This window comes from Pseudomonas umsongensis (assembly GCF_002236105.1).
In the GTDB taxonomy this organism is placed as follows: domain Bacteria; phylum Pseudomonadota; class Gammaproteobacteria; order Pseudomonadales; family Pseudomonadaceae; genus Aquipseudomonas; species Aquipseudomonas umsongensis.
Genome location: NZ_NIWU01000002.1, coordinates 115,343 through 1,038,088, shown reverse-complemented (window position 1 = coordinate 1,038,088; position 922,746 = coordinate 115,343). Strand labels below are relative to the sequence as shown.

The following is a 922,746-nucleotide window of genomic DNA, read 5'->3' as shown; positions in this document are numbered from 1 at the left end:
TTTTCTACAACGCCGTTAAGCCGACAGCTCAACCAGCAGCTTGTTCAGACGGCGCACATAGGCCGCCGGGTCTTTCAAGCTGTCGCCGGCCGCCAGGGCCGCTTGATCGAAGAGGATGTGCGACAGATCGCCGAAGCGCTCGTCGCTCTGCTCGCTGTCGAGCTTCTCGATCAGTGGGTGAGCCGGGTTGAATTCGAAGATCGGCTTCGAATCCGGAACCTTCTGCCCGCTGGCTTCGAGGATCTGACGCATCTGCAGGCCCAGGTCCTGCTCGCCGATGGCCAGGATCGCCGGGGAATCGGTCAGGCGATGGGATACCCGTACTTCAGCAACGGATTCGCCCAGTGCAGTCTTCAGACGTTCAACCAGGCCTTCTTTGGACTTGGCGACTTCTTCAGCGGCTTTCTTGTCCTCTTCCGAGTCCAGGTTGCCGAGGTCCAGGTCACCGCGTGCCACGTCGACAAAGCCCTTGCCGTCGAAATCGCTGAGGTAGCTCATCAGCCACTCGTCGATACGGTCGGTCAGCAGCAGCACTTCGATGCCTTTCTTGCGGAAGACTTCCAGGTGCGGGCTGTTCTTGACTTGCGCGTAGGTTTCGCCGGTCAGGTAGTAGATCTTGTCCTGGCCTTCCTTGGCGCGTGCCAGGTACTCAGTCAGGCCGACAACCTGTTCGCCGTCATCACCATTGGTCGAGGCAAAACGCAGCAAGCCAGCGATTTTCTCTTTGTTGGCGAAGTCTTCTGCCGGGCCTTCTTTCATGACCTGGCCGAAGTTTTTCCAGAAGCCCTTGTATTGCTCTGGATCGTTCTTCGCCAGCTTTTCCAGCATGTCCAGCACGCGCTTGGTCAGTGCCGACTTCATGGAGTCGATGATCGGGTCTTTCTGCAGGATTTCCCGCGACACGTTCAGCGACAGGTCGTTGGAGTCGACCACGCCCTTGATGAAGCGCAGGTACAGCGGCAGGAAGGACTCGGCCTGATCCATGACGAACACGCGCTGCACGTACAGCTTCAGGCCTTTCGGCGCCTCACGCTGGTACAGGTCGAATGGAGCACGGGCCGGCACGTACAGCAGCGAGCTGTATTCCAGCTTGCCTTCGACCTTGTTGTGGCTCCAGCTCAGCGGGTTTTCGAAGTCGTGGGCGATGTGCTTGTAGAATTCCTGGTATTCCTCGTCCTTGATTTCGGTACGCGGACGGGTCCACAGGGCGCTGGCGCGGTTGACGGTTTCCCATTCAACGGCAGGCTTCTCCTCACCCTCGACAGCTGCCACTTCTTTGGGCAACTCGATCGGCAAGGCGATGTGGTCGGAATACTTCTTGATGATGTTACGCAGGCGCCAGCCATCGGCGAACTCGTCTTCACCGGATTTCAGGTGCAGGACGATACGGGTACCGCGCTCGGCCTTGTCGATGGTCGCGACTTCGAAATCGCCCTCACCTTTGGACGACCAGTGCACGCCTTCGCTGGCATCGCTGCCGGCACGACGGCTGTACACATCGACTTTGTCGGCGACGATGAAGGCCGAGTAGAAGCCAACACCGAACTGACCGATCAGGTGCGAGTCTTTCTTCTGGTCGCCCGTCAGGTGCTTCATGAAATCGGCGGTACCGGATTTGGCGATGGTGCCCAAGTGGGTGATCGCGTCTTCGCGGCTCATGCCGATGCCGTTGTCTTCGAGGGTGACGGTCTTGGCGTCCTTGTCGAAGCTCACACGGATTTTCAGCTCAGCGCCGCCTTCGAGCAATTGCGGCTTGGCCAGCGCTTCGAAACGTAATTTGTCTACAGCGTCAGAGGCGTTCGAGATCAGTTCGCGAAGGAAAATTTCCTTGTTGGAATACAGCGAATGGATCATGAGGTGCAGCAGTTGCTTCACCTCGGTCTGGAAGCCCAGGGTTTCCTTTTGAGTTTCCACACTCATGGTCATCAAACTCCAATCAGATGGCATAAGCCGCGACCATGAGGGTCGGCGGCGGGTTGTCATCAGAGTTGGGGGCTCCATTCAGGATTTCAAGGGCTCATCGAGTTTGAAATGCGCCCGTGCCGTGGCAATGGGTTCGGATTCGGTGCTTTGCCACGCGGTCACCGCCACGTTGGCGACCCGGCGCCCCTGACGACAGACCTGGCAGCGGGCCCAGGTATCGCGAAACTGCCCGGCGCGCAGGTAATCGAGGGAGAAGTCGATAATTTTCGGCACGCCCGGCGAACCGGTGGCCACCAACAGGTGCAGCGCGGCGGACAGCTCCATGAAACCGGCGATCACGCCGCCATGGATGGCCGGCAATAAAGGGTTACCTATGTTGTCCTTGTTGGCCGGCAGGCGAAACAACAACTCATCCCCCACCCGCGAGCATTCGACACCGATCAAACTGGCGTAGGGAATCAGGCTCAACAACGGGGCGTACTCTCCCCGCTCATGGGCCAGTTGCACTTGCTCCTTGAACGACTCACTCATGCCGCACCTCCGGCGATGGCGCCGCCAAAACCCTTGGTGCCTTTGATGCCCTTGCCCATGCGCATGAAAGTACCCACGACATGGGCAATGGGCTGTTCGGGATCATCCTGATAGGCAAAGCCGCGGGCAAAGATCACATCAGTGGTCACCCGATAGCATTGCGCGAAACCGTAGACATCCTTGTGCGGTTCGGCGGCGTGCATGTAGTCGATGCGCAAGTCGAGGGTGGGGCAAACTTCAAACTCCGGGAGCACGCAGAGGGTAGACATGCCGCAAGCGGTGTCCATCAATGTGGTCAGGACGCCGCCGTGAATCACGCCCGTCAGGGGATTGCCGACGATCTGCGGGCTATAAGGCAGCACCACGGTGAGCCCGTCGGCACTGGCGCTGTGAACTCGTAATCCGAGCACCTGGCAATGCCGCAGCGCCGACAAAAATCGTGTTGCACGCTCAAAAACGGGATTTTCAGCCATTTGATAAAGACTCTTGTTTACAGTGCTTCAGTGAAGTCGGGGCCCAGGTAAAAGTTCCGCGTAGAACAAACTTATATATCTCTGGGATTTGAGGAACTTAACCCTGTTGGCTGTGCTCTTAAGGCCAGTAGATAATTTCCATAAGGAGAAACACCCCATGCGTAAGACTTTAGCTATTGCCTTGATGTTGACCGCTTCCCTCGGTCTCGCTGCCTGCGATAAAAAATCCGAGGACAAAGCTCAAGATGCCAACCAACATGCTGAGCAAGCCCAGGAAAAAATGAGCGAAGCTCAGGATAAAGTGAACGATGCGGCGAAAGAAAACGCCGAAGCTGCCAAAGCTCAGGCTGAATCGAACGCAGCAGCACAAGAAGAAGCTGCCAAGAAGCAATAAGCCGCTTCTCGCTGCGATAAAAGAAAACCCGCCAAGTGCGGGTTTTCTTTTATCGGCGATTGACTCGTTAGAGCAAAATCGTTCGAAAAGTCGGACTAATCATCAACAACAACGAGCAGATCAAACCCACCAGCCACACCAGACTTCGCTGCCAGGCCAGGTCCTTCCAATAGCACAACAGATAGATAACTCGCGCTACCACAAAGATAATTGCCAGCAAATCGATGAGCCATCCCGCTGTTTGCGTGGTGTGGGCCATCAACACACCCACCGCAAACAATATGAAAGCTTCGAAGCTGTTCTGATGGGCCGCCACCGCGCGCGCGCCCAGGCCTGTAAGTTGCGCCTGCTGTTGGCGCGGCAGGTGGTTGTTGTAACCCCCCTGCTGTTTCATCGCCGTGGTCACGGGCATGCGCGCCACGTAAATCAGCACGGCACTGATAAATACGCACCAGAATGGAATACTCATCAAGCGGCCTCTTTGTTCGCCTCGGGCAACGGTGCCTCTGTAGGGGTATAGACCATGACATCGAGAACGTCGGAGTGAAACTCACGGCGGTACAGCACGAACACGACGCCGGCACTCATCAACATGAACAACCAGGGGCTGACGAACCAGGCCAACATGGTCATGCCGAAATAGTAGGAACGCAGGCCGAAGTTGAACTGGTTGGCGGCCATGGAAATAACCCGGGCAGCACGGTTGGCAAAGGCTTTGCGCTCCAGCTCCGACACATGTCGCTCACCGACCATGGGCGCCGAGCCCACCAGGATGGCCGCGAAGTTGTACTGGCGCATGCACCAGCTGAAGGTAAAGAACGCGTAGACGAACACCAGTGCCAGGCACAACAACTTGATCTCGGACATCCCCTGGGAAGCCTGTTGCACCATCGGGATATCCGCCAGCAACGACACCGCCCTTTCGGACGCCCCAAGTACCGTGAGAATACCGGCCAGGATAATCAGGGTACTGGAGGCAAAGAACGACGCATTGCGTTCCAGGTTGCCGATCACGCTGGCATCGGCGATGCGGTTGTCACGCAACAGCATGCGGCGCATCCAGTCTTCGCGATACAGATGCAGCACGCTGGCCAGGCAGGCGGTATCTCGGCCTTTCCAGGTCGCATAGCGGGTGTAGCCGCCCCAGCAGATGACGAACCAGATGGCAGCGAGGATGTGGATCAGGTTGGCTTGGATGAACGACATGCAGGTCCTTGTGATGTGGTGGCGGAACACCGTACCCCTTGTAGGAGCGAGTATGCTCGCGAAGGTCGCGAACTATGGCGCGTGTTTACTGAATACACGCGTTGCTCTCAGGTTTTTCGCGAGCATGCTCGCTCCTACAGGGGATTGCGCAGTCTTTCGACGTTAGCGCAGAAGAAAAGACACCGCATCACCCCATAAAAAAATGCCCTGTATCGATTGATACGGGGCATTTCTGTGTCGTTTACAGGCCCGCTTGTGGCGGGCCGGTAAAGCTTAAGCCAACGCTTCTTCGCGCTTGCCCAGCAGGCGATCGCAAACCACGGCAACCACCAGGGTCATCACCGAAGGCACCAGCCAGGCCAGGCCCTGCTCGCTGAGTGGCAAGTGCGCCAGTTGCGTCGGCATCCAGTCCGCCAGACCCGCGCCCTTAAGCGCGTCGATCAGGCCGAAGATGAACGACACCAGCATCACCGGGCCGACAATGCGCCCTTGTTCATGCCAGAAGTCCTTGCAGAAGCTCAGGGCCACCAAGGCGATGCACGGCGGGTAGATCGCGGTCAGGACAGGGATCGAGAACGCGATCAGCTTGGTCAGGCCCAGGTTGGACACCAGCAGCGAGAACGCCGCGAGGATAATCACCAGCGTCTTGTAGGACAGTGGCAGCACACGGCTGAAGTATTCGGCGCAGGCGCAGGTCAGGCCAACAGCGGTCACCAGGCACGCCAGGGAAATCAGCACCGCAAGGAATCCGCTGCCCAGCGAACCGAAGGTGTGTTGTACGTAGGCGTGCAAGACCGCCGCGCCGTTGGTAGCGCCAGCCGCCACTTCATGGCTGCCCGAGCCCAGGCGAAACAGGCTGATGTAGACAAGCGCCAGGCCCACGCCGGCGATCAAGCCGGCAATGATCGCGTAGCGGGTGATCAGCGCTGGCGACTCGACGCCGCGCGAGCGAATGGCATTGACGATCACGATGCCGAACACCAGCGCACCGAGGGTGTCCATGGTCAGGTAACCATTGATGAACCCCTGGGAAAACGGCGCCGCCACGTACTCAGGCGTAGCATGGCCGATATCACCGGCGGGCAAAGCGAACGCAGCGATGCCGAGCGCGGCCAAAGCGATGATCTTCAGCGGTGCGAGGAAACGCCCGACGGTATCCAGCAGGCGGCCCGGATAGAGCGAAATGAAGAACACCACCAGGAAGTACACCGAGCTGTAGAGGAACAACGCCAGTGGGCTTTCGCCGGTCAGGGGTGCCAGGCCGACTTCAAAGGACACGGTAGCGGTACGCGGCGTGGCGAACAGCGGGCCGACAGCGAGGTAGCACGCTGCTGCCAGCAAGCCACCGGCGATCTTGCCGATCGGGCTGCTCAGCGCATCCATGGCGCCACCGACCTTGGCCAGGGCAACGACAGTGACCACGGGCAGGCCCACTGCGGTGATCAGGAAGCCCAGTGCCGCCATCCAGACATGAGGCCCGGACTGCAAACCGACGATAGGCGGGAAGATGATGTTGCCAGCCCCGACGAACAGGGCAAACGTCATAAAACCAAGTGCCAGGATGTCCTGGCCTTTCAACACTTTCATTAAGGAAATACCACACTACTGAATCGGAATTTAGAGAGGGATTTCCCTATGGGTGAGGGAAATGCTGTCGGTCCGTATGGGGCCAACCCTTTAAGCGCGTTGCAGCCTTGTGGGCGCGGACGCAAAAATGGCGCGTAGCCTAACGAATTTGGGCGACAAACGCACTGTTTGAGGGCGAACTATCCGATACACGACGTTTCCATGTCGCGTTTACATACTTAATTTTCCCGCCCCGACCCAGATCGTGGGAACGATCAGCCACAAACGACAAAGGCCACCCGAAGGTGGCCTTTGTTTGGTGAAGCGTCAGCTAAGCGCGAGGCTTACTTGACAGCCCAACCGGTCAGCTCGGCCAGGGCCTTGCCGATGTCTGCCAGCGAACGCACGGTTTTAACGCCTGCGTCTTGCAGAGCAGCGAATTTCTCGTCTGCAGTGCCTTTGCCGCCAGAGATGATTGCGCCAGCATGGCCCATGCGCTTGCCCGGAGGAGCAGTCACACCAGCGATGTAGGAAACAACCGGCTTGGTCACGTGTGCCTTGATGTAGGCAGCCGCTTCTTCTTCAGCCGAACCGCCGATCTCGCCGATCATCACGATCGCTTCGGTCTTCGGGTCTTCCTGGAACAGCTTCAGGATGTCGATGAAGTTCGAACCCGGGATCGGGTCACCACCGATGCCGACGCAAGTCGACTGACCGAAACCGGCGTCAGTAGTCTGCTTCACAGCTTCGTAGGTCAGGGTGCCGGAACGGGAAACGATACCGACCTTGCCTGGCAAGTGAATGTGACCTGGCATGATGCCGATCTTGCATTCGCCTGGGGTGATCACGCCTGGGCAGTTAGGGCCGATCAGGACTACGCCCAGCTCGTCGCACTTAACTTTAGCGTCCAGCATGTCCAGGGTAGGAATGCCTTCGGTGATGCACACGATCAGCTTGATGCCGCCGAAGGCAGCTTCCAGGATCGAGTCCTTGCAGAAAGGAGCCGGAACGTAGATCACGCTGGCGGTGGCGCCAGTGGCAGCTACAGCGTCTTTCACGGTGTTGAACACTGGCAGGCCCAGGTGCTCGGTACCGCCTTTGCCTGGAGTTACACCACCCACCATCTTGGTGCCGTACTCGATGGCTTGCTGGGTGTGGAAACTACCTTGCGAACCGGTAATACCCTGGCAGATAACTTTGGTGTCTTTATTGATCAGGACGCTCATTATTTGCCCTCCGCAGCTTTGACAACTTGTTGAGCAGCGTCGGTCAGGCTGGTAGCAGCGATGATGTTCAAACCGCTTTCTGCCAGTACTTTAGCGCCCAGCTCAGCGTTGTTGCCTTCAAGGCGAACAACAACCGGGATTTTCACGCCGACTTCTTTCACGGCGCCAATGATGCCTTCGGCAATCATGTCGCAACGAACGATGCCGCCGAAGATGTTAACCAGTACTGCAGCGACGTTGGTGTCGGACAGAATGATCTTGAACGCTTCGGTAACGCGTTCTTTGGTAGCACCGCCGCCCACGTCGAGGAAGTTGGCTGGCTTGCCGCCATGCAGGTTGACGATGTCCATGGTACCCATGGCCAGGCCAGCACCGTTGACCATGCAACCGATGTTGCCTTCCAGCGCTACGTAGTTCAGTTCGAACTTGGCAGCGTGCGCTTCGCGCGGATCGTCTTGCGACGGATCGTGGAAAGTCTTCAGCTTAGGCTGACGGTACATGGCGTTGGCGTCGATGTTGATCTTGGCGTCCAGGCAGTGCAGATCGCCGTCAGCCTTGATCACCAGCGGGTTCACTTCCAGCAGGGCCAGGTCGTGATCCTTGAACAGTTTGGCCAGGCCAACGAAGATCTTGGCGAACTGAGCAACCTGCTTGCCTTCCAGACCCAGCTGGAATGCCAGCTCGCGACCCTGGAATGGCTGAGCGCCAACCAGTGGATCGATAGTGGCTTTCAGAATTTTTTCTGGAGTGTCGTGAGCGATTTTCTCGATGTCCACGCCACCTTCGGTGGAAGCCATGAACACGATGCGACGGCTCGAACGGTCAACGACAGCGCCCAGGTACAGCTCTTTAGCGATATCAGTGCACGATTCAACCAGGATCTTGGTGACTGGCTGACCATTGGCGTCAGTCTGGTAAGTCACCAGACGCTTGCCCAGCCACTGCTGTGCGAATGCTTTAGCGTCTTCTTTGCTGCGAACCAGCTTAACGCCGCCCGCTTTACCGCGACCACCGGCGTGGACCTGGGCTTTGACAACCCACTCGCTGCCGCCGATCTTGTCGCAAGCTTCTGCTGCTGCTTCCGGGGTGTCTACCGCGTAACCAGTGGAAACTGGCAGGCCGTATTCAGCGAACAGCTGCTTACCCTGATACTCGTGAAGATTCATGCTTTTTACCGTCTTCGTTAGGTACTGCGCATTCGGTGCTGCACTCATTCAAGTGCCGCACCACCTGTGACTGCTGCTTGCATGGCCTTTCCGGACAACCGGTGCAGCCATGCAAGGCTGCGTCCAGCGGATATTCCGCGGTGAGTCTTGCATGCAAGGCTCACGACGGGCCATTCCGCCGTGGTTTCTTATTGTCTTAACGCTTCTTGCGGTTGGCGATGTGGATGGCGCCGCCATTCACTGCCAAAGCAGCTTCGTGCAAGGCTTCAGACAGGGTCGGATGGGAGAAAACCATCATGCCCAGGTCTTCAGCGCTGGTGCCGAATTCCATACCGATCGCACCCTGCTGAACCAGTTCGGCAGCGCTTGGGCCAATCACGTGGACGCCCAATACGCGGTCTGTCTTGGCATCTGCGATGACCTTGACGAAACCACCGGTGTCGTTGGCAGCCATGGCACGGCCGGAGGCTGCGAACGGGAAGGTGCCGACGTTAACTTCAACGCCTTCAGCTTTCAAGGCCTGCTCGGTTTTACCAACCCACGCGATTTCCGGGTGAGTATAAATAACCGAAGGGATCAAATCATAGTTCATCTGGGCCTTGTGGCCCTTGATGCGCTCGACAACCATGATGCCTTCTTCCGACGCCTTGTGCGCCAGCATCATGCCGCGAACCACGTCACCGATGGCGTAGACGCCCGGTACGGTGGTGGCGCAGTGATCGTCGACGTGCACGAAACCGCGCTCGTCCAGGGTCACGCCGCAGTCGGCAGCCAGCAGATCAGTGGTCACTGGACGGCGACCAACGGCTACGATCAGCTTGTCGAAAGTGATGTTCTGTTCGCCGTTGGCATCGGTGTAGTTCACCACGACTTCGTCGCCGTTCACTTTGGAGCCGGTCACGCGAGCGCCCAGCTTGATGTCCAGGCCCTGCTTGGTCAGGGTTTTCAGCGCTTCCTTGGAAACGGCTGCGTCAGCGGCCATCAGGAAAGTGTCCAGGGCTTCCAGGACAGTCACTTCTGCACCCAGACGCGACCAGACCGAACCCAGCTCCAGACCGATCACGCCAGCGCCGATTACGCCCAGGCGTTTTGGTACGGATTGGAATTCCAGGGCGCCGGTGGAATCGACGATCACATTCTGGTCGACCGGAGCCGGTGGAATGTCGATCGGACGCGAACCTGGAGCCAGGATCACGTTCTCGGCTTCGATGACTTCTACCGAACCGTCAGGCTTGGTGACTTCAACTTTCTTGCCGGCCAGCAGCTTGCCGTGACCCTGGATGGAGGTCACACCGTTGGCTTTGAACAGGGTTGCAACACCGGAGGTCAGGCCTTTGACGATGGTGGCTTTACGGCCGACCATTGCTGGCACGTCCATGGTCACGCCAGCGTGGTTGATACCGTGGATCGCAAAGCCTTCTTTGGCTTCCTTGTACTTCCAGGAGCTGTCCAGCAGCGCCTTGGACGGAATGCAGCCGACGTTCAGGCAAGTACCGCCCAGAGCCAGTTTGTCATCCTTGTCGGTGTACTTCTCGATGCAGGCAGTGCTGAGGCCCAACTGAGCGGCCTTGATGGCAGCTACGTAGCCGCCAGGGCCCGCGCCGATCACTACTACGTCAAATTTCTGCGACATTCAAAAAATCCTCTTTAGCGAAAAGCTTGAAGCCGCAAGCGACAAGCCAGGCTGCGGGTTTTCCGACAGCCTGGGCTTGCAGCTCGCGACTGCTTCTATCAGATATCCAGCAACAGACGAGCCGGATCTTCCAGCAGGTTCTTGATGGTCACCAGGAAAGTCACAGCTTCTTTGCCATCGATCAGACGGTGATCGTAGGACAGGGCCAGGTACATCATCGGACGGATAACGACCTGGCCGTTGATGGCCATAGGACGCTGGATGATGTTGTGCATGCCCAGGATGGCTGCTTGTGGCGGGTTGACGATCGGTGTCGACATCATCGAACCGAAGGTACCGCCGTTGGTGATGGTGAAGGTACCACCGGTCATTTCGTCCATCGACAGTTTGCCGTCGCGGGCTTTCTTGCCGAAGGTGGCGATGCCGCCTTCGATTTCAGCCAGGCTCATCAGTTCGGCGTTACGCAGAACCGGAACAACCAGGCCGCGATCGCTGGAAACCGCAACGCCGACGTCAGCGTAGCCGTGGTAAACGATGTCAGCGCCGTCGATCGAGGCGTTGACAGCCGGGAAGCGTTTCAGCGCTTCGGTGGCCGCTTTCACGAAGAAGGACATGAAGCCCAGGCGCACGCCGTTGTGGGACTTCTCGAACAGATCCTTGTACTTCGAACGCAGCGCCATGACTTCGGTCATGTCGACTTCGTTGAACGTGGTCAGCATCGCCATGTTCGACTGGGCTTCGACCAGGCGCTTGGCAACGGTGGCCCGCACGCGGGTCATCGGTACACGCTTCTCGATGCGATCGCCGGCAGCGAACACCGGAGCAGCAGCGGCAGGTGCGGCAGCCTTGGCAGGCGCGGCAGCCGGAGCGGCTTTCTTGGCAGCAACGGCTGCAACCACGTCTTCCTTGGTCACGCGACCGCCTTTGCCAGTGCCGGCAACGGAAGCGATGTTGATGCCGTTTTCTTCAGCCAGCTTGCGCGCAGCCGGTGCAGCAACAGGATCGTCTTCGCCTTCGGCGGCAGGGGCAGCAGCCTGGGCAGCGGCGGCAGGAGCCGCAGCAGCTGGAGCGGCAGCAGCGCCGCCCGCTTCGATGGAGCCCAGGACTTCGTCGGACAGAACGGTGTCGCCTTCGTTCTTGACGATAGCGCCCAGCACGCCATCAGCGGTAGCCAACACTTCGAGTACGACTTTATCGGTTTCGATGTCGACGATCAGTTCGTCGCGCTTGACCGCGTCGCCCGGTTTTTTGTGCCAGGTGGCAACGGTGCCATCGGCAACCGATTCCGGGAAAGTGGGGGCTTTGATCTCGATAGCCATTATCTGTGGTTCCTTAAATTCGGTTTCAGGTGCGCGAAGGCGTTAAACAGTAAAGGCGTCTTGCAGCAGTTGTTCCTGCTGTTCGGCGTGCATCGATGCGTAACCGCATGCCGGTGCAGCAGAAGCCTCGCGGCCCGCGTACTCGAGTACGAGAGACTTGTTGAGGTTGCTGATGCTGCGACGCATGTGGTGTTGGCTGCAGTACCACGCGCCCTGGTTCATCGGCTCTTCCTGGCACCAAACGGCATGCTTGGCGTTGGTGTAGGGAGCCAGGACTTCTTTCAAGTCGTCCTCAGGGAATGGGTACAGCTGCTCGATACGCACGATGGCGATATCGTCACGGCCTTCGGCACGGCGTTTTTCCAGCAGGTCGTAGTAGACCTTGCCGCTACACAGGACAACGCGCTCGACCTTTTTCGGGTCTTGGGCGTCGATTTCCGGGATAACGGTCTGGAAGGAACCTTCGGCCAGATCTTCCAGGGTCGAGATGGCCAGCTTGTGGCGCAGCAGCGACTTCGGAGTCAGGACTACCAGTGGCTTGCGCAGCGGGCGAATCACCTGGCGGCGCAGCAAGTGGTAGATCTGTGCCGGCGTCGTTGGCATGCACACCTGGATGTTGTGCTCGGCGCACAGCTGCAGGTAACGCTCCAGACGAGCCGAGGAGTGCTCCGGCCCCTGACCTTCATAACCGTGCGGCAGCAGCATGGTCAGACCGCACAGACGGCCCCACTTGTGCTCGCCACTGGTGATGAACTGGTCGATTACAACCTGGGCGCCGTTGGCGAAGTCGCCGAACTGGGCTTCCCAGATAACCAGCGCGTTCGGCGTGGTGGTCGAGTAACCGTACTCGAACGCCAGTACCGCTTCTTCGGACAGGAACGAGTCGTACAGGTCGAAGCGTGGCTGACCGTCGTACAGGTTCTGCAACGGGATGTAGGTGCCCGCGTCCTTCTGGTTGTGCAACACGGCATGACGGTGCGAGAACGTACCGCGGCCGATGTCCTGGCCGGTCATGCGGATCGGGTGACCTTCGAACGCCAGGGTCGCGTACGCCATGGTTTCGGCGTAACCCCAGTTGATCGGCAGGCCGCCGGCTTGCATCTTCTGACGGTCTTCGTAGATCTTGGCAACCTGGCGCTGAACCACGAAGCCTTCCGGAATTTCCAGCAGCTTGGCGGACAGCTCCTGCAAGGTCTTCAGGTCGAAGCGCGTGTCGTGACGCGCGGTCCAGGCGTGGCCCAGATACGGACGCCAGTCCACGAACAGCTCTTTGTTCGGTTCCTTGACCAGCGATTTCACGACGTGCAGACCGTTGTCCAGCGCGTTGCGGTACTCGTCGACCTTGGCCTGGACACGTTCAGCGTCCAGTACACCGGCCTGGGTCAGGCGATCAGCGTACAGCTCACGGGTAGTGCGCTGCTTGGTGATCTGCTGATACATGATCGGCTGGGTGCCGCTTGGCTCGTCGGCCTCGTTGTGGCCGCGACGACGGTAGCAGACCAGGTCGATCACCACGTCACGCTTGAACTGCATGCGGTAGTCGATGGCCAACTGGGTCACGAACAACACGGCTTCCGGATCATCGCCATTCACATGGAGGATCGGCGCCTGGATCATCTTCGCAACGTCGGTGGCGTACTCGGTGGAACGCGAGTCCAGCGGGTTGCTGATGGTGAAACCGACCTGGTTGTTGATCACGATGTGCACGGTACCGCCGGTCTTGAAACCGCGGGTCTGCGACATCTGGAAGGTTTCCATCACCACGCCTTGACCGGCGAATGCCGCGTCACCGTGGATGGAGATCGGCAGGACTTTCTCACCGGTCAGGTCGTTACGACGATCCTGACGGGCGCGCACCGAACCCTCGACCACCGGGGAAACGATTTCCAGGTGGGACGGGTTGAACGCCATGGCCAGGTGAACTTCACCGCCGGTGGTCATCACGTTGGACGAGAAGCCCTGGTGGTATTTAACGTCACCGGAACCCAGCTCAACCTTCTTCTTGCCTTCGAACTCGTCGAACAGCTCGCGCGGGTTCTTGCCGAAGGTGTTGACCAGTACGTTCAGACGGCCACGGTGGGCCATGCCGATGACGATTTCCTTGGTGCCGTAGGAACCGGAACGCTGGATCAGCTCGTCGAGCATCGGAATCAGGCTTTCGCCGCCTTCCAGGCCGAAACGCTTGGTACCCGGGTATTTGGTGCCCAGGTATTTTTCCAGGCCTTCACCGGCGGTCACGCGCTCGAGCAGGTGGCTCTTGATGTCGGCGGAGTACGTCGGACGGCCACGCACGCTTTCCAGACGCTGCTGGAACCACTGGCGCTGCTCGGAATCGGTGATGTGCGTAAACTCAGCGCCGATGGTGCGGCAATATGTCTGCTGCAACGCTTCGTGAATTTCGCGTAGGCTCGCTTCCTCTTTGCCGATGAACAGGTCGCCGGCACGGAAGGTCGTATCAAGATCGGCATTGGTCAAGCCGTAATGATTGATCGACAGGTCTGCAGGTGCAGGACGCTGCCACAGCCCCAGCGGGTCAAGCTGGGCTGCCTGGTGGCCACGCATACGGTAGGCCTGGATCAATCGCAGCACTTCAACTTGCTTCTTCTCGTGCTCACTGCTCACGCTGCCGGCGGAAACCGGTTGGGCGCGGCGCTGGTTCTTTGCCAGCAAGACGAAATGATCGCGAATTGTGGAGTGCGAAACATCGGTGGCAGGGTTGCCGTCAGCAGGCAACTTCTGGAAGTAGGTGCGCCACTCTTCTGGCACAGCGTTAGGGTCGTGCAGGTAGAGCTCGTAGAGCTCTTCCACATAGGCAGCGTTACTACCGGATAGGTAGGCGCTGTTCCACATGCGCTGCATCACGCTTTCTTGCATGCTTGGTCACCCTCGGTTAGGGGAACACCACCGGTGTCGACACCGAGCAAACTTGCAGAAGTCCAAATGCAGCGACCAAAACAAGCCACTAGGATCACACTGATAGTCCGGGTACCAGCCCGGATGCCCCTGCTTGTCTCATTTCTTCAAAATAAGAGCCGCAGCCTTTTAAGCTGCTGCTCTGGTTATAGCTACGACGCGGGTTGAAGCCCGCGCCTTAGCCTCTACATTTACAGCGGTACTGCATTTACAACAGCTGGGTTACAACAGCTGTTTCACACACCGCTCGAGAGCAGCATGTGACGGATGTGACCGATGGCCTTAGTCGGGTTCAGGCCTTTCGGACATACGTTGACGCAGTTCATGATCCCGCGGCAGCGGAATACGCTGAACGGGTCATCCAGCGCAGCCAGACGTTCGGACGTCTTGGTATCACGGCTGTCTGCCAGGAAGCGGTACGCTTGCAGCAGTGCAGCTGGACCCAGGAACTTGTCCGGGTTCCACCAGAAGGACGGGCAAGAGGTCGAGCAGCAGGCGCACAGGATGCACTCGTACAGACCGTCGAGCTTTTCACGCTCTTCAGGGGACTGCAGACGCTCGATGGCCGGAGCCGGCGTGTCGTTCTGCAGGAATGGCTTAACCTTCTCGTATTGCTTGTAGAAGATGCTCATATCGACGACCAGGTCACGGATAACCGGCAAGCCTGGCAGAGGACGAACGATCAACTTGTTACCTTTTACGACGGCGGACAGCGGCGTGACACACGCCAAGCCGTTTTTGCCGTTGATGTTCATGCCGTCGGAGCCGCAAACACCTTCACGGCAGGAGCGACGATAGGAGAAACCTTCGTCCTGCTCTTTGATCAGGGCCAGTACGTCCAGCACCATCAGGTCTTTACCACCGGTATCGACCTGGAATTCCTGCATGAACGGCGCAGCGTCCTGATCAGGGTTGTAACGATAAACACTGACTTGCAACATGGCGGCCACCCTTAATAAGTCCGAATCTTAGGTTCAAAAGTCGGAACCGTCTTCGGCGAGAAGTTCACGGCACGCTTGGCAACGCGCTTCTCACCCGGGAAGTACAGGGTGTGGCACAGCCAGTTTTCGTCATCACGATCTTCAAAGTCTTCACGGGCGTGAGCACCGCGAGACTCTTTTCGTACTTCGGCGGCGATGGCGGTAGCTTCAGCCACTTCCAGCAGGTTCTGCAGTTCCAGAGCTTCGATACGCGCAGTGTTGAACGCCTGCGACTTGTCGTTGATCTTGACGTTGGCGATGCGCTTGCGCAGATCGGCCAGCTGGGCAATACCCTTCTGCATGTATTCGCCGGTACGGAATACACCGAAGTAGTTCTGCATGCAGTTTTGCAGCTCGCGACGCAGGGTTGCCACGTCTTCGCCATCGGTACGCTCGTTCAGGGCGGCCAGGCGCGACAGGGCCGCGGTGATGTCGGCTTCGGTGGCGTCGTCGTACTCGATACCGTCGGTCAGCGCCTTTTCCAGGTGCAGGCCGGCAGCACGGCCGAAGACCACCAGGTCGAGCAGCGAGTTGCCGCCCAGGCGGTTGGCGCCGTGAACCGACACGCAAGCCACTTCGCCTACAGCGAACAGGCCCGGGATGATGGTGTCTACGCCGTCGGCGTCCTGGGTGATCGCCTGGCCGTGGATGTTGGTGGCAACGCCGCCCATCATATAGTGGCAGGTAGGAACAACCGGAACCGGAGCAACAACCGGGTCAACGTGTGCGAAAGTCTTCGACAGTTCGCAGATGCCTGGCAGACGGCTGTGCAGCACTTCCTCGCCCAGGTGGTCGAGCTTGAGCATCACGTGGTCGCCATTCGGACCACAGCCGTTGCCGGCGATGATCTCTTTAACCATCGAACGGGCCACGACGTCACGACCGGCAAGGTCCTTGGCGTTCGGAGCATAACGCTCCATGAAACGCTCACCGTGCTTGTTGATCAGGTAACCACCTTCACCACGGCAACCTTCGGTCACCAGTACACCGGCGCCGGCGATGCCGGTCGGGTGGAACTGCCACATCTCGATGTCTTGTACCGGTACGCCAGCACGCAGGGCCATGCCGACGCCGTCACCGGTGTTGATCAGGGCGTTGGTGGTGGACGCATAGATACGACCTGCACCGCCGGTGGCCAGAACGGTAGCCTTGGCACGGATGTAGGTGGTTTCGCCGGTTTCGATGCAAATGGCGATAACGCCGACGAATTCGCCAGCCTGGTTTTTCACCAGGTCAACGGCGTAGTACTCGTTCAGGAACGTGGTACCGGCTTTCAGGTTGCCCTGATAAAGGGTGTGCAGCAGCGCGTGACCGGTACGGTCGGAAGCGGCGCAGGTACGGGCAGCCTGGCCACCTTTACCGTAGTCCTTGGACTGACCGCCGAACGGACGCTGGTAGATACGGCCGGTTTCGGTACGCGAGAACGGAAGACCCATGTGGTCCAGCTCGAAAACGGCGGCCGGGCCTTCCTGACACATGTATTCGATAGCGTCCTGGTCACCGATGTAGTCGGAGCCCTTGACGGTATCGTACATGTGCCAGCGCCAGTCATCGTTCGGGTCGGCGGACGCGATGGCACAGGTGATGCCGCCCTGGGCGGATACGGTGTGCGAACGGGTCGGGAAAACCTTGGTGATTACCGCGGTCTTGTGACCGCCTTGCGCCAGTTGCAGCGCTGCGCGCATGCCGGCACCGCCACCACCAATAATGATGGCGTCGAAAGAAATCGTTGGAATGTTAGCCATGAATCAGATACCCCAGAGAATCTGCACACCCCAGACGAAGTAAGCGAACATCGCAACGCCGCATACTGCCTGGAAAAGGAAACGTACTGCAGTTGCGGACTTGCCCAGCGCCATCGGCGTCAGGTAGTCGGTCGCGATGGTCCACATGCCAACCCAGGCGTGAGCGCCGAGGGCAACAAGGGCCAGCAGACTGAAGATACGCATCCCGTTGTGAGCGAACAGGCCATGCCATTGGTCAAAGCCAATGCCCGGATTCGCTGCGAGGTATCCGATCAGGAAGATGAAATAAGCCGCGAGAACAACCGCAGACACACGTTGTGCCATCCAGTCATAGAGGCCCGAACGCGACAGGTTCGTTACGCTGGTTACCATATCCAAACTCCCGCCAGAATGATCAGCACCGCAGATACGGCGATAATGATTTTCGAGCCCAGCGTGCCGCCTTCCAGCGTCTCACCGATGCCCATGTCCATAATCATGTGGCGCACACCGGCTACCAGGTGATACAGGAGAGCGGATAGGAGGCCCCATGCTACGAACTTGGCCAGAGGGCTGGTCAAGGTTGCCTTCACGTCGGCAAAGCCTTCCTCCGAACCCAGGGATTTGCCCAATGCATAAAGCATGAAGCCCAGGCCCAGGAAGAGGATGATGCCGGAAACACGGTGAAGAAACGACGTAACGCCGGTGATGGGGAGCTTGATGGTCCTTAGGTCTAGGTTTACAGGTCGTTGGCTTTTCACGGCTTTTTTTTCACACTGAAGAGCCCCTAACAATCAGGGCAAAGTTGTTGGGGAGTGCACTGGTCAGGTAATCACCACCCAGGGAGGCGACCCCCAATAACGCAAGCCCAAAAGCCCTTGGCGGTCGGTGGCCGAGTATAGACAGTTAGGCTACTAATGACAACGGACATACCTTCCCAAAACGGCGCATTGCGCAACACGTATAAAAGGCGTAAATGGCGGTCAATTTCGATAAAAAAGTAGGGTTAAAGCCTTCTGGAGCAAGACTTTAGGCAAATTGACATTCAAATTTATCTCACTATAGTGGTGCGGGCCCTGCGTGGGGGGTCTGTCTGATGATTTCAAGCATAAATAGGAGGCCACATGGCTGACAAAAAAGCGCAGTTGATCATCGAGGGCGCAGCCCCCGTCGAGCTGCCCATTTTAACCGGCACCGTTGGTCCCGATGTTATCGATGTTCGGGGCCTGACGGCCACGGGCCGCTTCACTTTCGACCCTGGTTTCATGTCGACCGCTTCCTGCGAGTCGAAGATCACCTATATCGACGGCGACAACGGCATCCTGCTGCACCGCGGCTACCCGATCGAACAACTGGCTGAAAAGTCGGACTACCTGGAAACCTGCTACCTGCTGCTCAACGGCGAACTGCCGACCGCAGAGCAGAAGGCCCAGTTCGTCGGCACCGTGAAGAACCACACCATGGTTCACGAGCAGCTGAAGACCTTCTTCAACGGCTTCCGCCGTGACGCCCACCCGATGGCCGTCATGTGTGGTGTAGTCGGCGCCCTCTCGGCCTTCTACCACGACTCCCTGGACATCAATAACCCGCAGCATCGCGAAATCTCCGCGATCCGCCTGGTTGCCAAGATGCCAACCCTGGCCGCGATGGTTTACAAGTACTCCATGGGCCAACCCATGATGTACCCGCGCAACGACCTGTCGTACGCGGAAAACTTCCTGCACATGATGTTCAACACCCCGTGCGAGATCAAACCGATCAGCCCGGTACTCGCCAAGGCCATGGACCGGATCTTCATCCTCCATGCCGACCACGAGCAGAACGCGTCGACTTCCACCGTGCGCCTGGCGGGCTCCTCGGGTGCCAACCCGTTCGCCTGTATCGCTGCCGGCATCGCCGCACTGTGGGGCCCTGCCCACGGCGGTGCGAACGAAGCCGTATTGACCATGCTCGATGAAATCGGCGATGTCTCGAACATCGACAAGTTCATCGCCAAGGCCAAGGACAAGAACGATCCGTTCAAGCTGATGGGCTTCGGTCACCGCGTTTACAAAAACCGCGACCCTCGCGCCACTGTGATGAAGCAGACCTGCGACGAAGTACTGAAGGAACTGGGCATCCAGAACGATCCGCAACTCGAACTGGCCATGCGCCTGGAAGAGATCGCCCTGACCGACCCGTACTTCATCGAACGCTCGCTGTACCCGAACGTCGACTTCTACTCGGGGATCATCCTCAAGGCGATCGGCATTCCAACCAGCATGTTCACCGTGATCTTCGCCTTGGCGCGGACCGTGGGCTGGATCTCCCACTGGAAAGAAATGCTCTCCAGCCCGTACAAGATCGGCCGTCCGCGCCAGCTGTACACCGGCTACGAGTCGCGTGACATCACCAAGCTGGAAGACCGCAAGTAAGATTTGTCTTGCTGTAGCGTGTTGAGTTGTACCGGGAACGGCCTCTATATATAGGGGCCGTTTTTGTTTGGGCGATGGTGGCTGTTTGGGATTGGTATTGAGTAGATATCCATTGCTGCGGTAACGGCCACTTAGGGTTTCGCCCTTACGGCGAGTCACTTGGAAGAGCCCCAAGTAACCAAGGGCTCTTGCCCCTGACGTTCGGTGCCTCGCCAAGGCTCGGCATGCCCTCGCTCCGGTCCTGCTCCGTGGGCCCGCCGCGATGGGCCATCCATGGCCCAGCGCGGCTAAACCGGCATCCATGCCGGTTTACCCACTGCGCAGAACCTCCACTCGGCCTCTCGATGTGGCAAGAAAATCAAAAGCCAGATCAAGATCAAACGCAAAAGCGAGGCGGCCTGACAGCCGACCTGATTGCAGGTCTGTCCACATTCCCCTGTGGGAGCTAGCCTGCTCGCGATGAACATCCAGGCAACGCATTCATCCAGACAGGGTGCGTTATCGTTGACGTCCATCGCCAGCAGGCTGGCTCCCACAGGGAATTGGGGGTATCTGCAAAAATCACGTCGGCCGCAGGCCGCCATCACGGGCAACCCTTTCCCCTACAAAAACACTTTGGCGCACACCCGCCCCTCACCACTCATCAGGCCGAGCGTTAGCTCGCCTTCAGCTTTTGATCTTGATCTACCCGCCCTATCGGGAGGCTGAGTGGAGGTGTTCATCCGGGGAGTGGCGCGCAGCGCCGTTCGACGCAGTCGAACACATCGCATGTAGGTGCCAGCGAAGCCAACCGGAGGGCGATGCCCCCGGATGGACACCGGAGCGAAGGAACGCCGAGCCCCAGCGAGGGGCCGGACGCTGGGGCGAGCCTTTTTTTGCTTACTTTTTTTTGGCGTTTGAAAAAAAAGTGAGTCGCCGTAAGGGCGAAACCATAAGTCGCCGTTACCGCAGGAATGGATATGTACCCGGTTAACAAAAGATAGGTCGGCTGTAAGGCCGCCTTCGCAGACAAATCTCACGTCTAAAATGTCCGATAACCGCCCAAAAAAAATGCCCCAATCTCTCAATCGGGGCATTTCTATTTAAGCCAACAAACTTGAAGCCTTAGTGCGAAACCGCCCCGCTCGCCCCCAAACCAGTCTGCGAACGAACGAACTGCGGGAAGAACAGCGCCCGCTCGTTGTCAGCCGCCGTCGACTTGTCGGTAATCGAGAAGAACCAGATCCCGATAAAGGCAATGATCATCGAGAACAGTGCAGGGTACTCATACGGGAAGATCGCCTTCTCGTGATGCAGGATCTGCACCCAGATGGTCGGGCCAAGCACCATCAAGCCCACAGCGCTCACCAGACCCATCCAGCCACCAATCATCGCGCCGCGAGTGGTCAGCTTTTTCCAGTACATGGAAAGCAGCAGCACCGGGAAGTTGCAGCTCGCCGCGATAGAGAATGCCAGGCCGACCATGAACGCGATGTTCTGGCTTTCGAAAAGGATGCCGAGGCCGATCGCCAGCACCGCCAGGGCGATGGTGGTGATTTTCGACACGCGGATCTCGTCCTTCTCGTTGGCCTTGCCCTTCTTGATCACGCTGGCGTACAGGTCATGGGACACCGCCGAGGCACCGGCGAGGGTCAGGCCGGCCACCACTGCCAGGATGGTTGCGAACGCTACCGCCGAGATGAAGCCCAGGAAGATACTGCCACCGACCGCATTGGCCAGGTGCACCGCCGCCATGTTGTTACCGCCCAACAGCGCGCCAGCCGCATCCTTGAAGGCCGGGTTGGTGCTGACCAGCAGGATCGCGCCGAAGCCGATGATGAAGGTCAGGATATAGAAGTAGCCGATGAAGCCGGTGGCGTACAACACGCTCTTGCGCGCTTCTTTTGCGTCACTCACGGTGAAGAAGCGCATCAGGATGTGCGGCAGGCCAGCGGTACCGAACATCAGCGCCAACCCCAGGGAGAATGCCGAGATCGGATCTTTCACCAGGCCGCCCGGGCTCATGATCGCTTCACCTTTAGGGTGAACCTTGATCGCCTCGGAGAACAACATGTTGAAGTCGAAGTTGACGTGCTTCATCACCATCAGCGCCATGAAGGAAGCGCCGGACAGCAGCAACACAGCCTTGATGATCTGCACCCAGGTGGTCGCCAGCATGCCGCCGAACAGCACGTACATGCACATCAGGATACCGACCAGGATCACCGCAACGTGGTAGTCGAGACCGAACAGCAGCTGGATCAGCTTGCCGGCACCGACCATTTGCGCGATCAGGTAGAACGCCACCACGACCAGTGAACCGCAAGCGGACAGCGAGCGGATCTGGGTTTGCCCCAGGCGATAGGACGCCACGTCGGCAAAGGTGTATTTGCCCAGGTTGCGCAGGCGCTCGGCGATCAGGAACAGAATGATCGGCCAGCCCACCAGGAAGCCGATCGAGTAGATCAGGCCATCGTAGCCGGAGGTAAACACCAGCGCGGAAATACCCAGGAAGGACGCCGCCGACATGTAGTCACCGGCAATCGCCAGGCCGTTCTGGAAGCCGGTGATCTTGCCGCCCGCCGCGTAGTAATCGGAGGCCGACTTGTTTTTCTTGGACGCCCAGTAGGTGATGCACAGGGTCGCGCCAACGAATGCGACGAACATCAGAATCGCCGACACGTTAAGCGGTTGTTTCTGCACGGCGCCGGTCAGGGCGTCAGCCGCCCAGGCGCCCGGTGCGAAGGCTGCGATGCTCAAGAGAGCCATTAGACGCCGGATCATTGCTGAGCCTCCTTGAGAATCGCATTGTTCAAGTCGTCGAATTCGCCATTGGCGCGTCGTACGTAGATCCCGGTCAGGATGAAGGCTGAAACAATCAGCCCGACACCTATCGGTATGCCCCAGGTAATCGATGACTCAGGGCTGATTTTCGCCCCCAGCACCTGCGGCCCGTAAGCAATCAAAAGGATGAATCCGGAGTAAAGCCCTAGCATGATCGCCGAAAGAATCCAGGCGAATCGTTCCCTCTTGCTAACCAGCTCCTTGAATCGCGGGCTGTTTTGAATCGAGAGGTAAATGCTGTCGTTCATTGTTTTTATCCTCGCAGCACAGATTTAGTTGGAACGGTATCCACTCTATGCGGCTGCGGGGCAGGTTCCAGACGACCTTAGTCTTAGAACCACGTGACGTATTCGCCAAAGTCCAGCAAGAATAAATAAATGTGGGAGCGAGCCTGCTCGCGAAAGCGTCAGATCAGTCGACATCTCGGTCAACTGACAGAACGCTTCGCGAGCAGGCTCGCTCCCACAGGGTAAGGCGGTGCAGCTATTACTTGATCCAGTCAGCCACGCGCTCCGGGTGCTTGGCTACCCAATCCTTGGCCGCTGCTTCAGGCTTGGCACCCTCCTGGATCGCCAGCATGACTTCGCCGATTTCATCCTTCGAAGCCCACTGGAAGTTCTTCAGGAACTTGGCCACTTCCGGTGCCTTGGTCGCCAGCTCTTTGCTGCCGATGCTGTTCACGGTTTCAGCCGCGCCGTACACGCCTTTCGGGTCTTCCAGGAAACGCAGTTTCCACTTGGCGAACATCCAGTGTGGCACCCAGCCGGTCACGGCGATGGATTCGTTTTTCTTCTCGGCACGGGTCAGCTCGGCAATCATGCCGGCGCCGGAACTGGCCTTGAGTTGATAACCGGTCAGGTCGTAGTCCTTGATCGCCTGCTCGGTCTTGAGCATCACGCCTGAACCGGCGTCGATGCCAACGATGCGTTTTTTGAAGCTGTCATCGGTCTTCAGGTCTTCAAGCGACTTGGCCTTGACGTACTCCGGTACGATCAAGCCGATCTTGGCGTCCTTGAAGTTCGGACCGTAGTCGACGACCTGGTCCTTGTTCTTGGCCCAGTAATCGCCGTGGGTCACTGGCAGCCAGGCCGACAGCATGGCGTCGAGTTTGCCGGTGGCCACGCCCTGCCACATGATCCCGGTGGCGACGGCTTGCAGCTTCACGTCGTAATTCAGCTTCTGCTTGATCACCTCAGCGGCCACGTGAGTGGTAGCAACGCTGTCGGACCAGCCGTCAACGTAACCGATGCTCAGGGTCTTGTTCTCGGCATTGGCGAATGTGGAGCCCATCGCAAGCACCAGAGCGGCACCTGCGCCTAAAAGTCGTCGCATCTTCATCGTTACTTCCCCGAAAGTGCTGCGCTCGACGGATGCCGAGTCGCGTCAACGTATAGTTATAGTGCACAGCGCCCCCATCACGCCCCACCGCAAACTCGTTCGATCATCAGTGGAGTACTGACAGTTGCGATCATCAACCTGACGCTATCAGCGACCTGCTCTGCCAGCGACCTCAAGGCAGCGAGAAACGACATCAGAACGCCATTAATCCCGCGCCAGACAACCGTTCCGGGCAATCCGCCCGAACTTTGCATGTCAAAATCATGCAGGCCACCAAGCGGGAGATAAATGCAGGTAACATGCGCCGCTTTGCTCCCACACGGCCTGACCATGTCCGCGACATCCCGTTTTCCTTTTTTTGCGTATTTATTTGCTTGCCTGCTGGGGCTGTTTGCTCTCGGCGGCTTCTGGTATGGCCTGGGCAAACCGGTGATCCTGCCGGACGTCGCCAGTGCCACGCACAAGCTGCAATGCGCTTCCTACACTCCTTTCGACAAGGACCAGTCGCCGTTCGACGTGCCATTCAACCTGCGTCCCGAGCGCATGGATGCGGACCTCGCGCTGCTGGCAACTCGCTTCGAATGCATACGCACGTACTCGATGACGGGGCTCGAGGCGCTACCCGATCTGGCGCGCAAGCATGGGTTGAAAATGATGATCGGCGCCTGGGTCAACAGCAGCCCGGTGGACACCGCCAAGGAAGTAGAGCTGCTGATCGCCGAAGCCAATGCCAACCCGGACGTGGTGACGGCGGTCATCGTCGGCAACGAGGCACTGCTGCGCAAGGAAGTCACCAGCACACAGCTTGTGAAACTGATTGAGCGGGTCAAAAGCCAGGTCAAACAGCCCGTCACCTATGCGGACGTTTGGGAGTTCTGGCAAAAGCACCCGGAAATCGCTCCGGCGGTGGACTTCGTGACCATCCATTTGCTGCCGTACTGGGCTGATTACCCTTGGGACGTCGAGGTCTCGCTGTCGCAACTCGCCATGATTCGCGAATCGTTCGCCAGCATGTTTGCCCCCAAGGATGTGTTCATAGGCGAGACCGGCTGGCCGAGTGAAGGCCGTCAACGCAGGATTGCCCTGCCAAGCCGGGTCGACGAAGCCAGGTTCATTCGTGGTTTTGTCGCCATGGCCGAGCAACATGGTTGGCACTACAACCTCATCGAAGCCTTCGACCAGCCGTGGAAACGTGCCAGCGAGGGCGCAGTCGGCGGTTACTGGGGACTGTTCGATGCGGATCGCCAGGACAAGGGCGTGCTCGCAGGACCGGTGACCAATGTGCCGTACTGGTCGCAGTGGCTGGTGGTGGGTGGGTTCATCTTCCTGGGCACACTGCTTCTCGGTGGACGCGTGCGCAGCACTCGCGCTGCACTGGTCCTGCCACTGCTGGGGGCGCTGGCTGCTTGCTCGATTGGCGCCTGGGGCGACCTGGCACGGATCACCACGCGTTTTGCCAGTGAGTGGCTATGGGTTGCTTTGCTGACCGCGTTGAATGTGCTGGTGCTGGCCCATGCCGCGCTAACCTTGAGTCCCCGCACCGGTTGGCGCGGATGGGCATTCAATGCGCTGGAACGTCGGGCTGGCTGGATACTGGCAGTGGCAGGATTTGCCGCGGCGGTAACGATGCTTGAACTGGTATTTGATCCGCGCTATCGCAGCTTCCCCAGCGTTGCGTTCATCGTGCCGGCACTGGTTTATCTATGCCGCCCGGTCAGTGTGCCGCGTCGGGAGATCGCCTTGCTGACCTTCATCATTGGCGCCGGTATTGCACCTCAGCTTTATCAGGAAGGTTTGCACAACCAGCAGGCCTGGGGTTGGGCGCTGGTGAGTGGATTGATGGTGGCGGCGTTGTGGCGCAGCTTGCGGGTTCGCAAGGGCTGATTTGGCGCTGCATCCGGCCTCTTCGCGAGCAGGCTCGCTCCCACATTGTGATCATCGCAGTACACAAAATCTGTGTTCATTGAAAATCTACTGTGGGAGCGAGCCTGCTCGCGAAAGCTCACTATCGCGTGCTACCGGAGGCCCTGACCAACCGCAACCCCGCAATCACCACCGCAAACACCGCCATCGTCGTGTTGTACAACACCAATGCCGGAAACCCGAACACCAGCGCCAGCACCGCCAACCACCACCCTGCCCGCCCTGGCAGCACAAAGCCGATCACGGCGGCAGCCAACGCGCCCCAGCCCAATACCTGGAAGTGAATCATCAGCCCCAGGTTCGAACGCACCTGGCATTCCCAACGGCTTGCCTCATCCACGCAAATACCGACCCACTGCGCATCTTCCATGAAGCCATAACGCGCGCCATAGCTGGCGGCCAGCCAGAGTGGCAACAGGACAAGCAACAGAATCACGGGCAGACGGCGGGACATGGGGCGCTCCAATACGCAAAAACGGCGGCCAGCTTAATCCCCCGGCAGCCCGACGCAAGCAATAACAACTGATAACTGGTCATTCAATCACTGCAAAGTGTATCGTCGCGCTACTATTACTCGGAATTAAGGCCTGTTTGGTGCCGATGCGTGGCACTTTGGCGCGGATCCAGTGGTCATAGCCTGCGAACTTCATTCGGCACCTTCTCTAAGGGATCTAGTCATGCTCCGTTCCTTGCGCTTCGCCGCCCTGTTTGGCGGCCTTATTTTGAGTGCGTCCGCACTGGCGGTCGATATCGACGCTGCCAGTTATGGCTATCCCTTGACCAACCCGTTCGAGGCAACGATTGCCACGACGCCGCCGGATTTGCGCCCCGAGCTGCCGCTGGACGACGACATCGATCAGGCGGATCGCAGCGTCACCTTGCGCCCGGAACGCGCATTCGAACTGCCTGACAACTTCTGGCCAGTGAAGAAGCTCACCTATCGCATTGCCACCCAGGATAAAGCCGCGCCGTTGATTTTCCTGATCGCCGGCACGGGCGCGCGCTATGACAGCAGCCTTAACGAATACCTGAAAAAGCTCTATTACAAGGCCGGGTACCACGTGGTGCAATTGTCGTCGCCCACCAGCTTCGACTTCATGAGCGCCGCCTCACGCTTTGCCACGCCCGGTATCACCAAGGACGACGCCGAAGACATGTATCGCGTGATGCAAGCGGTGCGAGCGCAAAACCCTAAACTGCCGGTCACCGATTACTACCTGACCGGCTACAGCCTGGGCGCGCTGGATGCGGCATTCGTTGCGCACCTGGACGAAACCCGCCGCAGCTTCAACTTCAAGAAAGTGCTTCTGCTTAATCCTCCGGTCAATCTCTACACCTCGATCACCAACCTGGACCGGCTGGTCCAGACCGAGGTCAAGGGCATCACCAACACCACAACGTTCTATGAGCTGGTGCTGAACAAACTGACCCGTTACTTCCAGCAGAAGGGCTACATCGATCTCAACGACGCGCTGCTCTACGACTTCCAGCAGTCCAAGCAGCACCTGAGCAACGAACAGATGGCCATGCTCATCGGCACCTCGTTCCGCTTTTCAGCCGCCGATATCGCCTTTACGTCGGACCTGATCAACCGTCGTGGCCTGATCACTCCACCCAAGACGCCCATCACCGAAGGCACCAGCCTCTCGCCGTACTTCAAGCGAGCACTGCAGTGCGACTTCGACTGCTACATCACCGAACAGGTCATCCCGATGTGGCGCGCCCGCACCGACGGCGGCAGCCTGCTGCAATTGATCGACCAGGTGAGCTTGTATGCACTGAAGGACTACCTGCATGACAGCCCGAAAATCGCCGTGATGCACAATGCCGACGACGTGATTCTCGGCCCTGGAGACCTGGGTTTCCTGCGCAAGACATTTGGCGATCGCCTGACCGTTTACCCGCTGGGAGGCCATTGCGGCAACCTTAACTATCGCGTCAACAGCGACGCCATGCTGGAGTTCTTCCGTGGCTAAATACCTCCTGCTTATCGCCGCGTTACTCAGTGCAGGCATTGCCCATGCAGATAACAGCAAAGCTAACGCCCCTGTCGTCATCGACAGCGACGGCTTCAAGGAACCCCTGAGCAAACTCAAGTTCAACCCGGGCCTGGACCAGCGCGAATTCGAACGCTCGACACTCGGCGCCCTGAATGTCTACGACCCGCTGGAGCAGTGGAACCGCCGTGTCTACCACTTCAACTACCGGTTCGATCAGTGGGTGTTCCTGCCAGTGGTCGACGGCTATCGCTATATCACGCCGAGCTTCTTGCGCACTGGCGTCAGCAATTTCTTCAACAACCTCGGCGACGTACCGAACCTGCTGAACAGCCTGTTGCAGTTCAAGGGCCAGCGTTCGATGGAGATCACCGGTCGACTGCTGCTCAACACCACCATTGGCATCGCCGGCTTGTGGGACCCGGCCACCTCCATGGGCCTGCCGCGCCAGAACGAAGACTTCGGCCAGACCCTGGGCTTCTATGGTGTACCGGGCGGCGCCTATTTCGTACTGCCGATCCTGGGACCGTCCAATCTGCGTGACACGGGCGGGCTGGCAGTCGACTTCAGCGCCGAGAATGCGATCAACTTCCTCAATGTGTCCGAGGTCAGCTCCACCCATCCAGAAGTCTGGATCCTGCGCGGCATCGACAAACGCAACCAGACCAGCTTCCGTTATGGCCAACTGAACTCGCCGTTCGAGTATGAGAAGGTGCGCTACGTGTACACCGAGTCGCGCAAGTTGCAGATCGCCGAGTAATACCATCGGCCACAAACACCCTGTAGGAGCTGGCGTGCCAGCGATAGCGCTCGAAAGGTCTACACAAGACTCAAGGGCCAATCGCCAGCAAGCCGGCTCCTACGGGTTTAACCTTTGACTGCTCGCCAGATTTTGCTGACGGCCAGAACCCCCACCAACACCACCGCCCCCGCCACAATCCCCGCCACCCCATTGAGCAGCGTCGGTACGATAAACCCGGCACCGCCCGCCCCCGCACTGACACTTTCGATCCAGTGATGCACCACCGGAACACCGTGGGTGAGGATGCCGCCACCGACCAGGAACATGGCCGCCGTACCGATCACCGACAGGCTTTTCATCATGTACGGCGCCGCGCGCAGGATGCCGTTGCCGATGCTTTTGGCCATCTGCCCAGGCTTCTGGGTCAGCCACAGGCCCAGGTCATCGAGCTTGACGATGCCGGCCACCAGCCCGTAGACGCCGATAGTCATGACGATGGCGATGCCCGAGAGCACGACGACTTGTTGGGTCAGCGCCGAGTCGGCCACGACGCCGAGGGTGATGGCGATGATTTCCGCCGAAAGGATGAAGTCGGTGCGGATCGCGCCCTTGATCTTGTCCTTTTCGAACGCCACCAGATCGACCGCCGGGTCCGCCACTGCCTCGACCAGTTCGGCATGTTCGGCCTGGTCTTCAGCCTTGCTGTGGAGGAATTTATGGGCGAGCTTTTCGAACCCCTCGAAACACAGGTAAGCGCCACCCAACATCAGTAATGGCGTGACCAGCCATGGGATGAACGCGCTGATGGCCAGTGCCGATGGCACCAGGATCAGCTTGTTGATAAATGAGCCCTTGGCGACCGCCCAGACCACCGGGATTTCCCGATCGGCCCGCACGCCGCTGACCTGCTGGGCATTGAGCGCCAGATCATCGCCCAGCACCCCGGCGGTCTTCTTGGCGGCCATTTTGGTCATCAACGCCACATCGTCCAGTACGGCTGCGATGTCGTCGATCAGCACGAGCAAACTGCTTCCTGCCATGAATCGGCTTTCCTTCTTGAATGAATGCCGTGCAGCATAGCGCGGCCTGACGCCGCACGGAGCATTCTTGAGCCTCGCCGAAGGCCGGTGCTACCATGCGCCACCGCCAGTACAGGCAAGGAACCCCCTGGTTTATGAGCACCATCCGCGAGCGCAACAAACAACTGATCCTGCGTGCCGCCAGCGAAGAATTTGCCGACAAGGGCTTCGCTGCGACCAAAACCAGTGACATCGCAGCCAAGGCGGGATTGCCCAAGCCCAACGTCTACTACTACTTCAAATCCAAGGAAAACCTCTATCGCGAGGTCCTGGAAAGCATCATCGAACCGATTCTGCAGGCCTCGACACCGTTCAATCCCGACGGTGTGCCAAGTGAAGTGCTGAGCGGCTATATCCGCTCGAAAATCCGCATCTCTCGCGACCTGCCCTTTGCCTCCAAGGTGTTCGCCAGCGAAATCATGCATGGCGCGCCGCACCTGAGTTCCGACCTGGTCGAACAGCTCAACGGCCAGGCCAAGCACAACATCGACTGCATCCAGACCTGGATCGATCGTGGCCAGATTGCGCCAATCGACCCCAATCACCTGATGTTCAGCATCTGGGCCGCGACCCAGACCTACGCCGACTTCGACTGGCAGATCACTGCTATCACCGGCAAGGCCAAGCTGGATGAAGAGGATTATGAAGCGGCTGCGCAGACGATTATCCGGCTGGTGCTCAAGGGGTGTGAGCCGGACTGATATACCGCGGTGCGGCTATCGCTGGCAAGCCAGCTCCCACAGGTTTCTGTGTTGAGCTCACATTCTGTGAACGACACAAATCCCTGTGGGAGCTGGCTTGCCAGCGATGAAGTCGACTCGGTGTGGCCTCAAACCCAGATAGCATCCCACAACGGATAGTTGCCAAGTTTTTCAACGAGCCCGGCCCGCAGTGGGTTTGCTACTACATACCGGGCCAATGTCACCAAATCCTCCTCTCGCCTTAAGGCCCTGTCGTGATAACCCTGCTGCCAAAGCGGCCCGCTTCGACGACTTGAAAGATTCACCTCCCTCGTAATCAGGGATTTAGTCTGGCGCATCAGCTTTCTGAGCGAACAATTTTCCAATTCGATCAACCAATGAAAATGGTCGGGCATGACAACCCACGCCAAGGAATTTGCCAATCCAATATCTTGTGCTCGGCGAAATTGATGAACCACCAATCTGCCCAGCGCGAAGTCGGCAAAAATCGGCGCACGATCAAGTGTAATGGTGGTCAGTAAGTAGATTCTGTTGGGCTCGGCATAGCGACCCGTTCGCAGTTTGTGTGATGCGGGTAAATTGGGCATTCCCTTGCCTCTCTCATGACGAATTCATGAAAAGGCTAGACCTCGAAATTCTAAACTCTAATACACACTTTTAGCTGGATGTGTCTGGCAGAAAGTCATCGCTGGCAAGCCAGCTCCCACAGGGCCTGCTGGTGGACACAAAACTTGTGAACACCTGCAATCGCTGTGGGAGCGAACTTACTCCCGATAGCGGTAAATCAGCCTGCGCAAATCAAGCAGCCACCCCAGCATCCGCCCTCAACCCCAGCGCCTCGATCGCATTGATCGCACACTGCTCATCAACATCCGATAGATCCCCGCTGATCCCCACCGCCCCCAACACATTCCCATCCTGATCGCGGATCAGCACACCGCCCGGTGCCGGCACCACGCTGCCCTGCCCCAGGCTATTCAATGCCGCGATGAAGGCCGGGCGCTGCTGGGCGTCCAACGCCAGCAGGCGTGAGCCTTTGCCCAGGGCGATGGCGCCCCAGGCCTTGCCGATGGCGACTTGCGGGCGCAGCAGGCTGGCGCCGTCTTCACGCTGCAAGGTGACCAGGTGCCCGCCGGCATCCAGTACCGCGATGGCCAGGGGCGCGGCGGAGATTGCCCGTGCGGCGGTGATGGCCTCGTTGACCAGGTTGACTGCGACTTTCAAGGTTAAAGCGCTCATGGTGCCGTCCTCATTTTGTTTTTCGGAAAGCCGGTAGCCTGCTTCGTTGTGCCGCAGGCAGATGCAACAAATAGAACACAATGGATTATTTTTTTGTATACAATAATTCTCGAAAAGCGCCGCATGCGACGAAAAGCCACAGTAGAACGGGCTTCCGACGAATGAAACGAGCGCTTGAGAAAATGGATTGACCTGCGCCGTCCGCCGTGAATACACTCTGCGCAAAGCCACTTGTATACAATTACAAAACGTAAAGAGGCACAAAACCATGAGCAAAATGAGAGCAATCGAAGCCGCCGTTCTGGTGATGCGCCGTGAAGGGGTTGATACCGCTTTTGGCATCCCCGGTGCCGCCATCAACCCGCTGTACTCCGCCCTGCAAAAGGTCGGCGGCATCGATCACGTACTCGCTCGCCACGTTGAAGGCGCCTCGCACATGGCCGAGGGCTACACCCGCACCAAGGCCGGCAACATCGGCGTGTGCATTGGCACTTCGGGACCGGCCGGTACCGACATGGTCACTGGGCTCTACAGCGCCTCGGCCGACTCGATTCCAATCCTCTGCATTACCGGCCAGGCACCCCGCGCCCGTATGCACAAGGAAGATTTCCAGGCTGTCGATATCACCAGCATCGTCAAGCCAGTGACCAAGTGGGCAACCACTGTTCTGGAGCCGGGCCAGGTGCCTTATGCGTTCCAGAAAGCTTTCTATGAAATGCGCTCGGGTCGTCCAGGCCCAGTGCTGATCGACCTGCCGTTCGATGTACAGATGGCCGAAATCGAATTCGACATCGATGCCTACCAGCCACTGCCACTGGCCAAGCCGAGCGCTACCCGCGTTCAGGTGGAAAAAGCCCTGGCGCTGCTGGACCAGGCCGAGCGCCCATTGCTGGTGGCCGGTGGTGGCATCATCAATGCCGACGCCAGCGACCTGCTGGTGGAGTTTGCCGAACTGACCGGCATCCCGGTCATCCCGACCCTGATGGGCTGGGGCACCATCCCGGACGATCACCCGTTGATGGTGGGCATGGTCGGCCTGCAGACTTCGCACCGCTACGGCAACGCGACCCTGCTGAAATCGGACGTGGTACTGGGCATCGGTAACCGTTGGGCCAACCGCCACACCGGTTCGGTCGACGTCTACACCGAAGGCCGCAAGTTCATTCACGTCGACATCGAAGGCACGCAGATCGGCCGCGTTTTCACCCCGGACCTGGGCATCGTCTCCGACGCCGCCGCCGCGCTGACCGTGTTCATCGAAGTCGCTCGCGAGTGGCAAGCTGCCGGCAAGCTGAAAAACCGCAGCGCCTGGCTGCAAGACTGCCAGCAGCGTAAAGCCAGCCTGCAGCGCAAGACCCACTTCGACAACGTTCCGGTCAAGCCGCAACGCGTTTATGAAGAGATGAACCAGGTTTTCGGCAAGGACACCTGCTACGTCAGCACCATCGGTCTGTCGCAGATTGCCGGCGCGCAGTTCCTGCACGTCTACAAGCCGCGCCACTGGATCAACTGCGGTCAGGCAGGCCCACTGGGCTGGACCATTCCTGCTGCGCTGGGCGTGGTCAAGGCTGACCCGAACCGCAAAGTCGTGGCCCTGTCGGGGGACTATGACTTCCAGTTCATGATCGAAGAACTGGCGGTGGGTGCGCAGTTCAAGCTGCCGTACATTCATGTGGTGGTGAACAACTCGTACCTGGGCCTGATCCGTCAGGCGCAGCGCGGGTTCGAGATGGACTACTGCGTGCAGCTGTCCTTCGACAACCTGAACGCTCCGGAACTCAACGGTTATGGCGTCGATCACGTCGCGGTAGCCGAAGGCTTGGGCTGCAAGGCGCTGCGTGTGTTCGAACCGGCTGACATCGCCCCTGCCCTGCGCAAGGCCGAACAGATGATCGAAGAGTTCAAGGTTCCGGTGATCGTCGAGATCATCCTGGAGCGCGTGACCAATATTTCCATGGGCACCGAGATCAACGCCGTCAACGAATTCGAAGACCTGGCGCTGGTTGGCAACGACGCCCCAACGGCGATTTCGTTGCTCGATTGATCGTTCCCCTTGTGGGAGCGAGCCTGCTCGCGAAGGCGGCTTCAAATCCAGCAACAATGTTGGCTGGCACACTGCTTTCGCGAGCAGGCTCGCTCCCACAGGGGCCGCCCTCACATATTTACGGGAGACCACCATGCCGCGTTTCGCAGCCAACCTGTCCATGCTGTTCACCGAACAGGACTTTCTTGCCCGTTTCGAAGCGGCCGCCAAGGCCGGTTTCAGTGGTGTCGAGTACCTGTTCCCGTACGACTTCAGCTCTGCCGAAATCAAGGCCAAGCTCGATGCCAACGGTCTGACTCAAGTGCTGTTCAACCTGCCGGCCGGCGACTGGGCCAAGGGCGAGCGTGGTATCGCCTGCCTGCCGGATCGAGTTGAAGAGTTCCGCGCCGGTGTCGACCTGGCGATCGCCTACGCACAAGTGCTGGGCAACACCCAAATCAACTGCCTGGCCGGCATCCGCCCACAAGGCGTTGACGATGCCACCGTGGAAAAAACCTTCGTCGCCAACCTCAAGTACGCGGCCGAGAAGCTGCAGGCAGCCGGTATCAAGCTGGTGATGGAAGCGATCAACACCCGCGACATCCCGGGCTTCTACTTGAACAACACGGCGCAAGCCCTGTCGATTCGCGAACAGGTCGGCAGCGCCAACCTGTTCCTGCAATACGACATCTATCACATGCAAATCATGGAGGGCGACCTGGCCCGCACCCTGCAATCGCACCTGGGCGAAATCAACCATGTGCAGTTGGCGGACAACCCGGGGCGCAACGAACCGGGAACTGGTGAAATCAACTACCGCTTCCTGTTCGAACACCTGGACCGCATTGGGTATCAGGGTTGGGTCGGTTGCGAATACAAGCCGCTGACGACCACCGAAGCGGGTTTGGGCTGGCTCAAGACCCATAACGCGATTTAATTGAACATGACATTCCTGTAGGAGCTGCCGAAGGCTGCGATCTTTTGACTTTGTTTTTCAAGATCAAGATCAAAAGATCGCAGCCTTCGGCAGCTCCTACAGGGTGACAAACAAAAAGAGAGGATTTTCTCATGGCTAAAATCGGATTCATCGGCACCGGCATCATGGGCCACCCAATGGCGGCGAACCTGCAAAAAGCCGGTCACAGCCTGTTCCTGTCGGCGCACCACGACGCCGCTCCTGCTGACCTGGTTGCCGCCGGCGCCGTCGCCCTGGCGAACCCGAAAGAAGTCGCCCAGGAAGCCGAATTCATCATCGTGATGGTCCCGGATACCCCACAGGTCGATGACGTGCTGTTCCGTGCCGACGGCGTTGCCGCCGGTCTTGGCAAAGGCAAGGTGGTGATCGACATGAGCTCGATCTCGCCGACCGCCACCAAGGCATTTGCGGCCAGGATCAACGAAAAAGGCGCCCAGTACCTCGACGCGCCAGTGTCCGGCGGTGAAGTCGGTGCCAAGGCGGCGACCCTGAGCATCATGGTCGGCGGCGATGCCGATGCCTTCGAACGCGCGCTGCCGCTGTTCCAGGCCATGGGCAAGAACATCACCCTGGTGGGTGGCAACGGTGACGGTCAAACCGCCAAGGTGGCGAACCAGATCATCGTCGCCCTGAACATCCAGGCCGTGGCCGAAGCCCTGCTGTTCGCTGCCAAGAACGGTGCCGATCCAGCCAAGGTGCGTGAAGCACTGATGGGCGGTTTCGCCTCGTCGAAGATCCTCGAAGTACACGGCGAGCGCATGATCAAGGGCACCTTCGATCCAGGCTTCCGCATCAGCCTGCACCAGAAGGACCTGAACCTGGCGCTGCAAGGGGCCAAGGAGCTGAACATCAACCTGCCGAACACCGCCAACGCCCAGCAAGTGTTCAGCACCTGCGCGGCCATCGGTGGCAGCAACTGGGACCACTCGGCACTGATCAAGGGCCTGGAACACATGGCAAATTTCTCGATTCGCGACAAGAACTAAGCCCTGCCCCATCCCCAATGTGGGAGCGGGCTTGCTCGCGAAGTGGGAGTGTCAGCAACATATTGGCTGACTGACCCACCGCTTTCGCGAGCAAGCCCGCTCCCACACTGGACCGAGTTGCCCTTTCGAATAACAAGAATTCCGGGAGCCCGCCATGTCGGTCGATCCGCAACAATTGCTGCGTGAGCTGTTCGCCACAGCCATCGACGCGGCCCATCCGCAGCAAGTCCTTGAAGCCCATTTGCCTGCCGACCGCAGCGGTCGGGTGATCGTCATTGGTGCCGGCAAAGCCGCGGCCGCCATGGCCCAGGTGGTCGAGCGCTGCTGGCAGGGCGAAGTGTCCGGCCTGGTGGTGACGCGTTACGGCCACGGCGCCCCCTGCGAAAAAATCGAAGTGGTCGAAGCCGCGCATCCGGTTCCGGACGCCGCCGGCCTGGCCGTTGCCAAACGCGTTCTGGAACTGGTCAGCGACCTCGACGAAACAGACCGCGTGATCTTCCTGCTGTCCGGCGGTGGCTCGGCGCTGCTCGCCCTGCCGGCCGAAGGCATCACCCTGGCCGACAAGCAATCGATCAACAAAGCCCTGCTCAAATCCGGCGCGACCATTGGCGAGATGAATTGCGTACGCAAACACCTCTCGGCGATCAAGGGTGGCCGCCTCGGCAAGGCTTGCTGGCCAGCCACTGTCTATACCTATGCGATTTCCGATGTGCCGGGCGACCTCGCCACGGTCATCGCCTCAGGTCCCACAGTGGCCGACCCGAGCACCTCGGCGGAAGCGCTGGCAATCCTCAAGCGCTACGCCATCGACGTGCCCGCCTCCGTGCGTAACTGGCTGCAAAGCCCGGAATCAGAGACTGTGAAACCTGGCGATCCGAGCCTGGCCCGCAGTCACTTCCAGCTGATCGCGCGCCCGCAGCAATCACTGGAAGCCGCGGCGGTGAAGTGCCGTCAGTCCGGTTACAGTCCGTTGATCCTGGGCGACCTCGAAGGTGAGTCCCGTGAAGTGGCAAAAGTGCATGCCGGTATCGCTCGGCAAATCGTCCAGCACGGCCAGCCACTGGCGGCGCCCTGCGTGATTCTTTCTGGCGGCGAAACCACGGTTACCGTTCGCGGTAACGGCCGTGGTGGGCGCAACGCCGAGTTCCTGCTCAGCCTGACCGACAGCCTCAAGGGCTTGCCCGGCGTCTACGCCCTGGCCGGGGACACCGATGGCATCGACGGCTCCGAAGACAACGCCGGGGCAATCATGACCCCGGACAGTTACGCCAGCGCCGCGGCCCTCGGTTTGAGCGCCAGCGACGAGTTGGACAACAACAATGGCTACGGCTATTTCGAGGCGCTGGACGCACTGATCGTCACCGAGCCGACCCGCACCAACGTCAACGACTTCCGCGCCATCCTGATTCTTGAGAGCCCTAAACATGACGCCTGACAAAAAGGTCAAGATCCTCGCCACCCTGGGCCCCGCTACCGACGGAATCGACGACATTCGTGAACTGGTGCAGGCCGGGGTCAATATCTTTCGCCTGAACTTCAGCCACGGCGATCACGCCGACCACGCCAAGCGCTACCAGTGGATCCGCGAAGTCGAGCGCCAGCTGAATTATCCGCTGGGCATTCTGATGGACCTGCAAGGGCCGAAATTGCGGGTCGGCAAATTTGCCGCAGGCAAAGTCCAGCTGCATCGCGGTCAAGCCCTGCGCCTGGATCTCGATGCCACGCCGGGTGACGAACGCCGGGTCAACCTGCCGCACCCGGAAATCATCGCTGCGCTGGAGCCCGGCATGGACCTGTTGCTGGACGACGGCAAGCTGCGCCTGCGAGTGGTCACCAAGTATGCCGATGCCATCGACACGACCGTGCTCAATGGTGGCGAACTGTCGGACCGCAAAGGCGTGAACGTGCCGCAAGCGCTGCTCGAACTGAGCCCGCTGACCGCCAAGGACCGCCGCGACCTGAGCTTCGGCCTTGAACTGGGGGTGGACTGGGTGGCCCTGTCGTTCGTGCAGCGTCCTGAGGACATTCGCGAAGCCCGTGCCCTGATCGGCGACAAGGCGTTCCTGATGGCCAAGATCGAGAAGCCGTCAGCGGTGGCGCAATTGCGCGAAATTGCCGAATTGAGCGACGCGATCATGGTCGCTCGCGGTGACCTGGGCGTGGAGGTGCCGGCCGAAAGCGTGCCGCAGATCCAGAAAAACATCATCAGCACCTGTCGCCAGTTGGGCAAGCCGGTGGTGGTGGCGACGCAGATGCTCGAATCGATGCGCTTCTCCCCGGCGCCCACCCGCGCCGAAGTCACCGATGTCGCCAATGCGGTGGCCGAAGGTGCCGACGCGGTGATGCTGTCGGCGGAAACCGCCTCCGGCGAATACCCGCTGGAAGCTGTACAGATGATGAGCAAGATCATCCGCCAAGTGGAAAACGGCCCGGACTACCAGACCCAGCTGGACGTCAGCCGGCCAAAAGCCGAAGCGACTGTTTCCGATGCGATCAGCTGCGCGATTCGCCGTATCAGCAACGTGTTGCCGGTGGCGGTCTTGGTCAACTACAGCGAATCAGGCACCTCGAGTTTGCGTGCGGCCCGGGAACGGCCGACAGTGCCGATCCTCAACCTGACGCCGAACCGGCAAACCGCTCGACGCCTGACCGTGGCATGGGGGGTGCATTCGGTGGTCAACGATCGCCTGCGTCAGGTGGACGAGGTGTGCTCTACGGCGCTGGAAATTGCCCAGGCCCAAGGCATGGCGCAGCGGGGCGATACGTTATTGATCACTGCAGGTGTGCCGTTTGGGCAGCCGGGGTCGACTAACTCTTTGCGTATCGAAACATTGATTTAACCCCTACATGATCGTTCCCACGCTCTGCGTGGGAATGCAGCCCGGGACGCTCCGCGTCCCAAGAGCAGACGCAGAGCGTCCATTGAGGCATTCCCACGCAGAGCGTGGGAACGATCTGTACTGAAACGACCCTTGCCATGCCTGCCAACCACTTCAACACCCACTGCCCCGACTGGGCCGAAGCCTTGCTCAACGGCTTCAGCCAGATATTCCTCCAACGCCATCCGCTGTTTGGTCTGGCGTGCCTGCTCGCCATTCTGTTTACCGCGCCCGCCTTGCTCGGCGGTGCATTGCTTGGCGGCGTCGCCGGGCTGCTCACCGCGCAACGTCGAGGCTACGCCAAGGCCGATCGCCAGGCCGGACTCTTCAGTTACAACGGCGTCTTGCTTGGCTTGCTGCTGAGTCTGTATTTCCCCTGGTCGGCGATGTTGCCGCCGCTGATCCTCGCCGCAGGTGGCCTGAGCGCCATGCTCACACAGCAGTGGCTCAAACGCACCCGCTTCAGCCAATACCTGCCGGCCTATACCGCGCCCTTCGTGGGTTTGGGCTGGTTGCTGCTGTGCTTCGCCACGCCCTCGACCGAGGCGCATCTGATCGAAGTCAGCACGCTGAACATGCTCGCCGCCCCCCTCAAGGGCCTCGGCCAGGTGATGTTCCTCGGTCATCCGCTGGCCGGTGCGATGATTGCCGCCGGTTTGCTGGTGGCTGATCGTCGCGCCTTCTGCTGGGCGTTGTTGGCGTCTGTTGCCGGCATGGGTTGGAGCCTGTTGAACCACGACTTCTACACCGCACTGCTGGGCCTGGGTGGCTACAACGCCGTGCTCGCCGCCCTCGCCTTCAGCGCCCAGCGCCAGCAGCCGTGGCTGCCACTGGTGGGCATTGCCTGCGCGCTGCTGTTGACGCCGATGTTTGCCGCTGTTGGCCTGCCCACGCTGACCGCGTCGTTCATCCTCGCCTGCTGGCTGATTCGTACGGTGGCTCAAGTACTCGGCAAGGCGACAGGGGCCACTGCGCCTTGCGCTTCTGGGGAGAATCAACCTAGGCTGCGCTGATTCCCGATTCAGGCGTTTCCCATGGACAGCAGCAAAAACTGGCGTGAAGACCTTTACGTCATGATTTTCCAGAGCGACACCAAGGCGGGTCGGCGCTTCGACGGCATTTTGCTGTTGATCATCCTCGCCAGCCTGGTGATCGTGATGCTCGACAGCATCGATACAGTCCACCGCAACTACGCCGACGTGCTGGCGTACATCGAGTGGGGCTTCACCGTCATCTTCGCCATCGAATATGGCCTGCGCCTGTACTGCTCGCCCAAACCCCTGCGCTACGCCTTCAGCTTCTATGGACTGGTGGACTTGCTGGCGATCGTGCCCGGCATACTGGCGTTGTACTACGCCGATGCGCAGTACCTGTTGATTATCCGGATCATCCGGATGCTGCGGATTTTCCGCGTGCTCAAGCTCAGCCCCTACCTGAAACAAGCCAACTACCTGATGTCCGCGTTGCGCGGCAGCAAGCAGAAAATCGTGGTGTTCCTGGTCAGTGTCTGCACCCTGGTGACGGTGTTCGGCACATTGATGTATGTGATCGAAGGCCCGGAGCACGGTTTTACCAGCATTCCCAAAGGCATCTACTGGGCCATCGTGACGCTGACCACGGTGGGCTTCGGCGACATCGTGCCGAAGACGCCATTGGGCCAGGTGATTTCCTCGCTGGTCATGATCACCGGTTATTCGATCATTGCCGTGCCCACCGGTATTTTCACTGCCGAGCTGGCCAACGCCATGCGTGGCGAACAGTTGCAACATGACTGCCCGGTGTGCAAGAAAAACCACCACGAACACGGCGCCGCGTTCTGCTCTCGCTGCGGCAATGCATTGTTCAAGAAACTGGAATAAGCAAAGAGCTTTTTAATCTTTAAACGACTATGCGGGGCCGGCTATAGTCGCTGGCAAATTAGTATCGCGTTCAATACACATAACCCGCAGGAGCTGCCGCAGGCTGCGATCTTTTGATCTTGCTTTTGAAGATCAAAATCAAAAGATCGCAGCCTGCGGCAGCTCCTACATAGAACAAGGAATTCGCAGTGAAAAAACTCTTTGGCGCCTCACTTCTGGCCGCTGGCCTGGCACTGACCAGCGTGGCCCAGGCCGCACCGACCCTGCTCAACGTTTCCTACGACGTGATGCGCGATTTCTACAAGGACTACAACACTGCGTTCCAGAAACACTGGCAAGCCGAGCACAACGAAAACATCACCTTGCAGATGTCCTTCGGTGGCTCCAGCAAACAGGCGCGCTCGGTCATCGATGGCCTGCCCGCTGACGTGATCACCATGAACATGGCCACCGACATCAACGCCCTGGCTGATAACGGCAAACTGATCCCGGACAACTGGGTCACCCGCCTGCCGAACAACAGCGCCCCGTTCACCTCGGCCACTGTGTTCATCGTCCGCAAAGGCAACCCCAAAGCCCTGAAAGACTGGCCGGACCTGCTCAAGGACGGTGTGCAAGTCATCGTGCCAAACCCGAAGACTTCTGGTAACGGCCGCTACACCTACCTCTCCGCTTGGGGCTACGTGCTGAAAAATGGCGGCGACGAAAACAAGGCGAAGGACTTCGTCGGCAAGCTGTTCAAGCAGGCTCCAGTGCTGGATACCGGCGGCCGCGCCGCAACGACGACCTTCATGACCAACCAGATCGGCGACGTACTGGTGACCTTCGAAAACGAAGCGGAAATGATCGCCCGCGAGTTTGGCCGCGATCAGTTCGAGGTCATCTACCCAAGCGTATCCGCCGAAGCCGAGCCTCCGGTGTCGGTGGTCGACAAGACCGTCGACAAGAAAGGCACCCGCGCCGCAGCCGAGGAATACCTGAAGTACCTCTGGTCGCCACAAGGTCAGGAAATCGCCGCCGCCAACTACCTGCGTCCACGTGACCCGGCCGTTCTGGCCAAGTACACCGACCGCTTCCCGAAAGTCGACTTCCTGTCGGTGGAAAAAACTTTCGGCGACTGGCGCACCGTGCAGAAGACCCACTTCAATGATGGCGGGATTTTCGATCAGATTTACGCCCAGTAACCACTGAGCAGACGCGATCCCCTGTAGGAGCTGCCGAAGGCTGCGATCTTTTGATCTTGTTTTTCAAAAGGCAAAATCAAAAGATCGCTGCCTTCGGCAGCTCCTACAGGGGTATGCCGCTAGCTCAGGTTGCCGCAGAAAATCGCCTGGTGACCATCGGCCGGGCTTTCACGCACCACCAACGCATAGCCCCCCGCTCGAAGTGTCTCGACTGGTACGGGTGCACTTTTCCAGAAATATTGCATGGACGCTTGCGAATAGAACCGCGCATTCGGGCCGTCATTCATGTCATAGGCGGGTTTGGCACCCAGACTTCCACAGCTTCCCGGGTAGATGTAGGCCTGCAAACGACCTGGTAACGCGCTACCCATGGATTCTCCACTGACAGCAAACCAGAACACTGTTGCTTGCCCGTCGGGCATCATGATTGGCCGGGCGATGTTGCCAGCATTGATGGCAGTAGCGTTCATGGGAACGTTGGTGACCTGAGCATCCGGCACTGTCGAGCACCCGAAGATCGACCCAACCGCTACCACCAACGCCAGCGAAGATACGATTTTCATCGTGATACTCCCGCTTTGTAAGGACACGTTGAAGTGATCCCCCTGTAGATTCTAGCTGTCACGGCAAAACGGGCAGTTCTTCGGATGGCCGGTGGTCCCTGCAACACGCCCGCATTCGTCATTCATTGCGCAGAAGAATGATTACTATCATTCCAATTCCACTTCCGCCGTTTCAGCCAGCCGTTTAGCCTGCGCGCATTCACTTATTTCCAGCGAGACACGTTATGACTCCAGCGCCCCAACTGCCCCATGGCACCGCGACAATGACCCGAGGCATGGTGCTGCTGTTCGCCTTCTGCTGTGGCGCGATCGTCGCCAACATCTACTATGCGCAACCGATCATCGGCCTGATCGCACCGGACATCGGCCTGACCAGCACCATGGCCAGCCTGATCGTTTCGCTGACGCAGATCGGTTATGCCCTGGGCCTGTTCTTCCTCGTGCCTTTGGGTGATCTGCTGGAAAACCGGCGGCTGATGATCATCACCACCGTGGTCGCCATTGCCAGTCTGCTGGGCGCGGCGTTCACCGATCAGCCGAACGTGTTCTTGCTGATTTCGCTACTGGTGGGCTTCAGCTCGGTGTCGGTGCAGATCCTGATTCCGCTGGCCGCACACCTGGCGCCGGAAGAATCTCGCGGCCGCGTGGTCGGCGGGATCATGGGCGGTTTGTTGTTGGGAATATTGCTGGCGCGACCGGTGTCCAGCGTGGTGGCGGATCATTTTGGCTGGCGGGCAATGTTTGTGATTGCCGCGCTATTGATGGCAGCGATCAGCATCGTATTGGCGCTGACCATCCCCAAGCGCCAGCCTGACCACAGCGCGTCCTATGGCCAATTGCTGGGTTCGCTCTGGACGCTGCTGCGTCAACAACCGGTATTGCGCCAGCGGGCGTTTTATCAAGGCTGCATGTTCGCCACGTTCAGCCTGTTCTGGACCGCCGTGCCGCTGGAACTGGCGCGCAATCATGGCCTGTCGCAAAGCCAGATCGCGATTTTCGCCTTGGTCGGCGCAATCGGCGCCATTGCCGCGCCTATCGCCGGACGCCTGGCCGACGCCGGCCATACCCGCATCGCTTCATTGCTGGCCCTGCTGTGCGCCAGCCTGAGCTTCCTGCCCGCTTTCATCCACCCCGTCTATAGCGTGATCGGCTTGGCCGTGACCGGCGTGGTGCTGGATTTCTGTGTACAAATGAACATGGTCCTCGGTCAACGCGCGGTCTACGCCCTGGACGCCAAAAGCCGCAGCCGTCTGAATGCGTTGTACATGACCAGCATCTTCATCGGCGGTGCGTTCGGCTCATCCGTGGCCAGCGCGGTATATGAGCACGGCGGCTGGCTGTGGATCGTGGTGGTTGGCAGTGCGTTTCCACTGTTGGCGTTGTTGCGCTTCCTGAGTGTTTCGCAGAAGGCTTCATTGGCGACGGCGTAAAGATTCAAGCGCTTGGTGGGCGAGTAGGATCGCCCGCCAAGGCAAGGTTACCAATCCATCAATTGCGCACCAGCTTCTCCATCGCCGCATCCGCCAGGAACGACGACCGGCTTTTTACATTGTGCTCGCGCACATAACGATCAATGCGCTGGATCACATAGCCGGGCAACGTCACGTTGACCTTCTCGGTCTTGCCCAGGTACGGCGAGATGTCCAGCTCCAGCATGCCCCAGCCCATGTCGGCGAACTCGGGATTACTGCGATGCACCGAAGCCGACGTCGGCATCGGAATCGACTCACCATCCGCAGCCAACTCCTGCAGCATGATGTGGGCAACTTCGACCGCTGCGTTGTAGGCCTCTTCAAAGCTATCCCCGGCGGTTACCGCACCTGGGATATCGGGGATCTGGATACCGATGGCGGTGTTCTCATCGCCCCATTCGATACAGATTGGATATTGCATTATGGATCTCCTGCGTAACTGGCTGGCGGGCAGTACAGCCCGGCTCGCCTCCTGATGCTCTTGACCGCCCCGACCGGCAAATCCTTCTTCGGATGGGGGATGGGAATGGTGTACGGGTTGTATCGGTGGGTGAAAATGTGATGACTGCCTGTGACCCGGTCCAGGGTCCATCCCGCCTCCATCAATTCCTTGATCAATAGCCTGCTCTGCACCACCAGCCTCCTTGCTTTGGCCTCAACAAAAATAACCCTAGAGTTATCTTTACTCAAGCACAAAAACTGAATGCACGACGTTCGGTTGTATTGCGGGGTATGAAGAAAGAAGGTTTTAAATCGACAAAATGGCCGGCACAGCGATCAGGCGCATGCAGCCGGCTCGACGAGGCAGGCCAAGAGTTGTTCAACGGTTTGTTCCAGTGGCCCGGAGTTGTCGAGCACATGCACTGTCGGATCCTCGGCCAGCAGGCGCTCACCGAAACGGGCATTGCGCGCCAGGCGCTGGTCGATCTCGGCCAAGGACTCACGACCACGCGCCAGCAAGCGCTGGCGCAGCACTGCCTGGTCCACGGTCAGCAATATCGCCAACACATTCGGATAACGCTCGCGAGTATCCTGCAAATGCCCGCGCGAGCCGTTCACCAGCACGTCCTGGCCAGCGGCGAGCCAATCTTCGATTTCCCGCGGGATCCCGTAGGACAGGCCATTAGCGTGCCAGCTCAGGGCAAACGCGCCCTGGGCCTGCATCTGGACGAACTGCTGCGGGCTCACACCCAGTGCCGCCTCGCCCACGGCTTCGGCGGAACGCGTGATGACTCGGCGCACGATACGGCAGCCCCGCTCGGCCAACCGCGCTCGCGCGGCATCGAGCAGGCTGTCCTTGCCCGAACCCGAAGGCCCGATGAGGTAGATCAACCTGCCTGCCATCCAACCCCCCGAGGGTCGCAATTTGCGTTATTGCCCGAACTGGCGCCCCAACCCACCCGGTACGCCATGGATATCGGTCTCTTCCCAGGGTCCCTTCGGGCTGATTGAACGGCTCCAGCCGTTATCCCAACGGTAGTAGGTGCGCTGGCGATAGAACGTGTTCGGTTGATCGTCGAGCACATACACGCCCAGTTTCGGGTCCCAATGACTGTTGCCACCCGGTGGCGGCGCGAAGCTGGCCGAGGTGCGCGGCAGCGGCTTGGCCGGTTTGGCGGGAGTCGCCGGTTTGCCCGGCACCGTCGACGGCGCCGGTTTGGTACTGGGCTGCGACGGCGGGATCGGTGGCGGGCTCGGCTGCTCAGGTGGCCGTTGGACCGCACAAGCGCTCAGCCCCAAAACAACGCTGAGCAGGGTGATACGAGCAATGGCGGTCATGGTGGCGCTTCCTGTTATTGATCCGGGCTTACTGATCCGGGTTTACTTATCCGGGCTATCGATGGTCAGTTGTTGCGGCGCGGTGGTGCTGCTGGCCAGGGGCTGGCTGCGACCGATCCACTCGCCTGCCGTCGGTTGACCGGCGCGGGAGATGCGCGCAACCAGTTGGACTTCAGGGAAGTTCGACAGTTTCAACTGCGGCATCATTGCATCGCCATCGCCCAACTCGACGGTGGCTGGCAGATCAGCCACGGTCAGGCGCTTGGCCGCCAACGGCGCGGGTGGGCCAGAGGTGGCGCGGGCGAAGATGAACACGCTGTCACCCGGCTGGACCTTGGCCTTCAGGTCGGCCGCCAGGTCAACCCGGACCTTGAGCAGCGCTGCCGGCTTGGCCGCTGGCGCCTGGGCCACCTTGCCACCGCTGGCCACCAGTTTCTCGCTGGCGCGGGTAATACCGCCCTGCAGCGCAATACGGGACTGGTCGTCCGGCGGCAGTTGCTCCAGCAGGCGATTCCAGTAGTCGATCGCTTCCTGAAAACGCTGGCCTTCGAAGGCGGCGATGCCCAGCAGGCCCAGGCTGGTAACTTCTTTTGGATCGGCCTTGAGCGCTTCGTCAGTCAGGGCCTGGACCTTGTCCGACCACTTCTTGCCATCGGCGAAATACTGCGCCTGGGCCCATTGCCCCAACAGTTCAGGCTGGCGCCCGGCCAGGTTGACGGTGCGCTCGAAGATCTTCGCCGCATCCGCCGGACGATCCTGGGTCATGTAGGTGCGACCGAGGAAGTACAGCGCTTCGGCGGAATCGGGCTGCGCCGCGACCGCGCGCTCCAGGCGCCGGGTCATTTCTTCCATCGACTGTGGCGCCTGGGCGAATTCCCGAGTCAACTCGACTTTGTCACTGGCACCGAAATGCAGGTACAGCCCCAGGCCCAGCACCGGGACCAGGATGGCTGCCAGCAACGGTGCCGCCTTGCCCAGGCGCGTCACCCGAGGCGCGGCAACGCCTTCGGTGTCCGCGAGCAATTCACGGGCGGCTTCAGCCCGGCCGGCGTCCATTTGCGCGGCATCGAGAACGCCTTCCTGCTGCTGAACCTGCAGCTCAGCCACGCGTTCTTGATACAGCGCCACGTTCAGGGCAGTACGATCCTCTTCGAGCTGGGCGCGACGACTACGCAGGACGGGGATCAGCAGAAAACTCAGGGCCACCAGGAGCAGCAGACCTGCAGCGAGCCAGAAATCAATCATTCTTGGTTTTTATCCAACAGTTGGTCGAGGCGCTCGCGCTCCTCGGCAGAAAGCGAGCCTGGCGTTTCGGCGCGTTGCACGCGACGACGACGCACGATCACCGCGATGATCACCACACCGCCCAACAGCAGGCCAGCGGGGCCGAACCAGAGCAGTGCGGTCTTGGCGTTCAGGGCCGGTTTGTAGCGAACGAAATCACCGTAGCGATCGACCATGAAGTCGATGATCTGCTGGTTGTCCTTACCCTCGCCAAGCATGCGGAAGATCTCTTTGCGCAGGTCGGCGGCAATCGGGGCATTGGAGTCAGCGATGTCCTGGTTCTGGCACTTCGGGCAACGCAGCTCCTTGGTCAACTCGCGAAAACGCTCGCGATCACCTTCCTTGGCGAACTCGTAAGTGTCGATGGCAGCGTGGGCCACGCCGGCCAGGCTCAAGCCCAGGACAACGGCGGCAATCCAGCGCTTCATGGCTTCGCCTCGTCGACCAGCGCCTGGTACTTGGCCGCCAGTTTCTCGCGCCAGACCTGCTCGTCGATCACCCCTACGAATTTGTCGCGGATGATGCCCTTGGCGTCGATGAAGAAGGTTTCCGGGGCGCCGTACACACCGAGGTTCAGGCCCAGGGTGCCGGCGTCGTCGCGAATATCCAGCTGATACGGATTATGGAAATCCGCCAGCCATTTCAAGGCGTCGGCATTGATGTCCTTGTAGTTGATGCCGTGGATCACCACGCCCTTCTCGGCCAGTTTGTTCAACACCGGGTGCTCGATCCGGCAGGAAATGCACCAGGTGCCCCAGACGTTGACCAATGCCGGTTTGCCGAGGATGTCGGCGCGGGTCAGGGTCTTGTCGCCCTGCACCGCTGGCAGGGAAAACTCCGGGAAGGGTTTGCCGATCATCGCCGAGGGCAACTCGGCCGGGTCCAGGTACAGACCGCGATACAGGAAAACAGCCACCACTAGGAAAATCGCCAGTGGCAACAACATCAACCAACGCTTCATGCAGTCGCTCCCGTCATGCCCAGTGCTTCCCGCACACGGCTTTTCACCTTGACCCGATAACGCCGGTCCAGCGCTGCCAGCAACCCGCCCAGACCTGTGAGCAAACCACCGAACCAGATCCAGCGCACGAACGGCTTGACGTGCACACGTACTGCCCAGGCGCCATCCCCCAGGGGCTCGCCGAGTGCGACGTAGAGGTCACGGGTGAAACCGGCGTCGATCCCGGCTTCGGTCATCACCGAATTCTGTACGGTGTAGAGACGTTTTTCCGGGTGCAGGACACTGACTTCCTTGCCGTCCTTGATCACCCGCACGGTACCCTTGTCGGAGGTGAAGTTCGGGCCTTCGAAATGTTTGGCACCTTCGAAGATGAATTGATAACCGCCCAGGGCCATGGACTCGCCCGGCGCCAGGCGCAGGTCGCGCTCGGCACTGTTCTGGCTCGACAACACCACGCCGAGGGCGCAGACGGCGATGCCCAGGTGTGCAACCTGCATGCCCCAGTAGCTGCGGGTCAGGGTCGGCAGGCCTTTGATCAGGCCTTTGTGGCGAGTCTTGTCGAAAATGTCACGCACACCGGCCAACAACACCCAGGCCGCGAGCATGAAGGTCGCCAGCACCGCCCAGTTGAAATCGCCATAAGCCACGCCCGCCACCACCGCCAGCGCGGCGCTGCCGAGTAGTACCGGGGTGAGCATGCCCAGCAGCCATTTCACCGGGGTGTCTTTCCAGCGCACGATCACGCCGACCGCCATCACCAGCATCAACAAGGCCATCAATGGAATGAACAGCGCATTGAAGTACGGCGGGCCGACCGACAGCTTGGCACCGGTCATGGCATCGAGAATCAACGGATACAAGGTGCCCAGCAGGATCATCGAAGCGGCCACCACCAACACCAGGTTGTTGCCCAGCAACAGGGTTTCCCGGGACCAGAGGTTGAAGCCGACCTGGCTCTTGACCACCGGTGCGCGCAAGGCGAACAGCGTCAGCGAACCACCGACCACGAACAGCAGGAAGATCAGGATGAACACGCCGCGCTCGGGGTCCGAGGCAAAGGCGTGCACCGAGGTCAGTACGCCGGAACGCACGAGGAAAGTGCCCAGCAGGCTCAACGAAAAGGCGGCGATGGCCAGCAACACGGTCCAGCTCTTGAACACACCACGCTTTTCCGTGACGGCCAGCGAGTGAATCAGCGCGGTGCCCACCAGCCAGGGCATGAACGAGGCGTTTTCCACCGGGTCCCAGAACCACCAGCCGCCCCAGCCGAGTTCATAGTAGGCCCACCAGGAACCGAGGGTGATGCCGATACCGAGAAATGCCCAGGCGACGATGGTCCATGGCCGCGACCAACGCGCCCAAGCGGCGTCCAGGCGACCGCCCATCAGCGCGGCGATAGCGAAGGCGAAGGCCACCGAGAAGCCGACGTAGCCCATGTACAGCATCGGCGGGTGCACGATCAGGCCGATATCTTGCAGCAACGGGTTGAGGTCGGCACCGTCGCCAGGCACTTGCGGCAGGATGCGCTTGAACGGGTTCGAGGTGAGGATCAGGAACAGCAGGAAACCGGTGCTGATCATGCCCATCACTGCCAGCACCCGTGCCAGCATTACTTGCGGCAACTGTCGGGAGAACACCGACACGGCGAACGTCCAGCCGCCGAGGATCAACGCCCACAACAGCAACGAACCTTCGTGCGCGCCCCATACGGCGCTGAACTTATAGTACCAGGGCAAGGCACTGTTGGAGTTGTTGGTGACATAAGCGACGGAAAAATCGTCGGCCATGAACGCATAGGTCAAGCAGCCGAAAGCGAACAGCAGAAAGGCGAACTGCCCCCATGCCGCCGGCTGGGCCAGGCTCATCCAGAATCGGTCACCGCGCCAGGCGCCGACCAATGGCACGACGGCCTGAACCAGCGCAAAGCACAGGGCCAGGATCATCGCCAAATGACCCAGTTCGGGAATGAAGATGCCGGAAGTCATGGATCAACCCTCCTTAGCGGGTGTTGGGGCGGATTGACCACTGTCTTTCAAGGCCTTGGTCACTTCCGGCGGCATGTACTTTTCATCGTGCTTGGCCAGCACTTCATCGGCCACCACCACGCCTTCGGCATTGAGCTTGCCCAGGGCGACGATGCCCTGCCCTTCGCGGAACAGGTCCGGAAGGATGCCGCGATAGCTGATGGTCACGGATTTGTTGAAGTCGGTGACGACGAACTTCACGTCCAGCGAATCGCCGGAGCGCTGCAGGGAACCGGCCTCGACCATGCCGCCCGCGCGGATGCGCGTGTCCTGCGGGGCTTCGCCGTTGGCGATCTGGGTCGGTGTGTAAAACAGGTTGATGTTCTGCTGCAGGGCGCTGAGGGCCAGGCCCACGGCGGAGCCGACCCCAACCAGGATCGCCAGAATGATGATAAGACGCTTTTTACGCAGCGGATTCACTTGCCGTTCTCCCGGCGCAGACGGCGCGCCTCTTGTTGCAGATACCGCTTGCGGGCCAGGATCGGCGCCGCCACGTTGAGGGCCAGCACTGCCAGGCAAATGCCATAGGCCGACCAGACATACAGGCCGTGATGGCCCATGGCGAGGAAGTCGCCGAATGAAGCAAAACTCATCGAGCAACCTCCAGGCTGTTTTCAACTTCGGCCTTGACCCAACTGGCCCGGGCTTCGCGCTTGAGCACCTCAAGGCGCATGCGCAGCAGCAATACCGCGCCGAAGAAACAATAGAAACCCAGCGCCGTCAGCAGCAACGGCAGCCACATCTCGGCGGGCATCGCCGGTTTTTCCGTGAGCGTGAAGGTTGCGCCCTGATGCAGGGTGTTCCACCACTCCACCGAGTACTTGATGATCGGGATGTTGATCACGCCGACGATGGCCAGCACCGCACAGGCCTTGGCCGCACTGTCACGATTGCTGATGGCGTTGCCCAGCGCAATAAGACCGAAGTACAGGAACAAAAGAATCAGCATGGACGTCAGTCGTGCATCCCAGACCCACCACGAGCCCCAGGTCGGCTTGCCCCAGATCGCCCCGGTGACCAGCGCCACGGCGGTCATCCAGGCACCGATGGGCGCCGCACACTGCAAGGCGACGTCGGCCAGCTTCATCTTCCACACCAGCCCGACGACGCCACACACTGCCAGCATCACGTAGATGGACTGTGCCAGCATGGCGGCCGGAACGTGGATGTAGATGATGCGAAAGCTATTGCCCTGCTGGTAGTCCGGCGGCGCGAAGGCCAGGCCCCAGACCACGCCAACGCCGATCAGCAGCAACGCCGCAATGCTCAGCCATGGCAGCATTCTGCCGCTGATGCCGTAAAACCATTTGGGCGAGCCGAGCTTATGAAACCACGTCCAGTTCATTGCTGTTTCCATCACGGTTGCTGCTCGCTATCACGAGACAGCCAAAGGGTCTTTACTGGTCAAATTTTGACCAGACCTCATTATTCGCCGACGCTGATCTTCAGGCCAGCGGCTATTGCAAAGGGTGTCAGGGTTATCGCCAGGGCGGTCAGGCTCCCAAGCCACAACAGATAACCGGTCGCCGGCATGCCCTGCAAGGCTGCCTGCAAGGCGCCACTGCCAAGAATCAACACCGGGATGTACAACGGCAGGATCAGCAACGCCAGCAACAGCCCGCCACGCTTCAAACCTACCGTCAACGCCGCGCCCACCGCACCGAGCAGGCTCAGTACCGGTGTACCCAGCAATAAAGAAAGCAGCAACACCGGCAGACAGGCGGCAGGCAACCCGAGCATCAACGCCAGCAAAGGCGCGAGCAAAACCAGTGCCAGGCCGGAAAACGCCCAGTGTGCCAGTACCTTGGCCAAAACCAGAAGAGCCAGGGGGTGCGGCGAAAGGACCCACTGTTCCAGCGATCCGTCCTCGAAATCACTGCGGAAAAGCCCGTCCAGCGAGAGCAGGACCGATAAAAGGGCCGCCACCCAGACCAGCCCCGGAGACAAGGTTTGCAACAATTGAGACTCGGGACCGACCGCGAGCGGGAACAGCGAAACGACGATGGCGAAGAACACCAGCGGGTTGGCCAGTTCAGCCGGACGGCGGAACAACAGACGGGCTTCGCGGGCAACCAACAGGCCAAAAACACTCATACGGCCCAGTTCCCCAGATCAATGTCGCGGTACGCGGCCGGCACGCGGCTCAGCGTGTGGTGAGTGGTCAAGACCACCATGCCACCGCGCTCGCAGTGGCCTGCCAAGTGTTCTTCGAGCTGCGCCACGCCTTGCTTGTCGAGGGCGGTAAAGGGCTCATCGAGTATCCACAACGGTGGGCTGTCCAGATAAAGCCGCGCCAGCGCCACTCGGCGCTGTTGACCCGCGGACAGCGTATGGCAGGGAACATCCTCGAAACCGCGCAGCCCGACTGCGGCCAAAGCCTGCCAGATTGCCTCATGGGAAGCCGGTTGATGCAGGGCACACAGCCAGCTCAGGTTCTCTTGCGCAGTCAGCAAATCCTTGATGCCAGCGGCATGGCCGATCCACAAGAGATTGCGTGCAAGTTCTGTGCGTTGCTCGCTCAGCGGCTGACCGTTAAGCAGTACTTGACCGGCGGTCGGGTGCATCAGGCCGGACAACAGGCGCAACAGGCTGGTCTTGCCACTGCCGTTGGGGCCGCTGATTTGTACCATTTCGCCACTGGCCATTCTCAAATCGAGATTTTCGAAGAGCAGCCGAAGGTCTCGCTCACAAGCAAGGGCAACGGTTTGCAAGACTGGACTGGTCAAGGGTTCACGGGCCTTATACGGTTCAAGTCGGCGCTGGCGCGGCCGTTAAAGAGATGCAGAATAAAGGTATTGGCGGCCCGGACGAGAGAGCTGCGTCAATTAACTGGGAAATTTTCCGCATTCTGTATACAACGGGGCGGCATTATACATGCCATTTCCTACTCTCAAGCGTGCAATTTCCCAAGGTTGTGACCGCGTATGACAGGCGAAATGAACATCCTCCCCCTACCGCAGGCCACCGCGACGACCCCGCGTGCGCCAGCGGTCAGTGGCGAGTTGCTCAAGCTGCTGACGCCGATGGAGGGCCTGATCAGCGCAGGCCAGACCGCCAAAGCTGAAGTGCTGTCGCTCAAACAGGCGGATCAGGCCTTTCAATTGCTGCTCAAGCTCACTCTCGAGAGCGGCCGGCAGACCACGCTCCAGGCCATCAGCAATCAACCCCTGGCCCAAGGCAGCAGCATCGCGGTTACCCAGCCTTCGGCGGGCAACCTGGCGGTCACCGTGCAGCAAGCTATCGCCGCCAGCGTCGCCACCCTCACCCGTATCGACACTGCGAAAATGCCGGTGGGCACCCTGCTGCAGGGTAAGGTGCTGACCTCCCAGGTGTTGCCGACTGTACCGGGGCAAGCCACGGTGTTTCGCTCGATGGTCAGCCTGCTCAATACAGCGCTGAGCGGCAGCACCCTCAGCATCGACAGCTCGCAACCGTTGCGCATCGGCACGTTGCTCAGCGCACAGGTAGAGGATGGTCAGACCCTCAAGTTCGTGCCCTTGAGCAGCCGCCAGGAGCAACTGGCCGTGACCCAGCAATTGCTCAGCCAACAAAGCCGCCAGGGTTCGCTGGATAGTTTGCTCAAACAGCTGCAAAACCTGCCAGCCTCGACGCAGACTTCAAGCGAGCTGCGCACGGCCGTGGACAGATTGCTCGCCGGGCTGCCGGACATCCAGCAATTGAGCAGCGCCAAAGGCCTGGCCCAGGCGCTGGCCAGCAGCGGAGCCTTCCTGGAGTCGAAATTGCTGGGCGGCCAGAACCTGGCGCCTGACATAAAAGGCGACCTGCTCAAACTGATCGGCCAGTTGTCATCCGGGCTGCCGGCCAGCACCCAGCTCAGTGCGATCATCGCCGCCAACACCCTGGCCCAGGCCATGCCGAGTTTCGTGCGCAATGCCCTGGGCATGCTCGGCCAGGTCAGCGCCAAGCCGTCGCCGACTGGTTTTCCGTTGCCTGAGCGGCTGTTGCAAAGCGCCGACGGCGAAGACGACCTGGAGCATCTGTTGCGCCTGGCCGCTGCGGCGGTCTCACGCCTGCAAAGCCACCAACTGTCGAGCCTTGAGCAGTCCGGCGTCACACCGGATGGGCGATTGATGAGTACCTGGCAGTTGGAGATTCCGATGCGCAACCTGCAGGACATCGTGCCGTTGCAGGTCAAGTTCCAGCGCGAGGAGGCCCCCGAAAGAGAACAACCCAAGGAACGCCAGGAGGAACGAGCGCCCAAGCAACAACTGTGGCGCATCGAACTGGCGTTCGACATGGAACCGCTCGGGCCGTTGCAGGTTCAGGCACAACTGATCCAGGGCAGCCTCAGCAGCCAGCTCTGGGCCGAACGCGCCTACACCGCCAGCCTGATTGAAAGCAACCTGGCGGCATTGCGCCAGCGAATGCTGGCCGCCGGGCTGAACGTCGGCGATCTCGACTGCCACCTCGGCAAACCACCCCAAGGTCCGCAAACCCGTCTCGAACAACGCTGGGTCGACGAAAACGCATGAAAAACCCCAACGCTCCCCGCCAGGCCATCGCCCTCAAGTACGACGGCACCCACGCCCCCACCCTCTCGGCCAAGGGCGACGAAGAACTGGCGGAAGAAATCCTGCGCATCGCTCGCGACTGCGAAGTGCCGATCTATGAGAATGCCGAACTGGTGAGCCTGCTGGCGCGGATGGAGTTGGGGGACAGTATTCCGCAAGAGCTTTATCTGACGGTTGCCGAGGTCATTGCGTTTGCGTGGAATTTGAAGGGTAAGTTTCCGGTGGGGCAGGATCCAGTTGCTGAAGTAGCGGAAAAGGATGTAACGGACTGCGGGAGCTACCAATCAAATAAGTGATTGCCATAGAGTTATCCAATCATAAATACATTTATTATTTTATTGTAATTAAATAGCGAATAAATCATCCTTCGGTAGCAGCGAACCTGCTTATGCTAAATATTGACACCTCTTCTTCAAGCCGCCCATCCAATGCAGCTCTCGCAAGCACCTCTCCCAACCCAGTTGCAAACTTGAACCCATGCCCAGAGCATGCCGAAACATAAAACACACCAGGTAAATCAACTGACTCCCCCAGTATAAAAGAACCATCCGGAGTCATTGTATAAATACATTTTTTTGATGCGTACGGAATTGGATTCAAACCAGGAAATATCCGCATTACACAAGAAGAAATTTGGTCGATAGCTCTGCCTTCCACAGGCTGGCCGTGCGACAAACAATCAAATGGTGTTTGCTGGTAATTATGAAATCCAATCTTGACCCCTGGTTCCTCACTACTGATTTCAGGTGTACCATAAAGTAAACGCCCATCTGACATCTGATACAAAAAAGCGGGAAAGTTTTTTAAAAAATCCAAACTTCTCCGCGACTTAGGTTTAAACCAGTAAACAGGCACACTTTGAGAGCGCACCAAACCTGAGAGATCATCAACAAGCATCTTACCTATCGCAGCCCCCGTCGACAAAATCACTCGCGCCGTATGAATAAGTTCGCCGCCACTCAATTGAACAGCTAAACCTTGCGAAGTTTTCAGTATACTTTCCACCGAAGTACCGAACCGAGCCTCAGCACCGTTCCTGACAGCCAAGTTGACCATGTGCAATTTTGAGTCATCTGCTGCAATAGTGTATGCCCCCTTTTCATATACAGCTTCCATGTCTTCCACAACATGAAAAGCACGAAACGACTCAGCAATTTCAGTCGCAGACAAAAGCGTGTGTTTGATTCCCCCCTGCAGCGCGGTTGCGACACTTTTTGGAACAACTCCCGAGTCCACCGGCCCGACAAATAGCCCCCCAGTATGAAAAACAAGACGTCTACTACATGACCTGTCTAACTCTTGCCATAGGTTATCTGACTGAGAAAGCAAGGGGAGATATGACGTACCCTCCCAGTAAGCACGCCTAAAAATTCGGGACCCCCCATGTGATGATCCAAATAAATTTATAGGCGCTGCTGAATCAACGCCTAGCACATCGACTTTCGAGCACGAAAGCCTCCAAAGCGATGCACTTCCTACAACACCTAACCCAATCACAACCACACTGTATCTACGCCCCATACTGCCCCCGTTTTCGCGAAAACCTGTTTTTTACAAACGGCTCAAGCACTACCAAAGCCAATCCACTAATGACGACCAATAGCACACATAAAACAGCCGTTGAAAATTCTTGCCTGTAAATTACTGCCGCAACAAAAAACTGCGTGACCGGCAATACAAACTGCAACAACCCCATAGAAGTCATAGTAAGACGCTTAGCTGAAAGCGAAAACAAAGCCAAAGGAACAATTGACACTACACCACAGCTAAACACCAGTATCGTACGCTCCAGCCCAAAATCCTCAGGAATCGCCATACTTAAATCTGAGTAAAGTAAAATCAACGTGTAAAAAAAGGCAAGCACAGAAGACTCCAAGAACAAACCGTTAAAAACGTTCAGCGATGTCATTTTTTTCAGGCATGAGTAACCCCCCCAAGACATGCCGATAGTCAAGTAAACCTTCACGACGAGCTCATCATTCAAAACCAATAGCCAAAGCACACTAATTACCATAATCACCACAGCCACCACTTTACATATTGTGACCGGCTCTTTATACAGGACAACACCTACTGCAATACTTATAATTGGTGCAACTAAGTAACCAAAGCTGCTTTCCAGGACGCGACCATGGATAGAGGCCCAGATAAACACTCCCCAATTAACGGCTAATAACAGGGCCGCAAGAGCATGTACAAACAATAGCCTGATGTTAAGCTGAGCAAAAAACCTCCCCACCCCCTTACAAGCGCACAAAATTAGAAAAACCGTCAACAGAGACAAATATACCCTATAAGCAACCAATTCTACTGCGCTCAAAGACCCGATATATCTCCAAAAAACAGAAGAGAACCCCAACAGCACATTTGCAAGAACGCCACTGAGGGATCCGATAAAAAAATACCGCTGCTTGCTTGAGGGCAACATACGGCTATCTCTTCCACAAAGTTAGCTCAACTATTTCATAACACCAGATTATCTGACCATTCTCCTGCCTACTGCAGTACGCGTCGCCCTCCCTTGTCCAGCTCAATATCTCTTCGATCAGATGATCCTGTATCCTCGCCCACTTCTCAGAATACAGTAGCAAAGGAAGGTCATGTCGCTCTAGAAGCCTGCAGTTAATTACATATCTCTCTTCGTGCAAGTCTCGTAGCCTCCTCATAACCTGTCGAATCCCGACCAGTGAGTTAAGGCCTAGCAAGACCTTTCCACCATCAATTAAATGTTTCGGCAACGATTCAAAAAACCTCTCCAAGGTTCTATCCCCATAAAACATAGAATCAATAGCGAGTCCCTCCCCGTTAGACCTATCGAGCACCTCAAGGAACGAATCGGAAGGCGTTCTCCAGCCAGGAGGATTAAACAAAATCAAATCGTATTTCTCTGGAACCTCTGGAAGTCCTTGAAAAAGGTCGCCACAAGCAAACTCAATGGTATTGACGCCAAAGTTGTGAAACTCGTTTTTCTTTGCCGCTGCAACCGCCTCTCTGGATATATCAGACCCAGTAACGGATATAGCACCCATACTTTTTAGCAACAATGAATGCACACCACTCCCGGTTCCAAGATCCAAAAACCTGAACCCCTTACACTCTTCAGTAACATAGCGCGCTATCAGCGACCCAAAGGCTTCTCCCGCGAGACTCACTTTAAAAACTGCGGGATCATCAATAAGTTCAATACAGTGCCCTAATCCAAAATAGACGCTATATAAGTCACCCTTCACCCTGGATTCATTGAGACAATCAAAGTGAACTTTAGTCGACCTGTCTACGCTCATTACGATTCTCCGAAAGAAAATACGCTTCCAATTCTTTTGAACGCTCCGCAGCGGCAGTTAGAGCAGATAACATAACGCCATTGAAGTCATGCTGATCGAACAACTGTACTGCTCGTTCGGTTGTACCGCCTTTGGTTTGCACCTCCTCACACAATTGCATCGGCGTTTTTCTGGTTGATTTCAAAAGCAAGGAGGTTCCGTATAACAACTGCGTAGAAACTTCCCAAGCGACCTTGGAGTCAAACCCTTCGCTCTCTGCGTATAACAGTAACGCATTGACAAAATACGCGACCAATGCGGGGCCACCTCCTGCGAGCGCTGTACCTGAATCAAGCTGCCACTCATTATCAACTTGCATGCAAATGCCAATCGTGCCGAAAATTTTTTCTGCGACAGTTATCAAATCACTGTCGGCACTTTCTTGGACATAGTAAAAAGTAACGCCTTCCTGCACCTCTGACGGAGTATTTGGAATCGAACGAACTATCCGCGTATGACCTAGGGTACGGCAAAGCGAATTAGTAGTGATGCCAGCCATGACGGAGATGACCGGTCCACGGTGAGAAAGCAATAATTGATTGTCGCGAACCACGCTCTGAAATTGCTGGGGTGGGACAGCTAAAATAACAACATCGTCATCATCAATACTTTCAATTCGCTTACTTACCTCAACCCCGCAGGAAGCCAGATAGGCTGCTCGATCAGCACAAACTTCAATCGGCTTTAAATGGCAATCAATAATGCTCCGTCTTAGCCCGAACAAAATTGCCCGTCCCATTTGACCAACACCTATAATATGAATATTATTCACGAAACCGTCCTCTTGTACGTTAATTGCGCAGCACTCAACCCCCTAAGACTTGATAAAACAATATCCACCTGCAGAACAAACTTAATGACTGACGCTCAAACCTGTCAATGCAAAAGCCACAACCAAACAAAATTCAACACACTCAGACCGTTCAAAAACAGGCAAGCCTGTAGGAAACCTCGTACATTACTGTGTAGGACTCAAATTGACCGCAACAGTCTAAATAGATCTTCTTAAGAGTAGGACTTAACTTACTTAATGAGAATGAAACATGAATCATTCCGTAACACTTACAAAAGCCAACTCCCCCATCCGATTGTCAGGCGACCACTGTCTCAATTACCAACCGCCTCAATGCAAACCCGTCTCGAACAACGCTGGGTCGACGAAAACGCATGAAAAACCCCAACGCTCCCCGCCAGGCCATCGCCCTCAAGTACGACGGCACCCACGCCCCCACCCTCTCGGCCAAGGGCGACGAAGAACTGGCGGAAGAAATCCTGCGCATCGCTCGCGACTGCGAAGTGCCGATCTATGAGAACGCCGAACTGGTGAGCCTGCTGGCGCGGATGGAGTTGGGGGACAGTATTCCGCAGGAGCTTTATCTGACGGTTGCCGAGATCATTGCGTTTGCGTGGAATTTGAAGGGTAAGTTTCCGGCGGAGCAGGACCCGGATGGAGGGATAGTGGAACGCGATATAACTGAGCGGGGGGATAATTATTAAAACGACAACGTGTTGGCTGCCACTCATTTGAAGTGACAGCCATCGTGACAACTTTGAGCAATACCTCAATCAGGCATCGCTAACACTTACTTCCGGCCTAATATCACCCGCAATTTTTCTACCTTGCATTGTGTAGATATTAAAAGAAATACGCACCCCAACAAGTGGCAACAGATATTCCATGCCCATTAAGTCACGCCCGCGCAGTTCACAGAGAGCACCATTAAATGGGGCCCGAACTGTTCCTTTCGCGCCGGCCGTTATGGTCAAATGCGGATATTCCAACTCAAAAGTCTCGATGCATCCTGTATAACGAGATAGTTCCTGCTCCATGCTATATAATCCTTAAAATAGAAATCAATAAATTAGTTATCGAACCGACTATATAAGTTCGACGACAAAATTAAGACTTCTGATAAAACAGCGCAACTATCAAAAGTAACGTAATAGCCAATAGCTACGACCGGACATAAAGCCATTGATAAGTCCAGCCCCGAGTGCAGACCACGCCACCGCCGTGGTTTCATTGGCTCGCTCGGTATGCATTGCCTCCTGGCAGCCACTGTAGTAACGCCAGGCAAAGAAACACTAATACACAATCAACACCTTGATCGTGCCTCCCAGCACCAAACCCTCCCTTGAGTTCCCCACTGTGATTCGGGTAGAAACGCTTTGCCACCTACCCACCCTGAATTTATGCCGAGCACATACACCGAGAGCGGTATTGCAACGCCTTTGGAGTGATTGAGCGAGGCCAGGGAAATCACCACGAATATCGCTGGCATGATTCGCAATGACTTTTTCGATACCTTACTCTTGAAACAGGCAATGACATGGAAGACTGTTGAGGGTTGTAGAACGCCATCGTAGGAATACCGCCCGGACCAAGCCCCTGGCGCTGCGCGTCACACCCTGGAAGCGGAACGCGGAGCGTCCCTGGAGGCATTCCCACGCAGAGCGTGGGAATGATCCGGGTGTACGCTCAGTTCTTATGCACCTTGCTCATCAACTCCGCCTCGGCCTGGGTCAGGCCACAAGACTGGGTCAGTTCGTCGACACTGGCACCCATACCGACCAGCTTCGCCGCCTGGTCAAACGACAGGCTCTTGGGATCGCGCTGTTCCAGTCGGGTGAGTTTGTCCGGCAATGGCGCGACGAGCGTGCGCAATTCATGCAGCTCTTCGCCCATGCGCACATTGCCATCCTGGTAGTTGTCGACGCGCCTGCCCAGGTCCTTGATGCGCTGGTCACGCTGCGCATCGCCCTGGGCCTGTTGCGCGGCGATCAGCTTTTGCCCACGGATGTAGGACAAGAACATTGCCAGCGTGCCTGCCCAGAACAGGAACAGGACAATCACCGCCACCTCTAGAATCAATCAGATACTCTCCAGTTCCGACCATTCTTCTTCGCTCATCATCTTGTCGAGTTCGACCAGGATCAGCAGTTCGTTGTTCTTGTTGCACACGCCTTGAATGAACTTGGCGGACTCTTCGTTACCGACGTTCGGCGCTGTCTCGATTTCCGACTGACGCAGGTAAACCACTTCGGCCACGCTGTCGACCATGATCCCCACCACTTGCTTGTCGGCTTCGATGATGACGATGCGGGTGTTGTCGCTGATTTCGGCATTCATCAGGCCGAAGCGCTGGCGGGTGTCGATCACGGTGACCACGTTGCCGCGCAGGTTGATGATGCCCAGCACATAGCTCGGAGCGCCCGGTACCGGGGCGATTTCGGTGTAGCGCAGGACTTCCTGGACGCGCATCACGTTGATGCCGTAGGTTTCGTTGTCCAGCTTGAAGGTGACCCATTGCAGGATCGGATCTTCGGAACCCTTTGCCGCCGTCGCCTTGTCATTCATACCCTGATCCCCTCAAGAAACCGCCCTGGCGGTATTGTTCTGTTATGTAGGTTTATGCGGCGGCTTGGTGCCACCCATGTGCCGGGCTCCACCGCTGGCAATCAATTCGGCCAGTTCGGAAACATCGAGCAATGCACACATGTGTTCAATCACCGTGCCCGCCAGCCATGGCCGCTGGCCACGGTGACTGCGCCATTTGATTTCGTTCGGGTCCAGGCGCAACGAGCGACTGACCTGATGCACTGCCAGCCCCCACTCGTAGCCCTGGACGGAAATCACGTATTGCAGACCCTGCTTGAAGTCCTCGCGGTAGCGGTCGGGCATGACCCAGCGTGCCGTGTCCAAAACCTTCAGGTTGCCCGCCTGGCTCGGCAGGATGCCGAGGAACCACTCCGGCTGGCCGAACAGCGACGTCAGTTCATGACCGGCCAGTGGATAGATCGAACCCAGGCACACCAGCGGCACTGCCAGGGTCAACCCGGCGACATCGAACAACAGGCATTCGAAGGGCTCGGCCGCCCAGGCCGGACGACCGTCGGTTTCTGCCGGTGGCGGCGTGTTGGCGGGTGGCAGGTGGACTTCGACCACGGGTGGTACCCGCACCTGTTGCACTTCGACAGGGGCAGGAACCGAAATTTCTGGTTCGTCCATGGCCGGCGGCGCCAAGGCTTGCAGCAACGGTGCGATAGTCGAGACCGGTGCCAGAACGGGTGCTGGGCTGTCGATCACGGCGACGGGTGCCTGCGCAATAGGCGCTGCCACCTGTGAGGTAGCCACTACGGCATCGCGAGCTTGCTCTTCAAGCACCGCGGCCTGGAATTCATCCAGCGCGGCTTCAACCTCGACCACCTCGGGAGGGGCTTCGAAGGGCGGCGCAAGTTCCTCAGTGATGTCTTGCAGCAGGCTGTCCAGATAAGACTGCAGCGCCAGTTGCGGGCGCGATGTGATCTTCAATGGCCGGTTCATGGGCGCGCACCTGTAGGAGCTGCCGCAGGCTGCGATCTTTTAGCGATTTCAGACGCGCCGCAAAGCCAGATCAAAAGATCGCAGCCTGCGGCAGCTCCTACAGGGATCGGTGTCATTTTATGCCACCTGCGCGACGAGTTGGGCCGCCAGCAGATGCTTGAGCAGCGCGCGGTAGGCAACGACGCCACGGCTCTTGCCGTCGAATTGCGAAGGCGTCAGCCCCGCCCGACTGGCATCGCGCAGGCGTGTGTCGACCGGGATGTAGCCCTGCCAGATCTCTTCTGGAAACTTATCGCGCAACACCCGCAGCGTACCGAGGGACGCCTGGGTGCGGCGATCGAACAGGGTCGGCACGATGGTGAACGGCAAGGCCTGCTTGCGCGAACGATTGATCATCGCCAGGGTGTTGACCATGCGCTCCAGGCCTTTGACCGCCAGGTGTTCGGTCTGCACCGGAATCACCAGTTGCTGGCTCGCCGCCAAGGCATTGACCATCAGCACCCCGAGTAGTGGCGGGCTGTCGATCACGGCGTAATCGAAGTCCTGCCATAACTGCGCCAGGCTCTTGGCGATCACCAGGCCCAGGCCACTCTGGCCCGGCGACTGGCGTTCAAGGGTGGCCAGCGCGGTACTCGATGGCAACAACGAAATGGACTCGTGACTGGTGGACAGCAACAACTGACCGGGCAGGCCCTGGGGCACGCTGCCTTTATGCAGGAACAGGTCGTAGTTGCTGTGTTCCAGGCTGTCGGGGTCGTAACCGAAATAGCTGGTCATAGAGCCGTGGGGGTCGAGGTCGACCACGACCACGCGCTTGCCCGCCTCGGCCAGTAACCCGGCTAGAGCGATGGAGGAAGTGGTTTTACCGACACCACCCTTTTGATTGGCGACTGCCCAGACTCTCATTCGATTGTTCCTCCCGCCCGAACGGATCGACCGGGAATTAGCTCAACGTGTTAATGCGGGTGACGGAGAATTGACGGCGTTCTCTCGTACCGGCGACATGACCTTGGTCGGTGCAGTTTGTGTGCCAGCACGCTTCAACGCGGCATCCGGTTGTGCATTGGCCGCTCCGGTTGCCGTGAGGCTGCGACGTATGTCCAGGTTGCGTGACACCACCAGCACCACGCGACGGTTGCGCGCGCGGCCCTCGGCCGTGGCGTTATTGGCCACTGGCTGGAACTCGCCATACCCCACCGATGCCAGGCGACCAGGGTTTACCCCTTGCATCGCCAGCATGCGCACGATGCTGGCCGAGCGCGCCGAAGACAGTTCCCAGTTGGTGGGATACTGCGCGGTCCGAATCGGTTGGTCGTCGGTGAAGCCCTCGACGTGGATCGGGTTGTCGAACGGCTTCAGGATCGCCGCTACCTTGTCGATGATGTTGAAGGCAATGTCACTGGGCATGGCATCGCCGCTGCCGAACAACAGGCTGGAATTGAGTTCGATCTCGACCCACAACTCGTTGCCGCGCACGGTCATTTGATTGGAGCTGATCAGGTCGCCAAAGGCCGCGCTGATGTCATCGGCAATGCTTTTAAGCGGATCGCTGGCACCCGAGACACCGGCATCGACCTGGTCGCTGTCCTTGACCAATGGCTTGGCCGGAGTCACGGTCTTCGGCCGCTCGTCACCGATGGGGATCGGCTTGAGCGCACGATCGCTATCGGTAAAGACGCCCACCAGCGCCTCGGAAATGACCTTGTACTTGCCTTCGTTGATCGACGAAATCGAGTACATCACCACGAAAAACGCGAAGAGCAAGGTGATGAAGTCGGCGTAGGAAACCAGCCAACGTTCATGATTTACATGTTCATCATGTTGACGACGACGAGCCATAGTCCATTACCCCCATCAATCCATGAAGCCCTGGAGCTTCAACTCGATAGAGCGCGGGTTTTCACCTTCGGCGATCGACAGGATTCCTTCCAGCAACATTTCGCGATAACGCGACTGGCGCAACGCGATGGACTTGAGCTTGGCGGCAATCGGCAGCAACACCAGGTTGGCACTGGCCACGCCATAGATGGTGGCGACGAAGGCCACGGCGATGCCATTGCCCAGCTGCGACGGATCGCCCAGGTTGCCCATGACGTGAATCAGGCCCATCACCGCACCGATGATGCCGATGGTCGGCGCATAACCGCCCATGCTTTCGAAGACCTTGGCGGCTTCGATGTCGCGGCTTTCCTGGGTGTAGAAGTCCACCTCCAGAATGCTGCGGATCGCTTCCGGCTCGGCGCCATCGACCAACAACTGCAGGCCTTTGCGCGAGTAGTTATCGGGTTCGGCATCGGCCACCCCTTCCAGCCCGAGCAGGCCTTCCTTGCGGGCGGTCAGGCTCCAGTTGACGACGCGATCGATGCCACCGGCCAGGTCGACCCGCGGAGGAAAGAGTATCCACGCCAGAATTTGCATGGCCCGCTTGAAGGCGCTCATGGGCGATTGCAACAACGCCGCGCCAATGGTACCGCCCAGCACGATCAACGCGGCCGGTCCGTTGGCCAGCGCACCGATATGCCCGCCTTCGAGGTAGTTGCCGCCAATGATGGCGACGAACGCCATGATGATGCCGATGAGACTTAAAACGTCCATCAGACGCAGGCCTCGACGATGTGCCGGCCGATGTCGTCCAGCGCATACACTGCGTCGGCCAGTTCGGCCTTGACGATGGCCATGGGCATGCCATAGATCACGCAGCTGGCTTCATCCTGGGCCCAGATCGAACTGCCGCTCTGCTTGAGCAGGCGCGCGCCTTCGCGACCGTCCGCGCCCATGCCGGTCAGTACCACCGCCAGAACTTTGTCGCCATAGGACTTGGCCGCCGAACCGAAGGTGATGTCCACGCACGGCTTGTAGTTCAAGCGCTCGTCGCCCGGGAGGATTTTCACCGCTCCCCGGCCGTCGATCATCATTTGCTTGCCACCAGGCGCCAACAACGCCAGGCCCGGACGCAGGATGTCGCCGTCCTCGGCTTCCTTGACGCTGATCCGGCAAAGCTTGTCCAGGCGTTCGGCGAACGCCTTGGTAAAGGCCGCCGGCATGTGCTGGACCAGCACGATCGGTGCGGGGAAGTTGGCTGGCAGCTGGGTCAATACCCGCTGCAAGGCCACCGGGCCGCCGGTGGACGTACCGATGGCCAGCAATTTGTAGGCTTTGCGTTTCGGCGCTGGCGACGACGGAGCCTGCGCAGGTGCACGGGCCGGGATCGGTGCGGGAGACGGGCGCACAAGCGCGCTGCTGCCATAACCGATGCTGCTCGATGGCGTTGGCGTTGGCGTTGGCACTGGAGTCGGTGCTACCACCGGCGCCGGCGCACTGTAGCTGCTGACACGACGATTACTGCGCGAGATGCTGAGAATCTTCTCGCACAGCAGTTGCTTGACCTTCTCGGGGTTGCGCGAGATGTCTTCGAAGTTCTTCGGCAGGAAGTCCACCGCGCCGGCATCCAGCGCGTCCAGGGTGACCCGGGCGCCTTCGTGGGTCAGCGACGAAAACATCAGGACCGGGGTCGGGCAGCGCTGCATGATATGCCGTACCGCGGTGATGCCGTCCATCATCGGCATCTCGTAGTCCATGGTGATCACGTCCGGCTTGAGGGCCAACGCCTGATCAATCGCCTCTTTGCCGTTGGTCGCCGTGCCGACGACCTGGATATTCGGATCCGCGGAAAGAATTTCCGAGACGCGGCGGCGGAAAAAACCCGAATCGTCCACCACCAGGACCTTGACTGCCATAAACACTCCATTAGACGCAGCGAGGCGTCAGTCGCCACCGCTGCGCCAGAATCAAATACGCCGTGCGGCGTAACGCTTGAGCATGCTCGGAACATCGAGAATCAGCGCGATGCGGCCGTCACCGGTAATGGTGGCGCCCGACATGCCCGGGGTTCCCTGGAGCATTTTGCCCAATGGCTTGATGACCACTTCTTCCTGGCCCACCAACTGGTCGACGACAAAGCCGATCCGCTGGGTGCCCACCGAAAGGATCACCACATGGCCTTCGCGCTGCTCTTCGTGAGCGGCGGAGCTGACCAGCCAGCGCTTGAGGTAGAACAACGGCAGTGCCTTGTCCCGCACGATCACCACTTCCTGGCCGTCCACCACGTTGGTGCGCGACAGGTCGAGGTGGAAAATCTCGTTGACGTTCACCAGCGGGAAGGCGAACGCCTGGTTGCCGAGCATGACCATGAGGGTTGGCATGATCGCCAGGGTCAGCGGCACCTTGATGACGATCTTCGATCCCTGGCCCTTGGCCGAGTAGATGTTGATCGAACCGTTGAGCTGGGAGATCTTGGTTTTCACCACGTCCATGCCCACGCCACGACCCGACACGTCGGAGATCTCGGTCTTGGTCGAGAAGCCCGGGGCGAAGATCAGGTTGTAGCACTCGGTATCGCTCAGGCGGTCGGCCGCGTCCTTGTCCATCACACCGCGTTTTACCGCGATGGCACGCAGGACGTTGGGGTCCATGCCTTTGCCGTCATCGGAAATCGACAACAGGATGTGATCGCCTTCCTGCTCGGCCGCCAGGATCACCTTGCCGCCACGGGCCTTGCCCGACGCTTCGCGCTCTTCCGGCGATTCGATGCCGTGGTCGACCGCGTTGCGCACCAGGTGGACCAGCGGGTCGGCCAGGGCTTCGACCAGGTTCTTGTCGAGGTCGGTGTCTTCGCCGACCAGTTCCAGGTTGATCTCTTTCTTGAGCTGGCGCGCCAGGTCGCGAACCAGGCGCGGGAAGCGTCCGAACACTTTCTTGATCGGCTGCATCCGGGTCTTCATGACCGCCGTCTGCAGGTCGGCCGTGACCACGTCGAGGTTCGACACGGCCTTGGACATGGCTTCGTCGGCACTGTTGGCGCCCAGGCGCACCAGGCGGTTACGCACCAGCACCAACTCGCCGACCATGTTCATGATCTCGTCGAGCCGTGCGGTATCGACCCGCACGGTGGTCTCGGCTTCACTGGCCGGTTTTTCCGCAGGCGGCGCGGCCGGAGTTCGGGCCGCGACTGGTGCTGCGGCTGCCGGCGCTTTGGCTTGCGGTTCGGGCGCCTTGGCAACGGGCTTGGGTGCGACAACCTTGGCGGTCGATGCCGCCACGGAGGCGTTCGAGCTGCTGGCCGTTGTCGCGGTGCCGACTTCGCTGAACTTGCCTTTGCCGTGCAATTCGTCGAGCAGTGCCTCGAATTCATGATCGCTGATCAGATCACTGCCGACCGCCGCTGCGGTTGGCGCTGCCGGTGCTGGAACAGAGGCAATGGCCGACTCCAGCGCCTCAACGGCAAAGTTACCCTTGCCATGCAGCTGGTCGAGCAAGGCCTCGAATTCTTCGTCGGTGATGTCGGAACTATCACCCGCCTCTTTCGCCGCTGACGGCTCTGACGGCGCGGCGGGTGCCGGGGCCACTGCATCGACGGCGAACTTGCCCTTGCCGTGCAGTTGATCGAGCAACGACTCGAACTCGGCGTCGGTGATTTCGTCGCTGGCAGGCACTTCGCTGGCGGGTGCTGGAACAACTGCCGGCGCCTCGGCCTGAGCCTTCACGGCGTTCAGCGAGTCCAGCAATTGTTCGAATTCGTTATCGGTGATATCGCCTGAATCGGCGGCAACCACAGGCGCTTCGACCTCTGGAGCAACAGGCGCAGCAGCCACTTCGTCAGCCGATTGCGGCTCGGCCAGACGCGCCAGTGCCGCCAGCAGCTCAGGTGTTGCAGCCGTGACCGGACTACGCTCGCGCACTTCGCTGAACATGCCGTTCACCGCATCCAGCGCTTCGAGGACCACGTCCATCAATTCCGAGTCGACGCGACGTTCGCCCTTGCGCAGGATGTCGAACACGTTCTCGGCGATGTGGCAGCACTCCACCAGCTCGTTGAGCTGGAGGAAGCCGGCGCCCCCTTTTACAGTGTGAAAACCGCGAAAAATTGCATTGAGCAAGTCCGCATCATCCGGACGGCTTTCCAGCTCGACCAGTTGCTCGGACAGTTGCTCTAGAATCTCGCCGGCCTCAACCAGGAAATCCTGAAGGATCTCTTCATCGGCGCCGAAGCTCATTAAGGGGGTGCTCCTACAGGTCTAAAAACCCAAAAAACCTGAACTTTAAAAACCCAGGCTGGATAGCAAATCGTCCACATCGTCCTGACCGGACATAACGTCTTCTCTTTTATCGGCATGAATCTGCGGACCTTCACCCTTGGAAAGATGTTTTTGTGGATCTTTTTCTGCAAGCATTGCCGCACGGTCATGTTCGATGCCCGCAAAGCGGTCCACCTGACTGGCCATCAGCACGAGCTTGAGCAGGTTGCTTTCCACTTCGGTGACCAGTTGGGTCACACGCTTGATCACCTGGCCGGTAAGGTCCTGGTAATCCTGGGCGAGCAGAATGTCGTTGAGGTTGCTGGACACGGCGCGATTGTCTGCGCTGCTGCGCGCCAGGAAACCATCGACGCGCCGGGCCAGTTCACGAAACTCTTCGGCCCCGACTTCGCGCCGCATGAACCGTCCCCAGTCGGCGCTCAAGCCCTGCGCCTCTTCAGCCAGGCCGTTGACCAATGGCGTGGCGTTTTCCACCAGGTCCATGGTGCGGTTGGCGGCGGCTTCCGTCAGTTTGACCACATACCCCAGGCGCTCGGTGGCGTCGGTGATCTGTGACACTTCCTCGGCTTGCGGCATGTGCGGGTCAATCTGGAAATTGACGATCGCGCTATGCAGCTCGCGGGTGAGCTTGCCCACTTCCTGATACAGGCCACGGTCACGGGTCTGGTTGAGCTCATGGATCAATTGCACAGCATCGCCGAACCTGCCCTTTTCAAGGCTCGCGACCAATTCAACGGCGTGTTTTTTCAGGGTCGATTCAAAATCGCCCTGGGATGACTCGTTATGCTCCATAGCTCCCCCGTGGCGCAGTTCAACCGATGCGTTCGAAAATCTTCTCGATTTTTTCTTTCAACGCCTGGGCCGTGAAGGGTTTGACCACGTAGCCATTTACGCCGGCCTGGGCCGCTTCGATGATCTGCTCGCGCTTGGCTTCGGCAGTCACCATCAGCACTGGCAGGTGCTTGAGTTTTTCATCGGCGCGCACATGACGCAGCAGATCGATACCGGTCATGCCAGGCATGTTCCAGTCCGTCACCAGAAAGTCGATGCTCCCGCTGTTGAGTACCGGAATGGCGGTAGTGCCATCGTCGGCCTCGACCGTGTTGGTGAACCCAAGGTCACGCAACAGGTTCTTGATGATCCGCCGCATCGTTGAGAAGTCATCAACGATGAGGATTTTCATGTTCTTGTCCAATTCGACCTCCAAGCAGACTAAAACGCGCCCAGCACCTGGACACGCCATTTCTATCAATCTGGCAAAACACTCGATGACTGTTTGGGATACAACGGATCGAGACCGGCGCGGTTCATCACCCCACCAGCCGCGTCGCAGTGCCCCCACACTGCCTTCAGCGCGCTCGCCACTCTCCCAGACGCCCCCGCAAACGGGCCGCGCACTGGCTGTGTAACTGGCTGACCCGGGATTCGCTGACCCCCAGGACCTCGCCGATTTCCTTGAGATTCAATTCTTCGTCGTAGTACAACGCCAACACCAATCGCTCACGCTCCGGCAAGTTGGCGATCGCGTCCGCCAGCGCCGCCTGGAAGCGTTCATCTTCCAGATCGCGAGACGGTTCCAGATGCGCACTGGCGCCATCCTCGTGCAGCCCTTCGTGTTCGCCGTCCTGCAACAGGTCGTCGAAACTGAACAGCCGACTGCCCAGGGTGTCGTTCAAAATCCCGTAGTAATCGTCAAGACTCAATTGGAGTTCGGCCGCAACTTCGTGATCTTTAGCGTCACGCCCGGTTTTAGCTTCAATCGAGCGAATCGCGTCGCTGACCATCCGCGTATTGCGGTGGACCGAACGAGGCGCCCAGTCGCCCTTGCGCACTTCATCGAGCATGGCGCCGCGGATGCGGATGCCCGCGTAGGTTTCGAAACTCGCGCCTTTGCTGGCGTCGTATTTGGTCGAGACTTCCAGCAGGCCGATCATCCCGGCCTGGATCAGGTCTTCGACCTGGACACTGGCCGGCAGTCGTGCAAGCAAGTGATAGGCAATGCGTTTAACCAGCGGCGCGTAACGCTCGATCAGCTCGTACTGCGCGTCACGCGCCGATGCCTTGTAGAGGTTGTAACCGCTTGCGGTCATAGCACGGGTCCTGCCGTCTGTTGCACGAGGCGCTCGACGAAGAATTCCAGGTGCCCGCGCGGGTTGGCGGGCAGTGGCCAGGTATCGACCTTCTGCGCGATCGCCTTGAATGCCAGCGAGCACTTGGAGCGCGGGAAGGCCTCGTAGACCGCGCGCTGCTTCTGCACGGCCTTGCGCACGCTTTCGTCGTACGGCACCGCACCGACATATTGCAAGGCGACGTCGAGGAAGCGGTCGGTGACCTTGGTCAACTTGGCGAACAGGTTGCGCCCTTCCTGGGGGCTCTGCGCCATGTTGGCCAGCACCCGGAAACGGTTCATGCCGTAATCGCGGTTGAGCAATTTGATCAACGCGTAGGCGTCAGTGATCGAGGTCGGCTCGTCGCAGACCACCAGCAACACTTCCTGGGCCGCGCGCACGAAGCTGACCACCGACTCGCCAATGCCCGCAGCGGTGTCGATCACCAGCACGTCGAGATTGTCGCCAATGTCGCTGAAGGCCTGGATCAGGCCGGCATGCTGCGCCGGGCTCAAGTGAACCATGCTCTGGGTGCCGGACGCCGCCGGAACGATGCGGATGCCGCCGGGCCCCTGCAACAGCACGTCGCGCAATTCACAGCGGCCTTCAATCACGTCGGCCAGGGTACGTTTGGGTGTCAGCCCCAACAGAACGTCGACATTCGCCAGCCCAAGGTCAGCGTCCAGCAACATGACGCGCCGGCCAAGCTCAGCCAAAGCCAGGGACAAGTTCACTGACACGTTAGTTTTGCCGACGCCACCTTTGCCGCCGGTCACCGCGATCACCTGTACAGGATGCATGCTGCCCATGTTATTTCTTTACCTTGTTCTGCATAGACGGGGCCACATAACTGGCTGCGCGTTCACAACCGGAACAATGCATGGCAGGCCATCGATGTAGGGTACAAAAACTATTCATTGTTACCTCAGCCAACCTGCTTGGTCGGACTGTGGTAGATATCAGCGAACATGTCAGCCATGGCCTCTTCGCTGGGTTCTTCCTGCATTTGCACGCTGACGGCCCGACTGACCAGTTGATGACGACGCGGCAGATGCAGATCATCTGGAATCCGCGGGCCATCGGTCAGGTAGGCCACCGGCAATTCATGGCTGATGGCCAGACTCAACACTTCGCCCAGACTTGCCGTTTCATCCAGTTTAGTCAGGATGCAGCCAGCGAGCCCGCAACGCTTGTAACTGTGATAAGCAGCGGTTAGAACCTGTTTCTGGCTGGTGGTTGCCAGGACCAGGTAATTTTTTGACTTGATGCCTCGACCGGCCAGGCTTTCGAGCTGCATGCGCAGGGCCGGGTCGCTGGCTTGCAGGCCGGCGGTATCGATCAGCACCACGCGCTTGCGCAACAAAGGGTCCAGCGCCTGGACCAATGACTGGTTCGGATCGACGTGGGTCACCGGCACATTGAGGATCCGCCCGAGGGTCTTGAGCTGCTCCTGGGCACCGATGCGAAAGCTGTCCATGCTCACCAGGGCAATGTTCTGCGCGCCGTACTTGAGCACGTAACGGGCCGCCAGCTTGGCCAGGGTGGTGGTCTTGCCCATGCCGGCCGGGCCGACCATGGCAATCACGCCGCCCTCTTCCAGCGGTTCCATTTCCGGCGTGACAATCATCCGCGCCAGGTGCGCCAGCAACATGCGCCAGGCCTGACGGGGTTCTTCAATTTCGCTGACCAGCGCCAGCAGGTCCCGCGACAACGGGCCGGACAGGCCAATGCGCTGCAGGCGACGCCACAGGTTCGCCTGGTCCGGGCGGCTGCCCTGCAGCTGGTTCCAGGCGAGGGAACCGAGTTGTACTTCCATCAGTTCGCGCAGGCTGTTGAGTTCCGAACGCATCGAGTCGAAGACCCGCGTATCGATAGTCGCCGCCGGGGCCGGCGTGGGCGCGGGACGGCGCGGCTCGGCCAGGGTCGGTTCGATCAGCGGCTCGGCAGCCGTCAGCGGCAGGCCGGCAAACAACTGGCGATTAGTGCTCTTGTCGCTATCGCCTTCGCCCTCGCCTCGCAGGCTCAATTCGGCCTGGGCGTTGACGATGCGCGACTGGGTCTTGCGCAGTTCGTCCTCGAGCTCCATGTTCGGAACGCGCGGGGCCAGCGCCGACAGTTGGTAATCCAGGGCAGCCGTAATCTCGACGCCACCGGCGATGCGGCGGTTGCCAATGATCGCGGCATCGGCGCCCAGCTCATCGCGAACCAGCTTCATGGCCTGACGCATATCGGCGGCGAAGAAACGCTTAACTTGCATGAATCACTACCTCAGCCGTTGGGCCCTACTGTCGCAACGATGGTCACTTGCTTGTTGTCAGGAATTTCCTGATAAGCCAACACATGCAAACCCGGGACTGCGAGCCGGCCAAATCGCGAGAGCATCGCGCGAACCGGGCCGGCCACCAGCAGAATCACCGGTTGACCTTGCATCTCCTGCCGCTGCGCCGCATCGATCAACGAGCGCTGCAGCTTCTCAGCCATGCTTGGCTCCAGCAGAACACCCTCTTCAGAGCCTTGTCCTGCCTTCTGCAGACTATTGAGCAATATTTGTTCCAACCTGGGTTCCAGCGTGATCACTGGCAGCTCGGAGTCAGTGCCTACAATGCTTTGCACGATTGCGCGGGATACGCCGACACGCACCGCGGCGACCAGCGCGGCGGTATCTTGACTCTTGCTGGCATTGTTCGCGATGGCTTCGGCAATGCTACGAATGTCGCGTACCGGTACCTGCTCGGCCAATAGCGCTTGCAAGACCTTGAGCAATTGCGACAGTGACAGCACGCCCGGCACCAGCTCTTCGGCCAGCTTCGGCGAGTTTTTCGCCAGCAATTGCATGAGTTGCTGGACTTCTTCGTGGCCGATCAGCTCGCTGGAGTGCTTGTACAGGATCTGGTTCAAGTGGGTGGCCACCACGGTACTGGCATCGACTACGGTGTAGCCAAGCGATTGCGCCTGGGCGCGCTGGCTGATTTCGATCCACACCGCCTCCAGGCCAAAAGCCGGATCTTTGGCGGTAATGCCATTGAGCGTGCCGTAGACCTGCCCCGGGTTGATCGCCAGTTCGCGGTCCGGGTAAATCTCCGCCTCGGCCAGGATCACCCCCATCAGGGTAAGGCGATAGGCACTCGGAGCCAGGTCGAGGTTATCGCGGATGTGAACCGTGGGCATCAGGAAGCCCAGGTCCTGGGACAGCTTTTTGCGCACGCCCTTGATCCGCGCCAGCAATTGCCCGCCCTGGTTGCGGTCCACCAACGGAATCAGGCGATAGCCCACTTCCAGGCCAATCATGTCGATCGGCGTCACGTCATCCCAACCCAGCTCCTTGGTTTCCTGGGCCCGGGCCGGCGATGGCAACAGTTCCTGCTGACGCTTGACCTCTTGCAGGGCCTGCACCTTGGCGCTGTTCTGTTTTTTCCAGAACAGGTACGCACCGCCCGCTGCCAGGGCCGCCATGGACAGGAAGGAAAAGTGCGGCATGCCGGGCACCAGCCCCATCACCGCCATCAGGCCCGCCGACACCGCCAACGCCTTGGGCGAGGCGAACATCTGCCGATTGATCTGCTTGCCCATGTCTTCGGAGCCCGAAGCACGGGTCACCATGATCGCCGCCGCTGTGGATAACAACAGTGATGGCAATTGCGCCACCAAACCGTCACCGATGGTCAACAGGGCGTATACCTTGCCGGCATCGGCGAAGGACATGTTGTGCTGGAAGATACCGACCGCTATGCCGCCGATCAGGTTGATGAACAGAATCAGCAGGCCGGCGATGGCGTCACCGCGCACGAACTTGCTGGCACCGTCCATCGAGCCATAGAACTCGGCTTCCTGCGCCACTTCCGAACGCCGTGCCTTGGCCTGGTTCTGATCGATCAGGCCGGCGTTGAGGTCGGCGTCGATAGCCATTTGCTTGCCGGGCATCGCATCGAGGGTGAACCGCGCACTCACTTCGGAAATACGCCCGGCGCCTTTGGTCACCACGACGAAATTGATGATCATCAGGATCGCGAACACCACGATACCGACCACGTAGTTACCGCCGATCACCACCTCGCCGAAGGCCTGGATCACCTTGCCCGCGGCGGCATGACCGTCCTGGCCGTGAAGCATTACCACTCGGGTGGACGCCACGTTGAGCGCCAGGCGCAAGAGCGTCGCCACCAACAAAATGGTCGGGAACACCGCGAAATCCAGCGGCCGCAAGGCGTAGACGCAGACCAGCAAGACGACAATCGACAACGCGATATTGAACGTGAAAAACACGTCGAGCAGGAACGGCGGCATCGGCAACATCATCATCGCCAACATGACCAGCAGCAACAACGGCACGCCCAGATTGCCTCGGCTGAGGTCGGCCATGTTCGTGCGGGCACTGTTGATTAACTGAGAGCGATCCACCGGTATTCCCCGTTCCTTTGAAGCAAAACTTTTGACGCCAGAAGCTGGCGCAAAGCGGCTATTGCAAGAAGCCTTCCAACTTTCGTGAGGGGTTGAAACAGAGGGATTGGTCGGGAAAAATCAAGTCGCATGGACGGCCGTCTTCGCGAGCAGGCTCGCTCCCACAAGGGGATCGGCCCGGGCAACACTGCTTGTGCACAACACCGATCACGCTGCTAGGAATCCCGGCGCAAATCCGGTGGAATCGGCAAGTCATCCTTGAGTGGGTCCGGGCGCTTGCCCTTGCCCGCGCGGTATTGGCGAATCTGGTAGACGTAGGCCAGGACCTGGGCGACGGCGAGGTACAGGCCGCCAGGGATTTCTTGCTCAAGTTCGGTGGAGTAATAAATCGACCGCGCCAACGCCGGGGATTCCAGCAGCAGAATTTCATTGGCCGTCGCAATCTCGCGAATCTTCAACGCCAGGAAGTCGCTGCCCTTGGCAATCAGCATCGGCGCCCCGCTCTTGTCCGGGTCGTACTTGAGGGCCACGGCATAGTGGGTCGGGTTGGTGATGACCACGTCGGCATCCGGCACCGCCGCCATCATCCGGCGCTGGGACATCTCGCGCTGCAGTTGGCGAATCCGCTGCTTGACCTCCGGCCGTCCCTCCTGGTCCTTGTGCTCATCGCGGATTTCCTGCTTGGTCATCTTGAGCTTCTTGATGCTTTCCCAGATCTGGATCGGCACGTCGACGGCGGCGATGATGATCAGCCCGCAGGCCATCCACAAGGTGCTCCAGCCGACCACTTGCAGGCTATGGGTGATCGCCCGATCAAGCGGTTCATGGGCGATGCGCAGCAGGTCGTCGATGTCCGCCGACAACACCGCCAGGGCCACGAACAGGACGATGAAGAACTTGGCCAGGGCCTTGAGCAGTTCGGTCAGGGCCTTGGCCGAGAACATGCGCTTGAGACCCGCGCCGGGGTTCATGCGGCTGAACTTGGGCGCCATGGTGCCGGCGGAAAACAGCCAGCCACCCAGGGAGATCGGGCCGATCAAGGCGGCCAGCAGCAGGGTGATCATCACCGGCTGGATCGCCAGCAAGGCAATCTGTCCCGAATGCAGGAGGTAGGTGCCCATCGAACGCTGGTCCAGCACCACGTCACGCGACAGGGAAAAATTCAGGCGCATAAGGTCCATCATGTCCTGCGCCAGGGCCCCACCGAAGACCAGCAGCGCACCGGCCCCGGCAAGCATGATCGCCAGGGTATTGAGCTCCTTGGAACGGGCAATCTCACCCTTCTCACGGGCGTCCTTTTTCTTTTTCTCCGTGGGGTCTTCTGTCTTGTCCTGACCGCTTTCGCTCTCAGCCATGCCTCAGCGCGCCTGTGCCAGTTCGCGTAAAAACTGCAAGGCCTCGGAGGCCAGCGGTTGATACTGGTTGAGAATGTCCGCCAACCCGACCCAGAGGATGAACATCCCCAGCACCAGGGTCAGCGGGAAACCGATGGAGAAGATGTTCAGTTGCGGCGCGGCGCGGGTCATCACGCCAAACGCGATGTTGACCACCAGCAACGCGGTGATCGCCGGCAGCACCAGCAGCAGCGCCGCGCCGAGCACCCAGCCGAGTTTGCCGGCCAGTTCCCAGTAATGGTTGACCATCAGGCCGCTGCCGACCGGCAAGGTGGTGAAGCTCTCGGTCAGTACCTCGAACACCACCAGATGGCCGTTCATGGAGAGGAACATCAGCGTCACCAGCATGGTGAAGAACTGCCCGATCACCGCCACCGACACGCCGTTGGTGGGGTCGACCATCGAGGCGAAGCCCATGCCCATCTGGATCGCGACGATCTGCCCCGCCACCACGAAGGCCTGGAAGAACAGTTGCAGGGAGAACCCCAGGATTGCGCCGACGAGAATCTGCTCGGCAATCAGCAGCAGACCGCTCAGGTCCAGTGCATTCACTGGCGGCATCGGCGGCAGGCCCGGCGCGATGACCACAGTGATGGCGAGGGCGAAGTACAGGCGAATGCGCTTGGGTACCAGGGCAGTGCCGAACACTGGCATCACCATCAGCAAGGCGCCGACGCGAAACAGCGGCAACATGAACGTCGCCACCCAGGTACTGATCTGGGTATCGGTCAGCTGCAGCAGCGACGACATGGCTTAGCCGATGACCTGCGGAATACTGCCGTACAGCTGCAGGATGTATTCCATGAACGTCTGCACCAGCCAAGGGCCGGCGACGATCAGCGTTACCAGCATCACCAGCAGGCGCGGCAGGAAGCTCAAGGTCTGTTCGTTGATCTGCGTCGCAGCCTGGAACATCGCCACGACCAGGCCGACCAGCAGACTCGGGATCACCAACACCGCGACCATCAGCGTGGTCAGCCACAAGGCTTCGCGGAAGATATCGACGGCAACTTCCGGCGTCATGGCGACACACCGCCGAAGCTGCTGGCCAAGGTGCCGATGATCAGCGCCCAGCCATCGACCAGCACGAACAGCATGATCTTGAACGGCAGGGAAATGATCAGCGGCGAGAGCATCATCATACCCATGGCCATTAGCACACTGGCCACGACCAGGTCGATGATCAGGAACGGGATGAAGATCATGAAGCCGATCTGGAACGCGGTCTTGAGCTCGGAGGTCACGAAGGCCGGCACCAGGATGGTCAGCGGCGCCTGGTCCGGCGTGGCAATGTCGGTGCGCTTGGACAGGCGCATGAACAACTCTAGGTCACTGGTGCGCGTCTGGGCCAGCATGAAGTCCTTGATCGGTACCTGGGCCTTGGCCACGGCATCCTGGGCGGTCATCTTTTCCGCCAGGTAGGGTTGCAAGGCATCCTGGTTCACCCGGTCGAACACCGGCGCCATGATGAACATCGTCAGGAACAGCGCCATGCCGGTGAGGATCTGGTTCGACGGCGTCTGCTGCAGGCCCAGGGCCTGACGCAGGATCGAGAAGACGATGATGATCCGGGTGAAGCTGGTCATCAGCATGACGAACGCCGGGATGAAACTCAGCGCGGTCATGATCAGCAGGATCTGCAGGCTGACCGAATATTCCTGGGCACCTTCGGCGTTGGTGCCCAAGGTGATGGCCGGGATCGACAATGGATCGGCGGCGAACGCCAGCGGCGCGGCCAGCATCATGGCCAGGGTCAAGATGATGCGCAGCGCGCCCATTACTTCTTATCCTTCTGATCCTTGCCCATCAACTCCATCAGGCGCTGGGCAAACTCGGGGGTAGCTTTTTCAGTGCCGCTCGGCACCTGCACCGGCTCCTTGAGCACATGCAACGCCGTGATGGCCCCCGGGCTCAGGCCGAGCAGGATCTGTTCGTTGCCGACTTGCACGAGCATCAAGCGATCACGGGGCCCCAGTGCGCGAGAACCGATCAGCTCGATCACCTGCCCCTTGCCGGCCGGCCCGGCCTGTTGCACCCGGCGCAAGAGCCAGGCGAGGAAGAAAATCAGCCCCAGCACCAGCAACAAGCCGAATACCAGTTGCGTCAACTGCCCGGCCACGCCGCTGTTGACCGCGGGCGCGGCGGCGGCATTGGCGACAGGCTCGGCGGCCAGCACAAGGCCTGGCAACGCCAGGGCCAGCCCCGAAAACAACCCCAGGAGCCTTTTCACTCAGCGCAGCTTCTTGATGCGTTCGCTTGGGCTGATCACGTCGGTCAGGCGGATGCCGAACTTCTCGTTGACCACAACCACTTCGCCATGGGCGATCAGGGTGCCGTTGACCAGCACGTCCAGCGGCTCACCAGCCAGGCGATCCAGTTCAATGACCGAGCCCTGGTTGAGCTGCAACAGGTTGCGGATGTTGATGTCGGTGCTGCCGACCTCCATGGAGATCGACACCGGGATATCGAGAATCACGTCCAGGTTCGGGCCTTCGAGGCTCACCGGGTCGTTGTTTTTCGGCACGCTGCCGAACTCTTCCATGGGCAGGCGGTTGGACGAAGAACGGCCAGCATCGGCGGCCAGCAATGCGTCGATATCGGCCTGCCCGGCGTCGCCGGTTTCTTCCAGGGCAGCAGCCCACTCATCAGCCAGCGCCTGATCGTCCAGGGTATTCATATTGTCAGCCATCATTTGTCCTCGGCGAACAACTCTTCAATTAGAAGAGTTGATTAATAGGGGGAGTTGCGTCGCTTCAACGGCGCTCGATCGGCTCGATCACTTGCAGCGCAAGGTTGCCCTTGTGCGAACCCATCTTGACCTTGAAGGCCGGCACGCCGTTGGCGCGCATCACCAGTTCTTCCTGCATGTCCACGGGAATCACGTCCCCTGGCTGCATGTGCAGGATGTCGCGCAGCTTCAACTGGCGACGGGCAACGGTGGCGTTGATCGGTACATCGACGTCCATCACGTCCTGGCGCAAGGCGTTGACCCAACGCTCGTCCTGGTCGTCCAGGTCGGACTGGAAGCCGGCATCGAGCATTTCGCGCACCGGCTCGATCATCGAGTAAGGCATGGTCACGTGCAGGTCGCCGCCACCGCCATCGAGTTCGATGTGGAAGGTCGACACTACAATGGCTTCGCTCGGGCCGACGATGTTGGCCATGGCCGGGTTCACTTCCGAGTTGATGTACTCGAAGTTCACCTCCATGATCGCCTGCCAAGCTTCCTTCAAATCGACGAATGCCTGCTCCAGGACCATGCGCACCACGCGCAACTCGGTCGGGGTGAACTCACGGCCTTCGATCTTGGCGTGGCGACCGTCGCCGCCGAAGAAGTTGTCCACCAGCTTGAACACCAGCTTGGCGTCGAGGATGAACAGCGCCGTGCCGCGCAGCGGCTTGATCTTGACCAGGTTGAGGCTGGTCGGCACGTACAGCGAGTGTACGTATTCGCCGAACTTCATCACCTGCACACCACCGACCGCCACGTCTGCCGAGCGGCGCAGCATGTTGAACATGCTGATGCGCGTGTAGCGGGCAAAACGCTCGTTGATCATTTCCAGCGTCGGCATGCGTCCACGGACGATGCGATCCTGGCTGGTCAGGTCGTAGCTCTTGACGGTGCCGGGTTCGGCAGCGATATCGGTCTGTACCAGACCATCGTCGACGCCATGCAACAGCGCGTCGATCTCATCCTGGGACAGCAGGTCCTGCACGGCCATGTCGTGTTCCTACTGCAGTACGAAATTAGTGAAAAGCAACTGTTCGATCACCACTTTGCCGAGCTCTTTCTGCGCCACTTCCTGGACGCTGGCGGTGGCCTTCTGGCGCAACATTTCCTGGCCGACCGGCGAGGCGAGGGTCGCGAAATCCTGACTGGAGAACAGCATCACCAGGTTGTTGCGGATCACCGGCATGTGCACCTTGAGCGCGTCCAGATCCGCTTGGTTGCGCGCAAGCATGGTAATGCTCACTTGCATGTAGCGCTGGCGTCCGTTCTGGTTGTAGTTGGCCACGAACGCCGGGGCCATCGGCTCGAAAACGGCAGGCTGCTTGCCCACGGGGGTGGTTTCGGCCACGACGGCAGGCTTGCTCTGGGCACTGTGCATGAAGTACCAGGTCGCCCCCACGGACAAGCCGATCGCCAGCAACAGCGCCACCACGATCAAGATGATCAGCTTGAGTTTGCCTTTGGTTGCGGGGTCTTTTACTGCTGCGTCGCTCTTCGCCATGCCAATAATCCGTCACTATTCGGTTTTTACAGTCGCGCGACTAGGCAAGAGCAAGTGTTATGCCAGAAGCAAAAGATCGCAGCCTGCGGCAGCTCCTACATTGGACTGCGTACATCCTGTAGGAGCTGCCGAAGGCTGCGATCTTTTAGGGGGCGCCGCGAATTATCAGGCGTAATAATCGACTGCGCTGGAGCCAATCACGCTAGTCGGGCTGGCCGCAACTTGGGTAACGCTGGCCGAAAGCTCGTCATCCATCGAATCAAGGCGACCGCCGCCAGCACTGGCGCGTCCACTCTGCGCCTGCTGATGTTGCGCCTGGTCCTGTGAGCCCCGGGACTGGTCCGAGACGTTGACGTCAACCTGGCCCATGCCCTGCTGGGTGAACATGTCGCGCAAACGCTGCATCTGCCCGTCCAGCGCTTCACGCACGCCCGGATGCGCGCTCATGAACGTCACCTGGGTCTGCTGATCGGGCACCATGTTCACCCGAATGTCGAGACGGCCGAGTTCGGCCGGCTGCAACTGGATGTCGGCCGCCTTGAGATTGGCGCTGGACAGGTACATGACCCGATTCACCACTTCTTCCGTCCAACCGCTCTGATGCATCGCGATGGGCTGGTTGACCGGCAGGGCGTTGGCGGTTTTTGGCGTCGCTGCCTGGGTCAGTGCCGCCAGGCGGTCGGCGAAATCGTCGACCCGGGTATCGCTGCTGGCAGACTTGAGGTCCTTGAGCCCATCATCGATCAGGCCACTGAAGGCCTGGTCGCCGCCCTGGTCGGTACTGTCCATGTCGGTTTGCACGTCGAGCATGTTCGCCATGCCAGCGGCGAAGGTCTGCGCCGCCGTCCGTTCACCGTCGACCTCGGTCGGAGCTGCCTTGGGTTGTGCCTGGCTTGAGGCCGAGACATGGCCACTCTGCTCCATGGCCATGCGCAGGGCTGGCAGGGCGTCCAGTGGGTCGGCTTCGGGATCGAATCCTGTGTCAGTGGCGGGGACGATTGGCGGGATGACCGCCGCAACGGGCGCTTCGACGGCTGGTTGATCAGCCACAACAGGCGCCGCGATGACAGGCACCTCGACAGGATCAACCGGCGCAGCTTCGACGCCCCCTGCCTGTTCGTCCGTCGCATCGGCGCTGTCCTGCTTGTCGTCGGCTTGCGCCGGCTTGTCGGCGGGCAAGCTTTTGCCGCTATCGGCAACGACAGGCTTCTCGGCGGCAGCGTTATCCTTGACGTCGTCCTTTTTACCGAGGCTGTCGGCAGCCTTGTGAGGTTGTGGTTTCGAAGGTCCGTCAGCAGCCGGGTTCCGGCCTTGTGCGGCGTACACCTGAGAGAAGCTCGACGCCTTGTCCCCGGGCTCGGCGGCGACCTTCGTGGAAGGGGCGGCGGCGGCCTGACTCTTGGCCTGAGCGGCGGCCTGAAGAAGAGAATTTGGGGTAAAGGGCATTTAACGGTCTCCGCTGCACTGGGATCGTAGGTACAGTTGCAAGAGTTAATAGCAAGGGGCGGGCCAGTTTCGCCTGATGGCGACGAAAAGCGTCTTGCGCCTCAGCTTTCCGCCAGGGACCGTTGCCGCTCAGCTTCGTAAAGAGGCCGAACGATCGCGAACTCAAGGTCGATTGCAGTGATCAGCTCCTGGATTTCGGAGGGCGAAAGCTTTTCAGCATTTTTCTCAAGTTCGCCACATAGCGCGACAAGCTTGACGGCGCCCATGTTGCTGCTGCTGCCTTTGAAGCTGTGCGCCACGTCTACCAGCTGCGCAGCTTTCCCTGCCTCGCGCAATGCTTGAAGGCGCTCTTCGGAATCGGCGAGAAAGGTATCCAGCAACTGCGGATACGCGTCCTCCATGACCTCGCGCAACTCGTTCAGCGCGTCGAGGTCCAGATGTTCATCAGCCACTTGTTCGCTCCTTGATCAAGAATTTATGGATTATGCCAGAGCCTTCCAGAGAAACTCCACGCGGGCACTTCGACCATCGTCAGACCAGCTTGCATTATGACCCAACTGACGGATCAGACTGACTCCACGTCCAGACAGACGGACAGGATCGACAGGACGTTCCAGTACCCGCCCGACATCAAATCCCTTGCCGCTGTCCTCGACGCGAATTGCCAGGCATCCACCCTCGCCTTGCGGGGTAACCTGTAAATGCACCCGGACATAACCGTCCTCAAGCTCGTCCAGGCGTGCATTGCGTTGTTGATAATAGCGGGTGAAACCCGACACATCGCGTTTAAGGCTGGAATCCAGGCCTAGCACTCCATGCTCCAGGGCGTTGGAGTACAACTCGGCCAGTACGCTGTAGAGCGCCCCGCTTTGAGCCCGCAGACCGTGCACTTCCTGCAGCAGTTGCAAGAGATGGGGCAACGGATTGAAGCGCTTGAGCGTCGCAGCGCGAAACTCGAAACTGGCCGACCAGTCCAGAGGGCAGGACTGGCCACTGTCGGAATAGATCGGCAGCGGCGGGCTCGCCTGCGTGGGCGCAGGCAGGCTGACCTCGACCATGCTGACGTCGTCGCGCGCCTCACCACGAAAGTCCCGAAGCGCCTGCTCGATATCCTCGAACAAGGTGTCGGGTTGACGATTGGCGGCAAATACCTGCTGCAACCGCTGCACACCAAACAGCTGGTCATCGGCGTCGCAGGTATCGATCACCCCGTCGGACAACAGGAATATCCGATCACCCGGGGCCATCGGAAACACTTCGGTGCGATCATCGAAGGTAGGCGGGCTCAGCACCCCCAGTGGCAAATGCCGCGCGGTCAGTGGCGTTCGCTCGCCGCTGGCAACGCTGTACAGGTAGCCGTCCGGCATGCCGCCGTTCCAGACCTCCACCGAGTGATTCTGGGCACTCAGGCACAGCATCGTGGCGCAGCAGAACATGTCCACCGGCAGGATGCGCTTGAGCTTGGCATTCATCTCGCGCAGGGTTTCCGCCAGGCCGTAGCCCTTGGCGGTCATGCCGTAGAAGACTTCGGCCAGGGGCATGGCGCCAACGGCGGCGGGCAGGCCATGGCCGGTGAAATCGCCGAGCAGCACATGCATGTCCCCTGCCGGGGTGAAGGCGGCCAACAGCAAGTCGCCGTTGAACAATGCGTAAGGCGATTGCAGGTAGCGGATATTGGGCGCATTCAGGCAGCCGGAATGAGCCACCTTGTCGAACACCGCCTTGGCCACGCGCTGTTCGTTGAGCAAGTATTCGTGGTGCCTGGCGATCTGGTCGCGCTGCTGTACAACAGTGGCCTGCAAGCGCCGCAAGCGGTCCATCGCCTTGATTTTGGCGGCAAGAATCACCTGGTTGTACGGTTTTGCCAGAAAATCGTCACCCCCGACCTCCAGGCAACGAGCCAATGCCTGGTTTTCCGACAGCGAGGTGAGGAAGATGATCGGCACCAGGGTTTCCCCGGCCAATGCCTTGATTTGCGCGGCCGCCTCGAAGCCATCCATCACCGGCATCATCGCGTCCATCAACACCAGCTGCGGGCGTTGCTGGCGAAATATTTCCACCGCTTCGGCGCCGTTGGCGGCCGTCAGCACTTGATGCCCCTGACGGCGCACGATGCTCGACAACAGCATGCGATCGGCGGCGCTGTCTTCGGCGATCAGGATCGTCAGCGATTCGAGTGCCGGTTGCACAGTGATCAACTGATGTCGAACAGCTTGTCGAAGTTGGAAATGGCGAGGATTTTCCTCACGTCGCAATTGCTGTTGACCACGCGAATATCGGAATCGTCGCCGCCAGCGTGATCTCGCAACAGCAGCAACATGCCCAGGGCGGAACTGTCGAGGTAGGTGGCTTCCCTCAGATCGACGACGACTTCGGCGAGCGCCTTGTCTTCGTAGGATTGACGAAATTCCTGATGCTTGGCGAAATCGAATCGTCCCTTGACCGATATCGTCAGCTTTTGCCCATCCGGGGACACTTCTGAAACAACTGACATGTCATGGCTTCCTTGTCGTTGGTAAACCTTCTTGTACAAGGTTTAGCATTGGGTAGAGGTTGGGGCAAGGCAGGATATTTTTAGAGGCCTTGAGCCCCACAGGTTGACCGCCTTTCTCCTGTGGGAGCGAGCCTGCTCGCGAAGAACGATAACGCGGTCCATATGACTCAATACGCATCATGGCGCGGCAACCGCTGGGACAATTCATCCAGCAGCTTTTGCTCGCGCTTGTCCTCCAGCGCCCGCGCTTCGTCCTGGTAGCGCTGGACCAGTTTGCGCAAGCCTTCTACCCGGGCGAACGCCTGCTGCCAGGTGTCGCGCGCCTTGTTCAGGTTGTTCTGGTGCCAGGCCAGGCTTTGCCGCTGTTGATCGATGGCCGTGCCCAACTGCGCGAGAAAGCCCTGGTAGCCCAGCAGCCATTGGCCGGACACGCCACTGCTGCCGCGTACGATCCACTGTTCCTGATAGTCGAGCCGAAAGGCTTCGAGGTCGGCCAGCTTGCTTTCGGCCAGGCGCACTTGCCCCTGGAAGTGTCCCAGGCGCTGGACCGCGGTTTTCTCGGCCTTCTCGGCCATTTCCACCACGGGAGCCAGGCGGCCCGCCCGAGTCTGGGCCATGGCCGGTTAACCGCCCGCCGCGGGCGCGAAGATCGAGGCGAGATACGCCTCGCTTTCGCCCAGGCTGATGCTGTCGTTGAGGCCCTGGCGCAGGTATTTGACCAGTTGCGGCTGCAGGGAAATCGCCAGGTCGGTCTCGCGGTCACCGCCGGCGACGTAGGCGCCGACACTGATCAGGTCGCGGCTCTGCTGGTAGCGCGACCACAACTGCTTGAAGTACTGCGCCCGAGTCATGTGCTCCGGCGAGACTACCGCCGGCATGACCCGGCTGATGGACGCCTCGATATCGATGGCCGGGTAATGGCCTTCCTCGGCCAGACGCCGCGACAGCACGATGTGCCCGTCGAGCACGCCCCGCGCCGAGTCGGCAATCGGGTCCTGCTGGTCGTCGCCTTCGGACAGCACGGTATAGAACGCGGTGATCGAGCCACCGCCCTTCTCGGCATTGCCCGCGCGCTCTACCAGTTTCGGCAACTTGGCGAACACCGAGGGCGGATACCCCTTGGTCGCCGGTGGCTCGCCAATGGCCAGGGCAATTTCCCGCTGGGCCTGGGCGAAACGCGTCAGCGAATCCATCAGCAGCAGCACGTTCTTGCCCTTGTCGCGGAAATACTCGGCGATTCGCGTGCAATACATGGCGGCGCGCAGACGCATCAGGGGTGCATCGTCGGCGGGCGACGCCACCACCACCGAGCGCTTGAGCCCTTCTTCACCGAGGATGTGCTCGATGAACTCCTTGACCTCTCGACCGCGCTCACCGATCAGGCCGACGACGATGATGTCGGCCTCGGTGAAGCGCGTCATCATGCCCAGCAGTACGGATTTACCAACGCCGGTACCGGCGAACAGGCCAAGCCGCTGACCGCGCCCGACCGTCAACATGCCATTAATGCAGCGAATGCCCACATCCAGGGGCTCGCTGATCGGCTCGCGCTTGAGCGGGTTGATGGTCGGGCCGTCCATCGGCACCCAGTCTTCGGCCTTCATTCCGCCCTTGCCATCCAGGGCGCGGCCAGCACCGTCGAGTACGCGCCCGAGCATGCTCATGCCCATCGGCAAGCGACCGCTGTCGGAGAGGGGCACTACCCGGGCACCGGGGGCAATGCCGGCTACGCTGCCCACCGGCATCAAAAACACCTTGCTGCCGGAAAAGCCCATGACTTCGGCTTCGACCTGCACGGGATGATAGCTGTCATCGTTGATGACCATGCAGCGGCTGCCCATGGCCGCGCGCAAGCCCTCGGCTTCCAGCGTGAGGCCGACCATGCGCAACAGGCGGCCTTCGAGGATCGGTGCGCCGGCCAGTTCGATCGCCCCGGCGTAACTGCCCAGGCGCTTGGCGAAACTGGTGCGTTTAAGGTGCATCGGGAACCGCCACTGGTTTGCTTGCGCTGGACAGATCGATGCTCAGATCCGGCGCCGCCGGGTGCAAGGCCTGCTCGTGAAGCTGGTCGAACAGCTTGTCCATCACCTGCGTCACACGGGTTTCGACCGTGGCATCGATGCGGCTGTGTTCGGTTTCGACTCGGCAACCACCGGGCAACAGCGCTTCGTCCTCGACGATGCGCCAGGTTTCCTCATGTCGCTCGCGCAGGGCTTTGACCTGTTCGAAATCCTGCGGATTGATGTATAGCCGCACGTTGTTGACGCCCAACGGCAACAGCTTGAGGGCTTCGCGCATCACGTGTTCGATCTGCGTCGAGTCCATGGCCAGTTCGCGCTGGATCACCTGTTTGGTCATGTGCCGCACCAGTTCGACCAGGGACTTTTCAATCTGCGTGTCTTGTTCGGCGATGGGTTCGAACAGATGCGCCATCAACTTTTCAAGCGCGGCAACCTTGGCCGCCAACGCCGCATCAGCTTCCTGACGAACCTTGAGCGTGGTGCTATGGAACCCTTCTTTTTCGCCCACCGCGAAACCTTCGTTATAGGCTTCCTGGCGAATGCTCTCGAGCTCTTCGAGGGTCAGTGGCTGGACCTCTTCGAGCGGCACCTCCTCCATTTCCGGCGGCTCGGGTTCGGGCTCGGGCTCCGGCTCAGGGGCCGGCGGATCGAAGCTGGGCAGCGCCCAGGTATCGAAACCTCCGACATCCCTGGCGCGGATCAGGTCAGAGGGCAGCTCGTCATTCTTGGCCATGGCGTTAGATCATTTCCTCGCCGCCCTTGCCGCCGAGCACGATTTCGCCCGCTTCGGCCATGCGACGGGCAATGGTGAGGATTTCCTTCTGCGCGGTTTCCACATCGCTGACACGCACCGGGCCCTTGGCCTCGAGATCGTCGCGCAACAGTTCGGCCGCACGCTTGGACATGTTCTTGAAGATCTTCTCCTTGACGCTTTCGTCCGAGCCCTTGAGGGCCAGCACCAGCACGTCGGAGGACACTTCGCGCAGCAACGCCTGGATGCCGCGGTCATCGACATCGGCCAGGTTGTTGAACACGAACATGAGGTCTTCGATCTGACCGGACAGGTCCTCATCGACTTCGCGGATCGAGTCCATGAGCTGGCCTTCGATCGAGCTGTCGAGGAAGTTCATGATGTCGGCTGCGCGCTTGATGCCGCCCAGGCTGGTGCGCGAAGCATTGGAGTTGCCGGAGAACTGCTTCTCGAGAATCTGGTTGAGTTCCTTGAGGGCCGCAGGCTGCACGGTGTTGAGCGAGGAAACCCGCAGGATGATGTCCAGGCGCACCTTATGGTCGAAGTTGCCCAGCACTTCACCGGCCTGATCCGGATCGAGGTACGCCACCACGATCGCCTGGATCTGCGGGTGCTCGTAGCGGATCACGTCGGCGACCGCGCGCGGCTCCATCCATTTCAGGCTGTCAAGGCCGCTGGTATTGCCACCCAGCAGGATGCGATCGATCAGGCCGTTGGCCTTGTCCTCGCCCAGGGCCTGGGTGAGCATTTTGCGCACGTAGTCATCGGAACCGACGCCCAGGCTAGTCTGGTCGCCGACGATGTCGACGAACTCGCTCATCACCTGCTCGACCTGCTCACGGTGCACGTTACCCATCTGCGCCATGGCCACGCCGACACGCTGGACCTCTTTGGGCCCCATGTGGCGCAACACCTGGGCAGCGTCGGTTGAGCCCAGAGACAGCAGCAGGATCGCGGCTTTGTCGACCTTGCTCAGTTTGGCGGCAATGGCTCGGTTATCACTCATCTGCGTTAATCCACTCTTTCACGACCTGGGCGACACGGCCCGGGTCTTCTGCCACCAGACTCTTGATTGCGTTCAACTGCGCGTCATAGCCTTCGCTCGGGCTCGGCAACAGGATACTGGTCGGGCCACCGAGGCTGATACGGTCGTTGGCCAGTTCGCCGTCCAGGCCGCCCATGCCGCCGAGCTCGACGTCGCTGCCGATGCCCGCCAACTGCTTGCCTTTGCCGCCACCGGTGATGTTGTTGAGCACCGGACGCAACACACCGAACACCAGCACCAAAATGAACAGGACGCCCAACAGCTGCTTGACGATGTCCCAGAACCACGGCTGGGAGTAGAACGGCACATCGGCAATCACTTCACCGCGCTCGGTGGAGAACGGCATGTTGATCACGCTCACGCTGTCCCCACGACTGGCATCGAAGCCGACCGCGTCCTGCACCAGGCGGGTGAAACGGGCCAGCTCATCGGCGCTCCAAGGCGCACGGGCGATCTCACCGTTGGCCGGGTTGATCTTGACCTGGTCATCGACCACCACCGAGACCGACAGGCGATTCAATCGCCCTTGCTGTTGCTTGGTGTGGCTGATGGAGCGGTCGAGCTCGAAGTTCTTGGTCGATTGCTGGCGCTTGTCCGCCGGATACGGTGCGAGCATTGGCTGGCCGGTGGCCGGATCCATGACCTGCTGGCCGTTGGCATCGAGCAATGGCTGGCCTGGCTGCACCATGCCGGCCGACGCCGTGGCGCCACCGGTGGTTTGCGGCGCCGAGGCTGGCGACGGCGGCTGGTTGCTCAGGGCACCCGGCACACCTTGCGGGCCGTTACTGGCGGTGCGCTGTTCGTTCACCGACTGCTCGCTGCGCAATGCCGGCTGGTCGGGGTTGAATTGTTCGGAGGTGGACTCGACGGCGCTGAAGTCGACATCGGCCGAGACCTCGGCCTTGTAGCGGTCGTTGCCCAGCACCGGTTGCAGAATGTTGTGCACGCGTTGGGTGAGCATGCTCTCCATGCGGCGGCTGTAATCGAATTGCTTGCCGGCCATGGTCAGTTCGGAGTTTTCCGCCTGATCGGACAGCAGGTTACCTTTCTGGTCGACAACGGTGATCTGCGACTTGCTGAGTTCGGGCACGCTGGTCGCCACCAGATTGATGATGGCCACGACCTGCCCCGGCTCCAGCGAACGCCCGGAATACAGCTCGACCAACACCGAAGCGCTGGGCTTGCGCTCGTCGCGCACGAACACCGAACTTTTCGGGATCGCCAGGTGCACGCGGGCACCCTTGACATTGTTCAGGCTGGAAATGGTGCGCGCCAGTTCGCCTTCAAGGCCGCGACGATAACGGGTCGCCTCCATGAACTGACTGGTGCCCAGGCCCTGTTCCTTGTCGAGGATTTCAAAACCGATGTTGCCATCGCTGGGAGTGACACCAGCGCCCGCGAGCTTGAGACGCGCACGGGACAGGTCTTCGGCCTTGACCAGCAAGGCGCCGGAATTGGGTTCCACGGTATAGGCAATATCGGCGGCAGCCAGGGTGTCCATCACCTGCTTGGCGTCCATGCCGGCAAGGCTGCCGTACAACGGACGGTAATCCGGCTGCTGGGACCACAACACCACGGCAAAGCCAATCGCCACGCTCGCGGCCAGGCCGACCAACAGCCCCACCTGGCGCAGCATGGTCATCTCGGAGAGGTTTTCCAGGAAGGACAACCCGAACAGCGGCGGTTTGCCGTCTACGGAGTTGGCCTTGGCCGGAACATTGTCAGCGATAGCATCTGCCATGACTCAATCTCGTCCTTAAACCGGCATCTGCATGATGTCCTGATACGCCTGAACCAGCTTGTTGCGCACCTGGGTCAATGCCTGGAAAGACACGCTGGCCTTCTGCGAGGAAATCATCACGTCCGTCAGGTCGACACCGCTCTTGCCGATCTCGAAGGCGTTGGCCAACGACGTGGAAGCCTGCTGGGTGTCGTTGACCTTGTTGACGGCCTGACCGAGCATGTCGGCAAAGCTGCTGCCATTCAATTCAGGGACGGCGGCAGTCGATTTCGGCGCAGACATGGCGTCCATTTGCATGGCCCGCATATCCAGCATCAATCGATTGAATTCAATACCTTGGCTCATGCTCTACTCTCTCTGGCGGCCCGCAATTTTTTGACGCTCACTCAGCGGGTAACGAGGTGTTAGCAACAAGGGTGCCAGCTCAGCGTCCACCTCAAACAAAACCGGCAGCGCGCCCCCCTCCCGTAGGAGCGAGGCTTGCCCGCGAACCAGACACCACGGTATTTCTGGTAGACCGCGTCATCGTTCTTCGCGGGCAAGCCTCGCTCCTACAGGCGAAGAACGAACGCGGTATTACAGATACACCGCAGCGCCTGGTTCGCCGGCAAGCCTGGCTCCTACGGGAGAACCGGGCGTCACGGTGGGTCAGGTGGCAAACAAATACGCTTCCACGTCCATTCCGGCATCGCGCATCTGCGCCAGCTTGTAGCGCAAGGTGCGCGGGCTGATGCCCAGGCGCTCGGCGGCCTCTTTGCGGCGGCCGCGCTCGGTGCGCAAGGTGTCGATGATCATCTGGAACTCACGGCGCCGCAGGTCGTCGCCCAACCCGCCGCCAGATTCGGCCTCGACCGCCCGCACTGTCGTCGGCGCGGGCGCCAATGCCGGCAACGGTGCGCAGGCGATCGGTCCGTTCAGGCAGAAATCCTGCGGCTCGATCACCCCGCCCTGTTGCAGGATCAACGCACGCTGCAGCGCATTGTCCAGTTCACGCACGTTGCCCGGCCACGGATAAGCGATCAGGCACGCCTGGGCCGCGGGCGACAGCCTGGCCGCGGCATGCTTCATTTTATTGACGTGCCTGGCCAACAGTCGCTCGGCCAGCGGCAGGATATCGGCGGTGCGCTCGCGCAACGGCCGCCAGGCCAGCGGGAACACCGACAGGCGATAGTACAGGTCTTCACGAAAACGCCCCGCCGCCACCTCACCCGCCAAGTCCCGGTTGGTGGTCGCGACCACGCGGATATCCAGGGCTATCGGCTTGCGCGCACCTACTCGCTCAACCTCGCGCTCCTGCAGCACCCGCAGCAACTTGGCCTGCAACCCCAAGGGCATTTCGGAAATTTCATCGAGCAGGATCGTCCCGCCATCGGCCTGTTCGAACTTGCCGGCCTGCGCCGCGATGGCGCCGGTGAACGAGCCCTTTTCGTGCCCGAAGAGCGTGGCCTCCAGCATGTTGTCCGGAATCGCCGCGCAGTTGATCGCAATGAACGGCTGACTGGCCCGATGAGAGTGCTGGTGAATGTAGCGCGCCAGCACTTCCTTGCCGGTGCCGGACTCACCGGAGATCAGCACCGTGGAATCACTGCGCGCCACCCGCGCGGCCAACTCCAGCAACTGTGCACTGGCCGGCTCGAACGCCACGGGCCCTTCGCCATCGGTGGCGCCGACACTACCCTGGGCGTGCCGTGCGACCAGGTCGAGCAGCGCCTTGGGCTCGAACGGCTTGACCAGGTAATCCGCCGCCCCTTGGCGCATCGCATCCACCGCGCGCTCGACGGCACCGTGCGCCGTCATCAGCAGCACCGGCAGTTGCGGCTGTCGCGCCCGCAGCAAAGCGAGCAACTGATGACCATCCATGCCCGGCATGTTGACGTCGCTGACCACCAGATTAAACGCTTCGGCCGCCGCAGCTTCCAGGGCTTCCTGCGCCGACGCCACGGCCTTGTAATCGTGGCCGGCGAGCAACAGCGTGTCTGCCAGCGCCTCGCGCAACGCGCGGTCATCCTCGACCAGTAGAACCTTGATAGCCATGAGCTTCACTCCACTCCCTGGGCGCTGTCAAAAAGCGGTAGCAGTACCTGCGCACAGGTGCCGCGACCGATCCGCGAGCGCAAGCGCAACTCGCCCTGGTGCGCCCTCGCGACCGCCTTGACGACGGTCAGGCCGAGACCGGTGCCGGTGGCCTTGGTGGTAAAAAACGGCTCCCCCAGACGCGCCAGCACCGCTTCGTCGATACCGCTGCCGCTATCGCTGACGCACAAGCGCAGGTGATTGCCACGGGTGTAGAGGTGCACCTTCAAGCGCACATCAGAGGCACTGGCCTGAATGGCGTTTTCGATCAGATTGAGGACCGCGCCCACCAGGGTGTCGCGATTGCACAGCAGTTCGCCGGCATGGGCGTCGCATTGCCAGCGAATCGGCAAGTCCTGCACATGCGCCAGTGCCGCCGCCTGCAGCGCCTGCATCAGCTGCGCCGGCGTCACGCGGTCGGTCAATGGCAGCTCGCCGCGTGCGAACACCAGCATGTCGCGCACCTGATGTTCCAGCTCATGCAAGCGCTCCTTGAGCCGCCCGGCAAAGCGTTGCTGGGTGGCCACCGGCAGCGTCTGCTCGGTCAAGTGACTGGCGTAGAGCAAGGCCGCGGACAACGGCGTGCGAATCTGATGCGCCAGTGACGCCACCATGCGCCCCAGGGAAGACAGGCGTTCGTGGCGCGCCAGTTGATCTTGCAGATGACGGGTCTCGGTCAGGTCGTTGAGCAGCACCAGTTGCCCAGGTTCGGCATCCAGTGAACGCGTGGCAATCGACAGGCGCCGACCATCCTTGAGGGAGACTTCATGACCGTCGTCTTCACGGGGCGCAAAGCAACGGGCAATGACCTGTCGCCACAGTTCACCTTCGAGGGGCAGGCCGAGCAGTTCATACGCCGCCGGATTGGCTTCGCGCACGATGCCCTGGGCGTCGATGACGATGATGCCACCAGGCAAAAGGTCGAGCAGATGTTGCAGGCGATTGGCCAGGCGCTCTTTCTCCGCCAGCTCCTGCATGCGCTGGGCGCTGACCACCGCCAACTCCCCCTTGAGCTCGGTCACCCGGGCTTCGAGCATGCTGTAGGAGTTGGTCAATTGGCTCGACATCTGGTTGAACAGGGCAAACGCCTGCTCAAGGCCAAGCCGGCTCGCCTGCTCTACCGACGACGATTGCCCCAGGGCATCCCCCAAGGTATCTGAAGCAGGAGACATCTGGGCGGATGGGGGCATGGGGTGCTCTCTCGCTTGGCTGACCGTCAGTGAAACGGAACGTTGCGAGGGCTATAGCAATACCCGTGCCTAAAAAAAACTGCTTGAAAATGAACAACTTGAAAAACAGGCGTCAATCATCCGCCTGTTCATCACCGTCACGACGACTCATGCCGTACTTGCGCATTTTTTCCACCAGCGTGGTCCGACGGATACGCAGGCGTTCAGCGGCGCGCGCAACAATGCCATTGGCATCATCCAGCGCTTGCTGGATCAGGCCTTGCTCCAGGCCACCGAGATAATCCTTCAGGTCCAGGCCTTCAGGTGGCAGCATCGCATGGGTGGTGAAGTCCGGGGTATGGCCGTTGATTGCCACCCGCTCTTCGAGATCGTTGCGCAGGGTGTCAACCAGTTGCTCGTCTTCATCGTCGACGTAGCGGAATTTCTTCGGCAACTCGACCACGCCGATCACCCCGTACGGATGCATGATCGCCATGCGCTCCACCAGGTTGGCCAGTTCGCGGACGTTGCCCGGCCAGCCGTGACGGCACAGCGACATGATGGCCGCGGAGTTGAAGCGGATCGAACCGCGCTTCTCGTGCTCCATGCGCGAGATCAATTCGTTCATCAGCAACGGAATGTCTTCTACGCGCTCGCGCAGCGGCGCCATCTCGATCGGGAACACGTTCAGGCGGTAGTACAGGTCTTCGCGGAAGGTGCCGATCTCGATCATGCTTTCGAGATTCTTGTGGGTCGCCGCAATGATGCGCACATCGACGCTCTGGGTCTTGTTGCTGCCCACGCGCTCGAACGTACGCTCCTGCAACACGCGCAGCAGCTTGACCTGCATCGGCAGTGGCATGTCGCCAATTTCGTCAAGGAACAGCGTGCCGCCATTGGCCAGCTCGAAACGCCCGGCACGGCTGGTGATCGCCCCGGTGAACGCGCCCTTCTCATGACCGAACAATTCACTTTCCAGCAGCTCGGCCGGAATCGCCCCGCAATTGACCGGCACGAACGGTGCCTCGCGGCGCTTGGAGTGGTAATGCAGGTTGCGCGCGACCACTTCCTTGCCGGTCCCGGACTCACCGAGGATCAGCACACTGGCATCGGTGTCGGCCACTTGCTGCATCATCTGGCGCACGTGCTGGATCGCCCGGCTGGTGCCGACGAGGCTGCGGAACAGATTGGGTTCGCGATGCCGCCCGCGCTCGCGGGCCTGGTCGTACATCTCGCGATAGACCTGGGCACGGTGCAGCGAATCGAGCAACTTGCTGTAGCTAGGTGGCATTTCGAGGGTCGACAGTACCCGGCGACGCTGGTCATCCGGCAGGTCGATGGAAGAATTATCGCCCATCAGCAAAATCGGAAGGAACTCATCCCATGTCGACAGTGTCTTTAGCAAGCCCTGAAGAGAACCCGGAGCATTGACCGTCCCGATAAGGACACAGATCACTTCACGACTAGAAGATAAAGAGACGACAGCCTGCTGCCAGTCGTGGCTACCGCAGGGTAAATTTTCTTCGCCGAGAAAATTTAAAATCACCGCCAAGTCGCGGCGGCGGACGCTATCGTCATCGATTAGCAGAATTTTGGTTTCACGCCACATGCAATCGTAACTTCCCTAGTCGACCCGGTGCCCGAAATGAGTGGGCAAGCTAGACGCTTGCAGACCGTTAATGCCTGTAGACGCCCGAAATCTGGAAACAGCCACTAGTAAAGTCAAAAAACCGTTCACAGTCAAATTTATGGCGCAATAAGCACGGATTAAGCAGAAAATAATTAACCAAACAGATGGTAAACCTTTGCGGCACTCTTCGCTTGGTTGATCTGCGACATCTCATCGACTATCGCCTGACGCTCACCCATCGTCACCGTCAATAAATCTTTGTACACCGCCAGCAGGCTCTCAAGGTGGGTGCGCAGCGCTTCTTCGTCGACGGGCGCTTCACTGAGCACTTCGTCCACGCATTCGCGGCAAGCCGAATCCAGCTCGCCGATTGCATCCCAGTTACGCGCGGCCAGCGCATCGATCAGCGCTTCGCGGGTTTGTTCGATCCGTTGCAGTGCTTGGCTCATTGCATCACCCTCGAAAATTTAACGAAGCGTCTCAAGGCGCAATTGCATCCCAACCTTCCTTGAGGTTACTGAGCAGCCCGGAGACCTCATCGAGAATGAGCGGATCACTCTTGATATTGGCCTCAGTCAGCCGACGCATCATGTAGTCGTAGAGGCTGTCGAGATCAGACAATGGTGTAGGTGACTTCTCAGGGTCCAACCCCTCACGCAGCCCGCCTACGATTGCCACCGCCTTGCCAATGCAAAGCCCTTTGGTAGCCGTGTCATTACGCTCCAGAGCGCCCTTGGCCTGGGCAATACGATCAAGTCCACCCTGCATCAGCATCTGGACGAGACGGTGAGGACTAGCCTCGGAAGTCTGAGCGTGCGAGTTGACACTTTGGTATTGACGCAGGGCTCTCATGGGGTTCATGTCTGACTCCTTGAAAAAACGATTATCTGGCATTCATCGGCTATAACGAACTATCGACTTGAACGGATAAAACTTTAGCCACGGCCCGCATGGCAAAACGAAAAAACCCGGAGCGCCTGAAAAAGGATCCGGGTTTTTTCCATCTGGCGACCGTTAGTCGTCGCTGACTTTGTTCAACGCATTCAGCGTAGTCATGATGCTCTTGGAAGTCGCAGTCAATTGTGCGACCAAGGTATCCATGGCTGTGTACTTGGCAGTCAACGTAGTTTGCAGGTTCGCTATTCGACGATTCAGATCTTCCTGATCAACCTTGAGCGAGTCCAGGGAGTCAGTCAGGCTGGTCTGCCGCTGAGCCAGGACGCCATCGGATTTCGCGAAGGCATCGGTGGCACTCGTCATGCGACTGATAACGCCATTCTTGCCGGTGAACAGTTCGGCGACTTCGGAACCAAACGCTTTCACGCCCTTGTCCCACTTGGCATCATCGATAGTCAGCAAACCGGTGGTTTTGTCCGTGTTGATGCCCAGCTGCGAAAGCATGCTCAAGCCGCTGGTGCCTGCACCCGACTCCCCGGACACCAACTCATTCCGCACAGAAGTCACCAGGCTGCGCATCGTCGCATCACCCGTGAGCGCACCAGCGGTCGTAGTAGATCCACCTGTTGCGGTCGCCGTCGCCGACACCTTGGTTTGCGTGTTGATCGCCGTCATCAGCGCGTTATAAGCGGATACGAAAGCTTGCGCGGAGGTTTTCAACTGCGCGGTACTGCTAGACACCGTGATTGTGGATTTGCCTTCTGTCAGCAACTCCAGATTAACCCCACTGACGACCGAGGAAATGGAGTTGGAAGCAGACTCCATCTTCACATTATCAAGCGTGTACTCGGCATTCTGTGGGACGGTAGTAACCACATAATCCTTGGTCAGCTCATCAGCGCCACTGAGTGTCAAATCAGTACCCTTACCAGTCGTATTCGAACTCAAAACCAATCGGGAACCGTTGGCATCGGTCAGGATGTTGGCACTGATGTTCTTCGATTTGAGCTGGGTGTTGATCGCATCGCGCGTTTCTTGCAGGGTCGCACCAGGCTCGATGACCACACCGTAATCATTGCCAGACTGAGAAATCGTCAACGTGGTCGCTACGGTACCGGAGTTGACCACGCTCGACGCGCCACCTGCAAACACGGAGGTAGAGACTTTTGAAGCCGTGGCCAGCTTGGTGACTTCCAGGGCGTAGGAACCATTGGTAGCCGCATCGTTGACCGTTGTCTTGGCGATTTTCTCGTCGGAAGAAGCGCCGGAAATACTACCAAAAGCTGTGGCCGTGTTGAGCTTGGCGATCGCCGCCCGGTATGTGTCAAGCGCACTTTTGATCACCGAGATCCCGGACAGAGTGGTGCTGGTCGAAGCAGTCTGCTTGTCGATCTGGGCTTGTTTCGGTGCTTTCTCGGCATCCACCAATGCGGTGACAATTTTCTGGGTGTCGATCCCCGAGCCTATGCCACTGACGGTTGAACTTGCCATGCTTTTTCTCCTTCCCGGAAGGTCGCCATGTTCTTGACGAACAATTCACCAATGCCAGCCACTATCAAAACACGTGCCAGCTTAAGCCTTTCCATCAAATAGAAGGCTACTGGCGTCACTTAAACTCGCAGCCAATTTCAAAGCCGCTTCTGAAGGCAGCTGGCGGATGACTTCACCGCTTTCTGTCGCGATCACCTTGACCACGACCCTGCCGGTCGAGTCATCAATCGAGAAATCCAGGTTGCGTTTGCTGGACTGAACAAATTCTCGAATATCGGTTACCGCTTGTTCCAATTCTGCCCGCTTGGGCTTGTCCATCGACGCCGTTGCGCCCACATCAGTCGATGCCGAGAGTGGCGAAGGTTTGGGGCTGGTTGTCCCCTGCAATGCAGTCACAGATGGGGGCTGATTCATCTTGACGCTCATGTCCATTGCCATCACCTCAGATGAAAAATCAACGGAATGAATAAAAGGGCGCGTTAAACGCGCCCTTTTATTTCACTGACCAGACGCGGAGATTACTGAAGCAGCTTCAGTACAGCGGACGGCAGCTGATTGGCCTGGGACAGGATCGCAGTGGAAGCCTGTTGCAGGGTTTGTTGCTTGGTCAGCTCTGCAGTTTCGGAAGCGAAGTCAGCGTCCTGAACGCGACCGCGGGCAGCGGTGGAGTTCTGGGCGATGCTTTGCAGGTTGGCTACGGTGCTGTCGAAACGGTTTTGAACAGCACCCAATGCGGCGCGCTGGCTGTCGATTTGCTGGATGGCAGCGTCCAGAGCCTGTACCGATTGTTGCGAACCAGCAGCAGTCAGGATGTCCAGGTCGCCAACGGTGGTTTGGGTTTCGCTGGCATTGGAGATACCTGCTTCCAGACCCAGGTCGCCTAGGGAACCGGTGTTGCCTGCCGAGATCACGATGTCAGCCTTGCCGCTGAGCTGAATCTTGCCATCGGCAGTTTTGGTTGCGGTAGCGCCGGCACTGGCGCTGTTGATCGACGAAATAACAGCGTCAAGGTCGCTGCCCTTAGTGATCTTGATTTCGGTGGTGCCGATTTTTAGCGAAGTATCAGCAGTCATTTTGACGTCCGAAGTACCGCTTTTCAGGCCCAGCGAGGCGAGAGAACCACTATCGTTGGCACCAGTATTGTCTGCCAGTGTTATCTTGTTGCCGTTCTGGGAGGTGATGGAGATTTGACCGTCAACAATCTTGGCGTTACCAGTACCAACACCAGCCAATGCTTCGATCTGACCCAGAATGGAGTCAACGTCATCCGTAGTACCATTCCAAGAAACAGCAGAGCCATTGACGAGGATGCTACCGGCTTTTGGAGGAACGGATCCACCATCGGTTTTGTTGCTGGTGGTGCCAGCCGTCAGACCGAACTTACCAGCGTCGGAACCAGAAATAGACACAGGACCAGAAGCATTGGTGAAGGTCAGTATATCACCAGCCTCAGCGACAGTTACGGCAGAACCAGCAGCAGTTAACGCGGCAGTGATCGTAGTCGCAACATCGGCGTTACTGGTTTCAGTTCCAGCCAGCTTGATATCAACACCGTTGATGCTGAGCTTCTCATTGCCAGATACAGTAAAGCCAGTAGCAGCAACGCCCGCTACAATAGTTTGCTTCAACGTAGTGGTCGAACCCTGCACGCTAGCAGCCATACCCGACATTTCTTTGCCAGTCACTTCAGCGCTGCTGTAGGTACCCTTCAAACCCGAAGCACTCAAGTCACCCATACCAAACGAAATAGTTTCGTTAGCGCTTGCACCAACCTGGAAGCTGGTGTTTTGGAACGAACCATCAAGCAGATTCTTGCCACCGAAAGTGGTGGTGTTGGAGATACGGTTCAGCTCACCCGACAGGGCGGTGAATTCCTGGTTCAGGGAAGTACGGTCGTCATCACTGTTCGATCCGTTCGCCGATTGCAGGGCCAGCTCACGCATACGCTGCAGGATGTTGGTGGATTCTTGCATCGCACCTTCAGCGGTCTGGGCGATCGAGATACCGTCGTTGGCGTTTTTCACGGCAACGTTCAGACCGTTGATCTGGCTGGTCAGACGGTTGGCGATTTGCAGGCCGGCAGCGTCGTCTTTGGCGCTGTTGATTTTCAGGCCGGAAGACAGACGGCTCATCGAGGTGCTCAGAGCATCGGAAGCCCGGTTCAGGTTTTTCTGAACGCCCAGGGAGGTGATGTTGGTGTTTACGGATAACGACATGACGAATTCCTCGTTGGTTGGGTGCTGCGGCTTCCGGCCCTGGCAACCGCCGGGTGTGGCCTAGAGAACCTTCGTAATAGTTATCGTCGTGAAAGCAGGTTGCTTGAGGGCTTTTTTGATTTTTTTTACTAGCACCGTGCCACCCCTTGCATTTCAAGGCGTTAAATGCCGACCCAGAATGCAAAAACGCCCATGACCTCGCGGTCATGGGCGTTTTTTTTGGCGTTATTTAACTGACGCCTCAGGTGCGATGGATCAGCGCCGAGCCCCAGGACAGCCCCACACCAAAACCACTGATCGCCACGCGCTTCCAGCTGGAATCGAACATGTGCTTTTCCAGCAACAGCGGGATGCTCGAAGACACGGTGTTGCCAGTCTCGACCATGTCCTTGATGAACTTCTCCGGCTCGCTTTCAAAGCGGCGCGCCACGGCATCGACGATGGCCGCACTGCCCTGGTGGATGCAGAAGGCATCGATGTCCTGGGACGTGAGGCCGGACTGATTGAGCAGTTCGTGCAAGTGCGCCGGCACCTTGAGCAGGGCGAAGTTGAACACCTGCCGTCCGTTCATGAAGAACACGCCATCAGTCACCTTCAGGTGCGGAGCACCGGAGCCGTCGGTACCGAACTTGGCCTTGCCCAACTGCCAGATGGCGTCTTCGCCCATCCAGGTGGCGGTGGCGGCATCGCCGAACAGCATGGTGGTGTTGCGGTCTTCCGGGTCGACGATCTTCGAATACGGGTCTGCAGTGATCAACAGGCCGTTCTTCAGCCCGGCAGCTTCCATGAAGCCCTTGATTGCGTAGATACCGTAGACGTAACCGGAGCAACCCAGGGAGATGTCGAAAGCAGCAACGTTGGTCGACAGGCCGAGCTTGTCCTGGACGATCGCCGAAGTGTGCGGCAGGCCCTCCTCATCACCATTCTGGGTGACGACAATCAGCACGTCGATGGCTTGACGGTCGAGCTGGGGGTTGTTGGCGAACAACGCATTGGCCGCTTCGACACACAGGTCGGAGGTTTCCTGGGTAGCGTCCTTGCGCGGCAGGAACGCCGAACCGATTTTCCCGAGGATGAACTCTTCATCCTTCTCGAACTTTGCGCCCTGAGCATAGTTATCCAGCCCACTCGCTGGCACGTAGCTGGCAATGCTTTTTATGCCAATCATTGTGGCTTCCCAATACTAAATAGCTGGAGATCACCGCTCGCATGACCGAGAGGTACGACAATACTGGATTTCACCGAGCGAAAAAATACGGCACAGACGCTCCAGAAACCCTGAAAACACGCCCGACAAGGGTCAAACCCCTGCCCATCCTTTTTGACACAATACAGTGAAGATGCGCTATCTGACTCACAGGTCACGCATTATGCGTGCCTTGCGCAAAACATCCAGCCACAAACAAGCGTTCAACCGCCCAGTGGAAGAGGAAAAAATCGGAAATGATTGAGCAAAAAAGGCGCGACAACGAACCAACGAGACATTGCCGGCATCATTGATGCCGGCAATTAGAGAAGAGATCAAAGCTTGTTGAACAGGCTCAACTGGGCAATTTTGACGAAGGACAGTTGCGAGGCCTGCAACAGCGATTGCTGGAACGCCAAGTCGATGGATGCCGTTGCGACATCCGTATCACCAATAGCCGCCTGGGTACTGGTGTTAGCCAGGCCCATGCTGACGTTTTCGGCGCTCTGGATTTCAATGGCGTTCAATCGCGCCCCTATCGCTCCTCGAACGTTATCGACCTGCTCACTGGCATTGGAAAGGTTACTGATCGCCGCATTCACCGAGTCCTTCAGCTTGATCTGTGCCAGATCATTGCCATCGGCGGGCGTTTCCAATGCTTGACGCAACTGGCTCAAGGTATCCAGGGCACTTTGCGTTTGGTGACTACTCGCACCCACCACGAACTGATCGTCCGCTTGCGGGGCACCGGTAAAATCAAGCTTCACGCCCGCGACCGTGATCGAGCCCCCCGCCAGTACACCCCCACCAATCGCCTTGCTGTCTGCACTCATTGGCTGGGCATAGACCTGATAATTGCTGGCATCGGTGAATTTGATAACCACCCCGCTGTTGGGAAAACCGTTGACGTAGTCTGCCTGGTTAGCGACGCCGGACCCGGTGATCTGGGCCGTCGAACCGTTGCTCGGGGTCCGCGATGCATTGAAGCTGTCAGGCTTGGTGCCCAGAGAAAAGATGTGATCCTTGACCTCTTCATCAGGGGTCATTGGCAGCGTGGTCGCAGGATCCACAGGCGCCTTGAGGCGCAACGAGATGTCGAACTCCACCCCCCGCAGGCTGATGGTCGAGCCACCCTCTTTACTTGAGTCGAACGTGCCATTTCCGGACACCTCGCTCGTGACATCGTTACCGTCCTTGTCCGCGATAGTGTAATGAGTACTGTCTACAAACTTCAGCTCGTAGGGCTCTCCCGCGGAAAATTTCTTGATGTAGGTCGCATTCGACTGCACCAGGCCGGCAGACACGGAAACGGTACCGTCATTAGGCTTCGACGGATCGAGGACCGCCTGGGTACGCCCCGAGTTCGTCGCCGATTCGAGAATGCTTTTACCGGTATCGTTGCTGGCCATGGACAAGGTGTCCGACACCTGCAGGCTCAACTGCGTGTCGTCACCCTGATAGGTGTAGGTGCCGTCATTGTTACGCACGTAGGGCGGTATAGAGGTTTTCGAGCCAGAAAACATGTAGTTGCCCGACGAATCCTTGCTGTTGAGCAAACCCAGTACTTGCTGTTCAATCTCGCCTATCTCGCTGGCGATGGATTTTCGATCAGCATCACTGTAACCACCATTACCCGCCTGAAGCGCCAACTCGCGACCACGCTGCAACGCAGTGTTAATGCTTTCAAGCACGCTTTCCTGGTTGGTCAGCGAATTCTTGATACTGCCCATGTTGGTGCTGTACTGCCCCAGCAAGTCTTTCTGCTGTTGCAGCATCAGCAACTTTGCAGCGCCAACAGGATCATCACCAGCACTCTGGATCCGCACGCCCGACGTGATCTGCTCCTGAGTCTTCACAATCGAGGAGAAGTTGTTCTGGTACTTGGCCGCACTCGTCTCAAAGTACTGGGCTGTAGAAATGCGCATCGTCTAAGACTCCCTTAAAGACTGTTGATCAGCGTGCTGAAGGTTTCTTGCGCGGCCTTGATAATCTGCGACGACGCGGTGTAGTACTGCTGGAACTTGAGGAGGTCGGCGGCTTCGTCGTCCAGGTTGACCTGGGACACCGACGCGACTTCGGATTTGGCCCGGGACAGAATCGCGCCACTGGCGGTGCTGTCACCCAAGGCCTGGCTGGCCTTGGCGCCCACCTGTTCGACCAGACGGCTGTAGGCGGTGGTCATGCTCATCCCGGCGTTGCCGCCCGTCACGCCTACCGTTGCCTTGGTTTGCAGAGCCAACAACTCGTTGGCATTGCGGTTGTCTTTCTTGCCGTCCGCGTTGAACGCGATTTCGTACTTGTCGTTCTTCGACGGCGAGCCACTGACCGTGGTGTTGAACGAAAATGATTGGCCAGGGATCGGAGCGCCTGAGGCATCGAGCATCGGCACATTGATGGTCAGGTCATTGCTTTGGCCGGGGACGATGGTGCCCGTGCCGATGCTCTGCCCTTTCGAGTTGAACACTTCATAGGCCTGGCTGCCGCCGGCCGCATCCTTGAACGCCAGGGTCACCGGCATCGAGTCCTTGATCCCTGCCTGCAGCGCGGCCAGATCGGCACCGCCATAGATATCCAACGGCGTGGACAGCACCGGCGGGGTCAATGCGCCGGTGCCGCCATTGCTCGTGCTGCCGGTGGCAACCAGCGGGCCGGCAAACGCGAGCTTGTTCGAGTCGGTCATCTGGGTCTTGATGGAACTCGCGGCATTGCGAGTCGGCGTCACCTTGAATGAATCACCCGCGCTGAGACCGCCGCCGTTCAGATCCAGCTTGAAACCATCGATTTCTGCTGCCGGGGACAGGTCGAAAGAGCCCATGTCCTTGCCGTCGGAACGCTTGACCGTGTACTTGTCGGCCGCAGTGAAGGTGACCGAATAATCGAAGGTGGTCAGTGCGCTGGAATTGGTGATCGTGACATCCAGATTGCCCGAACCGGTACTGTTGTTCGACGCCCCCAGGCTGCGCTGGCTGATCGCGGTGGCACTGTTGATGTTGGAGAACAGCGAAGCACCAAACTCGCCATTGGCATCGAGCCCTTGGCCCAATTGGCTATTGATCTTGTCAGCCATCACCAGGGCGGTGCGGCCCAGATCGTTCTGCGCCGGCACCAGCACATCGTCGCGATAACGCAGCAGGCCGCCAATCTTGCCGCCACTGATGACCGAGGTGACGTCACTGGTTTTAGACGGCGAGTTGAGCTGGATATTCAGCTGGCTTTTGTCGATGCCGGTGCGGGCGGTCGAGAGGGTGTTGGAGGTGTTGCCCAACACCAGGGGCTGGCCGTTCCCCAGGGAGACGTTGTAACTGCCGTTCTGCTCCTGGACCGTGACACCCACCAACTCGTTGAGCGAGCGCACCGCTTCATTGCGCGCATCGAGCAAGTTGCTCGGGCCACTGCCGGAAGAAGTGCTGGCCTGGGCAATCTGCTGGTTCAACGAAGCGATCGACGCCGTCAACTGGTTGACCTGCCCGGTCAAGGTCGTCAACTGGCTGTTGATCCCTTCGTTCTGCTGCGTCATCTGCGACGCCAGGGCGTTAAAGCGATTACTCAGGGTTTGCGCATTGGTCAGCAGTAGTTGCCGGGCGGCGGTGTCGCTCGGTGTACCGGCGGCCGTCTGGACCGAAGTGAAGAAGCTGCTCAACACCGCACTGATCCCCGTGTTCTTGTCGGAGAAGAGCTTGTCGAGCGGGTTCACCTGATCGAGGTAGGCGTTGGCATCACTGCTCAGCGATGTGGAGGTCTGCAACTGATTATCGAGGTAGGCGTTATAGACCCGACGCACATCGGCCAGGGTTGTACCGCTGCCGATGAACACGCCACCATACAGGTTCGACGCGTTGCTCACCTGAGTGGTCTGCTGACGTGAATAGCCGGCCGTGTTGGCATTGGCAATGTTGTTGCCGACGGTCGCCAGTGAAACCTGGCTGGCATTGAGCCCCGACATTCCGATGTTGAGCAAACTCATGATTCAGACCCTTAGTCTATAAAGGCGTGGTTGAAACGCCTGCCGCAGCGTAGTTCTGATAACTCGTCATCTGCCTGGCTATCTGCGAAATCTTGCTGGCGTAAGCCGGGTCGGTTGCGTAACCGGCCTTTTGCAGCTCGCGCACAAACTGTTCCGGGTTATCGGCCGACTTCACCACATCTTGATAGCGATTATTGGTTTGCAGCAGCGTCACAAGGTCATGGAAGCTGTCCTTGTAGGAGTCGTAGGAACGGAACTCGGCCGTCTCCTTGACCATCTCGCCATTCCTGAATTCGCTGGTGATGGCCCGCGCCGAATCACCCTTCCAACTGCTGCCGGCCTTGATGCCGAACAGGTTGTGACTGCTGCTGCCGTCCTGGGCACGCATGACCGACTTGCCCCAACCGGTTTCCAGGGCGGCCTGGGCCACCAGGTAACGCGGATCGACGCCAATGCGATCGGCCGCTTCCTTGGCCATCGGCAGCATGGTGTTGATGAATTCGTCGGCGCTGCCGAAGGCTTTTTTCGCCGGCGCCAAGGGGATTTGCGCGATGGCGCGCCCGTGAATCTGCAGCGATCCACTCTGCGCTGCCTGGGCATTGGCCAGCCAGTCGCCGTTGTACAGGGGCCCGGAACCGCTGCTCGCGACGCGCTCGGGCAATGGCGCCTTGTTGACCGCGCCAGCATTGTTCGACGTGGCGGAAGGCACCAGGCCTGCAAGCAGGCGATCAGCCAGCTTCGGCGGCAAGGCCAGGCGCCGCTGATTGATCAGCGCCATGTCATTGCGATGCGCACCCTCGCCTGTCGGTGCACTGACCGAGCGCGAAGCCCACAATGGACGTTCGCCATTGACCCGCGACAGCGGCCCGTTGAGCGCCGTCGTGCCGGCGGCCACCGGGGTTTGCGCAGCGGCTTTGGCGGCCTCCTGCTTGGCGGCGGACAGCGTTGCCGCCTCACCCGGCGCCAGCGGCTTGTTCTTCGACATCTGGCGCATCAGCACATCCGCCAGGCCGATACCGCCGCCCTCGCGGGACATCGAAACCGCCAGTTGCTGGTCGTACATTTCCTGGTACTGCTTGGCTTCGGCGGTGTTCATCGGGTTGTCCTTGCCCAACGATTCGGTGGCCGAGCGCATCGACTTGAGCATCTCGCCAAGGAACAGCGACTCGAACTCCTGCGCCACCTTGCGCATGTTGGCGTCGCTGTTCTTGTCGCCGACCTTGAGCTGGTTCAGCCGGTTCAGGTCGGAAAAAGCACCGGAATCGCTGCTGCTGACCCGACCGCTCTTGTTCATGTCCATGGTCGCCGTCCTCAGATCACGATCAGGTCGGCTTGCAAGGCGCCAGCCTGTTTCAGTGCTTCAAGAATCGCCATCAGGTCGCCCGGTGCCGCGCCGACCTGGTTCACCGCACGCACGATTTCGTCGAGGGTGGTGCCCGGGCCGAACTTGAACATCGGCTTGGCTTCCTGCTCGGCGTTGACCCGCGAGCGCGGCACGACGGCCGTCTGGCCATTGGACAGCGGACCTGGCTGGCTGACGATAGGGTCTTCGGTAATGGTCACGGTCAAGCTGCCGTGGGTGACGGCGGCCGGCGAAACCTTGACGTTCTGGCCAATCACGATGGTGCCGGTGCGCGAGTTGATGATGACCTTGGCCACCGCCTGCCCCGGATCGATCTCGAGGTTTTCCAGGATCGACAGATAGTCGACACGCTGGCTTGGGTCCAGCGGCGCGGTGACGCGCACCGATCCGCCGTCGATGGCCTGGGCCACGCCAGGGCCGAGCATGTCGTTGATCTTGTCGACGATGCGCTTGGCCGTGGTGAAGTCGGAACGGTTGAGGTTCAGGGTCAGGCTGTTGCCCTGGTTAAAACCGCTCGGCACGGCGCGCTCGACCGAGGCACCGCCGGGGATGCGACCGGCCGACGGCACGTTGACCGTGATCTTCGAGCCGTCGCGACCTTCGGCATCGAAACCGCCGACCACCAGGTTGCCCTGGGCCACCGCATAGACGTTGCCGTCGATCCCCTTGAGCGGCGTCAGCAGCAAGGTGCCGCCGCGCAGGCTCTTGGAGTTACCGATGGAGGCCACGGTGATGTCGATCTGCTGACCTGGCTTGGCGAAGGCCGGTAAGTCGGCACTGATCGAGACTGCCGCGACGTTCTTCAACTGCACGTTGCCCGAACCCGGCGGCACCTTGATGCCGAACTGCGAGAGCATGTTGTTGAAGGTCTGCAAGGTGAACGGGGTTTGCGTCGTCTGGTCGCCGGTGCCGTTAAGCCCGACCACCAGGCCGTAACCGATCAACTGGTTGGAGCGCACGCCGGAAATGCTGGCGATGTCCTTCAGGCGCTCGGCTTGAGCGTTGAAGGCCGCAGACATCAACAATGCGGCCACCATGAGGCTTTTGAAATGCAAGGTGACCACCTAGAAAGGGAACAGCGGGCTGAGGAAGAAACGGTCGAACCAGCCTGGCTGACTCGCATCGGCAAAGGAACCGGTGCCCGAGTAGGTGATGCGTGCATCGGCGACGCGGGTCGACGACACGGTGTTGTCGGTGGCAATGTCATCGGCGCGCACCAGGCCGGCAATCCGTACCAGTTCGTCACCGGTGTTGAGGGTCAGCCACTTCTCGCCGCGCACGGCGATGATGCCGTTGGGCAAGACATCCGCCACCGTGACGGTGATCGAACCGGTCAGGCTGTTGCCCTGCCCGGCCTTGCTGTCGCCCTTGGTCGCGCGGTCACCTTCATAGCTGGCGCTCAGGCTCAGGTCGCCATCGCCAAACGGGTTGTTGGTGGTTGCGCTGCTACCGAACAGCGAGGTCAGGCCGATGCCGGTCTTGCTGTTCTTGCCAATTTGCGAGTTGGCGTTTTTACTCGCCTGGGTCTTCTCGTTCAGGGTGATGGTGATGATGTCACCGACCCGGAACGCCTTGCGGTCGCTGTACAGGTTCTGCTCGAAACCGGCCTGGTAGATCGAACCGTTGTTGGCGGCAGCCGGCAACGGCGTGCGTGGCAACACCGGGGCGTAGTAAGGGTCATTGGGCTTGGGCGACACGGGCACGCAGCCTGCGAGCGCGGTAATCCCACTCAATGCCAGAACAGAGACGAAGCGTTTCATGACCCTACCTCACGGTGCTGCAGGCGGCCGCACGGCCGCCTCATAGACTTGATTACAGATTCTGCGTTACGAACGAGAGCATCTGGTCGGCGGTGGAGATCACCTTGGAGTTCATCTCGTAGGCGCGTTGGGTGGTGATCATGTTGACCATCTCTTCAACGGTGCTGACGTTGGAAGTTTCCAGGGTGTTCTGCAGCGTGGTGCCGAAACCGGCGAGGCCCGGGGTGCCAACTTGCGGCGCGCCACTGGCGGCGGTTTCCAGGAACAGGTTGTTGCCCACCGCTTGCAAGCCGGCCGGGTTGATGAAGTCGGCGGTCTGCAGGTTGCCGATCACCTGGGAAGCCGGGTTGCCGGCGACGGTGATGGACACGGTGCCGTCCTTGCCCACGGTGAAGGTCTGGGCGTCGTTCGGAATGACGATTGCCGGCTCCAGGGCAAAGCCGCTGGCGTTGACGATCTGGCCGTTGGAGTCCAGGTGGAACGTACCGTCACGGGTGTAGGACGTGGTGCCGTCCGGCTGCAGGATCTGGAAGAAGCCGCGACCGTCGATGGCCATGTCCAGGGGTTGCTCGGTGGTTTGCAGGCTGCCGGCGTTGAAGTTTTTCTGGGTGCCGACAATGCGCACACCGGTACCCAGTTGCAGGCCCGATGGCAGTTCGCTGTCCTGGGTCGACTGGGCCCCTGGCTGACGCTTGATCTGGTACAGCAAGTCCTGGAACTCGGCGCGGTCACGCTTGAAACCCGTGGTCGACACGTTGGCCAGGTTGTTGGAAATGGTGGTCAGGTTGGTGTCCTGGGCGGACAGGCCGGTTTTGGCAACCCATAGAGCCGGAAGCATTCGATTCTCCTCGTGCGCCTGTTTTACGGCGCGACGTTCTGGTAATTAGCTGATCTGCAAGACCCGAGCCATGGCCTGGTCGTCTTCTTTGGCGGTGTTCATCATCTTGATGTGCAGCTCGAACTGCTTCGACAGGGCCAGCACCTGGGTCATCTCGTCCACGGCATTGACGTTGCTCGACTCAAGGAAACCGGACACCAGCTTGACGCCAGCATCGGCTTGCGCAGGTGCACCGTCCTTGGTGTGGATCGAACCGTCCAGGCCCTTGGTCATGTTCTTGATGTCCGGGTTGACCAGCTTGATGCGATCGACTTCGGCCATGACGCGCGGGCCTTCGCCCATCGCCCGGATGCTGATGGTGCCGTCCTCGCCGACTTCGATCTGCTGTTCGGGCGGCACGGCAATCGGTCCGCCATTGCCGATCACCGGCATGCCATTGCCAGCGCGCAGTACGCCCAAGGCGTCCACCACCAGACTGCCGGTACGCACGTAGCTTTCGCCGCCATCGGGGTTCTGCACCGCCAGCCAGCCACTGCCCTGCACGGCGACATCCAGGTCGCGCCCGGTCTGTACCAGGGAGCCAGGGGTAAAGTCGGTGGCCGGGCGCTCGGACAAGGCAAACGCGCGCGCCGGAAAGCTGTCGCCGAACACCGGCATCGAGCGGGCCTGCTCCAGGTCTTTCTGGAAGCCGCTGGTAGAGATGTTCGCCAGGTTGTTGGCATGAGCCTTTTGCGCCAGCGCATTCTGGCTGGCGCCGGTCATTGCCACATAAAGGTACTTGTCCACACGCTTTCCTCTGCCTGCCGGACGTTTGCCGCCCGATGCTGTACTGACGTGGCATAAGCAATTTGCAGACCAAGTTGTTTTTGGTGGCGCGAAGCCCGGCAAATAAAGGACTTGAGGGTATTTAGAGGGAAATGGGGGATTGTGTCAGAGACGAAAAACCGGCGGTGTCGTGCCGGTCGGTGGCAAGGCTTGGCCTTGGGCGATGGCCACCGCCGCCTTCGCGAGCAGGCTCGCTCCCACATTGGATCTGCGGCGCACTGAAGATCCCCTGTGGGAGCGAGCCTGCTCGCGAAGAGGCGTGCGCTATCACCGCAAAAATCAGCTAGGACTCTGTCTTGCCCACCTCATAATCACGCAACTTGTTGGCAATGGTGGTATGCGAAACCCCCAGCCTTTTACCCAGTTGCCGACTGCTCGGATGCTCGGAATACAAACGCTCCAGCACCGCTTTCTCAAAGCGCCCGACAATCTCGTCCAGCCCACCCTCCAGCGAAAAGTCGCCAAGTGGCTGACGCACGCCATAATCCGGCAGACGAATATGCTCGGCCTTGACCGTCCCGCCATCGCACAGGGAGACCGCCTGGAACAGCACGTTTTCCAGTTGCCGTACGTTACCCGGCCAATGGTAATGGCTCAGCCGGTCCATGGCCGCGGGTGCGAGTTTCGGCAGCGGGCAACCGATCTGCCGGCTGGCCTGATCGAGAAAGTGCTCCACCAGCGGCGTCAGGCCGTCGAGGCATTCTCGCAGCGGGGGGATGTGCAACGACAGCACGTTCAAACGGTGATACAGGTCCTGGCGAAACTCGCCGCGGGCACAGAGTTCGGACAGGTCGACCTGGGTCGCGCAAATCACCCGCACATCGAGGTAAACCTCCTCATCGCTGCCGACGCGACGGAAGCAGCCATCCTGCAGGAAACGCAGCAGTTTCACCTGCAACCGCGGGCTCATTTCCCCGACACCATCGAGAAACAACGTACCGCCGGCCGTCAATTCCAACAGGCCGAGCTTACCCTCGGCCCGGGCGCCCTCGAAGGCACCAGGGCCATAGCCGAACAACTCGGTCTCGGCCATGGACTCCGGCAGGCCGGCGCAATTGAGCGCCATCAGCGGCGATTGCCCACGCGGGCTGGCCAGGTGGCAGGCGCGTGCCAACAGCTCTTTACCGGTACCGGTTTCGCCTTCTATCAATAGCGGTGCATCGAGTGGTGCCATGCGCCGGGCTTCGCGCACCACTGCCGCCATCACCTTCGAGCTTTGAAAGATGCTGTCGAAGCCGCGCAACTCCTGCTTGCGCACGTTATAGATGCGCTCGCCCACCCGGTCGGCACGGTGCAGGGTCAACACCGCCCCGGCCATGGCTTCGCTGTCGTCATGTTCCGATTGCAGGGGCGCGATGTCGGCCAGGAACACATCGCCCTTGACCTTGACCCGCAGCCCGTTGATCCGCGATTTGTTGGCGCGCACCAGCTCGGGCAAGTCGAAATCCTCGGCGTAACGCGACAAGGGAATCCCCGGCACTTCATCCACCCGCACGCCCAGCAACTGCGCCGCCGCGCGGTTGGCCGCGACGATCGAACCGCCCATGTCGATCGACAGCACCGGAAACTCCAGCGCGCCGAGCAACGCATTGAGCTCCATGTGCCGACGCTCACTGGGCATCAGCCCTACGCGCTTGACACCGAACACCCCGGCAATCGCTTCGAATTTCGGACGCAGCGCCTGGAACTGGATATTGATCAGGTTCGGACAGTGCAGGTAAATGGCATTGCCATGCTCGCCCCCCACTTCGCCCCGAGCGACGTTGATGCCGTACTCGACCAACAGGTTGAGAATGTCGCGCAGGATGCCGATGCGGTTCTGGCAGTGGACTTTGATACGCATATAGAGGCCTGGACAGTGATGAAGAGGCCCCTCGCAGGATTTTTTCTGCAGGAACGCTCACTTTGTCGTCAAGATTATGTGACAGGTGAAGGGCTTTTCCTACCCGCCAATCTCAACATCTACGCGATGACGCCCAATACGTAACGAAAACTTTACGAATTGACCGTGAATTTCCCGCACAGGACGCGTTCCACCGGCTGCATCGAAGCAATTGTTGGGGTATTCCTAGGTCCAAAGCAGTACATAACAAGAACGGATCCCCTAGCAGGAGAGCAGCATGAAGCAGACGCAATACGTGGCTCGTGAGCCCGATGCGCAAGGTTTTATCGACTACACCGCTGAAGAACACGCGGTGTGGAACACGCTGATCACTCGCCAACTGAAAGTGATCGAAGGGCGTGCGTGCCAGGAATACCTGGACGGTATCGAAAAACTCGGTCTGCCCCACGACCGCATTCCGCAACTGGGCGAGATCAACAAGGTCCTCGGTGAAACCACCGGCTGGCAAGTCGCCCGCGTTCCGGCGCTGATTCCCTTCCAGACCTTTTTTGAGTTGCTCGCCAGCAAGCAGTTTCCAGTGGCTACCTTCATTCGAACCCGCGAAGAGCTGGATTACCTGCAAGAGCCGGACATTTTCCACGAGATTTTCGGCCACTGCCCTTTGCTGACCAACCCCTGGTTCGCTGAATTCACCCACACCTACGGCAAACTTGGGCTGCAGGCTTCCAAGGAAGAGCGCGTGTACCTGGCGCGCCTGTACTGGATGACGATCGAATTCGGTCTGCTCGACACCCCGCAAGGCCAGCGCATCTACGGTGGCGGCATCCTTTCTTCGCCCAAGGAAACCGTTTATTGCCTGTCGGATGAGCCTGAGCGCCAGGCATTCGATCCGCTGGAGTGCATGCGCACGCCTTACCGGATCGACATTTTGCAACCGCTGTATTTTGTGCTGCCGAACCTCAAGCGCCTGTTCGACCTGGCCCACGAAGACATCATGGGCATGGTCAAGCAAGCGATGCAGATGGGTCTGCACGCGCCAAAATTTCCGCCAAAACCAAAAGCCGCGTGATCCGCAGCTTTTAGCATCAAGTGAGCCTGTCCGGAACCGACGCTTTGCTTTAGCGTGGTGACATTGACGGCCGAATTCCAATAATACGATTTCAGGAACCCATCATGACCGCATTAACCCAAGCCCACTGCGAAGCCTGCCGCGCCGACGCCCCACAAGTCAGCGACGAAGAACTGCCGATCCTGATCAAGCAGATCCCCGACTGGAACATCGAAGTTCGCGACGGCATCATGCAGCTGGAAAAGGTTTTCCTGTTCAAGAACTTCAAGCACGCCCTGGCGTTCACCAACGCCGTCGGTGAAATCTCCGAGGCCGAAGGCCATCACCCTGGCCTGCTGACCGAGTGGGGCAAAGTCACCGTGACCTGGTGGAGCCACTCGATCAAGGGCCTGCACCGCAACGACTTCATCATGGCGGCGCGCACAGACGTTGTGGCGAAGGACGCCGAGGGCCGCAAATAATGCATTTCGACGCCATCGGCCGGGTGCCCGGCGACCCGATCCTCGGCCTGATGGAGGCCTATGCGCAGGACCCCAACCCGCGAAAATTCGACCTTGGCGTGGGTGTCTATAAAGACGCCCAGGGCCTGACCTCGATTCCCCAGGCCGTGAAACTCGCTGAGGCGCGACTGGTGGATCGCCAGACCACCAAGACCTACATCGGCGGTCATGGCGACCCGGCTTTTGGCAAAGTCATCAACGAGTTGGTGCTCGGCGCCGACTCGAAGCTGATCGCCGAACAGCGCGCCGGCGCCACCCAGACCCCGGGCGGCACCGGGGCGTTGCGCTTGAGTGCCGACTTCATCGCCCAGTGCCTGCCAGGCCGTGGGGTCTGGCTGAGCAATCCGACCTGGCCGATCCACGAAACCATTTTCGCCGCGGCCAAGGTCAAGGTCAGCCATTACCCGTACGTGGGCAGCGACAACCGTCTCGACGTCGATGCGATGCTTGCCGTGCTCAATGAAGCCCCCAAGGGCGACGTGGTGCTGTTGCACGCCTGCTGCCACAACCCGACCGGCTTCGATCTGTCCCATGATGACTGGCGCCGGGTGCTGGAGGTGGTGCGTCGGCGCGAGTTGCTGCCGCTGATCGACTTCGCCTACCAAGGCTTCGGCGACGGCCTGGAGCAGGACGCGTGGTCGACTCGACTGTTTGCCGCCGAATTGCCGGAAGTCCTGATCACCAGTTCCTGCTCGAAGAACTTCGGCCTGTACCGCGACCGCACCGGGGCACTGATTGTCTGCGCGAAATCTGCGGACAAGCTGACCGACATCCGCAGCCAACTGGCCAACATCGCCCGCAACCTGTGGTCGACGCCGCCCGATCACGGCGCTGCCGTGGTGGCGACCATCCTCGGCGACCCGGAGCTGAAAAACCTCTGGGCCGACGAAGTGGAAACCATGCGCTTGCGCATTGCACAACTGCGCAGCGGTTTGCTCGAAGCGCTGGAGGCCTACGGTTTGCGTGAGCGCTTTGCGCACATCGGCGTGCAGCGCGGGATGTTTTCCTACACCGGGCTGTCACCTGAACAAGTGAAAGACCTGCGGGATAACCACAGCGTGTACATGGTCAGCTCGGGCAGGGCGAACGTGGCGGGGATCGATGCGTCGCGTCTTGACCTGTTGGCCGAAGCCATCGCGAAAGTCTGCAAATAACTCTCCTTCACTGATCATTCCCACGCAGAGCGTGGGAACGATCGACTGCCACGTTCTTCACTACCTGTCTAGACAATCCCATTCGTCGAAACAAATAGATATAAAAGTCTATTTGTCATTTTTACTCCTGTATCCTGCCAAGGCTTTTTTGAAAGCGCGGATCGACCAGATCTATCAACAGACTTAGCGAGGAGCGCGACCATGCACGAGATTCCTAATCTCCCCTTCCCAAGCCTGCACGTACCTGAGCAGACGACCACGCAACAAGCCGGTGCCCAACAGCCCGAGCCGAAAGAAGCCACTGACTGCCGCCAGGCTGACAGCGAAGACTGACACACCCGCCGCACAGACTGTGTGGAAAGCGCTAACATGCGCTTTCCACACCGCCTGAACAGTGAGCCCGCGCCATGACCGACGAATTTTCCGAAGCCCAAGCCAGTGTCCTGATCGGCACCGCCGAGAAAATGATCGAAATCTGGAATCGCCTCTCCCCCGAAAAACAAGCCGCCCTGCTCGCCCGCTTCGGCAGCGAAGAAAATGCCCTGGCCGCCCTGGTCACCACGCAACTGGTAGCGCCTGCCAAGCCCTGATCTATCCGTCCGGCAAATAGTTTTACTTTTTCCACGACCGGCAGCCGCTCGCGCCGCTATCATAAGCAGCCTATCTATCCTGCTTTCCCGTGGACCTTTACCCATGCCTGAACAACAGCGCCCCCTGGCGGTCACGCTGCAAGTCGTTTCCATCGTCCTGTTTACCTTCATCGGCTACCTCAACATCGGCATTCCCTTGGCGGTACTGCCAGGCTATGTCCATAGCGACCTGGGCTTTGGCGCCGTAATCGCCGGGCTGGTGATCAGCGTGCAGTACCTGGCCACCCTGCTCAGCCGCCCCTACGCCGGGAAAATCATCGACAACAAGGGCAGCAAACTGGCGGTCATGTATGGCCTGGCGGGCTGTGGCTTGAGCGGCGTGTTCATGCTGCTATCGGCCTGGACCCAAAGCCTGCCGATGCTCAGCCTGATCAGTTTGCTGATCGGCCGCCTGGTGCTCGGCAGCGCCGAAAGCCTGGTGGGTTCCGGCTCGATTGGCTGGGGCATCGGCCGGGTCGGCGCGGCGAACACCGCCAAGGTCATCTCATGGAACGGCATCGCCAGTTACGGCGCATTGGCGGTGGGCGCGCCCTTGGGCGTGTTGCTGGTCAAGCAGATGGGCTTGTGGAGCATGGGCGTGAGCATTGTGCTGCTGGCAGTACTTGGCCTGCTGCTGGCGTGGCCGAAAACCGCCGCGCCCATCGTTGTCGGTGAACGCTTGCCGTTCATGCACGTGCTCGGTCGGGTCTTGCCCCACGGTTGCGGCCTCGCCCTGGGCTCGATTGGCTTTGGCACCATCGCCACCTTCATCACCCTGTATTACGCCACCCAGCACTGGGACAACGCCGTGTTGTGCTTGAGCCTGTTCGGAGCGAGTTTCATCGGTGCGCGCCTGCTGTTTGGCAACCTGATCAATCGCCTTGGCGGTTTTCGCGTGGCGATTGCCTGCCTGTCGGTGGAAACCCTCGGCCTGTTACTGCTGTGGCTGGCACCCGATGCGCATTGGGCGTTGGCGGGCGCGGCATTGAGCGGTTTTGGTTTCTCGCTGGTGTTCCCGGCACTGGGTGTCGAAGCGGTCAACCTGGTGCCGGCCTCCAGTCGTGGTGCGGCGGTCGGCGCCTATTCGCTGTTCATCGACTTGTCACTGGGGATCACCGGGCCGTTGGCCGGTGCGATTGCGGCGGGATTCGGCTTTGCCTCGATCTTCCTGTTCGCCGCCATTGCCGCGCTAAGCAGTCTGATGCTCTGCATCTACCTGTATCGGCAAGCCCCAAGGCATCGACAAGCGCGAGACGCTGGCTAGAAATCCACCTTGCCGCGCCCGGCCTTGATGTTGCCGCGCTTGCTCTTGGATTCAAGCCGACGAGTTTTCGAGCCGAGGGTCGGCTTGGTCGGCCGGCGTTTCTTCTCGACCTTGGTAGCGCTCTGGATCAACTCGACCAAACGCTCCAGCGCGTCGGCGCGGTTCTGCTCCTGGGTCCGGTATTGCTGGGCCTTGATGATCAGCACGCCTTCGCTGGTGATGCGGCTGTCGCGCAGCGCCAGCAGCCGCTCCTTGTAGAACTCGGGCAAGGACGAGGCCGGAATGTCGAAGCGCAGGTGCACGGCGCTGGAAACCTTGTTGACGTTCTGCCCACCGGCCCCTTGGGCGCGAATGGCCGTCAATTCGATCTCGGCATCCGGCAGATGCACGTTGTTGGAAATCACCAGCATGGAAAAGCGTCCGTAATCAGAGGGTGCAGGATACCGCGAATAGGTGGGAGGAATACGGACCTTGTGGGAGCGAGCCTGCTCGCGAAGGCGGCGTGCCAGGCAACAGTGATGTCAACTGACAGGGCCCCTTCGCGAGCAGGCTCGCTCCCACAGGGTCTTGTGTGAACCCTGAAAAAAACAAACCCGGCACATGGCCGGGTTTGTTGTTTCTGTGCAGCGTTACTCCACGGCTGCTTGCAAGGCGCGCTGTGCATGGCGCTTGTTCTTGATGCCGTAGCAGACCCACATGAACACCAGCCACACCGGAATCGCGTACACCGACGTCTGGATCCCCGGAATCAACAACATCACGCCAAGAATGAACAACACGAACGCCAGGCAGATGTAGTTGCCGTACGGATACCAAAAGGCCTTGAACAGCGGCGTCTGTTTGGTCTTGTTCATGTGCTGGCGGAACTTGAAGTGCGAGTAGCTGATCATCGCCCAGTTGATCACCAGCGTGGCCACTACCAGCGACATCAGCAACTCAAGCGCGCTGTGCGGGATCAGGTAGTTCAGCAGTACCGCGATCAGGGTCACGGCGGCCGAGGCCAGGATCGAACGCACCGGCACGCCGCGCTTGTCGATCTTCGCCAGTGCTTTCGGCGCATCGCCCTGCTCGGCCATGCCCAGCAGCATGCGGCTGTTGCAGTAGGTGCCGCTGTTGTACACCGACAAGGCCGCGGTCAGGACCACGAAGTTGAGGATGTGCGCAGCGGTGTTGCTGCCCAGCATCGAGAACACTTGCACGAACGGGCTGCCGCTGTAGGAATCACCGGAGGCGTTCAGGGTGGTCAGCAGGCTGTCCCACGGGGTCAACGACAGCAGGATCACCAACGCACCGATGTAGAAAATCAGGATGCGGTAGATCACCTGGTTGATCGCTTTGGGGATCACGGTTTTCGGCTTGTCGGCTTCGGCTGCGGTGAAACCGAGCATTTCCAGGCCGCCGAAGGAAAACATGATGAACGCCATGGCCATTACCAGGCCGGTGATCCCATTAGGGAAGAAGCCGCCGTGGGACCACAGGTTGCTGACCGCCGCTTGCGGGCCGCCGTTGCCGCTGACTAACAGGTAGCTGCCCAAGGCAATCATGCCGACGATCGCCACGACCTTGATGATCGCGAACCAGAACTCGGCCTCGCCAAAGACTTTGACGTTGGCCAGGTTGATGGCGTTGATCAGCACAAAGAAAGCGGCTGCGGAGGCCCAGGTCGGGATGTCCGGCGCCCAGTAGTGGATGTATTTGCCGACCGCCGTCAGCTCCGACATGCCGACCAGGATGTACAGGATCCAGCAGTTCCAGCCCGACAGGAAGCCGGCAAAGCCGCCCCAGTACTTATGCGCGAAATGGCTGAAGGAGCCGGCCACCGGATCTTCGACGATCATTTCGCCCAGCTGGCGCATGATCATGAAGGCGATGAAGCCGCAGATGGCGTAGCCGAGGATCATCGACGGCCCGGCGGATTTCAGTACCCCGGCCGAGCCGAGGAACAGACCGGTACCGATGGCGCCACCGAGGGCAATCAGTTGAATGTGGCGATTTTTCAGGCCGCGTTTCAGCTCGCCTGAATGCGAGTTTTGTCCACTCATGAAAAGGGTCTCACGCAAGGTTTGATGATGTTCAGTTGACGTTGCTACTCAGAAGGACGTTAAGCAGCGTCGATCAAACCCCAGCGCAGGCACCAGGAGTTCAGCGTATTTACAACGGTCATGCGTCACCTGTTTGTTTTTATCTGTGACGAAATCGAACCCGACACGCTTGTGGCGCGGCGGAGTGAACAAGGCGGATAGCCTTGAGGTTTGCGCAGATGCGCAGGAGGTCACAGGTAAAACGCGGCGCATTGTACACCTGTAACCCCCTGCTGCCAGACCCCGCTGGATCAGCGTGTCGGTAGCCGGGATTGCATGTGTCCACCCCGAAGCGATCGGGTGGCAGCAAAAAGGACGTCAGACCTTTGCAGGTCACGGGCGGGGACGGCGTAAAAACCGGCCCCCGATGAGAGCTGGAAACGGATTGCGGCGGTCATTGCGCCTCCTTTTTGTTATGCACCTGCACGACAGGCATGGCGCGCATGACACCTTGCACGGGATCGGGAAACAAGCGGGATAGAGCGGTGGAAGAAGGATCTGAGAGAATGAAGCGTAAGCATTTTCTTACGGGATCAAGAGAAAGGCGATTTCATGGGTTTTACCTGTGGATTTCGTCATGAAATCTTTACAGCATGTAATTTTGGCTTTCCACTTCGGACACCTCGGTGCTGCAACTGGCGCTTTCGCGAGCAGGCTCGCTCCCACAGGAGACTGCGTTGTTTCATGGAAATGTGATCCCTTGTGGGAGCGAGCCTGCTCGCGAAGGCGCCCTCAAAAACACCACCGGGCTAAAGCCAGGCGCAAAAAAACGCCAACCCGAAGGTTGGCGTTTTTCATGAAGCGCTTACCGATTACTCCGGCTTACGACGACCAAACCCCGGACGCTGGCCGGAACTGGCCGGCGCGCCGCGGCGCTTGCCCGACGGCTTGTCACCCTCGACCAGGCTGATGCCTGGACGCTTCGATGCCGGCTTGGCCGGGCGCTTGGTGTCGGCTGGACGATCGGCTACCGGCGTACCACGACCTTCGCCACGCTCGGTACGGCCATTGGCCGGACGTGGTGTGCGTGGACCGCGTTCGCCGTCCTGACGGGCGGCTGGCTTGCGTGCTGGACGCTCGCCTTCGATCTGCGGTTCGCGGTTGGCACGCGGCGAGGCCGGTGCGGCGGCACCAGTGGCTGGACGCAGGGTACGTACGCGCTCGGTCTTGGCCATTGGACGCGACGATTTACGCTGCATCCGGTCAAGCTTGTCTTTGCTCTTGGCGTTCATCTGCGGCATCGCCACCGGCGCCAGGCCAACTTCGGCACTCAGGATGTCGACTTCGTACTGGCTCATTTCACGCCAGCGGCCCATCGGCAGGTCCGAATTGAGGAACACCGGACCAAAACGCACGCGCTTCAGACGGCTGACCACCAGGCCCTGGGACTCCCACAGGCGACGAACTTCGCGGTTGCGACCTTCCATCACCACGCAGTGGTACCAGTGGTTGAAACCTTCGCCGCCCGGCGCTTGCTTGATGTCGGTGAACTTGGCCGGGCCGTCTTCGAGGACCACGCCAGCTTTCAGACGCTCGATCATCTCGTCGTCGACTTCGCCACGCACACGTACCGCGTATTCACGGTCCATTTCGTAGGAAGGGTGCATCAGGCGGTTGGCCAGCTCACCGTCGGTGGTGAACATCAGCAGGCCGGTGGTGTTGATGTCCAGGCGACCGATGTTGATCCAGCGACCTTCTTTCGGACGCGGCATCTTGTCAAACACGGTCGGACGGCCTTCCGGGTCGACGCGGGTGCAGATTTCGCCATCGGGCTTGTTGTACATGATCACGCGGCGGACCGCCTCGGCGGCCTCTTCACGCTTGATCACCTTGCCATCGATGGTGATGGCGTCGTGCATGTCGACGCGCTGGCCAAGGGTGGCGTCTTTGCCGTTGACCTTGATCCGGCCGTGGCTGATCCAGGCTTCCACGTCACGGCGCGAGCCGACGCCGATACGGGCGAGGACTTTCTGCAGTTTTTCGCCTGCTGGGCCGATTTCCTGGTCGTCTTTCTGGTCTTTGATACTCATCTGGGCACCTCCCGGTGTGTTCTGAAAACTGGGTACTAGGGCGAAGGGATCGCCGAAGGGTCGCGAATCATACGCGCATGCGGGCGTTTGCGCATCAGAGAGTAGCTGATGGAACGTGACTTACTGATTTTTCCGCCGACCGGTGACACGCTATTAACATCAAGATCAAAAGATCGCAGCCTGCGGCAGCTCCTACATTTGGAATGCGATTCCTGTAGGAGCTGCCGCAGGCTGCGATCTTTTCAATCTTCAATCTTCAAGCTCGCGGCGTTCGGCTTCGATGGCTTCGGCCAGGGCCAATGCTTCGGCTTCCTCGTCGCTAAGCTCGGGTTTCGGCTGTTCCAGGGCGGCGACGGCAGCCAGCAGTTTTTCACGGGCCTCGGCAACGCCGAGGATGTCGTCTTCCTGCTCGGGCTCAGCTTCAGCCCGAAGATCCACCGGCTCCGGCTCGATGTCGATCGCCTCTGGATCAGTCTGCGGCGCATCACCATCACGCAACAAATCATCGAAGTCGGTCTTGATCCCCTCCTCCATGCTGTCCAGTTCCAGCAACAGCGTATGAAAACTGGTCTCTTCCTTGGGTTCTTCCGGTTCGGCGCTGGCATCGGCCAGCTCCTGCAGCCCGGCGGGTACTGGCGCGTCGTCGAAATCGAGCACCGGATCAGGCTCCAATTCGCGCACCTCGGCCAGCGGCGGCAGGTCATCGAGGTTTTTCAGGTTGAAGTGATCGAGGAACGCCTTGGTGGTGGCGAACATCGCCGGCTTGCCCGGTACGTCGCGGTAACCGACGATGCGGATCCACTCACGTTCCATCAGGGTCTTGACGATCTGGCTGTTGACCGCCACGCCCCGCACATCCTCGATTTCGCCCCGCGTGATCGGCTGGCGATAGGCGATCAAGGCAATGGTTTCGAGCATGGCCCGCGAGTAACGCTGCGGCCGCTCTTCCCACAAACGCCCGACCCACGGCGAAAACTTCTCACGGATTTGCAGGCGATAGCCGGACGCAACTTCCTTCAACTCGTACGCGCGGCCATCGCACGACTTGCCCAGAATAGTCAGCGCTTTCTTGAATACCGCCGGTTCCGGGCGCTCGGCCTCTTCGAAGAGCTCGAACAGGCGCTCCAACGATTGCGGTTTTCCGGAGGCCAACAGAAAGGCTTCGAGCAGTGGCGCCAGCTCGCGGGGTTCACTCAGGTTCATGATTGGACTCGTTATTCGGCTCGTGCTCGGACGTGGATCGCGGCGAACGGCTCATTCTGCACCAGCTCGACCAAGGATTCCTTGACCAGTTCGAGGATCGCCATGAAGGTCACGACAACCCCCAGGCGCCCTTCCTCGGCGGTGAAAAGCTCGACAAACGGCACAAAACCGCCGCCCTTCAGCCGTTCCAGCACATCGCTCATGCGTTCGCGGGTGGACAGCGCCTCGCGGCTGACCTGATGGCTTTCGAACATGTCGCCCCGGCGCAGCACCTCGGCCATGGACAGCAGCAACTCTGACAAACGCACATCCGGCAACAGTTTGCGCGCCCGCGCCTCCGGGGCATCGAGCTTGGGCACGACCACGTCGCGACCGACCCGGCTTAAGCCGTCGATACCTTCGGCGGCGGCCTTGAAACGCTCGTATTCCTGCAAGCGGCGGATCAGTTCGGCGCGCGGGTCTTCTTCCTCGTCTTCGACGGTTTCAGCCCGTGGCAGCAGCATCCGCGACTTGATCTCGGCCAGCATCGCGGCCATCACCAGGTATTCGGCCGCCAGTTCCAGGCGCACCGACTGCATCAACTCGACATATCCCATGTACTGCCGGGTGATTTCCGCCACCGGAATATCGAGGATATTGATGTTCTGTTTGCGGATCAGGTACAGCAGCAGGTCGAGCGGGCCTTCGAAGGCTTCGAGAAAGACTTCCAGCGCATCCGGCGGAATGTACAGGTCCAGCGGCATTTCCATGACCGCCTGGCCATAGACCATGGCGAAGGGCAGCTCTTGCTGGGCGCCGGCCTGGCTGTCGACGGGTTCCACTGCGGACATCTAGGCCTCGACCATGAACGGCGCAGGGTCACCGCAACCGACACGGATCACTTCCGGTTCGCCATCGGCGAGGTTGATCACGGTGGACGCCTTGATCCCGCCGAAGCCGCCATCGATGATCAGGTCCACCTGATGCTCGAGCAACTGGCGCATTTCGTAGGGATCGGTCATCGGGTCATCATCGCCCGGCATGATCAACGTCACGCTCATCAGCGGTTCGCCCAGCTCTTCCAGCAGCGCCAGGGCAATGGGATGGCTCGGCACCCGCAGGCCGATGGTGCGCTTCTTCGGATGCAACAGCAGTCGCGGGACTTCGCGGGTGGCATTGAGGATGAAGGTGTAGGGCCCCGGAAGATGGGCCTTGAGAATGCGGAAAGTGCCCGTATCGATCTTGGCGAACAGACCCAGTTGCGACAGATCGCTGCAGATCAACGCAAAGTTGTGTTTTTCGTCGAGCTGACGCAGGCGGCGAACGCGCTCCACGGCGACCTTGTCGCCGATCTGGCAACCGATTGCGTAGGAGGAGTCCGTGGGATAAATCACCACCCCGCCCTTGCGGATGATCTCGACAGCCTGCTTGATCAGGCGCGCTTGCGGGTTTTCCGGATGAATCTGGAAAAATTGACTCACATTCTCTACCTGTTCAGACGGCGGCAATAATTGGGTCATGTTTGAATCGACACCACAGTGGTGGCAGATCCTCCGGGAGCGGGCGGTATTCACCGATCTCGGACCAGCCTCCAGGGCCATGAAAATCACTGCCGGCGCTGACCAGCAGACCGAACTCGCGGGCCAGGATCGCGAGGCTGCCCACTTGTTCGGCAGGCTGATAGCCATTGACCACCTCGATTGCGTGGCCCCCTGCTTGAATATAGTCGGCAATCAGGCGGCGACGCTTGCTGCGAGTGAATTCGTAATGCCAGGGATGGGCCAGGCTGACCCAGGCCTTGGCCGCGCGCAGGGTCTCGACGGTTTCGTCCAGGGTCGGCCAATGCTGCTTGACGTCTCCCAGCTTGCCGGCGCCCAGCCATTTGCGGAACGCTTCGGCGCGATCCTTGACGAAACCTTCGCGCACCATCCAGTCGGCGAAGTGCGGGCGGGCCGGTGCGTTACCGCTATCTCCCAAGGCCTGCTGGACTTCCCTTGCGCCGTCCAGCGCACCCGGCATGCCCTTGAGCGCCAGTTTGCGGCTGATTTCCTCGGAGCGTAGCCAGCGCCCATCGCGCAACCTGGCAATCGCCTCGACCAACGGCGCGGCATCGACGTCGAAGCCGTAGCCCAGAACGTGAATGGTCGCGCCGCCCCAGGTGCAGGACAACTCGACGCCGTTGACCAGTTGCATCCCCAGCGCATTCGCAGCGTGACGGGCCTCGTCGAGGCCTTCAAGGGTGTCGTGATCGGTCAAGGCCAGGACTCGCACGCCTTTCTCGAATGCACGCGCAACCAGAACCGCAGGCGCCAGGGCGCCATCGGAGGCCGTGCTATGGCAGTGCAAATCAACATTCACAGGGCTTTGTAACCTCAAATCAGCTGGCGCTATCGCGCGCCCATATGTTTGTTATTATGCCGCCACATCCTGCTTCTGGCTGCCACTGTGAAACAATTCATCGATTTCATCCCGCTCCTGCTGTTTTTCATCGTCTTCAAAATCGATCCACGGGTCGTCGACATTGCCGGCCACGAGGTCACTGTAGGCGGTATCTACAGTGCCACCGCGATGCTGATCATCAGCTCCCTGGTGGTCTACGGCACGCTGTTCATCAAGCAGCGCAAGCTGGAGAAGAGCCAGTGGCTGACCCTCATCGCCTGCCTGGTCTTCGGCAGCCTGACCCTGGCCTTCCACAGCGAGACCTTCCTGAAATGGAAAGCCCCGGTGGTCAACTGGCTGTTCGCCCTGGCTTTCATCGGCAGCCACTTCATCGGTGACGAACTGCTGATCAAACGCATCATGGGCCATGCGCTGACCCTGCCTGAGCCGGTCTGGATGCGCCTGAACATCGCCTGGATCGCGTTCTTCCTGTTTTGCGGCGCCGCCAACCTGTTCGTCGCGTTCACCTTCCAGAGCTACTGGGTCGACTTCAAGGTCTTCGGCAGCCTGGGCATGACTTTGCTGTTCCTGGTCGGCCAGGGCATCTACCTGTCCCGCCACCTGCACGACGCCGATACCACAACGCCGAAAACCGAGGACTGACATGCTTTACGCAATCATTGCCACAGACGTCGCCAACTCCCTGGAAGCCCGCCTGGCCGCACGGCCTGCACACCTCGAGCGCCTGCAAGCGCTCAAGGGCGAAGGTCGCATCGTATTGGCCGGCCCGCATCCGGCGGTCGACAGCAATGATCCGGGGGCAGCGGGTTTCACCGGCAGCCTGATCGTCGCCGAATTCGACTCCCTGAGCGCCGCACAGGCCTGGGCCGACGCCGATCCGTACATCGCCGCAGGCGTCTACGCCAACGTTCTGGTCAAACCTTTCAAGCAAGTCCTCCCGTAAGCTCCCTCTGCGCGGTGAACCTTCTCGGTTCATCGCGTTCTCAATCGCTCATTAATCTCGTTTGCCTGCCGACAAACTCCCCAATATCCGTATTGGAATCAGGAGTCGCGATGCGCAAGGGTCCGTTGTGTCTGATGTTGGTCACGTTGTCGATCGTGGCGCCCGCCCACGGGGAAGAAGCCGCCGAGGGCGCGAACTCCACGCCGCTGTCCTTGAGCGCTGGTAGCCAGATCAACGAACTGCAGCAACGCTTGAAGGAAAGCGAGCGGCAACGAGAAGAACTGAGCAAACAATTGAACAATGCCGATGGCGAGCGCGAAAGCGTCCAGCTGGCCCGATTGCGCCAGGAGAATCAGCGACTCAAGCTGCAACTTCGGGAAGTACAGGCCGGCAGTTCGATCCCGCGCTTGTTGACCGATCAGCAACAGTGGTTCGTCATTGGCGCCGGGGTGGCGCTATTCGCCCTGCTCTGCGGTATCTTCGCCAGTGGTGCGAGGCGAAAACGTCGACAATGGCTAAATTGAGTGATCCATGAGCGAGTTGTTATTAATTGATGATGACCAGGAACTGTGCGAGCTCCTGGGCAGCTGGCTGAGCCAGGAAGGGTTTCAGGTGCGCGCCTGTCATGACGGCCAGAGCGCGCGCCGCGCGTTGGCCGAAACGTCCCCGGCGGCCGTGGTACTGGACGTGATGTTGCCGGACGGCAGCGGCCTGGAACTGCTCAAGCAACTGCGCAGCGATCACCCCGACTTGCCGGTGCTGATGCTTTCAGCCCGCGGCGAACCCCTGGACCGCATCCTCGGCCTGGAACTCGGCGCCGACGACTACCTGGCCAAACCCTGCGACCCGCGGGAACTGACAGCCCGCCTGCGCGCCGTGTTGCGTCGCAGCCATCCGGCGGCAGTGTCCAGCCAGATGGAGCTGGGCGACCTGTGTTTCAGCCCGGTGCGTGGCGTGGTCAGCATCGATGAACAGGAATTCACCCTTACCGTTTCCGAGAGCCGCCTGCTCGAAGCCCTGCTCAAGCAGCCCGGCGAGCCGCTGGATAAGCAGGAACTGGCGCAAATCGCCCTCGGCCGCAAGCTGACCCTGTACGACCGCAGCCTCGACATGCACGTCAGTAATCTGCGCAAGAAGATCGGCCCGCATCCTGATGGCCGCCCGCGCATCGTGGCTTTGCGTAGCCGTGGTTACTACTACAGCCTCTGAATAGAACGCGATCCCTGTAGGAGCTGCCGCAGGCTGCGATCTTTTGATCTTAAAAAGCAAAATCAAAAGATCGCAGCCTGCGGCAGCTCCTACAGGGTTTGTCTTTGTCAGGTCGTCGGCAATCGGTCTTTACCCAAGCTTTACGTATCGCTGACCGCTGCTGACCTTGATCTGCGTAATCTGTACTCATCCGGAACGTACCGGGAATGAGACAAGGAGATTCACCATGCGCAAGACTCTTATCGCTCTGATGTTCGCCGCCGCCCTCCCGACCGTTGCCATGGCCATGCCCGAAGGCGCAGGCCCGATGGGTGGCGAGATGGACGGTTCGCACCACGGTGGGCAGATGCACGGCATGCATGGCATGCACGGCAAAGGCCCGTACAGCCAACTGGACCTGAGCCGCGAGCAGCGCGAGCAGATCCGCAAGATCATGGGCGAGCAGATGCATGAGCGTAAGCAAGTGGTCGACAAGTACCTGGAAAAACTCTCGCCAGCCGACCAGAAAGCCATGAAAGATGAAATGGCCGCCAACCACAAGAAAGCCGAAGCCGACGTGCGTGCGTTGCTGAAACCGGATCAACAGAAGAAATTCGACGAGATCCAGAAGAAACAGGCTGAACGTCGCGCCGAATGGGCCGAGTTCAAGGCGTGGAAAGCGCAACAGGCACAAAAAGCGCAATAATGCGCTAACCCCTAGGCCCAACAGCTGAACTGTGGGAGCGAGCCTGCTCGCGATGGACTTCAACGATAATGCGGGGCATCAGGTAGCCCGTGTTGTCCTTGAGTTTTTCGCGAGCATGCTCGCTCCTACAGGTGATTTTGTGTTTGCTTGAGGAATTTCCGTGCGCTCATTGTTCTGGCGGATCCTGGCCAGCTTCTGGCTGGCCATCGCCCTCGTTGCAGGGCTCTCCATTCTGCTCGGGCACATGCTCAACCAGGATGCGTGGATACTCAGTCGCCACCCAGGTCTCAATACACTGGCTGAGCAATGGACGCAGACTTACGAATCCCAAGGCGAAGACGCGGCGCAGGATCTTCTGCAGAAGCGCAAGCGCCAGTATCACATCGATGTCCAGGTCCTCAACGAAAGCGGCGACCCGGTAGTACGCGGCACCTTCCCGCGACGGGCCGCTGCGTTTGAAGCGCGGCAGAACAACGATGACCGTCGCTTGCCATGGCGTCGCCTGACGGATGAATACACCAGCGACAAAAGCGGTGACACCTATCTGTTCATCTACCGGATTCCACATCCAGAACTCGACGCCTGGCACCGCGAAAGCCTGCTCTGGCCGTTGAGTGCACTGGGGATCGCATTAGTGGTGCTGACCCTGTTCAGCCTGTTGGTCACCTTATCCATCACTCGCCCTCTCAGCCGCTTGCGCGGTGCGGTGCATGACCTGGGACAAACCACCTATCAACAGAACAGCCTGGTCAAACTGGCCAACCGCCGCGATGAATTCGGCGTGCTGGCCAACGACTTCAATCGCATGGGTGCGCGCCTGCAAAGCCTGATCGGCAGTCAACGCCAGCTGCTGCGCGATGTGTCACACGAACTGCGTTCGCCCCTCGCTCGCCTGCGCATTGCGCTGGCTCTGGCCGAGCGAGCCACGCCGCAGGAACGAGAGAAACTCTGGCCGCGCCTGACCCGCGAATGCGACCGCCTCGAAGCGTTGATCAGCGAAATCCTCGTGCTGGCACGGGTTGACGCCGATAACGCCAGTGCCGAAGAGGTGGATCTCAACGCCCTGCTCAATACGTTGCAAAAGGATGCACAACTGGGTTCACCCGATCAGCTCGTGCACCTTGAAGCCGAGTCGCAACTGACCCTCAAGGGTTGGCCGACGATGATCGAGCGAGCCGTGGACAATCTGTTGCGCAACGCCCAGCGCTTCAACCCGGCGGGCGGCCTGCCGATTGAAATGCAGGCGCTGCGGAAAGGAGAACGGATTGTAGTGACCGTGCGCGACCATGGGCCGGGGGCGGACGAGGAACATTTGAGACAGCTGGGTGAGCCGTTCTATCGTGCGCCCGGACAGTCGGCGCCCGGGCATGGCCTGGGCCTGGCGATTGCGCGCCGTGCGGCGGAACGGCATGGCGGAAGCCTGGTGCTGGCCAATCACCCTGAGGGCGGGTTTATAGCCAGCCTGGAATTGCCACTGGTGCCGGGGGCTGTCGCCTAAGTAATCATTCCCACGCTCCGCGTGGGAATGATCTTTATGCGGCTGGCCAGGCGCTGACGAACTTGGCCAGGTCAACCTTCTCCGCTACCCGCGGCTCTTTTTGCGGCGTGCCAAGGTACAGGAAGGCAATCACCTCTTCGTCTTCGGCCAGGCCCAAGCCCTTGGCCACATGCGGCGAATAGGCCAGGTCACCGGTACGCCAGACCGCACCAATGCCTTGCGCATAGGCCGCCAGCAAGATCCCGTGGGCTGCACAACCCGCCGCCAGCCGTTGCTCGGACTTCGGATACTTGACGTGATCCTGCACCCGCGCGATCACGACCACCACCAAGGGCGCCCGCAGTGGTCCGTTACGCGCCTTGTCGATGGCCGCTTCGGTCACTTCAGCGTCCTGCAACTTTGCCGCCTCGGCCAGCAACTCGCCCATTTGCTCGCGCGCCGCACCTTCGACAGTCAGGAAACGCCAAGGCTGCAAATGACCGTGGTCCGGGGCACGCATGGCCGCGGCAAACAGCACTTCACGTTGCGCCTGGGTGGGGGCCGGTTCGATCAGGCGCGGGACGGAAACACGGTTGAGCAAAACGTCGAGAGCCTGCATCGGCCACCTCCAGAAAAAATTGTGCGGCTATTCTAGCTGTAACTACTGAGGCAGTGCGGTTTACATGCCCTGCCCCGCAGGTAGAATGGCGCCTTCCTTACTTCAGCCGAGCGGATTTCATGGCGTTGCCGACCTTACGTCTCATTGGTTTCATCATCGGCATCTTCCTGATAACCCTGGCCATCGCCATGGTCGTACCCATGGGTACGCTGGTGATCTTCGATCGCACCGGCGACCTGCCGTCGTTCCTCTGGGCCAGCATGATCACCTTTGTCGCCGGCCTCGCCCTGGTCATTCCCGGGCGCCCCGAGCATGTTCATCTGCGACCACGGGACATGTACCTGCTAACTGTCAGCAGTTGGCTGGTGGTGTGTATCTTCGCCGCGCTGCCCTTCCTGCTGACCCAGCACATCAGCTACACCGATTCGTTCTTCGAAAGCATGTCCGGGATCACCGCCACCGGTGCGACGGTGCTCAACCACCTGGACGACATGTCCCCCGGGATCCTGATGTGGCGCTCGCTGCTGCACTGGATCGGCGGCATCGGGTTTATCGGCATGGCGGTGGCGATCCTGCCGCTGCTGCGCATCGGTGGCATGCGGCTGTTCCAGACTGAATCCTCGGACCGCTCCGAGAAAGTCATGCCCCGCTCACACATGGTGGCGCGCCTTATCGTCGCGGCCTATGTCGGCATCACCATTTTGGGCAGCCTGGCGTTCTGGTGGGCCGGAATGAGTCCGTTCGACGCGATCAACCATGCGATGTCGGCGATTTCCACGGGCGGTTTTTCCACCTCGGACCAATCCCTGGCCAAGTGGACGCAGCCGGCGGTGCATTGGGTAGCCATCGTCATCATGATTCTCGGCAGCCTGCCGTTCACCCTGTATGTGGCGACCCTGCGCGGTAACCGCCGGGCGCTGATCAAGGATCAACAGGTCCAGGGCTTGCTCGGGATGCTGCTGGTGACCTGGCTGGTGCTCGGCACCTGGTACTGGTGGACTACCCAGCTGCATTGGCTCGAAGCGCTGCGGCATGTGGCGCTGAACGTGACGTCGGTGGTCACCACCACCGGCTTCGCGCTGGGGGATTACAGCCTGTGGGGAAATTTCTCGCTGATGCTGTTCTTCTATCTGGGTTTTGTTGGCGGCTGCTCCGGCTCAACCGCTGGCGGGATCAAGATTTTCCGCTTCCAGGTCGCCTATATCCTGCTCAAGGCCAACCTTAACCAACTGATTCACCCGCGGGCGGTGATCAAGCAGAAGTACAACGGTCACCGCCTCGATGAAGAGATCGTACGTTCGATCCTGACCTTTTCGTTCTTCTTCGCGATCACCATCTGCGTGATCGCGCTACTGCTGTCACTGCTCGGGGTGGACTGGATGACCGCCCTGACCGGTGCCGCCAGCACCGTGTCCGGCGTCGGCCCTGGGCTGGGCGAGACCATCGGTCCGGCCGGCAACTTCGCCTCGCTGCCGGACGCCGCCAAATGGATTCTCTCGTTCGGCATGCTCCTGGGCCGACTGGAGATCATTACGGTGTTTGTGCTGTGTATTCCGGCGTTCTGGCGTCACTGACCGGCAGCGGCGTTCCCGTCAATCGCGCCCGGTACTCGCCGGGCGTGGTGTCAAACCAGCGGCGGAACGCGCGGAAGAAATTGCTCGGATCAGCGAACCCCAGCAGGTAGGCAATTTCCAGCAGGGTCATGGTCGGTTGCGCCAGATACTGTTCGGCCAGCTCACGGCGGGTGTCGTCGAGCAACGTCTGGAAACTCGTGCCCTCCTCCTGCAGACGCCGTTGCAGGGTGCGTTGCGACAGGTGCAACGTCTGCGCGACCGCATCGCGCTTGGGTTCGCCCTGGGGCAGCAATCGGCACAAAACCTGCCGCGCCTTGTGCGTGACTCGACTCTCGGAAAATCGCGCCAGGTATTCGCCGGCGAAGCGGTCATGCAACAACGCCATGGCTTCGTTGGCCGTCGGCAGCGGCGCCTCCATGTCCGCCCGTTCGAAAATCAGCGCATCGTAGGGTGCGTTGAATACCAGTGGCGCGTGGAAGGCTTGTTTGTAGGGTTCGAGATTGAGCGGTTCAGCGCCTTGCACCAGGACCTTGCGCGGATGCAGCGTGCGCCCGGTCAGCCAGCCACACAGCGCCAGGGCGCAAGCCAGCGAGGCTTCGGCGCTTTGCCGGGTAGGCGGCAAATGGTCGCCATGCACCGTCAGAATAAGCGCATAGCCCTCATCCAGCAGGCGAAAACTCAGGTCGGCGCTTTCGGCGATGATCCGCTGGTAGCGCACCAGCCGCTTGAACCCTTCGGCCAGGGTCTGGCTGGACATCAAGGCATAGCCCGTCACATGAAACTGTGCAGGCCGCACCACCTTGCCCATGTTCAGGCCAATCGCCGGGTTACCGGACAGTTCAACCGCCCGTTGCCACAGTCGTGTCATGGAATCTTGCGGGAAGCGTGCATCCGGATCATCGAGTGCCGCGTAGTCGAGCCCCAGCTGCTTGAACAGAACCCGGCAATCCAGGCCGTCCATTTCCAGTGCTTTGACAATCCCCATCGCCCAGCTTGCAGAAGTCGTTCGTTCGCTCATGGCGTTTACTGTCTTGGTGAGCCGTCTGTCGCGGCAAGTTTTCCGAAGGATACTAAAGTGGCGCCTATTGTCACTGGCTGGCGCCAATGATCACTCTAGACTCAAATAAGCTACCCGCCGAACAACTTGCGGCCAGAACAATGACCACAGAGATCGCAGTCGTGGAAAACATCAAGCGTTTCAACAGTTTCGCTGAGTTTTACCCGTATTACCTCAGCGAACACAGCAACAGCACCTGCCGACGATTGCACTTCATCGGCACGACGTTGGTGATTTTCATTCTGGCGCTGACCATCGGTCGTGGCGCCTGGATGCTGTTGTGGGTTTTGCCGCTGGCAGGTTACAGCTTCGCCTGGGTTGGGCATTTCTTCTTCGAGAAGAATCGTCCTGCGACCTTCCAGCACCCTTTCTACAGCCTGCTCGGCGATTTCGTCATGTATCGCGACATGATTCTGGGACGTGTGCCGTTCTAGATCACCAGAGGATTGCCGATGAATGCCAATGCCCGTTTTACTCACATGAAGGATGGTACGCAGGAAGACTGGGCGATCATCGCCGCGGACTTCAGCGCCTATGCTCGTCAGTTGCCAATACGGATCGTCGCGCACCTGAAGTTGCTGGAAGGTGACTTCGGCGGTTTCCCCGTGGACCGCCTGACCCACTCGCTGCAAACCGCCACCCGTGCCTGGCGCGATGGACGCGACGAAGAATACGTGGTCTGCGCCCTGCTCCACGATATCGGCGACACCCTGGGTTCCTATAACCACCCGGACATCGCCGCCGCGATCCTCAAGCCTTTCGTCAGCCCTGAAAACCTGTGGATGGTGGAGAAACACGGGATTTTCCAGGGCTACTACTTCTTCCATCACCTGGGCATGGATCGGCACCTGCGCGAGCAATTTTGCGACCATCCGCAGTATCAGGCGACCATCGAGTTCTGTGCCAAGTACGATGCGGCGGCGTTTGATCCAGCGTATGACACGCTGCCGCTGAGTTTCTTCGAGCCTATGATGGAGCGCTTGTTTGCCCAGCCGAAGAATTCGATCTACAAGGCGGCGATGGAAGAGTATTCACCAGCCTGACAGATCTGCAGTGCCCGTGCCGGCCTCTTCGCGAGCAGGCTCGCTCCCACAGTTTGATCGCACGTTACTGAAGGAATTCGGTCACCTGTGGGAGCGAGCCTGCTCGCGAAGAGGCCAGTCCAGACGCCAAAACTCTTAGGCCAGTTCCGCCACCTTCGCCGCCTTCACCTGCGCCTCCCGCGCCTGCGCATCGGCCAACCGATACAATTCGATCGTGCCATCCCAATGTTCGATCAACGCGGTGCACGACTCCACCCAATCACCACAATTGAGGTAATCCACCTCGCCGACCTTGCGGATCTCGGCATGGTGAATATGCCCGCACACCACCCCATGCAGCTCGCGCTTGACGCACTCATGGGCAATGGCCTCTTCAAAATCACTGATGAAGCTGACCGCGGTCTTGACCTTGTGCTTGAGGTACGCCGACAGCGACCAGTAACCGTAGCCATATCGGGCGCGCCAATGGTTGAGCCAGCGGTTGAGGGTCAGGGTGAATTCGTACGCTGAGTCGCCAAGAAACGCCAGCCAGCGGTGATAGCGAGTGATCACGTCAAACTGATCGCCGTGGATCACCAGCAGGTGCCGGCCATCGGCGGTCACGTGCACCGCTTCGTCCACCAACTGGATATTGCCCAGGATCAGTTTCGAATAACGGCGCAGGAATTCGTCGTGGTTGCCGGTGACGTAGATGACCTCGGTGCCGCGCTTGCTCATGGTCAACAGGCGCCGGATCACATTGGTGTGCGCCTGGGGCCAGTACATGCCGCCGCGCAGTTTCCAGCCGTCGATGATATCGCCGACCAGGTAGATCTTGTCTGCGTGATAGCCCTTGAGAAACTGCGACAGGTGCTCGGCCTGACAATCGCGCGTGCCCAGGTGCACGTCGGAAATCCACAAGGTGCGCACACGTTGCTTACGACTGGGTTTGGCGAGCTCGGCGCTGGTCATGGGCGACCCTCAGGACAAGTTTTGGCAAGCTTGAACCGGTCGGGTTAATGACCCATGACAATGGCAAGTCAGTCCTGTGACAGCGCGCGCAAGCCGTGTCGGTGTAGACTGGGCCCTGACTCATCAACCCTGCAATGAGAGCCTGTAACGAAAGCTTGTAACGAGAACCGCGATGAGACCGATCCTTACCCTGCGCCATTACACCCATGACCTGATCGTCCACAGCCACGAGCACGCGCAATTGGTGTTCGGGCTGTCGGGTGCGCTGGATTTCGAGGTCGACGGGCGTGGCAGCCAGGTGGTCCAGCAAAGCTTCGTGGTGATTCCCTCCGGTTTTCACCATGCCTGCGGCAGCCCCAATGGCAGTCGATGCCTGGTCCTGGACGTGCCCGGCGATCAATGGCTTGGCCAATCCCTGGGCGATCATGCCGATGCCAGTCGGCGCCTGCTCGACAACGCCGGTCGCTTGTCGCTGGATGCGGGACAGAGCCAACTGGTCGAATGGCTGGCCAACAGTCAGGTCGATGACCCGGTGATCGCTCAACAGGGCGCGGTGCTATTACTGGCCAGCCTCAACAACACCAGGCCGGACCCGGTTGGTGGCCGGCGCCTACCCTACGCCGCGTTGAATGCGCACATTGACCAATACGCCGCCTACCCGCTGCAAGTCGCCGACTTGGCCCGCGTAGCCGGTCTTTCCAGCGCGCGTTTGCATGCGCGGTTCGTGGCCGAATGCGGGCAGACGCCGATGGAATACATCCGCAGCCGACGCTTGCACAAGGCCATGAGCTTGCTGCGCCATTCGGCGCTGCCTATTGGCGAGATTGCCTGTCGGGTCGGCTACAGCTCCCAAAGCGCCTTTGCCGCTGCAGTGCTGCGCGAGTTCGGCGCATCGCCCGGTAAGCTGCGGCGCGAGGCTGGCGACAAATAACGCGAGTCTGGCGACAGACACAGCGCCAGCGGGCGCGGTTAAATGACCGTGCTCACTTCCTCAAGGATTGCCATGACTCCCCGTACCGCCCTGGGCGCCCTGCATATCGGCGCATTGATGTTCGGCTTGACCGGCGTGTTCGGCAAACTTGCCGTCGCCTCTGCGTCAATCATCGTCTTCGGCCGGGCGGCGTTCGCGGTGCTGGCGCTGGCGTTCTTTGCACGCTTCGCCAGCCAGACCCGCTGGCAGAAACTCGAAGCCGTGGATGTGCGCCGACTGTTGCTCAGCGGTTTGCTGCTGGCCGGGCACTGGGTGAGCTTCTTCGTTTCGGTGAAGATCGCTGGCGTGGCCATCGCCACCCTGGGCTTTGCCAGCTTCCCGGCCTTTACCGTGATCCTTGAAGGGCTGATTTTCCGCGAGCGCATCCGCGCCAATGAAATCCTGCTGGTGGCACTGGTCAGTGTCGGGCTGGTGCTGGTCACGCCTGAGTTCGACTTGGGCAGTGGCGCCACCACCGGCCTGCTCTGGTCGATCGCCTCGGGCCTGCTGTTTTCCCTGTTGTCGCTGACCAACCGCGCCAGCTCCGCGCGCATCCCGCCGGTGCAGGCGGCGTTGTGCCAGAACGTGGTGGTCGGATTGTGCCTGCTACCGGCAGCGGCCCCCCACCTGAGCGAAGTGCGAGCCATCGACTGGCTGTGGATCGGCCTGCTCGGGGTGTTCTGCACCGGCGTTGCCCATAGCCTGTTTGTCGCCAGCCTGGCGGTGATCAAGGCGCGGACCGCTGCGGTGGTCTTCGCCCTTGAGCCGGTTTACGGGATCACCATGGCCTGGCTGTTATTCAATGAAAACCCGACCCTGCGCATGCTGCTTGGCGGCGCATTGATCATCGTCGCGATCATGGTGTCCAGCAGGCTTTCCAGCGGATCAGGCAAGAAAGCCGTTGCTGCGGAGGCGGTGTCTCACTGAGTGGTGCGATCGTTGTGGCCCAGGTCGCGGTCCGGATCGATCTGGTCGCGGACTCGCTGCTTGAGCACCTTGGCCTCGGGGAAACCGCCGTCTGCCTTGCGCTCCCAGAGCTGCACCTGATCACAGAAAATGTGAAAGACCCCGCCCGTGCCGGGCACCAGCGACACCTTGCCCAGGTCATCGCCAAAAGTGCTGAGCAGTTCCTGGGCCAGCCAGGCCGCACGCAAAAGCCACTGGCATTGGGTGCAATAGGTGATGACGATTTCCGGTTTGCTGGTGGTCATGATCGGCGCATTTCCTGAAACGGAGGGGACGACCAAGATAACGGTCGTTATTGCCCGCGAAGAACGATAACGCGGTTTGGCAATTACACCGCAGCGCCTGGTTCGCCAGCAAGCCTGGCTCCTACGGGTTATCTGTTGGTTCGAAGGCTTTCGTCAAGGGAAGCGGGCTCGATGGTCCATTCGATTTCAGGTTCGGGTAACGCAGGCGCTTCGCAGGGCTGGATGTTTTCCATCGGGCCCAAATCCCAATTCGTATCCATCGACAAATCATCCAGATTCAACTGGAACTCCTCGGTGGGTGGCGGCTGCGAGGGTGCTGCCGGGGCCAAGACCGTCGATGTAACGAGCGCGACCGGCGCAAGAGTGCGCGATTGAGGAGAATCCACGCGCACTTCCTGAAATGTCGGCCCAGCGTGCATTTCGGGTGGACTAGCCTGGGGGTGATGTGGTGATGGCTCTGGTGAAACCTGATCCTGCTGTCGTTGACGACGTCCCCATGCAAGCAGCAGCGCCACGGCCAACAGCGTCACAAACCCCAACATCCATAGCCAATTCACCCTTGGTTCCTCAACCACGACCGGCGCTGGCGCCACGGCAACCGGCGCAGCTGGCTCTGTCGGTGCCTGCTCGACCTCGGCCAATCGGGTTTGCAACTCGGCCACCTGCTTTTTCTCAACGGCGATTTGCTCGTCCTTTGCCTGTAGCTTCCCGTTAAGCTCATCGATGGTTGCCTGCATCTGCTGGTTGTGCAGGACTCTGGCGGCCAGTTGTTCAGCCAGGGGATTCGTTTCCGGGGCGGCGACAGGCGTCGCCGGCTGCACACTCGGAAATGCAGAAGCAGAACGATCCGGCGGCGGTTCATCGTCAATCGGCGCAATGTCCGCGGCGCCCGGAGGATCGATGAGCACGGTGTACTCGCGCAACAAGCGGCCATTGGGCTGGTCGAGCTGAACGAGAAAATCCAGGTAGGGTTCCTTCACCGGTTTGCTGGAGCTGACCCGGATCAGGCTGCGATCGCCTCGCAGGATGGGCGTGAATTTCAGGTCGTTGAGGAAAAACACACGCTCGACCCCGGCGCGGCTGAACTCGTCAGCCGTTGCCAGGCGGACCGACAACTCGCCCTCTTCCAGTCCGGCAGCATCCACCAGGGCGATGTCAGCGCGCAGCGGCTGATTCAAGGCCGAATGAAGGGTGATTTCACCCAGGCCCAACGCCGGCACCCAAGCCGAGTACGTGACGGCGGCACTGGCCAGCAACAGCCTGGCACCATACCGTACAACCAACAGCCGACTCTTGAGCATGAACATCCCTTAGGTAACCAAAAACCAATCTGCACGTGTTCGCGCATCCGGTACGAACACGATATTGCCGAGTAGTTCTTATAGTCTGCCCAATGCGCTCACTAAAAAGTCTGACGGGAAGCTTTGTCTCAGGATTTTTCGAGGTTGGCCAGAATGTGCCCATGAACCCGCATGCAGACCTTTACATCGGCCTCATCGACACCCTCGAAGAGTTCATGTCGCAGTTGGGTGGCAATGGTTTCAATTTGTTCGATCAGGGGAAGCGCCGGGGCACACAACACGATTTTTTTCGCCCGACGGTCTTCTACCACCGCCTGACGTTGCACCAGGCCCTGGCCTTCCAGGCTGTCGAGCAACCGAGCCAGGGTCGGTCCCTCGACACCGACGCTTTGCGCCAGCTCACGCTGGGTCGGGGCCTGTTCGAAGCGCGCCAGGTGCAGCAGCACCAGCCAGCGGGCCTGGGACAACCCCAGGCCGGCAAGACGACGGTCAAGCTCGGCACGCCAGCCACGCGACATCTGGGCCAGTTGCATGCCAAAACGGTGTTGATCGGTCAACGGCATAAAACACTCATGATCAGACTGAAATTAGGGAAATACTAATAATTAGTCAGCTAAGCATGAGCCTTGGCTGGAGGCAAGGCTTGTTCTGTACTGAATCGTTACATCAGCGGGACCGGGCGCTCAAAGTTCAAATTCGGACTGCAGGGCGGCGCGAATACAGTACAAAACCCCTTCCGGCACCCGACCGGCAAACAGCGCGGAAATTTCCGACACAGGTGGCAGTTCGCCCTCACCGTCGAGGAACGCATCCTGGACTTCGCCCATCAAGTCCTCCGGTAGATCCAGCGCCTGTTCCAGTGACAGCTGCTGTTTGCCAATGGCTTCGGCGAGCATGGTGTAGACGTTCTTTTCCGAGCATTGCAGCTGCCCGGCGATCTGCAACGGCGTCATGCCGGCACGCGCCAGGGAGATCAGCTCGTGGCGTAGGTCTGCCACCACTTTCGGTGCTTCGGCCTGGCCACCGAGGACTTCGAGGAAAGCCTCGCCATAACGCTCCAGCTTGCGCGCACCGACGCCACTGACACGGGCCATTTGCGCCAGCGAGGTGGGCTGGCTACGCAGCATTTCCAGCAAGGTCGAGTCGGGAAAAATGACGTACGGCGGTACGCCATGTTCTTCGGCCAACTTGCGGCGCAGGGCACGCAGGGCTTCCCACTGTTCGCGCTCTTCGCCCCGGACGAGCTGGCTCGCCTGGCTCTTGCTGCTCTTGGCTGTGGTTTGCGCCTTCAGGTCGCGACGCAGCTCCAGGGTCACTTCGCCTTTGAGCAATGGCCGGCACGTGTCGCTCAGGCGCAGGCCGCCATAGCCTTCCAGATCGATGTCGGCCAGGCCGCGGGCAACCAACTGGCGGAACAACGAACGCCACTCGCCTTCGGCCATCGCCTTGCCGACTCCGTACACCGAGAGGTGCTGATGCCCGAAGTTGCGCACCTTTTCGTTGTCCTTGCCCAGCAAGACATCCACCAGGTGTCCGACACCGTAGCGCTGGCCTGTCCGGTAGATCGCCGACAGCGCCTGGCGGGCGGGCTCTGTGGCGTCCCAGGTTTGCACGCCGTCGACACAGTTGTCGCAATGCCCGCAGGGCTCGGGCATTTCTTCGTCAAAGTAGGCCAGCAATGTCTGGCGACGGCAGCGGGTTTCCTCGCACAGCGACAGCATGGCATCGAGCTTGTGTTGCTCCAGACGCTTGTGGCGTTCGTCGCCTTCGGAGTTCTGCAACATTTGCTTGAGCATCACCACATCTTGCAGGCCGTAGGCCATCCAGGCGTCGGCCGGCAAACCGTCACGGCCGCCGCGTCCGGTTTCCTGGTAATAGGCCTCAAGCGACTTTGGCAAGTCGAGGTGAGCGACAAAGCGCACGTTGGGTTTGTCGATGCCCATGCCAAAGGCCACGGTCGCGACCATGATCAGGCCTTCCTCGTTGAGGAAGCGCTTCTGGTTGTGAGCGCGCAGATCGTTGGGCAGGCCGGCGTGATACGGCAGCGCCGGGAAACCTTGTTCAGTGAGGAACGCGGCCACTTCCTCGACTTTCTTGCGCGACAGGCAATAGACGATGCCGGCATCGCTGCGACGCTCGGCGAGAAACGCCAACAACTGCTTGCGCGGCTGTTCCTTGGGCACGATGCGATAAAAGATGTTCGGCCGGTCGAAGCTCGACAGGAAGCGCTCGGCGTCCTGCAGGTGCAGGCGTGTGACGATCTCTTCGCGGGTCCGCTTGTCGGCGGTGGCGGTCAGGGCGATGCGCGGGACGTCGGGGAACAGTTCCGCCAACTGGCCCAATTGCAGGTATTCCGGTCGAAAGTCATGGCCCCATTGGGACACGCAATGGGCTTCGTCGATGGCGAACAGCGAGATATCCAGCCCTTGCAGGAAGCTCAGCATGCGCGGCTGGACCAGACGCTCGGGTGCGAGGTAGAGCATTTTCACCTCGCCGCGCCGGATCCTTGCCGCCAGGTCACGCTGTTGTTCGGCACTGAGCGTTGAGTTCAATGCCGCAGCGGCCACACCGAGCTCTTCGAGGGTCGCGACCTGATCATCCATCAGCGCGATCAACGGCGAAACCACGACCGCCAGGCCATCGCGCAACAGCGCCGGCACCTGGAAGCACAGGGATTTACCACCCCCGGTAGGCATCAGGACCAGGGCATCGCCGCCACTGGCCACGCGCTCAATGATTGCACCCTGGCGGCCACGGAAACTGTCGTAGCCGAAGATGTCCTTGAGGACGCGCTGAGCCTGTTCGAGCATAAAAACTCCAAAAATCACCGAAACATCCCTGCAAGGCTGGTACAGGACCCGCAACTTTGCACCGACAAATAGTAAGTACAGATTGCATGACCCTGTGTATTCGAGCCGCGAAGCCAGCAGGGCATCACAAAACGCGCGAGTATACCCGACCCCTGTCCGGCAAAGGGCGCCACTGAGAAGAGGGAATCAACATGAGTTCTATGTGGAGCTGCCGCAGGCTGCGATCTTTTGAATTTGTTTTTTTGCAAGCAAGATCAAAAGATCGCAGCCTGCGGCAGCTCCTACGGGAAATGCGGTGTCCATTAGGGTGCAAATATGCCGTGCGGCTGGCCCAAGCGCTCAAGAAGGCCTAGAATTCCCGCATCGAATATTCCCCAAGGTAGCCCTTTAATGTCCTTCGCTGAGCAACTAACCCGCCTGCAAGTCTTCCTCGACGCCGATGAACTGCATGACGAGGCGCTGGACTACGTGGCCGCCCACGGCTACCTCACCGCGCTGTCGATCTGTTCCGAAGTCGTTCCCGATCGTGAATGGATCGATGCCCTCTTCGCTGAAGAGCCGCATTACAGTAGCGAAGCCCAGCGCGAAGAGATCGAAGCCACGCTGATCGGCCTTAAAGCCCACATCGCCCGTCAACTGGCCTCCGATGAAGAGTTCGAGCTGCCGTGCGACCTGGACCTGGGCGAAGACCCGGACGATTCCGACCTGCGCGGCTGGTGCATCGGTTTCATGGAAGGCGTATTCCTGCGCGAAGAAGCCTGGTTCGAAACCGCCGAAGACGAAGTCAGCGAAATGCTGCTGCCGATCATGGTCGGTTCGGGCCTGTTCGACGAGCAACCGGAATTCTCCGACATTGCCGCGGACGCCAACCTGATGGACGACATGATCGTGCAGATCCCGGAAGCCCTGACCGCGCTGTACCTGCTGTGCAACGCACCGGACGAGAAACCGGCGATCCTCAAGCCACGTCACCACTAAGGTTTTGCCTATGGACAACCCCATAGGCAACCGCTCCCTGATGTTGCGCTACGTGCTGCTGGCTATCGGCTGGCTGAGCGTAGCGCTGGGGGTGCTCGGGATTTTCCTGCCGGTGTTGCCCACCACGCCCTTCCTGTTGCTGGCAGCAGCCTGCTTCGCCCGCAGTTCTCCGCGTTTCTATCATTGGCTGGTGGGGCACCCGCGGCTCGGGCCGTGGATCCGTGACTACCTCGAGGGTAACGGCATTCCGCTCAAGGGCAAGGTCTACGCCATCGGCCTGATGTGGACCAGCATCCTGTTCTCCTGCTACCTGGTGCCAATGCCTTGGGCCCGAGGGTTCATGCTGACCAGTGCGGTGTTGGTGACCCTGTACATCCTTCGGCAGAAAACCCTGCGTAAATCCTGACGGCTACTCCCCCGCCCAAGGGTCGACGCCTACCCAACCACCACCTAGACTTCATCTCTCTGCATTCGAGCAGCCAGGCATGCCACGAAGTCCGGGTGGTCCAGAATGGTCAACATTCCGACTTCGGTTTGGCGCATGGCTGTTGCTGGTCAGTTTTCCTTTGGTTGTACCTGGCAGTGCCTGGCCCCGCTGGGATTTCGCGCAGATCGCGCAAACCGCCGAAAAGCGTTATGCCCGCCTGGGACCGACACAGGGACGTATCCAGTCCTGGAGTGAAATGCTGCAAGGCGAACGCAACCTGCCCGAGCAGGAGCAATTGAAGGCGGTGAATCGCTACTTCAACCAGCAGCTGGATTTCCAGGACGATGCTCGCATCTGGCACCAGAATGATTACTGGGCCACGCCGGTCGAGGCGCTGATCAAGGCCGCCGGCGATTGCGAAGACTACGCCCTGGCGAAATATTTCAGCCTGCGCCAGCTGGGCATTCCCAGCGACAAGCTGCGCATTACCTATGTGAAGGCCCTGACCCAAAACCAGGCGCACATGGTGCTGACTTATTACAGCAGCCCCGGCGCCGAACCGCTGGTGCTCGACAACCTGATCGGCGAAATTCGCCCCGCTTCGCAGCGCAAGGACCTGTTGCCGGTGTATGCGTTCAACGCCGAAGGCCTTTACCTGCCCGGCAAGCCTGGTAGCCAGCGCAGCGGCGACTCGAAAAAGTTGTCTCGCTGGCAAGATGTCTTGCAAAAAATGCAAGCCGAAGGATTCGCCGTGGGCGACGGTTAGCCGCCACGCCAAGGAGCGCTTGATGAAACTGCGCAACCAGTTGTTTCTCGCCATCTGCCTGTTCTTGCTGGTGGCCTTCAGCGGCAGTTTTTATGCCAGCCTGGAAAGTTCTCGCGAGCAGACGCTTGGGCAGTTGCGCGCCCACGCCCAGGACGCCGCAACCGCCCTGGGCCTGACCTTGACCACACAAATCGACGACCCGGCCATGATGGAGTTGATGGTCAGTTCGATTTTCGACAGTGGCTATTTCAGCGATATCCGCGTCACCCACCTCGAGAATCGGCAGGTGTTGGTGCAGCGCAGCAACCCTGAACAAATCGATGGCGTGCCTGGCTGGTTCGTCAACCTGGTTGATTTGCGTCCCGAGGGTGGCGATGCACTGATCACCCGGGGCTGGCAACAGGTGGCGCGGGTCGAGGTGTTGAGCAATCCACAATTCGCCCTGGCCAAACTCTGGGACAGCACACTGGGCAGTCTTGTCTGGCTGTTGCTCTGCGGGCTGCTCAGTGCGGTGTTCGGCGGCTGGTTGCTGCGTCGACAATTTCGTCCGCTCGACAGCATGGTCCGCCAGGCCGAAGCCATCAGCAAACGCGAGTTTCTCAGCTTGCCGACGCTACCGCGCACACCGGAATTGAAACGTGTAGTGCTGGCGATGAACCAGATGGTCGAGAAACTCAAGACGTTGTTCGCCGAAGAGGCTGCGCGCAGTGAAAAACTGCTCAACGAATCCTATCAGGACAGCCTGACAGGGCTGGCCAACCGGCGATTGCTCGACGAACAACTGGCCGATCAATTACTGGTCACCGAGCAAAATGGCGACGGTCACCTGCTGATGCTACGGCTAAACGACCTGGCCGGCCTCAATCAACGCCTCGGCGGGCAGCGCACCGATGCGTTGATCCGCGCGGTCGGCGAATTGCTCAAGCGCCTGACTCAAGTTCCGCAACGTCGCACCTGGCTGGCAGCACGCAATCGCGGGGGCGAATTCAGCCTGATGGCACCGGACCTCGATACCGAGGATGCAACACGCCTGGCCGCCGAGATCAGCGCCACCCTGGAGAACCTGCGCCTGACCGGTGAAAGTGATTGCATGCCTGTCGCCCATCTGGGCATCGTCGCCTTCCACCCCGGCGATCCGGCAAGCCACGTACTGCATCAACTGGACCAGGCACTGAACGAAGCCCGGCAGCATCCCGAGCGCCCCTGGGCCGTGTTGGGCCGTAGCGACAGTGCGCCAAAGCTGGCACAACAGCACTGGCATGCCTGGCTCGACGACGCCCTGAACGAAGGTAAACTGCAGTTGTATTTCCAACCGGTGGTGCAATGCGCCGACACCCACCAGGTGCTGCATCACAAAGTCCTCGCACGCCTGCTCGATCCACAGGGCGAAGCGATTGCCGCCGGCCAGTTCTTGCCGTGGATCGAGCGTTTTGGCTGGTCGGCGCGATTCGACCTGGCGATGCTTGAAGCCACCCTCGAATACCTCATCATCAACCGTTTGCCCCTGGCGTTGAGCCTGTCCGGCAGCACCTTGCGCGATCAGGCGCAGGTGCAACTGATCCTCGACATGCTCGAATCCCTGCCGGAACTGGCGCCCTTGCTGACCCTGGAAATCGATGAGCGCCAACTGCCGCCGCCGGACCAGTTGCAACGCTTGAGCCACAGCCTGCTCGACACCGGTTACCGTATCGGGTTGCAGCATTTTGGCGGTCATTTCAGCCAGATTGGCAACCTCACTCAACTGGGATTGGCGTACCTTAAAATCGACGGGGCCTATATCCGTGGCATCGATGAGGAGACCGACAAACAGTTGTTCATCGAGGCGATTTGCCGCACGACCCACAGCATCGACTTACCCTTGATAGCCGAGAGAGTGGAAACCCAAGGCGAGCTGGAAACGATCAAGGCACTGGGGGTACATGGCGTGATGGGGCGTTTGATCGGACAGCCGCTGCCGATGTGATTTGCAAAGGTTCGCACACAGAAAAAACCGCAGCCCCTTGCACAGGGACTGTGGTTTTTTGGGCTTATCCCCTGTAGGAGCGAGCATGCTCGCGATGATCTCAAGTGCACCGCGTGCATCCAGGATCCCCGCGTCATCGTTGACGTCCATCGCGAGCATGCTCGCTCCTACAGGGATATCGGCGTTCAACCAGTTTTTCATTGCGGTTTCAGGTCACACGGTATCCACCTTCAGCGAGTGGTCATTGAGCATACCGTTGATGATGGTGGCCGTGTCCGCGCCGCCGATGACCCCGCCCGCCCCCGGCGTCACCCCATAGTGACTGGCCAGGTTGACACCCGCCAGGTCGATGGTCTGGTTCGGCGCCGCGCCAGCCATGGCACTGACGTCGATGCTGGTCACCAGAGAAGCGCCGCTGCCGCTGACGGTGAAGTGCAGGTAGTCGTCCAGTGAGGCGGCGGTACTGTTCTCCCCTTGCAGCAGTTGCGACAGGTCGAGCTTGTCGGCCCCCGGCGTAAAGTCGGTGATGACGTCGTGGCCGCTGTTGCCGTTGAGCCACTGGAAGGTATCGGCGCCGCTGCCGCCGGTCAGGGAGTTGTTGCCCAACCCGCCGATCAGGAAGTCGTCGCCACCCTCGCCGTTGAGCACGTCGTTGCCCAGGCCGCCGGTGATGAGGTTGCCGTTGTTGTCTCCCGTGAGGGCATCATTGAAGTTGGAGCCGGTCAGGTTTTCGATGGCGGTCAAGGTGTCAGTGCCGGCACCGAAGGTGTCCTGTGCGCCGGTCTCGCCGAGATTGACCGTGACGCCGGCAGTGGCGTGGGCATAACTGGCGGTGTCGATGCCCGTACCACCATCGAGCAGATCGTTGCCAAGGCCGCTGTACAGCAAGTCATTGCCGTCACCGGCATGGATGATGGCGTCGCCATTGCCGGCTACCAGCGTGTCATCCCCCGCTGTCCCGGTGAGGGTGTGGCCATCCTGGTAGCTGATGTCGCTGCCGCCATGGTTATCGCTGGCGCTGTAGGTGTCATGGTTGTCCGGTGCCATGTCGTGGGCCCCGGAGTAATCGACGGTCATCTTCAACTGGTAGTTTTCAACAGCACTTGCACTTGGGGCCGGACCATCAGGGAGGCTGGTGACGTGGATGTGATAGGTCGCATCCGAGGTCGCCGTGATGGTCTGGTCGTCAGCGATGGCGATGTAGGCGCCATCATTGGTCGAGTACTCCAGGCTGATGTGCCCGGCTGTGAGGTTGTGATCCAGGTTGAGGGTTTCTCCCTGCTTGAGATTGACGGTGATCAGGTCATGGTCGTGGTTGCCGTTGACGGACCCAAGCGCTCCGCTGACCACCAGCACTGCGGTCATGGCTGCCGTATTGGCGACGAACGCACTGCGGGCAATGGCGGCATTGCTGCCGGTCAGGCTGTAGATCTGTTGGGTCCCGGTAAAGTCCGCGCCTTTGGCTATCAGGTCCTGACCGTCCTGGTTCAGGGTTTTGGCGTAGACGGTCACGTCGCTGTCGCAGGACGGCACGAGGCTGCTGTTGTGCACGTCGATGGTCACGGTGGTGGTGCTTTCGTCACCGTCACCATCGCGCAGGGTGTAGGTGAACACGTCGCTCGCGCCCGGGCCGCTGACCGAGTTCGGGTAGCTGTGGTACAGCGCGTTGCCCGCTGCGTCCAAAGTCAGGTAGCCGTAGGTGCCGTTGATCTGGCTGTTCAGGCCGCCATGCACCGGGGTTGAGGTGTCATCGCCGGCACGCACACCGACCACGCCGCCGCCGGCGAACTGGCCATCGGCTCCTACGTGGTCGTTCCACAGCACATTGCCGCCGATGTAGCCGCCCTCTCCCACCGAGGTTGCATCGGCGATAGCGGTCGGTACGTCATCGACGATGTTGACCACGATAGTGCTGGTGGCGATGTTGCCCAGGGCGTCGGTGGCCTGGTAGGTAAAACTTTCGTGCAGGGTGTTGGCGCCATCGTTGGCAGCCGGTGTGGTGCTGGCCGGTGAGGTCAGGGTGTAGGTGTAACTGCCATCGGGGTGCAGCAGCAGTTGGCCGTAGGTGCCGATGGCGTTGCTGACCAGGCTGTAGGTGATCGCGCCGCTGCCGCCATGGACCGCACCGACCAGGGTGCCACTGGCGATTTCGCCGGTGTTGCACGGCTGGGCCAGGGCATTTTCGTACACGGTGACGTCCTGATCGCTGGCTGCGACCAGGCAGCTGTTGTGCACGTCGATGATGATGGTGGTGGTGCTTTCGTCACCGTCACCGTCACGCAAGGTGTAGGTGAACACGTCGCTCGCACCCGGGCCGCTCACTGAGTTCGGGTAGCTGTGGTACAGCGCGTTGCCCGCGGCATCCAGGGTCAGGTAGCCGTAGGTGCCGTTGATCTGGCTGTTCAGGCCTCCATGCACCGGGGTCGAGGTGTCCCCGCCTGCACGCACGCCGACCACGCCGCCGCCGGCGAACTGGCCGTCGGCCCCCGCGTTGTCGTTCCACAGCACATTGCCGCCGATGGAGCCGCCCTCTCCCACCGAGGTGTGGTCGATGTTAGCGGTGGGCATGTCATCGACGATGTTGATCACGATGGTGCTGGTGGCGACATTGCCCTGGGCATCTTTGGCCTGGTAGGTGAAGCTTTCGTGCAGGGTGTTGCCGCCGTCGTTGGCCTGCGGCATGGTGCTGGCCGGTGAGGTCAGGGTGTAGGTGTAGCTGCCGTCGGGGTGTAGCAACAGCTGGCCGTAGGTACCGATGGCATTGCTGAGCAGGCTGTAGGTGATGGCACCGCTGCCGCCGTGAACCGCGCCGACCAGGGTGCCGCTGGCGGTTTCGACCGGGCTGTTCGGCTGGCTGCCATTCACGTTGCCGGGGGCCAGGTCCTGGCCGTCCTGGTGCAGGTCCAGGGCTTTTTCGTAGACGGTCACGTCGTGGTCGCTGGTCGCCACAAAGCAACTGTTGTGCACGTCGATCGTGACGGTGGTGGTGCTTTCGTCACCGTCGGCATCGCGCAGGGTATAGGTGAACACGTCGCTCGCACCCGGGCCGCTGACCGAGTTCGGGTAGCTGTGGTACACGGCGTTGCCCGCGGCATCCAGCGTCAGGTAGCCGTAGGTGCCGTTGATCTGGCTGTTCAGGCCGCCATGTACCGGGGTCGAAGTGTCATCGCCGGCACGCACGCCGACCACGCCACCGCCGGCGAACTGACCATCGGCTCCTACGTGGTCGTTCCACAGCACATTGCCGCCGATGTAGCCGCCCTCTCCCACCGAGGCTATATCGGGAGTAGCGATCGGCACGTCATCGACGATATTGATCACGATGGTGCTGGTCGCAACATTGCCCTGGCTGTCGGTGACCTGGTACGTGAAGCTTTCGTGCAGGGTGTTGGCACCATCGTTGACCTGCGGCATGGTGCTGGCCGGTGAGGTCAGGGTGTAGGTGTAGCTGCCGTCGGAGTTCAGCAGCAGTTGGCCGTAGGTGCCGATGGCGTTGCTGAGCAGACTGTAGGTGATGGCGCCACTGGCACCATGGACCGAGCCGACCAGGGTGCCGCTGGCGGTTTCACCGGCGCTACTCGGCTGGCTGCCATTCACGCTGCCGGGCGCCAGGTCCTGGCCGTCCTGGTGCAGGTCCAGTGCTTTTTCGTACACAGTGACGTCCTGATCGCTGGCCGCGACCAGGCAGCTGTTGTGCACGTCGATGGTCACGGTGGTGGTGCTTTCATCACCGTCGGCGTCGCGCAGGGTGTAGGTGAACACATCGCTCGCGCCCGGGCCGCTCACCGAGTTCGGGTAGCTGTGGTACACGGCGTTGCCTGCGGCATCCAGCGTCAGGTAGCCGTAGGTGCCGTTGATCTGGCTGTTCAGGCCGCCATGCACCGGGGTCGAGGTATCTGCGCCGGCGCGCACGCCGACCACGCCACCGCCGGAGCCATCGGCACCGCCGACGTCATTCCACAGTACGTTGCCGGTGACAGTGCCGCCCTCGACCACCGAGGTCGCATCGGGTTTGGCGGTCGGCAAGTCGTCGACGATCTTGACGTTGATTTCCCCACGCGCCTCGCTGCCATCGGCATCGATGGCGATGACCTCGAAGTTCTCGCTGACGCTGTTGGCGCCGTCGGCGTTGGGGTGGGTCTCGGTGTAGTTCAGGGTGTAGCTGTAGCTCACCACGCCGGTGGCAGGGTCAAAGCCGGTGACGGTCAGGGTGCTGCCCAGCCAGGTACTGCCGGAGATCGGCAAGGGCTGCACCACGCCACCGCTGATGATCGAGACACCGGAAATGCTCAGGCTCTGCAGGCCGTCAGGGGCGATGACGGTGAAGGTCCCGTGCTGGGTCAGCGCCGGGGCATCGGGGTCGCTGCCGTACATGAGGTTTTTTTCGTAGACGGTCAGTTCGCCGCCTGCGACGTCCAGGCCGCCGAGGGTCACCCCGTCATCGTTGTTGTGCACGTTCAGCACCAGGTTGGCAGTACTGGTATCGCCGTCGGCGTCGGTCAGGGTGTAGGTGAAGGTCTCGGTGCCATTGCCGCCCGCGTGCAAGGCCTTGAAGTCGGCATCGCCGGGATTGAGGGTATAGGTGTAGGTGCCATTGGCGTTGAGCACCAGGGTGCCGTAGGTGCCGATGAACGTGCCGGGGGTGATTGGGCCGCTGTTGGGTCCGATCGCTACACGGTCGGCACCTTGCACGTCATTGCCCAGGACGCTGCCTTCGAGGGTGAGTCGGGTTTCCGAGGCGGTGTCGAGGTTGTTGTCATCGTTCGCCTTGGGCATGTCGTCGACGATGGTGACGTCCAGGGAACCGGTGGCGGAGTCGCCATTGCTGTCACCGGCAATCACGGTGAAGTGTTCGCTGAGTTGAGTGCCGTCGCCGCTCGAATGGTTTTCGTTGTCGTTGAGGGTGTAGCTGTAACTCACTACGCCTGTTGTTGGGTTGTACCCGGTGATGGTCAGGGTGCTGCCCAGCGGCGTGATGATCGACTGCGGAAAACCGTTGGCTACGCCAGCGCTGATCACGGCGATCCCACCGATGCTCAGGCTGGTCAGCCCGTCAGGCGCCGTGACGGTGAAGGTGCCGTTCTGGGTCAGTGCGGCGGGATTGCTTGCCGAACCGTCAGGCAGGTTGGCTTCGTTGACGGTCAGTTCACCACTCTCCACTGACAGACCATCGAGGATGACCGGATGGTTCACCGGTGGCGTGATGACCGGGGGCAAGACTTCAGGTGGCGTGACGACAGGTGGCGTGACATCCGGTGGTATGACGGCTGGCGGCGTGACCTCCGACGATGGGACTTCGGGCAGTGTGACCACTGGCGGTGTAATCAGCGGCGCAGGCTCAGCGTTGTCAGAGTTGTTATCGCCGTCGTGCCGTGCAAGCGGGAACTCTGGAATGCCATTGAACCCGGCGGTGGGGAAGCCAATGGTCGGCTCGACCCGCCCCCCGACTTCCTCGAGCATGACGAAACTGTGGCCCCCACCCTGTGCTCCATCGGCAGGTTCGGTCGAACCCGGGCCGGCCGCCGTCGCTTCGGCGGTCTGGGTTGGGTCGTCACCGGCGGCGATGGCTTTTTGCAATTGCTCGACATCGGTCAACTGTGCCTGGCTCGGAGTCGTCGCTTCAGCCGTCTCCACATGGGGCGACGAATGCGCCAACAACTGGGCGGTCATTTGCAGGCTACTGCCGCGACCCAGCGTCAGTTCCTGGCCATTTTGCAGATGCACCGCCACTGCGCCTTCGGCCCCGGTCACCAGTTGATCGCCGGCAAACAACCGGTCCCCCTCGATCAACACTCGACGGGTGCCGTCACCCGCCACCGCGAAGACCTGACCGATAACCTTGCTGACGATACCGATGAGCGTAGCCATGTGCATTCCCTCCGCTGCCAACGCTTTGTCGGCACCCTGTCTGAATGCGGAGAACATGCCTGTGGGCTCAATTGGATTCCCTGGCGAATTGTGTGCGCTGTCCGCGATCTCGATAAACCCTTTGCAATCAATGGCATTGGGCTAGCCGCCTCTACAACGTCATCCACCAGCGTTGCGTAACAGTCCTGAATCACATTGGCGACAAAAAACCGTCACCCCAGTCTGCGCCGCATCCCTCCCCTCCAGCACCTCTCCGTCCTTTTTCGATAATTGGACTTGAACTTTCCTTAAGCCCTGATGATCGCCATAAGGCACATAAATCAAGGGCTTTCGCAGTGAACAATGTGCTGGATTTGGCAGAGTACATAAGTTTTTTTTGGCATAAGTCTTATGAGAAAAACTTCTTAGGTTCGCCTCAAAATGTTCTTAGCTCTCTTGTTACAAGCATGAAACGGTTTTACCTATAAATGTCGTCAAATAATTGGCGACTCATAAAGCATCATTAGGATTCAGGGAGATGAACCATGCGTCTTTTAAACCCCCTCTGCAGCGCGGTTCTGCTGGCGATTGCCTGCGGTACCCAAGCGCATGCAATGTCACTGACGGAAGCGATCCAGAGCACTATCGCCACCCACCCGGAGCTTGCATCGCGGGTGGACAGCCGTCTGTCGGCTGATGAAGATGTGAAGGTCGCCAAGGGGGGCTTTTATCCATCGGTGGACCTCAATGCCGCGTACGGGCGCGGGTACAGCGACAACACCAACACCCGCGCGTTGGGTAATCACCACACCGAAATCCTCAATTACACCCAATCAGAACTGCGCCTTCGTCAAATGCTCTTCGATGGGTTCAACACCGCCAACGAAGTCGAGCGGACCAAGGGCGTCGTCAACTCCCGGGCGTACTACGCCCAAGGCACCGCCCAGGACCTGGCCCTGCGCACCGCCGAGGTTTACCTCGAAGTGCTCAAGCGCCGTGAACTGGTGACCCTGGCCAAGAACAACCTGCAAGCGCACCTGCGAGTCAACGACCAGATCGGCATGCGCACCCAGCGGGGGATCGGCAGCACCGCCGACGCCGACCAATCCACTGCCCGTCGGGCACTGGCGGAAAACAACCTCGACACCGCCGAAGTCGATTTGGCCGATGCCGAGTCGAACTTCGCCGCCGTCGTCGGGCGCCTACCCGATGAACTGGAAGCCCCGCCGTCGATCCGCGGCGAGGTGCCAGCCTCCCTGCCGGATGCCCAGCAAAGCATGGTGGAGAACAACCCCTACCTGAAATCCGCCCAGGCCGACGTGCAATCAGCCGAGAGCCAGTACGAAGTCGCCAAGTCGCCGTTCTACCCGCGCTTCGACGCCGAAGCCGCGGTGGGCGCGAACAACAACATCGCGGGCGAAGAAGGCCATGACAACGAGTGGCGGGTCGGGGTGGTGATGAACTACAACCTGTTCCGCGGCGGCAGTGACAAGGCGCGCCTGCAGTCCGATGCCCACAAGATCAATCAGGCGATGGACATTCGCAACAACGCCCTGCGCCAGCTCAACGAAAACATCCACCTGGCCTGGAACGCGATGGTCAACGCCAAGAAGCAAACCCCGACCGCCCGCGAGTATGCCGAAACCAGCCGACGCGTACGCGTGGCGTATCAGGATCAGTTCGGCCTCGGCCAACGGACCCTGCTCGACCTGCTGGACAGCGAAAACGAGCTTTACAACGCCAATCGCCGCTACACCGAAGTACGCTACACCGAGGAGTTTTCGATGTACCGGGTGCTGGCGAACATGGGTCAGTTGCTGAGCAAACAGCGCGTGGTGCTGCCGGCCGATGCAATCGCCCAGGCCGAAGTGAAAAGCGAAGCTCGCCTGCCTGAACTCAAATAACCCCCTGTAGGAGCTGCCGCAGGCTGCGATCTTTTGATCTTTTCTTTCTTAAAATCAAAGTCAAAAGATCGCAGCTTGGGGCAGCTCCTACGGGCTGATGTGCAGGTATCTATGCAATTACCGGAGCGATCAATGTGACCAGCATGGAAACCGCCAACACCGGTGTCGATCCACGCCTGAGCTTCGATGACCCGCTTCTTGACGGTCTGTTGATCCTCTGCAAACTCCACGGCGCGACGGTCAGTCGCGCCAGCCTGAGTGCCGGGCTGCCTATGGCACACCAACGCCTGAGCCTGGACCTGCTGCCCCGCGCAGCGGCCCGGGCCGGATTGCAGGCGCGCCTGTTGCGCCGCGACCTCAAAGACATCTCTGCACTTAACCTGCCAGTGTTGCTGTTGCTCAACAACGGTCGTACTACCGTGCTGCGCCGCTTTGGCGAGGATGGCCGGGTCCTGGTTTTGCCCAGCGAAGCCGATGGCGGCGAACAATGGACCACGACGCAAGAGCTTGCCGGGCATTACAGTGGCCAGGCGCTGTTCGCCCGGCCACGGCATGAACTCGAAGACCTTCGTTCACCGCTGGTGCCACGGGTAGAGGCGTGGTTTCGCGACACCCTGAAGCTGTCGAAATGGTTGTACAGCGACGCGATCCTGGCGAGCTTCCTGATCAACCTGCTGGGGCTGATGGTGCCGCTGTTCGTGATGCAGACCTACGACCGCGTGGTGCCGAACCAGGCCACCTCGACCCTGTGGGTGTTGTCCATCGGCCTGCTGATCGGCACCGGTTTCGAACTGGTGCTACGGGTGGTGCGCGCGCATCTACTGGACACTGCCGGCAAGAAAACCGACGTGATTCTCTCGGCGACCCTGTTCGAACGCATCACCGGCATGGCGATGAAAGCCAAGCCTGCGACCATTGGTGGCTTCGCCCAGAGCATTCACGATTTCCAGGGCCTGCGCGAGTTCCTCACCGCCGTCACCCTCACCAGCCTGATCGACCTGCCCTTCGCACTGCTGATGCTGGTGGTGATCGGCCTGCTGGGTGGCTGGCTGGTGGTGATTCCGCTGCTGGCGTTTCCGATCACGATCATTTTCGCCATGATCATTCAGGCGCGCTTGCGTGACACCGTGCAGAAAAGCCTGGCCCTGGGCGCCGAACGCCAAGCCCTGCTGATCGAAACCCTGGGCGGCCTGGAAACCCTCAAGGCCTGCAGCGCCGAAAGCGAACGCCAGCACAAATGGGAAAGCACCCACGGCGCCCTCACCCGCCTCGACAGCCACGCGCGCAATCTCTCGGCGCTGGCCACCAATGGCACGCTGTTCATCCAACAGTTTTCCGGCATGGCGACCATCGTCGCCGGGGTCTACAGCATCATCGCCGGCAACCTCAGCGTCGGTGCGTTGGTAGCGACCTACATGCTCGGCAGTCGCGTCCTGGCGCCGCTGGGGCAAATCGCCGGCCTGATCACCCGCTACCAGCAAGCGCAACTGACCATGAAAAGCACCGACGCGCTGATGTCCCTGCCCCAGGAGCGCGATGCCAGACAACGGCCGCTGGAACGCACACAACTGCAAGGCGCCCTGGATGTCGTCGGCGTGACCTTCCACTACAACGGCCAGAACGCCCCGGCGCTGGCCAATGTCAGTTTCAGCGTGAAACCCGGCGAACGGATTGGCATCATCGGTCGCAGCGGCTCCGGCAAAAGCACCCTGGCGCGCCTGGTGATGGGGTTCTACGAACCGGCGCAAGGCCAATTGCTGCTCGATGGCCTGGACCTGCGCCAACTGGACGTCGCCGACCTGCGCCATCAGATCGGTTACGTTGCCCATGACCTGCCGTTGCTGGCCGGCAGCCTGCGTGACAACCTGACCCTGGGCGCGCGCTACATCAGTGACGCACGCATGCTCGAAGTGGCTGAACTGACCGGCGTCACCGAACTCGCCCGGCAACACCCGCAAGGCTTCGACCGCCCGGTCGGCGAGCGTGGGCAACTGCTGTCCGGTGGTCAACGCCAAGCAGTATTGCTGGCCCGCGCTTTATTGCTCGACCCACCGATCATACTGCTCGACGAGCCCACCAGTGCCATGGACAACAGCAGCGAAGACGCCTTGCGGCAAAAACTCCACGCCTGGGTCCAGGGCAAGACCCTGCTGCTGGTGACCCATCGCACCTCGATGCTCAGTCTGGTCGATCGCCTGGTGGTACTGGACAACGGGAGGATCGTCGCCGACGGCCCGAAAGAAGCGGTCATCGATGCACTGCGCAAGGGCCGTGTCGGCTCTGCGGCCGTCTAGGAGTCGCCTATGCCTGCTTCATCGAATGCATCGAAAGCACGTGGCTACTTTGACAGTTTCGGCAAAAGTGCCGAAGCCGAGTACATGCCGGAAACGGCTGGCGCCGCTCTACAGGACTCCCCACGCTGGTCGCGGATCACCGTGTGGCTCGCCGCCGCGTTGCTGATCAGCGCTTTGGCCTGGGCCAAGTTCGCGGTACTGCAGGAAGTCACCATGGGCGAAGGCAAGGCGATTCCGTCGAGCAAGGTCCAGGTGATCCAGAACCTTGAGGGCGGCATCGTCACCGAGATCTTCGTGCGTGAAGGGCAAATGGTGAACAAGGGCGATACCCTGCTACGCCTGGATGACACGCGCTACCTGTCGAACAAGGGCGAAAGCGAGGTCGATCGTTACGCGCTGACCGCTCAGGTCGAACGCCTGTCGGCCGAAGCCGAAGGACGGCCATTCAAGCTGTCGGAAGAGGTGATCGCCAAGGCGCCGCAAGTCGCCGAAGACGAACGCTCGCTGTACGAACAGCGCCAACGCCGACTGGCCAGCGAACAACGCACGTTGACCGAACAACTGCGGCAAAAAACCCAGGAACTGGCGGAGTTTCGTTCCAAAGCCGGGCAGTACGGCTCCAGCCTGGCGTTGGTCAACCAGGAGATGGCAATGTCCGAGCCCCTGGTCAAGACCGGCGCCGTGTCGCCGGTGGAGATCCTGCGGCTCAAGCGCAGCGCGGTGGAAATCCGCGGCTCACTGAACGCCACTACCCTGGCCATTCCCCGGGCGGAATCGGCCATTGCCGAGATCCGCAGCAAGATCGACGAGTCCGAACAGTCGTTCCGCTCGGATGCAGCGAAAGAGCTGAATGAGAAACGCACCGACCTGTCGAAAATCACGGCCTCGAGCATTGCCATCGACGACCGCGTGACCCGCACTACCGTGGCCTCGCCGGTCAAGGGCATTATCAAGCTGTTGAAGGTCAACACCATCGGCGGTGTGGTCCAGCCCGGCAGTGACATGGTGGAAATCGTACCGCTGGAAGACAACCTGCTGATCGAGGCCAAGGTTCGACCACAGGACGTGGCGTTCCTGCATCCGGGCCAGAAAGCCATGGTCAAGTTCAGTGCCTACGACTACACGATCTACGGTGGCCTGAGTGCCAAGCTGGAATTGATCGGTGCCGACACCATCACCGACGACAAGGGCAACAGCTTTTACCTGATCCAGGTGCGCACCGATAAAAACCACCTTGGCGGGGACGCGAAACCATTGCTGATCATTCCGGGGATGGTGGCGACGGTGGATATCATTACCGGGGAAAAGACGGTGCTGGACTACCTGCTTAAACCGGTGCTGAAAGCACGGACCGAGGCGATGCGCGAGCGCTAGCTACCGATCGTTCCCACGCTCTGCGTGGGAACTATTGGTGGGTGTGATTGCGTAGGAAAGTCTCCTCCCCCATCGCCGCAATCTGCCCCTCGATCAGTGCTTCAAACGGCTTGAGCAACGGCGCAAACGAGGTCGGCGCCTCTAGAGTTTCCAGCGCCTGCACTATTGCCTCCACCGTCGACAACGCTCCGGGCCCTGGCGCCTTGCGCAGTCGATAGCGGGACACGCCACCCTCGGCCAGGGTTACCCTGGGCAGCGCCGCCAGCAACGGGTTCAAGTGCAACATCTTGCGCGCCTTGCGCCAGGTTCCGTCCGGGACCACCAGCAACAGCGGCTCATCGGATGCGGTATACGCCTGCATCGGATGCGCATCCTCGCCGGGAAACAACAACCGCGCCTGATAGCCCGTCTGACTTAATAACCTCGGCAGATCCTCGAACACCTCACCGACGATCAGCTCGGCGTTCTTCAACCCAAGCGCCGCCAACCGCGCGGTGTTCAGCGCATGGTTCACTTCGCTCGGGTGTTGCAGCAGCAACACTCGGGTGCGGCTGTCGAGGCTGGGGATCAGCGGGCACAGGCAATGGCTCTGAGGACGCAGGCAGCGGGGGCATTGAATTCTCGGCATCTTCTTCACGCCTGGTTGAGTTGTGCTTTGAGCAAATCGCGAAAGGTCTGGATCAACGGCTCGCGACTACGCCCCCGGCGCACGATCATCGAGAACGGAGCCTGATAACCGAAGGTCGCCGGCAGCAACACACGCAGGTCACCCTTGTCGGCCCACGCCTGGGCATAGTGTTCCGGCAGGTAACCGATGTAGGCGCCGGACAGCACCAGAATCAGCTGCGCCTCCATACTCTCCACGGTCGCGGCACTGTGCTTGAAGCCGTGACGGGCCAGCTCGGCCTGACTCCAGTAGCCTCGGCCGACCATACGTTGCTGGGTGATGACTTGCTCGGGAATGCGCCGTTCATTGAACAACGGGTGCCGCGTGCTGCAATACAACCAGTGCTGTTCGCGGTACAGCGGCATGTACACCAGACCGCTCATGCGCGTGGAAAACGCGCCGATGGCCAGGTCGAGGCGGTTGTCCTGCACACCCAGTTGCAGTTCATAGGGGCTCATCACCGACAAGTGCAAGTGCACCGCCGGGTGCTCCTGGCTGTAGGCGCCAATGGCTTCGGCGAACGGCAAGGCTTTGTCGCTGACCGTGGAGTCGATCACCCCCAGGTTCAGCGTGCCACGCAACTCGCCCTTGAGCGCGGCGGCGTATTGTTCGAAACCTTCGAGCTCACCTAGCAAACGCAGGGTTTCCTGATGAAACAGCTCACCCTTGCTGGTCAGGCTGAACCCGCCACGGCCGCGATGACACAGCACCAGCCCCAGGGCGGATTCGAGCTGGCTCATGTAGGTGCTGATGGCTGACGTCGAAAGGTTGAGCTCTTGCTGGGCGTTGGCGAAGCCCTGATGGCGGACCACGCTGACGAAAATGCGCAAAAGTTTCAGGTCGGGTAAAGCGTTGGCCATGGGGGCTCCGATTACAAAATAGCGCGTGATGCTCATGGCGATGGAGATCAACTGTGGGAGCGGGCTTGCTCGCGAAGGCGGTGTATCAGGCAACATTGATATCGACTGACACGACGCCTTCGCGAGCAAGCCCGCTCCCACATGGGTTGCGGCGTTCAACCTGTGAAGTCTATCTCTCCCACTTCCATTAGTTTAGAAAAATCTGAACTAAGTATTTGCCCGTAGCGATTCTTCCCGGCCACTACATTTCGCAGAATCGCTGCCACAAGGTTCGCCCGTGCCCTCCGTGAACGGCGAAACCCAATAAATAAAACAACGACGATGAGGCCTTACCCGTGGACAAGATTCTTCACCAACCACTGGGCGGCAACGAAATGCCGCGCTTCGGCGGCATCGCCACCATGATGCGACTCCCCCACGTACCGACCGCTGCAGGTCTGGACGCCGCTTTTGTCGGCGTGCCGCTGGACATCGGCACTTCCCTGCGCCCTGGCACCCGCTTCGGGCCTCGCGAAATTCGCGCTGAATCGGTGATGATTCGCCCGTACAACATGGCCACTGGCGCTGCGCCGTTCGATTCGCTGTCGGTTGCCGATATCGGCGACGTGGCGATCAACACCTTCAACCTGCTGGATGCCGTACGGATCATCGAAGAATCCTACGACAATATCCTCGAACACGATGTGATCCCCCTGACGCTGGGTGGCGACCACACCATCACCTTGCCGATCCTGCGTGCCATCCATAAAAAGCACGGCAAGGTCGGCCTGGTGCACATCGACGCCCACGCCGATGTGAACGATCACATGTTCGGCGAGAAAATCGCCCACGGCACCACGTTCCGTCGCGCCGTTGAAGAAGGCCTTATCGACCCGGACCGTGTGGTCCAGATCGGTCTGCGCGCCCAGGGCTACACCGCTGACGATTTCAACTGGAGCCGTAACCAGGGCTTCCGCGTGGTTCAGGCCGAAGAGTGCTGGCACAAATCCCTGGCCCCCCTGATGGCCGAAGTGCGCGAGAAAGTCGGCGGCGGTCCGGTGTACCTGAGCTTCGACATCGACGGTATCGACCCGGCCTGGGCACCTGGCACCGGCACCCCGGAAATCGGTGGCCTGACGACCATTCAGGCAATCGAGATCGTTCGTGGCTGCCAAGGCCTGGACCTGGTCGGTTGCGATCTGGTAGAAGTCTCGCCCGCTTACGACACCACCGGTAACACCTCGCTGCTGGCCGCCAACCTGCTGTACGAAATGCTCTGCGTACTGCCTGGTGTGGTCCATCGCTGAGGATCGGTCATGAATGAACGCGATCAGGTCTTGAAAGCGGCTGCCGATCTGGTATCCGCCTTCGCCCGCAACGATCGCGAAGCCTACTTCGGCGCGTTCAACGCCGATGCCAGCTTCGTCTTCTACACCCTCGAACAGCCCCTGCTGTCGCGCGATGCCTACCAGGCATTGTGGGACAGCTGGCGCGCCGAGGACGGCTTCGAGGTGCTCTCATGCACCTCGAGCAACGCTTTCGTCAGCCTGCAAGGTGACGCGGCGATTTTCATCCATGACGTGGCCACCGAGCTGCGCATGCAAGGGGAGCAGCACTTTAGCCAGGAGCGCGAGACGATTGTTTTCAGGAAACAAGCGTCTGGCCAAGAACAACAAGGCCTATGGCTGGCCTGCCACGAACATTTGTCCGCGATGCCGGAAGGGCTGCCATCCCCTTAGCCAACACAGGTGACGCTCACGCACGATGAGCGCGCCTTTATGATCGGAGCAGATCATGAATAACAACAACAACGACCAAAGCCTTACGCAAATTGAAACCCACGGGGTCGAACAGATCCCGGACAACGAACGCACCGCAGGCCCGACGGACTTGTTCCGGATGATCTTCGGGGGTTCCAACACCTTTGCCACCGCCGTACTTGGCAGCTTCCCGGTGCTGTTTGGCCTGTCCTTTCAGGCGGGCGTGCTGGCGATTGTGCTGGGCGTGTTGCTGGGTTCGCTGATCCTCGCGCCGATGGGCCTGTTCGGCCCGATCAACGGGACCAACAACGCCGTGTCTTCCGGTGCGCACTTCGGCGTGCACGGGCGGATCGTCGGTTCGTTCCTGTCGCTGTTGACCGCCATCGCCTTCTTCTCGCTGTCGGTGTGGAGTTCGGGTGATGCGCTGATCGGTGGCGCCAAACGCCTGATCGGCCTGCCGGAAACCGACCTGACCCTGGGCCTGGCCTACGGTCTGTTCGCGATCCTGGTGCTGACCGTGTGCATCTATGGTTTCCGTTTCCTGCTGTGGGTCAACAAGATCGCAGTGTGGAGCGCCAGCCTGTTGTTCCTGCTGGGCGTTTTCGCGTTCGCAGGTCCCTTCGATGTTAACTACGCCGGCACCGTGAACATGGGACAACCGGGTTTCTGGGCGGCGTTTATCGGCGCCGCGCTGGTGGCCATGAGCAACCCGATCTCCTTCGGGGCGTTCCTGGGCGACTGGTCGCGCTACATTCCGCGTGAGACCTCCAAGCGCCGGATCATGGCAGCGGTGGTGATTTCGCAGATCGCGACCTTCATCCCGTTCCTGTTCGGCCTGACCACCGCCACCATCGTAGCGATCAAGGCACCGGACTACATCGCAGCCAACAACTATGTCGGCGGCTTGCTGGCGGTATCGCCGAGCTGGTTCTTCCTGCCTGTCTGCCTGATTGCGGTGATCGGCGGCATGTCCACGGGTACGACTTCGCTGTACGGCACTGGCCTGGACATGTCCAGCGTGTTCCCCCGGGTACTGTCGCGGGTCAAGGCCACGCTGCTGATCGGTGTGATGTCGATTGCCTTCATCTTCATCGGTCGCTTCGCGGCGAACCTGGTGCAGAGCGTCTCGACCTTCGCCGTGCTGATCATCACCTGCACCACCCCCTGGATGGTGATCATGATCATCGGCCTGCTGGTGCGTCGCGGCTTCTACTGCCCGGATGACCTGCAAGTGTTTACCCGTGGCGAGAAAGGTGGCCGCTACTGGTTCACCCACGGCTGGAACTGGCGTGGCCTGGGTGCCTGGATCCCGAGCGCGGCTGTCGGCCTGTGCTTCGTGAACCTGCCGGGGCAATTCGTCGGACCACTGGGCGAAATGGCTGGCGGTATCGACATCAGCCTGCCGGTCACCCTGGGCCTGGCCTCGCTGGTGTACCTGGCGCTGCTGAGCCTGTTCCCGGAATCGAGCGCGGTGTTCGGACCCAATGATTCACGTAGCAAGCGCACAAGCATTACGACAAAACCTGATCTGCGTCAGCCGGCCTGACGCAGATCCACCTGTGGGAGCGGGCTTGCTCGCGAAGACGGCGGCACATTCAACCCTGATGTGACTGACAGACCGCTTTCGCGAGCAGGCTCGCTCCCACAGAAAGCAGCCCCACAGAAACGCTTTTGTTTCACATAAAAAAGACAATCGGAGACACGCCACAATGGCTTTGGATTTATTCGTCGTACTCATCTACGCCGCCGCGATGCTGATACTCGGCTATTACGGCATGCGCAAGGCCAAGACCAACGAAGACTTTTTGGTCGCCGGTCGTAACCTCGGCCCGAGCCTGTACATGGGCACCATGGCTGCCACCGTCCTGGGCGGCGCGTCCACCGTGGGCACCGTGCGCCTGGGCTACGTGCATGGCATCTCCGGTTTCTGGCTGTGCGCCGCACTGGGTTGCGGGATCGTCGCGCTGAACCTGTTCCTCGCCAAACCGCTGTTGAAACTGAAGATCTACACCGTCACCCAGGTGCTGGAAAAACGCTACAACCCGATGGCGCGCTCCGCGAGCGCGGCAATCATGCTGGCGTACGCGCTGATGATCGGCGTGACCTCGATCCTGGCCATCGGCACCGTGCTACAAGTCCTGTTCGGCCTGCCGTTCTGGGTCTCGGTCCTGCTCGGCGGTGGCGTCGTGGTGGTCTATTCGGCCATTGGCGGCATGTGGTCGCTGACCCTGACCGACATTGTCCAGTTCGTCATCAAGACCGTGGGCCTGATGTTCATCCTGTTGCCAATCTGCCTGTACCGCGTCGGCGGCTGGGATGAACTGGTGTTGAAACTGCCGGCGGCAAGCTTCAGCTTCACCACCATCGGCTGGGACACCATCATCACCTACTTCATGATCTACTTCTTCGGCATCCTGATCGGCCAGGACATCTGGCAACGGGTGTTCACCGTCAAGACCGCCAAAGTGGCCCAGGTTGCCGGTACGTTCGCCGGTGTCTACTGCATCCTCTACGGTCTGGCCTGCGCCCTGATCGGCATGGCTGCCCACGTACTGATCCCGGACCTGGACAACGTCAACAACGCTTTCGCCGCCATCGTCAAACTGTCCCTGCCGGACGGTATCCGTGGCCTGGTGATCGCTGCCGCACTGGCCGCCATGATGTCCACCGCCAGCGCCGGCCTGCTCGCCGCCGCCACCACCCTGACCGAAGACCTGCTGCCAAAACTGCGCGGCGGCAAACAGTCGAGCCTGGGCCTGAACCGCCTGGTTACCCTGCTGACCGGTGTCGTGGTGCTGGGTATCGCCCTGGTCGTAAACGACGTGATCAGCGCCCTGACCCTGGCCTACAACCTGTTGGTGGGCGGCATGCTGGTTCCGCTGATTGGCGCCATCTTCTGGAAACGCGCCACCACCGCCGGCGCCATCGCCAGCATGGGCCTGGGCTTCGCCACCGCACTGGTGTTCATGTTCAAGGACGGCCTGGACGCCAATACGCCGATCTACTACAGCCTCGCCGTAGGCCTGGTGAGCTTCGTGGTGGTCAGCCTGTTGTCCCCTCGCCCCGCGATGCAGGCAAGCGCCGCCTAAGCTGAAACATAACGACTTGATGCTTTCTTCGACGAGTGTGGCGTCGGTTGCCACACTCGTTTTTTTTCGCTTGAAGGAAACTGCCCATGAAGATCGTCAGCCGCGATCACTGGTTCGAAGTCAAACAGCTCAGTGATGGCATCCGCCTGATTCACGAGCCTTACATTCGCCCCTTCTATCGCTGCAACCTCTGGCACATACAAGGCCGCGACAAAGACCTGCTACTCGACAGCGGCTCGGGGCTGGTCAGCCTGCGCGAACAGCTGCCGTGGATTACCGAGCGACCCTTGGTGGCAGTGGCCAGTCACTGCCATTTCGACCACATTGCCGGGCATCACGAATTCGCCGAGCGCCTGGTACACCCGGCCGAAGCGAACATCCTCGCCGCGCCGGACGGCGAAAATGACTTGAGCAAAGCCTTTGTCGGCGATGACATGTTCGAAGCGCACCCCGATTGCCCATTGTGCTACGCCGAATATCGGGTCAAGGCTGCACCGGCCACCGGGACAATCGACGAAGGCGACGTGCTCGACCTGGGCAACCGGGTGCTGCAAGTGCTGCATACGCCAGGGCACTCGCCGGGAGGCATCAGCCTGTACGAAGCGGCCACCGAGACCCTGTTCAGCGGCGACATCATCTACGATGGGCCGTTGATCGAAGACGCCTACCACTCCAACCTCGATGATTACGCACGCAGCCTGCAGCGCTTGCGCGCCCTGCCGATCCGTACGGTACATGGCGGGCACTTCGGCAGTTTTTCCGGGGACCATCTGCGGCACATGATTGACCAGTGGCAGCGCTCACACGCCTGAAGCCTGCTGTACTCAACCTCAGGAACAACCAGCAGGGACAGTCACCACAATCGTAGAAGACCTGCCATGAAGAAAGCTGCCGTGCGTGCCGCTGTACATCACTTCATCAGCCGTCTGCTGGAAGGCCAGGTTGACTTCGACGACAACGCCAGCCTGGCGCAGTTGGGATTGGATAAAGCGGATATCGAAGACTTGATCTTCCATCTCGAAGACGAACTTGGCTTGACGGCTTTCACCGCCGAGGAAGACCAGATGCTCAAGACCGCCAGGACGGCGAACGACTTGAGCCGGTTCTTGATGGAGATCGGTCGGCATTGACCTGGCCGATCTTCCTGCACGCATCACTGCGCATGGAGCAGCGAGCAGCAGCCCTTGGCTGCTGCTGCAAAGACGGCGTCGCGATTACCGGCGACGCTGCTGGCGTCGGCGCTGTTCGTCGTCGGTGCGAATAGGCACAGGTTGCAGAGGCGGTTCGATCAAACCGAGTGCAACACCCAAGTCGTGCAGCCAGTTTTGAATTTTCTCTTTCATGATGCCCCCTTCAGGGTAGTGCCGGGCGACCGGAATTCTGTAGCCGCTTCGCACTGATAATAGTCCGAAGTGTCGAGCAATGCTCGTCGAACATCACAACGATCTGTTACTGAATGGATCACAATCCGACGGCCTGACTTCATCTTGGCGCATCACAGACCGCGGGCGGCCTGCATGCCAGCCGTTCAAGCCTGCCCAAGGACCCTGCGCAACCGGCGACGTACCCACTGTTCAGCGCTGACGAAGGTAATCCCCAGCAACACCAGCACGGCACCGATGACGAAGTTGAGGCTCAGCGCCTCCCCCAGCAGGACAACCCCGAACGTGACGCCAAACAAGGGCGTCATGAATGAAAAAACCGCGAGGTTGGCCGCCAGATAACGGCGCAGCAACCAGAACCAGACCAGATAGCTGAAGAACGACACCACGATGCCCTGGAACAGCACACTGGCCAGCGCGACGCCGGTCAAGCTGACATGGGTAATCTGGCCGCTGAGCAATGCAATCAGCAGCAGGCCGACAAAACCGACGATCAACTGGTAAAACAAAGTCAGGGTCACCGGCGCCTCCGACAGACGCGACGCGCGCACCACCACAGTGGTCGCCCCCCAGCAAGCCCCCGCCAGTACGCCCAACGCATCGCCCAGCAACATGCGGCGATCGAGGTTATCCCAGGACACCCCTGCAGCAAACGCAATGCCGATCCCGACGAAGGCCAGGAAAATGCCCAGCCATTGCACAGGCCGCAGACGCTCACTCGGCAGCAACCAGTGCACGCCCAACGCCGTAAAAATCGGCGCGGTGTAGAGGAACACCGACATGTGCGCCGCCGTGGTCAATTGCAGGCCTTCGGAAATGAACAGGAACTCCAGGCCAAACAAGGCCCCGGCCAACAGCCCGCCACGCCAGGTGGCGCCTACCTGATCCCAGCCACCCTTCCAGCAGATCAACAATCCCACCAGCAGCGCGGACATTCCCGAACGCCCTGCTGCCTGCATGACCGGCGCAATATCGGGCGCCGCCCACTTGATCATCACCTGCTGAATGCCCCAGACCAGGCACAACCCCACCATCACTTGCAGGGCAAATCCATCGGCGCTGCGCCGGGTGACGCTCACCCTGATACCTCGACATCAAAGCACATGGGCGACTCAGCTCAATTCGATACGATCGGCATGAATCACGATCTGGCCGTTCTTGTACAACGCGCCGATAGCCTTTTTGAAGTTGCCCTTGCTGACGCCGAACATGCTGCTGATCAGGGTCGGATCGCTTTTGTCGCTGACTGCCAGGCTGCCGTTGTTCTCGCGTAACTTGGCGAGGATCTTGGAGTTCAGGCTACTGGCCGCTTCGACGCCTACGGGTTGCAGGCTCAGGCTGATCTTGCCGTCGCTACGAACTTCCTTGATGAAGCCCTTCTCTTCCTTGCCAGCGCGCATGAACTTGAAGATTTCGTTCTTGTGAATCAGGCCCCAGTGCTTGTTGTTAATGATGGCCTTGAAACCCATGTCGGTGGCTTCGGCCACCAGCAAGTCAACTTCCTGGCCTGGGGTGTAGTTGGCGGGCGTCTTGTCCAGGTACCGATCCAGGCGCGCGGTCGCCGTAATGCGACGGGTATGCTTGTCGAGGTAGACATGCACCACGGCGTATTCCCCGGCCGTCATCTGGCGTTTTTCTTCCGAATACGGCAGCAGCAGGTCTTTGGGCAGCCCCCAATCCAGGAATACGCCAATGCTGTTGACTTCCACAACTTTCAAACTGGCAAATTCACCGACTTGAACTTTCGGCTTTTCAGTCGTTGCGATGAGTTTGTCATCGCTGTCCAGATAAACAAAAACGTTTAGCCAGTCTTCATCTTCGCTGGGAATATCTTTTGGAATATAACGATTAGGCAACAGGATTTCGCCATCCGCGCCACCGTCCAGATATAAACCGAAGTTAGTGTGTTTAACTACTTGCAAACTGTTGTAACGCCCAACTAAAGCCATGTCCAATACCCTCATTGCGTGGCGGCATTCTACCCGGTTTTAGCGGTCAGGATCGCCAGTCAGCCCGATGGCGCCAGAAATTCCCTGCAAGGCCTTAATTTTTCCAGGCTTTGCCATTTTCTGGCCGCCGCTCGTCAGACCGGATCGGCGATTGTCCTTGCCGCCCGCCCAAGGCGAAAACGCTATATTTTCATCGGGTTCTTAGTTAAAACAGCGGCTTAGGGCGATATTTCATAATCCAACTCGCCTATTATGGCACCCCCACTCAATGTGCCCCAGCGGATATTTGCCAAGCAAATAGGCAGTTAATCCTGTACGATGCCTGGCCAAGTTAATTTTCTACAGGTTAATGGCCGCCATGCGCGTAAAAGCATCCAACAGCAAAGCAAAGCCAGCTCCAGCCGTCGAAACCAGCGAATCGATCAACAACCAGATCGCTGCGTTCCTCAAATCCGGTGGTGAAATCCAGCAAATTGCCAAAGGTGTCAGCGGCCAGTCGTTCGGCCCATCCAAGCAGATCACCCTGGGCAAGAAGTAATAGCCTGCGCTGCACCTGGTCCCTAAGCGCTTTGAGCTTCGAAGCGCTTGGACTGGAACCTGGCAACATCCTCGCCTGACCCTCCTTTCTTGTAAAAATCGACGAACGGCCTACGCGGCTCATTATTCGTCGGTATCCTTGCACGCGTCTAGATCAAGCGTTTCAGCAGGCCTTAGCCTGTCCGCAGTTCATGGAGTGACGCATGCGCACACCTTCTTTTTTATCCTTGCTGCTCGGCGGCCTGCTGGCGAGCCAGGCGGTGCACGGGCAAATCTTTCAACGCGAGTTGGGGGATTTCGACCTCAAGCTCGGGAGCAGTCCCAGCCGCAGCATGGCCCAAGGCCTCGTCAAGCCATCGGCCATCGGTTCGTTCCATGGCGGCCTGGACCTGACCCATGACAGCGGTTTCTACGTCGGCCAATGGTCGCCGAGCATGGGCATCAGCCCGGGAAAAAACCTCGAAATCGACTCTTACGCGGGCTTCAAGCAACCCTTCGACCAGGTCCTTGGCTACGAAGTGGGCATCATCCATTACAGCTACCCCGAAGTTGCGACCCTCGACAGCCAGGAAATCTTCGGTGGCCTGACCCTGCTGGGCAGCCGCTTCGGCGCAGCCTTGAGCAACGATCCAGACAAGCAGAACAGCACGCTGTTTGCCGACCTGCGCGGCAACCAGCCGTTCGGCATCGGCGTCAGCATGAAATACACCACCCATCAGTTGAACACGCCGGTCGCCGTGGACGGTGGGTATGTCGGTAGCTTCACCGATTGGTCGGTAAAACTGTCCCGACCGTTCATGGGCATCGACCTCGATTTAATCTATAGCGATTCCAGCCTCAGCGGCAGCTATTGTTCAGCCTATACCGGGCAAAACAGCCAGTGCGACGCACTCCTCACCCTCAAGGCCGAACACACCTTCTACTGATGGGCTGAACTGCCGGGTTCATTGCGCGTTCAGATGAGAATCAGCGCCAGAAACCAGGCTTCGCAAGGATTCGCCCATGTCACGCTGGATCAAACACATTGCCTTTGTGCTCATGTTCACCCTCGCCCTCGGCGCGTGCAACCGCATGGGCCTGGCTTATCGCAACCTCGACGTGATCATTCCCTGGACGCTCAGCGATTACCTGGACATGAACGGCGAGCAGAAAAGCTGGCTCAATGAACGCCTGAAGGAACACCTGAGCTGGCATTGCACGACACAAATGCCGGGTTATCTCGACTGGCTGGACCGCTTGCAGACCATGATCGCGACCAATCAGGTCACCGATGACGCACTGAAGGCGCGCACGGCGGAAGCCGAAAAAGCGATTGCCGAAACAGCCCGGGAAATCACCCCGTCAGCCATCGAATTGCTGCAGGGCCTGGACGACAATCAGGTCGCGGAAATGAACGAGGCCTTCGCCAAGGACCAGCGCAAGCGCCAGGAGCGATACGTGAAACCACCGCTGGACCAGCAGATAAAAAAGCGTGGCGAGCGCATGGTGAAGCGCCTGAATGAATGGCTCGGACCACTCGGCCCCTCGCAACAACAGCGAGTCATGGCCTGGTCGAATGCCTTGGGCGACCAGAACACCGAGTGGATTGCCAACCGCGTCCACTGGCAGAAACAGTTCAGTGCCGCCGTGGCGCAGCGCCAGGCACCACAATTCCCACAGCGAATCGAGACGCTCCTGGTCAACCGCGAAAGCTTATGGACACCCGCCTATCGACAGGCCTTCGCCAACACCGAAGCCCAGGCGCGGGCGCTGTTTGTGGATTTGATGGCGCAAAGTACGCCACAACAACGTGAGCGCTTGTTGACGAAGATCGAGGGCGTGAAGAAGGATTTCAGTGATTTGAAGTGTCTCAAATCAGGTTGAATGCCACGTATACATTGTGGGAGCGAGCCAGCTCGCTCCCACAGGAGCATTAAATACAATCAGGCAATCTGCGCCTTGGAAGCCACTTCATCAAACGTCAATTCGTTTAATGCGTCCTCCTGCTCGTCCAGCACCTGACGCGGATGCTCATCGCCCGGAATACTGCTGTCAATCAGGCTCAACAGCCTCGAACCACGCATCGTTAAAATGTAGTTCGAACCAGTACCGCCCTGCTCTTCGGGCCGCGGCTCGATATAACCGCGCATTAACAGTAACTTTTCATACTCGCCGGCCACCGCCTTCAGGTGGTCCAGGTTTTCAGGCTGCTCACCTTCAGCGGCTTTCTGCGCGGCGTACTGTTCGGCGTAGTGGCGCGGGGTAAAGCTAGCCTCACCGTTCTGCACTTCATGCAGTAAGCGCTCAATCAAATCCCAGTTATAAGTCATCATCCCGAATCAACCTCCGGTAGCCGTGAGTGAGAGGGTCTTCATAGTTGTGACAAAAGAGCACGGCAGCCGTTCAGCCCGAGTTTCCATACCGCTACCGACCGACGGTATGTCGATTTGCCGGTACGCCAAACGACTAGGCTGTGTAAGTCGCCTCCCCGCATCACGCAGGAGAAAACCAAATGAATATTCAGAACCACCCCGTTGTGTCGCGGGAAGAATGGCTTGCCGCGCGCAAACAACACCTGGCCCATGAAAAAGCCTTCACCAAGGAGCGGGACAGGCTCAGCGCAGAGCGCCGCGCCTTGCCGTGGGTGAAAATCGACAAGGACTACCACTTCCAGGGGCCTGACGGTGAACTGAAACTCGCCGACCTGTTCGGTGGCCGAAGCCAGTTGGTCATTTACCATTTCATGTTCGCCGACGGCTGGGACGAAGGCTGCCCAGGTTGCTCTTTCCTGTCGGACCACATCGACGGGGCGAACCAGCATCTGGCGCACCACGATGTCTCTGTGGTGGCGGTATCCCACGCACCGTTCGCCCAGTTCCAGGCGTTCAAGCGGCGCATGGGCTGGAAATTCGACTGGGTGTCGTCCGAAGGCTGTGATTTCAATTATGACTTCGGTGTGACGGCCCGCCCCGAAGACGTCGCCGCCGGAAGGGCCACCTACAACTACGAAAAAACCTACGGTTCGGAAGAAGAGCTTCCCGGCCTCAGTGTGTTTTATCGCAACGACACCGGCGAGATTTTCCACACCTACTCCACTTATGCCCGAGGGCTGGACCTGCTGGTAGGGACCTACAACTACCTCGACCTGACGCCCAAGGGACGCAACGAAGATGAAATCATGGATTGGGTGCGACATCATGATCGGTATGAGGATAAAGCACCGACGAGCTGCTGCCATGGGGGATGAGGGTGAACTTTTTCCCTGCTGCAAGCCTCAACCGGTTAACCCGCCTTAACCGGAACCGAGGCCCGACAGATGAAAATCCTGCTGAAACTCACCCTCGCCACTACCCTCGCCTGCGCCCTGCCCGTTTGGGCCTGCACTCCCGAGGAGGCCACCCTCAAGCGCGAGCAGCTGGCCAAGGAAGTCACCAAGCTCACCGAGCAGAACCCGGCCAAGGCCAAGGAGATCAACGACGAGTTGCAGAAGATGGACCTGGGCACTGCTTCCAAGGATTTGCCGGACAAGTGCCAGTTGATCGATCAGCGGCTAAAGGAACTGGGTACCGCAGAGAAGAAAGCGGAAAGCTAAAGATCAATAGATCAAAAAATCAAAAGATCGCAGCCTGCGGCAGCTCCTACCGGTGATTTGGTGTAGGAGCTGCCGCAGGCTGCGATCTTTTGATGTAAAAAACCCGGACACTGTCCGGGTTTTTATTGGGCTAGCCGAGGTGCTTACTCAGCGGCCGGCGCTTCTGGCTTGCGACGCTTGAGCGGGGCCATTCCGTCTTTGCTGACCAGAGAGTCGCTCTTGGGCCGGTTGACGCTCTTGCGCTTGGTTGGAGTCTTGGCGGCGACTTTTTTCTTGTCGCCCTTGGCGTCGGTCTTTTTCTTCTTCACGCCGACAGCCTTGCCGGAGGCCTTGACCTTTTTCGGTCCGCCGTAAGCGCCTTTGACTTCCTTGATGGTGCGACGCTCGAAGCTCTGCTTGAGGTAGCGCTCGATGCTCGACATCAGGTTCCAGTCGCCGTGGCAGATCAGCGAGATGGCCAGGCCATCGTTGCCGGCGCGGCCAGTACGACCGATACGGTGTACGTATTCGTCGCCGCTGCGCGGCATGTCGAAGTTGATCACCAGGTCCAGGCCGTCCACGTCCAGGCCGCGAGCGGCAACGTCGGTAGCCACGAGGATTTTCACCCCACCCTGCTTCAGACGGTCGATCGCCAGTTTGCGATCCTTCTGGTCCTTGTCGCCGTGCAGCACGAACGCCTTGTATTCCTGGGCTACCAGGCGGCCATAGATGCGGTCGGCCATGGCCCGGGTGTTGGTGAAGACGATGGCCTTCTGGTAGGTCTCGTTGGCCAGCAGCCAGTTGACGATCTGTTCTTTGTGCTGGTTGTGGTCAGCGGTGATGATCTGCTGACGGGTGGTCTCGTTCAGCTGGCTGACCGCGTTGAGCTGCAGGTGCTCAGGGTTGTTCAACACCTTGGCGACCATCTCGCGCAAGCCAGAACCACCGGTGGTGGCGGAGAACAACATGGTCTGCTGGCGGTTGGTGCACTCGTCCACCAGACGCTGCACGTCTTCGGCGAAACCCATGTCGAGCATGCGGTCGGCTTCGTCGAGCACCAGCACTTCGACTTCTTTCAAATCGAGGTTACCGGCGTTCAGTTGCTCAATCATCCGCCCCGGCGTACCGATCAGGATGTCAGGCACCTTGCGCAGCATGGCAGCCTGGACCTTGAAGTCTTCACCGCCGGTGATCAGGCCGGACTTGATGAAGGTGAACTGCGCGAAGCGTTCAACCTCTTTCAAGGTTTGTTGGGCCAGCTCGCGGGTTGGCAGCAGGATCAGGGTCTTGATGCTGACACGGATCTTGGCCGGGCCGATCAAGCGGTTGAGGATCGGCAAGACAAATGCAGCGGTCTTGCCGCTACCGGTTTGCGCTGTCACCCGCAGGTCACGCCCTTGGAGCGCCAGCGGAATAGCCGCTGCTTGCACTGGCGTTGGCTCGACAAATTTAAGCTCGGCCACGGCTTTGAGCAGGCGTTCGTGCAAGGCGAATTCGGAAAACACGGGTGCTACCTCGAAGAAATACAAAAAAACAGCTGCATAGGTTACCGGTTTCGAGCGCGTAGGCCGAGTTTCTTTGTACAAAAGGCGGTAAACAGTGGTTTTTTTATTGCCCGATTTGTCACCGACGGTCATACAAAACGTCTTAAGTGCTCTAATCGTCCCCCGTGTCCCATTAAAGAATCGTTTTTGCCCATGGATATCAAACAGCTCTGGCTCAATGCCCAAGACCTCTGGGGTGCCCTTGACCAGCACCCGCTCGTGCATGCCAGCCTGGCACTGGTGGTGTTGCTGGTCATTGCCCTGGTCCTCGGACGAGTGGCGCGCTACCTGATCCTGCACGCCAGCAAAATCCTCGGCCGCCAGCCGGCGCTGCACTGGATCAACGACTTGCGTCACAATAAGGTGTTCCAACGCTTGGCACAGATCACACCGTCGCTGGTCATCCAGTTCGGCCTGCACCTGGTACCGGAGCTGAGCAAAACCGCGATGGTCTTCCTCGGCAACGTGGCACTGGCGTTCACAATTCTGTTCCTGCTGCTGTCGATCACGGCCCTGCTCAATGCCCTGCTGGACATCTACGCCCGCACCGAACACGCCCGCACCCGCTCGATCAAGGGCTATGTGCAACTGGCGAAAATGGTGTTGTACGTGTTTGGCGCGATCATCATCGTCGCCACATTGATCGACCGTTCGCCGCTGTTGCTGCTGTCGGGCCTGGGCGCCATGTCGGCGGTAATCCTGTTGGTCTACAAGGACACCCTGCTGTCGTTCGTCGCCAGCGTGCAGTTGACCAGCAACGACATGCTACGGGTCGGCGACTGGATCGAGATGCCACAGGTCGGTGCCGATGGCGATGTCGTCGACATCACGCTGCATACGGTCAAGGTGCAGAATTTCGACAAGACCATCGTTTCGATCCCGACCTGGCGCCTGATGTCCGAATCATTCAAGAACTGGCGCGGCATGCAGCAGTCCGGCGGCCGGCGGATCAAGCGCAGCCTGTTCATCGACGCCAGTGGCGTGCGGTTCATCCGCGATGACGAGGAACTGAGGCTGTCCCAGGTACACCTGCTGACCGACTACATCAGCCGTAAACAGGCCGAACTCAAGGCCTGGAACGAAGCCCAGGGCAATGTCGCGGCGATGTCGGCCAACCGCCGGCGCATGACCAATATCGGCACATTTCGCGCTTATGCGCTGGCGTATCTCAAGAGTCACCCAGAGATTCAGCCGAATATGACCTGCATGGTTCGACAAATGCAGACCACGGCCCAAGGTATTCCGCTGGAAATCTACTGCTTCACCCGCACCACGGCGTGGGCCGATTACGAGCGGATCCAGGGGGATATTTTCGATTACCTGCTGGCGGTGTTGCCGGAGTTTGGCTTGAGCCTTTATCAGCAGCCGAGTGGCGGGGATTTGCGGGCCGGGCTGTTGCCAGCGGTGCTGGGCGCGAGCCACATGCCGGAGGCCGAAAAACACGTTATGTAGCAACGCAAACCCTGTCCAGATTGTCTCTTCCAGGTTGACAGTTAAACGCTTTTCACCGGCTTTTTCTGCCTCATCGCAAACCCTAATCTGTGCTCATGTTGAACGACGCCACTCACCTACCTCGAAAGGATTTCATCATGAGCAACGCTACCTACAACCGCCTGAACAAAGACGACGCCGTAGTTTTGTTGATTGACCACCAGACTGGCCTGATTTCCCTGGTTCAAGACTTTTCGCCCAACGAGTTCAAGAACAACGTACTGGCACTGGCCGACGTGGCAAAATTCTTCGAGCTACCCACCATCCTCACCACCAGCTTTGAACAAGGCCCCAATGGCCCACTGGTACCCGAACTCAAGGAAATGTTCCCGGACGCGCCCTACATAGCCCGACCTGGCCAGATCAACGCCTGGGACAACGAAGACTTCGTCAAGGCCATCAAGGCGACCGGTCGCAAGCAACTGATCATCGCCGGTGTGGTGACTGACGTCTGCGTGACCTTCCCAACGTTGTCTGCCCTCGCAGAAGGGTTTGAAGTGTTCGTAGTCACTGATTCTTCCGGCACCTTCAACTCCACCGTACAACAGGCAGCCTGGAACCGTATGACCCAGGCCGGGGCGCAAATGATGAACTGGTTCTCGGTCGCTTGCGAATTGCAGGGTGACTGGCGCAACGACATTGAAGGCCTGGGCAACCTGTTGTCCCAGCGCATCCCGAACTACCGCAACCTGATGAACAGCTACTCGGCAATGGCAGCGCGCCAGGCTTGATTGGCCATTGAGTTCAGACAACGCATACGCCAAAAGGGCCCTTGAAGGGCCCTTTTGTATTTGCACCTGCCAGGACTTCAATGCTTCAGCCTGCGCCCGCCTATGCTCGCGATCAGGTATACGAGCCCGTCAAAAAATCTTGCTGCGAAATCAAATGGCCGCGCTACGCTGGCGCAACTCCATGTTCAGTATGCGGTCGTTTTCGCTGTAATCGACAGGACAGTCGATCACATGCACACCGGGTGTCTTGACACAGTGTTCCAGCAGCGGCAGGAAACCCTCGGCGCTCTCCACGCGGTGACCATTGGCGCCATAGGCCTCGGCGTATTTAACGAAGTCCGGGTTACCGTAATCCAGGCCGAAATCGGTAAAGCCCATGTTCGCCTGCTTCCAGCGGATCATGCCGTAGCCGTCGTCCCGCAGGATCACCACGGTCAAATTCATGTTCAGGCGAACCGCTGTCTCCAACTCCTGGCTGTTCATCATGAAACCGCCGTCCCCACACACGGAGATCACCGGACGATCCGGGTACACCAAATGCGCGGCCATGGCGGAAGGCAGACCCGCCCCCATGGTCGCCAGCGCGTTGTCCAGCAGCACGGTGTTGGGCTTGTGAGCCTTGTAGTTGCGGGCAAACCAGATCTTGTAGATGCCATTGTCCAGGGCAACGATACCTTCAGAAGGCAACACGCGACGAATGTCGGCAACCAGGCGCTGTGGGTAGACCGGGAACCTGTTGTCGTCCGCCCCTTCGATGATCTGGGCTTCGTTCGCATCACGAATCGCCATCAGCCGTGTGAAATCCCAATGGCTGGTATCGTTCAGCGCTTCGCCGATCTGCCAGACGGCGTTGGCGATATCGCCAATGACTTCAATCTGCGGGAAATACACGGCATCGACTTCAGCAGAGCGGAAGTTGATGTGGATGACTTCGGTGCCGCCACGCACCATGAAGAATGGCGGCTTCTCGATCACATCGTGGCCGATGTTGACAATCAGGTCGGCAGCCTCGACGGCGCGGTGCACGAAGTCTCCCGACGACAACGCGGCATTGCCGAGAAAGCGCGGGTGGCGCTCATCAACCACGCCCTTGCCCATCTGGGTGGTGATAAAGGGAATGCCGGTATCGTCGATCAGTTGCTTCAAAACCTTGGCGGTCATTTTGCGGTTGGCACCTGCGCCAATCACCAGGATTGGACTGCGAGCGTTCTGCAACTTCTCGACAGCAGCCTCGACAGCCTTGTGCTCGGCCAATGGACGGCGATGCAAGCTCCGCGGCATCGGCATGCTATCGGTTTGCTCGGCGGCGATATCTTCCGGCAGTTCCAGGTGGACGGCTCCGGGCTTTTCCTCTTCAGCGAGGCGAAACGCTTCACGCATCCGCGCCGGGATGTTGTCTGCCGAGGCGAACTGGTGGGTGTACTTGGTAATCGGCGCCATCATGCCGCACACATCAATGATCTGAAAACGGCCTTGCTTGGACTTCTTGATCGGCTTCTGACCCGTAATCATCATCATGGGCATGCCGCCCAGATAGGCGTACGCGCTGGCCGTCACCAGATTCGTCGCACCAGGGCCGAGGGTGGAAAGACTGACGCCAGTCTTACCCGTGAGGCGGCCGTAGGTGGCGGCCATGAAGCCGGCGGATTGCTCGTGACGCGTGAGCACAAGCTTGATCGTCGACTTGCGTAGGGATTCAAGCAGGTCAAGGTTTTCCTCGCCAGGAATGCCGAATACATACTCGACGCCTTCACTTTCCAGGCATTGCACAACCACATCGGCAGCTTTGGCCATTTTCTTGTCTCACCTACACTTGGCGGAAATGCGGTAATTGTTGAGTTTGTGTGCGCTCGATTCCTTGGACGCGGCACATACAGTGCCCTATAAAAAAACAACGAGGTTCTGTTTTCTCAATCGGTCGATTTAAAGGCGCACGCTAGAATGATAGACGGCCGTTTGCGCAATCCGACGGATCAGTGCGCGATGGCTGGTTGGCGTACACCCAACCGGCTGATCCACACAGCCATCAAGATCACCGAACCACCGAGCAACAATCGTCCCAATTCTTCATGCTGATTCCAGATCAACAGATTGATCAGCAACCCCACTGGCACATGCAAGTTGTTCATCACCGCCAGCGTCCCGCCATTCACCAGGCACGCGCCCTTGTTCCACCAGTACAGCCCCAACGCGGTCGAGACAAGGCCGAGGAACAACAGCACCGCCCATTGCAGCGGTGCTTCAGGCAGGAAGTTCTGTTTGCCGAACAGCAGGAACGCCGGCAATGCCACCGCCAATGCGCCCAGGTAGAAATAGCCAAAACGCCGGTAATGTGGCAAGTCGCTGGGGTGACGTGCGACCAGATGTTTGTAGAGCACCTGTCCGGCCGCGTAGGTGAAGTTGGCCAGTTGCAGCAGCAGGAAACCCATGAAGAAGTCCGGGTTGATCCGGTCGAAGCGAATCACCGCGGCCCCCGCCACCGCCACCAGTGCCGCGATCAGGGCCCAGGGGTTGAAGCGACGGTTCAACGCGTCTTCGATCAGGGTCACGTGCAGTGGCGTGAGGATGGTGAACAGCAGCACTTCCGGTACTGTCAGCACGCGAAAGCTCAGGTACAGGCAGACGTAGGTCACACCGAATTGCAGGGCGCCAATCAGCAGCATGCCGCGCATGAAGGCCGGTTCCACCGAGCGCCAGCGGGTCAGCGGGATAAACACCAGCCCCGCCAACAGCACGCGTATCAGCACCGCGAAGTAACTGTCGACATGACCGGCCAGGTACTCGCCGATCAGACTGAAGGAAAACGCCTGGATCAGCGTGACAAAAAGTAGATAGCCCATGCTCGCCTCGTTTCGAATGGCGGCGAAGATAGCGGGTTTTGACGGGGATCGCGAACAGTCAAACGATACAAAAACCCTGTGGGAGCGAGCCTGCTCGCGATAGCGGTATTACAGGCAACATCGATGCCGTCTGACACTCAGTCATCGCGAGCAGGCTCCCACAGGGGATCCAGGTACACCCGTAACAGTCAGGTCGGCTTTATGGCCGCCTCGCTTTGCTGTTGATCGCGGGCGCCCCGTTAACCACGATGGCCGAACGCAGGCGTTGCGCAGTGGGTGAACCGGCAGGACGCCGGTTTAGCCGCGCTGGGCCAAGGATGGCCCAACGCCGCGACCCACGGAGCAATGCCGGAGAGAGGGCATGCCGAGCCCAAGCGAGGCACCGAGTGGTGGGGCAAAGCCTTTTGCTTCCTTTTTGCTGGGCCGGCACTCCGGCGTTTGAAAAAGGGAGTCGCTGTAGAGCGAAACCCTAAGTGGCCTTTACCGCAACAATGGATATGTACTCCGACAGCAAGTTTCAGAAAGGACTTCCTGTGAGCTACGCATCACCGCTGCGCAGGGCTCAATTAATGCGTCGTCAGTGGAACGCGGAGCGTCCCTGGCGGCATTCCCACGCAGAGCGTGGGAACGATCAATCGCCAGCAGGCTCGCTCCCACAGGGGATCCAGGTTCACCTGCAAAAGTCAGGTCGGCTGTCAGGCCGCCTCGCGTTGCTGTTGATCGCGGGCGCCCAGTTAACCACGATGGCCGAACGCAGGCCTTGCGCAGTGGGGAAACCGGCAGGACGCCGGTTTAGCCGCGCTGGGCCAGGGACGGCCCATCGCGGCGACCCACGGAGCAATGCCGGAGTGAGGGCATGCCGAGCCTAAGCGAGGCACCAAGTGGTGGGGCAAAGCCTTTTGCTTCCTTTTTGGCGTTTGGAAAAGGGAGTCGCTGTAAAAGCGAAACCATAGGTGGCCGTTACCGCAGCAATGGATATGCACTCCGACAATAAATCTCACATACAGCTTCCTGTGACGCTTCGCATCACCGTTGCGCACGGCTCAATTAACGCGTCGTCAGTGGAACGCGGAGCGTCCCTGGCGGCATTCCCACGCAGAGCGTGGGAACGATCAATCGCCAGCAGGCTCGCTCCCGCAGGAGATCCAGGTGCACCCGAAAAAGTCAGGTCGGCTGTCAGGCCGCCTCGCTTTGCTGTTGATCGCAGGCGCCCCGTTAACCACGATGGCCGAACGCAGGCATTGCGCAGTGGGGAAACCGGCAGGACGCCGGTTTAGCCGCGCTGGGCCAGGGATGGCCCATCGCGGCGACCCACGGAGCAATGCCGGAGTGAGGGCATGCCGAGCCTAAGCGAGGCACCAAGTGGTGGGGCAAAAGCCTTTTGCTTCCTTTTTGGCGTTTGAAAAAGGGAGTCGCCGTAAGGGCGAAACCATAAGCCGCCGTTACCGCAGCAATGGATATGCACTCCGACAATAAATCTCACACATAGCTTCCTGTGACGCTACGCATCACCGCTGCGCAGGGCTCAATTAATGCGTTGTCAGTGGAACGCGGAGCGTCCCTGGCGGCATTCCCACGCAGAGCGTGGGAACGATCAATCGCCAGCAGGCTCGCTCCCACAGTGGTTATGGGTCCGTTCACAAAACCCTGGGCAAAAAAAAGCCCGATCTCGCTAAAGCGTTCAATCGGGCTAGAGCACTCAGGAGCAACAAGTGCAAAGGGAGGTTCGATGCGCGTGCAGGCTTGAAGGGTTACGCGCCAGGTCACTAGACCATCCAGTGATTATCTGGCGATTAACGGCTCAGGCCACCTGGGAAAGCTTGGCGTTCGCCTGGTTCAGGCCTTTCTCCTGGAAGTCGCCGCCCAGGTTCATGCCTTCGGCGTGGATGAACGTCACGTCGTGGATGCCGATGAAGCCCATGACCTGGCGCAGGTAGGGTTCCTGGTGATCCGCGGTGCTGCCGGCGTAGATCCCGCCGCGCGCCGTCAGTACATAAGCGCGCTTGCCACTGAGCAAACCCTGCGGTCCGGTTTCGGTGTACTTGAAGGTGACGCCGGCACGCAGCACATGGTCAAGCCAGGCCTTGAGGGTGCTCGGGATGGCGAAGTTGTACATCGGCGCGGCCATTACCAGCACGTCCGCGGCCAGCAACTCGTCGGTCAGCTGGTTGGAGCGTTCAAGGGAAAGCTGTTCGATGTCGCTGCGTTGCTCAGCGGGCTTCATCCAGCCGCCCAACAAGTTGATGTCCAGATGCGGCACCGGATTGACAGCCAGGTCGCGAACGGTGATCTGGTCGCCGGGGTGCGCGGCTTGCCACTGGCTGATGAAGGTCTGGGTCAGTTGACGGGAAACCGAGTCTTGCTGACGGGCACTGCTTTCGATGATCAGAACGCGGGACATGGTTTGTAGGCTCCATCTGAGAATGCTGTAAGTCGATGGAGTGAAGGTTAAACAGAGTCATATCGATGAAAAAGCGCAAATAACTGCTATAACCAATCGATAATTTCGTTTATAAGCGGAGCATCGGCAATTCGCGTGCTCCGCTGGAGGTCATTTCGGCTTGCAGGTCATGGTGATGTACAGCTTGATGATCTTGCGGTTGAACTTGGCTGAAAGATCCGCGCTCTTACCCGCGTCCAAGTTGACCCTGCGAGTCTTTGGCGATTCAGGACCGTTGCGAAACACCACCGAGCATTCGGCAGCGGTGTCGCCGTAGTTGTTCACGGTGATCGAGCCCATGTCGTAATCGGAGGCATAGGTGGTGTAGTCGATCTTCAGTCCATTGAGCTCTTTTTGTACGTCGATCGGATAAGCAAACGCAGTCATTGGCAGCATCGCCAGCAACAAAGAACAGATTTTTTTCATTCAGCAGTCTCCAATAAGAACTGCGCAGCTTAGGACAACAGGAGCCCATCATGAAAGCGCCCCGCGTGACCCTTGATCAATGGCGAACGCTTCAAGCCGTGGTCGACCACGGCGGTTTCGCCCAGGCCGCCGAAGCGCTGCACCGCTCGCAATCGTCGGTCAGCTACACCGTGGCGCGCATGCAAGACCAGCTCGGCGTGCCGTTGTTGCGCATCGACGGGCGCAAAGCGGTACTCACCGAGGCTGGCGGCGTGTTGCTGCGCCGCTCCCGGCAACTGGTGAAACAGGCCAGTCAGCTCGAAGACCTGGCCCATCACATGGAGCAAGGCTGGGAAGCCGAAGTGCGCCTGGTGGTCGATGCCGCCTACCCGAGCGCCCGCCTGGTCCGCGCGCTGACCGCGTTCATGCCGCAAAGCCGCGGCTGTCGCGTGCGTCTGCGCGAAGAGGTGCTGTCGGGTGTGGAGGAGGTCCTGCTCGAAGGCGTGGCCGACCTGGCCATCAGCAGTTTCAGCATTCCCGGTTACCTGGGCGCGGAATTGAGCGATGTCGAGTTCGTCGCGGTCGCGCATCCGGAACATCCCCTGCACCGCCTCAACCGCGAACTGAATTTCCAGGACCTGGAAAGCCAGCTGCAAGTAGTTATCCGCGACTCCGGGCGCCAGCAACCACGGGACGTCGGCTGGCTCGGTGCCGAACAACGCTGGACCGTCGGCAGCCTGGCCACCGCCGCCACTTTTGTCGGCAGCGGCCTGGGGTTCGCCTGGTTGCCAAGGCACATGATCGAACGCGAACTCAAGGAAGGTACGCTCAAGGTGCTACCGTTGGACCAGGGCGGCAGCCGCAACCCGAGCTTTTACCTGTATTCGAACAAGGAAAAACCGCTCGGCCCGGCGACGCAGATTCTTGTCGAGCTGCTGCGCACATTCGACACTGCACCCCTGGACGCACCGTTCGCCGCCCCAGAACAAGCCTGACACGGAGGTAATGCATGGCCTATTTCGAACACGAAGGTTGCAACCTGCACTACGAGGAATATGGCCACGGCACGCCGTTGCTGCTGGTCCACGGCCTGGGTTCCAGTACCCTCGACTGGGAAGAACAGATCCCGGCGCTGGCCGCCCGCTACCGGGTGATCGTCCCGGATGTACGCGGTCACGGGCGCTCCGACAAACCCCGCGAGCGCTACAGCATCGCCGGGTTCAGCGCCGACCTGGTGGCACTGATCGAGCACCTGAACCTGGAGCCCGTGCATTACGTAGGATTGTCGATGGGGGGCATGATCGGCTTTCAGCTGGGCGTGGACCAGCCGCAATTGCTTAAGAGCCTGTGCATCGTCAATAGCGCACCCGAGGTCAAGTTGCACACCCGCGACGATTATTGGCAGTGGTTCAAGCGCTGGAGCCTGATGCGCGTACTCAGCCTTCACCGCATCGGCAAAGCCCTGGGCGGCAAACTGTTCCCCAAGCCAGAACAGGCTGATTTGCGACAAAAGATGGCCGAGCGCTGGGCAAAAAACGACAAACATGCTTATCTCGCCAGCTTCGATGCCATTGTTGGCTGGGGGGTGCAGGAACGACTTTCGAGGATTTCCTGTCCAACCCTCATCGTCAGCGCCGACCGTGACTACACGCCGGTCGCGCTGAAGGAAAACTACGTCAGGCTGCTGCCGAATGCGCGGCTGGCCGTGATCGCCGATTCGCGTCACGCTACCCCGCTGGACCAGCCCGAACGCTTCAACCAGACGCTGCTCGAATTTCTCACCGCAGTCGACACTTCCACACTCAGGATCACTGACCCATGCTGAAAAAAATCGCCCTCGCCGCTGGCTCCGTACTGTTTGCCGCCAACCTGATGGCGGCAACGCCTGCCAAGGCGCCGCACGTTCTTCTGGAAACCACCAACGGCCAGATCGAAATCGAACTGGACCCGGTCAAGGCCCCGATCAGTACCAAGAACTTCCTTGAGTACGTGGACAGCGGCTTCTACAACAACACGATCTTCCACCGCGTGATCCCGGGTTTCATGGTCCAGGGCGGCGGCTTCACCCAGCAAATGCAGCAAAAGGAAACCAAGGCGCCGATCAAGAACGAGCACAAGAACGGCCTGGTCAACGTTCGTGGCACCTTGTCCATGGCACGTACTTCGGTCCCTGACTCGGCGACCAGCCAGTTCTTCATCAACGTCAAGGACAACGATTTCCTCGACCAGGGTGATGGCTACGCGGTGTTCGGCAAAGTGGTCAAAGGTATGGACGTGGTGGACATCATCGTCAATTCGCCCACTACCGTGCGCAATGGCATGAAGGATGTGCCCGCCGACCCGGTGTTCATCAAGTCGGCCAAGCGCATCGACTAAGACTAAGCTGGACAAGGATGTCCGGGCCGTTGCCGGTGTTGCCGGCAACGCTCAAACCGTTGAAGGAGAGCCCGTTCGCGGGTGAATAACCGATGCTTTATCGCCGTTTCGAAAAACTGATCGACGTCTTCCGCGATGCCCCGACAGCCGCACCGCCGGATCGGGTCCTGCCTTTCTATACTTACTACCTCAAGCAGGTCTGGCCCAGTTTTGCCGCCCTGCTTATCGTCGGCCTGATCGGTGCACTGATCGAAGTGGCGCTGTTCAGCTACCTGAGCCGCATCATCGACCTGGCCCAGGGCACGCCCAACGCGGATTTTTTCAAGCAACACAGCCTCGAACTGACCTGGATGGTGGTGGTAGCACTGGTTTTGCGCCCGGTATTCGTCGGCCTGCATGACCTGCTGGTGCACCAGACCCTCAGCCCCAGCATGACCAGCCTGATTCGCTGGCAGAACCACAGCTACGTGCTCAAGCAGAGCCTGAATTTTTTCCAGAACGACTTCGCCGGGCGCATCGCCCAGCGCATCATGCAAACCGGCAACTCCCTGCGCGATTCCGCGGTGCAGGCGGTGGATGCGCTGTGGCATGTGCTGATCTACGCCATCAGCTCGCTGGTGCTGTTCGCCGAAGCCGACTGGCGCCTGATGATCCCGCTGCTGACCTGGATCATCGCCTTCATCAGCGCGCTCTACTACTTCGTGCCACGGGTCAAGGATCGCTCGGTGGTGGCCTCCGATGCGCGCTCCAAACTCATGGGGCGGATCGTCGACGGCTACACCAACATCACCACCCTGAAGCTGTTTGCACACACCAACTTCGAGCAACAGTACGCCCGCGAAGCGATCAAGGAGCAAACCGAAAAAGCCCAGCTGGCCGGCCGTGTCGTCACCAGCATGGACGTGGTCATCACCAGCATGAACGGCCTGTTGATCGTCAGCACCACCGGCCTGGCCCTGTGGCTGTGGACGCAGTCGCTGATCACCGTGGGCGCCATTGCACTCGCGACCGGGCTGGTGATCCGCATCGTCAACATGTCCGGCTGGATCATGTGGGTGGTTACCGGCATCTTCGAAAACATCGGCATGGTCCAGGATGGCTTGCAGAGCATTTCGCAGCCGGTCAGCGTGACTGACCGCGACCAGGCCAAACCCCTTGCGGTCGCCCGTGGCGAAGTACGTTTCGAAAATGTGGATTTCCACTACGGCAAACAGAGCGGGATCATCGGCGGGCTCAACCTGACGATCAAACCCGGGGAGAAGATTGGCCTGATCGGTCCGTCCGGTGCGGGCAAGTCGACCCTGGTCAATCTGCTGCTGCGCCTGTATGACGTGGAAGGCGGGCGCATTCTCATCGACGGCCAGAACATCGCCGACGTCAGCCAGGAAAGCCTGCGCGAACGCATTGGCATGATTACCCAGGACACCTCGCTGCTGCATCGCTCGATCCGCGATAATTTGTTGTATGGCAAACCCGACGCCACCGATGCCGAACTCTGGGAAGCGGTGCACAAGGCCCGGGCCGACGGGTTCATCCCGCTGTTGTCCGACGCTGAAGGCCGCAGCGGTTTCGATGCCCATGTCGGGGAACGCGGGGTGAAGCTTTCCGGCGGCCAGCGCCAGCGCATTGCCATCGCCCGCGTCCTGCTCAAGGACGCGCCGATCCTGATCATGGACGAGGCTACCTCGGCCCTGGATTCGGAGGTCGAGGCGGCCATCCAGGAAAGCCTGGAAACCCTGATGCAGGGCAAGACCGTGATCGCCATCGCCCACCGACTCTCGACCATCGCCCGAATGGACCGGCTGGTAGTGCTGGAGAATGGCCGGATTGCCGAAACCGGCACTCACGCTGAACTGCTGGCCCACGGCGGTTTGTATGCGCGGTTGTGGCAGCACCAGACCGGAGGGTTTGTGGGGATCGACTAGGTCTGCAGGAGCTAACTTGCGCCTACAAATGCAGCAAAAAAAGCCGCCACGCCCGTGCAACGGGCGTTGGCGTTTTTTTATGCCCACTGGAACTTTATAAAAACGGTGCTGTACTGATCCAAGGTTCTGGAGGTGGTTCTGCAGTCCATCTGCTGGATGCACAAAGCAGCAAACTCTCGAAAGGACACTCTCTCATGTCTCTGTTCAAACGTTCCGCTACAGAATTGGTAGGTACCTTCTGGCTGGTGTTGGGCGGGTGTGGCAGTGCGGTACTGGCCGCTGCGTTCCCGGATGTCGGGATCGGTTTGCTGGGGGTATCCCTGGCGTTTGGCCTGACGGTGCTAACCATGGCATTTGCCATTGGCCACATTTCCGGTTGTCATCTGAATCCGGCGGTGTCGCTGGGACTGGTGGTCGGCGGACGCTTCCCGGCCAAGGAGCTGCCAGCGTATATCATTGCCCAAGTGATTGGCGCGGTGATTGCGGCCGCCCTGTTGTACTTCATCGCCAGTGGCAAGCCCGGGTTCGAACTGGCGGGGGGCCTGGCGTCCAACGGCTTCGGCGAACATTCCCCTGGCGGCTACTCGATGGCGGCGGGGTTTGTGTGTGAGTTGGTGATGACCGCCATGTTCATCCTGATCATTCTCGGCGCCACCGACAATCGTGCGCCGGCGGGGCTTGCGCCGATTGCCATTGGCCTGGCGTTGACCCTGATCCACCTGATCTCGATCCCGGTCACCAACACTTCGGTCAACCCGGCACGCAGCACCGGCCCGGCACTCATCGTTGGCGGCTGGGCGATTCAGCAATTGTGGATGTTCTGGGTCGCGCCGCTGCTCGGCGCGGTCGTCGGCGGTGTGCTCTATCGCTGGTTGGGCAAGGAACAACTCTGAGCGGAGGCACTGCGAAGATCAGCCTTGCCGGTAAGGCAAGGCGGTCTTCGCCTCATCCGCGTATGCCAACACCCCGATCCGCTCTTGCTGCAAAAAATCCTTCACGGCCGCTTTCAGGCCGGGATGACGCAAGTAATGCCAGGAGTGCGTGATGACCGGTTCGAAACCGCGAATCAACTTGTGTTCGCCCTGGGCGCCGGCATCGAAACGCTGGTAGCCGTTGGCAATCGCGTAGTCCATGCCCTGGTAGAAACAGGTCTCGAAATGCAGGCGGTCGAACTCCGCCAGGCAGCCCCAGTAACGACCATAGAAACTGTCGCCACCAACCAAGCTGAAGGCCATCGCCACCGGGCGTGAGCCCTGTTTGGCCAAAACGACTCGTATCGCCTGCGGCATGCGCTCGGCCAGCAGGCTGAAAAATTCCCGCGTCAGGTAAGGTCGTTGCCGGCGAACCGCGTAAGTGTTGGCGTAGCAGGCATAGACAAAATCCCACTGTGCCTCGGTCAGTTGCCGACCTTCGAGCCATTCGAATTCAATCCCTTGTCCGGCGACTTGCTCGCGTTCCTTGCGCATCTGCTTGCGCTTGCGCGAACTCAGGGCGTCGAGAAAATCCTGAAAGTCTCGATAGCCACGGTTCTGCCAGTGGTACTGGCAACCGATGCGTTGCAGCCAGCCAGGTTGTTCGGCCAGTGCGGCGTCGGTGAACGGGTCGGTGAAGTTGATATGGGCACTGGAGAGCTGTTCGATCTCCAGGTAGCCCGGCAGGCTCTTGAGCAATTCGAAACCATCTTCGACCCTGGCCGCCAGCAGGCGTGGCCCGCTAACCGGGCTGAACGGCACGGCGGTCAAAAGCTTGGGGTAGTAATCGATGCCGGCGCGTTCGCAGGCATCGGCCCAGGCGTGATCGAACACGTACTCGCCGTAGGAATGCCATTTGCGGTAACTGGGCAACGCAGCGATCAGTCGTTCGCCTTCAACGTGCAGCAAATGCTCGGGCTGCCAGCCGGAATGAGGCCCGACACTGCCACTGTCTTCCAGCGCGCCGAGAAACCCGTGCCGCAGAAATGGCTGGTTCTCGGGTACCAGCGCATCCCAGGTTTGCGGGTCGATTTCCGACAGGTTTTGCAGGCGTTGCAACGGCATCACCGTCCTCACTCTTCATGGCGTGAAAGCTTGGCGAGTATCGCCTATCGCTGTGCATTGCACACGGGCAATTCGACGACAGCGCTCTGGATCAATCGTTTGCAACGACTGGGCACCGTCACAGACATGCCATCACTCTGCCACTGCACTGTCATAAACCATCGCGATACTGGCGCCTGTTTTTAGAGCGCCGGGTTATATCCGGCCACTGTTTTCCGTCCACCCCATGGTCGGTTGTGCCCAGGATGGTCCAGCCATCCACTCTCATCTTCGGAGATTGATATGCGTCTTGCTTCCACGAAAACTGCGGCGGCCTTGTGTGGCGGCCTGTTGCTGGCCATCAGTGTTCCTGCCAGCGCTGCAGTCGACGCCAAACTGCTCGACATGCTCAAGGCGAATGGCTCGATTACCAACGCCCAGTACAGCGGACTGCAAGCCGAGCTGGCACGGGACCAGAAAGACCAGCAAATCGCTCGTCAGGCCCAGCAAGAGACCAACGAGCAGATCGCGGCAACCGCGAAGAAAACCAATGAGCTGAGCACCTTCGACCAGAAACTGGCGTGGGCGGCCAAGACCCAATTCAAGGGCGACGTGCGTTTCCGTCAGGAAAACGTCCACAACGATGGCGTTTCCAACAACAAAGACCAGGATCGCCAACGCATTCGTGCCCGCCTGGGTGCGTTCAGCGAAATCAACCCGCAAGTGGACACCGGCATTCGTATTGCCACCGGCAGCAGCGACGACGCTCGCTCCACCAACCAGGACCTGAACAACTACTTCGACAAGAAGCAGATCTGGCTGGACCTGGGTTATGTCGACTACCACCCCGACGCCATCAAGAACCTGCACGTGATCGGTGGCAAGATGCTGCAGCCGTGGGTCAGCATGGGCGACATCATCTGGGACAGCGACATCAACCCTGAAGGCCTGGCCCTGACCTACAAATACCCGCTGGGCAATACCGAACTGTTCGGCAGCGCCGGTCACTACACTCTCAAGGACAACGTCGACGGCGAAGGGGTGCAGTTCAAGCACGACCTGCGCCTGTACGCTGGTCAATTGGGTGCGCGTTTCGCCATCACCGACAACCTGAAAATGACCGTGGGCGGCAGCCTCTACAACTACGACAACGACGAAGACAGCGCCTGCACCGCCAGCACCTCGCCTTGCGCACTGGCCGTCAACGGTAACACCCCGGGCGAGCAGTTCCGCCTGTGGGAAGGGTTCAGCCAGATCGACATCGGCGGCCTGCCAATGCCGCTGTCGCTGTACGGCCAGTACGTGCACAACGCCGAAGCCAGCAACGACAAGGACACCGGTTGGCTGGCCGGCGTCAAGACCAAGGTCTACGGCTTCGGCCTGGACTACAACTACCGCGACGTGCAGCAAAACGCTGTGGTGGGTGCCTTCACCGACTCTGACTTTGCCAACGGCTTCACCGGTTCGCGTGGCAGCAAGCTGAAAGTCAGCTACGAGCTCGACAAGAACTTCACCCTGGGCGCGACGTATTTCATGGCGAACTCCGACTACACCAACGCCAGCGTCAACCTGAAGGACTCCGACATCAACACCCTGCAACTGGATGCCGAAGCGAAGTTCTGATTTCCCGCTACACGACTCCGGCACGGATGCCTGAGCCACTCTTGCAGCCTGGCGTTGATCTATCGGTCCCCATCATCCTCCGATAGGTCAACGCCGGGCTGTTTCTATTGGCGTAAAAAAAGATCGCAGCCTGCGGCAGCTCCTACGCGATCGGGTTCAACGCAATATCGCGATTGAACATCGATCCATGTAATGAGCTGCCGCAGGCTGCGATCTTTTCAGCTACGGCGAAAAACTCAGCGTTTGCGCAGCAACACGCTACCGATCGAGTAACCAGCGCCGAACGAGCTGAGCACCGCCAGCGAGCCCGCGGCCAGATCATCCTGGTGCTTGTGGAACGCAATCACCGAACCTGCCGAACTGGTGTTGGCATAGGTATCGAGAATCACCGGCGCTTCCTGCTCGGTGGCTTCACGGCCCAGCAGCTTCCTGACGATCAGGTGATTCATGCTGAGGTTGGCCTGGTGCAGCCAGAAACGCTTCACGTCATTGACATTGAGCTGATTCTCTTCCAGGTGCGCAGCGATCAGCTCGGCGACCATCGGGCAGACTTCCTTGAACACCTTGCGGCCTTCCTGCACGAACAGTTTGTCCTTGGCACCGATGCCCTCTTCCGCGGCGCGGTTGAGGAAGCCGAAGTTATTGCGGATGTTGTTGGAGAACTTGGTCAGCAGCTTGGTGCTGACAATGTCGAACTGGTGACTGGAGGTGGCGAGGTCAGCGCGCTCGATGATCACCGCGGTAGCGGCATCGCCGAAGATGAAGTGGCTGTCGCGATCGCGGAAGTTCAGGTGGCCAGTGCAAACTTCCGGGTTGACCATCAGGATCGCCCGGGCCTGGCCCAGCTGGACGCTGTTGGCCGCGGCCTGGATGCCGAAGGTGGCCGAGGAGCAGGCCACGTTCATGTCGAAACCAAAACCCTGGATGCCCAGCGCTTCCTGGACTTCGATGGCGATGGCCGGGTAGGCGCGTTGCAGGTTGGAGCAGGCGACGATCACGCCGTCGATGTCCGCGGCGTTTTTGCCGGCACGTTGCAGGGCTTGTTCAGCTGCGCCGATGGCCATCTGGCAAAGCACCGACCATTCGTCGTTGGAACGCTCCGGCAAGCGTGGCGCCATGCGCTGGGGGTCGAGAATGCCTTCCTTGTCCATGACAAAACGGCTTTTGATGCCGGAGGCTTTCTCGATGAACGCTGCGCTGGATTCGGTCAACGCCTCGACTTCGCCGCGGGCGATGGCCTGGGCGTTGTCGGTGTTGAATTGAGCGACATAAGCATTGAAAGACTGCACCAGCTCTTCGTTGGAGATGCTGTTGGCCGGGGTGTACAGGCCGGTGCCGCTGATGACGACGTTATGCATGGTCGTGTCTCTAATCTGTTCAGGCAGAAAGTATTGGCACAGTCGTACCAATACGCAAAGGGTCTATTTCCGTCCCGGGGACGCAAACCTGGCATCGCTTGATCCGTCGCGCGAGCTGGCCGAAGGCTCTAGCCCGTGAAACTGGCGCTTATGGTCGCGAAGTTTGCCATAAACCTTGGATTTTCGCCCCTTTTGCAAATACGGCGGTACGACGCGATACCTGTAGGAGCGAGCATGCTCGCGAAAAACTCGAGGGCGCCGCGGGCATCAGGCACCCCGCGTAATCGTTGACGTCCATCGCGAGCATGCTCGCTCCTACAGGGGTTCGTGTCAGGGCTCGACCTGGCTCCACTGTTTGCTCAGACGCTTGTCGGAGATCGGCACCTTCGTCCCTAACTGCTGGGCGAATAGCGAAACCCGGTATTCCTCCAGCCACCAGCGATACAGCTCCAGCTGTGGATCGCGCTTGCCTTCCTGGGCGTGTTTGTTGGCTCGGGTCTGGTATTGCGTCCAGAGGCCGGACAACTCGCCGCTCCAGACCCGATCCCGTTGCACCTGGGCGCCGATTTTTTCGAAACGCTGTTCGATGGCCTTGAGGTAGCGTGGCAGTTCCTTGAGCCACTGCATCGGCGTTTCCCGGACAAATCCCGGATACACCAGGTGGCTGAGCTGCTGCTTGATGTCGTTCAGGGCCACGGCTTGCGCCAGGTCGATCTTGCCCTTGAAGCGCTTTTGCAGGCCGTGCCAGTGCTTGAGGATTTCCAGAGTCAGTTTCGCCACGCGTTCGGCATGTTCGGTCCAGGTACCGCGCTTGCGTTCGGCCAACGACGCCAACCCGGCACCGTCGCGTGGCAGCGGGTCTTCACCGTCGAGGATGCAGCTGTCGAGGCTGGCCAACAGTATGTCTTCGACCAGTGCATCAACACGGCCCATGTCGCGATACAGCAGCCCCAGTTCGGTCAGGCCCGGCAACTTGCCGCGCAGGAACTTCGCCGGTTCCGCCAGTTGTTGCAGCAGCAAGCGCTGCAGGGCGCGGCGATGTTGGAACTCGGCTTCGGCCGGAGTCGAGAACCGTCCTTCCTTGACCGTCCCCGCCTCTTCCACCAGCGCCGGATAGACCGTCATCGACAGGCCGGCGATCTTCTGCTGGGTTTTCTCGGCGACGGCGGCGAACACTTTCGGTTCGACCGGCTGCTGGCTTTTCGCGGTTTGCGGTACCGCCAGGGCAGCCTGGCTGGCTTCGGCGAAACGCGCCGTCAGTTCGGCCAGGTCGCGTCCTTCGCCGAGAAACTTGCCCTGGGCGTCGACGATTTCCAGGTTCATCCGCAGATGGCTTTCGACCTGTTGTGCCGCCTCGCTCCAGGCTTCATCGCTGACCCGGGCGCCGGTCATGCGCAACAACTCGCGACCCAAGGCTTGTGGCAACGAGCCTTCAGCGAAGGTCATGCGCTGCAACGCGGCTTTGACGAAATCCGGCACCGGCACGAAATTCTTGCGCAAGGCCTTGGGCAAGTTACGCACCAGCGCAATGCACTTGGCTTCGATCACGCCCGGCACCAGCCACTCCAGGCGCTCCGGCGGCAGCATCGGCAACAGCGGTGCCGGTACCCGCAGGGTCACGCCATCACGCGGGTGGTTCGGTTCGAAGTGGTAGCTCAGGGCCAGTTCCAGGTCGCCGATGTGCAGCGTGTCCGGATAGTGCTGGGCGGTGACTTCACTGGCTTCGCGGGCCAGCACGTCTTCCTCGCGCATGATCAGCAGTTGCGGGTCTTTCTGGCTGTTGATCCGATACCAGCTGTCAAAGGTCGCGGTCTGGTGGATTTCTGCCGGCAGGCGCGCATCGTAGAAGGCGTAGAGGGTTTCTTCGTCAGCCAGGATGTCGCGGCGACGGGCCTTGGCTTCCAGCTCGTCAAGCTGTTCCAGCAACTGCTTGTTGGCGGTCAGGCATTTGGCTTTGGACTGGATCTCGCCGCGCACCAACGCTTCACGGATGAACAGTTCACGGGACACCACCGGATCGACCGGGCCGTAATGCACCGGCCGGCGGCCGACCACGATCAGCCCGAACAGGGTGATCTGCTCGAAGGCCACGACCTGGCCACGCTTCTTCTCCCAATGGGGTTCGAAGTGGTTTTTCTTGATCAGGTGCCCGGCCAGCGGCTCGATCCAGTCGGCATCGATCTTGGCCACCATGCGTGCATACAGCTTGGTGGTTTCCACCAGTTCGGCGGTCATCAGCCATTGCGGACGCTTCTTGCCGATACCTGACGAGGGGTGAATCCAGAATCGTCGCTGACGCGCGCCGAGGTAATCGCCGTCTTCGGTTTTCTGGCCGATCTGGCTCAGCAACCCCACCAGCACCGCCTTGTGCAGTTTTGGATAGTCCGCCGGCTCTTTATTGAGGCTCAACTGCATGTCGCGGCAGATCAGGCTCAATTGGCGATGGGAGTCGCGCCATTCACGCAGACGCAGGTAATTCAGGAAATTCTTGCGACACCAGTTGCGCAGCGGGCTCGCCGTCAGCGCCTGGCGCTGCTCTTCGAAACCGCGCCACAGGTTGACCAGCCCGGCGAAGTCCGAGTCGCTGTCCTTCCATTGCGCATGGGCCTGATCCGCCGCTTGCTGGCGTTCCGGCGGACGTTCGCGCGGGTCCTGGATCGACATGGCACTGGCGACGATCAGCACTTCCTGCAGGCTGCCGAGCTTCGCCGCTTCGAGTAGCATGCGGCCCATGCGCGGGTCCACCGGCAGCCGCGCCAATTGGCGACCAAGGGGGGTCAACTGGCTGTTGCGGTCTACTGCCGAGAGTTCTTGCAGCAGGTTGAAACCGTCGCTGATCGCCTTGCCATCTGGCGGTTCGATAAACGGGAACGCGGTGATTTCGCCGAGGCGCAGGTGCAGCATCTGCAAAATAACCGCGGCCAGGTTGGTGCGCAGGATTTCCGGATCGGTAAATTCCGGACGCCCGAGGAAATCCTCTTCGCTGTACAGGCGCACACAGATGCCCGGCTCGACCCGTCCGCATCGGCCCTTACGCTGGTTGGCGCTGGCCTGGGAAATGGCTTCGATCGGCAGGCGCTGGACCTTGGCGCGGTAGCTGTAGCGACTGATGCGCGCAGTGCCGCTGTCGATCACGTATCGGATGCCCGGCACGGTCAGCGAGGTTTCCGCGACGTTGGTCGCCAGCACCACGCGACGGCCCGGGTGCGACTGGAAAATCCGCTGCTGCTCGGCCGGCGACAGGCGCGCGTACAACGGCAGGATCTCGGTGTGTTTGAGCTGGGCCTTGCGCAGCATGTCGGCGGCGTCGCGAATCTCGCGCTCGCCGGGCAGGAACACGAGCACGTCACCGGGGCTGCGGCGTTCGCTGCGCTCATAGGCGGCAATTTCATCGAGGGTGGCGAGGATCGCCTGATCCACCGTCAGGTCGTCTTCGACGCGGTTGCCTTCCTCGTCCTGTTCCAGGGTCAGCGGGCGATACCAGGTGTCCACCGGGAAGGTGCGACCGGAGACCTCGACAATCGGCGCATCGTCGAAATGCTTGGAGAAGCGCTCCAGGTCGATGGTCGCCGAAGTGATGATGACTTTCAGGTCCGGACGACGCGGCAGCAGGGTTTTCAGGTAACCGAGCAGGAAATCGATGTTGAGGCTGCGTTCGTGGGCTTCGTCGACGATGATCGTGTCGTAGCGTTCCAGATAACGGTCGTTCTGGGTTTCCGCCAGCAGGATGCCGTCGGTCATCAGCTTGATCAACGTATTGGAATCGCTCTGGTCCTCGAACCGCACCTGATAGCCGACCAGGGCACCCAACGGCGTGCCGAGTTCTTCGGCCACACGGGCGGCCACGCTGCGCGCGGCGATCCGACGCGGTTGGGTGTGGCCGATCAGGCCATGTTGGCCGCGCCCGATTTCCAGGCAGATCTTCGGCAGCTGGGTGGTTTTACCCGACCCGGTTTCGCCGGCAATGATCAGCACCTGATGCTGTTGCAGGGCCTTCTTGATTTCGTCGCGCTTGGCGGCGATCGGCAGGCTGTCGTCGTAACGAATCACCGGCAGGCTGGCACGGCGGGCCAGCACCTGGTCACAAGACGCCTGCATCCGCGCTACCCACTGGGCCAGTTTGGCCTCGTCGGGTTTCTTGCGCAGCTCAAGCAACTGCCGCCGCAGCCGGTGGCGGTCGGCGAGCATGGCGTGATCGAGGTTTTTCAGCAGTTTGTCGATGGAGGGCGATTCGTCGGTCATCAGGTACGCAATTCAGTCGTCTAGTGGCGCAGGGGGCGGATTGTCGCAGATTTGGGCTTCCGTGTGATCGCTGGTTCCCTGATCGTTCCCACGCAGAGCGTGGGAACGATCTGTGTGGGGGGTTACTCGTTATCGAGGCCCTTGCGCCGATAAGGGAACACATCGATCACCTTGCCGGCACGGATGGCCTCTTGCAGGCTCTTCCAGTAATCGGCGTTATACAGCTCGCCGTGCAGTTGATCGAACAACTTGCGCTGGCCCGAATCGGCAAATAGAAACGGCGGGAATTCCTCAGGAAACACATCCAGCGGCCCGATCGAATACCAAGGCTCGGACGCCATCTCATCTTCCGGCGTACGCGGTTGCGGAATGTGGCGGAAGTTGGCTTCGGTCAGGAAGCAGATCTCGTCATAGTCATAAAACACCACGCGCCCATGCCGCGTGACGCCGAAGTTCTTGAGCAGCATGTCCCCGGGAAAGATGTTCGCCGCCGCCAGTTGCTTGATCGCCAGGCCGTAATCCTCCAGGGCTTCGCGCACCTGCGCCGGGTTGGCGTTTTCCAGGTACAGGTTCAGCGGCGTCATCCGCCGCTCGGTCCAGCAGTGGCGGATCAGCACCGTGTCGCCTTCCACCGACACCGTGGACGGCGCGACATCCAGCAGTTCTTCGAGGCACGCATGGTCGAACTTGCTCAGCGGGAAACGGAAGTCGGCGAACTCCTGGGTGTCGGCCATGCGCCCGACACGGTCGACGCTTTTCACCAGCCGGTACTTCTCGATCACCGTAGCGCGGTCGACGTTTTTCGACGGTGAGAAACGGTCCTTGATGATTTTGAATACCGTGTTGAAACCCGGCAGGGTGAACACGCTCATGACCATGCCGCGCACGCCCGGCGCCATGATGAACTGGTCGTCGGTGTTGGCCAGGTGGTTGATCAGCGCGCGGTAGAACTCAGACTTGCCATGCTTGTAGAAGCCGATCGAGGTGTACAACTCGGCGACGTGCTTGCCCGGCAGGATGCGCTTGAGGAAACCGATGAACTCCGCCGGCACCGGCACATCCACCATGAAATACGAACGGGTGAAGGAAAAGATGATCGACACGTCCGCCTCGTCGGTGATCAGTGCATCGATCTGGATCCCCCGCCCCTCGAGGTGCAGAAGCGGGATCGCCAATGGCCATTGCTCATCGGCGGTGTAGATGCGCCCCACCAGGTAGGCGCCCTTGTTGCGGTAGAGCACCGAGGAAAACAGTTCGACGCTCAGTTCAGGGTCCTTGCACACCCAATCGGGCAGGTTCTCGCGCAGTTGCGCTTCAAGGCGGCGCAGGTCGCCGGGCAGGTCGGCGTAGTCCTCGCTGAAGCGATAATCGGCGAAGATGCTCGCCAGCATGCCCGCCAGCTGGCCTTGGGGCTTGTAGGTGCGGGTTTGCGCGGCGCGGGCCCGGCGCAGGCTCGGCCGTGTGGTGTGGATGAACATGCAGCCGTCGCTGATCAGGTCATGGCTGAACAGGCCGCAGAAAATCGAGTTGTACCAGGTCTCGGACAATTCATCGTCGAAGCGCAGGTCGATCAAGGTGATGTACGCGCTCTTGACCAGCGGCCAGCAACTGACGTCCAGCGTGTCGGTGTCAAAGGCGGTGTGCAATCGTGCCACTGTCTCACTGACTTTTTCTTCGTAGAGATTGATCCGCGCCGCCGACGCCGACTGCGTCTCCTGCCACCTGGCTTGCTCGAAGCGGGCCCGGGCGCCGTCGGTGATCTGGCGAAAATGCTCGCGGTAATCGTCAAAGCCATCGAGGATCAGGCGGGCGATGTCGGCGGCTGGCCATTGCTGCGGCATGGTGAGACCTCTGCGGGAATTCGTGAGCCCTGAGCTTAGCCAGTGAAGCGGGTGCAGGAGAAGTGTAATTTTGCGCGCGGGTTATTTGCCCGTTTTCCGGTTGCCATGGATCAGCCGCTCGGCAACACTCTCCCCCGATCAAGGAAGGAGAGCAGCGTGAACCCCGTCGATATAGTCCGTTTACTGTCACTGGCGGCCATCTGGGGTGCGAGCTTTCTGTTCATGCGCATCATCGCCCCGGTGATTGGCACGATCCCTACGGCCTTTTTCCGCGTGTCGATTGCCGCTACCGGCTTGTTGCTGATCCTCGGGCTGATGCGCATCAGCTGGGATTTCAAAGGCAAGCTCAAGACTGTGATGCTGCTCGGGGTGATCAACTCCGGGATTCCAGCAACTCTGTATTCCGTGGCTGCCCAGGTGCTGCCGGCCGGGTACTCGGCGATTTTCAACGCCACCACACCACTGATGGGCGTTTTGATCGGTGGGCTGTTTTTTCATGAGAGACTCACCGCCGCCAAGCTCGGCGGGGTATTGCTCGGATTGCTTGGCGTTGGTGTGCTGACCCGCGCAGGCCCGGTCGCATTCGACCTGCAGTTGCTGATGGGCGCCTTCGCCTGCCTGCTCGCCACCACCTGTTATGGTTTCGCCGGATTCCTCGCCCGCCGCTGGCTGGATCAGGCCGGCGGCCTCGACAGCCGTTTGTCTGCGCTGGGCAGCATGCTCGGCGCCACGCTGTTCCTGTTGCCGTTGTTCGGCTACAGCGTGATCAGCCAACCGCCGGCAAGCTGGGGCGGCTGGAGTGTCTGGTTGTCGCTGCTGGGATTGGGGCTGGTGTGCACCGCGCTTGCGTACATCGTTTACTTCCGCTTGCTCAGTTCGGTCGGGCCGGTGAGGTCGATGACCACGACCTTCCTGATCCCGCCGTTCGGCGTGTTGTGGGGGGCGCTGTTACTGGATGAGCCATTGTCGATGGCGCATGTCTATGGCGGGGTGTTGATTGCGGCGGCGTTGTGGCTGGTGTTGAAGCAGGCCAGGACCAGGTAAGTTGCTGCGACGATGATTGTAGGAGCTGCCGCAGGCTGCGATCTTTTGATCTTGTTTTTAAAAGCAAAATCGAAAGATCGCAGCCTGCGGCAGCTCCTACAGGGGGAAATCACAACGCCAACGAACTCACCTCCCCATCCACCAATCGCCGAATCCCCAGCGGATTAGCGTTCTGCAACGCCTCGGGCAGCAACGCGTCCGGGTAGTTCTGGAAGCACACCGGGCGCAGGAAGCGGTCGATGGCCAGGGTACCGACCGAGGTGCCGCGCGAGTCGGACGTCGCCGGATACGGCCCGCCATGCACCATCGCTTCGCACACCTCGACGCCGGTCGGATAGCCATTGAGCAGAATCCGCCCGACCTTTTCCTGCAACATCTCCGCCAGCCAGCGGTACTGCAGCAACTCGTCAGGCTCGCCGATCAAGGTCGCCGTCAACTGCCCGCGCAGGCCCTGTAGCGCCGCCGCCAACTGCGCGCGGTCCTCGACTTCGATGACGATGGTGGTCGGCCCGAATACTTCTTCCTGAAGCAACTCATCGCCCTTGAGCAACAGGCTGACATCGGCCTTGAACACTTGCGGCTGCGCCTGATTGCCCTGTTGCGGCTTGCCCGCCAGATGAGTCAGCCCCGGATGTTCGTGCAGTTCACCCAAACCTCGGCTGTAGCTGTCCAGCCCTGCGGCATTGAGCATGGTTTGCGCAGGTTGCTGGTTCATGCTCGCGCAAAAAATTTCGAGAAAGCTGCTGAACTGCGGCGAACGCAGGCCGATGACCAGCCCTGGATTGGTACAGAACTGACCACAGCCCAGGGTCACCGAGCCGGCGAGTTGCGCCGCGATCTGCTCGCCGCGCACCGCCAGCGCCTCGGGCAGCAGGAACACCGGGTTGATGCTCGACATCTCGGCGAACACCGGAATCGGCTGTGGCCGGGTTGCGGCCATGTGGCTCAAGGCATTGCCACCTTTGAGCGAACCGGTGAAACCCACGGCCTGGATCGCCGGGTGCTTGACCAGCCACTCACCGACGCCACCGCCATAAATCATGTTGAAAACCCCGGCCGGCATTTGCGTGCGTTCGGCGGCGCGGATGATCGCGTCCGCCACCCATTCGGCGGTTGCCATGTGCCCGCTATGGGCCTTGAACACCACCGGGCAACCGGCGGCCAGGGCCGAGGCGGTATCGCCACCCGCCGTGGAGAACGCCAACGGAAAGTTGCTCGCGCCGAACACGGCCACCGGCCCCAGGGCGATGCGGTACTGACGCAGATCCGGGCGCGGCAATGGCTGGCGCTCCGGCAGCGCCCGATCGATGCGTGCGCCGTAGAAATCACCGCGACGCAGCACCTTGGCGAACAAGCGCAACTGGCCGCTGGTGCGACCGCGTTCGCCCTGGATACGCCCGGCCGGCAACGCGGTTTCGCGGCAAACGGTGGCAACGAAATCCTCGCCCAGCGCATCGATTTCATCGGCGATGGCGTCGAGGAAGGTCGCGCGTTTTTCCGCGCTCAAGATGCGGTAGATCGGGTACGCCGCCGCGGCGGCTTTGGCGGCGGCATCCACTTCGGCTTCGGACGCCTGAAAGAAGGTGCCGGGCAATGGCTCGCCGGTGCTTGCATCGAGACTTTGCAGTTGCAAGGTGCCGTTGGCGCTGCGGCGGCCGCCGATGTAGTTGTGGCCAAGAAATTGAGTCATGTGAGTTCCTTGATCAATGGCAGACCTGTAGGAGCCGGCTTGCCGGCTCCTACAGGGGGTCAGAGTGTGCGCACCTGACCGATAGGCAACGGCTGGGCACTTTCGCCGATGCCGTTCACCAGTGGCGCACCGAACTCATCGAGGCTGATCTGGAAGCGATCGCCCGGCTGGGTCTTGATGCTGTCGGCAAACGACAGTGTGGCGGTGCCGAAGTAGTGCACATGAACGTCACCGGGCCGCAAGAATTGTGCGTACTTGAAGTGGTGGAACTCGAGGTTGGCCAGGCTGTGGCACATGTTGTCTTCGCCGCTGAGAAATTCCTTTTCCCAGATCGTTTCGCCATTGCGCTTGATGCGGCTGGTGCCGACCAGGTGCCTGGGCAATTCACCGACGCGCAACTCGGGTCCGTAGGAGCAGCAGCGCAATTTCGAATGGGCGAGGTACAGGTAGTTACGCCGTTCCATGACATGGTCGGAGAACTCATTGCCCAAGGCATAACCGACGCGATACGGCTGGCCGTCGTCGCCGATCACGTAGAGCCCGGTCAGCTCCGGTTCTTCACCGGCGTCTTCGGCGAAGGGCGGCGCCGGGAAGTCCGCACCAGGGCGCACGACGATGCTGCCGTCGCCCTTGTAGAACCATTCCGGCTGCGCACCGACCTGTCCGGCCGCTGGCTTGCCGCCTTCCAGGCCCCATTTGAACATGCGCATGGTGTCGGTCATGCCGGCTTCGACGGCGCCCTCCTGCTGGTGCATTTTGTCCCGCGTCGAGGCGCTGCCCAGGTGGGTCAGGCCGGTGCCGCTGATCAGGCAATGGGCGGGGTCTTCGTGGTCCAGTGGTGGCAGGACCTGGCCTTGGCCCAACAGCTGTGCGTAGTCCGGGCCCGGCGCGGTGCCGCGCAAAGCGACTTCTTCTGCCAGGCTGCGTTTGGCGTGGATCGCCGCGAGTGCCAGTTCGCGGGTGCTGCGGGTGCCTTGGAGCACCTGCACTTGTGCCCCGTCGACCAGCCCGACCTGGCGTTCACCGGCCGTGTTTTCGAATTGAATCAGGCGCATGTCGTCCTCCGGTAGTCGTGGGGTCACTCGATGATGTTGAAGTCGCTCAGGTACTCATCGGAGATTTCCAGGCCAAGACCCGGCTTGTTGTCGTCGAGCTGGATATAGCCGTTGACCGGTTGCGGCTCGCCCTTGAACACGTAGTAGAAGAGTTCGTTGCCGACCTCGACGTCGAACACCGGGAAGAACTCGGCCATCGGCGAGGCGGTGGTGGACATGGTCAGGTGATAGTTGTGCATCTGCCCGGCGTGCGGAATGACCGGTACAGACCAGGCTTCGGCCATGGCGTTGATCTTGCGCGCGGCGGTGATGCCGCCGACGCGATTGGTGTCGTACTGGATCACGTCGACGGCGCGACGTTCGAGCAGGTCCTTGAAGCCGTAGGACGTGAATTCGTGCTCACCGCCGGAGATCGGCATGATCCCCATTTTTTTCAGCTCGATGTAGCCTTCGATGTCATCGGCGATCACCGGTTCTTCCAGCCAGCGTGGCTCGAACTCGACCAGTTTCGGCAACATGCGGCGGGCATATTCGAGGGTCCAGCCCATGTAGCATTCGAGCATGATGTCAACGTCGGGACCGGCCAGGTTACGCAAGGCGCGCACTTGTTCGATGTTCTTGCGCATGCCCGCCGGGCCGTCTTTCGGGCCGTAACCGAAGCGCATTTTCAGCGCGGTGAAGCCTTGGTTCAGATACCCCTGGGCTTCTTCGAGGAACAGGTCGAGGTTGTCGTTGGCGTAGAGCTTGGAGGCGTAGGTCCAGATCTTTTCCTTGGTGCGGCCGCCGAGCAGCTTGAACACCGGCTTGTTGACCGCCTTGCCCATGATGTCCCAGATGGCGATATCGATCGCCGAGATGGCCGCCATGCCGATGCCTTTGCGGCCCCAGGCATGGCTCTGGCGGTACATCTTCTGCCAGATGTATTCGTTGTCGAACGGGTCTTCGCCAATCGCGATGGGTGCCAGGTAGGTGTCGATGATTTCCTTGGCCACCCGTGGCGCCAGGGCGCAGTTGCCGATGCCGACAAGACCGGTGTCGGTCTCGACTTCCACCACCAGCCAGCCGTGGAATCGGAACGAGCCCATGGCATCGCCGCGTTCGAACAGGATGTCGCTGGCGTTGGTGCAGAAGTGCGCTTGAGGTGGGACGACTTTGCCTTTCCACTCGAAAACGCGGGTACGGATCGCTTTGATTTTCATGAATACAGATTCCTTGCGCTGCCGGCTTCTTGTCATTGTTGTGTCGTTGCGTAGAGCCGCTGGAGAGCGGTTGTGCGCATTCGATGGAGCGACTTTAGCCAGCGCCAAGGGGCTGCGGATAATCACTTATGCGTATCCGGCGATAACCTGGGGTGATAGGAAAAAGCGGTTATCAGGTAGATCGAGTTATCAGACCAAAAACAAAAAGATCGCAGCCTTCGGCAGCTCCTACAGGATGTATGCCATCCCCTGTAGGAGCTGCCGAAGGCTGCGATCTTTTGATCTTGCCCTTTTAGTAGCTGTTGCCCCCCATCCGGCAAGCAATCTCGAATGCCTGGCGAGTCGCGCCGACATTCGCCTTGCCCTGCCCCGCGATATCGAACGCGGTGCCGTGGGCCGGTGTGGTGATGGGAATGGGCAGGCCACCCTGAACCGTGACGCCACGGGAGAAGCCCATCAACTTGATCGCGATCTGCCCTTGGTCGTGATACATGGTGACGACCGCATCAAAGGCACTGGCGTCGCCCTGGACCTTGAGGAAGATCGTGTCGCCCGGGTACGGCCCTTCCGCCGCGATTCCCAGCGCCTGGGCCTTGCGCACCGCCGGGCCGATGATGTCCAGTTCTTCACGGCCGAACGAGCCGTTGTCGCCGTTGTGCGGGTTCAAACCGCAGACGCCGATGCGCGGTTTTTCCAGGCCGTTGCGCTTGAGGGCGGTGTCGATCAACTGAATCGCTTCCACCACCCGCTCCTGGCTGAGCAACCCCGGCACTTCAGCCAACGCGACGTGAGAGGTCACCCGTGAAGTCCAGAGATTGTCGAGCACGTTGAACTCGCAGAATGGCCCGTGGAAATCCAGCAGCTCGGCGAACCAGTGCAGCTCATCGTTGTGGGCCATGCCGGCCATGTGCAGCGAGGTCTTGTTCAACGGCCCGAACAATATTGCGTCGGTGGTCCCGGCCTCGGTCAGGCGCAGCGCTTTTTCCAACGTGTCGAGGCTGTAGCGACCGCCAATGACGCTGACCTCGCTGCGCGGAAATTCACCGAAGGTGTCGCCGCGAAAATCGAAGAACAACGGCGTGTCATCAACAAAAGACAGCTGCTCCAGAGACTCCACCCGACGATAGGGAAACTCCACCCCGGCGATGCGCATACCGCGACGCATTTCCGCTTCGTCGGCAATCAGGATCACGTTGGCCTGGCCGCGCACATCGGGCTCAGCGAGCAAGCGTGCGATCAGTTCCGGGCCGATGCCCGCCGGGTCACCCAGGACCATCGCGATGGTTGTCTTGTTCATGCTTCACTCCTCAAGGATTCAGGCAGCGCCCGGTCAATGGCGCAAGGTTCGCAGCGGTAGATGCGCTGCGCGTTGCTGTAGAACAGTCGTTCCTGATCGGCCACTGGCAGATCGGCGACGATGGATTTGAAACCGCTGTAGATGTCGTCGAACGAGCCGCACAGGCTGTCCACCGGAAAATTGCTGGCGAACATCGCTCGTCGGGTGCCGAACATCGCGATGATTTCGCGCACGATCCAGGCGTTGTCGATGGTGCGCCACGCCCGGCCCGCCTGGCCCAGGCCAGAGATCTTGACCTGCACGTTCGGCCACTGCGCCAACCGCGCCATCGCTGCTCGCCATCCCGCCAAGCCTTCGGCGCTGCGATCGTTGGGCAACCCGGCGTGATTGAGAATCAGGGTGATGCCGGGGAAGTCCCGGGCCAGCCGTTCGGCCTCGGGCAGGTTCCACCAGGGCGTCTGCAAATCAAAGTGCAAGCCCAGCCCCTCCAATGCGGCGTAACTGCGCCGCCAGTGCTCGTCGCTCATCAGGCTGCGCACCCGCCCGAACTGTTCGGGTGACGTCGGCCCGCCCGGTTTGTGCCGCACGCTGCGTACGCACTTGTAGGTGGCCTGCTCGGCCAGCACCGCAATGGCGTCCGGGTGGTCGAGCCAGGCTTGCGCGACGATCGCATTCGGCACCCCGTAACGGGCGGCCAGTTGTTCGATGAAACGGGTTTCGCCAATCGGGTCCTGGGGGTTCCATTCGGTCTCGACATACACCGTTTGCACCACCCGATGCTCACCGGCATCGGCGAAGTAATCCTCGGGAAAATAGCGGCGCTTGATCGCGCTGTAGTCACCGTAGCGAAACGCAATGTTGGCTTCGGGCGCCAGCCACGGATGGTCGTTGATCGTTGGGTCCCAGAAGTGATGATGGGCATCGATGATCGGTCCATTCCAACGCTCAGCCATAACGCACCTCGTCGAGACTGATGAACAACGTCGCCAGCACAAACACTGCCGAGCACGCGGCGAAGAACCCGAGCACGGGGGCGAAGCCACCGCTCATTTGCAGGATCACCCCCACCAGGATCGGCACCGCGATACCGCCGGTGCTGCCGGCCATGTTCATCACGCCACCGATCAACCCAACCCGCGCTGGCGCTGCCAGCAACGCCGGGAAGCTCCAGTAGAGGCTGCCCCACATCAGGAAAAACGCGGTCATGGCCAACAGCGCCACGGCCGCAAAGGGATCGCTCAGGGTCGGCAACAGCAGGAACGCGCCGAGGGCCACCAGGCCGGAAAACGCCAGCAGGCTCTTGACCGCGACACCACGGCTGACACCTTTGCGGATCAAACCGTCGCAGAGGAAACCACCGGTCAACGATCCCAATGCACCGCAGACAAAAATCACGAAAGTCGCCGCGCCAATGCCCTTGATATCAAAACCCCGGGCTTGCGCCAGATAGCTCGGTCCCCAGGTCAGCAGGCCGAAATACACCATCGCCCAACTGGCACGACCGATCAGCAATCCGCTGAGTGAACGGCCGGCAATGCCCAGGCCCTTGACCGGGGCACGGGCGGCCTCGGCGGCGGGGGTGGCGCGTCCGGCGTTGATTTTCGCAAGCTCCAGGGCATTGACCTGCGGGTGACCGGCGGGATCATCACGCAGATAACGCCGCGCCAGCCACGCCAGCACCAGGGTCGCGACACCGGCGATCACAAAGGCCAGGCGCCAGGAGTCCAGCGAAGCAATCAGATAGGCAATGATCAACCCGCCGAGCGCCACGCCCAACGGGCTGCCGCTGTCCATCAACACTGCACCGCGGCTGCGTTCGCTGGGCGCCAGCCACAAGGAAATCAGCTTGCCGCCGGACGGAAACAGCGGAGCTTCCGAGGCCCCCAGCGCCACGCGGGCAAACAGCAACGACAAGCCGCCAGTGGCGAACGCCGCCAGCACCTGGAACGTGCCCCACAACCCGGTGGACCAACTGATGACCCGATGCGGCCCGAAGCGGTCGATCAACCAGCCACCGGGAATCTGCAACAGTGCGTAGGCCCAGAAGAAGCTGCTGAGGATCAACCCTTGCATGCTCGGAGAAAGGGAAAATTCATGGGCGATGGTCGGCATGGCGATGGACAGCGACACCCGATCGATCAGGTTGACCATGGTCAGCGCAAAGATGATCGCGAAGATCCGCCAACGCACATTGCTGGCTTTCGCGGCGCCGGCCTGCGGGATCGCATCTGCCGTGGGCAGATGCAGGGAAGCACTGGGACGAGCCATGGTGCGTACCTCGATTTATTATTTTTGTGAAGTTGCAAACATCGACCTGTAGGAGCCGGCTTGCTGCGGGCGGCGTTCCGACGATAGCGGAGTGTCAGGCGCCATCAATGTCAATTGAGGCGCCGCTATCGCCAGCAAGCCGGCTCCTACAGGTTTGACGTGCCGCGTTTGTAGCGGTGTTGGTGAGCACTATCGAAAAACCGGTGATAACCGTCTAATCAAAACTTGAAATCAGGTGATAGCTTTGGGTTATGGCATGCCAAGCTTTCAATGGGCTTTCAACGAAGGCATACATTGTTCTGGACGAGCTATAACCCCAGGCTATCGGTGTATGTATTGTTTTGACTAGACGCGGCGACGGCGTCTTCCCACACTCTGGCCAGGCTTGCAGCTTTCGAACGCCAACAAGTCACTCATAACAACTACAAAAACGAGGCTCTTCCATCATGCGAAATGCATTCGTCCGTCGCACATCCCGTCTGTTTCTTGGCTGCACCCTGGTCGCCGCGGGCGCCCTCCCCGCCCTGGCCCACGCCTGGCAACCGGACAAGAACGTCGAAATCGTTGTCGCCGGTGGCCCCGGTGGCGGTACCGACCAACTCGGTCGCCTGATCCAGTCGATCATCACCACGCATAAACTGCTCGACGTTAATACCATCGTCCTCAACAAGGGCGGCGGCAATGGCGCCGAAGCCTTTCTCGACATGAAGATGAACAAGGGCGATGCCGAGAAACTGGTGATCGGCACCAACAACATCTACCTGTTGCCGCTGGTGTCCAAGCTCGGCTATCAATGGCAGGAGCTGACGCCGATTGCCGCCGTGGCCGAGGATGACTTCATTCTCTGGAGCTACAAAGGCGCACCGTGGAAGGATGCGAAAAGCTTCTACGAAGCGGTCAAGGCTGACCCGTCGAACCTGCGCATGGGTGGCAGCCAGTCCAAGGACGTCGACCAGACCCTGACCCTGCTGCTGAACCAGACCAACAACAGCAAACTGGTGTACATCCCGTTCAAGAGCGGCAGCGAAGCCGCCACCCAACTGGCTGGCAAGCACATCGCCGCCAACGTCAACAACCCCAGCGAAAGCATCAGCCAATGGCGCGGCGACCAGGTCGAACCGCTCTGTGTCTTCAGCCAGGAACGCATGAGCTACACCGAGAAAGTCGCCGGTGATAAATCCTGGGCCGATGTGCCGACCTGCCACGAGCAAGGCCTGGGCATCGATCAATACCGCTTCCCGCGCACCGTGTTCATGCCCGGCGACGTTTCCGCCGAGCAACGTGCGTTCTATGTCGAGCTGATGCGTAAAGTCACCGAGACGCCGGAGTTCAAGGCCTACGTCAAGCAGAACGCCCTGGTGCCGACCTTCCTCGAGGGCGAGCCGCTGACTGCCTACATCGAAAAAGACACCGCCCGCGTCACCCCGGTATTCAAAGAAGCCGGTTGGTTGAAAAACTGACGTTGTCGCGGCCGCTCGCCTGCGGGCGGCCGTCATTTGCTGGAGGTGTCTGCATGTCCCATTCTTCGGATTCACCCGCGCTGGTCGGCACCCGTTGGGTCGAACTCGGCCTGACACTCTTCACCGCGCTGATCGGCGTAGTGGTGATGTTCGGCAGCGTCGAACAAGGTATCGGCTGGGGTGATGCCGGCCCCGAGCCTGGTTACTTCCCCTTCTACATCGGCTTGATGCTGAGCGCCGCGAGCGTGGCCAACGGCGTGTTGACCGTGGTGCGCTGGCAAGCGCTGAGCATCGCATTTGTCAGTCGCAGTGCATTCAGGCAAGTGCTGTCGGTATTCATCCCGATTGCGTTGTTCGTCGCAGCCATGCCACTGACCGGCATCTACGTCGCCTCGGCATGCTTCATCGCCTGGTTCATGTGGCGTGACAGGGTCCGCGCCAAGCCTTACGGAAAATGGATGATCGCTACGGTATCCCTCGGCGCGGTCCTGGCCAGCTACCTGATTTTCGCGCTGTGGTTCAAGGTCACGCTGGATGCAGGCCCATTGGGCGACTGGATTGCCCTGGCCGGGAGAAACTTCAAATGAGCGAATTCGATTCCCTGTTGCAAGGCATGAACCTGATCCTGACCCCGGGCCACATCGGCCTGATGGTGATCGGCGTGCTGCTGGGCATCCTGGTCGGTGTGTTGCCCGGCCTCGGCGCCCCCAACGGCGTGGCACTGTTGCTGCCGCTGACGTTCACCATGTCGCCGGTGTCGGCAATCATCCTGCTGTCGTGCATGTATTGGGGCGCGCTGTTTGGCGGCTCGATCACCTCGATCCTGTTCAACATCCCCGGTGAACCCTCATCGGTGGCGACGACGTTCGACGGCTACCCGATGGCCCGCGAAGGTCGCGCCGCTGAAGCCCTGACCGCCGCGTTCAGCTCGGCGCTGATTGGTGCGCTGGCCGGAGTGTTGTTGCTGACGTTCCTGTCGACCAAAATCGCCGCCTTCGCCATGTCGTTCAGTTCGCCGGAGTTCTTCGCGGTGTACCTGTTGGCGTTCTGCACTTTCATCGGCATGAGCAAGAACCCGCCGCTGAAGACCGTGGTGGCGATGATGATCGGTTTCGCCATGGCGGCGGTCGGCATGGATACTGTGTCCGGCAACCTGCGGTTGACCTTTGACCAACCGATCCTGATGACCGGCATCAGCTTCGAAGTGGCGGTGATCGGCCTGTTCGGCATCGGCGAAATCCTCTGCACAGTGGAAGAAGGCCTGGTGTTCCGCGGCGAACATGCGCGCATTACCCCGATGGTGATCCTGCGCACCTGGGCCAAGCTGCCGCGCTACTGGTGGACCATTGTGCGCAGCACCCTGGTCGGTTGCTGGATGGGCATTACGCCGGGCGGCCCGACCGCCGCATCGTTCATGAGCTATAGCCTGGCGCGTCGCTTTTCGAAAAACCGCGACAACTTTGGCAAGGGTGAACTCGAAGGCGTGATCGCCCCGGAAACCGCCGACCACGCGGCCGGCACCAGTGCCTTGCTGCCGATGCTGACCCTGGGTATTCCCGGTTCAGCCACCGCTGCGGTGATGCTCGGCGGTTTGATGATCTGGGGCCTGCACCCTGGGCCAACGCTATTTGTCGAGCAGCATGACTTCGTCTGGGGCCTGATCGCCAGCATGTACCTGGGCAACGTGGTGAGCCTGATCGTGGTGTTGGCCACCGTGCCGCTGTTCGCCTCGATCCTGCGCATTCCGTTCTCGATCATCGCGCCGATCATCATCATGGTCTGCGCCATCGGTGCCTACTCGGTGCATAACTCGTTCTTCGACGTGGTGCTGATGCTCGGGTTCGGCGCGCTGGGATATCTGTTCAAGAAACTTGGCTACCCGATCGCGCCGCTGGTATTGGCGGCCGTGCTGGGCGACAAGGCTGAAGATGCTTTCCGTCAGTCGATGCTGTTCTCTGACGGGCACCTGGGGATTTTCTGGTCCAACCCATTGGTGGGTAGCCTGACCACGGCGGCGTTGTTAATGCTGTTCTGGCCGTTGATTTCCAAGGCGCTGCAAACCCTGATGGGCCTGCGCAAACCCCAGGTCGCCAAGGCAAAATCGGTGCTGTGACACAGCAATGCTGGCAACGCCTGACATTTGTTGTCAGGCTTGCCACAGTTTTGTTTGCGAGTACGGCCCATGCCCCGAATTCCTGATGCCAATGTAATCCACAGTCGACTGCGTCTGCGCCAGCTGCGGCTGATGCTGGCGCTGGAGGAATTCGGCTCTTTGCGCCGTGCCGCCGACCACATCGGCATGACTCAGCCGGCGGCGACCAAGATGCTGCACGAGGCTGAGGATCTGCTCGGCGTCGAACTCTTTGAACGCCTGCCTCGGGGCATGCGCTCGACCCCGTTCGGGGAAACTGTCATCTACTACGCGCGCATGGTCTTCGCCGAACTCAGCGGCATGCGCGAAGAACTGGTTGCCCTGCAATCTGGCAACCTGGGGCGAGTCGCCGTTGGCGCGATTCCGGCGCTGGCCTCGGGGCTGTTGACCCGCACCATCGCGACCTTGAAGCAAAGCCATCCACGCTTGTCCATGAGCATCCAGGTCGATACCAGCGACGTGCTGGTGCAGGCGCTGCTGCAGGATCAACTGGACATTGTCCTGGGAAGAATTCCGCCCGGAGCACGGGCCGAAGAACTGCTGTTCGACAGCCTGGGTGAAGAAGCCCTGTGTGTGATTGCCGGTGCGCAGAATCCGCTGGCGAAGGAGAAGCAACTGGGTTGGGCAGAACTGCAGAACATGACCTGGGTGCTGCAACAGCAACCCAGCCCGATGCGCGCGATCATCAACCAGGTGTTCCATAATGCGCGGGTCGATATCCCCAGCAGCATCGTCGAAACCACCTCGATCATGACCTTGCTCTCATTGATTCAGCAAACCGATATGCTCGGCGTCACGCCGGTGTCGGTGGTCGAGGATTATCCTGGTCGTGACCTGCTGGCGGTATTACCGATCAAGTTTGAAGCACGCTTGCCACCGTACGGGCTGATTACCCGTCGCCATCGCATTCAGTCGTCTGCGATGCAGGCGTTCATGAACTCGGTGCGCGCCGAACAGGCGCTGAGCAAATGAAAAGGCCCCTGTAGGAGCTGCCGAAGGCTCGGGCCGCGTTCGGACGATCTTTTGATCTTGCTTTTTAAAAGATCAAAAGATCGCAGCCTTCGGCAGCTCCTACAGGGAAATGGTTTACGCGGCTTTACGGAATACAAACACCAGTCCGACGATAATCAGCACCATGCCGAGGATGCTCAACATCGCCAGTCGATTGCCGAAAATCAGGTAATCCATCACGGCCGTCACGGCGGGTACCAGATAGAACAGGCTGGTGACATTCACCAGATTGCCCCGGGCGATCAAGCGGTACAGCAACAAGGTCGCCAGCACCGACACCACCAGGCCCATCCACAACACGGGCACGATGAAACCGCTACCGTGTTCGAAATGAAAGGGCTGGAACGGCACGAAAATCCCGCAAAGCAACAGCCCCGCCAGGTACTGCACCGGCAGCGTGCCGAGCGGATTGTCGGTGATGCGTTTCTGCATGATCGAACCGAAGGTCATGCTCACCAGCGCCAGCAAGCCAAAGAGCATCCCGGCCAGCGACATGCCGGCCAGGCCGATGCCCTGATAGACCACCATGATCAAGCCGGTCAAGCCCAGCGACAGGCCGAACATTCGGCTGGCTGAGCGCTGACGCTCCATGAGCACCACCGTGAGAATCGGTTGCACGCCCATGATGGTCGCCATCACTCCGGGCGTGACCTTGAGGTCGAGCGCCAGCAGATAAAAAATCTGGTACGCCCCCAGCAACACCAAACCGGTGGCCATCGCATACCGCATCGCCTTGCCGCCCTTGGGCAACTTCAATTTGAGCAACGGCATCAACAACACCAGGCCGCACAAGGCGATGACGAAGCGAATCAACAGAAAGGCAAAGGGTGACGCATGGGCCAACCCCCACTTGGAGAAGATCGCCCCGCTGCTCCACAGCAGAACGAACAGGCTCGTGGAAGCCGCCGCGAGCGCGGACTTTTTTGAAAGGACAAACATGAAATACCACCTGTAGTCAGGCAAGAAGCCAACTCAGCCGAAGCTGAAATCCAGTAGTTTTTTTACGGGCGTATTTGCAGGCGGGCAGGGAAACAGCAGAAAACGCTGATCAGCCCGAAATGCCAACACCCGGCGGCGCTACGACTGCGCACACCGACGTGCTACTGACAGGTGGAGGGTAATGACTGATCTGCACAGGCTGCTGGTTCCCGCACGGCACGACGCCAGCGTTGACCGCTGAATCGACTACCGCGTTGATGAGGGATGCAGGCATTGGGCTGATCTTTTTCGAGGGATTAAGAAAGCAGGTCATGAGGACCTGCTTGTGTTGACTATACCCAGAGCTCGACACCCTTGGCAATGCATTGGAAGGCGTGACAGGCATCAACCCGCTTGCAAAAGACGGTTGAGGTACTGGCCGTAACCATTTTTCGCCAAGGGGGCCGCCAGTCTTTGCAACTGATCGGCATCGATCCATTTCTGCCGGAAAGCAATTTCTTCAGGGCACGCGACTTTCAGGCCCTGGCGACGTTCGAGCGTGGCAATGAACAGACTGGCATCGAGCAGTGAGTCGTGAGTCCCGGTATCCAGCCAGGCATAACCGCGCCCCATGATTTCTACCGACAGGTTGCCCTGGTCCAGGTAAAGACTGTTGATATCGGTGATTTCCAGCTCGCCACGCGCCGATGGCTTGATGCTCTTTGCCATCTCGACCACGTCCTGGTCATAGAAATACAAGCCGGTGACCGCAAAGTTCGACTTGGGCTTGAGTGGCTTTTCTTCCAGGCTGATCGCCTTGCCCTGGCCGTCGAACTCGACCACGCCGTAACGCTCCGGGTCATTGACGTGATAGGCAAAGACACTCGCCCCGGACTGGCGCGCCATGGCACTTTGCAGGATGTTGATGAAGTCGTGGCCGTGATAGATGTTGTCACCCAGGACCAGGGCGCTGGGGTCGTTGCCGATAAAGTCTTCGCCGATGATGAATGCCTGCGCCAGGCCATCGGGCGAAGGCTGCACGGCATAGGTAATGTTCAGGCCCCAACGGGCGCCATCCCCCAGCAGCTGCTCGAAACGCGGCGTGTCCTGGGGTGTGGAAATGATCAGGATATCGCGGATACCCGCCAGCATCAGGGTGCTCAGTGGGTAGTAGATCATCGGCTTGTCGTAAACCGGCAGCAGCTGCTTGGAGATGGACAGTGTCGCCGGATGCAGACGTGTACCGGAGCCGCCGGCAAGGATGATGCCTTTACGATTGAGCATATTCATTTCTCCAGTATTTCTGCGAGCATCCGTGTCACGCCGACTTTCCAGTCAGGCAAGCTCAGCGCAAAGGCCTTTTGCAGTTTTCGCGTATCGAGTCGGGAGTTGCCTGGGCGTCGTGCCGGCGTCGGGTACGCCTCGGTGCCGATCGCCTCGACCATTGCCGGGGTTACCTTGAGATTCATGCCTGCGCGCTCGGCTTGTTCTAGTACAAATCGAGCATAGCGACACCAGGTGGTTTCGCCAGTGGCGGCAAGGTGATAGATCCCGCCCAATTGCGGGTCGGCCAGTACGCTGCGGATGACATGGGCGGTCACATCCGCCAGCAATTCGGCACCGGTTGGTGCGCCGAACTGGTCATCGATCACGGCCAGGCTTTCACGTTCACGGGCCAGGCGCAGCATGGTCGTGGCAAAGTTGTTGCCCCGCGCGGAATACACCCAGCTGGTTCGCAAGATCAGATGCGCACAGCCGCTGGCGGCAATCGCCTGTTCGCCGGCCAGCTTGCTGGCGCCATAGACACTCAATGGCGCTACCGGATCAGTTTCCTGCCAGGGTTGGTCGCCAAGCCCTGCGAACACATAATCGGTGGAGTAATGCACCAGCAGAGCCTTGAGCCGTAGCGCCTCTTGCGCCAGCACTGCCGGCGCATCGGCATTGATCCGATAGGCCAGCTGCGATTCGCTTTCGGCCTTGTCGACCGCAGTGTAGGCCGCGGCGTTAACGATAACGTCCGGCGCGAAGCGTTGCACGGTAGCGGCCAGCCCCGGCAAATCATTCAGGTCACCGCAGTACGCCTGGCTTGAGGAGTCCAGCGCCAACACTTCTCCAAGGGGCGCAAGGCTGCGTTGCAACTCCCACCCCACCTGGCCGTTCTTGCCGAGCAAGAGCAGCTTCATGCGCGGCGCCCGGCATAATTTTTCTCGACCCATTCGCGGTAGGCACCGGACTGGATATTGCGCACCCAATCCTGGTTGTCCAGGTACCACTGGACGGTTTTGCGAATGCCGGTCTCAAAGGTTTCTGCCGGCTTCCAGCCCAGTTCACGTTCGAGTTTGCGGGCATCGATGGCATAACGACGGTCGTGCCCTGGCCGATCGGTCACATAGCTGATTTGTGCATGGTAGGGCTGGCCGTCCGCGCGCGGACGTAGCTCATCAAGCAACGCGCAGACGGTGTGCACGATTTCCAGGTTGGTTTTTTCGTTCCAGCCACCGACGTTGTAGACCTCACCCACGCTGCCGGCCTCCAACACGCGGCGGATGGCGCTGCAGTGGTCCTTGACGTACAACCAGTCGCGGATTTGCTGGCCATCGCCATAGACCGGCAATGCCTCACCGGCCAGCGCGTTGACGATCATCAGCGGAATCAACTTTTCCGGGAAATGATATGGCCCATAGTTGTTCGAGCAGTTGGTGGTCAGTACGGGCAGGCCATAGGTGTGATGATAGGCGCGCACCAGGTGATCGCTGGCGGCTTTGCTCGCCGAGTAGGGACTGTTGGGTTCATACGCGTGACGTTCGGTGAACGCCGCCTCGTCCTTGGCCAGCGAACCATAGACTTCATCGGTAGACACATGCAGGAAGCGAAAGGCCTGCAACGAATCGCTCGCCAGCCCTTTTACGTAGGCGCGTACGGCTTCCAGCAAACGAAATGTGCCAACGATGTTGGTGTCGATGAATGCCTGTGGCCCGTGGATGGAGCGGTCGACATGCGACTCGGCGGCAAAATTGAGAATGGCACGGGGCCGGTGCTCTTCGAGCAAGCGTTCGACCAAGGCGCTGTCGCCGATATCGCCTTGCACGAATACATGCTGCGTATTGCCCGTCAGGCTGCTGAGGTTATCCAGGTTGCCGGCATAGGTCAGCTTGTCCAGATTGACTACGGTTTCGTCGGAGTGAGCCAGCCAGTCCAATACGAAATTTGCCCCAATGAAGCCTGCACCGCCAGTAACCAGGATGGTCATTGATTCAGACCTTTTTCAGTAAGGTTGCGAGGATCGGGCCCAGGTTCTCAAAGACGCATTGCCCCTTCAAAACCGGCAGGCTTGAAAACCGTGCAGCCCGGTTAAAACCCAATGGCGTTACGGCCAAGGCAATTCTGCTGTCGCGAGGGTTGAATTAGGTTTTGAACATTCAGCGCACGCCAGTTCTGCGACCGGCTCCATATACTCTCTGGGCGCCCTGACGGCATTTACGGGCGACATTTGTAATATAGCAAAGCTTCCAAAAATAAAAAAAAGATCGCCTGGTGGCGATCTTTTTTCCTGTCGTTGTGGCCAGCAGTTGTTCAGCCCAGCAGCCAATGAGCCAGCAAAGCCAGCACGCCGATCGCCAATACCGGCCGCATTACCCGGTACGCCTTGGGATAACGACGTTTCCACTGCTTGATCGCCCCACTGAACCTGTCGCTGAATCGCTTGCTCCAGGCATAGGCCTGGTTAATCCCGCCTACGCGTTCATCCGCAAGGTTCTGCGGCGCGGTGGCGCGCCCCAGCAGGCCACTGATCCAGCGGTTGATTCCTGTGATCAAACGATTGCTGAGCGGGCGCTCGATGTCGCAGAACAGGATGACCCGGGTCTTGTCGGTTTCGTTCTTGACCCAGTGCACATAGGTTTCGTCGAACATCACGTCTTCACCGTCACGCCAGGCGTAGGCCTGACCGTCGACGTAGATGCGGCAAGCGTCGCTATTGGGCGTCGCCAACCCCAGGTGATAGCGCAGGGAACCGGCGAATGGATCGCGGTGCGGATTAAGATGGCTGCCCCCCGGCAGCAGGGCGAACATGGCCCCCTTGACGTTGGGAATCGCACTGACCAGCGCCACGGTTTTCGGGCACAGCAGTTCGGCCGAAGGCAAGGGTTTGTCGTACCACTTCAGGTAAAAACGCTTCCAGCCCTTCTTGAAAAACGAACCGAATCCGGCGTCGTTGTTTTTTTCCGCGGCGCGAATGTAACCCTCATCAAACAGGTGCATCGCTTCGTCGCGGATAGTTTCCCAGTTATCCTTTAGCACATCCAGTTCGGGAAACTTGCTGCGGTCCAGGTAGGGTTTTGAAGGCACGCCGGAGAACAGATACATCAGGGCGTTGTAGGGGGCAAACAGGGCCGAGTGGTTGACAAATTGACGCAAGACCGGCAACCGCGCCTTGCCGCGCACATGCACATAGTAGGTACTGCCCAGAAACAGCAGCAACAACGACGCTTTCGCGGCAATCGAAACGCTCATCAACTACTCCTTGATCGATAGACATCTGCGCAACGCCATTCCCCGACGCGGCCATTGGCATGATAACCACTACCAATCACGGGGAAAACCCGCGGAACCCGAGATACAGTGTCAAGCAATGCGTAACAAAGCATTTCTTAACACAGCGTGCCTGAACGCTTGCTGATCCACGTCATCCACACTCGATGAAGAAGGGAAGGCCCCTCTCCATCGTTTGAAGCTTCGCTGCCCGTTACTGCTGATTCTCCTGCTCAGTAAACAGATCGCTGAACAGCATGCTCGACAAGTAACGTTCACCGGAATCCGGAAGGATCACGACGATGGTCTTGCCCTGCATTTCCGGGGTCTCCGCCAGACGCACCGCCACTGCCATCGCGGCGCCGCAGGAAATGCCGCACAGAATGCCTTCTTCCTGCATCAAGCGCAGGGCCATGGCCTTGGACTCCTCGTCGGTGACCAGCTCCACCCGGTCAACGATCGACAGGTCGAGGTTTTTCGGCACAAAACCGGCACCGATGCCCTGGATCTTGTGCGGGCTCGGTTTGATTTCTTCACCGGCCAACGCTTGGGAAATCACCGGTGATACAGCGGGCTCCACCGCCACCGAGACGATAGGTTTGCCCTGGGTATTCTTGATATACCGCGAAACGCCGGTAATGGTTCCGCCTGTTCCGACACCCGCCACCAATACATCCACCGCACCGTCGGTATCGTTCCAGATCTCGGGCCCGGTGGTCTTTTCGTGGATGGCGGGGTTGGCCGGGTTGTCGAACTGCGCCGGCATGAAGTATTGGGCCGGATCACTGGCAACTATTTCCCCGGCCTTTTCGATCGCACCTTTCATGCCCTTGGCCGGCTCGGTCAGTACCAGTTCCGCCCCCAGCGCCTTGAGTACCTTGCGACGCTCGATGCTCATGGAGGCCGGCATGGTCAGTATCAATTTATAGCCTCGCGCGGCGGCCACGAAGGCCAGGCCGATGCCGGTGTTGCCGGAAGTCGGCTCGACAATGGTCATGCCCGGCTTGAGCCTGCCTGTGCTTTCGGCATCCCAGATCATGTTGGCACCGATCCGGCACTTGACCGAGTAACCCGGGTTGCGTCCCTCTATCTTGGCCAGGATGGTGACGCCGCGCGGCGCGATACGGTTGATCTGCACCAACGGCGTATTACCGATGGAATGGGCATTGTCAGCGTAGATACGGCTCATGGCTGGGTCCTTAACGACAGCATTGAAATAGGGCACCAAGGTAAGCCTCTTGCCCGTAGGCGTCCAGTCAGGTCGAACGTCCGGAGGTGACTGTAGTCAATGCTTTAGAACGCCAGAGAATTACCACCATGAAACGTCGATACCGCTGGCCATTGTGGAGCTTCACCGGCCTCGTTGTGCTGCTGGTTGCCCTGCACTTCGCCCTGCCCTACCTGGTGCGCGACTACCTCAATGACAGGTTGGCGAACATGGGCGCCTACCGCGGCGAGATCGCCGACGTGGACCTGGCCCTGTGGCGCGGAGCCTACAAGATCAACGGTTTGAAAATCGTCAAGGTCGAGGGCAAGGTGCCGGTGCCCTTCGTCAACGCGCCATTGATCGACCTTTCGGTCAGCTGGCATTCGCTGTGGTATGACCACGCTGTGGTCGCCGAAGTGAAGTTCGTCAAGCCCGAGGTCAACTTCGTCGATGGCGGGGCCAACAAGAAAAACTCGCAAACGGGTGAAGGCACCGACTGGCGCGCCCAACTGGGTAAGTTGCTGCCAATAACCCTCAACGAAGTAAAAATCGATGATGGCAAGATCAGCTTTCGCAACTTCAACTCCAAACCACCGGTGAACCTGAATGCCACCAAGGTCGACCTGAACATCTACAACCTGACCAACGTGGCCGATTCCAAAGGCAAGCGCGACGCCCGCTTCGAAGGCAAGGCCCTGCTGCTGGGGCATGCCCCCCTGGAAACCACGGCCACTTTCGATCCACTGAGTAACTTCGAAGACTTCGAGTTTCGCATGCGAGCCCGGGACATTCAGCTCAAACGCATGAACGACTTCGCTTCGGCCTATGGCAAGTTCGATTTCAATGCCGGCCATGGCGACGTCGTGATCGAAGCCCAAGCCAAAAAAGCCAAATTGACGGGCTATATCAAGCCGCTGCTCAGGGATGTCGACGTGTTCAACTGGCAACAGGACGTGGAAAACAAGGACAAGGGGATTTTTCGTTCCATCTGGGAGGCGCTCGTCGGCGGCACCGAAACCGTACTGAAAAACCAGGGCAAGAACCAGTTTGCGACCCGTGTCGAGCTAAGCGGAAACGTCCATCAAAAAGATATCAGCGCGTTCCAGGCGTTTTTGCAGATTTTACGCAATGGTTTCATCCAGGCATTCAATGCTCGCTACGAACAACCCAAGCCGGACGCCGGTTAACGTTGCCGCCAACACTGAGTCAAGATGTGACGCTCCATTCAGAGACTGAATAAGCCGTCTGCGTTCACAGTCGACCGGACGTCGCGTTATAGTCGAGGCTGACCATTTATATTCCCGCCCTGCCTCGCTCAGGCCGGCGTTACCGTTCGAGGATTAGCAGATGAAGTTCGAAGGCACCCAGGCCTACGTCGCCACCGATGACCTTAAGCTGGCGGTCAACGCCGCCATCACCCTGGAGCGGCCACTGCTGGTCAAGGGTGAACCAGGCACCGGCAAGACCATGCTCGCCGAGCAACTGGCCGACTCCTTTGGCGCCAAGCTGATCACCTGGCACATCAAATCGACCACCAAGGCGCACCAGGGGCTGTACGAGTACGACGCGGTCAGCCGCCTGCGCGACTCGCAGCTGGGCACGGAAAAGGTCCACGACGTTCGCAACTACCTGAAGAAAGGCAAGCTCTGGGAAGCTTTCGAGTCCGAAGAGCGCGTGATCCTGCTGATCGACGAAATCGACAAGGCCGACATCGAGTTCCCCAACGACCTGTTGCAAGAACTCGACAAGATGGAGTTCTACGTCTACGAGATCGACGAGACCATCAAGGCCAAGAAGCGCCCGATCATTATCATCACCTCCAACAACGAGAAAGAGCTGCCGGACGCCTTCCTGCGCCGCTGCTTCTTCCACTACATCGCGTTCCCTGATCGCACCACGATGCAGCGGATCGTCGACGTGCACTACCCGGACATCAAGAAAGACCTGGTCAGCGAAGCACTGGACGTGTTCTTCGACGTGCGCAAGGTGCCGGGCCTGAAGAAGAAGCCTTCGACCTCCGAGCTGGTGGATTGGCTGAAGCTGCTGATGGCCGACAACATCGGCGAAGCGGTGCTGCGCGAACGCGATCCAACCAAGGCCATCCCGCCGCTGGCAGGTGCCCTGGTGAAGAACGAACAGGACGTGCAATTGCTTGAGCGCCTGGCGTTCATGAGTCGTCGCGGTAGTCGTTGATCATCTGGGGCAAATGCCATGCTGCTCAATCTGTTCAATGAAATGCGTGCAGCCAAGGTACCGGTCTCGGTGCGCGAGCTGCTGGACCTGATCAACGCGCTGAAGCAGCGCGTAACCTTCGCCGACATGGACGAGTTCTATTACCTGTCCCGGGCGATCCTGGTGAAGGACGAAAAGCATTTCGACAAGTTCGACCGGGCCTTCGGGGCCTACTTCAATGGTCTGGAAAAGCTCGATGATCATCTTCAGGCGTTGATCCCGGAAGACTGGCTACGCAAGGAATTCGAACGCTCCCTGACCGACGAGGAACGGGCGGCGATCCAGTCCCTCGGTGGCCTCGACAAGCTGATCGAAGAATTCAAGAAACGCCTGGAAGAACAAAAGGAACGCCATGCCGGTGGCAACAAGTGGATCGGCACCGGTGGTACCAGCCCGTTCGGTTCAGGCGGTTTCAACCCGGAAGGCATTCGGGTCGGCGATGCCGGCAAGCGCCAGGGCAAGGCCGTGAAAGTCTGGGATCAGCGCGAGTACAAGAACCTCGACGATTCAGTCGAGCTGGGCACGCGCAACATCAAGGTCGCCCTGCGTCGCTTGCGCAAGTTTGCCCGCCAGGGTGCAGCCGAAGAACTCGATATCGATGGCACCATCGACCACACCGCGAAAGATGCCGGGTTGCTGAACATCCAGATGCGTCCGGAACGGCGCAACACCGTCAAGCTCTTGCTGCTGTTCGATATCGGCGGTTCGATGGACGCCCACGTGAAGATCTGCGAAGAGCTGTTCTCGGCGTGCAAGACCGAGTTCAAGCACCTGGAGTACTTCTACTTCCACAACTTCATTTATGAGTCGGTGTGGAAGAACAACATGCGTCGCACCTCCGAACGCACCTCGACCATGGACTTGCTGCATAAATACGGCGCCGATTACAAAGTGATCTTCATCGGTGACGCCGCCATGGCGCCCTACGAAATCACCCAGGCCGGTGGCAGCGTCGAGCACTGGAACGAAGAAGCCGGCTACGTGTGGATGCAGCGGTTCAAGGAGAAGTACAAGAAGCTCATCTGGATCAACCCTTACCCGAAAGATACCTGGGGCTATACCTCGTCGACCAATATCGTCAGGGATTTGATTGAGGACCAGATGTATCCGTTGACCCTTCGCGGTTTGGAGGAAGGGATGCGGTTTTTGTCCAAATAATCTCGGTTGTCTGGACTGGCGTCATCGCGGGCAAGCCTTGCCCCTACAGGATTCAAGTCGTGCACAAAATTTCCGGCACACTCGAATCCTGTAGGAGCAAGGCTTGCCCGCGATGCTTTTAGCGGTTCATGAATTTCTGCAAATATTCAATCTGCTCGCGATGCGCGATATCCTGCACCACCGGCCGCAACCGCACCTGCGCCCCCGGCAAACACTGCGCCAATCGCGCCAGCGCCAACGGCGTCAATGCCCCCAGCCGCGGATAACCGCCAATGGTCTGCCGATCATTGAGCAGCACGATCGGCTGGCCGTCCGGCGGCACTTGCACAGCGCCCAATGGAATGCCTTCGGAAATCATCGGCTTTCCCTGGTATTGCAAGGATGTGCCCAACAGCCGAATGCCCATGCGGTCGGCACGGCTGTCGACGTTCCACACGCTGTTGAATGCATCGAACAGGCTCTGCCCGCTGAACTCACCGATCTGCGCACCGAGCACCAGATCCAACGGCGTATCAAGCTTCAGGTCCGGCCGCTGATCGGCGGTCAATTCGCGCAGCAACATCACCGAATTGCCCGAATAGCTCAAGCTCGCGCCCTTGCTCAGCGCATGGCCCATGCCATCCAGTCCGCCAAGCTCCTCACGCACCACCGTCGAGCTGCTGCCCAACACCTTCGGCGCATCAAAACCACCTGGCGCGGCCAGATAGGCCCGGGCGCCGAGCAAGGGCTGGCTGAACTGCAAACGCTGACCTTTGTTCAGCCGGAAACTGCGCCAGGGTGCCAGCGGCTCGTCGTCCACCCGCGCGCCAAGATCCGCCCCGGCCAGCGCGAGCACGCAATCGTCCTCGGCCACTACGGTGAACCCGCCCAGGGTGATTTCGATCACCGGCGCCTCCAGCCCGTTACCCAGCAACCAATTGGCCCACGACATCGAACGCCAATCAGCCGCGCCGCCCTGGGTCACGCCCAGATGGCGCACGCCGAAACGGCCTGCGTCCTGCAACAGGCACAGCGGTGTACTCGCTTCAATCGTCAGACGGCTCATGCCTGGGCCTCCAGTGGCGTGTCGTCACCGCCCAGGTTGATGAATTCGGCATGGTCGACCGCTTCGAAACGCACGGTGTCACCCGGCTGCATCAAGCTGTAGCCGTCACGGTTGCGATCGAACAATTTGGCCGGTGTGCGGCCGATCAGGTTCCAGCCGCCGGGCGATACCACTGGATAGGCGGCCGTCTGCCTTTCGGCGATACCAACACTGCCGGCGGCGACCTTCTTGCGTGGCGTGCTCAGGCGCGGTGCGGCGAGTGCCTCGTCCACCAGGCCCATGAACGCGAACCCCGGTGCGAATCCCAGCGCGAACACCTGATACTCACGTTCGCTATGACGACGGATCACCTCCTCCATCGCCAACCCACTGCGTTGCGACAACAAGCTCAGCTCTGGACCGACGCTCAAGTCGTACCACACCGGCAGCACGTGACATTTGCCACGAGTGCGCGCATTGGGCGACAGGTCGATAAGCGCTTCGGCAATCAATTCCCGGGCCTGGGTCGGGCTCAACGCGGTCAGGTCGTAATGCACCATCAAGGTCGTGTAGGACGGCACCAGGTCGATCAGATCCTTGCCGAACGCCGCCCGCAGGCTTTCACTGGCCGCCAGCATCCATGGCATGTTGGCTTCAGCGATTTCATCGAACAGACGCACCATCAGGCAATCGAGCGCGACCACTTCTACCCGCAGTTTCATGACGCGCCCTGCTGGTTCAAGGCTTCACGAATGCGCCGCACGGCCGCCACCGAACTGGCATTGTCGCCGTGCACGCACAGGGTGTTGGCCTGCAAGTGCAAGGCGCTGCCGTCGCTGGCGGTGAGGTGATCGCCACGGGCGATGATCAACGCCTGCTCGATGATTTTCTCCGGTTCGTGATGCACCGCTCCCGGCAGTTGCCGCGAAACCAGCCTGCCGGCGCTGTCGTAGGCGCGGTCGGCGAAAGCTTCGAACCACAGGGTCAAGCCATATTCTTCGCCCAATTGCTGCGCGGCGCTGTTGTCGCGGGTGGCCATCAGCATCAACGGCAGGCTGCGATCGTAGGACGCCACCGCTTGCAGCACGGCGCGCAATTGCGCGGGGTTGGCCATCATGTCGTTGTACATCGCACCGTGGGGTTTGACGTAGCTGACCCGACCGCCCTGGGCGCGGCAGATGCCGTCGAGGGCGCCGATTTGGTAATGCAGGATGTCCTGCAGTTCCTGGGCACCATAGGCCATGGAACGACGGCCAAAACCGACCAGATCCTGGTAAGCCGGATGCGCGCCGATCTGTACACCGTGGCTGAGGGCCAGGCTGACGGTCTTGCGCATGATGCTCGGGTCGCCGGCATGGAAACCACAGGCGATGTTGGCGCAATCGATGAAGGGCATGACTTCCGCGTCCAGACCCATGGTCCAGTTACCGAAACTCTCGCCGATGTCGCAGTTCAATAGCAGGCGGCTCACGCTGAACACTCCTGTAGGCTTTATTCTTCTTAACTGTGGGACATATCCGTATGACACGCCCGCAGATTATCAGTTACTGGGCGTCGAGTTGCTTGCCACGGGTTTCCGGCAAGCTCAGGGCTGCCAGAATCACCACGCCGTAGGACACCGCCGCAAAGGCACCGATGCCAACGCTCAATGGCACCGTCTGGCTGAGCAGGCCGATCAGCAGTGGGAACAATGCCGCCAGCGCGCGGCCGATGTTGTAGCAAAAGCCCTGGCCTGAGCCGCGAATGCGGGTCGGGAACAATTCGGTCAGGAACGCGCCCATGCCGCTGAATATCCCCGAGGCAAAGAAGCCCAGCGGAAAGCCCAGCCACAGCATCACACCGTTGCTGACCGGCATTTGCGTGTACAGCAGCACAATGGTGAACGAGCCGACGGCGAACAGGATGAAGTTCTTTTTGCGACCGAGGATATCGGTCAAATAGGCGCTGATGACGTAACCGACGTACGAGCCAACGATCACCATCGCCAGGTATCCGCCGGTGCCGAGTACGCTCAAACCACGCTCGTTTTTCAGGAACGTCGGCAGCCAGGAAGTAATCGCGTAGTAACCGCCCAGCGCACCGGTGGTCAGCAGTGAAGCGCGAATCGTGGTGAAGAGCATGCCGGGGGCAAAGATCTCGTAGAACTTCGACGGATTGCTCGGCGCCTCCTTGGCTTTGGCTTCGCGGTAGATTTCCGGGTCCTTGACCAGGCGGCGAACGAAGATCACGAAAATCGCCGGCACGATGCCGAGGATAAACAGCGCGCGCCAGGCGTCTTCCGGCGGCATGATCGAGAACAGCAGCGCATACAGGATCGCGGTCAGGCCCCAGCCCAGCGCCCACCCCGATTGCACCATGCCCACGGCCTTGCCGCGGTCCTGGGCGCGGATGACTTCGCCGATCAACACCGCGCCGGCGGTCCACTCGCCGCCAAAACCGAAGCCCATCAAGGTCCGCGCAATCAGCAGCTGTTCGTAACTCTGGGCGAAACCGCAAAGGAAGGTGAAGAAGGCAAACCACAGCACGGTCAGTTGCAGGGTGCGCACGCGACCGATGCGGTCGGAGAGAATGCCCGCCACCCAGCCACCAATGGCCGAAGCGATCAGCGTGCTGGTGTGGATCAGCCCGGCCTGGCCGGTGGTGATGCCCCACATGGCAATCAGGGTCGGCACCACGAAGCTGAGCATCTGGGTGTCCATGCCATCCAGGCCATAACCGATCTTGCAGCTCCAGAAGGTGCGGCGTTCCTGCTGATTGATGTTGCGATACCAGTCGAAAGGTCCCGGGCGAGCCGTGGCTTTCGAAATGACGGTGGTGTCGGGCGCACTCATGGCAAATCTCCGCGCTGGTTTTATTGGTATTGTTCTGAGCCCCGACGACGCCTATCGTGGGAACCGGATGTGTCGATTCTTGGACGCGCCAGCCCTCTGCGTCCAACTAATAAAAACCCGCCCTAGCCATAAGAAAAACTTGATCACATGAACCTGAAGTTTCTCGAAACCTTCGTCTGGGTCGCCCGGCTCAAGAGTTTCCGCCTCACCGCCGACAAGCTCTTCACCACCCAGGCGTCGATTTCCAGCCGCATCGCCGTGCTCGAAGGCGAGCTTGGGGTGAAGCTGTTCCTGCGCGACTCGCGCGGTGTGAGCCTGACACCGGAAGGCTTGAAAGTGCTCGAGTACGCCGAGCAGATGATGGACACCATGCAGGCGCTCAAGCATTCGATCGAGACCCGTTCAAGCAAGGCCGGCCGCGTGCGCATCGGTGTCATGGACACGGTGATCCACACCTGGCTAAGCCCGCTGGTGGCGCAGATGACCGATCACTACCCCCTGGTGGAAATCGAACTGGTGGCCGATACATCGCTCAACCTCTGCGATCAGCTGCAAAAAGGCTTTCTCGATGTGATCCTGCAAACCGACCTGCTGCGCCAGGAAAGCGTGCGCAGCCTGGAACTGGCCAGCCACCCCATGGGCTGGATCGTCGCCAGCAATTCGCTCTACAACCGCGACTACTCACGCATCGCGGACCTGGCGAACGAGCGGATCATTACCTACTCGAAAAACTCCCACCCCCATCAGGAAGTGCTCGCACTGATGCAGGCCAACGGCGTCATGGCGCCACGGTTGAACTGCGTGAACTCGGTCTCGGCGATCACCCGGTTACTGCGCGACGGTTTTGGCATCGGTGCATTGCCGCCGGTGTTGGTGGCGGAGGAACTGGCACGGGGTGAGTTGACCTTGCTGGACATCGACCAGAGACCACCAGACCTGCAAGTGGTGGTGTCGTGGCGGGTGGGCGTGGAATGGGTCGAGGAGATTGTGACGTTGTGCCAGCAAGTACTTAAGGATTATGCGCGGCGGGTGGGTGAAAACTACATTACCCTGGCTGACTGAAGATCGTTCCCACGCTCTGCGTGGGAACGATCATCACTTACAACCCGCGCAGATCCCGCTCTTCGATCGGCCGGCTCTGGCGCAGGCGCTTGCCGCCCAACACCACCCAATCGATCAGGCGGAACAGGCACTCGATCCCGAACGACAGCAGCAACGCGCCGCTCATGCCCCAGATCATCGCCTCCGGGGTCAGCAGGATCTGGTAGCTGTAGCCATTCCAGGTTTCCTTGCGAATGTCCGGATCCGCGGCCAACACTACTTGCAGGAAGCGGATATACCACGGCCCTTGCATCGCCTGGAATTGCTTGTCCAACGCCACCTGGCGAGTCAGCAGGTTGCCCAGGCTGTCGGCGTCGCTGCGAAAGATCGGATCTTCACTGGCGCGATAGTGAGCGACCAGGGCCTGCATGTCGCCCTTGAAGAATTGATTGGCGGTGTTCTGAAACCCGCTCAGCCCGGCCTGCGATTCAATCAGGTGCGCTTCGACCCGCTTGGCGTAATCATTGATGAACCCCGGCACCTGGACACCGATCAACAGGCCCGCCGCAAACAACACCAGCCGCAAATAACTGAGCAACATGGGGGATGATCCTTATTCGGTCCGGCCCTGGCTGACGCATTCACCACGTCGCCACAGGCTCCATTGGCCTGGCTCGTAGCGGGTCCAGGTTTCATTTTCGGTCAAGGGCTCGGTGGCGATCACCGTGACCACATCGTTGGGCGTGGTTTCGGCCTGGAAGTCGACGATCACATCGACATCCTTCAGGCGCGCCGGGCCGAACGGGGCGCGACGGGTGATCTGCGCCAGTTTGGTCGAGCAATAACAGAACAGCCAGTCGCCATCGCTGAGCAGGCAGTTGAACACGCCCTTGCTGCGGTATTCGGCGCAGGCGGCGACCAGGTCCGGCAGCAGTTCTTCGACCTCCACGGGCTCGGGAAACGCGGCCCGCACACGGTTGAGCAAGTCACAGAACGCCGCTTCGCTGTCGGTATCGCCAACCGGGCGGTAGAAGCTGGCCGTCGGTTGCAGGTCTGCCAACTGGCCATTATGCGCGAAGCACCAGTTACGCCCCCACAACTCGCGTACGAACGGATGGGTGTTGGAAAGGCAGACCTTGCCGACGTTGGCCTGGCGGATATGCCCGATCACCACTTCGCTCTTGATCGGGTAGCGTTGCACCAGGTTCGCGACTTCCGACTCGCAGCTCGCCGCCGGGTCCTGGAACAAGCGCAAACCCCGACCTTCGTAGAAAGCGATACCCCAACCGTCCCGATGTGGACCGGTACGTCCACCGCGCTGCATCAGCCCGGTGAAGCTGAACACGATATCGGTCGGGACATTGGCGCTCATGCCCAATAACTCACACATGCTCGAACTCTCGCTTTATGGCAGGGGCACGGTTACAGACGGGGTTCGACGCGCATCCGCTGGGGATTGCTCGGCACCGGCGGTCGACCGTAGCGATCATCGCCGGCACCGCCGAAGGGGTGATCCTCTTCCGGCTCGTCGGCACGGATCGCGGCCTGGACGGCGGCGGCCTGTTCCTTGCGGGCCCTGGCACCACGCTCGAGGACGAAACGAATCGCCACGAACACCAGGTAAATGCCGAAAGCGATCATGCCGTACATCAGCAGGTCGGAAATCGCCCGCCACGCGTTGTTGCCGACCTTGAACAACAGGTCGAGCGCCGTGATGGCAATGGCCGGGGCCACTTTTTCCTTCACCGGGTCAATGATGGTCGGGCTGAACAGCAGCACCGCCACCAGCAAGCGCAGGGGTTCGCGCAGCCAGCGCCACATCCAGCGGGTGATGCGCATCCACACCAGCAGGCAGCCCAAAGCGGCAAAGGCGTAGAGGCCCCAAGCGATCAGATAGTCGTTCTCGGTCATGGTGTCCATGGCAAGGCAGGCAAATAGGCGCTTATGATAACGGCTTTTCGTCCATCAGGCTCCTTCATGTAGGAGCTGCCGCAGGCTGCGATCTTTTGATCTTAAAAAATCAAGATCAAAAGATCGCAGCCTGCGGCAGCTCCTACAGGTTGCCAGTCCCTATTCAGTACATTGTTCGAGAGCCCCTCATGCCCCTACCCGCCAACGTTTCCGATGCCCCGATTGCCCGCAAGGCCGAAGGATCCGACCCGTACGCCTGGCTGCAGGAGCGCGACAGCGCTGCGGTGCTCGACTACCTGAAGGCCGAAAACCGTTATCAGGAGGCGCAAACCGCTGATCAGGCCGGGTTGCGCGAAACCCTGTTCGAGGAGATCAAGAACCGGATTCTCGAAACCGACCTGTCCCTGCCCTCGCCATGGGGCCCCTACCTGTACTACACGCGCACCACGGCGGGTGACGAATACGCCCGTCACTACCGCTGCCCGCGCCCGGCCGACGACAGCCTGGTCCTCGACGAAAGCCAGGAACAACTGCTGCTGGACCCTAACGAGCTGGCCAAAGGCGGCTTCTTTTCCCTCGGTGCGTTCAGCATCAGCCCCGATCACCAGCGCCTGGCCTACAGCATCGATTCCACGGGCGACGAAATCTACACGCTGTTCGTCAAGGAGTTGTCCGACGGTCGCGTCAGTGAACTGGAGTTCCAGGACTGCGACGGCAGCATGACCTGGGCCAACGACAGCCTGACCCTGTTTTTCGGCGAGCTGGATGACACCCATCGTCCGCACAAGCTGTTGCGCTATCGCCTCGATGGCACGGCGGCCGAAGAAGTGTTCCATGAAACGGACGGCCGCTTCTTCATGCACTGCTACCGTTCGAGCTCCGAACAACAATTGCTGCTGTCGGTGGGCAGCAAGACCACCAGCGAAGTCTGGGTGCTCGACGCCAACCTCCCACAACTGCCCTTTACCTGCGTAGCGCCACGGGTGGAAAACCATGAGTACGACGTTGACCACGGCACGCTCGATGGCCAATGGACCTGGTTCATCCGCACCAACCGCGACGGCATCAACTTTGCCCTGTACACCGCCGTCGATAACGGCGTGGCGCCAGCCGAGGCCGACTGGCGGAACCTGATTCCCCACAGCGACACAGTAATGATCGATGGCATGAGCCTGAATGCCGGCGCCATGACCCTGAGCCTGCGGGTCGGCGGCTTGCCGGTGATCGAAGTTCACCCGCAGGACCTGCCGAGCTATCGGGTTCAATTGCCAGACGCGGCCTATAGCCTGCACGTGCAGAACAGCCTGGAATTCGTCAGCGAGCGAATTCGCCTGCGTTACGAAGCGTTGAACCGCCCTGCGCAAATCCGCCAGCTGGAACTGGTCAGCGGCGAGCAGAAAGTGCTCAAGCAAACCCCGGTGCTTGGCACGTTCGACGCCGACGCCTATGTCAGTCAGCGCCTGTGGGCCACGGCGCCCGATGGCACACAAGTGCCGATCAGCCTGGTGGTCAAGCGCGAAGCGCTCGGCAAGCCGGTTCCGCTCTACCTGTACGGCTATGGCGCTTATGGCGAAAGCCTCGACCCGTGGTTCTCCCACGCCCGCCTGAGTTTGCTCGATCGCGGCATGGCGTTCGCCATCGCCCATGTGCGCGGCGGCGGTGAACTGGGTGAAGCCTGGTATCGCGCCGGCAAGCAGGAGCACAAGCAGAACACCTTCAGCGACTTCATCGCCTGCGCCGAACACCTGATCGCCAAAGGCCTGACCACCGCGCCACAACTGGCGATCAGCGGCGGCAGTGCCGGCGGCATGCTGATCGGGGCGGTGCTCAACCAGCGCCCGGCGCTGTTTGGCGCGGCGATTGCCGAAGTGCCGTTCGTCGATGTGCTCAACACAATGCTCGACCCGGAGCTGCCATTGACCGTCACTGAATACGACGAGTGGGGCAACCCTCAAGAGCCTGACGTTTATGAGCGGATCAAGGCCTACGCGCCTTACGAAAACGTCACCGCGCAAGCCTATCCGCCGATGCTGGTGATCGCCGGCTACAACGACAGCCGCGTGCAGTATTGGGAAGCGGCCAAATGGGTGGCGAAATTGCGCGTCACCAAAACCGACAGTAATCCGCTGTTGCTCAAGACCGAACTGGGCGCCGGGCATGGGGGGATGAGCGGTCGATACCAGGGATTGCGTGACGTAGCGCTCGAATACGCATTTTTGTTCAAGGTGCTGGGTGTTGCCTGAGGAACTTGGGCCGATGAACCGGTCTTAATTGCAGGCGCCTCGGGCCGATACAATTCCGATCCCCCTGTAGGAGCTGCCGAAGGCTGCGATCTTTTGACTTTGTTTTTTTAAGATCAAAAGATCGCAGCCTGCGGCAGCTCCGACAGGAATTCGTGGTGACAGAACCAGACAACAATAAAGACCGCACGACATGTCAGAACCCACTTTACTGAACAACGAAATTCGCAACTGGCTGATGGACTGCGGCCTGTTCAACCAGCTGCTACCGGCGGAATTCGCCGCTGCCTCGGGCTATTTCAACCTCAGCACCATTGCCCAGGGAGAGGAAATTTTCCACGAGGGCGATGCCGGCAGCTTCATGTGCATCATCCATACCGGCCAGGTGGCCGTGCAGAAGACCGCCAACGATGGCCAGCAGGTGACCATTGCGACGCTGCGCAGCGGCCGCTCGTTCGGTGAAATGGCCGTACTCGACGGCGAACGGCGCTCGGCCAGTTGCGTGGCCGCGAGTCACTGCCAGTTGCTCAACCTGGGCAAGGATTCGCTGGAAAAGATGCTCAATGACGCGCCGAAAGTCGCGGCAAAGATCATCCGCGCCCTCGCCGTCTCACTGTCCCGGCGCTTGCGCATGGTCGATGGACAGTTGCTCTCGCAGCAGGTTTAACCGCCGGGTGACTTGACCTTCGGTGGGTTCGGCTCGATCCCCGGCACCGGCTGGTCCTTGATCGGCGGGCTTGGCATCTCGATCGGCACCAACGGTGGGCCGCTACTGCCCGGCCCCACTTTTGGCAGCGGTGCCGGGCTGATCTGCGGGTACGGTGTGGGCGTTGCGGTGCCCGGCGAGCCAGGCATTGGCGCGGGACTGATCGGCGTCGTCTGTAGCTGCTGGCCCTGCACTGCAGTTATCGAGAGCGCGGCCAGGGCAATGGCCGTTAGAATGGTGCGCTTCATCAATGGCTCCGTTGGCCTTGTGGTCACTTGCAGGCTACTCCCAACTGCGTCCGTTTGCCTTCCCTGTGCCGCCATTTTTCCTCAAGTGAGCCCCATGAAACGTTTTGTTCTGCTCGATACCGCCCCTATTCCCGAGAACGGCGGAGCCCTGTGCCTGTTCGAGTACGGCGAAGATTTCGTCATCAAGATCCAGGGTGGCGACGGTGGACAATTGATGAATACGCGCATGCACGGCTCCGAGGATGCCCTGGCCGAAATCCCCTGCCGCAAGGTCGCGGGAAGACCCGACTCACGGGTATTGATCGGGGGCCTGGGCATGGGTTTTACCCTCGCCTCGGCGCTCAAGCACCTGGGCAAGTCCGCTGAAGTGGTGGTCGCCGAACTGGTGCCAGGCGTGGTGGAGTGGAACCGCGGACCGCTGGGCGAAAAAGCCGGAAACCCGCTGCAAGACCCGCGCACGGTGATCCGCCTGGAAGACGTGGCCAAAGTCCTGCAGGCAGAGCCGCAGGGTTTTGACGCGATCATGCTCGACGTCGACAACGGCCCCGAAGGCCTGACCCAGAGGGCCAACAGCTGGCTTTACTCCGCCGGGGGCCTGAGCGCCTGCGCCAAGGCCCTGCGACCCAAGGGCGTGCTGGCGGTCTGGTCGGCCAGCGCAGACCGACAGTTTTCCGACAAACTGAAGAAAGCCGGTTTCAAGGCCGAGGAAGTACAGGTCTTCGCCCACGGCAATAAGGGCACCCGCCACACCATCTGGATTGCCGAGAAGCTCAAGGGCTGAGCTAAACTGCGTTTATACCGTCATTAGTCATTCAACAAAGGTGAACCCATGAGTTCGTCCACCCCGACCAACACCTCGAAGCTGGACCGCATCCTCGCCGACAACCAGCGCGACAAGGAAATGGGCTACCGCGACAAGGCCCTGAAGATGTACCCGCACGTGTGCGGCCGCTGCGCCCGTGAATTCTCCGGCAAGCGCCTGAGCGAACTGACCGTGCACCATCGCGACCACAACCACGACAACAACCCCCAGGACGGTTCGAACTGGGAACTGTTGTGCCTGTACTGCCACGACAACGAACACTCGCGTTATACCGACCAGCAGTATTTCGGCGAGGGCTCGCTGAGCACGCCAAAAATCGCCAAGGCAACGCATAACCCGTTTGCAGCGTTGGCAGGGTTGATGAAGAAAGAAGACTGAAGATCTTCAGCGCCCGAGCCTGCTCGCGAAGGCGATTGCTCAATCGCCAAACTGCCCGCTGCCGCCCAATCCCCGTATAATCGCGCTTTTTTCCCAAAGGCACCCCGCTCGTGGCAGACAAACGGTACAGCTGCATTGGTTTGTATAACCCCAAGTCACCGGAGAACGTCGGTTCGGTGATGCGCGCCGCAGGCTGTTATGGCGTGGCGTCGGTGTTCTACACCGGCAAGCGCTATGAGCGCGCCGCCGACTTCGTCACCGACACCAAGCGCGTTCATTACGATATCCCGCTGATCGGCATCGACGACCTGAAGAAAATCCTGCCCCTCAACTGCGTACCCGTTGCCGTGGAACTTGTCGAAGGCGCCCGCCCATTGCCGGAGTACACCCATCCGGACCGCGCGTTGTATATCTTCGGCCCGGAAGACGGCTCGCTGGACAAAGAGATCCGTGACTGGTGCGAAGACGTGGTCTATATCCCGACCACCGGCTGCATGAACCTAGCCGCCACGGTCAATGTCGTGCTCTACGACCGCATGGCCAAGGGCCTCAACACCCGTTCGGGGCCGAAATTCCGCTGAATCGCCGTACATCCGATGGAACAAGTGGCCAGTCGAGGCAGTCAGCTTATCTATCCACTACTCAAGCCTGGAGTCAGATCATGAGCGAACTCAAACGCGTAGAGCGCATCGAATCCACCCCGTTCCAGACCTCTTCCGAGCAGAATGTCCAAGGCTGGGAACGCATCGGCTCACTGGCTGGCGGTGTAGTGATGGTCGGCAAGGGCTTGCGTCGTGGCGGCCTGCTTGGCCTGATCCAGGTGGCCATCGGCGGTGTGGCCCTGGCCCGTGGCATCACCGGTCACAGCTCGGCCAAAAGCCTGCTGGAAAAAAGCCGTCAGGACATGAATAACGTGCGGGCGAAGATCGAGCGTGCGGGGGAAGAGTTGAGGACGCTGAAGGCCAATGCCGAAGCGGCGACCAAAACCGCCACCGTGACCGGCAATGATTCTTTGAAGTCGCCGAAACCTTAAAGCAAAAGATCGCAGCCTGCGGCAGCTCCTACAGGGTGTACGCCCCCCCACTGTAGGAGCTGCCGCAGGCTGCGATCTTTTGATCTTTATTGAAGCAACCCTGTATCAAGGACTTTGGAAGACTCTCCAATCACGCTCTCACTAAGCTGCACGAATTCCTTGGTATCCACGCTCCCCAGACGCATCGCCCCGCGCATCACATCATCGAGCGAGCGCTTGTTGCGGGTTTTCAGGCGAATCTCGCGGTCCAGTTCCTGCAGCAACAGCACCGCTTTGGCCAACTGCGCAGCGTTGATCTGCTCGCCGCGCAGACTGGTGACTTTCTGGCTGTCCTTGACCAGCTTCCTGTGCAGCCCCTCATACCGCTCATCACTCATACCGCCGGCCCGGCGCACCAGTTCGATGGCGTAGTATTCGGCAAACCCCTCGCTGATCCAATCGCTGCGCTGCTGATCGTTGATCCGTCCGAACACTTGGGCCAACTCGCGCACCAACGCACTTGTACCGTTTTCACTGACCAGCGGCAGGCGGGCGTTCAGGTAAATTGACTCATGCGCCGAAAGACTGCCACGCCACATCGGGTCATTGGCGCCGACAATCAACAACTTGGTCGGGTGACGAGGAAACACGGCTTGCACCTGTGGCCAGACAAACGTCAGCAGCGTCAGCACGTCCATGCGCCGCATGCCCTGGCCTCGCGGTGAGGTGACGGTGACTTCGGTTTCGCCCAATCGGGTACGCCGGCTACCGAGGTGACCCGCCAGCATCCAGCCCGTGGGCCGGTCGAACAACCGGGAAACATTATCGATGCGAAACTTGTTCTTGCCGATGCGCGGCCAGGCGGTCTCGACGCTTTGCCAGCCATTGGGCAGCTCGAATTCCAGGCGTGACACCAACTCGATACCGTCCTGCTGATCGATTTTGGCGGGTGGCACCAGATCGTCACCGCGCATCAGCGCCCAGGCCGGGGTGATGCGAGTGTCGAAGCTGCCACTCTTGCGGCCATGGCTGATACGAACTCGGTAAGTCAGGCTGGCCTTGTCCCCGGCAGGGAGCCATACACCACGGGTGAGTTTGCCCGGTGTCTGCTGCCATTGGCCATCAGCCTTGAAATCACTGTAGTGGCTGCCGTCGCCGAGGTTGAAATCCAGGCTGCGTACCGCCGAGCCCTGGGCCAGGGTGAGGCGCACTTCAGCCTGGTCGCTTTGCGGCAACAGGCGCACGTGGTAATCCAGATCGACCTTCTTCGTCGCCGCCCACGCGGGAGCGCTCAGGGACAATAACCCAACGGCCAGCGCCCGCTGCCATCCCACAGCCATACACACTCCTTTGTAAAACCTTAACCTGCGCGGAAGATCAGATGGTCTTCCCAATCCTCTTCGGCCACGCTGCCTTCGGCAAGCATGCGCCCGGACTGGGAAATACGTTCGTGGTGCACCGCGTCGCGATCACCGCACACCAGGTGATGCCACAACGGCAGATCCTTGCCCTCGCTGACCAGGCGATAGCCGCAGGTCGGTGGCAGCCATTTGAACTCGTCGGCCTTGCCCGGTGTGAGCTGGATGCAGTCTGGCACCGAGGCGCGACGGTTGGGGTAATCGCTGCACTGGCAGGTTTTCAAGTCCAGCAGTTTGCAGGCGATACGCGTGTAATAGACGCTGTTGTCGTCTTCATCTTCGAGCTTTTGCAGGCAGCACAGGCCACAGCCATCGCACAGCGATTCCCATTCCTGCTGATCGAGTTGATCGAGGGTTTTGCGTATCCAGAACGGTTCTACTTTGGCGGCCATGGTTCGAGCATCGACATCAGGTGGTGAAAAGGCCGCCAGTCTAGTGCCCGCAGCCCCGCGGGCCAAGCATTGGCGACTGTCGGTAGAACACGCTTGTCAGTTATTGCGCCGCCAAGTAGGGTTTTGCGTCGCTCCCACTTTCAAACGTAGCAAGGAATCTCTTGATGAGTGCAAATCCACGCATTGCCGATTACGCCATCCATCCGCAGTTTACCGATCGCTGGTCGCCCCGGGCCTTCACGGGCGAAACCATTCCTGAGGAAACCCTGCTGAGCTTCTTTGAAGCGGCACGCTGGGCACCGTCGGCGTACAACTCGCAGCCTTGGCGGTTTCTTTATGCGCGTCGCGATACGCCGAACTGGGAGCGTTACCTGGGCCTGCTGAACGAATTCAACCGCAGCTGGGCGCAACACGCCTCGGCTTTGGTGATCGTGATCTCGAAAACCACCTTCACCGCGCCTGGCGCCACCGAAGAAACCCCGGCGCTGTGGCACACGTTCGACACCGGTTCCGCCTGGGGCCACCTGGCGCTGCAAGCCAGCATCAGTGGCTGGCATACCCACGGCATGGCGGGTTTCGACCAGGAATTGACCCGCAAGGAGCTGAACATTCCTGAAGGCTACGCCCTGCATGCCGCCGTGGCAGTCGGGAAGCTGGGGGATAAAGCGACACTGGCGGAGTACCTGCAAGCACGCGAAGAGCCAAGCCCGCGGCGGCCGTTGAACGAACTCGCTGCTGAAGGCGACTTCACCCTCTAAGCCGATCGTTCCCACGCTCTGCGTGGGAATGCAGCCCGGCACGCTCCGCGTCCCAACGGCGTGACGCAGAGCGTCACAAGAGGCATTCCCACGCAGAGCGTCACTAGTGTCCGGTAAACATGTTTCATAGCTGAAGGCTGCCTTGGGCAGCCTTCAGCTTTTCTCGCTCCTGCCTTCGTCGATCCCTCAGTTCTGGAGTAGCGGGCCGTTCGTGCAGGACGTGAGATATGCGAACCGTCAGCTCGAACAACGAACCGGTAAATCCTGAGCGACGATGGAAAAGGTGCAGTAACAAGTAGCTGATCAAGGCACTGTAAATCTGCAGGCGCACGGCGTTTTCAGAGAAGGCATAGAAGCGTTTGAGTTTCAGATGTTGCTTGATCCACTTGAAAAACAGCTCGATCTTCCAGCGATCTTTGTACAAGCCCGCGATTTCTTCAGCTGTTCTTGCGAAGTCGTTGGTCACCAGGATTAACGGCGTGGCATGTCCCTCGCGCTCAACCACCACGCGTCTTACCGGCGTTTCTCGGTAGTCATTCAGACGCTTACCGCCCAGATGCTTTTTGCCGAATAGAATGACTTCATCGGTCATGACCGGGCTTTGCTCGGCTACGGTCGAGTGCTTGTGCAGCACTTTGATATTGGCGTTTTTCTTCAGGCGGGTGACGAAAAAAGCGCCTTTGGTCTGCAACTGGTGCCACCAGTTGTAATCGCAATAGCCCTTGTCAAAGACATACGTCATGCCGGCCTGAATCGGCATTTCCAGTGCATCGCTCAGGTCGTTGACGTTGGCAGGAGTGATGTTGACGTACACCGGGGCCAACTTCGCCAAATCTAGCCCGACATGTACTTTCAAGCCCTGCGTAATGCGGGTTTTCGTGGCGGCTGTCCAGCCATCGAAGTGAGGTCCGCGCAAAGTGATCGACGTGGAATCAAGCAGGCTAACCATGGCACCGACTTCTTTGCGCTGCTGGCGGCTGATGCCGCGCAACAGCAACTCGCAAAGGTCCTGGAATGGCCGGTAGTCACGCTTGTTCAAGGCATCCGACAGGGTCGAGCGGGCGACCGGACCCGCTTTAAGATGGTAGCTATGCGGGCTTAGAGTTTCGGAGAAAGTCGCCAAGGACCGCAGGCTTAAGGCTTGGGTTACATGACCGCTAACCAGTGTCACCAGCAATTGCCAGGACGTGCAGCGTTTGACGTAGCGATCAGCCTGGTGCCTTTCGGTGGATTGCCGAAAGAACTGGCGCGGGATCGCACTGAGCAGGTGGGCTAAACGGGTGCTGGTAAACATGAGCCAAAATCGAGTCTGAAAAATCCGATTATGACTGACGGCCGCCAACAGCAAGGGGGAGCAAGCTCCCCCTTCGGTTTTTACCGGACGCTAGTGACGCAGAGCGTGGGAACGATCAGGGTCGGCAGCTCAGTACCCGCGATTGAAATCCACTTCCCCGCGCAACGCTTCACCCGCCTGATACGCCCGCAGGTTCTCGACAAATAGATTCACCATCAGCGACGGCGAAGTCGGTGCCGAGCTATGGCCCGTCAGTAGCAGGCCGAAGGCCGTCCAGAACGGATGGCGTTGCGGCAGCGGCTCCTGGCGACAGACGTCAATCACGGCGCCCACCAGATGCCCTTCTTTCAAGGCCTCGACCAGATCCGCATCCACCACCGCTACACCGCGCCCGACATTGATGAACAAACCACTTGGCTTGAACTGCTTGAACAGCGCTGCATCGTATATATCGTGGGTGTTCGGGGTATTTGGCAGCAGATTGACCACATAATCCACTTCACCGACCAACCGAGGCAGGTCCGCCAGCGAACCGACTTCGATAAAGGGTGCCTGCTCACGGGCTTCGCTGGCGATGCCATACAGCTGTACACCAAAGGGTACGAGAAATTGCGCCACGGTCTGCCCGATATCACCAGTACCGACGATCAACACCTTGCGCCCCGCCAGGCTCTGGCCGTGACGGCTGTCCCATTTGCGCTCGACCTGGCTGACCAACCGTGCCAGCACTTCACGTTCGTGGCCGAGCATGTAGGTGAGCACGTATTCGGCCATGACCTGACCGAAAATTCCCACCGCGCGAGTCAGGCGATAGTGCCGAGGCAAGCCATCGGCCAGCAGCGGCGTGATCCCGGCCCAGGTCGATTGCAACCATTGAGGCTGATGCCCCTGGCGCAACAGGGTCGCCAGCAAGTCGGGTTGGCCGAGCCAGACCGGGCAATCGGCAGCCAGACGCGCCAATTCAGCGGAATCGCCGCTAGTCAGTACTTCCACCTCGGGCACCGCCTCTTGCAACAATCGGGCGTAGACCGGGTGATCGTGTTCAGCAATCAGGACGCGCATGCTTCAAACCTTTCGAAAAACAGTGCATACGGCCGCCGACAGAGTCCTGCTCCGTCCATGCGGCCCTTGCCAAAATCATTCCAGTGTCGATCACATGGGGTCGTTGCGTCGCAGCAATTCTTCCGGCAAGTGCTCGATGTATTCGTCTTCCGCTGGCGGCATTTGCAGGTGATAGCCCTGCTTTTCGAGGTTTTCCAGCACGACGGTGATGTCCTCGCGCGACAGTTTGCGCTCGGGGCTCAATACCAGGTCAAACGCGTGGATAGCTTTGCCGAAGGCAGCCATCAAGGGCTCTGGCACACGCTCCAGAGCATCGCTCTTGAGCACATAGAGGTACATCTCGTTTCTTTTCGAACTGCGGTAGATGGAGCAAATACGTTTCAAGGCTGTTCTCCGGGGGTGGCCAGGCTGTCGAGCAGCGCCTGGCCCATCAACTCGCGGCGCCAGCCACGCAGCGAATCAGGCAATTGATAGGGACCATTGGGGAAGCCACTCTTGAGCAAGGCTTCCAGGGTTTTCTTGCGCAACATCAGCTCAGGCGCGATGTTCAAGCGTTCGGCTTCGGCCTGGCCGATGGCTTTGAGTCGCTTGAGCAGCGCGGCGGCGTCCACCGGCAACGGCTCAGGCACGGCGGGTGGCCATTGCTCGGGCGACACACTGGCAGAGCGCTTGATCAGATCAAGCAAAAATTCGCCGTCCTGACGCACGGTACGCGGGTGCATGTCTTCGATTTTCGCCAATGCGCCGAGGTTGTCCGGTTGAGTGCGCGCCAGCGGCCACAGCGAATGCTCGCGGATGATGCGGTTGCGCGGCAGGTCACGGGCACGCGCCTCCTGCTCGCGCCAGGCGCAGAGCTCACGCAACACAGCGAGCTGCGCGCGGGACAATTTCCAGGCCAGCTTGGCGTCGCGATAGACCTCGAACGGATCGATTTCACGACGCAGGTTAGCCACCAGCTCCGCACCGTCCTCCAGGACCCAGGCGTATTTGTCATCGGAGAGTTGCGGGCGCAATTTCACGAAAACTTCCGCCAGGTGCACGGCATCTTCGGCGGCGTAGCTGATCTGGGTCTCGGAAAGCGGGCGTTGCAGCCAGTCGGAACGGGTTTCGCCCTTGGGCAGGTCGATCCCCAATACTTCCTGTACCAGCCGCGAATAACCCATGGAAAAACCCAGGTTCAGGTAAGCGGCGGCCAGCTGCGTATCGAACAGCGGTGCCGGCAGGCTGCCGGTCAGGCGCAGCAGGACTTCGAGGTCTTCGCTACACGCATGGACAACCTTGACCACCGCTGGATTTTCCAGCAAGGCGGCCAGGGGCTGCCAGTTATCGATGGTCAACGGATCGATCAGGTAGGCACGTTCGCCATCGCCGACCTGCAGCAGGCCTGCGATCGGGTAGAAGGTGTCGACCCGCATGAATTCGGTGTCGAGGGCAACGAACGGCAGCTGCTGCCACTCGGTGCAAAACCGACCGAGGCTATCGTTGTCGCGAATCCAGTGAATATCGATGGCCACACGGCTCTCCCTTGAAGAATGGCGCGCAGTATATATCGCCCCCGACGATTTCCGCGCATCCACTGAACAAGAGCTTTAGCGAAAATGCCTGCCTGACTGCAAGAATAGCCTGACAAACCTGGCCTAACCGACCTTACCCAGCACGTAAACCCGCCTCGTTGCGAGGCCGGGCAGAAAATCCTGATGGCTGAGCACGCGCAAACCTGCCAGTTTGAATTGCGTCTCAAGCTCGGTCTTACTGACCAGTGACCCTGCTGCGGCCCCCTGCCCGTCGGTGTGCCATCCCTTGAAACGGCCAGCCACACGCGCCGCCACAATCACCGTATCGCGGCTGACCCGGTAAAATTCGCCCAACATCGCCAAACGGAGTTCGGGGCAGGCAATGTGCTGAAACAGCTGCATGCAAAAAATGCTGTCAACGGCATTTTCCGACAAGCCAATGTTGAAGGCGGAGCTTTGAAAAGTCCGGACTCGCTTCATCAGGCTCTGCGGATGGTGGGTACGGGCATGCTCGAGAATAGCCTGGGACTGATCCGTCGCGAGAATCACCCGGTTCGCATGCTCACCCAGCACTGGCCAGAAGCGCCCGACACCACAAGCCACATCAAGAATCAGGCCCGGTTCGCCGGCGACCTTGAGCGCCCGGCGCACCATTTGCTCGTCACGCCAGAACGCCAGGCGCTCGCCCAGGCCTTGCGCTCGCGGCTGCAGGCAGACGCGGGCGTGCTCCTGGTCATAATGCCGGGCGAACTCGAGCTCGATGGCGGAAGGTGACTGAGCAGGCATTTGCAGGGGTCTCGAGCGTAGATGTGCCGGCCGCAGGCCGTCGTATGAAATAGAGATCGCAGCACTCAATCTTTGGCCAGTACGCCATCGATCGCCGCCCTGCGGCACCCGGAAAACATATCCAGGTCCTGGTTATAAACCTTGCTGTTGACCTCCAGCAGCCCCAGCATCGAATGGAACAGGTTGTCCTGGCTCAAGGGCTTTTCACGGCTCATTTGCAGGCAATGGGTGTCCACCGAGAAGGACTTCTGATAGCTGTCGGAGAACCAGGCCAGCATCGCCACATGTTTCTGTTGTTCCGGTGCCAGCATGTAAGGCGTGCCATGGAGGAACAAGTTGTATTCGCCCAGGGATTCGCCGTGGTCCGACAGATACAGCATCGCGGTATCAACTTTGTCCTGGTTGCTGCGCAACAGATCGATCAGGGTCGACAGCACATGGTCGGTGTACACCAGCGTATTGTCATAACCATTGATGATGCTTTCGCGACTGCAGTTGTTCAGTGCATTACTTTGACAGACCGGGGTAAAGTGCTCGAATTCCTTCGGATAGCGTTTGTAATACTCCGGACCGTGACTGCCCATCTGGTGCAATACCAGTACTGTGTCTTTGTCCAGGGTATCGATGAAATGTTGCAAACCCTGCAGCAGGATTTCATCGCGGCATTCACTGTTGGCGCACAGCACCGGGTCCTTCAAATTGCTGACGTCGTCGAGGGTGACGCGATCGCAGGTGCCTTTGCAGCCAGACTGGTTGTCACGCCAGATCACATCGAGGCCCGCATGCTTGAGTACATCCAGCAGGCCTTCTTCGTTCTTGGCCTTGCTCGCGTTGTAACCCTTGCGCCCCATATTGGAGAACATGCAAGGCACCGACACCGCCGTTTCAGTACCGCAGGACTTCACGTCGGTAAACGCGATCAGCCCGGCTTCCTTATCCAGTTTCGGCGTGGTGTCGCGGTTATAGCCAAGGATGCCGAAGTTCTCGGCGCGGGCACTCTCACCGACCACCAGAACCGTCAGGGACTTGCGATCATGGTTTTGCAGGGCAGGGTTGCGTTGCGCGTCTTCACCGATCTTGACGAAGGGCTGGCGCGCTGATGCGACCTGCTCGCGCAAGTAACCGGAAAAGGCACCAATGTAGTTGCTGGGTACCACCATCAGGCGAAGCTCATGGTGATTGCGAAACAGTGAAGAAAGCCCCTGATAGTTAATCAGCGCGACACCACCAATGACCGCCGCCGAGGCAAAAGTCACGAGTATCTTGCTCAATAACTCGCGATGCCAGCGGCGATAACTAACCGGCGTCTTCCACAACAACCAGGAGGGCAACACACCGAGAAAAACGATATACGCAAGCAATTTGAATGATAGTAAGTCGCGGACTTCCGTTGCATTGGTTTGAGCGAAGTTGCGCAACATGCCGATGTCGATCAAGACGCCGTATTGGCCCATGAAATATGCGACGCCCGCACTGATCATGAACAGCAGGGTCAGCACGGGCTTGAGCACCGGCCGGAACGCCAGCAGGGTCAGGATAATGTTGAAAGCCGCAAGGATCATCGCACCGAACGCCACACGCATGACGATGCCTTTACCGTCCGCGATGGTGATTTCGAAAAGGTGCTGCCACAATACAAAATTGAAGGCAGTCAATAAAAAGGCGCTGGCAATCAGTGTCACCCACTCCGGGCGCACGGCTTTAATCTTCAACATGGTGATCGACTGTTCCTGAAAAGAAGTGCCTTCGATAAATGTGAAAATTTCATTTATCGCGACAACACTAACTTTAGGCATCCGACTATCAATTTTTCGTGAAAAAGAAGCCAACGATTGGTTGCCAACCTAATGCACGATGAAACTTTCTACTTATTTGAGAATCGTTCAGGTCTTGTTCAGCAAGCTCGAACTTCTGAGCATCTGAAGGCTGCAAGTCATGCTGATGACCGCCGTATTTAATTTCCCGATAATGCGCAAGACTTTCTGATTTGCCGCCTGCCAACCATTCGCGCCTAATCGGCTCCTGATTCATCAAGGTCCGACTATGGAAAACATTCGCGAAACCTCCCGCCCCGCCCTGTGGATAATGTTCAGCATCATTTTGGTCGCCCTCAACCTGCGCCCCTCCATGGCCGCCGTCGGACCTTTACTGTCGGCGATTCGCGGCGATATCCCGCTGAGTTTCAGTCTCGCGTCGCTGCTAACCCTGCTGCCGGTCATGACCATGGGGCTGGCGATGTTCTTTGGACTGGCAGTCAGCCAACGCCTCGGTGAGCACCGCACGGTCGTACTGTCGCTGGTGGTCATCGGCCTGGCCACGGCTGCGCGATTGTTCCTCGATACTGCGTTGGAACTGATCCTCAGCGCCGTGCTCGCCGGCATCGGCATCGCCCTGATCCAGGCACTGATGCCGACGCTGATCAAATCCCGATTCAGCGACAACGTGGCCCTGTGCATGGGGCTCTACGTCACGTCGATCATGGGCGGTGCCGCCATTGCGGCCGCCTTCGCCCCGCTGGTGATGGTCCGTACAGGCAGTTGGCGCATCGGCCTGGCGATCTGGGCGGTGCTGGCCGTGATCGCACTGCTGTTCTGGTGCAGCCATCGAGCGGGGGCGCCGATGCCGGCTTCCACGAGCAACCGCTCGTTCTTCAGCCATCCACGCGCCTGGTTGCTCGCGGCTTTTTTCGGGCTGGGCACCGCGTCCTACACCTGCGTACTGGCTTGGCTGGCACCGTATTACGTAGAAAAAGGCTGGAGTGAAGAAAACGCCGGGTTGCTGTTGGGCTTCCTGACCGCCATGGAGGTGTTGTCCGGCCTGCTGACTCCGGCCATCGCCAACCGTAGCCGTGATCGACGCCTGGTGCTGGTGGTGCTGTTGGCGCTGATCATGGCTGGCTTTTGCGGGTTGATCCTGAGCCCCGAACATCTCGGCCTTCTGTGGCCATGCCTGCTGGGGCTGGGAATAGGCGGACTGTTCCCGATGAGCCTGATTGTCTCGCTGGATCATCTGGACGATCCCCGGCGCGCGGGTGGGCTCACGGCGTTCGTGCAAGGCATCGGCTATCTGATCGCCGGCCTCTCGCCGCTGGTTGCCGGGATGATCCGCGATCAGTTCGGCACTTTCGAATGGGCCTGGTGGTCACTCACCGGGGCCATGGCACTGATGATCATGATGGCGTTGCGCTTCGATCCACGGCACTACGCCAGGCACCTGCACTGACTCGCAGCGCGCTTCGCATGCCTGCGAAAGATTCTCCTGCTGCCCTCATTGCTTTAGGATCGTTCGCACAAGTTTGCGCATGAGCCGGAAAGGATGCTGAACAGTAACGTGCTACGAAAGCTCGACATGCAGGATTTGATGGTATTCGTCGCCGTGTATGAGCAAAACAGCGTCTCCGGCGTTTCCGAAGCGCTGTGTGTCAGCCAGTCCACCGTGAGTTACTGCCTGAAAAAACTGCGCGCCGGGTTTGAAGACGAATTGTTCATCAATACCCGCACCGGGATGCGCCCCACCTATAAGGCCGACAGCATGTACCCCCACGTGCTGAAGATCCTCGACAGCATCAACCTGTGCCATGCCAGTGCGTCAGCGTTCGATCCGTCCATGCAGCCGACGGTTTTCAATCTCTGTGCACCGGAATACTTCGAGCAACTGGTTCTACCCCACCTGTTGAAACGCTTCGCGCGCTTCGAGCATGCAGTGACGGTCAATGTCCACAGGCTCGAAACCGACATCCCGGCCCAGGCACTGCGCGATGGTAGCCTCGATCTGGCAATCGGTTTCGGCCCGGACTTCCATCGAAGGCACGCTGACTTCAATGTGCACACGTTGCTGCAAGATGACTTCGTCTGCGTCTTCGACCGTCGTGCGGCCCCGTCGCAACCACGCCTGGGCCTGCAAACCTTCATCGAGCGCCGGCATGTGTTTCCGACACCCTGGACATCCACCAGCAACATGGTTGACGGCTGGTTGGCCCAGCAAGCCCTGCAACGCCAGATAGTCGCGCGAGCCAACAGCTACGGCGCGGCCCTGAAGATGATCAGCGGCACCGACTTTCTCCTCACCCTGCCCCGACGCATCCAGCAATTGCTGGCCGATGAGAACGCCTTCGAACGCTGTGAAGCGCCCGATGGCTTGCCCGGATTCACCCTCGACATGCAGTGGCGCCAAGGCACCGATCAGGACAGCGCCAACACCTGGTTACGTGAGCAAGTGATCGCGGCCTGTGCGCAAGCGTAAAAGCACCGGCGCACCCAGCAACGCTCAATTACTGGAGCGTTCTCTCTATAAACGGCGACACAGATAAGCTTGGGTTTGATACGGAAACTCAATAGTTTCATGCCCGCAAAGGGACGGGTGAGTCTGGATCAGCTTCTGCAACTGTGCGGATACTTTCGCCTTTTCGGCAGGTGGAAGAGCGGCGATAAAACTCACCGACAGAATTCGGTCCATGATGACTTCGTTGACGCCACCTGAATGTGTGTACGGGAAACAGGTAAGTTCGGGTTCAGAAAAGTAACGCCCCGTGAATGGCAACTTCCAGTCACCGGTATGAAAGCGTGGAGTATCGCCTTCGTACGGCGTAATGATCTCGGTAATGGCTGCAACCCAGTCCACCGACTCATCACGCACGTTCCAGATCAAGCCCAGCCGACCGTTTGGCTTAAGCACTCGGTGTATCTCGGCAAGGGCCGTTTCATCTGCAAACCAGTGGAAGGCTTGGGCGCATACCAGTGCTTGCGCTGCTCCGGAGTTGAGCGGAATAGATTCGGCTGTTCCTTCCAGGATCGTGATGTGCGGTAGATTCCTGGCAAACTCGGATCGCATCGCTTCTATGGGCTCGACCGCTACGACATCGATGTCCATTGATCCCAACAACTGGGTGAATTTACCGGTGCCGGCGCCTAAATCAACAACCGTCGATCCCGGATGAATCTCAAGTGCCTCTCTAAGCCAGCTAACCAGCTCACCTGGATAGCTCGGGCGCCCCCTGGCATAGGTTCCAGCTTGCGATGAGTAGCCCAGCTGAGCAACTTTCCGAATACCGGCCATGAGTCGTGATCCGCTTTTGGTTTAGAGACACCTGGTCAACCTGACCAATGACGCGATACGGCTCAGTGACCAACAGATGTCTTCGAATATGATTCCCGATCGATATCGAGAATCTCCACGCACAGCTGCACCTCTACCCCTGCCGGCCATTCACACAGATCCCTGACCACTGCCAGCAGACTTTCAGACAGCTGCTTCTTGATCTGCTCCGAGCGACCGCTCAGTATCGCAAGCTTCACATGCACGAACGCCCGCTCGGCCAATGCCGTGCCGACCCTGAACGTCTCGAGCTTCACCGCGCGACTCTTGATGTCGAATTCGGCACCGAACTGCCCGGACCCCACCAGCGTATTGTTCAGGCGCATCAACGCAACATCGGCGTTCAGCTCAGGCAGGTTGGCGGTGTATTCAAGGTGCAGGTGAGGCATGACATCACTCCTATGGGTTGGGGCAAATTCTTACATATAGCACAGCGCCACCTTGTTCACTGGGGCAGCGACAACAGATTGCGCTCGCCCATGAAGGCTTCAAGTCGTGAGCGCAACCAGCGCTCGGCAGGGTCGCTGTCGACGTGGCTGAGCCAGACCATGGACAACTCCAGGGTCGGCGTCTTGAACGGAAACGGCTCCTTGAACAACTGACCGGACGCCGCCATGGCCTCTGCCGTGTAATCCGGCAGGCTGGCCAGCAGATCGGTACCGGCGAGCAAGGCCGGCAATGAACTGTATTGCGGCACCGAGAGCACCACCTGGCGCGAGCGACCGATTGCAGATAACCACTCGTCAGCGAAGCCACTGACGTTGGCAATATGGGACACCAGCACATGAGGGCGCGAACAGTATTCATCGACCGTCAGCGGTGTATCGCTGGCATCGGCTCGTAACACGCTGGGCTGGATATGCCGCAACAATTTGCGCTTGGCGTTGGCTGGAAGACCGCGGGTCTGGCTGACGCCGACCGTTATATCACCAGACGCCAGCAAGTCGGGAATACGCCAGTAATCGACATTCTGCACCACGAACACCACCTTCGGCGCTTCCTGGCGCAATGCCCGCAGCAACGGCGGCAACAGGCCGTACTCGACATCGTCGGACATCCCGATGCGAAAAGTCATGGTGCTGCTGCTCGGGTCGAAATCATGGGTCAGGCTCAACGCCACCGACAACGAGTCCAGCGCCGGCGACAAATGCCGAAAGATCTCCTCAGCCCGCGCCGTGGGCTCCATGCGATGGCCGACACGTATGAACAACGGATCGTTGAACATGGTACGCAAGCGGTTGAGCGCCGAACTGATGGTCGGCTGACCGAGGAACAACTTCTTAGCCACCTTGGTGACGTTGCGTTCCAGCATCAGCGCTTCAAACACCACCATCAGGTTGATGTCAGCCTTGCGTAGCTCGTTGCGATTCATCCATTGACCCCGCTCAAAAACAATCGACAGTTTAGGGAGGTGTAACAAGCGGTGTCTACGCGACTGAACGAATGCCTCAAGCGATTTGCGTTTAATGCCAACAGGCTCACGCGCCGGGTCCTACAGCCCCTTCCTGATTTCGTCGTGCCTCTGGCGGGACAGCTACATCCCCCTAAGCTCAGGAGGCTTCGGGCAAAAACGGTCCGGACGACAACCTTCAAACACAAAAGGAGCATTTCAATGGCTAGAGACAAAGCGAAAGACGACAGGTACTTCAACTGCACCGAAACGCATGAAGCCGATTACGTCGTCGGTCTTTATCCTCACGCCAAGGACGAAGTGAGAAATTTCCTGGCATCGGCCTGCAAAGAAAAATCCCTGCACAATTCCACACACAAGGACGTATATGACCTGATCAAAAAGGAACTGGGCTACGCGCAACCGTAAGGCGGGCCGGTTAGAACGGAGCTGCTCTGCTGAGCAGCTTCCTGATAGGAAGGCAGGCTGTGAACCCAATTCAGGACGAGACAACAAAAACAAAAAAGCCCCGCAGCTTTTCAGCTACGGGGCTTTTTCTAAGTAATGGCGGAGAGATAGGGATTCGAACCCTAGGTACCGGTGAAGGTACAACGGATTTCGAATCCGTCCCATTCGGCCACTCTGGCATCTCTCCAACGGCGCGCATCATAACAACACTTTTGCCGAAAGCAAACCCTCTTTCGTAATTTTTTCTGTGCTATCAGATGCTTGCGTCGATTAAAGCGGTACGCCCAGACGGTTGGCGACTTCTTCGTAGGCTTCGATGACGTCACCGAGGCCCTGGCGGAAGCGGTCCTTGTCCATCTTCTTCATGGTGGCCTTATCCCACAGGCGGCAGCCGTCCGGGCTGAATTCGTCGCCCAGGACGATGGAGCCGTCGTGGAACACGCCGAATTCCAGTTTAAAGTCGACCAACAGCAGGCCGGCGTCGTCAAACAGTTTGGTCAGCACTTCGTTGACCTTGAGCGACAGCTCCTTCATGCGCGCCAGTTGCTCGGCAGTGCCCCAACCGAACGCCACGACGTGGGATTCGTTGATGAACGGGTCGCCCTTGGCGTCGTCCTTCAGGAACAGTTCGAAGGTGTACGGGTTGAGCTTCATGCCTTCTTCAACACCCAGGCGCTTGACCAGGCTGCCGGCGGCGTAGTTACGCACGACGCACTCAACCGGGATCATGTCGAGTTTCTTCACCAGGCATTCGTTGTCGCCCAGCAGCTTGTCGAATTGAGTCGGCACGCCGGCGGCTTCGAGTTTCTGCATGATGAAGGCATTGAACTTGTTGTTCACCATGCCTTTGCGGTCGAGCTGTTCGATGCGCTTGCCGTCGAACGCCGAAGTGTCGTTGCGAAACAGCAGGATCAAGCGGTTAGCGTCGTCGGTCTTGTAAACCGATTTGGCTTTGCCGCGGTACAGTTCTTCACGTTTTTCCATGATGGGCTCCGCTTGCTAAGTAGGTGGGCTAGGCGATGTGTCGCCAGTCGAGCCCTGAATCTTGATCGGCCAGTTGCAGCCAGTCCGGGTCGCACCCGAGGGTGTCGACAAAACATTGCCGGGCCAGCCGCGGCAGGTTGTTCTTGCTGCTCAGATGGGCCAGGACCAGGTGTTGCAGGTCTTTCCAGCCCAACTCGGACACCAGGAATGCCGCCTGATGGTTGTTCAAATGTCCCAGCTCACCGCCCACCCGCTGCTTGAGAAAGTACGGATAATGACCGCGAGCCAGCATGTCCCGGCAATGGTTGGCCTCGATCATCAATGCATCGAGGTCGCGATAGCCGTATAGCACCTTGTCGCAATACGAGCCCAGGTCGGTCAGCAGGCCGAAGCGCCGCTCACCGTCACTGAAAACGTATTGTGTCGGCTCCTGCGCATCGTGGGCCACGGCAATGACCTCGATGCTCAAGTCGCCGATCTGCAGTTGTTCGCCCCCGGCCAGCAAGCCCGCGGGCTCGACCGGCTTGCGCATCCCGCGCAGGGTCCCGCGACTGAGGTAGACAGGCAGATTGTAACGCCGAGACAGCAAACCCACGCCATGCACGTGGTCGGCATGTTCGTGGGTCACGAGTATCGCGCTTAGCTGCGCAGGATCTACACCCAGGCGCAGCAAGCGTTTTTCGGTTTCCCGCAGGGAGAAACCACAATCCACCAGCACATACGTATCAGCGCTGGCTATCAGCGTGCCATTCCCTTGGCTACCGCTGCCGAGAACGGCAAAACGCATGTGATCAGCCCAGGTTGTCCTGAATGACGCTCAACACTTTGCGCGCCACGTCAGCCGGCGCCACGGTATTGATGTTTTTCTCGACGGTGACCTGGACGCTGTCGCCCACCTTGCTCAGGCGAACCTGGTAGCGCTCGGCACGGGACTCGACTTCTTCCTTGCTCGGCGCACTGCCGAACAGGCCGCTGAAGAACCCGGGCTTGTCGTCCTTCTTCTCGGCTTTTTCAGCGAGGTTGATGTAGTACAGGCCCAGGCTGCGGTTGATGTCTTCAACGCGCCACTCGCCCTGCTCCAGCGCACGACCGACGCTCGACCAGGCACGATCCAGGTCGGTACCGACGTTCAGCACCGGGTTGCCGCTGCCGTCTTCGCTGAGGCTGACGCGACTTGGCGCGTCGGAATCGCGAGAGGCCAGCATGGAGACCGAACCACCCTTCTCGGAAATGCGGCTCATGCTTGCCAGCATGTCGTCGACCAGTGCCGCGTCAAGGCCGGTGTTGACCGAACGGTTGGTGAAGGCGACATCGGCAGTGCTGCCGGCAGGACGCTCGGCGCTGACCACGTAGATTTCACTGGTATTGCGCTGTACGCCCGGCTCGATGCGCACCCGCACGCGGGTTTCGCTGTCGGTGCCGACACCGGCCGCGCTCAGGCGCTTGGCCATGGCAGCCGACAGTTCGTCGGAACGCTGCCAGGTCGTGGTGAATTCACCGGTTTGCGGGCGCTGTTCGTCCAGGCGGAAACCGTTGTCCTGGAAGAACTGTACGGCCACGGGCCAGGCTTCCGCCGGCGGGTTCTGCGCCAGGATCGAGCGCGAATCGCCGCTCTTTTGCAGGGAGTAGGCACTGGCGTCGGCCGCGGCCGACAACGGCTGCGGACGAGGCACGATGTATTCGCCCTTGGCGGTGTCATCGGCGACGTTGCGCGGAATCGGCAGCAGCGGATCCAGACGCTTGGCGGTGGTGACATCCGGCGGCAATTGCATGGGTGCAGTCTGTTGCGCTTCCAGGTAATCGCTACCACGGTCACGGAAATAACCTTCCGGGCCCCAGACCCATCCACAGCCACTGGTGCTGGAAATGATCAGGGCAAGTGCGGAAAGTCCGGCCATTCGCTTCATGCGTTGTACTTCCTCAATTAAACCAGGACGCCGGACTGGCGCATGGCCTGCCGCAGCGGTTCGTGACATTCAGCGCTGAGCCAGGTGAGCGGCAGACGGATTCCGTCCGGCATCAGGCCCATCTCATGCAGCGCCCATTTCACGGGAATTGGATTGGACTCGATAAACAGGGTTTTATTGAGTGGCATCAGCTTTTGGTGAATGGCGCGCGCCTTCTCGGCTTCGCCGTTCAGCGCGGCGATGCACATGTCGGCCATGTCACGCGGGGCGACGTTGGCCGTCACCGAAATGTTGCCCTTGCCGCCCAGCAGGATCAGCTCGACCGCGGTGGCATCGTCACCGGAGAGCACCAGGAAGTTGCTGTCGACGCCATCGATGATGGCCTTGGCGCGCTGCAGGTCGCCGGTGGCTTCCTTGATACCGATGATGTTCTTGACGCTCGACAGGCGAATCACGGTCTCGGCCAGCATGTCGCAGGCGGTGCGGCCTGGCACGTTATAGAGGATCTGCGGGATGTCGACGGCTTCGGCGATCGCCTTGAAGTGCTGGTACAGGCCTTCCTGGGTCGGCTTGTTGTAGTAAGGCGTGACCAGCAGGCAGGCATCGGCGCCCGCGGTCTTTGCATTGGTGGTCAACTCGATCGCCTCGCGGGTCGAGTTGGCGCCGGTGCCGGCGATGACCGGAATGCGACCGTTGACCTGCTTGACTACGCGACGGATCACTTCGATGTGTTCGCTCACATCAAGGGTGGCCGATTCACCTGTGGTGCCGACCGCCACGATGGCGTGGGTGCCGTTTTGCAGGTGAAAGTCCACCAGTTTGCTCAAGCTGTCCCAGTCGAGACGACCTTGTGCATCCATGGGTGTGACCAGTGCCACCATACTGCCCGCAATCATGCAACCGCTCCTGCCGGAAAAAGAGAGCCGTAATGGTACTGGCGCCAAGATGCTTGCACAAGCGAAGTACTGCGCTGCCGCCATTCCCCTTGGCGCTGCTTTTCGCTACCCTTCAGACTTTGATCGATACTGCTAAGCTCGTATTTCGGGTTCGCGCCTCCATTTTCGACATCTCAAGCCCCCGATCCAGCGTTGCCACCCCCGCTCCCGCCACTCTGGAGCCACGTTGTGACCTTGTGCCCGGGGCTTTGATGATTCGCATGCGCAGGCTCGCTCCCGGCAAAACCAGCCGATAGAAGTACCGACCGCTCATCGCTTTAGGAATGCTGCATGTCCACCCCCACAGTTCGCGAACAATTCCTTGTCATCAGTGCCCTCGGCGCCAACCCCATGGAGCTGACTAACGTCCTGTGCCGCGCCAGCCATGAAAATCGCTGCGCCGTGGTCACCTCCCGCCTGACGCGTCATGGCGAGTGCAGTGCGCTGGTCCTCGAAATCTCCGGCACCTGGGACGCCCTGGCTCGCCTGGAGGGCAGCCTGCCGACCTTGGCAAAACGGCACGCCTTTACCGTCAACGTGGTGCGCAGCGCTGCCCTGGAGAACCGTCCCCAGGCCCTGCCCTACGTGGCGTATGTCAGCTCTGCCTACCGCTCGGACATCATCAACGAGCTGTGCCAGTTCTTCATGGACCACAACGTCGAACTGGAAAACCTGACCTGTGACACCTACCAGGCACCCCAGACCGGCGGCACCATGCTCAATGCCACGTTTACCGTGACCTTGCCGGCCGGCGTGCAAATCAGCTGGTTGCGCGACCAGTTCCTGGACTTTGCCGACGCGCTGAACCTCGATGCCCTGATCGAACCGTGGCGCCCACAGAACCCAATGTAAGGAAACATCATGGCCGTTGCACTCGACCAACCGGTTGCCGATTTCGAAGCACCCGCCACCAGCGGGCAAACCGTGCGTCTCGCAGATCTAAAGGGCAAGCAGGTAGTGATCTACTTCTACCCCAAGGACAGCACGCCGGGCTGCACCACCCAAGGCCAGGGCTTTCGCGACCAACTGGACGCCTTCAAGGCCGCCAACACCGAGGTGTTCGGCGTGTCCCGCGATAGCCTCAAGTCCCACGAGAACTTCAAGGCCAAGCAGGCATTCACTTTCGAACTGATCAGCGACAAGGAAGAAGCGCTGTGCCAGCTGTTTGATGTGATCAAGCTGAAAAAGCTTTATGGCAAGGAATACATGGGCGTGGATCGCAGCACGTTCCTGATCGACAAAGATGGTGTGTTGCGCCAGGAATGGCGTGGCGTGAAGGTACCGGGGCATGTGGATGCGGTTCTCGCGGCGGCGCAGGCATTGAACAAGGCCTGATTTCTTCGATGCCTGTCTTGACGCTTTCGCGAGCAGGCTCGCTCCCACAGTTAAGCGGATCAACTGTGGGACCGAGCCTGCTCGGGAAGAGCCCATCAGCCGAAATGATCGGGGATGATCGTTAAAGCAGCGGCGCCACGATCGGCTCCTTGCGCGGCCACGCATCCAATACGGCCTTGAACAGCGTCGCCAGGGGAATCGCGAAGAACACGCCCCAGAACCCCCACAGCCCGCCAAACAACAACACCGCGCAGATGATCGCCACTGGATGCAGGTTTACCGCTTCCGAGAACAACAGTGGCACCAGCACGTTGCCGTCCAGCGTCTGGATAATCCCGTAGACCGCCATCAAATAGATGAACTGATCGCTCCAGCCCCACTGGAACAGCGCAATCAGGAACACCGGCACGGTCACCACCACCGCCCCGACGTAGGGCACGACCACCGAGATGCCCACCAACAAGGCCAGCAGGGCCGCGTAGTTGAGTTCGAGGACGACAAAGGCGATGTAGGTCACCCCGCCGCAAATGAAAATCTCGATGACCTTGCCACGAATGTAGTTGGCGATCTGCCGGTTCATCTCGCGGCCGACGCGGGTGATCAGCGCGCGCTCACGGGGCAGGTAGCCGCGCACCCACTGGCCGATCATTTGCCGGTCCTTGAGAAAGAAGAACACCAGGATCGGCACCAGCACCAGGTAGATCATGATGTTGACCAGCAACGGCAGGCTCGACAGCGAAAACGTCAGCGCCCATTGGCCAAACTTGCCGATCTCGCCCCGCGCCGCTTCAATGGCCCGTAGCACCTGCTCATCGGACACCAGATGCGGATAGCGCTCAGGTAGTAGCAGCAACAGGGTTTGCCACTTGGCGAGCATGCCGGGCAATTCGTTGAACAACGTGATCAGTTGATGCCAGAGCAACGGCACCACGACCACGAGGAACACCAGCAGCAATCCCATGAACAGGGCGAAGACCAGCCCCACCGCGACCCCGCCCGGCACGCGCACTCGTTCCAGGCTCACCACCAGGCCCTGCATCAGGTAAGCCAGCACCATCCCCGCCAGCACTGGCGCCAGCATGCCGCCCAGGGTCAGCACGGCGGTAAATGCCAGGAACAACAGGACTGCCAGAACCACGGCTTCTTCGTCTGAGAAATAGCGCTGAATCCAGTCGCGCAACACTTTGAACATCAATAATCCTTAAGATCGAACGCAGCAGGTTTCAGGCTTTTTTCAACCAGTAACGGTAAATGCCCGCTTCATCTTCTTCACGAAGCAGCGTATGACCTGCCAATCGGGCAAAGGTGCGGAAATCACGCTGCGAGCCTGCATCGGTGGCAATGACCTTGAGCACCGCGCCACTGGCCATCCGGTTGAGCTCCATCTTGGCCTTGAGCAACGGCAGCGGGCAATTGAGGCCACTGGCGTCGAGTTCAACGTCATGGGCTACAGCGTCGATCATTGCATCACTCCGGTTCAGGTGGTTGAGCTGCCTAGAATATCTGGTCGCAAGGCTGGTGTCCGGCTACAGTAAGCTCTTTGTCGACTAAGGCCTTGTGCATGACTTTTTTGCGCCCCACCCTGCTGACGCTCGCTTGCCTGCTCGCCTCACCGGGCTTCGCCGACGACCTGCCGTCACTCGGTGACGCCAGTTCTGCCATCGTCTCGCCGCAACAGGAGTATCAGTTGGGCCGCGCCTGGCTTGCCCTGTTGCGCAGCCAGGTAGCACAGCTCAACGACCCGCAGCTCAAGGATTACGTTGAATCCAGCGTCTACCGCCTGGTGGAGACCAGCCAGGTCAATGACCGGCGCCTGGAGTTCATCCTGATCAACAGCCCACAGCTCAACGCGTTCGCGGCCCCAGGCGGGATCGTCGGGGTCAACGGCGGCCTGTTCCTCAATGCGCAGACCGAAGGCGAATATGCCTCGGTACTGGCTCACGAATTGGCTCACTTGTCGCAGCGCCACTTTGCCCGCGGTGTCGAGGCCCAGCAGCGCATGCAGGTACCGATGATGGCCGCGTTGCTGGCCGGCATCGTGATTGCCGCGGCCGGCGCCGGCGATGCCGGTATTGCGGCGATTGCAGGCACGCAGGCGGCGGCCATCCAGGAACAGCGGCGATTCTCTCGCCAGAACGAACAGGAAGCCGACCGCATCGGCATCCTCAACCTGGAAAAGGCCGGCTACGACCCCCGCTCCATGCCAACCATGTTCGAACGCCTGGGGCGCCAATACCGCTTCGACGCCAAGCCACCGGAATTTTTGCTGACTCACCCGGTGACCGAATCGCGAATCGCCGACACCCGTAACCGTGCCGAGCAGGCCCCGCAGGGCGGCATCGAAGACACCCTGCGTTATCAGTTGATTCGTACGCGGGTTCAGTTGATCTACGAAGAAACCCCAGGCCTGGGCGCCAAGCGTTTCCGCGCCCTGCTGGAGGAAAATCCGAAAAACGATGCGGCGCGCTACGGTCTTGCGATTGCGCAGATCAAAGGCGGTCAACTGAACGAAGCACGGGAAAACCTCAAGCCGCTGCTGGCCAAGGCGCCGAACGAGATTATCTACAACCTCGCCCAGGTCGATTTGGACATTACCAACAATCGCCTGCCGGATGCACAGTCCAGGGTTGACCGGATGCTGACGCAATACCCCGGCAATTATCCACTGAACCAGGTACGCGTTGACCTGCTGCTGAAACAGAACCGCGCCGCCGATGCCGAGAAAGCACTCGAAGGCCTGCTCAAGTCGCGCCCGGACGATCCAGACGTGTGGTATCAGGTTGCCGAAACCCGCGGACTGTCAGGCAACATCATCGGCCTGCACCAGGCGCGTGCCGAGTATTTCGCGCTGGTGGGCGACTATCGCCAGGCCATCCAGCAACTCGATTTTGCCAAGCGCAAGGCCGGCAACAATTTCCCGCTGGCCTCGCGAATCGATGCCCGCCAGCGAGAGCTGATGGAGCAGGAACGCATGATCAAGGACATGATGGGCTGACGCTTCAACAAAACCCGGATAACACACAACCTGTAGGAGCTGCCGCAGGCTGCGATCTTTTGATTTTAATAAAGCAAGATCAAGAGATCGCAGCCTGCGGCAGCTCCTACAGGGAATGGCGTGAGACAGGTGAAAGCCCCCCCCAAAAAAAACCGCCTCTTTCGAGGCGGTTTTTCATTTAGCGAACCAGCTGTTTATTCAGCCAGCTTGAAGGTGATGAAGCTCGCACGGTTCTGGCGCAGTACGCGCATTGACACCGAGCGGTTCTTCGGCAACGCCTTGGCGATGTCCGTGAACTCCTTGGCCGAACCGATCGCCTGATTGTTCAGGTGAGTGATGATATCGCCGGGCTGCAGGCCGATCATCGACGCCGGGCCGTCCTGGACTTCCTTGATCACCACACCGCCCTTGAGGTCGTAGGTTTTCTTCTGTTCGTCCGTCAGCTCCGCCACGGAGACGCCCAGGCGGTTGCTGCTGCGCTCGATGCTCGACAGCGGCAGGTCGTCCAGCTCCTTACCTTCTTCCGGGATAGCGCCAACCGTCAGCTCGACATTCTTGCGCTTGCCTTCGCGGATCACTTCCAGATTAGCCTTGGAGCCCGCCTTCAAGGCGCCCACCAGGTGTGGCAGATCGGCGGACATGATGATCGGCTGGCCATTCATGCTCAGGATCACATCGCCGACTTGCAGTCCACCCTTGGCAGCCGGGCCGTCATCCTGGATCTGCGCAACGAGCGCACCGGCCGGCTTGTCCAGGCCAAACGATTCGGCCAGGTCCTTGCTCACTTCCTGGATCACCACACCCAACCATCCACGACTGACCTTGCCACCGCTTTTGAGCTGGTTGGAAACGTCCATCGCCACGTCGATAGGGATCGCGAACGATACGCCCATGAAGCCGCCGGAACGGGTATAGATCTGAGAGTTGATGCCGACCACCTCACCGTTGAGGTTGAACAACGGCCCACCCGAGTTACCCGGGTTGATCGCCACGTCGGTCTGGATGAACGGCACATAGTTTTCATTCGGCAGACTGCGGCCGACGGCACTGACGATGCCCTGGGTCACGGTGTGGTCGAAACCGAATGGCGAGCCGATGGCTACAACCCATTGCCCGGCTTTCAGATCCTGGGATTTGCCCAGCTTCAGGACCGGAAGATCCTTGCCTTCGACTTTTAGCAACGCCACATCGGATCGAGGATCGGTGCCGATGAGCTTGGCCTTCATTTCACTGCGGTCGGACAGACGCACGAGGATTTCGTCGGCATCGGCGATCACATGGTTATTGGTCAAGATGTAGCCGTCAGGCGAAATGATGAAACCTGAACCCAACGATTGCGCTTCGCGCTGACGATCGCCACGGGGGTACCGAGGCTGCGGCGGCATGCCACGCTCGAAAAACTCGCGCAGCATCGGCGGCAAGCCTTCGAGGTCAGGCATCTGCTGGTTCACTTTGCGGTCAGGCAGCTTTTGCGTGGTACTGATATTCACCACCGCAGGCGAAGCCTGTTCGACCAGTTGCGTGAAGTCAGGCAATTCGACCGCTTGAACGGCGACCGCCTGACCGAGCACCAGCACGGTGGCAAAAATGGAGAGGTAAGACTTCAAGCGTGGTATCGACATACGGCTCCCGTTACGACGAGCATGGTTAAGCGATATGGAGCAAGGAACACCGAGAAAGATACGCCGGTATTTTTGTTCCGGGAACAACAAACAAGGCCAGAGCCGAGGGGCTCTGACCTATAAAAAATATTGGAGGGATTTGCAAATTGAAATGCTCACGAAACATTTCGATTTCACGTCACTGCTGGGTTGCAGTAGCGTCGGTGCGCATGGATAACGCAATCCGTTCTGCAGTGCCTATGGGGATCTCGCCCACCACTGTCACAACCATCTCGCCTTGAGGCGTACTCAAACGCCGGGAAACGGCAACGGTTGGCCCCAGTTGAGTGCGTGTATCGGCAGCCCCGGACCCACTCAAAGGCTCAAGGAACACTGAAAACCGCGCCAGACCATCGTCATACATCAAGCTGCTGACCTGAGCCTTGGTCTCGGGATCCTTGCGGACCGTACTGCTGGTCAGCTCAAAACCAGGCGGCAACCAGTCCGAATGCCAGACCCGTGCATCCTTGACCGCCGAAGCCTTGTCGCTAACGAGCTTCACCGCCTTGCAATCCGCGCCTGGCTGCAGGTCACTGTCGGTCGGGACCGCGACGGGATCGAGTCGAGTAAACTGGAAGCGCTCCAGCAGCCGTCCCTTGTCATCGAGCAACAATGACTTGAGAGGCAGGCCGGTTTGTTGATCAAGATGCAGTTCAAAACCGTAGCGGTGCTGGTCACGCGGCGTCAGCGAAACAATCACTGCCGGGCGACCGGCCACGCGCGACTTGCCGATGACAGCAAGGTCATACCAATTCTTGAGCTTCTGTGGATCGAGTGCACGAGCAGCGGAGCTGGAAGTATCTCCCAGCCCTGCCATCAGGTTGCCGCTGACGCATTGAGTCTTTCCATCAACGCGCACGACTTCCTGGGCGGACCCGTCGAGCTGGACCAAACGCTCGCGGACCTGGCCATCCTGGACACGGTGCCAGATATTGTGGGTAGAGAAACTACCGTTACGCTCGTAGACGAAAGTACCTTGAAAGCTTTGCTGCTGCTCGGCTTGGCCCAGACGGGTCAACCAGTCTTGAGCCTGATCGGCGTGGGCTGGAACAACGAACCAGCCACTGAGCAATAGCGTAAGTAGAGGTATGGCGCGCATGATCCTCCTTATCGGTTTTCCAGGCTTGCTGCACGAGCGTAAGGCAGAGCGCTCTCAGTACCTTTCAGTGCAGCCTGTTGAGCATGTTGGCGCAAGTAGCCTGGCAGACGCTGATCGTTCAAGCCTGGTTGACCTTGCAATACGCCATTGGCCATGGGGCCAGTGGCTTCCGAATTCTCATTGTAGCCTGCCAGAACAGCCGGGCCCTTGACTTGTGGAACAGCCAGGCCAGGTTGAGTGGATTGCTGCGCCAGTTCAACGCCAGCGATCTCGTCCTGATTGTACAGACGAACACCTGCCAGTACCGCCAGTGTCACCGAAGCGGCAACGGCCAGGCGACCCAGGCTGCGCCATGGACCACGAGTGGCTTTTGCCGGTACGGCTTCATCAGCCAATGCAGCAGAAACAGCCGCGGCAATATCCAGGCGTGGCAGCAGGAGATCCTTGTGCATCACCGCCCGAGCGATCTGATAACGAGCCCAGGTTTCACGGGTTTCAACATCGTCGCAGGCATTCAATACCCGACGCAATTCCAATTCGTCCGCTTCGTTATCCATCACTGCGGACAGCGATTCCTGCAGGGCTTCACGACTCATGGCGTTCCTCTCTTGGCTGTCGCCGCTGTCTTTAGTTTTCCTGCAACAACGGCTGCAGGGCTTTATCGATGGCCTCCCGGGCGCGGAAAATCCGGGAGCGCACGGTACCCACCGGACACTGCATGACACTCGCAATGTCCTCGTAACTCAGACCATCGAATTCGCGTAAAGTTAACGCCGTACGCAAATCTTCTGGCAGTTGCTGAATGGTTCGATGGACAGTGCCTTCGATCTCATCCCGCAGCAAAGCCCGTTCTGGCGACTCGAGATCCTTCAGGCCATGATCGCCATCGTAGAACTCTGCATCCTCGGAACTGACATCGCTATCCGGCGGCCGACGGCCGCGTGAAACCAGATAGTTCTTCGCCGTGTTGATGGCGATGCGGTAAAGCCACGTATAAAACGCGCTGTCTCCGCGAAAATTACCAAGTGCGCGATAGGCCTTGATAAAGGCTTCCTGCGCTACATCCTGGGCTTCATGGGTGTCGTGCACGAAACGCACGATCAACCCGAGAATTTTGTGCTGGTATTTCAGCACTAGCAGATCGAATGCGCGCTTGTCGCCGCGTTGAACGCGTTCGACCAGCTGCTGATCCTCTTCCTGGGTTAGCATGAACACTCCTCGATAAGCTCGGAGGAGGCTTGCATTACTAAACGACCGGGCTTGCAAACATAGACTCGGGCTTTTCGCAAAAGTTCTCCCCCTCCAGGCAAGTTTCCTGCGGGCTCTGATTCGGCACGCACGAAAAGCGCAGCGCGAGATTCCCCGGCTGCGCGAATAATCTTGTCATCGGCTTGACCGGCAAGGACCCAACCGCGATCCAGCGATGAAACCGACACTGTCCCTTGATTCAGGCAACCGACTATTGATCTTGGGCCTTTGGCAAAAGTTCAAATATTTATAGCTTGGCAGAACCGACATTGTGCAACCCTGGAGCGAAAAAGAGTGTTAAATCCACGATACAGTTCGCTTGTAGCCGAACCGGTGGAAAAAACATCCGACGAAGCGTCACCAGTTTACCGTCACAGTAGTTTCACAATGCCATATCGGCTCGGCTATTGTGCCGCGCCCCCCCTCTATATACTAGTGGGCTGTGCGGCTGCCGGGCATGCCTGTCTAGATGTCTGGCGCCTACCCCGACCCGGGTCGCTTTGAGCGGAATCCTGAAATGAGCCAACAGTTTCAACACGATGTCCTGGTAATTGGCAGCGGTGCTGCCGGCTTGAGCCTTGCGCTGACCTTGCCGGGTCATTTGCGCATCGCCGTATTGAGCAAAGGCGACCTCGCCAATGGCTCGACGTTCTGGGCCCAGGGAGGGGTCGCCGCCGTCCTGGATGACACCGACACCGTCGAATCCCACGTCGATGACACCCTTAACGCCGGCGGCGGGTTGTGTCATGAAGACGCCGTGCGCTTCACCGTCGAGCACAGCAGAGAGGCCATTCAATGGCTGATCGACCAGGGCGTACCGTTCACCCGCGACGAACAGTCCGGCACTGAAGACGGTGGATTCGAGTTCCACCTGACCCGTGAAGGCGGTCATAGCCATCGCCGCATCATCCATGCAGCCGACGCCACCGGCGCAGCGATTTTTCGAACGCTGCTCACCCAAGCCCAACAACGGCCCAACATCGAGTTGCTGGAGCAACGAGTCGCGGTCGACCTGATTACCGAAAAGCGCCTGGGCCTGGAAGGTGATCGTTGCCTGGGAGCCTACGTGCTCAATCGCGGCACGGGGGAAGTCGACACCTACGGCGCCCGCTTCGTGATCCTTGCCACCGGCGGCGCAGCCAAGGTCTACCTTTATACCAGCAACCCCGATGGTGCCTGCGGTGATGGCATCGCCATGGCCTGGCGTTCGGGCTGCCGGGTGGCGAACCTGGAATTCAACCAGTTCCACCCTACCTGCCTGTATCACCCGCAAGCCAAGAGTTTCCTGATCACCGAAGCCTTGCGCGGAGAAGGTGCACACCTGAAGCTGCCCAATGGCGAACGCTTCATGCAGCGCTTCGACCCCCGAGCCGAACTGGCGCCGCGGGACATCGTCGCCCGGGCCATCGACCATGAGATGAAGCGACTGGGTATCGACTGCGTGTACCTGGACATCAGCCACAAGTCCGAAGCGTTCATCAAGTCGCACTTCCCGACGATGTACGAACGCTGCCTCGAATTTTCCATCGACATCACCAAACAGCCGATTCCGGTGGTTCCGGCGGCGCACTATACCTGTGGTGGCGTCATGGTCGATCAACACGGCCGCACCGATGTGCCAGGGCTGTACGCGATTGGCGAAACCAGCTTCACCGGCCTGCACGGTGCCAACCGCATGGCCAGCAACTCCTTGCTGGAGTGCTTCGTCTACGCCCGCTCGGCAGCGACTGACATCCTGGAACAGTTGCCGCAGGTGTCGGCTCCCGCTGCCCTGCCGGTCTGGGACGCGAGCCAGGTGACCGATTCCGATGAAGACGTGATCATTGCGCACAACTGGGATGAGTTGCGGCGATTCATGTGGGACTACGTCGGCATCGTGCGCACCAACAAGCGCCTGCAACGGGCCCAGCACCGCGTGCGCTTGCTGCTTGACGAAATCGATGAGTTCTACAGCAACTACAAGGTCAGCCGGGACTTGATCGAGTTGCGCAACCTGGCCCAGGTGGCCGAGTTGATGATTCGCTCAGCGATGGAGCGCAAGGAGAGTCGCGGCCTGCATTACACCCTCGATTATCCGAAGATGCTGCCGGTTGCCCTGGACACTATCCTGGTGCCGTCCACCTACGCCGAGTGAACTTGAGCCGCACCCGCAGGCGTCGGTGCACATCCGCCGCCTGCGAATCCCGGGGCACGCAAACAGTCCTGGTGCGCCGCTCACCCCGCAGGCGAAAACGCAGCACCACCGCCAATGGCAATGCCAGGCTGTCCGGGCGCAATTGCACCGACTGCCATCCCCGCGCCTGATTCCATAACTGCCATCCATCGCCATCGCGCCGCAAACCGCAAAATGCTTGCGGGCGCGTCAACAGGATCTGACGCGGCAATACCCAAAAACCATGCAGCAGGCAGCAAAAAACGCCGGGCAGAGTGGCCCAGAGTGGCATGGCGAGAAGAAACAGCGAACCCAACGCGAACAGCTGGGCCACAAGATACGCCGCCAGCAACTGCCGCGAGGCGTGCCAGCGGCATTCGAACCCGTTACTTGGGCTGGACACGGTCCAGGATCATGCGAACCATGCGCTGAAGCTCCGGATCTTCCGATTCGGCGCGTTCCATGAACCAGCCAAACATGTCCTGATCTTCGCATTCGAGCAGCCTGACGTAGCAGGCGCGATCAACATCGTTGAGGTGCGGATAAACCTCTTTCACAAATGGCACCAGCAGCACGTCAAGCTCAAGCATGCCGCGGCGGCTGTGCCAGTAGAGGCGATTCAGTTCAACATCTTCGACCATGGAGCGCTCCTCAAATAGGCCGCAAGTATACAGCGCCGCGCCTCATCGAACAGTCGGCTTTGGTCGGGCACGGACGATCCTTTGTGAACTACCCATTTCAAGGGCAGCCCCTTATCATGTCCGCCAGACTCTTTACCCTGCGATGACCCATGGCCGATTCTGCTTTTTTCTGCACGCTGTCTCATGAAGGTGTCCTGGCGGTCCGCGGCGCGGACGCCGGCAAGTTCCTGCAAGGCCAACTGACCTGCAACCTCAATTACCTGAGCGACACCCGAGCCAGCCTTGGCGCGCGTTGCACGCAGAAAGGCCGGATGCAGTCGAGCTTCCGCATCCTGCTTGAAGGGGACGGCGTACTCCTGGCGATGGCCAGCGGATTACTCGAACCGCAATTGGCGGACCTGAAAAAATACGCGGTGTTTTCCAAGTCCAAGTTGACCGATGAAAGCGCTGCCTGGGTTCGCTTCGGCGTCGAGCTAGGCGATGAGGCCTTGAAAAGCCTCGGCCTTGAACTGCCGGAAGACACCGACAGCGTCGTGCGTAATGACCGCTTGATCGCCATTCGCGTCTCGCCCGAACGCGCCGAGCTGTGGGTGGCGGCCGATCAAGCCGATGACATCAAGGGCAAACTGTCCGCCCAACTTAGCGAAGGGGAGCTCAATCAATGGCTTCTGGGCCAGGTTCGGGCCGGGATCGGCCAAGTGATGCCAAGCACCCGTGAGCTGTTCATTCCGCAGATGCTCAATCTGCAAGCCGTCGGCGGCGTGAGTTTCAAGAAAGGCTGCTATACCGGCCAGGAAATCGTCGCGCGCATGCAATACCTGGGCAAACTCAAGCGCCGCCTGTATCGCCTGCAACTGGTTGCCGACGAACTACCGGAGCCCGGCACCCAACTGTTTGCCCCCAGTCACGGCAGCTCGATCGGTGAAGTGGTGCTGGCCGCCAATGCTGCCGGTCACATCGAACTGCTGGCCGTGTTGCAAGCGGAAGCAGCCGAAGGCGGCGACATTCATCTGGGCGCCCTCGACGGCCCGGCCCTGCACTTGCTCGACCTGCCGTACGAACTGGACCGCGATCGCGAAATCCAGCGTTAAGCGCAGTACTTTTTTGCAACACCTAGAGAAGCGTAATGAGTGAGCTGGCGGAAAAGGTCCAACAGGATTTGGTTGAGGCCATCGATAACGATGACCTGGTTCTGCCAACGTTACCGGAAGTGGCTTTGCAGATTCGAAAGGCCGCCGAAGATCCGGAAATCAGTATCAGTAGCCTGAGCAAAGTGATTGGCCGCGATGCCGCGCTGTCGGCACGCCTGATCAAGGTGGTCAATAGCCCACTGCTGCGCGCGGCGCAGGAAGTCACCGATTTGCACACGGCGATTACGCGCCTGGGCATCAACTACAGCAGCAACCTGGCCATCGGCCTGGTCATGGAACAGATTTTCCATGCCCGCTCCGAGGTAGTGGAACAGAAAATGCGCGATGTCTGGCGCAAAAGCCTGGAAATCGCCGGCGTCAGCTACGCGCTGTGCCGCCACTACACCCAGCTCAAGCCCGATAAGGCGGCCCTTGGCGGGCTGGTGCACCAGATCGGTATATTGCCGATCCTGACCTACGCCGAGGATCACTATGAACTGTTGTCCGATCCGGTCAGCCTCAATCATGTGATTGACCGCATACACCCATTGCTCGGCGACAAGCTGCTGCGCGTTTGGGAGTTTCCGGAACCACTGGTGCAGGTGCCGCAGCTTTACCTGGACTTCAAGCGACAGTCCGCGCAGATCGATTATGTCGACCTGGTTCAGGTGGCCAGCCTGTACTGCTTCAAAGACACCGAGCATCCGATCTCGCGAATCGACCCCTTCAGCGTACCGGCCTTCGTCAAGCTGGGGATCGATCCGGACGACAAGGCGATGTGCGCCGATCTGGAAGAAACGCGGTTGATGTTTTATTGATCGAACACCGCCCGCTCCTACAGGGTTCTCAAATAACCTTGTAGGAGCAAGCATGCTCCGGGCGGCGTTCCGACGATGGTCGTCAACGATAACGCTGGAAACCTGACACGCCCCCGCCCCCACAAACTATCGCCTACTCTGCAGAATCACAGCTGGGCCTTTTCACCCTTGCCCAAAAAAATCTGCGTCGGCAACTTAAAGCCACGCAACTTCAGCAACGCCAACGGCCCCGCCCCCAGTTCGGTGCGTAAATACCAGGTCAGGCCAATCCCATCCGGCGCCTTGAGCACCACACGAAAACGGCTGTCGCCGTCGTCCAGCGGCGTGACCTGGGCTTGTTCCAGCAGGCGGATCAGGCCCCAGGTGCCCGCGTAGTCGCCGAACAGCCGTTCGTTGGCCTGCACGCTGGTCCAGGTCAGGCTCGCGCCGGGGTATTGGCTGCGACCCGGCCAGTTGAAGCGCTGCCAGCTTTCCTTCTGGTTGAAGTACTCGTGTTTTTCGCCATTGAGGGTGAAGGTGGTTTGCACCACGTCGCGCACCGGTTTGCCTTGCAACTCGAAGCTCAGGCCCATGCCGCCGTCGGTAAACAGCACGTCGGCCAGGTGGCTGAGCTGGTTGATCGCCGTGAGAAACTGCGGATTGAAACGCAGGCCCTGGCTGTGCTGGGCGTCGGCCACCCAGCGGCTGCCCTCCTTGCGCAGCAAGCCGCCCAGTTCGCGCTGCAGGAATTGCTCAAGGCGGCCGGAGTCGGCGCGGATCATCTGCCCGAGCATCGGCAGCGAGGCGTCGCTGGCGGTGACCGCGAAGGGGTAGCGCCCGGTGAACGCTTCGTGCCATTCGCTGACGATCGCCCGTTGCCACTGGCGGTTGAGGCTGCTGGCCGAGGGTTGCAGGACCCGCTGCCAGGCCTGCTCCAGTGGCTGCACGAACAGGGTCTGGCCGATACCGCCCCACTCCGCCCCGAGGCTGGCGGCGAGCTGGCTGCCGTAGGCGCGGGTGTCGGTGAGGTCGATGCTTTTGCCCTGGAACACCGTCTGCGCCAGGGTCTGGGTCATGTCCTGCGGGTCGGCGGCGTGGTTCACCTGTTGCAGGGTCAGGCGGGTGCGCGTGACCTGGTTGAGGAAGGCTTGCAGGCTCAGGCGCTCGTTATCGCTCTGGCCTTCGGGGGTCTTGCCGAGCAGGGCCAGCAGCGGACCGAAGGTGGCGTCCAAGGGGCCTTTGGGCCCCTGCTGCGCCTGCTCGATCAACGGCGCCGGCGCCTGGGCGATCAGCTTTTGTGCCGAGTTGATCAGCGAGTCGGCCAACGCCTGGCTGCGGGTGCCGGCCTGGCCCTGGTAGGCCAGGGTGTTCATCAGCGCGATCAGCGGCGACTGGCGCACGTCGCTCATCAGGGTCAACTGGTCGACCACCTCGCCCAGGCTGTTGGCCGGCTGCCAGCGCAGGCGATTGAGGAACTTCAGCCAGGCGCTGGCGTAGTCCTGGAAGTAGCGCCGGGTCAGGCGTTCGCGCAGCATGTCCGGGGTCAACTCGGCGGCGATGTCGCCCGGCCGGTCGCTGAGCACCCAGTCGATTTCCTCACGCCGCGCCTCGGCGACGGCCTCGATCGCCGGGCGCACCTGGCCCTCCCAGGCCTGGCGGGTAAACACCCCCGGCACGCTGGCCGGGCTGACGAACAACGCTCGCGCCTCGGTGTCGCCGACCATCTGCGCCAGATTTAACGCCGGGTAATGATTGGCCGAGGCGTCGAGCACCTGGCGGTACAGGCTGGCTTCGGCATTGCGCTGACCCAACTGGCCGAGCAGCAGCTGGCGCACCTGGGCCACCAGCTGCGGATCGGTGGCGATGCGCCAGTCCGGGTGCGCCGCCAACTGCTCGCCATAGAACTGCCAGAGCAGCGGCGACAGACCGTGCCACAGCCCCGGCGAAACCCCGTCGGCGCTCGGCTCGAGCGAGCCCATCACTTTGACCAGAAAACTCGCATCGGCTTTTTCCGGCCGCGCCAGCATCAGGTAAGCCTTGAGTTGTTCGTAGGCCTGGGGCGCGCGCTTGAGGCGTTCGGGGCTGTCGGCGGGCAACTGGATCAGGGCAGTGAGTTGTTGTTGCAGGCTGGCCACCGCCGGGTCGCGCAACAGGCGCTGGTTGGCCTCGACGTAGGCGGGCCAGAGCAGTTGCAGGAGTTCTGTGTTCTTGTTCAGGCCGAAGCGCTGGTACCAGGGCGTGCCGTGGGTGGCGCGGTAATCCAGGCGGCCGAGTTCGCGGATCAGCTCGTTGAGGGCGAGGAATTGTTCGTCACGGGTGGATGAGTGTTGCAAGGTCGCCAGGGAGGTTTGCACCTGGGCGATGTGTACGCGGTTGCTGGCGAAGGACAGCAGCAGGCCGGCGCCCCATGCCAGAGTCAGGGCGAGCATCAGGGTTTGCGCGATGCGGGTCGCGGGCCAGCCGAGGCGACGCGGGCGCGATTTTTGATCGCCGAGCACGCCGTGCCACACCGGCGCTACCGACCAGAAATGATCGCGGTCATGGGGATCCGCCGCCACCGCCGGTAATGGCAGACTGAACCACAGCCCGTGCAACGGCACGCCCCCGGCAAACTCACCGAGCAACGGTGCCAGCGCCTGCCGCCAGCGGGGAATGCCCTCGACTTGCAAATCACGGGACAGGCGCAGCAAAAAGTCATGCGGTATCTGTCCGCGCATCTGCTCCAGACCCTCCTGACGCAAGGGCTCGAGCAATTGATTCAGGCGGCTCTCCAACTCCACCGCGGTGAAGTCGGCGGGCAACGCGCAACCCACCGCCTGCGTCTGCCGCATGGACTGGTCCCATTGAGTGTCGCAGACCTGCCACACGTGCAGCGGCAACTGCCAATGCAGCGTCCGCGCCAGATCGCGCAGGCGCCGCACGCTGTCGCCCAGCGTTGCGGCGTCGGTGGATTGTGGCTTATTCAACGCCCAGACCACGCCATCGAGGGCGCGCCAGCGGCTCAAGCCCTGCCATTGGCTGAACAGGGTTGGCGACTGTACGCTGCCACCATGGAGCAGCACGGTGTCCTGCCCATGCAGGAACTGTCGGGTGGTCAGTCCGGGGGCGATGGCTTCGATCTGCTCGGGTTCGCCGACGACCAGGAGCAGGCGGACTTTGAAGCGCCAGAAGGGGCCGTAGTATTTATTAAGATACACCTGAGCCACGCTAACTTGATGGGTGCTCGGGGCTTTCGGACTCTCCGAACGCGTTCGCTTGGGCACATCATCCGCAGCCTCTGCGCGATGCACCGAGTATCCCAGACGGCACCACAAAAGGCGGTAGGCTCCCAGGCCTATCAGCGCGATAAAAGTGAGCGCTGGTATCGCCAACAACCAAGTGTTTTGTCGGTCACTGCCAGAACCCATTCCTAGCCACTGAGGAAAATACCAGACCAGAATTTCGAGGAGCACTCCGGTCAGGATCAATAGGCCGCCCCGTAAATCCGGCCTTGGAGAGCGTCGAGACTGCATTCAAGATTCCTTCGTTGAAAGCGGCAGGACGGGCACCAGCACCGTACTCCACAGCCCCGCGTCGACGGCGCTGTCACCACTGAAAATGAATTGCGGCCCAGCACTGCGCTGAATGGCCTGTGTCGCGGCTGCGATTGCCAGCCATGGTGAAGTGGTACCGGGGTGTCCCAACAACGCATCCAGGTCGATCAAGCCTTGGTTGTGCTTGACCGGCATCGGCACTTCAGCCAGAACGGTGCTTATTGCCGTCTGGTATTGCGCAGCAGTTCCCGCCCGCCAGATCTGCTCAATCGACTGGGCATCCAGTGGCACCCAATCCAGCGCTTGGCGAGTGGCATACATCAATGCCTCAGGAGTGGGCGCTCGCGCCTGCTCCGGCCGGTGAAGGTAGGCGATTGGCGGTAAAGTGGTTTGCGTCAATCGGTTGCCCAGCAGTAGCCCTACGGCCGCTTCTACCTTGCCTTCAGGCTGTAGCAGAGCAAACTGCAATGCCACCACCAGCAGTAGCGCCTGATCATCAATGCGCTGATCGAGCCACTGGTCCAATGCAACTAACCCTTGCCCCTCCACGGGCACCGCTGACTGTCGGATTCCGGAGGCGTTCCACGCCCGTTGCCATGCCGGACGCCACTGTCCCGGCGACAGTCCGCTCTCAACCTCCAGCAACAATGCCAACGGCTTTTCGTCCGGAAGATGTGTCAGCGTTTGCGCCAGTTCAGCGAGAACCTGACTGAAGATACCGAGCAGTACCTTTTCCAAATCCTCATGCTTTGCGCCAGATAAGCGGCTATGACGCACGACGGCTTCATCCAACCGGGTTGGTTGCGACGTCAGTACCTCTATCCTGCTCAGCAAGCCATCGAGTTGTATGGCCCCCTCTTCACCCGGACTTCGCAGGGCAGTGAACAGGCTCGTGCTTAACACCTGCTGGGAGCGCCGACCTCGGCGCATTTTGCGGCGCAGATCTTCATCGCGGGCCGCGTCCCAGCCCTCGGCTGCGCCGTATTGACCGTTGTATAAGAGCAGCCGACCGAACAGCAGTACGCACCAAAGGAGAAGCGGTAAGCCCAATGCTCGCTGCCAGCCATCAATGGATTGCGTATGCAACGGTTCACCGCTGAACAATAAGGACTCCCCCACGCCCAACAACAGAAGCAGTGGCAACAAACATGCCCAGAACCCGATACGAGGGGGCGCGGGACGTGGGGCCGGAGGAGAGATTTTATCCAGTCTGATAGGCATGATTACCTTTCACCCGATAATACTGAGGCGAAAGAGGTTAATACACTACCTGACGAGCAGAAAATAATGGAATTCTGACCCCATCGATGCCTATTCTTTTTCACAATGGCCCGTCTCATTAAGTTTTATCGAATTTTGCGGCACCCATGCCTCAAAAATATTTTTCGCAGAGTAACGAACCTTCACCCATTCGCCTTCGCCCTGAACATCAAGTATTGAAACGGCGTCTCCCTTTACCAGGTATGGTTGAGATTTTTTTGAAACTGAAGGCGTGCTTGAAAGATGTACACGCTCAACAGATATACAGGCGAAAGCATCTATACTTGCACCAAGAAATTTAATCGAAAGTTTTCCTATGCCACCCTCATCATAAATAGTCACTCTATCCAAATCGGAGTTTATGGGCTCCCTTAACTCAAATTTATAAAACCTCCCTTGATAGCCCTTGTACGTCTCTAGCGTCGAAAAGGGTCCATCGCGCTTAACACTAACCATCTGACCTTTTTCATTGACATAAGGAGAACCAAATAACTCATCCTGCTCAACAAAGGAAATCAAGCCGCTTTTTATTTCAGAAAAAAATAAAGCGTACACGCTATTTGGCCCTGCCTCGAACACCTTCACAAATATATCCTTAACATCATTATCATTGACATCCACAAACAAGACTTCCTTCGATCTCCCAGTTCTCTGAACGCCCTCTTTGAGTAGCTCCCACTCACTGCCAACAATTCGAAACCAATACTTACCTCGCTCGAGCTTTACCTCAAAAAAAAATCATCAGCCAAATTGGAACTGTAAACTTCAGCATTGCCATCAATACTTGCACAACTCTGCGCACTCAAATTAATCAGCAGAAATACCATTAACACAGAAAATTTACTTTTTAAGAATTTCATCACTCCACCAAAGTAGCTTCCAACGCCCTTTAACTGAACCCGTTTCAGACTGCGACTACCTCTCGAAATCCGCACAAAACTCTTTACGCACGAAATCTTTCTCCTTACAGGAGAGGTGATCTGCCAAACCATTTGAAAATATTATCTCGCAGGACATTACTATTTCACCAATAGGCTGAAGCGGTGTAACCCCAACCTCAAAAACAAGTTTCCCAGCTTTAAAAGCTCCAACTTTAAAATCCACCGCTGCATAATCATCTGCAATTTTCTTTCCATCTATCGAGCAGATATCTTTCTCGCCTAATATCTCCCCACCGCCTCCCGGAACTAAGCTTTGAACAATAAGGCAAGACTCCCCCGACAGAAGCAAAAATCGTACAAACAGCTCTCCTACATCTCCCGTACCAGCCATAATTACTCTTTTATAGTCATGCTCCTTAGCTTCAACCAGACTCACCGCACAAATTAGTAACACAAGGAAAATTGATATATTCATCTACAGATACTCCGCACGACGTTTAAACCTATCATCAGGAACACCTCCCCAATAAACCCGGTTGGATATGATGCTCCTCACCGCCCAAATATTGTTATCTACAAAAGGCTTTTGAATATAGGATCTTGAATTTGTGGTGTAGTCACCTCTGTAAATCAGATCAATTACAATATCCTGTACTTTGCCACTCACCTCATCCCAACGGAGCACACCATAATCAGCCTTATTAATATTTGAATTCGATATACGAATCACTTCTTTTTTCATATGATCGTAAACTAGCAAAAACAAGCAATATTGTTGCCACCTGTTAATTTGGTGTTTTCGTATTTCGTCCGAAGCATTGGCAATGTAGTCCCTCGCTGCGGCACCCTGTAGGCCTTTAGCACCAATCAGCCAAGATCGTAATGGCTCCTGAACGCCGGCATCATTAAGATCTCTTCCAGGATTAGGTCGTTGCCCTAGATCGTAACCACGTCCAATTGTTACGCCAGACACGCCACCTGGCCAATGAGCAACCCGGCTGAAGTATTTAGACAATGGATGTAGTTCATCATCAATGTCGTTCCCCTCTGCATCGAAAGTCAGTTGACCATAAGGGACTATCAGCCAGCCCAAATCGTCTTCATCGATAGCAGCACAGAAACTAGCAATCAGCCCAATCGGATGAAAGTGATAAACCTTCCCCCACGACGGCAACCCCACCTTCTCCGCCACCTCTTCCCACCAACTTATTTCCTTGATCCGCTCCTTCTCCGCCAACCAGTTCAAGTGCGGGGTCGAGCCGCTATGCCCGAGCATTTCATCCAGCACGTCCCAGACATGCGCCCGGTGAAACCACTCGCTTTCCTTGCGGATGATCATCTGCGCGATGGCTTGTGCCTGCGCGGGTACTCTGAGCGCCGCTTGCAGTTCTTCGGCGGTGATCTTGCCGTCGCGGTTGCGGTCGATGATGTCGAACAAGCGGCTCCTGATCGGCCCCCGGTCCTCGTCGTCAGCCAGAGTCTGGTAGCGTTCCAGCTGCGCTTCGCTGAAGCGACGCATGCCGCGCATGAACGAGGCCATGGCGTGGATGGGCCGGCCGTAGTCGTGCAGGACCTCGTAGCCTACCCAATCCCAGGGACTGACCCAGGGTGTGAGCCCCACGTCTTCGCGGACCCAGCCGTTGAGCGGGTTGCCATCGGCGTCGTGCAGCAGGTCCTTGAGGTGGTACCAGTTGAAGGCCCTTCGGTCCGGGGTGGCGGGTACGGCAATCCTGTCCTCGGCCGGCAGGCTCTCAAGCAGGCTTTTGGGGATCAGCAGGTCGGCGGCGCTCAGCGGGTCAGTCTCGCTCGGCACTGGCCAGCGCGTGACGTTCGCACCCTCGAGAGGCGCCATCACTGCGGTGCCCTTGGCCAGTTTCAGCCAGGTGCGTTCGCGGGCTGGCAGGCGCTGGGCCCAGGCGCGACTGGCCGTAATGAAGACTTCCACGTCTTGTTCGCTGAACGTTTCCAGGTGCAGCTTTTTTTCCGCTCGTTCGGCCCCTTCGCTGTGATAATCGCCGACATGGCCGATCAGCGCGCCGGCCTGGATGGCGACGGGCGTGTCGAGCACCACGATCTGGTCCGTCGCCTGCGGTTCCATTGCGCTTTGCAACGAAGCGAACTGGACGTACTGCCTGACCCGTTCCAGTTTGCGAAATTCACCTTCACCGCTGACGGTGACGATCGTGCCGTTGGGCAATTTGCTGATTTCCTGGTTGTGCAGGCTCGCTTCGGAACGCACTTTGAGCGCATCGCCATTCGTTTCGATGCGGTGCTCGCCGTCAACCAACGGATGCAGATAGCGGGAGGCGAGGTAACCGCGCAGCGAACCGTCGGCTTCGCTCAGGCTGGCCGGGCCCAGGCGGTTTTCCAGGCGGCGGTAATCGCCCTTGTCACTGATGATCACCTCGGCGCCGCAGGGCAAGAAGTCGGCGACCTTGCCGGACCAGGGGCGGTAGTACACGTTCAGGCCGCGCTGTTCAGGATCGTCGGGGTGGGGATCGTTCGCCGATGCCTTGACCCGATGCACTTCGCTCTCGGGCCAGAACCCAGGGCGCGCGAGGGTCGAATTTTTCTCATACTTCGCCCAATCCTCCAGGTGCATGTACAGGCTGTAGAAGATCAGGCTCGGCGGCTTATCGGTGCTGTTCGGGAGCTTCGGCGGCTGCAGGCGATGGCGCACCAGCACGAAGTTGCGCGAAAAGGGTTTCTGGACGGTCAATTTGTGGGCGTAGTAAGTGGTCTTCGGCGATTCGCGGTCGATGCGGTACGCCACCACTTCGCCGTCGGCCAGGCAGTGCACGGCGGATTGCTGCTTCAGGCCCGCGGCGGTGCCGCTATCGAAATGCACACCGCCGTGCCACAGGCCATTGCAGCCCAAAGGGTAGAAGCCGGCGGTGGCGTTAGCCAGATGGGTCAGTTGCTGCAATGGGTCGCGCGTGTCTTTGAACGGGTGGCACCAGTTTTTCAGGGGTGGCAATTGATCGGCTTTCGAAGCCGTCGTTGAGGGGATGGGCTGGGTATCGTGCGTTGGCCAGACCGGGGGCATGGCACTGGGGGTACTTGAGTCGTAGAGGCGTCCGAAAATCCAGTCGAGCAGCTTTGCCATGGTGTGTCGCTCCAGGTTTGCGAAAGAATCAGCCAGAGAAATCCGTACGGTCCAGGAACTGGACAGGGTATTCAGACCGTTGAGATAGCGACGGCATTTGCCGAACCTGCTCGCCAGGCCCCTTGAACTCGTGATGCGCAGCCTTGGCCTTGTGATCCCCCGCCGTCCCCGACTCGATGCCACTCGCATCGAGGATGTAGTAGCTGCCGCCGCCATTGAGGGTGATTTTCTTTTTCGCAGTGATATGGACTTCGTCTTCGGTGCTGGTGATCGATAGCCCGTGGCGAGCCAGCAGTTCCATGCCATCGTTCTGCGCCTGAATTTTTACGGCGCCCTGATTGGCGATCAGCTTGATCCCCAGCTTGCGCACGAACAGGCTAAGGCCCTGGCCCACACCCATGAACAGGCGCTTGACCACGCTGATATCGGCTTGGCCGCCAGCGTTGAGCATCAGGTTGTCCTGCGCTGCCAGTTGCAGGTGTTGGCCGCTGGTGAGGGCAATGCCTTGCGGGGCGCTGAGCAGCAGGACCGAGGCCTTGAGCTGCTCCAGGTCCTGGCGCAGCAGGTTCAGTTGCGCGCTGACGTCCGCCGGATCGGCGTTGGCGGCCTGGGCGTCGACCGAGAGTTTTTGCAGTTGTTCGCCGGCCTGTTGTAGGCGTTCGAGGGCCGGACTCATTTCCAGCACCTGGCCCTGGGCTTTCGGTTGTTCATCGGCACTGATGAACAACCCCTTGCCCCCACGAATACTCCCCCAATCATCCGTTCTTAGCTCAAACCCTTCCCCGCGCTTCTGCTTCTTCGCATCCACCAAATGCCCCAGATTCAGCTGACTCTTGCCGCCATACTCGGTACTGAGCTTGAGGTGCTCCTGCCCCCGCAGGTCTTCCATGCGCAGCTTGTTGTTCGCCGGTGTACGCAGCACATTGCGGGTGTGGTCGCGCCTGCGCAGGGTCACGTGGTCCGGGTGTTCGCTGTCGTGCAGGGCGTGGGCGATGTAGGGGCGGTCCGGGTCGCCCTGTTCGAAAGCCACCGCCACTTCGGTGCCGGCGAGCATTGGCAGGTGCAGGCCGTGGGTGTCGCCGCCGTAAGGCCGGGCCAGGCGCAGCCAGGTGCTTTCCTGGCCGGGTTTCCAGGTGTCGCGGTCGAACAGGAAGCGCACGCGGTAGCGGCCTTCGAGATCGATTTCGGCGTAGCGGTCGTTGCGCTCGGGGCTGCTCAGCCGGGCTGGCAGGGTGCCGGCGATGATCGGTTTGGGCGGGACCTTTGGGCGGAAGCAGACCATCTCGGCGTAGGGAATGGCTTCGAAATGCACTTCGATGTTGCGGTCGCGGGCGGCACGGGTGCGCAGGCCGGTGATCACCGCGCCAGGGGCAAAGGCCTGGGGCGCGCCGGCGATTTTCAGCACCTGGCCTGGCGCCAGGGTGGCGCTGCTGCTGGCGCCGCTGAGATGGGTCTGGCTGTTGAGGTAGCGCTCGTGGCGCAGGCGCGCGTAGAAAAAGCCGCTTTCGCTTAGCAGGTCTTCGTCCTGGTCCAGTTTGTCACCGAGCACGCGATAGGGTTCGGCGTAGTGGTAGGCCTCGCCGTAGGTGCTGGTCGTGGTGCCACGGGTCTGGTCGACCTCGCCATCGAGAAAGGCGCGGGCATCAAGGGGGTGATAGGCGCGAAAGTTGATGGATTTTTCCACCACCTGGTGGCGGGTCTGCAAACCCCACACGCCGTCCTCACCGCTGGCGAAACCGGCGGGTGCACGCAGTGGCAATTTCACGCCAAACTGGTAGTGGCGCTGGTCGTCGTGGAACTCGACAACGTCGATCCGCAGGCGGTCGTCGTGGCTGAAGCGGTACCAGATGCCGACCTCGGCCAGCAGCCGCTCGATGAACGCCAGGTCGCTTTCGCCGTACTGCATGACCTGCTCGCGCCGGGGGTATTCGCGCACCAATTGGAACAAGAAGTGCTGGCCGAGGAAATCGTGGCGGCTGCGCAGGATGTGCTCGACGATCTCCGGCACCGACTGCTGCTGGTACAGGCGGTACTGACGGCCACGATCGAGCAGGGCAAGGCGCGGTTGCAGGGTGATTTCATAGCGCGCTTCGTCGCGGGAGGCGGACAGGCGCTGGAAGCTATTGACCATCCCATACAGGCTGCGCAACGGCTTGACCTCGGGCACTGGCAGGCCAGGGTAAGGAGGCTTTGCCGGCGGCGGATAGAGGCTAAAACTGGCGTCCTTGTTGAGCATCTTCTCGGCGCTGAGGTCTTGCTCGCTGCAGGTGAATTCGATGCGGTAGGTGAAGGGTTGGCTGAGGTGTTCTTCGCCTTCGAAGGCGAGGACATCGAACGCGGCGTCGAACCAGCGGATCGCGAATTTGTGACGGGTGTGGTTGAAGAAGATGCGCGGTTGTGTGCTCATGTCAGGCCTTCCTGGTCTGTGGGGGAAACACACAGGAAGGGTTTAGCGTTCACCCGGGTCCTGAGGGGTGAAAGCTTTGGCGAAATGGAAGGAAGCTGGAAATAGGACGTTTCTGAGGATGGTGTAGGGCTTTTCTGTATTGGTATCCCGGGTTAACCGTGTCGGATAACCCTGTAGGAACCTGCTCTGGGCGGCGTTCCGACGATGAGGCCAGAACAGGCCCCATCATTCCCCAGCCATAAAACTCACCCGCACCTTCAACCCCGCCTTCTCCCCATCATGCAGGCTGATTTGCGCCAGGTGCGCCCGGCAGATTTCGCCAACAATCGCCAACCCCAAGCCTGAACCGGCCACTTGCTGATTGCGCCGGTAAAAGCGCTCGAACACCCGATCGCGCTCATCAAGGGGAATGCCCGGCCCGTCGTCCTCGACCTCCAGCACCGCCGGCGCCAGGACCCGCAAAATGACGTTGCCGCCCGGTGGCGTGTGGGCCAGGGCGTTGTCCACCAGATTGCTCAACAGCTCATTCAACAAGGTCGGCTCACCGCGCAACCAGACCGGCTCGTCAGCTTCCAGCGCCAGGGCCACGCCGCGTTTATGGGCCAGCGGCGCCATGGCCATGCCCAGCTCACGGGCCAATTGACTGAGGTCGAGCAACTGCGCGCCGCCCTCGGCAATCGCCCTGGCGCCGTTTTCCACCCGGGCCAGCGAGAGCAATTGATTGGCCAGGTGGGTCAGGCGATCAGTGCCTTGGGCAGCGGTTTCCAGCGTGCTGCGCCAGGTTTGCGGCTCGTTCGAGCGCAAGCCCAATTCCAGCCGGGCCTTGAGCGCTGCCAACGGCGTGCGCAGTTCGTGTGCGGCGTCGGCGATGAATTGCGCCTGCTTCTCGAACTGCCCGCGCAGGCGTTCGGTGAAATGGTTGAGCGCACGCACCAGTGGCCACAACTCGCGTTGCACTTCCACCAGGGGTAGCGGCCGCAGGTCATCCGGCTGACGTTCCTCCACTGCGGTGCGCAAACGCTCCAGCGGGCGCAGCGCCGCACTGACCGCAAACCACACGATCATCAGTGCCCCGACCGCCAGCATGCCCAGGCGCAGCAATGTATCGCCGGCCAGGCTGCGGGCCATGCTGACGCGTGCCTCATCGGTCTCCGCCACGCGGATTTCCGCCATGCCGTTCATGTTCGGCTCGCTGACCGGCTTGAGCAAACTGACCACGCGCACGTTCTGTCCCCGATAAGTCGCGTTGTAAAAACGCGCGAGCGCCGGGTAGTTGTCGGTGCGCGGTGTACCGGGAGGGGGTGGCGGCAGGTTTTCATAACCGGAGATCAGCTTCTGGTTGATATCGTTGACCAGGTAAAAAATCCGCCCCGCGCTGTCGTAGGCGAACGTATCGAGGGCCACGTAAGGCACGTCCAGGCTGAGGCTGCCATCACGTTCGGACAGGCCGGCGGCGATGGTCCGCGCCGAGGCCAGTAACGTGCGGTCATAGGCCGTGTCGGCCGCTTCGCGACCGTTCCAGTAAGCGCTCAAGCCGCTGGCCAGCATCAATACCACCAGCAACAGCGCCAGGTTCCACAGCAACCGCCAACGCAGGCTGCTGGCCTTATGCATCACGGCTTTCCAGCAAATAACCGAGACCGCGGAACGTTACGATCGCCACCGGGTGGCCGTCGAGTTTCTTGCGCAAGCGGTGAACATAGATTTCGATGGCGTCCGGACTGGCCTCTTCGTCCAGGCCGAAGACCTGTGACGCCAGTTGCTCCTTGCTCATCACCCGGCCAGGACGGGCGATCAGGGCTTCGAGTACCGCTTGCTCGCGGGAGGTCAGGGTCAGCAGTTCCTCACCGAGGGTAAAGCGCCGGGTCTCCAGGTCGTAGGCCAGCACACCGCAGCGCTGCAGGCGCTCGCCACCCAACACACTGCGGCGCAACAAGGCCTTGACCCGGGCTTCAAGCTCGGTGAGTTCGAAAGGCTTGGCCAGGTAGTCGTCGGCCCCCAGGTTCAGGCCATGGACCCGGTCCTTGACGTCGCTGCGGGCGGTCAACATCAACACCGGTAGATTCTTACCCCGGGCACGCAGGCGCGCCAGCACTTCGAAACCGTCCATGCGCGGCAGGCCGACGTCGAGAATCGCCATGGCGTATTCCTCGCTACCCAGCGCCAGGTCGGCCGCCACGCCGTCGTGCAGCACATCCACGGTCAAGCCGGTGCTCTTGAGCGCCTGAGCGACACTTTCAGCGAGCTGCAGATGGTCTTCGACGAGCAGGACACGCATGGATCATTACCTCGTTCAGGGATGGTCGACGCCATTCTTTGGCGCGGAGTTTACAGCGGCATCCGCCGCTGTGAAGCCTGAAAAACCGTGAAAGCCCGATGAAAGGTTAGCGAAAGGTTGGACCGTTAGAGTCGATCTACGGATGGTTTATCTCGCAGCCATCGATCGTGATTTGAAATGTAGCTCCCGAAAAACGCCTCGATGCGTTTTCGCCAATAAGAACAATAACGAGGTACGTCGCCATGCTGTCCACCCAGCTCCACATTTGTCCGTCCCGCCCCTTTTCTCGAACCCCCTCGTATTCGCTTGCCGGCGCCGTCAACGCCTGCGCGAAGCGAAACCGCTGCATCTGAAACATCCCAAAAAACAACAACTCCTGTGGAGACAACAATGAATCGATCACTGCGCCGTTTCGCCCTCGCCGCCAGCGTCATGCTGTTCGCCGGCCCACTGATGGCCGAGCCCAAACGCCCGGAATGCATCGCACCGGCCTCGCCCGGCGGCGGTTTCGACCTGACCTGCAAACTGGCGCAAAGCGCGCTGGTCAACGAAAAGCTGCTGACCAAACCGATGCGCGTGACCTACATGCCCGGCGGTGTCGGCGCGGTGGCTTATAACGCGGTAGTCGCCCAGCGCCCGGCGGATGCCGGCACGTTGGTGGCCTGGTCAAGCGGTTCGCTGCTCAACCTGGCCCAGGGCAAGTTTGGTCGCTTCGATGAAACCAACGTGCGCTGGCTGGCCGCCGTTGGCACCAGCTACGGCGCCATCGCCGTGAAGAGCGATTCGCCCTACAAGACCCTGGACGATCTGGTCCAGGCGCTGAAGAAAGATCCGAGCAAAGTGGTAATCGGTTCCGGCGGCACCGTCGGCAGCCAGGACTGGATGCAGACCGCCCTGATCGCCAAGGCCGCCGGGATCAATCCGCGCGACCTGCGTTACGTGGCGCTCGAAGGCGGCGGTGAAATCGCCACTGCCTTGCTCGGCGGCCACATCCAGGTCGGCAGCACCGACATCTCCGACTCCATGCCGCACATCCAGAGCGGCGACATGCGTCTGCTCGCGGTGTTCTCCGACAAGCGCCTGGACGAGCCGGAAATGAAAGACATCCCGACCGCCAAGGAACAAGGCTACGACATCGTCTGGCCAGTGGTTCGCGGCTTCTACCTGGGGCCAAAAGTCAGCGATGAAGACTATGCCTGGTGGAAGGACTCCTTCGACAAACTGCTGGCCTCACCCGAGTTCGCCAAGCTGCGCGATCAGCGTGAACTGTTCCCGTTCGCCATGACCGGCCCGGAACTGGACACCTACGTGAAGAAGCAGGTAGCGGACTACAAAGTGCTGGCCAAAGAGTTCGGCCTGATCCAGTGATCGTCTCTGTCTAGCGGTCACGGCGGGCTAGCGCCGCCGTGACCCAGGAGTTCCCCATGCTCTTACAACGCATTTTTGCTTCGGTGCTGTTGCTGGCCTGTGTCGGCCTGGCGCTGATGGCCTGGCCGTATCAGGCGGCTTTTTCCTACGAACCGGTGGGCCCTCGGGCCTTCCCGTTGCTGATGCTTGGCCTGATGGGCTCGGCGCTGTTGTACATGGTGTTTCGTCCCGCACCGATCAAGCACAGTGATGACGAGCCGCCGCTGGATCGCGAAACCTTGACCAAGATCGCCATCTGCGTGGCGCTGCTGCTGGTGTTCGCCGGCACCTTCGAACCGCTTGGCTTCATCGTTGCCAGCATCCTCATCGGTGTGCCGATGGCGCGCCTGTATGGCGGCCGCTGGCTGCCCAGCGTCGTGATCATCAGCTTGATGGCCGTCGGCCTTTACCTGCTGTTCGACAAGTTGATGGACGTACCGTTGCCCTTGGGCGTGCTCGACGTTCTGGAGAACTGATATGGATACTCTTGGCTATTTGGGTCAGGGCTTCGGCGTCGCGCTGAGCCCGTACAACCTGGTGACCGCCCTCTGCGGCACCCTGATCGGTACGGTGGTCGGCCTGTTGCCGGGCCTGGGGCCGATCAATGGCGTGGCATTGCTGATCCCCATCGCATTCGCCCTCGGCCTGCCGCCGGAATCGGCGCTGATCCTCCTCGCAGCCGTGTACCTGGGTTGCGAATACGGCGGCCGGATCAGCTCGATCCTGCTGAACATACCGGGCGAAGCCTCCACCGTGATGACCACCCTCGACGGCTATCCGATGGCCCGCAAAGGCCTGGCCGGCGTGGCGCTTTCGCTGTCGGCGTGGAGCTCATTCATCGGCGCCTTCATCGCCACCTGCGGCATGGTGCTGTTTGCCCCGCTGCTGGCGAAATGGGCGATCGCCTTCGGACCGGCGGAATACTTCGTGCTGATGGTATTTGCGATCGTTTGCCTGGGTGGCATGGCCGGTGACCGACCGTTGAAAACCTTTATTGCAGCACTGATCGGCCTGTTCCTGTCGACGGTCGGCATCGACGCCAACAGCGGTGTGTACCGCTTCACCGGGGACAACATTCACCTGACCGACGGTATTCAGTTCGTGGTGCTGGTGTTGGGCCTGTTTTCCATCAGTGAAATTCTGCTGTTGCTGGAAAAAACCCATCACGGCCAGGAAGCGGTGAAAGCCACCGGGCGCATGATGTTCAACTTCAAGGAAGCGGCGTCGGTGTTCGTGGTGAACATCCGTTGCGGCGTTCTGGGTTTCATCATGGGCGTGTTACCGGGAGCCGGTGCCACCCTGGCCAGCGCCGTGGCCTACATGACGGAAAAACGCATCGCAGGCGCCAAGGGTAAATTTGGCCAAGGCGACATGCGCGGCCTCGCCGCTCCGGAAACGGCCATCGGCGGCGCAGCGTGCGGCGCTTTGGTACCGATGCTGACCCTGGGTGTTCCAGGCTCAGGCACCACGGCGGTGATGATCGGCGCCCTGTCGCTGTACAACATCACCCCGGGCCCGCTGCTGTTCCAGCAGCAACCGGACATCGTCTGGGGCCTGATCGCCTCGCTGTTCATCGCCAACATCATGCTGGTGATCCTCAACATCCCGATGATCCGTATCTTCACCCGTATCCTCGCTGTGCCGAACTGGGCACTGGTGCCGGTGATCGCGATCATTACCGGGATCGGCGTCTACGCGGTGCACGCCACCACCTTTGACCTGTTCCTGATGATCGGCATCGGCATCTTCGGCTATATCCTGCGCAAGCTGGACTTCCCGCTGTCGCCAGTGCTGCTGGGGTTCATTCTCGGAGGCCTGATGGAACAAAACCTGCGCCGCGCCCTGTCGATTTCCAACGGTGCGCTGGAAATCCTCTGGTCGAGCCCGATCACTTTCGGTTGCTGGGTCCTGACAGCGATCATGCTGTTGATGCCGATCCTGCGGATCTGGCGTAAGCGTTCGGCTGCGCAACGCGCCATCGCCGATGTCTGATCGAACACCGCTCAAAGCCTGGTGGGGTACCCCGCTGGTCGGCCTGCTGGGCGGTTTCCTCGCCAGCCAGGTCGGCTGGCCGCTACCGTGGATGGTCGGCTCGTTGCTGGCGATCATCCTGGTGCGCTGTCTGACACCCTGGCAACTGGCGGAGATCCCTGGCGGCCGCAAGTGCGGCCAGTGGATCGTCGGCATCGGTATCGGCCTGCACTTCACCCCGGTGGTGATGGAGCAGGTGCTGAGTCATTTCGGGCTGATCTTCTTCGGTGCGCTGGTCACCAGCCTCTCGGCGGTGGTCGGTGTCTGGCTGATGCGTCGCACCGGCGAAGATCGTGCCACTGCATTTTTTTCCAGTATGCCGGGCGGTTCCGGGGAGATGGTCAACCTTGGCGCGCGCAATGGCGCGGTGCTCAGTCGGGTGGCGGCGGGACAGAGTTTACGGGTGCTGGTGGTGGTGCTTTGCGTTCCGGCAGCGTTCAAATACCTGCTGGGGGACGGCGCACCGATGTCCCACGCCGGCAGCATCGATTGGCGCTGGCTGGCGCTATTGTTTCCGGCGGGAGCGCTGGCGGCCTGGATCTGGGAACGCCTGCGGCAACCCAACCCATGGCTGTTCGGGCCCTTGCTGGTCAGCGCCGCGGTCAGCATCGGCTGGGACCTGCATATCGGCTTGCCCAACGGCGGCAGCCAGATCGGCCAATGGCTGATTGGCAGCGGCCTGGGCTGTCACTTCAATCGGCAGTTTTTCCGTCGCGCGCCGTCGTTCATGGGGCGCACGTTGATCGGCACGCTGCTGACCATGCTGATCGCCACAGCGGCTGCACTGGGACTGAGTGCGCTGACCCACCTGGATTTGCGCTCGCTGACCCTGGGCATGATGCCCGGCGGCATTGCCGAGATGAGCCTGACGGCCGAAACCTTGCAACTGTCGGTGCCGCTGGTGACGGCGATGCAGGTGATGCGGTTGCTGTTTGTGTTGTTTCTAGCGGAGCCGTTGTTCAGGTATTGGAACCGTCAGCCGAATTCAGTCTGATAAACCGAGTTGCCCTTTTCGCGAGCAGGCTCGCTCCCACAGGGTTCGCGTGATCCTTGTGGGAGCGAGCCTGCTCGCGAAGCTCTTTCAAACCGGTGGCAACCGCCACTCGATCGGCGTCTCGCCATTCTGCTCCAAAAACTTGTTGGTCCGGCTGAAGTGCCCGCACCCGAGGAAGCCACGATAGGCCGACAGCGGTGACGGGTGCACCGAGGTCAGCACCAGGTGCTTGGTGGCATCGATCAACTTCTGTTTGCTCTGGGCATGGGCGCCCCACAGCATGAACACCAGATGCGGCTGCTGCTGGCTGACCACTTCAATGATCCGGTCGGTGAAAAACTGCCAGCCCTTGTCCTTGTGCGCATTGGCGTTGGCACGCTCCACGGTCATGGTGGTATTGAGCATCAACACGCCCTGCTCGGCCCAGCTTTGCAGATAGCCGTGATTGGGGATGTCGATGTTCAGGTCGCGCTTCAACTCTTTATAGATATTGACCAGCGACGGCGGCGCCGGGACGCCCGGCTGCACCGAAAAGCACAGGCCATGGGCCTGGCCGGGGCCGTGATAGGGGTCCTGGCCAAGAATGACCACCTTGACCTTGTCCAGCGGCGTGGAATTGAGCGCGTTGAAGATCATCGGGCCCGGCGGATAGATTTCCTTGCCCGCCGCGCGCTCGTCCTGGAGGAATTTTCGCAACTCTGCCATGTAGGGTTGGTCGAATTCGGCACGCAGTGCCTCCTTCCAGCTCGGTTCGAGTTTGATACGGTCGTCAGCAGTCATGGTTATATCCGGCAAAAGCAATGGGGCGCACCCTAGGAAAGCCCATCACGCTTGTCAATTGATCTGACACCAATCCGGCACTTTCCCACACAGCGATCATACTTAACCCTCAAATTCCCGAGCGAGGTCACGATGAATCTGCACTTCGAAGAACTCACCGGCACTGACGGCGCCCGCATTGGCATTGCCACGCTGGATGCCGAAAAATCGTTGAATGCCCTGTCCCTGCCGATGATCAATGCCATGCGCGACAAGTTGGACGCCTGGGCGAAGGAACCGCAAATCGTTTGCGTCCTGCTGCGCGGCAACGGCATCAAGGCCTTCTGCGCAGGCGGTGAAGTGCGCAGCCTGGTCGAGGCCTGCCGGGCCCATCCGGGTGAAGTGCCGACGCTGGCCGCGCACTTCTTCAACTCCGAATATCGCCTGGACTTCAGCCTGCACACTTATCCCAAACCGTTGATCTGCTGGGGTCACGGCTATGTGCTCGGCGGTGGCATGGGCCTGTTGCAGGGGGCAAGCATTCGCATTGTCACACCGAGCAGTCGACTGGCGATGCCGGAGATCAGTATCGGCCTGTATCCGGACGTGGGCGCCAGTTGGTTCCTGTCTCGCCTGCCGGGCAAGCTCGGCTTGTTCCTCGGCCTGACCGGCGCCCACATGAACGGTCGCGACGCGATCGATCTGGACCTGGCCGACCGTTTCCTGCTCGACGAGCAGCAGCAGGAACTAATCGAAGGCCTGCTGCAATTGAATTGGCAGGAACAGACGCCGATGCAGCTCAACAGCCTGCTCAAGGCCTTGCAGCAGAAAGCCGTTGCGCAAATGCCCGAGGCCCAGTGGTTGCCGCGCCGCCAACAGATCGATGAATTGCTGGACGTCAGTGATGTGCGTTGTGCCTGGAAAGCCATTGTCACGCTGCTCGATCACACCGACATGCTGCTCAACCGCGCCGCGCGCAACCTGATCGAAGGCTCGCCGCTGACCGCGCATCTGGTGTGGGAGCAGATCAAACGTGCCCGGCATATGTCTCTGGCGCAGGTCTTTGAGATGGAATACACCCTGAGCCTCAACTGCTGTCGCCATCCGGAATTCAGCGAGGGCGTGCGTGCGCGATTGATCGACAAGGATCAGAAACCTCGCTGGCATTGGCCGGACGTCAACAATGTGCCGGATGCGGTGGTGGATGCTCATTTTCACAAAATCTGGGAAGGTCGGCATCCCTTGGCGGACCTGTCAGAGTACTGAAAAAAATGACTCTGTAGGAGCGAGCATGCTCGCGAAAAACGTCTGACAACGCGTTTAACCTTTAAGCACGCGTTATCGTTGACGTCCATCGCGAGCATACTCGCTCCTACAGGAGGGTATGGATTTCAACCGGATTAGCGGTGATTACCACGGCCGTCGTGATCGCCACGCCCATTGCGGCCGCCTCGGCGATCGTGATTGTCGTTTCGCCCGCGACGATGATCATTGTCCCAGCCGCCACGGTTGTGGCGACCGTCCCAACCCTGGTTCTGGTGCGCCCTGTAGTCGGGGCGGGACTGATAGTAACGGGGAGCCGGCTGGTAATAGCGCGGCGCCGGTTGATAAACCCGCGGCTGGTGGTAATAGCGCGGCGTTGGTTGGTAATACCGGGCAGGCGGCGCGTAGTACCGGCGCGGTGGCGTGTAGTAACCGCCGCCATTGGAGTAGTAGGAGTTGCCGCCAGCGTAATAGGGCGCCGGCGATGAGTAGACCTCTGAACCGTAGTAACCGCCTCCATCGGAATAAGCTACGCATCCACCCAGTGACAAACCCAACACGGCAATCAGAAGAATTCGTCGATACATTGGCGGCCTCCTGGACCGCGAGTGAGCCACACCAGCGACGCTGGCAGGCGACAGTCAAAGTTTCTGCGACTGTCGATAGATCAGACATCGAATTGAAGATCCCGTGCGCTCCCGCAACACCTTGATACATCTCGCCGATGAAAGGTTTTTCATCCATTCACACGCTGATTAGTGGTGGCCGTGACGATATCCACCGCCGTAATAACGTGGCGCGTGACCACCCCAGTAGTAATAGCGATAGCCGCCATAAAAGCGCGGGCCGCCGTGGTAGTAATAAGGTGAATAACCGGGATAGTAATAAGGTGCGGGATACGCGACGTCGTAACCACCGGAATAGTAATAACAACCGGCCAGGCCCAAGCCGAGTACGCAGCCGAGCAACAATCGACGAAACATGGCGGCCTCCTGAAAGACCCACAGCCGGTACAGGCCGGCTGACACCTGTTTTGACTCATTATCCCCGACCAAGTGCAGCGCCCCGGCAACCTTCGGATCAGCGGCCGGCACGTCCCATTGCGGTGCAGTCGCGCACCATTGCAAGGCAAGCGCACACTGTCTTCCTACATCACCAATCGACCAATCCCGCGTGCCAGAGCACTCCGCTCGACTTGGCACGTCTCTCGCTTTAGCAAAGACGTGCAGGAGTCATCACAGGTTCGCGGCACCACAATTTGCAATGGCTGACTAGGGTTCCGGCTCGCAAGCGCGAGTGACTGGTCCGAGAGTTGGCGACCTCCAGTTGAGGTTACACGGCGGGACAAAAGCCCGGGAGACAAGCCACCGTTCGCGGTGCTGCTGCCTTCCTGTCCGCCCTTGATCAACTGGAGAACCACCATGTCCCAGCATCGTTTACCCGCCCTCTTCGCCGCTGCCTTCGCAGCCCTCGTGAGCGTCTCGTCCCACGCCGCCCCAAAAGACCACTTCAGCGTCTGCTGGACGATCTACGCCGGCTGGATGCCTTGGGAATACGCCGGTAGCCAAGGCATCGTCGACAAGTGGGCGAAGAAATACGGCATCCAGATCGATGTGGTGCAGCTTAACGACTACGTCGAATCGATCAACCAGTACACCGCCGGCCAGTTCGATGGCTGCACCATGACCAACATGGATGCGCTGACCATCCCGGCCGCTGGCGGCGTCGACAGCACCGCGCTGATCGTCAGCGACTTCTCCAACGGCAACGACGGCATCGTGCTCAAGGGCGAAGGCAAGAAGGTCGCCGACCTCAAGGGGGCGGACGTCAACCTGGTCGAGCTCTCGGTGTCGCACTACCTGCTGGCCAGGGCCCTGGATTCGGTGGACCTCACCGAGAAAGACCTGAAAGTGGTCAACACCTCGGATGCCGATATCGCCGCCGCCTTCAACACCGATCAGGTCAACGCCGTCACCACCTGGAACCCGATGCTTTCGGACATCAAGGCCAAGCCCGGGGTGACCGAGGTGTTCAATTCCAGCCAGATCCCCGGCGAGATCATGGACATGATGGTGGTCAACTCCCAGACCCTCAAGGACAACCCCGCCCTGGGCAAGGCGCTGACTGGCGCCTGGTTCGAAGTGGTCGAGTTGATGAACGCGAAGAACGCCGCGGGCAAGGCTGCACTGGAGCACATGGCCAAGGCCTCGGGCACCGACCTGGCCGGTTTCCAGGCGCAACTGGACACCACCAAATTGTTCGCCACTCCTCAAGAAGCCCTGGCGTTCAGCACCAGCAAGCAACTGCCGGAAACCATGCGCAAGGTCGCGGAATTCTCCTTCCAGCACGGCTTGCTCGGTGAAGGTGCCAAAGACACCAGCGCGGTCGGCATGGCCTTCGCCAACGGGGTGACCAGCGGCGACAAGGGCAACCTCAAGCTGCGTTTCGACCCCAGCTACGTGCAGATGGCTGCCGATGCCAAGTTGTAACCAGAGGACTTGGCCATGCGCCTGATCAATCGCCACCCGGATCGCCCGAGTCGCCTGTTGCTGGTGATCCTGCCTTTCGCCCTGCTGCTGTTCGCCTACTTCATGGGCTCGGCCGAGCGCCTGGCGGACAACCCCAACGACAAACTGCTGCCCAGCGCCGTGCAAATGAGCGACGCGGTCAAGCGCCTGGCCTTCGTTGCCGACAGCCGCACCGGCGAATACCTGCTGTGGCAGGACAGCGCCGCGAGCCTGCGACGCCTGGCCATCGGCCTGGGCATCAGTGCGCTGGCCGGGCTGTGCCTGGGCATCGCTGCGGGCACCCTGCCATTGTTTGGCGCGCCGTTGTCGCCGTTGCTGACCGTGCTTTCGATGGTGCCGCCGCTGGCGATCCTGCCGATCCTGTTTATTGTCTTCGGCCTGGGGGAATTGTCGAAAGTGATGCTGATCGTGATCGGCATCACCCCGGCCCTGGCCCGCGACCTCGAACAGCGCGCCCGGGAGATCCCCGTTGAGCTGCTGATCAAGGCCCAGACCCTCGGGGCATCGACCTGGACCCTGATGTTGCGGGTGGTCTTGCCGCAGTTGCTGCCGCGCCTGCTGATTTCGCTGCGCCTGATGCTGGGTTCGGCGTGGCTGTTCCTGATTGCCGCCGAGGCCATCGCCTCCACTGACGGTCTCGGCTACCGGATATTCCTGGTGCGCCGCTACCTGGCGATGGACGTGATTTTGCCGTACGTGGTGTGGATCACCCTGCTCGCCTGGCTGATGGATTGGGGGCTCAAGCGCCTGACCCTGCGCGCATTCCCCTGGTATGAAGGAGCGCGGGCATGAGTTTCATCACGGTGAAAAATGTCTGGCAGCAGTACGCCGACCAGGTGGTGCTCGAAGGCCTGAACCTGAGCGTCAACGAGGGTGAGTTCTGCACCCTGGTGGGCGCTTCCGGTTGCGGTAAATCGACCTTCCTGCGGTTGTTGCTCGGTCAGGAAAAAGCCAGTCGAGGGGAGATTCTCCTCGACGGTCAACCACTGGCGGGCGAACCGGACGCCAGCCGTGGCGTAGTGTTCCAGCGCTACTCGGTGTTCCCGCACTTGAGCGTGCTGGACAACGTCGCCCTTGGCCTGGAACTGCCGCGTTCAGCGCTGTTGGGCAGGTTGTTCGGCAGTGCCAAAAAAGCTGCCCGCGAACAGGCTTCGGTGCTGCTGCACAAAGTCGGCCTCGGTCATTCCCTGGACAAGTACCCGGCGCAACTGTCCGGCGGCATGCAACAACGCCTCGCCATCGCCCAGGCGCTGATCATGAAACCGCGGGTGCTGCTGCTGGACGAGCCTTTCGGCGCCCTCGATCCGGGCATCCGCAAGGACATGCACGCCTTGCTGCTGGAGCTGTGGCGCGAGACCCAATTGACGGTCTTCATGGTCACCCATGACCTGTCCGAAGGTTTCAGCCTCGGCACCCGCTTGCTGGTGTTCGACAAGGTCCGCGTCGACCCGCACGCCCCCGGCGCCTATGGCGCACGCATCACTTACGACATCCCTTTGAACAGCGACCGCCGCGCCTGCCGTGCCGCCGTCGATGCCTTGCCAGTACAACTGGCAGGCGCGCTTAGAACCGCTTGAGAGGACTTGCACAATGACTGATTCGACCCGACTGTTCCCGCCCTTCGCCGAAGAAATGCTACCCGGCGGCGGCCATCGCTCCTTCGTGCTCAAACGCGGCCAACTGCTGCGCCTGACCGACCTGCGCGGCGGTGCCAACGTCAGCCTGACGCTGCTCAACGCCAACGAAAAAACCGAACGCCTGAACCTGCCCGACAGCCTCAAATGCCAACACACCGCCAAGCTCACCGCCGGCCATTGCCTGTACTCGGACATGGGCCGCGTACTGGCCGCCATCACCGCCGACACCTGCGGTTGGAGCGACAGCCTCGGCGGCGTGCTCTGCGCTGAAGAAGTGGCCGAAAAATACGGCCAGGGCCGCTATCAGGAACTGCGCAATGGCTTCTTCCGCAACGGCACCGACAACCTGTTGGTGGAGCTGGGCAAGTGGGGGCTGGGCCTGTCCGACCTGCTGATGACCCTCAACCTGTTCAGCCGGGTGAACGTCGACGACGCCGGGCGCTTTCACTTCGTTGAAGGCAATTCCAAAGCTGGCGACTACATCGAGTTGTACGCACCGATGGACACCCTGGTGGTGCTCACCGCCCTGCAACACCCGATGGACCCGGTGCCGGAATATGCCCCCAAACCACTGAAGCTCAGCTGGATGAACGCCGACCCCAGCGTCGCCGAACACTGCCGCACCTCGCGCCCGGAAAACGAGCGTGGCTTCATCAACACTGACCGTCTGTTCGCCTGAGGATCGCCGCCATGTCACTCGCAATCGCCACTGCCGACGTTACTACGAGCAGGCTACCCGAAACCGCGGTCTACCGCGCCACCATCCCCGCCGGCGAACCCTGGTTGATGGAGGTCAAGGCCGGCCAGACCCTGCGCATCCTCGACCTGGAAGGCAACCAGGCCGTCGACACCCTGTTCTACAGCGTCGCCAATCCCAGGGAGCGCTACGACGTGCAACGCACGTTGCGCCGCCAGAACAGCGTGTACCTGAGCACCGGCAGCGTGCTGTATTCCAACCTCGGCAAGCCGATGCTGACGATCATCGCCGACACCTGCGGCCGCCACGACACGCTCGGTGGTGCCTGCGCGCAAGAAAGCAACACCGTGCGCTACGCCCTGGAAAAACGCTACATGCACAGTTGCCGCGACAACTACCTGCGCGCCTGCGTTCACGACGGGCGCCTGGGTAAAGGCGACATCGGGCCTAACATCAATTTCTTCATGAACGTACCGGTGACGGCGGACGGCGGGCTGACCTTCGAGGACGGTATCTCCGCACCGGGCAAATACGTCGACCTGCGCGCCGAGATGGACGTGATCGTGCTGATCTCCAATTGCCCGCAACTGAACAACCCGTGCAATGCCTATAACCCGACTCCTGCGCAGGTGCTGGTATGGAACTGAGTCGTTTGCGCCGCTGGTTGTTTGCCCTGTGCCAGGCCCGCTCAGGGCAGTGCCTCAAACCTAAAGAACACCACCAGCCACTGTAGGAGCGAGCCTGCTCGCGAAAAACCAGAAGCCACCGCTGGGCATCTGGTGCTACGCGTAATCGTTCACGTCCATCGCGAGCATGCTCGCTCCTACAGGGGGTCAGCGTTGAAGAGAAATGATTTTTCCGTCGGGGACGACCCTGGCGCTCATCGAAAAACTGCGGGACGGCCCGCATCCCCTCCAGGGGTTATGCCATGTTCGAAAAAGTCCTGATTGCCAACCGTGGCGCCATTGCCTGCCGCATCCTGCGCACCTTGCGCGAACTGCAGGTTGCAGGTGTTGCCGTATATTCCGAAGCCGATGCCGCGAGCCTGCACATCCTGCAAGCCGACGAGGCCCACAGCCTTGGTGAAGGCGCAGCCGCCGGCACCTACCTGGCAGTGGAAAAAATCCTCGCCGTCGCCAAGGCCACAGGCGCCACCGCGATCCATCCAGGCTATGGTTTTCTCTCGGAAAACGCTGCGTTCGCTGAAGCCTGCGAGGCCGCCGACATTGCCTTTATCGGCCCGACGCCCGAACAACTGCGCGTATTCGGCCTCAAGCACACCGCCCGCGCCCTGGCCAAACAACACGGCGTGCCGATGCTCGAAGGTACCGAACTGCTCGACAGCCTTGACGCGGCACTGATCGCCGGCGCGCAAGTCGGTTATCCGGTCATGCTCAAGAGCACCGCCGGCGGTGGTGGCATCGGCATGCGCGTGTGCTGCAGCGCGGCCGAATTGAGCGAATCCTTCGAAGCGGTCAAGCGCTTGGGCCAGAACAATTTCAGCGACGCCGGGGTGTTCATCGAGAAGTACATCCAGCGCGCCCGACATCTGGAAGTGCAGGTATTCGGTGACGGCCGTGGCGAGGTGATTGCCCTCGGCGTGCGCGACTGCTCGGTGCAGCGGCGCAACCAGAAAGTCCTCGAAGAAACCCCGGCGCCGAACCTGCCCGAAGGCATGGCCGATGAACTGTGCGCGGCGGCGATCAAACTGGCCAAGGCGGTGAATTACCGCAGCGCCGGCACGGTCGAATTCGTGTTCGACAGCGATGCCCAGCGTTTCTATTTCCTTGAAGTGAACACCCGCTTGCAGGTGGAACACGGCGTCACCGAGCAAGTCTGGGGCGTCGACCTGGTGCGCTGGATGGTGCAACTGGCAGCGGGTGACCTGCCGCCGTTGAGCGCGTTGAGCCAGGGTTTGAAAGCGCAGGGTCATGCGATTCAGGCACGGTTGTATGCGGAAGATCCAGGACGCGACTTTCAACCGAGTCCGGGTTTGCTGACGGCGGTGCATTTTCCACCGGCCAACGGCGTAGAACTGCGCATCGACACCTGGGTCGAAGCCGGCTGTGAGATTCCGCCCTACTTCGATCCGATGATCGCCAAGGTCATCAGTTGGGCCCCGACCCGTGAGCAAGCCGCAGCCGATCTGCATCAGGCCTTGGGCGAAAGCCTGCTCTACGGGGTGCAAACCAACCGGGACTACCTGAGGCAGATCCTGCTCGATGCGCCCTTTGCCAGCGGTCAGCCCTGGACCCGTTGCCTGGAAGCCCTGGCGTATCAGGCCAACACTTTCGAAGTGCTCAGCGCTGGCACCCAGACCAGCGTCCAGGACTATCCCGGTCGCCTCGGCTATTGGGCGGTAGGCGTGCCGCCGTCGGGGCCGATGGACAGTCGTGCGCTGCGCCAGGGTAACCTTCTGCTGGGCAACGATGAAGGCGCCGCAGCGCTGGAAATCACCATGTGCGGGCCCTTGCTGCGCTTCAATTGCGACGCGGTCGTTGCCGTCACGGGCGCGGTGATTGCGCTGACGCTGAACGGCGAAAGCGTGCCGATGAACACGGCAATGTTGGTTCCAGCCGGTGCCACGTTGAGCCTCGGCACGATTGCCGGTGCTGGCGCGCGCAGCTATCTGTGCGTGCGCGGCGGCTTGCAGGTTCCGGATTACCTGGGCAGCAAGAGTACCTTCACCCTCGGCCAGTTTGGCGGGCATGGCGGCCGTGCTCTGCGGGCCGGCGACGTGTTGCATGTGCCAGCCTTGAGTGATCGTAATGTCGGTGCGCGGCTGGCCGACGATCAGCTCGGCGAGTTGCCTGCCGTACGCCAGATACGCGTGATCTACGGCCCCCATGGTGCACCGGAATACTTCACTGAAAACTACATCGGCACCTTCTTCGCGACCCAGTGGGAAGTGCATTTCAACTCCAGCCGCACCGGCGTACGGCTGATCGGGCCGAAGCCGGAATGGGTGCGGGCCGATGGCGGTGAGGCCGGCTTGCATCCGTCGAACATCCACGACAATCCGTACGCGATCGGCGCAGTGGACTTCACTGGCGACATGCCGGTGATCCTCGGCCCGGATGGTCCGAGCCTGGGCGGATTTGTCTGCCCGGTGACGGTGATCGAGGCGGATCTTTGGCAGCTGGGGCAACTCAAGGCTGGGGACAAGGTGAAGTTCCAACCGGTCGACCTCAAGACTGCCCGCAACCTCGCCTTGAAATGGAATACCCCCTGTGGGAGCGAGCCTGCTCGCGAAGGGGCCAGATCAGACACCGCATCAACTTCTTCGCGAGCAGGCTCGCTCCCACAGGGGGCTGTGTCGCCTGTGGTGTTGGATATTGGTCAGGAGGATACGCGGCTGGTTGCGCGGCTGTCGGGGGATACACACCTGCTCCTGGAAATCGGCGCCCCCGAACTCGACCTCGTCCTGCGCTTTCGCGCCCACGCCCTCATGCAAGCCCTGGAAAGCAAACACCTGCACGGCGTGATCGACCTGACCCCGGGCATTCGCTCGCTGCAAGTGCACTACCAACCCGAGCAGTTGCCGCTTGCCGACTTGCTCGGCATCGTTGCCGGCGAATGGGACGCCGTGTGCGCCGCCAAGGACCTGCAGGTCCCCTCGCGCATCGTCCACCTGCCGCTGTCCTGGGACGACCCGGCCTGTCAGCTGGCCATCGAGAAATACATGACCACCGTGCGCAAGGACGCCCCCTGGTGCCCGAGCAACCTGGAGTTCATCCGCCGCATCAACGACCTGCCGAACCTCGATGAGGTGCAGCGCACGGTGTTCGACGCCAGCTACCTGGTGATGGGCCTGGGCGATGTGTACCTCGGCGCACCGGTCGCCACCCCGCTCGATCCGCGCCATCGCCTGGTGACCACCAAATACAACCCGGCCCGCACCTGGACCGCGGAAAACTCGGTGGGCATCGGTGGCGCCTACATGTGCGTGTACGGCATGGAAGGCCCCGGCGGTTATCAGTTCGTCGGGCGTACGCTGCAGATGTGGAATCGCTACCGCGAAGTCGCCGCCTTCGATGGCAAGCCATGGCTGCTGCGCTTCTTCGACCAGATCCGTTTCTACCCGGTCAGCGCCGATGAACTGCTGCGCATTCGCCGGGACTTCCCCCTCGGGCGCTTCCCCCTGGACATCGAGCACAGTCAGCTGAACCTCGCCGATTACCAGGCCTTCCTGGCGCAAGAGGCCCAAGGCATCAACGCGTTTCGCGATCAGCAAAAAGGCGCCTTCAATGCCGAACGCGAACGCTGGATCGCCAGCGGCCAGGCACATTACGACAGCGAGGAATTGGCCCCGGAGGTGACCGAAGACGCGCCTCTGGCCAACGGTCAGCAGAGCATCGACAGCCATATCGCCGGCAACCTCTGGCAGGTTCAGGTGCAGACTGGCAATCGCGTCGAGGCCGGTGACGTGCTGGTGATCCTGGAGTCGATGAAGATGGAAATCCCGCTGCTCGCGCCGATGGCCGGCGTGGTGCGGGAGATTCGCGTGCAGCCAGGTTCGGCGGTGCGTGCCGGACAACGCGTCGTGGTGCTGGAACTCGACTGAAGCCATTTCGAAAGGACAAATACCATGAACATCAATCTGCAACTCGACGCCCTGCGCAACGCGTACCGCGATGGCAGCACCACGCCCCGGCAACTGCTGCCGGGCCTTCGGGACAAAGCGGCGGCACTGAACCCGGACTATCACCTGTTCATCCACTTGCTCAGCGCCGAAGAACTGGAGCCCTACCTCGCCGCCCTCGACGGCCGCGACATCGACAGCCTGCCGCTGTACGGCGTGCCGTTCGCGATCAAGGACAACATCGACCTGGCGGGCATACCGACCACGGCGGCCTGTCCGGCATTCGCCTACGTACCGCAACGTTCGGCGACCATCGTCGAGCAACTGCTGGCGCTGGGCGCAGTTCCCCTGGGCAAGACCAACCTCGATCAGTTCGCCACCGGCCTCAACGGCACTCGCTCGCCCTATGGCGCATGCTCCAATAGTGTGTTGCCGGAGTATCCGTCGGGTGGTTCCAGCGCCGGTTCTTCACTGGCGGTGGCGCTCGGTGTGGCGAGTTTTTCCCTGGGCACCGACACGGCGGGCTCCGGGCGCGTGCCGGCGGCGTTGAACAATCTGGTCGGGATGAAAGCCACCAAGGGCCTGATTTCCACCGCCGGCGTGGTGCCGGCCTGTCGCACCCTCGATTGCGTGACGACGTTCACCGCAACCGCCCGGGAGGCCAGTCAGTTGCTTGCATTGACCGCCAAACTCGACCCACGGGACGAGTACAGCCGCAGCAATCCGTCGTGGAATGACGGCTCGGCGTTCGGTGCCATGCGTGCCTTCCGTTTCGGCGTGCCCCGGGCGCAAGACCTGGAGTTTTTCGGCTGCGCTGAAGGCCCGTTATTGTTCGCCGACGCCGTCGAGCAACTCAAAGCCATGGGCGGTTACGCCGTGGAGCTCGATCTGTCGCCGTTCCTCGAAGCGGCACGTCTGCTCTACGAAGGCCCTTGGGTAGCCGAGCGCTACAGCGTGGCCGGCGAGCTGATGGAAGAAAATCCGCAAGCCGTGTTGCCGGTGATTCGCGCCGTATTGGCCAAGGCGCCGGCGGTCAACGGCGTGCAAACCTTCCGCGCGCAGTATCGCCTGCAAGCGCTGAAAGCCTTGTGCGACAAAGCACTCGATGGCCTCGATTGCGTAGTCACGCCGACCATTGGCCGCCCGGTCACACTGGCGGAACTCCACGCCGAACCGGTCCAGCGCAATAGCGAACTGGGCTACTACACCAACTTCATGAACCTGCTCGACTACGCCGCCATCGCCGTGCCCAGCGCGTTCATGGACAACGGTTTGCCCTGGGGCGTGACCCTGTTCGGACGGGCGTTCACCGATCAATACCTGTTGAGCCTGGCCGATGGCTTGCAGCGCCAGCAAGGATTGGCGGCACCGGCACCGACGGTTGTTGCGCGCAATGACCGGGCGCGGCTGGTGGTCTGTGGCGCGCACCTGGATGGCCTGGCGTTGAACTGGCAACTCAAGCAGCGCGGTGCGCGCCTGGTGGAAAGCACGTTCAGCTCACCCGACTATCAACTGTATGCCTTGGCCGGTGGCCCGCCGTTTCGTCCGGGCATGGTTCGGGTCAAGGACGGCGGCGTGGCGATTGCCGTGGAAGTCTGGGAACTGCCGAGTAGCGAACTGGGCTCGTTCCTGACCGGCATCCCGGCACCGTTGGGATTGGGTAAGGTGCAACTGGCGGATGGTCGCTGGGAAAGCGGGTTCATCTGTGAGGCCTATGGGTTGGAGGGGGCGGTGGATATCAGCCATCTGGGCGGCTGGAGGGCCTACCTACACCTCCTGACGTGAGATCGTTCCCACGCTCTGCGTGGGAATGCAGCCCGGGACGCTCCGCGTCCCCTCCAGAGCCGAACGCGGAGCGTCCGTTGAGGCATTCCCACGCAGAGCGTGGGAACGATCTGTGTCAAAACACAGGAACGACCATTCGCGACGTACATGGAGCAGCTATTTCCCCCGACAGTCCTTAGAATGCTCGCCACCGGATAGCTGACAATGGAACTGCCATGCCGCTTCGCTCGCCGCTGTATTCCCAACGGTCGTTGGTCCTCACGCTGGTCGCGTTGCTGGGTGCAGGCTTCCTGGCCACCTCCTTTCTCAGTTACTACGCCTCGCGCGCGTCGATCCGCGACAACATCGTCAATACCGAACTGCCGCTGACCTCGGACACCGTCTACTCGGAAATCCAGAAAGACCTGGTCAGGCCAATCCTGATTTCCTCAATGATGTCCCGCGACACCTTCATGCGCGACTGGGTGGTCAATGGCGAGCGCGACACCGGCCAGATGACCCGCTACCTCAACGAGGTCATGACCCACTACGGCGCCTACACGGCGTTTTTCGTCTCCGACACCAGCCTGACCTACTACCACGCCAAGGGCGTGCTCAAGCAGGTCAAGACCACCGAACCCCGCGATGCCTGGTACTTTCGTGTCCGTGACATGAAAGACCCCTACGAGATCAACGTCGATCCGGACCTCGCCAACAAAGACAACCTGACCGTCTTCATCAACTACAAGGTCTACGACTATCACAACCGCTTCATCGGCGCCGCGGGTGTCGGGCTGACGGTCGACGCGGTGATCAAGCTGATCGACAAATACCAGCAGCGCTACCAGCGCAGCGTGTACTTCGTCGACACCTTCGGCCGCCTGGTGCTCACCGGGGCCGAGGGCGGACCGCAAGGTGCCCTGGCCGGGCAGACCCTGGCCGAACTCGACAGCATGAAAAACCTGCTCAATCAGTTGCCCAAGCCCCACAGCGGCAGCTACGAATACTCGGGCCAAGGCCAGGGGCATTTCCTCAACGTGCGGTTCATCCCGGAGCTGAACTGGTACCTGTTCGTAGATAAGCGCGAAGATGGCGACCTCAACGACATCCGTCGCTCGTTGTACCTCAACTTGCTGATTTGCCTGGTGGTCACATTGACCGTGCTGGCCCTGCTCAACCGCGTGATCAATCGCTACCAAAGTCAGATCCAGACCCAGGCGACACTCGACAGCCTGACCGAGCTGCCAAACCGTCGCGGCTTCGACCTGCTGGCCGCGCAAGCGATGCAAGAAGCCCAGCGCGAACCCAGGCCGCTGACGGCGTTGCTGCTGGACCTGGACCATTTCAAGGCCTTGAACGACACCTACGGCCACCTGGCCGGCGATCAGGTGCTGATCGGCTTCGCCCGTGACCTGGAAAGCTGCCTGCGCCACTCCGACATCGTCAGTCGCTGGGGCGGCGAGGAATTCATCGTGCTGCTCAAGGACACCGACGCAGAGACGGGTCAAGTGATCGCCGAGAAAATACGCCGGCATGTGGAACACCAGCCATATGCGTACAATGGCAACCGCTTGCAACTGACCGTCAGCATCGGCCTGACCTCCCTGCAACCCGATGACACCTTGCACACCCTGCTGTCGCGGGCCGATCATGCGATGTATCGGGCCAAACAATCGGGCCGCAACCGAACCTGCGTGGAGCTCCCACACCCTGTCTATGACCAAGCCTGACCTCTGCCCCGCTTGCGGCGCACCCAACGATTGCACCCTGGCCGACCCGCGAACCGCGGACAGGGCGTGCTGGTGCTACGGCGTCAGCATCGATCCGGCGGTGCTCCAGGCGCTGCCTGCAGAGCTGCGCAACGCAGCCTGCCTGTGCCCGCGTTGCGCCGAGGTCGAGGCGCAGTTGCAAGCAACGGCCCGGCCGATCACGTAAGATACGCCGCCCTTTACTCACCGATCTTCAAGTCATGCGCGTCGACCGTTTTCTCAGCAACCTGCCCTGCTTCAACCGAAAGCAGGTGCGCCTGTTGCTGGTGGAAAAACGCGTCAGGATCGACGGCCAGACCGTCAGCGATCCCCACGCCGACGTCCGCGAATTCAGCCGCGTCGAAGTCGACGACGAAGTGCTGCAAGCCGGCAAGGCGTTGCGTCACTTCATGCTGCATAAACCCGCCGGATGCGTCAGCGCCACTCGCGACCCCCAACACCGCACCGTACTGGACCTGATCGCGGAGCCAGACAAGGATGACCTGCACATCGCCGGCCGCCTGGACTTCAACACCACCGGCCTGATGCTGATCACCAATGACGGCAGTTGGTCGCGACGCCTGACCCAGCCACAGACCAAACTGGCGAAGGTCTACTACGTCGAAACCGAGCAGGACATCGGCCCCGAATACGCGGTCAAATTCCGCGAGGGGCTGTATTTCGCCTTCGAAGACCTCACCACCCAACCCGCCGGGCTAGAGCTTCTGGGTCCCAAAAGCGCGCGCCTGAGCATCGTCGAAGGCCGGTATCACCAGGTCAAGCGCATGTTCGGTCACTTCAACAACAAAGTAACGCACCTGCACCGCGAACGCATGGGCCCGCTGACGCTCGACAACGCGCTGAAACCCGGCGAATACCGCCCTTTGAGCGACCATGAGATCGAATTGATCTAAGCAATCTACCGCTCAGCAGAAGTTGTCGAACAATTTACCAAAGACACTTGCGCGATGACGTGACGCCTGCTTGAATCAGGACGTCGGCCGAAATGTGACCGATGAGTCACGGATTACATCCAAGAAACTTTTTGCCGGTAGGAACCCTTGGGTTCCGGCCTCACCCGGCAGACTGCCCGCCAATAACAATACCCGTCGACCGGGCTGCATGGATCGACATGGGCTAACAATTTCAAGGCGTATGCCTACCTGTCACAAAGCTCGTGCAATCTCATTTGCGCGCATACCCGCTTGCCAGGAGTCTTATGACATGAGGCCAGAAATCGCTGTGTTGGATATACAGGGTCAGTATCGGGTTTACACGGAGTTCTATCGCGCAGACGCCGCAGAAAAGACCATTATTCTGGTCAACGGCTCGCTTGCCACGACTGCGTCGTTTGCACAAACCGTTAAAAACCTCCACCCGCAGTTCAATGTCGTCTGCTACGACCAGCCCTACGCGGGCAAATCCAAAGCCCACAACCTGCATGAGAAACTGCTGACCAAGGAAGTCGAAGGGCAGATCCTCCTGGAACTGATCGACCACTTCGCCGCCGAGCACGTGCTGTCGTTTTCCTGGGGTGGCGCCGCGACGCTGGTCGCATTGGCCCAACAACCTCGGCGCATCGAAAAAGCCGTGATCAGCTCGTTCTCCCCGGAGATCAATGCGCACATGCTCGATTACCTCGAGCGCGGAGTCGACTACCTCGGTAGCCGCGATGGCGACCGGGTCGGCAACCTGGTCAACAGCACCATCGGCAAACACTTGCCGACGCTGTTCAAGCGCTTCAACTACCGCCACGTCAGCAGCCTGGCCGATCACGAATACGGGCAAATGCATTTCCACATCAACGACTTGCTGCACAGCGATCGCCAGTGCTTCTTCAAGGCGGCGCAGAAAATCAACGTACCGGTGCTGTTCATGAACGGCGAATGGGACGAATACACCGCCGCCGAGGGCGCACGGTTGTTCGCCGACCACGTGCAACACGCCACCTTCACGACCCTGGATGCAACTGGCCATTTTCTCGACATGGAGCACAAAGCCGCCTGCCGAGACAGCCGCAATGCACTGCTGGGGTTCCTGAAGCCAGCACAGCACGAAAGCCGACCGCGTTTCCACCACGTTCAGGACCGCCATGCATTGTCCCTGTGAAGTAGCGTCATCGCGAGCAAGCCCCACCCTTCCCTGTAGGAGCGAGGCTTGCCCGCGAATGACCGTCTCACGGTCTGTGGACGTCATTCACCCGAGCTAAAGCCATCAAACGCAAAGAAAAACTTCATTTCCACGCGCACATCTGGTACAAAGTCACCGCTCTGAGCGGGTGTCGTATAATGGCATTACTCCAGCTTCCCAAGCTGATAACGAGGGTTCGATTCCCTTCACCCGCTCCAATCGAATTTTTGTCTCACGTTGTTTTTTGACGGGGGATGCAGATATAGAAAAAAACCGGCCTTCAGGGCCGGTTTTTTTGTGTCTGGAATTTGATGAGATTCCAGCTTGTCATTTCCGCTGGTCGCCACTGCAGTGCTCCCAACCGCTCTGCTTACATTAGCGTTTTCGCATAGGATCGACGTTCCGCTAGCGTTTTTCTTGCCTCAGTAAAGAATTTCGTTAAAGCAAGTCGGTTTCAAGACCTTCCAGAGAGCAAAGGAGCATCTGCTGGAAAGACTAAAGGAAAACCTTCGCAATACATCCATTCGGGTTGTCCAAGGCTTTTTCGCATCGCCCTCCTGGACTCGATTCCTATCGCTGCCCCACCGAGCCAGGAAGACTTTGGTGGTTATAGTGTTGATTAAAAAAATTCAGTGGGTATAGTAACCACAAGCACACCACAGGGAGGTGTTGTGAATAGCCGATTTTTGATTAGCCAACTCGTTGCGGACGGCTGGTATCTGGTACGTATAAGAGGCAGCCACCATCACTTCAAGCATCCGACCAAACCGGGGCTGGTGACCGTCCCTCACCCGAAGAAAGATCTTCTCAAGAAAACGGCCATTAGTATTTTGCAACAGGCGTTGCTCTGATTAATGCTGCGCTGAGTCCTCGGAGGACAATGACAATGCTTTACCCGATTGCGATTTCAATGGGAGATGAGGAGCACGCCTGGGGCGTTGAAGTCCCTGACATTCCCGGCTGTTTTTCCGCCGGGGAAGATCTGGATGATGCGATGGCGATGGCCCGAGAAGCCATTGAAGGCCATTTCGAGATTCTGGCCGAAGGCGGTTCACCCATTCCTCCTGCGAACAAAGTGACATTGCACGCAGCCAATCCCAAGTACACGGGGTGCGCATGGGCACTAGTGGACATCGACGTTACCAAGTATCTAGGCAAGGCCCAGAAGCTGAACATCACGCTGCCTGGTTACCTGCTCAACCGTATTGATGAGTATGTGCTGCACCACCCGGAAGAGAAAAGCCGTTCGGGCTTCCTGGCTTCGGCAGCACTCAAGGTGTTGCAACAAATAAGCTGATTGCAGCGATCTATCAACCGGCCCGCGCGGCCGGTTTTTTCGTCAACGAATGGGGCCCCTCAGATGCCGAGGTCGTCGCGCAACCGACACTGACCCAAAAGCGGGATCGCCTGATGATGTTGGTAAGTGTTCAGCGATGATTGATAAATCAGCGCGTCGCCACCAGAAACAATCGCGGGAATGGCAGCAGCACCGAACCATCGGCCAATGCCGGATAGGTTTGTGCAATTGCAGCCTGATACTGCTGCAGAAACTGCGTGCGTTCGGTCTCATCCAGCGGTTCGAGGAAGGGCCGCAGTCCGCTGCCCTTGAACCACTCCACCACCCCCGACGCGCCGCCCGCCAACGGATGATGGTACGTGGTGCGCCAGACATCGACGCGGGTGCAACAGGCTTTCAGCATCGAGTAATAAGCGCTGGCATCGGCCATTTCCGTGCGTTGTTCGGCGACTTCAGCAAGTTTGCCTGCCCAGGGACCGTCCGCCGCGACTTCGCGCATCAAGCGGTGTGAGGGTTGATTGAGGTTGTCGGGCATCTGGATTGCCAGGCTGCCACCGGGTGCGAGCTTGCTCACCAGCGCCGGCAGCAACGTTGCGTGATCGGGCACCCACTGCAGTACCGCGTTGGCAAAAATCACATCGAATGGGCCAGTGTCATTCCAGGTGTCGATGTCAGCGACATCGAAGCGCACCTGTGGCAGGCGCTTGCGCGCGGCCTCGATCATGTCGGTCGAACTGTCCAGCCCCCGCACTGTGGCATCAGCGAAGCGCTCCACCAGCAACTCGGTCGAGTTACCGGGACCGCAACCGATGTCGATGGCCGAGCGCACTGCACCGGAGGGGATGGCGGCCAGCAGGTCGCGGGCGGGACGGGTCCGTTCATCTTCGAAAGTGACGTATTGTTTGGCGGACCAACTCATTGCGTTCTCCTGTCGGTGCATTTGTTTTTTCGGCACGGGCAAAAATTTCAATCGTAACCATACATCGCCAGCAACCCAATGCGAGCCTTTCAATGGGCAAAACTTCAAGATCAAAAGATCGCAGCCTGCGGCAGCTCCTACATCGGATCAACCCGTACGAGCTGCCGCAGGCTGCGATCTTTTGATCTGAAATAAGCCGAATTTTCACCCCGCCGCCACTGTCTGAAATTCAGGCGCCCACTTATAAGGAAAACGGCCATGAAATTCGCAAAAATCGCACAGAAACTTGCTTTGTGGACCGGCAGCCCTTCGACATTCCTCGGGGCGATCATCCTGATTTTGCTGTGGGGATTCAGTGGGCCGATCTTCGGTTTCAACGATACATGGCAGTTGGTCATCAACACCTCGACTACCATCATCACCTTCCTGATGGTGTTCCTGATCCAGAACACGCAGAACCGCGACACGGACATTCTGCACCTGAAGGTCGATGAGTTGCTGCGAGTGACGAAAGAAGCACAGAACGCGATGCTCGGGCTCGAGGCCCTGGACCTCAAGGAACTGGAAGCACTGAGAAAGCACTACCGCAGCCTTGGCGAAGGCCAGACCATTTCCATTGATGGCACCGTGGTCCAGGAGAAAGGCAAGCAGGATCTGAATAAATGCTGATCGACAGTGCGTGGGTGACCGCAAGTCACCCACGCACGCGAAGCGTTAGCGACTGGCTTGCAAGGCCCTGGCCATTTGCAGGTGATTCTGCAGCTTTGGCAGGGTCTCTTCTGCGAACGCCTTGATTTGCGGCACGTCAGTGGTCTGGGCCGTTTGCTCCAGCTGCTCGATGGCTTCCTGGGTGGTCTTGACCTGACTGGCCGCGTAGGCCTGGTCGAAGGTCTCGCCTTCCATGACCTGCGGCATCAGCGCCTTGGCTTTTTCCATCACTTCTTCACGCGGTGCCACCGGCAGATCCAGTTGCTTGGCGATTTTCGCCAGGTGCTGGTTGGCGGTCGTGCGATCGTTGATCACGACGATGGTGTAGTCCTTGACCTCCTTGGATTCGGACTTCTGGTGCGCCAGTCGGCTGGCTTCGATGTCAGCGATGCCTTTGGCCGACGCATCGTTGATGAATTCGGTGGGCGTCTGGGCGAAGGCACTGTTGGCACACAGGCCCAGTAACGCGGCTAGACCGCAGTTGCGTAATCGGGTGGCCATAGGGTTCATGGTCGCGCCCTCCTCAGTAAAAATTCAAACGGGAGCTTTCGCTCCCGCTTCTCAATCAGAACCACCTGCATCCATTACTTGGATTTCTGGCCGGGTTTGCGGCCCATCTCGGACTTCGTGGAGTCTTTATCAACAGTCGTGGTCGTGGTTTTCCCACCTTTACGACCGGCTTCAGACGTCTTCGTTCGATCGTTGGCGTGTCCCGAGCTCGAGTTTCTTGAGTTAGGCATGATTCTCTACCTCTTGATGATGATCTCGGCGAGCCATTGCCCGCATAGAATCTGAATTTCCATCCATCAAAAGGTTTAGAAAAGCTGGAATCGCCAGGACGAACGGTGGCGATAATGTCAGACGAGCCGCAGGTGTTGCTCGCGCTTGGCGCTGTACATCGCCTCGTCGGCGTGCCTGAACAGCTGCTTTTCTTCAGTGCCGTGTTCGGGGTATTGGGCGACGCCGATGCTTGGCTGGATATGCAAGCTGTGTCCGTCCAGGCGCATGGGCGCAGACAGTACCTGGCGAATTTTCCCGGCCACACAGTCGGCATCCCCGGAGGCGTGGATGCTGTGCAGCAACACCACGAATTCGTCACCGCCAATACGCGCCACCGTGTCGGTTTCGCGCACGCAGCCCTTGAGCCGATTGGCCACGGTTTGCAGCAACATGTCGCCGACCGCGTGCCCGTGGGTGTCGTTGACTTGTTTGAAGCGGTCAAGATCGACGTACAACAGGGCCATGCGTCCACGCTCCTCCAGCGCCGACGCCAAGGCCAGCTTCAGTCGGTCCCGTAGCAGTTCGCGGTTGGGCAGCTGGGTCAACTGGTCGTACTGGGCCATGTGCTGCAGGCGCGTGTGCAATTGCTTGCGCTCGATCGCCGTCGCGACTTGCGCGCAAACGTATTGCAGCAACTCCTTGTCCTGTTCGGTGTAGCGCTCGTCGCCCGGCTTGCTTTTGACGATCAGGGCACCAATCGTGCCGTTTTGCGAGCTCAGCGGTACACCCAGCCAGCACGGCGAATGCTGCCCGCTCACCAGCGACTCGAACTCCAAGGGCAGGTCGCTCTGGTCCGGCGTCAGCAGGATCGGCAGGCCGCTGTGGACGACCTCTGCGCAAAGGCGTGCAGTGATGGCCCCGGGCTGTTCGGGATGCGGTTCGTGGTCGTCGACGTGATAGGGAAAGTTCAGCTGCGCACACTGCTCGTCATACAGCGCCACGGAAAAATTCAACGCCGGTAGCCATTCGCCGATGATCAGATGGATACGCTTGAACAACGCCAGCAAGTCTTCCGCGGCATGTGCCGCTTCGGAAATCGCATACAACGCCGCTTGTCGGGATTCGGCCAGCTTACGCTCGGTAATGTCGCGGGCCACGGCGATGCGCAGCTGGTCGACCTCCGACCAACGCGCCGACCACAGGATATTGACCACCCGGCCGTCCTTGCGCAGGTAGCGGTTTTCGAAATTCAGCTTGGGTTCGCCGCCCATGATTTCCCGCGCGGCGTCGAGGGTGCGCTGGCGATCGGCCGGGTGCACCAGATCGATCATTGGCTGGCCGATCAGTTCGTCGGGGGTATAGCCGAAAATGCGCTCGCACGCCGCGCTGACAAATACGAAGCGGCCTTGTTTGTCGACCGCGCAAACGGCGTCCAGCAGGAGGTCAATGTAGCTCGCCAACGGCGCGGAGTTTGTGCTGGTCATGGTGCCGTGATTTTGTCCGGACATTGCAGCCATTGGAAACTCTCCCTGACCGGTCAGGCGCCTGAGCGCCGACGGTACAACCGACGCATCCCTTCAATCTCACGCCTTGTTCGTCACCAGCCCCGGCAGTGCATGCGCCAGGGCGTTGATGGCGAAACCGATGAACATCAGCCCGCATAACCGGGTGATAGCCAGTTCATGGCGTTGATACAAGGTGCGCACGCGCCGCGCGCCAACGATGCCGATGAGGATAGCGTAGGCCAGCAGGCCGCCGACGAAGCTCAAGACGATCAGCCACGGCAACATCGACCAGCTCAGCAACTCTGCCCGGCTGGACAATAGCGCAGTGAAGGTGGCCACCGCCACCGGGTAAGCTTTCGGATTGGTCAGGCCGAACAGAATGCCGTGCCAGAATGGCTGCCGCGCAGGCCCCTGCGGCGCCTCGCCCACCCGCTGGCGCGCGCGCACCGCACGCCAGCCGAGCCAGAACAGGTAGAGCCCGCTGAGCACGCCCAGTACATCGAAGGCCGTGCTGCCGATTTCCCGCGCACCGACAATCGCTATCAATGCGGTACTGCACCAGACCACGTCGCCCAACAAATGCCCGCAGAGAAACCCCGCCCCCGCCCGCCTTCCGTGGGCGGCGCCGATGCCGAACACCGCCAATACCCCAGGCCCTGGCGTGATGCCATAGATGAAGCCCGAGGCGAGAACAGCCATTAGCAGGGAGGGAGTCATGGGAAGTCCTTTTGCGCTGTTTGGGTGAATGGGCGCCAGTTTATATCAGCTGAGGCTCGCTCAATTTGCGCATTCAACCAATTCAACGCCTGGTCGCTGCCCCGGCGTTTGTGCCAGGCCAGGACAAAGGTGAACGACGGGATATCAAACGGCGGCGGCACGATAATCAATGACTGCTCGTCGATATCGCGCAAGGCACGAGAGGCGACGGTGAGGATCAGGTCGGTGCCGCTGATCAACTGCGGGGCGACGCTCCAGTGCGGCAGGCTGACGGCGACTCGACGACGCTCGCGCAGGCGGGTCAAGGCGCGCTCGATTTCCGGGGTACCGCTGCCACGCATTTCCAACAAGACGTGGGGGCGGCTCAAATAGGTGCGAAGCTCGAGCACGCTCGCGTCAGCCAGGCTGTTGCGGTCCAGCAGGCAGACATAGTGCTCTTCGAACAACGGCGTGCTGCGCAACTCGTTGGGCATTTCCGGAAACACCCCGGCGGCAGCATCGATATCACCGTTGAGCACCCCTTCGAGCATGCCTTCACGGCTGGCGTGGCTGATCTGCAGGTCGATGCCGGGCGCTTCACGACGCAGCGTGCGAATCAATTCCGGCAGGACGATAGCGGCGCCATAGTCAGACATCGCCAGGCGAAAAGTGCGTTTGGCCGTGGCCGGATCAAAGGCATTCGGTGCCAGCAGCGATTGCACCTGGGCCAACACTTCACCCAGCGGAGCCATCACCTCCAGCGCTCGTGGAGTCGGCACCAGGCTTGCGCCAGCGCGCACCAGCAACGGATCACCGAGCAGATCGCGCAAGCGTGCCAGGGCATGGCTGACAGCAGGCTGGCTCAGGTGCAGGCACTCGGCCGCACGGGTCACGTGTTGCTCGCTGAGCAAGGCGTCGAGGATCACCAGCAGGTTGAGATCAATGCGCCGCAGATCATTGATCTGATGCATGTTCTGGATAGCAAAACGGAATTTAAATCTGCGCGACGAATGCTCTAGAGTCCAGCAAAACCTGTTGGAGAATGAAAATGAGTACGTTGCATTGGGCGAGTCTGTTGCTGCTTGCCGCGTTCGCCGGTGCGGTGGTGCCGTTTCAGAGCGCAATCAATGTCAATCTGGGACGCGGCCTGGGTCATCCATTGTGGGCGACCCTCGCTTCATTGATGGTGAGCATCCTGGTGCTGTTGCCGATCATGCTGGCGATGCGCTTGCCATTGCCGTCGATGGCGTTCATCGGCAAGGCGCCGCTGTGGATGTGGGCCGGTGGTGCGTTTGGCGTGTGTTTTATTTCACTGGCGCTGGTATTGCTGCCCAAGCTTGGCGCTTCGGGATTCATGGCGTTGGCGTTGGCGGGGCAAGTGGTGGCCTCGCTGGTGCTGGACCACTTTGGGTGGTTTGGGTTGGAGGAGCGGCTAATCACCTTGCCGCGATTGGCTGGGGCAATGTTGTTGATCGGCGGTGTGGTGTTGATTCAGTTTGGGGCCATGCCGGCCAAGTCTTTGGCGGCTGCGGGTTGAAGCTGTTACCGAGCGTTCAATGTTGATTGCCAGTCAGTCTTCGCGAGCAGGCTCGCTCCCACAGGGGAATGCATTGCTATCTGCAGGCGCTGCAGGATTCAGTAACCGTCAGAACTTGTCGAGCGTGCGCAGCTTCTGCGGCAAGTCCACAACAGCGCCGGTCGGCGGTGCTTATGCGATGACGCTGAGCGGATTCGTCCATCAACTGACGGCTGCCGCGATTGGCGCGATGATCTGAGTGATGCAGACCAGGCTCAGTGCTCGACCATGATAAAGTCGCCGCCCATCAGACCTTTTGCTTCGAGATGAACACCGCAATGACCGATTTCCAGGATGTCGACGCCCAACTTGAAGACTGGAACGTCTTGCGCAGCGGCGCTGCGTTCGACGGTTTGCTGGTGGGTAATGGGGCCAGCCGTGCGGTGTGGGATGACTTCGGTTACGACTCGCTGTTCGAAAACGCCCGCACCGTCGAAGAAAAACCTCTCAGCCCATCCGAGTTGAGTGTGTTCGATGCGCTGCAGACACGCAGCTTCGAACAGGTACTCAGCGCTTTGAAAACCACCAGCCGGGTCAACAAGGCCCTGGCCGTCAGCTCTGCCGCACCGCGTAATCGTTACTACGCGATCAAGGAAGCGCTGATCAACACCGTGCACGCCGTCCACATCCCGTGGCGGTTGGTCGAAGCCTCGAGCCTGGCGACCATCGGTGAGGAACTGGGCCGTTATCGTACAGTGTTCACCACTAACTACGACTTGCTCAATTACTGGGCGATCCAGCAGCAACCCGAGGCGATCACCGATCTGTTCCAGGGGTCAGAACCTGTCTTCGACCTGAGCGTTACCGACACCGACAAGACCCGTTTGCTGTACTTGCACGGCGGTCTGCACCTGGTGCGCAACCAGGACGGAACGGCGCGCAAATTGATGTCGACCGAAGGCACGTTGCTGGGCAATTTCGCCATCAACAACACGATCAAGACCCTCGACGATGTACCGTTGTTCATCAATGAAGGGCCGAGCGCAGACAAGCTCAAGACCATCCGCAGTTCCGATTACCTGTCGTTCTGCTACGAGCAGTTACTCGGCCATGGCGGCGGGTTGTGTATTTTCGGGCATGCATTGGGCGAGCAGGACAGTCACATCGTGCACGCCTTGCGCCTGGCGAAACCGAAGAAGGTGGCCATCTCGATTTACCCGCGCAGCAAGGCGTTCATCCAGCACCAGAAGCGGCATTACGCGAAGCTGTTCGAGGGGACTGGGGTTGAGTTGCAGTTTTTTGATTCCAAGACCCATGCGCTGGGTAGCCCGAAGCTAGCGGTTCCAGTGGAAGTTTAGTTGTTTGAGCTGATGCCTTCGCGAGCAGGCTCGCTCCCACAATGGAATGCATTCCTCCTGTGGGAGCGAGCCTGCTCGCGAAGCTTTGAAGTCAACTCATTCCTCGCGGCTATGCACCACCACCAGCAACTGCGCCTGCACCTCGCCTACCGAGCGGATCCGGTGCGGTTTCTGCGAGTTGAAGTGCAGCGCATCGCCACGACCGAGCAGCACTCGCTCGTTCACAAAATCCACCTCCACCTGCCCTTCGTGGACAAACAGGAACTCTTCCCCAAGGTGCTCCTTGAAGGTTCTGTCGGTGAACTCGGTCGGCGGGTAAATGATGAACGGCAACAAGCTGCGTTCGCTGACCTGACGGGCCAGTACCGCGTAGCCTGGATTGTCGTCGCTGGCACCCAGTGACTGACGCTCATGGCTGCGTACCAGGCTGTAGCTGTCAAGGCTCACCTTATCTTCGGAAAACAGCTCCTCGACCTTTACGTTCAGTGCCTTGGCCAGCTTCAATGCGGCCGCAATCGACGGCGTGTTCAGGCCGCGTTCGACTTTCGACAGATAACTCTTGGTCATGCCGGATTTTTCCGCCAGCGCCTCAAGGGTTACGCCAAGTTTTTTTCTCAATAATTTCAAACGGATAGACATGTAGAACGATTAATCCATCGAGGATGGTGACGAATTGTCCTTGCTCATGACACAAAGTGTCATATAGCATCTTTAGTGTCATATGCATGACCCAGCCAACGAGGACACCGACATGGCCGAGACTTTAGCACTGCCCAAAGATCAGTTGGTCAAGCAAGCGCTGAACCAGATGCAAAACACCCTTGTGGATAATACGTGGACCGATCGGCAAAAGCTGGCCCTGACCTGCCGCATTCTGTTCGAGAATGGCCACGACTCTGGCCTGGCTGGGCAAATCACCGCCCGCGGCCCGCAGCCTGGCACCTATTACACTCAACAACTGGGCCTGGGTTTCGACGAAATCACTGCGGGTAACCTGTTGCTGGTCAACGAAGACCTGCAAGTGCTCGAAGGCCACGGCATGCCGAACCCGGCCAACCGCTTCCACAGCTGGGTGTACCGCGCCCGGCCAGATGTGAACTGCATCATTCACACCCACCCGACTCACGTCGCAGCGTTGTCGATGCTGGAAGTGCCGCTGCAGATCTCCCACATGGACCTCTGCCCGCTCTATGACGACTGCGCGTTTCTCGAAGGCTGGCCTGGCGTACCGGTGGGCAATGAAGAAGGCGAATTGATTGCCGGCGCCTTGGGCGACAAGCGCGCGATCCTGCTTTCCCACCACGGCCAGTTGTCCACCGGCACCACCATCGAGGAGGCCTGTGTGATTGCCCAACTGATCGAACGCGCCGCCAGGTTGCAGCTGCTGGCGATGAGCGCCGGAACCATCAAGCCGATCATCCCCGAACTGGGCCGTGAAGCCCATGACTGGATTGCCCGGCCCAAGCGCCATGCCGCCGCCTTTAACTACTACGCCCGGCAGAACCTGCGTCGACACGCCGATTGCCTGAACTGAACCCCAGAGCTCATTTGAACGGAGAGACACCATGCCCAGCGCAAACATTCACGGCATCATTGGCTACACCATCACCCCCTTCACCGCCAACGGCGAGGGCGTAGACCTGGAGGCGCTCGGACGCTCCATCGACCGCTTGATCGACGGCGGTGTGCATTCGATCGCACCGCTGGGCAGCACCGGCGAAGGCGCTTACCTGAGTGACGCCGAATGGGACCAGGTCGCCGAGTTCAGCATCAAGCATGTGGCCAAGCGTGTGCCGACCATCGTCAGCGTGTCTGACCTGACCACCGCCAAAGCGGTGCGTCGCGCCCGCTTCGCCGAAGCCCATGGCGCCGACGTGGTGATGGTGCTGCCGACGTCCTACTGGAAACTCAGCGAAGCGCAAATCCTCGCGCATTACCGCGCCATCGGCGACAGCATCGGCGTGCCGATCATGCTCTATAACAACCCGGCCACCAGCGGCACCGACATGTCGGTGGAGCTGATCCTGCGTATCGTCAAGGGCGTGGAAAACGTGACCATGGTCAAGGAGAGCACCGGTGACATCCAGCGCATGCATCAACTGTATCGCTTGGGCGAAGGCCAGGTACCCTTCTACAACGGTTGCAACCCCCTGGCGCTGGAAGCCTTCGCAGCCGGGGCAAAAGGCTGGTGTACAGCAGCGCCGAACCTGATCCCGCAACTCAATCTCGACCTGTACGACGCCGTGCTGGCCAACGACCTGAACAAGGCTCGTGAACTGTTCTATCGCCAGTTGCCGTTGCTGGACTTCATTCTCAAGGGTGGTTTGCCGGCGACGATCAAGGCCGGCTTACGGGCTACCGGGCTGGAGGTGGGTGATCCGCGGTTGCCGGTGTTTCCGTTGGACGGAGCAGGTCTGAGCCAGTTGCAAGGCCTGCTAAAAGCCCTGCGCTGATCGCTCAGCCATACGCATAACCCCATGTGGGAGCGAGCCTGCTCGCGATGGCGGCGTGTCAGTCAACATCTTGCTGACTGTTAAACCGCATTCGCGAGCAGGCTCGCTCCCACAGGGGATTTGTGTTGAGTTTTAGAGCACCGGCAAGGTCTTGTCCTTGATCACCTTGGTCGGGCCGTTCGCCTTTACACTGGCGATGCCTTTGTCCAGCGCGGATGCAGAGGAATAGGCTTCGCTGCTGCCAATAATCTCGTGGTTGCCCGCCTTGAGGTTGAAATAAGGATGGCCATCCTTGGTAGTTTTCTTCTCGTAGCGCTCATCCAGCGGACTGTTGGCCTGGACTGACGCGATGCCTTTGTCGGCCGCGGCGCGGGTGGTGTACAACTCGCTGGTCAGAATGGTTTCGGCGTTCGCCGCCTTCAAGACGAACCTGAACTGACCGCTGCTGCTCTTGCTCACTTCGTACCATCCAGACATGCTCTTTCTCCTTGGCGAATGAGGGATTGCGCGCTTCAGAGTAAAGACCACCGGAACAACAAGATCAAAAGATCGCAGCCTTCGGCAGCTCCTACATCGATCCCTGTAGGAGCTGCCGAAGGCTGCGATCTTTTGATTTTCACGCCGTTCGCACCACACTCATCTGAGGAGGAGCAATCCGCCGCTGACTCAAATACCGCGTACAACTCACCCGCAGGAACGAGGCGAAATTGACCACCTCGCCACGGTAGTCCATGACCTCCTCATACAGCTTGGCAATCAGCTGATTGGTGGTCATACCGTCGCTCTCGGCGATTTCGCTGAGGATGTCCCAGAACTGATTCTCCAGCCGCAAGGTGGTGACCACCCCGCAAATGCGCAGCGAGCGGGAGCGCGATTCGTAGAGAATCGGATCGGCCTTGACGTAGAGCTCGCACATGGACGGGTCCTTTGTTACAGCGTGATTTTAGTGCCCAGCAAGCCGAGAAAACCGGCGAGCCAGCTCGGGTGGGCAGGCCAGGCCGGTGCCGTCGCCAGATTGCCTTGAACATGGCCGTCCGTCACCGGGATATCGATAAACGTACCGCCCGCCAGGCGCACTTCTGGCGCACAGGCCGGGTAAGCGCTGCACTCACGCCCCTCAAGAATCCCGGCGGCGGCCAACAATTGCGCACCGTGGCACACGGCGGCGATCGGCTTGCCGGCCTTGTCGAAATCGCGCACCAGCTCCAACACTTTTTCATTCAGGCGCAAGTACTCTGGTGCACGACCACCGGGTATCAGCACGGCGTCGTAATCCGCCGCATTGACCTTGGCGAAATCGAAGTTCAGGGCAAACAGGTGACCGGGTTTTTCGCTGTAGGTCTGGTCGCCTTCGAAGTCATGGATAGCGGTGCGCACGGTCTGGCCGGCGCTCTTGTCCGGGCAAACGGCATGCACCGTGTGACCGACCATCAGCAGGGCCTGGAACGGCACCATCACTTCATAGTCTTCGACGTAATCGCCGACCAGCATCAGAATTTTTTTCGCGGCCATGGGGAGGACTCCTCTGGGAAATGCTTGGCATGCAGGAGTATTCAAGGTAGTCCTTATCCGCAGGGGTGGGTAATAACCTGCTACTACGCCGATCACTTGGTAGGAGCTGGCGCAGGCTGCGATCTTTTGACCTTGATCTTAAAAACAAGATCAAAAGATCGCAGCCTGCGGCAGCTCCTACGTTGGGAGCTTCGCGCCCAACTGTACGGATAACTCTGCGCCCAGCTGTAACAGCGCGCTACCTTGGGTTTATGGCTAGATAACAGCACCTATTAAATTCTGGTTGCCATCATGTCCACCCGCGAAAACACCGGCATGGCCCTGGGCCTGCTCGGCGTTGTGATCTTCAGCCTTACCCTGCCCTTCACGCGCATCGTCGTGCAAGAGATGCATCCACTGCTCAATGGCCTGGGCCGGGCACTGTTTGCGGCTGTTCCCGCGGCGTTGCTGTTGTTGTGGCGGCGTGAGAAATGGCCAACCTGGAAGCAAGTCAAAGGCCTGACGCTGGTGATTGCCGGGGTGATCCTCGGTTTTCCGGTCCTATCGGCCTGGGCCATGCAAACCTTGCCGGCGTCCCATGGCGCACTGGTCAATGGCTTGCAGCCACTGTGTGTGGCGCTGTACGCCGCGTGGTTGTCTCACGAACGCCCGTCGAAAGCCTTCTGGGCCTGCGCCGCGCTGGGCAGTGCACTGGTGCTCGGTTATGCGCTGATCAGCGGGGCCGGCAGCATTCAGGCGGGCGACCTGTTGATGCTCGGCGCAATTGCGGTGGGTGGCCTGGGGTACGCCGAGGGTGGCCGATTGGCCAAGGAAATGGGCGGCTGGCAAGTGATCTGCTGGGCACTGGTGCTGTCGACCCCGCTGTTGATCGGGCCGGTGCTGTACCTTGGGTTGCAACATCAGGGCGAGATTTCGGCCAAGGCCTGGTGGGCTTTCGGCTACGTCTCGCTGTTTTCGCAATTCATCGGATTCTTTGCCTGGTATGCCGGGCTGGCCATCGGTGGCATTGCCCGGGTCAGCCAGATCCAGCTGCTGCAGATTTTCTTCACCATTGGCTTTTCCGCGCTGTTTTTTGGCGAGCACGTCGAACCGATTACGTGGCTGTTTGCTGGCGGGGTGATCCTGACCGTCGTGCTGGGACGCAAGACGGCGGTCAAGCCCGCACGCATTGTCACGGCGTAAATCGAACGGCTTTCAGAGGTAACCGTCAGCCCGCAACAGGGTTTCCAGGCAATGCTCGGTGATGTGGTAGAACGCCTTGAGTTCCTGGATCTTCGCCAACAGCTGGGCCGGATCACCCGGTTCGGCACGCTTGACCGCCAGGATCATCTTGTTCTTGTTGGTGTGGTCCAGCGAGATGAACTCGAACACCTTGGTCTCGTAACCGCAGGCTTCGAGGAACAGCGCACGCAAGCTGTCGGTGACCATTTCCGCCTGCTGTCCCAGGTGCAAGCCGTACTGCAGCATCGGCTTGAGCAATGCCGGGCTCTGGATTTGCAGGCGAATCTGTTTGTGACAGCACGGCGAACACATGATGATCGAGGCACCGGAACGAATGCCGGTGTGAATCGCATAATCCGTGGCGATGTCGCAGGCATGCAACGCGATCATCACATCCAGCTCGCTCGGCGCCACGCTGCGTACATCACCGCACTTGAAGACCAGCCCGGGGTGCTCGAGCTTTGCCGCGGCGGCGTTGCACAGGGTGACCATGTCTTCACGCAACTCGACACCCGTCACTTGCGCCTCGGCCTTCAGGGTGTTGCGCAGATAGTCATGGATCGCAAACGTCAGGTAACCCTTGCCGGAGCCGAAGTCTGCCACGCGAACCGGGCTATCCAGAGCCAGTGGCGACGAGGTCAGCGCATGACTGAAAACCTCGATGAACTTGTTGATCTGCTTCCACTTGCGCGACATCGCAGGAATTAATTCATGCTGCTTGTTGGTGACGCCCAAGTCGGCGAGAAACGGCCGGTTTAAATCGAGAAAGCGGTTTTTCTCACGGTTGTGCCCGGCGGATGGCACTTCACGTAATTGCTGGGGTTTGCTCTTGAACAGCGAAGATTTGCCCTTTTTGCTGTATTCGAGCTGGGCTTCATCAGTTAATGACAACAAATGCGCATTCTTGAACGATGCCGGCAACAAGTTTTTGATGAGGGCTACACCTTCGGCCAATGGCAGGTTCTTGGTGATGTCGCGGGTCTTGTATCGATAGACGAAGGACAGGCAAGCCTGCGCCTTGACCGTCACCGGCTTGATGATGATGCGCTGCAAGTCCGCTTCATCGCCAGCGTACTTGGCCAACACCAACTTGATGAAGGCGTTCTGCTCCAGGCTCGATTGCAGCAGGTCGATGAATTGGGCGTGATGGTCCGGCGCGAGGCTGGCGGGGGTGGCGGTGACGGACATGGAAAAAACGGCCTCGGGCAGAGCAAATCGGAGAATGCCCGGTATTTTAGGGGGGATGCGGGTTTTGGGCACGGGGTTATTTTTCGCAGGCCCGGTCATCCCCCCCCAGACCTGCAGTGTAATGGCCGATACCTCAGGGCTCCACCAGCCGAAGTTTGCGATTGCTCGGTGAATTGATCACATGCCTGACGATCAATCCCACCGGTACGGCCCATGTCATGCCGTTGGCCGGATCAGTGATGACAGCGACGGTTTCGGAGCTGGCACCGATGTCCAGGCGTCGTCGATCGTTGCAGGACTTGAGTTCCCCATAGGCGTGGCTGACCAGCCGCTCCGCCAGGTGCATCGGCACATCAATCCCTTGCAAGTGCTTCACGGCACGACAGAACAGCACCTGGTCATCAACGACCGCATCGCTTTCATGGCGGGCCAAAAACCCCTGGGCAATGGTCAACAATTGCTCGTTCAGATCCTCGTCTTCAACGATTGCGCCCATGTTCATGACTCCACAGGCGCCGACGTCGTCGGCTCAATTGGCGCAACAGGCCGGGCGGCGTGCCGCAAATCGGGTCCGGCGAAAGGCAGGCGTACGGCAGGATTGGGCATGCCACTGGGAGAGAGCTCGTGAGTCATTTCGAACTCGGCCCGAACCGACCAGCCGCAGGCTTCCGACGTGCATTGCAAGTAGGCCACCCGCAGGAAAATATGTCGGCCCTCGCTGGTGCGGATTCGCATGCGGCTCAAGCAATGCGGGCACACCATTTTGTAAGTACTCATGCTTGGGTCCCGCTGTTCATCGGGTGGTAATCAACATAATCAAACGCAATACTGCTGCGAGCGAGGATCGCTGCAACCTGGCGCTGCAAATAACGCTTACCTGATAAAAGAAAGTGCAACGGAAAACGGTGCAATGGGCAAGAACCAAACATGTAGGAAATCACCCTGCTACCATTAGGAATTTTCGACATCACATTTATCTGACTCATAGTTGAAAATTGATTACTCATTTTAGAATACTCATTGCGCATACATTAAGCACTCAAAAAGCATGTGTCAAAAGGTAGAGGCTCAAATTGCGTAGCAAAAAATCTCAGACTGTTTTAGCCCGCCTAAAACAAATTACTGGCACAAAAAGTGATGCCTCCCTGTCTTCTGCGCTGAAAGTCAGTCCGCAAACCCTCAGCAGCTGGAAAGGTCGAGACAGTACACCGTACTCATTATGCGTAGAAATTGCCCAGGCCCGCGGTATTTCACTTGACTGGTTGTTGCTTGGCGAAGGACCGGTCTTGCGGCTAAGCACTGCTGGCAATGCCTCAGAACAAACCCAGGAAACAATCACACGGGAAAATACAATTCTCGCGATGTGGCGATTGCTCAATGAAGAAGATCGCAACGCCATACAACATGCCCTGGAGGAAAAACGCCGCCTGCGTGAAATGGAACTCAAACTTTCAGAGATGGCGTCTATCCTGTCGACACTTCAACAGCTGCGCGAAACATAATGTTATACGCGCTTTACTTGAAGACGCGTAAGACGGGCAATATTGCCAGGACACTTGACCATGCAGTATTAACATCCATCAGCGTCGCCCTTTAAAGCGCTCAATAATTTCGCCCAGGCCAGCACCATCGACCCACTGCATGACCTTGATGCTGATAGGAATAATGATCAGCGCGCACAGAAATGCCGTTACCCCCGCAGTCAGGAAAGGCGCCAGCGGCAGCGCAACGGGGGTAAATAGATAACCGACGCCGGCCGATAGCACCCAGGAACCGATACGCTGCCAGGCCTTGAAGTCAACGCGAGTGGAAGTGACCAGCCACGCCCCAAGCGAAGCACCAAATAGCGCTTCGCCATCAATCGCGGGCAGCGTTGCGATGCCCAACCCCAACAGGAGCCCACTGATGCTGTTGTAAGCCGAATCAGTCCAGTTCATGGAGACCTCGCTCATCGACGTCGTCGATGACAATAACTCCCGACTCTATGGCTTTGAGCAAGGCGGCATGACGGGACCTGACAGCAAACTTTCGGCGAATGTTAAAAAAGTGAAAATTTATCGTGGTGGGTGAGCAATTCTGGATCCTGGCAATCTCCCAGGAAGTCTTGCCCTTGTAACACCATATTAAGGCTTGTATTTCTTTCGCTGTCAGATGGACCGGCGATACATCTCTCCCGCCTTTGGGGGCGGCACCGGCAAAAGAGTCGAGCGGTAGATACGTTGACATAAACACTCCCTCTGCGTCAGAACACCCATCACAGGGCGTTCGCTATTGGAGGGAGATGTTGAAGACTGAACAGTAGCCAAACAACTTGCCGCAGTTGTACCGCCAAGCATTACAAAAATGTTCGATAACCAGCCCTAGCCGAGCACGACCAGTCGATTTGGCAGCTCGTTGCGCGCATGCGTCACCGGAACATGCACCCTGAGCAACTCGCCGCATGCCTCGACGCAGGTGACAAAGCCCTGCAACGTCTGGCCCTGGCGCACCTGCCGGGTAAACGCCGCGACAATCGCATCCCAATGGCTGTTGTCCAGCCGACTGGAAATACCTTCATCCACCAGGATTTCCACATAGCGCTCGGCTTCAGAGACAAAAATCAGGATTCCGGTACTGCCCGCCGTGTGGTGCAGGTTCTGCTCCAGGAATTGCCGGCGCGCCAGGTTCGAGGCGCGCCAGTGACGCACCGAACGTGGAACCAGGTACGTGGTGATTTTCGGTATGCGCAATACCAGGCACAGCACGATGAAGGTGATCCATTGCACCAGCAGCAGGCTGTGCAAGGTCAGCCAACCGCTCAGGTAATGCACAATCCCGGGCAGCACCAGTGCCAGCAGGCTGGCCCAGAGCAGCGGGATGTACACATAATCGTCGGCGCGGGCCGCGAGTACGGTGACCAGTTCGGCGTCGGTATCGCGCTCGACCCGGGCAATCGCCTCGGCGACCTTGCGTTGTTCGTGTTCAGTCAGTAATGCCATGTCGTTAAATGCCTGCTCGCTATTGTTTTTTTTTGCTGTGTCATCACCAGCCGCCCGACGAACCGCCGCCACCGAAACTGCCCCCTCCACCACTGAAGCCTCCACCGCCACCGCCGCCGAAACCACCGCCACCAAAACCGCCACCGGAACCACCGGAGCCGCCGCGACCGGCCGGAAGGATACCGAGCATTTGGAAAACGAATACTGTCAGGATGAACAACAACACCAGGAATACGAACAGCCCCGGATGCCGCGACATGAAATCATCGCCCGGATCGCCGCTGGACTCGTACACAGTCGAGGGTTCGTCCAGGGGATTGCCGCCCAGTACCACCAGCATCGCTGCCACCCCGTCGCTGATGCCTTTGCTGTAATTGCCGGCCTTGAACGCCGGGGTGATGACCTGATGGATGATCACCGAACTCTGGGCGTCCGTCAGGCGATCTTCCAGGCCATAACCGACTTCGATGCGCAGTTTGCGCTCATCACGGGCAACAATCAGCAGTGCGCCGTTGTTCTTGTCTTTCTGGCCGATCCCCCAGTAACGGCCCAGTTGATAGCCGAAGTCGGCGATGTCGGTGCCCTGCAAGTCCGGCAAAGTCACGACCACAAGCTGCTCACCGGTGGCTTTTTCATGGGCCTGAAGCTGTTGCGTCAACTGCTCGCGCACCGAAGGCTCGATCATCTCGGCGTTGTCGACCACCCGCCCGGTCAGCTCCGGGAACTTCAATTGGGCCTGGACCGCCAGGGCAAACACCCATAGCAATAGCACCAGGCCGATCTTCAACGCTCGCATTGGCAACCTCATCGATCCAACCGTAGGAGCTGCCGCAGGCTGCGATCTTTTGATCTTGAGAAGCAAAGTCAAAAGATCGCAGCCTGCGGCAGCTCCTACAGGGTTATTCATCCAGATCAGAATTTGACTTCCGGCGGCTTTTCCGACCCCGGCGTGGCCTCGAAGGTCTCGCGTTCCGGCAGACTGCTGTACAGCACGCTGTGCCACAGGCGACCGGGGAACGTGCGGATCTCGGTGTTGTATTTCTGCACCGCCAGGATGAAATCGCGCCGGGCCACGCTGATCCGGTTCTCGGTGCCTTCAAGCTGCGATTGCAAGGCCAGGAAGTTCTGGTTGGCCTTCAGGTCCGGATAGCGCTCGGACACCACCATCAGGCGGCTCAAGGCACCACTGAGTTGATCCTGGGCCTGTTGGTACTGCTTGAGCTTTTCCGGGTTGTCGAGTGTGGAGGCATCGACCTGGATCGAGGTGGCCTTGGCCCTGGCTTCGATCACGGCCGTCAGGGTTTCCTTCTCATGCGCGGCGTAGCCCTTCACGGTTTCCACCAGGTTGGGAATCAGGTCGGCACGGCGCTGATACTGGTTCTGCACCTGGCCCCAGGCCGCCTTGGCCTGTTCATCGAGGGTCGGTATGTTGTTGATGCCGCAGGCGGTCAGCAACGTGGCCAGCATGAGCAAGGTGGCGACCTGCAGCCTCGACCGGTAGGACTGTCGAACATTCATCAGGGTGGTACTCCCTTCACATTTCATGGAAAAAACAACCGGCGACCCTCTCGGCCGGCTCTTGGGGCATAATCGGCCGCGCCACTGGATTGCATCCGGGCAATGGGCTAAAAGATGCCCTGCGCAAAAAACGCATCGGGCATTCGGCTGCCGCTTTTCCAGGCTGCCCCCGAACAACAATAGTCGCTCCCTAAATTTTGGCTGGCCGGCATTTACATCGCCGCTTGGGCCCTTGAGAAAACTATTCATGAAGAAGCTGTGTTTGCTGGGCTTGTTCGTCAGCCTGGCCAGTCATGACGCACTGGCCGCCACGACGCCCGCACCCCTGGAGAACAAGGACGCTTTCGTCAGTAACCTGATGAAGCAGATGACCCTCGATGAAAAAATCGGCCAGTTGCGCCTGATCAGCATCGGCCCGGAAATGCCCCGGGAGTTGATTCGCAAGGAAATCGCGGCAGGCAACATCGGCGGTACGTTCAACTCGATCACCCGCCCGGAAAACCGTCCGATGCAGGACGCGGCCATGCGCAGCCGCCTGAAGATCCCGATGTTCTTCGCCTACGACGTGATCCACGGCCACCGCACCATTTTCCCGATCCCGCTGGCCCTGGCCTCGAGCTGGGACATGGACGCCATCGGCCTGTCCGGGCGCATTGCCGCCAAGGAAGCCGCGGCCGATAGCCTCGACATCACCTTCGCGCCCATGGTCGACATCTCCCGCGACCCGCGCTGGGGCCGTACTTCCGAGGGCTTCGGCGAGGACACTTACCTGGTGTCACGCATTGCCGGGGTGATGGTCAAGGCGTTCCAGGGCACGGGCGCGAACGCCGCCGACAGCATCATGGCCAGCGTCAAGCACTTCGCCCTGTATGGCGCAGTCGAAGGCGGTCGCGACTACAACGTGGTCGACATGAGCCCGGTCAAGATGTACCAGGATTACCTGCCGCCTTACCGCGCCGCGATTGACGCCGGCGCTGGCGGGGTCATGGTCGCGCTGAACTCGGTCAATGGCGTGCCGGCCACCGCCAACACCTGGCTGATGAACGACCTGTTGCGCAAGGAATGGGGCTTCAAGGGCCTGGCGGTCAGCGACCACGGCGCGATTTTCGAGCTGATCAAGCATGGTGTCGCTCGCGATGGTCGTGAGGCGGCGAAGCTGGCGATCAAGGCCGGCATCCACATGAGCATGAACGACACCCTGTACGGCAAGGAACTGCCGGGGCTGCTCAAGGCCGGCGAGATCCAGCAGAGCGACATCGACAACGCCGTGCGTGCGGTGCTGGACGCCAAGTACGACATGGGCCTGTTCAAGGACCCGTACCTGCGCATCGGCAAGGCCGAGGACGATCCGGCCGACACCTACGCCGACAGCCGTCTGCACCGTGCCGAGGCCCGAGATGTGGCCCGTCGCAGCCTGGTGTTGCTGAAGAACCAGAACGAAACCCTGCCGCTGAAGAAAACCGCGAAAATCGCCCTGGTCGGCCCGCTCGCCAAGGCGCCGATCGACATGATGGGCAGTTGGGCCGCCGCCGGTCGCCCTGCGCAATCGGTGACCCTGTTCGACGGCATGACTAACGCCCTGGGTGATAAATCGACACTGATCTACGCCCGTGGCGCCAACATCACCAGCGATCCGAAAATCCTCGGCTACCTGAACTTCCTGAACTTTGACGCGCCGGAAGTGGTGGATGACCCGCGTCCGACCAATGTGCTGATCGACGAAGCGGTGAAAGCCGCCAAGGATGCCGATGTTGTCGTTGCCGCCGTCGGCGAGTCCCGTGGCATGTCCCACGAATCGTCGAGCCGCACCGACCTGAACATCCCGGAAAATCAGCGCGAGCTGATCCGTGCCCTGAAGGCCACCGGCAAACCACTGGTGCTGGTGCTGATGAACGGCCGCCCGCTGTCGATTCTTGAAGAGAAGGAACAGGCTGACGCGATCCTGGAAACCTGGTTCAGTGGCACCGAGGGCGGCAACGCCATCGCCGACGTGTTGTTCGGCGACTACAACCCGTCGGGCAAACTGCCGATCACCATCCCGCGCTCGGTAGGCCAGATTCCGACCTACTACAATCACCTGACCATTGGCCGGCCGTTCACCCCGGGCAAACCGGGCAATTACACCTCGCAATATTTCGATGACACCACCGGGCCCCTTTACCCGTTCGGCTACGGCCTGAGCTACACCGATTTCAGCCTGTCGGATATGGCGCTGTCGTCGACCACCCTGAACAAGACCGGCAAGCTCGACGCCAGCATCACGGTGAAAAACACCGGCAAGCGTGACGGCGAAACCGTGGTGCAGCTGTATATCCAGGACGAAACCGGTTCGATGATCCGCCCGATCAAGGAGCTGAAGAACTTCCAGAAAGTCATGCTCAAGGCCGGTGAGCAGAAAGTCGTGCACTTCACCATCACCGAGGATGACCTGAAGTTTTACAACACCCAGCTCAAGTACGCAGCGGAGCCGGGCAAGTTCAACGTGCAGATCGGCCTGGACTCCCAGGACGTGACGCAGCAGAGCTTCGAATTGCTGTAAACCCCGTGTACTGATCGTTCCCACGCTCTGCGTGGGAACGATCGGGATCTACCCCCGTCGATCCAGCAGATTCACCACCAGCCGGTCCACCCACCCCCAAGCCCGCTGCTTGATCCGCTTCCACAGCGGTCGGCGTTGCCATGCCTCCAGGCTGACTTCCTGGCTTAGCGAGAAGTCCTTCACAAAGCTCGCCACCACGTCACGGGTCAATCCAGGGTCCAGCGCTTCAAGATTGGCTTCCAGGTTGAAACGCAAATTCCAGTGGTCGAAATTGCACGAGCCGATGCTCACCCAGTCATCGATCAGGACCATTTTCAGATGCAGGAAACACGGCTGGTACTCGAAAATCTTCACCCCGGACTTGAGCAGTCGCGGGTAGTAGCGATGCCCGGCGTACCGCACCGACGGGTGATCGGTGCGTGGCCCGGTCAACAGCAGCCGCACATCGACCCCGCGGGAGGCCGCGCGGCGCAGTGAACGGCGGACTTTCCAGGTCGGCAGGAAATACGGGGTCGCCAGCCAGATCCGCTTCTGCCCGCTGTTCAATGCACGAATCAGCGATTGCAGGATGTCTCGGTGCTGGCGGGCGTCGGCATAGGCGACCCGGCCCATGCCCTCGCCCATGGCCGGCACACGGGGCAAGCGCGGAAGACCGAAATGCGAGGCCGGTCGCCAGGCGCGACGATGGCGGTTGGCGATCCATTGGCGATCGAACAGCAATTGCCAGTCGAGCACCAGCGGGCCGGTTATTTCCACCATCACCTCGTGCCACTCGCTGACGTCCTCGTTTGGCGTCCAGAACTCGTCGGTTACACCGGTACCGCCGACCACGGCCATGCTCTGGTCCACCAGCAGCAGCTTGCGGTGATCGCGGTAGAAATTGCCAACCCAGCGCCGCCAGCTCAAGCGATTGTAGAAGCGCAGTTCGACGCCGGCGGCCATGAGTCGATGGCGCAGGGTCAGGGTAAAGGCGAGGCTGCCGTAATCATCGAACAGGCAGCGCACCCGCACACCGCGTTCGGCGGCCTGGACCAGTGCCTGGACCATGGCTTCGGCGCAAGCGCCCGCCTCCACCAGGTACAGTTCCAGCTCGACCTGTTCTTCGGCGCGGGCAATCGCCACCAGCATGCGTGGGAAGAATTGCGGGCCATCGACCAGCAACTCGAAGCGATTGCCTTCACGCCAGGGAAAGATTGGGCCGGCCATGTCAACGCGCCGTGAAGATCAGTACCGCACCCACCGGCACCGACAGACTGATGGCCGACAGGTCGGCAACCTTGCGCAGCGCTTCCAGGCCCGGCGCCAGATCGAAGTCCTGGGCATTGATCACCACCGGCTCCAGCGTCACCACCTGGAAACGCCGGTCATCGAGCCGGGTAGCCAGCAGTTCGGCGTTGTAGGTGTGTTGCTTGCCGTGCAAGTCAACGGTCAGCGGCAGGCGCAATTCCAGTTGCGCACCGGGCGCGAGATCGTTGATCGGCCGCAGATCGATTTGCGTGGTGATCAGCGCTTCGGCAAAGGTCTGGATTTCGAACAGCTCCTTGCGCATGCGTTCGTCGCGCAGGGGAATGCCGCTGTTGACCGATTCGAGCTCGACTTCTACCTCGGCCTTGCCGTTGGGATCGACTTTGCCGTGTAACACCAAAAAGCGCTGCACTTCGGAAACATTGGCGTTTTTGGTGCTGACGAACGACAGCCGCGAGGATTCGCCGTCCAGATACCAGTTAGCCTGGGCCGACAGCGAAGCGCCGGCCAATAGCAGGCAGGCGAGGGTTTGGGTGACAGACCGCTTGAACATAAAAACTCGTGGGGGCAGATAAACCTGTGCTGAACCTTAACTGCCCACGAGCCAATTGCAAACTTGTAGGAGCGAGCATGCTCGCGATGGACTCAAGAGCACCACGTTTATCCTGCAACCCCGCGTTATCGTTAACGACCATCGCGAGCAGGCTCGCTCCTACAGGTTAGGCGTCAATCAAGCCATCGCCTGCTGCACATCGCCAATCGTGGCCGCCAGGCTATTGAGGTGCAGGCTCAACACCCGCTCCACCGGCGCCTGGTCCATCGGCCAGTGCAACGCCATGCTGCCGACCAGCCGACCATCGGTGTGAATCGGCAAGGCCACCGCACGAATCAGGAAGGGCAGGCGCACCGGGTATTCCCAGTAGCCTTCGGTGCGCTGGCCGAAACCTTGCTGCAATGCCTGTTCGGTGGCGCTGAACAGAGATTCGTCGCTCACCCGTTCACGCTCGGCCAGGCGCTCTACCTCATGACGTTCCAGTTCACCGAGGCAGGCCCGTCCCATGGCCGAATGAAACAGGCTGGCATGCTGGCCGACGATCTGGCAGTTGTTCGGATAGCGTTTGCGCAGCACCGAGGGGATCGCACTTTCCATCACCTCCACCCGTTCGCCATCGAAGCACGACAGGTCCGCCACCAAGCCGGTGCGTTCGCATAACTCCAGCAACAGCGGCGCGGCGCTTTCCACCAGCCGCCGCTTGAAGCGTTGCCGACTGTCACCGAACAGGCGCTTGGCACACAAACGGTAGCGCCGGTCGCTCAAGCCGCGATAGATCCAGCCCTGCTCCTGCAACGTCAGCAACATGCGCGACACCGTGGCCTTGGGCAGGCGGGTCAAATAGTGCAACTCCTCCAAGCCCAATGCCTGATGCTCACCCAGCAACTCGACGATCGCCAAAGCGCGCTCGACGGAACGTACGCTGCCGGTTTCTGCCTTGTTTTCCATGGATTCGATATCCCTAAGCCCGGATCGGATGATCGCTGCTCTCTTTTTATTAAAAAGCACAGCAAGATGCGGGCCTGCCCGAAGGTTCTACGCAGTTTGCAGACAACCGGGTGGCCGACGCGTAACCCATTGCGTTAGCTGCTCATGGGCGTAAGCCAGCTGCAAAACCGCAAGGTCAGCCTGGGCCGGGCCAATGATTTGCAGGCCCATCGGCAGTCCGGCCGGGTTGAATCCCACCGGCACGTTCATGCTTGGCAAACCTGCCAGGGTCGGACCTATCACCACTTCCATCCAGCGGTGATAGGTGTCCATATCTTGCCCGCCGACCACCCGCGGCCAAGGGGTTTGTGCATCAAAAGGGAACACTTGGGCGGTGGGCAGCAGCAGGAAATCGTAACGTTCGAACAATTCGTTCAAGGCGCGATACCACTCGCTGCGGCTGACCGAGGCTTGATAGACATCGGCCGCAATCAGGCGCAGGCCACCCTCGATTTCCCACTGGGCTTCGGGCTTGAGTTGTTCGCGCTTGCGCGGGTCGGCATACAACGCGCCGAGACTGCCGTGCACCAGCCAGTGACGGTGCACCAACCAAGTCTGCCACAGGCGTTCCATGGAGAAATCCGGCTGACAGGCTTCGACCTTGCAGCCCAGGCTCGCAAAGTCCTGCAGCGCCGACTCGCATAAGCTCATTACGCCAGGCTCCATCGGCAGATAACCGTTGTAGTCGCCCAGCCAACCCACGCGGACCTCGCTGAAGTCCCGCGCCAGCGACTGATGGAAAACCTGCGGGCACTGAGTCAATGACAATGGCACGCGAGGGTCGTACCCGGCCTGGGTCCCGAGCAAACGCGCGACATCGGTGACGGTGCGGCCCATCGGCCCCTCGGTGGCCAGTTGCTGGACAAACACCTCCGGCTGCGGGCCATGCGGCACGCGGCCCTGGGACGGACGCAAACCAAACACGTTATTGAACGCCGCCGGATTGCGCAGCGAGCCCATCATGTCACTGCCGTCGGCTACCGGCAGCATGCGCAACGCCAGCGCCACCGCCGCCCCGCCGCTGCTGCCACCGGCAATCAACGACGGGTCGTAGGCATTGGTGGTGGTGCCGAACACGCTGTTGTAGGTCTGCGAGCCGAGGCCGAATTCCGGCACGTTAGACTTGCCGATGATGATCGCGCCGCAATCACGAACCCGCGCCACACTGATGGCGTCGTGCTGTGGAATGTGTTCGGCGAACAGCGTTGATCCCATGCTCGTGCGCAACCCGGCGGTGGCCGCCAGGTCCTTCACCGCTTGCGGCATACCGTGCATCCAGCCCCGGGACTGGCCCTGGTCCAGTTGTCGGTCGCAGGCGTCGGCCTCTGCCAGCAGCTCCTCGGCAGGTCGCAGCGACACCAGCGCATTGACCTGCGGATTGAAGCGCTCGATCTGCGCCAGATAGGCCTGCATCACTTCACGGCAGGACACCTCGCGAGCGTGGATGGCCTGGGACAACGCATCGGCGTCCATTTCAACAATCGGATTCATGCTCAAGGTTTCACCCCAAGGTTAAGTGCAACGGATCGCTTTGCCCGTGGTGCTTCCTGCATGCAGTAAGTGCCCAACAGCGTCAGCACGCAAGCGAACAATACGTAGAACGAAGGCGCCACCGGTGTCGCCAACACCTTGCTCAACCAGGTGACGATCAGCGGAGCAAAACCGCCGAACACCATGACCGCAACGTTATAGGCCACCGACACGCCAGTGGAGCGCACTTCAATCGGAAACTGCTCGGCCAGCGCCGTCGGTGCCGGACCAAAGAAGCCGCCAATTGAACTGCACAACAACAGTTGCATCACCAGCAAGCGCTCCACCGAGGGCGCCGCCGCGACCCACACGTACAGCGGATACACCATCAGGAAAAATGCCAGGGTGAAAGCCATCAACACCGGACGGCGACCAAGACGGTCCGACAATGCGCCAGACAGCGGAATCACCACGGTCATCACCGCCACCGCGAGCATTTGCACCAGCAGCACCTGATCCAGCGGCAAACCGAGGTTTTTGTGGGCGAAGGTCGGCATGTTCACCAGCACCACGTAGAACGACACCGTCGCGCCGCACGCCAGGCCCATCGACACCAGGATGGCGCGACGATGTTCGCGGATCACTTGCAGCAAACCCGGGCTCGCGCCTTTGGCTTGTTTGCGTGCCTCGAGGAATTCTTCCGGTTCCTCCATGTGCTTGCGAATCCACAGGCCGACCGGCCCGATCAACAGGCCGATCATGAACGGAATCCTCCAGCCCCAGCTGTCCAGGGCTTCGGGGGTCAGCAGATGGGTGAACAACGCCACCATCCCTGCCCCGGAAAACACCGCCAGGCATTGCCCCACCAACTGCCACGAACCGTACAACCCCTTGCGGTGCGCTGGCGCGCTTTCCACCAGGAACGCCGTGGCACTGGCGTATTCGCCGCCGGTGGCAAAACCCTGGAGCATCCGCGCCACTACGATCAACAACGGGGCGCCCATGCCGATAGCGGCGTAGTTCGGCGCGAAGGCGATCAGCGCGATCGACACGGTCATCAAGCGGATAATCATCTGCATCGCCGCCTTGCGGCCTTTGCGGTCCGAATACATGCCTAGCAGGATGCCGCCCACGGGGCGCATGAAAAACCCGACGCCGAACGTCGCCAGGGCCATCAGTAACGACGCGTATTCGTCTTCGGACGGAAAAAACTGCCGGGCAATGATGCTCGCCAGAAAGCCGTAAACAATGAAGTCATACCATTCCAGCGCGTTGCCGATCACGGCAGCGACCACCTGCCGGGTGCGCGAAACACCTGTGCTCGAAGTGTGCATGGGGAACTCTCCAATAACCTGTTGGGTGATGCCGGGCGCGACTCGACGCGCCCGGTCCAGCGGCAGTAGAAAGTGAAAGGGTCAGGCCGGCTTGAGCCAGCTCTCGGTCAGCGCGCCCCAATACGCAGCCCCGGTCAGCAGGATGTCGTCGTTGAAGTCGTAGGCGGGGTTGTGCACCATCGGCCGCGACACGCCGTTGCCGATGAACAGGTAGGCGCCGGGGCAGCGTTGCAGCATCCAGGCGAAGTCCTCGCTGCCCATCAGTTTTGGGGTGTTGCCATCGACGGCATCGGCACCGACCAGCTCGACGCCGATTTGCCGGGCGAATTCGGTTTCGGCGGCGTGGTTGACCAGTACAGGGTAAGCCGGACGGTGTTCGATTTTCGAACTGCAACCGAAGCTTTGCGCCTGGGATTGGATGATCGCGCGCACTCGGTCGAGGGTCTGCTCACGCACCTGGGCGTTCAGCGCGCGCAGGCTCAGGCGCAGGATCGCCTGCTGGGGGATGACGTTGGCCGCCTCCCCGGCTTGCAATGCACCGACCGTCACCACCGCCGCCTGCTGCGCATCGATGTTGCGCGCGACCACGGTTTGCAGGGCCATGACCACGCTGGCCGCCGCCACCAATGGGTCTACCGCCAGATGCGGCATCGAGCCGTGCCCGCCGACGCCTTCGAGGGTTACGGTGAGCAAATCCTGCGAAGCCATCATCGGCCCTTCGCGAAACCCCAGGTGCCCCGCTGGCAAGCCCGGCATGTTGTGCATGCCGAACAGTGCGTCGCAAGGGAAACGTTCGAGCAGGCCATCGGCGAGCATTGCTTCGGCGCCGCCCTGGCCTTCTTCGGCTGGCTGGAAAATCAGGGTCAGCGTGCCATCGAACTGGCGAGTCGCCGCCAGGTAGCGCGCTGCGCCCAACAACATCGCGGTGTGGCCATCGTGTCCACAGGCGTGCATGCAGCCCTGATGCCGGCTGCTGTAGGCCGCCCCGGTGTTCTCGATGATCGGCAGTGCATCCATGTCGGCACGTATCCCCAACTTGCGCGGGCTGCTGCCGTTGCGCAGGACGCCGACTACGCCGGTCTTGCCGATACCTGTGTGAACCTCGTAGCCCCATTCTTCGAGAGACCTGGCGACCAGCGCCGAGGTGCGACTTTCCTCGAAACCGAGTTCCGGATGGGCGTGGATATCCTGTCGGGTGGCATGCAGGTCGCTGGCGACGTCGTTGAGCCAGGCAAGGATGTGCTGATGTCGGGTCATGTCGAATGTCCTCGGGCCGGGTGTATTCCCGTTCTTTTTGTTCGCTGTGATTGCGCGACGTATCAACGGCAGGTCGCGTTCGCCACCAGATAACCGCGAGTCACGCACGAGGACAATCGAATGTGGTTCCACTGGATGGAACCTGGGTGGCCGATCAATTGAAATTCGCCCAATACCCTGTGGGAGCGAGCCTGCTCGCGAATGCTCTACCAGTCCCACTGCTTGCGTTGAGTCTGCCGACGCTTTCGCGAGCAGGCTCGCTCCCACGGGTGTTGTGTGTGGCGTCAGGGGTTCAAGCGGCAGCCCTGGCGTTCACCGATCCAGGCTGCACGATTAGTGCGCCCCATGCCGCTGACGGTGATGCGCTTGTTGGGGGCGTCATCGTAAAAACCGCTGGTGGGCAACCACTGCTTTACATAGCTGAGGCAATACTCGGTGTCGTTACCCATCACGTAGCGGCATGAGCAATATTCTTTCGCAGTGTATGCACTGATGATGTCGGGGAACGCCATCAGCGCCACTCGCTCATGCCAGACCCAGCCTACCAAGGCGAGCAACAGGACCAGCAGCAGCGCACTGAAAGGACGGCGACGAATGAAGCTGCTCATGGCTGCTCACTCCCGGCAAACGCCTCAAGCGCAAGCCTGAGCAATTCATTGTGCCGATAGCTGCCGTCGCGATCATCGCCGTAGCGGACGATCACCAGGTTCGCGCCAGGAATCACGTACATCGCCTGCCCCCAGTGGCCCAGCGCAGCGAAGGTGTCGGCAGGTGCATCGGGCCAGGGTCGGGCGCCACCGCCTGTTGCACGATTGAGCCACCAGTGGCCGCCGGGAACCGCCTCATCCTGATTGGCGCGATAGCCAATGAAGGGCTCGCGATTGAAAACAACCCAGTCTTTGGGTAGCAGTTGTTTATCGCCCCAGCGACCGTCTCGCGCCATCAACAGACCGATGCGAGCCAGATCCCGAGCGGTGAGGTAGGCATAGGACGAGGCGACGAACGTTCCCGTAGCGTCGGTTTCCCAAACCGCGCTACGAATGCCCAATGGCTCGAACAACGCACTCCACGGATAGTTCGGGTAGCGCTCTGCACCAACGATGTTTTTCAGCGCGGCGGACAGTAGATTGGTGTCGCCACTGGAATAGCGAAACGCCTGCCCCGCTGCTGCGTACGAGTGGTGATCGGCCGTGAAGGCAGCCATGTCCGAGTGACCACGGGTGTAGAGCATGGCCACCACCGACGACTTCAACGGTGCGTATTCGTAGTCTTCCTGCCAGTCGATGCCGGAGGCCCAGTGCAGCAGGTCGGCCATGGTCAGGTCCGGGTGTTTTTCCAGTGGCGGGTAAAATTTGGCCACCGGGTCCTCGAGCCTGAACCGGCCATCGCCATAAGCTACGCCGAGGACCGTGGCCATCAGGCTTTTGCTGATGGACCAGGTGAGATGCGGCGTTTGGGCATTGGTCGGGCCGGCGTAGCGTTCGTAGATCAACTGGCCGTCGCGGATGACGAGCAAGGCGTCGCTGCGAATGCCTCGGCGGGTGGTGTCGTCGCGGGGTGGGAAGGCATATGCCTCTAGTGCTTGAAGCGCCGGACCGGTGATGGCTGGCCCTGTGGGCCATTGCTCAGTGGGCCAGTCTTCAGCGTGGGCCGGGAGACTGAGCAACAGCATGAAAAACAGGAACAGGCCTTTGGGCATGGCGGGGGCTCGTGGCGATGAACCTGCTGAGCCTAGTCGAGGTTGATGACAGTTCCGGGATTTGTGTTGTTACTGCGACCGCCTTCGCGAGCAAGCCCGCTCCCACATTTAACCGGGTTCCCAGAATGATTGCGATCAAATGTGGGAGCGGGCTTGCTCGCGAAGGCGTCAGTCAATTCAGCGAAGATCCGGATAGTGCCTTGGCCAACCGCTTGCCCCTGGCCCCGGCCGCCAGATCCAGTACCGCCTGATCGCGCTGCCACATCGCCGCCCACTGTGGCGGGCCCTCGGCCAGCGCTGCGTTGATCTCACCCTTGAGCCCCTCGAACTGCGCAAACAGACCACCGAGCAACACATGCCCCGCCGGACTGACGGGGGGATGTCGACTGACCTCCGCACACCCGGCCAGCAGCGCCAGCAAGCGCAACTGCAAGGCTTGCGGCCAGTCACTGTCCTGGCCAACGCCGTACAGCCAGGCGGTCATGGCACTCAAGACATAGATGTCTTCCAGGGTCCGGAATGGCTTGACGTACGCATCCCAGCCATCCCCCGCGAGCAATTCGCACAATGCATTGTCGAGAAATAGCCGGCCATGGCTGATGTCCGGCATCAACGGAATCGGCGGCAGTTTTTCCACCCGCACGCCCGGTTCATCGGGGTAGACCACCGCCAGGCTCAGGCGCGGAGCTTCGCCTTGCTGTTCGCTGCGGGCGGCAATCAGCAGCCAGTCGGCGGCATCGCCTGCAGTGACGAAATCCTTGCGTCCGCTCAAGCGCAAATCGTGCAGACGGGTTTGCATGTCAGCCACCCGCAGGCTGCGTTGCTCGGTCGCGCACAGTGCGCCAAGGCTCAACGGCGCGCTTGGCCACAGCATGCGCAACGCCGCCTGATAGCCCACCAGGAATGCCAGCCCCGGCGTCGCCATCAAGCGTGCACCGACCACGGCCAGTTCAAACGGGGCGACGTTACCCAGCTGCTGCAACAACGTTGCGAACCCCTCGCCCAGATCCGGATTGGCGGGCAAGCGAGCGTGGCGGTTCAACAGGGTTTGCCAGGGCATAAGAGGCTCCTTGTGGGCTGTCATACAAGCATCACCAAAGCTTAACGGCGATGACACCGGGGCTACATAGCCTGACTTTGCACAACACGGCTGGATAAAGAAAGTCGATTCGCTGTAACCCCAAGACGGGAGAGCAGCCCGCACGGAGATTCGCCATGACTCAGATCGCACGCATCAGCGACACCGGCAACGAACGCCGCCTGCAAGCCGAACGCCTGGTCGGCGCCGAGGCTTTGCAGGAAGCCCAGGCCCTGCGCTTCAACGTGTTCAGCGGCGAGTTCAACGCCAAGCTCAAGGGCGCGGAATTGGGTCTGGACATGGACGACTATGATGTTCACTGCGTTCACATCGGCGTGCGTGACCTGAACACCGGGCGCCTGGTGGCGACCACCCGGCTGCTCGACCATACCGCCGCCAGCAGCCTGGGCAAATTCTACAGCGAAGAAGAATTCAGCCTGCACGGGCTCGTTCACCTCAAAGGCCCGATCCTGGAAATCGGTCGCACCTGCGTCGACCCGGCCTACCGCAATGGCGGTACCATCGCCGTGCTCTGGGGCGAACTGGCCGAAGTCCTGAACCAGGGCGGATACAGTTACTTGATGGGTTGCGCAAGCATTCCGATGCAGGACGGCGGGATCCAGGCCCACGCAATCATGCAGCGCCTGCGTGAACGCTACCTGTGCACCGAACACTTGCGGGCGGAACCGAAAAAGCCGCTGCCCACCCTGGACATTCCCTCGAACGTGATCGCCGAAATGCCGCCACTGCTCAAGGCCTACATGCGCCTGGGCGCGAAGATCTGCGGCGAGCCGTGCTGGGACGAAGATTTCCAGGTGGCCGATGTGTTCATCCTGCTCAAGCGCGACGAACTCTGCCCGCGTTACGCCAAACACTTCAAGGCGGCTGTCTGATGAGTCGCTTGCGCGTGTACGCGCGAATCGCCCGGGTGCTTCTGGTGGTCGCGCTCGGCCTGAGCATGGCCAGCGTATTCGGTATGTTCGAACGCCTGGGGCTGGCTCACTCGATGGAACGCCGCCAGCGCTGGTCGCGGTTTTTCATGGCACGCCTGAGCAACTCCTTGCCCTTCGACGTGACCCTGCACGGTGAGTTGCCCAAGACGCCAATGCTCTGGGTCAGCAACCACGTGTCCTGGACCGACATCCCGCTGTTGGGAATGCTCACGCCGCTGTCGTTCCTGTCCAAGGCCGAAGTGCGCACCTGGCCGGTGGCGGGCTGGTTGGCGGCCAAGGCCGGCAGCCTGTTTATCCGTCGCGGTTCGGGTGACAGCCAGTTGATCCGCAAACAGATGACGCGCCACCTGCAACAGGCACATCCGCTGCTGATGTTCCCGGAAGGCACGACTACCGATGGCCGTTCGCTGCGCACCTTTCACGGTCGCCTTCTGTCGGCGGCGATCGACTCCGAGGTGAAACTGCAACCGGTGGCGATTCGTTATGTGCGCAACGGTGAGCCCGACACACTGGCACCGTTCATTGGCGATGATGATTTGCTGTCGCACCTGATGCGCTTGTTTGCCAACGACCGCGGCGCAGTGGAGATTCATCTGCTCAAGCCGATCCCATGCGAAGGCCGCGAACGTGCTGCGCTGGCGTTCGAAGCGCAGCAGGCGGTGCAGAAGGCATTGTTTGGCGAAGTGGCGAAACCTGCTGAACCACGGCGTGCCGGCGAACTGATCGCCGCCTGAAAGAAAAAGATCGCAGCCTTCGGCAGCTCCTACACCGGATCAATGTAGGAGCTGCCGAAGGCTGCGATCTTTTGATCTTGGCTACATCTGTTGCAGAGCAAAATCCTGCAGCTGCGGATAGAACAACCGGAAATCCTCGCTCAACGGCTCATACAACACGCGCAACTCCTGCATCGCCGCCGCCAGTTCCTCCGGTCGGGTCAAGCGTCGAGAAATCCCCCGCAATACCTGCTCCAGCACTTCGAATTCCCGATAAGACCCCAACCAGTCATGGGCCACCATGTGCGGCGCGATTGTCGCCAGGCGATCCGGCAGTTCAGGTTGGGCGGACAACACCCGGTACACGTCCGAGGTGAACAGTTCCAGCGGCTGATCCGCGTACAGCGTCCAGTCCCGGGCCAGGCAATGATCAAAAAATACATCAAGCACGATTCCGGCATAACGCCGGCGCGTCAGGGAAAACCTCGACAACGCGACATCCACCAGCGGATGGCGATCGGTAAATACGTCGATGCTGCGATGCAGCTGGATGGCCGTTTCGATTTCCGGATCGAACTGCCCCTGCAGCCGTCCCTTGACGAAATCGCCATAGAGACTGCCGAGCAATTGACCGGGACGATGGCCACCGAGGTGAAGATGTGCGAGATAGTTCATGGGCGCAGCTTAGCACTGTGCCCTTGACCCTATACAATCCTCGTATCGTTATAACCCGATATATCGATTTACTCGGTCATCAGATCGAAATCATATTGGTATATCGCGAAATACCGATTTAAAGTTCGCTTCATCGCGATATAGCGTTTTACTAATCACGAGCCCCCGACCATGAACCTTGACCTCGACGAAATAATAAAAGCCCTGGCGCACCCAGTACGGCGAGACATCCTGCACTGGCTCAAAGACCCGACCGTCGAATTCCCCGACCAGTCCCACAGTAACGAGCACGGCGTTTGCGCCGGGCAGATCGATCAACGTTGCGGCCTGTCGCAGTCCACGGTGTCGGCACACCTGGCGACCCTGCAACGCGCCGGCCTGATCAGCAGCCGCAAGGTCGGCCAGTGGCACTTTTTCAAACGTAACGAGGAAACCATCCAGGAGTTCCTCAAAGTCTTCAGCAAAGAGCTCTGACCCTTTACGTCAGCCAGCCGACAAGGAATCCACCCATGCCCCTCTCGCTACTCATATTGGCGTTAAGCGCCTTCGCCATCGGCACCACCGAGTTCGTCATCATGGGCTTGCTGCCCGATGTGGCGGCCGACCTCGGTGTGTCGATCCCCGGTGCCGGCTGGCTGGTAACCGGTTACGCCTTGGGCGTGGCCATTGGTGCGCCATTCATGGCACTGGCCACCGCCCGGCTGCCGCGCAAGGCCGCCCTGGTAGCGTTGATGGGCATTTTCATTGTCGGTAACCTGCTTTGCGCGGTAGCCAGTGACTACAACGTGCTGATGTTTGCCCGAGTGGTGACCGCCCTGTGCCATGGTGCGTTCTTCGGCATCGGTTCGGTGGTGGCGGCAGGCCTGGTGCCCGCCAACAAGCGCGCCTCGGCCGTGGCCTTGATGTTCACCGGCCTGACCCTGGCCAACGTCCTCGGCGTACCGCTGGGCACCGCGCTCGGCCAACAGGCCGGCTGGCGCTCGACTTTCTGGGCGGTGACCGTGATCGGCGTAATCGCATTGATCGGCCTGATCCGCTTCCTGCCGGCCAACCGCGATGAAGAAAAACTCGACATGCGCGCCGAATTGCGCGCCCTCAAAGGCGCCGGTATCTGGTTGTCCCTGAGCATGACGGCACTGTTCGCCGCCTCTGTATTCACCCTGTTCACTTACGTAGCGCCACTGCTGGGCGAAGTCACCGGTGTCTCGCCCCGTGGCGTGACCTGGACCTTGATGCTCATCGGCCTGGGTTTGACCGTCGGCAACATCATCGGTGGCAAGCTGGCGGACAAAGGCCTGGCGGCAACCCTGATCGGCGTCTTCATCGCCATGGCCGTGGTCTCCACCGTACTGACCTGGACCAGCGTCGCGCTGATCCCGACCGAAATCACCCTGTTCCTCTGGGCCACCGCGTGTTTCGCCGCCGTGCCTGCCCTGCAAGTCAACGTGGTGACCTACGGCAAGGCGGCACCGAACCTGGTCTCGACCCTGAACATCGGCGCCTTCAACGTCGGCAACGCATTGGGCGCCTGGGTCGGTGGCAGCGTCATCGCCCACGGTTTCGGCCTGACCAGCGTGCCTCTCGCGGCAGCGGCCCTCGCGGTACTCGCCCTGCTGGCGACCCTGATCACTTTCCGTCAGAGCGGTGACCCCGAACTGGCCCCCGTTACCAACTGATCTTCACAAGAGAGCTATTTCATGACGACTATTTTCGATCCGATCAAACTGGGCGACCTCGAGCTGGCTAACCGCATCATCATGGCCCCGCTGACCCGCTGCCGCGCCGACGAAGGCCGTGTGCCCAACGCGTTGATGGCCGAATATTACGTACAACGCGCTTCGGCTGGCCTGATCCTCAGCGAAGCCACTTCGGTCACCCCGATGGGCGTCGGCTACCCGGACACCCCGGGCATCTGGTCCAACGACCAGGTGCGCGGCTGGACCAACGTCACCAAGGCGATCCACGGCGCGGGCGGCAAGATCTTCCTGCAACTGTGGCACGTCGGCCGGGTGTCCCACGAGTCGTACCTGAATGGCGAAAAACCGGTCGCCCCAAGCGCCATCCAGCCTAAAGGCCACGTCAGCCTGGTGCGTCCACTGGCCGATTACCCAACGCCCCGCGCGCTGGAAACCGCTGAAATCGCCGACATCGTCGACGCTTACCGCGTGGGTGCCGAAAACGCCAAGGCCGCCGGTTTTGATGGCGTGGAAATCCACGGCGCCAACGGCTACCTGCTCGACCAGTTCCTGCAAAGCAGCACCAACCAGCGCACCGACCAATACGGCGGTTCCGTGGAAAACCGTGCCCGGCTGTTGCTGGAAGTGACCGATGCCGCGATCGAGGTCTGGGGCGCCGGCCGTGTCGGTGTGCACCTGGCACCTCGCGCCGACTCCCATGACATGGGTGACGACAACCTGGCCGAAACCTTCACCTACGTCGCTCGCGAACTGGGCAAACGCGGCATCGCCTTCATCTGCTCGCGCGAAAAAGAAGGCGCCGACAGCCTGGGACCGCAAATCAAGGAAGCCTTCGGTGGCCCGTACATCATCAACGAACGCTTTACCAAGGACAGCGCCAATGCCTGGCTGGCGAGCGGCAAGGCTGATGCAGTCGCCTTCGGTGTGCCATTCATTGCCAACCCGGACTTGCCGGCGCGCCTGAAAGCGGATACGCCGCTCAACGAGGCTCGTCCGGAGCTGTTCTACGCCAAGGGCCCGGTGGGATACATCGACTACCCGACGCTGTAAGTTTCATAGCTTGAAACGCAAAAGCCCCGACTCGAAAGCGCCGGGGCTTTTTTATTAAAATAACTTTCGAGCACACTAAAAAAGCATTCAACACACATCCAGACATCATCCACCTCTTCCGGCACGCACCACCAATACAGATAATAAATTTTCCACAGACAGCTGTACTCCTCATAACTAAGACAAAACTTTATCGAAAGGAATCGACATGAACACCAGTGAAGACACTGACAACGAAGTTAACCAACCCTACGACCAATTGTTCGCGTTCTTTAAAGCTACCTCTATCGGTATTCTTTACCAGCTTTCGCCGCACCTGCTCAGCGAGGAATACCAGGCCATGCTGGACGATCTGGTAGGCAAGGCCAAGGTGGAGCTGATTGATTTGCTGGAAGAAGCGGAATATACGAACGCGCTGAATCAAAAAATCGAACAATGGCGAAATCAGAAAAGGGGTCCAAAACATACGCGTGTGATTGTCAAAATCATCAATAACACGTCTCATACATTCGGTATTGCCCAGACCAGCTTACCCATGAGCAAGGCAGAGCGCGAATCGTTCCAGACGCCCACCCAAGGACAAACTGCATTTAAATGCGACTTTGACTATAGCTATGCCTACCCCTGGCCTAAAAACAAAATCATGTTCAATCAGTTTATAGACTTCGTCGATAATCATATCGGAGTCCGCTTCGATCTGGGCATGATCATGAATACGTCATTTGGCGTTCATACGCCAACGCTCAGGCCAAGTGTAAAAAACACCGTCACGTCGATTGGCTCATCCAGTATCAAGTGCTCGACCACAACCACTCGAATGGGTGATGAGGCGCCCTTCGACTTCGAGGTAGAAATCATCCTGGGCTGATGGTGGCCAATCCGCCGGTTCGACAAGCGTGGTCAGCCAGGGCATTTGTCACGCGAGTGTTCACCTCTGCGTCTGAGCCTGCCTTACTACCCACGACACAAATTCCCTACAAAATACGAAACTCGCTACCTTTCAACCTGGCACGCGTACGTATATAAAAGCATGCCATCGCGAACAGACGAGCGCTGAAGGATCAGCGCTCGCCTCCAATTCTACATATTGTTTCATTTGCGCAGACTGGGGCTCAAGCGCAGCATGTCCAACCCGGTTTCAACCCAACGCTCTGCGTCAAGGTGCAGTTGAAAACTGTCGGGCGCCAGCAGCCACTGGTACAGGATGCCATCGATATAGGCATGCAGGCTGATGGCCGCGCGAGCCGTGTCGAGGTTTTCCGGCAATTGCCCGCGATTCACGGCGTTACTCAAGGCCAGGTCGATCTGTACATTGCAGTCCAGGCTGGCCGCCACACGCTGAAGGCGCAGGTCGCACATTTCATCGGTGAACTCGCACTTATGAAACAGAATTTCGTTGATGCGTCGGGTTTTCGGGTCCAAAGCAACTTGATGAAACAAATGAATCAACAGCTTGCGCATGCAGCCCAAGGGGTCGAGTTCGTCCGCGTCTACGCTGGCCTTGGCCATTTCATCCAGAGGCTCGTGCAGGGTGTCGAGCATGGCCTGCACCAGATCCGCCTTGTTGCTGAAATGCCAGTAGATAGCCCCACGAGTGACGCCGGCCAGGGTCGCGATATCCGCCAGTGTCGTGCGCGCCACGCCCCTTTCAAAAAAGGCTTTTTCTGCCGCCTCAATTATCTGGCTGCGGGTTTCTTGAGCTTCCTCTTTGGTACGACGGACCATGGCAGTACAACCTCAATCAGGATGCTTCAGCGATGTCTGGATATCAGCTGAATAAAAGCGGGGCGAGTGCTCTTGGGTATCGTCCCCGGGCCTACAATTCGAACCTTGCGACGGCGTTTGTAACGGAATGGGTACGTGACCAAGGTATTTACAAACAGCCATGAACGTAAGTATATTCCTTAGCATGCTACTTATCCACTCGGCCCCCACTTTTTAACCTTCAATTTTTTCTTGTGCGTTTGTTTCGCGCCTGACCCGAGGATTTTCATGCAATTCAAGCCAGCTGTTACCGCTCTGGTCGCCGCCGTCGCCCTGGCATCGCTGCTCAGCGGATGTAAAAAAGAAGAGGCCCCTCCGGCCGCACCACCGCCTCAGGTCGGCGTCGTCACTCTGCAGACGCAAACGTTTACGTTGACGTCCGATCTGCCGGGTCGCACCAGTGCATTCCGCATTGCCGAAGTGCGCCCACAGGTCAACGGCATCATTCTCAAGCGTCTTTTCAAGGAAGGCGGCGACGTCAAGGCCGGTCAGCAGCTGTATCAGATCGATCCATCGGTTTATGACGCTACGCTCAAAAGCGCCGAAGCCAACTTGCGTTCGACCAAGTCGATCTCTGACCGCTACAAGCAACTGGTCGACGAACAGGCCGTGAGCCGCCAGGAATACGACACCGCCGTGGCCAATCGCCTGCAATCGGAAGCCGCACTGCAAACGGCCCAGATCAACGTGCGCTACACCAAGGTCTATGCGCCGTTGACCGGTCGGATCGGTCGCTCGTCGGTCACCGAAGGTGCACTGGTCAGCAACGGCCAGGCCGAAGCGATGGCGGTGATCCAACAGCTGGACCCGATCTACGTCGACGTCACCCAGTCTTCGGTCGAGCTGCTTACGCTGCGCCGCGAACTGGAAAGCGGTCGTCTGCAAAAAGCCGGCGACAACGCCGCGAAAGTCAAACTGACCCTCGAGGATGGCAGCCAGTACAAGCTCGACGGCAAGCTGGAGTTCTCCGAGGTCTCGGTTGACCAGACCACCGGCTCTGTGACCCTGCGCGCCGTGTTCCCGAACCCTGACCACACCCTTCTGCCGGGCATGTTCGTGCACGCCCAGTTGCAGGCAGGCGTGAACAGCGCCGCGATCCTGGCGCCGCAACAAGGCGTCACCCGCGACCTCAAAGGCATGCCGACCGCGCTGGTCGTAGGTCCCGACAACAAGGTCGAACTGCGTCAGCTCAAGGCTAACCGCACCGTCGGCAACCAATGGCTGATCGAAGACGGCCTGAAGGCCGGCGATCGCCTGATCACCGAAGGCCTGCAATTCGTCAAGCCGGGCATCGAAGTCAAGCCCACTGACGCCACCAACGTCGGCACAAAAAACCCGGCCCCCGCCAAGCCAGCTGAGCAGGCTTCCAGCGGCCAAGGGGAGTAATCCATGTCCAGATTCTTCATCGACCGTCCGATCTTCGCCTGGGTAATCGCCCTGGTGATCATGCTGGTCGGGGCTCTATCGATCCTCAAGTTGCCGATCAACCAATACCCGAGCATTGCGCCTCCGGCTATCGCCATTTCCGTGACCTACCCGGGCGCTTCTGCGCAAACCGTGCAGGACACCGTGGTCCAGGTGATCGAGCAGCAGCTAAACGGTATCGACAATTTGCGTTATGTGTCTTCGGAAAGTAACTCCGATGGCACCATGACCATTACCGCGACCTTCGAGCAAGGCACCAACTCCGATACCGCGCAGGTCCAGGTCCAGAACAAGCTGAACCTGGCCACCCCGCTGTTGCCGCAGGAAGTGCAGCAACAAGGTATCCGCGTGACCAAGGCAGTGAAGAACTTCCTGCTGGTCATCGGCGTGGTGTCGCGTGACGGCAGCATGACCAAGGACGACCTGTCCAACTACATCGTGTCCAACATGCAGGACCCGATCTCGCGGACCGCCGGCGTCGGCGACTTCCAGGTATTCGGCTCCCAGTACGCCATGCGCATCTGGCTCGACCCGGCAAAGTTGAACAACTTCAACCTGACCCCGATCGATGTCAAAACCGCCATCGCCGCACAGAACGTCCAGGTCTCGTCCGGCCAGCTCGGCGGCCTGCCCGCCCTGCCCGGCACGCAGCTGAACGCGACGATCATCGGCAAGACCCGCCTGCAGACCGCCGAGCAATTCGAAAAGATCCTGCTCAAGGTCAACAAGGACGGCTCCCAGGTTCGCCTCAGGGATGTCGCCAGCGTCGGCCTGGGTGGTGAGAACTACAGCATCAACGCCCAGTTCAACGGCGCCCCGGCGTCCGGCCTGGCCGTGAAACTGGCCACTGGCGCCAACGCCCTGGATACCGCCAAGGCCCTGCGCACGACCATCGACAACCTCAAGCCGTTCTTCCCCGAAGGGATGGAAGTGGTGTTCCCGTACGACACCACGCCGGTGGTGACCGAATCGATCAAGGGCGTGGTTCACACCCTGGTCGAAGCGGTCGGGCTGGTGTTCCTGGTGATGTTCCTGTTCCTGCAGAACTTCCGCGCCACCATCATCACCACGATGACGGTACCGGTGGTATTGCTCGGTACATTCGGGATCCTCGCGGCAGCCGGTTTCAGCATCAATACCCTGACCATGTTCGGTATGGTGCTGGCCATCGGCTTGCTGGTGGACGATGCCATCGTCGTGGTGGAAAACGTCGAACGGGTGATGAGCGAAGAAGGCCTGTCGCCCAAGGAAGCGACCAAGAAATCCATGGGGCAGATCCAGGGAGCACTGGTCGGTATCGCCCTGGTGCTGTCGGCGGTGCTGTTGCCAATGGCCTTCTTCAGCGGCTCCACCGGTGTGATCTACAAGCAGTTCTCGATCACCATCGTCTCGGCCATGGCCCTGTCGGTACTGGTGGCCCTGATCTTCACGCCGGCGCTCTGCGCCACCATGCTCAAGGCGATTCCCAAGGGCGAGCACCACACCCCGAAACGCGGTTTCTTCGGCTGGTTCAACCGCAACTTCGACCGTGGTGTCAAAAGCTACGAGCGTGGCGTCGGCAGCATGCTGACGCACAAGGCGCCGTACCTGCTGGCCTATATCATCATCGTCGTTGGCATGATCTGGCTGTTCACCCGCATTCCAACCGCGTTCCTGCCGGAAGAAGACCAGGGCGTATTGTTCGCCCAGGTACAGACCCCCGCCGGATCAACGTCCCAGCGCACCCAGGTGGTCGTGGACGAAATGCGTGAATTCCTGCTGCGTCCGGGCAAGGATGGCGGTGAAGGCGACGCGGTGAACTCGGTGTTTACCGTGACCGGCTTCAACTTCGCCGGCCGTGGCCAAAGCTCGGGCATGGCGTTCATCATGCTGCGCCCATGGGAAGACCGTAACGCCGACAATAGCGTGTTCAAGGTCGCAGCCCGTGCCCAGCAGCACTTCTTCACCTTCCGTGACGCCATGGTGTTTGCCTTCGCGCCACCGGCGGTACTGGAATTGGGTAACGCCACCGGTTTCGACGTGTTCCTGCAGGACCGCGCCGGTATCGGTCACGACAAGCTGATGGAAGCCCGCAACCAGTTCCTCGGCATGGCGGCGCAAAGCAAGATCCTGACTCAAGTGCGTCCGAACGGCTTGAACGATGAGCCGCAATACCAGCTGGAAATCGACGACGAGAAGGCCAGTGCCCTGGGCATTACCATCGCCGACATCAACAACACCCTGTCGATCGCCCTGGGCAGTAGCTACGTCAACGACTTCATCGACCGCGGTCGGGTGAAGAAGGTTTACGTGCAAGGCCAGCCCGGTGCGCGGATGAGCCCTGAGGACTTGCAGAAGTGGTACGTGCGCAACAGCGTCGGCACCATGGTTCCGTTCTCGGCGTTCGCCAAGGGTGAGTGGATCTACGGATCGCCGAAACTGGCCCGTTACAACGGCGTGGAAGCGGTGGAAGTCCTCGGCGCCCCGGCACCGGGTTACTCCACCGGTGAAGCCATGGCCGAAGTCGAGGCCATCGCCAAGAAACTGCCGGCCGGCGTCGGTATTTCCTGGACCGGGTTGTCCTACGAGGAACGTTTGTCGGGTTCGCAAGCGCCTGCGCTGTACGCCTTGTCGTTGCTGATGGTGTTCCTGTGCCTGGCGGCCCTCTATGAAAGCTGGTCGATTCCGATCGCGGTCATGCTGGTGGTACCGCTGGGGATCATCGGTGCGCTGATGGCCACCAGCCTGCGCGGCCTGTCCAACGACGTGTACTTCCAGGTGGGCTTGTTGACGACCATCGGCCTGGCGGCGAAAAACGCCATCCTGATTGTCGAATTCGCCAAGGAACTGCACGAACAAGGGCGCAGCCTGCGCGAGGCGGCCATCGAAGCCTGCCGCATGCGTCTGCGACCCATCATCATGACCTCGCTCGCGTTCGTGCTCGGCGTGGTGCCCCTGGCGATATCCACGGGTGCAGGTTCCGGTAGCCAGCATGCCATCGGTACCGGCGTGATTGGCGGTATGATCACCGCAACCGTTCTGGCGATCTTCTGGGTCCCACTGTTCTTCGTCACCGTGTCGGCCCTGGGTCAGCGTAAAAACGTCGACCAGCAAGACGCCATTGAAACTTCTAAAGAGGCTGGCTAATGAGCAAGTCGCTACTCTCCCTGGCCGTCGCCGCATTCGTGCTTGGTGGCTGCTCGCTGATACCTGACTATCAGCGGCCGGACGCTCCGGTGGCAGATCAATACCCGCAGGGCCAGGCGTATTCGCCAGCCCAGGCTCCGGCGCAGGCCGCTGCCGAGCAGGGCTGGAAGCAGTTTTTCCATGACCCGGCGCTGCAGCAACTGATTCAGCTGTCCCTGGAAAACAACCGCGACCTGCGTGTCGCGGCCTTGAACATCGACGCCTTTGCGGCTCAATACCGCATCTCGCGCGCCGATCTGTTCCCGGCCGTTTCGGCCAACGGTACCGGCAGCCGCCAGCGCTTGCCGGCTGACGCTTCGCAGACCGGCGAGGCCGGTATCACCAGTTCCTACTCGGCCACGGTTGGCATCAGCGCCTATGAACTGGATATGTTCGGTCGGATTCGCAGCCTGAACGAAGAAGCCCTGCAGAAGTACTTCGCCACCGAAGAAGGCCGGCGCAGCACCCAGATCAGCCTGGTGGCCAGCGTGGCCAATGCCTACCTGACCTGGCAGGCCGACAAGGAACTGCTCAAGCTGACCCAGGACACCCTCGCCGCGTTCGAGGAGAGCTACAAGCTCACCGCGCGCAGCAACGAAGTGGGCGTCGCTTCGGCCCTGGACCTGGCACAATCGCGCACCTCGGTGGAAAACGCCCGTGCGCAACTGGCCAAGTACACCCGTCAGGTCGCCCAGGATGAAAACAGCCTGGTGCTGCTGCTTGGCACCGGCATCCCGGCCAACCTGCAAGCGGCTAAACCGCTGAACGACGACCTGCTGGCCGAAGTGCCGCCTGGCCTGCCGTCGGACTTGCTGCAGCGTCGCCCGGACATCCTGCAAGCCGAGTACAACCTCAAGGCCGCCAACGCCAACATTGGCGCGGCGCGGGCAGCGTTCTTCCCGAGCATCAGCCTGACGGCCAACGCCGGGACCCTCAGCCCGGACCTGTCCGGCCTGTTCAAGGGTGGCTCGGGCACCTGGCTGTTCCAGCCGCAGATCAACCTGCCGATCTTCAACGCCGGCAGCCTGCGTGCCAGCCTGGATTATTCGAAAATCCAGAAAGACATTGGCGTGGCGAACTACGAGAAGTCCATCCAGACCGCCTTCCAGGAAGTCGCCGACGGCCTGGCCGCGCGCCAGACCTACGTCCAGCAGTTGCAGGCGCAGCAGGACTTCGTCAACGCCAACCAGGACTACTACCGCCTGGCCGAGCGTCGTTACCGCATCGGTGTCGACAGCAACCTGACCTTCCTCGATGCCCAGCGTCAGCTGTTCAGTGCCCAACAGGCATTGATCACCGACCGTCTGGCGCAACTGGTCAGCCAGGTCAACCTGTACAAGGCCCTGGGCGGTGGCTGGAATGAACAGACGGCGAAGAACGAGCCGCTAAAAGAAGAAGCGCCGAAGTTGAAATTATTCTGATAGTAGTAAAACCAATAAGCCCACCGATGGTGGGCTTATTGGTATGGCGGCCAAAGATCATATACATCGCCGGCATCTGAGCCTGATAACTTGCCGAATGACATACAGCTGCCGGTAAACCCCTCAAATTCACATTCCACATCCACGCTATCTAGCCATTAAAATATACAGCCCACCTAGAGCGAGTCGGCGAAGCCTTTTTCGTTAAAATACTTATCGGCACATGATTACAACAGGCCAATCACTTGCGCACCTTGGCACTCACAGCGAACTCAGGGCAATGCACATATACGATTTCCGTTGGATCTGCGGAATTTACAATCTTAAAATCAAATTTACCGGCTACTTTTAATTCACCTCCAGCTTCAATCAAGGTCGTAAAAGTGATATTTCCTAACGTGTAATATCCAAAACCCATAAACTCTTTAATTTCACAATATGCCTCCACTGCATCTGGATCTGAGGAGATTGCGTATTCTGTATCCACTAAAAGATCCAGATTCGAACCAAACTCTAAATTCGCTTCACCACCCGCTCCTGAATTTGAGGCCTTCAGCAAAAAATTACCAGGAGTCCAGGAAAGAAAATCAATATCACCAAAATTGATCCGACGCTCTATATCACCTTTTTTAATGGTTGTTCTAATTCCTCCGACTCCCGGATTATGATCTTTCGCCCCACTAATGGCAGCCTTGCCTTGTTCTTCTTTTTCGATACCCATGACCACGCCCTCTATTAAATAATAGTTAAAAACACAACAACCACAAAGGCGAGCGTATTCCTTGATCAGGATCAAAACAACTGTCATAAGTGACAGCGCGACAAACAAAAAAGTTATATATACCTGATATCTATAGCGAAAACTTTTCCAATAACACCACCGCCCTTCTCCCTACCTGCCTTAAATAATGTCATTCGTTTTCGTTCGATAATCGCCCAAAATTCATCCCTCACAATTGAACTATCTAGTTAATTCACCGCACCATTCCATCTCAGACCAATAAAAATAAGGATCCACACCGTGCCCCAGCGCCCTGCCCTTCCCGGCTGATCCCGTTCCGCTATCACCCGATCCGAATCTTCAAATGCAGCCTCAGGTTGCGGCACATCCTGTTGCATCCACAACAATTAGAGAGACCCGAGCCCATGACGCCTTCCACCGCGCATTATTTCCTCCCAAGCTTGATCGCCGTCGCCTTGACCGCAACCGCAACTACCGTGACCGCCGAAGAGCCGGGTTTTGTCGAGGGCGCCAAGGTCAACCTGAACCTGCGCAACTTCTACATCAACCGCAATTTCACCAACCCGACCAAGGCCCAAGGCAAGGCCGAAGAGTGGACGCAAAGCTTCATCCTCGATGCCAAGTCCGGCTTTACCCAAGGCACCGTCGGTTTCGGCATGGATGTGCTGGGCCTGTACTCGGTGAAACTCGATGGCGGCAAAGGTACTGGCGGTACCCAACTGCTGCCGCTGGACAGTGACGGCCGCCCGGCCGACAACTTCGGTCGCACCAACGTGGCGTTCAAGGCCAAGCTGTCGCAGACCGAAGCGAAAGTGGGCGAATGGATGCCGGTGCTGCCGATCCTGCGTTCGGACGACGGTCGTTCCCTGCCGCAAACCTTCCGCGGCGGCCAACTCACCTCGAAGGAAATCGACGGCCTGACGCTGTACGGCGGTCAGTTCCGCCAGAACAGCCCGCGCGACGACAGCAGCATGGGCGACATGTCGATGACCGGCAAAGCCGCGTTCACCTCCGACCGTTTCAACTTCCAGGGCGGCGAGTACCTGTTCAACGATAAACGCACCCAGATCGGTGTGTGGAACGCCGAACTGAAGGACATCTACAGCCAGCAATTCATCAGCCTGACCCACAGCCAACCCATCGGCGCCTGGACCCTCGGCGCCAACCTCGGTTACTTCTACGGCAAGGATGACGGCAGCGCCCGAGCCGGCGAGCTGGACAACAAAACCATGTACGGCCTGTTCTCGGCCAAGTACGGCGGCAACACCTTTTACGTCGGCCTGCAGAAACTTACCGGCGACAGCCCGTGGATGCGGGTCAACGGCACCAGCGGCGGTACCCTGGCCAACGACAGCTACAACTCCAGCTACGACAACGCCCGGGAAAAATCCTGGCAAGTGCGCCACGACTACAACTTCGTTGCCCTCGGCGTGCCGGGCCTGACCCTGATGAACCGCTACATCAGCGGCGATAACGTGCACACCGGCACGATCACCGATGGCAAGGAATGGGGGCGTGAAAGTGAACTGGGCTACACCGTGCAGAGTGGTGCGCTGAAAGACCTGAATGTGAAGTGGCGCAACTCGACGATGCGCCGCGACTACAGCAACAACGAGTTTGATGAGAACCGCGTGATCATCAGCTATCCGATCAGCCTGCTCTAAACCTCTGCTGCCTGATCGTTCCCACGCTCTGCGTGGGAATGCAGCCCGGGACGCTCCGCGTCCCTTCCCTTCCAAAGCCGAACGCAGAGCGTCCGTTGAGGCATTCCCACGCAGAGCGTGGGAACGATCAATCGCGGGGGATCACTCCCGCGATTCAACCCCCAACTCATCCCACACCGACTCAGCCAGGTGGAACGTCGCATTGGCTGCCGGAATCCCGCAGTAGATCGCGCTCTGCATGATCACTTCCTTGATCTCGCTACGGCTCACGCCATTGTTGGCGGCGGCGCGCAGGTGCAGTTTGAGTTCGCCCTCGCGGTTCATGCCGATCAGCATGGCGATGGTGATCAGGCTGCGGGTGTGACGCGGCAGGCCCGGACGGGTCCAGATGTCGCCCCAGGCGTGGCGGGTGATCATTTCCTGGAACTCCGAGTTGAACTCGGTCAGGGTGGTCAGGCTGCGATCGACATGGGCATCGCCCAGAACAGCGCGACGGACCTTCATGCCCTCGTCGTAACGTTGTTTCTCGTCCACGGAATTCCCCTCAACGAGCCGTCAGGAAGGCCAGCACGCGGTCGCTGAAATCAGCGCCGGCCTGGACGTTGGACAAGTGCGCGGCATAGAACTCGGCGTACTCGGCACCCGGCACGTGCTCCTGGATGAAGTGCCCGCCGGACGGCGGCGTGACCGCATCCTGGGTGCCGGCGATCACCAGCAGCGGCGCCTTGATCGAGGACAACTGATCGCGGAAATCGGCATCGCGCACCGCCGCACAGTTGGCCGCATAGCCTTCAGGCGATGTCGCCGCCAGCATGTCGGTAATCTGCTTGGCCGCCGCCGGGTTGGCTTCGGAGAAGTCCGGGGTGAACCAGCGTGCAATCGAGGCATCGCGCAAGGCGACCATCGCTGCCTGACCGTCACGCAACACCGTTTCGATACGCGGGTTCCAGATCGACGGATCGCCGATTTTCGCCGCCGTGTTGCACACGATCAGCTTATTCAGACGTTCGCCGGCGTTGATCCCCAGCCACTGGCCGATCAGGCCGCCCATGGACAGGCCGCAGAAATGTGCGCGTTCGATGTGCAAGGCATCCAGCAGTGCCAATACGTCACGGCCCAGTTGTTCGATGCTGTAAGGGCCCGGTGTCACCAACGATTGGCCGTGGCCGCGGGTGTCGAAACGCAGCACACGAAAGTGCTCCGTGAACGCCGGAATCTGCGCGTCCCACATGTGCAGGTCGGTGCCCAGCGAGTTGGACAGCACCAGCACCGGCGCATCGACCGGCCCATCAAGTTGCGGCCCTTGAATTTGGTAGTGCAGTTCGCCATCGGCGAGTTTTACGAAAGCCACAGCAGTCTCCTTCAGGCAGTCATTGCAGAGTGTTCAGCCACCGCTCGCTCGACCCAGGTACGGGCCTGACCGAGATAATGGGCGGGGTCCAGCAGATGATCGAGTTCAGTGGCCGACAGCTCGGCAGTCACTTGCGGTTCGTCACCAAGTACGGCACGCAAATGGCGTTGTTCGGCGACGGCGCGTTTGCAGCATTGTTCCAGCAGGTGATGCGCGGTGTCGCGGCCGACCCGTTGTGCGAGGACGATGCTCACCGCTTCGGCGAGCACCAGGCCCTGGGTCAGGTCGAGATTGCGGGCCATGCGTTCGGCGTCCACTTCCAGGCCGCCTGTGACCAGCAGCGCCTGCTTGAGACTGCCGGACACCAGGCAGCAAATTTCCGGCAGGGTTTCCCACTCGGCATGCCAAAGCCCCAGGCTGCGCTCGTGCTCCTGCGGCATGGCGCTGAACAGTGTCGACAGCAGGCCTGGCACGCGAGTCGCCGCGCCAATCAGCACCGCCGCGCCGACTGGATTGCGTTTATGCGGCATGGTCGAAGAGCCACCCTTGCCCGGCGCCGAAGGCTCGAACACCTCGGCGGCTTCGGTTTGCATCAGCAAGCTGATATCGCGACCGAGCTTGCCGAGACTACCGGCGATCAATCCGAGCACCGAGCCAAACTCCACCAGGCGATCGCGCTGAGTGTGCCAGGGTTGGTCGGGCAAGCTCAGTTGCAGCTCTTCGGCCAACGCCTGGGCAATCGGCATCGCCTGTTCACCGAGGGCCGCGAGGGTTCCGGAGGCGCCACCGAATTGCAGCACCAGCAGGCGCGGCCTGAGCTCTTGCAGACGTTGACGGCTGCGGGTGACGGCGCCCAGCCAACCGGCGATTTTCATGCCGAGGGTCACCGGCGTCGCATGTTGCAACCAGGTGCGCCCGGCCAGTGGCGTGGCGACATGACGTTGGGCCTGGGTGGCGAGGGTGTCGCCCAGTTGCGCCAGATCGCTGTCGATCAATTCCAGCGCCCGGCGCAATTGCAACACCAGGCCGCTATCCATTACATCCTGGCTGGTGGCGCCCAGATGCACGTAGCGTTCGGCTTGCGCATCGCTCGCGGCGATTTGCTTGCCCAGCGCCTTGACCAACGGGATCGCCGAATTACCCGCCGTGGCAATTGCCTCGCCGAGGGCGGCAAAATCGTAATGCCCGGCCTGGCACGCCGCTTCAATCGGTGCCACCGCGGTAGGCGGAATCACGCCGACCCGCGCTTCGGCCCGGGCCAGCGCCGCTTCGAAATCGAGCATGGCCTGGACCCGGCCCTGATCGCAGAACACTTCGCGCATATCGCTGGCAGTGAAATAGGCATCGAACAATTGATTGCCCGGTCGCTCGTTCATAAACAGTCCCTGGAGGCGCGGGCCGCTCAGGCCCGCGGATGTGGATCAAAGGTCGTTTTCTAGATACTTCGCATGCTTGGGCAGACGCAGGCTGAACAGGAACGCTATCGCCATCATCAACGTCACGTACCAGTAGAAGGAGTTTTCCATGCCGACTGCCTTGAGGCTCAGGGCAACATATTCCGCCGAACCGCCGAAGATTGCATTCGCCACCGCGTAAGCCAGGCCAACACCCAGTGCACGCACCTCAGGCGGGAACATTTCGGCTTTTACCAGACCGCTGATCGAGGTGTAGAAACTGACGATCGCCAGCGCCAGGGTAATCAGCACGAAGGCCAGGAATGGACTGGTGACGCTTTTCAGGCTGAGCAGTATCGGCACGGTGCACAGCGTGCCGAGTGCGCCAAACCACAGCATCGAGTTCCGGCGGCCGATCTTGTCCGAGAGCATGCCGAAGATCGGCTGCATGCACATATAAAGGAACAGTGCGCCGGTCATGATGTAGCTGGCGGTCTTGGCGTGCATGCCGGCGGTGTTCACCAGGTATTTCTGCATGTACGTGGTGAAGGTGTAGAAAATCAGCGAGCCGCCGGCGGTGTAACCGAGCACGGTGATGAACGCGGCTTTATGGTCGCGGAACAACGCGCGAATGCTGCCGGCGTCCTTGTTTTCGCGCATTTCCTTGCTGGTGGTTTCTTTCAGCGAACGACGCAGGTACAGCGAAACCAAGGCCGCCATGGCACCGACCACGAACGGAATCCGCCAGCCGTAGGCACGCAAGTCATCCTCGGAGAGGAACTGTTGCAGGACCACCACCAACGACACCGCCAGCAACTGCCCGCCGATCAGGGTTACGTACTGGAACGAGGCGAAGAAACCGCGCTGGCCCTTGAGGGCGACTTCGCTCATGTAGGTAGCGGTGGTGCCGTATTCGCCGCCCACCGACAGGCCCTGGAGCAAACGGGCGAACAGCAACATGATCGGGGCCCAGACCCCGATGTCCTTGTAGGTGGGCAGACAGGCGATGAGCAACGAACCGAAGCACATCATCAGAATCGATATCAGCATCGAATTCTTGCGCCCGTGCTTGTCTGCGAGACGGCCGAAAATCCAGCCGCCAATCGGACGCATCAGGAACCCGGCGGCAAAGACGCCCGCTGTGTTGACCAACTGCACCGTGGGGTTGTCGGACGGGAAAAAGGCTGGCGCGAAATAGATCGCGCAGAAGGCGTAGACGTAGAAGTCGAACCATTCGACGAGGTTGCCCGACGATGCGCCGACGATGGCGAAGATCCGCTTGCTGCGTTCTTCGCCTGTGTAGAGCGCTGCAGGAGCTGTAGTTGGGGTTGTCATTGTTTTGTTCACTCAATGGGGACAGTGAGAGTCTAGACACACTTTGTAACAGTCCCGTTCCGCAGATGGATCACCAACACGATTCCCTTGTAGGAGCGAGCCTGCTCGCGAAGAGGCCGCTCCATTCAACATCCATGTCGACTGTCAGTCCGCTTTCGCGAGCAGGCTCGCTCCCACAGGGATTTACGGCGTTCTCAATAATCGAAGAACACCGTCTCGGCATCAGTGCCCTGCAGAATCACATTCCACTGATAAACACCGCTGGCATCCTGCTTGGCCAGCAAGGTGCTGCGGCGCTCGGCCGGAACGCATTCGAGCAACGGGTCGTCCACGTTGGCCGGTTCGCCATCGAAGTAGATCCGCGTCAGCAAGTGCTTTACCAAACCACGGGCAAACACCAGCACCACCAGGTGCGGCGCCTGGGTCGTGCCCTTGAGGCCTTGAACCGTGCCCGGCTTGATGGTGGTAAAGCGGAAACGCCCTTCGGCGTCCACCGGCACCCGGCCAAAGCCTTCGAAGTTCGGGTCCAGGGGTTTGTCCTGATCGTCTTCAGGGTGGTCGTACTTGCCGGCGGCGTTGGCCTGCCAGACTTCCAGCATCGCGTCGTTGACGACATCACCGTTGCCATCGACCACTTGCCCGGTGATCGCCACGCGCTCGCCCAGGGTTTGTTCGACGGTCAGGTTTTCGCGATTAAGCCAGGTCAGGCCGATATGGTAGTAAGGCCCTACGGTGTGGGACGTGGTCGCAGTCAGCGTCATCTTATTTCTCCATCGGCGTGGCGTCGCGGCCACGCAATACGATGTCCCAGCGATAACCGAGGGCGTAGGAAGGGATGGTTTTTTCCAGATCGAAACTGGCGATCAAACGCTCCTTGGCACTGGTATCGGGCACGCAGTTGTAGATCGGGTCGTACGCCAGCAGCGGGTCCCCGGGGAAATACATCTGCGTGACCAGGCGCGTCAGGATGCTCGGCCCGAACAGCGAGAAATGGATGTGCGCCGGACGCCAGGCGTTGTGGTGGTTACCCCATGGATACGCGCCGGGCTTGATGGTCTGGAACTGGTACCAGCCATCGGCATCGGTCACGGTACGGCCGGTGCCGGTGAAGTTCGGGTCCAGCGGTGCATCGTGCAGGTCCCGGGGATGGTTGTAGCGTCCGGCGGCGTTGGCTTGCCAGATCTCCACCAGGATCCCCGGCACCGGCAGGCCGTTTTCATCCAGCACACGGCCGTGGATGATGATGCGCTCACCCTGAGGCTGCCCTTCGTGCTGGGCGGTCAGGTCGTTGTCCTTCTCGTTGATGCGCTCGGCACCAACGGTAGGACCGGTGATTTCCGACAACGAGTGCGGCAAGAACACTAGCGGCTTGGACGGCGAGCGCAGGTTGGTGGATTGATAGGTCGGGTGCAGGTAGGCAGGCTGGGTGCCTTCCTGCGGGCGACGGTAACCAGGCTTGTCAGTCATGAAACATTCCTCAGTTCTTATAAGTCTTTTCGAGCGCGTCAGACGCGCTCGATCGCCAGGGCCAGACCCTGGCCGACACCGACGCACATGGTCGCCAGACCTTTTTTGCCACCGTTTTTTTCCAGCTGATGCAGGGCTGTCAAAACCAGTCGTGCACCGCTCATGCCCAACGGATGCCCCAAGGCAATGGCACCACCGTTCGGGTTGACTTGAGGTGCGTCGTCCGCCAGCCCCAGTTCACGCAGTACCGCCAGGCCTTGGCTGGCGAACGCTTCGTTGAGTTCGATGACGTCGAAATCGCTGACCGCCACACCCAGGCGTTCGGTCAACTTGCGCACCGCTGGCACCGGGCCAATACCCATCACCCGAGGTGCAACACCGGCGCTGGCCATGCCCAATACTTTGGCGCGAGCGGTCAGACCGTGCTTTTTCACCGCTTCGGCCGAGGCCAGGATCAAGGCCGCCGCGCCGTCGTTCACACCGGAAGCGTTGCCGGCGGTGACGGTTTTGTCCGGGCCATTGACCGGTTTGAGTTTGGCCAGGGTTTCCAGGGACGTGTCGGCGCGCGGATGCTCATCCTGGCTGACCACTGTTTCACCCTTCTTGTGGGCAATGCGCACTTCGACGATTTCTTCGGCGAAAAAGCCCGCGGCTTGCGCGGCAGCGGTGCGTTGCTGGCTGCGCAGGGCGAAAGCGTCCTGATCTTCACGGGACACTTGATAATCGTCGGCGACGTTGTCGGCGGTCTGCGGCATCGCATCCACACCGTACTGGGCCTTCATCAACGGGTTGATGAAGCGCCAGCCAATGGTAGTGTCTTCCAGCTTCATGTTGCGCGAGAACGCGGCGTCCGCCTTGCCCATCACGAACGGCGCGCGGGACATCGATTCGACGCCACCCGCAATCGCCAGCTCCATTTCGCCACTGGCGATGGCGCGGAACGCGGTACCGATGGCATCCATGCCCGAAGCGCACAGGCGATTAAGGGTCACGCCGGGAATGGTTTCCGGCAGACCCGCCAACAGCAGCGCCATGCGCGCCACGTTGCGGTTGTCTTCACCGGCCTGGTTGGCACAGCCGAGGAACACCTCGTCCACTGCATTCCAGTCCACCGACGGGTTGCGCTCCATCAAGGCCTTGATCGGCACGGCGGCCAGGTCGTCGGCGCGAACCGCCGACAAGCCTCCGCCGAAACGGCCGATGGGGGTACGAATCGCGTCGCAGATATAAACTTCACGCATCATGCTTCTCCTGGGGTTTGGCCGTGGGCGGCTGCGGTGCGGGCTTCCAGATCACGCAGCGCGGTCAGCTCGACTTCGGTCGGCTCGGCAGTGGTGTCGACGCTATCGGCAAAGCGGATCGGCCAACCGGTCGCCGCGACCACTTGCTCGCGGGTCACGCCCGGGTGCAGTGCGGTGACCACGAACTCGTGGGTGTCGGCTTCCGGCTCCATGATGCACAAGTCGGTAATGATTCCCACTGGACCGGCGCCCGGCAGGCCCAGACGCTTGCGTGAATCACCACCCTCGCCATGGCCGACCGAAGTGATGAAATCGAGTTTGTCGACGAACGAACGCGACGACTGCTTGAGAATGATCAGCACGCTCTTGGCGGAACCAGCAATCTCCGGCGCGCCACCGGCACCCGGCAGACGCACTTTCGGTGCATGGTAATCACCGACCACGGTGGTGTTGATGTTGCCGAAACGGTCGACTTGCGCAGCGCCGAGGAAACCGACGTCGATACGCCCGCCCTGCAGCCAGTAGCGGAAAATCTCACCGGTCGGGACCACGGTATCAGCGGTTTCCGCCAGTTCACCATCACCGATCGACAGTGGCAGTACGCTCGGCTTGGCGCCGATTGGGCCCGATTCGTAGATCAGGACCACGTCCGGCGAGGACGTCAGGCGCGCCAGGTTGGCCGCTTTCGACGGCAGGCCGATACCCACGAAGCACACAGAACCGTTCTTCAGCCTGCGGGCGGCAGCCACGGTCATCATTTCATTGGTGGTGTAAGTCATTACTTCGCCTCCGAAGCGGCGGCCAGTTTGGCCTGGAACTCGCTGAAGTCAGCGCTGCCATGGATGTACTCGTTGATCCATGCAGTGAAGGTTTCACGGTCGCGGGCAATCGGGTCCCAGGCCTGGTAGAAACGGTTGTCCCGCTCGTTGTAACCATGGGCGTAGGACGGATGCGCGCCACCAGGGACGTGGCAAACCGCGCTCAGGGCCCAGGTGGGCAGGACACAGGAGTTCATCGGTGCGTTCAGGTCGTCGACGATTTCCTCAACGGTGACGATGCAGCGCTTGGCAGCCAGCGCGGCTTCTTTCTGCACGCCGAGAATGCCCCACAACAGCACGTTGCCCTTGCGGTCGGCTTTTTGCGCGTGAATCACGGTGATATCCGGGCGTACCGAAGGCACGGCGGCGAGCACTTCACCGGTGAACGGGCAGGTGACGGACTTGATCAGTGGGTTGACTTTCGGCAGGTCAGAACCGGCGTAGGCACGCAGCACCGCGAACGGCAGCCCGGAAGCGCCGGCAACATAGGCGTTAGCCAGGTCGGCGTGACTGTGTTCTTCAATTTCCAGGGGATGGGGCCACTGCTTCTCGACGGCGTCACGCAGACGATGCAACGAACCGACACCCGGGTTGCCGCCCCAGGAGAAAATCAGCTTGCGCGCACAACCGGCACCGATCAACTGGTCGTAGATCAGGTCGGGGGTCATCCGCACCAGGGTCAGGTCTTTCTTGCCCTGGCGAATGATTTCGTGACCCGCCGCTGTCGGGATCAGATGGGTAAAGCCTTCGAGTGCGACCGTATCGCCGTCGTTCACGAATTGCTTTACCGCGTCGTGCAGCGAAAGAATTTCAGCCATCGGGGCAGGCTCCCGTTTGTTATTAACCAACTGATAAAAAGGCGCCGATGCGCAGCGCCGGAGTGGTTAAAGATTAAGCGCGTGCCCCACACCAAACAATCCGATAATCGACTGAGTGTTCGTTTATCGAACACATTGTTGTCAGGCTACCGTTTTATCTTGCTTCAAATGATCGCAGCCTGCGGCAGCTCCTACAGAGGGATGCATACACCTGTAGGAGCTGCCGCAGGCTGCGATCTTTGCTGCCACACCGCTATTTCAAGCCATGATCAGGTCGCATCCGCATGACTGACCACACCCTTGATCACCACTGCCGCAGTCGCCAAAGCCGCCGGAATCACCAGCGCCGTCAGCACTTGCTCGAAATTCCAGCCCAGGCCCAGCAGTGTCGCGCCCATCCATGCACCGAGGATCGCGCCGAAGCGGCCAATCCCGAGCATCCATGACACCCCGGTGGCACGCCCTTGAGTCGGATAAAACCGCGCCGCCAGCGAAGGCATCGCCGATTGCGCACCGTTGACACACATGCCCGCCACCAACACCAGGGTCGCCAGTAAGGTGATATTGCCCAGGCTCTGCCCTACCGCGTAGGCAAACACCCCGGCCAACAGATAGAAAGTACCGATGACCTTATGCGGATTGAAGCGATCCATGGCCCAGCCAACGCCCACCGCGCTCAACACCCCGCCGAACTGGAACAGCGCGCCGATGAACGCGGCCTGCTCCATGCTCGCACCGCTGTCGCGCATCAGGGTCGGCAGCCAGCTGGTCAGCAGGTAAACGATCACCAGGCCCATGAAGTAGGTCAGCCATAGCAGCAAGGTGCCGACGCTGTAGGTGCCGGAGAAGATCACGGCAAACACGTTGCGCGCCTTCACGGTTTTCTGTTCCGGCACGCTGAAGCTCGATGCCTGGGCCACTACCTTCGGGTCGATGGGTGCCAGCGTCTTGCGTACTTTGTCGGTGCCACGATTACGCACGACCAGAAAACGCGCCGATTCGGGTAGCCAGATCAGCAACACGACGCCGAGGATCAACGGCAGGATCCCGCCGATCAACAGCAAGCTATGCCAGCCGAACGCGGGGATCAGCTTGGCCGAAATGAATCCGCCACCGGCCATGCCCAGGTTGAAGCCGCAGAACATGCTGGTCACCAGCAGGGATTTCTTGCGCTCCGGGGTGTACTCCGACAACAGGGTCGTGGCGTTGGGCATGCCCGCGCCCAAGCCGAGGCCGGTCAGGAAGCGCAACACCAGCAACTGGTCGACGTTGGTGCTGTAGGCCGAAGCCAGGCTGAAGGCACCGAACAGCAGCACAGCCCCGACCAGAACGACCTTTCGCCCAAACCGGTCAGCCAGCGGCCCGGAGCCCAACGCCCCGAAGACCATGCCGATCAGCGCCGCACTCATCACCGGGCCAAGGCTGGCGCGATCGATACCCCAATCCTCGGACAGGGCGGGCGCGATGAAGCCCATCGCCGCCGTATCGAGACCATCGAGGAAGACAATCAGGAAACACAGGATCACCACTCGCCACTGATAGCGCGAAATGGGTTGGGCATTGATGAAGGACTGCACGTCGAGGCAGTTACCTACAGCAGACTGGGGCTGGTTCATTATTTTTTTCCACGCAAAGAACGCAGTCGAACAGATATCAACCTCTAACGAGGCTGTCACGAGAAAGGGGGAGCCGGGATCAGGTGATCGAGCTCCGGCAAAATAACCGGGGAGAACGGCGACAGTCAGGGAATGTGCGCATGGGTGCCTCTTCTCATTATTATGGGGTCGTCGTCCGGAGCCGGATCGAGATCGCCAGCGCCGGGTGGCGCTGGCGCGACATTAATGAGGCAAGGGAAAGAGCGTCAATTCGTCAAACGCGAGTCTGTGCGATTATCGAACAGCTTAGGAAAACAGCTGGGTACTGAGGTCACGACTGGCACTCAGCAGGCCGGGCAGGAAACGCTGCTCGAGCTCGCTGCGGCTAACCCGACCGGCGTGGGTACTGACGTTGAGAGCCGCGACCACCTGGCCGGAAGCGTCGTATACCGGGACGGCGATCGAACGTAGCCCCTGCTCGAGCTCTTGATCGACGATGCACCAACCCTGCTGACGTACTTCCTGCAGGCATTCGAGCAAGGCTTGGGGGGTATGAATGGTTCGACTGGTCTTGGCTTGCAGGTCGGCGTGGTCGAGATACTCGCGCAATGAACTGTCATCGAGGGCGGCGAGCAGGATCCTGCCCATCGACGTGCAATAGGCCGGCAGGCGCCCGCCCACCGAAAGGTCGACCGAAATCAGGCGCTGGGTGGTCGCCGAACGCGCGATATATAAAATGTCATCGCCTTCCAGGGTAGCCATGTTGCAGGCCTCGTGGAGTTGCTCGCTCATGCGGTCCAGGTAGGGTTGCGCAGAAACCGCCAGCGGCGTCGAGGACACATAGGCATGGCCCAGGGTCAGGACTTTGGGCAACAACGAATACGTTCGGCCATCGGTCGTGGCATAACCGAGTTTGATCAGCGTGTGCAGGCAACGTCGCACGGCGGCGCGGGGAATTTCCGTACGATGGCTGATCTGCGCAATGGTCAAGTGCCGCTTGCGCTCCTGGAAGGCTTGCACCACGGCCAGTCCACGCGCCAGCGAGGTCATGAAATCCGGATCACCGGTCAGGGCCTGGATGCGCTTGGCGGGTGAAGCGACGATCGGCGGTGCCACCGAAGCGAAGGAGTTGCGCAGTTGATCGTTCATACAAGGTCCTTTTCCCGGACGGATCGGCGAGCTATTACAGGGCACTGGGTGCAGGGTATACAAGCCCGACTCGGTATCATCGGGCGATTATCGAACCATTGCGCGATAATCGCAACCGATGCTGCTCACGACGCAATCGCCCATGCAGCCATCGATACAAGTTTTTTTGTGCAAGCGCTGCAGACTTCATGACGCAATGTAACTGTCTTAAGTTGTGCGACTTAATGACGTCAGAAAGACATCACCGTAGTGTGGCATCCTCCTATGCCCTAGTTGCCAGTTACGGTTATGGGTAAAAAACAATCACACATCAAGATCCACTTTTAACTCTCTCGTGATAGTGTTCTGTAAATCGCTCGCTATAATGTAGTTCAGTAGCCATTCGGATTTTTATTGGCCGATACCGCTACCCGGTGGCGCGATGTTCCATCGCCGCTCTCCACAGCAAGCACCTGACGCCGACTGCATCCGCATCGCGCCAACGCGCTCGCTGAAACAGGATCTGATGCTACGTCAGCTGTTTATCTCTGGTGCCGTGGCCGCCTGCAACATGGAAGTAATGATCGCCCTGTCGTAAACGCGATGCCTGCAAAGGCTTTTTGCATTCGATGCGTGCGGTCAATACATCAGGTGCAGTGCGTTTCACCAGAACTCATCTCATCTCAATCAGGTAGCACCGTGACAAAAGACGAACTGCGCGCGGAACTTGAGCGCCAGGAACAACGTTACAAGGAAGTTTACGGCGGGGAAGTCACCACCTACGCCGCCCAGCCAGAACCGGAACGCAAGCCATGGCGCAAACGCGCCACCGTTCAGGATCAGGTTTTCAAGCAAGAACTGGAAAAAATGGAAAAGGAACTCAAAGCCGAGGAGCCATGAAGGCCTGGGCTTGAATGCCTGCCGGGGTCTGCGTTGCATCCGTTAAAAGCGGAATGTATAGATATTGCCTTTTGCGCCCGCTACGAGCGGGCAGCGGCCGCCTTGCCCACCGGACGAGGTCGAAGGCTCGAATCTGACCCTTTTTTCAGAAATTTCATACAAGCATGCTCACCCCCCCTTCAGGTGAGGCAAACCCCTGTGCCTGCGGGCTTCTCAAAGAAATTCAATCACTTGCAAAACCCTGTAATTCACGGGGGTTATCGGCACCGTTGCAAAATAATTCGTTGAAGAATGTTACCGATGAGCAGCAAGTGCATCGATTTCCAGTCTTTTCTGGCATAATCGCGCCCCCTTATGACCGGGTCAGAAAACCTTCATGATCGATTTATTCAGCGGACTGGATGCTTGGGTGCTTGTGAGCCTCTTGCTCGCCCTGGCTTTTGTCCTCGCCTTCGAGTTCATCAATGGATTTCATGACACCGCTAACGCGGTAGCCACTGTTATCTACACCAAAGCCATGCCCCCACATCTGGCGGTGTTCTTTTCCGGTGTGTTCAATTTCCTCGGCGTATTGCTCGGTGGCGTGGGCGTGGCGTATGCCATTGTTCACCTGCTACCGGTTGAACTGCTGATCAACGTGAACACCGGCCACGGCCTGGCAATGGTTTTCTCGCTGCTCGCGGCGGCCATCACCTGGAACCTGGGCACTTGGTACTTCGGTATCCCGGCCTCCAGCTCCCACACGCTGATCGGTTCGATCCTCGGCGTAGGCCTGGCCAATGCCTTGATCAACGATATTGCGTTGGCCGACGGGGTGAACTGGCAGAAGGCGATCGATATCGCCATGTCGCTGGTGTTCTCGCCGATGGCAGGCTTCCTGATTGCCGCGCTGATTTTGATCGGCCTTAAATGGTGGCGTCCGCTGTCGAAGATGCACAAGACGCCGGAACAGCGCCGCAAGATCGACGACAAGAAACACCCGCCGTTCTGGAACCGCCTGGTGCTGGTGATCTCCGCCATGGCCGTGAGCTTCGTGCACGGTTCCAACGATGGCCAGAAAGGTATCGGCCTGATCATGCTGGTGCTGATCGGTATCGTGCCGGCGCAATTCGTGCTCGACCTGAACAGCACCACCTACCAGATCGAACGTACCCGCGATGCCACCTTGCACTTGAGCCAGTTCTACAAGCGCAATGCCGACTCCCTGGGCGAGTTCCTGGCACTGGGCAAAAGCGTCGAAGGCGATCTGCCGGAGAAATTCCGCTGCAACCCGCAGCAGACCGAACCGACCATCGACGCTCTGCTTGGCACACTCAAAGGTGTATCTGACTACCACTCGCTGTCGTCGGAAAGCCGCATCGAAGTACGCCGTTACCTGCTGTGCCTGGACGACACGGCGAAGAAAGTCAGCAAGTTGCCAATCCTGGGCGCCCGGGAAAAGGCTGACCTCGACAAGTTGCGCAAGGACCTGACCACCACCACCGAATACGCTCCGTTCTGGGTCATTCTGGCGGTCGCCCTGGCCTTGGGCCTGGGTACCATGGTTGGCTGGAAACGCGTGGTGCTGACCATCGGCGAGAAGATCGGCAAGCAAGGCATGACCTATTCCCAAGGCATGTCGGCGCAGATCACCACGGCGAGCCTGATCGGCATGGCCAACATCTTCAGCCTGCCAGTGTCCACCACCCACGTCCTGTCCTCGGGCGTGGCCGGCACCATGGTCGCCAACAAAAGCGGCCTGCAAGGCGGCACCGTCAAGACCATCCTGCTGGCCTGGGTATTGACCCTGCCAGCCACGGTCGCCCTGTCGGCCGGCCTGTTCTGGCTGGCGTCGAAGGCACTGGGTAGCTGATACGCAGTCGTACGAAAAAAGGCGCGCTCCGTGAGGACCGCGCCTTTTTTATTACCGCTTTCATTCAATCACCACTGTTCCAATGTGGGAGCGAGCCTGCTCGCGAAAGCGACTAACCTGTCGCCATTTTCATTGCGACGACCTCCGTCTTCGCGAGCAGGCTCGCTCCCACATTGGGCTTGCTACGTCTCGACAGGAATCGCAGACAAAAAAAAGGGCAACCGAAGTTGCCCAAAATGCCTTGCGTGCTCATTGCATCCAGAAAGACCTACGGCTTTTTGCGCTTGTGCGAGTCTTTCCAGATAAAGAATCCGAACCCTGCAAAAAACACCAACATGAGGCTGACGGTCAGCACTCCGGCGATCACCACGTTGTCGAAAAACATGACGCGTCTCCTGCAGTTGCCCTGTTGCGATGGAGCCAAGGTAACCATTTGGGCAGGAGAGAATATTGACCGGGATCAATGTTGCCCGGGACCGGGCATAGAAGGAGGGAAAAACTGACCTGCATCAATCGATGCAGGGGGATTCAACGCTTTTTCGGTTTGTTCTTCGGCTTTTTCTTCGCCTTGCCCAACGGCATGGCCTGCTCGAACGCCTGGCGCACTTCATTCAGGCGCTTGTCGTTGAGATCGTGGACACGCTTGGCGCGTTCGGCATTAAGGTCGATCAGCTTGTCATCTTGGCTCATGGCGTCAGTGCATCGCTTGAAATGAAATTCAATTGCCGCAGGTATCGGCGGGATTGTGCCAATAATGCGGTCTGGCGACGGCGCTGACCAGCCACCGGCTCAAATCTCGATATCGACCCACAGTCCCTGGCGAGGCTGGCCTTCCATCAACGGGGCCACCGGCACGGTGTTGTCGGCATTGAGTTCGTTACCCGGGATCGCCAGGTGCGCCTCAGGGTCTTCATCGGCCTCACGGCGGCGCCTTTGCTGCTCTTGCTTGCGCCGCTGCTCCTCGCGCAGCAGCAGGGCGGCCTCTTCTGGATCACGATGTTGCAGGTCGATGGTGCTGTCGCTGGCGCTTTCCTGCATCGGCACGACGGGCGCGATGTCCGGGCGCGGGCGGACCGGGTCGTGCTGGGAAGTGATCGGCACGGCACTCAAGGGGAGCATCGGTTGCAGCATATTTTTTCGGTCTCCTGTCTGCAGGCTGTCGGCCGCGGCGACGGCGACTTGAGCCATCGGTCGCAAACTGTGTGTCTATCGGCACGACAAGAACTGCCACAGGCTACGATTTCTTCAGCCTGGCAAGATCAAAGGATCGTAGCCCAAGGCAGTTCCCGCACAGGTATTCCTTTGGTCTGGAGACCTGATTCCGTTAAGATAGCCCGCTTTTTCAAGGTGGGAGTCAGGCAGCATGGCGCAGCAGTATCAACCGGGGCAACGCTGGATCAGTGACAGCGAAGCGGAGCTGGGTTTGGGCACCGTTCTGGCACAGGACGGCCGCTTGCTGACCGTGCTCTACCCGGCCACTGGCGACACTCGCCAGTACGCGCTACGGAATGCGCCCCTCACACGTGTACGGTTTTCGCCGGGTGACACCATCACTCACTTCGAAGGCTGGAAACTGACCGTTCGCGAAGTCGACGACATCGATGGCCTGCTGGTCTACCACGGCCTCAACGCGCAGAACGAAGTAGTCACCCTGCCGGAAACCCAACTGTCGAACTTCATCCAGTTCCGTCTCGCCAGCGACCGTCTGTTCGCCGGGCAGATCGACCCCCTGGCCTGGTTCGCCCTGCGCTATCACACTCTGGAACACACCAGCCGCCAACTGCAGTCGTCGCTGTGGGGCCTGGGTGGCGTGCGTGCGCAACCGATCGCGCACCAGCTGCACATCGCCCGCGAAGTGGCCGACCGGATTGCGCCACGGGTGTTGCTGGCAGACGAAGTAGGCCTGGGCAAAACCATTGAAGCCGGCCTGGTGATCCATCGCCAATTGCTCTCGGGCCGCGCCAATCGCGTGCTGATCCTGGTACCGGAAAACCTCCAGCACCAGTGGCTGGTAGAGATGCGCCGTCGCTTCAACCTGCAGGTCGCGCTGTTCGACGAAGAACGCTTCATCGAAAGCGATGCCTCCAACCCGTTCGAGGACACCCAGCTCGCCCTGGTGGCCCTGGAGTGGTTGGTCGACGACGAGAAAGCCCAGGACGCGCTGTTCGCAGCCGGTTGGGACTTGCTGGTGGTCGACGAAGCACATCACCTGGTGTGGCACGAAGATCAGGTCAGCCCTGAATACTCTCTGGTCGAGCAACTTGCTGAAACGATCCCGGGCGTCTTGCTGTTGACCGCAACCCCGGAACAGTTGGGCCAGGACAGTCACTTCGCGCGTTTGCGCCTGCTCGATCCGAACCGCTTCCACGACCTGGCCGCCTTCCGCGCCGAGAGCGAAAACTATCGCCCGGTGGCCGAGGCCGTTCAGGAACTGCTGGAAAAAGGTCGCCTGTCGCCGAAAGCCCATGAAACAATTCACGGCTTCCTCGGTAACGAAGGCGAAGCCCTGCTGACCGCCGTCAACGATGGCGACACCGAAGCCAGCGCCCGCCTGGTGCGCGAACTGCTGGACCGCCACGGCACCGGCCGCGTGCTGTTCCGTAATACCCGAGCGGCGGTCCAGGGTTTCCCGGAGCGCAAACTGCATCCTTACCCGCTGCCGTGCCCGGACGAATACCTTGAACTGCCACTGGGCGATCACGCCGAGCTGTACCCGGAAGTCAGCTTCCAGGCCCAGCCGGACGCTAGCGAAGAAGAGCGCTGGTGGAAATTCGACCCGCGTGTCGAGTGGCTGATCGACCAGTTGAAAATGCTCAAGCGCACCAAGGTGCTGGTGATCTGCGCCCATGCCGAAACCGCCATGGACCTGGAAGACGCGTTGCGCGTGCGTTCCGGCATCCCGGCCACGGTGTTCCACGAGGGCATGAACATCCTCGAGCGGGACCGCGCCGCCGCCTACTTCGCCGACGAAGAGTTTGGCGCGCAAGTGCTGATCTGCTCGGAAATCGGCAGTGAAGGCCGCAACTTCCAGTTCTCCCATCACCTGGTGCTGTTCGATCTGCCATCGCACCCGGACCTGCTTGAACAACGTATCGGCCGTCTGGACCGGATCGGCCAGAAGCACACGATCGAACTGCACGTGCCGTACCTGGAAACCAGCCCGCAAGAGCGCCTGTTCCAGTGGTACCACGAAGCCCTGAACGCGTTCCTCAATACCTGCCCGACCGGCAACGCCCTGCAGCATCAGTTTGGCCCGCGCCTGCTGCCGCTGCTCGAAGAAGCCGACGATGGCGAGTGGCAAGCGCTGATCGACGAAGCCCGTGCCGAGCGCGAGCGCCTGGAAGCCGAACTGCACACTGGCCGTGACCGCTTGCTGGAACTCAATTCCGGTGGTGCTGGCGAAGGCGATGCGCTGGTCGAAGCGATTCTTGAGCAAGACGACCAGTTCGCCCTGCCGATCTACATGGAAACCCTGTTCGATGCATTTGGCATCGACAGCGAAGACCATTCGGAAAACGCCCTGATCCTCAAGCCGAGCGAAAAAATGCTCGACGCCAGTTTCCCGCTGGGCGACGACGAAGGCGTGACCATCACCTACGACCGCAACCAGGCGCTGTCTCGCGAAGACATGCAGTTCATCACCTGGGAGCACCCGATGGTCCAGGGCGGCATGGACCTGGTGCTGTCCGGCTCCATGGGCAACACCGCCGTGGCGCTGATCAAGAACAAGGCGCTGAAACCTGGCACCGTGTTGCTGGAACTGCTCTACGTCAGTGAAGTGGTTGCCCCGCGCTCACTGCAACTGGGCCGCTACCTGCCGCCGGCCGCCCTGCGCTGCCTGCTCGATGCCAATGGCAACGACCTGTCGGCCCGGGTGTCGTTCGAGACCTTGAACGATCAACTGGAAAGCGTGCCGCGCGCCAGCGCCAACAAGTTCATCCAGGCCCAGCGCGATCAGTTGACGCCACGGATCAACGCTGGCGAGGACAAGATCTACCCACGTCACGCCGAACGTGTGGCAGAGGCGCAACGCCGCCTGGCCGCCGATACCGAAGAAGAACTGGCACGCCTGACCGCGCTGCAAGCGGTCAACCCGACCGTTCGTGACAGCGAACTGGTTGCCTTGCGCAAGCAACGCGAACAAGGCCTGGCGATGCTCGACAAGGCTGCGCTGCGACTGGAAGCGATCCGGGTGTTGGTGGCGGGTTAAGCCCCCCCTGCTCCACCGCTTGAACGATCAGGCCCGCAGCGATGCGGGCCTGATCGTTCCCACGCTCTGCGTGGGAATACCTCAAGGGACGCTCCGCGTTCCAGCTCTCGAAAGGGACGCGAAGCGTCCCGGGCTGCATTCCTTTGCTGCGCGTGGGAGCGATCAACGCAAGTGGCTACGCAGTCGCCGCAGAACCCACCGGCTCAACCACCGCCACCAACCCGTCCTTCATCCGCTTGGCATCTTTCACAAAACACCGCGACGCCAACACCAGAAACACCATGGTGAAAAACAGCGCCACCGGAATCAGGTACATCGCGTCATGCAGGCCGACCGCCTTGAACGCCTCGGTCATCTGCCCGGCACCGGCCGAGAGCATCGCCGTGTGGGCAAAGTGATCGGACAACGCGCCCACCACGACCGGTCCAAGACCACCACCCAGCAAGTACAACCCGGCAAAGAACAGCGCCATGGCCGTCGCCCGCAACCGCGGCTCGACCACGTCCTGAATCGCCGTGTAGACGCAGGTATAAAAGTTATAGGCAAACAACCAACCCAGGCTGAACACCGCCACGAATACGCCGATCTCTATTCGCCCAGAATGCAGCGCCCACGCCGTGCACAGCGTTGAAATGATCAGGCTGAACGCGGCGAACAGCAGGCGACCGTTGGCGACGCGCTGGTGGATCTTGTCCGCCACCCAACCGCCCAGTGTCAGTCCGAACAACCCTGTCACGCCGACGATCACCCCGGTCGCCACCGCAGCCTCCTGCAACGGCATCAGGAAATAACGCTGCAGCATTGGCACAAGGAACGAGTTACAGGCATAGGTGGCGAAGTTGAAACAAAGTCCAGCCATTACCAGCCACAGGAATGTCGGCACCGCCAGCACCCGGCGAATCGGTCGATCAATCTTCTCCTGCGACACCTGCACGCTTTCAGCCGCGCCGCGTTTCGGTTCCTTGATGAAAAACATGAAGATCGCCAGGATCAGTCCCGGTACTGCGGCAATAAAGAATGGAGCACGCCAGCTGTCGAAAGCCTTGACCATCGCGCCGATGGTGAAGAACGCCAGCAACAAGCCCAACGGCAGTCCGAGCATGAATATACCCATGGCCCGCGCCCGGCGATGCGCCGGGAACAAGTCGCCGATCAGCGAGTTGGCGGCCGGTGCGTAACTGGCTTCACCGATGCCGATGCCCATGCGCACGATCAGGAAACTCCAGAAGCTGCCGACCATGCCGTTGACGGCGGTCAGGCCGCTCCAAGCCGCCAGGCCCCACCCCATTAACTTGCTGCGCGAGCCGGTATCGGCCATTCGTCCCAGTGGCAGGCCGGCGATCGCGTAGACAATAGTGAAGGCAGTACCGATGATCCCCAGTTGAAAGTCGCTGAGCTGCCACTCCATGCGGATCGGCTCAATGATGATGGCTGGGATCGTGCGGTCGAAGAAGTTGAACAGGTTGGCCAGGAACAGCAGGAACAGAATGCGCCAGGCATTCGCCGCTTGGGTCGAGTTCTGCATGGGTCCGTCTCTTTTATTGTTATGGGGGCTTCACTGCCAGTGCATCCGAGCCCGGAACCTGCAATCTAGTCAGGCAGGCCGGGACTGTCTGTAATTATTCGTAAAGCTGATACCCGCCCATGGGGACAGACGCGGCCCAGGCAACATTTTATTTCCAAACGAACTAAGGTCCATTCCAAAATCATTGGTAGACAATGTGCCACCATCGCTTGCGTTCAATCCATGGCCTCTATACTCCAAGACATTCGCCAGCGTTGATAACGTCGGCAGGGAGACAAACACGGGGCATGCTAATGGAGTGGCTTGGTCTGCATTTCACTACAGAGCTAGCAGAAAGCGGACAGGTCATACTCCAATGTGTACATGACCCTTTTCTGGTGCTGCTGGCGTATCTGGTCGCCTGCGCCAGCTGTTTTGCCACGCTGGATATGGCCGAACGGATCAATCATGCGCAAAAACCAGCGTCCCAACGCCTCTGGCGCTGGATCGGCGCCGGATGCCTGGCCGGCGGAATCTGGGCCATGCACTTCATTGGCATGTTGGCGTTCCAGGCGCCGATCGACGTTCATTATCATTTGCCCATCACACTCTTGTCGCTACTGATCGCCCTGTGTGCGTCGTGGCTGGCGATGCACACCCTCAGCTTGCCTACCCTGAATTTTCGACAATGCTGCAAGGCGTCGATCATCATTGGCCTGGGCATCGCCACCATGCACTACGTGGGCATGGCCGCCATGCGCTCGCAAGCCACGGCCTACTACCATCCGGGGCTGTTCATCCTTTCGATCATGATCGCCATCGGAGCCAGTCTGGCAGCACTGCTGCTGGCGAGCTACCTGCGTAATGGCTTGGGTATTTTTCACCAACTGCGCAAATGCGCCGCCAGCCTGGTACTGGGCGCAGGCATCATGAGCCTGCATTTCACCGGCATGGCCGCCTTCGACCTGGCCCTGCCAACTGGCAGCCAGTTAACCCAGCCAGGCGAAAATAACCATCTGCAATTGGGCCTGACGGTAGCCGTCATGACGCTCCTGATAATAGGCAGCTGCATCAGTGCGGCATTGGCTGACAAGAAGCTGCAGCACAAGGATCGCGATCTGCTGCGGGTGAATTCGCTACTCACCCAACTGGACCAGGCGCGGATGTCCCTGCAACAGGTGGCGCACTATGACGCCCTGACCAATCTGCTCAACCGTCGCGGGTTCAATCAGCTCTTCGCCGAAAAGCTCCTGGAGCGCACTCACGCAGGCGGCATGCTCGCCGTCCTGTTCCTCGACATCGACCATTTCAAGCGTATCAACGACAGCCTCGGCCACGATGCCGGCGATGAATTGCTCAAGGTGCTCGCCCGGCACATCAAAAGTTCAGTGCGCAGTCATGACGATGTGGTAGCACGTTTTGGCGGCGACGAATTCTGCATTCTCATCGACCTGCATGACCGTGATGAGGCGCGACAGATGGCCCAGCGCATCATGCTGAAAATGAAGGAACCCATCGAGCTGTCCGGGCGGCGCATGGTCATGACCACCAGCATCGGCATCAGCGTATTTCCCGAAGACGGCAAGACCTGTGAAGAACTGCTGAAAAACGCCGACCTGGCGCTCTATCAATCCAAGGACGGTGGCCGTAATGGCCTGAATTTCTTCAGTGCCAACCTCAAGGCACGCGCCATGCTCGAACTGCAAATGGAGGAAGAGTTGCGCCACGCCCTGCGCGAAGACACCGGCCTGATGCTCTATTACCAACCGATCCTTGACCTCAAGACCGACCAGGTCAGCAAGCTCGAAGCGTTGATCCGCTGGCAACACCCCGTCCACGGATTCCTCGCGCCGGACCGCTTCATTGGCATAGCGGAGGCCAATGGGCTGATTACCGAGCTGGACAACTGGGTGCTGCGCAAGGCTTGCGCCGACCTGGGCGAGCTGGCGCGCCAGGGCTGCGGGCACTTGAAGATTGCCATCAATTGCTCACCCCTGACCCTGGCACGCGAAGAATTGAGCGACGAAATCTCACTGGCATTGCGCAGCGCCGGGGTGGAGCCCCATCGACTGGAGCTGGAGGTCACCGAAAGCGCTCTGATGGGCAACATTGCCGAGACGCTGGTGCTGCTGCAGCAGATACGCGCCCTCGGCGTTTCGTTGTCGATCGATGACTTCGGCACCGGTTATTCATCCCTGGCTTACCTCAAGCGCTTACCACTGAACACGCTGAAGATCGACCGTTCATTCATCCAGGACATTCCGAAATCCACCCAGGACATGGAGATCGTCCAGGCCATTATCGTCATGGCCCACACCCTGCATCTGGAGGTGGTTACCGAAGGCGTAGAAACCTTCGAGCAGTACCAGTTTCTCGAATGCCACGGCTGCGATTTCGTCCAGGGCTACCTGCTCAGCCGCCCGATACCTTTGACCGAACTGCAACCGGTGCTGAACGAAATCAACCAGCGCAAGCATTCGTACAGCGTCAGGCGCTTGGGTCTGGCTCACGGTACATCTGCACTAACGTAGACGGGTCCTTCTCCAGGAAACCCTGCCCCCCGTGCAGGCGCATCAATTGCGCGGCCAAGCCACTGATCGGCGTCGCCGAACCCTGTTCGCGGGAAAATTTCACCGCACCGTCCAGATCCTTGAGCAAGGTCCGCACGTGCCATTTGACCGGTTCGAAACGGCTCTCGGCCATTTGCGGAGCCAGGAACTGCAACGGCCTGGAATCGGCAAACCCACCGGCCAATGCCTCGGCGATCAGGCGGGCGTCGACCCCGGAGCGTTCCGCCAAGGCCACCACTTCGGCGATGACCAGCGCATTGCAGGCAACAATCATCTGGTTGCAGGCCTTGGTCACCTGCCCTGCGCCCACGGCGCCCATGTGCGTCACCCGCTGGCCGAGATTCAACAAGACCGGCTTGACCCGCTCAAGGTCTTCCACGGTGCCGCCGACCATGATCGCCAGGCTACCCGCTTCGGCACCCACCACACCACCGGACACCGGCGCATCCAGCCAGCCCATGCCCGTTTTGCCAAGCTCTGTCGCCATTTCCCGGGTCGCCGTGGGCTCCAGGCTGGAAAAATCTACCAGCAGTTGATCCTTCTTCGCGCCTTCGGCAATGCCCGACTTGCCGAAAACCACCTCGCGAACCACCGCGGTATCCGCCAGGCACAACATGACCACCTCGGCGTGCTGGCACAACTCGGCAGGCGTGGCGACCTGGCGTGCCCCGGCTTCAACCAGCGGCGCGCACTTGGCCGGATTGCGGTTCCACACCGCCAGCGGATACCCCGCGGCGAGCAAACGCCGGCACATCGGCAGGCCCATCAGGCCGATTCCGGCAAATCCCAGGGCCGGTAGCGTTGACATCATTTTGCCTCCTTTGGATTAAAGAACACTGAATATTGGCCGATTCTTCAAGACGCAGGAAAGGATTCCGCCGAGCGACGCGCAAGCTGACTGCGCCGCCCGGGACTAATACGCGCTGATAAAAGACGCGAGTTCTCATTCCGTGATGGTCGACGACAGTATGCCGCCCGACCAACCAGCCCAGGTACATGGCGAACAATGACTTCCAAAAACAACCCGGCCCCTGCGCTTTCCGACCTGACGCTGAGCCCGGCGGCGAACAGCCCCGCACCGTCGAAGCCATTGACACCGTCGCGCCCGCTCGCGACCCAGCAATACCTGTACTTCACCGAAACCAATACCGATCGCATCCTCGACAACCTCGACGGCCTGCGCGACATGGTATTCCCCCGCCCACCGCATCTGGAAGGCGACAACGAACAACACAACGACCAGCAATTCCCGTCGGTGTGCCTTATTGGCCTGGGCCGCTGCGGTTCGAACATCGCGCTGGATGTCGCAGAACTGGTCTACAACGCCCGCAAGTTCTACCTCAACGAATTCAACAACGACGATCGCCTCTCGCCAGACAAACGCTATGCGGAAAAAGGCTACAGCCCGGCGCAGTGGATTCGTAACAACTTGCGCCTGGGGTCGAACAAGGCCACCAAGCCGGTGTTCCTGGTAGAACCCCTGGTGATGCTGGGCGACCTGGACAAAGACATTGCGGGGCGTATCCGCTTCTCGCGCAAGGGCGAAAAGAGCGGGTTCCTGCGTGACTACAGCAAGATGAAGATCATGGACCTGTCGGAAGTCCATGCCGGGGGTGCCGGTAACGCACCGATCCTCGGACAGTACCTGGCCAAGATTATCCTGAACAAGGACACCCAGCGCTTCTCCAGCCCGGACTGGAAGATGATTCACTCGTACTTGATCGACAGCTGTGGCATCAAGGCCAACCAGTCGCGCCTGTATTTTTCGATCTTCAGTGCCGGTGGCGGCACCGGTTCGGGCATGGCCTCGGAGTTCGGCCTGGCCCAGCAACACTCGTACATGAACAAGACGTTCGACACCAAGCCGATGGACGAGCACGACAGCAAGAGCGGCCATGCCTTCGTCTTCGAGCCGATCTTTACCAGCGGTATCTGCGTACTGCCGAACATCTCCGATCACCGCAGTGAAATGTCCGAAGCGCTGCACATCAACGCCGGTCGCCTGCTGTGCAAATACCTATCGGAAGAGTGGGACTTCTCCTACAACTTCGCCAACGAAGACAGCAGCGAAGCCAGTGTCATGGGACGTATCCGCCCATGGAACGCCATGATGCTGATTTCCAATGACATCATGCGTTATGCCGAAGAAAGCGATGACGGCAACATCCAGAACATCGACGTCAACGCCATGGAAAAGCATGCCAACCAGTACATCTCGCAGCAGATCTTCAACATCCTGACCGCGCAGGCAGTCACGACCGATTACGACCAGAACTATTTCCGGCGTGCCGGCATCGACATCGGCGAAACCATTCGCCTGGATGCCAACGACCTGTTCATGAGTCTGGCCGGCCCCGTGGCGATTGCCTACGCCGAGTCCGTGGTGCCTGAAACCCAGGCGCCTACCGGCGACAAGTTCAAGGTGTTCGAAAAAGAGCCACAGCGCCTGAACATCGACGATCTGTTCTTCCGCTCCATCGACCTGCCGCACTTCAACAAGGTCACCCAGGCCATCGAAGGCATCAGCCTGTTGCCGATCGAGTCCAAGCGCTATCGTGCGTCGCTGGAGCAATACAAGAATTCGGGATATGACGCGGCAGCCCTGCACGACCTGCACTTCTTCAAGAACTGTTCGTCGGTGGTGTCAATCGTTTCCCTGCCCAAGGACTACAAGCTGTCCTACATGGACCTGAACCGGCTGAAGACGCACCTCAACAACCTGTTCCCCAACACCACGCTCAAGCGTTATGCGTTGGTGATCGGTGCCTCGGCCAACCTGTCGCTGACCACCCTGATCGCCAAGAGCCCATGCCTGTCGGACGATTTCCTGACCTTGATCGTGGCGTTCATCAAGCGTTGCTTTGCGCGTGCGCCTTACCGCTTCGATGACACCCTGGACAACTCGGTCCTGGACTTCATCATCAACGAACAATTCGATGAAGACCTGATCGACGACCTGCTCAACGAGTTCGAGAACCCGGCGAAAATTCTTGATACCAATTGGTATGCGATCAAACCGATGTACGAGAAGAAGTATCGCGAGCTGATCAACGACAAGGACAAGTTTGTCTCGATCAACGATATCCGCCTGTCACGCGACTGCGTGAAGAAAGCGATCAAGTACCTGCGTGAGATCTATCGTCACCGGATTGGCAAGACCAAGGTGATTTCGTTGAATAACCATACGGGTAGAACCGCTTAATCCGTGGCACGCCCATTCGCGAGCAGGCTCGCTCCCACAGTTGACCGCGTACCTTCTGGGTAAATGCGATCCCTGTGGGAGCGAGCCTGCTCGCGAAGGCGCGCGCGCGCGAAACAATTGGGCAGTCGTTTAATTGCCTACCCAACTGTTCCCGTTACGTTTACGTCACCGTGAAGCGTGGCCTTTCTCTACGGCAACGTGCCATCACGCTACTCGGCTACACACTTATCTCCGCCAAGCCATCGCACCAAGACAGTGCAACCATTCAAGCCTGCGCCTTTTCCTGAATCATGATCCAGGGCGAAACCACCACCGCCCACAACTCCGGATCCCTTTCAAAAAGATCCAGCGCCCGCGTTTCAGACAGCTTGGCGACCTTGTCGTCAGCCAGCCAGGCGGCCACTTTCTCGCCGTCATCGGTCGCCATGGCTTCGGCGGCAGCGATCAAATCAAGGCCGGGGTCGACCCACAATAGGGCACCCTTGGCAAAGAACGGCTCCAACTCCTTCCAGGTAATAGATGCGGTTTCTCCAAGCAGCTTGGCATAGAGGGTGCTAGGTTCTTCAATCATGGGTCCGGTCCGGAAAAGAAATCGACGCAATGATAACGTCGGTGGTCAGGCAGAAAAACCCAGATGCAATTTGCAGGATCGAATGAAAAGCGCAGGAATGCCAAGGAATGCACGGAATCTGGCTATAAGCCCGTCAAAGCCCCGCCGCAATTCTGACTTTTTCTTTCGAAAAAGCGACACCCCCAAGTTTTGCCCCCCGGCGCCAGCTTCCCAGGCTGACAATCGGCGCTCTACACTGTACCGGTACAGTTGCCGAGGGGCTTTTCCGGGGAATGTCGTAGATACTGACCCGGTTCTGCCGCCGACGGCGCCAGGACTATAAAAATTACAACAGTAAGAGTGGAGCACTATGACTAAGGCTACTAAGCAGATTTCCAAACTGTTTGCCGCTATGGTTCTGGCCGGGGTTGCCAGCCATTCGTTCGCAGCTGACACCATCAAGATCGGCATCGCCGGCCCAAAAACCGGTCCTGTAGCCCAATACGGCGACATGCAGTTCAGCGGCGCCAAAATGGCCATTGAACAGATCAACGCCAAAGGCGGCGTAGACGGCAAGAAGCTCGAAGCCGTTGAATACGATGACGCCTGTGATCCAAAACAAGCGGTAGCGGTCGCGAACAAAGTCGTCAACGACGGCGTGAAATTCGTGGTTGGCCACCTGTGCTCCAGCTCCACTCAACCGGCTTCGGACATCTACGAAGACGAAGGCGTGATCATGATCACCCCGGCAGCCACCAGCCCGGACATCACCAACCGTGGTTACAAAATGGTGTTCCGCACCATCGGCCTCGACAGCGCCCAAGGCCCTGCCGCCGGTAACTACATCGCCGACTTCGTAAAACCGAAAATCGTTGCCGTGCTGCACGACAAACAGCAATACGGTGAAGGTATCGCCTCTGCCGTGAAGAAAACCCTGGAAGGCAAAGGCGTGAAGGTTGCCGTGTTCGAAGGCGTCAACGCCGGCGACAAGGACTTCTCGTCGATGATCGCCAAGCTCAAGCAAGCCAACGTCGACTTCGTCTACTACGGCGGCTACCACCCGGAACTGGGCCTGATCCTGCGTCAATCCCAGGAAAAAGGCCTGAAAGCCAAGTTCATGGGTCCGGAAGGCGTGGGTAACGATTCCATCTCGCAGATTGCCAAGGACGCTTCCGAAGGCCTGCTGGTGACCCTGCCGAAATCCTTCGACCAGGATCCGGCCAACATCGCCCTGGCTGACGCGTTCAAGGCCAAGAAAGAAGATCCAAGCGGTCCGTTCGTGTTCCCGGCCTACTCGGCTGTGGAAGTGATTGCCGAAGGCATCAAGGCGGCCAAGTCCGAAGACTCCGCCAAAGTGGCTGAAGCCATCCACAAAGGCACCTTCAAGACCCCTACCGGCGACTTGAGCTTCGACGAGAAGGGCGACCTGAAAGACTTCAAATTCGTGGTTTACGAGTGGCACTTCGGCAAACCAAAAACTGAAGCCAAGCCTCAGTAAGGCGCTGCCTGACTGACTGCCAACAAAGCCCACGGCGTGCCGTGGGCTTTGTTTTACGAACGTATCTGGGCCGTGCTGGCGTGATCCGCTAGTCTCCCCACCTGAAAATCTCAAAACCGTCATCAGCGGTTCGCTGGCAAATCCCGGATTCGAAGTGGATGCAGATCCACGGGGCCCGGGCGGGAAAATGACTCCACCAGTGAAATGCGTATCAGGTTTTTAGGAGCGCTGTAATGCCTGACATCTATCACTTCTTCCAACAGCTGGTTAATGGTTTGACCATTGGCAGCACGTATGCCCTGATCGCCATCGGCTATACGATGGTCTACGGCATCATTGGAATGATCAACTTCGCCCACGGCGAGGTGTACATGATCGGCTCCTACGTGGCGTTCATCGCCATCGCCGGGCTGGCCATGCTGGGACTCGACAGTGTTCCGCTGTTGATGACCGCCGCTTTCCTGGCGACCATCGTCGTCACCAGTGCCTACGGCTACAGCATCGAACGGATCGCCTACCGCCCCTTGCGCGGCAGCAACCGTTTGATCCCGCTGATTTCCGCCATCGGCATGTCGATCTTCCTGCAGAACACGGTTCTGCTGGCGCAAGACTCCAAGGACAAATCCATCCCCAACCTGATTCCGGGCAACTTTGCCTTCGGACCAGGTGGCGCACATGAAGTGCTGATTTCCTACATGCAAATCGTGGTGTTCGTGGTGACCCTGGTCGCCATGCTCGGCCTGACGCTGTTCATCTCCCGCTCTCGCCTGGGTCGCGCCTGCCGCGCCTGTGCCGAAGACATCAAGATGGCCAACCTGCTGGGTATCAACACCAACAACATCATCGCCCTGACCTTCGTCATCGGTGCCGCGCTGGCGGCCATCGCGGCCGTGCTGCTGAGCATGCAGTACGGCGTGATCAACCCGAACGCCGGTTTCCTGGTCGGCCTCAAGGCCTTCACCGCCGCGGTACTGGGCGGTATCGGCAGCATTCCGGGCGCCATGCTTGGCGGACTGGTGCTGGGTGTGGCGGAAGCCTTTGGTGCCGATATCTTCGGCGACCAATACAAGGACGTCGTGGCGTTCGGCCTCCTGGTTTTGGTGTTGTTGTTCCGGCCAACTGGCCTGTTGGGCCGTCCGGAGGTTGAGAAGGTATGACTAGGAATCTTAAACAGGCGCTGTTCAGCGCTTTGCTGGTGTGGGCCGTGGCCTACCCGGTACTCGGTCTGAAGCTGACCATCGTCGGCATCAACCTCGAAGTTCATGGCACCAGCGACGCCACCCTGATCACCATCGCGGTGTGCTCGGTACTGATGTTCCTGCGTGTGCTGTTCGACCAGCAGATCAGCTCGGCCTGGCGTTCTTCGCCGAGCATGCCGCTGATCCCAGCCAAGGCCAGCAACTTCCTGACCCTGCCTACCACTCAGCGCTGGATCATTATCGCGCTGATCGCCGGCGCCCTGGTCTGGCCGTTCTTCGGCTCTCGCGGTGCAGTCGATATCGCGACGCTGGTGCTGATCTACGTAATGTTGGGCCTGGGCCTGAACATCGTGGTCGGCCTGGCCGGCCTGCTCGACCTCGGTTACGTCGGTTTCTACGCCGTTGGCGCCTACAGCTACGCGCTGCTGTCGCACTACTACGGCCTGAGCTTCTGGATCTGCCTACCGATCGCCGGCCTGATGGCGGCCACCTTCGGCTTCCTGCTCGGCTTCCCGGTGCTGCGTCTGCGCGGTGACTACCTGGCGATCGTGACCCTGGGCTTTGGTGAGATCATCCGTCTGTTCCTGCGTAACCTGACCGGCCTCACGGGCGGTCCGAACGGCATCAGCAACATCGAGAAACCAACGTTCTTCGGCCTGACCTTTGAACGTAAGGCCGCTGAAGGGATGCAGACGTTCCACGAGTATTTCGGCATCGCCTACAACTCGATCAACAAGGTGATTTTCCTGTACCTGGTTGCGCTGTTGCTGGCGCTCGGCGCGCTGTTCGTCATCAATCGCCTGCTGCGCATGCCCCTGGGCCGCGCGTGGGAAGCGTTACGTGAAGACGAGATTGCCTGCCGTGCACTGGGCCTGAACCCTACCGTGATCAAATTGTCGGCGTTCACCCTGGGTGCCAGCTTCGCCGGTTTCGCCGGTAGCTTCTTCGCTGCCCGTCAGGGCCTGGTGACGCCGGAGTCCTTCACTTTCATCGAGTCGGCGATCATCCTCGCCATCGTGGTACTGGGTGGCATGGGCTCGCAGCTGGGTGTGATCCTGGCCGCCGTGGTAATGATCCTGCTGCCGGAAATGATGCGTGAGTTCAGTGAGTACCGCATGTTGATGTTCGGTGCCTTGATGGTACTGATGATGATCTGGCGCCCTCAGGGTCTGCTGCCCATGCAACGTCCTCACATGGAGCTGCGCAAATGAGCCGCGAGATCCTTAAAGTAGAAAACCTGAGCATGCGCTTCGGCGGCTTGCTGGCGGTCAACGGCGTTGCCTTGAGCGTGAAAGAGAAACAAGTGGTTGCCCTGATCGGCCCCAACGGTGCTGGCAAGACCACCGTGTTCAACTGCCTCACCGGCTTTTACAAGCCAAGCGGCGGCAGCATCCTGCTCGATGGCGAGCCGATCGAAGGCCTGCCGGGCCACAAGATCGCCCTCAAAGGCGTGGTGCGTACCTTCCAGAACGTGCGGTTGTTCAAGGACATGACCGCGGTCGAGAACCTCTTGATCGCCCAGCATCGCCACCTGAACACCAACTTCCTGTCCGGCCTGTTCAAGACCCCGGGGTTCCGCAAGAGCGAACGCGAGGCCATGGAATTTGCCGAGTACTGGCTGGAAAAGGTCAACCTCAAGGAGTTCGCCAACCGTCCGGCCGGCACCCTGGCCTACGGTCAGCAACGGCGTCTGGAAATCGCCCGCTGCATGATGACCCGTCCGCGGATCCTCATGCTCGACGAACCGGCCGCCGGCCTGAACCCGAAGGAAACCGAGGACCTCAAGGCGCTGATCAGCGTATTGCGTGAAGAGCACAACGTCACCGTGCTGCTGATCGAGCACGACATGAAACTGGTCATGAGCATTTCCGACCACATCGTCGTGATCAACCAGGGCACGCCTCTGGCCAACGGTACGCCGGAACAGATCCGTGACAATCCTGAAGTGATCAAAGCCTACCTGGGGGAAGCGTAAATGCTGCAGTTCGAAAACGTTTCCACCTTCTACGGCAAGATCCAGGCCCTGCACAGCGTCAACGTCGAAGTCCGCCAGGGCGAGATCGTGACCCTGATCGGCGCCAACGGTGCCGGCAAGTCCACGCTGCTGATGACCCTGTGCGGTTCGCCGCGGGCCCACAGCGGCAGCATCCGCTACATGGGTGAGGAGCTGGTCGGGCAGGATTCTTCGCAGATCATGCGCAAGAGCATTGCCGTGGTGCCGGAAGGTCGTCGGGTGTTTTCCCGCCTGACCGTCGAAGAAAACCTCTCCATGGGTGGTTTCTTCACCGCCAAAGGCGACTATCAGGAACAGATGGACAAAGTCCTCGGACTTTTCCCACGCTTGAAAGAGCGCTTTAGCCAGCGTGGCGGCACCATGTCCGGCGGCGAACAGCAAATGCTCGCCATCGGCCGTGCGCTGATGAGCAAACCCAAGCTGTTGCTGCTCGACGAGCCTTCACTGGGCCTGGCCCCGATCATCATCCAGCAGATCTTCGATATCATCGAACAGCTGCGCAAGGACGGTGTAACGGTGTTCCTGGTCGAGCAGAACGCCAACCAGGCGCTGAAAATCGCTGACCGCGCCTACGTGCTGGAAAACGGCAGGGTGGTGATGACAGGCACCGGTGAAGCGCTGTTGACCGATCCGAAAGTGCGCGATGCGTACCTCGGTGGCTAAGCCTTTGCGGTAAACAAAAAGACGGCCTTTGCGGGCCGTTTTTTTATGCCCACCAAACTTCAACAACATCGCCCCCCCTTTAGGAGCGAGCATGTTCGCGAAGAACCTGAGGCCACCGCGGGGCATCAGGCTTCCCGCTTTATCGTTAACGACCATCGCGACGGTGCGACGATTCGACATGCTCGCTCCTACAGGGGGGGCGTGATGGTTTAGAGCCTGTCCAGCGCCTCGCCGCTGCGCTTGAACCAGCCCATCAAATAATCCGCCAGCACCTGCGTACGCCTGGGCAGCCCACCCTGATACGGATGCACCAGATACATCGGCATGCTGCGTGTCTGATAATCACGCAGCAGCCAGCGCAAACGCCCGTCAGCCAATTCCGCCGGCAATGCATAGGACGGCAAGCGGGCAATGCCGGCGCCAGCCAGTGCGGCTTTTTTCAACAGGTTGTAATGATTACTGGCGAACGGTCCCGAAACCCGCACCCGCAACAACTCGTGTTGTTGGTGATACAACCACTCCTCCCGACCGCTGTAGTGGCTGTTGAGCAGGCAGCGATGCCCGGCCAGCGCCTGAGGGGACTGCGGCTCACCGTATTGCTCCAGATAGGCCGGGCTGGCACAGGTCAACTCCCGCCACGCCAGTAGCGGGCGCGCCACCAGGCGCTGGTCAATCGCCACATCGGAGCGGACCGCCAGATCGAAGCCGTCACGGGACAAATCGCGGTAGTTGTTGTTGAGCTCCAGTTCGATCTGCACCTCGGGATACTGGGCCGAGAACTCCAGCAACAAGCCATCGAAGAACGTTTCCCCAAGCGACACAGGTACGGTCATCCGCACAGGGCCCGCCATGTCATCCTTCAACCGTGCCAGGGCCTGGCGCGCGCGCTCGACTTGCACCACCAGCGCCTGGGCTTGGGGCAACAACGCAGCGCCTGCCGCCGTCAGGCTCAAGCGTCGCGTGGTGCGTTGTAGCAGGACCACGGAAAACTGCGCTTCCAACTGACTGATGCGCTTGGACAACTGGCCCTTGCTGCAACCCAATTGCTGCGCCGCCAAGGTAAAGCTGCCTGCTTCGACCAACACGGCGAATGCCGCCAGGTCATCCATCTCGCTCATGGATTGTTTCCATTTGAAAACCAAAGGTTGCCTATTAGCGCGCTTATCCGTGGAAAAAACCACTCTAAACTGAGGCCTCACTTATCGATACGAGGATCAGCCAGCATGAAAATTCTTTTGATCGGCGCAGGTGGCACCATTGGTTCGGCCGTCGACAAGGAACTGTCCCCGCGCCACGAGATCGTGCGCATCGGCCGCAAAAGCGGTGATTTCCAAGTGGACATCAGTGACAGCACCTCGATTCGAAAACTGTTTGAGCAAACGGGCAAGTTCGATGCGTTGGTCTGCGCCGCCGGCAACGTGACCTTCGCGCCACTGGATGAAATGACCGAAGAGAGTTTTACCCTGGGCCTTAAAGACAAGTTGATGGGCCAGGTCAACTTGCTGCTGGTCGGTCGCGAGTTCGCGAATGACGGCGCGTCGTTCACCTTCACCACCGGCGTGCTCAGCCACGATCCGATCCGCAGCGGTGCTAGCGCAGCGCTGGTCAACGGTGCCCTGGACAGCTTTGTCCGTGCCGCCGCGATCGAATTGCCGCGTGGCCTGCGGGTCAACTCGATCAGCCCGAACGTGCTGGTCGAAGCCATGGGCAAATACGCACCTTACTTCCGCGGCTTCAAACCGGTTCTGGCGGCCGATGTGGCATTGGCCTACGCAAAGAGTGTCGAAGGCTTGCAGACAGGTCAGACCTTTCACGTGGGCTAAAGCCTTGTGATGAACGGTCAGGCTGAGTAACGTGACGGCACTTGTCAGGAGACCCCAAGATGCGTGCTGCCCGTTCCTTAGTCCTCGTTGCCCTTCTTCCACTGTTCGCCGCATGCCAGTTGTTCGATGGCTCGAGGGAAAGCGCTTCCCACGTCGGCCAGGCCCGTATGCAGGGCCAATTGAGCGCAGCCGACGGCAAGCTGTTGTTCCAGCCGTGCGGCGAGCAGAAACGTTATGCGGTCAACGACACGGGCGGTACCAGCGTCCTGCAACAGGCCGCGAGCCTGGCCGATGCCCAAGGCAAACTGTTTGCCGATGTGCGCGGGCGGATCGTTTCCGGCTCCGGCGACGGGCAACTGGACCTCGAACAGCTGTATCGCATCGAGCGTTCGGGCAATGCCTGTGCCGATCCCGACTTCAAGAAGCTGATCCTGCGCGCCGCCGGCCATGCCCCTGAGTGGAGCGTGAGAGTCACCGGCAAAGGCATGGTCCTTGAACGCGCCGGCCAGGCGCCGTTGGCCGTGCCCTATGTCGAGGAGCAATTGGGCGAAGGCCGCTTCAACCTCAGCACCGAAGCCAACCAGCAGCACATCGAACTGTGGGTCGCACCGCAACGCTGCGTCGACAACAGCACCGGCAGCATCCAGCACATGAGTGCTGAACTGCGGATCAACGGCCAGGTGCAACGGGGTTGTGGGTATTTCGGCGGATCGCGCGACGACTGATCGTTTAAGCCTCACGGGCCTGAGCCTTTGAGGCTTATAATCGCCGGTTTCAAACGCCCTGGCGCAGTTGTGCGCCCCGCGAACCGGATCCTGCCATGTTACGAATCACCGAACTCAAGCTGCCAATCGACCATCCCGATGAAGACCTGCGCCCTGCCATCCTGCAGCGCCTGGGCATCACCAGCGATGACTTGCTCGATTTCACCTTGTTCAAGCGCAGCTACGATGCGCGCAAAAAGTCCTCCGAGCTGTGCTTCATCTACACCATCGACCTCGATGTTCGCGATGAAGCCTCGGTGCTGCACAAGTTCGCCGATGACCGTAACGTCAACGTGGCACCGGATGTCAGCTACAAAATGGTCGGCCAGGCGCCGGCCGACCTGAGTGTGCGCCCTGTCGTGGTCGGCTTTGGTCCATGCGGGATCTTCGCCGGCTTGCTGCTGGCGCAAATGGGCTTCAAGCCGATCATCCTCGAACGCGGCACCGAAGTGCGCCAGCGCACCAAGGACACTTGGGGCCTGTGGCGTAAAAGCGTGCTCAACCCCGAGTCCAACGTACAGTTCGGCGAGGGCGGCGCGGGGACATTCTCCGATGGCAAGCTCTACAGCCAGATCAAGGATCCGAAGTTCATCGGGCGCAAAGTCCTCAATGAGTTCGTCAAGGCCGGTGCCCCGGAAGAAATCCTCTACGTCAGCAAACCGCACATCGGTACGTTCCGCCTGACAGGCGTGGTGGAAAACATGCGTGAGCAGATTCGCGCCATGGGCGGTGAAGTGCGCTTCCAGCAGCGGGTTACCGACGTGCTTATCGAGGACGGCCAACTGGTTGGCGTCGAACTCGATGGCGGCGAGCAGATCCATTCGAAACACGTGATCCTGGCTCTCGGCCACAGTGCCCGGGACACGTTCCGCATGTTGCACGGCCGTGGCGTGTTCATGGAAGCCAAGCCATTCTCGGTAGGATTCCGCATCGAACACCCGCAGTCGCTGATCGACCGCGCGCGCCTGGGCAAGTACGCCGGCCACCCGAAACTCGGCGCCGCCGACTACAAACTGGTGCACCACGCCAAGAATGGCCGTTCCGTCTACAGCTTCTGCATGTGCCCGGGCGGCACGGTGGTGGCGGCGACGTCCGAGCCAAATCGCGTGGTGACCAATGGCATGAGCCAGTACTCGCGTAACGAGCGCAACGCCAACTCCGGGATCGTTGTCGGGATTACCCCGGAAGTCGATTACCCGGGCGGCCCGTTGGCCGGTATCGAGTTGCAGGAACGCCTGGAATCCCACGCCTTTGTGCTAGGCGGCAGCAACTACGAGGCACCGGCGCAACTGGTCGGCGACTTTATCGCCGGCAAGCCGTCCACCGAGTTGGGCAGCGTTGAACCGTCCTACAAACCGGGCGTTGCCCTGGGTGACCTGGCGCTGGCCTTGCCGGCCTTCGCCATCGAAGCGATTCGCGAAGCCTTGCCGGCATTCGAGAAACAGATTCGCGGTTACTCGCTGCACGATGCCGTGTTGACCGGGATCGAGACCCGCACGTCGTCGCCGTTGCGCATCACCCGCAACGAGTCGATGCAAAGCCTGAACGTCAAGGGCCTGTTCCCGGCGGGTGAAGGCGCAGGTTATGCGGGTGGGATTCTGTCGGCGGGTGTCGATGGCATTCGCATCGCCGAAGCCGTGGCGCGGGACATCCTGGGCTTGCAGGCCTGACGCATATCCCTTGTGGGAGCGAGCCTGCTCGCGAAGGCGGATTAACACTCAACAGAAATGTTGACTGATCTACCGCTTTCGCGAGCAGGCTCGCTCCCACAGTGATTTCTGCGCATGACGAATTCAGATATTGGCGCGCAACACCGTAGCCGGTAGCGCCTCGCCGCGCTCGACCGTCGCCGCCACCGCATCGATCAACCCACCCAGTTCAAACCCCTCGGCCTGAAGCCAGGCCTGATCGTAATACGTCGTGGCATAGCGCTCGCCGCTGTCGCACAGAATCGCCACGATCGACCCCTCCTCCCCCGCTGCAGCCATCTGCTGCGCGGCCATCAAGGCGCCGATCAGGTTGGTCCCGCTCGATCCGCCGACATGACGCCCCAGACGTTTCGCCAGGTAATGCATGGCTGCCAACGACAACGCGTCCGGCACCTTGACCATCGCATCGATGACCTTGGGCAGGAATGACGCCTCCACCCGGGGTCGTCCAATGCCCTCGACCCGCGAACCGTGAGCCAGGCGCAGGCTGGCATCACCGCTCTGGTAGTAATCGAAAAACACCGAGCGTTCGGCATCGGCACACAACACGCGGGTGGCGTGCTGGCGATAGCGTACGTAACGTCCCAGGGTCGCCGTCGTGCCCCCGGTACCGGGGCTGGACACCAGCCAGCTCGGCTCCGGGTGCTTTTCGAAGCGCATCTGCTGGAAGATCGATTCGGCGATGTTGTTGTTCGCCCGCCAGTCGGTCGCGCGCTCGGCGTAGGTGAACTGGTCGATGAAGTGGCCATCGTGTTCGCGCGCCAGGCGTTCGGATTCGGCGTAGATCTGCGTAGGGTCCGTGACCAGATGCGTTTGCCCGCCATAGAAAGCGATTTGCGCAATCTTCTCCTTCGAGGTGCTGGCCGGCACGACCGCAATGAACGGCACCCCCAGCAAACGCGCGAAGTACGCTTCGGAAATTGCCGTCGAACCGCTGGACGCCTCGATGACTGGCGCTCCGGGCTTGAGCCAGCCATTGCACAGCGCGTACAGGAACAGCGAACGCGCCAGACGGTGTTTCAGGCTGCCGGTGGGATGGCTCGACTCATCCTTGAAGTACAACTCGATGCCGGCAAAGCCTGGCAGCGACAAGGGGATCAGATGAGTGTCGGCGCTGCGCTGGAAATCGGCTTCGATGATCCGGATGGCTTCGCGGGACCACTGTCGGATGTCGCTCATGGTAGTTATCTCGATGGATCGGGCAATTGGCGGCCTTTTCACAAGCCTGAGCCTTCAAGCTTAGGAAAAATCCTACATCCAGCACAGATACAGCTGGGTTCCAATGCATCCGGCAACTGCTAGGCTCAAGACCTTGCCGCAGAATCGTGTTGTTACGACATATAACAAAAAAGAATATAACTTTTGTTTTAACAACTAACGGTACGGGTTAGGGTGTGCCACCTTTTGACTAATCGATGGAGAGCGACTGTGCCTCTGCGTAGCACGTTCACGCGTTTCTTTCAGCTGGAAGCTGCCAGCGGTCTGTTATTGATCGCCGCGGCTATCCTCGCGCTGATCATCAATAACTCCCCGCTGTCGTGGCTGTACAACGGCCTCCTGGAAACCCCCGTTGTCGCCCAGATCGGCGCGCTGAAAATCGCCAAGCCCCTGCTCCTATGGATCAATGACGGGCTGATGGCGATGTTCTTCCTTTTGATCGGGCTGGAGGTCAAGCGCGAGGTCCTCGACGGGCAACTGTCCAAGCCGTCGCAGATCGTCCTGCCCGGCGCAGCCGCCATTGGCGGCATGGTCGTGCCAGCGTTGATCTACTGGTTCCTCAACCGCGACAACCCGCCGGCCCTGAACGGCTGGGCGATCCCGACAGCCACCGACATCGCTTTCGCGCTGGGTGTACTGGCGTTGCTGGGCAAACGCGTTCCGGTCTCGCTGAAGTTGTTCCTGATGACCCTGGCGATCATCGACGACCTCGGCGCCATCATCATCATCGCGATTTTTTACTCCGGCGAGCTGTCGACCCTGTCCCTGGCACTGGCTGCAGCCTGCATCGCGGCGCTGATCGGAATGAACCGGCTCGGCGTGGTAAAGCTCGGACCGTACATGATCATCGGCCTGATCCTCTGGGTCTGCGTACTCAAGAGCGGTGTGCATGCCACGCTGGCGGGCGTGACCCTGGCCTTCTGCATACCGTTGCGCACGAAAAACGCCGAACCGTCGCCCCTGCTGACACTGGAACACGCGCTGCACCCTTGGGTGGCCTACGGCATCCTGCCGTTGTTCGCCTTCGCCAACGCCGGCCTGTCGCTGAGTGGCGTTACCGCCGAGAGCTTCACCCATAACGTGCCAATGGGCATCGCGATTGGCCTGCTTCTGGGCAAGGCAATCGGCGTCTACGGCCTGACCTGGCTGGCGGTGAAAACCGGCATCGCCGCCCTGCCCCAGGGTGCCAATTGGGGCCAGGTGCTGGGTGTCGCGATTCTTTGCGGCATAGGCTTCACCATGAGCCTGTTTGTCGGTTCGCTGGCCTTTGAGCCAGGCGTGAGTGACTATGCGGGGATGGATCGGATGGGGATTCTCACCGGTTCGATTCTGGCGGCCTTGATTGGCTATGCCGTCACGGCTGCGGCGAGTCGCAAGCCTGCACTGCAAACGGCGCACCTGTAGGACCAAGCTGGCTCCAGGCGGCGTTCCGATGGACGTCAACGATGATGCGGGAAATCTGAAACCCAACGGTGTTTTCAGGTTTTTCGCGAGCAAGCTCGCTCCTACAAAAAACCGTACAGAACTTCGGATTCTTCCTACGAGCTTTACGGAAGCTGCCTGCATAAATCCCCAAGCCTTTCTCGTTAACGTTGCGATTTGTGACCGTGCCTTTTGCTTTATGCAGACATGGTCAAATTCAGCAATTTTGGAGAGGGTTATGGCGCTACGTCAGGAACTGATGCCCCCGCACCTTTGCGAAACCAAGGTTGCTCGCCTTGCAAACCTTGCTGCGCAAATTGATGGCGCAAATCAGGATCAGACCAGGGATCAGCTGGCTCAATTCAATCGAGAGGCTATGACGGATCTGACCTCTCTCGATTTTCCAGGTATTGACGAAGCCCAGGATCATGACACTTGGGTTCGCCAGATCCTGATGGGGCCTTATGAGCGCCGCCTGAAGGATATCTCCCAACCTGAAATGATCGAAATGGCTCGAAGAGTCATGGATGCGGATATCCCGGAACACGCCACCTGCTTTTGGCTGCAAATGTTGGCCCTCAATATTCCAGATGCTCGTATTTCCGATCTTTTTATCTGGCCCGGCGAATATTTTGGTGATGGGGACGACGCTCGAGAATTAATACCCGAGCAAGTCATTGAAACAGCCCTAAAGAACGATTTTTAGCCCGATGCCGGAAACCGGCGCAAAAAAAACCCGACCAGTCACCCTGGTCGGGGTTTTCTCTTACCCGTATTACCGCTTAGTGAGAAACGCGACTGGTGCCATCAACCGTGGCAATACGCACGCGCTCGCCGACGCGGAACACTTCGTTTTCCTGAACCTGCTGCACGTAGGCACGCATGCTGCCGTCGTCTTCACGCACGGTGATCTCCACGCCCTGGGTGCGGGTCAGGCCTTCTTCGGTAGCCGAGCCCAGCAGCCCGCCGGCCACTGCGCCGATGACCGCTGCGACGATACTGCCTCGGCCGCCGCCGATGGCACTGCCGCCAACTCCGCCGACCACTGCACCCGCAGCGCCGCCGATCGGGGTCTTGGTACCTTCGATTTTCACCGGCCGCAGGGCTTCGATGGTGCCCATGCGAATCGTCTGCACGCGACGCGCTTCGTCACGGGAATAGGAGTCACCGGTCAAGCTCGATTGGCAGCCAGTGAGCAACATCGCCATGGTGGAAAAGGAAGCAACCAGCAGAACAGACTTACGCATAGCATCAACTCCAAAGGACAAGTAACCATTAAACTCCGCAGCTGAACGCCTGTCACGGCCTTGCCTGGAGAAAATTGCTTCGATTCAGGCTCTGTACAGGCCCCTTGACGAGCTCACCACACAGTTGTGGCTATTTGCAAAACTGCGCCACTGACCAGGGATCTATATGGATTACTTTATCATTGTCGTCACAACCGTCGCTGGACTGTACTTCCATGGGTGGCTATATGTGCGCATCAGACGCTGGGTGGACCGTGACCTGGCATTAGCGCTGGCTGGCAAGGACGAGCAGAAAAAAGCCTTCATGCTCGAACAGTTGGCAAGCGCTCATGCGCAGAAAATCAAGCGTCGAGACCTGCCGCGGTGGCTCGAGGCCGCAGCGGCAAGCTATTCCGAGCGGTAGACTGCTTAAGGCGCCAGACGTTCAAGAATCCAGTTGGCGCCCTGCAGACGATAGTTGAGCCGGTCGTGCAGACGGCTTGGACGACCCTGCCAGAACTCGATGCGCTCTGGCAGCAAACGATACCCACCCCAATGTTCAGGGCAATGTGGCTGGGTATCGCTGAAACGCTGCTCGGTATCCTTGAGCAGCGACTCCAGTTCGCTACGATCGGCTATCACCCGGCTCTGCGGCGAAGCCCAGGCACCGAGGCGGCTGCCCAGCGGGCGCACCTGATAATACGCATCGGACTCCTCGGGTGTGACCTTCACCACCCGACCTTCAATCCGTACCTGACGCTCCAGCGTCGGCCAGAAAAACGTCATGGCCGCGAATGGATTCGCCTCCAGCTGCTGGCCTTTGGCGCTGTCGTAGTTGGTGAAAAAGGTGAAGCCCTGCGCATCCAGTCCCTTGAGCAGCAGAATGCGGCAATGCGGCCGCCCGTCCTGGTCGACAGTGGCCAAGGTCATGGCATTAGCCTCCACCGGTGCCTGCTCGGTTTTCACCGCATCGGCAAACCATTGGTGGAACAGCGCAAACGGCTCGGCCGGGGCTTGCGCCTCGGTCAGGCCATCACGGGTGTAGTCGCGGCGCATATCAGCCAGGGCCTTGGTCATGGCGCAATCCTTATGGTTAACGAATCACTTCTTTGTGGTATCGGCGGCGACTTTGGTCGCGTCGGCAGCGGCTTTGGCCGGTGCGGTCTTTTTCGCTGGCGTTGCGGTTTTAGCCGGTGCCTTCTTGGCTGGAGCCTTGGCGACTTTCTTGGCCGGCGCTTTTTTCGCCACCGGTGCAGCCGCTTTCTTCGCTTCGCTTGGTGCTGGAGTCACAGGCTTGGCCACCGGTTTGATGTCCTGGGTTGCGACCATGCGCACGGGCGCCGGGGCCGGCATATTGTACTTGCTCAGCAAAGCGACCATGGTGTTTTGCGGCGTTACCAACAGCTCCACTCGACGGTTCAAGGCCCGGCCCTCAACGCTGTCATTGGCGGCACGCGGAGCGTCGCCGCCCATGCCTCGCAACATCAGGCGATCACGCTGCAGACCACTGAGGCGGAAGATCGCCGCCACGGACTGCGCACGCTCCTGACTCAGCTTCACATTGGCGGGCGCTGCGCCCGAGGTATCGCTGTGGCCGAGTACCAGCACGGCGGTCTTCGGGTCAGCTTCAAGGATTTTCGCAACGCGAGTGAACGGGCCGAGCGTCACCGGCAAGAGCATGGCCGGGCGGTCCGGGTTGAACGAGCCCTCTACGGGCGCGGTCACCACCAATACGTTTTCACGGCGTTCGAGTTGCAGGTTGCTGTCCTTGATCGCTGTGCGCAGACGCGGTTCGTAGTCGTCCAGCCAAGCCTGGGTGACTTTCGGATCGGGCATCGGCACGGCTTTGGCTGTGCTCTGCTCTTTGCCACCAAACGGCCACCACCACTTGCCATCTGCATCAGCCTCAGCCTTGGCCTTGGCCACTTCGACCGGCTTGGCTGCAGGTTTTACTTCTGGTTTTTTATCGAGCGCTTCCTCGGAACCGAACGGCCAGTACCAAGGGCTGGAACTCTCAGCCTTGGCAACCGGTGCGGCAACGGGTTTCAGCGCTGCCGGGGCTGGCGCTGGCTCCTTGGCCGCGACTTTGTCGGAAGACCCGAACGGCCACCAGCTGCCGCCGTCTACATCACTTTTAGGAGTCTGTGCGCAACCTGTAATAGCGAAGCACAGTGCCAAGGCGAGGGTGGGTTTGGTTGACATTGGATATCCACAAAAATGAAGTAGTTAAAATCAGGCCGGATCGGCCCGCATAAACAGACGGTTGGAAACTGAAAAGGCCATCGGGTTCCAGCTCCGGAACCGTTGAGCGTGATTTACAGACAAGTGGCCAGTACCCGCACAAGCTTTTGTGCGCGCGGATCCATCAAGACGTACGGCCCCAGGGTATTTGTCACAAAACCGAACGCCACATCATGCTCGGGGTCGGCGAAACCAACGGAGCCGCCAGCACCCGGATGCCCGAACGCTCTCGCGCCCAGTCCGAAGGTGGCATTGGGCACATCCGGTTGATCGAGCATGCAGCCCAGGCCAAAGCGCGTTCGAGTCAATAAGGTCTTGTCCTCGCCGAGGCTGTGCTCGCGGGTCAGTTCATCGAGCAACTCGCCTTCGAGCAGGCTGCCATCGAGCAACCCGGTGTAAAACCCGGCCAGGCTACGGGCATTGCCGTGGCCATTGGCCGCCGGCTGCTGCATGCGTCGCCACTCCGGCTTGTTGGTACTGGTCAGAACCGACGGCGGATTGGTGAAAGCGCGGGTGGTCATGGCCGCTGGCTCACGCATGGTCACTTGCAGCAGGCGCTGGGCCGCCGCATCGCCGACATTGCCCTTGCCGCGGGCAATGTGCGCCACGCGATAGAACTCTTCATCGGCCAGACCGACGTGAAAATCCAGGCCCAAAGGCTTGGCAACCCGCGCCACGATGGACTCACCGGGACCACGACCATCCGCACGGCGCAACAGTTCTCCGACCAGCCAGCCATAAGTGATGGCCGCATAACCGTGACCTTCGCCTGGCGTCCACCAGGGCGTTTCGGCGGCCAGCGCCTCGACCATGGTTGGCCAGTCGTACAGCGCTTCGGGAGCAAGCAGCTCGCGCAACGCCGGCAGCCCGGCCTGATGGCAAAGCAGCTGGCGCAAGGTGACCGATTCTTTGCCTGCGGCGGCGAATTCCGGCCAGTAGCGAGCCACCGGGGCATCCAGTTGCAGCTTGCCTTCAGCCACCAGCTGCAGGGCGGTGACGGCGGTGAAGGTCTTGGTGCAGGAGAACAGGTTGGCAATAGTGTCGCTGTGCCAGGCTTCGGCCCCGTCCTTGTCGGCGGTGCCGGACCACAGGTCGACGACGGTTTCGCCGCCGATCTGGATGCACAACGCGGCGCCACGTTCCTGAGGATCGTCGAACAACGCCGCGAACGCTTCGCGCACTGCCTCGAACTTAAGCTCGTAATGACCCTGAATCTGCACCCGCGACTCCCCGAAGAACGTTCTGTAAAAGTGGCCCGCATTGTTCCAGCCCTTGAGGGTTTTGGGAACAGGTGCGGGCTGGGCGGTCAATCACTCGCAAAAATGACTGGACATTTGGAGTGTCTGTTCAGGCGCCTTCGCGAGCAGGCTCGCTCCCACAGGGATCGGACTCAATGACCTTTGCCGGAATGCCCACCAGCGCCCTTCCCCGGGCCTTTCCCGGCTTCGGCCTTGCGCCCGCCCTCGGCGTCGTGGCTGGCTTTGTCGACCTCAGCTGCAGCCTTCCGGGCCTCTTTGCCCAACTGATCAAGCGCCGACAGGTTGCTCTTGCGCACACTGTCGACAAAGCCCTGGAATGGCAGATCGGTAACGCCTACCAAGCCAAAGTGACCATTTTCGCCATCCAGCAGGCGCCCGGTCACAGGTTGGTCGAGGTATTGAAACCAGTGCAACCCGACAATCGACGGTTCGTTCAGCGCCTGTTTCAGGAAATTCGCGTAGGCCGGGCCACGGTCTTCTTCCTTCGCCAATTGCGTCACGCCGCCCCAGAACGGGCCGCGATCGGTTGAGCCAAAGTTGAATTCGGTGATCAACACCGGCTTGTCGAGGCTGCGCAGTTGAGCGAAGTCGTAACCATCCTGCGGTTGCAAGGTGTACATGTTGAAGCTCAGGACGTCGCAATACTGCGCACAGGACTCCACGGCTTCCGGGGTGCTGATGGCGAACCGGCCACCGAGCAGCAACTGGTTGGGCGCGTGCCACTTGAGGGAATCGGAAATGGTCTTGAAGTAGGTGTCGGCGAAAACCTTCTGGAAATATTTGAAGTCAGCCTCGATTTCCGGGTGCTCGGCGCTTGGCAACGGCGGTACGAAGCCTGGGTCTTCCATCAGTTCCCAGGCCGGCAGATCGATACCCCAGGCTTTCGACAAGCCCGCCTGGTTGCGGTATTTGTCGCGCAACTGCTTGAGGAACGCGCGCTTGGCCGGCACGTCGGTGGTCATTTTCAAGGTGGCGTACGCCAGCGCGTAACGGGCTTTCGGGTCGTCGCCGGGACCGGCCCAGGCCAGTTCGTTATCGGCGAAGTAACCGATCAGCCATGGATCGTCACGGTGATCGCGGGCGGCAATGGCCACGGCGCGCTCGGTCGCCATGGCGAAACGCGGGTCGAACGGGTCGGGCATCCCGCCCCACCAGTCGCTGCCGGTGCTGATGCTGGCGTAATCGCCGACGATCGACAGCGGCAAGGTGTAGGGAACGCGTTCCGCGTCACCCAGGCTCGAGGCGCTCCAGTTGCCGAGGGTGTTGAAGCCCCAGGCTTGCAGGCGATCGAGGGTGTGAGCGGTCCAGCGTTGTTCATCAAACGTCGCCTTGCACGGCTCGACAGGTGTTGGCTCCGCGGCTTTCGCCACCGTCGCATCGACGGCGCCGGCCTTGGCGGCTTCGGCGACACCGGATTCGGCGGTTGATGGCGCGACGGTGGGCTCGGCAGCCTTCTCGGCCGTTGCCTCTACCGCGTCAGCCTTGGCCGCCTCAGCGACTCCGGCTTTGTTATTGCTACCCAATGCACAGGGGTCGCCATACAGACGCTGCAGATTGGCGCCGTAGAAGTCGTACCACTGGCCAAAATTGAAGCCGCGGCCCTGATCCACACCATTACCACCGCGGTTATCACCTTCACCGTAGTGACTGGCCAGCGGCTCGTCAGCCTTGGGCAGGGATTCGAACATCCATTCACGACCGGCGACGTAGGTCTGGTTGACGTCCGCCGTAACGGCATTGACCCCCAGCGAGTAGAACGGGTGACCTTGTGGCGTCACCAGGTACCAGCGGCCGTCGCGTTTTTCTGTGCGAAAAAAGCCGCTGGCCTTGAACGTCGGCCCGTTGGTCCACCCGCCGAACTTGTCCAGGGAAGACTTTTCGCGCTCAGCCAGCCAGGTTTTCAGCTGCTGTTGCTCCTTGGCGGCGACGCTTTTCAGTTGTTCGTCGCTGCTGATTTTTTCTGGCCATTTGGCCCGGGTCGATTGGCCATAAGTGTCCACCAACGCGCCATAGACCGTTTGGGTCACCCCTTCGCCGTCCTGCACCCCAAAACGCTCCAGCAGGATGCTTTGGGCAACTTTCGGCTGATCCATGGACAGGCTGACCGACACTACCTGGCTACGGTCCAGTTCACCGGCACTGCTGGCCAGCAGGACGCGCTGGCCGTCGACCGTCATCGGCATCGGTGGCCCCGCCTTCATGCCTTGGCTGAGCGGCGAAGTCGGCTGCAATGGCACCAGCAGGGTCTGCGCTGGGCCGGCTGGAAGATCGACGCGACTGACCAAAGTCTTGCCGTCGTTGCTCTGGATGGTCACGTAGAGGGTCACGGCCCAGTTCATCGCGCTCTGGATCCGCAAGCTCATCACGCCCGACTGCGACCAGTCCCATGCCCCACTCTGCGGAGACAGGCGCAGGGTCGGCCGGGCTACCGGGTTGAACGTCACCCGACGCAGCACTTCACCCTCGGCGGTTTGTTCGGCGTTGGATTGCGGCAGGCTGGCGTCCTGGGTCGCCACCTGGACTACATCGGCGGGGCGCACAAAGTTGAACAGCGTCTGTTGGCCTGCGGGTGCGGCCAACAAGGGCGTTGCGAACAGGGCAAGAACGGCAGGTAGCGAGCGACGCACATAACGGCGAATCATGAGAACGATATTCTCCCTAGCGACCCGGATGGGCCAATGGAAAAGCGATGGTAGAGAGATAGACAGCGCGGTGGGCAAAACTGCCCACCGGTTTATCAGGAAATTTCACGTCGGAAGGGAGGTAACGCATTGAGGATCGCCTTGCCATAGCGCTGGGTGACCAGGCGCCGATCGAGCAAGGTGATGGTGCCGCGGTCCTCTTCGGTGCGCAGCAGGCGGCCGCAGGCCTGGACCAGTTTCAGCGAGGCATCGGGAACCGAGATTTCCATGAATGGATTGCCACCACGGGCCTCGATCCATTCGGCCAATGCCGCTTCCACCGGGTCATCCGGTACCGAGAATGGAATCTTCGCGATCACCACGTGCTCGCAGTACGCGCCCGGCAAGTCGACCCCTTCGGCGAAACTCGCCAGGCCGAACAACACGCTCGAATCCCCGCCATCGACCCGCGCCTTGTGCTTGTTCAGGGTTTCCTGCTTCGACAGGTTGCCTTGAATGAACACTTGCTTGCGCCAGTCGCGATCCAGGCCATCGAACACGTCCTGCATCTGCTTGCGCGAGGAAAACAGTACCAGCGTGCCCCTTGAGCCTTCGACCAGTTCCGGCAGATCGCGGATGATCGCCGCGGTATGGGCCGCTGCATCCCGCGGATCGGCGTTCAGGTTCGGCACCCGCAACACGCCGGCGTCGGCGTGATGGAACGGGCTCGGCACCACGGCGGTCACGGCCTTTTTCGGCAGGCCGGCGCGCATGCGAAAGCGGTCGAAGGTGCCCAGGGCAGTCAAGGTCGCGGAGGTTACGAGCGCACCATAGGCCACGTTCCACAGGTTGCGCCGGAGCATTTCCGCCGCCAGGATGGGACTGGCGTTGACCTCGATATCGAACAGCGAGCCGCTTTCCGACAGGGTCAGCCAGCGCGCCATTGGCGGGTTGTCTTCGGGGTCTTCAGCGGTGAACGCGACCCACAATTCCCAGTTGCCCGAAGAACGGGACAACAGGCTGCCGAACAGCGGATACCACTCTTCGGCCTGGTTACTGGCGATGCCGATATTGACCTCGCCGTCCATGCCTTCCTTAAGAAATTCAGTGAGGCGGGTGAACAAATCAGTCAGGCGCGCAAAGCCTTTCTTCAGTTCGATGCCCATTTCGCGCATGTGCTCGGGAATCACCCCGCCGACGAAACGGTGACGCGGGCGTTCGCGGCCTTCGACGTCTTCGCCGGGCTTGAAATCGGCAGCCTGTTCGCAGGCGGTGAACATGAACTGCTGCTGCGTCTTGATCTCCCGCGCCAGCTCTGGCACTTGCTCGATCAGTTTGCCCAGGTCACCCGGCAAGGGATGCTGGGCCAGCAGCTTGGTGAGGTTCTTGGCGGTGGTTTCCAGCCAGTCGGCGGTGGAGCGCAGGCGCGTGTAGTGGGCGAAATGACCGATGGCCTTGTCCGGCAGGTGATGGCCTTCGTCGAACACATAGATGGTGTCGCGTGGATCGGGCAGCACGGCACCGCCACCGAGTGCCAGGTCAGCCAGGACCATGTCGTGGTTGGTGACAATCACATCGACCTTGCCCATGCCTTCGCGGGCCTTGTAGAAGGCGCACTGGCCGAAGTTCGGGCAATGGCGGTTGGTGCACTGGCTGTGATCGGTGGTCAGGCGCGCCCAGTCGGCGTCCTCCAGGGCAGTGGACCAGCTGTCGCGGTCACCGTCCCACTTATTGCCGGCGAGTTTCTCGATCATGCTGGTAAACAGCTTCTGACTGGCCTCATCGACCTCGATCTTGAAACCTTCTTCCTCGAACAACTGGGCAGTGGCGGTTTGTGCGTGACCTTCCTGGAGCAACATGTCGAGCTTGGACAGGCACATGTAGCGCCCACGCCCCTTGGCCAGCGCAAAACTGAAATTCAACCCGCTGTTGCGCATCAGGTCGGGCAGATCCTTGTAGACGATCTGCTCTTGCAAGGCGACGGTGGCCGTGGCAATCACCAGGCGCTTGCCGGCCGCCTTGGCCGTGGGGATGGCCGCCAGGCTGTAGGCCACGGTCTTGCCGGTACCGGTGCCGGCTTCCACCGCGACAATCGCGGGGTCGCCACTGCGCCGGCCTTCGTCGTCGGTGTCGATGTCACCGAGGACCTTGGCGATTTCGGCGATCATCAGGCGTTGGCCGTAACGCGGCTTGAGGCTCTTCGCTTCGAGAAAACGCGAATAGGCGCCCTGGATCGTGGTTTTGAGTTCAGTGCTGATCATGGATTGTCGGGCGCAAATAACGCTGGATAAATTTTCAGTAGTTCGGTTCGGCCGCTATCATACCCCGCTAATGAATCCCGCGCAGAACGGAGTAACCCGATGACACCTTTTAGCCTCATTTATAGCCTGCATGTACTGGCGGCCCTGGTCTGGGTCGGCGGCATGTTTTTCGCCTGGATGGTCTTGCGCCCCGCGGCCTTGAAGGCGTTGGAGGGCCCTGCCCGGTTGAAGCTGTGGCTGGAAGTGTTTCAGGGTTTTTTCCGCTGGGTCTGGGTCGCGGTGCTGTTGTTGCCGATCAGCGGCGTCGGCATGATTCATCTGCAATACACAGGATTTGAAACCGCGCCGCGTTACGTGCAGGTGATGATGGGGTTGTATGTGGTGATGACCGCGCTGTTCATCCGGATCCAGGCGTTGATGTTGCCGGAGTTGCGCGCCGCGGTGACGACCCAGGATTGGCCGGCGGGGGCTGCGGTGCTGGGGAGGATTCGCCGGTTGGTGGGGATCAATCTGATTGTAGGCCTGGTGTTGGTGGTGATTGCGGCGCTTCGGCCGATGCTTTAATTGTGATCGTTCCCACGCTCTGCGTGGGAACGATCGGTCTGGGGGATGGGGGTTACAACCGCTGCACCGTCACCGAACCTGCAGCCCCCTCCTCTCCCGGTTGCCCGTCCAGGCCAGGCTTGCCACTCTTGCCGCCATCGGCCTTGTAGACCAAGCAGCCCTTGGCTTTACCGCCCGCCCCCGGCTTGCCGCCTGGCCCGGCTACGCCACCGGCACCGCCGGCCACTTGAACCTTGATCTTGTCTGCGGGGTAATCGCGAGGCACCGCCAGCCTGACCGCCGCGCCAGGCGCACCGGCCTGGCCATTGCTGCCATCGCTGCCGTCGGCACCGCGACCCGCCTGGCCCCAGGCACAGCCTGGTGCCTGGCCGTTGGCCCCGTCGAGGCCGACGAATCCTGGTGCGCCCGCGCCACCGCGACCATCCACCATCAGTTGCGGTGCCGTCAGTGCCTTGATCTGCAAGTTCAGGTTACGCCCGGAGCGGGCAGCTTTCTGGTAAGTCCCCGATGCGCCGCGCGCGGTGATCTGGCTGCCTTCAGACAGCTCGGCTCGGTTGACCTTCAACTCCAGCGCCTGCTCACCAGGGACGATCGTAATCCGCGCGTCACGGCCCAGGCGCAGTTCACCAACGCTGACCTCGGTCACGTTCGAGGGAATCAGCAAGGTGCCGTAGTCGGCCACTTCAAGGCGTTCCAGTTGCAAGATGCTGGCAGTGTTGGGCAGGCGCATCAACGAGTTGGTTTCAACACTCACCACCTGGGCGCAAGCCAATGGGCTGATGAGGGCGGCGAGCAGACAGAGTTTACGCATGGGAAGCCTTAGATGCGGTGGGAGCCGGGAGGGTTTGCAGGTGGAAAACGCCGAAAAAGAGCACGTTCAAGCGATCGAGCCAAGGGTGGGCGCGGCCCCTGAGGCTGCGGTAGCAGAACAGCGCCTCCAGTAGATGAAGCCCCGCCAGCAGGCAGCCGGCCAGGTTGACCAACGGGTGCAGCGGATAGATGAACGGCGTGAGCAGATTGAGCAGCACCACCAGCCAGAACACCAGGGTCAACAGCTTCCCCAGCCCCCATATCACCTTCATACACGCCCCCGGGCAGAATTATTATTTGCTCGCACAGTAACGGCTTCCACGCGGGATAAGCCAGAGGGCAAGCGCAAATTCTTCCTCAAGTGCGTTAAATGGCCGACGGAACGACGTAAATCATCGTCCGACGGCTCTATTGCGCGGTTCAGCGATTGATGTGCAACTCCACGCGGCGGTTTTGCGCGCGTCCTTCTTCGGTATCATTATCGGCAACGGGCTCGCTCTCGCCCTTGCCTTCGCTGGTGACTTTATTGGGCGTAACGTGCTGGCTGAGCAGATACTCGGCGACGCTGCTGGCACGTTTTTGCGACAGTTCCTGGTTGTATTCATCCGACCCAACGCTGTCGGTATGCCCGACCACCTTGATGCTCGCGACGCTGGGGTCCTGCAGTTTACCCATCACCGAATCCAGCTTGCTTTGCATGCTGGGGGTCAAGTCAGCGCTATTGAAGGCAAACAGCACATCGTCGGCATCGCTCAGGGTAATGACTTCGGCTTGCACAGGTTCAGCCTTCACGCTGGCCGGGTATTGCGGAAGCGGGCAGCCATGATGTTCCACAGGGGTATTGGCGGGCGTGTCGGGGCAGCGATCGCGACGGTCGAATACGCCATCATCGTCTTCGTCGCCATCCTGGGCATAACAGATCAAACCACCGGTCAAGATCCCGAGCGCCGCTCCACCGGCCGCCCAACCGCTACTTTGGATAGCGCCCAGACCTCCACCGACGAGTCCGCCGATGAGGCTGCAGATCGGCCAGGTACGTTGATTGAGGGGGGCGGTGCCATCGCTGTGAGTAGCGCAACCGGTCAACAGGCTGCCAAGCAGCAGAACCGGCAAGACGGTCCTTGTGAAATTGCTCATTTTTGAAAGCTCCTGTGCCACCGGCCGATGCCGGTTACACAGGAGTAAAGACCCGCATCCACGACTGCACAAGCCGTGGATGCGAGGGCTCTAGCGGTTGATTTTGATTTCCGTGCGACGGTTCATCGCGCGACCGTCAGCAGTTTTGTTGTCGGCAACCGGCTGGCTTTCCCCGGCCCCGGAGACCGATACGAAGCTACTGCGAGGCACACCACTTTCGATCAGGTATTCCACCACCGAATGCGCGCGGCGGTCCGACAGTTTCTGGTTGTAGGCATCGCTGCCCACGCTGTCGGTGTGACCGGTCACGGTCAGTTGGGCGCTGGCTGCTTCCTGTTTCAGGCGAGTGGCGATGGTGTTGAGCTTCTCTTTATCGGCGGCTGTCAGCTTGGCCGAGTCGAACTGGAAGTTGACATCGCGGATGACGATGGTTTCTTCCTTGACGACCACGACCTCTTCAACCACTGGAGCAGGCGCTGGTGGTGGGCAACCATCGGCATCGACCTTCACGCCCCGTGGCGTGCCCGGGCACTTGTCGCGGCTATCGAGCACACCATCGCCATCTTCGTCACCATCACCGTGAACCCAGCAATAGGCTGCCGCCGTAGCACCGACTACCAACGCGCCATAACCGGCCCATGATGAACTCTCGGTCGCGCCGAGACCCGCACCTACGACACCACCGACCGCGGCACAGGTCGGCCAGTCGGTTTTCTGCAAACCTGCGCAACCAGTCAACACACTGGTTAGCAGAACCAGGGGTAATGCTGTCCGAACTATGCTCATCTAGTTTTCTCCTGAAGGATCGGCTTAGAACCGATTCAGGGAGTAAAGACCGGAGTTTTAATCTCCGCCAGCAATAGGCCATGGCAGTTTTATCTCGTGTTCACAGGGAATCGTGACTTTTCACGCAAAGCCGCTCTAGGATCGAACAAGCGGGCAGGCTAGTCTTGGCAAATCTGATTGAGGATCTTCAATGAATGCAGGTATTTCTTCACGCACGCCGCAGCAGGCGCTGGCTGCTTTGCTGGACCGTTATGCCCCTGCGCGCCTGTTGTTGATTGGCGCCAGCGAATTCCCCGCGCTTGAGGCCTTCAAGCTTGCGCATCCGGACAGCAGCGTGGCGCATACGGCGCCCGGATCGCTGCCTGCCGAGCTGGCGGCGCGCCGCTTTGACCTCGCGCTGGTGGTCGACTGCCTCGAACACCTGCCCAAGCGAGATGGGCTGAACCTGCTCGGTGGCATTCGCAACCTCAATGCCAGCCGCATCGCGGTGCTGGCCGACTTGCCCGCGAGCGGCTGGCAGGAAACCGATTTTTTCTCCCTGGCACTGCAAGCCAGCGAACGCTTCCAGCGTGACGAGCAGGTGCTGACGCTGTTCACTTATGATCTGCTTGACTACAAACAAGTACCCGACTGGCTCAACTCGCGGTTCTGGGCCAATCCGGAAAACTTTGGGAAATACTGGTGGTAACGCAATGAGTACATCCATTTGCCCTTGCGGCAGCGGCACCCTGCTCGATGCCTGCTGCGGCCATTACCATGCCGGACATCCGGCACCCTGCGCCGAAGCCCTGATGCGCTCGCGCTACAGCGCCTACGTGCTGGGCCTGATCGATTACCTGGTGGCCACCACCCTTCCCGCCCAGCAAAGCGGGCTCGATCGCCAATCGATTACTGACTGGAGTGCCCAGAGCACCTGGCTGGGCCTTGAAGTCGAAAGCTCCGAAGTGCTCGGCGGCCAGCCGGAGCATGCCTTCGTCACGTTCACCGCACGCTGGCACGACGGCAGCGGCGAGCACAGCCATCGTGAACGCTCATCGTTTGTACAGAATGCCGGACGCTGGTACTTCATCGACCCTACCGTGCAACTGGACATCGGGCGCAACGACGCCTGCCCTTGCGCCAGTGGGCACAAGTTCAAGAAGTGCTGTTCGGGGTATTTCGGTAGCTGATACAAGGTCAAAAGATCGCAGCCTGCGGCAGCTCCTACGTCGAATTGACGTACACCCTGTAGGAGCTGCCGAAGGCTGCGATCTTTTAGCGGCTAGACTGGGGTTCTAGGGAGAGAAAAACGACCATGATCACCCAGCAACTCGCACGCATTCTGCTCATACTGGCTCTTTGCCTGGGGCTCGGCGGCTGCGCGTCCTGGTTCAGTAACGATGAGCCAGACCCCGAGGTGCATCTGGTCAGGGTCGAAGTCGTGCGGGCCAAGCTGTTGGAGCAGCGGTTCGTCCTGCATTTTCGCATCGACAACCGCAATGACAGCGAGCTGACCGTGCGCGGCCTGGAGTACCGCATCCACTTGGGCGACATCCTGCTGGCCGAGGGCGAGCACGAGCACTGGATCACCGTAAACCCCAAGAGCAGTCGTTTTTACAAGGTGCCGATCCGCACCAACCTGTGGCCTAAGGTCAGGGACCTGGTCAAACAACTGAAAAACTCCGAGCAGGCCATTCCCTATCGTCTTGAAGGTGAGATGGAAACCGGTTTATTCATCGCTCACTACGTGCACCTGGCGCGTAATGGCGTGATAATCCCCGCCGATCTAATTCCGGAGCAACCTCGATGACCCAGCAACCCCATGTTCATGGCCCAGACTGCAACCACGATCATGACCATCACCAGCATGATCACGACCATGGCCATGTTCACGGCCCGAACTGCGGCCACGCCCACCAGGAACCGGTGCGCAACGCCTTGAAAGACGTCGGCCGCAACGATCCTTGCCCATGCGGCAACGGCAAGAAGTTCAAGAAGTGCCACGGCGCTTGATCGGCTGAATCCGATTCTCTGTAGGGGCTACGGGTGTATCAGGCTGGCCGCCTTCGCCGGCAAGCCGGCTCCTACAGGGTTTCAACCGCGTCCAGGATATGTGCGGTGCTGGTGACGGTGGCGTACTCGCCGTGCAAGTTCCCCAGCGACATCGCATGAACCTCTTCGGCTGAATGGGCATTGCCGAAAAAATCGGCCTTGTCGAAGGTAAAGCAGCCATCCTCCACGACCCAGGTCTCAAACCCCAGATTGCCTGCCGTGCGCGCCGTGGACTCCACCGAGTTGTGAGTCGCCACGCCAACGATAACCAGTTGCTCGATCCCCGCCTCGCGCAAAACGGCTTCCAGCCCCGTCGAACAAAACGCGTCCGGTACCTGTTTTTGAACGTGTCGTTCGCCAGGAGCAGGCAGAAACCGCGTCTGAAACTCCACCCCGGTCTGCCCAGGCCAGAACACTGAATCCTCTGAACGGGACAAATGTTGCACGTGAATCACCGGCCGAGCGCTACGGCGCCAATGGCCGAGCAGTTGCAGCATGCGCTCCTCGGCCTGGGGATTGTTCCGCCGACCGAGTTTGGGATGCAGGATGCCTTTCTGTTGGTCGATGATGATCAGCGTCGCGTTGGTCTTGAGCTCCATGCAGACTTCTCTCAGACGATTCAAAGGGGCAATTTTTGCAGATTTTTTCATAAGGACCGCTCCCATGTTGCATGGGAGCGGCCATCAACGCCAGCTCAGTGACCGAACACGCCTACCTTCTTGGCTTTCTTTTCGGTGCGCTTTTCGATGGCGGTTTTCAGCGGTTTTTTCTTCGCTGCTTTCTTCGAATCCATACCTTTGGACATGATGCGTACTCCACTGACTGGGGATGTGAGATCAGGTATACACCTATCTTCGGCGGCGTGTTCTTTTATAATCACCCGCTTTGCGCACCGACAGTCCCAGACCATGCCCGACACCCAGTACACCCGTCTCGACGAGCCGTCATGGCCGCTGATGAACAAGTTTTATCGCGCCCACCAATCGTCGATGAAGGCGGTCCGCGACGCACAATTGTGGGTTGCGCGGCGCGACGGGATCGTCGCGGCGCTGTGTTTGCGGCCGGTGTCCGGCGGGCATTGGTTGACCGGGCTGTTTGTCGACCCGGCCTGTCGCGGACAGGGTGTCGCCGCGGCATTGATCGCCGCCGCCACCCAAAACATTGAAAGCCCGGTATGGCTGTTCTGTCATCCGGACTTGCGTGATTTTTACCAACGTCGTGGCTTTGCCTTCGATCCGCCAATGCCCTACGCCATGGTCGAGCGCCTGAGTCGCTACGCGCGCAGCAAGCCGATGATTGCCATGGGCCTGGAGCCGTAACAGTCAGTCGTCTGCGTTGGGATCAAGGTCCGGGAACATCACCTCGGTAAACCCGAACTTGCTGAAATCGCTGATGCGCGACGGGTACAACCGACCGATCAGGTGATCGCACTCATGCTGCACCACCCGCGCGTGAAACCCTGAAGCGATACGCACGATCGGCTCGCCCTTGGGGTCGAACCCTTCGTAGCGGATGTGTTGATATCGATCCACCGCGCCGCGCAGGCCAGGCACCGACAGGCACCCTTCGAAACCTTCTTCCATCGTCGGGCTCAGCGGCGTGATCAGCGGATTGATCAGAATGGTCTGCGGCACCGCTTCGGCGTCCGGGTAACGTTCGCTGTGCTCAAACCCGAAGATCACCAGCTGCAGGTCGACTCCGATCTGCGGTGCGGCCAGGCCTACCCCGCCGACGCTTTCCATGGTCTGGAACATGTCGTCGATCAGTTGCCACAATTCGGGGCTGTCGAACATCTCGGCCGGCACTTGCGGGGCGATGCGCAGCAGGCGTTCATCGCCCATTTTCAGGATTTCACGGATCATGGTCAGGTTTCGTCAATGGTCGGTTTGGGTTTTGAATGATCCCGGCCCAGTCCCGACACGTGGTGTTTTTCCTCATGGACGGGTCCATGCTCGCCGGGAACCTTCTCGCCAGGGTCTTTGCCCTCTCGCGACATGTGCTCGATCACCGCATTCATTTCCGCTCCCAGCAGCAACACTGCGGCGGAAATGTAGAAGTACAGCAACAGCACGATGATCGCACCGATACTGCCATACATGGCGTTGTAGTTGGCGAATTCCTTGACGTACAAACCAAAGCCCAGGGACGCGATGATCCAAACCACCACTGACAGCACCGAACCTGGCGTGATGAAGCGGAACTCCTGTTTGACGTCGGGCATGACGTAGTAGATCAAAGCGACGGCAACCATCAACAAAATCACGATCATCGGCCAGCGCACGATGCTCCACAGCGTGACAATGAAGTACTCAAGACCAACTTGCGATGCGATCCAGCTCATCACCTGCGGCCCTAGCACCATCAGGGCGGCAGCGATAAGCAGCATACCGGCGATGCCGACGGTGTAGATGATCGACAGCGGAAAGCGCTTCCACGCCGGCCGGCCTTCAACCACATCGTAGGCGGCATTCATCGCGCTCATCATCAAGCGCACGCCGGCCGACGCGGTCCACAGGGCAATCACGATACCCACCGACAGCAGTCCCCCCTTGGATTGCTGGAGCTGGTCGATCACCGGGTTCACTTGCTCGAGCGCCTGGGGTGGCAACACCAGCTCCGATTGCAGGCGCAACCAGGAAAAAAAGTCTGGCAGATGCAGGAAGCCGATCAGGGCAATCAGGAACAGGATGAAAGGAAACAACGAAAACAGCATCTGATAGGCCAGCGCCGAGGCATAGGTCGACATCTCGTCATCGACGAACTCGGTGACCGTGCGCATCATCACACGGTGGATAGGCAGGCCTCTCATGTCTGGAAAAATCATTAGCGTCTCCATTCGCCGCAATCAAGATAGGGTTGAAGTCGTGGCGACTCAGGGGCTGTTTTCTACATCAAAGCAGTTTACTTGGCGACTTTGAAACGATTTCCGTGCTCAAGTTCAGGCTGACACAAAAACGGCCATCCGTGGATGGCCGTCGCGTTTGCCAATCAGGCCGAATCAGGCCTTGTCGACGCCTTTTTTGACAGCGTCCTTGGCTTTGCCCACGGCTTGCTGAGCTTCGCCTTTCTTTTCCTGCACAACGCCTTCGGCGCGCATCTTGTCGTTGCCGGTAGCCTTGCCAACGCCTTGCTTGACGTTACCAGCGGCTTCATTGGCCATGCCTTTAACTTTATCGCCTGTGCTGCTCATGGTATTTCTCCCGAACATATTGATGAATAAAGTGGTTACAGAAGGTTGACCGGAGGCGTTTGCACGGAGTTTCATTTATTTTTATCGCGACATTTCATCGATCCGAGCAGGTTGGGCTTTATGTTTACCGGCCAACCCCCGAGAATGCGCAACGTATTCAGGCCCTGGCGCTGAAGATCCAATTTTGTAGGAATGTTATGAAACTCGATAAAAAGCAGGCCATTGCCCGCAGAAATCAGGAACTCGGCGGTGCTGTGCTTGGCGTCAACAATTGCCACTTCACCGAACTGAACCGCAACCGCAACATCTGGTGGTTCGACATTCCGGTGTCGCGCCTGGCTGTTGGCCAGTACGAGTGGATTCACCTGCTGATGCACACGCCAGACACCGACGAACTGCTGCACCTGAAAGTGCCGACGGTGTTCCTGCGCGAAAAACTCGAAGGCCTGGTGGTACGCAACGAAGGCAAGCGCAAGGCGGCCCTGAGCCTGGAACTGAGCGCCGACAAGGACTCGTTCCTGCAGGACATGCGCCCGGCGGGCACCAACGTTAATTTCGCGCCGTTCCGCCAATAACGCCCCTCTTGCTTGATCGTTCCCACGCTCTGCGTGGGAACGATCAGAACACAAACAAAAAGCCCCGCATCTGCGGGGCTTTTTGTTTGATTACGCGGCGGTTTTCTTCGCGTTGATCTTCTTCAACTCTTCATCACGCAGTTCACGACGCAGGATCTTGCCGACGTTGGTGGTCGGCAGCGCATCGCGGAACTCCACCGCTTTTGGAACCTTGTAGCCGGTGACGTTGGCGCGCATGTGCTCCATCACCTGCTCCTTGGTCAGGGTCACGCCCGGCTTGGCGACGATGAATATCTTGATCGCCTCGCCCGATTTCTCGTCCGGTACACCAATGGCCGCGCATTGCAGCACGCCCGGCAGGGTCGCCAGCACGTCTTCGAGCTCGTTCGGGTACACGTTGAAGCCGGACACCAGGATCATGTCTTTCTTGCGATCGACAATGCGCATGTAGCCATCCGCCTGGATCAGCGCGATGTCGCCGGTTTTCAACCAGCCTTCGCTGTCGAGGATTTCATCAGTGGCTTCCTGGCGCTGCCAGTAGCCCTTCATGACTTGCGGGCCTTTCACGCACAACTCACCGATTTCGCCCAATGGCTGTTCGACACCGGCATCATTGACGATTTTGCACAGGGTCGACGGCACCGGAATGCCGATGGTGCCGATCTGGATGTTCTGGATCGGGTTGACCGTGGCCACAGGGCTGGTTTCGGTCATGCCGTAACCTTCGCAGATGGCGCAACCGGTGACTGCTTTCCAGCGCTCGGCCGCCGCCAGTTGCAGGGCCATGCCGCCGGACAGAGTGACTTTCAGCGCCGAAAAATCCAGCTTGCGGAAGCCTTCGTTGTTGCACAGGGCCACGAACAAGGTGTTGAGGCCGACGAAACCGCTGAACTTCCACTTCGACAGTTCCTTGACCATCGCCGGCAGGTCGCGCGGGTTGCTGATCAGGATGTTGTGGTTGCCGATCAGCATCATCGCCATGCAATGAAAGGTGAAGGCATAGATGTGGTACAGCGGCAGCGGCGTGATCAGGATCTCGCAGCCTTCATTAAGGTTGGAGCCCATCAACGCCTTGCACTGCAGCATGTTCGCCACCAGGTTGCGGTGGGTCAGCATCGCGCCCTTGGCGACGCCAGTGGTGCCGCCGGTGTATTGCAGCACCGCGACATCGCTGCTGGCCGGGCTGGCTTCGGTCACGGGCTGGCCATGGCCCTTGCTCAGCACATCGTTGAACTTGACGGCTTTGGGCAAGTGATAGGCCGGCACCATCTTCTTCACATACTTGATCACGCTGTTGATCAGCAGGCGCTTGAGCGGTGGCAGCAGGTCCGCCACTTCTGTGACGATTACATGCTTGACCCCGGTTTTCGGCACGACGGTTTCAGCCAGGTGCGCCATGTTGGCCAGGCAAACCAGGGCTTTGGCACCGGAGTCGTTGAACTGGTGCTCCATCTCCCGCGCGGTGTACAGCGGGTTGGTGTTGACCACGATCAAGCCGGCTCGGATGGCGCCGAAGACGGCAACCGGGTACTGCAACACGTTAGGCAGTTGCACGGCGATTCGATCGCCCGGCTGTAAATCGGTATGCTGTTGCAGGTAAGCGGCAAAGGCACCGGACAATTCGTACAGCTCACCGTAGGTGATTGTCCTGCCCAGGTTGCTGAATGCCGGTTTGTTGGCGAAGCGTTGGCAGGACTGCTTCAACACTGCCTGAATATTCGGGTACTCGTCTGGATTGATGTTGGCAGCAATTCCAGCTGGGTACTTATCCTTCCAAAAGTCTTCGATCATGGAAGCCCACTCCTCAGCAACGCGAATTCAACACCGCATTTGATGCGATTATTATTGGTGTTTGTCTATAGGTGAGTCTGGCTTTTACTAGGCCGAGAAGTCACAAAGCGCGCCGAGAGTAGCAGCTTTAAAAAGGGTCGACTAGAGCCAAAATCGGCCTCTACGGTCACAATCGTGACTCAAGATTGCTAATCGGTCATTTTAGAGCAAAAAACCTATATGTCGCTGAAAGCCCCGTAAATCGGGGTATCAAAGCAAAAGATCGCAGCCTTCGGCAGCTCCTACAGGGATCGCGTTCCATTGTAGGAGCTGCCGAAGGCTGCGATCTTTTGGGATCGCCTCAATTTATTGGCGGTTATGCGATATCCCGCAACTCCCGCCGCAGAATCTTGCCGACCGGCGTCATCGGCAGCGATTCACGCAAGACGATGTGCTTGGGCACTTTGTATGCCGTGAAGTTTTCCTTGCAGTAGGCCTTCAGCTCTTCAAGGCTGACCCCTGCCTCACGAGCCACCACGAACAACTTCACCGCCTCGCCCGAACGCTCGTCCGGCACACCGATCACCGCGCAGTTGGCGACTTTCGGGTGAGCCATGACCACGTCTTCGATTTCGTTCGGGTACACGTTGAAACCCGAGACGATGATCATGTCCTTCTTGCGATCGACGATGCGCACAAAGCCGTCCGGGTCGATCACCGCAATGTCACCCGACTTGAACCAGCCCTCGGCATCCAGCACTTCGTTGGTCGCTTCGGGTTTCTGCCAGTAGCCCTTCATGATCTGCGGGCCCTTGATGCACAACTCGCCCCGCTCGCCCAATGGCTGCTCGACCCCTTCGTCGTTGATCACCTTCAACGTGGTGCCCGGCACGGGCAGGCCGACCGTGCCGATGCGCGACTGGTCGCCGTACGGGTTGGTGCAGGCCACCGGCGAGGTTTCGGTCAGGCCGTAACCTTCGGTGATGCGGCAACCGGTCAACTGCTCCCAGCGCTCGGCCGTGGCCTTGACCAGTGCGGTGCCGCCGGAGTTGGTGAGTTTCAGGCTGGAGAAGTCGAGGGTCTTGAAATCCGGGTGGTCCATCAGCGCGACGAACAGCGTGTTGAGCCCCAGCAATGCCGAGAACCGCCAGTTTTTCAGCTCCTTGATGAAGCCGCCAATGTCCCGCGGATTGGTGATCAGCACGTTGTGGTTGCCGGTCACCATCATGCACATGCAATTGGCCGTGAAGGCATAGATGTGGTACAGCGGCAGCGGTGCAATCATCACCTCCTGGCCTTCGCGCAGCAGCGCCTGGCCGTCGGCCGCGAACTGGCTAAGGCAGGCCCGCGCCTGCTGCATGTTCGCCACCAGGTTACCGTGGGTCAGCATCGCCCCCTTGGCCAGGCCGGTGGTACCGCCGGTGTATTGCAGCACGGCAATATCCTTGAGGCCGGCGTTCAGCGGCTTGATGCTCTTCCCTTTGCCCTGATGCAAGGCGCTTTTGAAGGAAATGGCCTGGGGCAAGGAATAGGCCGGGACCATTTTTTTCACCTTGCTCACCAGCGTATTGACCAACCAGCCCTTGGCGGTGGGCATCAGGTCGCCCATCTTCGCTTCGATCAGGTACTGGATGTCGGTGTCCGGGAGCACTTCCTGGACCTTGGCCCCGAACATGTTCAGGTACACCAGTGCCCGGGCACCGGAGTCCTTGAACTGATGGCGCATCTCCCGCGCGGTGTACAGCGGGTTGGTGTTGACCACGATCAGCCCGGCGCGCAAGGCGCCGAATACGGCGATCGGGTATTGCAGGACGTTGGGCATCTGCACCGCGATGCGATCCCCCGGCATCAGGTCGGTGTGGGCTTGCAGGTAACCGGCGAACGCTGCGCTGTAGCGTTCCAGTTCGGCGTAGGTCAGGGTGACACCCATGTTGCTGAATGCCGGGCGATCCGCGAACTTCTTGCAGGAACGTTCGAACACCTCGATGACCGACTTGTATTCAGCGACATCAATGTCCAGGGGGACGCCGGCCGGGCGTTTGTCATTCCAGAAATCAGGTTGCATTGTTCTTGTCCTCTTTACCTGAACCTATCCGGGGCCGCTGCCCTGTCTTTTCGCAACAACAGAACGCGGAGCTTCACGGACACTAGCAGCTATGGTGAATCAGGCAAATATGGGCCAAGGCGTCATTGATCGTGTGAATCTTCCCGCCGTGGCGTGGGCTGATGCCAGCGGCTTTATGCGCTATACAATGCAACCACCTCGCGCACCCTGCATGGAAAGGAATCGCCATGATCCACGACACGTTCTGGCTGACCACCAGTGACCGCAACCGCCTCTTCGCCAACCAGTGGCTACCTGCTGGCGAGCTCAAGGCCGTGATTTTGCTGGCTCACGGCATGGCAGAACACAGCGGCCGCTACGCGCGCCTGGCGGAAAAATTCTGCGAGCAGGGTTACGGTGTCTACGCGCCGGACCTGCGCGGACATGGCAAAACTGCCGAAAACGGGACGCTCGGCCATTTCGCCGACAGTGACGGCTGGGCCAAAGTGGTGGGTGACCTGGCGTGCCTCAACCAGCACATCGGCCAGCAACACCCCGGGGTGCCTATCGTGCTGCTTGGGCACAGCATGGGCAGCTACATCGCCCAGGCCTATCTGTTGCATCACAGTGCCAGCCTGCACGGGGCCATTCTCAGCGGTTCGAACTTCCAGCCGGTGGCGCTTTATCGTGCAGCCCGGCAAATCGCCCGTGTCGAACGCCTGCGCCAGGGCCCCAAGGGCCGCAGCGCCCTGATCGAATGGCTGTCGTTTGGCTCGTTCAACAAAAAATTCAAACCGGCGCGCACCCGCTTCGACTGGCTCAGCCGTGACCCGGTGGAAGTCGACCTGTACGCCAACGATCCGCTGTGCGGCTTTCGTTGTACCAACCAGCTTTGGATCGACTTGCTCGGCGGGTTGCAGCAAATCAGCAAAGCGTCCAATCTCGCCCAGATCGATCCGGGCCTGCCGCTGCTGGTGATTGGCGGCGAATGTGATCCGGTGAGTGAGGGCAAGCGTCTGAAGGATCTGGCCAACGCGCTGCGCAAGGCTGGCAGCCAGAACTTGCAACTGACCGTTTACCCGCAGGCGCGGCACGAACTGTTCAATGACATCAACCGTGATGAAGTGACGAGCGACGTGTTGGCCTGGATCAACCAGGCGTTGAGCAGTCCACGACCACACCGAACCGAATAGTTTTTTGTGAATTTTTTAATTCGTCACAGGAATCGAGAGACATGACCCAGGTTACCAACACCCCTTACGAAGACCTCGAAGTCGGCCAGACCGCCAGCTTCAGCAAAACCGTTGAAGAGCGCGATATCCAGCTGTTCGCCGCGATGTCCGGCGACCACAACCCGGTGCACCTGGACGCCGAATACGCCGCCAGTACCATGTTCAAGGAGCGAATCGCCCACGGCATGTTCAGCGGTGCGCTGATCAGTGCCGCGGTGGCCTGCGAGCTGCCTGGGCCGGGCACTATCTACATCGGCCAGCAGATGAGCTTTCAGAAGCCGGTGAAGATTGGCGACACCCTGACGGTGCGCCTGGAAATCCTCGAGAAACTGCCGAAGTTTCGCGTGCGCATTGCCACTCGCGTGTTCAACCAGCGCGATGAGCTGGTGGTGGACGGCGAGGCGCAGATCCTCGCACCGCGCAAGCAACAGTCGGTGACCTTGACCGAGTTGCCGCCGATCAGCATTGGCTGACGTGTCGTTATGATCGTTCCCACGCTCCGCGTGGGAATGCCTCAACGGACGCTCCGCGTTCGGCTTTTTGGGACGCAGAGCGTCCCGGGCTGCATTCCCACGCGGAGCGTGGGGAACGATCAGTGTGAACCCTCCTGCACCTGTACGCTCGCCGTCATCCCCGCACTCAAGTTGAGCCCCTCAGGCACGTTCTCCAACTTGATGCGCACCGGTATCCGTTGCGCCAGCCGAACCCAGTTGAATGTCGGCTCCACCTCTGCCAACAACTGGCCATCCGGCGTGGTATTTCGGTCGGCAATCCCCCGACTGATGCTTTCCACCCGCCCCTGCAAGGCATCCCCGGCGCTCATCAACCAGACTTTCACCGGGTCGCCGACATGGATGCGCGGCAGTTTGGTTTCTTCGAAATACGCCTGCACATAAAAGGTCGAGTCATCGATAAGGGCCATCACCGATTGCCCAGCATTCACATAATTGCCTTGGGCCAGGCGCAGGTTGGTGATGTGCCCGTTGCGCGGGGCTTGCACTTGGCTGCGGTCCAGATTGATTTGCGCAGCCTTGGCTTCGGCCTGGGCTTCGCGCAGTTCGCCACGGGCGATGCCGGCGTTGATCTGCGCGTTTTCCCGCAGCTCCGCACTGATCGCCTGCGGCCCAAGACTGGCGCGCCGGCTGGCTTCGCGCTCGCGTAGATTGAGTTGTTGCTGGCGGGTCTGCACCACGGCTTCAGCCTTTTCCAACGCAGCTTCGAAACGGTCGCGGTCAATGCTCAGCAACAGGTCGCCGGCCTTGACCTGCTGGTTGTCGTAGGCCTTGAGCTCTCGCACCCAACCTGACACATCCGGGGAAATCACCACCACGTCCGCACGGATGCGCGCGTCGCGGGTCCAGGGTGTCAGCATGTAGTACTGCCACAAATGAAAACCGGCAAAAATTGCCACCGCCACCAGGCACAGGGTGACCGCGACACGTACAGAAGTACGCATATTCAACTCCTTACAAAGGTCCGAGGACGACGGTGATCACGGTCAATACGCAGACGTACAAGGCGCAATCAAATAACGCTTCATGCCAGATCCAGCGGCTCACCGGCGTCAGGCGCAACAGCAGGCGCAAGGCGCCGGTCACCAGCAGCGCCAACACCACATAAATCAGGAACGGGCTGAGCAGCACACCGCCCACTGACCACTCACGCAAGCCCATCGATGTCCTCCTGCTGGCGGCACCAGGCGCGCCAGCTGTGTTGCAATTGCAGCACCGCACCCTGGGCCAGTTTCACCGCATCGCCGGGTGGCAAGGCGTACAAGGTTTGCAGCAACGCTGCACTCGGTTCGGCCAATGCCTCGGCGCGACTGCCAGCGGGGCCTTGGCGCAGGACATTTTCCAGGTCATCGAGATAACGCCGTTGCGGCTCTGTGACCGGCACCTGCGCCACCGCCAGGCTCAAGCGCAGGTGCAACAATTCATCGCCGATGTCCAGGCCGAGCAAGCCATCGTCCCAACGACTGCGCGCTGGCTCCGGCAGTTCCGGATAGTGCCGCGCCAATTGCAGCAAGCGGTCGGCCATGCGCCCACCGAACCAGCTTTCAGCGCCCGCCAGGTTACGCCGTGTCAGGCGTACCAGATCGTCCAGGGTTGCCGCCAGCAGGCGTCGGCCATGCCAGGCCGGGTTGCGCAGGATCAGCAAGTGAAACGCCAGCACCGCCGCACCGACACCAATCACCATGGCCTGCGCGCTGTTGAAGAACGTTGCGACGTCGAACTGCATCTGGTTCAACGGGGCGACCAATACGATGAAATGCAGGCAAAACGAGGTGGCAGTAGCGCCGATCTGCGCCTTGGCCATGCCCAAGGCACCAAAAAACAGCGGTACACCCATGCCCAGGCAAAGCATCGCGAAACTGCTCCATTGCGGCAGTAGAATTTGCCCGACGATAAACGCCGCCGGAATAGCCAGAAAAATGCCGCGCATGAAACTCATGCCGATCTGCGCACCGTTCTCGCGACTGGCAAACAGGCTGCAGACCACACAGGTCAATACCAGTGCACCGGCTGCGGCGGGCCAGGCGGTTGCCAGCCAAAAGCTCGACACCACCAGGAAGGCCAATGCGCTGCGGGCGCCGAAGACCAGGGCCAGAGACAGATCGCGATGTGGTGTCAGGGTTCTCGGTGGGTCGAGTGATTGGCCTCCCTGCTCCACCACTTTCAACGCTGCGTTTGCCGCCATGGCGGTATCTATCAACAAGGTGAAACGGACCAGGCAGTAACTCTGCGCAGAACTGATGCCCGGATCATGGGAAGCATCGAGCAAGCGCGGGCGCAATGCTTGCAGGGTCGCGGTATCGGCGTTGTTCAGCGCCTCCTGAACCTCGTTCATCCAGGGCAACAACAGCTCGGACTCTGGCGGCGCCAACTGCTTCCACTGCCTGCGCACCGAACGGGCAATACGCAGCAGCATCAACAGCTTCTGGCTCAAGCCGCTGATGGCCCGCGCACGTTGCCGACCACGGCTGCCTTCGAACCAGGCATGTTCGCGCTGGGCGTCCACCGCGACGATTCGTCCGAGGATTTCCAGCAGCCCCTTGCGCGCCTGGGCATCACCGGCCAGGGTCGCCTGCGCCGCATTGAAACCGCTTTGCCAGGCAGCCCGGGCCTGATCGGCTAATTGCCGTTCGACCCGCAGCGGCCAGAGCAAGGCACTGCTGGCCGTTGCGCAGATAATCCCCAGGCAGATTTCCGTACAGCGCGCCACCGCCTGATCGAACACCGTCAGCGGATGGTTGATAGCGGGCAAGGCAATGATCGCCACCGTGTAGCCGGCCAACACAAATGAATAGGACCAGGCGCTGCGCAACAGCGTTGAACTGGCGGTACACAGCCCTAGCCACAACGCCAGGGCCAGCAGGAACAACCAGGGCGTCTGGGCGAAGACACCCATGAACACGACTGACATTATTGTCCCGACCAGGGTCCCCAGCAGCCGCGCCAGGCCCTTTTGCAGCACCATACCGGACAACGGCTGGGCCACGATGAAGGCCGTCATCAACGCCCAGGCCGGTTGCTCAAGCCCCAAGCGCAACGCCAGCCACAACGCCACGCCCCCGCCGATCAAGGTCTTGATCGCGAATTGCACGGCGCGGCGGTCGGGCAGGAACAAGGCCTGCAAAGTGATAGGCACGGAATGGACTCTTGGGAGCACGATTTAACGAACGATAGTCGGCCTGAGCCGTGTAACTTGAAAACAAATTATTAGCTAGCTATCTATATCGCGTCCAGCAGTAAATCCATAACACAAAAAAACGCCAGACTGGCTGGCGTTTTTGACAGCTAACGGACGCTTACGAGCGTGCGCGAGCCTGGTTGCGCAGGGCTTTCACCTGATCGTGATTGCGTTGTACGCCATGGTACTGACGCTCTACGAGGTCGCGAATGCCCACCAGGTTGTGCTTGTTGATTTTTTCCATGGCGTCCCTGTAGGCCTTCAGTGCATGGTCTTCACCACGCTCGGCTTCATTGAGCACGGCCTCTTCGTCCTTGCCGGTGAACATCGACTTCACGTCGACCCAGCGACGGTGCAGATCACCGCTGACACTGGTGGAAGTTTCCGGATCGCCACCCATGGAGCGCACGGCGCTTTGCAGTTCTGCAGCCGCCGCGGCACAGTCGGCCGAACGTTGCACGAACAGGGTTTTGAGCTCAGGGTGCTTGATGTCTTCAGCGCAAGTCTTGAACCCTTCCTGACCGTCCTTGCTGGTTTCAATCAGGTCGTTGAGTACAGAAATCGCTTCTTTATTCATGTCGGTCATTTTTCAATTCCTTGCGGGTTGATGAAAGATGCAATAGGTATTGCACTGGTCATGCCAGCCTGGAACCGATCGTTAATTTGTTAATTTTCAATAAGTTAGAATAGAACAGAAAATCTGTACCCGTTTTATTTGCATGATCTGTCATTTGGCCTGCATGCAGAATGCCTGTATTTTCGAGACTGATTGATTCAAGGCGACCGATTGATGAACCCTGAAAAGCTCGAATTGCTGATTACTCGCCAAATGCCCTTTGGCAAATACAAGGGGCGAATCATCGCCGACCTGCCCGGCCCCTACCTCAACTGGTTCGCCCGGGAAGGTTTCCCCCATGGCGAACTGGGTGGCTTGCTGGCCCTGATGCAGGAAATCGATCACAACGGCTTGTCCGAGTTGCTCGAACCCTTGCGCGCCAAACATGGCAAACCCGCGCCCCGTCATTGAAATCGCCCACTCATCGAGTAATCCATGCCCGACAACACCCTCCGTGCCCGTGATGAAGCTTTCTGGCGAACCTTTGCCGACCGCTACGAAGTCCAACCTGGCCCGATCAATCTGGAAAACGGTTACTTCGGGCGAATGTCGCGCACGGTGGTCGAGGAATACCAACGCAACATCGAGCTGATCAACCGCAGCAACTCGGTTTATGTGCGCCAGCGTTTCGAACAAGGCGAGAGCCAGAAGATCAGTTCGCAGGTGGCCGGTTTGATTGGCGTTGCCGCAGAAAGCGTCGCCCTCACCCGCAATGCGACGGACGGGCTGCAAGCGTTGATCCGCAACTACAACCGCTTGCAGCCGGGCGACCAGGTTCTTTTCAGCGACCTCGAGTACGACACGGTCAAGGGCGCCATGCGCTGGCTGGCGCGCAATCGAGGCGTCGAAGTGATCGAGATCGAGCATCCGCATCCCGCCAGTTTCGACAGCCTGCTGAACACCTATCGCGAAGCCTTCACGCGTTACCCGCGACTCAAGCTGATGGCCCTGACCCACGTCACCCACCGCACCGGCCTGGTGATGCCCGTCCAGGCGATTGCAGCCGCCGCCAGGGAACATGGCATCGACGTGATTCTCGACGGCGCCCACGCGTTGGGCCAGTTCGAATTCGATCTCAATGAGCTGGGTATCGACTTCGCCGCCTACAACCTGCACAAGTGGATCGGAGCGCCTCTGACCCTGGGTTTCATCTTCATCGCCCCCGAGCGCCTGGCCGACATCGACCCCGACATGGGCGAGATGCACTTCCCGGTGACCGACATCCGCGCCCGCACGCCCTACAGCACACCGAACATTCCTGCCTTGCTGACCCTGCCGCTGGTCATCGAGGAACATCATGCGATGGGCGGTTCGACAGCCAAGGGGACGCGGCTGAACTATTTGCGCAACCTTTGGGTAAAGCCAGCACGCGAACTGTCGGGCATTGAAGTCATGACGCCGGATGACCCGAGGCTGTATTGCGGCATTACGTCGATGCGCTTTGTCGCGCATGCCGACCAACAGCCGATGGTCGAACGCTTGCTGCGCGACTACAACCTGTTCACCGTGGTTCGCAGCGGTGCGGCCTGTGGTCCGTGTATCCGCATCACGCCGGGACTGACCACCACCGCGGCTGACATGATGCTGTTGACCACGGCACTGACTGAACTGCGATAACGGACCATCTGTAGGAGCAAGGCTTGCCCGCGATGAGGGCATCCCATTCAACATTGATGTCGACTGACAGGACGCCATCGCGGGCAAGCCTTGCTCCTACAGAGAAACGCGCCGATACCAGGTTTTTTTTGCGGGCAAAAAAAAACGGTGCACCGACCAAGCGCACCGTAAAGCCGTAAAACACACAACTACGTGTCAGGTAAAGCTGATCAGTCCAGCAGCGCCAAGGCCTCGGCGGTGCATTCCTGAATGCGGGCCCAGTCGCCGTTCTTGATCCACTCCGGATCGAGCATCCAGCTACCGCCCACGCACATGACGTTTTTCAATGCCATGTAGCTCTTGATATTGGCAGGCCCCACGCCGCCGGTCGGGCAGAATTTCACTTCGCCGAACGGACCGCCCAGCGCCTTGATGGCGGCGACGCCACCACTGACTTCTGCCGGGAACAGTTTGAAGCGGCGATAGCCCAGGCCGTAGCCCTCCATGATGCCCGAGGCGTTGCTGATGCCCGGCAACAGCGGAATCGGGCTGGCTACGCTGGCTTCCAGCAAGTCACGGGTGATGCCTGGCGTGACAATGAATTGCGAACCGGCCGCTTCCGCCGCAGCCAGCATGTGACGATCGAGTACGGTGCCAGCACCGGTTACCAGTTCCGGACGCTGCTCACGCAGGACCTGGATGGCCTTGAGGCCGAACTGCGAACGCAAGGTCACTTCCAGGGCGGTCAGGCCACCGGCTGCGAGGGCGTCGGCCAACGGCAGGATGTCCTGCTCGCGGGCAATGGTAATCACCGGCAGGATCCGCGCCTTGGCGCAGAGGCTGTCGATCAGGGCAACTTTATCCGCCATGGAAACGGTCGGGGATGGGTTTGTCATAGCGGCTGTTCCTTGGCTCATGGGCACCAGTAAATCTCTAACGTGGGTTGCAGAAAGGCGCGCACCGGCATTTCGGCGACATCGTCACCGGCCAGCGCGAAACTCAGGGTGGTCAACTTGGACTGACCGGAAATCGACAGAATCTTGTGTTTGGCCGAGGCCAACAGCGCACGGCTCATGGTCAGGCGTTGATGCGGTACGGTCGGTGCGAGCATCGGCCAGCATCGACGAATGCCATCCGCCTTCAAGGCTTCGTCCAGGTTCGGGCTGTTGGGGAACAGCGAGGCAGTGTGGCCGTCATCGCCCATGCCCAGCACCAGCACGTCGATCACCGGCAGTTCGGACAGCAAACGATCGGCCTGCTCGGCGGCCTGCTCCAGGTTGGCGCTGGCGCTGTACAGGCTCAGGAACTGCGCCTTGGCTGCGGGCCCCTGCAACAGGTATTTTTTCAGCAGGCCGGCATTGCTGTCGGCATGCTCGACCGGCACCCAACGCTCGTCGGCAAGGCTGACCACCACGTTCGACCAGTCCAGCGCCTGCTTGGCCAGGTGCTGGAAGAACGCCACCGGGCTGCGGCCACCGGAGACCACCAGGGTCGCCGTGCCTTGGGCCTCTATGGCATCGCTCAGTTGCTTGGCCACGTTCAGCGCCAGGCTTTCAGCCAATAGCACCGGGCTCTTGAACGCATGTGCGTGGACGCCCTTGGGCAGTTTCAAATCAGATATCGCCATACCACGACCTCCCGTCCCGCGTGATCAGAGCAATGGAACTCATCGGTCCCCAGGACCCGGCCGCGTACGGCTTGGGCGCATCACCGGATTTTTTCCACCCGGCGATCAACTGGTCACACCACTTCCACGCGGCTTCGATTTCATCTTTACGGACAAACAGGTTCTGATTGCCACGCATTACTTCCAGCAACAACCGCTCGTAGGCATCGGGGATCCGTGCGCTGCGCCAGGTGTCGGAAAAATTCAGCTGCAACGGACCGCTACGCAGCTGCATGCCCTTGTCCAGGCCTTGTTCCTTGGTCATCACACGCAAGGAAATGCCTTCGTCCGGTTGCAGGCGGATAATCAGCTTGTTGCTGATCTGCAGGCGCTGCTCGGGAGCGAAAATGTAGTGCGACGGTTCCTTGAAGTGGATGACGATCTGCGACAGCTTCTGCGGCATGCGCTTGCCAGTGCGCAGGTAAAACGGCACGCCGGCCCAGCGCCAGTTGCGAATATCGGCACGCAGGGCGACGAATGTCTCGGTGTCGCTCTGGGTGTTGGAATTGGGTTCTTCCAGGTAGCCAGGCACCGGTTTGCCTTCGCTGTACCCGGCGATGTACTGGCCACGCACTACCTGGGTGGTCAGGCCTTCCGGGCTGATTGGCGCCAGCGCCTTGAGCACTTTGACTTTCTCGTCACGGATGCTGTCGGCGGACAGGTCGGCCGGCGGGTCCATGGCGATCAGGCAGAGCAGTTGCAGCAGGTGGTTCTGGATCATGTCGCGCAGCTGGCCGGCCTTGTCGAAGTAGCCCCAGCGGCCTTCGATGCCGACCTTCTCGGCCACGGTGATTTCCACGTGGGAGATGTAGTTCTGGTTCCACTGGGTCTCGAACAGGCTGTTGGCGAAACGCAGGGCGATCAGGTTCTGTACGGTTTCCTTGCCCAGGTAGTGGTCGATGCGATAAGTGCGGTTCTCCGGGAAGAACTGCGCCACGGCGTCATTGACCTTGCGCGAGGATTCCAGGTCCGAACCGATGGGCTTTTCCAGTACCACGCGGGTATTTTCAGCCAGGCCAACCTTGGCCAGGTTCTCGCAGATCGCGCCGTAGACCGCCGCTGGCGTGGCGAAATAGGCGATGACCCGTTGCGCACTGCCGGCCACTTCAGCCAGGGCGATGTAATCTTCAGGCTTGAGGAAGTCGACGTGCAGGTAGCTCAGGCGCGCAAGGAAACGCTCGACCACGGCTTCGTCCAGCTCCTTGGCACCGACGTAGCGGCGCAGCTCGGAGGTAATGAACGCCAGGTGCTCCTGCGCGCTACCCGGCTCGCGGGCCAGCGCGATAATGCGCGTGTCCTCGTGCAGGAGGCCTGCGCCATCGAGTTGATAAAGGGCAGGAAACAGCTTGCGCAAGGCCAGATCGCCCAAAGCGCCGAACAAGGCAAAGGTGCACGGTTCAACCGTAATCGAAGGCATGATGTTTGTTCTTTTATCAAGTTAAGCTACAAATACCTTTTTTCAAGGCATCACTCAAGGGAAAATGTAGTAATAACCACAACATTTTCGCAAAATACAGATTCCGAGTGGTGGTCGGTCGGAGCCATCAGTAGGATAGGCCACCGTTACGGGCCTCACCAAAGGCCCTTTTTGCATTAGCCGCGCGCTTATTGGCGCAGGTGAATCAAGGAAACTCATATGGACCGCGTGCGAAATTTACTGGAGCAGATCCAGAATCGCCTTGAAGAGCTGAACAAGGCCGAACGCAAAGTGGCCGAGGTGATCCTGCTCAATCCACAGCAGGCCACCCGATTCAGCATCGCCGCCCTCGCCCAGGCCGCCTCGGTCAGTGAACCGACGGTCAACCGATTCTGCCGTTCGTTCGGCGTCAGCGGTTACCCCGAGCTGAAGTTGCAGCTGGCCCAGAGCCTGGCAAGTGGCGCGGCCTACGTCAGCCGTGCGGTGGAGGCCGACGACAACCCCGAAGCCTATACGCAAAAGATCTTCGGTAGCGCCATCGCGTCCCTGGACAGTGCTTGCCAGGCACTGGACCCGAACCTGATCAGCCGCGCCGTCGACCTGTTGATCCAGGCCCGACAGATTCACTTCTTCGGCCTGGGCGCTTCAGCCCCTGTGGCACTGGATGCACAGCACAAGTTCTTCCGTTTCAACCTGGCTGTGACCGCCCATGCCGACGTGCTGATGCAGCGCATGATTGCTTCGGTTGCGCACACCGGCGAGTTGTTCGTGATCATTTCCTACACCGGCCGCACCCGCGAACTGGTGGAAGTGGCGCGCATCGCCCGGGAGAACGGCGCTTCGGTACTTGGCCTGACCGCCGAGAACTCGCCCCTGGCCAAGGCCAGTACCTTGAGCCTGAATATCCCGCTGCCGGAAGACACCGACATCTACATGCCGATGACTTCGCGGATCATTCAGTTGACGGTGCTCGATGTGCTCGCCACCGGCATGACCTTGCGCCGCGGGGTGGATTTCCAGCCGCATTTGCGCAAGATCAAGGAGAGCCTGAATGCCAGCCGGTATCCGGTGGGCGACGAGTTCAGCTGACGACAGCTTCATTGCCTGGCCCGGCCTCTTCGCGAGCAGGCTCGCTCCCACAGTGGACCTTTGTTCAACGCAAATACTGTGTTCACTGAAGATCTACTGTGGGAGCGAGCCTGCTCGCGAAGGGGCCAGCCGCAACACCGCAAAATCATGCCCCAACCCGCGCCTGCAAACTCAAATACGCCCGCTCCCCAGGCTTCAGGCACAGGCTGTCGGTGCCGCCGCTAGCCGCCTCTACGCAAACGAATTCAGATATCTCATTCCAACTCACCCCCAGCAACGGCCGCGAGCCCGGATGCCAGACCACCGTGTCGGCACTGGCACCCGTATCGATACATAACGCCCGCTGCCAGGCATGGTCGTTGAGCTGCAGTTCACCGTCATGCTGGAACACCCGCTGACAACCTCCATCGACGCGCAACTCGCCTTCCTGCTGGCAAACCTGGCGGTTCAACTGGTCATAACCCTGCACACCTTCCAGCCCAGACAGCGCTATCTCACTGACATCACCAATACGCCAGTAAGCGTGCAAAGCCTGACTCAATTGGCACGGCATGTCGTCCTGATGCTCAGTGCTCAGACGTAAATCCATGCGCTCACCGAGGTGCGCGTGCAGGTCCACCTGCCAGTCGCACAGCTCAAGCTGCCAATGCAGGCGCACGCCATCGTCATCGCTACTGCTGTCGATCAGTTTCCAGTCAAGCAACCGCGCCCAACCATGGGATGGCCAGGCGTTTTCGCTTGGATGCCGGCCATACCATGGCCAGCACACCGGCACGCCACCGCGAATGGCCCCGACCTGCGGCCACTTCGCCGCGCACCACAGCCAGGGCTTCTGGCCCTTGGGCTGAAAGTGCAGCAACTGCGCACCCTGACGACTGAACACCGCCTGACACAGCGGATGATCGATCACCAACACGTCGCGCTTCTGATAGCGCTCCCATGCGAACACCGGCCGTTCACGCAGGGATTTGAAGAAGCGTTGTAGCGGATGCTCAAGCATGTGCCACGGTCCTGAAAATCATCTGTTACCGGGGTGCGCGACCCGCAAAAAAAAGCGGACAGCCATAGCCGTCCGCAAAATGCGCACATGGAGAAGAGCTTATCGCAGTCGCGTTAGAACACCGACTGAATTTTCAGGCCGGCGACCAAAGCGTTATCAACTTCATCGACGCCACCTGGGTGAGTGATGTATTGCAGGTTCGGACGCACGGTCAGCCAGTTGGTCACGTGGAAGCCGTAGTTGAGCTCGTAGTTGTATTCGGTGTCACGCAGCGGCGAGAACAGTGGATCGTTGTAGTCGCTGACGCCATTGGAGGCGTTGACCAGTTCAGCGTTCTTCTTCACGTCATCGTTGACATGGATACGGGCGAAACCGATGCCCAGGTCATCTTTGGGACGCGCATCGAACGGCCCCTTGTACACAAACATCAGCGACTGGTAGTTGTCGACGATGTTGGTGTCCTTGTCGTGGAAAGTGGCGTTGGCGGCAATGTTCAGACCGCGGGTCGAGTCACCGTTATGGCTGGTGAGTTGCTGTTGTGCAACGAACCAGTAGCCGTGCTTGCTGCTGTGGCTGCGATAGGCGTTGCCGCTGGTTGCCGCGTTATTGCCGTTGTCGTCTTCAAGAACGTCATCGGCGCTGGCCGTGCTCTTGTAGTAACCGACACGGTATTCGCCCGGCAGGTTGCCAGGGTTAGGCAACCACACCAGCTCGACCGGCAGGACGGTGCCCTCGGTCCCACTGCCGCTGAGCTTGAAGCCATTGCCGTGTTCCAGTTGCGACGGGTTCTGGTTGTAGGCGCCGATCTGCGCATAGAACTCAGGCGAGATGTTCCACTTCAGGCGGATAGCGGCCTGGCTGACCGGCCAGTTGTACCAGATGTTGGTGGCCCAGTTACCCACCTGGGAGCCGCAGAACGCCAGGTTCTGGAATTCGCACGGGAAGGAGTTGAAGTCTTCACCCTCACCGAAGTAACCGGCCTTGATGTCGAGTTTATTGTCGAGGAACTGGTGCTTGATCCACAGTTGGGTCAGCCGGACCATATGCCCACGACCGTAGACTTCCTGCGAGGAACTCAAGGTGCCGGCACGCGGGTCGCCGATACGGTCATTGGAGATGTTTTCACCGTTACGGTTGGTGAGCTGGATCTTGGCCTGGGTGTTATCCCAGCCGAACAGTTTCTCCAGGTCCAGCGCCGCGCCCAGGCCAAACTGGTCACTGTAGCGTGCAGTCTTGTCATCGTTGAACCCGCCGTGGAGGTTGCCGCCCACTTCACCGACGTAGTCCATCTTGATGTCGATGCCCTGCTCGATCAGCCTGGTCCGCTCGCCCCCCCAATCGCCGGTCATCCATTCGGAATCGGCGCTGAACGCTTCAGCCGCGTGAACGCTGCCGGCCAGCATCATGGCTGCAACGGCCGATAACTGGCAGATAAGCTGAGCGCTGTTGTTCTTCTTCATCCCTACTTCCTCGTCTTATTGTTATTAACTTTTGTTTTTCTAACGCGGTTCCATCGGTTGTGGCAGGCGACAGGCCGCCCATCACGGAGCCCCCATGTGGGAGCGAGCCTGCTCGCGAAGGCGGTGTGTCATTCAACGCAAATGTCGACTGATAGACCGCTTTCGCGAGCAGGCTCGCTCCCACAGTTGTTGATCTCTACCTACCCTTGAACTGGGTCACGTTGGCAGGCCGGTGTTCGGCGTGTGCTTGACCGGCAGCCCCCAGGCGCTCGCCGGTCTTGGCATCGAACAGCAGCACTTTGGCCGGATCGAATTGCAGGGTCAGGGTCTCGCCCACGGCCGGTGCGACGTCAGGCGCCAGGCGACAGCAGACCTTGGTGTCGTTGAGATTGACGAACACCAGGGTGTCGGGACCGGTCGGTTCGGTGACCTGGACTTCAGCGCGAATGGTCGGCAAACCGTTGGCTTCGCCATTAGCCAGGATGATCTGCTCCGGGCGCATGCCGAGGATGACTTCGCGGTCTTCGAGACCGGCGTCCTGCATGCCCAGCGGCAACTCGCATCGGGCCTGGCCGCTGTCGAGCAACGCCAGCAGACGCCCATCCTTGCGTTGCAGGCGCAGGGGAATGAAGTTCATCGGCGGCGAGCCGATAAAGCTCGCCACGAACAGGTTGGCCGGGTTGTTATAGATGTCCTTCGGCGTGCCGAACTGCTGGATGATCCCGTCCTTCATCACCGCCACTTTGTCGCCCAGGGTCATGGCTTCGATCTGGTCGTGGGTCACGTACACCGTGGTGGTTTTCAGGCGCTGGTGCATCAGTTTCATTTCGGTGCGCATCTCGACCCGCAGCTTGGCGTCGAGGTTGGACAGCGGCTCGTCGAACAGATAAATCTTCGGCCGCCGCGCCAGGGCGCGCCCCATTGCCACGCGTTGTTGCTGGCCACCGGAGAGTTGGCCGGGCTTGCGGCTGAGCAGGTGCTCGATCTGCAACAGCTTGGAAACCCGGGCGACTTCTTCGTCGATGTCGGCGGTCGGCATTTTGCGAATCTTCAGGCCGAAGGCGATGTTGTCGCGCACGCTCATGGTCGGGTACAGCGCGTAAGACTGGAACACCATGGCGATGTCACGATCTTTCGGGCTCATGCCACTGATGTCGGCGTCGTCCACCAGGATCGCGCCGCCGCTGATGGTTTCCAGCCCGGCGATGCAGTTCATCAAGGTGGATTTCCCGCAGCCGGACGGGCCGACCAGGATCAAAAATTCCCCGTCATCGATTTTCAGCTCGATGTTCTTCAGGGTGTCCGGCAAACCGGCGCCGTAGGTCTTGTTGACGTTGCGTAATTCGAGAGTTGCCATGTTCTACCCCTTGACCGCGCCGGACGTCAGCCCACGCAGGAAATACTTGCCAGCGAATATGTAGACCAGCAGTGTCGGCAGCCCGGCGATCATCGCGGCGGCCATATCAACGTTGTATTCCTTGGCCCCGGTGCTGGTGTTGACCAGGTTGTTCAGGGCCACGGTAATTGGCTGGGCATCGCCACTGGCGAAGACCACGCCGAACAGGAAGTCATTCCAGATCTGGGTGAACTGCCAGATCAGGCAGACCATCACAATCGGGATCGACATCGGCAGCAGGATCTTCCAGAAGATCGTGAAGAAGCCCGCGCCATCGAGCCGCGCGGCCTTGACCAGCGCATCCGGAATGCTCACGTAGTAGTTACGGAAGAACAGCGTGGTGAACGCCAGACCGTAGACCACGTGCACCAGCACCAGCCCCGTCGTGGTGTTCGCCAGGCCGAACTTGCCGAGGGTGAACGACGCCGGCAGCAGCACGGTCTGGAACGGCAGGAAGCAACCGAACAGCAACAGGCCGAAGAACAATTGCGAACCACGGAAGCGCCACATCGACAGCACGTAGCCGTTCATGGCGCCGATGAAGGTCGAGATCAGTACCGCCGGCACGGTGATTTTCACCGAGTTCCAGAAGTAGCCACCGACCACGTCCCAGGCCTTGATCCAGCCGATGCCGTCGATCACGGTCGGCCAGCTCAACAGGTTGCCGGTGCGGATGTCTTCCGGAGTCTTGAAGCTGGTCAGCAGCATCACCACCAGCGGGATCAGGTACACCGCCGCGGCCAGCAAAAGGGTGGCGTAGATGGCGATGCGGCTGAAGCTGATGCCTGGTTTTGCGAGTTGATTAGTCATGTCGCTTGCCTCGCAGCTCGGAGTACAGGTACGGCACCAGGATGGTCAGCACGGCGCCGAGCATCAGCATGGCGCTGGCCGAACCGATGCCCATCTGGCCACGGCTGAAGGTGAAGGAATACATGAACATCGCCGGCAGGTCGGACGAGTATCCGGGGCCACCAGCGGTCATCGCCGCCACCAGGTCGAAGCTCTTGATCGCGATGTGCGCAAGGATCATGAAGGCGCTGAAGAACACCGGGCGCAGGCTCGGCAGCACGATCTTCAGGTAGATGGTCGGCAGGCTCGCACCGTCGACTTGCGCGGCACGGATGATCGATTGATCGACACCGCGCAGGCCCGCCAGAAACATCGCCATCACGAAGCCGGAGGCTTGCCACACGGCAGCGATCACCAGGCAGTAGACCACGCGATCCTGATCCACCAGCCAGTCCAGGCGAAAGCCTTCCCAGCCCCAGTCACGCAGCATCTTGTCCAGGCCGAGCCCTGGGTTGAGCAGCCATTTCCACGCGGTACCGGTGACGATCATCGACAGCGCCATCGGGTACAGGTAGACGGTGCGGATGAAGCCTTCCTTGCGGATGCGCTGGTCCAGCAGCACGGCGAGGAACACGCCCAGCACCAGGCTGATGCCGATGAACATGCCGCCGAACAGCGCCAGGTTCTTGCTCGCGACCCACCAGCGGTCGTTGTCCATCAGGCGCATGTATTGCTGCAGGCCGACCCACTTGTAGGTCGGCATGAAGCTGGAGTTGGTAAAGGACAGTATGAATGTCCAGATGATGTAACCGTAGAAGCCAACCAACACGATCAGCATGCTCGGCGCGAGTACCAACTTGGGTAACCAGCGTTGCAGCGCATCGAACGGTGAGGCTTTGCTGAAAACCGCCACAGAGCTCATCGGGATAATCCAGGTTAGAGAAATGAATCGACACAGTGATCCCTTGTGGGAGCGAGCCTGCTCGCGAAGGCGGTGTTTCAGTCGGCATCATTTCTGAATGTCAGACCGCGTTCGCGGGCAGGCTCGCTCCCACAGAGGGGTGCTCGGTGTCAGGGATTACTGGGCCGCTTTGACCGCGGAAGCCAGTTGGGCGCTGGCCTTGGCCGGGTCGGCGTCCTTGTCGTTCATGAAGTTGGTGACGACGTCGAAGATCGCGCCTTGAACGGCCAGGGAGGTGGCCATGTTGTGCGCCATGCTCGGTTGCAGGCCGCCGTTTTTCTCGTCCGCCAGGAAGTCCTTGGCCGCCGCTTGGGCGCAGGAATCGAAGCCTTGGCCCGCCATGTCGTTCAACATGTCGGTACGCACCGGGATCGAGCCCTTGTTGATGCTGAAGACTTTCTGGAAATCTTTACCCAGGGCGACCTTGGCCAGGTCTTGCTGCGCGGCGATATCGCCCTTGCGATCAGCTTTCAACTTGAACACAGCCATGGAGTCGATGTTGTAGGTGAAGGCTTTTTCCGTGCCCGGGAACGCCACGCACTGGTAGTCCTCGCCCGCGACTTTCTTCGCCGCGGTCCATTCGCTCTTGGCCCAGTCGCCCATCATCTGCATGCCGGCCTTGCCGTTGATCACGTCGGCGGCGGCGATGTTCCAGTCACGACCGGCGCGGTTCGGGTCCATGTAGGTGGTGATTTTTTTCAGCTCGGTGAAGGCCTTGGTCATCTCGGCGCCCGAGAGGGTTTTCTGGTCCAGGTCTACCAGGGCTTTCTTGTAACCGTCGGCGCCCATGACCGAGAGCACCACGTCTTCAAACACGGTGCTGTCCTGCCAAGGCTGGCCACCGTGGGCGAGCGCGATGAAGCCGGCGGCCTTGAGCTTGTCGCCAGCGGCATAGAATTCTTCGAGGGTGGTTGGCGCTTTGTCGATCCCGGCTTTCTTGAATACTTGCGGGTTGATCCACAGCCAGTTGACGCGGTGGATGTTCACCGGCACGGCGACGTAATCGCCTTCGTATTTCACGGTGTCGGAGACTTTCACAGGCAGCAGGCTGTCCCAGTTTTCCGACTTGGCGACGTCTTTCAACGTTTCGGTACTGAGCAGGCCAGTGCTGCCCCACTCCTGGATGTCCGGCCCCTTGATCTGGGCAACGCCCGGCGGGTTACCCGCTACAGCGCGGCTCTTGAGCACGGTCATGGCCGTGGAACCGCCACCACCGGCGACTGCGCCATCCTTCCAGGTGAAGCCATCTTTTTCGACTTGAGCCTTGAGGACATCGACCGCTGCTTTTTCACCACCCGACGTCCACCAGTGAACGACTTCCACGGAACCCTTGGATTCGGCGGCAAGCACACTGAGAGGGAGCGCAGACAGGGAGACGAGAGAAATGACAGTAGCGAGGCGAGAAATCGCATTCATCGATAAGTACCTTTCTTGTTGTTATGCATGCAAGTCTGGTGCTTGCGCTGCAGAGGAGTTTAAACAGGGGAAGTCCCTTCGCAGGTAACGAAGGGACGCGCGAATGTCACCGCATGGTTACATGGAAACGCTCTGGGACAACGCTGCCAGCGCACTGGCCATGCTCGGCGCCAGCGGCAGGCGCGGGATCAGCACCGCTTGCCAGGCATGATAGAGATCGGGTTTGCCCGCCCAGATATCGCCGCTGGGGCGGTTCAATGGGTCGAGTTCGTGGTGCCAGCTGCCGCATTCACGGTCGATGAAATGACACTCACAAAATTCCCAGAACAGTCGGTACCAGCGTTCGTACTGCTCATCGCCCGTGCGCTTGAGCAAGGCACTGGCAGCGGCGCTGGCTTCGCAATGGGTCCAGTGCAGGCGATGGCGAACCACCGCCTTGTTGTCCCAGTCGAGGGTGTAGACCATGCCCGGTGCGCCATCGATCTCCCAACCGTGCACGCAGTTCTGTTCGAAGAGTTTTTGCGCGTCGGTGAGCAACCAGCCCGGCGTGAGCATGCCGGCGCGCACCCGCGCGGCTTCCAGATGCAAGAGCAATCGGGCCCATTCGAAACCGTGGCCTGGCGTGGTGCCGTAGGGGCGGAAACCGTCGGCCGGGTTGTCGCGGTTGTACTCGCGCAGGGGCTGCCAGTCGCGGTCGAAATGTTCGATCACCAGAAAGCCGTTGGCGGCGGCGTGACCATGAATCACCCGCTCGACGATGCGCTGGGCGCGGCACAACCAGCGCTTGTCGTCGCTGACATCGGCCAGGGCGAGGAAGGCTTCGGTGGCGTGCATGTTGCTGTTGGCGCCGCGATAGGCTTCCTCGCTACTCCAGTCGCGGCTGAAGGATTCGCGCATGGCGCCCTCTTCTTCGCTCCAGAAACAGCTGTCGATGATGTCGATCGCGTCATCGAGCAAGGCTTGCGCGTCGGGCCGTTGTGCAACCACCGCGGAACTGGCGGCCAGGGCCACGAAGGCATGCAGATAGGCATTCTTGCCGGTGTTGCCGTCGCGGTGTTCGGCAACCGCGAACCAACCGCCGTGCACGGCATCGCGCAACGGCCCGCGCAGGGCCCGGATGCCGTGATCCACCAGCTCGGCAAAACCCGGCAGGCCCTGGATGTGCGCCATGGCGAAGCTGTGGGTCATGCGCGCGGTGTTCATGGTTTGTGCTTGCGCGTCGGACGGCAAGCGGCCCTTTTCATCCAGGTTGCCGAAGCCCTCGGGGAGCTTCGAAGCCTTGGCAAATGCCAGCAGCCGCAAGCCTTCGGCGGCGAGCCATTGCTGGTGGGCGGGGGCGTTCAGCCAACTGCTGAAGGCGGGTTGAGAGGAGTTCATGGGGTGCCTTTTTTGTTGTTATGACTGAGGGGCAGTCTAAACAACGGGCGATGGCGGGCTTGTAACGAAGGGGGCGAGTTATGTCACCAACCTGTGACATTTACCTTGAAGGATGTACTGAATGGCCTGGCGCCTTCGCGAGCAAGCCCGCTCCCACAAAGTCACCACCGATTCCTGTGGGAGCGAGCCTGCTCGCGAAGAACGATGACGCGGTATCCCTAATCAACACTACGAGGCAATTGCAGGGTCACCCGCAAACCGCCCTCGCGCAAATTCTGCAAACTCACTTCACCGCCATGACTATGGGCAATGTTGCGCGCAATCCCCAAGCCCAACCCATACCCCTGCTGCTGCCCAGCCAAGCGAAAGTGCGGCTCGAACACCTGCTCCAGCCGCTGTTCGGGAACCCCCGGTCCTTCATCGTCTACATGCAGGACGAAGGCGCTGTCGTCATCGTCGATGTACAGGTGGGCGTTCTGGCCGTACTTCAGGGCGTTGTCGATCAGGTTGCCGATGCAACGCTTGAGCGCCAGCGGTTTGCCCGGATAGGCCGCCAGGGCACGGCCTTCCTGGGTCACGCGACCGTTACCGGTGGGCGACAGGTACGGCTCCACCAGGCACTCGAGCACATGATTGAGGTCCACCGGTTCGATGTTCTCGTGGATGTCGGTGTCTTTCACACACTGCAGTGCGCCCTTGACCAGCAGCTCCAGCTCATCCAGATCGCGACCGAACTTGGCTTGCAGCTTTTCGTCTTCCAACAACTCGACGCGCAGTCGCAAACGGGTGATGGGCGTGCGCAGGTCGTGGGAAATCGCACTGAACAACTGGCTGCGTTCGGTCAGGTAACGGCTGATCCGTTCGCGCATGGTGTTGAAGGCGCGGCCGACCTCGACCACTTCACTGCCGCCACCTTCGGCCACCGGCTCGACGTCGGCACCCAGCGACAGGTCGCGCGCCGCCCGCGCCAGGCGCTTGAGCGGCCGGCTTTGCCAGTGCACCAGCAGGCCGATGAACAACAGCAGGAAACCGCTGGTGAGGACGATGAACCACACTTGCTGCGCCGGCAGACCCTGCTCTTCGAGGCTGGTGTAGGGTTCGGGCAGCAGCGAGGCGATGTACAGCCATTCCCCCGGCGCCATCTGGATCTGCGTGACCAGCACCGGCGGGTTCACCGGTTCCAGGGTCAATGCGTAGTGCGCCCAGGAACGCGGCAGTTCGTCGAGCTTGAGACCGCCATTGAAGATCCGCAGGTCTTCGGGGCTGACAAAGGTCACCGAGATGTCGGTGTCCTGCCCCAGGGACTGGCGCAGCACTTCGTCCACCGCGTTGATCACCGCCTCCTTGCGCGGGGTGATCGGCAGCACTTCCATGCCCAGGGGTTTGTCATTGAGCGTCACCACGAAACGCGTGCCGCCCATGCTGCGCAACTGGTCGAGCACCAACGGGCGGTACGCCACCGGCAACGAGCGCAGGTAACTGACGCTGGCGTTCATCGAGTGAGCGAGGCTGCGCGCACTGGTGACCAGGCCTTCAAGCTGGGTCGCACGCAGTTGGGAAACCCAGATCACGCTCGACAATGCCTGGGCGAACAACACCGCGAGTAGCGTCAGCAACAACATGCGCCCGAGCAGCGAGCGTGGCACCGGCACGCGGCCGGCCAGCTTGCGCAAGAAATCAGTGACCATTGGAGGCAACCACACTGGCTGCCAACTGATAACCGCTGCCCCGTACGGTGCGAATCAGTCGCGGTGGTTTTTCCGTATCGCGCAGGCGTTGGCGCAAGCGACTGACCGCCATGTCGACGATGCGATCCAGAGGCATCAAGTCGCGGCCACGGGTGGCGTTGCCAATCGTGTCGCGGTCGAGGATTTCCTGCGGATGGTCGAGAAACAGCTTCAACAGGGCGAAATCGGCACCGGACAGAATCACCTCTTCGCCATCGATGTGAAACAGGCGATGGCTGACCATGTCCAGGCGCCAGTCATCGAAGGCCAGCACTTCGCTGCCGGAGCGCTCCTGACCGAACTGCGCCCGGCGCAGCAAAGCCTTGATGCGTGCTTGCAATTCGCGAGGGCTGAAAGGTTTGCCTAGGTAGTCGTCGGCGCCCAGTTCCAGGCCGATGACCCGGTCGGCCTCGTCGGAACTGGCGGTGAGCATGATGATCGGCACCTGCGACTGGCGCGGGTGCTGGCGAATCCAGCGACACAGGCTGAAACCGTCTTCGTCCGGCAGCATCACGTCAAGGATCACCAGGTCGCTGGGGGCCTCGTTGAGGGCCTGGCGAAAGCCCGCTCCATCGGGCGTGGTACGCACCTGGAACCCGGCGCGGGTCAGGTAGGTGTCCAGCAACTCGCGTATCTCCTGATCGTCATCGACCAACAAAATCGACTTGTTGACTGAGCTCACGGGGCGGCGTCCTTGTTGTTTGAATTGGGCGGATTATGCCTGATTGAGCGTAAATCTTTGGTGTCTGTGCGGGCCTCTTCGCGAGCAGGCTCGCTCCCACAAGATTATCGGCGATCCTGTGGGAGCGAGCCTGCTCGCGAATGGCACGACGCGATCTTATGCCTGCTCCAGCGCCACACCCGCACCAACCAGCCCCGAATACGGCGCCGTCACCAGCCACACCGGTATCCCTTTGAAGTAATCGCTCATGCACCCCTTGTCGGCAAAGCACCGGGCGAAACCACTTTCGAGGAAGAAATCGGCGAAGCGTGGAATCACCCCGCCAACGATGTACACGCCACCACGCGCACCGGTGGTCAGCACGTTGTTGCCCGCCACGCGACCGAGCCAGCAGCAGAATTGCTCGAGTACTTCCAATGCAATCGGATCACCCGCCAGACCGGCAGCCGTAATCGCTTCTGGCGTGTCGAGCACCGGCTCGTGGCCGTCCACCGCACAGATCGCCCGATAGACTCGGGGCAAGCCGCCGCCGCTCAATGCCGTTTCGGCGCTGACATGTCCGATCTCGTTGAAGATCTGCTGCCACAGTTGAGTCTCGCGCGGACTGCTCAGCGGCAGATCGACGTGACCGCCCTCCCCCGGCAGCGGGGCAAAACGCCCTTCCCCGAGATCTAGCAGGGTGCCGACACCCAAACCCGTGCCCGGGCCAATGACCACCGCCGGGCGCAACGGCTCCGGCGTGCCTTCGCAGACCACGCGGAATTCGCCCGGCTGCAAACGCGTCATGCCCAGGGCCATGGCCGAGAAATCGTTGACCAACAGCAGTTGATCCACCTGCAAGGCCTGGCAAAAACCCTTGCGGCTCAGGCGCCAGTGATTGTTGGTGAACTTGAATTCGTCGCCGCTCACGGGGCCTGCCACCGACAGGCACACCGAACCGATCGCACCCGGCGCCAGGCCCAGCCCGTCCAGGTAGAGGCTGATGGCCTCTTCCGGGCTGGCATGGTCGGCCGTCGCCAGCACCTGGACCGATTCCAGCTGCTGGTTTTTCCACAACGCGAACCGTGCGTTGGTGCCACCGATGTCACCGACCAAAGCCAGTTTCAATTAAGCGTCTCCAGGGCAGAAGTGAAGGCGCTGGCCCCCTGCTCTGCCGAGCTGAAGGCCATGCGCATGAAACCAAACAGTTCGCGACCGGTGCCGATGTTGTTGCCCAACAGGCCCTTGGCCGGCGTGCGCGCTGCGAACTCTTCGGCGTCCACCTTAAGCTCCAGGGTGCCTTTGACGCCATCGACGCGGATGATATCGCCCTCCTGCACCCGCGCCAAAGGCCCACCCACGTAGGCCTCGGGGCTGACGTGGATGGCCGCCGGGATTTTCCCCGACGCGCCGGACATGCGCCCGTCAGTGACCAGGGCAACCTTGAAGCCGCGATCCTGCAGCACGCCGAGGAACGGCGTCATTTTGTGCAATTCCGGCATACCATTGGAACGCGGGCCCTGGAAACGCATCACCGCGACGAAATCCTTCTCCAGCAAACCGGCCTTGAACGCATCAGCCAGGTCTTGCTGATCCTGGAACACCATGGCCGGCGCTTCGACGATCTGGTTTTCCAATGCCACGGCCGACACCTTCATCACGCCGCGACCGAGGTTGCCTTCCATCACACGCAGGCCGCCCTCCGGCGAGAACGCCCGGGCAACCGGACGCAGGATGCTTTCGTCGAGGCTTTCGGTGATGCCTTCGCGCCAGACCAGTTCGCCGTTATCGAGGAACGGTTCCATGGTGTAGCGGCGCAATCCGTGGCCCAGCACGGTGTTGACGTTTTCGTGGAGCAACCCGGCGTCCAGCAGTTCGCGGATCAGGAACGACATGCCGCCCGCGGCCTGGAAGTGGTTGATGTCGGCCTTGCCGTTCGGGTAGACGTGGCTCAGGGTCGGCACGACTTCGGAGAGGTCGGCCATGTCTTGCCAGGTCAACTGGATGCCCGCCGCCATGGCAATCGCCGGCATGTGCAACGTGTGGTTGGTCGAGCCGCCGGTGGCGTGCAGGGCAACGATGGAGTTGACCAGCGAACGCTCGTCGACGATTTCGCCGATCGGCAGGTAGTCGCCGTTCTGTTTGGTAATGCGCGTCACCTGGTGCGCCGCTTCGCGGGTCAGGGCGTCGCGCAGTGGCGTGTTCGGGTTGACGAAGGAAGCGCCCGGCAAATGCAGGCCCATGACTTCCATCAGCAACTGGTTGGTGTTGGCGGTGCCGTAGAAGGTGCAGGTGCCAGGGCTGTGGTAGGAGTTCATTTCCGACTCCAGCAGCTCTTCACGGCTGGCCTTGCCTTCGGCGTAGCGCTGGCGCACGTCGGCTTTCTGCTTGTTGGAAATACCCGACACCATCGGCCCGCCCGGCACGAAGATCATCGGCAGATGGCCGAAGCGCAGCGCGCCCATCATCAGGCCCGGGACGATCTTGTCGCAGATGCCGAGCATCAGCGCGCCATCGAACATGTTGTGCGAGAGCGCCACGGCGGTGGACAGCGCGATCACTTCACGGCTCGGCAGGCTCAGTTCCATGCCCGGCTCGCCCTGGGTCACGCCATCGCACATGGCCGGGGTGCCGCCGGCGAACTGGCCGACGGAACCGATTTCGCGCAGGGCTTTCTTGATCAGCTCCGGGAAGACTTCGTACGGCTGGTGCGCCGAGAGCATGTCGTTATATGACGAAACAATCGCGATGTTGGCGGAGTTCATCATCCGCAGGCTGTTCTTGTCGTCGCTGCCGCAACCGGCCACGCCGTGGGCGAAGTTGGCGCATTGCAGCTTACCGCGCATCGGACCGTCGCTGGCGGCATCACGGATCAGTGCAAGGTAAGCCTCACGCGTGGCGCGGCTGCGGGCGATAAGCCGTTCGGTGACCTCAAGTACGCGGGGATGCATGTGTAGAACTCCAGGCTAACGGATGTGGCGACCTGATTGTCTATGCTGATCAAACACCGGTGTCGATGGGATGACAGACGGCTTTTCTGACCATTCGGACCAGTTGATTCAGGTCACTCGTTGTAGATTGAACAAAATATTGCCATTAAAAAGGCTTGTTTTCTATTTTTTTGCGAATAATCTTGTAATTCCAACAACAAAACGACGGCGGCGCTGACAAATGACTCTACGAATCGCAATCAATGGTTTTGGCCGTATTGGTCGCAACGTCCTCCGAGCACTCTATACCCAAGGCTATCGCCAGGATCTGCAGATCGTCGCCATCAACGACCTGGGTGACAGCGCAATCAATGCGCATTTGCTCAAGTACGACACGGTTCACGGCACGTTCGACGCCGATGTCCAGCATGATCAGGAAAGCCTGACCGTCAACGGCGACCGTATCGCGGTCAGCGCCATTCGCAATCCGGCCGACTTGCCCTGGGCCGCGGAAAAGATTGATGTGGTGTTCGAATGTACCGGTCTGTTCACCGACCGCGCCAAAGCCGCCGCGCATATTACGGCCGGTGCACGCAAAGTGATTATCTCGGCCCCGGCCACGGGTGCCGACGCCACCGTGGTATATGGGGTCAACCACGACATTCTGCGCCAGTCGCACCAGATTATTTCAAACGCCTCGTGCACCACCAACTGCCTGGCCCCGGTGGCCCAGGTGCTGCACCGCGAACTGGGCATCGAAAGTGGCCTGATGACCACCATCCATGCCTACACCAACGACCAGAACCTGACCGACGTCTACCACACCGACCCGTACCGCGCCCGTTCGGCCACGCAGAACATGATCCCGAGCAAGACCGGTGCGGCTGAAGCGGTCGGCCTGGTGCTGCCGGAACTGGCGGGCAAATTGACGGGCATGGCGGTGCGCGTGCCGGTGATCAACGTATCCCTGGTCGACCTGACCGTGCAGCTGAAAAAAGAAGCCAGCGCACAAGAGGTCAATGCACTGCTCAAGCAAGCCAGCCAGCACTCGAAAATTCTCGGCTACAACACCTTGCCGCTGGTCTCCAGCGACTTCAACCATAACCCGCTGTCGTCGATCTTCGACGCCAACCACACCAAGTCCAGCGGCAAGCTGCTCAAGGTGCTGGCCTGGTACGACAACGAATGGGGCTTCTCCAACCGCATGCTCGATAACTGCCTGGCGCTGTGCAACGCCGAATAAGCGATGAATTACGACGACTCGTTCCGCGTTGACGCAATCCTGTAGGAGCTGCCGCAGGCTGCGATCTTTTGATTTTGTTTTTTAGAAACAAGATCAAAAGATCGCAGCCTGCGGCAGCTCCTACACAGGACGCATAAAGCTTTGGAGCTGTACCCATGATCGGCATTACGTTTACCCAAAAAACCATGGCTGCGCGCAAGCGTATCGCCCTGGTCGCCCATGACCACTGCAAAGTGTTTTTGCTGGACTGGGCGGAACGGCAGAAAGACCGGCTCGCGCAACATGAACTGGTCGCCACCGGCACCACCGGTTTGTTATTGCAACAACGCCTCGACCTGCCGGTGGAGAGCATGATCAGCGGCCCGCTGGGCGGTGACCAACAGCTCGGCGCGCGAATCGCCGAGCAACGGGTCGACATGCTGGTGTTCTTCTGGGACCCGTTCGAACCTCAGCCACACGACCCCGACATCAAGGCATTGCTACGGGTCGCGGCGGTCTGGAACATTCCCGTGGCGTGCAATGAATGCAGCGCCGACTACCTGCTCAGCAGCCCGCTGATGGATCAGGCACACGGTCATCGGATTCCGGATTACCCCATGTATTTGCAAGGTCGGGCGTAAACCTTCACAAATCAGGGCTTGACCACCAGAGCGGATGATAAGCATTATCATTCGCTCGAAATGGATCAGGTCCTCCCGTGAGTCAATCGCGTTTCAACGACGTCTTCATCTCCCAGCGAATCTCTCTGCTGCGCACGCTGGAGCGGATGGTCAACAATCACAGCACCGCCGAAGACCTCATGCAGGAGACTTACCTGCGGGTGAGCCGCGCACTCGGCGAGCGAGCCATCGATCACCTGGAACCCTTCGTTTTCCAGACTGCCCGCAACCTCGCACTGGACCATTTGCGCGCGCGGCGCATCCACTCGCGCACCATGGTCGATGACGTGCCACCGGACGTGGTGGAAAGTATTGCCGCCCCCGCCAGCAGTGCCGAGGACGCCGCCCATGCCGAACAATTGCTCGAGCGTTTGAACGTGCGCCTCAGTCAACTCAGCTCCCGCCAGCAGCAAATTTTCATCCTCAGCCGCCTGCACGGCCATAGCTATCTGGAGATTGCCGAGAAACTCGGCGTCTCACTCAGTACCGTGCAGAAGGAGCTGAAGTTGATCATGACCATCTGCATCAGCGTCGCCGACCGGTCGAAAGGCCACTGAGCCACCCGCGGCTCGACGACCTTGTTCATCAGGGCTACCCTTGGCCCTCTTTTGCGCTTCACTAAAAAAACAGCCGTGCACAGACACGCCGAGGAAACACCGTGACGGACACCCACCGCGCCCCTTCGCCCTCACCGGCGCAGGCCACAGCCGAGGCGATGGACCAGGCCCTGGACTGGCTGATCGTGTTGGACAGCCCGAGCGAAGAACAGACCCGCCAGTTCCACCAATGGCTCGCGGCAGACCCAGCGCACGCCGAGGCGTTCGCCAGGGCGCAGGCGATATGGAACGGTGCGCAAGTCACGCAATGCGCGCAAAAACTGGCATCGAGCCCAGTCAAAGTCACTGCGCTGTCGCGTCTGCGCCCGCACTGGAGACCCTTGGCCACCGCCGCCGTGCTGATCCTCGGGTTGTTCAGCTTCAGCAATCTGCCGATGCGCCTGCAGGCCGATCACCTGACCGTGGTCGGTGAACGCCAGCGCCTGCAACTGGAGGACGGCTCGAAAGTCCTGCTCAATACCAACTCGGCGTTTTCCAGCACCATCAACGACCAGAAGCGCGTGGCCCGCCTGTATCAGGGCGAGGCGTTTTTCGACGTGCCGCCGCATCGCGGTCTGCCGTTGGAAATTGACGCGGGCCTGGTTACCGCGAGTGTTCGCGATACGGCATTTGCCGTGCGTTACCTCGACGGCGTAACCCAGGTTCGAGTGCAGCGCGGGGATGTCGACTTGCGCGCCACCGGCGACGACGATGCGAGGGTGCGCCTGACAGCCGGGGAAAGCATCCGCATCGGCCCCAATGGTTTCGACCAGCCGGCCAAACTGGATGCGGCCACTGACCTGGCCTGGGTCCAGGGTCGCCTGGTGTTTGAAAACTGCCCGCTGAGCCAGGTGCTGGCAGAGCTGCGTCGCTACTATCCGGGCTGGATCATCAACAACAATGAGCAGTTGGCGAATGTTGCCGTGACCGGAAATTATCGTCTCGACCAGCCGCTGGACGTGGTCCGCTCGCTGGCTCACATTGCCTCGGCACAGCTCAAGGAATACCCGGCGCTGGTCATCTTGAACTAAATGAGAATTATTTTTACTCGATAGCTGAACCTCGTACGTCTCGTTATAGCCAATGCAATTGATTCGCATCTCTAAATGCCAATCAGCACCTATAAAGATTCGTGCGACACGGAGCGCTATCGATGTCCTCTCGCCTTACCCGCCCAGTTAGTTCACCTTCTTGCGTACTGTCGCTGCTGACCGCCGCCATTCTGATGGCCGGTGCTGTGCCCGTCATGGCCGCCACGGCCCCTGAACAGTCGGCGCGCAAAATGGGCGATTACGCATTCGCCATTGCGCCACAGTCGCTGGTGTCGGCACTCAATTCGTTCACCGCAGTGACCGGCTGGCAGGTCGGCTTTTCAGCCGAACTGGCGCAAGGGATGGACTCACCGGGCGTACGCGGATCGCTGCCAGCGGAAAAAGCCCTGGATCGCCTGTTGGTGGGGACCAACCTGAGCTATCGCAAACTCGGCAACAACAACATCGTGCTGGAGCGCCGAAGCAGCGCCGGGACCCTGAATCTGGAACAGGTGACCATCAGCGCCACGCGCCAGGAACAGGACGTGAGCAGCGTGCCCAGCACCGTCACCGTCCACACCCGCGAGGAACTCGACCGCAACAACGTCAACAGCATCAAGGATCTGGTGCGCTACGAACCGGGTGTATCGGTAGGCGGCACCGGGACCCGCGCGGGCCTTTCCGGCTACAACATCCGCGGTATCGACGGTGACCGCGTGCTGACCCAGGTCGACGGAGTCCAGGTGCCCGATGGTTTCTTCAATGGTCCGTACGCCCAGACCAACCGCAACTATGTCGACCCGGAAATCGTCAAGCGCGTGGAAATACTGCGCGGCCCGGCTTCGGTGCTGTACGGCAGCAGCGCCATTGGTGGCGCGGTCAGCTACTACACGCTGGACCCGGACGACATCATCAAGCCAGGCCAGGACGTCGGTGCTCGCCTTAAGACCGGCTACAGCTCGGCCGATGAAAGCTGGCTCACCTCCGGCACCGTGGCCGGTCGCACCGGCGACTTCGACGGCTTGCTGCACCTGAGCCAGCGCAATGGCCACGAAACGCAGTCCCATGGCGAAACCGGTGGAACCGGCCTGGACCGCACCGAAGCCAACCCCGAGGACGTGCGCACCACCAACGTGCTGGCCAAGCTCGACTGGAACTACGCCGACGATGCGCGCTTCGGCTTGACTTACGAGCACTACAAGGACGATCGCGACACCAATCAGCTAAGCGCCGTGGGTGGCCCGTTCAACGCAGGACGCGGCTTCGGCTTCTACAAATCGCGCACCGGCAACGACACCATCACCCGCGAGCGCTTCGGCCTGGATCACCGTTTCGCTGTGGACAGCCTCCTGGCTGACAACATCAAGTGGACGTTGAATTACCAGATTGCCAAGACCGACCAGCGCACCGAAGAAATCTACGCACCGTCACGCACGGTGCTGCGTCACCGCGATACCACCTACAAGGATCGCCAATGGGTATTCGATGCCCAGGCTGACAAGGCGTTTGCCATTGCCGACACCGACCATGCGATCACTTATGGCACCACCATCAAGCAGGACAAAGTCACCGGCCTGCGCACCGGTAGCGGCACCTGCCTGACCGTGGCCGGCGCTTGCCGCGTCATGAATGCTGCGAGCGCTGCCGACACTTTGACCCCGGCCAGTGATTTTCCGGATCCGACCATCAACACCTACAGCCTGTTCGCCCAGGACCAGATCGCCTGGAACAACTGGACCTTCGTGCCCGGCCTGCGCTACGACTACACCCAGCTCAAGCCGCACCTGACCAAAGAGTTCCTGGCCACTGCCGACCAGAGCGGCAACGGTGAGGTGAACGACGACGAAAAAACCTGGCATCGCCTGTCACCGAAATTCGGCACGACCTACCGCTTCGATGACAACTACACCTGGTACGGCCAATACGCTGAAGGCTTCCGCACGCCGACCGCCAAGGCTCTCTATGGTCGCTTCGAAAACCTGGCTGGCGGGTATCAGGTCGCGCCCAATCCCGACCTCGAGCCAGAAAAGAGCAAGAGTTATGAAACCGGCCTGCGCGGGCAGTTCGAGGCCGGTACTTTCGATATCGCGGTGTTCTACAACAAATATCGCGACTTCATCGACGAGAACGCCATTACTCCCGGCTACACCGAGACCACCTTCCAGAGCAACAACATCAAGCACGCCACCATCAAGGGCCTGGAGCTCAAGGGGCGCTTGAACCTGGATAGCTTTGGCGCACCGCGTGGCCTCTACACCCAGGGTTCTGTGGCCTACCTGTATGGTCGCAACGATGACAGCGGCGAACCTCTTAACAGCATCAACCCGCTGACCGGCGTATTCGGTCTGGGCTATGACCAGGACAAGTACGGCACATTGCTGAGCTGGACCCTGGTCAAACGCAAGACCCGGGTCGACAGCACCAGCTTCAACACCCCGGACGGCACCAGCACGCAGTTCAAGACACCGGGTTACGGCGTGCTCGACCTGGCGGGTTTCTACAAGGTGACCGACGACCTGACCGTGAATGCCGGCCTGTACAACCTGACCGACAAAAAGTACTGGCAGTGGGATGACGTACGCGGCTACGACAGCGTCGGCGAAGCCTCGGTGACACAGCCCGCCAACCTCGATCGCCTGACCCAGCCTGGACGCAATTTCGCGATCAATCTGGTGTGGGATATCTGACCCCGTGCACCTCACCGGGCGCTGTAACAGCCGCCCGATGAGGATTTTTTACTGTCATGCACCTGCTCATTCGTCTCGTTACCAAGCGCCTCTTCTTTCCCAAGGATCTGCCATGACCACCCAGGACACCGCCCAACGCCCCACCCTGCGCTCGCAACGCTTGAACCAGGTCACCAACGAGCCGCACAGCAAGCTCGATGCATTGGTCAAAGCCCATGCCCCCTTTGAAACCCAGGCCAATTTCGCCCGCTTCGTGGTAGCGCAATACCTGTTCCAGTCGGAACTGGTGGCGCTATACAACGATGCCGAACTGACAGCCGTCGTTCCGGACCTGCCAGCCCGTTGCCGTGCCGAGGCGGCGAAGGCGGACCTGGCGGACCTTGACACCGAGGTGCCGGCGCCGGTTGCAGGCGCACTGCAAAACCCGACCAAGGCCCAGGCCATGGGCTGGCTCTTCGTCTCCGAAGGCTCGAAGCTGGGCGCAGCGTTTTTGCTCAAGCGTGCCGTGGGCCTCGGCCTGAGCGAGACCCTCGGTGCCCGTCACCTTGGCGAACCGGCCGGTGGTCGTGCGCAAGGTTGGAAAAACTTCGTCAAGACCCTCGATGAACTGGAGCTCAGCGCCCAGGAAGAAGTCGAGCTGGACAAAGGCGCCATCGATGCCTTCAACCGCTTCACGGTGTTGCTGGAACAGGCTTACGCCCCAGAACTTGCCTGAAGAAACACCCTCCCCTGTGGGAGCGAGCCTGCTCGCGAAGAGGTCAGCACATGCGACGTTTATGTCGAATGACACACCGCATTCGCGAGCAGGCTCGCTCCCACAATGGATCGAGTCAGTCCATAAATTTCGATCAAGCGCCCCATGCCTGCCTCCTCCAAACTCGCCCGCCTCCTCTTCGGCCTGCTGGCCTATGTCAGCCTCGCCATCGGCCTGGTCGCCATCGTCATACCCGGCCTGCCGACCACCGAATTCATCCTGCTGGCCGCCTGGGCTGCCACCCGAAGCTCGCCGCGCTTGAGTGCCTGGCTGGACAATCATCGGCTGTTCGGCCCTATTCTCAGTAACTGGCGCAACGGCAAGATCATCGCGCGCCGGGCCAAGGTCAGCGCCACCGTCAGCATGCTGCTGTGCGCCACGCTGATGCTGGTCATGCTCGATCACGGCTGGCCGATCTACCTGGCAATTACCGGGATGGGCCTGGGCAATTTGTGGATCTGGTCGCGACCGGAGTCACTGGCGCGACAACCTTAGAGGTCGCCGCGACTTTCTCCGTTTTTTATCCACTTTTCGGCATATTTTTCCGCGCAAACGTTTAACCACGACCGTTCGTCGGACGCGCGCTCATGCAATCTGTGCCCCAGGCCGATGTGCATTGAATGGCGCTAAATGGATTTGGCGTGTCGAGCCGCAATGGCTCACAGCCGCCCCCTCATCCATTCGCGAGCTCGCCCTATGTTCGACTCACTGTCCATCCGCCTGAAAATCGTCCTGCTGTCCGGTCTGTGCCTGCTTGGCGTGGTCGCCTCGATAGTGGGCATGAACCTCTACCAGACCAATCAGAACGATGAACTGGTCAGCGCTTCCAGTAGCAGGATGCTCACCGAGAGCGTACAGAACCTGCTGCAAGCCAAGGCCGCCGAGCAAGGGGTGCGGGTGCAGAAGACGTTTGCTGAGACCCAGACCGTGGTGACCGCCCTGGCGGACCAGATCAAGGACATGCGCAACATGGCCGCCAAGCGGTCGCTTGAGCCCGGCGCCCTGCGTGAAGAGTTGAACCAGAGCCTGAAAACCGCCTTCGAACGCAACGGTAAAGTGCTGGGCATCTGGCTGGCATTCGAACCCAATGGCCTGGACGGCAAGGACAGCGATTTCGTCAATGACGCGGCCCGCCAATCCAACGAAGCCGGACGCTTCGCCACTTACTGGAGCCGTGCCGGGGGCGAAGCGCTGAACACGATCATGGTCGAGGAGGACATGACCAAGACCACCCTGAACCTCAGCGGCACGCCCTACAACGTCTGGTACACCTGCCCTCGGGACAGCAAGCGCACCTGCCTGCTCGACCCTTATGCCGATACCGTTGGCGGCAAGGAAGTGTTGATGACCACCATTTCCGTACCGCTGCTGGTGGATGGCAAGTCCATCGGCGTGGTCGGTATCGACATCGCCCTCGACGCGCTGCAAGCAGCGGCGGTCGACTCCCAGCGTGAGTTGTTCAACAACGCCGGCCACATGCTGATCGTTTCCGGCACCGGCGTGGTGGCGGCGTACAGCGTCGATCCGACGAAGGTAGGCAAGAGCATCGGTGACACCCTGGGTGCGGACGGCAAGGACATCTTGCAATTGCTTGCCAGCGGTGCGCCGAAGATTCTCCAACAGGGCGACCTGATTCGGGCGGTGTACCCGGTCAGTCCGATTGCCGACGCCAAGGCGTGGGCCGTGGTGATCGACCTGCCCAGGCAAGTGCTGCTGGCCGATTCGGTAAAACTGCAAGCGGTACTCGATGACGCCCAGCAGAGCGGCACGATCAAAGCGGTGGGCGTGGCGATCATTGCCGGCCTGATTGGCCTGCTGCTGATGTGGCTGACCGCCTCGGGCGTGACCCGGCCGATCAACAGCGTGGCGCAAATGCTCAAGGCGATAGCCAGTGGCGACGGCGACCTGACCCAGCGCCTGAACTACGGCAAGCGGGACGAACTGGGCGAACTGGTCAACTGGTTCAATCGTTTCCTCGACAAGCTGCAGCCGACCATCGCGCAGATCAAGCAGAGCATCACCGATGCCCGCGGCACCGCCGACCAGTCTTCGGAAATCGCGCGCCAGACCAGCGAAGGCATGCAGGTGCAATTTCGCGAAATCGACCAGGTCGCCACTGCGTCCAATGAAATGAGCGCCACCGCCCACGACGTCGCCAACAGCGCGTCGAACGCCGCCAACGCGGCCAAGGGTGCCGATCAGTCGGCCCGCGATGGCATGCAGATCATCGAGCGCAGCACCCGCGACATCAATCAACTGGCCGACGAAGTCAGTAAGGCCGTGACTGAAGTCGAGGCATTGGCGGTCAACAGCGAGCAGATCGGTTCGGTATTGGAAGTCATCCGCAGCATCGCCGAACAGACCAACCTGCTGGCGCTCAACGCGGCGATCGAAGCCGCCCGTGCCGGCGAGAGCGGTCGCGGTTTTGCGGTGGTCGCCGACGAAGTGCGCAACCTGGCCAAGCGCACCCAGGACTCGGTGGAAGAAATTCGCCTGGTGATCGAACGCATCCAGAGCGGCACCCGCGGCGTGGTCGCCACCATGCACTCAAGCCAGACCCAGGCCCACAGCAACGCCGGGCAGATCCAGCAAGCGGTCCAGGCCCTGGGCAAAATCAGCGACGCGGTCACGGTGATCAGCGACATGAACCTGCAGATCGCCAGCGCCGCCGAACAGCAAAGCGCCGTGGCTGAAGAGGTCAACCGCAACGTTTCGGCGATTCGTACCGTCACCGAAACCCTGACCGGACAAGCCACCGAATCGGCGCAGATCAGCAGCCAGCTCAATGCCCTGACCACCCAGCAGATGAAACTGATGGATCAGTTCAGGGTGTAAAGGTTTTTTGATTTATGCTCGGGCTCTCGTTCCGGAGGGCCCGTCGATGACTGATTTACTCACGTCCATTCAAGCCGAACTCGGCATGCCGCACACCCCTGTTGCGTTCACCTCCAGCGGCGCCCTGCCCTCGGTGTTTGCCGTTACCGACCTGGCTTGCGCCAGCATCGCCGCCGCCGGCCAGGCTGTCAGCGAATTGTTGCACCAGCAAACCGGTCGCTTGCCAGGCCTGGAAGTCGACCGGCGCCTGGCGTCATTCTGGTTCTCCAGCTCGATCCGCCCGCTAGGCTGGAACGTACCACCGCTGTGGGACCCGATCGCCGGTGACTACGCCACCAAAGATGGCTGGATCCGCCTGCACACCAATGCGCCCCATCACCGCGCCGCCGCCGAATCGGTGTTGGGCGCCTGCGTCGACCGCAAGGCGATGGCCAGCAAAGTGGCGCAATGGGCCAAGAGTGATCTGGAACAGGCCGTGGTCAAGGCCGGTGGCTGTGCCGCCGAAATGCGCAGCTGGGACCAATGGCAGGTCCATGCGCAAGGACTCGCGGTCAACGCCGAACCGCTGATTCAATTCATCGCCGGCCACAACCGACCCGGCACACCCTGGCAAGGTTCGGTGGCGCGACCACTGGCTGCCATCAAGGTGCTGGACTTGACCCGCGTGCTTGCTGGCCCCGTCGCCAGCCGTTTTCTCGCGGGCCTGGGCGCTGATGTGCTGCGCATCGACCCACCCTCCTGGAACGAGCCGGGCGTAGTGCCGGAAATGACACTGGGCAAACGTTGCGCACGCCTGGATCTGCACGATAAAACCGATCGATTGGTATTCGAAAGCCTGCTCAAGGACGCCGACATCGTGCTCCACGGTTACCGCGCCGATGCCCTGGAGCGTCTGGGCTATGGTGCCGCCGAACGCCAGCAACGGTTCCCTGGCCTGATCGACGTTTGCCTCAACGCCTACGGCTGGAGTGGCCCGTGGCAGAACCGCCGCGGCTTCGACAGCCTGGTGCAGATGAGCAGCGGCATCGCTGACGCGGGGATGCACATCACGCAAGCGGACAAACCGACGCCCTTGCCGTTGCAGGCGCTCGATCATGCCACCGGGTATTTGATGGCGGCCAGCGCGATCAAGTTGTTGGCAGAACGCTTGAACAGCGGACAGGGTGGTTCGGCGCGATTGTCATTGGCGCGTACGGCAAAACTGTTGATCGAAAATGGTCCCGGCAGCAACACGCCATTACGGGCCGAGGATGAGCACGATCAGGGCATGCTGGTCGAGCAAACGCCATGGGGCCCGGCGCATCGCTTGCACGTGCCGCTGAAAATCACCGGGACCCCACTGCAGTGGACGCTTGCGGCATCTGAACTGGGAGCACATCGCGCGCAGTGGTGACCCCGCGACCTTCCGTCTGGCCATGGGCGGGAAATAGCTAAAATCGAAAAATGCGTTTGATCCGGAGCGAAAACAACTGTACAAAAACACAGTACATTTGAATTCAACACTCTCGAGCCCGGAGAAACCCATGGCCTCTCAAGCGATGAAAATCACCCTGGAACGTATCGCCCTCTTCCAGTTCACCCCGGCCCACTGTGCCCAGGCCCGAGCGATGCTGGGCTGGACCGTGGAAACGTTATCCCGCGAAGCCGGGGTTTCGGTGCAAGCCATTGAGCGCTTCGAGGCGCGGCAGGAGGTGCTGGATGTCACTCGCCTGGCATTGGCGTATCGGCTTGAATCGGAGGGGCTGGTGTTCTTCCCGGGGTTTGCGCCGGGTAGAGGGATGAATGTGCAAGGGTCTACGCCGAATCCGGTGGGGCGGGCGGATTTTGCAATGGTTGAATAAGGTCGCAACTTCAATACTGGAGCTACGACCTGATCCATCCAGGAATGCTCGCCTCTTTTTGTAGATGCTTCACCCGAGGCTTTGTTGGTTCTGGTAGACCTGCTCTTCGACTTCATACCACCACGCAATGCCACGCTTGGCAGCCAGCACATTGAATGCCTCGCCCATCCGTGGCGTGGTGATCGATACATTGCGCTCCCAGGCCAGGGCCAGGATGCGGTCGAAGGGTTCGTACCAGGCATGCATCGACAAATCGAAGGTGCCATTGTGAATCGGTAGCAGCCAGCGCCCCTTGAGGTCGAGATGGGCTTGGAGGGTCTGCTCAGGCTGCATGTGCACATGGGGCCAGTCGACGTTGTAGGCGCCGGTTTCCATGAGGGTCAGGTCGAAAGGGCCGTATTGTTCGCCGATGCGTTTGAAGCCGTCAAAGTATCCACTGTCGCCACTGAAGAAGATCCGCGTATCGCCATCGATCATCACCCAAGAGGCCCAGAGGGTGCTGTTGCCGTCGAACAGGCCGCGACCGGAAAAGTGCTGCGAGGGGGTGGCAACGAACTGGATACCCTCCACCTCGGTACCCTGCCACCAGTCCAGTTGGCGGATTTTACTGGCGTCGATACCCCATTTGATCAGGGTGTCGCCCACGCCCAATGGAGTAAGGAAGTACTTGGCCTTGTCGGCCAGTTTACGCACTGCGTGATAGTCCAGATGATCGTAGTGATCGTGAGACAGGATCACCGCTTCAATCGGCGGCAATTGGTCGAGGCTGATCGGCGGCTGGTGAAAACGCTTGGGGCCGGCCCATTGCACGGGGGAAGCACGCTCGGCGAACACCGGGTCGGTAATCCAGAATCTGTCCCGCAGCTTAAGCAGTACAGTGGAATGGCCCAGGCGATAGACGCTGTGGTTGGGCGCCGCCATCAATGCCGCTTGCGTCAGCGGTTGCACTGGAACAGGCGCCGTCGGGCGGGTGTTGCGTGGTTTGTGAAACATCGCATTCCAGAGGATGCGCAGGGTTTTGCCAAGGCTCAAATGCTGTATCGGCCTATGGTTTTGAAACTGCCCTTGAGCCTGTCGGGAAGCTTCAGGCCTGGAGGTGCCGTTCGCCGGGGGAGTTGATTTGGCCATGAGGAAATGACTCCAGAAAAACCGCACGTTTCACGATTTTTCGTGTTGGGACGATAAATGGCCAAGGCACGCACGCATCAGCCGAACACGCTATTTTTACCGGGCAGGATTAACAAAACATTACACTGCACAGTGTAGTTTTAAGGTTGCAGCAAAGCCATCGACAAGTAAACTGCTGAGTGTAATTTTCCTTTTTTTCCTGCCGAAGCGTATTTATGACAGCTCCACAGCGCCTCACCGACCGTAAACGCGAAGCCATCATTCAGGCGGCAATTGTCGAGTTCCGTGCCAATGGTTTCGACATCACCAGCATGGACAAGATTGCCGCCACCGCCGGGGTGTCCAAGCGCACGGTGTACAACCACTTCCCCAGCAAGGAAGAACTGTTCGCCGAAATCCTCAATCAGTTGTGGGTCCGGGTAACGGCGGAACAGGAAGTACCCTACCGCCCCGACCTGCCCTTGCGTGAACAGATGCACCACCTGTTGACGGCAAAACTGCAGATGCTCAGCGATGAAAATCTGCTCGACCTGGCGCGGGTGGCCATAGCCGCCACTATTCATTCTCCCGAGCGCGCGCAAAGCATGGTGACCCGGATGGGTGAGCGCGAAGAAAACCTGACCCTGTGGATTCGCGCTGCCCAGGCCGATGGACGCTTGAAAGCGGTCGACCCGGCGTTTGCCGCGCAACAAGTCTATGGAATGCTCAAGTCCTTTGCCTTTTGGCCGCAGATCTCAATGGGGTTACCGGGCTTGTCGGCCGAGATGCGGAGCACTGTGGTGGAATCGGCGCTGGACATGTTCCTGGCCTGCTACGAGTTGCAATAAATGACAATTCGACGGCGGCGCCGAACGATTGATCGCGGCGTTTTTTACGGGGGTATGTGTTTCAGAATGAAACTCGCGCTGAGGCTATAGTGAATCTCAGTCCTAGCGCCCTGCAGAGAGCATCATGACCTCCTCGAGCAACGAAGCCCCCGCCCCCGTCGATCACCTGCGGTTCCATCGCGCACATGCCCATCTGGCGCCAACCTTTGGCAATGACAAGTTCGCCCTGCGTGCCGAAGCCTTTGCGCGGTTCTTCGGCACACCGACTTTTCTGGGTGCGCAAACACTGATCGTGGTGATCTGGATGTGCCTGAATCTATTTGGCTTCACCCACTTCGACGCCTACCCGTTCATCCTGCTTAACCTGGCTTTCAGCCTGCAAGCGGCCTATGCCGCCCCTTTGATTCTGTTGGCCCAGACCCGCCAGGCCGCACGGGACAAAGCCCAATCCGATGCCGATGCGCAGCACCGCGAAGCGCTGGCGATCGCCAACAGTGAACGACAGGCGGAAGCGGCGAAAAACACCGCACAACTGATGGAACTGCTTGAGCAAAACACCCGCCTCACGCAAATGACCAAAACCCTCAGCGAACGCATCGAGAACCTGACCACAGAATTGCATCAGCATCTGGTGCGCAAGGATGAACCAAAAACGTGATAGGCCCCTACGGCAACTTCAGCTAGCGCTCTGTCAACCTGTGACAGCCTCAAGGTGTGAGGGGGCAAGAAAAGCAAAAGCAGCGACAGTGCACAAAAGCGCAGTAAACATCTGCTTTGAACAGATTTATGTCGGTCTGACGATAGCGCTTGTCCGGTTCACTTGTTAAAAGAGACCTCTTTGAAACCTATCGCGAAAGGATCTCGACCATGCCGGCCACCTTCACCCAAAGCGCCCTGCTCCTGAGCTTGCTGCTATTGCTGGGTCAAGCCCAGGCCGCCAGCGAACCCGGCCCCGCTGCATTGGCGACCCGCGCGGGCATTCCACACCCGGCGGTGATTGCCCACCGTGGCGCGTCTTTCGATGCACCGGAATCCACCGCTGCCGCCTATAAATTGGCCCGCGACCTGGGCGTCGATTATCTGGAACTGGACCTGCAGCGCAGCAAGGATGGCGTGCTGTTCGCCCTGCATGACAATAATCTGCAACGCACCACCGACGTCGCCAGCAAGTTCCCCGAACGCAAGGACAGCCCGGCCAACGCCTTCACCATGGCCGAGCTGAAAACCCTGGACGCCGGCAGTTGGTTCAACACGGCCTATCCAGATCGCGCGCAGCCTGCGTTTGCCGGCCTGAAAATCCTCACCCTCGATGAAATCATCGACATCGCCCAAGGCAATCCACTGCACAAGCCTGGCCTGTATATCGAAACCAAGGAGCCAAAGCAGTTTCCCGGCATCGAACACGATCTCAAGGAAAAACTCCAGGATCGCGGCTGGCTGAGCCCCGCGGGGTCGAAGCTGGCCAAAAGCGCACTGGGCGTTGGCCAGGGCAAAGGCAAGGTGGTGCTGCAAACCTTCGAGAAGAGCAGCCTCGAACTGTTGCAAAAGGAAATGCCGCAGGTGCCGAAGATCCTGTTGTTGTGGGTCGGCGAAGGCAGCATCGAGCCAAAATCGACAGTGAGCTTTGCCGAGTCCGGCGAAAAGGATAAGGCCGCTTACTACGCTAAACAGCAACCGAAAGACCAAGCCGAATTCCAGCGTTGGGTCGACTACGCCAAGTCTCAGGGTGCGATCGGCACAGGCCCGTCCGCTGCACTGACCCACGGGGGCGATCAGAGCTACGCCGACCTGGTGCAGCCGTGGATGAACCAGTACACCCACGATCAGGGCCTGCTGGTGCATGTCTACACCATTGATGAGGCGGCGGACTTCCAGAAAGTCATGGATGCCGGGGTCGACGGTATTTTCACCAACCGCGCCAGCGAATTGCTCAAGTTCTACAAGCGCCCGGCGACGGCAAGTGTGGCGCAGGTGCTGCGCAATAATGGGTATTGATCATTCGGTTCAAGGGAATTTAAGCGTGAATTAAGTTGCCACAATTAATCTGATCCCACTTAAACGGCTCACCCAAGGAATGAACCTCATGAGAACCCTGACCGCACTGTTCACCGCTGCCGCCCTGACCTTCACCGCCGGCCTGGCCCAGGCCAAAGACGTGCCCGTCGACCAGATCCCTCAGTTGGTCAAGGATGGCAAGATCAAGCCGCTGGAAGAGCTGAACCAGATCGTAATGAAGCTGCACCCGGGTGCCACGATTACTGACAGCGAGCTGGACAACCACTTCAACGGCTATGAGTACGAAGTCGAGTTGCTCGATGCCAACAAAGTTGAATGGGACGTGGACCTGAATGCCGCAACCGGCGAAGTCCTGAAGAACAAAAAAGACGACTGATGCACACCACAAAAAAGCCGCACGATTTCCCCCTCGTGCGGCTTTTTTGCGTTTGAGTGACCGATCCGGCCACGGTCACAAATTCGTCATCCAGCCTTGCGATGATGCGGCTCACGTGAACCTGTAGAACACGCGACAGGCGCCCCCCATGCGAGCCCTCATGAACCACAGCATCGATCACAGTCATCGCGATCCGGATCTGTTCGGCCTGCTCTACGGTTTCAGCTTTCGTCCCGGTGAGCGCGGCCAGGAAATCGATTCGGCCAGGGCCTTGCAGTACCTGCAACATCCGCAAGACACCGAGCAATTTCTCTGGCTGCACCTGAACCTCGCCCATGCCGCGTGCGAACGCTGGATGAAGAGCCATCTGGAACTGCCCGACGAGTTTTTCGAGGCCCTGCATGAGGGCTCACGGTCGACGCGCATCGAACATGTGGATTCGGCATTGCTGGCGGTGGTCAACGACGTGGTGTTCAACCTCAGCAGCATGACGTCCTCGGATGTCTCGACCCTGTGGGTCTGCGCCCGCAGTCGACTGCTCATCAGCGCACGCCTGCAACCGCTGCATTCGGTGGACAAGCTTCGTTCGTCGGTTAAGGCTGGCGAATGCTTCCGCTCGCCGCTGGAGTTACTGGTGCATCTGCTGCGTGACCAAGGGGAACGTGCGCAAGACCAGCCTGAGCGTGGATCAGGTCGAAGATGAGCTGCTGTCCTCGCGCCTGTCGACCAACCGTGCGGAACTGGGGGCCAATCGTCGGGTGCTGGTGCGTCTGCAACGCCTGCTGGCGCTGGAGCCCGGCTCGTTGCTGCGCCTGCTCAATCGCCCGCCGCCCTGGTTGCAGAAGGAAGACGTCAAGGAGTTGCGCAAGTCCACTGAGGAGTTTGCGCTGATCATCAACGACCTCACGGCACTGGGCGAACGGATCAAGCTGCTGCAGGAGGAAATCGCCGCCAACCTCAACGAACAGAGTAACCGCACCCTGTTCACCCTCACGGTGGTGACGGTGCTGGCTCTGCCGATCAACATCATTGCCGGTTTCTTCGGCATGAACGTGGGTGGGGTGCCGCTCTCACAGGACCCGGAGGGGTTCTGGATTCTGGTGGCGCTGGTTGCGACCTTTACCCTGATTGCAGGACGCTGGGCGTTCCGCAAGCGTCAGGATTTGTAGACGCGAGCGATCTTTCGACGGGTGGTCGCCGCAAAAATACCAAACCCTGATCCAGCGCAGTTCTCCTGTAAAACTTCGCAACGATCATGGGCGACACTCCTACCCTTCCCAGGAATGTCCGGCATGGCCAGCCCCTCCTTTATTGCCGCCCCGGCGCCCGCCCGTAGCGCCCATCCACATTTCGACAAGAAACCCGGTGTATTCACCCTGGTGGTGTTTTTTGCAGTACTGAGTATCGGACTGCTGTTCACCGCGTACAGCCTGATGCGCGACGTGAATGAACTCGGCACGGTGGTGACCACCTGGACGCCATTCCTCCTGCTGGGCGTGGCCTTGCTGATTGCCTTGGGCTTCGAGTTCGTCAACGGTTTCCACGACACCGCCAACGCTGTCGCCACGGTGATCTATACGCACTCGCTGCCACCGAATTTCGCGGTGGTCTGGTCCGGGTTCTTCAACTTCCTCGGAGTGCTGCTGTCCAGTGGCGCGGTGGCGTTCGGCATCATCGCGTTGTTACCGGTGGAGCTTATCCTGCAAGTCGGCTCCTCGGCCGGATTCGCCATGATCTTCGCCCTGCTGATCGCCGCGATCCTGTGGAACCTCGGTACTTGGTGGCTGGGCTTGCCAGCATCGTCGTCGCACACCCTGATCGGCTCGATCATCGGAGTCGGCGTGGCCAATGCCCTGATGCACGGGCGTGACGGCACCAGCGGTGTGGACTGGGCGCAGGCGACCAAGGTCGGCTACGCCTTGCTGCTCTCGCCACTGGTCGGCTTCGGCTGCGCCGCACTGCTGCTGTTGGCCTTGAGGGTTTTCGTCAAGAATCGCGCGCTGTACAAGGCGCCCAAGGGCAATACACCGCCACCGTGGTGGATTCGCGGCATGTTGATCCTGACCTGCACCGGCGTGTCCTTCGCCCACGGCTCCAACGACGGCCAGAAAGGCATGGGGCTGATCATGCTGATCCTGGTCGGGACCTTGCCGATGGCGTATGCGCTGAACCGCACCATGCCCGCAGATCAGGCGTTGCAGTTCGCCGCGGTCGCTGAAGTGACCCAACAGGCGCTGGTCAAGAGTGCGCCGTTGCCGGCTCCGGCCGACCCGCGAGCGATCCTCTCCGATTTCGTGCGCAGCAAGGATGTCACGCCGCAACTGATCCCCGCCCTCGCGGCGCTGGCCGGCAACATCGGCAACGAAGTGAAGGGGTATGGTTCGCTGTCCAAAGTGCCGGCCGAGGCCATGGGCAACGTGCGCAACGACATGTACCTGACCAGCGAAACCATTCGCCTGATGGGCAAGAACAAGGTCGGTAACTTCGACGCCGACACCACCGGCAAACTGCAGCTGTTCAAGCAGCAAATTGACAACGCCACGCGCTTCATCCCGTTGTGGGTGAAGATCGCCGTAGCGATAGCGCTGGGCCTGGGCACCATGGTCGGCTGGAAGCGTATCGTGGTGACCGTGGGCGAGAAAATCGGCAACACCCACCTGACGTACGCGCAAGGTGCCTCGGCGGAGACCGTGGCCATGCTGACCATCGGTGCTGCCGACATGTTCGGCTTGCCGGTCTCGACCACCCATGTGCTGTCTTCGGGGGTGGCCGGGACCATGGTTGCCAATGGCGCAGGCTTGCAGATGAAGACCATCCGCAATCTGCTGATGGCCTGGGTGTTGACCTTGCCGGCGGCGATTGTGTTGTCGGGCAGTCTGTATTGGCTGTTCACCCAGATCTTCTAGCATTCTACCTGTAGGAACGAGCGTGCTCGCGATGGTCGTCAACGATACCGCGGGGAGCCTGACACCCCACGGCGTTCTCGAGTCCATCGCGAGCGTGCTCGCTCCTACAAAAAGTCATGCGTTACAGGATTCGCGCATCAGCACCCGCTCGCGCACCACGTCATACACCCAGTGGTAAACGTAGGTGTACGGCAGGAAAAACAGCAGCACGCCGATATCCAGCAGGAACGCTTGCCACAGGCTGACATTCAGCCACCACGCAATCAACGGTACGCCGAGGGCGACCAGGCCGCCTTCGAACAACAGCGCGTGCACCACGCGGACCCAGGCGTTGTGCGCAATGGCGAAACGCTTGAGCACGCGGTCGAACAGGCCGTTGAAGACCACGTTCCAGGCCAGGGCCAATACGGCAATGACGACGGTGACGACGCCCATTTCCACCATGGGTTTGTCCATGATCCATGCCAGCAAAGGCGTACAAATCAGGATCGCCAGCAGTTCGAAACCAATGGCCTGGAAAATACGTTCGGTAATGGATTTATTGGCGCTCATGGCCTGACTCCTTGAGTGACGACGATTGCCATCATCCAACTTCAGACCGATACTTCATAACCAATAACCATCGATCAAGGCGATAGTTCATGGCGTCCCAGGAAGTGTTGCAGGCGTTCGTCCAGGCGGCGACCCAAGGCTCGTTTTCCGCGGCAGCGCGCAAGCTGGGCCGCAGTCAGTCGACCATCAGCGCCGCCGTCGCCAGCCTGGAAATCGATCTGAACCTGACGCTGTTCGACCGCAGCAGCCGCAAGCCCAGCCTGACCCCGGCCGGGCACGTGATGCTGCAACGGGCCGAAGAGATCCTGGCCGCCACCAGCCGCCTGGAAATGACCGCCAGCCAACTGTCCCAAGGCGTCGAGGCGAAGCTGACCGTGGCGCTCTCGGACACTTATCAATCCGACCGCTTCGAAGCCTCGCTCAGTGCGTTCGAACAGCGTTATCCGGACCTGGAGCTCGAATGCCTGATCGCCGAATGCGACGATCTGGTGGCCTTGGTGCAGAGTGGCCGGGCGCAGATAGCCTTTGCCGAAATGCAGGACAGTTATCCACCGGACCTGGTCAATTCGACGGTGGACGAACGCACGGAAATCGCCCTGTTCGTGTCACCCGAACATCCTCTGGCGACGCTGGAACACATCGACCAGGACGTACTGCAACAGCATCGCGAACTGCGCCTGGCGACCATCGTCAATCCGTATGAGAGCCGTGCAAAAGGGCGCGTCTGGTCGGCGCCGAGTTATTTGATGCTGCTGGAAATGGCCCAGGGTGGTTTTGGCTGGGCACCGCTGCCACGCTGGCTGGTGGCGCGCTTCGGCCCGGGAACCTTGCAAGAGCTGCAGGTGCGTGGCTGGCCAAAAACGGTGTCGGTGGATGCGCTGTGGTCACGCTTGCATCCGCCGGGGCCGGCTGGGAGTTGGTTGCTGGGCAAGATGCTGGAATAGGGGTGTCGCTACTGGCCTCTTCGCGGGCAAGCCCGCTCCCACAAGGGGTTTGTGGTGCACGTCATTCCCTGTGGGAGCGAGCCTGCTCGCGAAGAGGCCAGCAAAAATCACATCACTCCAACGACCGCAATCGAGCCTCAATAAACCGCCGCTCCGGTGCTTGCTGCGTCAATTCCAGCGCCCGCTCATAGGCGGCCCGCGCCTGCTCCACCCTGCCCAACTGTCGACAGAACTCCGCCCGCGCCGAATGCGCCAAGTGGTACTCGAGCAGCTCACCACGCGCCAGAATCCCCTCGACCAGCGTTAGCCCTGCCAACGGTCCATCGCGCCTGGAGATCGCCGCCGCCCGGTTCAATTCGATCACCGGAGACGGCCACGCTCGCAGCAACACCTCATACAGCCCGACGATCTGCGCCCAGTCGGTTTCCTCGATCGACGGCGCTTCGGCGTGCACCGCCGCAATCGCCGCTTGCAGGCAATACGGACCAAATCGTCTGGAGCCCAATGCCCGCTCCACCAGTGCACAGCCTTCGGCAATCATTTGCGCGTCCCACAGCGTGCGGTCCTGGTCGTCCAGCAAAATCAGGTCGCCGTCCGCGCAGGTCCTGGCGAGGCGCCGAGACTCGTGTAACAACATCAGGGCCAGCAAGCCCATGACCTCCGGTTCCGGCAGCAACTCCATCAACAAACGCCCCAGGCGGATCGCTTCACGGGTCAAGTCTTCGCGGGTCACTTGCGCGCCGACGGACGCCGAATAGCCTTCGTTGAACACCAGGTAAATCACCCGCAGCACGCTGTCGAGGCGCTCGGGCAGTTCCGCAAGGGATGGCACCTGATAGGGGATTTTCGCATCACGGATTTTCGCCTTGGCGCGCACGATGCGCTGGGCGATGGTGGCCGGCGCCGATAGAAAAGCCCGGGCGATTTCTTCCGTGGTCAGGTCGCAGACTTCGCGCAGGGTCAACGGCACCTGCGCGTCAGGCGCCAATGCCGGGTGGCAACAGGTGAAGATCAGGCGCAGGCGATCGTCTTCCACGTCTTCGTCACTCCAGTCGGCCTGCTCCAGTGCCTCCAGCTGCGCGACCAGCAGCGGTCGGGACGCGGCAAAACGTGCGCGCCGGCGCAGCACATCGATGGCCTTGAAGCGCCCGGTGGAGACCAGCCAGGCGCGCGGATTGTCCGGCACACCGTCCTGCTGCCAGCGTTCGACCGCTACGAAAAACGCCTCATGCAACGCCTCTTCGGCCAGGTCGAAATCGCCGAGCAGGCGAATCAGGGTCGCAAGAATGCGTCGCGATTCCTGGCGATAAACCTGCTCGACCCTGGCCTGTACCGACAGCGCCGGCATCTTAAGGATTCAACTGTCGGACGGGGCGCACTTCGACACTGCCAACCCTCGCCGCCGGGATGTTCCCGGCAATCTGGAGGGCTTCGTTGAGGTCCTTGGCATCGATCAGGTAAAAGCCGGCCAACTGCTCCTTGGTTTCGGCGAACGGGCCGTCGGTGATCGACATCTTTCCGTTGCGCATGCGCACCGTGGTGGCGGTCTGCACCGATTCCAGGGCCTCGGCGGCGATCATCCGGCCGCTGCCCTGGACAGCCTCGGCATAGGCCAGGCATTCCTCGTCCTTGGGGCTCTCGGGCAGCGAATGCAGCAAGTGCTCTTCGCTGTAGACCAGGCATAAATACTTCATCGCACTCTCCTGATTGAACGGATAACTATGGCTGCAGATCGGCAGTTTCGTGCGGTTTCCCGATGATCAGGGTTCCAGATTGAACAAGGTCGTGCCGCTCGTCATGTCGAACGGGGCCGACCAGTGTTCATGGACGATGCGCCATTGCCCGGCTTCGCGCCGATAGCAGGCGGTCACGCGCATCCAGCAGGCCTGGGTTTCACCCTGTTCGTTAGTGCCGCCGCAATGGGCCAGCCAATGGGCGAAGGCGATGTGCTCATCGGCCACGATGTTCATGTGGTCGAAGTCGAATGTGTGCTGGCCCTGGCACATTTCCATGCACTCCAGCCAATGCGCGCGATAGGCGGCCTTGCCGCGAAATTGCAGGGCCTTGACGGCGTCGTAGGAGACGATGTCGTCGGCGTACAGGGCCATGATTTTTTCGACGTCCTTCGAGATGACCGCTTCACGGTAGGTGGCGATCAGGGTCTGGATTTCGTGGGTATCGCTCATGGTGGTTCTCCGTGGTTTTTAGAGTGAAGACACCCTTAGTCGACTGGCGATCCGCCTGATCGACAGTCGAAATAAAAAAAATCCATGAACGCAAACTCGCTAGAATCCAAGACTCATTCCTGTTGGAAAAAGGACACTCCAGTGACAGCCCGACTCGTGCCTTACGAAAGCCTGAATGCGCTGCAGCGCCAGCAAGTCGAGGCCATCGAAGTGCATCCGGAACAAACCAGGTTTTCAGGCGACATTCACGGTGCGTTGCACACCCTGTTGTCCAAGCCCGGCCCCGGCGTCAAGGGATTTGCCCTGCTGGCCGATGCGGTGCCCGTGGCCTTCCTGCTGCTCAAACGCCCACCGGTATTGCCCGCCTGGGCCAACGAACACAGCGCCACACTGCACGCCTTGCAAGTCGATCAGCGCGTTCAAGGCAAAGGTTACGGCAAGGCTTGCCTGCAAGCGCTACCCGAGGTGGCACGCATGGCGTGGCCGGAAATCAGGGGGCTGGAATTGTCGGTGGACGCGGACAATGAGTCTGCGATTGCGTTGTATGCCAAGTATGGATTTGTCGACAGTGGCGAGGCATACAAGGGGCGGATCGGCTATGAGCGGCGGATGGGCCTGGTGTTCTGACTGGCACACACGCCCCCCTGTAGGAGCGAGCATGCTCGCGATGGAGGTCAACGATGACGCGGGAAACCTGACGCCCCGCGGTGCCCTCTGGTTTTTCGCGAGCAGGCTCGCTCCTACAAGGATTCTGCGTCGGGTTTAGAGATTCAGCACCATCTCATGCCACGCCATGCCGCCATGGTCGGACGCCGATGGCTTGATGTAGGCAAAACCAAAGCCCGCATACAAAGGAATATGTCGTTCCTTGCACATCAGGTTGATGCTGACCTTGCCCATCGCACGCATACGTTCGATGAACTCGCCCATCAAGCGCTTCGCCAGGCCCTGCCCCTGGTAATCCGGGTGCACGACCACCGACATGATCACCACGTGTGGGCCCGCCGGGTCGTGGCCGATCAGTTCCTTGAACGCTTCGTCGGACATTTCCACCTGGAACGCCGCTCCGGAATTGATGAAACCGGCTACAACGCCGTCCACTTCGGCGACGATGAAACCCTCGGGCCAGGTGGCGATGCGGGTGGCGATTTTCTCTCGGGTGGCGGCTTCGTCGCCTTCGTAGGCAACGGTTTCAATGGCGAAGCAACGGTCCAGATCAGCGGGCGTGACGTGACGGATGACGGTGTTCATGGCGAGTCGCAAATCAGTTGGAAAGGACGTGGATCATAAAGCAGCGTCATCGAGAGACGAATCGTTTTTGATCCGCCTCCCGACGCCAGGGTGTCATGCCTTGATCGGCAACCAGATTTCCAGCTTGCCGGTATTGAGCTTCGGGTTGAAGTCTTCGCTGTAGCGTTCGAATTCCGGTGCGTCCAACAGCTCGCGACCGGACTGTGGCAACCACGTGCCATGGATGTGCTGGAAGGTCTGCGGCAACGACTGCAGCGCCCCCTTGTGTTCGAAAACCACATACAGCTGAGGCTGGACCTCGACCCAGCGGTAAGTGTCCGGCAAGTCGTCGAGTTTGCTGATCTCGACACCGGCGATGTAATCAAAGCCGCCATTGCCGTCGAAATTGCAGCAGACGCCGTAGGTCACTTCGCCCTTTTGCCCTGGAACATTGCCAATATGAGGAATGAATTTTTCCCAGAGTTCGGGAATGTCTTTTACGGTTTGCTGGGTGAAGTGTCCGCCAAGCCCTGCGATCAGCAGGAAGTGTCCATGTTCGAAGCGGGGTTCCGTCACTTCGACGTTTGTTTGTTCTTCCATGACTCGACTCCTGGAAGGTAAAAAGTGGGTTCGGCTGGGAGTATAGAAGCCAAACCCGATTCGCCCACTTACAGGGCGTGCAACTGCTCGACGGCACCTGCGCCAACAAATTCGTTGTAACCCGATAGAATCACGTACACCGCGAAATAGCAGAAGATCGCCGCCGATGCCAGGTAGGAATAACGCAGCAGCTTGTCGCCGAGCATCTTGCCGCCGTGGCTCGCTGCGAAACATAGGCCGGCGGACCACAGCAAGCCAGCGCAGAGAAACCCGCCAAGAAAGAGCGCGGAGCTGAGCGGACCGCCGCCACCGGAACGGGCGATCAACGTGCCACCCACCGCGGCGAACCAGAGAATCGCGCTCGGCGACGACATGGCGAGAAAAATCCCACGGAAAAACTCTTTGCGATGGGAGTTATGTCCCACCTCGGCGGTTTCGGCCAGCAGCGCCTCATGGTGGATCGCCGAGTAAATCATCTTCGCCGCGAAGTACACCAGCAGCGCCGAACCGCCGATCCACAGCACCCAGCGCACGGTTTCGTATTGCAGCAAAACCGTCATGCCGGCCAGTGCCAGCACGGCGTAGATCAGGTCACCGACGCAGGTGCCCAAGCCCAGGGCGAAGCCTTGAAAATAGCCGCGCTGCATCGCCAACGTGATCATCGCGATATTGGCCACGCCGATGTCCAGGCACAGCGACAGGCTCAACAAAAAGCCACTGGTAAATTCCATCAGACCCTTTCCTTCGGAAAAATTTGTTTACGTTGAGGCTGGACAGCCTGCCATAGCTGATCGTACATTCCGCCACAGGCCACCGCAGTGGCCAGCGTCGCTCGGACGGTTCCGGGCGCTTACGTTATCCGAGGCAACAATGGCCGAACAAGGTTCGCCGCGCCGCTTTGCGCGCATCGATCGACTCCCCCCTTACGTTTTCAACATCACTGCCGAGCTGAAGATGGCCGCCCGTCGTCGTGGCGAAGACATCATCGACTTGAGCATGGGCAACCCCGACGGCGCCACCCCGCCACACATCGTCGAAAAACTGGTCACTGTCGCCCAGCGCGCAGACACCCATGGCTACTCCACGTCCAAGGGTATTCCGCGCCTGCGCCGAGCCATTTCCAATTGGTACAAGGAGCGCTACGAGGTCGACATCGACCCGGAAAGCGAGGCCATTGTCACCATCGGTTCCAAGGAAGGCCTGGCACACTTGATGTTGGCCACCCTTGACCAGGGCGACACCGTGCTGGTACCCAACCCGAGCTACCCGATCCACATCTACGGTGCCGTTATTGCCGGCGCCCAGGTGCGTTCGGTACCGCTGGTGCCGGGCGTGGATTTCTTCGCTGAACTGGAACGAGCCATTCGCGGTTCGATCCCGAAACCGAAGATGATGATCCTTGGTTTCCCGTCCAACCCCACCGCCCAGTGCGTGGAGCTGGATTTCTTCGAACGGGTTATCGCTCTCGCCAAGCAGTACGACGTGCTGGTGGTGCATGACCTGGCCTACGCCGACATCGTCTACGACGGCTGGAAAGCCCCGTCGATCATGCAGGTGCCCGGCGCAAAGGACATCGCCGTCGAATTCTTCACCCTGTCCAAGAGCTACAACATGGCGGGCTGGCGTATCGGTTTCATGGTCGGCAACCCGGAACTGGTCAACGCCCTGGCGCGGATCAAGAGCTACCACGACTACGGCACCTTCACCCCGCTGCAAGTGGCGGCCATTGCGGCGCTTGAAGGCGATCAGCAATGTGTGCGCGATATCGCCGAACAGTATCGGCAGCGCCGTAACGTGCTGGTCAAAGGCTTGCATGAATTGGGCTGGATGGTGGAAAACCCGAAAGCGTCGATGTACGTCTGGGCCAAGATTCCCGACGCGTACGCGCACCTGGGCTCGCTGGAGTTCGCCAAGAAACTGCTGGCCGAGGCCAAGGTCTGCGTCTCGCCGGGTGTGGGCTTTGGTGAGTATGGTGACGATCACGTGCGCTTCGCGCTGATCGAAAACCAGGACCGGATTCGTCAGGCCGTACGCGGGATTCGCGGGATGTTCCGGGCGGATGGGCTAGGCACCAAAACCAACGCCTGACACAAAACCCTGTGGGAGCGAGCAAGCCCGCTCCCACACTGGATCTCGTTCTTCCTGAGATCATCACCCACAAAAAAACCGCATCGCTGCGGTTTTTTTTGTCTGGCGAAACGCTTAGACGAACAACGACAACAACAGGATAAAGCCCAACCCCACCACCGACAGGATGGTTTCCATCGCTGTCCAGGTCTTGAACGTCTCTGCCACGGTCATGTTGAAGTACTGCTTCACCAACCAGAAACCGGCGTCGTTCACGTGAGACAGGATCAAGGAACCGGCACCGGTGGCCAGGACCAGCAGCTCACGGTTCACACCCGGAATCATCCCCACCACCGGCACCACGATGCCCGCGCCAGTAATGGTTGCAACGGTCGCCGAACCGGTGGCAATACGAATCACCGCCGCCACCAGCCACGCCAGCAGGATCGGCGAAATCTGCGCGGCCACCGCCATGTGGCCGATCACGTCACCCACGCCGCTGGTCACCAGCATCTGCTTGAAGCCACCACCGGCACCGATGATCAGGATGATCGCGGCAGTCGGTGCGAGGCTCGCGTCCAGCCATTTGAGCATCTGTTGCGAACCGATGCCCTGCTTGTAGCCGAAGGTGTACAGCGACAGAAGCAACGCCAACAGCAGCGCGGAGATCGGGTGACCGATCAGGTCCATGAAAGTGCGGAAGAAGTTGCCGTCCGGCAGCACCACATCGGCAAAGGTTTTCAGCAGCATCAAGAACACTGGCGACAACACGGTGACCAGGGTGATGCCGAAGCTCGGCAGATCGCCTGCATCCGACTCACGCGCCAGTTGGTCCACCAGTTCCTGATTCGGATGACCGGGAATGTGCTTGGCGATGAACGTACCGAAGATCGGGCCGGCAATGATCGCCGTCGGCAGCGCAACGATCAGGCCGTACAGAATGGTTTTACCGATGTCGGCACCGAACACACCGATGGCCAGCAACGGACCCGGGTGCGGCGGCACCAGGCCATGCACCGCGGACAGACCAGCCAGCAGCGGGATACCGATCTTGATGATCGACACGCCAGTGCGGCGGGCAACGATGAACACCAGCGGGATCAACAGTACGAAGCCGATTTCGAAGAACAGCGGGATGCCCACCAGGAAGGCAGCGAACATCATTGCCCACTGCACCTTGTCCTTGCCGAAGGCGCGGATCAGGGTCTGGGCGATCTGGTCCGCCCCGCCCGACTCGGCCATCATTTTTCCGAGCATGGTCCCCAGCGCCAGGATGATCCCGACGAAACCGAGCACGCCACCGAAGCCGTCCTGGAACGCCTTGATGATGGTGCCGATCGGCATGCCTGAGGTCAGCCCGAGGAAAGCGGCGGCGATGATCAGGGCAATGAAAGGGTGGAACTTGAACTTGGTGATCAGGACGATAAGCCCGATAACCGTGACCACTGCGTCAAGCAGCAGAAACGTCTCGTGGGACATGCCAAACATTAGGGGTGTCTCCTGGTTGTTGTTGTTATTAAAGCGGGTAATTCGAAAGCCATAAGGACAGCGCTATCTCTACAAGCAAAAAATTAACTGGCGCGCTTCAAGCCATGCTCGAGCCACCAGAGGTGTGCCTGGACAGCCAGTTCGTCAACGCTGTGGATCGAGGCATTGAGCGCCAATGTCAGTGGCTCGCCCTTGGGAGACTCGAGGGTGGCGAACTGACTTTCGATCAAGGTTGCCGGCATGAAATGGCCTGGCCGATGGGAGACGCGTTCGGCGGCGACTTCCGGGGTCAGCTCCAGGAACACAAAACCCAGGCCTGGCAAGGCACTGCGCAGGCGTTCGCGGTAGATGTGCTTGAGCGCCGAGCAGGTCAACACCGGGCGCTGACCCAGCGCATCGATGCGGCGCAACTCATCGCACAGGCTGTCGAGCCAGCCGGCACGGTCTTCATCGTTCAGGGGAATTCCCGCGCTCATCTTTTCGATATTGGCGGCAGGATGGAAAGAGTCGCCTTCAATGGCAGTGGCGCCGCTCAGTTGGCACAGGGCTTCGCTGACGCACGTCTTGCCGCAACCGGCAACGCCCATGATGACCAGGGCGGTGATGGGATGATTCATGTAACACCTCAGCGCGCAGACAGCGCTACCTTTGCAAGCTATGACACTGGATCAAAAGTAGAAGTTGCCGACGCCTTCTTGTCATTTTTGTGGGTTGCAGCATGTTTGTCCCAATGCCAAAAAGCGAGGATCAGGCGAACCCCCACTTACGCATTTGCAGCTGCATCGAGACAGCGCTACCTTAGTGCCTTGAATTTTGTTTGGCAAGCCGTCGATGACTTCAACTAAAAACGATAAAAATACCCGCACCACTGGCCGCCCAACCCTGAACGAAGTGGCACGCCTGGCCGGTGTCAGTCCGATTACCGCTTCGCGCGCCTTGCGCGGGGTCAGTACGGTGGCCACCGAACTGGTGGAAAAAGTCCAGAAAGCCGCGCTGGAACTCAACTACGTGGTCAACCCCGCGGCCCGTGCCTTGGCTTCGGCGCAGAGCCATTCGGTGGTGGTATTGGTGCCGTCCTTGTCCAACCTGCTGTTCATCGACACCCTGGAAGCCATTCATCAGGTGTTGCGCCCCAAGGGCTTCGAGGTGCTGATCGGCAACTTCCATTACTCGCGCGACGAAGAAGAAAACCTGCTGCGCAACTATATGGCCTATCAACCCCGAGGCTTGCTGCTGACCGGCTTCGACCGCACCGAAAGTTCGCGACGGATGATCGAAGCCAGCAACATCCCGTGCGTGTACATGATGGAGCTCGACAGTGCTGCCGGGCTCAATTGCGTCGGCTTCTCGCAACTGGCTGCCGGCGAAACGGCGGCCGAGCATTTACTCTCGCGTGGGCGCAAGCGCCTGGCCTACATCGGTGCGCAGCTGGACCAACGCACTCTGTTGCGCGGTGAAGGTTTTCGCAAAGCCCTGAAAAAGGCCGGCCTGTATGACCCCGACCTGGAAGTGCTGACCCCGCGCGCCTCGTCCGTCGGCTTGGGCGGCGAGCTGTTTCTGCAACTGCTGGCCAGTCACCCGGACGTCGATGCGATTTTCTTCGGCAACGACGACCTGGCCCAGGGCGCCCTGCTTGAGGCCATGCGCTGCGGGATCAAGATTCCCGAACAGGTGGCGATTCTTGGCTTCAACGATTTGCCGATGTCGGAACACATGGTCCCGCGCCTGAGCAGCATCAACACACCGCGCGAAGCCATCGGCCGTCGTGCGGCGGAGCAGATGCTCACATTGATGGCCGGTAACACCGTGGCCAAACCGGTGCAGGACATGGGGTTTGAGTTGAAGGTGCGCGAGAGTACGTGAGACCGGTGCTTCCCCGCTGTGAAACGATAGCGCCGCGAAACCGGATGCCTCCTGGTGACCACGCCTACGAGGCAGTCCGGCCCCGCAGCGGTATTTCGAAACACATTTTGTCCTGCGCTTCACGGATGGCGGATACAGAATCCGCAAATTCCGTTCCCGGCTGACATTCCTATGCGCAAGACGATCTTCATGACCTCCCTGCTGATGCTCTCGCTCGGACAGGTATCTGAGGCGCAAGTGTCGCAGCCGAGTGATTGGACTCACCTCCTGACAGATCCACGCTTCATTCCAGCGATAAAAAACTGTCTGGCCGCTCACCCGAAGGGCGAGGGCCCTGCCGTCGTAATGGATGTCTGGCATTCGAGCATGGAAGATGCAGGCGTCATGACCACTGACCTCACAGGACGTAGAAATGAATGCTACGCCAGCAAGGACACAGGCTTGGTAAGCCGGTCCAAGACCGTGTTCGATCTGCCTGGTCCGCTGTTCGTTTCAGTGGATCAAGCCAAGGTTGCGCCCCAAGGCGAGTGCATCGTATCCACCCCGGTGTTCATCGACCAACAGCTTCAGGGCTGGGTCCTGCGCCAACCCATCCTCAACCAACAGATTCCCAGCGCCTGCTCTTGGCCTATCTGGACCGGTCTATTCCAAGGCGAGAAATAAGGAGCGAAAGTCACCCGATCCAACACGCCGTACCATCAAGCGGTGCGACGCCCATGCCTTGGGATTTCAACTAGTCTTGAATGTGTTTCTCATCCCGCTGAGTGCTCGCTGTGGCTGAAAAACTGTTAATTTCCTGAAGCGCACATACGCTAACGGAGTAGCACAATGGAACACACACTGAAGATTCTGGGAAAAGCCTCGTCGATCAACGTCAGGAAGGTCCTGTGGACCTGTGAGGAGTTGGGCCTTTCCTACGAACGCGAGGATTGGGGCAGCGGTTTCGCCTCGACCCACAGCCCTGAGTTTCTCCGGTACAACCCCAACGCACAGGTACCGGTGATCATCGATGAGGCCGGTGTGCTGTGGGAGTCCAACACCATATGCCGCTACCTCTGCGCCAGGCACCAGCATCACCACACGGAGCTGCTACCCGGCGAACCGGCCGCCCGCGCCCGGGTGGAACAGTGGATGGATTGGCAAGCCACCGATCTCAACTCGTCGTGGAGTTATGCGTTCATGGCGCTGGTGCGCAAGGATCCGGAATACCAGGATGCTCATCGCATCGACATCAGTGTGCGCGGCTGGAACCAGAAAATGGCCATCCTCGAACATCAGCTCGCAACCACCAAGGCGTATGTCGCCGGGGCAAAATTCACCGTGGCCGACATTGTCATCGGCCTCTCGGTCAACCGTTGGCTGATGACGCCCATCGAGCGTCCCGACTATTCGGCCGTCGACGAGTATTTCAAACGCCTGGCGCAACACCCGGGTTTTCTCAAACACTGCTGTAACGGCTTGCCTTGAGCCACTTCCGATAGCGGTCGACCGCTGCCGCCCGGCGGCAAGGCCTGACCGCAAACCCACCTTGCCTACCGGGTTAAATAATTCTAACAATCTGATTTAATTGATATTTTATCTACGGGCATACTATTTGCTGAAGCACTGTACCGCCAATACCTACAAGGTCTGCTTATCATGTTGGTCAGTGCAAAATCAAACCTGGTAACCCCCCTTCCCAAGCGCCCCGGTGAGGATCCGACAGCTGAAGCCGCCGCCGGCCTGCAAAGCGTCATGACGCAGGCCTTGCAGAACAACCTGCAGGCGCAAACCACGCAAACCAGCACCCAGGTCGAGGAATCCGCCACGCAACTGTCCACGCAACAGGTGAATGAGGCCACTCGCATCAGCGATAACGTCGACGAAGCGTTCGCCAAGACCCGCGTTGGCCTGCAGGCAACCTCCGCGCCGCTGCCCGACGACGTCAAGGACAGGATCGGCGATGGTTCAGCGACAGCCGAATTCAAGGACTACATGAGCAAGACCCCGGAACAGCGCATGCGCGATGCGATCCTGCAAGAGATGGGCTTGACCCAGGAGGAGATCAATCAGATGCCACCGGAGAAACAACAAGCCATCGGCGAAGAAATAGCCCAGCGCGTGCGGGAGAAGGCGCAGATGGCTGCAGCCGAGAAAGACCAGCGCAGGGGTGAACACACCAGTATCGAGGGTGTGGACAAGCTCATCGCCTCGCTGTAACGACGCGGTGATGGTTGTTGTAGGAGCGAGCATGCTCGCGATGAACCCGAGAACGACGCGGGGCGCCAGGCTCCCCGCGTAATCGTTGACGAGCAGAGCTCGCTCCTACAGGGAAATCAAGGGGGTGATCAGTTCAACTGCAAGGTCGAGTTGAACTGGCTGATCGCGTCCACCACATGTCGCGATCCCTGCTGGATTTCCAGGATCACCTCCCCCGCCTCGTTCGCCAGCTCCACGCCCAGCCCGGTTCGACTCAGGCTCGACTGCATGCTCGACACCGCACTCAATGACAGGTCGTGGTTCTTGCGCACCACATCGACAATTTCCAGGGTGGCCTGGCTGGTGCGTGCGGCAAGGCTGCGCACTTCATCGGCCACCACGGCAAACCCTCGCCCATGCTCGCCGGCACGGGCCGCTTCGATGGCGGCGTTGAGCGCCAGCAAGTTGGTCTGATCGGCAATCCCGCGGATGGTCTGGACGATGGTGCCGATGATGTCGGACTGTTGGCTCACCGCATCGATGCTCAGCGCCGCCTGGTTCAAGTCCCTGGAGATGTCCTGGATGATCTGCACCGTTTGCTGCACCACCTCGGAGCCCTTGCGCGCGCAGGCGTCGTTTTGCACCGAGGTACTGTGGGCCGAATCCGCGGCGGTTTGCAGGGTCGTCATTTGTTGGGTGATGTCGCTGGCGAACTTGACCACTTTGTACAGGCGGCCCTTGGCGTCGAATAACGGATTATAGGAAGCTTCCAGGTATATCGTCTGGCCCTGCTTGTTCTTGCGCTCGAAACGATGCGAGTGATATTCGCCTCGGTTCAGCGAGGCCCAGAAATTCCTGTAGCCCTGGGATTCCGCTTCGGCACGATGACAGAACATGCTGTGATGCTGACCGACGATTTCATGGAGCGAGTACTGCGTGGTTTTCAGGAAGTTTTCGTTTGCGCTGATCACTCGGCCTTCCGGGGTGAATTCGATCACTGCCATGGAGCGACCAATGGCGGCGAGCCGGCTTTCGTTTTCGTGTTCCTTGATGACCCTGGCAGAAATATCGGTGGCCACCTTGATCACGCTGCGCACCTGCCGATCAGGTCCCAATACCGGCATGTAGCTGGCTTCGAGCCAGATCTCCTTGCCACTTTTGTCCAAACGCAGAAAAGTGCCGCTGATCGGTTCGCCCCGCGCCAGATCACGCCACAATTTGGCGTACTCCTCGCTGCGGTAAAACGCCTCTTCACAGAATATCCGGTGATGTTTGCCGCGCACTTCGTCGGCGCTGTAACCCATGACCTTGCAAAAATTCTCGTTGGCATCGAGGACCGTGCCATCGGGACTGAATTCAATCATCGCCATCGACCGGCTGACGGCAGCCAGCTTGGCGTTGGCCTCAGTCAACGCGCAGCTGAAACGTTCGATTTCCAGCAGGTCAGCCTTGTGATGCAGGTTAAACATGGTCGTACCACCTATGCGCGTTTATGAAAGTTGCTGGTCTTTCAAATCCACCAATACGTTCAATAGAACAGGTACACGCATCCCTCCAAAAAGGAGGAATGAACAGGTGATAGGTGATGTTCGATCGGAGGGAGTCCTTATCGCGACACTCCCATCAAGACATCCTTCTCTTGATAGCCCGGCGTCGGGCCAGCCCTAACGTGCTCATAAGCGAACTCCATTTCCATACAGCTTCCTGCAAGTGTGTCGGTGCCTTGAATTGCGCACTCTGGCAGCTTGGCTCGATGATCCAATGCCGGCGATAACGGTCGGCATGGTTAGTTAGACGTCAGCATAGACATCGGCCTTCGGCTTGCAAGGCCACTAGTCGGCCAGTATCGAGGACAAAATCGGTTCAGCGCGCCCAAGGGCTGCTCCGGTGGGAAGCCTGACCTCTAATGGGCAAATAACATGAACATGGGCGCAAACGCGATGCTCATGATCCTGTTGTTATTCTCGGTCAGTCGGCTCTGGGCATTGATCTCCGTCCAGGTGCCGACGACGCGGGCATCTTCGGGAACGCTGAACGGACAACAGCCCTTGCCCAGGATCACCTCCCGGATATTGCTCATCACCATGTTGCCCTTCGCGCCCGGCCCATCCACTCCGAAGATCTTTACTGTGCCGGTCTTGTTGTTGTGCTGCCAGGAGAAGACCTGGGCGCTCATGTCATAGTCGGACAGATTGACGGGCCCGTTTTTCGCCGTACTGAGCAATGACAGTTTCCTGCCGGCAAAATCCGACGCGGTCCAGAAACAGACGTAACCGTAATCACAGTTGCGATCGGACTGACCTGCGTCGCCGGGTACCGGGAACGTCACCACAGCGGCACCATTGTCATATACCACTTGAGTGGTACTGATTTGCTTGCCTCCCGATTTTCGACTGAGCTGGCGCTCGATTTGTCGTTGCACCATGACTTTTTGCTCAGTCGTCATGCCGGGCTCGAACAACGCATAGGGGCTGCGCTCGACTGTCGCCTGTTTCGCCGAAAAAAACAGTGCGCCAACACCGAGGCAGAGTGCCACGAACGCAACCAGCCATTTGCTGTTCATGTAGAGACTCCATTTGCCAGGAACGCTGAACACAGTCAGCGTGAGCAGGAAAACAGCGTCTGCCCGGCACAATGGATTGTCTACTGTCAGAAATAACAGGCTCGACCGATGGCACCGCCCGGCCGATTGTTGAAATAACCCCGCATCCCGCTTGCGCGCCCCCCTCCTGCTCACTAACGTAGCGCCTTTATTGCGCGCCGCCGCCTTTACCCCCCGCAGGAGCTTTGCCATGGCCTCGCCAGCCCTTTCACATTTTCTACCCCGGTTCGGCGTTGCCGCAGCAGTGGCGGGTGTCTTGAGCCTGACCGGTTGTCAGAGCTTCAATGCCCAGGACACCCTCCCGCCCACCTCCGGCGTACAGCCGCTCAAAGGCCTGGCGCAGAACGTTTCGGTTCGGCGCAATGCGATGGGCATGCCGTTGATCGAAAGCAGCACTTTCCACGACGCACTGTTCTCCCTCGGCTATGTGCACGCCAGTGACCGCATCACCCAGATGGTCACCCTGCGTTTGCTCGCCCAGGGTCGATTGGCCGAGATGCAGGGAGCGGACCTGTTGGACGCCGACCGCTATATGCGCGCGGTCAACCTGAAGAAGAGCGCTGGCGAGCTGTACAAGGCCTCCTCACCGCGACTCAAGCGCTTCTTCGAAGTCTATGCCCGCGGGGTCAACGCCTATCTGTTCCGCTACCGCGACAAGCTGCCTGCCGACCTCGCCGCCACCGGGTACAAGCCCGAGTACTGGAAGCCGGAAGACTCGGCGCTGATTTTCTGCCTGCTCAACTTCAGTCAGTCAGCCAACCTGCCCGAGGAAATTGCCTCGCTGGTGCTGGCCCAGAGCGTCACTACCGACAAACTGCCGTGGCTGACCCCTTCGGCCCCGGATGAAAAACTGCCACTGGCCGAAAGTGAAAAGCTGCAAGGCATCAAGCTCAGCGGGCAGGTACCGGGGCTGGCCGAGATCAGCAAGGCCACCGGCCAGCTGTCCGAGCTTAATCTACTGGGCGCCACCTCATCGAACAACTGGGCCATTGCCCCGCAGCGCAGCCGCAGCGGTAAAAGCCTGTTGGCCAGCGACAGCCACGGGCCGATGGGGGTACCGGCGCTGTTTAGCTACGTGCAGATCCGCACATCGAAGTACCAGGCTTCCGGTGTGACCCTCGCCGGGTTGCCGATGATCCTGGGTGGTTTCAATGGCAAAGTGGCCTGGAGCATGACCAGCGTCATGGGCGACAACCAGGACCTGTTCCTGGAAAAAATCAAACGCCAGGGTAATGGGCTGTCCTACGAAACCGCTGGCAAGTGGCAGCCGGCGATCGTGCGCAATGAAACCTACTTCGTCAAAGGCCAGCGGCCGATTCGCGAAGCGATATTCGAAACCCGCCACGGTCCCCTGCTCAACAGTGCCCAGGGCCTGGCGCAGGGCAGCGGTTTCGGCCTGGCCTTGCAAACGCCGAACTTTACCGACGACAAGAGCCTGGACGCCTTCTTTGACCTGTCCCGGGCGCAGAATGTCGAGAAAGCCTCGGACGCCAGCCGCGAGATTCGCGCCATTACCTTGAACCTGATGTTCGCCGATGCCAGCCACATTGGCTGGCAAGTCACCGGCCGCTATCCAAACCGCCGCGAAGGCGAAGGCCTGTTGCCCTCGCCTGGTTGGGAGGGGCGTTACGATTGGGACGGTTACGCCGACCCGATGCTGCACCCCTACGATCAGGACCCGGCCCAAGGCTGGCTCGGCACCGCCAACCAGCGGGTCATTCCCCATGGCTATGGCATGCAGCTATCCAACTCCTGGTCGGCACCGGAACGTGGCGAGCGCCTGGCCGAACTGGCCGGCGTGGGCAAGCACGACACCCGTAGCCTGATCGCCATGCAGTACGACCAGACCACCACCTTCGCCGCCAAACTGAAGAAAATGTTCGAAGCACCGGGGATGTCACAGCCGCTCAAGCAGGCCATCGAGGCCTTGCCCGTGGCGGATCGCGGCAAGGCACGCGAGGCCCTGACCCGCTTGATGGCATTTGACGGCAAACTCAGCCCGACCTCCGCCGATGCGGCCATCTATCAGCTGTTCCTGCAGGAAAGCACCCGGCAGATTTTCCTCGATGAATTGGGGCCACAAGGCAGCCCGGCGTGGCAAGCTTTCATCGCCAATGGCAGCTTGTCTTACGCGGCGCAGGCCGATCACTTGCTGGGGCGCGAAGACAGTCCATTCTGGGATGATGTGCACACCGCGCAGAAAGAAGACAAACCGGCGATCCTCGCCCGCAGCCTGGCGGCGGCGATCACCGCTGGCGACAGTCAGTTGGGTGGCGATCATAAAGCCTGGCAGTGGGGCAAACTTCACCGCTATGAGTGGAAGAACGCCAGCGGCCAGACCGTGCGAGGTCCGCAGCCAGCCGGCGGCGACCACACCACCCTCAACACGGCCGCCTATTCCGTGGGCCAAGACTTCAACACCACACGGGTGCCGGCCATGCGCCTGATCGTCGACTTCGGCCAACCCGAACCGCTGATGGGCCAGATCGCCACCGGCCAGTCCGGCAACCCGGCCAGCCCGAACTACCTCAACGGTATCGAGCCATGGCTGAAGGGGCAGTATCAGAGCTTGCCAATGCAGCCGGAGAATTTCGACCGGGTGTATGGAACCAAGCGCCTGACCCTGACACCTGGAAAATAACCACATTCCCTGTAGGAGCTGCCGCAGGCTGCGATCTTTTGATCTTGATCTTTGAAAAAACAAGGTCAAAGATCGCAGCCTGCGGCAGCTCCTACAGGGGGTAGGTTGTTTACCCGGGAATTCCCGATAGAACTTCTTCGCCCGCGCCAGCCTCCTAGCTAACAAGCCCCTGCACTTGGACAGCAACGTGGACCTTGTCATCGCGCGCCCTGAAGGCTTGTATTGCCCCGCCGGCGATTTCTACATCGATCCGTGGCGGCCGGTCGAGCGTTCGGTCATCACCCACGCCCATGGCGACCACGCCCGCACCGGCAACCAGCACTACCTGGCGGCAGCACCCGGTGAAGGGATACTGCGGGCACGACTGGGCCAGGACATCGACCTGCAAACCCTGGCGTATGGCGAGCGGTTGCTGCATCACGGCGTTACCCTGAGTTTCCACCCCGCCGGCCACGTCCTCGGCTCGGCTCAGGTGCGCCTGGAATATGGCGGGGAAGTCTGGGTGGCGTCAGGTGACTACAAGATCGAACCCGACGGCACCTGCGCACCGTTCGAACCGGTGCGCTGTCACACCTTCATCACCGAGTCGACATTCGGCCTGCCGATCTATCGCTGGCAGCCCCAGGCGCAGGTCTTTACCGAGATCAATCAATGGTGGCAGGCCAATGCCGAGCAAGATAAAGCCAGCGTGCTGTTCTGTTATTCCTTCGGCAAGGCCCAGCGCATTCTCCATGGCATCGATGCCAGCCTCGGGCCGATCCTGACGCATGGCGCGGTGGAGCCGCTGAACCGTGTCTATCGCGAGGCCGGCATAGACCTGCCGCCAACGCTCTACGCTGGCGATTTCCAAAAAAACGATCCGATTCTGCGCAAAGCGCTGGTCATCGCTCCGCCTTCGGCCGGTGGCAGCACCTGGATGCGCCGTTTCGGCGACTACAGCGACGGTTTCGCCAGCGGCTGGATGCGCTTGCGCGGAACGCGTCGGCGACGTGGGGTGGATCGCGGTTTCGTGTTGTCCGATCACGCAGACTGGCCGGGATTGCTGTGGGCCATCGAACAGACTGGCGCTGAGCGGGTAATGGTCACGCACGGTTCCGTCGCGGTATTGGTGCGCCACCTGCGTGAACAAGGCCTCGATGCCCAGGGCTTTCGCACCGAGTACGGTGACGATGAGGAGGCATCGACCGCCGAAGCCGAGAGCGTCGAGGCACTGCCATGAAGGCTTTCGCCCAGCTGTACGCCGAACTCGACGCCACGACATCGAGCAACGCCAAGCTGGCGGCGATGCAAGAGTATTTTGCTCAGGCCGCGCCGGAAGATGCCGCGTGGGCGGTGTACTTTCTGTCCGGAGGACGCCCCAGGCAATTAGTGCCGGTGCGCGTCCTGCCGGAGTTGGCAGTCGCGTATTCCGGGCTTTCGGCGTGGCTGTTCGAAGAAAGCTACCAGGCGGTGGGCGACCTGGCGGAAACGATTTCCCTGGTGTTGCCCGAATCGCCTTATCGCTCCAGCGACGGATTGGCGGTATGGATCGAAGAAAAACTGCTGCCATTGCGCGGCGAATCCCCGCAGGTGCTCGCCGAACGCCTCCCCGCTCTCTGGTCGCAACTGGACCGCCCCAGCCTTATGCTGTGCATCAAGTTGATCACCGGCAGCTTTCGCGTCGGTGTCTCGAAGTTGCTGGTGACCCGAGCGCTGGCCTCCATGACTGGCCTGGACAGCAAGCGCGTGGCCCAACGAATGGTCGGCTACACCGATTTGTCCAACCGCCCCACTGCCGCCAGCTACTTGAAGTTGGTCGCCGCGCAATCTCCCGACGAACATGCGCAACGCGGCGGTCAGCCGTATCCGTTTTTCCTCGCCCACGCCCTGGCACAACCGGTCGAACAATTCGAAGCGCTGCTCGGCACCGCCAGCCAGTGGCAGGTCGAATGGAAGTGGGATGGCATCCGCGCCCAGATCGTCAAACGCGAAGGACGCCTATGGATCTGGTCGCGCGGTGAAGAATTGGTCACCGATCGCTTTCCTGAATTTGACAGTATGATCCACTGCTTGCCCGACGGCACCGTGATCGACGGCGAGGTCGTCGCCTGGAAAGCCGCTCACACAGGGACCGAAGATGCCTTCGATCCGCCTCCGGATTCCCCTGCCGTACAACCTTTCGCCCTGTTGCAGCAGCGGATCGGCAGGAAAAACCTCACCCGCAAGATTCTCAATGACGTGCCGGTGGTCATCCTCGCGTACGACTTGCTGGAATGGCAAGGCGAGGATTGGCGCAATCAGCCGCAAAACCGGCGGCGCAGTCAACTGGAGAAGGTAATCACCCAGGCCAACAATCCTCTGCTGCTCGCCTCGCCCTTATTGACCGGCGAAGACTGGTTCGACCTCGCCCGCCAGCGGGAAGCATCGCGCCGGCTCGGGGTCGAAGGCATGATGCTCAAGGCTCGGGACGCGCTCTACGGCGTCGGTCGCACCAAGGACATGGGGGTCTGGTGGAAATGGAAAGTCGACCCGTTCAGTGTCGACGCGGTGCTGATTTATGCGCAGCGCGGCCATGGCCGCCGCGCCAGTCTCTACAGCGATTACACGTTCGCCGTCTGGGACGCGCCACCCGACGCCAGCGAACGCGCGCTGGTGCCGTTTGCCAAGGCCTATTCAGGGTTGACCGATGAACAAATGCGCCAGGTCGACAACATCGTGCGCAGAACCACGGTAGAAAAATTCGGCCCGGTGATCAGCGTCAAGCCGAGCCTGGTGTTTGAACTGGGTTTCGAAGGCATCGCCTTGTCCAAACGGCACAAAAGCGGGATTGCGGTGCGGTTTCCGCGGATGCTGCGCTGGCGGCAGGACAAATCGGTCGAAGAGGCTGATCACCTGGGTACATTACAGGATCTGCTCGGCTGAACCGCTGTATGCGAGCGCTGTGCAGAACCAGAAAAGTGCAGGCTTTTCACGACGCCCATTTTCGTGCACTAATCCCCTCCTGCAATTTCCCGAATACCTTTTAAACGCTTGTTCGGTACTCTGGTTCGGAAATTGCTACTTTCATTAGGGCTTACGCTTACCAGTAACAATAATTCTGCGCCACAAGCGCTCATATTGGTTCTTAGGGATTGAATAATGAAAAAAGCATTGCTGACCCTTTCTGCACTGGCGTTGTGCGTGGCAGCCGGTTCCGCGCTGGCAAAGGAATACAAGGAATTGCGTTTTGGTGTTGACCCTTCCTACGCGCCGTTCGAGTCGAAAGCGGCCGACGGCAGCCTGGTAGGCTTCGACATCGACCTGGGGAACGCGATCTGCGCTGAGCTGAAGGTCAAGTGCAAATGGGTCGAAAGCGACTTCGACGGCATGATTCCTGGCCTCAAGGCCAATAAATTCGACGGCGTGATCTCTTCGATGACCGTCACCCCGGCCCGCGAAAAAGTCATCGACTTCTCCAGCGAACTGTTCTCCGGTCCAACCGCCTACGTGTTCAAGAAAGGTTCCGGCCTGACCGAAGACGTCGCGTCGCTCAAGGGCAAGACCGTCGGCTACGAACAAGGCACCATCCAGGAAGCCTACGCCAAGGCTGTGCTGGATAAGGCCGGCGTGAAGACCCAGGCCTATCAGAACCAGGACCAGGTGTATTCCGACCTGACTTCCGGCCGTCTGGACGCCGCGATCCAGGACATGCTGCAAGCCGAACTGGGCTTCTTGAAGTCGCCAAAAGGTGAAGGCTACGAAGTCAGCAAGCCGGTTGACAGCGAACTGCTGCCCGCCAAGACGGCAATCGGCATTAAGAAAGGTAACACCGAGCTGAAAGCACTTTTGGATAAAGGTATCAAAGCGTTACACGATGATGGCACCTACGCCACTATTCAAAAGAAACACTTCGGCGATCTGAACCTGTACAGCGGCAAGTAATGCCCGGCGCCCATCTCGCGATGGGCGCTTTTTTCATCCGATCAGGTTGCTGATTTATGTTCGAAAACCTCTTAAACACACTGGGGCTCTCCGCCTTCAGCCTCAAGGGCTTTGGCCCGCTGCTGATGGAAGGCACCTGGATGACCATCAAGTTATCGGCGATGTCACTGCTGGTGGCCGTATTGCTCGGTCTACTCGGCGCCAGTGCCAAGCTGTCGAAAGTCAAACTGCTACGCCTGCTTGCACAGTGCTACACCACGCTGATTCGCGGGGTGCCAGACCTGGTGCTGATGCTGCTGATCTTCTACAGCCTGCAAACCTGGCTGACGTCGCTCACCGATTACATGGAATGGGAATACATCGAGATCAACCCGTTCAGCGCCGGGGTACTGACCCTGGGCTTCATTTACGGCGCCTACTTCACCGAAACCTTCCGCGGCGCGATCCTCGCCGTGCCTCGCGGGCAGGTCGAAGCAGCCACGGCCTACGGACTCAAGCGCGGCCAGCGGTTCCGTATCGTGGTGTTTCCGCAAATGATGCGTTATGCCCTGCCGGGTATCGGCAACAACTGGATGGTCATGCTCAAGGCCACTGCACTGGTGTCGATCATCGGCCTCGCCGACTTGGTCAAGGCGGCCCAGGATGCGGGTAAAAGCAGCTATCAGCTGTTCTACTTCCTGGTGCTCGCCGCCCTGATCTACCTGGCGATCACCAGCGCCTCCAACGTCATTCTGCGCTGGCTCGAACGCCGCTATGCCGCGGGTACCCGGGAGGCTGTGCGATGATCGAACTCCTGCAGGAATACTGGAAAGCCTTCCTCTACACCGACGGTCAGAACATCACCGGCCTGGCCATGACCCTGTGGTTGCTCAGTGCATCGATCTTCATCGGCTTCATCGTCTCGATTCCGTTGTCGATCGCCCGGGTTTCACCGCACTTCTACATTCGCTGGCCGGTGCAGTTCTACACCTACCTGTTTCGCGGCACGCCTTTGTATATCCAGCTGCTGATCTGCTACACCGGGATCTACAGCCTGGCCGCCGTGCGCGCGCAACCGCTGCTCGACAGCTTCTTTCGTGATGCGATGAACTGCACCATCCTGGCGTTCGCCCTGAACACCTGCGCCTACACCACGGAGATTTTCGCCGGGGCGATCCGCAGCATGGCCCACGGCGAAGTCGAAGCCGCCAAGGCCTACGGCCTGACAGGCTGGAAGCTGTATGCCTACGTGATCATGCCTTCGGCGCTGCGTCGCTCGTTGCCGTACTACAGCAACGAAGTGATCCTGATGCTGCACTCGACCACCGTGGCGTTCACTGCGACTATCCCGGACATCCTGAAAGTCGCTCGGGACGCCAACTCGGCGACCTTCCTGACCTTCCAGTCGTTCGGGATCGCCGCGCTGATCTACCTGACCGTCACCTTTGCGCTGGTCGGCCTGTTCCGCCTCGCCGAACGCCGATGGCTGGCCTTCCTCGGGCCGACTCACTAGGACCCCGCTTCGGGAAACACGACAAATGCGCCACCAGATACATGAATTGCTCGCCCCACTGCCGGGGACCGCACGACAGATCCACAGTTTTCACTTCGGGCCGCAACCGGCCAACGGCAAGATCTACATCCAGTCGTCCCTGCACGCCGATGAAATGCCCGGCATGCTGGTGGCGTGGCACCTCAAGCAACGCCTGGCGGAGTTGGAAGCCGCCGGCCGGCTGCGCAGTGAAATCGTCCTGGTGCCCGTGGCCAACCCGCCGGGCCTGGAGCAAGTGCTGATGGATGTACCGCTGGGGCGCTATGAGCTCGAAAGTGGGCAGAACTTCAACCGCTGGTTCATTGATTTGAGCGAAGAGGTGGGCAACGCGATCGAAGGCCAACTCGGCGACGACCCGCAGCGCAACCTCGAACTGATCCGCAACAACCTGCGCCAGGCATTGGCGCGGCAGACCGCCAGCACCCAGCTGCAATCCCAGCGCCTGACCCTGCAACGGCTGGCCTGCGATGCCGACATGGTGCTGGACCTGCATTGTGACTTCGAAGCAGTGGCGCACCTGTACACCACGCCCGAAGCCTGGCCACAGGTCGAGCCGCTGGCTCGCTACATCGGTTCCGAAGCCAGCCTGTTGGCCACCGATTCCGGTGGCCAGTCGTTCGATGAATGCTTCACGCTGCTCTGGTGGCAATTGAAGGAGCGCTTCGGCGAGCACTTCGATATTCCGCCGGGGAGCTTTTCGGTCACCGTCGAGCTGCGCGGCCAGGGCGACGTCAACCACCCGCTGGCCAGCCAGGACAGCCAGGCGCTGATCGACTATCTGATTCATTTCGGCGCGATTGCCGGTGAGTCGGCGCCATTGCCCGACCTGCCCTACCCGGCCACCCCCCTGGCCGGAGTGGAACCCGTGGCGACGCCTGTTGGCGGGCTGCTGGTGTTCAGTGCGCTGCCGGGGCAATACCTGGAAGCCGGGCAACTGATCGCCGAAATCATTGACCCCATCAGCGACCGTGTCACGCCTGTCCATTGCACTGCCGCCGGCCTGATGTACGCCCGCTCGCTGCGCCGCATGGCCACCGCCGGCATGGTGATCGCCCACGTCGCGGGCGCCGAAGCCTATCGCAGCGGCTACCTACTTTCGCCTTGAGGATGCATGCTCCATGTACAAACTGACCATTGAAGGCCTGCATAAAAGCTATGGCGATCATGAGGTGCTCAAGGGCGTGTCGCTCAAGGCCAACACGGGCGATGTCATCAGCCTGATCGGTGCCAGCGGCTCCGGAAAAAGTACCTTCCTGCGCTGCATCAACTTCCTCGAACAGCCCAACGATGGGGCCATGAGCCTCGACGGCCAGGCAATTCGCATGATCAAGGATCGTCATGGCATGCACGTGGCCGATGCCGATGAACTGCAAAGAATTCGCACCCGCCTGGCCATGGTGTTCCAGCATTTCAACTTGTGGAGCCACATGACGGTGCTGGAAAACATCACCATGGCCCCGCGCCGGGTGCTGGGCTGCAGCAAGCAGGAAGCCGAAGATCGCGCCCGACGTTACCTCGACAAGGTCGGGCTGGCAGCACGCGTAGCGGATCAATACCCGGCATTCCTTTCCGGTGGCCAGCAACAACGGGTGGCGATTGCTCGCGCGTTGGCCATGGAACCGGAAGTGATGCTGTTTGACGAACCGACCTCGGCGCTCGACCCGGAACTGGTGGGTGAAGTGCTCAAGGTGATCCAGGGCCTGGCCGAAGAAGGCCGGACCATGATCATGGTCACCCATGAAATGAGCTTCGCGCGCAAAGTATCGAGCCAGGTGTTGTTCCTGCACCAGGGCCTGGTGGAGGAAGAAGGCGCGCCGGAGGATGTGCTGGGCAACCCGAAGAGCGAGCGTCTGAAACAGTTCCTCAGCGGCAACTTGAAATAAGCGTTCAACCCTTGAAACGGGAGCCAGGCTGACTGGCTTCCGTCACTCAACTGGCTTCACGCTCAAGCCTGAAGCTGCCGTTTTCCACCTCGATGCCGTCGGCATCCAGGCCGCGGAAACTTCCGGCAAACTGTGCGTCGCCTCCCACCGTCAATTCAAGCGCGCCTCGATACAACTCCGCTTCCGAACTGCCCGTCACGTGAATGATCATCGGGGAGCGTTCACTCAATCCCAGATGAAACCTGCCGCTGTCGATACCCTGCGGCAGATAGAGATAAAACGCCTTGTCCAGACCATCGCTCGCGCCAAGGCAGTGCAAGCCTGGCTGTTCGAAATAGTCGAGCGTTGGCGCTGCCCGAAACGCGAGGAGCTTCCCACTCTCCGTGATCAAATCGGCGCGCAAATGCCCTGCACGAACTGACTTCATCTGAATGTTCCTTTTCATATTCATGGTCGACGGCTCGCTGTCGGCCCTGGCAAGACGCGGCAGGACGAACAGCGCAGCGATAAAACCACGGCCCATCGGCCAATAGGTTTCAACGACAAACACAGTTATTTCCGAATATGAGAACTGCTCGGCGAAGACCGCACGCATCAGTCATTAAACCTTTCGCGTTGCGCCGTGGTCAGTCAAAGAACACTCTCAGAGCGCACGCCGCCGGTATGGGAACCACCACCGACTTCGCCAAACGCTGGTTCACCGCTCGCGGCTGGAAGCCGTTCACCTTTCAGAAACAGGTGTGGGCAGCCGTCAAACAAGGACAATCCGGTCTGCTGCACGCCAGCACCGGCGCCGGCAAAACCTATGCGGTCTGGTTCGGCGCGCTCAATCGCTTCGCACGCTCTGCACCTGCGGTTGAAACACCACGCAAACGAAAACCCGTAGTCGATCCCCTGACCGTTCTCTGGATAACCCCGATGCGCGCCCTGGCTGCCGACACCGCCCGTGCACTGCAGGCGCCGCTGCTCGACTTGCAGATCCCCTGGAACGTCGGCCTGCGCACGGGTGATACCAGCAGCAGCGAACGTGCACGCCAGAGCCGACGCTTGCCTACCGCGCTGATCACCACCCCGGAAAGCCTGACGTTGATGCTCGCCCGAGCGGATGCACACACAGCACTCTCGACCTTGCGCATGGTCGTGGTCGACGAATGGCACGAATTGCTCGGCAACAAGCGCGGCGTGCAACTGCAACTTGCGCTCGCCCGCCTGCGCCGCTGGAACCCGCAATTGATCGTGTGGGGCGTTTCCGCGACGCTGGGCAATCAGGACCACGCCGAGCAGGTATTAATCCCACAGGGCGGCGGTATCAGCGTTCAAGGCCAGACGGATAAAAAACTGCAGGTTGATACGCTGCTGCCGCCCGCGATCGAGCGCTTTCCATGGGCCGGACATATCGGCCTGAAAATGTTGCCGCAGGTCGTCGCGCAACTGGATGACAGCGCCAGCAGCCTGGTTTTCACCAATACGCGTGCGCAATCGGAAATCTGGTATCAAGCGTTGCTTGAAGCCCGACCGGACTGGGCGGGGGTGATCGCGTTGCATCACAGTTCGCTGTCCCGTGAAACCCGTGACTGGGTGGAGCGTGCCCTCAAGGAAGGTCACCTCAAAGCCGTGGTCTGCACCTCCAGCCTGGATCTGGGCGTGGATTTCCTGCCAGTGGAACGGGTGCTGCAAATTGGCTCGGCCAAAGGCGTGGCCCGCCTGATGCAGCGCGCCGGGCGTTCCGGGCATGCGCCGGGACGCGTTTCCCGGGTGACGCTGGTGCCGACGCACAGCCTGGAGCTGATCGAAGCCGCAGCGGCACAGGATGCAGTGGCGCAGCGACGGATCGAACCTCGAATATCACCGCATAAACCCTTGGATGTGCTGGTCCAGCATCTGGTCAGCATGGCACTGGGTGGCGGTTTTGTGCCCGATCAGTTGTTTGATGAGGTACGCACCACCTGGGCTTATCGTGATCTCACTGAGGCGGATTGGACCTGGGCGCTGGCTTTCGTACGTCACGGCGGGCTTTCCCTGACAGCCTATCCGGATTACCGCCGGGTCGAGCCGGATGAACAGGGAATCTGGCGTGTACCCGATGCACGATTGGCCCGCCGCCATCGCATGAGCATCGGCACGATTGTCAGCGATGCGAGCATTCAGTTGAAATTCTGGAGCAAGGGCGGCGGCGGCAAACAACTGGGCAGTGTTGAAGAAGGTTTCATCGCGCGACTTAAGCCGGGCGATGGCTTTCTGTTTGCCGGGCGGCTGCTGGAGTTGGTACGCGTGGAAAACATGACCGCCTATGTCAAACGCAGCACCGTAAAGAAAGCCGCGGTGCCGCGGTGGAATGGCGGTCGCATGCCCCTCTCCAATGAGCTGGCGCAAGCGGTGGTCACGCGCTTTAGTGAGGCGGCGCGCGGCGAGTTCAGCGGCCCGCAAATGCTGGCATTGCGCCCGCTGCTGGAGGTACAGCAACGCTGGTCTGGCTTGCCAACGTCGCAATCGTTGCTGGCCGAGGCGTTGAAGTCCCGTGAGGGCTGGCATCTATTCCTGTATCCCTTCGCCGGCCGTCAGGTGCATCTGGGCCTGGGCAGCTTGCTGGCGTGGCGAGTCAGTCAGCAGCAAGCCGTGACGTTTTCCATCGCGGTCAATGATTACGGGCTGGAATTGCTGAGTGCCACCCCGGTGGACTGGGTGCAAGCCCTGAGTCCGGACTTGTTGAGCCCAGACAATCTGCTCAGGGACGTACTCGCCAGCCTGAATGCCGGAGAGCTGGCCTTGCGGCGCTTTCGGGAAATAGCCCGGATCGCCGGACTGGTGTTCGCCGGTTACCCCGGTGCAGCCAAGAGCACACGCCAGGTTCAAGCCTCGAGCGGGTTGTTTTTCGAAGTGTTCAAACAGTACGACGCGGACAATTTGCTATTGGCCCAGGCCGGAGAAGAAGTCCTGCGCGAGGAACTGGATATTCATCGCCTGGAACAGACGTTGGCGCACATCAGTCAGCTACGTCTCGACCTGCATCAAGTCAAACGTCCTACACCCCTCGGGTTTCCGCTGCTGGTGGAACGTATGAGAGAGAGCATGAGTTCAGAAAAACTCGCCGACCGCATCCGACGCATGGTCAGCGACCTTGAGATAACAGCCGGAACAGGGAAAGCCTGATGAGTACGCCCTACCCCGTGCGACTGGCCGGCGAAGAGCTTTGGCTGCTGCCGGAAAAAGCCCTCTACTGGCCTGCTCAGCAAGCGTTGTTGATCGCTGACGTGCACTTCGGCAAGGCCGCCGCTTACCGAAGCCTTGGCCAACCAGTCCCCCAAGGTACCACCCGCCGCAACATCGCCGTGCTTGACGAACTGCTGGCCACATTGCCCTGCCGACAGCTGATTTTCCTAGGCGATTTTCTTCACGGACCGGGTTCCCATGCCAGCGCCACGCTGCAAGCATTGATTGACTGGCGAACACGCAATGCCAAGCTGGCCATGACGCTGATTCGCGGCAACCATGACAAGCGTGCCGGGGACCCGCCGGCCTCGCTGAACATTCGAGTGGTGCCTGAGCCGTTGCTGCTGGGGCCGTTCGCTTTGCAGCACGAACCCCAGCCGCATGCGGATCGACATGTACTCGCCGGTCACGTGCATCCAGTTTATCGACTCAACGGTCGGGGTCGGCAGAGCCTGCGGCAGCCATGTTTCAGACTGGGCGGGGACATCAGCCTGCTACCGGCCTTCGGGGCGTTTACCGGAGGTTATCTGGTGGAACAGGACGACGACTGTAGGATTTTCGTCATCGGCGACGACGAAATCTGGCCGGTGTCCCTGTAGGAGCGAGCCTGCTCGCGATGGAAGTTAACGTTAATGCGGGCTTTCTGGAAAACTCAGCGCCCTCACGTTCTTCGCGAGCATGCTCGCTCCTACAGAAGAAGGCAGCGGGTCTCAGACAACTGGCGCGGGAGGTGGCTCATCCGGCAGGGTCGGCTCACCGGGTTCGCTCGGTTGTTCATTGGGCGTATCAGGATCAGGTTGGCCGGGGATGCCCCCCGCCATGCTGACGGGCGGATGTGCCAACAAGGACCAGGCCAGGACGCCAACCTGATTGGGCTCAAGCCTTGCCAGTTCGGCACTTATACGCGGATCGATCTTCATAAAGCACTCCTGGGCGATGGCCCGATCCGCCTTACGCGAATCGGAACAGTACATTCCATAGAGTGTACGCTCGCCCAGGAATTCCCAAGGTTCGTCGGACGGCTGACTCAGGTGCGTGGCAGGGTGACGCCACGTTGGCCCTGATACTTGCCGCCACGGTCCTTGTAGGAGACTTCGCACTCTTCGTCAGATTCGAGGAACAGCATCTGCGCGACGCCTTCGTTCGCGTAGATCTTCGCTGGCAGGTTGGTCGTGTTGGAGAACTCCAGGGTCACGTGACCTTCCCACTCAGGCTCGAGCGGCGTGACGTTGACGATGATGCCACAGCGCGCGTAGGTGCTTTTACCCAGGCAAATGGTCAATACATTACGCGGGATGCGGAAGTACTCGACGGTGCTGGCCAAGGCGAAGGAGTTCGGCGGAATAATGCACACGTCGCTATGGATGTCGACGAAGCTGCCGGCATCGAAGTTTTTCGGGTCGACGATCGCCGAATTGATGTTGGTGAACACCTTGAAGTGATTGGTGCAACGCACATCGTAGCCGTAGCTGGACACGCCGTAGGAGATCACGCGGCTGTCATCGCTGCCGCGCATCTGGCGCTCGACGAAAGGCTCGATCATGCCGTGTTCCTGCGCCATGCGGCGAATCCACTTGTCCGATTTGATGCTCATGGCGGGTGTCCTGAATAGCGAGGTCGAAAAAATCTGTCCGGCATCTTACCGGGCGCGCCGCCGGGTTCAAAGTCCGCGCTGCAATTCTCGCCAAACAGCCAGGAATTACCTGCAATGGCGACGAAGCGTCACACCGTCGATCCTTAAAACAGATAAACCTTCGCAAGAAGCATTGGCACGTTCCGGAAAAAGGGTTAAGGTGGCGCCACTGTGCTGCTTGTGTCACTGAGAATCTCTACACGATATGTTGAATTTCGATCCAACCATCTACAAGAATTTTTCCTGCTCTTTGCACTCAGTCTCGGCCAGGGTTCTTCCTGAGTCGCAGTTATCTTTGTTCAAGGAGTTACACCATGTCTAATCGCCAAACCGGTACCGTTAAGTGGTTCAACGATGAAAAAGGCTTCGGCTTCATCACTCCACAATCCGGTGACGACCTGTTCGTTCACTTCAAAGCTATCCAATCCGACGGCTTCAAAAGCCTGAAAGAAGGCCAACAGGTTTCTTTCATCGCTACCCGCGGTCAGAAAGGCATGCAAGCTGAAGAAGTTCAAGTTATCTAACTTGTACTTGCTTTAGTAAAAGGCCCCGCTCTCAAAAGCGGGGCTTTTTTGTGCCTGCAGGTTTTTCGCAGGCCAAAAAAGATCGCAGCCTGCGGCAACTCCTACCGGATGTACATCAATCCTCTGAGCTTCCGCAGGCTGCGATCTTTATGCGTCTTACCAGGTCACGCCAAATCCTGCCGTGTAGCGGGTCTTGTCCAGGTCGGCATCGTCAGTTCCGTCGATAATATCTCGCTCGGCCTTGAGGTTTAGCGACGCCCAGTCCGTAACCTTGTAACGCAGGCCCATCTCGGCATCCAGTGCATACTCAGCCACGCCCGACAACGGCTTGCCCACCTCGCCATTGGTGAAGAACTCCACTTTCTTGCCAATCAGGTAACGGTTGTAGTCCCACTTCATCGCGACAGAGTAGAAGTTTTCCTTGCTGCCATCGCTGAATTGGTAATCAGTGCGGTTGATCAGAGAGCCCAGGGAGAATGCCCCCAGCTCGTTATCCCAAAATTGATAACCTGGACCGGTACCGACAGTACGCTGGCGGGAGAGGTCTTCGACCTTGTCACGCTTGTACACCAGGCGACCTTGCCAGAACCATTTTTCCGTCAGGAAACGGTCTAGCGAGTATTCTCCCCGCCAATTGTCCGTAGTCACCACGTCATCCTGGAATTCGCGGTTGTACTCGCCTTCCGCAATATGCCTCCATCGACCATGGCGCGCCGTCGTCTTGAAGTCGATGTCGTAGTCGTCGGTATCCTTGTCTGCCCGCTGATAATCCAGCGCCGCATCGATATTGCCTTTCCACACCAGATCCTCGACCACAGGCTTGGGCTTGAGGATTTGCTGGACGCTCGCCAGCTCAACAGTCTTGGGCGCCTCGCCGTTTTCCAGGGTTACCTTGCCATCTTCCGCCGCGTGCAGCGACTTGGCCTTCTCGCCGGTGTAGGCGTCCTGCTTGACCAGCAGCTCCTGATCGCTTTCCAGGGTCTTGACCTGTTTCCAGTCGATCGGCACGGCACCGGCGTACTCCGTCTGGACCAACAGCTTGCCACCGTCGAACAGGATGATCTTGCCGCTCAGCTTGTCACCGTTCTTCAACCAGACGGTGTCCGCGAGCAAGGGAGTGGAAGCACTGACGACAGCGAGGCATAGCAAGGTTCTGGACAACATAAGCAAATACAGGCTCAGGTTCGCGAAAAAAAGTCGGCATTATCCTCAGGAATAAGACCCTAGCAAGGAGTGACCCAACTTTTTCTATTGAGTTCATTTCTCAACTGGCAATCCAGCATTTACTCTACAGACGGTACTGCGAACGACTTCAGGAACTGCGAACGTGATCGAGCTGACCGAAAAACCCGAGAGTGCCGCGCAAATCCGACGCACGGCGCTGTACCTGACGCTCGCGCAAGTACCCGAAGGCAAGGTCGTGAGTTATGGTCAACTCGCCGAACTGGCGGGACTGGGACGCGCCGCTCGCTGGGTCGGCAGGACATTGAGTCAATTGCCCGGCGACAGCAAATTGCCCTGGCACCGCGTACTCGGTGCCGGCGGGCGCCTGAGCCTGCCCGCAGGCAGCCCATCCGGGGACGAACAGCGCGCGCGACTGCGCATGGAGGGCATCAGTATCCAGAACAATCGTGTTGATATTCAGCGTCATGGGTGGCGCCCGGTAGAGCACAGCGGTTAGAGTGCGCGCTTTGTTTCCGTATTTCTTGAGGCAGACTCCAGCCCATGCCCCGTAAAACCTGGCGCGCCGCGCTTGCTGCCTATGCCAGCCCTTCGACGCTCGTACTGTTATTGCTGGGTTTCGCCGCCGGCTTGCCCTACATGCTGGTGTTCTCGACGCTTTCGGTCTGGTTGCGTGAAGCCGGTGTGGCGCGCGAAACCATCGGTTATGCAAGCTTGATCGGACTGGCATATGCCTTCAAATGGGTCTGGTCCCCCCTGCTCGACCAATGGCGCCTGCCGTTGCTCGGCAAACTCGGCCGACGACGTTCCTGGCTGGTATTGTCGCAAGCACTGGTCATTCTCGGCCTGGTCGGGATGGGCTTCTGTGACCCGCAAAAGCATTTGTCCTGGCTGATCGCCATCGCAGTGGTCGTCGCCTTCGCCTCGGCGACGCAAGACATTGCAGTGGACGCCTACCGACTGGAAATCGCCGAAGACAGTCGCCAGGCAGCGCTCGCCGCCAGCTATATGTCCGGCTATCGCATAGCAGCACTGCTGGCCACGGCCGGCGCGCTGTTCTTCGCCGAGGGCTTCGGTTCAACCGGCTTCAACTACAAGCATTCGGCATGGGCTGGCACTTACCTGCTGTTCGGCGCCTTGATGGTGCCGGCGTTGCTCACCTCGCTGTTCATGCGTGAACCTGCGGTGCCTCTGCGCACGCAATTGCAGGCCGGGCGCTACAGCTTTGTGCATCAACTGGCCTCGGTTTTCGTCCTGATCGTACTGCTGGTGTCCGTGCCGGCCATGTTTACCCAGCTCTATAACACCGACTTTGCCAGCGTGCTGTTCGAAGGCGTGAGCCTGCTCGACCTGCTGCTCGAAGACCGCGCGCTCCTGCGCGCGATCCTCTACACCACACTCACCGCCCTGTGCCTGTCGGCCATGGGCCGTCGCGGCCTGGCTCCCGTGCTGACGCCGGTCAACGACTTCATTCTGCGTTATCGCTGGCAAGCGCTGCTGCTGCTGGGGCTGATCGCCACCTACCGGATGTCCGATACGGTGATGGGCGTGATGGCGAACGTGTTCTACATCGACCAGGGTTTCACCAAGGACCAGATCGCCAGCGTCAGCAAGATCTTCGGCCTGATCATGACCTTGGTGGGCGCCGGCATGGGCGGCCTGCTGATCGTGCGCTTTGGCATCTTGCCGATCCTGTTCATTGGTGGTGTCGCGTCGGCGGGCACCAATATATTGTTCCTGTTGCTCGCCGACATGGGCGCCAACCTCAACATGCTGGTCCTCACCATCTCCCTGGACAACTTCAGTTCAGGCCTGGCGACCTCGGCGTTCGTTGCCTACCTGTCGAGCCTGACCAACCTCAAGTTCTCCGCCACCCAATACGCTCTGCTCAGCTCGATCATGCTCTTGCTGCCGCGCCTGATCGGCGGCTATTCAGGCGTCATGGTAGAGAAGTTCGGCTATCACAACTTCTTCCTGATCACCGCCCTGCTCGGGGTTCCGACGCTCCTGCTGATCGCCTTGCACTGGTTCCAGGAGAACCGTCGCGCCGGTCCGACACCGAAACCGGAGCCGGCGCCTACCCAGATCGTGGAAGAATCGTAGGGAACACGCGCAGAAATCCTACAGAGGACGGGGTCAATCCCGTCCTCCTGCCACCGCACCGACCGCACGCCTGTACGGCAGCGGAACTCGCCCGTACAATGCTCCGTCATTTCTCGTCATCAGCAATCGATAACGGCCAACCATGCGCACCAGTCAATTTTTGCTTGCCACACAGAAAGAAACGCCTTCCGACGCGGTCGTGATCAGCCATCAGCTGATGCTGCGCGCCGGCATGATCCGCAAACTCGCCTCGGGCCTGTATACCTGGCTGCCGATGGGCTTGCGAGTGATGCGCAAGGTCGAAGCCGTCGTTCGCGAAGAAATGAACGCCGCCGGCTCGCTCGAAGTGTTGATGCCGAGCACTCAACCGGCTGAGCTGTGGCAGGAATCCGGGCGCTGGGAAGAGTACGGCCCTGAATTGCTGCGCTTCAAGGATCGCCACGGTCGCGATTTCTGCGCCGGCCCGACTCACGAGGAAGTCATCACCGACCTGATGCGCAACGAGTTGAGCAGCTACAAGCAGCTGCCAATCAACCTGTATCAGATCCAGACCAAATTCCGTGATGAGATCCGTCCGCGCTTCGGCTTGATGCGCGGTCGCGAATTCATCATGAAGGACGCCTACTCGTTCCACGCCGACCAGCCATCGCTGCAGGTCACGTACGACCGCATGCATCAGGCGTATTGCAACGTATTTACCCGCCTGGGCCTGAAGTTCCGCCCGGTTGAGGCCGATAACGGCTCCATCGGCGGCGCCGGCTCCCACGAGTTCCACGTACTGGCCGAGTCCGGCGAAGACGATATCGTCTTCAGCAACGGTTCCGACTACGCGGCGAACATCGAGAAAGCCGAAGCCGTGCCGCGTGAGACTTCCCGTCCGGCACCGGCTGAAGAGCTGCGTCTGGTCGACACGCCAGAGACCAAGACCATTGCCGCGCTGGTGGAAAAATTCAATCTGCCGATTGAAAAGACCATCAAGACCCTGGTGGTGCACGCTGAAGAGAAAGGCAAGCTGATTGCCCTGATCATCCGTGGCGACCACGAGCTGAACGAAATCAAGGCCGCCAACCAGCCTGGCGTCGCCAGCCCGCTGGTCATGGCTTCCGAAGCGGAACTGCGCGACGCCATTGGTGCCGGCGCCGGTTCCCTGGGCCCGCTGAACCTGCCGCTGCCAATCATCATCGACCGTTCCGTCGAGCTGATGAGCGACTTCGGCATCGGTGCCAACATCGACGACAAGCACTACTTCGGTGTGAACTGGGAACGCGACCTGCCCGTGCCGACCGTGGCCGACTTGCGTAACGTGGTCAGCGGCGACCCAAGCCCGGACGGCAAGGGCACCCTGGAAATCAAGCGCGGCATCGAAGTCGGGCACATCTTCCAGCTGGGCAACAAGTACAGCAAGGCGATGAAGTGCGAAGTACTGGGGGAAAACGGCAAGCCGGTCACCCTGGAAATGGGCTGCTACGGCATCGGCGTTTCCCGCGTGGTTGCGGCTGCCATCGAGCAGAACAACGACGACAAGGGCATCATCTGGAGCGACACCCTGGCACCCTTCCAGGTTGCCCTGGTACCCCTGCGCTACGAAACCGACCTGGTTCGCGAAGCCACCGACAAGCTGTATGCAGAACTGACTGCGGCAGGCTTTGAAGTGTTGCTGGACGACCGCGACAAGAAAACCAGCCCGGGCATCAAGTTCGCGGACATGGAGCTGATCGGCATTCCTCACCGGATCGTGGTCAGTGACCGCGGCCTTGCCGAAGGCAACCTGGAATACAAGAGCCGTACCGAGGCCGAGCCGCAAGCGCTGCCGGTCGCCGACGTGCTGCCTTTCCTTCAGGCCCGTATCCGCCGCTGAAACCAGATAGAGACGTCATGTTCAAGCGAAACACCTTAGGCCTCGGTGGTGCCGCCCTGTGCGGCACCCTGCTGGTCAGCGGCTGTGCCAATCACATGTCACAACGCAGCGAGCACGAGGAACGCATCGAGCGCAAACTGCTTGATCACAGCCTGCAGATCGATGTGGGTGAGCCCAAGGTGCTTGAGCTGCCTCAACGCCGGGTGAAAATCCACGAGCAGAAGACTTTCGAAGTCACCGAGTTCGAGGTTACCCGCCATTACGATCGCTACACGCCGTACCAACCCTGGCGGGAGGTCTATGAGATCCCGCTGGGCGCGGTCGCGGTGGTGGCCGGGGTCGGCGCCAATGTGGCCAACGTGTTTGCCCTGGGCAATCTGCCAGACAGCATGACCAGGGACTGGTTCAGCTACGGCTTCGCCGGGCTCAACCCGTTCATGAACGTGCAGTCCCATGGACGCGCCCAGCAGAACCTGGCGGGCATCGACGAAGTGCAACTCGACAAGCGCACGGAGTACTCGAGCCTGCCCTGGAGCGAGCGCCCGGTCGAAGTCAAGGCTGGCAAGGAAACCTTCCAGTTGAGCACCGACAAGAATGGCGTATTGCGCCTGAACCTGTTGGACAGCCCGTTCGCCGAACATGACCTCAATCACCTGAGCAAGCTGCAGATCAACGTCCAGGACGCCAAGGACGATGTGCACAGCGATTCGTCGCTGGCACTGAGCAACACCTTGCGCGGCAAGTTGCTCGAAGCCCACGGCTTGATTTACGACGACCTTGAAGATGACGAAGTGAGCCAGTGGGTTCACCGGGTCAAGCGCCTGTCGGAGCTGGGCCTGGAGGAAGAAGCCACCGAGCTTGAACAGAGCCTGATCGAACTGACTCGCAACGACCCGGAGCTGCAGACCGAATTCCTCAAGTCCTTGACCAAGGATGCCGGGCGGCTGGTGGCGGATCCGGGACCGAACTAAGGCCTTTTAAAAGATCGCAGCCTGCGGCAGCTCCTACAGGGGAACGCGCGCTCATGTAGGAGCTGCCGTAGGCTGCGATCTTTTGACTTTAAGGTTGTTAACGCTCAAACAACTCCATTTGCTCAAACCCGCCCCGCAAATCCTCCAGCCTCACCCCTACGCCCAACAACCGCACCGGCTTACCGCCACGGTTGAACGCCTGCGTCAGCAACAACTGATAACTGCCCAAATCCCGCCCCGCCCCCGCCTGCTCCAGCGTGGTCTGGGTGAAATCATGAAATTTCACTTTGACGAAGGGTTTGCCCGGCCGATAACTGCTGTCGATTCGCGCCATGCGGGATGCAAGGGTATCCAGCAGCTCCGGCAGTTTTTCCAGGCAACTGCGCAGGTCCGGCAAGTCAACGTCGTAGGTGTTTTCGACACTGATGGACTGGCGGCGACTGTCGTTATGGACCAAGCGATCATCGATCCCACGTGCCAGGCTCCAGAGTCGCTCGCCAAAGCTGCCGAATTCGCGCACCAAAGCCAACTTGTCCCACTCGCGTAGCTGTGAGCAGTCGACAATACCGAGCTTGCCCAGCCTTTCGGCAGTGACTTTACCGACCCCGTGCAGCTTGCTCACCGACAAGCCACTGACAAACGCCTCGACCTGATCCGGGGTGATCACAAATAACCCGTTGGGCTTTTTCCAGTCGCTGGCAATCTTGGCCAGAAACTTGTTGGGGGCCACGCCGGCGGAGACGGTGATATGCAACTGATTGGAGACACGCCGGCGAATGTCCTGGGCAATTCGCGTCGCACTGCCGCCAAAATGCGCGCTGTCCGACACATCGAGGTAAGCCTCGTCCAGGGAAAGCGGCTCAATGATCTCGGTGTAGTCGCGAAAGATCGTGTGAATTTCCCTGGACGCTTCTCTATAGGCGTCCATTCGTGGCTTGACGATCGTCAGGTCCGGACACAGCTTCAATGCGTGCCCCGAAGACATGGCTGAGCGCACGCCATAAGCCCGGGCTTCATAGTTGCAGGTGGCGATCACCCCGCGCCGGTCCGCCGACCCGCCGACCGCCAGGGGCTTTCCAGCCAAGCGCGGGTCGTCCCGCATCTCGATGGCGGCGTAGAAGCAATCACAATCGACGTGGATGATTTTTCGCTGGGTCATTTCAACGCGGTGTTCATGGAGTAGAAATAGCGTCACGCGATGTAGGAAAAACAGTATCTCACTGACAACTGTATATAGCACCAGTACCTTGACGGTTCTTTTCAGTCGTAGGCGAACCACCATAAATTTATTTTCTCAATCGAAAAGTTACCTCTAATAGAGCCGCAGGCCTTGCCAGGCCTGCCTCTCAGGCCGATCGAGCGTCCCAATTTGCAGCTAAGCGATTGAACAGGAACAGGTTTTATCAAAATTGCAGGTTGACACCCCCGCGCATTTCTATAGAATTGCCAACACAGACGCGGGATGGAGCAGTCTGGTAGCTCGTCGGGCTCATAACCCGAAGGTCGTCGGTTCAAATCCGGCTCCCGCAACCAAACATCAAAAAAGGCTACTCGAAAGAGTGGCCTTTTTTGTGCGCGTCAGTTTTGTCCTAAGGCCCCCTCTCCCCCCTCATGGCCGCCTAGAGCACGTGGACAAGAGAAATCGTTGTGATTCCGAAACTTACGCCCCTCCGCCTGCTGTTTTGCTCTTTCTCACACTTATTTGATTCATTTCTGCATTAACGGTTGACACCCCTGCGATTCTCTATAGAATGCCGCCACACAGACGCGGGATGGAGCAGTCTGGTAGCTCGTCGGGCTCATAACCCGAAGGTCGTCGGTTCAAATCCGGCTCCCGCAACCAAACATCAAAAAAGGCTACTCGAAAGAGTGGCCTTTTTTGTATCTGTAGAAAAAGTCCTTTCGCAACAATGATCTGTCACTGTGTGGTGAGCCTTGCGGGCCACCGATGCGCTGGGTTCCGACTATGCTCAATCGCACATTCCACACCCTACGACTGAAGACGAACTGCCACCGGGACCCGGTGCCAGGCGTTAATATTCGTGATTATTTTTTTCTACAGGGATTGGTAACTTGGCTGGATACCCCCATCCTGTCGCGCACAATCCAAGAGGTGATTGATGCGCGCCAACTCGTCTGATCCACAAGACACCGTCACAGCTACCCAACCGATCAAGGCGCAGCGGCTGCGCTTGCTTGACTTGATCAGCAAATACCGCCAACCCATCGGCCTGGCGGTCACCCTGCTGCTGTTCACCATTGCGCTGATAGCCTGCCGTCACTTGTTGAGCGAACTCGACCTGGACGCTTTGCACGACTCGATCCTCGAGGTTCCGCAACCGGCACTGCTGGGTGCGCTGGGCGCTACCGTCGCGGGCTTCATCATTCTGCTGGGATACGAATGGTCGGCCAGCCGTTACGCAGGCGTCAATCTGGCACCGCAAACCTTGGCGCTGGGCGGTTTCACCGCCTTCGCGATCGGCAATGCCATCGGTCTTTCGATGCTGTCCGGCGGCTCGGTCCGCTACCGCCTGTATGCGCGCCATGGCCTGGGGGCCACTGAAGTCGCACGCATGACGCTGTTCGCCAGCCTCTCGCTCGGCTGCGCCCTGCCACCGCTCGCCGCGCTGGCGACACTCAGTGACCTGTCCGAAGCCTCCGCCGCCCTAAGGCTTTCGCCGGTTCTGCTGGGCAGCATCGCGACGGCTGTGTTGTTGCTGTTCTCGGTACTGGCCATCGGCATCTACCGTCGGCGCCTGCCGGAACAACCGTACGCCGACAACCTCCTGGTGCAGATCGGCCGCCGCACCTTGCGCCTGCCCGGGCGCCGCCTGACGTTCCTGCAACTGGTCATTACCGCACTCGACGTGGCCGCCGCCGCCACGGTGCTCTATTTGTTGTTGCCCGAAGCGCCGCCGTTCGGCGCGTTTCTCCTGGTTTACCTGCTGGCCCTGGCCGCTGGCGTGCTCAGCCATGTTCCGGGCGGGGTCGGCGTGTTCGAAGCGATCTTGCTCGCGGCCTTCTCCGACAAACTCGGTGCCGCGCCGCTGGCCGCCGCCCTGCTGCTCTACCGCTTGATCTATGTGGTGCTGCCGATGCTGGTGGCCTGCCTGTTTCTGTTGATCAGCGAAGGCCAGCGCCTGTTTCAGACGCGCCAGACCTTGCGCGCTGCCTCAGGCCTGGCCGCGCCGATATTGGCGGTGCTGGTGTTCCTGTCCGGCGTTGTACTGCTGTTCTCCGGCGCGACCCCGGAAATCGACACGCGCCTTGAACATATCGGCTTTCTGATCCCGCACCGCCTGGTCGATGCTTCGCACTTTGGCGCCAGCCTGATCGGCGTGTTGTGCCTGTTGCTGGCCCAGGGCCTGCGTCGTCGACTGTCGGCTGCCTGGATGCTGACCACCATTTTGCTGCTGGTTGGCGCCCTGCTCTCCCTGCTCAAGGGTTTCGACTGGGAGGAGGCCAGCCTGATGGTGCTGACGGCGAGCCTGCTGGGGGTGTTCCGGCGTTCGTTCTATCGCCCCAGTCGCCTGACCGAAGTGCCGTTCTCCCCGTTATACCTGGTGGCCAGCGTGTGCGTACTCGGCGCCTCGATGTGGCTGCTGTTATTCGCGTACCAGGACGTGCCATACAGCCATCAACTCTGGTGGCAGTTCACCCTCGATGCCGATGCCCCCCGCGGCTTGCGCTCGCTGCTCGGCGCGGCGGTCCTGCTGGTGGTGGTATCCCTGACCTGGTTGCTACGCACCGCTCGCCCGGTCATCCACCTGCCGACAGCCGATGAACTGGAGCGCGCAAGCAAGATCCTCATGGCATCCGCGCAACCGGATGGCGGCCTGGCCTTGACCGGCGACAAGGCACTGCTGTTCCACCCCAACGACGAGGCGTTCCTGATGTACGCCCGCCGCGGCCGCAGCCTTGTAGCACTGTATGACCCGATCGGTCCCGGCCAGCAACGGGCGGAAATGATCTGGCAGTTCCGCGACCTGTGCGACATCCATCACGCCCGCCCCGTGTTCTATCAAGTGCGTGCGGAGAACCTGCCGTACTACATGGACATCGGCCTGACCGCGATCAAGCTCGGCGAAGAAGCCAGGGTCGACCTCAAGCGCTTTGACCTCGAGGCCAAGGGCAAAGAGATGAAGGACCTGCGCTACACCTGGAACCGTGGCACCCGCGATGGCCTGTCGCTGGAAATCCATGAACCAGGCCAGGCGCCCATGGATGAGCTCAAGGTGATTTCAGATGCCTGGCTGACCGGCAAGAACGTGCGCGAGAAAGGCTTCTCCCTCGGCCGCTTCAGCGACGATTACCTCAAGCACTTTCGCATTGCCGTGATCCGTTTCGAAGGGCGCCCGGTGGCGTTCGCCAACCTGCTCGAGACCTACAGCCATGACCTGGCCAGCCTCGACCTGATGCGCGCGCACCCGGACGCCCCCAAGCTGACCATGGAGTTCATGATGGTCGGCCTGATCCAACATTATAAGAGTCACGGATACGCGCGTTTCAGCCTGGGCATGGTGCCGTTGTCGGGGTTGCAACCCCGTCGGGGTGCACCCTTGACCCAGCGCCTGGGCTCGATGGTCTTCCGCCGTGGTGAGCAGCTCTACAACTTCCAAGGCTTGCGCCGCTTCAAAGACAAGTTCCAGCCTGACTGGGAACCCCGTTATATGGCCGTGCCCGCCGGACTCGATCCGCTGGTGGCCTTGGCCGACACTGCCGCCCTGATCGCGGGCGGCTTGACTGGATTGGTGAAACGCTGATGATTCAACGCTCCCTGCGCTATGTACTGGGCACCCTGGTAGTGGTGGCCCTGATTCTCGGTGGTGGCTACTGGTACCTCAAACGCCCGGCACCGGAACCGACCCTCGAACTGCTGACCCCAACCGATGGCGCGGCGATGACCCGCGTGATCCCCGGCACCACGCCAAAGGCCCAGGTACTGGTGGCGGTCAACGAAGACCAGAAACTCAGCGACAAGCAATTGCTGACCCTGAGCCGCAGCGGCGCTGCGCAGATCGTCCAGGTGATCCTGCCCAAGGACTGCCTGCTGCAAAGCCGTGCCCTACAGTCGGGCTTGCGGGAACTCAACGGCCCGGCGACCCTGGTCAGCGGGATCGGCCCGGGCGCGGTGCTGGCCTGGCGCTGGTTGTCCGGACAGAAGAACGACAAGGCACAAGCCGTGTCGGTTGACCTGGCCCTGGAAAAACCCGGTTGCACCCACCTGCTGCCAAAGAGCGCCGCCCATGGCCACTGGCTGGTGGCGTGGAATGACAACCCGGACGACACCAGCGCCGGCTTCGTGCGCGACCAGCCCAACGCCGAAACCAGCATCAGCGACTACGACATCAACCTGCCGCAAGTGCTGAACAACGAACTGCGCAAACTGCTGGTCGGTGGCGACAAGGACGCCGGTGGCTTGCAGATACCAGTGGTTGAAGTGCCCGCCGGCCAGGCCAAGGACACCGTCACCTTGTTCCTCTCTGGTGACGGCGGCTGGCGTGACCTGGACCGCGACGTCGCCGGTGAAATGGCCAAGATTGGCTACCCGGTGGTCGGCATCGACACCCTGCGCTACTACTGGCAGCACAAGAGCCCCGAGCAAAGCGCCCTGGACCTCGCCGAGCTGATGCAGCACTACCGGCAGAAATGGGGTACCAAGCGCTTCATCCTGACCGGCTACTCGTTCGGCGCCGATGTGCTGCCAGCCATCTACAACCGCCTGGCAGAGTCCGAGCAGCAACGCGTCGACGCCATTATCCTGCTGGCCTTCGCTCGCACCGGCAGCTTTGAAATCGAAGTCGAAGGCTGGCTCGGCAACGCCGGCAAAGAAGCCGCCACCGGCCCGGAAATGGCCAAGCTGCCCGCCGCGAAAGTGGTGTGCATCTACGGCGAAGAAGAAGTCGACGAAAGCGGCTGCACCGACAAGAGCGCGGTGGGCGAAGCCATCAAGCTGCCTGGCGGCCACCACTTCGACGAGAACTACCCGGCACTCGCGCAGCGGTTGGTGGATGTGATCCAGAAGCGGCAAGTGCAGGAAACTGAAGCCCAGGAGTGATCTGAGTCGCACAAAAAAGCCCCCGCAGCCTGAAGGCTCCGGGGGCTTTTTCGTTCCACACCACACCCCCTGTAGGAGCGAGCATGCTCGCGATGATCTCAGATACACCGCGTTTATCCAGGATTCCCGCGTGAGCGTTGACGACCATCGCGAGCATGCTCGCTCCTACAGTGGGCCTACATCTCCACTTGCGTCCCCAGCTCAATCACCCGATTCAGCGGCAGGTTGAAGAAGCGCAGGTTGCTGTTGGCGTTTTTCAACATGAAGGCGAACAGCGCCTCCCGCCAGCGGGCCATGCCTTCGAGCTTGGAGGCGATGACTGTCTCGCGGCTGAGGAAGTAGGTCGTGCGCATCGGACTGAAATCCAGGTCCTCCAGATGACACAGCTTCAGCGCTTGCGGCACGTCCGGTTCGTCGACGAAGCCAAAGTGCAGGATCACCCGGAAGAAACCCTCGCCGTAGGAGTCGACCTCAAAGCGTCGCGACGGCGGCACGCGCGGAATATCCTCATACACCACCGTCAACAGCACGACTTGCTCGTGCAGCACCTGGTTATGCAACAGGTTGTGTAACAGGGCGTGAGGCACGGCATCTGGCCGCGCAGTGAGGAATACAGCGGTACCCTGAACGCGATGCGGTGGTTGTACGGCGATACTGCTGATGAAAATCGGCAGCGGCAGTCCACCTTCATCCAGACGCTCCACCAACAGTTGCTTGCCTCGCTTCCAGGTGGTCATCAATACGAACAGCGCAATACCGGCAATCACCGGGAAGGCACCACCCTGGACGATTTTCGGCACGTTGGCGGCGAAGTACAGACCGTCTACCAGCAGGAAGCCCAACAACACCGGTACCGCCAGAATCGGTGGCCACTTCCACAGCAGCAACATGACCGCCGACACCAGGATAGTGGTCATGAGCATGGTTCCGGTCACCGCCACGCCGTAGGCCGACGCCAGGGCGCCGGAAGACTCGAAGCCCAGGACCAACAGAACCACACCAACCATCAGCGCCCAGTTGACGGCACCAATGTAGATTTGGCCCTGTTCGGCGCTGGACGTGTGCTGGGTATGCATACGCGGGATATAGCCGAGCTGGATGGCTTGGCGGGTCAGGGAGAACGCCCCGGAAATCACCGCTTGCGAAGCGATGACCGTGGCCAGTGTCGACAACCCGACCAGTGGGATCAACGCCCAGCTTGGCGCCAGCAGGTAGAACGGGTTGCGCGCAGCTTCTGGATCACCGAGCAGCAAGGCGCCCTGGCCGAAATAGTTCAGCACCAGCGCTGGCAGCACGAGAATGAACCACGCGCGGGCAATCGGCTTGCGGCCGAAGTGGCCCATGTCGGCATACAGCGCTTCGGCACCGGTCAGTGCAAGCACCACGGCGCCAAGGATCGCTACGCCCATGCCGGGATGCTCCCTGAAGAAACGAACACCCCACATCGGGTTCACCGCTTGTAACACCTCCGGATGCTGGGCAATGCCATACAGGCCCAGAGCCGCCAACACCAGAAACCAGGTGACCATGATCGGCCCGAACAGAATGCCGATCCGCGCCGTACCGTGTCGCTGGATCAGAAACAACCCGACCAGCACCACCAATGACAGCGGCACCACCCAATGGTCGATACCCTCGAATGCAAGCCCCAGGCCTTCAATGGCCGACAGCACCGAAATTGCGGGCGTGATCATGCTGTCGCCATAGAACAGCGCCGCGCCGATCAGCCCGCAGACCACCAGCAGCGTGCGCAATTTCGCATGACCTGCCGCCGCTCGCCGAGCCAGCGCGGTCAAGGCCATGATTCCGCCTTCGCCCTGGTTGTCGGCACGCAGTACAAACATCATGTACTTGATCGACACGACCCAGATCAACGACCAGAAGATCAACGCCAGAATCCCAAGCACCCCATCGTGGTTGACCGCTACGCCATAACCACCGGTAAATACCTCTTTGAGGGTGTACAGCGGGCTTGTGCCGATATCGCCATACACCACCCCGACCGCCGCGACCAACATGCCAATCGGATTCGCCGACGTATGCGCGGCGCCCGCAGTCTGACTACTTGCCTGCCCCATCCACCACTCCTACTACCCAGACCCGGGCTTCTATGAAGAAGCACTATGCTTTGTCATGCAGCATGCGCCGTTTTACTTGTTGTTACAGACGTTTTATTGACTGTAAAAAATCGGTAAAGCCCAACGGCGCGAAGCATAGCGCAGCACTCGTCGTATTTCCCTGCATAAAGCTGGTCAAGTGATCGTCTCATCGCTAGAATTGCGCACTTTTTGATCAGAGGCGCAGTTCAAGCGCCCGTCCGTCGGTTTTGCCCAGTTCGGCAAGCGGCGTCACAAAACACCGAGGTTAGACATGTCCACCACTCCTGCGCCGGCCAATCCCAAGGTTGGCTTCGTATCCCTGGGTTGCCCCAAAGCACTGGTCGACTCCGAGCGCATCCTCACCCAGCTGCGCATGGAAGGCTATGATGTCGTGTCCACCTACCAGGACGCCGATGTCGTGGTGGTCAATACCTGCGGCTTCATCGACTCGGCCAAGGCCGAGTCCCTGGAAGTGATCGGCGAAGCCATCAAGGAAAACGGCAAGGTCATCGTGACCGGCTGCATGGGCGTCGAAGAAGGCAACATCCGCAACGTACACCCGAGCGTGTTGGCCGTCACCGGTCCGCAGCAGTACGAGCAGGTGGTCAACGCCGTGCACGAAGTCGTGCCGCCACGCCAGGACCACAACCCGCTGATCGACCTGGTGCCGCCACAAGGCATCAAGCTGACCCCGCGCCACTACGCCTACCTGAAGATTTCCGAAGGCTGCAACCACAGCTGCAGCTTCTGCATCATCCCGTCGATGCGCGGCAAGCTGGTTAGCCGCCCGGTCGGTGACGTACTCGACGAGGCCCAGCGCCTGGTCAAGTCCGGCGTCAAGGAGCTGCTGGTGATCTCCCAGGACACCAGCGCCTATGGTGTCGACGTCAAGTACCGCACCGGTTTCTGGAACGGCGCGCCGGTGAAAACCCGCATGACCGAACTCTGCGAAGCCCTGAGCACCCTCGGTGTCTGGGTACGCCTGCACTACGTTTACCCGTACCCGCACGTTGACGAGCTGATCCCGCTGATGGCCGCCGGCAAGATCCTGCCGTACCTGGACATCCCGTTCCAGCACGCCAGCCCGAAAGTGCTGAAGGCGATGAAACGCCCGGCGTTCGAAGACAAGACCCTGGCGCGAATCAAGAACTGGCGCGAAATCTGCCCGGACCTGATCATTCGTTCGACTTTCATCGTCGGCTTCCCCGGCGAGACCGAAGAAGACTTCCAGTACCTGCTGAACTGGCTGACCGAAGCCCAGCTCGACCGCGTCGGTTGCTTCCAGTACTCGCCGGTTGAAGGGGCTCCGGCCAATGACCTGGACCTGGAAGTCGTGCCGGACGACGTCAAGCAGGACCGTTGGGAGCGCTTCATGGCGCACCAGCAGGCCATCAGCTCGGCGCGCCTGCAAATGCGCATCGGCCGTGAAATCGAAGTGCTGGTCGATGAAGTCGATGAGCAAGGCGCGGTAGGCCGCTGCTTCTTCGATGCCCCGGAAATCGACGGCAACGTATTCATCGACAATGGCAGCAACTTGAAACCGGGCGACAAAGTCTGGTGCAAAGTGACCGACGCCGACGAATACGACCTGTGGGCTGAACAGATCTAGTCGCAAAAAATATGCAAAGCCCCGCTCTCTTGACGAGATGCGGGGCTTTTTTACGGCTATCGTTTGATGAGGAACGGATTCTCATCTCCAATAACCCAAGGGCAGGCTGGCATGCGCCAACATTCGGTCATTCATACCCCAAAACAAAGCGACTACGAAGAATTGACCAGGGTCTGGGAGGCCTCGGTCCGCGCTACCCACGACTTCCTGCCGGACAGCTACATCGAACTGTTGAAGAACCTGGTGCTGACCCGTTACCTCGACGCCGTGATGCTGATTTGCACCAAAGACCCGCAGCAGCGAATCACCGGATTCGCCGGTGTCGCGGCGGGCAAGATCGAGATGCTCTTCATCGACCCGGCGCATCGCGGCCAGGGCCTGGGCAAGCGGTTACTGCGCTATGCCCTGGAGAACCTCAACGCCGATGAACTGGACGTCAACGAACAGAACCCGCAAGCCCTGGGGTTTTACTTCAAGCAGGGCTTCGAGGTGATCGGTCGTTCGGAAGTCGACGGCATGGGCCAGCCGTATCCGCTGTTACACATGCGTTTGCGCCAGGCTCAACAAAAGACACGCAATGGCTGACACAACATGAAACCACTGTGGGAGCGAGCCTGCTCGCGAAAGCGACCTATCAGTCGACATTCGTGTTGAAGCTGATGACGCTTTCGCGAGCAGGCTCGCTCCCACATTAAAAAAACATATGCGGCAAATGGTTCCGGGATTAACCGGCGCCAGGCAGGTACAATGCCCACCCCTTTTTTGTTACGGCCCTGTCATGACTGACCCGATTCGACTCTCCAAACGCCTCATCGAACTCGTCGGCTGCTCCCGTCGGGAGGCTGAGCTGTTCATCGAGGGCGGCTGGGTCACCGTCGACGGCGAAGTCGTTGACGAGCCGCAGTTCAAGGTCGCCAATCAAAAAGTCGAGCTGGATCCAGAGGCCAAGGCCACGGCACCAGAGCCCGTCACCATCCTGCTCAATGTGCCAGCCGGCATGGACGCGGACACCGCCATGGCGACCATCAGCGCCGAGACCTTGAGTGAAGAGCACCGCTACGGCAAACGTCCGCTCAAGGGCCACTTCCAGCGCCTGACCGCCAGCACTGACTTGCAAGCCAATGCCAGCGGTTTGCTGGTGTTCACCCAGGACTGGAAGATCCTGCGCAAGCTCACTGCCGACTCCAGCAAGATCGAGCAGGAATACGTGGTCGAAGTCGAAGGTGACATGGTTGAACATGGCCTCAATCGCTTGCAACACGGCCTGACCTACAAGGGCAAGGAACTGCCTCCGGTCAAGGCCAGCTGGCAGAACGAAAACCGCCTGCGTTTCGCCATGAAGAACCCGCAACCGGGCGTGATCGCCCTGTTCTGCCAGGCCGTCGGCCTGAAAGTCGTGGGCATCCGCCGCATTCGTATCGGCGGCGTGTCCATCGGCAAGGTGCCCCTGGGGCAATGGCGCTACCTGTCCGGCAAAGAGAAGTTCTGAGGCTTCTCCCGCCGCCACACATTCTGGTGCCGCTGCTTGTGCGGCGCCCACTGCTGAATATCAGGATTGCACACCATGATTCACAATGACGTACTGCGCAGCGTGCGCTACATGCTCGACATCAGCGACAAGAAAGTCATCGAGATCATCAAGCTCGGCGGCATGGACGTGGCCCTGGCCGACCTGGTGAGCTACCTCGACAAGAAAGAGGAAGACGAGGAAGGTTTCGTACGCTGCCCGGACGAAGTCATGGCGCATTTCCTCGACGGCCTGGTGATCTTCAAGCGCGGCAAGGACGAAAGCCGCCCTCCGCAACCAATCGAAGTGCCGGTAACCAACAACATCATCCTGAAAAAGCTGCGCGTAGCCTTCGAGCTGAAAGAAGACGATATGCACGCGATCCTCAAGGCCGCCGAGTTCCCGGTATCCAAGCCTGAGCTGAGCGCTCTGTTCCGCAAATTCGGCCACACCAACTATCGCCCGTGCGGCGACCAGTTGCTGCGCAACTTCCTCAAGGGCCTGACCCTGCGCGTTCGCCCGCAATAACGTGCGACGCGGATCTACCCTGTAGGAGCGAGCATGCTCGCGATGGACGTCAACGATGACGAGGGCTGTCTGAATGCCCGTGTTGTTCTGGAGTTTTTCGTCGGAGCGCCGCCCGGAGCATGCTCGCTCCTACAAGGCCGTATGCCCCCCCATTCCGCGCAAAAATAGTGGCTCCACTGATCGAGCCTGACGACTAGGGTGTAATGACCTACAGCGCTCAGGATTCGCCATGCACCCCTATTTCTCCCTGCAAGGCCGCACCGCACTGGTGACCGGCGGCACCCGTGGTATCGGCAAAATGATCGCCAAGGCCTATGTCGAGGCTGGCGCCACCGTCTACGTCTGTGCCCGCGACGTCGAAGCCTGCCGGCAAACTGCCGATGAGCTCGGTGCATTGGGCCGCTGTCACGCGGTGGCCGCCAACCTGGCCACTGAAGAAGGCGTGCAGCAGTTGGCAACACGCCTGGGTGAGCAGATGACCCATCTCGATATCCTGGTGAACAACGCCGGCACCACTTGGGGGGCGCCATTGGAAAGCTACCCGATCAAGGGTTGGGAAAAGGTCATGCAACTGAATGTGACGTCAGTATTCAACTGCATCCAGCAATTTCTGCCACTGCTGCGCAAAGCCGGTTCCCCCGCGAACCCGGCCCGAATCATCAATATCGGCTCAGTCGCCGGGATTTCTTCCTTTGGCGAACAGGCGTATGCCTACGGGCCGAGCAAAGCCGCCCTGCATCAACTCTCACGGATTCTGGCAAGGGAACTGGTGAGCCAGCACATCAACGTCAATGTGATCGCCCCGGGTCGCTTTCCGAGCAAGATGACCCAACACATCGACAGAGATGCGCAGGCATTGGCGCAGGATACGGCGCTGATTCCGATGAAGCGTTGGGGCCGGGAGGAAGAGATGGCGGCGCTGGCGATCAGCCTGGCGAGTACGGCCGGGGCGTACATGACCGGGAATATCATTCCGCTGGATGGTGGGTTCAGCCTCTGAAATCGGCGGTGCTGCCATCGCGGGCAAGCCACGCTCCCACAGGTTTCTTTGGTGCTCACAAAATCTGTGGCCGGCCGAGCTCCACTGTGGGAGCGGGCTTGCCCGCGAAGGGGCCGGCACAGCCACCACTGAATACAGGTCGATCGGGTTATCATGCCCGCCACCATCCCGACTCGACCCCAAACCATGACCTACAGCGTTTCCCCCATCGGCTTCGTGCGTTCCTGCTTCAAGGAGAAGTTCGCCATCCCTCGGCAGCCGCAATTGGCCCCCGCCGCGCGCGGCGTGCTCGAACTGGTGGCGCCATTCGATCAGGGTGATGCCGTGCAGGGCCTCGAACAGGTCAGCCATGTCTGGCTGTTGTTCCTGTTCCATCAGGCACTGGAAGAAAAGCCGCGCCTGAAAGTTCGTCCGCCGCGCCTGGGCGGCAACAAGTCCATGGGCGTGTTCGCCACGCGCGCGACTCACCGGCCCAATGGCATTGGCCAGTCCGTGGTCAAGCTGGACAAGGTCGAGGCCAATCGCCTGTGGATATCCGGCATCGACCTGCTCGATGGCACGCCGATCCTCGACATCAAACCCTACGTGCCTTACGCAGACATCATCGACACAGCCATCAATAGCATCGCCAGCGCCGCGCCGCAGTTGATTGCCGTGCAATGGACAGATAGCGCCCTGCAACAGGCTCATGGGCACGCTGAACGCCTTGCAGAGCCGTTGGTTGAGTTGATCGAGCAATGCTTGGCGCAGGATCCGCGCCCGGCGTACCAGACGCCTACCCCGGAACGCGAATATGGTGCGCAATTCTGGGACGTGGATGTGCGCTGGCATTATCCAACGCCGCAGATGATCCGCGTGCTTGAGGTCATTCCCGCATCCAACATGTAGGAGCTGCCGCAGGCTGCGATCTTCTGATCTTGAAATCGCGATAGAAGATCAAGATCAAAAGATCGCAGCCTGCGGCAGCTCCTACAGAGAACGCGTCCGGCATAAAAAAGCCCGCATTACCTGTATAGGCAATGCGGGCTTTTTTTGAGGCGGTGCTTATTTCTCTACGAACGCACGCTCGATCAGGTAATCACCCGGCTCGCGCATGCGCGGCGACACTTTCAGGCCGAAGCTGTTCAGCACTTCGCTGGTCTCGTCGAGCATGCTCGGGCTGCCGCACAGCATGGCGCGGTCGTCCTGCGGGTTGATCGGTGGCAGGCCGATGTCGCTGAACAGCTTGCCGCTGCGCATCAGGTCGGTCAGGCGACCTTCGTTTTCGAACGGCTCGCGGGTCACGGTTGGGTAGTAGATCAACTTGTCACGCAATGCATCGCCAAAGAACTCGTTCTGCGGCAGGTGCTCGGTGATGAACTCGCGGTAGGCGACTTCGTTGACGTAACGCACGCCGTGGCACAGGATCACTTTTTCGAAACGCTCGTAGGTTTCCGGGTCCTGGATGACGCTCATGAACGGCGCCAGACCAGTACCGGTGCTGAGCAGGTACAAATGTTTGCCAGGCTTCAAGTCATCCAGCACCAGCGTGCCGGTGGGCTTCTTGCTGATGATGATCTCGTCGCCTTCCTTCAGATGCTGCAACTGGGAAGTCAGCGGACCATCAGGCACCTTGATGCTGAAGAACTCGAGATGCTCTTCCCAGTTCGGGCTGGCAATCGAGTAAGCGCGCATAAGCGGGCGGCCGTTGGGCTGTTGCAGGCCGATCATCACGAACTGACCGTTCTCGAAGCGCAGGCCCGGATCACGGGTGCACTTGAAGCTGAACAGAGTGTCGTTCCAGTGATGAACACTGAGGACACGCTCGTGGTTCATGTTGCTCATGTACGGGGACTCCTGGAGATTGGATCTGCGCTAGCTCTTTCAGGAACAGACCTGCGGTGCGCAATTGCATCGCATTCTAATAGCGACGACAATATCTGTTAACTGGATTATTAAGATAAGGGTTATCGGTTATATCGATATGCGATTTACTCTCCGTCAACTTCAAGTGTTCGTTGCCGTCGCCCAGCAGGAAAGCGTGTCCCGTGCTGCGGGTCTGCTCAACCTCTCACAGTCGGCGGCGAGTACATCGATTACCGAGCTGGAGCGCCAGTGCAGCTGCCAACTGTTCGACCGCGCCGGCAAGCGATTAAGCCTCAACGCCCTGGGTAAACAGTTGCTGCCCCAAGCCGTTGCCTTGCTCGACCAGGCCAAGGAAATCGAAGACCTGCTCAATGGCAAGTCCGGATTCGGCTCATTGGCAGTGGGCGCGACCCTGACCATTGGCAACTATCTTGCGACCCTGCTGATCGGCGGTTTCATGCAGCGCCACCCGGAAAGCCAGGTAAAGCTGCATGTGCAGAACACCGCCAATATTGTGCAACAGGTCGCCCACTACGAAATTGACCTGGGTCTGATCGAAGGCGATTGCAACCACCCTGACATCGAAGTGCAAAGTTGGGTCGAAGATGAGTTGGTGGTCTTCTGTGCGCCACAGCATCCGCTGGCCCAGCGGGGCACAGCGAGCATGGAGGAACTGAGCCAGGAAGCCTGGATCTTGCGTGAACAAGGCTCAGGCACACGCCTGACGTTCGATCAAGCCATGCGCCATCACCGGAGCGCGCTGAACATCCGCCTGGAGCTGGAACACACCGAAGCCATCAAGCGCGCCGTAGAGTCCGGCCTGGGGATCGGCTGTATCTCGCGGCTGGCGCTACGGGACGCGTTCCGTCGCGGCAGCCTGGTAGCAGTGGAGACTCCGGACCTGGACCTGGCGCGACAGTTCTATTTCATCTGGCACAAGCAGAAGTACCAGACCTCGGCGATGCGTGAATTCCTCGAACTGTGCCGCGCATTCACCGCCGGGGTGCAGCGCAGCGACGAGATCGTCCTGCCGGCGATCGCTTAAAGCAGAATCACCGCCCAGACCAGCGCGATCATGGTCAAGGCCACCAATTGCGCGGCACTGCCCATGTCCTTGGCGTTTTTCGACAACGGGTGCAATTCAAGGGAAATGCGGTCGATGGCCGCTTCCACGGCCGAATTGAGCAGCTCGACGATCAGCGCCAACAGGCAGACCGCAATCAACAACGCCTGCTCGACACGATTCACGTTCAGGAAGAACGACAGCGGGATCAGAATGACGTTGAGCAACACCAATTGCCGAAAAGCCGCTTCGCCGGTGAATGCTGCGCGTAGGCCGTCCAGCGAGTAGCCGGAAGCATTGAGGATACGTTTCAGGCCGGTCTGGCCTTTGAAAGGTGACATAGAGTAGGAACTGACCAAAAAAGGAGTGGGAAAGCTAGATTAACCAAAGTCAAAAAAACGTGAAGGCGCCAGCGCTTAATGGCTTGAAATTGACTCGAGTTGTTGCAGCAGCAACGCCGCCTGGGTGCGGGTCCGCACATTCAGTTTACGAAAAATCGCGGTGACGTGGGCCTTGATGGTCGCTTCGGAAACGCTCAGTTCGTAGGCAATCTGCTTGTTCAGCAACCCTTCGCAAACCATCGTCAGCACCCGGAACTGTTGCGGAGTCAAGCTCGCAAGGCCTTCACTGGCCGCCTTGGCCTCATCGGAAACGCTGACGGCTTCGAATGCTTGCGGTGGCCAGAAAACATCGCCATCGAGCACCGCGCGCACGGCTTTCTGGATAACACTCAAATCGCTGGACTTGGGTATGAAACCGCTTGCACCAAATTCACGGGACTTGACCATGATCGTCGCTTCTTCCTGGGCCGAGACCATGACCACAGGAATTTGCGGATACTGGCCGCGCAACAGTACCAACCCGGAAAAACCATACGCGCCCGGCATGTTCAGGTCCAGCAGCACCAGATCCCAGTCGGCCTTTTCGCTCAGGCGTGCCTCCAGCTCGGCAATGCTCGCCACTTCCACCAACCGGACATCCGGGCCCAGGCCCAGGGTCAGCGCTTGATGCAGGGCGGAACGAAAAAGAGGGTGGTCATCGGCAATCAGGATTTCGTATGTGGCCATTTTTCAAATGATCCTGTTTTTCATGGGATGCCCGATGCATTCGGGTATCGCCAAACAACTCGAGGTAACAGCCACGCAGCCGCTCCAACGGGGCACGTTCAACGCAAAAAACGGCGTTTCAAACTCTGGCCGCACCCTAATGGGCGCCAAGCATGCCCAGCCAAACCGGGGTGGTCAAGCGACATGGCCGGTACACTTTATTGCAGCATCGGAGACAATCAGGCCGTCACTGCCACTGCTGGTTGAAGATAGGCCATCAACTCGGTGTGCGCCGGGGTCGAAACATCCATTTCCAGCTGACGCTTGGCATCGAGGTAATGCTGGCTGAACACATCGAAATAAGCGTCGAGCGCCGAGGCCGCCTCTACATCGCCTGCAAGATCGAGACATAACGCCGCGACTTCCGCAGTACACAAGTGTTCGCTACGGGTGGAGCGGCGCAATTGATAGCGTGAAAGCTTCTCGGGCAACAAACTGAGGATCGGAAGCGCGTCGAAATAGGGGCTTTTACGGAAAATCTTCCGGGCTTCGGTCCACGTCGCGTCGAGCAAGATGAACAGCGGCCTCCTGCCTTGATCGACCGCCACGCTATGAGTCACCCGCTCGGGCGCGACATATTCACCCGGGAACACCAGATAAGGCTGCCATTGTGGGTCGGACAGCAAGGCCAGCAACTGCTGATCGACTTCGGTACGCGACCAGATGAAGGCATGGTTGTCACGCACCACATCGGCAATCAACCAACCGGTGTTGCTGGGCTTGAACACTTCCTTGCCTGTCATGATCAGGCATACCCCGGAGCGAGTCTCAACCTGCGGACGCCAGGCGCACAGGCAGTGACTCTCGATCACGCGGCAAGCGCGGCACCTTGTTGCCCGCCATCCACGGGCCTGAATCGGCTTGATACCTTCCTCTTCGCGCTGGTCGCGCAGGCGGGCTACGGCGTTGGGGGCATGGTTCATCGCAGGCCACACCGGCAGACAAAAGAGATCGACACGAAAAGCACTCGGATGGGTGAAAGTGCCGGCAGTTTACCAGACCCGCCGGTGCAAACCTGTACCGTGCAGGCCTGCTCCCCTATAATTCGCCGCCACTGAACGCACAGTCATGTGATGGGTCAAACACCCATCACTGCCCCAGGAGAGTTTCATGCTGCGCCTTATCGTTCCCACCGCTGCCATTCTGCTGGCGTCGACCTTCAACGCCCAGGCGGCGTCCTTGAGTGAGCAGAATCTGAACAGAGAGCTGCGAAACGTCGCCACACAAAGCAGCGTCGGCACTCCGCGGGCGATCAATGAAGACATTCTCGATCAGGGCTACACGGTCGAAGGCAATGTGCTGATCAACCACCTGAGTGTGCAAAGCAGCCACGCCAACAAGATGCGTGCCGACCCCAAGGCTGTGTACTTCCAGCTTGGCGCCTCGGTATGCAACAACCCGTCCTTCCGCAAGCTGATGGCCAAGGGGGCGGTCATGCGTTATGACTTCACCGAGGTAAAGACCAACCGCGCGGTCGGTTCTGCAAGCTACCAGGAATCGGATTGCCCGAAAGCGACCCAGAAGAAAAAGTAAGTCAGTGGGATTTTGCGCGCCGCTGCTCATCCTCGGCGCGCAGTTCCGCCACCAGCGCCTGCAAATAACGTGAACGCTGATGCGCGTCCATAAGACGCCGGCAGCACTCCTCCTCGAGACTCAAATGATTGATCTCGGCTGATGACTTCAGCAATCGATACAGTTGCGTATCGATCTCCAGAATGACCCTGGCCATGGCTTTCCGGCTCCCTGCACCTCACTCGTGATGAGCGGCAAATCCTTGAACCGCTTGTACCCTGCGCCCTGCCCTTGACGCCAAGTTGTCGTGTAATACCTGTACCTAAGTAAATCAGAGTACTGAACACTCGGGGCGGGTTCAGACGGGCGGTGAAATCACCTTGCAAATCGTCAATAACCGGTTGCCAGGAAAGACTTTGCGGCGCAATGATCAAGGCAACAATCATCGCGACGGTCTAGATTTCAGGTATCTACGTTCATTGTGTCAGGACTGGAAAAGGCGCCGCCCGTTTCGTCTTGCGCTGTGCGAACGTTTCTTTCATCCAAGGGAAAAACAGAGCCGGTATGGTGACCCGACCAGGGTCAAGTGAATCGCCCAGGCATGGGCCTGGGCAAACAGCGACACATGAAGTGTCGTGGCGCCGACGCGTCAATGGTCGAAGCCGACGGCTCTGTCCAGAAGGAGAAGTTGAATGCCTTACCAACCGAATGACCTCCTAAGCCGCCATTTTGAACAAAGCGGCCACGACCTCATCAGCAAGGTCGAAGAGCAACTCAACCTGGTTTCACCCAACAGCCCGAATACCCCGATCTACCGCGACATGATCCTGACCGTGCTGCGCATGGCGCAGGAAGACCACAATCGCTGGAATGCCAAGATAACCCTGCAAACCCTGCGCGAACTGGAGCACGCTTTCCGAGTGCTTGAGCAGTTCAAGGGGCGACGCAAAGTCACAGTCTTCGGCTCCGCGCGCACGCCAGTGGAACATCCCTTATATGGTCTCGCTCGCGAACTCGGCGCCGCCCTGGCTCGCTCCGACATGATGGTCATCACGGGTGCGGGCGGCGGCATCATGGCTGCAGCCCACGAAGGTGCAGGCTTGGAAAACAGCCTGGGATTCAACATCACCCTGCCCTTCGAGCAACATGCCAACCCCACCGTCCAGGGCACTACCAACCTGCTGCCCTTCCATTTTTTCTTCACGCGCAAGCTGTTCTTCGTCAAGGAAGCGGATGCACTGGTGTTGTGCCCAGGCGGTTTCGGCACCCTGGACGAAGCGCTGGAAGTACTGACGCTGATCCAGACGGGCAAAAGCCCATTGGTGCCCGTAGTGCTGCTGGACGCGCCGGGCGGCAAATTCTGGCAGGGCGCACTGGACTTCATTCACCATCAACTGGAGGAGAATCGTTACATCCTGCCTACCGACATGAAGCTGGTGAAACTGGTCTACAGCGCCGAAGAAGCGGTGGAGCAGATCAACCAGTTCTACAGCAATTACCACTCCAGCCGCTGGCTCAAACATCAGTTCGTGATTCGCATGAACCACAAGCTCAGTGACAGGGCACTCGAACACATGCAGGAATCATTCGCAGACTTGTGCCTGAGCGATCAATTTCATCAACATGCCTATAACGGCGAGGAGCAGGACGAAGCACGGTTCAGCCACCTCGCGCGGCTGGCCTTTAACTTTACCGCTCGTGACCACGGCCGGCTTCGCGAGTTGGTGGATTACATCAACCTGGCGGAAAACTGGGCCCAAACCCAGCCACCGGCACAGCAGCGTACGCGAGAGCCATTAAAGGTTACGTGAGACAAAAAAACGGCCCGCTATCGAAATAGTGAGCCGTTTCAGTCAATCGTCCATCCCTCGGCCGCTGAACAAGCGGCTGATCATTTCCATGGAGAATCCCCGATACGCCAGGAACCTGCCTTGTTTGGCGCGCTCCCGGGCATCTATCGGTAATTGCCCGGAAAACTTGCGTCGCCAGGCGTCCTGCAATTGTTCCTGCCAGTCGATGCCGCTCTCGCGCAGGGCGAGTTCGATATCACTGCGCTGCAGGCCACGCTGACTTAACTCTTCACGAATGCGTAAAGGGCCATAGCCGCTACGGGCACGGTAGGAAACGAAGCTTTCAAGGTAGCGGGATTCGGACAACAAACCCTCTTCCGTCAATCGGTCGAGTGCTGTTTCAATCATTTCGGGGAGAGCCCCGCGCTGACGCAGTTTACGCGTCAGCTCGACGCGCCCATGCTCGCGTCGTGCGAGCAGGTCCATTGCGGTTCGCCGCACCGCGACGAGGGTATCGAGTACAGCGGTCATCGGATCAATCAGATATCAGCATCAGCCAGATCGTCTTCGGTCTCTTTGACCGCAGAAGCCTTGGCATCCGCTACCGAAGCCGGAGACAGCAGTTTGTCACGCAGTTGCTTCTCAAGCGTTGCGGCAATATCCGGGTTATCCGCCAGGTACTTGGCCGAGTTGGCCTTACCCTGACCGATCTTGGTGCCGTTATAGGCATACCAGGCGCCGGACTTCTCGACGAAACCGTGCAGAACACCCAGGTCGATCATCTCGCCGTTGAGGTAGATGCCCTTGCCGTAAAGAATCTGGAACTCGGCCTGACGGAACGGCGAAGCCACCTTGTTCTTTACAACCTTGACGCGGGTCTCGCTACCGACGACTTCATCACCTTCTTTCACCGCACCCGTGCGGCGGATATCCAGACGAACCGACGCGTAGAACTTCAGAGCGTTACCACCGGTAGTCGTTTCCGGGCTACCGAACATCACGCCGATTTTCATGCGGATCTGGTTGATGAAGATCACCAGGCAGTTGGCGTTCTTGATGTTACCGGTGATTTTACGCAGAGCCTGGGACATCAGACGGGCTTGCAGGCCCACGTGCATGTCACCCATTTCGCCTTCGATTTCAGCTTTCGGCACCAACGCCGCCACGGAGTCGACGATGATCACGTCGACCGCATTGGAACGCACCAGCATGTCGGTGATTTCCAGGGCTTGCTCACCGGTGTCAGGCTGGGACACCAGCAGGTCGTCGACGTTGACGCCCAGCTTGCCGGCGTACTCAGGGTCCAGGGCGTGTTCGGCATCGACGAATGCGCAGGTCGCGCCGGCTTTCTGAGCCTGGGCGATCACGGACAATGTCAGTGTGGTTTTACCGGAAGATTCAGGACCGTAGATTTCAACAATGCGACCTTTTGGCAGACCGCCAATGCCCAAAGCGATGTCCAGACCCAGAGAGCCAGTGGAGATGGCCGGAATCGCCTGACGGTCCTGATCGCCCATACGCATTACGGCACCCTTGCCGAATTGACGTTCGATCTGACCCAGGGCCGCAGCCAAGGCTTTCTTCTTGTTGTCGTCCATTAAAGTCCTCACGTAATCAATAAGGCCTGACGGCCAACACCTGTATAAGTAGCCAGTATTATTCCACAGCGTTTGCGGATCGCCTACCCCTGATTTGAGATTTCTCCCGCAGCATGGCGCAGCAGCCCCTCTAGCGCGGCCTTCACCGTTTGTCGGCGAACCTCGTCACGGTTACCGGCAAAGTGCTGCACCTCGCTGAACACCTGATCGTCGACGCCCCAGGCCAACCATACGGTGCCCACCGGCTTCTTCGGTGAACCGCCGTCCGGCCCCGCCACCCCACTGACCGCCACGGCAAAACGCGCATGGCTTTTTTCCTGCGCACCACGGACCATGGCCTCGACCACTTCCCGACTGACCGCCCCTACCGTTGAAAACAGCTCGGGCGGCACATTCAGCTGGAGCGTCTTCTGTCGGTTGGAATAGGTGACATAACCGGCCTCGAACCACGCCGAGCTACCCGGTATCCGGGTAATCGCCTCGCTGATGCCGCCGCCCGTACAGGATTCGGCGGCGGTGACATGGGCATTGAGAACCTGCAGGCGCCTGCCGAGTTCAGCGGCCAGCTGTGTGATTTCTTTCACGGTCATCTCCTGATCGAACGGAATGAGGCTTAACGTACACGAGCGAATGGTGCTTGCAAGTTACAGGCACGAGCCGCCCGGACACACATCTCACAGGCTTGCAGGCGGGAGCAACACCGTCTTTGCCTGCTTCCAAAGCAGCAAACGTTCCTGCAGCCCGTTCAAACCGCCATTGATACGTCGAGTAATACTGTTGAACTCATCGACGTCGGCCAGTTCATTGAGGCCGTTTCGCTCCCAGAACCAGGCCGCGGATTCAGCGGCCCATTGTGGCAGCTCCAACAGTTCCGGTTGCTGCAACAAACGCTCATCACCAAAAAGTGCCCGACTGCACTGCAGATAATTACTGCGACCGGTGATCTGGATCAGCCCACGCCCCCGATAGCGTTGACCGTCGCCGTCGGCTTCAGGGGAGTTGCCCAGGCGCATGGCCAGGTCCCCGGTATCGTATTTCTCGAGATATTTTTCGCCGCCCAACTCTCGCACATATTGCAGTTGCCCCGACTCGTGGCCGATTTGCGCCAGGAAGGCGGCGATACGCCCGGGGGTACTGATGTTACGACGTGCCATGGCGTTATTGAGGGCGAGAATGAACAGGCCCGATCGAGTGCGGGCACCTGGGAAAATCATGAGTAACTGCTGCTCAGTGAGGCGCATCGCTCGTTCCTTTGATTGATGCATGAAATTCGCAAGATGGCGCCGGGAGAAATACGCCGGCAGCGTATTGAACGCCGCATCCCGAACGCCAGACTACACACCTCTCCCACGCAAGCCCCGCCGGTAATTGTTGCACCGTGTTGTGTTGCCAGCGCAGCGCGCAGAGCGCCAGCCATTCACTATGGGTCGGAGCGAGAATCGCGCGGCGGTGCATCATCGATACCGATACGCCTGGCCACCCAGCGCCCGTACAATCCTACGGCCATGTCAGCCCCGGCTATCGCGGTGAGACAACCGAAGGCGCCGGCGGCCCAGATCGACATCCCGGCGGCGTACAGCAACATCATCGCCGAGACGCCGCACACCATGCAGGCCCCGGAACGCAAAGCCAGGCGTCTCAGCAATGACCAGCCACGGGCGCCCTCCTTGTCGGCGCGCCACATTTCCCCGGACACCCCACTGACCACTGCGAGCGCGACGACGAGCCAGATAGGCAGGTCCAGCAACAGTTGCTGCTCGTTTGTCATGTCGGGCCTCCAGGATGCCTGGCTTGTGATGCTAGCGGTTAAGCGCAAGATTATGCATGTATGCATATACAGTCAATGCATTAATGCATTTATTTGCCGAGTAAAATACTTGGCTTCGTAAGGGCGAACAACGATAACGCCGTATTGTAGAAAAACCGCGGTGTCTGGTTCGCCGGCAAGCCTGGCTCCTGCGAGGCGGCAAACCAAAGGTCAACGCGCGTACATGCCCCACCAGAACACATGACCCAGGATCAGGATCTGCTCCTCCTGCATTTCCAGGAAGGTGTAGTCCTCGTCAGGATGCTCTTCGCGGTTAAAGCTACGCAGGCGAATCCCTGTCGGCAGCCGATACAGCTGTTTCACTCGCAACTGGCCGTTATGATTGATGGCATAGAGGTCGCCATCGACGATATCGCCAATCCCACACTTGCCGGCGTTGACGCCCACCGTGGCACCGTCGCGCAACACCGGCAGCATGCTGTTGCCGCGCACCGTCACGCATTTGGCCTGGTCGAACTGCACGCCGTTATGGCGCAAGCTACGCTTGCCGAAGCGCAGGCTGGCGCGCTCGCTCTCTTCGATGACGAATCTTCCTGATCCTGCAGCCAATTCAACCTCGCGAAGAAAGGGTACCGAGACCTCGTCGTCATCAATAGGGGTATCGTCGTCCCACAGACTGATGTCGGTAAGTTGCGAGTGCGCGGCTTCACGCCGGGCACCCAACGCCTGCGCGATAAGCACCCGGCCACGCAATTGATCGGTACTGACGGCGAAGTATTCGGCGATCTTCGAAATGTGCTTATCAGAGGGGTCGACAATCTTCCCGCCGAGGATGCGCGAAAGTGTGGATTGAGGCACGCCGGTGCGACGGTGAAGCTCCGTTGGGGAGATACCGTGCTGATCGAGCAGCGCTCTTAAAACGGTCGAAACATTGCGTTTTTGCATAATGCGCATAATGCTCGAAGTTTTTTGCCACGACAAATGCTTAATTGCATAAACGATGCATGATTGATCAATGAAGACGTCACCCGGCCGTGATGCCTGCGTCAACCAGACTGCCCATGGTAACCTTGCGCCCATCGCGGAAAAGCCGTGCCCATGCTCGCTTTTGCCCCACACCTTTTGAATGAGTTTTCCTGGCAATCCGATGAATAAAGCCCTCTCCGACCTGTCCTCGCACACGCCGATGATGCAGCAATACTGGCGGCTAAAGAACCAGCACCCTGACCAGCTTATGTTCTATCGCATGGGCGACTTCTACGAGATCTTCTATGAAGACGCGAAGAAGGCCGCCAAGCTCCTCGACATCACCCTGACCGCTCGCGGGCAGTCAGCCGGCCAGGCGATTCCGATGTGCGGCATTCCTTACCATGCGGCGGAAGGTTATCTGGCGAAACTGGTAAAGCTCGGCGAGTCGGTGGTGATCTGCGAGCAGGTCGGCGACCCGGCCACCAGCAAAGGCCCGGTGGATCGCCAGGTAGTGCGGATCATCACCCCGGGCACGGTGAGCGACGAAGCGCTGCTCGATGAGCGCCGGGACAACCTGATCGCCGCCGTCCTGGGCGACGAGCGCCTGTTCGGCCTGGCGGTGCTGGATATCACCAGTGGCAACTTCAGCGTGCTGGAAATCAAGGGCTGGGAAAACCTGCTGGCGGAACTGGAGCGCGTCAATCCGGTGGAATTGCTGATCCCGGATGACTGGCCCAAGGATCTGCCTGCCGAGAAACGTCGTGGCGTTCGTCGCCGTGCGCCGTGGGATTTCGAGCGTGATTCGGCCTTCAAGAGTCTTTGCCAGCAATTCTCGACCCAGGACCTCAAGGGTTTCGGTTGTGAAAACCTGACCCTGGCCATCGGCGCCGCCGGTTGCCTGCTGGCCTACGCGAAAGAAACCCAGCGCACCGCCCTGCCGCACTTGCGCAGCCTGCGCCACGAACGCCTGGACGATACCGTGGTGCTGGATGGGGCGAGTCGCCGCAACCTGGAACTGGACACCAACCTGGCCGGCGGTCGTGACAACACCCTGCAGTCGGTGGTCGATCGTTGCCAGACCGCCATGGGCAGCCGCCTGCTGACTCGCTGGCTGAACCGCCCGCTGCGTGACCTGAACGTGTTGCTGGCGCGGCAGACCTCGATCACCTGCCTGCTGGACGGCTACCGTTTCGAAAAGCTGCAGCCGCAGCTCAAGGAAATCGGCGACATCGAGCGCATTCTCGCCCGGATCGGCCTGCGCAATGCCCGTCCGCGCGACCTCGCGCGCCTGCGCGATGCCCTCGGCGCGCTGCCGCAACTGCAAGCGGCAATGACCGAACTTGAAGCGCCGCACCTCAACCAACTGGCAGACACTACCAGCACCTACCCGGAGCTGGCGGCCTTGCTGGAAAAAGCCATCATCGACAACCCGCCCGCGGTGATCCGTGACGGCGGGGTGTTGAAAACCGGTTACGACAGCGAACTCGATGAACTGCAATCACTCAGCGAAAACGCCGGGCAATTCCTGATCGACCTCGAAGCCCGCGAAAAAGCCCGCACCGGCCTGTCTCACCTGAAAGTCGGCTACAACCGCATCCACGGCTACTTCATCGAACTGCCGAGCAAGCAGGCTGAATCCGCACCCGCCGACTACATTCGCCGCCAGACCCTCAAAGGCGCCGAGCGCTTCATTACGCCGGAACTGAAGGCCTTCGAAGACAAGGCTCTTTCTGCCAAGAGCCGTGCCCTGGCACGTGAGAAGATGCTGTACGAAGCGCTGCTCGAAGACCTGATCGCCCAACTGCCACCCTTGCAGGACACTGCTGCAGCGCTGGCCGAGCTCGACGTACTGAGTAACCTGGCCGAACGGGCGCTGAACCTCGACCTGAACTGCCCGCGTTTTGTCAGCGAGCCGTGCATGCGGATCACCCAGGGTCGTCACCCTGTGGTTGAACAAGTATTGACCACGCCTTTCGTGGCCAACGACCTGAGTCTCGACGACAACACCCGCATGCTGGTGATCACCGGTCCGAACATGGGCGGTAAGTCCACCTACATGCGCCAGACCGCCTTGATTGTACTCCTGGCACACATCGGCAGCTTCGTGCCGGCGGCCAGTTGTGAATTGTCCCTGGTCGACCGCATCTTCACCCGAATCGGCTCCAGCGATGACCTGGCCGGCGGGCGCTCGACCTTCATGGTCGAGATGAGCGAAACCGCCAACATCCTGCACAACGCCACCGAACGCAGCCTGGTGCTGATGGACGAAGTCGGGCGCGGCACCAGCACCTTCGACGGCCTGTCCCTGGCGTGGGCGGCGGCGGAACGCCTGGCACACCTGCGGGCCTACACGTTGTTCGCCACCCACTACTTTGAGCTGACGGTACTGCCGGAAGCCCAGCCATTGGTGGCCAACGTGCACCTCAATGCCACCGAGCACAACGAACGCATCGTGTTCCTGCACCATGTACTGCCAGGGCCGGCCAGCCAGAGCTATGGCCTGGCAGTCGCGCAGTTGGCTGGTGTTCCGAACGAAGTGATCGTACGCGCCCGTGAGCACTTGAGCCGGCTGGAAGACACCGCCCTGCCCCATGAGGCGCCTGCGCCAGCCAAAGGCAAACCGGCCACGCCGCAGCAGAGCGACATGTTCGCGAGCTTGCCGCATCCGGTGCTGGATGAACTGGCCAAACTTGATCTGGACAACATGACGCCACGTCGCGCACTCGAAATGCTCTATACACTAAAGACACGGGTCTAACGCACAGGCTTGCAAGCTGTTAGAATCTCGCGCGGTTTGGGATGCTGCGGGCTATTAGCCTGGCTTGCAGACTATCGCTCCCAAACCTTGCGACCCCTACGTGAAGGGGCGCTGCAAGCCGCGCCTGAGGAGAAAATTAGAAATGACCTTCGTCGTCACCGACAACTGCATCAAGTGCAAGTACACCGACTGCGTAGAAGTCTGTCCGGTGGACTGCTTTTACGAAGGCCCGAATTTCCTGGTGATTCACCCGGATGAGTGCATCGACTGCGCACTGTGCGAACCTGAATGCCCTGCCGTGGCCATCTTCTCCGAAGATGAGGTGCCTGCAGGCATGGAAAACTTTATCGAGCTGAACCTCGAATTGGCCGAGATCTGGCCGAACGTTACCGAACGCAAAGATCCGTTGCCCGATGCCGCTGAGTGGGATGGCAAGCCAGGCAAGATCGAACACCTCGAACGCTGATTATCCCCGCGTTCCTGAAAAAGGCCCCACAAGGGCCTTTTTTTTAAGATCAAAAGATCGCAGCCTTCGGCAGCTCCTACAGGTGCAGGCAAAAAAAAGGGGCGGTATGACCCGCCCACATTTTTTCCCTATTCCCTGTGTTCCTTTTCATCATCCTGATGAATCGCTTCCTGCGATGTCCTTTCCCCTCATCCTTGAAGGGCGTGTCTATCCGTTGACACAACACCGATACTAGAGTTTTTACCGCCAAGAGCAATCGTCCGATCAGGCCCTGATGCCTTGTCACATCCCGTTCATGTTAGAAAATCTGCTTGTTTATCAGTCGGATAAAAAAGACCTGCGAAAAATATGGTCGACTGCCAACCTGTAAAAATAGTGAACACTTACGCAAAGAGTAAGCGAAGACTTACACCCTGAAGCTACAAAGCCGCGCTGGCGTCCCCGAGATCAAAACCAGAATTGCAGATAACAAAAAGCCCCGAACCAGTCGGGGCTTCTTGTTATCCAGCAAACGAATGGCTTATTGAAATAGCGACTCGCTCGATAGCCCGTTTTTCTCCAGGATCTCCCGCAGACGCTTCAGGCCTTCTACCTGAATCTGTCTAACCCGCTCCCGGGTCAGGCCAATTTCCAGGCCCACATCTTCAAGGGTGCTGCTCTCGTGACCGCGCAGGCCGAAGCGGCGTACAACCACCTCGCGCTGCTTGTCGGTCAACTCCGAGAGCCATTGGTCGATGCTTTGAGACAGGTCGTCATCCTGCAGTAGCTCGCATGGATCGGTTGGGCGATCGTCGGTAAGGGTGTCCAGCAGGGTCTTATCCGAATCCGGACCCAGCGAGACGTCGACCGAAGAAACCCGCTCGTTGAGGCCCAGCATGCGCTTGACCTCCGCTACCGGTTTTTCCAGCAGGTTGGCGATCTCCTCGGGTGAGGGTTCATGATCGAGTTTTTGCGTCAACTCCCGTGCGGCCCGCAGGTACACGTTGAGCTCCTTGACCACATGGATCGGCAACCGGATGGTCCGGGTCTGATTCATGATTGCGCGCTCGATGGTCTGACGAATCCACCAGGTTGCGTAGGTTGAGAAGCGGAAGCCGCGCTCAGGGTCGAATTTCTCCACCGCCCTGATCAATCCGAGGTTGCCCTCTTCGATCAGATCGAGCAGCGAAAGGCCCCGATTGACGTAACGTCGGGCGATTTTCACCACCAGGCGCAGGTTACTTTCGATCATGCGTTTGCGCCCGGCCGGATCACCACTTTGCGACAGGCGCGCAAAATGCACTTCTTCTTCGGGGGACAGTAGAGGGGAAAAGCCGATTTCATTGAGGTACAGCTGCGTGGCATCGAGTGCCCGCGTGTAATCGATGTACTTGTGTTGCTTCAATGTCGCGGAGTGTTTGGATTTGGCACGAACGGAAGGTGGAGCCGCCCCTTCATCATTCGACATCGAATCCGTGCCGACGTCGGCCTCCATCAGGAGAACCTCATCGTCGATGTCAAACTCCGGCACTTCTTTACTGAGAGCCATTGTTATAGTCCTTTGGTGAGTTCGACCTCAAGCTCAAGCGGCGCCTTTATCCCTGGCAACGCTGGAGCCTGTCCCCTCTACGTGACGGAACAGGCTGGAAAGCGATCAACGACGCGGCAGGAATTGCAGCGGATCTACAGGTTTACCTTGGCGGCGAATCTCAAAATGCAGTTTCACCCGGTCTGTACCCGTTGACCCCATTTCGGCAATTGTCTGTCCGACCTTGACCTGCTGCCCCTCCCGAACCAACAGCCTGCGGTTATGTCCGTAGGCACTGACGTAGGTTTCACTGTGCTTGATGATGACTAATTCGCCGTAGCCCCTTAAGCCACTCCCGGCGTATACCACCGTCCCATCAGACGCAGCTAAAACAGGCTGTCCCAAATCCCCTGCGATATCAATTCCTTTATTCAAACTACCGTTTGAGGAGAATTTGCCGATTAAAATGCCATTAGATGGCCACCCCCAGCCGGTCGGGGCTGGACCCGGTGGAGGCAGTGGAGTGGGTGCCGGCTTGTTCGCGACGGACGGTACAACCACCGGTGTCGTCGTGGTCGTACCGTCTGCAGAGCGACGGATGACCGTGGTCTTACTTGACGATGAAGGCGAAGAACTGGAGGAGCTGACCACCGTTGTCGGCGTTGAACCGCTGCGTCCATCGAAGCGAATCGTCTGACCCGGATGGATGGTGTACGGCGGCGCTATGTTATTGCGCGCCGCCAGTGCCTTGTAATCCCAGCCGTAGCGAAAGGCGATGGAAAACAGCGTGTCCTTGGGGCGAACGACGTATTGCCCGGTGGTCACGGCCGGACGCTGGGCGGCGGCATTGTTGCGGTCGACAACGCGTACGTCGCTGGATTTGTTACTGGAGCAACCGACCAGCAGGGTGCTCATGACAAGGCCAGTCACCAGGCGCTGAAAGCTCGTTGTACCCATACGCTGCGCTATGACTGTGAGACTCACCCGCCGCTCCCTTTGTGGTGGCTGAAAATGTAATTTGCCGTGTTCCGGCACGAAGTGTCGCAAGTATAACGGGCCGTGCCGGCTTTACCCTTAATGAAGCGAACTCGCTTGGCGCACACGTTTGCTGTCCGCCGAAACAACCCGTTTAACCAATCGACCCCGCTGTAAGACAGAGGCAATCGAAGAGAATTCAGCGCGTTTAAATAAATGCTCAGGCCAGTGGACCATTGAGTAACGGGACGAAGCGCACCGACCCCAGGACACGCCTGGAAAAGCCATGTTCTTCCCGGATGATCAGCATCAATTGTTGCACCTCACCGGAGCCCACCGGGATCACCAGGCGCCCACCCGGGGCCAGTTGATCGAGCAGCGCCTGAGGAACGTCTGTTGCCACCGCCGTAACGATAATGCCGTTGTAGGGCGCCAGTGCTGGCCAGCCCTCCCAGCCATCGCCCCAGCGAAATACCACGTTACGCAAGTTCAGCTCGACCAGGCGTTCCTTGGCCCGGTCTTGCAGCACCTTGATACGTTCCACGGAAAAGACCCGTTCGACCAGTTGCGACAGCACCGCCGTCTGATACCCCGACCCCGTACCAATTTCCATGACCTTGTCCAATGGCCCGGCTTCGAGCAGTAACTCGCTCATGCGAGCCACCATGTAGGGCTGGGAGATGGTCTGGTTATGGCCGATGGGTAGCGCCGTGTCTTCGTAGGCTCGGTGCGCCAATGCCTCGTCGACGAACAGATGACGCGGAGTACGCCGAATGACTTCCAACACCTTGGCGTTGCAAATCCCCTCCTCATACAGGCGCTGGATCAGGCGCTCGCGGGTCCGTTGCGAGGTCATGCCGATGCCGCGACGCATCATGTCGTCTTGTCCACGCGTCATGGTCGCAGGCCCTCCAACCATCCGTCGAGGCTCCTGAAGGCATCATTGAAGGTGCGATCAAGCTGCAAAGGGGTGATGGAAACATAGCCTTGCATTACGGCATGGAAATCGGTGCCAGGACCGCCATCCTCAGCGTCCCCCGCCGCAGCGATCCAGTACCCGGACTTGCCTCGCGGGTCGACCACCTTCATCGGCGCTGCCGCGCGGGCGCGATGCCCGAGGCGGGTCAACTGGATACCGCGGATGTGCTCCAGCGGCAAATTGGGAATGTTCACGTTCAGTACCGTACGCGGTGGCAGCTCGAGATCCGCATGGGCCTCGACCAGTTTGCGCGCAAAGTGGGCCGCCGTGGCCAGGTTGTCGACCTGTCGCGAGACCAGCGAAAAGGCAAACGCAGGCCGCGTCAGGAATCGACCTTCGAGCGCCGCCGCAACCGTACCCGAGTAGAGCACGTCGTCCCCCAGGTTGGCGCCCAGGTTGATGCCGGACACCACCATGTCCGCTTCACGCTCCAACAAGCCGTTGAGGCCCAGGTGCACACAATCGGTCGGCGTGCCATTGACGCTGATAAAGCCGTTGGCAAGCGTGTGTGGATGTAACGGACGGTCCAGCGTGAGCGAACTGCTCGCGCCGCTTTTGTCCTGGTCCGGGGCAACCACCACGCACTCGGTGTAATCCGCCAGCGCAGCATAAAGCGCGGCGAGTCCGGGTGCGGTTACCCCGTCGTCGTTAGAAATCAGAATACGCATGGGCTGTCCGTCTGCCCCACCGGCACCAGATCGACAAGCTCGCGCACCAATACGGTGGCGAAGCATCCGGCCGGCAGGACGAATTCCAGTTGCAGAATGTCAGGCGAGGGATAATGCCACGTCAACCCGGCAATGGGCAGCCGCAGGATGCGACGTTCATGGCTCATTCCGGCGTTGACCAACCAATCGCGAAGTTCCACTTCGCGCGCGGCTATCGCCTGCTCCAGTTCATGGACAGCGCCCATGGCCGGCGAGTCACCTTCGCCCCACTGTGGACCGGTCGGGTGCAGATCGAGAATCGCCAGTCGCGGGTCACTGCATTCAGCTTCGCCGGCCGCAAAGAAGCTGCGGCTGTCGGTGAATGCCAACAGATCGCCGACCCGCGCTTGCTGCCAGGTACCGTCGGCGACACGCGCCGCCAACACCTGGTTGAACAGAAAACTGCGAGCTGTGGAAAGCAGGCGCGAACGCACGTTGCGCTGCTCCGGCAAGGCCTTGCGCGCAGCCCAGGCGCGGGCGTCGACCACGTTGCCGCCGTCATGCCCAAAGCGCTGGGCACCGAAATAATTGGGGATGCCTTGCTTGGCAATCAGCTGCAGCCGCGCTTCGATGGCAGCCTTGTCACCAGCGAACTGTGTCAGGCGCAAGGTGAAGCCGTTGGCCGAGTGGGCACCGCGTTGCAGCTTGCGTTTATGCCGGCTGGTCTTGAGGATTCTAAGCGTGTCGTTTTCTGCCGCGGACAGATCCGGATCGGCTTTGCCCGGCAGTTGTACGCTGAACCACTGGCGTGTCAGCGCCTGGCGATCCTTGAGTCCGGCGTAGCTGACGGTGCGCAATGACACCCCGGCGGCCTTGGCGATTCGACGTGCCGCCTCTTCAGTATTCAGGCCGCGTTTTTCCACCCAGATCCACAGGTGTTCGCCATCACCGCTCAAGGGAATATCAAGGACTTCATCGACCTGGAAATCTTCCGCGATGGCTTTCAGTACGGCGCTGCCGAGCGGTTCCCCATAGGCCCGCGGGCCGAGCAATTGCAGTTCGTTCATGCGCGCAGCAACAAGGCAACGGAATGCACAGCAATGCCCTCTTCGCGACCGACGAAGCCGAGCTTCTCGGTGGTGGTAGCTTTCACGTTCACTTGATCCAACTCAACTTGGAGATCCGCGGCAATCAGCGCGCGCATCGATTCGATATGTGGGGCCATTTTTGGCGCCTGGGCAACGATGGTGTTATCGACGTTACCGACCTTCCAGCCTTTGGCGTGGATCAATGCGACGACATGACGCAACAGCGCTCGGCTGTCGGCGCCCTTGAATTGCGGGTCGGTGTCCGGGAAATGCTTGCCGATGTCACCCAGCGCAGCCGCGCCGAGCAAGGCATCGCTCAAGGCGTGCAGCAGGACGTCACCGTCGGAGTGAGCGAGCAGCCCGAAGCCGTGTGCAATGCGCACGCCGCCCAGAGTGATGAAATCGCCTTCAGCGAAACGGTGCACATCATAGCCGTGGCCAATACGCATAAAAAAACGCCCCGAATTTTGTCAGGGCGTGATTCTACCTGCATTAGGCACCTAGAGCATGCGCGTGATGCCGCAAGTGTTCATCGATGAAACTGGCGATGAAGAAATAGCTGTGGTCATAGCCCGGTTGCAGGCGCAACGTCAGCGGGTGACCGGCCAGTTTGGCCGCCTGTTGCAAGGCTTCAGGCTTCAACTGATTGGCGAGGAAATCGTCGCGATCGCCTTGGTCAACCAACAGCGGCAGCTTTTCATCGGCCTCGGCGATTAATGCACAGGCATCCCATTCACGCCATTTTGAACGGTCTTCTCCCAGATAGCGGGAAAAGGCTTTCTGCCCCCACGGGCAATCCATCGGATTGTTGATCGGCGAGAATGCCGATACCGACAGATAACGCCCCGGATTGCGCAAGGCACAAACCAGCGCACCGTGGCCACCCATGGAGTGACCGCTGATGCCGCGTTTGTCCGACGCCGGGAAATGCGCCTCGACCAACGCCGGCAGTTCCTGCACGACATAGTCATGCATGCGATAGTGGCGCGACCAGGGTTCCTGGGTGGCGTTCAGATAAAACCCGGCGCCGAGGCCGAAGTCCCAGGCACCGTCCGGATCGCCCGGCACGTCGGGACCGCGAGGGCTGGTGTCCGGTGCGACGATGATCAGTCCCAATTCGGCGGCCATGCGCATGGCGCCGGCCTTTTGCATGAAGTTCTCGTCTGTGCAGGTCAGGCCGGACAACCAGTACAGCACTGGCAACTTGCCGCCCTGCTCGGCTTGCGGCGGCAGGTACACGGCAAACACCATGTCGCAACCGAGCGTTTCCGAGCGATGGCGATAACGCTTGTGCCAACCACCGAAGCTTTTCTGGCAGGAGATATTTTCCAGGCTCATGACTGACCTCAGAAATGAATGACGGAACGGATGCTCTTGCCTTCATGCATCAGGTCAAACGCCTTGTTGATATCTTCCAGGCCCATGGTGTGGGTAATGAAGGTATCCAGCGGGATTTCACCGGCCTCGGCCATTTCCACATAGCTTGGCAATTCGGTACGACCGCGCACGCCGCCGAACGCCGAACCGCGCCAGACGCGACCGGTGACCAGCTGGAACGGACGGGTGGAAATTTCCTGGCCAGCACCGGCCACACCGATGATGACCGACTCGCCCCAACCCTTGTGGCAGCACTCGAGGGCAGCACGCATCAGTTGCACATTGCCGATGCACTCAAAGGAAAAGTCGACGCCGCCGTCGGTCATGTCGACAATGACTTCCTGGATCGGACGGTCGAAGTCTTTCGGGTTTACACAATCGGTTGCACCCAGCTGCTTGGCGATCTCGAATTTAGCCGGGTTGATGTCGATGGCGATGATCCGTGCCGCCTTGGCTTTGACTGCGCCGATGATGGCCGACAAACCAATGCCGCCGAGGCCGAAAATGGCCACGGTATCACCCGGTTTCACCTTGGCCGTGTTCAACACGGCGCCGATGCCGGTGGTGACACCACAACCCAACAGGCAGACTTTTTCCAGCGGCGCTTCCTTGGCGATCTTGGCCACGGAAATTTCCGGCAGCACGGTGTACTCGGAGAAGGTCGAAGTACCCATGTAGTGGAAAATCGGCTGGCCCTTGTAGGAAAAACGAGTTGTGCCGTCCGGCATCAGGCCTTTGCCCTGGGTTGCGCGAATCGCCTGGCAGAGGTTGGTTTTGCCCGACAGGCAGAATTTGCACTGACGGCATTCCGGGGTGTACAGCGGGATCACATGATCGCCAACCGCCACCGAGGTCACGCCTTCGCCGATCGCTTCGACGATAGCCCCGCCTTCGTGACCGAGGATGGACGGGAAAATGCCTTCCGGGTCAGCGCCCGAGAGGGTGTAGGCATCGGTATGGCAGACACCGGAAGCCACCACGCGCAGCAATACTTCACCGGCCTTGGGCATGGCGACATCGACTTCAACGATCTCCAGAGGTTTCTTGGCCTCGAAGGCAACGGCGGCGCGCGACTTGATCATGGTGATTCTCCAGTGAATAAAAACGAGACAGGGAGTGTAATACATGCCTCAACGATGAATAATCGAGGCAAATGCAAAATATTATTGCTGTACAGGGATAATCCTCCATGTCTGAAAATCGCTGGGAAGGGATCGACGAATTCGTTGCCGTCGCCGAGTGCAGCCAGTTCACCGCTGCCGCTGAACGCCTTGGAGTTTCGTCCTCGCATATCAGTAGACAAATCGTACGCCTGGAAGAGCGCCTGCAAACCCGCCTGCTCTATCGCAGTACTCGCCGGGTCACGCTGACCGAGGCCGGGCAAACCTTCCTGCAACATTGCCAGCGCTTGCAGGATGGCCGCGAAGAGGCCCTGCGGGCGGTCGGCGACTTGACCAGCGAACCCAAGGGCATGCTGCGCATGACCTGTGCCGTGGCGTACGGCGAACGTTTCATAGTACCCCTGGTGACTCGCTTCATGGGGCTTTATCCACAACTTCGAATCGACATCGAACTGAGCAATCGACAACTCGACCTGGTGCATGAAGGCCTGGACCTGGCGATCCGCCTGGGGCGCTTGCAGGACTCACGACTGGTCGCCACGCGCCTCGCTCCTCGGCGCATGTTCCTCTGTGCCTCTCCGTCCTACCTGGAACGCTATGGTCGACCTCACAGCTTGTCGGAACTGAGCCGGCACAATTGTCTTGTTGGCAGTTCGGACCTCTGGCAACTGGAACAGAACGGGCGGGAATTTTCCCAGCGGGTCCAGGGAAACTGGCGGTGCAACAGTGGACAAGCGGTGCTGGACGCGGCGCTACAGGGTGTGGGGTTGTGTCAGCTGCCGGACTATTACGTGCTGGAGCACCTGAAAAGCGGCGCGTTGATTTCGTTGCTCGAAGCCCATCAACCGCCGAATACAGCTGTTTGGGCGCTGTATCCGCAGCAGCGGCATTTGTCGCCGAAGGTGCGCAAGCTGGTGGATTATTTGAAGGAGGGGTTGGCCGAGAGGCCGGAGTATCGAACCTAAGATCAAAAGATCGCAGCCTGCGGCAGCTCCTACATTGAATGCGGTCTACTGTAGGAGCTGCCGCAGGCTGCGATCTTTTAGCGGCGGTTGGCCCAACGTTGTCTCAACCACTCGAGGTCTTCAGGGCGAGTAACCTTGAGGTTGTCCGACCGTCCTTCAATCAAGCGAGGAGCCAGCCCGGCCCACTCCATGGCGGAAGCCTCATCGGTAATCACGGCATCAGCCACCAGGCTGTCCGCCAATGCCCGATGCAACGCACCGAGGCGAAACATCTGCGGCGTGTAGGCCTGCCAGATCACACTGCGATCCACGGTTTCGACCACACGACCGTGCTTGTCGACCCGTTTGAGCGTATCCCGCGCCGGAACCGCCAGCAGTCCACCGACAGGATCATCCGCCAACTCCGCCAGCAGCTTGTCCAGATCGTTCCGACTCAGGTTTGGCCGTGCGGCATCGTGAACCAACACCCAATCCTCATCATCGGCACCTTGGGCATGCAAATGCAGCAATGCGTTGAGCACCGATCCGGAACGCTCGGCGCCACCCTCGACCCGTGTTATACGCGGATCGCCGGCAAGCGTCAGGCTCGACCAATAAGGATCATCAACAGCAAGACTGACCACCAGGCCTTTCAGGCAAGGATGATCGAGAAAACAGCCAAGGCTGTGTTCGAGAATAGTGCGCCCGCCCAGTTGCAAGTATTGCTTGGGACGGTCCGCGGCCATACGGGCACCGACGCCCGCGGCAGGAATCACGGCCCAGAAGGCCGGCAGAGACAGGTTCATTGCGCCAACTGGTAAAGGGTTTCACCGTCCTTGACCATGCCCAACTCATGGCGAGCCCGCTCTTCAACGGTCTCCATGCCCTTTTTCAACTCACTGACTTCCGCGTCCATCACGCGATTACGTTCCAGCAATGTCTGGTTCTCGGCCTGCTGATCCGCAATCTGCTGCGTCAGCTCAGCCACTTGCGCCAGACTGCCATTACCCACCCACAGGCGGTATTGCAGGCCAGCCAGCAACAGGAGCAAGACGAGAAACAACCAATTGGGACTGCGCATCGAATATCAGGTATCCAGTGAAAAAAGACAGCCATACCAAAACGTGAAGCTACTGATAGCACGAAGCCTGGAAGAACCAGGCTTGTGCTTTCAAGGCATCAGATTAGTGGCAAAAGCGTCGCTGTTGCGATTTTTCCGACACAATCCGGTGTCTTTTTTACCAGCCAGTGCCGTGCCTCACCAATACGCTCCTTTTTGACGAGTGACTGTTGTTGTCAGACAAGGCGCCGCGACGAGTCATAGCTGGCTATGGCGAGGAGCGGCAACGCAGTATGACGACAACAGGCACCGTCAAAAATGAGCAGTATTGGCGAGGCACGGCACTCTATCAACCGCGGAATTCGCTGCGGCCGTTGTACTTGGCTTTACCGTTCAACTGCTCTTCGATACGCAGCAGTTGGTTGTACTTGGAAACGCGGTCGGAACGGCACAGGGAGCCGGTCTTGATCTGGCCAGCCGAAGTGCCCACGGCCAGGTCGGCAATGGTCGAATCTTCGGTTTCGCCCGAACGGTGCGAGATCACGGCGGTGTAACCGGCGGCCTTGGCCATCTGGATGGCTTCCAGGGTTTCGGTCAGGGTGCCGATCTGGTTGAACTTGATCAGGATCGAGTTGGCGATCTTCTTGTCGATGCCTTCTTTCAGGATCTTGGTGTTGGTTACGAACAGGTCATCGCCTACCAGCTGGGTCTTCTCGCCGATCTTGTCGGTGAGGATTTTCCAGCCAGCCCAGTCGGACTCGTCCAGGCCATCTTCGATGGAGATGATCGGGTAACGCTCGGTCAGGCCTTTCAGGTAGTCGGCGAAACCTTCAGCGGTGAACACCTGGCCTTCGCCGGACAGGTTGTACTTGCCGTCTTCGTAGAATTCGCTGGCTGCACAGTCCAGGGCCAGGGTCACGTCGGTGCCCAAGGTGTAACCGGCGTTGGCCACAGCTTCGGAGATCACTTTCAAAGCGTCTTCGTTGGAAGCCAGGTTAGGTGCGAAACCACCTTCGTCGCCCACTGCAGTGCTCAGGCCACGGGCCTTCAGAACAGCCTTGAGGTGATGGAAAATCTCGGTGCCCATGCGCAGGCCTTCCGAGAAAGACTTGGCGCCAACCGGCTGCACCATGAATTCCTGGATGTCGACGTTGTTATCGGCGTGCTCGCCACCGTTGATGATGTTCATCATCGGAACCGGCATCGAGTAAACACCCGGGGTGCCGTTCAGGTTGGCGATGTGCGCGTACAGCGGCAGGTCCTGGTCCTGTGCTGCTGCCTTGGCCGCGGCCAGGGAAACGGCGAGGATCGCGTTGGCGCCCAGGGAACCTTTGTTTTCAGTACCGTCGAGCTTGATCATCGCCAGGTCGAGGGCTTTCTGGTCGCTTGGGTCCATGCCTTTCAACAGGTCTTTGATCGGACCGTTGATGTTGGCCACGGCCTTGAGTACACCCTTGCCCAGGTAACGGCTCTTGTCGCCATCACGCAGCTCGAGCGCTTCACGCGAGCCAGTGGAAGCACCGGACGGCGCGCAAGCGCTGCCGATGATGCCGTTATCGAGAAGCACATCCGCTTCCACGGTGGGATTGCCACGGGAGTCGAGAACTTCACGACCTTTGATGTCGACGATTTTAGCCATTGTTGTAAACACTCCAAAGTTGACGAAAACGACGCAGCTAGAGGAAATCTTTTACCGTCGGCAAGTGAGTTGCAGCGGGCAGGCTTGCGGACGATAAGGATCAGGCCCGAGGGCCTGAGCATTAAATCGTGCGGTACTTTACCGGAGAATTGAGGATTACGCGGTTTCTACCGTCGGAAAACTCTTCACCAGTTCGTCCAGGGCTTTGAGCTGGGCCAGGAATGGCTCCAGTTTGTCCAGGCGCAAGGCGCAAGGACCGTCGCACTTGGCGTTGTCCGGATCCGGGTGGGCTTCGAGGAACAGGCCCGCCAGGGACTGGCTCATGCCGGCCTTGGCCAGGTCGGTGACCTGGGCGCGACGCCCACCGGCGGAGTCGGAACGACCGCCAGGCATTTGCAGCGCGTGGGTCACGTCGAAGAACACCGGGTATTCGAACTGCTTCATGATGCCGAAGCCGAGCATGTCGACGACCAGGTTGTTGTAGCCGAAGCTCGAACCACGCTCGCAGAGGATCAACTGATCGTTACCCGCTTCCACGCACTTACTCAGGATGTGTTTCATTTCATGAGGTGCGAGGAACTGGGCTTTCTTGATGTTGATCACCGCGCCGGTCTTGGCCATCGCGACCACGAGGTCGGTCTGGCGAGACAGGAAGGCCGGCAGCTGGATGATCTCACAGACTTCAGCGACGACCGCGGCCTGCTCCGGCTCGTGGACGTCGGTGATGATCGGCACGCCGAAGGCTTGCTTGATGTCCTGGAAAATCCGCATGCCCTCTTCCAGGCCGGGACCACGGTAAGAGGTCACGGAGGAACGGTTAGCCTTGTCGAAGCTGGCTTTGAACACGTAAGGGATACCCAGTTTCTGGGTAACCTTCACGTACTCTTCACAGACCTGCATCGCCATGTCGCGGCTTTCCAGCACGTTCATGCCACCGAACAAAACCATTGGCTTGTCGTTGGCAATCTCGATATCGCCTACGCGGATGATCTTCTGCGCCATGGGGTTCAAGCCTTCTTCTGGTGTTGAGCCAAAGCTGCTTTAACGAAACCGCTGAACAACGGGTGGCCGTCGCGAGGCGTCGAGGTGAACTCAGGGTGGAACTGGCAGGCGACGAACCATGGATGATCCGGGGCTTCAACCACTTCAACCAGAGCGCCATCGCCGGAACGGCCGGAGATTTTCAGGCCGGCTTCGATGATCTGCGGCAGCAGGTTGTTGTTCACTTCGTAGCGATGACGGTGACGCTCGACGATCACGTCCTTGCCGTAGCAGTCATGGACCAGGGAACCCGGCTCCAGCAGGCAATCCTGCGCGCCGAGGCGCATGGTGCCGCCCAGGTCCGAGGCTTCGGTACGGGTTTCGACGGCGCCGGTGGCATCTTCCCACTCGGTGATCAGGCCCACGACCGGGTGACCGCTGGCACGATCGAACTCGGTGGAGTTGGCGTCTTTCCAGCCCAACACGTTACGAGCGAACTCGATCACGGCCACCTGCATGCCCAGGCAGATGCCCAGGTATGGAACCTTGTTTTCGCGAGCGTACTGGACGGCAGTGATCTTGCCTTCCACGCCACGCAGGCCGAAGCCGCCAGGCACCAGGATCGCGTCGACGCCTTCGAGCAGAGCGGTGCCCTGGTTCTCGATGTCTTCGGAATCGATGTAGCGCAGGTTGACCTTGGTGCGGTTGCTGATACCGGCGTGGCTCATCGCTTCGATCAGCGATTTGTACGCATCCAGCAGCTCCATGTACTTGCCGACCATGGCGATGGTGACTTCGTGCTCAGGGTTGAGCTTGGCGTCGACCACGGCTTCCCATTCGGACAGGTCGGCACCGCCGCATTGCAGGCCGAAACGTTCGACGACGAAATCGTCCAGGCCCTGGGAGTGCAGGATGCCCGGGATCTTGTAGATGGTGTCGGCGTCTTCCAGCGCGATCACCGCACGTTCTTCAACGTTGGTGAACTGCGCGATCTTGCGACGCGAAGAAACATCGATCGGGTGATCGGAGCGGCACACCAGCACGTCTGGTTGCAGGCCGATGGAGCGCAGCTCCTTGACCGAGTGCTGGGTTGGCTTGGTTTTGGTTTCGCCAGCAGTGGCGATGTACGGCACCAGCGTCAGGTGCATCAGCATCGCGCGCTTGGCGCCGACTTCGAAACGCAACTGGCGGATGGCTTCGAGGAACGGTTGCGACTCGATGTCACCCACGGTGCCACCGATCTCGACCATCGCCACGTCGGCATCGCCGGCGCCCTTGATGATGCGGCGCTTGATTTCGTCGGTGATGTGCGGGATCACCTGGATGGTTGCACCCAGGTAGTCACCACGACGCTCCTTGCGCAGCACGTGTTCGTAGACACGGCCGGTGGTGAAGTTGTTGTTCTGGGTCATGGTCGTGCGGATGAACCGCTCGTAGTGGCCCAGGTCCAGGTCGGTCTCGGCGCCGTCGTGGGTGACGAACACTTCACCGTGCTGGAACGGGCTCATGGTGCCCGGGTCGACGTTGATGTACGGGTCCAGCTTCAGCATGGTGACCTTAAGTCCCCGCGCCTCCAGGATGGCCGCCAATGATGCCGATGCAATGCCTTTCCCCAATGAAGAAACAACACCGCCCGTGACGAATATGTAGCGCGTCATGAAAAACCCTAGAAGTCTGCGTTAAAGCGGTCCGAGCCGCCGGGGAAAGCGAAGGAAGGCCGAAGCCCCCGATCACCTGCATTAATCACAGTGCACCTTTCAAAAAAACCGCCGCGTTGGGACAGACCGGGAAATGAAACACCGGTTCGTTGCTCGCTACACATTTTTTGGAATCGCCCAGCAAAGACTGCTTGGTAATCGGCAACTCCTGCAATTCAGGCGAATCCACAGAAGTTGTATCAAGAAGGGAGCGTAGTCTACCGGAAAGCCCCTTTCAGCTCAAACCTTGATCTTCGCCTGGTGGTTGCCAATGTAAATGCCAGTCACCCTGGGCCTTGCCGTCCAACCCCGGCAGGTTCGCCACCGCCAGCAATTGCTCGCCCTTGTACAGCAGCGGCAATCTGCCGCGCACGAACTGCGGCACCGCGGTTTCATTGAGCAAACGCTTGAGATCGCGATGCCCACGACCCGGCAGAGCCATCACCTCGCCCCCCTCACGATAGCGGATCTGCAGTATGCCTGCGGGGATTTGTCCACTGAGCGTGAGTACGCCGTTATCGGGCAACACCAGCGGCTGCGCGGGTTCAAGCCATGCTCCAGGCGCGGGCACCGCGCGCAACCAGGCACCGGATAACCACCAGATACGCCCACCCGCCCGATGCAGCTGGCCATCGGCGAGGCGCCAGATCGGCCGGGCGTCGCCGGTGGCATCGCGTAAATCGACCCAACCCGACCAATGGTCACTGTCCGGCAGTCGGGTCAGGGGTTCGAGCCAATGGCTGAGCGCATTGCGCTGGCGAGCGGCGGAGAGTTTTTCCAAGGGAGCGAGGTCGAGCGACGGCAGACCCAGCCAATCGAAATCACTTGGCGTGTTCGCCTGGCTCAAGTCGATTTGCGCAAGATCATCGAGCAATCCCTGCGCCTCACTGAGATGCGCAGCACTGCGAGCCATGGTCACGAGTGCCTGTGGCCACCGCGCAGTCAATGCCGGGAACACCTGATGACGCAGGTAATTGCGCGAGAACTGCCGGTCTTGATTGGAAGGATCCTCGATCCAGCTCAGCTTGTGTTCCGATGCATAGGCTTCCAGCTCAGCGCGCGTAACATCGAGCATGGGTCGCAACAGATGCCCTTTTCCCAGAGGACGCTGGCGCGGCATCCCCGACAGACCCCTTACCCCGGCGCCGCGCAACAAGCGAAACAGCAAGGTTTCCGCCTGATCGTCACGGTGCTGGGCCGTCAGCAGCACTTCATCGGCTTGAGTGACCTCACTGAACGCCGCATATCGTGCATCGCGGGCGGCTCGCTCGAGGCTGGCGCCGGGTTGCACTTGCACGCGGACGACGTGCAGCGGCACGCCCAACGCACCACAGACCGACTGACAGTGATCCGGCCATGCGTCGGCCACAGCCTGAAGGCCGTGATGGACATGGATGGCACTGAGCGCCGGCAGGGATTCGGTTTTGGCGAGCTGTGCGAGCAGGTGCAGCAGGACGGTGGAGTCGAGGCCACCAGAGAATGCGATGTGCCAAGCTGGGGCATTGCGCCAGGGTTTCAGATTCAGCAGGAGCCTGGCAGATAGATCGATATTGAAAGGATTCATAGAGATCGATCACTTCACATAAATCCACTGTAGGAGCTGCCGCAGGCTGCGATCTTTTGATCTTGAAAAAGCAAGATCAAAAGATCGCAGCCTGCGGCAGCTCCTACAAGGGTACCGCGAGGTCTGTTACAGACCGTAGCTCATCAGACGCTCGTAACGACGATCCAACAGCGCCTTGTGGTCGAGCTTCTTCAGCATCGCCAGTTGCGTGCTCAGCTCGGCACGGATCGATGCAGCCGCAGCCGCCGGGTCACGGTGAGCGCCACCCAGGGGCTCGCCGATCACTTTATCCACGATACCCAGGCCTTTGAGGCGCTCGGCGGTGATGCCCATGGCTTCAGCGGCGTCCGGGGCTTTCTCGGCGGTTTTCCACAGGATCGATGCGCAACCTTCCGGCGAGATCACCGCGTAGGTCGAGTACTGCAGCATGTTCAGCTGATCGCAAACACCGATCGCCAGCGCACCACCGGAACCACCCTCACCGATCACGGTGGCGATGATTGGGGTTTTCAGGCGCGCCATCACGCGCAGGTTCCAGGCAATCGCTTCGCTCTGGTTACGCTCTTCGGCGTCGATGCCGGGGTAGGCGCCCGGGGTGTCGATGAAGGTCAGGATCGGCATCTTGAAACGCTCGGCCATTTCCATCAGGCGGCAAGCCTTGCGGTAGCCTTCCGGACGCGGCATGCCGAAGTTACGGCGAACTTTTTCGCGTACTTCGCGGCCTTTCTGGTGGCCGATGACCATCACAGGCTGGTCCTCCAGACGGGCAATACCACCGACGATGGCGGCGTCGTCGGAGAAGTGGCGGTCGCCGTGCAGCTCATCGAACTCGGTGAAGATGTGTTCGATGTAGTCCAGGGTATATGGACGCTTCGGGTGACGCGCCAGACGCGCGATCTGCCAGCTGGTCAGCTTGCCGAAGATGTCTTCGGTCAACGTGCTGCTCTTGTCTTGCAGGCGGGAGATCTCATCGCCGATATTCAGCGAATTGTCATTACCGACCAAGCGCAACTCTTCGATCTTGGCTTGCAGGTCGGCGATCGGCTGTTCGAAATCCAGAAAATTCGGGTTCATAGGCGTCCGTCTTGGGTCGGCGTCCAAGGGAGCTTGGGCCGGCCGGTTGTCTATTCGCGCCCTACCATAAGGGAGAGGCGCGCTAAGGTCGAGATTAAAAATTCTGCTCAAGCCCAGGGTTGCGTAATGTCACCCTGACCTTAACGGTATTGGAGGAAGACGTTGTCTCGCCCGAACTGGTCACGCAGGGCTTGAATCAACGCATCCGCCGGGTCGATTCGCCAGCCTTCGCCGAACTGCAGCAAGGCTTTCGCATCGGGACTGGTGTAGTCCATGGTAATCGGGCACGCACCGCGGTGACGCTTCAACAGCTCACCCAGCCAGCGTAGCTGATCGCCCTTGAGATCCTTGGCATGCAGCTTCAGGCGCAGGCTTTCGGCCAGGTTGGTGCGCGCATCTTCCATGCTCATCACCCGCTTGACCCGTAACCGCAGGCCGCCGGAGAAGTCGTCGTTGCTGACTTCGCCTTCGACCACCACCATCGCATCGGTCTGCAACAGCGATTGCGCGGAATGGAACGCATCGGCAAACAGCGATGCTTCGATCCGCCCCGAACGGTCGTCGAGGGTGATGAAGCCCATCTTGTCGCCCTTTTTATTCTTCATCACCCGCAGGGCGATGATCATGCCGGCAACGGTCTGGGTATCGCGCGCCGGCTTGAGGTCGATGATGCGCTGGCGGGCGAAACGGCGGATTTCGCCTTCGTATTCGTCGATCGGGTGACCGGTCAGGTACAGGCCCAGGGTGTCTTTCTCGCCCTTGAGACGTTCCTTGAGGGTCAGTTCCTTGGCTTTGCGATGATTGGCGTAGACGTCAGCGTCTTCTTCCACGAACAGCCCGCCAAACAGGTCGGCATGGCCGCTGTCGTGGGTCCGGGCAGTTTGCTCGGCGGCCTTGATTGCCTCTTCCATCGCGGTCAGCAAGACCGCGCGGTTACGGTCGATATTGGCCTGGTAGGCTTTGGCTTCGTCATGGAAGTACGGCCCCAGGCGATCCAGCGCACCGCTGCGGATCAAGCCGTCGAGGGTCCGTTTGTTGATGCGCTTGAGGTCAACCCGGGCACAAAAATCGAACAGGTCCTTGAAGGGACCGTCCAGCCGCGCCTCGGTGATCGCCTCTACCGGGCCCTCGCCCACCCCCTTGATTGCGCCCAGGCCATAGATGATCCGACCTTCGTCGTTTACCGTGAACTTGAACTCGGAAGTGTTCACGTCCGGCGCGTCGAGACGCAGCTTCATCGTGCGCACTTCTTCGATCAAGGTCACGACCTTGTCGGTGTTGTGCATGTCCGCCGAGAGCACTGCGGCCATGAACGGTGCCGGGTAGTGCGCTTTCAGCCACGCGGTCTGGTATGACACCAGGCCATAGGCCGCGGAGTGGGATTTGTTGAAGCCATAACCGGCGAATTTTTCTACCAGGTCGAAAATGTTACCGGCAAGGTCCGCATCGATGTTGTTGGTGGCACAACCTTCAATGAAACCGCCGCGCTGCTTGGCCATTTCCTCGGGCTTTTTCTTACCCATCGCCCGACGCAGCATGTCCGCACCGCCGAGGGTGTAGCCGGCCATGACCTGGGCGATCTGCATCACCTGTTCCTGATACAGGATGATGCCGTAGGTCGGGGCCAATACGGGCTTGAGGCCTTCGTACTGATAGTCGGAGTGCGGGTACGCCAGCTCGGCGCGACCGTGCTTACGGTTGATGAAGTCGTCCACCATGCCCGATTGCAGCGGGCCCGGACGGAACAGGGCCACCAATGCGATAAGGTCTTCGAGGCAGTCGGGCTTGAGCTTTTTGATCAGCTCTTTCATGCCGCGCGATTCAAGCTGGAACACCGCGGTGGTTTCAGCTTTTTGCAGCAGCTGATAGGTCGGTTTGTCGTCCAGCGGGATGAACGCAATGTCCAGCGGCGGTTCGTTGACCTTGGCGCGGTCGCGGTTGATGGTCTTCAGCGCCCAGTCGATGATCGTCAGGGTTCGTAGGCCGAGGAAGTCGAACTTCACCAGGCCGGCCGCCTCCACGTCGTCCTTGTCGAACTGGGTTACCAGGCCATCGCCGGCTTCGTCGCAATAGATCGGCGAGAAGTCCGTCAGTTTGGTCGGCGCGATCACCACGCCACCGGCGTGCTTGCCGACGTTTCGCACAACGCCTTCAAGTTTGCGGGCCATCTCCCAGATTTCTGCGGCTTCTTCATCGACCTTGATGAAGTCACGCAGGATCTCTTCCTGTTCGTAGGCCTTTTCCAGGGTCATGCCAACTTCGAACGGGATCATCTTCGACAGGCGATCCGCCAGGCCGTAGGACTTGCCCTGCACCCGCGCCACGTCACGGACCACCGCTTTCGCCGCCATGGAACCGAAGGTGATGATCTGGCTTACGGCGTTACGGCCGTATTTTTCAGCCACGTAGTCGATCACCCGGTCGCGACCGTCCATGCAGAAGTCGACGTCGAAGTCGGGCATGGAGACCCGTTCCGGGTTAAGGAAACGTTCGAACAGCAGGTCATATTCCAGCGGGTCGAGGTCGGTGATCTTCTGCACGTAGGCCACCAGCGAGCCGGCACCCGACCCCCGGCCGGGGCCTACCGGCACGCCGTTATTCTTCGCCCACTGGATAAAGTCCATCACGATCAGGAAGTAACCGGGGAAGCCCATCTGGATGATGATATCCAGCTCGAAATTCAACCGGTCGACGTAGACCTGACGCTTGGCCTCATAGTCTTCGGTGGTGTCCTTGGGCAGCAGGACGGAGAGCCGCTCTTCCAGGCCATCGAACGAAACTTTGCGGAAATACTCATCGATGGTCATGCCATCGGGGATTGGGAAATTGGGCAGGAAGTGCGTGCCCAGCTTGACCTCGATGTTGCAGCGCTTGGCGATCTCGACGGTGTTTTCCAGCGCCTCGGGAATGTCGCTGAACAGCTCGGCCATTTCCTCGGCGCTTTTGAGATACTGCTGATCGCTGTAGTTCTTCGATCGTCGCGGGTCGTCGAGGGCACGGCCCTCGCCGATGCACACGCGGGTTTCGTGGGCGGCGAAATCTTCCTGTTTGAGGAAACGCACGTCGTTGGTCGCGACCAGCGGTGCGCCGATTTTCTCGGCCAACGCCACGGCGCCATGCAGTTGTTCTTCATCGTTGGGGCGGTTGGTGCGCTGGATTTCCAGATAGAAGCGATCCGGAAACACGGCCATCCATTCACGCGCCAGGTTTTCCGCTTCTTGCGGGTTACCACTGAGCATGGCCTGGCCGATCTCGCCCTCTTTGGCCGCAGACAGCATGATCAGGCCATCGCTGGCCTCGGCCACCCATTCGCGCTCAATGATGATCGAGCCATTGCGCTGACCCTCGATGAACCCGCGAGAAATCAATTCGGTGAGGTTGCGATAACCCGCGGCGTTCATCACCAGCAGGCTGATCCGGCTCAGGGGGTTATCCGGGTCCTTGTTCGACAGCCACAGGTCAGCGCCGCAGATCGGCTTGATCCCGGCACCCATGGCGTTTTTATAGAATTTGACCAGGGAACACATGTTGTTCTGGTCAGTGACCGCTACGGCAGGCATGTTCATGCCGACCAGGGTCTTGACCAGCGGTTTGATCCGCACCAGACCGTCGACCAGGGAGTATTCAGTGTGCAGGCGTAGGTGAACGAATGAAGCCGGCATAGTGATCCTGCGTTAAGTCATGAAAACAACAAGGCCCGGATTGTACCGGGCCTTGGTAAAAAAAATCAGCCTTACAACTAACTCTCGATGAGACTCTCCCGAGCCTCATAAGCCAGCCGTACCGGAGCAAACGAGCGGCGGTGAATCGGAGTCGGACCCAAGCGTGCCAGCGCTTCCAGATGAACGGGCGTCGGGTAGCCTTTGTGTCCGCCGATGCCGTAACCGGGGTAGATCAACTCGAAAGCCGCCATTTCACGGTCACGACTGACCTTGGCCAGAATCGATGCCGCGGCGATGGCCGGTACCTTGCCATCGCCCTGCACCACGGCTTCGGCGCGCATCGGTAATTTCGGGCAACGGTTGCCGTCGATCATCGCCAGTTTCGGCTGGATGTGCAGCCCGGCAACCGCGCGCTGCATGGCCAGCATGGTGGCGTGAAGGATGTTCAGCTCGTCGATCTCTTCGACTTCGGCGCGGGCAATGCACCAGCTCAGGGCTTTTTCGCAGATTTCGTCGAAGAGCTTTTCGCGTCGGGCTTCGGTGAGTTTCTTCGAGTCGTTGAGACCGAGGATCGGACGATTCGGATCAAGGATCACCGCCGCCGTCACCACCGCGCCACAGAGCGGCCCGCGACCGACTTCATCGACTCCGGCTACCAATTCTTCAACCTCCGCGACCAAGGTGAAATCCAGCCCCATCTGCATACTTTCTTTACTCATTTTACCGGGTCGATCAGGTTCAGCACTGCATCCGCAGCCTGGTTGGAGGCATCCAGACGAAGGGTCCGGTGAATTTCATCAAAACCGCGGGTTTGCTCTTCACCACCTTCGATCAGTGGCGACAAGGTTTGGGCCAGCGCTTCAACTGTCGCATCGTCCTGCAACAACTCAGGCACCAACAGGCGTTGGGCCAGCAGGTTCGGCAAGGACACGTAGGGGCTTTTCACCATGCGCTTTAGAATCCAGAACGTCAGCGGTGCCAGGCGATAGGCTACGACCATCGGTCGCTTGTACAACAACGCTTCAAGGGTTGCTGTACCGGAGGCAATCAGCACAGCGTTGCACGCCGCCAGCGCCAGATGGGACTTGCCGTCGAGCAAGGTCAGCGGCAAATCGCGACCGGCCAACAGCTCTTCAAGCTGTGCCCGGCGTTGCGGATTCGCGCAAGGCACGACAAACCGCACTCCGGGGCGCAGGGCCCGCAGGCGTTGGGCCGTATCGAGAAACAAGGCGCCGAGACGGCCGACTTCGCCGCCACGACTACCGGGCATCAACGCAACCAACGGCCCGTCAGGCAATCCCAGTTCGGCCCGCGCAGCAGCGCGGTCGGCTTCCAGCGGAATGGCATCGGCCAAGGTATGCCCGACAAACCGCACGGGCACGCCTTTCTCTTCGTAGAATTTCGCTTCGAACGGGAACAGCGTGAGCATCAGGTCGCAACCTTCGCGAATCTTCAGCACGCGCTTCTGGCGCCACGCCCAGACGGACGGGCTGACGTAATGCACAGTCTTGATCCCGGCCTGACGCAGCTTTAGTTCGATATTGAGGTTGAAGTCCGGGGCGTCGATACCGATGAAGACATCCGGCTTCGCGGCGATCAGGTCGGCTACCAGCTTTTTTCGGCGTTTGAGTAATTCACGCAACCGACCCAGCACTTCGACAAGGCCCATGACCGACAGGCGTTCCATGGGAAAATAGGACACCAGGCCTTCTGCCTGCATCAATGGGCCGCCGACACCGATGAATTCGACCACCGGATGGCGCGCCTTGAGCGCACGCATCAGACCCGCACCCAAAATGTCGCCGGAAGCCTCGCCCGCCACCAGCGCAATACGCAGATTGGCCATGATTAGCGGGTGATGCCGCGGGTCGAGGACTGTATGGAGTCGCGGAACACTGCCACTTCCGGGAACTGGGCAGAGGACTCGGCCAGTTCGGCGAGCGCTTGCTCAACCGTCAGCCCCTGGCGATAGACCACCTTGTAGGCACGACGCAGGGCGTGGATCGCGTCCTCGCTGAAACCGCGACGGCGCATGCCTTCAAAGTTCATGCTACGGGCTTCAGCCGGGTTGCCGAACACCGTGACATAGGCCGGGACGTCCTTGCCAATGGCGGTCCCCATGCCGGAAAAGCTGTGGGCGCCGATGTGGCAGTACTGGTGAACCAGGGTGAAACCGGACAGGATCGCCCAGTCATCCACGTGTACGTGGCCGGCCAGCGCCGTGTTGTTGACCAGGATGCAGTGGTTGCCGATAACGCTGTCGTGACCGATGTGCGCATAGGCCATGATCAGGTTGTGATCGCCCAGAGTCGTTTCTGAACGATCCTGGATGGTTCCACGGTGAATCGTCACGCCTTCGCGGATGACGTTGTGGTCACCGATCACCAGGCGGGTTTCCTCGCCTTTGTATTTCAGGTCGGGCGTGTCCTCACCTACCGAGGAAAACTGGTAGATACGGTTGTGCTTACCGATTCGGGTCGGGCCTTTGAGAATAACGTGTGGCCCGATGACCGTTCCCTCGCCGATTTCCACACCTGCGCCGACGATCGACCACGGGCCGACCTCGACACCGTCAGCCAGGACGGCTGTCGGATCGATGATTGCGCGAGGGTCGATCAAACTCATAGTTTGCGTTCCGCACAGATGATTTCAGCGGAGCAGACCGGCTTGCCATCGACCGAAGCCTGGCACTCGAACTTCCAGATCTGACGCTTGCAGCTGATGAACTTGGCCTCGAGGATCAGCTGATCGCCCGGCAATACAGGCTGGCGGAAGCGCAGCTTGTCGGAGCCGACGAAGTAGTAAAGGGTGCCATCGGCCGGTTTCACGTCGAGCATTTTGAAACCAAGGATCCCGGCAGCCTGAGCCATCGCTTCGATGATCAGAACGCCCGGCATGATTGGATGCGCGGGGAAGTGACCATTGAAGAACGGTTCGTTGATGCTGACATTCTTGTAGGCGCGAATGCGCTTGCCTTCCACATCCAGATCCACGACCCGGTCCACCAGCAGGAACGGGTAACGGTGAGGCAGGTATTCGCGAATCTCGTTGATGTCCATCATTTCGGGGGGAAGCCTATGTAAAGATTGGGAGCGCGCGACTGACGCACACTCCGCTAGCAAATCAAGGACGCAGTCTAGCGGCTGTGCACACTTGATATGGAAATGGTATCAGCCATCTGATGAAGCATTACCGCCAGGGGTCACTTCCCCTGTTTGCTTTTCCAGCTGTCGCAGACGTCGCGCGATGTCATCGAGCTGACGAATACGTGCCGCGCTTTTGCGCCATTCGGCGGCTGGCTGCATCGCCGTACCGGAGGAATAGGCACCCGGCTCGGTGATCGAGTGGGTCACCATGGTCATCCCGGTGATGAAAACGTTGTCGCAAATATCGATATGCCCCACCAGCCCTACGCCACCGGCGAGCATGCAGTGCTTGCCGATCTTGGTGCTGCCGGAAATACCCACGCACGCCGCCATGGCGGTGTGATCACCTACCTGGACGTTGTGGGCGATCTGAATCTGGTTGTCGAGCTTCACGCCGTTGCCAATGACGGTATCAGCCAGCGCACCGCGGTCAATGGCGGTGTTAACGCCAATTTCCACGTCGTCGCCGACCAGCACACCACCAATCTGGGCGATTTTTTGCCAAATGCCTTTCTCGTTGGCAAAGCCAAAGCCTTCACCACCAAGCACTGCACCTGACTGAATCACCACCCGCTTGCCGACGCGCACGTCGTGATACAGCGTGACGCGCGGGGCAAGCCAGCCTCCCTCGCCAATAACGCTACGGGCACCGATGAAGCAGTGCGCCCCCACGCTCGTACCGGCAGCAATATGCGCCCCGCTTTCGATGACCGCAAATGCACCGATACTCGCCGTCGGATCGACCACCGCATCCGCCGCAATCACCGCCGTCGGATGAATTCCGGCCGCCGCCTTGGGCTTTGGGTCGAACAGGTGGGAAATACGCGCGTACGCTGCGTAAGGGTCAGGCACCACCAATACATCGCCGGCAAAACCTTCGGCATCAGCGGTCTTGAGCAACAACGCTGCCGCCTGACTGCCTGCCAGGTATTTGCGGTATTGGGGGTTTGCGAGAAAGCTCAACTGAGTTGGGCCAGCCTCCTGCAAGGTGGCTAGCCCAGTAATTGCTTTCTCCGGGTCGCCACGTAGCGTGGCGCCGAGGAACTCGGCCAGCTGGCCGAGCTTAATGGTCACGGTCATGGATTACTTCAGCTGATTCATGCGCTCGATGACCTGGCGCGTGATGTCGTACTGAGGCTTGACATCAATCACTGCACCACGCTCGAAGACCAGGTCAAAAGCACCTTTCTTGATGACTTCTTCCACAGCGCTGTCCAGTTTCGGCTTGAGCTGCTTCAGCATTTCACGGTCGGCAACGGCTTTGGCTTCGTTCAGTTCCTTGGACTGGAACTGGAAGTCACGCGCCTTTTGCTTGAACTCAAGCTCCAGACGCTCACGCTCGCCTTGCTGCATTTTGTCGCCACCGGCCATCAGACGATCCTGGATGCCCTTGGCGCTGCTTTCCAGCGTCTTGAGCTTGCTCAGCTGAGGGCCGAATTTCTTCTCGGCATCCACGGCGTATTTCTTGGCCGCATCCGACTCCAGCAGAGCCATCTGATAGTTCAGAACAGCGATTTTCATGTCGGCAAATGCCGGGCCTGCAACCAGTACGGAAGCCAGGAGAACCAATTGAGTCAACTTACGCACGATGCACTCCTACAAAATCCATTGTCGTTATCTTGGGGCAGACGCTTAGAACGTCTGGCCGAGGGAGAATTGGAACACTTGAGTTTCAGCGTCATCCGGTTTCTTGACTGGCATGGCCAGCGCAAAGCTCAGAGGACCCAGTGCGGTGACCCAGGTCACACCCACACCGACGGAACTGGCCATATTGCTCAGACTGATGTCGTTGCACTTGGTGTTGGACTTCGTGCCATCAGCGTTGGTGGTATCAGAGCACGACGAATCGAATACGTTACCCACATCCCAGAATACCGAAGTACGCAGGGAACGCTGGTCCTTGACGAACGGCAGCGGGAACAGAACTTCCACACCACCCTGGATCAACACGTTACCACCGAACGGCAGCGGATCCTGGTCCGGGTCGAACGCAGTGCCAGGGTTCTTGCCGGTACTTGGCGTACTGCGAGGACCCAAGGTGCTGTCCTTGAAGCCACGAACCGAGTTGAAACCACCAGCATAGTAGTTTTCATAGAATGGCAAGCCATCGGTCGAACCGTAGCCATCGCCATAACCCAACTCGGTGTGCAGGCGCATGGTGTAGTTGTCGCTCAAAGGCTGGAACAGTTGGCCACGGTAATCGAGCTTGAAGAACGACAGGTCGCTGCCCGGCGTAGTGGTTTCCAGCACGAGGCTCTGGGAATGGCCACGCGTCGCCAGTACACCCTTGTTCAAGGTGGACTCGGACCAACCGGCCGAAGCCTTGAAGTTCAGGTACTTGTCGCCTTCCTTGTTAACGAAGTCGAAAATCTCGTCAACGGTATAGACACCGGTCTTGATCTCGTCCTGCTGGGCCGTCAGGCCGAAGGTCAGGCGCGAAGTCTCGCTGATCGGGTAGCCGACGCTCACGCCTGCACCCAGGCTGTCCACGGCATAGCTGGCAACGTCGACGTCGAGGTCATCGTAGTCAGTTGTACGATAGAAAGCGTTGTAACCTAGGCTCACGCCGTCGGCAGTCCAGTAGGGGTCGACATAACCGAAGTTGTAGCGACTCTGGTATTCACTGCGGGTCAGGCCGATGCTGACCTTGTTACCGGTACCCAGGAAGTTGTTCTGGGTGATCGAACCACCGAGGATCAGGCCCGCGCTCTGGGCGAAACCGACGCTGGCGGTGATCGAACCGGATGCCTGCTCTTCAACGCTGTAGTTGACGTCTACCTGGTCATCGACACCCGGTACGGCCGGGGTTTCAACGTTGACTTCCTTGAAGAAGCCCAGGCGCTCCAGACGAGTCTTGGATTGGTCGATCAGGTAAGTCGACGCCCAGCCACCTTCCATCTGGCGCATTTCACGGCGCAGTACTTCGTCTTCCGACTTGGTGTTGCCACGGAAGTTGATGCGGTTCACGTAGGCACGCTTGCCTGGATCGACAGCGAAGGTGATGTCTACGGTGTGGTCGTCATCGTGGGGCTGAGGAACCCCGTTGACGTTGGCGAAGGTGTAGCCCTCGTTACCCAGGCGACGGGTGATCAGCTCGGACGTGGTGGTCATCAGCTTGCGCGAGAACACCTGGCCTTTCTGCACCAGCAACAGGGACTTGACCTGGTCTTCAGGGACTTTCAGGTCACCGCTGAGTTTCACGTCACGAACGGTGTACTTGTCACCTTCGTTGATGTTGACGGTGATGTAGACGTGCTTCTTGTCCGGGGTAATGGACACCTGGGTCGAAGCGATATCCATGTTGATGTAGCCACGGTCCAGGTAGTAGGAACGCAGGCGCTCCAGGTCACCGGAGAGTTTTTCACGGGCGTACTTGTCATCGTTCTTGAAGAACGACAGCCAGTTGGTGGTCTTGAGTTCGAACAGGTCGATCAGGTCTTCATCAGGGAAGACCGTGTTGCCTACCACGTTGATGTGCTGGATAGCTGCAACGGTGCCTTCGTTGATGTTGACCTTCAAACCAACGCGGTTGCGCGGCTGCGGCACCACTTCGGTGTCGACGGTAGCGGAGTAGCGACCCTGGGCGACGTACTGGCGCTGCAGTTCGTTACGTACGCCTTCGAGGGTGGCGCGCTGGAAGATCTCGCCTTCGGCCAGACCGGATTGCTTGAGGCCTTTCATCAGGTCTTCGGTGGAGATCGCCTTGTTGCCCTCGATCTCGATACTGGCAACCGACGGACGTTCGACTACCGTGATGACCAGGACGTTGCCATCGCGGCCCAGTTGGATATCTTGAAAGAACCCGGTTTTGAACAGCGCACGAGTGGACTCCACCAGGCGTCGATCATCCGCCTGTTCACCGACGTTCAACGGCAAAGCACCAAAGACGCTACCCGCGGAGACCCGCTGGAGGCCATTGACGCGAATATCAGAGATAGTGAAGGACTCGGCGTGAACTTCGGCGATCATCAATACGGTGAGAACCGCAGTTAGCAGCAGACGTTTCATGAAGTCCTTTCTTATTCCAACTGGCAATAAACAAACTGCCGCAAAATGCGGCAGATTCGCAATTCAGCGACGTTACAGACGACCCAGATCATTAACCAGAGCGAGCAACATCACTCCGATTACCAAACTGATGCCAATCTGTATCCCCCAACCTTGCACCCGATCCGACAAGGGACGACCACGCGCCCACTCAATCAGATAAAACAACAAATGCCCCCCATCCAGCACAGGAATGGGCAGCAGATTCAGAACCCCCAGGCTAATACTCAGATAAGCAAGGAAATTCAGGAAATCAGCGACGCCCGACTGGGCCGAAGCGCCCGCCACTTTAGCAATGGTTATCGGTCCACTCAAGTTTTTTACCGAGAGCTCGCCGAACAACATTTTCTTCAGCGAATCGAGGGTCAGCAGGCTCATCGTCCAAGTGCGTCGAGCCCCCTCCCCCACGGCTGCCAACGGCCCGTAACTGACTTCGCGAATCATCTCTGGTGGCCAATCGACCGCTTTCACCCCCGCCCCAAGGTAACCGGTGGGCGCCTTGCTTTCGCCACGGGCAGCCAACATCACGGGGATGTCGATTTGAGCACCGTCACGCTCGACCCGCAGCATGATTTTGGTATCAGGATGCATACGGACCGTATCGACGACCTGTTGCCAGTCATCTACCGCCTTGCCATCCACTGCCAACAGTCGGTCGCCGGTCTTCAGGCCAGCAGCCTTGGCCGGACCTTTGGAATCCAGCTCAGCCAATACCGGCGGCAATGCCGGGCGCCATGGACGAATACCCAGTGAACGAATCGGGTCCGGCTCATCAGCACCCTTGAGCCACTTGTCCAACACCAGCTCACGAGGCGAATCCACGGTGGATCCCTGCTCACGAACCAGCAGTTGCAGGGAGCCGCTTTCACCCAGGCGACGGACCAATTGCAGATTGACTGCAGCCCAACCTGAAGTCGGCTCGCCGTCGATAGCAATGATTTCCTGGCCGGCGCCCAGGCCCGCCTTGGCAGCAAGGCTGCCGGATTCGACAGCACCGATGACCGGGCGAACCTGCTCGGTACCGAGCATCGCCAACGCCCAGAAAAACACCATCGCCAACAAAAAGTTGGCAATCGGCCCTGCCGCCACAATCGCAATGCGCTGGCGCACCGATTTACGGTTGAAGGATTGATCGAGCTGATCGGCCGGCACTTCACCTTCACGCTCGTCGAGCATTTTCACGTAGCCGCCCAGCGGAATGGCAGCCACCACGAATTCAGTGCCCTGCTTGTCGTGCCAGCGCAGCAGCGGCATGCCGAAGCCTACGGAGAAACGCAGCACCTTGACCCCACAGCGTCGCGCGACCCAGAAATGGCCGAACTCGTGGAAGGTGACCAGCACACCCAAAGCTACCAGGGTGCCGACAATCATATAGAGCGCGCTCATTTATTTTCTCCGCATTCCTATCCAGGCCTGCAATCTTACCGCCCGTGACGACTCAACCATTGTTCGGCCAGCTCACGCGCCTTGGCGTCCGCCGTGAACACTGCATCAAGATCATTCACTACAACCACCGGCTCGAGATTGAGTACTTCCTCGATGATACTCGCGATTTCCAGGTAACGAACCCGTCCGTCGAGAAAGGCCGCGACGGCGACTTCATTTGCCGCATTCAACATCGCCGGAGCGCTGTTGCCCGCCTCGGCTGCCTGCCGAGCCAGGCGCAGGCACGGGAATCGATCTTCATCAGGCGCCTGGAAGTCCAGGCGCGCGACGGCAAACAGGTCCAGCGGCGGCACGCCTGAGTCAATTCGCTCAGGCCATGCCAGCGCATTGGCGATCGGGGTTCGCATGTCCGGATTACCCAACTGGGCCAATACCGAGCCATCGATGTAGTCGACCAGCGAATGAATCACACTTTGGGGGTGAATCACCACTTCAACCTGGGACGGCTTGGCATCGAACAGCCAGCAGGCCTCGATCAATTCAAGCCCTTTATTCATCATGCTGGCCGAATCGACCGAGATCTTGCGCCCCATGGACCAATTAGGGTGGGCGCAGGCCTGCTCCGGCGAAACATGCGCCAGCTCGGCCATGGGCGTCTGCCGGAACGGACCGCCAGAAGCGGTCAGGAGAATGCGACGCACGCCGACCGCGTCCAGGCCTCGGGCAATATCCCGGGGCATGCATTGGAAAATCGCGTTGTGCTCACTGTCGATCGGCAGCAATACCGATCCACTCTTGCGTACGGCCTGCATGAACAACGCGCCGGACATGACCAGCGCTTCCTTGTTGGCCAGGAGGATCTTCTTGCCAGCCTCAACGGCCGCCAGGGTCGGGCGCAAGCCCGCCGCGCCGACGATGGCCGCCATGACCGCATCGACTTCAGGGGCGGCAGCAACCTGACACAACCCCTCCTCCCCCACCAGAACCCGAGTCGACAGGCCCGCGGCGCGCAGATCATCCTGCAAACGGCGGGCAGCTGCGGTTTCAGGCACTACGGCAAACTGTGGGGCGTGACGCACGCACAGCGCCAGCAGTTCGCTCAGGCGGCTGAAACCGCTCAAGGCGAAGACTTGATAGCGCCCAGGGTGGCGGGCGATGACATCCAGGGTGCTCAAACCGATCGAGCCCGTGCCCCCCAGGACGGTAATCTGTTGAGGACGGCTCACGGCGCAGCCATCCACAACAGCACTGCGAACACCGGGATCGCCGCGGTCAGGCTGTCGATGCGGTCCAGCACGCCGCCGTGCCCCGGCAACAGATTACTGCTGTCCTTGATCCCGGACTGGCGCTTGAACATGCTTTCGGTGAGATCACCCACCACCGAGACGAACACGATCAGCGCAGCGCCGATCAAGCCCTTGAACAATTGCGCCACTGTCCAGTCACGCACCAGGGCAACCAGGGTGGTGATCACCAGGCTCAGGGCCAGGCCACCGTATACACCTTCCCAGCTTTTACCCGGGCTGACCTGCGGCGCCAGCTTGCGCTTGCCGAAAGCACGTCCCGAGAAGTAAGCACCGATATCGGCACCCCAGACCAGCACCATCACCGCCATGATCAGCCAGTTGCCCAACGGGTACTGCTTGATGTGCACCAGGCCTTGCCAGGCCGGCAACAGGATCAACAGGCCGATCACCAGCTTGCAGGCAGCGCTCGCCCAATGCTCGCTGGAGCGCGGGTAGGTCAGCACCAGATAGGTCGCCACCGCCCACCAGAGCACCGAAGCACCCAACACCCATGGCGCGAGGCCAGGCAGGATGTACATGACGAACAGCATCAATGCAACGGCGGCGGCATAGCCGGCACGAAACGCTTGAGCAGCGAAACCGGCCAGGCGCGCCCATTCCCAGGCACCCAGGGTCACGACCAGGCCGATGAACAGCGCAAAAGCGGAACCTTCCAGCAGAAAAAACCCACACAGGGCAATCGGCAGCAGGATCAGCGCGGTGATGATACGTTGTTTAAGCATTAAACCCGGGCTCCAGCCTCGACCTGCTCGCTCGTTTTACCGAAGCGGCGCTGGCGAGATGCGAAATCGGCCAGCGCATTGCGCATGGCGTCGTGTTTGAAGTCCGGCCAGAACAGGTCGGAGAAGTACAACTCGGCGTAGGCCAGTTGCCACAGCAGGAAGTTACTGATGCGATGTTCGCCACCGGTACGGATGCACAAGTCCGGCAATGGCAGGTCGCCTGTGGCCAGACAGGTTTGCAGCAGCTGCGGCGTGATGTCTTCCGGCCGCAGGTGCCCGGCCTGGACTTCACGCGCCAGGCGCTGCGCGGCTTGCGCGATATCCCACTGACCGCCGTAATTGGCGGCGATCTGCAGGACGAAGCGATTGGCGCCGGCCGTCATGGCTTCGGCTTCACGCATGGCAGCCTGGAGTTCCGGATGGAAGCGTGAACGGTCGCCAATGATGCGCAAGCTGATGTTGTTGTCGTTGAGGCGCTTGGCCTCTCGACGCAATGCCTTGAAGAACAGATCCATCAAGGCACTGACTTCATCGGCGGGACGCTGCCAGTTCTCACTGGAGAAGGCGAACAAGGTCAACACCTCGACCCCCGCCTCGGCACACACCTCGATGACCGCGCGCACCGCATCCACACCCGCTTTATGCCCGGCGACACCCGGCATAAAGCGTTTTTTCGCCCAGCGATTATTACCATCCATGATGATCGCGACATGGCGCGGCACCGTGGACGGTGCAACCTGCTTGGTCTTTTCCATGAAAGCGCGAACCTTATACGGCCATCAGGTCTTTTTCTTTCTGCGCCAGGTTCGCGTCGATTTGAGCCACGTACTTCTTGGTCAGATCATCGATTTCGCCAGTTGCGCGACGCTCTTCGTCTTCGCTGATTTCCTTTTCCTTGACCAGATCCTTGAGCTGGCTGTTGGCGTCGCGACGGATGTTGCGCACGGCAACCCGGGCATCCTCAGCCACGTCACGCGCCTGCTTGGTGAAGCCCTTGCGGGTTTCCTCGGTCAGGGCCGGCATGGAGATCAGCAGCAACTCACCCAGGTTGGTCGGGTTGAGGTTCAGGCCGGCACTGCCGATGGCCTTGTCGACGGCGCCCAGCATGTTGCGCTCAAAGGCAACCACTTGCAGGGTACGCGCATCCTTGACGGTGATGTTCGCCACTTGCTTGATCGGGGTATCGGCACCGTAATACGGAACCATCACACCTTCCAGGATGCTTGGGTGCGCCTGGCCGGTACGAATACGACCAAAGTTGTGCGCCAGCGACTCCACGGACTTCTGCATGCGCTCTTGAGCGTCTTTCTTGATTTCGTTGATCATTGTTGGCCTTCCTCGATCAGGGTCCCTTCAGCGCCACCATGCACGATATTCAGCAGGGCGCCGGGCTTGTTCATGTTAAATACGCGCAACGGCATCTTGTGGTCGCGGCACAGGCAAATGGCCGTCAGATCCATCACGCCCAGCTTGCGATCCAGTACTTCATCGTAGGTCAGATGATCGAACTTCTCGGCATGCGGGTCTTTGAATGGGTCAGCGGTGTAGACGCCATCGACCTTGGTTGCCTTGAGCACGACATCGGCGTCGATTTCAATTGCACGCAGGCAGGCAGCCGAATCCGTGGTGAAGAACGGGTTGCCGGTGCCGGCCGCGAAAATCACCACATCCTTGGAATTCAAGTGGCGCATGGCCTTGCGGCGATCGTAGTGATCGGTCACGCCAACCATGGAGATGGCCGACATCACGATGGCCGAGATATTGGCACGTTCCAGCGCATCGCGCATGGCCAAGGCGTTCATCACAGTGGCCAGCATGCCCATGTGGTCGCCCGTGACCCGGTCCATGCCCGCCTTGCTCAACGCTTCGCCGCGGAACAGGTTACCGCCGCCGATCACCAGGCCGACCTGGACACCGATGCCAACCAACTGGCCGACTTCCAGCGCCATGCGATCCAGAACTTTCGGATCGATCCCGAACTCTTCCGAGCCCATCAGGGCCTCGCCGCTAAGCTTGAGTAGAATGCGTTTATAGCGAGCCTGATAACCACTGCCCTGCTGAGCCATTGCGAATCTCTCCTGCGGCGTATTTTAAAAAATTCTTTGCGAGCTGTTTTCAGCTGGCGTTCACTCTAGCGTGGCGCTGCTTCAGCGCCATCGGAACATGGCTTTGTAAGCCAGTTCCAAACGGAAACCAATAAAAATTGGTTACCCATCTGAAAAGAGGCTGCGCGCGTGAGCGGGCAGCCTCTTCAGGGCGACAGTTAAAAAAACTGTCTTATTGCTTGGCGGCAGCCAGCTGTGCGGCAACTTCTTCAGCGAAGTTGTCCACTGGCTTCTCGATGCCTTCGCCGACTTTGAAGTAGGTGAAGGAAACGATTTCAGCGCCAGCTTTCTTGGCCAGGGCACCCACGGTGAGCTCTGGGTTCATTACGAAAGCTTGCTCAACCAGGCTGGCTTCAGCCAGGAACTTGGTGATACGGCCAGCAATCATCTTCTCGACGATTTCAGCAGGCTTGCCTTTCATCTTGTCTTCGTTCAGCTGCAGGAATACAGCTTTCTCGCGCTCGATGGCTTCGGCAGAAACCTGCGATGGCAGCAGGAATTCAGGGTTGCTTGCCGCCACGTGCATGGCGATCTCTTTGGCCAGCTGAACATCGCCGCCCTTGAGAACAACAGCAACACCGATCTTGTTACCGTGCAGGTAAGTACCCACCACGTCACCTTCAACGCGAACCAGGCGACGGATGTTGACGTTTTCGCCAACTTTCGCCACCAGGGCTTCACGAGCCGATTCCTGAGCGGCGATCAGCGGAGCTGCGTCGGTCAGTTTTTCAGCGAAGGCTTTTTCTACGCTGGCAGCAACGAAGTTCTTGAAGTCGTCTTGCAGGGCCAGGAAGTCGGTCTGCGAGTTCACTTCCAGCAGTACGGCGGACTTGTCGTCGGCCTTGATGGCGATTGCGCCTTCAGCGGCAACGTTGCCCGCTTTCTTGGCAGCCTTGATGGCGCCCGAAGCACGCATGTCATCAATGGCTTTCTCGATGTCGCCGCCGGCCTTGGTCAAGGCCTTTTTGCAATCCATCATGCCTTCGCCGGTACGCTCGCGCAGTTCTTTGACCAACGCTGCAGTAATCTCTGCCATTTCAAAATTCCTCTTGGATAGGTTATCAACCATTCCACCCGATCGAACGGGCGTTCAATTCTTCCCGAACCACCCTTGTTAGCTGCCGCACGTTACAGATAGAGCAGTGGGCGCCGACAAACGGTTTTCGAGGTGGCAAAAAGGGGGCCAAGCCCCCTTTTTGCTTACTGAGTCAACGCCAGGGCGTCAATTACTCAGCTGCAGCTGCCGGAGCTTCTTCAACGAAAACTTCGGTGCCGCCAGCAACGTTGTTGCGACCACGGATAACAGCGTCAGCCATCGAACCCATGTACAGCTGGATAGCGCGGATTGCGTCATCGTTGCCTGGGATGATGTAGTCAACGCCTTCCGGGCTGCTGTTGGTATCGACTACGCCGATAACCGGGATGCCCAGCTTGTTGGCTTCGGTGATCGCGATGCGCTCGTGATCAACGTCGATAACGAACAGAGCGTCTGGCAGACCGCCCATGTCCTTGATACCACCCAGGGAACGATCCAGCTTTTCCAGGTCACGGGAGCGCATCAGCGCTTCTTTCTTGGTCAGCTTGGCGAAAGTACCGTCTTCGGCTTGTACTTCAAGGTCACGCAGACGCTTGATGGAAGCACGGATGGTCTTGAAGTTGGTCAGCATGCCGCCCAACCAGCGGTGATCGACGTACGGCGAACCGCAACGTGCTGCTTCTTCAGCAACGATCTTGCCAGCGGAACGCTTGGTGCCGACGAACAGAATCTTGTTTTTGCCCTGGGCCAGGCGCTCTACGAAAGTCAGAGCTTCGTTGAACATTGGCAGGGTTTTTTCAAGGTTGATAATGTGAATCTTGTTACGCGCGCCGAAAATGTATTTACCCATTTTCGGGTTCCAGTAACGGGTCTGGTGACCGAAGTGCACACCGGCCTTCAGCATATCGCGCATGTTGACTTGGGACATGATAGTTCCTTAATAAGTCGGGTTTGGCCTCCACGTATCCCAATGACCAACCACCAGCATTTCGCTTGCGGCACCCAGGTCATCGTGTCGACACGTGTGTGGATTTAAGCTTTTCGGGGCATCCCCGGAAAGCGGCGCATTTTATATCACAAGGCAGGAAAAAACGGAACCCGGATTCTGAAATCGAGGCGAATGCACAACACCATCCCTTGGAATCGGCCCAGAATGCACCATTCTATAGAGAGAAGCGATCTACAGAGCCGCGGATTTGCGTTGATCGTCTGTTAGAATCGCGTTTTTCAGGGCTGCGAAGATCGATCGCGCAATGCCCTTTTCGTCTGGAAAGCGCCATCGAGCGTAGAGAGAGCCTGTATGACCGTCACCCTCAAAACCCCAGAGGACATCGCTGGCATGCGTGTCGCCGGCAAACTGGCCGCCGACGTGCTGGAAATGATTGCCGAATATGTCAAACCGGGCGTCACCACCGATCAACTGAACCAGATCTGTCACGACTATATCGTCAACGAGCAGAAGGCCATCCCTGCCCCGCTGAACTACAAGGGCTATCCGAAGTCGATCTGCACCTCGATCAACCATGTGGTCTGCCACGGCATCCCGAACGACAAGCCGCTCAAGGATGGCGACACCCTGAACATCGACGTCACGGTCATCAAGGACGGCTACCACGGCGACACCAGCCGCATGTTCCACGTCGGCAACGTGCCGGTCTGGGCTGAGCGCCTGTCGCAAGTGACCCAGGAATGCATGTACAAGGCGATTGAAATCGTCAAGCCGGGGTGCCGCCTGGGCGACATCGGTGAAATCATCCAGAAGCACGCCGAGAAGAACGGCTTTTCGGTGGTTCGCGAGTTCTGCGGCCACGGCATCGGCAAGGTGTTCCATGAAGAGCCGCAGATCCTGCACTACGGCCGTGCCGGTACCGGCATGGAACTGAAGGCTGGCATGACCTTCACCATCGAGCCAATGATCAACCAGGGCCGCGCCGACACCAAGGTACTGGGCGATGGCTGGACCGCGATCACCAAGGACCGCAAGCTGTCGGCACAGTGGGAACACACCTTGCTGGTAACCGAAACCGGCTACGAGATCTTCACCCTGCGCAGCGATGACACCATCCCTCGCGTTTCGGCCTGATCCCGTCACCGTATCCAGCCTATAGAAAGGAAAGCAATCGATGCCGCAGGTGGATCCAGAACTCTTCGATCGCGGCCAGTTCCAGGCTGAACTGGCCCTGAAGGCCAGCCCGATCCCGGCCTTCAAGAAGGCGATCCGCCAGGCTCGCGAGGTGCTCGACGGGCGCTTTCGCAGTGGCCGGGAGATTCGCCGCTTGATCGAGGACCGTGCCTGGTTCGTCGATAACATCCTGCAAAAGGCCTGGGAGCAATTCAGCTGGAGCGAAGACGCCGACATCGCGCTGGTCGCGGTCGGCGGCTACGGTCGTGGCGAATTGCATCCTTATTCCGATATCGACCTGCTGATCCTGCTGGACAGTGCGGACCACGAAGTTTTCCGCGAGCCCATCGAGCGCTTCCTGACCCTGCTGTGGGACATTGGCCTGGAAGTCGGCCAGAGCGTTCGCTCGGTTGACGAGTGCGCCGTCGAGGCCCGCGCTGACCTCACGGTTGTCACCAACCTGATGGAAAGCCGCACCATCTGCGGCCCCGAACACCTGCGCCAGCGCATGCTGGACGTCACCAGCACCGCACACATGTGGCCGAGCAAGGAGTTCTTCCTGGCCAAGCGCGCCGAGCAGAAAGCCCGTCACCACAAGTACAACGACACCGAGTACAACCTGGAACCCAACGTCAAGGGCTCGCCCGGCGGCCTGCGGGATATCCAGACGATTCTCTGGGTGGCCCGTCGCGAGTACGGCACCCTGAACCTGCGGGCACTGGCCGGCGAAGGTTTCCTGGTCGAAAGCGAAAACGCCTTGCTGGCCTCCTCCCAGGAGTTCCTGTGGAAGGTGCGTTATGCGCTGCACATGCTCGCCGGACGCTCCGAAGACCGCCTGCTGTTCGATCACCAACGCACCATTGCCGGGCTGCTGGGATTTGAAGGGGACGACGCCAAGCAAGCCGTCGAGAACTTCATGCAACAGTATTTCCGCGTGGTCATGAGCATTGCCCAGCTCAGCGACCTGATCATCCAGCACTTCGAGGAAGTCATCCTCGCGCCTGAGGATGCGACACCGCCACAACCGGTCAACTCACGATTCCAGTTGCACGACGGCTACATCGAGGCGCGTAACGACAATGTGTTCCGCCGCACGCCGTTCGCCATGCTCGAAATCTTCGTGCTGATGGCCCAGCAACCGGAAATCAAGGGTGTGCGCGCCGATACCATTCGCCTGCTGCGCGAAAACCGGCACCTGATCAACGACGATTTCCGCAACGACATACGCAACACCAGCCTGTTCATCGAGCTGTTCAAATGCAAGATCGGCATCCACCGCAACCTGCGCCGGATGAACCGCTACGGCATTCTCGGGCGTTATCTGCCGGAATTCGGTTTCATCGTCGGCCAGATGCAGCACGACCTTTTCCACATCTATACGGTTGACGCCCACACCCTGAACCTGATCAAGCACCTGCGTAAGTTGCAGTACACCCAGGTTTCGGAAAAATTCCCGTTGGCCAGCAAGCTCATGGCCAAGTTGCCCAAGCCTGAACTGATCTATCTCGCCGGCCTGTACCACGACATCGGCAAGGGCCGGCATGGCGATCACTCGGACATCGGCGCGGTGGACGCCGAGGCCTTCTGCCAGCGCCATCAGCTGCCGGTATGGGACAGCCGCCTGATCGTCTGGCTGGTGCAAAACCATCTGATGATGTCGACCACGGCCCAGCGCAAGGATTTGTCCGATCCCCAGGTGATCCATGATTTCGCCCAGACAGTGGGCGATGAAACACGCCTCGATTACCTGTATGTGCTGACGGTCGCCGACATCAACGCCACCAACCCGACCCTGTGGAACTCCTGGCGGGCCAGCCTGCTGCGCCAGCTCTACACCGAAACCAAGCGCGCCCTGCGTCGCGGCCTGGAAAACCCGGTGGACCGCGAAGAACAGATCCGCCAGACCCAGAGCGCCGCACTGGACATCCTGGTGCGCGGCGGCACCGACCCGGACGATGTCGAGCAGTTGTGGGCGCAACTGGGGGACGACTATTTCCTGCGCCACACCGCCGGCGATGTCGCCTGGCACAGCGATGCGATCCTCCAGCAGCCGGCCGACGGCGGGCCGCTGGTACTGATCAAGGAAACCACTCAACGCGAGTTCGAGGGCGGCACGCAAATCTTCATCTACGCGCCGGACCAGCACGATTTCTTCGCCGTAACCGTGGCCGCGATGGACCAGCTCAACCTGAACATCCATGACGCCCGGGTCATCACCTCCAGCAGCCAGTTCACCCTCGACACCTATATTGTGCTCGATACCGATGGCGACTCGATCGGTGATAATCCGGCACGGGTCAAGCAGATCCGTGACGGCCTGACCGAAGCCCTGCGCAATCCGGACAATTACCCGACCATCATCCAGCGCCGAGTGCCGCGCCAGCTCAAGCATTTCGCCTTCGCACCACAGGTGACGATCCACAACGACGCCCAGCGCCCGGTGACCGTCCTGGAACTGACTGCCCCTGATCGCCCTGGCCTGCTGGCACGGGTCGGCACGATCTTCCTGGAGTTCGACCTGTCGCTGCAGAACGCCAAGATCGCCACCCTCGGGGAGCGCGTGGAAGACGTGTTCTTCATCACCGACGCGAACAACCAACCGTTGTCCGACCCGTTGTTGTGCAGTCGCTTGCAGGATGCAATCGTCGAACAGTTGAGCGTCAACCAGGAACCCGATATCAAACTGTCGCGCATCAGCATTTGAATTAAGTATCTCCCCTCTGTAGGAGCCGGCTTGCTGGCTCCTACAGAGTGCAGGTCTTCACATTGAACGAGATCCATCGATGAACAACGCTCTGACCCAGCTCCAGCCCTACCCGTTCGAGAAGCTCCGCGCCCTGCTCGGCAGCGTCACGCCAAACCCGGACAAACGCCCTATCGCGTTGTCGATCGGCGAACCGAAACACCGCTCGCCAAGCTTCGTCGCCGAAGCCCTGGCCAGCAACCTGGATCAGATGGCCGTGTACCCGACCACCCTCGGCATCCCGGCCCTGCGTGAAGCCATCGCCGCCTGGTGCGAGCGCCGCTTCGGCGTTCCGAGCGGCTGGATCGACCCGGCGCGCAACGTGCTGCCAGTCAACGGCACCCGTGAAGCGCTGTTCGCGTTCACCCAGACCGTGGTCAACCGTAGTGACGACGCGCTGGTGGTCAGTCCGAACCCCTTTTATCAGATCTATGAAGGCGCCGCGTTCCTCGCCGGGGCCAAGCCGCACTACCTGCCGTGCCTGGACGAAAATGGCTTCAATCCGGATTTCGATGCCGTTTCGCCGGACATCTGGCAACGCTGCCAGATCCTGTTCCTGTGCTCGCCGGGCAACCCAACCGGCGCGCTGATCCCGGTCGAGACCTTGAAAAAGCTGATCGCCCTGGCTGACGAATACGACTTCGTGATCGCCGCGGACGAGTGCTACAGCGAGCTGTATTTCGACGAACAGACGCCGCCACCAGGCCTACTCAGCGCTTGCGTGGAACTGGGCCGCAAGGATTTCAAGCGCTGCGTGGTATTCCACAGCCTGTCCAAGCGCTCCAACCTGCCAGGCCTGCGTTCGGGCTTCGTGGCCGGTGACGCTGACGTCCTCAAGGGCTTCCTGCTCTACCGCACTTATCACGGCTGCGCGATGCCGGTTCAAACCCAACTGGCCAGCGTTGCCGCGTGGAACGACGAAGTGCATGTGCGCGCCAACCGTGCGCTGTATCGCGAGAAGTACGACGCGGTGCTGAAAATCCTCAGCCCGGTGATGGACGTGCAACGCCCGGACGGCGGTTTTTACCTGTGGCCGAATGTGGCCGGTGACGACGCAGCCTTCTGCCGCGACCTGTTCGAGCAGGAGCATGTGACCGTCGTGCCGGGTTCCTACCTGTCGCGGGATGTCGATGGCGTCAATCCGGGTGCCGGGCGCGTGCGCATGGCATTGGTTGCGCCGCTGGCGGAGTGTGTAGAGGCCGCAGAGCGAATTCGCAACTTCATTGATGCACGCAGTAAATAACAATGAGTTCCCCTGCACCGTGCAACGCGGTGCAGGCCAACTTAAACAACTTCACACCCAACAAACTAAACTTATACGCGCAACAAACTGAACAATTAACAATCTAGACAACCCCCTACCCACCCTTTAATTTGAGGCCTCACTCACAGACCACTAAGCACAACCAAATGAATCAACTTAAATGCTGCAAAACCATTGCAACTTCCGACCCTGCTGCCTCTTATCAAGCCGCCATCAATGAGCACCCCTCTAACGGAGTCACTCACGGCAATCGTAAAAAGCGCAGTATCAGCGACCACACCAAATATTGGAAGCCAGGGAAAACCCTGAGAATCCTGATCTTCGAATACAATGAACTCTCTTTTGCCGCGGTAAAAAACGCTGCAAGCAAATGGCTGCCGTACATCAATCTCAATTTCGAATTCATTGAAATGGATGAACAAGACATTTTTTCTTCGGAAGAATTCCTGGGTGACATTCGCATCGACTTTCAACCCTCGTTCGATAATAGCGGCGGTTCAAGAATCGGTACCGACGCGATTACCGGCGACCCCCAAGCGCCGTCCATGACCCTGGGAACCAAATTTTCCTCTCCCTATTTCGAATATACGGTTATTCATGAATTTGGGCATGCACTCGGATTGGGTCATGAGCATCAACATCCAGATGCAGGGATACCTTGGGACCGAGAAAAAACATACGCCCACATGATCAGCAGTACGTTTACCAGAGCTGAAGTTGATGCCAATGTCTTTCCCTTGGAGCGCAGTGCCTTTCAGGCTTTCACCCCCTATGACCGGCATTCCGTAATGCACTATGAAGTCCTCAACGAACTTACCGTGGGTGACTGGCATCAACCTCTAAACTTGCATATCAGCCAAGGCGACATTGCGGCCGTGCGCATGATTTACCCATAACCGCGCCAGCTCGACAATCCGCTTACTTTACCGCCCCCAGTTTAGCCTCACTCAAGTCCAGCTCACCCAATACCTCGCGCAACACGTCATCCCCAATCTGGTGATGACGACTAAGGCTATACAACTCCAGGCGCTGCGCTCGCAGGGCCTTCAAACGCAGGCGCCGTTCCAGCAAGTCCATTTGAAAGGCCAGTGCCTGGGCTTCGGCCGAGTCATTGAATACTTCAAGCTGATGCCGATACTCGGACATGATCCGCGCCTTGAGTTCTACCGCCAGCGCCGCTTGAGCGGCGTCCTGTGGGTTGACCTCTTCGGTTTCGAGGGCATGAATGGCCGCTTCGGCGGTTTTGCGCCAGGCGTCGCGCACTTCATTGCGGCGCTTGTCGTCCGGGCTTTTTTCGATGCCTCGCAGCAGCAACGGCAACGCCACGCACGCGGCGATCAACGACAGCAAAATCACCCCGGCAGCGATGAAGATCAGCAGGTCACGCTCGGGAAATGCCTCTGCCCCCATGAACATTGGCACCGACATCACACCCGCCAATGTTACCGCCCCGCGCACGCCACCAACGGTCAGTAACCAGCAGGAGCGCGCGCTCGGCACCCGGGTGATCTCATCCTTGCCGCGCCAGCGCCGCAGCACAATGGACAGGCGCCAGATGCTCTGCACCCAGACGAACCGCAACACCAGCAGCACCAGGAAAATCGCCAGCACATCGACACAGCGATAAAACAGCGTCGGCCACAGCGAAGTTTCATGGCTGGCCACGGCTTTGATGATGTCCGGCAACTGCAAGCCCAGCAGCAGGAAAATCAAGCCATTGAAGGCGAACTCCAGCAGTGACCAGACGCTGCGATTAAGCAACCGCGTGTTGGTCTGGCGCGGCAGCAGATCGAGCCAGCTTTGCATCATCCCCGCCGCTACCGCCGACAGAATGCCCGACGCTCCCACGCGTTCGGCGAGCACGTAGGCGGCAAATGGCAGCAACAACATGAAGACGACGTGGGTGGCCGGGTCATCCCAGCCACGGGCGATCATCCACGAGCGCAGGCGCCCTACCAGCCAGCTCAAGGCCACGCCAATGGCCAGGCCGCCGACCGCCACCAATACAAAGGTGACACTGGCGTTGGCCAGCGAAAATGCCCCGGTCACTGCCGCCACCAGGGCGAACTTGAACGTCACCAGACCCGAGGCATCGTTCATCAACGCCTCGCCCTGCAGCATGTGCATCAAGGGCGTCGGCAAGCGATTCTGAGAGATCGCCGACACCGCCACGGCGTCCGTGGGCGACAGCACCGCCGCCAATGCAAACGCCACCGGCAACGGGATAGTCGGCAGCAACCAGTGAATAAAATACCCGGCACCGACCACGGTAAACAGCACCAACCCCACGGCCAGGGTGAGGATCGGTCCACGCAAACGCCAGAATTCACGTTTGGGCATGCGCCAGCCATCGGAAAACAACAACGGTGGCAGGAACAGAAACAGAAACAATTCAGGATCCAGCGCCACATGCAGGCCGAGGGTCGGCCAGGCAAGCAAGGCACCCGCGGCAATTTGCACCAACGGCAACGGCAGTGGGATCACCCGTCCGAGCAGGCGCGAAACACCTACCAGCATCAACAGAATCAGAACGGTGTAGGCGGTTTGCATAAAGCGTGGTTCCCGGACAATCGACAGCATTGAAGTGCCATATTAGCCGCTTAGACTGTGCGCTTGCCCTTACACCTATGTCGCACCCTGTCACAACTGTATTCCCAGGGGTTTTGTCCTACAGCCGCCGCGAAACCATCCGGCCATGGCATAATCCGGCACCTTTTATTTCCAACACCTGTAAAGGGGGCGATTCCTTGACCGTTTCAAGTAAAACGTTGCACCTTTTCGGCATCAAGGCGTGTGACACCATGAAAAAGGCGCGCACCTGGCTTGATGAACACGCTGTCAGCTATGACTTCCATGATTACAAAGCGGTCGGTATCGATCGTGAACACCTGACCCAATGGTGCAACGAGCACGGCTGGGAAGTGGTGTTAAACCGTGCAGGCACGACCTTTCGCAAGCTCGACGACGAACGCAAAGCCGATCTCGACCAGTCGAAAGCCATCGAACTGATGCTCGCACAACCTTCGATGATCAAGCGCCCGGTGCTCGATCTCGGTGACCGAACCCTGATTGGCTTCAAGCCAGATATCTACGCGGCCGCGCTCAAATAAGCAGCCCGTTTCAATTTGCTAGAGGTATCAACATGTCCACTACCCTGTTCAGCCTGGCCTTTGGTGTCGGCACCCAAAACCGTCAAGGCGCCTGGCTGGAAGTGTTCTACGCACAGCCATTGCTCAACCCGTCTGCCGAACTGGTCGCTGCCATTGCGCCGATCCTGGCCTACACCGAAGGCAACCAGGCCATCACCTTCACCACCGCGCAAGCTTCGCAACTGGCTGAAGCCGTGAAAGGTGTCGACGCTGCCCAGGCCGCCCTGCTGACCCGCCTGGCCGAGAGCCACAAGCCGCTGGTCGCCACTGTCCTGGCCGAAGACGCACAACTGACCTCCACGCCTGAGGCCTACCTCAAGCTGCACCTGCTGTCCCATCGCCTGGTCAAGCCACACGGCCTGAACCTGGCTGGCGTGTTCCCGCTGCTGCCAAACGTAGCCTGGACCAGCCAGGGCGCCATCGACCTGTCCGAACTGGCCGAGCATCAACTTGAAGCCCGCCTGCGCGGCGAGCTGCTGGAAGTGTTCTCGGTGGACAAGTTCCCGAAAATGACCGACTACGTCGTACCGGCCGGTGTGCGTATCGCTGACGCCGCGCGCCTGCGCCTGGGCGCCTACGTGGGCGAAGGCACCACCGTAATGCACGAAGGCTTCATCAACTTCAACGCCGGCACCGAAGGCCCGGGCATGATCGAAGGCCGCGTCTCCGCTGGCGTATTCGTCGGCAAGGGTTCGGACCTGGGCGGCGGCTGTTCGACCATGGGCACTCTCTCGGGTGGCGGCAACATCGTGATCAAGGTTGGCGAAGGCTGCCTGATCGGCGCCAACGCCGGTATCGGTATCCCGTTGGGCGACCGCAACACCGTTGAGTCGGGCCTGTATGTGACTGCCGGTACCAAGGTGGCGCTGCTGGACGAGAACAACGAGCTGGTGAAAGTTGTGAAGGCCCGTGAGCTGGCCGGCCAGGCCGACCTGCTGTTCCGTCGCAATTCGCAAACCGGTGCCGTGGAGTGCAAGACCCACAAATCGGCGATCGAATTGAACGAAGCGCTGCACGCTCACAACTAAGCGTCAGTCGATTCCTGTAGGAGCGAGCATGCTCGCGATGAACGTCAACGATAACGCGGGGCACCAGACACCCCGTGTCGTCCAGGCGTCCATCGCGAGCATGCTCGCTCCTACAAGGGTCAGGCGTAAAGGCCGAACAACATGATGATTCTCTCCCCCTGGCGCGCCGACTTTCCGGCCATCGCCGCCCTGCAACGGCAAGGCCAGACCTATCTGGACAACGCCGCCACCACGCAAAAACCGCAAGCCCTGCTCGATGCCCTGGCGCATTACTACGCCAACGGCGCGGCCAACGTGCATCGGGCACAACACCTGCCCGGCGCCCATGCGACCCAAGCATTCGAGGACAGTCGGCGCAAAGCCGCGCAATGGCTCAATGCCGGCGACCGCGGGCAAATCATCTTCACGCACGGTGCGACGTCCGCGCTGAACCTCCTGGCCTATGGCTTGGAGCATCTTTTCAATCCAGGCGATGAGATTGTCATCAGCGCCCTGGAACATCACGCCAACCTGCTGCCGTGGCAGCAACTGGCGCAGCGCCGCGAGCTGAAACTGGTGATCCTGCCACTGGATGCCGACGGTGTGATCGACCTTGACGCTGCCGGACGGTTGATCGGCCCACGCACGCGGCTGCTAGCGGTCAGCCAGCTGTCCAACGTCATCGGCGCCTGGCAACCCCTGCCCCCGCTGCTGGCGCTGGCCAAGGCGCATAACGCCTTGACCGTGATCGATGGCGCCCAGGGCGTGGTCCATGGTCGGCATGACGTGCAAGCGCTAGGGTGCGACTTCTATGTATTTTCCAGCCACAAGCTCTATGGCCCTGATGGCCTGGGCGTGTTGTTTGGGCGCCATGAAGCGCTGCAACAGCTACGCCCCTGGCAGTTCGGCGGCGAAATGGTGCTGGATGCCAACTATCATGACGCCCGCTTCCGCCCTGCTCCGCTGGGATTCGAAGCCGGCACGCCGCCGATTTCCAGCGTCATTGGACTGGGGGCAAGCCTGGATTACCTTGCCGGGCTCGATCAGCACGCCGCTTGCGCCCATGAATCGGCCCTGCATGACTATCTGCTCAAGGGACTCGCTGCGCGTGACGGCATCCGCCTGTTGGGCAAGCCGCAAGTGGCACTGGCGAGCTTCACCATCGAAGGTGTACATAACTCGGATCTGGCGCACCTTCTGACCGAACAGGGCATTGCGGTCCGCGCCGGTCATCACTGCGCCATGCCGCTGCTCAAAAGCCTGCACCTGGCCGGAGCGATTCGGGTGTCGTTGGCGCTGTACAACGACTCCGAAGACCTGGAACGGTTCTTTGAAGCGCTGGATCAAGCACTGGAGTTATTGCGATGAGCCTTCCCGCTGAAGCCGTGGACGCGCTGCAAGCCTTTCAAGATCTGCCGGGCTGGGAACAACGGGCGCGCCTGCTGATGCAGTGGGGCGAGCGCCTGCCCGTACTGAACGAAGTAGAAATGTGTGACACCAACCGGGTGCACGGCTGCGAAAGCCAGGTGTGGCTGGTGGGCGAACTGAAGGATGGCCACTGGCAGTTCAGGGCCAACAGTGATGCACGGTTGATTCGCGGATTGGTGGCGTTGCTGCTGGCGCGGGTCAACGGGTTGTCGGCGAATGAGCTTCAGCAGGTGGACTTGGCGGACTGGTTCAATCAGCTGGGGTTGGGTCGCCAGTTGTCCCAGTCGCGCAGCAATGGCTTGAATGCGGTTTTACAACGGATGCGTGAACTCGCCGCCTGACTGATCGTTCCCACGCTCTGCGTGGGAACGATCGGAGTCAGGAAGGTTTGACGCGCTCCGCCGGCCGCCGCACACCCGCCACGATCTTGTCCACCGCCTTGGTCGCCGCGACCATGCCGAAGGTCGCCGTCACCATCATCACAGCGCCAAAACCACCGGCGCAGTCAAGCTTCACACCATCACCGACGAAACTCTTCTGCAGGCAAATGCTGCCATCGGGTTTCGGGTAGCGCAGTTGCTCGGTGGAGAACACACACGGCACGCTGTAATGACGGGTCACGGTGCGCGAAAAGCCATAGTCGCGGCGCAAGGTGGAGCGCACTTTCGACGCCAGCGGATCATTGAACGTACGGTTGAGGTCGCAGACCTGGATCAGCGTCGGATCGATCTGCCCGCCCGCACCGCCGGTGGTGATGATCTGGATCTTGCGCCGCTTACACCAGGCAATCAGCGCCGCCTTGGCGTTGACGCTGTCGATGCAGTCGATCACGCAATCGATGTTCGGCGTGATGTACTCGGCCATGGTCTCGCGGGTGACGAAATCCGGCACCGCGTGCACCGTGCAATCGGGATTGATCCCGCGCAAGCGCTCGGCCATCACTTCGACCTTGGGTTTGCCGACGGTGCTGTCCAATGCGTGTAACTGGCGGTTGGCGTTGCTGACACAGACATCGTCCAAGTCGAACAACGAGATCTCGCCGACACCGCAACGGGCCATGGCTTCCGCCGCCCAGGAGCCGACGCCACCGACGCCAACAATCGCCACATGCGCCGCGCGCAGGCGCTCAAGGCCCTCGATGCCATACAAACGGGCGATGCCTGCAAACCGCGGATCTTCTGTACTCATGACCATCACCTCAAAAACCGGCGCGCAGTATAGGGCTTCGTCGCACGAAATTTTAGGGTTCGAGCGGTTAGTGTAAGAACTTATGTGAAAGTGAATTGCCCAATGTCGGGTAATTCCCTGTCCGCTATAGGTTCAGAGAATGCCTAGTGTAGGATTCGCCCCCCTTGGCGGTCCGACCGTTCCTTCGTTCCACAGTCTTTGGAACCCGAAATAACTATGTCATCGCGTAAATTTGGACTCAACCTGGTGGTGGTGCTCGCCATCGCTGCCTTGTTTACCGGTTTCTGGGCGCTGATCAATCGCCCGGTAACCGCTCCCAACTGGCCCGAACAGATCTCCGGCTTCTCGTACTCACCTTTCCAGCAGGGTCAATTCCCACAGAAGGAGCAGTACCCAACCGACGATCAAATGCGTCGTGACCTGGAGATAATGAGCAAGCTGACGGACAACATCCGTACTTACTCGGTCGACGGTACGCTGGAAAACATTCCCAAGCTGGCGGAAGAGTTTGGCCTGCGGGTGACACTGGGGATCTGGATCAGCCCGGACCAGGAACGCAACGAGCGGGAAATCACCCGTGCCATCGAAATCGCCAATTCTTCGCGCAGCGTCGTGCGCGTCGTTGTAGGTAACGAAGCCATTTTCCGCAAGGAAATCACCGCTGCCGAACTGAGTGTGATCCTTGATCGCGTCCGCGCCGCTGTGAAGGTGCCGGTGACTACGTCCGAACAGTGGCACGTCTGGGAAGAACACCCGGAACTGGCCAAGCACGTCGACCTGATTGCCGCGCACGTGCTGCCTTACTGGGAGTTCATCCCGATGGACAAGGCGGGACAGTTCGTCCTCGACCGGGCCCGCGACCTGAAAAAGATGTTCCCGAAAAAACCGCTGCTACTTTCCGAAGTGGGCTGGCCAAGCAACGGCCGCATGCGCGGAGGCGCCGATGCGTCGCCGGCAGACCAGGCGATCTATCTGCGAACCCTGGTCAACAAGCTCAACCGCCAGGGCTTCAACTACTTCGTGATCGAAGCGTTCGACCAGCCGTGGAAGGCCAGTGACGAAGGTTCGGTAGGCGCCTACTGGGGTGTGTTCAACGCCGCACGCCAACAGAAATTCAACTTCGAAGGCCCGGTGGTCGCGATCCCGCAATGGCGCGTGCTGGCCATTGGCTCGGTGGTATTGGCGCTGCTGTCGCTGACCCTGCTGATGATCGACGGCTCGGCCCTGCGCCAACGTGGTCGCACCTTCCTGACTTTTATCGCGTTCCTTTGCGGTTCGGTGCTGGTGTGGATCGGTTATGACTACAGCCAGCAATACAGCACCTGGTTCAGCCTGACGGTGGGCTTCCTACTCGCCCTTGGTGCACTCGGGGTGTTCATCGTGTTGCTGACCGAGGCCCACGAACTGGCCGAAGCCGTGTGGATCCACAAACGGCGCCGGGAATTCCTGCCGGTGGTCGGTGATTCAAACTATCGACCGAAAGTCTCGATCCATGTGCCGTGCTACAACGAGCCTCCGGAGATGGTCAAGGAGACCCTCAACGCCTTGGCCAATCTCGACTATCCGGACTTCGAAGTCCTGATCATCGACAACAACACCAAGGACCCGGCGGTCTGGGAACCCGTGCGCGACTACTGTGAAACCCTCGGCCCACGCTTCAAGTTCTTCCACGTCGCACCCTTGGCCGGTTTCAAGGGCGGTGCGCTGAACTACCTGATCCCCCACACCGCCAAGGATGCCGAAGTGATCGCGGTGATCGACTCCGATTACTGCGTGCACCCCAACTGGCTCAAGCACATGGTGCCGCACTTCGCCGACCCGAAAATCGCCGTGGTGCAGTCGCCGCAGGATTACCGCGACCAGAACGAAAGCACCTTCAAGAAGCTCTGCTACGCGGAATACAAAGGCTTCTTCCACATCGGCATGGTTACCCGTAACGACCGTGACGCGATCATCCAGCACGGGACCATGACCATGACCCGGCGCTCGGTGCTCGAGGAACTGGGCTGGGCCGACTGGTGCATCTGCGAAGACGCCGAGCTTGGCCTGCGAGTGTTTGAAAAAGGCCTGTCGGCGGCGTATTACCACGACAGCTACGGCAAGGGCCTGATGCCCGACACCTTCATCGACTTCAAGAAACAGCGATTCCGCTGGGCCTATGGCGCGATCCAGATCATCAAGCGTCACACCCGCAGCCTGCTGCGCGGCAAGGACACCGAGCTGACCCGCGGCCAGCGCTACCACTTCCTTGCGGGCTGGTTGCCCTGGGTCGCCGATGGCATGAACATCTTCTTCACTGTCGGCGCGCTGTTGTGGTCGGCGGCGATGATCATCGTGCCGCAGCGGGTCGATCCGCCGTTGCTGATTTTCGCGATCCCGCCCCTGGCGCTGTTCGTGTTCAAGGTCGGCAAGATCATCTTCCTCTACCGACGGGCGGTGGGGGTGAACCTCAAGGATGCGTTCTGCGCGGCACTGGCGGGACTTGCGTTGTCGCACACCATCGCCAAGGCGGTGTTGTACGGTTTCTTCACCAGCAGCATTCCGTTCTTCCGCACGCCTAAGAATGCCGATAACCACGGCTTCTGGGTGGCGATTTCCGAGGCCCGCGAAGAGGTGTTCATCATGCTGCTGTTGTGGGGCGCGGCCCTGGGGATCTACCTGGTGAACGGCATGCCGAGCAACGACATGCGTTTCTGGGTAACCATGCTGCTGGTACAGTCGCTGCCGTACCTGGCGGCGCTGATCATGGCGTTCCTCTCCTCCCTGCCGAAGCCGACCGCCGAAACCGAAACGGCGCCAGCGGTCTAAATCTTCACCGATGCACTAAACGGCGGCCAATGGTCGCCGTTTTGCTTTAAGATAACCGCCATTTTGCAGGGGCTACGGCCCAATGGCCGGACCTGATCCCTGTGGGAGCGAGCCTGCTCGCGAAGGCGTTGTAACAATCAACGTTTATGTTGACTGACACGCCGCCTTCGCGAGCAGGCTCGCTCCCACAGTGGGTCCGCGCCCACATTCATGATTTCCGGAGTTTCCCATGACGGCCCACGCCGACCTTTCGCCGACCCTTCAACTCGCCATCGACCTGATCCGCCGTCCGTCCGTGACGCCGGTCGACGCCGATTGCCAGAAGCAGATGATGCAGCGCCTGGGCGATGCCGGTTTCATGCTGGAACCGATGCGCATCGAAGATGTGGATAACTTCTGGGCCACCCACGGCAAACACGACGGCCCGGTACTCTGCTTCGCCGGTCACACCGACGTGGTGCCGACAGGTCCCGTGACCGCCTGGCAAATCGATCCGTTCAACGCAGTCATCGACGAACACGGCATGCTCTGCGGCCGTGGCGCGGCAGACATGAAAGGCAGCCTGGCATCCATGACCGTGGCCGCCGAGCGTTTCGTCGCCGATTACCCGGATCACAAGGGCAAGGTCGCCTTCCTGATCACCAGCGACGAAGAAGGCCCGGCGCACCATGGCACCAAGGCCGTGATTGAACGCCTGGTCGCACGCAAGGAGCGCCTGGACTGGTGCATCGTCGGCGAACCGTCGAGCACCACCCTGGTCGGTGACGTGGTCAAGAACGGCCGTCGCGGTTCCCTCGGCGCCAAGCTGACCGTGCGTGGTGTACAGGGCCACGTGGCCTACCCGCACCTGGCCAAGAACCCGATCCACTTGGCCGCTCCAGCGCTGGCGGAACTTGCCGCCGAGCATTGGGACCACGGCAACGATTTCTTCCCGCCGACCAGTTTCCAGATTTCCAACGTCAACTCCGGCACCGGCGCGACCAACGTCATCCCGGGTGACCTGGTCGCCGTATTCAACTTCCGCTTCTCCACCGAGTCGACCGTCGAAGGCCTGCAAAAGCGTGTCGCCGACATTCTCGACAAGCATGCCCTGGACTGGCACATCGACTGGGCACTGTCCGGCCTGCCGTTCCTCACCGAACCGGGCGCGCTGCTCGACGCCGTGTCCTCGAGCATCAAGGACATCACCGGTCGTGAAACCCAGGCTTCCACCAGCGGTGGCACTTCCGACGGCCGTTTCATTGCGACCATGGGCACGCAAGTGGTCGAGTTGGGGCCGGTCAACGCGACCATCCACCAGGTCAACGAGCGCGTGCTGGCGGCCGACCTCGATGTGTTGACCGAAATCTACTACCAGACCCTGATCAAGTTGCTCGCCTGATGCTCGCTTGCCCGATCTGCAGTGAACCGCTGAGCGCGGTGGACAACGGCGCGGCCTGCCCCGCCGGGCATCGTTTCGACCGTGCGCGCCAGGGTTACCTGAACCTGTTGCCGGTGCAGCACAAGAACAGCCGCGACCCTGGGGATAACCAGGCGATGGTCGAAGCCCGCCGCGACTTCCTCAACGCCGGCCATTACGCGCCGGTGGCCAAGCGCCTGGCGGAACTGGCGGCAAGTTACGCGCCACAGCGCTGGATCGATATCGGTTGTGGCGAGGGCTATTACACCGCGCAAATCGCCGACGCCTTGCCGGACGCCGACGGCTACGCCCTGGACATTTCCCGGGAAGCGGTCAAGCGCGCCTGCAAACGCAACCCCAAGCTCACCTGGTTGATCGCCAGCATGGCCCGCGTGCCGCTGGCATCGGGCAGCTGTCAGTTCCTGGCCAGCGTCTTCAGCCCGCTGGATTGGGACGAAGCCAAGCGCCTGCTCAGCCCCGGTGGTGGCCTGATGAAAGTCGGTCCGACCAGCGGCCACCTGATGGAGCTGCGTGAGCGGCTGTACGACGAAGTCCGCGAGTACATCGACGACAAGCACCTGGATCTGGTGCCTGAAGGCATGGCGCTGGCTCACAGCGAAACCCTGACGTTCAAACTGACGCTTGCCAGTGGTCAGGACCGGGCGAACCTGTTGGCCATGACCCCCCACGGCTGGCGCGCCAGTGCCGAGCGCCGGGCAGCAGTCATTGAGCAGGTCGAGCCTTTCGAAGTCACCGTATCGATGCGCTACGATTACTTCGTACTTCAATAACTTCAACCATTTTTGGTCTTGGGCAACGGCTCAAGACCGGCTAAATCCGCGAATGGATTTTTCAGACACGCAGTGAGGACATCCATGCGCCAACCCGATATCGAGATTTACCTGAAAGACGCCGACGTCGACCACAAGGCCATCTCGGCCTGGCTCGGCGCGGCATTGGGCCCGTGCACCGATTGGGTCCAGAAAGGCCAGACCTACAAGTGCAAGGCCGGCAACGTGCCGGTGACCTGGCTGCCCAAGGCCGTAGGAAAGTGGAACAGCCTGTACCTGGAAAGCGACCAGACGCCGTGGGAAGACGACATCGCCTGCGCCCGCGCTGCCTTTGCCGCGTTGAACGTCGAAGTGCGCTGCGCACCGGGTAGCTGGGTCGAGGAAGAAGGTGAAGAGACGGCGGATCGCTGGATTCGCATCAGCGCCGACGGTGAAGAAGAGATCACCTGGAAAACTGCTTAACCGCCAAAGATCGCAGCCTGCGGCAGCTCCTACAGGGTTATGTGTACACCTGTAGGAGCTGCCGCAGGCTGCGATCTTTTGATCTCAGGATTACAGCCCCACCACATCCTCAGCCTGCAAACCCTTCTCGCCAGTCACCACCCCGTACTCGACCTGCTGGCCTTCAGTCAGCGAACGGTGCCCCTCACCGCGAATCGCGCGGTAGTGCACGAACACGTCCACCCCGTCCTCGCGTTGAATGAAGCCGTAGCCCTTGGCGTCGTTGAACCACTTCACATTGCCGGTTTCGCGCGTTGCCATCTCAGTACCCCCTTGTTTTTATTTTGAGCGCCCGAGTATATGACAGGCGCAGAAACTCTCAACTACAGATTGGTTGAGTGCTTTTTTGCCGATTTTCGACGAATCCGGCACACTGTCTCCCGCCCGAGCAAACGCTCGGTTTTATTCACTCACGCAGAAGCCGTATGACCCGCTCCCCGTTCCGCCGTCTTGTGTTTGGCACCCTGCGCCGACTGTTGTACCTCTGGGTTCGCTCGGAGACGATCAACCAGTCGTCGTTCACCCTCAACCTCGACCGCAGTCGCCCGGTGTTCTACGTCCTGCAAAATCCTTCGTTGACCGACCTGGCCGTGGTCGACACCGAATGCACCAAGGCCGGCCTGCCGCGTCCGGTGCTGCCGGTATCGGTGGGCAACCTGTTGGAACCGGCCGCGTTCTTCTACCTGACACCGGACCCGGACTGGCTCGGGCGCCAGGACAAGCGCGGCGCACCGCCCACCTTGACCCGCCTGGTCAGTGCCTTGAGCCAAAACGCCGCCGAAGATGCGCAGATCATTCCGGTCAGCGTGTTCTGGGGGCAGTCGCCGGACAGCGAAAACAGCCCGTGGAAACTGTTGTTCGCCGACAGTTGGGCGGTCACCGGGCGCTTGCGCCGCCTGCTGAGCATCATCGTGCTGGGGCGCAAGACCCGCGTGCAGTTCTCCGCGCCGATCCACCTGCGTGAACTGATCGAGCACGACAAAGGTCACGAGCGCACCGTGCGCATGGCCCAACGAATTCTGCGGGTGCACTTTCGCAACCTGAAAGCCGCGGTCATCGGTCCGGATATTTCCCACCGTCGCAACCTGGTCAAGGGTCTGGTCAACCAGCCGCTGGTAAAGCAGGCGATCCTCGACGAAGCCGAGCGCGAGAACATCTCGCCGGAGAAAGCCAAGGCCCAGGCCCTGCGGTACGGCAACGAGATCGCCTCGGACTACACCTACACCGCCATCCGCTTCATGGAAGTGGTGCTGAGCTGGTTCTGGAACAAAATCTACGATGGCATCAAGGTCAACAACATCGAAGGCGTACAAAAGGTTGCCCCGGGTTACGAAGTGATCTATGTACCCTGCCATCGCAGCCACATCGACTACCTGCTGCTGTCCTACCTGCTGTTTCGCAATGGCCTGACCCCGCCGCACATCGCCGCCGGGATCAACCTCAACATGCCCGGGATTGGCGGCCTGCTGCGCCGTGGCGGCGCCTTCTTCATGCGCCGCACCTTCAAGGGCAATCCGCTGTACACCTCGGTGTTCAACGAATACCTGCACACCCTGTTCACCAAGGGCTTCCCGGTGGAGTACTTCGTCGAGGGCGGCCGTTCGCGCACCGGGCGCATGTTGCAACCGAAAACCGGGATGCTGGCAATCACCCTGCGCAGCTTCCTGCGTTCGTCACGCATGCCCATTGTCTTCGTGCCGGTTTACATCGGCTACGAGCGCGTGCTGGAAGGCCGGACCTACCTGGGCGAGTTGCGTGGCGCGAGCAAGAAGAAAGAATCGATCTTCGACATCTTCAAGGTCATCGGCGCGCTCAAGCAGCGCTTCGGTCAAGTCGCGGTGAACTTTGGTGAGCCGATCAAACTGGCGCAATTTCTCGACAGCGAGCAGCCGGACTGGCGCGAGCAGGAACTGGGTCCCCAGTTCAAACCCGCCTGGCTCAACGAAACCACCAACCGCCTTGGTCAAAAAGTCGCGCAGCACCTGAACGAAGCGGCGGCGATCAATCCGGTCAACCTGGTCGCGCTGGCGCTGCTGTCCACAAGCCGCCTGGCCCTGGATGATCGCGCCATGGCGCGGGTTCTCGACCTGTACCTGGCGCTGTTGCGCAAAGTCCCGTACTCGCCGCACACCACCCTGCCCGAAGGTGATGGCCGAGCGTTGATCGAGCATGTAAAGGACATGGACCTGCTCTCGGAACAAAGCGATGCGTTGGGCAAGATTCTCTATCTGGACGAGCAAAACGCCGTCCTGATGACCTACTACCGCAACAACGTGCTGCACATCTTCGCGCTGCCAGCGCTGCTGGCGAGCTTCTTCCAGAGCGCCTCGCGCATGAGCCGCGAACAGATCCTGCGCTACACCCGTGCGCTGTACCCCTACCTGCAAGCGGAACTGTTCATTCGCTGGCCGCTGGACGAGTTGGACGGGGTGATCGACCAATGGCTGCAAGCGTTCGTCGAACAAGGCCTGCTGCGTTTCGAGAATGACGTCTACCTGCGTCCGGCCCCGAGCTCGCGGCATTTCGTGCTGTTGACGCTGCTATCGAAAAGTATTGCCCAGACCTTGCAGCGCTTCTACATGACGGTGTCCCTGCTGCTCAACAGCGGCCAGAACAGCATCAGCGCCGAAGAACTGGAAGACCTGTGCACGGTCATGGCCCAGCGCCTGTCGATCCTGCATGGCCTGAACGCCCCGGAGTTCTTCGACAAGAGCCTGTTCCGCCATTTCATCCAGACTTTGCTGGACCTGGACGTGCTCAAGCGCGATGAAGCCGGCAAGCTGAGCTATCACGAGTTGCTTGGTGAGTTGGCCGAAGGTGCGGCGAAGCGGGTGCTGCCGGCGGAGATTCGCTTGTCGATCCGTCAGGTGGCGCTGCATCGCAGTGAAGATGCCGCCGACCAACCCGCTACGCCCGAACAAACCGTCTAGATTGATCAAGGCGCCAGTCGGTCCTGGTGCCGTCGATACGGAGATCTGCCAATGAAAAAGCTTTCCCTGATAGCAGCCGCAGTGCTGCTGACAGCCTGCCAGCACCCGACTCCCGCGCCCAAGGCATCCCTTGATGGCGAAGTCTTCTACCTGCAACGCATTGCACTGCCACCGACGGCAATCCTGAGTGTCAGCCTGCAAGACATCTCACTCGCCGACGCCCCGGCCAAGGTCATCGACGAACAACGTGGCCCGGTCAAAGGCCAGGTGCCGCTACCGTTCCACCTGAGCTACGACCCGCTGAAGATCGAGCCCAACCACCGTTACTCGATCAACGCACGCATCGAAGTCGATGGCAAACTGCTGTTTATCACCACCGAAAATCACGCCGTGCGCCTGGACGGCTCCGATCCGCAGCCCGTGAAGGTCCGCGTTGACGCGGCCCGCTAGAGCTTATTCAAATAAGTGTCTTTGAAAAAGGAAGTTGCCATGCTCCGCCCTACCCTCCGTTTTGCCGGCCTGTGCGCAGGCTTGATGATCTCTGCCAGCGCCCTGGCACTGTCTCTGAGCGACCTGTCGCAAAAAGACGCCACCGGCGGTCTCAAGGACGCCCTGACCCAAGGCGCGCAACTGGCGGTGAAACAACTCGGCACCCCGGGCGGCTTCAGCAACAACCCGGACGTGAAGATCGAACTGCCGGGCAAACTGGGCAAAGTTGCCAGCAAAATGAAACAGTTCGGCATGGGCGATCAGGTCGATCAACTGGAAGCCAGCATGAACAAAGCGGCGGAAACCGCCGTGGTCCAGGCCCAACCGATCCTCGTCGACGCCGTGAAGAAGATGACGGTCGACGATGCCAAGGGCATTCTCAGCGGCGGCAATGACTCGGCCACCCAGTACCTGAACAAGACCAGCCGCGAACAAATCCGCGCCAAATTCCTGCCCATCGTCAAGCAAGCCACCGACCAGGTTGGCCTGGCCCAGCAGTACAACTCATTCGCCGGGCAGGCCGCGACCATGGGCGTGATCGACGCGAAGAGTGCCAACGTCGAAAACTACGTGACCGAGCAGGCGTTGAACGGTTTGTTCGAAATGATCGGCAAACAGGAAGAAACCATCCGCCAGAACCCGACGGCGGCGGCGACCAGTTTGGCGAAGAAGGTGTTTGGTACGCTCTAAGCCACCACCCTGATCGTTCCCACGCCCGCGTGGGAATGCATCCCGTGACGCTCCGCGTCACAGCGCAGGACTCAAGCCTTGCGTCGACAGCGGAACGCGGAGCGTCCCCGGCGGCATTCCCACGCAGAGCGTGGGAACGATCAAGATGCAGGTCGGCTGGCAGGCCGCCTTCGCGGGCAAGCCCGCTCCCACAGGGGATCAGGTACATCCGCCAGATGCAGGTCGGCCAGCAGGCCGCCTTCGCGAGCAAGCCCGCTCCCACAGGGTATACACCCTCCGCTCTTCACCACTCATCAGGCCGAGCGTTAGCTCGCCTTCAGCTGTTGATCTTGATCCACCCGTCCCTTCGGGAGGCTGAGCGGAGGTGTTCATCCGGGGAGTGGCGCGCAGCGCCGTTCGACGCAGTCGAACACGCTGCATGTAGGTGCCAGCGAAGCCAACCGGAGGGGTTTGAAAAAAAGTGAGTCGCCGTAAGGGCGAAACCGTCAGCCGCCCTTACCGCAGAAACGGATATGTACTCGAAAAACCAGAGCTTGGTCGGCCCAAAGGCCGCCAAGTCCAACGAACTCAGGCCGATTCTTTCTTGACCCGAAACCAAGCCGCATACAACGCAGGCAGAAACAACAACGTCAACGCCGTCGCCACGATCAAACCACCCATGATCGCCACCGCCATCGGCCCGAAAAACACACTGCGCGACAACGGAATCATCGCCAGAACAGCAGCCAGCGCCGTCAGCACAATCGGCCTGAACCGCCGCACGGTCGCCTCAATAATCGCTTGCCACGGCTTCAACCCGGCCGCGATATCCTGCTCGATCTGATCCACCAGGATCACCGAGTTGCGCATGATCATCCCCGACAATGCGATGGTCCCGAGCATGGCCACAAACCCGAACGGCTGGCGGAACACCATCAGGAACAGCGTCACCCCGATCAACCCCAGGGGCGCCGTCAGGAACACCATCGCCGTGCGTGAGAAACTGCGCAACTGCAGCATCAGCAACGTCAACACCACCACGATGAACAACGGCACGCCCGCCTTCACCGAGTTCTGCCCGCGAGCGGAATCCTCGACCGTACCGCCGACATCCAGTAGATAGCCATCCGGCAATTCGGCGCGGATCGGATCGAGGGTCGGCATGATCTGCTGCACCAGGGTCGCCGGTTGTTCCTTGCCATAGATGTCGGCGCGAACCGTCACGTTGGGCAGGCGATTACGGTGCCAGATCACGCCTTCTTCAAAGCCGTATTCCAGGGTCGCGATCTGCGACAGCGCAACGCTGCGACCATTGTCGGTCGGCACCGCCAGGCTTGGCAGCAGCGACAGTTCGGTGCGCTCATGCACGGTGCCGCGCAACAGGATCTCGATCAACTCGTTGTCTTCGCGGTACTGGCTGACGCTGGAACCGGTCAGCGAGCTCTGCAGGAACTTCGACAGGTTTGCCGTGCTCACGCCCAATGCCCGTGCACGGTCCTGATCGATATTCAGATAGACGACCTTGCTGGGCTCTTCCCAGTCCAGGTGGACGTTGACCACATGCGGGTTTTCGCGAACCTTGGCCGCGACCTTTCGGGCCAGTGCGCGGACTTCCTCGATGTGCTCACCGGTCACCCGGAATTGCACCGGATAGCCAACCGGCGGACCGTTCTCCAGGCGCGTGACCCGCGAGCGCAAGGCCGGAAATTGTTCGTTGAGGGTCGTGATCAGCCAGGTGCGCAAGGGTTCGCGATCTTCGATGGTTTTTGCCAGGACGACGAACTGGGCGAAGCTCGCTGCTGGCAATTGCTGATCAAGCGGCAGGTAAAAACGCGGTGAGCCGGTCCCGACGTAGGCCACGTAGTTGTCGATGCCGGCTTTGTCCTTGAGCAACGCTTCGAGGCGCTTGACCTCCTCGGCCGTATTGCTCAGGGACGCGCCTTCGGCCAGCTTCAGGTCGACCATCAACTCCAGTCGGCCCGAGGCCGGGAAGAACTGTTGAGGCACAAATCGAAACAGCACGATGGAGGCAATGAACAGCACCACAGTCGCCGTGATCACGGTCTTGCGCCAGCGCACGCACCACTCCACCAGACGCCGTACGCGTTGATAAAACGGCGTGCCATAGGGATCGGGTTGATCAGTGCCATGTTTGGCCGCGTGAATTTTCGCCAGGTCCGGCAGGAGCTTTTCCCCCAGATAAGGCACGAAGAGCACCGCCGCCACCCAGGACGCCACCAGTGCAATGGTCACCACTTCAAAGATCGAACGGGTGTATTCGCCGGTGCCCGATTGCGCGGTAGCGATGGGCAGGAAACCGGCGGCGGTGATCAGCGTACCGGTGAGCATCGGGAACGCGGTGCTGGTCCAGGCATAACTCGCCGCCTTGATCCGGTCGAAGCCCTGCTCCATTTTGATCGCCATCATTTCCACGGCGATGATGGCGTCGTCCACCAGCAAGCCCAGCGCCAGCACCAGGGCGCCGAGGGAGATCTTGTGCAGGCCTATCCCGAGGTAATACATGCAGGCGAACGTCATCGCCAATACCAGCGGGATGGCCAGGGCCACCACCATGCCGGTGCGCACCCCGAGGGAGAAGAAGCTCACCAGCAAGACGATGGCCAGCGCTTCGACCAGCACCTGGACGAATTCGCCGACGCCGGTTTTCACGGCGGCCGGTTGGTCCGAGACCTTGCGCAACTGCATGCCGGCCGGGAGGTTCTTCTGGATACGGGCAAACTCGATTTCCAGGGCCTTGCCCAGCACCAGAATGTCGCCGCCGTCCTTCATGGCCACGGCCAGGCCAATGGCGTCTTCACCCATGAAGCGCATGCGCGGCGCCGGTGGATCGTTGAAACCGCGGCGCACGTTGGCGACATCGGCGATGCGGAACGTACGATCGCCGACACGAATCGGGAAGTTCTTGATCTCTTCGACCGTCTGGAAATTCCCCGAGACCCGTAGCTGCAATCGTTCGCTGGTGGTTTCGAAGAAGCCGGCGGTGGACACCGCATTCTGTTCTTCAAGGGCTTGCTGCACCGACGCCAGCGGCAATCCGAGGGTGGCGAGCTTGACGTTGGACAGCTCGATCCAGATCTTTTCGTCCTGCAAACCGAGCAGGTCGACCTTGCCCACATCCTTGACCCGCTGCAGCTGGATCTGGATGCGGTCGGCGTAGTCCTTGAGCACGGCGTAATCGAAACCTTCACCGGTCAGGGCGTAGATATTGCCGAAGGTGGTGCCGAATTCATCGTTGAAGAACGGCCCCTGGATACCTGGCGGCAGGGTATGACGAATATCGCTGACCTTCTTGCGCACCTGATACCAGAGGTCCGGTATCTCCACCGAGTGCATGGAGTCTCGGGCGATGAAGGTCACCTGTGATTCACCCGGGCGCGAGAACGACACGATGCGCTCGTACTCGCCGGTTTCCATCAGCTTCTTTTCAATGCGTTCGGTGACCTGGCGCGAGACTTCCTGTGCGGTCGCCCCCGGCCAGTTGGTACGGATCACCATGGCCTTGAAGGTGAACGGCGGGTCTTCGCTTTGACCCAGCTTGGTGTAGGACAGTGCGCCGACAATCGCCAGCAAGAGCATCAGGAACAGGACGATCTGGCGATTGCGCAGCGCCCAGGCAGAAAGATTGAAACCCATCGGGGACTACTCCTTGCCAGCCAGATTGACCACGCGGTTGGAGCGATCCACCGGGCGCACGGACTGCCCGTCGAGAAGCACATGGACGCCGGCGGCCACCACCCAGTCGCTGGCATTGAGGCCTTCGAGTACCGGGACGGTTTTCTCACCGAAGGCACCGACCCGAACCGGGGTCTTTTTCAAGGTGTTGTTGGCGCTGACGACCCAGACGTAGGTCACGCCGTTCTCCGCGGTCAGCGCCGACAGTGGCACTGACAACGGCACGGATTGGGCGCTCTGAACGAAGACACGGGCGCTCTGGCCGAGTTCGGCCGGTACCGTGCCCGCATTGAAGGCGATACGCGCGGCGAAGGTGCGCGACTTTGGATCGGCGGCCGGCGACAGTTCGCGGATGTGTCCGGCGAAGCGCTGATCCGGTTGCGTCCACAGTTCTACCGAAACCGGTTGACCCACCTTGAAGCGGCCGAAGCTTGCCTCCGGCAAGCTGATCAACACTTCACGCTCACCATCGGTGGCCAGGGTAAACACCGTTTGCCCCGCCGCGACCACTTGCCCGACTTCCACGGCTCGCTTGGCCACAACGCCATCTTGCGGCGCCCGCAGCACCGCGTAACTGGCCTGATTGGTGGAGACGTTGAACTCGGCCTTGATCTGTTTAAGACGCGCTTCACCGGACCGGTACAGGTTTTCGTGATTGTCATACTGCGAGCGACTGACCAGTTGGCGCTCCATCAGCGTTTTATAGCGATCACGCTCGGCACGCACCATGTTCAGGTTGGCCTCGGCGGCCGCGACCTGGGCACGGGTGGCCTCCAGTTGCAGGCGCACGTCCTGGGGATCGAGTTCCGCCAGTGGCTGGTCGGCCTTGACCCGCTGCCCTTCGTCGACCAGTCGTCGGCTGACTTTTCCGCCAATGCGGAACGCCAGCTCCGGTTCAAAGCGGGCACGGACTTCACCGGGATAACTTTCCATCGCCTGGGTTGAAGGCTCTGGCTGGACCACCATGGCCGGTCGAACGCTGACTTGAGGCGCCTCTTCGTGACCGCACGCGGTCAATAAAAACGCCAGGGTGACTGGCAACGCGAGGGGCAAGGCATAGCGGAACATGGTGAAGGACCTTTCGCCAATGGTGCTTGGAATAATTATACTGACGAGTATGTTATTAATAGCAAACTCACCAGTCCAGTAATAAAAGCGAATATGCCGAACAATCTTTCAGCACCCAATGGCCCGGGCCGCCCCAAGGATCTGGCCAAGCGCCAGGCGATCCTCGATGCAGCGAAAACGCTGTTTCTGACCAAGGGATATGCCAACACCAGCATGGATGCTGTCGCTACGCAGGCCGGTGTGTCGAAGCTCACGGTCTACAGCCACTTCAACGACAAGGAGACGCTGTTCTCCGCTGCCGTGGTGGCCAAGTGCGAGGAACAGTTGCCGTCACTGTTCTTTGAATTGCCCGAAGGCGTGGCAGTGGAAACCGTACTGCTGAACATCGCCCGCGGCTTTCACCAGTTGATCAACAGCGACGAGTCGGTGAACCTGCATCGACTGATCATGGCCCTGGGTAGCCAGGACCCGAAACTTTCGCTGATCTTCTTCGAGGCCGGACCTCAACGCATGCTGCACGGCATGGAGCGATTGCTGGCCAAGGTCGATCAAAGTGGCGCGTTGTCTATCGACAAACCGCGCAACGCAGCAGAACACTTTTTTTGCCTGCTCAAGGGCGCGGCGAACTTCCGCTTGTTGTATGGCTGTGGCGAGCCGCTGACCGGGGACGCGGCGGAGAGCCATGTGCGGGAGGTTGTGGGGTTGTTTATGCGGGCTTATCGGCCGGAGTAGGCCTGACAGATATTGGTTGGCTGATCTGACGCCATCGCGGGCAAGCCCGCTCCCACAGGGTTCGAGGTATTCATAGAAATTGTGTTCAACACAAATCCTGTGGGAGCGTGGCTTGCCCGCGATGAAGGCGACTCGGTCTTAGGGCTTGAGCGCTTTCTTCGGGTAGATGTCATACCGGCTGGACTTGCCATCCAGTGCATGGCTCGGCTTGGGCCCCTCAATGCACGGCGCCTTGCGCGGACGCTTGACCACCACCCGGTGGCTGGCCAGGGCCAGGGCGGCTTCAAGCAAAGCCGGCGCATCCGGATCATCCCCAACCAGTGGCCGGAACAGGCGCATTTCCTTTTTTACCAGCGCGGTTTTCTCACGATGGGGGAACATCGGGTCGAGGTAGATCACCTGCGGCGGTTCGCCCTGCCAATTGCGCATCACCTCGATCGAGTTGCCCTTGAGCAAGCGCATGCGCGCCACGATGGGTGCTACGTCAAAATCTTCCGCGCCACGGGCCAGGCCATCTTCAAGCAAGGCACCAATCAACGGCTGACGCTCGATCAGGCTCATCTCGCAACCCAGGCTAGCCAGCACGAACGCATCCTTGCCCAGCCCCGCGGTAGCATCCAGCACACGCGGACGCACGCCTTGGGCGACGCCGACGGCCTTGGCGATCATCTGCCCGCTGCCGCCACCGTACAACCGGCGATGCGCCGCGCCACCCTCGACGAAATCCACCCGCACTGGTCCGGGCGCGTCCGGCCCCAGCTGTTGCAGCTGCAGACCCTGGTCACCCACCTGCAACGCGAACTCGCCATCAGTCACTTGCAGCGGCAGGCCCAGACGCTCGGCCCATTGCTCGGCCTGGGTCTCGAAGGCCGCGCTCAGCGCCTCGACATGGATGCGGCAGGCCGCAGGTTGATCAATCATGGGAAAACACGCTCAAAAAATTAATGATCGGCAAAAACGGCCGATAACAAAACTATCGAGCATTTTGCCAGAGCTGAGCGTCGACCGAGAGAAATGTCAGACATTCAACCCACAATCACAGGCTTTATCTCGCCCTACGGCGATTACAACCTGCGAAATACCCAGGTACTGGGCGGCGTCAGTCACATATGGCAGGATTTCTTTGCCCGTGCGCTGGCCGAACAGTCGGGTGAAGTGCTTCCGCAATCGCTGAATTTTCCACCGGTCGATTTGCAAAGCCCGGTTGAACCTACCGTGGGCAGTGACCTGCTGGCACACATCGTTTCCCAGCGCGAATGCGACGTGAAAGACAACGAAGTTCGCCCGCCCGAACCGCTGTTCCTGCCAATTGCCGAGTTCGAAATGGACCTGGCCGACAAACCATTCCCACCGTTCCCCGCCGAAGAAATCGTTGCCCAGCAGCAACAGCAAGACTTCGAGAGCGGCTGGGTGCGCCCGATCGTGCTCACCGCCGGTCAGCCGTTGCCGCAAGTCGGTCCCGCGCCGCAACCGCGTCCACTGCATTTGCCGATCGCCGAGTTCGAGCTCGATCTGCTGGACAAGCCATTCCCGCCGTTCTCGCCGGAAGAACTGCTGGAGCAACAGAAACAACTCGATTTCGATAACGGCTGGGCACGCCCGATCATCCTGCAGAACCTGCGCCTCGCCGCCTAAGCATCACCGACAGACCCACCAAGGCCCGACATCCAGATGAAAGTGATTGCGATGGGCCGCGTTGTAATCCGGGCTCAGCACCACGCTGAATAGCCCACAGGCGCCATCGCGCACCTGCCTTAAAAATCTTCCATCCTGATTATCCTTCGACCAATCCTTGAGCACATTGACGGTCCGGCCATCCGCCAGTCGAAAACCGGCGATATCCAGTGCATTGGCCGACGCGTGCTGGCTGAGCCTGCCATTCTCGCGACTGTAGACATTGCGGCAGGCAAAGCTGCCAAGGTGATCGACCCGCGTGACCGCTTGCCCGTAGATCGCCTGCGCCGCAGGTTGCAGCGCGTGATGCTCGAACAGGGCAAACGACACGGCGAGTCGGCAGCTGGCAAGGAAACTGCTGCTCAGGGCCACGTCCCCGCCCTGCACACGCAGGGCATTGGTCAGCGGACATTTGGCGTCCGGGCTGTCGGCCTGATGGGTCACGCGCAATCCGGAGCTGCTCAACGCCTGATCGCACAGCTGCGAATCAGCGCGCAGACGCATCAGTTTGTAGCGGGTCAGCAGGTTGGGCTCCGCCTTGACGTCCAGCGGCGCCCAGGCATTCCACTGCGGCGGCAGTGAGATCCAACCGCGCCAGGCGCCCACTCCCGCAGCTGCGATGATCAACAGGATCAGCAGCAGCCACCCGCGAAACCGCACCGTCAGCCTTTGAAAAACTGATTGGCCTGGGCGTAGGGCATGGAGCGCGACGTGAAGCCGAACGTGCCCGCCGTCTTGATCTCTTCGGCCGCGCGGTAGAACTCACCCAGCGCCGCCAGGGCCAGCGCCGAGCCGACACTGATGCGCTTGACGCCCATTTCGCCCAACTGCTCGACCGTCAGCTTCAAGCCGCCGGACATCAACACGTTGACCGGTTTCGGCGCCACGGCGCGAACCACCGCCAATACCTCTTCAGCGCTGCGCAACCCTGGCGCATACAACACGTCGGCACCCGCTTCGGCGAACGCCTGCAAGCGGAGGATCGTGTCGGCCAGATCCGGATTGCCATGCAGATAGTTCTCGGCACGGGCTGTCAGCGTGAACGCGAAAGGCAAGCTGCGAGCGGCAGCGACGGCGGCCTCGATGCGCGCCACGGCATGTTCGAAGCAATAAATCGGAGCGTCCGGTCGGCCCGTGAAGTCCTCGATCGAACCGCCGACGGCACCCGCGGCCGCCGCCGCCAGAATGCTTTGCGCGCATTCGGCGGGATCATCGGCGAATCCGTTTTCCAGATCGACCGCGACCGGCAGGTCGGTGGCGGCGACAATCGCCCGGACGTTGGCCAGGGTGTCGTCAAGCGTCAGGCCGCCATCAGGGCGACCCTGGGAAAAAGCGTAACCGGCGCTGGTGGTCGCCAGCGCCTCGAAACCCAGGCTGGCGAGCATCTTGGCCGAACCAGCATCCCACGGGTTGGGAATCACAAAAACCCCGTCGCGTTCGTGCAAGGCTCTGAACGCTTGGGCTCGAAGGGTTTGCGCATCCATTGGCAGGCTCCTCTGAAGGGAAACGAGTCCGCTTCAGAGCAAGCCAAGTTGCTCCGCCGCGGGCTCTCTGTATAGCTCAGGCAGCGCCGGCAAGCCAGGCAGACGCAGCATCAGGCGCGCGTGGAAACGTTGTGCCAGTTTCGCCGCGAGCACATTGTCGGCGGTGTGCAGGAAGATGTAGGGCGTACGACCTTCTTCGATCCACAGGGCGATTTTCTCCACCCACGGCAACAGGAACGGTTCATTGGCCTCAAGCTGCGGATGACCGATGAAACGCACCTGCGGGAACTGCGTGAACGCTGCAGGGCGCGGCGGCACACGGGGTTTCTTCGATTGGGCGTGCAGCACCGAAGGGTCGGTGGAGGTACAGCTGAACAAAGCACGGGGATCAAGGCAAATGCGCTCGACCCCACGATCGAGCAACAGGCGATTGAGCATCCGCTCGTTCTCGCCCTTGGCAAAGAACTCGTCATGCCGCACTTCAACGGCCAGCGGGCGCTGCAGCGCGTCGATGAATCCGGCCAGCTCGGGCAAGCGTTGCGGCGTAAAGCCCTTGGATAATTGCAGCCACAACGGCGCTATCCGCTCGCCCAGCGGGCTGAGCAATCGGGTGAAGGTTTCGGCGGCAGTCAGTTGTTCTCGCAGGTCCCCGCCGTGACTGATCTCGCGGGGAAACTTCGCGGTGAAGCGAAAGTGTGCGGGCATGACCTCGGCCCATCGCTGCACGGTACTGGCAGAGGGACTCGCGTAGAAGGTCGTATTGCCTTCCACGGCGTTGAACACTTGGGAATAGAGACCCAGAAAATCGGCGGGCCTGGCCGCTGCCGGGTAGAGGTAATCACGCCAGGCGTTTTCGCTCCAGGACGGGCAACCAAGGTAGTAAGGCAACATCAGATGTACAGGTCGAGGCCCAGCACTTGTGCATCCCAATCGACGAAACTGGCGGTGCTCAGGTAACTGGCCAGCGCCATTGCCACGCTTTTGTTCATCGCGCGGTGATAAAGCATGTCCTGCTGGCGGGCGGGAAGATTGCTCAGCTTCTGCGCAGCGGCTTTGGCGGCACGGGCAGCCAGCTGTTCTTCAGTCGCAAATGCAAGTTCGCCTTCGATATCGACGGACTCGTCTTCCACTCGCGGGTCTTTGCGAGGCTTGCGCTTGATGGGGTAGGACTGAGAGGAAACGCCGTCTATACGCATAGGTGCATGCTCGGTATCAGTAATGGCATTCTAGTGGCACATAACCCACATCGCAAACTGCCTAGTGATAACTAGAACACATAAAAGGCAAAAGGTTTAAAACCCGGGGTTAGAAAACGACGATTGGCTTCGCCAGGCATGATCGTCTTCGCGAGCAGGCTCGCTCCCACAGGGATTGGCATAACTCCTGTGGGAGCGAGCCTGCTCGCGAAGCGGACACCTGGGACCAAGGGATTAACGCGCTTTCGGCGTCGCCACTTTATCGCGCAGGTAAACCGGCTGCGCCTCATCCGCCACGATCGCCTCGCCACGATCCCAAGCGAAACGCGCCAGGGTCAGCAAATCTTCAGCATGGGGCAACATGCCCGCATCCTGCCCGCTCAGGCTGACGCCAATGCGTTCGGCATAGCCCCAACCGGTGCCCGCGCCGAACCACTCACCGCTGGCATCGGCCGGCAATGCAGCGACTTCCGGTGGCAATACCGCTTCGGAGCCGACCAGGCGCATCTCCCCTGCGGTTTCTCGGTAGCAGCCCCAATACACCTCGTCCATCCGCGCATCGATGGCCGCCGCGACCTGGCTGGCACCGTGTTCGCGATAGGCGCGTTGGGCCAGCACCGCCAGGTTCGACACCGGCAAGACTGGGCGATCGAGTGCAAAGGCCAGGCCTTGCACCACACCGATGGCAATCCGCACGCCGGTGAATGCACCCGGCCCGCGACCGAAGGCGATGGCATCGACCGCTTGCAGGGTGGTACCGGCATCGGCAAGCAACTGCTGGATCATCGGCAGCAGCTTCTGTGCATGCAGGCGCGGAATCACCTCGTAATGGCTCGTCACTTTGCCGTCATGCAGCAAGGCAACGGAGCAAGCTTCAGTCGCGGTGTCCAGGGCCAGCAAGGTGCTCATCGATGTTTCCACAAGAGAGGTCAGAAAAAAGTCCGTCAGTATAAACAACTACGGCCCGCAAGCGGGCCGTAGAAGATCAAGCTATTTTCAGCTCAGGGCAGCCAGCACCTTGTCGGTGATCGCTTCAACCGAGCCGACGCCTTCGATATGGCTGTACTTCGGCTTGCCGTTGGCAGCAGACAGCTTCTGGTAGAAGTCCACCAGCGGTTTGGTCTGCGAATGGTAGACGGACAGGCGATGACGCACGGTTTCTTCAGTGTCGTCCTTGCGCTGTACCAGCTCTTCGCCGGTGATGTCGTCCTTGCCAGCAATTTTCGGCGGGTTGTAGACGATGTGGTAGACACGACCGCTGGCCTCGTGAACACGGCGACCGGCGATACGCTGCACGATCTCTTCGTCTTCAACGGCGATTTCAACCACCGCGTCGAGCTCGACACCGGCAGTCACCAGGGCTTCAGCCTGTGGAATGGTGCGCGGGAAACCGTCGAACAGGAAACCGTTGGCGCAGTCGGACTGGGCGATACGGTCCTTGACCAGGGCGATGATCAAGTCATCGGACACCAGGCCACCGGCATCCATGATGCTCTTGGCCTTGATGCCCAGCTCGGTGCCAGCCTTGACCGCGGCACGCAGCATGTCGCCGGTGGAGATTTGCGGAATACCGAATTTTTCGGTGATGAACTTAGCCTGAGTACCTTTACCGGCCCCGGGAGCTCCCAGCAGAATGACGCGCATCGATGTGCTCCTCAATTTTTTATATGGATAACGTCAGATTCGCCTCGTGGGGCCAATCTCAAAAATAGGGTCGTGACCGCCCAAACGGCCAAAGGCTGATCAAGATACACAGCAGGCTTCGCCCACACAAGCCGCCAAAAGTCGGAGAAACCACTGCCTGTCGTGACCGCGCAACCGGGTTCCCCAAGTCGCAACCCCATCATTAACTGTCGCCTGGCAGCACTTTTTAACCCGCCTTGGAACCGCATCCGGCGCCCCCGCCGGATGCCCAAAAGCATGGCAAAAATCCTCAGCCGGTGTTGCGCAAACCGGCGGCAATCCCTGCTACAGACACCAGCAACGCCTGTTCTACCGGGCTGTCCTGGGCCACATCCGGTTGCCGCGATCGTGCCAGCAACTCTGCCTGCAATAGATGAAGCGGGTCGAGGTAAGTGTTGCGCAAGCGGATGAATTCCAGGGTGGCTGGGCTATGTGCCAGCAGCTGCGACTGACCGGTCAAGCCGAGAACGATGGCGCATGCCTGCGACAATAGGTCGCGTAAATGCGCGCCCAAAGGTAGCAAGTCCGGCTCGACCAGACGCTCGTCGTAGGAGCGGGCGATATCCGCGTCGGCCTTGGCCAGGACCATTTCCAGCATGTCGATGCGCGTGCGGAAAAACGGCCACTGCTCGCGCATCTGCTGCAGCAGTTCGCCCTCACCGCGCTCCAGCGCTTTGCTCAGGGCCGCTTCCCAGCCCAACCAGGCGGGCAGCATCAACCGGGTCTGGGTCCAGCCGAAGATCCACGGGATGGCCCGCAGGCTTTCGATCCCGCCAGCACGGCGCTTGGCCGGGCGACTGCCCAGCGGCAGGCGCCCAAGCTCCTGTTCCGGGGTGGACTGGCGGAAATATTCCACGAACTGCGGATTTTCCCGCACCACCGCACGGTAGGCGCTGACCCCATCGGCGGCCAGTTCGTCCATCAGATGGCGCCACTCAGGTGTCGGCGGCGGCGGTGGCAGCAAGGTCGCTTCGAGCACCGCGGCCAGATACAGATTGAGGTTTTGCTCGGCGATGTCCGGCAGGCCGAACTTGAATCGAATCATTTCTCCCTGCTCGGTGGTGCGGAAACGTCCGGCGACCGAACCCGGCGGCTGCGACAGAATCGCCGCGTGCGCCGGGCCGCCACCCCGCCCCACGGTGCCGCCGCGACCATGGAACAACAGCAGTTCCACGTCGTGCGAGCGGCAGATATCCACCAGTTGTTCCTGCGCCCGGTACTGGGCCCAGGCGGCTGCCGTGGTCCCTGCGTCCTTGGCCGAGTCGGAATAACCGATCATCACTTCCTGCGGGCCTTGCAGGCGCGAGCGATAGCCCGGCAGCAACAAGAGCTTCTCGATCACCGGACCTGCGTTATCGAGGTCGGCAAGGGTTTCGAACAGCGGCACCACGCGCATCGGCCGCAATACCCCGGACTCCTTGAGCAGCAGCTGCACGGCCAGCACATCGGAAGCGGCACCGGCCATGGAAATCACGTAGGAGCCCAGCGACGCTCCTGGCGCCGCAGCGATTTCCCGGCAAGTCGCCAGCACTTCGGCGGTATCGGCCGAAGGCTTGTAGTAGGCCGGCAACAAGGGTCGACGGTTATTCAGTTCGCGCGTCAGGAAGGCGATGCGCTCTTCTTCGCTCCAGTCTTCATAGCGACCCAGGCCAAGGTAGTCGGTGATTTCGGTCATGGCCGCGGTATGGCGCGACGAGTCCTGGCGTACATCGAGGCGCACCAGGAACAGGCCGAACGTCACGGCCCGGCGCAGGCAATCGAGCAAGGGACCGTCGGCGATGACGCCCATGCCGCACTCATGCAGCGAGTGGTAGCACAGCTCCAGTGGGTCGAGCAGGTCGCGATTGTCTTGCAGTACATCGGCCGGTGCAGGCGTCGGCGTCGACAACGCGGTGTGCGCCCAGCTTCGCGTGGCGCGCAGGCGTTCGCGTAGCTGCTTGAGCACAGCGCGGTAAGGTTCGGCGCTGTCGCCAGCCTTGGCCTTCAATTCTTCACTGGCCTGCTGCATCGACAACTCGGCAGCCAGATGATCGACATCGCGCAGGTACAAATCGGCCGCCATCCAGCGCGCCAGCAGCAGCACTTCACGGGTCACGGCCGCCGTCACGTTGGGGTTGCCGTCGCGGTCGCCGCCCATCCACGAGGCGAAGCGAATCGGCGCCGCTTCCAATGGCAAATGCAGTCCCGTGGCGGCATGCAGGGCTTGGTCGGCCTTGCGCAAGTAGTTGGGGATCGCTTGCCACAGTGAATGCTCGATCACCGCGAAGCCCCATTTGGCTTCGTCGACCGGCGTCGGGCGCGTGCGGCGGATTTCTTCGGTGTGCCAGGCTTCGGCGATCAGGCGCTGCAATGTCGACTTGATCTGCTCGCGCTCGGCGCTGGTCAGGTCGCGATGGTCCTGCGCCGCCAGTTGCGCAGCGATGGCGTCGTATTTCTGGATCAGCGTGCGGCGCGCGACTTCGGTCGGGTGCGCCGTCAGCACCAGCTCGATTTCCAGCCGTCCCAACTGACGGGCCAGGGACTCGGCGCCATGACCTTCGGCGCGCAGGCGGGCGAGCAGCTCCGGCAGTACCCGCGCCTCGAATGGCGCGGGCTGGGATTCTTCGCGACGATGAATCAGTTGGTACTGCTCGGCGATGTTGGCCAGGTTGAGAAACTGGTTGAACGCCCGCGCCACCGGCAGCAGCTCGTCCTCCGTCAACTGGTTGAGGCTGGCGCTGAGCTCGGCATCCATGGAACCGCGACGGTCAGCCTTCGCACCCTTGCGGATCTGCTCGATCTTGTCGAGAAAGCCGTCCCCGTACTGTTCCCGAATGGTGTTGCCCAACAACTCACCGAGCAGGTGAACGTCTTCGCGCAAGCGTGCATCAATATCGGTCATCAACAGTTCTCCAGCGAAAAATCCGGTCGACCAGGAACCTTAAGAGTGCCGCTCCAGACCGGTTCTTACAAGCAAGACGACGAAGGGCCTTTAAACCTTTGGCGTAAAAGCTAGTCTCAAGGGTAAGCCGTACAACGGCTGTCGCCGGCATCTGCCGGACATTCCCCGCCTGCCGGGAGCAGGAGTGCAATGAGGTCATTATGAAAATCCGCGAGCTTGCCAACCACTGGGAAGAAAACGCCAAGGGTCGCCTGACCGACACAGGCTATTCGATTCATCTGGACGTGGAGGCTGCCGCACGGCTTGCGGCGATTATCGAGATGTACCCCAAGCGGCATCCTGAAGAACTGCTGGGCGAACTGATCGGGGCTGCCCTGGAAGAACTGGAAAAAAGCTTTCCCTATGTGAAAGGTTCCACCGTAGTGGCCACTGATGAAGAGGGCGATCCGTTGTACGAAGACATCGGCCCGACCCCACGTTTCCTCGCTTTGTCCCGTCGTCATTTGCATGACCTGTCGGCCGCTGGCGACAAGCAAAAGCACTGATTTTTTTTGTATTTGTCCCTCCTGAAAATCACTGTTCGCACCCCCTTCGAGGGGTGTGATCAGCTGTGTTCATCGCCACATTCCTCGATATAGAGCCCTTCGCGCTGCGTCGAAATTTTTTCGATAGCCAGCTAAATTTCTGAACTTTCAAAAAACGCCTCGGGTCAACCCAGTAACCACGCCTGGGACGGCCGTTTCAAAAAGCCTTGTGAAATACGGTTTCGGCTCATTGCCCAGGATGGATATTCACGTTGCTCAGGAGTTAGCCCAATGGAGTTGAAAACGATGAAAACCCGAACTGGCAAATCCTCTTCCCTGCACGGACTGAAAATGGCGGCACTGGCCATCGGCACAGGCCTCGTGCTGGCCGGCTGCGCGGGTAACCCACCCACCGAGCAATTCGCCGTCACCGAGTCAGCGGTCAACAGCGCCGTCAGTGCCGGTGGTACCGAATTCGCTGCAGTGGAAATGAAGGCTGCACAAGACAAACTCAAGCAAGCCGAAATTGCCATGCACGACAAGAAGTTCGATCAAGCCAAGACCTTGGCCGAACAGGCTGAGTGGGACGCTCGTGTAGCCGAGCGCAAAGCCCAGGCGATGAAAGCCGAACAATCTGTGAAGGACTCTCAGAAAGGGGTTCAGGAACTGCGTCAGGAAAGCCAGCGCACCGTTCAGTAACAGCGCTGCACGACGTATTTCTTACTCGATTGAAAAGGACTAAAACCATGAATTCAAAAAATTTGATGATCCCTGCCCTGCTGGCCGCCAGCGTTACTTTGGCCGCATGCTCAACGCCACCGAACGCCAATCTGGAACAGGCCCGCACCAATTATTCCGGCCTGCAAGCCAACCCGCAGGCGAGCAAAGTCGCGGCGCTGGAAACCAAGGACGCCAGCGATTACCTGGACAAGGCCGACAAGGCCTATCTGGATAAGGAAGACCCGGCCAAGGTTGACCAGTTGGCCTACCTGACCAACCAGCGTGTCGAAGTGGCGAAACAGACCATCGCCCTGCGCACCGCCGAAGCCAATCTGAAAAACGCTTCTGCACAACGGGCCCAGGCGCGTCTTGACGCCCGCGACCAGCAGATCAAGCAGCTGCAGGACAGCCTCAATGCCAAACAGACCGAGCGCGGCACGTTGGTGACCTTCGGTGATGTGCTGTTCGCCACCGACAAGGCCGAGCTGAAATCCAACGGCATGATGAACATCAACAAACTGGCCCAGTACCTTCAGGAGAATCCGGACCGCAAGGTGATTGTCGAGGGTTACACCGACAGCACCGGTACCGCCTCGCACAACCAGTCACTGTCGGAACGCCGCGCCAGCTCCGTGCGCATGGCGCTGGTGAAGATGGGTGTTGATCCAACCCGCATCGTCGCCCAGGGTTATGGCAAGGAATATCCCGTGGCGGAAAATACCAGTGTCTCGGGCCGGGCACAGAATCGTCGGGTGGAAGTGACGATTTCCAATGACAACCAGCCGGTGATTCCGCGTTCGGCGGTGAGCTCGAATTAAGCATCACGCAATAATCCAAAAGCCCCACCTGATCTGATCAGGCGGGGCTTTTAGTTTTCAAGATCAAAAGATCGCAGCCTTCGGCAGCGCCTACTGTTCCAGCTTCTGCGGGGTTTCCTGCCCCATGCAACGCACCGCTTTCTTCTTGTTGTTAACCAACACGCCGGTCAGGCCTTTCTGTTCGGTGTCGAACAGCACCAACACGCCATCAATGCACTGCGCCACTTGCGCCGCCGGTTCCAGGGAGACCTTGTAGTCTTCGCCCGGCACGGTCTTGAGCATGGTGAATTCGTTGAGCAGCAACGCATCCTCTGGCTTGGCGAAGTGCAGGTAGCCGTACCACCACAAGGCCGCGACGGTGCCGAGGATGCTGCAGATACCGGTGATGATCAGCGGGATGGCGTTACGTTCTTCACTCATTGCGGGCTCTCTGGTGGTTCATTTTCAGAATGTTCGGGTGCCGGGTAATTGGGGATTTCGCCCAAGCGGCGCAGGCCGTTGAAATGCTGCGGGTCATCGAGATAACGCAACATGACTTTGCGCCAGACCGGGTCGGCGAATGTCTGCACGTGACCGCCACGGGTCAGTTGCAGCACCCTGGGCGGCGGCGCAGCTTGATACAGACGGATGCCGTTGGAAAGAGGCACGAGCGGATCGTCGATGCTGTGGTAGATCAGTTTCGGCACGCCATTGAGCTGAGCCATGGAATTGATCGCACTGTCGCCATCAGGCACCAGCCAGGACAGCGGCACCTGGAACGCCCAGAACACCCATGAATTGCTCAGCGCATAACGACCGACACTGCGGTAACTGGCAGGCACACCATCGAGCACAACCGCCTTCAGTTGTTTTTGCCGCTCGGGGTGTTGCACGAGGTAGTGAACCGCCATCGAACCGCCAAGGCTCTGTCCCAGCAAGATCAGCGGCTTGCCCTTGACCTCCGGGGCCTGGTCGAGCCATTTGAACGCGGCGTCGATGTCCTGATAGATCGCCGGCAAGCTCGGTTCGCCCTCGGACAAGCCGTAACCGCGATAGTCCACCAGCAACACCTGGTAACCCTCTTTAGGCAGCCACCAACTCCCGCCCAGGTGCATGGGCAGGTTGCCACCGTTGCCGTGCAGGTGCAAAACGGTGCCTTTGACCTCGACACCTTTTTTTGCCGGTAGCCACCAGCCGTGCAGCTTGAGGCCGTCGGCGGTGGTCAGGGTTATATCGCGGTATTCGAGCTTGGCTTTCTCTGGGGTGAACAACTGGCCGGGCTCGGGGTAGAACAGCAGTGAGCTGCAACCGCTCAGGGCCAGGAGAAGGCAGAAGATGCCGAGGATTCTCATCCGGTGAAACCTCAATGTGGGTGATCGTTCCCATGCTCCGCGTGGGAATGCATAACGTGACGCTCCGCGTCACAGTGGACGCGGAGCGTCCATGGCGGCATTCCCACGCAGAGCGTGGGAACGATCTGATCAAAGGATATTGGAGTAATCCGCCTCGATCCGGTCCAGGCTCAGGTGATTGAGGAAGTTGGAGAAACACATCCACGCCGACAACGCGTTCATGTCGCGAAACTGTTCAGGCAGGTACTTGGGCGGCACCACCAGGCCTTCATCCACCAGCAGGCGCAAGGTGCGCATGTCTTCCAGGGTAGTCTTGCCGCAGAACAACAGCGGTATCTGCTCCAGCTTGCCTTTACGCACGGCCAGTTGAATGTAGTTGTAAATCATGATGAAGCCCTTGAGGTAGGACAAGTCTTTGGTGAATGGCAGACCTGTCGGCACCGAGCCGCGGAAAACGCGACTGGCGTTGCTGTAGCTCTCGGGCATCTCGAAGCCTTGTTCGCGGAAGAACTCGAACACCTGCAGGAAATCCGCGCCCTCCTCGACCATGTGAATGGCCCGCGTGCGGTTGGTCAGCTTGCGCAGGCGGCTCGGGTAGGAGGCAAAGGTGATGATTTCCATCAGGATCGCCAGGCCTTCCTGGGTCACCGTCGACGAGGGCGGCCCCTTGGACAGGAAGGTGCAGATCGGCTGGTTCAAACCGTTGAGGGTGGTACCGACATGCACCAGCCCTTCGTGGACCTCCAGGGCGCGCACATCGCGCTGATTGAACATCGCATCGGAGCGGATCTTGATGTAGTCAGCGCCGGCAGCCGCATCGGCGACGATGCCGTCAGACTCGAACACGCGGATGGTTTCCTCGGCTTCGCCAAATACTTTGTTCAAGCGATGTTGCAACAGGTCGACCGCTTCCTTGGCCGTCAGCGTCTTCGGTTCATCCTTGAGGTCGCCACGACCGTCGATGTTGTTCAGGTACTCGGACAGCATCATGCCCAGGTCGGACAGGGTCGGGTCGCCAGCATGAAAGGCGTCCGAGGCAGCGCCATACAACTCCTGGGAAATCAGGCCGAAATCCTCGGTGCCACGCGCTTCGAGCATGCGCACCACCATCCGGTATTCCTTGCACATGCGGCGCATGATTTGCCCGACCGGGTTGAACTGGCCAAGTTGACGGGTGATGTCGCGCTCGATGTTCTGGAATTCCAGCTTCACCTTGCTGGAATCGAAGGCCAGCGGACGGTTGAGATAGTAATCACGGTCCACCGCGGGCATTTCCTTGCCCTTGGCCTTGAGGAAGCCCTTGCGGATGTTGTCGTCCCATTTCACCGCATCGAGGACGCGAATCGGCGTCTGTGCCAGCACAATGCGATCGGACAAAATGCGTATCGACTGCTGGTAATCGTCCACCCGGAACTCCTGTTGAAACCTGTTGGTTATTGGGCCTTGGCCTGGCGCTGGTAGCGGACCGCTTCGACGAATACATCGGAGTTGGCGGGATCGTCGAGGTAGGCCGATACCTGGTCCATCTTGCTGTCGATCAACACGCCCTCGCCGTCGTCGGTCTGGAAGCCTTCGCCACTGAGAATTTTCTGCCCAAGCGCCTGCTTGATTTGCTCGAGGTCGAGGTTGTACACCACCAGTTCGCGCTTGTCGGTGAGTTCGAAGCCGGCAATCGTGAAATTTCCGCCGAACCGGGCTGGCGCTTTCGCCGAGAGATACCAGCGGCTACCGTGGTGAGACACGGTAAATGGATAGGACTCGCGTTCCTTGGGCCTGGCCTTGAAGTAGCTGACTGCCTGATAGCGATTGTCGCCGATGCGCGTCAACTCAAGATTCAGCGGTTCACCCCAGGCATTGGTGCTGGTCCATTTTCCCAATAAACCTTTTGGTGCGGGCTCGCTCGTGGGCAGCGGCTCCTTGAAGGTCACCAGGCAGCCGCTGAGCAGCAGGAACGACAAGGCGATTACTACGGCGCACCAAGCTTTCATTCAACACTCCCTATCGACACACGATGACTTGTCCACGCTGATCGTTCCCACGCTCCGCGTGGGAATGCATCCAGTGACGCTCTGCGTCACACCGGCAAGGGACGCAGAGCGTCCCGGGCGGCATTCCCACGCGGAGCGTGGGAACGATCGGTACGGGGGGCGCGTTATACCGAAGCCAGCACCAAATGCATATAACGCGTCAGTATGCCCAGCATCTCCTCTTCGGCGTCCGGTTCGGCGTCGTTGAGCAGGCCCTGATATTCCATCCGTCCGATTATCGCCGTCAACACTTTGGCGTCCTGCTGTGGTTCGCGAGAACCCAGCACCTGGAAAAGCTGGCAGGAACCCTGCAACAGGATTTGCTGATGGGAGCGCACCAACTCGGCCAGGCGCGGGTTCAGCAGCGCTTCCTGGCGGAACGCCTGCTCGGCCATCAAGTGCTCACGACGGGTGATCAGTTGCCGGTGCACATAGTCGGTCATCAACCGCGCAATGTCGTCCGCCAGTTTTGAACGAGCCTGCGCACTGCCGTCGCCACTGGCGATCATGTCGCGCAGCAGGCCCTCGTTATTCACCCACAGCTTGGCCATGTAGGCCGCGCTGCGCTCCACATACTGGGCGAAGGTATCGGTGAGCAGGTCATCGATATCCTTGAAGTAGTAAGTGGTCGCCGATAACGGCACTTGTGCCTCGGCAGCCACCGCGCGATGCCTTACGGCCCGTACGCCATCGCGCACGACAATGCGCATCGCGGCATCGAGAATGTCCTGTCGACGTTGCTCGCTGCCCTGCCGGCTGGCCTTGCGGCCCTGGTACTGAACACTTTCAGCAACCGCAGTGGCGATACCCGCTGCACCTTCTTGAGCCATTGCACGATTCACGACAGGTCTTTCCTCTCAGATGAAACTAACAAGTTGATACGTTTGTACCAGACAGGCAATAAAAAGCCGCCTGAAGAGGCGGCTTTTTATTGAAACACTTACGCTTGTGGCCGCATGTGCGGGAACAGGATCACGTCGCGGATCGACGGGGAGTTGGTCAACAACATCACCAGGCGGTCGATGCCGATGCCTTCACCGGCCGTCGGTGGCATGCCGTACTCCAGCGCGCGCACGAAGTCGGCGTCGTAGTGCATGGCTTCGTCGTCGCCGGCGTCCTTGTCGGCCACCTGGGCCATGAAACGCTCGGCCTGGTCTTCCGCGTCGTTCAACTCGGAGTAGGCGTTGGCGATTTCACGACCACCGATGAACAGCTCGAAGCGGTCGGTGACATTCGGGTTCTCGTCGTTGCGGCGAGCCAACGGCGATACTTCGAACGGGTACTGGGTAATGAAGTGCGGCTGCTCCAGCTTGTGCTCGACCAGCTCTTCGAAAATCATCACCTGCAGCTTGCCCAGGCCTTCGAAGCCCAGCACCTTGGCGCCGGCCTTCTTGGCGATGGCGCGAGCCTTGTCGATGTCGTTCAGGTCATCGGCGGTCAGCTCAGGGTTGTACTTGAGGATCGAGTCGAACACCGACAGGCGCACGAACGGCTCGCCGAAGTGGAACACCTTGTCGCCGTACGGCACGTCGGTGCTGCCCAGGACCAGCTGTGCCAGCTCACGGAACAGTTCTTCGGTCAGGTCCATGTTGTCTTCGTAGTCGGCGTAGGCCTGGTAGAACTCCAACATGGTGAATTCAGGGTTGTGACGAGTCGAAACGCCTTCGTTACGGAAGTTGCGGTTGATCTCGAACACTTTTTCGAAGCCACCAACCACCAGACGCTTCAGGTACAGCTCTGGCGCGATACGCAGGAACATTTCCATGTCCAGCGCGTTGTGGTGGGTTTCGAACGGCTTGGCCGCGGCACCGCCAGGAATGGTCTGCAGCATCGGCGTTTCGACTTCGAGGAAGTCGCGCTTCATCAGGAAGCTGCGAATGTGCGCGATCACTTGCGAACGTACGCGGAACGTCTGGCGCACGTCTTCGTTGACGATCAGGTCAACGTAACGCTGGCGATAGCGCTGTTCGGTGTCGGTCAGGCCGTGGTGCTTGTCCGGCAGCGGGCGCAGGGACTTGGTCAGCAGGCGCACGTTGGTCATTTCAACGTACAGGTCACCTTTGCCGGAACGGGCCAGGGTGCCCTCGGCAGCAATGATGTCGCCCATGTCCCAGGTTTTCACCGCGGCCAGGGTGTCTTCGGACAGGGTCTTGCGGTTGACGTAGACCTGGATGCGACCGGTCATGTCCTGGATCACCATGAACGAGCCACGGTTGAGCATGATGCGACCGGCAACCTTGACCGGGATTGCAGCCTCTGCCAGCTCTTCCTTGGTCTTGTCCGCGTACTGTTTCTGCAAGTCATTGCAGTAGTTTTCGCGGCGGAAGTCGTTGGGGAAGGCATTGCCCTTGGCGCGCTCGGCAGCAAGCTTTTCCTTGCGCAGGGCGATCAGGGAGTTTTCTTCCTGTTGCAGGGCTTGCGGGTCGAGTTCTAGGTCGCTCATGTCTTTAAATATTCCATCACAGGTTCGTTGCCCCCGGGCCTGCGGCCCGGGGATCGCCAGCAAGCCGGCTCCTACAGGGATCGGGACCGATCCCGTATTGCATGTCTTACAGCCCTGATTTCAGGCTGGCTTCCAGGTATTCGTCGATATCGCCGTCGAGCACCTTGTCGCAGTCGCTGCGTTCGATGTTGGTACGCAGATCCTTGATCCGCGACGCATCGAGCACATAAGAACGGATCTGGTGACCCCAGCCGATATCCGACTTGGTGTCTTCCAGCGCCTGGGACGCGGCGTTGCGTTTCTGCATTTCCTGCTCATACAACTTGGCCCGCAGCATTTTCATGGCGGTGTCCTTGTTGGCATGCTGGGAACGTTCGTTCTGGCAGCTGACCACGGTATTGGTCGGTACGTGGGTGATACGTACGGCCGAGTCGGTGGTGTTTACGTGCTGACCACCGGCACCGGAGGAACGATAGGTGTCGATCCGCAAGTCCGCCGGGTTGATCTCGATTTCCACCTTGTCATCGATCTCTGGCGAGACAAAAACCGCCGAGAACGAAGTGTGACGACGGTTGCCAGAGTCGAACGGGCTCTTGCGAACCAGGCGATGTACGCCGATCTCGGTACGCAGCCAGCCAAAGGCGTATTCACCCTTGATGTGCACGGTCGCGCCCTTGATGCCAGCGACTTCACCGGCCGACAGTTCCATGATGGTGGCGTCGAAACCGCGTTTGTCAGCCCAGCGCAGATACATGCGCAGCAGGATGTTGGCCCAGTCCTGGGCCTCGGTGCCACCGGAGCCGGCCTGGATATCCAGGTAGGCGTTGTTCGGGTCCATTTCATGGCTGAACATGCGGCGGAATTCAAGCTTGGCGAGGTTTTCCTCAAGACGGGCCAGCTCGGCGACGACATCGCCCACTGCGCCTTCGTCGTTTTCTTCGACAGCCATGTCCAGCAGGTCGCGGCAATCGGCCAGACCCGTGTTCAGTTCGTCGAGGGTATCGACGATCTGCGCCAGCGCAGCGCGCTCGCGGCCCAGTTCCTGGGCGTATTCAGGTTTGTTCCAGACACTCGGATCTTCAAGCTCGCGATTGACCTCGGTCAGGCGCTCATGCTTTTGATCGTAGTCAAAGATACCCCCGAATAGTTTCGGAGCGCTCGGACAGGTCCTTGATGGTGTTAAGGATCGGGTTGATTTCCATGGCGGGCAGCACTCGTTGGCGAACTTTTGAAAGCCGGCGAGTATAACGGTAAACGGCCGGAAACGGCAGTCCGCTTGGCCGAAAAGGCGGGGTTCACCTACGCCCTCTGCAACTGTGGAGATCACCTGTGGCGAGGGGATTTATCCCCGTTGGACTGTGCAGTCCCGTTGTTGGGGCCCCTTCGCAGCCCAGCGGGGATAAATCCCCTCGCCACAGGGTGTTTTGTGTCGGTCAGCCTATGCCCACCTGATTACGCCCGTTGTTCTTCGCCTGGTACAACCCCTTGTCCGCCGCCGAGATCAATTCACGACAATTGCTGCCAGATATCGGGATGATGGTAGACAGGCCGATGCTGATGGTCAGGCTCGATCCTTCGGTCGGGGCTATATGCGGGATCTTCAGCGCGGCCACGGTCATGCGCAGTTTTTCCGCCACCAGCCGCGCGCCGCCCTGCGAGGTGTTGGGCAGTACCAGGGCGAATTCTTCGCCGCCGTAGCGGGCCGGGAGGTCGGAAGGTCGGGAGCTGGCGTCGCGGATCGCCGCGGCGACCTGGCGCAGGGCTTCGTCGCCTTCCAGATGGCCGAAGGTGTCGTTGTAGGTCTTGAAGTAGTCCACATCGATCATCAGCAACGACAATTGGGTCTGCTCACGCAGCGAGCGGCGCCATTCGAGTTCCAGGTATTCATCGAAATGCCGACGGTTCGACAGCCCGGTCAGGCCGTCGGAGTTCATCAGGCGTTGCAACACCAGGTTGGTGTCGAGCAACTGTTGCTGGCTGACCCGCAAAGCGCGGTAGGCCGCATCACGCTGCAGCAGCGTCATGTAGGAGCGCGAGTGATAGCGAATGCGCGCCACCAGCTCGATGTTGTCCGGCAGCTTGACCAGGTAGTCGTTGGCCCCGGCCGCGAACGCCGCGCTCTTGATCAGCGGGTCTTCCTTGGTCGACAGGACGATGATCGGAATGTCCCTGGTCGCCGGGTGGTTGCGGTATTCGCGTACCAGGCTCAGGCCATCGAGGCCGGGCATGACCAGGTCCTGCAGGATCACCGTCGGCTTGATGCGCACGGCATGGGCGATGGCCTGGTGCGGGTCGGCGCAAAAGTGGAAGTCGATGTTTTCTTCGCTCGACAAACCGCGTCGTACGGCCTCGCCGATCATCGCCTGATCGTCCACCAACAGCACCATGGCGGCATTTTCGTCAGTCTTGAAGTCGTCGAGCTGTAAATCATTCATGTGCGTTCACCTGAATACTACTTGGGCCAGGAATGCGGTTGAAAGGGTCACTTGGGGAATATCTCCAGCAATCGTGGCGCTATCTTTTCCAGCGGGCGTATTTCCACGGCGGCATCGATGGCGGCTGCAGCCTTCGGCATGCCGTACACCGCACTGCTTTGTTGATCTTGTGCGATGGTCAGGTAGCCATGCTGGCGCATGAGTTTAAGCCCTTGCGCGCCATCACGCCCCATCCCGGTCAACAAAACGCCAACCGCATCGCCATTCCAGTAACTGGCCACGCTCTCGAAAAACACATCGATAGAGGGCCTGTAGATCTCGTTGACCGGTTCGGCCGTGTAGGCCAGCTTGCCGTTTTTCAACAAACGAATATGGTGGTTGGTGCCCGCCAGCAGCACGGTGCCGCTTTGCGGCGGCTCGCCCTCCTGGGCCAGGCGCACGTTCAGGCCGCTGGCGCTGCCGAGCCATTCGGCCATGCCAGCGGCAAATACCTGGTCAACGTGTTGGACCAAGACGATGGCCGGGGAAAAATCCCGCGGCAATCCCTTGAGCAGGCATTCCAAAGCCGCCGGCCCGCCAGCGGATGAACCGATGGCGATCAGGCTCTGGCGTGGGCCCGAACTGCGCGTCGGATCCGGTGCCAATCGTTCCCGATTGCCCTTGTCGCCGATCAGCCAGCCGATATTCATGATCTTGCGTAACAGCGGTGCCGCCGCTTCCTGGGCATTGCCCGCGCCGAGGGCTGGCGTGTCGACCACATCCAGGGCGCCATGGCCCATGGCCTCGAACACCCGATGCACGTTCTGCTGGCGATCGACGGTGACGATGACGATCGCGCAGGGCGTTTCAGCCATGATGTGCCGGGTGGCTTCCACTCCGTCCATCACCGGCATGATCAAATCCATCAGGATCAGGTCTGGCGTCTGTTCGGCACACTTTTGCACCGCCTCGCGGCCATTGCTCGCCACCCAGATCACCTGGTGGGCCGGCTCGAAAGCCAATGCCCGGCGCAAGGCTTCCACGGCCATTGGCATGTCATTGACGATTGCGATCTTCATGCCCGTGCTCCTCCTATGAGCTCAACCACTGCATCGAGCAGGGCATCGTCGTGAAAACTGGCTTTGGCTAGATAATAGTCGGCCCCGGCGTCCAGTCCACGACGACGGTCTTCTTCACGATCCTTGTAGGACACCACCATCACCGGCAGCGATTGCAGACGATTGTCCCGGCGCAACAACGACACCAGCTCGATGCCGTCCATGCGCGGCATGTCGATGTCGGTGATCAGCAGGTCGAAATCTTCGGAACGCAAGGCATTCCAGCCATCCATGCCGTCGACCGCCACGGCCACGTCATAACCTCGATTGAGCAACAGTTTGCGCTGCAGCTCACGCACGGTCAGGGAGTCATCGACGACCAGGACTCGCTTGCGGGCCGCTGCGACGACCTGGTTGCTGTGGCGCGCAATGCGCTCCAGCCGCCCGGTGTTGAGCAACTTATCCACCGAACGCAGCATGTCTTCGACGTCGACGATCAACACCACCGAACCGTCGTCGAGCAGAGCGCCGGCGGAGATATCCTGGACCTTGCCGAGGCGCTCATCCAGGGGCAATACAACCAATGTCCGCTCGCCGATAAAGCGTTCTACCGCAATGCCATATATCGCATCACGCTCGCGGATCACCACGACTTTCAGGGTTTGCTGGCTGCCTTGACTGGCCGGACGCTGCAACAGTTGACTGGCGGCGACCAGCCCGACATGCCGGCCTTCATGCCAGAAATGCTGGCGGCCCTCGACCTGAACGATATCCGCCGGCTCCAGATCACACATGCGTTCAATGTGGGCCAGCGGGAAGGCATAAGCCTCTTCACCGACTTCCACCACCAGGCTGCGCACCACGGACAGGGTCAGGGGCACCTCGAGATGGAAACGACTGCCCTCGCCCGCCGTCTGCTCCAGCACCACCGCACCGCGCAACTGGCGAACCATGTGCTGCACCGCATCCAGGCCAACGCCGCGCCCGGAGACTTCGGTGACAGTGTCGCGCAGACTGAAGCCGGGCAGGAAAAGGAAGGTCAGCAGTTCCTCTTCACTCAATTGCGCGGCGGTATCGGCCGGGGATAACTGGCGTTCGACGATGCTGCGACGGACCTTTTCCAGATCGACCCCGTTACCGTCATCGCTCAGCTGCAGCACCAGCAATCCGGCCTGATGGGACGCGCGCAGACGAATCAGGCCCTCTGCCGGCTTACCCGCCAACAGCCTTTGTTCCGGGCTTTCGATACCGTGATCGACGGCATTGCGCAGCAAGTGAGTCAGTGGCGCTTCGAGTTTTTCCAGGACGTCGCGATCGACCTGGGTCTTTTCGCCCTCGATCTCCAGCCGCACTTGCTTGCCGAGGCTACGACCGAGGTCGCGGACCATCCGCACCTGCCCCGTCAAGACATCGGCGAACGGCCGCATGCGACAAGCCAGGGCGGTGTCGTACAACACCTGCGCGCGCAGGCTGGCCTGCCAGGCAAACTCATCCAGTTCGGCGTTTTTTTCCACCAGCAATTGCTGGGACTCCGCCAGGAGCCGGCGTGCATCGTCGAGGGCTTCCCGGGCTTCGAGGCTCAGGACTTGCTCCTTGAGATGGACGTTGAGGTTTTCCAGCGCCCGCTGACTGTTGCTCTGCATGCGCTTGAGCCGCTGCATGGTTGCCAGGTGCGGTTTGAGCCGCAGGGTTTCCACCAGGGATTTACTCGACAGATCGAGCAGGCTGTTCAAGCGCTCGGCAGTGACGCGCAGTACGCGCTCGCCGTTTTCGGTGGTGCGCCTGGCCAGTTTCGGCGATACCGCCAGCGATTCGACGGGCGCCGCCGGCTCTTCGATCGTGGGTGCGGGCGCTTCAACTTGCAGCTCGGCCATCACCAGCGCGGCGGGGGTCATGCTCGGTATCGCAGCAGCCATTGGATCGAGCAAGCGCCCCATCAATGCGACATACGCTTCGATGTCCGCAGCGCCCGGCGCATTGTTCGGTGTCGCGATGCGCATCAGCAGGTCGGTACCTTGCAGCAACGCATCAATGTGTTCCGGGCGCAGGTACAAGCGCCCTTCCTGGGCACTGACCAGGCAATCTTCCATGACATGGGCAACGCTGACGCCAGCATCGACGCCGACGATCCGGGCCGCGCCTTTTAGCGAATGTGCCGCACGCATGCACGATTCGAGATGATCAGCCTGGGTCGGATCACGTTCCAGCGCCAACAAACCTGCGCTCAGCACCTGGGTCTGGGCCTCGGCTTCCAGGCTGAACAGCTCCAGCAACGAAGAGTCGCGCATTTGCTCGGGGGTCATGTGAGGCTCCGGGTCACGGCGGACATCAGCTGATCTTCATCCAGCCAGCGCAGGCCGCGACCTTTGAATTGCATCACGCCACGGGTGTACTTGGCACTGGCCTGCGCGCCAGAGCGGGACGCCGCTTCGAGGATGCGTTCGTCGATGGCATGTATTCCGTCCACTTCGTCTACCGGCACCACCACGGGACCGCCGTGGGCGGCGATGATCAGCATGCGCGGCACGACTCGCGCGCCGCTGGCAACGCTGCTGGTGCTATCGAGCCCCAGCAACTCGACCAAAGAGAGGCACGCCACCAACGCACCCCGTACATTCGCCACCCCTAGCAAGGCCCGGGAGCGTTGATGGGGCAATGAATGAATGGTTTGCAACGGCGCCACTTCGACCAGGCTGCGAGTGGCCAGCGCCAGCCATTCTTCGCCGAGGCGGAACATCAGCAGCGAACGGGTTTTCACCTCGCTTTCGACGGCAATGGACGCTGACGCGCGTTCCTCCTGCTGCAACGCGTAGCGATCCAGCAGGCGCGTGGCGGCCGCCGAATACACCGCGCAATTACGGCAGTGAATGTGTTCGCTCAGCAGCGGGCAGGACTTGTCGCCGTGAATGCCAATGCGATTCCAGCAGTCGTCGATGGACTGGGCATCTTCATGGGTGACGTTCAAGGAGTCGGAGGCGATCATCGTTTACGCTCACTGTCGGCGGAGCGCTCGCTGCGGGCGGCGCGGTCCTGCAATCGTCTGGCGCCCGCGGTATCACCCTGGGATTGCAGCAAGGCGGCCAAGTGCATCAACGCATCGGCATGTTGCGGGTCGAGGTACAACGCCTTGCGATAAAAACCCTGGGCCTCGAGGACGCTGCCGGCGACATCGCTGAGCAGCCCCAGCCAATAAAACACCTGGGCCACCGGTTCGTGGTGGCGTAGATAGTTATCACAAGCGGCACGGGCTTCGGCGCTTTTGCCTTCGTTGGCCAGCGCGGCGACGTTCGCCAGCAGCGCGGCGGCGTCGGATGTGCTTGGTGCGACCGGGTGCGATACCTGCTTGACGCTGGCGAACGGGCGCCGTTGAGTCGGTACCGGCGCAACCCTGCGCACGGGTTGCGGCACTGGCAACGGTGTGGGTACGAATGCCGGCAGCGGCTCGGGCTCCGGAGCGCCATGGCGACTGAAGGCAAAGGATTGTGGGATGCCAATCGAACGCATGCCCAGGCGCCCCAGCAGACTGCCCTCCGCCGGGCCGATAAACAGTACCCCATCAACATGGGTCAAGCGCTTGAGTACCTCGAAAACCTGTTTCTGTGTTGGCAGATCGAAGTAGATCAGCAGATTGCGGCAGAACACGAAGTCAAAGGGTGGCTCGCTGGCGAGCAAGGTCGGATCGAGCAGATTGCCGACCTGCAGGCGCACTTGCTCCAGTACCGGGGCGCTGAGTCGATAGCCGTCGTTTTCGGCGCTGAAATGGCGGTCACGAAACGCAATGTCCTGACCGCGAAACGAATTCTTGCCGTATAGCGCTCGTCGGGCTTTTTCCACCGACAAAGGGCTGACGTCCATGCCATCGACCTTGAACTGGTGCGGCTTGAACCCGGCATCCAGCAGCGCCATGGCAATGGAATAAGGCTCTTCGCCGGTGGAGCACGGCAGGCTCAGAATCCGCAGGGCGCGCATATTGTTGAGCTCGGCCAGGCGCCTGGTCGCCAGTTTCGCCAGGGTGGTGAAAGATTCCGGGTAACGGAAAAACCAGGTTTCAGGGACGATCACCGCTTCGATCAACGCCTGCTGCTCGTCGCTTGAACACTGCAAGGTGCACCAATATTCGTCGGCCGTCTGCGCTTGGGACGCGGCACTGCGTTGGCGTACCGCACGCTCGATGATCGCCGGGCCGACCGACGTCACGTCGAGGCCGATACGCTCCTTGAGAAAATCGAAAAACCGCTGGTCGCTACTCATTGCCACTGCTCCAGCAATGCCGGGTCAAGGGGTGGCGTCGGGTACAACAGCGCACGGACCTGATCGTCCAGCAGGTCGGCCACCCGCACCCATTGCAACAAACCCTGGGCATCTTCACGTACGGGCCCCAGGTACGGCGCCTGTGGATTGTCCAGGCCATAGGGCTGAAATTCCGCCGGATTGCAACGCACGGTGTCGGTGGCCCGTTCCAGAATCAGACCGAGTAATTGCGCCTGGGCGGTTGCATCCGGCCGGTAATGCACCAGCACCAGGCGCGTGCTGGTGCGCGCCTGCGCGGGCGTGCCGAAGGTCAATGCACTGAGGTCGATGACCGGCACCACCGCGCCACGATAGGCCAATACTCCGGCGACCCAATGCGGCGCCTGGGCAATCGGCTTCAATGGCAGGCGCGACAGCACTTCCGCCACCTCGATCGCCTGCAAGGCATACCGCTCGTGACCGATGCGAAACACCAGGAATAACGCGTGCGCCGCCTGTTTCACGGCAGAGCGCTTGGCCGTGAGTTCGCTCATCAGACTTTGAATCGCGAGACGCCGCTACGCAGCCCTACCGCCACCTGGCTCAGCTCGTCGATGGCGAAGCTGGCCTGGCGCAGGGATTCGACGGTCTGGCTGCTGGCATCACCCAATTGCACCAGCGCGTGGTTGATCTGCTCGGCGCCGGTGGCCTGGGCCTGCATGCCTTCGTTGACCATCAACACCCGCGGCGCCAGCGCCTGGACCTGATGGATGATCTGCGACAACTGCTCGCCCACCTGCTGCACCTCGAACATGCCGCGGCGCACTTCCTCGGAGAATTTGTCCATGCCCATCACACCGGCCGACACCGCCGATTGAATTTCGCGCACCATCTGCTCGATGTCGTAGGTGGCGACGGCGGTCTGGTCCGCCAGACGCCGGACTTCAGTCGCAACCACGGCAAAACCTCGACCGTATTCGCCGGCCTTCTCGGCTTCGATAGCCGCGTTGAGCGACAACAGGTTAGTCTGATCGGCGACCTTGACGATGGTGACCACCACCTGGTTAATGTTGCCGGCCTTCTCGTTGAGGATCGCCAGCTTGGCGTTGACCAGGTCGGCCGCGCCCATCACCGAATGCATGGTCTCTTCCATGCGCGCCAGGCCCTGTTGCCCGGAACCGGCGGCCACCGAAGCCTGGTCGGCGGCGGTGGACACTTCGGTCATGGTGCGTACCAGGTCACGAGACGTAGCGGCGATTTCCCGGGAAGTCGCGCCGATTTCAGTGGTGGTCGCGGCCGTTTCGGTGGCGGTGGCCTGCTGTTGCTTGGACGTCGCGGCGATCTCGGTGACCGATGTGGTCACTTGCACCGACGAGCGCTGGGCCTGGGACACCAGGGCGGTCAGCTCGGTCATCATGTCGTTGAAGCCGGTTTCCACGGCACCGAATTCGTCCTTGCGCTCAAGATTGAGACGCGAGCTCAGATCGCCCGTGCGCATGATTTCGAGGATTTGCACGATACGATTCATCGGCGCCATGATGGCGCGCATCAGCAGCAGGCCGCAAAGGCCGGCGGCCAATACCGCGAACACCAGGGAAATACCCATGATGATCTTGGCGGTGAGTACCGCATCGTCGATGGCCGCCACAGCCTGGTCTGCCACTGCTTTGTTGTGGCGCAGAATATCACTGAGCTTCATTCGACCCGCTGTCCAGACGGGGGTCAGCTCTTCGTTGAACATCCTGATGGCTTCGGCGTCCTGGTTGCGTTTATGCAAATCCGTAACGGCGAGCAGGATGCGGTGGTAGTCCGCGTGGAGTTTTTCAAACGCGGCATATTCGACCTTGTCTTCATCCGTCGTCACCGTGGCGCGATAAAGCTCCATCTGCTCTTGCAAGCGCGCGGAGAAATCCTTGAAATCCGAGGCATCCTTGGCGGTGAAGCCCTGTCCCTGCTCCAGCCCGAGCATCTCCAACATCCGCAAGTAACTGTCGGACCAGGCGCCGCGGACCATCGAGCTGTAATACAAGCCCGGCAGCGCATCCTCACGAACGCTGGCTTCGCTGGTCTCGATCTTCAACAAGCGCGAATACGAGACGACCACCATCAGCAACATGATGGCGATAATTACCGCAAAGCTCGCCAAAATGCGTTGGCGCAACGTCCAGTTCTTCACAGTCAATCCTCGGGGCCATTTTGAAATGCGGGGAGTATAGCCGAGGGCGCTGTTTCATTTATAAGACGGTTGCGCCACTTCTCATCTCTTGGCAAAAAAAATCGAAGTGGTCGGTTTATAGTCAAAAGATCGCAGCCTGGCGCACCTGCTTCTCCAGTTCGGCCTTCAACCCTGGCGCCAACTTGAGTTGCCGCGCCAGCTCATCGAGGTAGGACTTCTCCATGAAGCTCTCCTCATCCACCAGCATCACACTGGCGATGTACATCTCGGCAGCCATTTCCGGGGTGCTGGCGGCGCGGGCGACATCGGTCGGATCCAGTGGCTTGTTCAGTTCCGCGTGAAGCCAGTGTTGCAGCTCCTGATCGTTGTCGAGCTTGCTGAACTCACCTTCGATCAGCTCGCGTTCGCGCGCGTCAATATGACCGTCTGCCTTGGCCGCGGCCACCAGGGCCTTGAGAATCGCCTGGCTGTGCTGCTCGGCTTGCGCCATTGGCAGGCGATCCAGGGTTTGCGGTTCGGTCTTCGGGGCCGTGCCCTGCTGGGCTTGCCAGTTGCCGTAGGCTTTGTAGGCCAGCACGCCCAATGCGGCGAGGCCGCCATAAACCGCGACCTTGCCTCCGACCTTGCGCGCCTTCTTGTTACCCAGCAGCAGGCCCATGGCCCCAGCGGCGAGGGCCCCGCCGCCCGCACCGGAGAGCAAGCTGCCGATGCCACTGCTCGCCCCCTTGTTCTGCGCCGCACCGGTATTTTTTTGCAACAGATCCTGGCCAGACTTGAGCAGTTGGTCGAGCAATCCACGGGTGATCATTTTCCGCCTCCACAAAAGGGTTTAACCGGACACTAAGGCCATCAGCCTAAATCGAAAGTGCCCGGCGCCCCCGGTGAGTTTGCTTCCAGATGTTGCTGGGAAAGAGCTCCTGCCAGTGCTTGTCCCATTACTGCCCAGAAGCCCATCGAAAAAAAAGATATACACTGCATAAAATCTATAAAAACCGCTTACCTGGTACGGCCTCATGATGACCCTGCGTCAAATCCGGCACTTCATTGCGGTGGCCGAGACCGGTTCGATCTCTGCCGCCGCGCAAACCGCGTTCATTTCACAATCCACCCTGACCCTGGCGATCCAGCAGCTCGAGCAGGAGATCGGCGTTGGCCTGTTCAATCGCCACGCCAAGGGCATGACCCTGACCCATCAGGGGCATCAGTTCCTGCGCCAGGCGCATTTGATCCTGGCCACCGTGGACAATGCCAAGCGCAGCCTGCAACAAAGCACCGACCAGGTGGCCGGGCAATTGATCGTTGGCGTGACCAGCCTGGTCGCCGGTTACTACCTGGCGGACCTGCTCACGCGTTTCCAGCGCGCCTACCCCAACGTCGAAATCCGCGTGATGGAAGACGAACGCCCCTACATCGAACATTTGCTGGTCAGCGGCGAGATCGATGTAGGGGTGCTGATCCTTTCCAACCTTGAAGACCGTCACGCCTTGCAGACCGAAGTGCTGACCCATTCACCCCATCGACTGTGGTTGCCGGCCCAGCATCCGCTGCTGGAACACGACAGCATCAACCTCGCCGACGTGGCCCGCGAGCCGCTGATTCAATTGAACGTCGATGAAATGGATCGCAACGCCCAGCGCATGTGGACAGCCGCTTCCCTGCAACCACGCATCACCCTGCGCACGGCCTCGACCGAAGCGGTGCGTAGCCTGGTGGCGGCCGGGCTGGGTGTTTCGATCCAGCCCGACATGACTTATCGCCCGTGGTCGCTGGAGGGCGACATCATTGAAGCGCGGCCGATTGCCGACCTGAGCCAGACCCTCGATGTCGGCCTGGCCTGGCGCCGCGGCACTGCGCGCCCGGCCTTGGTGGACCCGTTCCTGACCGTCGCTCGCGAGCAACCCCACGGCGGGCGCAAGCCATCTATTTAATCGAACGCCACCTTCAGTATTTAGAATTTGTCGACCTCGGGTCTGCGCACTAGTCTTGTCATATGTATATAAGACGGCCAGCCCCAGTCACAGGGAGCAGCATGGCCACACAAGAAAAGAGAACCCGAAGAATGGCTGGCGCACAGACCCCGTTGTTCACCGCATTGTTGATCGAAGGTGAATTAGTCGCAGGGCAAGGCCGTGTCGAGGCGATCCTCAACCCGGCCACCGGCGAAGTGTTGACGCACATCGCCGAAGCCAGCACCGAACAAGTCGAAGCCGCTATTCTCGCCGCGCACCGCGCCTTCGCCGGCTGGTCGCGGACCACGCCGCAGCAACGCTCGAACCTGTTGCTCGATATCGCCAACGCCATCGAAAAAAACGCCGACCTGCTCGCCCGCCTCGAATCCCTCAATTGTGGCAAGCCGTTGCATCTGGCGCGTCAGGACGACCTGAGCGCCACGGTCGATGTGTTCCGTTTTTTCGCTGGCGCCGTGCGCTGCCAGACCGGCCAGCTCAGCGGCGAGTACCTGCCGGGCTACACCAGCATGGTGCGGCGCGATCCGATTGGCGTGGTTGCATCGATTGCGCCGTGGAATTACCCGATCATGATGGCGGCGTGGAAAATCGCCCCGGCCCTGGCCGCCGGCAATACCTTGGTGTTCAAGCCCTCGGAGCACACGCCCCTGTCGATCCTGGCGTTGGCCCCGGCGCTGGCCGAGATCCTGCCGCCTGGCGTGATCAACATTGTTTGCGGTGGCGGCGAAGGCGTCGGCAGTCATCTGGTCAGCCACCCCAAGGTGCGCATGGTGTCGCTGACCGGCGACATCGTCACCGGGCAGAAAATCCTCCAGGCCGCAGCAAAGACCCTCAAGCGCACACACCTCGAACTGGGCGGTAAAGCCCCCGTGATTGTCTGCAACGATGCCGACATCCAGGCGGTGGTCGAAGGCGTGCGCACCTACGGCTACTACAACGCCGGGCAGGATTGCACCGCCGCTTGCCGGGTGTACGCCCAGGCCGGCATTCACGATCGCCTGGTGGCCGAACTCGGCGCGGCGGTCAGCAGCCTGCGCTTTGCCGGTAAACGCGATTCCGACAACGAAATCGGCCCGTTGATCAGCACTCGCCAGCGCGACCGCGTGGCCAGTTTCGTCGAGCGCGCCCTCGGCCAGCCGCATATCGAACGGGTGACCGGCGCGGCGGTGCATTCCGGCGCCGGCTTCTATTACCAACCGACGTTGCTCGCCGGTTGCAAGCAAGGCGATGAAATCGTCCAGCGCGAAGTGTTCGGGCCGGTGGTCACCGTGACCCGATTCGATCAGCTGGAACAGGCGGTGGATTGGGCCAACGACTCGGAATACGGCCTGGCCTCGTCGGTCTGGACGCAGAACCTGGATAAGGCGATGCAGGTTGCCGCGCGGTTGCAGTATGGCTGCACCTGGATCAACAGCCATTTCATGCTGGTCAGCGAGATGCCCCACGGCGGGCTCAAGCGTTCGGGTTATGGCAAGGACCTGTCCAGCGATTCACTCCAGGACTACAGCGTGGTGCGGCACATCATGGCACGCCACGGGCAGCATCTCTGACTACGCTAATAACAAGCCGTTAACGGCATGCTTCACCACGTTCACCACTGCCCCGACCATAATTTGAAGAAGAGGGAAACCCCATGTTCGTGCACAAGACCGCACTGCTCAGTGCCATCACCCCCTTACTGCTGGCCAGTGGCGTGTTTGTCCAGGCCGCCGAGCCATTGAAGGCCGTCGGTGCCGGCGAAGGCCAGCTGGATATCGTCGCGTGGCCTGGCTACATCGAACGTGGCGAAAGCGACAAGGCCTACGACTGGGTGACCGGTTTCGAGAAAGAAACCGGCTGCAAGGTCAACGTGAAAACCGCTGCGACCTCCGATGAGATGGTCAGCCTGATGGCCAAGGGCGGTTATGACCTGGTGACCGCGTCGGGCGATGCCTCGCTGCGCCTGATCGTCGGCAAGCGCGTGCAGCCGATCAACACGGCGTTGATCCCGAACTGGAAGAACCTCGATCCGCGCCTGAAGGATGCGCCGTGGTATGTGGTCAACAAGCAGACCTACGGCACCCCGTACCAGTGGGGGCCGAACGTGTTGATGTACAACACCAACGTCTTCAAGACCGCGCCCGACAGCTGGGGCGTGTTGTTCAACGCGCAGAACCTGCCGGACGGCAAGCCGAACAAGGGCCGCGTGCAGGCCTATGACGGTCCGATCTACATCGCCGACGCAGCGCTGTACCTGAAATCCGCCAAGCCGGAACTGGGGATCCAGAACCCCTACGAACTGACCGAAGCGCAATACAAGGCCGTGCTCGATCTATTGCGCGCCCAGCAGCCGTTGATCCACCGCTACTGGCACGACACCACCGTACAGATGAGTGACTTCAAGAATGAAGGTGTGGTGGCGTCCGGGGCCTGGCCGTATCAGGTCAACGGCCTGATCAATGAGAAACAGCCGATCGCCTCGACCATCCCCAAAGAAGGCGCCACCGGGTGGGCCGACACCACCATGATGCACACCGATGCCAAGCACCCGAACTGTGCCTATAAGTGGATGGACTGGTCGCTGCAACCGAAAGTCCAGGGTGACGTGGCGGCTTGGTTCGGTTCGTTGCCGGCGGTACCGGCAGCGTGCAAAGAGAGCGAACTGCTTGGCGCCGAAGGCTGCAAGACCAACGGCTTCGACAACTTCGACAAGATCGCCTTCTGGAAAACCCCGCAGGCCGAGGGCGGCAAATTCGTGCCGTACAGCCGCTGGACCCAGGACTACATCGCGATCATGGGCGGCAGGTAAGCCCTCTTAAGATCAAAAGATCGCAGCCTGCGGCAGCTCCTACCGCGACCGCAGGCACCGCAGATTCGGTGCCTTCTGCAAATCCTGTAGGAGCTGCCGAAGGCTGCGATCTTTTCGACGCCACAACCGATTCAGATTTTTTAGAAAGCGCGCCTTTTTGGAGCACCGCACCATGACGCTTGCAGTCCAGTTCACCAACGTTTCCCGTCAGTTCGGCGAAGTGAAAGCCGTTGACCGGGTTTCCATCGACATCCAGGACGGCGAGTTTTTCTCCATGCTGGGGCCTTCCGGCTCAGGCAAAACCACCTGCCTGCGCCTGATCGCCGGTTTTGAACAACCGAGCGCGGGTTCCATTCGTATTCATGGCGAGGAAGCCGCCGGCCTTCCGCCTTACCAGCGTGATGTGAACACCGTGTTCCAGGATTACGCGCTGTTCCCCCACATGAACGTTCGCGACAACGTCGCCTACGGCTTGAAAGTCAAAGGCGTCGCCAAGGCCGAACGCTTGAAGCGCGCCGAAGAAGCCCTCGACATGGTTGCCCTCGGCGGCTACGGCGAGCGCAAGCCGGTGCAACTTTCCGGGGGCCAGCGCCAGCGTGTGGCCCTGGCCCGTGCCCTGGTGAATCGCCCACGGGTGTTGCTGCTCGACGAACCGCTCGGCGCGCTGGACCTGAAGTTGCGCGAGCAGATGCAAGGCGAATTGAAGAAGCTGCAACGCCAGCTGGGCATCACCTTCATTTTCGTCACCCACGACCAGACCGAAGCGCTGTCCATGTCCGACCGCGTCGCCGTGTTCAACAAGGGTCGCATTGAACAGGTCGATTCGCCGCGCAACCTGTACATGAAACCTTCGACCACCTTCGTCGCCGAATTCGTCGGCACTTCCAACGTGATTCGCGGTGACCTGGCGAAGCAGTTGAGCGGCAATCCCCAGCCGTTCTCGATTCGCCCGGAACACGTGCGCTTCGCCGAAGGCCCGTTGGCCAGCCATGAGATCGAAGTCAGCGGCCTGCTGCACGATATCCAATACCAGGGCAGCGCCACCCGCTACGAATTGAAGCTGGAAAACGGCCAGACCTTGAACATCAGCCAGGCCAACAATCAATGGCTCGACACCAGCGCCCAGCACCAGACCGGGCAACGCCTGAGCGCACGCTGGGCCCGTGAAGCGATGATCCCGCTGCATGACACCCTGACAGGCGGGGTGTGACATGAGCACCCTGGCTGTTCCTCATTCCTCGTCGGGCGGCTCGGCGTTGCGCAGGTTTTCCAACCTGCTGTACCGCCGGCCGAACCTGTACCTGTCGATGCTGCTGGTGCCGCCGCTGCTGTGGTTCGGCGCCATTTACCTGGGTTCGCTGCTGACGTTGCTGTGGCAAGGTTTCTACACCTTCGACGACTTCACCATGGCGGTCACCCCCGACCTGACCCTGGCGAACTTCGCCGCGCTGTTCCAGCCATCGAACTTCGACATCATCCTGCGCACCCTGGGCATGGCCATCGTGGTTTCGATCGCCAGCGCCATCGTCGCCTTCCCGATTGCCTATTACATGGCGCGCTACACCACCGGCAAGACCAAGGCGTTCTTCTACATCGCGGTGATGATGCCGATGTGGGCCAGCTACATCGTCAAGGCGTATGCCTGGACGCTGCTGCTGGCCAAGGGCGGAGTGGCGCAGTGGTTCGTCCAGCACTTGGGGCTGGAGCCTCTATTGCAGTTCGTGCTGGGCATCCCGGGGGTCGGCGGCAGTACCCTGTCGACCTCACACCTGGGGCGCTTCATGGTGTTCGTCTACATCTGGCTGCCCTTCATGATCCTGCCGATCCAGGCCTCGCTGGAACGCCTGCCACCGTCACTGCTGCAAGCGTCCGCCGACCTCGGCGCCAAGCCGCGCCAGACCTTCATGCAGGTGATCCTGCCGCTGTCGGTGCCGGGTATTGCGGCAGGCTCCATCTTCACGTTCTCCCTGACCCTGGGCGATTTCATCGTGCCACAACTGGTCGGCCCGCCCGGCTACTTCGTCGGCAGCATGGTGTATGCCCAACAAGGTGCGATCGGCAACATGCCAATGGCTGCAGCCTTCACCCTGGTGCCGATCGTGCTGATCGCCATCTACCTGTCCATCGTCAAACGACTGGGGGCCTTCGATGCACTCTGACAAAGCATCCCTGGGCTTGCGTATCGCCGCCTGGGGCGGGCTGGTGTTCCTGCACTTCCCGATCCTGATCATCTTCCTGTATGCCTTCAACACCGAAGACGCGGCGTTCAGTTTCCCGCCCAAGGGTTTCACCCTGAAGTGGATCGGCGTGGCGTTCTCACGGCCCGACGTACTGGAAGCGATCAAGTTGTCGCTGCAGATCGCGGCCATTGCCACGTTGATTGCCATGGTGCTTGGCACGCTGGCGTCGGCGGCGCTGTACCGACGGGACTTTTTCGGCAAGCAAGGTATCTCGTTGATGCTGATCCTGCCGATTGCCCTGCCGGGGATCATCACCGGTATCGCATTGCTGGCGACGTTCAAGACACTGGGCATCGAGCCGGGGATGTTCACCATCATCGTCGGCCACGCGACCTTCTGCGTGGTGATCGTCTACAACAACGTCATCGCCCGCTTGCGCCGTACCTCCCACAGCCTGATCGAAGCCTCGATGGACCTGGGCGCCGATGGCTGGCAGACCTTCCGCTACATCATCCTGCCGAACCTCGGCTCGGCGCTGCTGGCCGGCGGCATGTTGGCGTTCGCGCTGTCGTTCGACGAGATCATCGTCACCACCTTCACCGCCGGCCATGAACGCACCCTGCCGCTATGGCTGCTCAACCAGCTCAGCCGCCCACGGGACGTGCCGGTGACCAATGTCGTGGCGATGCTGGTGATGATGGTGACGATGCTGCCGATCCTCGGTGCCTATTACCTGACCCGGGGGGGTGAGAGCGTGGCCGGTAGCGGCGGGAAGTAACTGATTACAAACCTGTAGGAGCTGCCGCAGGCTGCGATCCTTTGATCTTGCTTTTGAAGATCAAGATCAAAGGATCGCAGCCTGCGGCAGCTCCTACAGGGGCCGGTTTCTGCAGATAAAAATAATTAGCTTTGAAGAGGACGATGTCATGCAAACCCAACTTTTGATCAACGGCCAACTGGTCAATGGCGAAGGCCCCGCCCAACCGGTGTTCAACCCGGCGCTAGGGCGCGTGCTGGTGGAAATCAACGAGGCCAGCGAAGCCCAGGTCGATGCCGCCGTGCGCGCCGCCGATGCCGCGTTCGACAGCTGGTCGCAGACTCCGCCCAAGGAGCGTTCGCTGCTGCTGCTCAAACTCGCCGACGCCATCGAGGCCCACGGCGAAGAGCTGGCCAAGCTCGAATCGGACAACTGCGGCAAGCCCTACAGCGCCGCGCTCAACGACGAGATCCCGGCGATTGCCGACGTGTTCCGTTTCTTCGCCGGCGCCAGCCGTTGCATGAGCGGCTCGGCCGGCGGCGAATACCTGCCCGGCCACACCTCGATGATCCGCCGCGACCCGGTCGGGGTGATCGCCTCCATCGCGCCGTGGAACTACCCGCTGATGATGGTCGCCTGGAAAATCGCCCCGGCCCTGGCCGCCGGCAATACCGTGGTGCTCAAGCCCTCGGAACAGACGCCGTTGACCGCGTTGCGCCTGGCGCAACTGGCAGCGGAAATCTTCCCGGCTGGCGTGCTCAACCTGGTGTTCGGCCGCGGCCCTACGGTTGGCAGCCCGCTGGTCACCCATCCGAAAGTGCGCATGGTGTCGCTGACAGGTTCGATCGCCACTGGCGCGAACATCATTTCCAGCACCGCCGACAGCGTCAAGCGCATGCACATGGAACTGGGCGGCAAGGCCCCGGTGATCATCTTCGACGACGCCGACATCGACGCCGCGGTCGACGGCATTCGCACCTTCGGTTTCTACAACGCCGGTCAAGACTGCACCGCCGCCTGCCGCATCTATGCCCAGGCAGGCATCTACGAGAAATTCGTCGAGAAGCTCGGCGCCGCCGTGAGCAGCATCAAGTACGGCTTGCAGGACGATCCATCGACCGAACTCGGCCCGCTGATCACCGCGCAACACCGCGACCGCGTCGCCGGCTTCGTCGAGCGTGCCGTGGCACAGCCGCACATCCGCCTGGTCACCGGCGGCAAGGCCGTGGAAGGCAACGGTTTCTTCTTCGAACCGACGGTGCTGGCCGATGCGCAGCAGGACGACGAGATCGTGCGCCGCGAAGTGTTCGGGCCGGTGGTGTCGGTGACCAAATTCAGTGACGAGGCACAGGTGCTGGGCTGGGCCAACGATTCCGACTACGGCCTGGCATCCTCGGTGTGGACCGCCGACGTCGGCCGCGCGCATCGCCTGTCGGCGCGCTTGCAGTACGGCTGCACCTGGGTCAACACGCACTTCATGCTGGTCAGCGAAATGCCCCATGGCGGGCAGAAGTTGTCGGGGTATGGCAAGGACATGTCGATGTATGGGCTGGAGGACTACACCGTCGTGCGGCATGTGATGTTCAAACACTAACCCCTTGTAGGAGCGAGCATGCTCCGGGCGGGTTTCCGACGATGGAGGTCAACGATAACGCGGGGAACCTGACGCCCCGCGGTGCCCTCCGGTTTCTCGCGAGCATGCTCGCTCCTACAGTACAGCGATGATTTCACCACGGTTTCAAGGTCGAAACCGGCATTACGCACCACTGGTTTCAAACACAACAATAACCACCGATCCGGACAGCGCCTCCACGGCCCTGCCACGGCTTCGGACATCCGAAATCTGCCGATTTTCCGGAGAAACACACATGACTGCATCACCCGATCTCTCTACCGCCGTCGTCGACAGCGACGCCGAGCAACTGCGAAAACTGGGTTACACCTCCAACTTCAATCGCAGCATGAGCTTGTGGGAAAACTTCGCCCTGGGCTTCACTTATCTCTCGCCGGTCGTAGGGGTTTATACCCTCTTCGGCCTGTGCCTCGCCGCTGGCGGGCCGCCGATGTTCTGGGCCTATCTGCTGGTCGGTTGCGGCCAGTTGCTGGTGTGCCTGATCTTTGGTGAAGTGGTGTCGCAGTTCCCGATTTCCGGTGGCGTGTACCCGTGGGCGCGTCGCCTGGTGGGCAAGCGCTGGGCGTGGATGGTCGGCTGGATCTACTCCATCGCCCTGTGCGTCACGATTGCCGCCGTAGCCGTCGGCGCCGGCCCGTACCTGGCTGCCATGCTCGGTTTTGAACCGAGCAACAACACCAATATCGTCATTGCCCTGGTGCTGACGCTGTTTGCCACCCTGATCAACCTCAGCGGCACCAAGGTACTGGCGCGCATTGCCATGTTCGGCTTCCTCTGTGAACTGGTGGGTGCAGTGATCGTCGGCGTTTACCTGCTGGTCTTCGAGCGCCATCAATCAATTGGCGTGCTGTTCAACACCTTCGACATCAGCGTCGATGGTTCATACCTGCCGGCCTTCCTCACCGCCTCGCTGGCGGGTATGTTCCTCTACTACGGCTTCGAGGCCTGCGGCGACGTGGCCGAAGAAACCCCGAACCCGAGCAAGAAGATCCCGGTGGCCATGCGCATGACCATCTACATCGGCGGCATTGCGGCAATGTTCGCCTGCCTGGCACTGATCCTCGCCGTGCCAGACATGCAAGCGGTGATCGACGGCACCGACAAGGACCCGGTCGGCACCATCCTCAACAACGCCTTCGGCCCAATCGGTTCGAAAATGGTGATGGGCGTGGTGATGATTTCCTTCATCTCCTGCGTCATCAGCCTGCAAGCGGCGGCCAGTCGCCTGCTGTACTCCTACGCCCGGGATGAAATGGTTATCGGCAGCCGACTGCTGAAGAAGATCTCTCCTACAACCCAGGTTCCAGTTGCGGCGCTGTTCGTGTCCGGCGTCCTGCCAGCGCTGATCATCATCCTCGGCTTCTTCCTGCAGGATGCAGTCGCCACCATCGTCAGCTTCGCCGCCATCGGCATCTACCTGGCCTTCCAGATGATCGTGCTTGCGGCGCTGTATGCCCGCCTCAAAGGCTGGAAGCCCAGCGGCCAATTCACCCTCGGCGCCTGGGGCTGGCCGGTGAACATCTGCGCGCTGGTCTATGGCGTCGGCGCAATCGTCAACATGGCCTGGCCACGGACGCCGGATGCGGCGTGGTACATCAACTACGCCATGGTCTTGAGCACCACCATCGTCATTGGCCTGGGGTTGCTCTACATGTGGATCGCCAAGCCGTATGACCACGGCACAGCGCCTGCGGGGGATGCGTGGAAGGTTAGTCGCTAATGGAAATTGCCCCGGTGCCAAAAGACACCGGGGCAACCAAACGCTTTTAGCGGTCAAGCATTTCGAAACAGTTCCTGGCATCCCGTGGATGTATCCCCAGCTAGAGTTTCCCTACCACGCAAGTGGTACTGGTTGACGATAATCGCTGCAAGGCCTAGGGTGTTTACGTCGTTTACAGCGTATACATCTTTAGGAGAGCCACCATGGCCTCGCCCGTTTTGTCGTTTCGTGTCGAAGAACTCCTGGCCCAACAACTGGATCAGCTAGCGGCTGCCACCGACCGCGACCGTCAGTACCACCTCAAGCGTGCATTGGTTCGATATGTAGAAGCCGAGTCATGGCATCTGCAAGCCATAAGCGACGGCATATCCGATGCCGATGCTGGAAAACTGACCGACCTGGACGCCGTGAAGGCTAAGTGGGAAAAACGTGCCGAGCGTAGTACTGACTGAGAAAGCCGAAAGCGACCTGGACGCCATCCATGAACATTACCGAGAGGTCGTAGGCGCGGGTACTGCCATCGAGATCATTTCCACCATGCTGCAATGTTTCCGGCAGTTGGAACAGTTCCCCGGCTCAGGCAGGCCTTCTATCATGCCTGATGTACGAGAATTGGTACTTGGTCGTTATCCCTTCATTGCGCCGTATCGATTTGCCAATGGCCAGGTACAGGTGTTGAGGGTGCTGCATCAGCGTTCTGAACGTTCTCAGGATTGGTAAAGGGAGAACGTCCAGCCGCGACAGGATTGCCGCGACTGGATGTTCCATTTCTTCAAAACCGCGAAACACTGCGCATCGCATCCACCAGATAACGCATCGCAATGCGATCACTCTCCGACAACTCGCGATAGCGCTCCACCAACTTCATCTCCTCGTTATTGAGCCGACGTCTCCGCCGGCCAGTAGATAGGCACGCAAAGATTCCCAGGATTTCGGTGATGCCTTGTACTTTCGACATGGACGATGTCCTTCTCTACGTCAAAGAAAACTTCAGATATTGCATCGCCCTACCCTTTTCAGTAGCACCCTGTGTCCACTGAAGCCCACCGGCCCGAAGGGCAGAAACCGGTCATGCCCATAGAATAGAAATTATCTGGGCGCTGAAAAGGGCTTTTTAGAGTAATTAGTCGAAAAAAGCGTAAATGCCCTATAAATCAGAAACCCCTGTCGGAAACGTTAACCGACATCTCTTGTTTCATTGCCGCGCCATCGTCACGCCATCAATCATTTTTGCTGCGCAACCGAACGGTTTAAGCTATCCCTTATCTGTTTTAAGGCAGTTGCGTTTGGCCGAAGGCATGTCCGAACCGAAATTTTTGATCCAGCAGTGCCAGGAACGGCGCGGGATCGTTCACGACAGGTTGTACTTATGCATCGCAGGAATTTGCTAAAAGCCTCCATGGCCATCGCCGCCTACTCCGGTTTGTCGGCCACCGGCCTGCTCGCTGCCGGTGCCTGGGCAAGCAATGGCACAGCGGACGGCGAAGCCCAGGCGTTCGACTTCGAAGCGCTGAAGGTCCAGGCCAAGCAACTGGCCAGCAACCGCTACCAGGATACCAAGCAGGTGCTGCCGCCCACCCTGGCGACCATGACCCCGCAGAATTTCAATGCCATTCGCTATGACGGCAAGCATTCGCTGTGGAATGACTTGAATGGTCAGTTGGATGTGCAGTTTTTCCATGTCGGCATGGGTTTCCGCCAGCCGGTGCGCATGTACAGCGTCGATCCCAAGACCCACATGGCCCGCGAAGTGCATTTCCGCCCTTCGTTGTTCAATTATGAGAATACGTCCGTCGACACCCAGCAGCTCAAGGGCGACCTGGGCTTTTCCGGGTTCAAGCTGTTCAAGGCGCCGGAACTGGACAAACACGACGTGGTGTCTTTCCTCGGCGCCAGCTATTTCCGAGCGGTAGACGCCACTGGCCAGTACGGCTTGTCGGCCCGCGGGCTGGCAATCGACACCTATGCGAAGAAGCGCGAAGAATTCCCCGACTTCACCAAGTTCTGGTTCGAGACGCCAGACAAGGACAGCACGCGCTTCGTGGTCTACGCCTTGCTCGATTCTCCGAGCGCGACCGGCGCCTACCGTTTTGACATCGATTGCCAGGCCGAACGCGTGGTGATGGAGGTCGACGCCCATGTCAACGCGCGCACCGCCATCGAACAACTGGGCATCGCGCCGATGACCAGCATGTTCAGCTGCGGTACCCACGAGCGCCGTATGTGCGACACCATTCACCCGCAAATCCACGACTCCGATCGCCTGGCGATGTGGCGCGGCAATGGCGAGTGGATCTGCCGCCCGCTGAACAATCCGGCCACCCTGCAATTCAACGCCTTCACCGACAAGGACCCGAAAGGTTTCGGCCTGGTGCAGACCGATCATGAATTCGCCAGCTATCAGGACACCGTCGATTGGTACAGCAGACGCCCGAGCCTGTGGGTAGAACCGACGACCGCGTGGGGCGAAGGCTCTATCGATCTGCTGGAAATTCCTACCACCGGAGAGACACTCGATAACATCGTTGCCTTCTGGACCCCGAAAAAACCGGTGGCGGCCGGCGACTCTCTGAATTACGGCTACAAACTGTACTGGAGCGCCCTGCCGCCTGTCGGCACGCCCTTGGCACGGGTCAACGCAACCCGTTCAGGCATGGGCGGTTTCACTGAAGGCTGGGCGCCGGGCGAACACTACCCGAAGGTCTGGGCCCGACGCTTCGCCGTGGATTTCAACGGTGGCGGCCTGGATCGCCTGCCGCCAGGCACGGGCATCGAACCGGTGGTCACCTGTTCCAACGGCGAGGTGAAGGACTTCAACGTGCTGGTGCTCGATGACATCAAGGGCTACCGCATCACCTTTGACTGGTATCCGACCAACGACAGTGTCGAGCCGGTGGAGCTGCGCCTGTTCATTCGCACCAATGACCGGACGCTGAGTGAAACCTGGTTGTACCAGTACTTCCCGCCAGCACCGGACAAGCGCAAGTACAGCTGACGGAGAAAAAAAAAAGCAAAAGATCGCAGCCTTCGGCAGCTCCTACAGGGGATCGTATTCCTCTGTAGGAGCTGCCGAAGGCTGCGATCTTTTGATCTTGAAAAACCTCACTCAATCCCGCAAATCCGACTCATGAATGGGTTGGTCACGATGGGTCGCGCGGTGATATTGCGCCGGCCAAATGGCTTTGCGCCCACCCAGGTCATCGTCGGCATGCAATGCCCAATAAGGATCACGCAACAGCTCACGAGCGAGGAAGATGATGTCGGCCTGGCAGGTGCGCAGGATATGTTCGGCCTGTGCAGGCTCAGTGATCATTCCTACCGTACCGGTAGCGATGCCTGACTCCTTGCGCACACGTTCGGCGAAGCGGGTCTGATAACCCGGACCCGTGGGGATTTCCGCGTTGACGGCCGTACCGCCTGACGACACGTCGATGAGGTCCACACCCAAGTCCTTAAGGCGTCGCGCCAGCTCGACGGTTTCATCCGGGTTCCAGCCATCCTCCACCCAGTCGGTGGCGGACACCCGCACGAACAGCGGTAATTCTTCGGGCCAGACCTTGCGCACCGCTTCGGTGACCTGCAAGACCAGGCGAATGCGGTTTTCGAATGAACCGCCGTACTGGTCACGCCGCTGATTACTCAGGGGCGAAAGAAACTGGTGTAGCAGATAGCCATGAGCCGCATGCACTTCGACCACCTTGAAACCGGCGGTCAACGCGCGCTTCGCCGAGTCGACAAAGGCCTGGATGACGTCAGCGATCTCGCCTTCGTCCAGCTGCTTGGGTTGTGTGTGTTGCGGATCAAAGGCGATTGGCGACGGGCCAACCGGCAACCAGCCGCCCTCGTCAATCTTTACGCTGCCATGCTTGCCGAGCCAGGGTCGATAGGTACTGGCCTTACGCCCTGCGTGGGCCAGCTGGATGCCAGCAACGGCGCCTTGAGCGGCAATGAAACGGGTGATGCGTTGCAAGGGTTCGATTTGTTCATCGTTCCACAGGCCAAGGTCCTGGGCGGTGATTCGCCCGTCGGCCGTGACTGCCGTGGCTTCCGTAAAGACCAGTCCGGCGCCGCCGACGGCGCGACTACCGAGGTGGACCAGGTGCCAGTCATTGGCCAGGCCATCGACGCTCGAATACTGGCACATTGGCGATACCGCAATGCGGTTGAGCAGGGTCAATTGACGAAGAGTGTAGGGTTCAAGCAGCAGACTCATGGGGCACCTCTCAAATCAGTGGGCAGGCTCCAGGGTTCTGTTTGAATAGTCGACGAGTGACATGAAAGGGATGCAGCACCCGCCCCCGCGGGCAAAAAATTGACAAGACGTCACAAGGATAATCAAGCAGTGCTTTAGAGCCTAGTCGACATCGGGGGATGTCGCCCCTCCCTGTAGGAGCGAGCATGCTCGCGATGGGGTCCCAGTCACCGCGGGGTGTCAGGTAGCCAGCGTCATCGTTGGCGACCATCGCGAGCATGCTCGCTCCTACAGTGCCAGGGGTTCAACGCGGTTCGATGTGGGCGATCATCAGTTGCACGGTCTCATTGCCGCGAAACTCGTTGACGTCGAGTTTGTAAGCCAGCTCCACCCACTTGATGGTCGGGTTTGGCCAGACCTCACGGTCGATCCCGAAGGCAATGCCATCGAGCTTGACCGAGCCGCACTCGCTCCTGAGCACCACCTTGAGGTGGCGTTCACCGACGACACGCTGCTCGACCAACTGAAACACGCCATGAAACAGTGGCTCCGGGAAGTGCTGGCCCCAAGGCCCGGCGTGGCGTAATGCACGGGCCAGTTCGAGGTGGAATTCTTCGACCGCCAGAACCCCGTCCGACAGCAAGCGCCCGGTCAGGTCTTCGTCGCGCAGTTGCCGACGCACTTCGGCGTCGAAAGCTTCGGCGAACAACGGAAAATTTGCTTCTGGCAGCGTCAGGCCAGCGGCCATGGCATGACCACCGTACTTGGTGATCAGGTTCGGATGCTGCGCCGCCACCACGCTCAGGGCATCGCGAATATGAAAGCCCTGTACCGAACGCCCCGAGCCCTTGAGCAACCCGTCGCCGGCATCGGCGAAGGCGATGGTCGGACGGAAATAACGTTCTTTCATGCGCGAGGCCAGGATGCCGATGACGCCCTGATGCCATTCGGGATCGAACAGGCACAAACCGAATGGCATCGATTCCACCGGCAAATCCTTGAGCTGGGCCAACGCTTCACGCTGCATGCCCTGCTCGATGGATTTACGGTCCTGGTTCATCCCGTCCAACTGCGCCGCCATTTCCCGCGCCAGCGCCACGTCTTCGGTCAGCAGGCATTCGATGCCCAGGCTCATGTCATCCAGTCGCCCGGCGGCGTTGAGGCGTGGACCGACGATAAACCCCAGGTCGGTGGAGGTGATGCGCGCATGATCACGCTTGGCCACTTCGAGAATCGCCTTGATCCCCGGCCGGGCACGTCCGGCGCGTATGCGTTCCAGGCCTTGATGCACCAGGATGCGGTTATTGGCATCCAGCGGCACCACGTCGGCCACGCTGCCCAGCGCCACCAGATCGAGCAATTCGCCGATGTTCGGCTGCGGCTTGCTGGCGTACCAGCCGAGTTCGCGCAAACGCGCGCGCAAGGCCATCAGCACATAGAAAATCACCCCGACGCCGGCCAGCGCCTTGCTCGGGAACGTGCAACCGGGCTGGTTCGGATTGACGATGGCATCGGCCAGCGGCAGTTCATCGCCCGGCAAATGGTGGTCGGTGACCAACACGTTGAGCCCGGCCTTTTTCGCCGCGGCCACGCCTTCGACACTGGAAATGCCATTGTCCACGGTAATCAGCAACTGCGGCTGACGCTCCAGGGCCACCGCAACGATTTCCGGGGTCAGGCCGTAGCCGTAGTCGAATCGGTTGGGCACCAGATAGTCGACATGCGCCGCACCCAACAGGCGCAAGCCCAAGGTGCCCACGGTACTGGCGGTGGCACCGTCGGCATCGAAGTCGCCAACGATCAGGATCCTCTGGCGCTGCTGGAGTGCGGTCACCAGCAGATCCACCGCTGCCTCGATGCCCTTGAGCTGCTGGAACGGAATCAGCCGTGCCAGGCTTTTGTCCAGTTCGGCTTCGGATTGCACGCCCCGCGCTGCGTACAGCCGGGTCAGCAGCGGTGGAATATCACCGAGAAATGGCAGGGTGTCGGGCAGCTGGCGAGGTTCGATGCGCATGGGGTGACAGGGGCTTCTCTTCAATACGTAGGATAAAACCGGTGAGGCAGCGACTGATCAGCCGCGTTCGCCCAACAGCCACTGCAACTGGACTTCATGCTGGCCGCGGTCGTCGGTGACGAAAATCGTCCCTTCGCTGATCATTACGTCCCACTTGATCACCCGGGGCATGTCTTTGGCCAGGGTTTCCAGGACTTCCTGAGGGACCGCCGCGATGTTGACGTTTTTCAGGTTCTTGATCGCCGGGATCACCTTGCCTTCCCAGACGCGCAGGCTGCCGTAGGCCAGCAGGCTGGTGCGCTCGGTGCGGCGCGAGCACCAGGTCAGGCGATCGGCGTCGGGTTGACCGACTTCGATCCAGTGCAGGACGCGGTCATCCAGGCTCTTTTCCCACAGGGCCGGTTCATCCACGTCCGACAGGCCACGGCCAAACGACAGTTGCTCGTTGTACCAGAGGGCGTAGGCCAACAGGCGCACGGTCATGCGCTCTTCGGTTTCCGAAGGGTGGCGGGCGATGGTCTGCTTGACGGACTCGTAGACGCTGCGATCGAGGTCGGTGAGGTTCAGTTCAAACTTGTAGGTCGTGGACGGCTGGGCCATGAACGGGCTTCTTGATACGTGGAAAGGCGGCAAGTCTAACCGATGCAGCCACCAATCAACGAATAGAAGGCGATCTCCCTTGGGCGCCTGACAGTCGGCTATGTTAAAACTCTGTACTCGCTCAACCTTTGTCCAACAGGAGCCCGCATGCCGTCCTCTGCCAAACCGCTCTCAGGTCTGAAAGTCATCGAATTGGGTACCTTGATCGCCGGCCCGTTCGCCTCGCGCATTTGCGCTGAATTCGGTGCCGATGTGGTCAAGGTCGAATCGCCGGACGGCGGCGATCCATTGCGCAAATGGCGCAAGTTGTACGAGGGAACTTCGTTGTGGTGGTTCGTCCAGGCTCGCAATAAAAAATCGCTGACGCTCAACCTCAAGCATCCGGACGGCCTGGCGGTCCTGAAGAAACTGCTCAGTGAAGCGGACATCCTGATCGAGAACTTCCGCCCCGGCGTACTGGAAAAGCTTGGCCTGGGCTGGGACGTCCTGCATGCATTGAATCCAAAGCTGGTCATGGTGCGGCTCTCGGGCTTCGGCCAGACCGGCCCGATGAAGGATCAACCCGGGTTTGGCGCGGTCGGCGAATCCATGGGCGGCCTGCGCTACATCACAGGGTTCGAGGATCGGCCGCCGGTGCGCACCGGGATTTCCATCGGTGATTCGATTGCCGCGCTGTGGGGCGTGATCGGTGCCCTCATGGCCCTGCGTCACCGCGAGGTCAATGGCGGTCAGGGACAAGTGGTGGACGTGGCGCTGTACGAGGCGATCTTCGCCATGATGGAAAGCATGGTGCCGGAGTTCGACGTGTTTGGTTTCATCCGCGAGCGCACCGGCAACATCATGCCGGGCATTACGCCTTCATCGATCCACACCAGTGCCGATGGCAAGCATGTGCAGATTGGCGCCAATGGCGATGCGATCTTCAAGCGCTTCATGCTGCTCATTGGTCGGGAAGACCTGGCCAACGATCCGCTGCTGGCCAGCAACGACGGCCGCGACAGCCGTCGCGACGAAATTTATGGGGTCATTGATCGCTGGGTCAATTCGCTGCCCCTGGACACCGTCATCGCGCAGTTGAACCAGGCCGACGTACCGGCCAGCCGGATCTTCAGCGCCGAAGACATGTTCAGCGATCCTCAGTACCTCGCCCGGGAAATGTTCCTGCAGGCCAAGCTGCCCGATGGCAAGGACTTCAAGATGCCAGGGATCGTGCCGAAACTCTCAGAGACACCCGGTGATTGTGAATGGGTCGGCCCGCAACTGGGTGAGCACAATGCCCAGGTACTCCAGGAACTTGGCTATGACGCGTCGCAGATCACACAACTGCGCAAAGACGGAGCCATCTGAGCTCAAGCGTTTGTTTGCGCGACTCATCAAGCCCGGCCTGCTGTTGGCCGGGCAGCGCCTGGGCGCGTTGGCGAGCCTGGCCCTGATCGTTACGCTGGCCTCGCCGGTGTCGGCGCAGCCCAAGGAATCCCTGGTCTGGCTGAAACGCGATCTACCGCCGCTGTTCATTTTCAACGGGCCGGAAAAAGGCCAGGGGATCATCGATCAATTGCTGCGGCAGCTGATCGCCGGCATGCCGCAGTACCGGCACAGCGTGATGAAGGTCAATCGTGCCCGTGGCTTGCAAATGCTTCACGAACCGTCCCTCACCTGCGATGCAGCGTTGAACTGGAGCAAGGAACGCGAAAGCTGGATCGCATTTTCCCTGCCGGTCTTTCGCGCCATGAGCAATGGCCTGGCCGTGCGCAGCAACGAGCGGGAGGTACTGACGCCGTTCCTCAAGGATGGTGAGGTGGACCTGGCGGCCCTGTTGGCCACCGGCAACGTGACCTTGGGCATTGTTGCCGAACGCAACTATGGCGAATACCTTGACGCCCTGCTCAAACAGGCGCCGGGCAAGGCGCTGACCCTTCATTACGGCAACGACGCCTTGGGCAGCCTGCTGCAAATGCAACGCCTGGGACGCCTGCAGTTGCTGTTGGGCTATCGCCCGGAAATTCGCTATCAGGCGCGACAACAAGGGATCGCCGAAGAGGAGCTGCAGTTCTATCCGGTTCGTGGCACCGGCAGATACCTGTCCGGCTACATCGGCTGCACCAATACGCCCCAGGGGCGGCAGGCGATCATCGAGATCAACCAATTGCTGCGTGCCCTGCCCCGAGACCATTTGAGCGAGGCGTATGCCGGCTGGCTCGACCCGCAAAGCCGCACCGACTACCTGCGAGCAGCCCGGGAATTTTTCGAGCATCAGGACGGCTACTGACAATTGCCAGGCAAAAAGAAACCCCGAGAAGTGGGGAGACGACTCGGGGTTAAACGTGGTCTTTCAAAGACCAGTAACAGCAAGCGGCAAGCACCGGAGCACAATGCTTGATCCCGCTGTTACTGGATCTGACTGATAAGGATGCAGGAAGGTTCCCACAACCTGCCATTCAATTTCGGCTAGCCACCAACTTGTCCTGTGCCGCATTGCGCAACGCTGCGATAACACAGGGCTCCAGGCGTCCTTCAGCAATCAGCACATCGCGGTGCAGGCCGTCGACGACATCCGTCAACTGACGCTTGTCGGCCAACTGCGCCTGATTGAACACCCGATCGACCACTATGGCACCGATAGCATTCTTCAAGGTCACCCGGCATTCGCCATGTATGCCTGACGGGGTCAACGTCACCTGGTACGGGCTCAGAGCCTCACCGAGCAATAGACTGATACTTTCCATCCGATCACCACTCAATAGTCCGAAAACAAAGTGCCTGGGGCGTGTGTACTGTAGATGACCGCTGGGCCGAGTAGAAAGTTCTGAAAACCGCGTGCAGTTGAGCCTGCGCCTGCGGTCGATAGAGCATGCACGGCGAAGATGACAGGGAAAAAACATCAGCCTCACGCCTGTCCGGCCAAACGGCACCTCCAGAGTAGCGAGAGCAAGCCAGACAGGCTGGCGGCCAAAAGGCCCCAGCCAGCCCATGGGGCAAATTGTTGCCAGGCTGTCGGGAGTGGATCGCCATCGAGCCACTTCGAACGCAAGGCACGTAGTTCAGCGGGAGGAAAAGCCTCGAGGGCCTTGTTGAGGATACAGAGCAGTTGCGATTGGCCTTTGCGCACCGTCAGGTAGTCCGGGTCCCACTGGCCTTCCACGATTTGCCCCACCTGAAGCTGGCCCAAGGGTAAGAGTCGTGCGCCTGTTTCGCTTTCGATGGTGGCATGGGCCTCCCCGCTTTCCACCAGCGCGCGGGCTTGCGCGTAGGTCTTGACCGAACGCAAATCGATGGTGGGGTGGTCACGACGAATCACCGCTTCCAGCACATGCCGGGTCGGCAGTACCAACACGTGCTTGGCCAACTGCTGCAGTGACTCGACCTGCGGTGCCCCGGCCCGCCCGACAAACACCCAGCCAGAGCCGCCATAGGAATGGCTGAAATCCAGGAACACCTTGCGCTCGTCATTCATTGCCAGCGTGGTGCTCATGTCCGCTTCTGCGCGCTCCAGGCTTTGAAGCATATGCTCGATGGAGAATGACTCGACATGGACAAAACGCAGCCCCGTCATGGCGCTGATGCGATCGAGCATGTCCCTGTTAAGGCCGCTCCACTGGCCATGTTCATTCTTGAACAGGTAGCGCGGGTATTCCAGCGACGCTACCTTGACGGGCGGGTGCCCGGCAATCCATTCAAGTTCCCGGGCATCCAGCGCGATCCGGACACCGCCGCCCGCCTTTTCCGGTTCACGAGCCGGATCAGGCGCGGCGATTGCCCACTGAGCCAAGATGACCAGGACACTGAGCAGTAGCAGCCAGCACACCGCTGGCCTGGATCGTCTGTAAACCGGCATTGCCACATCCTTGCAGATCCGTTCGCCCCTCTCCGTGGACGAATCCTGTTGGCAAGTGTGGCATGCAAAAACAACAAAGCCCGTCAGTAGACGGGCTTTGTTGTGTGACAGGGTTTGCCCGTTACAAAGGCTTACCGCGGTTACCGTGCTGGCTGACAAAGGCCTGCACGGCCTTCAGGTCATTCGGCAATACGGTGCAGCGCTCGTCTCTTTCAAACAAATCAGAAAGATGTGCAGGCAGCTCGAGGGCTTTTCCTACACCGGCTTTCTCCACGGCGTCCGGGAATTTGACCGGATGGGCCGTGCCCAGGATCACCATCGGGATATCCAGGCTGCGACGGCATTCGCGGGCGGCCTTGACGCCGATCGCGGTGTGCGGGTCCAGCACTTCACCGGTCTGTTCAAAGACCTCGGCGATGGTTTCGCAGGTTTGCTCATCGTCCACGGCCAGTGAGTCGAACAGTTTGCGCGCTTCCGTCCAGCGCTCCTGCTCGACGCTGAAACCGCCGCCCTGCTTGAAGCTGTCCATCAGCCCGGCAATCGCCGCGCCATTGCGACCGTGCAGGTCGAACAGCAGGCGTTCGAAGTTCGAGGACACCATGATGTCCATCGACGGCGACAGGGTCGCGTGCAGGGTTTCCTTGACGTACTGGTTGCCGCTCATGAAGCGGTGCAGGATGTCGTTGCGGTTGGTGGCGACGATCAACTGGTTGATCGGCAGGCCCATGTTGCGTGCCAGGTAACCGGCGAAGATGTCGCCGAAGTTACCGGTTGGCACCGAGAACGCCACCGAGCGCGCCGGACCGCCCAGTTGCAGGGCTGCGTGGAAGTAGTAGACGATCTGGGCCATGATCCGCGCCCAGTTGATCGAGTTTACCGCCACCAGGCGCGTGCCCTTGAGGAAGCCCTGGTCGGCGAAGCTCGCCTTGACCATTTCCTGGCAGTCATCGAAGTTGCCTTCGATGGCGATGTTGTGGATGTTCTCGCCAAAAATGGTCGTCATCTGCCGACGCTGCACTTCGGACACACGGTTGTGTGGATGCAGGATGAAGATGTCGACGTTTTCGCAGTGCTTGCAACCTTCGATGGCCGCCGAGCCGGTATCGCCGGAAGTGGCGCCAACGATCACCACGCGCTCGCCGCGTTTTTCCAGCACGTAGTCGAGCAGGCGACCGAGCAGTTGCAGGGCGAAGTCCTTGAACGCCAGGGTCGGGCCGTGGAACAGCTCCAGCACCCATTCGTTACCGTTCAGCTGACGCAGCGGCGCGACGGCGCTGTGGGCAAACACACCGTAGGTTTCTTCAAGGATCTTTTTGAAATCGGCATCCGGGATGCTGCCGGTGACGAACGGACGCATAACGCGGAAGGCCAGCTCGTGATACGGCAGGCCGGCCCAGGAAGCGATTTCTTCCTGGGTGAAACGTGGCAGGTTTTCCGGGACGTACAGACCGCCGTCGGTGGCAAGGCCTGCCAGCAGGACGTCTTCGAAATTCAGGGCCGGTGCCTGGCCGCGGGTACTGATGTAACGCATGACTGACTCCATTGGGACAGTGTTCGCAATGCCGGGCGCCGGTCACGGCGCCCGGTAATCGATAACGGCTTAGTTCAGGTGCTCGACGCGAATCCGCACGACCGGGCCAACCACGCCCTGGAGCGCTTCCAGTGCCTTGATGGCGTCGTTGATACGCTGTTCCACCACACGGTGGGTCAGCAGGATCATCGGTACCAGGCCATCGTGCTCCTCGGCTTCCTTCTGCATGATCGATTCGATGTTGATGCCACGCTCGGACAGGATGCTGCCAACCTGGGCGAGGACGCCCGGATGATCCTTGGCCTGGATCCGCAGGTAGTACGCGCTTTCGCAGGCATCGATTGGCAGGATCGGGTGCGCCGACAGCGAATCCGGCTGGAAGGCCAGGTGCGGTACGCGGTTTTCCGGGTCCGAGGTCATGGCGCGAACCACGTCCACCAGGTCGGCAATCACCGACGAAGCGGTCGGTTCCATGCCAGCACCCGCACCGTAGAACAGGGTCGACCCGGCGGCGTCGCCGTTGACCATCACCGCGTTCATCACGCCGTTGACGTTGGCGATCAGGCGATCGGCCGGGATCAGCGTCGGGTGCACGCGCAGCTCGATACCGGCCGCGGTGCTGCGCGCCACGCCCAGGTGCTTGATGCGGTAGCCCAACGCTTCGGCGTAGTTCACGTCAGCGGTGGTCAGCTTGGTGATGCCTTCGGTGTAGGCCTTGTCGAACTGCAACGGGATGCCGAAGGCAATGGACGCCAGGATCGTCAGCTTGTGCGCCGCATCGATGCCTTCGACGTCGAAGGTCGGGTCGGCTTCGGCGTAGCCCAGGGCTTGCGCTTCGGCCAACACGTCTTCGAAGGTACGGCCTTTCTCGCGCATCTCGGTGAGAATGAAGTTGCCAGTGCCGTTGATGATGCCAGCCACCCAGTTGATGCGGTTGGCGGACAGGCCTTCACGGATCGCCTTGATCACCGGGATGCCACCAGCCACGGCTGCTTCGAACGCAACGATCACGCCCTTCTCGCGTGCCTTGGCGAAAATTTCATTACCGTGAACGGCGATAAGCGCCTTGTTCGCGGTGACCACATGCTTGCCATTCTCGATGGCCTTGAGTACCAGCTCGCGGGCAACGGTGTAGCCGCCCACCAGCTCTATGACGATGTCGATCTCAGGGTTCGTGGCCACTTCGAAGACATCGGTGGTAATCGCAATACCGGTCGTTTGGAACTGAGGCTTTGGCGTGCGCGTGGCAATTTGTGCCACTTCGATTCCACGCCCGGCACGACGAGCAATTTCCTCGGCGTTGCGCTGAAGTACGTTGAAGGTACCGCCACCGACGGTCCCTAACCCACAGATGCCTACTTTGACCGGTTTCACTGTGAACTCCCCATAAAACGGCCGACTCGAGGCCGGCCGTGAAAACAGCCGCATGCTCGCGGCTCACTATTGATGGCCCGACTGAGCTGCCGTCGGACCACACGCGTCAAAGGCTGACTCGAATTACTTGGCGCCCAGCGCCAGTTTGGCGACTTGTGGCGCTGGCTGGTAGCCCGGAATGACCTGACCGTCCGCCAAAACGATGGCCGGTGTGCCGTTCACACCAATCGACTGGCCGAGGGCGAACTGCTTGGACACCGGGTTATCGCACTTGGCGGCCTTGATTTCCTTGCCGTCGACCATCTTGTCCATGGCCGCTTTCTTGTCTTTGGAGCACCAGACCGCCTGCAACTGCTCGTCACCCGGCGAACCCAGGCCCTGGCGCGGAAACGCAACATAGCGCACTTCGATGCCGCGCTTGTTCAGTTCAGGCACTTCGGCGTGCAGTTTATGGCAGTACGGGCAGGTGGTGTCGGTGAACACGGTGATGTGCGACTTGGTTTCACCAATGGCCGGGTACACCACGGTTTCCGCGACAGGGATTGCGTTGACCAGCTTGGAAACGCCCAGGCGTTCGGTCTTCTCGGTCAGGTTGACCGGCTTGCCGTCCTTGAGCTGGAACATGTAGCCCTGGACGACGTACTGGCCGTCGGCACTGGCGTACAGCACACGGCTGCCCTGGAGCTTGACTTCATACAGGCCCGGCAGCGGGCTGGCGGAGATACTTTCTACCGGAACTTCGAGCTGGAGGTTTTCCAGGCTTTTACGAATAGCTTTATCGGCCGCGTCATCGGCGACGGCAAAGGTGCTGACCAACGCAATGGCGGCGGCGGCGAAAATCTGGGTCAGACGCATGAGAACTCCTGAAGGCGGACAAATGAGACGCTCAGAACGCCCGTGCCGAAACACCGGGTCATAAACGCCCATCGTGCAAACCGGCAAAGCCTACCACATAAGGCTCGCGTGGCCGACTCCCGGTGATACAAGGCATCGCAGACCGTTTCTCTGTGGGAGCGAGCCTGCTCGCGAAAGCAGTGTGCCAGCCAAAGATGGTGTAGCTGGTCCACCGCATTCGCGAGCAGGCTCGCTCCCACAGGGGACAACATCAACCTCGAGGGTGGTGTTTGGCGTGCAGGTCCTGCAACCGCGCCCGGGCGACGTGGGTATAGATCTGCGTGGTCGACAGGTCGCTGTGGCCGAGCAGCATCTGCACCACCCGCAGGTCCGCACCGTGATTGAGCAAGTGCGTGGCGAACGCATGGCGCAAGGTGTGCGGCGACAGCGACTTGCCGATCCCGGCAACCTTGGCCTGGTGCTTGATCCGGTGCCAGAACGTTTGGCGGGTCATCTGCTCGCCGCGCAGGCTCGGGAACAACACATCGCTGGGCCGCCCGCCGAGCAACTCACCACGACCATCGCGCAGATAACGTTCAACCCAGACAATCGCCTCCTCGCCCATCGGCACCAGCCGCTCCTTGCTGCCCTTGCCCATCACCCGCAACACACCCTGGCGCAGGTTGACCTGCTCCAGCGTCAGGCTGATCAGCTCTGTCACCCGCAGGCCACAGGCATAGAGCACTTCGAGCATGGCCCGGTCGCGCTGGCCGATGGCCTCGCTTAAATCCGGTGCCTTGAGCAAGGCTTCGACGTCAGCTTCCGACAGGGATTTGGGCAAGGGCCTGCCCAATTGCGGCATATCCACGCGCAAGGTCGGATCGATGGCGATCAGCTTTTCCCGCAGCAGATAACGATAAAAGCCGCGCACACCCGAGAGAAATCGCGCCGTGGATCGGGGTTTGTAGTTCTGTTCCAGGCGCCAGGCCAGGTGATCGAGAATCAATTCTCGACCGGCATTGACCAGCTCCAGGCCCTTCTCCTGCAGCCAGCCATTGAACAGGGCCAGATCGCTGCGGTAGGCATCGCGGGTGTTGTCGGAAAGACCCTTTTCCAACCACAGCGCGTCGAGAAATTGGTCTATCAGTGGATGATCGATAGCAGGCATGATCGCTCTAGGCACGCGATCCTGGGACAGCATGCGAAAAAAGGGTGAACGGAAAAATCGCCGCTAGTCTTTCATAGCCGGCTACTTCAAGGAACAGGAGCCTCAATGAACGAACAGCAAATACTGTTGGCGATTGGCGGAATCGGCGCGGCGGCGCTGGGTTGTCAGTGGTTGGCGTGGCGCTTGAAATTGCCCGCGATCCTTTTTCTGTTGCTAACCGGGATTCTGGTCGGACCGATCCTGGGGTGGCTCGACCCGCAAGCGATGTTCGGACCGCTGCTGATGCCATTGGTGTCACTGGCAGTGGCGCTGATTTTGTTTGAAGGCAGCTTGACGCTGCATCTTTCGGAATGGCGCGAGATTGGTAGCGTCGTGCATCGGTTGGTTACCATCGGTGCGCTCTCGACCTGGGTGGTCATCGCGGTCGCGACCCATTACTTGCTGGATTTTGACTGGTTGCTCGCCATTCTCTTCGGCAGCCTGACGCTGGTCACCGGCCCCACGGTGATCGTGCCGATGCTGCGCGTGGTGCGCCCCAAAGCCTCGATCGCCAATATCTTGCGCTGGGAAGGCATTGTCATCGACCCGATTGGCGCGTTGCTCGCCGTGGTGGTCTACAGCTTCATCATCGCCAGCGCGGCGGGCGAAGGCCTGAGCCATAGCCTGCTGACTTTCGGCGGTGTGATTGCGTGCGGCAGCGTGTTCGGGATAGCCGGTGGCTGGGTGCTTGGCATGATTATCCGACGTCAGTGGCTGCCAGAGTACCTGCACAACCTGGCCGCACTGGCCTCGGTGCTGGGGATCTTCATCACCGCCAATGCTGTGATGCACGAATCCGGCCTGCTGGCCGTGACCTTGATGGGCATGTGGCTGGCTAACATGAAGGGCGTGGATGTCCGGCACATCCTGCACTTCAAGGAAAACCTCAGCGTGCTGCTCATTTCGGGCTTGTTCATCTTGCTCGCGGCGCGTCTGGATCTGCACGCCATGATCGGCCTCGGGCCGCTGGTACTGATCCTGCTGCTGATCATCCAGCTCATCGCCCGCCCCTTGAACGTGATGCTCTCTACCGCAGGCTCGAATCTGAGCTGGCGCGAACGGGCGCTGCTGTCATGGATAGCCCCTCGAGGAATCGTCGCGGCGGCCGTGTCGGCGATTTTCGCGATTCGCCTGCATGAGGCCGGCCACCAGGGTGCCTTGCTGCTGGTGCCACTGACCTTTGCCGTGATCATTGGCACCGTGGTGCTGCAAAGTGCCACGGCGCGGCCACTGGCACGCTTGCTCAGCGTTGCTGAACCTGCGCCCAGCGGCTTCCTGATCGTCGGTGCCAACGGTCCGGCGCGAAACCTGGGCAAGGCCTTGCAGCAATTGGGCAGTCGCGTGCTCCTGACAGACTCGAGCTGGGAAAATATTCGGGCGGCGCGCATGGAGGGTTTGCCGACGTACTTCGGCAATCCGGCATCGCAGCATGCTGACGCGCACCTGGACCTGGTCGGGCTGGGGCATTTGCTGACGCTGTCGCCGTCCGGCGAACTGAACACGCTGGCGTCGATGCGCTTTCGTCATGACTTTGGACATCAACGCTTATTCGGGCTCGCCAGTGGCCAGGAGAGCCGACGCACCGACAAGCATCGCGCCAGCCATGAGCATCGAGGACGATTGCTGGGTGATGAGGATTTAACCTACGTCAAGCTGGCCAACCAGCTGCACCAGGGGGCTGAGTTCTACAGCACGCACCTGACCGAGGGCTTTGGTTGGGAGGACTATCAGGCATTGCACGGCGAACGTGCCACGTTGCTGTTTGCCCGTGATGACAGTGGCTGGGTGCATGTGGTGACGCCGGACAGTGCGGTCAAGCCTGCGGCGGGGTGGACGTTGCTGGCGTTGATTCAGCCGCAGGTCAGCGGCGCTGCATGAATCGAATCGCGAGCAGGCTCGCTCCCACAGTGGATCTTCAGTGGATGCAATATCTGTGAGCACCCAAGATCATTGTGGGAGCGAGCCTGCTCGCGATGGCCGTGACTCGGTTGCATGTCAGGCCGCGAACCGGAGAAATCGCAGGCAACAAAAAAGCAGCCCGTAGGCTGCTTTTTTCTGCATCGGAAGCTGGACTTAAGCCAGTTTTTCCTTGATGCGAGCTGCTTTACCCGACAGGTCACGCAGGTAGTACAGCTTGGCTTTACGTACGTCACCGCGACGCTTGACAGCCATGCTGTCGATTTGCGGGGAGTAGGTCTGGAAAGTACGCTCTACGCCAACACCGTTGGAGATCTTACGCACGGTGAATGCACTGTTAACGCCGCGGTTACGCTTGGCGATTACAACGCCTTCGAACGCTTGCAGACGCGAACGGTCGCCTTCCTTCACTTTCACCTGAACGACAATGGTGTCGCCCGGGGCAAAGGTAGGGATCTCTTTGGTCATCTGCTCTGCTTCGAGTGCAAGGATGATTTTGTTAGTCATGCTGTGCTCCTAAGGTAAATCGTCGGATCTACCATCGATACGTTGTTAACTATCGTCCCGCTCGCGGATGTATTCCTCGAGCAGCTTCTTCTCTTCTCCAGAAAGCGAGCGGCTTTCCAGAAGATCGGCGCGTCGTTCATAGGTCCGACCAAGGGACTGCTGTAAACGCCAACGCCGGATGTGCGCGTGATTGCCACTTAGCAATACGTCGGGAACACGCTGATCCGCATACACCTCCGGTCGGGTGTAGTGCGGGCAATCCAGCAAACCATCCGTAAAGGAATCTTCCTCGGCGGAGTCCGCATGCCCTAAAGCTCCAGGCAGCAGTCGTGTAACCGCATCGATCAGGACCATCGCCGGCAGCTCGCCGCCAGACAGTACATAGTCGCCAATCGACCACTCTTCATCGACATGAGCATCAATAAAACGCTCGTCAATGCCTTCATAACGACCGGCAATCAGGATCAGTGCATCCAGATTCGCCAACTCGCGTACCGCCGACTGAGTCAGTTGACGGCCTTGGGGGGACAGGTAAATCACCTTCGCTCCCTCCCCGGCGACTGCCTTGGCCTCGACCAGAGCATCTTCCAGGGGCTTGATCTTCATCACCATGCCCGGACCACCGCCAAAAGGGCGATCATCCACAGTGTGATGTCGATCCGTCGTGTAGTCTCGCGGGTTCCAACAGGTGAGCTGCAACAGCCCCTGTTTCACCGCCCGACTGGTGATGCCGTACTCGCTGATGGCGGAGAACATCTCGGGAAACAAACTGATCACTTCTACGCGCAAGTTAGCCACGCTTAGAAATCCGCATCCCAATCCACCTTCATCTCACCCGCGGCCAGGTCGACGGCCAACACGCATTGCTCGGTATAGGGCAACAGGCGTTCGCGATCATCCAGGCTGCCAGCGCAAGGCTTGACCACCATTACATCATTGGCGCCGGTTTCCAGAAGATGATCGATTTTCCCGAACAGTTGCCCGTGAGTATCGATGACCTTCAGACCTTCCAGCTGGTACCAGTAGTACTCGCCGTCGGTCAGTTCAGGGAACAGGTTGCGCGGCACGCAGATCTCATAACCGGCCAGAAGACGCGCTTCTTCACGATCATCAAGACCCTTGAGCTTTGCGACCAGGAACTTGTCGTTCCCGCGTCCGCTGACCAGCTCTACCTGCTTTACATTGCCGTCACGCTTAAGCGTCCAGGTTTTGTAATCCAGCAGGTTCTTAATCGGATCAGTAAAGGAATACACCTTCACTTCGCCGCGAACGCCGTGAACCGAGTAAATCTTGCCGATAACGATCAAATCATCAGCAGCAGCTGGCGTCGCGTTCATATTGCTCAGGCCGCAGCCTTAGCAGATTCCTTCAACAACTGAGCAACGCGCTCAGAAGGTTGTGCACCAACGCTCAGCCAGTAGGCTACGCGCTCTTGGTTCACGGACAGACGAACTTCTTGACCACGAGCAACAGGGTTGAAGAAACCAACCTGTTCCTTGTGCGAACCGTCGCGCGGGTTGCGGCTGTCGGTTACGGTCAAGTGGTAAAACGGGCGCTTTTTGGAGCCGCCAAGGGCAAGACGGATTGTTAGCATGTGAACATCGTTCCTGTAGTCGGTGCTGCAAATCTAAAGGCACAGCGGGCATGGGTGCCCGAAAGGCCGCATATTCTAAGGAATATCCGGACTTTTGCAAATGACTTTTTCCGGCTGCCTTTCGGCCGCCATCAAGATTTGCTATAGAGCCGTCGGTAAAAACGGCCGGTCAGCTCCCGCCAAGTGCGGGTTTGCTGGGGATCCCACGTCCGTGTGGGCTGCGCAAGAGCAAGCCCTTGCGCGAATTCTTTACATTTTTGGCATGCCGCCGCCGGGCAACATACCGCCCATGCCGCGCATCATCTTGGCCATTCCGCCTTTCGCGGTGAATTTCTTCATCATCTTCTGCATCTGCTTGTGCTGCTTGATCAAGCGACCGATGTCCTGCACCTGGGTGCCGGAACCCATGGCGATACGACGCTTGCGCGAACCACTGATCAGCTCAGGGTCACGACGCTCGGCCGGGGTCATGGAGTTGATGATGGCTTCCATTTGCTTGAACTGTTTCTCTGCCGCGCTCTGGGCATTGCCCATCTGCGCCAGGTTCACACCGCCCATGTTCGGCAGTTTGTCCATGAGGCCGCCGAGGCCGCCCATGTTCTTCATCTGTTGCAGCTGGTCACGGAAGTCTTCGAGATCGAAGCCCTTGCCCTTCTTCAGCTTCTTGGCCAGCTTGTCGGCCTTGTCCTTGTCGAGGGTCGCTTCCGCCTGCTCGATGAGGCTGAGCACGTCGCCCATGCCGAGGATGCGCGAGGCAATACGCTCTGGGTGGAACGGGTCGAGCGCTTCGCTCTTCTCGCCCATACCGATGAACTTGATCGGCTTGCCGGTGATGGCACGCACCGACAGGGCGGCACCGCCACGGGCGTCGCCGTCGACCTTGGTCAGGATCACGCCGGTCAGTGGCAGCGCATCGCCGAAGGCCTTGGCCGTGTTGGCGGCGTCCTGGCCGGTCATGGCATCGACCACGAACAATGTTTCGACCGGATTGATCGCGGCGTGCAACGCCTTGATCTCGCCCATCATCTCTTCATCGATGTGCAGGCGACCGGCGGTATCGACGATGACCACGTCGATGAATTTGAGTTTTGCTTCCTTGATAGCCGCTTGCGCGATCGCGACCGGCTTCTGGCTCAGGTCGGACGGGAAGAAGGTAACGCCAACTTCACCCGCGAGCATTTCCAGCTGCTTGATCGCCGCTGGGCGATAAACGTCCGCGGACACAACCATGACCGACTTTTTCTTGCGCTCTTTAAGGAAGCGCGCAAGTTTGCCGGCGGTGGTGGTTTTACCAGCACCTTGCAAACCGGCCATGAGGATGACCGCTGGCGGCACGGCGCTCAGGTTCAGGTCTTCGTTGGCCGCGCCCATCAGGCTTTCGAGCTCGGCCTGGACGATCTTCACGAAGGCCTGGCCCGGCGTCAGGCTGCGCGACACCTCGGTGCCGACAGCGCGTTCCTTGACCGAATTGACGAAGTCCTTGACCACCGGCAGGGCGACGTCGGCTTCGAGCAACGCCATGCGCACTTCGCGCAGGGTGTCTTTGATGTTGTCTTCGGTCAGCTTGGCCTTGCCGGTGACATGGCGCAGCGTCTGCGAGAGACGGTCGGTTAAGTTTTCAAACATTGCGCGATCCTTTCAGGCCCTGTGTAGACCGGGATAATGGCGGCCCAGACCGGACTAAACGTGTGCTCGGCGAGCCTGCGGCGTGGGCAGGTCGCGGATTATAGCGAAGACTGCGTCTGGCGGACACCTCGCACTTTCGTGTCGCGTGGGTTCTATGCCAAACTCAGCGCCTTTCGGGCTTGCCTAACAGGACTTATGCTCCCCTTGTCACCCAGTTTGCTTGCTACCCTCGCCGCCGCCTGCCTATACGCCGCTGCGACCTTCTATCAAGGCACTCGCCTGGCCACCGGAGCCAAGGCCAACAAGCGCCTGCTGGTTACGCTCGGCGTGCTGGCGGTGCTGGCCCACAGCGCCAGCCTGGTGACCCACCTCCTGACCCCGATTGGCCTGGGCCTGGATTTTTTCAGCGCCGCCAGCCTGATTGCCGTCGCAGTCATCGCCCTGACGCTGCTGGCCTGCTCACGGATTCCGGTGGAAAACCTGCTGTTGCTGCTGTTCCCCCTGGGCGCATTGACCGTGCTGCTGGCGCAGTTCGCCCCCGCCGGTACTGTGCAAATCATCGATGAGGAGCCAGGCATTCTCGCCCACATCCTGTTGTCGATCCTCGCCTATGGCATGTTCACCATTGCAGTGTTCCAGTCGCTACTGCTGCTGCTCCAGGATCATCAACTCAAGCACAAGCACCCGTCCGGGCTGATCAAGAACTTCCCGCCGCTGCAAACCATGGAAAGCCTGCTGTTCGGCTTCCTTTGGGCCGGCTGGACACTGTTGTCGCTGTCGCTGATCTCCGGCTGGCTGTTTGTCGACAACCTGTTCGCCCAGCACCTGGTGCACAAGACCTTGCTGGCCTGCCTGGCCTGGATCGTCTTCAGCGTGCTGCTCTGGGGCCGTAACCGCCTTGGCTGGCGAGGTCACAAGGCCATCCGCTGGACCCTGGCCGGTTTCTGCCTGTTGATGCTGGCGTATTTCGGCAGCAAGCTGGTTCGTGAATACATCCTGCACATCTGACGGGCGGCAATAATGGACGACTTGCCCATAGGGCCGATGCTTGCAGTAGTGGCCTTGCTGATATTGTGGTCGGGCCTGTTTACTGCCATAGAAGCCGCGCAGCAGCACTTGCTGGCCCAGCGCAATGCCTCGCGCGCCAGCGACAAACCGCTGGCCAGGTTGAGCTTCCCCCTCGTCAGCCTGATTTTCTGCAATACCCTGTGCCGCGCCCTGGTAATGGTCATCTGTACCTTGCTGGCGATTTTCACCTGGGCTGAAAACGGCCCGTGGCTGGCATGTGCAGGCGCCGGTGCCCTTCTCTTGATCCTGGCCGACTACCTGCCGCGAGCCCTCGCCACCCGTCATCCGGATGCGATCCTGGCCCTGGGCAACAACTTGCTGGCCATCCCCCTGAAGCTTGTATATCCCGCAGCGTGGCTGCTCAACGCCATCAGCCAGTTTCTGTTGCGCCCGTTCGCTCGCAAAGCAAATGTCGTGCAACAGAGCGAAGACGAGCCCATACCGCTGCGGCACGACCCTCACGGCCATCAAGAGCATGCTGTCAGCCGCACGCACGCGCTGCCGGGCATCCATGCACTGGATAACATCACGGTCAACGACATCCTGGTACCGCGCAGCGAGGTCGACGGGATCAACCTCGACGACCCGATCGAAGAGATCATCGAGCAACTGCGCCATAACCAGCGTACCCGCCTGCCGGTGTTCCACAGCGACATCAACCAAGTGGAAGCGGTGCTCAATACCCGGCAAATCGGCCATTTGCTTCCCGACGGCAGCCTGACCCTGGAAGCCTTGCTGGCGGCCTGTCGCGAACCCTATTTCGTCCCTGAAAGCACCCCGCTGCAATTGCAACTGCTGAACTTCCACAAGCAACAGCGGCGTTTGGGCATGGTGGTCGACGAATACGGCGAAGTCCTGGGTATCGTCACCCTCGAAGATATTCTCGAAGAAATCGTCGGTGAATTCGAAAGCCAGCAAAGCCAGGACAACCCGCACATCCATCCACAGGCCGATGGCCGCCTGGTGATCGACGGTGCCGCCTCGATCCGCGACCTGAACAAGAGCCTCGGCTGGCACCTGCCCAGCGACGGCCCGAAAACCCTGAACGGCCTGGTGACCGAAGCGCTGGAAACCATCCCGGACTGCCCGGTATGCCTGAAAATCGGCCGCTATCGACTGGAAATTCTCGAGACCGAGGATAACCGTGTCACGCGGGTGCTGATCTGGCACAACAGTTCTGTACCGGCAGTTGCATCAGTCCAATAGACCGGTAAAAGATCGTCCGAAGGCTCGGGCCGCGTTCGGACGATCTTTTTTGCACTTGTTGAATCGTTAGCCACCTTCCTATAATCGAGCGGCTTACCCGAGCCTCGCCGTCCCGTGCTTACCCTGCACACCGCAAGTTCCGGCCTGACCATCAGACACGCCCGCTACAAACCGACGCCTGCTCCCACCTGGAACGGCGACTCGCGCCTGCACCCACATCCCTGGGTAATCGACCATAATAATTCGCTCCACTGGGGCACATGACAGTCAGGGATTACCGCATGACGACCAGCACGACCTACAACGACGCCACACCCGCACAACCGGTGAACTCCGCTACCCGCGTGGCCACCGCGAGCTTCATCGGCACGGCCATCGAGTTCTACGACTTCTACGTATATGCCACCGCAGCCGCGCTGGTGATTGGCCCGGTGTTCTTTCCGCAGACCTCCGGCACGGCCCAGATGCTCTCGGCCTTCCTCACATTCGGCATCGCATTCCTGGCACGACCACTGGGTTCAGCGCTGTTCGGGCACTTTGGCGATCGCATCGGCCGCAAATCGACCTTGGTCGCGTCCCTATTGTTGATGGGTGTGTGCACCACGCTGATCGGCGTGCTCCCGGGTTACGACAGCATTGGGGCCTGGGCACCGATCCTGCTGTGCGTGCTGCGCTTCGGCCAGGGCCTGGGACTGGGCGGCGAATGGGGCGGTGCCGCCTTGCTCGCCACGGAAAATGCCCCTAAGGGCAAGCGCGCCTGGTTCGGCATGTTCCCTCAATTGGGCCCCTCCATCGGCTTCCTCGCGGCCAACGGCCTGTTCCTGACCTTGGCCATGACGCTGGATGATCAACAGTTCCGCTCCTGGGGCTGGCGGATTCCTTTCCTGCTCAGCGCGGCGCTGGTGATGGTCGGTTTGTATGTGCGCCTCAAACTCCACGAAACACCGGTGTTCGCCAACGCCATGGCGCGCCAGGAACGGGTGAAGATCCCGCTGGTGGAACTGTTCAGCCAATACTGGGTACCGGTATTGCTGGGGGCCGGTTCGATGGTGGTGTGCTATGCGCTGTTCTACATCTCGACCGTTTTCTCGTTGAGTTACGGTGTGGCGACGCTCGGCTACAGTCGCGAAACCTTCCTCGGCCTGCTGTGCTTCGCGGTGCTGTTCATGGCCGCGGCCACGCCGCTCTCAGCCTTGGCCAGCGACCGTTTCGGACGCAAACCCGTGCTGATCATCGGCGGCGTGTTGGCAATCCTGTCGGGCTTCCTGATGGAACCGCTGCTGACGCAAGGTTCGACCTGGAGCGTGGCGCTGTTCCTGTGCATCGAACTGTTTCTGATGGGTGTGACCTTCGCGCCGATGGGCGCGCTGCTGCCAGAGCTGTTCCCGACCCACGTGCGATACACCGGCGCCTCGGCAGCGTACAACCTGGGCGGGATCGTCGGCGCTTCGGCGGCACCGTTCTTTGCGCAGAAACTGGTGGCAATGGGCGGACTGAGTTACGTCGGCGGGTATGTGTCGGGGGCGGCGGTGCTGAGTTTGATTGCTGTGCTGTGCCTGAAGGAAACACGCAATAACGACCTGAATCGAGTCTCATAAGAGCGTAGGAACGATCAGAAGCTTTGCGAGCAGGCTCGCTCCCACATGGTTCTGGTGTACACCGATCCAATGTGGGAGCGAGCCTGCTCGCGAATGCCGCGCCGCGGTTACAGCTCTACAACAACAGCCTGGGATGCGCGGGTCGCCTTGGCACGAGCCGCCTCGATCGACTCATCCCGCGCCAGCGCCACACCCATCCGGCGCTGGCCATTCACTTCAGGCTTGCCAAACAGACGCAATGCCGTATCCGGCTCGCTCAACGCTGCACCCAGGTTGGCAAACGCGGTCTGGGTCGACTGCCCTTCCACCAGGATCACCGACGAAGCCGATGGGCCGAACTGACGGATCAGCGGAATCGGCAGCCCCAGGATCGCCCGTGCATGCAGGGCGAATTGCGACAGGTCCTGTGAAATCAACGTCACCAGACCGGTGTCGTGCGGACGCGGCGATACTTCGCTGAACCACACCTGATCACCCTTGATGAACAGCTCGACGCCAAACAGGCCACGACCACCCAATGCCTCGGTCACCGCCTTGGCCACGCGCTCGGATTCCGCCAGCGCCACTGGACTCATGGCTTGAGGCTGCCAGCTTTCCTGGTAATCGCCCTTCTCCTGGCGATGCCCGACCGGCGCGCAAAAGGTAGTGCCGCCGACGTGACGCACGGTCAGCAAGGTAATCTCATAATCGAAATCGATGAAACCTTCGATGATCACCCGGCCTTTACCGGCACGTCCGCCTTCCTGTGCGTAATCCCACGCTGTCTTCACGTCATCGACGCTGCGCAGCAGGCTCTGACCCTTGCCCGACGAGCTCATGACCGGCTTGACCACGCACGGGAAACCGAGATCCTCGACGGCCTTGCTGTAATCCTCGAAGGTGTCGGCGAAGTGGTAAGGCGAGGTCGGCAGGTCCAGGTCTTCGGCGGCCAGGCGACGGATGCCTTCGCGGTTCATGGTCAGCTGTGCAGCCCGCGCAGTGGGGATCACGGTGAAGCCTTCGGACTCCAGCTCCACCAGGGTCGCGGTGGCAATGGCTTCGATTTCCGGCACGATGAAGTGCGGCTGCTCGGCTTCGATGACCGCGCGCAGTGCCGCGCCATCGAGCATGTTGATCACGTGGCTGCGATGCGCCACCTGCATGGCCGGCGCATTGGCGTAGCGATCCACGGCAATCACTTCAACGCCCAGGCGCTGCAGCTCGATCACCACTTCCTTGCCCAGTTCGCCACAGCCACACATCAATACGCGGGTCGCGGTGGGCGACAATGGAGTTCCGATACGGGTCATCTCAAGTCCTCAAGAAGCGGATCATCGAGGGATGCGGCGCCTGGCGCGCTTCCCATGGGGAGAAAGCGCGGCATTTTACATGAACCGCAGGGTTTGGCTTCAGCTGACGAGCGCCTGCTTGCGCAAGCGCCAGGCCATGATCAGCCATACCGCCGTAACGCCGGCGAACTTGGACCCCAGCGCGGTGAGAATCACGCCCGGAGTCAGAGCGTCGATCATGCCGAAGAAAATAAACGTATCGAGCGGAATGCTCAGGGCTGAACTTATCCACAGCCGGTCGCGCAACGGGCGCCGGGTGATGCTGAACACCAGCCAGTCAATGCACTCCGACACGGCAAATGCCGTGGCGCTGGCCAGGGCAATGGAGGGATCGGAGGTGATGTAGGACAACACCAGCGCCGCCAGCATCGCCGCGATTGCGCCGTGACCGAAGCGGATTTGCACCATGTCGCGCAACACGAACACCAGGCCGCCCCAGGCCGACCAGATGATGTCCAGGTGCGGGGCGGTGGAAAAGGCGTAGTTGATCAGCACGACGCTGCCGATGTAGGCGATCAGGAAGAACATGGAGGCACCTGTCAATTTGGCGCACAGGGTACTTCAACCAAACGCCAAATCAAAAGATCGCAGCCTGCGGCAGCTCCTACAGGGGATCAAATGTAGGAGCTGCCGCAGGCTGCGATTTTTTGATCTTATCGGCCGGGTGTCTTGCCGATCATCCACACCAACCCACTGGCCTTGGCCCGCTCATGGCACAACCCCAACACCGTGCGGCGCTCGTCGTTGCTCATGCGGCTCCAGCGGGTGATTTCCTCTACCGTGCGCTGACAGCCCGTGCAAATATCATCGTCGTCCAGTGCGCAGATATTCACACAAGGCGATGCAACCGGGCGTTCGGGAGTGCTCATTCTTCCTGCTCAGCCAGATCGCGGGCATACCGCTGTGAGTTATGCACGTAGTGGGCGGCACTGGCTTCCAGCATCTTTTTCTGCGGTTCGGTCAGCTCGCGCACCACTTTGCCAGGGGACCCCATGACCAGCGAACCGTCGGGTATTTCCTTGCCTTCGCCGATCAGCGAATTGGCGCCGATGATGCAGTTCTTGCCGATTTTCGCGCCGTTGAGGATCACCGCGTTGATACCGATCAGGCTGTAGTCGCCCACGGTGCAGCCGTGCAGCATGGCATTATGGCCGATGGTCACGCCGGTACCGATGGTCAGCGGGTACCCCATGTCGGTATGCATCACGGTGCCATCCTGGACGTTGCTGTTCCTGCCGATCAGGATCAACTCGTTGTCGCCCCGCAGCACGGCGTTGAACCAGACATTGGCGCCCTCTTCCAGTTTGACCTTGCCCACCAGCACGGCATTGGGAGCGACCCAGCTCTGCGGATGGGTCTCGACACGGGCGTCGCCCAGGCGGTATTTCATCTTGTTGTCCTCAAGGCTCAGGCAGCGGCGTGTTCAAGCCATTCGAGTGATGGCTTCAGGTATTGATAAAACTTTTAGGCGGTAGGTGCAGGCTGATCTTCGCGTCATAGAGCAGATTGATCAACTCGACAATCATGATCGCCGTCAGGCCCCAGATCTTGAATTCACCATAGCGATAACTTGGCACGTACCAACTTCGTCCCTGGTAATCGATGCGATGGGTGTGCTCGCGCGGGTCCTTGCGAAAGAACTCCAAGGGCACACTGAACACGGCGGCGATCTCGGCATCGTTGGCCCGGTACTCGACAAAATCCGGAATCACCCCGACATAAGGTGTGACCTTGATGCCGTGCAGGGATATCAGCGGGCTCAGCGGGCCGATCACTTCGACCAGGCCCGGTGGCAGGCCGATTTCTTCTTCGGCTTCACGCAGCGCGGTAAAAACCAGGTCGGGGTCTTCGGGGTCGCGTCGACCACCGGGAAAGGCGACTTCGCCACCATGGGTCGACAGCCCGCTGGCGCGCAGGGTCAATACCAGTTCCGGCTCGTCACTGCGAGTGATCGGCACCAGGACGGCGGCCTCTGGGAAACGTCGGTCGGTCTCCAACGTACGCGGTGTGTGGTGACTTACCCGATGCAGTAGCTCGTCCAGCATGAGTGTTCTCGATCAGTGCCTTACCCTGCATCATGCACCAATCGCTTCGGTCGCCCAACCCCCCGGACAGTGGCATGTCGCGAAACGACAACTTGCCGACAGCCACCGCCGCACGCCAAGATAGGCGCAGCATTCAGGAACCCAAGCATGAAATTTTGCAGTCAGTGCGGCAACCCGGTGACCCAACGCATTCCCGAGGGCGATTCACGCCTGCGTTTTGTCTGCGACAGCTGTCACGCCATTCACTACCAGAACCCCAACATCGTCGCCGGTTGTGTCGCGACCTGGGGCACCCAGGTCCTGTTGTGCCGTCGTGCCATCGAGCCGCGCCGGGGCTATTGGACCCTGCCCGCCGGCTTCATGGAAAACGGTGAGACCATCGAGCAGGCGGCCATTCGCGAGACGGCCGAGGAAGCCTGCGCCCGTGTGCGCAACCTGAGCATCTATACGCTGATCGATGTGCCGCACATCAGCCAGGTGCACGTGTTCTTCCGCGCCGAGTTGGCGGACCTCGATTTTGCCGCCGGTATAGAGAGCCTTGAGGTGCAACTATTCGACGAAGCCGACATCCCTTGGGACGAGCTGGCTTTCCGCACGGTGGGCCGTACCTTAGAATGCTTCTTCGCTGACCGGAAAACCGAAGTCTATCCCGTGCGGTCCGAATCGATCCCGCCGCTGGTTCAGTCTGTCATCACTTGATGTCATCTTGGTATCATCGCCAGGCGCATACAGATCGTCCGAACTCGGCCCGGACCTTCGGCAGCGCCTGCAAAAACACCTATAAATAGATATATGGTCGCGACACCTCTTGGGGAATCGTTTCAATGCGCTGGTTGCTTGCCCTGTTCTGCTTGTCGTTCATCACGGTGTCCCAGGCTACTGCCATGGAGCCCCTGGACGGCAAGGTCATCGAGAAAATCCTGGTTCTCAAGTCGGCCCATCAATTGCAGTTGATCAATGACGGCAAGCCGTTCAAGACCTACCGAATTTCCCTGGGTAAACGGCCCAAGGGCCCCAAGCTGATGGAAGGCGACAAACGCACACCAGAAGGTTTCTACTGGATCGACTGGCGCAAGGTCAGCGACCGCTTCAACCTGGCGATGCACATTTCCTACCCGAACATCAGCGATTCCGCCCGCTCACGGCGTGAAGGCGTCGATCCCGGCGGCATGATCATGATCCACGGCACCCCGGACACCGAAGAAAACCCCGAGCACCTGTTCCACACCCTGGACTGGACCGACGGTTGCATTGCCATGCGCAACATGGACATGCGTGAAATCTGGAACCTGGTGCCGGACGGCACGATGATCGAGATTCGCCCTTGATTTGACGAATGAGCGTTCTCTTACTATGGGAACGCTACCCGTTTTGCCCTGCGCGCCAGGCGTGTAACAGACTGATCCCCGGGACCTGTCCAGGTCCTGAACGCTCCCCGAATATCCCCTCCCCCATTGAAACCACCCTCGGCCTGCCCCATCTAAGACCCATACCCCATTGCGCAGGTGCCCCATGAGCGACCAGCAAGCATTCCCCGAAGCCCCCAGCGAATACGCCGACCCGGAACACGCCGAACACCACCACACCGGCAAGGGCCTCGCCCTGCCCGGCCAGAACCTGCCGGACAAGGTCTACATCATTCCGATTCACAACCGCCCTTTCTTCCCGGCCCAAGTGCTGCCGGTCATCGTCAATGAAGAACCCTGGGCGGAAACCCTCGACCTGGTCGCCAAATCCGAACATCACTCCCTGGCCCTGTTCTACATGGACACGCCCCAGGAAGACCCGCGCCATTTTGATACCTCGGCGCTGCCGCTGTACGGCACCCTGGTCAAGGTGCACCACGCCAGTCGCGAAAACGGCAAATTGCAATTCGTCGCCCAGGGCCTGACCCGTGTGCGCCTCAAGACCTGGCTCAAGCACCATCGCCCGCCGTACCTGGTGGAAGTCGAATACCCGCACCAGCCCACCGAGCCGACCGACGAGGTCAAGGCCTACGGGATGGCGCTGATCAATGCGATCAAGGAGCTGCTGCCCCTCAATCCGCTGTACAGCGAAGAGCTGAAGAACTACCTCAACCGCTTCAGCCCCAACGATCCATCGCCGTTGACCGACTTCGCCGCCGCACTGACGTCGGCGACCGGCAGCGAACTGCAGGAAGTGCTCGACTGCGTGCCCATGCTCAAGCGCATGGAAAAAGTCCTGCCGATGCTACGCAAGGAAGTCGAGGTCGCACGCCTGCAGAAAGAGATTTCCGCCGAAGTGAACCGCAAGATCGGTGAGCATCAGCGCGAATTCTTCCTCAAGGAACAACTCAAGGTCATCCAGCAGGAGTTGGGGCTGACCAAGGACGATCGCAGCGCCGACATCGAACAATTCGAGCAACGGCTGGCCGGCAAGGTGCTGCCCGCGCAGGCGCAGAAGCGCATCGAAGAAGAGATGAACAAGCTCTCGATCCTCGAAACCGGCTCACCGGAGTACGCGGTCACGCGCAACTACCTGGACTGGGCGACATCGGTGCCATGGGGTGTGTACGGCGAGGACAAACTGGACCTCAAGCACGCCCGCAAGATCCTGGACAACCACCATGCCGGCCTCGACGATATCAAGGACCGCATCCTCGAGTTCCTCGCGGTCGGTGCCTACAAGGGTGAAATCAGCGGCTCCATCGTGCTGCTGGTGGGGCCGCCGGGCGTGGGCAAGACCAGCGTCGGCAAATCCATCGCCGAATCCCTCGGCCGACCGTTCTATCGCTTCAGCCTCGGCGGCATGCGCGACGAAGCGGAAATCAAGGGCCACCGCCGTACTTACATTGGTGCGATGCCGGGCAAACTCGTGCAAGCGCTGAAAGACGTCGAAGTGATGAACCCGGTGATCATGCTCGACGAAATCGACAAGATGGGCCAAAGCTATCAGGGCGACCCGGCCTCGGCGCTGCTGGAAACCCTCGACCCGGAGCAGAACGTCGAATTCCTCGACCACTACCTGGACCTGCGCCTGGACCTGTCGAAAGTGCTGTTCGTCTGCACCGCCAACACCCTGGACTCGATTCCCGGCCCCCTGCTGGACCGGATGGAAGTCATCCGCCTGTCGGGTTACATCACCGAAGAAAAAGTCGCCATCGCCAAACGCCACTTGTGGCCCAAACAGCTTGAGAAGGCCGGAGTCTCGAAAGGCAGCCTGAGCATCAGCGACAGCGCCCTCAGAGCGCTGATCGACGGTTATGCCCGTGAAGCCGGCGTTCGCCAACTGGAGAAAAATCTCGGCAAACTGGTGCGCAAAGCCGTGGTGAAGCTGCTCGAAGATCCAGGAGCGGTGATCAAATTTGGTCCGAAAGACCTCGAGGCTTCATTGGGCAAACCCGTGTTCCGTAATGAACAAGTACTGTCCGGGACGGGGGTAATCACCGGCCTGGCCTGGACCAGCATGGGCGGTGCAACCCTGCCGATCGAAGCCACACGCATTCATACCCTCAATCGCGGTTTCAAGCTCACCGGGCAACTGGGCGAAGTGATGAAAGAGTCCGCGGAAATTGCCTACAGCTACGTCAGCTCCAATCTGAAGTCGTTTGGCGGTGATCCGAAATTCTTCGACGAAGCCTTCGTGCACCTGCATGTTCCGGAAGGCGCCACTCCGAAAGACGGCCCGAGCGCTGGCGTGACCATGGCCAGTGCCCTGTTGTCGCTGGCACGCAACCAGCCGCCGAAAAAAGGCGTGGCCATGACCGGCGAACTGACGTTGACCGGGCATGTACTGCCGATTGGCGGAGTACGTGAGAAGGTGATTGCAGCGCGGCGGCAGAAGATTTTCGAGCTGATCTTGCCGGAGCCCAACCGTGGCAGCTTTGAAGAACTGCCGGACTACCTGAAGGAAGGGATTACCGTGCACTTTGCCAAGCGTTTTGCGGATGTGGCGAAGGTGTTGTTCTAGTCACACGCTGCAGTGGCCAGAGCGTGCTCTGGCCACTGCACACATGATTTTCTGAACAGCTATCGCGATCGGATATAAAAAACTGTCATTAATGACAGTATCAACCCTATTACTAATGCCCTAGCCTGTCACTCGACTATCCGAACATTTTCAAGGGACGACCACAATATGTCGACTGATAAAACTCCGCGCGGGACGAAGTCTAGCGGTCATTTCGAATGGACAATTAAAGGAGAAAAATTTTATACCGACCAAATTTATATATGGCACGAAGGACCCAACATACAAATCAACGGTTATTTCGATTTTGCCGGCCCAAACCAAAAAATAATGACTGTCCTTATCGATCGCGATACCCCTGGAGAGGAGCAAACATTTGACCCTCCAACGTGGCTTAAGGAAGTGAGTTATCAAGCTGATAGCGGATCGGCTTATGCCATTACCGGAAAATACACTGCCACTCTCAACAAACACACTAAACAGTATAAGTTATCGTTCGACTTACTGTTTGGTGGCGGCCTATTAATTCAATGTAAGCTCGACGTTAGCGAGTAGATACTCAATCCGCTTAAATGCGCACCACTCGCGCCAGAGCCTGTACGTTAGCCATTCCTCGACCCGGCTCTGGTCACATTTTGTCTCATCTTCAGTTATGCTCGCCGTTCGTCGTGAATGCCGGAGCCACTGACCCCATGTCCCCCACCCGCCTGTTTGTTCCCCTCGCCCTCGCCTTGCTGGCCGCCTGTGCCACGCAACCGAAACATAACGTGACCGTGGAAAAACAAAGCGAATGCCCGGTGAAGCTCACCAGCGGGCAGAACCTGATCCTGACCCTGCCCAGCAATCCGACTACGGGTTACCGCTGGTCGGTCCAGGACTCGGCCGGTGGCGTATTGCGCGCGCTCAGCCCTGAGGTCTACAGCAACCCGGAAGATGCCGGCGTCGTAGGTGCTGCCGGTGTTTCGACCTGGCGATTCCAGGCGTTCGCCCCCGGCACTGGACGCTTACGCTTGACCTCGCAACAACCTTGGGCACCGGAAGTGCTGCCGGTGGACGCCTTCGACTGCGCCATTTCGGTCAACTAACCGTGGGCTGGCTGATTCTGGCGCTGATGGGCGCAGTGACTTTCCTCTATGGCCTGAGCGTGCACGCCGCGCTGCTTTGCCTGTTGGTCAAGCCGCTGCCTGTCCTGGCCCTGCTCGGCTGGCTGCACGACGCACCACCCGGGGAGTATCGGCGCTGGATCAGTCTTGGACTGATTTTCTCCCTGCTCGGCGACGTGCTGCTGGCATGGCCGGGGGATTTGTTTGTGTTCGGCCTCGGGGCGTTTCTCGTCGCCCACCTGGCTTATCTGAAAGCTTATTTAACGGACTGCAGACGGTTGGCCCTGTTGCCACTGGTCCTGGCCCTCGGCGTCGGCGCGATTCTGCTGGGGGTACTGATTGCCCACGGTCTCGGGCCTTTGCTGATTCCCGTGATCGTCTATGGCCTGGCGATCAGCGCCATGCTCTGGCGCGCACTGGCACGTCTGGGCACCGATGTGCCCAAGCGTTCGGCGCTGCTTGCGGCAGCCGGAGCCGTGGCGTTCGTGTTTTCCGATAGCGTGATCGGTATCAGCCGCTTTGTCGTGCCGTTTGAGGCGGCGCCGTACGTCATCATCCTCAGTTATTGGCTGGGGCAATGGGGCATCACGGCATCGGCGTTCGATCAAAAACCGCGTTAGATCGCGAAGGGACACGGAGCGTCCCGGGCGGCGTTCCCACGCAGAGCGTGGGAACGATCGATCGAACACCAATACATACATTGTCATTAATGTCTGTTGAAACCTGTTAGTTCGAATAGTCGTCCGGACCGCTCGCAGGCCGTACATTCAAGATTCCAACAATCCTTGAAGAGATAGGCCCTATGGATATCCAACAACGAAGAAGCTTTGTCGACAGTCGCATCCCTGTTGAAATGAAATTCCGCCAGTGCTGTCAGAAAAACTATCTGAGTGCCACCCTTCAGGATCGCGATGAGTTCAACTCCGAGGAGTTTTACATCAGCGTCGGCTCCCGGGAAATATTGGCTGTTTTCAAAGCTGGAGAAAAAGACACCCCTGAAGACCGCGCCTTCGATATCTATATCCCTAAAAATATCGAAACCGGTTACTACGAATTAAATTCACCGGATCAACTGATAGAAATCGCCTTGACTGAAAAATTCCCGACTTACACCAGTTACTGGGCATTCAAGGGCGCAATGGATCTGGTCGTTAACGCTGACAAGCAAGACTACTCCGGCACATTCAATGTTAGCTTCAAGGACAAAGAAAACCGTGAGTTTATATCCGAAGCCAAGTTTGCTTTTTCTGTGGAAGCTTGAATACAGGTAGCCGACGGAGCCGTGGCGTTCGCGTGCTCCGATAGCGTGATGGGTATCAGCCGCTTTGTGAGCGTGGGAGCGAGCAAAGCGTCAGTCCCGTCGGTTTATCAGACAACCCGCGCATCCCCGCGCCAACTTGGCTAAAATGCCGGCCTTTCCACCAACACCGCCGGAACCGCCGTGAGCAAAGAATCCGATCGCCTTTTCGCCCAGCCTTTGGCCCAGGTGCCTGACTTCGCCTTCAACGAGGACGTGGTGCGGGTGTTCCCGGACATGATCAAGCGCTCGGTGCCGGGTTATCCGACCATTGTCGAAAACCTCGGTGTGCTCGCCGCACAATTCGCCCAGCCCAACACTGTGCTCTACGACCTTGGCTCGTCCCTGGGCGCTGTGACACAGGCGCTGCGTCGACATGTGCGCACTGACGGCTGCCGTGTCATCGCTGTGGATAACTCCGCGGCGATGGTCGAGCGATGCCGTGAGTATCTCAACGGCCAGGACTCGATGTTCCAGGAGTTGCTGCCGGTGGAAGTGATCGAAGGTGACATCCTCGCCCTCGAATTCCAGCCTGCCTCGGTGGTGGCGCTGAACTTCACCCTGCAATTCATTGCTCCGGATCAGCGAAGCGCGCTGCTGTCGCGCATCCACCAGTCCCTGTTGCCCGGTGGTGCACTGATTCTCTCGGAAAAACTGCGGTTTGAAGACGAGCAGGAGCATGCGTTGCTCACCGACCTGCACGTCGCCTTCAAGCGCGCCAACGGCTATAGCGAACTGGAAATAGCCCAGAAGCGTAGCGCCATCGAAAACGTCATGAAGCCCGACAGCCTCGAAGAACACCGCGAACGCCTGTTGGCTGCCGGGTTCTCGAAAGTCGTGCCGTGGTTCCAGTGTCTTAACTTTGCCTCGTTGATTGCCTTGCCATGATTGATCTGTCCCCCCTCGCCCGCCGCCTGGCTGGCACACCGCTGGCCGAATGGGCCAACACACTGCAGGCGCAACTCGACAAGAAAATGGAGAAAGGTCACGGCGACCTGGAGCGCTGGCAAAGCGCGCTGGATGCCTTGCCTCAGATCCAGCCAAACGAAATCGACCTGTTGAACCGCTTGAAGCTGGACACCGATTGCGACGATGAAACCCGTGCGCAAATGCGCACCGCGCTGATGGGCTTGTCGCCGTGGCGCAAAGGCCCCTTCGATCTGTTTGGCGTGCATGTCGACACCGAATGGCGTTCGGACTGGAAGTGGTCGCGTGTCGCCCCGCACCTGGACCTCAAAGGCAAGCGCATCCTCGACGTCGGCTGCGGCAATGGTTACTACATGTGGCGCATGCTCGGCGCGGGTGCGGACAGCGTAATCGGTGTCGATCCAAACTGGTTGTTCTTCTGCCAGTTCCAGGCGGTGCAACGTTACCTGTCCGAGCCGAATGCGTGGCACCTGCCATTTCCTTTCGAAGACCTGCCGCCGAATCTGGAAGGCTTCGACACAGTGTTTTCGATGGGTGTCTTCTACCACCGCCGATCGCCGATCGAGCACTTGCTGGCGCTGAAGGATTGCCTGGTCAAGGGCGGCGAACTGGTGCTGGAGACGCTGGTGGTCGAAGGCGACAAACATCAAGTGCTGGTGCCGGAAGACCGTTATGCGCAGATGCGCAACGTATGGTTCCTGCCGTCAGTGCCGGCGCTGGAGTTGTGGTTGCGCCGTGCCGGGTTCACTGATGTGAAATGCGTGGACGTGAGTGTGACCACGGTTGAAGAACAGCGCGGCACGGAATGGATGAAGTATCAGTCGCTGAGCGACTTCCTCGATCCCGAAGACCACAGCAAGACCATCGAAGGGCTGCCGGCGCCGATGCGGGCTGTCATCGTCGCCCGTAAGTAGCAATGGTCGTTCCCACGCTCTGCGTGGGAATGCATCCTGTGACGCTCTGCGTCACGCCCGTGAAGGGACGCGGAGCGTCCCGGGCGGCATTCCCACGCGGAGCGTGGGAACGATCATTTCTCGGTTGGTTTGGCTCTACGGACCTTGAAGAACTCGCTGAGCACCGCCCCGCATTCCTCGGCCAACACCCCACCTTCATACAGCACCCGGTGGTTCAAAAAGCCCTGGGTAAAAAACTGCCCCTGGCTCTGCACAATCCCGGCCTTGGGTTCCAGCGCGCCATACACCACCCGTGCAATCCGCGAATGCACGATCAGCCCGGCGCACATGCTGCACGGTTCCAGCGTCACATACAGCGTGCTGCCCGGCAGGCGATAGTTGCTGACGGCTAGTGCGGCGGCGCGGATCGCGACCATCTCGGCATGGGCACTCGGATCGTTGCCACTGATCGGGCAGTTGAAGCCGCGACCGATGATTTCACCGTCCTGCACCAGCACCGCACCCACGGGCACTTCGCCCAACGCGGCACCTTGAGCGGCGAGGGCAAGGGCTTCGCGCATGAAGTCGCGATCACGGCTGCGGTCGATGATCGCAGCGGGACGTATCTGACGCATTACGCCACCTCGATCGCGGCCATCAGGCCGGTTTCCATGTGATCGATCACATGGCAATGGAACATCCATACCCCGGGGTTATCCGCCACCAGCGCCACTTGCGCACGCTCGTTCTTGCCCAACAAATACGTGTCGGTGAAATACGGGATGACCTTGTGCCGATTCGAGGCGATGACCTTGAAGCTCATGCCATGCAGGTGAATCGGATGCTGATATTGAGTCATGTTTTTCAATTCAAAAATGTAGCTTTTGCCCTTTTCCAGCTTGGCGATCGGGCGGTCGGCGCAGGTTTTATCCGTAATGTCCCAGGCTTTGCCATTGATCTGCCACAGGCTTGGCGGCTTGCCGTTGTCGACATTCACCGACACTGACCCCACCCATTCGAAATTGAAGTTGAGTTTCTCGGCATTGGCCAGGTCCGGTTCCGCCACAGGGTTGGCGGGCAGTGCCGCAGGCCATGCAGTCGGCGCGTCGGTGTTGGCCACGGAGCGCAGCGTGCCCAAGCGAACCGGGCCGTTGCGCAGGGACAACTCTTCACCCGCCGGCGGCACTTTGATCGCCAGGCAAATACGCATGCCTGGGCCCAGCCAGTATTCCTTGCCCAGCGGGCGCGGTTCGACGGGATTGCCGTCCAGCGCATAGATCTGCGCTTCGACGCCGGGGATATTGAGGCGGTAGGTCAACGTGTTATCGAGGTTAAGCACCCGCACCCGGGTGATCTGCCCGGCAGGCAAGTCGATGATCGCCTGCGGGACACCGTTGATGGTCGACAGGCGCCCCGCCGTACCGCCTCGGGCGGCTTCGCGTGGAATGCTGAAGTCGACAAAAGCGCCCTGCTCATCGACATGCCAGCTCTTCAAGCTCAAGGTTTTCTCGTACTTGAAACCGGTCGGCTCGCGCTCCTCGACGATCAGCGGGCCGACCAGACCGCGCCCGAGTTCTTCGCTGCTGCTCACATGGGGGTGATACCAGTAGCTGCCTGCATCGGGCACGCGGAATTTGTAGTCGAAGTATTCACCGGGCAATACCGGCAACTGCGACACGTACGGCACACCGTCCATCTCCAGCGGCAGGCGGATGCCATGCCAGTGGATGGTCGTCGCCACTGGCAGGTGGTTGATGAACCGCACTCGCAGCCATTCGCCCTGACGCACGCGCAATTCGGTGCCCGGTGCCGAGGGACCGAACGCCCAGGCTTCGGTCTTGTGCCCCGCCACCAACTCGACGTCCAGCGGCGCGGCGATCAGCTCATAGTCATGGCCCGCCTCAGCGTCGGCCATCTTGCCCAACCAGTACCGCGACGCGCCCCCCGCCCCGACACCAACGACAACAAGACCGGCCAGGCCACCGAGGATTTGGCGACGGGTAAAGGACATGAACTCAACTACCTCACACGAAAGCGGCAGGCCCAAGACCCGCAAAAGGCGAATACGATACACCCGCAGTTGCGAAAGAAACAGCAAAGCGGACGTGACGACGAGCCGCAGGCAGGGCCGGCATCAATGCAAAAAGCCGCGTGAACTCACGTTCACACGGCTTTTTTATCCTGCGATCAACCCCTCAGGGCTGGTGCGGGATCATTCCCACTCAATCGTCGCTGGCGGCTTGCTCGACACGTCGTAGGTGACGCGGGAGATGCCTTCGATTTCATTGATGATGCGGCCGCTGACGGTTTCCAGCAGTTCGTAAGGCAGGTGTGCCCAACGCGCGGTCATGAAGTCGATGGTTTCCACGGCACGCAGGGCCACGACCCAGGCGTAACGACGGCCATCGCCGACAACGCCAACCGATTTCACCGGCTGGAACACCACGAACGCCTGGCTGACCTTGTGGTACCAGTCGGCCTTGCGCAGTTCTTCGATGAAGATGTGGTCGGCACGACGCAGCAGGTCGGCGTATTCCTTCTTCACTTCGCCGAGGATGCGCACGCCCAGGCCCGGGCCCGGGAACGGGTGCCGGTAGACCATGTCGTACGGCAGGCCCAGCTCCAGGCCCAGACGACGGACTTCGTCCTTGAACAGCTCACGCAGCGGCTCAACCAGCTTGAGGTTCATTTCTTCCGGCAAGCCGCCCACGTTGTGGTGCGACTTGATCACGTGGGCCTTGCCGCTTTTCGCGCCAGCCGACTCGATCACATCCGGGTAGATGGTGCCTTGGGCCAGGTACTTGATGTTGTCCAGCTTGCAGGATTCGGCATCGAACACGTCGATGAAGGTACGGCCGATGATCTTGCGCTTCTTCTCTGGGTCGGCTTCGCCGGCCAGGTTGTCGAGGAACTGGTCCTCGGCGTTGGCGCGGATCACCTTGACGCCCATGTTCTCGGCGAACATGGCCATTACTTGCTCGCCTTCGTGCAGGCGCAGCAGGCCGTTGTCGACGAAGACGCAGGTCAGTTGGTCGCCGATGGCCTTGTGCAGCAGTGCGGCAACCACGGACGAGTCCACGCCGCCGGACAGGCCCAGCAGGACGTTGTCGGTGCCGACCTGGGCGCGAACCTGGGCGATGGCGTCTTCAGCGATCTTCGACGGGGTCCACAGCGCTTCGCACTCGCAGATGTCGAGGATGAAGCGCGACAGGATGCGGCCGCCCTGCTTGGTGTGGGTCACTTCCGGGTGGAACTGCACGCCGTAGTAACGACGCTCGTCGCTGAACATGCCAGCGATAGGGCAGCTCGGGGTGCTGGCCAGGATGTGGAAATCTTCCGGCATCCTGGTGACCTTGTCACCGTGGCTCATCCATACGTCGAGGCCAAACAGGCCATCGGCGTCGATGTGGTCTTCGATGCCGTCGAGCAGGCGGCTCTTGCCGACCACGTCTACGCGAGCATAGCCGAACTCACGCAGGTCGGAACCTTCAACCTTGCCGCCCAGTTGCTCGGCCATGGTCTGCATGCCGTAGCAGATACCGAAGACTGGCACGCCCAGGTCGAACACTGCTTGCGGGCAGCGAGGGCTGTCGGCTTCGTGCACGGACTCGGGGCCGCCGGCGAGGATCACGCCTTTTGGAGCGAATTCGCGAATGGCTTCCTCGTCCATGTCGAACGGATGCAGTTCGCAGTAAACGCCGATTTCACGCACGCGGCGGGCAATCAGTTGGGTGTACTGGGAACCGAAATCGAGGATCAGGATGCGGTGAGCGTGAATGTCGAGGGCCATGATTCAGTCTCGTCTAAGTAATTCAGAAACAGTCGTGATTCAGAAACAACTCGGGGCTGAATAGAACAGCCCCGGTTGCTTAACGATTTGCTTGAAGCCTCAACCTACGCGGTAGTTTGGCGCTTCCTTGGTGATCTGTACGTCGTGGACGTGGGACTCGGCCATGCCAGCACCGGTGATCCGCACGAACTCAGGCTTGGTGCGCATTTCTTCGATGTCGGCACTGCCGGTGTAACCCATCGAGGAACGCAGGCCGCCCATCAGTTGATGGATGATGGCGCTCAGGGTGCCCTTGTACGGCACACGCCCTTCGATACCTTCCGGAACCAGCTTCTCGGCACCCGCGGAGGAGTCCTGGAAGTAACGGTCGGAGGAACCCTGGGCCTGGGACATGGCGCCCAGCGAACCCATGCCGCGATAAGCCTTGTACGAACGGCCCTGGAACAGTTCGATCTCGCCTGGCGCTTCTTCGGTACCGGCGAACATCGAGCCCATCATCACGCAGGAAGCACCGGCCACGATGGCCTTGGACAGGTCACCGGAGAAACGGATGCCGCCGTCGGCGATCAACGGAACGCCAGTGCCTTCGAGGGCAGCGGCGACGTTGGCGATGGCACTGATTTGCGGCACGCCGACACCGGCGACGATACGGGTGGTGCAGATCGAGCCAGGGCCGATACCGACCTTGACTGCGTCAGCGCCCGCTTCGGCCAGGGCCTTGGCGGCAGCGCCGGTGGCGATGTTGCCGCCGATCACCTGCACTTCAGGGAAGTTTTGTTTAACCCAGCGAACGCGGTCGATCACGCCTTTGGAGTGACCGTGGGCGGTGTCGACCACCACCACGTCAACGCCGGCGTTGACCAGGGCAGCAACACGGTCACCGGTGTCTTTACCGGTACCGACCGCGGCGCCCACGCGCAGACGACCTTGATCGTCCTTGCTGGCCAGCGGGTAAGCCTTGGCTTTTTCGATGTCGTTGACGGTCATCATGCCCTTGAGGGCGAACTTGTCGTCGACGATCAGTACGCGTTCGATGCGGTGCTTGTGCAGCAACTCGCGAACGTCGTTCTTGTCGGCGCCTTCCTTGACCGTGACCAGGCGCTCTTTAGGCGTCATCACTTCACGGACAGTGGCTTCCAGACGGTTCTCGAAACGCACGTCACGGGAAGTGACAATGCCGACCAGGTCGCCATTGTGCAGCACCGGAACGCCGGAGATGTTGTTCATGCGGGTCAATTCGAACAGTTCGCGCACGGTAGCGTCAGCATCGATGGTGATCGGATCCTTGACCACACCGGCTTCGTAACGCTTGACCTTGCGCACTTCGGCAGCTTGCTGCTCGATGGTCATGTTCTTGTGGATGATACCGATACCACCTTCCTGAGCCATGGCAATTGCCAGACGGGCTTCAGTGACGGTGTCCATGGCGGCGGAGACCAGTGGAATATTCAGCTCGATGCCACGGGTAAGGCGGGTCTTGAGACTGACTTCGTTAGGAAGCACCTCGGAATAACCAGGCACTAGGAGAATGTCGTCGAATGTCAGAGCTTCTTGGCTGATACGCAGCATCGCGGGGGCTCCCGAGCGGGAAAATGGAAGCGCGCCATTATAGTCAGACACCCCCTCGGGTTCAATGTAAAACTCTGTCTATTATCGACCTTATGGATATACGGAACATATCGCCCCCTGTAGGAGCTGTCGAAGGCTGCGATCTTTTGACATTGATCTTCAAAAGCAAGATCAAAAGATCGCAGCCTGCGGCAGCTCCTACAGGAGGATGCAACGATCAGAGCTCTACTTTCACCCAACTAACGGGTTGATCCAGCCAATCGGCAAATTCGTCGAGAAAGCTCTGCTTGAACCCCGCCTCGGCCCAGTTGTTGAAAATGAAGCCCAGGTTGGAAAAGCCGCACTCCTGCAGGAACAGGAAACCGTTGATGTCGTCTTCATGCCCGCATTCGGGGCAGGTGAAGTTATCGGTACGCCCGGGCATCCAGTCTTCGAGGCTTTCAAACAGTGCTTCACCGACTTCCTTGCGGCACTCGGCACAACCGGCCTCGCCAAGAAACCCTTTGGCCGGCGTATAGATGCAGCGTTTGGTGACGATCTCCAGGCCATTGATCGGCTCGCCGAACGGCAGGGCTTGCGGGTGCAGAACCACTTCCCTGGCACCCTCGGCGATGGCGTGGGCCATGCGATTGCCGGTGCGGCCACAGGTGGTCAACTCTTCGTTGATGATGTTCTTGCGCACCAGCCAACGCACGATCGCCCGGGCCCGTGGCTCATGCACCGGCAGTGTGGAAATTTTCGGGACAATGATGCTTTGGGAATTCATGGGGCGACCTGCTGTAACGCTTTGAAGGAAGCCCGGCAGCTTAAGCCCAAGGCTTCAGAGGTCAAGTACTCAAGTAACGCCCGATCAGGGCGATACCGCTGGCCAGGACCAGCCAGGTCACCAGGCGGACGAACGCCTCACGTGACAATTTCAGGGTCAGCCGTCGACCGATCCACAGGCCCAGCGCCATGGCCGGCAGCAAACACAACGCCAGCACCAACAAGGGTAGCTCGGCATAGACACCGGCGACAATGAACAGGCTCAGGCGCACCACCGTGCTGCAACTGATCAACGCACTCTGGGTCGCTCGAGCCGCCTCCTTGGGCAAGCGGCTGTTCAAATAGATCGCGTACAGAAAGCCGCCACTGCCAAACAACGCCCCAAACATCCCGCCCACGGTACCCATCGGCAATGCCCAGGCGGCAGACAATTGCGCCGGACGGGTTTTAATCCACAGGCTGTAGATGGCGTAGGCACTGATAAACAGCCCCATCAACAGCAGCAACAGGTCGGACTTGAGGTTCAACAGGAAGATCACGCCCAGCGTGCAACCCACCGCCATGCAGGGCAACAATCGCAGCAGCTCAGGCCTGGCGACATCCCGCCGCGAGGGCAGCAGGTTGCCGAATGCCGCGACAAAATCAAGCAACACCAGCAACGGTACGATCTTCGACAGCGGCAGGAACAGGATCAGGATCGGCCCGGCGACCAGCGCCGTGCCGAAACCGGCAATGCCGAACACGATATAGGCCAGGGCGATGCCCAGCGCGATTACCAGCCAGTCCGTGGCGCCGAAGGGCCATTGGTTCATCAGCTCAAACACATTCATCCCCAGTCATCCATGAATCGCGAAGCAGACTCTACCCCTGTAGGAGCGAGCATGCTCGCGAAAAACCTGAGGACACCGCGGGGTGTCAGGCTCCCCGCGTCATCGTTGACCTCCATCGCGAGCGTGCTCGCGCCTACAGGGGATCGTGCATTCCCCTGGAGAATGCCTTTAAACTGCGCCCCATGATTAAAGATCCCTTTGCAAGACTCGGCCTGGACCGCGAAGTCCTGACCGTCAGCCAGCTCAACGGCCGCGCGCGGGTGTTGCTTGAAGACGTTTTCAGCAACATCTGGGTCGAAGGCGAAATCTCCAACCTCGCCCGCCCCGCGTCTGGCCACGTGTATTTCACCCTCAAGGACAGCGGCGCCCAGGTGCGTTGCGCGCTGTTCCGGCAAAACGCCGCGCGTGTGCGTCAAGCGCTGAAGGATGGCCTGGCCGTCAAGGTACGCGGCAAAGTCTCGTTGTTCGAGGGACGCGGCGATTACCAACTGATCCTCGATACCGTGGAGCCGGCCGGTGATGGAGCATTGCGCCTGGCGTTCGATGCCTTGAAGGAAAAACTCAGCGCCGAAGGCCTGTTCAGCGCCGAGCGCAAAGTACCGCTGCCGGCGCATCCACAACGCATCGGCATCATCAGTTCGCCCACCGGCGCGGTCATCCGCGACATCATCAGCGTGTTCCGCCGCCGCGCGCCGCAGGTGCAATTGACCCTGATCCCCACCGCCGTGCAGGGCCGCGAAGCCACCGCGCAGATTGTCCGCGCGTTAAAACTGGCGGATGCCCGCGGTTTCGACGCGCTGATCCTGGCCCGCGGTGGCGGTTCGCTGGAAGACCTCTGGTGCTTCAACGAAGAAGCCGTAGCGCGCGCGGTGGATGCCTGCGTGACGCCGATCGTCAGCGCCGTCGGCCACGAAACCGATGTATCTATCAGTGACTTCGTCGCCGACGTCCGCGCGCCCACGCCATCGGCCGCCGCCGAGCTGCTGGCACCGGATTCCAGCGATCTGGTCCGCCGGGTCGAGAGCCTGCATCGGCGCCTGGTGATGCGCATGCGTGATCGCTTGATGCGTGACCGGCTGCGCCTGGAAGGCATCTCTCGGCGCCTGCGCCATCCCGGCGAACGCCTGCGCCAGCAAGCGCAACGCCTGGATGATCTGGACATGCGCATGCGTCGGGCCTTCGAACGCAGCCTCAACACCCGTCGCGAACGGCTGATCCGCCTGGAAACCCGCTTGGCCGGGCAGCATCCGGGACGTCAATTGGCGATGCTGCGCCAACGTCTCGACAGCCTCGCCGAACGCTTGCCCCGCGCCATCCGCGAAGGCCTGAAAAACCGTCGCATGCAGCTGCAGAGCCAGATGCAAACACTGCACGTGGTCAGCCCCCTGGCGACTCTTGGCCGTGGCTACAGCATTTTGCTCGACGAGCGTGGCAATGCGATCCGCAGCGCCGCACAGACCCACACCGGCCAGCGCCTGAAGGCCAAGCTGGGTGAAGGCGAACTGCACGTGCGGGTCGAAGACAATCACCTGACGCCCGTCACCCTTTCTTTACTGGACTGATCCATGCCGCGTTTTTTAGCTCCTCTGCTGTTGCTTTGCCTGACCTTCAACGCCCACGCCGACAGCTACATCACCCGCCAGTTGAACAAACCGGTGCCGGGCGGCGTGGCGGTGGTCGACCTGGGAGCTGCCGCGCAAGCGCCGAAAGCCAGTTATCAGGGCAAACCCGTCCTGGTGATCAAGGAACAGAACAACTGGCTGGCGATTGTCGGCGTGCCGTTGACGGTCAAGCCGGGCGCACAGGCCATCAGCAGCGGTGGGCGCAGCCTTGGTTTCACCGTCGGCAACAAGAAATATCCGGAGCAGCGAATCACCCTGAAAAACACCCAACAGGTCAATCCAGACCCGGACAATCTCAAGCGCATCGAGCGCGAACTGGCCGAGCAGATCGCTGCCTACCGTACGTTCAGCCCGAATTCGCCAAGTAACGTGCTGCTGGACAAACCGGTAAACGGACCGCTGTCGAGCAAGTTCGGGGTACGCCGGTTCTTCAACGGTGAGGAGCGTAATCCTCACTCAGGCCTGGATTTCGCCGTGCCTGCCGGTACGCCGATCAAGACGCCGGCCGCAGGCAAGGTGATCTTGATCGGCAACTACTTCTTCAACGGCAATACGGTGTTTGTCGACCATGGCCAAGGGTTCATCAGCATGTTCTGCCACATGTCGAAAATCGACGTGAAGGTCGGCCAGCAGATGGCGCGTGGCGGTGTGGTCGGAAAAGTCGGGGCGACCGGTCGGGCAACCGGGCCGCATATGCACTGGAATGTCAGCCTGAATGATGCGCGGGTGGATCCGGCTATCTTTATCGGGGCGTTTCAACCTTAAGCAAGATCAAAAGATCGCAGCCTGCGGCAGCTCCTACAAGGTTCGTGTCGTATCGCTGAACCCTGTAGGAGCTGCCGCAGGCTGCGATCTTTCAAGGCCACTACTCCGCATCCAGATCCTCAATGCCATGGACTTCCCGGTCCGCCAGGCAATGCCTGACCCACTCCTGAGTCTCCACTGAAAACCAGCTCAACTCCTGCGCCGTAATCAATTCCCGCGCACACAGCCCGAGCAAATGCGAACGGGCTTCATGCCGCGAGAACCTGAACACGCCAAACGCCCAGTACAGCTCCTTTTGCCCAGCCTTGAGCAATTCCTCGCTGCGATCTATCCGCTCGTACGGCGCGATACTCTTGTCCAATAGCGTCTTTTCGACATCCGATAGAATCCGCTCACACATCCGCTCATGGGCTATCGGACGCAACACGCAGTATTGCTTCCAATCAGACTCGTTCATCACCGACTCCTGCTGGGCCTCCAAGACTTAAGAATAGCTTCGCCACCAGAATAAGACGCCAGCATCATCGATTGCGCACAGTTCAAACCTTGCGCAAACAACCTGAAGATCACCGTACTCCAGAGCAATAAAATCTCGCCAAACAAGCCCTAAAGAGGATTCCTCTCAATTTTTTCCCACCGCTTGCCATCCTTCCCCCCCGCGGTTAGGGTTGAAGGCATGAAAACCTCTCACACCCTCATTCAGCTTCGTCAGCACCGCAGTTTGTGCCTTGTCAGCGCACGACTGCCGGGCTGAATCGCGGCGCCTCGTCCCAAGCGTTACTCCAAGAACATTTTGATCCACCGGCAGGCCGCCTTTTTTCGGCCAACACAATAAGGATTTCCCGATGAGCATGCTCAAAGACCCGTCTTCGAAATACCGCGCGTTCCCGACCATCGATCTGCCGGACCGCACCTGGCCGTCGAAGACCATCACCGCCGCGCCAATCTGGTGCAGCTCCGACCTGCGCGATGGTAACCAGTCGCTGATCGAACCGATGGACGCCGTCAAGAAGCTGCGCTTCTGGAAAACCCTGGTGCAGGTCGGCGTGAAGGAAATCGAAGCGTCGTTCCCGTCCGCCTCGCAGACCGATTTCGACTTCGTACGCACCCTGATCGAAGACGGTCATATCCCGGACGACACCACCATCCAGGTATTGACCCAGGCACGTGAAGATTTGATCGCGCGTACTTTCGAATCCCTGCGTGGCGCGAAAAAAGCCATCGTTCACCTGTACAACGCCACGTCTCCTTCTTTCCGCCGCATTGTCTTCAACCAGGACTTGGAAGGGGTCAAGGAAATCGCCGTAAACGCGGCCAAGCTGTTCGTCAAATATGCCGCCCAGCAGCCGGAAACCGAGTGGACCTTCCAGTACTCCCCGGAAACCTTCAGCGCCACAGAACTGGAGTTCGCCAAGGAAGTCTGCGACGCGGTGATCGAAGTCTGGAACCCGACGCCCGAGCGCAAGATAATCCTCAACCTGCCGGCCACCGTCGAATGCGCTACCCCGAACATCTATGCCGACCAGATCGAATGGTTCGGCCGTCACATCAACCGTCGTGACAGCGTGATCATCAGCCTGCACACCCACAACGATCGTGGCACTGGCGTTGCCGCCACCGAGCTGGGCCTGATGGCTGGCGCCGACCGCGTCGAAGGCTGCCTGTTCGGCAACGGCGAGCGTACCGGTAACGTCGACCTGGTGACCGTGGCCCTGAACATGTACACCCAGGGCCTGAACCCTGAGCTGGACTTCTCCGACATCGACGGCGTGCGCAAGGTCGTCGAAGAGTGCAACCAGATCCAGGTTCACCCGCGTCACCCGTACGTTGGCGACTTGGTGCACACCGCATTCTCCGGCTCGCACCAGGACGCGATTCGCAAGGGTTTCGCCCAGCAGAAACCGGACGCCCTGTGGGAAGTGCCGTACCTGCCGATCGACCCGGCCGACATCGGCCGCAGCTACGAGGCGGTCATCCGCGTCAACAGCCAGTCGGGCAAGGGCGGCATCGCCTATCTGTTGGAGCAGGAATACGGCATCAGCCTGCCACGTCGCATGCAGATCGAATTCAGCCAGGTCGTGCAGCGCGAAACCGATCGCCTGGGCCTGGAAATGACCGCCCAGCAAATCCACGCGCTGCTGCACAGCGAGTACTTGCAGGCCAACACCCCGTATGCGCTGGTCAGCCATCGCCTGCAGGAAGAAAACGGCCACAGCGCCGTCGAAGTGGAAGTGGCCAGCAAAGGCCAGGGCGAAACCAACCTGCACTGGCGCGGCAAGGGCAACGGCGCCCTGGAAGCACTGGTGGCCGGCCTGCCGATCCCGGTGGAAATCATGGACTACAACGAACACGCCATCGGCGCGGGCACCAATGCCAAGGCGGCGGCCTACATTGAACTGCGAGTGAATGGTGAGCGTGCGGTGCACGGCGTGGGTATCGATGAAAACATCACCACCGCCAGCTTCAAGGCCCTGTTCAGCGCGCTGAACCGCTCGCTGAGCCAGCCGGAAGCGAAAGCGGCGTAATTAGCCTTCGCTGAAATACAAAAGGCCCCGAGATGCGATCTCGGGGCCTTTTTGTTTGCCTGTAGTTTTTGTAGTGCCTGTCATGCCATCTTCGCGAGCAGGCTCGCTCCCACAGGAGAACGCATTCCAATGTGGGAGCGAGCCTGCTCGCGAAGGGGCCAGCTCAGGCAGTGCAAGTCTCAGGTGAACTCGAAGGTATCGGCATCCAGGTTCGCCGGAAAACGCGTGCGATACGCTGCCAGTTCCGCCGCATCCAGCACCACCTTGAACACCCCGTCCGCCTCTCCCGCGCTGAGCAACGTCTCGCCCTGGAAATCCAGCACCTGGCTGTCCCCGGTATAGGCAAAGCCTTTGCCATCGGTGCCGATGCGATTCACCGCTGCCACGTAGCACAGGTTCTCGATGGCCCGCGCCGGCAGCAAGCGGTTCCAGTGCTGGCGCCGTGCACCCGGCCAGTTGGCGGTGTACAGCAGCAGGTCAGTGTCCTGCGCATCGCGACTCCACACCGGGAAGCGCAGGTCGTAGCAAATCAGCGGCCGCACTCGCCAGCCCTTGAGTTCGAACTGCACCTGGCGTTCGCCCGGGGTGAAGTGATTGTGCTCGCCGGCCATGCGGAACAGGTGACGTTTGTCGTAGTGCCACACTTCGCCGTCCGGCCGCGCCCACAACAGGCGGTTACGATGGCTGCCATCAGCGGCCTGCACAATCACGCTACCGGTGATCACTGCCTCGAATTTTGCCGCCTGAGCCCGCAACCATTTACTGGTCGGTCCGTTTTCCGCTTCAGCGAGGGTCTCGGACTCCATCGAGAAACCGGTGGTGAACATCTCCGGCAGAATGATCAGGTCCGCGCCGCGAGCCTGTTCCAGCAAGTGCTCGAAATGCTCCAGGTTGGCCTGGCGATCGTGCCAGGCCAGGGTGGTCTGGATCAGCGCAACGGTCAGGTTCGGCAGCGCACTCAGATCACGCATAATTTTTCCGCTGCTTCACGCAGGGTCTCCTCACGTTTGGCAAAGCACAGGCGTATCAGGCGCTGGCCTTCAGGCGGCGTCTGGTAGAACACCGAGATCGGGATGCTCGCAACGCCGTGTTCACGGGTCATCCACAGGGCCATCTCGACGTCGTTGAGATCCGGGCGGATCTGCGAGTAGTCGACCAGCTGGAAATACGTACCGCTTACCCGGGTGAAGCTGAAGCGCGAAGGCGCCAGCAGGTCGCAAAACAGGTCACGCTTGGCCTGATAGAAGCCCGGCAGTTCTTCGACATGTTCCGGATGCTCGGCCATGTAATCAGCCAAGGCGTATTGCAAGGGTGTTACGCCGCAAAAATTGACATATTGATGCACCTTGCGCAGCTCTGTCGTCAGGGCCGGTGGCGCGACCACATAGCCGGTTTTCCAGCCGGTGACGTGATAGGTCTTGCCGAAGGAGCTGACCACGAAGGCGCGCTGATACAACTCTTCATGGGCCAGCACACTGACGTGGGGCACACCGTCGTAGACCAGGTGTTCGTAGACCTCATCGCTGATCACATAGATGTCACGATCGCGGATTAACGCCGCCAGTTGGTCCAGCTCCGCACGGTTGATCAGTGCGCCGCTGGGATTGTGCGGAGTGTTGAGGATGATCATCCGCGTACGCGGACTCAGTGCCTGGGCGAGCTTCTGGAAATCGATGCTGAAGTCATCCAACCCCAGTTGCACATGAACGCAACGGCCACCGGCCAGCTCAACCGAAGGCTCGTAACTGTCATAAGCCGGGTCGAACACGATGACTTCGTCACCGCTGTGGATAACGGCCTGGATGGCGCAGAAAATCGCCTCGGTCGCGCCGGGCGTCACGGTCACTTCGTTGTCCACATCGACGCTGACGCCATAGCTGCGGGCGATTTTCGCCGCGATCTGCTGACGCAGTACCGGCAGCCCGGTCATTGGCGAGTATTGGTTGTGGCCATTGGCAATATGCCGGCCGACCGCATCGCACAGGGCCTGCGGAGCAGCGAAATCGGGAAAGCCCTGGGACAGGTTGAGCGCCCCGGTTTGCGCCGCGAGCTGAGACATCTGAGTGAAGATGGTGACGCCGACATTCGGCAGCTTACTGGTGATCATCGAGGATTCCCTGCTCTACACCCGGCTCTAACGGCGGCGCGGGAGAGCCCGAGGATAGCCCAAACGGCGCCCATAAAAAAAGGGCGCCAAAAGCGCCCTTCTTCTCGTCCTACCCTGTGGGAGCGAGCCTGCTCGCGAAGGCGGTGTGTCAGTCGCGATAAACGTTGACTGACAGATTGCATTCGCGAGCAGGCTCGCTCCCACATGAGTGAGGCAAGCCTTAGATCAGCGCTTGTCGCGGCGCTTCTTGTCGGCTTTCTTGTGGTGCGACATCAAGCGACGCTTCTTGTTGACCTGGCGGTCGGTCAGCGAGTTCTTGTTGCCTTCATACGGGTTCTCGCCGCCCTTGAACTCGATGCGGATCGGCGTACCGACCAGCTTCAAGACACGGCGGTAAGTGTTTTCCAGGTAACGCACGTAAGACTTCGGCACCTTCTCGATCTGGTTACCGTGGATCACGATGATCGGCGGGTTCGCACCACCCAAGTGGGCGTAACGCAGCTTGATCCGGCGGTTGTTGACCATTGGCGGTGCGTGCTCGCCAACCGCGTCTTCCAGGATCTGGGTCAGACGGTTGGTCGGCCAGCGGGTGACCGCGGACTTGAACGAGTTCTGCACCGAGGCGTAAAGGTTGCCCACGCCAGTGCCGTGCAGGGCCGAGATGAAGTGGATGTCGGCGTAGTCAACGAAGAACAGACGACGCTGCAGCTCGACCTTCACGAAGTCGCGCTCGCTCGGCGTCATGCCGTCCCACTTGTTGATCGCGATGACCAGCGCACGACCCGACTCGATGGCGAAGCCCAGCAGGTTGAGGTCGTGGTCCACCACACCTTCGCGGGCGTCCATCACGAAGATCACCACGTTGGCGTCTTTGATCGCCTGCAGGGTTTTGACCACGGAGAACTTTTCGACTTCTTCGTGGATCTTGCCGCGCTTGCGCACACCGGCGGTGTCGATCAGCGTGTACTTCTCGTCGTTACGCTCGAACGGGATGTAGATACTGTCGCGGGTGGTGCCGGGTTGGTCGTACACGATCACCCGGTCTTCACCGAGCATGCGGTTGACCAGGGTCGACTTGCCAACGTTCGGGCGACCGATGATCGCGATCTTGATCCCGTCTTTTTCGCTCGGGCCAGGAATGCGCTTGGCTTCCTCGCCTTCGGCGACGTCCTCTTCCTCGCCTTCTTCCGGCTCGTCTTCGTCTTTCGGGAAGTCGCCCAAGGCGATTTCCAGCAACTGGGTGATGCCACGACCGTGAGCACCGGCGATCGGGATCGCGTGGCCCATACCCAGTGGAGCGAATTCAGCGCGGGCCATTTCCGGGTCGATGTTGTCGACCTTGTTGGCGACCACGTAGGAACGCTTGTTACGCTTGCGCAAATGCTCGGCGATCATCTGGTCGGCGGCGGTGAAACCGGCCTTGGCATCTACCAGGAATAGAACGACATCCGCTTCTTCAATGGCCAGCAGCGACTGCTCGGCCATTTTTTCGTCCATACCATGCTCGTCACCGGAGATACCGCCGGTGTCGACCAGAATGTAGGAACGCCCTTGCCACTTGGCCTCACCGTACTGGCGATCACGGGTCAGACCGGACAAGTCGCCGACGATAGCGTCGCGAGTCCTGGTCAGGCGGTTGAACAAGGTGGACTTGCCGACGTTCGGTCGGCCCACCAGGGCGATTACGGGAACCATGCGGCTCTCCACTTCGTTTATTTCAGAAAATACAAAAGCCGCTGCGAGGGCAGCGGCTGGTGCTCGGGGCAACACTGTGCGCTTGTCTGTGGGAGCGAGCCTGCTCCGGGCGGCGTTCCGACGAAAAACGCCGGAGCACCGCGTTTATTCAGGATGCAAACGTTATCGTTGACGTCCATCGCGAGCAGGCTCGCTCCCACATTCATATCCACAAGTGAAGCAGCCCGGGGGATTAACCCCAAGCATAGTCGTTACTTAATGGTCAGGGCTTCCAGTTTGCCGCTGTTGCCATATACATAAATCGTGTCACCCACCACCAGCGGACGGGCACGCAGGCCGTCGCTGTCGATGCGCTCGCGGCCGACGAATCGACCGTCCACCTGACTCAACAGGTGCAGGTAACCTTCCAGGTCACCGACTGCAACATAACTGGAGAACACTTCTGGAGCCGACAGTTGGCGGCGAGCCAGCGAATCGTTGCTCCACAAGGCTGTGGTGGAACGCTCGTCGACGCCTTCAACGGTGCCCGAGGACAGGCTCACGTAGACGCTGCCGAAACCCTGGGCGACACCGGCATAGCTGGAAGCATCACGCTGCCAGAGTTGCCGACCGCTTTGCAGGTCCAGTGCCGCAACGCGACCCTGGTAGCTGGCGACATAAATCGTCTCACCGGACAACAGCAAGCCGCCATCGATGTCGACAACACGCTCCAGTTCCGAACGACCTTGCGGGATCGCTACACGCTGTTCCCACACCGGCACGCCGTTGGAAATGTCGAGAGCGACCACTTTACCAGTCGAGAAGCCAGCCACCGCGAGGCGGTTGGTCACGATCGGTGCGCTGGTACCGCGCAGGGTCAGTACCGCAGGCGTGCTGTCATACAACCAGCGCTGGTTGCCAGTGGCGGCATCCAGACCGATCAAACGATCGTCCTGGGTCTGGACCACGACCACATCGCCATTATTGGCCGGCGGTGCGAGGACTTCACTGGACACGCGCGCGCGCCATTTCTCTTCGCCGTTGATGGCGTCCAGGGCAACGATTTCACCCTTGATCGTACCCACCGTCAGCAGACCGTAACCCACGCCAACAGCGCCGGAAACAGGCAGTTCGAGATCTTTCTTCCATTTGACGTCGCCGTTGCTGCGATCCAGCGCCATTACCACACCGGTGACATCGGCGGCATAGATGGTATCGCCATCGATGGCCGGAACCAGCATGTTGTAGGTTTCGCCCTGACCGTCACCGATCGAACGACTCCACTGCTTCTGCAGGACCACTTCTTCCTTGAAGTCGGTCAATTCGGCCGGTGGCAATTCTTTCTTGCTGTTGCTGCTGCAACCCGCGGCCAAAATGGCCAGGGCCAGCAATGCTGCATGCTTCCAACGAATCACGTCACGCATCCCCTTTGGCCAGGTCGTCCAGCTTGATTTGCAGGCCACCGACCGCCGCTTCATCCGACAGTGCCGCCTTGGCTTTTTGATACGCCGCGTGCGCTTCGTCGGAACGACCCAACTGCACCAGCAGGTCGCCCTTGAGTTCTTCACGAGTGGCCAGGAACGCCTTGTCGGCATCGCCTTCCAGCAGCTTCAGGGCTTCATCGACCTTGTCCTGCGCGGCCAGTACCTGCGCCAGGCGCTGACGGGCGATTTCGCCCAGTGCCGGGTTGGCCGGCTTGGCGACGATGGCCTTGAGCTCGCTGGCTGCGTCATCGAGCTTGCCACTGTCGACCGCGACTTTCGCCACGAACAGGCTGCCGTATTGCGCATAGGCACTGCCGCCGAACTCGCTGTTGAGCTTGCCGGCCAGGTCCGAGACACGCGCCGCATCTGGCTTGCCGTCAGGCGTCAGCGTGGTTTCGAGCAATTGCTGATAGAGCATCGAGGCACCTTGCGACTGGTTGCTCTGATACTTCTGGAACGCCTGCCAACCGAACACGATGACCAGCGCCAACAGGCCGCCAGTAACCAGGGGCTTGCCGTTGCGTGACCACCATTCCTTAAAATCCGCCAGCTGTTCGTCTTCGGTACTCGACACCCCAATACTCCTTAATCGCTAATTCGGCTGTTAAGACAGCTTCAACCCTGCACGACGCAGGTGGCCAGGTGTGCAGCAAGCGCATCCCAGGCAATGCTTTGTTGTTCGCCCTGGCCACGCAGGGGTTTGAAACCTACCACTTGCTGGGCCATCTCGTCGTCGCCGAGGATCAGTGCGAACAGCGCACCGCTCTTGTCGGCCTTCTTGAACTGGCTCTTGAAGCTGCCAGCGCCGGCATTGACTTGCAGGCGCAGGTTGGGCAACTGGTCGCGCACGCGCTCGGCCAGGGCCAGGCCTGCCAGCTCGGCGGCTTCACCGAAGGCACAGAGGTAGACGTCAACCTGACGGGAGATTTCTTCCGGGATCTGCTCCAGGGTTTCCAGCAGCAATACCAAGCGCTCGATACCCATGGCGAAACCGACGCCGGCGGTAGGCTTGCCGCCCATCTGCTCGACCAGGCCGTCGTAACGACCACCGGCACACACGGTGCCTTGGGCGCCAAGTTTGTCGGTGACCCATTCGAAAACGGTCTTGCTGTAGTAGTCCAGCCCGCGAACCAGCTTCGGGTTGATCACATAGGGGATGCCGGCGGCGTCCAGGCGAGCCTTGAGGCCCTCGAAGTGCACGCGAGATTCTTCGTCGAGGTAGTCGGCCATTTTCGGCGCATCGACCAGAATCGCCTGTGTATCGGCATTCTTGGTGTCCAGGACCCGCAGCGGGTTGGTTTTCAAGCGGCGCTGGCTGTCTTCGTCCAGCTTGTCCAGGTGACCGGACAGGAACTCGACCAGCGCTTCACGATAGCGGCCACGGGACTCGCTGGTGCCCAGGCTGTTGAGTTCGAGCTTGACCGCATCGCGGATGCCCAGCTCGCCCCACAGGCGCCAGGTCAGCACGATCAGTTCGGCGTCGATGTCCGGACCGTCGAGGTTGAACACCTCGACACCGATCTGGTGGAACTGGCGGTAACGGCCTTTCTGCGGACGCTCGTGGCGGAACATCGGACCGATGTACCAGAGCTTCTGCACCTGGCCACCGCCGGTGATGCCGTGCTCGAGCACCGCACGCACGCACGCTGCCGTGCCTTCGGGACGCAGGGTCAGGGAGTCGCCGTTACGGTCGTCGAAGGTGTACATCTCTTTTTCGACGATGTCGGTCACTTCACCGATGGAGCGCTTGAACAGCTCGGTGAACTCGACGATCGGCATGCGGATCTGCTTGTAACCGTAGTTATCCAGCAGGCGCGAAACGGTGCCTTCGAAATGACGCCACAGGGGGGTCTGTTCGGGCAGGATGTCGTTCATGCCACGAATGGCTTGCAGAGACTTGCTCACATTAAATCCTTAAATTCGTTCGGCGCTTCGGTCGGGCTCAGCCACGCGCAATCACTGCAGCGTCAGCTTCGACCTTTTCGGCCGCTTTCTCGCGGATCAAGCGTTCAAGCTCATCCACCAGATTGTCATTCGTCAGTTTCTGCGACGGCTTGCCGTCGATGTAAATCAGGTTTGGCGTGCCGCCGGTCAAGCCGATATGGGCTTCCTTGGCTTCGCCCGGCCCGTTGACCACGCAACCGATGACCGCGACGTCAAGCGGCACCAGCAGGTCTTCGAGGCGCCCTTCCAGCTCGTTCATGGTCTTGACCACATCGAAGTTCTGCCGCGAGCAACTCGGGCAGGCGATGAAGTTGATGCCACGGGAACGCAGATGCAGGGACTTGAGAATGTCGTAGCCGACTTTCACTTCCTCGACCGGATCAGCCGCCAACGAGATGCGAATGGTATCGCCAATCCCTTCGGCGAGCAGCATACCGAGGCCCACGGCAGATTTCACCGTGCCTGAACGCAAACCACCGGCTTCGGTGATGCCCAGGTGCAGCGGCTGGACGATTTCCTTCGCCAGCAAGCGGTAGGCTTCGACGGCCATGAACACGTCGGAGGCTTTCACGCTGACCTTGAAGTCCTGGAAGTTCAGGCGCTCAAGGTGTTCGACGTGGCGCAGCGCCGATTCAACCAGCGCGGCTGGCGTCGGCTCGCCGTATTTTTTCTGCAGGTCTTTTTCCAGGGAGCCGGCGTTCACCCCGATACGGATCGGAATGCCACGATCGCGGGCGGCATCGACCACCGCGCGCACGCGGTCTTCGCGACCGATGTTGCCCGGGTTGATCCGCAGGCAGTCAACGCCAAGTTCGGCCACGCGCAAGGCGATGCGGTAGTCGAAGTGAATGTCGGCGACCAAGGGCACCTTGACCAGTTGCTTGATCTTGCCGAAGGCCTCGGCGGCGTCCATGTCCGGCACGGACACCCGCACAATATCGACACCCGCGGCTTCCAGGCGATTGATTTGCGCGACGGTCGCAGCGACGTCGTTGGTGTCGCTGTTGGTCATGCTTTGCACAGCGATGGGCGCATCGCCGCCAACAGGTACATTACCGACCCAGATCTTGCGCGATTCGCGACGTTTGATTGGAGATTCGCCGTGCATGACTTATTGACCCAACTTCAGGCGAGCAGTCTCGCCACTGGTGAACGGAGCGACATTGACCGCCTGACCGTTGTAGCTGACCTGCGCGCCGCGGGCATAACCCAGGCGCACGGAAAACGGCGGCTTGCCATTGAGGGAAACGCTTTCGCCTTTACGCTTCAGGCCGCTCAACAGCACCTTGCCGTTGCCGTCGGTGACCTGGGTCCAGCAGTCGGCGCTGTACTGTAGTTGGACCTGGCCCTGGCCTGCCACCGCAGGCGCTGCTGGCGCCGGTGCCGCAGCGGTTGGCGCTGCAACACTTGGAGCAACCGGTGCATTCACCGTCGGCGCTGCAACAGCTGGAGCTGCAGGAACAGCCGGGGCTGGCGTCACAGGCGTGGCGGCGGTCGGTGCGGCGGCGGTCGGTGCAACGGGTGCCGGCGCTGGCGTTTCAGCCGGAGCCGGGGTCGCGGAGTCGGCCTGCGGCAATGCCAGGGCCGTGGTGTTTTGCGCCTCACCCTCGGCCACCGCCTGGTCTTCCGGCTCATCCAGCGGATGAATCTGGGTAGTGCCATCGGCACCTTCGACTTCCACGTGTTCCGGGGTCAGGCTGATCAGGTCCTTGGTGCGCAGCGAGGTCTGGTCCTGCCACCAGACAAAACCACCACCCACCACGGCCACCAGCAACAACAGGCTGACAATGCGCAAGATGGTGTGGGACACGCGAACTGGCTCTTCGATACGGCCCAGGCTGTGAACGCTGCTGCCCTTGGAGTCGGTACCGGTGGATTGGTCGAACTGCTGGACCAGGACGGCCTGGTCCATGCCGAGCAATTTGGCATAAGCACGGATATAGCCGCGGGCGAAGGTATGCCCTGGCAGCTTGTCGAAATCGCCGGCTTCCAGATTGCTCAGGGAATTGACGGTAAGGTTGAGCTTAAGGGCCACTTCGGCCAGCGACCAGCCATTGCTTTCGCGGGCCTGGCGCAAGGTCTCACCGGGGTTAACGCGATTCGCTGCTACAACTTCGGGATGCGCCGCTTTCATCATTGCTCCGACAGGTATTGCTGATATTCCGATGTACCGGGATAAAGTCGTTTTAATTGCAGGCCCGCACTGGCGGCCTTGTCGCGATCATCAAACACTTTTGCCAGGCGAATGCCGAGCAATAGACTACGTGCATTTTGCTCGGCAAGCAGGCTAAAACGGTCGTAAAAGTCACGCGCGGGCACATAATGCCTGTCTTCGTAAGACAACTCAGCCATTTCCAACAATGCCCGAGGCTGTTGTCGATTCAAACGCAGGGCTTTTTCCAGTTGCTGCTGGGCCAACTCGCGCTGGCCGAGCATCGAAGCCGTCATGCCCAGGTTCTCGAACACGCGCGAACGCTCAGGATACAGGGTATCGGCGGCGGCCTGCTCGAAACGCTCGTAGGCTTCCTTGTAACGTTTCTGCTCGTAGAGAAAGCTGCCGTAGTTGTTGAGGATTCGCGCATCGGCGGGACGGGAAGCCAGCGCCTTGCGAAAATGCTGGTCAGCCAGTTCCGGCTCCATTTCGGCCTGGAACACCAACCCCAGCGCGGCATTGGCGTCCGGGTCTGCGGCGTCCAGCTCCAGCGCCTTCTTCAGAGGCACTTTTGCTCGCTCGGTCATGCCTTGTTGCAAATAACCGATGCCCAGTTGCACGTAGGCCTCGCGCGCCTCGCCACGGCCTTTGCTGGTCTTCATCGGGTTGTAATCGCCCGAAAGCACACAGCCAGCGCACAGGCTGGCCATTAGCAAAAGCAGCGCAAAGCGCAGGGACATGGAGATCCTCTCTTGATTACTTAGCAGCGTTCGACGCCATATCGTTGTCGGCGCTCAGTTCACGCACGGCGATATAACGTTCGCTGCGACGGGTGCGATCCAGCACCTGCCCTACCAATTGACCACAGGCCGCGTCGATGTCTTCACCACGGGTGGTGCGTACAGTGACGTTGAAACCGGCATGATGAAGCTGATCCTGGAACCGACGAATGGCATTGTTGCTAGGCCGCTCGTAACCGGAGTGCGGGAACGGGTTGAACGGGATCAGGTTGATCTTGCACGGGATGTTCTTGAGCAGCTCGATCATTTCAACGGCGTGCTCGACCTTGTCGTTCACGTCCTTGAGCAAGGTGTACTCGATGGTCAGCACGCGCTTTTCGCCCAGGGACGACATGTAGCGCTGGCACGATTCGAGGAGCATCTTAAGCGGATACTTCTTGTTGATCGGCACCAATTGGTTACGCAATGCGTCATTCGGTGCGTGCAGGGACAACGCCAGGGAGACGTCGATGTGCTTGGACAGCTCATCGATCATCGGCACCACGCCGGAGGTCGACAGGGTCACGCGGCGCTTGGAAATGCCGTAGCCCAGGTCGTCCATCATCAGGTGCATGGCCGCGATGACGTTGTCGAAGTTCAGCAGCGGCTCACCCATGCCCATCATCACCACGTTGGTGATGGCACGGTCGACGGTTGCCGGGACGCTGCCAAAGGATTTGTTGGCAATCCACACCTGGCCGATGACTTCGGCGGCGGTGAGGTTGCTATTGAAGCCTTGCTTGCCGGTGGAGCAGAAACTGCAATCCAGGGCACAGCCTGCCTGGGACGAAACGCACAAGGTGCCGCGCTTGCCCTGGGGAATGTACACGGTCTCGACGCAGCTGCCGGACGCCACGCGCACCACCCACTTGCGGGTGCCGTCGCTGGAGATGTCCTCGCTGACCACTTCCGGACCGCGAACTTCAGCAACGGCCTTGAGCTTCTCGCGCAGGGCCTTGCTGACGTTCGTCATGGCGTCGAAATCATCGACGCCAAAGTGGTGAATCCATTTCATTACCTGACCGGCACGGAAACGCTTCTCCCCGATTGAGTCGAAGAATTTTTCCATTTCCTGTTGAGTCAGACCCAGCAGGTTGGTTTTTACAGTCGATGTAGTCATGGATTCACCTTCACTCTTAAGCCAATGCTTAGCGAGTGGTTACTTCAGTAGCTGCGAAGAAGTATGCGATTTCGCGAGCGGCAGCGGCTTCGGAGTCCGAACCGTGTACGGCGTTGGCGTCGATCGATTCAGCGAAGTCAGCACGGATGGTGCCGGCAGCAGCTTCTTTAGGGTTGGTAGCGCCCATCAGCTCACGGTTGCGAGCGATGGCGTTTTCGCCTTCCAGAACCTGGACAACAACCGGACCGGAGGTCATGAACGCTACCAGGTCACCGAAGAAACCGCGCTCGCTGTGCTCAGCGTAGAAGCCTTCGGCTTCGGCTTTGGACAGTTGCTTCATTTTCGAAGCTACAACGCGCAGGCCAGCGTCTTCGAAACGGGAAACGATCTTGCCGATCACGTTTTTAGCAACGGCGTCAGGCTTGATGATGGAGAAAGTACGTTGAACAGCCATGGTGTAACTCCAGAAACGGTAATTTGCGAAAAATTAAACCCGCGAATTATACGCGGGTTCTTGGGTATTGCCTAACTGTGTACAGGTCGCCAGCTCTGTAGGAGCTGCCGAAGGCTGCGATCCTTTGATCCTGGCCTTTCGCTTGAGATTCAAGTGGCACCGGAAAGATCGCAGCCTCGCTTCGCGAGTCAGCTCCTACAAGCGTTCTTCGATCCAGTGGGCCTGAATGGCCTCCAGGATCTTTTCGCCACAATGCTCAGGCTTGTCATCGAATTCGGGCAATTCCATCACCCATTTACGCAGATCGACGAAGTTGACCGACATAGGGTCCACTTCAGGCTTGCTTTCAGCCAGCTGGATCGCGATTTCCAGCACATCAGTCCACTTGAGACTCATGACAGTTCCTTGAATCAGTGCGGCGCTTCGGCTGCGTGGTTGAGCGAGTACTTCGGAATTTCAATGGTCAGGTCTTCGGTGCCGACCTTGGCCTGACAGCCCAGGCGCGACTCACGCTCCAGCCCCCAGGCCTTGTCGAGGTAGTCCTCCTCCAGCTCGTCAGCCTCTTCCAGCGAATCGAAACCTTCGCGGATGATGCAGTGGCAGGTGGTGCAGGCGCAGACGCCGCCACAGGCACTTTCCATCTCGATATGGTGTTCGTGAGCCAGCTCGAGGATGGAAATACCCGGCTCAGCCTCGACGACCATGCCTTCAGGGCAAAACTTCTCGTGTGGCAGAAAAATGACCTGCGGCATCGTTATTCCTCAATCTCATTCAGGTTGCGCCCCGCCAGCGCGGCTTTCACCGTCGAGTCCAGGCGGCGGGCAGCAAAGGCGTCGGTCACTTGCGACAGACGCTTGGTCTGCTGCTCGATGGCGTAGCCATCGGTACCTTTCATCAGTTCGGTCAGTTCCTGCACTTGCAGTTCGATGACCATGCGCTCGTCGGCGTCCAGCAAGCGCTCGCCGTCAGCTTCCAGGGCGGCCTGTACCGCCTCGATCAGACGCTGGGCATCGACCTGCTGCTCACGCAGAACGCGGGCAACCTTGTCGTCGTTGGCGTGCTGGAACGAATCCTTGAGCATCTTGGCGATTTCGCCGTCGGTCAGGCCGTAGGACGGCTTGACCTGGATACTGGCCTCGACGCCCGAACCCAGTTCGCGAGCGGAAACACTGAGCAAGCCATCGGCATCGACCTGGAAGGTCACGCGAATCTTCGCCGCGCCGGCCACCATCGCCGGAATACCGCGCAATTCGAAGCGCGCCAGGGAGCGGCAGTCGCTGATCAGCTCGCGCTCGCCCTGCAACACGTGGATCGCCATGGCCGACTGGCCATCTTTGTAAGTCGTGAAGTCCTGCGCCCGAGCGACGGGGATGGTGGTGTTGCGTGGAATCACCTTCTCCATCAGGCCGCCCATGGTTTCCAGGCCCAGGGACAACGGAATCACGTCCAGCAGCAGCAATTCATCGCCATCGCGCTTGTTGCCGGCCAGGGTATCGGCCTGGATCGCGGCACCGATGGCCACCACTTGATCCGGGTCGATTTCAGTCAGAGGCTGGCGCCCAAAAGCTTCGGCGACAGCTTCGCGAACGCGAGGCACGCGAGTCGAGCCGCCAACCATGACCACCGCATGCACGTCTTCCAGCTCTACACCGGAATCACGCACCGCGCGGCGACAGGCTTTCAGGCTGCGCGCGACCATCGGCTCGATCAAGGCATCGAAGGCTTCGCGGGTCAGCTCGGCTTTCCAGTCGCCATGAGTCACTTCGACTGACGAGGCGTTGGTCAGGGCTTCCTTGGCGGCGCAAGCCGTTTGCAGCAGCTGACGCTGCGCACCCGGATCGAGGTTGGCGGACAGACCGGCGCTCTCGATGATCCAGCCAGCAATTGCGTGGTCGAAGTCATCACCGCCCAAGGCGCTGTCGCCGCCGGTAGCCAGGACTTCGAACACACCGCCGGTCAGGCGCAGAATCGAAATATCGAAGGTGCCGCCGCCCAGGTCATAGATGGCAACCAGGCCCTCGGCGTGCTGGTCCAGACCGTAAGCCACCGCCGCCGCGGTCGGCTCGTTGAGCAAACGCAGCACATTCAGGCCGGCCAGTTTGGCCGCATCCTTGGTGGCTTGACGCTGGGCATCGTCGAAATAGGCCGGAACAGTGATGACCGCACCTACCAGCTCGCCGCCCAAAGTGGCTTCGGCACGCTGGCGCAAGACCTTGAGGATGTCCGCCGAGACTTCGACCGGGCTTTTCGGCCCCTGGATCGTCTCGATGAACGGCATGTGCGACTCGCCGCCGACAAAGCGGTACGGCAACTGATCACCCAATTGCTTGACGTCGGACAAACCACGACCCATCAAGCGCTTGACCGACAGCACGGTGTTCAAGGGATCGGTGGCGGCAGCCAGCTTGGCGGATTCGCCAACCTCGACGCGATCGGCGTGATAGCGCACGGCAGACGGCAGGATGACCTGCCCTTGCGCATCAGCCAGCGGCTCGGAAAGACCACTGCGCAACGCAGCGACCAGCGAATTGGTAGTGCCCAAGTCGATCCCCACAGCCAGGCGACGCTGGTGCGGTTGAGGACTTTGGCCGGGTTCGGCGATCTGCAGTAGGGCCATCGTTATCAGGACTTATCTGTATATCAGGCGTGCGACCGGAGCGGCACTGGGTTAATCGTCGAGGCGCTCTTCCAGCTGGCGCACTTCGTAGGTCAGCTTGTCGAGAAACTGCATGCGCCGCATCAGGCGTTCGGCCTGTTCACGTTGCACTGCATCATTCCAGCAAGCTGCGAAACTGTCGTTCAGTTTTTCCTGGGCCACTTTCAGGCGGCGCTTGAAGACGGCAACGCCATTGAGGTCGGCGCTGTCCTGCAGGTCTTCGAGCTCTTCGCGCAACTCCATCTGTTGCAGAAGAAACTCCGGATCATGCACCGTGACCTCCAGCGGCAACTCACCACCATTCAAAGCGAGCAGGTAACGCGCGCGCTTGGGTGGACTCTTGAGCGTCTGGTAGGCCTCGTTGAGGCTCGCGGATTGCTCTAGCGCCAGCCGCTGCTCCCGCTCGGAAGCGTCGGCAAAGCGGTCTGGATGAACACTGCGCGCCAACTCACGGTAGCGCGTAGCCAGCTGGTCGAGATCCAGGTTGAAGCTCGGTTGCAGCTCGAATAAAGCGAAATGACAAGGAGTACCCACGACAAGCCTCAGATGTTGAAGCTTTCGCCGCAGCCACATTCACCGCGCACGTTGGGGTTGTTGAACTTGAAGCCTTCGTTCAACCCTTCCTTGACGAAATCGAGCTCGGTGCCGTCCAGGTAGGCCAGGCTTTTCGGGTCGATGATCACTTTCTCGCCGTGACTCTCGAACACCTGGTCCTCTGCAACCACCTCGTCGACAAACTCCAGCACGTAGGCAAGGCCGGAGCAGCCCGTGGTGCGAACACCCAGGCGAATCCCCTCACCTTTGCCGCGCCCGTCAAGGGAGCGTCGCACGTGTCGAGCAGCCGCTTCTGTCATGCTGATAGCCATCGGTGACTCCTTACTCGTCGCCAAAAACTGAAAGTCAGATCAAGCCTTTCTTCTGCTTGTAATCGCGAACGGCCGCCTTGATGGCGTCTTCGGCGAGTACCGAGCAGTGAATTTTGACTGGCGGCAGGGCCAGCTCTTCAGCCAGCTGGGTGTTCTTGATGGTTTCCGCTTCGTCCAGGGTCTTGCCCTTCATCCACTCGGTGGCGAGGGAGCTGGAAGCGATAGCCGAACCGCAGCCGTAGGTCTTGAACTTGGCATCTTCGATGATGCCGGCGTCGTTGACCTTGATCTGCAGGCGCATCACGTCGCCGCACGCCGGAGCGCCGACCATGCCGGTGCCGACATCAGGATCTTCCGCGTCCATCTTGCCGACGTTGCGCGGGTTTTCGTAGTGGTCGATGACCTTTTCGCTGTAAGCCATGATTCTCAATCCTCACTCATCAGGGCCGCTCTTGAGACCCTGTAGCTGCGCTTGCGTCAGTCGCCGCGTCGCTACAGGAGCTGTATCTGGCGGCTTCTTTATTTAGTGTGCCGCCCACTCGATCTTCGAGATATCGACGCCGTCTTTGTACATGTCCCACAGCGGCGACAAAGCGCGCAGCTTGGTAACGGCCTCGCAGACTTTCTGCGCGGCATAATCGATTTCTTCTTCGGTGGTGAAACGGCCGAAGGTGAAGCGGATCGAGCTGTGTGCCAGCTCGTCGTTGCGGCCCAGGGCGCGCAGTACGTACGAAGGCTCAAGGGACGCCGAGGTGCAGGCCGAACCGGACGAAACCGCCAAGTCCTTGAGCGCCATGATCAGCGACTCGCCTTCAACGTAGTTGAAGCTCAGGTTCAGGTTGTGCGGGACGCGGGCGGTCATGCTGCCGTTGACGTACAGCTCTTCCAGGTGCTCGACCTGCTTGTAAAAACGGTCGCTCAAGGCCTTGATGCGCACGTTCTCGGCAGCCATGTCTTCCTTGGCTACGCGGAAAGCTTCGCCCATGCCGACGATCTGGTGGGTCGCCAGGGTGCCCGAACGCATGCCGCGCTCGTGACCGCCGCCGTGCATGGTCGCTTCGATGCGAACACGTGGCTTGCGGCTGACGTACAGGGCGCCGATGCCTTTAGGACCGTAGGTCTTGTGGGCGGAGAACGACATCATGTCGACTTTCAGCTTCTGCAGGTCGATCTCGACCTTGCCAGTGGACTGGGCGGCGTCGACGTGGAACAGGATGCCCTTGGAACGGGTCAGTTCGCCGATGGCCGCGATGTCGTTGATGGTGCCGATTTCGTTGTTCACGTGCATGACCGAAACCAGGATGGTGTCGTCGCGCAGTTCGGCTTCGATCATCTCAGGCGTGACCAGGCCGTCGGTGCGAGGCTCGATGTAGGTCACTTCGAAACCTTCACGCTCCAGTTGGCGCATGGTGTCCAGGACAGCCTTGTGCTCGATCTTGGTGGTGATCAGGTGCTTGCCTTTGGTGGCATAGAAATGTGCCGCACCCTTGATTGCCAGGTTGTCGGATTCGGTGGCACCGGAGGTCCAGACGATTTCACGCGGGTCGGCGTTGACCAGGTCGGCCACCTGACGACGGGCGTTTTCGACGGACTCTTCGGCCTTCCAGCCAAACACGTGGGAACGGGACGCCGGGTTACCGAAGTTTCCGTCGACCAGCAGGCATTCACTCATCTTTTGCGCGACACGCGGATCAACCGGGGTAGTCGCAGAGTAATCAAGGTAAATCGGCAATTTCATGGACTATCTCCTAAATCAGGCTGGCTGGCGTGCCGCTAGCTCTCTGGCTGTCATTCGACGGCGGACGCTTCAATCTTGTCCAGGCGTGGCGCCTTGCTGTTGCAACGGCGTTGATCCTGACGCTGGGCTACTTCTTGCACCTCACGGCGAGTCACAAGGTCAGCCAAGCTGATACCGCTCAGAAATTCGTGAATCTGCAAGCTCAGATCGCACCACAAGTGGTGGGTCAGGCAGGTGTCGCCTTGATGGCAATCACCCTGACCCTGGCATTTGGTTGCATCGACCGATTCGTTCACCGCATCGATCACCTGGGCGACCTGGATACCTTGCATGTCGCGTGACAGCTGGTAACCGCCGCCTGGACCGCGAACGCTGGACACCAGATTGCTACGGCGCAATTTGGCAAACAGCTGCTCGAGGTAGGACAGGGAGATGCCTTGGCGCTCGGAGATATCGGCCAGGGACACGGGCCCGTGCTGCGCGTGCAACGCCAGGTCGAGCATGGCGGTCACGGCGTATCGGCCTTTTGTAGTCAGTCGCATGGACAATTACCACGGAGTTCGGAATGAGGCGAGTATGCAATTCCCGAGTATTTAAGTCAACTATAAGACCTAGTACTTTAGTCAGGTTTACCCGCAAAAGAGCGGCCGCATCATATCAGGATCTGCGACTTAATGGCACACCGCTTAGCGCGGTGCCATTGTCTAAATGCGACCTGTAGGAGCTGCCGCAGGCTGCGATCTTTTGATTTTGCTTTTATAAGACAAGATCAAAAGATCGCAGCCTGCGGCAGCTCCTACAGGGGGGGGGAATTCAGCCGGCCTGGCTTTGGTCCTTGTCCTTCACACAGGCGAAGTCTTCTTCGCGCAGCGAAGGCAGGTCCTTGGCACAGTAATTACTGCCCAGGTCCTTCAACGCCCCGCACATCCCCTCCAGACGCCCATCGACCGCCTGCAGGTGGTCGAGCAACTGGTTGATGGCGCGTGCCACCGGGTCCGGCATGTCTTCAGTCACGCCATAGGCATCGAAGCCAATCTTCTCGGCCATGGCCTTGCGCTTGGCATCCAGCTCCTGGTCCGGCTTGACGATGATCCGCCCCGGAATGCCCACCACCGTGGCGCCAGGCGGCACCTCTTTGGTCACAACGGCATTGGAGCCGACTTTGGCACCCGCCCCCACAGTGAACGGGCCAAGCACCTTGGCACCGGCGCCGACCACCACACCATCACCCAGGGTCGGGTGGCGCTTGCCCTTGTTCCAACTAGTGCCGCCCAGGGTCACGCCCTGGTAAATGGTCACGTCATCGCCGATTTCGGCGGTTTCACCAATGACGATGCCCATGCCATGGTCAATGAAGAATCGCCGGCCGACCTTGGCCCCCGGGTGGATCTCGATCCCGGTCAGCCAGCGGCCGAAGTTCGACACCAGCCGCGCCAGCCATTTAAGGTCGGCGCGCCACAGCATCGCCGACAAACGGTGGATCCAGATGGCATGCATGCCGGGGTAGCAGGTCAGGACTTCAAAAGCGTTACGCGCTGCCGGGTCTCGATGGAAAACACTCTGGATATCTTCACGCAAACGCTCAAACATCATTAATCCTTCCGCTTAAGAAGCTCACCACGGGCCGCTTTCTGGGTTTCCGTGAGGATGCCACGCAAAATGTTCATTTCCGCTCGGCTGACCGAGCTGCGTCCGTACAACCGGCGCAGGCGCGCCATCAAGTGCCGTGGTTTTTCCGGGTCGAGGAATTCGATGGACACCAGGGTTTGTTCCAGGTGCTCATAGAACCGCTCCAGCTCATCCATAGTCGCCAGCTCAGCGCTTTTGACCGATGCCACTTCTTCCTTCTCGACCTTGGTTGGCTGACCTTGGGCGGCCAGCCAGGCCATGCGCACTTCATAACTCAACACCTGCACCGCCGCCCCAAGGTTCAGCGAACTGAACTCAGGGTCTGATGGAATGTGCACGTGATAGTGACATCGCTGCAGCTCTTCGTTGGTCAGGCCGGAATCTTCACGACCGAACACCAGGGCGATCTCGGCCCCCTGCCCGGCCTCCTCGACCACTTTGGTCCCGCATTCGCGCGGATCCAGCAGCGGCCAGGGAATGCGCCGGTCGCGAGCACTGGTGCCCAGCACCAGATTGCAGCCGACCAAGGCATCTTCCAAGGTGGCGACGACTTGCGCCTTTTCAAGGATGTCACCGGCACCGGAAGCACGGGCATCGGCCTCGTGGTGCGGAAACAGGCGCGGTTCGACCAGCACCAGGCGCGACAGCCCCATGTTTTTCATGGCGCGCGCGGTCCCGCCGATATTGCCCGGATGGCTGGTATTGACCAGGACGACACGAATGTTTTGCAGCAAGGGAGGCGCTCTCGAACACATTATCGGGAGCAGAATCTTACAGCGCCCACTACCGTTAAGCCATGAAAGCGAACGTCGTCCTTCTCCTGTAGAAACTTTCTGATAGAATGCCCGGCTTTCTTTAACAACCTTAGGTGACACATCCATGCAGCCCATGCTGAATATCGCGCTGCGCGCCGCCCGCAGCGCCAGTGAATTGATCTTCCGCTCCATCGAGCGCCTGGATACCATCAAGGTCGACGAAAAAGACGCCAAGGATTACGTATCCGAGGTGGACCGCGCCGCCGAACAGAAAATCATCGACGCACTGCGCAAGGCGTACCCGAATCACTCGATCATGGGTGAAGAGACCGGCCTGCACGCCGGCACCGGCATCGAAGGCGAAGAGTACCTGTGGATCATCGATCCGCTGGACGGCACCACCAACTTCCTGCGCGGCATTCCTCACTTCGCTGTCAGCATCGCCTGCAAATACCGCGGTCGCCTGGAACACGCTGTGGTCCTGGACCCGGTTCGTCAGGAAGAATTCACCGCCAGCCGTGGTCGCGGCGCCCAACTGAACGGCCGCCGCCTGCGCGTCAGCGGTCGCACAAGCCTGGACGGCGCCTTGCTGGGTACCGGCTTCCCGTTCCGTGACGACCAGATGGACAACCTCGACAACTACCTGGGCATGTTCCGCGCCCTGGTTGGCCAGACCGCCGGCATCCGCCGCGCTGGCTCGGCGAGCCTGGACCTGGCCTACGTGGCCGCCGGTCGTTTCGACGCCTTCTGGGAGTCGGGCCTGTCCGAGTGGGACATGGCAGCAGGCGCCCTGTTGATCCAGGAAGCAGGCGGCCTGGTGAGCGACTTCACCGGCGGTCACGACTTCCTTGAAAAAGGCCACGTCGTAGCCGGCAACACCAAATGCTTCAAGGCAGTATTGACGGCCATCCAGCCGCACCTGCCGGCCTCGCTGAAGCGCTAAGCGCCCAAGCGACAGAAAAAGCACCCTACGGGGTGCTTTTTTTATGCCTGGAATCCATCTCCGGCGGCAACACTACCCCCCTGTGGGAGCGAGCCTGCTCGCGAAAGCGGTGTATCAGCCGCCATCATTGCTGGATGCGGGGACGCCTTCGCGAGCAGGCTCGCTCCCACAGGGGATTGGGGTGCGGCATGACTCGTGCGCACAAAAAAGCACCCCGCAGGGTGCTTCTTTTTGAATCTGACTTCAGCGGATTAATGCGCCTGCTGATTCTCCGACAAGATCAACTTGCCCTCTTTATCCACAGGGATCTGGTTCCCTGGATCGCGATCCATCCGCACCTTGCCTTCCTTGCCATCAAGCGAATAACGCACGTCGTAACCCACGACCTTGTCGCTTATGTCATTCACCGTATTACAACGGGTCTGCGTCGTGGTGTAGGTGTCACGCTCTTGCATGCCCTCCTGCACCTTGTTACCGGCATAACCACCACCGACAGCGCCTGCAACCGTGGCAATCTTCTTGCCCGTGCCGCCGCCGATCTGGTTACCCAGCAAACCACCTGCCAGCGCACCTACCACGGTACCGGCAATCTGGTGTTGATCTTTGACCGGCGCTTGCCGGGTGACCGCTACATCCTTGCACACTTCACGTGGAGTCTTGATTTGCGTCTTGACCGGCTCAACGGCGAGTACTTGCGCGTACTCAGGGCCATTATCCTTAACCAGGCTGTAGGTGGCCACAGCACCGCCGGCAGTTACACCGACAGCACCCAGTACAGCACCAACCAGCATCGACTTGTTCACATGAACCTCCTGAACATCACATGCGGAGCGCGTCTGCGCTTCTCCCAGCCTTGGAGTATAAAAAAAGGCGCGAGTTCAACTCGCGCCTTTTTGGACTACATCGCCGAAGGAATTGGCCTTCAAGGACGGTCGTCGACTTCCTTCTCGGTGTTGGCCGCAGGAATCAGGTCTTCGGAGCTCAGGTTCAGCCAGATCAGCACCACGTTGGCGATGTAGATCGAGGAGTAAGTACCCGCCAATACACCAATAAACAGCGCGATGGAGAAGCCGAACAGGTTGTCACCACCGAAGAACAGCAGGGCCGCGATCGCCAGCAAGGTGGAGATCGAGGTGGCCATGGTGCGCAGCAGGGTTTGCGTGGTCGAGATGTTGATGTTCTCGATCAGGCTGGCCTTGCGCAGTACCCGGAAGTTCTCACGAACCCGGTCGAATACTACGATGGTGTCGTTGAGCGAGTAACCGATGATCGCCAGTACCGCCGCCAGCACCGTCAGGTCGAAGGTGATCTGGAAGAACGACAGGATACCGATGGTCACGATCACGTCGTGGATCAGGGACACGATCGCCCCGACCGCGAACTTCCACTGGAAGCGGAACGCCAGGTAGATCAGGATGCCGCCCAGCGCCATCAGCATGCCGAGGCCGCCCTGGTCGCGAAGCTCTTCACCCACCTGCGGGCCGACGAACTCGACGCGCTTGACCGTCGCCGGGTTTTCGCCGCCGACCTTCTGCAAGGCCTCGGCCACCTGGTGACCCAGTTGTGGATCTTCACCCGGCATACGCACCAGCAGGTCGGTGGTCGCACCGAAGTTCTGCACGATGGCTTCGTGATAACCCGCGGTCACCAGTTGCTCACGCACCTTGGTGACGTCGGCCGGACGCTCGTAGGTCAGCTCGATGAGCGTACCGCCGGTGAAGTCCAGGCCCCAGTTCATGCCCTTGGTGGCGACGCTGAACAAGGCCAGCACGGTAAGGAACAATGTGACGCCGAACGCAACGTTGCGAACGCCCATGAAGTTGATTGTACGTAACATGGCAGCCCCTTAAATCCACAACTTCTTGAAGTCACGTCCGCCGAAGATCAGGTTGACCATCGCGCGGGTCACCATGATGGCCGTAAACATCGAGGTAAAGATCCCGAGGGACATGGTCACTGCGAAGCCCTTGACCGGCCCTGTGCCCATGGCAAACAGGATGCCGCCGACCAGCAAGGTGGTCAGGTTGGCGTCGAGAATCGCGGTGAATGCCCGGCCGAAGCCTTCGTTGATTGCGCGCTGCACAGTCATGCCCGCGGCAATCTCTTCACGAATCCGCGAGAAGATCAGCACGTTGGCGTCGACCGCCATACCCATGGTCAACACGATACCGGCGATGCCCGGCAGGGTCAGCGTGGCCCCCAGCAGCGACATCAAGGCCAGCAGCAACACCATGTTCACCGTCAGTGCAACGGTGGCGATGATACCGAAGAAGCGGTAGATGGCGATGATGAACAGCGAGACAAACAGCATGCCCCACAGCGACGCATCGATACCTTTGGTGATGTTGTCGGCACCCAGGCTCGGGCCAATGGTGCGCTCTTCAGCGAAGTACATCGGTGCAGCCAGGCCACCGGCACGCAGCAGCAGGGCCAGTTCGGACGACTCGCCCTGGCCGTTCAGGCCGGTGATGCGGAATTGCGCACCCAGCGGCGACTGGATGGTCGCCAGGCTGATGATCTTCTTCTCTTCTTTGAACGTTTGAACCGGAACGTCTTTCTCGACGCCATTAACCATCTGCTTGGTGTAAGTGGTAACCGGACGCTGCTCGATGAAGATCACCGCCATGCTGCGACCCACGTTCGAACGGGTCGCACGGCTCATCAGCTCGCCACCGTGGCCATCCAGGCGGATGTTCACTTCTGGCGTACCGTGCTCGCCGAAACCAGCCTTGGCGTCAGTCACTTGGTCACCGGTGATGATCAGGCCACGCTCGATCAGCGCAGGAGGACGCTTGCCCTCACGGAACTCGAATTCCTCGGAGGTGGCCTTCGAAGCGCCAGGCTCGGCGGCCAGGCGGAACTCAAGGTTGGCCGTCTTGCCGAGGATACGCTTGGCTTCGGCAGTGTCCTGCACGCCCGGCAGCTCAACCACGATGCGGTTGGCGCCCTGACGCTGGACGATCGGTTCGGCAACACCCAGCTCGTTGACGCGGTTACGGACCGTGGTCAAGTTCTGCTTGATGGAGTATTCGCGGATTTCCGCCAGCTTGGCCGGGGTCATCGCCAGACGCAGCACCGGCTGGCCATTGAGGTCGGCCGGAACAATGTCGAAATCGTTGAAATTCTTGCGGATCAGGCTGCGGGCCTGTTCACGACTGTCTTCATCGGAGAAGCCCAGCTGAATGGCGCCATTGAGTTGCGGCAGGCTGCGATAGCGCAGTTTCTCTTTACGCAACAGGCTCTTCACATCGCCTTCGTACACTTTCAAACGTGCATCCAGGGCTTTGTCCATGTCCACTTCCAGCAGGAAGTGCACGCCACCGGACAAGTCCAGGCCCAGCTTCATCGGGTGCGCGCCCAGGCTGCGCAGCCATTGCGGGGTGGTTTGCGCCAGGTTCAGTGCAACGACGTAGTCATCACCCAATGCCTTGCGCACGACGTCTTTGGCCGGCAACTGGTCTTCAGCCTTGGTCAGGCGAATCAAACCGCCCTTGCCGTTGGCAGCCAGGGTGGCAGCCTTGACGCTGATCCCGGATTCCTTGAGCGCAGCGCTCACACGATCCAGATCAGCCTGATTGACCTGCAGTGCAGTGCTTGCACCGCTGACCTGAATGGCCGGGTCATCAGGATAAAGATTGGGAGCGGAATAAATCAGACCGATCGCCAGCACCGCCAGGATCAGAATGTATTTCCACAGAGGGTATTTGTTCAGCATCACGCCGCCCGCTTATGACGCGGGGCGCCTTGCGCGCCCCGTCGATTGAGTAAAAGTTGAAACTTAGATCGCTTTGAGCGTGCCTTTTGGCAGCGTGGCGGCGATGGCGCCTTTCTGGAACTTCATTTCGACGGTGTCGGAAACTTCCAGAACCACGAAATCGTCGGCCACTTTGGTGATCTTGCCGGCGATGCCGCCGGTGGTCACGACTTCGTCGCCTTTCTGCAGGCTGCTCAGCAGGTTCTTCTGCTCTTTGGCGCGCTTGGCCTGTGGACGCCAGATCATCAGGTAGAAGATGACCAGGAAGCCGACCAGGAAAATCCACTCAAAGCCGCCGCCCATAGGGCCTGCCGCAGGTGCAGCAGCGTCTGCCATGGCGTTAGAGATAAAAAAGCTCATTTAGCACTCCAGTTGCAAATGTTGAATATTGGGGTCAGGAAACTCAGTCCAAAGGCGGCACGGGTAGCCCGCGTTTGGCGTAGAAGGCATCGACAAAGGCGGCCAATGTACCCTGTTGAATAGCCTCGCGCAAACCAGCCATAAGCACTTGATAATGACGCAAGTTATGGATGGTATTGAGCATGCTTCCCAGCATTTCGCCGCACTTGTCCAGGTGATGCAGATAAGCACGGGAGAAGTTCTGGCAGGTATAGCAATCGCAGGTCGGATCCAGCGGCGAATCATCATGGCGATGGAACGCGTTACGGATCTTGATCACGCCTGTGTCAATGAACAGATGCCCATTGCGGGCATTACGGGTTGGCATCACGCAATCGAACATGTCCACACCGCGGCGCACACCCTCCACGAGATCTTCCGGTTTGCCAACGCCCATAAGGTAACGAGGTTTGTCAGCCGGCATCTGGCCCGGCAGATAGTCCAGCACCTTTATCATTTCATGCTTGGGCTCGCCCACCGACAGACCGCCGATGGCCAGGCCGTCGAAGCCGATCTTGTCCAGGCCTTCCAGGGAGCGCATGCGCAGATCCTGGTGCATGCCGCCCTGAACGATACCGAACAGCGCCGCCGTGTTGTCGGCATGGGCGTTTTTCGAGCGCTGGGCCCAGCGCAGCGACAACTCCATGGACACGCGAGCGACGTCTTCGTCGGCCGGGTACGGCGTGCATTCGTCGAAAATCATCACGATGTCCGAGCCCAGGTCACGCTGGACCTGCATCGACTCTTCCGGACCCATGAACACCTTGGCGCCGTCGACCGGGGAGGCGAAGGTCACGCCCTCCTCCTTGATCTTGCGCATGGCGCCCAGGCTGAACACCTGGAAACCGCCGGAGTCGGTCAAAATCGGGCCTTTCCACTGCATGAAATCGTGCAGGTCGCCGTGCTTCTTGATCACTTCCATGCCCGGGCGCAGCCACAGGTGGAAGGTGTTGCCCAGAATGATTTCCGCGCCAGTGGCCTCGATATCCCGCGGCAACATGCCCTTGACCGTGCCGTAGGTGCCCACCGGCATGAAGGCCGGGGTCTCGACGGTACCGCGCGGGAAGGTCAAACGACCGCGACGAGCCTTGCCGTCAGTAGCAAGTAACTCAAACGACATACGACATTGGCGACTCATTCTTTGTCCTCGGGGCCACGTGGTGCGGGGTTACGGGTGATAAACATCGCATCACCGTAGCTGAAAAAGCGGTATTCGTTGTCGACGGCGGCTTTATAGGCAGCCATGGTTTCCGGATAACCGGCAAACGCCGAGACCAGCATCAACAACGTGGATTCAGGTAAATGGAAATTGGTGACCAGGGCATCGACCACATGAAACGGCCGGCCCGGGTAGATGAAAATGTCGGTATCGCCGCTGAACGGCTTGAGCACGCCATCGCGGGCGGCGCTTTCCAGGGAACGCACGCTGGTCGTCCCCACCGCCACCACCCGACCGCCGCGCGCACGACAGGCGGCCACCGCATCCACCACGTCCTGGCCAACTTCCAGCCATTCAGTGTGCATGTGGTGGTCTTCGATCTTCTCGACCCGCACCGGCTGGAAGGTGCCAGCACCCACGTGCAGGGTCACGAACGCCGTCTCAACGCCCTTGGCGGCAATCGCCTCCATCAGCACCTGATCGAAATGCAGCCCCGCCGTCGGCGCCGCCACCGCGCCCAGGCGCTGGGCGTAGACGGTCTGGTAACGCTCGCGGTCCGAGCCTTCGTCCGGGCGGTCTATATAAGGAGGCAGCGGCATGTGCCCGACGCGGTCGAGCAGCGGCAATACCTCTTCGGCAAAGCCCAGCTCGAACAACGCATCATGACGCGCCAGCATCTCGGCCTCGCCACCGCCGTCGATCAAAATCTTCGACCCGGGCTTGGGCGACTTGCTGGAACGCACATGGGCCAGCACGCGATGACTGTCCAGCACCCGCTCCACCAGGATTTCCAGCTTGCCGCCGGAAGCCTTCTGGCCAAACAGCCGCGCCGGGATCACCCGGGTATTGTTGAACACCATCAAATCGCCAGAGCGCAAATGCTCCAGCAAATCAGTGAATTGACGGTGTGCCAGGGCGCCGCTGACCCCATCCAGGGTCAACAGGCGACTACCGCGACGCTCGGCCAAAGGGTGGCGGGCGATCAGCGAATCAGGGAGCTCGAAAGTAAAGTCAGCAACGCGCATGATGGGGTTCGTCTAGCAGGGCCGGGAAGTCTAGCGGAAATATCAAAAATTCTCCATGTACCTGATTGACCGACGGTTATCTCATCTTTATACTCCGCGGCCATTGCCCTGATGGCGGAATTGGTAGACGCGGCGGATTCAAAATCCGTTTTCGAAAGGAGTGGGAGTTCGAGTCTCCCTCGGGGCACCACATAGCAGTATCTGAGAGTCTCTACCAGCCTCTCAGACCCAGAGAAACCGGCCACTTGGCCGGTTTTTTTGTGCCTATCTATCTACCCCTGTCTCCCCTTATCCGTTGTATCCCTGTATCCCTGCTTGTATCCTGAGAAAAATACCGAACTTTGGGATACAAGGATGAAGCGCGCAGACATCAAGCGCCGCCCTCTCGCTGACACGACACTTGCGGGACTGGAGCCGGAATCAAAGGAATACCGGGAGCTGGACGGAAACGGCCTCTACTTCAGGGTCAAACCTGATGGTGGTAAATCCTGGCAGCTCCGCTACAAACGACCGGCGGGCAATTGGGCTTGGATGGGGCTTGGGGGTTACCCGGAAGTAAGTGGTGCGTTGGCACGGGACAAAGCCGCTGAACTGCGTAAGGTAGTAAGTAGTGGTGCCGATCCCCTGGAGCAAAAGCGATCTGCGAAAGCGGCAATCGATGCGGCCAAAACTCGAACCTTTAGAGCTGCTGCTGATGCCTGGCTCAAGGCGAAAGAGGAAAAGGGTCTTGCACCCTCAACGCTCAACAAAATCCGTACTTACCTCGATAAAGACATACTCCCGGCACTGGGAGACAAACCTCTCGACGAAATCACCCGAACCGACTGTGCGGAACTCCAGGCATCCATCGAAGCCCGAGACGCACACAACGTCGCGGAAAAGTGTCGTACCTGGATAAATCAAATCTTCGGGAGAGCGATTGGCTTAGGTCTTACTGAAAACGATCCGGGAAGCCGTCTTCGCGATATTGCCGCCCAAGCACCAAAGACTCAACAGCATCCACATCTGCTAGAACCTGAACTTGGCGACTTTCTGACCGCGTTGAAAAACACCCCCAGCAGACTGACAGCCCGAACTGCAGCATGGCTTTGCATATGGACAGCATCGAGACCGGGAATGGTTCGACTAGCTGAATGGAAAGAGTTCGATCTTGATAAAGCAATCTGGACGACACCTGCCGCTAAGATGAAGATGCGCAGGGATTTTGTGTGCCCACTCCCTAAGCAGGCGCTATCCGCCCTCAAAGAACTCCAATGCCTCACCGGGCGCAGTCGATGGCTGTTCCCCGGAGTCGGCGCTAAGAATCCGACGATTAGTGAAAACACCATCAACAAAGTCTTTGCGACGGTTGGTTACAAAGGTCGCTTAGTTGGCCATGGCACTCGCCATACCGCTAGCACTCTGCTCAGAGAACACGGCTGGCCGAAAGAGCATGTCGAAGCGCAGCTTGCTCACAAAGAGGAGGGAATCTCTGGAGTGTACAACAAGGCTCAATACCTTGAGCACCGAGTGAAAATGATGCAGTGGTACGCAGATCACCTTGATGCGTTAGCGAGCGGAAAGGTGATCAAGGGACAGTTTGGAAAAGCGGTATGAGTGCGCCCATCCCCCACTCCTCCAAAATGCATGTTACAGGTGTTACTAGTGTAACGACTTTCGCCAAATTCCCGAACTCATTGACTTTCGCGCCCGTTACACCCTTGCGCGACCTTCCGTACACTCGATGTACCGCACCTCTAATGTGTAACGCAATTCCAAGTCCCTCACTTGCTGCGGGCCGACTCTCGGCACACTTGGCGAGAGCACAAATATCGCTGGATACGCATGCACGACCCAGGGCGTGGGATAAAGCGGTACACGTTGAGAGCCAATGGTAATGATTAAGAATCACCCAATCTTGCACTCAGCGCTAACCGCTGGCCTGATCCATAATCTCTCAGGGCAACCGCTCTACAAGTACTGCAAAGAACAGCTCGCTGAGGTTTTCGAGCTGATCGATCAATGTTGCGTGCGCATTCAGACCGGCGACATCGACGGCGATCTCAGCAGTATGTGCATCCAGACAACAATGCACGAAGAGACAATTTTTCAATACGCCTCAACTGACAACAGAGCGCGTCTTGCACATTGGGTTCGCCAGTACAGCAAGTGCCACTCGGCTTCGGAACGCGAGGCGCATGCCGCCTACATCATGGCCTGCGCAGTGAAGGCGCTGGGAGCTTTGGTCGATTGGATGCGTGACACCGACAAGGCGGCTTGGTCGCACGTTGCTGAACCTCCGACCGACTGGCCATGGGATCTCTATTGTCAATTTGTGGAGATGCAAGTCGATCCCAACGAACGTATCCAGGCACTCGATCAGTATGTTCTTTATCTGGAGCCCATCACTTCCTTGCCTTGCTTGATTAACGATGAACTGCTCCCCATCGCGGACAGCGCAATCAAAAACGCCATCCTTAGCAAGGGGGGCATCATCAGCGGCCTGGAGCGCAATAAAGACATCGTTGCCCGCGACACTGCAATAATCCATCAGGGGCGGCACTACTTGGCGAGTGGAATGCCTGAGAGGAACATTGCCACTGCGGTGCATGCCTGGCTAAAACGGGAAGTGGATAAACCGTCAAAGCAGCGCCTTAGTTGGATCACACTCGAAACAGATAAGGCGCTATCGCGTAAATCCGTTGACAGCATCCTCAAACGAAATTTCGTGCTGTAAACCAAAATTTCAATTGGAAGTGAACTGCTCACCGCCGACCAATCTCTAGACCATTGCTCTCGTTGTCCAAATCAATCGAGAGCAATACCTATGAACACCTCTGTCACCGATTTTTCCTGCAAGACACCCACCAACTCCCCGTCACTTTTTGATGCCGCTTCGACCTTGATCCGCATGCGTGAGGTGGAGGGCATCGTGGGCATGAAGCGCTCGACCATCTACAAGCTAATGCAGCGCATCGACTGCGGTTTCCCCCAGCCCGTAAAACTGAGCAACAGCAACGCTCGCGGCGCTCCTGTGGCCTGGGTTCTTTCCGAAGTTCAAGCGTGGGCACGCAGCCGCATCGAGGCGCGTGATCAGGTGGCCGCATGAAGCGCAGTTATAACCCGTTCAAGGGCCCTTTTCACGATACCTACGCGATCGGCTTCCGTCTCTATCTCCCTGGCGCGATCAACTGGCGGCACCGCACCATCGCGGGCGTAAGCTGGAACGGAGTTGATCAGGAAGCATTCTTTTTCAGTCCTGATGGCCTAGCCCTACCGCTGAAAGCCAACCCATGGGAACTGCCAGAGCTGATTCGCCGAAACGCGGTGCGCAGAGAGTTCTCCAGCGTTCATGGCACCGGGCATTTCGCCATGAACGCGGGTCGCCTGACCTCGCTGAAATCTCTCGGCATGAGCGACTGGGTCACCTATTGGTTGGTTGATCAGTCGGGCGGATACGCGAACGATCCGGCGGTATGGCAGCGCATCACCGAACAAGATCTCGTGGTGGAAAAGACAGCTAGCAAACGCATTCACCACGACATGCGCTTGACCTCCGACTTGACCGGCTATGTCGATGAGTGCGTGGCACAACGCCGCGAGCAAATGGCCGTAGAGCACCGTCGTCGGTGCGGCGAGGACAGCAAAATCCTGGCTTGGCTCAAAGGCGAAACACCGCCACCTCTGTTCGCCAACGCGCAGGAGGCTGCATGAGCAATAAGACCGCAAACAACGCCTTGATGCACCCCTTCTCCGTGCTGCGCCGAATTGGCTTTTCACCTCGCCTTATGCAGCGCCTTGAGCGCTACCGCGACCAGCAGGACAGACAAGGCCGCGTGGTCGGCGTACTCAGCTGGGCCGATGGCACCTGGTGCGCCCTCTCCCTCCACTGCGAAAAGACCGGAGCCGTGATCGTCGACGAAGGCCAGCAAACGCAAGCCTACGAAGTCGCCCGCTCCATGCTAAGTGGCGGATTCCTGCCCCTACTTTCCCTGCGCTGGGAAGCGCATGCCTGAAACGAAAACGCCTCCGGGGGCGATCCGGAGGCGTTGAGGTAAATCTACATGCACAGACAATTTATGCCGCACCCGAAAAATCCGCAAGCCATCAGCGCGGTTGCACTTTCGAACAACGGACGTTACTCTCTGGCCGTCGCTGCAAATTCAGCGACCGGGTTTGGCGACCCGAGATACTTGGCGCACAGGCGCCCCAACCGACAGCAGGCGCTTTTTTTGTGCCCGCCGTTTCGTGTTATGGCAGCTGTGCGTGGGAGACCTTCGGGTCTGCCGGGTTCCAAGTTCCCGGTTCGCCAACCTGCGCACAGCTGCCACCCTAAATCGTTTGGCGACGATCAGTGGCAGCTCCATCTTCAAACTTGGAGTGTCACCAATGCCTGCTCTCAATCCGTCCAAAATTCGCGCCGCTGCACACCGTGCAATGGCTCTCGCCGCTTTACACGCCAATTCCAGCCTCGCCACACGCCTCAGCCGTTACAACGACCACATGGCCAAAGCCCGCGCCCTCGAAACCGCAGGCGGTGCCCAGTGAACAGCTCCCTGAGATTTGCCCTGCCTGAAGATCTGCTGTGCGTCAGCACAACCGCCGAAGCCGGTGTGCCCATCGACGCCATCACCTGCGCCATTGAACGCGCCGACTCGGTACTGACGCTACTGGAGGACCACTTCGAAAGCGAATCTTCGCGCCTTGCCAATCACGTCATTGCTGCCGTCCTTTGGGACGTGCGCGGCACCCTCGGTCTGATCAAGACGCTCGCCTTGCACGGTGACACCACTTCGACTCCTGCTGTGCAGAAAGGCGGTGTGCTATGAGCACTTCCACCACCCTTGGCCACGCCACCTTTTCCCGCGTCAACGCTACCGATTTAAAACTGTTTCGGGTGAACGCCGGAGTTCCAGTCGAGGATGCACTGGAGATGGTGTCGCTGCTGCAACATCACGCCAACCAGCTCACTTTCGACGCGGCCATGAGCGATCAGGGCGATCGTTTCAGCTGGCCAGCTCTGTACCTGGGCGAGATGGCCAAAGCGCTGATCGATGACATCAACGATGCGCTGTTTCTGCAGAGGGCTGATACATGAGCCAATACCCAAACAGCACCGCAAAACGTCCGAGTTTTGCCGAAGTGAAGGTAGCCGCGCTGAAAGACATTGATCGCGTTCTTTCGCACTGGCTGCCCAACGGAAAGCTCGTGGATTGCGGTAAGGAATACACCGCCCCGAACCCAACCCGCAGCGATAAGCGCGCCGGCTCGCTCAAGGTCAATTTGAGCAAGGGCACCTGGGCCGACTTCGCCACTGGCGACAAGGGCGGCGACCTGATCGATCTGGTGCGCTATCTGGACGGTGGTACCGACGTGGATGCCTGCAATAAACTGGCAGGCCATCTGAACGTCTCGCCCGGCATAACCCAGTCGAAGACTGCCCCCGGCAAGACCAACACACCCGAGTGGATTGCCATCCAGCCGATCCCGGCCCAGGCCATGAACAAGTGCCCGGCCAAACACCGACAGCACGGCGCACCGTCTAAGGTATGGTTCTACCGTGGTGCGCAGGGCCAGCCACTTATGGCGCTCTACCGCTTCGACCTCGGCCCCGATGAAGACGGCAAGCCGAGGAAGGTCTTTGCGCCACTAACGTGGTGCCAGCGCGCTGATGGCCAAATCCAACAATGGCGCTGGCAGGGTCTGCCGGATCCGCGCCCGTTACTGCGCCTTGATGAACTGACCCAGCGCGGTGACGCACCGGTCGCCCTGTGCGAAGGTGAAAAAGCCGCCGACGCCGCCGCTGAACTGCTGCCTGGATACGTGGCCACCTGCTGGCCGAACGGCTCCAACTCCTGGCACAAAGCCGATCTGACACCGCTCAAGGGTCGGGACGTGCTGTTGTGGCCAGACAATGACATCAGCGGCAAAACCTGCATGGAAGCCGTCGCCGACAAATTATGCGAGATCGGTGCCGCCTCGGTCCGTGTCATCGCGATGGATGTGTTCAAACGCAAGCCCACGCAGAAGAACGACCGTGCCGCCTTCGCCAAAGGCGGTCAGTGGGACGACGGCGATGACGCGGCCGATGCACTCGCCAATGGCTGGACAGCGGCCCATTTCGACGAGCTCGAAAGCAGCGGTGAGTTGTTTGGTATGGCTGTAGAAAAGTCAGTTACGGAGCAGGCTGACACCAATCCGGCACCGAAGACGAAAACAGCAGCCAAGCGTCCCGCAAAATCGAAAAATGACCGAATACCCGGTGGCTTTCGCCTGACGCTCGACGGTGTGTTTTATGCTGGCGACGATGGCGAGGCACGCCCGGTGTGTTCACCTCTGGAAATCCTCGCTCGCACGCGTGACGACAAAGGCCAGAACTGGGGGTTGCTAGTCGAGTTCGACGATCCCGATGGTACCAAAAAGCGCTGGAACATCCCGGCGCGCACCATGACCGGCGACTTCGGCAAGGACGTTCTCGGTCCGTTAGTGGACATGGGCCTACGCCTCGCCGGCAGTCGGTCGGGACGCAATGCGCGCAATGACCTGCAGGGTTACCTTGGCGGTTTCGACAGCGCGCAACGGGCGAGGTTGGTCACCCGTTTAGGGTGGCACGACAGCGCCTTTCTTCTGCCCGAGCAGCAAGTCGGCGTGCACACCGAACACCTGCATTTCTATGAAGCCGGCGCACAGCTTCCGCCTATTAGCGAAGCGGGCACGCTAGAGCAGTGGCAACAGCAGATCGGCGCACTGTGCGTCGGCAACCATCGTTTGGCGTTTGTCGTCGGCGTGGCGTTTGCTGGCCCACTACTGCACATGCTCGGGCATGAGTCGGGCGGCTTCCATCTGTACGGCGACAGCTCCGGTGGCAAGACCACTCACTTGCAGGTTGCCGCTTCGATCTACGGCGGCCCTCGCTTGGTGCGCTCATGGCGCTCCACCGACAACGCCTTGGAATCCATCGCCGCCGCACATTCCGACGGTCTCCTGGTACTGGACGAGATTGGCATGTGCGATCCGCGCATCATCGGCGAGACGGTGTACATGCTCGGTAACGGTACCGGCAAGGCACGCGCCAATGACCGGGGCCAAGCTGGCCGGCAGGTGCAGGAGTGGCGCCTGCTGTTTCTTTCCACTGGCGAGAAGACCTTGGCCCAGCACATGGCCGAAGCCAACAAGGAGCTCAAAGCGGGCATGGAGGTGCGCATGCTCGCCGTTCCGGCCGATGCCAGCAAAGGCCTCGGCATGTTCGACACATTGAACGGTTTCGAAGATGCCGCCGCACTGTCCGACGCGCTTAAAGCGCGGGTGGCGAACTATTACGGCACACCACTCACCGCGTTCCTGACGGCGCTCTGCGAACCCGGCAAACGCCACGGTTGGTCGGCCATTCTCCGCCGCACGCTGGAAGGTTTTATCGCCAAGTCGCTCCCAGCATCCGCCAGCGGGCAGGCATACCGGGCAGCGGCTCGTTTCGGCCTCGCGGCTGCAGCAGGCGAGCTGGCCACCGCGATGGGTATCACCGGTTGGCCGGATGGAACCGCCACCACCGCCGCTCGTGTGTGTTTGAACGCTTGGCTCAACGAACGCGGCGGCGCTGGTAACTTCGAAGGCGATGCGATCTTGGCACGGCTGCGCCAAGTCATCGAGCGCTTCGGTGAAAGCCGCTTCACCCGTTGGGAATCGGCGGCGGCAAAGATCGACGAACACGGCCCGCGCACCATTGACCGCCTCGGGTTTCGCAAGACGCTCGAGCACGGCATGGGCGACACCATGCACACGACCAACACCTATTACGTGCTGCCCGAGGCGTGGCGCTCCGAGATCTTCCGGGGCATGAACATCAACGCAGTGAACAAGGAACTGCTGCAGCGTGGCGTACTGGAACCGGCGAGCGACGGCAAGGCATCGAGTCTAGTCCGGTTACCCGGCCTTGGCCCGCAACGCTGCTACATCGTGAAGACGATTCCTGGAACGGATGAGAGCGAGGCTCGAGCTGCCTAAGGGCATCTCCGCTGATCGAGGTAGCGCCGGCTCATTCCGGCCTCGCCAGCCGCTCATTCAACCACAATCAAATTGCACTGGAAGAACACAAATGAACCAACTTCAAGAACCAACAGAGCAACACGAATCGCTGACCAATGAAATGCGGAACCTTCAGTCCACTTTGCTTCCTGAGACAGCGTCAAACAGCCTCGAAACCACCGATCAAGGGAATAGCGCAGATCAAACGCGACTAAATGAGATCCGAGAACTCAAAAGCCGACGTGACCAGTTACTCAGTGAAGCGGACAACCTCCATGCTGAACTACTTCCCTACGAAGCGGCGCTGGAAAGCGAAGATCCTATCGATCCCGATCAAAAACACGAGATACGCGGCAAGTATAACGACCTGAAAAGAGATTTCGATTCACGCCAACACAACGCCAGCCTTTTGGATCAGAAGATCAACCGTCGCGAAAAGCTCGTGCACTGTGAATCTCTTATGACGGGCTACATTGAGGCAATGACCAACTGGAAAGCCGACGAGCAAGAGCTACATGAAAAACGCCTAAGCCTCAGCACCCGCCTGCAGCAGGTACGCCAGCAAGCGATCGACGATATGGCGAAAGCCCGACAAGCCGAAACTGATGCGGCGACGGCCTATGCGCAAGCAGTGGCCTGGGGCGACACAGAGGGCGAGAAGAACGCCAACACTGATGCAGTAAAGGCGGCGAAAAACCTCGCGACGGCAACCGAGCATAATCGGCGACAACAGCTGATCATCACCGCATTGGAGCAGGAACTGGCCACGGTTGATCGATACATCGCCGAAGCTCAGCAAAACCACAATGCCATCGAGAGAAATGCTCTTCTCCTGGCTCATACCGTGCTGGAGGAAAAGTGGAATCAAGCGGCCGAGGCGTTGCTCGATATCGGCGGCAAGCTCTGGGCTTCTTATCGCCTGATTGACCGCGATCAGATCGGCCTTATGAAATTGGTCCTTCCGGAGGAAGGCGAAAATTTTAGTAGCTGGAAAAGTGGTGAACTTGCGGATCGTGCTTACAAGCACAACGTTCAAGACGTGCTGGCGATGTAACGAACCGTCTCACCCGAAACAGCCCACAGCCGTGGGCTGTTTAGAAAACTTAAGGACTTCGTCATGAACCCTCACACACGCAACGCCTCAAGCTCTACCGACGCCTTGAAAGCGAAAAGAACCCACCTAGCCGATTTGCTGGCGCTTCTGGATGTGAATAGAGGTAAAGCGACCAAGATAGAAAAGCTCACCACCGACGCAATAAAAACCATGATTAGTACGCTGGACTGCCAACTGAAAAAAAGGGCCTGAAGGTACCGCGCAACCGGATGACCGCTATCGCCGGATTCCGTTGAAAACGTCGGCCATGGGTTCCACCGCAGAAAAATACGCGTCTGAGATTGAAATCTTTACTTTGAGCAGTGGATTCCCGGGTTCAGATTTCGCGTAGCGGCGCGCAAAAAAGGGGCTTTCAGCGATCGGTATGCGGGCAGTCTGGAAAAACCGACTTTTTCAACAGAATCGCCGAGAAGCGGTCATTCACCCCCACGAACTCGCGTAAAGAAGAACGGGGTGATTAACAGAACTGAATATGCGAGATCATCCCCTACGACCAATTGGCATTCCTAGCCTTGTTCTTGACGACGTGCTTGCTGGCTTAGCATCGACGCCAGGAACGTTTCTGCTGATCCGCTTGGGTCGACAGATGCCTTTCGTGACAGGTAAAAAACGGCCATCAGCCGACGTTCGATCAGGGACTGTTCGACTACCTTCGACTTAAACGGGTTAGAGAGTATTGAGGTTACTCACCACAGGAATGATATTCAGATGGTTCCTTTCACGCTATGCAGAAACCCTCATTTGCGGCACGATAGATTTCGGATTGAGTAGACGGCATCCGCGACAAGGCATACGCACCGCCAAATTGCCTATAGCGTGCCTGATTACCAAAAAAATCTGAGTAGTGTCGAAGCCTCACCAAAATTTCAGCAATCAAGGATGTTGTGAATGCTGAGTGATGATAGCCACCAAGACTTCCCGAGCAAAAAGCTTAGGCAAAGTCCAGTAACTAACGACTACTTTATAACATGATAAAACTCAAACAAATACTAGCTCAATCTGACACCATCATATTTGTTGGATCTGGAATATCGTTGTGGGCAGGCCTCCCCACGTGGTCGGGGATGATAGAAGAGCTAGCTAAGTTTGTGGAACAGGGGGGAGGAAGTGCCGAACTGATTCGAGCTGAAGCAAAAAAAGGAGATTTGCTACAAGCGGCAAGCTATGGATTTGACAAACTAACAAAGCAGCAGATTGGTGAATTTATACGGGAGACGTGCCGTTATGGTAAAGCAAAGCCGCATGAAATTCACCGTAAAATTGTTTCGCTAGGCCCCCGATGCTATATAACCACTAACTATGACAACTTAATTGAGCAAAGCCTACGGGAATGGCAACAAGAGCGATTTTATCGTCCCCCCGTCACTAATCGACAATTGACCGAAACGGCAGAAATTGTACACGCTAGAGCAATAGACTTCATATTCAAGCCACATGGTGATGCTGCTGATAGCGAAAGTATAATTTTGACCAGAGAGCAATACAGGCGGTTGTTGCCGCAAGGCGAAAGTCAAGCTGCTCTAGAGTCGGTAAAAATGCTACTTGCTAGTAGACCTGTTTTGTATCTTGGATTTGGCCTTCGCGATCCAGATTTTATATACGTCCGAGATTTGCTAGCTAATACTTACAAGGGCGGAGTGCGGGATCATTATGCAATAATGGCAGACGTGCATGAGCAAGAGATTGACTACTGGAGACGTAATTATGGAATTCATCTTTTAGGTTATAACACTCTTGAGCGACCCGATAAATCAAGAGACCATAGTCCGCTCCTATCCTTGCTCGATACTTTTTTAGAAGTTCCTAATGAAGAACAAAAATCCTCTTTTAATCCCTGCTCTTCTGATGTGCTTCTCGCGCTAGCAAGGCATGCGGCGGTTTTAGGGAGGTACCCTAAGCTCAGCCCTGAATTTCCAATTCGTGTAAATTCTGATTTGGGAAAACAAAAGTGGACAGGAACAGATGCGCAAAGATTTAACTACGGCTCAGTTGAGAGGCTACTTGATACTGGGCCTGATCGATTAATATTAGTAGGGCTGCCAGGAGCTGGAAAAACTTACTCTCTCCGTCGGGCGGCGGCTAGACTGGCAGATCGACTCAATGACGCTTGCCTTTCCAATGTGTTCGATAAAGAAAGTATAGTGGTACCAGTAATTGTAGATTTAAAGCTTTATCGAGGCGATATCAGCAGCTTGGTGAATCAAACCTTACCTGAAAGCTTGCCACTCCAAGATCTCATCCAATCGTACAAAGTAAAAATATTCATCGACTCCTTTAATGAAATGCCTCGAGAGTATCTCGAAAGCGGTTCATACGAGTCTGATTTTTTAGCATTTATAGCAGAGCTTGGGCAAGCCTCATTTATCATTGGTTCAAGAACACCTGATGGCTTGTCGCGATTGGAATTTCCGACTTTTCGTCTCGACTATATCGAGGCAGAGGCAGTATCTAATGAGCTTTCACGACTAGGCGTCAATTTCGAAGGCAGGTTTAGCAAGGAAGTAATGAGTTTAATACAAAGACCATTTTACTTTCAGTATATTGTTTCCAGGATGATTGATTTACCTTATAACGCACACCCTAGGGACTTTTATAGATGCTTGTTCGACAATGTCAGTCGTGCTTTTATCAAGCGATTTAATTTTGAGTTAAACATAGAGCAAGCGCTTTCCAACACAGCCTACGCAGCTCTTGATAAAGGTGCAGAAGCATTCCAAATTTCAACTCTGATTGGTGAGCTGGGTGATTTTTTACCACTGGAAAGTTCAGTAACCTCAATTGAGGTAATCAACTGGCTTGTATCAGAATCCATTCTTATTCCGTATTCCAAGGGTAGAATTGGCTTCATTCATCAGTCTGTTACAGAATATTTGGCCGCTACAGAGCTGGCAAAGCGTTATGTCGCTGACTCAAGAGGACTTAAAGAAAAGCTAGCTCTGAGAAGGTGGGATCAAGGGCTATTTCTTACCCTAAGCTTTTTGTCAGGCAGCCAATCGAAAGAATTTTTAGACGATGTTGTTAAAGCTGACATGGCCTTGGCAATAAATGCATCTAAATATATCGAAGTGGGCCGCGATGAAGTGGTTTTAGAGCTGCTGAATAAGCTGTATGAAATGAAGGTTAATCAGGGCGAGCTTGGGTCAAAAATTGAATCGGCATTTGAGTTCGGACTTCAAATCTCAGAGGCTCACGAAGAGGTTATCAGAAACTTCATTAGGTTTGGCGATTCTTTAGGTGGGACTGCTGCAAGCTTGCTAACTTCAATAAAAGGAGAATTGGTAACGCAGGAGGTTATACAGATGCTGTTCGACCGTAGAAGTGATTTCAACTTCTGCATCAGGGCTGTAGAAGGACTCTCTTCGATTGTTACCGAGGAAGACGTTAAAGCGATAGCACGTTTCACTGACATGATCCAATGTGAGATCGAAACGACTCCTGATATAGATGACGACAATTACGGCGGGTTTGTTATTGGGGTTGGTATTCTTTTGCGAGAGCTTGAGTTGCCCGCTATCCTTCGTTCATTACCTATAACTCAAAGCGGAGATTATGCTAATAATTTTAGAATAAAAGTCCTATGCGAGATACTCGGAGAAAATTCGACGCCGGAGGCTCTTGCCGTGGCTGGGGACTTATTGTTAAAGGGCGTCGATGAGGCTGCTAGGTCAATCTCTCACATAGCGCTGTTTTCCGAGCGCAGGGATAAAATGTCCTGGGATAATTTTACCTACGGTCACGCTGTTCGCCTAGAGGAACTTTTAGAAGACTATTGGTCGATAGATGCTATGAAAGCATTATGTCGTGCACGACCAGATATTGCTGACCAAGTAAGAGAAGATGCGTATAAAAGAATAGGGTTAAAAACTGCTGTATTGCTGTACTGCGTTGCCCCCGAAAATATGGAACCTATGTTTTCTGAACTTGAAAGGATTGCCAATCTATCAAAAGAGGAACGTGAGGCAATATCCTTTCAGCTTCTCCAGCGGGTGGATATAGATTGGAAAGGGCGCGAACGGTTTCTTATTAAGCTTCTTAAGTTGCGCGACTTCAATCTTGCTAGTGCGATCTTTGGCGGCTCTATACCTGTACACCTTAAAAATCTGGGGACTTTGGAGATAGGTGATATAACATGGTGGTTAGAGTGGATGCAGGACTCGCTAGCTAGGGAAGTAGAAGGTTGGTTTTCAGCTAGACTTGGCGACGTTTTAGCTAACCACGTTGACAGCTTTACCAGGACTGCTTTTGTAGATGAGTTCAATCAAGGCTCTCAGTATCGCCAAATTATTCTGAAATTTATCATTCACAAATTAGACGTGACAACTGATGAGCTTGGCAGTGACTCCATCTCGTTTTTGCTAGCTGAATTGTCACGAGAAAAAATGGACAATTGGTATGGAAATAACTTGCTTGGATCTGCTGCGACTGAAAGCTTTATTACAGAGCGATTGTTACCGTTATTAGTTAACGCCCAAGAGCCTCTAAAAGGAAATCTTTTGCAAGTTTTAGAACGAGCAGGCGCAAGACATGGCCGTCGCTATCTTGTCGAAATTTGACGTTGTGAGTAGTAAGAGTTGAGAGGCGTACAGGACTCCAGGACTCTGCATGAAACCACTCAACGAAGGGGTCCTTAGATGCCAATTTTACTAAACTTTACGGATCGACAGACTCGTGGTTCTTATGCCTATGCACCAAAGCTCTGAACTCAACGTAGTTCTACAGCGCAGCTTTCCAAGCAGCGTTGAGATCATCCCTAAAGGATCCTAAGTGAGCCCGAAGCATATGGTCTTGTCCATCGAAGCATTGTTTCAGGACACTCAGATAGTCATTCTGTCTGCTGAATCCGTATGGTTCTATGAGGTGCGCCCGCATCACTCTGGCTAACGGCGCTAGGTGCGCACGCTGTTCCAGGTCCCGCAGAGTGGTGAGCGCCACACTAAGCAATTCTGCCTTAAGTCGGCTAGGCACATGCGAGGACATCAGGATGGCCTGGATAATACGGCCGATGGCTTCCGCGGCTTCAAAGGAAATGTGGATGTGATTGCCTTCAAACTGGTCAGGACGCAGCAAGTCGCCTCGCTTTGTCAGAGTTTCGGCGTCCCTCACCCATACCGTAGTAGCGTCAACGATTTCGTACAACAGGTAGCCCAGCGGCGTTGGGAACTCGTGGTTTTCGTCTTCCGGCCGAACTTCGCGAGCACGGTCGACCAGGCGGCTGGCCAAATGAGGCATATAGTGCAGCCACAAGTGGTCGGCGATACGCTGATGCAGGCCCTCCAAGACCATGACTCTGAAGAACCCGATACCCGCATACACCGGGTCGTGGTGCTTTCCGACATCTTGAAAGGTCAGTAGCCGGCCATTGAGCTTCTTTTCGAGAGCTTCATCCGCATCAATCCGAGCGAGTACAGCCTCGCCGACAGACCGGTAAACTCCGAGACGCGCGGCCACCTCAACATCGACACAATAGAACCGCAAGAGACGGTTCTCATCAGGGAGCGCCAAGCGGTGTCCGCCCTCGACAAAGTTGTGGTTGTTCTTCAGCTCGCTATAGAAGACGCTGGCCTCATTGGCCAATAGTGCGTCAAAGAACTCATCTTGGAAACCTTCCTCAAAGCGCATTGCGCGCTCCATAACCTCTAAACAAAGGAAGGGGCGAGCGATGGCAAGGTGTACGACCAGACGGCGGGAGGACAGCAGCCGCTTCACGACGATAGCAGCACGGCGCTGCACCCGCTGCGAAGAGCCAACCAGGTCGGCGAGCCATTCGCGAAAGCTAAACCATTTTCGGAATAGCCAGCTCGTCGGAGCCCCCTCTCCCAACGAGATCGACCCGTCGTCTTGGAAGACGACATTGAAACCGCGACGGGGTGGGCGAATGGCGTTCGCCAAGCGACTTCGCACGCTCTCAGACCCCGCCAGGTTCAGAGCCGATGCGAGATGACTATGCAGCAAATCGGCGAGTTCCTCGAGCTTCCCGGCGTATAAGAGTGACGTGGTCAGGTCATCGAAGAGTCCGAGGTTCCACCGCGTCAGCCTCGTCCTGCGCGAACGCCAGTATACGAATGCAACGAGTACCAAGAACAGTAAGTACTGGGTGGCGCTCTTGTCAAATCCCCACAACCAGGGGCCAAAGGTAGGGAACCCAAGTGTGGTGAGTACGGGCTGGAAGAAAAGTCCATGGATGGTCAGTAACGCGGCCCAGATGACCAACCAGTCGAACCAGTTCAGGCTCAACCGAAAGCTGAGCTTGGCAGTGCTGGGCACGACAGCCCAGACCGCGGCAATCAAGCCCAGCATGGTGAGTAGTGCACTAGTGTCGATGCCTGCAGGATTCATAGTTGACCCAACTTGGGAATAGCTGAAAGGGTTTAAGGACTCGTCTGAAACAGTTGTGGCACGCTCGGGGCAGACCCTACGTGGCGGCGCGCCCATGACAAAAAAATTCACACCCCATAATGCGGTTCGTCTGGGCGGTGTTAGTCCCGAAAATCTCGCACGACTGGGGCTATGATGCTGCCGTAAGTTTAAAGCTCCTCCCGAAATCAGACACCGACGACAGATCGCTTCTGGCCGATTCTGTTGAAAAAGTCGGTTTTTCCAGACTGCCCGCATACCGATCGCTGAAAAATCCTTTTTTGCGCGCCGTTAAGCGAAATCTGAACCCGGAATCCACTGCTCAGAGTAAAGATTTCAATCTCAGGCGCGTATTTTTCCACGGTGGAAACCATGGCCGACTTTTTCAACGGAATCGGCCGAAAGCAGACTTTGGCTTACCGCTTTTGATTGGAAACCTCAGATATTCCGCCTTACGCCCATTATCACTTACCTCATCCACTTGCGTTACACCTACCCTTATCTGTAACACTACTCACAAACGAATCTATAAGAGGGTGTTACTTGAATAAAATCCTTTAAATTCAATAGGTTGATGAATACTGCTACACGAGTAACATTTGTAACACGAGTTTAACCGATACTTTCCCCGCTCCCCGCAAGCATCTATACCATCAGCGATGGTATGAGCCCAGAATATGTCGGGGCCCCTAAGTCGTTTGTAAGCATACGGGGTCGGAAACCCGCCGGACCTTGTTAGCAGGAGAACTCCCAGCTTAGTGAACAGGTGAACCGGGTGAACTGCTGGTTCTCCCGTGCATTGCCCTAAGAAACGGCCGATCCTAGGCCATCTTTACCGATACGGTAACGACGCCTTTTTTTCTTCAAGATCCTCCCAATTTCAACGCTGAAATTTCAGTAAGCTGGGGCGTCTGCAGCTAACGAGAACCCGCGGGTTACCGACCCCGTATCGGTTAGAACTCCTCAGGGGCCCCGAGAGAATTTCCCACCCTTCCTAATACTTCACAAACCTGAAGGAGGAAGAGCAACCTTGTGCGCGGAGCTGCCGAGAGACGCTCGATCAGAAAAACTGCAACTGTCCGCATCTCGACCTTAAGTCGTCTCTTGACGCCCAGTTCTTGAACCCAATCACTAACGTTGTCCTATCTGAATCTCAATGGAGATTGTCTTCTCACCTCTTTGTAATCTTCAAGTCTATCGGCGTGATGATCGGAACTTCTGGAGCAAAAGGGGATATGCCAGCAATTGAATTACAAAGTGCGCCGAGCTGCTGCATAGAGATATGCGCATATTCAAGTGCATCTCTAGCAGACTCCATATCTTTGATAAAGTTTAGACCCCGCGCAAAATTCAAATCGGGATCTTCAAAATACTGCCCGGTAGTACGGCTATTCTTAACCTGAGCGGGTTTCAAGGGGATAGGCAACTGTATTGCTGGCAGTAGCTCCCCCTGAAACTCTATTGTCTTTGTAAAGACCAATAGAGTTTTTGCTGCGTTTGCTAAAGGCGCGACATGTACGACTAAATCGCGATACGCTCCAAGTTCGTAGAGCCAATTGTCTGGCAGAGATGAAGCTCTCAACTCTTTACCTGCTTTATCCTGGGGAGGCTGAGATTTCCAAACCTTTAAAAGGCCAACTAAAGCGGTAATTTTTGTAGCAGAGGGATCCTCCTTTCTAATCATTGCCTCAGAATAAAATTCCGAAAGATAATCTCTTAGGGTGCAGGCATCTACCAGAAATGACTGCAGAGCCAAATAGCATAATGAGGTATAACCATCAAGAAAGCGGTCATTGGGTGTGAATTTTTTCGAGAGTAAACGACCATTTAACTGATCAGAGTATGCTTCAGATAGTTGTCGAAGCCTCCACTCACAAGCTCTTATCTGGTGGGAAATACGGGAGGCTATATCGTAAAACAGCCCATCTTTTTGTAAGAACGCGGAGTTTGCTATGAAAGACCAATTGTGCCCTTGATCCGCACAAAGCCACGTTGGGGAGGCTGCTGGATTTATAGACCTCCACTCTGGGGGGGCGAAACTCTTCGCTTGCTCTTCCGTATGGAAAAAATCACACCCGACGATCTGCAACCCTAACCGTTTTACGTCACCATAAAAACTTCCAAAGCTTTTAACATTGAAGCTTGCGGATTTTCCACTCATCGCATTGGGGCTGAGATCCGCCTTTTGATCCATCCCATTAAGAACACGTCCACCACCATATAAGTGCAACTCTCTCAAAACCGGTAGCCAATCCATGCCATTGCTCCTTGTTTAGGTTAAACGCATACCGAACTACTGAAAAACACCCCGGCTACTAAGCCAGATAATAGCGATCAGCTCAATAAATTCAGATCCGAAGGCTGCATTGCTTGGGTGGTTCACTCCTTCTGAAAGACTTCAAGATCCCACCTAAAAACGTCCTAGCAACCTACGGCTGTTGTCAAGACCTCAAAATCGGCCCCGACACATCATCTCGACTCCAATTAAAAGCCCTGGCCTAACCCGGTGCCCACCCGAATCATCATCCGCTAGGCCCTTCGAAGGGTTTGCATAGTGCCCTATAGACTCTTCATACTTGTCCAGCGAGCGCGATCATGTATCCCTCCATGTATCCCTAGATAGCAAACCTCTCTGGAGGCCTCGAGTTTACTGGACTACTACAGTCTCCCTCGGGCACCAAATTAAGGAAGGTCTTGCTTAGCAAGGCCTTTTTTTTCGCCCGCAGAAAAGCACCTGACACCCACCGCCAACGCCCTGACACCGCGTTGACCTGTAGGAGCCGGCTTGCTGGCGATGCTTTTGATCCTGCTACTCCACGCGCCCCACACCCGCGGAACATTTCACAAGGACTCCCCCATGGAATCGCACCTGGAAACCGTCGCCCTCTTCTCCCTCAAGCTGGCTTATGAGACGGAAGGTTCAAGCCCGATTTTGCGGGATGATCTGGTCATGGGCGATTACCAGCGGGATGTGTTCGAGTTGCTGGTGCGCCGGGGGGATGTTGAGGGGATTCAGGTGAAGGTGAGTGAGTGTGTGGGGTTGGCGTTGGAGGCGGTTGGGGGTGTGGATAAGCCGTTGGGGCGGGAGTTGGGGAGGTTGGTGGGGGAGTTTGCCGGGGTTCGGGGGATGGAGGAGCTTGATGCGCCGCTCGTTGCGCTTAAGGATTATCTGAAAGACATTCAATGAATCAACGCCGGCGCACCGACGCGGGCCGCCACCCTTTGACCAATGATAAATCTGTCTTCTGCTCCCAGTCCCTTTCTCCTGGAATGCCCTCCTTTTCCAGACCACTGCTGCGTTTTTGGCAGCTTGCCAGCTACGCGAGTGTTCCAAAAGTGGCTAGAACTCGACCCTGTGATAAACACCTTCAGCACCTACATTATGACCAAAGCCGCACCAGTCACCTGTCGTGCGCTTTACAGCGAACAGATCTTGTTGATGGTATTCCACAATGAAGCCCCAGCGTATTGCCAATATTGCGCCTCCAACTTAGCGGACATATTTTCTACCAATTTTTTTATATCGCCCTCGAGCTTGCCAACATTGAAAATCGACTTTTTGTCCTCTGGCAGAATGCTCAGCCATGCTCGTGCCTTTAGGTAATTTCCTTCGCGCGCATAGGTGAGAGCGACGTTATTGTAGGCCATCGCTATTTTATCTTCGTCCAACCGACAACTCTCCGACCAGCCAACCTGCCGCTCGTACTGCTCCCGAGCCTTGGCGTATAGCTTAAGCTTGTAATACCTTCCGCCCTCGGCGGAGTACTCGCTAATTTTAAGGCAATTAGCCGCCGCTTTTTACGCCGTAATTTCCGCATGAGCATAAGCCGGCACAATAAAAAGTAGCATGATTGCCTCAGCCTTTACGCAGCGCCGCATTAAAAAATAGAAATTCGGAAACCCCACACTAACCCTATTTAAAAATCTGAAAAAAAGTGGGACAGATTTATTTTCACAAATAAATAAAACTGCCCCCCCTTACCTGCCCCCTTTACCTCCACAGCGAGAACATTTTCGATCAACATGCGATGCGCTTGTAAATCGCCAACTGTTAACTTCCTGATTATTTCCGAAAAAAGAATATCGAAATTAAGTACAAAATCCAACCAGCATGAAAGCTATACTTTATTATCTTTTTATAAACATGATCACTAGAATGCCGATGGCAATTGGAAATAATTAACGAAAAAAAACTTATTGAAAACGTCGTTAATGAAAATACCGGCATCAGCACTCCAAGCCCTGAAAACTCTACTAGAAATGATTGACCACGACCACCTCCAGGCAAAAGTAGATGTTGATGATATATTGCGTAAATAGAAAGCATTATAAAAATCAACGAAACCCCACCAAGTAGGATTTTTAATCGAAGTGGTGCCTCCTTCAAAATATTGAAGCTCCCCATCTCATATTTTTTTAATCGACAAGAAAGACAGCATCCCCCTTCTATTAGCGATAAGCCGTCTCTATCCAGCACTCCACATTTTTTGCATTTCTTTACTCTGGGCTTCATTTATTTTCGATCCATCTGTTCACACCGAGCAGCGAACGGGTGCAAATAATGGGGCCGCCATCAGGTCGACTGCCCCATTTTCGACTAATGGAGGAGATGCGCTTTCCCTATCACGACAAGCAATATCATTGAAACTACAAGCCCAATAAAGCCCCATTGCAACATTACAAGCTTGCGCTTAAGCGGGAGGGGGAAGCTATCTATATCCTCAGCATTGGCTAGACCTCGCTTAAGGAAGAACCCTGGAAACGTAAGAATACTAGAAATGCTTCCTACCAACAGCAATCTGCCATGAAGACTAGTACTCTTGTATATCCCTAAAGCCAGCAGAGACGAGCTGTTTTTGAAGTGCGACGACATCAAGTCACCCTTCGTATAGCTCAGATACAAAGCAACTCCAATGCTGATGAATTGGCAGAGAATTACCAGACCACCCAAACCGCCGATGATTAGTTTAGCTGTAATCACTTCACTGCCTCGTAAATCTGTTCTCCGACCATTTCGCCAAGTACACCACCAAATTCTCCTCCAGCATAAGAACTAACTCCAACGACCAGAATACTACATGCTAATGGCGCAACACCGGCAGTAGGTACAGTTAATGCCACACAGAGGCCACCCACTAAGGGAGCGGTCAAACCGCCAACTAATGCACCACCCCCGAGTCCGCCAGCAAAGCTTCCCGCTTCAGTAAATTTAACTCGCTTGCAGGCCTGGGCATTGCCCGCCGTACACACATCCTGAACTTTCAAAGCGGAAGCTCCTCCGCCGACGGCAGTCCCGACCCAACCGCCGTATTTAACGTACTTAGAGGCCTTCGCCACACCTTCAAGATGGGTGGCATGACCCGGTATGTGCCCCCCGGGACTGGCATGGGTCCAGTGGTGGACCAGGCTTTGGCTGGAAATACCCAACATTTTTTTCAAGTTGATATGGTCAGGGAATCCAATGCCCTTGCGGGTCAGTGTCGTCATATGGCTGTTTAGTTGTGCGAGCAGACGCTGGCGCTCTACAAAGAACGCTGGCGAGCGCAGGTGCCCATCTCTTTGCAGCGTATTCTGTTGCAACGCTTCAATATCCCTCAAGGCATTGCCTACGTTATCCAGGTTGTTCTTGAAAATACTCGCGCCAACGCCAACAGCGTTCGAGCCATAGGTCAGGAAGGCCTGGATGACATCACGGTGTTGCACCATGAAATCCGCCTCTTCGGGGCTAAGCGTTTCAATGATCTGGTTGGTCTTGGCTGCCACGTCCATGAGCAGCGCTTCTTCACGGGTGCACTGGTAGTTGTTGGGGTCGCCCAGCACGATCATCGAACCGGCTTTGACATCGCGCAGGTTGGGGTTGAGCAGCTTGAATTTTCCCATCACCGCCGGGTCACGCAGGGTGAACAAGGAGGCTTCGAGCTGTTCGCGGGTGGTGCTCTTGGGCACGATGTAGAAGCCTGGTTCCTGGGCTGCTGCACCGCCTAAGGACACTGGCTGGGGAGTGCTCGACGCCGCTGCGAAACCGGCTGATCGTGGCGCTGCAGGATTGCCGGCGAGAGGTGTGGTCGGTTGGGACGCGGCCCTTGTGGTCTGGGGCGCAGCACTGCTACGCGACTCATAACTGGCGGTAAACACCGAGGGAATCAACCTGGCTCTGCACGGGCAGGTGCTGTAGCTGTCCAGCGAGCCCGCCACGATCCTGCCATGACTGTTGATGTAGGAGACGCCTCCCACAATTGTGTAGGTTTCGTCGTTTTTCCCGCAGGAAATACGGTCGCCTTCACGGGCATGGGCGATACCAAACATCATGACGCGTGTGTCGGCCTCTAAAACCTGGCCACCGCAAGTGGTCTTGTCACCCAGGCGAATGAAATGTCCTTGTGCCATTGTTGATCTCCCTCTCTGCTAGCGCCCCAGATAGCGCACCACGGTTAACGATCGATAAGCCGACTCGGGGTGAGTGGCTTAACGCAAAGTACGTGGACAGAGAGGAAACTCAAGATGGTCGAGAAAATCAGGAAAGATCCCACAAACCATGCGGAAAAAGCTGAAGAAAATGTAGATAGGACAAATACAAATTCGCCCTTAATTCGTAAAAACGTCAAAAAAACATACATTAATAACTTAATCGTCCTTCGCCCCATTATCTTCTCGGCGGCAGGTCATGTACTGCTCGATTGATGGTTGCACCAGTGGTGACTGCACGATACCCTTCCGCCGTCGCTGCCAATTCAGCGACCGGGTGTGAGAACCCGTGGAAATCAAGGCGCAAAGCGCCCCAAAACCTATCGTGGCGTTTTTTTTCGTCTGCGATATGGCTTTATGGCGGCTGTGCGTGGGAGACCTTCGGGTCTGCCGGTTGCCTTGATTGCCGGTTTCTCACCCCGCGCACGGCTGTCACCCAAGCCCGTGAGAAGGCTCGTGGCAGCTCCTCAAATCAAGGATGTTGACCATGACCAAGACAAATCCGTTTGAAATTTGGCTTTTCCCATTACGTAATTCCCAATTGCATGCCCCCCTCCCCCATTGCCTCTCCATCCTCGGAGGTGACCAATGACCGAACAACCCGAACTCAAAACCATCGGATTAACCCCCGCCATTTACTGCTCCGATCAACCACTGTTCCACGTTACTCGCGGCGTTCCGCTCGGTGATGCGTTGTCGATGGCTTCTGATTTTCTGTTTCTCGCCAAGACGCTGACTGAAGATGCTGCCTATGCCAGGGATACCGACCGGCATGCCTGGGCTGCGCATTATTTGACGTCGATGAGTAAGGCGTTGGTGGATGATGCGGTGAAGGTGCTGGAGCGGGATCGGGCGGTTGGTCCGATGGGCAAGCGGGCGGCGGAGGCTGGAGGGTAGCTTTTGCGTTTTAGACGTCAGGCATGACGCTTGTAGGGATGGGTTTGGTTGCGGGGGCTTTGGGCATTCTGTGGGCGTGGGGGTTGCCTTGGGTTTTTCGCGAGCATGCTCGCTCCTACAGGAAGCTGGTATGGGCAATCTTCGTGGTTTGTAAACAAGAAGGCCCGAATGTAATGCCGGACTGAGCCAGTCTGATGATGTGGCAATTTCGATTTCGCATTGAACACTGGTTTTGGTGACACCCGTGCGGGTGGCTAGCTTCAGCACTGATGTTGGCTGGGCTGGCGTTATCGCTGGCAAGCCAGCTCCTACAGGGTATTGCGGAAGGCTGGTGGGTATTGTTTGGCCCTGGTGGGTGAGTTGCTTTTTGATGCAGGACCCCATTTGGCATTTGTGTTGGCTGGGCTGGCGCATTCGCGAGCAGGCTCGCTCCCACAGGGGGTTCACACAGGGGTTTTGCGTGCCGTTCGGTGTTTGGATTAGCCCCGAGGTTTCGGGGCTTTGGTTGAGCGGACCGCTGCTTTTCCCGGAATGGATCTGCCCATCTGCTCCGCAGAATTGCCTACGGTTCTGAGGCTTCTTTCCACCTGTAATGCTTGTTATACATCCCTTATCGACAAGCCTTCAGGCCGTTAGGCCAGTGTGTGAACGCCCCTTGTGGCGCTCATCTAGACTTAATGCATAGTCGTAGGCAGAACCGAGCACGTCGCTTTGGTGCGGTTTGATCAATAGCGGCGTGGCAAGCTGCCCTTTATGCCCAGTTGAGGTGCGGCGAAGACCGTGCCGGGCACAACAAGATGCCCGCTCAGGGTGCCCTGGCCAACGGCCTGTCAATGCCACGATGCCGTGACGTGGTGTGAGTGCCGCAGCCGACACTTTCGGACGACCGACGACCTTCTGGTTTGTCCGTGACCGTGAGGATTGCTGAATGCCTGATGTTGAGTTGCACCTGTCTGTGGTCAATACCCTGCTGGAGCGCCATAAGGGCACTCCCGGTGCTCTGTTGCCGATTCTTCATGATATTCAGGAGCGCATTGGGTATATCCCCGATGCGGCCGTGCCCGAGATTGCCCACGCGCTGAACCAGAGTCAGGCCGAGGTGCGCGGGGTGATCAGTTTTTACCATGACTTCCGTACTGCGCCGCCTGCCCGGCATATCCTGCGGCTGTGCCGCGCCGAGTCGTGCAAGAGCCGCGGTGCCGAGCAGTTGGCGGCGCAATTGCGTGAGCGTCTGCAGCTGGATGATCACGGCAGCAGCGCCGATGGCAGCATCAGTTTGCGGCCGGTGTATTGCCTGGGTGCTTGTGCCTGCTCGCCGGCCCTGGAGCTGGACGGCCGGGTGCATGCGCGGCTGAGCGCTGAGCGTCTGGATGCCTTGCTCGACGCTTGCCGGGAGGACGCATGATGCCGACTCTTTATCTGCCGACCGACTCGCTGGCCCGTGCCGTGGGGGCCGATGAGGTGTCCACGGCGCTGATCACTCAGGCCAGGGAGCGCAACCTGCCGCTGGAGTTGCAGCGCACCAGTTCGCGCGGCCTGTATTGGCTGGAGCCGTTGCTGGAGGTGGACTCGCCACAAGGCCGGATCGGCTTTGGTCCGCTGACCGCTGCCGATGTGCCGTCCGTTCTCGAAGCCCTAAGCAGCTCAACCGAACATCCTCTGTCCCTGGGCCTGGTAGAAGAGCTGCCTTATCTGAAGACCCAACAACGCCTGCTGTTCGCCCGCGCCGGCATTACCCGGCCTCTATCGCTGGACGACTACCGCGCCCACGGCGGTTTCGAAGGCCTGGCAAGGGCTGTCGCCATCGGCGGCGAGCAAACCGCCACAGCGGTGTTCGATTCGGGCCTGCGTGGCCGTGGCGGCGCGGCTTTCCCCGCCGGGATCAAATGGCGCACGGTGCGCGGCACCCAGGCTGCGCAAAAGTACATTGTGTGCAACGCCGACGAAGGCGACTCCGGCACCTTTGCCGACCGCATGTTGATGGAAGGCGACCCTTTCCTGCTGATCGAAGGCATGGCCATTGCCGGTCTCTGCACCGGCGCCACCTACGGCTATATCTATGTGCGCTCGGAATACCCGGATGCCGTGGCCACCTTGCGCAACGCGCTGGAGATTGCCCGGTCGAACGGTTACCTCGGCGCCAATGTCGGCGGCAGCGGCCAGGCGTTCGATATGGAAGTGCGGGTCGGTGCTGGCGCGTACATCTGCGGTGAGGAAACCGCGCTGCTGGATTCGCTCGAAGGCAAGCGCGGGGTCGTTCGCGCCAAGCCGCCGATCCCCGCGTTGCAGGGCCTGTTCGGCCAGCCGACGCTGGTGCACAACGTGCTGACCCTGGCCTCGGCGCCGCTGATTTTGGCCAAGGGTGCGCAGTTCTATCGCGACTACGGCATGGGCCGTTCCCTGGGCACCATGCCCTTCCAGTTGGCGGGCAATGTTCGTCACGGCGGCCTGGTGGAACGGGCCTTTGGCCTGACCCTGCGCGAGTTGGTGGAAGGCTACGGCGGCGGCACTGCCAGTGGCCGACCGCTGAAGGCTGCGCAGGTGGGTGGCCCGCTTGGCGCCTGGGTGCCGCCGGCGCAATTCGACACGCCGCTGGATTACGAGGCCTTCGCCGCCATGGGCGCGATGCTCGGTCACGGTGGTGTGGTGGTGGCGGACGATACGCTGGACATGGCCCACATGGCGCGGTTCGCCATGGAGTTCTGCGCCGAGGAATCCTGTGGCAAATGCACGCCGTGCCGTATCGGCTCGACCCGGGGCGTGGAGGTGATCGACCGCTTGCTGGCCGCGCCAGATCAGGCTGGTCGTGATCAGCAAGTGATCATCCTCAAGGACCTGTGCGACACGATGCAATACGGTTCGCTGTGCGCCTTGGGCGGCATGGTCTCCTTTCCGGTCGCCAGCGCCCTCAAGTACTTCCCCGCCGACTTCGGCTTGCAGCCCTCGGAGGCCGAGCAATGATCACTGTATTCGATCCGAAAACCGACATGGATCTGGGCACGCCAGCCCGCGACAGCCAGGTGCAGGTCACCCTGAACATCGATGGTCAAACCATCAGCGTGCCCGAAGGCACTTCGGTGATGCGCGCTGCGGCATTGCTGGGCACCACCATTCCCAAACTCTGCGCCACCGACAGCTTGGAAGCCTTCGGCTCCTGCCGCATGTGCCTGGTGGAGATCGACGGTATGCGCGGCTATCCCGCGTCCTGCACCACGCCGGTCACCGAAGGCATGACCGTGCACACCCAGACGCCGAAGCTCGCGACCCTGCGGCGCAACGTCATGGAGCTGTACATCTCCGATCACCCGCTGGACTGCCTGACCTGCTCGGCCAACGGCAACTGCGAACTGCAAACCGTGGCCGGTCAGGTCGGCCTGCGGGAGGTGCGTTACGGCTATGAAGGCGACAATCATCTGGCCGATGTGAAGGACACTTCCAACCCCTACTTCGACTACGACCCGAGCAAGTGCATCGTCTGCAACCGCTGCGTGCGTGCCTGCGAAGAAACCCAGGGCACCTTTGCCTTGACCATCACCGGACGTGGTTTTGAATCCCGGGTGGCGGCGGCGGGCGGGGATAACTTCCTCGATTCGGAATGCGTGTCCTGCGGCGCCTGTGTACAGGCCTGCCCGACCGCCACGCTGATGGAAAAAAGTGTGGTCGAACTGGGTCAGCCCGAACACAGCGTGATCACCACCTGCGCCTATTGCGGCGTGGGTTGCTCGTTCCGCGCCGAGATGAAAGGCGACCAACTGGTGCGCATGGTCCCGGACAAGAACGGCCAGGCCAACCACGGCCACTCCTGCGTCAAGGGGCGCTTTGCCTGGGGCTACGCCACCCACCCGGATCGCATCACCAAGCCGATGATCCGCAAGCACATCAACGACCCGTGGCAGGAAGTCAGCTGGGATGAAGCGGTGACCTACGCCGCCAGCGAATTCCGCCGCCTGCAGCAGAAATATGGCCGCGATTCCATCGGCGGCATCACCTCCAGCCGCTGCACCAACGAAGAAACCTACCTGGTGCAGAAACTGGTGCGCGCCGCGTTCGGCAACAACAACGTCGACACCTGTGCCCGGGTCTGCCATTCGCCGACCGGTTATGGCTTGAAGCAAACGCTGGGCGAGTCCGCTGGCACCCAGAGTTTCGACTCGGTGATGCAGGCCGACGTGATCCTGGTGATGGGCGCCAACCCGAGCGATGCGCACCCGGTGTTCGCTTCGCAACTCAAGCGCCGCCTGCGTGAAGGCGCGCGGCTGATCGTCATCGATCCACGGCGTATCGATCTGGTGGACTCGGTGCATGCCCGCGCCGACTATCACCTGGCCCTGCGTCCCGGCACCAACGTCGCCATGCTCAACGCCCTGGCCCATGTGATCGTCACCGAAGGCCTGCTCAACCAGCCCTTCATCGACGCCCGCTGCGAGGGCAACGATTTCGCCCGCTGGAGCGAGTTTGTCAGCCGTGCGGAGAATTCACCGGAAGCCCTTGCCCCAGTCTGTGGGGTCGACGCCGCCGATATTCGTGCTGCCGCGCGCCTGTACGCCACTGGCGGCAACGCCGCGATCTATTACGGCCTGGGCGTCACCGAGCACAGCCAGGGCAGCACCGCGGTGATGGGCATCGCCAACCTGGCCATGGCCACCGGCAACATCGGCCGCGAAGGTGTGGGCGTGAACCCGCTACGCGGGCAGAACAACGTGCAGGGCTCCTGCGACATGGGCTCCTTCCCTCACGAGTTGCCCGGCTACCGGCACATTTCCAACGAAGTGGTGCGGGCGCAGTTCGAGCAGGCGTGGAACGTCACGTTGCAACCCGATCCGGGCTTGCGCATTCCCAACATGTTCGAGTCGGCGCTGGCCGGCAGTTTCAAGGGCTTGTACTGCCAGGGCGAAGACATCGCCCAGAGTGACCCGAACACCCAGCACGTCACCGCGGCCCTGTCGGCCATGGAGTGCGTGGTGGTGCAGGATATCTTCCTCAACGAAACCGCCAAGTTCGCCCACGTGTTCCTGCCGGGCGCTTCGTTCCTGGAGAAGGACGGCACCTTCACCAACGCCGAGCGGCGCATCTCGCGGGTACGCAAGGTCATGGATCCCCTGGGCGGCAAGGCCGACTGGGAAGGTACGGTGGCGCTGGCCAATGCCTTGGGTTACCCGATGAACTACAAGCATCCATCGGAAATCATGGATGAAATCGCCCGCCTGACGCCGACCTTCACCAACGTCAGCTACGCCGAACTCGAGCGCCACGGCAGCCTGCAATGGCCGTGCAACGCCGAGGCACCGGACGGTACGCCGACCATGCACATCGATCAATTCGTGCGCGGCAAGGGGCGCTTCATGCTCACCGGCTACGTGCCCACCGAGGAGAAGGTCAACAGCCGCTATCCGCTGCTGCTGACCACCGGGCGCATCCTCAGCCAGTACAACGTCGGCGCCCAGACCCGGCGCACCGAAAACGTCGCCTGGCACGATGAAGACCGCCTGGAAATCCACCCGACCGACGCCGAGAGCCGTGGCATCAACGAAGGCGACTGGGTCGGCATCGGCAGCCGCGCCGGGCAGACCGTGCTGCGCGCGCGGGTCACTGAACGAGTGGCGCCGGGCGTGGTGTACACCACCTTCCACTTCCCGGAATCGGGGGCCAACGTTATCACCACCGACAACTCCGACTGGGCCACCAACTGTCCGGAGTACAAGGTCACGGCCGTGGAGGTCAGCCGCGTGTACCACCCTTCGGAGTGGCAAAAACGCTTCCAGGAATTCACCGAAGAACAGCACCGCTTGCTCAAGGAACGCCGTCATGCCCGTGGCGATAAGGCAGAGGTGCGCCGATGAGCACCGAAAACCTGATCAAGATGGCCAACCAGATCGCCCAGTACTTCGCCAGCGAACCGGACCGGCAACAGGCAGTACTGGGTGTGCGTAATCATCTGCAGATGTACTGGACGCCGGGCATGCGCAAGGAGCTGCTGGCCTGGCAGACCGAGCATCATGGCGCGGATATGCACCCGCTGGCGCAAGAGGCGGTCAGTGGAGCGGGTTGGGAGGCTTAGCCTGCTGGCGGAAAACCTGTAGGAGCGAGCATGCTCGCGATGGACTCGAGAACGCCGCGGGGTGCCAGGCTTCCCCCGTCAGCGTTAACGACCATCGCGACGGTGCGACGATTCGACATGCTCGCTCCTACAGGGTTATGTATCAATTTTGAATGCAGCTTTCGTCTTTGAGGTAGCGCGACAACTCATGTTGCCGCTGACAACCAAGCAACAGCCAAAGCAGTACCCTGGCTTTACGCGGACATAGAAATCCCGCCATCGATGCACCCTTGCGAATCAAATCCATCTCACTGCCGTGAAAACCATAGCTGGCTTGCGCGGTAGAGCCGGAACCGGTGCGAGTCGCGATGATGACCGGGATACTTTCGGCGACGTGCTCAATCACGGTCGCCCAGCTCTGCGAGACATGTCCGGCGCCGAAACCGGCTATCACCAGCCCGTCATAACCGAGGGTGAGGGTGCTTTCCAGAAACAGCGTGTCGGCCGAGAGGGATGCCTCGAGCATCGCAATCTTCTGTGTTTTCTGGTGTGGCAAAGGCAAAACCGTGCGCTGAGCCGGCGCACGCAGGTAGTGAACGCGGTCTTCCATGATCAAGCCTGTAGGCCCCACGACCGGAGAGGTAAACGCCTGCAGCGCCAGCGAATCGGTTTTGCGCACGCGTCTCGCTTGATGAATCTCCCCGTTCATAACGACCTGAACGCCCCGCCGCCGGCTATTCTCGGACAGCGCTACGCGGCATGCATCCAGCAGATTCGCTGGCCCCTCGGCCCCCGGCTGTGCTGCCGAGCGCATCGCACCGGTCAGCACCAGCGGCGCGTCGTGAGGCCACAGGTAATCGAAAAAAACTGCCGTTTCTTCGAGTGTGTCGGTGCCTTGGATCAACACGACACCCACGGCGCCTTGTTTGATTTGAAATTCTGCCCAAGACAATACGTTCAGTAAAAGTTCGAAATCCAGTGAAGCGCTGGGAAGCAGTCCAAGGGTTTCAACGGTCACCCGGGCAAGCGTCGTCAATTGCGGAACGGACGCCAGTAGAGTCTCGCCGCTGACGGTCGGGATAACGCCTTCGCCAGCATTCCTGGCTTGCATGCTCACTGTGCCACCGAGCGCCGCGATAGCTAGTTTGGGCAGATCCATGTGATACCTCACGTGTTCAGGAGGAGAGGTGGCTGTACCCGGTTCAAGACGGGGACAGCCGAAGGGGCGGGGGCATTTACTCCGCGATAAGAACGCCGATCAGCGGCACGATCAACAACGTGCTGATGGCCATGGACAGGACATTGCCGATGTAGGTATGCATGTCGGCCGGCAATCGCTTGGCAATCGCACAGGCCAGGGGCGGTGCGATCAATGCCCCCAGCAACGCACTCGAGGCGATCACCAGCCCACTGCCACCATGGGTCAGGATCGCAGCGGGCACCACTGACACCAGAGGCACGTAAGTGGGGTACCAGCCGCGCAACATCCATTGTCGACGCCACACCAGCACCCCGATGGCCGAGCTCAGCGCTTGTGCAGCGATGATATGCAGCAATAGTCCCGACCCGTACGCCGGGCTGATCGGGTTCATCGCGTACGCCAGCAATACCCCCAGTAACAAGCCAAGACTGGCCAGTTCATTGCCAAAGAATGGCGCTTCGGAAAAGTCTGCCAAGACCCGGCGCAGGCTCCAGACGACCCCGTAGTCGGGCGCTTTGGTGACGGGCGCGGGAGACTTGGCGGGTGGTATCACGGACTGCTCGGACTTCATCAGACCGGGTCGATAGCGGCACAGTAGAAATGCCACGACGCTGGCGACCGCCATGCCCAGCACATTGCCGATCACCGCTGGCAACCCCAAGGGGTTACACAGGTAATTAACGATCAACAGGCACATGGGTGTGACGAGTACGGCCCCCATGATTGCGCCGTTGATCGTGACCTTCCAGCCCCTGCCAAACATCAGCACCATCGCCGCTGGCAGCGACACGAACGCGGCGAATGTCGGTTGCCAGCTGGTGGCGGTCACCGTCCAGCCCCACAGCACGTTACTCAGCAACAACCCGAGCAACGAACTGGTGATCAGCCACGGCCATAACCCGGTGCCGTAGGCAATGCTGAAGCCTTGCCAGGCTCTGCCCGTTCGATTCGCCCAATAGGCGAGATAGGCGCCCGCCAAGAGTCCGATCGAGGCGAACTCGTGTTTGTAGAACGCCACCTCGCTGATGTCGCCAAGCAGCCAGCGCAACCAGGCACTCGGCTGGGAAAGGCTCGACACCATGTCGCTATAACTCGGCCAATGCGCGGCCCAGAGCGAGCGATAGGTGAATGAAAGCCAGATGATCAGCAATGTCGCGTCGACCAGCATCAGGATGACCGCCATATCAAATGGCGATCTGTGGGCAATGCGGTTTTTGTCGGTAGTCGTTTGCATGTCAGGTCTCCCCTATCAGCGTGGGAGACATGGGTGTTGGGTGTAGCCGAGCATCTGATCGTAGAGGTCGGCTCTACGGTCACGATGCAGATCGTTCAGGTTGTTCCAGATGGGGGCGCTGCGGGAGCTGGTCAGGTCAATATCGGCATACAGGATTTCCTCCTGGTCTGCCGAGGCTACGGCGCCAATCGGCCAGCCATTGGTGCCAGCGATCAGCGAGCATCCGAGGTAGCGGGCACCTCGTTCCTCACCGATCCGGCTGGCAGCGGCGATAAACACATTGTTTACGTGCGCCGCTGTCATCGTCAGGTACGACGCCATGCATTTGCCGGCATCGTCGAACAGCGGCGGCGGTGTCCAGACCCAGTTATTGGGACTGCAAATGATGTCGGCGCCTTGTTGACTCAGGATGCGTGGCACCTCGGGGAACCAGATATCCCAGCAAATCAACATGCCGATTCGACCAATCGGCGTATCAAAAACCGGAAACCCCAGATCGCCGGGTGTGAACCAGAGTTTCTCCAGGTTCCACAAATGCGCCTTTCGATACTTGCCGATAAAACCGTCAGGGCCGACCAACATCGCGGTGTTGAACAGTCGCATGCCGTCGCGCTCCGCCAGGCCGGCCACGAGGTAGACGTTGTGCCTGCAGGCAAAATCGATCCACAGTTGCGCGCTTGGCCCGCCGGGTATCAACTGCGCATGTGCAAAGGCATCCTGCCGACTGCTGAAGAAATAACCGGTGCTGGACAGCTCAGGCAGCACGATAAGATTCGCACCGCCGTTGACCGCCTCCAGCGCCAATTCCAGGCTGCGACACAGATTTGCATCACAATTTTCAATGCCGACTTGTGGATCGAATTGCACGACTGCTACACGCACAGGGCTTGTTGGCTCGCTCATTTCGGGTGACCTCTTTTTATTTTTATTCACGCTGTTTGATTGCGTGTTTATGAGAGTCGAAATGCCAGCGGGCGTAAGTCAGATGCTTCCGGTAAGGCTGTAGCCTGTGTCCGAAGATGTATGAGGGAGTTGTTTTAGTTTGATTCGGAAAAAGGGTCCGCATTTGCAGGCCCTTTTTGTGTGTGAAGAACCCTAAAATTCACCACAACCCCTGTGGGAGCGGGCTTGCCCGCGAAAAGGCCATTACTTTCAACGGGGATACCGTCCGTGCGAACGCCTTCGCGGGCAAGCCCGCTCCCACAGCGGTATGCATCGCTCTCGAGTTCCTGTTTGGATCACTCGATCTCAATCGGCCCCTTGGTCCCTGCATCACTGTCCGTCCAGTAATCCTCGCCCGTCAGCCGCCGATCACCTTGAAGCGTGAAGGTAAGTTTGCCCTGGTGAAATTGCAGGGTGCCGTCGGTGCGTTTGGCGTCAACCCGTTTGCCGTTCACCCAGACCTGTTCCTTGGCATCGATGCGGATGGTGGCCACTGTCGCGCCTGCATCGCTTTTGGCTACCCACTGGCCGGCATAGGGCGTCTGGGTCGTCGAGTTGTCCGTGGCGGGGTTGGTGAACCCGGCCTTGGCGTTTTCCGCCTTGCTCTTGTGGATATCACAGCCCTGGGTCTCGCTGACCTGGGTGCAGCCCGATTGCTCGAGTTGCTTGCGGTACTTGTCGTTGATGGCAAACGCCGGGGATTGCGCGGTCAGCAGGATTGCCAGCACTGGCAGGATGATTCTGTTCATGATTGCCCTCTTATTGATCAACAACTTGGCCAATGGCTGCGAAAAGTATGGTGGGATGGAGCGGTGACCCATGCCTGCGGGGTGCCAGGCTTCCCGCGTTATCGTTGACGACCATCGTCGGAACGCCGCCCGGAGCGTGCTCGCTCCTACAGGGGGTGTTAGAGCAGGTGTTGGGAGATCAGCTTGGAGATCTCGACCATCGAGGTCTTGCCGGTGAACTCGAATTTTACTTTGCCCAATGACGAAAAGTAGATTTCCAGCTCGGAATCCAGGTCGAACGTCCCCGAGGTTTCCACCGAATACGCCACGATGTTTTTGTATGGCAACGAGGTGAAGTCTTTCTTGCTGCCGGTGATGCCTTGTACGTTCACCGCAATGATGCGCTTGTTGGTGAACACCACGCCGTCGCGCATGGACTTGTAGGAATCGATGACCTGTTCGCCGTCGAGCAAAAGGTCGGCAACGCGTTCGGCGTATTCCGCATTTTGCTTGAGCTTGAAGAATCCCTTGTTGTTGAAGTCGATCATTGGCCTCTCCCTGATTGTCAAAAAGTGCATCTAAGCACGACTTCATGCCATCGGCTGCCTTACTTTTCTCCGCCGGTCGTGCGTACCGCACTCTCGATCGCCCGCACGCTGATCGCCGCAAAGATCGCGGTGAGCAGCACGCCGTTGAACCCCAGCAATATCGCGAGTATTCGCGACATCGGCAGTTTCGGCACGAGTTCGCCGTAGCCGATGGTCAACCCGGTCACGAAACCGAAGTAAATGCCGTCGAAAGCGTCCCAGCCTTCCAGGTAGCTGATGATCAGGCCGCAGATGACGATGACGACCAGCATGGTGGAAAAAATCGGCCAGACAATTCGCAGGTAGTAACCTACGGCTTTGTAGAACTCTCGACGGATGTGCGAGGTATGGGTGGGCTTCATGTCATGGGTATCCTGGGGGCGGCGGATCATTTCGTGACAGACGCAATCGCCACTTCACTTTAGCCTGTGTCGCCGTCAGCTGCGCTATCATCGCCCGCCTCTGTATCTTCAAGAGTTTGTATCCCGGATGTCCCAAGCGCTGCCAATACCCGATGCCCCTCAATCGCTGCCACCCGTGCTGGCCGGCCCGCTGTTGCGACGCCTGGAACCCACGCGGCTGGTGCTGTGGCTGGTGGGCTCTCGGGCGCTGGAGCTGACGCTGCGCTTGCAGGGCGTGGGCGATATTCGCCTCGATGCCGCGCAGTGCACGGTCGTTGCGGTGGGTACCCATGGGTTTGTGCACCTGATTGATGTGGCGCTGGACGTTGCCCTGCCCTGCGATGAATTGATCGAATACGACCTGCTGATCGATGACGGGACCGGCATCGCCACCTGGGCGCCGCATCTGTTGTATGGCGACGCCACTGCGCCGAACTTTGTCCTGCGCGCTCGCGTCGATCAGTTGCTGCACGGCTCCTGCCGCAAACCCCATCACCCGGCCACCGACGGGCTGCTGTGTGTCGACGAGCTGTTGGCGCAAGACCATCCGGCCACGGACCGTCCGGCGCTGCTGATGATGAGCGGCGATCAGGTCTACGCCGATGATGTTGCCGGACCGACCCTGCGGGCGATCCATGCCTTGATCGAACGCCTGGGGTTGTTCGGTGAGCATCTGGAGGGCGCCGTGGTCAGCGACAGCGCCGAGCTTTACGGGCACGCGGCCTGTTATTACCACCGCGCGGATTTGTTACCGGCGCTGGAGAGCAACGAAACCCTGCGCGAGCGCTTTTTCGGCGGTGCGCGCAAGCCGATTTTCACCAGCAGCAGTGCCGACAATCACCTGGTGACGTTCGCCGAAGTCATGGCCATGTACCTGCTGGTCTGGTCGCCAACGCCCTGGGCCTTGATCGCGCCCAAACCGCCGAAACTGATCAAGGAACGGCGCGAGCGTTATGCCCTGGAGCAGACGCGCATCGACGGTTTCAAGGCCGGCTTGGGCAAGGTCGCGCGGGCGCTGGCGCACGTGCCGACGCTGATGATCTTCGACGACCACGACATTACCGACGACTGGAATCTTTCCGCACAATGGGAAGAAACGGCCTATGGTCATCCGTTTTCCAAACGCATCATCGGCAATGCGCTGCTTGCCTACATGTTGTGCCAGGGCTGGGGCAACAATCCGGATGCCTTCACCGCTGTCCTGGAAAAGACCCGTTTGCTCAGCGCCACCGGCGATGATCGCTACCTCGACAGCGATGTCCAGGACGCTTTGATCGATGAGCTGCTGCGCTTCCAGCATTGGCATTACGTGCTGCCCACCACACCGGCCATGGTGGTGCTCGATACCCGTACCCGGCGCTGGCGCAGCGAGATGAACCTCAAGCAACCGTCGGGCCTGCTGGACTGGGAAGCCCTCTGCGAACTGCAGCAGGAGCTGCTCGATCACCCCTCGGCGATCATCGTGTCGCCGGCACCGATCTTCGGCGTCAAACTGATTGAAACCGTGCAAAGAGTGTTCAGCTGGCTGGGCTATCCACTGCTGGTGGACGCCGAGAACTGGATGGCCCATCGCGGCGCGGCCCAGGTGATCCTGAACATCTTCCGCCACTCGCGCACGCCGGGTAACTATGTGGTGCTGTCCGGCGATGTGCATTACTCCTTCGTCTACGAAGTGCTGATCCGCCACCGCAAGGCCGGCCCGCGCATCTGGCAGATCACCAGCAGCGGGATCAAGAACGAATTTCCACCGACCCTGCTGGAGTGGTTCGACCGCCTCAATCGCTGGCTGTACTCACCGCGCTCGCCCCTGAACTGGCTGACCAAGCGCCGACGCATGCGCATCGTGCCGCACGTGCCCGAACATGCCGAAGCGGGCGAGCGACTGTGGAATTCGGCGGGGATCGGCCAGGTGTACTTCAATGAACAAGGGCAGCCCCGGGATATTTTTCAGCACAACGCCAATGGCGCGCCGAAGACGCGGATGGTGGCGCCTGCAAACGATGACTGAGGGGCTGTACGCAGAACCTGTGGGAGCGACGGTGCGGCGATCCGACCTGCTCGCGAAGACTGCTTAACATTCAGCATTTATGCTACCTGATACACCGCTTTCGCGAGCAGGCTCGCTCCCACACTTTGATCGGTGTCGCTCATGGACCTCATCCGAACCCTGATCATCGGTAACTCCGGCTCCGGCAAGAGCTGGCTGGCGCAACGCCTGGCCGAGCGATTGCAGGTGCCATGGACCGATCTCGACCGCATTCACTGGCTGTCCGACGAACACAGCATCGCCCGCCCCCGCGCCGAAGCCTTGGCCATGGCGAGGATCGCGGCCGAGCAAGAACGCTGGGTGATCGAAGGCGTGTATGGCTGGATCGCCAGCGAACTGCTGCCCCGCACGACGACGCTGATCTGGTTGAGCGTTGCCGACGAGGTTTGCGTCGCCAACATCCGCCAACGTGAAGCCAACGACGACGAACGCCTGATCGCCCTGCTGGAGTGGGCGGGGAGCTATCGCCAGCGCGATGGGTCCAGCGGATATACGGCCCATCGGCAGCTGTTCGAAGGGTTTGACGGTTGCAGAATTCAATTGATGGACTGGACTGAAATCACCGATTTCGCCAGCGCAATGCACTACGCCGATTGATTTATCTTCGCGGCTTCTCATCAGATAAGGACTACAGCGTTCTCGGAAACGTCCCGAGAAGGTTTCGACGATACTCAGGAGAAGCGTTGATGCGCCAATTGCATAACGACCATTCGGAGCTATCGCCTTGTCAACCTGTACTGATTTCTGTACGTTCCTTGCATCGAGCGAGGATTTCACCATGCACACCATCAATTACACCACCGCACGCGCGCACCTGGCTGAAACCATGGATCGCGTCAATGAAGACCGCACCCCACTACTGGTCACCCGCCAGAAAGGCGAGCCGGTGGTGATGATGTCGCTGGCGGAATACAACGCCCTTGAGGAGACCGCCTACCTGCTTCGCTCCCCCGCCAACGCTGAACGCCTGATCAAGTCGATTGGCAACCTGCGCGCCGGGAAAACCAAGTCTCGGCAACTCATTGAAGAATGAATATCGAGTTCACTCCTGAAGGCTGGGACGACTACCTTTGGTTTCAGCAAAACGATAAGGCGGGACTCAAACGCATCAACCTGCTGATCAAAGCCATCCTGCGTGAACCGTTCGAGGGTCTCGGAAAACCGGAACCGCTCAAACACAACTTGAGCGGCTTCTGGTCGCGCCGGATAACGGCTGAACATCGCTTGGTCTACACCATCGAAGACGGTGAGTTATGCGTTGTCATGTGCAGATACCACTACTGAACTCACTCCCCTGACAATCATCTCCACCTCCCGCTCATCAATCGTCAGCGGCGGCAACAAACGAATGGTTTGCCCCCGCGTCACGTTGATCAGCAGCCCGTGGTCCCGGGCGGCGATCAGGCTCAGGTCGCGGATCGGTTGCTTGAGTTCGATGCCGATCATCAGGCCCTGGCCACGGATCGCCAGGACGTTCGGTTGGTCCGCCAATTCCATGCGCAACCTGCTTATCAGGCGTTCGCCCTGAAGCCGGGCATTTTCCAGCAAGCCTTGCTCCTCGATGATGTCCAGCACCGTGCAACCGACCCGACAGGCCAGCGGGTTGCCGCCGAAGGTGCTGCCGTGACTACCGGGGGTAAAGAGTTCGGCGGCTCTGCCACGGGCCAGGCAGGCGCCGATAGGGACGCCGTTACCCAGGCCTTTGGCCAGGGTCATCACATCCGGGACGATGCCTTCGTGCTGGAACGCGAACCACTGCCCGGTACGGCCGATGCCGGTCTGGATTTCATCCAGCATCAACAACCAGGAGCGCCGGTTGCAGAGCTCGCGCACGGCTTTCAAGTAACCGGGTGGTGCCAGCTGCACACCGCCTTCGCCCTGGATCGGCTCCATCAGGATGGCCACGATGCGCGAGCCGTGATCCTGGCGCACCTTGTCCAGTGCCTTGAGGTCGCCGAACGGCACTTTGACGAAGTCCCCTGGCAACTTGTTGAAACCCAGGCGCACCGCCGGGCCATCGCTGGCGCACAGGGTGCCGAGGGTGCGGCCGTGGAAAGCGTTTTCCATGACCACCACCAAGGGTTGCTCGATGCCTTTGTGCCAGCCATGCAGGCGGGCAATTTTCAGCGCCGTTTCATTGGCCTCGGCCCCGGAGTTGTTGAAGAACGCCCGGTCCATGCCAGACAGTTGGGTCAGTTTGCGCGCCAGGCGTTGCTGCCAGTCGATGCTGTAGAGGTTGGAAGTGTGCAGCAACAGGCCGGCCTGTTCGCTGATCGCCGCGACGATTTTCGGGTGAGAGTGGCCGACGTTGGTCACCGCCACCCCGGCCACCGCGTCCAGGTATTCACGACCGGCCTGGTCCCACAGGCGCGTGCCCAGGCCCTTGTGGAAACTCAAGGCCAAGGGTTGGTAAGTGCTCATCAGGCAGGCGGCGGTCATGACATCAAGCTCCATCAAGGGTCAGTGTTTTTGCAGTATGGTTAGCCACCTGAACTGGATAAATACTGCAATACTTCAATCATTTTAAAGTTGAGCTTGATAATGGACCTGTTCCAGGCAATGACCGTCTACGTCAAGGTGGTGGAAACCGGCAGCATGACGAGCGCCGCTGCGCAGTGCAAAATGTCCACGACCATGGTCGGCAACCACCTCAAGGCCCTCGAGCAGCGCCTGGGCGTGCGCCTGCTCAACCGCACGACCCGGCGCCAGCGGTTGACCGAATTTGGCGTTGCGTATTACCAGCGCTGCCTCGAAGTGTTGGGGCTGGTGGCTGATTCCGAACGCCTGGCCGAGCAAGCGCTGGATGAACCCAGCGGCACGTTGCGCATCTCGGCGCCCTTGACCTTCGGCACGGAAAAACTGGCACCCGCCCTGAGCGAATTCGCCCTGCTCTACCCCAGGGTAAAACTCGACGTGATGCTCACCAACCGGCGTCCGGACCTGCTGGAAAACGGACTGGACGTGGCCTTTCGCCTGGGCGCTATCGAGGCGTCCAACCTGATCGCCCGCCCGCTGCTCGACTACACCCTGACCATGTGCGCATCGCCGGCGTATGTGGCCCGTCGCGGCGCACCGCAAACCCCTGAAGACCTGCGCCACCACGATTGCCTGTCCTTCGCCTATCCGGCTGGCGATGACTGGCATTCGGTGGAGAAAGAATGGCGCCTGGCCGGCCCGGAAGGCGAAGTCACGGTAGCGGTCAGCGGACCGATGCTGATCAACAGCTCGGCAGGGCTGCATCAGGCGGCGCGAACCGGCATGGGTATCGTGATGTTGCCCGATGTCCTGGTCGAGCAAGACATCCAGGACGGCAAACTGCTGGCCTTGATGCCCGGATTCAACCCGCCGAGCCGGCCGATGCACCTGATGTATGCCCAGGATCGCTACCGCCTGCCGAAATTGCGACGTTTCGTCGACTTCGCCGTGCAGATGTGGGGCAAGCACTAGCAGCCTCGCCGAGCCTTGGACTAATCTCCCTGACTGAGCAGGTCATTGGCTATCAGGCGTGTGCCAGGGAGAGCAGCGATGGGAGAAGCATCGAGTATCGAACCCTTGAAGTTCAATGTCTCGGACATGAACGAAGGCATGCTGCACACCATCATGGAACTGGTCAGCGACGGAATATGGGACTGGAACGCCAACACCGGCTTCGTCTACCGCAACGCCCGTTGGTACGAAATGCTCGGCTACACGCCGCACTCCCTGGATAACAACGTGTTGACCTGGGAAAACATCATCCACCCCGATGATTTCCCGCAGGTGATGGCTCTGTTCGATGACTACCTGAGTCAGCGCACGCCCGTGTATCAGGCCGAGTACCGCTGCCGCACGCATGATGGCCGTTATATCTGGATCGAAGACCGCGGCCACGTGCTGGCACGCAATGCCGACGGTTCAGTGGCGCGGATGGTCGGTGCCCACCGCAGCATCGAAGACAAGAAGCGCCTGCTCGAAGCCCTCGAACGGCGCAATCAATCCCTTGAGGCCCTCGTTGAAGAACGCACCCGCGAGCTGTCCAGCGTCAATCAGCAACTGCAGAGGCAACTGGAAGAAAATCGTAAGTTGGCTGAAACCGATGCCCTGACGTCGACTGCCAATCGATATCGCCTGGATCAGGCCCTGCGCCAGGAATGCGAGCGGTCCCAGCGCTTTCGCCAGCCGTTGTCACTGATCGCCATGGACATCGACGATTTCAAGAGCATCAACGATCACTACGGCCATGCACTGGGCGATGCCGCCTTGATTCAGGTGGTCGAACGAGTCAAGCGCAGTTTGCGTGCGGGGGATGTGCTGGCCCGTTGGGGCGGCGACGAATTCATCGCGGTACTGCCCGATACCTCGCTGGCTGAGGCCAGGACCCTGGCCGAAGCCATCCGCCAGGGTCTATCGGAGATGCCATTGGTGGGCGACTTTCACGTGAGCATGAGTTTCGGCGTGGTCCAGCGCTTCGAGGAGGAGCAACAGAGCGGCCTGATGGCCAGGGCCGATCAGGCACTGTATCGGTCGAAAGTCGCCGGCAAGACTGTGATCAGCGGATAACCGCCGTCACATCCCCGTCTTCACCAGCACCGGTTTTTCCTGATAGCGATCCGGGTACAGCTGCTTGAGCTGTGCCACCTTTGGCAAGTCATTGATCACGATGTAGGGATAGGTCGGGTGCTCGGTCAGGAAGTCCTGGTGTTCTTCTTCGGCCGGATAAAAACCGTTGAAGCTCTCCAGCTTGGTCACGATCGGCTTGTCGAACGAATGCGCGGCATCGAGCTGGGCAATGTAGGCCTGGGCGACCCGTTGCTGTTCGCTGCTCTTGGTAAAGATCGCCGAGCGGTACTGGGTGCCGGTGTCGGGCCCCTGGCGGTTGAGTTCGGTCGGGTTGTGGGCCACGGAGAAGTAGATCTGCAGCAAGGTGCCGTAGCTGACCTGGCTCGGGTCGAAGGTCACTTCCACCGATTCCGCATGCCCGGTACTGCCGCTGCTGACGCGTTCGTATTGCGCTGTATCAGCTTTGCCACCGGCGTAACCGGAGACGGCATTTTTCACGCCTTTGACATGCTGGAACACCCCTTGCACACCCCAGAAGCAACCACCGGCGAACACCGCGGTTTCGCTGCGGGCCTGGGTGGTTTCGTCGAGGGCCGGCGGGGGTAGGAGAACGCCTTCTTCAGCCCCGCCCAGGGAAAATGCCGAGCATTGGCCGATGATGCCGGCAGCGGCCAGACCCAACAGCGTGCGGCGCCAGGTGAAAAGATTTTTCATGTCACAGACTCCTGGGAAATTCAGACGGCTTTGGGCTCGAACTTGAGCGCCAGACCGTTCATGCAGTAACGCAAACCGGTCGGTTTCGGCCCGTCGTCGAAGACATGGCCCAGATGCCCGCCGCAACGCCGGCAGTGCACCTCTTCGCGCGACATGCCGTAGGAACGGTCCTGGCGGGTGGCCACGGCCTTGTCCAGCGGCGCCCAGAAACTCGGCCAGCCGGTGTGGCTATCGAACTTGGTCGCCGATGAGAACAGCGGCAACTGGCACCCGGCACAGAGGAATGTGCCGTCGCGGTGCTCGTTGTTCAGCGGGCTGCTGTAGGCCCGTTCAGTGCCTTCTTCGCGGAGGATTTCATACTGTTCGTCGCTCAGGATGGCGTGCCATTCGCTGTCGCTGTGGGTCACTTCGAACGCCTCGGCGGCGCTGGCATCGCTGATCAATGCCGTGCCTGTGGAAAACTTCGGCAACAGGCCGATTGCCAGGGCTGCCACCCCCAGCCCGCCGCTCGCGAGAAGAAATTGCCGTCGTGAAAACATGCTCGTCTCCAAAAATCCAGGGGTGTTTCATGGAACACAGCCTAGGCTTTGGGTGATCGCCAAATCCTCACGGGAAGTTAAACAATTCGTGATAACTCGGGCCACGAAAAACCCGCACAATGGACCCTTCACTGACTTCACTGACTTGACTGACTTAATTGTAGGAGCTGCCGCAGGCTGCGATCTTTTGATCTTGTTTTTTTAAATCAAAGTCAAAAGATCGCAGCCTTCGGCAGCTCCTACAGTGAGTGGCATTACGCACATTGCGCCGAAGGATTGAAGTGGATGGAACAGACCAAACGCGTCCTCGTGGTCGAGGACGACCTGCATATCGCCGACCTGATTTGCCTGCACCTGCGTGACGAGCAGTTCGAGGTGGTGCACAGCGCCGACGGCAATGAAGGCATGCGCCTGCTGCAGCAAGGCAACTGGGATGCGCTGATCCTCGACCTGATGCTGCCCGGTGTCGACGGCCTGGAAATCTGCCGCCGCGCCCGCGCCATGGCCCGCTACACGCCGATCATCATCACCAGTGCGCGCTCCAGCGAAGTGCACCGGATCCTCGGCCTGGAGCTCGGTGCCGACGATTACCTGGCCAAGCCATTTTCCATGCTCGAACTGGTGGCCCGGGTCAAAGCTTTGCTGCGCCGGGTGGATGCCATGGCACGCAACCTGAAGATGGACGCCGGCAGCCTGCTCATCGACGGACTGGCCATTGACCCGATCACCCGCGAAGTGTCCCAGGGCGGCCGACGCCTGGACCTCACACCCCGGGAGTTCGACTTGCTGTACTTCTTCGCCCGCCAGCCGGGCAAGGTGTTTTCGCGCATGGACCTGCTCAACGCCGTCTGGGGCTATAGCCACGAAGGCTACGAGCACACGGTCAACACCCACATCAATCGCCTGCGCGCCAAGATCGAGGCCGACCCGGCGCAACCGGTGCGCATCCTCACGGTCTGGGGCCGCGGCTACAAGTTCGCCACCGGGGAGGAATCGCCGCCATGAGGCTGACCCTGACGCAGCGCCTGTCCCTGGTGTTCGCCGTGCTACTGCTGGTGTGCTGCGGCACCTCGGCGTGGCTGCAGGTGCGTTCCAACCAGATGCATGAACAGGAAGTGGTGCAAGGGTTGTCCCGGGACCTGGCGCAGCACATCGCCAGTGACACGGTGCTGATGGACACCCAGGGCCTGATGCCCAATGCCGTGCGGGATCTGTTCAGCAAGCTGATGCAGGTCAACCCCAGTGTCGAGGTGTACCTGTTGGACACCGAGGGCAAGATTGTCGGCAGTGCCGCGCCCGAAGGCAGGATTCGACGCGAGCGTGTCGACCTGGCGCCAATCCAGCGCCTGCTCAGGGGCGACGCCCTGCCGATTACCGGTGATGATCCGCGCAGCGTCGACGCGCGCAAGGTGTTCAGCGCCGCACCGTTGAAGGTCAATGGCAAAGCCGTCGGGTATCTCTACGTGGTGCTGCTGGGCGAAGACCATGATCGCCTGGCCGAACGCGGCGCCACCAGTGCTGCGCTCAATACCGCCCTGATGTCCATTGGATTGGTCGCGCTGTTGTGCCTGATTGCCGGTCTCACCGCGTTTGCGCTGATCACCCGGCCATTGCGCCGCCTCACCGAAACCGTCAGCCAGTTCGACATCGATGGCGTCCCGGTGACGCCGGCCCTGCCCGTCCCCCTGGAAAAAGTCGCCAGCCACGATGAAATTGCTGTTCTCGACGCTGCCTTCCGGCAGATGCAGGCGCGTTTGGGCGAACAATGGCGCTCATTGACCCGCCAGGACCAGGAACGCCGCGAACTGGTGGCAAACATCTCCCACGATCTGCGTACGCCGCTGGCCTCGTTGCACGGCTATCTGGAAACCCTGTCGCTCAAGGACGCCACGCTGTCCGCCACCGACCGCCGCCGCTACCTGGGCATCGCCCTTGATCAAAGCCGCAAGGTCGGCGGGCTGGCGCAGTCGCTGCTGGAACTGGTGCGCCTGGAACATGGTTTTGTGCAACCGGTGCTGGAGCGTTTTTCGCTGACCGACCTGGTCCAGGACATTTTCCAGAAGTTCGAACTGACGGCCGAGGCGCGGCAGGTTGAATTGAAGGCCACGTTCGCCCCCAACGTTTCTGCAGCTTGCGCTGACCTGGGATTGATCGAGCGGGTGTTGACCAATCTTTTCGACAACGCGTTGCGCCATACACCGCCAGGTGGCGAGATCGAACTGGGTTTGCGCCCACAAGGCTCATTCATTGAGGTGACTGTCAGCGACACGGGCCCTGGTATTGCTCCCGAATTGCGCGAGGGTCTGTTTTTGCGGCCGTTCAATATCGGTGGCGCACGGCGCGATGGCGGGCTGGGGTTGCGTATTGTGCACCGCATCCTGCAATTGCATGGGCTTGAGATTCAGTTGATCGACAGGCCGGGGCGTGGGGCGACGTTTCGGTTTTTGTTGCCGATCGATGAACAGACTGCGGCGGGATTGGCGGTGCGGTCGATGAACCTGAATACCCCTCGGCAAGTCTGAAAAGTCAGGGCGCCTGACAAACCGCTTTCGCGAGCAGGCTCGCTCCCACAGGGGATTTGCGTCGTACACAGAATTTGTGGCAACCCGAATCAACTGTGGGAGATTCTATGGTTGAGGGGAAGCCCTCAACTGGTTTTCGGTTGGTATTCACTCTGCCCCTTCAGCAGGGCGAATACGATACGAGCGAGCTTGCGAGCCAGCATCACCAAGGCTTGAGTGGTGCTGAAACCCCGATTTCTTTGTTCTTGGTAAAACCCTTTCCAGGCTTCGGTTCGACTCGCCGACATAGCCGCATTGTGCAGAAGGCGGCGGGCTTCTGGATCGCCTCGCTTGGTCAAACTCCGGCGACCATCTTTTTGCCCTGATTTTGACACCCGCAAGTCCATTCCAAGAAAGGCGATAAAGGCATCTGCGTTTCGGAAGTCTCCGCGCTGGAACGCCGTGAGCAAGCGCGCGCCAGTCAAAAATCCAACCCCTTCAACTTTCAAGCAACGCTTCAACTGCCCCAGCAAACCGGCTTCTTTCAGCTGATCGTTGATCGTCTTTTCGATCAGCGTCTCAAGCTGCTGCATGGACTTTATTTGCTCGGAAAAAGCAGCCTTCAGCAAGGGCTCATTCGACCAGCTTTGCACTAGGCCGACCCTGGCCTGGACCAAGGCCGCCCGGCGGCGAAAAAGACTCAGGAGTTGGCGATACAGCGGTGTCGGCGGCGTCCATGGGTGAAGTTCTTCATGCTCGTTCTTCAGATAGCGAGCAAGCAGTTTGGCATCCAGTGCATCGGTTTTGGCACGGACCTTCACACCTTCTCGGTAATGTTTGAGCTCATAGCCGCCCACCATGTAAATCACGCAGCCGGCCTCAAAGGCCAGGTCAGCGAACTCCAGGTGGTAGATGTTGGTGGCTTCAACAGCAATAGCCACACTCCCCGGCAAGTCCTTTAACCACTTGTTGATGCTGATTTTGTTGTTGGGAATCTCTTCAAGCAGGTCCAGTTCGGCGTGATAAATCACCAATTCTTTCTTGGCGACATCCACGCCCACGATCGGCTTTGAAACAGAAACCGGCATTGCCATAGGTTTTCCTCCGGGATAAGGTTTTAAGCACTTGAAGGGCTCACCCAGAGGCGCAGGCTTGTTCCTATCGTCGGTCTAGGCCAGATGCATTCTTTATCGGCGCTTGGGTGAAAGGAGGAGGGGCGAACTCTCCCACAGTCTGTACTGCGTCAACAGTCAGAATCGAGCCTTGTCCCTCCTCCTCCCTTCAAGTCCTACCATACAAGCGAGCCTGCTCGCGAATAGGCCAGCTCGAACAACCGAGCATTCAGGTCAGTCCCGATAATCCGGCGCCACACGCTCCAGCAATCTCAGCAACGCCGCCCAGGCCAGTTGCATGGCATCTGGATCATTGAGCTCACCCTCCTCCAGCGCCCGTCCCGGCTCATTGAACTGCCGCTCGGTATGCGCGCAAACCTCGGGCGACGGCAACACCAGCTCCCCGGCAGCCATGGCTGCCAACTGAATGTCGCAGGCCTTTTCCAGGTAATACATGCGCATGAACGCCTGCCCCACCGTCTCCCCCACCGTCAGCAAACCGTGATTGCGCAGCATCAGCACCGGCTTGTCGCCCATGTCCGCCACCAGCCGCCGCTGCTCGCTCATGTCCAGCGCCACGCCTTCGTAGTCGTGGTAGGCCACACGGTTGTAGAACTCCATGGAAATCTGGTTCACCGGCAACAGCCCGCACTTCAACGCCGCCATCGCGCAACCGGATTTTGTGTGCGTGTGCAACACGCATTGCGCGTCTTCACGAGCACCGTGAATGGCGCTGTGAATCACGAAACCGGCCGGGTTCACCGGGTACGGCGACGGTTCCACCGCGTTGCCATCGAGGTCGATTTTCACCAGGTTCGACGCCGTGATCTCATCGAACATCAGCCCGTAGGGGTTGATCAGGAAGTGATGCTCCGGCCCCGGAATGCGCACTGAGATGTGGGTGAAGATCAAATCGGTCATGCGAAAATGCGCTGCTGGCCCTGGTCAGCGCATTGATCTGGGTGCTGTTGAAAATGACCCGCGTGAACCGACTGGTAGGCTGAGATCACTATGAACACCCATCGTACAAGCCTGAGTACCCGCCTGCTGGCCGTGGTCGCCATGGCCTTCATGCTGTTCCCGTTGCTGACGGTCATCCCGGTGTCGTTCACCAGCAAGCGTTTCCTGTCGATGCCCCAAGGCAATTGGTCGCTGCGGCATTACGAAGCGCTGATGAGCAACCCTGACTGGTTCAATGCCATCAGCCAAAGCCTGACCATCGCCTTTGCCACGAGCATCATCGCGACCTTGCTGGCCGCCAGCTTCAGCCTGGGCATCTGGTACATGCGCTCCAAATGGGCCACGGCGTTGATCGGCCTGGTGCTGCTGCCGATGGCGATTCCGTTCATTACCAGCGTCAACGTCGACACCCTGCCCAAGCGGATCTGGAGCGGCTTGCGCGATAACGTTGATCCGAGTGTGGCGGCGATTTCGGTGCTGCTTATCTCGTTGACCTTGCTGGTGCTGATCGGGCGGTTGGTGGCTCAACACTTGGCGGATAAACGCGCGCAGAAACTGTTGCATCCATAACCAAGTCGTTACCGCGCCCCCTTGTAGGAGCTGCCGCAGGCTGCGATCTTTTGATCTTGATTTTTCAAGATCAAAAGATCGCAGCCTGCGGCAGCTCCTACAAGGATTCCCGCCTCTCTCTTGAACTCATCCGCCCGTTGACCGTGACAACCGCTTCCCGGTCCAATAGATTAGTCGGCCTGAAAAAGCCCCCGGGCTTTCTCGCCCCTATTCAAGTTCAAAGAAGTAGTGAAATTTCAATGTCCGATTCCAACACCGCTGAATCCGTAGTCACCTTGTCGTCCAAAGCGGAATACGAAAACTCCATCAATCTTTCACAGCATGTGCCCCAGGCCAAGACCATCAGCGAGATGGTCCTGGACGCTTTCCAGTCCACCCGCGAAAGCGAGCAGATCCGCGAGCTACGCGCCGCGATCCGCCAGGCCCATGACAGCTTCGACGACGATAAAGCCTACGAACTGATGGGTGAGCTCAAGCAACTCAAGGACGCCGAGGCCGCCGACATCGCCGCCCTCGAAGACTTGAGCAGCAAATTCCCGATCAGCCGCATCCTGTCCAGTTTCAAGGACGACCCGGCTTTCCAGGAAATCGTCTACGGCCTGGCCCTCAAGGTGCTGAACCAGACGCACCAGGCCATCAGCAGCCCGAGCGGCGGCAAGAGCAAAGCCGCCAAGGCGAAAAAAGAAGTCGAAGTGTTCACCATCAGCAAGGACGGCATGAGCGTCACCTTGCCGCTGCGCACCCCACGCTCGCGCCTGAACGTCGACCGTGAAGCCCTTGAGTTCCTCGGTTTCAGCTTCGTTGGCGAAGGCGACGAGGCAGAGCTGCAAAGCGAAACGTTCCTGGACAACCAGGGCGCCGAACAGGCCGTGAACCGCAAGAACATCATCACCGCCCTGCAACAGCAGACCGCCTTCGACGGCTACAGCATCGCCGCCCAGTAAGCCCCGCCAGCATCCCCAGAGCCCCGCCCCCGTGCGGGGCTTTTTATTGCCCGCGATTCCTGCAAAACCGCGTTTAGTGTTCCAGTATCAAGGCCAGAGAAACACTTCCCTTCACCCACCTGCACCACGGGGCCGCCTGCGGGGAGCGTCAACTCACTTTCCAGCCCAAGACCTCAGTGGTGCGACTGCTGAGGTCATCATGAACACGCCACCCCTGTACCGTCAGTTGGCCAACCACTACCTGGACGCAATCCGCAGCGGCACCCTGAAGACCGGCGAGCGCCTGCCCTCGATTCGCCTGATGATGGAAAAACACGCCGTCAGCCTGTCCACCGCCGTACAGGTCTGTCGGGAGCTCGAAGACCATGGCGTGCTGGAAGCCCGACCGCGCTCCGGCAACTACATTCGCCAGCCCGACACTGCGCCCGGACCCAAGCCGATCGCCCACCCCCCGGCACTGGAGAGTGGGGTGTACGTGGGCATTCATGAAAAGGTTTCCTCGGTCCTGAAGGCCAGCCAGCGCGCCACGGTGAAGGTCAATTTCGCCAGTGCCTATTGCGCGCCGCAGCTCTATCCGCTCAAGACCTTGCAGGACAACATGATCAAGGCGTTGCGCCTGGACCAGCATCTGTTCGATACCACGAGTTCGACCTGCGGCAACAGTGCACTGCGCAACGTCCTTGCCCGCCGGATGCTGACCGTCAAAACCAACCTGACGGCCGAACGCATTGTGATCACTCACGGCGCCACCGAAGCGATCAACCTGGCATTGCGTGCCGTGACCCGTCCCGGCGATACCGTGGCCGTGGAGTCACCGACCTTCTACGGCCTGCTGCAAATTCTCGAAAGCCTGAACCTGCGGGTGCTGGAAGTCCCAGCCTCGACCCATGCCGGGATTCACCTGCCGGCCCTTGAACACCTGCTGCAAGGGCCAGAGCTAATCAAGGCGCTGATCGTCATGCCCAACCTGCACAATCCGCTGGGCAGCATCATGCCCGACACCCACAAGGCACGGCTGGTGAAGCTCTGTGCCGAGCACGATACGGTGCTGATCGAGGACGACACCTACGGTGACCTGGTGGACACCGAGCAACCGCTGTCCACCCTCAAGCACTGGGACCGCACCGACAATGTGATCTATTGCGCTTCGCTGAACAAAACCCTCGCCCCGGGCCTGCGCCTGGGCTGGATCAGCGCTGGCAAATGGCACGATCGCGTGGAAATGCTCAAGCACACGCAAACCCGTGGCTGCGAGAAGCTGTCGCAACTGGCCGTTAGTGCATTCATGGGTACGCCCTCCTACGAACGCTACCTGCGTCGCTTGAGAAAAACCCTGACCCAGCAGCGCGAGCAAATGAGCGGGGCGATCATGCGTTATTTTCCCGAGGGCACCCGCGTGACCCACCCTCAGGGCGGCACCTTGCTATGGGTGGAGTTGCCGGCTCGGCATTCGTCCATGGGGCTGTTTCATGATGCGCTGAGCCTCGGCATCCAGATTTCACCTGGGGATATCTTTTCCAACGCCAAGCGTTTCACGAATTTTGTGCGCATCGGCTGTGGAGCGCCGTATTCACCGAGGATCGATGAGGCACTGCAGACCCTGGGCCGCCTCCTCAAGAGCCAGAGCTGACCAGAACCCTGTAGGAGCTGCCGCAGGCTGCGATCTTTTGATCTTAAAAAAACAAGATCAAAAATCGCAGCCTGCGGCAGCTCCTACAGGGTCAACGTGGCGGTTGGTGCAGGCAAATGATGTGTGGATCGTCGTTCCAGTGCGGGAAACGTTCGGCGATCAGCGGGTCGTGGCCAGGGATGACGTGGTCTTCGCTGTCGGCCAGGCGATCGATTTCACTGAACGCTTCGAGCGACTGCGCCAGGTCATCGATGATCGGAAACGGACTGCGCTCGCGAATGTTCACCCACAAGTGCGCCGCGTCCGATGCCAACACGATCCAGCCCCGTTCAGTGTTCACCCGCACCACCTGGCTGCCGGGTGTGTGACCGCCCACCGCGTGCAGTGTCACTCCCGGCAGCACCTCGACAGTACCGTTGTGCAAACGCATCCTTCCTTCGAACAGCGGTGGCAGCGCCGACATCACATCCTCGACCTCATAGGTCTTGTTCACCGAGTGATGGGTCATCTTCGGTCCGGTGCAGAAACGCAGTTCCGCTTCCTGCAAATGCACCGTGGCCTTGGGAAACAGCCCCAGGTTGCCAGCGTGATCCCAGTGCAGGTGCGTGAGGATCAGGTGCTCGACCTGCGCCGGATCGATGTCCAGTTGCCGCAGGGAGTCTTGCGGCAGGCGATACATCTGCCGGTTGCGCCGGTCCGCCGTGGCCGGTTGAAAACAGGTGTCGACCACGATCACCTGGTGCTCGTTGCGAATCACCCAGAAGTAATAGTCCAGCGGCATCGGCGCATTCGGATCGCCGCAGCAGGCGTCGTAGAGGAAGTTCTCCCGGGCAGTGCGCTGCGCGTTGGCGCCGACACGCAGGGCGAACACTTCGTACATGGGAACGGACATGGGCACCTCCAGGTTCAGGCGGCTGCGGTGGCTTTGAGGGTCGGACGAAAATCGAAGTCGATCTGCTCGCTGATGCCCAGGTCCTGCGCCAGCTTATGCAGACCACTGTAGTCGCGCATGATCGTCGCGTTCCTGTTGCTCTCGCGGGTGTCGGCAATGATTGCCTGCGCGTCCTCGACCCCGAGCTGCGTGAGGATCGCCTCCCACATCGAGTAGTCCTGGGCGATAAAAGCACTCAGCGCCACCGACAGGTTGCGGGCGAAAAATTCCCGTTGGACTGGCTGCATGTTGGCGTACATCACCTTGGCGACTTCGGCCAGCACCTTGCTGTGGGCGTATTCGTCGCGGTTGTGCAGCTCGGCCACGCGGCGGTTTTGCGGCTGGATGGTCGGGTCGTCCGCCAGCAGGTCGAGATAGGCATTGACGCTGATCTCGGCGACTACCGCGAAGGTGATCGCCGCCAGGTCGCGCTGCCAGGGTTCGGGCAGTTCCTCGCGCAGGGCCTTGAGGCGCAGGTAAGTCACCGACGGCGGCAACTCCAGGTCCTGGTCCAGTGCGCGATCGCGCTTGGTCCGCTCGATGGCCCGCAGGTGCATGAGCGTGTGGTAGTGCTCGTCGATCAGGGTCTGCTGCATCGCTTCGCGAAAATGCCAGTCGTCCTTGCCCAGGTATTGATTGGCGATGACGCTCAGCGCCGGGTTCACCACGAGCTCTTCGGCGGTGACCGTGCGCAGGTTGTAGCCGATCCAGCCCCAGGTCACCACCTTGCTCTTGAGCTCATCACTCAAGGCCTGGAATGTCGGATGATGGAAAAACGGCACCATGCACTCCGGGTAATCCGGGCGTGCCGGGTCGAACACTTCGTTGATCTGGGCCTTGTCCGGCGAGCAGACTGCGGCGCGTTTGATCCAGGCCTGATTGAGCCGTACGATCAGTTGATGATCGACCTGGGCGATCTCGATTGCTGTTTGCATGACGCGATACCTGTAAACGCGTACCCCTGGGGGTACGCTGAAAAAGAAGGGCGACGGAAAAATCAGGCCAGCCAGTAGCGGGTCAGGTGGCGCGCCGGGTCAGTGTATCGGCTGCGAGCATGAATCATCCGCCAGTTGTCCCAAATCAGCATGCATCCGTCGGGAATCAGCACCGGGATGTTGTGTTCGACGAAGTACGCTTCGCCGAGCACCGCAAACCTGGCAAGCGGCGAGTCGTTGTCGGCGACCTGTGATTGCTGCAAGGCTTCCTTGGACGGATTCACATCGCCGTAGTGAAACTGGTTGTAGCTGAAGCGGAAAATATCGCCTTCCTCGGTCGGTGTCAGGATGTATTCCCTGACCCGGGTTTGCGCCGGTTCGCCGGGCTTGGCAGTGGCGACGAATTCCACCGGCGTATCGTCGAGCCACTTGCGCAGTTCCGGTTCGGATCGCTCAAGCGATCTCAAGAACGCATAGCCGTCCACCAGACCGGTGTGACCGCCACCGCAGGTCGCCTGTTTATGGCAATGCAACGCCAGGTAACGCGGTGGCGGGCCGTACACCGGCGCTTCGGTGTGAGGGCCGATGCCGTTCATGCTCTGGGAGTACGGCAAGTCCTCGTAGCCCGGCTTGCGGGTGATGGCGAAAGCTATCTGGCCATTGAACTGCGGAATGATCGGGCCGAACTCATGCAGTGTTCCCGCGACATCGTGGGCAAATTCCCCTGGCGTCAGCACGGTCCAGCCACGATTCGACAATTCTTCATGGCGATGGCCCAGCGAAACATAAGGTGTGGACGCAACAATCCCTTGGTCTGACATGGTGAGTTTCCTGGCGGTTTATCAGGCGTTTACGGTTGAGGTGTAAGCGGCAATCAATTCACTGCAGGCGGTGCCCGGTCGGTATCGCTGCTCATCGATGCTCTGTACCGGGGTGATTTCAGCGGCGGTACCGGTGAGAAAACACTCGTCGAAGTCGCCCAGTTCCGTGGGCAATATCGTGCGTTCGATGACCTGGTAATCCAGGGCACGGGCCAGTTCGATGACGGTCTGGCGGGTAATGCCGTCGAGGAAGCAGTCAGGCACCGGCGTGTGCAAGGTCCGGCCTTTGGCGAAGAACACGTTAGCGCTGGTGGCTTCGGCCACATGGCCGCGCCAGTCGAGCATCAAGGCGTCGTGGTAGCCGGTGTTTTCGGCGTCGTGCTTGCTCAGCGTGGCGATCTGGTAATGCCCGGACGCCTTGGCTTCGAAGGGACTGCTGCTGGGAGGCGGACGACGCCAGGTGGCGGTCTTCAGACGGATGCCGGCCATGCGCGCGGCCGGGTCGAAATAGCTCGGCCATTGCCAGCAGGCGATCGCCACATGCACGCGATTGAAACGCGCCGACGTGGAAATCATCTCGCTGCCGCGCCAGGCCACCGGGCGCAAATAGCCGTCGTTCACCTGGTTGCGTTGCAGCAATTGATGGCTGGCCGCTTCCAGCTCGGCGGGTTCGAAGGGGATGGCAAAATCCATCAGCTGCGCCGAGCGATACAAACGCTCAGTGTGTTCGCGCAACTTGAAGATCTTGCCGTCATACACGCGCTCGCCCTCGTACACGGTGCTTGCATAATGCAAGCCGTGAGTCAGCACATGCAGGCGCGCCTGGGACCACTCGACGAATTCGCCATCGAGCCAGATCAATCCTTCGCGCTGATCAAACGGGATACCGCTCATGTCCTTGTCTCCCCAATAATCAAGTGTCGTCCTAGGCCGTTTGCAGCAGGACCGGTATCAACTCAGGCGTTGGCGCCAGCAACAGCTCAGCCTCGGCCTGAAAGAAAAAGCTTCGTTCGCCAAAGGCCGGGCGAAGCTCATCGAACCAGGTCGCCTGCGGATCGAAGCGCGCATAGAAGGTCCGCAATACCCATTGCGGGTCCCGGGCCTGGAGGAACTGCAGCACGAAGACTTTTTCCCCGGCGACGGTCTCGATGCCATTGATCAACACCTTGCCGTAGAAGGTGCTCATCGACGGCCCGCGCACCGTTCGCGCCAGGCCCGAGACCGTGCGGTACGCTGCCTGGAAGATTTCGAACGCACGGGCCAGCGGCATCGCAAAGTAGTGGCTGGGGCCGGTGTCGCGCTCGACGAACATGTAATACGGCACTGCACCGAGCCGTACGCCTTCGGTCCAGAGATCCGCCCAATCGGCGGGGTTTTCGTTGATATGGCGGATCACCGGCGCCTGCATGCGCAGGGTCGCGCCCGTGGAGCGAATACGTTCGACGGCGTGCCGGGCGATGTCCTGGCGAATCTCTACCGGGTGGTTGTAGTGCCCCATGATCGACAGGTTTTTACCCGCCGCGACGATCCGCCGGAACAGCTCGAGCAACTCGTCTGCGTCCTTGTCGCTGACAAACCGCTGCGGCCAGTACGCCACCGACTTGGTGCCGATGCGGATGCTCTTGAGATGCGCCAGCTCCAGCAGCGGCTCGATGTACCCGGCCAGCGAGCGGGTATTCATGATCAGGGGATCGCCACCGGTGACCAGTACGTCGGTCACTTCCGTGTGCACACGCAGGTAGCTCAGCAGCTCCTGGGATTCCCGCGCGTTGAACTTGAGCTCCTCCTCGCCGATGAACTGCGCCCAGCGGAAACAGAAGGTGCAATAGGCATGACAGGTTTGACCGGCACCGGGGAAAAACAGCACGGTCTCGCGATATTTGTGCTGAATGCCCGGCAAGACTTTTCCGTCGAGGGTCGCACCGTTGTGCGTCAGTTGCCCGGCCGGGTGGGGGTTCATGCGCAGCCAGATCGCCTCGATCCGTCGTTTGATCGCAGCGGCGTCATCCTGCTCGATCAGTTGTTTGAGCGAGTCATATTCATCGACCAGCAACATGTCTTTGTGGGGAAAGGTCATGCGGAAGATCGGATCGTCCGGGATGTTGTTCCAGTCGATCAGCGTTCCCAGCACGTATTCGTTGGTGCGAAATGGCATGACCCGGGCCACGACCGTCATGGCTTCCTGCAACTGCGGCGTCAGCCTGTGCCAATACGGTGTGTCGCGAATGGTGCGAGCGTTGTAGGGTTTGTAGCGTTCGTGCTCCGACAGTCCTTGCATGGCAGCGCTCCTGGTGATTGCCCTGACGGTCGCCTTAAACCACCGCGGGTGCGATGGCCGGCGCTTTGCGCTCTATGTCCATCCATGCCCGAACGCTGTCGCGATCCCACTGGCGACGGACATAGGCGGCGAGTCGCGCCGGGACTTGATCACCATTGGCGACCAGTCGATTGAGCATGATCGCCAGGTCGGTATCGGCAATGCTCCAGTCGCCGAAGAGGTGCTCGGCGCCCTCCTCCAACAAGCGCTCGGCGACGAAGAACAGACGTTCGACCGCGGCCTTGGCATCGTCGGAGAGCGGCGCGTCCTTCTTGCCGAAGTACACCAGGTCAAACGGGCGCTCTTTGCGGATCACCAGCAAATCGCTGCGCAGCCAGGCCTGGAGTTGACGGGCCCGGGCGCGCTGCTGGAGGTCCTGGGGGAAAAGCCGTGCATGCCCTGGCGCGAGTTCCTCGAGGTATTCGGCGATGGCGGAAGACTCTGAAAGCGCAAAACCTGTGTGAACTAATGTAGGAATCTTGCAGGTAAGTGAAATATCTCGATATTTCGCCTGATAGTTCTCTCGCGCCTTTAAATCCAGCGTGACAAGTTCAAATGAAAGTTGCTTCTCCTTGAGCGCTACAAACGCTGACATCGCAAACGCGCTGACAAAATCCGCGCCGACATAAAGTTTAATCCTGTTATTTTCCATGGAACGCTCCCTTGCACTAAGCACATTAATCCGTTGCATTCGAGTCGATCGTAGTAAGTTGATCGAACGCTGAACAGATACAGAAATTATCCGTTTGCATCGATACAGAAATTCGAAAATTCGCATCGCCAAGGGCTTATCGAGGGCACGACAGAAACGAAAAAAGGGAGTCCGCGAACGCGGACTCCCTCGTGTGTAATGAAGGGGGATTTACAGCTGGCGGGGGATCAGGCCGACGTTGTCGGTGCAATTGGCGAGTAGCAGCGCCTGGGGCATATTGCTGATATTGAGCATGGCCAGCGGCTCGGTGGTGCTGGTGTTGACGAAGCCGTGGCGGGTCCAGGCCGGCACCAGCAGCACGTCCCCACTGCCGACGCACACGGCCTCGGCATCCCCCAGGGTCAAGGTGCCGTTACCGCTCTGGATGATGAACAGGTGCCACCACGAATGATCATGACCTTGGAGCTGCGCGCCCGGTATCAACCATTGCATGGACACGGCCATGCCAGGCGTCAGCGAGCAGCCATCGAGGCTGTTGTCGTGGGCCAGCGCGACAATATCGACATCGCTGTCCTCAAGGCTCTGACGTATTCCCGTTAGTTCAACTTCCTTCCACACCCGTGGCTTGATCGGCTGGCGAACCAGACTTTGACGAAAGTCCTTATAGGAAAAGAACGCACCTTGAACGTTATTCATGCTCGTCTTCCAACTTATTCTTCAGCGTTGAGTCACTCGACCTTAGGCGAACAATTAATCGCTGTAAAGCCGAACACCCCTTACTTATAACGCCGAAGGTCGTAACGCTACGATCATGTCCACTTCTACTGCCGCATTTTTTGGTAATTGATAAACACCGACGGTCGTGCGCGTATGTTTCCCGGCATCGCCGAGTACGTGACTGAAAACATCCGAGGCGCCGTTGGCCACATCGCTGAGGTCGACAAAATCTGCCGTGGATTTCACATACACCGTGATCCTTATCAACGACTTGATCTTGTCCAGCGAACCGATGGCGTCGACGATCAACGCCAACCCGCGCATCGCGCAGAGGCTGGCGGCCGCTTGCGCATCCGCCATGTCGAGGTCCAGGCCGACGCGCCCAGGGAATTGGATCTTGCCATTAACGCGCGGCACCATGCCGCTGACATACAACTCGTCGTGATGACGGATCAGCGGAGCGTAATGCCCACCTACACTGTTTTCACCGTAGATGTCGTAGTCGAATTCCTTCGCCAGCGCGATGAAGCGCTCGTCACAAGTCATGTGCTCAATCATTTACCGAACCTCTTGATCAATACTGCAAAAAACATCGATCCCTGACACTCAACACACCGCCTTTGCAGAAGACGCCAGGCTGGTGATCCCGATGTTCGTTTCAATCGTTTCGGCCAGGCGTAACAGGTCATGGCTGAGCCGCTCGTAGTCTTCGTTGAACAACACGATGTGGCCGATAAACGAGAAGTTGTCTTTCACCAGCGCGCTGACCGGTTCGCCGATGCGTTTGCTCACCACCGAATCCAGCAGATCGATATTCAGCGAGCGGGCCAGGGACGGGATGTCTGGTACATCTCGCAGGATGCCGCCCGTGGTCGCCCGCAGCAGGCGTATGCCGCAGTAGCCGCGAGGTACCGGGTCCTGGCTATCGACCTGGCCTTCCACGGCCCAGCGGACCCAACGCTCCCACGGGTCGAAATCGACGAACGCCTGGCGCGCCAGGTCCCAGATGTGCATGCCACCGGGGCGCATGTTGGTTTCCACGGCCGAGGTGCGATGATTGGCCCTGTAGAACACTTCGTTGTGCCAGGCACCGTTGTCCTGGGAAACCAACCCCGCCATGTGCTGGCCGGCAGCCTTCAGTCGAGCCTGCACCTCAGGCGCCAACGGTGCGGGCACCACTTGCTGGATCTCGGCGCGGTAGGCACCGTCGGTGGTGGTTTTTTCGGTGATCCAGGTGCTCCCGGCGACAGAATCCCAGCTGTATTCCCGGGCATTCTGGATCAGTTCCTCGAGCACGATGCCGCCCTCGCGATAGGGCTTGAGTGCTTGCCACGCGTCGTCGCATTCGGACGGGTGACGGATGACCCGGCAGCCTCGACTTGCACCTTCGCAGGCTGGCTTGATGAAAGCCTTGCCGCCCAGTTCGATCACTCGCTGACGCAGTTCCGGCAGGCTTTCGATACGGCTGGAAACCACCGGCCGGTAATCTTCGGGAGCCGTGGTGGCCGACGCTTCGAGCTGGCGGAAAATCTGTTTATCCAACCCGGCCCTGGCCTCGACGGGAGAAATACCGGGCAAGCCGAAATGACTGGCCAGCGCCGCACCGAGCAGCACGCCACGGTCGGAAAACGGCAGCACGCCGATCAGCTTCCAGCGATCGGCATTCAGGCACCCCACCACCAGTTCGAGGGATGACGCAACGTCTTGTTCGGCCAGTGAAGTGCTGCAAACGTGATCCGCCACCTGGTCGTCATGGGGCTGGACCTGCTCGACCAGCAGGATCAGCCTGGCGTCGTACAGCGACTTGCACAGGTCACGCAGCTTCTGGATATCGTGAACCCGACTGCCGTTGTACCCCACCACTACTACGCATGAAGTCGTATTCATAATGCCCCCGACTTGCAAAGTTAAAACCGGAACAGCGATGACTCAGTCATGCAATGCGATTGATCGACGGTTGAGCCAGTACCAGGCCAGGATCCCGCCAGCGCCGATGGCCGCCAGTACCAATGCGTTGTAGGGCGGTGGCGCGACCCGCATGATCAACACGGTCAACCCCGCGCCGACGCCCAGGGACACTTCCTTGACGAACATGTTGTTCTGCTTGACCGAGAAGTAATCGAGGTGACTGAAGGCGCACTCGGCGATGGACAGCAGCGCCACCCAGATCAGTGCGCCGACCAGGGTTTCGACGTGGAACGCGGCAGGCGAAGACAGCACGGCAAAACCGCCGACGATGATTGCGATCACCGTCAGCACCTTGAAGCGCCCGGTGCTCTCGATCAGTTTCATGACCGGTACTTGCGCGAACACCACCACGGCGCTGTTGAGGATCAGCATCAGGCCATACCAGGCCGGCAGCTCGCCGGTCTTGAGCAGGATCGCCTGGGGCAGGATCGAGAACACGCCGAACAGCTTGATGCCCATGATGACGCCGGCGATGACCCACGGCAGCTTGTTGCGCCAGCCGCTGCCATCCTGGCTGGCGGGACGGGCAACCACGGGGTCGCAGGTGAACGTCGCGCCCATGGCGATCGGCAGGCACAACAGGACGAACCCGGCGGCGCCGAGGAAAAACAGGGTCGGGGTGAGCAACGGCGACAACAGGATCAACCCTGCCAGCAGGCTGCCCATGTTCATGGCGACGCGGTTGTAGGCGGCGCCCTCCTTGGTCTGGGCCGCCTCGCTCTTGATCAGGTAGCCGGCAATTGCAATGCCGTAGGCAAACAACGCCGCGGCAAACATGACCACTCCCTGGTTGCTGGTGACCGCCAGTAATATCAGCCCGAGGGCGGCGCACAGCAGCGTGACGCTCAAGGAGCGGCGACCGAGGACCAGCAACGTCAATGGCAACAGTAGCAACAAGGCCCGATAACCCAGGGCCAGGATGCTGTTGGTGGCGGTATCGAGCCAGACGTTGGCCTTGCCCAGCACCGCGAACAGCGACACGGCAGTGATGATCCGGATAGTGAACAACCGCAGGTTGATCACCGGTTTCGCCACGACGACCGTTGTTTCGACACTCATGCAACACCTCACGAACCTGGCATGGATCGACCGGCATAGGCCGACCATCCAGAAAGTCTGTAAAGCGATGGTAGAAAGAGATGCTTGTCTTGATCAGAGCAAGTTCGTATAGAATCGAACGAACTTTACTGCCGGAGAGACCAGTAAAATGCAGGCTCAGCGAGCAGTGATCGCCGCTATCGAGTTCCAGCCGGGTGTGCCGCTGGTGCAGCAGATCGTCGATCAGTTGACGGTGGCGATCAGCAAGGGTGGACTGCCCCACGGCTCAAGGCTGCCACCGATTCGCGAACTCTCCGACCTGATGCACGTGGGCAAGTCCACGGTGGTCGACGCTCTCGATCGCTTGCGCGCCAAGGGGCTGGTGGTGTCACGCCAGGGCTCGGGGCATTACGTGCACCGTTCGAGCACCACCGCCCAGACCAACGCCGGCCCCGACCTGTTGCCCCAGGACACACTCAGCGTGGTCCGCCGCGCGGTCTTGCAGGACAACGGTGCGCTGCGTCCGGGTGCCGGTTTTCTGCCGTCTTCATGGTTGCCTGCCGAAGAGTTGCTCAAGGCTGTGCGCGGCACACTTCGCGCAACGTCACTGCGCATGGGCGAATACGGTAACGCCAGCGGCTACCTGCCGTTGCGCCAGGCCTTGCGGGTCAAGATGTCGACCCTGGGCATCGAAGCGCCCGTCGACCAGATCATTACCACCGCCAACACCGTACAAGCCATCGACATGCTGATGCGCCTGTTGGTCAAGCCCGGCGACACGGTGCTGCTCGATGATCCCTGTTACTTCACGATGCACACCAACCTGGCCTGGCACGGCGCCAAGGTCATCACCATCCGCCGCGATTGCGACGGCATGGACCTTGATGCCCTGGAGCAGTTGCTGATCGCCCACCGTCCCGTGCTCTATTTGACCAACAATGCACTGCACAACCCGACCGGGCACTCGTTCACCTCGGCGCAGGTTTACCGCTTGGTGGAACTGAGCCATCGCTACAATTTCCACATCGTCGAAGATGATCTGTACTGCGACATGCAGCAACGCCGAACGCCGCGCCTGGCCGCGAGCGGGCTGGACAACGTGTCTTACGTCTCTGGTTTCTCCAAGACCCTGACCGCCAACAGCCGCGTCAGCTTCGCGGTGCTGTCCCCACAACTCGCGGCGCGGATGGTGACCCTGAAAATGGCCTGCGGTGGCATGACCTCGGAAATGGCCGAGCAGATTATTTGCACCATGCTCAGCGATGGCAGCTATGCCAAGCACATGCGTCGTACGGTGGACCGGCTCTATGAGTCGAACAGCCGGGTGGCGGCGTGGCTGGGCGAAGCCGGGTGTTCGGTGTCTTCGTTGCCTGGAGAAGGCTTGTACATCTGGACACGGCTTCCCGATGGCTTTGAAGCCGAGGCACTGGCCCGCAAAGGCCTGGAAATCGACCTGGTGCTGGCGCCGGGGACCATGCTCAGCAAAGCGGCGGATGGCAATCGGTTTCTGCGTTTCAACGTGGCGCACAGTGATCATGTGCAGGTGAGGGAGCGGTTTTTCCGGTTACTGGACAAGCCACACAAATAACCGACAACCGCTATCCCCTCGCCACAGATGACATTTCGGCCAACAAAAAGCCCCGCTCTTCTCTCGAAGGCGGGGCTTTTCTTTACAGCGTCCGACGCTTAAGGCGCGTACGTCAGCAGCAACTCGGTCGGCACTTTGAAGTCCAGGGACATCATCACGCTCAACGCGGTAATGGTGAAGATCGAGAACACGAACAGCTTACGTGCCCAGACCGTGTCATCCACTGCCTTGTAGCCGGTCCAGGCCATGTACAACCAGTACATGCCCATGGCTGCCGCGACGGCGAGGTAGCTCATGCCGGCGTAGCCGCTGAAGGTCAGCATCAAGGTCGCCACGAGGAAGGCCAGGATGTAGATCAGGATGTGCTTCTTGGCCACCTGGATTCCGCGCTTCACTGGCAGCACCGGGATCGATGCGGCCAGGTAATCGTTGAAGCGGAAGATCGCGATGGCGTAGGAATGCGGCATCTGCCACAGGCTGAACATCACCAGCAGGGTCAGTGCGGCCATGTCGAAGGTGTTGCTCACCGCGACATAACCGATCACCGGCGGCATGGCGCCAGACAGGCTGCCCACCAGCGTGCCGTGAACCGACTTGCGCTTGAGGTACAGGCTGTAGAAGCCGACGTAGATCACGAAGCCGATCACGGCGAACAAAGCAGCCAACGGGTTGGCTACTTTGTACAACAACGCAACGCCGAGAACACCCAGGACGGTCGCATAGATCAGGGCCAGTTTCAGGGAGATGAGGCCCTGGACCAGCACTCGGTTCTTGGTGCGTTCCATCTTGATGTCGATGTCGCGGTCGATGCAGTTGTTGAACACGCAACCGGAGGCGACGACCAGGGAAGTGCCGATCATGGCTGCCAGAAACACGGCCAGATCGACATGCCCTTTCGAGGCCAGGAAGAACCCGCCTGCCACAGAAAGCACGTTACCGAAAATGATCCCCGGTTTGGTGATTTGGATAAAGTGCTTGAGCGACATCGGGTCTACCTCACTTCGCCATCATGTACGTGTGGATGCTGAACATGATCCACAGCGACAGGCCAACCAGCAGCACGATCACGATGGCCGTAAAGACGAAAGCGATCACGTTGTTACGCTGAGCGATGGAACGGTCCAGGTGCAGGAAGTAATACAGGTGAACGATCACCTGGATCACTGCGAACAGCAGAACGATTGCCAGCGTGGTGGCCTTCGGCAGGCTCGGGTACATCACCAGACCGAACGGGATGACGGTCAGGATCACCGACAGGATGAAGCCGATGGCGTACGACTTTACGCTGCCGTGGCCAGCATCATGGCTGTCATGGGAGTGTGCATTAGCCATTACAGAGTCCCCATCAGGTAAACAACGGTGAATACACAGATCCACACCACGTCCAGGAAGTGCCAGAACAGGCTCAGGCAGCTCAGACGGGTCTTGTTGGTCGACGTCAGGCCCTTTTTCTGCACCTGATACATCATGATCGCCATCCAAATCAAACCGGCGGACACGTGCAGACCGTGAGTACCGACAAGGGTAAAGAACGCGGACAGGAAGCCTGAACGGCTAGGGCCGTAGCCTTCGGAGATCAAGATGTGGAACTCGTTGATCTCCATCGCGATAAAGCCTGCGCCCAACAGGAAGGTCATGCCCAGCCAGGTCAGCACCGCCTTCTTGTTGCCCTTGTACAACGCCAGCATGGCGAAGCCGTAGGTGATCGAACTGAACAGCAGCAGAGCGGTTTCGCCCAGTACGTATGGCAGTTCGAAGATGTCGTGGCCCGACGGGCCACCCGCTACGTTGTTAACCAGTACCGCGTACACCGCGAAGATCGACGCAAACAGAATGCAGTCGGTCATCAGGTAGAGCCAGAAACCGTATACGGTCATCTCGCCCGAGTCGTGGTGGTGGTCATCGTGCCCATGGTCACCATGGGCGTGTCCAACATTGGTCACTAAGTTCGACATGGTTTAAGCCTGTTCCAACGAGGTTTCAACACGGGTGGCGGTGGCCGGGATCTTCCCTGCCGCTACCAGACGCTTGTGCTGCTCGGCTTCGATGCGCTCGATCGTTTCAACCGGGACCATATAGCCCTGGTCGTCACGTGCAGCGTGGATCGCGAAGTAGACGACAGTGCCTACCAGGCTCGCGATTGCCAGCCACCAGATGTGCCAGATCATCGCGAAACCGAACACGGTCAGCAGAGCCCCCATGACCACACCGGTAGCGGTGTTGTTTGGCATGTGGATCGGCTCGTATTTGGCCGGAGCCTTGTACGCGGTGCCGTTTTCCTTGGCTTCGGTGAACGGGTCGATGCAGTCAGCCTTAGGCAGCACGGCAAAGTTGTAGAACGGAGGTGGCGACGAGGTCGACCATTCCAGAGTGTGGGCATTCCACGGGTCACCGTGTTCGCACATGTTCTCTGGCTTCTTGCGGTCACGCACACTGACGTACAGCTGGATCAGTTGGCAGGCGATACCGAAGGCGATCATCACCGCACCGAACATGGCGACGTACAGGTACGGCACCCACTCAGGGTTGGTGGTGGCGTTCAGACGACGGGTCATGCCCATGAAGCCCAGTGCATAGAGCGGCATGAACGCGACGAAGAAGCCGGAGATCCAGAACCAGAACGCTGCTTTACCCCAGCCTTCGTGCAGCTTGAAGCCGAACGCTTTCGGGAAGTAGAACGCGAAACCTGCGATGTAGCCGAATACCGCACCGCCGATGATCACGTTATGGAAGTGCGCGATCACGAACAGGCTGTTGTGCAGAACGAAGTCAGCACCCGGGATGGCCAGCAGTACGCCGGTCATGCCGCCGATGGCGAAGGTCACCATGAAGCCCAGGGTCCACAGCACCTGGCTGGTGAAACGCAGACGGCCCTGGTAGATGGTGAACAGCCAGTTGAACAGTTTCACACCCGTCGGGATGGAAATCAGCATCGTCGCCAGACCGAAGAAGGCGTTGACGCTGGCACCCGAACCCATGGTGAAGAAGTGGTGCAGCCAAACCATGAAGCCCAGTACCGAGATCGCGCCCGAAGCGTAGATCATCGAGTGGTGGCCGAACAGTTTCTTGCCGGTGAAGGCAGAGATCACTTCCGAGAAGATGCCGAATGCCGGCAGGATCAGGATGTAAACCTCAGGGTGGCCCCAGGCCCAGAACAGGTTGACGTACATCATTGGATTGCCACCAAGTTCATTGGTGAAAATGTGGAAATCCATGTAACGGTCGAGGGTCAGCAGTGCCAGGGTAGCGGTCAGGATCGGGAACGAAGCCACGATCAGGACGTTGGCCCAGGTGCAGGTCCAGGTGAAGATCGGCATGTCCATCAGCTTCATGCCAGGGGTACGCATTTTCAGCACGGTGGCCAGGAAGTTGACCCCCGTCAGCGTCGTACCCAGGCCGGATAGCTGTAGCGCCCAGATGTAGTAGTCCATCCCCACGCCAGGGCTGTATTGCAGGCCCGACAGTGGCGGATAGGCAACCCAACCGGTCTTGGCGAATTCGCCGACGCCCAGGGACAGGTTGATCAGTACAACGCCGGACACCAGCAGCCAGAAGCTCAGGGAGTTCAGGAACGGGAAGGCAACGTCACGCGCGCCGATCTGCAGCGGCACTGCAAGGTTCATCAGGCCGGTGAAGAATGGCATCGCCATGAAGATGATCATGATCACACCGTGGGCGGTGAAGATCTGGTCATAGTGTTCAGGTGGCAGGTAGCCAGGCGAACCCTCGGTGGCCATGGCCAGTTGGGTACGCATCATGATGGCGTCGGCAAAGCCGCGCAGCAGCATGACCATGGCGACGATGATGTACATCACGCCGATTTTCTTGTGGTCGACCGAGGTCAACCACTCGGTCCACAGATAGGTCCACTTCTTGAAGTAAGTGATACCCGCGAACAGTGCCAGACCGCCGAGCGCGATCATGGCGATGGTCACCATCACGATCGGCTCGTGGAATGGGACCGCTTCCCAACTTAATTTACCAAACATCGTTTACTCCTCTGCCCCGGCAGCTGAATGCGAGTTCATGTCCGTAGCGGCCACTTCTTTCTCTTTCTTCTCGTGCTTGACCTTCGGGCCTGGTTTCATGCCTTCGTACTTGTCGACGATGATCTGGAACAGGTTCGGCGTCACCGAGGAGTAGAGCTCGACTGGGTTGTTCTGGCTCTGCTTGGAAAGGGCTGCGTATTCAGCTTGTTCAAGCTGTTTAGGTGCCTTTTTGACTTCACTTACCCAGGCGTCGAAATCTTCCTGGGAAGTTGCGATCGCTTTGAATTTCATACCGGTGAAACCGGCACCGCTGTAGTTGGCGGAGATGCCATCCATTTCAGCGTTGCGGTCGGCGATCAGGTGCATTCTGGTCTGCATGCCCGCCATCGCGTAGATCTGGCCGCCCAGGCCCGGGATGAAGAACGAGTTCATCACGGCGTCGGAGGTGATCTTGAAGTTGATTGGCGTGTGCGCCGGGAACACGATCTTGTTGACCGTGGCAATGCCTTGTTCCGGGTAGATGAACAGCCACTTCCAGTCCAGCGCGACCACTTCGATGGTCACAGGCTTCACGTCGGATTCGATCGGACGGTACGGGTCCAGCTCGTGGGTCGACTTGTAGGTGATGTAACCCAGGGCAATGATGATCAACACCGGAACAGTCCACACCGCGATCTCGATCTTGGTGGAGTGGTTCCATTTAGGCGTGTAGGTCGCCTTGGTGTTGGATGCGCGGTATTTCCAGGCAAACAGGAAGGTCATCACGATGACCGGGATCACAACCAACAGCATCAGCAGCGTTGCGGTGATGATCAGGTTTCGCTGTTCCAGGCCAACCTGGCCCGTGGGATTGAGCAAGGTCATGTTGCAGCCTCCCAGCAACAACGTGCCGAGCAGCGGCAATAAGCCTAGTAGTCTGGGGTACCTGTTTTTACTCATCTCACGACCTCTAAAGCAGCTTGCGCAATGCAGTTGGGTTTTGATCGCCAACACTTCACCCTGCCAAGGGTTGGCATTTTTCTTGGATTGAATAAGGGCTTGCCCGTCGAGCGTCAGAGGCGTTTCGACAAATCCTGGGCCAGCAGTGAGTTCTTATTCGAATTCGTGGTCAAAGGCCTTGTTACAGCCCAATTCCATTTGGTGCGGATAGTTGGAGGCACCGACACCTGGGCGTCGCATCAAGCCCGAAGGCCTCTCGACACCCTCGTGCCATTCATGCACCAGAGCCAGGGTGAGCAGTGCCGGGAATTCAGTGCGGGCGATTGTAGATATGTAGCGTTTTATAAACCATGTCTTATCCCGAAATAATTTTTATCCCAGCCCGCAACAATCCTGACCCAATTCTGTAAAAGTGGCGCATCTTATCGAAATTGATTCTCAACAAAAACACCAAAAAAAGTAGGGCTACCACCCGCAATTCAGACAGTATCGAAGGTGCGGAAACGACCCTGAATGCCGCCCTGGCCCCGATGAGACAAGGGCTTCAGCAAATCGCCACAACCTGTTAAAACTGCCTGCTTCCTTTTGGGCCGGCGAAAAACCGGCGGCACTCTAACACACCAATTTCATTACAGGAGACTGCACCAATCCGGCACCCGAAAGCGCGCTGCGACACTCGCGATGTGACAACATGTCGCAGACTTGTCGCACCCCTGATTGCCGTGCATCAGGGTGTCCTTGCCTGCCCCCTGAAACGCAAAAACGCCCAGGCCCTCTCATCGAGGACCGGGGCGTTTGGCATCAATCGGATGACTTCAGCGCAGCGACTTTCGATTGCGTAGCGTCAGCAGCGGCACCAGCACCACCACCAGCACGAAGGCCAGCAGCGCCCATTGCGCCAGGGACAACCCCAGGATCGGCGGGTAAGGCGTGGAGCAGAAACCGTCTACCTGGAAACCCAGCGGGAAGATCTTCGCCAGCGGCAAGCCATCGACGATCGGTTGCAGCACATCGATGCCGCAACTGACGGCCGGATAGAACTGCGTATAGACGTGGTGCCCGGCCACCGCGACGCCCGCCAGGGCACAAATGACCACCAGGGTCTCCAGCACCGTGATGCTGCGTCGGGTGCGCATGGCCGCACCGATGAAAGCGAAGAGCGCGATCAACAGCAGCGCGTAACGCTGCAGGATGCACAATGGGCACGGGGCCTCGCCCAAAACCACTTGCATGTATAACGCACCGCCGATCAGCGCCAGGCAGATGATGCCCAACAGCACCAGGTAGCGCCGCTCACGGCCCAGACGCATCGTTTCCTCGCTCATCGTGTTTCCCTTTTGACTTTCGATTGCCCGCCAGTTTACACGCTGGCCTTGACCTTTGAGAGCCTGGCGCGTGCAAGCGGGTATCGTGGGAATAGACGACAGGTCGGTTAAGAAGACATTAACTGTAACGACCCTGGCCCCGAGAACTCGGCCTGCAGCAACTTCACAAACGCCTCACGAGCCGGGTGCCGACCTGCGTTCTCGTGCCAGTAAAAAAGGTTGTCGATGCTCGTCAGTTCCGGGAATTCATATCCCTGGCAGCCTGCCCCGAGACAATACTGCTCGTAGATTCCACGGGGTACCAGCGAGACGCCCGCACCGGCACTGACACAGCCAACGATGGTGCCATAGCTGGCGATGCTGACAATCGGTTGCACCTGGTCATGGCGCAGCAGCCACTGTTCCAGTGCGAAGCGGTACGGGCAGCCCGGGGGCCACATGAAAATCGCCTTGCCCTGCAGATCCGCCGCCTGGCGCAAAGGCCCGTGGGAGGAGGACGCGATGAGAATCAGATCTTCGCGGTACATCACTTCCCGCTGCAGTCCCGGGCGTTCAACGTTCACCGCTACGAACGCCCCATCCAGCCGACGATGTTGCGTGTCGTCGAGCAATTGAGCCCAAGTGCCGGTGCTCAGCTCCAGCATCACCTTTGGGTAGAGCGCGTGGTACTTGGCCAATAGTCGCGGCAAGCGTCCCGTGGCACTGGACTCGATGGCACCAATGCGCAGAGGACCGCTTGGCGCACCGTCGGGGGCCAACGCCCTGCGCGCTTCCTCGGCCAGGCCGAGGATTTTCGTCGTGTAATCGAGAAACACTTCACCGGCCGGCGTGATCCGCAATCCTCGGCCATCGCGAGAAAACAGCGGCGTACCGAGTTCACGCTCCAGGGACTTGAGGCGTGCAGTGATATTGGACGGTACGCAATGCAGCACCTCAGCCGCACGCGCGATGCTGCCGAGATGGTGAACCGTGTTGAACATGCGCAGCTGGGACAGCTCCATAGCTCACCCAAAGTGAATGCTTGAGTCAGTTTAAGTCACTTGTAGTGAATCTGGATGGTTTTGATAATTCGAGCGAGAGCCATCCAGTCGCACCTTCACACTTTGGGGAATCAGGCAGTCTATGGATTTTATCCAGCGCAAGATCCAGTCTTTCGCCAAAAGCCCTGGCGCTAGAATCGTCCTGGCGGCTTTTTTCGTCATCCTTTGCTGGGCCTATTCGCCCATTGGCATCCACATCGGGTTAGAGGCTTACCAGCCCGGTCATCTGGCGCTGATCCGCTTTCTCATCGCCTCGACATTCATGGCCGGGGTCGCAGGGGTGATGGGTATTTCCCTGCCTCGCCTGAAAGACCTGCCGCTGTTGGCTGTCCTGGGATTCTTTGCTGTGAGTCTGCACCACATCGCCCTTAACTTTGGCCAACGAGAGGTCAGCGCCGGCGCCGCGAGTGTCCTCGCACAATCCACGCCGCTGTTCAGCACGTTACTGGCGCATTTCGTGCTCAAGGAGCGCGTCAACCACTGGCAATGGGTCTGCGTGCTGGGCGGTTTGCTCGGTGCCGCTGTCGTGGTCACGGGGGATCGTGATTTTGGTGAACTGGATGCCCATGGGTTGCTGATTCTGCTGGCGGCATTGTCCTGGAGTGTTTATTTCGCCATGCAAAAACGCCATTCCCATCGCTACAACGGGCTGACAATGGTGTGCTACACCATTTGGTCGGGCACCACGCTATTGCTTGTGTATGCACCGGGGTTGTGGAGTGAAGTGCAGAAAGCCCCGGCATCGGTCAATCTGGCGGTGCTCATCCTGGGGATTTTCCCCAGTGCCCTTGCTTACCTCGCCTGGGCATATGTACTGGCGCACAGCAACGTGAGCTGCGCGTCCATTTCGCTTTACCTGATTCCGCCCACCGCCATGCTGATGGCCTCGGTGGCCCTGGCTGAACGCCCTTCGATCATGGTCGTCATCGGGATGATCATCGTGCTGACGAGCGTACTTGCCCTCAACCTGAAACCATCGAAATCCAGGGAATCTGCAGCGCACCGGGGGCTTTCGTGAGAAAGCCCCGGGAGCGATCGATCAGTCGCCGTAGATATCGGACTTGAAGTACTGTTGCGAAATCTTCTGGTACTCGCCATTGGCGCGAATGCCGTCGATGGCGGCGTTCAGCTGTGATACCAGCTCGGTGTTGCCCTTGCGTACCGCAATCCCCGCGCCCTCACCCACGTATTTAGGGTCCTTGAGCTCCGGGCCGGCAAATGCGTAGCCCTTGCCGCGCGGCATCGACAGGAAGTCGTTGAGCGGAATGGTGTCGGCAAAGATGGCATCGAGGCGACCGGCTGCCAGGTCCATGTAGATCTCTTCGTTGTTGCTGTAGCGCTTGACGTTGACGCCCTTGGGTTCGAAGACTTCGGTCGCGTAGCGGTCGGTGGTGGTTGCCCGTTGCACGCCAACGGTCTTGCCCTTGAGGCTGTTGTATTGATCATCCACGACTGCGCCTTCCTTCATGACCAGGCGCGACGAGGTGAAGTAGTACTTGTGGGTGAAATCCACCGACTTCTTGCGGTCTTCATTGATGGTCATCGACGACAGCGCCATGTCGATTTTCTTCACTTTCAAGGAAGGAATCAGACCGTCGAACTCGCCCTCGACCCACACGCACTTGACCTTCATCTGCGCGCACAGGGCATTGCCGATGTCGTAGTCGAAACCGACGATTTCGCCTTTGTCGGTCTTGGAGGCGAACGGCGGGTAGGCCGCTTCGATGCCGATACGCAGGGTTTTCTCGGCGGCAAACACGCTGCTGCACGCCAACAAGCTCAGGGCCAGACCGGTGATGAGGGGGAATTTCTTCATGTTCGTTCTCTCGCGGGTTGTTGTTGGTTTGGCAAGATGGAAGAAGAGCAGAAACGGGAGAAGCCTTTTTTGTACTTATAAATCCATACTGGACTTTTATGTATTGGGCGTCAATTGGGCGCGCGCTCTTAAATCACCCTCTGGTCGGGAGGTGAGTCAAGAGAAAATCGGATGTTGCAGATGGCCCCTTCGCGAGCAGGCTCGCTCCCACATTTGAACTTTGAAGAACACACATTCTGTGTTCGACAAAAATCCCCTGTGGGAGCGAGCCTGCTCGCGAAGGCGTACTTGCAGAAGTCGTCGGAGTCACTGCTTCCAGCGATCCGCCGCCGCATGATCGCTGTCACGCCCCTCGACCCAACGCGGGCCGTCGCTGGTGTTTTCCTTCTTCCAGAACGGTGCGCGGGTTTTCAGGTAGTCCATGACAAAGGCGCAGGCGTCGAATGCCGCCTGGCGATGGGCGCTGGCGGCGCCAACAAAGACAATGGGTTCGCCGGGCTCAAGGGCACCGATGCGATGCAGCACTTCCAGCTTGAGCAAGGGCCAGCGCTGCTCGGCCTCGGTGGCGATCTTGCCAAGGGCCTTTTCGGTCATGCCCGGGTAGTGTTCGAGGAACATCCCGGCGACATCCAGGCCATCATTGAAGTCGCGCACATAGCCGACAAAACTCACCACCGCCCCGACGCCGACATTGGCATCGTGCATGGCGTTGACTTCTGCACCGGGATCGAACGCGGTCGATTGCACGCGAATGGCCATGGCTCAGCCCCCGGTCACGGTAGGGAAAAACGCCACTTCATCGCCATCGCTCACCGGCTCATCGAGCTGGCAGAGGTCTTCGTTGCGGGCGCACATCAGGTTTTGCTCACTCAATACCTCGGCACCCTCACGCTGGGCCAACAGTGCGCGGACGTCATCGACGGTGGCGAAGTCGCCTTGAACCTTCATCGAGTCCAACCCCAGCGCTTCACGATATCGAGCAAAAAACTTCACGGTGACGTTCATGATGGATCCGCCTGAAAATGACCGCTCTTGCCGCCGACCTTTTCCAGTAGCCGTACACTTTCAATGGTCATGCCACGATCCACGGCCTTGCACATGTCATAGATAGTCAAGGCGGCGACACTGGCAGCCGTCAGCGCTTCCATCTCGACCCCGGTCTGCCCGGACAATTTGCAGCGCGCGACGATGCGTACGCTGTCCTCGCCTTCGGCACTGAGCTCGACCTTGACCCCGGTCAGCATCAACGGATGGCACAGGGGGATCAGGTCACTGGTTTTTTTCGCCGCCTGAATGCCGGCAATGCGGGCCACGGCGAACACATCACCCTTGGGATGACCGCCGCTTACGATCATTTGCAAGGTTTCGGGCAGCATGCGCACCAGCGCTTGGGCCGTCGCTTCACGGAACGTCACGGCTTTTTCGGTGACGTCGACCATATTGGCGCGACCTTGGGAATCGAGATGAGTCAGCACGGGGTTACTCCTGATCAGGAGTCCCGATTGTAAACCTGTGGGTCAGATTTCCGCACGCACGATTATCGGCGCCCCCTCTGTAGGAGCTGCCGAAGGCTGCGATCTTTAGATCTTCGCCCTTAAAAAGCAAGATCAAAAGATCGCAGCCTTCGGCAGCTCCTACAGGGAATTGTGTCGGGCATGGAAAAACGGGCGGCTTTGGGGCCGCCCGGTCTGGGTGATAGTTACAGGTGCGATTCGGCGTATTCGGCCAGGATCGAACGTGGCACCCCTTGCAGGGTGATGTGCACGCCGTTAGGGAAGTCCTTGAAGCGCTCGGTCAGGTACGTCAGCCCGGAGCTGGTCGCGGACAGGTAAGGGGTGTCGATTTGCGCCAGGTTACCCAGGCACACCACTTTGGAGCCGGCACCGGCACGGGTGATGATGGTTTTCATCTGGTGCGGTGTGAGGTTCTGGCATTCGTCGATCAGGATCAGGCTCTGCTGGAAGCTGCGGCCACGGATGTAGTTGAGGGATTTGAACTGCAACGGCACTTTGCTAAGGATGTAGTCGACGCTGCCATGGGTGCTTTCGTCATCCATGTGCAAGGCTTCGAGGTTGTCGGTGATAGCGCCCAGCCAAGGCTCCATTTTTTCCGCTTCGGTGCCGGGCAGGAAGCCGATTTCCTGGTCCAGGCCTTGCACGCTGCGGGTGGCGATGATGCGGCGGTAGCGCTTGCTGACCATGGTCTGCTCGATGGCCGCGGCCAGCGCGAGGATGGTTTTACCGGAACCTGCGGCACCGGACAGGTTGACCAAGTGGATGTCCGGATCAAGCAAGGCATACAGCGCCAGGCTCTGATAGATGTCACGCGGTTTCAAACCCCAGGCTTCCTGGTGCAGCAGGGGCTCCTGGTGCAGGTCCAGGATCAGCAGTTTGTCTTCCTCGATCTCCTTGATCCAGCCGACGAAACCCTGCTCATCGATGATGAATTCGTTGATATGCACGGCTGGCAGATTGTCGATCAACTGCACCTGGTGCCAGGTGCGACCGTGGTCCTGACGGGTCTCGACCTTGCTTACCCGGTCCCAGAAGGAGCCGCTCATGTTGTGGTAGCCATTAGGCAACAGCGACACGTCGTCGACCAACTGGTCGGTGCTGTAGTCCTCGGCCGCGATCCCACAGGCACGCGCCTTGAGGCGCATGTTGATGTCTTTGGTGACCAGCACCACGGGCTTCTTCGGCTCGCGTGCGTGCAGGTCGATCAGCTGGTTGATGATCCTGTTGTCATTTAGATGCTCAGGCAGAACGATGTGGGGTTCAGCCTGCTTGCTCATCAGAATTGACAGCAATCCCTTGGGCCCGCTCTTGCCCCGCTGGATCGGCACGCCCTGCTCGACGTCCTCGGGCGAGGCATCACCCAGGGTCTTGTCGATCAGCCTGATGGCCTGGCGACATTCGGCGGCAACGCTGTGATGCCCGCTCTTGAGCTTGTCGAGTTCCTCAAGCACGGTCATCGGGATCGCGACGTGGTGTTCTTCGAAGTTAAGCAGCGCGTTTGGATCGTGAATCAATACGTTGGTATCGAGTACATAAAGGATTGGCTGGTTGGAAGAAGAGCTACGTCCGTGATCATCCATACTCGGTCACCTTTGTCAGAGCCAGTGGACGCAATACCTTGGCGGTGCTGCGCCTCGAAGTGACTACCGAATACACCTGCGGGGACTCAAGTGTTCTGCATACATGCGGGGTCTTGGAAGACGCCACCTGTGTTGCAGGTTTCGGCGGTCTGTCTTCGTAATACTCCAAAACCCATGACAGAAAAAAGCACTTTGACGCTTTTTTGAAGTTTATTTTGCAGAGTGACGAAAAGCCCTTGGCGGACTGCCATCACTTGTTTACAGTCGGAGATCAACCTGCAGCAAAACCCCCTCAAAAATCGCCACTTACCCAATGTTTCCGGGCTTTGGCCGTTTTCAGCGGAACCCTTCCTGACAGTCTTCCCAACCGATCCCGCTTTGCGCCGTTTGCGTGATCAGCCAGGGCAACGCCGTTTTCACCCCGTCCTGTTTCACATTGAAATTGATTACCCCATGGCGCCACAGCAGCATCAGGGTCAACACCCGTTGCGCACTCTGGCTGCCCTTGAGCTTGCCCGCGCCGTCCTGGGCATCGATATCCCACAAGGCGACCTGCAACCCCTGGGCTTTGAAGAAAGCGCCGGCGTCGGCGCGACGCTGGCCGTCGGGCGGGCGAAACAGGGGGACGAAGTTTTCCGGCAGTTTGTTCTTGGCCAGCTCGACGCTGCGGCGTACCGAGTCCTGCCAATCCTGCCAATGGCTGTGGGAGCGAAACTCCCAGCCCTGCACACCGACGCACTGGGTTGACCAGGTTGCTTGCAGACTGGTCCCCGGGCGCTCGCCCAGGCGCGCCTGGAGGTCCTTGCCGAGCACGAAGAACGTGCCGCTCAGGTTGGCCTTGCGCAAGTACTCGGCGACCCAGTCGGTATTGTCCGGCACGGCATTGGCGGCGCTGTCGAACGTCAACAGGAACAGCCGGTCATGCATCGCGTCGCCATTGCGCTCATAGTCTCCAAAATGATCGACTTCACTGCTGGTTTGCGGAAACAGTGCCGCCTTGCGCAGTTGCTCATCCAGGTACTGGGTGTGGAACAGGCGACTTGGTTCGGCCCAGCGTATGTAGTAGCTGTCTTCGCTGAGCTGGAACTTGCCAGCCTGCTCGCGCAAGGTGGCCATGTCCTCGACCAGGAAACAGAAGGAGGCATCTTGGTCGCAGCTCTGTTGGGCGAAGTTGTAGTTGGCCAACAGGCGTTGCCATAGACGCTGGCGAACACGATTGACCGACTCCAGGTTGATCGTGCGCAGGCCCAGGCGTTGCGCCAGTGCCGCTTCGTCCAGGGATTCACTGGCCAGCAGCACACGGGCGAACATGAGGATTTCGGCACGCGACGCGACATCGAACAGGGTCGGGTTGTCGAGCTTTTCCGGCCAGGTGCTGCGATCCAGCGTGGCCACTTCACCTGGCGCCGCCATGACGCCGAAGCCCAGCAGCCAGGCGCTGAGCAGAAAAACGATACGCAATGGGATGTCTCCATAACAAAACCCGGGCGGCACTATATCGCGGGAAGATCAAAAGATCGCAGCCTCGCTTCGCTCGACAGCTCCTACAGGAATGCATGTTCCGATTTCACGCCAACGCGGTCCCGTAGGAGCTGTCTCGCGAAGCGAGGCTGCGATCTTGTCCCATGACACCACCGATCACCTATCACACCCATAGCTGGAGTCAACGATGACAACCCCCTAGAATCGCCGCCACGATTAAAGGAGACGACTTCATGCTGATGGTGATTTCCCCCGCCAAGACCCTTGATTACGAAACACCGCCGGCGACCCAGCGCTTTACCCAGCCGCAGTACCTCGACCACTCCCAGGAACTGATCCAGCAATTGCGCGACCTGACCCCGACGCAGATCAGCGAGTTGATGCACGTTTCCGACAAGATCGGCGGGCTCAACGCCGCCCGATTTGGCAGCTGGACACCCGCCTTTACCCCGGCCAACGCCAAGCAGGCCTTGCTGGCCTTCAAAGGCGACGTCTACACCGGGCTCAATGCACAAACCTTCAGCGAAGCCGACTTCGACTACGCCCAGCAACATCTACGCATGCTTTCCGGCCTGTATGGCCTGCTGCGCCCCTTGGACCTGATGCAACCGTACCGCCTGGAAATGGGCACTAAACTGGCCAACGCCCGGGGCAAGGACCTGTATGCCTTCTGGGGCACGCGTATCAGCGAGTGGTTGAACGAAGCCCTGGCCGATCAGGGCGATGACGTGCTGCTCAACCTGGCCTCCAACGAGTATTTCTCGGCGGTCAAGCGCAGCGCCTTGAAGGCACGCATCATCAACACCGACTTCAAGGACCTGAAGAACGGTCAGTACAAGATCATCAGCTTCTACGCGAAAAAGGCCCGGGGCATGATGAGCCGCTTCATCATCGAAGAGCGCATCAACGATCCGGCAGACTTGAAAAAGTTTGACGTTGAAGGCTATCGGTACAGTGCCGAACAGTCTAAACCAGACAGTCTGGTGTTCCTGCGCGACCACACTTCAGAGTAAGCAACTGATCGGTGCACGACTTCATGAACTGTCGCGCACCGATGCCTGATCGTCCGACAATCCCCCGCCCCATTCGTCGATCCTTTGACGCCAAAAAACCAACACCCAATTTGCTAACTTTTGTTTCACTGGACGTCAGTGATTTTTTTTGTAGTGGCACTGAAAATTTTTCTCAGTAGTGGCACAAAACTACCAGACAGGACATTGAGCCAATATATAAAGGGCCAAATCGCAAGTGCTATCAATATGAGAGCAGTGCCATCTTTCTCAATATTTCAAGAAATTTCAAAATTCGCGATGGGTGGGCTGGAACTATGTCCAAATGCGTAGCTCATACCACCTGTAACGAATCTCTCAATGCGTGTACGAGATAACTTACGCAGAGAAGAGATCTACGCAGCCAAGTTGTCATATTAACTTTGGCAGACTGATCTCTGATTTGGGCAACACATTAAGGACTGGAGATACGCATATCACTATCCCTTACAAGGCCAAGGCTGCGCCCCCTATAAACGTGCTTCCCTGAGCACCCAACCGCTTGATTTACAGGCCTCACGGCCTGGCTTTGAGCGCGCAAGACCTTTGCCCATTGTCTTCTGACTGGAAGACCGGCTGCATGGCAAGGCACATCAGAACAATAAGGCCTAGTTGCGCACACTTTGAGTGAACTGTTTAGACACTCGAAACTTTGAATGCCTGCACGCGACACTGTGGCGCCTATAAGCCGTAGTTGCCCGTGCACTATGACCGCTGAACACCCTTAACTTCGGCCAACTAATGGCCCGATGAAAACAGGCTTGATAATAGAGAGGTAATTGCGATGCGCATCAGCATATTTGGTTTGGGTTACGTTGGCGCCGTCTGTGCCGGTTGCCTGTCTGCACGGGGCCATGACGTCGTTGGCGTCGATGTTGCCAAAGACAAGATCGATATGATCAACGCCGGCAAATCGCCGATCGTTGAACCGGGCCTGGGCGAACTTCTGGCGCAGGGAATCGAGACTGGCCGTCTGCGCGGCACGACCAACTTCGCCGAGGCGATTCGCGATACCGACCTGTCGATGATTTGCGTCGGCACGCCGAGCAAGAAGAACGGCGACCTGGAACTGAACTACATCGAGGCCGTGTGCCGCGAGATCGGTTTTGTCCTGCGCGACAAGACTACCCGTCACACTATCGTGGTCCGCAGCACCGTTCTGCCGGGTACCGTGGCAAACGTTGTCATCCCGATTCTCGAAGACTGCTCCGGCAAGAAGGCCGGTGTCGATTTCGGTGTCGCGGTCAACCCTGAGTTCCTGCGTGAAAGCACCGCGATCGCCGACTACGACCAACCGCCAATGACCGTCATCGGCGAGTTCGACAAGGCCTCGGGCGACGTCCTGCAATCGCTGTACGAAGAACTCGACGCGCCGATCATCCGCAAGGACATCGCCGTTGCCGAAATGATCAAGTACACCTGCAACGTGTGGCACGCCACCAAGGTGACCTTCGCCAACGAGATCGGCAACATCGCCAAGGCTGTCGGCGTCGATGGTCGTGAAGTGATGGACGTGGTTTGCCAGGACAAGACCCTGAACCTGTCCCAGTACTACATGCGCCCAGGCTTCGCCTTCGGCGGCTCCTGCCTGCCCAAGGACGTGCGTGCCCTGACCTACCGCGCCGGTTCCCTGGACGTCGAAGCACCGCTGCTCAACTCGCTGATGCGCAGTAACGAGTCCCAGGTGCAGAACGCCTTCGACATCGTGTCCAGCCACGACAAACGCAAAGTCGCGCTGCTGGGCCTGAGCTTCAAGGCCGGCACCGACGACCTGCGCGAAAGCCCATTGGTTGACCTGGCAGAAATGCTGATCGGCAAGGGCTACGACCTGAGCATCTACGACAGCAACGTCGAGTACGCCCGTGTCCACGGTGCGAACAAGGACTACATCGAGTCGAAGATCCCGCACGTCTCGTCCTTGCTCAATTCCGACTTCGACGCGGTGATCAACAACTCCGACGTGATCATCCTCGGCAACCGTGACGAGAAATTCCGCGCCCTGGTGCAGAACGTCCCGCACGGCAAGCAAGTGATCGACCTGGTCGGCTTCATGTCCAAGGCCACCAGCACGGATGGCCGGGCTGAAGGCATTTGCTGGTAACCGGCGGGTTGTAAGCGCTTCAAGCTGATCGCCAGCAAGCCGGCTCCTACAGATCACCGCAAATCTGTAGGAGCTGGCTTGCCAGCGATGGCGTACCTGAGATCGCCATCGCCGACAAGCCGGCTCCTACAGGGGCGCGAGACTTGCAACTGACTTTAGGATTCCGATTATGCACAGGCTAAAGAACGGCCTACTCCAAGCCGCCGGTTGGCTGTTTTATCTAAGTTTACTGATGGGCATCGCCATGGCGCTGCCTGTGTCCACGTTCGACTCCGAGTCGAAGGACTTCATTTTCCTGATCGGTATCGTCGGTATCTGGCGCTACTCGATGGGTGCCACGCACTTCCTGCGCGGCATGCTGTTCCTGTACGTGGTCTATCCGCACCTGCGGCGCAAAGTGCGCAAGCTGGGCAAGGCGGCGGACCCGTCCCACGTATTTTTGATGGTCACCAGTTTCCGTATCGACGCCCTGACCACCGCGCAGGTCTACAGCTCAGTGATCCGCGAAGCGATCGACTGCGAGTTGCCGACCACCGTGGTCTGCTCCATCGTCGAAATGTCCGATGAACTGCTGGTCAAGAGCCTGTGGAGCCGGATGAATCCGCCTGCCCGGGTGAAGCTCGACTTCGTGCGCATTCCCGGTACAGGCAAGCGCGATGGCCTGGCTTTCGGTTTCCGCGCCATCTCCCGTCACCTGCCGGACGACCGCGCCGTGGTGGCCGTGATCGATGGCGATACCGTGCTCGGCGAAGGCGTCGTGCGCAAGACCGTGCCGTGGTTCCAGCTGTTCGGCAACGTCGGTGGCCTGACCACCAACGAATTCTGCGAAGTGCGCGGCGGCTACATCATGAGCGAGTGGCACAAGCTGCGTTTCGCCCAGCGTCACATCAACATGTGCTCGATGGCCCTGTCCAAGCGCGTGCTGACCATGACCGGGCGGATGTCGGTGTTCCGTGCCACCGTGGTCACCAACCCGGAATTCATCGCCGACGTGGAAAGCGACTCGCTGCAACACTGGCGCCTGGGTCGTTTCAAGTTCCTCACCGGCGACGACAAGTCCAGCTGGTTCAGCCTGATGCGCCTGGGCTACGACACCTTCTACGTGCCTGATGCCGCGATCAACACCGTCGAGCATCCTCCGGAAAAGAGCTTCATCAAGGCCAGTCGCAAGCTGATGTTCCGCTGGTACGGCAACAACCTGCGGCAGAACTCCCGCGCACTCGGCCTGGGGGTCAAGCGCCTCGGTGCGTTCACATCCGTGGTGTTGTTCGATCAGCGCGTGTCGATGTGGACCTCGCTGCTGGGCCTGACCGTGGCGTTGATCGCCAGCTTCAAGTACGGCACCGCGTTCATCCTGGTGTACCTGCTGTGGATCGGCATCACCCGCCTGATCCTGACCCTGCTGCTGTCGTGCTCCGGCCACCGGATCGGTCCAGCCTACCCAGCGATTCTCTATTACAACCAGATCGTTGGCGCACTGGTGAAGATCTACGTGTTCTTCCGCCTCGACCAACAGTCCTGGACTCGCCAGCCCACTGCCCTGACCCGTGATCTCGCCAGCTTTCAACGTTGGTTCAACACCTGGTCGTCTCGGACCATGACCTTCTCCGCCGGCAGCATCTTTGTCGCCGTGCTGCTGATGATGGTCTGACCGCCCCCTTTTTGAATTAACCAGGAAATCGCCTTTATGAATACCGCCGTCAACGCCAACGTAGTGCACGAATCCGAAGCCCAGCGCCAACACGCCCGCGTGAAAATCCCGGCCAAGCTGCGTTTCTTCGGCCCTGACCGGACCCCGGTCGAGGCGCGAGTGATCGACCTTTCCGCCGGTGGCCTGGCCTTCAACGCCGGGCAACTGCCACTGAAAGTCGGCGACAAGTACAAGGCCCGACTGCAATTCGTCATCGACAACCTTGGCCTGGCCATGGACGTGGAATTGCAGGTACGTTCCTGCGATCGCGAGACCGGTCGCACCGGTTGCCAGTTCCAGAACCTGGAGCCGCAAGACATTTCGACCTTGCGCCACCTGATCACGTCGCACCTGGCCGGCGACATCGTCACCATCGGCGAAGTGCTGGCGACCCTGCAGCGCGACAATTTCACCAAGGCGCGCAAGAACAAGGATGGCGGTCACGGCATGAGCGCCTTCGGGCGCATGAAAGCGGTGACCTTCAGCCTGGGGATTTTTGTCGTCGGCCTGGCGGCGTTCGGCTTCATCTTCAAGTCGGTGTACGGCATGTACTTTGTCAGCCACGCCCAGGCGGGCATTGTCAGCGTGCCGGGTGTGAACATCACCATGCCCCGCGACGGCACCGTGCAGAGCCTGGTGAAAGCTGATGGCGTTGCCGCCAAAGGCGCGCCGCTGGCAACCTTCAGCACCAGCATGCTCGACGTGCTCAAAGGTCACCTGGAAGACGATCAACTGGCCCCGGCCAAGGTTGCAGAGCTCTTCGGCAAGCAAATGACGGGCACCCTGACGTCGCCTTGCGATTGCATCGTGGCCCAGCAAATGGTGTCCAACGGTCAATACGCCAGCAAGGGTGACGTGATCTTCCAGCTGGTGCCACGCAACACCGAAGCCAACGTCGAGGCGCGCTTCTCCTATCGCCAGTTCAGCGACGTATTGCCGGGCACCCCGGTGCGCTTCCAGATCGCCGGCGAAGACAAGACCCGCACCGGCAAAATCGTCAGCAGCACCAGCCTGAAAAGCGCCGACCTGTCCTCCGACATCCGCGTACTGATCCAGCCTGACGAAGCCCTGGGCAGCAACCTGGCCGGCCGTCCCGTGGAAGTTAACAGCGACCGTGGCCCTAACCTGAACTGGCTGATCGATAAAGCCATGGCTGCTGGTCTGTAACCGGAGGACATGCCTGTGACGATTCCACCAATCCTCAGAACACCAAAAGCCCTGTGGGAGCGAGCCTGCTCGCGAAGGGCTCAGCGCGGTCTGTCTGATGCACCAAGTGGTCTGCTTCGCGAGCAGGCTCGCTCCCACATGGGATCTCTGTGTGCAGTAGCATTGGCAGTCAGCCTGGCGGGTTGCGCCGGCCTGCCCGACCAACGCCTGGCCAACGAAGCGCTCAAGCGTGGCGATACCGCCACCGCGGCGGCGAACTACCAGCAACTGGCGGAGCTGGGCTACAGCGAAGCCCAGGTCGGCCTGGCCGATATTCAGGTCGACAGCCGCGACCCGGCGCAGATGAAACAGGCCGAGGCGACCTACCGCGCCGCCGCCAGCGTTTCACCGCGTGCCCAGGCACGCCTGGGTCGCCTGCTGGTGGCCAAACCTGGTTCAACCGAAGCTGAACAGCACGAAGCCGAAGGCCTGTTGAAAAAGGCCTCGGCCGCCGGTGAAGGCAACACCCTGATCCCATTGGCGATGCTGTATCTGCAATATCCGCACAGCTTCCCCAACGTCAACGCGCAACAGCAGATCAGCCAATGGCGCGCCGAAGGCAAGCCGGAAGCGGGTCTGGCGCAGGTGCTGCTCTATCGCACCCAAGGCACCTACGACCAGCATCTCGATGAAGTCGAAACGGTCTGCAAAGCCGCGCTCAACACCACCGACATCTGCTACGTCGAACTGGCCACGGTCTACCAGAAACAAGGTAAACCGGAACAACAGGCCGAGCTGATCAAGCAGATGCAGGCGGCGCACAGTCGCGGCACCGTCTCCGCCCAGCGGGTGGACAGTGTGGCTCGCGTGCTCGGCGATGCGAGCCTGGGCAAGACCGACGAAAAAACCGCGCAGTCGCTGCTCGAAGAGATCGCCCCCGGCTACCCCGCTTCCTGGGTCAGCCTGGCGCAACTGCTCTATGACTTCCCGGAACTTGGCGATGTCGACCAGATGATGAAGTACCTGGACAACGGCCGCGCCGCTGACCAACCGCGCGCCGAGCTGCTGCTGGGCAAGCTCTACTACGAAGGCAAGATGGTCCCGGCCGACGCCAAGGTCGCCGAGGAACACTTCCAGAAAGCAGTCGGCCGCGAAATCGCCGCCGATTACTACCTCGGCCAGATCTATCGCCGTGGCTACCTGGGCAAGGTCTACCCGCAGAAGGCCCTCGACCACCTGCTGACCGCTGCGCGCAATGGCCAGAACAGTGCCGACTTCGCCATCGCCCAACTGTTTTCCCAAGGCAAAGGCACCAAGCCTGACCCACTCAATGCGTACGTGTTCAGCCAGCTCGCCAAGGCCCAGAACACCCCGCAAGCCACCGAGCTTGCGCAAACACTTGAAGCCCAACTGCCACCTGCGCAGCTGGCCCAGGCCCAACGCCTGTTGAAACAGGAACAGGCCGTTCGCGGCAACTTGAGCCAGAACACGCTGCAACTGCACGCCCTGCAAGAAGAAGACGGCGAGGAATCCCTATGAAGTTGAATCCATTCATGAAGGCCGGTATCGGCCTGACGTTCGCGCTGATCTGGTCCTGCCCGACACTGGCGGCGATGACAGAAGAAACCAAGAACTACGGCCTGGACGTGAAAATCACCGGCCAGTCCGAGGACGACCGTGACCTCGGCACCCAGAGTGGCGGCGACGTCAACGGCCTGGGCCTGGACTTGCGCCCTTGGGTGTATGGCGAGAGCGGCGCGTGGAGCGCGTATGCCATGGGCCAGGCCGTGACGTCAACGGACATCATCGAGACCGACACCTTGCAGGAATCCGCCAGCGATGGCACGCAGAATACCGACAACAGCGACCGCAAAACCAAGAAGAACTACCTGGCGATGCGCGAGTTCTGGGTCGGCTACAGCGGCTTCACGCCCTACCCCGGCGAGATCCTCAAACTCGGTCGCCAGCGTCTGAACAACGATGACGGTCAATGGCGTGACACCAACATCGAAGCCCTGAACTGGACCTTCGACACCACGCTGTTGCGCGCCAACGCCGGTATCGCCGAACGCTTCAGCGAGTACCGCACCGACCTCAAGGAACTGGCACCCAAGGACAAGGACCGCCTGCACGCCTACGCCGATGCCGAATACCAGTGGACACCAGGTCATTGGGCCGGCATCCGCGGTCATCACACCCACGATGACGGCAAGCTGGACTACGCGCAGCCAGGGGTTGCCAGTGATTCGCTGGACAAGAAACAGAACGGCGACATCAGTTGGCTGGGCCTGCAGGCCAACAGCGACGCCTATAACTGGCGCAACACCAACACCTTCAACTACTGGGGCAGCATCACCGGCATGAGTGGCGACCGCGATACGGTCAACCCGCTGAACGCCGATGGAACCGCCCCCGCGCAACCCAAGAGCAGCGGCAATGTCGATGGCTGGGCTACCGACCTCGGTGTACGCCTGCGCCTGGATCCGCAATGGCAGGTCGGTGCCGCCTACGCCCGTGCCAGCGCCGATTACGAACAGAACGGCCTGGAAAGCAACCGCTCGAACTACACCGGTACCCGCTCGCGGGTGCACCGTTTCGGCGAAGCCTTCCGTGGCGAAATGAACAACATGCAATCGGCCACGCTGTTCGGTTCATGGATGCTCAACGACGAATACGACGCCAGCCTGATCTACCACAAATTCTGGCGTGTCGACGGTAACAAGCCGATCACCAGCGACGGCATTGACGCAGTGCAGAACAACACCGACGACGTTACCGGCGCCGTACTGTCCAGCACCTCCCTGCCGCTCAACGATGGCGACAAAGACCTCGGCCAGGAAATGGATCTGGTAGTCACCAAGTACTTCAAGCAAGGCCTGTTGCCGGCGGCGTTGAGCCAGAAGATCGATGAACCTTCGGCCCTGGTGCGCTTCCGCGGCGGTGTGTTCAAACCGGGCGATGCCTATGGCAAAGAAGTCGATTCGTACATGCACCGCGCGTTCGTCGACGTGGTCTGGCGCTTCTGATGCACATTGCGAAGGGAGTCTCCCAGATGAATCATCAAGCCATGAAAGGCTCGATCAGCCTGTTGGCCGGCGCGTTGCTACTGGCCAGCGCGGCCAGCTTCGCCAACGCAGCGCAGGCCAATGTGGAGTCGGCGGCGCCTCAAGCAACCAAGCCGGTCACCATGGCCAAGGGACTGCAACACGCCAGGACCTACACCGTCAGCAGCGCGCCGGTCGCGCCGCTGGAGTTGGCCAAGCCGAAACTGCCGGACACCTCGGGCTACACCGCCGAGGCGATCGCCGCGAAAATCGTGCGCACAAAGGCCGGCAAGATCAGCGTGCGCCGGATGATGCAAGAGAACGCCCTGAAGGACTTCATCGGTGGCGACAACAAGATGGCCGAGTGGGTGGTGCGTCAGCACGGCATCCCACAGGCGATCTTCGTCGACGACGGCTACATGAACCTCAAGGACCTGGCCAAGAAGCTGCCCAAGCAGTACTTCAGCGAAACTTCGCCGGGCGTATTCCTGGCCAGATTGCCGATCGTCGTGGGTGAGAAAGGCATCCTGGAAATCGACCAACAGACCCAGGAACTGCGCCTGTCCCAGGAGGCCGGGTCGTTCCTGGTCAACGACGGCCAGTTGTTCGTGCGTGATACCAAGGTCACTGGCTGGAGCGAGAAGGCGAACGGCCCGGCGGCCTTCAAGTCGCCCAAGGAATTCCGCCCGTTCCTGCTGGCCTGGGGTGGCACCGAGACCTACATCGCCAACAGCAAGATGGCCAGTTTCGGCTACGCCAACAGTAAGTCCTACGGTGTGAGTATTTCCCAGTACACGCCGAACATGGCGAAGGTGCTCAAGCGTCCTGAACCGACCGGCTGGATCATTGGTTCCGAATTCTCGGACATGTGGTACGGCTTCTACTGCTACGAAACCCGCGATTTCGTGGTCAAGGGCAACACCTACAAGGACAACATCGTCTACGGCATTGACCCGCATGACCGTTCCCATGGCCTGATCATTGCCGACAACACGGTGCATGGCACGAAGAAGAAGCACGGGATCATCATTTCCCGTGAGGTCAACGACAGCTTCATCTTCAACAACCGCAGCTACGACAACAAGTTGTCGGGCATCGTGATCGACCGTAACAGCATCAACAACCTGATCGCCTACAACGAGATCTACCAGAACCACACCGACGGCATCACTCTCTACGAGAGTGGCGACAACCTGCTGTGGGGCAACAAGGTGATCAGCAACCGGCGCCATGGCATCCGCGTTCGTAACAGCGTGAACATCCGCCTCTACGAAAACATCGCCATGGCCAACGGCCTGACCGGCGTCTACGGGCACATCAAGGACCTGAGCGACACCGACCGTGACATCAAGCTCGACCCGTTCGACGCCCAGGTGTCGCTGATCGTGGTCGGCGGTGAACTGGCGGCCAACGGCAGTGGCCCGCTGTCCATCGACTCGCCGTTGAGCGTCGAGTTGTATCGCGTGTCCATGCTCGCACCGACCAAAACCAGCGGCATCAGCTTCACGGGGATCCTCGGCGAGCGCCAGGATGAAATTCTCGACCTGCTGGTGCGCCAGCAGAAAGCCGTGCTGATCGACCCTGTCGAACGCCAGACCGAAATGCAGGACTGAGGATAATTTTATGCACCCACACTTGATCAAATTACTCAGCCTGTCGGCCCTGACCGCCGGCATTCTCGCCGCCAGCGGCGGTGTGCGAGCAGACGATGCTGCCGGTAACGTAAGTCCACCGAAATTCAGCGCCGAACCGTGCTGCAGCCTGTGCCCCGCGGCCCACGATCCGAAGAACTACACCACGCGCTACCAGCAGAACTTCACCACCCTGGTGCAGGCTCAAGGCGACTGGTTGTTTCGTACCCAGGAAGACTTACGCACCGAATTCGACACCACGCCCGCCGGCTACAAGCGCATGAAGCAACTGCACGATGCGTTCAAGAGCAAAGGCGTGGAACTCGTGGTGGTTTATCAACCCACCCGTGGCTTGGTGAACCGCAACAAGTTGAACCCGGCAGAGAAAGCCAGCTTCGACTTCGACAAGGCATTGAAGAACTACAAGACCATGCTCGGCCGCTTCGCGCAGATGGGTTACGTGGTGCCGGACTTGTCGCCGCTGACCAACGAACAGCTGCCCGAGACCCTGCCCGCCCACGACTTCTACTTCCGGGGCGACCAGCACTGGACGCCTTATGGCGCGCAGCGCACGGCGAAAATCGTGGCCGAGAAGGTCAAGCAGATTCCGGCCTTCGCCGACATTCCCAAGCGTGAATTCGAGACCCACAAGTCGGGTCGCATGGGCAAGAACGGAACGTTGCATAACATGGCCGGTCAACTCTGTGGCACCAGCTATGCGGTCCAGTACATGGATCAATTCACCACCGAACCCAAGGGTGAGGCAGGTGATGGCGATCTGTTCGGTGAATCCGGCAATCCGCAGATCACCCTGGTCGGCACCAGTCACAGCGGCAAGAACTACAACTTCTCCGGTTTCCTCGAAGAGGCCATCGGCGCCGATGTGCTCAACGTAGCCTTCCCCGGCGGCGGCCTGGAAGGTTCGATGCTGCAGTACCTGGGCAGCGACGAGTTCCAGAAGACTCCACCGAAAATTCTCATCTGGGAATTCTCGCCGCTCTATCGCCTGGACCAGGAAACCATCTACCGCCAGATGATGGCGCTGCTGGACAACGGTTGCGAAGGCAAGGCTGCACAGTTGTCCGGCAGCACCACCCTGAAACCTGGCAAGAACGAACTGATGGTCAACAGCAAAAACCTGAATCTGCAAAACAGCAGTCACCAGGTCGACATCCGCTTCGCCGACACCTCGGTGAAAACCCTGCAAGCCACCCTCTGGTACATGAACGGGCGCCACGAGGACATCAAGATCGAAAAACCGGAAACTTCCGACACCGACGGGCGTTTCGCCTTCGAGTTGCGCACGGACGAAGACTGGGCCTCGCAGAATCTGCTGGCCGTCGAAATCCAGGGGCCTGAAAAAGCAGGCGCCGCGCCACAGAAAGTCGAAGCGAAAGTCTGCAAACGCAACGTATTCCCGGACGCTGGGCAACGTACCGCTTCAGCCGGGCAATGAGGTCTGCTATGCGAAATCCGAACTTGAAAAAACTGCTGGCGCCGACGCTTTTGAGCCTGGCGATGTTCGCCGGCGCAACTCAAGCCGCGGCGCCATTGCGTCCGCCGCAGGGTTACTTCGCGCCCATCGAGAAAGTCAAAGCCGGCGACAAGAGCGAAGGCTGTGATGCGATGCCGACGCCGTACACCGGCTCGCTGCAATTTCGCAGCAAGTACGAAGGCTCGGACAAAGCGCGTTCAACGCTGAACGTGCAATCGGAAAAAGCCTTTCGTGACAGCACCGCCGACATCACCAAGATCGAGCGCGGTACCAGCAAGCGCGTCATGCAGTTCATGCGCGATGGTCGTCCGGAACAGCTGGAATGCACGTTGAACTGGTTGACTGCATGGGCCAAGGCGGATGCCTTGATGTCCAAGGACTTCAACCACACCGGCAAGTCGATGCGCAAATGGGCATTGGGCAGCATGGCGTCTTCGTACATCCGCCTGAAATTCTCCGACTCCCGTCCGCTGGCCAACCATCAGCAGGAGTCGCAGCTGATTGAGGCCTGGTTCAGCAAGATGGCCGATCAGGTGGTCAGCGACTGGGACAACCTGCCGCTGGAAAAAACCAACAACCACTCGTACTGGGCAGCCTGGTCGGTGATGGCAACGTCCGTCGCCACCAACCGCCGCGACCTGTTCGACTGGGCCGTCAAGGAATACAAGGTCGGCGTCAATCAGGTCGACGCCCAGGGATTCTTGCCCAACGAACTCAAGCGCCAGCAACGGGCGCTGGCCTATCACAACTACGCCCTGCCGCCGCTGGCGATGATCGCCAGTTTCGCCCAGGTCAATGGCGTGGATCTGCGCCAGGAAAACAACAGCGCGCTCAAGCGCCTGGGTGATCGCGTGCTGGCCGGGGTGAAAGATCCTGACGAGTTCGAAGAAAAGAACGGCAAGGAACAGGACATGACCGACCTGAAGGTCGACTCGAAATTCGCCTGGCTCGAACCGTTCTGCACGCTCTACACCTGCTCGCCGGATGTGCTGGAGAAGAAGCACAAGATGCAACCGTTCAAGACCTTCCGCCTCGGCGGTGACCTGACCAAGGTCTATGACCCGGCGAACGAGAAGGGTAACAAAGGCAGTTGAGTCAACGCTGATCGTTCCCACGCTCTGCGTGGGAATGCAGCCCGTGACGCTCCGCGTCACATGCCGAAGCGGACGCAGAGCGTCCATTGAGGCATTCCCACGCAGAGCGTGGGAACGATCATGTATCTCTCCGGATTTTGCGGGGGGTTTGGGGGGGCCGTTGGCCCTTGAATGTAGTTTCAGACAAGGAGAGATCGGGATGGTGTTTTCATCCAACGTGTTCCTGTTTTTGTTCTTGCCGATCTTTCTCGGCTTGTACTACTTGAGCGGGCAACGCTATCGCAATTTGCTGCTGCTGATTGCCAGCTATATGTTCTACGCCTGGTGGCGTGTGGACTTCCTCGCACTGTTCGCGGCGGTCACGCTGTGGAACTACTGGATCGGCCTGAAAGTCGGTGCCGCCGGCGTCAGGACCAAACCGGCGCAGCGCTGGCTGCTGCTGGGCGTTGCCGTCGACCTGTGTATCCTCGGCTACTTCAAGTACGCCAACTTCGGCGTCGACAGCATCAACGCCATGATGACCTCGGTCGGTCTTGAGCCATTCATCCTGACCCACGTGCTGCTGCCGATCGGTATCTCGTTCTACATCTTCGAGTCCATCAGCTACATCATCGACGTCTACCGTGGTGATACCCCGGCGACTCGCAACCTGATCGACTTCGCAGCGTTCGTGGCGATCTTCCCGCACCTGATCGCCGGTCCCGTGTTGCGTTTTCGCGACCTGGCCGACCAGTTCAACAACCGCACCCATACCCTCGACAAGTTCTCCGAGGGCTGCACGCGGTTCATGCAGGGTTTCATCAAGAAGGTCTTCATCGCCGACACCCTCGCGGTGGTGGCTGACCATTGCTTCGCCCTGCAAAACCCGACCACGGGTGATGCCTGGCTCGGCGCCCTCGCCTACACCGCGCAGTTGTACTTCGACTTCTCCGGCTACAGCGACATGGCCATCGGCCTGGGCTTGATGATGGGTTTCCGCTTCATGGAAAACTTCAAGCAGCCGTACATCAGCCAGTCAATCACCGAGTTCTGGCGCCGCTGGCACATCAGCCTGTCGACCTGGCTGCGTGACTACCTGTACATCACCCTGGGCGGTAACCGCAAAGGCACGCTGACCACCTATCGCAACCTGTTCCTGACCATGCTGCTCGGTGGCCTTTGGCACGGTGCGAACATCACCTACATCGTCTGGGGTGCGTGGCACGGCATGTGGCTGGCGATCGAGAAAGCCATCGGCCTGAACACTTCGCCGCGCAGCTTCAACCCGATCCGCTGGGCACTGACCTTCCTGCTGGTGGTGATGGGCTGGGTGATCTTCCGTGCGGAAAACCTGCACGTGGCCGGTCGCATGTACGGCGCCATGTTCAGCTTCGGCGAATGGTCGCTGTCGGAACTCAACCAGGCCAGCCTCACCGGCTTGCAGATCGCAACCCTGATCGTGGCCTACGTAACCCTGGCGTTCTTCGGCCTGCGTGATTTCTACAGCAATCAGCCACCGGTCAAGACCAAGCCTGCGGTGAACGTCGATGCAGACGGTCCGGCCGCCGCAACAGCCGGCACGATCAAAGCCGTGCCTGGGGATAACCCGGCGAGCATCCACCAGCCTGGCTACACCGTCGGCGTCGAAGCCCAGGTGCAACCGGCCTACTGGACTGCTGACTGGTCACGCTACGCAATGCGTGCCCTGGTGCTGCTGCTGTTCATCGCCTCGATTCTCAAACTCTCGGCGCAAAGCTTCTCGCCGTTCCTTTACTTCCAGTTCTGAGGGATCTGACCATGACCCGCTCATTACGCATCTTCTACATCGCCCTGTTCCTGGTGACGCTGCTGGCCCTGGGCCTGTGGTCGGTCCGCAGCTTCCTCGGCTTCAGCACCAACGCCGATGCGACAGTGCTCAACGGCCGCTGGACCAAGGCCGTGGAGACGCACTACGACGAGGAATTCCCGATCAAGCGCCTGGGCACCAACCTCTGGGCCGCGCTGGATTTCAAACTGTTCAACGAAGGTCGTCCTGGCGTTGTGCTCGGTCGCGACCAGTGGCTGTACAGCGATGAAGAATTCCATCCGGTCGTCAACGAAGAGCTGAACCTGCAAGGCAACTACGCGCTGGTCGAAGGCGTGCGTCAGACCCTGAAGGACAAAGGCGTGAAACTGGTGATGGCGGTGGTTCCGGCCAAGGTGCGCCTGTACCCGGAACACCTGGGTGAGGCGAAACCGGCCAGCATCCACGCCAACCTCTACCAGGACTTCCACAAGCGCCTGGCCGCTGACCGCATCCTTGCCCCTGATTTGCTGGGCCCCTTGCAAGCGGCCAAAAACGACGGCAAGCAAGTGTTCCTGCGTACCGACACCCACTGGACCCCGGAAGGCGCCGAGGTTGCCGCCGATCGCCTGGCCAAGACCATTGCCGACAAGTACCCGCTGAGCGGCGAACCGCAAGACTTCGTCACCGAGCCTGCGGAAAAAATCACCCACAAAGGCGACCTGCGCCTGTTCCTGCCGCTGGACCCGCTGTTCGAAAACCTGATGCCGGCGCAAGAGCCTTTGCAGAAGCGCAACACCGTTGCCGCGCAAGACCAGCCGGCTGGTGACGATGCCCTGTTCGCCAACACCGAAGTACCGGTTGCGCTGATCGGCACCAGCTACAGCGCCAACCCGAACTGGAACTTCGTCGGCGCGCTGAAACAAGCCCTGCGCAGCGACGTGGTCAGCTACGCCGAAGACGGCCACGGCCCGATCCTGCCGATGCTCAGCTACCTCAAGAGCGACGCATTCAAGAACAGCCCGCCACAAGTGCTGATCTGGGAATTTCCTGAACGTTATCTGCCTGTGAACAACGAAATCGGCGACGCCGACCCGCAGTGGGTCGCAGAGCTTAAACAAGCCGGTGCCCGCCAACAAAACGTAGCCGCAAACACTAAATCCGAGACGCCCGACCGGGCGCAAAACTGAAAGAGAGAGGTAATACCATGACTTTCAAGACTACTCCTCGCCGTCTCGCCAAGACTTTTGCTCTGGTTGCTGGTATGAGCGTGCTTTCGATGCAAGCGTTCGCCGCTGGCGACGCCGCGCTGTACGGCCCGACCGCACCGAAAGGCTCGTCCTTCGTGCGCATCTACAATGCCAGTAACGCCGAAGTCAGCGCCACCGTCGGCAGCACCAACCTGAGCGATGTCGCGCCACTGTCCAGCAGCGACTTCAGCTTCATGCCGGGCGGTGACTACAGCGCCAAGGTCGGCAGCCAGACGCTGCCGGTGAAACTGGCCGGCGACCACTATTACACCCTGGTCAACAACGCCAGCGGCGCCCCGCAACTGATCGAAGAGCCGCCGTTCCGGAACAAGCAGAAATCCCTGGTACGCGTGCAGAACCTCAGCGACAAGGCGCTGACCCTGAAAACCGCCGACGGCAAGACCGACGTGGTCCCGAACGTGGCCGCCAAGGGCCGTGGCGAGCGTGAAATCAACCCGGTGAAGGTCAGCCTGGCGCTATACGATGGCGCAACGAAAGTTGGCGACGTGAAGCCAGTCGCCCTGGAACGCGGTGAAGCCGCGGTGCTGTACGTCACCGGCAGCGGCAGCAGCCTGTCGCCGGTCTGGGTAAAACGCCCGGTATCGACGCGCTAATCATTTTTTCCAGAGGATGAAACACAGTCCCCTGTAGGAGCTGCCGCAGGCTGCGATCTTTTGATCTTCAATGATTTTCAAGAACGTCAAAGATCAAAAGATCGCAGCCTTCGGCAGCTCCTACCCAGGACAGTCAGCCTTTGGACACGGAACAAGAACAAGAGTGAAACGACACAGCGTTCGTAGCTCTAACCAAACGATTTTCAAGGAGTAACAAACATGATTCCGGTGATCTTGTCAGGTGGTAGTGGCTCACGTCTTTGGCCGCTTTCCCGCAAGCAATTCCCGAAACAGTTCCTGGCCCTGACCGGCGAGCACACCCTGTTCCAGCAAACCCTGGAACGCCTGGTGTTCGACGGTATGGACACACCGATCGTGGTCTGCAACAAGGACCATCGCTTCATCGTCAACGAGCAACTGGCCGCTCGCAAACTGGAAACCCAGCGCATCCTGATGGAACCGTTCGGCCGCAACACTGCGCCGGCCGTGGCCCTCACCGCGATGATGCTGGTCAACGAAGGCCGCGACGAACTGATGCTGGTGCTGCCAGCCGACCACGTGCTGGAAGACCAGAAAGCCCTGCAACGCGCCCTGGCGTTGGCCACCGTCGCCGCCGAAAACGGCGAAATGGTGCTGTTCGGCGTACCGGCCACCAAACCGGAAACCGGTTATGGCTACATCAAGTCGACCAACGATTCGCTGCTGCCCGAAGGCGTCAGCCGCGTTTCGCACTTCGTCGAAAAACCGGACGTCAAACGCGCCACCGAATATGTCCAGTCCGGCGGTTACTTCTGGAACAGCGGCATGTTCCTGTTCCGCGCCAGCCGCTTCCTCGAAGAGCTGAAGAAACACGACCCGGATATCTATGACACCTGCCTGTTGACCCTGGAGCGCAGCGCTCAAGACGCCGACACCGTCAGCATCGACGAAGCCACGTTCGCCTGCTGCCCGGACAATTCCATCGACTATTCGGTGATGGAAAAGACCCAGCGCGCCTGCGTCGTGCCATTGACTGCAGGCTGGAGTGATGTCGGCTGCTGGTCGTCGTTGTGGGAAGTGAACGCAAAAGATGCCAATGGCAACGTCACCAAAGGCGACGTGGTGATCCAGGACAGCAAGAATTGCATGATCCACGGCAACGGCAAGCTGGTCTCGGTGATCGGCCTGGAAAACATCGTCGTGGTCGAGACCAAGGACGCCATGATGATTGTCCACAAGGACAAGGTCCAGGGCGTCAAGCAGATGGTCAACACCCTCAACGAACAGGGCCGCAGCGAAACCCAGAACCACTGCGAAGTCTATCGTCCATGGGGCTCCTACGACTCGGTGGACATGGGCGGGCGCTTCCAGGTCAAGCACATCTCGGTCAAGCCGGGCGCGTGCCTGTCGCTGCAGATGCACCACCACCGCGCCGAGCACTGGATCGTTGTCAGCGGCACGGCTGAAGTGACCTGCGATGAGAATGTGTTCCTGTTGACCGAAAACCAGTCGACCTACATTCCGATCGCTTCGGTTCACCGTTTGCGCAACCCGGGCAAGATTCCGCTTGAGATCATCGAAGTGCAATCGGGCAGCTATCTGGGCGAAGACGATATCCAGCGCTTTGAAGATATCTACGGTCGCACCGCGCCGATCGAGAGTGGCGTTTCGGTAAAGACCATCGCGCAGTAAGCGAGCGCTGAAATAAAAGCCCCCGCCCGGTTCACTGCGTCCCCTATCCGCAGTGAGTTGGGCGGGGGCTTTTTTTTCCGGGGTTTTGTGTTGTCAGACCTGGCCCCTTCGCGAGCAGGCTCGCTCCCACAGGGTTTTGAGTCGGTCACAAACTTTGTGGTCAACTCCGGTCCACTGTGGGAGCGAGCCTGCTCGCGAAGGGGCCAGCACATCCACCGCAAATCTCACCCATCGCCAACCTCCCCCACGCTTAGGTAGGATGACCCTCTATCCCCCCGAGGTTTGCGCATCATGTTCATCGGTGTCCTGCTGGTCATCACCTGGCTGATCCTGTTGCTGCGCTATCCGGCCAAGGCCTTGCCGGTGTCCATGGCGGCTGCCTTGGGCCTGGGCATCGTCGCTACCTGGGTCATCTGGATGGACCACCGCGAGCTCAAGCAACTGGAGCGCCTGGAATTGCGCATCAGCTACGCACCGCAACACTGCCCGGCAGACCGACCGCTGCAACTGACCCTGAACAACGGCAACGATGTACCGCTGACCGAATTGCGCTGGCGTGTTGCCGCTTATGCACCGGGCGACACGGTCAATCTCGCCGACAATCAGTACACCGCCCCACGCTACCGCGGACCTGGCGAATTGCAGGCCGGTGGCAACTGGGAAGACTGCTTGCCGCTGCCGCCCCTGCGGCCCGGCTATCGCCCGGAAACTTTGGAGTTTCGCGCCGAGCGTTTGCAGGGTAGTTTCTCGGACTGACCTCACCTTACCTTTCCGCACAAGGACCGCGCCATGCCCGTTGCGTTGATTACCGGATGTTCCAGCGGCATCGGCCGCGCCCTCGCCGATGCGTTCAAGGCTGCTGGCTACGAAGTCTGGGCCAGCGCTCGCAAGGCTGAAGATGTCGCAGCGCTGACCGCGGCCGGTTTTATCGCCGTGCAACTGGACGTCAACGATGGCCAGGCACTCGAACAGTTGAGCGAACGCATCAACCAGCAACATGGCGGCCTCGATGTGCTGGTCAACAACGCCGGCTACGGCGCCATGGGGCCGTTGCTCGATGGCGGTGTGCAGGCGATGCAACGTCAGTTCGAAACCAACGTGTTCGCCATCGTTGGCGTGACCCGTGCGTTGTTTCCCGTGTTGCGACGGGCCAAAGGCATCGTGGTGAACATCGGCAGCGTTTCGGGAATTCTGGTCACGCCGTTTGCAGGTGCTTACTGCGCGTCCAAAGCCGCGGTGCATGCCCTGAGCGATGCCTTGCGCATGGAACTGGCGCCCTTTGGGGTGCGGGTGATGGAAGTCCAGCCCGGTGCCATCGCCTCCAGTTTCGCCAAGAATGCCGGCCACGAAGCTGAGCAGTTGATCAGCGAACAATCGCCGTGGTTCCCGTTGCGCGAAGGCATACGGGCACGGGCCAAGGCCTCCCAGGACAACCCGACACCGGCCAGTGCGTTTGCCGCCGGATTGCTCAAGGCCGTGCAGCAGAGCAAGCCACCGCGCCTGCTTCGATTGGGCAATGGCAGCCGGGCATTGCCGTTGATGGCAGGGTTGTTGCCCAAGGGCTTGCTGGAGTCGGCGTTGATGAAGCGGTTCGGCTTGCGCGGGCAGCTCTGAGACCGGGTCGATACCTTCGCGAGCAGGCTCGCTCCCACAGTTGAAATACATTCCCCTGTGGGAGCGAGCCTGCTCGCGAAGACGTCAGAATAGTCGCTGCAGAATTTTCAGGACTCAACAACATGACCGACTACAACGAATACTTCGACGAAGTGATCCAGGCGCACGTCGCCATCGAACAATGGCTGGCCAAGGAACGCGACCCGGCCGAACTCGAACAATTACTAAGGCGTTTTTCGCCACAGTTTTCCATGGTCTCGCCGTTGGGCCGGGTGCTGGATTTCGATGCGTTGAACGAGTTGTTCCTGATGGCCGCAGGCAAGAAGCTTGGGTTGCGCATCGAACTTGGCGAGTTGAGCGGCATTGCCTTGCACAACGGCGGCGCAACCGTGAGTTACCGAGAACAACAGACCGATGCCACCGGCCTGCATTCCGATCGCCGCTCGACCGTGGTGTTCGAGAAGGTAGAAGGCAAGATTCTTTGGCGGCATCTGCATGAGACGTTTTGTTGAAACCTACAATGCGTTGACAACCACCGTACAGGTAATCCCCGCCGCCAACAGCACGCCCTCCGGCACTTCATCGATGTGAATCCGCACCGGCACGCGCTGCGCCAGGCGCACCCAGTTGAAGGTCGGATTCACGTCGGCAACCAGCTCGCGACTTTCCGGATTGTCGCGGTCGTAGATGCCTCGCGAGATGCTTTCCACATGGCCCTTGAGCACTTCACCGCTCATCAGTTGCATGTCGGCCTTATCGCCCACGCGCACGTGGGGCAGTTTGGTTTCTTCGAAGAAGCCGTAGACCCAGAACGAGTTCATGTCGACCACGGCCATCTTCGCTTCGCCGATGCGCGCGTAATCGCCGCGATGCACATTCAGGTTGGTCACGTAGCCGTCGACGGCTGCACGCACTTCAGTGCGCTTGAGGTTGAGTTCGGCGGCTTCCAGTTGGGCCTGGGCGTGCTGGTAGTCGGCCAGGGCCGAGTCGGCGAGGTTGCTGGCGTCGTCGCGGTTTTCCCTGGAGATCACCAGGTTGTCCATATCGGCGCGGCGATGGGCATTGACCTTGCGCATCTCCCAGGTGGCCTTGCGCGACGCCACCAATGACTGCGCCTGCTTGACCGCGAGGCGGTAGTGCTCGGGGTCGATCTGCATCAGCAAGTCGCCCTTCTTCACCAACTGGTTATCGCGCACGGGCACGTTCACTACTTCGCCCGTGACATCGGCGGCAACGTTGATGATGTCGGCGCGCACCCGGCCATCGCGGGTCCAGGGGGTGTTCATGTAGTGCTCCCACAGGGAGCGACCGATCCCTATCGCGAGGGCCAGCACCAACAAGGTCGCGAGTAGGCTGAAAAGCTTTTTCATCAGGGCATTCTCAGTGGTAGAGAGTCAACGGTAGACAGTCAGCGCCAGGGCGCCGAACAGACAGGTAAAGAGGCTCAGGCGCAGCAGCGCCGGGTGCCAGAAGAAGCGGTACAGGTCGAAGCCGGACAAAAATCGGTCCAGTGCCCAGGCCAACGCCGCCGCGATGAAAAACATCAGGGTCATGGTCGGCATGTACACGCCGTGGAAGGCGATTTCACGAGGCATGTTCAAGTCCTTTGGGCTTGGTATTGGCGTAGGCGGTGAGCGGTGATTGCGGGTCGAGCAACGAGGTGCGGATAAAGTGCAGGTAGCTCTTGACCCGGCGCAGCGCCGACGTGTCGAAGTGCGGGGCAAAGGGTTCGTCGGTAGCTTGTACGCGGCTGATGGCGTGATCGACGGCGATCAGGGCGCGCTCCAGATTGCTCTGGCCCGGTTGCAGGAACAGCCGCACCAGCGAACGGCCCATCACACGGATCGACTGGCGCCATGGCTGGGACTCGGCGTACGCCGGATGCACCGGCAGGATCGCCTGCTCCTTGCGCAACTCGATGATGGCGTGCCCGACCTCCAGTACCACGAACATCCAGCGCAGCAGATCGCGCTGGACCTGTGGCTGCCCCGCCGCGAAGCCGTAGGCCTGATGCACCAGGTCGCGGGTGCGGCTTTCGAAACGCGACGCCAGCCCCTTGAGCTTGCCGCTGATGGCGTAGACCACCTGGCCACGCAAGTCCTGCTCCAGGCGCCGCCACAGCCAGCGACTGTTCGGCGGCAGAATGATCGCGCCGGCCGCCGCGCACACCAGCATGCCAAGCACCATGGCGATGTAGTCGTTGATGAAGGTGTACGGGTTGTAGACCGTGAGGTTGTCCGGCACCGAACCGGTGCTGAAGAAGATCAGCAAGCCGAGGCCGACACCGGCATATTGCGGCCGCGAGCTCAGGAATGAACCGAGCACGATCACCGGTGCGAGCATCACACACAGCAACGGGAAGCCGTCGATCCAGGGGAAGATAAAAAACATCTCGACGAAACCGATCAGCGCCCCGAGAAACGTCCCGCAGGCCATCTGGAACGCCATGCGCTTGGGGTTCGGCGTGGCGGCGGACAAGCCGACGGTGGCGGCGGCGATCAATGTCATGGTCGCCCCGCTCGGCCATGCCGTCGCCACCCAATAACTGCCCAGCACCACCAGGATGAATGCGGCCCGAATCCCCGAGGCGGCCGACACCAGCCAGTTGGTTTGCGGTGTGAACGGTTCGTCCCAGCGCTCGCGTTCATGGCTGTGATCGGCCAGGGATGCGTGGGTCTGTGCATAACTGTGCAAGTCGTCGACGAAGCGATAGAGCAATTCGTACGCCGTGTGGAAGTCCAGCAGTTCGGCATCGCTCGGACCGCCCTCCTGGAAGATCGCGCGCAGGCTTCGTACCCGCGCCGGCAAACCGGCCTTGTAGGCTGTCAGCGCCGTGACCAGGCGCGCCGCGTCGGCACTGGTCAGCGCACGGCCGCTAAAGCCATCGAGCAGTTCGGCGAGGTCTTGCAAGCCTGGTTTGATGGCCGCCACGGCGTGATCGGTGTCACTGCTGCGCAGGCGTTCGAGCAACTGGTGCAAGGCGTTGAAACGCGTGGTGATCCCCATGAACTCGCTGTTCAAGCGGCTGAGCCGACCGTTGCGCCGACGCATGTGCGGGTCTTCGAACACGGTGACGCTGCGCAGCCCTTCCAGGCCCACCGCTTCGGCGATGAAGCGCACGTTACCGGCCTCGAAGGCCTCGCGCTGACTGCGACCGCGCAAACCATCGGTGACGAACAGGGCAAATACCCCGAAGCGCTGATACAAGGCATTGCGCATCGCGGCACTGGCGGTTTGCGGCAAGATCGCGGCGCTGACCAGGGTCGCGCAGAGAATCCCCAGGGAGATTTCCAGCACCCGCCAGACCGCCGCCATGAACGCACCGTCTGGATGGGCCAGCGCTGGCAACCCGACCATCGCGGCGGTGTAGCCGGCCAACACAAAGCCGTAGGCGCGGAAGTTGCGGCAACGCGCCGCGCCGGCCGAGCAGATACCCACCCAGATCGCCAGCGAACCGAGGAACAGTTCGGTGTTCTGCGCAAACAGGGCGATCAACGCCACCATCACCGTCGAACCGGCCAAGGTGCCCAGAAAGCGATAGAAACTCTTGGCGAACACCTGGCCGCTTTGCGGCTGCATGACGATGAACACGGTGATCATCGCCGTTCGCGGCTGCGGCAATTCCAGGCGCATGGCCAGCCACAGGGTCAGGAAGGCTGCGATCAATACCTTGAAAATGTAGACCCAGGTCACGCCGTCGCTGCGTGCCCAGTCGAAGAAACCCCGGCGCCATTCAAGGGAGCACAGCCAGCGCAAGGGTGCGGGCAAGGGCGTCATCAGATCCTGCTCATTGGATAAAAGGTCAGACTCAGTACCTGTGGGAGCGAGCCTGCTCGCGAAAGCGGTGTGTCAGGCGACAACTTCTTTGACTGACAAGGCCTCTTCGCGAGCAGGCTCGCTCCCACTGGGGTTATGTTCAACGCAAAAGGACCGGGGTTTTCGGTGCAGCGGTCTGGCTGTCTTTCGGCACATCGTTGCCTGCACCGAGCCCGCCGCCCAACGCCGTCACCAACTCGGCATGGGCGCTGAGGCGCGCTGCCTGCACCTGCTGCTGCACCTGCTGCTGCTTGAACAACAGCGTCTGCGCATTGAGCACGTTGAGGTAATCGGTGAGCCCGCGCTGATAAGCGATCGTCGCGATGTCATAGGTTCTCTGTGCAGTGGCAACCGACTCGGCGGCGAAGGCCTGCTGCTTGTCCATGGACTCGCGACGAATCAACTGGTCAGAGATGTTCTTCAGGGCATTGACCAGGGTCTGGTTGTACTTGGCCACGGCAATGTCATAACCCGCCGAAGCCTCGCCCAGCTCCGCGCGCAAACGGCCGCCGTCGAAGATCGGCAGGGATATCGCCGGGCCGACGCTGTAGTTGAGCTTCCTGCCGGTCAGGAACTCCAGCGCCCCGCCACCGGTGGCCATGTAGCCCAGGCTGCCGACCAGATCGACGTTGGGATAGAAGCCTGCATGCGCCACGTCGATGCCCCGTGCTTGCGCCGCCACTTGCCAGCGGCTGGCGACAACGTCCGGACGTTGCCCGAGCAACTGCGCCGGCAACGACGACGGCAGTTTGAGCGCTGCACCCAGTGACAGGGTCGGCCGTTGCAATTGCGCCCCCTGCCCCGGCCCAAAGCCTGCGAGTGCGGCCAGTTGGTTACGGCTCAGGGCGATTTCCTCGTCCAGTGCATCGATCTGGCGATGGGTTTCCGGCAGGGGCGTCTCGGCCTGGCTGACTTCGAAATGGGTCCCGATGCCGCCGTTCAGGCGCTTGTGCGCCAGATCCAGGATTTGCTGTTGTTGCTTCAATGTCGCTTCGACGATGTCCCGCTGCGCGTAATGCAACGAGAGCTCGATGTAGACGCGCACGATGTTGTTCTGTAATTCGAGCTGCGCCTGACGCGCTTCGGCGACGGTCATGTGGGCCATGTCCACGGCGCGCTCGGTGGCATTGCTTTCACGACCCCAGAGGTCGAGGGCGTAACTGAAGCCCAGCGCGGCGTTGTTGTCCCAGGTCGTGCTGTTGGCCAGATCGCCGGGGCCGTAGAACTGATCGGTGGGCCAGTTGTGGCGCTTGAGGGTGGATTGGCCGTTGATCTGCAACGACTCGGCCGACTCGGCCACACCGGCGATGGAATTGGCCTGACGCACCCGCGCGGCGGCCATGGCCATGGTCGGGCTGCCTTGCACGGCGAGGTCGATCCAGCGATTCAGTTGCGGATCGCCATAAGCCTGCCACCATTGAGCGGTGGGCCAATGCGCATCCTGCGCGGCGCTCTGGATGGCTTCGTCGGTGGCCAGCGAATCAGCCTCCAGCGCCTTGCCCTGCGGGGCGATACCTCCGGTTCCGATGCAGCCGCTGATTACCAGGGTTAAAGCCAGAATACTGAGGGGTTGAAGCGCTCTGCTGATGCGACGCGGCACTGCTGAAAATTCCTGAGGTGGGGAACATAGGAGGGACAGCGCAATTCTAGGGGTGGGTTTTCAACGCGATAAGCTGGGATTCCTGTGAATCTTTGTTACCGTTAACGCGATAATCCCTTTGTAGGGGTCTCCGCCCCTGAAACTTCGTGTCACAATTTGCCATCGAACCCGAGAGCACCCCATGGACACATTGCAAAACATGCGCGCCTTCAGTTACGTGGCCGAGGCCGGCAGCTTCACCGCCGCCGCGGTGCAACTGGACACCACCACGGCCAACGTCTCGCGCGCGGTCTCCAACCTGGAAGCCCACCTGCAAACCCGTCTGCTCAACCGAACGACACGACGCATCGCCCTGACGGAAGCCGGCAAGCGCTATTTGCTGCGCTGTGAGCAGATTTTGACGTACGTGGAAGAAGCCGAAGCCGAAGCCAGCGATGCCCACGCGCGCCCGGCCGGGCAGCTCAAGGTGCACACCATGACCGGCATCGGCCAGCACTTCGTGATCGACGCCATCGCCCGCTATCGCAAGACCCACCCGGACGTGACCTTCGACCTGACCATGGCCAACCGCGTGCCGGACCTGCTGGACGAGGGCTACGACGTGTCCATCGTGCTCGCCAGCGAACTGCCGGATTCGGGCTTCGTTTCCCAGCGCCTGGGAATCACCTACAGCATCGTTTGCGCGTCGCCGGCCTACGTTAAAGCCAACGGTTGCGCGCAAAAACCCAGCGACCTGCTGAACCACGCGTGCCTGCGCCTGGTGAGCCCGGTCATCCCCCTGGAAAAATGGGCCTTCGACGGTCCCGACGGGCAGGAAATGGTCACCATCAACAGCTCGCCGTTCCTGGTGAACTCAGCCGATGCGATGAAAACCGCGATCACCAGTGGCATGGGCATTGGTGTACTGCCGCTGTACGCCGCGATCGACGGTTTGCGTAACGGCACGCTGGTGCGGGTGATGCCCAAGTACCGCTCGCAGGAGCTGAACCTGTACGCGATCTATCCGTCGCGGCAGTACCTGGATGCGAAGATCAAGACTTGGGTGGAGTACCTGCGCGGGTCGTTGCCGGAGTTGTTGGCGGCGCATCAGGCGGAATTGGCGGCGTATGAATTGAGCGGCAGTCTCGCCGGGGCGCGAGTGGCAAACTGAGACGTACTTGAACGAATGGCGATTAAAAACCCGGACCTGGTCCGTAAAGCTGCTGTTCACTTAAGCATGGGGTTGTATTTAAGGACTGGATTGGGGGGATATCCATTGCTGCGGTAACGGCCGCTTATGGTTTCGCCCTTACGGCGAGTCCCTTTTTCAAACGCCGGAGTGCCGGCCCAGCAAAAAGGAACCAAAAGGCTTTGCCCCACCACTCGGTGCCTCGCTAGGGCTCGGCATGCCAGAACGAAGGCATTGCTCCGTGGGTCGCCGCGATGGGCCATCCCTGGCCCAGCGCGGCTAAACCGGCGTCCTGCCGGTTTCCCCACTGCGCAATGCCTGCGTTCGGCCATCGTGGTTAACGGGGCACCCAAATCCAAAGCAAAGCGAGGCGGCCTTACAGCCGACCTGATCTTTGCGGATACCCCCAGCCCCCTGTAGGAGCCAGCGGTGCGGCGATCCGACTTGCCGGCGAACCAGGCGCCGCGGTGTATCTGTTGTACCGCGTTATCGTTCTTTGCCGGCAGGCCTGGCTCCTACAGGAGGAACACGTACGGCTCCCGATCAGGTCGGCTGTAAGGCCGCCTCGCTTTTGCGTTTGATTTCGCTTTTGATTTTCTTGCCCCATCGAGAGGCCGAGTGGAGGTTCTGCGCAGTGGGTAAACCGGCAGGGATGCCGGTTTAGCCGCGCTGGGCCAAGGATGGCCCATCGCGGCGGGCCCACGGAGCAGGACCGGAGCGAGGGTATGCCGAGCATTAGCGAGGCACCGAACGCCAGGGGCAAGAGCCCTTGGTTACTTGGGGCCGGGCGGCGTTCCGTGCTTCCAAGTGACTCGCTGTAAGAGCGAAACCATAGGCCGCCGTTACCGCAGCAATGGATATACACCCAATCCAAATGCCACCAACCTAAAGAACAGCATTACTGCCGAGGCCGGTTTTTTATGGCCTGGGCTAGATCAATGCAAGATCTGGCTCAGGAACAGCTTGGTGCGTTCATTCTGCGGGTTGTCGAAGAAGTCGTTCGGCGCCGCCTGCTCGACGATTTCGCCCTTGTCCATGAAGATCACGCGATTGGCCACGGTGCGGGCAAAGCCCATTTCATGGGTCACGCAGAGCATGGTCATGCCGTCTTCGGCCAGGCCGATCATGGTATCCAGAACCTCCTTCACCATCTCGGGGTCGAGTGCCGAAGTCGGTTCGTCGAACAACATGATTTTCGGCTTCATGCACAGCGCACGGGCAATCGCCACGCGCTGTTGCTGACCGCCGGACAGCTGCCCCGGGTACTTGTGCGCCTGCTCCGGAATGCGCACGCGCTCCAGGTAATGCATGGCGATTTCCTCGGCCTTGCGCTTGGGCATCTTGCGCACCCACATTGGCGCCAGGGTGCAGTTCTGCAGGATGGTCAGGTGCGGGAACAGGTTGAAATGCTGGAACACCATGCCGACTTCACGACGGATCGCTTCGATCTGCTTGAGGTCGTTGGTCAGTTCCACGCCATCGACCACGATGCGGCCCTGCTGGTGTTCTTCCAGGCGATTGAGGCAGCGGATAGTGGTGGATTTGCCCGAACCCGACGGCCCGCACAGGACGATCCGCTCGCCCTGCTTGACGTTGAGGTTGATGTCCTTGAGTACGTGGAACTGACCGTACCACTTGTTCACGCCCTGCATCTGGATAATGCCTTCAGGGCTCACAGGCTTCTTGATTGCTTCGCTCATTACAGAACTCCTAACGCTTGTGGCCAGTGTCGAGCTTGCGTTCCAGATGCATGGAATAGCGCGACATACCAAAACAGAAAATCCAGAACACCAGGGCCGCGAACACATAGCCTTCAGTGGCCATGCCCAGCCATTTCGGGTCGGCGGCGGCTTGCTTGACGCTGTTGAGCAGGTCGAAGAGGCCGATGATGATCACCAGGCTCGTGTCCTTGAACAGCGCGATGAAGGTGTTGACGATGCCGGGGATCACCAGCTTCAGGGCTTGCGGCAGAATCACCAGGCCCATGCTGCGCCAGTAGCCCAGGCCCATTGCCGCGGCCGCTTCGTACTGTCCTTTAGGGATCGCTTGCAGGCCGCCACGCACCACTTCGGCCACGTAGGCCGACTGGAACAGGATCACGCCGATCAGCGCCCGCAGCAATTTGTCGAAGTTCATGCCTTCAGGCAGGAACAACGGCAGCATCACCGAGGACATGAACAGCACCGTGATCAACGGCACGCCGCGCCAGAATTCGATGAAGGTCACGCAGACCACGCGAATTGCCGGCATGTTCGAACGTCGGCCCAATGCCAGGACAATCCCCAGGGGCAACGCACCGGCAATACCGACGGTGGCGATCACCAGGGTCAGCATCAGGCCGCCCCATTGGCTGGTCGCCACTTGGGTCAGGCCAAAGACGCCGCCGTGCAGCAGGCACCAGGCAATGATCGGGTACAGCACCAGGAAGCTCAGGCCATACACGGCTTTATGATGAAAGCGCGAGATGAACAACGGTGCCACGCCAATGACCGCCAGCCACACCGTCAGGTCGACGCGCCAGCGCAGTTCCGGCGGGTAATAGCCGTACATGAACTGGCCGAAGCGCTGCTGGATGAACACCCAGCAGGCGCCCTCCTTCGTGCAGTCGGCGCGGGTGGTGCCCACCCAGTTGGCATCGATGATTGCCCAGCTCAGGATCGGCGGTATCACCAGGTAGATCAGGTAGAACGCGAACAAGGTCAGCAGGGTGTTGAGCCAGCTGGAGAACATGTTCGCGCGTATCCACGCCATCGGGCCGAAGACCTTGGCCGGCGGTGGCATGTCGGGTTTGAAAGTATGAGTACTCATGCGCTATTCCTTACCGCTCGATCAGCGCAATGCGCTTGTTGTACCAGTTCATCAGCAGGGAAATGCTGATACTGATCGCCAGGTAAACGCTCATGGTGATGGCAATCACCTCGATCGCCTGGCCGGTCTGGTTGAGCACCGTGCCTGCGAACAGCGAGACCATCTCCGGATACCCGATACCGGCCGCCAGCGAGGAGTTCTTCGCCAGGTTCAGGTATTGGCTGGTCAGCGGCGGAATGATCACGCGCAGGGCTTGCGGGATGATCACCTTGCGCAGGGTCGGACCGTTGCGCAGGCCGAGCGAATGCGCAGCTTCGGTCTGGCCGTGGCTGACCGACTTGATGCCCGAACGCACGATCTCGGCGATGAACGCTGCGGTGTACACCGTGAGCGCCAGGGTCAAGGCCAGCAGTTCCGGGATCAGTACCCAGCCGCCGACGAAGTTGAAGCCTTGCAGCTTGGGCATTTCCCAGTGCACTGGCGCACCGAAGATCAACACGCACAGCGCCGGGATCGCCAGGAACAACGCCAGGCCAACCCAGAACTTGTGGAACGGCTCGCCCGTGGCTTCAAAGCGCTTGTTGGCCCAGCGGGTCATCAGCACGATGGCGACAATGGCCACGACGATGCTGATCACGAACGCCCAGAAACCATCGGCCATCAGCGCCGCCGGCATGTTCAGGCCGCGGCTGCTGACGAAGAAGGTGTCGCCGAAGTTGTGGCTGTTGCGCGGCCCCGGCATGGTCAGGAACACCGCGAAGTACCAGAACAGGATCTGCAGCAGAGGCGGAATGTTGCGGAAAACCTCCACGTACACGGTCGCCAACTTGGCGATGATCCAGTTCTTCGACAGTCGGGCCACGCCGACGATGAAACCGAGGATCGTCGCCAGGATCACGCCGATGAAGGTCACCAGCAAGGTGTTTAGCAAGCCGATGACAAACACCCGGGCATAGCTGTCCGCTTCGGTGTAGTCGATCAGGTGTTGGGCGATGCCGAACCCGGCACTGCGCTCCAGAAAGTCAAAACCGGAGGTAATGCCCCGGTGTTGCAGGTTGGTCTGTGTGTTGTCGAACAGATACCAGCCTAGCGAGACCACCCCGATAATGGTGATGATCTGGAATACCCACGCACGCACTCGTGGATCGCTGAGGCTGAGCCTCTGCTTTGGTGCGCCGATTGAATTTTGCATGAAGTGCCCCGCAAAGAATGGAACAGAACATCACCCGGTGGTTGGCCCACCGGGTGATAGAACCATCAGCGCACTGGTGGTGCGTATTGAATGCCGCCAGCGTTCCACAAGGCGTTCAGCCCGCGGTCGATCTCCAGCGGAGTGCTCTTGCCGAGGTTTTTCTCGAACACTTCACCGTAGTTGCCGACTTGCTTGACGATCTGCACGACCCAGTCTTTCTTCACTTTCAGGTCTTTGCCGTATTCACCGTCAGTGCCCAGCAGACGAGCGACGTCCGGGTTCTTGGTGGCCTTGGCTTCGGCTTCGACGTTTTTCGAGGTGATGCCGGCTTCTTCAGCGTTGAGCATGGCGTAGCCAACCCAGCGCACGATGGCCAGCCACTCGTCGTCGCCGTTACGCACGACCGGGCCCAGTGGCTCCTTGGAAATGGTTTCCGGCAGCACCACGTAGTCCTTCGGCGAGGCCAGCTTGCTGCGCTGGGCAAACAGTTGGGACTTATCGGAGGTCAGTACGTCGCAACGACCGGATTCAAGCGACTTGGCGCTCTCGTCGGAGGTGTCGAAAGTGATCGGGGTGTATTTCAGACCGTTGCCACGGAAGTAGTCGGAAACGTTCAGTTCGGTGGTGGTACCGGCCTGGATGCAGATGGTCGCGCCATCCAGCTCTTTGGCGCTCTTGACGCCCAGCTTGTTGTTGACCAGGAAGCCGATGCCATCGTAGTAAGTGATGAAGCCAGGGAATTTCAGACCCATGCCCGCGTCACGGGAGCTGGTCATGGTGGTGTTGCGCGACAGGATGTCGATCTCGCCGGACTGCAGCGCGGTGAAACGCTCCTTGGCGTTCAACTGGCTGAACTTGACCTTGGTCGCGTCGCCGAATACGGCAGCGGCCACGGCACGGCAGTAGTCTGCATCGATACCGACGATCTTGCCGGTGGAATCTGGAACCGAGAAGCCAGGCAGGCCATCGCTGACGCCGCACTGTACGAAACCTTTCTTCTGTACTGCATCCAGGGTCGCGCCCGCCTGAGCGAACCCACTGACGCCGAGTACCGCGGCTGCAGTCACGACTGCCAGGGTGGATTTCAACATCTTCATTCAAACCTCCAGTTTTGCTCTTGTTGTGTCGGAGCGTGAGTCCAGTCGCACCCTTTTGAGGCGTTGGTGACCCTTGTTGGCTTTTTATAGGGTCAACCGACGTAGGACCGTAGCCATGAGTCTAGTAGGAGAAAATCCATATAAAGGACAACTCACTTCTCACCAATCGGCCGAACGGGCTGTAGCCCTTTCTCGTTCGCGAAGCCCGTAGCGGCCATTGGCGAACATCCATTACCGGATTTTTTTGCTATCCCACTGCCAACAATGGCCTGATAGTGTTACCGACAGATGTGGGATTTTCGTACCAGCTTGCGTATAGCAAAGCCCGTACCACACCGACCGCTTAAGCGGTTAAGCGACAGGTCAATAGCAAAACTTGTAACCTTGCGACATCTTCGTAACTGATCAACCAGAGACGCCCTCAGACCTCGCACTCAATGAGAGCGCCCGCACATGTTTGGAGCAGCCATGACCAACCCTTTGATTCTTGAACCCATCAAGACCGCAGATGCCTGCGTTATCTGGCTCCACGGCCTGGGCGCCGATCGATACGACTTCCTGCCGGTGGCCGAAGCCCTGCAGGAGACTTTGCTGAGTACACGATTCGTCTTGCCCCAGGCACCGACCCGCGCCGTCACCATCAATGGCGGTTACGAGATGCCGAGCTGGTACGACATATTGGCCATGAGCCCGGCACGGGCGATCAATCGCGAGCAACTGGAAGAGTCGGCCAACTGGATAATCGAATTGCTCGAACAGCAGCGCGCCACCGGAATAGACGCTTCGCGAATTTTTCTCGCCGGCTTTTCCCAGGGCGGCGCCGTGGTTCTACACACCGCGTTTCTGAAATGGCAGGGCCCGCTGGGTGGCGTACTTGCCCTCTCGACTTATGCACCGACCTTCAGCGACGCGCTGGAACTGTCCGCCAGCCAGCAGCGCATTCCGGTGCTTTCGCTGCACGGGCAGTACGATGACGTGGTGCAGAACTCGATGGGACGTAGCGCCTATGAGCATTTGAAACAGCGTGGTGTCACCGTGACATGGCAGGAATACCCAATGGGCCATGAAGTGTTACCTGAGGAAATTCGCGACATCGGCGTGTGGCTCGACGAGCGCCTGCGGTAAACAATGACGTTTAAAAACGCCCTTTGATCCATCCCTCTACGCCGCGCCCGATTCTTGCATTACACTGGCCGGCGTACATTCCTTAACCAATTGATGAGATGACCGTGCTCAAAGCACTCAAGAAAATGTTCGGTAAAAGCGAGACTGAGCAACTCGCGCCAGTCCCCAGCGCTCCTTCTCACGCCCCCAGCCACCGCACCGACGGTAGTCAGCCTGGCCGTACCGCTGCCGTCGCGGCACCGAAACATGAGCCCGCGAGCACGGCGGCCGTCCAACCTGCGGTGGTCACTGCCCCCGAGCAGCCACACAGCGAAACGCCGAAACCCGCCAAACCCCGCCGCGAACCGAAGCCGAAAGCGCCGGTCATCCCGTGGAAACTCGAAGACTTCGTCGTCGAACCCCAGGAAGGCAAGACCCGTTTCCACGATTTCAAACTCGCCCCCGAACTGATGCACGCCATCCAGGACCTGGGCTTTCCGTACTGCACGCCGATCCAGGCCCAGGTGCTGGGTTTCACCCTCGCCGGCAAAGACGCCATCGGCCGCGCGCAGACCGGTACCGGCAAGACCGCGGCATTCCTGATATCGATCATCACCCAGCTGCTGCAGACCCCGCCGCCGAAAGAGCGCTACATGGGTGAGCCGCGCGCGCTGATCATCGCACCGACTCGCGAACTGGTGGTGCAGATCGCCAAGGACGCGGCGGACCTGACCAAGTACACCGGCCTGAACGTCATGACGTTTGTGGGCGGCATGGACTTCGACAAGCAGCTCAAGCACCTCGAGGCTCGCCATTGCGACATTCTCGTGGCCACCCCGGGTCGCCTGCTGGACTTCAACCAGCGCGGCGACGTGCACCTGGACATGGTCGAAGTGATGGTGCTGGACGAAGCCGACCGCATGCTCGACATGGGCTTCATCCCGCAGGTGCGCCAGATCATTCGCCAGACCCCGCCGAAGAATGAGCGTCAAACGCTGCTGTTCTCGGCGACCTTCACCGATGACGTGATGAACCTGGCCAAGCAGTGGACCACCGACCCGGCCATCGTCGAGATCGAGTCGCAGAATGTGGCCAGCGAAAACGTCGAGCAGCACATCTACGCGGTGGCCGGTGCCGACAAATACAAACTGCTCTACAACCTGGTCACCGACAACGGCTGGGAGCGGGTCATCGTCTTCGCCAACCGCAAGGATGAAGTACGCCGCATCGAAGAACGCCTGGTACGCGACGGGGTCAACGCCGCGCAGCTATCGGGTGATGTGCCGCAACACAAGCGCATCAAGACCCTGGAAGGTTTCCGCGAAGGCAAGATCCGCGTGCTGGTCGCCACCGACGTGGCAGGTCGCGGTATCCACATCGACGGCATCAGCCACGTGATCAACTTCACCCTGCCGGAAGTCCCGGACGACTACGTGCATCGCATCGGCCGTACCGGCCGTGCCGGCGCCGACGGCGTTTCCATCAGTTTTGCCGGTGAAGACGACTCCTACCAGCTACCGGCTATCGAGGAAAAACTGGGGCGCAAGATCAGCTGTGAAACACCGCCGACGCATCTATTGCGGGCGGTTGAGCGCAAGCGGCCGCACTGAGCCCCCTTGCAGTAACAAGCGCAGCCGGAAACGGACTGCGCTTTTTTTTCGCCCGGAGATTGCCAGAGATATCTAAAAGTCCATAATAGACAAATTAGTTTACATTCCAGCGCCCGGAGCCGACCATGCCCAGCACCCCTTACGTGATCAATCAGACCCAGGCCCGCGAGTTGCTGGCACAGGTGGACGTGCCGCAAATCCTGCGCAAGCTATTCCGCGACCTGGCCGCCGGGCAAGCGGTGCAGCCGGCACAGCAACTGGTGGAGTTTCCACAGGGTGCCGGCGACTTCATCAATTACCTGGGCGTGCTGGCCGAAGACGGCGTGTACGGAATCAAGACTTCGCCATACATCGTCCGTGAACAGGGGCCCTTGGTAACGGCGTGGACGTTGTTGATGTCGATGCAAACCGGGCAGCCGCTGATGCTTTGCGATGCGGGCGAACTGACCACGGCCCGCACCGCTGCAACCACCGCCGTGGCGGTCGATGCCCTCGCGCCGCTCACCGCCAATCGCCTGGCAATCATCGGCAGCGGCAAAGTGGCCCAGGCGCACCTGCATTACGTGAAAGGCCTGCGCGACTGGCAAAGCATCAGCCTGTACTCGCCGAGCCTGAGTGAAGACCTTGAAACGGTGAGCCTGCTGAAAACCATCGAGCCGCGCCTGACCATCGCGCAAAGTCTCGAGGCCGCCATCAGTGACGCGGATGTCGTCATGCTCTGCACCTCGTCCGCAGGTCCGGTGATCGATCCGTCGAGCCTGAGTAAACCGGCGTTGATCACCTCCATCAGCACCAACGCGCCACGCGCCCACGAGGTGCCGCCGCAGAGCCTCAATGACATGCAGGTATTTTGCGACTACCGCCTGACCACCCCGGGTTCGGCCGGTGAGATGCTGATTGCAGGCGAGCAGCATGGCTGGGATAAAAGTGCGATTGTTGGCGACTTGGCCGACCTGCTGAGCGAGAAAGTGCAGCGCCCCGACTATGAGCGCCATGTGTTCTTCCGCTCGATCGGCCTCGGTCTGGAGGACATTGCGCTGGCCCATGCCATCTACCGCTTGCACCCCTGACACCCCAGTCCACTTGTGGGAGCGAGCCTGCTCGCGAATACGATCTTTCATTCAACGTTGATGTTGACTGATACGACGCTTTCGCGAGCAGGCTCGCTCCCACAGAGAATCTCGACAACATTGGCATTTGCGCCCCATCAGGAGACGTTCATGAGCCAGGCAGACTTCATCATCATCGGCGGCGGGATTGCCGGCGCTTCCACCGGTTTCTGGCTGTCGCAGCACAGTCGCGTGATCGTGCTCGAACGCGAGTCCCACCCGGCCTATCACTCCACCGGTCGTTCCGCGGCGCTGTACACCGCCGCCTACGGAACACCTCAGGTGCGTGCGTTAACCCAGGCTAGCCGCGACTTCTTCGACAATCCGCCAAGCGGTTTCTGCGAACACCCGCTGCTGACCCCGCGCGGCGAGATGACCGTGGACTTTACCGGCGACCCGGCCGAACTGAACAATCAATACCTGAGCGCCAAAGCCACGGTCCCTGAAATGCAATTGCTGAGCGCCGATGAGGCCTGCGTGCGCGTGCCGATCCTGCGCCGGGAAAAAGTCCACGGCGCGATCTACGATCCGACCGCCAGCGACATCGACACCGATGCCCTGCATCAGGGCTACCTGCGTGGCATCCGCCGCAACCAGGGCGAAGTCCATACCGACAGCGAAGTCCTGAGCCTGAGCCGCGATGCCGCAGGCTTGTGGCAAGTACAAACCCAGGGTCAGACCTTCAGCGCGCCGGTCATCATCAACGCCGCCGGCGCCTGGGCCGACAAGATCGGTGAAATGGCCGGTGCCCGGACCCTGGGCCTGCAACCCAAGCGCCGCGCGGCCTTCATCTTCGCCGGCCCCGAGGGCGTGGACATCCACCATTGGCCGATGCTGGTGAGCCTCGACGAATCCTTCTATATGAAACCCGATGCCGGAATGTTCCTCGGCTCGCCGGCCAACGCAGACCCGGTCGAACCCCACGACGTACAGCCCGAAGAACTGGACATCGCCATGGGCATCTACCAGATCGAGGAAGCCACCACCCTGACCATCCGCCGCCCGACCCGAACCTGGGCCGGCCTGCGCAGTTTTGTCAGCGATGGTGACTTGCTGTCCGGTTTCGATCCGCAGGTGCAGGGATTGTTCTGGGTGGCGGCACAAGGCGGCTACGGCATCCAGACCTCGCCCGCCATGGGCCAGGCCAGTGCCGCGCTCGTACGCGGTGAACCCCTGCCCGAACCCCTTACCCGCTTCGGCCTGAATGCCGGAATGCTGTCCCCTGCCCGCCTGGGTTGAATGTAGTCCTCAGGTGACGCGCCGATTCGATTGCGGCACACTTTCAGCGTCCTGGTTGACGGGGCGCTGAAGCTGCCCGGAGCCCCACTGTATGAACGCACCTGAACAAGATCCGGTCCTGAACGAGACGTCCCTGGACAACTTCCGGGCCATCGCCGATGCCATCGCCACGCTGTTTTTCCCCCACGCCGAAGTGGTGCTGCACGATTTGCGCACGCAAAAAGTCGACTACATCGCCAACAACCTGTCGAAACGGGAAATCGGTGACGACTCGGCCCTGGAGGACATGCTCAGCGACGATGTCAGCGAACGCAACATCGGGCCCTACGAAAAGCTTAATTGGGATGGTCAGAAGATTCGCAGTCTCAGCACCGTGCTGCGCGACCGCGAGGGACACCCGCTGGCGGTGCTGTGCATCAATCTGAATATTTCGCTGTTCGAGAATGCCAAGGCCGCGCTGGACTTGTTCCTGTCGCCGACCAAGCTGATTCCGCAGCCCGATTCACTGTTTCGCGATGACTGGCAGGAGCGGATCAACACCTTCCTCCACGCCTGGCTGCGCGAACGCCAACTGAGCCTGAACCTGCTCACCCGCGACCACAAACGAGAACTGGTACTGGCCCTGCACGCCGAAGGCGCCTTCAAGGGCAAGAGCGCATCGAACTATGTGGCCAATGTACTGAACATGGGGCGGGCGACGGTGTACAAGCATTTGAAGGAACTCAAAGGCTGAGCAACTGACACCAAGACACCGAAGGGCCACGGCCGCCAACGATAACGCGGGAAACCCGACACCCCGCCGCGACCTCAGGCTCATCTGTAGGAGCGAGCATGCTCGCGATGGTCGTCAACGATAACGCGGGAAACCTGACACCCCGCCGCGACCTCAGGTTCATCGCGAGCATGCTCGCTCCTACAGATGGGGCGTCCCCAGCCCCCTCGTTATTCCAGCGCCGCAGCCGGGCCGAAGAACTCGTAGCGGCTCTGCTTTTCCGGTACGCCCAACGCCTTGAGGTGGCGCTTGACCGCCGCCATGAAGCCTTTAGGCCCAAGGAAGTAAGCATCCAGATCGCGCTCTTCGGGCAACCAGGCGGCCAGTTGTTCCTGGCTCAAAAGCCCGACCTTGTGCGCTGCCGGGCTGACACCGTCATCTTCGGCATAGCAGTAGAAACGCTTGAGTTGCGGGTGACGCTCGGCCAGCCCGTCGATCCAGTCGCGGAAGGCGTGGACGCTGCCATTGCGCGCGCAGTGGATGAAGTGCACCGGCCGCTCGGTTTCCAGCGCCGCTTCCAGCATGGCCAGGGTCGGGGTGATGCCGACGCCACCGCTGATCAGCACCAGCGGTTTGTCACTGGCGCTCAGGGTGAACTCGCCCGATGGCGGGAACAGCTGGATGCTCGCCCCTACATGCAATTGATCGTGCAAGTGATTGGAGGCTCGCCCGCCATCTTCACGCTTGACGCTAATGCGGTATTGGCCCTTGTTCGCCAACGCCGACAGCGAATAGTTGCGGCGAATCTCTTCGCCATCGAGGATCAGTTTCATGCCGATGTACTGGCCTGGCTCGGCGGCGAGGATAGGCCCCTTGTCAGCCGGTTCGAAATAGAAAGAGGTGATTTCCGCACTTTCCTCGACCTTGGCCGCCACGATGAATTCCCGCGCCCCGCGCCAGCCGCCCGGTGCCTGCTCTTTCTGGTCGTAGATGCTGGTTTCGGCACCGATCAGGATGTCCGCCAGTTGACCGTAAGCCGCTCCCCATGCCGCAATCACTTCAGGCGTGGCGATTTCTTCGCCCAGCACCTCGGCAATGGCCCGCAGCAGGCAGCTACCTACAATCGGGTAGTGTTCCGGCAGAATCTGCAGGGCCACGTGCTTGTTGATGATCTTGGCCACCAGGTCGCCCAACTGATCGAGCTGGTCGATGTGGCGGGCGTACATCAATACACCGTTCGCCAGGGCGCGCGGTTGGTCACCGCTGGCCTGGTGAGCCTGGTTGAACAGAGGACGGACTTGCGGATATTCGGACAACATCATCCGGTAGAAGTGAGTGATCAGCGCTTCGCCACCGCTTTCAAGCAATGGCACAGTGGACTTGACGATGGCACGGTCTTGAACGCTCAGCATAAGGTGACTCCTGGGCAACGGGTTTTTTTAACAGTTGCCTTAGACTTATCAGTTTCCGTGCCAACTATTAAAACCTTAAAAATCAATTACTTAATTGCACAGTAGTCATTACGACACACAGCAGGTTATAGTCTTATCGACTACACGGAGTCACTATGACTGCAAAATCCTTGCTCACTGCGCTGTTGCCACTGGTGGCGGACCTGTCCCGCGAACTCCCCGAGGGCGAACGCTATCGACGCTTGCTGGAAGCCATGCGCGCCCTGCTCCCCTGTGATGCCGCCGCCCTGCTGCGCCTCGATGGTGAATGGCTGGTGCCGCTGGCTGTCGATGGCTTGAGCACCGACACCCTAGGCCGGCGCTTCAAGGTCAGCGAACACCCACGTTTTGAGGCACTGCTCAGCAGCACCGGCCCCACGCGGTTTGCCGCTGACAGCAATATGCCCGACCCGTATGACGGCCTGGTCGATGGCCTGGACGATCATCTGGAAGTCCACGATTGCATGGGTTGCCCGCTGTTTATCGATGAGCGACCGTGGGGCCTGCTGACACTCGACGCCCTCAACCCGGAACAGTTCGAACCGATCGAGCTGGATGCCCTGGAGGCCTTCGCCAGCCTCGCGGCGGCTACCGTCAACGCCGCTGAACGTATCGAGCGTTTGAACAACAGGGTCGAAGACGAACACCAGCGCGCCGAGGTGTACCGTCAGGCCAGCGGCCAGCAAAGCCGCGAAATGATTGGTCAAAGCAAAGCGCACAAACGCCTGGTGGAAGAGATCAACCTGGTGGGCGGCAGCGATCTGACGGTGCTGATCACCGGGGAAACCGGGGTGGGCAAGGAGCTGGTGGCCCAGGCTATCCACGCCGCCTCGCCGCGTGCCGACAAACCCATCATCAGCCTCAACTGTGCTGCCTTGCCGGATACGCTGGTGGAGAGCGAGCTGTTCGGGCACGTCCGCGGGGCCTTCACCGGGGCGCTGAACGACCGACGCGGCAAGTTTGAACTGGCCAATGGCGGCACGCTGTTCCTGGATGAGGTGGGCGAGCTGTCGCTGACCGTGCAGGCCAAATTGCTGCGCGTGCTGCAAAGCGGTCAGCTACAGCGGCTGGGTTCGGACAAGGAGCATCAGGTCGATGTGCGGCTGATCGCAGCGACCAATCGCGACTTGGCCGAAGAAGTGCGCAGTGGTCGCTACCGCGCCGATTTTTATCACCGGCTCAGCGTTTACCCGTTGCTGGTACCGGCACTGCGTGACCGTGGGCGAGATGTGTTGCTGCTCAGCGGTTACTTCCTCGAGCAGAACCGCTCGCGCATGGGCCTCAACAGCCTGCGCCTGAGCACCGATGCCCAAGCGGCGTTGTTGGCCTACGGCTGGCCCGGCAATGTGCGCGAGCTGGAACACCTGATCGGCCGCAGCGCGTTGAAGGCGCTGGGCAACTGCAAGGAGCGACCGAAAATTCTCAGCTTGAGTGCCGCCGACCTCGATCTGCCCCATGGCAACGTCGAAGTCAGCGCCGAGCAACCCACCGCTGCAGCCGTGGAAACGGTGACCGGGGATTTGCGCGAAGCCACCGAGCGTTATCAGCGCCAATTGATCGGCGCTTGCCTTGAACGACACCACCACAACTGGGCGAGCGCTGCCCGCGAGCTGGGCCTGGATCGGGCCAATCTCGGGCGGATGGCCAAGCGCCTGGGGATGAAATAGGCACCGGGGGCAATCGTTGCGAGTGGCGCATAACTTGCTTCGAGAGCCACCTTCGCGGCGACATTCTGTCGCCGCTGCCTGCCCCCGGATGCGACTGACCGCCCAATGAATACGACGTTTTCCTGTGTAGGCTGTGGCAAATGCTGCAATGACCACCACGTGCCCCTGACCCTGCAAGAAGCCCGGATGTGGGCGGCCGACGGTGGCCAGGTCATCGTGTTGGTGGAAGCCTTCCTGGGCAATGGCCTGGGCCTGTCGGCGCAGCAACGCGAGCACGCCGAACGGCGCTCGGCAGTGGTGCGCAGCGGCACCTGCGAGGCTTTCGTTGCCATCACTTTTGCCGCCTACAGCACCGGCGCCTGCCGCCATCTTGACGAGGACAACCTGTGCCGCATCTACGAGCGCCGGCCGCTGGTGTGCCGCATCTATCCGATGGAGATCAATCCGCACATTCCCCTGAACATCGCTGCCAAGGAATGTCCGCCGCAATCATGGGAACAGGGACCGCCACTGATTGTCGGTGGCGAGCTGGCGGACCCGCAACTGGCGGACCTGATCCAGCGCTCTCGCCAGGCGGATCGCGATGACATCCACATCAAGGATGCGATATGCGCGCTATTGGAGATTCGAACCACTGCACTCAAGGGCGACGGGTTTACCGCTTACCTGCCGGACATGACCGCGTTCGCCACGATCATCGACGAATTGGCCGGACAGACGTTACCGGCGTGGGAAAGCGAATGGCAGTTTCATGTGTCGGGGGACGATGTCGCCGGCCCCCTATTGGCAGCGGGTGCGCAGGTGGCGACCGAGTCGCCCGCTCACTATGCTTTCATTTCGTTGCGAACGGCTTGAGCCCACCAGGCGACACCTGTATTCGCCCCTTCGCGAAGCACACTGGATAAACCTGAGACCTAACGCTTGCCCATCGAACGGCGTGTCCCCGGAGGCGCCATCCCCGGCGTCTTGGTGTGGCCATTCTTGGCGCCGTTCTTGTACCACGGCTGGCTGGCGTCCTTGGTGGCCTGCAGCTCACCGGGCTTGAACGGGAACTTGAACGCCGGGATTGCGGTTTTGGTCTCGCTGTCAGCGCTGGAGTCGACGCTGTCTGGCAGCTCTGCCTGTTCGTCGCTCAAGGCGTCGGCTACCGGCGGTTGTTTCGGGGAAGTCATGAAAAGCTCCGGGTGATGCACACTGTGTCGGGCCCGTTCAGCGAGCCACGAAAGACGCCAGTATAGCGGAAGGGCAGGTACAGGCTTCAAGCTGCAAGCTTCAAGTTAAACGCGCTGCGGGTAGCTTTTGACTTGCGGCTTGGCGCTTGAAGCTTGTAGCTTTCCTCCCATTCTCTCCGCCCGACGAGCCCTGCGCCCATGAAAAAGACTGTTCTCGCCTTCAGTCGCGTCACGCCAGAAATGGTTGAACGCCTGCAACAAGACTTCGACGTCATCGTGCCGAACCCGAAAAAGGGTGATATCAACGCCCAGTTCAACGAAGCCCTGCCCCACGCCCACGGATTGATCGGGGTAGGTCGCAAGCTCGGTCGTGCACAACTGGAAAACGCCGCCAGTCTGGAAGTCGTGTCCAGCGTTTCGGTGGGCTATGACAACTACGACGTGGACTATTTCAACGAACGCGGGATCATGCTCACCAACACGCCGGACGTGCTCACCGAAAGCACCGCCGACCTGGCCTTCGCTTTGTTGATGAGTAGTGCACGCCGCGTCGCCGAGCTCGACGCCTGGACCAAGGCAGGCCAGTGGCAAGCCACCGTCGGTGCACCGCTGTTCGGCTGCGATGTCCACGGCAAGACCCTGGGCATCGTCGGCATGGGCAACATCGGCGCGGCCATCGCGCGCCGAGGTCGGCTGGGCTTCAACATGCCAATCATCTACAGCGGCAACAGCCGCAAGACTGCGCTGGAACAGGAACTCGGTGCGCAGATGCGTAGCCTGGACGAGCTGTTGGCTGAAGCCGACTTCGTCTGCCTGGTGGTTCCGCTCAGCGAGAAGACCAGACACTTGATCAGCCATCGCGAACTGGCCCTGATGAAGCCGAGCGCGATCCTGGTGAACATCGCCCGGGGTCCGGTGGTGGACGAGCCGGCACTGATCGATGCGCTGCAAAACAACCGCATTCGCGGTGCCGGGCTGGATGTGTATGAAAAGGAGCCGCTGGCCGAGTCGCCGCTGTTTCAGCTGAAAAACGCAGTGACCTTGCCGCATATCGGTTCGGCCACCCATGAGACCCGCGATGCCATGGCCAACCGCGCCTTGGCGAACCTGCGCAGCGCATTGCTAGGTGAGCGTCCACAAGACCTGGTCAACCCGCAGGTCTGGAAAGGTTGAATGAACGAAGGCACGTCTGGCTGGACGTGCCATTTGCCATAACATCAAGCGAGCTGCAATTTAAGTAGAACAGACGACATAACTTGCAATGCAGTCTCCGACTGAACTTCCCTGAAGAACTATAAACTTCGAGCGATCAAAGAACGCACCAAGGGCGCACTCGGAGAATAACCAATGAACAAACTCACCACCGCCTCTGTGATAAGGCGGAGCAAAGTACTTGTTGTTTTAACCGCAACATTATTCGGGCTAATGACGCTCGCCAACAATGTTACCGATTATGCGGCATATGCCGAATACATCGGGCGCATCATCAGCATGAGCGACACCACGGGCAACGACTCACGGCGCTACAGGTCCATCACGTCCAACATGTTTCACCATCGTTTTTACTGGGCAATCATTTCACTCGAAATTATTTTTACCTTTAGTTGCCTGGTGGGGACCTGGCAGCTCTATCGAAAACTCGATGCACCACGCAACGAGTTTCACGAAGCAAAAAAATTCGCAATCGCTGGCTTCGTGACAGGTATTTTTGTATATCAGGGTTTATACGTCATCATTCTCAATGAATGGTTCGACATGGATTACTCCGTTCATCGCAACACCTATGTTTGGGCACAAAACAATATTGAATATATGTTTCTCGGCCTGATCTTTCTCACGGCAGTAAAAGACAGCTGAACAGCCTGCGGCTCAGGCCAGCTTCCCCGCCACGGTTTTGGCGCTCGTGCCGGGCTTGCGAAACACCAACACGTTACCCAGCATGACCAGTACCAGGCCCACGAGTGCCGGGGGAGTCCATTGGTAGCCTTCGGCGAACGCCGATACATTCAGCGCCACCACCGGAAACAGAACGGTGCAATAGGCTGCGCGCTCGGGGCCCATGCGCCCGACCAGGGTCAGGTAGGCAGTGAAACCGATGACCGAACCGGGAATCACCAGGTACAACAGCGAGCCGATGTAGCGAGCGTTCCATTCCATGTCGAACGGGATCCCCTTGACCAGGCACCATACCGACAACATCGCCGCGCCATAGGCCATGCCCCAGGCATTGGTCGTCAGCGGTTTGAGCCCGGCCTTTTGTTGCAGGCTCGACAGCATGTTCCCGGCCGAGAAACACAGCGTGCCGCACAAGGCCAGGCCAAGGCCAAGCAAGGTTTGCGGGCTGGCGGTGTGACCCGCCAGCTCGGGCCAGAACAGCAGGCCCAGACCGAGCAAGCCCAGCGCGCCGCCCATCAGCACATTGCGGGCGATTTTCTGAGCGAAGAACACCCGTGCATTCAGCGCATTCCACAGCGTGGCCGTGGAAAACACCACGGCGACCAGTCCGCTGGGGATCCACTGACTGGCGGTGAGGAAACACATGAAGTTGACGCAGAACAGGCATAACCCTTGCGCCAGGCAAATCAAGTGCCCGCGGCGGTTCATCAATTGCAGGCGGCGGCTAAGCAGCAGGATCACGAACAGCACCAGCGCCGCCAAGCCAAAGCGATAGACAATGGACACGGGAATCGCCACCACGCCCAGTTGCCATTTCAGGGCGATCCAGGTGGTGCCCCAGATCAGCACGGTCAGCAGGTACAACGAAAGGTTCATGGCAAAGGCTCCTTGATAGGCGACCAGTGTCCTGCGCCGCGTTGCGCCGCACTTGCATAATCTTGCGCTTTTGTCAGTCGACGGGCTGGCAGGCGAAGGCCTACGGAGTAGGATGCAAGGCGTTGGAGAGAAACGATCATGCCCGCACTGGAATCCCTGCAAGTCTTTCAAGCCCTCAACCGCTCGCCCAATGCTCGCCTGGAGCACAGCGCCGAGCTCGGTGACGGATTGGCAGCAGCCTTGTGGAACAACCACCACGATGCCCAGGACTACGAAGCGCCGAGCCACCACACGCTGTCCTGCTACATCGCTGGCGGCACCGGGACCTTCCGGCGCGACCAGCCCGGCACCAAGGGCGGTCCGGACAAGCTGTGCATCCTGCCGGCCGACCATCAGTCAGGCTGGGTGATCAATGGCGACATTCGCCTGGCCCACCTGTATTTCAGCCCGGAACAATTTGCCCTCGGCTGCGTCACCCTGCTCGATCGCGAGCCACGGCAACTGCAGTTGCGTGAGCAAACTTTTCTGGATGACCCACAACAGGCGTTGCGCTTTCGGCACTTGATCCGCCTCAACTGGGACGAACCGGGAGAACGTCTGCTCACCAGCAGCCTGGCCCATGAAATGCTCGCCCACGCCCTACTCAGCCAGGTCAGCGTACGTCCCGGCTTGCGACTCAAGGGTGGCCTGGCCGCGCATCAGCGACGGCATCTAGTGGAGTTCATCGACAGTCAATTGGCTGAAGCCATCAGCCTGGGGCAGTTGGCTGCTCTGTGCGCATTATCCGAGTACCACTTTGCGCGGATGTTTCGTGAGAGCTTCGGTTTGCCGCCCCATCAGTATGTACTGGCGCGGCGCTTGAGCCGGGCGCGGGAGTTGCTGCGCAGCACCTCGCAGCCGTTGGGAGAGATTGCATTGGCGTGCGGGTTTGCCAGTGCCAGTCACTTCACCAATCGATTCAGGCAGGCGCTAGGTGGAACGCCGGGAGAATATCGGCAGGCGTTTTTGCGTTAATGCCGGGATATTCATTGCCTGCCAGCGTTGAACGATGACGCGATTTCTAATCAGAACTCCAGGGTGCTCGACAACGTCACCTGCCGCGAATCCCCCATCGACACAAAGAACCGGCTCGCCGCCGAGGTGTAATACGTACGGTCAAACAGGTTTTTCACGTTGAGTTGAAACTTGACCCGCTGCCCATCGAGTTGGGTGTCATAGGTGGCGAACGCGTCGGCGACGGTGTAGCTCGGCAGGTCAAAATCATTCACGGCATTGCCCGCTCGTTCCCCGACATAGCGTGCTCCAGCGCCAATCCGCAGCTGATCGCCACCGACGATCGTGCCGAAGTCATAGACCGCCGACAGTGAGCCACTATTCTTCGCGACGTTCTGCAGCTGTTTACCTTTGTAGACCGGGTCCTGCGTCACTTCGGCATCGGTGTAGGCATAACTGCCGATCATGCTCCAGCGGTCGCTGAGCTGGCCGCTCAAGTCCACTTCCAGGCCACGGGAACGCACTTCACCGGCCGCACTGTAGAGTGTCACCGGGCCTTCGGCGTTAGCCACCAGGACGTTGCGTTTCTTGATGTCGAACAGCGCAAGGTTGCCCGTTACGCGGCCCGGCATTTCCAGCCTGGCCCCCACTTCCCACGACTTGGCTTCTTCCGGCGCAATGCTGCCGTCGAGCACGGCGCTGCTGCCGCTCAACGGCGCGATGGTCGAGTTGGGTTTGAACGATTCGGTGTAGCTGCCATAGAACGACAGTTCATTGGTATAGCGGTAGACCAGGCCGGCGCGCGGCACCCATTTTTGCCCGTTGCTGTCGGTGTTGGCCTTGAACGGCACGCCTTTGCCGGCGTACTGGTCGTACTCCTGGAAACGTCCGCCAGCGACCAGGATCCATTGGTCGGTGAGGTGGATCGAGTCCTGCAAGAACACCGAATCGCTACGCAGGATATCGGTCTGCGCACTGTCGGCCGGGCTGACCGTGGTGCCCGGGACTTCGCGGCCGTATACCGGGTCGAGGTAGCTGAAGGTTGTCAGGCTTTTCTGACGGATCAGGTCGGCGCGGTAGATCTTGCGGTACTCGTCATCGACCCCGAGCACCAGGTCATGTTGCATGCCGGCGACATCGATCTTGCCTTCGAGGCTCGCAGTCGTGAAACGGTCCGTACTGATAGCATTCTGCGTGCCGTCCATGCTGCGTGTGAGCGTGCCATTGCTGGTGTCGACGGCGGTCACACGCACCTGGCTGGCGTCATAGGTCTCACGATTCCAGCTGTAGCCGAAATGGGCTTTCCAGTTGTCGTTGAGGTCGTGATCGGCCTGGAAGTGATACAGGTCGGAGCGCCCTTCCATGTTGTTGAACGGTTCGTCGAGCCGGCGATCACGGGGGATGTCCAGCGGATGATTATCCCGCGGATCGATCACCGTGCCACGGTCGAACGGGGTCAGGAACTCCCGGTGTTCATAGGCGAACGTCAGCTGGGTGCTTTCACCAAACCAGGCCAGCGACGGCGCCACCAGCGTCTCGCGATGCACACCGTAGTTGCGCCAGTAATCCTCGTCTTCGTGGTCCAGCACCAGACGGTAGGCCAACCCGGACTCACCCAGGGCACCCGTGCTGTCAAAGGTGCCGCCGCTGCCGTTCTTGCCCTCGCCATAAGTCGAGCCACGCAGGGTCAGGGCATTGTAGGGATCAAGCTCCGGCTGCTTGCTGACCATGTTGACCACGCCGCCGGGATCCTGGATACCATAGAGCAGCGAGGCCGGGCCCTTGAGCACTTCGACCCGGTCCACCGTCGCGTTCAAGCCCCGCCCCTGCACCACCGGCATGCCGTCACGCATGATCGAGCCGTTGCGGTTGTCGCCGAAACCGCGGGTCATCACCGAATCCTGGGTGCTGCCCAGCGTGTTGCCCTGGGTGATACCGCTGACGTTCGCCAGCGCGTCATCCAGGTTACGCGGAGCCTGGTCGCGAATGACCTGGGCCGGGACGACGTTGACCGTCTGGGGAATTTCCTGAAGCGGCGTCGAGGAACGCATCACCGAGCTGGTAGGCGGAGGCTGGTAGCTTGTGGAAGGTTCCATCACCGAGGTGATGGTGGTAGCGCCCAGATTCAACGCGCCCTCGGTCGGTAGCGGTTCCAGGACCATGGTGTGGCCATCGATGCGCCGCGTGGTCAAGCCGGAACCGCCGAGCAACCGCTGCAGGGCCTGTTCGGCACTCAACTGGCCATTGAGCGCCGGGGCATTGAGGCCATACGGCGCCTCATCGGTATAGACCACGCTGATACCGGTGACGTGACTGAAGTCGCTCAACGCCTGGGGCAAGGGTTTGGCGACCATCGAAAAGCTGAATAGCGCACTTTGCGGGGTGCTGGCAGACGCGGCCAGTGCCCCGTTCAGCGGCAGCAGCGCCAACGCCGCGAAGCTCAACGCAGACACACCCAACCATTGTTTGACCGAACCCGGTATTGCCCTGGACTTCATGACTCATGACCTGTGTAGAACCACAACGGATGCGAATGACTCGCAGTTTCAGTCACTACACGGATGGCGTTCGGTTTTACCTCAGCAGAAAGTTGAAAATAATTATTCCAAGAGGTGTGGTGTTAGATTCGCCCCTTCGCGAGCAGGCTCGCTCCCACATTTGGAATGCGTTCTCCTGTGGGAGCGAGCCTGCTCGCGAAGGGGCCAATCGTCTCAGCGCAAAATAATCAGATGTCCCAGAACCTGGTGTTGCTCAAAGCCCAACACCCCCTGCAATGAACTCAATACCGCCTGCGGGTCCTTGCTCGGAAAGCTGCCGCTGATCTGCCGCTGTGCCACGTCATCATTGAGCACCACGATCCTCCCCGGGTAGTAACGGCGCAAATCCTCGACCACATCAGCCAGCGTCGCCTTGTAGTAAGTCAGCCATCCCTGGCGCCACGCCAGTTGCGCTTCGCTGTCCACCGCATGAAGTTTTCCCGCTGAGCCTTCGCCGTAAGCCACTTGCTGGCCGGCCGTCAGGATCTGCTGGTCCGCGTTCTTTTGCGCCCTCACGCCAACCCGGCCAGACAACACCGTCACCTGCGCCCCACGAGGTTGCAGTCGCACTTCGAACTGTGTGCCGAGCACCCGCGCCTGGCCCTTCCCGGCGTCCACCACAAATGGCTCGCCGGTATGGGTCACACTGAAAAATCCGGCACCGCGGCGCACTTGCACACGCCGCTCCCCCTTACTGAAATCCACCGCAATCGCACTGTCGGCATCAAGAGTGACCTGCGATTGATCGGCCAGGGTGATGGTGCGGACTTCCCCCGGTGCCGAGACATAATCGGCGCCCAGGTCGTCGATCCAACGCAACGGCTGCCAACCGCCACCGAGGCTGATCATCAGCAGCAGGGAAGCCGCCATGGCCAGCGCGCCCGACCAGCGCCGAACGCTGCTGCGACGTGAGCGATTCATGGCGTTGAGGTAACCCTGCAAGGCCAGCGCGTCCTCGTCGGCGAGCCTGCGCGCCGGCACTTCACTCAACTCCCACAACACTTGCGCACGGGCATAAGCCTGCGCATGCGCGGGGTCGGCCTGCAACCATTGACTGAAGGTGGCTTGGTCACCGCTGCTGGGCTGGTCATGCAACAGACTTAACCAGGCCAGCGCTTGCTGTTCCTGAGCAGGCGTCGGCCTGACGCGTTCGATGCTGTTCACAGTGCTTTCCCTGGCATACGCGGCTCGCATTCGCGCAGGCTGGCTTTGCAGGCCTCGAGCGCGCGCATCATATGTTTTTCCACGGCACTCTGGGACAGGCCCATGGCCTTGGCGATCTCGGCGTACTTGCGACCATGGATGCGGTTGAGCAAAAAGATCTGCCGCGTGCGTTCCGGTAACGCGCGTAACGCCGCTTCGACGTGGCGCAGATCGTTGCCTGCTTCCAGCGCCGCTTGCGGCTCGCCGCCCATACAGTGCGCCGGTTCGGCCATTAAACCTTCGTTGGCCCGCACCCGCGTACCTTCGCTGCGCAAGTGGTCGATGGCGATGTTGCCGGCGCAGCGCAACAGATAGGTGCTGAGTTCTTCAACTTGTACCAGGGGGCGTCGCCAGAACCGCACGAACAAGTCTTGCACCAGGTCCGCCGCCGTGGCCCGGCAACCCACGCGACGACTCACCAACGCTTCCATTTGCGAACGCTGGGAGAGAAATACCTGGAGAAAATGCGCACGATCGCCGCGTGGTTCGCCGTGCTCGATCTCGGGAGATTCGGGAGTAGTCATTGATTCAATACTGCGCCATAGCGGCAATCGGGCCGGCCAACAACCGGGTGTGTACCCAGCAAGGCGCAATACTAATGATAAATATTCTCATAAGCAAAGCTGTCGAGGGAGATCACTTATCTTGACAGCAGCTATCAGTGCGACCAGTTCGACGAGTGCGGCGGTTCACTGAATCCCTTGGCCACAAAACAAAACGGGCCTGCATTGCAGGCCCGTTTTCATTGGGAGGGTCAATCAGGCATCAAGCGTTTTGCGCAGCCTGTTCGTTTTCAAGAAACTCTTCTTCCAGCAGCTTGTCGGCGTGAGGCCTGCGCTCGAAGGGCACCACGGCAGCGCGTGGTTTGCCGCGCAGTTTGCCGAACAGGTGTTCAAGGGCGTGTTCGAGTTTCTCGGCAGCTCCGTCGATCGCCAGTTCCAGGCTGGCGGCTTTATGGGTGACAGAAATCGGTTGGTGGCCTTTTGGCCGCGCTTCCAGCTGGCAGCGCAAATCATGGGGACCAGGCTTGTCGCCATTCTCGTCCCGCAGGTGAACCTCGACGCGGGTCAGGTCCTCCTCATAACGTTCGAGCGTGCTCTCAATGGTGGTTCGTACCCACTCCTCCAGTCGGATGCTGCTTTGAATATGGTTATCGCTATTGACTTGGATTTGCATAGTTCATCCCTTATTTCAGCTAGCTCGCGAGAGGCCGGTCAGCTAAGCCCTTGGGCGTCATCACCGTGACCTCTTACTTACACAATCGGTCTGTACGATGAACAATTCAACCCCTAAAAAAAGATAAATATCTAATCGCAAAAAAAGCCGGACAACCGGCAAAAGCGCTGTTAAGGTCGGGAGTTGGGTCGCCCCTCTCTTACGAAATAATTGCTCACATCTGCCGCTCCCCCAGCGGGTGCAGGCCGCGAAAAATCGCCGCCTCCTCCACCAGCCAGTCATGTACCGCCCGCACGCCCGGATGGCTCAGCGCCCCCGGCGCGTAGAGCACCATGTAGCGCTTGTGATTGGGCACCGCCAGGCCGAACGGTACGATCAATGCGCCCCGCTCCAGCTCGTCATTGAGCAGCGTACGCCGTGCAATCGCCACGCCCATCCCGGCGATGGCCGCTTCGATGGTCAGGTGATTGCGATTGAAGGTATGCCCGCGCCGCACATCGGCACCTTCAAAGCCGATGGCATCGAGATAGAACTCCCATTCCGCGTATTCGTAGCTGCCGCGCCAGGCAGTAATGTCATGCAGCAACGGAAAATGCAGCAGGTCCGCCGGGCCATGCAACGGCGGACGCCCGCGTAACAGGCCCGGGGCACACACCGGGAAAATCTGCTCATCGAGCAAGGCTGTGGATAACAATCCGGGGTAGCTGCCGTCATTCAGGTCGATGGCCAGGTCGAAATCGCCTTCGTGCAACGGCACGCTGCTGTCTTCGGCGACCAGGCGTAGCTGGATGTCCGGGAAGCGCTGCTGCAAGCGTGGCAGGCGCGGCGTCAGCCATTTGCTCAGGAAAGAAGGAATCGAACGCACCCGCAGTGTGCCGCTGATCATCCCCGCGTCCAGCCGGCGCAATTCGGCATCGATGCTGCCGTAGGCCTCGTTGACCGTAATGGCCAGTCGCTGGCCTTCGGCGCTCAGTTCCACGCCCCGGGCACGCCGGTGAAACAGTCGAAAACCAAGGCGCTCTTCCAGGTGTCGGATCTGCTGGCTGACCGCCCCCGGAGTGATGTGCAGCTCTTCGGCGCAACGGGTGAACGACAAGTGCCGCGCGGCACAGGAAAACACCTGTAGCCAGACGTAAGTCTGGGCGTGTAATTGGCGGCTCATGGTTTAGTCCTGCTAAAGGCTGTCTTAGGAAGTTTCGTTGGTCACGTAGGACTGAGAGAGGCAGTATCGCTGAAAGTGCGCTTGTCCTACAAAAATGGCAGCGATTCATCTTCCATTGCAGGAATAGGCTTTAGCATGGCTATCAGTGTTTTCGATCTCTTCAAAGTCGGCATCGGTCCATCCAGCTCCCACACGGTCGGCCCCATGCGTGCTGCCGCGACCTTCGCCCAGGCGCTGGTGGACCAGGGTTCAGTGACTGACGTACGGCGGGTGGAAATCCGCTTGTACGGCTCCCTGTCGGCGACCGGTGTCGGTCATGCCACCGACCGAGCTTGCGTCATGGGCTTGATGGGCGAATGGCCAGACCGTATCGATCCCTCCACCATCGACAGCCGGATCCATACCCTGCGTGAGACCGGCGAGTTGTTGCTGGCAGGCCAGGTGAGCATTGCGTTCAACTGGTCGCGCGATCTGCTGCTGCTCGACGAGAGTTTGCCCTACCACCCCAACGCCATGTCCCTGACTGCCTTCGGCGAAACCGGCGAACTGTTCGAACAGACGTACTACTCGGTCGGTGGTGGGTTCATCATTGAGGCGGCAGAAGCCGAGTCCGGGCTATCACCTGCCCGAGACGTGGTTTTGCCCTACGACTTTTCCAGTGCCGTCGAGCTGCTCAAGCTCTGCAACCAGCACGGTCTGCGTGTCAGCGAGCTGATGATGGCCAACGAACGGGCCTGGCGCAGTGACGAAGAAATACGCCAGGGCTTGCTGCATATCTGGTCGGTGATGCGCGAGTGCGTCGAGCAGGGGCTGGAGCACGAAGGCATCCTCCCCGGCGGCCTGAACGTGCCGCGACGTGCGGCGAAATTGCACCGCAGCCTGTTGGAAATCGGCAAGCCGAACGTCATCACTTCGACCCTGTCGGCCATGGAATGGGTGAACCTTTTCGCCCTCGCCGTGAACGAAGAAAACGCTGCCGGCGGTCGCATGGTGACAGCACCGACCAACGGTGCAGCGGGGATTATTCCGGCGGTGCTGCACTACTACATGAAATTCAACCCCGATGCGTCGGACGATGACGTCGTGGCGTTCTTTTTGGGTGCCGCCGCCGTCGGCATCCTGTGCAAGAAAAACGCCTCGATCTCTGGTGCCGAAGTCGGTTGTCAGGGCGAGGTCGGCTCTGCCTGCGCCATGGCCGCCGCCGGCCTGGCAGAAGTCCTCGGCGCCACGCCGGAGCAATTGGAAAACGCCGCCGAAATCGGCCTTGAACACAACCTCGGACTGACCTGTGACCCGGTCGGCGGGCTGGTGCAAGTGCCATGTATCGAGCGCAACGCAATTGCTGCCGTAAAGGCGATCAACGCCACGCAAATGGCCCTGCGTGGCGACGGCAAGCACTTCATCTCCCTGGACCGGGTGATCCGCACCATGCGCGACACGGGCGCCGACATGCACGACAAATACAAGGAGACATCCCGAGGCGGTCTGGCGGTGAACTGGGTAGAGTGCTGACCGGTTTGGTGGCATGCAGGCGCAAATTGCCCTGAAACGGGCAGCCCCCTGTAGGAGCGAGCCTGCTCGCGAAAAACCTGAGAGCGCCGCGTGGCGCCAGATATCCCGCGTCATCGTTGACCTGCATCGCGAGCATGCTCGCTCCTACAATTCGTGCTTCTTGTCCGGCATGCCCTTTGCTACATCCCGTTTGGAACATTGATGGCGATATTGACGAGAGAATGGCCGATGGTCCGGCGTTGCGAACCAACCCGATCACGGCCGGTCAACAACTGCACGTTCAATCAAGCGGTGACGCATCATGGACAACCCTTTCCAGCTCATTACCGATGCTTTTGCAGCGGACTATCAGATCAACCTGAGCATTCAGGGTCTTGATGGCAGCATCATGCTGACCCTGTCCAACAATGGCCGAGTAGTCGCAAAGCGCATGATCAGTGCCGAACAACGCAACGATCCACAACGGCTCAAGCGCCTGGTGCAAAGCATCCAGTTCGGCATCGCCATCGAACAGGGGCACAGCGCGGTGGCCATCCTCGAAGCCATGACCGATGGCGGCACGCACAGCCTGCCGCCACCCTCGATAAAAAACCGCCCGCGCCCGGCCATCAGGCTTTAAAGCTCGCCCTTCTCCACTTCCGGATGTTCACCCGAGCCCGCACCTGTCTTACGGTGCGGATGCTCGATCTTCACCGAAGGAAATTGCGAGGAGGCGTAGCGCACTACCAGGATCGCAAACGCCAGCAACAGGATCCCGCCGCACAGGTAGATGATCCCCAAGTCGGGTGGATTGTGATGGGACACGTTGGAAATCAGCAGCCGCGTGAGCGCCGTGATCGCCACGTAGATCAGGAAACGTACCGGCATGTGGTTGGTCTTGAAGTAAATCCCGACCATCGCCCCCAGTTCCAGGTAGATGAACAGCAGCAGGATGTCGTCGATCTTGATATGCCCCTGCTCGAGCATCCCGAGAAACTCCATCACCGCAGCCCACGCGGTCACCGCACCAATGGCAAACAGCGCCAGGTAGTGGAAAGTTTCGACGAACAGGTTGCCCAGTGACTCGGCCAGTTCATGCACGTTCTGCCGCAGCTTTTCGGCCCAGTTGATTTTCACGATGATGCTTCCTTAGGTCGACTCGACCGGATAATGCAGGTTGGACGTGACGGTTGTTCTGCATGCAGAAACAAGGCCACGTCCATGATGGCGAGACGCCTTGGATTGCGCTCCGTGACGTTTGGTCGCAGCTATCTTTACCCAGCTACCAAAACCCGACGCCTGACAAATCCCGAAACCGGCCTACATTAAAAAGCCACTACCCAAATCCGAGAGATTCGCTTATCCTTTGCTGTATATAGATACAGTAGTCGAATCAGACTAATAATTTGAAGGCATGTGAGGTGGTGAATGGCCGTCGAAGTGGTATACCGCAGCAGCCGAGATCTGGAGCGCTTGTTCATGGATAAAGCCGAAGCTGACCGTCATGACAAAATGCTCGAGCTGGCGGAGTTGCTGGCTGACGTATTGCAAAAAGCTGTTCCGTCCTTGACCGAACAGCAAGTGGAAGAAGTCGGGATCTACATGGCGAAAAACCGCGACGTGTTCGCCAAGGCGTTCAAGAGCCAGCCGGACGCCTTGTCCGAACTGCTCACAGCGCCAGCGCAAGTCGTAGAGTCGGTTAAAGAGGCAATACCCGTTGAAGAGGCAATCGCTGAGCCGGTGGCCCCGACGAAGCCTGCCAAAGCCGCGAAAACCCCGAAGTAAGCAGCCCCCGTAGGAGCTGCCGCAGGCTGCGATCTTTTGATTTTTTATCGATACAGCACCTTCTCCGCCAACTCGTCTGCCACGCGAGCCGGAGAGCGTTTTTCCGCCTGGGCGTGGGCGAAGACTTCGGTGAGCCGCGAGCTGATTTTCGACAGGTGCGCGGTGATGGTCCCCAAGTCTTCGCCACGATGCTTGAGCGAAACATAGATCAATCCGCCGGCATTGATCACGTAGTCGGGCGCATACAGGATGCCCCGCCTTTCCAGCTGGTCGGCGACGTCCAGATGGGTCAGTTGATTGTTCGCCGAACCGGCCACTGCCGAGCAGCGTAGTTGCGTCACGCTGTGGCTGTTCAGCACCCCGCCCAGACCGCACGGCGCGAGAATGTCGCAAGGTGTGCTTAGCAATGCGTCGTTGGCTATCGGGTGCGCGCCAAGTTGCTCCATCGCCAGTTGTACCTTGCCGTGGTCGATGTCGCTGACCAGCAGCTCGGCGCCGGCGGCGTGCAGCTGCTCTGCCAGGGCAAATCCAACGTTGCCCAGGCCTTGGATGGCGACGCGTAGGCCTTCGAGGTTATCGCTGCCCAACCGGGCCATCGCCGTGGCGCGGATGCCGGTAAACACGCCCATCGCCGCGTGAGGCGCGGGGTCGCCGGCCGATGTGGTGCTGGTGACGTGTTGGGTCTGTTGGGCAATGCAATCCATATCCGCCACCGAGGTGCCACTGTCGATGGCGGTAATGTAGCGCCCGTCGAGTTGATTGATACAACGCCCGAACGCTTCAAACAGTGCAGCGCGATTGGCCACGTGAACGGGGCGAATGATCACCGCCACGCCGCCGCCCTGGGCCAGGCCGGCCAAGGCCGCCTTGTAACTCATGCCTTGGGCAAGGCGCACCGCATCCTCGACTGCAGACTCGTCGCTGGGATAGGCAAGGTAACGGCAACCGCCCAGAGCAGGCCCCAAACGGCTGTTATGAATGGCAATCACCGCCTTCAACCCGGTGGCCGGGTCGACGCTCAGATGCAGCGATTCAAGGCGAGTGCTTTGCATGAGAGCGAACATCGTAAGGCTCCCGAATCACTTCTTGTAGTCGCCAGTATAGGCTTGTGCACAAAAATTGCAGAAGCGCACCGGAATAAGCAAAAGCGCCATGCAAGCTTTAGGAAATAACCGAAACTAGCCCCTGTGCGGTACTGGACGAATGGCAAAGACCGGTCTAAAACGAGGCATAGCCCGGAGATTTTCATGACGCCGCGCCAATCTTTTTTCGCCTGTCTGCAACGATCACCGCCTGCGCTGTTCGAGGCGGCGCTGTGGATCGCCGTCGAACATGACAAGCAGGTTAACCCCGAGGCAGTGTTGGCGCACTTCAAGGAGCTGCAACTGCGGGTCAGTAGCGGCTTGCCGATGTTACCCGTGAGCGAGTTGGCGCAACCGTTGCTCAGGCGCATGGTCGAATTGGGGTTCGCCCAGGATGACTTCGCCCCCTTGCGGCCGCAAGTGGCATTGCTCGATAAGGTCCTGGTGCGTCGCCGCGGGCAGCCATTAGCCTTGGCGATGATAGCCCTGGAACTGGCCAGAGGCCTGGAGATTCCGCTGGTCGGCGTCAATTTCCCGGGGCATTTCCTGCTGCGGGTGCCAGGTGCCGATCATCTGCTCGACCCCTGTGGCGGCCGGCGCCTTTATCCCAACGATTGCCGGGAGCTGCTGCATCGCCAGTATGGCCCGAACATGCAACTCAACGCTGAGCAACTGGTCACGGCCACACCCGCGCAAATGCTTCAACGCCTGTCACGCAACCTGCGCCAGCTACATCTTTCCCACGACGATTACATTGGCGCGTTGATCGACGCCGAACGCGTACTGGAACTGGGCAACGCCAGCGCCTCCGACTACTTGGCCCGGGCCAGCCTGTACCAACGGCTGGACTGCCCGAATGCCGAGCGCTTCGACCTGGAACATGCATTGCTGCTCAGCGACGATCCGATCCAGCGGATTCGCCTGACCGAGCGACTTGGGCATTTGCCTCCTAATTCCATCGTCCACTGAACCCTACAGCACCGCGTTATCGTTCTTCGCGGGCAAGCCTCGCTCCTACGGGTATATGCAAATCAAGGCGTGTCAGGCTGGTTAGCTGGATGCGCCTTGATGAACGCCGGGTGGCTGGCGACCAGCGTCGCTACCCGGCGGATTCGCGGATAAGCCTCAAGGGAAATGTTGAAGCGTTCGGCGGCATACAACTGTGGAATCAAGTACACATCCGCCAACCCGGGCTGCGAACCAAAGCAGTAACCCTCATCACCAATCAGCTGCTCCACGGTCGCCAGCCCCTGGTTGATCCAGTGCGCAATCCACTCAAGAACCTGCGGTTCATCAAAGCCCAACTGGCGCAGCCGATTGAGCACGCTGACATTGTGCAGCGGATGTACATCGCAGCCGATCAGCGCCGCCACGCCACGCTCATGGGCGCGGGCAACGAGATCCTTGGACAGCAGCGGTACCTGTGGATAACGCTCCTCCAGGTACTCGATGATCGCCGGTGACTGAATCAGCAGCTCGCCTTCGTCGGTGCGCAATGCCGGCACGCGGCCTTGCGGATTGATGCCCAGGTACGCTGGCTGGCGATGCTCTCCACCCGGTGGCGCAATCAGGTTGATTGGCAGCGCCTGGTAATCCAGGCCCTTGAGCGCCAACGCGATACGCACCCGATAGGACGACGTTGAGCGGTAGTAGGTATAGAGTTCCATGAACCGATCCCCTTAGCGAGCCGGCAACACTTTGCCGCGGCATTCACCGAAGCCGATGGAGGCAAACCCTTCGCGGCTGCAACGGCCACGCAAAATGATCTCGTCGCCGTCCTCGAGGAATTTACGCACTTCGCCCGAGGCCAGTTCGATCGGCTTCTTACCGCCTTCGGTGATCTCCAGCAAGCTGCCGAACTGGCCGCTTTGAGGACCGGACAAGGTGCCCGAACCGAACAGATCACCGGCCTGCAACTGGCAGCCATTGACGCTGTGATGCGCCACCATTTGCGCCACGGTCCAATACATGTGTTTCGAGTTGCTCAGGGTCAGGCGATGGGCCGGCAGGTTCTGCTCGCGCATGGCTTCGGTGAGCAGCAGGACTTCCAGTTCGATGTCGAATGCGCCAGCGGCTTGATCGCGTTTATCGAACAGGTACGGCAGCGGCTGTGGATCGCCTTCCGGACGTGCCGGCTGGGCAAGACGGAACGGCTCAAGCGCTTCGGCCGTCACGACCCACGGAGAAATGCTAGTGATGAAACTCTTCGACAGGAATGGCCCCAACGGCTGGTATTCCCAAGCCTGGATGTCACGTGCCGACCAGTCATTGAGCAGGCAGAAACCGGCGATGTGATCAGCGGCGTCACCAATGGCTATGGAGTCGCCCATGTCGTTGCCCTGGCCGATCCAGATGCCCAGTTCCAGTTCGTAGTCCAGGCGTGCACAGGGGCCGAATGTTGGTTCAGTCTGACCGGCCGGCAGCGTCTGGCCCTTGGGACGGCGCACGTCGGTGCCCGACGGGCGGATGGTCGAGGCGCGGCCGTGATAGCCGATCGGCACGTACTTGTAGTTGGGCAGCAACGGGTTGTCCGGGCGGAACAGTTTGCCAACGTTTTGAGCGTGCTCGATGCCGACGTAAAAGTCGGTGTAATCATTGATTTTCGCTGGCAGATGCATCTGGCAATCGGCAGCCAGAGGCAGCAACTTCGCGCCCTGTGCTTCGATCTTGCCGCGCAGGGTGCTGCCCTCCTTGAGCAATTCGATCAAACGCTCACGCAAGGCTACGCGAGCTTCGCGACCCAATTCGAAGAACGCATTCAACTGACCGCCACGGGTGGCTTCGACCGCAGCCTTCGCAGCGCCATCGAACAGGCCGGCATCGAGTGCCGCTTCCAGATCGAAGATATGCTCGCCAATGGCCACGCCACTACGGGGCGCTGCCCCCTTCACGCTGAACACGCCCAGCGGCAGGTTTTGCAGCGGGAAATCCGCATGACCGTTGGCCGAAGCAACCCAGCTGCGAGTAATGGAAGTTTGCGTCATGGGTTATCTCCGGGTCGGGTCGAAAGTGGCTGGGAAAGTAGCCCAGCAGGCATCGTAGTTGTCTTGCAGTTGCGGGCAATCGAGGGCGAACGTGCTCGGGCGCAGCACCTGGCTGGTCTCGAACATGAAGGCCATGGTGTTGTCGATTTTCGAAGGTTTCAGGTCGACGTTGATCGCTTTGGTGCAGGTCTCACCATCTGGCCCATGAGCGCTCATGCAGCTGTGCAGAGAAGCGCCACCGGGCACAAAACCTTCGGCCTTGGCGTCGTATTCGCCCTGGATCAGGCCCATGAATTCATTCATCAGGTTGCGGTGGAACCACGGTGGACGGAAGGTTTTCTCAGCGACCATCCAGCGTGGCGGAAAGATCACGAAATCGAGGTTGGCCAAGCCGTGGACGCTGGTCGGCGAGGTCAGCACCGTGAAGATCGACGGGTCCGGGTGGTCGAAGCTGACCGAGCCGATGGTGTTGAAACGGCGCAGGTCATATTTATAAGGCACGTTGTTACCGTGCCAGGCGACCACGTTCAACGGTGAGTGGTCGAGCTCGCATCCCCACAACTGGCCGAGGAACTTCTGCACCAGCGTCGTGGGCTGTTGAAGGTTTTCGTAGCAAGCCACCGGCGTCAGGAAATCACGCGGATTCGCCAGGCCGTTGCTGCCGATCGGCCCCAGATCCGGCAGGCGCAACGGCGCACCGTGGTTCTCGGCGATGTAACCGCGCGCTTGTGGGTCGAGTAGTTCGATGCGCCATTTCAGCCCGCGAGGTAATACCGCAATTTCCAGCGGCTCTACTTCCAGTACGCCCAGTTCGGTGGCGATGCGCAGACGCCCCTGTTGCGGCACCAGCAGCATTTCGCCGTCGGCATTGAAGAATACGCGCTCCATGGAACGGTTGGCGCGGTACTGGTAGATGCTGATCCCCGCCGGTTTATCCGCGCTGGAGTTGGCCGCCATGCTCACCAGGCCATCGATGAAATCGGTTGGCTCGGCGGGAATGTCCAACGCGTTCCAGCGCAGGCGATTGGGGGTCACTTCACCCAATGGGCCGCCGGCCAATTGCCGATCGAGCTTGATGAATGCCGGGTGATTGGCCGAAGGCTGAATCCGGTACATCCACGTCCGCCGTGCTTCGCTGCGTGCCATGGTGAACGCAGTGCCGGAGAACAGTTCGGTGTAGAGGCCGTAAGGCGCTTTTTGCGGAGAGTTCTGGCCGACGGGAAGTGCGCCAGGCAATGCCTCACTGCAAAATTCGTTGCCGAAGCCTGACTGATAGGCCAGCGCTGGCGTCGTTGAATCGGAGTTCATGGAGCCTCCTGAACAGGGAGTCGACAGTGGCCGGTCGCTCTGTTGCAGAGTTCGTGGCACGTCGGGGTTATTTTTATCGTAATTCAATTACGCTTAACGTAATTTGATTGGGATTGACCGTCAAGCTATAAAGACGCCCATTCGTCCCGGGATCACAACGCCTCCATGGAAAAGCCTGACAGCAACGGTAAACAGAAAGTCCGCTCGGCCGAGGTGGGTACTGACATCCTCAAGGCCTTGGCCGAGTTGTCGCCCTCGACTTCACTCTCGCGCCTGGCCGAGCACGTGCAAATGCCGGCGAGCAAGGTTCACCGCTACCTGCAGGCGTTGATCGCCAGTGGCTTTGCCGAACAGAATGCGGCGACCAATCATTACGGCCTGGGCCGTGAAGCCTTGCGCGTCGGGTTGGCGGCACTCAACAGTATGGACGTGCTGAAAGTCGCCGCCCTACCGTTGGCCGAGTTGCGCGACGACTTGAACGAAACCTGTTTCGTGGCGGTGTGGGGCAATCAGGGCGCAACCGTGGTGCACATCGAACCGGCGGTGCGGGCGGTGACGGTGGTGACACAGTTGGGGTCGGTGTTGCCCTTGCTCAGCTCCTCCACGGGCCTGGTGTTTGGCGCGTACCTGCCCAAGCGTGAAACCGTGGAGTTGCGTGAGCAGGAACTGCTGTCGGCCGGCGCTCACACTCTCAGCGATGATCAAGTCTATGAAACGCTATGCGGGCAGATCCGCGGCCGCGGCTTGCATCACGTGCACGGTTTGCTGATGCCTGGTGTCGATGCATTGTCGGCACCAGTGTTCAACGCCGTCGGGCACGTGGTGGCAGTTATCACCATTGTCGGCCCGACCTCGTTGTTTCATGCCGACGAAAACGGCCCGGCGGCGCAGCGCTTGCTGGCGGCGACACGGGCCGTGAGTTGGCGGATGGGGTATGAGCCCCCCCCGATCACCGGCTAGCCGGATTACATCAAAATCGTTTGCTCGCTGGAATCAGGCTCGGCGAGCGACTGCTTCATCAGTTCGCTGACAACAGCCAGGTCCACCGTTTTGCCGGTGCACGCAGAGATTACGCCCATGCAGGTATTAACATTGCCGACCTGCTTGGCAATGGCCTTCTGCGCCATTGAAAAACCTAGCTTTCCGATGCGCATCGTAGCCAGCTCCAACAGGCAATCGAGGTAACTCGAGAACATCTTCTCGTGGTCCCCTTCCATGTACGCCTTCGCCCCCTCAAACACCGCGTTGGTCATCACCACAGCACTCAAGGCGAGTCCGATAGGTGCAAAAGGGAGGCTTAAAACGGTGACTGCCACGATTGCATTATCGTAGATCAGCTTGCTGACAATTTCCCCAAGACTGGTGGTCTTGGCATCCACGTCGTCAACGACCTTAGCCATTGCATCGGTGTAGCAACGGGAGAAATCGCGGACTCGGCTATCGGACTGCAAATGAGGGATGTCCTCGATACTACGCAGCTTCACTTTCTCAAGGTATGCACTGACAACTTTCTGCTGCGTGAACTTGACTCGCTTGCTGTAATAACTGCCAAGTTCTGCCGTTTTCACCGATCTGGCAAACTCGGCCAAGGGTCTGAACGATCGGCAATCCGGCGCATGTGGGGTATACAGCAAATCATCCGCAGCGCCATTGCGCATGAGGCGGAACACATAAATGCCGTCAACCTGGCAGTTTTGAAGATAAAACCTATAGAGACCCTCGCGTTGAGGAGACTCGGGATCTTCAACATGCGAGATTGGATCAGGTTCCACTTCGCGCGACTGCTCAATGAGCTGTTCAATCTGCTCATATTGCTTGCGTTCAAGATGACCACAGAACAGCGCTTCCAACGCTGAACGATGCATTTCATGGCGCCGTAGATCGACGTAGACGTCACGTTTCAAGGCATAGTCCGGGGCATCCTGGTCCAGGTAATCGGCCTTTAACATGGCGAGATACTGCTCACCTGGGCGCAACGTTCTTGACCAGCCTGGCACATATTTGATCAGCAGATCGGAAACGGGTGGATGGCCGGGTGATAGACGAATGGACGGGTAAATTCCGCGGTTATGAGTCGGACCACTTTCTTCGGTAATGTGATGTTCATCGATGATCATCCGGGACAAGGTCATCTCTTTGGAATCATCAAGCCTCACCACAATCAGGTCAGGATCTATGTCGACGGTTTCGCCGTGTTGCGCCAGGACTTCCTCTGCACGCTTCTTGATCAGCTTGCAGGCGAAGTCCTCGTAACTGATCAACGCTGCCTCGCGGCCTGCAAGTTTGGTTAAACCCTTGAGCTCAATGTTCAACCGCGCAAAACATTGTCGCTGGGCGGCGGTGGCCGAGCGATACCCGGCAGGAACGACCGCTTGCATTTCCCCGCGCAACCAATCGACATGCAGCATAACCGCCTGGCGCAATGCACCCTCTGCGCTGTTTGGCCAAGGGCTGCGCTGAATACCGCACCACTGGCTCGGCAGGTCCTGGAGACGTCTCATGTACGCGTCCAGGCTGGCGCGTTCACTGGCCAATGCCTGGCGGCTCAGATAACTGCGCCCTTCGGGTTTTGCGGTCCAATCGAACAAATGGAAATTCAACTGCCTGAAGCTCGCGAACTCATACCAGCTCCTGCCACCCGGAGCCTGCGGTGCATACAGCACACAAAGCCCTTCTTCGCCCTGCGGCCCGCAGCAGACAATCATCCCCTCGAAAGCGCCTTTCGCATCACCGAACGAGAGCGCTCCCATGGAACAACGCTCATCACCTTGCGAGGAGATAGCGACGATCTGCAGGCTCTCGTCACTGATATGGCCCTGCAGCTTCGCGCTGAATGAACTCAGACCTATACGACTACTCAACAGAATTTGTTGCGCTTGAAGCACCGCTTCGTCCGTGTACTTCTTTTCGAATTTTTCCGCATGGAATTTGCGCATGCTCGCGCCGACCATCACCTCCAGAATATCGTCTGCGGTCACGCCGGACGGCAGCGCGTCCCCTTCCAGTTTGATCTCCAGCGCAATGGTGGTGGAGCCGTACAAATCGTTGAGCATGAATTCGGGAAGCGTCAAGCGATTGCTCTGCACAACCTTTTGCTCGCCGACGAAGAAAGTATAGTGAGTGCGGACGAAAATATGGTCCGGGTCCACCACTTCACCGCTGAGTAGTCGAACAACTTCCCGCGCTTGAAACCTGGCGAACGCCTTCAGCGACTTAACTTCTCCAAGCAGTGCATCCAGCGCCTGTTCGCTTTCAGTCAGGGACTGCTCAGCATCAAAGTAGTACTGGCGATCCTCCTCACTTGCACGTTGCAGCCAATCCGGCAGCTGTGGTGTTTTCCTGGAGGGGCGTAAAACTTCTTCTTGAAGCTTGTACGCGGACTCATTGGTTAATCCATTAATTTCCATGCACTGTCCTTTTTGCATAAATTATTATGTTGGTCGTTATTGCGCCCCTATTAACTTGTATAAAAATTAAACTGAGAAACTGAAACTATCGGGGCGATTCCAGACATATAAACACTACAGCCATGGAAGCACACCCCGAAACTTGTGTGCATTCATGAACAAACAAAACGCCTTAGAATTCGTACATCAAGTAACAATACCCAATACTTTCGCCTTGGCCACGGCTTGCGTCCTGCGCTCCACACCCAACTTCCCATTGATACGTCGCGCATGGGTCTTGACCGTGTGCAAGGAAATGAACAACAGATCAGCAATCTGTTGATTGGAGTTGCCCTGCGCCACTAACCGCAGCACCTGTATTTCCCGTTGGCTCAAACGGTTTTGCGGTGCACCCGGCGCCTGGTGATCATCGCCTAACCCGGTCAACCCAATGGCTTGCGGCAGTAGCGGCTGGCGCAACTGCAAATCGCACAAGGCCTGTTGCAGGTTGCACCGTTCAACCAATGCCAATCCTTGCGCCAGCGATTGCCGGGCAGCGTCCGGATCGCCCTTGAGCCAGGCGACTTCAGCCACGGCAAGGTGCAATTGCGCTTGCAGTGCCACCATTCCCCGCTGACTGGCCCGTTGCAGTTGGGCTTCAAGCCGCTCCAGAGGCGCTTGTGCCCGCCCCAGGTAAACCTCGGTCAGGATCAGCAGATACTCCAGGCTGTCAACCAGCTCCAGCGTTGCCGGTGGAGCCTGGCGTGCACAAGGCCCGCGATAGTGACGCAGCACCCGTATCAGGGCCTCATGAGCCAGTTCCGATCGCCCTTGTTGCAGCCAGAATTGGATACTGGTGTGCAGCAAGACACTGCGATACACCGTTTCGGGAATCCGCCGTTGCTGCATCATCCGCTCGGCGTCACGCAGCAGGTCGAAAGCCTGAGCGTAATCCAGGCGATTGGCCGCCAGTTGCGCCAGCCCCAGAAAACCATAAAGCGCTCGTTTGTCCTGGCTGCGCAGACAGATCTGCAGGCCGCTCTCGAAGTAAGTGGCAGCTTGTTGCGCCCGGCCCAGACTCAAGTTCAATCGGCCACGACGCAGGGCGATCCGTCCCAACAAGGGTTCGGCGTTCGCATGCTGCTGGCAAAGCAGGCCGTGCATGTTGGCGAGCAGGTCATCAGCCCTGCAGGACGCGCCCCGCTGCTCGAGCAATTGAGCGTGATCGAGTTCCAGCAACCCTTCGAATACCAGTGAACCTTGCGCCCGGGCCAGGCACAACGCCTCGCGGTTGAGCGCCTGTGCGACGTCGAGTTCGCCCCGCAGCAAGGCCTGTTGCGTCAAGCCGGACAGGCACATCAGCCGAGCAGGCCAGCACTCCAGGTCGAGCTCGCCCAGCGCCTCGAGAAAGTGTGCCCGTGACGCTTCCATGCGCCCCAGCAAATGCAGGAGCCAACCCTGTTGAGCCTGCCAACGGGCGATCAATTGCCTTTGCAGGGTTGCCGACGGCTGGGGCGTGAAGCGTGACAACTGTTCGATGCATTCGGCCGCCTGCTCGAAACGCCCGGCAAACAACAGGGCCGCGGTGATCAGGCCGACCAGTTGCGGCGAGCCGAACAGCAGTTCATCACCGCGTTGCTCGTGCAAACGCAGCAGCAGTACCACGGTCTGTTCTTCGAACAACTGCTCGAAACTGAAATGCTGCAACAGGCTGACCGCAACCTCGAATTCTTGCGCCAGCAAAGCCTGTTCGAACGCGGCCTTCCAGTCCTGTTCAGCGACGAACCACTGACAGGCACGACGATGCCAGAAGCGCGCGGCTGGCCATGGCTCATCGCGCATCAACAGGGCCAGGGGGGCGAAAACCTGCAACCAGTCTGTCGAGTCTTGCCAGGGTTCGATGAAACAGCCCAGCGCCTGCAACACACTCAAGTATTGCGCGCCCTCGCCCGCTCCGAACAGGTGATCGCTGAGCCGGGCGTTGAATCGCGGCAACAGTGCCAGCACCCGCCAAGCCTCGGCAAGTTCCGGTGTCAGGTTGGCGAAGAGCTCATGCTCGAGGTAGTCGTGCAGGGTGTCCGGTCGACCGCAGAGGGTGTCGTGACGCGTCCAGTCGCATTTTTGCAGCAGCGCGATCCGCACCCCGGCGCACCAGCCACCGCTGTGACGCAAAATCCTCTCGGCACCTTTCGCGGCCTGGGCCGGTTCCAGGTGATGCAACAGCTTTTCGATTTCCCCTTGATTGAACGCCAGCGCAGCGCGATCGCCATCGTACAATTCATCATCGAGCAGTAACCGTGGCCAGTTGCACTGCGGACGCCGGCGCCCACTCAGCCACCAGGTGACCATCGGGCTGCTGCTGGCCAACAACCGGTCGAGCAACAGGTCCAGCTCCGGGTCAGGGACACGGCAATAGTCATCGATAAACAACCAGGTGGCTGTCGGTAATCGAGCCAGATATTCCAACAATTCGGACTCATCCGAGGTTTTCAGTCCCAGCGTTCGCGCCAGGCGCTGGCAAAAGCCACCCACACTGATCGCCTCACCCGCCAAGGGCAGCCAGCGCACCTCACAGGTTGCCGGCGCGCTCAACATGCATTCTGCGAGCAGTGCACTCTTGCCACTGCCGGGCGGTGCACAGAGCAATTTCACCCGCGCCGTCGAGGCCAGCAACGGTTCAACCAGGCGCGCGCGATACAAGTGATGGGGAGACAATCGGGGCAGGAGTCCAGGACGGTCCAGACACGTCGTCATGGCAGTCATAGTGGTGCGCCTTTTTTATTTTTGTGGCGCCACCCTAGTCCTCTGTTGAGCGCTTGTTGAAGAAGTATTCAACACACTGATCAAGCCCTATAAAAAAGGTGACCAAAAGGTCACCTTTTTGTGTAACAGCTGTAGGAAATCTACCTCACACCTGTGCTCCGTAGCGCCGCTGGCGTGTAGTCCCCAGCTTTTGCAGCAATGTTGAATTCGAAACTGCGTTTCTCCTCATTCTTCATCCCCAAGGCTATGTAGCGACCGGCGATCAGGTCGTACAGCGCTTCGACCGTGTAGGCCGGGACCTGATGATCGTAGTAGAACTGCGCGTGCCCTTCTGCCACTCGCCAGAGCTGGCCACGACCGTCGTAGTGGTCAGCCAGGGCAACCTGCCAGGTGTCTTCGTCGATGTACATGTGACGCTTGGCGTACACGTGCCGCTCATTGGGCTTGACCGTGGCGACGACCTCCCAGACCCGATGCAGTTCATAACGGGTGAGGTCCTGATTGATGTGCCCGGCCTTGATCACATCCGTGTACTTGAGGTCGGGCGAGTCAAGTTTGTAGCTGTTGTAGGGTATGTACATCTCTTTCTTGCCGATCAGCTTCCAGTCATAACGATCCGGCGCGCCGGAAAACATGTCGAAGTTGTCGGTGGTGCGCAAACCGTCGGAGGAGGTGCCGACGCCGTCATAGGCCACTTGTGGTGCCCGTCGAACCCGACGCTGACCTGCGTTGTAGATCCAGGCCTTACGGGGTTCCTGGACCTGGTCGAGGGTTTCGTGAACCAGCAGCACGTTGCCCGCCAGACGGGCCGGCGCGGTGACCTCCTGCTTGAAATAGTTGAGGACGTTTTCATCGCTGCCTGGCTTGAGGTCACCAAGCAGCGACGGCACCGCCACTTCGTCCTTGAAGCGGATGACCGTGAAATCGCCGTTGGACTGTGGCGTTGCCTGGGTAATGGTCCGACGCAGATTCCCGCCGTGATAACGGGTGATGTGGTTCCAGATCACCTCGACCCCGTTCTTCGGAATCGGAAAGGCGTAGTAGCGATTGCCGGTGAAGTTGGCCAGGCCGTTGCCGTCGTTGGTGGGTGTCACATTCAGTGCGCTGCGTTTGGCCGCTTCATACACTTCCGGTGGCAGCGCTGCCGTGCGATGGCTCGGATAGACCGGGATCCGGTAGGTCTCCGGGTAGCGCTTGAACATCGCGACCTGGCCATCGGACAGCTTGTCCTTGTACTGGTCAACCGTGGCTGCGGTGATGATGAACAAGGGCTTTTCGTTGGCGAACGGATCGGCCAAAAAGCCCTTGCTGTCCACTGCGCCCGCATTTTTAGCAATGCCGCCGGTCCACGCTGGAATCGATCCAGCGGCATTGCCGGCCTTCTCGGCGCCCAGCGGTGTGAGGCTGGTACCAAGCTTGTTCGCTTCCTCCACCGATACCGCCGCCATCACGTTGACGGCCAGCAAACTCAAGGCCAGGGCGGAGCCCAATTGCAGAATCATCTTGCGCATCGAATTCATCCTCTTTCAGCCAGGTCAGAAGTTCACGCCAAAGCTCAACGCCACGAAATCGCGGTCTTCGAGCACGTTGTAGTCACCCCCGAAAAAGTCGGTGTAACTGAGGCTTGCGGTATAGGTGTTGCGGTAGTCCGCATCGACGCCGAGGCTGACGGCCTTGGCACCTTCGTTGAACAGCCCGTTGGGGCCGTAGCCGGCGACGTCGTGGGACCACGACAGGTTGGGCCGAAAATTGATCCCGGCGATGACGTTGTTGTAATCGAGGATGGCGCGGGCACGATAACCCCAGGAGGTCGAGGTCACGAAACCATCGGTGTCGCCGCCAAAACCGTATTGCCCGTACACCGAGTCGCGGCCGTAGCGCAACTTGCTGCGCGACTCCAGGCCACCGACGTGAACCACCGCGGCTTCACCAACCAGGGTCAGGCGATCCGCGCCTGCGACCTGATCGACGAAGTGCGTCAGAGTGCTCTGGACCTGGGTCACTTCCTTGCGTCGATAGCCTTTGTTATCGGCCCCAGGCGAGGTCGCAATCGGTGACGCCGCGCCACCGGCGATAGGGTTGAGCATCGCCAGTGTCAGGTCATTGGTGTTGACCTGCACCGGCGCGTTGGGGCGATAGCTGATCTCGCCGGTCCACGCCGTACCAGTGGGCAAGGTGGTGGAAAAACTCGCGCCATACAGGCGAATGTCTTCTGGGTACTCAAGGTAATACTGGCCGCGACCGAGCATCACGCTTTGCGCCAGGCCCGAACCGCTACCGGGAGCGATACGGTTGGCGGTCGCGACAATTGCCGGAATGCTCGCCAGGGTGGACAGGCCAGCCGTGGTGGTACCGACGTTGGGCGTGCGACTGTGATAGTTCATGAAGTACAGACCGTACTCGGTGTCGTCCCCCAGCCAGCGCAACGCCGTGCCCCACTGCCCGGAATCCCGGGCATCGCGGTCCTGGCCGCGAGGAACGACCACCCCTTCGCGGGTAACCTCGAAGCCCTGGCCAAAGGCGGCGGCAATCGGCTGCAATGGCGCAATCGCCGGGCTGGCCACGGTGTAGCCCTTGTTGCAACCATCGGCCACCACGTCGACGCCGAAGAAGGTGCCGCAGTTATCGACGACGGTCTGGTCCCACTCCAGTTGATAGAAGCCTTCCACCGTCAACTTGTCGGTCAGGCCTTGGGAGGCGAACAGCATGTTGACCGGAATCAGGCCCTCCTTGATCTCGGCACCGGGACGGCGAAAAGCGGACACGTCGACCGGGTTGATGCTGTTGATCGAGTTGCCGATGAAGGTGCTTTCGCCCCAACTGACCACCTGCTTACCGGCGCGCACCGTTCCTGGCAAGTCGGCGATGGAGTAGTTGTGATAGACGAAGGCATCGAGGATTTGCCCACCGGACGATTTGGAACCTTCCTTACGATTGTGATCGCTGATCGGCTTGAACGGCCGGTCTTCGTCCTTCAATTCGAAGTCGTACCAGTACTTACCCCGGACGAACACGCCGGTGTCGCCGTATTTAAGTTCGAGGTCGTGAATGCCCTTGAAGATCTTCGAGAAGGTTTCACCCTTCTTGAAATTCTGTCGCCCGTCGTCACCGGTCGACGCCTGCCCGCTGCCACCGTTGACGATACCGACCAGGGCATCATCGGCATCGCGCATGCCCCAGCTCGCACCGACCGACAGCGAAGAGTCGAACGTGCCCTCGATTTCGCCAATGTTGAATGACAGAGCCTGCGCCTGGGCACAGCACCCCAAGGCCACCGCAGCGGCCAGCGCCTGCGGAGTGAAGATGGCGCGCATTGTTGTTTTTGTCATGCGTCTTCCCCGGTGAGTGACAGAAGGCCACACCCTACTGCCGCACGCCGGGAGCGATAAGCGCACCAAGGAGGTATTCGTGGTGTCGCTCGAAAGGATGACTGGTTGCATGGCACGGGGGATCAGGCGGGGGCATAGATGCACTGGATGTGGCGGCATCAATTGGAAATATGGTCTAGGCTGCTGCCAGGCAGGACTGTTGCGCCAGCGGTAACGGTGCATCTCCCTGATCGCTATTTTTCCCTTGCCGGCAAAGACTTATCCTTGCCCTGCGCTTTGGGGACAACAGCCGCAAAGCGCGAAGCAACGGAAGGTGTTCCCCTCCCGCCGTTCGCGACAGACTTCAGATGATTTGAACGTATCGAGTCATCACCCCGTGTACATCGACGTTGATTTGTAGCTCCTGGATCCAACGTCTTCTTTGGCCGCTGCGTTTGCAGCGGCCTTTTTTATTTTCGGGCTTTTTTCCCCTGTAGGAGCGAGCATGCTCGCGATGAATTCAAAGACGCCGCTGGGTGTCAGACTTCCAGCGTCATCGTTGACGACCATCGCGAGCATGCTCGCTCCTACCGGGATATAAACGATCTCAACGGATCGGCGTTCTTGTTTTTTATGTTTCCCAAGCTTGAGTAAAGAACCTTTTTATGGGTGGCGGTTTTTGCGGTACCGTCCAACCTTATAGTTGAAAACACGTCCTACAAAATACTTCCTATAACTGCATAAGAAATTTCTTTTAATGCGCGGGAGTTTCCTGCTTGCGCATCTAATACCGCGAAACCCCTTTCAATTTTATATGTAATAGCTCACAACCACCTCAGACCCGTCCCAAACATTCCTGGCGTAGCATTATTCGGCAGCATCGATTAATCACGCACAAGGAAGAATAACCAATGTCAGAGAAACAAGGACCACCGTTGCCCCTGCCGCCAATTGATATCCGAGGAGAAGATCGCACAGTTTATTTAGAAACAACTCATGTAGGAGCACAACCAAAACCAGGGAAAAACCCTCAAGGTGGTGGTTTTCGAATTCCACCAACACGAGCTGGAGGAATGGGCTCTGGCATTACAAACACAGAAGGACTAAGGCGCGAAACCCGGGACAATATTAAAGCTACGGAAAACGCCGTTAAAGCTGCCTAATGGAACGATGCAATCGTTTCACAAGAAGGATCCAATATCGTGAAACGGCATACATCAAAATTTATTCAATCCGATGCCAATAAAGTGATGATTGACCGTCTGGATCGAATTCTCCGTGGGGAGCTAGAGATGACCGATACCGATAAACGCTTCTATACTCACGAGATCAGGGAATTTGAAAGATTTAAGGCTTTGGGATATGGAGACACCGAAATGCCGGATCCCGATTCCCCGGCATGGAACAATGTTCACACTGCAACCTTGGAAGACTTCAAGCTGAAAGATGATCCTTCTCTACTCTACACGCCAGAAGCACTAGCAGCTGCTGCGGAACAGGATGAGCGTGACTATCAACGTTTTTTGAAGGAAATCTTGAAATGAGCAATATTGAGCAGTTAGTTAAAGGTGAGTCCCTGGACGATATCGTTACCGTTTTCGCCTTGATCAAGGCTCCACCTTACTTAGACATGATGATCAGTCGCTACAAGCCCGAAACAATCAGACACGGGAAACTTCAACTGACCTACACGCGACTGTTCGAAAAGGGTGTATTAGAAAAAGGAGAAATGGGATTGGCGAAAAAAGGCCCTAACTGGAAAGCTCCTAAATTCGTGACAGAAAACAAATACGGCTGATAGCAAAAATGCCCCAAGCCTCACCCAGAGGGTTTGGGGCTTCACGGCCCTTACAACGAATACTTCTGCAAATTCCCCATCATCTCCTTCAGCGCCTCAATGTTGTCCTTCGGATGCGCCGCCCCCTCGAAATCACAAATCTGCTGCCAATGCGCCGCCACGTCTTCCGGGGAGAACCCCACCCGCGGATCGAAACCGGCGCCGAGGCTGCGTTCCCAGCGCACCTTGCCCATCCAGCCGCCGCCCACTTCGAACAGCCCGGAGGTTTCCTGGCAGTTTTCGCTGGCCAGGTACACCACCAGCGGGCTGACGAGTTCCGGTTTGAGTTGTTCGAACACTTGCGGCGGGATCAGGCCTTCGGTCATGCGGGTGCCCCCGGTGGGGGCGATAGCGTTGACCAGGATGTTGTTCTTGCGACCTTCGATGGCCAGGGTACGGGTCAGGCCGTAGAGGCCGAGTTTGGCCATGCCGTAGTTGGACTGGCCGAAGTTGCCGTAGATGCCCGAGGTGGACGCTGTGAAGATCACTCGCCCGTAGTTTTGCTGGCGCAGGTGCGGCCAGGCGGCGCGGGTGACTTTGTAGGCGCCTTCGACATGGACGCGGTAAACCAGGTCCCAGTCGGCGTCTTCCATTTTGTGGAAGGTCTTGTCCCGCAGGATGCCGGCATTGTTGACCACTACATCGACGCGGCCAAAGGCGTCGAGGGCGTGTTGGACGATTTTGTCGCCGTCGGTGACCGAGTCGTGGTTGGCCTCGGCGGTGCCGCCCGCGTCGCGGATTTCGTTGACCACGCGGTCTGCCGCCGAGGCGTTGGCGCCTTCGCCCTGGGTCGAACCGCCGAGGTCGTTGACCAGTACCTTGGCGCCCTGCTTGGCGAACAGCAGTGCGTGCGCCCGTCCCAGGCCGCCACCCGCACCGGTGATGATCACGACTTTATCTTCGAAACGCACAGACTCATTCATGGGGAACTCCAGCAGGCCAGGACATTGCCTTGGAGTTTCAGGCACGGCGCTACGGGTCACAATGAACAGGGGGGAGGCTGAATGGTGTGCGATAAGGTAGGGGGATGATGAACACGAGGCGGCCTGGCGGCCGACCTGTTGTTTGTCGACCGCGTAGATATCCATTGCTGCGGTAACGGCCACCTATGGCTTCGCGGCGGGTGGGAACCTGTAGGAGCGAGCATGCTCGCGATGGTAGCCAACAATGACGCGGGGAGCCTGACACCCCCAGGTGCTCTCAGGTTTTTCGCGAGCATGCTCGCTCCTACGGGGGTGAGAGCGCCCGGAAAGGCGGCGCCGTGCTCAAGGGCGCCTTCGCCGGCAAGCCGGTTGCTACGAACAAGCCACCTTGAGCGGTGGTGAGGCCGTGCAGTCGCGAAACGCCAGGTAGTGCTTGAGCACCTGGCAGGGCGCCTCGATCTGCGGGTAATGACCGATGTCGCTGAGCAGGACCGTGTCCGGGTTGGGTATCAGCTCACGGTAGCGCGCGATCATGTGGGCACCGGAGATCGGGTCGACCTCGCCATCGATCACCCGCAGCGGCACCTCGCCGCGCTGCATCGCGGCGACCCAACGCTCGCGCTGGGTTCGCCGCTCGGGGATGTAGGCAATCAATTTATGCATGACCCGTGGCCCGTGATTGCTTTCGACGAGGCTCCAGAAATCGTCCATCTGGCTCTCGCTGGGACGAGTTTGCGGGCCGAAGATCTGACGGAAACTCTTCACCAGGCCATCGCGACTGAATGCACGGCCGATCATCCATCCCAACGGGCTGAGCAGGAGCTTTTGCACCAGCACCGGGCGATGGGTTTCGGGGAACAACCCGCCATTGAGGAATACGCAACTGGCGAGGTCGATGCGCGCTTCATAATGCCGGGCCAACAGCTCCTGGGCCACGCTGTCGCCGTAGTCATGGGCAAGCAGGTGCAGCGGTTGCTCGACGTTGAGATGAGCCAGCAGCGCCTGCTGCAAATCGGCCTGTTCCAGCAAACTGTACTCGTGATCCACCGGTTTGGCCGAGTCGCCGAATCCGAGCATGTCACAGGCAATTACCCGATAGCGCTGGGCCAGTGGTTGCCAAAGGTAATGCCAGTCCCAACTGGCGCTGGGAAAACCATGGATGAGCAACAACGGCTCACCCTGCCCCGCCGTCCAGTAACGGATAGCTTGGCCATGGAACATGAAAGTCTGGCCGCGCTTGCGCCAGACACTCAGGGGAATCTCGGCGAGTTGCATTAGAGTTTGTACCCCGGGTCCAGTTTATCGAGCTTGCGCAGCAACGCCGGCCAAGCCAGCGCTCCGCCCATTCCTTGAGCACTTTTGGTGACACCGGCGATCATCGCCTTGGCACCCGCCAGAATCTGCGGTTCGATGGCAATCAGTTCAGCCCCTCCGTTCTGCGCCATGACCTGGATGTCGCAGGCACGTTGAAAGATAAACATCATCAGGAAGGTGTCGGCGATGCTGGGGCCACAGGTCAGCAGACCGTGGTTGTGCAACATCAGGAAGTTATTTTCTCCGAGGTCGGCTTGCAGCCGCGCTTTTTCCTCGTGGTTGAGCGCAACACCTTCGTAGGCGTGATACGCCAGGCTGGAAAGGACAAACAGCGACTGTTGGCTGATCGGCAAAATGCCTTGTCGCTGCGCCGACACCGCCACGCCCGAAGCGGTATGGGTATGCAGCACGCACACGACATCGTGACGAACCTCATGCACCGCGCTATGGATGGTGTACCCCGCCGGATTGATCTCGTAGGGGCTGTCCATCAACTTGTTGCCGGACTGATCGACCTTGACCAGGCTCGACGCAGTAATTTCGTGAAACATCAGACCGTATGGGTTGATCAGGAAATCTTCGGTGCCCGGCACCTTGGCGGAGATGTGCGTGAAAATCAGATCATCCCAGCCATGCTGGGCGACCAGGCGATAGCAGGCAGCGAGGTCGACGCGGGCCTGCCACTCGGCAGCGCTGACCTGGTCTTTGACACAGGAGGAGGACGACTGGACGGGGGCTACGCTCACGGCAAGGAACCTCGGTTCTTATTATGGAGTGTTTCCAATAACTACCGAGTCTAGTCACCCTCCGAGCTTCGCGTAGTTGCATTGGCAGCCAGCTTGATGGCCGAGCGAGTCAGCGGCTCGAAGAGTTTGGATCCATGGCCTGGCTGCCGGTGCACCCGCGTTACCGATCAGCCCCGCAGCGCGTCGATCAGTTCCGCCAGCCAAGGCTCGGCAACCGCTTCAGGGGTCACGCTTTCACTGGCGTCCAGGCGCAGCATCGGCAGGATTTCGCGAATGCCCAGCTCACCGAACAACTCCCGCATTAGCTCGCCACCGCCGCAAAAGGTATCGCCATAGCTTGCGTCGCCCAGGCCGATGACGGCCCCTGGCAAGCCTCGCCAGGCGGCGGGCAACTGGTCTCGAATCGTCGAGTACAGGGGTTGCAGGTTGTCCGGTAGCTCGCCCATGCCGGTGGTCGACGTTACCGCCAGCAAGGCTTCGGGAGCGAAGGCCTGAATATCCGCGAGGCTTGCCCGCGGGTTGTGGAAGGTTTCGAAACCGGCGTTTATCAAAATACTGGCGGCGTGGCGGGCAACTTCTTCAGCCGTGCCGTATACCGAGCCGGAAATGATGGCGACTTTCATCAATCTGATCCTGACGCTGAATAAAAGACCGGGATATTAACAGCACGGTCTGCATTGTTCTTTTAGAATCCCACAGACAACCAACAAGGAAGGGTGTCACCGATGATCAACGCGAAACTGCTGCAGTTGGCGATCAATGCCTCCAACGACGGTATCGTGATTGCTGAGAAAGAAGGCGATCAAGACAAGATCCTGATTTACGTCAACCCGGCCTTCGAACGCCTGACCGGTTACACCAGCGAGGAAATCCTCTACCAGGATTGCCGCTTTCTGCAATCAGGCGACCGTGATCAGGATGCCCTGGCGAAAATTCGTGACGCATTGAACAGTGAAGGCTCCTGCCGGGAAATCCTGCGCAATTATCGCAAGGATGGCACCCCATTCTGGAACGAGCTGTCGCTTTCGACGGTGAAAAATCCGAATGACGGGCAGGTTTATTTTATCGGAGTGCAGAAGGACGTGACCCTGCAGGTCAAGGCGCAGCAGCGAGTGACGCAGCTTGAAGCGCAACTGGCAGAGGTCCAGGCGGAGCTTGCTGCGCTCAAAGCGACGAACGGCAAAAACTAAACAGTGAATTAATTGTCATTAACTACAATCACCAGAGCCTCTGTAACTAAATTTTTCGAGCCTAACCATGCAACGCGACGCGCTCCTGACCCAGGATGAGCTGGATTTTATCCAGACCATGCAACACAACCCGCAACTGAACGTGCGGGATGCGACGTCGAGTCTGCTCGTTAATGGTGGATCGCAGATCCGTGACCTGCTCACGCGCCTGGCCGCGCATGAACAGGTTACCCTTCAAGCCAACTTCGAAAACCAGCAAATGACCTTCCCCCTGCACTTGGTGGAAGACGAGTTTCATGCCATGCACCTGCGCCTGGGCGTGCCGAGTATTTATGAAGGCGGGCCATCGGTCCGGCCGTGGCGACTGGTGCTCGACGAGCCGGTTGCGCTGGAAAACGCCAAGGGTCAACCCGGCACCCTGTGGGTGCACGAAGTATCGTTCAAAGGGGTTTTGCTGGAGATTCGCAACAAGACCAAGGCACCCAAGCACTTCGCCCTGTGGTTCAGCCCCTCAGGCTATGAGCGCATCGCCTTGCGCGGGACACTCGAAAAAGAAACCAAACAGGGTTTCTACGCCTACCAGTTGAGCCAGAACGACCTGGACGAAACCGAGCGCCTGCGTCAATTCATTCTGCAACAGCATCGCTTGGCGCATCCAACCCTGCACCTCTGACCTTCAGGTATCCAGGCTGCCGGCCAGAAACTGGCTCAGGCGCTGGCGCATCACCGTACCTTCGTTGCCCAGGCAACCGATCGATGACCCGGCGAGGCTTTCCTGCGCCAGGTCACTGGCATCCCCAGCCAGGAGCAAGGGGCAATCCAGGCTCATCGCCAGGCGATTCAGGCGCCGGGGCAAGTCGGGGGTGGGGACGTGATTGGAAACCAGCACCAGCGCCCTTGGCTTGATCCGCTCGCAGACCAGCGTCAGTTCGTCGAACGGTTGGCCGGTGGTCAGCACCCGCACCCCCATTTGATCGTTGCCGAGGAACAGGGCGGCGATCAGCAACTCAAGCTCGCGACACTGGCCCGCCAAGGCGCTGACGATGACTCGCCGGGGGTGACGGTCACGGATCAACAGCAGGCGCTGTACCACCCGCGAGCGCAGAAAACCATCGAGGAACAGCCACTCGCTGGCCCGGCCGAACGTATCCTGGCGCTGCAGCAATTGCCTCCACAGTGGAAGAATAATGTCCTGGAAAACCACCGGTTGGGAGTAGCTGGAAAAAATCTGCCCGTAGACCTGCTCCAGCCGGATATCGTCAAACGCACTGACCGCGGCTGCAAGCTGTTGCTGCCACTGTGCGTAATCCGCCTGCACCAGATCGCTGGGGATGATGTGAGCCAATACCTGTAGCGGCTCTGCCTTGGCCAGGATCTTGCCGATCTTGCTGACCGCCACACCGCGTTCGATCCAGTTGAGGATGCTTCGGACCCGCTCAATGTCCTGCATCGAATACAGGCGATGCCCGCTTTCGGTGCGAGTGGGCACGATCAGGCCATAACGACGCTCCCATGCGCGAAGCGTGACCGGGTTCACACCGGTCAGGCGCGCCACTTCGCGAATCGGGAAAAGCTCTTCCCGTTCCAGGGAGAGCGCTGGCGACACACCCGGGGCAACGTCGGTCAAGACAGGCATTTATAGGCCTACATCCATGTAATTATCTGGGCCCATTCTACCTCCCCTGCACCTCAATCATTCAAGAAATAGATTGTTACCAAGGTCACCGGCCTGGCAGGGAAATCAGGAATAGTACTTGCTTGCCCCAAAATACAGCCGCCACCACGGCGCTGCGCCTGCGCAACCGAAGACCCGAAACCTGCAGGTTCACGGCTCGTCGCTGGTATAGTTTTGCTCTTACCGCGATGCGAGCCGTTCATGACCTCTTCTGCAGCCCCCATTCTGATCACCGGTGCCGGCCAGCGTGTCGGCCTGCATTGCGCGCAGCGATTGCTCGAGGATGGCCATCGCGTGATTTTCAGTTACCGCAGCGAACGTCCCGGTGTACAAACCCTGCGCGATTTGGGCGCGATCGGGCTGTTCGCGGATTTCTCCAGTGAAGCCGGGATCGTCACCTTCATCAGTCAACTGAAAACCCACACCGACAGCTTGCGGGCAATCATCCATAACGCTTCCGAATGGCTGGCCGAGACGACGGACACCGATGCCGCCGCATTCACCCGCATGTTCAACGTGCACATGCTGGCGCCCTACCTGATCAACTTGCATTGCGCCGACCTGCTCGAACGCTCAAGCCCCGCCGACATTGTGCACATCAGCGATGATGTGACCCGCAAGGGCAGCAGCAAGCACATCGGCTATTGCGCCAGCAAAGCCGGGCTCGACAGCCTGACCCTGTCCTTCGCCGCCCGATACGCGCCCGGCATCAAGGTCAACACGATCGCGCCCGCCCTGCTACTGTTCAATGCCAACGACGATGCCGCCTATCGCGCCAAGGCACTGGCCAAATCCGCGCTGGGCATCGAACCTGGCAGCGAAGTGATCTACCAGAGCTTGCGTTATCTGCTCGATAACCCCTATGTCACCGGCACGACCCTGACCGTCAACGGCGGAAGGCACATCAAATAAGTGTCCCGAGGATCTTCCATGACGCTTTCCCTACATCAGAACTGCCTGTCACAGAGCTATCGCGAGATCCTCATCGGTCTCGGTGAAAACCCCGAGCGCGAAGGCCTGCGTGACACCCCGCTGCGCGCCGCCAAGGCCATGCAGTACCTGTGTCACGGTTACGAGCAAAGTGTCGAGGAAATCATCAACGGCGCCCTGTTCGCCTCCGACAACGATGAAATGGTGATCGTCGACAACATCGAACTCTATTCCCTCTGCGAACATCACCTGCTGCCCTTCATCGGCAAGGCGCATGTGGCTTATATTCCCACGGGCAAGGTGCTGGGCCTGTCGAAGATTGCGCGGTTGGTGGACATGTTCGCCCGTCGCCTGCAGATCCAGGAAAACCTCACCCGGCAAATCGCCGACGCCGTGCAACAGGTAACCGGCGCGGCAGGCGTTGCCGTGGTCATCGAAGCACAGCACATGTGCATGATGATGCGCGGCGTCGAGAAACAGAATTCGACCATGAACACCTCGGTGATGCTCGGCGCCTTCCGCGAGTCGAGCAATACCCGCCAGGAGTTCCTGCAATTGATTGGACGGAGCAAGTAGCAATGCCACAACTTCAACCAGGCATGGCGCGCATCCGGGTCAAGGACCTGTGCCTGCGCACCTACATTGGCATCAACGAAGACGAGATCCTCAACAAGCAGGATGTGTTGATCAACCTGACCATCCTCTATGCAGCCCAGGAAGCGGTGCGCGACAACGATATCGATCACGCGCTGAACTACCGCACCATCACCAAGGCGATCATCGCCCACGTGGAAGGCAATCGCTTTGCCCTGCTCGAACGCCTGACCCAGGAGCTGCTGGACCTGGTCATGGCCAACGCGTCGGTGCTGTACGCCGAGGTCGAAGTCGACAAGCCCCACGCCTTGCGCTTCGCCGAGTCGGTGTCGATAACGCTCGCGGCAAGCCGCTAAGCTTCAAGCTTCAAGCTTCAAGCGGTAAGCTACAAGCCACCGCCATCCATCTTGCAGCTTGAAGCTTGCCGCTTGAAGCTGTCTCGAAGAGACCCCCTATGACCGATCAAGAACGCCTTGAGCTCGAAGCCGCCGCCTTCCGCCGGCTGGTGGCCCACCTGGACAGCCGCAAGGATGTGCAGAACATCGACCTGATGAACCTCTCGGGCTTCTGTCGCAACTGCCTGTCCAAGTGGTACAAGGCAGCGGCCGATGAACGCCAGATCGAGGTCAGCCTCGATCAAGCCCGCGAAGTGGTCTACGGCATGCCGTACGCCGAGTGGAAAGCCCAATATCAGCAAGAAGCCAGCGCCGAACAACAAGCGGCGTTCGCCAAAGGAAAACCCAATGAGTGATTTGAACACCCTGCGCGCCAGCCTCAAGAGTGGCGAACACGCTTTCGCCGATACGCTGGCATTCATTGCCGCCGGCTACGATTACCAGCCCCAGGCCTTCACCAATGGCGGCGTGGAAAACGCCGCCGGGCAGAACGAAGGTTCGTGCAAGACGCTGGGCCTGGCCCTGCTGGAAGGCCTGAGCGATGAAGAAGCGCTGCTGGCGTTCGGCGAGCATTACCGCTCGGTGGTTGCCACGCCTGAGGGCAGTGACCACGCCAACATTCGCGCGTTGATCGAGCATGGCCTGGCCGGTGTGAAATTCACCCGACGGCCGCTGACCCGCCGCTGATTCAGACGCAAAAGATCGCAGCCTGCGGCAGCTCCTACAGGATCTAGTTCATTCGCAACATGGCGGTGCGCCCGTAGGAGCTGCCGAAGGCTGCGATCTTTTGATCTTTTGCACATCCCGACTTTAAAGATTAACCCGGCGACTTTATTTCGTTTGCCGGGCACCGCGGCTCCCGGCTTAGATAAAAACAATCTTCCTTCTTCCGAGCCGGTCAGCCATGCGCAGCGAAACCATCAGCCAGTCGATCAATATCGTCCACCCTGTCACGCTCAGCCACGGCAAAAATGCCGAGGTCTGGGACACCGACGGCAAACGTTACATCGACTTTGTCGGCGGCATCGGCGTACTGAATCTAGGTCACTGCCATCCCCGTATCGTCGAAGCCATTCGCGAACAGGCCACGCGGCTGACCCACTACGCCTTCAACGCCGCGCCCCATACCCCCTACCTTGAGCTCATGGATCGCCTGGCGGCGTTCATTCCGGTGGATTACCCGGTCAGCGGCATGCTCACCAACAGCGGCGCCGAAGCAGCGGAGAATGCACTGAAGATCGTCCGTGGCGCGACTGGTCGCACAGCCGTGATTGCCTTCGATGGCGCCTTTCATGGCCGCACGCTGGCCACTCTCAACCTCAACGGCAAGGTTGCCCCCTACAAACAGAAAGTCGGCGTGTTGCCGGGGCCGGTGTATCACTTGCCGTTCCCCAGCCGGGACAACGGCGTGACCTGTGTCGAGGCGCTCAAGGCCATGGAGCGCCTGTTCAGCGTCGAGATCGACGTCGAGGACGTGGCCTGCTTTATCGTCGAACCCGTGCAGGGCGAAGCGGGTTTCCTGGCCATGGATGTCGAGTTCGCCCAGGCGCTGCGCACGTTTTGCGACGAAAAAGGCATCGTACTGATTGCCGATGAAATCCAGTCTGGTTTTGGCCGCACTGGCCAGCGGTTTGCGTTCTCGCGCCTGGGCATCGAACCGGACCTGATCCTGTTGGGCAAAAGCATCGCCGGCGGCATGCCGCTGGGTGCGGTGGTCGGGCGTAAGTCGCTGCTGGATAACTTGCCCAAGGGTGGGCTTGGCGGTACATATTCCGGCAACCCGATCGCCTGTGCCGCAGCGCTCGCGACCCTGGATGAAATGACGGACGCCAATCTGCGAGCCTGGGGCTCACAACAGGAGGAAGCGATAGTCAGTCGCGTTGAAACCTGGCACGCGAACAAGCTGTCGCGGTACCTGGGTCGCCTGACCGGCGTGGGCACGATGCGCGGCATTGAGCTGATCAAGACCGACGGCACACCCGCTTCGGCGCAGTTGACGCAACTGCTGGCCCTGGCCCGGGACGCCGGGTTGTTGCTGATGCCCAGCGGAAAATCGCGGCACATCATTCGGCTGTTGGCGCCGTTGACGATTGAAGCGGCTGTGCTTGAAGAAGGCCTCGACATCCTTGAGGCGTGCCTGCAGAAGTTAACCTGAACATACGGTCCCCTGTAGGAGCTGCCGAAGGCTGCGATCTTTTGATCTTGCTTTGTATAAGATCAAGATCAAAAGATCGCAGCCTTCGGCAGCTCCTACAGGGGGGCATTTGTGTTGCCCACAAAAAAACCGGCAGAAGCCGGTTTTTTCTTTTCTACAGGATCAAGCGTTCTGCAGGTTGTCCAGGTAACGCTCGGCATCCAGTGCCGCCATGCAACCGGCGCCAGCGGAGGTGATCGCCTGGCGGTAGACGTGGTCAGCCACGTCACCGGCGGCGAAGATGCCTTCGAGGTTGGTCGCAGTGGCGTTGCCGTCACGGCCGCCGTGTACGACCAGGTAGCCGTCTTTCAGCGTCAACTGCCCTTCGAACAACGAAGTGTTCGGGGTGTGGCCGATGGCGATGAACACGCCATCGACTTTCACTTCGTCGAAGCTGCCGTCGTTGTTCTTCAGGCGGGCACCGGTCACGCCCATGTTGTCGCCCAGGACTTCGTCCAGGGTCGCGTTCAGCTTCAGGATGATCTTGCCTTCGGCCACGCGAGCGTTGAGCTTGTCGATCAGGATCTTCTCGGCGCGGAAGGTTTCGCGACGATGGATCAGGGTCACGGTGCTGGCGATGTTGGCCAGGTACAGGGCTTCTTCGACAGCGGTGTTACCGCCACCGACCACAGCCACGGGCTTGTTGCGGTAGAAGAAACCGTCGCAGGTCGCGCAGGCCGAAACGCCTTTGCCCATGAACGCTTCTTCCGATGGCAGGCCCAGGTAGCGAGCGCTGGCGCCGGTGGCAATGATCAGGGCGTCGCAGGTGTAGGTCGCGCTGTCGCCGGTCAGGGTGTAAGGCTTGGCGGCGAAGTCCACGGCATTGATGTGATCGAAAACGATCTCGGTTTCAAAGCGCTCGGCGTGCTCACGCATCCGCTCCATCAACGCCGGGCCGGTCAGGCCGTGGACATCACCCGGCCAGTTGTCGACTTCAGTGGTGGTGGTCAGTTGACCGCCGGCCTGCATGCCGGTGATCAAAAGTGGCTTGAGGTTGGCACGGGCGGCATAGACGGCGGCGCTGTAACCGGCAGGGCCGGAACCGAGAATAATCACTCGCGAATGACGAACTTCAGACATGACCTGCTCCTGTTGACCGGCCCGGAATACCTGGCGCGGAACGCCGGCTGACCGGCGGGAATAAAAAAGGACCATTGAAAGCACTTGGGGAAGGCTTGAACTCGACAGTCCTGTAAAAAGATTGGGTGCAGCGTATCGAGGGGGCGAAGATTAAGGAAATACGGTTTAACAATCCAGCTCATAGGTGGTCTCTATCCCCACAGAGTGTTTCCCAGGACGCCTTTGTTACAGTTAATGTCGATGTCGCTGTCGCGCTTTCGCCGGTCAGGCAAAGCCGGTAAGGTCGGCGCGTTTCCCACTGCCCGGAGCCTGTTATGCCCGCCCCTGTTCTGTCCGGCCCGCAATACTTGCGCGAAGGCCTCAAGCTGGTCCTGAGCCCCAGTTTGCGTTTGTTCGTATTGTTACCGCTGGCAATCAACCTGGTGCTGTTCGTCGGATTGATCTACCTGGCCGGCCATCAGTTCAGTCTGTGGGTCGATACACTGATGCCGTCCCTGCCCGAGTGGCTGAGTTTTCTCAGTTACATCCTGTGGCCGATTTTCGTCGTGCTGGTGGTGTTGATGGTGTTCTTCACCTTCACCATGCTGGCCAACGTCATCGCTGCGCCGTTCAATGGTTTTCTCGCAGAGAAAGTCGAAGTGGTGGTGCGCGGCACCGACGACTTCCCGGCCTTCAGCTGGGGTGAGCTGATCGCCATGATCCCCCGTACCCTCGCACGGGAAATGCGCAAGCTCGGGTATTTCCTGCCCCGGGCGCTCGGGTTGTTCATTCTTTCGTTCATCCCGGTGGTGAACATCATCGCGGCACCGCTGTGGCTGGTGTTCGGCGTGTGGATGATGGCGATCCAGTACATCGACTACCCGGCGGACAACCACAAGCTTGGCTGGAACGAGATGCTCGCCTGGTTGCGCGAAAAGCGCTGGCAGAGCATGAGTTTCGGCGGGAGTGTTTACTTGGTGCTGCTGATTCCGGTGGTCAACATCCTGATGATGCCGGCGGCGGTGGCCGGGGCGACTTTGTTCTGGGTGCGCGAGCGTGGGGCGGAGAATCTGGTGACCCAACGCTAGATCGGTCACAAATCCATCATCTCGTCGTCACAACGCCGACATGGCCTCAGCCGACACTGGGGCCATGACGACAGCCCTGCATATCACCCTGATCACCGAAACCTTCCCTCCGGAAATCAATGGCGTGGCCAATACCCTTGGCCGCCTGTGCGACGGTTTGCGCGCGCGCGGGCACCAGGTGGAATTGGTGCGACCACGCCAGGGTTGCGATCAATCGGCGAGCAGTGACGATGAGTTGTTGCTGTGCCGGGGCTGGCCGCTGCCGGGCTATCCCGGATTGCAATGGGGGCAGTCGTCGATGCACAAGCTGCTGCGGCGCTGGAAGCGTCATCGCCCGGATGTGCTGTACATCGCCACCGAGGGTCCTTTGGGATTGTCGGCATTGCGCGCGGCACGACGCCTGGGTATTTCAGTGGTGAGCGGCTTTCACACCAACTTCCAGCAGTACTCCAGCCAGTATGGATTCGGCATGCTGACTCGATTGCTGACCCATTACCTGCGTTGGTTCCACAATCGCTCGAACCTGACGTTGGTGCCCAGTGTCAGCCAGCGCATGGAGCTGGAACGTCGGCATTTCGAGCGCCTGGCATTGCTGTCCCGCGGCGTCGACAGCCAGCTGTTTCACCCAAGCAAACGCTTGAATGCGCTGCGTGAGCAATGGGGGCTGGGCGAGAAGGACATTGCCGTTATCCATGTAGGCCGTTTGGCACCGGAGAAAAACCTCGGTTTGCTCAAACGCTGTTTCGACACGCTCAAGGGCACTTATCCACAGCGCATTCTGAAACTGATCGTGGTGGGCGATGGTCCGCAACGACAGCTGATGGAAAGCGAGTTACCCGAGGCGATTTTCTGCGGGACACAACGCGGTGAAGCCCTGGCCAGTCACTATGCGTCCGGGGATGTGTTTCTGTTCCCAAGCCTGACCGAGACCTTCGGCAATGTGGTGCTTGAGGCATTGGCCTCTGGACTGGGGGTGGTGGCTTACGACCAGGCGGCAGCGGCGCAACATATTCGTCATGGCTACAACGGCGTGCTGGCAATGCCGGGGGATGAGGAGGCATTTTGTGACGCCGCGACGTGGTTGCTGGAGAAGCGCGAAACCTTGCGCTGTGTGCGGCTCAATGCGCGCCAGCATGCCAGTCGGCAGGGGTGGGCGGCGATTGTCGAGCAGTTCGAGGGGCAGTTGCGGGGGGCCTGTGTTGGGGAGGTGGTGGTGCCGAATGCACCGACTCTGCCCTGAGATATTGGGTGCCATTCAGTCAGTCTTCGCGAGCAGGCTCGCTCCCACAGGTTTTGTGTACAACGCATAACCACTGTGGGAGCGAGCCTGCTCGTGAAAGCATTCTTCCAGACGCCGCTTAAACCAGCGTCATCAACGCCTCACGACTGAACGGCAGGATGTCTTCCTCGCGACCGTCACGTACTTTCTGCGCCCAGTCGGGGTCCACCAACAGTGCACGGCCGACCGCCACCAGATCGAACTCGTCGTTGTTCAGGCGCTCCAGCAGTTTTTCCAGGCTGGCCGGCTGCGCCACCTTGTCGGTGTTGACCATGAACTGCAGGAACTCACCGTCCAGGCCTACGCTGCCTACGGTGATGGTCGGCTTGCCAGTGAGCTTGCGGGCCCAGCCCGCCAGGTTCAGCTCGGAACCGTCGAACTCCGGCTCCCAGAAACGGCGTGTCGAACAGTGGAAAATATCCACCCCGGCATCGGACAATGGCTTGAGGAATTCGCCCAACGCCTGCGGTGTTTGCACCAGGCGCGCGGTGTAGTCCTGCTGCTTCCACTGGGAGAAGCGGAAGATGATCGGGAAGCCTTCGCCGACAGCCGCACGCACGGCCTGAATCAATTCAATGGCGAAACGCGAACGGTTGGCCAGGCTACCGCCGTATTCGTCGGTGCGCTGGTTGCTGCCTTCCCAGAAGAACTGGTCGATCAGGTAGCCGTGGGCACCATGGATTTCCACGCCGTCCATGCCAATGCCCTGGGCATCCTTTGCCGCCTGGGCGAACGCGGCGATCACGTCCTGAATGTCCTGCTTGGTCATACCGTGAACCACGACCTGACCGTCCTTCACTTTTTCCGACGGGCCATAACCCGGCACGCTGGCGTCCGGCTCGGTGCCGATACGGCGCACACTGCCGACGTGCCACAGTTGCGGAACGATCTTGCCACCCTCGGCATGAACCGCATCCACGACTTTTTTCCAGCCAGTCAGCGCCGCTTCGCCGTAGAACTGCGGAACGTTCGGGTAGCCGTTGGAAGCCTTGTGCCCGACAGTGGTGCCTTCGGTGATGATCAAGCCCACGCCGGCCGCAGCGCGACGGCGGTAATACTCGATCACTTTGGAATTCGGTACGCCGCCTGGCGAAAACGAGCGGGTCATCGGCGCCATGACGACGCGGGTCGGCAGTTCGAGGGTGCCGAGGTGGAACGGTTTGAACAAGGCTTTGACGGGCATGGGGACGCTCCACGGGAATAGACTTTATGACGGCTATAATATGGAGGCTTGCACGCGCTGAACAGCACTATTGATATGGGTGATTAAACATCAGAAGGGGGGATGTTGTAGGAGCCGGCTTGCTGGCGATGGACACGAAAACACCGCGTGGTGTCAGGCAATGCGCGTCATCGTTGACGACCATCACCAGCAGGCCGGCTCCTACGAAGGGGTATGTCAGGCCAAGGCTTTTTCGATTGCCTGAACCACACTCGGATCATCCGGCGCCGTACGCGGTGAAAACCGCGCCAGCACACGACCATCTTTACCCAGCAGGAACTTCTCGAAGTTCCAGGTGATGTCACCAGGAAACTCCGCGCCCTCGCCTGCCAGCAACTTGTACAGCTGGTGACGCTCGTGACCGTTGACTTCCAGCTTGCTGGACAACGGAAAGGTCACGCCATAGTTGAGGCTGCAGAAGTTCTTTATTTCCTGCTCGGTACCGGGTTCCTGACCGGCAAACTGGTTGCATGGCAAGCCCAGCACGCTGAAGCCTTTACCTTTGTATTGCTGGTAGAGGTTTTCCAGCGCCGCGTACTGTGGCGTCAAGCCACATTTGGAGGCCACGTTGACCACCAGCACGACTTGCCCCTTGAAAGGTGCCAGAGGCAGCACCTGGCCATCCAGGGCTGTCAAATTAAGTTCGTGAAAAGCACTCATGACGTACTCCAGATTCCCGTGTTCTTCTCGAAACAGCCACTTGGTGGTGTCGCCTGGAACAGCCGCAGACTAAAAAGGCGCCCTCGGGGCGCCTCTCCAGCTATCTGAGCTTAGCGCAGAAATCAGTGGTGATGGCCACCTTCGCCATGGACGTGGCCATGAGCGATTTCTTCCTGGCTGGCATCACGAATGTTGATGATCTTGACCTGGAAATTCAGGCGCTGACCCGCCAATGGGTGGTTGCCGTCTACGGTGACGTCGTCGCCGTCCAGATCGCGGATGGTCACGATCTGCATTTGGCCGTCCGGAGCGGAAGCATGGAACTGCATGCCCACTTCCAGCTCGTCGACACCTTCGAACATGCTGCGGCTCAGGGTGCTGACCAGTTCGGCAGCGTACTCGCCATAGGCATCTTCCGGTTCAACGGCTACGGTCAGCTCGTCGCCGACTGCTTTGCCTTCCAGCGCCTTTTCCAGGCCCGGGATGATGTTGCCTGCGCCTTGCAGGTAGACCAGCGGCGCGCCGCCGGCGGAGCTGTCGATGACCTCACCAGCGTCGTTGGTCAGGGTATAGTCGATGGAGACAGCCTTATTGGCGGCGATCAGCATGGGGCGAGACCTTTTGCATAAGAATATAGAAAGACCCAGTTTAGCGAAGCAATCGCCCGAAAGCGAACACAACCCGGACAGACGGGGTGCGACGATCACAGGCTTCCATCAGGACGAGGACGGCCACTGGGTGGCCGAGCTTTCGTGCGGCCATACCCAACACCTGCGCCATCAGCCACCCTGGCAATCGCGGGCCTGGGTCATGGACCCTGCGCAGCGCCAGGAAAAAATAGGCCAGCCCTTTGATTGCGGTTGGTGCGCACAAGGCTCGGTTAGCGATAACCTTGGCGACTGAATTTCGGTAGTTGGCCAGTTATAGGCCGGCACCATTGCCATGCACCTTTAGAGAATCCGCATGCAAACTTTTTTTATCGCACCCACCGATTTTGGCGTGGGCCTGACCTCCATCAGCCTCGGGCTGGTGCGCACTCTCGAGCGGGCCGGCCTCAAGGTTGGCTTTTTCAAGCCGATTGCCCAGCCCCATCCAGGTGACACCGGCCCTGAACGCTCCACCGAGCTGGTGGCGCGTACCCACGGCCTGAAACCGCCGCAACCCTTGGGCCTGGCCCATGTCGAGCGCATGCTCGGCGACGGCCAGCTCGATGAGTTGCTCGAAGAAATCATCACCCTTTATCAGCAGGCCGCCATCGGCAAGGATGTGTTGATCGTCGAAGGCATGGTCCCGACCCGCAGCGCCAGCTATGCCGCGCGGGTCAACTTGCACCTGGCCAAGAGCCTCGATGCCGAAGTGATCCTGGTTTCGGCACCGGAAAACGAAGTACTGACCGAATTGTCTGGTCGAGTGGAACTGCAAGCGCAATTGTTCGGCGGCCCCAAGGATCCGAAAGTCCTCGGCGTGATCCTCAACAAGGTCAAGACCGAGGAAAGCATGGAGGCCTTCGCCGCACGCCTGAACGAACACTCGCCGCTGTTGCGCAGTGGCGACTTCCGTCTGCTCGGTTGTATTCCATATCAGCCGGAACTGAATGCGCCGCGCACGCGAGACGTGGCGGACTTGATGGGCGCACAGGTGCTCAACGCCGGCGACTACGAAACCCGGCGCATGACCAAGATCATCATTTGCGCGCGTACCATGCGCAACACCGTGGAGCTGCTCAAGCCCGGCGTACTGGTGGTGACCCCGGGCGATCGTGACGACATCATCCTCGCCGTGAGCCTCGCGGCCATGAACGGCGTACCCCTGGCCGGCCTGTTGCTGACCAGCGACACCCTGCCCGACCCGCGCATCATGGACTTGTGTCGCGGCGCCCTGCAGGCGGGCTTGCCCGTGTTGTCGGTGAGCACCGGGTCCTATGACACCGCCAACCAGCTCAATGGCTTGAACAAGGAAATCCCGATCGACGACCGCGAGCGCGCAGAAATCATCACCGATTTCGTCGCCAGCCACCTGGACGCCAACTGGCTGCACCAGCGCTGCGGTACCCCTCGGGAAATGCGCCTGTCGCCAGCGGTGTTCCGTTATCAATTGATCCAGCGCGCCCAGTCCGCCAACAAGCGCATCGTCCTGCCGGAAGGCAGCGAACCGCTGACCGTACAAGCCGCCGCCATCTGCCAGGCCCGAGGCATTGCGCGATGCGTATTGCTGGCCAAGCCTGCAGATGTCGAAGCGGTGGCCCGCGCGCAAGGCATCGAACTGCCGCCGGGGTTGGAAATTCTCGACCCTGACCTGATTCGCGAACGCTACGTCGAGCCGATGGTCGCCCTGCGCAAGAGCAAAAGCCTCAACGCCCCGATGGCCGAGCAGCAACTGGAAGACACCGTGGTGATCGGCACCATGATGCTGGCGCTGGATGAAGTCGACGGCCTGGTGTCGGGCGTCATTCACTCCACCGCCAATACCATCCGCCCGGCACTGCAACTGATCAAGACCGCACCGGGCTGCACCTTGGTGTCGTCGGTGTTCTTCATGCTGTTTCCCGAAGAAGTGCTGGTCTATGGCGACTGCGTGATGAACCCGCACCCGAGCGCCGTCGAACTGGCCGAGATTGCCCTGCAAAGCGCCGACTCGGCGGCGGCATTCGGCATCACTCCGCGTGTGGCGATGATCAGTTATTCCAGCGGTGAATCAGCCAGTGGCGAGGAAGTCGAGAAAGTACGCGAGGCGACGTTGCTTGCCCATGAACAACAAAACTCGTTGCTGATCGACGGCCCGTTGCAGTATGACGCCGCCGCCAACGAAACCGTGGCCCGGCAACTGGCACCGAACAGCCAGGTGGCCGGTCGCGCCACTGTGTTCGTATTCCCCGACCTGAACACCGGCAACACCACCCACAAAGCCGTACAGCGCAGCGCCGACTGCGTCAGCCTCGGCCCGATGCTGCAGGGACTGCGCAAACCGGTGAACGATCTGCCGCGCGGCGCGCAGGTCGACGACATCGTCTACACGATTGCCCTGACCGCGATTCAGGCGGCCAACCGACCTATGGATGTGTAAATGCTGGATTTTCTACCTGCCCCGGCGCGCGGCGTGATCGCCGCGCTGCTGCTGGCGCTGAACACGATTTTGCTGTGCTCGTTCCTGTTCTGTGTGGCGCTGATCAAGGTCCTGCCGTTCGCATTCACCCAACGCATTGCACACTGGTTGATGAGCCATACCCACGAAGCCTGGATCAGCGTCAATAAAGGCTGGATGAACCTGGTCCGTCGCACGCGCTGGCACGTCAGCGGCCTGCAAGGCCTGGACTATCAACACTCGTACCTGGTCACCAGCAATCACCAGAGCTGGGTCGACATCCTGGTGCTGCAATATGTGCTCAATCGACGTATCCAGCCGCTGAAGTTCTTTCTCAAGCAGGAGTTGATCTGGGTACCGGTGATCGGCCTGGCCTGGTGGGCACTGGGCTTTCCGTTCATGAAGCGCTACTCCAAGGCCTACCTGGAAAAGCACCCGGAGAAGAAAGGCAAGGACCTGGAAACCACGCGCAAGACTTGTGCGAAGTTTCGCAACGACCCGGTGGGTATTTTCAATTTCGTTGAAGGCACGCGCTTCACCGAAGGTAAGCATGCCCAGCAGAAATCGCCGTTCAAGTACTTGCTCAAGCCCAAGGCTGGCGGCATTGCTTTTGTACTGGATGCCATGGGTGAACAACTGGAATCGATCGTCAACGTGACTATCCACTACCCGGCCGGGCGCCCGGGTTTCTGGGATTTGCTGTGCGGGAATGTTGCGGATGTGGTGGTGCACTTTGAAGAGCTGAAGATTCCGCCGCAGTTCATAGGCAAGAACTACGACCAGGACGGTGAGTATCGCCTGCAGTTCCAGGGCTGGATCAACCAGATGTGGCAGGACAAGGATGCTCTGCTTGCGCAGATGCACCGCGAGTATCCATCGAAGTAGTTCGGTGAATGTTCTGCCCTCTTCGCGAGCAGGCTCGCTCCCACAAGGTTAATGTTCACCGAAGATCAACTGTGGGAGCGAGCCTGCTCGCGAAGGGGGCCTCCCAGAAATAAAAAACCCGCCGATGATCACTCATCGGCGGGTTTTTTATTTGCGGCCAGCGCTTAGATCGCGCCGCGCTTGCGCAGCAATTCCAGCACCTGCTTCACGCCGTCTTCCAGCGACACGGACTGGGTGTCGATCACCAGATCGGCATCCAGCGGCACGTCGTACGGGAAGGACTCGCCCGGGATGTTGTCCCCGGCCGCCGCGTACAGGCCCTGCGGGTCACGTTCGGCACAGACCGTCGGCGAGGCCTGGACGTAGACCGTCAGCAGGCGTTCTTTGCCGATCAGCTCCCGAGCCTGTTCACGACCTTCGGCACTCGGAGCAACGAACGCTGCCAGGGTCAGCAGACCGGCTTCGTTGAACTGACGCGCCACGTGCGCGGCACGACGCCAGTTCTCGGTGCGCCCGGCGCGATCCTGCGGCAGACCTTTGTTCAGGTCGTGACGCAGGTTCTGGCCATCGAGCACGTACACCGCACGACCCAGGTCGAACAGTTTGCGCTCGACTGCATAAGCCAGGGTGCTTTTGCCCGCGCCCGACAAGCCACTGAACAGCACGGTGGCGGGTTGCTGGCCAAAGCGCTGCGCGCGCTCTTCGGTAGCGACGTGGGCCAGCTTGCCGTGGTGGGTGCTGGTGCCATGCGCCAACGGCTGCGCGACGATCATGCCGGCACCGACGGTGCCGTTGGTCAGGCGGTCGATAATGATAAATGCACCGGTGGTGCGGTTGCTGTCGTAACCGTCGAGGGCGATCGGCGCGTCGAGCGCGATCTTGACCTTGCCGATTTCGTTCAGCTGCAGCGCACTGGCCGGGCCTTCTTCCAGGGTATTCACGTCGACCTTGTTGACGATGCTGGCGATGGAGCCCGGCACGTAACTGGTGGCGCGCTTGATGTCGTATTTCTTGCCCGGCAGCATCGGCTCTTCAGCCATCCACACCAGCATCGCTTCGAAGCTGTCGGTGACTGGCGGCACGTTGTCGGCATGCACCAACAGGTCGCCACGGGAGATGTCAATCTCGTCTTCCATGGTCAGGGTTACCGCCTGACCTGGACCAGCGTGCTCCAGTTCACCTTCGAAGGTGACGATGGATTTCACGCGGCTACTCTTGCCCGACGGCAGCACCACGACTTCGTCGCCCTTCTTGACGATGCCGCTGGCCAGGGTGCCGGCGAAACCGCGGAAGTTCAGGTTTGGACGGTTGACGTATTGCACCGGGAAACGCAGGTCGGTGAAGTTGCGGTCGCCCGCCACTTCCACGGTCTCGAGGATTTCCATCAGCGACTGGCCGGTGTACCACGGCGAGCGCTCGGATTTGTTCACCACGTTGTCGCCTTTGAGCGCAGACATCGGCACGAAGTGCATCGTGGTGGGCTTCATCTTCAAGCCTTCGGCGAACTGCAGGTAGTCAGCCTTGATCGACTCGAACACGCCCTGGTCGAAGTCCTTGAGGTCCATCTTGTTGATGGCAACGACGATATGCTTGATGCCCAGCAACGAGGCGATGAAGCTGTGGCGACGGGTCTGGGTCTGCACGCCGTAGCGGGCGTCGACCAGGATGATCGCCAGGTCACAGGTGGAGGCACCGGTGGCCATGTTGCGGGTGTACTGCTCATGGCCGGGGGTGTCGGCAATGATGAATTTGCGTTTGGCGGTGGAGAAATAGCGGTACGCGACATCGATGGTGATGCCTTGCTCACGCTCGGCCTGCAGGCCATCGACCAGCAGTGCCAGGTCGATGTCTTCACCGGTGGTGCCGACTTTTTTCGAGTCGCGGGTAATCGCTTCAAGGTGATCTTCGTAGATCATCTTGGAGTCGTGCAGCAGGCGCCCGATCAGGGTGCTCTTGCCGTCGTCGACGTTACCGCAGGTCAAAAAGCGCAGCAGCTCTTTACGTTCGTGCTGGCCCAGGTAGGCGAGGATGTCCTCGCTGATCAAATCAGATGCGTGCGACATGACAGCCCCTTAGAAATAACCTTGACGTTTTTTGTCTTCCATCGAGCCTGCGCCATCGTGGTCGATGACACGGCCCTGGCGCTCGGAAGTTCGCGTCAGGAGCATTTCCTGAATGATGTCCGTGAGGCTTTCGGCCTCGGACTCCACCGCGCCCGTCAACGGATAGCAGCCAAGGGTACGGAACCGCACTTTCTTCTTGACGATGCGCGCTTTGTCTTCATCGCTCAGGTGTTCGAGGATGCGCTCGTCGTCGATCATGATCAGGGTGCCGTTCTTCTCGATGACTTCACGCTCGGCGGCGAAGTACAGCGGGACGATCGGGATGCCTTCCAGATAGATGTACTGCCAGATGTCCAGCTCGGTCCAGTTCGACAACGGGAATACGCGGATGGATTCGCCCTTGTTGACCTTGCCGTTGTAGACGTTCCACAGCTCGGGGCGCTGGTTTTTCGGGTCCCAGCGGTGCTTGCTGTCGCGGAACGAGTACACACGCTCTTTGGCGCGGGACTTCTCTTCGTCGCGGCGGGCACCACCGAAGGCGGCGTCGAAACCATATTTGTCCAAGGCCTGCTTCAGGCCTTCGGTCTTCATGATGTCGGTATGCTTGGCACTGCCGTGGGTGAACGGATTGATGCCTTGTGCCACGCCGTCGGGGTTCACATGGGTGATCAGGTCCAGGCCCAGCTCGGCGACCATCTTGTCGCGGAACCTGTACATCTCCTGGAATTTCCACTGGGTGTCGACGTGCATCACCGGGAACGGCAGCTTGCCGGGGAAGAACGCCTTGCGTGCCAGGTGCAGCATCACGGCGGAGTCTTTACCGATGGAGTACAGCATCACCGGGTTGTCGAACTCGGCGGCCACCTCGCGGATGATGTGGATGCTTTCCGCCTCCAGCTGTTTCAGATGCGTCAGTTTGTCGACCATGGCTACTCACGAAAACATTCTTATGAACGGCCAGCGGGCCGTGTTCGAGCGGGGAATCCTAGCACAGCGCCCCCTTCTAATGAGGACGCGAACTAGATCGAAAGAGCATATGAATATGCCCGCCTGTTTGGGCGTTCATTGGCGAACTCATCTCTGTAGGAGCTGCCGCAGGCTGCGATCTTTTGATCTTGATCTTGAAAAAGCAAAATCAAAAGATCGCAGCCTGCGGCAGCTCCTACAGGGGGGCCTCTCAGATCGGGTTCGGGCAATCGATGAAGATGTGCTCAAGGGCAAACCGTTTCGCCAGGTAATCACCCAGCGCCTGCACGCCATAACGCTCGGTGGCGTGGTGCCCGGCAGCAATGAAGCTGATGTCGTTTTCACGGGCACTGTGGAAGGTTTGCTCCGAGGCTTCGCCGCTGAGGTACAGATCGACGCCCGCCAGTATCGCCTGGTCGATGTAGCCCTGACCGCCACCGGTGCACCAGCCAACGCGGCGGATCATTGCGCTGCCTTCAATCAGCAATGGCTCGCGGCCCATGACTTCTTGCACACGGCGGGCGAAATCCCGGGGGGTGGCGGGCTCGTTCAACGAACCGACCAGGCCGACGATTTTCAGGTTGTCAGGGTCCAGCGGACCTTCGACGGTGATGTCCAGTTGCCGTGCCAACTGCACGTTGTTGCCAACATCAGGGTGCAGGTCCAGCGGCAGGTGATAGGACAGCAGGCTGATGTCGTGCTTGAGCAGGGTCTTGAGGCGGCGCTGCTTCATGCCGGTGATGCAGGGGTTCTCGCCTTTCCAGAAGTAGCCGTGATGCACCAGCACCAGATCCGCGTTGGCCTCCACCGCAGCATCGAGCAAGGCCTGGCTGGCGGTGACGCCGCTGACGATGCGCATCACCTGCGGCCGGCCCTCGACCTGCAGGCCGTTGGGGCAGTAATCGGCAATTTTCGAACTAGCGAGGTAACGGTCGGCTTCTTCGACCAGGGTGCTCAGGGCGACGGCCATAAAAGACTCCTAAATATCCCGTTCAGAGGCACGCGCGGCCTCGTATAATGCGCGTCATTATGAGCGGTCTCATACCGCCTGCAACTCTCTCAGGACGTACTTAATGCTCAAGGCGCTGCGTTTTTCCGGCTGGCCGCTGTTGGCCGGCGTGCTTGTCGCTCTGTTAATCATCCAGCGTTACCCGCAGTGGGTTGGGCTTCCAAGCCTCGACGTCAACCTGCAACAGGCCCCGCAAACCACCAATATGCAGCAAGGCCCGGTGTCCTATTCCGACGCGGTGACCACCGCCGCGCCGTCGGTGGTGAACCTGTACACCACCAAAGTCATCAACAAACCCAATCATCCGCTGTTCGAGGACCCGCAGTTTCGTCGATTCTTCGGCGACAACTCGCCCAAGCAGAAACGCATGGAGTCGAGCCTGGGCTCCGGCGTGATCATGAGCCCGGAAGGCTACATCCTGACCAACAACCACGTGACCAGCGGTGCCGACCAGATCGTGGTGGCGCTCAAGGACGGCCGTGAAACCCTGGCTCGGGTGATTGGCAGCGACCCGGAAACCGACCTCGCGGTCCTCAAGATCGACCTGAAGAAACTGCCTTCGATCACTGTCGGCCGCTCCGACAACATCCGCATCGGCGACGTGGCCCTCGCCATCGGCAACCCGTTCGGCGTCGGCCAGACCGTAACCATGGGCATCATCAGTGCCACCGGGCGTAATCAGCTGGGCCTGAACAACTACGAAGACTTCATCCAGACCGACGCCGCGATCAACCCCGGCAACTCCGGCGGTGCGCTGGTGGACGCCAACGGCAACCTGACCGGCATTAACACGGCGATCTTCTCCAAGTCAGGAGGTTCACAAGGCATTGGCTTCGCGATTCCGGTGAAGCTGGCCATGGAAGTGATGAAATCGATCATCGAACACGGCCAGGTGATTCGCGGCTGGCTCGGTATTGAAGTGCAGCCATTGTCCCAGGAACTGGCGGAATCGTTTGGCCTGTCGGGGCGTCCGGGCATCGTCGTCGCCGGGATTTTCCGCGACGGTCCGGCGCAGAAAGCCGGCCTGCAACTGGGCGATGTGATTCTCAGCATCGACGGCGAACCGGCTGGCGATGGCCGACGCTCGATGAACCAGGTCGCGCGGATCAAGCCAACCGATAAGGTCACGATCGAGGTGATGCGCAACGGCAAGGAACTCAAGCTCACGGCGGAAATCGGCTTGCGCCCGCCACCGGCACCGGTCAAAGAGAAAGAAGAAAACTAAGCGATCAACACAAAACCCCTGTAGGAGCGAACATGCTCGCGATGGTCGTCAACGATAACGCTGGAAGCCTGACACCCCACTGCGTTCTCTAGTCCATCGCGAGCATGCTCGCTCCTACAGGGTTGGCTGTGGTTCAGAGGTCGCCGAGGCCGTCGATCAGGGCCTGGTTTTGCTCAGGCGTGCCGATCGAAATCCGCAGGAACTGGGCAATTCGCTCCTGCTTGAAGTGCCGGACGATCACACCTTGCTCGCGCAGTTTAGCTGCCAGGCCTGCCGCATCGTGCTTGGGGTGACGGGCAAAAATGAAGTTCGCGGCCGACGGCAGCACTTCAAAGCCCTTAGCCTGCAACTGCGCGACCACCTTGTCGCGGCTCTCGATGACCAATCGGCACGTCTTGTCGAAGTACTCACGATCTTCGAACGCCGCCGCCGCGCCGACGTTCGCCATGCGATCGATCGGATAGGAGTTAAAGCTGTTCTTGATCCGCTCCAGCGCCTCGATCAGGTCCGGATGCCCCACCGCCAAGCCAACCCGCAGGCCCGCCAGGGAGCGGGATTTTGACAGGGTCTGGGTCACTAGCAGGTTCGGATAACGGTCTACCAACGTGATTGCCGTCTCGCCACCGAAGTCGATGTAAGCCTCATCCACCACGACCACCGAGTCCGGGCTGCCCTTGAGGATTTGCTCGACCGCCTCCAGCGCCAACAGGCAACCGGTCGGTGCGTTCGGGTTGGGGAAAATGATCCCGCCGTTCGGTTTTGCGTAGTCCGCAGGATTGATCTGGAACTGCTCGTCCAGCGGCACTGCATCGAACTTGATGCCGTACAGCCCGCAATAGACCGGATAGAAGCTGTAGCTGATGTCCGGGAACAGCAGCGGCTGATCGTGCTGCAGCAACCCGTGGAAGATGTGCGCCAGCACTTCGTCGGAGCCGTTGCCGAGAAATACCTGGTTACTCTGCACGCCGTAGTACTTGGCCACGGCATTTTTCAGCAGATCGCTGTTCGGGTCCGGGTACAGGCGCAGATTGTCGTTCAGTTCGGCCTGCATCGCAGCCAAGGCCTTGGGCGATGGACCGTACGGGTTTTCGTTGGTGTTGAGCTTCACCAGTTTCGCCAGCTTTGGCTGCTCGCCCGGTACGTAAGGCACCAGGTTCTTGACGAACGGGCTCCAGAATTTACTCATCTCAGTTCCCCTGCTTGTCGTCGATGATGCGGTATTCGGCACTGCGGGCGTGGGCAGTCAGCGACTCGCCACGGGCCAGCACGGAAGCGGTTTTACCCAGGTCGGACGCGCCCTGTTCCGAGCAAAAAATGATCGACGAACGTTTCTGGAAGTCGTATACGCCCAGCGGCGACGAGAACCGCGCCGTGCCGGAAGTCGGCAATACGTGGTTCGGGCCTGCGCAGTAGTCGCCCAGTGCTTCGCTGGTGTGGCGACCCATGAAGATGGCGCCGGCATGACGGATCTGTGGAAGCCAGGCTTGCGGATCGGCAACCGACAACTCCAGGTGCTCCGGCGCGATGCGGTTGGCCACTTCGATGGCTTGCTCCATGTCACGCACCTGGATCAGCGCACCACGGCCGTTGATCGAGGTTTCGATGATCTCGGCGCGCTCCATGGTCGGCATCAGTTTGGCAATGCTCGCGGCGACCTGATCGAGAAAGGCCGCATCCGGGCTGACCAGGATCGCCTGGGCGTCTTCGTCATGCTCGGCCTGGGAGAACAGATCCATGGCGATCCAGTCAGGATCAGTCAGGCCGTCACACACCACGAGGATCTCGGACGGGCCGGCAATCATGTCGATACCGACCTGGCCAAACACGTGACGCTTGGCGGTGGCGACATAGATGTTGCCCGGGCCAACCACTTTGTCGACTTGCGGCACGCTTTCGGTGCCATAAGCCAGCGCGGCAACAGCTTGTGCGCCACCGATGGTGAACACACGGTCAACGCCCGCGATGCAGGCAGCAGCCAGCACCAGCTCGTTGATTTCACCGCGCGGGGTCGGCACCACCATGACCACTTCGGTCACACCGGCAACCTTGGCCGGAATCGCGTTCATCAACACGGAAGAAGGGTACGACGCCTTGCCGCCCGGCACGTACAGACCGGCGCGATCGAGCGGCGTGACCTTCTGGCCCAGCACGGTGCCGTCAGCTTCGGTGTAGCTCCAGGAGTCCTGTTTCTGCTTCTCGTGGTAGCTGCGTACGCGGGCCGCGGCTTTTTCCAGGGCCTCGCGCTGTGGCACGGTAATGCGGGTCAACGCCAGTTCCAGGCGCTCGCGCGGCAGGATCAGGTCGGCCATGGAGGCGACGTCCAACCCGTCGAACTGTCGGGTGAACTCCACCAACGCGGCATCGCCACGCTCGCGCACGGCCTTGATGATGTCCAGCACCCGCTGATTGACCGAGTCGTCAGACACACTTTCCCAGCTCAGCAGATGATCCAGATGATGTGCGAAATCCGGGTCAGCAGCGTTGAGTCGGCGAATTGCAGTCGGTGCGGTCATAGCGAGAGCCTCATAGGATTGGCAAAAAACTCAGGCGCCCGAAGCTAACATTCGATCCGCTTGGGCACCTGAGAATTCTGGCTATGAGGCGGATAGACGGCGCAACTCAAAGTCGCGCGGGTGAATCAGCCGCGGTGTCGAGACTCCACTGCCTTGCGCAGGGTGTCGATCAACGCCTGGATACGGGCGTGCTGCATTTTCATCGAAGCTTTATTGACGATCAGCCGGGAGCTGATGGCCGCGATGAAATCCTGTGGCTCCAGGCCGTTGGCCCGCAGCGTGTTACCGGTGTCGACCACGTCGATAATCTTGTCGGCCAAGCCGATCAGCGGAGCCAGCTCCATCGAGCCGTAGAGCTTGATGATGTCGACCTGACGGCCCTGCTCGGCATAGTAGCGCTTGGCAACGTTGACGAACTTGGTGGCGATACGCAGGCGACCCTTGGGCTCGACCGCGCCGACCTTGCCGGCGGTCATCAACTTGCACTGGGCAATCTGCAAGTCCAATGGCTCGTACAGGCCTTGACCGCCGTATTCCATCAGCACGTCTTTACCAGCAACACCGAGGTCGGCGGCACCATGCTCGACATAAGTCGGCACGTCGGTGGCACGCACGATCAACAGGCGTACATCTTCCTGGGTCGTGGGAATGATCAGCTTGCGACTCTTGTCCGGATTCTCGGTCGGCACGATGCCCGCTTCAGCCAGAAGCGGCAGGGTGTCGTCAAGGATGCGGCCCTTGGACAGTGCGATGGTCAACATGGGAAACGTCAGTCCTTATCAAGGTACTCATGTCCGGTCGCAAATGGCGCCGGACACACATCGAGCCGGAAACCGGCTCGACTTACAACAATTCAACGGGCACGTCCCTGCGCCCATGCAGCAGAAACTAGCCCGGAACGCGGCGGATCTTGGCGCCCAGCATCTGCAGTTTCTCTTCGATGCACTCGTAACCACGGTCTATGTGGTAGATGCGGTCGATCAGGGTATCGCCGTCGGCAATCAGCGCCGAAATCACCAGGCTGGCCGAAGCCCGCAGGTCGGTGGCCATCACTGGCGCGCCCTTGAGCTTCTCGGTGCCGGTAACGATGGCGGTGTTGCCCTCGACCTGGATCTTGGCGCCCATGCGGTGCAGTTCGTACACGTGCATGAAGCGGTTTTCGAAGATCGTCTCGATCACAGCGCCCGTGCCTTCGGCAATGGCGTTGAGGGAGATGAACTGCGCCTGCATGTCGGTCGGGAACGCCGGGTACGGAGCGGTTCGCACGTTCACGGCTTTAGGCCGCTTGCCGTGCATGTTCAGCTCGATCCAGTCTTCACCGGTGGTGATTTCGGCGCCCGCTTCGCGGAGTTTCTCCAGCACGGCTTCGAGAATGGTCGGATCGGTGTCCTTGACCTTCACACGCCCGCCGGTCACGGCTGCGGCCACCAGGTAGGTGCCGGTTTCGATACGGTCCGGCATCACCTTGTAGGTGGTGGTGTGCAGACGCTCAACGCCATCGATGGTGATGGTGTCGGTACCAGCGCCGGAAACCTTGGCACCCATCGCGTTCAGGAAGTTCGCCAGGTCGACGACTTCAGGCTCGCGCGCGGCGTTCGCCAGGACACTGCGTCCCTTGGCCAGGGCTGCAGCCATCATGATGTTTTCGGTACCGGTCACACTGACGGTGTCGAAGAAGAAATGCGCACCGCGCAGGCCGCCTTCTGGCGCCTTGGCCTTGATGTAGCCGCCTTCGACGTCGATGATCGCGCCCATGGCCTCCAGGCCACGGATGTGCAGGTCCACCGGTCGCGAACCGATGGCGCAACCGCCAGGCAACGCGACTTCGGCTTCACCGAAACGGGCAACCATCGGGCCCAGCACCAGGATCGACGCACGCATGGTCTTAACCAGTTCGTACGGAGCGATCAGGGTCTTGATGGTCCGCGGATCGATTTCGACGGCCAGTTTCTCGTCGATCACCGGCTCGATCCCCATGCGACCGAACAATTCGATCATGGTGGTGATGTCGTGCAGGTGTGGCAGGTTGGCAACGGTCACCGGACCATCGCACAGCAGGGTAGCCGCCAGGATCGGCAGGGCAGAGTTCTTTGCCCCGGAGATGCGGATCTCGCCGTCAAGACGAGCACCGCCAGTAATAATCAATTTATCCATAAGAATCTCTACGCCCGTGGGCTCAGGTGCGCTCGGCCCAGGCCGCGCTGCTGAAAAATTTCATAGTGACCGCATGGATGCTGCCATCGGTGATCCATGGGTTCAAATGGGCATAGACCTGCTGCTGACGCTTCACCGGGCTCAACGCCGCCAGTTCATCGCTAATCACGTTCAGCTGGAAATTGCAGCCTTCGCCCTCGACTTCTACCTTCGTTCCGGGCAGCTTTCCTTCAAGAAAGCTCTTCACTTCGTTGGCCTGCATGCTCAACCTCAATCGGCGCCCTGTGCGCGCGGGTCGGACATCATACAAAAAAGCCCCGCGCCTGCGAACCCCGGGAAGCAGGACTCTGACGGGGGGCTTCTTTATAGATGCGGGTTAGGGATGCGCCAACAGCTCGGTCAGTTCACTGACCTGAGCGATTTCGCGCATGTCTTCTGGCATCCCGCGGATGCTCAGCGCCTTGCCGGCCGCCTGGGCATCTCGCATGAAACACAACAGCAACGACAGACCGACGCTGCTGGATTTCTCCACCGCCGAACAATCGACTACCACGGCCGCAGCCTTGCTGGCCTTGATCAGCGCCCGCCCCTGCTCGCGCAATTGAGGGCCGGTGCGATAATCCAGCACACCGCTGAGCCGCAGCTCGCCGGCGTCGTCCATCTGGACCGCCGCCTCACTCATTGGGTCTGTTTCTCGGTGGATTGCTCAGCGGTTTCCTTGGCCTTGGCGACTTCCCCGGCCCAACCATTGATGGTTTTGTCCAGGTCGTTGCCATTGCGCTGCATCGCATCAGCGAACTGATCACGGAACAGCTTGCCAATGTTGATACCGTTGATGATGACGTTGCGCAGCTTCCACTCGCCGCCGATCTTTTCCAGTGTGTAGGACACAGGATAGATCGCGCCGTTGCTGCCCTTGACTGTCATGCCGACGCTCGTACGGTTGCCCGACTCGTCCTTGGCAGGATCAACGGTGATGCCTTGGTTGTTGTACTCAAGCAAGGCATTGCCATAGAACTGGAACAGACCCTTCTTGAAGTTTTCTTCAAAGGTCTTCATTTGCGCAGGGGTCGCCTTGCGCGAGTACTTGACCGTCATGATGCTCTTGGAAATACCTTCGGCATCCACTACAGGCCCGACAATGCTGTTGAGCGCCGCGTAGAAGTCCTGCGGATCCTGCTTGTACTTCTCTTTGTTGGCGGCCAGGTCGGCCAGCAGCCGGTTGGTGGTGTCCTGGACCAGCTCGTGCGCGCTAGGCGCCGCCACGGCATGGGCCATCATCGGCAAGGCCGCGAGCAAAACCAACAGGCCACGTCGCAAGGTAGAGATCATTCAAAAGCTCCTCATTTGGCGTCTTTGCTAACGGTATTGAGCAGGAATTTACCGATCAGGTCCTCGAGCACCAGCGACGACTGGGTGTCGTGGATGGTCCCGCCATCCTTGAGCAGGGCCTCTTCCCCGCCCACACTGATGCCGATGTACTTCTCGCCCAACAGGCCAGCGGTCAGGATAGATGCAGTGGAATCTGCCGGTAGGTTATCTACGCGCTTCTCCAGTTGCATGGTTACCCGACCGGTGAAACTGTCGCGATCCAGATCGATTGCCGTGACCTTGCCGATGGTCACACCGGCCATGGTCACTTTAGCTCTGACAGTCAAACCGGCGATATTGTCGAAATACGCATAAAGTTTATAGGTTTCGGTGCTCGGGCTCGGGGACAGTCCACTGACCCGCAACGCCAGCAACAGCAAAGCCAGGATGCCAGCCAGCAAGAAAAGGCCGACACCGATTTCCAGGGTGCGGTTTTGCATCAGAAATCTCCAAACATCAAGGCGGTCAGAATAAAGTCCAGGCCGAGCACAGCCAAAGAGGCATACACCACGGTCTTGGTAGTGGCACGACTGATCCCCTCTGAAGTGGGTTCACAGTCATAGCCTTGGAATACGGCGATCCAGGTCACGACAAAGGCGAAGACAATGCTTTTGATGATGCCGTTGAGCACATCGTCGACAAAGGTCACGCTGTTCTGCATGTTCGACCAGTAGGAGCCTTCATACACGCCCAGCCAGTCGACGGCCACCCAGGAACCGCCCCAGATACCCACCACGCTGAAGATCATTGCCAGCACCGGCAAGGAAATGAAGCCGGCCCACAGGCGCGGGGCAATGATGTACTTGAGCGGGTCCACCCCGATCATCTCCAGGCTGGAGAGCTGTTCGGTGGACTTCATGTTGCCGATTTCCGCGGTCAGTGCCGAACCGGCACGCCCGGCGAACAGCAATGCCGTGACCACCGGCCCCAACTCACGCAGCAGCGTCAGCGCCACCATCTGCCCCACCGCCTGCTCCGAACCGTAGCTGGACAGGATGTTGAAGCCTTGCAGCGCCAGCACCATGCCGATGAATATCCCGGAGACCACGATGATCACCAGGGACATCACGCCCACCGAATGCAGTTGCTTGACCAGCAGGCCAAACCCGCCACCGATGCCACCACGCCCCAGCAGTGCGTGAAACAGAAACAGCGAAGAGCGCCCGAACACCGCCAGCACGTCGATGCCGCCCTGGCCGAACCGGCGCACCCTTTCCAAAAGTGAAATCTTGCGCATCAACGCTTCCCCAGGAGATCTGCGCGGTAATCCGTCGCTGGAAAGTGATAGGGGACCGGACCGTCGGGCTCGCCTGTCATGAATTGACGGATACGCGGATCGTCCGAGTTCATCAGCTCGTCGGGCGAGCCCTGCCCCAACACCTGCCCGTCGCCCACGACATAGATGTAGTCGGCGATGCTGGCGGTTTCGGCCAGGTCATGGGAAACCACGATGCTGGTAATGCCCAGCGCATCGTTGAGCAAGCGGATCAGGCGCACCAGCACGCCCATGGCAATGGGGTCCTGGCCGACGAAGGGCTCGTCATACATGAGAATCTGCGGATCGAGCGCAATTGCCCGCGCCAGTGCGACACGACGCTTCATGCCGCCGGACAGTTCGTCGGGCATCAGGTCGATCGCACCGCGCAATCCCACGGCCTGCAATTTGAGCAGGACGATGTCGCGGATCATTTCTTCGGGCAGCTCGGTGTGAACGCGCAACGGAAACGCGACGTTCTCGAAGACATCGAGGTCGGTAAACAGTGCGCCACTCTGAAACAGCACACCCATGTGCTTGCGTGCATCGAACAGATCACTGCGCGACAACGCCGGCAGGTTCTGACCATTGACCCATACTTCGCCACTGGCAGGCCGCAACTGCGCGCCCATCAAGCGCAACAGCGTGGTCTTGCCACACCCGGAAGGCCCCATGATGCCGGTGACCTTGCCGCGCGGGATGCGGATATCAATGTTATTGAAAATGCTGCGCGCACCGCGCTTGAAGGTCAGTCCCTTCAGCTCGACCGCGTAGGCGTTATCGGCACTCATCTAAACTCCTTGCGATGCAGCCTCACACTCGGACGCCGGGCTTCCTGACAAAAGCACATACTCCTGGGCGGGCCGAACTGGCGGCGAACTATATCACTGCAAGCGTCACGCGCCCAAGGCCAATGCCAGACCATGTTCAGCGACATGACAGCCAGAAAGCTCCATCTAGAGGGGATTCGGTAACAACAGATGACGATGGGCAACGAACTTGCGTGAGGGTTTCAACCATACCGGCTATAATCGCCGCCTTTTCATCAGGCCAAACATTTTCAAAATGAGCCAATCCAGCGACCTGATCAAGTCAGCACAACGCACCATCCGCCTCGAACTGGAAGCCGTAAAAAGCTTGCTGCCCCGTATCGACAAGGATTTCGTGCGCGCCTGCGAAATGATTCTGGCCAGCAAAGGCCGCGTCGTCGTGGTCGGCATGGGCAAATCGGGGCACATCGGCAACAAGATCGCCGCCACCCTGGCCAGTACCGGTACCACGGCCTTTTTCGTGCACCCGGCCGAAGCCAGCCATGGCGACATGGGCATGATTACCCGTGATGACATCATCCTGGCACTGTCGAACTCCGGCTCGACCAATGAAATCATCACCCTGCTGCCGCTGATCAAGCGCCTGGGCATCCAGCTGATCAGCATGACGGGCAAGCCCGACTCGCCGCTGGCCAAGGCGGCAGAGGTCAACCTGAATGTACAGGTCGACCACGAGGCCTGCCCATTGAACCTGGCGCCCACCTCGTCGACGACCGCGGCACTGGTCATGGGTGACGCCCTCGCCGTCGCGCTGCTGGAAGCTCGCGGTTTTACCGCTGAGGATTTCGCCTTTTCCCATCCGGGCGGTGCGCTGGGCCGACGCCTGCTGCTGAAAGTGGAAGACGTCATGCACGCCGGGCAAGAGCTGCCGCAGGTACAACGCGGCACCCTGCTCAAGGATGCGCTGATGGAAATGACCCGCAAGGGCCTGGGCATGACCGTGATAATGGAGGCCGACGGCAAGCTGGCCGGGATCTTCACCGATGGTGATTTACGCCGCACGCTGGACCGCAGCATCGACATCCACACCGCCACTATTGATCAGGTCATGACGGCCCATGGCAAGACGGCCCGTTCCGAAATGCTCGCCGCCGAGGCCCTGAAAATAATGGAAGATCACAAAATCAACGCGCTGGTCGTGGTCGACAGCGAAGATCGCCCGGTCGGTGCCCTGAACATGCACGACTTGCTGCGTGCGGGAGTAATGTAATGAGCACGGACCTGCTGCAACGCGGCCAACAGATCAAACTGGCGGTGTTCGACGTCGACGGCGTCCTGACCGACGGGCGCCTGTACTTCCTCGAAGACGGTAGCGAATTCAAGACGTTCAACACCCTCGACGGCCAGGGCATCAAGATGCTGATGGCCGCCGGCGTACAGACCGCGATCATCAGCGGCCGCAAAACCCCGGTAGTCGAACGACGCGCGAAGAACCTCGGCATTCCCCACCTGTACCAGGGCCGCGAAGACAAACTGGTGGTACTCGACGAGCTTCTTGCGCAACTCGGCCTAAGCTATGAACAGGTCGCCTACCTCGGTGACGACCTGCCGGACCTGCCGGTGATCCGCCGCGTCGGCCTGGGCATGGCAGTGGCCAACGCCGCCAGCTTCGTGCGCGAACACGCACATGGCATCACCCTGGCCCGTGGCGGCGAAGGTGCTGCCCGCGAGTTCTGCGAATTGATCCTGCGCGCCCAGGGCCGCCTCGATGCGGCCAATGCCGCGTACCTGTGAGCCAAATCATGTTCAGCAAAAAAGTTCGCAAGACATTGGTGGTCAGTTGCATCGTGGCGATTTTCGCCGCGGTCGGCTACTGGAACATCAGCCCGGAACGCTTTCTCGACAAGCCACCGGCCAAGACTGAAGAAAGCCCGATCGACTGGTACGCGACCAACACTCACACCTTGCAGTACCTCGAAGACGGCAAGGTGCAATACGAAATGACGTCGGAAAAAGCCGAGCACGTCAAGGCAACCGACATCACGCTGGTGACCAAACCCGACCTGAACATGTACCGCGGCACTGATTTTCCGTGGCATGTGACCAGCGATCACGGTGAGGTGAACTCCGGCGGGACCGAGGTCGAACTGATCGACAACGTGCGCGTCAAGCGTACCGACGAAAAGAACCGCGACACCCTGATCACCAGTACTCGCATGACCGTGTTCCCGCAGCAGCAATATGCGCAGACCCAGCAACCCGTTAGAATCGACGGCGCTGGCGGTGTATCGACTGGTGTCGGCATGAAGGCGTATTTGAAAGAAAGCAGGATACACCTGCTATCGAACGTAAGAGGACAGTATGAGGCTCGTTAAAACCCTCCCTATTTTGCTCAGTCTGGGCGCAGCACTGGGAAGCGTGAGCGCCTGGGCTCTGCCGGACGATCAGCAGCAACCCATCCGCATCCAGGCTGACGACGCCCAACTGGACGACAAGAACGGTGTGGCCACCTATACGGGCGATGTGGTCATCACCCAGGGCTCGATCATTGTCAAGGGCAACAAGGTGACCATGACCCGCGCCCCCGATGGCGACGTCGACGTGGTGACCTCGGTGGGTAACCTGGCCTACTTCGAGCAACTGCAGACCGCAGGCGACACCAAGCCCGTGCAGGGATGGGGCGTGACCATCCAGTACCTCGCCAAGCAAAATCGTGTCGTGCTGATCGACCGCGCCAAGGTCATCGACAAGGACAGCAACGTCACTCAAGGCGAGAAAATCGTCTATGACACCGAGAAAAAGCTGGCCAGCGCCGGTCGCGCAACGGGCAGCAAGGTGACCGAGTCGCGTCCGCGCATCGACATGGTGATCCAGCCGAAAAAGAAAACCGACGAGCAAAAGGCCCCTTAATGGCAACTCTGAAAGCCCAGCACCTGGCCAAGAGCTACAAGAGCCGCCAGGTCGTGCGAGACGTCAGCCTGTCCATCGACAGCGGCCAGATCGTCGGCCTGCTCGGCCCCAACGGCGCCGGCAAGACCACCTGCTTCTACATGATCGTCGGCCTGGTACAGGCTGATCAGGGGCGCGTGCTGATTGATGACCTCGATGTCAGCCACCAGCCGATGCACGGTCGTGCCAAGGCGGGTATCGGTTATCTGCCGCAAGAAGCGTCGATCTTCCGCAAACTCTCCGTGGCCGACAACATCATGGCCATCCTCGAGACCCGCAAGGAACTCGACAAGGCCGGTCGCCGCAAGGAACTGGAAAGCCTGCTGCAGGAGTTCCACATCAGCCACATCCGCGACAACCTCGGCATGAGCCTGTCCGGTGGCGAACGCCGTCGCGTGGAAATCGCCCGGGCACTGGCCACCAACCCGAAATTCATCCTGCTCGACGAACCGTTCGCCGGCGTTGACCCGATCTCCGTGGGTGACATCAAGCAGATCATCCACCACCTCAAGGCCAAGGGCATCGGCGTACTGATCACCGACCACAACGTCCGCGAAACCCTGGATATCTGCGAAACCGCCTATATTGTCAACGATGGTCAACTGATCGCCGAAGGCGACGCTGAAACCATCCTGGCCAATGACCTGGTGAAAGAAGTGTACCTGGGGCATGAATTCCGCCTGTAAGCATCGCGGTGTCCGGCGAGTCGGCAGAGCGCTTGGCGCAATAAAAAATCAACCTTTTTTTATTGTTACAGCGCTCTAGGCAAACGCCGCGGTTTCGGGCATATAATTTGCTTATGTTTGGCGCTCCGGCGCCCTGTAGTGGATGGCGCATGTGCGCCGGCGAATAAGGTGTTAAGCCCCTGCCATGAAACCATCGCTAGTCTTGAGAATGGGCCAGCAGCTGACGATGACACCGCAGCTGCAACAGGCCATCCGCCTGCTCCAATTGTCGACCCTGGACCTGCAACAGGAAATCCAGGAGGCCCTGGAGTCCAATCCGATGCTCGAGCGCCAGGAAGAAGGCGACGACTTCGACAATTCCGACCCGCTGGCCGACAACGCCGAACACAAACCCAGTACCGACACCCAGGAACCCTCCTACCAGGAAAGCGCCACGACCGTCGATAATATCGAGGAAGGCGACTGGAACGAGCGCATTCCCAACGAACTGCCTGTCGACACCGCCTGGGAAGACGTCTACCAGACCAGCGCCAGCAGCCTGCCGAGCAACGATGACGACGAGTGGGATTTCACCACCCGCACATCAGCCGGCGAGAGCCTGCAAAGCCACCTGCTGTGGCAATTGAACCTGGCACCGATGTCCGACACCGATCGCCTGATCGCCGTGACCCTGATCGACTGCATCAACAACCAGGGCTACCTGGACGAGACGCTGGAGGAAATCCTCGAAGCCTTCGATCCGGAACTGGACATCGAACTGGACGAAATCGAAGCCGTCCTGCACCGCATCCAGCAATTCGAACCTGCCGGCATCGGCGCACGCAACCTGGGTGAATGCCTGCTGTTGCAATTGCGCCAACTGCCCGCCAAGACGCCTTGGCTGGCCGAAGCCAAGCGCCTGGTCACTGACTATATCGACTTGCTCGGCAGCCGCGACTACAGCCAGCTGATGCGCCGCATGAAGCTCAAGGAAGATGAGCTGCGCCAGGTGATCGAGCTGGTCCAGAGCCTCAACCCGCGCCCGGGCTCGCAAATCGAGTCGACCGAAGCCGAATACGTGGTTCCGGACGTGATCGTGCGCAAGGATAACGAACGCTGGCTGGTGGAGCTCAACCAGGAGTCGGTGCCCCGCCTGAGGGTCAACGCCCAGTATGCGGGCTTCGTTCGTCGTGCCGACACCAGCGCCGACAACACCTTCATGCGCAATCAACTGCAGGAAGCCCGCTGGTTCATCAAGAGCCTGCAAAGCCGCAACGAAACCCTGATGAAAGTGGCCACGCAGATCGTCGAGCATCAGCGCGGCTTCCTGGAGTATGGCGACGAAGCCATGAAGCCATTGGTCCTGCATGACATCGCCGAAGCGGTCGGCATGCATGAGTCGACGATTTCGCGGGTTACCACGCAGAAATTCATGCATACCCCTCGGGGCATTTATGAACTGAAATACTTTTTCTCCAGTCACGTCAGCACCTCCGAGGGCGGAGAATGCTCGTCCACGGCGATTCGCGCGATCATCAAAAAACTGGTGGCGGCGGAAAATCAGAAAAAGCCGTTGAGTGACAGCAAGATCGCTGGTTTACTGGAGGCACAAGGCATTCAGGTGGCTCGCCGCACCGTCGCCAAGTACCGCGAATCCCTCGGGATCGCGCCTTCGAGCGAACGCAAGCGGTTGATGTAGGGCCACGCCACAGCGTTCCAGTGGCAGATCATCTGGATCTGCCGCTTTATGCACTGGCAACGAAGGAGAAGCTGTATGCAAGTCAACATCAGTGGACACCAACTGGAAGTGACCAAGCCCCTGCGTGAATACGTCGAGCTCAAGTTCAAGAAGCTCGAGGGGCATTTCGACAAGATCACCAACGTGCAAGTCACGATGTGCGTCGAAAAGTTGAAGCAGAAAATCGAAGCCACGCTGCATATACCCGGCAATGAGGTCGTCGCCAACGCGGAACATACCGATATGTACGCGGCAATCGACGCACTGACCGACAAGCTGGATAAACAACTCAAAAAGCATAAGGAAAAGACTCAGAGCCTCCTCCAGGGCGCTACGGGTCGTTAACACTCCCAACCCATGATCCGACTTGAAAGCATCCTGACCCCCGGCCGTTCCCTGGTGAACGTGCCGGGCGGCAGTAAAAAGAAAGCCCTCGAGCAAATTGCCAACCTCATCCATCGCGAAGTGCCGGATCTGGCCATGCAGGATGTTTTCGAGAGCCTGGTCGCCCGTGAAAAACTCGGCTCCACCGGCTTTGGTAACGGCATCGCCATTCCCCACTGCCGTCTAAAGGGCTGTGATGCGCCCATCAGTGCCTTGATGCACCTGGACGCCCCTATCGATTTCGACGCCATCGACGGCGCTCCGGTTGACCTGTTGTTCGTGCTACTGGTCCCGCAAGCCGCTACCGATGCGCACCTTGAGTTGTTGCGCCAGATTGCAAGCATGCTCGACCGCAAGGACGTGCGCGACAAACTGCGCAACGCTGCGAGCAATCAAGCCTTGTATCAGGTTGTCCTGGACGAGCAAAACGGTCATTAATCATGCGCTTGATCATCGTCAGCGGCCGTTCTGGCTCCGGTAAAAGTACCGCCCTCGACGTCCTCGAGGACAACGGCTACTACTGCATTGACAACCTGCCTGCCGGGTTGCTGCCTGAACTGGCCGAGCGAGCGCTGATACACACCGAACTGGCACAGCCACTGGTTGCCGTGTCCATCGATGCTCGCAACCTGCCAAGCCACTTGTCGCGGTTCCCCGAGTTACTGGCAGAAGTGCGCAGTCGCCACATCCAGTGCGATGTCCTCTACCTGGATGCCGACGAAGAAACCCTGCTCAAACGTTTCTCGGAAACCCGTCGGCGTCACCCGCTGAGCAACGCCAACCGCTCGCTGGCCGAAGCGATCAACGACGAGACCACCCTGCTCGGACCGATTGCCGACCTTGCCGATCTCAAGCTCAACACCACCAGCCTGAATTTGTATCAACTGCGCGATACCATCAAGCTGCGCCTGCTGAACCAACCGGAACCCGGTACGGCGTTTCTCGTGGAGTCGTTCGGGTTCAAGCGTGGCATGCCGGTCGACGCCGACCTGGTATTCGATGTGCGCTGCCTGCCCAATCCTTACTGGAAGCCGGAACTGCGCGAGCAGTCCGGGCTAGACCAACCGGTGGCCGACTACTTGGCGGCACAACCCGACGTGGAGGAAATGTTCCAGGACATTTCTACGTACCTGCTCAAATGGCTGCCACGTTTTGCCGCCAGCAACCGCGCCTATGTCACCATTGCCATTGGCTGCACCGGCGGCCATCACCGCTCCGTCTACCTGACTGAACGTCTTGGCCAGGTCCTGCAGCAATCCCTGAAGAATGTCCAGGTTCGCCACCGCGACCTCAGCTAAAGGATTCACACCGCGATGCCTGCTCTGGAAATCGAAATCATCAACAAGCTGGGCCTGCATGCCCGCGCTTCGGCAAAATTCGTTGGGGTCGCTGGCCAATACAAGGATTGCACGATCAGGGTAGGACGCACGCCGGAAACCACCGTCGATGGTAAAAGCATCATGGCAATGATGATGCTTGCTGCCGGCAAGGGCACCAAGATTCATTTGAGCACGGAAGGCGAGCAGGCACAGGAAGCGCTGGATGCGCTGGTGGCGTTGATCAATAACTATTTCGACGAAGGCGAGTAAAGGTCAAGGACCGTCCGAACTCGGTCCAAGCCGCGGCCTGCTGGCGAAGGCAGCCTTGAATCAGGATGATCTTTCTGGCGCCATCGCTGGCAAGCCAGCTCCCAAAGGTTTTGCCAAACCCCACAAAAAAGGCGCGCCACCCAATGGGTGGCGCGCCTTTTTGTCCAGAGGGCGAAGCTTAGCTGCCCGCCACCGTCATCCGCTCGATCAACACCGAGCCCGTTCGAATGTTGCTGCGCAGTTCCAGGTCATTGCCCACGGCAACGATCTGCTTGAACATGTCTCGCATGTTGCCGGCGATGGTCACTTCCTGGACAGCGAACTGGATTTCGCCGTTCTCGACCCAGTAACCCGCCGCGCCACGGGAGTAATCACCGGTGACCATGTTCAGGCCCTGGCCCATCAATTCGGTGACCAGCAGGCCGCGCCCCATACGACGCAGCAGGGCAGCCTGGTCCTCATCGCCATGGGTAACGAACAGGTTGTGCACGCCACCCGCATTGGCGGTGCTCGGCATGCCAAGCTTGCGGCCTGAGTAGGTGCCGAGGATGTACGACACCAACTCGCCTTTTTCGACGAACGGTTTTGCGTAGGTCGCCAGGCCGTCGCCATCGAACGCTGCACTGCCCATGGCCCGCATCAGGTGCGGCCGCTCGTCGATGGTCAGCCATTCCGGAAACAGCTTCTGCCCCAGCGTACCTTCGAGGAACGAGGATTTACGGTACAGGCTGCCACCGGAGATCGCCGAGAGGAAACTGCCGAACAAGCCGCCGGCCAGTTCCGCGGAGAACAGTACCGGCACTTCACAGGTCGGCACCGGACGCGCACCCAGACGGCTTGCGGCGCGTTGCGCAGCACGCTGGCCGATGCTCACCGGGTCCGCCAGCAGATTGCCCTGGCGGTTCACGTCATACCAGTAATCGCGCTGCATCTGGCCATCAGCCTCGGCGATCATCACGCAACTCAAACTGTGCCGGGTCGACGCATAACCGCCGATAAACCCGTGGCTGTTGCCGTAGACGCGGCAGCCCTGATGCGTGCTCAGGGTGGTGCCATCGGCATTGCTGATCCGGCTGTCGGCGGCAAACGCTGCGGCCTCACAGGCCAGCGCCTGCTCAATCGCCTGTTCCGGGGTAATGTCCCATTGGTGGAACAAATCGAAGTCCTGAACATCCCTGGCCATCAGCGCGGCATCCGCCAGGCCCGAGGCTTCGTCTTCAGAGGTGTGCTTGGCGATAGCCAGGGCAGCGGCAACGGTTTCGCGAATCGCCTCTGGCCCACTGGCCGACGTACTGGCCGAGCCCTTGCGCTGACCGACATACAAGGTGATGCCAAAACCCTGGTCGCGGTTGAACTCGACGGTTTCGACTTCGCGCTGGCGAACGGTGGTCGACAGGCCCTGCTCAAGGGACACCGCCACTTCACAGGCACTGGCGCCCTGTCGCTTGGCTTCAGCGATGATTTGCTCGACTTGTTCTTGCAGTGCCGGCAACGCTTGTGGGCCGACGCTTTCAACTGCACTCATGCTGTTCTCCACTCAAATTCTGCTTTCGGTAACGGTCATCGAGCGACCGGGCCGGACAAGCGGCCCCCGACTGGTTATCATGGCGGCGTTTCTTTGCGGACGGCCACCATGGTTGATTCTTACGACGACTCCCTCGATACGGGAGAAAAAAGCAAATCCCAGGTTAAACGCGAGCTGCATGCTCTGGTTGACCTCGGCGAGCGCCTTACAACGCTCAAGCCTGACTTGCTGGCAAAACTGCCGTTGACCGACGCCTTGCGCCGGGCCCTGGCCGATGCGCCCAAGCACACCGCGAACATCGCGCGTAAACGGCACCTGCAGTTCATCGGCAAACTGATGCGCGATCAGGACACTGACGCAATTCTGGTTTTGCTCGATCAACTCGATGCCTCCACTCGCCAGTACAACGAACGCTTCCATAACCTGGAACGTTGGCGCGATCGCCTGATCGCCGGCGACGATGCCGTACTGGAAAAATTCGTCGTCGACTACCCGGACGCGGACCGCCAGCAATTGCGTTCCCTGATCCGTCAGGCGCAGCACGAGGTTGCGCAAAACAAGCCTCCTGCATCCAGCCGTAAAATCTTCAAGTACATCCGTGAGCTGGACGAAACTCAACGCGGTCTGCGTTGATTCTCGTCCATCCCCTGTAGGAGCTGCCGCAGGCTGCGATCTTTTGATCTTTTAAAAAGCAAAAGATCGAAGCCTGCGGCAGCTCCTACAGGGGGATGTATGTGCCTAAGCGCCCGTGCCACCCACGGTGATCGCATCAATCTTCAGCGTTGGCTGGCCGACACCCACCGGCACCGACTGACCATCCTTGCCACACGTCCCCACACCGCTGTCCAGCGCCAAGTCATTGCCGACCATCGACACCTTGCTCATGGCCTCCGGGCCGTTGCCGATCAACGTCGCGCCTTTGACCGGGGCGGTGATCTTGCCGTCTTCGATCAGGTACGCCTCGCTGGTGGAGAACACGAACTTGCCGCTGGTGATGTCCACCTGGCCGCCGCCGAGGTTGGCGCAGTAGATGCCGCGCTTCACCGACGCGATGATTTCTTGCGGGTCGCTTTCGCCGGCCAGCATGTAGGTGTTGGTCATGCGCGGCATCGGCAGGTGCGCGTAAGATTCGCGACGGCCGTTACCAGTGCGGGCCACACCCATCAGGCGAGCGTTGAGCTTGTCCTGCATGTAGCCCTTGAGTACGCCGTTTTCGATCAGTGTGGTGCACTCGGTTGGCGTGCCTTCGTCGTCAACGCTCAAGGAGCCACGACGACCGGCCAGGGTGCCATCATCGACGATGGTGCACAGCTTGGACGCCACCATCTCGCCCATGCGCCCGCTGTAGGCCGAACTGCCCTTGCGGTTGAAGTCGCCTTCCAGGCCGTGGCCGACCGCTTCATGCAGCAGCACGCCCGACCAGCCGGAGCCCAGCACCACCGGCAAGGTTCCGGCCGGCGCCGGAATGGCTTCCAGGTTGACCAGCGCCTGGCGCAACGCTTCACGGGCATAACCCATGGCGCGATCTTCAGCCAGGAAATAACGGTAATCGGTACGCCCGCCACCGCCGTGACCACCGCGTTCGCGACGGCCGTTCTGTTCGACGATCACACTGACGTTGAAGCGCACCAGTGGCCGGACATCCGCCGCCAGGCCGCCATCGGTGGACGCCACCAGGATCCGCTCCCAGACCCCGGCCATGCTCACGGTGACTTGCTGGATACGCGGATCAAGGGCACGGGTGGCGGCATCGATGCGCTTGAGCAGGTCGACTTTCTCGGCACGGGTCAGCACTTCCAGCGGATTGTCCGGCCCGTACAACTGCGCCACATCCTGGGTGGTGAACGCTTGCACGGTGCCATTCTGTCCGGCCCGGGAGATCGACCGGGCGGCTCGGGCAGCCGCGCCCAAGGCTTCCAGGGTGATGGCATTGCTGTAGGCAAAACCGGTCTTCTCACCGGATTGCGCGCGAACACCAACCCCTTGGTCGAGGTTGAAGCTGCCTTCCTTGACGATGCCGTCTTCCAGCGCCCAGGACTCGGAAATCTGCCCCTGGAAATACAGGTCGGCGGCATCGATGCCAGGGCCGGCCAGGTCGCCAAGCACACCTTGCAGGCTTTCGATCGTTACGCCACCGGGTGCCAGGAGGTGCTCACTGACTGAGGACAACAACTCGCTCATATGCTTTACGCCTTAAATTCATCGTTCTGAGGCAGGCCGCTGGGCGCCCTGCGAGAAAAAGCGCCGGTGACTGGACACCGGCATCCGCGCCCGGATGGACGCCTGTTCGCTGCTATCGCGTTCGGCCAGCAGCACGGCCTCGCCTTGATCCTGTTGTGCCAGCACCCGTCCCCATGGGTCGACGATTGCCGCGTGCCCCCAGGTTTCCCTCGGCCCCGGATGCGTTCCACCCTGGGCGGCCGCGAGCACATAACATTGGGTTTCGATGGCTCGCGCACGAATCAGCACATCCCAGTGCGCGGCGCCGGTTACGGCGGTGAAAGCCGACGGCGCGGTAATCAGTTCCGCGCCGGCAGCACGTAATTCACTGTAGAGCTCCGGGAAGCGCAGGTCATAACAAACCGTCAGGCCGACTCGCCCGACCGGCGTATCCGCAACCACGATCCCGCTGCCATAAGCATAGTCATCGGATTCGCGATAACGGCCGCGATTGTCTGCCACGTCCACGTCAAACAGGTGCAGCTTGTCGTAGCGAGCGACCGTTTCGCCTTGGTCGTCAACCAGCAACGAGCAGGCATGCACCTTGGCCGTCGGTTGATCCACCGGCGGCAACGGCAAGGTGCCCGCCACAATCCATAACTTGAGGTCGCGGGCCGTCTGTTTCAACCAGGGCAGGATCGGGCCTTCGCCCGACGCCTCGGCGCGACCGATGTCGGCGATGTCGCGCCGGCCCATGGCGGCGAAATTTTCCGGCAGCACAGCCAATTTCGCACCGCCCGCGGCCGCTTGTTCCAGCAACTGACGCGCCCGGGCCAGATTGGCCAGCACGTCGCTCTGGCTGACCATTTGAATTACCGCTACAGACATGGCCTTTCCCTGATCGGATACCAACGCATACCTGTAGGAGCTGCCGCAGGCTGCGATCTTTTGATGTTGCTTTTAAGATCAAGATCAAAAGATCGCAGCCTGCGGCAGCTCCTACAGTGGAGTTAAGGCCATGCTACTCCATAGGTTTGGAGGATGGCGTCAAAAAGCCTTGTCGAAGGTGATTTTCGGTTCTTTCCACGGCCCCTTGACGGTGTACTTCACGCTGGCGAAGCGCGCCACACGGTCACCGATCAACTTGTCGATCAGGAACAGCGCCCCACCGATCGCCGGTGCGCCGACGATCAGCGCGGCGATGGGCAGGTTGTTGGTCACTGGCAGGGTCACCAGCAGTTTCGCATCGATCTGATCGGCCACCATATTCAGGGTGCCGTCGAGCTCGATCGTGCTCGATGGACCCGTCAGGCGGATTGGCTCCCGTGTCACGTACACCCCGTTGGTCGCCACCAGCAGGCCCTTGACCCGGTCATAGCTCAGGCCTTTGCCGAACAGGTCGGAGAAGTCCAGGCGCAAGCGGCGGCCAATGGAGTTGAAGTTGAGCAGGCCAAATACACGCAACGCCTGGGCACTGCCTTCGACCTCGACAAACTGGCCTTCCTTGAGCGACGCATCGAGGGTGCCAGAGAGACGCTTGGTCCCCATCCATGCCGGCGAGCCCGGCCAGCGGGCGTCGACATCCATGTGAAATTCCTGGCTGGTGACGCTCGGCGCGTAGCCCCAGCCCTTGAGGACATCCGCCAGGTTCTTGCCGCTGATCCGCCCCTTGTACCAACTGTTGCTGGCACCAGGTGGACCTTCCCATCCGCCGCTGCCTTGCAACAACATGCCCTTGAGGCCCATGTCCAGCGAGTTGAGCGCGATACCCCTGGCCGTCGGACGCACCTTCAGCGACCAGGCGCCCACCAGGTCGTTGCCCTGATACAACTGATTGATGATGATATCCAACGCCGGGATCTTGGTCGGGTCCACCGAGGCCAGGGGATCCGGCGAGTTTTCGTCGGCCAGAACCTTTGGGTCCGGGGCGGGCAGGCGCACCGTTTGCAGGTTGATCACCATCGGCGCAGCCTTGGCATCGGGGATGCTGGCGGCGCCCTTGACCTGCTGGCTGTCGAGTTGCAGGGCCCACGAGGACGGTTTGCGCGTCAGCTGCACCACTGCCTGATCCAGGGTGGTACCGAAGGCGCTGAGCTTGCCGACCTTGATGTCCGCTCCGCTGAGCAACTGCTTGGCGTTGCCACCGGGGTCTTGGCCGGCATACTTGCTCACCAGGTCCTGCCAGGGGCCGACATCCAGTTCCGAGAGCACGCCACGAATGCGCAAACCCTTGGCCCCGGGCAGCGCGGCCGTGCCATTGCCGAGGAACAATTCACCGCGGCCGCCGGCAAAATTGCCGGCCGGTGCAGCAAACGTGAAGCTCGCCAGCTCCCCGTAATTTGCCCAGTAGCGCCGCTCCGCTCCTTGCAGGGTCATGCGAAACGAAGTGTCGCGCCCGACATCCGCCGCCAAGCCAAAGGGCGCCGGCAGATCGACGGCCACACCCTTTAGACTGGAATTGACCATCAATTGGCTATCGGCACCATCCAGGGTCAGTTGCAGTTGGTACGGGATAACGCCACTCACTGGCAACGGCTGGGTCACGCTCAGCCAGTCCTTGAGTTTCTTGACTTCGACCTGCCCGGAAGCGGTGACCCGGGTGTTGAGCTTGCCTTCACGACCGTCGGCGAAAATTTTCGCAGTGACCGGTTTATCGAAGGCGCGTGCAGTGATGTTCTGCCCACTCAAGCCTTTGCTGCTGTCAAAACGGAAGTCACCCTTGAGCTGAGTCAGCTCGAGGGGGGGCTCGGGCAGTTTCAAACGGGCCTTTGCCGTCTTGAAGTCAACCAGGATCTTGGGCTGTTCGCCCTTGGCCAGCGGAATATCCAGCTTCAGTTTGCCTTGCAGATCGCCCTCGCCTTCCCAACCCGCGAAAGTCTCGGCAGTGCCTATCGGCGCTTCCTTGAGGATTTTCAGGCCATCACCCAATCCACCGGCGAACGCACCGTCGAGAAACAGGTGACTGTTTTGCCCGGCGGGCACGTGGGGAATGCTGACGTAGATATCGCGGACCTGGGTATCGAGCAATTGCCCCTTGCTGGCCAGGATCCGTACCCCACTGTCTTCAACGAACACATCACCCGTGACCTTGCTGACATGCGGCCAGCCAGGCTGGAACGCCAGCTCGGCATCGTGGACCTTGAAAAACAGGCTGATGCTGCGTGCCGTTTCCTCCGCGCCGTGGTTCAACGAGCCTTGGTACTGGAAGAATCCCTGATCCACCGCACCTTTGAGAATCGCCGTGCGCAGCCATTCGTCCAGCGCCGGGCTGAGGACGGTCGGCAGGTATTTGGCGGTGTAGCGACCGTCGCCGTCCACCAGACCAACCCGCAGGTCCATGTAGTCTTCCCGTGCCTCATCAAAAAACAGGCGGATCAGGAAGTCGCCGGCAATCTTGCCTTCCTCGCCCAACACCTTCAGGTACGGCGCGATCAGCGTGAAACTTTCCTTGTCGAGCTTCCAGGTCAAGGTCGCGTTGGCCTGGATGTATTGCCATGGCTTGGCGAAAATCGGGTCCAGGTGCAGCATGAAATCCTTGCTGTCCATGCGCAACTCGCCATGGCCAAGGTCGCCGCTGATGCTGCCCGTGACATTACGTGCCGCAGGGGCACCGTGATACGCATCAAAACCGACACGATCAAGGTTGGCTGCGAAGCTGAACCGGCTGTCATCGGTGGCATTGGGCTTCACGTCGATCAGCACGTTGCGCAACCCACCGGTGACCTTGAGCCGCTCGACCACCGTGGCGACCCCTTCCGGCAATGGCGCCAGGGCGTTGAGCACCGGCGTGAGTGGTGTCAGGTCGAGACGGTCGGCTTGCAGATGCCAGATGTTTTGCGTCTGGTCCGAGGCCGTGACCTGCTTCAATTGCAGTCGTGATTCCCAGCGGGTCTCGCCAAGGTTCATGGCCAGGGAGTCAACCGTTACCAGCATGCCCTCGGCGCTGCGCTGGAAATAACCGTTAAGCGCCAGGTTGTTGATCTGGATCGGCTTGCGTTCGGCATAGGCCCCTTTGAATTGCGGCGCATTCAACCGCACGGCGCCGCTTTGCAAGGCGCCTTTGCCCCAGGTTGCCCACAGCTCGCCACCCGCCTTGAGTTCGGAGAAATTCCACTGCTGGGTCAGGGTTTCGGGCAACCATTTCGACCAGTCGCTTTGCGGCAAGCTCACATAGACTTGCGCCTCGCCGTCCTGCCACTGGCTGGCTCGAATACGGGTACGCACACTCAAGGCCAATGGCTGGCCATCGGGCAGGGTCAAGCGGGCATCGAGTCGTTGGCGGGATGCGCCGGTTTTCAGCGTCGCGCCAACGTACGTCAGGGTCAGCGGCGATTCTCCCCAAGGCTGCAACGTGACCTGGCTGTCGAGTACCGACAGTTGCTGGATCATTTGCATGCGATTGAGTAGCTGCTCCGGCTCAAATGGCTGATCGTCCTTGACCGGCAAGCCTTCCAGCGCCCACGCGCCGTCATCGCCTTGCTTGAGGCTGATCTTCAGGCCATTGAGTTCCAGATTGGCGATGCGCACCTCGCGGGCCAGCAGACTCTCCCACAGGTCCGGGACAGCCCGCACGTTTTCCAGGTGCAGGGCGTTGGCCCCCTCGCCTACGGTCACGTCGTGAGCCGACAGAATGGGCGCGAAGCCACTCCAGCTGCCTTTCAGCTCGCCGATTTGCAGGGGCATGCCCAAGGCCTCGCTGGCCTTGGTTTCGACTTCGCCACGGTACTCGGCCACCAACGGCGCCAGTTCCCGGCCCAGGCTGACGTACAACGCCATCACCACCAAAACCAACGCGCACAGGCCCAGACCCCAGCGGGTCAGTGCGGCCAATATGCGTGTCAGACGCTCCATGTCAGGTGGCTCCCATGGCAAAAGTTCTGCAGACAGCTGAGGCCAGCCATTCAGGAAAATTCAGGACGAAGCAGTTCAGAGCAGCACGACGTCGTATTGTTCCTGGGAATACATGGTTTCGACCTGGAATCGGATGGTGCGCCCGATAAATACTTCAAGTTCGGCGACGTTACCCGACTCCTCATCGAGCAGACGATCGACAACCCGCTGGTTCGCCAATACACGATAGCCTTCCGCCTGATAGGCGCGAGCCTCACGCAGGATTTCGCGGAAGATTTCATAGCAAATGGTTTCCGGGGTTTTCAGCTTGCCGCGCCCCTGGCAACTGGTGCACGGCTCGCACAGGACCTGTTCGAGGCTTTCGCGGGTGCGCTTGCGAGTCATCTGCACCAGGCCCAACTCGGTGATGCCGATGATGTTGGTCTTGGCGTGGTCGCGCTCCAGTTGCTTCTCGAGCGTGCGCAGGACCTGGCGCTGGTGTTCTTCATCCTCCATGTCGATGAAGTCGATGATGATGATCCCGCCCAGGTTGCGCAGCCTCAATTGTCGGGCAATGGCGGTCGCCGCTTCGAGGTTGGTCTTGAAGATGGTTTCTTCAAGATTGCGATGCCCGACGAACGCACCGGTGTTGACGTCGATGGTGCTCATGGCTTCCGCCGGGTCGACCACCAGATAACCGCCGGACTTCAACGGGACTTTGCGCTCAAGGGCCTTCTGGATTTCATCTTCGACACCGTACAGGTCGAAAATCGGTCGCTCGCCCGGATAGTGCTCCAGACGATCTGCGATCTCTGGCATCAATTCGGCGACGAACTGCGTGGTTTTCTGGAAAGTTTCCCGGGAGTCGATGCGAATCTTCTCGATCTTCGGGCTCACCAGGTCGCGCAGCGTGCGCAGCGCCAAGCCGAGATCCTCATAGATCACACTCGGCGCGCTGATGGTCTTGATCTGCTCGCTGATCTGGTCCCATAGCCTGCGCAGGTAGCGGATGTCCATGAGGATTTCATCGGCACCGGCCCCTTCGGCGGCCGTGCGCAGGATGAACCCGCCCGCTTCCTTGATGCCTTCCTTGGCCACGCAATCGGTGACCACTTGCTTGAGGCGATCGCGCTCGGCCTCGTCTTCGATTTTCAGCGAAATACCGACGTGGGCGGTGCGCGGCATGTACACCAGGTAACGAGAAGGAATCGACAGCTGCGTGGTCAGGCGCGCACCTTTGGAGCCGATGGGGTCCTTGGTGACTTGCACCACCAGGCTCTGGCCTTCGTGCACCAACGCGCTGATGCTCTCGACGGCCGGACCTTCACGCAAGGAGATTTCGGATGCATGAATGAACGCGGCGCGGTCCAGGCCGATATCGACGAACGCCGCCTGCATGCCGGGCAATACCCGCACGACCTTGCCTTTGTAGATGTTGCCGACGATCCCGCGCTTTTGCGTGCGCTCGACATGAACTTCTTGCAGGACACCGTTTTCGACCACCGCCACGCGCGATTCCATCGGCGTGATGTTGATCAGGATCTCTTCACTCATGGCAGGGTCTCGTTCAGGCATGTTCACAATAATGGCCGGGTACGACGCTTAGCGTGCGTTATTGGGTTGCCAACAGGGTATGCCGAAATGGCCGAGCAGTTGCGCGGTTTCGCACAGCGGCAGTCCAACCACCGCCGAGTAACTCCCAGTGAGCCCGGCGACAAACACTGCGCCCAGCCCTTGAATGCCGTAGCCACCGGCCTTGTCCCGAGGTTCACCGCTGGCCCAGTAGGCCGCCGCTTCATCTGGGCTGATTTCACGAAAACGTACGTGACTGGTGACCACCAACGACTCGCAACGATCAAAATCGAGCAGCGCTATCGCGGTCAGGACCTGATGCTCGCGCCCGGACAACATCTTCAGCATGGCGCACGCGTCGCCTTCATCAACCGGTTTGCCAAGAATTTTTCCATCAAGCACCACGGCGGTATCTGCACCGAGCACGCAGCAGGACGCATCAGACGCGACTGCGCCGCGTCCGGCCTCGGCCTTGCCACGCGCCAGGCGCTCGACATAGGCCGACGGGGATTCATGATTCAAAGGGGTTTCATCGATATCCGCGCTGATGGCGGTGAACGGCACGCCGATCTGCGTGAGCAGTTCACGCCGACGCGGTGAGCCAGAGGCGAGGTACAACCGTTTCATCAAGACCTCTCCCTGTCTAATGCCCGAACGAATTAATTGATTTTGTAGCGTCGACGCAATCCGCGCAAACCGAAGCTGACCCAGGGCCAGAGCAACGCGCTGACCAGTGCCGGCAATACCAGGGCCAGGGTTGGCTGACGATTGCCAGTCAAGGCGCTGAGCCATAGTTGCACCAGCTGGGCGAGGCCGAAGATCACCAGGATCACCAGGCTCTGCTGCCACATCGGGAACATTCGCAGGCGTTGTTGCAGCGCCAGCACCAGGTAGGTGATGAGCGTCAGGATCAATGCATTCTGGCCCAGCAGCGTGCCGTACAGCACGTCCTCGGCCAAGCCCAGGCACCAGGCGGTGACCATCCCGACTTTCTGCGGCAGCGCCAGTGCCCAGAACGCCAGCAGCAAGGCCAGCCACAGGGGGCGCAGGATCTCCATGAATTGCGGCAGCGGCGATACGCTGAGCAACATGCCGACGGCAAATGTCAGCCAGACGATCCAGCCGTTTCGAGAAGCTGTGACACCGACCATTATTCTCGTCCCCCAGTGGTAGCCGGTGCGGAGACAGGCGGTTTGGCAGCAGGCTTGACAGCAACGGGCTTGACGACAGCGGGTTGTGTCGCCGGTGGCTTGGCGGGTGCAGTCGTGGTGGGTTTGGCGGCAGGCTTGGCCGGGGTCGTGACCGCCGGAGTAGCCGCTGGCGTCGCCGGAACAGCCGGAGCCGCGACTGCTGCCGGTACAACCGCCGGTCTCGGCACGGTCGCCGGAATGATCGGCCCCCCACCCTGCGCATCCAGGCTTTCCTGGGCCTGGGCAGCGTCGTTGGCGCGCTCCTCGGCAGTGCGAGTGTCGCTGAACACCAGCAGCAAATAACGGCTGCGGTTCAAGGCGGCGGTCGGTACGGCGCGAACAATGGCGAACGGCTGGCCGGAGTCATGGATCACTTCCTTGACCGTCGCCACCGGGTAACCTGCCGGGAAACGCTGGCCCAGGCCGGAGCTGACCAACAGGTCGCCTTCCTTGATATCGGCGGTATCGGCCACGTGGCGCAATTCGAGGCGTTCCGGGTTGCCGGTGCCGCTGGCAATGGCGCGCAGGCCGTTGCGGTTGACCTGCACCGGAATGCTGTGGGTGGAATCGGTCAGCAGCAGGACCCGGGAGGTGTAGGGCATCAACTCGACCACCTGGCCCATCAGGCCACGGGCATCGAGCACAGGCTGCCCGAGCACCACGCCGTCGCGTTCACCCTTGTTGATGATGATGCGATGGGTGAATGGGTTGGGGTCCATGCCGATCAACTCAGCCACTTCGACCTTTTCGTTCACCAGTGCCGAAGAGTTGAGCAACTCGCGCAGCCGAACGTTCTGCTCGGTAAGGGAGGCAAGCTTTTGCATGCGCCCCTGCAACAGCAGGTTTTCGCTCTTGAGCTTTTCGTTTTCGGCGATCAGTTCGGTGCGGCTGCCAAACTGGCTGGCCACACCCTGCCATAGCCGCTGCGGCAGGTCGGTGATCCAGTAAGACTGCATCAACACCAGCGACATCTGGCTACGCACTGGCTTGAGCAGTGTGAAGCGGGCATCGACCACCATCAGCGCGACCGACAGCACGACCAGCACCAACAAGCGCACGCCCAGTGAGGGACCCTTGGTGAAAAGCGGTTTAATAAGCCGCTCCTCCCAGGCAAATGTTCTCTTTATTCATACGGCATCAAACCGGCCTGGACGCAGACGACAGAAGATAAACGCGAACAGGCAGCACTGCAAAGTGCCGCCTGCGCGCTCACAGCATAGAGGCGATCCGGCGACTTATTCGCTGGAGAGCAGGTCCATGGTGTGTTTATCCATCATTTCCAATGCACGGCCACCGCCGCGAGCAACGCAGGTCAACGGGTCTTCGGCAACGATCACCGGCAGGCCGGTTTCCTGTGCCAGCAGCTTGTCGAGGTCACGCAGCAAGGCGCCACCACCGGTCAACACCAGGCCACGCTCGGCGATGTCGGAAGCCAGCTCCGGCGGCGACTGCTCCAGCGCGCTCTTCACGGCCTGAACGATGGTCGCCAGCGACTCTTGCAGCGCTTCGAGCACTTCGTTGGAGTTCAGGGTGAATGCGCGTGGAACGCCTTCGGCCAGGTTGCGGCCACGAACGTCGACTTCGCGAACTTCGCCACCCGGGTAAGCGGTACCGATTTCCTGCTTGATGCGCTCGGCAGTGGACTCACCGATCAGGCTGCCGTAGTTGCGACGCACATACGTGATGATCGCTTCGTCGAAACGGTCGCCACCTACCCGTACGGATTCGGCATAGACCACGCCATTCAGCGAGATCAGCGCGATTTCGGTGGTACCGCCACCGATATCCACGACCATCGAACCGCGGGCTTCTTCAACCGGCAAACCGGCACCGATCGCAGCAGCCATCGGCTCTTCGATCAGGAACACTTCACGGGCACCGGCACCGAGCGCCGATTCACGGATGGCGCGACGTTCAACCTGGGTGGACTTGCATGGGACGCAGATCAGCACTCGAGGGCTAGGCTGCAGGAAGCTGTTTTCATGAACCTTGTTGATAAAATACTGCAGCATCTTTTCGCAGACGCTGAAGTCGGCGATCACGCCGTCTTTCATCGGACGAATGGCAGCAATATTGCCCGGCGTACGGCCCAACATGCGCTTCGCTTCGGTGCCGACAGCAACGACACTTTTCTGGTTACCGTGTGTCCGAATGGCCACAACCGATGGCTCATTCAGGACGATACCGCGCTCACGCACGTAAATAAGGGTGTTGGCAGTGCCCAGGTCAATGGAAAGATCGCTGGAAAACATGCCACGCAGTTTCTTGAACATGGGAAAGGGACCCTAGGCAACGCGTGGGTAAAAAAGTGCGGCAAACTCTAACAACGACAGGGATTTTGGGCAAGGCGCCAATATGTTAAATTGGCCGTTTTTCTGTGCACCAAACCCCACAATCGCGGCCATATGACCGTAGAAGTGCGGTAGTGTTCCGACAATCTAACACACGGACGCCGTCCGTCTTGTTTTCCACTGGAGAATCCCAATGGCGCTTGAACGCTCCGACGTGGAAAAAATCGCTCATCTGGCCTGCCTTGGCCTCAATGATGCCGATCTTCCACACATCACTTCGGCCCTCAACAGCATTCTCGGGTTGGTCGACGAAATGCAGGCGGTGAATACCGATGGTATCGAGCCGCTCGCCCACCCACTGGAAGCCAGCCAGCGCCTGCGTGCAGACGTCGTGACCGAGAGCAACAATCGCGAGGCCTACCAGTCCATCGCACCAGCGGTCGAAAACGGCCTGTACCTGGTTCCGAAAGTCATCGACTAAAGGGAAAGAGCCTGCAATGCATCAATTGACTCTGGCCGAGATCGCCCGCGGACTCGCCGATAAAAAGTTTTCCTCCGAAGAGCTGACCAAAGTCCTGCTGGCGCGCATCGCCCAGCTCGACCCACAGCTCAACAGCTTCATCAGCCTCACTGAAGACCTGGCGCTCACGCAAGCGAAAGCCGCTGATGCCCGCCGGGCCAATGGTGAGAGCGGCGCCCTGCTGGGTGCGCCGATCGCCCACAAGGACCTGTTCTGCACCCAGGGCATCCGCACCAGTTGCGGCTCGAAGATGCTCGACAACTTCAAGGCACCGTACGACGCCACCGTCGTCGCCAAGCTGGCCGCTGCCGGGGCCGTGACCCTGGGCAAGACCAACATGGACGAATTCGCCATGGGCTCGGCCAACGAGTCGAGCTATTACGGCGCGGTGAAAAACCCGTGGAACCTGGAATACGTGCCGGGCGGTTCCTCCGGCGGCTCCGCGGCTGCAGTGGCCGCTCGCCTGTTGCCTGCCGCCACTGGCACCGATACCGGCGGTTCGATCCGCCAGCCAGCGGCGCTGACCAACCTCACAGGCCTGAAACCGACGTACGGTCGCGTATCGCGTTGGGGCATGATCGCCTACGCGTCCAGCCTCGATCAGGGCGGTCCGTTGGCGCGCACTGCCGAAGACTGCGCAATATTGTTGCAAGGTATGGCCGGCTTCGATCCGAACGACTCGACCAGCATCGATGAGCCCGTGCCGGACTACAGCGCCAGCCTCAACGGTTCTCTGCAAGGGCTGCGCATCGGCGTGCCGAAAGAGTATTTCAGCGCCGGCCTCGACCCGCGCATCGCCGACCTGGTGATGGCCAGCGTCGAAGAGCTGAAAAAGCTCGGTGCCGTGATCAAGGAAATCAGCCTGCCAAACATGCAGCACGCGATTCCTGCGTACTACGTGATCGCCCCGGCGGAAGCCTCTTCCAACCTGTCGCGTTTCGATGGCGTGCGCTTCGGCTATCGCTGCGAAGACCCGAAAAACCTGGAAGACCTGTACAAGCGCTCCCGTGGCGAAGGTTTCGGCACAGAAGTGCAGCGCCGCATCATGGTCGGCGCCTACGCCCTGTCCGCCGGCTACTACGACGCCTACTACCTGAAGGCGCAGAAGATTCGTCGCTTGATCAAGAACGACTTCATGGCGGCCTTCAACGAGGTCGACATCATTCTCGGCCCAACCACGCCAAACCCGGCCTGGAAGCTCGGCGCCAAGAACAGCGACCCGGTCGCTGCCTACCTGGAAGACGTCTACACCATCACCGCCAACCTCGCCGGCCTGCCAGGCCTGTCGATGCCGGCCGGTTTTGTCGATGGTTTGCCAGTAGGCGTGCAGCTGCTCGCTCCGTATTTCCAGGAAGGCCGCTTGCTCAACGTTGCGCACCAGTACCAGTTGAACACTGACTGGCACACCCGCACCCCAACCGGCTTCTGAGGAGACACACATGCAATGGGAAGTCGTGATCGGGCTGGAGATTCACACCCAGCTCACCACCCGGTCGAAAATCTTTTCCGGTAGTTCCACCACCTTCGGTTCCGAGCCGAACACCCAGGCCAGCCTCGTAGACCTGGGCATGCCCGGCGTACTGCCGGTGCTGAACCAGGAAGCGGTGCGCATGGCGGTGATGTTCGGCCTGGCGATTGACGCCGAGATCGGCCAGCACAACGTGTTCGCACGCAAGAACTACTTCTACCCGGACCTGCCCAAGGGCTACCAGATCAGCCAGATGGAATTGCCGATCGTCGGCAAGGGCCACCTGGACATCGCCCTGGAAGACGGTACGGTCAAACGTGTCGGCATCACCCGCGCGCACCTGGAAGAAGACGCCGGCAAGAGCCTGCACGAAGAGTTCAACGGTGCCACCGGCATCGACCTGAACCGCGCGGGCACGCCACTGCTTGAGATCGTTTCCGAGCCAGACATGCGCAGCGCCAAGGAAGCCGTGGCTTACGTCAAGGCGATCCACGCACTGGTGCGATACCTGGGCATCTGCGACGGCAACATGGCCGAAGGTTCGCTGCGTTGCGACTGCAACGTATCGATCCGTCCAAAGGGCCAGGTCGAGTTCGGTACGCGCTGCGAGATCAAGAACGTCAACTCGTTCCGCTTCATCGAGAAGGCGATCAACAGCGAAATCCAGCGTCAGATCGAGCTGATCGAAGACGGCGGCAAGGTGATCCAGCAGACCCGCCTGTACGATCCGAACAAGGACGAAACCCGTCCGATGCGCAGCAAGGAGGAAGCCAACGACTACCGTTACTTCCCCGATCCGGACCTGCTGCCTGTCGTGATCGAAAACTCGTTCCTCGACGACGTGCGCGCCACCCTGCCCGAATTGCCACCGCAGAAACGCGAGCGTTTCCAGGAGCAATTCGGTCTGTCGGTCTATGACGCCAGCGTGCTGGCCACCAGCCGCGAACAAGCCGACTACTTCGAGAAGGTCGCGAGCATCGGCGGCGACGCCAAGCTGGCGGCCAACTGGGTCATGGTTGAACTGGGCAGCCTGCTCAACAAGCAAGGCCTGGATATCGAGCAGTCGCCGGTTTCAGCCGAGCAACTGGGCGGCATGCTGCTGCGCATCAAGGACAACACCATCTCCGGCAAGATCGCCAAGGTGGTGTTCGAAGCCATGGCCAACGGCGAAGGCAGCGCAGACGAGATCATCGAAAAGCGCGGCCTCAAGCAAGTGACCGACACCGGCGCGATCTCGGCGGTGCTGGACGAAATGCTCGCGGCCAATGCCGAGCAGGTCGAGCAATACCGCGCGGCAGACGAAGCCAAGCGCGGCAAGATGTTCGGCTTCTTCGTCGGCCAAGCCATGAAGGCATCGAAAGGCAAGGCCAACCCGCAACAGGTCAACGAACTGCTGAAAAGCAAGCTCGAAGGCTGACCGGAATGGAGCCAGCTCTAAAATCTGGCTCCATTTTACTGTGGGAGCGAGCCTGCTCGCGAATGGGGTTTGGCACTCAACACAAAATTGACTGTCAGATTGGCATTCGCGAGCAGGTCGGATCGCCGCACCGTCGCTCCCACTTTTTGTTTCGGGAAAACTTCTATGAAGCGCCTACTTGGACTTTGCGCCCTGCTCTCCCTGCTCGCCGGTTGCGCCAGCACCGACACCGTCGACCCGCACGGCTATGACAAAACCGGCGTTGCCTCCTATTACGGCGCCAAACACCAAGGCAAACGCACCGCCAGTGGCGAGCGTTTCGACAAGAATTCCCTGACCGCCGCCCATCGCCAGCTACCCTTCGGTACACGGGTGAAGGTCACCAACCTGAAAAACGACAGATCCTGCGTAGTGCGCATCAATGATCGTGGCCCGCACACCCGTGGCCGCCTGATTGATTTATCCCATGAAGCCGCCGAACGACTGGGCATGCTCAAGAGCGGCACCGCGCGGGTTCGCGTGCAAGCCCTCGACTGACCGACGGAGCCCCGACCATTTTCGGACTAGCCGATTTACCCCTGATCAGCGTGATTGAATTGCTCAGCGGGCTGGCGTTGCTGATCGCCGGCGCCGAACTGATGGTGCGCGCTGCCGTGCGCCTGGCAGCACGCCTGCATGTACGCCCACTGATCATCGGCCTGACCATCGTCGCCCTCGGCAGCAGCGCACCGCAGATGGCGGTCAGCTTGCAAGCCACCTTGGCGCACAACGCCGACATTGCCGTCGGCAGTGTGATCGGCAGCAGCATTTTCAACATCCTCGTCACCCTCGGATTGTCGGCGCTGATCATCCCGTTGCGGGTGTCACGCCAACTGGTGCGCCTGGATATTCCCCTGATGATCGGCGCCAGCCTGCTGGTATTCGTACTCGCCTGGAATGAAGAACTGACCCGTGCCGACGGCGTGATGCTGTTGATGGCACTGGCGATTTACCTGGGCTTGTTGCTGCGCCAGTCACGGCATTCGGCGCGCCCGGTTTCGAGCCATGAGCACAACGGCCAGGCGCCATGGCTGAGCAGCCTGCTGATGATTATCGCCGGGCTGGCGATGCTGGTGTACGCCGGGCACCTGCTGTTGGGGGCTGCCGTTGCGGTCGCCACCGATCTTGGGCTGTCGGAGCGGATCATCGGCCTGACCATCGTCGCTGTCAGCACATCACTGCCTGAGCTCGCCACTTCGTTGATCGCCGCGATGCGCGGCGAGCGTGATATTGCCGTGGGCAACGTGATTGGCAGCAATTTGTTCAACCTCCTGGGTGTGCTGGGCCTGACCGCGCTAGTCGCGCCAGCGCCGCTGTCGGTATCGCCAAACGCCCTGGATTTCGACCTGCCGGTAATGCTTGGCGTCGCGGTGCTATGCCTGCCGGTGTTCTATTCCGGTTACCGCGTGACCCGCGCCGAAGGCCTGCTGTTCCTGGGCTTGTACCTGGCTTACGGACTGCACGTGGTGTCGTTCACCACCGGCATGCCGCTGGCCGGCAAGCTTGAACACCTGATGCTGTTTTTCGTCCTGCCAGCGCTCGTGGCGTTCTTGTTGTTCACGTCATTGCGCGCCTGGCGTCGCCAACACCATAAGAGGGAATTGCCATGACCGAGAACAAGAAAACCGGCGTTGAAGTACGTCGCCAAGTGATGGGCGACACCTTTGTCGACCGCGCACTGGGCAACGCTACGGAGTTCACCCAGCCGCTGCAGGATTTCGTCAACGAACATGCCTGGGGCGGAGTCTGGAATCGCGAAGGCCTGCCCTTGAAAACCCGCAGCCTGATCACGCTCGCAGCGCTGACGGCGCTGAAGTGCCCGCAGGAATTGAAAGGCCACGTGCGCGGCGCGCTGAACAACGGCTGCACCGTGGAAGAGATACGCGAAGCGCTACTGCATTGCGCGGTGTATGCCGGTGTCCCAGCGGCGATTGATGCGTTTCGGGCGGCGCAGGAAGTTATCGAGCAATATCAGTAACCCTCCTCGTTTAAAACTTCGTTCGACGGGAACGTAATTGACTGCGGCGCCCCGTCGAATGTTTTCGACTGCCTGAAATCCGACGGATGCATATTTGCACCGATACTTTCCAAATATAAATATCTCGAAAAATAACACGCCCGAAAAACCTTTCCATATCGATAATACAAAGACAATCTTCTCCCATCGCAAAAAAACCGTCACAACAATTCCTAAACAACTTGAAACAAGCGAGAAGATTCAATGCGACCCGCCTTTTTTGCCACGGTCCAGAACATACTGATAACCCTTGCACTGGCAAGCCCCGCTGCACATGCCGAAACCTTGGTAGACAGGTGCTCAGTACCAATCCAAGATTTCAGCGAAGTGCTAAATTGCTATAAAAACCAGGAAGCGTCAAAGCCATTACTCTACGCTGCAAAAGGCACCCAACTCTTTCCGGGCGTAGAAAAGCGCAGCTTTGAGCTTTCGGCTCAGCAGTGGTCACCCGAAGGGCTAGTCAGTCCGAAACAATGGAAACATAGTGTCGATATTTATATCCCGCACAATGCCAACCTTGAGCAAGCAATATTGGTAGCGAATAACGGCACCAATATACCCGCTGGAAACAAGATCGAAACTGAACCTACGGATTTCACTCAATCCATGGCCCTGGAAGTTGCACGTAGAACTCGGACAATCGTCATCTCTCTCAGTAATATCCCCAATCAATATCTCACTTACGCCGACGACGGGATTGCCCGTACAGAAGACTCAAGCGTCGCCCATAGCTGGAAGTTATTTCTCGAAAATCCCGAAGCGCGCCCCTACATGTCCGTTCATTTGCCGATGATGGCTTCCATGGTCAAGGCGATGGACCTTGCCCAGAAAGAACTCAAACCTTGGAAAGTCGAACGATTCATCGCCAGTGGCTTGTCGAAACGCGCTTGGGTGGCCTGGCTCACCGCTATTGCGGATGAGCGCGTCAACGCGGTCGTACCCTTTGTCATTGATATTCTCGGCTCAGACAAAGTGTTCGAACATACCTTTCAAACCTTTGGAAAAAACTGGCCGCTGGCATTCTATGACTATCACCGTGAAGAGGTGATCCAGAGGCGGCACAGCGAAAACTTCCAGAAACTGATGACCATCGAGGACCCCTTGGCTTATCTGGACAGCGCCTATGCCGAGCGGCTGTCAATTGCGAAGTACATCGTCAACGCCAGTAGTGATGACTTTTTCGTTCCAGATAACACAGACTTCTATTTCGACCGTCTGCCCGGGCCGAAAAGCCTACGGGTCGCTCCCAATTCCAGCCACGGCGGGATTCGGCAATTCGTTGAAAGCTCGCTTATTACCGTAGTCAACCGATGGCAGCAAAATCGCCCGCTACCCTCCATGACGACTAGCACAACAACCCACGGCACCGGCAAATCCGTTTCGTTGCAGTTCAGCGAGCCGCCTGCCCAGGTGACTCAGTGGACCGCCGTGAATCCGACGGCGCGAGACTTCCGGGATGCTTGCGCAATTCGCTATCAGCCCCTGCATATCACCCCTTCCACCCCGTTGCAGGCACAGGTGCATATGGAAACACCCGAGCAGGGCTGGGCTGCGACATTTCTAGAGGCGACCTTCGCCGATGGTTTTGTCGTCACCACACCGGTGCAAATCATGCCTGAGCACTACCCGACCGCTGCCCCTCCAGAGAACGGGCCCACGTGTAAAACCCTACCCGACCTGGCCAAGCGCTAAATCCAGCCCCCCCACTGCAACAAAAAGATCCCGACATTGGTGGTCACCGCCGCCATCAGCGTGGTGAGCACAATGATCGCCGCCGCCAGTTCATGATTGCCATTCGCTGCCCGGGCCATGACGAAACTGGCGGCGGCGGTCGGGCTGCCGAAGTACAGGAACAGAATCCCCAACTCCGCACCGCGAAAGCCCCAGAGCCACGCGCCCACGGTCGCCAGGATTGGCAGGCCGAGCATCTTCAACAGACTTGAACTGAGCGCCATCGAGCCACTTTTTCGCATCGCCGCCAGTGACAGCGTGCCGCCGATGCAAATCAACGCCAACGGCAAGGTGGTTTGCGCCAGATACTGGCCGGACGTCTCCAGCCATCCCGGCAAGCTGATCTTGAAGTAAGCAAAGGGCGCGGCCGCAATCACGCTGATGATCAGCGGGTTACTGATCACGCTTTTGCAGATGCTCCATGGATCGGACTTGATTACCGGGCTGTACACCGCCAGCACAATGGTCGAGAGGGTGTTGTAGAACAGAATCACCAGCGCCGCCAGGATCGCCCCGAGGGATATCCCGTAGTCGCCGTACATGCTCGCGGCCAGTGCCAGGCCGATCACCCCGTTGTTACCGCGAAAAGCGCCCTGGGTGTAGATCCCCCGGTCTTCACGCGGGCACCTGAAGATCGCCCAGCCCCAGGCGATGGCAAAGCACACCAGGGTCGCGAGGGAGAAGTAGATCAGCAGGGCCGGTTGCAATGCGGCGTGCAAGTCGGCGTGCAGGATGCCCAGAAACAGCAGTGCCGGCATGGTGACGTTGAACACCAGGGACGAGGCGGTGTGAATGAAGTTGTCGTTGATCCAGTCGATGCGCTTGAGCAACACCCCCAGAAACAGCATGGCGAACACCGGTGCGGTGATGTTCAGGGTTTCGAGGAAAATTGCCAGCATGCCGGGGAGGACCTTGAGGTGGGCGTCGTTAGGAGGCTAATGATAAGCCACTGAGGACTCCGGCGCCTGCTAGATCGCCTTCGCGAGCAGGCTCGCTCCCACTGGAATTCATTCCACTGTGGGAGCGAGCCTGCTCGCGAAGAACGATAATGCGGTCTCAGGTAATCGGCGCCGGGTTGAACAACGTGATGTCGTTATGCAGCTTGTGCTTTTCAGCCCACGTCTGCTGCTTGCCACTGGCTACATCCAGGTAGTAGTGGAACAACTCCCAGCCAAGTTCCTCGATGGATGCGCGCCCGGTGGCAATACGCCCGGCGTCGATGTCGATCAGATCCGGCCAGCGCTGCGCCAGTTCGGTCCGGGTCGATACCTTCACCACCGGCGCCATGGCCAACCCGTAAGGCGTGCCGCGGCCCGTGGTAAACACGTGCAGGTTCATGCCCGCCGCCAACTGCAACGTGCCGCAGACAAAGTCACTGGCCGGGGTCGCGCAGAAAATCAGGCCTTTTTCCTTGAACCGTTCGCCTGGGCCGAGCACACCCGTGATGGCGCTGCTACCGGACTTGACGATCGAACCCAGGGACTTCTCGACAATGTTCGACAAACCGCCCTTCTTGTTGCCCGGCGTGGTGTTGGCGCTACGGTCCGCTTCGCCCTTGGCCAGGTAACGGTCGTACCAGTCCATTTCCCATACCAGCTCCTGGGCAACTTCTTTGGTTTGCGCACGGGAGGTCAGCAGGTAGATCGCATCGCGCACTTCGGTGACTTCGGAAAACATCACCGTCGCACCCGCACGCAACAACAGGTCCGAGGCATAGCCCAGCGCCGGGTTGGCGGTAATCCCGGAAAACGCGTCGCTGCCGCCACACTGCATGCCCAGGATCAGCTCGGACGCGGGCACGGTTTCCCGGCGACGTTGATCGAGCTTCTTCAAACGGGTTTCAGCCAGCTCCATGATCTGCTCGATCATCTCGGTAAAACCGTGACTGGAATCCTGCAGGCGATACAACCACGGCTCGCTCAGATCCACCGAGGCATCGCCCTCGTGCATCACCTGCCCGGCCTGCAATTTTTCACAACCCAGGCTGATCACCAGCGCTTCGCCACCCAGGTTCGGGTTGCGCGCCAGGTTACGCACAGTGCGAATCGGGATGTCGGCGTCGGTGGCGGTGATCGCCACGCCACAGCCATAGCTGTGGGTCAGCGCCACCACGTCATCGACGTGCGGGTACTTGGGCAGAAGCTCTTCCTTGATGCGCTTGACCGCGTGATCCAGCACGCCGGTGACGCATTGCACCGTAGTGGTGATACCCAGAATGTTGCGCGTGCCGACGGTGCCGTCGGCGTTGCGATAACCCTCGAAGGTGAAGCCTTCAAGCGGTGCCTGCGCGGCCGGCACCTCGGTGGACAGCGGCAGGCTGTCCAGCGGCGGCGCGGTCGGCATGCGCAATTGATCTTCCTTGACCCAACTGCCACGGGGAATCGGCTGCAGGGCGTAGCCGATGACCTGCCCGTAACGAATCACCTGGCCACCCTCGGGAATGTCCTCCAGGGTGACCTTGTGGCTCTGTGGCACGAAGTCGACGGTGACCAGGCCATCGGAAAACTCGGTGCCGGCCGGCACCCCCTGGTCATTGACCACGATCACCACGTTGTCTCGCTCGTGCAGGCGGATGTAGCGCGGCGAATCGGAATGTTCAATCAACTGCATGACGCCGCTCCTCAGGAATGCGCTTGAGACAATTTACCGGATGCTTCAGGACCGTTGACCGGCGGTTCCTTGAGCACCACACGCTTGATCGGACCGACGATCACCAGGTAGCTGAACACCGCGACCAGTGCGTTGCAACCGACAAACACCAGCGCCCATTTGAACGAACCAGTGGAACTGATGATGTAGCCAATGACGATCGGCGTGGTGATGGACGCCAGGTTGCCGAAGGTGTTGAACAGGCCACCGCTAAGACCGGCGATCTGCTTCGGTGAAGTATCGGACACCACCGCCCAACCCAAGGCACCCACGCCTTTGCCGAAGAATGCCAGCGCCATGAAGCCCACGACCATCCACTCAACGTCCACGTAGTTGCACGCGACGATGCTGCTGGAGACCAGCAGGCCGGCGATGATCGGCGCCTTGCGGGCGAAGGTCAGGGAATGGCCTTTGCGCAGCAGGTAATCGGAAATCACCCCGCCGAGCACACCGCCGATGAAGCCGCAGATCGCCGGCAACGAGGCGATGAAACCGGCCTTGAGGATGGTCATGCCGCGCTCTTGAACCAGGTACACCGGGAACCAGGTCAGGAAGAAGTAAGTGATGCCGTTGATGCAGTATTGGCCGAGGTATACGCCCAACATCATGCGATTGGTCAGCAACTGGCGGATGTAGTCCCACTTCGGACCGTCGCCCTTCTTGCCCTTGCCTTTGTCCTGGTCCATGTCAACCATGCCGCCGTTGTCGGCGATGTGCTGGAACTCGGCGTCGTTGATCATCGGGTGCTGGCGCGGGCTGTGGATAACCTTCAGCCAGATGCCCGAGAAAATGATGCCGATCACGCCCATGACGATGAACACGTGCTGCCAGCCGAAGCTGTAGACGATCCAGCCCATCAGCGGTGCGAACAACACCGTGGCAAAGTATTGCGCCGAGTTGAAGATCGCTGAAGCGGTGCCACGTTCAGCGGTCGGGAACCAGGCCGCGACGATTCGTGCGTTGCCGGGGAAGGATGGCGCTTCGGCCAGACCGACGAGAAAGCGAAGCATGAACAGCGCAACCACCGCCGTGGACATGCCGAACTCGCCGACATAACCCTGTAACACGGTGAACAGCGACCAGGTGAAGATGCTCAGTGCATAGATTTTTTTCGAACCGAAACGGTCCAGCAGCCAGCCACCGGGAATTTGCCCGGCCACGTAGGCCCAACCGAATGCGGAGAAGATATAGCCGAGGGTGACTGCGTCAATGCCCAGGTCTTTTTGCAGGCTGGAGCCGGCGATGGCAATGGTGGCGCGGTCGGCGTAGTTGATCGTGGTCACCAGAAACAGCATGAGCAGGATCAAATAGCGGACGTGAGTCGGCTTCTTGGTCGATTGCATGTAGATGTACTCCCACTGATTATTTTTATGCGGGTAATAACGTTGCAGCCTGTAGGAACGGCCGGTCGACGCTCGATTGCTGGCGATCGCGTCGCCGCGGTGTAAATGACACCCCGCGGTGCCTGCATCGCCAGCAAGCCGGCTCCTACAAGGTATTGCGGTGTATCAGGAGCCGACGTAGGCCGTTTTTACGACCGTGTAGAACTCTTGCGCATAGCGACCTTGCTCACGTGATCCATAGGATGAACCTTTACGCCCGCCGAACGGAACGTGGTAATCCACGCCAGCGGTCGGCAGGTTGACCATCACCATCCCGGCCTGGGAGTGGCGCTTGAAGTGGTTGGCATACTTCAAGGAAGTGGTGGCGATGCCCGCCGACAGACCGAACTCGGTGTCGTTGGCCATGGCCAGTGCGGCTTCGTAATCGGCTACGCGAACGATGTTGGCCACCGGGCCGAAGATCTCTTCGCGGCTGATGCGCATCGAGGCTTGGCTGTCGGCAAACAGTGTTGGCGCGAGAAAGTAGCCTTCGGTGTCGCAGGTCACCAGGCCACCGCCACTGACCAGGCGCGCACCTTCGGACTGGCCGATGTCGATGTATTTCATGTCCTGTTCAAGCTGCGCTTGCGACACCACCGGACCGATGTCGATGCCGGCTTTCAATGCGTGACCCACCTTGATCGATTTCATGCGCTCAGCCATGGCTTCGACGAACTGGTCGTGGATCCCGGCGGTGACGATGAAGCGACTCGATGCCGTGCAACGCTGGCCGGTGGAGTAGAACGCGCTCTGTACCGACAGCTCGACCGCTTGCTTGAGGTCGGCGTCGTCGAGAATGATCTGCGGGTTCTTGCCACCCATTTCCAGCTGCACCTTGGCCTGGCGCGACACGCAATTCACGGCGATCTGACGACCGACACCCACGGAACCGGTGAAGCTGATGCCGTCGACTTTCGGGCTGTTGACCAGTGCATCGCCAACCACACGACCGCTGCCCATCACCAGGTTGAAGACACCGGACGGGAAGCCTGCGCGGGAGATGATTTCCGCAAGCGCCCAGGCGCAGCCCGGCACCAGATCAGCCGGTTTCAACACCACGCAGTTGCCGTAGGCCAGGGCCGGAGCGATTTTCCAGGCGGGGATCGCTATCGGGAAATTCCACGGTGTGATCAGGCCGACCACACCCAGGGCTTCGCGGGTGACTTCAACATTGACGCCCGGACGCACCGACGGCAGGTAGTCGCCGGACAGGCGCAGGCATTCACCGGCGAAGAACTTGAATATGTTGCCGGCGCGGGTCACTTCGCCGATGGCTTCGGGCAGGGTCTTGCCCTCTTCCCTGGCCAGCAGGGTGCCGAGTTCTTCGCGGCGGGCGAGGATCTCGTTACCGACTTTATCCAGGGAATCGTGACGGGCCTGAATGCCCGAAACCGACCACGCCGGGAATGCGGCACGGGCGGCGTCGATGGCGGCGTGGACCTGAGCCAGATCAGCCTTGGCGTAATCGCCGATGGCGTCGCTCAGTTCGGACGGGTTGATGTTGACCGAGTAATCGGCACCGGCGACCCATTCACCGTTGATGTAGTTGTCGTAGCGCTTTGTCACGAGTCGTTCTCCTCACGCAAAAAGCCGCTGATCGCTCAGCGGCTTCGGTTTGATCATTGTTATTGCGCGCCCTGCTTGTCGATCAGCGCGGCGAGCATTTCGTACTCTTCGCCGGTCAGATCGGTCAGCGGCGCACGCACTGGGCCCGCGTCATAACCGGCAATCTTGGCCCCGGCCTTGACGATGCTCACCGCGTAACCGGCTTTGCGGTTACGGATGTCCAGGTACGGCAGGAAGAAGTCGTCGATGATCTTGCCGACGGTGGCGTGATCTTCAAGGGCGATGGCGTGGTAGAAATCCATCGCGGTTTTCGGGATGAAGTTGAACACCGCCGAGGAGTACACCGGTACGCCCAGCGCCTTATAGGCTGCGGCGTAGACTTCGGCGGTCGGCAGACCACCCAGGTAGCTGAAACGATCACCGAGGCGGCGACGGATCGACACCATCAACTCGATATCACCGAGGCCATCCTTGTAGCCGATCAGGTTCGGGCAACGCTCGGCCAGACGTTCCAACAGCGGCGCGTTCAGGCGGCAGACGTTACGGTTGTAGACCACCACGCCAATATTGACCGACTTGCACACGGCTTCAACGTGAGCGGCAACGCCGTCCTGGCTGGCTTCGGTCAGATAGTGCGGCAGCAGCAGCAGGCCTTTGGCCCCCAGACGCTCGGCTTCCTGGGCGTATTCGATGGCCTGGCGGGTCGAACCGCCGACACCGGCGAGGATCGGCACGCTGGTGGCGCAGGTGTCGACGGCCGTCTTGATGATTTCCGAGTATTCGCTGGCCGCCAGGGAGAAGAACTCACCGGTGCCGCCCGCGGCGAACAAAGCCGAGGCGCCGTACGGGGCCAGCCACTCCAGGCGCTTGATATAGCCAGCGCGGTTGAAATCGCCCTGGGCATTGAAATCGGTGACCGGGAAAGACAGCAGACCGGAAGAGAGGATGGACTTCAGTTCTTGTGGATTCATTATTCGAACACCCTGGGTAGCGACGTTGTGTGAAAAACCGTTCAGCCTGCGCTGAAGTTGTAGGTCATCGTACAACTTAAAATACAATCGTCAACTGCATTTCATCGCCAGTGCAAATCCTGTGGGCAAGGGAACCACTGTACGCCACTGAAAACACCTTGAATCACGGGGCTTTCAGGCGCTTTAAGAAAAAATGGATGTGGATTATTTATAAGCCGCTCGTGTGGCACGAGGTCATACGTTGTCGTAATCCCTCTCTCGACAACTGAAAGAATCGAGGAAGCTGTGGTACGGACGCCATTCGTCGTGACTGATATTTCTAACAGTTACGGTCGAAGCGGCCATGGGAGATAAAACGCTCCACGGCCATCAACCTGTGGCCAGACTCGACCAGAAAGAGGCTCGCCATGACGCATCCAGTCCCCGGTCTTAAAGATCTCGCCACCAATGTCGTACTGCTGTCGAAGCTGAAAGGCGCACTGGCAATCAGCATCCCGAATTCGGCTGATATACAACTGGAGCACAATGTCCGTGCCATTTTGGGGGATGATGCCGAGGAACCGGACTGGACCGGTCCCTACGCCCAGTTCGCACGATGGAATGAGGAGTCCGGAGAGGTGGAAAGAGCGCAGGATTTTAGTACGGACGTATCCAAGGATGCGTTAGGGAAATGGGTGAACAAGTTCGTACAGCTACGCTACCAAAGCTGCAACGAGTCAGGTGATGTGACCAGCTCCTACCCTCTCGAGCTACGCATAGAGCCGTAACTCAAGCCGCCGGTTTCAACCGCGCTGCGCCTCAGCCTCTTCATGGGCATGACGCAACCGCTCGCGGCTGTTGGTCAGGTGCAAGCGCATGGCCGCACGCGCCGCATCGGAGTCCTGGCGGGCGATCGCGTCGTAGATCTCTTCGTGCTCGCGGCTCAGGCGATTCATGTAGTGCTGCTGGTCGTCATGGGCCAGTCGCGCGGAGTTGAGGCGAGTGCGCGGGATAATGCTGGTGCCCAGGTGAGTCATGATGTCGGTGAAGTAGCGGTTGCCGGTCGCCAGGGCAATCTGCAGGTGGAACTGGAAGTCCGAGGCCACGGCATCGCTGGCGTGGGAAACACTTTCATTGAGGGCATCCAGCGCCGCGCGCATCAGCGCCAACTGCTCGGGGCTGCGACGTTGCGCGGCCAGGCCGGCGGACTCCACTTCGAGGCTGATGCGCAGTTCCAGGATGGCCAGCACATCACGCAGGGTGACGACGGTCGCCGGGTCGATGCGAAAACCACTCGGGCTCGGGGTATCAAGCACGAAGGTGCCGATGCCGTGACGGGTTTCCACCTGACCGGCCGCCTGCAAACGGGAAATCGCCTCGCGCACCACCGTGCGGCTGACGCCATGGGCATCCATGATCGCCGACTCTGTGGGCAACTTGTCGCCACGCTTGAGGTGACCATCGCGGATCTGCTCGGACAGCACCGTCACCAGTTCCTGAGCGAGGCTGCGGCGCTTGCGAGGGAGGCGTGGTGAGGCGTTCGGGTTTTCCATGGTGAACATCTGTCTCGACAAATTCGGCTGCTGAAACCGCATCATAGCGCAACGCGGTTGTACGATCACCTACAGGGGGCGCGGTGCTTATGCGGTCACGGTCTGATCCACCAGATGGCCGTTCTCGATACGAACATGCCGTGGGTGGAACCGCTTGAGGCTGCTGCGATGCCCGACGCTGACGATACTCAGCCCTGGCAACTCATCGATCAGCGCCTGATACAGCGACGCTTCGTCTTCTTCATCCATCGCTGAAGTCGCTTCGTCCATGTACAGCCATTGCGGGGCGTAAAGCAACGCACGCGCAAAGGCCAGGCGTTGCTGCTCACCCGGCGACAACATGCGCTGCCAGTGATTGGCTTCGTCGAGGCGCGCCACCAGGTGCGGCAGGCGGCAGGTTTCCAGGACGTGCACGTAGCGCTCATTCGGATAGGTATCGCCGGCCTGTGGATAACTCAGCGCCTCACGCAGTGTGCCGATCGGCAAGTAAGGTTTTTGCGGCAGGAACAGATAGCGCGCCGCTGGCAGGCGAATACTGCCGTGCCCCGCAGGCCACAGGTGCCCCATCGCCCGCAGCAAGGTCGACTTGCCGCTGCCTGAACGACCGCTGAGCATTACGCGCTCACCCTCTTGCACGGTCATGTCGCCATTGGTCAACAGGTGGCGACCGTCAGCCAGGTCGAGGCCGAGGTTGTGCACCTTCAAGGCTGATCCCGAGTTCTGCACGTCGATGGCCGGGGCGCGTTGCTCGTTATCCGTCATCGCCTGACGGAAGCTGAGCAGACGATCGCAGGTGGCGCGCCATGAGGCGAGGCTCTGGTAGGCGGTAATAAACCAGCTGAAGCTGTCCTGGACATTGCCGAACGCCGAACTGATCTGCATCAGCTCGCCCAGTTCGATCTTGCCCGACAGGTAACGCGGCGCGGCAACCATGAAGGGAAAGATGATGGCCGCCTGCTCGTAACCGGACGTGAAGAAGGTCAGGCGCTTGGACACCTTCATGATGTCCCAGAAATTGTGCCAGACCATCGAGAAGCGATGGGTCAAGCGGCGGTTCTCGTTGGGCTCGCCGTTGTACAACGCGATGCTTTCAGCGTTCTCGCGAACCCGTACCATGGAAAAACGCAGGTCGGCTTCGAAGCGTTGCTGGCGGTTATTCAGGCCGATCAACCGGCGACCGATCAAATGCGTCAGCCAGCTACCTACCACCGCGTAGACCAGTACGCACCAGAACATATAGCCGGGAATGGTCACACCGAACACTTCGATGCTCCCCGAAACACCCCAGAGGATGATCGAGAACGACACCAGGCTGACGATATTGCGCAGCAGCCCAACGCCCAGGCTCAAGGTGTCGGAGGTAAAATTGTTGAGGTCTTCGGAAATGCGCTGGTCCGGGTTATCGGTGTAACCGCCCTGCTCCAGTTGGTAATAGTTCTTGTTGCTCAGCCAACGAGCGAAATGTTTTTCGGTGAGCCACGCCCGCCAGCGAATCGTCAGCATCTGTGTCAGGTAGAGCCGGTACACCGCACCGACAATCGCCACCGCGGCAATCGCGCAGAAATACAGGATCAGCCGCCAGAATGCCGCCTCGTCCTTTTGCTGCAAGGCATTGTAGAAATCCTTGTACCAGGTGTTGAACCACACCGAGATCCCCACCCCCATCAACGACAGCGCAATCACTGCGATCAGCAACGTCCAGGCCTTGACCTTTTCTTCACTGCGCCAGTAAGGCGTGATCATCGCCCAGACTTTTCGGAAAAACTGCCCGCGCACAACATCATTGACCGCGGAGTACTCAGCGTTCTGATTCATGGATAAGGCTCGATAAGAAAAAGTACGTGCACGAACCGATCATAGATGATCGGTTCGGTTTGTCGCGAGGAGCGGCCCGCATTCGTTCAGCGCTGGTTCAGCGACGAACCGGGCGCTTCTGCAGTTTGCGCTGCAGCGTGCGGCGGTGCATGCCCAGGGCGCGGGCGGTGGCGGAGATGTTGCCTTCGTGCTCGGCCAACACGCGTTGGATGTGTTCCCACTGCAGGCGGTCCACGGACATCGGGTTTTCCGGCACCAGGCTGTCGAGGTCGGCGTGTTCGGACAACAGCGCGGCCAGCACGTCGTCGGCGTCGGCCGGTTTGCACAGGTAGTTGCAGGCGCCACGCTTGATCGCCTCCACGGCGGTGGCGATGCTCGAATAACCGGTGAGGATCACCACGCGCATTTCCGGGTCCATTTCCAGCAGCTTGGGCAGCAATACCAAACCGGAATCGCCATCCATTTTCAGGTCCAGGGCGGCATAGTCCGGCAGGTCGGCCTGGGCGATGGTCAGCCCCTCTTCAGCGGAACCGGCAGTGCTGACGCGGAAGCCACGGCGGGCCATGGCGCGGGCCATCACCCGGGTAAAGGTCGCGTCGTCGTCGACCAGCAGCAAATGCGGCAGTTCTTCGCCTTCGACTTGGATTTCGTCACTCATGTTGGTCTCCTCGGGCGCCGTGGGGCAGGCGCAGCTCGGTGAGCGTGCCGCCTTCCTCATGACTGTAGAGTTTCACTGAGCCGCCGGCGCGTGTCACGCTGGCCTTGCTCAAAAACAGGCCCAGGCCGAAACCTTTGCCCTTGGTGGTAAAAAATGGCTTGCCGATCTGCTCGGCGATGGCCAGCGGCACACCGGCACCGTGGTCGCGGATGCTGATGGTCAAATCCTCTGCATTCCAGTCCAGGGTAACTTGCAGCCCCTCGGGACAGGCATCCGCCGCGTTGTTGAGCAAATTGAGCAACGCCTGGGTCAGGTCCGGCGGCGGCGCCATGCGCGGCACCGTGCCCTGGCCAAGGCGCTGGAAGCGATAACTGGCTTCCGGGCGCATCAGGTGCCAGCGATTGAGCGCTTCGTCGAGCCAGTCGGTGACGTCCTGCATCTCCACCGCCAGCCGGCGATTGGCTTCCGCCGCTCGAACAAGCTGCTGCAAGGTCTCTTTGCACAACTTGACCTGGTCCTGCAGCACCTTCAGGTCATCCTGCAGCATCGGGTCAGGATGGTCCTGTTGCATCTCCTTGAGCAACACGCTCATGGTTGCCAGCGGTGTACCCAGCTCATGGGCAGCGCCCGCCGCCTGGGTGGCGACTGCCAGCAGTTGCTGGTCGCGCAGGCCTTCTTCCCGGCGGATGGCCCGCAACTCTTCCTGGCGACGCAGCTCTTCGGCCATGCGCGCGGCGAAGAACGTGATGACTGCCGCCGCCAGGGCGAAGCTCAACCACATCCCGTACACCTGCAGGTTTTCCCGGGCGATCGGGAAGGTTTGCAGCGGATAGAAGCGTGCGAGCAGCAAGGTATACAGGGTCAAGGCGATGCCCGACAGAATCACCGAGTAACGCCATGGCAAGGTCACTGCCGCGATGGTCAGCGGCACCAGGTAATAAGAGACGAAGGGGTTGGTCGACCCCCCCGAGAAATACAGTAATGCGCTGTGGATAAACAGATCGCAGGCCAGTTGCACCGCGTATTCGAGCTCGGTGACCGGCCAAGTGGTGCGCAGCCGAATGGCCGTGAAAGCACACAGCAGCATCGAACAGCCGAGCGTCGCGGCCAGTTGGAACCAGGGCAGTGGCAGCAGTTCGAGCCAGTAGGCCAGGCCTACGGAACCGGCTTGAGCGGCCAGGACCAAGGTGCGTATAAACGTCAACCGCCAGAGATTCTGGCGCGTGGCGGAAGTAATTTGGACGGGGGCGAGCATGAGCTCTCCTGATGAGCGCTCCAGGCGGATCGACGGGAGTATAACCAAGCGCGGGGGCTGACAGGCGAAAGTGCGGCAAACGGCCACATGCAGGAGCGAGCACGCTCGCGATGATCGTCAACGATAACGCTGGGAATCTGGCACCCCGCGGTGCTCTCGGGTTCATCGCGAGCATGTTCGCTCCTACAGGGGGTGATGTACACCTGTATAGAAGTTGTAACTGTGCGAACCAGATCATCAACGCTAGAGTCTGATGGGTTCACGCAGGGACACAACCTGCGCACCCACTTAGGAGCCTTCATGCACACATTCCGCCGTAGCGCCGCCCTCCTCGCCCTGAGTGCCGGCACTCTCGCCGCCCTTCCGGCCCTGGCCGCCGACGAGCTTCATTACAACCAGATTTCCCTGCGCGCCGAAGTCAGCCAGGAAGTGGCTCGCGACCTGATGATCGTGACCCTCTACACCGAAGAGCAGAATACCGACCCGGCCAAACTTGCCGCGGACGTCAGCACCACCATGAACAAGGCCCTGGCTCAGGCCAAGCAGGTCAAGGACATCACCCTGCGTCAGGGCAGCCGCAACAGCTACCCGATCTACGACACCAAGGGTCAGAAGATCACTGGCTGGCGCGAACGCGCTGAACTGCGCCTGGAAAGCTCGGACTTCGCCGCACTGTCGAAGCTGACCGGCGAACTCCTCACCGACCTGAAAATGGGCGGCATGGACTTCGCCATCGCCACGCCAACCCGCAAAGCCAGCGAAGACGCCCTGCTCAAGGACGCCGTTAGCGCCTTCAAGGCCCGTGCCCAATTGGCCACCGACGCCCTGGGTGGCAAGGGCTACAAAATCGTCAACCTGAACCTCAACAGCAACGGTTATCCACAACCGTATATGCGCGGGCCGATGATGATGAAAGCCGCCAGCATGGATGCCGCTCCAGTGACGCCGGAAGTGGAAGCCGGCACCAGCCAGGTCAGCATGACGGCCGATGGCTCGATTGAAGTGCTGATGCCTTGATTCGATGACATGAATTACAAAAACGGCGATCACTCAACTGATCGCCGTTTTTTTGCGCCCCCTGCAGGAACTGACGCAGTCTCGGGCGCGTTCGGGCGATCTTTTGATCTTGTTCTATGCTCTCAAGGACATTTCAGTGGCGACCGAAAGATCGCAGCCTGCGGCATCTCCTACAGAGATGTCGTACAAGCCGAAATGAAAAGTTGCACCTTGTACAACTCGCACCTTGCGATCAGTACCCGTGCAACGATAACCACTTCGATTAACCGCCACACACCCCTCAAGGACGGGGTATAAATAGGTAACACCTTGCCCCACCCACGGGCACCCCAAGGCTTCAACGCACCAAAAAAGTGCGCCAGTTGCACTACAAAAAGGCCGCGCAAACGATCAAATGCGTCGAGTTTTATACAATTGCGACATTAAGGTACGTTCGTGCCACTGTTTAAGGCTTGTAGTCGCTCTGGATCTTGCATTGGGTATGGCCCCTGCATAAGTATCCGCAGGCACGACTCACGAGGTCGTCCTCAAAATCAAAAATGACAACAAATCATGAGGCCACCATGCTTAAACACGCGGTCATTCCGTTTTTAGTCGGCGCCAGCCTTTTGGCTAGTGCGCCGTTCGCTCAAGCTGCGACTAACCTGGTGTTCTGCTCCGAAGGGAGCCCGGCCGGTTTCGATCCAGGTCAATACACCACCGGAACCGACTTCGACGCCTCTGCCGAAACCATGTTCAACCGCCTGACCCAGTTCGAGCGCGGCGGCACCGCCGTAATTCCTGGCCTGGCGACCAGCTGGGACGTCTCCGATGACGGCCTGACGTATACCTTCCACCTGCGTGACGGTGTCAAGTTCCACACCACCCCGTATTTCAAGCCGACCCGCGAATTCAACGCCGACGACGTGCTGTTCACCTTTAATCGCATGATTAGCAAGGATGACCCGTTCCGCAAAGCGTACCCTACCGAATTCCCGTACTTCACCGACATGGGGATGGACACCAACATCACCAAGATCGATAAAGTCGACGACAAGACCGTCAAGTTCACCCTCAAGGACGTCGATGCCGCGTTCATCCAGAACATGGCCATGAGCTTCGCCTCGATCCAGTCCGCCGAATACGCCGCCCAGCTACTGAAAGAAGGCAAGGCCGCCGACATCAACCAGAAGCCGGTCGGCACTGGTCCGTTCGTGTTCAAGAGCTACCAGAAAGATTCCAACATCCGCTACACCGGGAACAAGGACTACTGGAAGCCGGACGACGTCAAGATCGACAACCTGATCTTCGCCATCACCACCGACCCGTCGGTACGTATCCAGAAACTGAAGAAAAACGAATGCCAGGTCACCCTGTTCCCTCGTCCAGCCGACCTGAAAGCGCTGCGCGAAGACAAGACCCTGAAGCTGCCTGACCAGGCTGGTTTCAACCTGGGCTACATCGCCTACAACGTGATGGACAAGGTCAAGGGCAGCAATGAGCCAAACCCGTTGGCCCAATTGAAAGTGCGCCAGGCACTGGACATGGCAGTCAACAAGCAACAGATCATCGACTCGGTGTACCAGGGCGCTGGCCAACTGGCCGTCAACGCCATGCCTCCGACCCAGTGGTCCTACGACACCACCATCAAGGATGCGCCGTACAATCCTGAGAAAGCCAAAGAGCTGCTCAAGGAAGCCGGCGTCAAGGACGGCACCGAAATCGTTCTCTGGGCCATGCCGGTACAGCGTCCGTATAACCCGAACGCCAAGCTGATGGCAGAAATGCTGCAGTCCGACTGGGCGAAGATCGGCCTCAAGGTCAAGATCCAGAGCTACGAATGGGGCGAGTACATCAAGCGCTCCAAAGGCGGCGAGAACCAGGCGATGCTGATTGGCTGGAGCGGTGACAATGGTGATCCGGACAACTGGCTGAACGTGCTGTTCGGTTGCGACTCGCTGGAAGGCAACAACTTCTCGAAATGGTGCTACAAGCCGTTTGACGACATCGTCAAGCAAGCCAAGCGCACTTCGGATCAAGGCAAGCGCACCGAACTGTACAAGCAGGCGCAACACATCCTTAAAGACCAGACGCCGATGACACCTATCGCTCACTCGACGGTGTTCCAACCCATGCGCGCCAATGTGCAGGACTTCAAGATCAGCCCGTTTGGCTTGAACTCCTTCTACGGCGTCAGCGTCAGCAAATAAGGTTTGGTAACGGCGACGTCCATGACGTCGCCGTTACTTTGCCGACCGAGAAAGCAGGAAATTACCTACATCCAAATCGCCCACTGACTACAGGCGGGTGCTAGGACGCGTCGTCTTTTCCCACAAGTCTTTCGGACTTTTCGTATTTACTGCCGGACCCACGGTGCCTACCGTCGGGATCTGACCAGCGAATGCGTGGGCCCTCGGTTTTCTTGCTGCACGCCATGACTGGAACCAGTGACCCTCCCCGTCTGCGCACGGGACGAAGGCTCATTGACACAACACTGAACAAGAGAGAGAGCGTCATGCGTCATACCTTGGTTTTATCCGCATTGCTGGGCACTGGCCTGTTGGCCGCCACGTCCATGAGTCAGGCTGCCTCCAACAGCCTGGTGTTCTGTTCCGAAGGCAGTCCCGCCGGTTTCGACACTGCGCAGTACACCACCGCGACCGACAACGACGCCGCCGAACCGCTGTACAACCGCCTGGCAGAGTTTGAAAAAGGCTCAACCAACGTCGTACCCGGCCTGGCCACCAGTTGGGATATTTCCGAAGACGGTCTCACGTACACCTTTCACCTGCGCCCAGAGGTGAAGTTTCATACAACCAAGTACTTCACACCGACCCGCGACTTCAACGCCGATGACGTGCTGTTCACGTTCAATCGCATGCTCGACCCGCAGCAACCTTTCCGTAAGGCTTACCCGACCGAATTCCCCTATTTCAACGGGATGAGCCTGAACAAAAACATCGCCAAGGTCGAAAAGACCGGGCCGCTGACCGTGGTCATGACGCTCAACAGCGTGGACGCCGCGTTCATCCAGAACATCGCCATGAGCTTCGCCGCGATCCTCTCCGCCGAGTACGCCGACAAGCTGCTCGCCGAAGGCAAGCCGAGCGACATCAACCAGAAGCCGATCGGCACCGGGCCGTTCGTGTTCAAGAGTTACCAGAAAGACTCGAACATCCGCTACACCGGTAACAAGCATTACTGGGACCCGAGCCGGGTCAAGCTCGATAACCTGATTTTCGCCATCAACACCGACGCTTCGGTGCGCGTGCAGAAACTCAAGGCCAATGAGTGCCAGATTACCCTGCACCCACGCCCTGCCGACGTCACCGCGCTGAAAAACGACCCCAAGCTGCAATTGATCGAAAAGCCCGGTTTCAACCTCGGCTACATCGCCTACAACGTCCGTCACAAGCCATTCGACCAGCTCGAAGTGCGCCAGGCGCTGGACATGGCGGTGAACAAGCAAGGCATTCTCAATGCCGTTTACCAAGGTGCAGGGCAACTGGCGGTCAACGCCATGCCGCCGACCCAATGGTCCTACGATGAGACGATCAAGGACGCTGCCTATAACCCGGAAAAAGCCAAGGAACTGCTCAAGGCTGCCGGCGTGAAGGAAGGTACCGAAATCACCCTGTGGGCCATGCCCGTACAGCGCCCCTACAACCCCAACGCCAAGCTGATGGCCGAAATGCTCCAGGCTGACTGGGCGAAGATCGGCCTCAAGGTCAAGATCGTCAGCTACGAATGGGGCGAGTACATCAAGCGCACCAAGAATGGCGAGCACGACATCAGCCTGATCGGCTGGACCGGTGACAACGGTGACCCGGACAATTGGCTCGGCACGCTGTACAGCTGCGATGCCATCGGCGGCAACAACTACTCCATGTGGTGTGATCCGGCTTACGACAAGCTAATCAAGCAGGCCAAGGTCGTGACTGACCGCGACCAACGCACCCTGCTCTACAAACAGGCGCAGCAGTACCTCAAGCAGCAGGTACCGATCACGCCGGTCGCACACTCGACGGTCAATCAGCCGTTGAGCGCCAAAATCGAAGGGTTCAAGGTCAGCCCTTTCGGTCGCAACGTTTTCTCGGGTGTCAGCATCGAAAAATAAAACCGTGTAGCTGAAAACGCTTGGGGGCGCATTGCGCCCTCCCGCAAGCGTATTGCCGTAATTCGCCAATTTGGCACCAGGCAAACGTTTGCAACGCGTCAATGAGTTCAAAAGCAAATAGCCGAACCACCAAAAAAGGCCGGCATTAATAATAGAAACCAAGGAGCTTCACCCATGAAACTGAGCAGCACCGCGCTACTGGCCCTGGCCATCAGCAGCATTACCGCCACGGCATACGCTGAAACCCAGAGCCAGGCGTACACCCCGGTGACCGTGAATGAGAAAAGTGCCCAGAGCGAAGCCACCGGCTTTCTCGAAGGCCAGTCGATCACCGGCACCACTCGCAACTGGTACGCCAACGAACAACTGAAGCGGGGCGCCAATTTCGCTTACAAGAAAAATGGTGTTTCAACGCCAACTGACCGCCGTATCAACTGGGTCCAGGGCACGATCCTCAAGTACAACTCGGGCTTCACCGAAGGCACCGTTGGCGTCAGCACTGAAGTGGCGGCCTACAACGCCATCGCCCTGGACCAGGACCGCAAGGACCTGGCGTCCAACAACGGCGGCGCACCGGGCACTCGCCCAGGCGCAGGCAACAACCGTACCCTGACCGAAGAAGGCGGCGACGCCGTTGGCCAGTGGAGCAAGTTGGGCCTGGCGAACGTCAAGGCACGTATTTCCAACACCACCCTGACCGCCGGTCGTCAGAACTTCAGCAGCCCGATGGTCGACGTCATCGGCAACCGTGCGCTGCCTTCGAGCTTCCAGGGTGTGGCGATCCACAGCGAAGAGCTGAACAACCTGGCGTTCGACCTGGCCACCTTCGATCGCAATTCACCGCGTACCGAACAAAGCCAGCGCAAATTCCGCACCGAATACGCCAATGGCATCGTTGAAACCGACCACGTCTACACCGGCGGTATCACCTACACCCCGTTCGCCAGCCTGACCACCAGCCTCTGGGCCACCCAGGCCGAAGACATCTGGAACCAGTACTATTTCGGCGCCACCCACGTACTGGGCGACAGCCAGGTACTGAGCCTGACCACCGGCCTGAACTACTACAAGACCCAGGAAGAAGGTAAGGCGCTGATCGGCGACATCGACAACGACACCTATTCCCTGTCGTTCGGCCTGACCCACCAGGCTCACAGCCTGACCTTCTCGTACCAGGAAGTGAACGGTAACGAGTACTTCGACTACCTGCACGAAACGAACGGCATCTACCTGGCCAACTCCCTGCTGTCGGACTTCAACGGTCCGAACGAGAAGTCGTTCCAGGTTGCCTACGGCTTGAACATGGCCGAATACGGCGTACCAGGCCTGAAGTTCAACATCTACCAGGCGCGCGGCTGGGGCATCGACGGCACCCACTACACCGGCAACAAAGGTGTGGCCGACAAAGGCTACGACGGCATCCAGTCGCAAGACGGCGAACACCATTACGAATACGGCATCGGTGCCACCTACGCTGTACAGAGCGGCCCGTTCAAGGCCACCACTATTCGTGGTACCTACACCGCGCACCGCGCCAGTGAAAACCAGGCTGATGGCAGCATCAACGAGTTCCGTCTGGTGACCACGGTTCCGTTCAACATTCTGTAAATACGCCAACCCGACGGCCGGCTCGTGACCAGTCGGCCGCCAGGTTTTCCAAACCAACCGATTGCAGAGGGTTCTTGATGAAAATGCTTCCCCTACGAGCGGCCATCGCGGCCGCGTTACTGAGTGTCGCTGTTGGCGTATCGGCCAAACCCCTGGTGGTTTGTACCGAAAACAGCCCCGAAGGCTTCGACATGGTCCAGTACACGACTGCAGTCACAGCCGATGCGGTGGCCGAGACCATCTTCAATCGCCTGGCGGACTTCAAGCCTGGCACCACTGATGTGATTCCGGCACTGGCCGAATCCTGGGACATCAGCGAAGACGGCCTGACCTACACCTTCCACCTGCGCCAAGGCGTCAAGTTTCACACCACCGAATACTTCAAGCCCACCCGCGACATGAATGCCGACGACGTGGTCTGGAGCTTCCAGCGTCAGCTGGACCCGAACCACCCGTGGCACAAACTGTCGAGCGTAGGCTTCCCGTACTTTGAAAGCATGGGCTTCAAGGAACTGCTGAAAAACGTCGAGAAGGTCGACGACAACACGGTCAAATTCACCCTGACCCGCCGCGAAGCACCGTTCCTGGCCGACATTGCCATGGCGTTCTCCTCGATCTACTCCGCCGAGTATGCCGACCAACTGCTCAAGGCCGGCAAGACCGGTGAACTGAACAACAAGCCGATCGGCACCGGCCCGTTCGTCTTCCAGCGCTACAACAAGGACGCCCAGGTTCGCTTCAAGGCCAACCCGGACTACTTCCGTGGCAAGGCGCCGGCCGACTCGTTGATCTTCGCCATCGCCACCGACAACAACGTGCGCCTGCAAAAGCTCAAGGCCAACGAATGCCAGGTTGCGCTGTATCCAAAGCCGGATGACATTCCGAGCATCAAGAAAGACGCCAAGCTGAAGGTTGATGAACTGAATGCGATGACCGTCGCGTACATCGCCATCAACACCCAGCACAAATACCTGAGTGACGTGCGCGTACGTAAAGCCATCGACATCGCCTTCGACAAGGAAGCGGCCGTCAACGCGCTGTTTGGCAAAGGCAATGCGACCGCGGCAGTCAACCCGTTTCCGGACACCCTGCTGGGCTACAACCACGACATGAAGAACCCTGTCCGTGACCTGGACAAGGCCCGCGCCCTGCTCAAGGAAGCCGGCGTGCCGGAAGGCACCGTGTTCACGCTGTTCACCCGCAACGGCGGCGGTGCGACCAACCCCAACCCCATGCTCGGCGCGCAGATGATGCAGGCTGACCTGGCCAAGATCGGGATCAAGATCGACATCCGCGTCATGGAGTGGGGCGAAATGCTCAAGCGCGCGAAAAACGGCGAGCACGATATGGTTTCCGCCGGATGGGCGGGCGATAACGGCGACCCGGATAACTTCCTGACGCCTATGCTCAGTTGCGAGGCGGCGAAGAACGGCGAAAACTACGCACGCTGGTGCAATGAAAAATTCCAGGCCCTGATCGACCAGGCCCGTGAAAAAACCGACCCGGCCGAACGTGCAGCACTGTACGAACAGGCTCAGGTTATCTTTAACCAGGACCAGCCATGGATCAGCCTGGCGCACACTAGAATGTTTACCGCAATGCGCAACAACGTAGAGGGCTACCACATTAGCCCCCTCACCACGAATAACTTCGCCACCACCCAGGTGAAGTAGATAAGAAACTCCCGGCATTCCTGACCCAGGCATGCCGGGCACGCCTAACCGGCTGATGAGGTACACCTTACGATGTTTAGTTTTATTGCCCGCCGACTGGGGTTACTGATCCCCACGTTCTTCGGCATCACCCTGCTGACTTTCGCGTTGATTCGCATGATCCCTGGCGACCCTGTGGAAGTCATGATGGGCGAACGCAGAGTCGACCCGGAAATGCACGCTCAGGCAATGGAACGCCTAGGTCTGAACAAACCCCTGTATGCCCAGTACCTGGATTACATCGGCAAACTGGCCCACGGCGATCTCGGGGAATCCCTGCGTACCCGTGAAAGCGTCTGGAACGAGTTCACCTCCCTATTCCCCGCGACCTTGGAACTGTCCATGGCCGCCCTGTTGTTCGCCGGTATCCTGGGCCTGCTGGCCGGGGTGATCGCGGCACTCAAGCGAGGGTCCCTGTTCGACCATGGGGTGATGGGTGTCTCCCTGGCGGGATACTCGATGCCGATCTTCTGGTGGGGCCTGATCCTGATCATGTTCTTCTCGGTCTCCCTGGGCTGGACCCCGGTGTCCGGGCGGATCGACCTGCTCTATGACATCGAGCCGCGAACCGGCTTCATGCTGATCGACACGCTGCTGGCCGATGACGTCGGCGCGTTCTTCGATGCCCTGCACCACCTGATCCTGCCGGCCATCGTGCTCGGCACCATCCCGCTGGCTGTCATCGCGCGGATGACCCGTTCGTCGATGCTCGAAGTGCTGCGTGAAGACTACATCCGTACCGCCAAGGCCAAGGGCCTGTCGCCGTCGCGCGTGGTGTTCGTGCACGGCCTGCGTAACGCGCTGATCCCGGTGCTGACCGTGGTCGGCCTGCAAGTCGGCACCCTGTTGGCCGGTGCGGTCCTGACCGAAACCATCTTCTCCTGGCCGGGCATCGGCAAGTGGCTGATCGAAGCCATTGGCGCCCGGGACTACCCGGTCGTGCAAAACGGCATCCTGTTAATCGCCTGCCTGGTGATTCTGGTCAACTTCGTAGTGGACATCCTCTACGGCTTTGCCAACCCACGCATCCGTCATCAGCGCTGAGGTCAAACCCCATGAGCACTCCAACATCCTCAGTAGCCACCACCACGTCCGCCGTGGATCAAAGCCTGCTGTATCCGTCGCCGTACAAAGAATTCTGGCAAGCGTTTTCCAAGAACAAAGGTGCCGTCGCCGGCCTGATGTTCATGCTGCTGGTGATTTTCTGCGCCATCTTCGCCCCGTGGGTTGCACCCCATGACCCGAGCGAGCAGTACCGCGACTTCCTGCTCACCCCGCCAGCCTGGCTGGAAGGTGGGCAGATCCAGTTCTTGCTGGGTACCGATGAACTGGGCCGCGACCTGCTGTCACGGCTGATCCAGGGTTCGCGCCTGTCGCTGCTGATCGGTTTGTCGTCGGTGGTGATGTCGCTGATCCCGGGGATCCTGCTGGGCCTGTTTGCCGGCTTTTTCCCCAAAGCGGTCGGCCCGACCATCATGCGCCTGATGGACATCATGCTGGCCCTGCCGTCCCTGCTGCTGGCCGTGGCGATCGTCGCCATCCTCGGCCCTGGCCTGATCAACACCGTGATCGCCATCGCCGTGGTGTCCCTGCCGTCCTATGTTCGCCTGACCCGCGCCGCGGTCATGGGCGAGTTGAACCGCGACTACGTGACCGCCGCGCGCCTGGCCGGTGCCGGCCTGCCGCGTCTGATGTTCGTCACCGTGCTGCCCAACTGCATGGCGCCGCTGATCGTTCAGGCGACCTTGAGTTTTTCGTCTGCGATTCTCGATGCCGCCGCCCTGGGCTTCCTCGGCCTTGGCGTACAACCGCCAACCCCTGAGTGGGGCACCATGCTGGCCTCGGCCCGCGACTACATCGAACGCGCCTGGTGGGTCGTCAGCCTGCCTGGCTTGACCATTTTGCTCAGCGTGCTGGCAATCAACTTGATGGGTGACGGCCTGCGCGATGCGCTGGACCCGAAACTCAAGAACGCCGCCTGAGGAGATTCCAATGTCACTGCTAGAAATCAAGAATCTCAACGTTCGCTTCGGCGACAAGAACGCTACGCCCGTGGTCGATGGCCTCGACCTGAAAGTCGACAAGGGCGAAGTGCTGGCCATCGTTGGCGAGTCGGGTTCGGGCAAGTCCGTGACCATGATGGCGCTGATGGGCCTGATCGAGCATCCAGGTATCGTCACCGCCGACTCGCTGAGCTTTGACGGCAAGGACATGCTCAAGCTCAACAATCGCCAGCGTCGTCAAATCGTCGGTAAAGACCTGTCGATGGTCTTCCAGGACCCGATGACCGCGCTGAACCCGAGCTACACCGTCGGTTTCCAGATCGAAGAAGTGCTGCGCCTGCACCTGAAAATGTCCGGCAAGCAAGCGCGCAAACGCGCCATCGAACTGCTGGAAAAAGTCGAAATCCCGGGCGCCGCCAGCCGTATGGACGCCTACCCGCATCAACTGTCGGGTGGCATGAGCCAGCGCGTTGCGATCGCCATGGCGATTGCCGGCGAACCGAAACTGCTGATCGCCGACGAACCGACCACCGCACTGGACGTGACAATCCAGGCGCAGATCATGGACCTGCTGCTGGCGTTGCAGAAAGAGCAGAACATGGGCCTGGTGCTGATCACCCACGACCTCGCGGTCGTGGCTGAAACCGCCCAGCGCGTGTGCGTGATGTACGCCGGCCAAGCGGTCGAAGTCGGCCAGGTGCCGCAACTGTTCGACATCCCGGCCCACCCGTACAGCGAAGCGCTGCTCAAGGCGATCCCAGAACACAGTCTGGGCGCCTCGCGCCTGTCGACCCTGCCGGGCATCGTCCCGGGTCGCTACGACCGTCCGCAAGGCTGCCTGCTCTCGCCGCGCTGCCCGTACGTGCAGGACAACTGCCGCGTGCAGCGTCCAGCCCTTGACCCGAAAAGCAACAGCCTCGCCCGCTGCTTCTACCCGCTGAACCAGGAGGTGGCGTAATGGCCGTCGTTCTTACCGCCCGCGACCTGACCCGTCACTACGAAGTGTCCCGTGGCCTGTTCAAGGGTCACGCCACCGTACGCGCCCTCAACGGTGTGTCGTTCGAGCTGGAAGCCGGCAAGACCCTCGCCGTCGTGGGTGAGTCGGGCTGCGGCAAATCCACCCTGGCCCGGGCCCTGACCCTGATCGAGGAACCGTCCTCCGGGTCCCTGAAAATCGCCGGCCAGGAAGTCGCCGGCGCCGACAAGGCCCAGCGCAAGCAACTGCGCAAAGACGTGCAGATGGTGTTCCAGAGCCCCTACGCGTCGCTGAACCCTCGGCAGAAAATCGGTGATCAACTGGCCGAGCCTTTGCTGATCAACACCAACCTGTCGGCCACCGAGCGTCGCGACAAGGTCCAGGCGATGATGAAACAGGTGGGGTTGCGCCCTGAGCATTACCAGCGTTATCCGCACATGTTCTCCGGCGGTCAGCGCCAGCGGATCGCCCTGGCTCGCGCCATGATGCTGCAACCGAAAGTGCTGGTGGCGGACGAACCGACCTCGGCGCTGGACGTGTCGATCCAGGCGCAGGTGCTGAACCTGTTCATGGATTTGCAGCAAGAGTTCAACACTGCCTACGTGTTCATCTCCCACAACCTGGCGGTGGTGCAACACGTCGCCGATGACGTGATGGTGATGTATCTCGGTCGCCCGGTAGAAATCGGTCCGAAAAACGACATCTACGCGCGTCCCCTGCACCCGTACACCCAGGCCTTGCTGTCGGCCACCCCAACCATTCACCCGGACCCCAGCAAGCCTAAGATCAAGATCGTCGGCGAGTTGCCCAACCCGTTGAACCCGCCGCCCGGCTGCGCCTTCCACAAGCGCTGCCCGTATGCGACTGAGCGTTGCAAAACCGAAGAGCCAGCCCTGCGCCCTCTCGATAATCGTCAGGTGGCTTGCCACTACGCCGAGCAGTTCGTGCACGGCGCGGCATAAAAATGTGGGAGCGGGCTTGCTCGCGAAAAGCGGTCTATCAGTCGACAAAGATAGCGACTGACACGCTGCCTTCGCGAGCAAGCCCGCTCCCACAGGGATTTTGCTCGTTCATCCAACCCCTTCTATTTCGATTGCGCATTAATCGGGAGAGACGGGGTTTTCTTTTGTCTGCGATTTACGTCTGGCTGTCACCTTCTTCATCATCGGAGTCCGGCTCATCGGTGGTCGAGTCATCATCGTTGTCGGCACCACCCTGCCCCTTATCGCCCGGTTCCGATTCGGACTTGGCGATCATCAGATCACCATGGGTTCCCTGCCCGCTCGACGCCTGGGTTTCGTGATCATCGCATTCGGCCCAGACCGCAGAGCTGCCGAGTGCCAGCATCAGCAAAACCTTCAACAGCAACACAATGCGTAGCAACCTGTTCATAGTCGAATCCATCCTTTTGCAGGTGAAATTTCTGTGCCTGGCTGGCGCTCTGTGAAATCTAGTTCCGATCAGCCGGGTTCTCCAGATAGGACGCTAACGGCTGGGCGGAAATGCCGTGGACAGGGAGAATGGTTGGCAATAAGCGTTATGCCGAAAAGATCAAACGATCGCAGCCTTCGGCAGCTCTCACGCAGAGCGTGGGAACGATTGGGTTCGCCAACAAAAAACCCCGCAGCTTTCGCAACGGGGTTTTCGGTGTTTCAAGTCAACGCTTAGTGGTGCTCACGCGTCGCACGGAATTTCACGTCCGGCCAGCGTTCTTCCATCAGTGCCAGGTTGACCCGGGTCGGCGCGAGGTAGGTCAGGTGACCACCGCCGTCCAGTGCCAGGTTTTCCACGGCCTTGTTGGAGAATTCCTCAAGCTTCTTCTTGTCGCTGCACTCGATCCAGCGCGCGGAGTACACGGTGATCGGCTCGTAGGAGCACTCGACCTTGTATTCCTCCTTCAAGCGGCTGGCGACCACGTCGAACTGCAGCACACCGACGGCGCCGAGGATGATGTCGTTGCTGCGCTCCGGGAAGAAAACCTGGGTCGCACCTTCTTCGGCCAATTGTTGCAGGCCCTGGCGCAGTTGCTTGGATTTCAGCGGGTCCTTGAGGCGTACGCGGCGGAACAGTTCCGGGGCGAAGTGCGGGATGCCGGTAAAGCCCAGGACTTCGCCTTCGGTGAAGGTATCGCCGATCTGGATGGTGCCGTGGTTGTGCAAACCGATGATGTCACCGGCAAACGCTTCTTCCAGTTGCTCACGCTCGGAGGAGAAGAACGTCAGCGCATCGCCGATCCGCACGTCCTTGCCGGTGCGCACGTGGCGCATCTTCATGCCTTTTTCGTACTTGCCGGAGCAGATACGCATGAAGGCGATACGGTCGCGGTGTTTCGGGTCCATGTTCGCCTGGATCTTGAAGATGAAGCCCGAGAACTTCTCTTCCACCGGCTCCACGGTACGCTCGTTGGCCACTCGTGCCAGGGGGCGCGGCGCCCAATCAACGACGGCGTCGAGAACGTGATCGACACCGAAGTTACCCAATGCAGTACCGAAGAACACCGGGGTCAGTTGACCGTCGAGGAATTCCTGCTGGTTGAACTCGTGGCAGGCGCCCTGCACCAGTTCCAGTTGCTCGATGAAGCGCTCGTACTCGTCACCCAAGTGGGCGCGGGCTTCATCTGAATCGAGCTTCTCGATGATCTTGGTTTCGGTGCGTTCGTGACCGTGACCGGCGGTGTAGACAATGATGTAGTCGTCGGCGAGGTGGTACACGCCCTTGAAGTCACGGTAGCAGCCGATCGGCCAGGTGATCGGCGCAGCCTTGATCTTGAGGACCGCTTCGATTTCGTCGAGCAGTTCAATCGGGTCGCGAATGTCACGGTCGAGTTTGTTGATGAAGCTGACGATCGGCGTGTCACGCAGGCGGCAGACGTCCATCAGGGCGATGGTCCGTGGCTCAACGCCCTTGCCGCCGTCGAGGACCATCAATGCCGAGTCCACTGCCGTCAGGGTGCGGTAGGTGTCTTCGGAGAAGTCTTCGTGGCCCGGGGTGTCGAGCAGGTTGATCATGTGCTCGCGATACGGGAACTGCATGACCGACGTGGTAATGGAAATACCACGTTGCTTTTCCATTTCCATCCAGTCGGAGGTGGCATGGCGGTCGGACTTACGAGATTTCACCGTACCGGCTACCGCAATCGCCTTGCCCATCAGCAAGAGCTTCTCGGTGATGGTGGTCTTACCGGCATCGGGGTGGGAAATAATGGCGAAAGTGCGGCGTTTCGCGACTTCGGCGGCCTGTTTGGTCATGGGAAATCGCCTGGCAGGTGATTCAAAAAAGGGCGCAGATTATAGCCCAACTTGATTCAATAACCGAACCGTTGAGCACATTAGGGGTGGCCAAATGATTCTTCAGATGGGAACCTTTTAATACACGGAGACGTCCACTCCCCCGTAACGACCACTCGTCGGGGGCTTGAAATACCTGCAAAGCGGCCTGACGAGGCTGTGCTCATGGCTCAATAGCCGTACGCCTCCCCCTGTAGGAGCGAGCAAGCTCGCGATGGACGTTAACGACAACGCTGGGTACTTGAATGTGCGCGTTGTCTGAAGGTTTTTCGCGAGCATGCTCGCTCCTACAGGGGACCGCGCCCGGCATGAGCTGCTTCTCGCGATCATTTTTTCGGCAGCCAGGAATGGCGTTGCCACACGAGAAAGTGTTCGCCGACTGAAAAAAAGGAGTCCGCCTGTGGCTATTCGCTATGGCAAAGGGCTGATAGGAGGCGCGCTGGTAATCGCCCTTCTGGCCCTGCTGGTCCACTGGATCGGCATCAACACGATCGAACACTACCGCGACGATTTGTTGTTTTACCTGCAAGCTCATCTGATTCTCGTCCTCGCTTCCATGCTGGCCGCCCTCGTTGTGGGCATTCCTGCCGGCATCTTCCTCAGCCGCCCGACCATGGTTGGACGCGCCGAACGCTTCATGCAGGTCTTCAACATCGGCAACACCGTGCCACCTCTCGCCGTACTGGCCATTGCCCTGGGCGTCCTTGGCATCGGCAGCGGCCCCGCGATATTCGCCCTGTTCCTCGCTTCATTGTTGCCGATCGTGCGCAACACCTACGAAGGCCTGAAAAACGTCCAGGGTTCGCTCAAGGAAGCGGCCGTCGGCATCGGCATGACCCCGTCTCAGGTGCTGTGGCGGGTCGAACTGCCCAATGCCGTGCCGATCATCATCGGCGGCGTGCGCGTCGCCTTGGCGATCAACGTCGGGACGGCGCCGCTGGCGTTCCTGATCGGTGCCAACAGCCTGGGCAGCCTGATCTTCCCAGGCATCGCCCTGAACAACCAGCCGCAACTGCTGCTGGGTGCGGCCTGCACCGCCCTGCTGGCGTTGCTGCTCGACGGCCTGGTGACACTCGCCAGCCGTCTCTGGCTCGAACGCGGTTTGCGCCCGTCTTAAGCCCCGGCAAAGGAATCATCATGAAAACATCAAGCTTTTTACTAGGCTGCATGCTGCTGTTCGCAGGATTTGCCCAAGCCGCGGATAAACCCGTGATCCGCATCGGCGCCCGGGTATTCACCGAGCAAACCCTGCTCGCGGAAATCACCTCTCAATACCTGCGCGCCAAGGGTTATGACACCCGGGTGACCGGTGGATTGGGCAGTAACCTGGCCCGCAGCGCCCAGGAAAGTGGCCAACTGGATCTGATGTGGGAATACACCGGCGTGTCGCTGGTGGCCTACAACCATGTCACCGAAAAACTCGACAGCGCACAGTCCTACACCAAGGTGAAAGAACTCGACGCGAAAAAAGGCCTGATCTGGCTCACTCCGTCGAAGTTCAGCAACACATACGCATTGGCGCTGCCGGAAAAAACCGCAAAGGCCTACCCGCAGATCAACTCCATCAGCGAACTGAACACCGTGATGCAGGCTGAGGCGAAAACCAATCACCTTGTCGCGCTGGACACCGAGTTCGCCAACCGTTCCGACGGTCTGGACGGCATGGTCGACCTCTACGGCATGAACCTGACCCGCAAAAACATCCGCCAGATGGATGCCGGGCTGGTCTACACCGCCCTGCGCAATGGCCAGGTGTTCGCCGGCCTGGTCTACACCACCGACGGTCGCCTGAACGCCTTCAAGCTCAAGTTGCTTGAAGACGACAAGCACTACTTCCCGGACTACACCGCTGCGCCGGTGGTGCGTCAGGATTACCTCGATGCCCATCCGCAACTGGCGCAAGAGATCAAGCCGCTGGCCGAACTGTTCGATGACGAAACCATGCGCCAGCTCAACGCGCGGGTCGATGTCGATCACGAAAGCCCTTCATCCGTTGCCGCAGATTTCCTGCGCCAGCATCCAATCAAATAAGGAGGAAAAGCCATGGAATTTATCAACGCCTTTTCCCACCTCGACTGGGCACAGGTACTGCACCTGACCGGGCAACACATCACCCTGGTCGGCATCGCCGTGACCTTGGCGATCGTGGTCGGCGTGCCGCTGGGCGTCCTGATGACGCGCTTTCCGACGCTCGCCGGGCCGCTGCAGGCCAGCGCCACCGTGCTGCTGACCGTACCATCGATTGCCCTGTTCGGCCTGCTGCTGCCGTTCTACTCGAAATTCGGCCAGGGCCTGGGCCCGATGCCGGCCATCACCGCGGTGTTCCTGTACTCGCTGCTGCCCATCATGCGCAACACCTACCTGGCCCTGACCAACGTCGAACCGGGCATCCGCGAAGCCGCGCGCGGTATCGGCATGACCTTCGGCCAGCGCCTGCGCATGGTTGAACTGCCGATTGCCGTGCCGGTGATCCTTGCCGGCGTGCGCACAGCCGTGGTCATGAACATCGGTGTGATGACCATTGCCGCGACCATCGGCGCCGGTGGCCTCGGCGTGCTCATCCTCGCTTCCATCAGCCGCAGCGACATGTCGATGCTGATTGTCGGCGCAGTGCTGGTCAGCCTGCTGGCCATCTTCGCCGACCTGCTCCTGCAATGGCTGCAACGCTCGCTGACTCCTAAAGGACTGCTCAAATGATCGAACTTCAAAACCTCAGCAAGACCTTCCAAAGCAACGGCAAAGACGTGAAAGCCGTGGACTCGGTGAGCCTGACCGTCAATGAAGGCGAGATTTGCGTGTTCCTCGGGCCTTCGGGCTGCGGCAAAAGCACCACGCTGAAGATGATCAACCGCCTGATCACACCGACCTCGGGCAAGATCCTGATCAATGGCGAAGACACCACCGGTCTCGACGCAGTGACCCTGCGCCGTAACATCGGCTATGTGATCCAGCAGATCGGTCTGTTCCCGAACATGACCATCGAGGAGAACATCGTGGTGGTGCCGAAACTGCTCGGCTGGGACAAACAGAAATGCCACGACCGCGCCCGCGAGTTGATGAGCATGATCAAGCTCGAACCCAAGCAATACCTGCATCGCTACCCTCGGGAATTGTCCGGTGGCCAGCAACAGAGGATCGGCGTGATTCGCGCGCTGGCCGCTGATGCACCGCTGTTGCTGATGGACGAACCGTTCGGCGCAGTCGACCCGATCAACCGCGAAATGATCCAGAACGAATTCTTCGAGATGCAGCGGGCGCTGAACAAGACCGTGATCATGGTCAGCCACGACATCGACGAAGCCATCAAGCTCGGCGACAAGATCGCGATTTTCCGCGCTGGCAAACTGCTGCAGATCGACCACCCGGATACCCTGCTGGCCCACCCGGCTGACGACTTTGTCAGCAACTTCGTCGGCCAGGACAGCACTCTCAAGCGCCTGTTGCTGGTCAAGGCTGAAGACGCGGCGGATAACGCCCCGTCCGTCAGCCCGGAGACCTTGGTGGCCGAGGCGCTGGAACTGATGGACGAGCATGACCGGCGTTATGTCGTGGTCACCGACGGTGAGAACAAGGCGCTGGGTTATGTACGACGCCGCGACCTGCACCGTCAGACCGGTGCCTGCGCGCAGTACTTGCGCGAGTTCAACGCTACGGCGGCCTACGACGAGCATTTGCGTATCCTGCTGTCGCGCATGTATGAGTTCAATCGAGCGTGGCTACCGGTGATGGATGCCGAACGAGTGTTTCTGGGCGAGGTGACGCAAGAATCGATTGCCGAGTATCTGAGCTCCGGCAAGTCACGTGGCGGCAAGACCCAAATCGTTTCGCCGGCCGAAACTGTGTCGGCCTGATAGCCTGCTTCAACCGACCGCGTTCAACCGATGGAGGGGGGTAATAGGCTGCTTTATATTTTAGGAGCTGCCCCCTATTAGAAATAGAAAACTCTCACAAAAACACAATTTCCATTCTTTTTAACTCTTAAAACTAACACTTCAGATAGTTTCAACACCTTTCGATTCGTGACACCATCAGT

General features: G+C 59.7%; 869 protein-coding genes, 5 tRNA genes, 8 pseudogenes and 1 riboswitch. Of the genes and pseudogenes, 372 read left to right on the top strand and 510 right to left on the bottom strand.

The features are described 5' to 3' along the window. Positions 1–15 precede the first annotated feature (15 nt). From htpG to PSUM_RS15175, 3 genes are all read right to left on the bottom strand, one after another. Positions 16–1,920, bottom strand: coding sequence for a molecular chaperone HtpG (htpG, locus tag PSUM_RS15185; protein ID WP_033044612.1), 1,905 nt, complete (start codon positions 1,918–1,920; stop codon positions 16–18). An 81-nt stretch (positions 1,921–2,001) separates the two neighbouring features. Further along, entirely contained in the window at positions 2,002–2,454 is a 453-nt protein-coding gene (locus tag PSUM_RS15180; protein ID WP_020799796.1) for a PaaI family thioesterase, read from the bottom strand. Then, positions 2,451–2,927 carry a PaaI family thioesterase gene (locus PSUM_RS15175; protein ID WP_083348461.1) on the bottom strand — a complete coding sequence of 159 codons (477 nt, stop codon included), beginning with the start codon at positions 2,925–2,927 and terminating at the stop codon, positions 2,451–2,453. Before PSUM_RS15175 ends, PSUM_RS15180 begins: the two co-directional genes overlap by 4 nt. 157 nt (positions 2,928–3,084) lie before the next feature. Between PSUM_RS15175 and PSUM_RS15170 the strand changes: the two genes are divergently transcribed. Further along, positions 3,085–3,321, top strand: a complete 237-nt coding sequence (locus PSUM_RS15170; protein ID WP_020799798.1) for a hypothetical protein — start codon at positions 3,085–3,087, stop codon at positions 3,319–3,321. A 67-nt stretch (positions 3,322–3,388) separates the two neighbouring features. Here the strand turns inward: PSUM_RS15170 and PSUM_RS15165 are convergent, their stop codons facing one another. From PSUM_RS15165 to sdhC, 12 genes are all read right to left on the bottom strand, one after another. Continuing rightward, on the bottom strand, positions 3,389–3,790 hold the full coding sequence (locus PSUM_RS15165) for an MAPEG family protein (protein WP_020799799.1): 402 nt from the start codon (positions 3,788–3,790) through the stop codon (positions 3,389–3,391). Further along, positions 3,790–4,527: a DUF599 domain-containing protein gene (locus PSUM_RS15160; protein ID WP_020799800.1), complete on the bottom strand. Its 738-nt coding sequence runs from the start codon at positions 4,525–4,527 to the stop codon at positions 3,790–3,792. The genes PSUM_RS15165 and PSUM_RS15160 overlap by 1 nt, the downstream gene beginning before the upstream one ends. 273 nt (positions 4,528–4,800) lie before the next feature. Further along, positions 4,801–6,114: a branched-chain amino acid transport system II carrier protein gene (gene brnQ / locus PSUM_RS15155; protein ID WP_020799801.1), complete on the bottom strand. Its 1,314-nt coding sequence runs from the start codon at positions 6,112–6,114 to the stop codon at positions 4,801–4,803. 323 nt (positions 6,115–6,437) lie between these two features. Continuing rightward, positions 6,438–7,319 carry a succinate--CoA ligase subunit alpha gene (gene sucD / locus PSUM_RS15150; RefSeq protein WP_007919877.1) on the bottom strand — a complete coding sequence of 294 codons (882 nt, stop codon included), beginning with the start codon at positions 7,317–7,319 and terminating at the stop codon, positions 6,438–6,440. Further along, a complete protein-coding gene (gene sucC / locus PSUM_RS15145; RefSeq protein WP_007919879.1) occupies positions 7,319–8,485 on the bottom strand; it encodes an ADP-forming succinate--CoA ligase subunit beta in 1,167 nt (388 codons plus the stop codon). Before sucC ends, sucD begins: the two co-directional genes overlap by 1 nt. Positions 8,486–8,681: 196 nt before the next feature. Next, positions 8,682–10,118: a dihydrolipoyl dehydrogenase gene (lpdA, locus tag PSUM_RS15140; RefSeq protein WP_020799802.1), complete on the bottom strand. Its 1,437-nt coding sequence runs from the start codon at positions 10,116–10,118 to the stop codon at positions 8,682–8,684. 98 nt (positions 10,119–10,216) lie between these two features. Continuing rightward, positions 10,217–11,437 (bottom strand): 2-oxoglutarate dehydrogenase complex dihydrolipoyllysine-residue succinyltransferase, encoded by a 1,221-nt coding sequence (gene odhB, locus PSUM_RS15135; protein WP_020799803.1) that lies wholly within the window; start codon positions 11,435–11,437, stop codon positions 10,217–10,219. Positions 11,438–11,479: 42 nt separating this feature from the next. After that, positions 11,480–14,311, bottom strand: coding sequence for a 2-oxoglutarate dehydrogenase E1 component (locus PSUM_RS15130; protein WP_020799804.1), 2,832 nt, complete (start codon positions 14,309–14,311; stop codon positions 11,480–11,482). 275 nt (positions 14,312–14,586) lie between these two features. After that, positions 14,587–15,291, bottom strand: coding sequence for a succinate dehydrogenase iron-sulfur subunit (locus tag PSUM_RS15125; protein ID WP_083348460.1), 705 nt, complete (start codon positions 15,289–15,291; stop codon positions 14,587–14,589). An 11-nt stretch (positions 15,292–15,302) separates the two neighbouring features. Continuing rightward, positions 15,303–17,075, bottom strand: coding sequence for a succinate dehydrogenase flavoprotein subunit (gene sdhA, locus PSUM_RS15120; RefSeq protein WP_083348459.1), 1,773 nt, complete (start codon positions 17,073–17,075; stop codon positions 15,303–15,305). A gap of 3 nt (positions 17,076–17,078) precedes the next feature. Beyond that, entirely contained in the window at positions 17,079–17,447 is a 369-nt protein-coding gene (gene sdhD / locus PSUM_RS15115) for a succinate dehydrogenase, hydrophobic membrane anchor protein (RefSeq protein ID WP_083348458.1), read from the bottom strand. Then, on the bottom strand, positions 17,441–17,815 hold the full coding sequence (gene sdhC, locus PSUM_RS15110; RefSeq protein WP_083348457.1) for a succinate dehydrogenase, cytochrome b556 subunit: 375 nt from the start codon (positions 17,813–17,815) through the stop codon (positions 17,441–17,443). Before sdhC ends, sdhD begins: the two co-directional genes overlap by 7 nt. Positions 17,816–18,178: 363 nt before the next feature. Here sdhC and gltA point away from each other — a divergent pair, with 363 nt between their 5' ends. Next, positions 18,179–19,468: a citrate synthase gene (gene gltA / locus PSUM_RS15105; protein ID WP_007959044.1), complete on the top strand. Its 1,290-nt coding sequence runs from the start codon at positions 18,179–18,181 to the stop codon at positions 19,466–19,468. A gap of 1,104 nt (positions 19,469–20,572) precedes the next feature. Here gltA and PSUM_RS15095 read toward each other — a convergent pair. The 3 genes from PSUM_RS15095 to PSUM_RS15085 all read right to left on the bottom strand — a co-directional run bounded on the left by PSUM_RS15095 (position 20,573) and on the right by PSUM_RS15085 (position 23,629). Continuing rightward, positions 20,573–22,231 (bottom strand): cation acetate symporter, encoded by a 1,659-nt coding sequence (locus tag PSUM_RS15095; RefSeq protein ID WP_033044527.1) that lies wholly within the window; start codon positions 22,229–22,231, stop codon positions 20,573–20,575. After that, positions 22,228–22,539, bottom strand: coding sequence for a DUF485 domain-containing protein (locus tag PSUM_RS15090; protein WP_008052644.1), 312 nt, complete (start codon positions 22,537–22,539; stop codon positions 22,228–22,230). The genes PSUM_RS15095 and PSUM_RS15090 overlap by 4 nt, the downstream gene beginning before the upstream one ends. Positions 22,540–22,777: 238 nt before the next feature. After that, positions 22,778–23,629 (bottom strand): glycine betaine ABC transporter substrate-binding protein, encoded by an 852-nt coding sequence (locus tag PSUM_RS15085; RefSeq protein ID WP_008061176.1) that lies wholly within the window; start codon positions 23,627–23,629, stop codon positions 22,778–22,780. A gap of 288 nt (positions 23,630–23,917) precedes the next feature. Here PSUM_RS15085 and PSUM_RS15075 point away from each other — a divergent pair, with 288 nt between their 5' ends. After that, positions 23,918–25,513, top strand: a complete 1,596-nt coding sequence (locus PSUM_RS15075) for a glycoside hydrolase family 17 protein (protein ID WP_083348456.1) — start codon at positions 23,918–23,920, stop codon at positions 25,511–25,513. Between the two features lie 121 nt (positions 25,514–25,634). Here PSUM_RS15075 and PSUM_RS15070 read toward each other — a convergent pair whose 3' ends face one another. After that, positions 25,635–26,006 (bottom strand): hypothetical protein, encoded by a 372-nt coding sequence (locus PSUM_RS15070; protein WP_033043604.1) that lies wholly within the window; start codon positions 26,004–26,006, stop codon positions 25,635–25,637. Between the two features lie 223 nt (positions 26,007–26,229). Here PSUM_RS15070 and PSUM_RS15065 point away from each other — a divergent pair, with 223 nt between their 5' ends. Continuing rightward, complete coding sequence (locus tag PSUM_RS15065) at positions 26,230–27,528, top strand: hypothetical protein (RefSeq protein WP_020797017.1); 1,299 nt, start codon at positions 26,230–26,232, stop codon at positions 27,526–27,528. Then, entirely contained in the window at positions 27,521–28,309 is a 789-nt protein-coding gene (locus PSUM_RS15060) for an MlaA family lipoprotein (protein WP_020797016.1), read from the top strand. The genes PSUM_RS15065 and PSUM_RS15060 overlap by 8 nt, the downstream gene beginning before the upstream one ends. A gap of 107 nt (positions 28,310–28,416) precedes the next feature. On the opposite strand, the gene PSUM_RS15055 is transcribed toward PSUM_RS15060, so the two are convergent. Next, positions 28,417–29,331: a DUF808 domain-containing protein gene (locus PSUM_RS15055; protein ID WP_020797015.1), complete on the bottom strand. Its 915-nt coding sequence runs from the start codon at positions 29,329–29,331 to the stop codon at positions 28,417–28,419. A 134-nt stretch (positions 29,332–29,465) separates the two neighbouring features. Here PSUM_RS15055 and PSUM_RS15050 point away from each other — a divergent pair, with 134 nt between their 5' ends. After that, complete coding sequence (locus PSUM_RS15050) at positions 29,466–30,071, top strand: TetR/AcrR family transcriptional regulator (RefSeq protein ID WP_033043606.1); 606 nt, start codon at positions 29,466–29,468, stop codon at positions 30,069–30,071. Positions 30,072–30,199: 128 nt separating this feature from the next. Here PSUM_RS15050 and PSUM_RS15045 read toward each other — a convergent pair whose 3' ends face one another. Then, positions 30,200–30,658, bottom strand: coding sequence for an REP-associated tyrosine transposase (locus tag PSUM_RS15045; RefSeq protein WP_033043607.1), 459 nt, complete (start codon positions 30,656–30,658; stop codon positions 30,200–30,202). A 211-nt stretch (positions 30,659–30,869) separates the two neighbouring features. After that, a complete protein-coding gene (locus tag PSUM_RS15040; protein WP_083348455.1) occupies positions 30,870–31,310 on the bottom strand; it encodes a GlcG/HbpS family heme-binding protein in 441 nt (146 codons plus the stop codon). A gap of 268 nt (positions 31,311–31,578) precedes the next feature. On the opposite strand from PSUM_RS15040, the gene gcl reads away from it, so the two are divergent. The 8 genes from gcl to PSUM_RS15000 all read left to right on the top strand — a co-directional run bounded on the left by gcl (position 31,579) and on the right by PSUM_RS15000 (position 41,217). Next, a complete protein-coding gene (gcl, locus tag PSUM_RS15035) occupies positions 31,579–33,354 on the top strand; it encodes a glyoxylate carboligase (RefSeq protein ID WP_083348454.1) in 1,776 nt (591 codons plus the stop codon). A gap of 133 nt (positions 33,355–33,487) precedes the next feature. Then, positions 33,488–34,270, top strand: coding sequence for a hydroxypyruvate isomerase (hyi, locus tag PSUM_RS15030; RefSeq protein ID WP_020797009.1), 783 nt, complete (start codon positions 33,488–33,490; stop codon positions 34,268–34,270). Between the two features lie 131 nt (positions 34,271–34,401). After that, complete coding sequence (locus tag PSUM_RS15025; RefSeq protein ID WP_020797007.1) at positions 34,402–35,295, top strand: 2-hydroxy-3-oxopropionate reductase; 894 nt, start codon at positions 34,402–34,404, stop codon at positions 35,293–35,295. Between the two features lie 154 nt (positions 35,296–35,449). Continuing rightward, positions 35,450–36,730: a glycerate kinase type-2 family protein gene (locus PSUM_RS15020; RefSeq protein WP_083348453.1), complete on the top strand. Its 1,281-nt coding sequence runs from the start codon at positions 35,450–35,452 to the stop codon at positions 36,728–36,730. Then, on the top strand, positions 36,720–38,135 hold the full coding sequence (pyk, locus tag PSUM_RS15015; protein WP_020797005.1) for a pyruvate kinase: 1,416 nt from the start codon (positions 36,720–36,722) through the stop codon (positions 38,133–38,135). The genes PSUM_RS15020 and pyk overlap by 11 nt, the downstream gene beginning before the upstream one ends. Positions 38,136–38,272: 137 nt before the next feature. Further along, positions 38,273–39,187 carry an urea transporter gene (locus PSUM_RS15010; RefSeq protein WP_083348452.1) on the top strand — a complete coding sequence of 305 codons (915 nt, stop codon included), beginning with the start codon at positions 38,273–38,275 and terminating at the stop codon, positions 39,185–39,187. Positions 39,188–39,208: 21 nt separating this feature from the next. Further along, positions 39,209–40,033 carry an ion transporter gene (locus PSUM_RS15005; protein ID WP_020797002.1) on the top strand — a complete coding sequence of 275 codons (825 nt, stop codon included), beginning with the start codon at positions 39,209–39,211 and terminating at the stop codon, positions 40,031–40,033. Between the two features lie 188 nt (positions 40,034–40,221). Next, complete coding sequence (locus tag PSUM_RS15000) at positions 40,222–41,217, top strand: sulfate ABC transporter substrate-binding protein (protein WP_020797001.1); 996 nt, start codon at positions 40,222–40,224, stop codon at positions 41,215–41,217. A gap of 119 nt (positions 41,218–41,336) precedes the next feature. Here PSUM_RS15000 and PSUM_RS14995 read toward each other — a convergent pair whose 3' ends face one another. After that, positions 41,337–41,780 carry a hypothetical protein gene (locus tag PSUM_RS14995; protein ID WP_020797000.1) on the bottom strand — a complete coding sequence of 148 codons (444 nt, stop codon included), beginning with the start codon at positions 41,778–41,780 and terminating at the stop codon, positions 41,337–41,339. A 224-nt stretch (positions 41,781–42,004) separates the two neighbouring features. Between PSUM_RS14995 and PSUM_RS14990 the strand changes: the two genes are divergently transcribed. Beyond that, positions 42,005–43,210 (top strand): MFS transporter, encoded by a 1,206-nt coding sequence (locus PSUM_RS14990; protein ID WP_083348451.1) that lies wholly within the window; start codon positions 42,005–42,007, stop codon positions 43,208–43,210. Between the two features lie 58 nt (positions 43,211–43,268). Here PSUM_RS14990 and PSUM_RS14985 read toward each other — a convergent pair whose 3' ends face one another. The 13 genes from PSUM_RS14985 to ccmA all read right to left on the bottom strand — a co-directional run bounded on the left by PSUM_RS14985 (position 43,269) and on the right by ccmA (position 52,026). After that, positions 43,269–43,673 (bottom strand): type II toxin-antitoxin system HicB family antitoxin, encoded by a 405-nt coding sequence (locus tag PSUM_RS14985; protein ID WP_020796998.1) that lies wholly within the window; start codon positions 43,671–43,673, stop codon positions 43,269–43,271. After that, positions 43,673–43,885, bottom strand: coding sequence for a type II toxin-antitoxin system HicA family toxin (locus PSUM_RS14980; protein WP_033044075.1), 213 nt, complete (start codon positions 43,883–43,885; stop codon positions 43,673–43,675). The genes PSUM_RS14985 and PSUM_RS14980 overlap by 1 nt, the downstream gene beginning before the upstream one ends. Before the next feature lie 144 nt (positions 43,886–44,029). After that, the gene (gene phnN, locus PSUM_RS14975; RefSeq protein WP_083348450.1) at positions 44,030–44,596 is read right to left on the bottom strand and encodes a phosphonate metabolism protein/1,5-bisphosphokinase (PRPP-forming) PhnN; all 567 of its coding nucleotides are present in this window, start codon (positions 44,594–44,596) and stop codon (positions 44,030–44,032) included. A 27-nt stretch (positions 44,597–44,623) separates the two neighbouring features. Continuing rightward, the gene (locus PSUM_RS14970) at positions 44,624–45,031 is read right to left on the bottom strand and encodes a hypothetical protein (protein WP_083348449.1); all 408 of its coding nucleotides are present in this window, start codon (positions 45,029–45,031) and stop codon (positions 44,624–44,626) included. Positions 45,032–45,073: 42 nt separating this feature from the next. Further along, entirely contained in the window at positions 45,074–46,276 is a 1,203-nt protein-coding gene (gene ccmI / locus PSUM_RS14965; RefSeq protein ID WP_083348448.1) for a c-type cytochrome biogenesis protein CcmI, read from the bottom strand. Beyond that, positions 46,273–46,743 carry a cytochrome c-type biogenesis protein gene (locus tag PSUM_RS14960; RefSeq protein ID WP_020796993.1) on the bottom strand — a complete coding sequence of 157 codons (471 nt, stop codon included), beginning with the start codon at positions 46,741–46,743 and terminating at the stop codon, positions 46,273–46,275. The genes ccmI and PSUM_RS14960 overlap by 4 nt, the downstream gene beginning before the upstream one ends. Continuing rightward, positions 46,740–47,276, bottom strand: a complete 537-nt coding sequence (locus tag PSUM_RS14955) for a DsbE family thiol:disulfide interchange protein (RefSeq protein ID WP_020796992.1) — start codon at positions 47,274–47,276, stop codon at positions 46,740–46,742. The genes PSUM_RS14960 and PSUM_RS14955 overlap by 4 nt, the downstream gene beginning before the upstream one ends. Then, on the bottom strand, positions 47,273–49,261 hold the full coding sequence (locus PSUM_RS14950) for a heme lyase CcmF/NrfE family subunit (protein WP_083348447.1): 1,989 nt from the start codon (positions 49,259–49,261) through the stop codon (positions 47,273–47,275). The genes PSUM_RS14955 and PSUM_RS14950 overlap by 4 nt, the downstream gene beginning before the upstream one ends. Before the next feature lie 3 nt (positions 49,262–49,264). Then, on the bottom strand, positions 49,265–49,720 hold the full coding sequence (gene ccmE / locus PSUM_RS14945) for a cytochrome c maturation protein CcmE (RefSeq protein WP_083348446.1): 456 nt from the start codon (positions 49,718–49,720) through the stop codon (positions 49,265–49,267). Continuing rightward, a complete protein-coding gene (ccmD, locus tag PSUM_RS14940) occupies positions 49,717–49,893 on the bottom strand; it encodes a heme exporter protein CcmD (RefSeq protein ID WP_008055370.1) in 177 nt (58 codons plus the stop codon). The genes ccmE and ccmD overlap by 4 nt, the downstream gene beginning before the upstream one ends. Beyond that, a complete protein-coding gene (locus PSUM_RS14935; RefSeq protein ID WP_020796989.1) occupies positions 49,890–50,645 on the bottom strand; it encodes a heme ABC transporter permease in 756 nt (251 codons plus the stop codon). The genes ccmD and PSUM_RS14935 overlap by 4 nt, the downstream gene beginning before the upstream one ends. 80 nt (positions 50,646–50,725) lie before the next feature. Beyond that, the gene (gene ccmB, locus PSUM_RS14930) at positions 50,726–51,394 is read right to left on the bottom strand and encodes a heme exporter protein CcmB (RefSeq protein WP_007980754.1); all 669 of its coding nucleotides are present in this window, start codon (positions 51,392–51,394) and stop codon (positions 50,726–50,728) included. Beyond that, on the bottom strand, positions 51,391–52,026 hold the full coding sequence (gene ccmA, locus PSUM_RS14925) for a cytochrome c biogenesis heme-transporting ATPase CcmA (RefSeq protein WP_033044070.1): 636 nt from the start codon (positions 52,024–52,026) through the stop codon (positions 51,391–51,393). The genes ccmB and ccmA overlap by 4 nt, the downstream gene beginning before the upstream one ends. 198 nt (positions 52,027–52,224) lie before the next feature. Here ccmA and fliK point away from each other — a divergent pair, with 198 nt between their 5' ends. Next, on the top strand, positions 52,225–53,793 hold the full coding sequence (gene fliK, locus PSUM_RS14920; RefSeq protein ID WP_083348445.1) for a flagellar hook-length control protein FliK: 1,569 nt from the start codon (positions 52,225–52,227) through the stop codon (positions 53,791–53,793). Then, positions 53,790–54,128: an EscU/YscU/HrcU family type III secretion system export apparatus switch protein gene (locus PSUM_RS14915; RefSeq protein WP_083348444.1), complete on the top strand. Its 339-nt coding sequence runs from the start codon at positions 53,790–53,792 to the stop codon at positions 54,126–54,128. The genes fliK and PSUM_RS14915 overlap by 4 nt, the downstream gene beginning before the upstream one ends. A 64-nt stretch (positions 54,129–54,192) precedes the next feature. Here PSUM_RS14915 and solA read toward each other — a convergent pair whose 3' ends face one another. Genes solA through PSUM_RS14895 form a run of 4 tightly spaced genes read right to left on the bottom strand, consistent with a single transcriptional unit; the run spans position 54,193 to position 57,927 of the window. Next, positions 54,193–55,353 carry an N-methyl-L-tryptophan oxidase gene (solA, locus tag PSUM_RS14910; RefSeq protein WP_083348443.1) on the bottom strand — a complete coding sequence of 387 codons (1,161 nt, stop codon included), beginning with the start codon at positions 55,351–55,353 and terminating at the stop codon, positions 54,193–54,195. Next, entirely contained in the window at positions 55,343–56,260 is a 918-nt protein-coding gene (locus PSUM_RS14905) for an EamA family transporter (protein ID WP_083348442.1), read from the bottom strand. The genes solA and PSUM_RS14905 overlap by 11 nt, the downstream gene beginning before the upstream one ends. A 4-nt stretch (positions 56,261–56,264) precedes the next feature. Beyond that, the gene (locus tag PSUM_RS14900; protein ID WP_052024681.1) at positions 56,265–57,116 is read right to left on the bottom strand and encodes a methyltransferase; all 852 of its coding nucleotides are present in this window, start codon (positions 57,114–57,116) and stop codon (positions 56,265–56,267) included. Further along, on the bottom strand, positions 57,094–57,927 hold the full coding sequence (locus PSUM_RS14895) for a pyrroline-5-carboxylate reductase family protein (RefSeq protein WP_093935781.1): 834 nt from the start codon (positions 57,925–57,927) through the stop codon (positions 57,094–57,096). The genes PSUM_RS14900 and PSUM_RS14895 overlap by 23 nt, the downstream gene beginning before the upstream one ends. Before the next feature lie 395 nt (positions 57,928–58,322). On the opposite strand from PSUM_RS14895, the gene PSUM_RS14890 reads away from it, so the two are divergent. Continuing rightward, on the top strand, positions 58,323–58,652 hold the full coding sequence (locus PSUM_RS14890) for an EscU/YscU/HrcU family type III secretion system export apparatus switch protein (protein WP_083348441.1): 330 nt from the start codon (positions 58,323–58,325) through the stop codon (positions 58,650–58,652). Positions 58,653–58,721: 69 nt separating this feature from the next. Here the strand turns inward: PSUM_RS14890 and PSUM_RS31275 are convergent, their stop codons facing one another. The 50 genes from PSUM_RS31275 to PSUM_RS14635 form a co-directional block, all read right to left on the bottom strand. Then, positions 58,722–58,985: a hypothetical protein gene (locus PSUM_RS31275; protein WP_042955324.1), complete on the bottom strand. Its 264-nt coding sequence runs from the start codon at positions 58,983–58,985 to the stop codon at positions 58,722–58,724. Between the two features lie 649 nt (positions 58,986–59,634). Beyond that, the gene (locus PSUM_RS14880; protein WP_020796980.1) at positions 59,635–60,027 is read right to left on the bottom strand and encodes a DUF2802 domain-containing protein; all 393 of its coding nucleotides are present in this window, start codon (positions 60,025–60,027) and stop codon (positions 59,635–59,637) included. After that, positions 60,028–60,513 carry a chemotaxis protein CheW gene (locus PSUM_RS14875; protein ID WP_007980742.1) on the bottom strand — a complete coding sequence of 162 codons (486 nt, stop codon included), beginning with the start codon at positions 60,511–60,513 and terminating at the stop codon, positions 60,028–60,030. Between the two features lie 42 nt (positions 60,514–60,555). Beyond that, positions 60,556–61,479, bottom strand: coding sequence for a CheW domain-containing protein (locus PSUM_RS14870; RefSeq protein ID WP_083348440.1), 924 nt, complete (start codon positions 61,477–61,479; stop codon positions 60,556–60,558). 117 nt (positions 61,480–61,596) lie between these two features. Continuing rightward, positions 61,597–62,385: a ParA family protein gene (locus tag PSUM_RS14865; protein ID WP_020796978.1), complete on the bottom strand. Its 789-nt coding sequence runs from the start codon at positions 62,383–62,385 to the stop codon at positions 61,597–61,599. Between the two features lie 42 nt (positions 62,386–62,427). After that, positions 62,428–63,318, bottom strand: coding sequence for a flagellar motor protein MotD (gene motD, locus PSUM_RS14860; protein WP_020796977.1), 891 nt, complete (start codon positions 63,316–63,318; stop codon positions 62,428–62,430). 15 nt (positions 63,319–63,333) lie between these two features. After that, positions 63,334–64,074: a flagellar motor protein gene (locus PSUM_RS14855; RefSeq protein WP_020796976.1), complete on the bottom strand. Its 741-nt coding sequence runs from the start codon at positions 64,072–64,074 to the stop codon at positions 63,334–63,336. Then, complete coding sequence (locus PSUM_RS14850; RefSeq protein ID WP_020797022.1) at positions 64,074–65,216, bottom strand: protein-glutamate methylesterase/protein-glutamine glutaminase; 1,143 nt, start codon at positions 65,214–65,216, stop codon at positions 64,074–64,076. Before PSUM_RS14850 ends, PSUM_RS14855 begins: the two co-directional genes overlap by 1 nt. A gap of 51 nt (positions 65,217–65,267) precedes the next feature. Continuing rightward, positions 65,268–67,532: a chemotaxis protein CheA gene (locus PSUM_RS14845; RefSeq protein WP_020796975.1), complete on the bottom strand. Its 2,265-nt coding sequence runs from the start codon at positions 67,530–67,532 to the stop codon at positions 65,268–65,270. Positions 67,533–67,577: 45 nt separating this feature from the next. Then, positions 67,578–68,366 (bottom strand): protein phosphatase CheZ, encoded by a 789-nt coding sequence (locus tag PSUM_RS14840; RefSeq protein WP_020796974.1) that lies wholly within the window; start codon positions 68,364–68,366, stop codon positions 67,578–67,580. A 19-nt stretch (positions 68,367–68,385) separates the two neighbouring features. Then, positions 68,386–68,757 carry a chemotaxis response regulator CheY gene (locus tag PSUM_RS14835; protein WP_003183998.1) on the bottom strand — a complete coding sequence of 124 codons (372 nt, stop codon included), beginning with the start codon at positions 68,755–68,757 and terminating at the stop codon, positions 68,386–68,388. A gap of 166 nt (positions 68,758–68,923) precedes the next feature. Further along, positions 68,924–69,664 (bottom strand): RNA polymerase sigma factor FliA, encoded by a 741-nt coding sequence (fliA, locus tag PSUM_RS14830; RefSeq protein WP_008001745.1) that lies wholly within the window; start codon positions 69,662–69,664, stop codon positions 68,924–68,926. Continuing rightward, positions 69,661–70,491: a flagellar synthesis regulator FleN gene (gene fleN, locus PSUM_RS14825; RefSeq protein ID WP_007975361.1), complete on the bottom strand. Its 831-nt coding sequence runs from the start codon at positions 70,489–70,491 to the stop codon at positions 69,661–69,663. Before fleN ends, fliA begins: the two co-directional genes overlap by 4 nt. A gap of 116 nt (positions 70,492–70,607) precedes the next feature. Beyond that, a complete protein-coding gene (gene flhF, locus PSUM_RS14820) occupies positions 70,608–71,939 on the bottom strand; it encodes a flagellar biosynthesis GTPase FlhF (RefSeq protein ID WP_083348439.1) in 1,332 nt (443 codons plus the stop codon). A gap of 11 nt (positions 71,940–71,950) precedes the next feature. After that, positions 71,951–74,080 carry a flagellar biosynthesis protein FlhA gene (flhA, locus tag PSUM_RS14815; RefSeq protein WP_083348438.1) on the bottom strand — a complete coding sequence of 710 codons (2,130 nt, stop codon included), beginning with the start codon at positions 74,078–74,080 and terminating at the stop codon, positions 71,951–71,953. 215 nt (positions 74,081–74,295) lie between these two features. Beyond that, a complete protein-coding gene (gene flhB, locus PSUM_RS14810; protein ID WP_020796971.1) occupies positions 74,296–75,435 on the bottom strand; it encodes a flagellar biosynthesis protein FlhB in 1,140 nt (379 codons plus the stop codon). A 3-nt stretch (positions 75,436–75,438) separates the two neighbouring features. Next, positions 75,439–76,224, bottom strand: a complete 786-nt coding sequence (gene fliR / locus PSUM_RS14805) for a flagellar biosynthetic protein FliR (RefSeq protein WP_008058628.1) — start codon at positions 76,222–76,224, stop codon at positions 75,439–75,441. 3 nt (positions 76,225–76,227) lie between these two features. Then, entirely contained in the window at positions 76,228–76,497 is a 270-nt protein-coding gene (fliQ, locus tag PSUM_RS14800) for a flagellar biosynthesis protein FliQ (RefSeq protein ID WP_020796969.1), read from the bottom strand. Further along, entirely contained in the window at positions 76,494–77,252 is a 759-nt protein-coding gene (fliP, locus tag PSUM_RS14795; RefSeq protein ID WP_083348437.1) for a flagellar type III secretion system pore protein FliP, read from the bottom strand. The genes fliQ and fliP overlap by 4 nt, the downstream gene beginning before the upstream one ends. Continuing rightward, positions 77,252–77,704: a flagellar biosynthetic protein FliO gene (gene fliO / locus PSUM_RS14790; protein ID WP_083348436.1), complete on the bottom strand. Its 453-nt coding sequence runs from the start codon at positions 77,702–77,704 to the stop codon at positions 77,252–77,254. The genes fliP and fliO overlap by 1 nt, the downstream gene beginning before the upstream one ends. Continuing rightward, on the bottom strand, positions 77,705–78,163 hold the full coding sequence (gene fliN / locus PSUM_RS14785; RefSeq protein ID WP_020796966.1) for a flagellar motor switch protein FliN: 459 nt from the start codon (positions 78,161–78,163) through the stop codon (positions 77,705–77,707). It lies immediately after the preceding gene. 64 nt (positions 78,164–78,227) lie between these two features. After that, positions 78,228–79,196 (bottom strand): flagellar motor switch protein FliM, encoded by a 969-nt coding sequence (gene fliM / locus PSUM_RS14780; protein WP_020796965.1) that lies wholly within the window; start codon positions 79,194–79,196, stop codon positions 78,228–78,230. Positions 79,197–79,205: 9 nt separating this feature from the next. Further along, positions 79,206–79,706, bottom strand: a complete 501-nt coding sequence (fliL, locus tag PSUM_RS14775; RefSeq protein WP_020796964.1) for a flagellar basal body-associated protein FliL — start codon at positions 79,704–79,706, stop codon at positions 79,206–79,208. Positions 79,707–79,871: 165 nt separating this feature from the next. Next, on the bottom strand, positions 79,872–81,152 hold the full coding sequence (locus tag PSUM_RS14770; RefSeq protein WP_083348435.1) for a flagellar hook-length control protein FliK: 1,281 nt from the start codon (positions 81,150–81,152) through the stop codon (positions 79,872–79,874). A gap of 101 nt (positions 81,153–81,253) precedes the next feature. Continuing rightward, entirely contained in the window at positions 81,254–81,604 is a 351-nt protein-coding gene (locus PSUM_RS14765; protein ID WP_083348434.1) for an Hpt domain-containing protein, read from the bottom strand. Positions 81,605–81,634: 30 nt separating this feature from the next. Next, positions 81,635–83,341, bottom strand: coding sequence for an ATP-binding SpoIIE family protein phosphatase (locus PSUM_RS14760; protein WP_020796960.1), 1,707 nt, complete (start codon positions 83,339–83,341; stop codon positions 81,635–81,637). A 5-nt stretch (positions 83,342–83,346) separates the two neighbouring features. After that, positions 83,347–83,646, bottom strand: a complete 300-nt coding sequence (locus tag PSUM_RS14755; RefSeq protein WP_083348433.1) for an STAS domain-containing protein — start codon at positions 83,644–83,646, stop codon at positions 83,347–83,349. A gap of 167 nt (positions 83,647–83,813) precedes the next feature. Further along, complete coding sequence (fliJ, locus tag PSUM_RS14750) at positions 83,814–84,263, bottom strand: flagellar export protein FliJ (protein ID WP_042955322.1); 450 nt, start codon at positions 84,261–84,263, stop codon at positions 83,814–83,816. A 6-nt stretch (positions 84,264–84,269) separates the two neighbouring features. Further along, positions 84,270–85,628, bottom strand: a complete 1,359-nt coding sequence (gene fliI, locus PSUM_RS14745) for a flagellar protein export ATPase FliI (protein ID WP_020796957.1) — start codon at positions 85,626–85,628, stop codon at positions 84,270–84,272. After that, on the bottom strand, positions 85,618–86,400 hold the full coding sequence (fliH, locus tag PSUM_RS14740) for a flagellar assembly protein FliH (protein ID WP_033044921.1): 783 nt from the start codon (positions 86,398–86,400) through the stop codon (positions 85,618–85,620). Before fliH ends, fliI begins: the two co-directional genes overlap by 11 nt. Positions 86,401–86,404: 4 nt before the next feature. Continuing rightward, positions 86,405–87,424, bottom strand: coding sequence for a flagellar motor switch protein FliG (gene fliG, locus PSUM_RS14735; protein ID WP_020796955.1), 1,020 nt, complete (start codon positions 87,422–87,424; stop codon positions 86,405–86,407). Further along, positions 87,417–89,204, bottom strand: coding sequence for a flagellar basal-body MS-ring/collar protein FliF (gene fliF / locus PSUM_RS14730; RefSeq protein ID WP_033044920.1), 1,788 nt, complete (start codon positions 89,202–89,204; stop codon positions 87,417–87,419). The genes fliG and fliF overlap by 8 nt, the downstream gene beginning before the upstream one ends. A 15-nt stretch (positions 89,205–89,219) precedes the next feature. Further along, positions 89,220–89,549 carry a flagellar hook-basal body complex protein FliE gene (gene fliE, locus PSUM_RS14725; RefSeq protein ID WP_033044919.1) on the bottom strand — a complete coding sequence of 110 codons (330 nt, stop codon included), beginning with the start codon at positions 89,547–89,549 and terminating at the stop codon, positions 89,220–89,222. 303 nt (positions 89,550–89,852) lie between these two features. After that, on the bottom strand, positions 89,853–91,238 hold the full coding sequence (locus tag PSUM_RS14715; RefSeq protein WP_083348432.1) for a sigma-54-dependent transcriptional regulator: 1,386 nt from the start codon (positions 91,236–91,238) through the stop codon (positions 89,853–89,855). Between the two features lie 5 nt (positions 91,239–91,243). Further along, the gene (locus tag PSUM_RS14710; protein WP_414896143.1) at positions 91,244–92,449 is read right to left on the bottom strand and encodes a sensor histidine kinase; all 1,206 of its coding nucleotides are present in this window, start codon (positions 92,447–92,449) and stop codon (positions 91,244–91,246) included. A 130-nt stretch (positions 92,450–92,579) separates the two neighbouring features. After that, on the bottom strand, positions 92,580–94,055 hold the full coding sequence (locus tag PSUM_RS14705) for a sigma-54 dependent transcriptional regulator (RefSeq protein ID WP_020796949.1): 1,476 nt from the start codon (positions 94,053–94,055) through the stop codon (positions 92,580–92,582). A gap of 173 nt (positions 94,056–94,228) precedes the next feature. Further along, complete coding sequence (fliT, locus tag PSUM_RS14700) at positions 94,229–94,525, bottom strand: flagellar protein FliT (RefSeq protein ID WP_020796948.1); 297 nt, start codon at positions 94,523–94,525, stop codon at positions 94,229–94,231. 31 nt (positions 94,526–94,556) lie between these two features. Then, the gene (gene fliS / locus PSUM_RS14695; protein WP_042955320.1) at positions 94,557–94,937 is read right to left on the bottom strand and encodes a flagellar export chaperone FliS; all 381 of its coding nucleotides are present in this window, start codon (positions 94,935–94,937) and stop codon (positions 94,557–94,559) included. A gap of 153 nt (positions 94,938–95,090) precedes the next feature. After that, positions 95,091–96,464 carry a flagellar filament capping protein FliD gene (gene fliD / locus PSUM_RS14690; RefSeq protein WP_083348430.1) on the bottom strand — a complete coding sequence of 458 codons (1,374 nt, stop codon included), beginning with the start codon at positions 96,462–96,464 and terminating at the stop codon, positions 95,091–95,093. Positions 96,465–96,545: 81 nt separating this feature from the next. Next, complete coding sequence (locus PSUM_RS14685; protein ID WP_042955319.1) at positions 96,546–96,896, bottom strand: flagellar protein FlaG; 351 nt, start codon at positions 96,894–96,896, stop codon at positions 96,546–96,548. An 86-nt stretch (positions 96,897–96,982) separates the two neighbouring features. After that, positions 96,983–98,680 (bottom strand): flagellin N-terminal helical domain-containing protein, encoded by a 1,698-nt coding sequence (locus PSUM_RS14680; RefSeq protein ID WP_020796944.1) that lies wholly within the window; start codon positions 98,678–98,680, stop codon positions 96,983–96,985. A 241-nt stretch (positions 98,681–98,921) separates the two neighbouring features. Beyond that, on the bottom strand, positions 98,922–99,848 hold the full coding sequence (locus tag PSUM_RS14675; protein ID WP_083348429.1) for a ketoacyl-ACP synthase III: 927 nt from the start codon (positions 99,846–99,848) through the stop codon (positions 98,922–98,924). A gap of 353 nt (positions 99,849–100,201) precedes the next feature. Continuing rightward, complete coding sequence (locus PSUM_RS14670; RefSeq protein ID WP_083348428.1) at positions 100,202–101,791, bottom strand: flagellar hook-associated protein 3; 1,590 nt, start codon at positions 101,789–101,791, stop codon at positions 100,202–100,204. A 14-nt stretch (positions 101,792–101,805) separates the two neighbouring features. After that, a complete protein-coding gene (gene flgK / locus PSUM_RS14665) occupies positions 101,806–103,830 on the bottom strand; it encodes a flagellar hook-associated protein FlgK (RefSeq protein WP_083348427.1) in 2,025 nt (674 codons plus the stop codon). Positions 103,831–103,846: 16 nt separating this feature from the next. Beyond that, entirely contained in the window at positions 103,847–105,130 is a 1,284-nt protein-coding gene (gene flgJ, locus PSUM_RS14660) for a flagellar assembly peptidoglycan hydrolase FlgJ (RefSeq protein WP_083348426.1), read from the bottom strand. A gap of 11 nt (positions 105,131–105,141) precedes the next feature. After that, positions 105,142–106,230: a flagellar basal body P-ring protein FlgI gene (locus tag PSUM_RS14655; RefSeq protein ID WP_033043362.1), complete on the bottom strand. Its 1,089-nt coding sequence runs from the start codon at positions 106,228–106,230 to the stop codon at positions 105,142–105,144. Between the two features lie 27 nt (positions 106,231–106,257). Continuing rightward, positions 106,258–106,953, bottom strand: a complete 696-nt coding sequence (flgH, locus tag PSUM_RS14650) for a flagellar basal body L-ring protein FlgH (RefSeq protein WP_020796937.1) — start codon at positions 106,951–106,953, stop codon at positions 106,258–106,260. A gap of 52 nt (positions 106,954–107,005) precedes the next feature. Next, the gene (gene flgG / locus PSUM_RS14645) at positions 107,006–107,791 is read right to left on the bottom strand and encodes a flagellar basal-body rod protein FlgG (RefSeq protein WP_008055493.1); all 786 of its coding nucleotides are present in this window, start codon (positions 107,789–107,791) and stop codon (positions 107,006–107,008) included. A gap of 45 nt (positions 107,792–107,836) precedes the next feature. Further along, positions 107,837–108,577 (bottom strand): flagellar basal body rod protein FlgF, encoded by a 741-nt coding sequence (locus PSUM_RS14640; protein ID WP_020796936.1) that lies wholly within the window; start codon positions 108,575–108,577, stop codon positions 107,837–107,839. 322 nt (positions 108,578–108,899) lie between these two features. Further along, positions 108,900–110,459, bottom strand: a complete 1,560-nt coding sequence (locus PSUM_RS14635) for a sigma-54-dependent phenylalanine hydroxylase transcriptional regulator PhhR (RefSeq protein WP_020796934.1) — start codon at positions 110,457–110,459, stop codon at positions 108,900–108,902. A 277-nt stretch (positions 110,460–110,736) separates the two neighbouring features. Here PSUM_RS14635 and phhA point away from each other — a divergent pair, with 277 nt between their 5' ends. The 6 genes from phhA to PSUM_RS14610 all read left to right on the top strand — a co-directional run bounded on the left by phhA (position 110,737) and on the right by PSUM_RS14610 (position 115,075). After that, positions 110,737–111,528, top strand: coding sequence for a phenylalanine 4-monooxygenase (gene phhA / locus PSUM_RS14630; RefSeq protein WP_020796932.1), 792 nt, complete (start codon positions 110,737–110,739; stop codon positions 111,526–111,528). Positions 111,529–111,632: 104 nt separating this feature from the next. Then, positions 111,633–111,989: a 4a-hydroxytetrahydrobiopterin dehydratase gene (locus PSUM_RS14625; protein WP_083348425.1), complete on the top strand. Its 357-nt coding sequence runs from the start codon at positions 111,633–111,635 to the stop codon at positions 111,987–111,989. Then, a complete protein-coding gene (locus PSUM_RS14620) occupies positions 111,989–113,182 on the top strand; it encodes an amino acid aminotransferase (protein ID WP_033043361.1) in 1,194 nt (397 codons plus the stop codon). The genes PSUM_RS14625 and PSUM_RS14620 overlap by 1 nt, the downstream gene beginning before the upstream one ends. A gap of 201 nt (positions 113,183–113,383) precedes the next feature. Next, positions 113,384–113,515 carry a hypothetical protein gene (locus tag PSUM_RS32375; RefSeq protein ID WP_020796930.1) on the top strand — a complete coding sequence of 44 codons (132 nt, stop codon included), beginning with the start codon at positions 113,384–113,386 and terminating at the stop codon, positions 113,513–113,515. A gap of 74 nt (positions 113,516–113,589) precedes the next feature. Beyond that, the gene (locus PSUM_RS14615; RefSeq protein ID WP_020796929.1) at positions 113,590–113,772 is read left to right on the top strand and encodes a hypothetical protein; all 183 of its coding nucleotides are present in this window, start codon (positions 113,590–113,592) and stop codon (positions 113,770–113,772) included. A 103-nt stretch (positions 113,773–113,875) separates the two neighbouring features. Then, a complete protein-coding gene (locus PSUM_RS14610) occupies positions 113,876–115,075 on the top strand; it encodes an MFS transporter (RefSeq protein WP_020796928.1) in 1,200 nt (399 codons plus the stop codon). Here the strand turns inward: PSUM_RS14610 and arfB are convergent. The 7 genes from arfB to PSUM_RS14575 all read right to left on the bottom strand — a co-directional run bounded on the left by arfB (position 115,072) and on the right by PSUM_RS14575 (position 122,726). Then, the gene (arfB, locus tag PSUM_RS14605; RefSeq protein WP_008055510.1) at positions 115,072–115,485 is read right to left on the bottom strand and encodes an alternative ribosome rescue aminoacyl-tRNA hydrolase ArfB; all 414 of its coding nucleotides are present in this window, start codon (positions 115,483–115,485) and stop codon (positions 115,072–115,074) included. The two genes, PSUM_RS14610 and arfB, sit on opposite strands and share 4 nt — an antisense overlap. A 219-nt stretch (positions 115,486–115,704) precedes the next feature. Further along, positions 115,705–117,117 (bottom strand): amino acid permease, encoded by a 1,413-nt coding sequence (locus PSUM_RS14600; RefSeq protein WP_033041237.1) that lies wholly within the window; start codon positions 117,115–117,117, stop codon positions 115,705–115,707. A gap of 851 nt (positions 117,118–117,968) precedes the next feature. Further along, positions 117,969–119,186 carry a 23S rRNA pseudouridine(2605) synthase RluB gene (gene rluB, locus PSUM_RS14595; protein WP_083348424.1) on the bottom strand — a complete coding sequence of 406 codons (1,218 nt, stop codon included), beginning with the start codon at positions 119,184–119,186 and terminating at the stop codon, positions 117,969–117,971. Between the two features lie 249 nt (positions 119,187–119,435). Beyond that, positions 119,436–120,389 (bottom strand): SMC-Scp complex subunit ScpB, encoded by a 954-nt coding sequence (gene scpB, locus PSUM_RS14590; RefSeq protein ID WP_020795369.1) that lies wholly within the window; start codon positions 120,387–120,389, stop codon positions 119,436–119,438. An 11-nt stretch (positions 120,390–120,400) separates the two neighbouring features. Then, positions 120,401–121,219: a segregation and condensation protein A gene (locus PSUM_RS14585; protein WP_007984128.1), complete on the bottom strand. Its 819-nt coding sequence runs from the start codon at positions 121,217–121,219 to the stop codon at positions 120,401–120,403. Beyond that, entirely contained in the window at positions 121,220–121,849 is a 630-nt protein-coding gene (locus PSUM_RS14580; protein ID WP_033041944.1) for an L-threonylcarbamoyladenylate synthase, read from the bottom strand. A gap of 13 nt (positions 121,850–121,862) precedes the next feature. Next, positions 121,863–122,726: a PHP domain-containing protein gene (locus PSUM_RS14575; RefSeq protein ID WP_020795371.1), complete on the bottom strand. Its 864-nt coding sequence runs from the start codon at positions 122,724–122,726 to the stop codon at positions 121,863–121,865. A gap of 87 nt (positions 122,727–122,813) precedes the next feature. On the opposite strand from PSUM_RS14575, the gene PSUM_RS14570 reads away from it, so the two are divergent. The 6 genes from PSUM_RS14570 (at position 122,814) to PSUM_RS14545 (ending at position 127,103) form a co-directional block, all read left to right on the top strand. Then, positions 122,814–123,410, top strand: coding sequence for a septation protein A (locus PSUM_RS14570; RefSeq protein WP_083348423.1), 597 nt, complete (start codon positions 122,814–122,816; stop codon positions 123,408–123,410). Position 123,411: 1 nt separating this feature from the next. Further along, positions 123,412–123,711: a YciI family protein gene (locus PSUM_RS14565; RefSeq protein WP_008021382.1), complete on the top strand. Its 300-nt coding sequence runs from the start codon at positions 123,412–123,414 to the stop codon at positions 123,709–123,711. Positions 123,712–123,821: 110 nt separating this feature from the next. After that, positions 123,822–124,235 (top strand): SH3 domain-containing protein, encoded by a 414-nt coding sequence (locus PSUM_RS14560; protein ID WP_020795373.1) that lies wholly within the window; start codon positions 123,822–123,824, stop codon positions 124,233–124,235. A gap of 7 nt (positions 124,236–124,242) precedes the next feature. Beyond that, positions 124,243–124,920, top strand: coding sequence for a response regulator transcription factor (locus tag PSUM_RS14555; protein ID WP_008055526.1), 678 nt, complete (start codon positions 124,243–124,245; stop codon positions 124,918–124,920). A 226-nt stretch (positions 124,921–125,146) separates the two neighbouring features. Further along, a complete protein-coding gene (locus PSUM_RS14550) occupies positions 125,147–125,605 on the top strand; it encodes a pilus assembly protein (protein WP_020795374.1) in 459 nt (152 codons plus the stop codon). 160 nt (positions 125,606–125,765) lie between these two features. Further along, positions 125,766–127,103 carry a sensor histidine kinase gene (locus PSUM_RS14545; protein WP_020795375.1) on the top strand — a complete coding sequence of 446 codons (1,338 nt, stop codon included), beginning with the start codon at positions 125,766–125,768 and terminating at the stop codon, positions 127,101–127,103. A 34-nt stretch (positions 127,104–127,137) separates the two neighbouring features. Here the strand turns inward: PSUM_RS14545 and PSUM_RS14540 are convergent, their stop codons facing one another. Then, a complete protein-coding gene (locus PSUM_RS14540; RefSeq protein WP_083348422.1) occupies positions 127,138–127,701 on the bottom strand; it encodes an NAD(P)H nitroreductase in 564 nt (187 codons plus the stop codon). A gap of 119 nt (positions 127,702–127,820) precedes the next feature. Between PSUM_RS14540 and PSUM_RS14535 the strand changes: the two genes are divergently transcribed. Further along, the gene (locus tag PSUM_RS14535) at positions 127,821–129,275 is read left to right on the top strand and encodes a TrkH family potassium uptake protein (protein WP_083348421.1); all 1,455 of its coding nucleotides are present in this window, start codon (positions 127,821–127,823) and stop codon (positions 129,273–129,275) included. Here the strand turns inward: PSUM_RS14535 and PSUM_RS14530 are convergent. Next, positions 129,232–130,293 carry an AraC family transcriptional regulator gene (locus tag PSUM_RS14530; protein ID WP_020795378.1) on the bottom strand — a complete coding sequence of 354 codons (1,062 nt, stop codon included), beginning with the start codon at positions 130,291–130,293 and terminating at the stop codon, positions 129,232–129,234. The two genes, PSUM_RS14535 and PSUM_RS14530, sit on opposite strands and share 44 nt — an antisense overlap. Positions 130,294–130,454: 161 nt before the next feature. Between PSUM_RS14530 and PSUM_RS14525 the strand changes: the two genes are divergently transcribed. Both PSUM_RS14525 and PSUM_RS14520 read left to right on the top strand, forming a co-directional pair. Further along, entirely contained in the window at positions 130,455–130,766 is a 312-nt protein-coding gene (locus tag PSUM_RS14525) for an Mpo1-like protein (protein WP_033043007.1), read from the top strand. Between the two features lie 18 nt (positions 130,767–130,784). Beyond that, a complete protein-coding gene (locus PSUM_RS14520) occupies positions 130,785–131,375 on the top strand; it encodes an HD domain-containing protein (protein ID WP_020795380.1) in 591 nt (196 codons plus the stop codon). Between the two features lie 135 nt (positions 131,376–131,510). On the opposite strand, the gene PSUM_RS14515 is transcribed toward PSUM_RS14520, so the two are convergent. Beyond that, complete coding sequence (locus tag PSUM_RS14515) at positions 131,511–132,326, bottom strand: UDP-2,3-diacylglucosamine diphosphatase (protein WP_020795381.1); 816 nt, start codon at positions 132,324–132,326, stop codon at positions 131,511–131,513. Between the two features lie 172 nt (positions 132,327–132,498). On the opposite strand from PSUM_RS14515, the gene PSUM_RS14510 reads away from it, so the two are divergent. Both PSUM_RS14510 and PSUM_RS14505 read left to right on the top strand, forming a co-directional pair. Next, complete coding sequence (locus PSUM_RS14510) at positions 132,499–133,257, top strand: helix-turn-helix transcriptional regulator (RefSeq protein WP_020795382.1); 759 nt, start codon at positions 132,499–132,501, stop codon at positions 133,255–133,257. Positions 133,258–133,329: 72 nt separating this feature from the next. After that, entirely contained in the window at positions 133,330–134,223 is an 894-nt protein-coding gene (locus PSUM_RS14505; protein ID WP_020795383.1) for a DMT family transporter, read from the top strand. Here PSUM_RS14505 and PSUM_RS14500 read toward each other — a convergent pair. The 4 genes from PSUM_RS14500 to recQ all read right to left on the bottom strand — a co-directional run bounded on the left by PSUM_RS14500 (position 134,217) and on the right by recQ (position 138,618). Beyond that, positions 134,217–134,507, bottom strand: coding sequence for an Rdx family protein (locus PSUM_RS14500; RefSeq protein ID WP_020795384.1), 291 nt, complete (start codon positions 134,505–134,507; stop codon positions 134,217–134,219). The two genes, PSUM_RS14505 and PSUM_RS14500, sit on opposite strands and share 7 nt — an antisense overlap. A gap of 128 nt (positions 134,508–134,635) precedes the next feature. After that, positions 134,636–135,808, bottom strand: coding sequence for a type IV pilus assembly protein FimV (locus PSUM_RS14495; RefSeq protein ID WP_033045699.1), 1,173 nt, complete (start codon positions 135,806–135,808; stop codon positions 134,636–134,638). A gap of 128 nt (positions 135,809–135,936) precedes the next feature. Further along, the gene (locus PSUM_RS14490; RefSeq protein ID WP_020795386.1) at positions 135,937–136,371 is read right to left on the bottom strand and encodes a MarR family transcriptional regulator; all 435 of its coding nucleotides are present in this window, start codon (positions 136,369–136,371) and stop codon (positions 135,937–135,939) included. 120 nt (positions 136,372–136,491) lie between these two features. After that, positions 136,492–138,618 (bottom strand): DNA helicase RecQ, encoded by a 2,127-nt coding sequence (gene recQ, locus PSUM_RS14485; protein WP_020795387.1) that lies wholly within the window; start codon positions 138,616–138,618, stop codon positions 136,492–136,494. Positions 138,619–139,008: 390 nt separating this feature from the next. Between recQ and PSUM_RS14480 the strand changes: the two genes are divergently transcribed. The 4 genes from PSUM_RS14480 to lapD all read left to right on the top strand — a co-directional run bounded on the left by PSUM_RS14480 (position 139,009) and on the right by lapD (position 142,752). Further along, entirely contained in the window at positions 139,009–139,596 is a 588-nt protein-coding gene (locus PSUM_RS14480) for a UPF0149 family protein (RefSeq protein WP_020795388.1), read from the top strand. A gap of 10 nt (positions 139,597–139,606) precedes the next feature. After that, a complete protein-coding gene (locus PSUM_RS14475; protein WP_020795389.1) occupies positions 139,607–140,002 on the top strand; it encodes a YbaN family protein in 396 nt (131 codons plus the stop codon). Between the two features lie 79 nt (positions 140,003–140,081). Continuing rightward, a complete protein-coding gene (lapG, locus tag PSUM_RS14470; protein WP_083348420.1) occupies positions 140,082–140,789 on the top strand; it encodes a cysteine protease LapG in 708 nt (235 codons plus the stop codon). Positions 140,790–140,811: 22 nt separating this feature from the next. Further along, positions 140,812–142,752, top strand: coding sequence for a cyclic di-GMP receptor LapD (lapD, locus tag PSUM_RS14465; protein ID WP_083348419.1), 1,941 nt, complete (start codon positions 140,812–140,814; stop codon positions 142,750–142,752). Between the two features lie 213 nt (positions 142,753–142,965). Here the strand turns inward: lapD and PSUM_RS14455 are convergent, their stop codons facing one another. Next, positions 142,966–148,620, bottom strand: coding sequence for a retention module-containing protein (locus PSUM_RS14455; protein WP_083350126.1), 5,655 nt, complete (start codon positions 148,618–148,620; stop codon positions 142,966–142,968). Positions 148,621–149,144: 524 nt separating this feature from the next. On the opposite strand from PSUM_RS14455, the gene PSUM_RS14450 reads away from it, so the two are divergent. From PSUM_RS14450 to PSUM_RS14440, 3 genes are all read left to right on the top strand, one after another. Continuing rightward, positions 149,145–150,503, top strand: coding sequence for a TolC family outer membrane protein (locus PSUM_RS14450; RefSeq protein ID WP_083348418.1), 1,359 nt, complete (start codon positions 149,145–149,147; stop codon positions 150,501–150,503). A gap of 134 nt (positions 150,504–150,637) precedes the next feature. Further along, positions 150,638–152,797 (top strand): type I secretion system permease/ATPase, encoded by a 2,160-nt coding sequence (locus PSUM_RS14445; RefSeq protein WP_020795394.1) that lies wholly within the window; start codon positions 150,638–150,640, stop codon positions 152,795–152,797. A 9-nt stretch (positions 152,798–152,806) separates the two neighbouring features. Then, on the top strand, positions 152,807–154,171 hold the full coding sequence (locus PSUM_RS14440) for an HlyD family type I secretion periplasmic adaptor subunit (protein WP_020795395.1): 1,365 nt from the start codon (positions 152,807–152,809) through the stop codon (positions 154,169–154,171). A gap of 31 nt (positions 154,172–154,202) precedes the next feature. On the opposite strand, the gene PSUM_RS14435 is transcribed toward PSUM_RS14440, so the two are convergent. Further along, complete coding sequence (locus tag PSUM_RS14435; protein WP_083348417.1) at positions 154,203–154,799, bottom strand: tRNA-uridine aminocarboxypropyltransferase; 597 nt, start codon at positions 154,797–154,799, stop codon at positions 154,203–154,205. A 5-nt stretch (positions 154,800–154,804) separates the two neighbouring features. Beyond that, on the bottom strand, positions 154,805–155,698 hold the full coding sequence (locus tag PSUM_RS14430; RefSeq protein WP_007984914.1) for a LysR family transcriptional regulator: 894 nt from the start codon (positions 155,696–155,698) through the stop codon (positions 154,805–154,807). Between the two features lie 335 nt (positions 155,699–156,033). Between PSUM_RS14430 and speB the strand changes: the two genes are divergently transcribed. From speB to PSUM_RS14400, 6 genes are all read left to right on the top strand, one after another. Next, entirely contained in the window at positions 156,034–156,984 is a 951-nt protein-coding gene (gene speB, locus PSUM_RS14425; protein ID WP_008060136.1) for an agmatinase, read from the top strand. 9 nt (positions 156,985–156,993) lie between these two features. Beyond that, entirely contained in the window at positions 156,994–157,416 is a 423-nt protein-coding gene (locus tag PSUM_RS14420; protein WP_033040244.1) for a YybH family protein, read from the top strand. A 55-nt stretch (positions 157,417–157,471) separates the two neighbouring features. Further along, a complete protein-coding gene (locus tag PSUM_RS14415; protein ID WP_083348416.1) occupies positions 157,472–158,983 on the top strand; it encodes a purine-cytosine permease family protein in 1,512 nt (503 codons plus the stop codon). 163 nt (positions 158,984–159,146) lie between these two features. After that, positions 159,147–160,526: a sodium:solute symporter family protein gene (locus tag PSUM_RS14410; RefSeq protein ID WP_083348415.1), complete on the top strand. Its 1,380-nt coding sequence runs from the start codon at positions 159,147–159,149 to the stop codon at positions 160,524–160,526. An 86-nt stretch (positions 160,527–160,612) separates the two neighbouring features. After that, complete coding sequence (locus PSUM_RS14405) at positions 160,613–161,338, top strand: MBL fold metallo-hydrolase (RefSeq protein WP_083348414.1); 726 nt, start codon at positions 160,613–160,615, stop codon at positions 161,336–161,338. 66 nt (positions 161,339–161,404) lie between these two features. Next, complete coding sequence (locus PSUM_RS14400) at positions 161,405–161,656, top strand: phosphopantetheine-containing protein (RefSeq protein ID WP_033040242.1); 252 nt, start codon at positions 161,405–161,407, stop codon at positions 161,654–161,656. A gap of 84 nt (positions 161,657–161,740) precedes the next feature. Here PSUM_RS14400 and PSUM_RS32370 read toward each other — a convergent pair whose 3' ends face one another. The 3 genes from PSUM_RS32370 to PSUM_RS14390 all read right to left on the bottom strand — a co-directional run bounded on the left by PSUM_RS32370 (position 161,741) and on the right by PSUM_RS14390 (position 163,857). Then, on the bottom strand, positions 161,741–161,869 hold the full coding sequence (locus PSUM_RS32370; RefSeq protein ID WP_007914492.1) for a PA1414 family protein: 129 nt from the start codon (positions 161,867–161,869) through the stop codon (positions 161,741–161,743). A gap of 185 nt (positions 161,870–162,054) precedes the next feature. Continuing rightward, positions 162,055–162,987, bottom strand: coding sequence for a DMT family transporter (locus tag PSUM_RS14395; protein WP_083348413.1), 933 nt, complete (start codon positions 162,985–162,987; stop codon positions 162,055–162,057). Between the two features lie 33 nt (positions 162,988–163,020). Beyond that, positions 163,021–163,857 (bottom strand): CvfB family protein, encoded by an 837-nt coding sequence (locus PSUM_RS14390; protein ID WP_020795405.1) that lies wholly within the window; start codon positions 163,855–163,857, stop codon positions 163,021–163,023. Positions 163,858–164,206: 349 nt separating this feature from the next. Between PSUM_RS14390 and PSUM_RS14385 the strand changes: the two genes are divergently transcribed. From PSUM_RS14385 to PSUM_RS14375, 3 genes are all read left to right on the top strand, one after another. Then, positions 164,207–164,395, top strand: coding sequence for a hypothetical protein (locus tag PSUM_RS14385; protein ID WP_020795406.1), 189 nt, complete (start codon positions 164,207–164,209; stop codon positions 164,393–164,395). 202 nt (positions 164,396–164,597) lie between these two features. Beyond that, entirely contained in the window at positions 164,598–165,320 is a 723-nt protein-coding gene (locus PSUM_RS14380) for a TorF family putative porin (protein ID WP_020795407.1), read from the top strand. Positions 165,321–165,396: 76 nt separating this feature from the next. Continuing rightward, positions 165,397–166,257, top strand: coding sequence for a DUF6279 family lipoprotein (locus PSUM_RS14375; protein WP_033043011.1), 861 nt, complete (start codon positions 165,397–165,399; stop codon positions 166,255–166,257). Between the two features lie 59 nt (positions 166,258–166,316). Here the strand turns inward: PSUM_RS14375 and PSUM_RS14370 are convergent, their stop codons facing one another. After that, on the bottom strand, positions 166,317–166,706 hold the full coding sequence (locus tag PSUM_RS14370) for a hypothetical protein (protein ID WP_033043012.1): 390 nt from the start codon (positions 166,704–166,706) through the stop codon (positions 166,317–166,319). A 179-nt stretch (positions 166,707–166,885) separates the two neighbouring features. Here PSUM_RS14370 and PSUM_RS14365 point away from each other — a divergent pair, with 179 nt between their 5' ends. Then, positions 166,886–167,620 carry a DUF899 domain-containing protein gene (locus tag PSUM_RS14365; RefSeq protein WP_033043014.1) on the top strand — a complete coding sequence of 245 codons (735 nt, stop codon included), beginning with the start codon at positions 166,886–166,888 and terminating at the stop codon, positions 167,618–167,620. A gap of 69 nt (positions 167,621–167,689) precedes the next feature. Continuing rightward, positions 167,690–167,965, top strand: a complete 276-nt coding sequence (locus PSUM_RS14360; protein ID WP_033043015.1) for a hypothetical protein — start codon at positions 167,690–167,692, stop codon at positions 167,963–167,965. Positions 167,966–168,108: 143 nt separating this feature from the next. Here PSUM_RS14360 and PSUM_RS14355 read toward each other — a convergent pair whose 3' ends face one another. Beyond that, entirely contained in the window at positions 168,109–169,449 is a 1,341-nt protein-coding gene (locus PSUM_RS14355) for a DEAD/DEAH box helicase (protein WP_033043023.1), read from the bottom strand. Between the two features lie 192 nt (positions 169,450–169,641). On the opposite strand from PSUM_RS14355, the gene PSUM_RS14350 reads away from it, so the two are divergent. Together PSUM_RS14350 and ycaC are read left to right on the top strand one after the other, a co-directional pair. Then, positions 169,642–170,940, top strand: coding sequence for a mechanosensitive ion channel family protein (locus PSUM_RS14350; protein ID WP_020795413.1), 1,299 nt, complete (start codon positions 169,642–169,644; stop codon positions 170,938–170,940). Between the two features lie 137 nt (positions 170,941–171,077). After that, the gene (gene ycaC, locus PSUM_RS14345) at positions 171,078–171,710 is read left to right on the top strand and encodes an isochorismate family cysteine hydrolase YcaC (protein WP_033043018.1); all 633 of its coding nucleotides are present in this window, start codon (positions 171,078–171,080) and stop codon (positions 171,708–171,710) included. A gap of 150 nt (positions 171,711–171,860) precedes the next feature. On the opposite strand, the gene PSUM_RS14340 is transcribed toward ycaC, so the two are convergent. The 4 genes from PSUM_RS14340 to PSUM_RS14315 form a co-directional block, all read right to left on the bottom strand. Continuing rightward, complete coding sequence (locus PSUM_RS14340) at positions 171,861–173,504, bottom strand: acetolactate synthase large subunit (protein ID WP_020795415.1); 1,644 nt, start codon at positions 173,502–173,504, stop codon at positions 171,861–171,863. A gap of 179 nt (positions 173,505–173,683) precedes the next feature. Further along, positions 173,684–174,550 (bottom strand): carboxylate/amino acid/amine transporter, encoded by an 867-nt coding sequence (locus PSUM_RS14335; RefSeq protein ID WP_020795416.1) that lies wholly within the window; start codon positions 174,548–174,550, stop codon positions 173,684–173,686. A gap of 1,801 nt (positions 174,551–176,351) precedes the next feature. Continuing rightward, on the bottom strand, positions 176,352–176,951 hold the full coding sequence (locus tag PSUM_RS14320) for an FMN-dependent NADH-azoreductase (protein ID WP_033044030.1): 600 nt from the start codon (positions 176,949–176,951) through the stop codon (positions 176,352–176,354). Positions 176,952–177,101: 150 nt separating this feature from the next. Beyond that, on the bottom strand, positions 177,102–177,416 hold the full coding sequence (locus PSUM_RS14315; RefSeq protein ID WP_020801290.1) for a hypothetical protein: 315 nt from the start codon (positions 177,414–177,416) through the stop codon (positions 177,102–177,104). Positions 177,417–177,466: 50 nt separating this feature from the next. On the opposite strand from PSUM_RS14315, the gene PSUM_RS14310 reads away from it, so the two are divergent. From PSUM_RS14310 to aqpZ, 5 genes and pseudogenes are all read left to right on the top strand, one after another. Beyond that, positions 177,467–178,390 carry a PA3225 family LysR-type transcriptional regulator gene (locus PSUM_RS14310; protein WP_020801289.1) on the top strand — a complete coding sequence of 308 codons (924 nt, stop codon included), beginning with the start codon at positions 177,467–177,469 and terminating at the stop codon, positions 178,388–178,390. 14 nt (positions 178,391–178,404) lie between these two features. Then, positions 178,405–179,210 (top strand): annotated as a pseudogene (locus tag PSUM_RS14305) (alpha/beta fold hydrolase). Between the two features lie 3 nt (positions 179,211–179,213). After that, positions 179,214–179,771 carry a peptidylprolyl isomerase A gene (locus PSUM_RS14300; RefSeq protein WP_020801287.1) on the top strand — a complete coding sequence of 186 codons (558 nt, stop codon included), beginning with the start codon at positions 179,214–179,216 and terminating at the stop codon, positions 179,769–179,771. Positions 179,772–179,863: 92 nt separating this feature from the next. After that, on the top strand, positions 179,864–181,696 hold the full coding sequence (locus tag PSUM_RS14295) for an ABC transporter ATP-binding protein (RefSeq protein ID WP_020801286.1): 1,833 nt from the start codon (positions 179,864–179,866) through the stop codon (positions 181,694–181,696). Between the two features lie 194 nt (positions 181,697–181,890). Further along, positions 181,891–182,589 (top strand): aquaporin Z, encoded by a 699-nt coding sequence (aqpZ, locus tag PSUM_RS14290; RefSeq protein WP_020801285.1) that lies wholly within the window; start codon positions 181,891–181,893, stop codon positions 182,587–182,589. Between the two features lie 18 nt (positions 182,590–182,607). Here the strand turns inward: aqpZ and PSUM_RS14285 are convergent, their stop codons facing one another. Next, positions 182,608–183,732: a GNAT family N-acetyltransferase gene (locus tag PSUM_RS14285; protein ID WP_083348411.1), complete on the bottom strand. Its 1,125-nt coding sequence runs from the start codon at positions 183,730–183,732 to the stop codon at positions 182,608–182,610. Positions 183,733–184,014: 282 nt separating this feature from the next. On the opposite strand from PSUM_RS14285, the gene PSUM_RS14280 reads away from it, so the two are divergent. After that, positions 184,015–185,334: a putative porin gene (locus PSUM_RS14280; protein WP_083348410.1), complete on the top strand. Its 1,320-nt coding sequence runs from the start codon at positions 184,015–184,017 to the stop codon at positions 185,332–185,334. A 236-nt stretch (positions 185,335–185,570) separates the two neighbouring features. Here PSUM_RS14280 and PSUM_RS14275 read toward each other — a convergent pair whose 3' ends face one another. From PSUM_RS14275 to aceK, 3 genes are all read right to left on the bottom strand, one after another. Continuing rightward, entirely contained in the window at positions 185,571–186,692 is a 1,122-nt protein-coding gene (locus PSUM_RS14275) for a beta-ketoacyl-ACP synthase III (protein ID WP_083348409.1), read from the bottom strand. A gap of 330 nt (positions 186,693–187,022) precedes the next feature. Continuing rightward, the gene (gene hrpA, locus PSUM_RS14270) at positions 187,023–190,934 is read right to left on the bottom strand and encodes an ATP-dependent RNA helicase HrpA (RefSeq protein WP_083348408.1); all 3,912 of its coding nucleotides are present in this window, start codon (positions 190,932–190,934) and stop codon (positions 187,023–187,025) included. 122 nt (positions 190,935–191,056) lie between these two features. Next, positions 191,057–192,775: a bifunctional isocitrate dehydrogenase kinase/phosphatase gene (aceK, locus tag PSUM_RS14265; protein WP_083348407.1), complete on the bottom strand. Its 1,719-nt coding sequence runs from the start codon at positions 192,773–192,775 to the stop codon at positions 191,057–191,059. A 156-nt stretch (positions 192,776–192,931) separates the two neighbouring features. On the opposite strand from aceK, the gene PSUM_RS14260 reads away from it, so the two are divergent. Continuing rightward, positions 192,932–193,819, top strand: coding sequence for a DMT family transporter (locus tag PSUM_RS14260; RefSeq protein ID WP_083348406.1), 888 nt, complete (start codon positions 192,932–192,934; stop codon positions 193,817–193,819). A gap of 109 nt (positions 193,820–193,928) precedes the next feature. Here the strand turns inward: PSUM_RS14260 and PSUM_RS14255 are convergent, their stop codons facing one another. The 6 genes from PSUM_RS14255 to PSUM_RS14230 form a co-directional block, all read right to left on the bottom strand. Beyond that, a complete protein-coding gene (locus PSUM_RS14255) occupies positions 193,929–195,509 on the bottom strand; it encodes an aldehyde dehydrogenase (NADP(+)) (RefSeq protein WP_083348405.1) in 1,581 nt (526 codons plus the stop codon). Positions 195,510–195,568: 59 nt separating this feature from the next. Next, the gene (gene araD1, locus PSUM_RS14250; protein WP_020797853.1) at positions 195,569–196,564 is read right to left on the bottom strand and encodes an AraD1 family protein; all 996 of its coding nucleotides are present in this window, start codon (positions 196,562–196,564) and stop codon (positions 195,569–195,571) included. Between the two features lie 23 nt (positions 196,565–196,587). Further along, positions 196,588–197,763: an L-rhamnonate dehydratase gene (locus PSUM_RS14245; protein WP_083348404.1), complete on the bottom strand. Its 1,176-nt coding sequence runs from the start codon at positions 197,761–197,763 to the stop codon at positions 196,588–196,590. Between the two features lie 292 nt (positions 197,764–198,055). Beyond that, entirely contained in the window at positions 198,056–199,060 is a 1,005-nt protein-coding gene (locus tag PSUM_RS14240) for a 4-hydroxythreonine-4-phosphate dehydrogenase PdxA (RefSeq protein ID WP_083348403.1), read from the bottom strand. Then, the gene (locus PSUM_RS14235) at positions 199,057–200,013 is read right to left on the bottom strand and encodes an amidohydrolase family protein (RefSeq protein ID WP_033044529.1); all 957 of its coding nucleotides are present in this window, start codon (positions 200,011–200,013) and stop codon (positions 199,057–199,059) included. The genes PSUM_RS14240 and PSUM_RS14235 overlap by 4 nt, the downstream gene beginning before the upstream one ends. Further along, positions 200,006–201,328 carry an MFS transporter gene (locus tag PSUM_RS14230; protein ID WP_083348402.1) on the bottom strand — a complete coding sequence of 441 codons (1,323 nt, stop codon included), beginning with the start codon at positions 201,326–201,328 and terminating at the stop codon, positions 200,006–200,008. Before PSUM_RS14230 ends, PSUM_RS14235 begins: the two co-directional genes overlap by 8 nt. A gap of 446 nt (positions 201,329–201,774) precedes the next feature. Here PSUM_RS14230 and PSUM_RS14225 point away from each other — a divergent pair, with 446 nt between their 5' ends. The 4 genes from PSUM_RS14225 (at position 201,775) to PSUM_RS14210 (ending at position 205,912) form a co-directional block, all read left to right on the top strand. Next, entirely contained in the window at positions 201,775–202,788 is a 1,014-nt protein-coding gene (locus tag PSUM_RS14225; RefSeq protein WP_020797847.1) for a Bug family tripartite tricarboxylate transporter substrate binding protein, read from the top strand. A gap of 53 nt (positions 202,789–202,841) precedes the next feature. Next, entirely contained in the window at positions 202,842–203,375 is a 534-nt protein-coding gene (locus tag PSUM_RS14220; RefSeq protein ID WP_083348401.1) for a tripartite tricarboxylate transporter TctB family protein, read from the top strand. Further along, on the top strand, positions 203,372–204,901 hold the full coding sequence (locus tag PSUM_RS14215) for a tripartite tricarboxylate transporter permease (protein WP_020797845.1): 1,530 nt from the start codon (positions 203,372–203,374) through the stop codon (positions 204,899–204,901). The genes PSUM_RS14220 and PSUM_RS14215 overlap by 4 nt, the downstream gene beginning before the upstream one ends. A 69-nt stretch (positions 204,902–204,970) precedes the next feature. Beyond that, positions 204,971–205,912: a LysR family transcriptional regulator gene (locus tag PSUM_RS14210; RefSeq protein ID WP_083348400.1), complete on the top strand. Its 942-nt coding sequence runs from the start codon at positions 204,971–204,973 to the stop codon at positions 205,910–205,912. Positions 205,913–206,026: 114 nt separating this feature from the next. Here the strand turns inward: PSUM_RS14210 and PSUM_RS14205 are convergent, their stop codons facing one another. From PSUM_RS14205 to cysK, 6 genes are all read right to left on the bottom strand, one after another. Then, complete coding sequence (locus PSUM_RS14205) at positions 206,027–206,890, bottom strand: DMT family transporter (RefSeq protein ID WP_020797843.1); 864 nt, start codon at positions 206,888–206,890, stop codon at positions 206,027–206,029. A 384-nt stretch (positions 206,891–207,274) separates the two neighbouring features. Next, the gene (rfbA, locus tag PSUM_RS14200; RefSeq protein WP_020797842.1) at positions 207,275–208,153 is read right to left on the bottom strand and encodes a glucose-1-phosphate thymidylyltransferase RfbA; all 879 of its coding nucleotides are present in this window, start codon (positions 208,151–208,153) and stop codon (positions 207,275–207,277) included. Positions 208,154–208,155: 2 nt separating this feature from the next. After that, entirely contained in the window at positions 208,156–209,052 is an 897-nt protein-coding gene (rfbD, locus tag PSUM_RS14195; protein ID WP_083348399.1) for a dTDP-4-dehydrorhamnose reductase, read from the bottom strand. Next, the gene (rfbB, locus tag PSUM_RS14190; protein WP_020797840.1) at positions 209,049–210,119 is read right to left on the bottom strand and encodes a dTDP-glucose 4,6-dehydratase; all 1,071 of its coding nucleotides are present in this window, start codon (positions 210,117–210,119) and stop codon (positions 209,049–209,051) included. Before rfbB ends, rfbD begins: the two co-directional genes overlap by 4 nt. A gap of 323 nt (positions 210,120–210,442) precedes the next feature. Further along, positions 210,443–211,381, bottom strand: coding sequence for an aspartyl/asparaginyl beta-hydroxylase domain-containing protein (locus PSUM_RS14185; RefSeq protein ID WP_083348398.1), 939 nt, complete (start codon positions 211,379–211,381; stop codon positions 210,443–210,445). A 232-nt stretch (positions 211,382–211,613) separates the two neighbouring features. After that, positions 211,614–212,588 (bottom strand): cysteine synthase A, encoded by a 975-nt coding sequence (gene cysK / locus PSUM_RS14180; protein WP_033043476.1) that lies wholly within the window; start codon positions 212,586–212,588, stop codon positions 211,614–211,616. A 128-nt stretch (positions 212,589–212,716) separates the two neighbouring features. On the opposite strand from cysK, the gene PSUM_RS14175 reads away from it, so the two are divergent. The 3 genes from PSUM_RS14175 to PSUM_RS14165 all read left to right on the top strand — a co-directional run bounded on the left by PSUM_RS14175 (position 212,717) and on the right by PSUM_RS14165 (position 215,996). Then, positions 212,717–213,793 (top strand): DUF748 domain-containing protein, encoded by a 1,077-nt coding sequence (locus PSUM_RS14175; protein WP_083348397.1) that lies wholly within the window; start codon positions 212,717–212,719, stop codon positions 213,791–213,793. A gap of 160 nt (positions 213,794–213,953) precedes the next feature. Further along, the gene (locus PSUM_RS14170) at positions 213,954–214,799 is read left to right on the top strand and encodes an AAA family ATPase (protein ID WP_008055443.1); all 846 of its coding nucleotides are present in this window, start codon (positions 213,954–213,956) and stop codon (positions 214,797–214,799) included. Positions 214,800–214,817: 18 nt separating this feature from the next. Then, positions 214,818–215,996, top strand: coding sequence for a vWA domain-containing protein (locus tag PSUM_RS14165; protein WP_008055445.1), 1,179 nt, complete (start codon positions 214,818–214,820; stop codon positions 215,994–215,996). A gap of 118 nt (positions 215,997–216,114) precedes the next feature. Here the strand turns inward: PSUM_RS14165 and PSUM_RS14160 are convergent, their stop codons facing one another. The 4 genes from PSUM_RS14160 to PSUM_RS14145 all read right to left on the bottom strand — a co-directional run bounded on the left by PSUM_RS14160 (position 216,115) and on the right by PSUM_RS14145 (position 219,851). Then, the gene (locus tag PSUM_RS14160; protein ID WP_083348396.1) at positions 216,115–217,041 is read right to left on the bottom strand and encodes a 5-oxoprolinase subunit C family protein; all 927 of its coding nucleotides are present in this window, start codon (positions 217,039–217,041) and stop codon (positions 216,115–216,117) included. Further along, entirely contained in the window at positions 217,038–217,742 is a 705-nt protein-coding gene (pxpB, locus tag PSUM_RS14155; RefSeq protein ID WP_020797835.1) for a 5-oxoprolinase subunit PxpB, read from the bottom strand. Before pxpB ends, PSUM_RS14160 begins: the two co-directional genes overlap by 4 nt. Further along, complete coding sequence (locus tag PSUM_RS14150; protein ID WP_020797834.1) at positions 217,739–218,491, bottom strand: 5-oxoprolinase subunit PxpA; 753 nt, start codon at positions 218,489–218,491, stop codon at positions 217,739–217,741. Before PSUM_RS14150 ends, pxpB begins: the two co-directional genes overlap by 4 nt. Positions 218,492–218,564: 73 nt before the next feature. Continuing rightward, positions 218,565–219,851: an MFS transporter gene (locus tag PSUM_RS14145; protein ID WP_020797833.1), complete on the bottom strand. Its 1,287-nt coding sequence runs from the start codon at positions 219,849–219,851 to the stop codon at positions 218,565–218,567. Positions 219,852–219,998: 147 nt separating this feature from the next. Here PSUM_RS14145 and PSUM_RS14140 point away from each other — a divergent pair, with 147 nt between their 5' ends. Then, the gene (locus PSUM_RS14140) at positions 219,999–220,913 is read left to right on the top strand and encodes a LysR family transcriptional regulator (protein WP_083348395.1); all 915 of its coding nucleotides are present in this window, start codon (positions 219,999–220,001) and stop codon (positions 220,911–220,913) included. A 37-nt stretch (positions 220,914–220,950) separates the two neighbouring features. On the opposite strand, the gene PSUM_RS14135 is transcribed toward PSUM_RS14140, so the two are convergent. The 3 genes from PSUM_RS14135 to PSUM_RS14125 are packed head-to-tail and all read right to left on the bottom strand — an operon-like array spanning position 220,951 to position 222,812. Next, positions 220,951–221,493, bottom strand: a complete 543-nt coding sequence (locus PSUM_RS14135) for a DUF2937 family protein (protein WP_083348394.1) — start codon at positions 221,491–221,493, stop codon at positions 220,951–220,953. Between the two features lie 12 nt (positions 221,494–221,505). Continuing rightward, positions 221,506–222,282, bottom strand: coding sequence for a class II glutamine amidotransferase (locus PSUM_RS14130; protein WP_008056134.1), 777 nt, complete (start codon positions 222,280–222,282; stop codon positions 221,506–221,508). Positions 222,283–222,314: 32 nt separating this feature from the next. Further along, positions 222,315–222,812, bottom strand: coding sequence for a hypothetical protein (locus tag PSUM_RS14125; RefSeq protein ID WP_020797830.1), 498 nt, complete (start codon positions 222,810–222,812; stop codon positions 222,315–222,317). Positions 222,813–222,991: 179 nt separating this feature from the next. On the opposite strand from PSUM_RS14125, the gene PSUM_RS14120 reads away from it, so the two are divergent. Together PSUM_RS14120 and PSUM_RS14115 are read left to right on the top strand one after the other, a co-directional pair. After that, entirely contained in the window at positions 222,992–225,046 is a 2,055-nt protein-coding gene (locus tag PSUM_RS14120; RefSeq protein ID WP_083348393.1) for a S9 family peptidase, read from the top strand. A gap of 190 nt (positions 225,047–225,236) precedes the next feature. Further along, positions 225,237–225,710, top strand: a complete 474-nt coding sequence (locus PSUM_RS14115; protein ID WP_083348392.1) for a cyclic nucleotide-binding domain-containing protein — start codon at positions 225,237–225,239, stop codon at positions 225,708–225,710. Here PSUM_RS14115 and PSUM_RS14110 read toward each other — a convergent pair. Next, positions 225,707–225,997, bottom strand: coding sequence for a hypothetical protein (locus PSUM_RS14110; RefSeq protein ID WP_020797827.1), 291 nt, complete (start codon positions 225,995–225,997; stop codon positions 225,707–225,709). The genes PSUM_RS14115 and PSUM_RS14110 overlap by 4 nt on opposite strands. Positions 225,998–226,091: 94 nt before the next feature. Between PSUM_RS14110 and PSUM_RS14105 the strand changes: the two genes are divergently transcribed. From PSUM_RS14105 to PSUM_RS14090, 4 genes are all read left to right on the top strand, one after another. Further along, the gene (locus PSUM_RS14105; protein WP_033044494.1) at positions 226,092–226,778 is read left to right on the top strand and encodes a spermidine synthase; all 687 of its coding nucleotides are present in this window, start codon (positions 226,092–226,094) and stop codon (positions 226,776–226,778) included. Positions 226,779–226,826: 48 nt separating this feature from the next. Further along, a complete protein-coding gene (locus tag PSUM_RS14100) occupies positions 226,827–227,198 on the top strand; it encodes a YajD family HNH nuclease (RefSeq protein ID WP_007944009.1) in 372 nt (123 codons plus the stop codon). A gap of 110 nt (positions 227,199–227,308) precedes the next feature. Further along, entirely contained in the window at positions 227,309–227,779 is a 471-nt protein-coding gene (locus PSUM_RS14095; protein ID WP_007911337.1) for an RNA methyltransferase, read from the top strand. 80 nt (positions 227,780–227,859) lie between these two features. After that, positions 227,860–228,231, top strand: coding sequence for a YgaP family membrane protein (locus tag PSUM_RS14090; protein ID WP_020797825.1), 372 nt, complete (start codon positions 227,860–227,862; stop codon positions 228,229–228,231). An 86-nt stretch (positions 228,232–228,317) separates the two neighbouring features. On the opposite strand, the gene PSUM_RS14085 is transcribed toward PSUM_RS14090, so the two are convergent. Beyond that, positions 228,318–229,550 carry a hypothetical protein gene (locus PSUM_RS14085; protein ID WP_083348391.1) on the bottom strand — a complete coding sequence of 411 codons (1,233 nt, stop codon included), beginning with the start codon at positions 229,548–229,550 and terminating at the stop codon, positions 228,318–228,320. A gap of 20 nt (positions 229,551–229,570) precedes the next feature. Next, a complete protein-coding gene (locus PSUM_RS14080) occupies positions 229,571–230,020 on the bottom strand; it encodes a YcgN family cysteine cluster protein (RefSeq protein WP_020797823.1) in 450 nt (149 codons plus the stop codon). A gap of 164 nt (positions 230,021–230,184) precedes the next feature. On the opposite strand from PSUM_RS14080, the gene PSUM_RS14075 reads away from it, so the two are divergent. After that, on the top strand, positions 230,185–230,778 hold the full coding sequence (locus tag PSUM_RS14075; RefSeq protein ID WP_020797822.1) for a nitroreductase family protein: 594 nt from the start codon (positions 230,185–230,187) through the stop codon (positions 230,776–230,778). A gap of 124 nt (positions 230,779–230,902) precedes the next feature. Here the strand turns inward: PSUM_RS14075 and PSUM_RS14070 are convergent, their stop codons facing one another. The 7 genes from PSUM_RS14070 to PSUM_RS31250 form a co-directional block, all read right to left on the bottom strand. Beyond that, positions 230,903–232,072: an IS4 family transposase gene (locus PSUM_RS14070; protein ID WP_083348390.1), complete on the bottom strand. Its 1,170-nt coding sequence runs from the start codon at positions 232,070–232,072 to the stop codon at positions 230,903–230,905. A 129-nt stretch (positions 232,073–232,201) separates the two neighbouring features. Next, a complete protein-coding gene (locus tag PSUM_RS14065) occupies positions 232,202–233,134 on the bottom strand; it encodes a D-2-hydroxyacid dehydrogenase (RefSeq protein WP_033041872.1) in 933 nt (310 codons plus the stop codon). A gap of 90 nt (positions 233,135–233,224) precedes the next feature. Further along, on the bottom strand, positions 233,225–233,518 hold the full coding sequence (locus PSUM_RS14060) for a YcgL domain-containing protein (RefSeq protein ID WP_033041871.1): 294 nt from the start codon (positions 233,516–233,518) through the stop codon (positions 233,225–233,227). Beyond that, a complete protein-coding gene (rnd, locus tag PSUM_RS14055) occupies positions 233,515–234,648 on the bottom strand; it encodes a ribonuclease D (RefSeq protein WP_020797819.1) in 1,134 nt (377 codons plus the stop codon). Before rnd ends, PSUM_RS14060 begins: the two co-directional genes overlap by 4 nt. A gap of 123 nt (positions 234,649–234,771) precedes the next feature. Beyond that, on the bottom strand, positions 234,772–235,434 hold the full coding sequence (locus PSUM_RS14050; RefSeq protein WP_020797818.1) for a class I SAM-dependent methyltransferase: 663 nt from the start codon (positions 235,432–235,434) through the stop codon (positions 234,772–234,774). 65 nt (positions 235,435–235,499) lie between these two features. Further along, entirely contained in the window at positions 235,500–237,149 is a 1,650-nt protein-coding gene (locus PSUM_RS14045; RefSeq protein ID WP_042955420.1) for a phosphoethanolamine transferase, read from the bottom strand. 88 nt (positions 237,150–237,237) lie between these two features. Beyond that, on the bottom strand, positions 237,238–237,465 hold the full coding sequence (locus tag PSUM_RS31250; RefSeq protein WP_020797816.1) for a hypothetical protein: 228 nt from the start codon (positions 237,463–237,465) through the stop codon (positions 237,238–237,240). 12 nt (positions 237,466–237,477) lie between these two features. Here PSUM_RS31250 and PSUM_RS14040 point away from each other — a divergent pair, with 12 nt between their 5' ends. Continuing rightward, positions 237,478–238,656 (top strand): cyanate transporter, encoded by a 1,179-nt coding sequence (locus PSUM_RS14040; protein WP_083348389.1) that lies wholly within the window; start codon positions 237,478–237,480, stop codon positions 238,654–238,656. Positions 238,657–238,749: 93 nt separating this feature from the next. Then, positions 238,750–239,676 carry a LysR family transcriptional regulator gene (locus PSUM_RS14035; RefSeq protein WP_020797814.1) on the top strand — a complete coding sequence of 309 codons (927 nt, stop codon included), beginning with the start codon at positions 238,750–238,752 and terminating at the stop codon, positions 239,674–239,676. Positions 239,677–239,721: 45 nt separating this feature from the next. Here the strand turns inward: PSUM_RS14035 and PSUM_RS14030 are convergent, their stop codons facing one another. The 3 genes from PSUM_RS14030 to PSUM_RS14020 all read right to left on the bottom strand — a co-directional run bounded on the left by PSUM_RS14030 (position 239,722) and on the right by PSUM_RS14020 (position 241,900). After that, positions 239,722–240,489: a class I SAM-dependent methyltransferase gene (locus tag PSUM_RS14030; RefSeq protein WP_033041866.1), complete on the bottom strand. Its 768-nt coding sequence runs from the start codon at positions 240,487–240,489 to the stop codon at positions 239,722–239,724. Positions 240,490–240,551: 62 nt separating this feature from the next. Further along, positions 240,552–240,917, bottom strand: a complete 366-nt coding sequence (locus PSUM_RS14025) for a 5-carboxymethyl-2-hydroxymuconate Delta-isomerase (protein WP_020797812.1) — start codon at positions 240,915–240,917, stop codon at positions 240,552–240,554. A gap of 56 nt (positions 240,918–240,973) precedes the next feature. Then, positions 240,974–241,900: a LysR family transcriptional regulator gene (locus PSUM_RS14020; RefSeq protein ID WP_020797811.1), complete on the bottom strand. Its 927-nt coding sequence runs from the start codon at positions 241,898–241,900 to the stop codon at positions 240,974–240,976. A 240-nt stretch (positions 241,901–242,140) separates the two neighbouring features. Between PSUM_RS14020 and PSUM_RS14015 the strand changes: the two genes are divergently transcribed. Then, entirely contained in the window at positions 242,141–242,347 is a 207-nt protein-coding gene (locus PSUM_RS14015) for a hypothetical protein (protein WP_033041861.1), read from the top strand. Positions 242,348–242,483: 136 nt separating this feature from the next. Here PSUM_RS14015 and PSUM_RS14010 read toward each other — a convergent pair. The 5 genes from PSUM_RS14010 to dapA all read right to left on the bottom strand — a co-directional run bounded on the left by PSUM_RS14010 (position 242,484) and on the right by dapA (position 246,173). After that, a tRNA-Ser gene (locus PSUM_RS14010) sits at positions 242,484–242,573 on the bottom strand. Between the two features lie 83 nt (positions 242,574–242,656). Then, the gene (purC, locus tag PSUM_RS14005; RefSeq protein WP_020797809.1) at positions 242,657–243,370 is read right to left on the bottom strand and encodes a phosphoribosylaminoimidazolesuccinocarboxamide synthase; all 714 of its coding nucleotides are present in this window, start codon (positions 243,368–243,370) and stop codon (positions 242,657–242,659) included. Between the two features lie 28 nt (positions 243,371–243,398). After that, positions 243,399–244,157 carry an MBL fold metallo-hydrolase gene (locus PSUM_RS14000; protein WP_020797808.1) on the bottom strand — a complete coding sequence of 253 codons (759 nt, stop codon included), beginning with the start codon at positions 244,155–244,157 and terminating at the stop codon, positions 243,399–243,401. Between the two features lie 4 nt (positions 244,158–244,161). Further along, the gene (gene bamC, locus PSUM_RS13995) at positions 244,162–245,277 is read right to left on the bottom strand and encodes an NlpB/DapX family lipoprotein (RefSeq protein ID WP_020797807.1); all 1,116 of its coding nucleotides are present in this window, start codon (positions 245,275–245,277) and stop codon (positions 244,162–244,164) included. 17 nt (positions 245,278–245,294) lie between these two features. Then, entirely contained in the window at positions 245,295–246,173 is an 879-nt protein-coding gene (gene dapA, locus PSUM_RS13990) for a 4-hydroxy-tetrahydrodipicolinate synthase (protein WP_020797806.1), read from the bottom strand. A 330-nt stretch (positions 246,174–246,503) separates the two neighbouring features. On the opposite strand from dapA, the gene PSUM_RS13985 reads away from it, so the two are divergent. Beyond that, positions 246,504–247,064 (top strand): glycine cleavage system transcriptional repressor, encoded by a 561-nt coding sequence (locus PSUM_RS13985; protein WP_020797805.1) that lies wholly within the window; start codon positions 246,504–246,506, stop codon positions 247,062–247,064. A gap of 9 nt (positions 247,065–247,073) precedes the next feature. Then, a complete protein-coding gene (locus PSUM_RS13980; protein ID WP_008055978.1) occupies positions 247,074–247,547 on the top strand; it encodes a peroxiredoxin in 474 nt (157 codons plus the stop codon). 121 nt (positions 247,548–247,668) lie between these two features. On the opposite strand, the gene PSUM_RS13975 is transcribed toward PSUM_RS13980, so the two are convergent. Both PSUM_RS13975 and PSUM_RS13970 read right to left on the bottom strand, forming a co-directional pair. Further along, complete coding sequence (locus tag PSUM_RS13975; RefSeq protein WP_020797804.1) at positions 247,669–248,739, bottom strand: AI-2E family transporter; 1,071 nt, start codon at positions 248,737–248,739, stop codon at positions 247,669–247,671. 31 nt (positions 248,740–248,770) lie between these two features. Then, entirely contained in the window at positions 248,771–249,010 is a 240-nt protein-coding gene (locus tag PSUM_RS13970) for a sulfurtransferase TusA family protein (RefSeq protein WP_020797803.1), read from the bottom strand. 98 nt (positions 249,011–249,108) lie between these two features. On the opposite strand from PSUM_RS13970, the gene PSUM_RS13965 reads away from it, so the two are divergent. Further along, positions 249,109–250,542, top strand: a complete 1,434-nt coding sequence (locus PSUM_RS13965; RefSeq protein ID WP_020797802.1) for a M48 family metalloprotease — start codon at positions 249,109–249,111, stop codon at positions 250,540–250,542. Positions 250,543–250,736: 194 nt separating this feature from the next. Here the strand turns inward: PSUM_RS13965 and PSUM_RS13960 are convergent, their stop codons facing one another. From PSUM_RS13960 to rpoE, 4 genes are all read right to left on the bottom strand, one after another. Beyond that, the gene (locus PSUM_RS13960; protein ID WP_020797801.1) at positions 250,737–252,164 is read right to left on the bottom strand and encodes a DegQ family serine endoprotease; all 1,428 of its coding nucleotides are present in this window, start codon (positions 252,162–252,164) and stop codon (positions 250,737–250,739) included. Between the two features lie 178 nt (positions 252,165–252,342). Further along, a complete protein-coding gene (locus tag PSUM_RS13950) occupies positions 252,343–253,302 on the bottom strand; it encodes a MucB/RseB C-terminal domain-containing protein (protein ID WP_083348388.1) in 960 nt (319 codons plus the stop codon). Positions 253,303–253,310: 8 nt separating this feature from the next. After that, complete coding sequence (locus tag PSUM_RS13945) at positions 253,311–253,898, bottom strand: sigma-E factor negative regulatory protein (protein ID WP_033044142.1); 588 nt, start codon at positions 253,896–253,898, stop codon at positions 253,311–253,313. A gap of 31 nt (positions 253,899–253,929) precedes the next feature. Continuing rightward, positions 253,930–254,511: an RNA polymerase sigma factor RpoE/AlgU gene (rpoE, locus tag PSUM_RS13940; protein ID WP_003172477.1), complete on the bottom strand. Its 582-nt coding sequence runs from the start codon at positions 254,509–254,511 to the stop codon at positions 253,930–253,932. A 556-nt stretch (positions 254,512–255,067) separates the two neighbouring features. On the opposite strand from rpoE, the gene nadB reads away from it, so the two are divergent. Next, positions 255,068–256,684: an L-aspartate oxidase gene (gene nadB / locus PSUM_RS13935; RefSeq protein WP_020797798.1), complete on the top strand. Its 1,617-nt coding sequence runs from the start codon at positions 255,068–255,070 to the stop codon at positions 256,682–256,684. On the opposite strand, the gene PSUM_RS13930 is transcribed toward nadB, so the two are convergent. Beyond that, positions 256,653–257,105 carry a protein YgfX gene (locus tag PSUM_RS13930; RefSeq protein WP_042955419.1) on the bottom strand — a complete coding sequence of 151 codons (453 nt, stop codon included), beginning with the start codon at positions 257,103–257,105 and terminating at the stop codon, positions 256,653–256,655. The genes nadB and PSUM_RS13930 overlap by 32 nt on opposite strands. Beyond that, entirely contained in the window at positions 257,089–257,343 is a 255-nt protein-coding gene (locus tag PSUM_RS13925; protein ID WP_020797795.1) for an FAD assembly factor SdhE, read from the bottom strand. The genes PSUM_RS13930 and PSUM_RS13925 overlap by 17 nt, the downstream gene beginning before the upstream one ends. Before the next feature lie 149 nt (positions 257,344–257,492). Here PSUM_RS13925 and ygfZ point away from each other — a divergent pair, with 149 nt between their 5' ends. Beyond that, positions 257,493–258,434, top strand: a complete 942-nt coding sequence (gene ygfZ / locus PSUM_RS13920) for a CAF17-like 4Fe-4S cluster assembly/insertion protein YgfZ (RefSeq protein ID WP_020797794.1) — start codon at positions 257,493–257,495, stop codon at positions 258,432–258,434. Positions 258,435–258,469: 35 nt separating this feature from the next. Beyond that, positions 258,470–259,291 (top strand): HDOD domain-containing protein, encoded by an 822-nt coding sequence (locus PSUM_RS13915; RefSeq protein WP_083348387.1) that lies wholly within the window; start codon positions 258,470–258,472, stop codon positions 259,289–259,291. A gap of 146 nt (positions 259,292–259,437) precedes the next feature. Here PSUM_RS13915 and PSUM_RS13910 read toward each other — a convergent pair whose 3' ends face one another. The 9 genes from PSUM_RS13910 to PSUM_RS13870 form a co-directional block, all read right to left on the bottom strand. Continuing rightward, positions 259,438–262,782 (bottom strand): ImcF-related family protein, encoded by a 3,345-nt coding sequence (locus tag PSUM_RS13910; protein ID WP_093935777.1) that lies wholly within the window; start codon positions 262,780–262,782, stop codon positions 259,438–259,440. Then, positions 262,783–263,946: a hypothetical protein gene (locus PSUM_RS13905; protein ID WP_331717101.1), complete on the bottom strand. Its 1,164-nt coding sequence runs from the start codon at positions 263,944–263,946 to the stop codon at positions 262,783–262,785. 168 nt (positions 263,947–264,114) lie between these two features. Further along, on the bottom strand, positions 264,115–264,684 hold the full coding sequence (locus PSUM_RS13900; protein ID WP_083348386.1) for a hypothetical protein: 570 nt from the start codon (positions 264,682–264,684) through the stop codon (positions 264,115–264,117). A 294-nt stretch (positions 264,685–264,978) separates the two neighbouring features. Beyond that, the gene (locus tag PSUM_RS13895) at positions 264,979–265,419 is read right to left on the bottom strand and encodes a hypothetical protein (protein WP_042955691.1); all 441 of its coding nucleotides are present in this window, start codon (positions 265,417–265,419) and stop codon (positions 264,979–264,981) included. Further along, positions 265,420–268,050 (bottom strand): hypothetical protein, encoded by a 2,631-nt coding sequence (locus PSUM_RS32165; protein WP_020799673.1) that lies wholly within the window; start codon positions 268,048–268,050, stop codon positions 265,420–265,422. It abuts the gene before it with no gap. 28 nt (positions 268,051–268,078) lie between these two features. Beyond that, positions 268,079–270,457, bottom strand: coding sequence for a type VI secretion system Vgr family protein (locus PSUM_RS13885; protein WP_083348385.1), 2,379 nt, complete (start codon positions 270,455–270,457; stop codon positions 268,079–268,081). A 225-nt stretch (positions 270,458–270,682) separates the two neighbouring features. Beyond that, positions 270,683–272,071 (bottom strand): sensor histidine kinase, encoded by a 1,389-nt coding sequence (locus PSUM_RS13880; RefSeq protein ID WP_020798421.1) that lies wholly within the window; start codon positions 272,069–272,071, stop codon positions 270,683–270,685. Then, positions 272,064–272,735, bottom strand: coding sequence for a response regulator (locus PSUM_RS13875; RefSeq protein WP_008055965.1), 672 nt, complete (start codon positions 272,733–272,735; stop codon positions 272,064–272,066). The genes PSUM_RS13880 and PSUM_RS13875 overlap by 8 nt, the downstream gene beginning before the upstream one ends. A gap of 136 nt (positions 272,736–272,871) precedes the next feature. Further along, positions 272,872–273,138, bottom strand: a complete 267-nt coding sequence (locus PSUM_RS13870) for a hypothetical protein (RefSeq protein ID WP_141195496.1) — start codon at positions 273,136–273,138, stop codon at positions 272,872–272,874. On the opposite strand from PSUM_RS13870, the gene PSUM_RS13865 reads away from it, so the two are divergent. Genes PSUM_RS13865 through PSUM_RS13850 form a run of 4 tightly spaced genes read left to right on the top strand, consistent with a single transcriptional unit; the run spans position 273,126 to position 277,167 of the window. Next, positions 273,126–274,103 (top strand): Bug family tripartite tricarboxylate transporter substrate binding protein, encoded by a 978-nt coding sequence (locus PSUM_RS13865; RefSeq protein ID WP_020798419.1) that lies wholly within the window; start codon positions 273,126–273,128, stop codon positions 274,101–274,103. The genes PSUM_RS13870 and PSUM_RS13865 overlap by 13 nt on opposite strands. Before the next feature lie 56 nt (positions 274,104–274,159). Then, positions 274,160–274,618, top strand: coding sequence for a tripartite tricarboxylate transporter TctB family protein (locus PSUM_RS13860; protein WP_020798418.1), 459 nt, complete (start codon positions 274,160–274,162; stop codon positions 274,616–274,618). Position 274,619: 1 nt separating this feature from the next. Then, complete coding sequence (locus PSUM_RS13855; RefSeq protein ID WP_020798417.1) at positions 274,620–276,134, top strand: tripartite tricarboxylate transporter permease; 1,515 nt, start codon at positions 274,620–274,622, stop codon at positions 276,132–276,134. After that, complete coding sequence (locus PSUM_RS13850) at positions 276,127–277,167, top strand: AbrB family transcriptional regulator (RefSeq protein WP_020798416.1); 1,041 nt, start codon at positions 276,127–276,129, stop codon at positions 277,165–277,167. The genes PSUM_RS13855 and PSUM_RS13850 overlap by 8 nt, the downstream gene beginning before the upstream one ends. Before the next feature lie 87 nt (positions 277,168–277,254). Here PSUM_RS13850 and ung read toward each other — a convergent pair whose 3' ends face one another. After that, positions 277,255–277,947, bottom strand: coding sequence for a uracil-DNA glycosylase (ung, locus tag PSUM_RS13845; protein ID WP_020798415.1), 693 nt, complete (start codon positions 277,945–277,947; stop codon positions 277,255–277,257). A gap of 132 nt (positions 277,948–278,079) precedes the next feature. Here ung and PSUM_RS13840 point away from each other — a divergent pair, with 132 nt between their 5' ends. Further along, positions 278,080–279,192, top strand: a complete 1,113-nt coding sequence (locus tag PSUM_RS13840; RefSeq protein WP_083348384.1) for an enoyl-CoA hydratase/isomerase family protein — start codon at positions 278,080–278,082, stop codon at positions 279,190–279,192. Positions 279,193–279,326: 134 nt separating this feature from the next. On the opposite strand, the gene PSUM_RS13835 is transcribed toward PSUM_RS13840, so the two are convergent. Both PSUM_RS13835 and PSUM_RS13830 read right to left on the bottom strand, forming a co-directional pair. Beyond that, the gene (locus PSUM_RS13835; protein ID WP_083348383.1) at positions 279,327–279,776 is read right to left on the bottom strand and encodes a hypothetical protein; all 450 of its coding nucleotides are present in this window, start codon (positions 279,774–279,776) and stop codon (positions 279,327–279,329) included. A gap of 168 nt (positions 279,777–279,944) precedes the next feature. Next, positions 279,945–280,172 carry a hypothetical protein gene (locus PSUM_RS13830; protein WP_020798412.1) on the bottom strand — a complete coding sequence of 76 codons (228 nt, stop codon included), beginning with the start codon at positions 280,170–280,172 and terminating at the stop codon, positions 279,945–279,947. Between the two features lie 277 nt (positions 280,173–280,449). Further along, positions 280,450–280,550: riboswitch (guanidine-I (ykkC/yxkD leader) on the top strand. Positions 280,551–280,610: 60 nt separating this feature from the next. Between PSUM_RS13830 and PSUM_RS13820 the strand changes: the two genes are divergently transcribed. The 14 genes from PSUM_RS13820 to PSUM_RS13755 all read left to right on the top strand — a co-directional run bounded on the left by PSUM_RS13820 (position 280,611) and on the right by PSUM_RS13755 (position 295,572). Next, positions 280,611–281,678, top strand: coding sequence for a putative urea ABC transporter substrate-binding protein (locus tag PSUM_RS13820; RefSeq protein WP_020798411.1), 1,068 nt, complete (start codon positions 280,611–280,613; stop codon positions 281,676–281,678). 15 nt (positions 281,679–281,693) lie between these two features. Continuing rightward, a complete protein-coding gene (locus PSUM_RS13815; protein WP_083348382.1) occupies positions 281,694–282,509 on the top strand; it encodes an ABC transporter permease in 816 nt (271 codons plus the stop codon). Next, entirely contained in the window at positions 282,506–283,294 is a 789-nt protein-coding gene (locus tag PSUM_RS13810; RefSeq protein WP_020798409.1) for an ABC transporter ATP-binding protein, read from the top strand. The genes PSUM_RS13815 and PSUM_RS13810 overlap by 4 nt, the downstream gene beginning before the upstream one ends. A 13-nt stretch (positions 283,295–283,307) precedes the next feature. Continuing rightward, on the top strand, positions 283,308–284,033 hold the full coding sequence (locus tag PSUM_RS13805) for an urea amidolyase associated protein UAAP1 (protein WP_020798408.1): 726 nt from the start codon (positions 283,308–283,310) through the stop codon (positions 284,031–284,033). An 11-nt stretch (positions 284,034–284,044) separates the two neighbouring features. Then, on the top strand, positions 284,045–284,698 hold the full coding sequence (locus PSUM_RS13800) for an urea amidolyase associated protein UAAP2 (RefSeq protein ID WP_020798407.1): 654 nt from the start codon (positions 284,045–284,047) through the stop codon (positions 284,696–284,698). Between the two features lie 281 nt (positions 284,699–284,979). After that, positions 284,980–288,615: an urea carboxylase gene (gene uca / locus PSUM_RS13795; RefSeq protein ID WP_083348381.1), complete on the top strand. Its 3,636-nt coding sequence runs from the start codon at positions 284,980–284,982 to the stop codon at positions 288,613–288,615. A gap of 24 nt (positions 288,616–288,639) precedes the next feature. Further along, positions 288,640–290,418 (top strand): allophanate hydrolase, encoded by a 1,779-nt coding sequence (atzF, locus tag PSUM_RS13790; protein ID WP_083348380.1) that lies wholly within the window; start codon positions 288,640–288,642, stop codon positions 290,416–290,418. A 215-nt stretch (positions 290,419–290,633) separates the two neighbouring features. Continuing rightward, positions 290,634–292,127, top strand: a complete 1,494-nt coding sequence (locus tag PSUM_RS13785; RefSeq protein WP_020798404.1) for a sensor domain-containing diguanylate cyclase — start codon at positions 290,634–290,636, stop codon at positions 292,125–292,127. After that, entirely contained in the window at positions 292,114–292,332 is a 219-nt protein-coding gene (locus PSUM_RS13780; protein WP_020798403.1) for a cysteine-rich CWC family protein, read from the top strand. The genes PSUM_RS13785 and PSUM_RS13780 overlap by 14 nt, the downstream gene beginning before the upstream one ends. 34 nt (positions 292,333–292,366) lie before the next feature. Further along, a complete protein-coding gene (locus PSUM_RS13775; protein WP_083348379.1) occupies positions 292,367–293,059 on the top strand; it encodes a pseudouridine synthase in 693 nt (230 codons plus the stop codon). A gap of 310 nt (positions 293,060–293,369) precedes the next feature. After that, complete coding sequence (locus PSUM_RS13770; protein ID WP_020798401.1) at positions 293,370–294,254, top strand: alpha/beta fold hydrolase; 885 nt, start codon at positions 293,370–293,372, stop codon at positions 294,252–294,254. A gap of 165 nt (positions 294,255–294,419) precedes the next feature. After that, positions 294,420–294,493, top strand: a tRNA-Gly gene (locus PSUM_RS13765). A 453-nt stretch (positions 294,494–294,946) separates the two neighbouring features. Beyond that, positions 294,947–295,126, top strand: coding sequence for a type II toxin-antitoxin system HicA family toxin (locus tag PSUM_RS13760; protein WP_077184214.1), 180 nt, complete (start codon positions 294,947–294,949; stop codon positions 295,124–295,126). 35 nt (positions 295,127–295,161) lie between these two features. Continuing rightward, entirely contained in the window at positions 295,162–295,572 is a 411-nt protein-coding gene (locus PSUM_RS13755; protein WP_083348378.1) for a type II toxin-antitoxin system HicB family antitoxin, read from the top strand. A 148-nt stretch (positions 295,573–295,720) separates the two neighbouring features. Here the strand turns inward: PSUM_RS13755 and tam are convergent, their stop codons facing one another. Then, on the bottom strand, positions 295,721–296,491 hold the full coding sequence (tam, locus tag PSUM_RS13750) for a trans-aconitate 2-methyltransferase (RefSeq protein WP_083348377.1): 771 nt from the start codon (positions 296,489–296,491) through the stop codon (positions 295,721–295,723). A 258-nt stretch (positions 296,492–296,749) separates the two neighbouring features. Between tam and PSUM_RS13745 the strand changes: the two genes are divergently transcribed. Beyond that, a complete protein-coding gene (locus PSUM_RS13745; RefSeq protein WP_020798397.1) occupies positions 296,750–297,160 on the top strand; it encodes a low affinity iron permease family protein in 411 nt (136 codons plus the stop codon). 45 nt (positions 297,161–297,205) lie between these two features. On the opposite strand, the gene PSUM_RS13740 is transcribed toward PSUM_RS13745, so the two are convergent. The 5 genes from PSUM_RS13740 to PSUM_RS13720 form a co-directional block, all read right to left on the bottom strand. Then, positions 297,206–297,709 (bottom strand): DUF4142 domain-containing protein, encoded by a 504-nt coding sequence (locus PSUM_RS13740; protein WP_020798396.1) that lies wholly within the window; start codon positions 297,707–297,709, stop codon positions 297,206–297,208. Positions 297,710–297,783: 74 nt separating this feature from the next. Then, a complete protein-coding gene (locus tag PSUM_RS32160; RefSeq protein ID WP_080725380.1) occupies positions 297,784–297,939 on the bottom strand; it encodes a stress protein in 156 nt (51 codons plus the stop codon). Between the two features lie 117 nt (positions 297,940–298,056). Further along, the gene (locus PSUM_RS13730) at positions 298,057–299,403 is read right to left on the bottom strand and encodes a sensor domain-containing protein (RefSeq protein ID WP_083350123.1); all 1,347 of its coding nucleotides are present in this window, start codon (positions 299,401–299,403) and stop codon (positions 298,057–298,059) included. A gap of 99 nt (positions 299,404–299,502) precedes the next feature. Next, the gene (locus PSUM_RS13725; RefSeq protein WP_033044291.1) at positions 299,503–300,141 is read right to left on the bottom strand and encodes a LysE family translocator; all 639 of its coding nucleotides are present in this window, start codon (positions 300,139–300,141) and stop codon (positions 299,503–299,505) included. Next, the gene (locus tag PSUM_RS13720; RefSeq protein WP_083348376.1) at positions 300,138–301,091 is read right to left on the bottom strand and encodes a LysR family transcriptional regulator; all 954 of its coding nucleotides are present in this window, start codon (positions 301,089–301,091) and stop codon (positions 300,138–300,140) included. Before PSUM_RS13720 ends, PSUM_RS13725 begins: the two co-directional genes overlap by 4 nt. A gap of 77 nt (positions 301,092–301,168) precedes the next feature. On the opposite strand from PSUM_RS13720, the gene PSUM_RS13715 reads away from it, so the two are divergent. From PSUM_RS13715 to PSUM_RS13710, 3 genes are all read left to right on the top strand, one after another. Then, on the top strand, positions 301,169–301,657 hold the full coding sequence (locus PSUM_RS13715) for a DMT family transporter (protein ID WP_020798392.1): 489 nt from the start codon (positions 301,169–301,171) through the stop codon (positions 301,655–301,657). Between the two features lie 19 nt (positions 301,658–301,676). Then, positions 301,677–301,895 carry a hypothetical protein gene (locus PSUM_RS31235; protein WP_020798391.1) on the top strand — a complete coding sequence of 73 codons (219 nt, stop codon included), beginning with the start codon at positions 301,677–301,679 and terminating at the stop codon, positions 301,893–301,895. 79 nt (positions 301,896–301,974) lie between these two features. Beyond that, entirely contained in the window at positions 301,975–302,994 is a 1,020-nt protein-coding gene (locus tag PSUM_RS13710) for a DUF4917 family protein (RefSeq protein ID WP_033044294.1), read from the top strand. A gap of 96 nt (positions 302,995–303,090) precedes the next feature. Here the strand turns inward: PSUM_RS13710 and PSUM_RS13705 are convergent, their stop codons facing one another. Beyond that, positions 303,091–303,633 carry a helix-turn-helix domain-containing protein gene (locus PSUM_RS13705; RefSeq protein WP_020798388.1) on the bottom strand — a complete coding sequence of 181 codons (543 nt, stop codon included), beginning with the start codon at positions 303,631–303,633 and terminating at the stop codon, positions 303,091–303,093. Positions 303,634–303,745: 112 nt separating this feature from the next. On the opposite strand from PSUM_RS13705, the gene PSUM_RS13700 reads away from it, so the two are divergent. Further along, entirely contained in the window at positions 303,746–304,528 is a 783-nt protein-coding gene (locus PSUM_RS13700; RefSeq protein ID WP_020798387.1) for an aldolase, read from the top strand. A gap of 31 nt (positions 304,529–304,559) precedes the next feature. After that, entirely contained in the window at positions 304,560–305,447 is an 888-nt protein-coding gene (locus PSUM_RS13695; protein ID WP_020798386.1) for a dihydrodipicolinate synthase family protein, read from the top strand. 132 nt (positions 305,448–305,579) lie between these two features. On the opposite strand, the gene PSUM_RS13690 is transcribed toward PSUM_RS13695, so the two are convergent. From PSUM_RS13690 to PSUM_RS13680, 3 genes are all read right to left on the bottom strand, one after another. Then, entirely contained in the window at positions 305,580–305,924 is a 345-nt protein-coding gene (locus tag PSUM_RS13690) for a YegP family protein (protein WP_020798385.1), read from the bottom strand. Positions 305,925–306,063: 139 nt separating this feature from the next. Continuing rightward, positions 306,064–306,363: a ribbon-helix-helix domain-containing protein gene (locus PSUM_RS13685; protein ID WP_020798384.1), complete on the bottom strand. Its 300-nt coding sequence runs from the start codon at positions 306,361–306,363 to the stop codon at positions 306,064–306,066. Between the two features lie 14 nt (positions 306,364–306,377). Further along, positions 306,378–306,959: a DJ-1/PfpI family protein gene (locus PSUM_RS13680; protein WP_020798383.1), complete on the bottom strand. Its 582-nt coding sequence runs from the start codon at positions 306,957–306,959 to the stop codon at positions 306,378–306,380. A 291-nt stretch (positions 306,960–307,250) separates the two neighbouring features. Between PSUM_RS13680 and PSUM_RS13675 the strand changes: the two genes are divergently transcribed. Next, positions 307,251–308,141, top strand: a complete 891-nt coding sequence (locus PSUM_RS13675) for a DMT family transporter (RefSeq protein WP_083348375.1) — start codon at positions 307,251–307,253, stop codon at positions 308,139–308,141. A 12-nt stretch (positions 308,142–308,153) separates the two neighbouring features. Here the strand turns inward: PSUM_RS13675 and PSUM_RS13670 are convergent, their stop codons facing one another. From PSUM_RS13670 to PSUM_RS31230, 4 genes are all read right to left on the bottom strand, one after another. Further along, positions 308,154–309,368, bottom strand: a complete 1,215-nt coding sequence (locus tag PSUM_RS13670; protein ID WP_083348374.1) for a class I SAM-dependent methyltransferase — start codon at positions 309,366–309,368, stop codon at positions 308,154–308,156. Between the two features lie 133 nt (positions 309,369–309,501). Next, positions 309,502–309,864 (bottom strand): hypothetical protein, encoded by a 363-nt coding sequence (locus tag PSUM_RS13665; protein WP_020798380.1) that lies wholly within the window; start codon positions 309,862–309,864, stop codon positions 309,502–309,504. A gap of 2 nt (positions 309,865–309,866) precedes the next feature. Further along, on the bottom strand, positions 309,867–310,145 hold the full coding sequence (locus PSUM_RS13660; protein ID WP_080725384.1) for an Ogr/Delta-like zinc finger protein: 279 nt from the start codon (positions 310,143–310,145) through the stop codon (positions 309,867–309,869). Beyond that, on the bottom strand, positions 310,142–310,375 hold the full coding sequence (locus PSUM_RS31230) for a hypothetical protein (protein ID WP_020798379.1): 234 nt from the start codon (positions 310,373–310,375) through the stop codon (positions 310,142–310,144). The genes PSUM_RS13660 and PSUM_RS31230 overlap by 4 nt, the downstream gene beginning before the upstream one ends. A gap of 66 nt (positions 310,376–310,441) precedes the next feature. On the opposite strand from PSUM_RS31230, the gene PSUM_RS13655 reads away from it, so the two are divergent. Beyond that, a complete protein-coding gene (locus PSUM_RS13655) occupies positions 310,442–310,870 on the top strand; it encodes a helix-turn-helix domain-containing protein (protein WP_080725385.1) in 429 nt (142 codons plus the stop codon). Between the two features lie 78 nt (positions 310,871–310,948). On the opposite strand, the gene PSUM_RS13650 is transcribed toward PSUM_RS13655, so the two are convergent. From PSUM_RS13650 to PSUM_RS13630, 5 genes are all read right to left on the bottom strand, one after another. Further along, positions 310,949–311,305 carry a putative holin gene (locus tag PSUM_RS13650; protein WP_020798376.1) on the bottom strand — a complete coding sequence of 119 codons (357 nt, stop codon included), beginning with the start codon at positions 311,303–311,305 and terminating at the stop codon, positions 310,949–310,951. Continuing rightward, positions 311,292–311,594 (bottom strand): helix-turn-helix domain-containing protein, encoded by a 303-nt coding sequence (locus PSUM_RS13645; protein ID WP_033044472.1) that lies wholly within the window; start codon positions 311,592–311,594, stop codon positions 311,292–311,294. Before PSUM_RS13645 ends, PSUM_RS13650 begins: the two co-directional genes overlap by 14 nt. A gap of 134 nt (positions 311,595–311,728) precedes the next feature. Next, complete coding sequence (locus PSUM_RS13640; RefSeq protein ID WP_083348373.1) at positions 311,729–312,346, bottom strand: TPM domain-containing protein; 618 nt, start codon at positions 312,344–312,346, stop codon at positions 311,729–311,731. Positions 312,347–312,389: 43 nt separating this feature from the next. After that, complete coding sequence (locus tag PSUM_RS13635) at positions 312,390–313,142, bottom strand: TPM domain-containing protein (RefSeq protein WP_083348372.1); 753 nt, start codon at positions 313,140–313,142, stop codon at positions 312,390–312,392. Between the two features lie 116 nt (positions 313,143–313,258). After that, positions 313,259–313,864 (bottom strand): LemA family protein, encoded by a 606-nt coding sequence (locus PSUM_RS13630; RefSeq protein WP_020798373.1) that lies wholly within the window; start codon positions 313,862–313,864, stop codon positions 313,259–313,261. 247 nt (positions 313,865–314,111) lie between these two features. Between PSUM_RS13630 and bglX the strand changes: the two genes are divergently transcribed. After that, positions 314,112–316,403, top strand: a complete 2,292-nt coding sequence (gene bglX, locus PSUM_RS13625) for a beta-glucosidase BglX (protein WP_020798372.1) — start codon at positions 314,112–314,114, stop codon at positions 316,401–316,403. A 48-nt stretch (positions 316,404–316,451) separates the two neighbouring features. Here the strand turns inward: bglX and PSUM_RS13620 are convergent, their stop codons facing one another. The 9 genes from PSUM_RS13620 to PSUM_RS13575 form a co-directional block, all read right to left on the bottom strand. Beyond that, on the bottom strand, positions 316,452–317,609 hold the full coding sequence (locus PSUM_RS13620) for a phospholipase D-like domain-containing protein (protein WP_020798371.1): 1,158 nt from the start codon (positions 317,607–317,609) through the stop codon (positions 316,452–316,454). 1 nt (position 317,610) lies between these two features. After that, complete coding sequence (locus PSUM_RS13615; protein ID WP_020798370.1) at positions 317,611–318,201, bottom strand: YceI family protein; 591 nt, start codon at positions 318,199–318,201, stop codon at positions 317,611–317,613. Between the two features lie 177 nt (positions 318,202–318,378). Then, positions 318,379–319,149, bottom strand: coding sequence for an IclR family transcriptional regulator (locus PSUM_RS13605; RefSeq protein WP_020798369.1), 771 nt, complete (start codon positions 319,147–319,149; stop codon positions 318,379–318,381). 87 nt (positions 319,150–319,236) lie between these two features. Beyond that, entirely contained in the window at positions 319,237–320,679 is a 1,443-nt protein-coding gene (locus tag PSUM_RS13600) for an amidase (protein ID WP_083348371.1), read from the bottom strand. A 2-nt stretch (positions 320,680–320,681) separates the two neighbouring features. After that, positions 320,682–321,992, bottom strand: a complete 1,311-nt coding sequence (locus PSUM_RS13595) for a citrate-proton symporter (RefSeq protein ID WP_083348370.1) — start codon at positions 321,990–321,992, stop codon at positions 320,682–320,684. Positions 321,993–322,073: 81 nt separating this feature from the next. Beyond that, positions 322,074–323,249, bottom strand: a complete 1,176-nt coding sequence (locus tag PSUM_RS13590; RefSeq protein WP_033042959.1) for a M20 aminoacylase family protein — start codon at positions 323,247–323,249, stop codon at positions 322,074–322,076. 284 nt (positions 323,250–323,533) lie between these two features. Continuing rightward, on the bottom strand, positions 323,534–323,857 hold the full coding sequence (locus tag PSUM_RS13585) for a hypothetical protein (RefSeq protein ID WP_020798365.1): 324 nt from the start codon (positions 323,855–323,857) through the stop codon (positions 323,534–323,536). Next, positions 323,854–324,948 carry a serine hydrolase domain-containing protein gene (locus tag PSUM_RS13580; protein ID WP_033042957.1) on the bottom strand — a complete coding sequence of 365 codons (1,095 nt, stop codon included), beginning with the start codon at positions 324,946–324,948 and terminating at the stop codon, positions 323,854–323,856. The genes PSUM_RS13585 and PSUM_RS13580 overlap by 4 nt, the downstream gene beginning before the upstream one ends. Before the next feature lie 172 nt (positions 324,949–325,120). After that, positions 325,121–326,008: an acyl-CoA dehydrogenase family protein gene (locus tag PSUM_RS13575; protein ID WP_033042956.1), complete on the bottom strand. Its 888-nt coding sequence runs from the start codon at positions 326,006–326,008 to the stop codon at positions 325,121–325,123. A gap of 155 nt (positions 326,009–326,163) precedes the next feature. On the opposite strand from PSUM_RS13575, the gene olsB reads away from it, so the two are divergent. Continuing rightward, entirely contained in the window at positions 326,164–326,919 is a 756-nt protein-coding gene (olsB, locus tag PSUM_RS13570) for an L-ornithine N(alpha)-acyltransferase (protein WP_020798362.1), read from the top strand. Next, a complete protein-coding gene (locus PSUM_RS13565; RefSeq protein ID WP_083348369.1) occupies positions 326,919–327,713 on the top strand; it encodes a lysophospholipid acyltransferase family protein in 795 nt (264 codons plus the stop codon). Before olsB ends, PSUM_RS13565 begins: the two co-directional genes overlap by 1 nt. Before the next feature lie 81 nt (positions 327,714–327,794). Here PSUM_RS13565 and PSUM_RS13560 read toward each other — a convergent pair whose 3' ends face one another. After that, positions 327,795–328,367 carry an acyl carrier protein phosphodiesterase gene (locus PSUM_RS13560; protein WP_083348368.1) on the bottom strand — a complete coding sequence of 191 codons (573 nt, stop codon included), beginning with the start codon at positions 328,365–328,367 and terminating at the stop codon, positions 327,795–327,797. 171 nt (positions 328,368–328,538) lie between these two features. On the opposite strand from PSUM_RS13560, the gene PSUM_RS13555 reads away from it, so the two are divergent. The 4 genes from PSUM_RS13555 to PSUM_RS13540 all read left to right on the top strand — a co-directional run bounded on the left by PSUM_RS13555 (position 328,539) and on the right by PSUM_RS13540 (position 331,982). After that, positions 328,539–328,841, top strand: a complete 303-nt coding sequence (locus tag PSUM_RS13555) for an ArsR/SmtB family transcription factor (RefSeq protein ID WP_008056907.1) — start codon at positions 328,539–328,541, stop codon at positions 328,839–328,841. A gap of 35 nt (positions 328,842–328,876) precedes the next feature. Further along, entirely contained in the window at positions 328,877–330,043 is a 1,167-nt protein-coding gene (locus PSUM_RS13550) for an MFS transporter (RefSeq protein WP_020798359.1), read from the top strand. A gap of 21 nt (positions 330,044–330,064) precedes the next feature. After that, entirely contained in the window at positions 330,065–331,114 is a 1,050-nt protein-coding gene (locus PSUM_RS13545; protein ID WP_033042955.1) for an alkene reductase, read from the top strand. Positions 331,115–331,322: 208 nt separating this feature from the next. After that, positions 331,323–331,982, top strand: coding sequence for a hypothetical protein (locus tag PSUM_RS13540; RefSeq protein ID WP_020798356.1), 660 nt, complete (start codon positions 331,323–331,325; stop codon positions 331,980–331,982). A 224-nt stretch (positions 331,983–332,206) separates the two neighbouring features. Here the strand turns inward: PSUM_RS13540 and emhR are convergent, their stop codons facing one another. Beyond that, entirely contained in the window at positions 332,207–332,839 is a 633-nt protein-coding gene (gene emhR / locus PSUM_RS13535) for an efflux system transcriptional repressor EmhR (protein WP_020798355.1), read from the bottom strand. Positions 332,840–333,106: 267 nt separating this feature from the next. Here emhR and PSUM_RS13530 point away from each other — a divergent pair, with 267 nt between their 5' ends. The 3 genes from PSUM_RS13530 to emhC are packed head-to-tail and all read left to right on the top strand — an operon-like array spanning position 333,107 to position 338,889. Then, positions 333,107–334,264: an efflux RND transporter periplasmic adaptor subunit gene (locus PSUM_RS13530; RefSeq protein ID WP_020798354.1), complete on the top strand. Its 1,158-nt coding sequence runs from the start codon at positions 333,107–333,109 to the stop codon at positions 334,262–334,264. 3 nt (positions 334,265–334,267) lie between these two features. Further along, positions 334,268–337,429, top strand: coding sequence for an efflux RND transporter permease subunit EmhB (gene emhB, locus PSUM_RS13525; protein WP_033040535.1), 3,162 nt, complete (start codon positions 334,268–334,270; stop codon positions 337,427–337,429). Beyond that, a complete protein-coding gene (gene emhC, locus PSUM_RS13520) occupies positions 337,429–338,889 on the top strand; it encodes an efflux RND transporter outer membrane subunit EmhC (protein WP_020798352.1) in 1,461 nt (486 codons plus the stop codon). The genes emhB and emhC overlap by 1 nt, the downstream gene beginning before the upstream one ends. 241 nt (positions 338,890–339,130) lie before the next feature. Here the strand turns inward: emhC and PSUM_RS13515 are convergent, their stop codons facing one another. Then, on the bottom strand, positions 339,131–339,610 hold the full coding sequence (locus PSUM_RS13515; protein WP_083348367.1) for a hypothetical protein: 480 nt from the start codon (positions 339,608–339,610) through the stop codon (positions 339,131–339,133). A gap of 425 nt (positions 339,611–340,035) precedes the next feature. Between PSUM_RS13515 and PSUM_RS13510 the strand changes: the two genes are divergently transcribed. After that, positions 340,036–341,295 (top strand): OprD family porin, encoded by a 1,260-nt coding sequence (locus tag PSUM_RS13510; protein ID WP_020798349.1) that lies wholly within the window; start codon positions 340,036–340,038, stop codon positions 341,293–341,295. 141 nt (positions 341,296–341,436) lie between these two features. On the opposite strand, the gene pcaC is transcribed toward PSUM_RS13510, so the two are convergent. The 11 genes from pcaC to pcaR form a co-directional block, all read right to left on the bottom strand. Continuing rightward, on the bottom strand, positions 341,437–341,829 hold the full coding sequence (gene pcaC, locus PSUM_RS13505) for a 4-carboxymuconolactone decarboxylase (protein WP_020798348.1): 393 nt from the start codon (positions 341,827–341,829) through the stop codon (positions 341,437–341,439). Between the two features lie 10 nt (positions 341,830–341,839). Further along, on the bottom strand, positions 341,840–342,646 hold the full coding sequence (gene pcaD / locus PSUM_RS13500) for a 3-oxoadipate enol-lactonase (RefSeq protein WP_020798347.1): 807 nt from the start codon (positions 342,644–342,646) through the stop codon (positions 341,840–341,842). A gap of 11 nt (positions 342,647–342,657) precedes the next feature. Further along, the gene (locus PSUM_RS13495; protein WP_020798346.1) at positions 342,658–344,022 is read right to left on the bottom strand and encodes a 3-carboxy-cis,cis-muconate cycloisomerase; all 1,365 of its coding nucleotides are present in this window, start codon (positions 344,020–344,022) and stop codon (positions 342,658–342,660) included. Positions 344,023–344,067: 45 nt separating this feature from the next. After that, positions 344,068–345,375, bottom strand: coding sequence for an MFS family transporter (locus tag PSUM_RS13490; RefSeq protein ID WP_083348366.1), 1,308 nt, complete (start codon positions 345,373–345,375; stop codon positions 344,068–344,070). Between the two features lie 194 nt (positions 345,376–345,569). Continuing rightward, on the bottom strand, positions 345,570–346,136 hold the full coding sequence (gene pcaG, locus PSUM_RS13485; RefSeq protein WP_083348365.1) for a protocatechuate 3,4-dioxygenase subunit alpha: 567 nt from the start codon (positions 346,134–346,136) through the stop codon (positions 345,570–345,572). A 1-nt stretch (position 346,137) separates the two neighbouring features. Further along, positions 346,138–346,842: a protocatechuate 3,4-dioxygenase subunit beta gene (gene pcaH, locus PSUM_RS13480; protein ID WP_033043621.1), complete on the bottom strand. Its 705-nt coding sequence runs from the start codon at positions 346,840–346,842 to the stop codon at positions 346,138–346,140. Between the two features lie 38 nt (positions 346,843–346,880). After that, positions 346,881–348,086, bottom strand: coding sequence for a 3-oxoadipyl-CoA thiolase (gene pcaF, locus PSUM_RS13475; protein ID WP_020798342.1), 1,206 nt, complete (start codon positions 348,084–348,086; stop codon positions 346,881–346,883). Continuing rightward, positions 348,083–348,862, bottom strand: a complete 780-nt coding sequence (locus tag PSUM_RS13470; protein ID WP_020798341.1) for a CoA-transferase subunit beta — start codon at positions 348,860–348,862, stop codon at positions 348,083–348,085. The genes pcaF and PSUM_RS13470 overlap by 4 nt, the downstream gene beginning before the upstream one ends. Continuing rightward, positions 348,862–349,719, bottom strand: a complete 858-nt coding sequence (locus PSUM_RS13465; protein WP_020798340.1) for a CoA transferase subunit A — start codon at positions 349,717–349,719, stop codon at positions 348,862–348,864. Before PSUM_RS13465 ends, PSUM_RS13470 begins: the two co-directional genes overlap by 1 nt. A 269-nt stretch (positions 349,720–349,988) precedes the next feature. Beyond that, the gene (gene pcaK / locus PSUM_RS13460; protein WP_083348364.1) at positions 349,989–351,335 is read right to left on the bottom strand and encodes a 4-hydroxybenzoate transporter PcaK; all 1,347 of its coding nucleotides are present in this window, start codon (positions 351,333–351,335) and stop codon (positions 349,989–349,991) included. 285 nt (positions 351,336–351,620) lie between these two features. Then, positions 351,621–352,463 (bottom strand): pca regulon transcriptional regulator PcaR, encoded by an 843-nt coding sequence (gene pcaR, locus PSUM_RS13455; protein ID WP_020798338.1) that lies wholly within the window; start codon positions 352,461–352,463, stop codon positions 351,621–351,623. Between the two features lie 421 nt (positions 352,464–352,884). On the opposite strand from pcaR, the gene PSUM_RS31715 reads away from it, so the two are divergent. From PSUM_RS31715 to PSUM_RS13445, 3 genes are all read left to right on the top strand, one after another. Further along, positions 352,885–353,040, top strand: a complete 156-nt coding sequence (locus PSUM_RS31715; RefSeq protein ID WP_020798337.1) for a hypothetical protein — start codon at positions 352,885–352,887, stop codon at positions 353,038–353,040. Positions 353,041–353,141: 101 nt separating this feature from the next. Next, on the top strand, positions 353,142–353,342 hold the full coding sequence (locus PSUM_RS13450; RefSeq protein WP_008056863.1) for a hypothetical protein: 201 nt from the start codon (positions 353,142–353,144) through the stop codon (positions 353,340–353,342). Positions 353,343–353,718: 376 nt separating this feature from the next. After that, positions 353,719–355,194, top strand: a complete 1,476-nt coding sequence (locus PSUM_RS13445) for an inorganic phosphate transporter (RefSeq protein ID WP_020798335.1) — start codon at positions 353,719–353,721, stop codon at positions 355,192–355,194. Between the two features lie 268 nt (positions 355,195–355,462). On the opposite strand, the gene ccoM is transcribed toward PSUM_RS13445, so the two are convergent. The 3 genes from ccoM to PSUM_RS13435 all read right to left on the bottom strand — a co-directional run bounded on the left by ccoM (position 355,463) and on the right by PSUM_RS13435 (position 356,325). Beyond that, positions 355,463–355,579 carry a cytochrome c oxidase subunit CcoM gene (gene ccoM / locus PSUM_RS32365; protein WP_008056860.1) on the bottom strand — a complete coding sequence of 39 codons (117 nt, stop codon included), beginning with the start codon at positions 355,577–355,579 and terminating at the stop codon, positions 355,463–355,465. A 143-nt stretch (positions 355,580–355,722) separates the two neighbouring features. Then, entirely contained in the window at positions 355,723–355,884 is a 162-nt protein-coding gene (locus tag PSUM_RS31845; RefSeq protein WP_008016476.1) for a hypothetical protein, read from the bottom strand. A gap of 99 nt (positions 355,885–355,983) precedes the next feature. Then, complete coding sequence (locus PSUM_RS13435) at positions 355,984–356,325, bottom strand: aspartate-semialdehyde dehydrogenase (protein WP_083348363.1); 342 nt, start codon at positions 356,323–356,325, stop codon at positions 355,984–355,986. A gap of 232 nt (positions 356,326–356,557) precedes the next feature. Here PSUM_RS13435 and rapA point away from each other — a divergent pair, with 232 nt between their 5' ends. Next, positions 356,558–359,404: an RNA polymerase-associated protein RapA gene (gene rapA / locus PSUM_RS13430; protein WP_020798332.1), complete on the top strand. Its 2,847-nt coding sequence runs from the start codon at positions 356,558–356,560 to the stop codon at positions 359,402–359,404. 175 nt (positions 359,405–359,579) lie between these two features. On the opposite strand, the gene PSUM_RS13425 is transcribed toward rapA, so the two are convergent. Beyond that, the gene (locus PSUM_RS13425; protein WP_020798331.1) at positions 359,580–360,929 is read right to left on the bottom strand and encodes a spinster family MFS transporter; all 1,350 of its coding nucleotides are present in this window, start codon (positions 360,927–360,929) and stop codon (positions 359,580–359,582) included. 293 nt (positions 360,930–361,222) lie between these two features. Between PSUM_RS13425 and PSUM_RS13420 the strand changes: the two genes are divergently transcribed. Further along, on the top strand, positions 361,223–363,439 hold the full coding sequence (locus PSUM_RS13420; RefSeq protein ID WP_033045398.1) for a putative bifunctional diguanylate cyclase/phosphodiesterase: 2,217 nt from the start codon (positions 361,223–361,225) through the stop codon (positions 363,437–363,439). On the opposite strand, the gene PSUM_RS13415 is transcribed toward PSUM_RS13420, so the two are convergent. Beyond that, complete coding sequence (locus PSUM_RS13415) at positions 363,396–364,289, bottom strand: NAD(P)-dependent oxidoreductase (RefSeq protein WP_083348362.1); 894 nt, start codon at positions 364,287–364,289, stop codon at positions 363,396–363,398. The two genes, PSUM_RS13420 and PSUM_RS13415, sit on opposite strands and share 44 nt — an antisense overlap. 195 nt (positions 364,290–364,484) lie before the next feature. Between PSUM_RS13415 and PSUM_RS13410 the strand changes: the two genes are divergently transcribed. Continuing rightward, positions 364,485–366,680, top strand: coding sequence for a hypothetical protein (locus PSUM_RS13410; protein ID WP_020798328.1), 2,196 nt, complete (start codon positions 364,485–364,487; stop codon positions 366,678–366,680). A gap of 265 nt (positions 366,681–366,945) precedes the next feature. On the opposite strand, the gene PSUM_RS13405 is transcribed toward PSUM_RS13410, so the two are convergent. Continuing rightward, positions 366,946–367,251, bottom strand: coding sequence for a DUF2288 domain-containing protein (locus tag PSUM_RS13405; protein WP_020798127.1), 306 nt, complete (start codon positions 367,249–367,251; stop codon positions 366,946–366,948). A gap of 349 nt (positions 367,252–367,600) precedes the next feature. Here PSUM_RS13405 and PSUM_RS13400 point away from each other — a divergent pair, with 349 nt between their 5' ends. The 5 genes from PSUM_RS13400 (at position 367,601) to PSUM_RS13380 (ending at position 372,604) form a co-directional block, all read left to right on the top strand. Beyond that, positions 367,601–368,728, top strand: a complete 1,128-nt coding sequence (locus PSUM_RS13400) for a branched-chain amino acid ABC transporter substrate-binding protein (protein ID WP_020798126.1) — start codon at positions 367,601–367,603, stop codon at positions 368,726–368,728. A gap of 233 nt (positions 368,729–368,961) precedes the next feature. Beyond that, a complete protein-coding gene (gene livH, locus PSUM_RS13395; RefSeq protein ID WP_007947264.1) occupies positions 368,962–369,885 on the top strand; it encodes a high-affinity branched-chain amino acid ABC transporter permease LivH in 924 nt (307 codons plus the stop codon). Next, entirely contained in the window at positions 369,882–371,138 is a 1,257-nt protein-coding gene (locus PSUM_RS13390; protein WP_020798124.1) for a high-affinity branched-chain amino acid ABC transporter permease LivM, read from the top strand. Before livH ends, PSUM_RS13390 begins: the two co-directional genes overlap by 4 nt. Continuing rightward, positions 371,135–371,902 carry a high-affinity branched-chain amino acid ABC transporter ATP-binding protein LivG gene (livG, locus tag PSUM_RS13385; protein WP_046816659.1) on the top strand — a complete coding sequence of 256 codons (768 nt, stop codon included), beginning with the start codon at positions 371,135–371,137 and terminating at the stop codon, positions 371,900–371,902. The genes PSUM_RS13390 and livG overlap by 4 nt, the downstream gene beginning before the upstream one ends. Then, entirely contained in the window at positions 371,903–372,604 is a 702-nt protein-coding gene (locus tag PSUM_RS13380) for an ABC transporter ATP-binding protein (RefSeq protein ID WP_020798122.1), read from the top strand. Between the two features lie 209 nt (positions 372,605–372,813). On the opposite strand, the gene PSUM_RS13375 is transcribed toward PSUM_RS13380, so the two are convergent. Further along, positions 372,814–373,722, bottom strand: coding sequence for a LysR family transcriptional regulator (locus PSUM_RS13375; protein WP_020798121.1), 909 nt, complete (start codon positions 373,720–373,722; stop codon positions 372,814–372,816). A 105-nt stretch (positions 373,723–373,827) separates the two neighbouring features. On the opposite strand from PSUM_RS13375, the gene PSUM_RS13370 reads away from it, so the two are divergent. The 3 genes from PSUM_RS13370 (at position 373,828) to PSUM_RS13360 (ending at position 376,861) form a co-directional block, all read left to right on the top strand. Continuing rightward, a complete protein-coding gene (locus PSUM_RS13370) occupies positions 373,828–374,427 on the top strand; it encodes a short chain dehydrogenase (RefSeq protein WP_083348361.1) in 600 nt (199 codons plus the stop codon). 59 nt (positions 374,428–374,486) lie between these two features. Next, positions 374,487–375,152 (top strand): COG3650 family protein, encoded by a 666-nt coding sequence (locus tag PSUM_RS13365; RefSeq protein ID WP_020798119.1) that lies wholly within the window; start codon positions 374,487–374,489, stop codon positions 375,150–375,152. A gap of 95 nt (positions 375,153–375,247) precedes the next feature. Next, complete coding sequence (locus PSUM_RS13360) at positions 375,248–376,861, top strand: NAD(P)/FAD-dependent oxidoreductase (RefSeq protein WP_020798118.1); 1,614 nt, start codon at positions 375,248–375,250, stop codon at positions 376,859–376,861. Between the two features lie 123 nt (positions 376,862–376,984). On the opposite strand, the gene PSUM_RS13355 is transcribed toward PSUM_RS13360, so the two are convergent. Further along, the gene (locus tag PSUM_RS13355) at positions 376,985–378,079 is read right to left on the bottom strand and encodes a PLP-dependent cysteine synthase family protein (protein WP_020798117.1); all 1,095 of its coding nucleotides are present in this window, start codon (positions 378,077–378,079) and stop codon (positions 376,985–376,987) included. A gap of 249 nt (positions 378,080–378,328) precedes the next feature. Here PSUM_RS13355 and nhaA point away from each other — a divergent pair, with 249 nt between their 5' ends. Next, the gene (gene nhaA / locus PSUM_RS13350; RefSeq protein ID WP_020798116.1) at positions 378,329–379,522 is read left to right on the top strand and encodes a Na+/H+ antiporter NhaA; all 1,194 of its coding nucleotides are present in this window, start codon (positions 378,329–378,331) and stop codon (positions 379,520–379,522) included. 28 nt (positions 379,523–379,550) lie between these two features. After that, positions 379,551–380,246 carry a hypothetical protein gene (locus tag PSUM_RS13345; protein ID WP_225441878.1) on the top strand — a complete coding sequence of 232 codons (696 nt, stop codon included), beginning with the start codon at positions 379,551–379,553 and terminating at the stop codon, positions 380,244–380,246. Positions 380,247–380,322: 76 nt separating this feature from the next. Here PSUM_RS13345 and PSUM_RS13340 read toward each other — a convergent pair whose 3' ends face one another. Further along, a complete protein-coding gene (locus tag PSUM_RS13340) occupies positions 380,323–380,787 on the bottom strand; it encodes an outer membrane lipoprotein (protein WP_020798113.1) in 465 nt (154 codons plus the stop codon). A gap of 166 nt (positions 380,788–380,953) precedes the next feature. Here PSUM_RS13340 and PSUM_RS13335 point away from each other — a divergent pair, with 166 nt between their 5' ends. Continuing rightward, positions 380,954–381,190 carry a 30S ribosomal protein S3 gene (locus tag PSUM_RS13335; protein ID WP_083348360.1) on the top strand — a complete coding sequence of 79 codons (237 nt, stop codon included), beginning with the start codon at positions 380,954–380,956 and terminating at the stop codon, positions 381,188–381,190. A 5-nt stretch (positions 381,191–381,195) separates the two neighbouring features. Here the strand turns inward: PSUM_RS13335 and pdxH are convergent, their stop codons facing one another. From pdxH to dinG, 5 genes are all read right to left on the bottom strand, one after another. Beyond that, a complete protein-coding gene (gene pdxH / locus PSUM_RS13330) occupies positions 381,196–381,843 on the bottom strand; it encodes a pyridoxamine 5'-phosphate oxidase (RefSeq protein WP_020798111.1) in 648 nt (215 codons plus the stop codon). A 24-nt stretch (positions 381,844–381,867) separates the two neighbouring features. Continuing rightward, positions 381,868–382,968, bottom strand: a complete 1,101-nt coding sequence (locus PSUM_RS13325) for an OmpA family protein (protein WP_083348359.1) — start codon at positions 382,966–382,968, stop codon at positions 381,868–381,870. Between the two features lie 113 nt (positions 382,969–383,081). Beyond that, complete coding sequence (locus PSUM_RS13320) at positions 383,082–384,227, bottom strand: serine hydrolase domain-containing protein (RefSeq protein ID WP_020798109.1); 1,146 nt, start codon at positions 384,225–384,227, stop codon at positions 383,082–383,084. 170 nt (positions 384,228–384,397) lie between these two features. Then, on the bottom strand, positions 384,398–386,908 hold the full coding sequence (locus PSUM_RS13315) for a beta-galactosidase (protein WP_083348358.1): 2,511 nt from the start codon (positions 386,906–386,908) through the stop codon (positions 384,398–384,400). Positions 386,909–387,003: 95 nt separating this feature from the next. Beyond that, complete coding sequence (gene dinG / locus PSUM_RS13310; RefSeq protein WP_083348357.1) at positions 387,004–389,148, bottom strand: ATP-dependent DNA helicase DinG; 2,145 nt, start codon at positions 389,146–389,148, stop codon at positions 387,004–387,006. Between the two features lie 99 nt (positions 389,149–389,247). On the opposite strand from dinG, the gene PSUM_RS13305 reads away from it, so the two are divergent. Continuing rightward, positions 389,248–389,712: a CopD family protein gene (locus PSUM_RS13305; RefSeq protein WP_083348356.1), complete on the top strand. Its 465-nt coding sequence runs from the start codon at positions 389,248–389,250 to the stop codon at positions 389,710–389,712. Between the two features lie 52 nt (positions 389,713–389,764). Here PSUM_RS13305 and PSUM_RS13300 read toward each other — a convergent pair whose 3' ends face one another. The 4 genes from PSUM_RS13300 to PSUM_RS13285 form a co-directional block, all read right to left on the bottom strand. Further along, complete coding sequence (locus tag PSUM_RS13300) at positions 389,765–390,523, bottom strand: collagen-like triple helix repeat-containing protein (protein ID WP_083348355.1); 759 nt, start codon at positions 390,521–390,523, stop codon at positions 389,765–389,767. Beyond that, entirely contained in the window at positions 390,516–390,794 is a 279-nt protein-coding gene (locus tag PSUM_RS13295; RefSeq protein WP_083348354.1) for a DUF1145 domain-containing protein, read from the bottom strand. The genes PSUM_RS13300 and PSUM_RS13295 overlap by 8 nt, the downstream gene beginning before the upstream one ends. A gap of 148 nt (positions 390,795–390,942) precedes the next feature. Next, on the bottom strand, positions 390,943–391,659 hold the full coding sequence (locus PSUM_RS13290; RefSeq protein ID WP_083348353.1) for a PA1041 family peptidoglycan-binding anchor lipoprotein: 717 nt from the start codon (positions 391,657–391,659) through the stop codon (positions 390,943–390,945). Between the two features lie 90 nt (positions 391,660–391,749). Next, positions 391,750–392,445, bottom strand: coding sequence for a PA1041 family peptidoglycan-binding anchor lipoprotein (locus PSUM_RS13285; RefSeq protein ID WP_020798101.1), 696 nt, complete (start codon positions 392,443–392,445; stop codon positions 391,750–391,752). 190 nt (positions 392,446–392,635) lie between these two features. On the opposite strand from PSUM_RS13285, the gene PSUM_RS13280 reads away from it, so the two are divergent. From PSUM_RS13280 to PSUM_RS13265, 4 genes are all read left to right on the top strand, one after another. Further along, positions 392,636–393,133 carry a DUF6231 family protein gene (locus PSUM_RS13280; RefSeq protein WP_033043215.1) on the top strand — a complete coding sequence of 166 codons (498 nt, stop codon included), beginning with the start codon at positions 392,636–392,638 and terminating at the stop codon, positions 393,131–393,133. A 4-nt stretch (positions 393,134–393,137) separates the two neighbouring features. Then, entirely contained in the window at positions 393,138–393,614 is a 477-nt protein-coding gene (locus PSUM_RS13275; protein ID WP_008056808.1) for a YchJ family protein, read from the top strand. 125 nt (positions 393,615–393,739) lie between these two features. Next, a complete protein-coding gene (locus tag PSUM_RS13270; RefSeq protein WP_020798099.1) occupies positions 393,740–394,234 on the top strand; it encodes an LEA/WHy family protein in 495 nt (164 codons plus the stop codon). Beyond that, the gene (locus PSUM_RS13265; protein ID WP_008056806.1) at positions 394,231–394,437 is read left to right on the top strand and encodes an SEC-C metal-binding domain-containing protein; all 207 of its coding nucleotides are present in this window, start codon (positions 394,231–394,233) and stop codon (positions 394,435–394,437) included. Before PSUM_RS13270 ends, PSUM_RS13265 begins: the two co-directional genes overlap by 4 nt. 71 nt (positions 394,438–394,508) lie before the next feature. On the opposite strand, the gene PSUM_RS13260 is transcribed toward PSUM_RS13265, so the two are convergent. After that, positions 394,509–395,075 carry a cysteine hydrolase family protein gene (locus tag PSUM_RS13260; RefSeq protein WP_033043219.1) on the bottom strand — a complete coding sequence of 189 codons (567 nt, stop codon included), beginning with the start codon at positions 395,073–395,075 and terminating at the stop codon, positions 394,509–394,511. Between the two features lie 309 nt (positions 395,076–395,384). On the opposite strand from PSUM_RS13260, the gene PSUM_RS13255 reads away from it, so the two are divergent. Then, positions 395,385–395,795 carry a GNAT family N-acetyltransferase gene (locus PSUM_RS13255; RefSeq protein ID WP_020798096.1) on the top strand — a complete coding sequence of 137 codons (411 nt, stop codon included), beginning with the start codon at positions 395,385–395,387 and terminating at the stop codon, positions 395,793–395,795. Positions 395,796–395,798: 3 nt separating this feature from the next. Here PSUM_RS13255 and def read toward each other — a convergent pair whose 3' ends face one another. The 3 genes from def to PSUM_RS13240 all read right to left on the bottom strand — a co-directional run bounded on the left by def (position 395,799) and on the right by PSUM_RS13240 (position 397,666). Then, entirely contained in the window at positions 395,799–396,338 is a 540-nt protein-coding gene (def, locus tag PSUM_RS13250; protein WP_020798095.1) for a peptide deformylase, read from the bottom strand. A 2-nt stretch (positions 396,339–396,340) separates the two neighbouring features. Next, positions 396,341–397,300 (bottom strand): YihY/virulence factor BrkB family protein, encoded by a 960-nt coding sequence (locus tag PSUM_RS13245; RefSeq protein ID WP_020798094.1) that lies wholly within the window; start codon positions 397,298–397,300, stop codon positions 396,341–396,343. A 174-nt stretch (positions 397,301–397,474) separates the two neighbouring features. Continuing rightward, the gene (locus PSUM_RS13240) at positions 397,475–397,666 is read right to left on the bottom strand and encodes a CsbD family protein (RefSeq protein WP_020798093.1); all 192 of its coding nucleotides are present in this window, start codon (positions 397,664–397,666) and stop codon (positions 397,475–397,477) included. Between the two features lie 197 nt (positions 397,667–397,863). Between PSUM_RS13240 and PSUM_RS13235 the strand changes: the two genes are divergently transcribed. Beyond that, entirely contained in the window at positions 397,864–398,241 is a 378-nt protein-coding gene (locus PSUM_RS13235; RefSeq protein WP_008019269.1) for a hypothetical protein, read from the top strand. A 90-nt stretch (positions 398,242–398,331) separates the two neighbouring features. Here PSUM_RS13235 and fadD1 read toward each other — a convergent pair whose 3' ends face one another. Both fadD1 and fadD2 read right to left on the bottom strand, forming a co-directional pair. Further along, positions 398,332–400,032: a long-chain-fatty-acid--CoA ligase FadD1 gene (gene fadD1, locus PSUM_RS13230; protein WP_020798092.1), complete on the bottom strand. Its 1,701-nt coding sequence runs from the start codon at positions 400,030–400,032 to the stop codon at positions 398,332–398,334. A 355-nt stretch (positions 400,033–400,387) separates the two neighbouring features. After that, positions 400,388–402,076, bottom strand: coding sequence for a long-chain-fatty-acid--CoA ligase FadD2 (gene fadD2 / locus PSUM_RS13225; RefSeq protein WP_033044979.1), 1,689 nt, complete (start codon positions 402,074–402,076; stop codon positions 400,388–400,390). Positions 402,077–402,303: 227 nt separating this feature from the next. Here fadD2 and PSUM_RS13220 point away from each other — a divergent pair, with 227 nt between their 5' ends. Together PSUM_RS13220 and PSUM_RS13215 are read left to right on the top strand one after the other, a co-directional pair. Further along, a complete protein-coding gene (locus tag PSUM_RS13220; RefSeq protein WP_020797024.1) occupies positions 402,304–403,248 on the top strand; it encodes an alpha/beta hydrolase in 945 nt (314 codons plus the stop codon). A gap of 41 nt (positions 403,249–403,289) precedes the next feature. After that, on the top strand, positions 403,290–403,760 hold the full coding sequence (locus PSUM_RS13215; RefSeq protein WP_008056792.1) for a MaoC family dehydratase: 471 nt from the start codon (positions 403,290–403,292) through the stop codon (positions 403,758–403,760). 119 nt (positions 403,761–403,879) lie between these two features. Here PSUM_RS13215 and PSUM_RS13210 read toward each other — a convergent pair whose 3' ends face one another. The 4 genes from PSUM_RS13210 to PSUM_RS13195 all read right to left on the bottom strand — a co-directional run bounded on the left by PSUM_RS13210 (position 403,880) and on the right by PSUM_RS13195 (position 407,563). Then, positions 403,880–404,743, bottom strand: coding sequence for an efflux RND transporter periplasmic adaptor subunit (locus PSUM_RS13210; protein WP_020797025.1), 864 nt, complete (start codon positions 404,741–404,743; stop codon positions 403,880–403,882). A gap of 10 nt (positions 404,744–404,753) precedes the next feature. Then, entirely contained in the window at positions 404,754–404,960 is a 207-nt protein-coding gene (locus PSUM_RS13205) for a DUF1656 domain-containing protein (protein ID WP_020797026.1), read from the bottom strand. Continuing rightward, positions 404,947–406,935, bottom strand: coding sequence for an FUSC family protein (locus tag PSUM_RS13200; RefSeq protein WP_020797027.1), 1,989 nt, complete (start codon positions 406,933–406,935; stop codon positions 404,947–404,949). The genes PSUM_RS13205 and PSUM_RS13200 overlap by 14 nt, the downstream gene beginning before the upstream one ends. 160 nt (positions 406,936–407,095) lie before the next feature. Beyond that, positions 407,096–407,563 carry a ferritin-like domain-containing protein gene (locus PSUM_RS13195; RefSeq protein ID WP_020797028.1) on the bottom strand — a complete coding sequence of 156 codons (468 nt, stop codon included), beginning with the start codon at positions 407,561–407,563 and terminating at the stop codon, positions 407,096–407,098. Positions 407,564–407,767: 204 nt separating this feature from the next. Here PSUM_RS13195 and PSUM_RS13190 point away from each other — a divergent pair, with 204 nt between their 5' ends. Next, positions 407,768–408,004, top strand: a complete 237-nt coding sequence (locus PSUM_RS13190) for a DUF3820 family protein (RefSeq protein ID WP_008056784.1) — start codon at positions 407,768–407,770, stop codon at positions 408,002–408,004. 24 nt (positions 408,005–408,028) lie between these two features. Continuing rightward, entirely contained in the window at positions 408,029–409,210 is a 1,182-nt protein-coding gene (locus PSUM_RS13185) for an aminotransferase class V-fold PLP-dependent enzyme (protein ID WP_033044990.1), read from the top strand. Positions 409,211–409,419: 209 nt separating this feature from the next. On the opposite strand, the gene PSUM_RS13180 is transcribed toward PSUM_RS13185, so the two are convergent. From PSUM_RS13180 to zwf, 3 genes are read right to left on the bottom strand one after another with little or no spacing between them, the layout of a single operon-like run. Further along, positions 409,420–410,085, bottom strand: coding sequence for a bifunctional 4-hydroxy-2-oxoglutarate aldolase/2-dehydro-3-deoxy-phosphogluconate aldolase (locus PSUM_RS13180; protein WP_020797030.1), 666 nt, complete (start codon positions 410,083–410,085; stop codon positions 409,420–409,422). Positions 410,086–410,102: 17 nt separating this feature from the next. Beyond that, positions 410,103–410,816: a 6-phosphogluconolactonase gene (gene pgl / locus PSUM_RS13175; RefSeq protein WP_020797031.1), complete on the bottom strand. Its 714-nt coding sequence runs from the start codon at positions 410,814–410,816 to the stop codon at positions 410,103–410,105. Continuing rightward, positions 410,803–412,272, bottom strand: a complete 1,470-nt coding sequence (gene zwf, locus PSUM_RS13170) for a glucose-6-phosphate dehydrogenase (RefSeq protein WP_020797032.1) — start codon at positions 412,270–412,272, stop codon at positions 410,803–410,805. Before zwf ends, pgl begins: the two co-directional genes overlap by 14 nt. 228 nt (positions 412,273–412,500) lie before the next feature. Here zwf and PSUM_RS13165 point away from each other — a divergent pair, with 228 nt between their 5' ends. Further along, the gene (locus PSUM_RS13165) at positions 412,501–413,361 is read left to right on the top strand and encodes a MurR/RpiR family transcriptional regulator (protein WP_173667176.1); all 861 of its coding nucleotides are present in this window, start codon (positions 412,501–412,503) and stop codon (positions 413,359–413,361) included. Between the two features lie 145 nt (positions 413,362–413,506). On the opposite strand, the gene PSUM_RS13160 is transcribed toward PSUM_RS13165, so the two are convergent. The 11 genes from PSUM_RS13160 to edd form a co-directional block, all read right to left on the bottom strand. Further along, positions 413,507–414,361, bottom strand: a complete 855-nt coding sequence (locus PSUM_RS13160; protein ID WP_020797034.1) for a D-hexose-6-phosphate mutarotase — start codon at positions 414,359–414,361, stop codon at positions 413,507–413,509. Positions 414,362–414,474: 113 nt separating this feature from the next. Continuing rightward, positions 414,475–415,821: a carbohydrate porin gene (locus PSUM_RS13155; RefSeq protein ID WP_020797035.1), complete on the bottom strand. Its 1,347-nt coding sequence runs from the start codon at positions 415,819–415,821 to the stop codon at positions 414,475–414,477. Between the two features lie 196 nt (positions 415,822–416,017). Next, positions 416,018–417,178, bottom strand: a complete 1,161-nt coding sequence (locus PSUM_RS13150; RefSeq protein WP_020797036.1) for an ABC transporter ATP-binding protein — start codon at positions 417,176–417,178, stop codon at positions 416,018–416,020. Positions 417,179–417,181: 3 nt separating this feature from the next. After that, entirely contained in the window at positions 417,182–418,027 is an 846-nt protein-coding gene (locus tag PSUM_RS13145; protein WP_020797037.1) for a carbohydrate ABC transporter permease, read from the bottom strand. Continuing rightward, positions 418,020–418,928, bottom strand: a complete 909-nt coding sequence (locus tag PSUM_RS13140; protein WP_033041184.1) for a carbohydrate ABC transporter permease — start codon at positions 418,926–418,928, stop codon at positions 418,020–418,022. Before PSUM_RS13140 ends, PSUM_RS13145 begins: the two co-directional genes overlap by 8 nt. A 156-nt stretch (positions 418,929–419,084) precedes the next feature. After that, the gene (locus tag PSUM_RS13135; RefSeq protein WP_033043396.1) at positions 419,085–420,383 is read right to left on the bottom strand and encodes an ABC transporter substrate-binding protein; all 1,299 of its coding nucleotides are present in this window, start codon (positions 420,381–420,383) and stop codon (positions 419,085–419,087) included. A gap of 117 nt (positions 420,384–420,500) precedes the next feature. Further along, positions 420,501–421,760 (bottom strand): D-mannose isomerase, encoded by a 1,260-nt coding sequence (locus PSUM_RS13130; RefSeq protein WP_083348352.1) that lies wholly within the window; start codon positions 421,758–421,760, stop codon positions 420,501–420,503. Positions 421,761–421,978: 218 nt separating this feature from the next. Then, the gene (locus PSUM_RS13125; RefSeq protein ID WP_033043398.1) at positions 421,979–423,448 is read right to left on the bottom strand and encodes an ATP-binding protein; all 1,470 of its coding nucleotides are present in this window, start codon (positions 423,446–423,448) and stop codon (positions 421,979–421,981) included. Further along, positions 423,438–424,169: a response regulator gene (locus PSUM_RS13120; protein WP_020797042.1), complete on the bottom strand. Its 732-nt coding sequence runs from the start codon at positions 424,167–424,169 to the stop codon at positions 423,438–423,440. The genes PSUM_RS13125 and PSUM_RS13120 overlap by 11 nt, the downstream gene beginning before the upstream one ends. 156 nt (positions 424,170–424,325) lie before the next feature. Then, positions 424,326–425,276 (bottom strand): glucokinase, encoded by a 951-nt coding sequence (locus tag PSUM_RS13115; RefSeq protein WP_033043399.1) that lies wholly within the window; start codon positions 425,274–425,276, stop codon positions 424,326–424,328. Then, on the bottom strand, positions 425,273–427,099 hold the full coding sequence (gene edd, locus PSUM_RS13110; protein WP_020797044.1) for a phosphogluconate dehydratase: 1,827 nt from the start codon (positions 427,097–427,099) through the stop codon (positions 425,273–425,275). The genes PSUM_RS13115 and edd overlap by 4 nt, the downstream gene beginning before the upstream one ends. A 220-nt stretch (positions 427,100–427,319) precedes the next feature. Here edd and gap point away from each other — a divergent pair, with 220 nt between their 5' ends. From gap to PSUM_RS13060, 11 genes and pseudogenes are all read left to right on the top strand, one after another. Continuing rightward, positions 427,320–428,321, top strand: coding sequence for a type I glyceraldehyde-3-phosphate dehydrogenase (gene gap / locus PSUM_RS13105; RefSeq protein WP_020797045.1), 1,002 nt, complete (start codon positions 427,320–427,322; stop codon positions 428,319–428,321). Positions 428,322–428,476: 155 nt separating this feature from the next. Beyond that, a complete protein-coding gene (locus PSUM_RS13100) occupies positions 428,477–428,941 on the top strand; it encodes a methylglyoxal synthase (protein WP_020797047.1) in 465 nt (154 codons plus the stop codon). Between the two features lie 77 nt (positions 428,942–429,018). Next, a complete protein-coding gene (locus PSUM_RS13095; RefSeq protein WP_083348351.1) occupies positions 429,019–429,537 on the top strand; it encodes an RNA polymerase sigma factor in 519 nt (172 codons plus the stop codon). Positions 429,538–429,638: 101 nt separating this feature from the next. After that, positions 429,639–430,607, top strand: a complete 969-nt coding sequence (locus tag PSUM_RS13090; protein ID WP_083348350.1) for a FecR family protein — start codon at positions 429,639–429,641, stop codon at positions 430,605–430,607. Between the two features lie 122 nt (positions 430,608–430,729). After that, complete coding sequence (locus tag PSUM_RS13085) at positions 430,730–433,294, top strand: TonB-dependent receptor (RefSeq protein ID WP_083348349.1); 2,565 nt, start codon at positions 430,730–430,732, stop codon at positions 433,292–433,294. A 112-nt stretch (positions 433,295–433,406) separates the two neighbouring features. Continuing rightward, entirely contained in the window at positions 433,407–434,009 is a 603-nt protein-coding gene (locus PSUM_RS13080) for a biliverdin-producing heme oxygenase (RefSeq protein WP_083348348.1), read from the top strand. 144 nt (positions 434,010–434,153) lie between these two features. Continuing rightward, positions 434,154–434,543 (top strand): YbaN family protein, encoded by a 390-nt coding sequence (locus PSUM_RS13075; protein ID WP_083348347.1) that lies wholly within the window; start codon positions 434,154–434,156, stop codon positions 434,541–434,543. Positions 434,544–434,678: 135 nt separating this feature from the next. Beyond that, positions 434,679–436,025 (top strand): annotated as a pseudogene (locus PSUM_RS32630) (methyl-accepting chemotaxis protein); the annotation flags it as partial. A gap of 102 nt (positions 436,026–436,127) precedes the next feature. Next, positions 436,128–436,883, top strand: a complete 756-nt coding sequence (locus PSUM_RS32625) for a methyl-accepting chemotaxis protein (protein ID WP_371259762.1) — start codon at positions 436,128–436,130, stop codon at positions 436,881–436,883. A 46-nt stretch (positions 436,884–436,929) separates the two neighbouring features. Further along, the gene (locus PSUM_RS13065; RefSeq protein ID WP_083348346.1) at positions 436,930–438,276 is read left to right on the top strand and encodes a CoA transferase; all 1,347 of its coding nucleotides are present in this window, start codon (positions 436,930–436,932) and stop codon (positions 438,274–438,276) included. Between the two features lie 130 nt (positions 438,277–438,406). Then, the gene (locus tag PSUM_RS13060; protein WP_083348345.1) at positions 438,407–438,724 is read left to right on the top strand and encodes a helix-turn-helix domain-containing protein; all 318 of its coding nucleotides are present in this window, start codon (positions 438,407–438,409) and stop codon (positions 438,722–438,724) included. Between the two features lie 69 nt (positions 438,725–438,793). On the opposite strand, the gene PSUM_RS13055 is transcribed toward PSUM_RS13060, so the two are convergent. Next, positions 438,794–439,852 (bottom strand): MBL fold metallo-hydrolase, encoded by a 1,059-nt coding sequence (locus tag PSUM_RS13055; protein ID WP_033043405.1) that lies wholly within the window; start codon positions 439,850–439,852, stop codon positions 438,794–438,796. A 215-nt stretch (positions 439,853–440,067) separates the two neighbouring features. Between PSUM_RS13055 and PSUM_RS13050 the strand changes: the two genes are divergently transcribed. From PSUM_RS13050 to PSUM_RS13025, 6 genes and pseudogenes are all read left to right on the top strand, one after another. After that, positions 440,068–440,679, top strand: coding sequence for a TetR/AcrR family transcriptional regulator (locus PSUM_RS13050; RefSeq protein WP_083348344.1), 612 nt, complete (start codon positions 440,068–440,070; stop codon positions 440,677–440,679). Between the two features lie 124 nt (positions 440,680–440,803). Beyond that, positions 440,804–441,337, top strand: a complete 534-nt coding sequence (locus PSUM_RS13045; protein ID WP_020797059.1) for a DUF1003 domain-containing protein — start codon at positions 440,804–440,806, stop codon at positions 441,335–441,337. A 209-nt stretch (positions 441,338–441,546) separates the two neighbouring features. Continuing rightward, on the top strand, positions 441,547–442,674 hold the full coding sequence (locus PSUM_RS13040) for a glycerophosphodiester phosphodiesterase (protein WP_083348343.1): 1,128 nt from the start codon (positions 441,547–441,549) through the stop codon (positions 442,672–442,674). Between the two features lie 88 nt (positions 442,675–442,762). Then, complete coding sequence (locus PSUM_RS13035) at positions 442,763–443,071, top strand: PepSY domain-containing protein (RefSeq protein WP_020797061.1); 309 nt, start codon at positions 442,763–442,765, stop codon at positions 443,069–443,071. A 160-nt stretch (positions 443,072–443,231) separates the two neighbouring features. Continuing rightward, positions 443,232–444,240: pseudogene (locus PSUM_RS13030) on the top strand (transporter). A gap of 123 nt (positions 444,241–444,363) precedes the next feature. Further along, entirely contained in the window at positions 444,364–445,977 is a 1,614-nt protein-coding gene (locus PSUM_RS13025) for an inorganic phosphate transporter (RefSeq protein WP_020797063.1), read from the top strand. Positions 445,978–446,091: 114 nt separating this feature from the next. Here the strand turns inward: PSUM_RS13025 and PSUM_RS13020 are convergent, their stop codons facing one another. Continuing rightward, positions 446,092–446,529 carry a multidrug/biocide efflux PACE transporter gene (locus tag PSUM_RS13020; protein ID WP_020797064.1) on the bottom strand — a complete coding sequence of 146 codons (438 nt, stop codon included), beginning with the start codon at positions 446,527–446,529 and terminating at the stop codon, positions 446,092–446,094. An 89-nt stretch (positions 446,530–446,618) separates the two neighbouring features. Between PSUM_RS13020 and PSUM_RS13015 the strand changes: the two genes are divergently transcribed. Beyond that, positions 446,619–447,473 (top strand): LysR family transcriptional regulator, encoded by an 855-nt coding sequence (locus tag PSUM_RS13015; protein ID WP_020797065.1) that lies wholly within the window; start codon positions 446,619–446,621, stop codon positions 447,471–447,473. Positions 447,474–447,585: 112 nt separating this feature from the next. Here PSUM_RS13015 and PSUM_RS13010 read toward each other — a convergent pair whose 3' ends face one another. The 3 genes from PSUM_RS13010 to PSUM_RS13000 all read right to left on the bottom strand — a co-directional run bounded on the left by PSUM_RS13010 (position 447,586) and on the right by PSUM_RS13000 (position 449,659). After that, entirely contained in the window at positions 447,586–448,821 is a 1,236-nt protein-coding gene (locus PSUM_RS13010; RefSeq protein ID WP_083348342.1) for an RNA polymerase sigma factor, read from the bottom strand. A gap of 1 nt (position 448,822) precedes the next feature. Next, a complete protein-coding gene (locus PSUM_RS13005) occupies positions 448,823–449,167 on the bottom strand; it encodes a YciI family protein (RefSeq protein ID WP_020797067.1) in 345 nt (114 codons plus the stop codon). A 66-nt stretch (positions 449,168–449,233) separates the two neighbouring features. Further along, on the bottom strand, positions 449,234–449,659 hold the full coding sequence (locus PSUM_RS13000) for a YybH family protein (RefSeq protein ID WP_083348341.1): 426 nt from the start codon (positions 449,657–449,659) through the stop codon (positions 449,234–449,236). A gap of 141 nt (positions 449,660–449,800) precedes the next feature. Here PSUM_RS13000 and PSUM_RS12995 point away from each other — a divergent pair, with 141 nt between their 5' ends. After that, the gene (locus PSUM_RS12995; RefSeq protein WP_083348340.1) at positions 449,801–450,286 is read left to right on the top strand and encodes a GNAT family N-acetyltransferase; all 486 of its coding nucleotides are present in this window, start codon (positions 449,801–449,803) and stop codon (positions 450,284–450,286) included. A gap of 135 nt (positions 450,287–450,421) precedes the next feature. On the opposite strand, the gene PSUM_RS12990 is transcribed toward PSUM_RS12995, so the two are convergent. From PSUM_RS12990 to PSUM_RS12980, 3 genes are all read right to left on the bottom strand, one after another. Then, positions 450,422–450,910: a GNAT family N-acetyltransferase gene (locus tag PSUM_RS12990; RefSeq protein ID WP_020797070.1), complete on the bottom strand. Its 489-nt coding sequence runs from the start codon at positions 450,908–450,910 to the stop codon at positions 450,422–450,424. A gap of 93 nt (positions 450,911–451,003) precedes the next feature. Further along, on the bottom strand, positions 451,004–451,489 hold the full coding sequence (locus PSUM_RS12985; protein ID WP_033043533.1) for a GyrI-like domain-containing protein: 486 nt from the start codon (positions 451,487–451,489) through the stop codon (positions 451,004–451,006). 68 nt (positions 451,490–451,557) lie between these two features. Further along, entirely contained in the window at positions 451,558–452,220 is a 663-nt protein-coding gene (locus PSUM_RS12980; RefSeq protein WP_083348339.1) for a LysE family translocator, read from the bottom strand. Between the two features lie 139 nt (positions 452,221–452,359). On the opposite strand from PSUM_RS12980, the gene alaC reads away from it, so the two are divergent. Continuing rightward, positions 452,360–453,577 carry an alanine transaminase gene (gene alaC / locus PSUM_RS12975; protein WP_020797073.1) on the top strand — a complete coding sequence of 406 codons (1,218 nt, stop codon included), beginning with the start codon at positions 452,360–452,362 and terminating at the stop codon, positions 453,575–453,577. Positions 453,578–453,691: 114 nt separating this feature from the next. On the opposite strand, the gene PSUM_RS12970 is transcribed toward alaC, so the two are convergent. After that, positions 453,692–455,044 (bottom strand): GntP family permease, encoded by a 1,353-nt coding sequence (locus tag PSUM_RS12970; RefSeq protein ID WP_020797074.1) that lies wholly within the window; start codon positions 455,042–455,044, stop codon positions 453,692–453,694. An 83-nt stretch (positions 455,045–455,127) separates the two neighbouring features. Next, positions 455,128–455,661: a gluconokinase gene (locus PSUM_RS12965; protein ID WP_020797075.1), complete on the bottom strand. Its 534-nt coding sequence runs from the start codon at positions 455,659–455,661 to the stop codon at positions 455,128–455,130. A gap of 214 nt (positions 455,662–455,875) precedes the next feature. On the opposite strand from PSUM_RS12965, the gene gntR reads away from it, so the two are divergent. From gntR to PSUM_RS12945, 4 genes are all read left to right on the top strand, one after another. Further along, positions 455,876–456,907, top strand: coding sequence for an HTH-type transcriptional regulator GntR (gene gntR, locus PSUM_RS12960; RefSeq protein WP_020797076.1), 1,032 nt, complete (start codon positions 455,876–455,878; stop codon positions 456,905–456,907). 171 nt (positions 456,908–457,078) lie between these two features. Beyond that, the gene (locus PSUM_RS12955) at positions 457,079–457,570 is read left to right on the top strand and encodes a hypothetical protein (RefSeq protein ID WP_033043530.1); all 492 of its coding nucleotides are present in this window, start codon (positions 457,079–457,081) and stop codon (positions 457,568–457,570) included. Positions 457,571–457,735: 165 nt separating this feature from the next. Further along, positions 457,736–458,374, top strand: coding sequence for a glutathione S-transferase family protein (locus PSUM_RS12950; RefSeq protein WP_020797078.1), 639 nt, complete (start codon positions 457,736–457,738; stop codon positions 458,372–458,374). A gap of 171 nt (positions 458,375–458,545) precedes the next feature. After that, a complete protein-coding gene (locus PSUM_RS12945; protein ID WP_083348338.1) occupies positions 458,546–459,106 on the top strand; it encodes a hypothetical protein in 561 nt (186 codons plus the stop codon). Positions 459,107–459,234: 128 nt separating this feature from the next. Here PSUM_RS12945 and PSUM_RS32620 read toward each other — a convergent pair. The 3 genes and pseudogenes from PSUM_RS32620 to PSUM_RS12930 all read right to left on the bottom strand — a co-directional run. Then, positions 459,235–459,651: pseudogene (locus PSUM_RS32620) on the bottom strand (methyl-accepting chemotaxis protein); the annotation flags it as partial. Positions 459,652–459,780: 129 nt separating this feature from the next. Next, positions 459,781–460,449: pseudogene (locus tag PSUM_RS32615) on the bottom strand (PAS domain-containing protein); the annotation flags it as partial. A gap of 539 nt (positions 460,450–460,988) precedes the next feature. Beyond that, the gene (locus tag PSUM_RS12930) at positions 460,989–461,879 is read right to left on the bottom strand and encodes a peptidase inhibitor family I36 protein (RefSeq protein WP_169840436.1); all 891 of its coding nucleotides are present in this window, start codon (positions 461,877–461,879) and stop codon (positions 460,989–460,991) included. On the opposite strand from PSUM_RS12930, the gene PSUM_RS12925 reads away from it, so the two are divergent. From PSUM_RS12925 to PSUM_RS12890, 8 genes are all read left to right on the top strand, one after another. Beyond that, positions 461,878–464,328, top strand: coding sequence for a penicillin acylase family protein (locus PSUM_RS12925; RefSeq protein ID WP_083348335.1), 2,451 nt, complete (start codon positions 461,878–461,880; stop codon positions 464,326–464,328). The genes PSUM_RS12930 and PSUM_RS12925 overlap by 2 nt on opposite strands. A gap of 187 nt (positions 464,329–464,515) precedes the next feature. Next, the gene (locus tag PSUM_RS12920) at positions 464,516–465,547 is read left to right on the top strand and encodes a ligase-associated DNA damage response exonuclease (protein ID WP_020797083.1); all 1,032 of its coding nucleotides are present in this window, start codon (positions 464,516–464,518) and stop codon (positions 465,545–465,547) included. Then, positions 465,544–467,229: an ATP-dependent DNA ligase gene (locus PSUM_RS12915; RefSeq protein ID WP_083348334.1), complete on the top strand. Its 1,686-nt coding sequence runs from the start codon at positions 465,544–465,546 to the stop codon at positions 467,227–467,229. The genes PSUM_RS12920 and PSUM_RS12915 overlap by 4 nt, the downstream gene beginning before the upstream one ends. Positions 467,230–467,445: 216 nt before the next feature. Further along, positions 467,446–468,228 carry a transporter substrate-binding domain-containing protein gene (locus tag PSUM_RS12910; RefSeq protein ID WP_020797085.1) on the top strand — a complete coding sequence of 261 codons (783 nt, stop codon included), beginning with the start codon at positions 467,446–467,448 and terminating at the stop codon, positions 468,226–468,228. Positions 468,229–468,284: 56 nt separating this feature from the next. Further along, positions 468,285–469,013: an ABC transporter permease gene (locus tag PSUM_RS12905; RefSeq protein ID WP_020797086.1), complete on the top strand. Its 729-nt coding sequence runs from the start codon at positions 468,285–468,287 to the stop codon at positions 469,011–469,013. Continuing rightward, positions 469,010–469,720 carry an ABC transporter permease gene (locus PSUM_RS12900; RefSeq protein ID WP_020797087.1) on the top strand — a complete coding sequence of 237 codons (711 nt, stop codon included), beginning with the start codon at positions 469,010–469,012 and terminating at the stop codon, positions 469,718–469,720. Before PSUM_RS12905 ends, PSUM_RS12900 begins: the two co-directional genes overlap by 4 nt. Positions 469,721–469,745: 25 nt before the next feature. After that, positions 469,746–470,864: a succinylglutamate desuccinylase/aspartoacylase family protein gene (locus tag PSUM_RS12895; RefSeq protein WP_083348333.1), complete on the top strand. Its 1,119-nt coding sequence runs from the start codon at positions 469,746–469,748 to the stop codon at positions 470,862–470,864. Positions 470,865–470,877: 13 nt separating this feature from the next. Beyond that, positions 470,878–471,642, top strand: a complete 765-nt coding sequence (locus PSUM_RS12890) for an ABC transporter ATP-binding protein (RefSeq protein ID WP_020797089.1) — start codon at positions 470,878–470,880, stop codon at positions 471,640–471,642. Positions 471,643–471,688: 46 nt separating this feature from the next. Here PSUM_RS12890 and PSUM_RS12885 read toward each other — a convergent pair whose 3' ends face one another. Further along, the gene (locus PSUM_RS12885; protein WP_020797090.1) at positions 471,689–472,237 is read right to left on the bottom strand and encodes a hypothetical protein; all 549 of its coding nucleotides are present in this window, start codon (positions 472,235–472,237) and stop codon (positions 471,689–471,691) included. A 68-nt stretch (positions 472,238–472,305) separates the two neighbouring features. On the opposite strand from PSUM_RS12885, the gene PSUM_RS12880 reads away from it, so the two are divergent. Together PSUM_RS12880 and pdeM are read left to right on the top strand one after the other, a co-directional pair. After that, positions 472,306–474,792, top strand: a complete 2,487-nt coding sequence (locus tag PSUM_RS12880; RefSeq protein ID WP_083348332.1) for a ligase-associated DNA damage response DEXH box helicase — start codon at positions 472,306–472,308, stop codon at positions 474,790–474,792. After that, complete coding sequence (gene pdeM, locus PSUM_RS12875; RefSeq protein ID WP_083348331.1) at positions 474,792–475,451, top strand: ligase-associated DNA damage response endonuclease PdeM; 660 nt, start codon at positions 474,792–474,794, stop codon at positions 475,449–475,451. The genes PSUM_RS12880 and pdeM overlap by 1 nt, the downstream gene beginning before the upstream one ends. A 111-nt stretch (positions 475,452–475,562) precedes the next feature. On the opposite strand, the gene PSUM_RS12870 is transcribed toward pdeM, so the two are convergent. Together PSUM_RS12870 and dcd are read right to left on the bottom strand one after the other, a co-directional pair. Further along, a complete protein-coding gene (locus tag PSUM_RS12870) occupies positions 475,563–475,772 on the bottom strand; it encodes a hypothetical protein (protein WP_020797093.1) in 210 nt (69 codons plus the stop codon). Positions 475,773–475,879: 107 nt separating this feature from the next. Beyond that, positions 475,880–476,446, bottom strand: coding sequence for a dCTP deaminase (gene dcd, locus PSUM_RS12865; protein ID WP_007940589.1), 567 nt, complete (start codon positions 476,444–476,446; stop codon positions 475,880–475,882). A 353-nt stretch (positions 476,447–476,799) separates the two neighbouring features. On the opposite strand from dcd, the gene PSUM_RS12860 reads away from it, so the two are divergent. Continuing rightward, positions 476,800–477,009: a cold-shock protein gene (locus PSUM_RS12860; protein ID WP_002554837.1), complete on the top strand. Its 210-nt coding sequence runs from the start codon at positions 476,800–476,802 to the stop codon at positions 477,007–477,009. A gap of 156 nt (positions 477,010–477,165) precedes the next feature. On the opposite strand, the gene PSUM_RS12855 is transcribed toward PSUM_RS12860, so the two are convergent. Continuing rightward, the gene (locus PSUM_RS12855; RefSeq protein WP_033045526.1) at positions 477,166–478,173 is read right to left on the bottom strand and encodes a DUF481 domain-containing protein; all 1,008 of its coding nucleotides are present in this window, start codon (positions 478,171–478,173) and stop codon (positions 477,166–477,168) included. Positions 478,174–478,309: 136 nt separating this feature from the next. Between PSUM_RS12855 and PSUM_RS12850 the strand changes: the two genes are divergently transcribed. The 4 genes from PSUM_RS12850 to PSUM_RS12835 all read left to right on the top strand — a co-directional run bounded on the left by PSUM_RS12850 (position 478,310) and on the right by PSUM_RS12835 (position 483,123). Next, entirely contained in the window at positions 478,310–478,690 is a 381-nt protein-coding gene (locus PSUM_RS12850; protein ID WP_218646588.1) for an MGMT family protein, read from the top strand. 44 nt (positions 478,691–478,734) lie between these two features. Continuing rightward, positions 478,735–480,294 (top strand): AmpG family muropeptide MFS transporter, encoded by a 1,560-nt coding sequence (locus tag PSUM_RS12845; RefSeq protein ID WP_083348330.1) that lies wholly within the window; start codon positions 478,735–478,737, stop codon positions 480,292–480,294. Between the two features lie 142 nt (positions 480,295–480,436). Further along, complete coding sequence (locus tag PSUM_RS12840) at positions 480,437–482,152, top strand: proline--tRNA ligase (RefSeq protein WP_020797098.1); 1,716 nt, start codon at positions 480,437–480,439, stop codon at positions 482,150–482,152. A 17-nt stretch (positions 482,153–482,169) separates the two neighbouring features. Further along, positions 482,170–483,123 (top strand): hypothetical protein, encoded by a 954-nt coding sequence (locus PSUM_RS12835; RefSeq protein ID WP_020797099.1) that lies wholly within the window; start codon positions 482,170–482,172, stop codon positions 483,121–483,123. A 97-nt stretch (positions 483,124–483,220) separates the two neighbouring features. Here the strand turns inward: PSUM_RS12835 and dinB are convergent, their stop codons facing one another. Then, entirely contained in the window at positions 483,221–484,282 is a 1,062-nt protein-coding gene (dinB, locus tag PSUM_RS12830; RefSeq protein WP_033045757.1) for a DNA polymerase IV, read from the bottom strand. A 297-nt stretch (positions 484,283–484,579) separates the two neighbouring features. On the opposite strand from dinB, the gene PSUM_RS12825 reads away from it, so the two are divergent. From PSUM_RS12825 to PSUM_RS12810, 4 genes are all read left to right on the top strand, one after another. Then, positions 484,580–484,656 (top strand) — tRNA-Met (locus PSUM_RS12825). A gap of 233 nt (positions 484,657–484,889) precedes the next feature. Beyond that, positions 484,890–484,966: transfer RNA gene (locus PSUM_RS12820), tRNA-Met, on the top strand. A 277-nt stretch (positions 484,967–485,243) separates the two neighbouring features. After that, entirely contained in the window at positions 485,244–487,886 is a 2,643-nt protein-coding gene (mprF, locus tag PSUM_RS12815; RefSeq protein ID WP_020796017.1) for a bifunctional lysylphosphatidylglycerol flippase/synthetase MprF, read from the top strand. Next, on the top strand, positions 487,886–489,181 hold the full coding sequence (locus tag PSUM_RS12810) for a virulence factor family protein (protein ID WP_083348329.1): 1,296 nt from the start codon (positions 487,886–487,888) through the stop codon (positions 489,179–489,181). The genes mprF and PSUM_RS12810 overlap by 1 nt, the downstream gene beginning before the upstream one ends. A 176-nt stretch (positions 489,182–489,357) precedes the next feature. Here PSUM_RS12810 and PSUM_RS12800 read toward each other — a convergent pair whose 3' ends face one another. Then, positions 489,358–491,259 carry a potassium transporter Kup gene (locus tag PSUM_RS12800; RefSeq protein ID WP_020796015.1) on the bottom strand — a complete coding sequence of 634 codons (1,902 nt, stop codon included), beginning with the start codon at positions 491,257–491,259 and terminating at the stop codon, positions 489,358–489,360. A 292-nt stretch (positions 491,260–491,551) separates the two neighbouring features. Here PSUM_RS12800 and rimO point away from each other — a divergent pair, with 292 nt between their 5' ends. From rimO to tsaA, 6 genes are all read left to right on the top strand, one after another. Then, on the top strand, positions 491,552–492,889 hold the full coding sequence (gene rimO / locus PSUM_RS12795) for a 30S ribosomal protein S12 methylthiotransferase RimO (protein WP_020796014.1): 1,338 nt from the start codon (positions 491,552–491,554) through the stop codon (positions 492,887–492,889). A gap of 111 nt (positions 492,890–493,000) precedes the next feature. Next, complete coding sequence (locus PSUM_RS12790; RefSeq protein WP_020796013.1) at positions 493,001–493,474, top strand: GNAT family N-acetyltransferase; 474 nt, start codon at positions 493,001–493,003, stop codon at positions 493,472–493,474. A 193-nt stretch (positions 493,475–493,667) separates the two neighbouring features. After that, positions 493,668–494,378, top strand: a complete 711-nt coding sequence (locus tag PSUM_RS12785; protein ID WP_020796012.1) for an rRNA pseudouridine synthase — start codon at positions 493,668–493,670, stop codon at positions 494,376–494,378. A gap of 75 nt (positions 494,379–494,453) precedes the next feature. Then, complete coding sequence (locus PSUM_RS12780) at positions 494,454–494,924, top strand: YehS family protein (protein ID WP_020796011.1); 471 nt, start codon at positions 494,454–494,456, stop codon at positions 494,922–494,924. Positions 494,925–495,153: 229 nt separating this feature from the next. After that, positions 495,154–495,924 (top strand): SDR family oxidoreductase, encoded by a 771-nt coding sequence (locus tag PSUM_RS12775; RefSeq protein WP_020796010.1) that lies wholly within the window; start codon positions 495,154–495,156, stop codon positions 495,922–495,924. A gap of 186 nt (positions 495,925–496,110) precedes the next feature. Then, positions 496,111–496,812 carry a tRNA (N6-threonylcarbamoyladenosine(37)-N6)-methyltransferase TrmO gene (gene tsaA / locus PSUM_RS12770; RefSeq protein ID WP_033044229.1) on the top strand — a complete coding sequence of 234 codons (702 nt, stop codon included), beginning with the start codon at positions 496,111–496,113 and terminating at the stop codon, positions 496,810–496,812. A 156-nt stretch (positions 496,813–496,968) separates the two neighbouring features. Here tsaA and fpr read toward each other — a convergent pair whose 3' ends face one another. Beyond that, positions 496,969–497,748 (bottom strand): ferredoxin-NADP reductase, encoded by a 780-nt coding sequence (fpr, locus tag PSUM_RS12765; RefSeq protein ID WP_008054100.1) that lies wholly within the window; start codon positions 497,746–497,748, stop codon positions 496,969–496,971. A gap of 139 nt (positions 497,749–497,887) precedes the next feature. Here fpr and PSUM_RS12760 point away from each other — a divergent pair, with 139 nt between their 5' ends. After that, the gene (locus PSUM_RS12760; RefSeq protein ID WP_033045309.1) at positions 497,888–498,814 is read left to right on the top strand and encodes a LysR family transcriptional regulator; all 927 of its coding nucleotides are present in this window, start codon (positions 497,888–497,890) and stop codon (positions 498,812–498,814) included. Here PSUM_RS12760 and PSUM_RS12755 read toward each other — a convergent pair. The 3 genes from PSUM_RS12755 to PSUM_RS12745 all read right to left on the bottom strand — a co-directional run bounded on the left by PSUM_RS12755 (position 498,811) and on the right by PSUM_RS12745 (position 500,861). Beyond that, entirely contained in the window at positions 498,811–499,173 is a 363-nt protein-coding gene (locus PSUM_RS12755) for a diacylglycerol kinase (protein WP_020796007.1), read from the bottom strand. The two genes, PSUM_RS12760 and PSUM_RS12755, sit on opposite strands and share 4 nt — an antisense overlap. Before the next feature lie 75 nt (positions 499,174–499,248). Beyond that, positions 499,249–499,899, bottom strand: a complete 651-nt coding sequence (erdR, locus tag PSUM_RS12750; RefSeq protein ID WP_020796006.1) for a response regulator transcription factor ErdR — start codon at positions 499,897–499,899, stop codon at positions 499,249–499,251. Between the two features lie 218 nt (positions 499,900–500,117). Continuing rightward, a complete protein-coding gene (locus tag PSUM_RS12745; RefSeq protein WP_020796005.1) occupies positions 500,118–500,861 on the bottom strand; it encodes a tRNA-uridine aminocarboxypropyltransferase in 744 nt (247 codons plus the stop codon). Positions 500,862–501,048: 187 nt separating this feature from the next. On the opposite strand from PSUM_RS12745, the gene PSUM_RS12740 reads away from it, so the two are divergent. Next, on the top strand, positions 501,049–501,471 hold the full coding sequence (locus tag PSUM_RS12740) for a PA3611 family quorum-sensing-regulated virulence factor (RefSeq protein ID WP_020796004.1): 423 nt from the start codon (positions 501,049–501,051) through the stop codon (positions 501,469–501,471). Position 501,472: 1 nt separating this feature from the next. Here the strand turns inward: PSUM_RS12740 and PSUM_RS12735 are convergent, their stop codons facing one another. Beyond that, the gene (locus tag PSUM_RS12735) at positions 501,473–501,667 is read right to left on the bottom strand and encodes a hypothetical protein (protein ID WP_020796003.1); all 195 of its coding nucleotides are present in this window, start codon (positions 501,665–501,667) and stop codon (positions 501,473–501,475) included. A gap of 475 nt (positions 501,668–502,142) precedes the next feature. Between PSUM_RS12735 and PSUM_RS12730 the strand changes: the two genes are divergently transcribed. Next, positions 502,143–503,261: an LOG family protein gene (locus PSUM_RS12730; protein ID WP_020796002.1), complete on the top strand. Its 1,119-nt coding sequence runs from the start codon at positions 502,143–502,145 to the stop codon at positions 503,259–503,261. A 42-nt stretch (positions 503,262–503,303) separates the two neighbouring features. Here the strand turns inward: PSUM_RS12730 and recX are convergent, their stop codons facing one another. From recX to PSUM_RS12700, 6 genes are all read right to left on the bottom strand, one after another. Further along, positions 503,304–503,771 carry a recombination regulator RecX gene (recX, locus tag PSUM_RS12725; protein WP_020796001.1) on the bottom strand — a complete coding sequence of 156 codons (468 nt, stop codon included), beginning with the start codon at positions 503,769–503,771 and terminating at the stop codon, positions 503,304–503,306. 8 nt (positions 503,772–503,779) lie between these two features. Continuing rightward, on the bottom strand, positions 503,780–504,838 hold the full coding sequence (gene recA, locus PSUM_RS12720) for a recombinase RecA (RefSeq protein WP_008060630.1): 1,059 nt from the start codon (positions 504,836–504,838) through the stop codon (positions 503,780–503,782). Positions 504,839–504,921: 83 nt separating this feature from the next. Further along, complete coding sequence (locus PSUM_RS12715; protein ID WP_020796000.1) at positions 504,922–505,422, bottom strand: CinA family protein; 501 nt, start codon at positions 505,420–505,422, stop codon at positions 504,922–504,924. A gap of 90 nt (positions 505,423–505,512) precedes the next feature. Beyond that, complete coding sequence (locus tag PSUM_RS12710; protein WP_020795999.1) at positions 505,513–506,079, bottom strand: glycoside hydrolase family 19 protein; 567 nt, start codon at positions 506,077–506,079, stop codon at positions 505,513–505,515. Between the two features lie 179 nt (positions 506,080–506,258). After that, positions 506,259–506,606: a phage holin family protein gene (locus tag PSUM_RS12705; protein ID WP_020795998.1), complete on the bottom strand. Its 348-nt coding sequence runs from the start codon at positions 506,604–506,606 to the stop codon at positions 506,259–506,261. Positions 506,607–506,816: 210 nt separating this feature from the next. After that, complete coding sequence (locus tag PSUM_RS12700; protein WP_033045313.1) at positions 506,817–507,551, bottom strand: LexA family transcriptional regulator; 735 nt, start codon at positions 507,549–507,551, stop codon at positions 506,817–506,819. A 202-nt stretch (positions 507,552–507,753) separates the two neighbouring features. Between PSUM_RS12700 and mutS the strand changes: the two genes are divergently transcribed. Both mutS and fdxA read left to right on the top strand, forming a co-directional pair. After that, positions 507,754–510,333 carry a DNA mismatch repair protein MutS gene (gene mutS, locus PSUM_RS12695; RefSeq protein WP_033045311.1) on the top strand — a complete coding sequence of 860 codons (2,580 nt, stop codon included), beginning with the start codon at positions 507,754–507,756 and terminating at the stop codon, positions 510,331–510,333. Positions 510,334–510,475: 142 nt separating this feature from the next. Then, the gene (fdxA, locus tag PSUM_RS12690) at positions 510,476–510,799 is read left to right on the top strand and encodes a ferredoxin FdxA (protein WP_083348328.1); all 324 of its coding nucleotides are present in this window, start codon (positions 510,476–510,478) and stop codon (positions 510,797–510,799) included. 520 nt (positions 510,800–511,319) lie between these two features. Here fdxA and rpoS read toward each other — a convergent pair. The 8 genes from rpoS to PSUM_RS12645 form a co-directional block, all read right to left on the bottom strand. Next, positions 511,320–512,327: an RNA polymerase sigma factor RpoS gene (rpoS, locus tag PSUM_RS12680; protein ID WP_020795994.1), complete on the bottom strand. Its 1,008-nt coding sequence runs from the start codon at positions 512,325–512,327 to the stop codon at positions 511,320–511,322. A gap of 105 nt (positions 512,328–512,432) precedes the next feature. Then, positions 512,433–513,290 carry a peptidoglycan DD-metalloendopeptidase family protein gene (locus PSUM_RS12675; protein WP_033040739.1) on the bottom strand — a complete coding sequence of 286 codons (858 nt, stop codon included), beginning with the start codon at positions 513,288–513,290 and terminating at the stop codon, positions 512,433–512,435. Between the two features lie 211 nt (positions 513,291–513,501). Continuing rightward, positions 513,502–514,137, bottom strand: coding sequence for a protein-L-isoaspartate(D-aspartate) O-methyltransferase (locus tag PSUM_RS12670; protein WP_173667175.1), 636 nt, complete (start codon positions 514,135–514,137; stop codon positions 513,502–513,504). A gap of 38 nt (positions 514,138–514,175) precedes the next feature. After that, positions 514,176–514,928, bottom strand: coding sequence for a 5'/3'-nucleotidase SurE (gene surE, locus PSUM_RS12665; protein ID WP_020795991.1), 753 nt, complete (start codon positions 514,926–514,928; stop codon positions 514,176–514,178). After that, positions 514,916–515,974, bottom strand: coding sequence for a tRNA pseudouridine(13) synthase TruD (gene truD, locus PSUM_RS12660; RefSeq protein ID WP_083348326.1), 1,059 nt, complete (start codon positions 515,972–515,974; stop codon positions 514,916–514,918). Before truD ends, surE begins: the two co-directional genes overlap by 13 nt. Then, positions 515,971–516,444 carry a 2-C-methyl-D-erythritol 2,4-cyclodiphosphate synthase gene (gene ispF, locus PSUM_RS12655; RefSeq protein WP_020795989.1) on the bottom strand — a complete coding sequence of 158 codons (474 nt, stop codon included), beginning with the start codon at positions 516,442–516,444 and terminating at the stop codon, positions 515,971–515,973. Before ispF ends, truD begins: the two co-directional genes overlap by 4 nt. 43 nt (positions 516,445–516,487) lie before the next feature. Then, positions 516,488–517,333, bottom strand: coding sequence for an S-formylglutathione hydrolase (fghA, locus tag PSUM_RS12650; RefSeq protein WP_020795988.1), 846 nt, complete (start codon positions 517,331–517,333; stop codon positions 516,488–516,490). A gap of 8 nt (positions 517,334–517,341) precedes the next feature. Further along, positions 517,342–518,454: an S-(hydroxymethyl)glutathione dehydrogenase/class III alcohol dehydrogenase gene (locus PSUM_RS12645; RefSeq protein WP_033040729.1), complete on the bottom strand. Its 1,113-nt coding sequence runs from the start codon at positions 518,452–518,454 to the stop codon at positions 517,342–517,344. A 107-nt stretch (positions 518,455–518,561) separates the two neighbouring features. Here PSUM_RS12645 and PSUM_RS12640 point away from each other — a divergent pair, with 107 nt between their 5' ends. Continuing rightward, positions 518,562–519,458, top strand: a complete 897-nt coding sequence (locus PSUM_RS12640) for a LysR family transcriptional regulator (RefSeq protein WP_020795986.1) — start codon at positions 518,562–518,564, stop codon at positions 519,456–519,458. Positions 519,459–519,535: 77 nt separating this feature from the next. Here the strand turns inward: PSUM_RS12640 and ispD are convergent, their stop codons facing one another. The 23 genes from ispD to rpsB all read right to left on the bottom strand — a co-directional run bounded on the left by ispD (position 519,536) and on the right by rpsB (position 545,791). Continuing rightward, positions 519,536–520,243: a 2-C-methyl-D-erythritol 4-phosphate cytidylyltransferase gene (gene ispD, locus PSUM_RS12635; protein ID WP_020795985.1), complete on the bottom strand. Its 708-nt coding sequence runs from the start codon at positions 520,241–520,243 to the stop codon at positions 519,536–519,538. Continuing rightward, positions 520,240–520,518 (bottom strand): cell division protein FtsB, encoded by a 279-nt coding sequence (gene ftsB, locus PSUM_RS12630; RefSeq protein ID WP_008057335.1) that lies wholly within the window; start codon positions 520,516–520,518, stop codon positions 520,240–520,242. The genes ispD and ftsB overlap by 4 nt, the downstream gene beginning before the upstream one ends. Before the next feature lie 328 nt (positions 520,519–520,846). After that, positions 520,847–522,136, bottom strand: a complete 1,290-nt coding sequence (eno, locus tag PSUM_RS12625) for a phosphopyruvate hydratase (RefSeq protein ID WP_008057334.1) — start codon at positions 522,134–522,136, stop codon at positions 520,847–520,849. A 156-nt stretch (positions 522,137–522,292) separates the two neighbouring features. After that, entirely contained in the window at positions 522,293–523,138 is an 846-nt protein-coding gene (kdsA, locus tag PSUM_RS12620) for a 3-deoxy-8-phosphooctulonate synthase (RefSeq protein WP_020795984.1), read from the bottom strand. 5 nt (positions 523,139–523,143) lie between these two features. Further along, positions 523,144–524,775 (bottom strand): CTP synthase, encoded by a 1,632-nt coding sequence (gene pyrG / locus PSUM_RS12615; protein WP_020795983.1) that lies wholly within the window; start codon positions 524,773–524,775, stop codon positions 523,144–523,146. 274 nt (positions 524,776–525,049) lie between these two features. Further along, positions 525,050–526,378 (bottom strand): tRNA lysidine(34) synthetase TilS, encoded by a 1,329-nt coding sequence (tilS, locus tag PSUM_RS12610; RefSeq protein WP_033041153.1) that lies wholly within the window; start codon positions 526,376–526,378, stop codon positions 525,050–525,052. 126 nt (positions 526,379–526,504) lie between these two features. After that, on the bottom strand, positions 526,505–527,452 hold the full coding sequence (locus PSUM_RS12605) for an acetyl-CoA carboxylase carboxyltransferase subunit alpha (protein WP_008057327.1): 948 nt from the start codon (positions 527,450–527,452) through the stop codon (positions 526,505–526,507). Positions 527,453–527,592: 140 nt separating this feature from the next. Beyond that, complete coding sequence (dnaE, locus tag PSUM_RS12600; RefSeq protein WP_020799856.1) at positions 527,593–531,114, bottom strand: DNA polymerase III subunit alpha; 3,522 nt, start codon at positions 531,112–531,114, stop codon at positions 527,593–527,595. Between the two features lie 77 nt (positions 531,115–531,191). Continuing rightward, a complete protein-coding gene (rnhB, locus tag PSUM_RS12595; RefSeq protein WP_033041566.1) occupies positions 531,192–531,818 on the bottom strand; it encodes a ribonuclease HII in 627 nt (208 codons plus the stop codon). Positions 531,819–531,829: 11 nt separating this feature from the next. Then, positions 531,830–532,960, bottom strand: a complete 1,131-nt coding sequence (gene lpxB / locus PSUM_RS12590) for a lipid-A-disaccharide synthase (protein WP_020799858.1) — start codon at positions 532,958–532,960, stop codon at positions 531,830–531,832. A 2-nt stretch (positions 532,961–532,962) separates the two neighbouring features. After that, entirely contained in the window at positions 532,963–533,739 is a 777-nt protein-coding gene (gene lpxA / locus PSUM_RS12585) for an acyl-ACP--UDP-N-acetylglucosamine O-acyltransferase (RefSeq protein WP_020799859.1), read from the bottom strand. Continuing rightward, positions 533,736–534,176: a 3-hydroxyacyl-ACP dehydratase FabZ gene (gene fabZ / locus PSUM_RS12580; protein WP_007940511.1), complete on the bottom strand. Its 441-nt coding sequence runs from the start codon at positions 534,174–534,176 to the stop codon at positions 533,736–533,738. The genes lpxA and fabZ overlap by 4 nt, the downstream gene beginning before the upstream one ends. Before the next feature lie 108 nt (positions 534,177–534,284). Continuing rightward, complete coding sequence (lpxD, locus tag PSUM_RS12575) at positions 534,285–535,340, bottom strand: UDP-3-O-(3-hydroxymyristoyl)glucosamine N-acyltransferase (protein ID WP_020799860.1); 1,056 nt, start codon at positions 535,338–535,340, stop codon at positions 534,285–534,287. Positions 535,341–535,343: 3 nt separating this feature from the next. Next, the gene (locus PSUM_RS12570) at positions 535,344–535,847 is read right to left on the bottom strand and encodes an OmpH/Skp family outer membrane protein (RefSeq protein ID WP_008057318.1); all 504 of its coding nucleotides are present in this window, start codon (positions 535,845–535,847) and stop codon (positions 535,344–535,346) included. A gap of 45 nt (positions 535,848–535,892) precedes the next feature. Continuing rightward, positions 535,893–538,268 carry an outer membrane protein assembly factor BamA gene (gene bamA / locus PSUM_RS12565; protein ID WP_020799861.1) on the bottom strand — a complete coding sequence of 792 codons (2,376 nt, stop codon included), beginning with the start codon at positions 538,266–538,268 and terminating at the stop codon, positions 535,893–535,895. A 72-nt stretch (positions 538,269–538,340) separates the two neighbouring features. Next, positions 538,341–539,693 (bottom strand): RIP metalloprotease RseP, encoded by a 1,353-nt coding sequence (gene rseP, locus PSUM_RS12560; protein WP_033041570.1) that lies wholly within the window; start codon positions 539,691–539,693, stop codon positions 538,341–538,343. Positions 539,694–539,728: 35 nt separating this feature from the next. Beyond that, the gene (ispC, locus tag PSUM_RS12555) at positions 539,729–540,919 is read right to left on the bottom strand and encodes a 1-deoxy-D-xylulose-5-phosphate reductoisomerase (RefSeq protein WP_083348325.1); all 1,191 of its coding nucleotides are present in this window, start codon (positions 540,917–540,919) and stop codon (positions 539,729–539,731) included. Next, positions 540,916–541,722, bottom strand: a complete 807-nt coding sequence (locus tag PSUM_RS12550; protein ID WP_033041572.1) for a phosphatidate cytidylyltransferase — start codon at positions 541,720–541,722, stop codon at positions 540,916–540,918. The genes ispC and PSUM_RS12550 overlap by 4 nt, the downstream gene beginning before the upstream one ends. Next, complete coding sequence (gene uppS / locus PSUM_RS12545) at positions 541,722–542,477, bottom strand: polyprenyl diphosphate synthase (RefSeq protein WP_020799865.1); 756 nt, start codon at positions 542,475–542,477, stop codon at positions 541,722–541,724. Before uppS ends, PSUM_RS12550 begins: the two co-directional genes overlap by 1 nt. 13 nt (positions 542,478–542,490) lie before the next feature. Next, positions 542,491–543,048 carry a ribosome recycling factor gene (gene frr, locus PSUM_RS12540; RefSeq protein WP_008057309.1) on the bottom strand — a complete coding sequence of 186 codons (558 nt, stop codon included), beginning with the start codon at positions 543,046–543,048 and terminating at the stop codon, positions 542,491–542,493. Then, positions 543,045–543,788 carry a UMP kinase gene (gene pyrH, locus PSUM_RS12535; RefSeq protein ID WP_003222124.1) on the bottom strand — a complete coding sequence of 248 codons (744 nt, stop codon included), beginning with the start codon at positions 543,786–543,788 and terminating at the stop codon, positions 543,045–543,047. Before pyrH ends, frr begins: the two co-directional genes overlap by 4 nt. A 211-nt stretch (positions 543,789–543,999) precedes the next feature. After that, entirely contained in the window at positions 544,000–544,863 is an 864-nt protein-coding gene (tsf, locus tag PSUM_RS12530) for a translation elongation factor Ts (protein ID WP_008019553.1), read from the bottom strand. Between the two features lie 190 nt (positions 544,864–545,053). Beyond that, entirely contained in the window at positions 545,054–545,791 is a 738-nt protein-coding gene (gene rpsB / locus PSUM_RS12525) for a 30S ribosomal protein S2 (protein ID WP_008057307.1), read from the bottom strand. Between the two features lie 372 nt (positions 545,792–546,163). On the opposite strand from rpsB, the gene map reads away from it, so the two are divergent. The 4 genes from map to PSUM_RS12505 all read left to right on the top strand — a co-directional run bounded on the left by map (position 546,164) and on the right by PSUM_RS12505 (position 551,888). Beyond that, positions 546,164–546,946 carry a type I methionyl aminopeptidase gene (gene map / locus PSUM_RS12520; protein ID WP_020799866.1) on the top strand — a complete coding sequence of 261 codons (783 nt, stop codon included), beginning with the start codon at positions 546,164–546,166 and terminating at the stop codon, positions 546,944–546,946. A gap of 40 nt (positions 546,947–546,986) precedes the next feature. After that, positions 546,987–549,689, top strand: a complete 2,703-nt coding sequence (locus tag PSUM_RS12515) for a [protein-PII] uridylyltransferase (protein WP_033040572.1) — start codon at positions 546,987–546,989, stop codon at positions 549,687–549,689. 79 nt (positions 549,690–549,768) lie between these two features. Further along, on the top strand, positions 549,769–550,971 hold the full coding sequence (dapC, locus tag PSUM_RS12510; RefSeq protein ID WP_020799868.1) for a succinyldiaminopimelate transaminase: 1,203 nt from the start codon (positions 549,769–549,771) through the stop codon (positions 550,969–550,971). A gap of 167 nt (positions 550,972–551,138) precedes the next feature. Further along, the gene (locus PSUM_RS12505; RefSeq protein WP_020799869.1) at positions 551,139–551,888 is read left to right on the top strand and encodes a M12 family metallopeptidase; all 750 of its coding nucleotides are present in this window, start codon (positions 551,139–551,141) and stop codon (positions 551,886–551,888) included. A 22-nt stretch (positions 551,889–551,910) separates the two neighbouring features. On the opposite strand, the gene PSUM_RS12500 is transcribed toward PSUM_RS12505, so the two are convergent. Then, complete coding sequence (locus tag PSUM_RS12500) at positions 551,911–553,542, bottom strand: Na+/H+ antiporter (RefSeq protein WP_033042550.1); 1,632 nt, start codon at positions 553,540–553,542, stop codon at positions 551,911–551,913. Positions 553,543–553,739: 197 nt separating this feature from the next. Between PSUM_RS12500 and PSUM_RS12495 the strand changes: the two genes are divergently transcribed. The 4 genes from PSUM_RS12495 to PSUM_RS12480 all read left to right on the top strand — a co-directional run bounded on the left by PSUM_RS12495 (position 553,740) and on the right by PSUM_RS12480 (position 556,917). Beyond that, on the top strand, positions 553,740–554,102 hold the full coding sequence (locus PSUM_RS12495; RefSeq protein WP_008057297.1) for an ArsC family reductase: 363 nt from the start codon (positions 553,740–553,742) through the stop codon (positions 554,100–554,102). Between the two features lie 32 nt (positions 554,103–554,134). Continuing rightward, positions 554,135–555,169, top strand: a complete 1,035-nt coding sequence (dapD, locus tag PSUM_RS12490) for a 2,3,4,5-tetrahydropyridine-2,6-dicarboxylate N-succinyltransferase (protein WP_083348324.1) — start codon at positions 554,135–554,137, stop codon at positions 555,167–555,169. Between the two features lie 141 nt (positions 555,170–555,310). Continuing rightward, positions 555,311–556,516 carry an aminotransferase class V-fold PLP-dependent enzyme gene (locus PSUM_RS12485; protein ID WP_083348323.1) on the top strand — a complete coding sequence of 402 codons (1,206 nt, stop codon included), beginning with the start codon at positions 555,311–555,313 and terminating at the stop codon, positions 556,514–556,516. Then, a complete protein-coding gene (locus PSUM_RS12480; RefSeq protein WP_020799875.1) occupies positions 556,513–556,917 on the top strand; it encodes a SufE family protein in 405 nt (134 codons plus the stop codon). Before PSUM_RS12485 ends, PSUM_RS12480 begins: the two co-directional genes overlap by 4 nt. 37 nt (positions 556,918–556,954) lie before the next feature. On the opposite strand, the gene tcdA is transcribed toward PSUM_RS12480, so the two are convergent. Next, complete coding sequence (tcdA, locus tag PSUM_RS12475) at positions 556,955–557,764, bottom strand: tRNA cyclic N6-threonylcarbamoyladenosine(37) synthase TcdA (protein ID WP_020799876.1); 810 nt, start codon at positions 557,762–557,764, stop codon at positions 556,955–556,957. A gap of 216 nt (positions 557,765–557,980) precedes the next feature. Between tcdA and PSUM_RS12470 the strand changes: the two genes are divergently transcribed. The 4 genes from PSUM_RS12470 to PSUM_RS12455 all read left to right on the top strand — a co-directional run bounded on the left by PSUM_RS12470 (position 557,981) and on the right by PSUM_RS12455 (position 563,224). Continuing rightward, the gene (locus PSUM_RS12470) at positions 557,981–560,572 is read left to right on the top strand and encodes a glycosyltransferase (protein WP_083348322.1); all 2,592 of its coding nucleotides are present in this window, start codon (positions 557,981–557,983) and stop codon (positions 560,570–560,572) included. A gap of 229 nt (positions 560,573–560,801) precedes the next feature. Beyond that, a complete protein-coding gene (gene dapE / locus PSUM_RS12465) occupies positions 560,802–561,953 on the top strand; it encodes a succinyl-diaminopimelate desuccinylase (RefSeq protein WP_020799878.1) in 1,152 nt (383 codons plus the stop codon). Beyond that, entirely contained in the window at positions 561,953–562,762 is an 810-nt protein-coding gene (locus PSUM_RS12460) for a putative RNA methyltransferase (protein ID WP_083348321.1), read from the top strand. The genes dapE and PSUM_RS12460 overlap by 1 nt, the downstream gene beginning before the upstream one ends. 84 nt (positions 562,763–562,846) lie before the next feature. Continuing rightward, positions 562,847–563,224, top strand: coding sequence for a hypothetical protein (locus PSUM_RS12455; protein WP_020799880.1), 378 nt, complete (start codon positions 562,847–562,849; stop codon positions 563,222–563,224). 90 nt (positions 563,225–563,314) lie between these two features. On the opposite strand, the gene PSUM_RS12450 is transcribed toward PSUM_RS12455, so the two are convergent. Next, positions 563,315–563,524, bottom strand: coding sequence for a cold-shock protein (locus tag PSUM_RS12450; RefSeq protein ID WP_008035470.1), 210 nt, complete (start codon positions 563,522–563,524; stop codon positions 563,315–563,317). Positions 563,525–563,688: 164 nt separating this feature from the next. Between PSUM_RS12450 and plsB the strand changes: the two genes are divergently transcribed. The 3 genes from plsB to PSUM_RS12435 are packed head-to-tail and all read left to right on the top strand — an operon-like array spanning position 563,689 to position 567,372. Next, a complete protein-coding gene (plsB, locus tag PSUM_RS12445) occupies positions 563,689–566,193 on the top strand; it encodes a glycerol-3-phosphate 1-O-acyltransferase PlsB (RefSeq protein WP_033042059.1) in 2,505 nt (834 codons plus the stop codon). A gap of 51 nt (positions 566,194–566,244) precedes the next feature. Then, positions 566,245–566,643, top strand: a complete 399-nt coding sequence (locus PSUM_RS12440; protein ID WP_008058778.1) for a YbaY family lipoprotein — start codon at positions 566,245–566,247, stop codon at positions 566,641–566,643. 39 nt (positions 566,644–566,682) lie between these two features. Beyond that, the gene (locus tag PSUM_RS12435; protein WP_020799634.1) at positions 566,683–567,372 is read left to right on the top strand and encodes a DUF4197 domain-containing protein; all 690 of its coding nucleotides are present in this window, start codon (positions 566,683–566,685) and stop codon (positions 567,370–567,372) included. A 567-nt stretch (positions 567,373–567,939) separates the two neighbouring features. On the opposite strand, the gene PSUM_RS12425 is transcribed toward PSUM_RS12435, so the two are convergent. Beyond that, entirely contained in the window at positions 567,940–571,005 is a 3,066-nt protein-coding gene (locus PSUM_RS12425; RefSeq protein WP_083348320.1) for an efflux RND transporter permease subunit, read from the bottom strand. A 6-nt stretch (positions 571,006–571,011) separates the two neighbouring features. Then, positions 571,012–572,112, bottom strand: a complete 1,101-nt coding sequence (locus PSUM_RS12420) for an efflux RND transporter periplasmic adaptor subunit (protein ID WP_020799636.1) — start codon at positions 572,110–572,112, stop codon at positions 571,012–571,014. Between the two features lie 93 nt (positions 572,113–572,205). On the opposite strand from PSUM_RS12420, the gene PSUM_RS12415 reads away from it, so the two are divergent. After that, complete coding sequence (locus tag PSUM_RS12415) at positions 572,206–572,844, top strand: TetR/AcrR family transcriptional regulator (RefSeq protein ID WP_083348319.1); 639 nt, start codon at positions 572,206–572,208, stop codon at positions 572,842–572,844. Between the two features lie 138 nt (positions 572,845–572,982). On the opposite strand, the gene PSUM_RS12410 is transcribed toward PSUM_RS12415, so the two are convergent. Continuing rightward, entirely contained in the window at positions 572,983–573,765 is a 783-nt protein-coding gene (locus PSUM_RS12410; protein WP_083348318.1) for a class I SAM-dependent methyltransferase, read from the bottom strand. 93 nt (positions 573,766–573,858) lie between these two features. Between PSUM_RS12410 and PSUM_RS12405 the strand changes: the two genes are divergently transcribed. Next, positions 573,859–574,479 carry an energy transducer TonB gene (locus PSUM_RS12405; RefSeq protein ID WP_083348317.1) on the top strand — a complete coding sequence of 207 codons (621 nt, stop codon included), beginning with the start codon at positions 573,859–573,861 and terminating at the stop codon, positions 574,477–574,479. A 3-nt stretch (positions 574,480–574,482) separates the two neighbouring features. On the opposite strand, the gene PSUM_RS12400 is transcribed toward PSUM_RS12405, so the two are convergent. From PSUM_RS12400 to ppc, 7 genes are all read right to left on the bottom strand, one after another. Then, the gene (locus PSUM_RS12400) at positions 574,483–575,178 is read right to left on the bottom strand and encodes an extensin-like domain-containing protein (RefSeq protein ID WP_083348316.1); all 696 of its coding nucleotides are present in this window, start codon (positions 575,176–575,178) and stop codon (positions 574,483–574,485) included. Positions 575,179–575,180: 2 nt separating this feature from the next. After that, positions 575,181–576,002: an isocitrate lyase/PEP mutase family protein gene (locus PSUM_RS12395; RefSeq protein WP_020799641.1), complete on the bottom strand. Its 822-nt coding sequence runs from the start codon at positions 576,000–576,002 to the stop codon at positions 575,181–575,183. A 33-nt stretch (positions 576,003–576,035) separates the two neighbouring features. Further along, positions 576,036–576,896 carry a DUF72 domain-containing protein gene (locus PSUM_RS12390; protein ID WP_173667173.1) on the bottom strand — a complete coding sequence of 287 codons (861 nt, stop codon included), beginning with the start codon at positions 576,894–576,896 and terminating at the stop codon, positions 576,036–576,038. Next, positions 576,893–577,198: a hypothetical protein gene (locus PSUM_RS12385; protein ID WP_033043307.1), complete on the bottom strand. Its 306-nt coding sequence runs from the start codon at positions 577,196–577,198 to the stop codon at positions 576,893–576,895. The genes PSUM_RS12390 and PSUM_RS12385 overlap by 4 nt, the downstream gene beginning before the upstream one ends. A 234-nt stretch (positions 577,199–577,432) precedes the next feature. Then, complete coding sequence (gene tsaB, locus PSUM_RS12380; protein WP_020799644.1) at positions 577,433–578,107, bottom strand: tRNA (adenosine(37)-N6)-threonylcarbamoyltransferase complex dimerization subunit type 1 TsaB; 675 nt, start codon at positions 578,105–578,107, stop codon at positions 577,433–577,435. Positions 578,108–578,194: 87 nt separating this feature from the next. Then, on the bottom strand, positions 578,195–578,842 hold the full coding sequence (gene adk / locus PSUM_RS12375; RefSeq protein WP_020799645.1) for an adenylate kinase: 648 nt from the start codon (positions 578,840–578,842) through the stop codon (positions 578,195–578,197). Between the two features lie 289 nt (positions 578,843–579,131). Beyond that, positions 579,132–581,762, bottom strand: coding sequence for a phosphoenolpyruvate carboxylase (gene ppc, locus PSUM_RS12365; protein ID WP_020799646.1), 2,631 nt, complete (start codon positions 581,760–581,762; stop codon positions 579,132–579,134). Positions 581,763–581,962: 200 nt separating this feature from the next. Here ppc and PSUM_RS12360 point away from each other — a divergent pair, with 200 nt between their 5' ends. The 3 genes from PSUM_RS12360 to lptF all read left to right on the top strand — a co-directional run bounded on the left by PSUM_RS12360 (position 581,963) and on the right by lptF (position 583,824). Continuing rightward, the gene (locus PSUM_RS12360; RefSeq protein WP_020799647.1) at positions 581,963–582,307 is read left to right on the top strand and encodes a hypothetical protein; all 345 of its coding nucleotides are present in this window, start codon (positions 581,963–581,965) and stop codon (positions 582,305–582,307) included. A gap of 270 nt (positions 582,308–582,577) precedes the next feature. Continuing rightward, on the top strand, positions 582,578–582,985 hold the full coding sequence (locus PSUM_RS12355) for a DUF4398 domain-containing protein (RefSeq protein ID WP_020799648.1): 408 nt from the start codon (positions 582,578–582,580) through the stop codon (positions 582,983–582,985). A 47-nt stretch (positions 582,986–583,032) separates the two neighbouring features. Further along, positions 583,033–583,824, top strand: coding sequence for a lipotoxin F family OmpA-related lipoprotein LptF (gene lptF, locus PSUM_RS12350; RefSeq protein WP_083348315.1), 792 nt, complete (start codon positions 583,033–583,035; stop codon positions 583,822–583,824). A gap of 90 nt (positions 583,825–583,914) precedes the next feature. Here lptF and PSUM_RS12345 read toward each other — a convergent pair whose 3' ends face one another. The 15 genes from PSUM_RS12345 to PSUM_RS12275 all read right to left on the bottom strand — a co-directional run bounded on the left by PSUM_RS12345 (position 583,915) and on the right by PSUM_RS12275 (position 600,311). Next, the gene (locus PSUM_RS12345; RefSeq protein WP_020799650.1) at positions 583,915–584,244 is read right to left on the bottom strand and encodes a PA3694 family proteiin; all 330 of its coding nucleotides are present in this window, start codon (positions 584,242–584,244) and stop codon (positions 583,915–583,917) included. Continuing rightward, the gene (locus PSUM_RS12340; RefSeq protein ID WP_020799651.1) at positions 584,241–585,155 is read right to left on the bottom strand and encodes an alpha/beta hydrolase; all 915 of its coding nucleotides are present in this window, start codon (positions 585,153–585,155) and stop codon (positions 584,241–584,243) included. Before PSUM_RS12340 ends, PSUM_RS12345 begins: the two co-directional genes overlap by 4 nt. 129 nt (positions 585,156–585,284) lie before the next feature. Further along, complete coding sequence (locus PSUM_RS12335) at positions 585,285–586,562, bottom strand: flavohemoglobin expression-modulating QEGLA motif protein (RefSeq protein ID WP_020799652.1); 1,278 nt, start codon at positions 586,560–586,562, stop codon at positions 585,285–585,287. Between the two features lie 26 nt (positions 586,563–586,588). After that, a complete protein-coding gene (locus tag PSUM_RS12330; RefSeq protein ID WP_020799653.1) occupies positions 586,589–587,143 on the bottom strand; it encodes a hypothetical protein in 555 nt (184 codons plus the stop codon). A 164-nt stretch (positions 587,144–587,307) separates the two neighbouring features. Further along, positions 587,308–588,024 carry a TetR/AcrR family transcriptional regulator gene (locus PSUM_RS12325; RefSeq protein WP_020799654.1) on the bottom strand — a complete coding sequence of 239 codons (717 nt, stop codon included), beginning with the start codon at positions 588,022–588,024 and terminating at the stop codon, positions 587,308–587,310. Positions 588,025–588,122: 98 nt separating this feature from the next. Continuing rightward, positions 588,123–589,625: a lysine--tRNA ligase gene (gene lysS / locus PSUM_RS12320; RefSeq protein ID WP_033043263.1), complete on the bottom strand. Its 1,503-nt coding sequence runs from the start codon at positions 589,623–589,625 to the stop codon at positions 588,123–588,125. Positions 589,626–589,731: 106 nt separating this feature from the next. Beyond that, a protein-coding gene (gene prfB / locus PSUM_RS12315; RefSeq protein ID WP_098465888.1) for a peptide chain release factor 2 occupies positions 589,732–590,827 on the bottom strand; the annotation gives its coding sequence in 2 pieces (ribosomal slippage) (positions 589,732–590,754 and positions 590,756–590,827; 1,095 coding nt in all). Between the two features lie 231 nt (positions 590,828–591,058). After that, positions 591,059–592,060 carry a response regulator gene (locus PSUM_RS12310; protein WP_083348314.1) on the bottom strand — a complete coding sequence of 334 codons (1,002 nt, stop codon included), beginning with the start codon at positions 592,058–592,060 and terminating at the stop codon, positions 591,059–591,061. Between the two features lie 47 nt (positions 592,061–592,107). Continuing rightward, the gene (cheB, locus tag PSUM_RS12305; RefSeq protein WP_083348313.1) at positions 592,108–593,118 is read right to left on the bottom strand and encodes a chemotaxis response regulator protein-glutamate methylesterase; all 1,011 of its coding nucleotides are present in this window, start codon (positions 593,116–593,118) and stop codon (positions 592,108–592,110) included. Next, a complete protein-coding gene (locus PSUM_RS12300; RefSeq protein WP_083348312.1) occupies positions 593,115–595,400 on the bottom strand; it encodes a hybrid sensor histidine kinase/response regulator in 2,286 nt (761 codons plus the stop codon). Before PSUM_RS12300 ends, cheB begins: the two co-directional genes overlap by 4 nt. Beyond that, entirely contained in the window at positions 595,397–596,080 is a 684-nt protein-coding gene (locus tag PSUM_RS12295; protein WP_083348311.1) for a chemotaxis protein CheW, read from the bottom strand. The genes PSUM_RS12300 and PSUM_RS12295 overlap by 4 nt, the downstream gene beginning before the upstream one ends. Then, positions 596,077–597,348, bottom strand: coding sequence for a CheR family methyltransferase (locus PSUM_RS12290; RefSeq protein ID WP_083348310.1), 1,272 nt, complete (start codon positions 597,346–597,348; stop codon positions 596,077–596,079). Before PSUM_RS12290 ends, PSUM_RS12295 begins: the two co-directional genes overlap by 4 nt. Further along, complete coding sequence (locus PSUM_RS12285; protein ID WP_020799663.1) at positions 597,345–597,881, bottom strand: chemotaxis protein CheW; 537 nt, start codon at positions 597,879–597,881, stop codon at positions 597,345–597,347. The genes PSUM_RS12290 and PSUM_RS12285 overlap by 4 nt, the downstream gene beginning before the upstream one ends. After that, complete coding sequence (locus PSUM_RS12280) at positions 597,881–599,503, bottom strand: methyl-accepting chemotaxis protein (protein WP_083348309.1); 1,623 nt, start codon at positions 599,501–599,503, stop codon at positions 597,881–597,883. Before PSUM_RS12280 ends, PSUM_RS12285 begins: the two co-directional genes overlap by 1 nt. A gap of 121 nt (positions 599,504–599,624) precedes the next feature. After that, a complete protein-coding gene (locus tag PSUM_RS12275) occupies positions 599,625–600,311 on the bottom strand; it encodes a tellurite resistance TerB family protein (protein ID WP_083348308.1) in 687 nt (228 codons plus the stop codon). A 205-nt stretch (positions 600,312–600,516) separates the two neighbouring features. Here PSUM_RS12275 and PSUM_RS12270 point away from each other — a divergent pair, with 205 nt between their 5' ends. From PSUM_RS12270 to PSUM_RS12225, 10 genes are all read left to right on the top strand, one after another. Further along, positions 600,517–601,431, top strand: coding sequence for a LysR family transcriptional regulator (locus tag PSUM_RS12270; protein ID WP_020799666.1), 915 nt, complete (start codon positions 600,517–600,519; stop codon positions 601,429–601,431). A 131-nt stretch (positions 601,432–601,562) separates the two neighbouring features. Then, positions 601,563–603,020, top strand: a complete 1,458-nt coding sequence (locus PSUM_RS12265; protein WP_083348307.1) for a gamma-aminobutyraldehyde dehydrogenase — start codon at positions 601,563–601,565, stop codon at positions 603,018–603,020. Positions 603,021–603,103: 83 nt separating this feature from the next. Next, positions 603,104–604,258 carry a putative ABC transporter substrate-binding protein YdcS gene (gene ydcS / locus PSUM_RS12260; RefSeq protein ID WP_020799667.1) on the top strand — a complete coding sequence of 385 codons (1,155 nt, stop codon included), beginning with the start codon at positions 603,104–603,106 and terminating at the stop codon, positions 604,256–604,258. Between the two features lie 172 nt (positions 604,259–604,430). Beyond that, the gene (locus PSUM_RS12255; RefSeq protein ID WP_083348306.1) at positions 604,431–605,468 is read left to right on the top strand and encodes an ABC transporter ATP-binding protein; all 1,038 of its coding nucleotides are present in this window, start codon (positions 604,431–604,433) and stop codon (positions 605,466–605,468) included. Position 605,469: 1 nt separating this feature from the next. Next, positions 605,470–606,417, top strand: coding sequence for an ABC transporter permease (locus tag PSUM_RS12250; RefSeq protein ID WP_083348305.1), 948 nt, complete (start codon positions 605,470–605,472; stop codon positions 606,415–606,417). Then, positions 606,407–607,216, top strand: a complete 810-nt coding sequence (locus PSUM_RS12245) for an ABC transporter permease (RefSeq protein WP_020799670.1) — start codon at positions 606,407–606,409, stop codon at positions 607,214–607,216. Before PSUM_RS12250 ends, PSUM_RS12245 begins: the two co-directional genes overlap by 11 nt. A 148-nt stretch (positions 607,217–607,364) precedes the next feature. Continuing rightward, positions 607,365–608,789, top strand: coding sequence for a gamma-aminobutyraldehyde dehydrogenase (locus PSUM_RS12240; RefSeq protein WP_083348304.1), 1,425 nt, complete (start codon positions 607,365–607,367; stop codon positions 608,787–608,789). Between the two features lie 274 nt (positions 608,790–609,063). Beyond that, a complete protein-coding gene (locus tag PSUM_RS12235; RefSeq protein WP_083348303.1) occupies positions 609,064–610,548 on the top strand; it encodes an APC family permease in 1,485 nt (494 codons plus the stop codon). 203 nt (positions 610,549–610,751) lie between these two features. Further along, positions 610,752–611,000 (top strand): CopG family ribbon-helix-helix protein, encoded by a 249-nt coding sequence (locus PSUM_RS12230; protein ID WP_020795660.1) that lies wholly within the window; start codon positions 610,752–610,754, stop codon positions 610,998–611,000. Next, positions 610,978–611,268 (top strand): type II toxin-antitoxin system RelE/ParE family toxin, encoded by a 291-nt coding sequence (locus PSUM_RS12225; RefSeq protein ID WP_020795659.1) that lies wholly within the window; start codon positions 610,978–610,980, stop codon positions 611,266–611,268. Before PSUM_RS12230 ends, PSUM_RS12225 begins: the two co-directional genes overlap by 23 nt. Before the next feature lie 52 nt (positions 611,269–611,320). On the opposite strand, the gene PSUM_RS12220 is transcribed toward PSUM_RS12225, so the two are convergent. Beyond that, positions 611,321–611,506, bottom strand: a complete 186-nt coding sequence (locus PSUM_RS12220) for a hypothetical protein (RefSeq protein ID WP_020795658.1) — start codon at positions 611,504–611,506, stop codon at positions 611,321–611,323. Between the two features lie 411 nt (positions 611,507–611,917). On the opposite strand from PSUM_RS12220, the gene PSUM_RS12215 reads away from it, so the two are divergent. Next, entirely contained in the window at positions 611,918–613,543 is a 1,626-nt protein-coding gene (locus PSUM_RS12215; protein WP_020795656.1) for a glucan biosynthesis protein D, read from the top strand. Positions 613,544–613,654: 111 nt separating this feature from the next. Here the strand turns inward: PSUM_RS12215 and PSUM_RS12210 are convergent, their stop codons facing one another. The 3 genes from PSUM_RS12210 to PSUM_RS12200 form a co-directional block, all read right to left on the bottom strand. Further along, complete coding sequence (locus tag PSUM_RS12210; RefSeq protein WP_020795655.1) at positions 613,655–614,761, bottom strand: NADH:flavin oxidoreductase/NADH oxidase; 1,107 nt, start codon at positions 614,759–614,761, stop codon at positions 613,655–613,657. A 283-nt stretch (positions 614,762–615,044) separates the two neighbouring features. After that, positions 615,045–616,754 (bottom strand): single-stranded-DNA-specific exonuclease RecJ, encoded by a 1,710-nt coding sequence (gene recJ / locus PSUM_RS12205; protein ID WP_083348302.1) that lies wholly within the window; start codon positions 616,752–616,754, stop codon positions 615,045–615,047. Positions 616,755–616,811: 57 nt separating this feature from the next. Beyond that, positions 616,812–617,354 carry a YaeQ family protein gene (locus PSUM_RS12200; protein WP_008057823.1) on the bottom strand — a complete coding sequence of 181 codons (543 nt, stop codon included), beginning with the start codon at positions 617,352–617,354 and terminating at the stop codon, positions 616,812–616,814. 147 nt (positions 617,355–617,501) lie between these two features. On the opposite strand from PSUM_RS12200, the gene PSUM_RS12195 reads away from it, so the two are divergent. After that, entirely contained in the window at positions 617,502–618,701 is a 1,200-nt protein-coding gene (locus PSUM_RS12195) for a CaiB/BaiF CoA transferase family protein (protein WP_033041882.1), read from the top strand. Next, positions 618,655–619,623 (top strand): TIGR02285 family protein, encoded by a 969-nt coding sequence (locus PSUM_RS12190; RefSeq protein ID WP_083348301.1) that lies wholly within the window; start codon positions 618,655–618,657, stop codon positions 619,621–619,623. Before PSUM_RS12195 ends, PSUM_RS12190 begins: the two co-directional genes overlap by 47 nt. A 169-nt stretch (positions 619,624–619,792) precedes the next feature. Here PSUM_RS12190 and PSUM_RS12185 read toward each other — a convergent pair whose 3' ends face one another. The 6 genes and pseudogenes from PSUM_RS12185 to xerD all read right to left on the bottom strand — a co-directional run bounded on the left by PSUM_RS12185 (position 619,793) and on the right by xerD (position 626,096). Then, positions 619,793–620,080 carry a DUF3509 domain-containing protein gene (locus PSUM_RS12185; protein WP_020795651.1) on the bottom strand — a complete coding sequence of 96 codons (288 nt, stop codon included), beginning with the start codon at positions 620,078–620,080 and terminating at the stop codon, positions 619,793–619,795. Between the two features lie 173 nt (positions 620,081–620,253). Next, a pseudogene (locus PSUM_RS12180) lies at positions 620,254–621,189 on the bottom strand (transporter substrate-binding domain-containing protein); the annotation flags it as partial. 121 nt (positions 621,190–621,310) lie between these two features. Further along, positions 621,311–622,720 (bottom strand): threonine synthase, encoded by a 1,410-nt coding sequence (thrC, locus tag PSUM_RS12175; protein ID WP_020795649.1) that lies wholly within the window; start codon positions 622,718–622,720, stop codon positions 621,311–621,313. A 69-nt stretch (positions 622,721–622,789) separates the two neighbouring features. Beyond that, positions 622,790–624,094, bottom strand: coding sequence for a homoserine dehydrogenase (locus PSUM_RS12170; RefSeq protein WP_033041889.1), 1,305 nt, complete (start codon positions 624,092–624,094; stop codon positions 622,790–622,792). A 123-nt stretch (positions 624,095–624,217) separates the two neighbouring features. Further along, a complete protein-coding gene (dsbC, locus tag PSUM_RS12165) occupies positions 624,218–624,949 on the bottom strand; it encodes a bifunctional protein-disulfide isomerase/oxidoreductase DsbC (RefSeq protein ID WP_034149004.1) in 732 nt (243 codons plus the stop codon). Positions 624,950–625,199: 250 nt separating this feature from the next. Continuing rightward, positions 625,200–626,096, bottom strand: a complete 897-nt coding sequence (gene xerD / locus PSUM_RS12160; protein ID WP_033041885.1) for a site-specific tyrosine recombinase XerD — start codon at positions 626,094–626,096, stop codon at positions 625,200–625,202. 105 nt (positions 626,097–626,201) lie between these two features. On the opposite strand from xerD, the gene PSUM_RS12155 reads away from it, so the two are divergent. Continuing rightward, positions 626,202–628,013: a cation:proton antiporter gene (locus PSUM_RS12155; protein ID WP_033041886.1), complete on the top strand. Its 1,812-nt coding sequence runs from the start codon at positions 626,202–626,204 to the stop codon at positions 628,011–628,013. A 195-nt stretch (positions 628,014–628,208) separates the two neighbouring features. Here PSUM_RS12155 and rplS read toward each other — a convergent pair whose 3' ends face one another. From rplS to ffh, 5 genes are all read right to left on the bottom strand, one after another. Further along, on the bottom strand, positions 628,209–628,559 hold the full coding sequence (gene rplS / locus PSUM_RS12150; RefSeq protein ID WP_003175895.1) for a 50S ribosomal protein L19: 351 nt from the start codon (positions 628,557–628,559) through the stop codon (positions 628,209–628,211). Positions 628,560–628,604: 45 nt separating this feature from the next. Continuing rightward, a complete protein-coding gene (trmD, locus tag PSUM_RS12145; RefSeq protein WP_020795644.1) occupies positions 628,605–629,357 on the bottom strand; it encodes a tRNA (guanosine(37)-N1)-methyltransferase TrmD in 753 nt (250 codons plus the stop codon). Between the two features lie 2 nt (positions 629,358–629,359). After that, positions 629,360–629,896, bottom strand: coding sequence for a ribosome maturation factor RimM (gene rimM, locus PSUM_RS12140; protein ID WP_020795643.1), 537 nt, complete (start codon positions 629,894–629,896; stop codon positions 629,360–629,362). A 5-nt stretch (positions 629,897–629,901) separates the two neighbouring features. Continuing rightward, the gene (gene rpsP, locus PSUM_RS12135; protein ID WP_003198088.1) at positions 629,902–630,153 is read right to left on the bottom strand and encodes a 30S ribosomal protein S16; all 252 of its coding nucleotides are present in this window, start codon (positions 630,151–630,153) and stop codon (positions 629,902–629,904) included. A 249-nt stretch (positions 630,154–630,402) separates the two neighbouring features. Continuing rightward, positions 630,403–631,779 carry a signal recognition particle protein gene (gene ffh, locus PSUM_RS12130; protein WP_020795642.1) on the bottom strand — a complete coding sequence of 459 codons (1,377 nt, stop codon included), beginning with the start codon at positions 631,777–631,779 and terminating at the stop codon, positions 630,403–630,405. 195 nt (positions 631,780–631,974) lie between these two features. On the opposite strand from ffh, the gene PSUM_RS12125 reads away from it, so the two are divergent. The 3 genes from PSUM_RS12125 to PSUM_RS12115 all read left to right on the top strand — a co-directional run bounded on the left by PSUM_RS12125 (position 631,975) and on the right by PSUM_RS12115 (position 635,651). Then, on the top strand, positions 631,975–632,787 hold the full coding sequence (locus PSUM_RS12125) for a cytochrome C assembly family protein (protein WP_020795641.1): 813 nt from the start codon (positions 631,975–631,977) through the stop codon (positions 632,785–632,787). 12 nt (positions 632,788–632,799) lie between these two features. Beyond that, positions 632,800–634,053, top strand: a complete 1,254-nt coding sequence (locus tag PSUM_RS12120; protein WP_033042711.1) for an HlyC/CorC family transporter — start codon at positions 632,800–632,802, stop codon at positions 634,051–634,053. 281 nt (positions 634,054–634,334) lie between these two features. Further along, a complete protein-coding gene (locus tag PSUM_RS12115; RefSeq protein WP_020795639.1) occupies positions 634,335–635,651 on the top strand; it encodes an MFS transporter in 1,317 nt (438 codons plus the stop codon). 107 nt (positions 635,652–635,758) lie between these two features. Here the strand turns inward: PSUM_RS12115 and purT are convergent, their stop codons facing one another. From purT to PSUM_RS12090, 5 genes are all read right to left on the bottom strand, one after another. Then, positions 635,759–636,940, bottom strand: a complete 1,182-nt coding sequence (gene purT, locus PSUM_RS12110; RefSeq protein WP_020795638.1) for a formate-dependent phosphoribosylglycinamide formyltransferase — start codon at positions 636,938–636,940, stop codon at positions 635,759–635,761. 99 nt (positions 636,941–637,039) lie between these two features. Continuing rightward, positions 637,040–637,507: a preQ0 transporter gene (locus PSUM_RS12105; protein ID WP_083348299.1), complete on the bottom strand. Its 468-nt coding sequence runs from the start codon at positions 637,505–637,507 to the stop codon at positions 637,040–637,042. A gap of 125 nt (positions 637,508–637,632) precedes the next feature. Further along, positions 637,633–637,848 carry a DUF1289 domain-containing protein gene (locus PSUM_RS12100; RefSeq protein ID WP_020795636.1) on the bottom strand — a complete coding sequence of 72 codons (216 nt, stop codon included), beginning with the start codon at positions 637,846–637,848 and terminating at the stop codon, positions 637,633–637,635. Next, positions 637,845–638,369, bottom strand: coding sequence for a gamma carbonic anhydrase family protein (locus tag PSUM_RS12095; protein ID WP_020795635.1), 525 nt, complete (start codon positions 638,367–638,369; stop codon positions 637,845–637,847). Before PSUM_RS12095 ends, PSUM_RS12100 begins: the two co-directional genes overlap by 4 nt. 55 nt (positions 638,370–638,424) lie before the next feature. Then, positions 638,425–639,024: a CoA pyrophosphatase gene (locus PSUM_RS12090; RefSeq protein ID WP_020795634.1), complete on the bottom strand. Its 600-nt coding sequence runs from the start codon at positions 639,022–639,024 to the stop codon at positions 638,425–638,427. A 147-nt stretch (positions 639,025–639,171) separates the two neighbouring features. Here PSUM_RS12090 and PSUM_RS12085 point away from each other — a divergent pair, with 147 nt between their 5' ends. From PSUM_RS12085 to cmoB, 9 genes are all read left to right on the top strand, one after another. Next, the gene (locus PSUM_RS12085) at positions 639,172–639,723 is read left to right on the top strand and encodes an NUDIX hydrolase (protein ID WP_020795633.1); all 552 of its coding nucleotides are present in this window, start codon (positions 639,172–639,174) and stop codon (positions 639,721–639,723) included. A gap of 125 nt (positions 639,724–639,848) precedes the next feature. Next, a complete protein-coding gene (locus tag PSUM_RS12080) occupies positions 639,849–640,352 on the top strand; it encodes a L,D-transpeptidase family protein (protein ID WP_020795632.1) in 504 nt (167 codons plus the stop codon). A gap of 184 nt (positions 640,353–640,536) precedes the next feature. Next, positions 640,537–642,954, top strand: coding sequence for an endopeptidase La (gene lon / locus PSUM_RS12075; protein WP_083348298.1), 2,418 nt, complete (start codon positions 640,537–640,539; stop codon positions 642,952–642,954). A gap of 168 nt (positions 642,955–643,122) precedes the next feature. Continuing rightward, positions 643,123–643,509 carry a hypothetical protein gene (locus tag PSUM_RS12070; protein ID WP_083348297.1) on the top strand — a complete coding sequence of 129 codons (387 nt, stop codon included), beginning with the start codon at positions 643,123–643,125 and terminating at the stop codon, positions 643,507–643,509. 137 nt (positions 643,510–643,646) lie between these two features. Continuing rightward, complete coding sequence (locus PSUM_RS12065) at positions 643,647–644,039, top strand: protease inhibitor I42 family protein (protein WP_033041515.1); 393 nt, start codon at positions 643,647–643,649, stop codon at positions 644,037–644,039. A gap of 2 nt (positions 644,040–644,041) precedes the next feature. Next, positions 644,042–644,677 (top strand): lysoplasmalogenase, encoded by a 636-nt coding sequence (locus PSUM_RS12060; protein ID WP_020795629.1) that lies wholly within the window; start codon positions 644,042–644,044, stop codon positions 644,675–644,677. Between the two features lie 182 nt (positions 644,678–644,859). Further along, positions 644,860–645,318 (top strand): hypothetical protein, encoded by a 459-nt coding sequence (locus PSUM_RS12055; RefSeq protein WP_083348296.1) that lies wholly within the window; start codon positions 644,860–644,862, stop codon positions 645,316–645,318. Between the two features lie 180 nt (positions 645,319–645,498). Further along, the gene (cmoA, locus tag PSUM_RS12050) at positions 645,499–646,242 is read left to right on the top strand and encodes a carboxy-S-adenosyl-L-methionine synthase CmoA (RefSeq protein ID WP_020795627.1); all 744 of its coding nucleotides are present in this window, start codon (positions 645,499–645,501) and stop codon (positions 646,240–646,242) included. Then, positions 646,239–647,195 (top strand): tRNA 5-methoxyuridine(34)/uridine 5-oxyacetic acid(34) synthase CmoB, encoded by a 957-nt coding sequence (gene cmoB, locus PSUM_RS12045; RefSeq protein ID WP_083348295.1) that lies wholly within the window; start codon positions 646,239–646,241, stop codon positions 647,193–647,195. The genes cmoA and cmoB overlap by 4 nt, the downstream gene beginning before the upstream one ends. Before the next feature lie 113 nt (positions 647,196–647,308). On the opposite strand, the gene tadA is transcribed toward cmoB, so the two are convergent. The 6 genes from tadA to PSUM_RS12015 form a co-directional block, all read right to left on the bottom strand. Further along, the gene (gene tadA, locus PSUM_RS12040; protein WP_083348294.1) at positions 647,309–647,809 is read right to left on the bottom strand and encodes a tRNA adenosine(34) deaminase TadA; all 501 of its coding nucleotides are present in this window, start codon (positions 647,807–647,809) and stop codon (positions 647,309–647,311) included. Continuing rightward, a complete protein-coding gene (locus PSUM_RS12035) occupies positions 647,809–649,185 on the bottom strand; it encodes a multicopper oxidase family protein (protein ID WP_083348293.1) in 1,377 nt (458 codons plus the stop codon). Before PSUM_RS12035 ends, tadA begins: the two co-directional genes overlap by 1 nt. 201 nt (positions 649,186–649,386) lie before the next feature. After that, positions 649,387–650,964: a glutamine-hydrolyzing GMP synthase gene (guaA, locus tag PSUM_RS12030; protein WP_083348292.1), complete on the bottom strand. Its 1,578-nt coding sequence runs from the start codon at positions 650,962–650,964 to the stop codon at positions 649,387–649,389. Between the two features lie 99 nt (positions 650,965–651,063). Further along, the gene (gene guaB / locus PSUM_RS12025; protein WP_020795621.1) at positions 651,064–652,533 is read right to left on the bottom strand and encodes an IMP dehydrogenase; all 1,470 of its coding nucleotides are present in this window, start codon (positions 652,531–652,533) and stop codon (positions 651,064–651,066) included. A gap of 217 nt (positions 652,534–652,750) precedes the next feature. After that, entirely contained in the window at positions 652,751–653,299 is a 549-nt protein-coding gene (locus PSUM_RS12020; protein ID WP_033042611.1) for a hypothetical protein, read from the bottom strand. A gap of 61 nt (positions 653,300–653,360) precedes the next feature. Continuing rightward, positions 653,361–654,128 carry a sulfite exporter TauE/SafE family protein gene (locus tag PSUM_RS12015; RefSeq protein ID WP_083348291.1) on the bottom strand — a complete coding sequence of 256 codons (768 nt, stop codon included), beginning with the start codon at positions 654,126–654,128 and terminating at the stop codon, positions 653,361–653,363. A 182-nt stretch (positions 654,129–654,310) separates the two neighbouring features. Here PSUM_RS12015 and xseA point away from each other — a divergent pair, with 182 nt between their 5' ends. Further along, positions 654,311–655,690, top strand: a complete 1,380-nt coding sequence (gene xseA / locus PSUM_RS12010; protein WP_033041363.1) for an exodeoxyribonuclease VII large subunit — start codon at positions 654,311–654,313, stop codon at positions 655,688–655,690. A 3-nt stretch (positions 655,691–655,693) separates the two neighbouring features. Next, the gene (locus PSUM_RS12005; RefSeq protein WP_083348290.1) at positions 655,694–656,515 is read left to right on the top strand and encodes a M23 family metallopeptidase; all 822 of its coding nucleotides are present in this window, start codon (positions 655,694–655,696) and stop codon (positions 656,513–656,515) included. 100 nt (positions 656,516–656,615) lie between these two features. On the opposite strand, the gene PSUM_RS12000 is transcribed toward PSUM_RS12005, so the two are convergent. Continuing rightward, positions 656,616–656,972: a hypothetical protein gene (locus tag PSUM_RS12000; protein WP_020795616.1), complete on the bottom strand. Its 357-nt coding sequence runs from the start codon at positions 656,970–656,972 to the stop codon at positions 656,616–656,618. 388 nt (positions 656,973–657,360) lie between these two features. Here PSUM_RS12000 and leuA point away from each other — a divergent pair, with 388 nt between their 5' ends. Continuing rightward, entirely contained in the window at positions 657,361–659,040 is a 1,680-nt protein-coding gene (leuA, locus tag PSUM_RS11990) for a 2-isopropylmalate synthase (protein ID WP_020795615.1), read from the top strand. A 179-nt stretch (positions 659,041–659,219) separates the two neighbouring features. On the opposite strand, the gene PSUM_RS11985 is transcribed toward leuA, so the two are convergent. The 21 genes from PSUM_RS11985 to trmJ form a co-directional block, all read right to left on the bottom strand. Beyond that, positions 659,220–660,011: an amidohydrolase gene (locus PSUM_RS11985; RefSeq protein ID WP_020795614.1), complete on the bottom strand. Its 792-nt coding sequence runs from the start codon at positions 660,009–660,011 to the stop codon at positions 659,220–659,222. Beyond that, positions 659,999–661,147, bottom strand: coding sequence for a pyridoxal phosphate-dependent aminotransferase (locus tag PSUM_RS11980; RefSeq protein WP_083348289.1), 1,149 nt, complete (start codon positions 661,145–661,147; stop codon positions 659,999–660,001). The genes PSUM_RS11985 and PSUM_RS11980 overlap by 13 nt, the downstream gene beginning before the upstream one ends. Before the next feature lie 225 nt (positions 661,148–661,372). Beyond that, positions 661,373–662,842 carry a ribosome biogenesis GTPase Der gene (der, locus tag PSUM_RS11970; RefSeq protein WP_083348288.1) on the bottom strand — a complete coding sequence of 490 codons (1,470 nt, stop codon included), beginning with the start codon at positions 662,840–662,842 and terminating at the stop codon, positions 661,373–661,375. A gap of 251 nt (positions 662,843–663,093) precedes the next feature. Beyond that, positions 663,094–664,245, bottom strand: a complete 1,152-nt coding sequence (bamB, locus tag PSUM_RS11965) for an outer membrane protein assembly factor BamB (RefSeq protein WP_020795610.1) — start codon at positions 664,243–664,245, stop codon at positions 663,094–663,096. Further along, positions 664,238–664,879, bottom strand: coding sequence for a tetratricopeptide repeat protein (locus PSUM_RS11960; RefSeq protein WP_083348287.1), 642 nt, complete (start codon positions 664,877–664,879; stop codon positions 664,238–664,240). The genes bamB and PSUM_RS11960 overlap by 8 nt, the downstream gene beginning before the upstream one ends. A gap of 41 nt (positions 664,880–664,920) precedes the next feature. Then, complete coding sequence (hisS, locus tag PSUM_RS11955; protein ID WP_020795608.1) at positions 664,921–666,210, bottom strand: histidine--tRNA ligase; 1,290 nt, start codon at positions 666,208–666,210, stop codon at positions 664,921–664,923. 37 nt (positions 666,211–666,247) lie between these two features. Next, complete coding sequence (gene ispG, locus PSUM_RS11950; protein WP_020795607.1) at positions 666,248–667,357, bottom strand: flavodoxin-dependent (E)-4-hydroxy-3-methylbut-2-enyl-diphosphate synthase; 1,110 nt, start codon at positions 667,355–667,357, stop codon at positions 666,248–666,250. A 3-nt stretch (positions 667,358–667,360) separates the two neighbouring features. Next, the gene (locus PSUM_RS11945) at positions 667,361–668,383 is read right to left on the bottom strand and encodes a RodZ domain-containing protein (protein WP_083348286.1); all 1,023 of its coding nucleotides are present in this window, start codon (positions 668,381–668,383) and stop codon (positions 667,361–667,363) included. Then, positions 668,383–669,141 (bottom strand): type IV pilus biogenesis/stability protein PilW, encoded by a 759-nt coding sequence (gene pilW / locus PSUM_RS11940; protein ID WP_020795605.1) that lies wholly within the window; start codon positions 669,139–669,141, stop codon positions 668,383–668,385. Before pilW ends, PSUM_RS11945 begins: the two co-directional genes overlap by 1 nt. A 16-nt stretch (positions 669,142–669,157) precedes the next feature. Then, on the bottom strand, positions 669,158–670,300 hold the full coding sequence (gene rlmN, locus PSUM_RS11935) for a dual-specificity RNA methyltransferase RlmN (protein WP_020795604.1): 1,143 nt from the start codon (positions 670,298–670,300) through the stop codon (positions 669,158–669,160). 28 nt (positions 670,301–670,328) lie between these two features. Beyond that, positions 670,329–670,754, bottom strand: coding sequence for a nucleoside-diphosphate kinase (gene ndk, locus PSUM_RS11930; RefSeq protein WP_020795603.1), 426 nt, complete (start codon positions 670,752–670,754; stop codon positions 670,329–670,331). 195 nt (positions 670,755–670,949) lie between these two features. Continuing rightward, positions 670,950–671,150: a Fe-S cluster assembly protein IscX gene (iscX, locus tag PSUM_RS11925; RefSeq protein WP_020795602.1), complete on the bottom strand. Its 201-nt coding sequence runs from the start codon at positions 671,148–671,150 to the stop codon at positions 670,950–670,952. Between the two features lie 14 nt (positions 671,151–671,164). After that, positions 671,165–671,506, bottom strand: a complete 342-nt coding sequence (gene fdx, locus PSUM_RS11920) for an ISC system 2Fe-2S type ferredoxin (protein WP_083348285.1) — start codon at positions 671,504–671,506, stop codon at positions 671,165–671,167. Positions 671,507–671,508: 2 nt separating this feature from the next. Beyond that, complete coding sequence (gene hscA / locus PSUM_RS11915) at positions 671,509–673,371, bottom strand: Fe-S protein assembly chaperone HscA (RefSeq protein WP_083348284.1); 1,863 nt, start codon at positions 673,369–673,371, stop codon at positions 671,509–671,511. Positions 673,372–673,422: 51 nt separating this feature from the next. Next, a complete protein-coding gene (gene hscB, locus PSUM_RS11910; RefSeq protein ID WP_083348283.1) occupies positions 673,423–673,944 on the bottom strand; it encodes a co-chaperone HscB in 522 nt (173 codons plus the stop codon). Between the two features lie 8 nt (positions 673,945–673,952). Further along, positions 673,953–674,276: an iron-sulfur cluster assembly protein IscA gene (gene iscA, locus PSUM_RS11905; protein WP_003227904.1), complete on the bottom strand. Its 324-nt coding sequence runs from the start codon at positions 674,274–674,276 to the stop codon at positions 673,953–673,955. Between the two features lie 34 nt (positions 674,277–674,310). After that, positions 674,311–674,697 (bottom strand): Fe-S cluster assembly scaffold IscU, encoded by a 387-nt coding sequence (gene iscU / locus PSUM_RS11900; protein ID WP_007974006.1) that lies wholly within the window; start codon positions 674,695–674,697, stop codon positions 674,311–674,313. A gap of 102 nt (positions 674,698–674,799) precedes the next feature. Next, on the bottom strand, positions 674,800–676,014 hold the full coding sequence (locus PSUM_RS11895; RefSeq protein ID WP_020795599.1) for an IscS subfamily cysteine desulfurase: 1,215 nt from the start codon (positions 676,012–676,014) through the stop codon (positions 674,800–674,802). A gap of 50 nt (positions 676,015–676,064) precedes the next feature. Further along, the gene (iscR, locus tag PSUM_RS11890) at positions 676,065–676,556 is read right to left on the bottom strand and encodes a Fe-S cluster assembly transcriptional regulator IscR (RefSeq protein ID WP_007903581.1); all 492 of its coding nucleotides are present in this window, start codon (positions 676,554–676,556) and stop codon (positions 676,065–676,067) included. Between the two features lie 271 nt (positions 676,557–676,827). Next, a complete protein-coding gene (gene cysE, locus PSUM_RS11885) occupies positions 676,828–677,604 on the bottom strand; it encodes a serine O-acetyltransferase (protein ID WP_020795597.1) in 777 nt (258 codons plus the stop codon). A 2-nt stretch (positions 677,605–677,606) separates the two neighbouring features. Then, positions 677,607–678,377, bottom strand: a complete 771-nt coding sequence (trmJ, locus tag PSUM_RS11880) for a tRNA (cytosine(32)/uridine(32)-2'-O)-methyltransferase TrmJ (protein ID WP_020795596.1) — start codon at positions 678,375–678,377, stop codon at positions 677,607–677,609. A gap of 145 nt (positions 678,378–678,522) precedes the next feature. Here trmJ and suhB point away from each other — a divergent pair, with 145 nt between their 5' ends. Further along, positions 678,523–679,341 (top strand): type III secretion system regulator SuhB, encoded by an 819-nt coding sequence (suhB, locus tag PSUM_RS11875; RefSeq protein WP_007941397.1) that lies wholly within the window; start codon positions 678,523–678,525, stop codon positions 679,339–679,341. A gap of 251 nt (positions 679,342–679,592) precedes the next feature. Here the strand turns inward: suhB and PSUM_RS11870 are convergent, their stop codons facing one another. The 6 genes from PSUM_RS11870 to queA form a co-directional block, all read right to left on the bottom strand. Then, on the bottom strand, positions 679,593–680,144 hold the full coding sequence (locus tag PSUM_RS11870; RefSeq protein ID WP_020795595.1) for a glycine zipper 2TM domain-containing protein: 552 nt from the start codon (positions 680,142–680,144) through the stop codon (positions 679,593–679,595). A 119-nt stretch (positions 680,145–680,263) separates the two neighbouring features. Continuing rightward, positions 680,264–681,178, bottom strand: coding sequence for a protein translocase subunit SecF (gene secF / locus PSUM_RS11865; RefSeq protein WP_033040611.1), 915 nt, complete (start codon positions 681,176–681,178; stop codon positions 680,264–680,266). 9 nt (positions 681,179–681,187) lie between these two features. Beyond that, positions 681,188–683,056 (bottom strand): protein translocase subunit SecD, encoded by a 1,869-nt coding sequence (secD, locus tag PSUM_RS11860; RefSeq protein WP_083348282.1) that lies wholly within the window; start codon positions 683,054–683,056, stop codon positions 681,188–681,190. A 63-nt stretch (positions 683,057–683,119) separates the two neighbouring features. Then, positions 683,120–683,455 (bottom strand): preprotein translocase subunit YajC, encoded by a 336-nt coding sequence (gene yajC / locus PSUM_RS11855; protein ID WP_007982729.1) that lies wholly within the window; start codon positions 683,453–683,455, stop codon positions 683,120–683,122. Between the two features lie 43 nt (positions 683,456–683,498). Further along, positions 683,499–684,614, bottom strand: a complete 1,116-nt coding sequence (tgt, locus tag PSUM_RS11850; RefSeq protein ID WP_020795592.1) for a tRNA guanosine(34) transglycosylase Tgt — start codon at positions 684,612–684,614, stop codon at positions 683,499–683,501. Positions 684,615–684,628: 14 nt separating this feature from the next. Next, complete coding sequence (queA, locus tag PSUM_RS11845; RefSeq protein ID WP_083348281.1) at positions 684,629–685,678, bottom strand: tRNA preQ1(34) S-adenosylmethionine ribosyltransferase-isomerase QueA; 1,050 nt, start codon at positions 685,676–685,678, stop codon at positions 684,629–684,631. A gap of 105 nt (positions 685,679–685,783) precedes the next feature. Between queA and PSUM_RS11840 the strand changes: the two genes are divergently transcribed. The 13 genes from PSUM_RS11840 to PSUM_RS11780 all read left to right on the top strand — a co-directional run bounded on the left by PSUM_RS11840 (position 685,784) and on the right by PSUM_RS11780 (position 699,346). After that, positions 685,784–685,868 (top strand) — tRNA-Leu (locus PSUM_RS11840). A 164-nt stretch (positions 685,869–686,032) separates the two neighbouring features. Then, complete coding sequence (locus tag PSUM_RS11835) at positions 686,033–687,274, top strand: tyrosine-type recombinase/integrase (RefSeq protein ID WP_083348280.1); 1,242 nt, start codon at positions 686,033–686,035, stop codon at positions 687,272–687,274. A 280-nt stretch (positions 687,275–687,554) separates the two neighbouring features. Beyond that, a complete protein-coding gene (locus PSUM_RS32145) occupies positions 687,555–688,394 on the top strand; it encodes a hypothetical protein (RefSeq protein ID WP_231989897.1) in 840 nt (279 codons plus the stop codon). Between the two features lie 90 nt (positions 688,395–688,484). After that, complete coding sequence (locus PSUM_RS11825) at positions 688,485–688,766, top strand: helix-turn-helix transcriptional regulator (RefSeq protein ID WP_083348279.1); 282 nt, start codon at positions 688,485–688,487, stop codon at positions 688,764–688,766. Next, positions 688,763–689,371: a hypothetical protein gene (locus PSUM_RS11820; protein ID WP_083348278.1), complete on the top strand. Its 609-nt coding sequence runs from the start codon at positions 688,763–688,765 to the stop codon at positions 689,369–689,371. The genes PSUM_RS11825 and PSUM_RS11820 overlap by 4 nt, the downstream gene beginning before the upstream one ends. Further along, positions 689,368–689,673, top strand: a complete 306-nt coding sequence (locus tag PSUM_RS11815) for a hypothetical protein (protein WP_083348277.1) — start codon at positions 689,368–689,370, stop codon at positions 689,671–689,673. Before PSUM_RS11820 ends, PSUM_RS11815 begins: the two co-directional genes overlap by 4 nt. 373 nt (positions 689,674–690,046) lie before the next feature. Beyond that, positions 690,047–690,205 (top strand): hypothetical protein, encoded by a 159-nt coding sequence (locus tag PSUM_RS31840; RefSeq protein WP_169840435.1) that lies wholly within the window; start codon positions 690,047–690,049, stop codon positions 690,203–690,205. After that, positions 690,202–690,486 (top strand): hypothetical protein, encoded by a 285-nt coding sequence (locus PSUM_RS11810; protein WP_083348276.1) that lies wholly within the window; start codon positions 690,202–690,204, stop codon positions 690,484–690,486. Before PSUM_RS31840 ends, PSUM_RS11810 begins: the two co-directional genes overlap by 4 nt. Further along, positions 690,483–690,755, top strand: a complete 273-nt coding sequence (locus tag PSUM_RS11805; RefSeq protein WP_083348275.1) for a DUF3077 domain-containing protein — start codon at positions 690,483–690,485, stop codon at positions 690,753–690,755. The genes PSUM_RS11810 and PSUM_RS11805 overlap by 4 nt, the downstream gene beginning before the upstream one ends. After that, entirely contained in the window at positions 690,752–693,658 is a 2,907-nt protein-coding gene (locus PSUM_RS11800; protein ID WP_083348274.1) for a DUF927 domain-containing protein, read from the top strand. Before PSUM_RS11805 ends, PSUM_RS11800 begins: the two co-directional genes overlap by 4 nt. 91 nt (positions 693,659–693,749) lie before the next feature. Continuing rightward, positions 693,750–694,733 carry a coiled-coil domain-containing protein gene (locus PSUM_RS11795; RefSeq protein ID WP_231989896.1) on the top strand — a complete coding sequence of 328 codons (984 nt, stop codon included), beginning with the start codon at positions 693,750–693,752 and terminating at the stop codon, positions 694,731–694,733. Between the two features lie 63 nt (positions 694,734–694,796). Further along, positions 694,797–694,985: a hypothetical protein gene (locus PSUM_RS11790; RefSeq protein ID WP_083348273.1), complete on the top strand. Its 189-nt coding sequence runs from the start codon at positions 694,797–694,799 to the stop codon at positions 694,983–694,985. Positions 694,986–695,761: 776 nt separating this feature from the next. Beyond that, positions 695,762–699,346: an SIR2 family NAD-dependent protein deacylase gene (locus tag PSUM_RS11780; RefSeq protein ID WP_083348272.1), complete on the top strand. Its 3,585-nt coding sequence runs from the start codon at positions 695,762–695,764 to the stop codon at positions 699,344–699,346. A 160-nt stretch (positions 699,347–699,506) separates the two neighbouring features. On the opposite strand, the gene PSUM_RS11775 is transcribed toward PSUM_RS11780, so the two are convergent. Continuing rightward, positions 699,507–701,129 carry a hypothetical protein gene (locus tag PSUM_RS11775; RefSeq protein WP_083348271.1) on the bottom strand — a complete coding sequence of 541 codons (1,623 nt, stop codon included), beginning with the start codon at positions 701,127–701,129 and terminating at the stop codon, positions 699,507–699,509. A 1,189-nt stretch (positions 701,130–702,318) separates the two neighbouring features. Continuing rightward, positions 702,319–703,404 carry a hypothetical protein gene (locus tag PSUM_RS11765; RefSeq protein WP_083348269.1) on the bottom strand — a complete coding sequence of 362 codons (1,086 nt, stop codon included), beginning with the start codon at positions 703,402–703,404 and terminating at the stop codon, positions 702,319–702,321. A 600-nt stretch (positions 703,405–704,004) separates the two neighbouring features. On the opposite strand from PSUM_RS11765, the gene PSUM_RS11760 reads away from it, so the two are divergent. Continuing rightward, complete coding sequence (locus tag PSUM_RS11760) at positions 704,005–704,334, top strand: hypothetical protein (RefSeq protein ID WP_083350120.1); 330 nt, start codon at positions 704,005–704,007, stop codon at positions 704,332–704,334. 230 nt (positions 704,335–704,564) lie between these two features. Here PSUM_RS11760 and PSUM_RS32140 read toward each other — a convergent pair whose 3' ends face one another. Together PSUM_RS32140 and PSUM_RS11745 are read right to left on the bottom strand one after the other, a co-directional pair. Next, entirely contained in the window at positions 704,565–704,816 is a 252-nt protein-coding gene (locus PSUM_RS32140) for a hypothetical protein (RefSeq protein WP_231989895.1), read from the bottom strand. A 1,308-nt stretch (positions 704,817–706,124) separates the two neighbouring features. Beyond that, positions 706,125–707,534 carry a PAAR domain-containing protein gene (locus tag PSUM_RS11745; protein WP_083348267.1) on the bottom strand — a complete coding sequence of 470 codons (1,410 nt, stop codon included), beginning with the start codon at positions 707,532–707,534 and terminating at the stop codon, positions 706,125–706,127. Between the two features lie 114 nt (positions 707,535–707,648). Here PSUM_RS11745 and PSUM_RS31180 point away from each other — a divergent pair, with 114 nt between their 5' ends. From PSUM_RS31180 to PSUM_RS11720, 6 genes are all read left to right on the top strand, one after another. Further along, on the top strand, positions 707,649–707,828 hold the full coding sequence (locus PSUM_RS31180) for a hypothetical protein (protein ID WP_083348266.1): 180 nt from the start codon (positions 707,649–707,651) through the stop codon (positions 707,826–707,828). 372 nt (positions 707,829–708,200) lie between these two features. Then, complete coding sequence (locus PSUM_RS11740) at positions 708,201–708,509, top strand: DUF3077 domain-containing protein (protein WP_083348265.1); 309 nt, start codon at positions 708,201–708,203, stop codon at positions 708,507–708,509. A gap of 928 nt (positions 708,510–709,437) precedes the next feature. Next, positions 709,438–709,914 (top strand): formate dehydrogenase subunit gamma, encoded by a 477-nt coding sequence (locus PSUM_RS11735; protein WP_020795582.1) that lies wholly within the window; start codon positions 709,438–709,440, stop codon positions 709,912–709,914. Beyond that, positions 709,911–711,470, top strand: a complete 1,560-nt coding sequence (locus PSUM_RS11730; protein ID WP_173667167.1) for a formate dehydrogenase beta subunit — start codon at positions 709,911–709,913, stop codon at positions 711,468–711,470. The genes PSUM_RS11735 and PSUM_RS11730 overlap by 4 nt, the downstream gene beginning before the upstream one ends. Continuing rightward, positions 711,467–714,349, top strand: coding sequence for a formate dehydrogenase subunit alpha (gene fdhF, locus PSUM_RS11725; RefSeq protein WP_083348264.1), 2,883 nt, complete (start codon positions 711,467–711,469; stop codon positions 714,347–714,349). Before PSUM_RS11730 ends, fdhF begins: the two co-directional genes overlap by 4 nt. Then, positions 714,346–714,567 (top strand): formate dehydrogenase subunit delta, encoded by a 222-nt coding sequence (locus tag PSUM_RS11720; RefSeq protein ID WP_020795579.1) that lies wholly within the window; start codon positions 714,346–714,348, stop codon positions 714,565–714,567. Before fdhF ends, PSUM_RS11720 begins: the two co-directional genes overlap by 4 nt. A 142-nt stretch (positions 714,568–714,709) precedes the next feature. Here the strand turns inward: PSUM_RS11720 and PSUM_RS11715 are convergent, their stop codons facing one another. The 6 genes from PSUM_RS11715 to PSUM_RS11690 form a co-directional block, all read right to left on the bottom strand. Next, the gene (locus PSUM_RS11715; protein ID WP_083348263.1) at positions 714,710–715,705 is read right to left on the bottom strand and encodes an asparaginase; all 996 of its coding nucleotides are present in this window, start codon (positions 715,703–715,705) and stop codon (positions 714,710–714,712) included. 76 nt (positions 715,706–715,781) lie between these two features. Then, positions 715,782–716,981: a hypothetical protein gene (locus tag PSUM_RS11710; protein WP_083348262.1), complete on the bottom strand. Its 1,200-nt coding sequence runs from the start codon at positions 716,979–716,981 to the stop codon at positions 715,782–715,784. Between the two features lie 15 nt (positions 716,982–716,996). Then, positions 716,997–717,884 (bottom strand): nitrilase family protein, encoded by an 888-nt coding sequence (locus PSUM_RS11705; RefSeq protein ID WP_020795575.1) that lies wholly within the window; start codon positions 717,882–717,884, stop codon positions 716,997–716,999. A 335-nt stretch (positions 717,885–718,219) separates the two neighbouring features. Then, positions 718,220–718,672 carry a hypothetical protein gene (locus tag PSUM_RS11700; protein ID WP_020795574.1) on the bottom strand — a complete coding sequence of 151 codons (453 nt, stop codon included), beginning with the start codon at positions 718,670–718,672 and terminating at the stop codon, positions 718,220–718,222. A 158-nt stretch (positions 718,673–718,830) separates the two neighbouring features. Then, positions 718,831–719,199 (bottom strand): PH domain-containing protein, encoded by a 369-nt coding sequence (locus PSUM_RS11695; protein ID WP_020795573.1) that lies wholly within the window; start codon positions 719,197–719,199, stop codon positions 718,831–718,833. 59 nt (positions 719,200–719,258) lie between these two features. Next, positions 719,259–719,600: a potassium channel family protein gene (locus PSUM_RS11690; protein WP_083348261.1), complete on the bottom strand. Its 342-nt coding sequence runs from the start codon at positions 719,598–719,600 to the stop codon at positions 719,259–719,261. 127 nt (positions 719,601–719,727) lie between these two features. On the opposite strand from PSUM_RS11690, the gene PSUM_RS11685 reads away from it, so the two are divergent. The 4 genes from PSUM_RS11685 (at position 719,728) to PSUM_RS11670 (ending at position 722,970) form a co-directional block, all read left to right on the top strand. Beyond that, positions 719,728–721,647, top strand: a complete 1,920-nt coding sequence (locus tag PSUM_RS11685) for an alkaline phosphatase D family protein (RefSeq protein ID WP_083348260.1) — start codon at positions 719,728–719,730, stop codon at positions 721,645–721,647. 141 nt (positions 721,648–721,788) lie between these two features. Beyond that, positions 721,789–722,283: a P-loop NTPase family protein gene (locus PSUM_RS11680; RefSeq protein WP_083348259.1), complete on the top strand. Its 495-nt coding sequence runs from the start codon at positions 721,789–721,791 to the stop codon at positions 722,281–722,283. Positions 722,284–722,464: 181 nt separating this feature from the next. Beyond that, positions 722,465–722,719, top strand: a complete 255-nt coding sequence (locus PSUM_RS11675) for a type II toxin-antitoxin system Phd/YefM family antitoxin (protein ID WP_020795569.1) — start codon at positions 722,465–722,467, stop codon at positions 722,717–722,719. After that, entirely contained in the window at positions 722,716–722,970 is a 255-nt protein-coding gene (locus tag PSUM_RS11670; protein WP_020795568.1) for a Txe/YoeB family addiction module toxin, read from the top strand. The genes PSUM_RS11675 and PSUM_RS11670 overlap by 4 nt, the downstream gene beginning before the upstream one ends. Here the strand turns inward: PSUM_RS11670 and PSUM_RS11665 are convergent. Then, positions 722,938–724,125 (bottom strand): aspartate aminotransferase family protein, encoded by a 1,188-nt coding sequence (locus PSUM_RS11665; protein WP_020795567.1) that lies wholly within the window; start codon positions 724,123–724,125, stop codon positions 722,938–722,940. The genes PSUM_RS11670 and PSUM_RS11665 overlap by 33 nt on opposite strands. Positions 724,126–724,227: 102 nt before the next feature. Here PSUM_RS11665 and PSUM_RS11660 point away from each other — a divergent pair, with 102 nt between their 5' ends. Together PSUM_RS11660 and PSUM_RS11655 are read left to right on the top strand one after the other, a co-directional pair. Continuing rightward, a complete protein-coding gene (locus tag PSUM_RS11660; protein ID WP_020795566.1) occupies positions 724,228–725,133 on the top strand; it encodes a LysR family transcriptional regulator in 906 nt (301 codons plus the stop codon). Between the two features lie 78 nt (positions 725,134–725,211). After that, positions 725,212–726,225 carry a sensor domain-containing diguanylate cyclase gene (locus PSUM_RS11655; protein WP_083348258.1) on the top strand — a complete coding sequence of 338 codons (1,014 nt, stop codon included), beginning with the start codon at positions 725,212–725,214 and terminating at the stop codon, positions 726,223–726,225. Between the two features lie 6 nt (positions 726,226–726,231). Here the strand turns inward: PSUM_RS11655 and msrA are convergent, their stop codons facing one another. Beyond that, positions 726,232–726,939: a peptide-methionine (S)-S-oxide reductase MsrA gene (gene msrA / locus PSUM_RS11650; protein ID WP_083348257.1), complete on the bottom strand. Its 708-nt coding sequence runs from the start codon at positions 726,937–726,939 to the stop codon at positions 726,232–726,234. A 20-nt stretch (positions 726,940–726,959) separates the two neighbouring features. Beyond that, on the bottom strand, positions 726,960–727,478 hold the full coding sequence (gene msrB / locus PSUM_RS11645; protein WP_020795563.1) for a peptide-methionine (R)-S-oxide reductase MsrB: 519 nt from the start codon (positions 727,476–727,478) through the stop codon (positions 726,960–726,962). 285 nt (positions 727,479–727,763) lie between these two features. Here msrB and PSUM_RS11640 point away from each other — a divergent pair, with 285 nt between their 5' ends. Further along, complete coding sequence (locus PSUM_RS11640) at positions 727,764–728,483, top strand: response regulator transcription factor (RefSeq protein ID WP_083348256.1); 720 nt, start codon at positions 727,764–727,766, stop codon at positions 728,481–728,483. Beyond that, positions 728,480–730,000, top strand: coding sequence for a sensor histidine kinase (locus PSUM_RS11635; RefSeq protein WP_083348255.1), 1,521 nt, complete (start codon positions 728,480–728,482; stop codon positions 729,998–730,000). The genes PSUM_RS11640 and PSUM_RS11635 overlap by 4 nt, the downstream gene beginning before the upstream one ends. A 125-nt stretch (positions 730,001–730,125) precedes the next feature. Here PSUM_RS11635 and PSUM_RS11630 read toward each other — a convergent pair whose 3' ends face one another. After that, positions 730,126–731,073 carry an IS110 family RNA-guided transposase gene (locus tag PSUM_RS11630; protein ID WP_033044663.1) on the bottom strand — a complete coding sequence of 316 codons (948 nt, stop codon included), beginning with the start codon at positions 731,071–731,073 and terminating at the stop codon, positions 730,126–730,128. Positions 731,074–731,325: 252 nt separating this feature from the next. Next, positions 731,326–732,024: pseudogene (locus tag PSUM_RS11625) on the bottom strand (class II aldolase/adducin family protein); the annotation flags it as partial. Positions 732,025–732,102: 78 nt separating this feature from the next. Here PSUM_RS11625 and PSUM_RS11620 point away from each other — a divergent pair. The 3 genes from PSUM_RS11620 (at position 732,103) to PSUM_RS11610 (ending at position 735,195) form a co-directional block, all read left to right on the top strand. Next, the gene (locus PSUM_RS11620; RefSeq protein WP_033044637.1) at positions 732,103–732,621 is read left to right on the top strand and encodes an ABC transporter permease; all 519 of its coding nucleotides are present in this window, start codon (positions 732,103–732,105) and stop codon (positions 732,619–732,621) included. Between the two features lie 239 nt (positions 732,622–732,860). Continuing rightward, entirely contained in the window at positions 732,861–733,565 is a 705-nt protein-coding gene (locus tag PSUM_RS11615) for a hypothetical protein (protein WP_020796833.1), read from the top strand. A 199-nt stretch (positions 733,566–733,764) separates the two neighbouring features. Continuing rightward, complete coding sequence (locus tag PSUM_RS11610) at positions 733,765–735,195, top strand: aminotransferase-like domain-containing protein (protein WP_020796834.1); 1,431 nt, start codon at positions 733,765–733,767, stop codon at positions 735,193–735,195. 91 nt (positions 735,196–735,286) lie between these two features. On the opposite strand, the gene PSUM_RS11605 is transcribed toward PSUM_RS11610, so the two are convergent. From PSUM_RS11605 to PSUM_RS11560, 10 genes are all read right to left on the bottom strand, one after another. Continuing rightward, positions 735,287–736,087: an N-acyl homoserine lactonase family protein gene (locus PSUM_RS11605; protein ID WP_083348254.1), complete on the bottom strand. Its 801-nt coding sequence runs from the start codon at positions 736,085–736,087 to the stop codon at positions 735,287–735,289. 14 nt (positions 736,088–736,101) lie between these two features. After that, positions 736,102–737,061, bottom strand: a complete 960-nt coding sequence (locus PSUM_RS11600) for a diiron oxygenase (protein WP_083348253.1) — start codon at positions 737,059–737,061, stop codon at positions 736,102–736,104. 62 nt (positions 737,062–737,123) lie between these two features. Next, positions 737,124–737,882, bottom strand: coding sequence for a TauD/TfdA family dioxygenase (locus tag PSUM_RS11595; RefSeq protein WP_083348252.1), 759 nt, complete (start codon positions 737,880–737,882; stop codon positions 737,124–737,126). A gap of 21 nt (positions 737,883–737,903) precedes the next feature. Continuing rightward, complete coding sequence (locus tag PSUM_RS11590) at positions 737,904–738,776, bottom strand: branched-chain amino acid aminotransferase (protein WP_020796838.1); 873 nt, start codon at positions 738,774–738,776, stop codon at positions 737,904–737,906. A 31-nt stretch (positions 738,777–738,807) separates the two neighbouring features. After that, complete coding sequence (locus tag PSUM_RS11585; protein ID WP_020796839.1) at positions 738,808–740,160, bottom strand: KamA family radical SAM protein; 1,353 nt, start codon at positions 740,158–740,160, stop codon at positions 738,808–738,810. A gap of 34 nt (positions 740,161–740,194) precedes the next feature. Further along, positions 740,195–740,851 (bottom strand): glutathione transferase, encoded by a 657-nt coding sequence (gene yfcF, locus PSUM_RS11580; RefSeq protein WP_020796840.1) that lies wholly within the window; start codon positions 740,849–740,851, stop codon positions 740,195–740,197. A gap of 210 nt (positions 740,852–741,061) precedes the next feature. Then, positions 741,062–741,547, bottom strand: a complete 486-nt coding sequence (locus PSUM_RS11575; protein ID WP_020796841.1) for a cupin domain-containing protein — start codon at positions 741,545–741,547, stop codon at positions 741,062–741,064. Between the two features lie 84 nt (positions 741,548–741,631). Continuing rightward, on the bottom strand, positions 741,632–742,126 hold the full coding sequence (locus PSUM_RS11570; protein ID WP_020796842.1) for a RidA family protein: 495 nt from the start codon (positions 742,124–742,126) through the stop codon (positions 741,632–741,634). A gap of 48 nt (positions 742,127–742,174) precedes the next feature. Further along, a complete protein-coding gene (locus tag PSUM_RS11565; RefSeq protein WP_083348251.1) occupies positions 742,175–743,455 on the bottom strand; it encodes an ATP-grasp domain-containing protein in 1,281 nt (426 codons plus the stop codon). 42 nt (positions 743,456–743,497) lie between these two features. Beyond that, positions 743,498–744,595 (bottom strand): hypothetical protein, encoded by a 1,098-nt coding sequence (locus PSUM_RS11560; RefSeq protein ID WP_020796844.1) that lies wholly within the window; start codon positions 744,593–744,595, stop codon positions 743,498–743,500. Between the two features lie 148 nt (positions 744,596–744,743). Between PSUM_RS11560 and PSUM_RS11555 the strand changes: the two genes are divergently transcribed. Then, on the top strand, positions 744,744–746,162 hold the full coding sequence (locus tag PSUM_RS11555; protein ID WP_083348250.1) for an aminotransferase-like domain-containing protein: 1,419 nt from the start codon (positions 744,744–744,746) through the stop codon (positions 746,160–746,162). A 98-nt stretch (positions 746,163–746,260) separates the two neighbouring features. Here PSUM_RS11555 and cyoE read toward each other — a convergent pair whose 3' ends face one another. From cyoE to PSUM_RS11515, 7 genes are all read right to left on the bottom strand, one after another. After that, on the bottom strand, positions 746,261–747,148 hold the full coding sequence (gene cyoE / locus PSUM_RS11550; RefSeq protein ID WP_020796846.1) for a heme o synthase: 888 nt from the start codon (positions 747,146–747,148) through the stop codon (positions 746,261–746,263). A 10-nt stretch (positions 747,149–747,158) separates the two neighbouring features. Beyond that, on the bottom strand, positions 747,159–747,494 hold the full coding sequence (cyoD, locus tag PSUM_RS11545; protein WP_007916940.1) for a cytochrome o ubiquinol oxidase subunit IV: 336 nt from the start codon (positions 747,492–747,494) through the stop codon (positions 747,159–747,161). After that, positions 747,494–748,117: a cytochrome o ubiquinol oxidase subunit III gene (locus PSUM_RS11540; protein ID WP_033038499.1), complete on the bottom strand. Its 624-nt coding sequence runs from the start codon at positions 748,115–748,117 to the stop codon at positions 747,494–747,496. Before PSUM_RS11540 ends, cyoD begins: the two co-directional genes overlap by 1 nt. Positions 748,118–748,120: 3 nt before the next feature. Next, a complete protein-coding gene (cyoB, locus tag PSUM_RS11535; RefSeq protein ID WP_020796848.1) occupies positions 748,121–750,151 on the bottom strand; it encodes a cytochrome o ubiquinol oxidase subunit I in 2,031 nt (676 codons plus the stop codon). A gap of 3 nt (positions 750,152–750,154) precedes the next feature. Then, positions 750,155–751,090, bottom strand: coding sequence for a ubiquinol oxidase subunit II (gene cyoA, locus PSUM_RS11530; RefSeq protein WP_033038503.1), 936 nt, complete (start codon positions 751,088–751,090; stop codon positions 750,155–750,157). Positions 751,091–751,905: 815 nt separating this feature from the next. Continuing rightward, the gene (locus PSUM_RS11520) at positions 751,906–752,415 is read right to left on the bottom strand and encodes a disulfide bond formation protein B (RefSeq protein WP_020796851.1); all 510 of its coding nucleotides are present in this window, start codon (positions 752,413–752,415) and stop codon (positions 751,906–751,908) included. 107 nt (positions 752,416–752,522) lie between these two features. Then, positions 752,523–753,416 (bottom strand): LysR family transcriptional regulator, encoded by an 894-nt coding sequence (locus PSUM_RS11515; RefSeq protein WP_083348249.1) that lies wholly within the window; start codon positions 753,414–753,416, stop codon positions 752,523–752,525. A 121-nt stretch (positions 753,417–753,537) separates the two neighbouring features. Here PSUM_RS11515 and PSUM_RS11510 point away from each other — a divergent pair, with 121 nt between their 5' ends. Then, positions 753,538–754,473, top strand: coding sequence for a DMT family transporter (locus tag PSUM_RS11510; RefSeq protein ID WP_083348248.1), 936 nt, complete (start codon positions 753,538–753,540; stop codon positions 754,471–754,473). Positions 754,474–754,494: 21 nt separating this feature from the next. Here the strand turns inward: PSUM_RS11510 and PSUM_RS11505 are convergent, their stop codons facing one another. From PSUM_RS11505 to PSUM_RS11480, 6 genes are all read right to left on the bottom strand, one after another. Next, on the bottom strand, positions 754,495–755,271 hold the full coding sequence (locus PSUM_RS11505) for an ABC transporter substrate-binding protein (protein WP_020796854.1): 777 nt from the start codon (positions 755,269–755,271) through the stop codon (positions 754,495–754,497). A gap of 306 nt (positions 755,272–755,577) precedes the next feature. After that, complete coding sequence (gene moaE, locus PSUM_RS11500) at positions 755,578–756,030, bottom strand: molybdopterin synthase catalytic subunit MoaE (RefSeq protein ID WP_033042207.1); 453 nt, start codon at positions 756,028–756,030, stop codon at positions 755,578–755,580. A 3-nt stretch (positions 756,031–756,033) separates the two neighbouring features. Then, a complete protein-coding gene (moaD, locus tag PSUM_RS11495; RefSeq protein ID WP_020796856.1) occupies positions 756,034–756,276 on the bottom strand; it encodes a molybdopterin converting factor subunit 1 in 243 nt (80 codons plus the stop codon). Then, positions 756,273–756,746 carry a cyclic pyranopterin monophosphate synthase MoaC gene (moaC, locus tag PSUM_RS11490; RefSeq protein WP_020796857.1) on the bottom strand — a complete coding sequence of 158 codons (474 nt, stop codon included), beginning with the start codon at positions 756,744–756,746 and terminating at the stop codon, positions 756,273–756,275. Before moaC ends, moaD begins: the two co-directional genes overlap by 4 nt. Positions 756,747–756,970: 224 nt before the next feature. Continuing rightward, positions 756,971–758,365, bottom strand: coding sequence for a PhoH family protein (locus tag PSUM_RS11485; protein WP_020796858.1), 1,395 nt, complete (start codon positions 758,363–758,365; stop codon positions 756,971–756,973). A gap of 336 nt (positions 758,366–758,701) precedes the next feature. Continuing rightward, positions 758,702–759,826 (bottom strand): polysaccharide deacetylase family protein, encoded by a 1,125-nt coding sequence (locus PSUM_RS11480; protein ID WP_083348247.1) that lies wholly within the window; start codon positions 759,824–759,826, stop codon positions 758,702–758,704. 254 nt (positions 759,827–760,080) lie between these two features. Between PSUM_RS11480 and yaaA the strand changes: the two genes are divergently transcribed. From yaaA to PSUM_RS11395, 16 genes are all read left to right on the top strand, one after another. Then, positions 760,081–760,860 carry a peroxide stress protein YaaA gene (gene yaaA, locus PSUM_RS11475; protein ID WP_033042212.1) on the top strand — a complete coding sequence of 260 codons (780 nt, stop codon included), beginning with the start codon at positions 760,081–760,083 and terminating at the stop codon, positions 760,858–760,860. 820 nt (positions 760,861–761,680) lie between these two features. After that, positions 761,681–762,997 carry a nucleotide sugar dehydrogenase gene (locus PSUM_RS11470; protein WP_020796861.1) on the top strand — a complete coding sequence of 439 codons (1,317 nt, stop codon included), beginning with the start codon at positions 761,681–761,683 and terminating at the stop codon, positions 762,995–762,997. Positions 762,998–763,166: 169 nt separating this feature from the next. Continuing rightward, positions 763,167–764,648 (top strand): mannuronan synthase, encoded by a 1,482-nt coding sequence (gene alg8 / locus PSUM_RS11465; RefSeq protein WP_020796862.1) that lies wholly within the window; start codon positions 763,167–763,169, stop codon positions 764,646–764,648. 36 nt (positions 764,649–764,684) lie between these two features. After that, entirely contained in the window at positions 764,685–765,854 is a 1,170-nt protein-coding gene (locus tag PSUM_RS11455) for an alginate biosynthesis protein Alg44 (protein ID WP_020796863.1), read from the top strand. Positions 765,855–765,992: 138 nt separating this feature from the next. Next, positions 765,993–767,372, top strand: coding sequence for an alginate biosynthesis TPR repeat lipoprotein AlgK (gene algK / locus PSUM_RS11450; protein ID WP_020796864.1), 1,380 nt, complete (start codon positions 765,993–765,995; stop codon positions 767,370–767,372). Next, positions 767,369–768,859, top strand: coding sequence for an alginate export family protein (locus PSUM_RS11445; RefSeq protein WP_020796865.1), 1,491 nt, complete (start codon positions 767,369–767,371; stop codon positions 768,857–768,859). The genes algK and PSUM_RS11445 overlap by 4 nt, the downstream gene beginning before the upstream one ends. A gap of 26 nt (positions 768,860–768,885) precedes the next feature. After that, positions 768,886–770,490: a mannuronan 5-epimerase AlgG gene (gene algG, locus PSUM_RS11440; protein ID WP_033044150.1), complete on the top strand. Its 1,605-nt coding sequence runs from the start codon at positions 768,886–768,888 to the stop codon at positions 770,488–770,490. Positions 770,491–770,500: 10 nt separating this feature from the next. Next, positions 770,501–771,964: an alginate O-acetyltransferase gene (locus PSUM_RS11435; RefSeq protein ID WP_020796867.1), complete on the top strand. Its 1,464-nt coding sequence runs from the start codon at positions 770,501–770,503 to the stop codon at positions 771,962–771,964. An 8-nt stretch (positions 771,965–771,972) separates the two neighbouring features. Next, on the top strand, positions 771,973–773,097 hold the full coding sequence (locus PSUM_RS11430) for a mannuronate-specific alginate lyase (RefSeq protein WP_033044151.1): 1,125 nt from the start codon (positions 771,973–771,975) through the stop codon (positions 773,095–773,097). 199 nt (positions 773,098–773,296) lie between these two features. Further along, positions 773,297–774,862: an MBOAT family O-acyltransferase gene (locus PSUM_RS11425; RefSeq protein WP_020796869.1), complete on the top strand. Its 1,566-nt coding sequence runs from the start codon at positions 773,297–773,299 to the stop codon at positions 774,860–774,862. A gap of 11 nt (positions 774,863–774,873) precedes the next feature. Continuing rightward, positions 774,874–776,049 (top strand): alginate O-acetyltransferase, encoded by a 1,176-nt coding sequence (locus PSUM_RS11420; RefSeq protein ID WP_083348246.1) that lies wholly within the window; start codon positions 774,874–774,876, stop codon positions 776,047–776,049. A 17-nt stretch (positions 776,050–776,066) separates the two neighbouring features. Continuing rightward, positions 776,067–776,723 (top strand): alginate O-acetyltransferase AlgF, encoded by a 657-nt coding sequence (locus PSUM_RS11415; RefSeq protein ID WP_042955313.1) that lies wholly within the window; start codon positions 776,067–776,069, stop codon positions 776,721–776,723. Between the two features lie 219 nt (positions 776,724–776,942). Then, the gene (locus tag PSUM_RS11410; protein WP_020796872.1) at positions 776,943–778,394 is read left to right on the top strand and encodes a mannose-1-phosphate guanylyltransferase/mannose-6-phosphate isomerase; all 1,452 of its coding nucleotides are present in this window, start codon (positions 776,943–776,945) and stop codon (positions 778,392–778,394) included. Positions 778,395–778,685: 291 nt separating this feature from the next. Continuing rightward, positions 778,686–779,150 carry a hypothetical protein gene (locus PSUM_RS11405; RefSeq protein WP_033044341.1) on the top strand — a complete coding sequence of 155 codons (465 nt, stop codon included), beginning with the start codon at positions 778,686–778,688 and terminating at the stop codon, positions 779,148–779,150. A 33-nt stretch (positions 779,151–779,183) separates the two neighbouring features. Continuing rightward, positions 779,184–780,008 (top strand): SDR family oxidoreductase, encoded by an 825-nt coding sequence (locus tag PSUM_RS11400; RefSeq protein WP_020796874.1) that lies wholly within the window; start codon positions 779,184–779,186, stop codon positions 780,006–780,008. Positions 780,009–780,130: 122 nt separating this feature from the next. Continuing rightward, a complete protein-coding gene (locus PSUM_RS11395; RefSeq protein ID WP_033044339.1) occupies positions 780,131–780,520 on the top strand; it encodes a hypothetical protein in 390 nt (129 codons plus the stop codon). Between the two features lie 3 nt (positions 780,521–780,523). On the opposite strand, the gene PSUM_RS11390 is transcribed toward PSUM_RS11395, so the two are convergent. The 4 genes from PSUM_RS11390 to PSUM_RS11375 all read right to left on the bottom strand — a co-directional run bounded on the left by PSUM_RS11390 (position 780,524) and on the right by PSUM_RS11375 (position 785,424). Then, positions 780,524–781,378 carry an efflux RND transporter periplasmic adaptor subunit gene (locus tag PSUM_RS11390; RefSeq protein WP_083348245.1) on the bottom strand — a complete coding sequence of 285 codons (855 nt, stop codon included), beginning with the start codon at positions 781,376–781,378 and terminating at the stop codon, positions 780,524–780,526. 24 nt (positions 781,379–781,402) lie between these two features. Next, positions 781,403–781,603 carry a DUF1656 domain-containing protein gene (locus PSUM_RS11385; RefSeq protein ID WP_007896379.1) on the bottom strand — a complete coding sequence of 67 codons (201 nt, stop codon included), beginning with the start codon at positions 781,601–781,603 and terminating at the stop codon, positions 781,403–781,405. Beyond that, a complete protein-coding gene (locus tag PSUM_RS11380; RefSeq protein WP_083348244.1) occupies positions 781,593–783,785 on the bottom strand; it encodes an FUSC family protein in 2,193 nt (730 codons plus the stop codon). Before PSUM_RS11380 ends, PSUM_RS11385 begins: the two co-directional genes overlap by 11 nt. Before the next feature lie 139 nt (positions 783,786–783,924). Next, positions 783,925–785,424: an efflux transporter outer membrane subunit gene (locus tag PSUM_RS11375; RefSeq protein WP_033044517.1), complete on the bottom strand. Its 1,500-nt coding sequence runs from the start codon at positions 785,422–785,424 to the stop codon at positions 783,925–783,927. Between the two features lie 181 nt (positions 785,425–785,605). Between PSUM_RS11375 and PSUM_RS11370 the strand changes: the two genes are divergently transcribed. Beyond that, positions 785,606–786,574 (top strand): LysR family transcriptional regulator, encoded by a 969-nt coding sequence (locus PSUM_RS11370; protein WP_033044519.1) that lies wholly within the window; start codon positions 785,606–785,608, stop codon positions 786,572–786,574. A gap of 953 nt (positions 786,575–787,527) precedes the next feature. Here the strand turns inward: PSUM_RS11370 and PSUM_RS11360 are convergent. From PSUM_RS11360 to PSUM_RS11345, 4 genes are all read right to left on the bottom strand, one after another. Continuing rightward, positions 787,528–788,292, bottom strand: coding sequence for an amino acid ABC transporter ATP-binding protein (locus PSUM_RS11360; protein ID WP_007905492.1), 765 nt, complete (start codon positions 788,290–788,292; stop codon positions 787,528–787,530). 10 nt (positions 788,293–788,302) lie between these two features. Then, positions 788,303–789,400 carry an amino acid ABC transporter permease gene (locus tag PSUM_RS11355; RefSeq protein WP_020796719.1) on the bottom strand — a complete coding sequence of 366 codons (1,098 nt, stop codon included), beginning with the start codon at positions 789,398–789,400 and terminating at the stop codon, positions 788,303–788,305. Between the two features lie 10 nt (positions 789,401–789,410). Further along, positions 789,411–790,592 (bottom strand): amino acid ABC transporter permease, encoded by a 1,182-nt coding sequence (locus PSUM_RS11350; RefSeq protein ID WP_020796718.1) that lies wholly within the window; start codon positions 790,590–790,592, stop codon positions 789,411–789,413. 65 nt (positions 790,593–790,657) lie between these two features. After that, positions 790,658–791,689 (bottom strand): amino acid ABC transporter substrate-binding protein, encoded by a 1,032-nt coding sequence (locus tag PSUM_RS11345; RefSeq protein ID WP_020796717.1) that lies wholly within the window; start codon positions 791,687–791,689, stop codon positions 790,658–790,660. A 468-nt stretch (positions 791,690–792,157) separates the two neighbouring features. Here PSUM_RS11345 and PSUM_RS11340 point away from each other — a divergent pair, with 468 nt between their 5' ends. The 5 genes from PSUM_RS11340 (at position 792,158) to PSUM_RS11320 (ending at position 797,484) form a co-directional block, all read left to right on the top strand. Next, positions 792,158–792,814, top strand: a complete 657-nt coding sequence (locus PSUM_RS11340; protein WP_033044035.1) for an alpha/beta hydrolase — start codon at positions 792,158–792,160, stop codon at positions 792,812–792,814. A 98-nt stretch (positions 792,815–792,912) separates the two neighbouring features. Then, entirely contained in the window at positions 792,913–794,403 is a 1,491-nt protein-coding gene (gene rhlB, locus PSUM_RS11335; protein ID WP_033044034.1) for an ATP-dependent RNA helicase RhlB, read from the top strand. Between the two features lie 125 nt (positions 794,404–794,528). Then, positions 794,529–795,473: an ornithine cyclodeaminase family protein gene (locus tag PSUM_RS11330; protein WP_020796713.1), complete on the top strand. Its 945-nt coding sequence runs from the start codon at positions 794,529–794,531 to the stop codon at positions 795,471–795,473. A 150-nt stretch (positions 795,474–795,623) separates the two neighbouring features. Further along, positions 795,624–796,751, top strand: a complete 1,128-nt coding sequence (locus tag PSUM_RS11325) for an NAD(P)/FAD-dependent oxidoreductase (protein ID WP_083348243.1) — start codon at positions 795,624–795,626, stop codon at positions 796,749–796,751. A gap of 91 nt (positions 796,752–796,842) precedes the next feature. Beyond that, positions 796,843–797,484, top strand: coding sequence for a helix-turn-helix transcriptional regulator (locus PSUM_RS11320; protein WP_008054465.1), 642 nt, complete (start codon positions 796,843–796,845; stop codon positions 797,482–797,484). Positions 797,485–797,693: 209 nt separating this feature from the next. Here PSUM_RS11320 and hmpA read toward each other — a convergent pair whose 3' ends face one another. Continuing rightward, positions 797,694–798,875, bottom strand: a complete 1,182-nt coding sequence (gene hmpA, locus PSUM_RS11315) for an NO-inducible flavohemoprotein (RefSeq protein WP_020796709.1) — start codon at positions 798,873–798,875, stop codon at positions 797,694–797,696. A gap of 155 nt (positions 798,876–799,030) precedes the next feature. On the opposite strand from hmpA, the gene norR reads away from it, so the two are divergent. Together norR and PSUM_RS11305 are read left to right on the top strand one after the other, a co-directional pair. Then, the gene (gene norR, locus PSUM_RS11310; RefSeq protein WP_020796708.1) at positions 799,031–800,581 is read left to right on the top strand and encodes a nitric oxide reductase transcriptional regulator NorR; all 1,551 of its coding nucleotides are present in this window, start codon (positions 799,031–799,033) and stop codon (positions 800,579–800,581) included. A 105-nt stretch (positions 800,582–800,686) separates the two neighbouring features. Further along, the gene (locus PSUM_RS11305; RefSeq protein ID WP_020796707.1) at positions 800,687–801,436 is read left to right on the top strand and encodes a YkgJ family cysteine cluster protein; all 750 of its coding nucleotides are present in this window, start codon (positions 800,687–800,689) and stop codon (positions 801,434–801,436) included. Positions 801,437–801,495: 59 nt separating this feature from the next. On the opposite strand, the gene PSUM_RS11300 is transcribed toward PSUM_RS11305, so the two are convergent. Further along, positions 801,496–801,753, bottom strand: coding sequence for a hypothetical protein (locus tag PSUM_RS11300; protein WP_020796706.1), 258 nt, complete (start codon positions 801,751–801,753; stop codon positions 801,496–801,498). Between the two features lie 198 nt (positions 801,754–801,951). Here PSUM_RS11300 and PSUM_RS11295 point away from each other — a divergent pair, with 198 nt between their 5' ends. Together PSUM_RS11295 and PSUM_RS11290 are read left to right on the top strand one after the other, a co-directional pair. Then, entirely contained in the window at positions 801,952–802,926 is a 975-nt protein-coding gene (locus PSUM_RS11295) for a 2-hydroxyacid dehydrogenase (protein ID WP_020796705.1), read from the top strand. Between the two features lie 174 nt (positions 802,927–803,100). Beyond that, on the top strand, positions 803,101–803,610 hold the full coding sequence (locus PSUM_RS11290) for a DUF2165 family protein (protein ID WP_083348242.1): 510 nt from the start codon (positions 803,101–803,103) through the stop codon (positions 803,608–803,610). Positions 803,611–803,622: 12 nt separating this feature from the next. On the opposite strand, the gene PSUM_RS11285 is transcribed toward PSUM_RS11290, so the two are convergent. Next, positions 803,623–804,525, bottom strand: coding sequence for a DMT family transporter (locus PSUM_RS11285; protein ID WP_083348241.1), 903 nt, complete (start codon positions 804,523–804,525; stop codon positions 803,623–803,625). Between the two features lie 138 nt (positions 804,526–804,663). Between PSUM_RS11285 and PSUM_RS11280 the strand changes: the two genes are divergently transcribed. Continuing rightward, complete coding sequence (locus tag PSUM_RS11280; protein ID WP_020796702.1) at positions 804,664–805,539, top strand: helix-turn-helix domain-containing protein; 876 nt, start codon at positions 804,664–804,666, stop codon at positions 805,537–805,539. A gap of 50 nt (positions 805,540–805,589) precedes the next feature. On the opposite strand, the gene PSUM_RS11275 is transcribed toward PSUM_RS11280, so the two are convergent. The 5 genes from PSUM_RS11275 to PSUM_RS11255 all read right to left on the bottom strand — a co-directional run bounded on the left by PSUM_RS11275 (position 805,590) and on the right by PSUM_RS11255 (position 811,596). Then, a complete protein-coding gene (locus tag PSUM_RS11275) occupies positions 805,590–808,016 on the bottom strand; it encodes a TonB-dependent siderophore receptor (protein ID WP_083348240.1) in 2,427 nt (808 codons plus the stop codon). A 213-nt stretch (positions 808,017–808,229) separates the two neighbouring features. Next, on the bottom strand, positions 808,230–809,219 hold the full coding sequence (locus PSUM_RS11270; protein WP_033045644.1) for a FecR family protein: 990 nt from the start codon (positions 809,217–809,219) through the stop codon (positions 808,230–808,232). After that, complete coding sequence (locus tag PSUM_RS11265; RefSeq protein WP_033045642.1) at positions 809,216–809,782, bottom strand: RNA polymerase sigma factor; 567 nt, start codon at positions 809,780–809,782, stop codon at positions 809,216–809,218. Before PSUM_RS11265 ends, PSUM_RS11270 begins: the two co-directional genes overlap by 4 nt. 241 nt (positions 809,783–810,023) lie before the next feature. Further along, positions 810,024–810,434, bottom strand: a complete 411-nt coding sequence (locus PSUM_RS11260) for an HPF/RaiA family ribosome-associated protein (RefSeq protein WP_008054445.1) — start codon at positions 810,432–810,434, stop codon at positions 810,024–810,026. Between the two features lie 214 nt (positions 810,435–810,648). Beyond that, entirely contained in the window at positions 810,649–811,596 is a 948-nt protein-coding gene (locus PSUM_RS11255; RefSeq protein WP_033039325.1) for a LysR substrate-binding domain-containing protein, read from the bottom strand. Positions 811,597–811,731: 135 nt separating this feature from the next. Here PSUM_RS11255 and PSUM_RS11250 point away from each other — a divergent pair, with 135 nt between their 5' ends. Continuing rightward, the gene (locus PSUM_RS11250; RefSeq protein ID WP_083348239.1) at positions 811,732–813,108 is read left to right on the top strand and encodes an L-serine ammonia-lyase; all 1,377 of its coding nucleotides are present in this window, start codon (positions 811,732–811,734) and stop codon (positions 813,106–813,108) included. Positions 813,109–813,409: 301 nt separating this feature from the next. Further along, a complete protein-coding gene (locus tag PSUM_RS11240; RefSeq protein WP_020796696.1) occupies positions 813,410–813,727 on the top strand; it encodes a DUF3509 domain-containing protein in 318 nt (105 codons plus the stop codon). On the opposite strand, the gene PSUM_RS11235 is transcribed toward PSUM_RS11240, so the two are convergent. Continuing rightward, positions 813,724–814,224, bottom strand: coding sequence for a phosphate-starvation-inducible protein PsiE (locus PSUM_RS11235; protein ID WP_008054441.1), 501 nt, complete (start codon positions 814,222–814,224; stop codon positions 813,724–813,726). The two genes, PSUM_RS11240 and PSUM_RS11235, sit on opposite strands and share 4 nt — an antisense overlap. A gap of 291 nt (positions 814,225–814,515) precedes the next feature. On the opposite strand from PSUM_RS11235, the pseudogene PSUM_RS11230 reads away from it, so the two are divergent. Beyond that, positions 814,516–814,755 (top strand): annotated as a pseudogene (locus PSUM_RS11230) (YebG family protein); the annotation flags it as partial. A gap of 161 nt (positions 814,756–814,916) precedes the next feature. On the opposite strand, the gene PSUM_RS11225 reads toward PSUM_RS11230, so the two are convergent. After that, positions 814,917–815,936, bottom strand: coding sequence for a Glu/Leu/Phe/Val dehydrogenase family protein (locus tag PSUM_RS11225; protein WP_020796694.1), 1,020 nt, complete (start codon positions 815,934–815,936; stop codon positions 814,917–814,919). A gap of 183 nt (positions 815,937–816,119) precedes the next feature. On the opposite strand from PSUM_RS11225, the gene PSUM_RS11220 reads away from it, so the two are divergent. Beyond that, the gene (locus tag PSUM_RS11220) at positions 816,120–816,923 is read left to right on the top strand and encodes a SirB1 family protein (protein ID WP_020796693.1); all 804 of its coding nucleotides are present in this window, start codon (positions 816,120–816,122) and stop codon (positions 816,921–816,923) included. A gap of 62 nt (positions 816,924–816,985) precedes the next feature. On the opposite strand, the gene maiA is transcribed toward PSUM_RS11220, so the two are convergent. From maiA to hmgA, 3 genes are read right to left on the bottom strand one after another with little or no spacing between them, the layout of a single operon-like run. Beyond that, complete coding sequence (gene maiA, locus PSUM_RS11215; protein WP_020796692.1) at positions 816,986–817,621, bottom strand: maleylacetoacetate isomerase; 636 nt, start codon at positions 817,619–817,621, stop codon at positions 816,986–816,988. A gap of 12 nt (positions 817,622–817,633) precedes the next feature. Beyond that, on the bottom strand, positions 817,634–818,938 hold the full coding sequence (fahA, locus tag PSUM_RS11210; RefSeq protein ID WP_083348238.1) for a fumarylacetoacetase: 1,305 nt from the start codon (positions 818,936–818,938) through the stop codon (positions 817,634–817,636). Between the two features lie 3 nt (positions 818,939–818,941). After that, positions 818,942–820,246 (bottom strand): homogentisate 1,2-dioxygenase, encoded by a 1,305-nt coding sequence (hmgA, locus tag PSUM_RS11205; RefSeq protein ID WP_020796690.1) that lies wholly within the window; start codon positions 820,244–820,246, stop codon positions 818,942–818,944. A 165-nt stretch (positions 820,247–820,411) separates the two neighbouring features. Between hmgA and PSUM_RS11200 the strand changes: the two genes are divergently transcribed. Then, on the top strand, positions 820,412–821,206 hold the full coding sequence (locus PSUM_RS11200; RefSeq protein ID WP_033039334.1) for an IclR family transcriptional regulator: 795 nt from the start codon (positions 820,412–820,414) through the stop codon (positions 821,204–821,206). Positions 821,207–821,211: 5 nt separating this feature from the next. Here the strand turns inward: PSUM_RS11200 and PSUM_RS11195 are convergent, their stop codons facing one another. The 5 genes from PSUM_RS11195 to PSUM_RS11175 form a co-directional block, all read right to left on the bottom strand. Continuing rightward, a complete protein-coding gene (locus PSUM_RS11195) occupies positions 821,212–823,653 on the bottom strand; it encodes a dermonecrotic toxin domain-containing protein (protein ID WP_033039336.1) in 2,442 nt (813 codons plus the stop codon). A gap of 186 nt (positions 823,654–823,839) precedes the next feature. Continuing rightward, entirely contained in the window at positions 823,840–826,395 is a 2,556-nt protein-coding gene (locus PSUM_RS11190; protein WP_083348237.1) for a LuxR C-terminal-related transcriptional regulator, read from the bottom strand. A gap of 140 nt (positions 826,396–826,535) precedes the next feature. Beyond that, entirely contained in the window at positions 826,536–827,906 is a 1,371-nt protein-coding gene (locus tag PSUM_RS11185; RefSeq protein WP_033039341.1) for a DUF1329 domain-containing protein, read from the bottom strand. A 24-nt stretch (positions 827,907–827,930) separates the two neighbouring features. Further along, the gene (locus PSUM_RS11180; RefSeq protein WP_083348236.1) at positions 827,931–829,724 is read right to left on the bottom strand and encodes a DUF1302 domain-containing protein; all 1,794 of its coding nucleotides are present in this window, start codon (positions 829,722–829,724) and stop codon (positions 827,931–827,933) included. Between the two features lie 369 nt (positions 829,725–830,093). Further along, entirely contained in the window at positions 830,094–830,282 is a 189-nt protein-coding gene (locus PSUM_RS11175) for a hypothetical protein (RefSeq protein ID WP_083348235.1), read from the bottom strand. A 332-nt stretch (positions 830,283–830,614) separates the two neighbouring features. Here PSUM_RS11175 and PSUM_RS31935 point away from each other — a divergent pair, with 332 nt between their 5' ends. The 3 genes from PSUM_RS31935 to PSUM_RS11165 are packed head-to-tail and all read left to right on the top strand — an operon-like array spanning position 830,615 to position 831,501. Next, positions 830,615–830,866, top strand: coding sequence for a hypothetical protein (locus tag PSUM_RS31935; RefSeq protein WP_225441877.1), 252 nt, complete (start codon positions 830,615–830,617; stop codon positions 830,864–830,866). Positions 830,867–830,905: 39 nt separating this feature from the next. Further along, the gene (locus PSUM_RS31930) at positions 830,906–831,247 is read left to right on the top strand and encodes a hypothetical protein (RefSeq protein ID WP_173667165.1); all 342 of its coding nucleotides are present in this window, start codon (positions 830,906–830,908) and stop codon (positions 831,245–831,247) included. Continuing rightward, complete coding sequence (locus PSUM_RS11165; RefSeq protein WP_083348234.1) at positions 831,244–831,501, top strand: hypothetical protein; 258 nt, start codon at positions 831,244–831,246, stop codon at positions 831,499–831,501. The genes PSUM_RS31930 and PSUM_RS11165 overlap by 4 nt, the downstream gene beginning before the upstream one ends. Positions 831,502–831,551: 50 nt before the next feature. Here the strand turns inward: PSUM_RS11165 and PSUM_RS11160 are convergent, their stop codons facing one another. From PSUM_RS11160 to PSUM_RS11140, 4 genes are all read right to left on the bottom strand, one after another. Next, the gene (locus PSUM_RS11160) at positions 831,552–832,463 is read right to left on the bottom strand and encodes an SDR family oxidoreductase (RefSeq protein ID WP_020796681.1); all 912 of its coding nucleotides are present in this window, start codon (positions 832,461–832,463) and stop codon (positions 831,552–831,554) included. Between the two features lie 372 nt (positions 832,464–832,835). Beyond that, entirely contained in the window at positions 832,836–833,738 is a 903-nt protein-coding gene (locus tag PSUM_RS11150; protein WP_083348232.1) for an alpha/beta fold hydrolase, read from the bottom strand. Next, entirely contained in the window at positions 833,738–834,523 is a 786-nt protein-coding gene (locus tag PSUM_RS11145) for a class II aldolase/adducin family protein (protein ID WP_020796679.1), read from the bottom strand. The genes PSUM_RS11150 and PSUM_RS11145 overlap by 1 nt, the downstream gene beginning before the upstream one ends. Before the next feature lie 167 nt (positions 834,524–834,690). Beyond that, positions 834,691–835,146, bottom strand: a complete 456-nt coding sequence (locus PSUM_RS11140; protein WP_083348231.1) for a flavodoxin — start codon at positions 835,144–835,146, stop codon at positions 834,691–834,693. A 102-nt stretch (positions 835,147–835,248) separates the two neighbouring features. Here PSUM_RS11140 and PSUM_RS11135 point away from each other — a divergent pair, with 102 nt between their 5' ends. Both PSUM_RS11135 and PSUM_RS11130 read left to right on the top strand, forming a co-directional pair. After that, the gene (locus PSUM_RS11135) at positions 835,249–835,713 is read left to right on the top strand and encodes a PAS domain-containing protein (protein WP_020796677.1); all 465 of its coding nucleotides are present in this window, start codon (positions 835,249–835,251) and stop codon (positions 835,711–835,713) included. 67 nt (positions 835,714–835,780) lie between these two features. After that, the gene (locus PSUM_RS11130) at positions 835,781–836,386 is read left to right on the top strand and encodes a hypothetical protein (RefSeq protein WP_020796676.1); all 606 of its coding nucleotides are present in this window, start codon (positions 835,781–835,783) and stop codon (positions 836,384–836,386) included. A 3-nt stretch (positions 836,387–836,389) separates the two neighbouring features. Here PSUM_RS11130 and PSUM_RS11125 read toward each other — a convergent pair whose 3' ends face one another. Then, the gene (locus tag PSUM_RS11125; RefSeq protein ID WP_020796675.1) at positions 836,390–837,349 is read right to left on the bottom strand and encodes a MerR family transcriptional regulator; all 960 of its coding nucleotides are present in this window, start codon (positions 837,347–837,349) and stop codon (positions 836,390–836,392) included. A 240-nt stretch (positions 837,350–837,589) separates the two neighbouring features. On the opposite strand from PSUM_RS11125, the gene folM reads away from it, so the two are divergent. The 6 genes from folM (at position 837,590) to PSUM_RS11095 (ending at position 841,462) form a co-directional block, all read left to right on the top strand. Next, complete coding sequence (gene folM, locus PSUM_RS11120) at positions 837,590–838,300, top strand: dihydromonapterin reductase (protein WP_083348230.1); 711 nt, start codon at positions 837,590–837,592, stop codon at positions 838,298–838,300. Positions 838,301–838,318: 18 nt separating this feature from the next. Then, positions 838,319–838,894, top strand: a complete 576-nt coding sequence (gene folE, locus PSUM_RS11115; RefSeq protein WP_020796673.1) for a GTP cyclohydrolase I FolE — start codon at positions 838,319–838,321, stop codon at positions 838,892–838,894. A gap of 2 nt (positions 838,895–838,896) precedes the next feature. Further along, a complete protein-coding gene (gene folX, locus PSUM_RS11110; protein WP_020796672.1) occupies positions 838,897–839,268 on the top strand; it encodes a dihydroneopterin triphosphate 2'-epimerase in 372 nt (123 codons plus the stop codon). Positions 839,269–839,366: 98 nt separating this feature from the next. Beyond that, positions 839,367–839,663: a DUF1244 domain-containing protein gene (locus tag PSUM_RS11105; protein WP_020796671.1), complete on the top strand. Its 297-nt coding sequence runs from the start codon at positions 839,367–839,369 to the stop codon at positions 839,661–839,663. Then, positions 839,656–839,994, top strand: coding sequence for a HopJ type III effector protein (locus tag PSUM_RS11100; protein ID WP_020796670.1), 339 nt, complete (start codon positions 839,656–839,658; stop codon positions 839,992–839,994). The genes PSUM_RS11105 and PSUM_RS11100 overlap by 8 nt, the downstream gene beginning before the upstream one ends. A 217-nt stretch (positions 839,995–840,211) precedes the next feature. Further along, a complete protein-coding gene (locus PSUM_RS11095; RefSeq protein WP_020796669.1) occupies positions 840,212–841,462 on the top strand; it encodes a 2-aminoadipate transaminase in 1,251 nt (416 codons plus the stop codon). 162 nt (positions 841,463–841,624) lie between these two features. Here the strand turns inward: PSUM_RS11095 and trxB are convergent, their stop codons facing one another. Continuing rightward, positions 841,625–842,581, bottom strand: a complete 957-nt coding sequence (gene trxB / locus PSUM_RS11090; protein WP_033042914.1) for a thioredoxin-disulfide reductase — start codon at positions 842,579–842,581, stop codon at positions 841,625–841,627. Positions 842,582–842,895: 314 nt separating this feature from the next. On the opposite strand from trxB, the gene cysZ reads away from it, so the two are divergent. Together cysZ and PSUM_RS11075 are read left to right on the top strand one after the other, a co-directional pair. Beyond that, positions 842,896–843,648 (top strand): sulfate transporter CysZ, encoded by a 753-nt coding sequence (cysZ, locus tag PSUM_RS11080; protein WP_020796667.1) that lies wholly within the window; start codon positions 842,896–842,898, stop codon positions 843,646–843,648. A 40-nt stretch (positions 843,649–843,688) separates the two neighbouring features. Then, on the top strand, positions 843,689–844,888 hold the full coding sequence (locus PSUM_RS11075; RefSeq protein ID WP_042955297.1) for a glycosyltransferase family 4 protein: 1,200 nt from the start codon (positions 843,689–843,691) through the stop codon (positions 844,886–844,888). A 118-nt stretch (positions 844,889–845,006) separates the two neighbouring features. Here PSUM_RS11075 and PSUM_RS11070 read toward each other — a convergent pair whose 3' ends face one another. The 3 genes from PSUM_RS11070 to PSUM_RS11060 all read right to left on the bottom strand — a co-directional run bounded on the left by PSUM_RS11070 (position 845,007) and on the right by PSUM_RS11060 (position 847,417). Then, entirely contained in the window at positions 845,007–846,110 is a 1,104-nt protein-coding gene (locus PSUM_RS11070) for an NADH:flavin oxidoreductase (RefSeq protein ID WP_083348229.1), read from the bottom strand. A 216-nt stretch (positions 846,111–846,326) separates the two neighbouring features. Then, positions 846,327–846,809, bottom strand: coding sequence for a glutathione peroxidase (locus tag PSUM_RS11065; RefSeq protein ID WP_020796663.1), 483 nt, complete (start codon positions 846,807–846,809; stop codon positions 846,327–846,329). A gap of 122 nt (positions 846,810–846,931) precedes the next feature. Next, positions 846,932–847,417: an FKBP-type peptidyl-prolyl cis-trans isomerase gene (locus PSUM_RS11060; RefSeq protein WP_008054392.1), complete on the bottom strand. Its 486-nt coding sequence runs from the start codon at positions 847,415–847,417 to the stop codon at positions 846,932–846,934. On the opposite strand from PSUM_RS11060, the gene PSUM_RS11055 reads away from it, so the two are divergent. Genes PSUM_RS11055 through PSUM_RS11045 form a run of 3 tightly spaced genes read left to right on the top strand, consistent with a single transcriptional unit; the run spans position 847,386 to position 850,775 of the window. After that, on the top strand, positions 847,386–847,712 hold the full coding sequence (locus tag PSUM_RS11055; RefSeq protein ID WP_042955296.1) for a DUF3565 domain-containing protein: 327 nt from the start codon (positions 847,386–847,388) through the stop codon (positions 847,710–847,712). The two genes, PSUM_RS11060 and PSUM_RS11055, sit on opposite strands and share 32 nt — an antisense overlap. Before the next feature lie 60 nt (positions 847,713–847,772). After that, the gene (gene pta, locus PSUM_RS11050) at positions 847,773–849,872 is read left to right on the top strand and encodes a phosphate acetyltransferase (protein WP_020796661.1); all 2,100 of its coding nucleotides are present in this window, start codon (positions 847,773–847,775) and stop codon (positions 849,870–849,872) included. Beyond that, positions 849,873–850,775: a 1-acylglycerol-3-phosphate O-acyltransferase, YihG family gene (locus tag PSUM_RS11045; protein ID WP_083348228.1), complete on the top strand. Its 903-nt coding sequence runs from the start codon at positions 849,873–849,875 to the stop codon at positions 850,773–850,775. It abuts the gene before it with no gap. A 164-nt stretch (positions 850,776–850,939) separates the two neighbouring features. Here the strand turns inward: PSUM_RS11045 and cysN are convergent, their stop codons facing one another. The 3 genes from cysN to PSUM_RS11030 form a co-directional block, all read right to left on the bottom strand. After that, on the bottom strand, positions 850,940–852,838 hold the full coding sequence (gene cysN, locus PSUM_RS11040) for a sulfate adenylyltransferase subunit CysN (RefSeq protein ID WP_020796658.1): 1,899 nt from the start codon (positions 852,836–852,838) through the stop codon (positions 850,940–850,942). Between the two features lie 9 nt (positions 852,839–852,847). Continuing rightward, positions 852,848–853,765 (bottom strand): sulfate adenylyltransferase subunit CysD, encoded by a 918-nt coding sequence (cysD, locus tag PSUM_RS11035; protein ID WP_020796656.1) that lies wholly within the window; start codon positions 853,763–853,765, stop codon positions 852,848–852,850. Positions 853,766–854,015: 250 nt separating this feature from the next. Next, positions 854,016–854,774: a Nif3-like dinuclear metal center hexameric protein gene (locus tag PSUM_RS11030; RefSeq protein ID WP_020796655.1), complete on the bottom strand. Its 759-nt coding sequence runs from the start codon at positions 854,772–854,774 to the stop codon at positions 854,016–854,018. 103 nt (positions 854,775–854,877) lie between these two features. On the opposite strand from PSUM_RS11030, the gene algW reads away from it, so the two are divergent. Beyond that, positions 854,878–856,038: a Do family serine endopeptidase AlgW gene (gene algW / locus PSUM_RS11025; protein WP_020796654.1), complete on the top strand. Its 1,161-nt coding sequence runs from the start codon at positions 854,878–854,880 to the stop codon at positions 856,036–856,038. A gap of 133 nt (positions 856,039–856,171) precedes the next feature. Here algW and hisC read toward each other — a convergent pair whose 3' ends face one another. The 10 genes from hisC to PSUM_RS10975 form a co-directional block, all read right to left on the bottom strand. Beyond that, positions 856,172–857,224, bottom strand: a complete 1,053-nt coding sequence (hisC, locus tag PSUM_RS11020; RefSeq protein ID WP_020796653.1) for a histidinol-phosphate transaminase — start codon at positions 857,222–857,224, stop codon at positions 856,172–856,174. A 1-nt stretch (position 857,225) separates the two neighbouring features. Further along, positions 857,226–858,551 (bottom strand): histidinol dehydrogenase, encoded by a 1,326-nt coding sequence (gene hisD, locus PSUM_RS11015; protein ID WP_020796652.1) that lies wholly within the window; start codon positions 858,549–858,551, stop codon positions 857,226–857,228. Positions 858,552–858,676: 125 nt separating this feature from the next. Further along, positions 858,677–859,312 carry an ATP phosphoribosyltransferase gene (hisG, locus tag PSUM_RS11010; RefSeq protein ID WP_008018703.1) on the bottom strand — a complete coding sequence of 212 codons (636 nt, stop codon included), beginning with the start codon at positions 859,310–859,312 and terminating at the stop codon, positions 858,677–858,679. A gap of 127 nt (positions 859,313–859,439) precedes the next feature. Then, entirely contained in the window at positions 859,440–860,705 is a 1,266-nt protein-coding gene (gene murA, locus PSUM_RS11005) for a UDP-N-acetylglucosamine 1-carboxyvinyltransferase (RefSeq protein WP_020796651.1), read from the bottom strand. Between the two features lie 22 nt (positions 860,706–860,727). Next, positions 860,728–860,967 carry a BolA family protein gene (locus PSUM_RS11000; protein WP_020796650.1) on the bottom strand — a complete coding sequence of 80 codons (240 nt, stop codon included), beginning with the start codon at positions 860,965–860,967 and terminating at the stop codon, positions 860,728–860,730. Between the two features lie 114 nt (positions 860,968–861,081). Continuing rightward, entirely contained in the window at positions 861,082–861,387 is a 306-nt protein-coding gene (locus PSUM_RS10995) for an STAS domain-containing protein (RefSeq protein WP_042955295.1), read from the bottom strand. Then, a complete protein-coding gene (locus PSUM_RS10990) occupies positions 861,384–862,037 on the bottom strand; it encodes an MlaC/ttg2D family ABC transporter substrate-binding protein (protein ID WP_020796648.1) in 654 nt (217 codons plus the stop codon). Before PSUM_RS10990 ends, PSUM_RS10995 begins: the two co-directional genes overlap by 4 nt. Before the next feature lie 11 nt (positions 862,038–862,048). Next, on the bottom strand, positions 862,049–862,516 hold the full coding sequence (gene mlaD, locus PSUM_RS10985; protein ID WP_008054374.1) for an outer membrane lipid asymmetry maintenance protein MlaD: 468 nt from the start codon (positions 862,514–862,516) through the stop codon (positions 862,049–862,051). After that, on the bottom strand, positions 862,516–863,313 hold the full coding sequence (gene mlaE / locus PSUM_RS10980) for a lipid asymmetry maintenance ABC transporter permease subunit MlaE (protein ID WP_020796647.1): 798 nt from the start codon (positions 863,311–863,313) through the stop codon (positions 862,516–862,518). Before mlaE ends, mlaD begins: the two co-directional genes overlap by 1 nt. Beyond that, entirely contained in the window at positions 863,313–864,122 is an 810-nt protein-coding gene (locus tag PSUM_RS10975) for an ATP-binding cassette domain-containing protein (RefSeq protein ID WP_020796646.1), read from the bottom strand. The genes mlaE and PSUM_RS10975 overlap by 1 nt, the downstream gene beginning before the upstream one ends. A 274-nt stretch (positions 864,123–864,396) precedes the next feature. Here PSUM_RS10975 and PSUM_RS10970 point away from each other — a divergent pair, with 274 nt between their 5' ends. From PSUM_RS10970 to PSUM_RS10925, 10 genes are all read left to right on the top strand, one after another. After that, a complete protein-coding gene (locus PSUM_RS10970; RefSeq protein ID WP_020796645.1) occupies positions 864,397–865,371 on the top strand; it encodes a KpsF/GutQ family sugar-phosphate isomerase in 975 nt (324 codons plus the stop codon). Continuing rightward, entirely contained in the window at positions 865,371–865,895 is a 525-nt protein-coding gene (locus PSUM_RS10965) for a KdsC family phosphatase (protein ID WP_020796644.1), read from the top strand. Before PSUM_RS10970 ends, PSUM_RS10965 begins: the two co-directional genes overlap by 1 nt. 8 nt (positions 865,896–865,903) lie before the next feature. Further along, entirely contained in the window at positions 865,904–866,476 is a 573-nt protein-coding gene (gene lptC, locus PSUM_RS10960; RefSeq protein ID WP_020796643.1) for an LPS export ABC transporter periplasmic protein LptC, read from the top strand. Continuing rightward, complete coding sequence (gene lptA, locus PSUM_RS10955) at positions 866,463–867,011, top strand: lipopolysaccharide transport periplasmic protein LptA (RefSeq protein ID WP_033044848.1); 549 nt, start codon at positions 866,463–866,465, stop codon at positions 867,009–867,011. The genes lptC and lptA overlap by 14 nt, the downstream gene beginning before the upstream one ends. Then, positions 867,011–867,736 carry an LPS export ABC transporter ATP-binding protein gene (lptB, locus tag PSUM_RS10950; RefSeq protein ID WP_008054366.1) on the top strand — a complete coding sequence of 242 codons (726 nt, stop codon included), beginning with the start codon at positions 867,011–867,013 and terminating at the stop codon, positions 867,734–867,736. The genes lptA and lptB overlap by 1 nt, the downstream gene beginning before the upstream one ends. A 184-nt stretch (positions 867,737–867,920) precedes the next feature. Further along, complete coding sequence (locus PSUM_RS10945) at positions 867,921–869,414, top strand: RNA polymerase factor sigma-54 (protein WP_033044849.1); 1,494 nt, start codon at positions 867,921–867,923, stop codon at positions 869,412–869,414. A 75-nt stretch (positions 869,415–869,489) separates the two neighbouring features. Further along, a complete protein-coding gene (gene hpf / locus PSUM_RS10940) occupies positions 869,490–869,798 on the top strand; it encodes a ribosome hibernation-promoting factor, HPF/YfiA family (protein WP_020796640.1) in 309 nt (102 codons plus the stop codon). Between the two features lie 12 nt (positions 869,799–869,810). Then, positions 869,811–870,275: a PTS IIA-like nitrogen regulatory protein PtsN gene (ptsN, locus tag PSUM_RS10935; RefSeq protein ID WP_020796639.1), complete on the top strand. Its 465-nt coding sequence runs from the start codon at positions 869,811–869,813 to the stop codon at positions 870,273–870,275. Positions 870,276–870,277: 2 nt separating this feature from the next. Next, positions 870,278–871,135, top strand: coding sequence for an RNase adapter RapZ (gene rapZ / locus PSUM_RS10930; protein ID WP_083348227.1), 858 nt, complete (start codon positions 870,278–870,280; stop codon positions 871,133–871,135). A gap of 15 nt (positions 871,136–871,150) precedes the next feature. Further along, positions 871,151–871,426 carry an HPr family phosphocarrier protein gene (locus PSUM_RS10925; protein ID WP_020796637.1) on the top strand — a complete coding sequence of 92 codons (276 nt, stop codon included), beginning with the start codon at positions 871,151–871,153 and terminating at the stop codon, positions 871,424–871,426. A gap of 178 nt (positions 871,427–871,604) precedes the next feature. Here PSUM_RS10925 and pmbA read toward each other — a convergent pair whose 3' ends face one another. Continuing rightward, complete coding sequence (pmbA, locus tag PSUM_RS10920; RefSeq protein ID WP_020796635.1) at positions 871,605–872,951, bottom strand: metalloprotease PmbA; 1,347 nt, start codon at positions 872,949–872,951, stop codon at positions 871,605–871,607. Positions 872,952–873,059: 108 nt separating this feature from the next. Between pmbA and yjgA the strand changes: the two genes are divergently transcribed. Then, the gene (gene yjgA / locus PSUM_RS10915; protein WP_008054354.1) at positions 873,060–873,584 is read left to right on the top strand and encodes a ribosome biogenesis factor YjgA; all 525 of its coding nucleotides are present in this window, start codon (positions 873,060–873,062) and stop codon (positions 873,582–873,584) included. Between the two features lie 105 nt (positions 873,585–873,689). On the opposite strand, the gene tldD is transcribed toward yjgA, so the two are convergent. The 8 genes from tldD to mreB form a co-directional block, all read right to left on the bottom strand. Beyond that, a complete protein-coding gene (tldD, locus tag PSUM_RS10910; protein ID WP_020796634.1) occupies positions 873,690–875,132 on the bottom strand; it encodes a metalloprotease TldD in 1,443 nt (480 codons plus the stop codon). An 18-nt stretch (positions 875,133–875,150) separates the two neighbouring features. After that, complete coding sequence (locus tag PSUM_RS10905) at positions 875,151–875,999, bottom strand: carbon-nitrogen hydrolase family protein (protein WP_083348226.1); 849 nt, start codon at positions 875,997–875,999, stop codon at positions 875,151–875,153. Between the two features lie 159 nt (positions 876,000–876,158). Beyond that, positions 876,159–879,962 carry a YhdP family protein gene (locus PSUM_RS10900; RefSeq protein WP_033040141.1) on the bottom strand — a complete coding sequence of 1,268 codons (3,804 nt, stop codon included), beginning with the start codon at positions 879,960–879,962 and terminating at the stop codon, positions 876,159–876,161. Between the two features lie 75 nt (positions 879,963–880,037). Beyond that, a complete protein-coding gene (rng, locus tag PSUM_RS10895; RefSeq protein WP_020796631.1) occupies positions 880,038–881,495 on the bottom strand; it encodes a ribonuclease G in 1,458 nt (485 codons plus the stop codon). Between the two features lie 48 nt (positions 881,496–881,543). Further along, positions 881,544–882,140, bottom strand: a complete 597-nt coding sequence (locus PSUM_RS10890; RefSeq protein WP_033040138.1) for a Maf family protein — start codon at positions 882,138–882,140, stop codon at positions 881,544–881,546. A gap of 32 nt (positions 882,141–882,172) precedes the next feature. Then, the gene (gene mreD / locus PSUM_RS10885) at positions 882,173–882,664 is read right to left on the bottom strand and encodes a rod shape-determining protein MreD (protein ID WP_008054347.1); all 492 of its coding nucleotides are present in this window, start codon (positions 882,662–882,664) and stop codon (positions 882,173–882,175) included. Beyond that, the gene (gene mreC, locus PSUM_RS10880; RefSeq protein WP_080725290.1) at positions 882,664–883,797 is read right to left on the bottom strand and encodes a rod shape-determining protein MreC; all 1,134 of its coding nucleotides are present in this window, start codon (positions 883,795–883,797) and stop codon (positions 882,664–882,666) included. The genes mreD and mreC overlap by 1 nt, the downstream gene beginning before the upstream one ends. A 141-nt stretch (positions 883,798–883,938) precedes the next feature. Further along, the gene (gene mreB / locus PSUM_RS10875; protein ID WP_002555108.1) at positions 883,939–884,976 is read right to left on the bottom strand and encodes a rod shape-determining protein MreB; all 1,038 of its coding nucleotides are present in this window, start codon (positions 884,974–884,976) and stop codon (positions 883,939–883,941) included. A gap of 211 nt (positions 884,977–885,187) precedes the next feature. On the opposite strand from mreB, the gene gatC reads away from it, so the two are divergent. The 7 genes from gatC (at position 885,188) to PSUM_RS10840 (ending at position 892,147) form a co-directional block, all read left to right on the top strand. Next, positions 885,188–885,475, top strand: coding sequence for an Asp-tRNA(Asn)/Glu-tRNA(Gln) amidotransferase subunit GatC (gene gatC / locus PSUM_RS10870; RefSeq protein ID WP_008054345.1), 288 nt, complete (start codon positions 885,188–885,190; stop codon positions 885,473–885,475). Positions 885,476–885,491: 16 nt separating this feature from the next. Continuing rightward, positions 885,492–886,943, top strand: coding sequence for an Asp-tRNA(Asn)/Glu-tRNA(Gln) amidotransferase subunit GatA (gatA, locus tag PSUM_RS10865; protein ID WP_020796627.1), 1,452 nt, complete (start codon positions 885,492–885,494; stop codon positions 886,941–886,943). Positions 886,944–886,953: 10 nt separating this feature from the next. Further along, a complete protein-coding gene (gene gatB / locus PSUM_RS10860) occupies positions 886,954–888,399 on the top strand; it encodes an Asp-tRNA(Asn)/Glu-tRNA(Gln) amidotransferase subunit GatB (protein WP_020796626.1) in 1,446 nt (481 codons plus the stop codon). 165 nt (positions 888,400–888,564) lie between these two features. Further along, positions 888,565–888,936: a septal ring lytic transglycosylase RlpA family protein gene (locus tag PSUM_RS10855; protein ID WP_020796625.1), complete on the top strand. Its 372-nt coding sequence runs from the start codon at positions 888,565–888,567 to the stop codon at positions 888,934–888,936. Positions 888,937–888,986: 50 nt separating this feature from the next. Beyond that, a complete protein-coding gene (locus tag PSUM_RS10850) occupies positions 888,987–890,048 on the top strand; it encodes a calcium/sodium antiporter (RefSeq protein WP_020796624.1) in 1,062 nt (353 codons plus the stop codon). After that, positions 890,045–890,416, top strand: a complete 372-nt coding sequence (locus PSUM_RS10845; protein ID WP_020796623.1) for a carboxymuconolactone decarboxylase family protein — start codon at positions 890,045–890,047, stop codon at positions 890,414–890,416. Before PSUM_RS10850 ends, PSUM_RS10845 begins: the two co-directional genes overlap by 4 nt. Before the next feature lie 243 nt (positions 890,417–890,659). Beyond that, on the top strand, positions 890,660–892,147 hold the full coding sequence (locus tag PSUM_RS10840) for a PhoPQ-activated pathogenicity-related family protein (RefSeq protein ID WP_231989894.1): 1,488 nt from the start codon (positions 890,660–890,662) through the stop codon (positions 892,145–892,147). On the opposite strand, the gene PSUM_RS10835 is transcribed toward PSUM_RS10840, so the two are convergent. From PSUM_RS10835 to kdgD, 5 genes are all read right to left on the bottom strand, one after another. Beyond that, positions 892,144–893,085, bottom strand: coding sequence for an AEC family transporter (locus PSUM_RS10835; RefSeq protein WP_083348225.1), 942 nt, complete (start codon positions 893,083–893,085; stop codon positions 892,144–892,146). The genes PSUM_RS10840 and PSUM_RS10835 overlap by 4 nt on opposite strands. A 157-nt stretch (positions 893,086–893,242) precedes the next feature. Then, the gene (gene garD, locus PSUM_RS10830; protein ID WP_083348224.1) at positions 893,243–894,796 is read right to left on the bottom strand and encodes a galactarate dehydratase; all 1,554 of its coding nucleotides are present in this window, start codon (positions 894,794–894,796) and stop codon (positions 893,243–893,245) included. Between the two features lie 11 nt (positions 894,797–894,807). Beyond that, a complete protein-coding gene (locus PSUM_RS10825; RefSeq protein ID WP_020796619.1) occupies positions 894,808–896,178 on the bottom strand; it encodes an MFS transporter in 1,371 nt (456 codons plus the stop codon). Between the two features lie 165 nt (positions 896,179–896,343). Continuing rightward, positions 896,344–897,783: an aldehyde dehydrogenase family protein gene (locus PSUM_RS10820; RefSeq protein WP_083348223.1), complete on the bottom strand. Its 1,440-nt coding sequence runs from the start codon at positions 897,781–897,783 to the stop codon at positions 896,344–896,346. 59 nt (positions 897,784–897,842) lie between these two features. Further along, positions 897,843–898,754: a 5-dehydro-4-deoxyglucarate dehydratase gene (gene kdgD / locus PSUM_RS10815; protein WP_083348222.1), complete on the bottom strand. Its 912-nt coding sequence runs from the start codon at positions 898,752–898,754 to the stop codon at positions 897,843–897,845. Between the two features lie 407 nt (positions 898,755–899,161). On the opposite strand from kdgD, the gene PSUM_RS10810 reads away from it, so the two are divergent. Next, positions 899,162–899,521 carry a hypothetical protein gene (locus PSUM_RS10810; protein ID WP_042955293.1) on the top strand — a complete coding sequence of 120 codons (360 nt, stop codon included), beginning with the start codon at positions 899,162–899,164 and terminating at the stop codon, positions 899,519–899,521. 15 nt (positions 899,522–899,536) lie between these two features. Here PSUM_RS10810 and PSUM_RS10805 read toward each other — a convergent pair whose 3' ends face one another. The 4 genes from PSUM_RS10805 to PSUM_RS10790 form a co-directional block, all read right to left on the bottom strand. Next, positions 899,537–900,286 carry a FadR/GntR family transcriptional regulator gene (locus tag PSUM_RS10805; RefSeq protein WP_042955306.1) on the bottom strand — a complete coding sequence of 250 codons (750 nt, stop codon included), beginning with the start codon at positions 900,284–900,286 and terminating at the stop codon, positions 899,537–899,539. A gap of 87 nt (positions 900,287–900,373) precedes the next feature. Further along, entirely contained in the window at positions 900,374–902,101 is a 1,728-nt protein-coding gene (locus PSUM_RS10800) for an ABC transporter ATP-binding protein/permease (RefSeq protein WP_020796614.1), read from the bottom strand. Between the two features lie 97 nt (positions 902,102–902,198). After that, positions 902,199–902,759, bottom strand: a complete 561-nt coding sequence (locus tag PSUM_RS10795) for a response regulator transcription factor (RefSeq protein WP_083348221.1) — start codon at positions 902,757–902,759, stop codon at positions 902,199–902,201. Continuing rightward, a complete protein-coding gene (locus tag PSUM_RS10790; RefSeq protein WP_020796613.1) occupies positions 902,752–904,014 on the bottom strand; it encodes an ATP-binding protein in 1,263 nt (420 codons plus the stop codon). The genes PSUM_RS10795 and PSUM_RS10790 overlap by 8 nt, the downstream gene beginning before the upstream one ends. A gap of 300 nt (positions 904,015–904,314) precedes the next feature. Here PSUM_RS10790 and PSUM_RS10785 point away from each other — a divergent pair, with 300 nt between their 5' ends. From PSUM_RS10785 to PSUM_RS10745, 9 genes are all read left to right on the top strand, one after another. Next, entirely contained in the window at positions 904,315–905,031 is a 717-nt protein-coding gene (locus PSUM_RS10785) for an SIMPL domain-containing protein (RefSeq protein WP_020796612.1), read from the top strand. Between the two features lie 563 nt (positions 905,032–905,594). Continuing rightward, positions 905,595–907,220, top strand: coding sequence for an ABC transporter substrate-binding protein (locus PSUM_RS10780; RefSeq protein WP_020796611.1), 1,626 nt, complete (start codon positions 905,595–905,597; stop codon positions 907,218–907,220). 305 nt (positions 907,221–907,525) lie between these two features. Further along, positions 907,526–909,127 (top strand): ABC transporter substrate-binding protein, encoded by a 1,602-nt coding sequence (locus PSUM_RS10775; RefSeq protein ID WP_020796610.1) that lies wholly within the window; start codon positions 907,526–907,528, stop codon positions 909,125–909,127. A gap of 174 nt (positions 909,128–909,301) precedes the next feature. Then, a complete protein-coding gene (locus tag PSUM_RS10770) occupies positions 909,302–910,735 on the top strand; it encodes an OprD family porin (RefSeq protein WP_020796609.1) in 1,434 nt (477 codons plus the stop codon). A 77-nt stretch (positions 910,736–910,812) separates the two neighbouring features. After that, positions 910,813–912,408: an ABC transporter substrate-binding protein gene (locus tag PSUM_RS10765; RefSeq protein ID WP_083348220.1), complete on the top strand. Its 1,596-nt coding sequence runs from the start codon at positions 910,813–910,815 to the stop codon at positions 912,406–912,408. Between the two features lie 72 nt (positions 912,409–912,480). Continuing rightward, positions 912,481–913,491, top strand: coding sequence for an ABC transporter permease subunit (locus PSUM_RS10760; protein WP_020796606.1), 1,011 nt, complete (start codon positions 912,481–912,483; stop codon positions 913,489–913,491). Between the two features lie 11 nt (positions 913,492–913,502). Further along, a complete protein-coding gene (locus PSUM_RS10755; protein ID WP_020796605.1) occupies positions 913,503–914,429 on the top strand; it encodes an ABC transporter permease subunit in 927 nt (308 codons plus the stop codon). Positions 914,430–914,439: 10 nt separating this feature from the next. Next, a complete protein-coding gene (locus PSUM_RS10750) occupies positions 914,440–915,408 on the top strand; it encodes an ABC transporter ATP-binding protein (RefSeq protein ID WP_020796604.1) in 969 nt (322 codons plus the stop codon). Then, positions 915,408–916,388, top strand: coding sequence for a peptide ABC transporter ATP-binding protein (locus PSUM_RS10745; protein ID WP_020796603.1), 981 nt, complete (start codon positions 915,408–915,410; stop codon positions 916,386–916,388). Before PSUM_RS10750 ends, PSUM_RS10745 begins: the two co-directional genes overlap by 1 nt. A 175-nt stretch (positions 916,389–916,563) precedes the next feature. Here the strand turns inward: PSUM_RS10745 and PSUM_RS10740 are convergent, their stop codons facing one another. Both PSUM_RS10740 and PSUM_RS10735 read right to left on the bottom strand, forming a co-directional pair. Next, a complete protein-coding gene (locus tag PSUM_RS10740; RefSeq protein WP_083348219.1) occupies positions 916,564–916,818 on the bottom strand; it encodes a hypothetical protein in 255 nt (84 codons plus the stop codon). 272 nt (positions 916,819–917,090) lie between these two features. Further along, positions 917,091–918,674, bottom strand: a complete 1,584-nt coding sequence (locus tag PSUM_RS10735; protein ID WP_033040112.1) for a peptide chain release factor 3 — start codon at positions 918,672–918,674, stop codon at positions 917,091–917,093. Positions 918,675–919,113: 439 nt separating this feature from the next. Here PSUM_RS10735 and PSUM_RS10730 point away from each other — a divergent pair, with 439 nt between their 5' ends. From PSUM_RS10730 to PSUM_RS10715, 4 genes are read left to right on the top strand one after another with little or no spacing between them, the layout of a single operon-like run. Next, a complete protein-coding gene (locus tag PSUM_RS10730; protein WP_083348218.1) occupies positions 919,114–919,830 on the top strand; it encodes an ABC transporter permease in 717 nt (238 codons plus the stop codon). 20 nt (positions 919,831–919,850) lie between these two features. Beyond that, positions 919,851–920,744, top strand: coding sequence for a glycine betaine ABC transporter substrate-binding protein (locus PSUM_RS10725; protein WP_020796559.1), 894 nt, complete (start codon positions 919,851–919,853; stop codon positions 920,742–920,744). Positions 920,745–920,756: 12 nt separating this feature from the next. Next, complete coding sequence (locus PSUM_RS10720; protein ID WP_020796558.1) at positions 920,757–921,410, top strand: ABC transporter permease; 654 nt, start codon at positions 920,757–920,759, stop codon at positions 921,408–921,410. After that, on the top strand, positions 921,407–922,564 hold the full coding sequence (locus PSUM_RS10715; RefSeq protein ID WP_020796557.1) for an osmoprotectant ABC transporter ATP-binding protein OsmV: 1,158 nt from the start codon (positions 921,407–921,409) through the stop codon (positions 922,562–922,564). Before PSUM_RS10720 ends, PSUM_RS10715 begins: the two co-directional genes overlap by 4 nt. The last annotated feature ends 182 nt before the right edge of the window (positions 922,565–922,746 follow it).

Coding starts and splice junctions, on each gene's coding strand:
- PSUM_RS12990 (WP_020797070.1), bottom strand. CDS start 450,910: ATGAACACCGTCATCCGTCACGTCACGCCCGCTGATCTGGACCGTTGC.
- tsaA (WP_033044229.1), top strand. CDS start 496,111: ATGACCTACAGCGTTTCCCCCATCGGCTTCGTGCGTTCCTGCTTCAAG.
- PSUM_RS11095 (WP_020796669.1), top strand. CDS start 840,212: ATGCGCAGCGAAACCATCAGCCAGTCGATCAATATCGTCCACCCTGTC.
- PSUM_RS15090 (WP_008052644.1), bottom strand. CDS start 22,539: ATGAACGACAGCATTTACCTCTCGATTCAAAACAGCCCGCGATTCAAG.
- PSUM_RS13255 (WP_020798096.1), top strand. CDS start 395,385: ATGCCCGACACCCAGTACACCCGTCTCGACGAGCCGTCATGGCCGCTG.
- PSUM_RS13005 (WP_020797067.1), bottom strand. CDS start 449,167: ATGAAGTATTTATGCCTGGTCTACAGCGAAGAGCACTTGCTGCATTCG.
- PSUM_RS13465 (WP_020798340.1), bottom strand. CDS start 349,719: ATGGCTGAAATTCTTTCGCTGCACGACGCGGTAAAGCAATTCGTGAAC.
- flgJ (WP_083348426.1), bottom strand. CDS start 105,130: ATGGACATGAACAAGAGCGGTCGGGTCAGCAGCAGCGATTCCGGTGCT.
- PSUM_RS14370 (WP_033043012.1), bottom strand. CDS start 166,706: ATGATGACTTATAACTGGGATTTGATTGAGCGCTTACTGCATGAAGTG.
- PSUM_RS13055 (WP_033043405.1), bottom strand. CDS start 439,852: ATGGCCAAATCAACTCCCCCGGCGAACGGCACCTCCAGGCCTGAAGCT.
- PSUM_RS11455 (WP_020796863.1), top strand. CDS start 764,685: ATGAATACCGCCGTCAACGCCAACGTAGTGCACGAATCCGAAGCCCAG.
- PSUM_RS14635 (WP_020796934.1), bottom strand. CDS start 110,459: ATGCGTATCAAAGTCCACTGCCAGAACCGCATCGGCATCCTGCGCGAC.
- PSUM_RS12070 (WP_083348297.1), top strand. CDS start 643,123: ATGTCGACTGATAAAACTCCGCGCGGGACGAAGTCTAGCGGTCATTTC.
- norR (WP_020796708.1), top strand. CDS start 799,031: ATGACTGCAAAATCCTTGCTCACTGCGCTGTTGCCACTGGTGGCGGAC.
- PSUM_RS11610 (WP_020796834.1), top strand. CDS start 733,765: ATGAACACGCCACCCCTGTACCGTCAGTTGGCCAACCACTACCTGGAC.
- PSUM_RS14100 (WP_007944009.1), top strand. CDS start 226,827: ATGAGTTCGTCCACCCCGACCAACACCTCGAAGCTGGACCGCATCCTC.
- PSUM_RS11555 (WP_083348250.1), top strand. CDS start 744,744: ATGCAGGCTCAGCGAGCAGTGATCGCCGCTATCGAGTTCCAGCCGGGT.
- PSUM_RS13755 (WP_083348378.1), top strand. CDS start 295,162: ATGCTTTACCCGATTGCGATTTCAATGGGAGATGAGGAGCACGCCTGG.
- iscA (WP_003227904.1), bottom strand. CDS start 674,276: ATGGCTATCAGCATGACAGAAGCGGCTGCTCGACACGTGCGACGCTCC.
- recQ (WP_020795387.1), bottom strand. CDS start 138,618: ATGCTCGAACAGGCTCAGCGCGTCCTCAAGGACATCTTCGGCTACGAC.
- PSUM_RS13075 (WP_083348347.1), top strand. CDS start 434,154: ATGCCTGCCTCCTCCAAACTCGCCCGCCTCCTCTTCGGCCTGCTGGCC.
- PSUM_RS13050 (WP_083348344.1), top strand. CDS start 440,068: ATGACAGCTCCACAGCGCCTCACCGACCGTAAACGCGAAGCCATCATT.
- PSUM_RS11060 (WP_008054392.1), bottom strand. CDS start 847,417: ATGCTGATCGCCGCCAATAAGGCTGTCTCCATCGACTATACCCTGACC.
- PSUM_RS13150 (WP_020797036.1), bottom strand. CDS start 417,178: ATGGCAACTCTCGAATTACGCAACGTCAACAAGACCTACGGCGCCGGT.
- PSUM_RS12860 (WP_002554837.1), top strand. CDS start 476,800: ATGTCTAATCGCCAAACCGGTACCGTTAAGTGGTTCAACGATGAAAAA.
- PSUM_RS11295 (WP_020796705.1), top strand. CDS start 801,952: ATGAAAAAGACTGTTCTCGCCTTCAGTCGCGTCACGCCAGAAATGGTT.
- PSUM_RS12355 (WP_020799648.1), top strand. CDS start 582,578: ATGGAGTTGAAAACGATGAAAACCCGAACTGGCAAATCCTCTTCCCTG.
- PSUM_RS13950 (WP_083348388.1), bottom strand. CDS start 253,302: ATGCGCGCCATACCTCTACTTACGCTATTGCTCAGTGGCTGGTTCGTT.
- PSUM_RS11150 (WP_083348232.1), bottom strand. CDS start 833,738: ATGCAACTCGCCGAGATTCCCCTGAGTGTCTGGCGCAAGCGCGGCCAG.
- PSUM_RS14115 (WP_083348392.1), top strand. CDS start 225,237: ATGTCAGAACCCACTTTACTGAACAACGAAATTCGCAACTGGCTGATG.
- PSUM_RS12345 (WP_020799650.1), bottom strand. CDS start 584,244: ATGAGTGAAGAACGTAACGCCATCCCGCTGATCATCACCGGTATCTGC.
- cysN (WP_020796658.1), bottom strand. CDS start 852,838: ATGTCGCACGCATCTGATTTGATCAGCGAGGACATCCTCGCCTACCTG.
- PSUM_RS11190 (WP_083348237.1), bottom strand. CDS start 826,395: ATGACTGCCATGACGACGTGTCTGGACCGTCCTGGACTCCTGCCCCGA.
- PSUM_RS14675 (WP_083348429.1), bottom strand. CDS start 99,848: ATGATTGGCATAAAAAGCATTGCCAGCTACGTGCCAGCGAGTGGGCTG.
- PSUM_RS11780 (WP_083348272.1), top strand. CDS start 695,762: ATGATAAAACTCAAACAAATACTAGCTCAATCTGACACCATCATATTT.
- PSUM_RS11000 (WP_020796650.1), bottom strand. CDS start 860,967: ATGCAGGCCAACGAAGTGAAGAGCTTTCTTGAAGGAAAGCTGCCCGGA.
- PSUM_RS15025 (WP_020797007.1), top strand. CDS start 34,402: ATGGCTAAAATCGGATTCATCGGCACCGGCATCATGGGCCACCCAATG.
- aqpZ (WP_020801285.1), top strand. CDS start 181,891: ATGTCTCTGTTCAAACGTTCCGCTACAGAATTGGTAGGTACCTTCTGG.
- PSUM_RS14360 (WP_033043015.1), top strand. CDS start 167,690: ATGAAAATCCTGCTGAAACTCACCCTCGCCACTACCCTCGCCTGCGCC.
- pdeM (WP_083348331.1), top strand. CDS start 474,792: ATGAGTACGCCCTACCCCGTGCGACTGGCCGGCGAAGAGCTTTGGCTG.
- PSUM_RS32370 (WP_007914492.1), bottom strand. CDS start 161,869: ATGAAAGAGAAAATTCAAAACTGGCTGCACGACTTGGGTGTTGCACTC.
- iscR (WP_007903581.1), bottom strand. CDS start 676,556: ATGCGACTGACTACAAAAGGCCGATACGCCGTGACCGCCATGCTCGAC.
- PSUM_RS12065 (WP_033041515.1), top strand. CDS start 643,647: ATGTCCCCCACCCGCCTGTTTGTTCCCCTCGCCCTCGCCTTGCTGGCC.
- yfcF (WP_020796840.1), bottom strand. CDS start 740,851: ATGGAAAATAACAGGATTAAACTTTATGTCGGCGCGGATTTTGTCAGC.
- trxB (WP_033042914.1), bottom strand. CDS start 842,581: ATGTCTGAAGTTCGTCATTCGCGAGTGATTATTCTCGGTTCCGGCCCT.
- PSUM_RS11470 (WP_020796861.1), top strand. CDS start 761,681: ATGCGCATCAGCATATTTGGTTTGGGTTACGTTGGCGCCGTCTGTGCC.
- PSUM_RS13325 (WP_083348359.1), bottom strand. CDS start 382,968: ATGTCAACCAAACCCACCCTCGCCTTGGCACTGTGCTTCGCTATTACA.
- PSUM_RS14615 (WP_020796929.1), top strand. CDS start 113,590: ATGACCGACGAATTTTCCGAAGCCCAAGCCAGTGTCCTGATCGGCACC.
- PSUM_RS14120 (WP_083348393.1), top strand. CDS start 222,992: ATGCCCCTACCCGCCAACGTTTCCGATGCCCCGATTGCCCGCAAGGCC.
- rpsB (WP_008057307.1), bottom strand. CDS start 545,791: ATGTCCCAAGTCAACATGCGCGATATGCTGAAGGCCGGTGTGCACTTC.
- PSUM_RS32375 (WP_020796930.1), top strand. CDS start 113,384: ATGCACGAGATTCCTAATCTCCCCTTCCCAAGCCTGCACGTACCTGAG.
- mlaD (WP_008054374.1), bottom strand. CDS start 862,516: ATGCAAAACCGCACCCTGGAAATCGGTGTCGGCCTTTTCTTGCTGGCT.
- PSUM_RS10795 (WP_083348221.1), bottom strand. CDS start 902,759: ATGAGTGACGAAATCCAAGTCGAAGGCGAAGAACTGCCGCATTTGCTG.
- PSUM_RS14585 (WP_007984128.1), bottom strand. CDS start 121,219: ATGTCCGCAGTGGAACCCGTCGACAGCCAGGCCGGCGCCCAGCAAGAG.
- fdx (WP_083348285.1), bottom strand. CDS start 671,506: ATGCCGCAGGTCATTTTTCTGCCACACGAGAAGTTTTGCCCTGAAGGC.
- PSUM_RS12100 (WP_020795636.1), bottom strand. CDS start 637,848: ATGAGCACTCCCGAACGCCCGGTTGCATCGCCTTGTGTGAATATCTGC.
- PSUM_RS31840 (WP_169840435.1), top strand. CDS start 690,047: ATGCCTGCTCTCAATCCGTCCAAAATTCGCGCCGCTGCACACCGTGCA.
- PSUM_RS13100 (WP_020797047.1), top strand. CDS start 428,477: ATGATCGGCATTACGTTTACCCAAAAAACCATGGCTGCGCGCAAGCGT.
- PSUM_RS12155 (WP_033041886.1), top strand. CDS start 626,202: ATGAACGAACAGCAAATACTGTTGGCGATTGGCGGAATCGGCGCGGCG.
- PSUM_RS13805 (WP_020798408.1), top strand. CDS start 283,308: ATGACTGATTCGACCCGACTGTTCCCGCCCTTCGCCGAAGAAATGCTA.
- PSUM_RS13405 (WP_020798127.1), bottom strand. CDS start 367,251: ATGATTGAAGAACCTAGCACCCTCTATGCCAAGCTGCTTGGAGAAACC.
- PSUM_RS14340 (WP_020795415.1), bottom strand. CDS start 173,504: ATGGCCAAAGCTGCCGATGTGGTTGTGCAATGCCTGGAAAGTGAAGGC.
- mutS (WP_033045311.1), top strand. CDS start 507,754: ATGAATAAAGCCCTCTCCGACCTGTCCTCGCACACGCCGATGATGCAG.
- PSUM_RS13285 (WP_020798101.1), bottom strand. CDS start 392,445: ATGAGCATAGTTCGGACAGCATTACCCCTGGTTCTGCTAACCAGTGTG.
- PSUM_RS13645 (WP_033044472.1), bottom strand. CDS start 311,594: ATGTCAACGTATCTACCGCTCGACTCTTTTGCCGGTGCCGCCCCCAAA.
- PSUM_RS11655 (WP_083348258.1), top strand. CDS start 725,212: ATGGGAGAAGCATCGAGTATCGAACCCTTGAAGTTCAATGTCTCGGAC.
- PSUM_RS13390 (WP_020798124.1), top strand. CDS start 369,882: ATGACTAGGAATCTTAAACAGGCGCTGTTCAGCGCTTTGCTGGTGTGG.
- PSUM_RS10905 (WP_083348226.1), bottom strand. CDS start 875,999: ATGTCTGTAGCGGTAATTCAAATGGTCAGCCAGAGCGACGTGCTGGCC.
- PSUM_RS13810 (WP_020798409.1), top strand. CDS start 282,506: ATGAGTTTCATCACGGTGAAAAATGTCTGGCAGCAGTACGCCGACCAG.
- PSUM_RS14020 (WP_020797811.1), bottom strand. CDS start 241,900: ATGAATCGCAACGAGCTACGCAAGGCTGACATCAACCTGATGGTGGTG.
- PSUM_RS12185 (WP_020795651.1), bottom strand. CDS start 620,080: ATGGAAAGTATCAGTCTATTGCTCGGTGAGGCTCTGAGCCCGTACCAG.
- PSUM_RS13435 (WP_083348363.1), bottom strand. CDS start 356,325: ATGCTGCAACCGATGCTCCCCTTGAGTGCCGTGCCGATCACTTCCCAG.
- PSUM_RS11415 (WP_042955313.1), top strand. CDS start 776,067: ATGACTTTCAAGACTACTCCTCGCCGTCTCGCCAAGACTTTTGCTCTG.
- PSUM_RS13840 (WP_083348384.1), top strand. CDS start 278,080: ATGAATCTGCACTTCGAAGAACTCACCGGCACTGACGGCGCCCGCATT.
- PSUM_RS12285 (WP_020799663.1), bottom strand. CDS start 597,881: ATGAGCGAACTCACGGCCAAGCGCTCTGCCGTGAAACAGGCGGCGCAC.
- ccmB (WP_007980754.1), bottom strand. CDS start 51,394: ATGAGTGTTTTTGGCCTGTTGGTTGCCCGCGAAGCCCGTCTGTTGTTC.
- odhB (WP_020799803.1), bottom strand. CDS start 11,437: ATGGCTATCGAGATCAAAGCCCCCACTTTCCCGGAATCGGTTGCCGAT.
- PSUM_RS11715 (WP_083348263.1), bottom strand. CDS start 715,705: ATGGATCTGCCCAAACTAGCTATCGCGGCGCTCGGTGGCACAGTGAGC.
- PSUM_RS14025 (WP_020797812.1), bottom strand. CDS start 240,917: ATGCCTCACCTGCACCTTGAATACACCGCCAACCTGCCTGAGCTGAAC.
- PSUM_RS14870 (WP_083348440.1), bottom strand. CDS start 61,479: ATGAACCGGCCATTGAAGATCACATCGCGCCCGCAACTGGCGCTGCAG.
- PSUM_RS11985 (WP_020795614.1), bottom strand. CDS start 660,011: ATGCGTGATCTGAGTGCGCTGCCGAACCTGACCGTTGCGCTGATCCAG.
- PSUM_RS14955 (WP_020796992.1), bottom strand. CDS start 47,276: ATGAAGCGTTGGTTGATGTTGTTGCCACTGGCGATTTTCCTAGTGGTG.
- PSUM_RS11600 (WP_083348253.1), bottom strand. CDS start 737,061: ATGCAAACAGCAATCGAGATCGCCCAGGTCGATCATCAACTGATCGTA.
- PSUM_RS13730 (WP_083350123.1), bottom strand. CDS start 299,403: ATGACCAGCACAAACTCCGCGCCGTTGGCGAGCTACATTGACCTCCTG.
- PSUM_RS12645 (WP_033040729.1), bottom strand. CDS start 518,454: ATGATCAAGTCGCGCGCCGCCGTTGCCTTCGAGGCCAAGAAACCTCTG.
- ycaC (WP_033043018.1), top strand. CDS start 171,078: ATGAGCAACGCTACCTACAACCGCCTGAACAAAGACGACGCCGTAGTT.
- PSUM_RS14335 (WP_020795416.1), bottom strand. CDS start 174,550: ATGGGCTATCTACTTTTTGTCACGCTGATCCAGGCGTTTTCCTTCAGT.
- PSUM_RS10835 (WP_083348225.1), bottom strand. CDS start 893,085: ATGCTGGCAATTTTCCTCGAAACCCTGAACATCACCGCACCGGTGTTC.
- PSUM_RS14875 (WP_007980742.1), bottom strand. CDS start 60,513: ATGAATGACAAGGCGACGGCGGCAAAGGGTTCCGAAGATCCGATCCTG.
- PSUM_RS11065 (WP_020796663.1), bottom strand. CDS start 846,809: ATGAGTGCTTTTCACGAACTTAATTTGACAGCCCTGGATGGCCAGGTG.
- PSUM_RS14280 (WP_083348410.1), top strand. CDS start 184,015: ATGCGTCTTGCTTCCACGAAAACTGCGGCGGCCTTGTGTGGCGGCCTG.
- PSUM_RS14540 (WP_083348422.1), bottom strand. CDS start 127,701: ATGCAGGCTCTCGACGTTTTGCTCAACCGTGTTTCCGTCCCGCGCCTG.
- PSUM_RS14065 (WP_033041872.1), bottom strand. CDS start 233,134: ATGCGCGTCCTGATTGCTGAACACGATCACCCGGTCTACGCCCGATTG.
- PSUM_RS14995 (WP_020797000.1), bottom strand. CDS start 41,780: ATGAAAATCGTATCTTCGCTGGCGTTGGTGGTAGCGGTTGGGTCGATC.
- PSUM_RS13710 (WP_033044294.1), top strand. CDS start 301,975: ATGACCGATTTCCAGGATGTCGACGCCCAACTTGAAGACTGGAACGTC.
- PSUM_RS10840 (WP_231989894.1), top strand. CDS start 890,660: ATGCGACCCGCCTTTTTTGCCACGGTCCAGAACATACTGATAACCCTT.
- PSUM_RS13370 (WP_083348361.1), top strand. CDS start 373,828: ATGAAAATTCTTTTGATCGGCGCAGGTGGCACCATTGGTTCGGCCGTC.
- PSUM_RS14240 (WP_083348403.1), bottom strand. CDS start 199,060: ATGAACAAGACAACCATCGCGATGGTCCTGGGTGACCCGGCGGGCATC.
- PSUM_RS13515 (WP_083348367.1), bottom strand. CDS start 339,610: ATGGGTATCGAAAAAGAAGAACAAGGCAAGGCTGCCATTAGTGGGGCG.
- pcaR (WP_020798338.1), bottom strand. CDS start 352,463: ATGAACGATCAACTGCGCAACTCCTTCGCTTCGGTGGCACCGCCGATC.
- PSUM_RS11735 (WP_020795582.1), top strand. CDS start 709,438: ATGCCTGATGTTGAGTTGCACCTGTCTGTGGTCAATACCCTGCTGGAG.
- fliS (WP_042955320.1), bottom strand. CDS start 94,937: ATGAACCCCATGAGAGCCCTGCGTCAATACCAAAGTGTCAACTCGCAC.
- PSUM_RS11100 (WP_020796670.1), top strand. CDS start 839,656: ATGAGTGATTTGAACACCCTGCGCGCCAGCCTCAAGAGTGGCGAACAC.
- surE (WP_020795991.1), bottom strand. CDS start 514,928: ATGCGTATTCTGATTTCTAACGACGACGGGGTAACCGCACCCGGACTC.
- PSUM_RS12020 (WP_033042611.1), bottom strand. CDS start 653,299: ATGAATTCCCAAAGCATCATTGTCCCGAAAATTTCCACACTGCCGGTG.
- zwf (WP_020797032.1), bottom strand. CDS start 412,272: ATGCCTTCGATTACGGTTGAACCGTGCACCTTTGCCTTGTTCGGCGCT.
- rseP (WP_033041570.1), bottom strand. CDS start 539,693: ATGAGCGCGCTCTATATGATTGTCGGCACCCTGGTAGCTTTGGGTGTG.
- PSUM_RS12405 (WP_083348317.1), top strand. CDS start 573,859: ATGTCAGACATTCAACCCACAATCACAGGCTTTATCTCGCCCTACGGC.
- folE (WP_020796673.1), top strand. CDS start 838,319: ATGACGCTTTCCCTACATCAGAACTGCCTGTCACAGAGCTATCGCGAG.
- tcdA (WP_020799876.1), bottom strand. CDS start 557,764: ATGAGTACAGAAGATCCGCGGTTTGCAGGCATCGCCCGTTTGTATGGC.
- PSUM_RS14310 (WP_020801289.1), top strand. CDS start 177,467: ATGAAAGCGCCCCGCGTGACCCTTGATCAATGGCGAACGCTTCAAGCC.
- PSUM_RS31715 (WP_020798337.1), top strand. CDS start 352,885: ATGTTCCATCGCCGCTCTCCACAGCAAGCACCTGACGCCGACTGCATC.
- PSUM_RS14705 (WP_020796949.1), bottom strand. CDS start 94,055: ATGTGGCGTGAAACCAAAATTCTGCTAATCGATGACGATAGCGTCCGC.
- PSUM_RS12905 (WP_020797086.1), top strand. CDS start 468,285: ATGTTCGAAAACCTCTTAAACACACTGGGGCTCTCCGCCTTCAGCCTC.
- PSUM_RS14835 (WP_003183998.1), bottom strand. CDS start 68,757: ATGAAAATCCTCATCGTTGATGACTTCTCAACGATGCGGCGGATCATC.
- ydcS (WP_020799667.1), top strand. CDS start 603,104: ATGTTCGTGCACAAGACCGCACTGCTCAGTGCCATCACCCCCTTACTG.
- PSUM_RS12780 (WP_020796011.1), top strand. CDS start 494,454: ATGATTCACAATGACGTACTGCGCAGCGTGCGCTACATGCTCGACATC.
- PSUM_RS12885 (WP_020797090.1), bottom strand. CDS start 472,237: ATGCGTGCGGTCTTCGCCGAGCAGTTCTCATATTCGGAAATAACTGTG.
- flgK (WP_083348427.1), bottom strand. CDS start 103,830: ATGAGTTTGCTCAACATCGGAATGTCGGGGCTCAATGCCAGCCAGGTT.
- PSUM_RS14435 (WP_083348417.1), bottom strand. CDS start 154,799: ATGCCGAGAATTCAATGCCCCCGCTGCCTGCGTCCTCAGAGCCATTGC.
- PSUM_RS11105 (WP_020796671.1), top strand. CDS start 839,367: ATGACCGATCAAGAACGCCTTGAGCTCGAAGCCGCCGCCTTCCGCCGG.
- PSUM_RS11745 (WP_083348267.1), bottom strand. CDS start 707,534: ATGGCACAAGGACATTTCATTCGCCTGGGTGACAAGACCACTTGCGGT.
- araD1 (WP_020797853.1), bottom strand. CDS start 196,564: ATGCGCCTGATTCAATTCGAAAACACGGCCGGTGAACGCCAGGTCGGG.
- PSUM_RS12275 (WP_083348308.1), bottom strand. CDS start 600,311: ATGATCACCCGTGGATTGCTCGACCAACTGCTCAAGTCTGGCCAGGAT.
- PSUM_RS11835 (WP_083348280.1), top strand. CDS start 686,033: ATGAAGCGCGCAGACATCAAGCGCCGCCCTCTCGCTGACACGACACTT.
- PSUM_RS14420 (WP_033040244.1), top strand. CDS start 156,994: ATGAATGAACGCGATCAGGTCTTGAAAGCGGCTGCCGATCTGGTATCC.
- PSUM_RS13680 (WP_020798383.1), bottom strand. CDS start 306,959: ATGGCCGCGAAAAAAATTCTGATGCTGGTCGGCGATTACGTCGAAGAC.
- kdsA (WP_020795984.1), bottom strand. CDS start 523,138: ATGGCGCAGAAGATCATCCGCGTAGGCGATATCGAGATTGCCAACGAC.
- folX (WP_020796672.1), top strand. CDS start 838,897: ATGCCACAACTTCAACCAGGCATGGCGCGCATCCGGGTCAAGGACCTG.
- PSUM_RS13260 (WP_033043219.1), bottom strand. CDS start 395,075: ATGGAGCTCAAGACCAACGCGACGCTGATCATCATCGACCAACAGAAA.
- PSUM_RS14285 (WP_083348411.1), bottom strand. CDS start 183,732: ATGCCGTTGCAACGCCTGCAAAACCTGTCGGAAATCGACCCGCAAACC.
- gap (WP_020797045.1), top strand. CDS start 427,320: ATGACTCTACGAATCGCAATCAATGGTTTTGGCCGTATTGGTCGCAAC.
- PSUM_RS14510 (WP_020795382.1), top strand. CDS start 132,499: ATGAGACCGATCCTTACCCTGCGCCATTACACCCATGACCTGATCGTC.
- PSUM_RS11615 (WP_020796833.1), top strand. CDS start 732,861: ATGTCCGATTCCAACACCGCTGAATCCGTAGTCACCTTGTCGTCCAAA.
- PSUM_RS13830 (WP_020798412.1), bottom strand. CDS start 280,172: ATGTTTCGTCGATTGTTGCTCGGCTGCGTACTCGGCTTGGGCCTGGCC.
- cysK (WP_033043476.1), bottom strand. CDS start 212,588: ATGAGCCGTATCTACGCTGACAATGCCCATTCCATCGGTAATACGCCG.
- PSUM_RS13010 (WP_083348342.1), bottom strand. CDS start 448,821: ATGCCGGCGCTGTCGGTACAGGCCAGGGTCGAGCAGGTTTATCGCCAG.
- PSUM_RS10780 (WP_020796611.1), top strand. CDS start 905,595: ATGCTTAAACACGCGGTCATTCCGTTTTTAGTCGGCGCCAGCCTTTTG.
- PSUM_RS13715 (WP_020798392.1), top strand. CDS start 301,169: ATGAGTACGTTGCATTGGGCGAGTCTGTTGCTGCTTGCCGCGTTCGCC.
- PSUM_RS12895 (WP_083348333.1), top strand. CDS start 469,746: ATGCGCCACCAGATACATGAATTGCTCGCCCCACTGCCGGGGACCGCA.
- fliL (WP_020796964.1), bottom strand. CDS start 79,706: ATGGCGAAGAGCGACGCAGCAGTAAAAGACCCCGCAACCAAAGGCAAA.
- queA (WP_083348281.1), bottom strand. CDS start 685,678: ATGCGCGTTGCTGACTTTACTTTCGAGCTCCCTGATTCGCTGATCGCC.
- PSUM_RS11695 (WP_020795573.1), bottom strand. CDS start 719,199: ATGATCGACTTCAACAACAAGGGATTCTTCAAGCTCAAGCAAAATGCG.
- rnhB (WP_033041566.1), bottom strand. CDS start 531,818: ATGCAGATGGGGCTGGATTTCACCTTGGTCGCGGAGGTTGAAGAATTG.
- PSUM_RS12115 (WP_020795639.1), top strand. CDS start 634,335: ATGACGACCAGCACGACCTACAACGACGCCACACCCGCACAACCGGTG.
- ccmI (WP_083348448.1), bottom strand. CDS start 46,276: ATGATTGATTTCTGGCTCGCTGCAGGTCTGCTGCTCCTGGTGGCCCTG.
- PSUM_RS12415 (WP_083348319.1), top strand. CDS start 572,206: ATGCCGAACAATCTTTCAGCACCCAATGGCCCGGGCCGCCCCAAGGAT.
- PSUM_RS12300 (WP_083348312.1), bottom strand. CDS start 595,400: ATGACCCCCGAGCAAATGCGCGACTCTTCGTTGCTGGAGCTGTTCAGC.
- PSUM_RS12670 (WP_173667175.1), bottom strand. CDS start 514,137: ATGACCTCGCAACGGACCCGCGAGCGCCTGATCCAGCGCCTGTATGAG.
- PSUM_RS14135 (WP_083348394.1), bottom strand. CDS start 221,493: ATGTTGCTCAGTTATTTGCGGCTGGTGTTGTTTGCGGCGGGCCTGTTG.
- PSUM_RS12755 (WP_020796007.1), bottom strand. CDS start 499,173: ATGTCACCTTTCAAAGGCCAGACCGGCCTGAAACGTATCCTCAATGCT.
- PSUM_RS13210 (WP_020797025.1), bottom strand. CDS start 404,743: ATGCGTACTTCTGTACGTGTCGCGGTCACCCTGTGCCTGGTGGCGGTG.
- sucD (WP_007919877.1), bottom strand. CDS start 7,319: ATGAGCGTCCTGATCAATAAAGACACCAAAGTTATCTGCCAGGGTATT.
- pmbA (WP_020796635.1), bottom strand. CDS start 872,951: ATGAGTGCAGTTGAAAGCGTCGGCCCACAAGCGTTGCCGGCACTGCAA.
- PSUM_RS11620 (WP_033044637.1), top strand. CDS start 732,103: ATGAACACCCATCGTACAAGCCTGAGTACCCGCCTGCTGGCCGTGGTC.
- rlmN (WP_020795604.1), bottom strand. CDS start 670,300: ATGACTACATCGACTGTAAAAACCAACCTGCTGGGTCTGACTCAACAG.
- PSUM_RS11175 (WP_083348235.1), bottom strand. CDS start 830,282: ATGCTCGCGATGGTCGTCAACGATGACGCTGGAAGTCTGACACCCAGC.
- PSUM_RS13035 (WP_020797061.1), top strand. CDS start 442,763: ATGAGAACCCTGACCGCACTGTTCACCGCTGCCGCCCTGACCTTCACC.
- iscX (WP_020795602.1), bottom strand. CDS start 671,150: ATGAGTCTCAAGTGGACTGATGTGCTGGAAATCGCGATCCAGCTGGCT.
- PSUM_RS14045 (WP_042955420.1), bottom strand. CDS start 237,149: ATGTTGAAGATTAAAGCCGTGCGCCCGGAGTGGGTGACACTGATTGCC.
- PSUM_RS12835 (WP_020797099.1), top strand. CDS start 482,170: ATGTTCAAGCGAAACACCTTAGGCCTCGGTGGTGCCGCCCTGTGCGGC.
- phhA (WP_020796932.1), top strand. CDS start 110,737: ATGAAGCAGACGCAATACGTGGCTCGTGAGCCCGATGCGCAAGGTTTT.
- PSUM_RS12210 (WP_020795655.1), bottom strand. CDS start 614,761: ATGAGTCTGCTGCTTGAACCCTACACTCTTCGTCAATTGACCCTGCTC.
- PSUM_RS13820 (WP_020798411.1), top strand. CDS start 280,611: ATGTCCCAGCATCGTTTACCCGCCCTCTTCGCCGCTGCCTTCGCAGCC.
- PSUM_RS10995 (WP_042955295.1), bottom strand. CDS start 861,387: ATGAGTGAGGCGGCGGTCCAGATGGACGACGCCGGCGAGCTGCGGCTC.
- def (WP_020798095.1), bottom strand. CDS start 396,338: ATGATCCGTGAAATCCTGAAAATGGGCGATGAACGCCTGCTGCGCATC.
- PSUM_RS14495 (WP_033045699.1), bottom strand. CDS start 135,808: ATGCTCAAGAGTCGGCTGTTGGTTGTACGGTATGGTGCCAGGCTGTTG.
- PSUM_RS12410 (WP_083348318.1), bottom strand. CDS start 573,765: ATGATTGATCAACCTGCGGCCTGCCGCATCCATGTCGAGGCGCTGAGC.
- PSUM_RS13685 (WP_020798384.1), bottom strand. CDS start 306,363: ATGTGCGAGCTCTACGTCAAGGCCGATCCGATTCTCTACGAATCGCGC.
- PSUM_RS11200 (WP_033039334.1), top strand. CDS start 820,412: ATGGAAAAGCCTGACAGCAACGGTAAACAGAAAGTCCGCTCGGCCGAG.
- PSUM_RS11300 (WP_020796706.1), bottom strand. CDS start 801,753: ATGACTTCCCCGAAACAACCGCCGGTAGCCGACGCCTTGAGCGACGAA.
- PSUM_RS13270 (WP_020798099.1), top strand. CDS start 393,740: ATGATCACCCAGCAACTCGCACGCATTCTGCTCATACTGGCTCTTTGC.
- gltA (WP_007959044.1), top strand. CDS start 18,179: ATGGCTGACAAAAAAGCGCAGTTGATCATCGAGGGCGCAGCCCCCGTC.
- PSUM_RS10735 (WP_033040112.1), bottom strand. CDS start 918,674: ATGACCAAACAGGCCGCCGAAGTCGCGAAACGCCGCACTTTCGCCATT.
- PSUM_RS15075 (WP_083348456.1), top strand. CDS start 23,918: ATGCAGGTAACATGCGCCGCTTTGCTCCCACACGGCCTGACCATGTCC.
- PSUM_RS13885 (WP_083348385.1), bottom strand. CDS start 270,457: ATGAGCACACAACCGCGCATCTTCTTCAACCACACCCGTCACAAATTC.
- pilW (WP_020795605.1), bottom strand. CDS start 669,141: ATGTCCCTGCGCTTTGCGCTGCTTTTGCTAATGGCCAGCCTGTGCGCT.
- PSUM_RS12190 (WP_083348301.1), top strand. CDS start 618,655: ATGACGCGTCGCAGATCACACAACTGCGCAAAGACGGAGCCATCTGAG.
- folM (WP_083348230.1), top strand. CDS start 837,590: ATGACCTCTTCTGCAGCCCCCATTCTGATCACCGGTGCCGGCCAGCGT.
- PSUM_RS10745 (WP_020796603.1), top strand. CDS start 915,408: ATGGCCGTCGTTCTTACCGCCCGCGACCTGACCCGTCACTACGAAGTG.
- PSUM_RS12435 (WP_020799634.1), top strand. CDS start 566,683: ATGCTCCGCCCTACCCTCCGTTTTGCCGGCCTGTGCGCAGGCTTGATG.
- PSUM_RS12455 (WP_020799880.1), top strand. CDS start 562,847: ATGCGCCAACCCGATATCGAGATTTACCTGAAAGACGCCGACGTCGAC.
- PSUM_RS10765 (WP_083348220.1), top strand. CDS start 910,813: ATGAAAATGCTTCCCCTACGAGCGGCCATCGCGGCCGCGTTACTGAGT.
- cmoB (WP_083348295.1), top strand. CDS start 646,239: ATGATTGATCTGTCCCCCCTCGCCCGCCGCCTGGCTGGCACACCGCTG.
- PSUM_RS14900 (WP_052024681.1), bottom strand. CDS start 57,116: ATGAGCGTAGACAGGTCGACTAAAGTTCACTTTGATTGTCTCAATGAA.
- PSUM_RS10715 (WP_020796557.1), top strand. CDS start 921,407: ATGATCGAACTTCAAAACCTCAGCAAGACCTTCCAAAGCAACGGCAAA.
- PSUM_RS14565 (WP_008021382.1), top strand. CDS start 123,412: ATGCTTTACGCAATCATTGCCACAGACGTCGCCAACTCCCTGGAAGCC.
- murA (WP_020796651.1), bottom strand. CDS start 860,705: ATGGATAAATTGATTATTACTGGCGGTGCTCGTCTTGACGGCGAGATC.
- PSUM_RS14105 (WP_033044494.1), top strand. CDS start 226,092: ATGAAACGTTTTGTTCTGCTCGATACCGCCCCTATTCCCGAGAACGGC.
- PSUM_RS10855 (WP_020796625.1), top strand. CDS start 888,565: ATGAAGCGCCTACTTGGACTTTGCGCCCTGCTCTCCCTGCTCGCCGGT.
- lptF (WP_083348315.1), top strand. CDS start 583,033: ATGAATTCAAAAAATTTGATGATCCCTGCCCTGCTGGCCGCCAGCGTT.
- cyoE (WP_020796846.1), bottom strand. CDS start 747,148: ATGTCGCTCAAGCACTTTATCCAAATCACCAAACCGGGGATCATTTTC.
- PSUM_RS12515 (WP_033040572.1), top strand. CDS start 546,987: ATGCCGCAGGTGGATCCAGAACTCTTCGATCGCGGCCAGTTCCAGGCT.
- PSUM_RS15180 (WP_020799796.1), bottom strand. CDS start 2,454: ATGAGTGAGTCGTTCAAGGAGCAAGTGCAACTGGCCCATGAGCGGGGA.
- PSUM_RS10965 (WP_020796644.1), top strand. CDS start 865,371: ATGAGCACGGACCTGCTGCAACGCGGCCAACAGATCAAACTGGCGGTG.
- pyrH (WP_003222124.1), bottom strand. CDS start 543,788: ATGGCTCAGCAGGGCAGTGGTTATCAGGCTCGCTATAAACGCATTCTA.
- PSUM_RS11250 (WP_083348239.1), top strand. CDS start 811,732: ATGGCTATCAGTGTTTTCGATCTCTTCAAAGTCGGCATCGGTCCATCC.
- PSUM_RS11640 (WP_083348256.1), top strand. CDS start 727,764: ATGGAACAGACCAAACGCGTCCTCGTGGTCGAGGACGACCTGCATATC.
- lpdA (WP_020799802.1), bottom strand. CDS start 10,118: ATGTCGCAGAAATTTGACGTAGTAGTGATCGGCGCGGGCCCTGGCGGC.
- flhB (WP_020796971.1), bottom strand. CDS start 75,435: ATGGCTGAGAGCGAAAGCGGTCAGGACAAGACAGAAGACCCCACGGAG.
- PSUM_RS12945 (WP_083348338.1), top strand. CDS start 458,546: ATGTTGGTCAGTGCAAAATCAAACCTGGTAACCCCCCTTCCCAAGCGC.
- PSUM_RS13495 (WP_020798346.1), bottom strand. CDS start 344,022: ATGAACGAGCGACCGGGCAATCAATTGTTCGATGCCTATTTCACTGCC.
- PSUM_RS11045 (WP_083348228.1), top strand. CDS start 849,873: ATGCTGGATTTTCTACCTGCCCCGGCGCGCGGCGTGATCGCCGCGCTG.
- PSUM_RS15050 (WP_033043606.1), top strand. CDS start 29,466: ATGAGCACCATCCGCGAGCGCAACAAACAACTGATCCTGCGTGCCGCC.
- ptsN (WP_020796639.1), top strand. CDS start 869,811: ATGATCCGACTTGAAAGCATCCTGACCCCCGGCCGTTCCCTGGTGAAC.
- PSUM_RS14620 (WP_033043361.1), top strand. CDS start 111,989: ATGCATTTCGACGCCATCGGCCGGGTGCCCGGCGACCCGATCCTCGGC.
- PSUM_RS11720 (WP_020795579.1), top strand. CDS start 714,346: ATGAGCACCGAAAACCTGATCAAGATGGCCAACCAGATCGCCCAGTAC.
- scpB (WP_020795369.1), bottom strand. CDS start 120,389: ATGAACCTGAGTGAACCCCGCGAGCTGGCGCCACTGCTCGAAGCCTTT.
- PSUM_RS13145 (WP_020797037.1), bottom strand. CDS start 418,027: ATGACTAATCAACTCGCAAAACCAGGCATCAGCTTCAGCCGCATCGCC.
- PSUM_RS12505 (WP_020799869.1), top strand. CDS start 551,139: ATGAATCAACTTAAATGCTGCAAAACCATTGCAACTTCCGACCCTGCT.
- lptC (WP_020796643.1), top strand. CDS start 865,904: ATGTTCAGCAAAAAAGTTCGCAAGACATTGGTGGTCAGTTGCATCGTG.
- PSUM_RS13925 (WP_020797795.1), bottom strand. CDS start 257,343: ATGGTCGAAGATGTTGAACTGAATCGCCTCTACTGGCACAGCCGCCGC.
- PSUM_RS12195 (WP_033041882.1), top strand. CDS start 617,502: ATGCCGTCCTCTGCCAAACCGCTCTCAGGTCTGAAAGTCATCGAATTG.
- PSUM_RS13620 (WP_020798371.1), bottom strand. CDS start 317,609: ATGGCCGGCCCAATCTTTCCCTGGCGTGAAGGCAATCGCTTCGAGTTG.
- PSUM_RS15170 (WP_020799798.1), top strand. CDS start 3,085: ATGCGTAAGACTTTAGCTATTGCCTTGATGTTGACCGCTTCCCTCGGT.
- PSUM_RS32625 (WP_371259762.1), top strand. CDS start 436,128: ATGCAGGTGCAATTTCGCGAAATCGACCAGGTCGCCACTGCGTCCAAT.
- PSUM_RS14950 (WP_083348447.1), bottom strand. CDS start 49,261: ATGACTTCCGGCATCTTCATTCCCGAACTGGGTCATTTGGCGATGATC.
- PSUM_RS13540 (WP_020798356.1), top strand. CDS start 331,323: ATGAACACCAGTGAAGACACTGACAACGAAGTTAACCAACCCTACGAC.
- der (WP_083348288.1), bottom strand. CDS start 662,842: ATGGTTCCCGTAATCGCCCTGGTGGGCCGACCGAACGTCGGCAAGTCC.
- hmgA (WP_020796690.1), bottom strand. CDS start 820,246: ATGAACTCCGATTCAACGACGCCAGCGCTGGCCTATCAGTCAGGCTTC.
- PSUM_RS10975 (WP_020796646.1), bottom strand. CDS start 864,122: ATGAGTGCCGATAACGCCTACGCGGTCGAGCTGAAGGGACTGACCTTC.
- PSUM_RS11135 (WP_020796677.1), top strand. CDS start 835,249: ATGATCAACGCGAAACTGCTGCAGTTGGCGATCAATGCCTCCAACGAC.
- pcaG (WP_083348365.1), bottom strand. CDS start 346,136: ATGACGCTGACTGCGACCACGTCCCACACCGTAGGGCCTTACTACCAT.
- PSUM_RS11670 (WP_020795568.1), top strand. CDS start 722,716: ATGAATATCGAGTTCACTCCTGAAGGCTGGGACGACTACCTTTGGTTT.
- bamB (WP_020795610.1), bottom strand. CDS start 664,245: ATGCGTGACGTGATTCGTTGGAAGCATGCAGCATTGCTGGCCCTGGCC.
- PSUM_RS10845 (WP_020796623.1), top strand. CDS start 890,045: ATGACCGAGAACAAGAAAACCGGCGTTGAAGTACGTCGCCAAGTGATG.
- ffh (WP_020795642.1), bottom strand. CDS start 631,779: ATGTTTGAAAACTTAACCGACCGTCTCTCGCAGACGCTGCGCCATGTC.
- PSUM_RS14990 (WP_083348451.1), top strand. CDS start 42,005: ATGACTCCAGCGCCCCAACTGCCCCATGGCACCGCGACAATGACCCGA.
- PSUM_RS11485 (WP_020796858.1), bottom strand. CDS start 758,365: ATGGATGATCACGGACGTAGCTCTTCTTCCAACCAGCCAATCCTTTAT.
- PSUM_RS11705 (WP_020795575.1), bottom strand. CDS start 717,884: ATGAGCGAGCCAACAAGCCCTGTGCGTGTAGCAGTCGTGCAATTCGAT.
- PSUM_RS14390 (WP_020795405.1), bottom strand. CDS start 163,857: ATGGCTTTAGTTGGGCGTTACAACAGTTTGCAAGTAGTTAAACACACT.
- ccmD (WP_008055370.1), bottom strand. CDS start 49,893: ATGAGTTTTGCTTCATTCGGCGACTTCCTCGCCATGGGCCATCACGGC.
- PSUM_RS11765 (WP_083348269.1), bottom strand. CDS start 703,404: ATGGATTGGCTACCGGTTTTGAGAGAGTTGCACTTATATGGTGGTGGA.
- PSUM_RS10890 (WP_033040138.1), bottom strand. CDS start 882,140: ATGAAACGGTTGTACCTCGCCTCTGGCTCACCGCGTCGGCGTGAACTG.
- PSUM_RS10755 (WP_020796605.1), top strand. CDS start 913,503: ATGAGCACTCCAACATCCTCAGTAGCCACCACCACGTCCGCCGTGGAT.
- PSUM_RS14400 (WP_033040242.1), top strand. CDS start 161,405: ATGAAGAAAGCTGCCGTGCGTGCCGCTGTACATCACTTCATCAGCCGT.
- PSUM_RS14505 (WP_020795383.1), top strand. CDS start 133,330: ATGACTCCCCGTACCGCCCTGGGCGCCCTGCATATCGGCGCATTGATG.
- xseA (WP_033041363.1), top strand. CDS start 654,311: ATGATTAAAGATCCCTTTGCAAGACTCGGCCTGGACCGCGAAGTCCTG.
- PSUM_RS15055 (WP_020797015.1), bottom strand. CDS start 29,331: ATGGCAGGAAGCAGTTTGCTCGTGCTGATCGACGACATCGCAGCCGTA.
- PSUM_RS11385 (WP_007896379.1), bottom strand. CDS start 781,603: ATGCCTCGTGAAATCGCCTTCCACGGCGTGTACATGCCGACCATGACC.
- PSUM_RS11435 (WP_020796867.1), top strand. CDS start 770,501: ATGCACCCACACTTGATCAAATTACTCAGCCTGTCGGCCCTGACCGCC.
- tgt (WP_020795592.1), bottom strand. CDS start 684,614: ATGTCGTTTGAGTTACTTGCTACTGACGGCAAGGCTCGTCGCGGTCGT.
- solA (WP_083348443.1), bottom strand. CDS start 55,353: ATGGGGCGTAGATACAGTGTGGTTGTGATTGGGTTAGGTGTTGTAGGA.
- pta (WP_020796661.1), top strand. CDS start 847,773: ATGCAAACTTTTTTTATCGCACCCACCGATTTTGGCGTGGGCCTGACC.
- PSUM_RS11660 (WP_020795566.1), top strand. CDS start 724,228: ATGGACCTGTTCCAGGCAATGACCGTCTACGTCAAGGTGGTGGAAACC.
- PSUM_RS13630 (WP_020798373.1), bottom strand. CDS start 313,864: ATGAATGTTCGACAGTCCTACCGGTCGAGGCTGCAGGTCGCCACCTTG.
- tadA (WP_083348294.1), bottom strand. CDS start 647,809: ATGCGTCAGATACGTCCCGCTGCGATCATCGACCGCAGCCGTGATCGC.
- PSUM_RS11280 (WP_020796702.1), top strand. CDS start 804,664: ATGCCCGCACTGGAATCCCTGCAAGTCTTTCAAGCCCTCAACCGCTCG.
- PSUM_RS12735 (WP_020796003.1), bottom strand. CDS start 501,667: ATGGCCAGGGTCATTCTGGAGATCGATACGCAACTGTATCGATTGCTG.
- PSUM_RS12785 (WP_020796012.1), top strand. CDS start 493,668: ATGACTGACCCGATTCGACTCTCCAAACGCCTCATCGAACTCGTCGGC.
- hpf (WP_020796640.1), top strand. CDS start 869,490: ATGCAAGTCAACATCAGTGGACACCAACTGGAAGTGACCAAGCCCCTG.
- PSUM_RS13560 (WP_083348368.1), bottom strand. CDS start 328,367: ATGAACTATCTCGCACATCTTCACCTCGGTGGCCATCGTCCCGGTCAA.
- fliH (WP_033044921.1), bottom strand. CDS start 86,400: ATGGCCAAGAATGACGAGCTGCCCTCTGACCTGATCCGCGCCAGGGAT.
- PSUM_RS13675 (WP_083348375.1), top strand. CDS start 307,251: ATGTCCACCCGCGAAAACACCGGCATGGCCCTGGGCCTGCTCGGCGTT.
- lon (WP_083348298.1), top strand. CDS start 640,537: ATGAGCGACCAGCAAGCATTCCCCGAAGCCCCCAGCGAATACGCCGAC.
- PSUM_RS12760 (WP_033045309.1), top strand. CDS start 497,888: ATGCGATTTACTCTCCGTCAACTTCAAGTGTTCGTTGCCGTCGCCCAG.
- PSUM_RS11185 (WP_033039341.1), bottom strand. CDS start 827,906: ATGCGCAAGATGATTCTGCAATTGGGCTCCGCCCTGGCCTTGAGTTTG.
- PSUM_RS10720 (WP_020796558.1), top strand. CDS start 920,757: ATGGAATTTATCAACGCCTTTTCCCACCTCGACTGGGCACAGGTACTG.
- hyi (WP_020797009.1), top strand. CDS start 33,488: ATGCCGCGTTTCGCAGCCAACCTGTCCATGCTGTTCACCGAACAGGAC.
- rfbD (WP_083348399.1), bottom strand. CDS start 209,052: ATGAAGCTGCTCTTGCTCGGCAAGAACGGCCAGGTGGGGTGGGAGTTG.
- algW (WP_020796654.1), top strand. CDS start 854,878: ATGCTCAAGGCGCTGCGTTTTTCCGGCTGGCCGCTGTTGGCCGGCGTG.
- PSUM_RS13775 (WP_083348379.1), top strand. CDS start 292,367: ATGCGCGTCGACCGTTTTCTCAGCAACCTGCCCTGCTTCAACCGAAAG.
- secF (WP_033040611.1), bottom strand. CDS start 681,178: ATGTTACGTACAATCAACTTCATGGGCGTTCGCAACGTTGCGTTCGGC.
- PSUM_RS14450 (WP_083348418.1), top strand. CDS start 149,145: ATGCGTCTTTTAAACCCCCTCTGCAGCGCGGTTCTGCTGGCGATTGCC.
- hisC (WP_020796653.1), bottom strand. CDS start 857,224: ATGAGTAAATTCTGGAGCCCGTTCGTCAAGAACCTGGTGCCTTACGTA.
- PSUM_RS11325 (WP_083348243.1), top strand. CDS start 795,624: ATGAGCCAGGCAGACTTCATCATCATCGGCGGCGGGATTGCCGGCGCT.
- PSUM_RS11630 (WP_033044663.1), bottom strand. CDS start 731,073: ATGGCAATGCCGGTTTCTGTTTCAAAGCCGATCGTGGGCGTGGATGTC.
- PSUM_RS31235 (WP_020798391.1), top strand. CDS start 301,677: ATGTTGATTGCCAGTCAGTCTTCGCGAGCAGGCTCGCTCCCACAGGGG.
- PSUM_RS11510 (WP_083348248.1), top strand. CDS start 753,538: ATGGATTTTATCCAGCGCAAGATCCAGTCTTTCGCCAAAAGCCCTGGC.
- PSUM_RS14080 (WP_020797823.1), bottom strand. CDS start 230,020: ATGGCCGCCAAAGTAGAACCGTTCTGGATACGCAAAACCCTCGATCAA.
- PSUM_RS14295 (WP_020801286.1), top strand. CDS start 179,864: ATGCTTTATCGCCGTTTCGAAAAACTGATCGACGTCTTCCGCGATGCC.
- rfbA (WP_020797842.1), bottom strand. CDS start 208,153: ATGCTCAATCGTAAAGGCATCATCCTTGCCGGCGGCTCCGGTACACGT.
- guaA (WP_083348292.1), bottom strand. CDS start 650,964: ATGGCCCTCGACATTCACGCTCACCGCATCCTGATCCTCGATTTCGGT.
- mlaE (WP_020796647.1), bottom strand. CDS start 863,313: ATGCGCAAGATTTCACTTTTGGAAAGGGTGCGCCGGTTCGGCCAGGGC.
- PSUM_RS14075 (WP_020797822.1), top strand. CDS start 230,185: ATGAGTGCAAATCCACGCATTGCCGATTACGCCATCCATCCGCAGTTT.
- lpxD (WP_020799860.1), bottom strand. CDS start 535,340: ATGACCGTGACCATTAAGCTCGGCCAGCTGGCCGAGTTCCTCGGCGCC.
- PSUM_RS14350 (WP_020795413.1), top strand. CDS start 169,642: ATGGATATCAAACAGCTCTGGCTCAATGCCCAAGACCTCTGGGGTGCC.
- PSUM_RS15125 (WP_083348460.1), bottom strand. CDS start 15,291: ATGTTGCAAGTCAGTGTTTATCGTTACAACCCTGATCAGGACGCTGCG.
- PSUM_RS11575 (WP_020796841.1), bottom strand. CDS start 741,547: ATGAATAACGTTCAAGGTGCGTTCTTTTCCTATAAGGACTTTCGTCAA.
- flgG (WP_008055493.1), bottom strand. CDS start 107,791: ATGCTTCCGGCTCTATGGGTTGCCAAAACCGGCCTGTCCGCCCAGGAC.
- iscU (WP_007974006.1), bottom strand. CDS start 674,697: ATGGCTTACAGCGAAAAGGTCATCGACCACTACGAAAACCCGCGCAAC.
- ispD (WP_020795985.1), bottom strand. CDS start 520,243: ATGAACCTGTCTCTGCCGGCCTTCTGGGCCGTGATTCCTGCCGCGGGC.
- PSUM_RS13770 (WP_020798401.1), top strand. CDS start 293,370: ATGAGGCCAGAAATCGCTGTGTTGGATATACAGGGTCAGTATCGGGTT.
- PSUM_RS11425 (WP_020796869.1), top strand. CDS start 773,297: ATGGTGTTTTCATCCAACGTGTTCCTGTTTTTGTTCTTGCCGATCTTT.
- PSUM_RS32145 (WP_231989897.1), top strand. CDS start 687,555: ATGATTAAGAATCACCCAATCTTGCACTCAGCGCTAACCGCTGGCCTG.
- PSUM_RS13860 (WP_020798418.1), top strand. CDS start 274,160: ATGCTCTTACAACGCATTTTTGCTTCGGTGCTGTTGCTGGCCTGTGTC.
- rluB (WP_083348424.1), bottom strand. CDS start 119,186: ATGAGTATCAAAGACCAGAAAGACGACCAGGAAATCGGCCCAGCAGGC.
- PSUM_RS13915 (WP_083348387.1), top strand. CDS start 258,470: ATGAGTGAGCTGGCGGAAAAGGTCCAACAGGATTTGGTTGAGGCCATC.
- PSUM_RS12855 (WP_033045526.1), bottom strand. CDS start 478,173: ATGTTGTCCAGAACCTTGCTATGCCTCGCTGTCGTCAGTGCTTCCACT.
- ppc (WP_020799646.1), bottom strand. CDS start 581,762: ATGACCGATATTGATGCACGCTTGCGCGAAGACGTTCACCTGCTCGGT.
- PSUM_RS14905 (WP_083348442.1), bottom strand. CDS start 56,260: ATGTTGCCCTCAAGCAAGCAGCGGTATTTTTTTATCGGATCCCTCAGT.
- PSUM_RS14320 (WP_033044030.1), bottom strand. CDS start 176,951: ATGTCCCGCGTTCTGATCATCGAAAGCAGTGCCCGTCAGCAAGACTCG.
- PSUM_RS32160 (WP_080725380.1), bottom strand. CDS start 297,939: ATGCCTAACTCAAGAAACTCGAGCTCGGGACACGCCAACGATCGAACG.
- rpsP (WP_003198088.1), bottom strand. CDS start 630,153: ATGCTAACAATCCGTCTTGCCCTTGGCGGCTCCAAAAAGCGCCCGTTT.
- PSUM_RS11330 (WP_020796713.1), top strand. CDS start 794,529: ATGCCCAGCACCCCTTACGTGATCAATCAGACCCAGGCCCGCGAGTTG.
- rhlB (WP_033044034.1), top strand. CDS start 792,913: ATGACCGTGCTCAAAGCACTCAAGAAAATGTTCGGTAAAAGCGAGACT.
- PSUM_RS14255 (WP_083348405.1), bottom strand. CDS start 195,509: ATGACTCAATTTCTTGGCCACAACTACATCGGCGGCCGCCGCAGCGCC.
- PSUM_RS15085 (WP_008061176.1), bottom strand. CDS start 23,629: ATGAAGATGCGACGACTTTTAGGCGCAGGTGCCGCTCTGGTGCTTGCG.
- PSUM_RS15005 (WP_020797002.1), top strand. CDS start 39,209: ATGGACAGCAGCAAAAACTGGCGTGAAGACCTTTACGTCATGATTTTC.
- lapD (WP_083348419.1), top strand. CDS start 140,812: ATGAAACTGCGCAACCAGTTGTTTCTCGCCATCTGCCTGTTCTTGCTG.
- garD (WP_083348224.1), bottom strand. CDS start 894,796: ATGCAGTTGATTGAACATTCCGATTCGCCGCGCTACATCCGCCTGCAC.
- rplS (WP_003175895.1), bottom strand. CDS start 628,559: ATGACTAACAAAATCATCCTTGCACTCGAAGCAGAGCAGATGACCAAA.
- livG (WP_046816659.1), top strand. CDS start 371,135: ATGAGCCGCGAGATCCTTAAAGTAGAAAACCTGAGCATGCGCTTCGGC.
- PSUM_RS13720 (WP_083348376.1), bottom strand. CDS start 301,091: ATGCATCAGATCAATGATCTGCGGCGCATTGATCTCAACCTGCTGGTG.
- PSUM_RS13420 (WP_033045398.1), top strand. CDS start 361,223: ATGGAGTGGCTTGGTCTGCATTTCACTACAGAGCTAGCAGAAAGCGGA.
- ftsB (WP_008057335.1), bottom strand. CDS start 520,518: ATGCGCAGTCCCAATTGGTTGTTTCTCGTCTTGCTCCTGTTGCTGGCT.
- PSUM_RS13060 (WP_083348345.1), top strand. CDS start 438,407: ATGGCCTCTCAAGCGATGAAAATCACCCTGGAACGTATCGCCCTCTTC.
- PSUM_RS14220 (WP_083348401.1), top strand. CDS start 202,842: ATGTCCCATTCTTCGGATTCACCCGCGCTGGTCGGCACCCGTTGGGTC.
- PSUM_RS13835 (WP_083348383.1), bottom strand. CDS start 279,776: ATGTATCGACGAATTCTTCTGATTGCCGTGTTGGGTTTGTCACTGGGT.
- PSUM_RS11980 (WP_083348289.1), bottom strand. CDS start 661,147: ATGATCACCAGTAAGCTGCCGAATGTCGGCGTCACCATCTTCACTCAG.
- PSUM_RS13290 (WP_083348353.1), bottom strand. CDS start 391,659: ATGAGCAATTTCACAAGGACCGTCTTGCCGGTTCTGCTGCTTGGCAGC.
- PSUM_RS14855 (WP_020796976.1), bottom strand. CDS start 64,074: ATGGACGTTTTAAGTCTCATCGGCATCATCATGGCGTTCGTCGCCATC.
- PSUM_RS14500 (WP_020795384.1), bottom strand. CDS start 134,507: ATGACCACCAGCAAACCGGAAATCGTCATCACCTATTGCACCCAATGC.
- PSUM_RS10770 (WP_020796609.1), top strand. CDS start 909,302: ATGAAACTGAGCAGCACCGCGCTACTGGCCCTGGCCATCAGCAGCATT.
- edd (WP_020797044.1), bottom strand. CDS start 427,099: ATGCATCCCCGCGTACTTGAGGTCACCGAACGGCTTATCGCCCGCAGC.
- PSUM_RS13445 (WP_020798335.1), top strand. CDS start 353,719: ATGATCGATTTATTCAGCGGACTGGATGCTTGGGTGCTTGTGAGCCTC.
- ccoM (WP_008056860.1), bottom strand. CDS start 355,579: ATGTTTTTCGACAACGTGGTGATCGCCGGAGTGCTGACCGTCAGCCTC.
- PSUM_RS12420 (WP_020799636.1), bottom strand. CDS start 572,112: ATGTTCCGCTATGCCTTGCCCCTCGCGTTGCCAGTCACCCTGGCGTTT.
- cyoA (WP_033038503.1), bottom strand. CDS start 751,090: ATGAGTAAAAACAGGTACCCCAGACTACTAGGCTTATTGCCGCTGCTC.
- fliR (WP_008058628.1), bottom strand. CDS start 76,224: ATGTCGTCGCTGCTGCAGCTGACCGATACCCAGATCAGTACCTGGGTG.
- PSUM_RS13375 (WP_020798121.1), bottom strand. CDS start 373,722: ATGAGCGAGATGGATGACCTGGCGGCATTCGCCGTGTTGGTCGAAGCA.
- PSUM_RS13295 (WP_083348354.1), bottom strand. CDS start 390,794: ATGAAGGTGATATGGGGGCTGGGGAAGCTGTTGACCCTGGTGTTCTGG.
- PSUM_RS11730 (WP_173667167.1), top strand. CDS start 709,911: ATGATGCCGACTCTTTATCTGCCGACCGACTCGCTGGCCCGTGCCGTG.
- PSUM_RS13415 (WP_083348362.1), bottom strand. CDS start 364,289: ATGATGTCAACGCTACCGGCCCTGGGATTTGCCGGAATCGGCCTGATG.
- PSUM_RS14385 (WP_020795406.1), top strand. CDS start 164,207: ATGGCCGCCATGCGCGTAAAAGCATCCAACAGCAAAGCAAAGCCAGCT.
- plsB (WP_033042059.1), top strand. CDS start 563,689: ATGACCCGCTCCCCGTTCCGCCGTCTTGTGTTTGGCACCCTGCGCCGA.
- PSUM_RS14315 (WP_020801290.1), bottom strand. CDS start 177,416: ATGAAAAAAATCTGTTCTTTGTTGCTGGCGATGCTGCCAATGACTGCG.
- PSUM_RS14600 (WP_033041237.1), bottom strand. CDS start 117,117: ATGAGTGGACAAAACTCGCATTCAGGCGAGCTGAAACGCGGCCTGAAA.
- gcl (WP_083348454.1), top strand. CDS start 31,579: ATGAGCAAAATGAGAGCAATCGAAGCCGCCGTTCTGGTGATGCGCCGT.
- PSUM_RS13425 (WP_020798331.1), bottom strand. CDS start 360,929: ATGCAGAACTCGACCCAAGCGGCGAATGCCTGGCGCATTCTGTTCCTG.
- PSUM_RS15095 (WP_033044527.1), bottom strand. CDS start 22,231: ATGATCCGGCGTCTAATGGCTCTCTTGAGCATCGCAGCCTTCGCACCG.
- PSUM_RS13745 (WP_020798397.1), top strand. CDS start 296,750: ATGAAATTCGCAAAAATCGCACAGAAACTTGCTTTGTGGACCGGCAGC.
- PSUM_RS11220 (WP_020796693.1), top strand. CDS start 816,120: ATGACGCCGCGCCAATCTTTTTTCGCCTGTCTGCAACGATCACCGCCT.
- PSUM_RS13275 (WP_008056808.1), top strand. CDS start 393,138: ATGAGTACATCCATTTGCCCTTGCGGCAGCGGCACCCTGCTCGATGCC.
- PSUM_RS13410 (WP_020798328.1), top strand. CDS start 364,485: ATGACTTCCAAAAACAACCCGGCCCCTGCGCTTTCCGACCTGACGCTG.
- PSUM_RS11285 (WP_083348241.1), bottom strand. CDS start 804,525: ATGAACCTTTCGTTGTACCTGCTGACCGTGCTGATCTGGGGCACCACC.
- PSUM_RS12095 (WP_020795635.1), bottom strand. CDS start 638,369: ATGAAATACCGCCTGGGCGACGCCCGTGTCGAGACCCATCCGCAGAGC.
- cysZ (WP_020796667.1), top strand. CDS start 842,896: ATGCCCGCCCCTGTTCTGTCCGGCCCGCAATACTTGCGCGAAGGCCTC.
- PSUM_RS12235 (WP_083348303.1), top strand. CDS start 609,064: ATGACTGCATCACCCGATCTCTCTACCGCCGTCGTCGACAGCGACGCC.
- PSUM_RS12840 (WP_020797098.1), top strand. CDS start 480,437: ATGCGCACCAGTCAATTTTTGCTTGCCACACAGAAAGAAACGCCTTCC.
- PSUM_RS12385 (WP_033043307.1), bottom strand. CDS start 577,198: ATGCGTATAGACGGCGTTTCCTCTCAGTCCTACCCCATCAAGCGCAAG.
- fliQ (WP_020796969.1), bottom strand. CDS start 76,497: ATGACGCCGGAAGTTGCCGTCGATATCTTCCGCGAAGCCTTGTGGCTG.
- PSUM_RS13975 (WP_020797804.1), bottom strand. CDS start 248,739: ATGTTCAAAGTGTTGCGCGACTGGATTCAGCGCTATTTCTCAGACGAA.
- PSUM_RS14230 (WP_083348402.1), bottom strand. CDS start 201,328: ATGGCTCGTCCCAGTGCTTCCCTGCATCTGCCCACGGCAGATGCGATC.
- PSUM_RS11800 (WP_083348274.1), top strand. CDS start 690,752: ATGAGCCAATACCCAAACAGCACCGCAAAACGTCCGAGTTTTGCCGAA.
- PSUM_RS12700 (WP_033045313.1), bottom strand. CDS start 507,551: ATGCAAAAACGCAATGTTTCGACCGTTTTAAGAGCGCTGCTCGATCAG.
- fleN (WP_007975361.1), bottom strand. CDS start 70,491: ATGGGCAGCATGCATCCTGTACAGGTGATCGCGGTGACCGGCGGCAAA.
- PSUM_RS10945 (WP_033044849.1), top strand. CDS start 867,921: ATGAAACCATCGCTAGTCTTGAGAATGGGCCAGCAGCTGACGATGACA.
- PSUM_RS11795 (WP_231989896.1), top strand. CDS start 693,750: ATGAACCAACTTCAAGAACCAACAGAGCAACACGAATCGCTGACCAAT.
- PSUM_RS13345 (WP_225441878.1), top strand. CDS start 379,551: ATGGACGTCAACGATGATGCGGGAAATCTGAAACCCAACGGTGTTTTC.
- PSUM_RS13135 (WP_033043396.1), bottom strand. CDS start 420,383: ATGAATGCGATTTCTCGCCTCGCTACTGTCATTTCTCTCGTCTCCCTG.
- PSUM_RS14685 (WP_042955319.1), bottom strand. CDS start 96,896: ATGGACATGAGCGTCAAGATGAATCAGCCCCCATCTGTGACTGCATTG.
- fliF (WP_033044920.1), bottom strand. CDS start 89,204: ATGGCAGATGCTATCGCTGACAATGTTCCGGCCAAGGCCAACTCCGTA.
- PSUM_RS14670 (WP_083348428.1), bottom strand. CDS start 101,791: ATGCGCATTTCTACAGCCCAGTACTTTGAGACGAGTGCGGCCAAGTAC.
- PSUM_RS13185 (WP_033044990.1), top strand. CDS start 408,029: ATGCCCGACAACACCCTCCGTGCCCGTGATGAAGCTTTCTGGCGAACC.
- tilS (WP_033041153.1), bottom strand. CDS start 526,378: ATGAATCCTTTCAATATCGATCTATCTGCCAGGCTCCTGCTGAATCTG.
- PSUM_RS12105 (WP_083348299.1), bottom strand. CDS start 637,507: ATGTTCTTCCTGATCGCCTACATCGGCAGCGTCGTGCTGATCAACTAC.
- PSUM_RS14865 (WP_020796978.1), bottom strand. CDS start 62,385: ATGAGAGTCTGGGCAGTCGCCAATCAAAAGGGTGGTGTCGGTAAAACC.
- PSUM_RS12470 (WP_083348322.1), top strand. CDS start 557,981: ATGTCATCGCGTAAATTTGGACTCAACCTGGTGGTGGTGCTCGCCATC.
- PSUM_RS13155 (WP_020797035.1), bottom strand. CDS start 415,821: ATGAAGAAGAACAACAGCGCTCAGCTTATCTGCCAGTTATCGGCCGTT.
- PSUM_RS10785 (WP_020796612.1), top strand. CDS start 904,315: ATGCACACATTCCGCCGTAGCGCCGCCCTCCTCGCCCTGAGTGCCGGC.
- pyk (WP_020797005.1), top strand. CDS start 36,720: ATGACGCCTGACAAAAAGGTCAAGATCCTCGCCACCCTGGGCCCCGCT.
- bamC (WP_020797807.1), bottom strand. CDS start 245,277: ATGAAGCGAATGGCCGGACTTTCCGCACTTGCCCTGATCATTTCCAGC.
- PSUM_RS14845 (WP_020796975.1), bottom strand. CDS start 67,532: ATGAGCTTCGGCGCCGATGAAGAGATCCTTCAGGATTTCCTGGTTGAG.
- PSUM_RS11140 (WP_083348231.1), bottom strand. CDS start 835,146: ATGAAAGTCGCCATCATTTCCGGCTCGGTATACGGCACGGCTGAAGAA.
- rimO (WP_020796014.1), top strand. CDS start 491,552: ATGTCCACCACTCCTGCGCCGGCCAATCCCAAGGTTGGCTTCGTATCC.
- PSUM_RS13615 (WP_020798370.1), bottom strand. CDS start 318,201: ATGTTCAAGCGGTCTGTCACCCAAACCCTCGCCTGCCTGCTATTGGCC.
- PSUM_RS14625 (WP_083348425.1), top strand. CDS start 111,633: ATGACCGCATTAACCCAAGCCCACTGCGAAGCCTGCCGCGCCGACGCC.
- PSUM_RS11505 (WP_020796854.1), bottom strand. CDS start 755,271: ATGAAGAAATTCCCCCTCATCACCGGTCTGGCCCTGAGCTTGTTGGCG.
- flhF (WP_083348439.1), bottom strand. CDS start 71,939: ATGCAAGTTAAGCGTTTCTTCGCCGCCGATATGCGTCAGGCCATGAAG.
- PSUM_RS12500 (WP_033042550.1), bottom strand. CDS start 553,542: ATGCAAACCGCCTACACCGTTCTGATTCTGTTGATGCTGGTAGGTGTT.
- PSUM_RS13785 (WP_020798404.1), top strand. CDS start 290,634: ATGCCGCTTCGCTCGCCGCTGTATTCCCAACGGTCGTTGGTCCTCACG.
- PSUM_RS11690 (WP_083348261.1), bottom strand. CDS start 719,600: ATGAAGCCCACCCATACCTCGCACATCCGTCGAGAGTTCTACAAAGCC.
- PSUM_RS12480 (WP_020799875.1), top strand. CDS start 556,513: ATGAGCCTTCCCGCTGAAGCCGTGGACGCGCTGCAAGCCTTTCAAGAT.
- PSUM_RS13640 (WP_083348373.1), bottom strand. CDS start 312,346: ATGGCATTACTGACTGAACACGAACAACGCAAGGTCGCCGAGGCGATT.
- PSUM_RS31275 (WP_042955324.1), bottom strand. CDS start 58,985: ATGGAGCAGGAACTATCTCGTTATACAGGATGCATCGAGACTTTTGAG.
- ispF (WP_020795989.1), bottom strand. CDS start 516,444: ATGCGTATTGGCCACGGCTATGATGTGCACCGTTTCGCTGAAGGCGAT.
- PSUM_RS11560 (WP_020796844.1), bottom strand. CDS start 744,595: ATGAGTGTCGAAACAACGGTCGTCGTGGCGAAACCGGTGATCAACCTG.
- PSUM_RS10725 (WP_020796559.1), top strand. CDS start 919,851: ATGAAAACATCAAGCTTTTTACTAGGCTGCATGCTGCTGTTCGCAGGA.
- arfB (WP_008055510.1), bottom strand. CDS start 115,485: ATGCTGGTGATTTCCAACAACGTGCATCTGCCGGATGCCGAGATCGAA.
- PSUM_RS13550 (WP_020798359.1), top strand. CDS start 328,877: ATGCCCCTCTCGCTACTCATATTGGCGTTAAGCGCCTTCGCCATCGGC.
- tldD (WP_020796634.1), bottom strand. CDS start 875,132: ATGAGCGAGTTGTTGTCCTCAGTCAGTGAGCACCTCCTGGCACCCGGT.
- PSUM_RS13205 (WP_020797026.1), bottom strand. CDS start 404,960: ATGGGCTTGCGTGAGTGGTCAGTGGGCGGTGTGCTGCTCAGCCCGTTC.
- PSUM_RS13695 (WP_020798386.1), top strand. CDS start 304,560: ATGCCCAGCGCAAACATTCACGGCATCATTGGCTACACCATCACCCCC.
- PSUM_RS14410 (WP_083348415.1), top strand. CDS start 159,147: ATGGCTTTGGATTTATTCGTCGTACTCATCTACGCCGCCGCGATGCTG.
- PSUM_RS12915 (WP_083348334.1), top strand. CDS start 465,544: ATGAAGGCTTTCGCCCAGCTGTACGCCGAACTCGACGCCACGACATCG.
- PSUM_RS13580 (WP_033042957.1), bottom strand. CDS start 324,948: ATGCCCAAAGGCCTGTTCCTGTTTTTCATGCTGTTGCTCAGTCTCCCG.
- emhR (WP_020798355.1), bottom strand. CDS start 332,839: ATGGTCCGTCGTACCAAAGAGGAAGCTCAAGAAACCCGCAGCCAGATA.
- PSUM_RS14205 (WP_020797843.1), bottom strand. CDS start 206,890: ATGTTTGTCCTTTCAAAAAAGTCCGCGCTCGCGGCGGCTTCCACGAGC.
- PSUM_RS11815 (WP_083348277.1), top strand. CDS start 689,368: ATGAGCAATAAGACCGCAAACAACGCCTTGATGCACCCCTTCTCCGTG.
- rimM (WP_020795643.1), bottom strand. CDS start 629,896: ATGAACGCGACGCCAGCTGCTGCTGATGATTTGATCGTTATCGGCAAG.
- dapE (WP_020799878.1), top strand. CDS start 560,802: ATGACGGCCCACGCCGACCTTTCGCCGACCCTTCAACTCGCCATCGAC.
- olsB (WP_020798362.1), top strand. CDS start 326,164: ATGACTCAGATCGCACGCATCAGCGACACCGGCAACGAACGCCGCCTG.
- cyoB (WP_020796848.1), bottom strand. CDS start 750,151: ATGTTTGGTAAATTAAGTTGGGAAGCGGTCCCATTCCACGAGCCGATC.
- PSUM_RS13365 (WP_020798119.1), top strand. CDS start 374,487: ATGCGTGCTGCCCGTTCCTTAGTCCTCGTTGCCCTTCTTCCACTGTTC.
- PSUM_RS11760 (WP_083350120.1), top strand. CDS start 704,005: ATGGAATCGCACCTGGAAACCGTCGCCCTCTTCTCCCTCAAGCTGGCT.
- PSUM_RS12085 (WP_020795633.1), top strand. CDS start 639,172: ATGAAATTTTGCAGTCAGTGCGGCAACCCGGTGACCCAACGCATTCCC.
- PSUM_RS14170 (WP_008055443.1), top strand. CDS start 213,954: ATGAAGTTCGAAGGCACCCAGGCCTACGTCGCCACCGATGACCTTAAG.
- PSUM_RS13160 (WP_020797034.1), bottom strand. CDS start 414,361: ATGCTTGAGCATCCGCTACAACGCTTCTTCAAATCCCTGCGTGAACGG.
- motD (WP_020796977.1), bottom strand. CDS start 63,318: ATGGCTCGTCGTCGTCAACATGATGAACATGTAAATCATGAACGTTGG.
- bamA (WP_020799861.1), bottom strand. CDS start 538,268: ATGAAACGTCTGCTGCTAACTGCGGTTCTCACCGTATTGATGATCGCC.
- PSUM_RS12240 (WP_083348304.1), top strand. CDS start 607,365: ATGCAAACCCAACTTTTGATCAACGGCCAACTGGTCAATGGCGAAGGC.
- PSUM_RS13125 (WP_033043398.1), bottom strand. CDS start 423,448: ATGGTCACTGATTTCTTGCGCAAGCTGGCCGGCCGCGTGCCGGTGCCA.
- PSUM_RS11895 (WP_020795599.1), bottom strand. CDS start 676,014: ATGAAATTGCCGATTTACCTTGATTACTCTGCGACTACCCCGGTTGAT.
- fabZ (WP_007940511.1), bottom strand. CDS start 534,176: ATGATGGACATCAACGAGATTCGCGAATACCTGCCTCACCGTTACCCG.
- dinB (WP_033045757.1), bottom strand. CDS start 484,282: ATGACCCAGCGAAAAATCATCCACGTCGATTGTGATTGCTTCTACGCC.
- PSUM_RS11420 (WP_083348246.1), top strand. CDS start 774,874: ATGACCCGCTCATTACGCATCTTCTACATCGCCCTGTTCCTGGTGACG.
- PSUM_RS10970 (WP_020796645.1), top strand. CDS start 864,397: ATGAGCCAATCCAGCGACCTGATCAAGTCAGCACAACGCACCATCCGC.
- PSUM_RS11380 (WP_083348244.1), bottom strand. CDS start 783,785: ATGACGCCCTTGCCCGCACCCTTGCGCTGGCTGTGCTCCCTTGAATGG.
- PSUM_RS10760 (WP_020796606.1), top strand. CDS start 912,481: ATGTTTAGTTTTATTGCCCGCCGACTGGGGTTACTGATCCCCACGTTC.
- dsbC (WP_034149004.1), bottom strand. CDS start 624,949: ATGCGTCTGACCCAGATTTTCGCCGCCGCCGCCATTGCGTTGGTCAGC.
- PSUM_RS13705 (WP_020798388.1), bottom strand. CDS start 303,633: ATGTCTATCCGTTTGAAATTATTGAGAAAAAAACTTGGCGTAACCCTT.
- purC (WP_020797809.1), bottom strand. CDS start 243,370: ATGGAAAAACGTGAAGAACTGTACCGCGGCAAAGCCAAATCGGTTTAC.
- tam (WP_083348377.1), bottom strand. CDS start 296,491: ATGAGTTGGTCCGCCAAACAATACGTCACTTTCGAAGATGAACGGACC.
- frr (WP_008057309.1), bottom strand. CDS start 543,048: ATGATCAACGAAATCAAGAAAGACGCTCAAGAGCGCATGCAGAAGTCC.
- lpxB (WP_020799858.1), bottom strand. CDS start 532,960: ATGGCCAATCTGCGTATTGCGCTGGTGGCGGGCGAGGCTTCCGGCGAC.
- PSUM_RS11340 (WP_033044035.1), top strand. CDS start 792,158: ATGACCAACCCTTTGATTCTTGAACCCATCAAGACCGCAGATGCCTGC.
- PSUM_RS10990 (WP_020796648.1), bottom strand. CDS start 862,037: ATGATCTCTACCTTGCGACGTGGCCTGTTGGTTTTGCTCGCGGCCTTG.
- gatB (WP_020796626.1), top strand. CDS start 886,954: ATGCAATGGGAAGTCGTGATCGGGCTGGAGATTCACACCCAGCTCACC.
- PSUM_RS14165 (WP_008055445.1), top strand. CDS start 214,818: ATGCTGCTCAATCTGTTCAATGAAATGCGTGCAGCCAAGGTACCGGTC.
- leuA (WP_020795615.1), top strand. CDS start 657,361: ATGAGCATGCTCAAAGACCCGTCTTCGAAATACCGCGCGTTCCCGACC.
- PSUM_RS13865 (WP_020798419.1), top strand. CDS start 273,126: ATGAATCGATCACTGCGCCGTTTCGCCCTCGCCGCCAGCGTCATGCTG.
- alg8 (WP_020796862.1), top strand. CDS start 763,167: ATGCACAGGCTAAAGAACGGCCTACTCCAAGCCGCCGGTTGGCTGTTT.
- PSUM_RS12425 (WP_083348320.1), bottom strand. CDS start 571,005: ATGGGTTTCAATCTTTCTGCCTGGGCGCTGCGCAATCGCCAGATCGTC.
- PSUM_RS13740 (WP_020798396.1), bottom strand. CDS start 297,709: ATGAACCCTATGGCCACCCGATTACGCAACTGCGGTCTAGCCGCGTTA.
- PSUM_RS14245 (WP_083348404.1), bottom strand. CDS start 197,763: ATGAAAATCAAAGCGATCCGTACCCGCGTTTTCGAGTGGAAAGGCAAA.
- mreD (WP_008054347.1), bottom strand. CDS start 882,664: ATGGTCGGTGTCACAGCTTCTCGAAACGGCTGGATCGTCTGGCTGACA.
- PSUM_RS14915 (WP_083348444.1), top strand. CDS start 53,790: ATGAAAAACCCCAACGCTCCCCGCCAGGCCATCGCCCTCAAGTACGAC.
- PSUM_RS12880 (WP_083348332.1), top strand. CDS start 472,306: ATGGGAACCACCACCGACTTCGCCAAACGCTGGTTCACCGCTCGCGGC.
- PSUM_RS12055 (WP_083348296.1), top strand. CDS start 644,860: ATGGATATCCAACAACGAAGAAGCTTTGTCGACAGTCGCATCCCTGTT.
- msrB (WP_020795563.1), bottom strand. CDS start 727,478: ATGTTTTCACGACGGCAATTTCTTCTCGCGAGCGGCGGGCTGGGGGTG.
- PSUM_RS11345 (WP_020796717.1), bottom strand. CDS start 791,689: ATGAAGATGTTGAAATCCACCCTGGCAGTCGTGACTGCAGCCGCGGTA.
- htpG (WP_033044612.1), bottom strand. CDS start 1,920: ATGAGTGTGGAAACTCAAAAGGAAACCCTGGGCTTCCAGACCGAGGTG.
- PSUM_RS13800 (WP_020798407.1), top strand. CDS start 284,045: ATGTCACTCGCAATCGCCACTGCCGACGTTACTACGAGCAGGCTACCC.
- PSUM_RS15020 (WP_083348453.1), top strand. CDS start 35,450: ATGTCGGTCGATCCGCAACAATTGCTGCGTGAGCTGTTCGCCACAGCC.
- hrpA (WP_083348408.1), bottom strand. CDS start 190,934: ATGACCGACGAATCGCCCTCCATCGACAAACTGCTGAAAAACCTCGAT.
- PSUM_RS10775 (WP_020796610.1), top strand. CDS start 907,526: ATGCGTCATACCTTGGTTTTATCCGCATTGCTGGGCACTGGCCTGTTG.
- PSUM_RS14050 (WP_020797818.1), bottom strand. CDS start 235,434: ATGCCTGCTCAGTCACCTTCCGCCATCGAGCTCGAGTTCGCCCGGCAT.
- PSUM_RS13850 (WP_020798416.1), top strand. CDS start 276,127: ATGTCTGATCGAACACCGCTCAAAGCCTGGTGGGGTACCCCGCTGGTC.
- PSUM_RS14415 (WP_083348416.1), top strand. CDS start 157,472: ATGAATAACAACAACAACGACCAAAGCCTTACGCAAATTGAAACCCAC.
- PSUM_RS12955 (WP_033043530.1), top strand. CDS start 457,079: ATGCGCAAGACGATCTTCATGACCTCCCTGCTGATGCTCTCGCTCGGA.
- PSUM_RS13565 (WP_083348369.1), top strand. CDS start 326,919: ATGAGTCGCTTGCGCGTGTACGCGCGAATCGCCCGGGTGCTTCTGGTG.
- rpoS (WP_020795994.1), bottom strand. CDS start 512,327: ATGGCTCTCAGTAAAGAAGTGCCGGAGTTTGACATCGACGATGAGGTT.
- PSUM_RS12485 (WP_083348323.1), top strand. CDS start 555,311: ATGATGATTCTCTCCCCCTGGCGCGCCGACTTTCCGGCCATCGCCGCC.
- PSUM_RS12970 (WP_020797074.1), bottom strand. CDS start 455,044: ATGTTTGGCATGTCCCACGAGACGTTTCTGCTGCTTGACGCAGTGGTC.
- PSUM_RS12730 (WP_020796002.1), top strand. CDS start 502,143: ATGCCTTACCAACCGAATGACCTCCTAAGCCGCCATTTTGAACAAAGC.
- PSUM_RS11805 (WP_083348275.1), top strand. CDS start 690,483: ATGAGCACTTCCACCACCCTTGGCCACGCCACCTTTTCCCGCGTCAAC.
- PSUM_RS13470 (WP_020798341.1), bottom strand. CDS start 348,862: ATGACTTACACCACCAATGAAATGATGACCGTGGCTGCCGCCCGCAGG.
- PSUM_RS13670 (WP_083348374.1), bottom strand. CDS start 309,368: ATGTCCGTCACCGCCACCCCCGCCAGCCTCGCGCCGGACCATCACGCC.
- PSUM_RS12450 (WP_008035470.1), bottom strand. CDS start 563,524: ATGGCAACGCGCGAAACCGGCAATGTGAAGTGGTTCAACGACGCCAAG.
- PSUM_RS14225 (WP_020797847.1), top strand. CDS start 201,775: ATGCGAAATGCATTCGTCCGTCGCACATCCCGTCTGTTTCTTGGCTGC.
- PSUM_RS12000 (WP_020795616.1), bottom strand. CDS start 656,972: ATGAACGAGTCTGATTGGAAGCAATACTGCGTGTTGCGTCCGATAGCC.
- lptB (WP_008054366.1), top strand. CDS start 867,011: ATGGCAACTCTGAAAGCCCAGCACCTGGCCAAGAGCTACAAGAGCCGC.
- PSUM_RS10825 (WP_020796619.1), bottom strand. CDS start 896,178: ATGCAATCGACCAAGAAGCCGACTCACGTCCGCTATTTGATCCTGCTC.
- PSUM_RS11370 (WP_033044519.1), top strand. CDS start 785,606: ATGGACACATTGCAAAACATGCGCGCCTTCAGTTACGTGGCCGAGGCC.
- algG (WP_033044150.1), top strand. CDS start 768,886: ATGAATCATCAAGCCATGAAAGGCTCGATCAGCCTGTTGGCCGGCGCG.
- PSUM_RS14970 (WP_083348449.1), bottom strand. CDS start 45,031: ATGACCGCCATTGCTCGTATCACCCTGCTCAGCGTTGTTTTGGGGCTG.
- PSUM_RS12220 (WP_020795658.1), bottom strand. CDS start 611,506: ATGTCGAAAGTACAAGGCATCACCGAAATCCTGGGAATCTTTGCGTGC.
- PSUM_RS11350 (WP_020796718.1), bottom strand. CDS start 790,592: ATGCAAAATTCAATCGGCGCACCAAAGCAGAGGCTCAGCCTCAGCGAT.
- PSUM_RS13970 (WP_020797803.1), bottom strand. CDS start 249,010: ATGATCGACGCTGTAGCCCATGACGTTGAACTCGACGCCAGTGGCCTC.
- PSUM_RS14110 (WP_020797827.1), bottom strand. CDS start 225,997: ATGAAGCGCACCATTCTAACGGCCATTGCCCTGGCCGCGCTCTCGATA.
- PSUM_RS12120 (WP_033042711.1), top strand. CDS start 632,800: ATGGACGACTTGCCCATAGGGCCGATGCTTGCAGTAGTGGCCTTGCTG.
- pcaH (WP_033043621.1), bottom strand. CDS start 346,842: ATGACTGACAAGCCTGGTTACCGTCGCCCGCAGGAAGGCACCCAGCCT.
- PSUM_RS13000 (WP_083348341.1), bottom strand. CDS start 449,659: ATGAGCGATACCCACGAAATCCAGACCCTGATCGCCACCTACCGTGAA.
- PSUM_RS11070 (WP_083348229.1), bottom strand. CDS start 846,110: ATGCCCGTCAAAGCCTTGTTCAAACCGTTCCACCTCGGCACCCTCGAA.
- PSUM_RS14520 (WP_020795380.1), top strand. CDS start 130,785: ATGAATGCCAATGCCCGTTTTACTCACATGAAGGATGGTACGCAGGAA.
- PSUM_RS11265 (WP_033045642.1), bottom strand. CDS start 809,782: ATGACTACTCCCGAATCTCCCGAGATCGAGCACGGCGAACCACGCGGC.
- PSUM_RS10800 (WP_020796614.1), bottom strand. CDS start 902,101: ATGAATCAGAACGCTGAGTACTCCGCGGTCAATGATGTTGTGCGCGGG.
- PSUM_RS12230 (WP_020795660.1), top strand. CDS start 610,752: ATGGCCTCGCCCGTTTTGTCGTTTCGTGTCGAAGAACTCCTGGCCCAA.
- PSUM_RS11390 (WP_083348245.1), bottom strand. CDS start 781,378: ATGAAAAAGCTTTTCAGCCTACTCGCGACCTTGTTGGTGCTGGCCCTC.
- PSUM_RS11030 (WP_020796655.1), bottom strand. CDS start 854,774: ATGGCCGTCGCCCTGAGCACCCTGGTCGAAGAAGCCGACCGTTACCTC.
- fliK (WP_083348445.1), top strand. CDS start 52,225: ATGACAGGCGAAATGAACATCCTCCCCCTACCGCAGGCCACCGCGACG.
- PSUM_RS12775 (WP_020796010.1), top strand. CDS start 495,154: ATGCACCCCTATTTCTCCCTGCAAGGCCGCACCGCACTGGTGACCGGC.
- PSUM_RS13020 (WP_020797064.1), bottom strand. CDS start 446,529: ATGAGCGCCAATAAATCCATTACCGAACGTATTTTCCAGGCCATTGGT.
- PSUM_RS14070 (WP_083348390.1), bottom strand. CDS start 232,072: ATGTTTACCAGCACCCGTTTAGCCCACCTGCTCAGTGCGATCCCGCGC.
- cysD (WP_020796656.1), bottom strand. CDS start 853,765: ATGGTCGACAAACTGACGCATCTGAAACAGCTGGAGGCGGAAAGCATC.
- PSUM_RS13340 (WP_020798113.1), bottom strand. CDS start 380,787: ATGCGTAAGTCTGTTCTGCTGGTTGCTTCCTTTTCCACCATGGCGATG.
- PSUM_RS11180 (WP_083348236.1), bottom strand. CDS start 829,724: ATGACAAAAACAACAATGCGCGCCATCTTCACTCCGCAGGCGCTGGCC.
- PSUM_RS13235 (WP_008019269.1), top strand. CDS start 397,864: ATGAAACTCGATAAAAAGCAGGCCATTGCCCGCAGAAATCAGGAACTC.
- fghA (WP_020795988.1), bottom strand. CDS start 517,333: ATGAGCCTGGAAAATATCTCCTGCCAGAAAAGCTTCGGTGGTTGGCAC.
- PSUM_RS14035 (WP_020797814.1), top strand. CDS start 238,750: ATGCTGAACAGTAACGTGCTACGAAAGCTCGACATGCAGGATTTGATG.
- PSUM_RS11565 (WP_083348251.1), bottom strand. CDS start 743,455: ATGAATACGACTTCATGCGTAGTAGTGGTGGGGTACAACGGCAGTCGG.
- fliJ (WP_042955322.1), bottom strand. CDS start 84,263: ATGGCCCAGACTCGGGCGGGCCGCCTGGCTCCCGTGGTGGAAATGGCC.
- PSUM_RS13555 (WP_008056907.1), top strand. CDS start 328,539: ATGAACCTTGACCTCGACGAAATAATAAAAGCCCTGGCGCACCCAGTA.
- PSUM_RS12310 (WP_083348314.1), bottom strand. CDS start 592,060: ATGAATGATTTACAGCTCGACGACTTCAAGACTGACGAAAATGCCGCC.
- fahA (WP_083348238.1), bottom strand. CDS start 818,938: ATGACGCAAACTTCCATTACTCGCAGCTGGGTTGCTTCGGCCAACGGT.
- PSUM_RS15045 (WP_033043607.1), bottom strand. CDS start 30,658: ATGCCCAATTTACCCGCATCACACAAACTGCGAACGGGTCGCTATGCC.
- eno (WP_008057334.1), bottom strand. CDS start 522,136: ATGGCTAAAATCGTCGACATCAAAGGTCGTGAAGTTCTCGACTCCCGT.
- PSUM_RS13195 (WP_020797028.1), bottom strand. CDS start 407,563: ATGACCGACATGAATAAAGAAGCGATTTCTGTACTCAACGACCTGATT.
- fadD2 (WP_033044979.1), bottom strand. CDS start 402,076: ATGCAACCTGATTTCTGGAATGACAAACGCCCGGCCGGCGTCCCCCTG.
- yaaA (WP_033042212.1), top strand. CDS start 760,081: ATGCTGATGGTGATTTCCCCCGCCAAGACCCTTGATTACGAAACACCG.
- PSUM_RS14440 (WP_020795395.1), top strand. CDS start 152,807: ATGCCTGCTTCATCGAATGCATCGAAAGCACGTGGCTACTTTGACAGT.
- PSUM_RS14680 (WP_020796944.1), bottom strand. CDS start 98,680: ATGTCGTTATCCGTAAACACCAACATCACCTCCCTGGGCGTTCAGAAA.
- PSUM_RS11165 (WP_083348234.1), top strand. CDS start 831,244: ATGAGCAATATTGAGCAGTTAGTTAAAGGTGAGTCCCTGGACGATATC.
- PSUM_RS10740 (WP_083348219.1), bottom strand. CDS start 916,818: ATGAACAGGTTGCTACGCATTGTGTTGCTGTTGAAGGTTTTGCTGATG.
- yajC (WP_007982729.1), bottom strand. CDS start 683,455: ATGAGCTTTTTTATCTCTAACGCCATGGCAGACGCTGCTGCACCTGCG.
- PSUM_RS12980 (WP_083348339.1), bottom strand. CDS start 452,220: ATGGAATTTACCAGTGGCTTTTTGTTGAGCCTGTCGCTGTGCCTGGAC.
- recA (WP_008060630.1), bottom strand. CDS start 504,838: ATGGACGACAACAAGAAGAAAGCCTTGGCTGCGGCCCTGGGTCAGATC.
- hisD (WP_020796652.1), bottom strand. CDS start 858,551: ATGACCGCACCGACTGCAATTCGCCGACTCAACGCTGCTGACCCGGAT.
- lptA (WP_033044848.1), top strand. CDS start 866,463: ATGAGGCTCGTTAAAACCCTCCCTATTTTGCTCAGTCTGGGCGCAGCA.
- PSUM_RS11635 (WP_083348255.1), top strand. CDS start 728,480: ATGAGGCTGACCCTGACGCAGCGCCTGTCCCTGGTGTTCGCCGTGCTA.
- suhB (WP_007941397.1), top strand. CDS start 678,523: ATGCAGCCCATGCTGAATATCGCGCTGCGCGCCGCCCGCAGCGCCAGT.
- PSUM_RS31230 (WP_020798379.1), bottom strand. CDS start 310,375: ATGAGTAATCAATTTTCAACTATGAGTCAGATAAATGTGATGTCGAAA.
- PSUM_RS11290 (WP_083348242.1), top strand. CDS start 803,101: ATGAACAAACTCACCACCGCCTCTGTGATAAGGCGGAGCAAAGTACTT.
- PSUM_RS13190 (WP_008056784.1), top strand. CDS start 407,768: ATGAACCCTGAAAAGCTCGAATTGCTGATTACTCGCCAAATGCCCTTT.
- PSUM_RS12015 (WP_083348291.1), bottom strand. CDS start 654,128: ATGAATGTGTTTGAGCTGATGAACCAATGGCCCTTCGGCGCCACGGAC.
- PSUM_RS12950 (WP_020797078.1), top strand. CDS start 457,736: ATGGAACACACACTGAAGATTCTGGGAAAAGCCTCGTCGATCAACGTC.
- PSUM_RS11740 (WP_083348265.1), top strand. CDS start 708,201: ATGACCGAACAACCCGAACTCAAAACCATCGGATTAACCCCCGCCATT.
- PSUM_RS12800 (WP_020796015.1), bottom strand. CDS start 491,259: ATGGGGCAGGCAAGTAGTCAGACTGCGGGCGCCGCGCATACGTCGGCG.
- PSUM_RS14380 (WP_020795407.1), top strand. CDS start 164,598: ATGCGCACACCTTCTTTTTTATCCTTGCTGCTCGGCGGCCTGCTGGCG.
- PSUM_RS14530 (WP_020795378.1), bottom strand. CDS start 130,293: ATGAGCGAACGAACGACTTCTGCAAGCTGGGCGATGGGGATTGTCAAA.
- PSUM_RS11225 (WP_020796694.1), bottom strand. CDS start 815,936: ATGTTCGCTCTCATGCAAAGCACTCGCCTTGAATCGCTGCATCTGAGC.
- PSUM_RS14480 (WP_020795388.1), top strand. CDS start 139,009: ATGTCCTTCGCTGAGCAACTAACCCGCCTGCAAGTCTTCCTCGACGCC.
- PSUM_RS13635 (WP_083348372.1), bottom strand. CDS start 313,142: ATGCGAGCGTTGAAGATCGGCCTGGTGCTATTGCTATGGGTGTTTGCC.
- aceK (WP_083348407.1), bottom strand. CDS start 192,775: ATGCCGCAGCAATGGCCAGCCGCCGACATCGCCCGCCTGATCCTCGAT.
- PSUM_RS12290 (WP_083348310.1), bottom strand. CDS start 597,348: ATGAGTAGCGACCAGCGGTTTTTCGATTTTCTCAAGGAGCGTATCGGC.
- recJ (WP_083348302.1), bottom strand. CDS start 616,754: ATGCGCATCGAACCTCGCCAGCTGCCCGACACCCTGCCATTTCTCGGT.
- PSUM_RS14960 (WP_020796993.1), bottom strand. CDS start 46,743: ATGAAGCGCTGGATTGCCGCCGTTGTCCTGGGCTTGAGCCTGGCCGGC.
- PSUM_RS14030 (WP_033041866.1), bottom strand. CDS start 240,489: ATGGCCGGTATTCGGAAAGTTGCTCAGCTGGGCTACTCATCGCAAGCT.
- brnQ (WP_020799801.1), bottom strand. CDS start 6,114: ATGAAAGTGTTGAAAGGCCAGGACATCCTGGCACTTGGTTTTATGACG.
- PSUM_RS13040 (WP_083348343.1), top strand. CDS start 441,547: ATGCCGGCCACCTTCACCCAAAGCGCCCTGCTCCTGAGCTTGCTGCTA.
- PSUM_RS13490 (WP_083348366.1), bottom strand. CDS start 345,375: ATGACAACCCCAACTACAGCTCCTGCAGCGCTCTACACAGGCGAAGAA.
- gntR (WP_020797076.1), top strand. CDS start 455,876: ATGACTTCAACTAAAAACGATAAAAATACCCGCACCACTGGCCGCCCA.
- PSUM_RS12605 (WP_008057327.1), bottom strand. CDS start 527,452: ATGAACCCGAATTTTCTGGATTTCGAACAGCCGATCGCCGACCTGCAA.
- PSUM_RS11540 (WP_033038499.1), bottom strand. CDS start 748,117: ATGTCGAACTTAGTGACCAATGTTGGACACGCCCATGGTGACCATGGG.
- tsf (WP_008019553.1), bottom strand. CDS start 544,863: ATGGCAGAGATTACTGCAGCGTTGGTCAAAGAACTGCGCGAGCGTACC.
- sdhD (WP_083348458.1), bottom strand. CDS start 17,447: ATGGTAACCAGCGTAACGAACCTGTCGCGTTCGGGCCTCTATGACTGG.
- PSUM_RS10925 (WP_020796637.1), top strand. CDS start 871,151: ATGCCTGCTCTGGAAATCGAAATCATCAACAAGCTGGGCCTGCATGCC.
- PSUM_RS10790 (WP_020796613.1), bottom strand. CDS start 904,014: ATGCTCGCCCCCGTCCAAATTACTTCCGCCACGCGCCAGAATCTCTGG.
- PSUM_RS14090 (WP_020797825.1), top strand. CDS start 227,860: ATGAGCGAACTCAAACGCGTAGAGCGCATCGAATCCACCCCGTTCCAG.
- PSUM_RS10900 (WP_033040141.1), bottom strand. CDS start 879,962: ATGGAGCGTCTGACACGCATATTGGCCGCACTGACCCGCTGGGGTCTG.
- PSUM_RS13910 (WP_093935777.1), bottom strand. CDS start 262,782: ATGCAGTCTCGACGCTCTCCAAGGCCGGATTTACGGGGCGGCCTATTG.
- PSUM_RS14015 (WP_033041861.1), top strand. CDS start 242,141: ATGGCTAGAGACAAAGCGAAAGACGACAGGTACTTCAACTGCACCGAA.
- PSUM_RS11590 (WP_020796838.1), bottom strand. CDS start 738,776: ATGAGCGGTATCCCGTTTGATCAGCGCGAAGGATTGATCTGGCTCGAT.
- PSUM_RS13945 (WP_033044142.1), bottom strand. CDS start 253,898: ATGAGTCGTGAAGCCCTGCAGGAATCGCTGTCCGCAGTGATGGATAAC.
- PSUM_RS13895 (WP_042955691.1), bottom strand. CDS start 265,419: ATGAATATATCAATTTTCCTTGTGTTACTAATTTGTGCGGTGAGTCTG.
- fliN (WP_020796966.1), bottom strand. CDS start 78,163: ATGGCTGACAATATGAATACCCTGGACGATCAGGCGCTGGCTGATGAG.
- PSUM_RS14375 (WP_033043011.1), top strand. CDS start 165,397: ATGTCACGCTGGATCAAACACATTGCCTTTGTGCTCATGTTCACCCTC.
- livH (WP_007947264.1), top strand. CDS start 368,962: ATGCCTGACATCTATCACTTCTTCCAACAGCTGGTTAATGGTTTGACC.
- PSUM_RS13725 (WP_033044291.1), bottom strand. CDS start 300,141: ATGACTCCCTCCCTGCTAATGGCTGTTCTCGCCTCGGGCTTCATCTAT.
- PSUM_RS12125 (WP_020795641.1), top strand. CDS start 631,975: ATGCTCCCCTTGTCACCCAGTTTGCTTGCTACCCTCGCCGCCGCCTGC.
- gatA (WP_020796627.1), top strand. CDS start 885,492: ATGCATCAATTGACTCTGGCCGAGATCGCCCGCGGACTCGCCGATAAA.
- ndk (WP_020795603.1), bottom strand. CDS start 670,754: ATGGCTGTTCAACGTACTTTCTCCATCATCAAGCCTGACGCCGTTGCT.
- ygfZ (WP_020797794.1), top strand. CDS start 257,493: ATGGCCGATTCTGCTTTTTTCTGCACGCTGTCTCATGAAGGTGTCCTG.
- PSUM_RS12790 (WP_020796013.1), top strand. CDS start 493,001: ATGCGCCAACATTCGGTCATTCATACCCCAAAACAAAGCGACTACGAA.
- PSUM_RS14935 (WP_020796989.1), bottom strand. CDS start 50,645: ATGAACTGGACGTGGTTTCATAAGCTCGGCTCGCCCAAATGGTTTTAC.
- fdxA (WP_083348328.1), top strand. CDS start 510,476: ATGACCTTCGTCGTCACCGACAACTGCATCAAGTGCAAGTACACCGAC.
- PSUM_RS13355 (WP_020798117.1), bottom strand. CDS start 378,079: ATGAGCGACATCCGACAGTGGTCCCGCGAAGCCATCCGGATCATCGAA.
- PSUM_RS13025 (WP_020797063.1), top strand. CDS start 444,364: ATGGCCAGCCCCTCCTTTATTGCCGCCCCGGCGCCCGCCCGTAGCGCC.
- PSUM_RS11305 (WP_020796707.1), top strand. CDS start 800,687: ATGAATACGACGTTTTCCTGTGTAGGCTGTGGCAAATGCTGCAATGAC.
- erdR (WP_020796006.1), bottom strand. CDS start 499,899: ATGGCCACATACGAAATCCTGATTGCCGATGACCACCCTCTTTTTCGT.
- truD (WP_083348326.1), bottom strand. CDS start 515,974: ATGAACGAACTGCAATTGCTCGGCCCGCGGGCCTATGGGGAACCGCTC.
- PSUM_RS14710 (WP_414896143.1), bottom strand. CDS start 92,449: ATGTCTCCTGCTTCAGATACCTTGGGGGATGCCCTGGGGCAATCGTCG.
- secD (WP_083348282.1), bottom strand. CDS start 683,056: ATGCTGAACAAATACCCTCTGTGGAAATACATTCTGATCCTGGCGGTG.
- PSUM_RS14145 (WP_020797833.1), bottom strand. CDS start 219,851: ATGAGTGCGCCCGACACCACCGTCATTTCGAAAGCCACGGCTCGCCCG.
- PSUM_RS13280 (WP_033043215.1), top strand. CDS start 392,636: ATGAATGCAGGTATTTCTTCACGCACGCCGCAGCAGGCGCTGGCTGCT.
- PSUM_RS11790 (WP_083348273.1), top strand. CDS start 694,797: ATGAACCCTCACACACGCAACGCCTCAAGCTCTACCGACGCCTTGAAA.
- PSUM_RS11825 (WP_083348279.1), top strand. CDS start 688,485: ATGAACACCTCTGTCACCGATTTTTCCTGCAAGACACCCACCAACTCC.
- PSUM_RS11240 (WP_020796696.1), top strand. CDS start 813,410: ATGGACAACCCTTTCCAGCTCATTACCGATGCTTTTGCAGCGGACTAT.
- hscA (WP_083348284.1), bottom strand. CDS start 673,371: ATGGCCCTACTGCAGATCGCCGAACCCGGCCAAAGTCCTCAACCGCAC.
- flgH (WP_020796937.1), bottom strand. CDS start 106,953: ATGAAACGCTTCGTCTCTGTTCTGGCATTGAGTGGGATTACCGCGCTC.
- PSUM_RS15175 (WP_083348461.1), bottom strand. CDS start 2,927: ATGGCTGAAAATCCCGTTTTTGAGCGTGCAACACGATTTTTGTCGGCG.
- kdgD (WP_083348222.1), bottom strand. CDS start 898,754: ATGAATCCACAAGAACTGAAGTCCATCCTCTCTTCCGGTCTGCTGTCT.
- PSUM_RS13360 (WP_020798118.1), top strand. CDS start 375,248: ATGTTACGAATCACCGAACTCAAGCTGCCAATCGACCATCCCGATGAA.
- PSUM_RS31250 (WP_020797816.1), bottom strand. CDS start 237,465: ATGAATCAGGAGCCGATTAGGCGCGAATGGTTGGCAGGCGGCAAATCA.
- PSUM_RS13600 (WP_083348371.1), bottom strand. CDS start 320,679: ATGAATCCGATTGTTGAAATGGACGCCGATGCGTTGTCCCAGGCCATC.
- PSUM_RS13065 (WP_083348346.1), top strand. CDS start 436,930: ATGACTGATTTACTCACGTCCATTCAAGCCGAACTCGGCATGCCGCAC.
- maiA (WP_020796692.1), bottom strand. CDS start 817,621: ATGGAACTCTATACCTACTACCGCTCAACGTCGTCCTATCGGGTGCGT.
- rapZ (WP_083348227.1), top strand. CDS start 870,278: ATGCGCTTGATCATCGTCAGCGGCCGTTCTGGCTCCGGTAAAAGTACC.
- PSUM_RS31845 (WP_008016476.1), bottom strand. CDS start 355,884: ATGAGCCAAGATGACAAGCTGATCGACCTTAATGCCGAACGCGCCAAG.
- fliT (WP_020796948.1), bottom strand. CDS start 94,525: ATGAGCCAAGCACTGCAACGGATCGAACAAACCCGCGAAGCGCTGATC.
- ung (WP_020798415.1), bottom strand. CDS start 277,947: ATGACTGCTGACGACCGTATCAAACTCGAACCGAGCTGGAAGGAGGCA.
- PSUM_RS14840 (WP_020796974.1), bottom strand. CDS start 68,366: ATGGAGCATAACGAGTCATCCCAGGGCGATTTTGAATCGACCCTGAAA.
- PSUM_RS13140 (WP_033041184.1), bottom strand. CDS start 418,928: ATGAGCTCTGTGGCGGTTTTCAGCAAAGCCTCACCGTTCGATGCGCTG.
- fadD1 (WP_020798092.1), bottom strand. CDS start 400,032: ATGATCGAAGACTTTTGGAAGGATAAGTACCCAGCTGGAATTGCTGCC.
- fdhF (WP_083348264.1), top strand. CDS start 711,467: ATGATCACTGTATTCGATCCGAAAACCGACATGGATCTGGGCACGCCA.
- dnaE (WP_020799856.1), bottom strand. CDS start 531,114: ATGCCGGCTTCATTCGTTCACCTACGCCTGCACACTGAATACTCCCTG.
- PSUM_RS13960 (WP_020797801.1), bottom strand. CDS start 252,164: ATGTCGATACCACGCTTGAAGTCTTACCTCTCCATTTTTGCCACCGTG.
- PSUM_RS13780 (WP_020798403.1), top strand. CDS start 292,114: ATGACCAAGCCTGACCTCTGCCCCGCTTGCGGCGCACCCAACGATTGC.
- PSUM_RS11125 (WP_020796675.1), bottom strand. CDS start 837,349: ATGCCTGTCTTGACCGACGTTGCCCCGGGTGTGTCGCCAGCGCTCTCC.
- PSUM_RS14550 (WP_020795374.1), top strand. CDS start 125,147: ATGCGCAAGACTCTTATCGCTCTGATGTTCGCCGCCGCCCTCCCGACC.
- recX (WP_020796001.1), bottom strand. CDS start 503,771: ATGACCGCTGTACTCGATACCCTCGTCGCGGTGCGGCGAACCGCAATG.
- nadB (WP_020797798.1), top strand. CDS start 255,068: ATGAGCCAACAGTTTCAACACGATGTCCTGGTAATTGGCAGCGGTGCT.
- purT (WP_020795638.1), bottom strand. CDS start 636,940: ATGACCCGTATCGGAACTCCATTGTCGCCCACCGCGACCCGCGTATTG.
- PSUM_RS11685 (WP_083348260.1), top strand. CDS start 719,728: ATGTCCCAAGCGCTGCCAATACCCGATGCCCCTCAATCGCTGCCACCC.
- PSUM_RS12925 (WP_083348335.1), top strand. CDS start 461,878: ATGGCCTCGCCAGCCCTTTCACATTTTCTACCCCGGTTCGGCGTTGCC.
- PSUM_RS12080 (WP_020795632.1), top strand. CDS start 639,849: ATGCGCTGGTTGCTTGCCCTGTTCTGCTTGTCGTTCATCACGGTGTCC.
- PSUM_RS11430 (WP_033044151.1), top strand. CDS start 771,973: ATGCGAAATCCGAACTTGAAAAAACTGCTGGCGCCGACGCTTTTGAGC.
- emhB (WP_033040535.1), top strand. CDS start 334,268: ATGTCCAGATTCTTCATCGACCGTCCGATCTTCGCCTGGGTAATCGCC.
- fliD (WP_083348430.1), bottom strand. CDS start 96,464: ATGGCAAGTTCAACCGTCAGTGGCATAGGCTCGGGGATCGACACCCAG.
- PSUM_RS14850 (WP_020797022.1), bottom strand. CDS start 65,216: ATGGCAGTCAAGGTCCTGGTGGTGGACGATTCGGGTTTTTTCCGCCGC.
- cyoD (WP_007916940.1), bottom strand. CDS start 747,494: ATGGCTAATGCACACTCCCATGACAGCCATGATGCTGGCCACGGCAGC.
- PSUM_RS11945 (WP_083348286.1), bottom strand. CDS start 668,383: ATGAAAGCGGCGCATCCCGAAGTTGTAGCAGCGAATCGCGTTAACCCC.
- pcaK (WP_083348364.1), bottom strand. CDS start 351,335: ATGAACCAGCCCCAGTCTGCTGTAGGTAACTGCCTCGACGTGCAGTCC.
- PSUM_RS11130 (WP_020796676.1), top strand. CDS start 835,781: ATGCAACGCGACGCGCTCCTGACCCAGGATGAGCTGGATTTTATCCAG.
- atzF (WP_083348380.1), top strand. CDS start 288,640: ATGAACATCAATCTGCAACTCGACGCCCTGCGCAACGCGTACCGCGAT.
- PSUM_RS15070 (WP_033043604.1), bottom strand. CDS start 26,006: ATGTCCCGCCGTCTGCCCGTGATTCTGTTGCTTGTCCTGTTGCCACTC.
- PSUM_RS15165 (WP_020799799.1), bottom strand. CDS start 3,790: ATGAGTATTCCATTCTGGTGCGTATTTATCAGTGCCGTGCTGATTTAC.
- PSUM_RS13215 (WP_008056792.1), top strand. CDS start 403,290: ATGACCCAGGTTACCAACACCCCTTACGAAGACCTCGAAGTCGGCCAG.
- PSUM_RS11260 (WP_008054445.1), bottom strand. CDS start 810,434: ATGCAAATCCAAGTCAATAGCGATAACCATATTCAAAGCAGCATCCGA.
- fliI (WP_020796957.1), bottom strand. CDS start 85,628: ATGCACCTTAAACGCACCAGTTTCGCCAAGCGCCTGGGCAGTTACGCC.
- PSUM_RS31180 (WP_083348266.1), top strand. CDS start 707,649: ATGGTCGAGAAAATCAGGAAAGATCCCACAAACCATGCGGAAAAAGCT.
- ispG (WP_020795607.1), bottom strand. CDS start 667,357: ATGCACGGCGAATCTCCAATCAAACGTCGCGAATCGCGCAAGATCTGG.
- PSUM_RS13590 (WP_033042959.1), bottom strand. CDS start 323,249: ATGACCCGACATCAGCACATCCTTGCCTGGCTCAACGACGTCGCCAGC.
- PSUM_RS12910 (WP_020797085.1), top strand. CDS start 467,446: ATGAAAAAAGCATTGCTGACCCTTTCTGCACTGGCGTTGTGCGTGGCA.
- PSUM_RS14455 (WP_083350126.1), bottom strand. CDS start 148,620: ATGGCTACGCTCATCGGTATCGTCAGCAAGGTTATCGGTCAGGTCTTC.
- PSUM_RS14085 (WP_083348391.1), bottom strand. CDS start 229,550: ATGGCTGTGGGATGGCAGCGGGCGCTGGCCGTTGGGTTATTGTCCCTG.
- PSUM_RS13530 (WP_020798354.1), top strand. CDS start 333,107: ATGCAATTCAAGCCAGCTGTTACCGCTCTGGTCGCCGCCGTCGCCCTG.
- PSUM_RS13315 (WP_083348358.1), bottom strand. CDS start 386,908: ATGATTCGCCGTTATGTGCGTCGCTCGCTACCTGCCGTTCTTGCCCTG.
- PSUM_RS14125 (WP_020797830.1), bottom strand. CDS start 222,812: ATGGACACCATGACCGAGAACGACTATCTGATCGCTTGGGGCCTCTAC.
- PSUM_RS10810 (WP_042955293.1), top strand. CDS start 899,162: ATGACGCATCCAGTCCCCGGTCTTAAAGATCTCGCCACCAATGTCGTA.
- PSUM_RS13015 (WP_020797065.1), top strand. CDS start 446,619: ATGGCGTCCCAGGAAGTGTTGCAGGCGTTCGTCCAGGCGGCGACCCAA.
- fliE (WP_033044919.1), bottom strand. CDS start 89,549: ATGAGCCAAGGTATTGAATTCAATCGATTGATGCTGGATATGCGGGCC.
- PSUM_RS13045 (WP_020797059.1), top strand. CDS start 440,804: ATGACCTCCTCGAGCAACGAAGCCCCCGCCCCCGTCGATCACCTGCGG.
- PSUM_RS14475 (WP_020795389.1), top strand. CDS start 139,607: ATGGACAACCCCATAGGCAACCGCTCCCTGATGTTGCGCTACGTGCTG.
- cheB (WP_083348313.1), bottom strand. CDS start 593,118: ATGAAGATCGCAATCGTCAATGACATGCCAATGGCCGTGGAAGCCTTG.
- PSUM_RS13180 (WP_020797030.1), bottom strand. CDS start 410,085: ATGACAAACCCATCCCCGACCGTTTCCATGGCGGATAAAGTTGCCCTG.
- PSUM_RS14140 (WP_083348395.1), top strand. CDS start 219,999: ATGAACCTGAAGTTTCTCGAAACCTTCGTCTGGGTCGCCCGGCTCAAG.
- pyrG (WP_020795983.1), bottom strand. CDS start 524,775: ATGACGCGCTACATATTCGTCACGGGCGGTGTTGTTTCTTCATTGGGG.
- rfbB (WP_020797840.1), bottom strand. CDS start 210,119: ATGACCATCCTGGTTACTGGCGGTGCAGGCTTCATTGGGGCAAATTTC.
- PSUM_RS11605 (WP_083348254.1), bottom strand. CDS start 736,087: ATGTCCGTTCCCATGTACGAAGTGTTCGCCCTGCGTGTCGGCGCCAAC.
- PSUM_RS11710 (WP_083348262.1), bottom strand. CDS start 716,981: ATGCAAACGACTACCGACAAAAACCGCATTGCCCACAGATCGCCATTT.
- PSUM_RS13815 (WP_083348382.1), top strand. CDS start 281,694: ATGCGCCTGATCAATCGCCACCCGGATCGCCCGAGTCGCCTGTTGCTG.
- PSUM_RS11360 (WP_007905492.1), bottom strand. CDS start 788,292: ATGAGCGAAGCAATCAAGAAGCCTGTGAGCCCTGAAGGCATTATCCAG.
- PSUM_RS13980 (WP_008055978.1), top strand. CDS start 247,074: ATGGCCGTTGCACTCGACCAACCGGTTGCCGATTTCGAAGCACCCGCC.
- sdhA (WP_083348459.1), bottom strand. CDS start 17,075: ATGGCTAACATTCCAACGATTTCTTTCGACGCCATCATTATTGGTGGT.
- PSUM_RS14235 (WP_033044529.1), bottom strand. CDS start 200,013: ATGGCTGAGCGTTGGAATGGACCGATCATCGATGCCCATCATCACTTC.
- PSUM_RS13240 (WP_020798093.1), bottom strand. CDS start 397,666: ATGAGCAGCACAGGCGATAAAGTTAAAGGCATGGCCAATGAAGCCGCT.
- PSUM_RS11520 (WP_020796851.1), bottom strand. CDS start 752,415: ATGAGCGAGGAAACGATGCGTCTGGGCCGTGAGCGGCGCTACCTGGTG.
- fliP (WP_083348437.1), bottom strand. CDS start 77,252: ATGGGCGCGCTGCGCATCATCTTGACCCTGGCCATGATGCTGGCCGCG.
- PSUM_RS12330 (WP_020799653.1), bottom strand. CDS start 587,143: ATGAAAGCTTGGTGCGCCGTAGTAATCGCCTTGTCGTTCCTGCTGCTC.
- PSUM_RS12295 (WP_083348311.1), bottom strand. CDS start 596,080: ATGATCGCCTCCGACTCCTTGAACGTCACCCATGAAGATGCCCAGTCC.
- PSUM_RS13700 (WP_020798387.1), top strand. CDS start 303,746: ATGGCCGAGACTTTAGCACTGCCCAAAGATCAGTTGGTCAAGCAAGCG.
- PSUM_RS13875 (WP_008055965.1), bottom strand. CDS start 272,735: ATGCGTGTCCTGCTCGTCGAAGACCATCTGCAGCTCGCTGAAAGTGTC.
- xerD (WP_033041885.1), bottom strand. CDS start 626,096: ATGCCTGCTATCGATCATCCACTGATAGACCAATTTCTCGACGCGCTG.
- dapA (WP_020797806.1), bottom strand. CDS start 246,173: ATGATTGCGGGCAGTATGGTGGCACTGGTCACACCCATGGATGCACAA.
- PSUM_RS11595 (WP_083348252.1), bottom strand. CDS start 737,882: ATGTCAGACCAAGGGATTGTTGCGTCCACACCTTATGTTTCGCTGGGC.
- hisG (WP_008018703.1), bottom strand. CDS start 859,312: ATGTTGACCATCGCACTGTCCAAGGGCCGCATCCTTGACGACACCCTG.
- PSUM_RS12745 (WP_020796005.1), bottom strand. CDS start 500,861: ATGAACCATGCCCCCAACGCCGTAGCCCGCCTGCGCGACCAGCGCGAA.
- lapG (WP_083348420.1), top strand. CDS start 140,082: ATGCCACGAAGTCCGGGTGGTCCAGAATGGTCAACATTCCGACTTCGG.
- PSUM_RS13880 (WP_020798421.1), bottom strand. CDS start 272,071: ATGCATAAGGCCAGCAGCCTGCGTTGGCGGTTGCTGTGGAACCTGGCG.
- PSUM_RS13220 (WP_020797024.1), top strand. CDS start 402,304: ATGATCCACGACACGTTCTGGCTGACCACCAGTGACCGCAACCGCCTC.
- PSUM_RS14210 (WP_083348400.1), top strand. CDS start 204,971: ATGCCCCGAATTCCTGATGCCAATGTAATCCACAGTCGACTGCGTCTG.
- PSUM_RS13545 (WP_033042955.1), top strand. CDS start 330,065: ATGACGACTATTTTCGATCCGATCAAACTGGGCGACCTCGAGCTGGCT.
- PSUM_RS14185 (WP_083348398.1), bottom strand. CDS start 211,381: ATGAGCGTTTCGATTGCCGCGAAAGCGTCGTTGTTGCTGCTGTTTCTG.
- rng (WP_020796631.1), bottom strand. CDS start 881,495: ATGAGTGAAGAGATCCTGATCAACATCACGCCGATGGAATCGCGCGTG.
- PSUM_RS15160 (WP_020799800.1), bottom strand. CDS start 4,527: ATGTCGTTCATCCAAGCCAACCTGATCCACATCCTCGCTGCCATCTGG.
- PSUM_RS14890 (WP_083348441.1), top strand. CDS start 58,323: ATGAAAAACCCCAACGCTCCCCGCCAGGCCATCGCCCTCAAGTACGAC.
- pxpB (WP_020797835.1), bottom strand. CDS start 217,742: ATGAAACTGCGGGTAGAAGTGGTCGCGCTCGATTGCCTGATGGTGCGT.
- PSUM_RS13595 (WP_083348370.1), bottom strand. CDS start 321,992: ATGCACACTTCGAGCACAGGTGTTTCGCGCACCCGGCAGGTGGTCGCT.
- mreB (WP_002555108.1), bottom strand. CDS start 884,976: ATGTTCAAGAAACTGCGTGGCATGTTTTCCAGCGATCTTTCCATTGAC.
- PSUM_RS12270 (WP_020799666.1), top strand. CDS start 600,517: ATGATGACCCTGCGTCAAATCCGGCACTTCATTGCGGTGGCCGAGACC.
- PSUM_RS13855 (WP_020798417.1), top strand. CDS start 274,620: ATGGATACTCTTGGCTATTTGGGTCAGGGCTTCGGCGTCGCGCTGAGC.
- PSUM_RS14655 (WP_033043362.1), bottom strand. CDS start 106,230: ATGGTGGCCGCATTGTTGATGTCTGCGGCCTTCAACGCTCAAGCCGAG.
- PSUM_RS14515 (WP_020795381.1), bottom strand. CDS start 132,326: ATGACCAGCGCCGAGCTCGCCAAACCCAGTCGTAAGCAACGTGTGCGC.
- phnN (WP_083348450.1), bottom strand. CDS start 44,596: ATGGCAGGCAGGTTGATCTACCTCATCGGGCCTTCGGGTTCGGGCAAG.
- PSUM_RS13660 (WP_080725384.1), bottom strand. CDS start 310,145: ATGAGTACTTACAAAATGGTGTGCCCGCATTGCTTGAGCCGCATGCGA.
- PSUM_RS14610 (WP_020796928.1), top strand. CDS start 113,876: ATGCCTGAACAACAGCGCCCCCTGGCGGTCACGCTGCAAGTCGTTTCC.
- PSUM_RS12090 (WP_020795634.1), bottom strand. CDS start 639,024: ATGCTGGACGAGCTACTGCATCGGGTAAGTCACCACACACCGCGTACG.
- PSUM_RS13380 (WP_020798122.1), top strand. CDS start 371,903: ATGCTGCAGTTCGAAAACGTTTCCACCTTCTACGGCAAGATCCAGGCC.
- moaD (WP_020796856.1), bottom strand. CDS start 756,276: ATGAACGTCACCGTGAAGTTTTTTGCTCGATATCGTGAAGCGCTGGGG.
- lpxA (WP_020799859.1), bottom strand. CDS start 533,739: ATGAGTTTGATCGACCCTCGCGCAATCATCGATCCGACAGCCGTCCTG.
- fliG (WP_020796955.1), bottom strand. CDS start 87,424: ATGAGTGATAACCGAGCCATTGCCGCCAAACTGAGCAAGGTCGACAAA.
- PSUM_RS14365 (WP_033043014.1), top strand. CDS start 166,886: ATGAATATTCAGAACCACCCCGTTGTGTCGCGGGAAGAATGGCTTGCC.
- PSUM_RS12200 (WP_008057823.1), bottom strand. CDS start 617,354: ATGGCCCAGCCGTCCACGACCTACAAGTTTGAACTGAACCTCACCGAC.
- PSUM_RS12900 (WP_020797087.1), top strand. CDS start 469,010: ATGATCGAACTCCTGCAGGAATACTGGAAAGCCTTCCTCTACACCGAC.
- PSUM_RS13605 (WP_020798369.1), bottom strand. CDS start 319,149: ATGGAAAACAAGGCAGAAACCGGCAGCGTACGTTCCGTCGAGCGCGCT.
- PSUM_RS15130 (WP_020799804.1), bottom strand. CDS start 14,311: ATGCAAGAAAGCGTGATGCAGCGCATGTGGAACAGCGCCTACCTATCC.
- PSUM_RS11775 (WP_083348271.1), bottom strand. CDS start 701,129: ATGAATCCTGCAGGCATCGACACTAGTGCACTACTCACCATGCTGGGC.
- PSUM_RS12890 (WP_020797089.1), top strand. CDS start 470,878: ATGTACAAACTGACCATTGAAGGCCTGCATAAAAGCTATGGCGATCAT.
- PSUM_RS10805 (WP_042955306.1), bottom strand. CDS start 900,286: ATGGAAAACCCGAACGCCTCACCACGCCTCCCTCGCAAGCGCCGCAGC.
- PSUM_RS11160 (WP_020796681.1), bottom strand. CDS start 832,463: ATGAATGAGTCTGTGCGTTTCGAAGATAAAGTCGTGATCATCACCGGT.
- PSUM_RS11055 (WP_042955296.1), top strand. CDS start 847,386: ATGGAGACAGCCTTATTGGCGGCGATCAGCATGGGGCGAGACCTTTTG.
- PSUM_RS14770 (WP_083348435.1), bottom strand. CDS start 81,152: ATGCCCTTTACCCCAAATTCTCTTCTTCAGGCCGCCGCTCAGGCCAAG.
- PSUM_RS12245 (WP_020799670.1), top strand. CDS start 606,407: ATGCACTCTGACAAAGCATCCCTGGGCTTGCGTATCGCCGCCTGGGGC.
- PSUM_RS13245 (WP_020798094.1), bottom strand. CDS start 397,300: ATGATTTTTCCAGACATGAGAGGCCTGCCTATCCACCGTGTGATGATG.
- PSUM_RS11675 (WP_020795569.1), top strand. CDS start 722,465: ATGCACACCATCAATTACACCACCGCACGCGCGCACCTGGCTGAAACC.
- pdxH (WP_020798111.1), bottom strand. CDS start 381,843: ATGACCAAGGCCCTGGCTGATATGCGCCGCGACTACACCCGTGATGGC.
- PSUM_RS14215 (WP_020797845.1), top strand. CDS start 203,372: ATGAGCGAATTCGATTCCCTGTTGCAAGGCATGAACCTGATCCTGACC.
- adk (WP_020799645.1), bottom strand. CDS start 578,842: ATGCGCGTCATTCTGCTGGGAGCTCCCGGGGCCGGTAAAGGTACTCAG.
- PSUM_RS12810 (WP_083348329.1), top strand. CDS start 487,886: ATGATTCAACGCTCCCTGCGCTATGTACTGGGCACCCTGGTAGTGGTG.
- PSUM_RS14755 (WP_083348433.1), bottom strand. CDS start 83,646: ATGTCAGTTGTTTCAGAAGTGTCCCCGGATGGGCAAAAGCTGACGATA.
- PSUM_RS14160 (WP_083348396.1), bottom strand. CDS start 217,041: ATGAGCCGTCTGACGATTGAAGCGAGTACACCGCTGTGCCTGTTGCAG.
- PSUM_RS31935 (WP_225441877.1), top strand. CDS start 830,615: ATGTCAGAGAAACAAGGACCACCGTTGCCCCTGCCGCCAATTGATATC.
- PSUM_RS13085 (WP_083348349.1), top strand. CDS start 430,730: ATGTCCTCTCGCCTTACCCGCCCAGTTAGTTCACCTTCTTGCGTACTG.
- PSUM_RS12265 (WP_083348307.1), top strand. CDS start 601,563: ATGGCTGGCGCACAGACCCCGTTGTTCACCGCATTGTTGATCGAAGGT.
- PSUM_RS12640 (WP_020795986.1), top strand. CDS start 518,562: ATGTCTGAAAATCGCTGGGAAGGGATCGACGAATTCGTTGCCGTCGCC.
- PSUM_RS11395 (WP_033044339.1), top strand. CDS start 780,131: ATGACCGACTACAACGAATACTTCGACGAAGTGATCCAGGCGCACGTC.
- PSUM_RS11355 (WP_020796719.1), bottom strand. CDS start 789,400: ATGAGTACTCATACTTTCAAACCCGACATGCCACCGCCGGCCAAGGTC.
- PSUM_RS11075 (WP_042955297.1), top strand. CDS start 843,689: ATGGCCTCAGCCGACACTGGGGCCATGACGACAGCCCTGCATATCACC.
- PSUM_RS12360 (WP_020799647.1), top strand. CDS start 581,963: ATGAAAATCCGCGAGCTTGCCAACCACTGGGAAGAAAACGCCAAGGGT.
- pgl (WP_020797031.1), bottom strand. CDS start 410,816: ATGGCGATATCTGATTTGAAACTGCCCAAGGGCGTCCACGCACATGCG.
- dapD (WP_083348324.1), top strand. CDS start 554,135: ATGTCCACTACCCTGTTCAGCCTGGCCTTTGGTGTCGGCACCCAAAAC.
- guaB (WP_020795621.1), bottom strand. CDS start 652,533: ATGCTGCGTATCAGCCAAGAAGCTCTGACATTCGACGACATTCTCCTA.
- PSUM_RS12705 (WP_020795998.1), bottom strand. CDS start 506,606: ATGACAAACGAGCAGCAACTGTTGCTGGACCTGCCTATCTGGCTCGTC.
- PSUM_RS11570 (WP_020796842.1), bottom strand. CDS start 742,126: ATGATTGAGCACATGACTTGTGACGAGCGCTTCATCGCGCTGGCGAAG.
- uppS (WP_020799865.1), bottom strand. CDS start 542,477: ATGGAAAAGACCAAGCAGGTTGCACCGTCCACGGTGCCGCGCCATGTC.
- PSUM_RS13400 (WP_020798126.1), top strand. CDS start 367,601: ATGACTAAGGCTACTAAGCAGATTTCCAAACTGTTTGCCGCTATGGTT.
- PSUM_RS12440 (WP_008058778.1), top strand. CDS start 566,245: ATGAAAAAGCTTTCCCTGATAGCAGCCGCAGTGCTGCTGACAGCCTGC.
- PSUM_RS12965 (WP_020797075.1), bottom strand. CDS start 455,661: ATGAATCATCCCATCACCGCCCTGGTCATCATGGGCGTTGCCGGTTGC.
- moaE (WP_033042207.1), bottom strand. CDS start 756,030: ATGGCCATTCGCGTGCAATCGACCGCGTTCGATCCCGGTGCAGAAGTC.
- PSUM_RS12845 (WP_083348330.1), top strand. CDS start 478,735: ATGCCCCGTAAAACCTGGCGCGCCGCGCTTGCTGCCTATGCCAGCCCT.
- bglX (WP_020798372.1), top strand. CDS start 314,112: ATGAAGAAGCTGTGTTTGCTGGGCTTGTTCGTCAGCCTGGCCAGTCAT.
- lysS (WP_033043263.1), bottom strand. CDS start 589,625: ATGAGCGACCTAGAACTCGACCCGCAAGCCCTGCAACAGGAAGAAAAC.
- PSUM_RS14300 (WP_020801287.1), top strand. CDS start 179,214: ATGCTGAAAAAAATCGCCCTCGCCGCTGGCTCCGTACTGTTTGCCGCC.
- fpr (WP_008054100.1), bottom strand. CDS start 497,748: ATGAGCAACATGAACCACGAGCGTGTCCTCAGTGTTCATCACTGGAAC.
- PSUM_RS12985 (WP_033043533.1), bottom strand. CDS start 451,489: ATGGAAGAACAAACAAACGTCGAAGTGACGGAACCCCGCTTCGAACAT.
- PSUM_RS12005 (WP_083348290.1), top strand. CDS start 655,694: ATGCCGCGTTTTTTAGCTCCTCTGCTGTTGCTTTGCCTGACCTTCAAC.
- PSUM_RS11700 (WP_020795574.1), bottom strand. CDS start 718,672: ATGAACAGAATCATCCTGCCAGTGCTGGCAATCCTGCTGACCGCGCAA.
- PSUM_RS13665 (WP_020798380.1), bottom strand. CDS start 309,864: ATGGGCGCAATCGTTGAAGACGAGGATCTGAACGAGCAATTGTTGACC.
- PSUM_RS13510 (WP_020798349.1), top strand. CDS start 340,036: ATGACGCCTTCCACCGCGCATTATTTCCTCCCAAGCTTGATCGCCGTC.
- PSUM_RS12250 (WP_083348305.1), top strand. CDS start 605,470: ATGAGCACCCTGGCTGTTCCTCATTCCTCGTCGGGCGGCTCGGCGTTG.
- PSUM_RS15065 (WP_020797017.1), top strand. CDS start 26,230: ATGCTCCGTTCCTTGCGCTTCGCCGCCCTGTTTGGCGGCCTTATTTTG.
- alaC (WP_020797073.1), top strand. CDS start 452,360: ATGGCCGAACAAGGTTCGCCGCGCCGCTTTGCGCGCATCGATCGACTC.
- PSUM_RS12255 (WP_083348306.1), top strand. CDS start 604,431: ATGACGCTTGCAGTCCAGTTCACCAACGTTTCCCGTCAGTTCGGCGAA.
- PSUM_RS13300 (WP_083348355.1), bottom strand. CDS start 390,523: ATGCGTAAACTCTGTCTGCTCGCCGCCCTCATCAGCCCATTGGCTTGC.
- PSUM_RS11275 (WP_083348240.1), bottom strand. CDS start 808,016: ATGAAGTCCAGGGCAATACCGGGTTCGGTCAAACAATGGTTGGGTGTG.
- emhC (WP_020798352.1), top strand. CDS start 337,429: ATGAGCAAGTCGCTACTCTCCCTGGCCGTCGCCGCATTCGTGCTTGGT.
- PSUM_RS14535 (WP_083348421.1), top strand. CDS start 127,821: ATGGCGTTGCCGACCTTACGTCTCATTGGTTTCATCATCGGCATCTTC.
- rpoE (WP_003172477.1), bottom strand. CDS start 254,511: ATGCTAACCCAGGAAGAGGATCAGCAGCTGGTCGAACGCGTTCAACGC.
- PSUM_RS12460 (WP_083348321.1), top strand. CDS start 561,953: ATGCTCGCTTGCCCGATCTGCAGTGAACCGCTGAGCGCGGTGGACAAC.
- map (WP_020799866.1), top strand. CDS start 546,164: ATGACCGTCACCCTCAAAACCCCAGAGGACATCGCTGGCATGCGTGTC.
- PSUM_RS15040 (WP_083348455.1), bottom strand. CDS start 31,310: ATGAGCGCTTTAACCTTGAAAGTCGCAGTCAACCTGGTCAACGAGGCC.
- yjgA (WP_008054354.1), top strand. CDS start 873,060: ATGGTTGATTCTTACGACGACTCCCTCGATACGGGAGAAAAAAGCAAA.
- PSUM_RS10750 (WP_020796604.1), top strand. CDS start 914,440: ATGTCACTGCTAGAAATCAAGAATCTCAACGTTCGCTTCGGCGACAAG.
- dcd (WP_007940589.1), bottom strand. CDS start 476,446: ATGAGCATCAAATCGGACAAGTGGATTCGCCGCATGGCGCAGGAACAC.
- tsaB (WP_020799644.1), bottom strand. CDS start 578,107: ATGAGCACCTTGCTGGCCCTGGACACCGCGACTGAAGCTTGCTCCGTT.
- PSUM_RS11195 (WP_033039336.1), bottom strand. CDS start 823,653: ATGGAAATTAATGGATTAACCAATGAGTCCGCGTACAAGCTTCAAGAA.
- PSUM_RS14430 (WP_007984914.1), bottom strand. CDS start 155,698: ATGGCCAACGCTTTACCCGACCTGAAACTTTTGCGCATTTTCGTCAGC.
- PSUM_RS14275 (WP_083348409.1), bottom strand. CDS start 186,692: ATGCATAACGTCGTCATCAGCGGCACCGGCCTGTACACCCCGGCCAAC.
- PSUM_RS13265 (WP_008056806.1), top strand. CDS start 394,231: ATGACCCAGCAACCCCATGTTCATGGCCCAGACTGCAACCACGATCAT.
- PSUM_RS14130 (WP_008056134.1), bottom strand. CDS start 222,282: ATGTGTGAGTTATTGGGCATGAGCGCCAATGTCCCGACCGATATCGTG.
- PSUM_RS14175 (WP_083348397.1), top strand. CDS start 212,717: ATGAAACGTCGATACCGCTGGCCATTGTGGAGCTTCACCGGCCTCGTT.
- sucC (WP_007919879.1), bottom strand. CDS start 8,485: ATGAATCTTCACGAGTATCAGGGTAAGCAGCTGTTCGCTGAATACGGC.
- PSUM_RS13575 (WP_033042956.1), bottom strand. CDS start 326,008: ATGCCCTGGCAAACCCTGTTGAACCGCCACGCTCGCTTGCCCGCCAAT.
- PSUM_RS14490 (WP_020795386.1), bottom strand. CDS start 136,371: ATGCCGTTGACCGATCAACACCGTTTTGGCATGCAACTGGCCCAGATG.
- PSUM_RS13335 (WP_083348360.1), top strand. CDS start 380,954: ATGGATTACTTTATCATTGTCGTCACAACCGTCGCTGGACTGTACTTC.
- thrC (WP_020795649.1), bottom strand. CDS start 622,720: ATGCGTTACATCAGTACCCGCGGCCAGGCACCGGCCCTGAATTTCGAA.
- PSUM_RS32165 (WP_020799673.1), bottom strand. CDS start 268,050: ATGGCAAAGCTGCTCGACTGGATTTTCGGACGCCTCTACGACTCAAGT.
- PSUM_RS14560 (WP_020795373.1), top strand. CDS start 123,822: ATGCGCAAGGGTCCGTTGTGTCTGATGTTGGTCACGTTGTCGATCGTG.
- dinG (WP_083348357.1), bottom strand. CDS start 389,148: ATGATCAGCACTGAACTCAAAACCACGATCCAGGGCGCCTATTCGCGT.
- PSUM_RS11410 (WP_020796872.1), top strand. CDS start 776,943: ATGATTCCGGTGATCTTGTCAGGTGGTAGTGGCTCACGTCTTTGGCCG.
- PSUM_RS13305 (WP_083348356.1), top strand. CDS start 389,248: ATGACACCTTTTAGCCTCATTTATAGCCTGCATGTACTGGCGGCCCTG.
- PSUM_RS14555 (WP_008055526.1), top strand. CDS start 124,243: ATGAGCGAGTTGTTATTAATTGATGATGACCAGGAACTGTGCGAGCTC.
- PSUM_RS12395 (WP_020799641.1), bottom strand. CDS start 576,002: ATGGATGCGCAAACCCTTCGAGCCCAAGCGTTCAGAGCCTTGCACGAA.
- PSUM_RS11405 (WP_033044341.1), top strand. CDS start 778,686: ATGTTCATCGGTGTCCTGCTGGTCATCACCTGGCTGATCCTGTTGCTG.
- msrA (WP_083348257.1), bottom strand. CDS start 726,939: ATGAAAAATCTTTTCACCTGGCGCCGCACGCTGTTGGGTCTGGCCGCT.
- PSUM_RS11820 (WP_083348278.1), top strand. CDS start 688,763: ATGAAGCGCAGTTATAACCCGTTCAAGGGCCCTTTTCACGATACCTAC.
- uca (WP_083348381.1), top strand. CDS start 284,980: ATGTTCGAAAAAGTCCTGATTGCCAACCGTGGCGCCATTGCCTGCCGC.
- PSUM_RS11680 (WP_083348259.1), top strand. CDS start 721,789: ATGGACCTCATCCGAACCCTGATCATCGGTAACTCCGGCTCCGGCAAG.
- PSUM_RS13690 (WP_020798385.1), bottom strand. CDS start 305,924: ATGTCTGGATGGTACGAAGTGAGCAAGAGCAGCAGCGGTCAGTTCAGG.
- PSUM_RS14985 (WP_020796998.1), bottom strand. CDS start 43,673: ATGCAATATCCAATCTGTATCGAATGGGGCGATGAGAACACCGCCATC.
- PSUM_RS14715 (WP_083348432.1), bottom strand. CDS start 91,238: ATGGCTATCAAGGTTCTACTGGTCGAGGATGACCGCGCGTTGCGCGAG.
- mprF (WP_020796017.1), top strand. CDS start 485,244: ATGCGCGCCAACTCGTCTGATCCACAAGACACCGTCACAGCTACCCAA.
- PSUM_RS12550 (WP_033041572.1), bottom strand. CDS start 541,722: ATGCTTAAACAACGTATCATCACCGCGCTGATCCTGCTGCCGATTGCC.
- PSUM_RS13650 (WP_020798376.1), bottom strand. CDS start 311,305: ATGAACTGGACTGATTCGGCTTACAACAGCATCAGTGGGCTCCTGTTG.
- PSUM_RS12340 (WP_020799651.1), bottom strand. CDS start 585,155: ATGAGAATCCTCGGCATCTTCTGCCTTCTCCTGGCCCTGAGCGGTTGC.
- gatC (WP_008054345.1), top strand. CDS start 885,188: ATGGCGCTTGAACGCTCCGACGTGGAAAAAATCGCTCATCTGGCCTGC.
- PSUM_RS13130 (WP_083348352.1), bottom strand. CDS start 421,760: ATGAACTCCTCTCAACCCGCCTTCAGCAGTTGGCTGAACGCCCCCGCC.
- PSUM_RS11320 (WP_008054465.1), top strand. CDS start 796,843: ATGAACGCACCTGAACAAGATCCGGTCCTGAACGAGACGTCCCTGGAC.
- hmpA (WP_020796709.1), bottom strand. CDS start 798,875: ATGCTGAGCGTTCAAGACCGTGCCATCGTCAAGTCCACTGTGCCATTG.
- PSUM_RS13965 (WP_020797802.1), top strand. CDS start 249,109: ATGACTTTTTTGCGCCCCACCCTGCTGACGCTCGCTTGCCTGCTCGCC.
- PSUM_RS11585 (WP_020796839.1), bottom strand. CDS start 740,160: ATGCAAGGACTGTCGGAGCACGAACGCTACAAACCCTACAACGCTCGC.
- pcaF (WP_020798342.1), bottom strand. CDS start 348,086: ATGATGCGTGAAGTTTATATCTGCGACGCGATTCGTACCCCCATCGGC.
- PSUM_RS13080 (WP_083348348.1), top strand. CDS start 433,407: ATGACCACCCAGGACACCGCCCAACGCCCCACCCTGCGCTCGCAACGC.
- PSUM_RS14405 (WP_083348414.1), top strand. CDS start 160,613: ATGAAGATCGTCAGCCGCGATCACTGGTTCGAAGTCAAACAGCTCAGT.
- fliM (WP_020796965.1), bottom strand. CDS start 79,196: ATGGCCGTGCAGGACCTGCTGTCCCAGGATGAGATCGACGCGCTGTTG.
- PSUM_RS12740 (WP_020796004.1), top strand. CDS start 501,049: ATGCTGCGCCTTATCGTTCCCACCGCTGCCATTCTGCTGGCGTCGACC.
- dapC (WP_020799868.1), top strand. CDS start 549,769: ATGAACAACGCTCTGACCCAGCTCCAGCCCTACCCGTTCGAGAAGCTC.
- PSUM_RS11515 (WP_083348249.1), bottom strand. CDS start 753,416: ATGGAGCTGTCCCAGCTGCGCATGTTCAACACGGTTCACCATCTCGGC.
- PSUM_RS12930 (WP_169840436.1), bottom strand. CDS start 461,879: ATGGCAAAGCTCCTGCGGGGGGTAAAGGCGGCGGCGCGCAATAAAGGC.
- PSUM_RS13585 (WP_020798365.1), bottom strand. CDS start 323,857: ATGAGCAGCTTCATTCGTCGCCGTCCTTTCAGTGCGCTGCTGCTGGTC.
- PSUM_RS11400 (WP_020796874.1), top strand. CDS start 779,184: ATGCCCGTTGCGTTGATTACCGGATGTTCCAGCGGCATCGGCCGCGCC.
- PSUM_RS14000 (WP_020797808.1), bottom strand. CDS start 244,157: ATGCGTTTTGCCGTTCTCGGCAGCGGTAGCCAAGGGAATGGCACGCTG.
- PSUM_RS12035 (WP_083348293.1), bottom strand. CDS start 649,185: ATGTCCTTTACCCGTCGCCAAATCCTCGGTGGCCTGGCCGGTCTTGTT.
- PSUM_RS12710 (WP_020795999.1), bottom strand. CDS start 506,079: ATGCGCCTCACTGAGCAGCAGTTACTCATGATTTTCCCAGGTGCCCGC.
- PSUM_RS12870 (WP_020797093.1), bottom strand. CDS start 475,772: ATGAAGATCGATCCGCGTATAAGTGCCGAACTGGCAAGGCTTGAGCCC.
- PSUM_RS11665 (WP_020795567.1), bottom strand. CDS start 724,125: ATGACCGCCGCCTGCCTGATGAGCACTTACCAACCCTTGGCCTTGAGT.
- PSUM_RS11255 (WP_033039325.1), bottom strand. CDS start 811,596: ATGAGCCGCCAATTACACGCCCAGACTTACGTCTGGCTACAGGTGTTT.
- PSUM_RS11445 (WP_020796865.1), top strand. CDS start 767,369: ATGAAGTTGAATCCATTCATGAAGGCCGGTATCGGCCTGACGTTCGCG.
- fliA (WP_008001745.1), bottom strand. CDS start 69,664: ATGACCGCAAGCGGTTACAACCTCTACAAGGCATCGGCGCGTGACGCG.
- cysE (WP_020795597.1), bottom strand. CDS start 677,604: ATGTTTGAGCGTTTGCGTGAAGATATCCAGAGTGTTTTCCATCGAGAC.
- PSUM_RS13985 (WP_020797805.1), top strand. CDS start 246,504: ATGTCCACCCCCACAGTTCGCGAACAATTCCTTGTCATCAGTGCCCTC.
- algK (WP_020796864.1), top strand. CDS start 765,993: ATGGGATCTCTGTGTGCAGTAGCATTGGCAGTCAGCCTGGCGGGTTGC.
- PSUM_RS12215 (WP_020795656.1), top strand. CDS start 611,918: ATGCATCGCAGGAATTTGCTAAAAGCCTCCATGGCCATCGCCGCCTAC.
- rapA (WP_020798332.1), top strand. CDS start 356,558: ATGGCGCAGCAGTATCAACCGGGGCAACGCTGGATCAGTGACAGCGAA.
- PSUM_RS15010 (WP_083348452.1), top strand. CDS start 38,273: ATGCCTGCCAACCACTTCAACACCCACTGCCCCGACTGGGCCGAAGCC.
- PSUM_RS14040 (WP_083348389.1), top strand. CDS start 237,478: ATGGAAAACATTCGCGAAACCTCCCGCCCCGCCCTGTGGATAATGTTC.